This window comes from Zunongwangia profunda SM-A87, from assembly GCF_000023465.1.
In the GTDB taxonomy this organism is placed as follows: Bacteria; Bacteroidota; Bacteroidia; order Flavobacteriales; family Flavobacteriaceae; genus Zunongwangia; species Zunongwangia profunda.
Genome location: NC_014041.1, coordinates 765,001 through 1,687,746 on the forward strand (window position 1 = coordinate 765,001; position 922,746 = coordinate 1,687,746).

Annotated in this window: 796 protein-coding genes, 13 tRNA genes, 1 other RNA gene, 9 pseudogenes and 1 CRISPR repeat array; of the genes and pseudogenes, 477 read left to right on the top strand and 342 right to left on the bottom strand. The window is 35.8% G+C overall.

The genetic code is table 11. The features are described 5' to 3' along the window. Nucleotides 1-24 precede the first annotated feature (24 nt). The 5 genes from ZPR_RS03365 (at nt 25) to ZPR_RS03385 (ending at nt 7,906) form a co-directional block, all read left to right on the top strand. Nucleotides 25-480 (top strand): hypothetical protein, encoded by a 456-nt coding sequence (locus ZPR_RS03365; protein WP_148211648.1) that lies wholly within the window; start codon nt 25-27, stop codon nt 478-480. A gap of 399 nt (nt 481-879) precedes the next feature. Continuing rightward, nucleotides 880-1,386, top strand: coding sequence for an RNA polymerase sigma factor (locus ZPR_RS03370; RefSeq protein WP_013070202.1), 507 nt, complete (start codon nt 880-882; stop codon nt 1,384-1,386). Between the two features lie 199 nt (nt 1,387-1,585). Further along, nucleotides 1,586-2,455 carry a FecR family protein gene (locus ZPR_RS03375; RefSeq protein WP_013070203.1) on the top strand — a complete coding sequence of 290 codons (870 nt, stop codon included), beginning with the start codon at nt 1,586-1,588 and terminating at the stop codon, nt 2,453-2,455. A gap of 226 nt (nt 2,456-2,681) precedes the next feature. Beyond that, nucleotides 2,682-6,158: a SusC/RagA family TonB-linked outer membrane protein gene (locus ZPR_RS03380; protein ID WP_013070204.1), complete on the top strand. Its 3,477-nt coding sequence runs from the start codon at nt 2,682-2,684 to the stop codon at nt 6,156-6,158. An 11-nt stretch (nt 6,159-6,169) separates the two neighbouring features. Beyond that, the gene (locus ZPR_RS03385; protein ID WP_041578641.1) at nt 6,170-7,906 is read left to right on the top strand and encodes a RagB/SusD family nutrient uptake outer membrane protein; all 1,737 of its coding nucleotides are present in this window, start codon (nt 6,170-6,172) and stop codon (nt 7,904-7,906) included. Between the two features lie 393 nt (nt 7,907-8,299). Here ZPR_RS03385 and ZPR_RS03390 read toward each other — a convergent pair whose 3' ends face one another. After that, nucleotides 8,300-9,418 carry a WD40/YVTN/BNR-like repeat-containing protein gene (locus tag ZPR_RS03390; RefSeq protein WP_013070206.1) on the bottom strand — a complete coding sequence of 373 codons (1,119 nt, stop codon included), beginning with the start codon at nt 9,416-9,418 and terminating at the stop codon, nt 8,300-8,302. A 288-nt stretch (nt 9,419-9,706) separates the two neighbouring features. Here ZPR_RS03390 and ZPR_RS03400 point away from each other — a divergent pair, with 288 nt between their 5' ends. The 4 genes from ZPR_RS03400 (at nt 9,707) to ZPR_RS03415 (ending at nt 13,198) form a co-directional block, all read left to right on the top strand. Further along, on the top strand, nt 9,707-9,952 hold the full coding sequence (locus tag ZPR_RS03400) for an AbrB/MazE/SpoVT family DNA-binding domain-containing protein (protein WP_013070207.1): 246 nt from the start codon (nt 9,707-9,709) through the stop codon (nt 9,950-9,952). Beyond that, a complete protein-coding gene (locus tag ZPR_RS03405; RefSeq protein WP_041578644.1) occupies nt 9,943-10,266 on the top strand; it encodes a type II toxin-antitoxin system PemK/MazF family toxin in 324 nt (107 codons plus the stop codon). The genes ZPR_RS03400 and ZPR_RS03405 overlap by 10 nt, the downstream gene beginning before the upstream one ends. A 143-nt stretch (nt 10,267-10,409) precedes the next feature. Continuing rightward, complete coding sequence (locus ZPR_RS03410; protein ID WP_013070209.1) at nt 10,410-11,426, top strand: hypothetical protein; 1,017 nt, start codon at nt 10,410-10,412, stop codon at nt 11,424-11,426. 248 nt (nt 11,427-11,674) lie between these two features. Beyond that, the gene (locus tag ZPR_RS03415) at nt 11,675-13,198 is read left to right on the top strand and encodes a glycosyltransferase family 39 protein (protein ID WP_013070210.1); all 1,524 of its coding nucleotides are present in this window, start codon (nt 11,675-11,677) and stop codon (nt 13,196-13,198) included. Nucleotides 13,199-13,337: 139 nt separating this feature from the next. Here ZPR_RS03415 and ZPR_RS03420 read toward each other — a convergent pair whose 3' ends face one another. Together ZPR_RS03420 and ZPR_RS03425 are read right to left on the bottom strand one after the other, a co-directional pair. After that, nucleotides 13,338-13,820 carry a PIN domain-containing protein gene (locus ZPR_RS03420; protein WP_013070211.1) on the bottom strand — a complete coding sequence of 161 codons (483 nt, stop codon included), beginning with the start codon at nt 13,818-13,820 and terminating at the stop codon, nt 13,338-13,340. After that, nucleotides 13,817-14,584: a hypothetical protein gene (locus ZPR_RS03425; protein WP_013070212.1), complete on the bottom strand. Its 768-nt coding sequence runs from the start codon at nt 14,582-14,584 to the stop codon at nt 13,817-13,819. Before ZPR_RS03425 ends, ZPR_RS03420 begins: the two co-directional genes overlap by 4 nt. Nucleotides 14,585-14,822: 238 nt before the next feature. Between ZPR_RS03425 and ZPR_RS03430 the strand changes: the two genes are divergently transcribed. The 13 genes from ZPR_RS03430 (at nt 14,823) to ZPR_RS03490 (ending at nt 26,403) form a co-directional block, all read left to right on the top strand. Beyond that, nucleotides 14,823-15,284 (top strand): MepB family protein, encoded by a 462-nt coding sequence (locus ZPR_RS03430; protein WP_083759724.1) that lies wholly within the window; start codon nt 14,823-14,825, stop codon nt 15,282-15,284. A gap of 454 nt (nt 15,285-15,738) precedes the next feature. Continuing rightward, a complete protein-coding gene (locus tag ZPR_RS03435; RefSeq protein ID WP_013070214.1) occupies nt 15,739-16,080 on the top strand; it encodes a type II toxin-antitoxin system RelE/ParE family toxin in 342 nt (113 codons plus the stop codon). Continuing rightward, nucleotides 16,064-16,372 (top strand): helix-turn-helix domain-containing protein, encoded by a 309-nt coding sequence (locus ZPR_RS03440; RefSeq protein WP_013070215.1) that lies wholly within the window; start codon nt 16,064-16,066, stop codon nt 16,370-16,372. Before ZPR_RS03435 ends, ZPR_RS03440 begins: the two co-directional genes overlap by 17 nt. Nucleotides 16,373-17,351: 979 nt before the next feature. Then, nucleotides 17,352-18,215: an SDR family oxidoreductase gene (locus tag ZPR_RS03445; RefSeq protein WP_013070216.1), complete on the top strand. Its 864-nt coding sequence runs from the start codon at nt 17,352-17,354 to the stop codon at nt 18,213-18,215. Nucleotides 18,216-18,227: 12 nt separating this feature from the next. Further along, entirely contained in the window at nt 18,228-18,764 is a 537-nt protein-coding gene (locus tag ZPR_RS03450; protein ID WP_013070217.1) for a GNAT family N-acetyltransferase, read from the top strand. A 21-nt stretch (nt 18,765-18,785) separates the two neighbouring features. Further along, the gene (locus tag ZPR_RS03455) at nt 18,786-19,349 is read left to right on the top strand and encodes an AAA family ATPase (protein ID WP_013070218.1); all 564 of its coding nucleotides are present in this window, start codon (nt 18,786-18,788) and stop codon (nt 19,347-19,349) included. Nucleotides 19,350-20,086: 737 nt separating this feature from the next. Next, complete coding sequence (locus ZPR_RS03460; RefSeq protein ID WP_013070220.1) at nt 20,087-20,968, top strand: serine hydrolase; 882 nt, start codon at nt 20,087-20,089, stop codon at nt 20,966-20,968. Then, a complete protein-coding gene (locus ZPR_RS22825) occupies nt 20,916-21,233 on the top strand; it encodes a GNAT family N-acetyltransferase (protein WP_233421352.1) in 318 nt (105 codons plus the stop codon). The genes ZPR_RS03460 and ZPR_RS22825 overlap by 53 nt, the downstream gene beginning before the upstream one ends. A 79-nt stretch (nt 21,234-21,312) precedes the next feature. After that, nucleotides 21,313-23,031, top strand: coding sequence for a hypothetical protein (locus ZPR_RS03470; protein ID WP_013070222.1), 1,719 nt, complete (start codon nt 21,313-21,315; stop codon nt 23,029-23,031). A 133-nt stretch (nt 23,032-23,164) separates the two neighbouring features. Further along, entirely contained in the window at nt 23,165-23,707 is a 543-nt protein-coding gene (locus ZPR_RS03475) for an FEKKY domain-containing protein (RefSeq protein WP_013070223.1), read from the top strand. 318 nt (nt 23,708-24,025) lie between these two features. Next, a complete protein-coding gene (locus ZPR_RS03480; protein ID WP_013070224.1) occupies nt 24,026-24,943 on the top strand; it encodes a hypothetical protein in 918 nt (305 codons plus the stop codon). Continuing rightward, nucleotides 24,924-25,433, top strand: a complete 510-nt coding sequence (locus ZPR_RS03485) for a hypothetical protein (RefSeq protein ID WP_041578646.1) — start codon at nt 24,924-24,926, stop codon at nt 25,431-25,433. The genes ZPR_RS03480 and ZPR_RS03485 overlap by 20 nt, the downstream gene beginning before the upstream one ends. Before the next feature lie 157 nt (nt 25,434-25,590). Continuing rightward, entirely contained in the window at nt 25,591-26,403 is an 813-nt protein-coding gene (locus ZPR_RS03490; RefSeq protein ID WP_049771413.1) for an HNH endonuclease, read from the top strand. Nucleotides 26,404-26,433: 30 nt separating this feature from the next. On the opposite strand, the gene ZPR_RS03495 is transcribed toward ZPR_RS03490, so the two are convergent. Next, the gene (locus tag ZPR_RS03495) at nt 26,434-26,655 is read right to left on the bottom strand and encodes a helix-turn-helix domain-containing protein (protein WP_013070227.1); all 222 of its coding nucleotides are present in this window, start codon (nt 26,653-26,655) and stop codon (nt 26,434-26,436) included. Between the two features lie 58 nt (nt 26,656-26,713). On the opposite strand from ZPR_RS03495, the gene ZPR_RS03500 reads away from it, so the two are divergent. Beyond that, a complete protein-coding gene (locus tag ZPR_RS03500; RefSeq protein WP_013070228.1) occupies nt 26,714-26,920 on the top strand; it encodes a SymE family type I addiction module toxin in 207 nt (68 codons plus the stop codon). A gap of 666 nt (nt 26,921-27,586) precedes the next feature. On the opposite strand, the gene ZPR_RS03510 is transcribed toward ZPR_RS03500, so the two are convergent. The 3 genes from ZPR_RS03510 to ZPR_RS03520 form a co-directional block, all read right to left on the bottom strand. Next, nucleotides 27,587-28,027: a carboxymuconolactone decarboxylase family protein gene (locus ZPR_RS03510; RefSeq protein WP_041578648.1), complete on the bottom strand. Its 441-nt coding sequence runs from the start codon at nt 28,025-28,027 to the stop codon at nt 27,587-27,589. Further along, a complete protein-coding gene (locus ZPR_RS03515) occupies nt 28,017-28,502 on the bottom strand; it encodes a DUF1097 domain-containing protein (protein ID WP_013070231.1) in 486 nt (161 codons plus the stop codon). The genes ZPR_RS03510 and ZPR_RS03515 overlap by 11 nt, the downstream gene beginning before the upstream one ends. Nucleotides 28,503-28,578: 76 nt before the next feature. Beyond that, a complete protein-coding gene (locus ZPR_RS03520; protein WP_013070232.1) occupies nt 28,579-29,142 on the bottom strand; it encodes a Crp/Fnr family transcriptional regulator in 564 nt (187 codons plus the stop codon). Between the two features lie 256 nt (nt 29,143-29,398). Here ZPR_RS03520 and ZPR_RS03525 point away from each other — a divergent pair, with 256 nt between their 5' ends. From ZPR_RS03525 to ZPR_RS03575, 12 genes are all read left to right on the top strand, one after another. Then, nucleotides 29,399-29,956, top strand: a complete 558-nt coding sequence (locus ZPR_RS03525) for a DUF1572 family protein (protein WP_013070233.1) — start codon at nt 29,399-29,401, stop codon at nt 29,954-29,956. Nucleotides 29,957-30,504: 548 nt separating this feature from the next. Next, nucleotides 30,505-30,777 carry a type II toxin-antitoxin system Phd/YefM family antitoxin gene (locus tag ZPR_RS03530; RefSeq protein ID WP_201765798.1) on the top strand — a complete coding sequence of 91 codons (273 nt, stop codon included), beginning with the start codon at nt 30,505-30,507 and terminating at the stop codon, nt 30,775-30,777. Continuing rightward, on the top strand, nt 30,778-31,056 hold the full coding sequence (locus ZPR_RS03535; RefSeq protein WP_013070237.1) for a Txe/YoeB family addiction module toxin: 279 nt from the start codon (nt 30,778-30,780) through the stop codon (nt 31,054-31,056). A gap of 132 nt (nt 31,057-31,188) precedes the next feature. Beyond that, entirely contained in the window at nt 31,189-32,385 is a 1,197-nt protein-coding gene (locus tag ZPR_RS03540; RefSeq protein ID WP_013069803.1) for an IS256 family transposase, read from the top strand. Nucleotides 32,386-32,450: 65 nt separating this feature from the next. Further along, nucleotides 32,451-33,017 carry a Crp/Fnr family transcriptional regulator gene (locus ZPR_RS03545; RefSeq protein WP_013070238.1) on the top strand — a complete coding sequence of 189 codons (567 nt, stop codon included), beginning with the start codon at nt 32,451-32,453 and terminating at the stop codon, nt 33,015-33,017. Between the two features lie 61 nt (nt 33,018-33,078). Continuing rightward, nucleotides 33,079-33,531 (top strand): DoxX family protein, encoded by a 453-nt coding sequence (locus ZPR_RS03550; RefSeq protein ID WP_013070239.1) that lies wholly within the window; start codon nt 33,079-33,081, stop codon nt 33,529-33,531. A gap of 593 nt (nt 33,532-34,124) precedes the next feature. Further along, on the top strand, nt 34,125-34,661 hold the full coding sequence (locus ZPR_RS03555) for a hypothetical protein (RefSeq protein WP_013070240.1): 537 nt from the start codon (nt 34,125-34,127) through the stop codon (nt 34,659-34,661). Between the two features lie 75 nt (nt 34,662-34,736). Beyond that, complete coding sequence (locus ZPR_RS03560) at nt 34,737-35,483, top strand: helix-turn-helix domain-containing protein (protein ID WP_187288256.1); 747 nt, start codon at nt 34,737-34,739, stop codon at nt 35,481-35,483. A 61-nt stretch (nt 35,484-35,544) separates the two neighbouring features. Continuing rightward, on the top strand, nt 35,545-36,015 hold the full coding sequence (locus ZPR_RS03565) for a carboxymuconolactone decarboxylase family protein (protein ID WP_233421354.1): 471 nt from the start codon (nt 35,545-35,547) through the stop codon (nt 36,013-36,015). Between the two features lie 162 nt (nt 36,016-36,177). Next, on the top strand, nt 36,178-36,747 hold the full coding sequence (locus tag ZPR_RS03570; protein WP_233421356.1) for a PH domain-containing protein: 570 nt from the start codon (nt 36,178-36,180) through the stop codon (nt 36,745-36,747). Next, the gene (locus ZPR_RS23645; protein WP_233421405.1) at nt 36,728-36,781 is read left to right on the top strand and encodes a hypothetical protein; all 54 of its coding nucleotides are present in this window, start codon (nt 36,728-36,730) and stop codon (nt 36,779-36,781) included. Before ZPR_RS03570 ends, ZPR_RS23645 begins: the two co-directional genes overlap by 20 nt. A gap of 57 nt (nt 36,782-36,838) precedes the next feature. Then, nucleotides 36,839-37,159 (top strand): hypothetical protein, encoded by a 321-nt coding sequence (locus ZPR_RS03575; protein WP_013070245.1) that lies wholly within the window; start codon nt 36,839-36,841, stop codon nt 37,157-37,159. Nucleotides 37,160-37,581: 422 nt separating this feature from the next. On the opposite strand, the gene ZPR_RS03580 is transcribed toward ZPR_RS03575, so the two are convergent. Continuing rightward, nucleotides 37,582-38,058 carry a GNAT family N-acetyltransferase gene (locus tag ZPR_RS03580; RefSeq protein WP_013070247.1) on the bottom strand — a complete coding sequence of 159 codons (477 nt, stop codon included), beginning with the start codon at nt 38,056-38,058 and terminating at the stop codon, nt 37,582-37,584. Then, entirely contained in the window at nt 38,058-38,495 is a 438-nt protein-coding gene (locus ZPR_RS03585) for a GNAT family N-acetyltransferase (protein ID WP_013070248.1), read from the bottom strand. Before ZPR_RS03585 ends, ZPR_RS03580 begins: the two co-directional genes overlap by 1 nt. Before the next feature lie 84 nt (nt 38,496-38,579). Between ZPR_RS03585 and ZPR_RS03590 the strand changes: the two genes are divergently transcribed. The 14 genes from ZPR_RS03590 (at nt 38,580) to ZPR_RS03655 (ending at nt 62,028) form a co-directional block, all read left to right on the top strand. Next, entirely contained in the window at nt 38,580-39,011 is a 432-nt protein-coding gene (locus ZPR_RS03590; RefSeq protein ID WP_013070249.1) for a MarR family winged helix-turn-helix transcriptional regulator, read from the top strand. Nucleotides 39,012-39,805: 794 nt separating this feature from the next. Beyond that, entirely contained in the window at nt 39,806-42,967 is a 3,162-nt protein-coding gene (locus ZPR_RS03595) for a SusC/RagA family TonB-linked outer membrane protein (protein WP_041579575.1), read from the top strand. Between the two features lie 11 nt (nt 42,968-42,978). Then, a complete protein-coding gene (locus tag ZPR_RS03600) occupies nt 42,979-44,871 on the top strand; it encodes a RagB/SusD family nutrient uptake outer membrane protein (RefSeq protein ID WP_041578652.1) in 1,893 nt (630 codons plus the stop codon). A gap of 55 nt (nt 44,872-44,926) precedes the next feature. Next, nucleotides 44,927-47,971, top strand: a complete 3,045-nt coding sequence (locus ZPR_RS03605) for a SusC/RagA family TonB-linked outer membrane protein (RefSeq protein WP_041578653.1) — start codon at nt 44,927-44,929, stop codon at nt 47,969-47,971. Nucleotides 47,972-47,995: 24 nt separating this feature from the next. Next, nucleotides 47,996-49,738: a RagB/SusD family nutrient uptake outer membrane protein gene (locus ZPR_RS03610; protein WP_013070253.1), complete on the top strand. Its 1,743-nt coding sequence runs from the start codon at nt 47,996-47,998 to the stop codon at nt 49,736-49,738. 29 nt (nt 49,739-49,767) lie between these two features. Beyond that, complete coding sequence (locus tag ZPR_RS03615; RefSeq protein WP_013070254.1) at nt 49,768-50,802, top strand: DUF5627 domain-containing protein; 1,035 nt, start codon at nt 49,768-49,770, stop codon at nt 50,800-50,802. A gap of 25 nt (nt 50,803-50,827) precedes the next feature. Further along, nucleotides 50,828-52,522 carry an endo-1,4-beta-xylanase gene (locus tag ZPR_RS03620; protein ID WP_013070255.1) on the top strand — a complete coding sequence of 565 codons (1,695 nt, stop codon included), beginning with the start codon at nt 50,828-50,830 and terminating at the stop codon, nt 52,520-52,522. 139 nt (nt 52,523-52,661) lie between these two features. Then, nucleotides 52,662-53,822, top strand: coding sequence for an endo-1,4-beta-xylanase (locus tag ZPR_RS03625; RefSeq protein ID WP_013070256.1), 1,161 nt, complete (start codon nt 52,662-52,664; stop codon nt 53,820-53,822). A 270-nt stretch (nt 53,823-54,092) separates the two neighbouring features. Continuing rightward, complete coding sequence (locus ZPR_RS03630) at nt 54,093-58,163, top strand: hybrid sensor histidine kinase/response regulator transcription factor (protein ID WP_013070257.1); 4,071 nt, start codon at nt 54,093-54,095, stop codon at nt 58,161-58,163. Nucleotides 58,164-58,224: 61 nt separating this feature from the next. Beyond that, a complete protein-coding gene (locus tag ZPR_RS03635; RefSeq protein WP_013070258.1) occupies nt 58,225-59,010 on the top strand; it encodes a M90 family metallopeptidase in 786 nt (261 codons plus the stop codon). A 141-nt stretch (nt 59,011-59,151) separates the two neighbouring features. After that, a complete protein-coding gene (locus ZPR_RS03640) occupies nt 59,152-59,637 on the top strand; it encodes a DUF6428 family protein (protein ID WP_013070259.1) in 486 nt (161 codons plus the stop codon). Nucleotides 59,638-59,654: 17 nt separating this feature from the next. Beyond that, nucleotides 59,655-60,275: a low molecular weight phosphatase family protein gene (locus ZPR_RS03645; protein ID WP_013070260.1), complete on the top strand. Its 621-nt coding sequence runs from the start codon at nt 59,655-59,657 to the stop codon at nt 60,273-60,275. Between the two features lie 3 nt (nt 60,276-60,278). Beyond that, nucleotides 60,279-61,331, top strand: coding sequence for an ACR3 family arsenite efflux transporter (arsB, locus tag ZPR_RS03650; RefSeq protein WP_013070261.1), 1,053 nt, complete (start codon nt 60,279-60,281; stop codon nt 61,329-61,331). A gap of 91 nt (nt 61,332-61,422) precedes the next feature. Next, nucleotides 61,423-62,028: a DUF4403 family protein gene (locus ZPR_RS03655; protein WP_013070262.1), complete on the top strand. Its 606-nt coding sequence runs from the start codon at nt 61,423-61,425 to the stop codon at nt 62,026-62,028. A gap of 43 nt (nt 62,029-62,071) precedes the next feature. Here the strand turns inward: ZPR_RS03655 and ZPR_RS03660 are convergent, their stop codons facing one another. Continuing rightward, a complete protein-coding gene (locus ZPR_RS03660) occupies nt 62,072-62,791 on the bottom strand; it encodes an NUDIX hydrolase (RefSeq protein ID WP_041579591.1) in 720 nt (239 codons plus the stop codon). Between the two features lie 170 nt (nt 62,792-62,961). Between ZPR_RS03660 and ZPR_RS03665 the strand changes: the two genes are divergently transcribed. Continuing rightward, on the top strand, nt 62,962-63,318 hold the full coding sequence (locus ZPR_RS03665; RefSeq protein ID WP_148211649.1) for a hypothetical protein: 357 nt from the start codon (nt 62,962-62,964) through the stop codon (nt 63,316-63,318). A gap of 229 nt (nt 63,319-63,547) precedes the next feature. On the opposite strand, the gene ZPR_RS03670 is transcribed toward ZPR_RS03665, so the two are convergent. The 3 genes from ZPR_RS03670 to ZPR_RS03680 form a co-directional block, all read right to left on the bottom strand. Then, nucleotides 63,548-65,950, bottom strand: a complete 2,403-nt coding sequence (locus tag ZPR_RS03670; protein ID WP_013070265.1) for a glycoside hydrolase family 31 protein — start codon at nt 65,948-65,950, stop codon at nt 63,548-63,550. A 36-nt stretch (nt 65,951-65,986) separates the two neighbouring features. After that, nucleotides 65,987-67,894: a 1,4-alpha-glucan branching protein GlgB gene (glgB, locus tag ZPR_RS03675; protein WP_013070266.1), complete on the bottom strand. Its 1,908-nt coding sequence runs from the start codon at nt 67,892-67,894 to the stop codon at nt 65,987-65,989. Between the two features lie 240 nt (nt 67,895-68,134). Then, complete coding sequence (locus tag ZPR_RS03680) at nt 68,135-68,887, bottom strand: DeoR/GlpR family DNA-binding transcription regulator (RefSeq protein ID WP_013070267.1); 753 nt, start codon at nt 68,885-68,887, stop codon at nt 68,135-68,137. A 212-nt stretch (nt 68,888-69,099) separates the two neighbouring features. Between ZPR_RS03680 and ZPR_RS03685 the strand changes: the two genes are divergently transcribed. The 8 genes from ZPR_RS03685 (at nt 69,100) to ZPR_RS03725 (ending at nt 77,606) form a co-directional block, all read left to right on the top strand. Next, a complete protein-coding gene (locus ZPR_RS03685) occupies nt 69,100-70,674 on the top strand; it encodes a glycerol-3-phosphate dehydrogenase/oxidase (protein WP_013070268.1) in 1,575 nt (524 codons plus the stop codon). Nucleotides 70,675-70,767: 93 nt separating this feature from the next. Continuing rightward, entirely contained in the window at nt 70,768-72,261 is a 1,494-nt protein-coding gene (gene glpK / locus ZPR_RS03690; protein ID WP_013070269.1) for a glycerol kinase GlpK, read from the top strand. An 11-nt stretch (nt 72,262-72,272) separates the two neighbouring features. Beyond that, on the top strand, nt 72,273-73,013 hold the full coding sequence (locus ZPR_RS03695) for an MIP/aquaporin family protein (protein ID WP_013070270.1): 741 nt from the start codon (nt 72,273-72,275) through the stop codon (nt 73,011-73,013). 7 nt (nt 73,014-73,020) lie between these two features. Then, nucleotides 73,021-73,806, top strand: coding sequence for a hypothetical protein (locus tag ZPR_RS03700; protein ID WP_013070271.1), 786 nt, complete (start codon nt 73,021-73,023; stop codon nt 73,804-73,806). 213 nt (nt 73,807-74,019) lie between these two features. Further along, nucleotides 74,020-74,496, top strand: a complete 477-nt coding sequence (locus ZPR_RS03710; protein WP_013070273.1) for a glutathione peroxidase — start codon at nt 74,020-74,022, stop codon at nt 74,494-74,496. 6 nt (nt 74,497-74,502) lie between these two features. Beyond that, nucleotides 74,503-74,943, top strand: coding sequence for a MarR family winged helix-turn-helix transcriptional regulator (locus tag ZPR_RS03715; protein ID WP_013070274.1), 441 nt, complete (start codon nt 74,503-74,505; stop codon nt 74,941-74,943). Between the two features lie 99 nt (nt 74,944-75,042). Next, a complete protein-coding gene (locus ZPR_RS03720; protein ID WP_013070275.1) occupies nt 75,043-75,495 on the top strand; it encodes an RNA methyltransferase in 453 nt (150 codons plus the stop codon). A gap of 161 nt (nt 75,496-75,656) precedes the next feature. Then, on the top strand, nt 75,657-77,606 hold the full coding sequence (locus tag ZPR_RS03725) for a M1 family metallopeptidase (protein ID WP_013070276.1): 1,950 nt from the start codon (nt 75,657-75,659) through the stop codon (nt 77,604-77,606). Between the two features lie 105 nt (nt 77,607-77,711). Here the strand turns inward: ZPR_RS03725 and ZPR_RS03730 are convergent, their stop codons facing one another. After that, a complete protein-coding gene (locus tag ZPR_RS03730; RefSeq protein WP_013070277.1) occupies nt 77,712-79,145 on the bottom strand; it encodes a hypothetical protein in 1,434 nt (477 codons plus the stop codon). Nucleotides 79,146-79,357: 212 nt separating this feature from the next. On the opposite strand from ZPR_RS03730, the gene ZPR_RS03735 reads away from it, so the two are divergent. Further along, nucleotides 79,358-80,869 carry a carboxypeptidase-like regulatory domain-containing protein gene (locus tag ZPR_RS03735; protein WP_013070278.1) on the top strand — a complete coding sequence of 504 codons (1,512 nt, stop codon included), beginning with the start codon at nt 79,358-79,360 and terminating at the stop codon, nt 80,867-80,869. Nucleotides 80,870-81,037: 168 nt separating this feature from the next. On the opposite strand, the gene ZPR_RS03740 is transcribed toward ZPR_RS03735, so the two are convergent. Continuing rightward, nucleotides 81,038-82,579 carry a SulP family inorganic anion transporter gene (locus ZPR_RS03740; RefSeq protein ID WP_013070279.1) on the bottom strand — a complete coding sequence of 514 codons (1,542 nt, stop codon included), beginning with the start codon at nt 82,577-82,579 and terminating at the stop codon, nt 81,038-81,040. 266 nt (nt 82,580-82,845) lie between these two features. Between ZPR_RS03740 and era the strand changes: the two genes are divergently transcribed. From era to ZPR_RS03760, 4 genes are all read left to right on the top strand, one after another. Continuing rightward, nucleotides 82,846-83,730 carry a GTPase Era gene (gene era, locus ZPR_RS03745; RefSeq protein WP_013070280.1) on the top strand — a complete coding sequence of 295 codons (885 nt, stop codon included), beginning with the start codon at nt 82,846-82,848 and terminating at the stop codon, nt 83,728-83,730. Nucleotides 83,731-83,832: 102 nt separating this feature from the next. Beyond that, nucleotides 83,833-85,092 carry a cation:proton antiporter gene (locus ZPR_RS03750; protein WP_013070281.1) on the top strand — a complete coding sequence of 420 codons (1,260 nt, stop codon included), beginning with the start codon at nt 83,833-83,835 and terminating at the stop codon, nt 85,090-85,092. A 77-nt stretch (nt 85,093-85,169) separates the two neighbouring features. Continuing rightward, entirely contained in the window at nt 85,170-86,474 is a 1,305-nt protein-coding gene (der, locus tag ZPR_RS03755; protein WP_013070282.1) for a ribosome biogenesis GTPase Der, read from the top strand. A gap of 191 nt (nt 86,475-86,665) precedes the next feature. Further along, nucleotides 86,666-89,416, top strand: a complete 2,751-nt coding sequence (locus tag ZPR_RS03760) for an outer membrane beta-barrel protein (RefSeq protein WP_013070283.1) — start codon at nt 86,666-86,668, stop codon at nt 89,414-89,416. A 114-nt stretch (nt 89,417-89,530) separates the two neighbouring features. Here the strand turns inward: ZPR_RS03760 and ZPR_RS03765 are convergent, their stop codons facing one another. Genes ZPR_RS03765 through ZPR_RS03785 form a run of 5 tightly spaced genes read right to left on the bottom strand, consistent with a single transcriptional unit; the run spans nt 89,531 to nt 92,707 of the window. Then, the gene (locus tag ZPR_RS03765) at nt 89,531-90,337 is read right to left on the bottom strand and encodes a TPM domain-containing protein (RefSeq protein ID WP_013070284.1); all 807 of its coding nucleotides are present in this window, start codon (nt 90,335-90,337) and stop codon (nt 89,531-89,533) included. Beyond that, nucleotides 90,338-90,778 (bottom strand): TPM domain-containing protein, encoded by a 441-nt coding sequence (locus tag ZPR_RS03770; protein WP_013070285.1) that lies wholly within the window; start codon nt 90,776-90,778, stop codon nt 90,338-90,340. A 21-nt stretch (nt 90,779-90,799) separates the two neighbouring features. Beyond that, nucleotides 90,800-91,399: a LemA family protein gene (locus tag ZPR_RS03775; RefSeq protein ID WP_041578656.1), complete on the bottom strand. Its 600-nt coding sequence runs from the start codon at nt 91,397-91,399 to the stop codon at nt 90,800-90,802. Nucleotide 91,400: 1 nt separating this feature from the next. Further along, complete coding sequence (locus ZPR_RS03780; protein ID WP_013070287.1) at nt 91,401-91,730, bottom strand: MerR family transcriptional regulator; 330 nt, start codon at nt 91,728-91,730, stop codon at nt 91,401-91,403. After that, nucleotides 91,730-92,707, bottom strand: coding sequence for a M23 family metallopeptidase (locus tag ZPR_RS03785; protein ID WP_013070288.1), 978 nt, complete (start codon nt 92,705-92,707; stop codon nt 91,730-91,732). Before ZPR_RS03785 ends, ZPR_RS03780 begins: the two co-directional genes overlap by 1 nt. Nucleotides 92,708-92,837: 130 nt before the next feature. On the opposite strand from ZPR_RS03785, the gene alaS reads away from it, so the two are divergent. The 3 genes from alaS (at nt 92,838) to ZPR_RS03800 (ending at nt 97,413) form a co-directional block, all read left to right on the top strand. After that, the gene (gene alaS / locus ZPR_RS03790; protein WP_013070289.1) at nt 92,838-95,447 is read left to right on the top strand and encodes an alanine--tRNA ligase; all 2,610 of its coding nucleotides are present in this window, start codon (nt 92,838-92,840) and stop codon (nt 95,445-95,447) included. 97 nt (nt 95,448-95,544) lie between these two features. After that, complete coding sequence (locus ZPR_RS03795; protein WP_013070290.1) at nt 95,545-96,507, top strand: GSCFA domain-containing protein; 963 nt, start codon at nt 95,545-95,547, stop codon at nt 96,505-96,507. A gap of 291 nt (nt 96,508-96,798) precedes the next feature. Next, nucleotides 96,799-97,413 carry a DUF4230 domain-containing protein gene (locus ZPR_RS03800; RefSeq protein WP_013070292.1) on the top strand — a complete coding sequence of 205 codons (615 nt, stop codon included), beginning with the start codon at nt 96,799-96,801 and terminating at the stop codon, nt 97,411-97,413. 92 nt (nt 97,414-97,505) lie between these two features. Here ZPR_RS03800 and ZPR_RS03805 read toward each other — a convergent pair whose 3' ends face one another. The 4 genes from ZPR_RS03805 to ZPR_RS23335 all read right to left on the bottom strand — a co-directional run bounded on the left by ZPR_RS03805 (nt 97,506) and on the right by ZPR_RS23335 (nt 102,167). Then, nucleotides 97,506-99,275, bottom strand: a complete 1,770-nt coding sequence (locus ZPR_RS03805; RefSeq protein WP_013070293.1) for an aromatic amino acid hydroxylase — start codon at nt 99,273-99,275, stop codon at nt 97,506-97,508. 141 nt (nt 99,276-99,416) lie between these two features. Then, a complete protein-coding gene (locus tag ZPR_RS03810) occupies nt 99,417-99,956 on the bottom strand; it encodes a DUF4136 domain-containing protein (RefSeq protein ID WP_013070294.1) in 540 nt (179 codons plus the stop codon). A 30-nt stretch (nt 99,957-99,986) separates the two neighbouring features. Continuing rightward, on the bottom strand, nt 99,987-101,969 hold the full coding sequence (locus ZPR_RS03815) for a urocanate hydratase (RefSeq protein ID WP_013070295.1): 1,983 nt from the start codon (nt 101,967-101,969) through the stop codon (nt 99,987-99,989). Nucleotides 101,970-101,999: 30 nt separating this feature from the next. Then, nucleotides 102,000-102,167: a C1orf53 family protein gene (locus tag ZPR_RS23335; RefSeq protein WP_187288257.1), complete on the bottom strand. Its 168-nt coding sequence runs from the start codon at nt 102,165-102,167 to the stop codon at nt 102,000-102,002. A 33-nt stretch (nt 102,168-102,200) separates the two neighbouring features. Here ZPR_RS23335 and ZPR_RS03820 point away from each other — a divergent pair, with 33 nt between their 5' ends. The 4 genes from ZPR_RS03820 to hemL are packed head-to-tail and all read left to right on the top strand — an operon-like array spanning nt 102,201 to nt 105,665. Continuing rightward, nucleotides 102,201-102,527, top strand: coding sequence for a hypothetical protein (locus ZPR_RS03820; protein ID WP_013070296.1), 327 nt, complete (start codon nt 102,201-102,203; stop codon nt 102,525-102,527). 39 nt (nt 102,528-102,566) lie between these two features. After that, nucleotides 102,567-103,526 (top strand): 1-aminocyclopropane-1-carboxylate deaminase/D-cysteine desulfhydrase, encoded by a 960-nt coding sequence (locus ZPR_RS03825; RefSeq protein WP_013070297.1) that lies wholly within the window; start codon nt 102,567-102,569, stop codon nt 103,524-103,526. A 1-nt stretch (nt 103,527) separates the two neighbouring features. Continuing rightward, the gene (locus ZPR_RS03830; RefSeq protein WP_013070298.1) at nt 103,528-104,361 is read left to right on the top strand and encodes a glucosaminidase domain-containing protein; all 834 of its coding nucleotides are present in this window, start codon (nt 103,528-103,530) and stop codon (nt 104,359-104,361) included. Between the two features lie 11 nt (nt 104,362-104,372). Further along, nucleotides 104,373-105,665 (top strand): glutamate-1-semialdehyde 2,1-aminomutase, encoded by a 1,293-nt coding sequence (gene hemL / locus ZPR_RS03835; protein ID WP_013070299.1) that lies wholly within the window; start codon nt 104,373-104,375, stop codon nt 105,663-105,665. A 265-nt stretch (nt 105,666-105,930) separates the two neighbouring features. Here the strand turns inward: hemL and ZPR_RS03840 are convergent, their stop codons facing one another. Next, nucleotides 105,931-107,442, bottom strand: coding sequence for a GH3 auxin-responsive promoter family protein (locus ZPR_RS03840; protein ID WP_013070301.1), 1,512 nt, complete (start codon nt 107,440-107,442; stop codon nt 105,931-105,933). Between the two features lie 113 nt (nt 107,443-107,555). On the opposite strand from ZPR_RS03840, the gene ZPR_RS03845 reads away from it, so the two are divergent. The 4 genes from ZPR_RS03845 to ZPR_RS03860 are packed head-to-tail and all read left to right on the top strand — an operon-like array spanning nt 107,556 to nt 109,511. Further along, complete coding sequence (locus ZPR_RS03845; protein WP_041579595.1) at nt 107,556-108,350, top strand: DUF2797 domain-containing protein; 795 nt, start codon at nt 107,556-107,558, stop codon at nt 108,348-108,350. Between the two features lie 10 nt (nt 108,351-108,360). After that, entirely contained in the window at nt 108,361-108,921 is a 561-nt protein-coding gene (locus ZPR_RS03850) for a sugar O-acetyltransferase (protein ID WP_013070303.1), read from the top strand. 30 nt (nt 108,922-108,951) lie between these two features. Further along, nucleotides 108,952-109,278 carry a hypothetical protein gene (locus ZPR_RS03855; protein ID WP_041578657.1) on the top strand — a complete coding sequence of 109 codons (327 nt, stop codon included), beginning with the start codon at nt 108,952-108,954 and terminating at the stop codon, nt 109,276-109,278. Nucleotides 109,279-109,322: 44 nt separating this feature from the next. Further along, the gene (locus tag ZPR_RS03860; RefSeq protein WP_013070305.1) at nt 109,323-109,511 is read left to right on the top strand and encodes a hypothetical protein; all 189 of its coding nucleotides are present in this window, start codon (nt 109,323-109,325) and stop codon (nt 109,509-109,511) included. A gap of 155 nt (nt 109,512-109,666) precedes the next feature. Here ZPR_RS03860 and ZPR_RS03865 read toward each other — a convergent pair whose 3' ends face one another. The 6 genes from ZPR_RS03865 to rsfS all read right to left on the bottom strand — a co-directional run bounded on the left by ZPR_RS03865 (nt 109,667) and on the right by rsfS (nt 114,568). Then, on the bottom strand, nt 109,667-109,942 hold the full coding sequence (locus tag ZPR_RS03865) for an acyl-CoA-binding protein (RefSeq protein ID WP_013070306.1): 276 nt from the start codon (nt 109,940-109,942) through the stop codon (nt 109,667-109,669). A gap of 15 nt (nt 109,943-109,957) precedes the next feature. Then, the gene (locus ZPR_RS03870) at nt 109,958-110,608 is read right to left on the bottom strand and encodes a phosphatidylserine decarboxylase family protein (RefSeq protein WP_013070307.1); all 651 of its coding nucleotides are present in this window, start codon (nt 110,606-110,608) and stop codon (nt 109,958-109,960) included. Next, entirely contained in the window at nt 110,598-111,401 is an 804-nt protein-coding gene (locus ZPR_RS03875; protein ID WP_013070308.1) for a phosphatidate cytidylyltransferase, read from the bottom strand. The genes ZPR_RS03870 and ZPR_RS03875 overlap by 11 nt, the downstream gene beginning before the upstream one ends. A 6-nt stretch (nt 111,402-111,407) precedes the next feature. Continuing rightward, nucleotides 111,408-112,025 carry an LUD domain-containing protein gene (locus tag ZPR_RS03880; protein WP_013070309.1) on the bottom strand — a complete coding sequence of 206 codons (618 nt, stop codon included), beginning with the start codon at nt 112,023-112,025 and terminating at the stop codon, nt 111,408-111,410. A 99-nt stretch (nt 112,026-112,124) separates the two neighbouring features. Beyond that, nucleotides 112,125-114,170 carry an ATP-dependent zinc metalloprotease FtsH gene (gene ftsH, locus ZPR_RS03885; RefSeq protein WP_013070310.1) on the bottom strand — a complete coding sequence of 682 codons (2,046 nt, stop codon included), beginning with the start codon at nt 114,168-114,170 and terminating at the stop codon, nt 112,125-112,127. Nucleotides 114,171-114,196: 26 nt separating this feature from the next. After that, nucleotides 114,197-114,568, bottom strand: a complete 372-nt coding sequence (gene rsfS / locus ZPR_RS03890) for a ribosome silencing factor (RefSeq protein WP_013070311.1) — start codon at nt 114,566-114,568, stop codon at nt 114,197-114,199. A 93-nt stretch (nt 114,569-114,661) separates the two neighbouring features. On the opposite strand from rsfS, the gene ZPR_RS03895 reads away from it, so the two are divergent. Beyond that, nucleotides 114,662-115,393, top strand: coding sequence for a biotin--[acetyl-CoA-carboxylase] ligase (locus ZPR_RS03895; protein ID WP_013070312.1), 732 nt, complete (start codon nt 114,662-114,664; stop codon nt 115,391-115,393). A gap of 169 nt (nt 115,394-115,562) precedes the next feature. Here the strand turns inward: ZPR_RS03895 and ZPR_RS03900 are convergent, their stop codons facing one another. Together ZPR_RS03900 and pyrE are read right to left on the bottom strand one after the other, a co-directional pair. Continuing rightward, nucleotides 115,563-115,952 (bottom strand): SRPBCC family protein, encoded by a 390-nt coding sequence (locus ZPR_RS03900; protein ID WP_013070313.1) that lies wholly within the window; start codon nt 115,950-115,952, stop codon nt 115,563-115,565. Next, nucleotides 115,949-116,596, bottom strand: coding sequence for an orotate phosphoribosyltransferase (pyrE, locus tag ZPR_RS03905; RefSeq protein WP_013070314.1), 648 nt, complete (start codon nt 116,594-116,596; stop codon nt 115,949-115,951). The genes ZPR_RS03900 and pyrE overlap by 4 nt, the downstream gene beginning before the upstream one ends. Nucleotides 116,597-116,603: 7 nt before the next feature. Between pyrE and ZPR_RS03910 the strand changes: the two genes are divergently transcribed. Then, nucleotides 116,604-117,230, top strand: coding sequence for an NUDIX hydrolase (locus tag ZPR_RS03910; protein ID WP_013070315.1), 627 nt, complete (start codon nt 116,604-116,606; stop codon nt 117,228-117,230). Here the strand turns inward: ZPR_RS03910 and ZPR_RS03915 are convergent. Next, entirely contained in the window at nt 117,214-118,965 is a 1,752-nt protein-coding gene (locus ZPR_RS03915; RefSeq protein ID WP_013070316.1) for a M14 family metallopeptidase, read from the bottom strand. The two genes, ZPR_RS03910 and ZPR_RS03915, sit on opposite strands and share 17 nt — an antisense overlap. Before the next feature lie 240 nt (nt 118,966-119,205). Between ZPR_RS03915 and ZPR_RS03920 the strand changes: the two genes are divergently transcribed. Both ZPR_RS03920 and ZPR_RS03925 read left to right on the top strand, forming a co-directional pair. Next, entirely contained in the window at nt 119,206-120,498 is a 1,293-nt protein-coding gene (locus ZPR_RS03920) for a PQQ-dependent sugar dehydrogenase (protein ID WP_013070317.1), read from the top strand. Nucleotides 120,499-120,528: 30 nt separating this feature from the next. Continuing rightward, on the top strand, nt 120,529-122,817 hold the full coding sequence (locus ZPR_RS03925) for a TonB-dependent receptor (protein WP_233421357.1): 2,289 nt from the start codon (nt 120,529-120,531) through the stop codon (nt 122,815-122,817). 655 nt (nt 122,818-123,472) lie between these two features. On the opposite strand, the gene coaD is transcribed toward ZPR_RS03925, so the two are convergent. After that, nucleotides 123,473-123,940: a pantetheine-phosphate adenylyltransferase gene (coaD, locus tag ZPR_RS03930; protein ID WP_013070320.1), complete on the bottom strand. Its 468-nt coding sequence runs from the start codon at nt 123,938-123,940 to the stop codon at nt 123,473-123,475. 122 nt (nt 123,941-124,062) lie between these two features. On the opposite strand from coaD, the gene ZPR_RS03935 reads away from it, so the two are divergent. After that, on the top strand, nt 124,063-124,629 hold the full coding sequence (locus ZPR_RS03935; protein ID WP_013070321.1) for a hypothetical protein: 567 nt from the start codon (nt 124,063-124,065) through the stop codon (nt 124,627-124,629). 3 nt (nt 124,630-124,632) lie between these two features. On the opposite strand, the gene ZPR_RS03940 is transcribed toward ZPR_RS03935, so the two are convergent. After that, nucleotides 124,633-125,607, bottom strand: coding sequence for a D-alanine--D-alanine ligase (locus ZPR_RS03940; RefSeq protein WP_013070322.1), 975 nt, complete (start codon nt 125,605-125,607; stop codon nt 124,633-124,635). A 106-nt stretch (nt 125,608-125,713) separates the two neighbouring features. Here ZPR_RS03940 and ZPR_RS03945 point away from each other — a divergent pair, with 106 nt between their 5' ends. The 5 genes from ZPR_RS03945 to ZPR_RS03970 all read left to right on the top strand — a co-directional run bounded on the left by ZPR_RS03945 (nt 125,714) and on the right by ZPR_RS03970 (nt 129,895). Then, nucleotides 125,714-126,331, top strand: coding sequence for a PASTA domain-containing protein (locus ZPR_RS03945; RefSeq protein WP_041578658.1), 618 nt, complete (start codon nt 125,714-125,716; stop codon nt 126,329-126,331). Beyond that, nucleotides 126,331-127,389 carry an RluA family pseudouridine synthase gene (locus tag ZPR_RS03950; RefSeq protein ID WP_013070324.1) on the top strand — a complete coding sequence of 353 codons (1,059 nt, stop codon included), beginning with the start codon at nt 126,331-126,333 and terminating at the stop codon, nt 127,387-127,389. The genes ZPR_RS03945 and ZPR_RS03950 overlap by 1 nt, the downstream gene beginning before the upstream one ends. 236 nt (nt 127,390-127,625) lie before the next feature. Next, on the top strand, nt 127,626-128,387 hold the full coding sequence (gene yaaA, locus ZPR_RS03960; RefSeq protein WP_013070326.1) for a peroxide stress protein YaaA: 762 nt from the start codon (nt 127,626-127,628) through the stop codon (nt 128,385-128,387). 171 nt (nt 128,388-128,558) lie between these two features. Beyond that, the gene (locus tag ZPR_RS03965; RefSeq protein ID WP_013070327.1) at nt 128,559-129,224 is read left to right on the top strand and encodes an HAD family hydrolase; all 666 of its coding nucleotides are present in this window, start codon (nt 128,559-128,561) and stop codon (nt 129,222-129,224) included. An 11-nt stretch (nt 129,225-129,235) separates the two neighbouring features. After that, entirely contained in the window at nt 129,236-129,895 is a 660-nt protein-coding gene (locus tag ZPR_RS03970) for a uracil-DNA glycosylase family protein (protein WP_041578659.1), read from the top strand. Between the two features lie 85 nt (nt 129,896-129,980). Here ZPR_RS03970 and ZPR_RS22835 read toward each other — a convergent pair whose 3' ends face one another. The 12 genes from ZPR_RS22835 to ZPR_RS04020 all read right to left on the bottom strand — a co-directional run bounded on the left by ZPR_RS22835 (nt 129,981) and on the right by ZPR_RS04020 (nt 139,924). Continuing rightward, entirely contained in the window at nt 129,981-130,115 is a 135-nt protein-coding gene (locus ZPR_RS22835) for a 30S ribosomal protein THX (protein WP_013070329.1), read from the bottom strand. A gap of 5 nt (nt 130,116-130,120) precedes the next feature. Then, complete coding sequence (locus tag ZPR_RS23340; RefSeq protein WP_013070330.1) at nt 130,121-130,264, bottom strand: hypothetical protein; 144 nt, start codon at nt 130,262-130,264, stop codon at nt 130,121-130,123. 77 nt (nt 130,265-130,341) lie between these two features. Beyond that, the gene (gene trpA / locus ZPR_RS03975) at nt 130,342-131,109 is read right to left on the bottom strand and encodes a tryptophan synthase subunit alpha (protein WP_041578660.1); all 768 of its coding nucleotides are present in this window, start codon (nt 131,107-131,109) and stop codon (nt 130,342-130,344) included. A gap of 202 nt (nt 131,110-131,311) precedes the next feature. Further along, nucleotides 131,312-132,493 (bottom strand): tryptophan synthase subunit beta, encoded by a 1,182-nt coding sequence (gene trpB, locus ZPR_RS03980; RefSeq protein ID WP_013070332.1) that lies wholly within the window; start codon nt 132,491-132,493, stop codon nt 131,312-131,314. Between the two features lie 420 nt (nt 132,494-132,913). Beyond that, entirely contained in the window at nt 132,914-133,534 is a 621-nt protein-coding gene (locus tag ZPR_RS03985) for a phosphoribosylanthranilate isomerase (RefSeq protein WP_013070333.1), read from the bottom strand. Nucleotides 133,535-133,934: 400 nt separating this feature from the next. Beyond that, nucleotides 133,935-134,720, bottom strand: coding sequence for an indole-3-glycerol phosphate synthase TrpC (gene trpC / locus ZPR_RS03990; protein WP_013070334.1), 786 nt, complete (start codon nt 134,718-134,720; stop codon nt 133,935-133,937). A gap of 5 nt (nt 134,721-134,725) precedes the next feature. Further along, nucleotides 134,726-135,718, bottom strand: coding sequence for an anthranilate phosphoribosyltransferase (gene trpD / locus ZPR_RS03995; RefSeq protein WP_013070335.1), 993 nt, complete (start codon nt 135,716-135,718; stop codon nt 134,726-134,728). A 97-nt stretch (nt 135,719-135,815) separates the two neighbouring features. Further along, complete coding sequence (locus tag ZPR_RS04000; protein WP_013070336.1) at nt 135,816-136,382, bottom strand: anthranilate synthase component II; 567 nt, start codon at nt 136,380-136,382, stop codon at nt 135,816-135,818. Between the two features lie 117 nt (nt 136,383-136,499). Then, nucleotides 136,500-137,897, bottom strand: coding sequence for an anthranilate synthase component I family protein (locus tag ZPR_RS04005; protein WP_013070337.1), 1,398 nt, complete (start codon nt 137,895-137,897; stop codon nt 136,500-136,502). Nucleotides 137,898-138,142: 245 nt separating this feature from the next. Beyond that, complete coding sequence (locus ZPR_RS04010) at nt 138,143-138,712, bottom strand: YceI family protein (RefSeq protein ID WP_013070338.1); 570 nt, start codon at nt 138,710-138,712, stop codon at nt 138,143-138,145. 20 nt (nt 138,713-138,732) lie between these two features. Beyond that, nucleotides 138,733-139,365: an NAD(P)H-dependent oxidoreductase gene (locus tag ZPR_RS04015; RefSeq protein WP_013070339.1), complete on the bottom strand. Its 633-nt coding sequence runs from the start codon at nt 139,363-139,365 to the stop codon at nt 138,733-138,735. Nucleotides 139,366-139,474: 109 nt separating this feature from the next. After that, nucleotides 139,475-139,924 (bottom strand): MarR family winged helix-turn-helix transcriptional regulator, encoded by a 450-nt coding sequence (locus tag ZPR_RS04020; RefSeq protein ID WP_013070340.1) that lies wholly within the window; start codon nt 139,922-139,924, stop codon nt 139,475-139,477. Nucleotides 139,925-140,077: 153 nt separating this feature from the next. Here ZPR_RS04020 and ZPR_RS04025 point away from each other — a divergent pair, with 153 nt between their 5' ends. Both ZPR_RS04025 and ZPR_RS22405 read left to right on the top strand, forming a co-directional pair. Then, nucleotides 140,078-140,392, top strand: a complete 315-nt coding sequence (locus ZPR_RS04025; RefSeq protein ID WP_013070341.1) for a rhodanese-like domain-containing protein — start codon at nt 140,078-140,080, stop codon at nt 140,390-140,392. Continuing rightward, entirely contained in the window at nt 140,392-140,781 is a 390-nt protein-coding gene (locus tag ZPR_RS22405) for a rhodanese-like domain-containing protein (RefSeq protein WP_013070342.1), read from the top strand. Before ZPR_RS04025 ends, ZPR_RS22405 begins: the two co-directional genes overlap by 1 nt. Nucleotides 140,782-140,893: 112 nt before the next feature. Here ZPR_RS22405 and ZPR_RS04035 read toward each other — a convergent pair whose 3' ends face one another. Then, on the bottom strand, nt 140,894-141,577 hold the full coding sequence (locus ZPR_RS04035; RefSeq protein ID WP_013070343.1) for a cell division ATP-binding protein FtsE: 684 nt from the start codon (nt 141,575-141,577) through the stop codon (nt 140,894-140,896). A gap of 287 nt (nt 141,578-141,864) precedes the next feature. Between ZPR_RS04035 and ZPR_RS04045 the strand changes: the two genes are divergently transcribed. The 5 genes from ZPR_RS04045 (at nt 141,865) to ZPR_RS04065 (ending at nt 150,715) form a co-directional block, all read left to right on the top strand. Continuing rightward, complete coding sequence (locus ZPR_RS04045; protein WP_013070344.1) at nt 141,865-144,888, top strand: tetratricopeptide repeat protein; 3,024 nt, start codon at nt 141,865-141,867, stop codon at nt 144,886-144,888. 47 nt (nt 144,889-144,935) lie between these two features. Beyond that, entirely contained in the window at nt 144,936-146,672 is a 1,737-nt protein-coding gene (locus tag ZPR_RS04050; RefSeq protein WP_013070345.1) for a TonB-dependent receptor, read from the top strand. A gap of 220 nt (nt 146,673-146,892) precedes the next feature. After that, nucleotides 146,893-148,017, top strand: a complete 1,125-nt coding sequence (locus tag ZPR_RS04055) for a hypothetical protein (RefSeq protein ID WP_013070346.1) — start codon at nt 146,893-146,895, stop codon at nt 148,015-148,017. A gap of 97 nt (nt 148,018-148,114) precedes the next feature. Beyond that, nucleotides 148,115-149,740 carry an amidohydrolase gene (locus tag ZPR_RS04060; protein WP_013070347.1) on the top strand — a complete coding sequence of 542 codons (1,626 nt, stop codon included), beginning with the start codon at nt 148,115-148,117 and terminating at the stop codon, nt 149,738-149,740. A 42-nt stretch (nt 149,741-149,782) separates the two neighbouring features. Further along, a complete protein-coding gene (locus ZPR_RS04065; RefSeq protein WP_013070348.1) occupies nt 149,783-150,715 on the top strand; it encodes a peptidylprolyl isomerase in 933 nt (310 codons plus the stop codon). A 173-nt stretch (nt 150,716-150,888) separates the two neighbouring features. Here the strand turns inward: ZPR_RS04065 and ZPR_RS04070 are convergent, their stop codons facing one another. Both ZPR_RS04070 and ZPR_RS04075 read right to left on the bottom strand, forming a co-directional pair. Further along, entirely contained in the window at nt 150,889-151,530 is a 642-nt protein-coding gene (locus tag ZPR_RS04070) for a peroxiredoxin (protein WP_013070349.1), read from the bottom strand. Nucleotides 151,531-151,685: 155 nt separating this feature from the next. After that, nucleotides 151,686-152,246 (bottom strand): thioredoxin family protein, encoded by a 561-nt coding sequence (locus ZPR_RS04075; protein ID WP_041578662.1) that lies wholly within the window; start codon nt 152,244-152,246, stop codon nt 151,686-151,688. Between the two features lie 68 nt (nt 152,247-152,314). Here ZPR_RS04075 and ZPR_RS04080 point away from each other — a divergent pair, with 68 nt between their 5' ends. Next, nucleotides 152,315-152,650 (top strand): tRNA-binding protein, encoded by a 336-nt coding sequence (locus ZPR_RS04080; protein ID WP_013070351.1) that lies wholly within the window; start codon nt 152,315-152,317, stop codon nt 152,648-152,650. 60 nt (nt 152,651-152,710) lie between these two features. On the opposite strand, the gene ZPR_RS04085 is transcribed toward ZPR_RS04080, so the two are convergent. The 5 genes from ZPR_RS04085 to ZPR_RS04105 form a co-directional block, all read right to left on the bottom strand. Further along, nucleotides 152,711-153,412 carry a potassium channel family protein gene (locus ZPR_RS04085; RefSeq protein WP_013070352.1) on the bottom strand — a complete coding sequence of 234 codons (702 nt, stop codon included), beginning with the start codon at nt 153,410-153,412 and terminating at the stop codon, nt 152,711-152,713. Between the two features lie 7 nt (nt 153,413-153,419). Then, a complete protein-coding gene (locus tag ZPR_RS04090; protein WP_013070353.1) occupies nt 153,420-155,183 on the bottom strand; it encodes a TrkH family potassium uptake protein in 1,764 nt (587 codons plus the stop codon). 960 nt (nt 155,184-156,143) lie between these two features. After that, on the bottom strand, nt 156,144-158,663 hold the full coding sequence (locus ZPR_RS04095) for a M14 family zinc carboxypeptidase (RefSeq protein WP_041578663.1): 2,520 nt from the start codon (nt 158,661-158,663) through the stop codon (nt 156,144-156,146). A gap of 71 nt (nt 158,664-158,734) precedes the next feature. Then, complete coding sequence (locus ZPR_RS04100) at nt 158,735-159,112, bottom strand: PUR family DNA/RNA-binding protein (RefSeq protein ID WP_041578664.1); 378 nt, start codon at nt 159,110-159,112, stop codon at nt 158,735-158,737. A 76-nt stretch (nt 159,113-159,188) separates the two neighbouring features. Then, on the bottom strand, nt 159,189-160,946 hold the full coding sequence (locus ZPR_RS04105; protein WP_013070356.1) for an ABC transporter ATP-binding protein: 1,758 nt from the start codon (nt 160,944-160,946) through the stop codon (nt 159,189-159,191). Nucleotides 160,947-161,082: 136 nt separating this feature from the next. Here ZPR_RS04105 and ZPR_RS04110 point away from each other — a divergent pair, with 136 nt between their 5' ends. The 4 genes from ZPR_RS04110 (at nt 161,083) to yajC (ending at nt 164,068) form a co-directional block, all read left to right on the top strand. Then, a complete protein-coding gene (locus ZPR_RS04110) occupies nt 161,083-162,186 on the top strand; it encodes a Glu/Leu/Phe/Val family dehydrogenase (RefSeq protein ID WP_013070357.1) in 1,104 nt (367 codons plus the stop codon). Nucleotides 162,187-162,270: 84 nt separating this feature from the next. Continuing rightward, nucleotides 162,271-163,215, top strand: a complete 945-nt coding sequence (locus tag ZPR_RS04115; protein WP_041578665.1) for a transcription antitermination protein NusB — start codon at nt 162,271-162,273, stop codon at nt 163,213-163,215. 43 nt (nt 163,216-163,258) lie between these two features. Beyond that, nucleotides 163,259-163,723 (top strand): DUF1573 domain-containing protein, encoded by a 465-nt coding sequence (locus tag ZPR_RS04120; protein WP_013070359.1) that lies wholly within the window; start codon nt 163,259-163,261, stop codon nt 163,721-163,723. Between the two features lie 21 nt (nt 163,724-163,744). Next, nucleotides 163,745-164,068 carry a preprotein translocase subunit YajC gene (gene yajC / locus ZPR_RS04125; RefSeq protein ID WP_041578666.1) on the top strand — a complete coding sequence of 108 codons (324 nt, stop codon included), beginning with the start codon at nt 163,745-163,747 and terminating at the stop codon, nt 164,066-164,068. 280 nt (nt 164,069-164,348) lie between these two features. Here the strand turns inward: yajC and ZPR_RS04130 are convergent, their stop codons facing one another. Next, nucleotides 164,349-164,942 carry a YdeI/OmpD-associated family protein gene (locus tag ZPR_RS04130; protein WP_013070361.1) on the bottom strand — a complete coding sequence of 198 codons (594 nt, stop codon included), beginning with the start codon at nt 164,940-164,942 and terminating at the stop codon, nt 164,349-164,351. Between the two features lie 63 nt (nt 164,943-165,005). Beyond that, entirely contained in the window at nt 165,006-166,238 is a 1,233-nt protein-coding gene (pepT, locus tag ZPR_RS04135) for a peptidase T (RefSeq protein ID WP_013070362.1), read from the bottom strand. Nucleotides 166,239-166,421: 183 nt separating this feature from the next. Here pepT and ZPR_RS04140 point away from each other — a divergent pair, with 183 nt between their 5' ends. The 5 genes from ZPR_RS04140 (at nt 166,422) to guaB (ending at nt 172,575) form a co-directional block, all read left to right on the top strand. Beyond that, nucleotides 166,422-167,450 (top strand): quinone-dependent dihydroorotate dehydrogenase, encoded by a 1,029-nt coding sequence (locus ZPR_RS04140; protein ID WP_013070363.1) that lies wholly within the window; start codon nt 166,422-166,424, stop codon nt 167,448-167,450. 12 nt (nt 167,451-167,462) lie between these two features. Beyond that, a complete protein-coding gene (locus ZPR_RS04145; protein ID WP_013070364.1) occupies nt 167,463-168,077 on the top strand; it encodes a LysE family translocator in 615 nt (204 codons plus the stop codon). A 145-nt stretch (nt 168,078-168,222) separates the two neighbouring features. Next, nucleotides 168,223-169,086, top strand: coding sequence for a hydroxymethylglutaryl-CoA lyase (locus ZPR_RS04150; protein ID WP_013070365.1), 864 nt, complete (start codon nt 168,223-168,225; stop codon nt 169,084-169,086). Between the two features lie 144 nt (nt 169,087-169,230). Next, a complete protein-coding gene (locus tag ZPR_RS04155) occupies nt 169,231-171,027 on the top strand; it encodes an ATP-binding protein (protein ID WP_187288258.1) in 1,797 nt (598 codons plus the stop codon). A 75-nt stretch (nt 171,028-171,102) separates the two neighbouring features. Beyond that, entirely contained in the window at nt 171,103-172,575 is a 1,473-nt protein-coding gene (gene guaB / locus ZPR_RS04160) for an IMP dehydrogenase (RefSeq protein WP_013070367.1), read from the top strand. A gap of 68 nt (nt 172,576-172,643) precedes the next feature. Here the strand turns inward: guaB and ZPR_RS04165 are convergent, their stop codons facing one another. Then, on the bottom strand, nt 172,644-173,201 hold the full coding sequence (locus ZPR_RS04165) for an OmpH/Skp family outer membrane protein (RefSeq protein WP_083759729.1): 558 nt from the start codon (nt 173,199-173,201) through the stop codon (nt 172,644-172,646). Nucleotides 173,202-173,449: 248 nt separating this feature from the next. On the opposite strand from ZPR_RS04165, the gene ZPR_RS04170 reads away from it, so the two are divergent. From ZPR_RS04170 to ZPR_RS04185, 4 genes are all read left to right on the top strand, one after another. Continuing rightward, entirely contained in the window at nt 173,450-174,310 is an 861-nt protein-coding gene (locus ZPR_RS04170; protein ID WP_148211650.1) for a peptidyl-prolyl cis-trans isomerase, read from the top strand. 10 nt (nt 174,311-174,320) lie between these two features. Next, nucleotides 174,321-175,724: a peptidylprolyl isomerase gene (locus ZPR_RS04175; RefSeq protein WP_013070370.1), complete on the top strand. Its 1,404-nt coding sequence runs from the start codon at nt 174,321-174,323 to the stop codon at nt 175,722-175,724. 13 nt (nt 175,725-175,737) lie between these two features. Further along, nucleotides 175,738-176,691 carry an AAA family ATPase gene (locus ZPR_RS04180; RefSeq protein WP_013070371.1) on the top strand — a complete coding sequence of 318 codons (954 nt, stop codon included), beginning with the start codon at nt 175,738-175,740 and terminating at the stop codon, nt 176,689-176,691. 402 nt (nt 176,692-177,093) lie between these two features. Next, a complete protein-coding gene (locus ZPR_RS04185; RefSeq protein ID WP_041578668.1) occupies nt 177,094-179,364 on the top strand; it encodes an aconitate hydratase in 2,271 nt (756 codons plus the stop codon). 66 nt (nt 179,365-179,430) lie between these two features. On the opposite strand, the gene ZPR_RS04190 is transcribed toward ZPR_RS04185, so the two are convergent. Further along, nucleotides 179,431-180,267: a hypothetical protein gene (locus tag ZPR_RS04190; protein ID WP_013070373.1), complete on the bottom strand. Its 837-nt coding sequence runs from the start codon at nt 180,265-180,267 to the stop codon at nt 179,431-179,433. Between the two features lie 160 nt (nt 180,268-180,427). Between ZPR_RS04190 and ZPR_RS04195 the strand changes: the two genes are divergently transcribed. Continuing rightward, on the top strand, nt 180,428-180,991 hold the full coding sequence (locus tag ZPR_RS04195; protein WP_013070374.1) for a TlpA family protein disulfide reductase: 564 nt from the start codon (nt 180,428-180,430) through the stop codon (nt 180,989-180,991). On the opposite strand, the gene ZPR_RS04200 is transcribed toward ZPR_RS04195, so the two are convergent. The 6 genes from ZPR_RS04200 to ZPR_RS04225 form a co-directional block, all read right to left on the bottom strand. Further along, nucleotides 180,988-182,130: a lycopene cyclase family protein gene (locus ZPR_RS04200; RefSeq protein WP_013070375.1), complete on the bottom strand. Its 1,143-nt coding sequence runs from the start codon at nt 182,128-182,130 to the stop codon at nt 180,988-180,990. The genes ZPR_RS04195 and ZPR_RS04200 overlap by 4 nt on opposite strands. A 9-nt stretch (nt 182,131-182,139) precedes the next feature. Then, the gene (locus ZPR_RS04205) at nt 182,140-182,595 is read right to left on the bottom strand and encodes a sterol desaturase family protein (RefSeq protein WP_013070376.1); all 456 of its coding nucleotides are present in this window, start codon (nt 182,593-182,595) and stop codon (nt 182,140-182,142) included. A gap of 16 nt (nt 182,596-182,611) precedes the next feature. After that, nucleotides 182,612-183,451, bottom strand: coding sequence for a phytoene/squalene synthase family protein (locus ZPR_RS04210; protein WP_013070377.1), 840 nt, complete (start codon nt 183,449-183,451; stop codon nt 182,612-182,614). 4 nt (nt 183,452-183,455) lie between these two features. Then, a complete protein-coding gene (locus ZPR_RS04215) occupies nt 183,456-184,919 on the bottom strand; it encodes a phytoene desaturase family protein (protein ID WP_013070378.1) in 1,464 nt (487 codons plus the stop codon). Nucleotides 184,920-184,921: 2 nt separating this feature from the next. Beyond that, entirely contained in the window at nt 184,922-185,815 is an 894-nt protein-coding gene (locus ZPR_RS04220) for a MerR family transcriptional regulator (protein ID WP_013070379.1), read from the bottom strand. A 150-nt stretch (nt 185,816-185,965) separates the two neighbouring features. After that, entirely contained in the window at nt 185,966-186,724 is a 759-nt protein-coding gene (locus ZPR_RS04225) for a DUF481 domain-containing protein (RefSeq protein ID WP_013070380.1), read from the bottom strand. Nucleotides 186,725-187,236: 512 nt separating this feature from the next. Between ZPR_RS04225 and ZPR_RS04230 the strand changes: the two genes are divergently transcribed. From ZPR_RS04230 to ZPR_RS04250, 5 genes are all read left to right on the top strand, one after another. Beyond that, nucleotides 187,237-188,832 carry a type I restriction-modification system subunit M gene (locus ZPR_RS04230; RefSeq protein ID WP_013070381.1) on the top strand — a complete coding sequence of 532 codons (1,596 nt, stop codon included), beginning with the start codon at nt 187,237-187,239 and terminating at the stop codon, nt 188,830-188,832. After that, complete coding sequence (locus ZPR_RS04235) at nt 188,832-190,154, top strand: restriction endonuclease subunit S (RefSeq protein WP_013070382.1); 1,323 nt, start codon at nt 188,832-188,834, stop codon at nt 190,152-190,154. Before ZPR_RS04230 ends, ZPR_RS04235 begins: the two co-directional genes overlap by 1 nt. Nucleotides 190,155-190,285: 131 nt before the next feature. Next, the gene (locus ZPR_RS04240; protein WP_013070383.1) at nt 190,286-191,422 is read left to right on the top strand and encodes a hypothetical protein; all 1,137 of its coding nucleotides are present in this window, start codon (nt 190,286-190,288) and stop codon (nt 191,420-191,422) included. A gap of 69 nt (nt 191,423-191,491) precedes the next feature. Then, nucleotides 191,492-194,326 carry a type I restriction endonuclease subunit R gene (locus tag ZPR_RS04245; RefSeq protein ID WP_013070384.1) on the top strand — a complete coding sequence of 945 codons (2,835 nt, stop codon included), beginning with the start codon at nt 191,492-191,494 and terminating at the stop codon, nt 194,324-194,326. 9 nt (nt 194,327-194,335) lie between these two features. Beyond that, entirely contained in the window at nt 194,336-195,970 is a 1,635-nt protein-coding gene (locus ZPR_RS04250; protein ID WP_013070385.1) for a putative phage abortive infection protein, read from the top strand. 373 nt (nt 195,971-196,343) lie between these two features. Here the strand turns inward: ZPR_RS04250 and ZPR_RS04255 are convergent. The 3 genes from ZPR_RS04255 to ZPR_RS04265 all read right to left on the bottom strand — a co-directional run bounded on the left by ZPR_RS04255 (nt 196,344) and on the right by ZPR_RS04265 (nt 196,738). Further along, nucleotides 196,344-196,427: transfer RNA gene (locus ZPR_RS04255), tRNA-Leu, on the bottom strand. Nucleotides 196,428-196,558: 131 nt separating this feature from the next. Further along, nucleotides 196,559-196,631, bottom strand: a tRNA-Lys gene (locus ZPR_RS04260). Between the two features lie 34 nt (nt 196,632-196,665). Then, nucleotides 196,666-196,738 (bottom strand) — tRNA-Lys (locus tag ZPR_RS04265). 126 nt (nt 196,739-196,864) lie between these two features. Between ZPR_RS04265 and ZPR_RS04270 the strand changes: the two genes are divergently transcribed. Next, nucleotides 196,865-197,386, top strand: a complete 522-nt coding sequence (locus tag ZPR_RS04270; protein WP_013070386.1) for a shikimate kinase — start codon at nt 196,865-196,867, stop codon at nt 197,384-197,386. Here ZPR_RS04270 and ZPR_RS04275 read toward each other — a convergent pair. Next, nucleotides 197,383-197,883, bottom strand: a complete 501-nt coding sequence (locus tag ZPR_RS04275) for a phosphoribosyltransferase family protein (protein WP_013070387.1) — start codon at nt 197,881-197,883, stop codon at nt 197,383-197,385. The genes ZPR_RS04270 and ZPR_RS04275 overlap by 4 nt on opposite strands. Nucleotides 197,884-197,893: 10 nt before the next feature. After that, nucleotides 197,894-198,298, bottom strand: coding sequence for an RNA-binding S4 domain-containing protein (locus ZPR_RS04280; protein WP_013070388.1), 405 nt, complete (start codon nt 198,296-198,298; stop codon nt 197,894-197,896). A gap of 82 nt (nt 198,299-198,380) precedes the next feature. Between ZPR_RS04280 and ZPR_RS04285 the strand changes: the two genes are divergently transcribed. Further along, nucleotides 198,381-199,373 carry an FKBP-type peptidyl-prolyl cis-trans isomerase gene (locus ZPR_RS04285; protein WP_013070389.1) on the top strand — a complete coding sequence of 331 codons (993 nt, stop codon included), beginning with the start codon at nt 198,381-198,383 and terminating at the stop codon, nt 199,371-199,373. A 196-nt stretch (nt 199,374-199,569) separates the two neighbouring features. Here ZPR_RS04285 and ZPR_RS04290 read toward each other — a convergent pair whose 3' ends face one another. From ZPR_RS04290 to ZPR_RS04300, 3 genes are all read right to left on the bottom strand, one after another. Next, a complete protein-coding gene (locus ZPR_RS04290; RefSeq protein WP_013070390.1) occupies nt 199,570-200,163 on the bottom strand; it encodes an outer membrane beta-barrel protein in 594 nt (197 codons plus the stop codon). A gap of 124 nt (nt 200,164-200,287) precedes the next feature. Next, nucleotides 200,288-201,241 carry a transketolase family protein gene (locus tag ZPR_RS04295; protein ID WP_013070391.1) on the bottom strand — a complete coding sequence of 318 codons (954 nt, stop codon included), beginning with the start codon at nt 201,239-201,241 and terminating at the stop codon, nt 200,288-200,290. Nucleotides 201,242-201,266: 25 nt separating this feature from the next. Next, nucleotides 201,267-202,112 carry a transketolase gene (locus ZPR_RS04300; RefSeq protein ID WP_013070392.1) on the bottom strand — a complete coding sequence of 282 codons (846 nt, stop codon included), beginning with the start codon at nt 202,110-202,112 and terminating at the stop codon, nt 201,267-201,269. Between the two features lie 174 nt (nt 202,113-202,286). On the opposite strand from ZPR_RS04300, the gene tgt reads away from it, so the two are divergent. The 7 genes from tgt to ZPR_RS04335 all read left to right on the top strand — a co-directional run bounded on the left by tgt (nt 202,287) and on the right by ZPR_RS04335 (nt 210,488). Continuing rightward, a complete protein-coding gene (tgt, locus tag ZPR_RS04305; protein ID WP_013070393.1) occupies nt 202,287-203,417 on the top strand; it encodes a tRNA guanosine(34) transglycosylase Tgt in 1,131 nt (376 codons plus the stop codon). Between the two features lie 12 nt (nt 203,418-203,429). Then, nucleotides 203,430-204,506 (top strand): LptF/LptG family permease, encoded by a 1,077-nt coding sequence (locus ZPR_RS04310; RefSeq protein ID WP_013070394.1) that lies wholly within the window; start codon nt 203,430-203,432, stop codon nt 204,504-204,506. A gap of 85 nt (nt 204,507-204,591) precedes the next feature. Further along, nucleotides 204,592-205,545 (top strand): acetyl-CoA carboxylase carboxyltransferase subunit alpha, encoded by a 954-nt coding sequence (locus tag ZPR_RS04315; protein ID WP_013070395.1) that lies wholly within the window; start codon nt 204,592-204,594, stop codon nt 205,543-205,545. A gap of 167 nt (nt 205,546-205,712) precedes the next feature. Beyond that, nucleotides 205,713-207,269, top strand: a complete 1,557-nt coding sequence (gene dnaB / locus ZPR_RS04320; protein ID WP_049771414.1) for a replicative DNA helicase — start codon at nt 205,713-205,715, stop codon at nt 207,267-207,269. 43 nt (nt 207,270-207,312) lie between these two features. Continuing rightward, a complete protein-coding gene (locus ZPR_RS04325; protein ID WP_041579611.1) occupies nt 207,313-208,560 on the top strand; it encodes a hypothetical protein in 1,248 nt (415 codons plus the stop codon). A 75-nt stretch (nt 208,561-208,635) separates the two neighbouring features. Further along, a complete protein-coding gene (locus ZPR_RS04330) occupies nt 208,636-209,058 on the top strand; it encodes a secondary thiamine-phosphate synthase enzyme YjbQ (RefSeq protein WP_013070398.1) in 423 nt (140 codons plus the stop codon). 206 nt (nt 209,059-209,264) lie between these two features. Continuing rightward, the gene (locus ZPR_RS04335) at nt 209,265-210,488 is read left to right on the top strand and encodes a glycoside hydrolase family 172 protein (RefSeq protein WP_013070399.1); all 1,224 of its coding nucleotides are present in this window, start codon (nt 209,265-209,267) and stop codon (nt 210,486-210,488) included. A gap of 163 nt (nt 210,489-210,651) precedes the next feature. Here ZPR_RS04335 and ZPR_RS04340 read toward each other — a convergent pair whose 3' ends face one another. Then, nucleotides 210,652-211,842, bottom strand: coding sequence for a DUF4861 family protein (locus ZPR_RS04340; protein WP_013070400.1), 1,191 nt, complete (start codon nt 211,840-211,842; stop codon nt 210,652-210,654). A 32-nt stretch (nt 211,843-211,874) separates the two neighbouring features. Beyond that, on the bottom strand, nt 211,875-215,930 hold the full coding sequence (locus ZPR_RS04345; protein ID WP_013070401.1) for a hybrid sensor histidine kinase/response regulator transcription factor: 4,056 nt from the start codon (nt 215,928-215,930) through the stop codon (nt 211,875-211,877). Between the two features lie 839 nt (nt 215,931-216,769). On the opposite strand from ZPR_RS04345, the gene ZPR_RS23650 reads away from it, so the two are divergent. The 15 genes from ZPR_RS23650 (at nt 216,770) to ZPR_RS04415 (ending at nt 239,982) form a co-directional block, all read left to right on the top strand. Next, nucleotides 216,770-218,152, top strand: coding sequence for a SusC/RagA family TonB-linked outer membrane protein (locus tag ZPR_RS23650; RefSeq protein ID WP_233421362.1), 1,383 nt, complete (start codon nt 216,770-216,772; stop codon nt 218,150-218,152). Next, on the top strand, nt 218,085-219,665 hold the full coding sequence (locus ZPR_RS23655) for a SusC/RagA family TonB-linked outer membrane protein (protein ID WP_233421364.1): 1,581 nt from the start codon (nt 218,085-218,087) through the stop codon (nt 219,663-219,665). The genes ZPR_RS23650 and ZPR_RS23655 overlap by 68 nt, the downstream gene beginning before the upstream one ends. A 23-nt stretch (nt 219,666-219,688) precedes the next feature. Further along, nucleotides 219,689-219,874: a hypothetical protein gene (locus tag ZPR_RS23345; RefSeq protein WP_041578670.1), complete on the top strand. Its 186-nt coding sequence runs from the start codon at nt 219,689-219,691 to the stop codon at nt 219,872-219,874. A 252-nt stretch (nt 219,875-220,126) separates the two neighbouring features. Next, nucleotides 220,127-223,321: a SusC/RagA family TonB-linked outer membrane protein gene (locus tag ZPR_RS04360; protein WP_201765799.1), complete on the top strand. Its 3,195-nt coding sequence runs from the start codon at nt 220,127-220,129 to the stop codon at nt 223,319-223,321. Between the two features lie 10 nt (nt 223,322-223,331). Continuing rightward, entirely contained in the window at nt 223,332-225,326 is a 1,995-nt protein-coding gene (locus ZPR_RS04365) for a RagB/SusD family nutrient uptake outer membrane protein (protein WP_041578671.1), read from the top strand. 4 nt (nt 225,327-225,330) lie between these two features. Further along, nucleotides 225,331-226,638: a BNR repeat-containing protein gene (locus ZPR_RS04370; protein ID WP_148211651.1), complete on the top strand. Its 1,308-nt coding sequence runs from the start codon at nt 225,331-225,333 to the stop codon at nt 226,636-226,638. A 22-nt stretch (nt 226,639-226,660) separates the two neighbouring features. Continuing rightward, nucleotides 226,661-227,896, top strand: coding sequence for a glycoside hydrolase family 88 protein (locus tag ZPR_RS04375; protein WP_013070409.1), 1,236 nt, complete (start codon nt 226,661-226,663; stop codon nt 227,894-227,896). A gap of 29 nt (nt 227,897-227,925) precedes the next feature. Then, complete coding sequence (locus ZPR_RS04380) at nt 227,926-231,093, top strand: beta-galactosidase, LacZ type (RefSeq protein ID WP_013070410.1); 3,168 nt, start codon at nt 227,926-227,928, stop codon at nt 231,091-231,093. 320 nt (nt 231,094-231,413) lie between these two features. Next, nucleotides 231,414-232,262 carry a glycoside hydrolase family 16 protein gene (locus tag ZPR_RS04385; RefSeq protein ID WP_013070411.1) on the top strand — a complete coding sequence of 283 codons (849 nt, stop codon included), beginning with the start codon at nt 231,414-231,416 and terminating at the stop codon, nt 232,260-232,262. Between the two features lie 3 nt (nt 232,263-232,265). Continuing rightward, nucleotides 232,266-233,495 (top strand): DUF2264 domain-containing protein, encoded by a 1,230-nt coding sequence (locus ZPR_RS04390; RefSeq protein WP_013070412.1) that lies wholly within the window; start codon nt 232,266-232,268, stop codon nt 233,493-233,495. Nucleotides 233,496-233,515: 20 nt separating this feature from the next. Further along, a complete protein-coding gene (locus ZPR_RS04395) occupies nt 233,516-234,634 on the top strand; it encodes a glycoside hydrolase family 43 protein (RefSeq protein WP_083759731.1) in 1,119 nt (372 codons plus the stop codon). Nucleotides 234,635-234,720: 86 nt separating this feature from the next. Beyond that, nucleotides 234,721-236,877: a glycoside hydrolase family 43 protein gene (locus tag ZPR_RS04400; protein WP_041578672.1), complete on the top strand. Its 2,157-nt coding sequence runs from the start codon at nt 234,721-234,723 to the stop codon at nt 236,875-236,877. Next, nucleotides 236,878-237,978, top strand: a complete 1,101-nt coding sequence (locus ZPR_RS04405; RefSeq protein ID WP_013070415.1) for a glycoside hydrolase family 43 protein — start codon at nt 236,878-236,880, stop codon at nt 237,976-237,978. It abuts the gene before it with no gap. Between the two features lie 13 nt (nt 237,979-237,991). Continuing rightward, on the top strand, nt 237,992-239,008 hold the full coding sequence (locus tag ZPR_RS04410) for a glycoside hydrolase family 43 protein (protein WP_013070416.1): 1,017 nt from the start codon (nt 237,992-237,994) through the stop codon (nt 239,006-239,008). After that, nucleotides 239,005-239,982 carry a glycoside hydrolase family 43 protein gene (locus ZPR_RS04415; protein WP_013070417.1) on the top strand — a complete coding sequence of 326 codons (978 nt, stop codon included), beginning with the start codon at nt 239,005-239,007 and terminating at the stop codon, nt 239,980-239,982. Before ZPR_RS04410 ends, ZPR_RS04415 begins: the two co-directional genes overlap by 4 nt. Nucleotide 239,983: 1 nt before the next feature. On the opposite strand, the gene ZPR_RS04420 is transcribed toward ZPR_RS04415, so the two are convergent. Continuing rightward, on the bottom strand, nt 239,984-241,309 hold the full coding sequence (locus tag ZPR_RS04420; RefSeq protein WP_041579620.1) for a sugar porter family MFS transporter: 1,326 nt from the start codon (nt 241,307-241,309) through the stop codon (nt 239,984-239,986). Nucleotides 241,310-241,582: 273 nt separating this feature from the next. Between ZPR_RS04420 and ZPR_RS04425 the strand changes: the two genes are divergently transcribed. Continuing rightward, complete coding sequence (locus ZPR_RS04425; protein WP_013070419.1) at nt 241,583-241,942, top strand: hypothetical protein; 360 nt, start codon at nt 241,583-241,585, stop codon at nt 241,940-241,942. Nucleotides 241,943-242,028: 86 nt separating this feature from the next. On the opposite strand, the gene ZPR_RS04430 is transcribed toward ZPR_RS04425, so the two are convergent. The 3 genes from ZPR_RS04430 to rpe form a co-directional block, all read right to left on the bottom strand. Continuing rightward, nucleotides 242,029-242,775, bottom strand: a complete 747-nt coding sequence (locus ZPR_RS04430) for a hypothetical protein (protein ID WP_013070420.1) — start codon at nt 242,773-242,775, stop codon at nt 242,029-242,031. 109 nt (nt 242,776-242,884) lie between these two features. Then, nucleotides 242,885-243,856: a YpdA family putative bacillithiol disulfide reductase gene (locus tag ZPR_RS04435; protein ID WP_013070421.1), complete on the bottom strand. Its 972-nt coding sequence runs from the start codon at nt 243,854-243,856 to the stop codon at nt 242,885-242,887. Then, a complete protein-coding gene (gene rpe / locus ZPR_RS04440) occupies nt 243,843-244,505 on the bottom strand; it encodes a ribulose-phosphate 3-epimerase (RefSeq protein WP_013070422.1) in 663 nt (220 codons plus the stop codon). Before rpe ends, ZPR_RS04435 begins: the two co-directional genes overlap by 14 nt. A 131-nt stretch (nt 244,506-244,636) precedes the next feature. Here rpe and ZPR_RS04445 point away from each other — a divergent pair, with 131 nt between their 5' ends. Beyond that, a complete protein-coding gene (locus tag ZPR_RS04445; RefSeq protein WP_013070423.1) occupies nt 244,637-245,641 on the top strand; it encodes a lipoate--protein ligase in 1,005 nt (334 codons plus the stop codon). A 28-nt stretch (nt 245,642-245,669) separates the two neighbouring features. Here the strand turns inward: ZPR_RS04445 and ZPR_RS04450 are convergent, their stop codons facing one another. The 7 genes from ZPR_RS04450 to tamL form a co-directional block, all read right to left on the bottom strand. Next, the gene (locus ZPR_RS04450; RefSeq protein ID WP_013070424.1) at nt 245,670-246,071 is read right to left on the bottom strand and encodes a BLUF domain-containing protein; all 402 of its coding nucleotides are present in this window, start codon (nt 246,069-246,071) and stop codon (nt 245,670-245,672) included. Between the two features lie 484 nt (nt 246,072-246,555). Next, nucleotides 246,556-247,419: a sigma-70 family RNA polymerase sigma factor gene (locus tag ZPR_RS04455; protein WP_013070425.1), complete on the bottom strand. Its 864-nt coding sequence runs from the start codon at nt 247,417-247,419 to the stop codon at nt 246,556-246,558. A 291-nt stretch (nt 247,420-247,710) separates the two neighbouring features. Continuing rightward, nucleotides 247,711-249,906 carry a polyribonucleotide nucleotidyltransferase gene (locus ZPR_RS04460; RefSeq protein ID WP_013070427.1) on the bottom strand — a complete coding sequence of 732 codons (2,196 nt, stop codon included), beginning with the start codon at nt 249,904-249,906 and terminating at the stop codon, nt 247,711-247,713. A gap of 243 nt (nt 249,907-250,149) precedes the next feature. Further along, nucleotides 250,150-250,419 (bottom strand): 30S ribosomal protein S15, encoded by a 270-nt coding sequence (gene rpsO / locus ZPR_RS04465; protein ID WP_013070429.1) that lies wholly within the window; start codon nt 250,417-250,419, stop codon nt 250,150-250,152. A 210-nt stretch (nt 250,420-250,629) separates the two neighbouring features. After that, nucleotides 250,630-251,493: an acetyl-CoA carboxylase, carboxyltransferase subunit beta gene (gene accD / locus ZPR_RS04470; RefSeq protein ID WP_013070430.1), complete on the bottom strand. Its 864-nt coding sequence runs from the start codon at nt 251,491-251,493 to the stop codon at nt 250,630-250,632. A 119-nt stretch (nt 251,494-251,612) separates the two neighbouring features. Then, entirely contained in the window at nt 251,613-252,680 is a 1,068-nt protein-coding gene (fbaA, locus tag ZPR_RS04475) for a class II fructose-bisphosphate aldolase (RefSeq protein WP_013070431.1), read from the bottom strand. 45 nt (nt 252,681-252,725) lie between these two features. Beyond that, the gene (gene tamL / locus ZPR_RS04480) at nt 252,726-255,293 is read right to left on the bottom strand and encodes a translocation and assembly module lipoprotein TamL (protein ID WP_013070432.1); all 2,568 of its coding nucleotides are present in this window, start codon (nt 255,291-255,293) and stop codon (nt 252,726-252,728) included. Nucleotides 255,294-255,331: 38 nt separating this feature from the next. Here tamL and ZPR_RS04485 point away from each other — a divergent pair, with 38 nt between their 5' ends. Next, nucleotides 255,332-256,054 carry a TrmH family RNA methyltransferase gene (locus ZPR_RS04485; RefSeq protein WP_041578673.1) on the top strand — a complete coding sequence of 241 codons (723 nt, stop codon included), beginning with the start codon at nt 255,332-255,334 and terminating at the stop codon, nt 256,052-256,054. A gap of 136 nt (nt 256,055-256,190) precedes the next feature. On the opposite strand, the gene porT is transcribed toward ZPR_RS04485, so the two are convergent. Both porT and ubiE read right to left on the bottom strand, forming a co-directional pair. Further along, on the bottom strand, nt 256,191-256,910 hold the full coding sequence (gene porT, locus ZPR_RS04490; protein ID WP_013070434.1) for a type IX secretion/gliding motility protein PorT/SprT: 720 nt from the start codon (nt 256,908-256,910) through the stop codon (nt 256,191-256,193). A 16-nt stretch (nt 256,911-256,926) separates the two neighbouring features. Next, nucleotides 256,927-257,658: a bifunctional demethylmenaquinone methyltransferase/2-methoxy-6-polyprenyl-1,4-benzoquinol methylase UbiE gene (gene ubiE, locus ZPR_RS04495; RefSeq protein ID WP_013070435.1), complete on the bottom strand. Its 732-nt coding sequence runs from the start codon at nt 257,656-257,658 to the stop codon at nt 256,927-256,929. 139 nt (nt 257,659-257,797) lie between these two features. On the opposite strand from ubiE, the gene trkA reads away from it, so the two are divergent. Next, complete coding sequence (gene trkA, locus ZPR_RS04500; RefSeq protein ID WP_013070436.1) at nt 257,798-259,147, top strand: Trk system potassium transporter TrkA; 1,350 nt, start codon at nt 257,798-257,800, stop codon at nt 259,145-259,147. Further along, entirely contained in the window at nt 259,147-260,643 is a 1,497-nt protein-coding gene (locus tag ZPR_RS04505; protein ID WP_041578674.1) for a TrkH family potassium uptake protein, read from the top strand. Before trkA ends, ZPR_RS04505 begins: the two co-directional genes overlap by 1 nt. 191 nt (nt 260,644-260,834) lie before the next feature. On the opposite strand, the gene ZPR_RS04510 is transcribed toward ZPR_RS04505, so the two are convergent. Then, nucleotides 260,835-262,025: a pyridoxal phosphate-dependent aminotransferase gene (locus tag ZPR_RS04510; RefSeq protein WP_013070438.1), complete on the bottom strand. Its 1,191-nt coding sequence runs from the start codon at nt 262,023-262,025 to the stop codon at nt 260,835-260,837. A gap of 24 nt (nt 262,026-262,049) precedes the next feature. Continuing rightward, on the bottom strand, nt 262,050-263,156 hold the full coding sequence (locus tag ZPR_RS04515) for a fatty acid desaturase family protein (protein ID WP_013070439.1): 1,107 nt from the start codon (nt 263,154-263,156) through the stop codon (nt 262,050-262,052). A gap of 103 nt (nt 263,157-263,259) precedes the next feature. On the opposite strand from ZPR_RS04515, the gene rsmG reads away from it, so the two are divergent. After that, the gene (gene rsmG / locus ZPR_RS04520; RefSeq protein ID WP_013070440.1) at nt 263,260-263,889 is read left to right on the top strand and encodes a 16S rRNA (guanine(527)-N(7))-methyltransferase RsmG; all 630 of its coding nucleotides are present in this window, start codon (nt 263,260-263,262) and stop codon (nt 263,887-263,889) included. 111 nt (nt 263,890-264,000) lie between these two features. On the opposite strand, the gene ZPR_RS04525 is transcribed toward rsmG, so the two are convergent. After that, a complete protein-coding gene (locus tag ZPR_RS04525) occupies nt 264,001-270,483 on the bottom strand; it encodes a LamG-like jellyroll fold domain-containing protein (protein WP_013070441.1) in 6,483 nt (2,160 codons plus the stop codon). Between the two features lie 279 nt (nt 270,484-270,762). Further along, nucleotides 270,763-272,391: an L-glutamate gamma-semialdehyde dehydrogenase gene (gene pruA, locus ZPR_RS04530; protein WP_013070442.1), complete on the bottom strand. Its 1,629-nt coding sequence runs from the start codon at nt 272,389-272,391 to the stop codon at nt 270,763-270,765. A gap of 139 nt (nt 272,392-272,530) precedes the next feature. Between pruA and ZPR_RS04535 the strand changes: the two genes are divergently transcribed. Continuing rightward, nucleotides 272,531-273,250, top strand: a complete 720-nt coding sequence (locus ZPR_RS04535; RefSeq protein ID WP_013070443.1) for an NRDE family protein — start codon at nt 272,531-272,533, stop codon at nt 273,248-273,250. Here ZPR_RS04535 and apaG read toward each other — a convergent pair. The 3 genes from apaG to ZPR_RS04550 are packed head-to-tail and all read right to left on the bottom strand — an operon-like array spanning nt 273,242 to nt 275,988. After that, nucleotides 273,242-273,628 carry a Co2+/Mg2+ efflux protein ApaG gene (gene apaG, locus ZPR_RS04540; RefSeq protein ID WP_013070444.1) on the bottom strand — a complete coding sequence of 129 codons (387 nt, stop codon included), beginning with the start codon at nt 273,626-273,628 and terminating at the stop codon, nt 273,242-273,244. The two genes, ZPR_RS04535 and apaG, sit on opposite strands and share 9 nt — an antisense overlap. A gap of 8 nt (nt 273,629-273,636) precedes the next feature. Then, nucleotides 273,637-274,716 carry a DUF3667 domain-containing protein gene (locus ZPR_RS04545; protein ID WP_013070445.1) on the bottom strand — a complete coding sequence of 360 codons (1,080 nt, stop codon included), beginning with the start codon at nt 274,714-274,716 and terminating at the stop codon, nt 273,637-273,639. A gap of 18 nt (nt 274,717-274,734) precedes the next feature. Continuing rightward, the gene (locus ZPR_RS04550; RefSeq protein ID WP_013070446.1) at nt 274,735-275,988 is read right to left on the bottom strand and encodes a type IX secretion system plug protein; all 1,254 of its coding nucleotides are present in this window, start codon (nt 275,986-275,988) and stop codon (nt 274,735-274,737) included. 168 nt (nt 275,989-276,156) lie between these two features. Between ZPR_RS04550 and ZPR_RS04555 the strand changes: the two genes are divergently transcribed. From ZPR_RS04555 to ZPR_RS04590, 8 genes are all read left to right on the top strand, one after another. Beyond that, on the top strand, nt 276,157-277,503 hold the full coding sequence (locus tag ZPR_RS04555; RefSeq protein ID WP_013070447.1) for a Na(+)-translocating NADH-quinone reductase subunit A: 1,347 nt from the start codon (nt 276,157-276,159) through the stop codon (nt 277,501-277,503). An 11-nt stretch (nt 277,504-277,514) separates the two neighbouring features. Next, nucleotides 277,515-278,699, top strand: coding sequence for an NADH:ubiquinone reductase (Na(+)-transporting) subunit B (locus ZPR_RS04560; protein WP_013070448.1), 1,185 nt, complete (start codon nt 277,515-277,517; stop codon nt 278,697-278,699). Nucleotides 278,700-278,701: 2 nt separating this feature from the next. Then, the gene (locus tag ZPR_RS04565) at nt 278,702-279,445 is read left to right on the top strand and encodes a Na(+)-translocating NADH-quinone reductase subunit C (RefSeq protein ID WP_013070449.1); all 744 of its coding nucleotides are present in this window, start codon (nt 278,702-278,704) and stop codon (nt 279,443-279,445) included. 2 nt (nt 279,446-279,447) lie between these two features. Further along, the gene (locus tag ZPR_RS04570) at nt 279,448-280,206 is read left to right on the top strand and encodes an NADH:ubiquinone reductase (Na(+)-transporting) subunit D (protein ID WP_013070450.1); all 759 of its coding nucleotides are present in this window, start codon (nt 279,448-279,450) and stop codon (nt 280,204-280,206) included. A gap of 24 nt (nt 280,207-280,230) precedes the next feature. Continuing rightward, nucleotides 280,231-280,845: an NADH:ubiquinone reductase (Na(+)-transporting) subunit E gene (nqrE, locus tag ZPR_RS04575; RefSeq protein WP_013070451.1), complete on the top strand. Its 615-nt coding sequence runs from the start codon at nt 280,231-280,233 to the stop codon at nt 280,843-280,845. Between the two features lie 16 nt (nt 280,846-280,861). Beyond that, complete coding sequence (gene nqrF / locus ZPR_RS04580; RefSeq protein WP_013070452.1) at nt 280,862-282,148, top strand: NADH:ubiquinone reductase (Na(+)-transporting) subunit F; 1,287 nt, start codon at nt 280,862-280,864, stop codon at nt 282,146-282,148. Nucleotides 282,149-282,250: 102 nt separating this feature from the next. Next, the gene (locus ZPR_RS04585; protein WP_013070453.1) at nt 282,251-282,610 is read left to right on the top strand and encodes a hypothetical protein; all 360 of its coding nucleotides are present in this window, start codon (nt 282,251-282,253) and stop codon (nt 282,608-282,610) included. Beyond that, nucleotides 282,588-283,625, top strand: a complete 1,038-nt coding sequence (locus tag ZPR_RS04590) for an FAD:protein FMN transferase (protein ID WP_049771415.1) — start codon at nt 282,588-282,590, stop codon at nt 283,623-283,625. Before ZPR_RS04585 ends, ZPR_RS04590 begins: the two co-directional genes overlap by 23 nt. A 272-nt stretch (nt 283,626-283,897) precedes the next feature. Here ZPR_RS04590 and ZPR_RS04595 read toward each other — a convergent pair whose 3' ends face one another. The 6 genes from ZPR_RS04595 to gpmI all read right to left on the bottom strand — a co-directional run bounded on the left by ZPR_RS04595 (nt 283,898) and on the right by gpmI (nt 288,681). Beyond that, nucleotides 283,898-284,671 carry a class I SAM-dependent methyltransferase gene (locus tag ZPR_RS04595; protein WP_041578675.1) on the bottom strand — a complete coding sequence of 258 codons (774 nt, stop codon included), beginning with the start codon at nt 284,669-284,671 and terminating at the stop codon, nt 283,898-283,900. Nucleotides 284,672-284,740: 69 nt separating this feature from the next. Further along, entirely contained in the window at nt 284,741-285,307 is a 567-nt protein-coding gene (locus tag ZPR_RS04600) for an HNH endonuclease (RefSeq protein WP_013070456.1), read from the bottom strand. Further along, nucleotides 285,300-286,115, bottom strand: a complete 816-nt coding sequence (map, locus tag ZPR_RS04605) for a type I methionyl aminopeptidase (protein ID WP_013070457.1) — start codon at nt 286,113-286,115, stop codon at nt 285,300-285,302. The genes ZPR_RS04600 and map overlap by 8 nt, the downstream gene beginning before the upstream one ends. 19 nt (nt 286,116-286,134) lie before the next feature. Then, nucleotides 286,135-286,545: a BT0820 family HAD-type phosphatase gene (locus ZPR_RS04610; protein ID WP_013070458.1), complete on the bottom strand. Its 411-nt coding sequence runs from the start codon at nt 286,543-286,545 to the stop codon at nt 286,135-286,137. 59 nt (nt 286,546-286,604) lie between these two features. Continuing rightward, a complete protein-coding gene (locus ZPR_RS04615) occupies nt 286,605-287,144 on the bottom strand; it encodes a thioredoxin family protein (RefSeq protein ID WP_013070459.1) in 540 nt (179 codons plus the stop codon). 19 nt (nt 287,145-287,163) lie between these two features. Next, nucleotides 287,164-288,681 carry a 2,3-bisphosphoglycerate-independent phosphoglycerate mutase gene (gpmI, locus tag ZPR_RS04620; RefSeq protein WP_013070460.1) on the bottom strand — a complete coding sequence of 506 codons (1,518 nt, stop codon included), beginning with the start codon at nt 288,679-288,681 and terminating at the stop codon, nt 287,164-287,166. A gap of 383 nt (nt 288,682-289,064) precedes the next feature. Here gpmI and ZPR_RS04625 point away from each other — a divergent pair, with 383 nt between their 5' ends. Then, nucleotides 289,065-289,826 carry a murein L,D-transpeptidase catalytic domain family protein gene (locus tag ZPR_RS04625; RefSeq protein ID WP_041579627.1) on the top strand — a complete coding sequence of 254 codons (762 nt, stop codon included), beginning with the start codon at nt 289,065-289,067 and terminating at the stop codon, nt 289,824-289,826. A 187-nt stretch (nt 289,827-290,013) separates the two neighbouring features. Here the strand turns inward: ZPR_RS04625 and ZPR_RS04630 are convergent, their stop codons facing one another. Beyond that, nucleotides 290,014-290,301 (bottom strand): GNAT family N-acetyltransferase, encoded by a 288-nt coding sequence (locus ZPR_RS04630; RefSeq protein ID WP_041578676.1) that lies wholly within the window; start codon nt 290,299-290,301, stop codon nt 290,014-290,016. 5 nt (nt 290,302-290,306) lie between these two features. After that, nucleotides 290,307-290,855 (bottom strand): ClpP family protease, encoded by a 549-nt coding sequence (locus ZPR_RS04635; protein WP_013070463.1) that lies wholly within the window; start codon nt 290,853-290,855, stop codon nt 290,307-290,309. 65 nt (nt 290,856-290,920) lie between these two features. On the opposite strand from ZPR_RS04635, the gene ZPR_RS04640 reads away from it, so the two are divergent. Further along, a complete protein-coding gene (locus ZPR_RS04640) occupies nt 290,921-291,346 on the top strand; it encodes a GNAT family N-acetyltransferase (RefSeq protein WP_013070464.1) in 426 nt (141 codons plus the stop codon). A gap of 51 nt (nt 291,347-291,397) precedes the next feature. Then, a tRNA-Gly gene (locus ZPR_RS04645) sits at nt 291,398-291,470 on the top strand. A gap of 330 nt (nt 291,471-291,800) precedes the next feature. Here ZPR_RS04645 and ZPR_RS04650 read toward each other — a convergent pair. The 4 genes from ZPR_RS04650 to rho form a co-directional block, all read right to left on the bottom strand. Beyond that, entirely contained in the window at nt 291,801-292,280 is a 480-nt protein-coding gene (locus ZPR_RS04650; RefSeq protein WP_013070465.1) for a hypothetical protein, read from the bottom strand. Between the two features lie 76 nt (nt 292,281-292,356). Further along, nucleotides 292,357-293,715, bottom strand: a complete 1,359-nt coding sequence (locus tag ZPR_RS04655; RefSeq protein WP_041578677.1) for a HAMP domain-containing sensor histidine kinase — start codon at nt 293,713-293,715, stop codon at nt 292,357-292,359. After that, complete coding sequence (locus ZPR_RS04660) at nt 293,699-294,412, bottom strand: response regulator transcription factor (RefSeq protein WP_013070467.1); 714 nt, start codon at nt 294,410-294,412, stop codon at nt 293,699-293,701. Before ZPR_RS04660 ends, ZPR_RS04655 begins: the two co-directional genes overlap by 17 nt. 113 nt (nt 294,413-294,525) lie before the next feature. Then, nucleotides 294,526-296,184 carry a transcription termination factor Rho gene (gene rho, locus ZPR_RS04665; RefSeq protein ID WP_013070468.1) on the bottom strand — a complete coding sequence of 553 codons (1,659 nt, stop codon included), beginning with the start codon at nt 296,182-296,184 and terminating at the stop codon, nt 294,526-294,528. Between the two features lie 198 nt (nt 296,185-296,382). Between rho and ZPR_RS04670 the strand changes: the two genes are divergently transcribed. After that, the gene (locus ZPR_RS04670; RefSeq protein WP_041578678.1) at nt 296,383-296,793 is read left to right on the top strand and encodes a DUF4293 domain-containing protein; all 411 of its coding nucleotides are present in this window, start codon (nt 296,383-296,385) and stop codon (nt 296,791-296,793) included. A gap of 589 nt (nt 296,794-297,382) precedes the next feature. Here ZPR_RS04670 and ZPR_RS04675 read toward each other — a convergent pair. Then, nucleotides 297,383-297,880, bottom strand: a complete 498-nt coding sequence (locus ZPR_RS04675) for a metallophosphoesterase family protein (RefSeq protein ID WP_013070471.1) — start codon at nt 297,878-297,880, stop codon at nt 297,383-297,385. Between the two features lie 102 nt (nt 297,881-297,982). Here ZPR_RS04675 and truA point away from each other — a divergent pair, with 102 nt between their 5' ends. The 4 genes from truA (at nt 297,983) to ZPR_RS04695 (ending at nt 302,380) form a co-directional block, all read left to right on the top strand. Beyond that, nucleotides 297,983-298,735 carry a tRNA pseudouridine(38-40) synthase TruA gene (truA, locus tag ZPR_RS04680; protein ID WP_013070472.1) on the top strand — a complete coding sequence of 251 codons (753 nt, stop codon included), beginning with the start codon at nt 297,983-297,985 and terminating at the stop codon, nt 298,733-298,735. After that, a complete protein-coding gene (locus ZPR_RS04685; protein ID WP_013070473.1) occupies nt 298,725-300,494 on the top strand; it encodes an ABC transporter ATP-binding protein in 1,770 nt (589 codons plus the stop codon). The genes truA and ZPR_RS04685 overlap by 11 nt, the downstream gene beginning before the upstream one ends. Before the next feature lie 127 nt (nt 300,495-300,621). Then, nucleotides 300,622-301,506 (top strand): hypothetical protein, encoded by an 885-nt coding sequence (locus ZPR_RS04690; protein ID WP_041578679.1) that lies wholly within the window; start codon nt 300,622-300,624, stop codon nt 301,504-301,506. Between the two features lie 10 nt (nt 301,507-301,516). Then, on the top strand, nt 301,517-302,380 hold the full coding sequence (locus tag ZPR_RS04695; RefSeq protein WP_013070475.1) for a hypothetical protein: 864 nt from the start codon (nt 301,517-301,519) through the stop codon (nt 302,378-302,380). Between the two features lie 31 nt (nt 302,381-302,411). Here ZPR_RS04695 and cdaA read toward each other — a convergent pair whose 3' ends face one another. Both cdaA and folP read right to left on the bottom strand, forming a co-directional pair. Beyond that, nucleotides 302,412-303,188, bottom strand: coding sequence for a diadenylate cyclase CdaA (gene cdaA, locus ZPR_RS04700; protein ID WP_013070476.1), 777 nt, complete (start codon nt 303,186-303,188; stop codon nt 302,412-302,414). A gap of 38 nt (nt 303,189-303,226) precedes the next feature. Further along, nucleotides 303,227-304,051, bottom strand: a complete 825-nt coding sequence (gene folP / locus ZPR_RS04705) for a dihydropteroate synthase (protein ID WP_013070477.1) — start codon at nt 304,049-304,051, stop codon at nt 303,227-303,229. 91 nt (nt 304,052-304,142) lie between these two features. On the opposite strand from folP, the gene ZPR_RS04710 reads away from it, so the two are divergent. The 6 genes from ZPR_RS04710 (at nt 304,143) to ZPR_RS04735 (ending at nt 308,119) form a co-directional block, all read left to right on the top strand. Further along, nucleotides 304,143-304,691: a DUF1599 domain-containing protein gene (locus ZPR_RS04710; RefSeq protein ID WP_041579629.1), complete on the top strand. Its 549-nt coding sequence runs from the start codon at nt 304,143-304,145 to the stop codon at nt 304,689-304,691. 24 nt (nt 304,692-304,715) lie between these two features. Further along, the gene (locus ZPR_RS04715) at nt 304,716-305,810 is read left to right on the top strand and encodes a BT_3928 family protein (protein WP_041578681.1); all 1,095 of its coding nucleotides are present in this window, start codon (nt 304,716-304,718) and stop codon (nt 305,808-305,810) included. Between the two features lie 132 nt (nt 305,811-305,942). Continuing rightward, nucleotides 305,943-306,695, top strand: coding sequence for a triose-phosphate isomerase (tpiA, locus tag ZPR_RS04720; RefSeq protein ID WP_013070480.1), 753 nt, complete (start codon nt 305,943-305,945; stop codon nt 306,693-306,695). Between the two features lie 2 nt (nt 306,696-306,697). After that, complete coding sequence (gene prmA, locus ZPR_RS04725; RefSeq protein WP_013070481.1) at nt 306,698-307,531, top strand: 50S ribosomal protein L11 methyltransferase; 834 nt, start codon at nt 306,698-306,700, stop codon at nt 307,529-307,531. Between the two features lie 59 nt (nt 307,532-307,590). Further along, entirely contained in the window at nt 307,591-307,860 is a 270-nt protein-coding gene (locus ZPR_RS04730; protein WP_013070482.1) for an ATP-dependent Clp protease adaptor ClpS, read from the top strand. A gap of 185 nt (nt 307,861-308,045) precedes the next feature. Next, a tRNA-Arg gene (locus ZPR_RS04735) sits at nt 308,046-308,119 on the top strand. A gap of 126 nt (nt 308,120-308,245) precedes the next feature. Here the strand turns inward: ZPR_RS04735 and ZPR_RS23835 are convergent. The 5 genes from ZPR_RS23835 to ZPR_RS04745 all read right to left on the bottom strand — a co-directional run bounded on the left by ZPR_RS23835 (nt 308,246) and on the right by ZPR_RS04745 (nt 310,180). Beyond that, nucleotides 308,246-308,497 carry a transposase gene (locus ZPR_RS23835; RefSeq protein WP_316928315.1) on the bottom strand — a complete coding sequence of 84 codons (252 nt, stop codon included), beginning with the start codon at nt 308,495-308,497 and terminating at the stop codon, nt 308,246-308,248. Then, nucleotides 308,457-308,648, bottom strand: a complete 192-nt coding sequence (locus ZPR_RS23840; protein ID WP_201765812.1) for a transposase — start codon at nt 308,646-308,648, stop codon at nt 308,457-308,459. Before ZPR_RS23840 ends, ZPR_RS23835 begins: the two co-directional genes overlap by 41 nt. A 177-nt stretch (nt 308,649-308,825) precedes the next feature. Beyond that, on the bottom strand, nt 308,826-309,206 hold the full coding sequence (locus ZPR_RS22845) for a DDE-type integrase/transposase/recombinase (protein ID WP_083759732.1): 381 nt from the start codon (nt 309,204-309,206) through the stop codon (nt 308,826-308,828). A 500-nt stretch (nt 309,207-309,706) separates the two neighbouring features. Further along, the gene (locus tag ZPR_RS23845) at nt 309,707-309,832 is read right to left on the bottom strand and encodes a hypothetical protein (RefSeq protein WP_013070486.1); all 126 of its coding nucleotides are present in this window, start codon (nt 309,830-309,832) and stop codon (nt 309,707-309,709) included. A 30-nt stretch (nt 309,833-309,862) separates the two neighbouring features. Continuing rightward, a complete protein-coding gene (locus ZPR_RS04745) occupies nt 309,863-310,180 on the bottom strand; it encodes a single-stranded DNA-binding protein (RefSeq protein WP_394329737.1) in 318 nt (105 codons plus the stop codon). Nucleotides 310,181-311,307: 1,127 nt separating this feature from the next. Here ZPR_RS04745 and ZPR_RS04750 point away from each other — a divergent pair. The 5 genes from ZPR_RS04750 to ZPR_RS24005 all read left to right on the top strand — a co-directional run bounded on the left by ZPR_RS04750 (nt 311,308) and on the right by ZPR_RS24005 (nt 316,004). Further along, on the top strand, nt 311,308-312,015 hold the full coding sequence (locus ZPR_RS04750; protein WP_013070488.1) for a LytR/AlgR family response regulator transcription factor: 708 nt from the start codon (nt 311,308-311,310) through the stop codon (nt 312,013-312,015). A gap of 132 nt (nt 312,016-312,147) precedes the next feature. Then, entirely contained in the window at nt 312,148-312,366 is a 219-nt protein-coding gene (locus ZPR_RS04755; RefSeq protein WP_041578683.1) for a hypothetical protein, read from the top strand. Nucleotides 312,367-312,401: 35 nt separating this feature from the next. After that, nucleotides 312,402-314,399 carry a tetratricopeptide repeat-containing sensor histidine kinase gene (locus tag ZPR_RS04760; RefSeq protein WP_013070490.1) on the top strand — a complete coding sequence of 666 codons (1,998 nt, stop codon included), beginning with the start codon at nt 312,402-312,404 and terminating at the stop codon, nt 314,397-314,399. Continuing rightward, nucleotides 314,389-315,048 carry a response regulator gene (locus ZPR_RS04765; RefSeq protein WP_013070491.1) on the top strand — a complete coding sequence of 220 codons (660 nt, stop codon included), beginning with the start codon at nt 314,389-314,391 and terminating at the stop codon, nt 315,046-315,048. The genes ZPR_RS04760 and ZPR_RS04765 overlap by 11 nt, the downstream gene beginning before the upstream one ends. 815 nt (nt 315,049-315,863) lie before the next feature. Continuing rightward, nucleotides 315,864-316,004: an HNH endonuclease gene (locus ZPR_RS24005; protein WP_201765801.1), complete on the top strand. Its 141-nt coding sequence runs from the start codon at nt 315,864-315,866 to the stop codon at nt 316,002-316,004. 735 nt (nt 316,005-316,739) lie between these two features. Here the strand turns inward: ZPR_RS24005 and ZPR_RS04775 are convergent. Next, entirely contained in the window at nt 316,740-317,285 is a 546-nt protein-coding gene (locus ZPR_RS04775) for a hypothetical protein (protein WP_013070493.1), read from the bottom strand. A gap of 1,123 nt (nt 317,286-318,408) precedes the next feature. Between ZPR_RS04775 and ZPR_RS04780 the strand changes: the two genes are divergently transcribed. The 5 genes from ZPR_RS04780 to ZPR_RS23670 all read left to right on the top strand — a co-directional run bounded on the left by ZPR_RS04780 (nt 318,409) and on the right by ZPR_RS23670 (nt 319,943). Beyond that, nucleotides 318,409-318,630 (top strand): hypothetical protein, encoded by a 222-nt coding sequence (locus tag ZPR_RS04780; protein ID WP_013070495.1) that lies wholly within the window; start codon nt 318,409-318,411, stop codon nt 318,628-318,630. A 136-nt stretch (nt 318,631-318,766) separates the two neighbouring features. Beyond that, nucleotides 318,767-318,961, top strand: a complete 195-nt coding sequence (locus ZPR_RS04785) for a hypothetical protein (protein WP_013070496.1) — start codon at nt 318,767-318,769, stop codon at nt 318,959-318,961. A gap of 7 nt (nt 318,962-318,968) precedes the next feature. Next, a complete protein-coding gene (locus ZPR_RS04790) occupies nt 318,969-319,256 on the top strand; it encodes a hypothetical protein (protein ID WP_148211652.1) in 288 nt (95 codons plus the stop codon). Beyond that, nucleotides 319,246-319,518 (top strand): SDR family oxidoreductase, encoded by a 273-nt coding sequence (locus ZPR_RS23665; RefSeq protein ID WP_013070498.1) that lies wholly within the window; start codon nt 319,246-319,248, stop codon nt 319,516-319,518. The genes ZPR_RS04790 and ZPR_RS23665 overlap by 11 nt, the downstream gene beginning before the upstream one ends. A 110-nt stretch (nt 319,519-319,628) precedes the next feature. Continuing rightward, nucleotides 319,629-319,943 carry an SDR family oxidoreductase gene (locus ZPR_RS23670; protein ID WP_049771416.1) on the top strand — a complete coding sequence of 105 codons (315 nt, stop codon included), beginning with the start codon at nt 319,629-319,631 and terminating at the stop codon, nt 319,941-319,943. A gap of 230 nt (nt 319,944-320,173) precedes the next feature. On the opposite strand, the gene ZPR_RS23570 is transcribed toward ZPR_RS23670, so the two are convergent. Next, nucleotides 320,174-320,506: a helix-turn-helix domain-containing protein gene (locus ZPR_RS23570; RefSeq protein ID WP_316928316.1), complete on the bottom strand. Its 333-nt coding sequence runs from the start codon at nt 320,504-320,506 to the stop codon at nt 320,174-320,176. Nucleotides 320,507-321,332: 826 nt separating this feature from the next. On the opposite strand from ZPR_RS23570, the gene ZPR_RS04805 reads away from it, so the two are divergent. Further along, a complete protein-coding gene (locus tag ZPR_RS04805; protein ID WP_041578685.1) occupies nt 321,333-321,575 on the top strand; it encodes a hypothetical protein in 243 nt (80 codons plus the stop codon). Nucleotides 321,576-322,038: 463 nt separating this feature from the next. Here the strand turns inward: ZPR_RS04805 and ZPR_RS04810 are convergent, their stop codons facing one another. From ZPR_RS04810 to ZPR_RS04840, 7 genes are all read right to left on the bottom strand, one after another. Continuing rightward, the gene (locus tag ZPR_RS04810; protein ID WP_148211653.1) at nt 322,039-324,531 is read right to left on the bottom strand and encodes a glycoside hydrolase family 95 protein; all 2,493 of its coding nucleotides are present in this window, start codon (nt 324,529-324,531) and stop codon (nt 322,039-322,041) included. A gap of 161 nt (nt 324,532-324,692) precedes the next feature. Beyond that, nucleotides 324,693-327,794 carry a beta-galactosidase, LacZ type gene (locus ZPR_RS04815; RefSeq protein ID WP_013070505.1) on the bottom strand — a complete coding sequence of 1,034 codons (3,102 nt, stop codon included), beginning with the start codon at nt 327,792-327,794 and terminating at the stop codon, nt 324,693-324,695. An 18-nt stretch (nt 327,795-327,812) separates the two neighbouring features. Beyond that, nucleotides 327,813-328,943: an acyltransferase family protein gene (locus ZPR_RS04820; RefSeq protein WP_013070506.1), complete on the bottom strand. Its 1,131-nt coding sequence runs from the start codon at nt 328,941-328,943 to the stop codon at nt 327,813-327,815. Nucleotides 328,944-328,952: 9 nt separating this feature from the next. Then, nucleotides 328,953-331,205 carry an alpha-N-acetylglucosaminidase gene (locus ZPR_RS04825; RefSeq protein ID WP_013070507.1) on the bottom strand — a complete coding sequence of 751 codons (2,253 nt, stop codon included), beginning with the start codon at nt 331,203-331,205 and terminating at the stop codon, nt 328,953-328,955. 24 nt (nt 331,206-331,229) lie between these two features. Continuing rightward, nucleotides 331,230-332,093, bottom strand: coding sequence for an inositol oxygenase family protein (locus tag ZPR_RS04830; RefSeq protein WP_013070508.1), 864 nt, complete (start codon nt 332,091-332,093; stop codon nt 331,230-331,232). Between the two features lie 99 nt (nt 332,094-332,192). After that, nucleotides 332,193-334,352, bottom strand: coding sequence for a sodium:solute symporter family protein (locus tag ZPR_RS04835; protein ID WP_013070509.1), 2,160 nt, complete (start codon nt 334,350-334,352; stop codon nt 332,193-332,195). A gap of 2 nt (nt 334,353-334,354) precedes the next feature. Further along, a complete protein-coding gene (locus tag ZPR_RS04840) occupies nt 334,355-335,767 on the bottom strand; it encodes a glycoside hydrolase family 28 protein (RefSeq protein ID WP_013070510.1) in 1,413 nt (470 codons plus the stop codon). Between the two features lie 123 nt (nt 335,768-335,890). On the opposite strand from ZPR_RS04840, the gene ZPR_RS04845 reads away from it, so the two are divergent. Next, nucleotides 335,891-336,589, top strand: a complete 699-nt coding sequence (locus ZPR_RS04845; RefSeq protein WP_013070511.1) for a FadR/GntR family transcriptional regulator — start codon at nt 335,891-335,893, stop codon at nt 336,587-336,589. 73 nt (nt 336,590-336,662) lie between these two features. Here the strand turns inward: ZPR_RS04845 and ZPR_RS04850 are convergent, their stop codons facing one another. Both ZPR_RS04850 and ZPR_RS04855 read right to left on the bottom strand, forming a co-directional pair. Continuing rightward, nucleotides 336,663-338,279, bottom strand: coding sequence for a RagB/SusD family nutrient uptake outer membrane protein (locus tag ZPR_RS04850; protein ID WP_013070512.1), 1,617 nt, complete (start codon nt 338,277-338,279; stop codon nt 336,663-336,665). 16 nt (nt 338,280-338,295) lie between these two features. Next, complete coding sequence (locus ZPR_RS04855) at nt 338,296-341,412, bottom strand: SusC/RagA family TonB-linked outer membrane protein (protein ID WP_049771418.1); 3,117 nt, start codon at nt 341,410-341,412, stop codon at nt 338,296-338,298. 501 nt (nt 341,413-341,913) lie between these two features. On the opposite strand from ZPR_RS04855, the gene ZPR_RS22425 reads away from it, so the two are divergent. Then, nucleotides 341,914-343,023, top strand: a complete 1,110-nt coding sequence (locus tag ZPR_RS22425; protein WP_013070514.1) for a GAF domain-containing protein — start codon at nt 341,914-341,916, stop codon at nt 343,021-343,023. 215 nt (nt 343,024-343,238) lie between these two features. Here the strand turns inward: ZPR_RS22425 and ZPR_RS04865 are convergent, their stop codons facing one another. Next, complete coding sequence (locus ZPR_RS04865) at nt 343,239-344,117, bottom strand: AraC family transcriptional regulator (protein WP_013070515.1); 879 nt, start codon at nt 344,115-344,117, stop codon at nt 343,239-343,241. A 187-nt stretch (nt 344,118-344,304) separates the two neighbouring features. Here ZPR_RS04865 and ZPR_RS04870 point away from each other — a divergent pair, with 187 nt between their 5' ends. The 16 genes from ZPR_RS04870 (at nt 344,305) to ZPR_RS04945 (ending at nt 375,937) form a co-directional block, all read left to right on the top strand. Continuing rightward, nucleotides 344,305-344,556, top strand: coding sequence for a DUF983 domain-containing protein (locus tag ZPR_RS04870; protein ID WP_233421365.1), 252 nt, complete (start codon nt 344,305-344,307; stop codon nt 344,554-344,556). A gap of 745 nt (nt 344,557-345,301) precedes the next feature. Next, a complete protein-coding gene (locus ZPR_RS04875) occupies nt 345,302-348,334 on the top strand; it encodes a SusC/RagA family TonB-linked outer membrane protein (RefSeq protein ID WP_013070517.1) in 3,033 nt (1,010 codons plus the stop codon). An 11-nt stretch (nt 348,335-348,345) separates the two neighbouring features. Continuing rightward, the gene (locus tag ZPR_RS04880) at nt 348,346-349,812 is read left to right on the top strand and encodes a RagB/SusD family nutrient uptake outer membrane protein (protein WP_013070518.1); all 1,467 of its coding nucleotides are present in this window, start codon (nt 348,346-348,348) and stop codon (nt 349,810-349,812) included. Nucleotides 349,813-350,220: 408 nt separating this feature from the next. Continuing rightward, nucleotides 350,221-352,683, top strand: coding sequence for a glycoside hydrolase family 95 protein (locus ZPR_RS04885; protein WP_013070519.1), 2,463 nt, complete (start codon nt 350,221-350,223; stop codon nt 352,681-352,683). Continuing rightward, nucleotides 352,673-355,288, top strand: coding sequence for a xylan 1,4-beta-xylosidase (xyl3A, locus tag ZPR_RS04890; RefSeq protein WP_233421366.1), 2,616 nt, complete (start codon nt 352,673-352,675; stop codon nt 355,286-355,288). The genes ZPR_RS04885 and xyl3A overlap by 11 nt, the downstream gene beginning before the upstream one ends. Nucleotide 355,289: 1 nt before the next feature. Next, on the top strand, nt 355,290-357,980 hold the full coding sequence (locus tag ZPR_RS04895) for an alpha/beta hydrolase-fold protein (protein WP_013070521.1): 2,691 nt from the start codon (nt 355,290-355,292) through the stop codon (nt 357,978-357,980). Between the two features lie 7 nt (nt 357,981-357,987). After that, nucleotides 357,988-359,100, top strand: coding sequence for an alpha/beta hydrolase-fold protein (locus tag ZPR_RS04900; RefSeq protein WP_041578687.1), 1,113 nt, complete (start codon nt 357,988-357,990; stop codon nt 359,098-359,100). Between the two features lie 5 nt (nt 359,101-359,105). Continuing rightward, nucleotides 359,106-360,278, top strand: coding sequence for an alpha/beta hydrolase (locus ZPR_RS04905; RefSeq protein WP_013070523.1), 1,173 nt, complete (start codon nt 359,106-359,108; stop codon nt 360,276-360,278). A gap of 53 nt (nt 360,279-360,331) precedes the next feature. Then, nucleotides 360,332-362,080 carry a glycoside hydrolase family 43 protein gene (locus ZPR_RS04910; RefSeq protein WP_041578688.1) on the top strand — a complete coding sequence of 583 codons (1,749 nt, stop codon included), beginning with the start codon at nt 360,332-360,334 and terminating at the stop codon, nt 362,078-362,080. A 20-nt stretch (nt 362,081-362,100) separates the two neighbouring features. Further along, nucleotides 362,101-363,414: a glycoside hydrolase family 43 protein gene (locus ZPR_RS04915; RefSeq protein ID WP_013070525.1), complete on the top strand. Its 1,314-nt coding sequence runs from the start codon at nt 362,101-362,103 to the stop codon at nt 363,412-363,414. Between the two features lie 11 nt (nt 363,415-363,425). After that, nucleotides 363,426-365,360: a glycoside hydrolase family 97 protein gene (locus ZPR_RS04920; RefSeq protein ID WP_041578689.1), complete on the top strand. Its 1,935-nt coding sequence runs from the start codon at nt 363,426-363,428 to the stop codon at nt 365,358-365,360. 7 nt (nt 365,361-365,367) lie between these two features. Further along, nucleotides 365,368-366,729, top strand: a complete 1,362-nt coding sequence (locus ZPR_RS04925) for a glycoside hydrolase family 43 protein (RefSeq protein WP_041578690.1) — start codon at nt 365,368-365,370, stop codon at nt 366,727-366,729. A gap of 15 nt (nt 366,730-366,744) precedes the next feature. Next, on the top strand, nt 366,745-368,679 hold the full coding sequence (locus tag ZPR_RS04930) for a glycoside hydrolase family 97 protein (protein WP_013070528.1): 1,935 nt from the start codon (nt 366,745-366,747) through the stop codon (nt 368,677-368,679). A 183-nt stretch (nt 368,680-368,862) separates the two neighbouring features. After that, nucleotides 368,863-371,256, top strand: a complete 2,394-nt coding sequence (locus ZPR_RS04935; RefSeq protein ID WP_013070529.1) for a glycoside hydrolase family 127 protein — start codon at nt 368,863-368,865, stop codon at nt 371,254-371,256. Between the two features lie 121 nt (nt 371,257-371,377). Further along, nucleotides 371,378-372,934, top strand: coding sequence for a glycoside hydrolase family 43 protein (locus ZPR_RS04940; RefSeq protein WP_041578691.1), 1,557 nt, complete (start codon nt 371,378-371,380; stop codon nt 372,932-372,934). An 807-nt stretch (nt 372,935-373,741) separates the two neighbouring features. Then, nucleotides 373,742-375,937, top strand: coding sequence for a tetratricopeptide repeat-containing hybrid sensor histidine kinase/response regulator (locus ZPR_RS04945; RefSeq protein WP_013070532.1), 2,196 nt, complete (start codon nt 373,742-373,744; stop codon nt 375,935-375,937). A 501-nt stretch (nt 375,938-376,438) separates the two neighbouring features. On the opposite strand, the gene ZPR_RS04955 is transcribed toward ZPR_RS04945, so the two are convergent. The 3 genes from ZPR_RS04955 to ZPR_RS04965 all read right to left on the bottom strand — a co-directional run bounded on the left by ZPR_RS04955 (nt 376,439) and on the right by ZPR_RS04965 (nt 378,129). Continuing rightward, nucleotides 376,439-376,987, bottom strand: coding sequence for a hypothetical protein (locus ZPR_RS04955; protein ID WP_013070533.1), 549 nt, complete (start codon nt 376,985-376,987; stop codon nt 376,439-376,441). Between the two features lie 348 nt (nt 376,988-377,335). Further along, the gene (locus ZPR_RS04960) at nt 377,336-377,524 is read right to left on the bottom strand and encodes a hypothetical protein (RefSeq protein ID WP_013070534.1); all 189 of its coding nucleotides are present in this window, start codon (nt 377,522-377,524) and stop codon (nt 377,336-377,338) included. Between the two features lie 32 nt (nt 377,525-377,556). Then, on the bottom strand, nt 377,557-378,129 hold the full coding sequence (locus ZPR_RS04965; RefSeq protein WP_013070535.1) for an HdeD family acid-resistance protein: 573 nt from the start codon (nt 378,127-378,129) through the stop codon (nt 377,557-377,559). A 425-nt stretch (nt 378,130-378,554) separates the two neighbouring features. Here ZPR_RS04965 and ZPR_RS04970 point away from each other — a divergent pair, with 425 nt between their 5' ends. The 3 genes from ZPR_RS04970 to ZPR_RS04980 all read left to right on the top strand — a co-directional run bounded on the left by ZPR_RS04970 (nt 378,555) and on the right by ZPR_RS04980 (nt 381,249). Continuing rightward, the gene (locus ZPR_RS04970; RefSeq protein WP_083759737.1) at nt 378,555-379,712 is read left to right on the top strand and encodes an AraC family transcriptional regulator; all 1,158 of its coding nucleotides are present in this window, start codon (nt 378,555-378,557) and stop codon (nt 379,710-379,712) included. Nucleotides 379,713-379,843: 131 nt separating this feature from the next. Then, entirely contained in the window at nt 379,844-380,242 is a 399-nt protein-coding gene (locus ZPR_RS04975; protein ID WP_013070538.1) for a VOC family protein, read from the top strand. Nucleotides 380,243-380,523: 281 nt separating this feature from the next. Then, nucleotides 380,524-381,249 (top strand): Crp/Fnr family transcriptional regulator, encoded by a 726-nt coding sequence (locus ZPR_RS04980; protein WP_013070539.1) that lies wholly within the window; start codon nt 380,524-380,526, stop codon nt 381,247-381,249. A 352-nt stretch (nt 381,250-381,601) separates the two neighbouring features. On the opposite strand, the gene ZPR_RS04985 is transcribed toward ZPR_RS04980, so the two are convergent. Further along, a complete protein-coding gene (locus tag ZPR_RS04985) occupies nt 381,602-382,477 on the bottom strand; it encodes a DUF808 domain-containing protein (RefSeq protein WP_013070540.1) in 876 nt (291 codons plus the stop codon). 162 nt (nt 382,478-382,639) lie between these two features. Between ZPR_RS04985 and ZPR_RS04990 the strand changes: the two genes are divergently transcribed. After that, nucleotides 382,640-383,443: an endonuclease/exonuclease/phosphatase family protein gene (locus ZPR_RS04990; protein ID WP_148211654.1), complete on the top strand. Its 804-nt coding sequence runs from the start codon at nt 382,640-382,642 to the stop codon at nt 383,441-383,443. Nucleotides 383,444-383,578: 135 nt separating this feature from the next. Here ZPR_RS04990 and ZPR_RS04995 read toward each other — a convergent pair whose 3' ends face one another. After that, nucleotides 383,579-384,775, bottom strand: coding sequence for a response regulator (locus ZPR_RS04995; protein WP_013070542.1), 1,197 nt, complete (start codon nt 384,773-384,775; stop codon nt 383,579-383,581). 177 nt (nt 384,776-384,952) lie between these two features. On the opposite strand from ZPR_RS04995, the gene ZPR_RS05000 reads away from it, so the two are divergent. Genes ZPR_RS05000 through ZPR_RS05010 form a run of 3 tightly spaced genes read left to right on the top strand, consistent with a single transcriptional unit; the run spans nt 384,953 to nt 390,811 of the window. Beyond that, on the top strand, nt 384,953-388,042 hold the full coding sequence (locus ZPR_RS05000; protein ID WP_013070543.1) for a membrane protein: 3,090 nt from the start codon (nt 384,953-384,955) through the stop codon (nt 388,040-388,042). Further along, complete coding sequence (locus ZPR_RS05005) at nt 388,042-389,268, top strand: hypothetical protein (protein WP_013070544.1); 1,227 nt, start codon at nt 388,042-388,044, stop codon at nt 389,266-389,268. The genes ZPR_RS05000 and ZPR_RS05005 overlap by 1 nt, the downstream gene beginning before the upstream one ends. Then, on the top strand, nt 389,258-390,811 hold the full coding sequence (locus ZPR_RS05010) for a glycoside hydrolase family 2 TIM barrel-domain containing protein (RefSeq protein WP_041578694.1): 1,554 nt from the start codon (nt 389,258-389,260) through the stop codon (nt 390,809-390,811). Before ZPR_RS05005 ends, ZPR_RS05010 begins: the two co-directional genes overlap by 11 nt. 7 nt (nt 390,812-390,818) lie before the next feature. On the opposite strand, the gene ZPR_RS05015 is transcribed toward ZPR_RS05010, so the two are convergent. Both ZPR_RS05015 and ZPR_RS05020 read right to left on the bottom strand, forming a co-directional pair. Continuing rightward, nucleotides 390,819-392,021, bottom strand: coding sequence for a glycosyltransferase (locus tag ZPR_RS05015; RefSeq protein WP_013070546.1), 1,203 nt, complete (start codon nt 392,019-392,021; stop codon nt 390,819-390,821). A 131-nt stretch (nt 392,022-392,152) separates the two neighbouring features. Next, the gene (locus tag ZPR_RS05020; RefSeq protein ID WP_013070547.1) at nt 392,153-393,400 is read right to left on the bottom strand and encodes an oligosaccharide flippase family protein; all 1,248 of its coding nucleotides are present in this window, start codon (nt 393,398-393,400) and stop codon (nt 392,153-392,155) included. Between the two features lie 148 nt (nt 393,401-393,548). On the opposite strand from ZPR_RS05020, the gene ZPR_RS05025 reads away from it, so the two are divergent. Next, nucleotides 393,549-395,609: a tetratricopeptide repeat protein gene (locus ZPR_RS05025; RefSeq protein WP_013070548.1), complete on the top strand. Its 2,061-nt coding sequence runs from the start codon at nt 393,549-393,551 to the stop codon at nt 395,607-395,609. A 157-nt stretch (nt 395,610-395,766) separates the two neighbouring features. On the opposite strand, the gene ZPR_RS05030 is transcribed toward ZPR_RS05025, so the two are convergent. The 4 genes from ZPR_RS05030 to ZPR_RS05045 all read right to left on the bottom strand — a co-directional run bounded on the left by ZPR_RS05030 (nt 395,767) and on the right by ZPR_RS05045 (nt 400,590). Further along, nucleotides 395,767-396,897 (bottom strand): peptidase associated/transthyretin-like domain-containing protein, encoded by a 1,131-nt coding sequence (locus ZPR_RS05030; RefSeq protein WP_041578695.1) that lies wholly within the window; start codon nt 396,895-396,897, stop codon nt 395,767-395,769. Between the two features lie 87 nt (nt 396,898-396,984). Beyond that, complete coding sequence (locus ZPR_RS05035; protein ID WP_041578696.1) at nt 396,985-397,521, bottom strand: YfiT family bacillithiol transferase; 537 nt, start codon at nt 397,519-397,521, stop codon at nt 396,985-396,987. A gap of 99 nt (nt 397,522-397,620) precedes the next feature. Continuing rightward, nucleotides 397,621-400,065: a DUF4114 domain-containing protein gene (locus ZPR_RS05040; RefSeq protein WP_013070551.1), complete on the bottom strand. Its 2,445-nt coding sequence runs from the start codon at nt 400,063-400,065 to the stop codon at nt 397,621-397,623. A 333-nt stretch (nt 400,066-400,398) separates the two neighbouring features. Further along, entirely contained in the window at nt 400,399-400,590 is a 192-nt protein-coding gene (locus tag ZPR_RS05045; RefSeq protein WP_148211655.1) for a hypothetical protein, read from the bottom strand. Between the two features lie 476 nt (nt 400,591-401,066). On the opposite strand from ZPR_RS05045, the gene ZPR_RS05050 reads away from it, so the two are divergent. Further along, nucleotides 401,067-401,939: a glycerophosphodiester phosphodiesterase family protein gene (locus tag ZPR_RS05050; protein WP_013070553.1), complete on the top strand. Its 873-nt coding sequence runs from the start codon at nt 401,067-401,069 to the stop codon at nt 401,937-401,939. 73 nt (nt 401,940-402,012) lie between these two features. Here the strand turns inward: ZPR_RS05050 and hemG are convergent, their stop codons facing one another. Continuing rightward, nucleotides 402,013-402,540: a menaquinone-dependent protoporphyrinogen IX dehydrogenase gene (gene hemG, locus ZPR_RS05055; RefSeq protein WP_013070554.1), complete on the bottom strand. Its 528-nt coding sequence runs from the start codon at nt 402,538-402,540 to the stop codon at nt 402,013-402,015. Between the two features lie 220 nt (nt 402,541-402,760). Between hemG and ZPR_RS05060 the strand changes: the two genes are divergently transcribed. Both ZPR_RS05060 and ZPR_RS05065 read left to right on the top strand, forming a co-directional pair. After that, nucleotides 402,761-403,030, top strand: coding sequence for an ArsR/SmtB family transcription factor (locus ZPR_RS05060; protein WP_013070555.1), 270 nt, complete (start codon nt 402,761-402,763; stop codon nt 403,028-403,030). Nucleotides 403,031-403,065: 35 nt separating this feature from the next. Then, nucleotides 403,066-404,100, top strand: coding sequence for an LLM class flavin-dependent oxidoreductase (locus tag ZPR_RS05065; RefSeq protein WP_013070556.1), 1,035 nt, complete (start codon nt 403,066-403,068; stop codon nt 404,098-404,100). A gap of 217 nt (nt 404,101-404,317) precedes the next feature. Here the strand turns inward: ZPR_RS05065 and ZPR_RS05070 are convergent, their stop codons facing one another. The 3 genes from ZPR_RS05070 to hxlB all read right to left on the bottom strand — a co-directional run bounded on the left by ZPR_RS05070 (nt 404,318) and on the right by hxlB (nt 406,233). Next, the gene (locus tag ZPR_RS05070) at nt 404,318-404,710 is read right to left on the bottom strand and encodes a response regulator (protein ID WP_013070557.1); all 393 of its coding nucleotides are present in this window, start codon (nt 404,708-404,710) and stop codon (nt 404,318-404,320) included. A gap of 275 nt (nt 404,711-404,985) precedes the next feature. Further along, complete coding sequence (gene hxlA, locus ZPR_RS05075; protein ID WP_013070558.1) at nt 404,986-405,612, bottom strand: 3-hexulose-6-phosphate synthase; 627 nt, start codon at nt 405,610-405,612, stop codon at nt 404,986-404,988. 36 nt (nt 405,613-405,648) lie between these two features. Beyond that, nucleotides 405,649-406,233, bottom strand: coding sequence for a 6-phospho-3-hexuloisomerase (gene hxlB / locus ZPR_RS05080; protein ID WP_013070559.1), 585 nt, complete (start codon nt 406,231-406,233; stop codon nt 405,649-405,651). Between the two features lie 193 nt (nt 406,234-406,426). On the opposite strand from hxlB, the gene ZPR_RS05085 reads away from it, so the two are divergent. From ZPR_RS05085 to ZPR_RS05095, 3 genes are all read left to right on the top strand, one after another. After that, a complete protein-coding gene (locus ZPR_RS05085; protein WP_013070561.1) occupies nt 406,427-407,269 on the top strand; it encodes a helix-turn-helix domain-containing protein in 843 nt (280 codons plus the stop codon). A 147-nt stretch (nt 407,270-407,416) separates the two neighbouring features. Then, nucleotides 407,417-408,640 (top strand): porin, encoded by a 1,224-nt coding sequence (locus ZPR_RS05090; protein ID WP_013070562.1) that lies wholly within the window; start codon nt 407,417-407,419, stop codon nt 408,638-408,640. 128 nt (nt 408,641-408,768) lie between these two features. Then, nucleotides 408,769-408,945 (top strand): histone H1, encoded by a 177-nt coding sequence (locus tag ZPR_RS05095; protein ID WP_041579656.1) that lies wholly within the window; start codon nt 408,769-408,771, stop codon nt 408,943-408,945. Between the two features lie 73 nt (nt 408,946-409,018). On the opposite strand, the gene ZPR_RS05100 is transcribed toward ZPR_RS05095, so the two are convergent. From ZPR_RS05100 to ZPR_RS05125, 6 genes are all read right to left on the bottom strand, one after another. Further along, the gene (locus tag ZPR_RS05100; RefSeq protein WP_013070564.1) at nt 409,019-409,567 is read right to left on the bottom strand and encodes a hypothetical protein; all 549 of its coding nucleotides are present in this window, start codon (nt 409,565-409,567) and stop codon (nt 409,019-409,021) included. After that, nucleotides 409,560-410,039 carry an RNA polymerase sigma factor gene (locus ZPR_RS05105; RefSeq protein ID WP_013070565.1) on the bottom strand — a complete coding sequence of 160 codons (480 nt, stop codon included), beginning with the start codon at nt 410,037-410,039 and terminating at the stop codon, nt 409,560-409,562. The genes ZPR_RS05100 and ZPR_RS05105 overlap by 8 nt, the downstream gene beginning before the upstream one ends. Continuing rightward, nucleotides 410,032-410,877 carry an alpha/beta fold hydrolase gene (locus ZPR_RS05110; protein WP_041578698.1) on the bottom strand — a complete coding sequence of 282 codons (846 nt, stop codon included), beginning with the start codon at nt 410,875-410,877 and terminating at the stop codon, nt 410,032-410,034. Before ZPR_RS05110 ends, ZPR_RS05105 begins: the two co-directional genes overlap by 8 nt. 82 nt (nt 410,878-410,959) lie before the next feature. Then, on the bottom strand, nt 410,960-412,585 hold the full coding sequence (locus ZPR_RS05115) for an ArnT family glycosyltransferase (RefSeq protein ID WP_041578699.1): 1,626 nt from the start codon (nt 412,583-412,585) through the stop codon (nt 410,960-410,962). 4 nt (nt 412,586-412,589) lie between these two features. Continuing rightward, nucleotides 412,590-413,213, bottom strand: a complete 624-nt coding sequence (locus tag ZPR_RS05120; RefSeq protein WP_013070568.1) for a lipid-A-disaccharide synthase N-terminal domain-containing protein — start codon at nt 413,211-413,213, stop codon at nt 412,590-412,592. Beyond that, nucleotides 413,210-413,923 (bottom strand): glycosyltransferase, encoded by a 714-nt coding sequence (locus ZPR_RS05125; protein ID WP_013070569.1) that lies wholly within the window; start codon nt 413,921-413,923, stop codon nt 413,210-413,212. The genes ZPR_RS05120 and ZPR_RS05125 overlap by 4 nt, the downstream gene beginning before the upstream one ends. Nucleotides 413,924-414,062: 139 nt before the next feature. On the opposite strand from ZPR_RS05125, the gene ZPR_RS05130 reads away from it, so the two are divergent. Then, on the top strand, nt 414,063-415,004 hold the full coding sequence (locus tag ZPR_RS05130) for an NAD-dependent epimerase/dehydratase family protein (RefSeq protein WP_041579661.1): 942 nt from the start codon (nt 414,063-414,065) through the stop codon (nt 415,002-415,004). On the opposite strand, the gene meaB is transcribed toward ZPR_RS05130, so the two are convergent. Continuing rightward, nucleotides 414,999-416,084 carry a methylmalonyl Co-A mutase-associated GTPase MeaB gene (gene meaB / locus ZPR_RS05135; protein WP_013070571.1) on the bottom strand — a complete coding sequence of 362 codons (1,086 nt, stop codon included), beginning with the start codon at nt 416,082-416,084 and terminating at the stop codon, nt 414,999-415,001. The genes ZPR_RS05130 and meaB overlap by 6 nt on opposite strands. Nucleotides 416,085-416,179: 95 nt before the next feature. On the opposite strand from meaB, the gene ZPR_RS05140 reads away from it, so the two are divergent. After that, the gene (locus ZPR_RS05140) at nt 416,180-416,608 is read left to right on the top strand and encodes an organic hydroperoxide resistance protein (protein ID WP_013070572.1); all 429 of its coding nucleotides are present in this window, start codon (nt 416,180-416,182) and stop codon (nt 416,606-416,608) included. A gap of 17 nt (nt 416,609-416,625) precedes the next feature. On the opposite strand, the gene ZPR_RS05145 is transcribed toward ZPR_RS05140, so the two are convergent. Beyond that, nucleotides 416,626-417,216, bottom strand: a complete 591-nt coding sequence (locus ZPR_RS05145) for a DUF2911 domain-containing protein (RefSeq protein ID WP_013070573.1) — start codon at nt 417,214-417,216, stop codon at nt 416,626-416,628. A 166-nt stretch (nt 417,217-417,382) separates the two neighbouring features. Between ZPR_RS05145 and ZPR_RS05150 the strand changes: the two genes are divergently transcribed. From ZPR_RS05150 to ZPR_RS05165, 4 genes are read left to right on the top strand one after another with little or no spacing between them, the layout of a single operon-like run. Next, nucleotides 417,383-417,949, top strand: a complete 567-nt coding sequence (locus tag ZPR_RS05150) for an RNA polymerase sigma factor (protein ID WP_041578700.1) — start codon at nt 417,383-417,385, stop codon at nt 417,947-417,949. Between the two features lie 53 nt (nt 417,950-418,002). Then, nucleotides 418,003-418,626: a hypothetical protein gene (locus ZPR_RS05155; RefSeq protein ID WP_013070575.1), complete on the top strand. Its 624-nt coding sequence runs from the start codon at nt 418,003-418,005 to the stop codon at nt 418,624-418,626. Next, complete coding sequence (locus ZPR_RS05160; protein WP_041578701.1) at nt 418,607-420,001, top strand: hypothetical protein; 1,395 nt, start codon at nt 418,607-418,609, stop codon at nt 419,999-420,001. The genes ZPR_RS05155 and ZPR_RS05160 overlap by 20 nt, the downstream gene beginning before the upstream one ends. Nucleotides 420,002-420,026: 25 nt before the next feature. Then, nucleotides 420,027-420,725 carry a peptidoglycan DD-metalloendopeptidase family protein gene (locus ZPR_RS05165; protein WP_013070577.1) on the top strand — a complete coding sequence of 233 codons (699 nt, stop codon included), beginning with the start codon at nt 420,027-420,029 and terminating at the stop codon, nt 420,723-420,725. Between the two features lie 12 nt (nt 420,726-420,737). Here the strand turns inward: ZPR_RS05165 and ZPR_RS05170 are convergent, their stop codons facing one another. The 6 genes from ZPR_RS05170 to ZPR_RS05190 form a co-directional block, all read right to left on the bottom strand. Then, nucleotides 420,738-421,220, bottom strand: a complete 483-nt coding sequence (locus ZPR_RS05170; protein WP_013070578.1) for a DUF4199 domain-containing protein — start codon at nt 421,218-421,220, stop codon at nt 420,738-420,740. A 320-nt stretch (nt 421,221-421,540) separates the two neighbouring features. Next, a complete protein-coding gene (gene secA / locus ZPR_RS05175) occupies nt 421,541-424,915 on the bottom strand; it encodes a preprotein translocase subunit SecA (RefSeq protein ID WP_013070579.1) in 3,375 nt (1,124 codons plus the stop codon). A gap of 89 nt (nt 424,916-425,004) precedes the next feature. Then, nucleotides 425,005-425,226 (bottom strand): DUF2795 domain-containing protein, encoded by a 222-nt coding sequence (locus ZPR_RS05180; protein ID WP_013070580.1) that lies wholly within the window; start codon nt 425,224-425,226, stop codon nt 425,005-425,007. 247 nt (nt 425,227-425,473) lie between these two features. Continuing rightward, the gene (locus ZPR_RS05185) at nt 425,474-426,046 is read right to left on the bottom strand and encodes a cob(I)yrinic acid a,c-diamide adenosyltransferase (protein WP_013070581.1); all 573 of its coding nucleotides are present in this window, start codon (nt 426,044-426,046) and stop codon (nt 425,474-425,476) included. A 56-nt stretch (nt 426,047-426,102) separates the two neighbouring features. Then, complete coding sequence (locus ZPR_RS23350; protein WP_013070582.1) at nt 426,103-426,276, bottom strand: hypothetical protein; 174 nt, start codon at nt 426,274-426,276, stop codon at nt 426,103-426,105. Nucleotides 426,277-426,544: 268 nt separating this feature from the next. After that, nucleotides 426,545-427,249, bottom strand: a complete 705-nt coding sequence (locus ZPR_RS05190) for an ABC transporter ATP-binding protein (protein WP_013070583.1) — start codon at nt 427,247-427,249, stop codon at nt 426,545-426,547. A gap of 100 nt (nt 427,250-427,349) precedes the next feature. On the opposite strand from ZPR_RS05190, the gene ZPR_RS05195 reads away from it, so the two are divergent. Together ZPR_RS05195 and ZPR_RS05200 are read left to right on the top strand one after the other, a co-directional pair. Beyond that, on the top strand, nt 427,350-428,066 hold the full coding sequence (locus ZPR_RS05195) for a glycosyltransferase family 2 protein (protein WP_013070584.1): 717 nt from the start codon (nt 427,350-427,352) through the stop codon (nt 428,064-428,066). Further along, nucleotides 428,066-429,355, top strand: coding sequence for a glycosyltransferase family 39 protein (locus ZPR_RS05200; protein WP_013070585.1), 1,290 nt, complete (start codon nt 428,066-428,068; stop codon nt 429,353-429,355). The genes ZPR_RS05195 and ZPR_RS05200 overlap by 1 nt, the downstream gene beginning before the upstream one ends. Here the strand turns inward: ZPR_RS05200 and ZPR_RS05205 are convergent. After that, entirely contained in the window at nt 429,345-430,115 is a 771-nt protein-coding gene (locus ZPR_RS05205; protein WP_013070586.1) for an O-methyltransferase, read from the bottom strand. The two genes, ZPR_RS05200 and ZPR_RS05205, sit on opposite strands and share 11 nt — an antisense overlap. A 439-nt stretch (nt 430,116-430,554) precedes the next feature. Then, the gene (locus tag ZPR_RS05210) at nt 430,555-432,423 is read right to left on the bottom strand and encodes an ABC-F family ATP-binding cassette domain-containing protein (protein ID WP_013070587.1); all 1,869 of its coding nucleotides are present in this window, start codon (nt 432,421-432,423) and stop codon (nt 430,555-430,557) included. 107 nt (nt 432,424-432,530) lie between these two features. Here ZPR_RS05210 and ZPR_RS05215 point away from each other — a divergent pair, with 107 nt between their 5' ends. From ZPR_RS05215 to ZPR_RS05295, 17 genes are read left to right on the top strand one after another with little or no spacing between them, the layout of a single operon-like run. Then, on the top strand, nt 432,531-433,322 hold the full coding sequence (locus ZPR_RS05215; protein ID WP_041578702.1) for a polysaccharide biosynthesis/export family protein: 792 nt from the start codon (nt 432,531-432,533) through the stop codon (nt 433,320-433,322). Further along, nucleotides 433,323-435,800, top strand: a complete 2,478-nt coding sequence (locus ZPR_RS05220) for a polysaccharide biosynthesis tyrosine autokinase (protein ID WP_013070589.1) — start codon at nt 433,323-433,325, stop codon at nt 435,798-435,800. A gap of 57 nt (nt 435,801-435,857) precedes the next feature. Then, complete coding sequence (locus ZPR_RS05225) at nt 435,858-436,220, top strand: four helix bundle protein (RefSeq protein ID WP_013070590.1); 363 nt, start codon at nt 435,858-435,860, stop codon at nt 436,218-436,220. Between the two features lie 19 nt (nt 436,221-436,239). Next, the gene (locus tag ZPR_RS05230) at nt 436,240-437,091 is read left to right on the top strand and encodes an ABC transporter permease (RefSeq protein WP_013070591.1); all 852 of its coding nucleotides are present in this window, start codon (nt 436,240-436,242) and stop codon (nt 437,089-437,091) included. Further along, nucleotides 437,091-438,323: an ABC transporter ATP-binding protein gene (locus ZPR_RS05235; RefSeq protein ID WP_013070592.1), complete on the top strand. Its 1,233-nt coding sequence runs from the start codon at nt 437,091-437,093 to the stop codon at nt 438,321-438,323. The genes ZPR_RS05230 and ZPR_RS05235 overlap by 1 nt, the downstream gene beginning before the upstream one ends. Nucleotides 438,324-438,333: 10 nt before the next feature. Further along, nucleotides 438,334-439,332 (top strand): glycosyltransferase family protein, encoded by a 999-nt coding sequence (locus ZPR_RS05240; protein WP_013070593.1) that lies wholly within the window; start codon nt 438,334-438,336, stop codon nt 439,330-439,332. Further along, nucleotides 439,329-440,228 carry a glycosyltransferase family 2 protein gene (locus ZPR_RS05245; RefSeq protein ID WP_013070594.1) on the top strand — a complete coding sequence of 300 codons (900 nt, stop codon included), beginning with the start codon at nt 439,329-439,331 and terminating at the stop codon, nt 440,226-440,228. The genes ZPR_RS05240 and ZPR_RS05245 overlap by 4 nt, the downstream gene beginning before the upstream one ends. A gap of 8 nt (nt 440,229-440,236) precedes the next feature. After that, complete coding sequence (locus tag ZPR_RS22430; RefSeq protein WP_083759738.1) at nt 440,237-441,181, top strand: glycosyltransferase family 2 protein; 945 nt, start codon at nt 440,237-440,239, stop codon at nt 441,179-441,181. Then, complete coding sequence (locus ZPR_RS22435; RefSeq protein WP_049771420.1) at nt 441,178-442,116, top strand: glycosyltransferase family 2 protein; 939 nt, start codon at nt 441,178-441,180, stop codon at nt 442,114-442,116. Before ZPR_RS22430 ends, ZPR_RS22435 begins: the two co-directional genes overlap by 4 nt. 1 nt (nt 442,117) lies before the next feature. After that, nucleotides 442,118-443,044, top strand: a complete 927-nt coding sequence (locus tag ZPR_RS22440; RefSeq protein WP_013070597.1) for a glycosyltransferase family A protein — start codon at nt 442,118-442,120, stop codon at nt 443,042-443,044. Between the two features lies 1 nt (nt 443,045). Further along, nucleotides 443,046-444,137, top strand: coding sequence for a non-hydrolyzing UDP-N-acetylglucosamine 2-epimerase (gene wecB / locus ZPR_RS05265; protein ID WP_041578703.1), 1,092 nt, complete (start codon nt 443,046-443,048; stop codon nt 444,135-444,137). Nucleotide 444,138: 1 nt separating this feature from the next. Next, complete coding sequence (locus tag ZPR_RS05270; RefSeq protein ID WP_013070599.1) at nt 444,139-445,386, top strand: glycosyltransferase family protein; 1,248 nt, start codon at nt 444,139-444,141, stop codon at nt 445,384-445,386. Beyond that, complete coding sequence (locus ZPR_RS22870) at nt 445,383-446,348, top strand: glycosyltransferase family 2 protein (RefSeq protein WP_083759740.1); 966 nt, start codon at nt 445,383-445,385, stop codon at nt 446,346-446,348. The genes ZPR_RS05270 and ZPR_RS22870 overlap by 4 nt, the downstream gene beginning before the upstream one ends. Nucleotides 446,349-446,351: 3 nt before the next feature. Further along, nucleotides 446,352-447,425 (top strand): glycosyltransferase family 2 protein, encoded by a 1,074-nt coding sequence (locus tag ZPR_RS05280; protein WP_013070601.1) that lies wholly within the window; start codon nt 446,352-446,354, stop codon nt 447,423-447,425. Further along, the gene (locus tag ZPR_RS05285) at nt 447,418-448,551 is read left to right on the top strand and encodes a glycosyltransferase (RefSeq protein ID WP_148211657.1); all 1,134 of its coding nucleotides are present in this window, start codon (nt 447,418-447,420) and stop codon (nt 448,549-448,551) included. Before ZPR_RS05280 ends, ZPR_RS05285 begins: the two co-directional genes overlap by 8 nt. Then, nucleotides 448,544-449,494 (top strand): glycosyltransferase family 10 domain-containing protein, encoded by a 951-nt coding sequence (locus tag ZPR_RS05290; RefSeq protein WP_013070603.1) that lies wholly within the window; start codon nt 448,544-448,546, stop codon nt 449,492-449,494. The genes ZPR_RS05285 and ZPR_RS05290 overlap by 8 nt, the downstream gene beginning before the upstream one ends. A 3-nt stretch (nt 449,495-449,497) precedes the next feature. Continuing rightward, the gene (locus ZPR_RS05295; RefSeq protein WP_013070604.1) at nt 449,498-450,304 is read left to right on the top strand and encodes a polysaccharide pyruvyl transferase family protein; all 807 of its coding nucleotides are present in this window, start codon (nt 449,498-449,500) and stop codon (nt 450,302-450,304) included. Nucleotides 450,305-450,718: 414 nt separating this feature from the next. Here the strand turns inward: ZPR_RS05295 and ZPR_RS05305 are convergent, their stop codons facing one another. The 10 genes and pseudogenes from ZPR_RS05305 to ZPR_RS05350 form a co-directional block, all read right to left on the bottom strand. Further along, nucleotides 450,719-451,417, bottom strand: a complete 699-nt coding sequence (locus tag ZPR_RS05305) for an IS3 family transposase (RefSeq protein WP_013070605.1) — start codon at nt 451,415-451,417, stop codon at nt 450,719-450,721. Nucleotides 451,418-451,587: 170 nt separating this feature from the next. Beyond that, nucleotides 451,588-451,842: pseudogene (locus tag ZPR_RS05310) on the bottom strand (helix-turn-helix domain-containing protein); the annotation flags it as partial. 171 nt (nt 451,843-452,013) lie between these two features. Then, nucleotides 452,014-453,165, bottom strand: a complete 1,152-nt coding sequence (locus ZPR_RS05315) for a glycosyltransferase family 4 protein (protein ID WP_013070607.1) — start codon at nt 453,163-453,165, stop codon at nt 452,014-452,016. Next, the gene (locus ZPR_RS05320; RefSeq protein WP_013070608.1) at nt 453,166-454,551 is read right to left on the bottom strand and encodes a glycosyltransferase family protein; all 1,386 of its coding nucleotides are present in this window, start codon (nt 454,549-454,551) and stop codon (nt 453,166-453,168) included. Then, complete coding sequence (gene asnB / locus ZPR_RS05325; protein ID WP_013070609.1) at nt 454,544-456,271, bottom strand: asparagine synthase (glutamine-hydrolyzing); 1,728 nt, start codon at nt 456,269-456,271, stop codon at nt 454,544-454,546. Before asnB ends, ZPR_RS05320 begins: the two co-directional genes overlap by 8 nt. Beyond that, nucleotides 456,271-456,960 (bottom strand): acylneuraminate cytidylyltransferase family protein, encoded by a 690-nt coding sequence (locus ZPR_RS05330; protein WP_013070610.1) that lies wholly within the window; start codon nt 456,958-456,960, stop codon nt 456,271-456,273. The genes asnB and ZPR_RS05330 overlap by 1 nt, the downstream gene beginning before the upstream one ends. After that, a complete protein-coding gene (locus ZPR_RS05335) occupies nt 456,957-457,751 on the bottom strand; it encodes a formyltransferase family protein (RefSeq protein WP_041578704.1) in 795 nt (264 codons plus the stop codon). The genes ZPR_RS05330 and ZPR_RS05335 overlap by 4 nt, the downstream gene beginning before the upstream one ends. Further along, entirely contained in the window at nt 457,726-458,688 is a 963-nt protein-coding gene (locus tag ZPR_RS05340) for a polysaccharide deacetylase family protein (RefSeq protein ID WP_013070612.1), read from the bottom strand. The genes ZPR_RS05335 and ZPR_RS05340 overlap by 26 nt, the downstream gene beginning before the upstream one ends. 1 nt (nt 458,689) lies before the next feature. After that, a complete protein-coding gene (gene neuC, locus ZPR_RS05345) occupies nt 458,690-459,844 on the bottom strand; it encodes a UDP-N-acetylglucosamine 2-epimerase (RefSeq protein ID WP_013070613.1) in 1,155 nt (384 codons plus the stop codon). A gap of 10 nt (nt 459,845-459,854) precedes the next feature. Next, nucleotides 459,855-460,850, bottom strand: a complete 996-nt coding sequence (locus ZPR_RS05350) for an N-acetylneuraminate synthase family protein (RefSeq protein WP_013070614.1) — start codon at nt 460,848-460,850, stop codon at nt 459,855-459,857. 380 nt (nt 460,851-461,230) lie between these two features. On the opposite strand from ZPR_RS05350, the gene ZPR_RS05355 reads away from it, so the two are divergent. Genes ZPR_RS05355 through ZPR_RS05395 form a run of 9 tightly spaced genes read left to right on the top strand, consistent with a single transcriptional unit; the run spans nt 461,231 to nt 471,093 of the window. Next, the gene (locus ZPR_RS05355; protein WP_187288259.1) at nt 461,231-462,628 is read left to right on the top strand and encodes a glycosyltransferase family 2 protein; all 1,398 of its coding nucleotides are present in this window, start codon (nt 461,231-461,233) and stop codon (nt 462,626-462,628) included. A 4-nt stretch (nt 462,629-462,632) separates the two neighbouring features. Continuing rightward, nucleotides 462,633-463,616 carry a glycosyltransferase family 2 protein gene (locus ZPR_RS05360; RefSeq protein WP_316928309.1) on the top strand — a complete coding sequence of 328 codons (984 nt, stop codon included), beginning with the start codon at nt 462,633-462,635 and terminating at the stop codon, nt 463,614-463,616. Then, a complete protein-coding gene (locus ZPR_RS05365; RefSeq protein WP_013070617.1) occupies nt 463,613-464,158 on the top strand; it encodes a serine O-acetyltransferase in 546 nt (181 codons plus the stop codon). Before ZPR_RS05360 ends, ZPR_RS05365 begins: the two co-directional genes overlap by 4 nt. After that, on the top strand, nt 464,159-465,262 hold the full coding sequence (locus ZPR_RS05370) for a glycosyltransferase family 4 protein (protein ID WP_041578705.1): 1,104 nt from the start codon (nt 464,159-464,161) through the stop codon (nt 465,260-465,262). Next, the gene (locus tag ZPR_RS05375; protein ID WP_013070619.1) at nt 465,259-466,356 is read left to right on the top strand and encodes a glycosyltransferase; all 1,098 of its coding nucleotides are present in this window, start codon (nt 465,259-465,261) and stop codon (nt 466,354-466,356) included. The genes ZPR_RS05370 and ZPR_RS05375 overlap by 4 nt, the downstream gene beginning before the upstream one ends. Then, nucleotides 466,331-467,698, top strand: a complete 1,368-nt coding sequence (locus tag ZPR_RS05380) for an O-antigen ligase family protein (protein ID WP_041578706.1) — start codon at nt 466,331-466,333, stop codon at nt 467,696-467,698. Before ZPR_RS05375 ends, ZPR_RS05380 begins: the two co-directional genes overlap by 26 nt. Further along, entirely contained in the window at nt 467,652-468,674 is a 1,023-nt protein-coding gene (locus ZPR_RS05385; RefSeq protein WP_041578707.1) for a glycosyltransferase family 4 protein, read from the top strand. The genes ZPR_RS05380 and ZPR_RS05385 overlap by 47 nt, the downstream gene beginning before the upstream one ends. Next, a complete protein-coding gene (locus tag ZPR_RS05390) occupies nt 468,664-469,671 on the top strand; it encodes a glycosyltransferase family 4 protein (protein ID WP_041578708.1) in 1,008 nt (335 codons plus the stop codon). Before ZPR_RS05385 ends, ZPR_RS05390 begins: the two co-directional genes overlap by 11 nt. 33 nt (nt 469,672-469,704) lie before the next feature. Further along, the gene (locus ZPR_RS05395; RefSeq protein WP_013070623.1) at nt 469,705-471,093 is read left to right on the top strand and encodes an exopolysaccharide biosynthesis polyprenyl glycosylphosphotransferase; all 1,389 of its coding nucleotides are present in this window, start codon (nt 469,705-469,707) and stop codon (nt 471,091-471,093) included. 303 nt (nt 471,094-471,396) lie between these two features. On the opposite strand, the gene lnt is transcribed toward ZPR_RS05395, so the two are convergent. Further along, nucleotides 471,397-472,989: an apolipoprotein N-acyltransferase gene (gene lnt, locus ZPR_RS05400; protein ID WP_013070625.1), complete on the bottom strand. Its 1,593-nt coding sequence runs from the start codon at nt 472,987-472,989 to the stop codon at nt 471,397-471,399. Between the two features lie 179 nt (nt 472,990-473,168). On the opposite strand from lnt, the gene ZPR_RS05405 reads away from it, so the two are divergent. After that, nucleotides 473,169-473,900 carry a CDP-alcohol phosphatidyltransferase family protein gene (locus tag ZPR_RS05405; protein ID WP_013070626.1) on the top strand — a complete coding sequence of 244 codons (732 nt, stop codon included), beginning with the start codon at nt 473,169-473,171 and terminating at the stop codon, nt 473,898-473,900. On the opposite strand, the gene ZPR_RS05410 is transcribed toward ZPR_RS05405, so the two are convergent. Genes ZPR_RS05410 through ZPR_RS05430 form a run of 5 tightly spaced genes read right to left on the bottom strand, consistent with a single transcriptional unit; the run spans nt 473,870 to nt 478,698 of the window. Then, entirely contained in the window at nt 473,870-475,753 is a 1,884-nt protein-coding gene (locus tag ZPR_RS05410; protein WP_013070627.1) for an asparagine synthetase B family protein, read from the bottom strand. The genes ZPR_RS05405 and ZPR_RS05410 overlap by 31 nt on opposite strands. Nucleotides 475,754-475,761: 8 nt before the next feature. Further along, entirely contained in the window at nt 475,762-476,502 is a 741-nt protein-coding gene (lptB, locus tag ZPR_RS05415; RefSeq protein ID WP_013070628.1) for an LPS export ABC transporter ATP-binding protein, read from the bottom strand. A 40-nt stretch (nt 476,503-476,542) separates the two neighbouring features. Beyond that, nucleotides 476,543-476,899, bottom strand: coding sequence for a carboxymuconolactone decarboxylase family protein (locus ZPR_RS05420; protein WP_013070629.1), 357 nt, complete (start codon nt 476,897-476,899; stop codon nt 476,543-476,545). Nucleotides 476,900-476,902: 3 nt separating this feature from the next. Beyond that, nucleotides 476,903-477,733 (bottom strand): twin-arginine translocase subunit TatC, encoded by an 831-nt coding sequence (gene tatC / locus ZPR_RS05425; RefSeq protein WP_013070630.1) that lies wholly within the window; start codon nt 477,731-477,733, stop codon nt 476,903-476,905. Then, entirely contained in the window at nt 477,733-478,698 is a 966-nt protein-coding gene (locus ZPR_RS05430) for a KpsF/GutQ family sugar-phosphate isomerase (RefSeq protein ID WP_013070631.1), read from the bottom strand. Before ZPR_RS05430 ends, tatC begins: the two co-directional genes overlap by 1 nt. 85 nt (nt 478,699-478,783) lie before the next feature. Between ZPR_RS05430 and recQ the strand changes: the two genes are divergently transcribed. Continuing rightward, nucleotides 478,784-480,979, top strand: coding sequence for a DNA helicase RecQ (gene recQ / locus ZPR_RS05435; protein WP_013070632.1), 2,196 nt, complete (start codon nt 478,784-478,786; stop codon nt 480,977-480,979). Nucleotides 480,980-480,989: 10 nt separating this feature from the next. Continuing rightward, nucleotides 480,990-481,187: a hypothetical protein gene (locus ZPR_RS05440; RefSeq protein WP_041578709.1), complete on the top strand. Its 198-nt coding sequence runs from the start codon at nt 480,990-480,992 to the stop codon at nt 481,185-481,187. A gap of 72 nt (nt 481,188-481,259) precedes the next feature. Here ZPR_RS05440 and ZPR_RS05445 read toward each other — a convergent pair whose 3' ends face one another. Further along, on the bottom strand, nt 481,260-482,048 hold the full coding sequence (locus ZPR_RS05445; RefSeq protein ID WP_013070634.1) for a zinc metalloprotease: 789 nt from the start codon (nt 482,046-482,048) through the stop codon (nt 481,260-481,262). A 25-nt stretch (nt 482,049-482,073) separates the two neighbouring features. Next, on the bottom strand, nt 482,074-482,781 hold the full coding sequence (locus tag ZPR_RS05450; RefSeq protein ID WP_013070635.1) for a class I SAM-dependent methyltransferase: 708 nt from the start codon (nt 482,779-482,781) through the stop codon (nt 482,074-482,076). A 20-nt stretch (nt 482,782-482,801) separates the two neighbouring features. On the opposite strand from ZPR_RS05450, the gene ZPR_RS05455 reads away from it, so the two are divergent. Further along, nucleotides 482,802-483,296, top strand: a complete 495-nt coding sequence (locus ZPR_RS05455; protein WP_013070636.1) for a YkgJ family cysteine cluster protein — start codon at nt 482,802-482,804, stop codon at nt 483,294-483,296. Nucleotides 483,297-483,312: 16 nt separating this feature from the next. Here ZPR_RS05455 and ZPR_RS05460 read toward each other — a convergent pair whose 3' ends face one another. Continuing rightward, entirely contained in the window at nt 483,313-483,921 is a 609-nt protein-coding gene (locus tag ZPR_RS05460; RefSeq protein WP_013070637.1) for a class I SAM-dependent methyltransferase, read from the bottom strand. Between the two features lie 26 nt (nt 483,922-483,947). Further along, nucleotides 483,948-485,198 (bottom strand): exo-beta-N-acetylmuramidase NamZ family protein, encoded by a 1,251-nt coding sequence (locus ZPR_RS05465; protein ID WP_013070638.1) that lies wholly within the window; start codon nt 485,196-485,198, stop codon nt 483,948-483,950. Between the two features lie 13 nt (nt 485,199-485,211). On the opposite strand from ZPR_RS05465, the gene ZPR_RS05470 reads away from it, so the two are divergent. Next, nucleotides 485,212-486,444: an ABC transporter permease gene (locus ZPR_RS05470; protein WP_013070639.1), complete on the top strand. Its 1,233-nt coding sequence runs from the start codon at nt 485,212-485,214 to the stop codon at nt 486,442-486,444. A gap of 119 nt (nt 486,445-486,563) precedes the next feature. Here ZPR_RS05470 and ZPR_RS05475 read toward each other — a convergent pair whose 3' ends face one another. Then, nucleotides 486,564-487,004, bottom strand: coding sequence for a copper resistance protein NlpE N-terminal domain-containing protein (locus ZPR_RS05475; RefSeq protein ID WP_187288260.1), 441 nt, complete (start codon nt 487,002-487,004; stop codon nt 486,564-486,566). Nucleotides 487,005-487,142: 138 nt separating this feature from the next. On the opposite strand from ZPR_RS05475, the gene ZPR_RS05480 reads away from it, so the two are divergent. After that, nucleotides 487,143-488,120 carry a PLP-dependent cysteine synthase family protein gene (locus ZPR_RS05480; protein WP_013070641.1) on the top strand — a complete coding sequence of 326 codons (978 nt, stop codon included), beginning with the start codon at nt 487,143-487,145 and terminating at the stop codon, nt 488,118-488,120. A 94-nt stretch (nt 488,121-488,214) separates the two neighbouring features. Next, nucleotides 488,215-490,308, top strand: coding sequence for an amino acid carrier protein (locus tag ZPR_RS05485; protein WP_013070642.1), 2,094 nt, complete (start codon nt 488,215-488,217; stop codon nt 490,306-490,308). Nucleotides 490,309-490,873: 565 nt separating this feature from the next. Here the strand turns inward: ZPR_RS05485 and ZPR_RS05495 are convergent. Further along, on the bottom strand, nt 490,874-491,080 hold the full coding sequence (locus tag ZPR_RS05495; protein ID WP_013070643.1) for a hypothetical protein: 207 nt from the start codon (nt 491,078-491,080) through the stop codon (nt 490,874-490,876). A gap of 332 nt (nt 491,081-491,412) precedes the next feature. Between ZPR_RS05495 and ZPR_RS05500 the strand changes: the two genes are divergently transcribed. The 25 genes from ZPR_RS05500 to ZPR_RS05620 all read left to right on the top strand — a co-directional run bounded on the left by ZPR_RS05500 (nt 491,413) and on the right by ZPR_RS05620 (nt 516,648). Beyond that, a complete protein-coding gene (locus tag ZPR_RS05500) occupies nt 491,413-492,132 on the top strand; it encodes an SGNH/GDSL hydrolase family protein (RefSeq protein ID WP_013070644.1) in 720 nt (239 codons plus the stop codon). 58 nt (nt 492,133-492,190) lie between these two features. Further along, nucleotides 492,191-493,468, top strand: a complete 1,278-nt coding sequence (locus tag ZPR_RS05505; RefSeq protein ID WP_013070645.1) for a DUF2851 family protein — start codon at nt 492,191-492,193, stop codon at nt 493,466-493,468. A gap of 13 nt (nt 493,469-493,481) precedes the next feature. Further along, nucleotides 493,482-493,712, top strand: coding sequence for a PspC family transcriptional regulator (locus tag ZPR_RS05510; RefSeq protein ID WP_013070646.1), 231 nt, complete (start codon nt 493,482-493,484; stop codon nt 493,710-493,712). A 156-nt stretch (nt 493,713-493,868) separates the two neighbouring features. After that, the gene (locus tag ZPR_RS05515; RefSeq protein ID WP_041579674.1) at nt 493,869-495,953 is read left to right on the top strand and encodes an amino acid carrier protein; all 2,085 of its coding nucleotides are present in this window, start codon (nt 493,869-493,871) and stop codon (nt 495,951-495,953) included. 23 nt (nt 495,954-495,976) lie between these two features. Then, nucleotides 495,977-496,831, top strand: coding sequence for a ComEA family DNA-binding protein (locus ZPR_RS05520; RefSeq protein ID WP_013070648.1), 855 nt, complete (start codon nt 495,977-495,979; stop codon nt 496,829-496,831). A gap of 127 nt (nt 496,832-496,958) precedes the next feature. Beyond that, nucleotides 496,959-498,140, top strand: coding sequence for an acyl-CoA dehydrogenase family protein (locus ZPR_RS05525; protein ID WP_041578711.1), 1,182 nt, complete (start codon nt 496,959-496,961; stop codon nt 498,138-498,140). Between the two features lie 1,026 nt (nt 498,141-499,166). Beyond that, entirely contained in the window at nt 499,167-499,361 is a 195-nt protein-coding gene (gene rpsU, locus ZPR_RS05530) for a 30S ribosomal protein S21 (RefSeq protein WP_013070650.1), read from the top strand. Nucleotides 499,362-499,473: 112 nt separating this feature from the next. Next, nucleotides 499,474-500,367 carry a tyrosine-type recombinase/integrase gene (locus tag ZPR_RS05535; RefSeq protein ID WP_013070651.1) on the top strand — a complete coding sequence of 298 codons (894 nt, stop codon included), beginning with the start codon at nt 499,474-499,476 and terminating at the stop codon, nt 500,365-500,367. Nucleotides 500,368-500,401: 34 nt separating this feature from the next. Next, nucleotides 500,402-500,704: a ribosome hibernation-promoting factor, HPF/YfiA family gene (hpf, locus tag ZPR_RS05540; RefSeq protein ID WP_013070652.1), complete on the top strand. Its 303-nt coding sequence runs from the start codon at nt 500,402-500,404 to the stop codon at nt 500,702-500,704. Between the two features lie 101 nt (nt 500,705-500,805). Next, nucleotides 500,806-500,879 (top strand) — tRNA-Thr (locus tag ZPR_RS05545). 193 nt (nt 500,880-501,072) lie between these two features. Beyond that, nucleotides 501,073-501,155, top strand: a tRNA-Tyr gene (locus ZPR_RS05550). A 72-nt stretch (nt 501,156-501,227) separates the two neighbouring features. Further along, nucleotides 501,228-501,300, top strand: a tRNA-Gly gene (locus tag ZPR_RS05555). Nucleotides 501,301-501,399: 99 nt separating this feature from the next. After that, nucleotides 501,400-501,471, top strand: a tRNA-Thr gene (locus ZPR_RS05560). A gap of 57 nt (nt 501,472-501,528) precedes the next feature. After that, on the top strand, nt 501,529-502,716 hold the full coding sequence (tuf, locus tag ZPR_RS05565; RefSeq protein WP_013070653.1) for an elongation factor Tu: 1,188 nt from the start codon (nt 501,529-501,531) through the stop codon (nt 502,714-502,716). A gap of 57 nt (nt 502,717-502,773) precedes the next feature. Then, nucleotides 502,774-502,846: transfer RNA gene (locus tag ZPR_RS05570), tRNA-Trp, on the top strand. Between the two features lie 15 nt (nt 502,847-502,861). After that, nucleotides 502,862-503,059 carry a preprotein translocase subunit SecE gene (gene secE / locus ZPR_RS05575; protein WP_013070654.1) on the top strand — a complete coding sequence of 66 codons (198 nt, stop codon included), beginning with the start codon at nt 502,862-502,864 and terminating at the stop codon, nt 503,057-503,059. 7 nt (nt 503,060-503,066) lie between these two features. Beyond that, nucleotides 503,067-503,618: a transcription termination/antitermination protein NusG gene (nusG, locus tag ZPR_RS05580; protein WP_013070655.1), complete on the top strand. Its 552-nt coding sequence runs from the start codon at nt 503,067-503,069 to the stop codon at nt 503,616-503,618. 70 nt (nt 503,619-503,688) lie between these two features. Then, nucleotides 503,689-504,126 carry a 50S ribosomal protein L11 gene (gene rplK, locus ZPR_RS05585; RefSeq protein WP_013070656.1) on the top strand — a complete coding sequence of 146 codons (438 nt, stop codon included), beginning with the start codon at nt 503,689-503,691 and terminating at the stop codon, nt 504,124-504,126. Nucleotides 504,127-504,145: 19 nt separating this feature from the next. Beyond that, entirely contained in the window at nt 504,146-504,844 is a 699-nt protein-coding gene (rplA, locus tag ZPR_RS05590; RefSeq protein WP_013070657.1) for a 50S ribosomal protein L1, read from the top strand. A gap of 9 nt (nt 504,845-504,853) precedes the next feature. Beyond that, nucleotides 504,854-505,375 carry a 50S ribosomal protein L10 gene (gene rplJ, locus ZPR_RS05595; protein WP_013070658.1) on the top strand — a complete coding sequence of 174 codons (522 nt, stop codon included), beginning with the start codon at nt 504,854-504,856 and terminating at the stop codon, nt 505,373-505,375. Between the two features lie 57 nt (nt 505,376-505,432). Then, nucleotides 505,433-505,810, top strand: a complete 378-nt coding sequence (gene rplL / locus ZPR_RS05600) for a 50S ribosomal protein L7/L12 (RefSeq protein ID WP_013070659.1) — start codon at nt 505,433-505,435, stop codon at nt 505,808-505,810. Nucleotides 505,811-505,940: 130 nt separating this feature from the next. Then, nucleotides 505,941-509,753: a DNA-directed RNA polymerase subunit beta gene (gene rpoB, locus ZPR_RS05605; RefSeq protein WP_013070660.1), complete on the top strand. Its 3,813-nt coding sequence runs from the start codon at nt 505,941-505,943 to the stop codon at nt 509,751-509,753. A 77-nt stretch (nt 509,754-509,830) separates the two neighbouring features. Next, nucleotides 509,831-514,132: a DNA-directed RNA polymerase subunit beta' gene (rpoC, locus tag ZPR_RS05610; RefSeq protein ID WP_013070661.1), complete on the top strand. Its 4,302-nt coding sequence runs from the start codon at nt 509,831-509,833 to the stop codon at nt 514,130-514,132. Between the two features lie 495 nt (nt 514,133-514,627). Continuing rightward, nucleotides 514,628-514,942, top strand: a complete 315-nt coding sequence (locus ZPR_RS05615; RefSeq protein ID WP_013070662.1) for a DUF3467 domain-containing protein — start codon at nt 514,628-514,630, stop codon at nt 514,940-514,942. Nucleotides 514,943-515,064: 122 nt separating this feature from the next. Continuing rightward, on the top strand, nt 515,065-516,648 hold the full coding sequence (locus tag ZPR_RS05620; protein WP_013070663.1) for a Ppx/GppA phosphatase family protein: 1,584 nt from the start codon (nt 515,065-515,067) through the stop codon (nt 516,646-516,648). Nucleotides 516,649-516,844: 196 nt separating this feature from the next. On the opposite strand, the gene ZPR_RS05625 is transcribed toward ZPR_RS05620, so the two are convergent. Beyond that, complete coding sequence (locus ZPR_RS05625) at nt 516,845-518,212, bottom strand: alanine/glycine:cation symporter family protein (protein ID WP_013070664.1); 1,368 nt, start codon at nt 518,210-518,212, stop codon at nt 516,845-516,847. A 186-nt stretch (nt 518,213-518,398) separates the two neighbouring features. After that, nucleotides 518,399-519,988, bottom strand: coding sequence for a peptide chain release factor 3 (locus tag ZPR_RS05630; RefSeq protein ID WP_013070665.1), 1,590 nt, complete (start codon nt 519,986-519,988; stop codon nt 518,399-518,401). Nucleotides 519,989-520,150: 162 nt separating this feature from the next. Here ZPR_RS05630 and idi point away from each other — a divergent pair, with 162 nt between their 5' ends. From idi to ZPR_RS05650, 4 genes are all read left to right on the top strand, one after another. Beyond that, nucleotides 520,151-520,666 (top strand): isopentenyl-diphosphate Delta-isomerase, encoded by a 516-nt coding sequence (gene idi, locus ZPR_RS05635; protein ID WP_041578712.1) that lies wholly within the window; start codon nt 520,151-520,153, stop codon nt 520,664-520,666. Then, complete coding sequence (locus tag ZPR_RS05640; RefSeq protein WP_013070667.1) at nt 520,666-521,076, top strand: 6-pyruvoyl trahydropterin synthase family protein; 411 nt, start codon at nt 520,666-520,668, stop codon at nt 521,074-521,076. Before idi ends, ZPR_RS05640 begins: the two co-directional genes overlap by 1 nt. Before the next feature lie 84 nt (nt 521,077-521,160). After that, entirely contained in the window at nt 521,161-521,427 is a 267-nt protein-coding gene (locus tag ZPR_RS05645) for a hypothetical protein (protein ID WP_013070668.1), read from the top strand. A 13-nt stretch (nt 521,428-521,440) separates the two neighbouring features. Then, a tRNA-Thr gene (locus ZPR_RS05650) sits at nt 521,441-521,514 on the top strand. A gap of 262 nt (nt 521,515-521,776) precedes the next feature. Here the strand turns inward: ZPR_RS05650 and mqo are convergent. The 8 genes from mqo to ZPR_RS05685 form a co-directional block, all read right to left on the bottom strand. Further along, nucleotides 521,777-523,285, bottom strand: a complete 1,509-nt coding sequence (gene mqo / locus ZPR_RS05655; protein WP_013070669.1) for a malate dehydrogenase (quinone) — start codon at nt 523,283-523,285, stop codon at nt 521,777-521,779. Between the two features lie 139 nt (nt 523,286-523,424). Then, complete coding sequence (locus ZPR_RS05660; protein WP_041578713.1) at nt 523,425-524,174, bottom strand: DUF4369 domain-containing protein; 750 nt, start codon at nt 524,172-524,174, stop codon at nt 523,425-523,427. A 253-nt stretch (nt 524,175-524,427) separates the two neighbouring features. After that, entirely contained in the window at nt 524,428-525,693 is a 1,266-nt protein-coding gene (locus ZPR_RS05665) for a DUF819 family protein (protein WP_013070671.1), read from the bottom strand. 66 nt (nt 525,694-525,759) lie between these two features. Continuing rightward, on the bottom strand, nt 525,760-526,575 hold the full coding sequence (locus ZPR_RS05670; protein WP_013070672.1) for a Cof-type HAD-IIB family hydrolase: 816 nt from the start codon (nt 526,573-526,575) through the stop codon (nt 525,760-525,762). Continuing rightward, nucleotides 526,575-526,745 carry a type II toxin-antitoxin system antitoxin gene (locus ZPR_RS22875; protein WP_013070673.1) on the bottom strand — a complete coding sequence of 57 codons (171 nt, stop codon included), beginning with the start codon at nt 526,743-526,745 and terminating at the stop codon, nt 526,575-526,577. Before ZPR_RS22875 ends, ZPR_RS05670 begins: the two co-directional genes overlap by 1 nt. Before the next feature lie 3 nt (nt 526,746-526,748). Next, nucleotides 526,749-527,651: an alpha/beta hydrolase gene (locus ZPR_RS05675; RefSeq protein WP_013070674.1), complete on the bottom strand. Its 903-nt coding sequence runs from the start codon at nt 527,649-527,651 to the stop codon at nt 526,749-526,751. Further along, nucleotides 527,648-528,127, bottom strand: coding sequence for a hypothetical protein (locus ZPR_RS05680; RefSeq protein ID WP_013070675.1), 480 nt, complete (start codon nt 528,125-528,127; stop codon nt 527,648-527,650). Before ZPR_RS05680 ends, ZPR_RS05675 begins: the two co-directional genes overlap by 4 nt. A gap of 8 nt (nt 528,128-528,135) precedes the next feature. Beyond that, on the bottom strand, nt 528,136-528,996 hold the full coding sequence (locus ZPR_RS05685) for an SPFH domain-containing protein (RefSeq protein ID WP_013070676.1): 861 nt from the start codon (nt 528,994-528,996) through the stop codon (nt 528,136-528,138). Between the two features lie 124 nt (nt 528,997-529,120). Between ZPR_RS05685 and ZPR_RS05690 the strand changes: the two genes are divergently transcribed. Next, the gene (locus tag ZPR_RS05690; protein WP_013070677.1) at nt 529,121-529,900 is read left to right on the top strand and encodes a S1/P1 nuclease; all 780 of its coding nucleotides are present in this window, start codon (nt 529,121-529,123) and stop codon (nt 529,898-529,900) included. Between the two features lie 50 nt (nt 529,901-529,950). Here the strand turns inward: ZPR_RS05690 and ZPR_RS05695 are convergent, their stop codons facing one another. Both ZPR_RS05695 and ZPR_RS05700 read right to left on the bottom strand, forming a co-directional pair. Beyond that, nucleotides 529,951-530,529, bottom strand: coding sequence for an alpha-ketoglutarate-dependent dioxygenase AlkB family protein (locus ZPR_RS05695; protein WP_013070678.1), 579 nt, complete (start codon nt 530,527-530,529; stop codon nt 529,951-529,953). A 1-nt stretch (nt 530,530) separates the two neighbouring features. Then, nucleotides 530,531-530,890 carry a DoxX family protein gene (locus ZPR_RS05700; protein WP_013070679.1) on the bottom strand — a complete coding sequence of 120 codons (360 nt, stop codon included), beginning with the start codon at nt 530,888-530,890 and terminating at the stop codon, nt 530,531-530,533. Nucleotides 530,891-531,032: 142 nt separating this feature from the next. Between ZPR_RS05700 and ZPR_RS05705 the strand changes: the two genes are divergently transcribed. Continuing rightward, nucleotides 531,033-533,255 carry a tetratricopeptide repeat-containing hybrid sensor histidine kinase/response regulator gene (locus tag ZPR_RS05705; RefSeq protein ID WP_013070680.1) on the top strand — a complete coding sequence of 741 codons (2,223 nt, stop codon included), beginning with the start codon at nt 531,033-531,035 and terminating at the stop codon, nt 533,253-533,255. Nucleotides 533,256-533,335: 80 nt separating this feature from the next. On the opposite strand, the gene ZPR_RS05710 is transcribed toward ZPR_RS05705, so the two are convergent. Continuing rightward, complete coding sequence (locus ZPR_RS05710; RefSeq protein ID WP_041579675.1) at nt 533,336-534,157, bottom strand: hypothetical protein; 822 nt, start codon at nt 534,155-534,157, stop codon at nt 533,336-533,338. Between the two features lie 121 nt (nt 534,158-534,278). Then, nucleotides 534,279-536,162 (bottom strand): molecular chaperone HtpG, encoded by a 1,884-nt coding sequence (htpG, locus tag ZPR_RS05715; RefSeq protein ID WP_013070682.1) that lies wholly within the window; start codon nt 536,160-536,162, stop codon nt 534,279-534,281. A gap of 225 nt (nt 536,163-536,387) precedes the next feature. On the opposite strand from htpG, the gene ZPR_RS05720 reads away from it, so the two are divergent. Both ZPR_RS05720 and ZPR_RS05725 read left to right on the top strand, forming a co-directional pair. Further along, the gene (locus tag ZPR_RS05720) at nt 536,388-537,062 is read left to right on the top strand and encodes a TetR family transcriptional regulator C-terminal domain-containing protein (protein ID WP_041579676.1); all 675 of its coding nucleotides are present in this window, start codon (nt 536,388-536,390) and stop codon (nt 537,060-537,062) included. A 52-nt stretch (nt 537,063-537,114) separates the two neighbouring features. Beyond that, on the top strand, nt 537,115-538,422 hold the full coding sequence (locus tag ZPR_RS05725; RefSeq protein ID WP_013070684.1) for an ABC1 kinase family protein: 1,308 nt from the start codon (nt 537,115-537,117) through the stop codon (nt 538,420-538,422). 228 nt (nt 538,423-538,650) lie between these two features. Here the strand turns inward: ZPR_RS05725 and ZPR_RS05730 are convergent, their stop codons facing one another. Then, nucleotides 538,651-541,113 carry an alpha/beta hydrolase family protein gene (locus ZPR_RS05730; protein ID WP_013070685.1) on the bottom strand — a complete coding sequence of 821 codons (2,463 nt, stop codon included), beginning with the start codon at nt 541,111-541,113 and terminating at the stop codon, nt 538,651-538,653. A gap of 138 nt (nt 541,114-541,251) precedes the next feature. On the opposite strand from ZPR_RS05730, the gene ZPR_RS05735 reads away from it, so the two are divergent. Further along, the gene (locus ZPR_RS05735) at nt 541,252-542,259 is read left to right on the top strand and encodes a 3-oxoacyl-ACP synthase III family protein (RefSeq protein WP_013070686.1); all 1,008 of its coding nucleotides are present in this window, start codon (nt 541,252-541,254) and stop codon (nt 542,257-542,259) included. Between the two features lie 66 nt (nt 542,260-542,325). Here ZPR_RS05735 and ZPR_RS05740 read toward each other — a convergent pair whose 3' ends face one another. From ZPR_RS05740 to ZPR_RS05755, 4 genes are all read right to left on the bottom strand, one after another. Then, entirely contained in the window at nt 542,326-543,549 is a 1,224-nt protein-coding gene (locus ZPR_RS05740; RefSeq protein WP_013070687.1) for an IS4 family transposase, read from the bottom strand. A gap of 178 nt (nt 543,550-543,727) precedes the next feature. Continuing rightward, on the bottom strand, nt 543,728-543,928 hold the full coding sequence (locus ZPR_RS05745; RefSeq protein ID WP_013070688.1) for a hypothetical protein: 201 nt from the start codon (nt 543,926-543,928) through the stop codon (nt 543,728-543,730). Further along, nucleotides 543,921-544,169 carry a DUF2007 domain-containing protein gene (locus tag ZPR_RS05750; protein WP_041578714.1) on the bottom strand — a complete coding sequence of 83 codons (249 nt, stop codon included), beginning with the start codon at nt 544,167-544,169 and terminating at the stop codon, nt 543,921-543,923. Before ZPR_RS05750 ends, ZPR_RS05745 begins: the two co-directional genes overlap by 8 nt. Before the next feature lie 84 nt (nt 544,170-544,253). Next, on the bottom strand, nt 544,254-544,991 hold the full coding sequence (locus ZPR_RS05755; RefSeq protein WP_013070690.1) for a hypothetical protein: 738 nt from the start codon (nt 544,989-544,991) through the stop codon (nt 544,254-544,256). A gap of 317 nt (nt 544,992-545,308) precedes the next feature. Between ZPR_RS05755 and ZPR_RS05760 the strand changes: the two genes are divergently transcribed. Next, a complete protein-coding gene (locus ZPR_RS05760) occupies nt 545,309-545,893 on the top strand; it encodes a DUF4136 domain-containing protein (RefSeq protein WP_083759741.1) in 585 nt (194 codons plus the stop codon). A gap of 77 nt (nt 545,894-545,970) precedes the next feature. Here ZPR_RS05760 and pheT read toward each other — a convergent pair whose 3' ends face one another. Both pheT and recG read right to left on the bottom strand, forming a co-directional pair. Then, nucleotides 545,971-548,397 carry a phenylalanine--tRNA ligase subunit beta gene (pheT, locus tag ZPR_RS05765; protein WP_013070692.1) on the bottom strand — a complete coding sequence of 809 codons (2,427 nt, stop codon included), beginning with the start codon at nt 548,395-548,397 and terminating at the stop codon, nt 545,971-545,973. A 98-nt stretch (nt 548,398-548,495) separates the two neighbouring features. Then, nucleotides 548,496-550,594: pseudogene (recG, locus tag ZPR_RS05770) on the bottom strand (ATP-dependent DNA helicase RecG). Nucleotides 550,595-550,758: 164 nt separating this feature from the next. On the opposite strand from recG, the gene ZPR_RS05775 reads away from it, so the two are divergent. The 3 genes from ZPR_RS05775 to ZPR_RS05785 are packed head-to-tail and all read left to right on the top strand — an operon-like array spanning nt 550,759 to nt 554,711. Beyond that, entirely contained in the window at nt 550,759-552,876 is a 2,118-nt protein-coding gene (locus tag ZPR_RS05775; RefSeq protein ID WP_013070696.1) for a M1 family metallopeptidase, read from the top strand. Nucleotides 552,877-552,888: 12 nt separating this feature from the next. Beyond that, the gene (locus ZPR_RS05780; RefSeq protein WP_013070697.1) at nt 552,889-553,791 is read left to right on the top strand and encodes a patatin-like phospholipase family protein; all 903 of its coding nucleotides are present in this window, start codon (nt 552,889-552,891) and stop codon (nt 553,789-553,791) included. After that, nucleotides 553,791-554,711 carry a patatin-like phospholipase family protein gene (locus tag ZPR_RS05785; protein ID WP_013070698.1) on the top strand — a complete coding sequence of 307 codons (921 nt, stop codon included), beginning with the start codon at nt 553,791-553,793 and terminating at the stop codon, nt 554,709-554,711. The genes ZPR_RS05780 and ZPR_RS05785 overlap by 1 nt, the downstream gene beginning before the upstream one ends. Nucleotides 554,712-555,302: 591 nt before the next feature. On the opposite strand, the gene ZPR_RS05790 is transcribed toward ZPR_RS05785, so the two are convergent. The 3 genes from ZPR_RS05790 to ZPR_RS05800 form a co-directional block, all read right to left on the bottom strand. Then, on the bottom strand, nt 555,303-555,533 hold the full coding sequence (locus ZPR_RS05790) for a PLD nuclease N-terminal domain-containing protein (RefSeq protein WP_013070699.1): 231 nt from the start codon (nt 555,531-555,533) through the stop codon (nt 555,303-555,305). Between the two features lie 134 nt (nt 555,534-555,667). Beyond that, nucleotides 555,668-556,189: a DUF7935 family protein gene (locus ZPR_RS05795; RefSeq protein ID WP_013070700.1), complete on the bottom strand. Its 522-nt coding sequence runs from the start codon at nt 556,187-556,189 to the stop codon at nt 555,668-555,670. A gap of 95 nt (nt 556,190-556,284) precedes the next feature. Further along, nucleotides 556,285-557,511 (bottom strand): amidohydrolase, encoded by a 1,227-nt coding sequence (locus tag ZPR_RS05800; RefSeq protein WP_233421406.1) that lies wholly within the window; start codon nt 557,509-557,511, stop codon nt 556,285-556,287. Nucleotides 557,512-557,742: 231 nt separating this feature from the next. Here ZPR_RS05800 and ZPR_RS05805 point away from each other — a divergent pair, with 231 nt between their 5' ends. The 4 genes from ZPR_RS05805 to ZPR_RS05820 all read left to right on the top strand — a co-directional run bounded on the left by ZPR_RS05805 (nt 557,743) and on the right by ZPR_RS05820 (nt 561,734). Then, entirely contained in the window at nt 557,743-560,064 is a 2,322-nt protein-coding gene (locus tag ZPR_RS05805) for an ATP-dependent helicase (RefSeq protein ID WP_013070702.1), read from the top strand. Nucleotides 560,065-560,067: 3 nt separating this feature from the next. Then, the gene (locus tag ZPR_RS05810) at nt 560,068-560,682 is read left to right on the top strand and encodes a potassium channel family protein (RefSeq protein ID WP_013070703.1); all 615 of its coding nucleotides are present in this window, start codon (nt 560,068-560,070) and stop codon (nt 560,680-560,682) included. A gap of 216 nt (nt 560,683-560,898) precedes the next feature. Further along, nucleotides 560,899-561,111 (top strand): hypervirulence associated TUDOR domain-containing protein, encoded by a 213-nt coding sequence (locus tag ZPR_RS05815; protein ID WP_041579685.1) that lies wholly within the window; start codon nt 560,899-560,901, stop codon nt 561,109-561,111. Between the two features lie 2 nt (nt 561,112-561,113). After that, nucleotides 561,114-561,734, top strand: coding sequence for an L-threonylcarbamoyladenylate synthase (locus tag ZPR_RS05820; RefSeq protein WP_013070705.1), 621 nt, complete (start codon nt 561,114-561,116; stop codon nt 561,732-561,734). A gap of 279 nt (nt 561,735-562,013) precedes the next feature. On the opposite strand, the gene clpB is transcribed toward ZPR_RS05820, so the two are convergent. Then, nucleotides 562,014-564,620, bottom strand: a complete 2,607-nt coding sequence (gene clpB / locus ZPR_RS05825) for an ATP-dependent chaperone ClpB (RefSeq protein ID WP_013070706.1) — start codon at nt 564,618-564,620, stop codon at nt 562,014-562,016. 182 nt (nt 564,621-564,802) lie between these two features. Between clpB and ytxJ the strand changes: the two genes are divergently transcribed. Both ytxJ and ZPR_RS05835 read left to right on the top strand, forming a co-directional pair. Further along, the gene (ytxJ, locus tag ZPR_RS05830; RefSeq protein ID WP_013070707.1) at nt 564,803-565,195 is read left to right on the top strand and encodes a bacillithiol system redox-active protein YtxJ; all 393 of its coding nucleotides are present in this window, start codon (nt 564,803-564,805) and stop codon (nt 565,193-565,195) included. 121 nt (nt 565,196-565,316) lie between these two features. Further along, nucleotides 565,317-565,529: a hypothetical protein gene (locus ZPR_RS05835; RefSeq protein WP_013070708.1), complete on the top strand. Its 213-nt coding sequence runs from the start codon at nt 565,317-565,319 to the stop codon at nt 565,527-565,529. A 56-nt stretch (nt 565,530-565,585) separates the two neighbouring features. On the opposite strand, the gene fahA is transcribed toward ZPR_RS05835, so the two are convergent. After that, the gene (fahA, locus tag ZPR_RS05840) at nt 565,586-566,875 is read right to left on the bottom strand and encodes a fumarylacetoacetase (protein ID WP_013070709.1); all 1,290 of its coding nucleotides are present in this window, start codon (nt 566,873-566,875) and stop codon (nt 565,586-565,588) included. 108 nt (nt 566,876-566,983) lie between these two features. Between fahA and glyA the strand changes: the two genes are divergently transcribed. Then, nucleotides 566,984-568,258 carry a serine hydroxymethyltransferase gene (gene glyA, locus ZPR_RS05845; protein ID WP_013070710.1) on the top strand — a complete coding sequence of 425 codons (1,275 nt, stop codon included), beginning with the start codon at nt 566,984-566,986 and terminating at the stop codon, nt 568,256-568,258. Between the two features lie 72 nt (nt 568,259-568,330). Here glyA and ZPR_RS05850 read toward each other — a convergent pair whose 3' ends face one another. Further along, nucleotides 568,331-568,675: a DUF6249 domain-containing protein gene (locus tag ZPR_RS05850; RefSeq protein ID WP_041578715.1), complete on the bottom strand. Its 345-nt coding sequence runs from the start codon at nt 568,673-568,675 to the stop codon at nt 568,331-568,333. Between the two features lie 149 nt (nt 568,676-568,824). Between ZPR_RS05850 and ZPR_RS05855 the strand changes: the two genes are divergently transcribed. Both ZPR_RS05855 and ZPR_RS05860 read left to right on the top strand, forming a co-directional pair. Further along, nucleotides 568,825-569,406, top strand: a complete 582-nt coding sequence (locus ZPR_RS05855) for an RNA polymerase sigma factor (protein WP_013070713.1) — start codon at nt 568,825-568,827, stop codon at nt 569,404-569,406. Next, nucleotides 569,396-569,839, top strand: a complete 444-nt coding sequence (locus ZPR_RS05860) for a hypothetical protein (protein WP_013070714.1) — start codon at nt 569,396-569,398, stop codon at nt 569,837-569,839. The genes ZPR_RS05855 and ZPR_RS05860 overlap by 11 nt, the downstream gene beginning before the upstream one ends. Here ZPR_RS05860 and ZPR_RS05865 read toward each other — a convergent pair. Both ZPR_RS05865 and ZPR_RS05870 read right to left on the bottom strand, forming a co-directional pair. Continuing rightward, the gene (locus tag ZPR_RS05865; protein WP_013070715.1) at nt 569,833-570,249 is read right to left on the bottom strand and encodes an acyl-CoA thioesterase; all 417 of its coding nucleotides are present in this window, start codon (nt 570,247-570,249) and stop codon (nt 569,833-569,835) included. The genes ZPR_RS05860 and ZPR_RS05865 overlap by 7 nt on opposite strands. Further along, nucleotides 570,250-571,317, bottom strand: a complete 1,068-nt coding sequence (locus tag ZPR_RS05870) for a glutaminyl-peptide cyclotransferase (protein WP_013070716.1) — start codon at nt 571,315-571,317, stop codon at nt 570,250-570,252. An 88-nt stretch (nt 571,318-571,405) separates the two neighbouring features. On the opposite strand from ZPR_RS05870, the gene ffs reads away from it, so the two are divergent. The 3 genes from ffs to fsa all read left to right on the top strand — a co-directional run bounded on the left by ffs (nt 571,406) and on the right by fsa (nt 573,087). Further along, an RNA gene (ffs, locus tag ZPR_RS22880) (signal recognition particle sRNA small type) lies at nt 571,406-571,504 on the top strand. Between the two features lie 42 nt (nt 571,505-571,546). Then, the gene (locus ZPR_RS05875; RefSeq protein WP_013070717.1) at nt 571,547-572,365 is read left to right on the top strand and encodes an SDR family oxidoreductase; all 819 of its coding nucleotides are present in this window, start codon (nt 571,547-571,549) and stop codon (nt 572,363-572,365) included. Between the two features lie 65 nt (nt 572,366-572,430). After that, nucleotides 572,431-573,087: a fructose-6-phosphate aldolase gene (gene fsa, locus ZPR_RS05880; RefSeq protein ID WP_013070718.1), complete on the top strand. Its 657-nt coding sequence runs from the start codon at nt 572,431-572,433 to the stop codon at nt 573,085-573,087. Nucleotides 573,088-573,235: 148 nt separating this feature from the next. Here the strand turns inward: fsa and ZPR_RS05885 are convergent, their stop codons facing one another. Further along, a complete protein-coding gene (locus tag ZPR_RS05885) occupies nt 573,236-574,651 on the bottom strand; it encodes a TlpA family protein disulfide reductase (RefSeq protein ID WP_013070719.1) in 1,416 nt (471 codons plus the stop codon). 168 nt (nt 574,652-574,819) lie between these two features. Between ZPR_RS05885 and ZPR_RS05890 the strand changes: the two genes are divergently transcribed. Then, nucleotides 574,820-576,436: an ABC-F family ATP-binding cassette domain-containing protein gene (locus tag ZPR_RS05890; protein ID WP_013070720.1), complete on the top strand. Its 1,617-nt coding sequence runs from the start codon at nt 574,820-574,822 to the stop codon at nt 576,434-576,436. 111 nt (nt 576,437-576,547) lie between these two features. Here the strand turns inward: ZPR_RS05890 and ZPR_RS05895 are convergent, their stop codons facing one another. Next, nucleotides 576,548-578,902 carry a TonB-dependent receptor gene (locus tag ZPR_RS05895; RefSeq protein WP_013070721.1) on the bottom strand — a complete coding sequence of 785 codons (2,355 nt, stop codon included), beginning with the start codon at nt 578,900-578,902 and terminating at the stop codon, nt 576,548-576,550. A 404-nt stretch (nt 578,903-579,306) separates the two neighbouring features. On the opposite strand from ZPR_RS05895, the gene ZPR_RS05900 reads away from it, so the two are divergent. Next, complete coding sequence (locus ZPR_RS05900) at nt 579,307-579,669, top strand: CoA-binding protein (RefSeq protein ID WP_013070722.1); 363 nt, start codon at nt 579,307-579,309, stop codon at nt 579,667-579,669. Here ZPR_RS05900 and ZPR_RS05905 read toward each other — a convergent pair. Continuing rightward, nucleotides 579,640-581,103, bottom strand: coding sequence for a sodium:solute symporter (locus ZPR_RS05905; protein ID WP_013070723.1), 1,464 nt, complete (start codon nt 581,101-581,103; stop codon nt 579,640-579,642). The genes ZPR_RS05900 and ZPR_RS05905 overlap by 30 nt on opposite strands. Before the next feature lie 83 nt (nt 581,104-581,186). Here ZPR_RS05905 and recR point away from each other — a divergent pair, with 83 nt between their 5' ends. From recR to ZPR_RS05985, 17 genes are all read left to right on the top strand, one after another. After that, complete coding sequence (gene recR / locus ZPR_RS05910) at nt 581,187-581,804, top strand: recombination mediator RecR (RefSeq protein ID WP_013070724.1); 618 nt, start codon at nt 581,187-581,189, stop codon at nt 581,802-581,804. Between the two features lie 184 nt (nt 581,805-581,988). Further along, complete coding sequence (locus tag ZPR_RS05915) at nt 581,989-583,350, top strand: dihydrolipoamide acetyltransferase family protein (protein ID WP_013070726.1); 1,362 nt, start codon at nt 581,989-581,991, stop codon at nt 583,348-583,350. 95 nt (nt 583,351-583,445) lie between these two features. Continuing rightward, a complete protein-coding gene (locus tag ZPR_RS05920; protein ID WP_013070727.1) occupies nt 583,446-584,219 on the top strand; it encodes a 3'-5' exonuclease in 774 nt (257 codons plus the stop codon). 3 nt (nt 584,220-584,222) lie between these two features. Then, nucleotides 584,223-585,167 (top strand): carboxypeptidase-like regulatory domain-containing protein, encoded by a 945-nt coding sequence (locus tag ZPR_RS05925; RefSeq protein ID WP_013070728.1) that lies wholly within the window; start codon nt 584,223-584,225, stop codon nt 585,165-585,167. Nucleotides 585,168-585,177: 10 nt separating this feature from the next. Continuing rightward, on the top strand, nt 585,178-585,792 hold the full coding sequence (locus ZPR_RS05930) for a fumarylacetoacetate hydrolase family protein (RefSeq protein ID WP_013070729.1): 615 nt from the start codon (nt 585,178-585,180) through the stop codon (nt 585,790-585,792). A gap of 5 nt (nt 585,793-585,797) precedes the next feature. Continuing rightward, nucleotides 585,798-586,136 carry an Hpt domain-containing protein gene (locus ZPR_RS05935; protein ID WP_013070730.1) on the top strand — a complete coding sequence of 113 codons (339 nt, stop codon included), beginning with the start codon at nt 585,798-585,800 and terminating at the stop codon, nt 586,134-586,136. Continuing rightward, nucleotides 586,136-587,386 (top strand): competence/damage-inducible protein A, encoded by a 1,251-nt coding sequence (locus ZPR_RS05940; RefSeq protein ID WP_013070731.1) that lies wholly within the window; start codon nt 586,136-586,138, stop codon nt 587,384-587,386. The genes ZPR_RS05935 and ZPR_RS05940 overlap by 1 nt, the downstream gene beginning before the upstream one ends. 140 nt (nt 587,387-587,526) lie before the next feature. Beyond that, nucleotides 587,527-587,766, top strand: coding sequence for a 50S ribosomal protein L28 (rpmB, locus tag ZPR_RS05945; protein WP_013070732.1), 240 nt, complete (start codon nt 587,527-587,529; stop codon nt 587,764-587,766). Nucleotides 587,767-587,792: 26 nt separating this feature from the next. After that, entirely contained in the window at nt 587,793-587,975 is a 183-nt protein-coding gene (gene rpmG, locus ZPR_RS05950) for a 50S ribosomal protein L33 (protein WP_013070733.1), read from the top strand. 8 nt (nt 587,976-587,983) lie between these two features. Then, complete coding sequence (locus ZPR_RS22885; RefSeq protein WP_013070734.1) at nt 587,984-588,133, top strand: DUF4295 domain-containing protein; 150 nt, start codon at nt 587,984-587,986, stop codon at nt 588,131-588,133. Nucleotides 588,134-588,272: 139 nt separating this feature from the next. Then, nucleotides 588,273-589,223, top strand: a complete 951-nt coding sequence (gene ftsY / locus ZPR_RS05955; protein ID WP_013070735.1) for a signal recognition particle-docking protein FtsY — start codon at nt 588,273-588,275, stop codon at nt 589,221-589,223. Between the two features lie 171 nt (nt 589,224-589,394). Continuing rightward, on the top strand, nt 589,395-591,053 hold the full coding sequence (locus ZPR_RS05960) for an amidase family protein (RefSeq protein WP_013070736.1): 1,659 nt from the start codon (nt 589,395-589,397) through the stop codon (nt 591,051-591,053). Beyond that, nucleotides 591,053-591,334, top strand: a complete 282-nt coding sequence (locus tag ZPR_RS05965; protein WP_041578716.1) for a hypothetical protein — start codon at nt 591,053-591,055, stop codon at nt 591,332-591,334. Before ZPR_RS05960 ends, ZPR_RS05965 begins: the two co-directional genes overlap by 1 nt. A gap of 87 nt (nt 591,335-591,421) precedes the next feature. After that, nucleotides 591,422-592,261, top strand: coding sequence for a hypothetical protein (locus ZPR_RS05970; protein ID WP_013070738.1), 840 nt, complete (start codon nt 591,422-591,424; stop codon nt 592,259-592,261). A gap of 136 nt (nt 592,262-592,397) precedes the next feature. Beyond that, nucleotides 592,398-595,634: a S41 family peptidase gene (locus ZPR_RS05975; protein WP_013070739.1), complete on the top strand. Its 3,237-nt coding sequence runs from the start codon at nt 592,398-592,400 to the stop codon at nt 595,632-595,634. A 20-nt stretch (nt 595,635-595,654) separates the two neighbouring features. After that, nucleotides 595,655-597,922 (top strand): GH92 family glycosyl hydrolase, encoded by a 2,268-nt coding sequence (locus ZPR_RS05980; RefSeq protein WP_041578717.1) that lies wholly within the window; start codon nt 595,655-595,657, stop codon nt 597,920-597,922. A gap of 172 nt (nt 597,923-598,094) precedes the next feature. Continuing rightward, nucleotides 598,095-598,973: an aminotransferase class IV gene (locus tag ZPR_RS05985; protein WP_013070741.1), complete on the top strand. Its 879-nt coding sequence runs from the start codon at nt 598,095-598,097 to the stop codon at nt 598,971-598,973. 196 nt (nt 598,974-599,169) lie between these two features. Here the strand turns inward: ZPR_RS05985 and ZPR_RS05990 are convergent, their stop codons facing one another. Continuing rightward, on the bottom strand, nt 599,170-600,300 hold the full coding sequence (locus ZPR_RS05990) for a P1 family peptidase (RefSeq protein ID WP_013070742.1): 1,131 nt from the start codon (nt 600,298-600,300) through the stop codon (nt 599,170-599,172). Nucleotides 600,301-600,414: 114 nt separating this feature from the next. On the opposite strand from ZPR_RS05990, the gene ZPR_RS05995 reads away from it, so the two are divergent. The 5 genes from ZPR_RS05995 to ZPR_RS06015 all read left to right on the top strand — a co-directional run bounded on the left by ZPR_RS05995 (nt 600,415) and on the right by ZPR_RS06015 (nt 605,136). After that, nucleotides 600,415-600,666: a hypothetical protein gene (locus tag ZPR_RS05995; RefSeq protein ID WP_013070743.1), complete on the top strand. Its 252-nt coding sequence runs from the start codon at nt 600,415-600,417 to the stop codon at nt 600,664-600,666. Between the two features lie 95 nt (nt 600,667-600,761). Then, on the top strand, nt 600,762-602,111 hold the full coding sequence (gene rimO / locus ZPR_RS06000) for a 30S ribosomal protein S12 methylthiotransferase RimO (protein ID WP_013070744.1): 1,350 nt from the start codon (nt 600,762-600,764) through the stop codon (nt 602,109-602,111). A gap of 60 nt (nt 602,112-602,171) precedes the next feature. Further along, complete coding sequence (locus ZPR_RS06005; RefSeq protein WP_013070745.1) at nt 602,172-602,588, top strand: hypothetical protein; 417 nt, start codon at nt 602,172-602,174, stop codon at nt 602,586-602,588. A gap of 1 nt (nt 602,589) precedes the next feature. Next, complete coding sequence (locus tag ZPR_RS06010; RefSeq protein ID WP_013070746.1) at nt 602,590-602,991, top strand: hypothetical protein; 402 nt, start codon at nt 602,590-602,592, stop codon at nt 602,989-602,991. A 96-nt stretch (nt 602,992-603,087) separates the two neighbouring features. Then, nucleotides 603,088-605,136, top strand: coding sequence for an LTA synthase family protein (locus ZPR_RS06015; protein WP_013070747.1), 2,049 nt, complete (start codon nt 603,088-603,090; stop codon nt 605,134-605,136). Here the strand turns inward: ZPR_RS06015 and ZPR_RS06020 are convergent. The 3 genes from ZPR_RS06020 to ZPR_RS06030 form a co-directional block, all read right to left on the bottom strand. Continuing rightward, nucleotides 605,133-606,311 carry a hypothetical protein gene (locus ZPR_RS06020; RefSeq protein ID WP_013070748.1) on the bottom strand — a complete coding sequence of 393 codons (1,179 nt, stop codon included), beginning with the start codon at nt 606,309-606,311 and terminating at the stop codon, nt 605,133-605,135. The genes ZPR_RS06015 and ZPR_RS06020 overlap by 4 nt on opposite strands. Before the next feature lies 1 nt (nt 606,312). After that, complete coding sequence (locus ZPR_RS06025) at nt 606,313-607,575, bottom strand: YaiO family outer membrane beta-barrel protein (protein ID WP_013070749.1); 1,263 nt, start codon at nt 607,573-607,575, stop codon at nt 606,313-606,315. Nucleotides 607,576-607,711: 136 nt separating this feature from the next. Then, nucleotides 607,712-608,710 carry a PAS domain S-box protein gene (locus tag ZPR_RS06030; protein WP_013070750.1) on the bottom strand — a complete coding sequence of 333 codons (999 nt, stop codon included), beginning with the start codon at nt 608,708-608,710 and terminating at the stop codon, nt 607,712-607,714. A gap of 209 nt (nt 608,711-608,919) precedes the next feature. Here ZPR_RS06030 and ZPR_RS06035 point away from each other — a divergent pair, with 209 nt between their 5' ends. Beyond that, the gene (locus ZPR_RS06035) at nt 608,920-609,768 is read left to right on the top strand and encodes an aldo/keto reductase (RefSeq protein ID WP_013070751.1); all 849 of its coding nucleotides are present in this window, start codon (nt 608,920-608,922) and stop codon (nt 609,766-609,768) included. Nucleotides 609,769-609,790: 22 nt separating this feature from the next. On the opposite strand, the gene ZPR_RS06040 is transcribed toward ZPR_RS06035, so the two are convergent. Then, a complete protein-coding gene (locus ZPR_RS06040) occupies nt 609,791-611,365 on the bottom strand; it encodes an NADP-dependent glyceraldehyde-3-phosphate dehydrogenase (RefSeq protein WP_013070752.1) in 1,575 nt (524 codons plus the stop codon). Nucleotides 611,366-611,510: 145 nt separating this feature from the next. Here ZPR_RS06040 and ZPR_RS06045 point away from each other — a divergent pair. Then, nucleotides 611,511-611,584 (top strand) — tRNA-Pro (locus ZPR_RS06045). Between the two features lie 228 nt (nt 611,585-611,812). Next, nucleotides 611,813-613,093, top strand: a complete 1,281-nt coding sequence (locus ZPR_RS06050) for a site-specific integrase (RefSeq protein ID WP_013070753.1) — start codon at nt 611,813-611,815, stop codon at nt 613,091-613,093. A 97-nt stretch (nt 613,094-613,190) separates the two neighbouring features. Here the strand turns inward: ZPR_RS06050 and ZPR_RS06055 are convergent, their stop codons facing one another. The 8 genes from ZPR_RS06055 to ZPR_RS06090 all read right to left on the bottom strand — a co-directional run bounded on the left by ZPR_RS06055 (nt 613,191) and on the right by ZPR_RS06090 (nt 620,067). Further along, a complete protein-coding gene (locus tag ZPR_RS06055) occupies nt 613,191-614,000 on the bottom strand; it encodes a DUF4138 domain-containing protein (protein WP_013070754.1) in 810 nt (269 codons plus the stop codon). 11 nt (nt 614,001-614,011) lie between these two features. Beyond that, nucleotides 614,012-614,905, bottom strand: coding sequence for a conjugative transposon protein TraM (traM, locus tag ZPR_RS06060; protein ID WP_233421370.1), 894 nt, complete (start codon nt 614,903-614,905; stop codon nt 614,012-614,014). A gap of 75 nt (nt 614,906-614,980) precedes the next feature. Further along, nucleotides 614,981-615,592, bottom strand: a complete 612-nt coding sequence (locus ZPR_RS06065; protein ID WP_013070756.1) for a conjugal transfer protein TraK — start codon at nt 615,590-615,592, stop codon at nt 614,981-614,983. A gap of 31 nt (nt 615,593-615,623) precedes the next feature. After that, nucleotides 615,624-616,472, bottom strand: a complete 849-nt coding sequence (locus ZPR_RS06070; protein ID WP_041578718.1) for a hypothetical protein — start codon at nt 616,470-616,472, stop codon at nt 615,624-615,626. A 17-nt stretch (nt 616,473-616,489) separates the two neighbouring features. Further along, nucleotides 616,490-617,086 (bottom strand): TrbJ/VirB5 family protein, encoded by a 597-nt coding sequence (locus ZPR_RS06075; protein WP_083759742.1) that lies wholly within the window; start codon nt 617,084-617,086, stop codon nt 616,490-616,492. A 17-nt stretch (nt 617,087-617,103) separates the two neighbouring features. Further along, nucleotides 617,104-619,509, bottom strand: coding sequence for a TraG family conjugative transposon ATPase (locus ZPR_RS06080; RefSeq protein ID WP_013070759.1), 2,406 nt, complete (start codon nt 619,507-619,509; stop codon nt 617,104-617,106). Further along, nucleotides 619,496-619,780: a hypothetical protein gene (locus tag ZPR_RS06085; RefSeq protein ID WP_041578719.1), complete on the bottom strand. Its 285-nt coding sequence runs from the start codon at nt 619,778-619,780 to the stop codon at nt 619,496-619,498. The genes ZPR_RS06080 and ZPR_RS06085 overlap by 14 nt, the downstream gene beginning before the upstream one ends. Next, nucleotides 619,780-620,067, bottom strand: coding sequence for a hypothetical protein (locus ZPR_RS06090; protein WP_041578720.1), 288 nt, complete (start codon nt 620,065-620,067; stop codon nt 619,780-619,782). Before ZPR_RS06090 ends, ZPR_RS06085 begins: the two co-directional genes overlap by 1 nt. A gap of 453 nt (nt 620,068-620,520) precedes the next feature. Here ZPR_RS06090 and ZPR_RS06095 point away from each other — a divergent pair, with 453 nt between their 5' ends. Then, the gene (locus ZPR_RS06095; protein ID WP_013070763.1) at nt 620,521-621,417 is read left to right on the top strand and encodes a DMT family transporter; all 897 of its coding nucleotides are present in this window, start codon (nt 620,521-620,523) and stop codon (nt 621,415-621,417) included. A gap of 8 nt (nt 621,418-621,425) precedes the next feature. Here the strand turns inward: ZPR_RS06095 and ZPR_RS06100 are convergent, their stop codons facing one another. From ZPR_RS06100 to ZPR_RS06115, 4 genes are all read right to left on the bottom strand, one after another. Next, nucleotides 621,426-622,094 carry an ATPase gene (locus ZPR_RS06100; protein ID WP_013070764.1) on the bottom strand — a complete coding sequence of 223 codons (669 nt, stop codon included), beginning with the start codon at nt 622,092-622,094 and terminating at the stop codon, nt 621,426-621,428. Next, nucleotides 622,091-622,630 (bottom strand): hypothetical protein, encoded by a 540-nt coding sequence (locus ZPR_RS06105; protein WP_013070765.1) that lies wholly within the window; start codon nt 622,628-622,630, stop codon nt 622,091-622,093. Before ZPR_RS06105 ends, ZPR_RS06100 begins: the two co-directional genes overlap by 4 nt. Further along, nucleotides 622,630-622,908: a helix-turn-helix domain-containing protein gene (locus ZPR_RS06110; RefSeq protein WP_013070766.1), complete on the bottom strand. Its 279-nt coding sequence runs from the start codon at nt 622,906-622,908 to the stop codon at nt 622,630-622,632. The genes ZPR_RS06105 and ZPR_RS06110 overlap by 1 nt, the downstream gene beginning before the upstream one ends. A 266-nt stretch (nt 622,909-623,174) precedes the next feature. After that, nucleotides 623,175-623,993 (bottom strand): RteC domain-containing protein, encoded by an 819-nt coding sequence (locus ZPR_RS06115; protein WP_013070767.1) that lies wholly within the window; start codon nt 623,991-623,993, stop codon nt 623,175-623,177. 303 nt (nt 623,994-624,296) lie between these two features. Between ZPR_RS06115 and ZPR_RS06120 the strand changes: the two genes are divergently transcribed. The 4 genes from ZPR_RS06120 to ZPR_RS06135 all read left to right on the top strand — a co-directional run bounded on the left by ZPR_RS06120 (nt 624,297) and on the right by ZPR_RS06135 (nt 626,481). Beyond that, nucleotides 624,297-624,665 (top strand): DUF7793 family protein, encoded by a 369-nt coding sequence (locus tag ZPR_RS06120; protein WP_013070768.1) that lies wholly within the window; start codon nt 624,297-624,299, stop codon nt 624,663-624,665. Nucleotides 624,666-624,688: 23 nt separating this feature from the next. Beyond that, nucleotides 624,689-625,600 carry a helix-turn-helix domain-containing protein gene (locus ZPR_RS06125; protein ID WP_013070769.1) on the top strand — a complete coding sequence of 304 codons (912 nt, stop codon included), beginning with the start codon at nt 624,689-624,691 and terminating at the stop codon, nt 625,598-625,600. Nucleotides 625,601-625,697: 97 nt separating this feature from the next. After that, complete coding sequence (locus ZPR_RS06130; protein ID WP_013070770.1) at nt 625,698-626,123, top strand: MauE/DoxX family redox-associated membrane protein; 426 nt, start codon at nt 625,698-625,700, stop codon at nt 626,121-626,123. 79 nt (nt 626,124-626,202) lie between these two features. After that, nucleotides 626,203-626,481, top strand: coding sequence for a DUF6520 family protein (locus ZPR_RS06135; protein ID WP_148211660.1), 279 nt, complete (start codon nt 626,203-626,205; stop codon nt 626,479-626,481). Nucleotides 626,482-626,535: 54 nt separating this feature from the next. Here ZPR_RS06135 and ZPR_RS06140 read toward each other — a convergent pair whose 3' ends face one another. The 3 genes from ZPR_RS06140 to ZPR_RS06150 are packed head-to-tail and all read right to left on the bottom strand — an operon-like array spanning nt 626,536 to nt 633,766. Then, nucleotides 626,536-629,346: a M16 family metallopeptidase gene (locus tag ZPR_RS06140; protein ID WP_013070772.1), complete on the bottom strand. Its 2,811-nt coding sequence runs from the start codon at nt 629,344-629,346 to the stop codon at nt 626,536-626,538. Nucleotides 629,347-629,361: 15 nt separating this feature from the next. Continuing rightward, nucleotides 629,362-630,750, bottom strand: a complete 1,389-nt coding sequence (locus ZPR_RS06145; RefSeq protein ID WP_013070773.1) for a RagB/SusD family nutrient uptake outer membrane protein — start codon at nt 630,748-630,750, stop codon at nt 629,362-629,364. Between the two features lie 10 nt (nt 630,751-630,760). Next, nucleotides 630,761-633,766: a SusC/RagA family TonB-linked outer membrane protein gene (locus ZPR_RS06150; RefSeq protein ID WP_013070774.1), complete on the bottom strand. Its 3,006-nt coding sequence runs from the start codon at nt 633,764-633,766 to the stop codon at nt 630,761-630,763. A 1,140-nt stretch (nt 633,767-634,906) separates the two neighbouring features. On the opposite strand from ZPR_RS06150, the gene ZPR_RS22445 reads away from it, so the two are divergent. Further along, entirely contained in the window at nt 634,907-635,299 is a 393-nt protein-coding gene (locus ZPR_RS22445; RefSeq protein ID WP_013070777.1) for a transcriptional regulator, read from the top strand. A 308-nt stretch (nt 635,300-635,607) separates the two neighbouring features. Here ZPR_RS22445 and ZPR_RS06160 read toward each other — a convergent pair whose 3' ends face one another. Together ZPR_RS06160 and ZPR_RS06165 are read right to left on the bottom strand one after the other, a co-directional pair. After that, on the bottom strand, nt 635,608-635,847 hold the full coding sequence (locus ZPR_RS06160) for a hypothetical protein (protein ID WP_013070778.1): 240 nt from the start codon (nt 635,845-635,847) through the stop codon (nt 635,608-635,610). Nucleotides 635,848-635,961: 114 nt separating this feature from the next. Further along, a complete protein-coding gene (locus tag ZPR_RS06165) occupies nt 635,962-636,330 on the bottom strand; it encodes a hypothetical protein (RefSeq protein WP_041578722.1) in 369 nt (122 codons plus the stop codon). A gap of 71 nt (nt 636,331-636,401) precedes the next feature. Here ZPR_RS06165 and xerA point away from each other — a divergent pair, with 71 nt between their 5' ends. The 19 genes and pseudogenes from xerA (at nt 636,402) to ZPR_RS06260 (ending at nt 653,986) form a co-directional block, all read left to right on the top strand. Continuing rightward, nucleotides 636,402-637,529, top strand: coding sequence for a site-specific tyrosine recombinase/integron integrase (gene xerA / locus ZPR_RS06170; RefSeq protein ID WP_013070780.1), 1,128 nt, complete (start codon nt 636,402-636,404; stop codon nt 637,527-637,529). A gap of 130 nt (nt 637,530-637,659) precedes the next feature. Continuing rightward, a complete protein-coding gene (locus ZPR_RS06175) occupies nt 637,660-637,878 on the top strand; it encodes a DUF6140 family protein (protein ID WP_041578723.1) in 219 nt (72 codons plus the stop codon). Beyond that, nucleotides 637,879-638,904 carry a PD-(D/E)XK nuclease family protein gene (locus ZPR_RS06180; protein ID WP_013070781.1) on the top strand — a complete coding sequence of 342 codons (1,026 nt, stop codon included), beginning with the start codon at nt 637,879-637,881 and terminating at the stop codon, nt 638,902-638,904. 189 nt (nt 638,905-639,093) lie between these two features. Further along, nucleotides 639,094-639,846, top strand: coding sequence for an AraC family transcriptional regulator (locus tag ZPR_RS06185; protein WP_262507685.1), 753 nt, complete (start codon nt 639,094-639,096; stop codon nt 639,844-639,846). A gap of 63 nt (nt 639,847-639,909) precedes the next feature. Next, entirely contained in the window at nt 639,910-640,308 is a 399-nt protein-coding gene (locus ZPR_RS06190) for a nuclear transport factor 2 family protein (RefSeq protein ID WP_013070784.1), read from the top strand. A gap of 4 nt (nt 640,309-640,312) precedes the next feature. Continuing rightward, nucleotides 640,313-641,116, top strand: coding sequence for an alpha/beta fold hydrolase (locus ZPR_RS06195; protein ID WP_013070785.1), 804 nt, complete (start codon nt 640,313-640,315; stop codon nt 641,114-641,116). Between the two features lies 1 nt (nt 641,117). After that, nucleotides 641,118-641,585: a carboxymuconolactone decarboxylase family protein gene (locus ZPR_RS06200; RefSeq protein ID WP_201765802.1), complete on the top strand. Its 468-nt coding sequence runs from the start codon at nt 641,118-641,120 to the stop codon at nt 641,583-641,585. Nucleotides 641,586-641,721: 136 nt separating this feature from the next. Continuing rightward, entirely contained in the window at nt 641,722-642,204 is a 483-nt protein-coding gene (locus tag ZPR_RS06205) for a hypothetical protein (RefSeq protein ID WP_148211661.1), read from the top strand. A 191-nt stretch (nt 642,205-642,395) separates the two neighbouring features. Then, entirely contained in the window at nt 642,396-642,965 is a 570-nt protein-coding gene (locus tag ZPR_RS06210) for a hypothetical protein (RefSeq protein WP_041578725.1), read from the top strand. Between the two features lie 91 nt (nt 642,966-643,056). Beyond that, entirely contained in the window at nt 643,057-643,653 is a 597-nt protein-coding gene (locus ZPR_RS06215; protein ID WP_041578726.1) for a hypothetical protein, read from the top strand. Between the two features lie 363 nt (nt 643,654-644,016). Next, entirely contained in the window at nt 644,017-644,496 is a 480-nt protein-coding gene (locus ZPR_RS06220) for a hypothetical protein (protein WP_013070788.1), read from the top strand. 547 nt (nt 644,497-645,043) lie between these two features. Further along, nucleotides 645,044-645,625 carry a hypothetical protein gene (locus tag ZPR_RS06225; RefSeq protein WP_041578728.1) on the top strand — a complete coding sequence of 194 codons (582 nt, stop codon included), beginning with the start codon at nt 645,044-645,046 and terminating at the stop codon, nt 645,623-645,625. 339 nt (nt 645,626-645,964) lie between these two features. Further along, entirely contained in the window at nt 645,965-646,555 is a 591-nt protein-coding gene (locus ZPR_RS06230) for a RagB/SusD family nutrient uptake outer membrane protein (protein WP_013070790.1), read from the top strand. Nucleotides 646,556-646,977: 422 nt separating this feature from the next. Beyond that, a pseudogene (ltrA, locus tag ZPR_RS06235) lies at nt 646,978-648,129 on the top strand (group II intron reverse transcriptase/maturase); the annotation flags it as partial. 93 nt (nt 648,130-648,222) lie between these two features. Then, nucleotides 648,223-649,008 (top strand): annotated as a pseudogene (tnpC, locus tag ZPR_RS06240) (IS66 family transposase); the annotation flags it as partial. A 529-nt stretch (nt 649,009-649,537) separates the two neighbouring features. Next, nucleotides 649,538-650,062: a hypothetical protein gene (locus ZPR_RS06245; protein ID WP_013070794.1), complete on the top strand. Its 525-nt coding sequence runs from the start codon at nt 649,538-649,540 to the stop codon at nt 650,060-650,062. Between the two features lie 323 nt (nt 650,063-650,385). After that, the gene (locus tag ZPR_RS06250; protein ID WP_041578729.1) at nt 650,386-650,661 is read left to right on the top strand and encodes a hypothetical protein; all 276 of its coding nucleotides are present in this window, start codon (nt 650,386-650,388) and stop codon (nt 650,659-650,661) included. Next, a complete protein-coding gene (locus ZPR_RS06255; RefSeq protein WP_041578730.1) occupies nt 650,639-651,319 on the top strand; it encodes a hypothetical protein in 681 nt (226 codons plus the stop codon). Before ZPR_RS06250 ends, ZPR_RS06255 begins: the two co-directional genes overlap by 23 nt. A 156-nt stretch (nt 651,320-651,475) precedes the next feature. After that, complete coding sequence (locus ZPR_RS06260) at nt 651,476-653,986, top strand: SIR2 family protein (RefSeq protein WP_013070797.1); 2,511 nt, start codon at nt 651,476-651,478, stop codon at nt 653,984-653,986. 297 nt (nt 653,987-654,283) lie between these two features. Here ZPR_RS06260 and ZPR_RS06265 read toward each other — a convergent pair. Then, nucleotides 654,284-654,733: pseudogene (locus tag ZPR_RS06265) on the bottom strand (transposase); the annotation flags it as partial. A gap of 189 nt (nt 654,734-654,922) precedes the next feature. On the opposite strand from ZPR_RS06265, the gene istA reads away from it, so the two are divergent. Then, nucleotides 654,923-656,476 (top strand): IS21 family transposase, encoded by a 1,554-nt coding sequence (gene istA / locus ZPR_RS06270; RefSeq protein WP_041578731.1) that lies wholly within the window; start codon nt 654,923-654,925, stop codon nt 656,474-656,476. A gap of 23 nt (nt 656,477-656,499) precedes the next feature. Beyond that, the gene (istB, locus tag ZPR_RS06275; RefSeq protein WP_013070800.1) at nt 656,500-657,237 is read left to right on the top strand and encodes an IS21-like element helper ATPase IstB; all 738 of its coding nucleotides are present in this window, start codon (nt 656,500-656,502) and stop codon (nt 657,235-657,237) included. 8 nt (nt 657,238-657,245) lie between these two features. On the opposite strand, the gene ZPR_RS06280 is transcribed toward istB, so the two are convergent. After that, the gene (locus ZPR_RS06280; protein WP_013070801.1) at nt 657,246-657,959 is read right to left on the bottom strand and encodes a hypothetical protein; all 714 of its coding nucleotides are present in this window, start codon (nt 657,957-657,959) and stop codon (nt 657,246-657,248) included. Between the two features lie 108 nt (nt 657,960-658,067). Continuing rightward, the gene (locus tag ZPR_RS06285) at nt 658,068-658,460 is read right to left on the bottom strand and encodes a helix-turn-helix domain-containing protein (RefSeq protein WP_187288262.1); all 393 of its coding nucleotides are present in this window, start codon (nt 658,458-658,460) and stop codon (nt 658,068-658,070) included. A 348-nt stretch (nt 658,461-658,808) separates the two neighbouring features. Between ZPR_RS06285 and ZPR_RS06290 the strand changes: the two genes are divergently transcribed. The 4 genes from ZPR_RS06290 to ZPR_RS06305 all read left to right on the top strand — a co-directional run bounded on the left by ZPR_RS06290 (nt 658,809) and on the right by ZPR_RS06305 (nt 663,312). Further along, nucleotides 658,809-659,066 carry a hypothetical protein gene (locus ZPR_RS06290; protein ID WP_013070803.1) on the top strand — a complete coding sequence of 86 codons (258 nt, stop codon included), beginning with the start codon at nt 658,809-658,811 and terminating at the stop codon, nt 659,064-659,066. 274 nt (nt 659,067-659,340) lie between these two features. Beyond that, nucleotides 659,341-660,132, top strand: a complete 792-nt coding sequence (locus ZPR_RS06295; RefSeq protein ID WP_201765803.1) for a GLPGLI family protein — start codon at nt 659,341-659,343, stop codon at nt 660,130-660,132. Further along, on the top strand, nt 660,116-662,725 hold the full coding sequence (locus tag ZPR_RS06300; protein ID WP_013070806.1) for a carboxypeptidase-like, regulatory region: 2,610 nt from the start codon (nt 660,116-660,118) through the stop codon (nt 662,723-662,725). The genes ZPR_RS06295 and ZPR_RS06300 overlap by 17 nt, the downstream gene beginning before the upstream one ends. Before the next feature lie 113 nt (nt 662,726-662,838). Beyond that, nucleotides 662,839-663,312 carry a hypothetical protein gene (locus ZPR_RS06305; protein ID WP_013070807.1) on the top strand — a complete coding sequence of 158 codons (474 nt, stop codon included), beginning with the start codon at nt 662,839-662,841 and terminating at the stop codon, nt 663,310-663,312. 287 nt (nt 663,313-663,599) lie between these two features. Here the strand turns inward: ZPR_RS06305 and ZPR_RS06310 are convergent, their stop codons facing one another. From ZPR_RS06310 to ZPR_RS06330, 6 genes and pseudogenes are all read right to left on the bottom strand, one after another. Beyond that, nucleotides 663,600-663,839, bottom strand: coding sequence for a hypothetical protein (locus tag ZPR_RS06310; protein WP_148211662.1), 240 nt, complete (start codon nt 663,837-663,839; stop codon nt 663,600-663,602). 276 nt (nt 663,840-664,115) lie between these two features. After that, a pseudogene (locus tag ZPR_RS06315) lies at nt 664,116-665,359 on the bottom strand (IS256 family transposase). 698 nt (nt 665,360-666,057) lie between these two features. Beyond that, entirely contained in the window at nt 666,058-666,243 is a 186-nt protein-coding gene (locus ZPR_RS23920; RefSeq protein ID WP_316928317.1) for a hypothetical protein, read from the bottom strand. Nucleotides 666,244-666,255: 12 nt separating this feature from the next. Continuing rightward, complete coding sequence (locus ZPR_RS23925; protein WP_013070812.1) at nt 666,256-666,399, bottom strand: protein secretion chaperonin; 144 nt, start codon at nt 666,397-666,399, stop codon at nt 666,256-666,258. Nucleotides 666,400-666,421: 22 nt separating this feature from the next. Further along, nucleotides 666,422-667,330: an alpha/beta fold hydrolase gene (locus ZPR_RS06325; RefSeq protein ID WP_148211663.1), complete on the bottom strand. Its 909-nt coding sequence runs from the start codon at nt 667,328-667,330 to the stop codon at nt 666,422-666,424. 55 nt (nt 667,331-667,385) lie between these two features. Then, nucleotides 667,386-667,949 carry a Crp/Fnr family transcriptional regulator gene (locus ZPR_RS06330; RefSeq protein ID WP_013070814.1) on the bottom strand — a complete coding sequence of 188 codons (564 nt, stop codon included), beginning with the start codon at nt 667,947-667,949 and terminating at the stop codon, nt 667,386-667,388. 524 nt (nt 667,950-668,473) lie between these two features. Here ZPR_RS06330 and ZPR_RS06335 point away from each other — a divergent pair. From ZPR_RS06335 to ZPR_RS06380, 10 genes are all read left to right on the top strand, one after another. Further along, nucleotides 668,474-668,749, top strand: coding sequence for a hypothetical protein (locus ZPR_RS06335; RefSeq protein WP_013070815.1), 276 nt, complete (start codon nt 668,474-668,476; stop codon nt 668,747-668,749). Nucleotides 668,750-668,758: 9 nt separating this feature from the next. Beyond that, nucleotides 668,759-670,006, top strand: a complete 1,248-nt coding sequence (locus ZPR_RS06340; RefSeq protein WP_013070816.1) for a carboxypeptidase-like regulatory domain-containing protein — start codon at nt 668,759-668,761, stop codon at nt 670,004-670,006. Between the two features lie 141 nt (nt 670,007-670,147). Continuing rightward, a complete protein-coding gene (locus ZPR_RS06345; RefSeq protein ID WP_041578732.1) occupies nt 670,148-670,747 on the top strand; it encodes a hypothetical protein in 600 nt (199 codons plus the stop codon). A 52-nt stretch (nt 670,748-670,799) separates the two neighbouring features. After that, entirely contained in the window at nt 670,800-671,669 is an 870-nt protein-coding gene (locus ZPR_RS06350; protein WP_013070818.1) for a hypothetical protein, read from the top strand. Nucleotides 671,670-671,741: 72 nt separating this feature from the next. After that, nucleotides 671,742-672,248 carry a hypothetical protein gene (locus ZPR_RS06355; protein ID WP_013070819.1) on the top strand — a complete coding sequence of 169 codons (507 nt, stop codon included), beginning with the start codon at nt 671,742-671,744 and terminating at the stop codon, nt 672,246-672,248. Between the two features lie 77 nt (nt 672,249-672,325). Continuing rightward, complete coding sequence (locus ZPR_RS06360; RefSeq protein WP_013070820.1) at nt 672,326-673,258, top strand: hypothetical protein; 933 nt, start codon at nt 672,326-672,328, stop codon at nt 673,256-673,258. A 225-nt stretch (nt 673,259-673,483) separates the two neighbouring features. Then, complete coding sequence (locus tag ZPR_RS22450) at nt 673,484-673,969, top strand: helix-turn-helix domain-containing protein (protein WP_049771424.1); 486 nt, start codon at nt 673,484-673,486, stop codon at nt 673,967-673,969. A gap of 257 nt (nt 673,970-674,226) precedes the next feature. Further along, the gene (locus ZPR_RS06370) at nt 674,227-674,481 is read left to right on the top strand and encodes a hypothetical protein (RefSeq protein ID WP_148211664.1); all 255 of its coding nucleotides are present in this window, start codon (nt 674,227-674,229) and stop codon (nt 674,479-674,481) included. Between the two features lie 284 nt (nt 674,482-674,765). Then, on the top strand, nt 674,766-675,224 hold the full coding sequence (locus ZPR_RS06375) for a hypothetical protein (RefSeq protein WP_013070822.1): 459 nt from the start codon (nt 674,766-674,768) through the stop codon (nt 675,222-675,224). 531 nt (nt 675,225-675,755) lie between these two features. Continuing rightward, nucleotides 675,756-677,108 carry a TlpA family protein disulfide reductase gene (locus tag ZPR_RS06380; protein ID WP_013070824.1) on the top strand — a complete coding sequence of 451 codons (1,353 nt, stop codon included), beginning with the start codon at nt 675,756-675,758 and terminating at the stop codon, nt 677,106-677,108. Nucleotides 677,109-677,437: 329 nt separating this feature from the next. Here the strand turns inward: ZPR_RS06380 and ZPR_RS06385 are convergent, their stop codons facing one another. From ZPR_RS06385 to ZPR_RS06400, 4 genes are all read right to left on the bottom strand, one after another. Further along, complete coding sequence (locus ZPR_RS06385; protein ID WP_013070825.1) at nt 677,438-678,463, bottom strand: TlpA disulfide reductase family protein; 1,026 nt, start codon at nt 678,461-678,463, stop codon at nt 677,438-677,440. A gap of 138 nt (nt 678,464-678,601) precedes the next feature. Next, nucleotides 678,602-679,024: a helix-turn-helix domain-containing protein gene (locus tag ZPR_RS06390; protein WP_049771518.1), complete on the bottom strand. Its 423-nt coding sequence runs from the start codon at nt 679,022-679,024 to the stop codon at nt 678,602-678,604. A gap of 114 nt (nt 679,025-679,138) precedes the next feature. Next, nucleotides 679,139-679,327, bottom strand: a complete 189-nt coding sequence (locus ZPR_RS06395; protein WP_041578736.1) for a hypothetical protein — start codon at nt 679,325-679,327, stop codon at nt 679,139-679,141. Between the two features lie 276 nt (nt 679,328-679,603). After that, complete coding sequence (locus ZPR_RS06400) at nt 679,604-680,161, bottom strand: porin family protein (RefSeq protein ID WP_041578737.1); 558 nt, start codon at nt 680,159-680,161, stop codon at nt 679,604-679,606. A 267-nt stretch (nt 680,162-680,428) separates the two neighbouring features. On the opposite strand from ZPR_RS06400, the gene ZPR_RS06405 reads away from it, so the two are divergent. Genes ZPR_RS06405 through ZPR_RS06420 form a run of 4 tightly spaced genes read left to right on the top strand, consistent with a single transcriptional unit; the run spans nt 680,429 to nt 683,985 of the window. Continuing rightward, a complete protein-coding gene (locus tag ZPR_RS06405; RefSeq protein WP_013070830.1) occupies nt 680,429-681,280 on the top strand; it encodes a hypothetical protein in 852 nt (283 codons plus the stop codon). Between the two features lie 31 nt (nt 681,281-681,311). Beyond that, the gene (locus tag ZPR_RS24010) at nt 681,312-682,037 is read left to right on the top strand and encodes a DUF3667 domain-containing protein (RefSeq protein ID WP_013070831.1); all 726 of its coding nucleotides are present in this window, start codon (nt 681,312-681,314) and stop codon (nt 682,035-682,037) included. 52 nt (nt 682,038-682,089) lie between these two features. Next, the gene (locus ZPR_RS06415) at nt 682,090-683,025 is read left to right on the top strand and encodes a DUF4421 family protein (protein WP_187288263.1); all 936 of its coding nucleotides are present in this window, start codon (nt 682,090-682,092) and stop codon (nt 683,023-683,025) included. Between the two features lie 9 nt (nt 683,026-683,034). Then, nucleotides 683,035-683,985, top strand: a complete 951-nt coding sequence (locus tag ZPR_RS06420) for a hypothetical protein (RefSeq protein WP_013070833.1) — start codon at nt 683,035-683,037, stop codon at nt 683,983-683,985. 60 nt (nt 683,986-684,045) lie between these two features. Here the strand turns inward: ZPR_RS06420 and ZPR_RS06425 are convergent, their stop codons facing one another. From ZPR_RS06425 to ZPR_RS06455, 7 genes are all read right to left on the bottom strand, one after another. Beyond that, entirely contained in the window at nt 684,046-684,957 is a 912-nt protein-coding gene (locus ZPR_RS06425) for a helix-turn-helix domain-containing protein (protein ID WP_041578738.1), read from the bottom strand. A gap of 12 nt (nt 684,958-684,969) precedes the next feature. After that, nucleotides 684,970-685,776, bottom strand: a complete 807-nt coding sequence (locus tag ZPR_RS06430) for an SDR family oxidoreductase (RefSeq protein ID WP_013070835.1) — start codon at nt 685,774-685,776, stop codon at nt 684,970-684,972. Nucleotides 685,777-686,331: 555 nt separating this feature from the next. Continuing rightward, the gene (locus tag ZPR_RS06435; RefSeq protein WP_013070836.1) at nt 686,332-686,799 is read right to left on the bottom strand and encodes a PEGA domain-containing protein; all 468 of its coding nucleotides are present in this window, start codon (nt 686,797-686,799) and stop codon (nt 686,332-686,334) included. A 7-nt stretch (nt 686,800-686,806) separates the two neighbouring features. Continuing rightward, nucleotides 686,807-687,199, bottom strand: coding sequence for a hypothetical protein (locus ZPR_RS06440; RefSeq protein ID WP_233421373.1), 393 nt, complete (start codon nt 687,197-687,199; stop codon nt 686,807-686,809). A 669-nt stretch (nt 687,200-687,868) separates the two neighbouring features. Next, on the bottom strand, nt 687,869-688,438 hold the full coding sequence (locus ZPR_RS06445) for a hypothetical protein (protein WP_013070838.1): 570 nt from the start codon (nt 688,436-688,438) through the stop codon (nt 687,869-687,871). Beyond that, nucleotides 688,435-688,986 carry a hypothetical protein gene (locus tag ZPR_RS06450; RefSeq protein ID WP_013070839.1) on the bottom strand — a complete coding sequence of 184 codons (552 nt, stop codon included), beginning with the start codon at nt 688,984-688,986 and terminating at the stop codon, nt 688,435-688,437. The genes ZPR_RS06445 and ZPR_RS06450 overlap by 4 nt, the downstream gene beginning before the upstream one ends. A gap of 252 nt (nt 688,987-689,238) precedes the next feature. After that, nucleotides 689,239-690,825, bottom strand: coding sequence for an aspartate:alanine exchanger family transporter (locus ZPR_RS06455; RefSeq protein WP_041579705.1), 1,587 nt, complete (start codon nt 690,823-690,825; stop codon nt 689,239-689,241). Nucleotides 690,826-691,294: 469 nt separating this feature from the next. On the opposite strand from ZPR_RS06455, the gene ZPR_RS06460 reads away from it, so the two are divergent. The 7 genes from ZPR_RS06460 to ZPR_RS06490 all read left to right on the top strand — a co-directional run bounded on the left by ZPR_RS06460 (nt 691,295) and on the right by ZPR_RS06490 (nt 699,419). Continuing rightward, nucleotides 691,295-692,038: an energy transducer TonB gene (locus ZPR_RS06460; protein ID WP_041578740.1), complete on the top strand. Its 744-nt coding sequence runs from the start codon at nt 691,295-691,297 to the stop codon at nt 692,036-692,038. Between the two features lie 44 nt (nt 692,039-692,082). Then, nucleotides 692,083-692,865: a universal stress protein gene (locus ZPR_RS06465; RefSeq protein WP_013070843.1), complete on the top strand. Its 783-nt coding sequence runs from the start codon at nt 692,083-692,085 to the stop codon at nt 692,863-692,865. A gap of 90 nt (nt 692,866-692,955) precedes the next feature. Then, nucleotides 692,956-694,584 (top strand): phosphoenolpyruvate carboxykinase (ATP), encoded by a 1,629-nt coding sequence (gene pckA, locus ZPR_RS06470; protein WP_013070844.1) that lies wholly within the window; start codon nt 692,956-692,958, stop codon nt 694,582-694,584. Between the two features lie 316 nt (nt 694,585-694,900). Next, nucleotides 694,901-696,055 (top strand): porin, encoded by a 1,155-nt coding sequence (locus ZPR_RS06475; RefSeq protein ID WP_148211665.1) that lies wholly within the window; start codon nt 694,901-694,903, stop codon nt 696,053-696,055. An 8-nt stretch (nt 696,056-696,063) separates the two neighbouring features. Continuing rightward, entirely contained in the window at nt 696,064-696,735 is a 672-nt protein-coding gene (locus ZPR_RS06480; RefSeq protein ID WP_013070846.1) for a succinate dehydrogenase cytochrome b subunit, read from the top strand. A gap of 11 nt (nt 696,736-696,746) precedes the next feature. Further along, entirely contained in the window at nt 696,747-698,663 is a 1,917-nt protein-coding gene (locus ZPR_RS06485) for a fumarate reductase/succinate dehydrogenase flavoprotein subunit (RefSeq protein ID WP_013070847.1), read from the top strand. A 6-nt stretch (nt 698,664-698,669) separates the two neighbouring features. Beyond that, entirely contained in the window at nt 698,670-699,419 is a 750-nt protein-coding gene (locus ZPR_RS06490; protein WP_013070848.1) for a succinate dehydrogenase/fumarate reductase iron-sulfur subunit, read from the top strand. Nucleotides 699,420-699,665: 246 nt separating this feature from the next. Here ZPR_RS06490 and ZPR_RS06495 read toward each other — a convergent pair whose 3' ends face one another. The 7 genes from ZPR_RS06495 to ZPR_RS06530 form a co-directional block, all read right to left on the bottom strand. Continuing rightward, complete coding sequence (locus tag ZPR_RS06495; protein ID WP_041578742.1) at nt 699,666-700,580, bottom strand: helix-turn-helix domain-containing protein; 915 nt, start codon at nt 700,578-700,580, stop codon at nt 699,666-699,668. Nucleotides 700,581-700,759: 179 nt separating this feature from the next. Next, nucleotides 700,760-701,503 carry an SDR family oxidoreductase gene (locus tag ZPR_RS06500; RefSeq protein ID WP_013070850.1) on the bottom strand — a complete coding sequence of 248 codons (744 nt, stop codon included), beginning with the start codon at nt 701,501-701,503 and terminating at the stop codon, nt 700,760-700,762. A 310-nt stretch (nt 701,504-701,813) separates the two neighbouring features. Beyond that, on the bottom strand, nt 701,814-702,479 hold the full coding sequence (locus tag ZPR_RS06505; RefSeq protein ID WP_013070851.1) for a potassium channel family protein: 666 nt from the start codon (nt 702,477-702,479) through the stop codon (nt 701,814-701,816). 19 nt (nt 702,480-702,498) lie between these two features. Next, nucleotides 702,499-704,058, bottom strand: coding sequence for a TrkH family potassium uptake protein (locus ZPR_RS06510; protein ID WP_013070852.1), 1,560 nt, complete (start codon nt 704,056-704,058; stop codon nt 702,499-702,501). A gap of 11 nt (nt 704,059-704,069) precedes the next feature. Next, entirely contained in the window at nt 704,070-704,420 is a 351-nt protein-coding gene (locus ZPR_RS06515; RefSeq protein WP_013070853.1) for a hypothetical protein, read from the bottom strand. Between the two features lie 271 nt (nt 704,421-704,691). Continuing rightward, a complete protein-coding gene (locus ZPR_RS06525) occupies nt 704,692-705,369 on the bottom strand; it encodes a response regulator (RefSeq protein ID WP_013070854.1) in 678 nt (225 codons plus the stop codon). Continuing rightward, nucleotides 705,362-706,444 carry a sensor histidine kinase gene (locus tag ZPR_RS06530; RefSeq protein WP_041578744.1) on the bottom strand — a complete coding sequence of 361 codons (1,083 nt, stop codon included), beginning with the start codon at nt 706,442-706,444 and terminating at the stop codon, nt 705,362-705,364. The genes ZPR_RS06525 and ZPR_RS06530 overlap by 8 nt, the downstream gene beginning before the upstream one ends. Before the next feature lie 330 nt (nt 706,445-706,774). Between ZPR_RS06530 and ZPR_RS06535 the strand changes: the two genes are divergently transcribed. After that, entirely contained in the window at nt 706,775-707,869 is a 1,095-nt protein-coding gene (locus ZPR_RS06535) for a serine hydrolase domain-containing protein (RefSeq protein ID WP_013070857.1), read from the top strand. Between the two features lie 178 nt (nt 707,870-708,047). Next, the gene (locus ZPR_RS06540; protein ID WP_013070858.1) at nt 708,048-708,773 is read left to right on the top strand and encodes an ankyrin repeat domain-containing protein; all 726 of its coding nucleotides are present in this window, start codon (nt 708,048-708,050) and stop codon (nt 708,771-708,773) included. A 155-nt stretch (nt 708,774-708,928) separates the two neighbouring features. Here ZPR_RS06540 and ZPR_RS06545 read toward each other — a convergent pair whose 3' ends face one another. After that, complete coding sequence (locus tag ZPR_RS06545) at nt 708,929-709,576, bottom strand: OmpW/AlkL family protein (protein WP_013070859.1); 648 nt, start codon at nt 709,574-709,576, stop codon at nt 708,929-708,931. Between the two features lie 282 nt (nt 709,577-709,858). Here ZPR_RS06545 and ZPR_RS06550 point away from each other — a divergent pair, with 282 nt between their 5' ends. The 3 genes from ZPR_RS06550 (at nt 709,859) to ZPR_RS06560 (ending at nt 712,021) form a co-directional block, all read left to right on the top strand. Next, nucleotides 709,859-710,797 (top strand): leucine-rich repeat domain-containing protein, encoded by a 939-nt coding sequence (locus ZPR_RS06550; protein ID WP_013070860.1) that lies wholly within the window; start codon nt 709,859-709,861, stop codon nt 710,795-710,797. 91 nt (nt 710,798-710,888) lie between these two features. Then, a complete protein-coding gene (locus ZPR_RS22455) occupies nt 710,889-711,689 on the top strand; it encodes a TlpA family protein disulfide reductase (RefSeq protein WP_013070861.1) in 801 nt (266 codons plus the stop codon). Between the two features lie 83 nt (nt 711,690-711,772). After that, nucleotides 711,773-712,021: a hypothetical protein gene (locus ZPR_RS06560; protein WP_148211666.1), complete on the top strand. Its 249-nt coding sequence runs from the start codon at nt 711,773-711,775 to the stop codon at nt 712,019-712,021. Between the two features lie 91 nt (nt 712,022-712,112). Here ZPR_RS06560 and ZPR_RS06565 read toward each other — a convergent pair whose 3' ends face one another. The 11 genes from ZPR_RS06565 to ZPR_RS06615 form a co-directional block, all read right to left on the bottom strand. Beyond that, nucleotides 712,113-714,803: a DUF5695 domain-containing protein gene (locus tag ZPR_RS06565; RefSeq protein WP_233421376.1), complete on the bottom strand. Its 2,691-nt coding sequence runs from the start codon at nt 714,801-714,803 to the stop codon at nt 712,113-712,115. Between the two features lie 86 nt (nt 714,804-714,889). Then, nucleotides 714,890-717,208, bottom strand: a complete 2,319-nt coding sequence (locus ZPR_RS06570; protein WP_013070864.1) for an alpha-L-arabinofuranosidase C-terminal domain-containing protein — start codon at nt 717,206-717,208, stop codon at nt 714,890-714,892. A 19-nt stretch (nt 717,209-717,227) separates the two neighbouring features. Then, nucleotides 717,228-718,922 carry a DUF885 family protein gene (locus ZPR_RS06575; protein WP_013070865.1) on the bottom strand — a complete coding sequence of 565 codons (1,695 nt, stop codon included), beginning with the start codon at nt 718,920-718,922 and terminating at the stop codon, nt 717,228-717,230. Nucleotides 718,923-718,974: 52 nt separating this feature from the next. Further along, nucleotides 718,975-722,025, bottom strand: coding sequence for a beta-L-arabinofuranosidase domain-containing protein (locus ZPR_RS06580; RefSeq protein WP_013070866.1), 3,051 nt, complete (start codon nt 722,023-722,025; stop codon nt 718,975-718,977). Between the two features lie 51 nt (nt 722,026-722,076). Beyond that, nucleotides 722,077-724,320 (bottom strand): S9 family peptidase, encoded by a 2,244-nt coding sequence (locus ZPR_RS06585; RefSeq protein ID WP_013070867.1) that lies wholly within the window; start codon nt 724,318-724,320, stop codon nt 722,077-722,079. Between the two features lie 175 nt (nt 724,321-724,495). After that, on the bottom strand, nt 724,496-726,166 hold the full coding sequence (locus ZPR_RS06590) for a RagB/SusD family nutrient uptake outer membrane protein (RefSeq protein WP_013070868.1): 1,671 nt from the start codon (nt 726,164-726,166) through the stop codon (nt 724,496-724,498). A gap of 9 nt (nt 726,167-726,175) precedes the next feature. Continuing rightward, nucleotides 726,176-729,181, bottom strand: coding sequence for a SusC/RagA family TonB-linked outer membrane protein (locus tag ZPR_RS06595; protein WP_013070869.1), 3,006 nt, complete (start codon nt 729,179-729,181; stop codon nt 726,176-726,178). A gap of 404 nt (nt 729,182-729,585) precedes the next feature. Then, nucleotides 729,586-730,827: an NAD(P)/FAD-dependent oxidoreductase gene (locus ZPR_RS06600; RefSeq protein ID WP_013070870.1), complete on the bottom strand. Its 1,242-nt coding sequence runs from the start codon at nt 730,825-730,827 to the stop codon at nt 729,586-729,588. A 10-nt stretch (nt 730,828-730,837) separates the two neighbouring features. Beyond that, nucleotides 730,838-731,839: a 4-hydroxyproline epimerase gene (locus ZPR_RS06605; RefSeq protein ID WP_013070871.1), complete on the bottom strand. Its 1,002-nt coding sequence runs from the start codon at nt 731,837-731,839 to the stop codon at nt 730,838-730,840. A 6-nt stretch (nt 731,840-731,845) separates the two neighbouring features. Further along, the gene (locus tag ZPR_RS06610) at nt 731,846-733,414 is read right to left on the bottom strand and encodes an aldehyde dehydrogenase (NADP(+)) (RefSeq protein WP_013070872.1); all 1,569 of its coding nucleotides are present in this window, start codon (nt 733,412-733,414) and stop codon (nt 731,846-731,848) included. A gap of 19 nt (nt 733,415-733,433) precedes the next feature. Beyond that, on the bottom strand, nt 733,434-734,351 hold the full coding sequence (locus ZPR_RS06615; protein ID WP_013070873.1) for a dihydrodipicolinate synthase family protein: 918 nt from the start codon (nt 734,349-734,351) through the stop codon (nt 733,434-733,436). A 136-nt stretch (nt 734,352-734,487) separates the two neighbouring features. Between ZPR_RS06615 and ZPR_RS06620 the strand changes: the two genes are divergently transcribed. Beyond that, a complete protein-coding gene (locus ZPR_RS06620; protein WP_013070874.1) occupies nt 734,488-735,330 on the top strand; it encodes a helix-turn-helix domain-containing protein in 843 nt (280 codons plus the stop codon). 21 nt (nt 735,331-735,351) lie between these two features. Here ZPR_RS06620 and ZPR_RS06625 read toward each other — a convergent pair whose 3' ends face one another. The 4 genes from ZPR_RS06625 to ZPR_RS06640 form a co-directional block, all read right to left on the bottom strand. After that, nucleotides 735,352-737,595, bottom strand: coding sequence for a S9 family peptidase (locus ZPR_RS06625; protein ID WP_013070875.1), 2,244 nt, complete (start codon nt 737,593-737,595; stop codon nt 735,352-735,354). A gap of 411 nt (nt 737,596-738,006) precedes the next feature. Continuing rightward, nucleotides 738,007-741,096: a beta-galactosidase, LacZ type gene (locus tag ZPR_RS06630; RefSeq protein WP_013070876.1), complete on the bottom strand. Its 3,090-nt coding sequence runs from the start codon at nt 741,094-741,096 to the stop codon at nt 738,007-738,009. Between the two features lie 67 nt (nt 741,097-741,163). Then, nucleotides 741,164-742,552: an aminopeptidase P family protein gene (locus ZPR_RS06635; protein ID WP_013070877.1), complete on the bottom strand. Its 1,389-nt coding sequence runs from the start codon at nt 742,550-742,552 to the stop codon at nt 741,164-741,166. A 120-nt stretch (nt 742,553-742,672) separates the two neighbouring features. Further along, nucleotides 742,673-744,346: a M1 family metallopeptidase gene (locus tag ZPR_RS06640; RefSeq protein ID WP_013070878.1), complete on the bottom strand. Its 1,674-nt coding sequence runs from the start codon at nt 744,344-744,346 to the stop codon at nt 742,673-742,675. A 308-nt stretch (nt 744,347-744,654) separates the two neighbouring features. On the opposite strand from ZPR_RS06640, the gene ZPR_RS23575 reads away from it, so the two are divergent. Further along, nucleotides 744,655-745,002 carry a zinc ribbon domain-containing protein gene (locus tag ZPR_RS23575; protein WP_201765804.1) on the top strand — a complete coding sequence of 116 codons (348 nt, stop codon included), beginning with the start codon at nt 744,655-744,657 and terminating at the stop codon, nt 745,000-745,002. A 398-nt stretch (nt 745,003-745,400) separates the two neighbouring features. Here ZPR_RS23575 and ZPR_RS23355 read toward each other — a convergent pair whose 3' ends face one another. Further along, nucleotides 745,401-745,577: a hypothetical protein gene (locus tag ZPR_RS23355; RefSeq protein WP_013070880.1), complete on the bottom strand. Its 177-nt coding sequence runs from the start codon at nt 745,575-745,577 to the stop codon at nt 745,401-745,403. Nucleotides 745,578-745,820: 243 nt separating this feature from the next. Between ZPR_RS23355 and ZPR_RS06650 the strand changes: the two genes are divergently transcribed. Genes ZPR_RS06650 through ZPR_RS06665 form a run of 4 tightly spaced genes read left to right on the top strand, consistent with a single transcriptional unit; the run spans nt 745,821 to nt 749,157 of the window. Continuing rightward, nucleotides 745,821-746,660 (top strand): metallophosphoesterase, encoded by an 840-nt coding sequence (locus ZPR_RS06650; protein WP_013070881.1) that lies wholly within the window; start codon nt 745,821-745,823, stop codon nt 746,658-746,660. A 7-nt stretch (nt 746,661-746,667) separates the two neighbouring features. Then, nucleotides 746,668-747,873 (top strand): DUF418 domain-containing protein, encoded by a 1,206-nt coding sequence (locus ZPR_RS06655; RefSeq protein ID WP_013070882.1) that lies wholly within the window; start codon nt 746,668-746,670, stop codon nt 747,871-747,873. A 6-nt stretch (nt 747,874-747,879) separates the two neighbouring features. Then, nucleotides 747,880-748,578, top strand: a complete 699-nt coding sequence (locus ZPR_RS06660) for a carbon-nitrogen hydrolase family protein (protein WP_013070883.1) — start codon at nt 747,880-747,882, stop codon at nt 748,576-748,578. 48 nt (nt 748,579-748,626) lie between these two features. Then, nucleotides 748,627-749,157 carry a GNAT family N-acetyltransferase gene (locus tag ZPR_RS06665; RefSeq protein WP_013070884.1) on the top strand — a complete coding sequence of 177 codons (531 nt, stop codon included), beginning with the start codon at nt 748,627-748,629 and terminating at the stop codon, nt 749,155-749,157. 51 nt (nt 749,158-749,208) lie between these two features. Here ZPR_RS06665 and ZPR_RS06670 read toward each other — a convergent pair whose 3' ends face one another. Both ZPR_RS06670 and ZPR_RS06675 read right to left on the bottom strand, forming a co-directional pair. After that, nucleotides 749,209-749,850, bottom strand: a complete 642-nt coding sequence (locus ZPR_RS06670) for a DinB family protein (RefSeq protein WP_013070885.1) — start codon at nt 749,848-749,850, stop codon at nt 749,209-749,211. A gap of 79 nt (nt 749,851-749,929) precedes the next feature. Then, nucleotides 749,930-750,286 (bottom strand): nuclear transport factor 2 family protein, encoded by a 357-nt coding sequence (locus ZPR_RS06675; RefSeq protein WP_013070886.1) that lies wholly within the window; start codon nt 750,284-750,286, stop codon nt 749,930-749,932. Between the two features lie 119 nt (nt 750,287-750,405). Between ZPR_RS06675 and ZPR_RS06680 the strand changes: the two genes are divergently transcribed. From ZPR_RS06680 to ZPR_RS06740, 13 genes are all read left to right on the top strand, one after another. Further along, the gene (locus ZPR_RS06680; protein WP_041578746.1) at nt 750,406-750,816 is read left to right on the top strand and encodes a hypothetical protein; all 411 of its coding nucleotides are present in this window, start codon (nt 750,406-750,408) and stop codon (nt 750,814-750,816) included. 4 nt (nt 750,817-750,820) lie between these two features. Then, the gene (locus ZPR_RS06685; RefSeq protein WP_013070888.1) at nt 750,821-751,219 is read left to right on the top strand and encodes a cytochrome c oxidase assembly factor Coa1 family protein; all 399 of its coding nucleotides are present in this window, start codon (nt 750,821-750,823) and stop codon (nt 751,217-751,219) included. A 449-nt stretch (nt 751,220-751,668) separates the two neighbouring features. Next, on the top strand, nt 751,669-752,598 hold the full coding sequence (gene coxB, locus ZPR_RS06690; RefSeq protein WP_013070889.1) for a cytochrome c oxidase subunit II: 930 nt from the start codon (nt 751,669-751,671) through the stop codon (nt 752,596-752,598). Beyond that, nucleotides 752,595-754,253, top strand: coding sequence for a cytochrome c oxidase subunit I (ctaD, locus tag ZPR_RS06695; RefSeq protein WP_013070890.1), 1,659 nt, complete (start codon nt 752,595-752,597; stop codon nt 754,251-754,253). Before coxB ends, ctaD begins: the two co-directional genes overlap by 4 nt. Beyond that, nucleotides 754,253-754,804: a cytochrome c oxidase subunit 3 gene (locus tag ZPR_RS06700; protein ID WP_013070891.1), complete on the top strand. Its 552-nt coding sequence runs from the start codon at nt 754,253-754,255 to the stop codon at nt 754,802-754,804. Before ctaD ends, ZPR_RS06700 begins: the two co-directional genes overlap by 1 nt. Then, complete coding sequence (locus tag ZPR_RS06705; RefSeq protein WP_013070892.1) at nt 754,801-755,646, top strand: cytochrome c oxidase assembly protein; 846 nt, start codon at nt 754,801-754,803, stop codon at nt 755,644-755,646. Before ZPR_RS06700 ends, ZPR_RS06705 begins: the two co-directional genes overlap by 4 nt. A gap of 4 nt (nt 755,647-755,650) precedes the next feature. Continuing rightward, the gene (gene ctaF, locus ZPR_RS06710; RefSeq protein ID WP_148211669.1) at nt 755,651-755,863 is read left to right on the top strand and encodes an aa3-type cytochrome oxidase subunit IV; all 213 of its coding nucleotides are present in this window, start codon (nt 755,651-755,653) and stop codon (nt 755,861-755,863) included. Continuing rightward, the gene (locus ZPR_RS06715) at nt 755,863-756,399 is read left to right on the top strand and encodes a QcrA and Rieske domain-containing protein (protein ID WP_148211670.1); all 537 of its coding nucleotides are present in this window, start codon (nt 755,863-755,865) and stop codon (nt 756,397-756,399) included. Before ctaF ends, ZPR_RS06715 begins: the two co-directional genes overlap by 1 nt. Beyond that, nucleotides 756,396-757,814 carry a cytochrome b N-terminal domain-containing protein gene (locus ZPR_RS06720; protein WP_013070895.1) on the top strand — a complete coding sequence of 473 codons (1,419 nt, stop codon included), beginning with the start codon at nt 756,396-756,398 and terminating at the stop codon, nt 757,812-757,814. The genes ZPR_RS06715 and ZPR_RS06720 overlap by 4 nt, the downstream gene beginning before the upstream one ends. A gap of 26 nt (nt 757,815-757,840) precedes the next feature. Then, a complete protein-coding gene (locus tag ZPR_RS06725; protein WP_013070896.1) occupies nt 757,841-759,340 on the top strand; it encodes an FMN-binding glutamate synthase family protein in 1,500 nt (499 codons plus the stop codon). Nucleotides 759,341-760,219: 879 nt separating this feature from the next. Further along, on the top strand, nt 760,220-765,214 hold the full coding sequence (locus ZPR_RS06730; protein WP_013070897.1) for a DUF4132 domain-containing protein: 4,995 nt from the start codon (nt 760,220-760,222) through the stop codon (nt 765,212-765,214). A gap of 114 nt (nt 765,215-765,328) precedes the next feature. Further along, a complete protein-coding gene (locus tag ZPR_RS06735) occupies nt 765,329-765,742 on the top strand; it encodes a hypothetical protein (RefSeq protein WP_013070898.1) in 414 nt (137 codons plus the stop codon). 45 nt (nt 765,743-765,787) lie between these two features. Further along, the gene (locus tag ZPR_RS06740; RefSeq protein ID WP_148211671.1) at nt 765,788-766,153 is read left to right on the top strand and encodes a hypothetical protein; all 366 of its coding nucleotides are present in this window, start codon (nt 765,788-765,790) and stop codon (nt 766,151-766,153) included. 123 nt (nt 766,154-766,276) lie between these two features. Here ZPR_RS06740 and ZPR_RS06745 read toward each other — a convergent pair whose 3' ends face one another. Together ZPR_RS06745 and ZPR_RS06750 are read right to left on the bottom strand one after the other, a co-directional pair. Continuing rightward, on the bottom strand, nt 766,277-767,059 hold the full coding sequence (locus ZPR_RS06745; RefSeq protein WP_013070900.1) for a hypothetical protein: 783 nt from the start codon (nt 767,057-767,059) through the stop codon (nt 766,277-766,279). A gap of 174 nt (nt 767,060-767,233) precedes the next feature. Continuing rightward, nucleotides 767,234-769,624, bottom strand: coding sequence for a WG repeat-containing protein (locus ZPR_RS06750; RefSeq protein WP_041578749.1), 2,391 nt, complete (start codon nt 769,622-769,624; stop codon nt 767,234-767,236). A 332-nt stretch (nt 769,625-769,956) separates the two neighbouring features. Between ZPR_RS06750 and ZPR_RS06755 the strand changes: the two genes are divergently transcribed. Both ZPR_RS06755 and ZPR_RS06760 read left to right on the top strand, forming a co-directional pair. After that, complete coding sequence (locus ZPR_RS06755) at nt 769,957-770,649, top strand: hypothetical protein (protein WP_013070903.1); 693 nt, start codon at nt 769,957-769,959, stop codon at nt 770,647-770,649. 15 nt (nt 770,650-770,664) lie between these two features. Continuing rightward, nucleotides 770,665-771,069: a hypothetical protein gene (locus tag ZPR_RS06760; RefSeq protein WP_148211672.1), complete on the top strand. Its 405-nt coding sequence runs from the start codon at nt 770,665-770,667 to the stop codon at nt 771,067-771,069. A gap of 343 nt (nt 771,070-771,412) precedes the next feature. Here ZPR_RS06760 and ZPR_RS06765 read toward each other — a convergent pair whose 3' ends face one another. Next, nucleotides 771,413-771,808, bottom strand: a complete 396-nt coding sequence (locus tag ZPR_RS06765; protein ID WP_013070905.1) for a hypothetical protein — start codon at nt 771,806-771,808, stop codon at nt 771,413-771,415. Between the two features lie 259 nt (nt 771,809-772,067). Here ZPR_RS06765 and ZPR_RS06770 point away from each other — a divergent pair, with 259 nt between their 5' ends. The 3 genes from ZPR_RS06770 to ZPR_RS06780 all read left to right on the top strand — a co-directional run bounded on the left by ZPR_RS06770 (nt 772,068) and on the right by ZPR_RS06780 (nt 774,721). Next, entirely contained in the window at nt 772,068-773,057 is a 990-nt protein-coding gene (locus ZPR_RS06770; RefSeq protein WP_013070906.1) for a hypothetical protein, read from the top strand. A 64-nt stretch (nt 773,058-773,121) separates the two neighbouring features. Then, a complete protein-coding gene (locus ZPR_RS06775) occupies nt 773,122-773,670 on the top strand; it encodes an HD domain-containing protein (RefSeq protein WP_013070907.1) in 549 nt (182 codons plus the stop codon). Between the two features lie 298 nt (nt 773,671-773,968). Then, nucleotides 773,969-774,721 carry a YoaK family protein gene (locus ZPR_RS06780; protein ID WP_013070908.1) on the top strand — a complete coding sequence of 251 codons (753 nt, stop codon included), beginning with the start codon at nt 773,969-773,971 and terminating at the stop codon, nt 774,719-774,721. A 262-nt stretch (nt 774,722-774,983) separates the two neighbouring features. On the opposite strand, the gene ZPR_RS06785 is transcribed toward ZPR_RS06780, so the two are convergent. Further along, nucleotides 774,984-776,027 (bottom strand): XRE family transcriptional regulator, encoded by a 1,044-nt coding sequence (locus ZPR_RS06785; protein ID WP_083759745.1) that lies wholly within the window; start codon nt 776,025-776,027, stop codon nt 774,984-774,986. 9 nt (nt 776,028-776,036) lie between these two features. After that, the gene (locus ZPR_RS06790; RefSeq protein ID WP_148211673.1) at nt 776,037-776,675 is read right to left on the bottom strand and encodes a hypothetical protein; all 639 of its coding nucleotides are present in this window, start codon (nt 776,673-776,675) and stop codon (nt 776,037-776,039) included. Between the two features lie 630 nt (nt 776,676-777,305). Between ZPR_RS06790 and ZPR_RS06795 the strand changes: the two genes are divergently transcribed. Together ZPR_RS06795 and ZPR_RS06800 are read left to right on the top strand one after the other, a co-directional pair. After that, nucleotides 777,306-777,608, top strand: a complete 303-nt coding sequence (locus tag ZPR_RS06795; RefSeq protein ID WP_013070911.1) for a hypothetical protein — start codon at nt 777,306-777,308, stop codon at nt 777,606-777,608. Between the two features lie 18 nt (nt 777,609-777,626). Then, complete coding sequence (locus ZPR_RS06800) at nt 777,627-778,364, top strand: ATPase (protein ID WP_013070912.1); 738 nt, start codon at nt 777,627-777,629, stop codon at nt 778,362-778,364. A gap of 105 nt (nt 778,365-778,469) precedes the next feature. Here ZPR_RS06800 and ZPR_RS22895 read toward each other — a convergent pair whose 3' ends face one another. Continuing rightward, on the bottom strand, nt 778,470-778,628 hold the full coding sequence (locus tag ZPR_RS22895) for a response regulator transcription factor (RefSeq protein WP_013070913.1): 159 nt from the start codon (nt 778,626-778,628) through the stop codon (nt 778,470-778,472). Between the two features lie 134 nt (nt 778,629-778,762). Between ZPR_RS22895 and ZPR_RS06805 the strand changes: the two genes are divergently transcribed. Continuing rightward, complete coding sequence (locus ZPR_RS06805) at nt 778,763-779,533, top strand: DUF2711 family protein (RefSeq protein ID WP_013070914.1); 771 nt, start codon at nt 778,763-778,765, stop codon at nt 779,531-779,533. 270 nt (nt 779,534-779,803) lie between these two features. Here ZPR_RS06805 and ZPR_RS24015 read toward each other — a convergent pair whose 3' ends face one another. Continuing rightward, complete coding sequence (locus ZPR_RS24015; protein WP_394329743.1) at nt 779,804-779,899, bottom strand: LuxR C-terminal-related transcriptional regulator; 96 nt, start codon at nt 779,897-779,899, stop codon at nt 779,804-779,806. Nucleotides 779,900-780,037: 138 nt separating this feature from the next. Between ZPR_RS24015 and ZPR_RS06810 the strand changes: the two genes are divergently transcribed. The 3 genes and pseudogenes from ZPR_RS06810 to ZPR_RS06815 all read left to right on the top strand — a co-directional run bounded on the left by ZPR_RS06810 (nt 780,038) and on the right by ZPR_RS06815 (nt 782,113). Continuing rightward, a complete protein-coding gene (locus ZPR_RS06810; RefSeq protein WP_013070915.1) occupies nt 780,038-780,712 on the top strand; it encodes a hypothetical protein in 675 nt (224 codons plus the stop codon). A gap of 157 nt (nt 780,713-780,869) precedes the next feature. Then, nucleotides 780,870-780,998: pseudogene (locus ZPR_RS24095) on the top strand (IS30 family transposase); the annotation flags it as partial. A gap of 185 nt (nt 780,999-781,183) precedes the next feature. Next, nucleotides 781,184-782,113 (top strand): magnesium transporter CorA family protein, encoded by a 930-nt coding sequence (locus tag ZPR_RS06815; RefSeq protein ID WP_013070916.1) that lies wholly within the window; start codon nt 781,184-781,186, stop codon nt 782,111-782,113. 105 nt (nt 782,114-782,218) lie between these two features. On the opposite strand, the gene ZPR_RS06820 is transcribed toward ZPR_RS06815, so the two are convergent. Then, the gene (locus ZPR_RS06820; RefSeq protein ID WP_013070917.1) at nt 782,219-782,479 is read right to left on the bottom strand and encodes a helix-turn-helix domain-containing protein; all 261 of its coding nucleotides are present in this window, start codon (nt 782,477-782,479) and stop codon (nt 782,219-782,221) included. Between the two features lie 139 nt (nt 782,480-782,618). Between ZPR_RS06820 and ZPR_RS06825 the strand changes: the two genes are divergently transcribed. The 6 genes from ZPR_RS06825 to ZPR_RS22460 all read left to right on the top strand — a co-directional run bounded on the left by ZPR_RS06825 (nt 782,619) and on the right by ZPR_RS22460 (nt 787,904). Continuing rightward, the gene (locus ZPR_RS06825) at nt 782,619-783,185 is read left to right on the top strand and encodes a Crp/Fnr family transcriptional regulator (RefSeq protein WP_013070918.1); all 567 of its coding nucleotides are present in this window, start codon (nt 782,619-782,621) and stop codon (nt 783,183-783,185) included. 77 nt (nt 783,186-783,262) lie between these two features. Next, nucleotides 783,263-783,991, top strand: a complete 729-nt coding sequence (locus tag ZPR_RS06830; protein ID WP_013070919.1) for an SDR family NAD(P)-dependent oxidoreductase — start codon at nt 783,263-783,265, stop codon at nt 783,989-783,991. Nucleotides 783,992-784,161: 170 nt separating this feature from the next. Continuing rightward, the gene (locus ZPR_RS06835) at nt 784,162-784,674 is read left to right on the top strand and encodes a DinB family protein (RefSeq protein WP_013070920.1); all 513 of its coding nucleotides are present in this window, start codon (nt 784,162-784,164) and stop codon (nt 784,672-784,674) included. Between the two features lie 488 nt (nt 784,675-785,162). After that, nucleotides 785,163-786,098 carry a hypothetical protein gene (locus tag ZPR_RS06840; RefSeq protein WP_013070923.1) on the top strand — a complete coding sequence of 312 codons (936 nt, stop codon included), beginning with the start codon at nt 785,163-785,165 and terminating at the stop codon, nt 786,096-786,098. Nucleotides 786,099-786,558: 460 nt separating this feature from the next. After that, the gene (locus tag ZPR_RS06845; protein WP_013070924.1) at nt 786,559-787,185 is read left to right on the top strand and encodes a class IV adenylate cyclase; all 627 of its coding nucleotides are present in this window, start codon (nt 786,559-786,561) and stop codon (nt 787,183-787,185) included. Nucleotides 787,186-787,676: 491 nt separating this feature from the next. Next, on the top strand, nt 787,677-787,904 hold the full coding sequence (locus tag ZPR_RS22460) for a hypothetical protein (RefSeq protein WP_013070925.1): 228 nt from the start codon (nt 787,677-787,679) through the stop codon (nt 787,902-787,904). Nucleotides 787,905-788,251: 347 nt separating this feature from the next. On the opposite strand, the gene ZPR_RS06855 is transcribed toward ZPR_RS22460, so the two are convergent. The 11 genes from ZPR_RS06855 to ZPR_RS06910 all read right to left on the bottom strand — a co-directional run bounded on the left by ZPR_RS06855 (nt 788,252) and on the right by ZPR_RS06910 (nt 798,147). Beyond that, entirely contained in the window at nt 788,252-788,812 is a 561-nt protein-coding gene (locus ZPR_RS06855; protein WP_013070926.1) for a DUF4256 domain-containing protein, read from the bottom strand. Nucleotides 788,813-789,069: 257 nt separating this feature from the next. After that, nucleotides 789,070-790,242, bottom strand: coding sequence for an MFS transporter (locus ZPR_RS06860; RefSeq protein WP_013070927.1), 1,173 nt, complete (start codon nt 790,240-790,242; stop codon nt 789,070-789,072). Nucleotides 790,243-790,638: 396 nt separating this feature from the next. Beyond that, the gene (locus tag ZPR_RS06865; RefSeq protein ID WP_013070928.1) at nt 790,639-791,232 is read right to left on the bottom strand and encodes a HEAT repeat domain-containing protein; all 594 of its coding nucleotides are present in this window, start codon (nt 791,230-791,232) and stop codon (nt 790,639-790,641) included. 371 nt (nt 791,233-791,603) lie between these two features. Continuing rightward, entirely contained in the window at nt 791,604-791,813 is a 210-nt protein-coding gene (locus ZPR_RS23675; protein ID WP_316928318.1) for a HepT-like ribonuclease domain-containing protein, read from the bottom strand. 92 nt (nt 791,814-791,905) lie between these two features. Beyond that, nucleotides 791,906-792,241, bottom strand: a complete 336-nt coding sequence (locus ZPR_RS06870; protein ID WP_049771428.1) for a nucleotidyltransferase family protein — start codon at nt 792,239-792,241, stop codon at nt 791,906-791,908. Between the two features lie 644 nt (nt 792,242-792,885). Beyond that, nucleotides 792,886-793,071: a hypothetical protein gene (locus ZPR_RS06875; RefSeq protein ID WP_148211674.1), complete on the bottom strand. Its 186-nt coding sequence runs from the start codon at nt 793,069-793,071 to the stop codon at nt 792,886-792,888. Between the two features lie 122 nt (nt 793,072-793,193). Continuing rightward, nucleotides 793,194-793,955, bottom strand: a complete 762-nt coding sequence (locus tag ZPR_RS06880; RefSeq protein WP_013070931.1) for a DsbA family oxidoreductase — start codon at nt 793,953-793,955, stop codon at nt 793,194-793,196. A gap of 1,062 nt (nt 793,956-795,017) precedes the next feature. After that, nucleotides 795,018-795,317, bottom strand: coding sequence for a type II toxin-antitoxin system RelE/ParE family toxin (locus tag ZPR_RS06890; RefSeq protein WP_013070933.1), 300 nt, complete (start codon nt 795,315-795,317; stop codon nt 795,018-795,020). Next, a complete protein-coding gene (locus ZPR_RS06895) occupies nt 795,310-795,558 on the bottom strand; it encodes a type II toxin-antitoxin system ParD family antitoxin (protein WP_041578750.1) in 249 nt (82 codons plus the stop codon). The genes ZPR_RS06890 and ZPR_RS06895 overlap by 8 nt, the downstream gene beginning before the upstream one ends. A gap of 291 nt (nt 795,559-795,849) precedes the next feature. Beyond that, nucleotides 795,850-796,140 (bottom strand): hypothetical protein, encoded by a 291-nt coding sequence (locus ZPR_RS06900; protein WP_013070935.1) that lies wholly within the window; start codon nt 796,138-796,140, stop codon nt 795,850-795,852. A gap of 802 nt (nt 796,141-796,942) precedes the next feature. Beyond that, nucleotides 796,943-798,147 (bottom strand): IS3 family transposase gene (locus ZPR_RS06910; RefSeq protein ID WP_086026153.1). Its coding sequence is split into 2 segments (ribosomal slippage): nt 796,943-797,868 and nt 797,868-798,147, totalling 1,206 coding nucleotides; the frame shifts between segments, so codons are not numbered across the junction. Between the two features lie 53 nt (nt 798,148-798,200). Here ZPR_RS06910 and ZPR_RS22910 point away from each other — a divergent pair. Continuing rightward, a complete protein-coding gene (locus ZPR_RS22910) occupies nt 798,201-798,518 on the top strand; it encodes a GNAT family N-acetyltransferase (protein WP_262507686.1) in 318 nt (105 codons plus the stop codon). Between the two features lie 125 nt (nt 798,519-798,643). On the opposite strand, the gene ZPR_RS06920 is transcribed toward ZPR_RS22910, so the two are convergent. From ZPR_RS06920 to recF, 3 genes are read right to left on the bottom strand one after another with little or no spacing between them, the layout of a single operon-like run. Continuing rightward, nucleotides 798,644-798,937 (bottom strand): DciA family protein, encoded by a 294-nt coding sequence (locus tag ZPR_RS06920; RefSeq protein ID WP_041578752.1) that lies wholly within the window; start codon nt 798,935-798,937, stop codon nt 798,644-798,646. Continuing rightward, a complete protein-coding gene (locus ZPR_RS06925; RefSeq protein WP_013070941.1) occupies nt 798,924-799,361 on the bottom strand; it encodes a lipocalin family protein in 438 nt (145 codons plus the stop codon). The genes ZPR_RS06920 and ZPR_RS06925 overlap by 14 nt, the downstream gene beginning before the upstream one ends. After that, nucleotides 799,358-800,437 carry a DNA replication/repair protein RecF gene (gene recF / locus ZPR_RS06930; RefSeq protein WP_013070942.1) on the bottom strand — a complete coding sequence of 360 codons (1,080 nt, stop codon included), beginning with the start codon at nt 800,435-800,437 and terminating at the stop codon, nt 799,358-799,360. The genes ZPR_RS06925 and recF overlap by 4 nt, the downstream gene beginning before the upstream one ends. A gap of 147 nt (nt 800,438-800,584) precedes the next feature. Here recF and ZPR_RS06935 point away from each other — a divergent pair, with 147 nt between their 5' ends. The 7 genes from ZPR_RS06935 (at nt 800,585) to ZPR_RS06965 (ending at nt 806,898) form a co-directional block, all read left to right on the top strand. Next, nucleotides 800,585-801,379, top strand: a complete 795-nt coding sequence (locus tag ZPR_RS06935; RefSeq protein WP_013070943.1) for a tetratricopeptide repeat protein — start codon at nt 800,585-800,587, stop codon at nt 801,377-801,379. A 5-nt stretch (nt 801,380-801,384) separates the two neighbouring features. After that, a complete protein-coding gene (gene ribH / locus ZPR_RS06940; protein ID WP_013070944.1) occupies nt 801,385-801,882 on the top strand; it encodes a 6,7-dimethyl-8-ribityllumazine synthase in 498 nt (165 codons plus the stop codon). A 147-nt stretch (nt 801,883-802,029) separates the two neighbouring features. After that, nucleotides 802,030-802,323, top strand: coding sequence for a hypothetical protein (locus ZPR_RS06945; protein ID WP_201765805.1), 294 nt, complete (start codon nt 802,030-802,032; stop codon nt 802,321-802,323). Then, entirely contained in the window at nt 802,324-804,183 is a 1,860-nt protein-coding gene (mutL, locus tag ZPR_RS06950; protein WP_013070946.1) for a DNA mismatch repair endonuclease MutL, read from the top strand. Then, nucleotides 804,184-804,933: a rhomboid family intramembrane serine protease gene (locus ZPR_RS06955; protein WP_013070947.1), complete on the top strand. Its 750-nt coding sequence runs from the start codon at nt 804,184-804,186 to the stop codon at nt 804,931-804,933. It begins immediately after the preceding gene. Then, the gene (locus tag ZPR_RS06960; protein WP_013070948.1) at nt 804,934-805,848 is read left to right on the top strand and encodes a rhomboid family intramembrane serine protease; all 915 of its coding nucleotides are present in this window, start codon (nt 804,934-804,936) and stop codon (nt 805,846-805,848) included. Next, nucleotides 805,849-806,898: an endonuclease/exonuclease/phosphatase family protein gene (locus ZPR_RS06965; protein ID WP_013070949.1), complete on the top strand. Its 1,050-nt coding sequence runs from the start codon at nt 805,849-805,851 to the stop codon at nt 806,896-806,898. It abuts the gene before it with no gap. Here ZPR_RS06965 and ZPR_RS06970 read toward each other — a convergent pair. From ZPR_RS06970 to ZPR_RS07030, 13 genes are all read right to left on the bottom strand, one after another. Further along, nucleotides 806,888-807,541, bottom strand: coding sequence for a WbqC family protein (locus ZPR_RS06970; RefSeq protein ID WP_013070950.1), 654 nt, complete (start codon nt 807,539-807,541; stop codon nt 806,888-806,890). The genes ZPR_RS06965 and ZPR_RS06970 overlap by 11 nt on opposite strands. 1 nt (nt 807,542) lies before the next feature. Further along, nucleotides 807,543-809,120: a signal peptidase I gene (gene lepB, locus ZPR_RS06975; protein WP_013070951.1), complete on the bottom strand. Its 1,578-nt coding sequence runs from the start codon at nt 809,118-809,120 to the stop codon at nt 807,543-807,545. Nucleotides 809,121-809,235: 115 nt separating this feature from the next. Further along, nucleotides 809,236-809,952, bottom strand: coding sequence for a 4-hydroxy-tetrahydrodipicolinate reductase (dapB, locus tag ZPR_RS06980; RefSeq protein ID WP_013070952.1), 717 nt, complete (start codon nt 809,950-809,952; stop codon nt 809,236-809,238). Between the two features lie 2 nt (nt 809,953-809,954). Continuing rightward, nucleotides 809,955-810,554: a DUF5683 domain-containing protein gene (locus ZPR_RS06985; RefSeq protein WP_013070953.1), complete on the bottom strand. Its 600-nt coding sequence runs from the start codon at nt 810,552-810,554 to the stop codon at nt 809,955-809,957. After that, nucleotides 810,544-811,443, bottom strand: coding sequence for a ParB/RepB/Spo0J family partition protein (locus ZPR_RS06990; protein ID WP_013070954.1), 900 nt, complete (start codon nt 811,441-811,443; stop codon nt 810,544-810,546). The genes ZPR_RS06985 and ZPR_RS06990 overlap by 11 nt, the downstream gene beginning before the upstream one ends. A gap of 3 nt (nt 811,444-811,446) precedes the next feature. Then, on the bottom strand, nt 811,447-812,211 hold the full coding sequence (locus ZPR_RS06995) for a ParA family protein (RefSeq protein WP_013070955.1): 765 nt from the start codon (nt 812,209-812,211) through the stop codon (nt 811,447-811,449). 101 nt (nt 812,212-812,312) lie between these two features. Beyond that, nucleotides 812,313-813,194: an SDR family oxidoreductase gene (locus tag ZPR_RS07000; protein ID WP_013070956.1), complete on the bottom strand. Its 882-nt coding sequence runs from the start codon at nt 813,192-813,194 to the stop codon at nt 812,313-812,315. Nucleotides 813,195-813,295: 101 nt separating this feature from the next. Next, nucleotides 813,296-815,419 (bottom strand): methylmalonyl-CoA mutase, encoded by a 2,124-nt coding sequence (gene scpA, locus ZPR_RS07005; RefSeq protein WP_013070957.1) that lies wholly within the window; start codon nt 815,417-815,419, stop codon nt 813,296-813,298. A 3-nt stretch (nt 815,420-815,422) separates the two neighbouring features. Continuing rightward, the gene (locus tag ZPR_RS07010; RefSeq protein WP_013070958.1) at nt 815,423-816,823 is read right to left on the bottom strand and encodes a methylmalonyl-CoA mutase subunit beta; all 1,401 of its coding nucleotides are present in this window, start codon (nt 816,821-816,823) and stop codon (nt 815,423-815,425) included. A 42-nt stretch (nt 816,824-816,865) separates the two neighbouring features. After that, nucleotides 816,866-817,180 carry an FtsB family cell division protein gene (locus ZPR_RS07015; RefSeq protein WP_013070959.1) on the bottom strand — a complete coding sequence of 105 codons (315 nt, stop codon included), beginning with the start codon at nt 817,178-817,180 and terminating at the stop codon, nt 816,866-816,868. An 18-nt stretch (nt 817,181-817,198) separates the two neighbouring features. Then, the gene (udk, locus tag ZPR_RS07020; protein ID WP_013070960.1) at nt 817,199-817,807 is read right to left on the bottom strand and encodes a uridine kinase; all 609 of its coding nucleotides are present in this window, start codon (nt 817,805-817,807) and stop codon (nt 817,199-817,201) included. Nucleotides 817,808-817,855: 48 nt separating this feature from the next. Then, on the bottom strand, nt 817,856-818,323 hold the full coding sequence (locus ZPR_RS07025) for a c-type cytochrome (RefSeq protein ID WP_013070961.1): 468 nt from the start codon (nt 818,321-818,323) through the stop codon (nt 817,856-817,858). Further along, entirely contained in the window at nt 818,320-819,534 is a 1,215-nt protein-coding gene (locus ZPR_RS07030) for a PQQ-dependent sugar dehydrogenase (RefSeq protein WP_013070962.1), read from the bottom strand. Before ZPR_RS07030 ends, ZPR_RS07025 begins: the two co-directional genes overlap by 4 nt. A 142-nt stretch (nt 819,535-819,676) precedes the next feature. On the opposite strand from ZPR_RS07030, the gene ZPR_RS07035 reads away from it, so the two are divergent. The 16 genes from ZPR_RS07035 (at nt 819,677) to ZPR_RS07115 (ending at nt 836,919) form a co-directional block, all read left to right on the top strand. Continuing rightward, a tRNA-Pro gene (locus ZPR_RS07035) sits at nt 819,677-819,751 on the top strand. Nucleotides 819,752-819,999: 248 nt separating this feature from the next. Then, a complete protein-coding gene (locus tag ZPR_RS07040) occupies nt 820,000-821,244 on the top strand; it encodes a site-specific integrase (RefSeq protein ID WP_008615538.1) in 1,245 nt (414 codons plus the stop codon). Nucleotides 821,245-821,743: 499 nt separating this feature from the next. After that, complete coding sequence (locus tag ZPR_RS07050) at nt 821,744-822,427, top strand: response regulator transcription factor (protein WP_008615540.1); 684 nt, start codon at nt 821,744-821,746, stop codon at nt 822,425-822,427. Beyond that, the gene (locus ZPR_RS07055) at nt 822,424-823,704 is read left to right on the top strand and encodes a sensor histidine kinase (protein WP_008615542.1); all 1,281 of its coding nucleotides are present in this window, start codon (nt 822,424-822,426) and stop codon (nt 823,702-823,704) included. The genes ZPR_RS07050 and ZPR_RS07055 overlap by 4 nt, the downstream gene beginning before the upstream one ends. A 69-nt stretch (nt 823,705-823,773) precedes the next feature. Next, complete coding sequence (locus tag ZPR_RS07060; RefSeq protein WP_008615543.1) at nt 823,774-824,163, top strand: hypothetical protein; 390 nt, start codon at nt 823,774-823,776, stop codon at nt 824,161-824,163. Between the two features lie 137 nt (nt 824,164-824,300). Further along, nucleotides 824,301-825,023, top strand: coding sequence for a superoxide dismutase (locus tag ZPR_RS07065; protein WP_008615545.1), 723 nt, complete (start codon nt 824,301-824,303; stop codon nt 825,021-825,023). Beyond that, on the top strand, nt 825,023-826,390 hold the full coding sequence (gene chrA / locus ZPR_RS07070; protein ID WP_008615548.1) for a chromate efflux transporter: 1,368 nt from the start codon (nt 825,023-825,025) through the stop codon (nt 826,388-826,390). Before ZPR_RS07065 ends, chrA begins: the two co-directional genes overlap by 1 nt. A 458-nt stretch (nt 826,391-826,848) precedes the next feature. Then, the gene (locus ZPR_RS07075; protein WP_008615549.1) at nt 826,849-827,823 is read left to right on the top strand and encodes a DUF1259 domain-containing protein; all 975 of its coding nucleotides are present in this window, start codon (nt 826,849-826,851) and stop codon (nt 827,821-827,823) included. Nucleotides 827,824-829,224: 1,401 nt separating this feature from the next. After that, complete coding sequence (locus ZPR_RS23225) at nt 829,225-829,527, top strand: hypothetical protein (RefSeq protein ID WP_148211675.1); 303 nt, start codon at nt 829,225-829,227, stop codon at nt 829,525-829,527. A 456-nt stretch (nt 829,528-829,983) separates the two neighbouring features. After that, entirely contained in the window at nt 829,984-830,241 is a 258-nt protein-coding gene (locus tag ZPR_RS07085) for an alpha/beta hydrolase (protein WP_041578753.1), read from the top strand. Nucleotides 830,242-830,298: 57 nt separating this feature from the next. Next, nucleotides 830,299-830,934: a hypothetical protein gene (locus ZPR_RS07090; protein ID WP_013070969.1), complete on the top strand. Its 636-nt coding sequence runs from the start codon at nt 830,299-830,301 to the stop codon at nt 830,932-830,934. Nucleotides 830,935-831,038: 104 nt separating this feature from the next. Next, complete coding sequence (locus tag ZPR_RS07095; RefSeq protein WP_013070970.1) at nt 831,039-831,893, top strand: class I SAM-dependent methyltransferase; 855 nt, start codon at nt 831,039-831,041, stop codon at nt 831,891-831,893. A gap of 28 nt (nt 831,894-831,921) precedes the next feature. After that, a complete protein-coding gene (locus ZPR_RS07100) occupies nt 831,922-833,283 on the top strand; it encodes an alpha/beta hydrolase family protein (protein ID WP_013070971.1) in 1,362 nt (453 codons plus the stop codon). A 714-nt stretch (nt 833,284-833,997) separates the two neighbouring features. Further along, entirely contained in the window at nt 833,998-834,939 is a 942-nt protein-coding gene (locus ZPR_RS07105; protein WP_148211676.1) for a fatty acid desaturase family protein, read from the top strand. 582 nt (nt 834,940-835,521) lie between these two features. Next, nucleotides 835,522-835,953, top strand: a complete 432-nt coding sequence (locus tag ZPR_RS07110) for a cold-shock protein (protein ID WP_013070975.1) — start codon at nt 835,522-835,524, stop codon at nt 835,951-835,953. A 111-nt stretch (nt 835,954-836,064) separates the two neighbouring features. After that, on the top strand, nt 836,065-836,919 hold the full coding sequence (locus ZPR_RS07115; protein ID WP_013070976.1) for a sigma-70 family RNA polymerase sigma factor: 855 nt from the start codon (nt 836,065-836,067) through the stop codon (nt 836,917-836,919). A 220-nt stretch (nt 836,920-837,139) separates the two neighbouring features. Here ZPR_RS07115 and ZPR_RS07120 read toward each other — a convergent pair whose 3' ends face one another. Together ZPR_RS07120 and ZPR_RS07125 are read right to left on the bottom strand one after the other, a co-directional pair. Continuing rightward, the gene (locus tag ZPR_RS07120) at nt 837,140-837,331 is read right to left on the bottom strand and encodes a hypothetical protein (RefSeq protein ID WP_013070977.1); all 192 of its coding nucleotides are present in this window, start codon (nt 837,329-837,331) and stop codon (nt 837,140-837,142) included. Between the two features lie 3 nt (nt 837,332-837,334). Further along, the gene (locus tag ZPR_RS07125) at nt 837,335-837,658 is read right to left on the bottom strand and encodes a cupin domain-containing protein (protein ID WP_013070978.1); all 324 of its coding nucleotides are present in this window, start codon (nt 837,656-837,658) and stop codon (nt 837,335-837,337) included. 312 nt (nt 837,659-837,970) lie between these two features. Between ZPR_RS07125 and ZPR_RS07130 the strand changes: the two genes are divergently transcribed. The 5 genes and pseudogenes from ZPR_RS07130 to ZPR_RS07150 form a co-directional block, all read left to right on the top strand. After that, complete coding sequence (locus ZPR_RS07130) at nt 837,971-839,050, top strand: hypothetical protein (RefSeq protein WP_041578754.1); 1,080 nt, start codon at nt 837,971-837,973, stop codon at nt 839,048-839,050. Nucleotides 839,051-839,275: 225 nt separating this feature from the next. Then, nucleotides 839,276-840,133, top strand: coding sequence for an AraC family transcriptional regulator (locus ZPR_RS07135; protein ID WP_013070980.1), 858 nt, complete (start codon nt 839,276-839,278; stop codon nt 840,131-840,133). Between the two features lie 78 nt (nt 840,134-840,211). Continuing rightward, nucleotides 840,212-840,628, top strand: a complete 417-nt coding sequence (locus ZPR_RS07140) for a hypothetical protein (protein WP_013070981.1) — start codon at nt 840,212-840,214, stop codon at nt 840,626-840,628. 199 nt (nt 840,629-840,827) lie between these two features. Next, nucleotides 840,828-841,781 carry a cation diffusion facilitator family transporter gene (locus ZPR_RS07145; protein ID WP_041579752.1) on the top strand — a complete coding sequence of 318 codons (954 nt, stop codon included), beginning with the start codon at nt 840,828-840,830 and terminating at the stop codon, nt 841,779-841,781. Between the two features lie 64 nt (nt 841,782-841,845). Next, nucleotides 841,846-842,125, top strand: a pseudogene (locus ZPR_RS07150) (cation transporter); the annotation flags it as partial. Nucleotides 842,126-842,238: 113 nt separating this feature from the next. Here the strand turns inward: ZPR_RS07150 and ZPR_RS07155 are convergent. Both ZPR_RS07155 and ZPR_RS07160 read right to left on the bottom strand, forming a co-directional pair. Continuing rightward, nucleotides 842,239-843,666, bottom strand: a complete 1,428-nt coding sequence (locus ZPR_RS07155) for an exonuclease domain-containing protein (RefSeq protein WP_013070984.1) — start codon at nt 843,664-843,666, stop codon at nt 842,239-842,241. 405 nt (nt 843,667-844,071) lie between these two features. Then, on the bottom strand, nt 844,072-845,256 hold the full coding sequence (locus ZPR_RS07160) for a Pycsar system effector family protein (protein WP_013070985.1): 1,185 nt from the start codon (nt 845,254-845,256) through the stop codon (nt 844,072-844,074). A gap of 57 nt (nt 845,257-845,313) precedes the next feature. On the opposite strand from ZPR_RS07160, the gene ZPR_RS07165 reads away from it, so the two are divergent. Further along, on the top strand, nt 845,314-849,033 hold the full coding sequence (locus ZPR_RS07165) for a metallophosphoesterase (protein ID WP_041578755.1): 3,720 nt from the start codon (nt 845,314-845,316) through the stop codon (nt 849,031-849,033). A gap of 270 nt (nt 849,034-849,303) precedes the next feature. Continuing rightward, complete coding sequence (locus ZPR_RS07170; RefSeq protein ID WP_013070987.1) at nt 849,304-850,659, top strand: carboxypeptidase-like regulatory domain-containing protein; 1,356 nt, start codon at nt 849,304-849,306, stop codon at nt 850,657-850,659. A gap of 4 nt (nt 850,660-850,663) precedes the next feature. Here ZPR_RS07170 and ZPR_RS07175 read toward each other — a convergent pair. Further along, a protein-coding gene (locus tag ZPR_RS07175; protein WP_086026153.1) for an IS3 family transposase occupies nt 850,664-851,868 on the bottom strand; the annotation gives its coding sequence in 2 pieces (ribosomal slippage) (nt 850,664-851,589 and nt 851,589-851,868; 1,206 coding nt in all). Between the two features lie 97 nt (nt 851,869-851,965). On the opposite strand from ZPR_RS07175, the gene ZPR_RS07185 reads away from it, so the two are divergent. Further along, nucleotides 851,966-852,835 (top strand): AraC family transcriptional regulator, encoded by an 870-nt coding sequence (locus ZPR_RS07185; protein ID WP_013070988.1) that lies wholly within the window; start codon nt 851,966-851,968, stop codon nt 852,833-852,835. Nucleotides 852,836-852,851: 16 nt separating this feature from the next. On the opposite strand, the gene ZPR_RS22915 is transcribed toward ZPR_RS07185, so the two are convergent. After that, the gene (locus ZPR_RS22915; RefSeq protein ID WP_148211677.1) at nt 852,852-854,078 is read right to left on the bottom strand and encodes an EthD family reductase; all 1,227 of its coding nucleotides are present in this window, start codon (nt 854,076-854,078) and stop codon (nt 852,852-852,854) included. A gap of 373 nt (nt 854,079-854,451) precedes the next feature. Further along, on the bottom strand, nt 854,452-854,652 hold the full coding sequence (locus ZPR_RS23360; RefSeq protein WP_187288264.1) for a hypothetical protein: 201 nt from the start codon (nt 854,650-854,652) through the stop codon (nt 854,452-854,454). Between the two features lie 633 nt (nt 854,653-855,285). Between ZPR_RS23360 and ZPR_RS07200 the strand changes: the two genes are divergently transcribed. Beyond that, nucleotides 855,286-856,488 carry a site-specific integrase gene (locus ZPR_RS07200; RefSeq protein WP_013070991.1) on the top strand — a complete coding sequence of 401 codons (1,203 nt, stop codon included), beginning with the start codon at nt 855,286-855,288 and terminating at the stop codon, nt 856,486-856,488. Between the two features lie 103 nt (nt 856,489-856,591). On the opposite strand, the gene ZPR_RS07205 is transcribed toward ZPR_RS07200, so the two are convergent. The 4 genes from ZPR_RS07205 to ZPR_RS23230 form a co-directional block, all read right to left on the bottom strand. Next, nucleotides 856,592-857,128, bottom strand: coding sequence for a hypothetical protein (locus tag ZPR_RS07205; RefSeq protein ID WP_013070992.1), 537 nt, complete (start codon nt 857,126-857,128; stop codon nt 856,592-856,594). A gap of 93 nt (nt 857,129-857,221) precedes the next feature. After that, entirely contained in the window at nt 857,222-858,445 is a 1,224-nt protein-coding gene (locus tag ZPR_RS22465) for a leucine-rich repeat domain-containing protein (RefSeq protein ID WP_013070993.1), read from the bottom strand. Nucleotides 858,446-858,519: 74 nt separating this feature from the next. Then, nucleotides 858,520-859,452, bottom strand: coding sequence for a DUF4238 domain-containing protein (locus tag ZPR_RS07220; RefSeq protein ID WP_013070994.1), 933 nt, complete (start codon nt 859,450-859,452; stop codon nt 858,520-858,522). A 148-nt stretch (nt 859,453-859,600) separates the two neighbouring features. After that, the gene (locus ZPR_RS23230; RefSeq protein ID WP_187288265.1) at nt 859,601-859,846 is read right to left on the bottom strand and encodes a GIY-YIG nuclease family protein; all 246 of its coding nucleotides are present in this window, start codon (nt 859,844-859,846) and stop codon (nt 859,601-859,603) included. A 114-nt stretch (nt 859,847-859,960) separates the two neighbouring features. Between ZPR_RS23230 and ZPR_RS23680 the strand changes: the two genes are divergently transcribed. The 3 genes and pseudogenes from ZPR_RS23680 to ZPR_RS07230 all read left to right on the top strand — a co-directional run. Further along, the gene (locus tag ZPR_RS23680; RefSeq protein WP_013070996.1) at nt 859,961-860,941 is read left to right on the top strand and encodes a DDE-type integrase/transposase/recombinase; all 981 of its coding nucleotides are present in this window, start codon (nt 859,961-859,963) and stop codon (nt 860,939-860,941) included. Next, nucleotides 860,898-861,515 (top strand): Mu transposase domain-containing protein, encoded by a 618-nt coding sequence (locus ZPR_RS23685; protein WP_233421378.1) that lies wholly within the window; start codon nt 860,898-860,900, stop codon nt 861,513-861,515. The genes ZPR_RS23680 and ZPR_RS23685 overlap by 44 nt, the downstream gene beginning before the upstream one ends. A gap of 23 nt (nt 861,516-861,538) precedes the next feature. Then, nucleotides 861,539-861,983, top strand: a pseudogene (locus ZPR_RS07230) (ATP-binding protein); the annotation flags it as partial. Here the strand turns inward: ZPR_RS07230 and ZPR_RS07235 are convergent. The 3 genes from ZPR_RS07235 to ZPR_RS07255 all read right to left on the bottom strand — a co-directional run bounded on the left by ZPR_RS07235 (nt 861,976) and on the right by ZPR_RS07255 (nt 865,684). Next, a protein-coding gene (locus ZPR_RS07235) for an IS3 family transposase (protein WP_086026154.1) occupies nt 861,976-863,135 on the bottom strand; the annotation gives its coding sequence in 2 pieces (ribosomal slippage) (nt 861,976-862,895 and nt 862,895-863,135; 1,161 coding nt in all). The pseudogene ZPR_RS07230 and the gene ZPR_RS07235 overlap by 8 nt on opposite strands. A gap of 274 nt (nt 863,136-863,409) precedes the next feature. Continuing rightward, nucleotides 863,410-864,453, bottom strand: coding sequence for a TlpA family protein disulfide reductase (locus ZPR_RS07245; RefSeq protein ID WP_013071001.1), 1,044 nt, complete (start codon nt 864,451-864,453; stop codon nt 863,410-863,412). A 1,015-nt stretch (nt 864,454-865,468) separates the two neighbouring features. Continuing rightward, nucleotides 865,469-865,684 (bottom strand): helix-turn-helix domain-containing protein, encoded by a 216-nt coding sequence (locus tag ZPR_RS07255; RefSeq protein WP_041578759.1) that lies wholly within the window; start codon nt 865,682-865,684, stop codon nt 865,469-865,471. Between the two features lie 143 nt (nt 865,685-865,827). On the opposite strand from ZPR_RS07255, the gene ZPR_RS07260 reads away from it, so the two are divergent. From ZPR_RS07260 to cas4, 10 genes are all read left to right on the top strand, one after another. Continuing rightward, nucleotides 865,828-867,552, top strand: a complete 1,725-nt coding sequence (locus tag ZPR_RS07260; RefSeq protein WP_041578760.1) for a HEPN domain-containing protein — start codon at nt 865,828-865,830, stop codon at nt 867,550-867,552. Nucleotides 867,553-867,572: 20 nt separating this feature from the next. Continuing rightward, a complete protein-coding gene (locus ZPR_RS07265) occupies nt 867,573-867,905 on the top strand; it encodes a helix-turn-helix domain-containing protein (protein ID WP_013071003.1) in 333 nt (110 codons plus the stop codon). Nucleotides 867,906-868,046: 141 nt separating this feature from the next. Further along, a complete protein-coding gene (locus ZPR_RS07270; protein WP_013071004.1) occupies nt 868,047-870,056 on the top strand; it encodes a TM1802 family CRISPR-associated protein in 2,010 nt (669 codons plus the stop codon). A gap of 20 nt (nt 870,057-870,076) precedes the next feature. Then, nucleotides 870,077-871,090 carry a CRISPR-associated protein gene (locus ZPR_RS07275; RefSeq protein WP_013071005.1) on the top strand — a complete coding sequence of 338 codons (1,014 nt, stop codon included), beginning with the start codon at nt 870,077-870,079 and terminating at the stop codon, nt 871,088-871,090. Between the two features lie 27 nt (nt 871,091-871,117). Next, entirely contained in the window at nt 871,118-871,918 is an 801-nt protein-coding gene (gene cas5, locus ZPR_RS22470) for a CRISPR-associated protein Cas5 (protein WP_013071006.1), read from the top strand. Further along, nucleotides 871,915-874,341: a CRISPR-associated helicase/endonuclease Cas3 gene (locus ZPR_RS07285; RefSeq protein ID WP_013071007.1), complete on the top strand. Its 2,427-nt coding sequence runs from the start codon at nt 871,915-871,917 to the stop codon at nt 874,339-874,341. The genes cas5 and ZPR_RS07285 overlap by 4 nt, the downstream gene beginning before the upstream one ends. 31 nt (nt 874,342-874,372) lie before the next feature. Further along, entirely contained in the window at nt 874,373-875,059 is a 687-nt protein-coding gene (locus ZPR_RS07290; RefSeq protein WP_013071008.1) for a CRISPR-associated endonuclease Cas6, read from the top strand. Further along, complete coding sequence (gene cas1, locus ZPR_RS07295; protein ID WP_041578761.1) at nt 875,059-876,057, top strand: CRISPR-associated endonuclease Cas1; 999 nt, start codon at nt 875,059-875,061, stop codon at nt 876,055-876,057. The genes ZPR_RS07290 and cas1 overlap by 1 nt, the downstream gene beginning before the upstream one ends. 144 nt (nt 876,058-876,201) lie before the next feature. After that, nucleotides 876,202-876,492 (top strand): CRISPR-associated endonuclease Cas2, encoded by a 291-nt coding sequence (gene cas2 / locus ZPR_RS07300; protein WP_013071010.1) that lies wholly within the window; start codon nt 876,202-876,204, stop codon nt 876,490-876,492. Next, nucleotides 876,492-877,067, top strand: coding sequence for a CRISPR-associated protein Cas4 (cas4, locus tag ZPR_RS07305; RefSeq protein ID WP_041578762.1), 576 nt, complete (start codon nt 876,492-876,494; stop codon nt 877,065-877,067). Before cas2 ends, cas4 begins: the two co-directional genes overlap by 1 nt. 193 nt (nt 877,068-877,260) lie before the next feature. Further along, nucleotides 877,261-882,855: a CRISPR direct-repeat array (repeat unit 37 nt; unit sequence CTTCCAGACCATTCCATCAAACAACTAGGATTGAAAC). Between the two features lie 185 nt (nt 882,856-883,040). On the opposite strand, the gene ZPR_RS07310 is transcribed toward cas4, so the two are convergent. The 7 genes from ZPR_RS07310 to ZPR_RS07340 all read right to left on the bottom strand — a co-directional run bounded on the left by ZPR_RS07310 (nt 883,041) and on the right by ZPR_RS07340 (nt 898,257). Continuing rightward, entirely contained in the window at nt 883,041-886,619 is a 3,579-nt protein-coding gene (locus tag ZPR_RS07310) for a glycoside hydrolase family 2 TIM barrel-domain containing protein (RefSeq protein WP_049771430.1), read from the bottom strand. A gap of 287 nt (nt 886,620-886,906) precedes the next feature. Further along, nucleotides 886,907-889,546: an alpha-L-rhamnosidase gene (locus ZPR_RS07315; RefSeq protein ID WP_148211678.1), complete on the bottom strand. Its 2,640-nt coding sequence runs from the start codon at nt 889,544-889,546 to the stop codon at nt 886,907-886,909. A 92-nt stretch (nt 889,547-889,638) separates the two neighbouring features. Next, complete coding sequence (locus tag ZPR_RS07320; RefSeq protein WP_013071022.1) at nt 889,639-891,324, bottom strand: hypothetical protein; 1,686 nt, start codon at nt 891,322-891,324, stop codon at nt 889,639-889,641. 36 nt (nt 891,325-891,360) lie between these two features. Then, entirely contained in the window at nt 891,361-892,218 is an 858-nt protein-coding gene (locus ZPR_RS07325; RefSeq protein ID WP_041579768.1) for an alpha/beta hydrolase, read from the bottom strand. Between the two features lie 16 nt (nt 892,219-892,234). After that, on the bottom strand, nt 892,235-893,950 hold the full coding sequence (locus ZPR_RS07330) for a RagB/SusD family nutrient uptake outer membrane protein (RefSeq protein WP_013071024.1): 1,716 nt from the start codon (nt 893,948-893,950) through the stop codon (nt 892,235-892,237). A 10-nt stretch (nt 893,951-893,960) separates the two neighbouring features. Continuing rightward, on the bottom strand, nt 893,961-897,071 hold the full coding sequence (locus ZPR_RS07335; RefSeq protein WP_013071025.1) for a SusC/RagA family TonB-linked outer membrane protein: 3,111 nt from the start codon (nt 897,069-897,071) through the stop codon (nt 893,961-893,963). A gap of 145 nt (nt 897,072-897,216) precedes the next feature. Continuing rightward, complete coding sequence (locus ZPR_RS07340) at nt 897,217-898,257, bottom strand: GntR family transcriptional regulator (protein ID WP_013071026.1); 1,041 nt, start codon at nt 898,255-898,257, stop codon at nt 897,217-897,219. 147 nt (nt 898,258-898,404) lie between these two features. Here ZPR_RS07340 and ZPR_RS07345 point away from each other — a divergent pair, with 147 nt between their 5' ends. From ZPR_RS07345 to ZPR_RS07385, 9 genes are all read left to right on the top strand, one after another. Next, nucleotides 898,405-900,510 (top strand): bifunctional rhamnulose-1-phosphate aldolase/short-chain dehydrogenase, encoded by a 2,106-nt coding sequence (locus ZPR_RS07345; RefSeq protein ID WP_013071027.1) that lies wholly within the window; start codon nt 898,405-898,407, stop codon nt 900,508-900,510. Between the two features lie 96 nt (nt 900,511-900,606). Next, on the top strand, nt 900,607-901,887 hold the full coding sequence (locus ZPR_RS07350) for a sugar isomerase (protein ID WP_013071028.1): 1,281 nt from the start codon (nt 900,607-900,609) through the stop codon (nt 901,885-901,887). Nucleotides 901,888-901,905: 18 nt separating this feature from the next. After that, nucleotides 901,906-903,279 carry an FGGY-family carbohydrate kinase gene (locus tag ZPR_RS07355; RefSeq protein ID WP_013071029.1) on the top strand — a complete coding sequence of 458 codons (1,374 nt, stop codon included), beginning with the start codon at nt 901,906-901,908 and terminating at the stop codon, nt 903,277-903,279. A 5-nt stretch (nt 903,280-903,284) separates the two neighbouring features. Next, on the top strand, nt 903,285-904,436 hold the full coding sequence (locus ZPR_RS07360) for an alpha-hydroxy acid oxidase (RefSeq protein WP_013071030.1): 1,152 nt from the start codon (nt 903,285-903,287) through the stop codon (nt 904,434-904,436). A 2-nt stretch (nt 904,437-904,438) separates the two neighbouring features. Then, on the top strand, nt 904,439-905,848 hold the full coding sequence (locus ZPR_RS07365) for a purine-cytosine permease family protein (protein ID WP_013071031.1): 1,410 nt from the start codon (nt 904,439-904,441) through the stop codon (nt 905,846-905,848). Nucleotides 905,849-906,675: 827 nt separating this feature from the next. Beyond that, a complete protein-coding gene (locus ZPR_RS07370; protein ID WP_049771433.1) occupies nt 906,676-909,885 on the top strand; it encodes a SusC/RagA family TonB-linked outer membrane protein in 3,210 nt (1,069 codons plus the stop codon). A 13-nt stretch (nt 909,886-909,898) separates the two neighbouring features. After that, nucleotides 909,899-911,827 (top strand): RagB/SusD family nutrient uptake outer membrane protein, encoded by a 1,929-nt coding sequence (locus tag ZPR_RS07375; protein WP_013071033.1) that lies wholly within the window; start codon nt 909,899-909,901, stop codon nt 911,825-911,827. A 25-nt stretch (nt 911,828-911,852) separates the two neighbouring features. Continuing rightward, nucleotides 911,853-913,022, top strand: coding sequence for a DUF5000 domain-containing lipoprotein (locus ZPR_RS07380; protein WP_041579781.1), 1,170 nt, complete (start codon nt 911,853-911,855; stop codon nt 913,020-913,022). Nucleotides 913,023-913,048: 26 nt separating this feature from the next. Then, entirely contained in the window at nt 913,049-914,203 is a 1,155-nt protein-coding gene (locus tag ZPR_RS07385) for a DUF4998 domain-containing protein (protein ID WP_013071035.1), read from the top strand. Nucleotides 914,204-914,469: 266 nt separating this feature from the next. On the opposite strand, the gene ZPR_RS07390 is transcribed toward ZPR_RS07385, so the two are convergent. The 5 genes from ZPR_RS07390 to ZPR_RS07410 form a co-directional block, all read right to left on the bottom strand. Further along, nucleotides 914,470-915,066 (bottom strand): hypothetical protein, encoded by a 597-nt coding sequence (locus tag ZPR_RS07390; protein ID WP_148211679.1) that lies wholly within the window; start codon nt 915,064-915,066, stop codon nt 914,470-914,472. Between the two features lie 351 nt (nt 915,067-915,417). Next, complete coding sequence (locus tag ZPR_RS07395) at nt 915,418-915,666, bottom strand: hypothetical protein (protein ID WP_013071037.1); 249 nt, start codon at nt 915,664-915,666, stop codon at nt 915,418-915,420. A gap of 353 nt (nt 915,667-916,019) precedes the next feature. Then, nucleotides 916,020-916,931 (bottom strand): helix-turn-helix domain-containing protein, encoded by a 912-nt coding sequence (locus ZPR_RS07400; protein WP_013071038.1) that lies wholly within the window; start codon nt 916,929-916,931, stop codon nt 916,020-916,022. Between the two features lie 31 nt (nt 916,932-916,962). Continuing rightward, nucleotides 916,963-917,700 carry an SDR family oxidoreductase gene (locus tag ZPR_RS07405; protein WP_013071039.1) on the bottom strand — a complete coding sequence of 246 codons (738 nt, stop codon included), beginning with the start codon at nt 917,698-917,700 and terminating at the stop codon, nt 916,963-916,965. A gap of 12 nt (nt 917,701-917,712) precedes the next feature. Continuing rightward, nucleotides 917,713-918,615: an NAD(P)H-binding protein gene (locus ZPR_RS07410; protein ID WP_013071040.1), complete on the bottom strand. Its 903-nt coding sequence runs from the start codon at nt 918,613-918,615 to the stop codon at nt 917,713-917,715. A gap of 384 nt (nt 918,616-918,999) precedes the next feature. Here ZPR_RS07410 and ZPR_RS07415 point away from each other — a divergent pair, with 384 nt between their 5' ends. The 4 genes from ZPR_RS07415 (at nt 919,000) to ZPR_RS07430 (ending at nt 922,695) form a co-directional block, all read left to right on the top strand. Further along, a complete protein-coding gene (locus tag ZPR_RS07415; RefSeq protein WP_013071041.1) occupies nt 919,000-921,078 on the top strand; it encodes a hypothetical protein in 2,079 nt (692 codons plus the stop codon). Nucleotides 921,079-921,447: 369 nt separating this feature from the next. Beyond that, entirely contained in the window at nt 921,448-921,807 is a 360-nt protein-coding gene (locus ZPR_RS07420; protein ID WP_041578766.1) for a VOC family protein, read from the top strand. Continuing rightward, nucleotides 921,804-922,232 carry an EVE domain-containing protein gene (locus ZPR_RS07425; protein WP_013071043.1) on the top strand — a complete coding sequence of 143 codons (429 nt, stop codon included), beginning with the start codon at nt 921,804-921,806 and terminating at the stop codon, nt 922,230-922,232. The genes ZPR_RS07420 and ZPR_RS07425 overlap by 4 nt, the downstream gene beginning before the upstream one ends. A gap of 1 nt (nt 922,233) precedes the next feature. Further along, nucleotides 922,234-922,695: a MarR family winged helix-turn-helix transcriptional regulator gene (locus tag ZPR_RS07430; protein ID WP_041578767.1), complete on the top strand. Its 462-nt coding sequence runs from the start codon at nt 922,234-922,236 to the stop codon at nt 922,693-922,695. The last annotated feature ends 51 nt before the right edge of the window (nt 922,696-922,746 follow it).

Consider the following 922,746-nt stretch of genomic DNA (forward strand, 5'->3'; position numbering starts at 1 on the left):
AGAAATATCAAAAAATTATCTAAATTGAATAGGTTATCAAAAATAGGGTGGATTATAGGCCTAATCGCAATTATAGTTGTTGCAATATATATCTGGAGAATGGTCGGGAAACCTTATTACAGAATTAGCCTGATGGGAACTGAATATATTGAAAATGCTGATCAATTAAGCTATGCTAATGAACATCTTGAAGATAATCTAATATTGATTAAAAAGTACATGTATTCAAAAGATGTAATGTTAATAGGTTTTGGGGGTGGAGGTAGCCGAACTGATGATTATTTTTCCTATGGACTTACTAATAGTAATAAAGATATTCTAATAGAACCTGAATACCAGTTTATATCTTCAAAAGTAAATTCAGATAATGAGGTGATCATATACGGACTTCCCTATATTGTTAAAGGAAACGAAAAAATGGTGTTTTATAAAATTGAAAATGGAAAACTTAAAGAGATACCTGAAAAAGATAGTTGGTAGTAAAGCTTCGAGTTAGAATTTAAATCACTTTGATTGGCTTGAGAGATAAAATTATCATAGTCTAATGGATTCCATTCATTTTCAAAATCATCTATAGGATGATTTTTTTGTTTACTGGTAGATATAACTCAACTCATAATTATAAGTTGTTTCTAGTACTTATGTAAGGAACAAATTTGGTTCTTATAAAAGGAAATCCATACATGTAATTCACATATAATATCTCTGATAATTAGTGTGGAATTTATAAAAGATCTGATCTATTAGAAACATAAATAATAAAACCATGCTAAACAGTAATTCTTCACTTACTTATAACAGTAATTTTAGTATTATATAATATGGCTTAAATTAAAACTTTGTGGATTCCATTTAAATTTGAGGCTTAAATAATCAAAGATGAATTTGCTTTCAGATTTTAAGAAAGGAAAAAAAGCGGCCTTAAAGCAAATATATCTTCAGTATCATCAAAATGTTTACGCTCTTGCATTAAATTTTACTAATGATGTGCAACGAGCCGAAGATTTTGTTCATGATGTTTTTTTAAGATTTTGGGAACAGCGAAGGAAACTTTCTGAAGATCATAATATCGAATCTCAACTCATTAGAACTGCTAAGTTTTATATCATTAATCAACTAAAAAGTAATAAGTGGGAAGTGGCTTGTAATGCACAGAAGTCCGAGAACATTTCACAAGAAATTGACATTGAAAATAACGAAAATCAATTACATAGTTTAAATAAAGCCATCAAAAAATTACCTCAGCACTGTCGTGAAATCTTCATCATGCACAAATTAGAAGGGCTTACCCAAAAAGAAGTCGCAGACTATTTAAATATTTCAGTAAAAACGGTCGAAAATCAGATAGCCAAGGCGATTTCAGAGCTAAAAAGGCATTTGATTTAAGAGCAGAGTCCTTCCTTAATTGATTTGTTGATAATTGAATTTTAAGACGCACTTTGTTTAAGTGTAACGTTTTGATTTCGAGTTGAAATCGAAAGAAGTCCAATTTTTAAATTATCAGGGAGTAAAGGAAGTGTTACCAAAATATTAAGGCGTAGGGGATTTCATTTTTCTATTTGAATACTAAATAGAATAGCATAAAATGAAAAATAAAACAGAAAAGTTTTTTTCTGAAGGAAACTTCGATAAGCTTATTAATAACGCCTGGGATAAACCGGTTAATCCCAATTCGATAAAATTGTGGCAAAGAATTGATAAATCTACCACAAATTCCAATTACACTATTTGGAAATCTATTGCCGCCATTTTTGTTATTGCATTTTTAACCGCCATCAGCCTTACTCTTTTTAATATAAATACAACATCAAAACTTGTTGTAGTAAATAATGACGGCATGACGCCAAAAGAGATACTACTGGAAGATGGATCAAAAGTGTTTTTAAATCGTAATAGTGGTGTTACATATAGTCCTGAAAACTCAAGAATGCTTAACCTAACAGGAGAAGCTTATTTTGAAATTAAAAAAGATAAAAACCACCCGTTTACAGTAAATACAAGGGAATTAACTCTCAGTGTTTTAGGTACTTATTTTAATGTAAATGCATATAAAAATACTAATGAGACTATTATTTCCTTAGTATCAGGAAAATTAAAAGTAAGCAGTGTGCAAAATGGCGAAAAAATTTTATCACCAGGGGAGGAACTCATTTATAATAATAGAAGTAAGAAAGTGAGTGTGAATAGTTTTAATGTTAATACAGTACTTGCCTGGAGATCTTCTTTGATTAAGTGCGAAAATACCGGTCTGGATTTTTTACTGGATCGTCTAGAAAATTATTACGCCATAGAAATTAATAATAAAACAGATTATGCTAATTGTAAGATATCAGGTGAATTTAGGAGTGATTTAAGTTTGGATGAGATTATGGAAATTATCTCATTTTCCCACAATATCGAGTTTTTATCATTAAAAGAAAATGAATACAAAATTAAAGGTGAAATATGTGAATAGAAAGTAATATAAAATGGGGATAATCTCGGCCAAGACTATCCCCGGCAATTATTAAAAATAACTATTAATAATAGATGACAAAACTATAAAAATACCTGAAAATTAACTGATAATAATTCTTAAAAGCACAAAAAAATGAAAAGATGATCTAAACACTACGCCCGGCAATTATAGATCCCGGCCAGGATCTGCAAAAAGTAACTATTAATAATGAATAACTAGTAAAATGAATACAATAAAAAGACGTTGCCGATTTTTAACGACAACAATTTTTATGCTGACTATCTATGCTATAGGAACTCAGCAATTAAAAGCACATTCCAATAAATCCAGTAACCTGGATGAAGTGATCCAACTCTTAGCCAGAAATTATGGAAGTATCAATTTCGTATATAATACAAAGGCTTTTAAAGAAGTAGTTGTTTCCGATTTCTCTCCAACGAACAATGGCATTGAAAATGAGTTACACCAACTGCAACAACTTGTTCCTCTCTCTTACATTAAAAAAAGATTTACCATTGCTCTTAAGCTTAATAAAGAAATAGAGCAAGAGCGAATTATAACAGGTACCGTGACCGATAGTGATAATCTGCCAATACCGGGAGCAAGTGTTTTTGTGCAGGACACTAATATAGGAACTGCAGCAGACTTTGAAGGAAATTTTACATTGGAGGTTCCAGAAGATGCCAGGTCACTAAGTGTTACTTACATGGGATATAAAAAGCAAATTGTAAATATCGAAAATCGAACAGAAATTGATATTATTTTACAAACAGATGCTGCAAGTCTTGAAGAAGTAGTTCTAGTTGGATATGGGCAGACCAGCCGTGAAACTTTAGTTGATGCGGTAAGCAAAGTGGATGCTGAACAAATTCAGCAACGTCCAATAGCCGATGTCTCCGCCGGATTACAAGGATTAAGTCCTGGTTTGAATGTAACACAAAGCAGTGGTGATCCAGCTGCCAAACCAAGAATAAATATTCGGGGATTTACATCGATAAACGGAGGAGAACCCCTTGTGATTATCGATGGTGTAGAAGGAGATATTAATAACCTCAATCCAAATGATATTGAATCGATAAGTGTTTTAAAAGATGCGGGAGCTTCAGCTATTTATGGTGCCCGTGGCGCTTTTGGAGTAGTACTTATTAGCACAAAAAATCCCAAAACAGGAAATTTAACGGTAAGTGTGGATGCTACCACCGCATGGAACTCTCCTACTGTAAATACCGATTTTTTAACCGATCCTTATAAAGCGGTAATGTTGGTAGACGAATCGTTTCGTACGGCAGTAGGTAGAAGTTACACAGGTTATAACGAGGAAGATTATCAAAACATTTATGAGGTATCACAAGATCCTTCCTTAGCCCGTGTAGAAACCGATATTCGTAATGGTAGAGAGCAATATATTTATTATGGACATACCGATTGGTGGAATTATTTTTTCAGGGATAGTTATCCTACACAAATTTATAATGTTTCAGTTTCTGGAGGATCTGATAAAATAAAGGGATTTTTTTCCTACCGTAATTACAATAGTGAAGGGATTCTAAAAGTTCAAGACGATCATTATAAAATTTACAATCTACGTGGTAAGCTGGAAATGAAAATTAACGACTGGATCAGTTTCACTAATAACATGCAATACAATAGTTCTAACGACCTAAAACATGGTGGTAGCCAGTATGGATGGGGAGATCAATTTAATGGTAATATCTATGTACATGGTTTGCCATCGTACATGCCGCAAAATCCAGATGGTACGGCGACCTGGAGAACAGAACTTAATAATTATACCATTGGTGACGGTGCCTATGCATCTTTACTTTACGGTAAAGCAAAACAGGAAACAGAAGAAGGAGAATTCTCTAACATTGCTACTTTAAAACTGAATCCTGTAAAAGGCTTAGATGTCACCGCTAGTTATGCCTATCGAAGAACGAATTATAATCGCTATCGGCGATCTGTAAATATACCGTATTCAATTTATCCCGGAGAAGTTAATACGATGGGAACCGATCAATTGACTGAGTATAATACACGATTTAAATATGATGCTTTTAATATTTATGGTGATTACCATCATCAAATTGGCGATCACAGCTTAAAAGCAACTTTAGGTTTTAATCAGGAGTCTTTTTATAACAAAAGTACTACTGCAAGCAAACAAAATAGCATTTCAGACGATTTAAATTCTTTAGGTCTTGCTACCAGTAACCCTGAAGCTTTAGGAAGTGCAGCAGAGTGGGCTTTACAAGGTGTATTTTATAGATTATCTTATGATTATAAAGATAAATATTTATTAGAGGTAAATGGTCGTTATGACGGAACTTCAAGATTTCCCGAAGAAGAACGCTGGGGTTTTTTCCCTTCCGTGTCGGGTGGTTGGTTAATTAATAAAGAAAATTTCTTTTCTAGTTTAACCGATACTTTCAACCTGGTTAAGTTAAGAGCTTCCTATGGTTCTCTTGGTAATCAAGAAGTAGCGAATTATGCGTATATACCTACATTGAGGAAGAATATTGACGGTAACTTTGCCCTAAACGGCAGAACTTTAGATTATATCGCAGCACCGGGATTAAACCCTCGCGAAATTTCATGGGAAGAAGTAAAAACATTTGATGTTGGAACAGACATTGCGCTCTTTAATAATGATGTAAATATCACTTTCGACTGGTTTCAGAGAAGTACTAAAGGAATGCTCACCCAGGGAGCAACTTTACCCAGCGTTTTAGGAACCGGTTCACCGCAGGAAAACGCAGCAGATTTAAGAACACGTGGTTTCGAACTTAGTATAGGCTACCATCATAGTTTTGAGGTAGCCAAATCTCCTTTAAATTTCGGAATTGAGGGGAATTTATCCAATTCAGTCACTGAAATAACAAAATTCGATAATCCAAACAACAGTTTATTAGATTATTACGAAGGGATGACCATTGGAGAACTTTGGGGATATCACGTAGATGGATTATTTCAAACTCAAGATGAAATCACAGGTCACGCTGATCAAACCCGTGTTTCCAATCGTATTATTGCTAATGGAGGATTACAACTCGGTGATGTTCGTTATGTAGATTTAAATGGGGATGGTGTTATCGATGAAGGTGAAAATACCCTTCAGGATTCAGGCGATCGCAGAAAAATAGGAAATACAGCCCCGCAGTACTTATATAGTTTTAGAGTAAATGCAGCCTGGAAAGGTTTTGATGTTTCGGTTTTTTTTCAGGGAGTAGGAAAGCAGGACTGGTATCCTAATGGAGATTCAAGAATTTTTTGGGCAATGTATAATCGACCCTACGATACATTTATTCGTAAAGATTTGGTAAACAATATCTGGTCTCCAGATAATAGGGAGGCTTATTTTCCGAGATTATTTGGATATATCGCATTATCAGATAGTGATGCCTTAGGAGCTGTTAACGACAGATATTTACAAAGTGTCGCTTACTTAAGACTAAAGAACCTAAGCCTTGGATATACTATCCCAAAAAGGATTACAGAAAAATTTAATATCAGTAAGTTTAGGATTTATTTTAGCGGAGAAAATCTTTTCACCTTTACTTCTCTAACCGATTATATCGATCCTGAAGCAGCTAGTAACTCCGTAAACCTAAATCAGCCTTCTACTTCTGCAAACCGAAGTACCGCGCAAACAGTTCCCTTTAACGAAACCTATTCGGTTGGCTTATCACTTCAATTTTAAAAACAATGACGATGAAAAATATAAAAATAATCTTCATCCTGCTTTTAGCTGTATTAACAGGTTGTAGCGATGATCTTTTAAATAAAGAACCTTTATCCGATGTCACTGAAGATAACTTTTTTACTAAAGCAAGTGATTTACAATTATACACTAATGGCTTTTACAGATTGTTGCCCAGTACATCTATCTATAACGGAGATACCAGAGCAGGTAATATTTTGGAGACCACTTTAAGTGAGGAAATGCGTAGTGCCAGAACCATTCCAACTACTGGCGGTGGCTGGGATTGGGGATATCTTAGGGATATCAACTACTTTCTTGAAAATTATCAACGTGGTGATAATGCATCGGCAATTGCGCATTATGGTGGAGTAGCTCGTTTTTTTAGAGCCTATTTTTACTTTGATAAGTTAAAGCGATTTGGCGAAGTACCATATTACGATTACACGATAGATCCGGACGACGAAGAAAGTTTGCAGAAACCAAGAGATAGTCGCCAGTTTATTGTAGAAAAAATTCTGGAAGATCTTGATGTCGCTATAGAAAATTTAAATCAAGATCAGCAATTGTATACGGTAACTAAATATACCGCTCTGGCCTTAAAATCAAGAGTAGGACTTTATGAAGGTACTTACGAAAAATACAGGAACATTAGTGGTTACGAAACTTATTTAGAAGCATCAATAGAAGCTTCGGAAGAGCTGATGAATAATTCACCTTATAAAGTATTTAGTTCCGGAAATCCAAGCTCAGATTATCTAAATCTTTTTAATTCGCATGACGCGGTTGGTACTGAAGTTATTTTTGCTCGAGAATTTAACACTGCGCTTGATGTAGATCATAATGTGAATTATTATACGACAACCTCATCTTACGGAAGACCGGGGATGCCTAAAGATTTGGTAAATACGTATCTAAATGCCGATGGAAGTAGGTTCACGGATCGGCCAGATTATAATCAGGTTTTTTTTACTGAAGAGGTGGCTAATCGCGATCCAAGATTATCGCAAACTATTCGAACTCCCGGTTATACACGTAAGGGACAAACACAGGAGTTACCACCTAATTTAGGCGCCACAGTTACAGGATATCAAATTATTAAATACGTTACAGAGCCCCAGTACGATACCAATGATCAGTCCATTACAGATTTGCCAATTTTTAGATTTGGAGAAATTATATTGAATTTTGCTGAAGCTAAAGCTGAATTGGGTACAGTGTCGCAAACAGATATAGATAATTCCATAAATGTACTAAGAAATCGTGTTGCTATGCCACATATAACTATTAACGCAGCGAACAATGATCCAGATCCGTATATGCAAAATCAATATCCGCAGGTAAAGGGAAATAATGCAGGTTTATTGCTTGAAATTAGAAGAGAGCGGAGAATAGAGTTATATATGGAAAACTTCTTCTGGGATGACATGGTTCGCTGGAAAGCGGGACAGTTTATAACAAGACCTTTACGTGGATTATATGTTCCCGGTCCCGGAGAATACGATTTTGATGGGGATGGTGATACAGATGTAGTGTTTTATAAGGATGACGCTCCAGGCAATCAGATAGAGGGGATTCAATACTTAAAATTAGACTCTGATGTTTTTTTAAGTGAAAATAATCTTATTGATCCACAACCTAATTTTAATAACAGAAGTTTTAATGAAAATAAGGATTATTTGTATCCAATTCCACGAATCGAGTTGCAGTTAAATCCAAACCTGGAGCAAAACCCCGGTTGGGAATAACTTGAAAAGATGAAAAATATTAGGTTTAGAGGTTTACTTTTGCATTTGCAATAAACGCAAAGGAGAAAACACTAACAAAATGATTTCAGATAAAGACGAGAAACAAATAATAGGTGCAAAATCGAAGACTGAAAGAGAGATAAGACGGATCAAGCTATGAAATTAATGGTTTAATGGAAGAGAGCCCAGTGAAGATTTAGATCTATTACATTTTTTCAGGGAGATAGCTATTAAAAGTACCTATTGACTAGCTTAAATTTAGGGAATGATGCATTATATAAGCATCATTCCCTTTTTTTTTCAATCAAATTGAATGGTTTTTTGGAAGAATTTTTTACTATACAATTGGCTGATCATAATGATTTAAAAACCAAAAACTCTTTACAACTTCCATTAAACCTTAATCTTATACAATTTATCCCGGTCTAATAGAAACACATTGTCGTTGAGCAAGAAAAGCCCGTATGTATCAAAGACAAAGGTTTGCCCTTTGGCCGAAAGAAAAGGTGAGATTTTTCCTTCTTTATCGATAGAAAAAATAGGCGCATTATTTTTTTCATCCTGAAAACTTTCAGCAGTCGTTAATAGCAATCGGTGATCTTTGGTATATTCCAAGTTCGAAATATTGGCGCCGCTTCCTAAAACGGTGGTATCGATTTGTTCCCAGGTTTTACCTCCGTCGGTGGTTTTTAAAAGCAAGCCTTGCAAGCCAGAAATGTAGCCTTCTTTTTTAGTTGCAAAAGCGATAGAATTCAAGGATTCTCCTTCTTTTCCGCGGCGGAGCAGGCTCCAGTCCTTGCCTTCATTACTGCTTTCATAAACATTTCCTGTAAAAGAGAGAAGCCTAATGGTATCATCGGGAAAAATAAACACATCGCTTAGCGAGACTTCATCAGTTTGTAACCCATTAAGCTTGACTTTTTTCCAGTGCACGCCTTTATCTGTGGTTTTCAGGACGAGTGGCTTTCCGTTGTTATCACCAACGATAATCCCAAAACCGCTGAGAGAAAACTTTATTTTATAAAATTTAGGATGGCGTAAGGCGTATTTGCTTTCGCCCAGCGTATTGACATCAAAAGCTTCCCATTCGGTATTTAAATCGTCATTTCTAAAAATATAGCGGGAAGCGCCAACCACATAAAACTGATTTTCGTAAATGGCGGTGCTGTAAAAGGCATTGGCAAAACCCGAAAAGGAAAAGCCTTTCCAATGTTTTCCGCCGTCTTGGGTGGAGCGCAGGCGTAACCGGGTGCCGCCGGCGATAATGCCTTCTTTATCGTTGCGAAAACTAACGCTGTTGTAAAACTGAAATCCGGTATTTTCTACGGCATGCAATACCTTGACGGTATTGCCGGTCACCTCGTTTTTAAACTGTTCCTGCTCGGGGAAACTCACGGGTATCGTGTCAATTTCCACATTAAGCGCACTCATGGGTTGGTACGTTTGCTGCGCGATACCGGGTAAACTAAAAAGGAGGGCGACAAGGATCCCGAGGCTTGGTCTTGTTTTCATTCTTTTATTTCTTCAACATAGCATTAGTTTAACGCGGACAAAGGTATTTGATTATGTGAACCGGCTATTTTTTTAGGAAAGGTTTTTTTGATGGGTATTTTTCTCTTTTAAAGAAAACCGTAATGGATATTGGGGATTTTTTTGGTAGATTTATCATTAAACTAAAATGGATATCGTACAAGGCTTGTTGGGGTATAGCTAGGTTTGCAGTAGTACTTCTACAGAGAAAGTTTAATTTTGAAATTCTACAAAAAGTAATAACTTTATATTTACAAAAAAATCAAAATTATGGAAGCTTCAATTATTAAAATCGGTAATTCTAAAGGATTACGCTTAAGTAAGACCATTCTTGAAAAATACCATATAAAAGATAAGGTAGAACTCATTTTAGAAAAAGGTCAAATTATACTCCGACCAATTGATTCTCCAAGAAAAAACTGGGAAGAAAAATTTAAAAAAATGGCCGAAAACGAAGATGATCAACTTTTAATGAATGATGTGTTTGATGATGAAAATTTTGAGGAATGGATTTAAATCAATATGATATAGTTCTAGTTAATCTAGATCCAACCGTTGGAAGCGAAATCAAGAAAACAAGACCTTGCGTAATCATTTCTCCGAATGAAATGAATAAATACTTAAGGACGATTATAGTGGCTCCAATGACAACAAATACAAAAAAATATCCGACAAGAATTCTGGTAAAATCCAATGGGAAAAATGGAATGATTGCGATAGATCAAGTTAGAACAATTGATAAACAAAGAATTGTAAAAGTCTTTGAATCATTGTCAAATTCCGATATTAAAAAATGCAAAAAAGTGCTTAAAGAAACATTGCTGGACTAAGTACTAATGCTAATAACAATTATCGCAAATAGCGGTTATATTTAAAAAGAGTAATTGTAGAAACCAGGAAAGCAAACAATTAAACCTACAACTCCGCGTTCCAACTCCTGAAACTTGATATAGACGAGACCGCTAGAAAGTATATGAAAAAAGTATTCGGAATATTATTTACAATTTGCCTTTGGTTGTTTAGTTGTTCTAAAAAAGCAGACGATACAGACCATAAAAGCGACCTATCGAATTACCACTTTAATGGGAAAATAAAATCTGTAAAATCGGAACTTTTTAATCTAATTATTGAGAAAGACACTTTTAAAATTGGAGAAAAAATAAATTCACTTGCATTTGACCGAAATTCTCTGCTTGAATTTAATGAACTCGGAAACCTGACTTCAGTAAAAGAGTTTCTTTACAACGGCAAAGTAATTAAAGAAGACATCTATACTTACGATAAAAATGACCTATTAATTAAAAGAAAGGAAATTGACAATTACGGTAAAGGTTCGTTTTTATACTTCGAATTTAAATATGATTCTAGAGACAGCTTGACTAGCGTTTTAATATCTAGTGATGGATTTAAAAGAACTCTAAAAATTGAGCGAGATAGTAATAATCGACCAATAGAAAGAAAAACTATTCAAAATGACACAGTCCAATTGACTTACATTGTAAAATATGACAAAAACGACAATTTGATTTCTGAAAGTCAATTTAGGCACAAAAGCGCACCAGTAAAATTAATTGAAAGAAGTTTTAATAGTCAAAACTTGAAAGAAAAGGAAAAGATAATCGAATATAGAACCTGGGATACAATCAGAGTAGAAAAAGAATATCTTTATAATAATAAAAATCAATTAGTTATTGAGAAATTCAATATAGAAAATGACTCTAGTTTTGAAATAAAAAACAAATATCACAAAAACGGAGAACTAAAGGAATCAATTACAGTAATGGGAGAAAATGAATTCGTCATTATTGAAAGAAACAATGAAAATGGGGATTTAACTAAAAAAGCGGTTAAGACCAATGACGGAAAAACTAATGATGTTTGGAGTTATGATTTTAAATATGATTCAGAAAATAATTGGATAGAAAAAATTGAATTTAAAAATAATAAACCTTTGAGAATTGTAAAACGGAAAATAGAATATTATAAATAAAAAACGTTGCCTAACAATGAAAACCGTTACACAAACTAATAATTACAATAAATCCTCATCCCAATCAATCGCTTAAAGCGATTTTTCTCTTAAACTGGATTTTGGGCGCTTGATCATAGGACTTTTATAAGTAATTTTAAAAGAACCCTTAATAGAAATTAAGGATTTTTGGTTAGTTTTATAGGGAAATAAACGGAATGTTTCTATAGGTGTGTTCTCCTTCAATCAAAACAATCGCTTCATCATCCATGAAAAATAAGTTATGGATTTTAATCGGATTTATACTTTTAAAGTTTATACTTCAATATATACTGATAAGTCCCGAATATGAATTGCAACGGGACGAATATCTTTACCTGGATCAGGCTCATTATTTAGCTTGGGGCTACTTATCGGTTCCGCCCGTTTCTTCCTGGATTTCGAGTATCATTTATTTTCTGGGGAATTCTGTGTTTTGGGTCAAGTTTTTTCCCGCCCTTTTCGGTAGTTTGACTATAGTTGTGGTTTGGAAAACAATTGAAGAGTTAAAAGGAAATCTTTTTGCCTTGACACTGGGTGCGACCGGTGTTTTATTTTCGGCACTTTTAAGATTAAACACACTATATCAGCCCAATTCCTTAGATGTACTATGCTGGGCAGCGGTGTATTTCTTTCTTATTAAATACTTAAATACACAAAGGTCTAAATGGCTTTATACCCTGGCAATGGTTTTCGCTATTGGCTTTCTCAATAAATACAATATCGTTTTTCTTCTTATCGGTCTTATTCCCGCCATCCTAATGACGAACCAGCGTAAACTACTTTTAAAAAAAGAAGTATACCTGGCAATGCTACTGGCCTTGGGGATCATTTTGCCCAATCTGGTGTGGCAATACACGAATAATTTTCCGGTGATTCATCACATGGAAGAACTATCAGAAACGCAATTAGTTAATGTAGATCGAATGGAGTTTCTGCAATCACAAATCTTATTTTTTATCGGTGCTTTACCGGTGATTATTTCGGGGCTATGGGCGCTGTTGTTTTATAGGCCTTTTCAGAAATATCAATCCTTTTTCTGGGCGTTCTTTTTTACGCTTCTGGTATTTATGTACTTCAGGGCAAAAGATTATTATGCAATAGGGCTTTATCCTATTTATATTGCCTTTGGTGCGGTATTTCTGGCTGATTTTTTAAAAGCCGGTTGGAAACAGTATTTAAACCCCGTTGTTATTGCCATTCCAATAGTGCTTTTTATACCGATGTATCAAATTGCTTTTCCTAATAAAAGTCCTGAATGGATCGTAAACCATTCAGATACTTATAAAGAATACGGACTGTTACGCTGGGAAGATGGAACAGATCATTCGATACCGCAGGATTATGCCGATATGCTGGGATGGAAGGAGTTGGCACGAAAAGTAGATGCTATCTATATCTCCCTACCCAATCCCAGCCAAACCCTGGTGCTCTGCGATAATTACGGTCAAGCGGGAGCCATAAATTATTACACCCGTAAGCATATTAAAGCCGTTTCTTTTAATGCCGACTATGTCAACTGGTTTGATTTAGAACCCCAATACGTTAACCTGATCCGGATTAAAAACTATAAAGAAAAAGATGATGAACTTATAGAAACCAGTCCGTATTTTGATAAAGCCGTTGTGGCAGATTCAATTACCAACCCTTATGCCCGAGAATTTAGAACTTTAATATTTGCGTTTACCGGGGCTCAAGTAGATGTGAATGAACGAATAAAGGACGAAATTAGGGAGGCAAAAAATGACCGATAGCAATTAGAATTAGCGTAAAACAACTACATTTAAATTGGGCTTTCCTATCGGTAATTCTGAATTGCAAATTACTGAAGTTGAGCAGAAAAATAAGATCTTAAATGGAGTAATTTAAGAGTATGCAGACTCATTAGTGAAATTAAAATAGCCGTCCTAATTTCGAGTTTAATGGAGTTGTTAGATCGATAACTTCTAACTTTAAATTGAATTCCTCTTTTAAAGGGGCAATCATCTTTTTAAAAGACTTTCGATCTTTTGTAATGTAGGCATCAATTTTTCGATTATGAATTTGAGCAAATAGCTTGATATCGTTGATTACTACTTTTCTTTCGCCAAAATCACCAAATTTTCCTAATGCTTTAAGATAAGATAAAAATTTACCAGAAAATTTAGCATCTTTAAAATCAAATTCTAATAATCTAAAGGAATTTAAAGAAAGTAAGTTTTCAGGATTATCCCCAACTGCGTATTCACTTACTACAATTGTAGATAAATACATTTCTATATTATTCTCAATAAAATGTTTGAAATAATCGACACAATTTTGATGAAATTCATCATCTCTTTTTAGTAAACGAATACAAAAGGAACAATCTAGTAGTATACTGGTTATTCCATTCATACTCCCTCAGCTTTTATATCATCTAACCACGTATCGACATCAGTTATCTTATTTAAATTTTCAGAAGCTTTATCAATCACTTTATCTAAAAGTGATTGGTTAAAAAGAGGTTTATATTGTATAAACTCTAGAAGGACCAAATCAGATAAACTATCATCTTCCAGGTTTTTTTTGCCTCGCACTTTAACACCATAAGGTTTGTAAGTTTTTTTTTCGCCATTCATAATTTGTTCCTTAGTGGCTGAAACGGTAATATTACCATACTTACTCGTGCTAATGTGCAGGTTTGGATTTTTCCCACCTTCTTGATAAATCTCCCCATACAAGTAAAATTCGCTCTCGAAAAAGGTAGGGGCAATCATTTCGTAATCTGTGGTTTCATCAATGACTAAAGTTGGATGGTTTTGCATTGAATTGTTAAACTCAATTTTATATCCTTCTTTTAATGCCTTTTTTTGAAATTTATCAATAATCGATTGCCTCTTGTAATCTAAAAAATCTAAATTTCTTCTATTTTTTATTTCACTAGTAAGCCCATTGAATAGGATAACTGCGGTTATGGGCAAGAAAAATTTATGTTTTGCAGAACCCTTTTCTATATCATACGAAATATGAGGACGATTACGTTTTTCCTTTCGGTTGGGGTATAAGAAAGTTTCAATATCAGATATAAAATCTTTAATTTCATTTATATCGATATCTTTAGGAGATAGAGAATTATCTCTATTTGTCACTCTTAATTCTATGTAACCTTGCTCTTCCACTTGTTTAAACTAATGTACAAATTTAACTGTTTAAAACCATACCTATAAAAAAACATCACTAAACCCTCAAATTTAAGAATTTACATGGGAAAGAAAAACAAGTTAGAATTCCCTATTTTTGCGCCGCAATCTCTAGGTAGAATTGCTTTCTAAAATCCTTTTAATTAATTCCGGTAATTCAAATCAAAAAAATCAAGTAGCACAAATGGACAAAAATCTAAGTTAGATTAAAACTGAAATTTACGATAAATGCGCACTTGAGCTTTCACACTTTAAAACCGAAACTGAAAGCAAAGCATACAATGCCTGTCGATTTCAACTCAACGGAATGCATGTTTTGAGCCGAAATGCTAAAATTACACCCAAGAAAGCCGGGCAATTTGTGACCTTTTGGAAACGACAAAAGAATGGTCCCATTGAACCTTTTAGCGGGAATGATGCCATTGATTTTTATGTGGTCAACGTACGGACAGAAAACAAATTTGGGCAGTTTGTATTCCCCAAATCGGTACTGATAAAAAAAGGGATTCTCGCTACTGAAAATAAAGAAGGAAAACGCGCCTTTAGAGTTTATCCACATTGGGGTATGGTGAAAAGCAAACAAGCTGAAAAGACGCAAAAATGGCAACTGAATTATTTTTATGAAATAAGCAGTCTAACCAATTTGCAAAAGGTGAATCAATTGTATACTAAACCATAAAGCATTACTGGGCAAGCGTTCGCCAAACCTTTTTTTGATCTTCTTTAATTATTAGCCTAATTCCTCAGCTAATCTGAAAAATAGTATCTTTAATTTCTAATTGATAGTTATACAAGTCCGAGAGATAACACAATTCCTTCAAAATAGATCGATTACTAGAAACCATAAAGCTCTATACATCCCTTAGTCTGCAGGAAATAATAACCTAAAACCCTCAACTTTAAGAATTCACAAGAATACTTTTTTACAGAAGCTTTTCAAGAGAACTTCATTTTTAGTGTTCTGTAAAACCTGGTTTTGGATGCATTTTTAAGGGAAACAGTAATTGAAATTTAGCGTTTCAGGTTAGATTTATACTAAATAAAATACAACTTGTGGTGTTATAAGTATCCGTGTACGTGTTGCTGAAAAAGGAAAAGTTGTCTTATTGGACTACTTTTTTTACATTTGTACTATGAATAAAAAACGGGAACTTTATTTTTTCAAAAATTACTTTGAGGAATTTTACGAAGCCCAAGCTGATAAAGTAAAGAAGAAAATTATTTGGACTTTAAAGGTAATTGAAGAAATTGATCGAATTCCCGATATTTATTTAAAACATTTGAAAAACACGACTGGTCTCTACGAAATAAGAGTCCAGGTTGGAAATAACATTTTCAGAATTTTCTGCTTTTTCGACTTGGATAATATTGTGGTTGTTGGTAACGGATTTCAAAAGAAAACGCAAAAAACACCAAAACAACAAATTGAAAGAGCAGAACAAATAAAAAGAGAATACTATGAAAGCAAAAAATAAAAACCTGAAGAGTCTTGACCAGTTTGTCGATGAAAAGGTGGGAGAAAGAGGAACTGAAAAACGAGAGGCATTTGAAACAGAATATGACGCTTTCAAACTTGGTGTATTGATTCAGCAAGCCAGAGAGGATAAAGGTCTTACTCAAGAGCAATTGGCAGAATTAGCAGGAACAAACAAATCCTATATTTCAAAATTAGAAAGAAATTTAAAAGACATTCGATTTTCCACATTACAGAGAATTATCAACGAAGGATTAGGTGGACATTTAGACATTTCTATCAAATTTAAATAATGCTAAACACTCAAATCAATAAGCGACAGTGAGCTAAAAGAAAGGGATTAATAATAATTGATATTTTCATCATTTTAGGTCATTAAGCGAATTTTTACAATAAGGCTTATTTGCGTCATTCCGGGCCTGCCCGTCCGGCAGGCGGGCTTGACCGGGAATCTCATACCGAATTTTAAAAATAGACTTTGAAGATGAGACCCTGAATCAGGCTCAGATTGACGACATATTGTGATGCTCCATTCCGGCATACTTTTTATATCCGTAGCAAAACAAATCAATTCCGCAGCGGTGGGAGAGGAGGATGGCCTAGCGCAGCGGTTGCCATCCGCAGGATAAGGAATTTGGTGTAGTTTTCAAGGATGTAAAAATAAGCCTAGACCTTCCTGCCCGCCGGCAGGCGGGTTTGTTTCTTTTGCTTGTCCTGAGCTTTTGTCGAAGGGTTGGCGATGAAAAAAAGAAAGGGATTATGAATAGAATCTTTAATCTTATAATGTATTGAAAAACATAATCTAGAAGATGAGACCCTGAATCAGGCCCGCCTCGCCGGCAGGTAGGTTCAGGGTGACGACGCCTCATTATAATTATTAGAGACGTTCATTCTAAAAGAGAAAATAGAATACCAACTTCAAGGCTGTCAATTCGAGTGGAAATCGGTGACGATTTTTTTATCGAGAATAAGTCTTGAAGTCAATAATTGATATCGGAATGTACGATAGATTCATAGCAATAATAAAGAACAAAGTTGAGGTTGATTGCAAGGTTGTTAGTAAGCATTTTAGGTCATTGAGTAAATTTTCGCAGAAAATTTGTATCGAAATGCCCCAAAATGAAACGCTTTAAACCTGAAATTTTTTACGGGATATCAATAGCATTGTTTTCAAGGACGAAAAAAAGAAAGGAATGTGGTTACCACAAAACCAAACTTCTTGACCATCGTCAAGAAAATTCGGTGAGCAAATCCCTAGCTTTGTCTTAAAAAATGAACGCAAAAAAAGTATTGGTTGCTGGCGCCACCGGATATTTAGGTCAGTATTTGGTCAAAGAATTGAAAAAACGAGGCTTTTGGGTAAGAATATTGATCCGTAGAGAAGCACAAAAACAACTATTTACCAAGGTTGACGATATTTTTGTAGGTGAAATCACCCGTCCCAAAACCCTAAACGGAATCACGCAAAACATCGATTGGGTCATTTCTTCCGTGGGGATTACCCGGCAAAAAGATGGGTTAACCTATATGGATGTCGATTATCAGGGCAATGCAAATTTGCTAAACGAAGCCTTGAAAGATCAGGTCGAAGCATTTCAATACATTTCAGCCATCAACGGAGATCAGCTAAGGCAGTTAAAAATCTTTGAAGCCAAAGAAAGATTTGTCGATGAATTAACCAATGCTGCCATTCAGCAAAGCATTATTCGGCCTAATGGTTATTTCTCTGATATGAAAGACTTTTTAACAATGGCAAAAGGCGGCAGGGTTTACCTTTTTGGAGACGGAAAGCAACAGCTAAATCCCATTCACGGCGCAGATCTCGCCGAGTTTTGTGTCGATAAAATGATCGCCGGCAGCCCAGAAGAAAGCGTGGGCGGTCCCGATATTTTAAGTCAAAATCAACTTGCCAGCATCGCCTTGCAAGCCTGGAGCAAACCCATTAAGATTTATCACTTGCCCGATTGGGTAAGAAAAGGCATTATCTGGTCGTTAAGAACCTTTACCTCTTCTAAAACCTACGGACCCATTGAATTCTTTTTAACCGCGATGGCCAAGGATAATGTTGCCCAAACTTATGGCACACATCATCTTAACGAGTTCTTTAAAGAAGAAGTGAACAAAGAAAAAGCATAAAATAGAAGCCTAATGATACTGGAAATTGATGACCAACTACAACTGAAAAAGTTAGAAAAAACCGATGCCGAAGTGATTTTTAGAACCATCGATAATCAGCGAGAATACTTGGGGAAATGGCTTCCGTTTGTTGCATTGACAAAAAAGCTAGCCGATACCCAAGCCTTTGTCGATACCGTGGTGAAAGCATCCGAAGAAAAATCTGAATACGTATTCACCATTCTGAAGAATAGCGAATTCGTCGGACTTATTGGCTTTAATGGTACAGACAAAAGCAATCAAAAAACAGAAATAGGCTATTGGCTTTCCGAAGCATATCAAAAGCAAGGCATTATGACAAAATCGGTAGCCAAAATCTGTGAGTTTGCTTTTCAGGAACTCCAGCTTAACCGCATCCAAATCAAGTGCGCGGTAGGAAATCACTCCAGCAGTAAAATTCCGCAAAGATTAGGCTTTACGCTCGAAGGAATACAAAGAGAAGGAGAGCGCTTAACCGGAAATGTATTTACCGATCTGCAAATTTACAGCAAGTTAAAAAGCGATGATTAAGCCAAAAAACAAGCAAAAAGGATGATTCCATTCAAACAACACCCCAATTTTTACATCATCACCGGCGGTCCCGGCGTAGGAAAAACCACCCTGTTAACGGAACTCCAAAACAGAGGATGTCCCGTAGTTCCGGAAGTGGCGCGGCAACTGATTACTGAACAGCAACAAACCAACGGAGAAGCCTTACCGTGGAAAGATAAGGAATTGTACAAGCAACGAATGTTTGAGCGTTCCGTGAAAAATTACGTGCAAACCGAAAAAAATGGAAACAACCGGAAGCCCGTATTTTTTGACCGCTCATTTTTAGATACGCTCTGTTATGCCCAACTTATCGGTTCCGCAATCAGCGAAGAAATGCAATCGTATGCGGAACATTGGAGGTACCATACGAAGGTTTTTATACTTCCTCCCTGGCAGGAAATCTACCAAACCGATCAGCAACGCAAACAAGATTGGGATGAGGTACTCTTGACGCATACCAAAATGAAAGAAACTTATAATCACTATGGCTATCAAACTATCGAAGTCCCCAAAACCGACGCAAAAACCCGAGCAGATTTTGTATTGAAATATACTGGAGCATAAAGCATTTTAGGTCATTAAGCGAATTTTAAAAATAGACTTTGAAGATGAGACCCTGAGTCAGGCCCGCCTCGCCGGCAGGTTCAGGGTGACGACGCCTTGTGATGATCCATTTCGGCATATTTTTTATATCCGTAGTAAAACAAATCAATTCCGCAGCGCTGGATGTGGAGGATGGCTTATCCAGTGTATTGCCATCTGCAGAATAAGGAGTTGGTGTAGTTTTTATAATTTTGGGGCATTGAGTGAATTTTCACAGAAAATTTGTATCGAAATGTCACTAAAATGTAAACCGTATCATATAATAGACTATGGCAATAATATAATTTATTGCTTATCGGTAATTTTCAATAAGGCTTATTTGCGTCATTCCGGGCCTGCCCGTCCGGCAGGCGGGCTCGACCCGGAATCTCATACTGAATTTTAAAAATAGAGTTTGAAGATGAGACCCTGAATCAGGCCCGCCTCGCCGGCAGGCAGGTTCAGGTTGACGACGCCTCATTATAATTATTACAGACGTTCATCATAAAAGAGAAAATAGAAAACCAACTTCAAGGCTGTCAATTCGAGTGGAAATCGGTGACGATTTTTGTATCGAGAATAAGTCTTAAAGTCAATAATTGATATCGTAATGTACGATAGATTCATAGCAATAATAAAAAACAAGGTTGAGGTTGATAGCAAGCATTTTAGGTCATTGAGTAAATTTTTGCAGAAAATTTGTATCGAAATGCCCTAAAATGAAAACCTCAAAACCACATTTTTTACAGAAATTTGACACCGACACCAAAATATACTTCAATCCAATTCAGCAAAGCAAAACAACAAAAATGAAATACATACCTATACTATTAATCCTTTGCACCTCTACGCTCTTTGGGCAAAACAGATTTCAAAATAGTTACGACAGTTTAGAACTCGAGGGCAGCACGACCCTTTACGACTATAAAAACAAACAATGGATACTTACCGATGCAGAGGATGCCGAAATTCCCACGCTGCCTGCGTCCACCTTTAAAATCCCCAATTCCCTTATGCTGCTCGAGCAAAAAGCGGTAAAGGACGAAAATGAAATCTATCAATGGGATGGAGAACCAAAATCACATTTTGGATTTCCGTTTAAAGTTTGGGAGCAAGACACCGATTTAAAAACCGCCTACAAGTACTCCACCATCTGGTTTTATGTAAAAGCTTCCCAAAAAATTAAAAGAAGCACCTATAAAAACCTGCTGAACAACATCAACTACGGAAATAACGAGCTAAGTGAAGCAGGAGATGATTTCTGGAATTATGGAAATTTTGCCATATCCCCTAAAAATCAGGTCGAATTTTTAATCGATCTTTATGAAAACAAGCTGCCTTTTTCTCAAGAAAATATGGAAAAGGTAAAAGAACTAATGATTTCAGAACACAAGGAAAACTACACCTTTCGCGATAAAACGGGATGGACAAGAACTAACGGAAAAGACATCGGCTGGTGGGTAGGTTATCTCACCACCAAGGATAATGTGTACTTTTTTGCGACCCGACTGACCAAAGCTATAAATGAAGAAAATCCGAATTTCTTTAGTGGAAGAAAGCAAGTCACCCAACAAATCCTCAAAGAACTCAACGCCTACTAAAACCGAAATCGGACTTTGGCTGCTTCCCGAATTTTGGGGACAGGGAATAATGACCGAAGCACTTCCTTTAATCACCCATTACACATTTAAACAACTTTACCTTCACCAAATGGAAGGCTTTGTAGAAACCGAAAACACCAATTGCAAAAAGGCAATGGCCAAGCTCGATTTTAAAAAAGAACGCACCCTACAAAAAGCCGAATTCAAAAACGGAAAACCCATAAACCTTGAGGGTTTTATAAAAATGAATACCAACAGGCTATAAAATAATGTCTCCAAATAATGATTTCTGAAAAGAAACACTATTTTTATAGTTATTGTCTTAAATCATTTGACTGACATCATTGAACTATAATCCAACTGACATATTTACAACTTCAGATTTAAAGAAAATTATTAATCAAAATGAAATTCATTCTGATATAATAATCAGAGGAGGAAGTATCAAAAAATTAGAAAAAGTCGAAAAAGTAAATGGATTTCTAGGAGTTAGCGATTCAACCCTTGAGAGTTTTGGAACATTAAAAGAAGTCAAGGGAAATCTATTTATAAGTACAAATTCTGTATACTCAAAAATCAAATCTTTAGACAATTTGGAATATGTAGGAGGAGATTTAATTTTAAGATATTCGAATATTGAAAATTTGGGTTCGTTAAAAAAAGTTGGAGGTAAATTGAGTTTGAGAGATACAAAAATTAAAAATTTAGGTTTCTTAGAGTTTGTAGGCGGTGATTTGTTTTTACCAAAAAGAATAGAAAAAGAAATTGACCTAACAAATCTGACGGTAAAGGGAAAAATCAAGTTTTGGAATGATAGCAAAACTAGAAGAAAAATAGTTCCAAAAAGTGAAATAGGATATTCCAATTATGATAAGCTTATCCCACATTGGAGACATAGACACATTTATTCCTTCAGAGAAATTACAGAAGCAAATTCTGAGCAATTAGCATTTTACCACATTTATAAAAGTTTTTTTCTTGATGGTAGGTATATAGACTTAAAAGGCAACGACAATTATTCTTTTATTCTATTGTATGACTTGTTAGAAAATCCTAATTCGGATTTTAATCAATTACAAAACCAATTAAAAAAGCTTTCAAAATATTATCCTAAAACAAAAATATATGGAGAATGCCTAATTGTAGAGAAATTAGAGAGTTCGAAGAATTTTGAGAAAGCTTGGGAATTAATTTCACAAAAAGAATACATCAACGTTCAAAAAATTATTGAATATGAGAATAAACTAAATAGAGAACTTTTAAATGGAGAACTTGTTATAAAACTTGGCGGTTACAGTCATCTAACCGAATTTGGGCAAAAAAACATAAATGAAATAAAACCTTTTGTAGACATACAGCTTGAAAGATATAAACTTGAAAAAGAAACCAAATTTTTTGACTTATTTGTTCAGAATGGTAAACCAATTACAACAGAAATACCAATTAAAATTGAAAAGGAAAAAACTCTCTTTGGCATTCTGAAAAAATTTGAAATCAAAACCATTCAAGAATACAAATCTTCTTACTATGAAGATTATTTCCTTTCGAAAGCTGAATATGAACACTATAAGGCAATTGATGACTTCCAAGCAGAATCAGGGTATGAAAACTCGTTACCTCACGTGGTTGAAAAAGCTATATTAAACCAATGTAGACTAATCCTAAAACAGTCGGAAGATTTGTATCGAGAGACTCTCGGAATGCCAAAAGTTGGAGAAGGTTGGATAAGCGAAACGGAACTATTTTATAAAATATCAGAATATTTTAAAAAAGATGAAGTTATTCATCACGCATCGCCAAAGTGGCTTGGTCGCCAACATCTAGATATTTATTTCCCTAAATTAAACATCGGAATTGAATATCAGGGAGCACAACACTACGAGCCTATTGAATTTTTTGGAGGACAAGAAGCATTTGAAAAAACTATAGAGAGGGATAAAAGAAAAAAACAACTTTGTGAAAAGAATAAATGTGATTTAATTTATGTAGATAAAGGATACGAAATAACTGAAATAATAACCCATATAGAAAAAATAAAAATCGGAGCACAAAAATATCTATAACCAATCACCTATTCTCACTAACCCTAAAAATCCTATTTGATTTTCTACAGGTCTTCCGTCTGATAGGTTTGGTTTTTATCAGCTAAATCAGGAGCTTAAACAATGCAACTAACCTTATATAAATAAATACCAATTGAACAGTAGGACAAAATACATACTTCTAATTTTAGCTACTACAGCATTTGTATTAACTATTTACAACCACAATAATGAATTGACTGAAACAAGTTTTGATTCCATTGAATTAAAATATGCTAAAAGATTCTTCGGAATAGGAGTTTTATGTGCTGCATTATATTTTTTCAATAAGACTTGGCGAAGCTTAGTAACCAAAATTATGATTGGAGCATTTGGAATAAGTTTAGTATTGAACTTGTATATATTTCCCAGAGTTTATAAGACTGTACAGCTTAAAAAAATATATTATGAATACTCTGAAATAGAAACTTGTGCAGAAATGGAAAAACGATTTTCAACTGACTTAAAAAACGGAAAACTCGTTTATTTTCAGTTTGGGATAGGCTACGATATTGAATTAGCAAAGACACTTAAAGAAAAATATAAAATTAAAACTATTGGGATGGGTTGTATCATTCAGTCCGAAAAGGAGTGTTACAATAAATTGCTCAATGAATATCTAAAAGAAAACCACAACGATGGAATAATTGACTATTGAAAAAACGTTGGGCAAAAATATATCCTATAAAAAGGAATAATCCAGTTCTTTAAAATATTCTTTTAAAACCTTGAGGATTTTATAAAAATGAATCCTAAAATTTAAAAATAACTAATGATTTGTTTATATACGGGTAAATTTTTTAGGTATTGATAATTAATGCCTTATAAAGTATTTTGTCGATTTTTTTTAGCCTTTAGGGGAAACCGTAAGGAAGTTTGTGGGGTTTTGGTTATTTTTATAAAGAGGAGATATGATACAAATAGATGTATTATAGTTGCGCTAGCAACATCCTAAGGAATAATCAAAAATTAATATATGGCACAAAACAAAATTGTTAAAGTTAAAAGAGTAATTAACTATTATCAACTGGATTTTCGATTTATAGATAAATATACCTTTCAAGATCTTTTCAATACAATTACTGTTTTAGGAAAAACAAGAGCAAAAATTCGTTATCAACGATTTGGTGATAAATTTGTTTTTATACAAGGAATACAAAATGAAAATAAATTTTTAAAAGCTAAAATGCGTTGTGTAAGAAAAGATTTACTTCCCGAATTAATGAATACTAATACCGATGAAACAAAAGGTATCGATGCTAAAGAAGAAGAAGGGCTTGTAGAAACAACCCATTTCATAATAGATTATAGAAGGGATAAAATAATATTAGGTATTGAATATAACCATTACGGTTCAAAAATTACTGATTTAGTGAACTATATTCAACGAATTGGAGTTTCTAAAAATATTTTAGAAAATGTAGGCTTTAAACCTATAGTAAAAGATGATTTACAAAAACTAAAAAAAAGGATTAACCGTTTCTCTGAATTTATAGTTAAGGTTCATAAAGATAATGTGTCAAAAATTAAAAAAATGGATGAGAAAATATGGCAAGCGCTAGATACCTCATTAGATAATTTTAATAGTGATTATGCTACGATTATTTTAAAATTTGATTATAAACAAAGAACAGAGACCCCGCAAATTGAAAGTTCTGTTTTTAATTTAATAAATTATTTTATTAAGCATCAAAAGGGTAAATATCTTTTTAATAAACTTTCAATGAGGGCAGAAGACGAAGAACAAAATAATTTGTTAGAAAATTTTGATCTTTTAATAGAAAAAGTAAATAGTGAAATTAAGGTACAGCGAAAACCTAAATATCGTACATTAGTTTCAGAAGATATGTTTGAGAAAATGACAAGGGAACTGAATGGCACTAATTTCAGATAAAATAAAACAATCGGTAGATAATTATCTTAATTATGCATCTATAATAGATGCAGCAATAATCTGCGTTTTATGGATTTTAAATTCAAGATTTTCTTTTTTCGAATTTGTACATAATAAAAAGGAGGTTAATGTATCAATCATAGGTAATATTATAGGTGCATCAATTTCTCTGGCTGGATTTATTCTTGCTTCGCTAACAATAATTGTAGCAATCCGCTCCAATATCAAAAGCAAAAATCCTGAACAAGCTCAAACCCCTTTGGAATTATTTTTTTCAGTAGGCACTTTTAAAACTATTGTAAAAGTTTTTAAAATTGCAATCATAGAATTAGTTATTTGCTTCATAATTTCTTATATACTGTGGACAATTTCGGCAAATATTTCAAACGAATTTTTTTTTAAATCGATTGTTTCAATCATATTCTTAATGTCTGTGAGTACAATAAGAAGTTTATTTGTTCTTTTTTTATTAATTGATGTTAAAGAATAAAAGTACTATTGTCAAAATAATCTTTAATCCTTACTCAAACCATAAAACCAAAAATTTCTTTCTAGAGTAATTCTTTTTGTAAGTATTTAAAACATATTGAGAAAAAGTATTATTTTCTATGGTGTAATTTTTATCAATACCCTGCTAAACTTGAAAAATGAAATGTATCTTTTGTTCAAAAAATTCTAGCAACTCAAAAAGTGTTGAGCATATAATTCCTGAATCTTTAGGGAATAAAAAGCATATTTTAAGGAAAGGAATTGTGTGCGATGAATGTAATCAATATTTTGCCAAAAAGATAGAAAAGAGAGTACTGGAAATGCCATATTTCAGAGATGTTAGGCATAGAAATTTTATAGAGAGTAAAAAGAGAAGAATACCTGTTTCTAAAGGAATTATTGGAGGCGCTGTTGATTTAAAAAAAAGAAAAGATTTTGGAACAGAAGTGATTGTCAATAGTCCTGATATTTTTCAAAAAATTCTCAATGGGGAAGTAAAACATATGATTATACCTGTAAACGATCAACCAATTGAAGATAATAAATTGATCTCACGTTTTATTGCTAAAATTGCAATTGAAAGTGCAGCTCAAACATTTTCTTCAAAAAAAGGATGGAATAATTTTATAATTAATACTCCAGAATTTAAAGAATTAAGGTATTATGCAAGATTTGGGGATAAACTTGATATGTGGAACTATTCACAGCGAAGAATTTACAATGAAACAGACAGATTTTTAAATCCAAAAGTTTCAGATGGGCCATATGAAGTACTTCACGAACAAAACTTAGTTTTTTTACGAGATCGGGAACTCTATTTTGTTTTGGTTTTATTTGGTATAGAGTATGTAATTAGTATTACAAATCCAAAAATCGATGGATATAAAAGTTGGTTGATAGAAAATAATAATAAATGTCCGATTATTGAAAAGAATGAAAGAGATACAATTAAAGGGGAAAGATATTTTTAGAAGAAAAATTATGATGAATAAATACTTCAATTAAAAATCAATCAATTTTTTTAAAGGAACTTCCAATCCCTTTGCAATTTTTATAAGTGTAAGTAAACGAGGATTGGTTTTTCCGTTTTCAATCATATAAAGCTGTGTTCTACCTATCTCACAATCAAAGGCAAAAGTTTTTTGATCTAAGCCCTTTTCCTCACGTAGTTGCTTGATTCTAGCACCCAGTTTTTCGAAATATTGTTGTTCTTTCGTGTTCACTATACCGAATTTCAACAATTTTTTTATATCTTGTGTTCGTTATTCCGAACAAATAAAAATGAGTCAATTTAGAAAATTAAAAATTTACAGTAAGTTTCGTACCCGGCGGTGGGATAATACAACCGTTCCCGAAATTCGGCTTCAAGGAAAATGGCTGGAAAATTTAGGCTTTAAAGAAGGCGCTCAAGTAAAGATTAAAGAACAACACCATCAACTCATCATCACCGTTCTTCAGCAAAAAAAAGAAGGAACTAATCACACATAAACTATGGTTTCAACTTAAAAGTCTGTGGTCATAAAACCACCACTATTTTTATACAAAACCATTATAGCAAGCTAAAAAAATTATAAAAGCGTAGCATAACACATATTTAGATGATCGGCCTACTTTTTAGTTCCGTAGTAAAACAAAACAATTCCGCCGCGTTGGATGTGGAGGATGGCCTAGCGTAGCGTTTGCCATCCGCAGGATAAGGAATTTGGTGTAGTTTTCAAGGATATAAATAAGCCTAGTCCTTCCTGCCTGCCGGCAGGCGAGTTGGTTTCTTTTGCTTGTCCTGAGCTTTTGTCGAAGGGTTGGCAATGAAAAAAAGAAAAGGATTATGAATAGGATCTTTAATCTGATAATGTATTGAAAAGCATAATCTAGAGAATAAGATTCTATCTAGTTAATCAACATTTCGACTCCGCTCAATGTGACAATTCAGAGTAACGACATTTAGTGATGATTCATTTCATAAATTCAGTATAATTTTTCACCCATTTTGCGTTATTGAGTTGATTTTTACAGAAAATTTATATCGAAATGTTCCCAAAATGGAATTTCAAAAAACCACCACAAAAACAAACCGCTTCAATACCCATTGGGAGAAGCATTTTTTTAATTCATCTTCAGTTTCTACATTGATGATTGAAAAATTCTTCATTTTAGTTAGTTTTCGTGTTTTAAATGGGTAGAGATCCCAATGCGGTTCCATAAATTGATGGTACCAATCTGCATAATAATTTGCGCGATTTCATTCCCCGTAAAATGTTTTTGTGCTGCTGTATACGTATCTTCAGTCAGGCCTTTTTGTTGAATATGGGTGATTTCTTCCGTCATTTTCAGCAATACGTTTTCTTTCTCATCAAATAGCGGAGATTCCCACCAGGCACTTAAAGCAAAAATCCGTTGGTGGGTTTCCCCATAGCCTAGCGCATCTTTCGTATGCATTTCTATACAGTAAGCACAGCCATTGATTTGAGAAGTTCTGATTTTGATCAACTCCTTTTCGATATCAGTCAGGCTGGTAGTCGCTAAATAGTTTTCCAAGCCAAGCATTGCTTTGTACGCTTCCGGTTCAAGTTGTTGAATGTTAATTCTATTTTCCATTGTATTTATAATTTGAAATGAGTCTATCGAATAGGGTATAGGCATAGCCAAAACCAATCCCTAAACCTAAACTGAGCATAAGCATAGGCAGATTGTTTAAAGAATCTGATGGATAGCTAAACCAGGCGGTCATCCCTAAAAAATAGGTGATGAGATTATTAAAAAGTTTCAGTTTAGTCACCCAGTAGAGGAGCGTTACGATACCAAAAACTGAAAGCAATACTCCAAATTCTGGGGTGTACGTGTTGAGGTAAATTGCGAAGATATTGATGAAATACGCCAATAACATTCCCGCAGTTTCCTCCAAAAATGAAATTAACGTAGTGGTTTTAGAGGTACAGAAAAGAGCATACGTACTCCAACCTATAAACAACACCCAGGCCGGTAGTTGTAGTAAGATACAGACGTAAATCGATAAGGCGGCCAGAAGCCCTAATAGAATCGATTTTAAACTATCTTTTAAAGTGATTTCCATTGTTGATTTGTGTTGCATACAAACCTACAGGGAATACAGGTGAATATTCTTAATCTAGATTAAGAAGCAAAGCGCATTACATTTTGGAGCGGATTTTACTAATAAATTCTGGCGTTACCCCAAGGTAGGAAGCCAACATATATTGAGGAACACGTTGCGTGAATGCAGCATTCACTTCTATAAAATGCCGGTACTGTTCTTCTGAAGATAAACTAAATAGAAATTCAAGTCTTTTCTGAAAAGCCATATAAGCCCGTTCCATTACCATCCTGAACAAGCGTTCGGTTTTTGGAAGTTGTTGACAAAGCTGTTCAAATTTATCTAAAGTTAAGCAATATACTTCGGTAAGTTCAATCGCTTCAATAACCAGATGTGAAGGCGTATCATTCAGCAAGCTTTCGTAATTGGAAATCCACCAGTTGTCGATACCAAAATGATAGATCTGCTCTTTACCTTTTTCGGTATAACCATACATTCGAACACATCCTTTTTTGATATAAAATCGGCTTTGACACCGCTCTTCGTAGGCCAATAATTGCGTTCCGGGAGCAAAGGATTTCGTTTCCAGGTAAGATAAGAAAACAGTATATTCTTCTTCAGATAGGCTAATGTAGCGTTGTACGTATTCTTTTAACGACATTGGTTCAGATCATTTTTTGTCAGATAAATCTCATTACAAATATACACGGGTAGGGACAATAGTTCCCATTTCGAATTTTAAGGGGTGGAGGTTTTTACGGAAATCAGGGATTTAATAAGTATTGTTCCTCATAAATTTTTCAGCCTTTAGCGCAAACCCTAAGGAATGTTGTAGGTTTTTGGTTAGATTTATAAATTCATATAACACAACTTGTGGTGTTATAGAGATGTTGTGCAACATTTTGAAAAACTCAAGAATGGAATTAGAATATCTGAATAGTATTAAAGGGCAGTTTGAATATTATAAATCTGTCGGAGAAAAAACATTCAACCAGCTTGATGAAGATGATTTTTTTTGGCAATTTAACGAAGAATCAAATTCAATTGCGATAATTGTGAACCATCTTTGCGGAAATATGAAATCACGTTGGACTGATTTCCTTATTTCTGACGGAGAAAAAGAATGGCGGAATCGTGATTTGGAATTTGAATCTGTGATTAAAACAAAAGATGAATTATTAACAAAATGGAATGATGGTTGGAAAAGCTTATTTGACGCTTTAAATTCTGTAAATAAAGAGAATTTTGAAAAAGAGATTTTTATTAGAAATCAAGCTCATTCTATTTTAGAAGCAATAAATCGACAATATGCCCATTATTCATATCATATTGGACAAATTGTTTATGTCGGGAGAATGATTAAAGGAACTGAATGGAAAAGTTTGACAATCCCAAAAGGAAAATCATCGGAATTTAATAAAAAAAAATTCTCGAAAGGAAAGCACGATGGACATTTTTCAGATGATTTAAAATAAAGAAAAAACGTTGCACAACAATGGTAACCATTGCACAAGTCTATATTTCTAAAAAAGAGCGTTATCCTGATTTTTTCGTAACAGGTAAGTTGTTGTTTTTAAGTTATATAGTATTCTTTAAAACTGCTTTAAATTCGAAGTTTGCTTCAAAAAGAACTTGTGCAACAGGCACAATGCGTATAGCCAATTGCGGCTAATTACTTATTCGATATTTGATGTTTTTAGTTATATTTATTTTTAAGCGGACAACACATTGTAAACCAATCCCCGACTAGCCATACTAAAAACCGTTGGCAGCAATTAAGATTTCATACTACGGCGAGCCTGAAGAAGGTTTCAATGTCTCAGAATTTAAAGGTAGGTTTCACGTTTTTGACTACAAAAAACAGGAATTGACAAATGTGTTTTATTATACTGAAGAATTCTACTTGGAAAAAGTTAAAGCAGAATAACCCAAACCCTTTACAATTAATTGGAAAGTGCTTATTTGTAAATTAGGTACAAATATTGTACATTTACTTGTACAACATAAAGTACAATAAATAGTGATGATGAAGGCAATAACAATTTCCACGCTGCGTAAGAATATAAAAAAACATTTCGACTATGTTTCAAAGTCAATGGGAGTAATCGTTGTACCAAGAACTAAAGGAGATGATGCTGTAGTTATAATGTCTATTAGCGAGTATAATTCATTAAAAGAAACCGAACACCTATTATCTACAAAAGCCAATAGAAATAGACTAATGGAATCTATTGAACAAATGGAAAAAGGAGAGTTAATTGAATATAATGATGAAGAAATAGAATTAGCTCAATAAATGAATATCGTTTTTACGACACACGGATGGGAAGATTTTACATACTGGTTAGAAAATGACGCTGATACTGCAATTAAAATAAAAAACTTATTAAAGGAAATCAAATCAAACCCTTTTAAAGGAACAGGAAAACCAGAACCTTTAAAACACGGACTTAAAGGTTTTTGGTCAAGAAGAATAACAGGAGAACATAGGTTGGTTTATAAAGTATCTGGGAAAAAAGGCATTGACCAAAAATGCACGATAATTCAGTGTAGATTTCATTACGATGATAAATAAAAGCCAATTACCAAAAATGCACAACAACCGCAAAACCAAAAAAAGGACTATCTCATAAACTGTGTAAATAGAAAAATAACAGGGGTCGCGACCCCTGTTATTTTTTTTGTCTAATTTTAAATTTTACACAGTATGAAAAAAGAAGATTTATTTAGCGATGAATTTTTAAAGCAGTTCAAAAGTGGAGATGAGCTCAATGGCTTTTTAAAACAACTGCAGAAACGTGGCATTGAGAAAATGCTGGAAGGCGAATTGGATGGCCATCTAGGCTATGATAAAAGCCAGAAATCCGACAATCCCAACACCCGAAATGGTTTTGGTCAAAAAAGGGTTTGCACCTCTTTTGGGGAATCCCAGATCCAGGTCCCCAGAGATCGGGATGCTTCTTTTAATCCGATGATTGTCCCCAAACGTGGCAATATGGTCGATGGGATTGAAAATGTTATTGTATCGCTGTATGCCAAAGGAATGAGCAATAGCGATATCGAAGAACAGATCAGGGAAGTTTATAATTTTGAGGTTTCCACATCCACCATCTCAAGGATTACCGAAAAGGTTACCGAAGATATTGTGGCCTGGCAGAACCGTCCTTTAGAACCCGTATATCTTATTGTTTGGATGGATGGGATCGTATTCAAAGTACGGGAGAACTCCAAGGTGATTAACAAGACCATATACATAGCAGTAGGACTTCGCAGAGATGGAAAGAAAGAAGTTTTGGGACTTTGGTTGGGCAAAAATGAATCTGCAGCCTTTTGGATGAGTGTCCTTACCGATATAAAATCCAGGGGAACTGAAGATATCCTTATCACGGCTACCGACAATCTAAACGGGTTTACCGATACTATCAGGAACGTATTCCCTGAGTCCAAAACCCAAATCTGTGTGGTGCATCAAATACGTAACGCTTGCAGGTATGTGGTATGGAAGGACAAAAAAGCCTTTACAGCAGATATGAAGCATATCTACAATGCACCTAACCAGCAAGCTGCTAAAGCTGCCCTGGATGATTTTGCAAAGCTATGGGAAAGTAAATATTCTTATGCTATTAAAAGTTGGAGGGACAACTGGGAAGACCTCACGATATTCTTTGAGTTTCCCCTGGAAATAAGAAAAATCATTTATACCACGAACCTTATCGAGAACCTCAATGGGAAAATCAGGAAGTATACTAAAAACAAACTGTCTTTCCCGACAGATGAGGCAGTGATGAAATCAGTATATTTGGCTACAAGGGAAGCCACTAAGAAGTGGTCAATGCCTATCAGGAACTGGGGCATTATCTTAAATCAGTTCCTTACGATCTATGAAAAAAGGGTCAGACTTTAAAAAGTCCAACCCCTGTTATTTTAACTTTACACACTTTGCGGGATAGTGTCCCAAAAAACAGCCAAATGGACCAAATCAGAAAGTTTATTGATCATATTTCTCCAATAAGCGATTCTGATTGGGATTTTTTCTCTTCCAAACTAAAAGAAGTACCCTTTCACAAAAACACCACCCTATTAAAAACCGGAAAAATAGAGCAGCATTTATCTTTTATTGCTAAGGGAATCGTTCGCCTTTATATCCCAAAAGAAGAAGCCGATGTAACCTTCGGGTTTTTATTTGAAAACGAATTTGTAACCGCCTACGATTCCTTTTTAACCCAAACTCCTTCTGAATACCAGATAGAAACCTTAACCGAAACCATTTTGTGGCAGATTTCCCATAAAGACTTGCAAGAAGTCTATAAAAAGACCACCATCGGGAATATTATTGGCCGCAAAATGGCTGAAAATATGTATCTAAGAAAATCGAAAAGAGAACTTTCCTTATTAAGTCAAACCGCAGAAGAACGATATCTAAGCCTGTTTTCTGATAGACCAAAACTATTAAAGCAAATTCCCTTAAAATATATAGCTTCCTATATTGGCGTAACCCCACAAGCCTTAAGTAGAATAAGAAAACGTATTACTTAACCTAGGTTCATTATTTCTATTTCCGCTTTACAGAACTTTGTATTTCTATAAATTAAGAAATATGAAACCATTAATTGTTCTGTTAGTAAGTTTTACCCTCGCTTTATTGATCATAAAACTGATAAGTAAAACCTATGATTTTAGAAGATCGGCAAGAATTGCAATGGCCCTAATGTTGGTATTTACGGCAATTGCGCATTTTGCATTTACCAAAGGAATGGCGATGATGATCCCAACATTTATACCTTATAAAACCTCCGTAGTTTATGTAACCGGAGTCTTTGAAGTTTTACTTGCCATAGGTCTCCTAATACCTAAACTTAAATATATAACCGGGTGGGCACTTATTCTCTTTCTTCTCCTCATACTACCCGCTAATATTTATGCATCCATACATCAAGTAAACTATCAAAAAGGCACATTCGACGGAAATGGACTTACTTATTTATGGTTTAGAATTCCATTGCAATTGTTGTTTATTGTCTGGACTTATGTTAGTACCATCCGAACATAACAGAAGGAAAAACCGATAGCTAAGATTTATAAAAATTTTGATGATTCATTCTCGGCCTACTTTTTAGTTCCGTAGTAAAACAGAACAATTCCGCAGCGGTGGATGCGGAGGATGGCCTAGCGTAGCGGTTTGCCATCCGCAGGATAAGGAGTTGTTGTGGTTTTTATCATTTTGGGTCATTGAGTGAATTTTCACAGAAAATTTATATCGAAATGCTCCCAAAATAAAAACTATAGAATTTAATGTACTATAGCAATAGTATGATTTATTGATCATCCATAATTTGAAATTTTTCATAGCGAAAATAAAAAACGAGTTAAAAATGAGGATCGCGTGAATGTTTCCAGATTTAATAATACCAATTCTAACTTTTTATATATTGGTAGTTCTACAACAAATTTGGGATGAATTAAAACCTATTTTTGGAAAGAGAAGTGGCTTGTAAAATTTTTATTAATTTTATTAAAGATTAAATAAGTAAAAAACACTAAATAAAGAAAGACCATCCTTTTCAGAAAACACAAATGTTGAGAAGTTTTAAATACCTAATTTTCATAGGAATAGTTACTACAAGCTGTTCGAGTTCAAAAAAATTGAACTTATGGACAAAACAATCAAAAATTGAAGAAGTCAGGAATTTTGAGTCCCAATTAAATCCAAATTCTGAATTTTTAAATCAAAACGTCAGTCTTTCAGAAAGTATTTATCCAAGAGTAAAGGAATTTGAAATGGCAAATCCTTTAATAGTCAAAAGAGAAAAGGAGGGATTATTACCTGTTTATGTAGAATATTTTTATTCGAAACCAGACTCGGTTATAAGATATGTAAGTTACGATTGGGAAAACAATCGTTACGGAAATTATTTTGATAGGAAAAAAGATTGGGAATTACAAAGCAAGAAACTAGCTGAATACAATGCAGAATATGATCGGATTAAAAAACAACTCACTTCGAAATTTGGGCAACCAATGGAACAGGATAGTCAGCCGCAAGAAGTAAAATCAGAGGATGGTAGGCCAAGTTATTTGTTGAGAAATACTATTTGGGAATCAGACGAAAGATTTATGAAATTAAATATGATTTTTGGAGCTTCAACTTATCGAATCCGTTTATATTATTACTGGAAATAAAACCTACCACTTCTGTTAAAAGAATATAGCATAGCAGACATCATCATCGCCAATCCCAAAGAAAAGCCTTTCTATGTGGGTACATTTCAAGGAACAGAAGATCCCGATATCCAATGGCCCCATCGCCACGATTTCTATTCGCTCGTTTGGTTTACCAAAAGCACCGGCATCAACGTCATTGACTTTCAGGAATACCACATCCAACACAACAGACTATTTATAATGCGACCAAAACAAGTCCACAATTGGTCCTATTCAAAAAACTCCAACGGCTACATTGCCATTTTTGATAAGCACCTTTTTAAAGAACTAACAGATGTTCCAGAACAGGCTTATTTTGATCTTTCCGCTAAAAACACAGCGGTGCTCCAACCCACTTTTGAACACCTTATTCAAGAATCAAAGCATACCGATCAATTAAGCCAAAAAACAATCCTTCAGGGAATTTCATATATCCTGCTTCAACTAAAAAGATTAGCACAGGAAGCCCCACAAAACAATACTTTCCCCTCAAAAGACCTTCTAAAGTTTTCAAAATTAGTCGCACAAAACCTCGGTAAAAATCTTTCCGTAGCCCATTATGCCGCTCAGCTCCATATAACCGTGGATAAACTCAACCACATCTGCAAGCAGCATTACGCACAAAGCCCTAAAACAATCATCCTCGAAAAGAAAATAACCGAAGCCAAACGACTGCTCTATTTCACTGATTTATCCGTAAAGGAAATCGCATTTAGGTTAGGCTTTGAAGACAGTTCCTATTTTTCAAGAATCTTCAAACAAAAAACAAGTCTTTCCCCCACACAATTTAAAAGTACCTAAAAACCCCGAAAAAGTCCTGTCCATAAACACCTTCCCATCAGTAGTTTTGTATAAAAACAAAATGAAAAATCTTTCAATTTTCATCATCATTTTGAGCTTTAGCTTAAGCGGATATGCCCAAACCAAAAATCAAATAGCAATGGACAGCACAAAAACAGCACGATTTAACAGAGGTTGGAAAAAACTAAAAGAAATTGACGGACAAGCAGGCGTAAACGTCATCGAAAGCCTAAAAGATATTTCGCCCGATTTAGGAAAATATACCATCGAATATCCCTTTGGTGATGTCTACAGCAGGGAAATTATAGACCACCGCACCAAAGAAATCGCCGTCGTCGCTGCGTTAACTGCGATGGGCAATGCACGACCGCAATTAAAAGTCCACATAAACGCCGCTTTAAATGTTGGCGTCACCCAGGAAGAACTCGCAGAAATTATGATTTTAATGTCGGTTTACGCCGGTTTTCCTTCCGCTTTAAACGGAACTTCTGCCCTAAAAGAAGTACTGGCAGAAAGAAAAGCACAAGATTAAAAAATTCTCATCTTACTACTTTCAGCTAAAGAAAAAAGTTTTTAAATATCACTGTATTTACAAATTATCCATTAAAACTTTCTCCCGTTATGGAAAACCGTAATGCCTATGGCTTGGGTATGCTTAGTTTTAGCAATGAAAATAAACACGAACAAAAGCGATATGATGGAATTAAATAAATACCTCAATGAGTCACAAGATCCAAAAACAGTAGAAAAAGTATTAAAGAAAATTAATGAACTACTCACAAGAAATGAGAATGTTGAATATGTTGCAGTTCAGAAAAAGCCGGCTGTAAATTTCTCTCCAGACTCTGTAGCCCTAACGAATAAGCGTATCATATTCTGTAGGCCAAAAACTTTTGGACTTTCAATGGATTTTCAAGATTTCCTATGGAAAGAAATAGCAGATTGTCATATCAAAGAAGGAATTATAGGCGCAACCTTTACCGCAAAAAAAGTTAAAGGAGGAGGAATCATTTCAATGGATTATTTGCCCAAATCCCAAGCCCGACTTTTATATAGGTATGCTCAGGAACGAGAAGAAGAAATGGACGAATATAGACGACAACGAGAATTGGAAAATTCCAGAGCTAGAGCAGGAGGAGGAATCACCGTGAATACTTTAAATGACAAGAAACAGGAAACTGAAAAGCAAAACGACCCTCTTGAAAACCTTAAAAAAATTAAAGCAATTGTTAGAACAGGATTTAATAAGTCAGGAAGAATTTGACAACAAAAAAGCTGAAATGCTATCGAAATTGTAGCAATGACCTTGCTGACTGTGATTTAAGAGGTTTACATAAATTAAAAAGGATTAAATAATGGATTTATATTTCGAAACAACAGCGCCAACCAGTTTAAAGAATGATATAATTAGTTCTATTGAAGATGGAGAATTACGGACTTGGTCAATTTTAGAAAGAGATGGAATTAAATATTTAAAGCATACAAAGCAATGGGGAGAAAAAGGAGTAATAAAACTAGAAATTGACTCTAATAAAAAATATTTGATTTCAAAAGTACTTAAATTTAAGAATACAAATGATGAAGTGAAAGACTTCGAAGGTTATTATTTAGGAAGGTTCTGTGAATTGATTTTTGTTAATTTTCCTAGTCGATTTACTAAAATCGAAAAAAAATAAATTTATTTTGATCATCCATAATTTGCAGTAATGCTTATTTGCGTCATTCCGGGCCTGCCCGTCCGGCAGGCGGGCTCGACCCGGAATCTCATACTGAATTTTTAAAAAAAATAGACCTTGAAGATGAGATCCTGAATCAGGCCCGCCTCGCCGGCAGGCAGGTTCAGGGTGACGATACCTTGTGATGCTCCATTCCCGGACTATTTTTTAGTTCCGTAGCAAAACAAACCAATTCCGCAGGATAAGGAGTTGTGATAGTTTTTGTCATTTTGGGTCATTGAGTGAATTCTCGCAGAAAATTTGTATCGAAATGTCACCAAAATAAATAAGCGACAGGGAGCTTTATAGATTTCAATTTAAAAAATATTCTAGGGTCCTTAAGTCCATTGGCAACTTTAAGCATCAAATTAATCTAGCAAATACTATAGTGTTTTCAGCATCCAGATGTTACAGGAAGAATGTCCTGAATTTCCCAAACGTTCATCCAAGCTTTTAAAACCCAGTTTTTTGTACCAGGAAACCGCATTGGAAAATTCCGGTAAGCTTTCCAGGTAAAGTTCCCGGTACCCAAATTGCAGGGCAGAATCCACAGAAGCCTCCATCAATTTTTTTCCTAAACCTTTTCCACGAGCTTCTTTGCCGATGTAGAATTTAACCAGTTCGGCACAGCCCTCAGGTAAGCCTTCCGTAGGATATACACCACAACAACCTACGATTTCACCTTCGTCTTCAGCTACCCAAAGTTCAGCTTTTTCTATTCTGAAGCATTCATAAAGACTATTCGTTGCCGCATCAGAATACACCGTTCCTTCTTTTGGTGCATGATATTCTTCGAACACGCTCTTAATCAAGGTGGCCACGGCTTTATTATCGGTTCTTTTTATTTTTCTAATTTCCATTACTGCAGTTCTAATTTCATATGGTTATGCGGTATGCCTACCTCTGTAAAGGTTTCACCGTAAGTGGTAAAACCTGCTTTTTTATAAAAGTCGACCGCATAGTGTCGGGAATGGCACTGAATCTCTTTTAAGGATTTACTTTTGGCAAAAGTGATGATTTCCTTAAGCAATAACTGACCTACACCTTTTCCCTGAACATCGGGATCTACCGCCATTTGTATCAATTGCGCTAAGGATTTATGTTCTTCAGAAGGAACAAGCACCGCACAGCCAATTACGTTGTCATTTTCTAGTGCTACAAAATGCCAAGAGCGCTCGTCGTGCATCTCCCAGGAATGATCGGGAATCCCGAGGGGACGGAGCAATACTTTATTGCGAAGCTCACGCATCTCCTGATAATACGGAGAATGGATATTTATATTTTTTACACGGATCATAGCTGAATTTTAGTATAAGATGTTGTATATTACTTGACAAAAGCAAATATAATTAAAAATACTTGATTTAGGCAAGTAAATTTTATGAAGGAGATTGAAGTTATACATAGCATTCGAAAATTCAACCGTAATTATGTAAGAAGTATTGGCTTGTTAGAAAAAAGCTTTTTAAACACGGGGTATTCGCTTACCGAGTCTCATATTTTGTATATCGTTAAAGAACAGGGCAAGACCACCGCTACCGAAATTAATAAGGTATTGAATTTAGATGAAGGTTATTTAAGCCGAATCATCAAAAAACTGATTTCAAATTCGATATTGACCAAAGAAAAATCAAAAGACGATAAGCGCATTTTTAAAATTAGCTTAACCGAAAAAGGCATCAAAGAACAACAAAAGCTCGACGATTTATCTTCCGATTCTGTTGCCGGTATTATTTCACATTTATCCCTTCCTGAACAGGAAGAATTGGCCCATTCTTTTAATAAGATCATGGGCTTGTTGTATGGGGAATGAGTTGGGGATAGTATTTTTATTATAATATTGATTTTAATTGGTTTCTAGGAAAGATGCAATGACATGTCTGGATTAAAATTCACCGATTCAGTTTCTAAAATAAAATGAAGCTTTCCATATTTATTCTCCCTTCTTACATTTTCAATCGCAATTTTTATAATTGAAATTTCTGACTACTTCGCATATTTGTTAAAGAAATGCTATTAATTATTAATATTGATTTTCAGGATTCCTTCTGAATTATATCAAATTTTTTTTCATTCTACTTTTCTATCAGATCTTAATTCCTCAAATTTTAAGTTCTCCAATGATTTAGCTTATAATTCTGTAATTATTTAAAATGCTTTAATTGAGTGTATTAAGTGTTGATTTCATTTTATTTTAGTAGAAGATAACATATTTATTTTCAGTAATGTAACCTAGCGTAAAGTAATTGTAACAACTAGTTTTTTGTTAAGGATTATTAACAGATATATTTGATTTCGTTAACGATAACTAAAAAATTACAGGATCAAGTATGATGTTTCTGTTAAATCATTAAAAATAGATGTAAAAATTACGGTTATGGTAAAAGTAGCACTGTAATTATTTAATACTGGTCTAACTGATTCTTAAAATAGATAAATGAGAGAAAAATTTACACTTCAAATTAACACTAGCGTTAAAAATAATTATTCAGCCAAAAACTGTAATCGCAGTTATTTTTTTAAATCAAAAACTACAACGTTATAGTGATTCTTTTTTGTAGGCAACGTAAAAGCATCTCCCTCTAATTGAATTTAAAATTAAAAAGTATGAGCATAAAATTACTTAACCCTCCTCATCTCGTAAAGTTTCTTGTGATAGGAGTGTTGTTTAGTTTCTTTTTTTCGTCGTGGATTTATGGAAATAATATTGATTTTCAGAATACTATTACAGGTACAGTAACCTCTTCTGATGATAACTTGCCTGTACCTGGGGTAAATATTTTTGTGAAAGAGTTGCCTAATGTAGGTGCAGTTACAGATATGGATGGAAACTATAGCATTCAGGCTCCTGCAGATGCAACTTTAGTATTTAGTTTTATTGGTTTTAAAACCATAGAACGAAAGGTAGATAATCGTACAGAAATTAATGTTGTAATGGATTCGGATTTGGATGCTTTACAGGAGGTTGTTATCGTAGGCTACGGAGAGCAAAAGAGGGAAACAGTTGTTGCGGCCGTAGTGCAGGCTAGTGGTGAAGAGCTGGAACGTGCCGGGAATGTTCCTAATATTGGCTCTGCGCTTGCGGGTAACGTGCCTGGAGTTATTACCACATCAAGTACGGGGATTCCGGGTGGTGAAGATCCACGAATTTTTATACGGGGCCAAAGTACCTGGAATGATTCCAGTCCGCTGGTACTTGTTGATGGTATAGAGCGTCCATTAAATACTATTGCCATAAGTTCGGTAGAATCAATATCAGTGCTTAAGGATGCTTCTGCTACCGCAGTATATGGGGTAAGAGGTGCAAATGGAGTGATTCTTGTGACTACTAAAAGGGGTAAAACAGGAAAAGCGGTTATTAGGGCCCGACTCAATTCTACTGTAAAAACAGCCTCAAAACTCCCCGGTAAAAAAGATGCTTTTGATACTTTCCTAGTTCGTAATCGAGCTATCGAAAATGAACTTTCACTGACGCCAGAGTCCTGGAGTTTCTTTCAGACTCAGGATATTATTGATAAATATCGTTTTCCTGCAAACTTAACTGAAGCAGAGCGCTACCCTAATGTAGACTGGGACAAAGCTTTATTTAGGGAATATGCTCCTTCTTATAATGCTAACTTAAACATAACTGGTGGATCTGAGATCGTTAAATATTTCGCAGGAGCTGATTTTCAATATGAAGGGGATTTAATAAAGCAATATGATAATAATAGAGGTTATCAACCAGGTTTTGGATTTAACCGTTTAAACGTTCGTACCAATCTGGATTTCAAGCTTACCTCAAGTACTGTATTAAAAGTAGGTCTTTCGGGTTCTTATGGAGTGCGTAAAACACCGTGGGGGTTTGGTGGAGGAGATTATGGGTATTGGATTGCTGCCTACTCTACTCCGCCAGATATTTACTTACCTCAATATTCTGATGGTTCATGGGGGTATGATGCACCTTCAGGTGGAGGCGAGGGGAATGCGATCAGGAACCTTGCAATAAGCGGAGTACAATTCGTAACAAATACCCAGCTTCAAACCAACTTTACACTCGAGCAGGATTTGGATGTAATTCTTGATGGTTTAAAATTTACAGGTACCATTGCCTTGGATAATACCTTTGTGGAGGCAAATCGAGGAGTTAATGATCTTTATAATGATCCGCAAGAAAAGTATATTGATCCAGAAACGGGAATCGTAACTTATCGTAGGACTTATGATGCTAATACCGGATTTGATTATCAACAGGGTATTAAATGGTCCTCTTCTTCAGGTGATGTAAACAATGATGCTACGTATCGTAGGTTATTTTACCAGACCCAACTTAACTACGCAAAAAACTTTGCCGGAAAGCACGATGTTACAGCAATGGGGCTTTTTAATCGAAATGAGTTTGCAACCGGTAGTGTATTGCCTTTTTATCGTGAGGATTGGGTGTTTAGAACTACTTATGGATATGATAACCGGTACCTTATCGAATATAATGGCGCCTATAATGGTTCTGAGCGTTTTGCAGCAGGTAATCGTTTTGCATTCTTTTCATCAGGAGGATTAGGGTGGAATATCTCCAACGAAGCTTTTATGAAAGAAGTAGACTTTATAAACAACCTTAAGTTAAGAGCTTCTTATGGGGAGATTGGAGATGATAATGTGAACGGAAGATATTTATACTTAACACAATGGTCTTATGGTGGCCAGGCCCGATTAGGTACCGTAGGAGAGCAGGCAGAACAAAGTCCATATGTATGGTATACAGAATCTGCCGTAGGAAATCCCGATATAAGCTGGGAAAAAGTGAAAAAATCAAATATTGGTCTCGATTACGGGTTTTTTAATAATTCGATCAGTGGTAGTGTTGATTTCTTTCGCGATGAACGTGTAGATGTATTGATTTCAGGAAACCAGCGTGCAATCCCAGAATATTATGGAACAACGGCACCGGTAGCCAATCTTGGAACTGTGCAGAACCAGGGTTATGAAATAGTGCTTAACTTAAATCATTATTTTGGAGAGAACCTGCGTCTTTGGGCAGATTTAAATATGACCCACGCACAAAATAAGGTGATTGAAGGTGATAACCCGGAATTGTTACCTGAATATCAAAAAAATAACAATAAAGCAATTGGTCAGGCCTATTCTTATATAGATAATGGATTTTATAATACCTGGGACGAGCTATATGGGACTACACCTTTTAATACAGACGACTCCCAAAAAATCCCTGGTGGATATCAAATTGTAGACTTTAATGCAGATGGGATTATAGATGGTTTTGATAATGTACCTTATGCTTTTGCCGGAGCACCTCAAAATACCTATAACGCGACTGTAGGATTTGATTGGAAAGGTTTAAGCGGATTTGTACAATTTTTTGGAGCTAATAATGTAACCAGGCAGGTTGTTTTTAATAGCCTGGGAAATCAAAACAATATCGTTTATGATGAAGGATCATATTGGAGCAAAGATAATACCAATGCAGATGCTCCGGTGCCAAGATGGGTGACTACTACCAATGGCGCGGCTAACGGTTCACGATTTTTCTACGATGGCTCTTATGTGCGCTTAAAGAATGCTGAAATTGCTTATACATTTCCTGTTGAGTCTAAGATCTTGACAAGCTTCGGTTTTGAAAGCCTTCGCCTATTTTTAAATGGAAACAACTTGTATATCTGGACTAAAATGCCTGATGATAGAGAATCAAATTTTGCAGGTACCGGTTGGGCATCACAAGGAGCTTATCCTACTGTAAAACGATTCAACTTCGGATTGAATATCACCTTTTAAAAATTATTATTATGAAAATTTATTCTAGAAACTTAAATAGATTTTGTCTGGTGATTGTAGCTACCCTGGTATTCTCTTCTTGCGAGGAATACCTGGATAAAGAACCTGAATCAATCATCTCTGAAGAAGAAGCATTTAAAAATTTTACCAACTTTCAGGGTTTTACGGAAGAGTTATATCACTGTATTCCTGATTTTTCCAATGCCTATTGGACCAATTCGTGGAACTGGGGAGATGATGAAATCACCTCTGCCGACATGAATTTTCACGTGATCCACAAGTTTGATAATGGTAACTTCTGGGGGTGGCAAACAGAACATGACGGTTGGGGAGCTTCCTGGTTAAACCAGGCAGACGCTTCACGTAACGATGATCGTATGCAAAAAGACTTATGGAAAAATGGATGGTACGGATTACGTAAAGTTAACCTTGGTCTTGAGAATCTCGATCTTTTAGTTGATGCTACTCCGGCTGAGCGTGATTTTATTGAGGGGCAGCTATTATTCTTTAGAGGCTGGTTTCACTTTCAGATGATTCAATATTTTGGCGGCATGCCTTATATCGATTATGTATTACCCAGTGATGAGCCTTTAAGACTGGCAAGACTTAGTTACCATGAATGCGCAGATCGTGCGGCTGCCGACCTAAGGGAAGCTGCAGACTTGCTTCCTGTAAACTGGGATGATACGCAGCCGGGAGCAGCTACCAGAGGAAAAAATGACCTTAGAATCAATAAGATCATGGCTCTGGGATATTTAGGTAAAAACTATCTGTGGGCTGCAAGTCCGTTGATGAATTTGGAGTCAACAGGGTCTCGCGAATATAATTCAGATTACGCTAAAAAAGCTGCAGATGTTTTTGGTGAATTATTAGCGCTTTGCGAAAGTGGTGAGGCACCGTATTCTCTGGTTCCTTTTGAAAACTATAGTGTTAACTTCTATACTACAGGCCAGGGGTGGCGTATCCCCGGTGGGACTGAAGCCATTTTTAGAGGCCCGTATTTTGGGGCGAATGGTTCAAACTGGGGAACTAGTAAACAATATCAGCCTGCAATAATTCAGGATGGAAGTAACTTTATGCCAACGGCAAACTACGTGAGCTATTATGGGATGGCAAATGGATTACCTATTGAAGATATAACTAAGCCAGACCCTGCTTCTGGGTACGATCCACAATATCCCTGGAAAGATAGGGATCCAAGATTTTATCATGATATTATTTATGATGGAGTACAGGTAGTTCAGGGAGCCATGCCCGCCGATGTGGAGCAGCATAGATATGCAAATCTTTATACGGGAGGTAGCTACCGGGATGTTAGTACCGGCAGCCGATCTGGATTTCTTAATTATAAGTTTATACCTATTACTGCTAACCGTTATGATGATGGCTTTAACTACGGTGCAAACTTAAACCTGCATTTGCCCTGGATGCGTTTGGCCGATGTGTATTTAATGTACGCAGAGGCGGCAGCTATCGGGTATGGCAGTCCAGAAGGGAAATCGTCAAACTATTCCAAAACAGCAATAGAGGCAGTTAATGTGATACGAGATCGTGCAGGTGCAGGGCATGTTTCTATAGGAGAGGGTGCTGTAGCCGCTGGTCTTGATGGTTTTATGAGTGAAGTGCGTCGTGAGCGTGCCGTAGAATTGTCGTTTGAAGGACATCGTTTTAATGATTTAAGAAGATGGTTATTGCTTATTGAACGACCTTATACCTTAAAAACATCTTTAGAATTTGACCGGGCTGGCGATTTTAATACTGAAGATCCTACCGAAAACCGGGTACTTAACTTAAGAGAAGAGATTATCCTAGAGAGAGATTTTTCTACTAAACATTACTGGTTGCCTCTTAAAAATGCAGATACCAATATGTATGTAGAATTCCCTCAAAATCCGGGTTGGTAATTTCTCCAATCTATTTTAGGCAGCATTTTAATTTATAATCCAAACGCAGAATTAAATGAAATACTTACATACAAAAATTGTCTTGTTTGCTTTAATTGTTCTTATTGGACTCGAGCTAAGCGCTCAGACCGAAGAGCAAATAGCTTTGGAGGCTCATATTTTGAATGAAAATAGAGAACCTATTGAAGGTGTTTTGGTTCAAAGTGAGCAGGACGGTACTTTTGCAATTACTAATGATTCCGGTGAATTCTCAATTGATGTGAGCCCAGGAGCACTTTTAAAAATCTCGGCAGATGGTTTTGTAACAACAACCATAACAGCAGAAGAGTACCAAAATGAGATTATACTTATTAAATCTGGTGACGGGAACGTACAAACTGCTTATCGTAAAGTAGATGAAGAAGATATTATAGCCGGAGGGACTTCATTTGTTAATCTACCAGAAATTCTTGAGAAGAATTATACCACCTATAGTTTGGATGGGATCAATGCTTTTATTGGAGGTTTTAATGGAGGTAATATTTGGGGGATGAGTGATTATCTCGTTCTTATTGATGGAGTGCCCAGAAATCCGGACAGTGCTTTGCCGGTTGAAATAGAGCAAATAAGCTTTTTAAAAGGAATTACCGCAACGGCTTTATACGGTAGCCGGGCAGCGCAAGGGGTGATCTATATTACCACGAAAAAAGGAACAATAGGAAAGCAACAAATTGATGTACGCGTTGATGCCGGTTTGTTTGTTCCCAAGCGCTATCCCAAGTATTTAGGTTCCGCAGAATATATGACGCTTTATAACGAGGCCCGTGAAAATGATGGCTTGTCACCTTTATATTCTGAGGAAACTATATTCAATCACGCCTCTGGGAATAATACATTTAGATATCCAAATATCAATTTTTATAGCGATGAATATTTAAAAAAGGCTTATGAACGCTATGACGCCACCTTACAAATTTCTGGAGGTAATGAAAATGCACGTTATTATACCGATGTAGGTTTCTATAGAATCGGCAATCAGATTGATTTTGGTGAGGCCAAAAACAACAAAACCGAGCGTTTTAATATACGCGGAAATGTAGACTTAAAAATTAATGACTGGATAAAGGCCTCTTTAGGAGCAAATGCAATCTACTACAATGGGCGCGGAGTAAATAATGCCAATGATCAGAATTATTGGGAGAGTGCGGCAACTACAAGACCCAATCGCTTTTCGCCACTTATTCCCATAGATCAAATTTCAGCAAATAATACTGCTGCACAAGTGCTCGCACAAAACAGTTCTAATATTGTGGACGGCAGATTTTTACTGGGTGGTACACAGCTTGATCAAACCAACTCTTTCGCGGCGATTTATGCAGGAGGGTACAATACCTATACCAGCAGGGAATTTCAATTCAATACTTCGGTAGATGCAGATCTGGAACGTGCAATTAAGGGATTAACTTTTAATGCAATGTTTGGTGTTGATTATTCCACCTCATACAACCAATCCTATAATAATCAGTATGCGGTGTACCAGGCTAATTGGGTAAATACAAACGGAAGGGATGAGATTGGTAGCTTAACCAGATACGGTCAGGACGCCACGAACGGAATTCAAAACATTAGCAACAGTGCCTATCAGCAAACCCTGTCTTTTTCCAGTCAGCTAAATTATAAGACGAAGTTTGATAAAGATCAACATTTCTCGGCAATGTTGGTGGCAGGAGGCTGGCAGCAAACATTTTCAGGGGAATATCACCGGTTGAGTAGTGCAAATCTTGGACTTCAGCTTTCGTACGATTATAAAAGCAAATATTACTTCCTGTTTAATCAGGGCATTGTGCACTCTGCAAGATTTGCAGAAGGAGAGCGCACAGGGTATTCTCCTACCGCTACAGTTGCATGGAAGCTAGGTCGTGAAGATTTTTTAGCCAATTCTTCGATTGTTGATGATTTAGAACTTTCAGTGTCTGCCGGAATATTGAGTACCGATATGGGATTAGATATTAATGAATATTATTTATATCAAAATGTCTATACCCAAACAGATGGGGCCTGGTTTAGCTGGAGAGATGGAGCGCTTACACGATCTACCGATTCCAGACAGGGAGGGAATCCAGATTTAACTTTTGCGAAAAGAAAGGAAATTAATGTAGAGGTTAAAGGTTCGTTGTTCAATAATACCCTGGATATTCAGACGGCTTTCTTCCTAAATAGAATGAAAGGTAATATTATACAGGCATCTGTTTTATACCCAAGTTATTTTTCAACGGGATATCCTAATAGTTCGTTTATTCCCTATATCAACTATAATAATGATGATCGGGTAGGAATTGATTTTGATGTAACCTATAAAAATAAAGTAGGTAATATTGATTTTGCGATAGGTATGGCCGGTATTTACTATGATACTGAGGCAGCAAGGCGTGCTGAGATGTTTGAAAATGACTATCAGTATCGCGAAGGAACTCCGCTGGATGGAATGTGGGGGCTTCGTAGTAATGGCCTTTTTGCCAATGAAGAAGAAATTGCCAATGCGCCCAGTCAGGAAGCTTTAGGTGATGTTGCTCCCGGTGATATTAGATATATTGATCAAAACGGGGATGGTATTATCAATGATCAGGATCAGGTTTATCTGGGCAAAGCAGGATGGAATGGGGCACCGTTTTCAGCGGGATTACACGTAAGCGCCACCTGGAAGAATTTTACCTTTTTTGCTCTGGCTACAGGTCAGGCTGGAGCGCAGGCAATGAAAGATAATTCGTATTTCTGGATTGACGGGGAAGATAAATATTCAATAACAGTAAGAGATCGATGGACCCGCGAAACTGCAAATACAGCCACGTTCCCAAGGCTTACAACCCAAAATGCTTCTAATAATTACAGAGCTTCAGATTACTGGTTGTATAGTACAGATCGTATTGATTTGGCTAAAGTACAACTCAGTTACGATTTGCCTTCAAGTATACTTGGGGATGGACTTTTCAAAAACTTCAACATTTATATAAGCGGTGCTAATCTGTTAACCATATCTTCAGAACCCGAATTAATGGAATTGAACATAGGTGATGCACCACGAACCCGATTTTATAACCTGGGAGTAAAAGCTCTGTTTTAAATAATCTATATGTATTCAAATAGCATGAATAATAAATTAATAGTTCTTTTAATAGCAGTCTTGTCGCTTACAAGTTGCGACGACCTTTTTGAGCCCGCAATAGAAAATAACCGCGACCTGGAAGATGCTTACGGAGAAGCCACTTACGCAGAAGGACTGCTGCTTAACGGCTACTTAAGAATACCCACTCTTAACTGGAGCTTCAATGATGTGGCTACAGACGATGCAGTGAGTAATGATATTGACAATAATTACCGAAGAGCAGCCACTGGGCAGTGGGCGTCAAACTTCAATCCTTTTACGCAATGGCAAAGTTCGAGATCAGCGATTCAGTATCTTAACATTTTTCTCTCTGAAGCCGATAATGTAGAATGGTCTACAGATGAGAATATAAATGAACTCTACAACAGACGTTTAAAAGGGGAGGCTTATGGCCTTCGAGGGCTGCACATGTATTACCTGTTGCAAGCACATGGTGGTTTTGCAGATGGCGAATTATTGGGAGTACCTATTATTCTTGAACCAGAAGATCCACAATCAGAATTCAATGTTCCGCGGGCGACTTTTGCCAATTGTATGGAACAATTACTTAATGATCTTGAAAAAGCCGATGAGATGTTGGCGCTGGATTTTGAAGATATTGATGATCCTAGCTTGCTTCCAAGTGGTATCACGAATACCAATGATTTTAATCGCGTTTTTGGAGAGCGGGGGAGACAACGTTTAAGCGGTCGTATCGTTAAAGTAATTAAGGCACAAGCAGCACTTTTAGCCGCAAGTCCCGCTTATAGCGAGGCAAGTGGGAATACCTGGCTTCAAGCTGCAAATTTTGCAGGAGAGGTATTGGCGTTAAATGGTGGTTTAGCAGGTTTGGCACCAAATGGACATACCTGGTATACGAATACTGCACAAATTGCAGATTTAGGAGGAGGTGTTAACCCTCCTGAAATTTTATGGAGAGGTGATGTTGCTAACAGTAACAATCTGGAACAGGATCACTTTCCACCCACCCTTAATGGAAACGGAAGGCTAAATCCTACACAAAATTTGGTGGATGCTTTTCCTGCGGCTAATGGATATCCTATTTCAAATGCGGCCAGTAGTTATAATCCAGATGATCCGTACGCTAATCGAGACCCGCGATTACAAACGTATGTTTTGGTAAATGGCGCTACAGCAGGGGTAAATAGCAGCACGATCGTCACCGCTGTAGACGGTACCACCAATGATGCCATTAACAGGGAAGCGACTTCTACCCGTACTGGATATTATTTAAAAAAATTATTGCGTCAGGATGTTAATTTGAGTACCACCACCACTACAGAACAATTGCATTACAAACCGCGTATACGTTATACTGAACTTTATTTAATTTATGCTGAAGCAGCAAATGAAGCCTGGGGACCTACCAGTAGCGGTTCTTATGGGTTTTCTGCCTATGATGTGATTGCTGCTATACGGGAGCGTGCAGGTATTACTCAGCCAGATGCTTATTTAGAGTCTATACGCAATGATAAAAGCGCAATGCGCGAACTTATACGCAATGAGCGTCGTCTAGAGTTGTGTTTTGAAGGCTTCCGTTTTTGGGATTTGCGTCGCTGGGGGCTTGATCTTAACGAGCCCGCCAGAGGGATGGCTATAGAAAATAGTGATCCAGAGGTGATCACTGTAGAACAACGTAATTATCAGGATTATATGCAATATGGTCCGGTGCCCTATAACGAACTTTTAAAATTTGAAGCTCTTAAACAAAACAGAGGTTGGTAAAACCTCCCCGAAAAAATAATTAAATAGCAATGAAAAATAATATTCTTATATTTCTATTCCTTAGCGTAGTCCTTTTCAGTTCTTGTGAAAATGGAGACTGGGATTTTCCCGACTACGAATATCAGGTGGTCTATTTTGCGTATCAATACCCGGTACGTACCATTACACTTGGAGAAGATATTTTTGATACTACCTTAGATAATGAAGGTAAATGCATGATTATGGCCACTATGGGTGGGCTTTATGAAAACAAGCAAAATGTAACTATAGATGTTGAGGTAGACAATTCTCTGGTTGATGGGCTTGTTTTTGAAGGTGCAGGAAATGAAGTTCTTGCGCTTCCATCATCACATTATACGCTGGCGTCTGATAATATCGTGATTCCAAACGGAGAGCTTTCCGGTGGGGTAGAGGTGCAGCTTACCGATGCTTTTTTTGATGATCCTAAATCTTTAGAAAACAATTATGTAATTCCGTTACGTATGTTAAATGCAACGGTGGTAGACTCTATTTTATCTGGAGAGCCACAAGTGGCTACACCAAGACGCGGTGTGGAAACCGACTGGGCAGTGCTACCCAAAGATTTTATTTTTTATGCAGTGAAGTATATCAATCCATGGGAAGGTTTCTACCTGCGTCGTGGCGAGGATGTAATCACTGGAAAAAATGGAAATACAGTATTGGATCGTACCGAAGTAAGACGTGAAGATTGCGTGGTGGATGATGAGGTGGTTATGCTGGATACTCAATCCAGATGGCAGGTGAATTTACCTTTATCGATTCAGGATATTGAAGGAAATGATCTGAACATCGTTTTATTACTCAATTTTGATCAGGAAGGAAATGTAAATATTAGTTCTTCCAATCCTTCCCAATACACCGTGACCGGTAGTGGCAGCTTTATAAAAGACGGTGAGGAAAATAGTTGGGGGTCAGAAGATAGAGATGCACTCTATCTTTCCTATGAAATAGAAACGGATGAGCTGAACATTACTACTAAGGATACTTTAGTGATGCGTAATCGAGGGGTGGCGATGGAGACCTTTAAACCCGTTTTAGAATAGTATTAAATCCTTAAAACAATCAAAAATGATGATTAGAAAAAGTACTGCAAAGGGATTTTTATGGATTTTGATATCGCTGGGAGTTTTAGGATGTGCAGATATGGATCCCGTGGAATTTGATGTTGAAAAACCTTTGAGCATCAAAAAACAAGAAGAATTAAATAGTTTAGAAGAACTAAAAACTTATACATCCGATGATTCTCGCTTTAAACTGGGAGCAGGAGTTAGTATGAGTGCATATAATGCACAGGGGGCGATGTTTTCCCTAACGAATGAGAATTTTCAAGAAGTTACAGCAGGTTATGGTATGAAGCACGGTGCCATTGTAAACGATGATGGGTCCCTTAACTTAACCTCAGTTAATGAATTTGTTGAAAATACCACAGAGCAAGGCGTTACTATTTATGGGCATACCCTAATGTGGCATGCCAATCAAAATGCTTCTTATTTAAAGAGTGCAATAGCGCCTAAAGAAATACCGCTTCCGGATGGGCCGGGCTGGATGGTTTTATTGGATCAATCTTTTGAGACCGATGATGCTACGGGGTATCAAACGAATGGTCCTAACGCGCCAATAGCATTTACCGCTGAAGGAGAGGGATATAATGGGGTTGGACGCGCTTTAAAAATTGTGAATGCAGAGGTAAGGGCTAATGATTGGGAGTCTCAGTTATTTGTGACTTTTCCTAAAGTTACAGAAGTAGGTCAAAAATATCGTTTGGAGATGGATGTACGTACAGAGATAGCTGCTTCTTTTCCAACCCAGGCACATACTGCACCGGGGGGGTATAAATACTGGAACTTCTTTGGTAGTATAAGCTCCACTCCAGAATGGAAGCACATCAATGTGGAAACTACTATTGATGCGAATACTTCTGGCTGTAATACTATCGCATTTAATCTTGGATCTAACGCCACGACCTATTATTTTGATAATATAGTGGTAAGCTGGTATAACTCGAAAGGAGTGACATATGAAGAACGAACGCCTGAAGAAAAAAAAGATACACTTAGCGCTCATCTAGAGAAATGGATCGAAGGTATAATGACTGCTTCAAAATCGAATACTCATGCCTGGGATGTGGTTAATGAGCCCATGGATGATGCTAATCCTTACGAACTTAAAACGGGGGTAGGCAAAACCGATTTGGCTGAAGATGAATTTTACTGGCAGGATTACTTAGGTAAGGACTATGCAGTTACTGCTTTTAAATTGGCAGAAATGTACAGCAATCCTGATGATTTACTTTTTATAAACGATTACAATCTGGAGTATAACCTGGATAAGTGCAAAGGCATTATCGAATATGTAAACTATATAGAAGAGCAGGGAGCTCGTGTGGATGGAATAGGAACCCAGATGCATATTAATATAGATTCTGATAAAGCAAAGATTACCGAAATGTTTCAGCTGCTTGCTGCTACCGGTAAAATGATTAAAGTTTCTGAACTTGATATTGGCGTAGGTGTGAAAACCACTGAGGCAAATGAAGAACTATATGTAGCTCAAGAAGAAATGTACAAGTTTGTAATGGATCAGTATTTCAGCCTGGTTCCTAAAGCTCAACAGTACGGGATAACCATCTGGAGTCCTACCGATAGTCCGGCTTCATCATCCTGGAGAGCAGGAGAGCCCATAGGTTTATGGACAGAAGGATTTACCCGTAAACCTGCCTATCGCGGAGTGGTAGAAGGATTGGGGGGAATAGATATAAATTAATTGTTTGTGTTAGATCACAAAGAGCCTAGTGGGCACATTACATTGGGCTCTTTTTTATTTGAATTACCTCTTAAACTTGGACCTTTTGTAAAATCAACTCGTGATTCTATCGTCCACATATGCTTTTAATACTGAATTAATGAAAAACCTATTTTACTTTTTTGCTATCCTATTGTTTTTTTGGAACTGCAAGCCAAATCGGACGCAATCTGATACCGCAATGTCTGATACCGCAACATTTGAAACTGAAAAACCTCGAAAGCTTAAAGATGCTTTAAATGGCAAATTTTTAATGGGTACTGCTCTTAATGTACGCCAAATAGAAGGTTTTAATCCAGCCGAAATGGAGATTGTGAAAACGCATTTTAATTCCATTGTTGCAGAAAACTGCATGAAAAGTGGGCGTCTTGTGCCTCAAAAAGATCATTATAATTTTGATACTGCAGATAATTTTGTAAAGTTTGGAGAAGATAATAATATGGTGATTCATGGGCATACCCTGGTATGGCATTCTCAAACCCCACGCTGGTTCTTTAAAGATAAAGCAGGTAATGAAATCGATAAGGAAGAACTTAGCAGGCGTATCAAAGATCATATCAACACGGTGGTAAACCGTTATAAAGGGCGCATAAAAACCTGGGATGTAGTCAACGAAGCAGTCCTGGATGATGGCTCTTTACGTAAAAGCAAGTTCTACAATTTACTGGGCGAAGATTTTATAAAAATAGCCTTTGAAACAGCTCATAAGGCAGATCCGGATGCTGAACTTTATTATAACGATTATTCAACTTCTATTCCTAAAAAACGAGAAGGCATCGTACGGATGATTAAAAAGCTACAGGCACAGGGTGTACCTATTCATGGTGTAGGAATGCAGGGGCATGTAGGCTTGGACTATCCAGAACTGGAAGAATTTGAAAAGACGATTGAAGCTTTTTCGGCTCTTGGATTAAAAGTAGCGGTAACCGAATTTGATATTACGGTGCTGCCTTCACCCTGGGAAAATCAGGGGGCAGAAATTTCAGCAAATTTTGAATATAAGGAACAAATGAATCCCTATCCTGATAAACTTCCCGATTCGGTAAATACTGCTTTTAACGCGAGATGCCTCGATTTTTTTAAACTTTTTTTAAAGCACCAGGATAAATTGGAGAAGATCACGATGTGGGGCGTTAATGATGATAATTCCTGGAGAAACAACTGGCCTGTAGGCGGACGTACCGACTATCCGTTATTATTTGATCGTAAAAACAGGCCTAAACCAATAGTTAATCATCTTGTAGATTTAGCTACACAATAATTTCCTCCAGACAATTCGGATCCTTCGGGTAAATCATTTTTAGTTTATATTATTTACTCATAATGGTCCGGTTGTCTTCTTAATAGTATTTTTTATAATTCTTGGTTTTTGGTAATTTAATAAATGACAGTTTATTTATTTGCTAAATTGTTTATTCTAAATAAAAATATTGAAGTATAATTAAATTTTGTTAACTTGTAGTCGATGAAACTACAACTATAAGTTGTTTTCGGTTTTTAAGGTGATTTTTTAGTTTCAAACTTTTTTAAAATGAGGTTGTATGACAAACCCATTATCCAGTTATTTTCTTTCATAAGAGAATTTTTAATTCTTTTACTTGTTTACTTCACTCATTTTGCCGGGGAGGCACAGGTAGGTAAGCTTTTTACAACAGATTCAGAAATCTCCAGTAGTCTGATTAATCAAATTTACCAGGACAATAAAGGTTATTTGTGGATAGCTACTGAGGATGGATTAAATAGATACGATGGTGCCAAGGTTACTATTTATAAGCAAAATGAGAGAGACTCTACATCAATTTTAAATAACTATGTAAAAAGTATATTTCAGGATAAAGCCGGTAGACTGTATTTCGGTTTTTTTAACGGACTGCAGTATTACGATTACGCTACTGAGGAGTTTCATTATATTCCTATTTATATTGGAGATCATTATTTATATCGATCTCATGTTACCTCATTTGTACAAAGGCAGAATGGTGATATTCTCCTAACTACCTCTGGGCAGGGAATTCTTAAAATTGAAAAGGATGGAGAAGGTCTGGCAGCCATACAACTTCCTAATCTATTGCCAGATCAATATTTCGAAAAGATTTTTGAAGATGCTAATGGTGATCTATGGGTATTAAATCAATCACATGGATTGTATAAGATTAATAGTAATAATCAGATAAAAACATATTTTAAGAATGGTGATCTTGAAACCTCTTTATCCTCTATCGAAGAGGGTGAAAACAATGATCTATATGTAGGAAGTTTAACTCAAGGACTCTTTAAGTATAACCGTAAAAAAGATACATTTATACAGATAGGAGACTCCCAAAAGCTTCCTGTAAAATCCTTGTCTGTAAATGCTAAGGCAGAGGTGATGGTGGGAACTGATGGAAAAGGACTTTGGTTATACGATCCAGCGACAAATAAGATACGGGAAAATGATTTTAGTATTGCCAATTTTGATTTTACAAAAACCAAGATTCACTCTATAATTCAGGATGATGCTAACAATTTTTGGTTAGGTATTTATCAGAAAGGGGCTTTACTGGTTCCTGATAAGGCTAATAATTTTGATTATATTGGTTACCAGTCTGTCAAAAACAATATAATAGGATCTAATAGTATCACTTCGATCATTAGGGATAATGAAGGTGTGTTATGGGTAGGAACAGATGGAGATGGATTGTATGGCATTAATAAAGATAAAGAACAAACACATCATATTGCAACGGAAAGAAAACAAGGTTCGGTTAGTGTGATGAGTTTGTTTGAAGACTCTAACAATCAGGTATGGGTAGGTACATATCTAAAAGGTCTCGCAAAACTAAATCGAAAAACAAACAAACTCGATTTTATAAATGATTTTAAAGATGAGGAAGGCAATAGGATCGCGCGTATTTATGACATCATTGAAGACAAAGAACAAAACATCTGGATAGCTTCTTTAGGCTACGGCCTTTTTAAATACAATCTTGATAAAAAAATATTTGAAGACTATAACGTTTTAGATAATCAACAATCGGAAAGGATTCAAAATAGATGGATTAATTGTCTTTTATATTCTAATACTAAAAAGCTGTATATAGGAACTTATGATGGACTAACTACTTTAGATATCCAAAAAAATACCTTTAAAAATAAAGAAGGAGAAGATCATATTTTACGAAACAAAATCATTTATAATCTTTTTGAGGATGAAAGTGATAATTTGTGGATAGGTACTTCTGAAGGTTTATATTTTAAACCCAAAAATGATACAATTACAAAAGTTTACCATACTACAGATGGTTTGCCCAGCAACGTAATTTGCGCTATAGAACAAGATTTGGATAAAAACTTATGGATAAGTACGAATCACGGAATAGCGAAGCTCGAAAAAAATACGGGAGAATTTAAAAACTATTATTTTAGAGATGGGCTTCAGGGGAATGAGTTTAATAAGAGTGCTTCATTTTTTGACGAGGAAGGGAAACTATACTTCGGCAATACCAATGGGGTTACTTATTTTCAACCTTCAGAAATAAAAGCATCGGGCAGCGAACTCGATTTGAGGATTACCGGATTTTATATTCAGGATCAACCTATAAAAAAGGGAATGAAATCTGGTAAATTCTCGATTATAGATAAACCGATAATTGAAGCAGATACTATTGAGCTGAATTATCGGGATAATGATTTTAGTATTGAATTTTCTTCTTTTACTTTCCGCCACCAGGAATGGATCACCTACGCTTATGCTTTAAATTCGGAAAGATGGATAAAGTTACGGCCCGGCATAAATACCGTTACCTTTAATAATTTAGAGCCGGGTAATTATACTTTTAGAGTAAAGGCAAAAGATATTGACGATTACTCGGGTGAAAAAGAATTAACGATAATTATTCATTCGCCATGGTATCTCTCCAGCTGGGCAAAAATTGGTTATTTTCTATTATTTATGGGGCTTACTTATGTAGTTATTCAAATCATTAAGAATAGACAAAGTACGAAGAAAAAGTTGTTGGAGCACAAGCATTCTGAGCAAATTAATGAAGCAAAACTGCAATTTTTAACCAACATTTCACATGATTTAAAAACGCCAATTACTTTAATTATTAATCCGTTAAACAGGTTGATTAAAACCGATTTAAGTGAAGATCGGCAAAAATTATATAAGGTAATGGAGCGAAATTCAGAAAGAATGCTCCATCTTTTAAATCAGCTTATTAATGCTCGTAAATTTGATCAGGGAAAAATTGTATTGAAATTCAGGAAAACCGAGATTATTAGTTTTATTAAAAATATTGTAGCTCTATTTGAAGATCAGATAGAGAGCAGGCGTATTGATTTTGAAATCCTTCATAGTGAAGAAGAACTATACGCTTATATCGATCCAAGACATTTTGATAAGGTTATTCAAAATCTTGTTTCTAATGCCATAAAGTTTAGTCCACATGGTGGTAGTATACAGGTGAAGATTTGCACGAATGAACAATGGAATCGTTTTGAAATTTCGATTAAAGATAATGGTATTGGTATAAAAGAAAAAGACATCAAAAACATTTTTAATCGATTCTATCGAAGTTCAGGAGATAATCAAAGGCAGTTTGAAGGTACGGGTATAGGCTTGCATCTCACAAAATCTATAGCAGAACTTCATCATGGTACGGTAAGCGCAAAAAATAATTCAGATCAGTCTGGTTGTACTTTTGTAATTACTGCTCCGCTGGGGAAAGATCATTTAAATGAAGACAATATTTTTTCAGAATCAGAAATTAGTATAGAAAATGTTTCTTATAGAGAAAGTGTTTCATATATCGCCCCTGAAGAAAACATAGAAGATGCAACTTCTAAAAAAGAAATCCCTACCATTTTTATTGTCGATGATGATGCAGAGATCAGGAATTATATTGCTTCCGAATTAAAAATCTCATATAATATTAAAACATTCTCCAGTGCGAAAACGGCTTTTCCTGAAGTAGCTAAAAATCCACCAGATTTAATAATTAGTGATGTTGTAATGCCTGAAATGGACGGTATTTCCTTTACTAGAAAAATCAAAAAAAATATTTATATAAATCATGTTCCTGTTATCCTTTTAACCGGTAAAACTGATAGAGAAACCAATATCGAAGGTTTGGAAATTGGTGTAGATGCGTATATCAATAAGCCTTTTAACATCGAGATTCTAAGGAAAACAGTAAGAAATCTAATTAAAAACAGGGTTTTACTAAAAAATACATATACCGGAAATCAATTACAGGAAGATAAGATTAAGAAAATAGAATTGAAATCTGGAGATCAGGTGCTCTTAGAAAAATTTATGGAGGTAGTGAATAAAAACATAAGTAATTCAGAGTTAAATGTCGAAATGCTGGCTGGAGGGCTAGGGATTAGCCGTGTTCATTTATACCGAAAATTAAAACAACTCACCAACCAGTCAGCCGGCGAATTGATTACAAATATCAGACTTAAGCAGGCGGCAAATTTAATCATCTCAAGTACCACAAATATTTCTGAGGTTGCTTACGCTGTAGGTTTTACCAGTACATCAAAGTTCTCGACAAAGTTTAAGGATTTGTATGGAATGACACCAAGTAATTATCGTAAAAAACATTTACAGGTTTAGAGAAGGTATAGCATTATTTTTCGATATTTTTAAGCAGAATTTTTTCAAATTTAAATAGACGATGAATAAACTTTTACAAGGTGTCCTGGTTTTGTTAGTCATTGCAGGTGTGGTAATCTTTATGATCATAAAGAAGAAGAAAAAGAAAATCGATCCATTTCCGGCAAACTGGCATCTGTTACTTGTAGACCATGTAAAGTTTTATGCTGAATTGAATGCGGAGGAACAAAAAAGATTTCAGCAGCGTATCATGCTATTTCTAAGTGAAGTTTACATCGAGAGTGTATCTTTTCAATTAGAAGATCTGGATCGCTTATTGGTCGCTTCAAGTGCTGTTATTCCGGTTTTCGGTTTTAAAAACTGGCGATACTCCAATCTAAGCACGGTAATTTTGTATCCGGATCATTTTGATAAAAATCTTATTTTCGAAAATAGTGGTGAAGATAAAATTGTGATGGGACTTGTAGGTAATGGCAGGTTTGAGCATCAAATGATTCTTTCTCGACGTGCCTTACATGAAGGTTTTGATAGGCATAATGATCTTTTAAATACCGGGATTCATGAATTTGTTCACTTAATAGATAAAGTGGATGGAGTAACGGATGGTGTACCAGAACGATTGCTAAAACAGGCTTATATCATTCCGTGGCTTAAAATGGTACATAAGGAAATGGAAGCCATCAATGCACACAAATCAGATATTCGGAATTATGGTGGTACTAATGAAGCAGAATTTCTGGCGACGGCAAGTGAGTATTTCTTCGAAAATCCTGGTCTTATGCAACGTAAGCATCCCGATTTGTATAAGATGCTACACGATTGCTTTTTTCCCGATGAAAAAATTTAAGAAATCAGTTGCGAAGAGATTAGTGAGAATTGACGACATCTATTAATTAGATGTCTTAACACCTATTTTTTTAAAATCAACTATATTATCGTAATATTGCAATAAAATTAATCGTAATATTGCGATATAAAATTATTATTGATGAAATTGTCTGAAATAAAACACATTCTAAAGGAAAAGGAAACGATAGTTTTTGAGTTGCCTGATGGTCGTTTAGTGCCTTCCCATTTTCACGTCACTGAAATAGGTGGGATAGAAAAGAAATTTATTGATTGCGGGGGGACGCTTAGATACGAGTCTAAGGCAAGCTTTCAATTGTGGGAAGCCAATGATTATGATCACCGTTTACATCCAGAGAAATTACTTTCGATTATAGAGCTTTCAGAAAAAGTTTTGCATTTAGATAAAGACTCAGAAATAGAGGTGGAATATCAGGGAAGTACTGTAGAGAAGTATGATCTTGCATTTGATGGAGATCATTTTTTACTGATTAATAAATTTACCACCTGTCTTGCCCAGGATCAATGCGGGATTCCACAAAATACTTCAGTAAAAACTAAAAAGAGTTTAAAAAGCCTTACCGCTAGCGCAAATAATTCTTGTACGCCTGGATCTGGATGTTGTTAAATTTAATTTACTAAGAGATGTATCGTTCTATTCAACAATTTATTGAAAATTTAGACATCACTAAAATTAGTGAAGATCGTAAAATAAACTTAGAAGATTTTATTGGTTTTATTGCTCAAAAGCTTAAAAGTAAAGAAACGGTTAACCTTAATTTTATCTGTACACATAATTCCAGGAGAAGTCATTTTTCGCAGATATGGGCTCAAACCATAGCCGAATTTTTAGGGATTAAAACTATTAAATCGTATTCTGGCGGAACTGAGGCTACAGCGGTATATCCTTCCGTATTAAAAGCTTTTCAAAGTGTAGGTTTTTCTTTAGGGCGGCTTTCAGAGAATGAAAACCCAGTATCATTTTTAAAGTATGCAGACGATGCTCCGCCGATTGTATGTTTCTCTAAGGTTTACGATCATCCCTTTAATCCAAAGACCAATTTTGCAGCGGTAATGACCTGCTCGCAGGCCAATGAAGCCTGTCCCTTTGTTCCCGGAGCTGAAGCCCGAATCTCTTTTACGTTTGAAGACCCTAAAATAAGTGATGGTACACCACGGGAACTAGAGAAATATCAGGAGAAAAGTAAAGAAATCGCTACAGACCTTCTTTATGTATTCAGCAAAGCAAAAGAACTTTCAAAGTAATAAATGATGAAAAAGAAACTGAGTTTCCTGGACAGTTATCTTACACTATGGATTTTTATTGCCATGGCAGTAGGGGTAGGCTTGGGGTATTATTTTCCTGCTGTGCCCAAATTTATAAATTCCTACAGCTCTGGATCTACTAATATTCCTATTGCTATAGGACTAATTTTAATGATGTACCCTCCATTAGCCAAAGTAGATTATAAAATGCTTCCCACGGTGTTTCATAATGTAAAGGTGCTAAGCATATCTGTGGTTTTAAACTGGATTATTGGTCCCATTTTAATGTTTTTCCTGGCACTTTTATTTTTGGGAGATCATCCTGAATATATGACCGGCCTAATTTTGATAGGTCTTGCACGTTGTATCGCCATGGTTTTAGTGTGGAACGATCTTGCCGGGGGAAGTAAGGAATATGGAGCAGGACTGGTAGCACTAAACAGTATATTTCAGGTTTTTGGCTATTCTTTTTATGCCTGGTTATTTATTACAAAACTTCCGCCGTACTTTGGGTATCAGGGAAGCATAGTCGATATTTCTATAGCAACTATTGCAGAGAGTGTGGCGATTTATTTGGGTATTCCTTTTTTAATGGGAATTGCAAGTAGGTTACTTTTCGTGAAACTAAAAGGGGAAAAATGGTATACAGAAAAATTTATTCCCAAAATATCCAAAATCACATTAATCGCCCTACTTCTTACCATTGTGGTGATGTTTAGTTTAAAAGGAAATTTAATTGTAGAAATACCTAAGGACGTTGTATTTATTGCTATTCCTTTGTTGATTTATTTTGCTTTGATGTTTTTAATCGGATTTATAGCCAGTAAGTGGGCAGGAGCAAAATATGATGAAAATGCTGCAATTTCTTTTACCGCAGCAGGGAATAATTTTGAGCTTGCCATAGCAGTAGCTATAGCAGTATTTGGATTAAACTCTGGGCAGGCTTTTGTGGGGATCGTAGGACCCTTAATAGAGGTACCGGCACTTATCCTTTTAGTAAGAGTCTCTTTTTGGCTTCGTACGAAATTTTACGCTAAGCCATCAAGACATTATTAGTCGATATTAGAGGAATTTTGATTCAATTTTAACCTAATATTAGATTGACGGTATTTTTTCTTTTATACCTTTAAAATAAAGCCAGAAAATTATGAATGAAGATTACCAAAAAGGATTAATCCTGAATATTCCTGTAAAATTACCTTATGCTGTTTTAGAAAAGGTGATCGAAGAGAAATTACAGGAAGATGATGGGGAGGAAAATGGAATGGCAGAATATGCCGAGGTGAAATTTGCCTGGTTAGAAAAAAATCCTGAAGTTGATTACGATATCACGCTGGGTTTACGATTAAAGGCTAAAACATTTTTATTTAAAAATAAAGAATTAGAGCTTAAAATTCACCTTAAGTTTAATTTTGATCCGGTAACCAATCAATTTTCGCTTGAAGATTACGAAGCTGTAGGTGAGAATCAGAATAGAATAATGAATAAGATTGTTCAGGTAATTTTGAATAAATTTCTTCAGAAAAAAGTATTACAGAAATCCCGGCAAAACCTTTCAGAAAAATTAAAGCAGGAACTAGATAAAATCAATACCAAGCTTAGAGAGAATGATCAACCGGCTGAAGGATTACTGGTGGATGCGCAGCTCGATCAGCTTAACATATCTCATTTTGAATTCGCGCCGCAAGAAGTTTATATTTACTTAAGTCTTACTGGTGAGGCCGCCATGGAAGTGACAAAAATACCGGAATAAAGATTTCTTGAGGAACTAACTTTAAACGATCAAACTTTAAACTTTAAAACTCAAAAGTAAACCCTTTTTTAGTTAGTTTTTGATAAACCTCTTCGTCAAAGCTGTAAAGTTTGGCCGCACGGTGCGATACATCTTTTTGCTTTTCACCAATGTCTACCAATAGTTTCATTTTTAAAAATTTTCTGCGAAAGTTTGGTTTATCCATTTTTACATCCAGGATTTCTTCATATAGATGCATTAATTCAAGAAGCGTAAATTTTTCGGGTAGTAAATTAAAACCAATGGGTGCCTGGCGCACGCGGTTTCTAAGTTTTTCCTGTGCCGCTTCAAAAATCATTTTATGGTCATAAATAAGCTCTGGTAATGCTTCAACCAAAAACCATTTAGCTTCAGATGCAGTAAAACCGGCAGCAATTTCGTAATCTTCACTTTTCACCAGTGCGTAATACCCAATAGTAATTACGCGGCTGGCAGGAAAACGATTAGGTTCACCAAAAGCCTGTAATTGTTCCAGAAAAATATTGTCGAGTCCGGTTAGATCCCTTAACACACGTTTGGCAGAATCGTCTATAGATTCCTTTTCGGTAATCCATCCTCCGGGTAATCCCCATTTATCCTTACTAATTCCTTCAGCATGTTTTACCAGGAGTACTTCCATTTTCCCTTCATTAAATCCAAATACCACACAATCTATAGTGACTGCTTCAATAAAGTTTTCTTCCTGAATATATTTTTCGCCTTCTGCGATAAAGCCTTTGGACATCTTGTAAAATTTGATGGTAAAAATAAGAATTTCAATCAAAAAGCCGCCTAAAAATAAGTCAATCCAACTTTTTAGAATTTCCATTAGTCGATAGATAAGAGTATATCCATCGAAATCTTCAGATTTTGCTGCTTTTTGTATCTAATTTTAGAATATCAAAAATGATCAAAATGAACGTTACAATTGAAAATACAAAAGGCAAATTGATTGATGTGACAATTGAAGTTTATAGCAAAGAGCAGTTTGTAAACTGTTGTGATGCTGAAAATATGCAAGAAATTTATGCCAGGGCTAAAGACCCGGAAAAGACCCCGGGGATTATTTACCATCATAAAATCGTTAAAGCTTATATCGATAAAGAAGCGAGAAGAGCGGGAGAGATAACGATGGCAAATGCGCTTTGTTTATGTAGTAAATCGATAGAGAAATTTACCCTGGATAACTATCATAATAAGCAGATTTTCTTTATTGAATTAATGAGCCACACACCCTATGAATTACAGTATCATTATTTGATAGAGAATTAACGAAAACACACTTTTTTGCCCCTTAAAAAGAGAGTTTAATTCCTCACTGAGGTTTTAATTCCCCGAGTCTGGTTTCAAATCGTTTAATCTGTTTTCGTCAGATACCTTTTGAGGCTGTCTCTAGATGATTGATTTACACTAAAAAAAACGGATTGGTGGGGACGAGGTCAAGCCAATCCGTTTTTTTGTTTTTGTTTTGGAGATCTTTTTACAAAGCTCTTCAAAATTATTATTCGCTAATTAAGTGTAAATCGGTGAAATTTTCCTGTAAAATAATGGTGTTACTTTCTTTATCGTAGCCAATGCTTTCCAGGCTTACATTCTCATTATTTACGCTGGCCGATGTAATTTCGAAAGGTAATCCGTGAAATTTAATTTTCATGGTTTTAAGATTCGATTCGTAGGTGCCGGCAACGTGTTGCTGAACAATAATCTCTTTTGTTTTTCCAGTAAGTTTGAAGGTTCTTAAATTAAAAAGTCCCATTTTATAATCATAACCATCATGATCATCTTCGTAGTAAATAGAATTTTGTTTTCCGTTTTTATAATAAACATCTAATCTCAGTTCTTCGATCTCTAATTCGTCTACATACTGCTGCACTGGATATTTAGGAATTATCGCTCCTTCTTTTACGAATATGGGCATACTGTCTAAAGGTGCATCTACCCAAAGTTCTTTGCCACCTTCTATAACAGTGTCGTTCCAGAAGTTGTACCAATTTCCTCGTGGAATGTACATCCTTCTTCCCTGTACATTAGGTTCTTGTATTGGACAAACCAGGAAATGTTCACCAAAGATAAATTCATCTGATCTGTAATGCGTTTGGATATCTGCCTGATCAAAATACACTAAAGGCTTAAGAATAGGGATGTTATCTTTACAGTATTGATAAAATGCAGTATATAAATACGGAAGTAACTGATAGCGTAATTCTACAAATTTACGAGTAATCTCCAGTACTTCTTCTCCAAAATACCAGGGTTCCTGTTCCCCGTGATCGCCTGATGAGTGTACACGACAAAACGGATGAAAAACGCCGAGTTGTATCCACCTTGTAAATAATTCGCCCGTAGGCTGATCTGCAAAACCACCAATATCGGTACCGGCAAAACTAAATCCGCTCATTCCTAATCGCTGAATTTGAATGTTAGCAAGCCATAAATGTTCCCAACTCGCCAGGTTATCTCCCGTCCATGTAGAGCTAAAGCGTTGCCCGCCAGAATAACTTGCCCTGGTAATGGTGAATGGCCGTTTAGGGAAAATATATTTTTTAACCCCTTCATAAGTAGCTCTGGCCATTTGCATTCCGTATACATTATGCGCTTTACGGTGGCTGCATCTATTGCCATCGTAATCGTGCCTTACGTCTAAGGGAAATGTTTTTCCTGGTACTTCCATGACGGCTGGTTCATTCATATCATTCCATATGCCTTTAATACCAATTTCTGCAATTAAAGTTTTATAGTGATCTGCCCACCATTCTCTTGCTTTAGGATTTGTAAAATCGGGAAATACGCAATTTCCCGGCCATACTTTTCCTTGCATATAAGGGCCGTCGGCGCGTTTACAGAAATAATCCTTTTCCAGGCCGTCTTTAAAAATTTCGTATTTATTGTCAATTTTGATCCCTGGATCGATAATGGCAACTGTTTTAAACCCGTCCCGCTCCAGTTCCTCCACCATTCTTTTAGGTTCTGGAAAATAGTCTTTATTCCAGGTGAAACATCGGAATCCATCCATGTAATCAATATCTAAATACAAAGCATCACATGGAAATTTATTATCCCTAAAATTAGCAGCCAGTTCTTTTACTTTGGCTTCAGGATAATAGCTCCACTTACTTTGATGATATCCAAGCGCCCACATTGGTGGTAGCTCTGGTCTTCCGGTAAGGTTGGTATATTTGGTAACGACATCGGCGATTTTTGGTCCATAGATAAAATAATAATTCATTTCACCCCCATCTGCCCAAAAACTGGTTACATGCCTTCGCTCATGGCAAAAGTCAAAATGCGTTTTAAAAGTATTATCAAAGAAAATTCCGTAGGCTTTGGCGCTATGAAGACCAATATAAAAAGGAATGGCTTTGTATAATTCGTCAAGGTCTTTGCTAAAAGCGTACTGATCGGTGTTCCAGTTACTTATTCTTTTCCCTTTAAGATTAAAACTTGTAGGTTTATCGCCAAGGCCGTAAAAGTTTTCACCATCTACGGTAGTTTTACTCATTTTTACATAGTTGCCGCCAAACTCAAAGCTTTCTTCCCAGTGAAAACCAAGTTCGTCCTGTAAGATAAGTTGATCCTCAATGTCAAACAAGGCGGTTCTCATATCTTTTCTGGTAATTCTACATTTTATTTGTTCGGTAATGATCCAAATAAATTCGTCATCTTCTGTAATATCCATCACCGAGTAGCCATGGGGTTGATCTTCGTCGATTGCATAAGAGAAATCTTTTTCAAAAATTCCGTCTGTAGCATATCTAAACCTTAGCATGCTATCCCGTACTACGGTGATTATTAGTTGTACAGCGTTTTCAGAAGTAAAACAAATAGAATCTCCGTTTTGTTCATAAGAAACCAGTTTAGTGGGGAATAGGTTTCCTTTCTTTTCTAATTCTGTATTTGTAATCATATTCTAGGTATTAAGTACATTGTTAAGGGGATTATTCTATTCTATGCTAAAAAAAACAGCGCCTAATGGCGGTAGCCTTAAAGCGACGGAATAATCTCTACCGTGGAATGCCTGATTTTGTATAGTTAATTTGTTGTTTCTAACACCAGAGCCTTCATATTTAGAATGATCGGTGTTTAATATCTCCTTTAATTTTCCTCCACGCGGAACACCAATTCTGTAATCATTTAAAACAGTTGGCGTAAAATTACAGATAATGACAAGGTCATTTTTTGATTCCCTGCCTTTTCTTAGATAACATAGAATAGCATTTTGGGAATCGTCGTAAGAAATCCACTCAAAACCATCCGGGCTAAATTGCTTTTCGTATAAAGCAGGATATTTTTTGTAAATGCTATTAAGATCTTTTACTAGCTTATTAAGTCCGCTATGGACAGGATAATCCAGTAAATTCCAGTCTAAACTACCATTGTAATTCCATTCCTCGTATTGTCCAATGTCAGCGCCCATAAAAAGCAATTTATTGCCGGGATGGGAGTACATGTAGGCATACATTAGTCTAAGGTTAGCAAAGCGCTGCCATTCGTCACCTGGCATTCTTCCTAAAAGTGATTTTTTTCCATAAACCACTTCGTCATGACTTAAGGGTAGCGTAAAATTTTCACTAAATGCATAGGTTAGACTAAAACTAATATCATTTTGGTGATATTGACGGTAAATACTGTCTTTTTTAAAATATTCTAAGGTATCATGCATCCAACCCATCATCCATTTCATACCAAAACCAAGTCCTCCTAGATAAATAGGTTTCGAAACTCCGTGATAAGCCGTAGATTCTTCGGCGATGGTTTGCACCCCTTCAAAACTTTGATAAATTTCCATATTTAGATCTTTCAGGAAAGAGATGGCTTCTAAATTTTCATTTCCACCGAAAATATTTGGTTCCCATTCCCCTTCTTCTCTAGAATAGTCCAGATATAACATCGATGCGACGGCATCTACCCGTAATCCATCGATATGATATTGATCTATCCAAAAAATAGCATTACTTATTAAAAAAGAACGTACTTCGTTACGTCCATAATTAAAAATAAGACTTTTCCAATCTGGATGATAGCCTTTTCGATGATCGGGATGTTCGTATAGATGAGATCCGTCAAAACGACCTAAACCGTGATCATCTTCCGGAAAGTGAGAAGGTACCCAATCCATAATGACCGCAATATTTTTACGATGAAAAGCGTCGACCAAATACTTAAATTCATCTGGGGTGCCAAATCTTGATGTAGGAGCGTAATATCCTGTTACCTGATAGCCCCAGGAGGGATCATAAGGATACTCCATTACTGGCATAAATTCTACATGGGTATATCCCATTTCTTTTACATAATTTACCAGTTCGTCTGCCATCTCTACATATGAAAGATATCTATTTTCTTCGTTTTTTCGTTTCCAACTGGCTAAATGGACTTCGTAAACAGAAATTGGTTGATCCAAGGCATTTTTAGTTTTCCTACTGTTTAGCCATTTTTTGTCTTTCCAGGAATAATCATCTTCCCAAACAATAGAAGCTGTTGCCGGTGGGTGTTCACATTTTCGGGCATAAGGATCAGCTTTTTCAGTCTTAATATTATCAATAGCACTAGTGATTTTATATTTGTATCTGGAGCCTTTACCAACACCAGGAATAAATCCTTCCCAGATACCACTACTATCCCAGCGAACAAACAATTGATGTTCATTATCGGTCCAATAGTTAAAGTCCCCTACTACAGAGACTTCTTTTGCAGAGGGCGCCCAAACAGCAAAATAGGTTCCTTTTTGGCCATTAATTTCAAGGATATGTGATCCTAGTTTTTCATAAATTCTGAAATGTTTACCTGCTTTAAATAGAGAAATGTCGAAATCTGAAAATAAAGAATAAAGCTGTACTTCCTGCTTCATAAGGGTATTAATTGGTTAGTGTTAGTGAAGGCGGTTAACCTCAACTTAGATTAATTATCTTAAAATCTATAAGATGGTTACTTCACAATCTTGGCATTAAATTAGTGTTTTAATTCCAGACCTTGAAGTTTTTAAAGGAATATTAGCTTTTAATTAAAGCTAGAAGAATGCTAAATGAAAAGATAGAAAGAATGAAAGTTTGAAACTTCTTTTGAAAGTAAAATTTGTTTTATAAAATGATTATACAATACTAAGTTTTACGCCTAAATCCTTGATTTTTTTAGCAAGGTTAGGTGAAATTCCACTATCCGTTATAACTTGATCTACTTGTTCTAAGCCACAAATACGACCGAAACTTTTCTTACCGAATTTAGAAGAATCTGCTAGGATTATTGTTCGTTGTGAAGCTTCCATCATTTTTTGATTAAGTAAGGCTTCTTCTAGACTAGTAGTCGTGCAACCGTAATCTAAATCGATTCCGTCTACACCTAGAAATAATAGGCTGCAAGAGATATGTTCTAAAATATGTTGCGCATAATGTCCAGTTACAGAAGAAGAGGAATGTCTTAGATTTCCGCCAAGTTGAATAACCTGTATGTTTTGATGGTTTAATAGTTCTAAAGCCACGTTTAGAGAAGAAGTAATAACATTTAACGAACCTTTGTTGGTAATGGATCTTGCTAATTGCTGAACAGTTGTTCCTGAAGCAATCATTATTGAATCATTATCTTTTATTAATTCTGCTGCCTTTTTAGAAATATCAGATTTCTCTGAAACCGAAATTTTTTCTTTTTCATTTATAGGTCTGTCGTTTATGTAAGGATTTTCTAAAGAAGCTCCTCCATGGATCCTATATAATAAGCCTTTGTCCTCTAGTAGTTTTAGATCTTTTCGAATAGTAACTGCTGAAACTTTAAGTTCCTCACAAAGGTCTGAAACCTCTACATGATGTTCGTGATTTAATTTATCTAAAATTAGCTGATGTCTTTTCATGATCAAGTATAATGGACTTTACAAATGTATAAAATTTGATATTTTCATTTATAATTTAAAAACGAAAGTAAGCGTAATAAAACTCTCTTTAAATATATATTTAGGTTTCGTTAACACTTTCGTTTGATTTCTTTAAGTAAATTTTTTGTTTCGAAATGTTTCGTTTTAATAAAATTTTATTATTTTAGCATAAAATTAGAAGATTCTAAATTATGGCTGCTAAAAATATATACTCAAGAAAATCTCTAGTCGATTCAGTAAAATCTGTTGAAAAATGGGATGTTATTGTAATTGGAGGTGGAGCAACAGGTTTAGGTGTTGCTTTAGATAGTGTTACCAGAGGTTATAAAACATTATTACTGGAGCAGGTAGATTTTGCAAAGGGAACTTCCAGTCGTAGTACAAAACTGGTACATGGAGGGGTAAGATATTTAGCGCAGGGAAATATAGATCTTGTTAAAGAAGCTTTATATGAACGCGGTCTGCTTAGTAAAAATGCACCACACTTAGTCAAAAACCAAAGCTTTGTTATTCCTAATTACAGGTGGTACGAAGGTATTTATTACACTATAGGGCTTAAAGCTTATGATTTTCTTGCTGGTAAACTTAGTTTAGGGAAATCTACCCATATTAATAAAGGAGAAACTTTAAAAAGAGTGAAAACCATTCGCCAGGATAAATTAAGAGGCGGAGTGGTCTATCAGGATGGACAGTTTGATGATTCACGTTTGGCTGTAAATGTTGCTCAAACTTGTGTTGAGCACGGTGCATCTGTTCTAAATTATTTTAAAGTAAACAACCTTATAATCGAAGATAAGGCAATTAAGGGAGTATCTGCCAAGGATATGGAGACTGGTGAGGATTATCAATTTTTTGGTGATGCTATAATTAATGCAACCGGTGTATTCACAGATGATATCCTAAAAATGGAAAATCCCAATGCCCGCAACATGGTTAAACCTAGCCAGGGTGTACACCTTGTTTTCGATAAATCTTTTCTGCCGGGCGAAGATGCTATTATGATTCCAAAAACCGAAGATGGTCGTGTGCTTTTTGCAGTGCCGTGGCATGATAAAGTGATTGTAGGAACGACAGATACGCAGTTAGACGAACATAGTCTGGAACCTTCAGCACTAGAAAAGGAAATAGAATTTATTTTAGAAACCTTCAATAATTATCTAGAGAAAAAAGTAACTAGGGCTGATGTTCGCAGTATATACGCCGGTTTAAGACCGTTAGCAGCACCAAAAGATGGTTCAGAAAAATCAAAAGAGATTTCAAGAAGTCATAAAATACTAGTGTCAGAAACAGGTTTGATTACAATTACAGGTGGAAAATGGACCACTTTTAGAAGAATGGCTCAGGACACCGTAAATAAAGCCATTTCACTTGGTAAACTACCAAAGAAAGAATGTAAAACTGCAGATCTTAAAATACATGGTGCTAAAGAAAACCCCGATCTTTCAAATCACTTGTATATTTACGGAAGTGACCAGCCAGAAATTCAAAATTTAATTAATGAGGATTCTTCCCTCGGAGAAAAACTTCACCCCAGGTTAGATTTTCTAAAAGCGGAAGTCGTATTTGCAGCAAGGCACGAGTTAGCCAGAACAGTAGACGATGTGTTGGCGAGAAGAGTAAGAATGTTGTTTATGGACGCTAAAGCCGCAATAGAATCTGCTCCAGAAGTTGCTGCTTTATTAGCAAAAGAGCTTGAAAAGGATGAAGCATGGAAAGAGAAACAAGTAGCCGATTTTAAAGAGATAGCCAAGCATTACACCATTTAAATAATAGTAACCAATTTATTAACCAAAATAGCTCTCGCTTATGCGGGAGCCAGAGATTTTATTTTTTTATAAATCCTTAAAATACATGTAGTTATGGATCAGTATATGTTAGCTCTGGATCAGGGCACTACGAGCTCCCGCGCAATCCTTTTCGACAAAAAGGGAAGTATTGTTTCGGTGGCCCAAAAAGAATTTACACAGCATTTTCCAAAACCGGGATGGGTAGAGCACGACCCAAGTGAAATTTGGTCTACACAGGCCGGGGTAGCCGCAGAGGCCACCACAAAGCATGGGATGAATGGAAAAAATATTGCAGGAATTGGTATTACAAATCAACGCGAAACCGTTGTAGTTTGGGATAAAAATACTGGGGATCCTGTGTATAATGCTATTGTATGGCAGGATAAAAGAACCTCGGAGTATTGTGATGAATTAAAGGAAAATGGTAAAGCCGAGCTAATTAAGAAAAAAACGGGACTGGTAATCGATTCTTACTTTTCTGGAACCAAAGTAAAATGGATTTTGGACAATGTGGAAGGAGCTCGTGAAAAAGCAGAAGCTGGCGACCTGATTATGGGAACTATTGATACCTGGCTAATCTGGAATTTTACAAAAGGAGAATTACACGTTACCGATGTTACGAATGCTTGCCGTACACTGTTCTTTAATATTAATACAATGGAATGGGACGACGAACTTTTGGAAATTTTTGATGTGCCAAAAAGTATGTTACCAGAAGTTAAAGATTCCAGCGAAGTTTACGGGCATACCAAAACCACCGTTTTTGCCTCAAAAATCCCTATTGCCGGAATAGCTGGTGATCAGATGGCCGCTTTATTTGGTCAGATGTGTACTAAAAAAGGAATGGTTAAAAACACCTATGGCACCGGATGCTTTATGTTAATGAATATAGGGGAAGAACCGATAGTTTCAGAAAATAACCTTTTAACTTCTGTAGCCTGGAGAATTAATGGAAAAACTGAATATTGTTTAGAGGGATCTATTTTTATCGCCGGTGCAGTTGTACAATGGTTGCGCGATGGACTGGGGATTATTAAAAGATCATCAGATGTTGAAAATTTAGCAGCTTCTGTAGATTCTACTGAGGGGGTTTATTTTATTCCGGCATTTTCAGGATTGGGTGCTCCACATTGGAACCAAAAAGCACAAGGAACCATGTTCGGTATCACCAGGGGTACCACAGATGCTCACATCGCAAGAGCTTCTTTAGAGGCAATAGCATACCAGACCATGGATATTTTAAAAGCAATGCAGGCCGATAGTGGTATTGATATAAAACAACTTAGGGTAGATGGCGGAGCATCTGTAAATGATATGCTTATGCAATTTCAAAGTGATGTTTTGAATACAGAGACCGTACGTCCTGAAATTACAGAGACTACCGCACTGGGAGCTGCATATCTTGCTGGTCTGGCCGTAGGATATTGGGATAGTATGGAAGAAATTGAAGAAATCTGGAAAGTAGAAAAAGAATTTCAGCCCACAGAAAATCAAGATGACGTTAAAGATGGTATCAAAGGATGGTACAAGGCGGTAAAGGCTTTAGAACAATGGACAAAACTTTAATCTAAAAAGTAATGACACCATTCATAGCAGAGATTTTAGGAACTGCACTACTCATTCTTTTAGGGGGAGGGGTAGTTGCGAATGTCAACTTGAATAAAACTATTGGTCAGGGTAGTGATTGGATTGTGATCACTACAGCATGGGGATTAGCTGTTTTTGCAGGAGTTGTTGTAGCAGGTCCTTACAGTGGGGCACATTTAAATCCTGCAGTAACAATAGGCCTTGCCATTGGAGGCTTGTTTCCGTGGGCAGATGTACCCATATATATAGCCGGCGAATTTATTGGAGCCATGATAGGATCGTTCTTGGTCTATCAAATGTACAAGAGTCACTTTGATGCTACCGAGGACGGTGGTGCAAAACGGGCGGTTTTTTGTACCGCTCCAGCAATACCCAATACTTTCAGGAATCTTATAAGTGAGATTTTGGGAACATTCGTTTTGATTATCGCTGTGTTCTATTTTGCGGATGCATCTTTTGAAACTCAGTCAGGAGCAACAACTAAAGTAGGTCTGGGGGCTATTGGAGCAATTCCCGTTTCTTTTATTGTATGGGGCATAGGACTTTCTCTTGGAGGAACCACAGGATATGCTATAAACCCGGCTCGTGATCTTGGTCCCAGAATAGTACATGCCCTTTTACCAATAAAGGGGAAAACAGACAATGGTTGGGGGTATGCATGGATCCCCGTGGTAGGCCCAATTATAGGGGCTGCCATTGCTGCGGTATTGTTTTTAATCTTAGGAAAGTAAAAAGTCAATGAAAAATATACATTATCTAGGCCTGCTGGCTATGATGCTGGCAGGCAATATTTCTCAGGCTCAGGTAAGTGAGGAGAATATTATTGAAGAACGTAATGAAGCTGAAGTTGAAGACGATACAAAATTATTTCATTTCAATCTACAGCTTAAAAATATGCACCTTTGGAAAGGTTTGCATGTTACCGATGCGCCAATGACGGCAGCCGATATTAATTATACTTCAAAAAATGGTTTTTTTAAGGCTGGACTTTGGGGTGGTAGAGGATTTAACGGTGATTATACCGAATTTGATTATTATGTGAGTTTTATGCATAAAGGTTGGTCCCTCTCTATTTGGGATATTAATAATTACAGTGATTACCCAGATGCTAAAATCTTTGACTATGATCGAAGTACTACTTCACATTTTATCGACGTTATACTTGCTTATCAATTTCAGAATGTACCCTTAAAATTATCCTGGAGTACAATTGTTCAGGGTAGGGATACTTTTATTAATGATAATGGACAATTAAGAAATGCTTATTCTAATTATGTGGAAGCCAGCTATGTGATATTTAATGAGACTAACTGGTCATTATCTGGATTAGTGGGAGGTTCTTGGTCTTTTGCACCACAAGATGCCCATTTTTATGGAGACGAAGCAGGAGTCACCAATATAGGCGTAATCTATAACAGGCAACTTAATTTATTCGATAAATTTACGCTTCCCGTTTCTGCTACAGCGAGCTGGAATACGGTGCAGGACTATGGAGCGATTCAGGTAGCTTTTAATTTATTTTAGGGAGAGTTATTGTTTTGAATATTAGTTTTTTAGGTTGAATTTTAAAAATGATATTTAATTTGAATTCTTTCACATTTAATCAATTTTTTTTCGGAAATTTGATTGAAGAAAAGCATAATATCCTCATAAATTTATTTTATGAGGATTCTTGTATTTTACTACTGAAATTAAGGAAATTTGATTTCGAAAAAGAAAAATGGGAAAGTTTTTGCTATGAAAATTTATGATTTCGAAGTAAGTACTGCCAATGGAAAAACTCTTGATTTAAAAGAGTTTAAAAATCGACCGGTTTTGGTGGTGAACACCGCTACAAAATGTGGTCTTGCACCACAATTTGAAGGGCTTGAAAAGTTACATCAGCAATATAAGGACGATGGTTTGGTAGTACTTGGCTTCCCATGTAATCAATTTGCAGGGCAGGAGCCAGAATCTAACGATACCATGGCAGAAACCTGTAAGCTTAATCACGGAGTAACCTTTACATTAACCCAAAAGATTAATGTAAACGGTAAGGAAACACATCCTTTATTTAAGTATTTAAAGCAACGATTACCTGGGACACTTGGGAAAAGAATTAAGTGGAATTTTACTAAATTCCTAATCGGTCCTAATGGAGAGCCATACAAAAGGTACGCACCAACAACTTCACCAGAGAAAATAGAAAAGGATATCCAACAACTTTTAAAATAGCATAAAATGACAGCTAAATCTACTCTTACCTTAAACGAGCAACTTTGCTTTCCTGTTTACGGTTCAACTCGAATTATATCAAGACTTTACCAACCTGTATTGGCAAAACTTCAATTAAGTTATCCAGAATACCTTGTAATGTTGACGTTATGGGAAAATAGGGAAGTTAATATTGGGCAAATTCGCCGACAACTTTATTTGAATAAGGAAAGTCTTATGCCTATTTTGAATTCGCTTCAGCAAAAAGATTTTATTAGTATCAAGGAGCAAACCCCAGATGCATTAGAGACTAAGATACACATTACTAAAACAGGAAAAGCGTTAAAAACAAGGGCCAAAAGGATTCCTTTCTCATTATCGAGAGTACTTAATACTCCTGTGGAAGAACTTGGAAGTATGCAGTTACTTATTAAAAACTTTTTAAATCGTTTCGAAAAGAAGAAGTAATATTCGATAATTTCGTTTAGTATCATTATTGAAATTATAAGGTTTGCGACCAAATATTTTAGAATTTCAAGATTAATTGTAAAATGATACCTTGCGACCATGAAAGTGGATAACTTAGAGCAGGGCTTTTTCGGTATTGGAATTCAGAATGGGAAAACTCCGGAAAATTTAGGAGTACTATGGCGTTCTGCCCAAAATATGGGGGCAAGTTTTATTTTTACCATAGGCAATCGTTATGCAAAACAAGCTTGTGATACCCATAAGGCGGTTGGTGCGATGCCGTATTTTCACTATGAAAACTTTAAAGATTTTTATGCACATTTACCTAAAGGTGCCATGTTAGTAGGAGTTGAATTGGATGAGGGAGCGGAGCCTTTAGAAACTTTCAAACACCCACGCCGTTGTGTATATCTTTTAGGAGCTGAAGATCATGGACTCTCTAAACAAGCCATTGAAAAGTCACATTTTTTGGTAAAATTCAAATCTACTTTAAGTTTAAATGTCTCTGTAGCCGGTAGCATTATCATGTACGATCGCAGCGCAAAACAATAATTGAATTCCTAATTTTTATTCCATAGAAAGATGATCATCAAAAAAACAAATTTTGGCATCAATAAGTTAATCGATTTACCTGTTGATTTTAGTTGAGGTTTTAGTAAAATTTTCTTAATAGTTTCTTTAAATTAGCGGCAGTTATATAAAAAATTTAAAAAATGAAATATTTTTCAAAGGCTGTACTGGCCTTAGCTTTCACAGGAGCTTTTAGCTTTTTGTCTCAGGCTCAGGAAGTAGTAGGGAGCAATCAGCAGGATTTTGATGAATTTATGGATCGTAGCGGTAATCGATACCGGTCGGCTTCTGGAGTACCAGGACCAGATTATTGGCAAAATGAAGCCGATTACAAAATTAAAGCAACTTTAGATGATCAGGCACATACTTTAAGTGGAGAAATTACCCTGTCGTATACCAATAATAGTCCAGATGAATTACCTTTTATTTGGTTATATTTAGAACAGAACCGTTTTACAGAAAACTCTCGAGGTAATCTAACCACGCCAATTGGTGGTAACCGATATAACGGAGATGTAGATGGTGGATACGAGATTTCTAATCTAAGTGCTAAAACTGGAAGAAGTACTTCTTCTAAACATATCATTAACGATACCAGAATGCAGATTTGGTTTGAAGAACCAATTAAAGCGAATGGGGGTAGTGCAACTATTTCGATGAATTTTAAATACAAAATTCCGGTAAAAGGAATGGATCGTATGGGAAGATTAGATGTAGAAGACGGTACGATCTACGCAATGGCACAATGGTATCCCCGTCCGGCAGTCTATGATGATATCGAAGGCTGGAATGTGGAGCCATATCTTGGCGCCGGAGAATTCTATTTAGAGTATGGTGATTTTGATTATGAAATTACAGCACCGTGGAATCACATAGTGGTAGGTTCTGGAGAATTAGTAAACGAACGTCAGGTACTTTCCTCTAAAATGAGAGATCGCCTGGATAAAGCCAGAAAAAGTGATGAAACTGTGTTTATCGTTGGAGAAAATGAAATTACAGATGCTTCTTTAAGAGCGAAACAGGAAGGTACGCTTACCTGGCGTTTTAAAATGGAAAATTCGCATGATGTTGCTTTTGCTTCTTCAAAAGCATTTATCTGGGATGCTGCAAAAATCGATTTGCCAAGTGGGAAGGATATCTTAGCACAATCTGTTTATCCTAAAGAAAGTGCGGGTACCGATGCCTGGGGTAGATCTACAGAATATAGCAAACATTCTATCGAAAATTATTCAAACAAGTGGTTTGAATTTCCCTGGCCGGTAGCAACTAACGTAGCTGCTGAAATTGGAGGAATGGAATATCCTGGTCTTAACTTTTGCAGTTGGAAAAGTAAAGGAGCCTCTCTTTGGGGAGTTACAGATCATGAATTTGGACATAACTGGTTTCCAATGATCGTTGGATCTAACGAAAGAAGGTACGCATGGATGGACGAAGGTTTCAATACTTTTATAAACTATTACAGTACGCAAGAGTTTGGGGAGTATCCCACAAGCCTTAATAAAACAAGAAATATGACAGGTTGGTTTAAATCAGAAACCCGTGAGGGGATCGATACGTATCCAGATGTTGCAAATCTTAGAAACCTTGGGATGGTAGCCTACTATAAGCCAGCCGTTGGATTATATATGTTAAGGGAATATATTTTAGGTCACGAAAGGTTTGATAATGCTTTTAAATCATACATTAAAACATGGGCATATAAGCACCCTCAACCCAAAGATTTCTTTAATCATATGGAAAATGTAGGTGGAGAGAACTTATCCTGGTTTTTTGGGAACTGGTTTTACGGCACGGGAAATATCGATCTGGCGATTGATGGCGTGCAGGGTAATAGAGAAGGAAGCGGATTTATTATCAATTTAGCGAATAAAGGAGAAGTGCCAATGCCGGTTAAATTGAAGATCACTTACCAGGATGGATCTACAGAAGAGTTAACACTTCCCGTAGAAATCTGGCAACGTGGTGATAGCTGGAGTCATTTAGTGGAAACTGATAAAGCTCCAAAGAGCATAGAAATCGATCCTGATAAAATTTTACCAGATGTAGATTATTCTAATGATAGCTGGCCGGCAGAGTCATTCTATCAAAACTAGATTTTCAGTACAAACATAAAAAATCCCGGTAATACCGGGATTTTTTATGTTTGTACTATTACTGGCAAATTTAATGTTCAGGCTCTTTTTCAGAAAAGAAATAGATTATTTTTTCCTAAACATCTGGTTTTCTTTAATGAGTTTGGTTACTGTTTCAGGAAGCATTTTTTCCCAACCGCTTTTCCCTTCGTGTATCATTTCATGAATTTTTCTGGAATTGATATTTAAAGATTGTTCTTCAAAATCGGTAATATCGATAATGCGATCGTTTTGTTTAAAGAAATTATATAAACCACGCGTATTATTATTAACCCTTAGGTTTTTGGTAGAAAGGATTTCTCCTGTTTCTTCGTCTTTAGCGGGGTAAAGATAAATATTTACGTTTCTGGCAAATAAAATTCCGAAAGCTTCTAAAATTCCTCCACTTAGTTCTTTATAATATTTATCATCAAAAATATCGATTAATGTAGTAACACCCATAGTAAGCCCTATTGGTTCTGAAGTAAACTGGGCAAAATAATCTACTACTTTGTAATACTGTTGAAAGTTAGAGATCATTACCGTATGACCTAAAGCACAAAGTAAATCTGCTCTATTTAAAAAGTCTTTTTCAGCGATTTCATCTCCCTCAGCTTTCAGGTTGAAAAGGGTCATTTCAAAAATAACTTCAGTAGCAGCTCGCTCCACTTTATGCTCGTCCATAAACATTTGCAATGATTTTTCGTACATGCTAATGTTTACATTGGTTACCGGTCTAAAACTACCGCGAAGGGTAAGGATATTCTTTTTGTATAACACATTTGCTGGTAGCACATTGTTACCAGAGGGCGCAAACATCACCGCATTGGTCATTCCGTTTCTTACCAGTTGTAAACTCATTAAACGGTTATCTACATCTTTAAAAGCAGGCCCGGTAAAATTAATCGTATCGATTTCAATTTTGTCAGGACTTAAATGATCATATAAATGTTTTAGCAAAGTTTTGGGATCGTCGTGATGATAATATGCGGCATAAATAAGGTTTACCCCCATAATCCCAAGACTTATTTGCTGCTGTGCCGCTTTGTTTTCGTGAAGCTGCACATGCATTATAATCTCGTTGTATTCTTCTTTTGGAGTAGTCTGGTAACGAATCCCAATCCATCCATGCCCTTTATATTTTTTAGCCCAATCTATAGTCGCAACCGTATTTGCAAAACTAAAGAAGAGTTTATTGGGATGTTTAAGCCGTGAAATTCGTTTTTCTATTAGCCCGGTCTCGTAGGCCATCATGGCTTTTAGCCGTGGTTCAGTTACGTATCTTTTTGCAGGCTCGGCTCCATAAATAGCATCGCTAAAATCCTTGTCATAAGCACTCATCGTTTTAGCAATAGTTCCGGTAGGATTTGGAGCCCTAAAAAAGTTTCTCACCGTTTCCTGCCCGGCTCCAATTTCAGCAAAAGTGCCGTAGATATTCTCATTAAGGTTAATACGAAGGGCTTTATTCTGAATAGAAGTTACACTGTCAAACTCCTTATCACCCTGAACGTTAATTGGCATAGATTGTACCTTTAGTCATTCATTTGCCTTAAAAATACGATTATTCTTAATAGTGGGGACTAAAGCAATGTTAGATATTTTATAATATTTATTGATAGCTTTACGTTAAGTAATTAAACTCAATCTATAACATCTATTAAAATACTAAAATTCGTGTAACAGTTTGTAGCTAAAAACGTCTTTTAGATAGTCTTAATCTAACCATCATCAAAATGCGAACATTACTTATTAAAGCACTTTTGCTAATCTCGTCCAGTATTTTTGGACAGCAACTCCAAACTTCTGCTGTACTGGTCGATGCTCAAACCAAACAAACTATTCCCTTTGCAACTATTCAATATGGTAAAAACAACGGTGTAGTGACTAACGACGAAGGTGTTTTTGTACTTCCCGAAGGAACTTTGCCAGAAACTAAAATTAAAGTATCTTCATTGGGCTATGAGGAAACCGAATTAACTGTTTCAGAATTAAAAGACACCCTCTTTATTAAACCTTCTTCCATAGCATTATCTGAAGTTTTTCTTTCTGATAAAAACCTTACCGGCGAAGAAATATTAGAACGCGTTCTCGCCAGGATAGACTCTAATTATAATTTTAGTTTTTCTAAGAAGCGCTTTTTTTATCGAAGTTCGTTTTTTAATAATATTAGTCGGCTGGATATGGAAGTTGAAGAAAGTACCATTCCTGAAATCGACCAGAAATTTGTAGACAACGCACTACAACAAATCCCTCGGTACGTAGACAGTTATATGGAATATCTTGGTGACTTTTATGGAAATTATGATGAACAAAAAATTCAACTCATCAAAATCGCTAATCTTTATAATCCTACCAACGAGCAAGGCGTAGAAGAATTGGGGGAGCGAATGGAGCAAATAATCAGGGATAATCTTGGCCAGGACACCTATGTGAAAATTAAATCTGGCATTTTGGGCGTGAAAATGGACAGCGAAGAATTTCTGGAAGATTTGGAAGCACCTAGACCTAAGGAGAAAACAGCTGAGGAAAAAGCTCAGGATAGTATAAAGCGATACGAAAATATCGCTAACGGTCTTAAAAGCCGAATTAATTCGAATTTAAAGGGAATGTTCTGGAAAGAAGACATTACACTGGATATTTTTCAAAAATCCAGAAAATATGAATTCGATGTCGCAGGATATACACAAATAGGAAATGATATTGCTTACGTGATCAATTTTCAGCCAAAACGGCGCGCCGATTTTAAAGGAAAAATGTACGTGAGTACTGAAGATTTTGGACTTTATCGGCTGGATTACGAGAATGTAAAGCCACTAAAGAAGTTTAAGATCTTTGGGGTGAGTAACAAAGAAGATGTGTATAATGGGATTATGATTTTCGAAAAAGATCAAAAAGGAAAGTATAACCCTAAATACATCGAGAAAAGTGCCGGTAATACTTTTGGTGTAGATCGTCCTTTAACCTTACTGGTTAAAAAAGGCAGTTGGTTATGGAATAAACGGCTTAAAGAATTAGACCTGGAAATGGATATTATTGCCAGTAATGTTTCGAAGTTTCAATGGATTGTTTATGATGAAGAAGAATTAACCAAAGATGCCTTTGTTGCAGTAGAAACCAATACTAATTTTGATTATCAGAAATTTAAAAAATATAATCCTGATTTTTGGGATGGCTACAATATCATGGAGCCCAACCAGGCCATTAAATCTTTTAGTTCTTTAGATGATTCAGAAGAAACCGAATAGGAATTTTCCTCAATAATCTAGATTAAATATTTTGAAGCTGCCGCTAAATGAATAATATTTTATAAGAACGTAATGGAGCTGCCATGAGGTTTTTTTCTATAAATAAAAGGCTTAAAACCATCGAAAATCGATAAGTTTTAAGCCTTCTTATTTATTGTAACGAGTAGACTATTTTACCTTATCAGTAACCACGTGGTATGTGGGATCCTCTATAATGTTAACTTCGATAATGGCATCGGCGTTGTTCAGTAAGCGTCGGCAATCCTGACTAAGGTGCCTTAAATGTAATTTCTTACCCTGTTTAGCATAACGATTAGTCAGTTTATTTACGGCTTCAATACCAGACATGTCCGCAATTCGGCTTTCAGAGAAATCTACAATTACTTCTTCGGGATCATTTAAAACATCAAACTTTTCATTAAAAGCAGTGGTAGATCCAAAGAAAAGCGGGCCGTAAATTTCATAATGTTTTATACCATTTTCATCTATTCTTTTACGGGCTCTAATTCTTTTGGCGTTATCCCATGCAAATACCAATGCAGAAATAATAACCCCAATAAGTACGGCAAGAGCTAAATTGTGAAGTAAAATCGTGATCAAAGTAACCACAACCATTACAAAGATATCGTGCTTGGGCATCTTATTAAGCGTTTTAAAACTTGCCCATTCAAAAGTCCCAAAAGCAACCATGATCATTACACCGGTTAGCGCCGCCATGGGTAATAATTCGATGACCGGGGCACCAACAAGGATAATAACAAGGATAGTTATTGCAGCAATAATTCCTGAAAGTCTTGCGCGAGATCCAGAAGATAAATTAACCAAGGTTTGTGCCAGCATAGGGCAACCGCCCATTCCGTAGAAAAATCCGTTGGCAATATTAGCGGTTCCCTGGGCTACACATTCTTTGTTACTACGGCCTCGGGTTCCGGTAATTTCGTCTACAAGGTTTAAGGTAAGTAAACCTTCGGTTAAACCAACCGCTGCCATGATGAGTCCGTATGGAAAAATAATTTTCAGCGTTTCTAAAGTAAAAGGAATCTCTGGGATATGGAACGGGGGTAAACTTCCGCTAACCGAAGCAATATCTTTAACCTGCTTGGTGTCAATACCAAAGAAATAAACAATGGCAAAAACCACAATAATGGCTACTAGAGATGGTGGCACTGCTTTAGTGATTTTAGGGAAAATCAGGATAATAGCGATGGTTAAAGCAACTAATGCCACCATAATTAAAAGTGGGCTACCGGTTAACCATTCAACCTGTCCGTTTACCATTACTTTAAATTGTTCTAGCTGTGCAGAAAAGATGATAACAGCAAGACCATTTACAAAACCAAACATTACAGGTTGCGGTACCAGTCTTATAAATTTACCAAGTCTAAAAACACCAACGCCAATTTGAATAATTCCTGCCATGGCTACCGCCGCAAAAACATATTCTAAGCCATGTGAGTTCATTAAAGCGATCAAAACCACTACAGTTGCACCGGCACCTCCAGAAACCAATCCTGGGCGTCCACCAAAAATAGCGGTGATAAGTCCCATGATAAAAGCCGCATATAATCCTACTAAAGGAGGGAAATCTGCCAGGATGGCAAAAGATAATGACTCGGGGATCATTGTCATTGCCACGGTTAATCCGGCCAAAATCTCGGTTTTATAATTAACTTTTTGTGAGAAATCAAATAGATTGAAAACTTGTTTCATTATGAATTTTTTTGTGTCTTAATCCTGATATTTAAACGCTTAGGATTAAATTTTGGAAGCCGCAAAATTATAGAATTAAATTTAATAAGAAAGGATAGGGCTTCAAAGCATTCAAATTTTAATTATATCGTAATATAAAACACTGGGAATTATGTGATTCGCATCCAAAATTTACAATTTTAGAATATAATTCTTTTGTTTTTTCAATTTATACTTTGGTTTTAGGATGCAGTAATTAAATAAAATACCTTTGTAAAAAAATCAGTATGGCACATAAGGCAGGTTTTGTAAATATTATAGGGAATCCAAACGTAGGGAAATCAACTTTAATGAACGCTTTTGTTGGAGAGCGTTTGTCGATTATCACCTCAAAAGCGCAAACGACCAGACATCGGATTTTAGGGATTGTGAACGGAGAAGATTTTCAGGTGATTTTAAGTGATACGCCTGGAATTATTAAGCCTGCTTACGAGCTGCAGGAATCGATGATGGATTTTGTGAAATCTGCTTTTGAGGACGCCGATATTCTGGTGTATATGGTAGAAATTGGCGAGCGAGAATTAAAAGATGAGGCCTTTTTCCGAAAAATTGTCCATGCTGAAATCCCCGTGTTATTACTGCTGAATAAAATCGATAAATCTAACCAGGAACAACTGGAAGAGCAGGTAGGTTTGTGGAAAGAAAAAGTGCCTAATGCAGAAATTTATCCTATATCTGCACTGGAAGGCTTTAATGTATCTGAAGTTTTTAGCCGAATTTTGGAATTATTACCAGAAAGTCCGGCTTTCTACCCAAAAGATAGTCTTACTGATAAGCCAGAGCGATTTTTTGTAAATGAAATTATTCGTGAAAAAATACTGCTGCATTACAAAAAGGAGATTCCTTATGCTGTAGAAATAGATACTGAAGAGTTCTTTGAGGAAGAAAAAATTATAAGAATGCGCAGTATTATAATGGTAGAGCGTGATACCCAAAAAGGAATCATTATTGGGCATAAGGGGAACGCTCTAAAAAGAGTAGGAGTAGAGGCGCGTGCAGATTTGGAAAAATTCTTCGGTAAACAGGTGCATTTAGAATTGTATGTAAAAGTGAATAAAAACTGGAGAAGCAACGATAGGCAACTAAAGCGTTTTGGATACTCTAAAGACTAGTCCAACCTGCTCGTTTTTAATCTTTCGTTAAAACCCCGCTAAATCAGGGCGTTCCCTAGGATATTCTTTTATATTTAAACTGAACTATACTTCAGCAAAAATATGACCCCCTTTATTATTCTTACGATTATCATTTTTCTGGCCGCATTGTTTGGCTACGTTAATGTTCGTTTTTTAAAATTACCAACCACCATTGGCTTAATGCTAATTACCATTGTTTTTAGCCTGGCCATTTTTGGAATTAGTTTTTATGACGATACCTTATTGGATATAGAGGAATATATCATTACCAAACTAGATTTTAGAACGCTTCTTTTAGATGTGATGTTAAGTTTTTTGCTATTTGCAGGAGCGCTACATACAAATTTTGAGCAATTAAGGGTGCAACGTTGGCCTGTGATCGTTTTTGCCACTTTGGGTGTTTTGGCCTCTACTTTTCTGGTAGGCACCGCCGTTTTTTATATAATTCCATTATTCGGATTGCAGGTAAGCTATATTCATTGTCTATTATTTGGAGCTTTAATCTCTCCAACAGATCCTATTGCGGTACTGGGGATTTTAAAGCAAGCCGGAGCACCAAAAAAGTTAGAAACTAAAATAGTAGGAGAATCTTTATTTAATGATGGCGTTGGGGTGGTTGTATTTTTAACCATATTTAATATTGCAGCATCTGGCGGAAGTGAAGAAAGTACTGGCTTTTTGCATATTATGGAACTTTTTGGAGCCGAAGTTATTGGAGGGATAAGTTTGGGGTTGGCTATAGGATATATAACTTACCTTTTAATGCGCTCTATAGACGATTATGATACAGAGGTAATCATAACACTGGCAACAGTAATGGTAGGTACTGCATTGGCCCAGAAACTCCATTTTTCAGCACCATTAGCAATGGTCACGGCCGGATTGTTGGTAGGGAATGATACCGTTAGGCAATCTACTATGTCTGAAATGACCGAGACCTACGTTGATAAATTCTGGGAGCTTATCGATATTCTTTTAAATACCGTATTATTTGTATTGATAGGAATGGAAATTTTAGTTCTCACTTTTGATCTTGAATATATTTTTGCCGGCTTAACGGCAATACCTATTGTTTTAATTTGCCGTTACCTTTCTTTATTATTGCCTATAGAGTTTTTTAAAAATCGATTACAATTTGTGCCTAAAACCAATCTTATAATGACCTGGGGAGGATTACGTGGCGGGATCTCTATTGCCTTGTGTCTTGGTCTTACCCAGGATATGGAACGTGATTTGTTTTTGGTGATGACTTATGTAATCGTTATTTTTTCCATTTTAGTTCAGGGGTTAACGGTTGGAAATCTTATCAAGAAAACTCAGAATACCCAGACTGTAGAATAAATCAACTTTTAAATTCCTGAAAGTTTATTGTTTAAAGTTCGGTTGTTAAATACTACCTTTGCCAATAATTTTTAGATATGAGTGGTATTGTTGCTATTGTAGGAAGGCCTAATGTTGGGAAATCTACCTTTTTTAATCGTTTAATTCAACGTCGTGAGGCGATTGTAGACTCGGTGAGCGGTGTAACCCGCGATCGACATTATGGAAAATCAGACTGGAATGGTCGTAATTTTTCATTAATCGATACTGGCGGTTATGTTATTGGTAGTGATGATGTATTCGAAGCTGAAATCGATAAGCAGGTTGAATTGGCCATAGGTGAGGCCGATGCAATTATTTTTATGGTGGATGTCGAGTCTGGGATTACACCCATGGATGAAGATGTTGCTATTTTGCTACGCAAGGTAAATAAACCAGTGTTTTTGGCTGTTAATAAGGTAGACAACAATAAACGTCTGGAAAATGCCGTAGAATTTTATGCTTTAGGTTTAGGGGAATATTTTCCCATAGCCAGTACCAATGGTAGTGGAACGGGAGATTTGTTAGATGCTGTTATCGAATCCTTACCAGAAGAAACTTATAAAGAAGAAAGTGAATTACCTCGATTTGCCGTAGTTGGAAGGCCAAATGCAGGAAAATCGTCTTTTATAAATGCATTAATTGGCGAAGATCGTTATATAGTTACTGATATTGCCGGTACAACCCGTGATTCTATAGATACCAAATACAATCGATTTGGATTCGAATTTAACCTGGTAGATACCGCCGGGATTCGTAGAAAATCTAAAGTAAAGGAAGATTTAGAGTTTTATTCGGTAATGCGATCTGTAAGAGCTATTGAAAATGCCGATGTATGTTTATTGGTTTTAGATGCTACCCGGGGCTTTGATGGGCAGGTTCAAAATATTTTTTGGCTTGCACAACGTAACCGTAAGGGCATTGTAATTTTGGTTAATAAATGGGATTTGGTAGAGAAAGAAACCAATACCATGAAATCTTACGAGCAAATGATTCGAAGGGAAATCGAACCTTTTACAGATGTGCCCGTTATCTTTATTTCCGTCTTAAACAAACAACGAATTTTTAAAGCGATAGAAACCGCTGTTAAGGTTTTCGAAAACCGAAGCAAAAAAATTAAGACCAGAGAACTTAATGATGTAATGCTTCCAATAATAGAAAATAATCCACCACCGGCAATTAAAGGGAAGTATGTAAAAGTAAAATTTTGTACGCAATTGCCCACACCACAGCCACAATTTGCATTTTTCTGTAATCTGCCGCAATATGTTAAAGATCCTTATAAACGATTTATAGAGAACAAGTTAAGGGAGGAATTTGATTTTAAGGGCGTACCGATCACCGTTTATTTTCGGAAAAAATAAAAATAATATACTCTTAAATAAGTGAAGGATTTTTAATGTCTTAATAGCATTGAGAATCCTTTTTTAGTTAAATTTTAAAATATTTTGATGTTTTATTAAACGTTTTTCGGTTTATAAAGTCTAAATCTTTACAAACTCACACCACAGTAATTGGACTAAACTTTAACCGAAAATTTAAAAAACATCAATCAATGAAATTTTATCTTTTTATCGCGTTTCTTTTTATTACCGCGATAAGCTCTTCTCAGGAGTTTGAAATGACTGGGAAAGTTTTGGACCCAGAAGGGAATCCGCTTGAATCTGCAACTGTGTATGTAGAGAAGCCCTCGGATAGCACTTTAGTAACTTATACTATTTCAGAATCAAAAGGAAACTTTACACTTTCAGGAAGTTCTAAAGAAAAGCAATTAAACCTGTTGGTATCATATGCCGGTTTTAAACCATTTAAAAAAGTTGTAGAAGTTAAAGAAGGAACTCAAAATGTTGGGGAACTTAAATTAGAACTTCAGGATAATCAATTAGGGGAAGTAACGGTTGTTGCTGCCCGCCCACCTTTAACTTTAAAGAAAGATACCTTAGAGTTTAATGCTGATAGTTTTAAAACCAGGCAAAATGCAAACCTGGAAGAATTACTGGAGAAACTTCCTGGAGTAGAAGTGAATTCAGATGGTGCAATTACAATTAACGGGAAACCGGTATCGAGCATTAAGGTGAATGGCAAAGAATTCTTTGGTGACGATCCGCAGATCGCGACAAAAAATCTTCCCAAAGAGATCATAGAAAAAATTCAGGTGTCGAATCAAAAAACCAGGTCTGAAGAATTTACCGGAAAAGCAGGAGACCCAGACAATAAAACCATAAATATTACCCTTAAAGAGGATAAGAATAAAGGCTATTTTGCCAGAGGGACTGCCGGGGGTGGTACAGATGGTAGATATGAGCTTAGTGGTATCGGGAATATTTTTAAAGATGATATGCGTCTTAGTATTCTTGCAAGTTCTAACAACATCAATAGTTCTGGGTTTAGTTTTGATGAAGTTTACGGAATGATGGGAGGATCTGGAGCGCGTTCTGTTTTTGGTGGAGGCGGAGGTGGTGGTATTACCAAAGCTGAAACTGCCGGAGCAAATTATACGAATGAGTGGAATGATAAATATGAACTTAATGGAGACTATTTTTTCGGAAGAAATGATACCAGGCAAGAAACATCTATCCAAAGGCAAAATATTCTACCAGACCGTACATTCTTCCTTAATTCTGAGAGCTTTAGTGATCTTGTAAACGATAACCATCGTGCAAATGCAAGGTTCGAAATAGAATTCGATACCCTAACGCAACTTTCCATTTCTCCAAGATTTACAGCAAATACAGGATTTTCTGAAAGAGGAAGTTCCTCAGAACGATTAAGCGAAGATGGGGAGTTGGTAAATAATTCATTAACATCAGAATCTGAAGATATTTTTAGTAATAGCTTTAGTAATAATATCGATTTTGTGAAGCGATTTGGAGCCCGTGGAGCTTATCTTCAATTAGAGTTCCGTAACGCTTACGATACTCAGGAAAATGATAATTATTTTTATTCAGAAAGTTTCGATTATCGAGACGGAGAAGAAATTGCCAGAATTCAGGATCAATACATCGATGAAGATGCAAATAGTGAGAATTACTCTTTTGGAGTATCCCAACGTAGTGTATTATCAGAAGATTTATTTTTAGATCTTTCTTACAACTTTTCTTCTAATCATGACGAGAATCAGCGTTTTGTTTACGAGGCTGATGATAACGGAAATTATACGGTGATCAATGATACCTTAAGTAGTGATTTTGAAGTGAAAAGCAGGCAACATAGGCCAAACGCAGGAATTAATTTTGAAGGAGATGTATGGAGAATAGATACTAATATAGGGCTGTTAAATACAACTTTAGAGAACAATAATTTCCTATCTGAAACATCTTTTAATAATACATTTAATAATTTGTACGTGAGAGCACGAGTGCGATATGAAGTAGAACGATCTAAAAGTCTATCCATAGATTACTCTACAGATGCTAATGTGCCTTCATTAAGGCAGTTGCAACCTGTGGTAGATCGTACCAACCCTAACAATATTATTACGGGTAATCCTAACTTAAGGCCTTCTTACAGCCATAATATTAGAGCTGGTTACCGTAATTTCGATTTCTCTAAGCGTAGCGGAATATTTAGTTATTTCAATATGAATTTTACGGAAAAGAGTGTTGTAGCAAGAACAATTACAGATACAACAGACCTTTCCAGAACCACCACTTATACTAACGTGGATGGTGTGATGTCGGCTTCGCTTGGTATTTTTTATAATAAACAGAAGAAAAACGAAAACAAAGAGTTTAGATATCGATTATCATTAAATGCAAATTATAACAAGAATGTAGGATTTTCGAATGGGGTGCAGTTCGATTCAGAAAATATAAGTGTTAGTCCGTCAGTAATGCTTACGTATGCTATAGATGATATTATTGAGCTTAATCCAAGTATTGGTATTGATTATAATAATTCACATTATAGCATAAGTACACTTAACGAGCAAGAATTTGTCAATCAGCGTGCCGGATTGGAAGTAACTACCTACTGGCCTAAGAATATAGTTTTTGGAAATGATATTTCTTATAATAAATTTGGAAATGTTTCTTCTGAATTTGACAATACCTCGATCTTATGGATCACTAGTTTAGGTTACCAGTTTTGGGAGGAGAAAGCCAATATCAAATTGAAGGTTTATGATGTTTTAGACCAGGTGATCAATACAAGAAGACAAATTGGTGACGATTATATCCAGGATACTAATAATTTAGTGCTTACACAGTATGCGATGTTAAGTTTTACCTACAATCTAAAGAATTTTGGTGGACAAAGCTTTGGAGGAAGAGGGGGTAGAAGATCGCCACCACCGCCAGGAAGATAGTCGATAAAATAACAACTAAAAATGCCCAATCTTAGATCTAAGATTGGGCATTTTTAGTTGTTATTTTTTACTAATAGTTTTTTATAAAATTTGGTTGATATGTGTAGTGCTAAATTACCAGCTTCCACCGGCTCCACCACCACCAAATCCACCACCGCCGAAGCCGCCTCCAAATCCGCCGCCTCCGCCGCCTCCGCCGCCAGAGCTGCCTCCAAATCCGCCGCCGCCAAAGCTGCCACGACCAAGAGAACTTAAAATAATGGCATCCATAAGGGTGCTACGACCACGACGACCACCGCCCCTGCCGCCACCGCGACTTTTACCAATAAGTGAAATGATTATGATGATAAAAACGACAATAAAAATAGCAATAGGCTTGGCAGAATTTCCTGAACCGCCACGTGGTTGGGGTACGCCTTTAAAAGTACCGGCCAAAACCTCAAAAACTGCTGTAGTGCCATTATCTAAACCAGTATAGTAATCACCCTTTTTAAATTCAGGTAAAATAATATTATTGATGATTTGATAAGTATTGGCGTCGGTCATGTAAGGCTCTAAACCATAACCAGTTTGTATCTGGATTTTACGTTCCTTTTCGGCAACAAGTATGAAAAGACCATTGTCCTTCCCATCCATTCCTATGCCCCAGTCTTCGGCCCAGTGCGTTGCATAAGTTCCTGCATACTCTCCCTGTAACGATTTTATGGTAGCAATTACAATTTGGGTAGATGTGGTATCAGCGTAATTAATTAGCTTTTGGGTAAGGCGTTGTTCTTCTGAAGAAGTTAAAAGATTCGCTCCGTCGTAAACTGCTGTTTCTTTACTTGGTTTTGGCGGAATATCCCTTTGGGCATATCCCACAAAACTAATAAGTAATAATAATAGACTTAAGCCGCTAATCTTTTTGTTGAATTGTAGCATTTATCCTTTTGAAATTTGATCTGAAAGTTCGTTCTCGTCATCTTCCTGCCAGGGAAAATGTCTTTTTAACTGCTCACCGGCCATTAAAATTCCGTCGACAAGTCCCTGTTTAAAGTTTCCTTTTTTAAAATGATTTAGAATAACATCCTTTGTGCTTTCCCAGAAATCATCTTCTACTTTATCGTTGATGCCTTTATCGCCATAAATGACAAAGTTGCGATCTTCCATAGCCACATAAATTAAGACACCGTTTTCTTCTTTAGTGTTATCCATTTTTAATTGATGGAAAACCTCCATGGCACGTTCAAAAATATCCTGTGATCCTGAAGATTTTTCAAGATGAACGCGAATTTCTCCAGAGGTGCTTTTTTCAGCAGTTCTTATTGCTTCTACGATTTCATTTTCATCCTTAGTCTTTAAAGAAAAGTCTTTACGGCTCATATTGGTTATTTTGAAAGTGGCTTATTTAAAATCGAATTCTACATCAGGAGCCTGTTCTGCACCGGCATCGGCTTGATATCTCTCCATGCGCTCAAAGCCAAACATCCCTGCAAAAATATTGTTTGGAAATTTTCGAATATAAGTGTTAAAATCAGTTACTGCTGCGTTATAACGATCTCTGGCAACATTAATTCTATTTTCGGTTCCTTCAATTTGGGACTGTAATTGTAAGAAATTTTGATTTGCCTTGATATCTGGATAACGCTCAACACTTACCAGTAATTTTGATAAAGCTGAAGATAATCCTGTTTGTGCCTGTTGAAATTGTTGAATTTGAGAGGCACTTAAATTAGAAGCATCAACATTTACGGAAGTCGCTTTGGCACGAGCCTCAATCACATCTGTCAAAGTTCCACGCTCAAAATCGGCTGCACCCTGAACCGTTTGTACCAGGTTGCCAATAAGATCATTTCTTCGTTGATAGGAACTTTCTACATTAGACCATGCTTCTTTTGCATTTTCTTCTAATTCTACTCCAGTATTGTTTACTCCGGCAGTCATGCTATAAACTATTATTCCTAGGACTACGATTACTATAACTGGGATTAACCACTTTTTCATTCTATAATTGATTTTTGATGTTGATTAGGCTTGTTTTTATTTTCTCTAATTTACGAACAATATCAAAATTGCTCAGTGTTTTTTGCTTTTCTTCTTTAAGATGGGTTTTAGCACCCTCCAGGGTAAAACCACGTTCTTTTACCAGATGATAAATAAGCTCTAAATTTTTAATATCTTCTGGGGTGAATTTACGGTTTCCTTTGGCGTTTTTCTTGGGTTTAATAACATCAAATTCTTTCTCCCAAAATCTAATTAAAGAAGTGTTTACCTTGAAGGCTTTGGCGACTTCGCCAATGCTGTAGTATCTTTTTTCGGGCAGTTCAACTTGCATTAATCCAAAGATTGGTTTTCTTGTTGTGCTTTTTTAAGCACCTCGTCAAATTCTTCCGGAGAAAGATTTCCGTAATAAAAATTAATAGGATTTATATGCTCATCGTCTTTAAAGATTTCATAGTGCAAATGGGGGGCTTCAGATCTGCCTGTGCTTCCTACAAAACCAATAATATCACCGCGTTTTACTTTTTGTCCTTTTCTTACGTTGTACTTATATAAATGGGCATAAAGACTTACATAGCCGTAACCATGGTCTATGCGTATATGATTTCCATAACCAGTACTGTGATTATCAGCTCTGGTGACCTGCCCGTCACCGCTGGCATATACCGGGGTACCTCTGGGTGCGGTAAAGTCCATTCCAAAATGGAATTTTCGAACTTTTGTAAAGGGATCGGTTCTCCAACCATAACCCGAGGCAATACGTGTAAGGTCTTCGTTTTTTACAGGCTGAATGGCCGGAATGGCCGCTAAAAGATCTTCTTTTTCTTTAGCTAGTTCGGCAATTTCATCTAAAGATTTGGACTGTACCACCAATTGTTTGGTAAGAATATCCATTCTTTTACTGGTTTCAATAATCAATTTAGAATTATCAAAACCTTCCAGGTCTTTATAGCGGTTTATCCCACCAAATCCGGCTTTGCGTGTTTCTTCCGGGATGGGGTTGGCTTCAAAATATAAGCGGTAAATATTGTTATCGCGATCTTCGATATTTCCCAGTACATTCTGTATCTGGTTCATTTTTTTATTGAGCAGGCCATATTGCAATTGCATATTTTGCAGTTCTCGTTTAAGAGCCTTTTCTTTGGGGGTTTCGATCTGTGGAATGTTAAGATAAACAACCAGTAAAAGGAAACCGGCAAGAAAACTTCCGAAGATGCTAAGCAATACAATACCAAATCTTCGACCTTTTTTTCGTTCGATTTTTTTGTAAGAAAGCGTCTCGCTATCGTAATAATATTTAACCTTCGACATGAGTTAAATTTATGCTATTTTTGTTCCCGTAATTGCACAAAAAGCGTGCAAGTTTATACGGTAACGAACAAAGATAGCAATTGTTTTATAGCCTGCATAATTTAATAATATTTACAAGAAAATATAGTACATGAAATCTCAGGAAATTCGTAAAAGTTTTTTAGAATTTTTTCAAGGAAAATCACACAGCATTGTACCATCGGCGCCAATGGTTCTTAAGGACGATCCAAGCCTGATGTTTACTAATGCAGGAATGGTGCAGTTTAAAGAGTTTTTTCTGGGGAATTCTGTACCCAAAAATACCAGGGTAACCGATTCTCAAAAATGTCTTCGCGTTAGTGGAAAACATAATGATTTAGAAGAAGTGGGGCACGATACCTATCATCATACGATGTTTGAGATGTTAGGAAACTGGAGTTTTGGTGACTATTTTAAAGAAGAGGCTATTAACTGGGCCTGGGAATTATTGACCCACAAGTTTAAAATCGATAAGGATAGTCTTTATGTTTCGGTTTTTGAAGGGAGCGAGGAAGATGGCGTAGGTTTAGATACCGAAGCTTTAGAAATTTGGAAAAAGATTGTTCCTGAAGACCGAATTATCTACGGAAATAAAAAAGATAACTTTTGGGAAATGGGTGATCAGGGACCCTGTGGGCCTTGTTCAGAAATTCATGTAGACATCCGTTCTCCCGAAGAAAAAGCGGAAAAGCCTGGAAAAGAACTGGTCAATGCAGATCATCCTCAGGTAGTAGAGATCTGGAATCTGGTTTTTATGCAATTTAACCGTAAAGCAGATGGCTCCTTAGAAGAATTACCGGCCAAGCATATTGATACCGGGATGGGGTTTGAGCGTTTATGTATGGTAATGCAGGGTAAACAATCCAATTATGATACCGATGTTTTTACACCGCTTATTACTGAAATTGAAAAAATTACCAACTCATCTTATGGTACCTCTGAAGAAACCAATATTGCCATTCGGGTAATTGCAGATCATGTTCGGGCAGTTGCCTTTAGTATTGCAGATGGGCAATTACCAAGTAATACGGGTGCGGGTTACGTAATTCGTAGAATTTTACGTCGCGCTATACGATATGGTTTTACTTTTTTAAATACCAAAGAGCCTTTTATCTATAAATTAGTAGATTGTACGAAGTCTCAAATGGGAGAAGCTTTTCCAGAGTTGGTAAAACAACAGCAGCTTATCGAAAATGTAATTAAAGAAGAAGAGCTTTCGTTTCTTCGAACTTTAGAGCAGGGATTGGTGATGTTAGAAAATATAGTGACCCAATCTAAAGATAAAGAGATTTCTGGCGTAAAAGCATTTGAACTATATGATACTTTTGGTTTTCCTATCGATCTAACTGCGCTTATTTTAAAAGAAAAAGGCTATAGCCTAAATATTGCTGAATTTGAAGCTGAACTTAAAAAGCAAAAAGAACGTTCCAGGGCAGCTACACAGGTAAGCTCTGGTGATTGGGAAGAAATTAATGAGGTTGATGAAGATGCTTTTGTAGGTTACGATCAATTAGAAACCCAGGTTAAAATTGCTAAATACCGTAAGGTAGAAACAAAAAAACAAGGAACACTTTATCAGATCGTTTTTACTAAAACTCCTTTTTATCCGGAAGGTGGCGGACAGGTAGGTGATAAGGGGTATTTAACATCTGGAGAAGAGAAAATTAGTATTATCGATACTAAAAAGGAAAGCAACCAGATTATCCATTTTGCAAAGAAATTACCACAAAATATTTCTGGCAGCTTTACTGCGGTGGTAGACGCTTCAGCACGAACAAAAACAGCGGCTAATCATACGGCTACGCATTTGTTGCATCAGGCATTACGGCATATTTTAGGAACGCATGTAGAGCAAAAGGGTTCTATGGTGCAGCCTAATTATATGCGATTCGATTTTAGTCATTTTAGTAAGCTTTCTTCTGAAGAAATAGAAAAAGTAGAGCAGTTTGTAAATGACAGGATTCAGGAAGGTTTACAATTAGAAGAACAACGAAATATTGCCTATCAGCATGCTTTAGATCAGGGTGCTATTGCACTTTTTGGTGAAAAGTATGGGGATAGCGTGCGTGCCATCCGTTTTGGGGAATCCATGGAACTTTGTGGGGGTACACATGTTAAAAACACTGCCGATATCTGGTATTTTAAAATTACCGGGGAAAGTGCAGTTGCTTCAGGGATTCGCAGAATCGAAGCGATTACCGGTGATGCGGTAAAAGAATATTTTACGAAGCAAACCGAACTTTTAGAAGAAGTGCAAGGTTTGTTGAAAAATGCCAAAGATCCGGTAAAAGCAATTTCAGGATTACAGGACGAAAATGCTGATCTAAAAAAGCAGGTAGAAGCTTTATTAAAAGACAAAACCAAAAACCTGAAATCTGAGATCAAAAATGAAATTCAGGAAATTAACGGAATTCAGTTTTTAGCAAAAAAGGTAGATTTAGACGCTGGCGGAATCAAAGATTTGGCTTTTCAATTAGGAGGCGAAATCGATGATTTATTCCTTCTTTTTGGAACCGAACAAAAAGGAAAAGCTTTACTTTCCTGCTATATCTCTAAAGAACTGGTAGAAACTAAGGATTTAAATGCAGGTACCATAGTTCGTGAGCTGGGTAAATATATCCAGGGAGGTGGCGGTGGCCAGCCATTCTTCGCGACTGCAGGGGGTAAAAATCCGGCAGGAATCCCAGAGGCTTTAAAGGAAGCTAAAAAATATATCGAATAAATATTTATTAGAGAAGGTTATAAATTTAGTATCTTTCTATTATGAAAATGTGGGTGTATGGAAGAAATAGTTCTATGCGCCTTTTTATTTCTTCGCTATGGATTTTAGAACAATCGTCCCGGTTAGCAATCAATCTCCAAAAATCAACTACGATGCTAATATCGCACTTTTTGGGTCGTGCTTTGTGGAAAATATAGGGGATAAACTGCAGTATTTTAAGTTTAATGCGTTGCAAAATCCCTTTGGGATTATCTTTCACCCTGTTGCCCTACGAAATCTCTTTCAGAGAATTGATGAAAATTATATATATTCCGAGCGGGATGTTTTTCAATTAAACGACTTGTATTCGTGTTTTGATGTCCATTCGCAAATGAATCATCCAGATCGAGCATTAATGATTAGTAGGTTAAATAATTCCTTAGAGACAACGCGTTCATTTTTGCAGGAAAGTTCTCATGTAATCATCACATTGGGAACGGCATGGGGATATATTTTAAATCAGGATGAGCGTTTGGTAGCGAATTGCCATAAAGTCGCGCAATCTAATTTTACTAAAAAGATTTTTTCTTCAGAAGAGATTAAGAAAAGTCTTGCTGAAATATGCAATATCATCTGGAAGCTTAATAAGGACGTTAAAATTATTTTCACGGTTTCACCGGTACGACATTTAAAAGACGGTTTTGTAGAAAATCAGTTAAGTAAGGCAAATCTTATCACGGCTTTACACGAATACCGAAAAGAATTAAAGTTGAAATTCGATAAAAAAACAAAATATTTTCCCAGCTATGAAATTGTAATGGACGAGCTTAGAGATTATCGGTTTTATGATAAGGATATGATTCATCTTTCAGAAATTGGCATAGATTATATTTGGGGAAGGTTTAAAGAAAGTTGGATAGCGCCTGAAGTTTTCTCGATAATGAAGGAGGTGAATAGCATCCAGAAAGGATTAGAGCATAGGCCATTTAATGAAGATAGCCCACAACACCGCGAATTTCTTGAGAAGTTAAGTCTTAGAATTGAAAAATTACAAGTGAAAATCCCTTCTATAAAATTTTGAATTTATCATTTAAAAAGGCTTGCTGATTGATTACCATTAAAAAAGTATGATAATTATTTTGAATATTGTAAAATATTTGTAAATTCACAGTGTAAATTAATTCTAATTTATTGATTGAAGTATTCGCCTTATGAATACAATGATTAATTAAACTTTCTTTTCTAAAATTTGTTTGGGGTAGATTTTAGAAATTTTAATCTTATGGACGGGTGGGGCCGTCCATAAGTTTTTTATAACACTTTCCTATTTTTAAATCCTTATCTTTAATACTCAACTTTTAATCCTTATAACATGAAAAGGTTCCTGCTGGGTGCTGCTGTAGTTTTGTTAACTGTTGTTGGAGTGCGATATTGTGAAAATCGACAAAGTGAACGCGAACAATTAGCACAAAATTCTCAGCTTATCCAGGAACAGATCAAAAATGTAGGGAAGTTGGTAGTTACTGAAGGTAATTTTTCTCAGGTTTGGTCGTATAAAGATTCTAAAAAGTTTTATCTGGATGTTTTTTCAGCAAGAAAAAAAGCGCTTATCGTCGTGAATGCAAAAGTGACGGTAAGTTATGATCTTAGTAAGTTAGAGACTGAAATCGACAAGGAAAATAAGCGGGTTATCATTAAAAGTATTCCAAAAGAAGAACTTAATATTTATCCTGACATTCAATATTACGATGTTACACAAGATTACCTTAATCAATTTGAAGCGTCAGATTATAATACCATAAAAAAGAAAGTTACGGCTTCTATAAAGAAAAAAGTAGAAGCATCCAGTATTAAATCGAATGCACAAAACCGCTTAATTAGTGAGCTTTCTAAAATCTATATTCTTACCAATAGCATGGGCTGGACCTTGGAATATAATGACATGCCGGTAAACTCTCAAAATGATTTTAGCGATATTAAGCTTTAATCTTTCTTGAGGATTTTTATTCTCTATACCCTCCCTATCCCATACATCTAAATTGCGAAAAGTTTTCTTTTTAAAAGCTTGTGAGACCGACCTCAGGGTTTTGATGTTTTGGTGATTCTTTTTGTTTCTGCCATTAAAATTCCGTCTTCGATGAGATGAGCAATTTTGGGCCTTTTCTGCTGAAGTTTTTCTAAATATTCCTTATTGATTTTGGCCAATTTAGGATCATGTTCTAAAGCAAGCTCATAAATTTCAGTGGTTAACAGCCAATCTTCCTGATGATCTTTTTTCAGAATATCAAAGACCGCCTGAATACTATATTTGGTATTTTTACCTTCCCTAAAATTGCGAACTGCTTCATATAAATCTTCTAATTCTTTTCTTTTTTTAGTTTTTTGGGTTTTGATGGTTTTCGAACTTGTTTTATGCGTAATCAAATTAAAAGAATGGTGATCTGCCGGCCCGGCAAAAGCCGAAACGATCTCTTTACCTACCGCCATATCGTAACGCCCCCATTCCGGTTGAAATAACACCTGATCGAAATATTTAACGCTACAGTTTTTAAAGCTTATAAGAATAATTTTTCCTTGCGGATTGCGCGTGCCGGTAATAATTTCTCCATTTATAATGATACCGCCTTCAAATTCTAGTTCAGTATATTCACCTTCATAAATGTTATATGCTTTTAAGTCACGCGGACTCATATCTTCGATTGCTAGATTGATGCCTTTTAATTTTCCTATAGGAGATCCAAAACCTGTAGCATGAGATTTTGTTCCGTGGCCTACAAGTTCTTTTTCGCGATAGGCTAGGGCTGTTTTTCCTTTCGTTTGAATATAGATAGGTTTTCCTTCTAATTCGATCACGTTTTCAAAATTCCCGGAAACCTGTAAACCGGTACTAAATTCTATGGTGCCTAATCCTTTGGAATCGATAAGTTTTTTGACTCCGCTTAAGCCGCCTTTTCTAAGCGCCATTTTATTAGCGAATTCCTCTAAAACCAAACTTAAGTATGCAAAATCTGGTGTTACGTAAAGCTGAGGTTGTGGCTTGGTGATATCAAACTCCTGGTGCATGGCCTCAATGGAATACGGTATTTTTTTTACCTTCTCGGTTAAGCAGGATTTACTTTCTCCAATCGAGGATAATAATCCTGCACCATAGATCTTAGGATCTTCAGGAGTGCCTATTAAACCATATTCTACCGTCCACCAGTGTAAATTTCTTATCAAAGACATTTCACTGGGCGTTACTTCTTTTTGCTGAAGTTTGTCTACAAGTTTTTCAACTTTAGCGATTTCTTCAGGCGGAGTATCTTCAGCTTCTTTTAAAATAGAGAGTTTTCGAATTGCTTCATATACCTCATAATCATGAGCGCTCGAGATCGCCTTACAGCCAATTTCTCCAAAGCGTCTTAAATATTCAGCATACTCTGGATTAGCAATTATTGGGGCATGGCCGGCACCTTCGTGAATAATATCGGGAGCAGGAGTGTATTCAATATGTTCCAGTTGCCTGATATCGCTGGCGATGACCAAAACATTGTAGGCTTGAAATTCCATAAAAGCAGCTGGCGGAATAAAACCATCTACCGCAACTGCCGCCCAGCCAATTTCTTTTAAGATTCGGTTCATCCCATACATATTTGGGATATGATCTATAGAAATCCCTGTTAATTGGAGTCCGTCCAGATATGATTTATGAGCAACTCTGCTTAGGTATTCCACATTTATGCGCATTACATAGCGCCACACTGCCTGATTAATGGGAGTGTAGTCTTCATAATTTTGCGGCTTAATGTATTGCTGAAGATGTACAGGTAACCGCTCTAGTATTTCGTTAGACTCGATTGAATTAAGCATAATTATGTGGCTTATTTGAGTAATGAATATACGAAATTTTTAAATATTTAGAGTTATTAAAGAAAATATGTCAATAAAAAAAGCCTTTCGGGTGAAAGGCTAAACATGAATTTATCATGGATTATTAAAAATCCAGTGATTTTATTTTTCAGATCCCGGAGGATATTTTTCTAAAATTTTAGAAACGATCTCATTAATTCTTTCCTGTTTTTTGCTCACTCTTTCAGCAAGGGCGGCCGTTCCCATTCCTTGCCATACCAATTCTTTAGTATTGGCATCTATAAGATCAATATATAAGGTACCATCACTAGTCCTGTTTACCGTATTAAATCCTGAATTCCAATACCAGGGAGACCATCCCCATCCATAACCCCATCCCGGATTATGTTGGTAAATATTAATGTTTTCGTGGGTTTTGGTGAAGATACTTACTAAAAGATCGGGACTTTGAGATTTCTCAAATCCTTTTTCAGACATAGTACCTTCAATAGCACGCATAATTCTTTTTTTATCAAGATCTGAAATTTCAGCTTTATCAATTCCTGGTTTAAAGAATGCAAAAGAGTGGTACGAATTAAAATCAGCTTCACGATCGTAATCCGAAGCTACTCTTACGGTGTTACATGAAGTGACAAACATCACCAGTAACATCAACACAGGAGTAAATTTTAGAACTTTCATAGGTGTTATGTTTTATGATTAATAAAGATATCAAAAAAGGGAATCATCCACCATATTGGGGAGTGTAACTTTTAGCTTTGGTTCTATTTGCATGGCTCGATTAGCAGCGAAAACTGCTCCTTTATTCCTTGCCCATGATCTTCTGGCTATTCCGTTATTTACATCCCAAAAAAGCATCGATTCTAATCGCTTCTCAGACTGTTTGTTACCTTCAAGAATCATGCCGAATCCTCCATTTATAACTTCTCCCCAGCCTACGCCGCCGCCATTATGAATGCTTACCCAGGTAGCACCTCTAAAGCTATCGCCAATAACATTTTGTATCGCCATATCTGCGGTAAAACGAGAGCCGTCATAAATGTTAGAGGTTTCGCGATAAGGAGAATCGGTTCCCGAAACATCATGATGATCACGTCCTAAAATTACCGGGCCAATGTCATTGTTTTCAATTGCTTTATTAAAAGCTTTTGCAATTTCAATACGACCTATAGCATCGGCATAAAGAATCCTGGCTTTAGATCCTACCACCAGTTTATTTTGTTGTGCGCCTTTTATCCAGCGAATATTGTCTTCCAGCTGCTGTTGGATTTCAGCTGGTGACTCCTGTTTTAGTCGTTCTAAAACTTCAGTAGCAATCTTATCGGTTTTAGCCAGGTCTTCCTCTTTACCACTGGCACAAACCCATCTAAAGGGACCAAAACCATAATCAAAGCACATGGGGCCCATAATATCCTGAACATAGCTAGGATATCTAAAATCACCATTTTTGGCTAATATATCAGCCCCGGCACGAGAGGCCTCCAGTAAAAATGCATTGCCATAATCAAAAAAATAAGTGCCTTTTGCAGTATGTTTATTAATGGCAGTAGTTTGTCGTCGTAAACTTTCCTGAACTTCAGTTTTAAACTGTTCGGGATTATTGGCCATCATTTCTTTAGCTTCTTCAAAAGAAAGTGTTACGGGGTAATAGCCGCCGGCCCAGGGATTGTGTAAAGACGTCTGGTCACTGCCCAAATCGATATAAATATCGTTTTCAGCAAAATATTCCCAGATTTCTACAATATTACCGTGGTAAGCAATCGAGACTACTTCTTTATCCTTCTTCGCTTTCGAAACTCTTTCGGCCAGCAGGCGAATATCCGTAATTACTTCATCTACCCAAGCCTGGCTATGCCTGGTTTTAATCGCTTTTTCATTTACTTCTGCGCAAATAGTAACACAACCGGCAATGTTGCCTGCTTTGGGTTGTGCGCCGCTCATACCGCCAAGTCCAGAGGTTACAAAAAGCTTCCCAGAGAGATCTTCGTTCTTTTTAGCAATCTTTCTTCCGGCGTTTAAAACAGTGATTGTGGTGCCGTGAACAATTCCCTGCGGACCAATATACATATAGCTTCCTGCCGTCATTTGTCCGTATTGCGTTACGCCAAGTGCATTGAACTTCTCCCAATCGTCGGGTTGCGAATAATTAGGAATCATCATTCCGTTGGTGACAACCACTCGTGGAGCATTTTCATTACTTGGAAATAAACCCATAGGGTGTCCAGAGTACATCGCCAGCGTTTGATCATCTTCCATAATAGCCAGGTATTGCATGGTTAAAAGATACTGTGCCCAGTTCTGAAAGACCGCACCGTTCCCGCCATATGTGATTAATTCGTCTGAATGCTGTGCGACGTTATGATCCAGGTTGTTTTGGATCATTAGCATGATCGCTTTAGCCTGAGTGCTCTTGCCGGGATATTCATCAATGGCACGGGCATACATTTTATAATCAGGTTTAAAACGATACATATAAATGCGACCAAAATCTTCTAGTTCCTGCCTGAATTCTGGCAGTAAGGTTTTATGATGCTCTGGTTTAAAATAACGAAGTGCATTTTGTAATGCCAGCTTTTTCTCTTCAGGATTTAAAATTGCTTTACGTTTAGGGGCGTGGTTAATTTCAGGATCCAGTGGTGTAGGTTCTGGAAGTTCATTGGGAATTCCCTGTAATAGCTGTTCCTTAAACGTCATTTTTGTGCGGTTTATGATTCTTATAATTTTTTATTGGGTATTCGTTTTTTTATCGTAACCATAGGGACAATGTCGGCAACCACTCTCGCAACAATAGCCGCGCTTAAGATGATATTGCTCGGTGAAACATCGATAACCTTCTGGCGTTAAATAATAATCGCCTTCTTCAAGCGGTATTCTTTTTCGTGGAAAACTCATAAAAACAAAATTACAATTCTTATATTGAAGATTATGGTTTTGGTCAACAAACATATTTTAGGCAAAAACTTTATTGCCGTTACCATCTGGCCGGTAATCTTTGTGAAAAACTCAGCCTATAAGCAAGATGAGTTGCTGCTGAATCATGAAAAAATACACTTGCGGCAACAATTAGAGCTTTTAGTTGTTTTCTTTTATGTTTTGTATGCTGCGGAATTTATTTTTCGATGGATAAAATATAAAAATGCAATGGCGGCTTATCGAAATATAAGTTTTGAAGTTGAAGCCTACAGTAATGAAAAAGATGAAGACTATTTAAAGTCAAGAAAGGCTTTTAGCTTTCTAAAATATTATCGTTAATTTCTTTGTAGCGATTTTAGCCTTTCTCATCTTTGCAGTATGAACGCTGCGGAAAACATCAATTTGATATTCCATAAAAATGAGCCTGTTTTTTCACGAAACGACTTTATCAAAAAGTTTGAAAAACAAAATATTGAAGTCTGGTTGAAGCGAGAAGATTTGCTGCATCCTGAAGTTTCCGGGAATAAATTTAGAAAGCTTAAATATAACGTGCTGGAAGCAAAAAAGCTTCAAAAATCACAAATTCTGACATTTGGAGGGGCGTTTTCTAATCATATTGCGGCTACTGCAGCAGCCGGAAAGTTATATGGTATTCCAACAATTGGTGTTATTAGGGGCGAAGAACTTGGGATAGACCTTCAACAAACACTACAGTCAAATCCTACTTTAAAATTTTCTTCAGATAGCGGAATGAAGTTTCATTTTGTGTCGCGAGAAAATTACCGTAGAAAAAATGATCCTAAATTTATTGAATCTCTGCATGCTGAATTTGGTGATTTTTATCTGGTTCCTGAAGGCGGAACGAACCAGCTTGCCATAGCAGGATGTGAAGAGATTTTAAGTGAAGAAGATAAAGAATTCGATATTATTTGCGTTTCGGCAGGTACTGGAGGAACGGCTTCGGGTTTAATAAATGCTTCAGGACAAAATCAAAGTGTTTTGGTATTTTCAGCTTTAAAAGGAGATTTTTTAAAAGATGAAATTAGTCATTTCAGTAGTAAAAAGAACTGGACACTCGTTAGCGATGATCATTTTGGAGGTTATGCTAAAATAAATGAAGAGTTGATCAGTTTTATAAATGAATTTAAAGCGGAGTGTGGAATTCAGCTAGATCCCATCTACACGGGCAAAATGATGTTTGGAATTTTTGAGATGATCAAAAAAAAACGAATTCCTGAAAAATCCCGTATTTTAGCGGTGCATACAGGCGGTTTGCAAGGAATAGCTGGGATGAACCGCCGATTGGAGAAAAAGAAAATGAGTTTAATAATTGAGTAATATGAGGTTAAAGCCTTATTTAATATTGATCGTTTTTGCACTTTTTATGGCTTCCTGTGGAAGTAAAAAAAAGGTAACCACACGTAAAAACCGAAAAGATAGAAACGAAGCGGTGATCAATAACCGCAATCAGGCAAATAGAAATAGTGAAACTCCGGCTGAAGTGGTAGACGCTGAAACGATGCCAGTTAGAACCTATGATTTTACAGTAGAAAATTATATTGCAGATTATGCACCAGTTGCTCAACACGAAATGAGATTATACAGAGTGCCGGCAAGTATCACTTTAGCACAGGGGATTTTGGAATCGGGTTCTGGAAAAGGAAGGTTAGCACAGCAGGCTAATAATCATTTTGGAATTAAGTGTCACGACTGGCAGGGAGAAAAAATCTATCATGATGACGATCGTAATCAGGAATGTTTTAGAAAATATAAACATCCAAAATATTCTTTTAGGGATCACTCCTTGTTTTTAGCTGAACGTCGGCGTTATGCCGGACTTTTTGATTTGGATCAAGATGATTACAAAGGATGGGCTAAAGGATTACGCCAGGCCGGTTATGCTACAGATCGCCGATATCCACAAAAATTGATAGAGCTTATTGAACGTTACGAACTGTATCGCTACGATGCCGATGTTTTAGAGCGTCCTTCACCAAGTTATACCACTACTTTTGAAGCTAAAGGCGATAGTTACATCGTAAAGAAAGGAGATACGTTGTATTCTATTTCAAAACGCTATAATACATCTGTTGAAGAAATTAAGCGATTAAATAATTTAAACGGGACCAATATTGATATTGGTCAAACCTTATTAGTAAAAGAAAGACGATAAAAATATAAGATATGATTTATCAAAGAAGTAGTGCCTTATTTGCTGAAGCTAAAAAAGTGATTCCCGGAGGTGTAAACTCACCGGTAAGAGCTTTTAAAGCCGTAGGCGGAGATCCTGTTTTTATTGAAAGAGCAGAAGGAGCTTATATTTATGATGAAGATGGAAATAAACTCATCGATTATATTAATTCCTGGGGGCCAATGATTCTTGGTCATGCCCATAAGCCGGTAGTGGATGCGGTAATCGACAGAGCCCAAAAAGGAACCTCTTTTGGAACTCCAACAGAAATTGAAACCAAAATTGCCGAGTTAGCCGTGAAGATGGTGCCAAATATCGATAAGATTAGAATGGTAAACTCAGGAACCGAAGCATGTATGAGTGCGGTACGATTGGCCAGAGGATTTACGGGAAAGGAAAAGATCATCAAGTTTGCGGGTTGTTATCATGGGCATAGCGACTCGTTTTTAATTCAGGCGGGGAGTGGAGCTATGACTTTTGGAACACCAAATAGCCCGGGAGTGACCCAGGGAACTGCCAAGGATACCTTGCTTGCGGCCTATAATGATCTTAATGGGGTAAAACAGATCGTAGATCAAAATAAGGATGAAATAGCCTGTATTATCGTAGAACCTGTGCCAGGAAATATGGGATGTATTCCTCCGGCATCAGGATTTTTGGAAGGCCTGCGACAATTATGTGATGAAACCGGGATATTACTGATTTTTGATGAGGTAATGAGTGGGTTTAGATTGGCCGCTGGAGGCGTACAGGAGCGATTAGGAATCCATGCCGATATTGTATGTTTTGGAAAGGTTATCGGTGGTGGTTTACCGGTGGGGGCTTTTGCTGCCAGAAATGAAATTATGGATTACCTGGCGCCGGTTGGACCGGTATATCAGGCCGGAACCTTAAGCGGAAATCCTTTAGCAATGGCTGCTGGATTAGCAATGTTAATCGAGTTGTCTGAGAATCCTGAAATATTTAATAGTATTGATAAAAAAACCGAATATCTTCATGAAGGAATGGAGAAAGTCTTGAAGGCAAATGGTGTAAAGCATACGATAAACCGAGTTGGTTCAATGATCTCCGTGCATTTTTCTGAAGATCCGGTAACTGATTTTGCTTCTTCTGCGGAAGCTGCCAGAAGTGGAAAGTTCAACACATTTTTTCACAGAATGCTAGAAAACGGAATTTATATCGCACCGAGCGCATTTGAAACCTGGTTTATTAGTGATGCCTTAAGTTACGAAGATCTGGATAAAACTATCGCGGTGGTTGAAAAAATCACCAAAGATTTCGATTGACATCTATTTTATATAAACCCAACCGGTATTTTGATTTTCAGAATGCCGGTTTTTGGGTATTTGTTTTTAAATAGTGGTAATAAGGTTTCTAGATTTCATATTCAAATAGCGATTAAGAATTTTGAAATAACTTTCAACCCTTTCGTCATTTCGACTGAAGGGTAGCGAAATGGAGACATCTCGATACGACCTAAATAGATTTCTCGACTCGTTCCTCGCTCGAAATGACGGAAATTGATTAGCGCAAAGGTTTTAAATAAATCGACTACATCATTCCTAATAATTCCTCGACATAGTCCCGGGAATTGGATAATCTTGGAATTTTGTGCTGGCCACCAAGTTTTCCGTTCTTTTTTAACCAATCATGAAATAATTTCTCTCTGGCAATATGAATTTTAGGAGCGTTAAGTGTCATATTCAAATAACGTTTTGCTTCATAATCGCTGTTTACCTGTTGTAAGGCTAAATCTAGATCGGCGTTAAATTCTTCCATCGATTTTGGCGGATGCTTAAATTCAATAATCCATTCGTGTGCTCCTTTTTCTTTACCTTCCATAAAAACAGGCGCAGCCGTATAATCTACAATTTCGCAATTGTTGGTTAGTGATGCTTTTTTAAGTGCCGCTTCAGCATTTTCAACGATTAATTCTTCCCCAAATACATTGATATGGTGTTTGGTCCTTCCTGAAACTTTAATGCGGTACGGACTGATAGAAGTAAATCTTACGGTATCGCCCACTTTATAACGCCATAAGCCTGCATTGGTGGTAATAACGATGGCGTAATTTTTACCAATTTCAACTTCAGATAAAGGAATTAGTTTCTCGGCTTCACTTCCGTAGCTATCCATCGGGATAAATTCATAAAAAATCCCGTAGTCCAGCATCAAGAGCATTTCCTTATGGTCGTTTAGATCCTGGCAGGCAAAAAAACCTTCCGAAGCATTATAAATTTCATAATATCTAAAATCCTCATTGGGCAGTATTTTTTGATATTGTACCGCATAAGGATCAAAACTTACCCCGCCATGAAAATATACTTCGATATTTCTCCAAATTTCAAAAATACTTTCTTTACCGGTATGTTCTAATACATTATTTAATAAGACCAACATCCAGGAAGGTACTCCGGCAAGGCTGGTGACATTTTCCTGTATGGTTTCTCTAACAATAGCTCCCATCTTGGTTTCCCAATCGTGCATTAAGGATACCTCATTACTGGGAGTACTGCTAAATTCAGCCCAAAAAGGCATATTATCGATTAGGATGGCAGACAGATCGCCAAAGCTGGTGCCATTTTCTTTGTAAATTTCCTTACTTCCTCCAAGGCGAAGACTCTTTCCTGTAAATAATTGTGATCCCGGATTATTGTTTAAGTATATGCAAAGTAAGTCTTTGCCAGCAGCATAATGGCAATCTTCCAGCGAATCTTCACTCACAGGGATAAACTTACTTTTAGCATTGGTGGTTCCACTAGACTTTGCAAACCATTTTATAGGGGTGGGCCAAAAGATATTGGTTTCACCCTGCCGACTTCTTTCGATAGCCTCGTAATAATTCTCATAGCAATGAACGGGTACGCGAGTGGCAAAATCCCGATAATTTTTTATTTCAGAAAAGTTATATTTTCTGCCAATTTCAGTATTTCTGGCTTTATTAATAAGTCCTTTTAATAATTCTTCCTGTACCTCGTTAGGGTATTTTATAAATAATTCCATCTGATGGATACGCTTCTTTAAGAACCAGGAAGCAATGGAATTTACTAATGGAATTGGCATTTATTTATTATATATTTATCAACTCTTGGCAGAGCTTTTTGGTTGGTCGGTTAAAAATAATCGAAACTTTGAAGCCTGCAAAAAGGCATCAGTTAAAAATATACGAAAAAGCTATGAGATACGAAGGAGTGCTTACCAAAATGAAAACCGAACTGCTTGATCAGGTTGAGTATTATCTTGATTTTGAAAACGATTTTTTAAATCTTAATCAGCTTTTAGATAAAACGATCAGTCTTAATTTTTTGCGTTTTCAATGTTTAAATTGTGGACAGCAAAAGAAGATTTTTCGTCAGGGCTATTGTTATGATTGTTTTAGTTCGATTCCGCAGGCAGGTGATTGGATTATGAAACCCGAATTAAGTAAGGCACATTTAGACCAGGAAGATCGTGATCTGGAATTTGAGAAAAGTGTACAATTGCAACCTCACATCGTATATTTAGCGAATTCTAGCAACGTAAAAGTAGGGGTGACGCGCAAAACGCAGGTACCTACCAGATGGATCGATCAGGGTGCGCACGAAGCCATAGAGATTGCTGAACTGCCTAACCGTTATTTAGCAGGAATTACCGAGGTCGCTCTTAAAGATCATGTTTCTGATAAAACTAACTGGCGTAAAATGCTTACCAATGATATATTGGATTTGAATCTTGAAGAAGAGCGTGAAAAATTAAAAGGTTTTATTCCCGAAGAAGCAAAAGCTTACTATTTGGCGGACCGAAAAGAAACGGAAATTAAATTTCCAGTAAAGCAATTTCCTAAAAAAATAAAGACCTTGAATCTTACAAAATCACCGTTTTATCAAGGGAAATTAACAGGGGTAAAAGGGCAGTATTTGTTATTTGAAGATGGTACTGTTTTTAATGTAAGGGCGCATGAAGGTTTTGTAGTCGAAATTCAGGTGAGTTAATACTGAAACTATGAAAACAGAGAAAGAAAAAATGCTTGCTGGAGAGTTGTATTTTGCCGGAGATAAAGAGCTGACGAACGAGCGATTATTAGCGCGGGAATTATTGAAGAACTACAATAATTGCCCAGAAGATCAGCCAGAAAATTTAAAGTCGGTTCTTAAGAAACTGATTCCTGAAGGCGGCAAAGGATTGTTTATCCAGCCCCCGTTTTATTGTGATTACGGTTATAATATTAAAACGGGCAAAGGAGTTTATTTTAATTTTAACTGTGTGATTTTGGACGGAATGGAAGTGAAAATTGGTTCCAGAAGCATGTTTGGTCCCAATGTGCAAATCTACACAGCCTCTCATCCACTGAATGCTAAAGAACGCGCTTCGATGCTTGAGTTTTCTAAAGCTATTGAAATTGGTGATGATGTATGGGTTGGAGGAAATGTTACGATTTGTCCAGGCGTAAAAATTGGCAGTCGTGCGGTAATTGGAGCGGGTAGCGTCGTGACCAAAAATATTCCGGAAAACGTTTTTGCTGCAGGGAATCCCTGTAAGGTTATTAAGAATATCGAGCAGTAACTCTTACTGTTTTTATTGGAAAATATTTTTATGCTGAAATTATTGAATATTGGACTGTTCTTTTTTGCAAGTTCTGTGCTTTTTGGCCAGGAACTAAACCATTTAATAAAAAAGTATTCTGAAGATTCTAAATTGGAGGTTGTAAACCATTTAAGTGAAATAGATAAAGAAGAGCGGGTAGCTTTATATATAGAAGAGGAATTTATAGGGGATCTGTCGATGTATCGTACACTAAATCCTGATGAAATCCGGAGCGTTGATATAAATAAGGAAGCTTTTAAGCTTCATAATGTTAACTTTGATGGTAAAATAATTATAAGTTATAAAGATGATTATCAGCCTGAATATATCCCCTAATAAAAGATTTTATTTTAGAGCAAACAGATACAGAGAATCCCATTGTGGTTCAAATAGATGAAGAGGTATTAGATTTAGATTATGCTATTTGCAAACTTGATAAAGCCGATATTTTGAAATTGATTTTAGAAGAAATCCCTACTTCCAAAAAAGGTCGGAATATTGTTTTGGCAAAGTTTATCACTAAAACACCAGCTAATATCACAAAGGCAAATACAATAAGGATCAAATAAAATGAAGAGTTTTAGAAAATTAAAAACTGCCAAAATTTTTACGGAAAGCTAATAGGTTTTTAAAAATCCAAAGATTTCTGAATTGGATTACAGCACTTTCAACTTTCAACTTCAACTTTATACTTTATACTTTGAACTTAGAAAGATAGAAACTTTTATTCTGGAACTTTACCGATGTGTTGCTCTACGAGTTCGATGTATTTTTCTTCGGCTTCTTGTCTACTTAGGTTTTTAACCTGTATCAGTGCATTCACTTTAAATGCGCTACGAAGATCACCACTTTCAGAAGGAGGAATGTAAAATCCATTTTGTTCAGTTGCTCTTTTATAATAGGAATAAAAATGCAGCAGGATATCTGGAGGGAATTTTTTGTCTGTTTTGCTGGCTATTTCGTAGGCTTTTAAAAAGCGCTCCCTGGTCTTTTCAGGCATAACTAAAAAATAAAATTAAACTTCAGCAATAACGGTTATTCCGCCTTTTACTTTTTCATTTAATGAAACTTTAACCGGAGTGCCAATGGGCAAGAATACGTCTACACGCGATCCAAATTTTATAAATCCGCTATCGCTTCCCTGTACCACTTCTTTACCCTCTTCGGCGTAATTTACAATACGCTTCGCTAAAGCTCCTGCTATTTGACGATAAAGTATAGGTCCTGTTACATCATTTTCTACCACAACAGTGGTTCTTTCATTTTCTTCACTCGATTTTGGATGCCAGGCAACTAAAAATTTTCCTGGATGATATTTGCTATATTTTACAATGCCGCCTATAGGATGTCTGGTTACATGCACATTTAGGGGAGACATAAAAATGCTTATCTGTAATTTTTTTTCCTGAAAATATTCTTTTTCAAAAACTTCTTCTATAGCTACTACCTTACCATCTACAGGGGCAACAACATGATCGTTATTAAGCGTGGTCTGCCTTGAGGGGTTTCTGAAAAATTGAACGATAAGAATAAAAAGGACAATGGAAGCCAAAAGGATGGCAAACTTTACCCAATACTGGTTAATTAACGAGTAAGATCCAATATTTATTACCAACAGTGAAACTGCGGTAATAGCCATGATTTTGTATCCTTCTTTATGAAACATAATTTAAAAGGTATAAGTAAGCATATATAAAAGGGGCAGCAAAAATAATACTATCAAGTCTATCAAACAAGCCTCCGTGTCCAGGCATCAGATTTCCGCTGTCTTTAACTCCTGCCTGTCGTTTAAATTTTGATTGGATAAGATCACCTAAAGTTCCAAAAATGCTAATAAAAAAGGCCAAACCTATCCAGTCTTTATAGCTTAAAAAATCGGTATAAATCGAGATGAAATAACTCACGATAGCAGTGAAAATTATGCCGCCTATAAATCCTTCTATAGTTTTGTTTGGTGAAATTCTTTCAAATAATTTACGCTTACCAAAGTTTTTACCTATAATATAAGCAAAAGTATCGTTAGTCCAAATTAATCCGAAAATTCCTACAACGAGCTTTGGTTTAAATTCGCCCTCAATGGTTGGAATTAGAGTTAGAAAAATTACCGAAGAAATAAGGTAAAATATAATGATAATATATTTTTTCTTTTCAAAAACCGGGATTTTACGAATAACGAGCAGATCTTTTACAAGAAATAAATTTACAAATATGGTTACCGCCAGTAAAAGGAGCGTTGCATTTTGGTCAAATTTAAGAAAACTGAACAGATAAAAAAGTAAGGCCTGTACCACATATAATGCATAACTTTTAAGGTGTAAAAGTTTTTGCATTTCGATTAGGCAGATAAGCCCTAAAATGTAAAAAAGGCCTATGAAAATTAATTCTGAGGAAAGGATAGATGCTACTAGAATAGAAATATAAAGTAGCCCTGATACGGTTCTTATAATCGCTTCCCTCATAAAATATTAAAGATCTTCCAGAAGAAGTAAATATAAATTTTTACTACTGCTACCGTAGCTCATAAAATCACTTTCTTTCTGTGGTTCAAAGTTTTTAATCGTTGTAATGTTTGATGGAATACGCTGTTTATTCTTAAACTTTATACCTCGTAATCCTTCTCCGATGGTATCAATAAGCTGACTTGTAGAAGATAAAATTATAAAGTCTGATGGTAATTCTCTTAATTTTCTTTCTTTAATCTGGTTGCTAGAAATTAAAATAGACCCATCATTAGCTACCAGATATTCACAAGTAGATAGAAAAAATGGGGCCCCTGCTGAAGAATTAAAATCCAGATTGAAACTATCAAATTTACTTTTTAGATTTTCATCAAAGCAACAGCATTGTTTTTCGTACCAGTCATTTTCCAATAAAATATTATCAAATGCTTCCTGTACTTCTTCTTCATCTTCACAATACAAAAATTTTCCCCCATTGTTTTTAAAATTAAGCATAAAACGCTCGTCTGTAGGAAGTTTTACTTCAGGCATATACTTCCCACGATCAGCATTATCAGGTATATTTTCCTGATTTTTGTCTGATTTGGACTTGTTAGGGTTTAAGAATCTCCTAAATAGATTCATATAGTTTTGGGTGTGGTTCGAAATATCATTTTAACCAAAGGTAAAAAATCTTAATTTAACGATTACGTAAATTAAGATTTTTTAGCATTAGTCCAAATATTATTTGTCTAGAGAAGCGTTACCTTTTAAATCTTCGCTTTCTGATCCTTTAGGTGCATTGCTTGGATTGGAAGTTGAAGGAGCTGATTCTTCGCTTTCCCTAACCTCGCTTAGGTGACTTTCTTTTTTAGCAAAAGGACGCTCACCAAAGATGTTTTGTAAATCGTCTTTAAAGATAACTTCTTTATCTAATAAGATTTCAGCCAGTTGTGTAAGCTTATCCTTATTTTCTGTAAGAAGAGCTATTGCTCTTTGATATTGACTTTCGATTAAATTTGAAATTTCTTTATCAATAAGCTCAGAAGTTTTCTCACTGTAAGGCTTAGTGAAGTTATATTCACTCTGTCCAGAAGAATCGTAATAGGTTAAGTTTCCTACCTTATCGTTAAGACCATAAATGGTAACCATAGCTTTTGCCTGTTTGGTTACTTTCTCAAGATCACTTAGCGCTCCTGTAGATATTTTATCGAAAATAACTTTTTCGGCAGCACGTCCTCCAAGAGCAGCACACATTTCATCCAGCATTTGTTCTGGTCTAACGATTAAACGCTCTTCCGGTAAATACCATGCAGCTCCTAAGGATTGTCCACGTGGTACGATTGTTACTTTTACCAACGGTGCGGCATGCTCTAGCATCCAACTTACCGTAGCGTGTCCAGCTTCATGAAAAGCAATGGCTTTTTTCTCATCTGGAGTGATGATTTTATTTTTCTTTTCGAGACCTCCAACAATACGATCTACTGCATCTAAGAAATCCTGTTTGCCAACTGCCTTGTTTCCTTTTCTAGCGGCAATAAGTGCTGCTTCGTTACATACGTTGGCAATATCTGCTCCAGAGAATCCCGGAGTTTGTTTAGCAAGAAATTCAGTATCCAGTTCGTCAGCTACTTTTTTAAGTGGCTTTAAATGAACTTCAAAAATTTCCCGTCTTTCATTAAGGTCAGGTAGATCTACATAAATCTGTCTGTCAAAACGACCAGCACGCATTAGGGCTTTATCCAGCACATCTGCACGGTTGGTTGCAGCAATTACGATTACATTAGTGTTCGTTCCAAAACCATCCATTTCGGTAAGCAACTGGTTTAAGGTATTTTCACGTTCATCGTTAGAGCCAGAGAAATTGCTCTTACCACGGGCACGACCAATAGCATCGATCTCATCGATAAAAATAATCGACGGTGATTTTTCTTTAGCCTGTTTAAACAAGTCTCTTACCCTTGATGCACCAACTCCTACAAACATTTCTACGAAATCTGATCCTGATAATGAAAAGAAAGGAACTTTCGCTTCACCTGCAACAGCTTTAGCTAATAGGGTTTTACCAGTTCCCGGAGGACCTACAAGTAAAGCTCCTTTCGGAATTTTACCACCAAGGCTGGTGTATTTTTCGGGTTGTTTTAAGAAATCTACTATTTCCTGAACTTCTTCTTTTGCTCCTTCAAGACCAGCTACATTTTTAAAAGAAGTTTTTACATCGGTATTCTGATCGAATAATTTGGCTTTAGATTTACCAATATTGAAGATCTGTCCACCAGCGCCACCAGCACCACCAGAACTCATTTTTCTCATGATAAATATCCAGATACCAATGATAAGCACAAAAGGTAGGAGGGTAATTAAAATTTCACCTAAATAATTTTGTTCATTTTCAAAAGTTAGATTGGCCTTTACATTGTTTTCTTTTTCGATGTCTTCAACGTCAGTTTGAAATTTTTCCAAACTACCAATATTAAAACTGTAATCTGGAGAGGTGCCGGTACTCAAAAAGTCACTATCACCAGATTTTTTATGCACGGCTTTTTCTTTCGCTTCACTTGTAAGGTAAACACGGGCCACCCTTTCATTGATGACCTCGGTTTTTTTGACGTCACCTTCAGAAAGATATTTCATATAGTCTGAAGGGGTGATTTTAGCGGGCTCGCCAAATCCACTTCCGCCAAAAAAGTTGATTCCTAAAAAGATTAAAATGATGAGGGCATATATCCAGTATGCACTAAACTTAGGTTTTTTAGGATCTAATTTTTTATTTGATTGCTGTTTCGCCATTATTGGTCTTTCTTTCTTCTAAATAATTAATACTTTGTCTCGATAGAGGTTATTTTAGCATCCCCCCAAAGACTTTCGATGTCGTAAAACTCTCTAATATGCTTCTGGAATACATGAACAACAACGTTCACATAGTCCATTAAAACCCATTCAGCATTCTCACTACCTTCGATATGCCAGGGCTTATCTTTTAAAGATTTACTAACTGATTTTTGAACGGAATTAACGATGGCGTTAACCTGAGTGTTAGAAGTACCGTTGCAGATAACAAAATAATCACAAACTGTATTATCAATCGCTCTTAAATCGAGGATATCTATATCATTTCCTTTTACGTCTTCAATTCCCTTAATGATATGTGCTATAAGTTGATCGCTGTTTGTTTCTTTTTTCGTCATTAAATTTATTTATTTACGCAAAGTTATGTTTTTTTGGCTTTTTATAGACCTACTTAACACAACATTTAGCGACAATCTTTTCATTATTCTAATATGCGTATAATCAAAGTTGATGCCATCCCCTCTACAAACGACTTCGTAAAGCAGTATTACACGGGTAATTCTAGCTTCGAACCGGTTTGTGTTTCTGCCCGTTTTCAAACAAAAGGTAAGGGGCAAAGAGGTGCTGTTTGGAATGTAGCGGAAGGCAAAAATCTAACATTCAGCTTACTTTATCCTAAAGTTGAACTAACAATTAATCATCGTTTTTTATTGAGTGCAGTGGTTTCTTTATCGGTAGTAAATATACTACGTAAGTTTTATATCCCTAAATTAAGTGTAAAATGGCCTAACGACATAATGTCAGGAAACTTTAAAGTTGGCGGTATATTAATTGAAAATATTCTGAAAAAGTCTGACATCGCGGCTAGCATTGTCGGGATCGGCCTAAATGTAAATCAGGATGACTTTGGAGATTTAAAACAGGCTTCTTCCTTAAAATTGCTAACCGGAACTCATTTTAATTTAGATGAAATTTTAAAAGCAATCTTAGACGAACTTTCTGCTCGCTTAAAAGCACTTTCTAAAGAGAAAGAAACTTTTATTTTAGAAGAATATGCGGCATTAATGTTTAAAAAAGACGTTGTTGCTGCGTTTCAATACCCAAATGGAGAATATTTTAACGGGATTATACGTGGAGTGACTACTAACGGGCTTTTAAATATTGAAATTGAAGATGCTGTATTTAAAACTTTCGATTTAAAAGAAGTAAAACTTATGTATTAAAATAAAAGCTGTTTTAAAATATCAAATTTTAAAACAGCTTTTATTATTTATTGGCTTCTTACAATGGAGAATACTCAGATTACAATGATTGTAGAGTACCTCGAAATTGTCAAGAGGTTTTCCGGTTTATACTATGTCGGCTAGCCAAGAGATTAATGATTTTCGAAATTTATAATTTCGAAATATTTTCACTTAAATTGTTGATGAATTTTTGCAACGGACTTTTTACCATCATCGCCATCATCGCATTAAATTCACCATGAAATAAAAACTGAACTTCACTTCCTGTATCAGCCTCATTAATATGAATGCTAAGGGTAAAAGGAAATTTATCAGAACCTGATCCTAAAACCACCAGATTAGGTTCGTCTGTATTTACAATTTTAAGAACGATCTCTGGCATTCCCTTTAGCTGAAAAAGAAATTTTTCTGAAGATAAAACCTCAAACTTCTCTTTGCTATTGGGCATAATTTGCTCGTAGTTCTCAACATTGGTCAGGAATTTATACATTTCCTGCTGACTTTTACTCGCAGTTACTTTTGGGCTTTCTAAATTCATGATTCCGGGATCCATTTTGCCGGATCTTTTCTCCAGCTTTTTAATAGTTCTACTTCAGATTCTTTAATGTAACTTGTGCGTTGTGCGGTATCGATTAAATAATCGTAATTACTTAATGTATGTACATCAAGATCTGCATTTTTAATATTCTCTTTGGCAATATCAAATCCGTAAGAAAATATTGCTAACATACCTTTTACGTTGGCGCCGCTGTCTCGTAATGCTTTAACAGCGTTTAAGCTGCTCCCACCCGTACTTATTAAATCTTCGATGACTACAACGGTTTGTCCAGGTTCAAGATTTCCTTCAATTTGGTTTTTTCTTCCGTGAGATTTTGCCTCAGGTCTTACGTATACAAAAGGAAGACTTAGGTATTCTGCAACCAACATACCAATACCAATAGCGCCGGTAGCTACAGCAGCGATAACATCTGGTTTTCCATAAATCTCTTCCACCTGTTTAGCAAAATTTTCACGTATAAAGTTTCTAATCAAAGGATAAGATAACACGATACGATTGTCACAGTAAATAGGAGACTTCCACCCGCTAGCCCATGTAAAAGGCTCTTGTGGTTCTAATTTAATTGCTTTAATTTGCAATAATACTTCAGCAGTTTTTATTGCTGTTTCTTTATTTAAAATCATACTACAAATGTATAAAGTTTTTGTGAATGATACCCCGATAATTCTTTCTACAAAAAAAGATCTGGGAGGCGAATATAAAACCTATTCCATCAAAACCGTACGATTAAAACGTTTAATTCGAAAGATTATAAAAGGAAAAATTACTCATGTAAATCTTTATCATAGGAAGGAAGAGAAGCTTTTAAAATTGCTGCGAAAGAAAATAAAAGTAGTTGTAGCTGGAGGCGGTAAGGTTTATAATAGCAACGGTGAAATCCTTTTTATTTATCGAAATAAAAAATGGGATTTGCCTAAAGGAAAAATAGAGAAAGACGAAACTATAGAAGAATGTGCAATCCGGGAAGTTGCTGAAGAAACTGCTATTACGGGGCTACAAATTACCGGCTTTTTAAGAATTACCTTCCATGTTTTCAAGCGAAAAGGCAAATATCGCCTTAAGGAAACATATTGGTATAATATGAGCAGTGATTATGAAGGGGAATTGATTCCCCAGGAAAAAGAAGGCATTGAAAAGGTAAAATGGAAAAATCCTGAAAAAGCAGAAAAAGCCCTTAAAAATTCTTATGCCAATATTAAATTATTATTCGAGGAAGACAATATTACTGTTCCAAAAAATACTAGCGTGGAAGCCTAAAAATTGGGTAGCGTAAATGCGCACTTTCGTAATATTTAGAATGTTTATGAATCCAATCTAATTGCGCATACCAGCTTTTGGCAAAATCCGGATCCTTTGTTTTCTTTTCTTCAAAAGAGGCTTTTAACTCTGAGTTTCTTGCCAATAGGTCTTTAGCAATATCTTCAAAAACGTAAGGTGAAAAATGTTCTTTTTGCTGAAGTACAGTGTCAAAATAATTCCAGTTAAAGAAAGAATCTTCGGCAGCTGGCTCTAACATTTCAATCAAATAGCGAACCCCGTCCTGAAAAGTACTTACGTAATAATCTCCTTTTCGAAATCGTATAGAATCCATACTTGCAGAAACTTCAGTTTTACTGTGCATATAATGTCCTTCGTAAGCAGTATTTCCGGTTTCGTAATTTTCTATTTTATATTGCTGTACGTATAAGGTGGTATCTTTTTCAAAAGCTTCCATTTTAATATTGTTTAGCTTCAGCAAATCAATAACATTCCACCAGCCTTGCGGAATTACATAAGCCCTTGGGATATCTATCCGGTCCTCAGCAACAAAATTGTTAAAGTATTCGATGTCTTTTGTGAAAGGTTTATTACGATCGTATTTTAAGCGTTCACCACCGGTAAGATCACTGGGGATCATCTCTCCTTCATATCCTTTAAACTCACGTATGCTTGGATCATCCATATCTGGCTTATAATGTATAGGATACCAGCGTTTAGTAAGATACTTTTTCTTTTCTGCAGCTCTTAATTCTTTTATTTTTTCGGACTGATTGTCGGTAATAGCTACCATAGAGCGCATCAACTCATAGGTTCCCCAAACACGTTTATCATAAGGTTTTAGCATGTGGGTTTCTACCATCATTCCAAGGGTATTCCAAAGCGTGGTGTAGCCTGTAGAATACCGAGGATAATCGGCGAATTGAGAAAATCCGTTTTCGGGAACCTCATTAAAAACATTTACATAAGGTGTAATTTCAAGCTTTTTCGATTTTAGGGAATCTTCCAAAGCTGGCATCATGGTTTCGTCCAGATATTTACCAATATCCCCACCAAGCCTGTTGTGTTGAGTAAATAGATGTGTTAATACGTATTGATAGTCTGCACCATTACTAACATGATTATCAATAAAAACTTCGGGGTCCAGATAATGGTAAATTTTATAAAAAGCTCGTGCATTTTTAGTGTCGGCTTTGGCAAAATCACGATTTAGATCGTAGTTACGGGCGTTACCTCTAAATCCGTAAACTTGTGGTCCGTTTTGATTAGTTCTTGAAAATGAGTTTCGGTTTAAAGCCCCACCAATATTATAAACCGGTATAGTCGCAATAACCACATTCTCTGGGATTTTTACCGAATCCTGAGCCATATCCCGAAACATCATCATTGTGGCATCGATACCATCACTTTCTCCGGGATGAATACCATTGAGAATCAATAAAATGCTTTTGTTCTCTTTGATTTTTGCAATATCGAATTGCGCATCTGGATTGAAAATGGCCAGGTGTAGAGGTTCTCCGCTGTCGGTAGTATCAAATGTTTTTAATTGTACAGAGGGGTAAACTTTTGCAAGATCTCTATAAAACTGTATGACTTTGGGATAAGTATCGGTTTCAGCTCCATTAGAAATTTCAAAACGAGTGGTAAAATCATAATCGTCCTGAAGCTGATATTTTGAAAAATCGCAGGAACCAAAAGCAATAATAATAAAGCCTAAGAAAAGAATTCTTTTCATAAATACGAACTAACAAGAAAAATAGGTTGTAAACATACTTAAAATATGCTAAAGCCACTAACTTGAAGTATTATTAATAGATGGTGTGTAAGAAAATACTTCATTGTGTTAGTAGTTTTATTATCTGTTTTTCATAAAAAATTTTGTCTTTTTATTTTATGCTGTTAAACTATACTTAATCTTGCTAAATGATTTTTCTGAAGTCTTATTTCAGGTTATTTTCGAGAGAAAAGCTAAGATATGAGAAAGAAATTATTTGTAAGTGCCGGCTTATCTGCACTTGTGAGCTTCTGTGGTGTTGCGCAAATGCAAGAAGAATTATCCAAGAAAGCTAAAAAAGAATTGGCTAAGCAGCCACCAGTCACCGTTCAAACAGCGATAGGTACTTTAGAATTACCTTCGCCATTTTCAACAAAATCGGTAGAGAAAAGTAGTGAAATTGTTCCTTGGCCTTCAGGTCAAATGCCAATAGCACCTAAAGGATTTAAGGTTTCGAAGTTCGCAGAAGATCTTGATCACCCAAGAAGATCTTATGTGGCGCCTGGCGGAACAGACATTTTTGTAGTAGAAAGTGATGATGCTAAGAAAAGTGCTAACCGAATAACCCTTTTTAAGGATGCAAATATGGATGGAAAACCAGAGGAACGATTTGTGTTTGCTGAAGGCTTAAACCAGCCTTACGGGATGCTTATTTTAGACGGGTACTTTTATGTTGCCAATGTAGACGCTATTAAAAGATGGTCTTATCGAAAAGGGATGACCACTCTTGAAGGGGAAGGCGAATTAATTAAAGAATTGCCTGCCGGTGGGTATAACCACCACTGGACGCGTAATTTAATAGCCAGTAAAGATGGAAAGAAATTAGTGATTACGGTAGGTTCCTCTAGTAATGCGGGTGAACATGGTATGGACAAAGAAGAGCGAAGAGCCAATATTTTAATGATGGATCCCGATGGTAATAACGAAATTGTTTATGCGGCGGGATTACGTAATCCGGTAGGTATGGATTATAATCCCATTACCGGCGAACTTTGGACAGCCGTTAATGAACGCGATAAACTTGGAGATAATTTAGTGCCGGATTATGTGACCAGTGTTAAACAAGGTGGGTGGTATGGCTGGCCTTATTCGTATTATGGAAATATAAAAGATCCAAGATGGCATAAAGAACCACATAAAGATATGGTAGCAAAAGCGATTATTCCTGATGTGCCGGTTGGTTCACATACCGCTTCTTTAGGTATAACTTTTTACAATAAAGATCAATTTCCTAAACGATATAAAAACGGAGCGTTTGTGGGACAACATGGGTCCTGGAACCGTTCTAATTTCGCTGGTTATAAAGTGTTGTTTATTCCCTTTGATAATAGTGGGAAACCACAGCAACCAGAAGATTTCTTAACTGGTTTTATTGCCAGTGAAGATGGTAGCAAGGTGTATGGTCGCCCGGTTGGTGTTACTACTTTACCAAATGGTGATTTATTAGTGAATGATGATAACGGTGGAGTAGTTTGGAGAGTTTCTGCGGAATAATAAGTAATTTGGTTTCTTAAAAAAGAGCATTTGAAAAAAATAATTATTGCGCTGATGTTAATAGTTGGTGCGCAAAATTCATTTAGCCAGAATCTTACAGGACAAATTTTAAGTGAAGCAACTTCTGAAGCCATTGCAAATGTAAATATCATTGCAGCTTCAGAAGTTGTTGCTGTTTCAGGTATTGATGGATTTTTTACTGTTGAAAATGTTAAATTCCCCTTAGTTTTAAAATTTAGCATTATAGGTTTTGAAGCGCAATCAAAAAGTTTTGATAAAAATCAATCAGATGTTAAAATTTATCTGAAGCAGTCTAACGAATCTCTTTCCGAAGTACGATTGAGGAGTACACTTATTCCTACCGAATTACGAAATATGCCTGCAGCGGTGAGTTTGCTATCTAAAAGCGATCTTGAAAGAACCGATGCGGCTAATTTTGTAGACAATCTTAATTATGTTCCCGGTGTCTATGTAAATCAGGGTGCTTTAAATACGAATAAAATCAATATTCGAGGTATTGGTGGGAGGGCACAATATTCAACCAATCGCATTCAGGCTTATTTCGATGGCATTCCATTGGCAACAGCAGAAGGAGAACTCACTTTAGATGATATTGATCAGGAATCTTTAGAAAGAGTTGAAGTTATAAAAGGGCCTACAAGCAGTATTTACGGAGCCGGACTTGGTGGAGCCATAAATCTATACTCCGCCGATCCTGGAAAAAGACAAAGTCATATTGGCGTAAAAATGCAGGGCGGAAGTTACAATACCTGGAAAAAATCGGATGTAATTTCTATAAATGGCGAAAACTCTTCATTCTTTGCCAATTATAACCATATAAAAAGTGATGGATGGAGGGATAATGGTTCATATGATCGTAAATCAGGACTTTTGAATGCTAAAGTGCTTACTTCGGGAAATAACAGTTTGTCGTTTTTAGCCAATTTCGTTAGATTAAAAGCCTATATCCCAAGTTCGATAAGCGAAGATGATTTTTTTAACGATCCAGAAAGCGCTGCCTACACCTGGGGAGCTTCTAGAGGTTACGAGAGTTACGATCGAGGGTTGCTAGGTATAAGTTATAACCACCATCTTTCTGAAAATTTCACCAATCAAACCAGTATATTTTTAAACTTTAGAAATGCTTACGAGCCCAGGCCATTCGATATTTTAAAAGAAGAACGATTATCTGCCGGAGCGCGAACCAATTTTAGTCTTGCTACTTCTATTTTTGAAAAGCCTGCTGACATTAGTTTTGGGGCACAATATTATAATGAGTGGTATGAAACGGGAACTTTTGAGAATCTGTATGAAGATTTCGATGATCTTGGTAGTGTTAGAGGAGAGCGCTTAAGCAATAACGAACAGGATCGCTATTATGCCAATTTCTTTGCGCAACTAAACCTGAATTTAACTGAAAACCTGTTGGTAGAAGCCGGTTTAAACTTTAATACGACTGGTTATAGTTTAGATGATTTTTATACTGAAGATAATATCGATCAAACCGGAAGTTATACATTTGATGCCGTTTTTTCACCAAGAGTAGGTTTATCTTATGAAGTGGCAGAAAGGAAAAATTTATATGCTTCGGTAAGTCATGGGTTTTCTACACCAACCGTAGCCGAGACTTTAACTCCCGAAGGGCAAATAAATACAGATCTAAAAGCCGAAACAGGATTTAATTATGAAATAGGTTTTAAAGGCAATTGGTTAAATAATCGATTATATACTGAAGTTTCGTTGTATAGCATCCAGGTTCGAAATTTACTGGTAGCACAGCGGGTAGCGGAAGATCAATACGTAGGTATCAACGCAGGTAAAACCGATCATAATGGAATTGAATTCTTCGGGAAATATACTTTAGATATCGCAGAAAACTGGCACATAAGTCCATTTGTAAATGCGGCTTTCAATTTTTTTAAATTTGATCGTTTTGTAAATGAAGAAGTAGATTATTCGGGTAATGAGTTACCCGGGGTTCCAAAACATACTATAAATGCCGGTATTGATTTAAATACCAATTTTGGTTTTAGTTTTAATATATGGTATAGAAATATAGGTGAAATTCCATTGAACGATGGGAATTTGTTATATACCAATTCGTATCAATTGGTTAATCTAAAAGCCGGGTATGCATTCGATATTATGAAGGATTTTCAACTGAATATTTACGGCGGAATAAATAATGTTTTTGATGAGCATTACGCGGCTAGTGTGTTGCCTAATGCTGTTGGTTTTGGCGGTGCAGCACCCCGATTTTATTATCCCGGTTATCCCAGAAATTATTTTACAGGAATAGCGGTTAATTATTTTTTCTAAATTGGTATTTATGCTAAGAAGTGATTGAAATGAAGAATTGAATGAGATTGAGTTTGAAGCGAATGTTTCTGCTGAATTAGATTATAAAATCTCCAATCTAGTTAGAGTATTTAAAATTACTGTATTTGGGATAGAACTTTAGTACAAAAGTATTGGAACGGATATGAAATAATCAGAATAAAACTTAAAAATGAGTATGGTCAAGCAGGTAGTATACTTATAAAATATTGGAAGAGTTGCTTTGGAGCGTAAAGAAGGACAAGGTTTTGTTATTCATTTTAATTAATACAAAAAAGACAACCGAATGGAGAATTTAAAGGCTACCAAGCGAGAAAAGGAAATTCACTATTTATCCTGAAATTAAGAATATCTTTCGAAAGCCACCGATTCACGAAAATTGACTAAGACGAAAGTGAAATTTATCAAAATAAAAATCTTTGATGCTAACCGAAGAACGCGATTAAAAATGATCGCAAAGCAATTCAGTTATTGCACAAATGCAGTCACATAGAATAAAAAACCGGTGAGAACTGGGGGCATGTTACGGAATATTAATTATAAACTCCTAAGGTTTAAAAATTATAGCGTCCAGGAAAACGAAATGGTAAATTTTCATACCAACTTTTTATAAGCTTTCAAATTAAAATTTAAAGCTTTAACCAGGAACCTGAAAGTTACTCACTACATTCGGAACCATAAACTCATATTTTCCACCATGTTGCATCACGTCTCTAACAACGGTAGAAGAGATGTGCTCCAGACCAGCAGAAGCGATAAGAAAAACAGTTTCAATGTTTTCCATTTTAAAATTGGTTTGTCCTATAGACTTTTCAAACTCTAGGTCAATACCATTTCTTAATCCGCGTAGTAAAAATTTAGCATCAATTTCTTTACAGAAATCAACCGTAAGTCCTTTATAAGTAGTAACTTTTATTTTAGTTTCGTCCTTGAAAGTCTTTTCAAGAAACGCTAAACGCTTTTCTAAAGAGAACATATACTTTTTACTGCTATTTGTACCAATAGCCAGAATAATTTCATCAAAAAGCGGAAGACCGCGTTCAATAATATCTACATGCCCTAAGGTAATAGGATCGAATGATCCTGGAAATACTGCTCTCCTCATATTTAATCAATTAATAATACTAAGGTCTTATAAAAAAAGAAGTAAACAAAATCCGATTTTGTGTTATAGCTATAAGCGTTATTTTTTATATTCGCCACATTTAATAATATACCGATCAAAAAATGAACAGATTCATCATCATTTTACTTTTTTTATTTTTATGGAGTTCAGGTTTAAAAGCACAAAATTATTCAGTGGAAGAATCTTTATACGGAATTCAAACCGGTGTTTTAGGCGTTTGGGCATATAATGAATTACGATTGGCTGACGAGTTTTCATTCAGAACAGAAATTGGCTTTGATGGCGGTCTATGGGCAAATTCTTTTTATTCTAATGGAGATATGCACTATGTTTTTGCTCCAGTAATAACTTTAGAGCCCAGATGGTACTATAATCTAAATAAACGAGCTGATAGAGGTAGGAAAACCTGGAATAATGCGGCTAATTTCTTGAGTTTAGACATTACTGTACATCCTGATTTATTTGTTATTTCAGATGAAAATAATGTAAGTGTGCCTAACCAAATTTCATTTATCCCAAAATGGGGAATTAAAAGAAATATAGGTAGACACTTTGGTTATGAATTAGGAATAGGTATTGGTTATGCTACTTATTTTAATGAAAAAAATTATTACGACAGTGATGGAGGAGTAATAAGTCTAGATTTAAAAATAGGTTACAATTTCTAACAATTATACCAAAGAAGCTTCAATCGCACTGCCGTATAAATCCTGTAAACTAATACCTGCTTTTGCTGCTTGCTGAGGTAAAATACTAGCCTGGCTCAATCCTGGTGTAGTATTCATTTCAATAAAATGTGGCTCACCGTTGTGGAAAATAAATTCCGATCGGGTAAATCCTTTCATTTTTAATTTCTTATAGATCAGCTTGGCTATTTCCTGAACCTTTTTTGTGTCTTTTTCTGAAATTCTGGCTGGAGTAATTTCCTGGGATTTTCCTAAATACTTGGCTTCGTAATCAAAGAATTCATTTTCTGAAACAATTTCGGTTACCGGAAGAGCTATGATCTCCCTGTTATAAGTAATCACACCTACTGAAACTTCAGTACCATCAAGAAAAGATTCAATTATAGCTTCATCATCTTCCTGAAATGCATTTTGTGCAGCTCGGTATAATTCATTTTTTTGTTTTACCTTGGTGATTCCGAAGCTGCTTCCGGCACGATTTGCTTTTACAAAACAGGGTAATCCTACTTTCTTGATAATTTCATCTGGATTAATCGCATCTTCTTTATTGAGAAAATAATTTTTTGCGCTTTTGATTCCGTAAGGTTTCAATACACTTATTAAATCTCTTTTATTAAAAGTTAATGCCGACTGGTAATGATTGGCTGCTGTTTGCGGAATATTTAGCAATTCTAAATAGGCCTGTAACAATCCGTTTTCACCTGGCGTACCGTGAATAGTATTAAAAACACAATCAAATTTTATAATTTCAGTACCCATTTTTACCGTGAAATCATTTTTATTAATAGGGTAGGGCGTATCGTCGTGAGCAACTACAAACCATTCATTTTGTAAAATATGCACGCGATAGGGTTCGTATTTATTACGATCCAGGTTTTCGTAAACCATGTTTCCACTATTAATAGAAATGCGGTATTCACTTGAAAAACCGCCCATTGCGATGGCAATTTTTTTCTTCATATTCAATATCTAAGATGATGTTGCGTTTAAAACAAAAATATCAAGAAAAAAGGGTGTCACCAAAACCAAGGTGTTTTTATATCTTTGCTTTTTATTTTGTAAATATATGGGATTGTTCAAATTCATTTTCAGTAAAACATTTTTAATTCAGCTAGTGCTGGCAATTATTTTTGTGGTCGTTTTAGGATATGCTGCCATGCAGTGGTTAGATTATACTACAAACCAGGGAGAACGAATAGAAGTTCCAAATCTTGCCGAGTTGTCGCTAAGCGAAGTAGAAACCATGCTGAAGGAAAAAGACCTTAGATATGAGATTTTGGATTCTGCTAATTTTAATCCGGATTATCCACGATTTTCGGTTATCGAGCAAGTCCCTAAAGCAGGGAAATTTGTAAAGGAAAACAGAAAAATATATCTTACTTTAAACCCTTCGGGTTATCGTAAAGTGTTAATCCCAGATCTTATTCGTCGTACCCGAAGACAAGCAGAACCTACGTTAAAATCATTAGGTTTTGAAATAGGGGAGATTACTTATAAACCAGATATCGCTGAAGATGCCGTGTTGGAACTTCGTCATAATGGGGAACTAATAGAGCCGGGAGACGAATTAATGAAAACTTCTAAAATCGATTTGGTTTTAGGAGATGGTTCTGGAAGCTATAGTCGTCCTGTGGAAGATAGTGTTGAGACGGAACAAACGAACGAAGACCAATTTGATTTTTAATGAGCGAGCATCCCGAAGAAAATAACGAGCTGGAAGACCAGAACGACGAAACGTTATACGAGCATCATAAATTTATTGCTGAAAAAGGCCAAAATCCGCTTCGTGTTGACAAATATTTGATGAATTATATCGAGAAAGCGACTCGTAATAAAATTCAGAAAGCGGCAAAAGATGGGAACATTTACGTGAACGATGTCCCTGTAAAGCAAAACTATAAGGTAAAAGCCGGTGATGTGGTGCAGGTGATGTTCGAGCATCCGCCGTATGAATTTTTGCTAACGCCAGAGAATATTCCTTTAGATATTGTTTATGAAGATGATACACTACTCGTTGTAAATAAACCGGCAGGAATGGTAGTGCATCCCGGTCATGGTAATTATAGCGGGACCTTAATTAATGCCCTGGTATATCATTTCGAAAATCTTCCGAATAATAGTAGTGATCGCCCCGGTCTGGTGCATCGAATCGATAAAGATACCAGCGGACTGTTAGTGATCGCTAAAACAGAACATGCCATGGCTCATTTATCAAAACAATTTTTTGATAAAACCAGTGAGCGCGAATACATAGCTATAGTTTGGGGGAATGTAGAGGAAGACGAAGGCACCGTGGAAGGTAATATTGGCAGGCATCCAAAAAACCGACTTCAGAATACCGTTTATGAAGGTGAAGATGCTGAAAAAGGAAAACCTGCTGTAACTCATTTGAAGGTGTTAGAACGATTTGGCTATGTGACCCTGGTGGCTTGTAAACTGGAAACAGGAAGAACACATCAAATCAGGGTACATATGAAGCATATAGGTCATACCCTTTTTAATGATGAACGCTATGGCGGGGAGAAAATCTTAAAAGGGACAACCTTTACCAAATACAAGCAGTTTGTAGAAAATTGTTTTAAGATTTTACCAAGACAAGCACTTCATGCGAAGACTTTAGGCTTTACCCATCCAAAAACAGGAGAGTGGATGAGTTTTAATTCAGACTTGCCAGAAGATATGCTTGGCGCTATTGAGAAATGGCGCAACTACGCTAAAAATCAAAAAGAAATGCTGGAGTAGTTTAGCGAAATTCGATATAATATAAGACCTTTTTATTGCTGTATAAATAAGTGATTAAAGGTCTTTTTTATTTTCGGAAAGCGAAGTCTTATCTTCGTAATTGTTTAAATTTATGAAGTCTTGCTGTTCCGATAAATATCGGAATTTATTGAGCATCTCATAATTTTTTATGAGACCCTGAAACCAGCCCGCCTCACCGGCCGGTTTAGGGAGACTAAGAAAAAAAGAAAAGAAAAATGAAAATAGTTGTTTCACCGGCAAAAAGCCTGGATTACGAATCAAAATTACCTACTACGCGAGGAACGCAGCCTGCTTTCCTGGAAACTACTGCGAAACTGAATCGAAAATTGGCCAGAATGACCAAAAAAGAGATTTCAGAATTAATGAGTATTAGCGATAAGCTGTCCGATTTAAATTATACACGTTATCAGGAATTCGAAGAAGATCATACTAAAAAGAATTCACGTCCCGCAATGTATGCCTTTAATGGTGATGTTTATAATGGGCTGGATGCCTATACGCTTCCTGAAGAAAAATTAGATGTTATCCAGAATACCCTGCGAATTCTATCGGGTTTATACGGAATTTTAAGACCACTCGATCTCATTCAGCCCTACCGTTTAGAAATGGGTACTAAAATAGGAATTGAGAGCACAGATACACTTTATGAAGTGTGGAAAGAAAAAGTGACCAATTATTTAAATTCTGAATTAAAAGATGATGAGCTTTTTGTGAATCTTGCCAGCAACGAATATTTTAAAGCAGTGGATACTAAAGCTTTAAAAAAACCGGTGATTTCTCCTGTTTTTAAGGATTACAAAAACGGAAAATTAAAGATCATTAGTTTTTATGCAAAAAAAGCTCGTGGTGCTATGGTACGTTATATTATCGATTCTTCGGCAAAGAATTTAGATGATATTAAAGGCTTCGATTATGATGATTATAAATTTAGCGAAGAGCATACCGAAAAAGAAAACGAACCGGTGTTTATTAGATAGTTTCTTAACGAAAGTTTGATTTTCATGTGGGTTGCCTCGAAATTCATGATGAGTTTTCTATGTATTTCCCGAGCTCTCCTTAATAAAAGAACTTACAGTAACTTAATATTAGTAATAAAAAGCTTTATTTCTGCGGAAGTATTTTCGTAGAAAATTCCAAAAACAACAACAATGGCTGAAATAAAAACAGCAATTTTCGATTTCGACGGTACATTAGTAGATTCAGAACATTATCATTACAACTCGTGGGTAGAAGTTTTAAACGATTATGGTGCCGAACTGGATTACGATTTTTATATAAAAACTTACGCCGGTACGCCTTCTCCCATCAATGCAAAAGCCATAATAGAACAATTTGATTTGCCAATTTCAAGGGAAGACTTAACCTATAAGCGTGAGCGTATGGCCGAGAAACTGGTAAAAGAATCTGAAGTTGAATTTATGCCTTATGCCATAGAAACTTTAGATCTCTTTAAAGAAAAAGGCATTCCTATTTATCTGGTTACCGGTAGTCCGCGTAATAATGTTGAGTTTCTTTTGGAGAAAACAGGTATCGCAAAATATTTTAAGTTCACGATTACCAGAACCGATGTAAAAAATAGCAAACCAGATCCTGAAAGTTATCTAACTGCTATTGAAAAAATCAACTTGCCAAAAGAAAACATGGTCGTTTTTGAAGATACGAGGACTGGAGTAGCTTCGGCAAAGGCTGCAGGATTGGAATGTTTGGCTATTCAGGGGAATCCTAATTTAAAAGATAATGTAAAGGCTGCCGATAAGATTTTTGATAGCTTGCGGGAAGCCACGCAATATTTAGAAAAAGAGGGTCGAATTTAAATAATACTGATATTTTTCATCACAAACATCCATTTCCGCCTTTTATTCCTGAAGAAGCTACCAAGCTCATCGTGGGAACCTTACCACCACCAAGATTTACACAACGTAGCCTAAAAGAACGCGATGTAGATTTTTGTTATGGAAGTCAGGATGGCCTACTTTGGCCAATTTTAGACCGAATTTTTGATCTGGAATTAATTTATGATAATTCCCACGAAGCTATTGTACAACGCAAGGATTTTCTCCGGAAGCGAGGCATTGGGATTTGTGATGTGGTGGAAAGTAGTTTCAGAGAGAAAATTGATGCTTCAGATTTAGGGATGCAGAATGTAGAGCTTAGAAATATGCTTCAGATTTTACGAAATCATCCAAAGATCGAAACCCTTTTATTTACTGGAGGGAATAGTAAGAATGGACCCGAGTATTTCTTCCGAAGACATTTAAAAAATTCTGAAGAAGATATAAAACTGAAAATAGTAGATAACGCCCCCCCCAGGATTCATCAATTTATTTTAGATGGTCGTTTAATTAAAACGGTTTCTTTAATTGCACCTTCGGGCTCAGCAAATATGGCGATAGGGAGTAATCAGCTTTATAAACAATTAAAAGCTCAAAATCCCGCTTTTAACACATTGGATTTTAGAGTGCTTCAGTATAAAGAGTTTTTTTGAGTTCATTAAAATTCAATGAAAAGCAAAAAACCTCACAGGTTTTTAAAACCTGTGAGGTTTAAATAAAATATTCTATACTAAACTTTTACTGTAAGTCTTTTTTATCTTGCTCGGCAAGGGTAGTTGGCTTTACTTTAAACTTTTTACGCTTAGGGCGTAGCTTTCCATTAGTACCGATAGCTATTTTCCCTCGTTTTGTTTTTTTATCGCCTCTTCCCATAAAAGTTATTTTTTGTTTTGTTGATCTTTAATCGTTTTTTCATCGATATCTACTTTGTTAGTAGACTCATTTCTATTTCCCGATGGTTGTGTTGGATTTTTTTGATCTGTTTTTCGTGTTCGGCGGTTATCTTCAATTGGCCCTCCCATAATTCATGTTTTTTAAGTTCATCTTAAAGATACAAATACATACTCTTAAAAGCTCCCAATACATTGTTAGACTTAGGTTAAACCGGGCGAACCGATTTTACAAAATCCTGAATATTCCCTATGCCATTTTTATTTAAATGCTTGATAAAAGCACTACCAATAATAGCACCTTTAGCATATTTGGTAGCATCATTAAACGTAGCCTCATCACTAATTCCAAATCCAACCACTTGCGGATTTCTAAGTTTCATTTCTGAAATTCGTTTAAAATATGCTTTGGTTTCGTCGCCAAAACCTTTAGTGCTTCCGGTAACGCTAGCGGTACTTACCATATAAATAAATCCGTCGGAAACTTTATCTATAAAACGAATACGTTCTTCTGAAGTTTGTGGCGTGATTAGGAATATATTCTTTAATCGATGTTTTTCGAATATCACTTTATATTCATCCTTATAAACGTCTACAGGAAGATCCGGAATAATGAGCCCGTCGATACCAACTTCTTCACATTTTGCGCAAAATTTTTCTACGCCAAATTGAAGAATGGGATTAAAATAGCCCATAATAATTAGTGGAATCGAAACTTCCGAACGAATATCTTTTAATTGTTCAAAGAGCTTGTTGGTGGTCATTCCGTTTTTTAATGCAATTGTAGAACTTTCCTGAATGGTAGGACCATCAGCTAAAGGGTCACTAAACGGAAGCCCGATTTCAATAAAATCGACCCCACTTTTTTCAAGGTTTTTAATAATATGTACCGTGTCTTCAATTTCAGGATATCCTGAAGTAAAATATATAGAAAGAAGTTTTTTGTCTTCTTTCATTCTTTGATTTATTCTATTCATTTTTTATCGCTTTTGGTTTTTAGCTTCTTTTAGTCATTCTTTCCCCGATAGCTATCGGAAGAAACGGAATCTCATCTATTATCTCAGTAATTGTATGGATGATATCCCGTATCAATCCTATCTGAAGCATGGATAGTTTTAAGGTAACAGTTGTTTTAAAATGTTTTCTTTTGCGATTTAAATATTAAACATTTACTGTTTATTATAACTCAAAATAATCGATATATGTATTTAGATCTTTATCGCCACGGCCAGAAAGATTTACTACCACCACATCATCTTCTTTAAATTTTCGATCTTCAAAAATTGCCAGAGCATGAGAGGATTCTATCGCCGGGATAATTCCTTCTAATTTCGCTAATTCCAGCCCTGCTTTCATGGCGGCGTCATCGGTGATAGAAATAAACTCACCACGGCCGCTTCTAAATAAATGCGCATGCATAGGCCCCACTCCTGGATAATCCAGCCCAGCTGAAATTGAATAAGGTTCTGTTATTTGCCCGTCATCAGTTTGCATTAGTAAGGTTTTACTGCCGTGAATAATACCTTCTTTTCCTAAAGCAGAGGTTGCAGCACTTTCACCGGTATAAATTCCTTTTCCGGCAGCTTCTACAGCAATAATTCCAACTTCAGGATTGTCTAAATAATGAAAGTAGGCACCGGCAGCATTACTACCTCCACCAACACAGGCCACAATATAATCTGGATTTTCACGATTTTCTTTTTCCTTTAGCTGTGTTTTGATTTCTTCTGAAATTATCGCCTGAAATCGTGCAACCATATCTGGATATGGATGCGGGCCGACAACCGAACCGATAATATAATGCGTATCTACGGGATTATTAATCCAATCACGAATCGCTTCGTTGGTTGCATCTTTAAGGGTTTTACTACCCGATTTTGCAGGAACTACTTTGGCGCCAAGCATTTTCATACGGGCTACATTTGGTGCCTGGCGTTCAATATCGATTTCCCCCATGTACACAATACATTCTATTCCCATAAGCGCACAAACGGTAGCAGTGGCAACACCGTGCTGTCCGGCACCGGTTTCAGCGATAATTCGGTTTTTTCCCAGTCGTTTTGCCATTAAAATTTGCCCAACCGTATTATTTACTTTGTGAGCGCCGGTATGGCAAAGATCTTCACGTTTTAAATAGACTTTAGTGTTGTATTTTTTACTAAAACGTTCGGCGTAATAAAGTGGGGTAGGGCGGCCTACATAATCTTTAAGAAGCGCTTTAAATTCTTTCTGAAAAGAATCTTCTTTCATAATGTCTAAGTACTGCCTGCGTAATTCTTCAACATTAGGATATAGCATTTCAGGAATAAAGGCGCCACCAAATTCGCCGTAATATCCTTTTTCGTTTGCCTGGTATGTCATTTTATTTAGCTTTTTAGCCTACAGTTTTTAGCTTTCGGCTTAATTTTTCTTATTTATATAAAAGTTTACAGTTAACAGTGAACAGGTTTTGTAAGGGATTTCTCCGTTTCGCTACGCTTCAGTCGAAATGACAATATTTATAATTCAAAATTCAGCATTCCAAATCCATAATAATTCATCCTGTTTCCTGGTTCTTGTCTCTTGCTTCTCAATTTAAATTTACAAATCATCACATCAACAAATTTTCTATTCTCTATGTTCTGTCAGCGGATGGGTGTATATTCTTCCTAAGGGATTTCTCCGTTTCGTTACACTTCAGTCGAAATGACAATATTTATAATTCAAAATCCATAATAATTCATCCTGTTTCCTGGTTTTTGTCTCTTGCTTCTCAATTTAAATTTACAAATCACCACATTATCACATCATCACATCAACAAATTGTCTTAATTTTTCAATATCCTTTAGACCGGGTTCACTTTCAAAAGCACTATTTACATCTACTGCATAAAGTAAATCTTGTTTGCCAATTTTGTTGAAATACATATAGAATTTCTTTAGATCTTCAAATTGTTCCAAACCAATACCACCACTTAGAAAAAATGGTTTTTCAGATGGGTATTCTTTTAATAAGGTCCAATCGAAAGTTTCGCCGTTCCCTCCTTTATGTTTGCCTTTGGTATCAAAAAGAAAATAATCAACATGATCTTCAAAATCTGCTAACTGGTTAAAATCGAATTCCGATTTAACAGAAAACACTTTTATAATTTCAATAGATGTTTCTTTTAAAACTAATTTTAGCTCAGCACAAAACTCGGCTGATTCGCCACCATGAAGCTGAATAGCATTAAGATCATATTTATTGATCTTATCCAGAATTTCTGCAATCTTGGATTTCACAAAAACACCGGTCTTTTTTATTGAATTCTGGATCTTAGGAATTTCAGTATTAAAAAATCGAGGTGTTTTTTCATAGAAAATAAAACCCATATAATCTGGATTGAGAGCTGCGATATCCTGAATGTTTTCAGGGTATTTCATGCCGCATATTTTGAGTTTTAGGGTCATGGTTTTAGTTTTTAGCCCAGCCTTTAGCTGTCAGCTAATATTATTTATAAGATTAAAAATTCTAATTCTATTTTACTTCTCGATTTTATTTTTTTATTCTATTTAAAAATCACTCGAAGTGGCATTTAGCTGAAAGCTAAAAGCTGACAGTTTTTTTTTGAATCACCTCGTCTATTCTCTATTTTCTAAGTGAAACGTCTATATTCTTATTAAGAGATTTCTCCGTTTCGCTACGCTTCGGTCGAAATGACAATATTTATAATTCAAAATCTATAATAATTCATCCTGATTCTTGAATCTTAAATCTTGTCTCTAGATAAACTTTTTCAAATTACTACATCTTCAAATCGTAGAATTTTCTCACTACTCAAATCTAACTACTAAGTTCCTCAATAAACTTCTTAGCATTTTCACCGGGATTATTGGTTTTCATAAAGTTTTCTCCAATTAAAAAACCTTCGTAGCCATATTGTTTTAGTTCTTTAATAGCTTCTACCGAACTGATTCCGCTTTCGCTAACTTTTACAAAATCGTCCGGGATTTTTTCAGAAAGATCTTTGCTTATCTGAGTGCTAACTTCAAAGGTTTTAAGGTTTCGGTTATTTACGCCCAACATATCTAAACTAGGCATGATCGATTTCTTCAATTCCTCTTCGTTATGTACTTCAAGCAATACATCTAAACCAAGGTTTTTAGCAAATTCAGATAATTGTTTGATTTGCTCGCGTTCAAGAACGGCAGCGATCAATAGGATCACATCGGCGCCATGAGCTTTGGCTTCTAATAATTGGTATTCGTCAATTATAAACTCTTTTCTTAGGATTGGCATTTTTACTGCAGCACGTGCATACAGCAAATCGTCTAAAGAACCTCCAAAATATTTTCCGTCAGTTAAAACCGATATTCCGCTTACTCCAGCATGTTCGTAACCCCTGGCTACATCTTCTATATTTAAGCTTTGGTTGATTATCGATTTAGAAGGAGAGCGGCGTTTATGTTCGGCTATAATTCCGCTTTTGCTTTCTCGAAGTGCATTGGCTAAAGAAATCGTTTCTCTTTTAAACAAAGCCGAATTTTCTAATTGTGATACCGGAACCACTAGTTTTTTAAGAAGTAGTTCTTTATGTTTATCTGCGATTATTTTATCAAGAATATTCATAGCTATTATTCGCTTAAATGCTGTAATTTTTTTAATGCCTCTAAGGCTTTTCCAGATTTAATCGATTCTTTTGCTGCAGAAAAGCCTTCTTTTATCTTAATATTTTTAGCGGTCGCAATTGCCATACCCGCATTAGCACACACCACATTTTCCTGGGCTTCGGTACCTTCGCCCCTAAGAATTTTTACTAAGATCATAGCCGAATTCTCGATGGTTCCGCCACCGTAAATTTCTTTTTGTTCTAGTTTACGAACTCCAAAATCAGCCGGTTTCAACATACTTTCTGTATGATTTGAAATTACTTTAGTGTCGCTGGTTAACGAAATTTCATCGTATCCATCTAAAGCGTGAAGAATACTAAAATTCTTATCGGTATTTTGATACAGATAGCCATACATTCTAGCCAACTCTAAGTTAAAAACTCCTACTAACTGATTTTTTGGAAATGCTGGATTTACCATTGGTCCTAACATATTAAAAAATGTTTTTACCGCTAAGCTTTTACGGATAGGAGCTACATTTTTCATGGCCGGGTGGAATAGGGGAGCATGCAATACGCAAATGCCTGCTTTATCAATGCATTTTTCCAGAAAAGAAGCATCACTGCTAAAACGTATGCCCAGGTGCTCCATAGCATTAGAACTACCACTAACAGATGATACTCCGTAATTACCATGTTTAGCTACTTTTACACCAGCACCGGCAGTTACAAATGATGAGGTTGTAGAAATATTAAAGGTATTTTTACCATCGCCCCCGGTTCCGCAAAGATCAATAGGATTATAGGCGCTAAGATCTACCGCTACGCAAAGTTCTAAAAGTGCGTCTCTAAAACCTTCAAGCTCTGCAATCGTAACACTTCGCATCATATAGACCGTAAGAAAAGCGGCAATCTGACTTTCATTATACTCTCCATTAGAAATATTGAATAAAGCTTGTTTTGCTTCTGCTTTACTTATCGTCTCGTGATTAATAAGCCTGTTTAGTAATTCTTTCATTTTATAACGACAACTCGGTTAAACCGAATCTAAATTTATAGTTTTTAAAATTCTATGCCCGGTATTCTACCGGTGGGTCTGAAGTTGTTTTATGAGCCTAGGCTTTCACCCAGTTAGCAATCATTTTTTTCCCTTCAGGAGTTAAAACCGATTCTGGATGAAATTGTACGCCTCTCACATCAAATTCTCGATGGCGTAAAGACATGACTTGCCCCTTATCATCAAATGAAGTGGCTTCTAAAACGTCTGGTAAATCTTTTAATACTACCCAGGAATGGTAACGTCCTACTTTTATTTTTTTATCTAGCCCTGCAAATAAAGGTTCATCGTCTACCACAATATCAATATCTGTTGCCACGCCGTGATAAACCGATTCTAAATTACCTAAAGTGCCGCCATAAACTTCGCCGATAGCCTGTTGGCCAAGGCAAACGCCGAAAATACTTTTGGTAGCACCATACTTTTCTATAATAGGTTTTAATAGCCCGGCTTCAGAAGGAATTCCCGGGCCCGGAGACAGTAAAATCTTATCGAAATTTTGTACAAAATCGATATCCAGTTGATCGTTTCTCTTTACGGTTACCTGGCATTCTAAATCCTCCAGATAGTGTACAAGATTGTATACAAACGAATCATAATTATCTATCACTAATACTTTTTTCATTTTAAAGAGTTCTTTTCGCGTTAGGGATTGAGGTTTTGTTGGAGCTCTTTTTAAGCGAATTAGCGTTTAAAAAAGCGACTACCGAAAGCCCGACTGCCCTTTAGGTCAGTAACGCCATTATTCTATATTTTCAGCGATTTCTAATGCTTTGGTTAATGCTCCAAGTTTATTGTATACTTCCTGAAGCTCGTTTTCATCTTTAGATTCTGAGACCACCCCGGCACCGGCCTGATAATGTAATTGATGGTTTTTACTAACAAAGGATCTGATAATGATGGCATGGTTAAAGTTGCCGTGAAAATCCATAAATCCAATCGCACCACCGTAGGCATCACGGTTTACATTTTCACATTCTTCAATAAGCTTCATGGCGCTATGTTTTGGTGCGCCGCTTAATGTACCTGCCGGAAATGTATCGGCTACCACCTGCATGGTTGGCGTATTAGGATTTTTGGTTCCGGTTACTTTGCTCACTAAATGAATAACATGAGAGAAAAATTGGATTTCTCGATAAGTTTCGACTTTTACATTGCTTCCGTTTCGACTTAGGTCATTACGAGCAAGATCAACCAGCATGACATGTTCAGCATTTTCTTTCTCATCGGCACTAAGTTGTTTGGCAATTTCGGCATCTTTTTCGTCGTTTCCGGTACGTTTAAATGTACCGGCGATAGGATGAATTTCGGCCTTGCCTTCATCGATGATCAATTGAGCTTCTGGCGAACTTCCAAAAATCTTAAAGTTGCCATAGTCAAAATAGAAAAGGTAAGGAGAAGGGTTGATACTGCGTAAAGCACGGTACACATTAAATTCGTCTCCTTTAAATTTTTGAGAGAAACGTCTGGAAAGTACAATCTGAAAGACATCACCACGATGACAATGTTTTTTACCGAATTTCACCTGTTCTATAAATTCTTTGTCGGTAAGGTTACTTTGGGTCTCGCCTTCGCGATGAAAATCGTAAGTGGCAAAATTCTTAACGCTTATCAGCTGTTCGATTTCTTCAATTTTATTATCATCACTATAGGAGTGATTAAAAATAAATGCCTGATTATTAAAATGGTTAATGGCGATGATGTTTTGGTATACCGCATAGTACATATCTGGTAATTCCAGGTCGCCTTTTTTCTTGGTGATGTTTATGTCTTCAAAATAGCGTACACCATCGTAAGAAATATAGCCAAAGAGCCCGTTATTGATAAATTTAAAGTCAGATTCCTCGGTATCGAACAATTTTCCAAAATCCTGAATTTTTTCGGGAAGGTTAATCTCTGAACTGATTTTGGTTGTTTTTGAAGTTCCGTCTGGATATTCCTCTAAAATTTCCTCATTCTGTACTCTTATAGAGGCAACTGGATTGCAACAAATGTAGGAGAAGCTATTTTTATTGGCGTGGTAGTCGCTACTTTCTAATAGTAGGCTATTTGGATACTTGTCCCTTACCTTTAAGTAAACGCTTACAGGAGTAATGGTATCTGCAAGGAGTTTTTTGTAATTGGTCTTTAATGTGTACATAATTTAAAGTATCTTGAAATAAAAAAAGGCTTGTCGTGAGACAAGCCTTTTTCTTATATTTTTATATAATGGCAATTTAGCTCACGAAGTTTGTACGTAAGTTAGACCACCACCAAGTATTTGCAATTCTGTTTTTCATTGCCTCAAATATAGCCATCAATTTTTAAATCACAAACAAATAATCAAAAAATAAATCCCGTAATCTTCAGGGAAGATTACGGGATTGAAATACAATGGTTGGAATTTTAGAATTTTAAATCCACAGCGATTTTAAATTCGTCATAAATAGTTTTATCTCCCAGATTATCAAAGAAACTTCCAGAGCCGTAACGTACATTGTATTTCGTACGATCGATAATAAGATTTGCATTGGCAGATTTCCCATTATAAACCATATCAAAAGTTACGGGATTGGTTATTCCTTTAATTGTAAGATCACCTACGATACCATAAGTATTACCAGATTTTTTGGATGCTGTGGTAATGATAAGTTTAGCTTCAGGATGATTGGCAACACCAAAAAAATCGTCTGATTTTAAGTGACCTTCCAATTTTCCTTTGCTTTCGCCCTCAAGATCGGTAGATTGAAGAGAAGTCATATCGATCACAAATTCTCCTCCTAAGATTTTCTCATCTTCTACATCTAAGTATCCGGATTTCAAATCGATGGTCCCTTCGTGACTGCCAGTTACCTTTTCGCCTTTCCAGGTAATCTTACTTTCTTTTACATCAATTTTTTTAGCCATACTGGTAAAAGCAAGTGAAGCAATTACAACAACTGAAGCTAAAGCTCCTTTAATGATATTCTTTTTCATAGCAATTTTATTATTTGATTTTATATAAAGTGGAATAAATCCTGTGTTGATTTTCGTACTTTCGTCGCATGTTGATAGTCATCTTCTTCACTGCGATAACCAATACAAGCAATCACTGCAGTATGAAGCCCTTTTTCTTCTAAGCCAAGAATTTTATCGAAATTCTCTGCTGAAAATCCTTCCATTGGGCAAACATCTATTTTAAGATGTGCAGCTGTGTTTAGTAAAAAGCCCAATGCCAGGTAACTTTGTTTTTGAGCCCATTCGTTTTGCTGATCGGCTTCCATTTTTAAGGTTGTGTTTTTAATCATATCTGCCATACCTTGCAGATCTTCAACACTCATATTCCTGGTTTCTGCGATGTTTTTGATGTAGTCATCTACATAAGCTTCATCCAGTTTTTTATGATTAGCAAATACGATAACCTGTGATGCGTCAGTAAGTTGTGTTTGATCCCACGCTGCAGATTTTAATTTTTCCCTAATCTCTGGGTTTTCTATAACAAAAATCTGATAGGGTTGTAAACCATAAGAAGAAGCAGATAATTGCACTCCTTCCAAAAGTGCTTCTAGATCTTCTTGATCGATTTTTTTAGAGGCATCAAACTTTTTAGTGGCGTACCTCCATTTTAGATTTTTAATAACTGAACTCATAATTTTTTTCGGTTTTATTGGTATTGTATTATTACACGCTTTAGCTTGTCGTGAAATTGTAAAAAGTTTTTCCAGTCCTATCTGGGAATCTTTTCCCGCAGCTCTTTATTTAATTTCTAACTTTTTCAAGTAGCTGGTTTAATGTTAATAATTCTTCTTTCGTAATAGAGTTAGAGAAGTTATCTTCCAGATGGTCTATTATTGGGTCTAGGATCTCTAGTAGTTTTAAGCCTTCTTTAGTGATAATGATTTCAATTTTTCGGCGGTTTTCTTTACAAACAAATCGTTCAACAAGATTCTTATGGATAAGTTTATCTACCAGTCTGGTGGTGTTACTCATTTTATTTACCATTCGCTCCTGTATAGTACTAAGATTTGCGGGAGTTCCTTTTTGTCCCCGTAAAATGCGTAAAACATTAAATTGTTGTATAGAGATTTCATGGGGTTTAAGTGACTCGTTCATCATTGTGGTTGCTTTGTCGGCACAAAGCATGATATTAATAACCAGTTTCTTGGTGTCTTTAAGATGGTCTGTTTTTAAAATCTCTTCAGTCTTCATTGTTTCTACAACATTTGTATATACAAATATATATAACTTTTTAGTGTGATATATTAAAGAAAGGTTAAAAAAATACAGTTGTTTGATGGGCACAGGAATGCAGTTAATTTAGATAATGTATATTTACATTGCTTAATATAAAATGTACATATAATGAAAGAACTTGAACAGGAAGAATGGAGAGAACAGCTTGGTAAAGATGCTAACGCGGCTATTCTTGATGTTAGAACTGAAGAAGAAGTTGAAGAGGGATACATCCCAAATTCTAAGAATATTGATATTTATAAGGGGCAGGGGTTTATTGATGAGGTAGAGCAACTTGATAAAGATAAGAACTATTATATTTATTGCAGATCTGGTAAAAGAAGTGCACAAGCCTGTTCGATCCTTGACCAGCTAGGCTTTTCCAATACTTACAATTTAAAAGGAGGCTTTATGGAATGGGAAGGCGAAACGGCAGAAGACTAATGAGAAAATACCTTTTATTATTTACAATTTTGCTCTTATGTTCACAAGGCTGTAAGGAAGTTGAAGCCAGTGAAATTGAAATGATTTCTCCTGAAGAAATGCTGGATCGTATGAAGAAAGATGAAATTCAGGTTTTAGATGTGCGTTCAGCTCAACAATTTGATGATGCCCATATATTTAAAGCTAAGAATATCATTTTGAGTGAAAGCAATGATAATTCTCTTTTTTTTGATACGCTGGCTAAAGATAAGCCGGTGGTGATTTATGGTAAAAATAAGGGAAATACGAAAAAGGCGATTGAAATTCTTAAAGATGATGGCTTTGAGGAGGTATACGAACTGGAAGGAGGAATTGAAAATTGGATATTAGTAGGAGGTAAAGTTTACTAATTCTCAATATAGATAATAAAAAAAGAACTGTCTAAAGTGTAATCTTAGACAGTTCTTTTTTTATTATTTTCTTTTTGAAATTCCTAAAAGCAATTTTAGCTTTCTAACTTTTTTAGACCGTTTTCTGCACTACTTCAAATACACGTTGACCGTCACATTTTAGGGTTTTAGAAGGATATTTTAGTAACAATGCATAATCATGAGTAGCCATTAAGATAGTATTCCCGTTACGGCTAATTTCCTGTAATACTTCCATCACTTCTACCGAGGTTTGCGGATCCAGGTTTCCGGTAGGCTCATCGGCAAGGATTAATTCAGGATCATTTAAAAGTGCGCGGGCAATCGCTACACGTTGTTGCTCTCCTCCTGAAAGTTGGTATGGAAATTTAAAACCTTTGGTTTTCATCCCTACTTTTTCTAAAACAAGATCAATTTTTTGATCCATATTGTTTTTGTCTTTCCAGCCTGTTGCTTTTAATACGAAAAGTAGGTTGTCTTTAATATTACGATCAGTCAACAACTTAAAATCCTGAAATACGATGCCCAGTTTTCTACGTAAATAAGGAATATCTTTTTCCTTTAATTTTCTAAGATTAAAATCGACTATGGAGCCTTCACCTTCGGTTAAAGGAAGATCGCCATAAAGTGTTTTCATAAAACTACTTTTGCCAGTACCGGTTTTTCCTATAAGGTAAACAAAGTCACCTTTATTCACCGTAACATCAACTTCAGAAAGTATAAGGTTTTCCCGCTGGTAAATTGCAGCATTTTTAAGTTCAAGAACAACATTGGCCATAAATCAGAATTCTTTTCAGTATAAAAACTTTTAAAGGTTATTGCCCAAGACCTTTGCTTGGATATTTCTTTTAAGCACCCTAAAAACTGAAGCCAAAATTATACAATTTAAGTTTCAATTTTTAGAAGAATCAGATAACACTTCAAGCTATAAAACTAAGGCTAAATATACATTTTTAGTACACTGCAAAAGCACTTTTTTCTACATTAACATAATTATAGTGTTTAAATCGCGTTTAGAATTAAAGCATTAAATTATCTTTGATTACCAAACCTAAAAAACTATAAATGACAACCGGCAAACCTTACCTAATTGTTGTTTTTTTATTGGTGGCAAGTATTGGATTTTCCCAGCAGTCTGCCATTTATACCAATGATCTTGTAAAATTTAATAAAGCCTTAGAATTGTATAATAATGAGCAATATCTGGCTGCACAAAAACTTTTTGCAGATGTTAAAGAACAAGCAACAGACGAGAAAATTAAAGGCGATTGTGCTTACTATGTAGCCAATGCCGCAGTGAGATTAAACCAACCAGGGGCAGATGAGCTTATGGAGCGTTTTGTTTCCCGATATCCAACCAGCACTAAAACAAACTCTGCTTACCACGATGTAGCCACTTACTATTTTAATACCGGTAAATATCCACAGGCACGTAAATGGTATGATATGGTCGATGAAAAAAGTATGAGCCGTGCCGATCTAGAGAAATATTACTTTAATAAAGGATATGTTTATTTTCAGACTAATGATTTAGAACAGGCGAAAAATTATTTTAACCGGGTTGTAGATTCTGAGCAGTATGGGGCCCAGGCGAAATATTATATTGGTTATATGGCTTACGAATCAGACGATTATGACCAGGCAAACCAGTACTTTGATGAAGTAAAAGGGGACGAGCGTTACGGCAAAGAACTTTCGTACTATCAGGCCGATATGAATTTTAAGCTTGGGAATTTTGAAAAAGCCATTCAGCTTGGTAAAGAGCAGTTGCCAAAATCGAACGTGGTAGAAAAATCACAGCTGAATAAGATTATAGGAGAAAGCTATTTTAATTTAAAGCAATACGATCAGGCTATTCCTTACTTAAAAGAATACCAGGGTGTAAGAAGAAAATGGAATAATACCGATTATTACCAGTTAGGCTACGCTTATTATAAGCAAGGGGATTATGCAAATGCGATTTCAGAATTCAATAAAATTATTGATGGTAAAAACGCGATTGCTCAAAACGCCTACTATCATTTGGCACAATCGTATCTGGAATCGGGACAAAAGCAGCAGGCATTAAACGCATTTAAAAATGCCAGTGAAATGGATTTTGATGCGAAGATCAAAGAAGATGCAATGCTGAATTACGCAAAGCTTGGTTACGAAATTGGGAATAGTTATGAGAGCCCTTCTAAAGTATTGATTACATTCCTGGAAACCTATCCAAATTCGCCAAATAAGGCTGAAGCTGAGGAATTATTAATCAACTCTTTTATCACTTCAGGAAATTTTGAAGAAGCGATGAACCTTTTAGAAAGCAATAGAAATTTTGCTGATAAAGTGGCTTATCAAAAAGTAGCGTATTATTACGGACTTCAGCTTTACGAAGAAGGCGATTATTATGAAGCGATCAAGAATTTTGAGAAAGCCTTAAAAGAACCTCGTGATCCAAAAATTACCGCAAAAGCGACCTATTGGAAAGCTGAAAGTGAATTTAATGTGAACAGAATTGACGATGCGATTATAGGCTATAAAGAATTTGGAGGAATGACAGCTGCTGCCGGAACCGATGAAAAAACAGATTTAGATTATAATATTGGATACGCGTATTTTAAGAAAAACGAGTATGATCGCGCTATCGAATATTTTAAAAGATATGCTGAAAATAGCCAGCATGACGCAGCTAAAAGAAACGATGCTTATTTGAGGCTAGGCGATAGTTACTTTGTAAATAGCCAGTATTGGCCGGCAATGGAATCATATAATGCAGCTATCGCAAACGGAGTTGGTAATGCCGATTACGCGGCTTTCCAAAAAGCTATTAGTTATGGTTTTGTAGATCGAAACGAACGTAAGATCGAGGATCTTTCAGGATTCAATAGTAAATATCCCCGATCAGCTTTTCGTGACGATGCATTATATGAATTAGGAAATACCTATGTGGCGACCAATAACACCTCGCAGGCGATTTCAACCTACGATCGTTTAATTAGAGAAGTGCCAGGAAGTGCTTTGGTTCCTAAAGCAATGTTGAGACAGGGATTAATTTATTATAATTCCAATCAGGGAGAAAAAGCGCTTAGTAAGTTTAAAAAAGTAGTAAACGATTATCCAAATACCCCTGAAGCGATGGAAGCGGTTTCTACAGCTCGTAATGTGTATGTAGACTTAGGTAGGACAGATGAATATGCGGGTTGGGTTAAGAATATTGATTTTGTTGAGGTTAGTGATGCCGATTTAGATAACACTACTTACGAAGCTGCCGAAAATCAATATTTGGCAAATAATACCTCACAGGCAAAATCGAATTTCGAGAAATATTTAAAAAGTTTTCCTAACGGAATTCATGCTATTAATGCAAATTTCTATCTAGCGCAATTACAATATCGCGATGGTGATAAAGAAGGATCTGTTCCACATTATAAGTATGTTATCGCTAAACCAAATAATGAGTTTACCGAACAGGCCTTAGCAAGACTTTCTCAAATTTATCTTGAAAAATCACAATATCAGGAAGCATTACCATTGTTGCAGCGTTTAGAGCAGGTAGCCGGTGATACTCAAAATAAGATTTATGCACAGTCTAACCTGATGAAATCTTACGATGAGATGAATCAGCCGGGACAGGCAGCAGCTTATGCCGATAAAGTTTTGGCGAATCCGGAAGCCGATAAACAGGCAAGAACCGATGCGCAATTAATAGTGGCAAGATCGGCTATAAAATCGGGTAACGAAGCAAAAGCAAAAACAGCTTATGCGGAAGTTCAAAAAACGGCGACTGGCGAATTAGCTGCTGAAGCACTGTATTATGATGCTTATTTTAAAAATAAAAGTAATAATTATGAAGCTTCGAATGCTGCGGTACAGGTATTAGCCAAAGATTTTTCAGGATATAAAAAATGGGGGGCTAAGGGATTGGTGCTTATGGCTAAAAACTTCTATAAACTAGGGGATGCTTACCAGGCCACTTATGTTTTGGATAATGTGATTAAGAATTTTAGTAAATATCCAGATGTGGTTCAGGAAGCTCAACAGGAGCTTTCCAGAATAAAAGCCGAAGAAGCAAAAACCAATTCTTCCGTACAAACCGGAAATAATTAAATCCTAAAAGGATCAGATCAACCTAACAACAATTTAAGAAATTATATATGAAATTTGTTTCAGTAAAAAGGAGCTTGTTTTTATGTCTGTTTTTAGTAAGTGGTTTTGCTTTTGCACAAGACCCAATAGATAGTGAAACAGTTACGGTGGTAAAACCTTATTCGCCATCGGTACGAGAGGCTTCTAAAATAAAAGCGGTACCAGGGAAAGCAGATTCGGTAAGTACTACAAAAAAGTCGGTCAAATATAATATTTTCTCGGTTCCGGTAGCTTCAACCTTTACTCCTGTAAAAGGAAGGGCCACCAGGGTAGAACGTGTTCGTCCTCCTAAAGCTTACGATAATTATGCAACTTTAGGATTAGGAAATTATACCAATGTCTTAGCCGAATTTTATAGTAATATCGAAGTAAACCGCGATCAGAACTTTGGAGTTTATTTGCTGCATAATTCTTCTCAGGGAGGGATAGATGGTGTTTTATTGGATAATAAATTCTACGACACATCGCTTAATCTTAATTATGGAAGTAAAGACCGTGATTATTCCTGGAATACTGAGCTTGGTGTGCAACATCAGTTATTTAATTGGTACGGTATTTCTGAAAACGTTCCAATGACTGATGCTGAAATTCTTACCACGGTAGATCCGCAGCAAAATTATTATTCGGTTTTTGGAGGTGGAAATATCGAGCTGTATGATTCTTTCTTTAAAACTGCCGATCTTGAAATTAGACAAACAGGTGATGCTTTTGGAACTTCAGAGCAAAAAGTAGATTTAAACAGTACGTTAGAATTTAATATTGCAGACGAATTAATTACAACAGATGTTCAGGCCAATTTTGTAAATGGCTCGATGGATAGAATTTATGCCGAAAATGTTGAAAATAAATACACATTTTTAAATGTGGGAGTGACTCCAAGTTTATTAATTCTAAGAAATAATTTAACCCTTAATATAGGGGCTGCATTTTTCTATGGTTTAGATACAGAAAATAGCGATAGTAACTTCTACTTATATCCAAAAGTTACCGCCAGTTATAAGTTAGCCGGTGATTATTTTACGCCTTATGCTGGTTTGGAAGGGGGGCTTAAGCAAAATTCCTACTACGATTTTGTGCAGCAGAACCCTTATATTTCACCAACTATTATGGTAGCACCCACAGATAATTTATATAATTTTTATTTAGGTGCAAAAGGAAAATTGACCAACACTGTTTCTTATAATTTTAGAGGAGGCTACAATGCGGAGGATGTAAAACCCCTTTTTGTAAGAAATGTTTATAACCCGGATATTAGGGAAGGCTACGCTTACGGAAACTCTTTTGGGGTAGTTTACGACAATGTAAAAACACTCTCGTTTTTCGCGAATATTAGTGTAGATGTAAACGATAATTTTAGGTTAGGAATTACCGGAGAATTTTTTGATTATGATACTGATCGTGAACAGGAAGCATGGAATTTACCAAATTATACTGCCGAGCTCACCGCAGATTATCAAATTACAGAAAAATGGTACGCTGGTGCTAACCTGTTTTTAGTAGGAGAGCGGGAAGCGATGGCAATTGTGGATAGTCGTCCTGTAGATGGCGGTATAGAGAGAGCATTTATTACTTTAGATAGTTATTTTGATGCGAATGCTCATGTAGGTTATCGCTTTAACGATCAACTTTCAGCGTTTGTGAAAGGTAGCAACCTTTTAAATAACGATTATCAGCGCTGGAGCGATTTCCAGGTACAGGGAATCCAGGTTTTAGGGGGCGTAACCTATAAATTCGATTATAATTAAGAACTCTTAAATATATAACTACGAAAGGCGACCAGATCATCTGGTCGCCTTTTTGTTTTATTAAACTGTAAATATCTGTTTTAATTCTTACAAGCAATTTAAAAACTTCTTAGTTTTGTCTCACAAAATTGATAACAATAAGAAAACATAGGATCAAGAAAATTAATAATCTTTGTATGTTAATTTGCATCCAAATTTGTCAATAATCTAAGCGTAATTAATGGCTAAAAAATTTAAACGTATTAACCGGGATCGTCCTTATTTAAATATCCTGGATTTTCTTGTAAAAGAAAGAACCTTCCTGGGCATCATCATGGTTGGTATTATCGTTGCCGGTATCTCTACCGGGTATGGTAGGGCCGCAATGTGGGTGGGATTCTTTTTTGCTGCTTATGCTACTGTAGCTAATGATAGTATCCAGTCTTTAGGAACTTTTATTGAAAGTAATAAAGCTAGAAAATGGTGGATATTATGGCTTTTTGTAGGATCGATTTTCCTGGTCACAGTTACGTGGAGTTTCCTTCATTACGATGGAGATGTGACCTATCAACGACTTTTAAACCCCGATGGAACGTCAGATTATCCACATCCCGAGAAGTTTAGTTTCTTCCAGATCATAGCTCCTTTAGTGTTGTTAATTCTTACCAGAATGAGAATGCCGGTATCGACGACATTTCTTATTTTAAGTGTTTTTAGTGCGGATACCTCTGGAATCACTTCAGTAGTTGGTAAGAGTTTGTCGGGTTATGTAATGGCTTTTGTATTATCCTTTGCAGTATGGTATTTATCATATAATGCCATAAGAAAGTTTTTTAAAAGTCGTAAAGCGCATACCGGTTGGATGGCGGTACAATGGATTGTGAGTGGTTCACTTTGGGCGGTTTGGGTAATGCAGGATGGGGCAAACATCGCTGTTTTCTTACCCAGACATCAAAGTCTGTTTCAGTTTATCATATTTGCGGTAACCATCTTTTTAGGGCTAGGATTGCTATTCTATTTGCGAGGCGATCGTATTCAGGAAGTGGTAAGTGAAAAATCACGAATTTCAGATATACGTGCAGCAACGCTGGTGGATTTAACTTACGTTTTATTATTAATCTACAAGCTGTTTATTAGTACTGTACCTATGAGTACCACCTGGGTTTTCCTTGGAGTTATCGGGGGGCGTGAGATTGCTATAAGTTTGGCCCGTAAGAAAAAAGGTAAAAAACATCGAAAGAAAGCCTTTAAATTAATTGCCAGAGACTTTATTTACGCTTTTTTAGGACTCATTATTTCTGTTGCCCTTGCGGCGGCGGCAAATAAAAGTATTCGTGATGCAATTTTTGCAAGTATTAGCGTATAATTCTGGGAGCATTTCTTCAGAACCATATAATTTCATTCAAATGCACCTTAGATAAGGTGCATTTTTTATTTTTACAACTTATCTTAAAAAGTGAACTATGCGTAATATTTTTACAATTTTATTTGTATCGGTTATTTTGTGTTCTTGCGATTCTAAGCAGAAAGTAGATCTCATTGTAACCAATGCGAAGATTTATACGGTAGATGAAGATTTTTCTATGGCCGAAGCTTTTGCGGTAAAAGACGGAAAATTTGAAGCAATTGGGACAGCTTCAGAAATTACGTCGATTTATGAAGCAAATAAAACCATAGATGCCCACGGTAAAGCAGTCTATCCAGGTTTTATTGATGCTCATGCGCATTTTTATCGTTTAGGCCTTCAGCAGCAAATGGTAAATCTAGTCGGCACAAAAAGCTATGAAGAAGTAGTAGCAAGAATCGTTGAATTTCAACAAAAAAATAATAAGTCCTTTATCACAGGGGGTGGTTGGGATCAAAATGATTGGGAAAATAAAGAGTTTCCAGCCAAAGACACCTTAGATCGTTTATTTCCGGATACGCCAATTGCTTTAAGCCGAATTGATGGTCATGCCTTACTGGTAAATCAAGCTGCGTTGGATAAGGCAGGGGTTACTACAGAAACTACTTTTGAAGGTGGTGATATCGAGCAGAAAAATGGGGAGTTAACCGGTATCCTGGTCGATAATCCTATGCAATTAATTTTTGATGCGCAACCAAAACCAACCGAAGACGAAATGGCTGAAGCCTTGATGACTGCTCAAAAAATGTGTTTTGAGTATGGTTTGACTACCGTGGTAGATGCCGGTATCGATCGTAAAGTGATCGAACTTATGGACAGTTTACAACAGCATCGGGATTTTAAAATGAGAATCTATGCAATGATTAGCAATACCGAAGAAAACCTTAATTATTATCTTGATAAGGAACCTTATAAAACTGAGCACTTAAATGTACGATCGGTAAAATTTTACGGTGATGGCGCTTTAGGTTCTCGAGGAGCCGCTTTAAAAGAGGAATATAGTGACCGTCACGGTCATTTTGGGGCCTTGCTTTCTCCTATAGAGACTTTTAAAGAGGTAGCGGCTAGAGTTGCAAAATCAAAATATCAGTTAAATACGCATGCTATTGGGGATTCAGCTAATTATGTGGTGCTAACAACTTATGATTCTTTGCTGAAAAATGATCCTGACCGCAGATGGCGGGTAGAACATGCTCAGATTATTGATGAAGAGGATTTTAAATACTTCAGTAAAAATATAATTCCTTCTGTCCAACCTACACATGCTACAAGTGATATGTACTGGGCAGAGGATCGTTTGGGTGAAGAACGGTTACAAGAAGGCGCTTATGCATATAAAAAATTATTGGACCAGGCAGGATTGGTTGCTTTAGGTACTGATTTTCCGGTAGAGCAAGTAAGTACGTTCTTAACCTTTTATGCGGCAGTAGCAAGAAAGGACACTGAAAACTATCCTGAAGGCGGCTTTATGAAAGAGGAAGCTTTAACTCGTGAAGAAACCTTAAAAGGAATGACCATTTGGGCGGCTTATGCGAACTTTGAGGAAGAGGAAAAGGGAAGTATCGAAAAAGGTAAATTTGCCGACTTTATCCTATTGGAAAAGGATATTATGGAGGTAGACGAAAGCGAAATTCCTAATCTAAAAGTAGTGGAAACTTACCTTGGGGGAGAAAAAGTGTTTTAAAAAACAGAAAAGAGTATCTTTGCTAAAATTAAAAACTAAAAAATGGATAACGGAATATATGCTAAGTTTCACACCACGAAAGGTGAAATTTTAGTAGCATTAGAATATGAAAAGGCTCCGGGAACAGTAGGAAATTTTGTTGGGCTTGCTGAAGGAAATTTAGAAAACGAAGCAAAATCACAGGGAACGCCTTATTACGACGGATTAAAATTTCATCGGGTAATTCCAGATTTTATGGTTCAGGGTGGTGATCCTCAGGGAACTGGGTCTGGTGGTCCAGGTTATAAATTTGATGACGAAATTCATCCAGATCTTAAGCACGATGCTCCAGGTAAATTATCGATGGCCAATGCAGGTCCTGGTACTAACGGTAGTCAGTTTTTTATTACTCACGTAGAGACACCATGGTTAGACGGGAAGCATACGGTATTTGGAAGTGTGGTTGAAGGTCAGGATGTTGTAGATAGCATCGCTCAGGGTGATAAAATCGAAAAGTTAGAAATTATCCGTGAAGGGGAAGAAGCTAAAAATTGGAATGCAGTAGAAACGTTCCGTCAGTTTAATGGTGCTAAAGCAGAGCGTGAAGCTGCTGCCCTAAAGCAACAGGAAGAACTTCTTGGTAAATTAGCACAGGGTTTTGAAAAAACCGATAGTGGTTTACGCTATAAAATTGAGAAAGAAGGAGACGGTAAACAAGCCGAAAAAGGAAAAACGGTTTCTGTACACTACAAAGGTCGCTTGGCCGATGGTACTGTTTTTGATTCTTCCTATAAAAGAAATCAGCCTATAGAGTTTCCTATTGGTGTAGGACATGTAATTGCTGGTTGGGACGAAGGTATTTTAAAACTAAAAGTTGGTGATCAGGCAAGATTTGTGATCCCTTCTCATCTTGGATATGGTGAGCGTGGTGCTGGTGGTGTAATCCCACCAAACGCAACCTTGATTTTTGATGTAGAGTTAATGGATGTAAAATAATACAGAATAATTATAAAAAAAGCTGCTCGACCGAGCAGCTTTTTTTATTGGTACCGCCAAAGGGCGTAATAGCCGTCCCGATAGCAATCGGGATGCTTTGGAATTGAGATTTTGTCTCTATCGAATGCCTTGTGGGCTTGCCCAAAGGTAATTTACGATTGTTTTTTAAGAAATTAGTCCAAATTGGGTTGTGGGGTCATTCTCAAATATGGTTTCACTTCTTTATATCCTTTAGGGAATAGACCTTTAGCATCTTCGTTAGAAACCGCAGGACTAATAACTACTTCTTCACCATGTTTCCAGTTTGCCGGAGTCGCTACTTTATGATACGCGGTTAATTGTAAAGAATCGATAACACGAAGAATTTCTTCAAAATTCCTACCGGTACTTGGTGGATAGGTTAATGTTAACTTTACTTTCTTATCAGGACTAATAATAAATACCGATCTTACCGTCGCTTTATTATCTTCATTTGGATGGATCATGTCGTAAAGATTCGAAACATTTTTATCCTCATCAGCGATAATGGGATAGTTAAGTTTTACTTCCTGAGTTTCCTCAATGTCTTTTACCCAACCTTTGTGAGATTCCATATCGTCGATACTTAAAGCGATTACTTTAGTGTTACGCTTATCAAATTCTGGTTTGTAATTGGCTACAGTTCCTAATTCCGTAGTACAAACCGGCGTATAATCTGATGGGTGAGAGAATAATATTCCCCAACTATCGCCAAGATAATCGTAAAAATTTATTTTTCCTTCTGTAGTTTCAGCATCAAAATTTGGTGCAGTATCTCCTAATCTTATAGTACTCATAGTCTGATCTTTTTAAATTGTATTCAAAATTAAAGAAAATCAAATCAAATAACCTATTAAATCTATAGGATAATTGTGTTTTGTGAAAAGTTTAACCCGATATTTCTTTTTCTGGAGAAATAAGAGGTTATTTCATATAATTTAAGCAGTTGGCACTAAGACTGTTTCCATTTAATATTGCAGCCAATACTCGGTTTTTGATCATCCGCAACTTTTTCTCCGGCAAGAATAGCATCCATGGCATTTCTAAGATCTTTTCCGGTAACCGGTTTTTCGTTTCCGGGACGAGAATCGTCTAGCTGACCACGATAAGCGAGTTCTAAATTTTCATCAAAAAGAAAAAAGTCTGGCGTGCAGGCAGCATCATAAGCTTTTGCAACACTTTGGTCTTCATCGTATAAATAAGGGAAAGTATATCCTTCTTTTTGAGCAGCTTTTTTCATTAATTCCGGGCTGTCGTCAGGATAATTTTCAACGTCATTGCTGGAAACTGCCACTATTCCAAATCCTTTAGCCTGATATTCTTCGCCTAGTTTGGCGATTTCTGAATTTACATGCTTTACGAATGGACAATGGTTGCAAATAAACATGATTAATATTCCTTTTGGTCCTTTTAGTGCTTCAAGATCAAAGGTTTTATCGGTTACTGTATCGTATAATTCAAACTCTGGAGCTTTAGTGCCCAAAGCCAACATATTTGATGGAGTACGTGCCATAATTTTTTACTATAAATTTACAATTTTGTACTCTAGAATATCTAAATTTCCGTAGAAATACAAATGCTATGGAAATAAGTTGGAAAGACTTTGAAAAAGTTGAAATGCGGGTAGGAACAATCATCGAGGCCAAGCAGTTCCCAGAAGCCAGGAAGCCCGCTTACAAATTAAAAATTGATTTTGGAAAACATATAGGTTTTAGAAAGACCTCTGCACAAATTACCAGAAACTACGAGCCACAGGATCTGGTAGGGAAACAGGTCATTGCGGTAATTAATTTCCCAGATAAGCAAATCGCTAATTTTATGAGTGAATGCCTGGTTTTGGGAGCAGTAGGAGATCATAACGATATTGTCCTTATTGAGCCTGGTTTAGAGGTTGAAAATGGCATAAGAATTGGGTAGGGTACACTAATAATGATTGCAATAATGCTTCAATTTTGAAGTGATTTTTTCAATTCAAAATTATCGATCTCTTTTCTGCTGATCTTCTAATAATTTTCTGATATCTTTTTTGTTTCCGTAGATCACCATGATATCGCCTTTGTATAGTTTGGTGCCTGCGGAAGCAACGCCTTTAATATTGGTTATTTTTTTTGCGCACCCAAGATCGTTTTTACCTTCAGTGACTTTCATTGTAGTCAAAATAATAAGGTCATAATCTTCTCTAAAGCGTATTTCCTGTAAGGTTTTATCGTGGTATTGATCCGGTACCTGCACTTCAACAATACTATAATCCTCATTAAGTTCAAAGCTATCTACCACTCCGCGCATATTCAGTTTTTTGGCCCAGCGCTCGGCGGTTTCTTCTTCAGGGTGAATAATCTCATCTACGCCCATAGCTTCTAATACCATTTCCTGCAATCCCTGTTGTGCACGGCTAATAAGTCGCTTTACATTTAACTTTTTCATCAAAGCTGTGGTCATCACATTGGCGCCCTGATTTTCTCCAATGGCTACCACTACAACATCGGTATCCCTAAGAGGCAGGTTAGATACAGCAGCCGATTCTGTTGCATCAAGATTAATCGCATGTGTGATTTTATCTTTTATGGATTCGATACGATCCATACGAATATCTACACCAATAACTTCATTGTTAAGTGCAGTAAGCTTTTGGGCTAATGAAGAACCAAAGTTTCCTAATCCAATAATGATATATTTCATAATGCTATTAGTTAATTAAAACTTCCTCTGTAGGGTATTTATAATTTAAATGTTTTACATCAGCCAAAAATGCGGCCATAATAGTAAGCATGCTTACTCTACCGGCAAACATGGTCATGATAATTACAATTTTTGAGGCACCGGAAAAATTTGCAGTAATCCCTAAGCTTAATCCTACGGTACTGTAAGCAGAAATAGATTCGAAAGCCACATCAAGTAAGTGCATATCGGGGTCAAAATAAGAGATCATTAAAATCGATAATCCTACAAAAAGTATAGATAAGGTCATGATCGCAAAAGCTCTTCGTAAAGAGTTATTTGCAATTTCCCGGTTATAAACTTCTACACGGTCTTTACCTTTTGCCAGACTTAAAAAATTAAGCGTAGCAATAGCTATCGTGCTTGTTTTAATACCACCACCTGTAGATCCAGGGGAAGCACCAATCCACATTAAAAACATAATCACCATGATGGTAGAGAAATGCAATGCCCCCATATCGACCGAGTTAAACCCGGCAGTTCTAGGAGTCGAGGAACCAAAGAAAGAAGCAGCCAGTTTTCCAAGGAAATTATAATCTTTTAGGGTATTGTTGTATTCAAAGAACATAAAGAAAACCGTACCGCCCACGAGTAATATCGCTGTGGTGACCAGTACAATTCTGGAATTCAAATTCAAAATCCATGGCATATGAACCGGCTGGTCTGGTCTTTTAAACCGTAAAAAATTCTTTTTGATAAAATACTTTCCATACTTATATATGTTAAGTACAATAGGAAATCCTAAACCTCCCAGAATAAACAGTACTGATAAAATGATATGCAATGGAAAATTAAATCGATATTCCGGTTGGTATAGACTATATTCTAAAGTAGAAAAACCGGCATTACAAAACCCTGAAATGGTGTGAAAAACCGAAAAGAAAATACGATCACCAACAGTTTCGAATAATTGAGGATCTAAGCTCATATAAATTAATAAACCTCCTATAAATTCGAATACAAAAGTGATAAATAAAATCTTTTTTAATGCCGAAAAAACTTCGCCCAGTGTCTCTGAATCTGTGACGTTTTTCATCATTAACTGATTCTCATACGAGGTGCTACCCCGGAAAAAATAACTAAAGTAACTGGCAAAAGTCATGATTCCCAATCCCCCAAGCTGAATTAAAACCAAAATGATACTTTGTCCAAAAGTTGTAAAATAGCTACCTGTATCGACCACAATAAGTCCGGTGACACAAACTGCGCTGGTAGAGGTGAATAAAGCATCTAAAAACGAAATGCCGTTGTGAGTAGCTTTAGGAAGCATAAGGCACAGTGTCCCTATTATTATGAGTATTAAAAAACTAATAATAAACAGTTGTGCCGGATTGATAATTTCTCGATCGATCTTTAATTCGAACCTGGATAATTCCCGGATAAAATAAATAACGATAGCCAGGTAGATCCAGCCCATTTTATTGAAAAATTCGAAAAATACAAGATTCTCTCTAATAGCATCAACCTGTGCAAGAGCGAGGAGGCCAAATAGCGAGAAAATGATAGTATCGAAAAATCTAACCTTGTTAGGGAAACGATCATTGGCGATAAAATAACGTAAAGCAATAGAAGGAATTCCAACGAGAAGGGTAATAAAATAAAAGGTTCTTATTTCGATTTCAACAAATTTCTCATGAGAAAAGCCTAAATCAAAAATTATTGCTATTACCGCAAAGAAACTTAGCCAAAAAGAAAACCTTCTTAGGTACTCTAAAATTTTATATTTACTCATACACTACTGAAATTGTAGTAAAATTCAGTTTAGTTGGGTGCAAATCGAAGTACGCACGCGCTAAAATATAGCGCAAGATAAATAGAAAAGGATAGACTTTAAGAAAGATTGTTTTAAATAAAACCCAAAATTTACTCGATAAGCGAAAGCTTAAGCAGCCGCTGTTGAGTTCAAAGTTTAAAAGTTCAAGGTTTAAAGTTGTTTTTTTCTATCTTCATTTTCAAATCAATAAATTTTCTTGTTTTCAAAATCAAGACTCCATCATCTATTTTCTCTTCTCTCTTTTCTAGCTTCTTTCACGCTTTGGCTTCGATACAATCGCTCCTTTGTCGCAATCACTCAGCCGCCGTTGAGTCCAAGTACAAAAGTTCAAGGTTTAAAGTGTTGTTTTCCTATCTTCATTTTCACATCAACAAATTTTCTTTTTTCCAGAATCAAGACTCCGTCATCTATTTTCTCTTCTCTCTTTTCTAGCTTCTTTCACGCTTTGGCTTCGATACAATCGCTCCTTTGTCGTAATCACTCAGTCGCTGTTGAGTTCAAAGTTTAAAAGTTCAAGGTTTAAAGTGTTGTTTTCCTATCTTCATTTTTACATCAACAAATTTTCTTGTTTCCAGAATCAAGACTCCGTCATCTATTTTCTCTTCTCTCTTTTCTAGCTTCTTTCACGCTTTGGCTTCGATACAATCGCTCCTTTGTCGCAATCACTCAGCCGCCGTTGAGTCCAAGTTTAAAAGCTCAAGGTTTAAAGTGTTGTTTTCCTATCTTCATTTTCACATCAACAAATTTTCTTGTTTCCAGAATCCAGGTCTGTTTTCAGGATCCATTTTGTAGCCATTCAACATTCAGCATTTAAAATTCAAAATCCCTCCTGATTCTTGGTTCCTGTTTCCTAAATTTCTTTTTTCTAGTCTATTTTCTAATGTCTAACAGCGTAGCGATCTAACTTCTAACTTCCTATCACATGTGATCGCCGAAGAATATAGCATTCATCAATAATTTATTGGTGCCATACCAGAATGCTCTAAAGTTGGTGTTGTCTGTAAAGTAAATTACCTGTCCTTTGCCAAAACCATTTGTTTTGAATGGGACCGTATTTTTTATCTCTTCGTTTTTTTCTTCACTTATATAACCACTTAACAAAGGATCGTTGGTGTATTGAATGGGATTGTTAAAGCTCTGTTCGTCAGCTTCAACAAAAATAGTGGTATTTCTAAAAAGCGCTAAATGGTCATTTTTATATCCAAAGTTAATAGGATGAGAGCGGTCTAATTTTGTTTCAAAAATTGCCCCGCCAATACCTTGAGATCCGTAAAAATCACTGCGCTGCTCAAAACTAATATTTTTAGCTTTTATTGGATTGTTTTTGGTTTTAATGTCTAGTAAATTATTGGTACTTAGGTAACGTGAAGCATTTCTATATGCAATTAAAGTGCCTCCGTTTCTAATCCATGTTTTAAGTTTTTCAGTATCATTTTTATCCAGAGCAGTTCCCCAGTTGTTTACTAAAATAATATCGGTGTATCGGCTAAGATCGGCACGTCCAAAGTTACGGGTATTTAGTTTGGTTACTTTAATATCATAGCGTTGATCAAACAAGTGCCAAATTTCACCGGCATCATATGGGGTAATACCTTCGCCAACTAAAAGAGCGATTTCCTGATTCTCTATCGGAAGGAAAAAGCGACTCCCCAGATTGATCCCTGAAGTTAAGCCGGTATCTACCGCATCGATCGTAATATTAGCCGTTTCAGCAACATTTTGTAGAAAATCGAAAAGTTCTTCTTTGTTTAGTTTTTGATTCTGAACGGGAATCATGATACTGCCGTAGTCATATTGTTTTGTTTTAGTACCAAATCTTTGCATAGCAACTCGCGCCCTTAATCCTTTATTAAGGATCATGTTTAAGGCTTTTGGTGCATTATAATCATGCCACTCCATTACATAGGCATAAGAGCTTTTTTCCATGGCAGGAACTTGTGGTTGCTCCAGTACCTCAATCATTTCTCCGGCATGATCTAAAGAAGCATTCTCCGTATAATCTAAATTAAAAGCCAGAGGAAATGTCCAGGCAGAGATATCATAAAATAAACTATCTTCAAAACTTGTTCTTTTTTCAAACATAGCTTCTACCAGTTGGTGTTGTCTCTGGTTTTTTGGGATGATATATGCTGAACCTGGTTTGTATGTTTTTCCGTCTTTACTAAATTCTTTTGTTACAGGGTGAATTTTAATTTGGTGTCTTTTCATAATCTCAGCCAAATGATAAGCTGTGGTGGCATCTTTGGTATTTCCAAAAGCCCAGGCGCCTTTACCGGCAGAACTCCTGGCGTTATTATAGAAATCGCGTTGGTAATTCAACAACTTCACTCGCATGTTTTTTGCAGCTTCTAAAGTAGAGAGAGCGGCGGTAAATTGATTTCTTATAGTGAATGGAAAAGTTAATAAGCCATTATCGGTTTCTTGTGCATGCCCGCGAGAACTTGCCTGTTCAAATAAAATCCCGATGCTTCCATTGATATCGGGGAAGGTAGATCCTTTTCCGTAATAAAAGTCATCATAGCTTTCTTCTGTAAAATAAAAGCTTCCCAATTTATCAAAAGCGGCTGCATGATATTTCCCGATCTCTTGTGTTAATTCTTGATTTAGGTTTGGTGTTAGAGGATGGGTTCTGGAAGGAATGCCAGGTTGAAAGAAAAAAGAAGAATTAGAACCCATTTCATGGTGATCTGTAAGAATGTTAGGATACCATTTATGGAAGGTTTTAATTCTAGCCTGTGATTCCGGTAATTGTGCCGGCAGCCAGTCACGGTTAAGATCAAACCAATAGTGGTTGGTACGACCGCCCGGCCAAACTTCGTCATACTCCCGATCTTGCGGATCTGCATTAATATTGGCACTACGATTGGTATTTGCCCAATAGGCAAAACGTTGTAATCCATCTGGGTTGAAAGAGGGATCAAAAAGAATAATGGTATGGTTTAGTAAATCTTCAATTTCATCACCTTCGGCAGCGGCTAAATAATAGGCGGCAATAAGTGCAGCATTAGAACCACTGGGTTCGTTACCATGTATGGAAAACCCCTGGTTTACTACGATGGGCATCTCTTTGGTGTTAAGATTGGCAGCGCCATCTTCAACTAAAGCTTTATGATCCTGCCGGATCTTGTCGATATTTTGAATGTTTTTTTCTGAAGAGATCGTTAGTAATAAAAGTGGTCGTCCTTCGTAGGAGGTGCCGCGATTTTCTATACTAATACGTGGGGAAACTTCAGCAAGTTTGGTCATATAGTTCACCAATCGATCATGGCTTACATGCCATTGTCCCGGCACAAAGCCAATAATGTCCTGTGGTTTTGGAATGTCAGCATTATAGCTAATGGTTTTTGGTAAATAGTAATCGAGGCTTAAAGTATCGAAATCCTGTGCCTGAAAACCCAATGATGAAATTAGAAAAAAGAGGGTGAGAAATTTCTTCATAATTTAAAGTTGAGGTATAAAACAAAAAACGCCCCGGATTAGGGGGCGGTTAACAATTTAAGTGTAATTTTTTAGATATCGTCAAAGCTAACATCAGTAAAATTTTCTGGAGCAGTTTTGGCTTCAACTGCACCGGTACCTTCATAGGAAGGTTTAAAATCTTTTTGGTGACGTTCACTTATTACCTCTTCTCCTTTTTCATCAAGAATAAAATCGGTCATTTCCTGAAGAATCTCTGTAAAACCGGCAAAATCTTCCTTATAAAGGTAGATTTTGTGTTTTTTGTAATAGAAAGATCCATCGTCATTGGTGAATTTCTTGCTTTCTGTGATGGTAAGGTAGTAGTCGTTGGCACGCGTCGCTCTCACATCAAAGAAATAAGTTCTTCTTCCTGCTCTTAGTACTTTAGAGAATATTTCTTCTTTCTCCATCAATCCCTTGTCGCTCATAAAATATAATTCTTTAAATGGTTTAGTAAAGTTGCTTTCAAAAATCTAAAAAAAATTAACATCTTACAAGAAATTTTCACATTTCTTTTTCATTTAACTGTTTTGCGTACAGTTCTTTATAATATCCGTCTATTTTAATTAATTTTTCGTGAGTGCCCTGTTGTACGATATTTCCGTCTTCGAGAATAATTATCTTATCTGCATTTTTTGCAGAAGAAATTCGATGACTTACAATAATAGTTGTCTTATCCCTTGATATTTTGAAAAGATTGCTAAGAATAGCTTCTTCTGTTTCGGTATCTACTGCGGAAAGGCAATCGTCGAAAAGCAGAATTTGTGGATTTTGGATAATCGCTCTTGCGATAGAAACCCTTTGCTTCTGTCCTCCAGATAAAGTAATCCCTCGTTCCCCTAATACCGTATCGTAACCTTTGCTAAAGTTTTTGATGTTTTGATGTACAGAGGCTGTTTTCGCAGCTTCGATTACATCTTCATCGGTAGCATTGTCTTTCCCAAATTTAATATTGTTTCTAATAGAATCACTAAATAAAAATGCATCCTGGGGCACGTATCCAATATTACGTTTTAAATTATCAAGATTTAGGTTTTTTACGTTTATACCATCAACTTCAATCGATCCTTCTTCGACATCATATAATCGCCCAATGAGATCCAGAACAGTAGATTTTCCGGATCCTGTTTTACCAATAATCGCCAGAGTTTCTCCCTGATTTACTTCAAAAGATATATTTTTTAGAGCCGTAATATTGGTGTCTTCATAAGTAAAAGTCACATTTTTAAAATTGACTTTACCTTTAATAATATCAGTGGTTTCTTTATGATTTTTAATTTCTGGTTCGCTATCCAGAAACTCATTAATTCGTTCCTGGGAAGCTTCGGCCTGCTTAACCAAAGAAGTTACCCACCCAATTGAAGCTACCGGCCAGGTAAGCATATTTACATACAATAAAAATTCTACAATGATACCAAGGTTATCAATTTGTCCGGTGATATATTGTCGACCGCCTACATAAATCACAAGAACGTTGCTTATCCCAATAAGGAGAACCATAAGAGGAAAGAAAAAAGCCTGTACTTTTACCAGATCGATATTTTTATCTCTGCTGGTATTAGAAAGATCGGTAAAATTATTATCGGTTTGCTGTTCTAAACTGTAGGATTTTATCACAGCGATTCCGCTAAAACTTTCCTGAGTGAAGGTGTTGAGTTTTGATAAATATTGCTGAACTACGGTACTGCGTTTTTGAATGGCGACACTTAATTTATAAATCGCAAATGATAGAATGGGCAGCGGAATTACGGTGTATAGCGTAAGGACAGGGGCGGCCTGGATCATAAAGATCAATACTACTATTGTTGAAGTAAGCGTGGTTACCGTATACATAATGGCAGGCCCCAAGTACATTCTTACCTTACTAACATCTTCACTAATACGGTTCATTAAATCCCCCGTGCGATTTTTTTTATAAAAGTTAAGGGATAATTCCTGATAGTGTTTGTAAACTACATTTTTTAAATCGTATTCAATATGACGAGAAACTACAATAAAAGTTTGTCGCATAAGAAAGGTGAAAAATGCAGAAATCAGAGTGGTACCTACCAGTAATAAAATGTTTTTTAATAATTCTGCTTTTAGGGAATCGTAGCCGGTAATTTCTCCATTTATATATTGCTCTATAGCATCGGTAGAGTTCCCCACCAATGGAATAAAATATAGACCAAAAATCCTGGAAATAATCGTTACGACCAGCCCTAGAATAAGTTTCCATTTATATTTTAAAAAGAATTTATTGAGTGTTCTTAAATGTTTCATCCTTAAAATTGATCTCTTATTTTAAGAATATGTTATTTTTACCACAATTCCATGGTGTAAAATTAAAATATTCTTATTTTTGCGCCGTCATTTTTAGGATATTTAAAAATGACATTAATTTAAAAACCCGCAAATTATGCAAGTTGATGTTTTAAATGCTAAAGAACTTAAAAAAGCTGCACCGGTATTTGGACAGCTTTCGTTCGATAATCATGAACAGGTTGTTTTTTGTAACGACAAAGATACAGGATTAAAAGCAATAATAGGTATTCACAACACAGTTTTGGGACCGGCTTTAGGTGGTACCAGAATGTGGAATTATACCAGTGAATGGGAAGCATTAAATGATGTATTACGTTTATCTCGTGGGATGACGTTTAAAAGTGCGATTACCGGTTTAAACCTTGGTGGTGGTAAGGCTGTTATTATAGGTGACGCCAAAACCCAAAAAACTCCAGAGCTAATGATGAAGTTTGGAGAGTATGTAGATTCTTTGGGTGGAAAATACATTACCGCAGAAGATGTAGGGATGGAAACTGCAGATATGGATCTGGTAAGAGATGTAACGCCATATGTAACCGGGATATCTGAAGAAAGAGGAGGATCAGGAAATCCTTCACCTGTTACTGCCTACGGTGTGTTTATGGGAATAAAGGCAGCTGCGAAATATCAATTTGGTACAGATGAGTTAGAAGGACGCTCTGTATTGGTACAGGGTATTGGTCATGTAGGAGAGACCTTAGTGGAATACTTAATAAGTGATGGAGCTAAAGTTTATATAAGTGATATTAGCGAAGAGCGTTTACAGGAAGTGAGCAAGAAATATGGTGCGATTATTTTTGATGAAGCCGATGTTTATAGTGCACATGTAGATATTTATGCTCCCTGTGCTTTAGGAGCTACAATTAATGATGAAACCGTAAACCGTCTTAATTGTAAAGTTATTGCCGGTGCCGCAAATAATCAATTGTCAGACGAGGTAAGACACGGACAAATTTTACGTGAACGTGGAATTGTTTATGCTCCCGATTTCTTAATTAACGCCGGAGGAATTATAAATGTATATGCTGAATTAGAGAAATACAGCAGACAAGAGATTATGTCTAAGACTCAGAATATTTATAATACCACACTGCAAATCCTTGAAACTGCGGCTAAAGAAGACATGACAACACATTTTGCAGCACTTAAAATTGCAAGGCAAAGAATAGAAGATAGAAAAAAATCAAGTTTGAAGTAGCCAGAATCAAAATATTGGTATTTTTGCAGGGCGAAAGAATAATCTTTCGCCCTTTTTAAATTCTAAAAAAGTTCTTTTACAATTATGTTGACAAGAAGACATATTCGAGTTAAGGTGATGCAATCCTTATATGCATTCAACCAAAGTGAAAATGACAATCTTGCAAGCGAGGAGAAATTCTTGCTAAAAAGCATGGAAGAGATGTATGATCTTTTTGTGCTTCAGCTAAGTTTGTTAACCGAAATTAAAGCGCATGCCGAAACTTTTTTAGAACGTTCCCAACAAAAACATCTCGCCACACAGGAAGATAAAGATCCAAATAGGAAATTTGTTCAAAATGCGGTTTTTGAAATTTTAGAACAAAATACTCAATTAGAGCAAATTATCGACGATCGTAAACTTAATCACTGGAAGTTTGATGATGAGTACGTGGCGATCTTATGGAACGAGATTAAAGAAAGTAATGCGTTTGCCGATTATATGGAAACGAGAGATAACTCGTTTAAAGAAGATAAAGATTTTGTTCTTGCTATATTTAAAAAAGTAATTGCTCCAAACGATAAGATTTACGATTACTTTGAAGATAAAAAATTAACATGGTTGGATGATCTTCCTTTAGTGAATACCGCGGTAGTAAAAATGCTGCAGAAATTAAAGCAAACTGCAACCCCGGAAGATAAACTTCCAAAGCTGTTTAAATCTATAGATGATAAGGAATTTGCGGTCAACCTTTTTAGAAAAACCTATCTGAAAGATGGTAAACTTTCTAACGAAATGCAGGGAAAAACACCAAACTGGGATAAAGACAGAATTGCAGAGATTGATACGGTGCTTTTAAAAATGGCGATTTGTGAGTTTTTAGAATTCCCTTCTATTCCGGTGAAAGTAACTATAAATGAATATCTTGAGATTAGTAAAGAATATAGTACCCCAAAAAGTAGTATTTTTATAAATGGAATTCTGGATAAGCTTTCTAAAGAGTACAAAACCGACGGGAAATTAAATAAAATAGGGCGTGGCCTTATGTAGTCTAGATTTTTTCTTAATTTTAAACCTCAAATTTATACACATTATGAAAAAAGGAATTTTATTAATAGCAGCAGTGGGAACGATGTTCTTCACTTCTTGTAAAGACGCTGGTAACAGTGCCTCAGAAAAGGTGAAAGCTGAAAACGTAGACGCGGCAGCAGCACGTGACTCTAAAGCAACGGTATATCCAGAGCTAAGTTTCGATGAAACCGAATTCGATTTTGGGAATATCCCACAAGGTGAACCGGTAGAGCATGTATTTACTTTTACAAATACGGGTAGAGCGCCATTAGTAATAACCAATGCCAAGAGTACTTGTGGATGTACGGTGCCAGAATATCATAAAAACGAATCTATCCAACCCGGTGAAACAGGGGAGATGCTTGTAAAATACAATGGTTCTGGTAGAGGACAGGTTCAAAAAACAGTAACAATTTCTGCAAATACTGAAAACGGGCAAGAGCAAATTAAAATTAAAGCTTTTGTAGAGGCAGATAAAGCAAGCTAAAAGCTAGAATTAAATTTATATATGGATCAAATACAACAGTTTCTTCCCTTAATCTTAATGTTCGCGGTTGTGTATTTTTTTATGATACGCCCGCAAATGAAAAAGGCTAAGCAGGAGAAAAACTTTATTTCTGAATTAAAAAAAGGAGATCGAATTGTTACCAAAAGTGGTATGCATGGTAAAATTATCGATTTTAGTGAGAAAAACAACGCGGTAGTTATTGAAACCGGTGCTGGGAAAATCACTTTCGATAAATCTTCAATTTCTCTTGAAATGAGTCAAAAGCTTAACGAACCGGCAAAACCGGTTAAGGAAGAGAAAAAATTAAAAGAAGAGAAAAAATAATTTACTCTTTTAAATAATAAAAAATCCCTTCAGTATTCTATTCCTGGAGGGATTTTTTCTGTATTCGGGATAAATTTTTCGGTTACTTGTTGTTGAAATATTTTATCACCGGGGTAATTTTTCGGCAGAGTTAGCCGTCCCTTTTGAGGAGTAGAAAAATCACATAATCTCTTGTTTCATTATTTTGAAACAGAAACTCCTTCTATTGGTTTGATAACAAATCGTATGGAATCTTTGTACAGATTCGACAGTGTTATGTAGAGAGAGATTTATAAAATCATTAGCAATTTTTATACTTATCATGTAATCCAACTCCTTTTTTTATCATGGGGATTATTTTTTCAAGTCGGTTTATACGCGTTGCCTCACGTTTAGCATCATTAATATAATCGGCATATTCTCTTTGTTTGCCAGAAGTTAATTGGCAGTAAGATTCATCTAAGTCAGCATCCTTTTTAAGTGCAGCTCTTAGTTCAGACGGAATGATCAATTCTTGTTTTCTGGAGGCTTTTATCGTTTTCCCCAGTTTTTGATTTTCGATCGCTTCTAAAACATACCGAAGTAAAACTTCGGTATTAATTTCATCACCTTTTTCAAAACGTATTTGCCGTAGCGATTTTGTCTTTCCTTCCTGAGCATTCAAAAGTAGATCCGTATTTTGCTTAAGTAAGTCGCCGTTAAAGAACCATAATGCAATATGATTTTTAAATGCAGCCAGTCCGGCAACATTTTTATCTTTTAAAGTATAGGTTGGCGCTCCCCATTTTATGGTTTCTTCTAGTTTAGTATCCTGAAGCATTTGCCTAATTTGCTTCAATTCAGTTTGCCAGTATTTGTGAATCTCAATGTATTCGTCTACATCTTTTACCGCCATAGCTTTATAGTTTCTTTAGAAAACAAGATTACAAAATGCCCATTCTTGTTTTCTAAATAATTATTACCTGGCATTAAGTTCGGCAATTTTTATGATAACTTCAGTAGCTTTAACCATACTTTCTAAAGGTACATATTCGTATTTTCCATGAAAATTATGTCCACCGGCAAAAATATTAGGGCAGGGGAGTCCCATAAAGCTAAGCTGAGAGCCATCAGTTCCTCCCCGAATAGGTTTAATGATAGGCTTAACTTTTACCGCTTCCATCGCTTCTTTAGCCAGTTCAACAATATGCATCATGGGTTCTATTTTTTCGCGCATGTTGCGATATTGATCTTTTATTTCAACCGTTACGCATTCGCTTTCGTATTGCTTACAAATCTCTACTCCAAGATCCTGAATCATTTTTTTACGAGCTTCAAAATGCTTTTTATCATGATCCCGAATAATGTATTGTAGTATGGTTTCTTCCACATCACCGTTGATATTACTTAAGTGGAAAAAACCCTGTCGACCTTCAGTATGTTCCGGAGTTTCTAATCGAGGCAATGAGTTGATAAAATCCTGAGCGATGTACATGCTGTTTACCATTTTATCTTTAGCATAACCTGGGTGCACACTTTTGCCGCTTACCTTAACTTTTGCGCTGGCAGCATTAAAGTTTTCATATTCTAACTCACCAATTTGGCTGCCATCCATAGTATAGGCCCAATGAGCACCAAATTTCGAAACATCAAACTTATGCGCTCCGCGACCAATTTCCTCATCGGGAGTAAAGCAAACTTTTAAAGTCCCATGTTTAATTTCGGGATGTTCTAAAAGATATTTCATGGCCGTCATGATTTCAGTGATTCCGGCTTTGTCGTCGGCGCCTAAAAGGCTGTTGCCATCGGTGGTAATAATAGTCTGACCCTTATACTGTTTTAGATCATCGAAATATTCCGAAGAAAGTATAATATTTTTTTCTGCGTTGAGTACGATATCACCCCCATCGTAATTTTCGATAATCTGTGGCTTGATATTAGTACCATTAAAATCCGGTGAAGTATCAAAATGAGAAACAAATCCAATAACGGGTGTGTCTTTATTGATGTTTGATGGTAGGGTTGCCATGACATAAGCATTTTCGTCGATGCTCACCTCCTGCATTCCCATTCCTTCTAATTCTTTGGTCAATTTATTGGCAAGAATCCACTGCTTTTCGGTACTGGGCGTAGTTTCACTTTCAGGGTTACTTTGGGTATCGATACTTATATAGCTTATAAATCGATCTAAAACTTCTTGTTTATTGATCATGTTAATTGGTGTTAGTTTTCTAGATTTGGTTGATTTTTAAGGAGTGGTTTTTCTGAAATTTGTAAGAATAAGCTCCTTTTTTAAAGGATCAAAATTAGGGAATTGGCAATCGTACACAAAACCTTTTAAGATTTAGTATGTTCATTTTTCCAAATCATTTATTTTTGCACAAACCAGCCGAATATGTACAAGTCTTTAATTCGCCCGATACTTTTTAAATACGATCCGGAGACCATTCATCATTTTACCTTTAGTAGCCTAAAGAAATTAAATAAAATACCAGGGGTACCAGCAATTTTGAGATCAAAATTCAGTAATAATGATCCTCGATTGGAGCGTGAGGTTTTTGGACTCAAGTTTAAAAATCCTGTAGGCCTTGCAGCGGGATTTGATAAAGATGCCAAATTATACAAAGAATTATCGAATCTTGGTTTTGGTTTTATTGAGGTTGGTACGGTGACCCCAAAACCACAATCTGGCAATGATAAAAAACGATTGTTTAGACTAAAAGCCGATCAGGCGATTATTAACCGAATGGGATTTAATAATAACGGGGTTGAGCAAATGGTTTCACAGCTTAAGAAAAATACCAATGTATTAATTGGTGGGAATATTGGTAAAAATAAAGTAACTCCAAATGAAGAGGCGGTCGAGGATTATAAAATTTGTTTTGAATCTTTGTTTGATTATGTAGATTATTTTGTGGTTAATGTAAGTTCACCAAACACACCAAACTTAAGGGCGCTTCAGGATAAGGAACCTTTAACACATTTGCTGAAAACTTTAATGGAGCTGAATAATGCCAAACCAAAGCAAAAGCCCATATTGTTAAAAATTGCACCAGATCTCACAGATACTCAGCTTTTGGATATCATCAATATTGTTAAGGAAACAAAAATAGATGGTGTAATCGCAACAAATACTACCATTTCCCGAGAAGGTTTACAATCTGATAATAAAAAGGAAACCGGTGGCTTAAGTGGGAAGCCACTTACCAAAAGAGCTACCCAGGTGATTAAATTCCTTTCAGAAAAAAGTAATAGATCATTTCCTATTATTGGTGTAGGTGGAATTCATACGGCAGATGATGCTATAGAAAAGTTGGAAGCCGGTGCCAGCTTGGTGCAATTATATACTGGATTTATTTATGAAGGTCCTGCGCTTATTAAGGCCATCAATAAGAAGATCCTCAGCAACTATCCAAAATCGTAATATTTAAGGCAATTGTTAGAGCAGCTCATTCCATTCTTAACCGCTACGATGTTACTTACGCTCGCTCCGGGACCAGATATTATTTATGTTTTAGTACAGGGGATGGTTAATGGTAAAAAACACGCTATAGTTACCGCTTTAGGCCTGGTTAGTGGAGTTGTAGTCCATACTACTTTGGTAGCTTTTGGTGTTTCGGCAGTGATAAAACAATCTGAAACTATTTATTTGATTATTAAATGTCTTGGTGCTGCTTATCTCTTTTATTTAGCGTATAAGGTTTTTCAAAGCAATCCTGATATTGCTTTTTCGGCAGAAGGGATTAAACAAAAAAGTCTTTTCGCATTATATCGGCAAGGATTTATAATGAATGTTCTAAATCCTAAAGTAACCATTTTCTTTCTAGCCCTGTTTCCTGGTTTTTTATGGGATCCTGAAGGGAGTACAGTGCTTCAGTTCTATATTCTGGGCGGTGTTTTTATGTGTCAGGCATTGCTGATATTTACCCTGGTGGCGATCCTCGCCGGAAACATTTCAAAATACTTACAAAAACATCGAAAATCAGGTGTGATTTTAAAATGGACGCAAATCTTTGCATTTATTGCGATTGGCGTTTTTATTTTGATGTAGCTCTTGGTCTGTATTCTATAAAAAAGAATTAATTTTTATGGGATTGCAGTTGGATCTATTTAGTTTGATTCTTTCGAAGATATTGTTTATTTCTGAATAAATTTTAGATTTTATTATCAAAATCTAAAAAACTATCTTTGGCTATATGGGAGAGATTAAGCTTATCGAATGTCCACGTGATGCCATGCAGGGGATTAAGGATTTTATTCCTACCAAGACTAAAGCAAGGTATATTCAGTCTTTATTACAATGTGGTTTTGATACGATCGATTTCGGTAGTTTTGTATCTCCCAGAGCGATACCTCAAATGCGCGATACTGCTGAGGTCCTTTCCATGCTAGATCTTAGCCGTACAAAAAGTAAGTTATTAGCCATCGTGCCCAATACACGTGGGGCTGAAGATGCTTCACAATTTCCTGAAATTGATTATCTAGGGTATCCATTTTCTATTTCAGAAAACTTCCAGATGCGAAATACTCACAAAACCATTGCAGAATCTGTCGAGATATTGAAATCGATTCTGGATATTGCAAACAATGCGGATAAAGAGGTCGTAGCTTATTTAAGCATGGGGTTTGGAAATCCTTACGGTGATCCTTGGAGCGTGGAGATCGTAGGGGAGTGGACCGAGAAACTGGCAGCTATGGGCGTTGGTGTTTTGTCTCTCTCTGATACCGTAGGAACTTCGACGCCCGATATTATTGATTATCTTTTTTCTAACCTTATTCCCAAATATCCAAAAGTGGAATTTGGAGCACATCTTCATACCACTCCTACCAAATGGTATGAAAAGATTGATGCAGCTTATAAAGCAGGTTGCCAAAGGTTTGATGGTGCCATCCAGGGATTTGGCGGTTGCCCAATGGCTAAAGATGAGCTTACCGGAAACATGCCCACCGAAAAAATGTATTCCTATTTCAATACTAAAAAACAAAATACAAATATCAGAATGGGAAGTTTTGAAGCAGCCTTTAATAGCGCCAGTAAAATCTTCACAGAATTTCATTAGGAAAAATTTCACATTTCTTCTTATTATTGTGTAAATAATAGTTATTAAGTTTTGCGTATCAGGTTTTTAGGAATTTTCTTTCTTTTTCTTACAAAATTAGCTTTAGCTCAATCAAAATTCCCACAAGAGTCTACAGCTGATTCTGTGCGTTATTATTTAGAAGAAGCTGATCAATCGATTTTTAATGATTTTCAGGTAGCCAAAGAAAAGCTTATAAAGGCCAGAAATTTTGTAGAAAAAACAGCAGATGTTAATTTAAAGGCTGAGGTAGTCCGCAAACTTGCTATAGCCTATTATGTAAAAGGAGAATATTATCATTCATTATCTTACTTTCTGGACGCAGAAGACTTATTTAGAAAAGCAGAAAACTGGGAAGGTGTGGGGAAATCCTTAAATGGCTTAGGCTTAATCCAACAGGGAATAGAACGTCACAGTGAAGCTATCGAATATTTTGAACAAGCGAGAGATTATTATAATCTCTCTAAAGATGAATATGCAGCTACTCCTGCCATTATTAATTTAGGGATTTCTGAATTACAGTCGGGTGATTTAGAAAATGCAAAAACTACGTTAGATAACGCGCTAAGTATGGCGGTAGCTTCAGGTAGAAAAGATATAGAGCATTTAACCTTAAATCATTTAGGAAATTTAGCTTACGAAAAAGATCAGTTGCCTCAGGCTTTGGCATATTTTGAAAGAGTACTACAAGATAGTGTAGAACCCAATAATTGGGAAAAAGCTTTTTCATTTTACGGTTTGGCAAAAGTTAATCTCGCCTTTCATAATTTAGATGAAGCAGAGGAATATGGTTTAAAAGCACTGGATTTTGCCAATACTAATGATTCATTTTTTGAGAAGGAAAGAATAACCGGCGTATTATTTAATATCTACGAAGCTAAGGGGGAACTGGAGAATGCCGTTGTTATTTCCAAGCAAAATAGAATTTATAGAGATTCCCTTTATTATCAAAATAGAGTTAGAGCTATTGATCTTTTAAATTTAGAAAAAAAGGAAGCTGATAATCGTCGTTTACGTAACGAGAAGATGGAGAAAGAAAAAGAGCTTTCTAAAAATAAGTTGATTATTGCCGTACTTCTCGCTTTAGGATTTATACTGATATTAATTTTATTCTTTTGGATAAAAAATTACCATCAAAAAGAACGCTTTAGAAAAGCCCTGGAAGAAAAGAATAAGCTGATTATTCATAAAAACGGTGTGATTACAGAACGGAATAAAGAACTGGCGAAAATCAACAAGAGTAAGGATCGTTTGTTTTCCATTTTATCGCACGACTTAAAATCACCTATTGGTTCTATACAAAAACTCTTAGAGCTCATAAAATTAGGAGAGTTTACCCAATTAGAGCAGGCTGAACTTTTAGATGAGATGCTAAAGCAAGTGTCGGCAACTTCTTCGATGCTACAAAATTTGTTGCAATGGGCTAATTCCCAGTTAGAAGGTTCTATGGTGCATATTGAAGAAGTGGTTGTATCGCGGCGCGTAAAAGAAATTATGGACGCACATTATCTGGTAGCAAAAGCTAAGAGAATCCAGATCATTCATGAAATTCCTTCCCATATGAGTCCGGTTTTTGTAGATAGTGGTCACCTTTCCATTATTCTTCATAACTTAATTAGTAATGCGATTAAGTTCACTCATCCAGGTAAAGAAATAAAAATTCATTATTCAGAAAATGAAGAATGGGTTTTATTTAAAATAAAAGATGGAGGGGATGGTATTTCTAAAGAGCGTATTGATCAAATTCAGAATTTTAATACTCAGGTAATGTCTGAGATTGGTACTGATATGGAAACAGGAACAGGTATAGGTTTGCTTCTTGTGAAACAGTTTTTGGTGATGAATAACGCAAGCCTTCAAATAAAAAGCTATCCAGGTGAAGGTTCAGAATTTATTGTTTGTTTCAGAAAAAAGAAGGATTAAGCATTTATTCCCGTAAACCTAACGTATTCTATTGAAAACTGTGTATATTTGCATGCAATTAAATTCTTAATTGCCATGATTGCACACGAATCCAAAATTCTGGGAGAAGGGCTTACTTATGATGATGTTCTTTTAGTCCCTGCCTTCTCTGAGGTTTTACCACGCGAAGTAAATATCCAGACAAAATTTACCAAAAACATTACGATTAACGTTCCTATTGTTTCAGCAGCGATGGATACCGTAACAGAATCCCGAATGGCAATCGCCATGGCTAGAGAGGGAGGTATAGGTGTTCTTCATAAGAATATGACTATGGAGCAGCAGGCTTTAAAAGTACGTAAAGTAAAACGTGCGGAAAGCGGAATGATTATCGATCCGGTGACCCTGCCAATTTCGTCTACTGTAAAGGATGCTAAGGATCTAATGAAAGAGCATAGCATTGGTGGAATTCCCATTGTAGATGAAGAAGGTAAGTTGATAGGAATTGTAACCAATCGAGATCTAAGGTTCGAGAAAAATAACCAGCGTCCTATTGCCGAGGTAATGACTTCAGAAAATCTGGTAACTGTGGCAGAGGGAACTTCTTTAGAGCAGGCAGAAGATATACTTCAGGAAAATAAAATTGAAAAACTTCCGGTGGTAAATAAAGAAGATAAGCTTGTTGGTTTAATCACTTTTAGGGATATAACTAAACTAACCCAAAAACCAAATGCGAATAAAGATAGCTACGGAAGGTTAAGAGTTGCTGCTGCTATTGGAGTTACTGCAGATGCGGTACAAAGAGCTGAAGCATTGTATAATGCCGGGGTAGACGCTATTATTATCGATACGGCTCATGGCCATACCAAAGGAGTAGTTTTTGTTTTAAAAGAAGTAAAAGCAAAATTCCCTGATCTTGAAGTGGTCGTAGGTAATATAGCGACAGGGGAAGCTGCTAAATATTTAGTAGAAGCAGGAGCCGATGCGGTAAAAGTAGGTATTGGGCCGGGATCTATTTGTACCACAAGAGTGGTAGCCGGTGTAGGTTTTCCTCAATTTTCAGCAGTGCTGGAAGTAGCCGCAGCTATAAAAGGAAGTGGAGTACCTGTTATTGCTGATGGTGGTATACGATATACAGGTGATATTCCAAAAGCACTTGCAGCAGGAGCCGATTGTGTGATGTTGGGTTCTCTTTTAGCAGGAACCAAAGAATCTCCGGGAGAAACTATCATTTACGAAGGAAGAAAGTTTAAATCTTACCGCGGAATGGGATCTGTAGAGGCGATGAAGAAAGGTTCTAAAGATCGCTATTTTCAGGATGTAGAAGATGATATCAAGAAACTTGTTCCTGAAGGAATTGTGGGCCGGGTACCTTATAAAGGAGAGTTAGAAGAAAGTATTCACCAGTTTGTTGGTGGTTTAAGAGCGGGTATGGGCTATTGTGGAGCTAAAGATATCTCGGATTTAAAAGAGCATGCAAAATTTGTGAAAATTACATCTTCCGGGATTCATGAAAGTCATCCTCACGATGTAACGATAACTAAAGAGTCTCCAAATTATAGCCGATAATTAGAAAATATATCAATAAAAAATCCAGCGATCGCTGGATTTTTTATTGATAAGTTGCCTTATTGATTTTAATTAGAACCAGATTTGTTGCTGTCGGCCGAAGGTTGGGTCGTATTCACCTCCTCAATCGAAATTCCTAATTTTTCCATTACTTTTTCGGTAATATCACTTCCTGGTTTAGAATAGGCCAAAGCGCCACCACCTGCATGAAAAATCTGGGTGTAGCCTTCTTCCTTGATAACTTCCTGCATGGCCGCATCAATCTTTTGGTATAATGGCTGAGTTAGCTCGTTTCGCTTCATTTGAATCATCACCTGGGAACGCTGGCGAAATTGTTTAATTTCGTTCTCCAATCCAAGAATCTGGTTTTCCCGTTGCTTTTTTATGTCTTCAGTAAAAATGGCTGTGCTGTCCTGGTAGTTTTTAATGAGGCCTTCGTAGGCTTTTATGGCCTGCTCTACATCTGTCTGTAAAGACTCATTATAAGCCTTTACGCCGTCATTTACATTACTAATTTCAGGCATTTTCGTAATAATGTACTCCGCATCTATTGTTCCTATCTTACTTTGTGCGTTTCCCACAATTGCGAAAAATAAAAATGTAATTAATACGCTGATTTTTTTCATTTTTTATCTCTTGTTTTGCGCAAATATAACAGGGAGCATTAATTAAACATAGAATTTTTTAAGAAAATGATACTTTTTGATTTTATAAAATGGAATTTTAGCTCTTTTTAGATGAAATACAAACAGTGCTTGATAATCAGTAAGGTTATAGCTTGCAGAACCTTTTGGAATTCTTATTTTTGCTTCACTTAATAAGAAATTTCAGAAAATAGCGTTTGTACTGAAGTTGAAAGAATTGTTAAACCGGTTTGAAAAAAGTTTTTAAGACAATTTTAATAGTCTTGGTAGCGATTTTGGTTATTTCTTGTGATCTTTTTAAATCTCAGGATAATCGAAAAGTAATAGTGCGGGTAAATAATTCTTACCTATACGAGGAAGACATTAATAGTCTTGTAGGTGAAGGTATATCGGCAGAGGATAGTGCCATTATTGTAAATAGTTATATCAATAGGTGGGCAACGCAGCAATTATTGATCGACCGTGCAAAACTGAACCTTCCGGAAGCCAGACAAAAAGAGTTTAATGAACTGGTGGAAAATTATAAAAACGAATTATATACCAATGCTTATACCGAGGCTATAGTTTCAAAAGAAATGGACTCTGTTTTTGCAGATACGCTTATTTCAAATTATTACGAAGAGCATAAAGAGAACTTTAAGCTGGGCCAGGATCTGGTAAAACTTCGATATATAAATTTAGAAGCAAACAATACCAATTTTGATAAAATTAAAGATTGGTTTATTCGTTTTAATGACAAGGATAAAGTAAAATTGCAGGAAAATGCATTGCAATTTAAAAATTATTCTTTTAACGATTCCGTTTGGATCAAAACAACTACGGTTTACGAGAAAGTAACACCGTTAAGTGTAGGAGACAGAGCGAAACTATTACAAAAAGATAAATACATAGAATTAAAAGATTCTTTAGAAACTTATTTAATTTATGTAAACGATGCGCTTAAGAAAAATGACCAGGCGCCATTGGAGTATGCAAAACCAACGGTGGAACAGATTTTGCTTAATAAGCAAAAATTAGAGTTGGTAAAGCAGTTAGAAAAGGATATTACAAAAGATGCAATTAAAAACAATCAATTTGAGATTTACAATTAAAAGAAGTTTGATGCTGGGTGCTATACTGCTTGGATTACATGCAGGAGCACAGGAGATTATTGTTACAGATAGCACTTCGATCCCATTAGAGGACGAACTGGCGCAAAACGAAAACCTTACTGCCAAAGAAGGTGCACGCCGAAAAGTGGATGGCATTGCCGCAGTAATTGGGGATTATATTATTTTGGATAGTGATATCGATTTAACCAGAAAAGATATTCAGTCTCAGGGAAACAGTACGGCAAATGTGACCGACTGCCAGTTAGCTGGTTCTTTAATGGAAAATAAACTATATGCACACCAGGCTATTCAGGATAGTATTATCGTACCCGATGCTCAAATTAACAATTACATTGATCAGCAAATTGCAGGCATGGTAAGACAGTTGGGAAGTATAGAGGATGTATTGGAGTTTTATAAAAGGGATTCTGAAGCAGAATTTAGAAACGAATTGTTCGACTTAAATAAACAAAGTCAGCTTGCACAAAAGATGCGACAAAAAATTATAGAGAATATCGAGGTGACCCCAGAAGAGGTAAGAGCTTACTTTAATGAGATTCCTAAAGACTCCCTACCTGTTTTTGGGGACGAAGTAGAAATCTCGGAAATCGTGGTAAAGCCTGAAGTACCTGAAGAAGAAAAGCAAAAAACAATAGACCGTTTAAATCAGTTTAGGGAAGATGTCCTGGAGAACGGTTCAAAATTCGCGACTAAGGCCATTCTTTATTCAGATGATACGCAAACGGGTGGTAATATTTTAAGCTTAGGTAGAAAAGATGCTTTTGTAAAAGAATTTAAAGACGTAGCCTTCTCTTTACGTGAAGGGGAAATAAGTGAACCTTTCGAAACTACGTACGGATATCATATCATACAACTGGTTAAGGTTAGAGGGCAGGAAATCGATGTACGCCATATCCTGTTAATTCCAGATGTGAATAATGCTGCGGTAGAAAAAGCTAAAAAAGAGATCGACCAGGTAAGGGAAAAAATTGTTAATGGTGAAATCGAATTTGCTCAGGCAGCCAGAGAAGTTTCAGACAGAGAAGAAACAAAAGCAGATGGTGGGAAGATGAGAAACCCAACTACCGGGGATACTGGTTTCGATCAAAAGAATTTACCTCCCAGACTTTATAGCCAGATTTCAGAATTAAAAGACGGGGAAATTTCTTATCGACTTACCGAGCAGGATGAGATGGGGCGACCTATATTTAAAATTGTTAAAATCGATAAAAGAATTCCGCAACATATCGCAGATTACGGTACAGACTACATGAAGATTAAGGATCTTGCCCTTCAGGATAAAAGAATTAAAGCGATACAGGAATGGCAAAAAGAGAAAATTCAGGATACTTACGTTAAAGTTAGTGGAAAATACCGGGATTGTGAGTATACTAGCAACTGGTTAAAAAAATAAAAGTAATTACTAAATGTCTGAGATTAGCTTACTAGAGAATTTTGTAGAAAAGCATAAAAGCTTAAAAAAAGAAATAAGTAAAGTAATTGTAGGACAGGAAAAGGTAATTGATCAGATACTGCTCTCCGTATTTTCCGGGGGGCATTCTTTATTAATTGGGGTTCCCGGTTTGGCGAAGACTTTAATGGTAAATACCATTTCCAAAGCTTTAGGTCTGGATTTTAAACGGATTCAGTTTACACCGGATTTGATGCCGAGTGACATACTGGGATCAGAAATTCTTAATGAGAAACGCGAATTTCAGTTTATAAAAGGTCCAGTTTTTACTAATATTTTACTGGCGGACGAGATCAATCGTACCCCGCCAAAAACACAGGCTGCGCTTTTAGAAGCCATGCAGGAGCGATCTGTAACGGTAGCAGGACATCGATATCAATTAGATTCACCCTATTTTGTACTGGCCACACAAAATCCTATAGAGCAAGAGGGAACCTATCCTTTACCAGAGGCACAGTTAGACCGTTTTATGTTTGCGATTAACCTGGAATATCCAAGCTTTGAGGAAGAGGTAAATGTGGTGAAAAATACCACCACAGATAAACAATATGAGATTAATTCATTGTTCACTGCAGGCGGGATTAGCCAAATTCAGCAAGTGATCAGGAAAATGCCTGTGGCAGATAATGTGATCGAATATGCTGTAAAACTGGTTGGTAAAACCCGTCCAAATTCAGCAGTTGCTCCAGACTTTGTGAAAAATTATTTAGATTGGGGGGCGGGGCCAAGAGCTTCACAGAACCTTATTCTTGCGGCAAAAACTCATGCTGCCGTAAACGGAAAGTTTTCTCCAGATAAAGAAAATGTTCAGGCGGTTGCTGTAGGTATATTACGTCACCGAATTATCAAAAATTATAAAGCCGAAGCCGAAGGCCTTACAGTTGAAAATTTAATCAAAGAGCTTTTTTAATACTCTATTTAAGGCGTATAGGTATACAAAATTCCTTCCGATTTGTATCTTCGGAATGGTCTGGGGGACTGCTGTGCTACTGACCATCGATTCTACTGATACTATAAATTTGTTGAGAAAACATAGTCATTTTTCGGGCTATCAATAATTAAGAATGGCTATAAATAAAACCAATCATTAAGATGAATGGATTTTATCTATGGAATTCTTATAAATACCGGGTTAATTTTGAGAAGTCTGCTTTTTGAGATGGTTAGTATTGTGTTTTATTGAATATTTCTTGTTTGTTGATTTCCTTGTAATCCCTTTTACGCAAACCTTTTAGAAGGTCTTTTCATTTTCGAAATCCGCTTAATTTTCTTATTTTTGCTGGACTTTTTTAGAACAAAAACTCTTAAAACGATGGCATACGATATTGATATGATCAAAAAGGTGTACGACCAGATGGCAGATCGTGTTACAAAAGCACGTGACGTTGTTGGTAGACCTTTAACTCTTGCAGAAAAAATTCTTTACTCTCACTTGTGGGATGGTGAAGCAACTACCGCTTACGAAAGAGCAAAAGATTATGTAGAATTTTCTCCAGATAGAATAGCCTGTCAGGATGCAACCGCGCAAATGGCTTTATTGCAATTTATGCAGGCTGGTAAAAAGAAAGTAGCTGTTCCAACAACAGTACATTGTGACCACCTTATTCAGGCGAAAATGGGAGCTGCAATAGATCTACAAAGTGCCAATAAATCTAGTAGTGAGGTTTTCGATTTCTTAGAATCTGTTTCTAATAAATACGGAATTGGTTTTTGGAAGCCGGGAGCTGGGATTATTCACCAGGTAGTATTAGAAAATTACGCATTCCCGGGTGGAATGATGATTGGTACCGATTCCCACACTGTTAATGCAGGTGGTTTAGGTATGGTGGCTATTGGTGTTGGTGGAGCTGATGCTGTAGATGTTATGGCAGGTATGCCATGGGAGCTTAAATTTCCAAAGCTTATCGGTGTAAAATTAACTGGTAAACTTTCTGGTTGGACCGCTCCTAAAGATGTAATTCTTAAAGTTGCAGGTATCTTAACTGTAAAAGGTGGTACCGGAGCAATTATTGAATACTTTGGCGAAGGTGCTCGTTCTATGTCTTGTACCGGTAAAGGTACAATTTGTAACATGGGAGCTGAGGTTGGTGCAACCACTTCTACTTTTGGTTACGACGAATCTATGGAACGTTATCTGAAAGCAACAAATCGTGAAGATGTTGCTGAAGCTGCTAATGCTGTAAAAGAGCATTTAACTGGTGATGATGAAGTATACGCAAATCCTGATAAGTATTTCGACGAATTAATTGAGATCGATCTTTCAGAATTAAAGCCTCACTTAAACGGTCCATTTACACCAGATCTAGCGACTCCGATTTCTGAAATGGGAGAAAAAGCTAAAGAAAATGACTGGCCTATTAATGTTGACTGGGGATTAATTGGTTCTTGTACCAACTCTTCCTACGAGGATTTGACCCGGGCAGCTTCAATTGCAAAACAAGCGGTTGACAAAAAAATTAAATCAAAATCAGATTTTGGTATTAACCCGGGGTCTGAACAAATTAGATATACGGCAGAGCGTGACGGACTTTTAAAGATCTTTGAAGACTTAGATGCTACTGTATTTACAAATGCCTGCGGGCCTTGTATAGGACAGTGGGATCGTAGCGACCGTAAAGGTGAAGAGAAAAATACTATTGTTCATTCTTTTAACCGTAACTTCTCTAAGCGTGCCGATGGTAACCCAAATACGCATGCTTTTGTAGGTTCTCCTGAGATGGTTGCTGCCATTGCAATTTCCGGTCGTTTAGATTTCGATCCAACTCGTGATAAATTAATGAACGAAGATGGAGAAGAAGTAATGCTGGATGAGCCACAAGGAATAGAACTTCCAACAAAAGGTTTTGCCGTAGAGGATGCTGGATACATTGCACCTAAAGAAGATGGTAGTAGTGTAGAAGTAAAAGTAGCTGAAGATAGCGAACGTTTACAGTTACTTACTCCCTTTGAGCCTTGGGATGGTAAAAACCTAACAGGGGCAAAATTGTTAATCAAAGCCTGGGGTAAATGTACTACCGATCATATTTCTATGGCTGGTCCCTGGTTACGTTACCGTGGTCACTTAGATAATATTTCTAATAACTGCCTTATTGGAGCTGTGAATGCTTATAATAAGAAAACCAATTTTGTAAAAAATCAGCTTACAGGAGAATATGATGGTGTACCTGCTGTACAACGAGAATATAAAAAGGAAGGGGTACCAACAGTAGTAGTGGGAGATCACAACTACGGGGAAGGTTCTTCTCGTGAGCATGCTGCTATGGAGCCTCGTCACTTAGGTGTTAAAGTGGTATTGGTAAAATCTTTTGCCCGTATCCATGAAACTAACCTTAAGAAGCAGGGAATGTTAGCGCTTACTTTTGTAAACGAAAATGATTATGATTTAATTCAGGAAGATGATACGTTCAACTTTGTGGATCTTGAGGAGTTTGCTCCAGACAAGAAAATCACTATAGAGGTCGTACATGCTGATGGATCTAAAGATACAATCAAAGCAGAACATACATACAACGAGCCACAAATTGAGTGGTATAAGCATGGTTCTGCATTAAACTTAATCAAAAAGCAAAATGGTGCTGCTTAAGTAAGTTTAAAATTTAAGACTAAAAGCCCTCGTGAAAACGAGGGTTTTTTGATTTTAAGTCGTTTTTTACTTTAGCTTTATTTCTAATAGCCGTGGTTTTTTAGAATTATTGAAAACCAGTATATTGTTGTTTTTTAAATGGCTTATTGTTGCTGGAACAGGGAAATCTTCTTCGCGAAGTTTATATAATTCTTCGCTCTTATTTAATTTATCTACTTTTAGCAGTTCATGATGTCTGGTGTCCAGGATATGAACTGTTTCTTTAGAATTTTTGCTTATTGCATTTGGTGAAAACCGCTGCGCTGCCTTCAGGTTTTTTCTTTCAGCAAATAAACTGCTATTAAGCTCAATTTCGTAATCAGGGTTAAAATTGATCCTATTCGTTGCGAGGCTGTATCCATAAATTCCTTTTGTTCCTTTACGCTCAAATTTATCATCCTTCACAGCGATTAATAATCGGTTACTAGACGCGTCATAACTTAAGCCACTGGCATTTCTGGAGGCGTCATTGAATATTTGATATTCGGTGATTAAGGGATCTTTTTTGTAATGTTCAAGCTTAATAAGCATACCTTCTTTTTTAAGGATAAAAGCGGTAGTGCCTACAATTTCTATATCGGTGTAATTTTGACTATTCCCAAAGTTGATTTGCTTTTCAATATTTTGGGTTTTCAGATTATAAATATAAATACTGCCTTTATCCCTTGTAATACAGGCAATCTTTTGCTGATTTATCATGCCGATTCCAGAGGTGTTTTTTAATTGGTCGGGTAAGTCCCATGTGCTGGTGATCTGATATCTAAAGATATCTGGCTCTGGATTCTTTTTTCTAAAACTTACCACCAGGCTTGTAATAATTGCTAATAAACTGGCGGCTAAAATCATGCTTTTCTTCTTCATCATTTTCAATTTTTATATATCCAAATATGAAAACTGAAACTGGAAAGAATTTGGAGTTTTGGCCGTCTAAGTATTAAAGATTACTTAAACAGATCGTTTTATAATGCAATGAGATTCCTTAAAATCCTCTTATTTAAGTTATTTTTGCTAAAAATTACGGGTTATGAAAAAGCTTTTTAAAAATGAATGGCTAAATATCATTTTGATTGTGATTATTATAGCCATGATTTTGCCACAAACCAGAACCCCAATTGCTATAGTTTTTAATAAGCTTATAGCTTCAAATCCAAGTGTGACCGATGTGGAAGAGCGCCCACAAATCGAATCCTACAATTGGATTCTGGAAGACCGATTTAAGAATGAAGTTGACTTTAGCCAATTTAAAGGAAAGGTTATTCTAATCAATTATTGGGCTACCTGGTGTCCTCCTTGTATTGCTGAAATGCCTAGTCTGGAAGAAGTCTATCAGGATTATAAGGATAGGGTAGTTTTTCTTTTTATTAGCGGAGAGGATTTAGAAACCAGCCAGGGCTTTATGAATGCCAAAGGCTATGATATGCCCGTCTATCGCATGAAAACGAATTATCCAGATCCTTTAGAGGGGTATAAACTGCCAACCTCTTATCTTATCGATAAAAATGGTAGGATAGTGATTAAAAAAGAAGGTGCCGCAGATTGGAATAGCAAAGGTTTTAGGAATACGCTAGAGGAGCTATTGGAGGATTAAAGACGAAATTTTCTAAAAAAAGAAATGATAAACTCAGGGTCAAAAAGACTAAACATAATCTTTAGATCTTCATTGAAAGGGGTTTCTTCATCTAAATATGCGAATATTTCTTCAACCGAATTTTTCTGGTAAAATTTGCTGAAAATTTGTTCTCCTTTGTCATTTCTGCGGGCAAGGACATCTAAAAAAATAGCATCGTAAAATTTATATTTTCTTAGGAAAAGATCTTTTGATGGTTTGTGACCAGATTTGATGTTTTTGATGATTTTTGAAATCTTTTTTTCGGTATGCTTAAATGAGTAACCTGTAGAAGCTTTAACCCATCCGCCACCAGTACCGATTTTAGTGATTTTAGCGCTATTATCTTTTTCAAAAGGAAAATCGGTCATGGGGATAATTCCCTTTTCTTTATTTAAAATTTCGTAGGTATCTAATTTTAGGTATTCTGAAATATATTTTTTCAGCTGCTCGTCATAGATGGTTTCTTCTGTAAGATACGGAGTGAAAAAGGTGTATTCTATCAGCGCTTCATTTTCAGAAAAAGGTAAGATGTAAGTGAAACTTGTACTGTTTTTATAGCTCAATCTAAAATCCATCATAGTAAATTGATTGGGCGTAAAAACTGGGGATTCAGATTTTATATGATAACCTTTAAAATGTTGGTAGATTCTGGTGTAATCCTGAGTTTCGTAATACTCTGAAGGAATACGGCTATCGAAAAAATGAGTGGCGTTATAGGTGTTGTTTTTTCCTATCGCTTTCATGGTTACCGGATCGATTTCTGAAATTTCATCTTCAATTAAAATAAAGTCTTCCGAAGTAGTAATTTCAGCGAGAGCGTATTCAAAAAAGCGTTCTGAAGCTAGCATTTTATAGGAATATGGCGTCAGATCCAAATGTTCATCAGCAATATTAGAAATGAATTTTCCTTTTTGCCATTGTGTAGTAATCAAAGCATCCCATCGGCCATGTCCTTTTTCCCAAAAACACCATGTTTTGTCTCTAGTAATTTTAAATGAGGGATCTATAATGGCGATTTTCTTTCCTTTAAAGAAAACATCCTCTTTTAAGCGTAAGGCCAGTTGAAGTCCCGCCAGACCACCCCCAACAATCGCATAAAAATATACAGGGCCTAGCATAGCTTAGGTTTACTTAGATTTTTTGAAGTATTTAAAAGGAACAAACAGCATCCCGAAGTTTTCACCGTCTTCTTTACCAATATGTTTATGATGCATTTTATGTGCTCTTCTAATTCCTTTCGCGTATGTACTGTTGGCGTTTCTAAAGATTTTAAAGCGTTGATGAATAAAAATATCATGAACACTAAAATAAGCGATACCATAAGCTAAGATTCCCAGACCAATGGGCAAGGTGAACCAAACATTTTCATAGCGCCATAAAAGGAAGCAGCCAATACTTACGGCAGCGTAGAATACAAAAAAAAGATCGTTGCGCTCCCACCAGCTGCTGTGATCTTTTTGATGATGGTCTTTATGCAAACTCCATAAAAAGCCATGCATAATATATTTGTGGGTAAACCAGGCCATGCCTTCCATGCCAATAAAAGTGGCTAAAAATATGAGGATCCAAAGTAGTGTAATCATAGTCTAAATTTACAAATTATATAAGATTTAGTCGGCATGAGATATAAGATTTTGCAAGTAATCCTGCTTTTTGATAATCTGATACCCTAATTCGCTTTTTCTTAATTTCTAAAGATGGGGTTTGTTTTAATTTGTAAAGTAATTTTTTGTAATAAATATAGGCAGTATAAACGCCAAATTTGGCTTCAACAGGCAAGTGGATTATTCCGTTTAAACCTTTTCTAAAATCTTCTTCAATTTCAGCAATGATTCTTTTTTTACTTTCTTCATCTAATTGATCAAGATTGGTGTTAGGAAAATAACTTCGGTTAAGATCCTCAAAATCGGCTTTTAGATCTCTTAAGAAATTCACTTTTTGAAATGCCGATCCAAGGCTCATGGCCGACTCTTTAAGTTGGTCGTACTTTTTTTGATCTCCCTTTACAAATACTTTTAGGCACATAAGGCCAACAACATCTGCGCTTCCGTAAATATATTCTTTATATTCTTCGATGCTTAGGTAATCTGATTTATGAAGGTCCAGTCGCATACTTTTCATAAAAGCGACATACAATTCTTTATCGATATTGTATTTATGCACGGTTTCCTGGAAAGCATTAAGAATAGGGTTTAGACTAATTTTATCAGCTAAAGCTTTGTATAGGTCGGTTTCAAAATCATTGAATAATTTCTCTTTATCATAATCGTGAAAGCTGTCTACAATTTCATCTGCAAAGCGTACGAAACCATAAATGTTGTAAATGTCCTGTCTTATGCTGGGAGCTAACATTTTTGTAGCAGAAGAAAAAGAAGTACTGTAAGCATTGGTAACTTCTTTACTGCACGTTCTCGAGACAACGTCAAAAATAGATTTCATAGCATTAATTTTTATTTTTTGTGATTAGCCCGGCGGTTAATTTTCCAGAGATCAATGATGGCGGAACTCCCGGCCCCGGTACCGTTAGTTGTCCTGCAAAAAACAGGTTGTTTACTTTTTTACTTTTAAGCTTTGGTCTTAGAAAAGCTGTTTGCAGCAGGGTATTCGCGAGCCCATAGGCGTTTCCTTTATACGAATTATAAGCTTCTTTAAAATCGTTTACACAAAAAGACTCTTTAAATATAACATTATTCTTAACACTTTGATTGGTGAGGGTTTCAAATCTAGTGATGATTTTCTCGAAATATTTAGCTCTTAATTCCGCCGTATCTTCAATATCCGGGGCTAGTGGAATTAAAAAAATTCCGGCTTCCTTTCCTTCCGGGGCTACATTATCATCGGTTACCGAAGGAAAGCTGGCATAGAAAAGCGGGTTTTCCGGCCATTTAGGATTATCGTATATATTTTGTGCATGTACATCAAAATCGGTATCAAAAAACAAACTATGATGTACCGTATCTTTTAATTTTTTATCAAACCCCACATAAAAAAGTAGGGAGGAAGGAGCAAATGTACGGCTCTCCCAGTATTTTTCAGAATATTGGCGGTGCTCTTCAGGAAGTAATTGTTCGCTGTGATGATAATCTGCACCACTCAGCACGATATCGGTGGCTATAAATTCATCATTAACATATAAACCCTTAGCAGTATTATTTTCAACTTTAATATTAGAAACAGTGTTATTAGTTTTAATCTTTACGCCTAAACTTTCGGCTAGAGATTGAATGCCACGAATTACTTCGTACATTCCTCCTTTTGGATGCCATGTACCCAACCCAAAGTCGGCATAATTCATAAAACTGTAAAAAGAAGGGGTGTTTGTAGGTTTAGCGCCTAAAAACAAGACCGGAAATTCAAGAATCTTGATGAGGTTTTGATTATTAAATTCTTTCCTGACCTTTTTGGAGATGGTACTAAAAAACTGCCCGATCCTGGCTGTGGTTTGGGGGGTAACCAGTTCCAGTGGCGAAACGCCGGGGCGGTATACCACATCTTTTATAGCAATGTCATAATTTTCCCGGGCTTCTTTAATAAATTTCTTTAAAGCTTTAGAACTACCAGGCTCTTCTTTTTCGAAAGCAGCATAAATTTTTTCAAGACTATCTTCAATACTTATATAATGACCTTTTTCAAAATATACCCTGTAGGCAGGATTGAGTTTGATCAACTGGTAATAATCCTCCGGTTTTTTACCAAAATCAGCAAAAAAGCGTTCAAAAACATCAGGCATCCAGTACCAGGTAGGGCCAATATCAAAAGTGAATCCCTCTTTTTTTAACTGTCTTGCTCTACCGCCAACCTCGCTGTTTTTTTCATAGATCGTGATATCATAACCTTCTTTAGCCAGGTAACACGAGGCCGCGAGTGAAGCAAACCCAGAGCCGATAATACTTATTTTTTGCTTCATTTTTAGATGGTCTTTATAAAATTATTTAAATCGCGGTATATTTTAATATTTTCGGGTAATGGGGAATCTTTGAGCATATTTGCTTTATGACCAAATAAATTGAGTTCATACTGGCGGCCATCACAAATAATTTCCTGAAATTCATTAATAAAATCCTGCATATTCACAGGTGCAATGGTGCAGTAACTTAAAAAACGCACATTAGGATAACGTTCTAATAAAAATTTCATGTTGGAAAGGGGTAAACTTGGCCCCAGAAAGATGGTTTGATATCCGGAATGCAACAGCAGGTATTGTATATATAAGATCCCGATATCATGAATTTCGTTTTCTGGCAGAAAAAGAATAAACAGATCATCTTTAATGGGTTTTTTACTGCTTTTTATCTCTACAATATTTATATAAAGTTTTTGCTTTATTAAATCTACGATATAATGCTCGTGAATAGGTTTTATGGTATCAGTTTGCCAAAGCATTCCCACCTCATTTAAAAGCGGAAGAAAGATATTGTTAAAGATGGTTTTAAACGTCTTTTTTTCGAGTAAAGCTTTATAGGTTTTGTCGAAAAGACTTTCGTCAAAATTCATCATGGCCATCTTAAACTGATTGATCGCCCTGTTTTCGTCACTAATACTGGAAGTGATACGATGAACCATTGCGGTAATTTCTTCTTCGCTTAGTTTTGAAATCCGTGAAATCTTATATCCATTCTCGTTAAGAAAAGCGATGTTCAATATTTTTTGCAGACTGGAACTGTCGTACATTCTAATATTGGTGTCGGTACGTTCCGGTGTTAAAATATTATAGCGCTTTTCCCACATTCTTATCGTGTGAGCCTTAATACCGCTAAGATTTTCGAGATCTTTAATGCTAAAGTTTTGCTTAATTAATTCCATATAACCTATGATACTTAACAAATCTAAAGAAATAGAACCTGTAATTTATATATAGAAAAGTTAAAATGTTTAATCTAGAGATTAATTGGTTAAACAAAATAAAAAAAATGATATAATTGTCGATTTTTAATCACTATGGAACAGCGTTTTTTAAATACTTATCCCAAATCCCATTTGAAGTTTCGAGGTATATTCTTTAGTATTTAATGGTGTTTCATTATCAAAATAATAGTCATAAACCGCAAAGAATTTAAGCCATTTGTTTAAGGGAAAGTCGAATCTAAATTGTTCGAGTAGTCGATAATCATCAAGATTTCTATACAACGGCTGATAGTAAAAAGTATTGGTGAGCATAAAATTGCGGGATGAAGAGGTGTAGGAAAAACTAATATAGGTACTATTTCTATGATTATAGCTTTTACTTCTTAGTGTATCATTATATTCCACTTCGTACATATAGCTATTGCCTAAATGTCCAGTAAAGTTTTTACGGTCAATCCAATTAAAGCGTACACCAGCACCAATAAGATTTCTTTGTCGCACCACCAGTAGTTGGTTGTATTGTCCCTGTAGGAAAGCTTCCAATTTTATAAGTTTATCAATACTATAGTTAAACCTTCCATGTAGAAACCAGGAGTTTTGTAAGTTTCCTTCATCGGCATCAACGAGATTATAATTCCCTAGCAGGAGGTAGGTTTTCTTAAGGTCTTTGGACCGAATTTGGGTAGTGATAGTTGCCTGAATCTGATTCACTGTAACACCATCATTATTAGAGTGATCAAAACCAAAATCGGCATTAAGCACAAATTGAGTGGAATCAGACTGGATACGTTGAGTTTCTATATTAACCAGTTGGGCACTTAATAGCCAGGGTAGAAATAAGCAAATTAATAATAAGGTTTTAGGCATATCAAATGTTCAGAGCGCAAATATAATAGCTTTCGTGAATTAGCAACGGTAATCACTGCTGATTACAATACCCTATAAATTTTGAGAGTGTAATTTATTTAAGTAAAATAGTTAGTAGTAAAAAACTATTTTAGGTGTTCTGTAAAATGAATGAAGGGATTGCGGGGGAGCCTCCCATGCTTTAAGTTCTCTAATTCTCCTGAAATTATGATTTTATAAAAATTATAGCGGTTTTTTTAGAAAGTGAGATTTTGTCGCTATCGAATGCCTAGTTACCTGAGTTCGATATAAAAGTTTTTGCAGGCATTTTGGATCATTGATTGAATTTTCAAGGAAAATTTGTATCGAAATGCTACCAAAATGGAAACTTCGATACAAAATCTTTTGCCAAGATTTCACTCAGTCTCCGAAATTTTCTTAGATCAAACTAAGGGTTAGTAAATAAATTGCTTTGTCTTATTTGAAGATTCTTATATTTGGCTACACAACTTTTCTTACCAACAAAAAAATTCATGTCTGAAGACCAAAAAAAAGCACTCGAAAAACAATTATGGGCTATAGCCAATTTGTTACGTGGTAAAATGGATGCCGACGATTACCGTAATTATATCTTAGGATTCATCTTTTTTAAATACTTATCTGAAAAACTTCATATTTATGCCGATCGTATCTTAGAACCTGACGGACTTAAATATACCGAGATCGACGAAAATTCAGAAGAGGGGAAAGTGTATATCGAAGCCATTAAAAAAGCCTGTATCAAGAATATTGGCTATTTTCTAAAACCTTCAGAATTGTTTACCAGTATTGCCAATAAAGGGGCAAATCTTACCGGTATAGCAACCAACGAAAATCAAGAAGCTACCCAGTTTTTTATCTTAGAAGATCTAGAGCATATTCTAAATAATATCGAGCAGAGTACCATGGGTACCGATAGCGAAGACGATTTTGTGCGTCTGTTTGAAGATCTTGATCTTACCTCTTCTAAATTAGGGCGAACCGTAAAAGCAAAAAACGAACTCATCGCTAAAATCTTAGCGCATTTAAATCAAATCGATTTTCAGTTAGAAAATGCAGAAAGTGATGTGTTGGGAGATGCGTACGAATATTTAATCGGTCAATTTGCCGAGAATGCGGGTAAAAAAGCAGGCGAATTCTATACGCCTCAACAAGTATCAACCATTTTAGCTAAGATCGTTACCTCACGTAAAAAACGTATCAAATCGGTGTATGATCCTACTTGTGGTTCGGGTTCGTTGTTATTACGGGTAGCCAAAGAAGTAGAAGATGTAGGTTATTTTTATGGACAGGAACTTAATAGAACGACCTATAACTTAGCCCGAATGAATATGATCTTGCACGATGTGCATTTCTCTAAATTCGATATTAAACAGGAAGATACTTTAGAAGAACCGCAGCATTTAGACGTACAGGCTGAAGCTATTGTTGCCAATCCTCCATTTTCAGCAAAGTGGAGTGCCAAGGGCGTATTCTCTAGTGACGATCGTTTTAGCCAATACGGGAAGTTAGCCCCAAAAAGTAAAGCCGATTTTGCCTTTGTACAGCATATGATTCATCATTTGGACGAAAGCGGTATTATGGCCACCGTCTTACCGCACGGGGTGTTGTTTAGAGGAGCAGCCGAAGGGCATATACGTAAATATCTTATTGAAGACCGTAATTATATCGATGCGGTGATTGGCTTACCGGCAAATATCTTTTTTGGTACGGGCATCCCTACCTGTATTTTGGTGATTAAAAAATGTAGAGAGATCGATGATGATGTTTTGTTTATTGATGCCAGTAAAGGCTTTGAAAAGCAAGGGAAAGACAATGTGTTGTTACCGGAACATATTGAAAAAATTGTGGATACCTATACCGAACGAAAGGAACTTGATAAATTTAGTTACTGCGCTTCTTTAGCAGAAATAAAAGAAAACGATTATAACTTAAATATCCCACGTTATGTAGATACGTTTGAAGAAGAAGAACCGGTAGATATCGAAGCCGTTGCAAAAGAACTAAAAGCTTTGGAAACCGAAATACAACAAACCGATAGCACGATTGCTGAATTCTGTAAAGAGTTAAAGATTAAAACGCCTTTTTAATGATGGAAACTAAAGAAAAGAAAGGTTCTGTTGAGCGAAGTCGAAGTATGCCGAAGTTAAGGTTTCCGGAGTTTAAAGATGAATGGGATAAGCAAAAGTTAAAGAACTTAGCTCATTTTCAAGCAGGATATGCATTCAAAAGTGGAGACATGTCTTCTGAACTTGAGGATTATCAGATAGTGAAAATGTCCAATGTTTATAAAAATGAACTTCTGTTAGATAGAAATCCATCTTTTGTAAATTCTATTAATGAAAAGAGCAAAAAATTCCTACTTAAACAAAACGATGTAGTATTAACTTTAACAGGAACTGTCGGTAAAAGAGACTACGGCTATTCTGTAAATATACCAGAGAGCAATAAATTTCTTTTAAACCAACGATTGGTTCTATTAAGAGGAAAAAAAGAGAATTCTTTATTTATATCATATCTTTTAAAGACTGATAAATTCTACTATAGTTTTTTTAATGAGTCAAAAGGAGGTACTGGTAATCAAGCAAACGTTAGTTCGGATGATGTGAAAAATATTAAGCTCTATTCACCCGCAGTTGCAGAACAACAAAAAATAGCTTCCTTTTTATCGGCAGTAGATGAAAAAATCAATCAGCTAAAGCGAAAAAAAGAATTATTGCAAGCCTATAAAAAAGGGATGATGCAACAACTCTTTTCGCAACAACTTCGTTTTAAAGATCAAAATGGGAATGATTTTCCGGAATGGGAAGAGAAGAAGTTGGGGGATGTTTTTGAGTTCTTTTCTACCAATTCATTTTCCCGAGATAAAATGAATGAAGAAAAAGGAGAAGTAAAAAATATACACTATGGAGACATTCATACGAAGTACAAAGCTTTGGTAGATGTTGAGTGTGATGAAGTTCCTTACGTTAATCAGGATGTAGATTTAAGTAAAATAAAAATTGAGAATTATTGTAAAGATGGTGATTTGATTTTAGCAGATGCTTCAGAGGACTACAATGATATAGGGAAATCAATTGAGGTTAAGAATATTGGTGACTTGAAAGTTTTAGCTGGGTTACATACTATTTTAGCTCGACCAAAAATTCAATTTTCAGAAGGATTTTTAGGGCAATATGTTCAGAGCTGGTTTCATCGTAAACAAGTTATGTTTGAGGCTCAGGGAACTAAAGTTCTTGGTATCTCTGTTGGTCGCTTGAAACGTATTAAAATACAAATACCGAGCAAAGAAGAACAAACCAAGATAGCTATGTTTTTATTGGCATTCGATGCTAAAATAGATACGGTAAGCACCGCCATTACCAAAACTCAAGACTTTAAAAAAGGCTTGTTGCAGCAAATGTTTGTGTAGAAAATCAAACCATGTCTGGCTATGAATTAGAGAATTTTAAAGAAATAGAGCGATGTAATATACCTAACAGTGGGTATTTTTTTTATAGGATTTTGAGTTAACTTTAAAGTAACTAACTTAAAATCAAAATCATGAAGTCTTTCGTTTTTATTGTTTTAATCTTTTCTACAATTTCCTTTTATGGTCAAACCTACACTACTCTGAATAGTGTTGAAATTCCCTCAGGATATAAGTTAAAGGTTACAAAAAATATAAAAGATTGTACAGTAAACGTATTAGAAAACGACTCAATAAATATTGTTACAGAATACAAAAACTCTTCAGGCGGTAAACAGCAATCAATTAAAATAATAAGCGGAAGAAAAGCAGGTAAAAATGATTCAATTAAGGTAGATAAAAAACTAACTTTAAATATAGAATCGTTGGAAGGAAAAGCAAATTTCTATATTGATGAGGAGGACAAAACGAAAATACATGTAAACTATTGGCTCAATGATAATGTGGTAGTTCCCGCAGGAAAAAAAATTAAAATTATTGAAAGAACATTAGAATGTGACACAAGTTATTCTGAAAGTATTAAAAGCCAAATTCTAAATGAATCTACTTTTTATAATCTTTGGAGATGTGAAGTTTGGGAAATAAAAGAACAACCAGATTTTTACAAAAATTCAAATAAAGTTATTGAAGTATTTAAATACGACGGAAAAACCATTGATTATTATTTGGTTAATAAATACGACAGAAATGCAGACTATGTTTTGGAACTCAAAAACAGAGAATTTATCGAATTTAAAGAAACCGGTTGGGAATTTGGGGCTGTTACAATTCCACTGAAGATGCGTCCTGGTTATACCAAAAATAATATTTCAGTTGACCAAGAGATTGAGGGAGACTTAAATCTTGGTATTTTTAGTAGCTATAAAATAGGAAAGTATAGAGCACGCTATGAGAGACATCAAGGCTTTGTGAAATTAGCGAATGTTTCATTAAATGTTGGGCCATTTTTCAGTTTAGGGACTGTTGATTTAGATAAAAATAATACAACAGTAAGTTCTGATCCTATTATGGATGATAGTACAAAATCTATCGGATATTTTAGTACAGGTGGAGGGTTGATGGTATCTATATATAATTTTCGAGTGGGAGCCTATCTAGGATGGGATTTTGGATTTGGAACTAAAAACAATAGCTGGAATTATGATAATAGACCTTGGTTTGGATTAGGGGTATCCTACAGTATCAAAAACCCCTGGAAGGAATCAGAATAAATATTTACTTTAATTTTTATAAATTTACATTCATTAGTCCTTATAATTGACTGAGTCTAATGTTAATTTATGACCACCCAACCAGAGCAAGTTTTAGAAAACGATTTATTGTCGCAATTAGATAGTTTAGGGCATCAACCTATTCTTATTCGTACAGAAAAGGATTTACTCGATAATCTAAAATCTCAGCTTGAAAAACATAATAAAACCAGTTTTTCTAAAGAGGAGTTTAACAAAATTCTTATTCACCTTAGTAAAGGGAATATCTTCGATAAGGCGAAAACGCTTCGGGATAAATTTGTGTTACAGCGCGATAATGGCGAGAAATCCTATATCCAGTTTATTAATCAGGATTTTTGGTGTCAAAATGAATTTCAGGTAACGCATCAAATCACTGTCAATGGAAAGCGTGAAAATCGTTACGATGTAACCTTGTTAATCAACGGCTTGCCAATGGTTCAGATCGAACTCAAAAGAAGAGGGATCGAACTCAAAAAAGCCTTTAGCCAGATTCAGCGATATCAGAAAGATTCTTTTGCTTCAAATAGCGCACTCTTTCAGTATATTCAAGTTTTTGTGATCTCCAATGGCGTAAATACAAAATACTACGCAAATAATCCTAAGAATAGCTTTAAACAAACTTTCTTTTGGAGTAAAGAGAGCAACACCAATATTACTCAGCTTACGCATTTTGCCAATGTATTTTTAGAGCCCTGCCATATTGCTAAAATGATTACCAAATATATCGTTTTACATGAAAGCGATAGGCTTTTAATGATTTTGCGCCCTTATCAGTTTTATGCGGTAGAAGCTATCATAAAAAGGGTTAAGGATACAAGCAAAAATGGGTATATCTGGCATACTACGGGTTCTGGGAAAACGCTTACCTCTTTTAAAGCCAGCCAGATTCTAACGCAGAATCCAAAAATAAAAAAGGTGGTTTTTGTGGTAGATCGTCAGGATTTAGACGATCAAACTGTAAAAGAGTTTAGAGCTTTTGATAAAGACAGTATAGACGGTACAGAAAATACCAAAATGTTGGTGAATCAATTTTTAGATGATAGCCGGCCTTTAATGATTACGACCATTCAGAAATTGAACACGGCAATTTCTAAAGCAAGGTTTAAATCTAAAATTGAACGATTAAAAGACGAAAAAATCGTTTTTATTTTCGATGAATGTCATCGCAGTCAGTTTGGAGAAACGCATAAAAGAATAACCAATTTCTTTACTAATCATCAGCTTTTTGGGTTTACCGGGACACCTATTTTTGTGAAAAATGCGCATCGGGACAATAGTTTAAAGTACACTACGCAAATGCTTTTTGATGAATGCCTGCATAAATATGTAATTACCGATGCGATTAGAGATGAAAATGTACTTAAGTTTTCGATTGAATATTATAATGTTTTTAAACAAAAGGAGGAGATAGAAGATTTAAAGGTTGAGGGAATCGATAAAAAGGAGGTTTATGAAAGCGATGAATATATAGAAACGGTTACCAATTACATCCTGGCTAATCACAACAGAAAAACACATAACAAAACATTTACCGCGATGTTTTGTGTGAGTAGTGTAGATGTTTTGGTGAAATACTATGATCTATTTCAAAAGAAAAGGGAAGAAGGTCAACATAATTTGAGAGTTGCTACCATATTTTCGTTTGCCCCAAATGAAGAAGATAAAAATGCTGATGGCATGATCCCTAATGAGGATTATAGCATGGCAGCTGAACCAGAAGCAACTTATAAGCTCCCACATCGCGACAAGTTAGATCAATATATTGATAATTATAATAAATTATTCGGAGCTAAACATTCTGCGAAAGATGGGCAAGCCTTTTTAAATTATAAAAAGGATATTTCTAAGAGAGTGCGTAATCGACAAATTGATATTCTATTGGTGGTCAATATGTTTTTGACGGGTTTTGATAGCAAAACCTTAAATACGCTCTATGTAGATAAAAACTTAAAATATCACGGTTTAATACAGGCGTTTTCTCGAACGAATAGGATATTAAATGAGAAGAAGTCGCAAGGAAATATTTTAGCCTTCAGAAACCTTAAAAAAGCTACAGATGAAGCCATAGGTTTGTTTTCTGATAAAAATGCAAAGGAGACCATTTTAGTAGCACCTTATGAGGATTATGTTCGGGAATTTAACGAAGCTTATAAAAAGCTAATGCAAATTGCACCAACCGTTGATAGTGTAAACGATTTGAATGATGAAGAAGAAGAGCTGCTATTTGCAAAGGCTTTTCGGGAAATAATGCGTATAAAAAATATCCTGGGTTCATTTACAGACTTTAGCTTTGACGATATTTATATGAAGGAGCAGGAGTTTGCAGACTACTCCAGTAAATATCTAGATCTTTATGACAAAATAAAATCTGATACCCAAAAAGAAAATGTATCGATATTAGATGAAATTGATTTCGAATTAGAACTTATTCATCGGGATGAAGTTAATGTGACCTACATTTTAAAATTGCTTGCTGAACTTAAAGATGCTCCAGAGAAAGATCAAAAACGTAAAGAAAAGGAAATAATTGATATGGTTTCTAGCGAAGCCGAGCTTAGGAGTAAAAAAGAACTTATTCAAAAGTTTATTTATAATAATCTACCGGCAATCGAAAATGATGATAATGTAGAGGATGAATTTAGTCGTTTTTGGCAAAAAGAAACTAAATCTGCAATGAGAGATTTAACTTCAAATGAAAATCTGGATCAGGAGAAAGTAGAAAGAATAATTAGTGACTTTCTTTTTACCGGAAGAATGGCAACAGAGGATGAAATCTTAGAAGCATTAGAGAAACAACCGAGTGTATTGCAAAGAGAAAGTATAAGCACCCGAATAACAAATAAAATACAAGACTTCATTGCTACTTTTTTGAATGGGGTGTAAATCACAATAATGAAAGAATTTTTCAACTTTTCTTATAGAAAAAAAAAGATATTTATCATAGTAATAATAAGTATTTTATTTCTTCTTGTTCTCGGATTATTTATGCCCTTTATCGTAAATAGACCTGCTCTGATACCAGAGTATAATTTTGTAAAATACAAGGAAATTGCCCAATCATTTGGAGCTTATTTAAGTCCATTTATAGCATTAATTGCGGCATTTTTGACTTTTTTAGCGTTTTACGTGCAGTATCAATCTAATGAATCTATTCGAAATCAGTTTGATAATCAGTCTGTTACGGATCATTTTTATAAGATGTTAGATATTCATATAGGAAATATTAAGGATTTAAGTATTAACACATATAGGAACAATACAGTAGTGAAATATGATGTAGATAATGGTAAAGTAAATGATGAAAATTTTTCTTTTGCATTAAATTTTTTAGTCTCTGGAATTTTGACCAATTATGAATGGAAGAAAACAAATAGCTATAAAGAAGTTTTGGAAAACTTAGAAGAGATTTCTTTCAAAGCAAGTAATGAAGGTGAGGTTAAGGAGTGCGAAGCTAGAGGTAGAAAAGTTTTTCTATTAATTGAAAAAGACTTTCATTATACACATTATTTCGTAGCGTTATTGAATAAAAAATTATTAGATAAAAAACTTAAAAATTATCAAGTAAATGAACTAGCTTACAAAATTTTTTTCTGGGGTACTAATTCTAGAAATATATATGGTTCTAATATAGAAAAATCGGATGTAGAAATTATTTCTAGATTTTTAAATGAAATACGTAAAAGAATTAGAAGACACAAAGGACAAAAAGTACTCTATTGTTATAAAACACATCAGAAAAAAAGAGATGTTTCTTTTAGGTTTATTCCATTTTCAGGGCACGCTTCGCGATTAGCACATTATTATCGTCATTTATATCAAACTGTGAAATTTTTGGATACTAGCTATAAAAATAAGCTGATATCCAAAGAGCAATTAGATAATATGCTTAATACTTTAAGAGCACAGTTGTCTAACGAGGAAGTTTTATTGCTTTACTATAATTATAGAATTGGATTTGGTTCAAATTGGGATTATATAGGAAAAAATGAATACGAATTTTTAACTGAATATCGAATGCTACATAACATTCCATTGACCAATATCATCCCAAAGTCAATTGAGAATCCTGAAGCACACTTTATACTTTATATAGCAAATAAAGTTATCATCAAAAAAAAATATATACATTTTGAGTGGGGGCATAAGATGTCACACAAAATGATCTTAGACAAAATTGTTGAACATTTTAAAGAATGTAAGAATGAAAAATTTCTTAAACGAGAAAAAGAGTCTCTGAAAAATGTTATTCTTAGAGTTGTTAGAAAAATGATTGAGAATGAGAAAGATTTAAATACGAAAATTCAGGTTTCATTTTGCGATGATGCAAATGTGGATTTCAGTCAAATGTTAAAGAAAGTTTATCTTATAGATCTTGGGAATTGTTATAGAATTAAAGCTATCTATGCTATAGATATGGTCAAATTGAAAAATGATAGCGAATTTAAAAAGGAAAGAAACTTAAGGCATTTCATAAACAGAAGATTAAAAACTGATCTAGAGATTTACAAACTCAAAGATTTTCAATAGGATTAAAAGATTATAGCTTTAAAAAGGTTTTTGTCAAATTATAGCTGTTGTAACGGCAGCCGTTGCAGTACCGTTGTATAGACGTATTAAGTATGATTTGGCGTTGATATGAAAGACTACTATATCTTTTTACCGTTGCAACGGTAAATATTCAACAAATCATTTTAAATGATAAAGATAGTTCCAGAAACACTTTTGATTACACTGCTTAGAAAATAATTTGATTGATAATATATAAATAAACTGATTATTACTCTTGAATCTCAACTTTCGCTTTATCGGAGCTAAAAAAATGTAAAATTTATTCCGTTGACTAAATGTTGACTAATGATTTTTTAAAAACTTGATTTTGAGTAGGTTGTGAAGTGTAAAGTGCCCAGGATGGGAGTCGAACCCATACGCCCTAATGGACACATGGCCCTCAACCATGCCTGTCTACCAATTCCAGCACCTGGGCAAATGCGCCATTAAAAATTTAACGGGCTTTAATATCTTCAAAAAAGTGGAGAACTTCAAAATAAAAAGGTGATTTGGCTGGGGCTTCTTTCGGCTTCGCTCAAGATAAACTTCTCACCCATCCATATCTAGTGATCTGGCTGGGGCTCGAACCCAGGACCCTCTCCTTAAAAGGGAGATGCTCTACCAACTGAGCTACCAGATCAAAAATATATTAAATAAAAAATAAGAACAAAAAGTGATCTGGCTGGGGCTCGAACCCAGGACCCTCTCCTTAAAAGGGAGATGCTCTACCAACTGAGCTACCAGATCATTAAATTATACATCCGTCGTTTTGCGAATGCGGGTGCAAATATATAATCAATTTTTTATTTTTCAAGCTTATTTTAAATTAAATTTGCTTTCAGTAAAAATTAACTTGAAAAAAACGGCTAGACTATGAAAATTTTCCTGAATGGTTATATGGGATCTGGAAAATCCCTTATCGGTAAAATGCTTTCTGATTCAATGGGTTACCCCTATGTTGATATGGACGATCAGATTGAAATTATGGAAGGCACCAGTATTCATGAAATTTTTCAAAAAAAAGGAGAATTATATTTTAGGAAACTGGAAAATGACGTTTTAAAGGATATTTTGGCTTCAAATTCAGATATGATTATTTCACTTGGAGGTGGAACGCCATGCTACGGAAATAACTTTGAATTGATAAAAGCAGATCCTGAAAATATAACTGTGTATTTAAAAGCCTCGGTAGAACAATTAACGCAACGATTGTTTTTAGAAAAAGTACACCGCCCAGTAATTAGTCACCTTGATACAAAAGAGCAGTTGGAAGAGTTTATAAGAAAACATCTTTTTGAAAGAGCATATTATTATAATCAATCTAAAATCATTGTGGATGTAGATCATGCCACACCCACAATGATTTTGGAAAAAATAAAAGCGAAGCTCGATTAAACAAGCTCGGCCCTGTCATTCCCTTCTTCAAAAGTGATCTTCACCATTTCGTTTAAAGAAGTAGATAGAGAGATACCTTTAAAATCGGCTTTTACAGGATATTTTTTGTGATTACGGTCAACCAGTACGGCTGTTTTAAATTGTCTTAGCGGTACGTCTAAAAAGTGGCGTACGCCATAGATTAAGGTGGTGCCCGAGTTTAAAACATCGTCTACCAGAACAATCGATTTATTGCTATACTTTTCTGGTGGAATAGAGGTGGTTATAGTATTCAACGGATGTTTTTTATCTACTTTTACCTCACAAAGAATAATTTGAAGCGGGGAAATTTTTTCTAATTCGGCCTGGATTCTTTTTGCCAGTTTAAAACCTTTACGGGCAATACCGGCAAGAACAATCTCTTTTTCATTAATATTATTTTCGTAGATCTGAAATGCGATACGCTTGGTTTTTTGAGCGATTTCAGCATGATTTAAAATCTGAACCTTTTCTTTCATGTAAACGCGATTAAGTATTTTGATCTTTATTTTCAGTATCACCGGCATTATCAAACAAGTCTTCGATGTCCCGGCGGTCTTTTTTTGTAGGCCTTCCGGTTCCTTTTTTTCGGTAATACTCTTTAGAATATTTTAGGAGTAGGAGGTCTAATTTTTCAAAAGCTTCTTTTGGCGTGTGGTCTTGTATATAAATAGTGACCAGTTTTGCGCCTACCCGGCTGGGTGGAAGGTCTAATACCTCTAACTGATAGTCTATCTGATTTTTTCGTACTAGCAATCTATCACCGGGAAAAACCTCTTTAGAGGGTTTCATGTTACTAGCGTTCATTTTAACCTTGCCTTGTTTGCAGGCATTGGTGGCAATGCTTCGGGTTTTAAAGTACCGTACACTCCATAAAAATTTATCAACTCTCATAATAAATGGTCCTTAAAACTGTTCTATAATCATAAACAAAAATACAAGATTATTGTATCTTGCGCCCTTAAAAAACGAGACAATGCGATTAAACAAATATTTTTTAGCCGGAATTGCTTTGGCCGGCCTTATTTTCACTAGCTGTAATGACGATGATGATGGCGGAGTTGAGCCGGTAGAACTGAGGGATGAGCGGGAACAGGCCGTAATAGATGATGATAGTATTGTAGAATATTTAACAACGCATTTTTATAATTACGAGGAATTTGAAAATCCCACTCCAGATTTTGATTATAATATTGTGTTTGATACCATTGCTGGAGAAAACAGTGATAAAAAATCTATTTTGGAATCACCGCTTTTGGAGACGAAAAAAGTGACTTATAAGGTGAATGAAACTGAAATAGATTATAATCTTTATGTGCTAAAGGTTAGAGAAGGTGTAGGGGAAAAACCACATTTTACAGATTCTACCTACGTAAGGTATAAAGGAGAATTGCTGAATGCTGAGGTTTTTGATAATAATATTAATTCACCAGTTTGGTTTGATCTCATTGGTTATCTTTACGCAAACTTTAATAGTGTAGGGCAACGACAACTTTATAGAGAAGGGGGAGTAATCCCAGCTTTTAGAGAATCTTTAACTGAATTTAAAAGCGCTTCAAATTATAGTGTAAATCCCGATAATACGATAGAATGGTCTAACGATTATGGAATAGGTGCTTTATTTACTCCTTCTGGATTGGGGTATTTTAATACTCCAAAAGGGGGAAAGGCTTATAGTCCATTAATTTTTACATTTCATTTATTGAATGTTAATGAAGCTGATCATGATGGGGATGGTGTTCCAAGCTGGATGGAAGACGTTGATGGAGATGGAGATGTATATGATGATGATACTGATGAAAATGGGTTGCCAAATCACTCCGATCCAGATGATGACGGAGATGGTTTAGCAACAAGGCGTGAAATCATTATCAATGCCGATGGTACTATAACTTTTCCAGATACTAATAATAATGGTACACCTAATTATCTGGATGCTGATTATTTTCAGCCGGTAGAAGAAGAATAATATATGTTTCACCAATAAAAAAGCTCCTTTTAGTTTTTTAAAAGGAGCTTTTTTATTGATACTTGCACAGGCTTATAATGCTCTGGCATGAGGATTATCACAATGCCTTTTATTTATAAAAAAACGTTTCCAGTTCATACTTCATTGTCACTCTACGATTCTTGATTTTCTGCTATTACATTGCTTTGTGACTATTTTAAAGTGCTAAGGATAAACTAAGGATCCATTGCGAAGGCCTGGAGTCTATACCGAAGTTATTGCTGGCCTCTTCTCTAAAAGCAGTATTGTCTGTAAATGCACCTTCATATCTTACATCGATCCCTAAATTGCCTAAATTTAAACCGGCTCCCAATTGATAGCCAACGGTAAGATCGTTTTCTACATCGCTAATTTTAAAAGAGCCATTTTCGATCTCGTTATTGGTGATATACTGAAATGAAGGGCCGGCTTTAATATTTAACGGGCCAAGAATATCGACACCTAATAATAAGGGTAAATCTATTTTGTCCAGGTTATAGTCGAAAGCCCCATAATCTGTAGTTAGTTTGGTATAAACAAGTTCTGGTTGGATGAAAAATGAAGAAATTCCAAAATTTGCGAATATTCCAAAATGGTAACCTGCTTTTCTTTCTCCATTGGTAATATCTGGGAAGTCCTCCCTTGCGTCTGAAAAGTTATCGATATCTCCGGTAGATCCATAATTTAAACCTCCTTTAATACCAAATTCGGTTGATTGTGCCCATATTCCAGTAGTGGCAAGGCACAACATAATGATTAAAACTTTTTTCATGATATAAATTATTAGTTAGTTATAAAACGCAATTTAAGCGGTAAAATTTTGGTATAAAAAAACAAAGCCTTTTAAAATCATTTTAAAAGGCTTTGTTTTATATTTATTTAACGTTTTTTAGCTTTTATTTACGTTTTATGACTTTTTCAGAAGCAGCTACAATAGCTTCGGCATTTAGACCATATTTTTCCATTAACTGTTCAGGAGTACCGCTTTCACCAAAAGTATCTTTTGTAGCGATAAATTCCTGTGGAGCAGGTTGATGCTCAGCTAAAGTTCTGGCTACACTTTCCCCTAAACCACCAAGGAAGTTGTGTTCTTCAGCAGAAACTACACATCCCGTTTTCTTAACTGATTTAATGATCGCTTCTTCATCGAGTGGTTTTATAGTGTGAATATTGATAATTTCAGCACTAATACCTTTTTCTTCTAAAGCTTCACCGGCTTTGATCGCTTCCCAAACCAAGTGTCCAGTAGCAATGATAGTAACATCAGTACCTTCATTAAGCATAATAGCTTTACCAATTTCAAATTTTTGATCGACTGGAGTAAATATTGGTACTTTTGGACGACCAAAACGCAGATATACCGGTCCTTCATATTCAGCAATAGCAATTGTTGCTGCTTTAGTCTGGTTATAATCACAAGGATTGATCACCGTCATCCCCGGTAACATTTTCATAAGTCCGATATCTTCAAGAATCTGGTGGGTTGCCCCATCTTCACCTAAGGTTAACCCAGCGTGAGATGCGCAAATTTTTACGTTCTTTCCTGAATATGCGATAGACTGTCTAATTTGGTCATAAACACGACCGGTAGAGAAGTTGGCAAAAGTTCCGGTAAAAGGAATATAGCCACCAATAGTCAATCCTGCCGCCATGCCCATCATGTTCGCTTCTGCGATTCCTGTTTGGAAAAAACGCTCTGGATTAGCTTCGATAAAGTCGGCCATTTTTAAGGAGGGGGTAAGGTCGGCACAAAGTGCAACTACTTTCTCGTTGGTTTTACCAAGCTCTGCAAGCCCTGCTCCAAAACCACTTCTTGTATCTTGTTTTTCTGTATAAGTGTATTTCTTCATTGTATTCTTTTTTGGAAATGAGGATTTAGTAATCGCCTAAAGTTTCCGGATTCTGTGCAAGCGCACTTTCTAATTGTTCATCGTTTGGAGCTTTACCATGCCACTCGTGTGTGCCCATCATAAAGTCTACTCCGTTACCCATCACAGTAGTAAGTAAAACACAAACAGGTTTTCCTTTGCCGGTGTGTTCTTTAGCTTCTTTAAGTCCTTCGATTACTTTTTCGATATTATTTCCTTCAGCAATTTCTAAGACATCCCATCCAAAAGCCAAGAATTTTGCTTTTAGATCTCCCATGTTCAGTACGGTATCTGTACTACCATCAATTTGCTGGCCGTTCACATCTACCGTAGAGATGATATTATCCACACCTTTTGCTCCGGCATACATGATAGCTTCCCAGTTTTGTCCTTCCTGTAGTTCACCATCTCCATGAAGGGAGTAAACGAGCTTACTGTCCTTATTTAATTTTTTTGCCTGTGCAGCACCCAAAGCTACAGACATACCCTGGCCTAAAGATCCAGAGGCAACTCTTATTCCTGGAAGACCCTCGTGGGTTGTTGGATGTCCTTGCAGGCGAGAATCGATCATTCTGAAAGTTCCTAACTCTTCAATAGGGAAATATCCGCTACGTGCAAGTACACTGTAGAAAACGGGAGAAATATGTCCGTTAGAAAGGAAGAAAATATCTTCGCCAATTCCGTCCATATTAAAACTAGGATCGTGATCCATTATTTCCTGATAAAGTGCTACAAAAAATTCGGTGCACCCAAGAGAACCTCCTGGATGCCCAGAATTTACTTTATGAACCTGTCTTACAATATCCCTGCGTACTTGGGTAGCAAAACTTTTTAATTCTTCAATGTTTGCCATTATATAGTTATTGTTGTGAATATTTCTTGCTAAAATAAGCTAATATTATGCTTTCTCAAAACTAAAGGGAAGGAGTATTTAATATAAGTGTTAAATTTACATTTTATTTTTGGAATATCTTAATACTTTAATTTGCAGAAATGTTAAGTATCTTTGCTGCCATTAAAAAAATTTATGGAATTTGAACTTTTAAAGACCGATCCTGCCAGTAAAGCCAGAGCCGGTAAGATAACTACAGATCATGGAGTTATAGAAACCCCAATTTTTATGCCTGTAGGAACTGTAGCCTCTGTTAAAGGAGTACATCAAACCGAATTGAAGCAAGAAATTAATCCAGATATAATTTTAGGAAATACGTATCATCTTTATTTACGTCCTAAAACCGGCATTCTTAAAAAAGCAGGCGGGCTTCATAAGTTTATGAATTGGGATCGTAATATCCTTACCGACAGTGGTGGTTATCAGGTATATTCGCTTTCAGGAAGAAGAAAGATTAAAGAAGAAGGTGTTAAGTTTAAATCTCATATCGATGGTTCTTACCATGTTTTTACGCCAGAAAATGTAATGGAAATTCAACGTGAGATCGGAGCCGATATTATTATGGCTTTTGATGAGTGTACACCTTATCCATGTGACTATAATTATGCCAAAAGATCGATGCATATGACGCATCGCTGGCTGGACAGGTGTATTAAACATTTTGGGGAAACACCGCCACTTTACGGATACGATCAAACTTTATTCCCAATTGTTCAGGGAAGTACGTATAAAGATTTAAGAAGACAGTCTGCGGAATATATCGCCTCCAGAAATGCTGAAGGAAATGCGATAGGAGGTCTATCTGTTGGGGAACCTGCGGAAGAAATGTATGCTATGACCGAGGTGGTGACCGAGATTCTTCCTGAAGATAAACCACGATATTTAATGGGAGTAGGTACGCCTATCAATATTTTAGAAAATATTGCCCTTGGTATCGATATGTTTGATTGTGTAATGCCCACCCGAAATGCAAGAAACGGGATGCTTTTCACAGCACACGGCAGCATTAATATCAAAAATAAAAAATGGGAAGACGATTTTTCGCCCATAGACGATATGGGGATTACTTTTGTAGATACCCAATATTCGAAAGCATACGTTCGGCATTTATTTACCGTTAATGAAATGCTTGGCAAGCAAATTGCAACCATTCATAACCTTGGTTTTTATCTTTGGCTGGTACGCGAGGCCAGAAAGCATATCTTAGCAGGAGATTTTAGAGCCTGGAAAGACATGATGGTAAAACAAATGGATAAAAGACTATAAAAACATCGTAGTTTGAAAATTTTAGACTGGTATATTTTAAAGCGCTACTTAGGAACCTTCAGTATGATGCTGTTATTATTTATCCCTATCGGGATAACGGTTAATCTTGCTGAAAAAATAGATAAGATTCTTGAAAATGAAGTTCCTTTTGTTGAGGTAGCCGAATACTATCTAAATTTCACGATCTATTTTGCCAATCTTCTATTTCCGCTCTTTTTATTTTTATCCATTATCTGGTTTACCTCAAAATTGGCCAATAATACTGAAGTTATAGCTTTTTTAAGTAGTGGAGTTTCTTTTTATCGATTTTTAAGACCCTATATTATTGGAGCTACTATCGTGTGTATTGCGGCCTTAGGACTAAGTATGTTTTTGGCTCCAAAAGCAAGTAAGGGCTTTAATGAATTTAAATACGAGTATTTAAAAAGAGGGCACGAAACCCAGGAAACTAAAGATGTATATCGGCAGGTGAATGATAATGAAGTGATTTATGCCAGCCATTTTCGTCCCAAAACACATACCGCCAATAACTTTGTGATAGAGCATTTTGAAGGTAATCAGTTAAAATTTAAAATAAGTGCCTCCAGGTTGAAATTCAATACCGAAGATTCTACGTATACCTTAACCAATGTTGATAAAAGAATTATTGGTGAAAACGGAGATATCATGAGTAATCAAGCTAAATTAGATACGATTCTGCCTTTTGAATTTGATGAATTAACGCCAGAAACCTATATCGCTGAGACTTTAAGTTTCTCTGAACTCAATGAATTTATAAAAAAAGAAAGTCGGCGTGGATCGGGTAACATGAATATGTATCTGGTAGCTGCCTATAAGCGAGTTAGTATTCCAGTTTCGGCATTTATACTTACTATCATCGCTGTAGCAGTATCATCGATGAAGCGTCGTGGCGGAATGGGCGTAAATCTTGCCGTAGGGATTTCCCTGGCTTTTATTTTTATCTTTTTTGATAAAGTTTTTGGTACAATAGCCGAGCAGTCAACCTTTTCACCCCTACTGGCGGTTTGGATTCCTAATATCTCATTTGGTATACTGGCAGTGTTTTTATTGTTAAAAGCGAAACGTTAATAAAAATAATTAAGCTCAGGCTTTAATTCTTCGATTTAAAGTTTGTTATATTTGTAGGCTCAAATTAAAACAACCATAGCTACTTATGGAATATTTAGACTTTGAATTACCGATTAAAGAGCTTGAAGAGCAGTACGAGCGCGCCTGTAATATAGGCGAGGAAAGCGAGGTGGATGTAACTGCTACCTGCAAGCAAATCGAGAAAAAACTTCAGGAAAAAAAGAAACAGATCTATAAAAATTTAACTGCATGGCAAAGAGTGCAGTTGTCCAGACATCCTAACCGTCCTTATACCTTAGATTACATTAATGCTATTTGTGGTGATACATTTTTAGAATTACATGGCGATCGAAGTGTAAAAGACGATAAAGCCATGATTGGCGGTCTGGGGAAAATTGGTGATCAAAGTTTTATGTTTGTTGGCCAGCAAAAAGGCTATAACACCAAAACAAGGCAGTATCGTAATTTTGGGATGGCTAATCCAGAAGGTTACCGCAAGGCTTTACGCTTAATGAAATCTGCAGAGAAATTTAATCTTCCTGTAGTATGTTTTGTGGATACTCCCGGAGCTTATCCTGGACTGGAGGCCGAGGAGCGAGGGCAGGGCGAAGCTATTGCTCGTAATATCCTCGAAATGACACGTCTTAGTGTACCGGTTATTGTTGTGATTATTGGTGAAGGAGCCAGTGGTGGTGCGCTAGGAATAGGTGTGGGGAATAGAGTTTTGATGTTAGAGAATACCTGGTATTCTGTAATTTCTCCTGAATCTTGTTCCTCTATCTTATGGAGAAGCTGGGAATATAAAGAAACTGCAGCTGAAGCTTTAAAACTTACAGCTGAAGATATGAAAAAGCAAAAGCTTATTGACGAGATCGTAAAAGAGCCACTTGGTGGTGCACATAGTGATCGCGACGGCGCTTTTAAAGCTGTGGAAAAATCTATTTTGAAAGCTTTTGAAGAGCTTAAAAGTTTATCAAAAGAAGATTTGATAAGTTCCAGAATGGATAAATATTTGGAAATGGGTGTCTATCAAGACTAACCCGTTAAAAATCATAATAGATGAGGGAATCCGAAACAAACGTTTCGGATTTTTTTGGCCTTATTAACAAAAAAATAAAGTTTTCAACAACCAGATTGTTTACTAGTAGTGAACTAGAAATCGCTATTTTCTTAAGAACTACTTAGCAAATTGGTTACATTCGTGCTATGGAAAAAATCGCAACATCACCAGCATATAATAAACAGAATTCTAATGTAATTAGTCTCGAGAAGGGGAAGATACCTCCTCAGGCTGTTGATTTAGAGGAAGTTGTGCTTGGGGCGATGATGATCGATAAAAAAGGGGTAGATGAGATTATCGATATCCTACACCCTGATGCTTTTTATAAGAACTCGCACAAGCTTATTTACGAAGCTATTTTCAAGCTTTTTGAAAATACCGAGGCGATTGACTTATTAACGGTTTCCAACCAGCTCAAGAAGGATGGGAATTTTGAAAAGGCAGGTGGTGATTATTACCTCATTCAGCTTACCCAAAGAGTATCATCTTCAGCCCATATCGAGTTTCACGCGAGGATCATTTTACAGAAATATATCCAACGTAGTCTGATCAAAATTTCTGCGGAAATTATTGAAGAAGCTTATGATGAAAGTGTAGATGTATTTGACCTTTTAGATTCTGCTGAAGCCAAATTGTATGAGGTGACTCAGGGAAATATTAAAAAGTCTACCGAATCTGCACAAAGTCTGGTGATTCAGGCAAAAGCAAGGATTCAGGATATATCAAACAGAGAAGGATTAAGTGGTGTGCCATCAGGATTCGATAAGTTAGATGAGCTTACTTCGGGATGGCAGCCTTCAGATTTAATTATTGTAGCGGCTCGTCCCGGTATGGGGAAAACAGCACTAACCTTATCGATGGCAAGGAATATCGCAGTAGGACAGGGCATCCCGGTAGCCTTCTTCTCGCTGGAGATGTCCTCGGTACAGTTAATTACTCGATTGATTTCTTCGGAAACCGGACTTTCTTCGGAAAAACTAAGAACGGGTAATCTTGAAAAACATGAGTGGGAGCAGCTTAACGTAAAGGTAAAAGACCTTGAAAAAGCACCGCTTTTTATTGATGATACCCCCTCGTTGTCTATTTTCGATCTTAGAGCGAAAGCACGCCGACTGGCCTCTCAATTTGGTATCAAGTTAATCGTCATCGATTATTTGCAGTTGATGACTGCCGGGGGAACGCAAAAAGGAGGAAACCGTGAACAGGAGATTTCCACGATTTCCCGAAACCTAAAGGCACTGGCAAAAGAATTAAATGTTCCGGTAATTGCACTTTCTCAGTTATCCCGTGCGGTAGAAACCCGTGGGGGTAGTAAAAGACCTTTACTATCAGATCTTAGGGAATCTGGAGCGATCGAGCAGGATGCAGATATCGTATCCTTTATTTACCGTCCTGAATATTATAAAATTGAGGAGTGGGATGATGAAGAGCGATCTCCAACAGAAGGACAGGGAGAATTTATTGTCGCAAAACACCGTAACGGTGGTTTGGAAAATATCCGTCTTAAATTTATTGGTCATCTTGGTAAATTTGATAACTTAGAAGACTTTGATTCGCCTTTCGAATTTCATTCAAAAATGAATGATGGAGACGGTGATAACGAGTTTGGAAGCGGTAATCTTCCAAGTCCAAGTGCAGATGAAGCTTTTGGAAGTTCGATGAATGATTTTAATCAGGATGATGATAGTGACGTTCCGTTCTAAATTTAGAAAAGTAAAAAATAACCAAAGACAGTTTAAGGCATTAATGCTTTTTACTGTCTTTTTCTTTTTGGGTCTGACCGGTTTTGCCAATAAGATTTTGGTGCCAATGGATCCGGATACGCAGCAAAATCATCTTAAAGCCTACGGGATTACCTATTTTGCTTTGGAACATCAGATTAAAGCGCAGTGGTTATTAAATTATCGCGGTGGTTCTTTTCTTTTTGATGCTGAAGATCTTTTAGAAAAAGAATGCAAAATTAGAGGTGTTTCTTTTGAAATATTAACCGATAATGATGCATTGGCCATATTGGATGAAATTTCCAGTCCTTCTAAAAATATGGAAAGTGTGATTTTAGAAAAGGCTCCAAAAATTGCGGTGTATTCACCCAAAGGAAATAAACCCTGGGACGATGCGGTAACCATGGCGCTTACCTATGCTGAAATTCCTTACGAAACTATTTATGACACCGAAGTTTTAAATGATGCACTTGTTCTGTATGACTGGTTACACTTGCACCACGAAGATTTTACTGGGCAATACGGGAAGTTTTACAGAGCTTATCGAACTGCCCCCTGGTACATTGAAGATAAAAAGAATGCAGAGGCTCTGGCCGAAAATTTAGGTTACCGCAAAGTATCTGAAGAAAAGCTGGCTGTAGCTTTAAAGATTAGGGATTATGTAGTTGGGGGCGGATTTATGTTTGCGATGTGTAGCGCAACTGATAGTTTTGATATTGCGCTTGCCGCTGAAAATACCGATATAGCTGAACCTATGTTTGACGGGGATCCTAGTGATCCCGGCTATCAATCGAAGTTAGATTTTACAAACTCTTTCGCTTTTACTGATTTTATTCTGGAAAGAAACCCTATGGTCTATGAGTTTTCGTCTATAGATATGACTGCCAAAAGAGCGGTACCTATGGAGAAAGATTATTTCACCCTTATGGACTATTCCGCAAAGTGGGACGTAATTCCTACGATGTTAACCCAAAATCATACAAGACTGGTTAAGGGATTTATGGGGCAAACCACTGCGTATAACCCGGATAATATAAAAGCTAATGTGTTGGTGATGGGAGAGAATAAGGTAAATGGAGAGGCAAGGTATATCCATGGTGTAAAAGGAAAAGGATTTTTTACTTTTTATGGAGGTCACGATCCAGAGGATTATCAGCATCGAGTAGGAGATCCTAAAACCGAGCTGGAGTTACATCCAAATTCTCCCGGCTATCGATTGATATTGAATAACGTATTATTTCCGGCTGCGAAAAAGAAAAAGAAGAAAACATAAGGATCTTGGTTAAAAAAAATTGCTTTTTTAGCTAAGATTTATCTGTATTTATATTTTAAATAGAAGAATGATAAAATGAAGATATTTCAGAAACAAATAGCATTAAAACCTAAATCCAGGGGATTTCATTTGGTAACCAGTGAAATTGTAAATCAGTTTCCCGAGATTGGTGAAATTCAGCAGGGTATTTTACAAGTGTTTATAAAACATACTTCTGCTGGATTAACGATAAATGAAAATGCCGATCCTACCGTAAGGGATGATTTTGAAAGTCATATCAATAAAATGGTTCCGGAAGATCAGCCTTATTATCGTCATACTTTTGAGGGATCAGACGATATGCCGGCGCATATTAAAGCCTCGCTTATGGGGACATCAGTTCAAATTCCAGTCACTAACGGTAAATTAAATTTAGGGACCTGGCAAGGTATTTATTTATGCGAACACAGGAATCACGGAGGTTCCAGAAAACTCGTGCTTAGCCTTATGGGAGCTTAAACCAGATAGATGGTTTCCCCTTTCCCTTATTAGCCAATAGGTAATGATATTTTGATGAAATCTCTACAACTATCTTATCAGCATTTTTTGAAACGGTAAAAGGTTTTGCAATTTATAATTTATGGGCATGCCCAAGATTGTTGATTAGGGCTTCCATTTCATTTTAAAATTAGAACCTTTATTTTTTAATCCTAAAAATAAAGTTTATGAAAAATAGAATAATTTCTGTTTTCTTGGTTGTTTTTGGTCTTTTAAACGGTCTTGCTCAGGAACTCTATGATATTCCTGATGGAAAGGCAACAAGATGGGCAAGCTTCGAAAATGCTAAGGCCGAAAAGGGCGGCGGTGGTAAAGAAAACAAAGGTGCCAAAGGCCATCCATTTGAACGTATTCCGGCGGGGAAAAGCCTTGATCTTTTGGATATCGATGGCAGCGGTACGATAAAAAGGATCTGGCTAACCATTAGTGATCGTTCGCCCGAAATGCTTCGGGCATTAACTATTAAAATGTTTTGGGAAGGTAGTGATAAACCTGCCGTAGCTGTACCTTTGGGAGATTTTTTTGGGTTAGGTTTAGGACAAAAAACAGCTTTCGAAAACAAACTATTTAGCGATCCGGAAGGCCGTTCTTTTAATTGTTTCGTTCCCATGCCGTTTCAAAAATCGGCTCGCATTACGATAACAAATGAATCCGATAAAGATTTAGATGCCATATTTTATGATATAAACTTATTGAAGGAAAATCATGAGGGTGAATTATTTTATTTTCATGCCTATTGGAATCGTGAGAAAAATACCACTTTAGGAGAAGCGTTTAAGATCTTGCCGAAAATTAATGGTAAGGGACGTTTTATAGGAACTAATATGGGGATTGTTACCAATAAATTATATAACGATACCTGGTGGGGTGAAGGCGAGGTAAAAATGTATATCGATGGCGACTCCAATTTTCCAAGTCTGGTAGGTTCAGGAACAGAGGATTATGTAGGTACGGCCTATGGACAGGGAACTTATAATCATATGTTTCAGGGATCGCTTCTTGCCGATAAGGAAGAGGGCGCATTTGCATTCTATCGGTATCATATTCCAGACCCTGTATATTTTTATGGGGATATTAAAGTGACTATTCAGCAAATGGGTGGTGCTCCCAGAGATGTGGTTCGAAAATTGGTAGAAAACGGAGCAGATCTAATTCCGGTTACCATTGATCATGCCCCTAATTTTACAAAATTATTCGAGCTAGAAAATGCTCCTAAGCTTGAGGATAAGGATTTTCCAGATGGATGGACTAATTTTTATCGTAGCGATGATGTATCGGCAACGGCCTATTTTTATTTAAATAAGCCATATAGTGACTTACCACCACTTCAAACTGTAGAGTTGAGAACAGCGAATCTAATAAAGGCCGCGGTTGTAAAGAATGATTTGTAGATATCAAGTGCAGCTAAAAAGTACTTTGAAATTTTGACTTAATCAGCACTTCCAAAAAGTAATAATACTGCGATCCCGATGATTATCAGGGTGCGGCGATCTGGTTTAGACCTCTTGGGTGTGCATTGAGGTAATGATTTAGTAACTTTCTTCTTTTTATTTTTCAATGATATTCAAAATCAACTTTCAAAGGAGAAGCTATAATTTTAGTCTGTTTTTTTATGATTTCTATCCAGTCTTCTTTACTACTTACATCTCCGCTTTTTTCCCAGGCAAATCCTGCATAATAAGTAAACGGACTTTTAGGAGTAGTAGTAACTAAAAGATTGCTTTGATCTGGAAACTTACTTGTATAAGCAAATGCCGAGTCGATTACAGCCGGTTTCATCACAATACCTTCTCCAACCTGTGCATCATCGATACGCTCCCAATGCATAATCCAGCCTTCTTCTTTATCAATCTCGTATTCTCCTTGATTGTTGTGCAATGTAATTCCGGTGGCGTAATTAGGGATTCCATCTTCAGCTTCTATGCTAATTTCAAATTTTGAAAAATGAGATCCTAAAGCTAGGCTAATTCTTTTAGTTTCTTTTACATTATAAGGATCCCATGGGGCATAGCTTAACTCAAATATGGTTTTTAATGGGCCGCTGGCAATGGTTTTATATTCCACAAAATTTTGAGAAACATACAGACTGTCATTTTCAAAAACACCAAGGCCTCCTAACCCGCGACTATTACCTACATGGTAAGGATCATAACCTTCGCCATGATCTGTATGGTAATATCCTGGATTTTTAACATGTTCAGCATACCACTTGTTGATAATGGATTTGTTGGTGCGTTTTAACCAGATATCGATCCCGCTGGAAAGAGTGCTTCCCTCCACACCTTCTAAAGCCTCTTTCTGCCCTGTTGGACCATAGGTTCTAAAAGCCACTTTATCATTTTCCCAGGCGTAATCATCTGTTCTTTCAGGAACAAACCTGGAATATGCCACGGCTTCTTTTTCGGGCATTGCAAATGAGCTGTCGCTTATTATTTTATAATGCGAAGTTTTATGGGCAGCAACTTTCGCCATAAATAAAAATTCTTCTGGAGTACCATCTTTATCGTAATCGAGCCATTGATGTCTTATGGTCTTTCCAGTAGAATCTGTTATAAGAATGTAATCAATAGCAGCTTTTTCGAATTTGTCTAATAAGTTTTTAGCATCAAAACTTACAATTTCATTTCTATCAAAATCAAGGTCGTTACTAACTGAAATTGAAAAACCTGACTCTTCGGTTTTTTTGGGTTTACATCCGTTCGCGAGCAGCAGTCCTAGTATAGCAGTAGTAATTATTCTTTTCATTTTTGTTGAGGTTCCGTTTAAAATTTTAGTTTTTAGGTGAGGTCTTTATTCAAAGAAAAATCAGAAGGTAATCGCCCAAATTTCTCTTTAAAGATTTTTCTAAAGTATTTCATGTTATTAAAACCAACTTCGAAAGCGGCCATCGATATATTTAATCCTTCTTTTTCTATTAAATATAAGGATTTGTCTAGTTTTATATCACGAATATATTCGTTAATACTGCTTCCGGTAAGTGCTTTTATCTTACGATACAGCGATGCCCGACTCATACCCATTTCTTCTGCAATTATCTCTACAAGCTTTCCTTGTACCTGAATATTTTTATGTACGGTATTTTCGAATTTTTTGAGGAATTGCTTTTCTATTTTAACCTGTTTACTTTCCGTAGCAGTTTCTGTACTTTTATTTTCTTCTTTTTGAAGGAGCTCTTTTTGTAAACTGAATTTACGATCCAGTAGATTTCTAATTCTTGCTTGAAGAATGGCGGTACTAAAAGGTTTGGTGATATAATCATCTGCTCCTTCATTATAACCAGTTATAATAGATTCTTGTGCATCTTTAGCCGACAGTAAAATTATGGGAATATGTGTTGTTTCTTTTTTAGATTTTAAAGTGTTGGTAAGGTCTATACCGCTTTTTTCTGGCATCATAATATCAGAAACGATAAGATCTGGAACATGTTTTATGGCCATGTTAATCCCTTCCTGCCCGTTTAAAGCATGCAAAAGATCATATTTCTCTTTTAAAATTGACGATAAGTAATGATGAATATCTGGATTGTCGTCAATAAGTAAAATTAATTCCCTCTCGGTATCCGGATTAAGCAATGCACGATGTTCCAATTCCTTATTTTCGTTAAGGATATCAGCGGTTATTTTTACAAAATCGGTGACTTCAGAAGTATTGTCAGATTCCAAAAGATCTGGTTTTCCTTTTGGTAAGAAAACTTTAAAGACGGTAAATTGATTTTCGATGCTTTTTGCCGTAATTGCTCCGTCATGTAATTCAATAAAACGTTTAGAAAGGGCAAGTCCAATACCGCTTCCGTCTTTCTTCACTTTTTCGTCTGAATGATAGTACCAATCAAAAATATAAGGTAAAATTTTGGCAGAAATACCCGTACCATTATCTTTTATTGAAAATTGATAACCATTGCCTTTTGCCTTTAATTTGATCTTTATCTGATCTCCTTTCGAAGTATATTTTAAAGCATTAGACATTAAATTATTAAAAACGATATGTATTTTTTCCAGATCGCAGTAAACTGGTGATGATGCTAAATCGATATGCTTAATTATTTTAACCCCTTTTTTGTGAGCTATAGGCTCGTACATTTCTATCCATTTTGATAACAGCCTGGTAAGTTGATGCTTCGTGATTTTTAGTTTATTTAAACCATCTTCACTTTGCCTAAAATCGAGTAATTTGTTTATTCTGCTTAATAAAGTTTTAGCATTTTTTTCAACGATCCTTAAACTATTAATGTGTTCCTTTTTTCGAATTTCACTTAGTAAGCTTTCTACCGGAGCCAAAATCATCGTAAGCGGAGTTTTAAGCTCATGTGAAAATCCTGTATAAAACCGAAGCCTTTCTTCATTAAGATCATGCTCTAACTGTCGCTGATTTTTTTCGAAAATCAATGATTGTTTTAATTTAATTTTATCTGTATAATATTTTAAGCCAAACCATAGCAACAATACAGCAGTAATAAAATAAAGAAGATATGCTGGCAGGGTTCTCCATATAGGAGGGATTACCTGAATAAATAACTGATTTGAAGATTCCAGATAATCGTTATTATTGGTTTTTAATTTGAGCCTATAATCGCCTGGAGGCAACTGGCTAAAGTTAATCCGATTTGCATTTTTGATGTTGATCCAGTGATCATTATAACCTTCCAAAATATAAGAGTATTCAATATTATCTGATCTTGGATATTTCAGAGAAGCAAAATCCAGGGAAAATAGCGCCTGATTGTGATTAATACTAATGGTATCGGTTAGTGAAATGGATTTTTCCAGGATCGTCTGAGTACTGTCATTTAGACTTATAGATTTTCCATAGACTTCAAGATTTTTAAAAACAGTAGGGAAATTTGTTTTAACAGGATGAGATAGATCTTTAGTGTCAAAAATATTTAAACCTTTGTTACCCCCTATCAATAAAATACCATCCTGAGTTAGGAGGCTGGCACCAATATTAAATTCACTTTCCTGTATGTTATTAAAGTTGTTAAGGTTTTTAATGCTATTTGATTTTAAGTTATAAAAACTTATGCCAGAATTAGTCCCCAACCAAAAATTTCCAGATAAGTCCCGGGTAATGGAATTGATGGTATTGTCGCTTAAACCGTCATTGGTTGTGAACCGTTGTACCGTAGCGTTCGCAATGTTCATTTTTAGTAAACCTTCGTTCATGGTACCTACCAAAAGGTTGTTATTATCTATAAAATGAATGCTAAAAACAACGTTTGTTGGGAAATCGATATTTCCTGTATGAAAACCTGAATATTGTCCTGTTTTATGATTGTATTTTATTAGTCCGTTGCCGTAGGTAGCAAGCCAAATTTCATTAGTATCTTTTTGGGTAATATCGCGAATATCAAGCTTGCCAAGTTCATCTATATATATAAAACTATCTTTTTTAGAGTTATATTGATATAATCCGCCACGATTGGTTCCTACCCAGATATTACCCGATGCATCCTGGAATATAGATCGTACATCACTGCCCTCAGATACTTTACTATCTAAATAAGTAGTTAATTTCTTTGATTTAAGATTATATCTGCTTATTCCTTGTCGATAGGTGCCAATCCAAAGATTTTCTTTTGAATCTTCTAATAAAGAAAGTACCAGATTTGTAGGAAGAGGAAGGTCTAATTTTCCGAATCGTTTAGATATTCGGGAATAGGTGTTAATTCCTCCACCATCGGTTCCAATCCAAATATTATCTTCTTTTCCCTTTGCAATAGCTTTAACACGATCGTGGGAAATTTTGATATCTTTATTTGTTGAATGATCGATAAGCTGTATGGATTCTCCTTTTGGGTCTACAAAATCAAAACCAGCCTCAGTACCGATCCATATGTTCCCATTGGAATCTTTATAAAGGTTTAAAATATTTCTGTTAAAAACACTACTGCCATCGTTTTTGGGCGAAAAAGATTGAATCCTAATTTCTTCCTTATTAAATAAGGAGGTGGGGTCAAGAATATTTAGTCCACCATTTCGAGTTCCTATCCATAACAAACCTTGATCATCTTCAACCAGGCTCCGAATAGCATCATCTGTAAGTTTACTATTCTCTTTATTAATATGTATAATTTCGTTTCCGTCAGCAATAAGCTTTAAACCTTCATCGGTTCCTACCCAGTGTCGGTTTTTTGAGTCGGTATATATAGTATTAATCCTACCCTGAAATAACTTTTCTATATTTGTTATTATAGTATCATTTATAGAAATACTGTAAATACCATTATTATAAGTACCCGCAAGAATAGTATGGTCATCCCTTAAATCTAATGTGCTTATACGGTATTCTTTTAATAAAACGTTTTCTGAGATATTATTTCGTTGAACTGCTATGTGTCTGTTCCCTTTTATAAAATGAACACCAGAAGAATAATCTCCTACTACCAGCATATCTTTCGATAATTCTATGATACTTGTGATACCATCAGAGAGATTGGAATTTTCTATTGATTTTTTATGAAATAAATTTTTCTGAATGTCATAAGTGTGAATCCCGCTATTAGTGGCCAGGTACAAATTTCCATTTGTAGAAGGTACGATTTGTTGAATATAATTGTTGAGCAGTCCTGAATTTTCTTTATCAAATTTTTCGAATTCATTACCATCAAACCTGTTTAAGCCAGAATTTGTGCCTATCCATATAAAACCTATTTTATCTTCTGTAATTGAACTAACCATATTATTGGATAATCCATTTGAAGTGTCATAATGATAAAACTTGAGCCCATTAGGAAAAAGAGAGCTATGCTCACTATCCTGAGCGGAGATTTTCAAACTTAAAAGAGAAACAATAAGTAAAAATTGGAGTTGGATTTTTGTTTTTATGATTCTCATAATCCGTATTTTGGAATGTGATTCTGCCTACCCGCAATTAGAACGAAAAGGATTTGTGATTTTATGAAAATATGTTGCGAATATTAATAAATATATAAAATAAAACAAGAATAAAATAGGTTTTTGTTAGTGTGTTTTAGTTAATATTGTGATTTTATTTAAAATTTGTGCTCTTTTTTATTCTTCATCTAATAGAGCCAAATGATGTTATACTATATGTACCTCGAAATTCATCAAAAATGAATGAAGTAAACTACGAAAAGTAAAGCCTAGCAGAAAATGGAATTATACCTAAATTGAGAATCCTTGAATATAGTCACTAGGATTAATAAAATATAAAGTTCTGATTAACTTTACTTTATTAACATCGGTTTTCAATTCTTCGCTTATAGTCATTTCAAATGACAATAAATCTTATCCTAAATTGAAAAACAAATATGAAGGGAGCTCTAAATTAAACCTGGTGGTGGGCATATTAAATGTGATGATACCTTATTATACTCCCTTTAGGATAAGCTTTAATTCACTTTGAGTTATAAAAAGAGAGTAAATGAGATTTATAGAAATATTATTTAATATAATCCTGAAAGTTTTGATAGTTTTTTACGAAAAAACAATCAATTAAATATTTGATTTCTAAGTAGTTAGTTATATGTGGTCATTTTACTCCCCTAAAAGTATTATTTGCTACCTCATTACATTAATAAAATTTAAGGAGTATTGCTAAAGTTTTAATAAAGTGAACTAAATCGTTTTCGTTTATTCACATAATTTAATAGCAAATGAAATTATACAATTATTAGTTTGTGTTATCTGCTTTTTTAATGCTGCTTTCGTCCTTGAGCGTATTTGCCCAGGAGAAAAGTATAACAGGAAAAGTTATTGATGAAGAGGGAATACCAATACCCAGCGTTACTGTAAGTATAAAGGGAACTTCTACTGGTACTGTAACCGATTTTGATGGAATGTATTCTATTCTGGCAAAAGCGCAGGATACTATTTTATTTTCCTTTATTGGGTTTGAATCCCAAGAAGTACTTGTAGGGGATCGCAACATAATTAATATAACCCTTGCCGAAAATACTGCAGAATTAGAAGAGGTAGTGGTTGTAGGATATGGAACTCAAAAACGTTCTGATGTAACAGGTTCTGTAGCATCTGTACCGGAGGAACGATTAGAAAATTTGCCCGTAACAGATGTTACACAGGCCATACAAGGCACAACAGCAGGCTTGAATATTACCCAGGGCTCTTCTGTACCAGGATCAAGTGGTTCGATACAAGTTCGTGGGGTAAACTCCATTAATGGCTCCATCAGTCCATTTATTGTCTTGGACGGTATTCCATTTACAGGTACTATTAATGATATTAATGTAAGAGACATTAAATCGATTCAAGTACTTAAAGATGCCTCAGAAGTGGCAATCTACGGAACACGAGGGTCTAATGGGGTAATTCTAATACAAACAAAAAGAGGAGTGGATGGTGCGCCTCAGATCAACTATAGAACTTATACAGCCTTTGAAGAATTCGCAAATATCTTAACTCCACAGGGGCCAGAATCCTATGCTCAGAAATACGAGGATTACTTTAGTCAGGCGTTTCCAGACCGGGAACAGGATCGTATTCTTGAAAATCAAAGTGAGATTGATAACTACAATCTGGGTAGGACAACAAAATGGTTTGAGGAGGCCACACAAACAGGAATAATACAGGAGCACAACCTGAGTATCCGAGGGGGTAATGATAAGGTAAAATATTTTGTTTCTGGTCTTTATCTAGATCAGGAGGGAGTTATTAAAGGATATAACTATAAGAAATTTACGATGCGTTCTAATCTGGATGTTCAAATAACAGACTGGTTAAAAATGGGACTGAATGCTTTTTTTGCTAATAATAATTTTGACGGCGGGCGGGCTAACCTGCTTAATGCGACTGTCATGAGCCCTTATTCGGTTCCCCTTCAGGACAATGGAGAATATCTTATATTTCCAATGGCACCGGAGCTTTTATACGCAAACCCGTTACTTGGCTTAACCACGGATCGCTACGAGCGGGAGCGTACACTTTCTGGTAATGCTTTCTTTGAGATTAAGCCTCAGTTTTTAGAAGGGCTTTCTTATAGAATGAACACCTCATATACCTTAAATCCTTATGAATACCGTAATTATGAGGGAAGGGCCGCAAACAACAACAGGGGGATTCGCAAACATAGGAGGTGATGAAAAAAAAGTATGGATTATTGAAAATATTTTAAAATATACTAAAAGTTTTGGAAAACATAATTTAGACTTTACTGGTCTGTACAGTGCTCAGGCTAATGAATTTTTCAAGAGAAATTTAAACGGAACCGGTTTTATAAATGATCAATTGTCATATAATAATATTGGATCAGCAGAAAATATCGCTGGTGGTACGGAAAGTTCACGTTCTACTTTATTATCGCAAATGGCAAGGATCAATTATTCTTATGATAGCAGGTACCTACTTACGCTTACTGCAAGACGAGATGGGTATTCGGCCTTTGGCGCAAATACTAATAAGTATGGTACTTTTCCTTCTCTGGCCGTTGGTTGGAATATTCATAATGAAGATTTTATGAAAAATGCCGATGAGGTAAATAATTTAAAATTAAGATTTTCATATGGTCAAACCGGTAACCGTGGTGTAAACAAATCCCTGGCTGGTACAATACTTTATGCTTTTGGAGGTACCGCCTATACAGGAACCTTTCTGGCTGGGCTTGGTAACCCCAACCTTGTATGGGAAACGACAACAACTGTCAACTTGGGGATTGATTTTGGCTTCTTAAACAATAGAATCAATGGTACAGTAGAGATTTATCACTCTAATACTGATGACCTTCTGCTCCGCAGAAGTATTCCTGCCCTTACAGTAACAAACAATATTATAGATAATATAGGTGAGGTAAGGAATAAAGGTCTGGAATTTACGGTCAATACCATTAATGTAAGAAATGATAATTTCTCTTGGGAAACCAACGTGAATTTTTCAACTTATCGAAATGAGATTGTAGACCTTTATGGAGATGGGGAAAGTGATATACCTAATAGATGGTTTATCGGGGAATCTCTAGGGGCCATTTTTGACTATAATATGATAGGAATATGGCAGGAAGGTGAGGATACTGGTACTTTTAATGCGCAACCCGGAGATATTAAATTTGCAGACCTCAATAATGATGGTGTAATTGATCCAGAGAATGATAGAAGTTATTTGGGGAATTCTTTACCAAGTTGGACTGGCGGAATTACTAACCATATTTCTTATAAGAATTTTGACTTATCTTTCTTTATTCAAACGGTACAAGGTGTTTTAAAAGGCAATTCGGATATCAGTTATGGAGATGAGGTAGCGAGAAGAAATACACCCGAAGCAGTGGGCTATTGGACGCCTGAAAATCAAAGTAATGAATTTCCTTCCCTTGTTTTCAGAAACACAAGAGGCTATGGTTATCCGAGGGATGCAAGTTATGTAAGGCTTAAAGATGCCCGTTTTAGCTATAGGTTTCCTTCGGCAAGCATAGAAAAATTTGCCCTTACCGAACTTATGGTTTATGTGGCTGGTAGAAACCTGTATACCTTGACAGATTGGATAGGCTGGGATCCTGAAAGCCGACAATATAATCGTGGATCTAGTGATAGTAATGGAAGTTGGAATAATAATTACCCTGTGGTAAGGTCATTTTCATTAGGTGTTAATATATCATTATAAAAGATTTTATTAAAGTGAATTTTATGAAAAATAGAACCGGGATGCTTGTGGAACGTGCTACACGATTAAACCTTCAAAGCCCCAGCGTCCCTCTTCCTGATCTTATGCGTATTGAGGGATTACAGGAATTTCATGAACTTTTTCCCATACCTTTAACAGAGATACAGTTAAATAAGGATGCTGTTTTAGAGCAGAATCCCGGATATTAATAAGCGGGATACAATAATCAAAAAAGGATAAAGAATTAATAAAACTTTTATCCTTTTTGATTATTTATAGCAAAAAAAAGATTTATATAAGTGTTTGATATATAGTTTCTTAATTTTTGGTGAACAGTTTGTACCTCTAAATGTATCATTTGCTACCTCATAGTATTATCAGAATTTAACGAACATTGCTTTTCGATTTAGATTAGAACTAAATCGTTTTCACTAATTCTTATAAATCAATAAATACAGCAAATGAAATTTTACAATTACAGGTTTTTGTTATCTGCTTTTTTTATGCTGTTTTTGTCTATGAGCATATTTGCTCAGGAGGTTTCTATTTCGGGAACTGTGCTGGACGAAGATGGAATTCCTTTACCTGGGGTTACTGTAAGCATTAAAAGTGATCCTTCTAAGGGAACGGTCACAGATTTTGATGGATTGTATACAATCCAGGCAGAAAAGGGCAAGATCCTAGTGTTTTCTTTTCTTGGTTTCGCTACGCAGGAAATTACGATTGGAGATCAATCCACAATTAATGTAACCTTAAAAGAAGATACAGCTGAACTTCAGGAAGTAGTGGTAGTGGGGTTTGGTAAAAAGAAAAAAGTAAATTTAACGGGAGCTGTTGCTTCGGTCGATTCTGAAACATTCGAATCCAGACCGGTACAAAATGCAACACAAATGTTACAGGGCGTTGTAGGAGGTCTTAATATTAGCCAGAGTAGTGGAGGTAGTTTAGAGAATAGACCCTCTATCAATATTCGTGGAATTACCACTATAGGTGAGGGATCTTCGGGAGGTCCGTTAATTCTTATAGACGGAATGCAGGGGGATATCAATACCATCAATCCGCAGGATATCGAAAGTGTATCTGTACTTAAAGATGCGGCTGCAGCTTCAATATACGGTTCCAGAGCGGCATTTGGGGTGATATTGATTACCACCAAAAATGGAAAGAAAGGAGCTCCGTCAGTTTCTTACAGTACTAATTTTAGGCTGAGTTCACCAGTTAATATTCCAGATATGATGGACTCTTATACCTTTGCTTTATTTTTTAATGATGCAAATATAAATGGTGGTAGTGGCGCAATTTTTAGTGATGAACGATTACAAAGAATACGAGATTACCAAAATGGAGTAATTTCAGCTCCAATTATAGTGAATCCTAATAATCCTGCACGTTGGGCCGATGGTTATGCTGAGGGTAATGCAAATGTAGACTGGTATGATGCAATCTATCGTGATAAAGCTGGTTCTCAGGAACATAATTTAAGTGTTCAGGGAGGAGGAGAAACGGTAAGTTATTATTTTTCTGCTAATTATCTGGATCAAAATGGGTTAATGGAATTTAACCAGGATAAATTTAAAAGATATACAACCACAGCTAAAATTAGAGCAAATATTACTGATTGGTTGGATTTTAATTATACTAGCCGTTTTATAAGAGAAGATTATGGAAGACCATCAAATTTATCTGATGGTCTATTCACAGATTTGGCAAGGCAAGGATGGCCTATTTTACCACTTTATGATCCTAACGGATTTTTATATTCATCCCCTTCTCCCGCTTTAGGATTGCGAGATGGAGGTAGAGATGAAAAACAAGACGATTCTCATTATCAACAAGCACAAATTGTAGTACAGCCCATGGATGGTTGGGAAATTTTTGGAGAATTTAATTACCGTATAAAAAATAATTTTAGACACTGGGACATCCAGCAAACCTACAATCATGATATAAATGGAGAGCCCTACCTATACAATCGCGGTTCCCATGTTTATGAGTATGCTTTTCGGGAAAATTATTTCAATACAAATATTTACAGCACCTATAATTTTGATATAAACGAAAAACATAATTTCGGAGTAACTGTTGGTTTTCAATCAGAGTTAAATAAATATAGAGATTTAAGTGGTAGAAGAGATGGGATATTAGTTCCGGGATCTCCTTATCTGGATTTAACTTCGGGAACAGATGCTAATGGAGAAGTAGTAGCACCCAGTATTTCTGGACAATTTCAAAATTGGGCAACTGCTGGTTATTTCGCGCGACTCAATTATAATTATAAAGAAAAGTATTTACTTGAAGCCAATATTAGATATGACGGGACTTCAAGATTTCAGTCAGATAAGCGATGGCAATGGTTCCCTTCTGTATCTGCAGGTTGGAATATTGCAAAAGAAGATTTTTGGGAAGATTTTTCCAGTGATATAAGCACCTTTAAATTTAGGGGCTCCTGGGGGGAATTAGGTAATCAAAATACCAACGATTGGTATCCAACTTATGTAACGCTACCTTTTAATCCCGCAAATGGAAGTTGGCTGGTTAACGGCTTAAGACCCAATACAAGCTCAGTTCCAGGACTTGTAAGTACATTTTTAACATGGGAGCGTGTACAAAGTTGGGATGTAGGATTAGACGTTGCTATGTTTAATAACCGGTTTACTGGTTCTTTCGATTACTTTACTCGCTATACTTATGATATGGTTGGCCCAGGTATGGAATTACCTGCCACCTTAGGAACCGGTTCTCCCGCTACGAATAATACAGACCTTAAAACTTATGGTTTTGAAGTAAGTCTATCCTGGAAAGATCGATTGGATAATGGACTAGGTTATGGAATTGATATTATGCTTTCTGATTCCCAATCGGAAATATTGAAATACCCAAATCAAATTAATGATCTATCCAGGTATAGAGAAGGTCAAAAAGTAGGAGAAATTTGGGGATATGAAACTTTGGGAATAGCAAAAACTAATGAAGAAATGCAGAATCATTTGGCCTCTCTTCCCAATGGTGGTCAGGATGCACTTGGTAATCAATGGGCAGCAGGAGACATTATGTATGCAGATATTAATGGAGACGGCAGAATTGATTCGGGTTCATGGACAGAGGAGGATCCAGGGGACAGAAAGTTAATCGGAAATAGCAGTGCAAGATTTCCTTTTTCGTTCACCCTTAGTGCAGATTGGAAGGGATTTGACTTTAGAACATTTTTTCAGGGAATAATGAAGCGTGATTATTTCCAGGGAAGCTATTATTTCTGGGGAGCATCAAGTTCAGGACAATGGTGGTCAACGGGCTTGGTAGAGCACGAGGATTATTTTAGGGCAGATGCCAATCATCCGTTGGGTCAGAATTTAGACTCTTACTATCCAAGACCTGTATTTAGTGGAAAAAATCAGCAAACTCAAACTAAATATTTACAAAATGCAGCTTACATAAGATTGAAAAATATTCAATTAGGTTATACCATACCTTCAGAAATAATGGAGGGTCTAGGGATAAACAGATTTAGAGTGTATGTTTCTGGGGAGAATTTATGGACAGGCACTAACCTGTCTGGAGTATTCGATCCTGAAACTATTGATGGAGGTCCAGACGATAATGGGAACGTTTACCCGCTTTCAAAAACCTTTGCATTAGGGTTAAATATCAATTTCTAAAAAAATAATGATGAAGAAGTATATAATTTCAATAACAGTTTTTTCTCTATTGCTAAGCTTTATAGGATGTAGTGATGATTTTTTAGAAAGACCTCCTGAATCTGAACTTACACCAGAACAATATTTATTTGAAGAATCGCAACTAGCTTCTTATACTATTAATTTATATGGAATATTACCTAGTCATGGGAATTGGAGCTTTGGTACATTTGGTATAGATTCAGATACCGATAACATGGCGAATATGGATTATGATAATAAATATGTTCCTGGCCAATGGCGTGTTGGTCAAAGTGGAGGAAGTTGGGATTTTGGCAATATTCGAAATGTAAACTATTTTTTATCTACTGTGGTGCCTCGTTATAACAATGATGAAATAACAGGAAGTGAAAGTGGGGTAAAGCACTATATTGGAGAAGCTTATTTCCTTCGAGCTTTCGAATATTTTAATAAAGTACAGTCTTTAGGAGATTTTCCTATTCTTAAAAAAGATTTACCAGATGATCTAACAGTGTTAAGTGAAGCCAGTGAGAGAAGACCGCACCCAGAGGTGGTTAGGTTTATTATTTCAGATTTGGATTCTGCGGCCACTATGATGATGCCTTCTTCGCCAGATGGAAATAAAAACAGGTTATCAAGTTATGCGGCACTTTTAATGAAGTCTAGAGTTGCGCTATATGAAGCAAGCTGGTTAAAAAACTTTAGAGGAACAGCTTTTGTTCCTAATGGTCCTGGTTGGCCTGGAGCAAACAAAGATTACAATCAGGGGTGGCAATATGAAGCAGGAAGTATAGATGCCGAAATTGAGTGGTTACTAAATCAAGCAATAATGGCAGCTGAGGAAGTAGCAGGGGCATTTCCATTAACTCCAAATAACGGTGTACTACAACAAGCGGTTTCCGATGCGCAAAATCCATATTTCGATTTGTTTAGTGCAGAAGATATGTCAGATTTTAGTGAAGTTATTTTATGGAGAGATTATGATCAGGGATTGGGTATCGTCCATAACGTACCTGTAAATGCAATGCTTGGCAATTATGGTGTAGGTTTGACAAAAGGACTGGTAGATTCTTTTCTTATGGAGAACGGATTACCTATTTACGCTAATGGTTCAGGATATGCAGGAGATGATTATATAGAGGATGTAAGGGATAACCGAGATGGCAGGTTATGGCTATTTTTAAAGCAGCCAGGACAGGTTAATGTTTTATATAACGAACAGGCAGGTAATTCGGTAACGCCAATAGAGCCTATACCAGACATCACCAATAATATATGGGAAAAAGGGTATTCTACAGGTTACACCATTAGAAAAGGTTTGAATTATGATGGTACGCAGGCAAATAATGGCCAGGGATATACAGGAAGCTTAGTATTTAGAGCAACAGAAGCTTATTTAAATTATATTGAAGCTTCTTATTTGAGTACAGGAAGTATAAATGCCACAGCATCCGGATATTGGAGAGCTATAAGAGAAAGAGCAGGAGTTGATGCTGATTTTCAAAAAACAATTGTAGCTACAAATATGCAATTAGAATCCAATGGAGACTGGGGGGCTTTTTCTGCTGGACAGCTTATTGATCCCACATTATACAACATTCGTAGAGAACGTAGAAATGAACTTTTTGCAGAAGGTCTTCGATGGATGGATCTTAAAAGATGGAGGGCTTTAGATCAGTTAATTGATAATAATTATCATATTGAAGGTTTTAAACTTTGGGGCCCTATGCAGGAATGGTATGATGAAGGGAACTTAAAGTTTGATGTTGCAGATGCAACTGTTTCATCACCCAATCGAAGTGAATATCTAAGACCTTATGAGCAAACAGGAGCTGAATTGGTTTACGATGGTTACAGTTGGGCTATGGCACACTATTTAGATCCCATTGCAATTCAACATTTCTTAATCACTTCTGAGAATAAAAATTTGAGTACTTCTCCAATTTATCAAAATCCGGGATGGCCATTAAGTGCAAATGAAGGGGCACAACCTATAAATGAATAATATTATGCTCAAAACTTCTCCTACTATCTGCCTTTCGCTATTGTTCTTTATAGCTTCATGTTCTCCAATAAGAACTAAGGATATAAAGGTAGGAGAAGGATGGGCCAATAATTCGGTTAATACCACAATTTTTAGAAAGAATGCAATAACATCAGCGGGAGAGTATCAATTTCTGGGATATTACGATAATAACGAGCACATGATTATTGCAAAAAGGAAACTCAATTCATCAAATTTCGATTTAAGTAGTAGTGATTTTACCGGCAATGCGAAAGATGCACATAATTCGATAAGCCTTGCGGTAGACGGCAATAAACAGTTACATGTAAGCTGGGATCACCACGATAATCCTCTAAATTATGCAGTTGGCGACTCGATTTTAAGTCCACAACTTGGTGATAAAACAAGGATGACAGGTAAGGATGAAAATAAAGTTTCTTACCCACAATTTTATAATCTTAAAAATGGAAATCTTCTCTTCCTATTTAGATCTGGACAATCCGGGGAAGGTAAACTGGTTTCAAAACTTTATAATATTGAGACCCAAAATTGGACAGATTTGCATGAGAATCTTATAGATGGTGAAGGAGAGCGAAACGCCTACTGGCAAGCTAGTGTAGATACAAAGGGAACGATTCATTTATCATGGGTGTGGCGTGAAAGCTGGGACGTTTCTACCAATCATGATATGGCCTATGCCAGATCTAAAGATGGTGGAAAAACCTGGGAGAAATCGACCGGTGAAAAATATTCTCTGCCTGTAACAGCTGAAACCGCTGAATACGCCTGGAGGATTCCGCAGAAAAGCGGATTAATTAATCAAACCGCTATGACGACCGATACAAACGGAAACCCTTTTATCGCCACTTATTGGACAGAAAATAATAAAACCGATTACCAAATAATCTATCTGGAAGATGGAAAATGGAAGCACGAAAATACTAATTTTAGGAACACATCATTTCAATTAGGCGGTGGGGGAACTAAAAAAATTCCGATTTCAAGACCGGATATTTTACTTAAGGAAACCAAAAATGATCCCACGATTTATCTTTTGTTTAGAGATCAGGAAAGAGAAAACAAAGTTTCTTTAGCCTATCACCAGTTGCATACCAATAAACCTTGGGGAGTAATTGATCTTACAAAAGAATCTGTAGGCGAGTGGGAACCGAATTATGATTTGCAACTTTGGGGTAAAGAAGGAAAATTACATGTTTTTGTTCAGAAAGTCACTCAGTTGGATGGAGAGGGGCTTGCAACGGCACCACCTACAGAGGTTCGGATACTGGAAGTTTCAAATTTGCCGAGGTAATAAATAATTATAGATAAGCCTAATGAAATTAAATACAATTAAAATACTTAGCATTGTTGTTTTTTTGATCACGCTGATTTCCTGTAAAGAGAATAAAAATATTGAAGAAAAAGAATCTTCGGAAGCTGAATTAACTAAAAGCATTTCCGAAGAAAAAATAGATTCAGTAAACCAGTTAGCGGCTAATCAGTATTTAGCAATGTCCGAAAGCTTAGAGGAAAGTAGGTACCCAAAGACCTTTTATCCTAAAAAGAACAAATTTGAATCCAGTAATTCAGGTTGGTGGACAAGCGGGTTTTATCCGGGAACGCTCTTGTATCTTTACGAAGAAACCGGTGAGGATAGTTTAAAAATTGAAGCTGAAAGGATATTAGAAGATCTTAAGAGAGAAGAATCTAACACCTCTACGCACGATCTTGGATTTATGATGTTTTGCAGTTTTGGTAATGCCAACCGTATTGATCCAAAACCAGAGTATCAGGAGATTTTAATGAATAGCGCTAAATCACTGGCGACACGTTATAATGATACGGTAAAAGCCATTAGATCCTGGGATAGCGCTTCCTGGAATAAAGCAGGGGAAGATGATTTGGTAGTGATTATAGATAACATGATGAATCTGGAGCTTTTGTTTTGGGCTACGGAATATAGTGGTGACAGTGCCTACTATGATATTGCAGTAAATCATGCGAATACTACGATGCAAAATCATTTTAGGGATGATTATAGTTCCTATCACGAAGTAATCTATGATGAAAATACCGGAACTGTAAAAAAGCAAATTACAAATCAGGGATATGCAGATGAGTCTTCATGGGCAAGAGGACAGGCCTGGGGTTTATATGGATATGTCGTGATGTACCGGGCAACCAAAGATGAAAAGTATTTAGAAATGGCAAAAAATATCGCCAATTTTATATTAAATCATACTAATCTTCCAGAAGATAAGGTGCCTTTTTGGGATTTTGATACTGATAAAATTCCAAATGATTTAAGAGATAGTTCTGCAGCTTCGGTGATGGCTTCGGCTTTATTAGAATTATATGAGTTTACAGATCAAACGCAATATTTTAAAGCTGCTGAACAAATGTTGAAAACCTTATGCAGTCCTGAATATTTAGCAAATCAGGACGAGTTAGGTGGATTTTTGCTTAAACATGGTGTAGGAAACATGCCTAATAAAACTGAAGTAGACGTACCATTAACTTATGGCGATTATTATTTTGTTGAGGCTTTAAAACGATATAAAGAAATTTAAAAAACCGAAAATCGAATTATACTAAAACTATGAAAAAGACCTTTTTAAGCCTACTAGGGTTGTTATTGTTTACGGTGGGCTATACGCAGCAAAACGAGTGGGAAGATCCCACTAAAGTAGACCGCCATAAGCTTGATGGCCGAAGTGATTTTGTACTCTACACTTCCGCAAAAAAAGCTTTACAAAACGATCCCCAATCCTCAGCCCTGTACCAAAGCTTAAATGGTACCTGGAAGTTTAATGTGGTACCACACCCTGGTGAGCGCCCAAAAGCGTTTTACGCCCCCTCTCTAAATGATAGTGACTGGGAGAATATTAAAGTGCCTTCCAATTGGGAACTGGAAGGTTTCGATCTTCCTATCTATACCAATGTCACCTATCCTCACCCTAAAAACCCACCCTATATCGGGTTTCCTTCAGATCAGAAAACAGCAGATGGAGAGGTGATCAATAAAAATTCCAAAGATGGGGATGAAGAAATTTATAACCCGGTAGGGACATACCGCAGAACATTTACCATCCCTACATCCTGGGATGATCATGAGATTATCCTTCGTTTTGGTTCCATTTCAGGTTATGCAAGGATTTTTGTAAACGGGAAAGAAGCTGGGATGACCAAGGCCTCTAAAACCCCGGCAGAATTCGATATTACCAACTTACTAAAAGAAGGTGACAATCTTTTGGCGGTACAGGTCTTTAGATGGCATGATGGTAGCTATCTGGAAGATCAGGATTTTTGGCGCTTAAGTGGTTTAGAACGAAATGTGTACCTACAGGCAGTTCCTAAAACGACGCTCTGGGATTATTTTGTAACCAGCGGACTGAGCAATGATTACAATGATGGCGAGCTAAACGTTACCGTAAAACTTAAAGAATTTGATAAAGGAAGTATCAAGAAGCCAAAAGTAAAATTCACCTTACTGGATCCTTCAGGAAAACAAGTCTTTACCCAAACAAAGGAATTAGGGAAAAAAGCTACCCAAGTAAGCTTTTCAAAAACATTGGCCCATGTTGAAAAATGGAGTAATGAATTTCCAAACCTTTATCAGTACACGATCAGTTTATTAGACAAAAAAGGGAACGAGATGGCCGCACTGGCCGGGAAAACCGGTTTCCGTGAAGTTGAAATTAAGAATGCCCAACTCATGGTCAATGGCGAGCCCATTACGGTAAATGGTGTGAATTTGCACGAACATCATCCCGATAAAGCCCATACACCTGACCGCGAGATGATGCGTAAAGACATCGAGGTGATGCAAAAAAACAATATCAATGCGATACGGATGAGCCATTATCCCCACGATTCGTATATCTACGAACTGGCCGATGAGTACGGAATGTACGTGGTCGATGAAGCCAATATCGAAACCCATGGAATGGGCGCCGAGTGGCAGGGCAACTTCGATAAATCAAAGCACCCGGCCTATCTGGAAGCATGGGCACCAGCACATATGGACCGCATTGAACGAATGGTAGAATTTCATAAAAACCATCCTTCTATAATTGTTTGGTCTTTAGGAAACGAAAGTGGAAATGGTCCTGTATTTTATGATGCTTATGATTGGATCAAAAAGCGCGATACCACCCGTAAAGTGCAGTTTGAGCAGGCCGGGGAGAATAGAAATACCGATATCGTTTGCCCGATGTACCCAGGGATTAACCATATGAAGGCCTATGCCGAAGATGATAGCAAAGAGCGTCCTTATATTATGTGTGAGTATTCTCATGCGATGGGGAACAGCAACGGGAACTTCCAGGAATACTGGGATATTATCGATAGCAGTGATCATATGCAAGGAGGTTTTATCTGGGATTGGGTCGACCAGGGATTACGTGCGGAAACTGAAGACGGAAGGGAATTCTGGGCCTACGGTGGTGATCTTGGCGCAGGGAAATTGCAAAACGATCAAAACTTTAATGCCAACGGTCTGGTAAGTGCCGATCGTACCCCGCACCCGGCTTTAGAGGAAGTTAAAAAAGTATACCAAAACATCAAATTTGAGCTGGATGGGAATTCACTACAAGTAACCAACAAATTCGATTTCACCAATCTGGATGCTTTTGATTTTAAATGGCAATTACTTGCCGATGGGCAGGTCGTAAAAACCGGGGAATTCAATTTGAATGTTGCGCCGAATAAAACCAAAGCTGTGACGATAGCCTTACCAGAATTAGGAGATAAAGAGTATTTCTTAAGTGTTTATGGCTATACCAAAAAGGCCAAAGCCATGGTGCCTGCCGGTCATGAGATGGCCAGAGAACAGTTCAAAGTAGGGGGAAACACCTATTTTGATGCTGCTGATATCGCAACTGCTGGACAGCTAAATGTAAGCAAGAAAGGTGATCAGCTTCAGTTTTCAACAGAAAAAATCGAAGGTGTTTTCAATACCAAAACCGGAAGCTTTGAATCCTATCATTTAAAAGATCATCAGCAATCACCAATCTCGGTATTCCCGGAGCCTTATTTTTGGAGGGCACCTACCGATAATGATTTTGGGAATGGGATGCCACAAAAATTAAAAGCCTGGAAAGAGGCGACTCATAATGCTACAGTGACCCATGTTGAAGTCGCTAAAAAAGCTAAAGAAGGGCAGCAAATTACGGTGACCTATCAGCTTGGTGGCGTAGCCGTGCCATATACCGTAGCATATTTTATCGAAAACAATGGTGACATTAAAGTTACGGCTACTTTAGACAGTGATAAAGACTTACCCGAACTTCCCCGTTTTGGAATGCGAATGGTACTGCCGGGAGATTACGACAACCTGGAATATTACGGTCGCGGTCCATGGGAGAATTACTCCGATCGAAATACCTCTGCTTTTATGGGAGTTTATAAAGATCAGGTAGAAAACCAGTTTACCTGGGAGTATATTCGTCCGCAGGAAGCAGGGTATAAAACTGATGCGAGATGGATTCGACTTGAAAATAAAAAGGGAGCCGGGTTACAGATTACCGGGGAACAACCCCTGGGCTTTAGCGCATTGAATATACCGACAGAGGATCTGGATCCGGGGGAAGGGAAAGCCCAACGTCACCCTACCGATATTACGGTTCAGGATAAGGTGTTTTTACATATCGACCTGAAACAGCGTGGCCTTGGTGGTGATGATTCCTGGGGACGGTATCCGCATCAACAGTACCGATTGGAAGATAATAGTTATCAATATTCCTATATTATTTCTTTAATAGACTAGTAGTTAAAATTGGTATAGCAATAAGAAACTTTATGGAATCTTAAATTTAAGAGTTAGACTCTAAAATAGATTCTAATGATATTACAGTGTGAGTTGGGAACTATACCCTAACATGGATTAATTTCCTTTGGGGATAGTTTACTTAATAATCGAGATCAAATACATCAATGGAAAGATCCCGAGGGGAGAAATAAATTTAATAACTGACTCATGGATTTGCCTGAGGTAGTTTACTTGATAATGAATAATTGGTTGAAGCTAAAATAAACAGTCTTTGCGATTCCTTTCGTATTGTCATTTTTGATTCAGAATAATAGAATATGCTACAAAAAGTATCGATTTTACTGATTTTAATACTATTTTCTAGAATTTGTGCTGCTCAGCATCATAGTGCTATTCCCAATGGATATAAATTGCTTTGGGCTGATGAGTTTGAAGAGGGAAATAAACCAAATCCTGAATTTTGGAGCTATGAAAATGGTTTTGTGCGGAATGAAGAATTACAATGGTATCAATCCGAAAATGCTATTATTCAAAACGGCAACCTGAGGATTTTAGGAAAAAAAGAATCAGTAAAAAATGATCGCTTTAACCCTGAAAGTAACAATTGGAAAGAAAGCAGGGAATTTGCAGAATACACTTCAGCAAGCATAAATACTAGGGGTAAATTCGATTTTCAATTTGGTATTTTAGAAGTAAAAGCCAAGATCGATACGTCAATGGGAATGTGGCCGGCGATCTGGACTCTTGGTATAGAAAAGGGATGGCCTTCTAATGGAGAGATTGACGTTATGGAATATTATTTGGTCGACCAGAAACCTGCAATTTTGGCCAATGCCGCATGGAAAGGAGCAACCTCTTATGTGTCTTGGGATAGTGAGAAAATTCCTTTTTCAAAATTTCTGAAAAAAGATCCAAAATGGGCGGAGAAGTTTCATGTGTGGAAAATGGAGTGGACTACAGATTTTATTAAAATCTATCTGGATGACGAATTGCTAAACACGATATCGCTTTCTGAAACTAAGAATCCAGACGGGTTTAATCCCTTTCATCAACCGCATTATATTTTACTGAATCTTGCTATAGGAGGTAATGGCGGTGATCCTTCGGTTACTACTTTTCCAAGGAAATATGAGGTTGATTATGTAAGAGTCTACCAGAAAAAATAATTTATGTTGAAAATATCCAATCTTAGTTTTTTAATTAGTTTACTTTTTATCAGCCTGAACCTATGTGCTCAGGAAGTTGAAGAGTCTTCTCCTAAAGAAGTACGAGAATTCTATGTGAATTCCTTAGTAAAAATAGCAGATCCTGTTTTAAGTAATCTGGCTAAAGGAAAATTAAAAGAAAGTATGCCTATAGAACGTTCACCTGGTGCCTGGGACGATCGTACTCATGTAACTTATCTAGAGGCTTTTGGAAGAACCTTATCGGGGATTGCTCCCTGGTTGGAGCTTGGACCAGATGATACTAAAGAAGGAAAATTTAGAGAAAAATATATCGAATTAGCGCAACTGGCTATTGATAAAGCGACCGATCCCGAATCGGCAGATTTTATGAATTTTAATAAAGATCGCCAGCCTTTGGTAGATGCTGCTTTTTTTGCTCAGGGTTTACTTAGAGCGCCAAAACAGTTGTGGGAGCCACTTTCAGAAACCACAAAAAAGAATGTCATAAAAGCGCTAAAATCGTCTAGAGATATCGAACCTTACTACAGTAATTGGTTACTTTTTACAGGAATGATCGAAGCCGCTTTATTAAAATTTGATGGCAAGGCAGATATGGTTCGACTTACTTACCCCATAAATAAACATATGGAATGGTATCTGGGCGATGGGATGTATGGTGATGGCCCAGATTTTCACTGGGATTACTATAATAGTTTTGTGATTCAGCCAATGCTATTGGACATTCTAAAAGTGATGGATGAAGCCGGAGTTGGTCGAAAACAAGATTTTAAAAAAGTGCAGCAAAGAGCGCAAAGGTATGCCAGCATCCAGGAGCGATTAATTTCCCCTACCGGAACATATCCGCCAATTGGTAGATCTTTAGCCTATCGTTTTGGTGCTTTTCAATCACTTTCTCAGGTTGCTTTATGGAAAAATTTAAGTAAAGAGATAGCACCTTCTCAGGTTAGATCAGCTTTATATACCATGATAAAAAGACAAATTAAAGCAAAAGGAACCTTCGATAAAGAAGGTTGGCTTCAGGTGGGACTTGTAGGGCATCAAAATAATATTGGAGAAGGCTATATCTCAACTGGAAGTCTTTATTTATGTACAGAAGCTTTTCTTGTATTAGGGCTTTCTCCTGATGATGAATTCTGGACATCACCCTCACAACCATGGACCCAAAAGAAAATATGGGGAGGGGAAAACATTCCTATAGATCACGCTCATTAATCCTTCAAAAAATAAAAACTATGAATTTGAAATACTTCCTTATTATAACTGCGTTTTTGTTCAGTATCAACGGAAAAGCACAATCCAAGGCTCCTAACTATACGGCATTTTATCCTGGTGAAATCTGGAAGGATACTGATGGTAATCACATTAATGCACACGGAGGTGGCATCATGTTTAAAGACGGTACTTATTACTGGTATGGAGAGCACAAAGGAAAATCCAGTTTGGCCAGAGTAGGGATTACTGTATACTCATCAGATGATTTATATAACTGGAAAAATGAAGGAGTTGCTCTTTCAGTGGCTAAAGATCCGGATTCTGAAATTACTTCAGGTAGTGTGATGGAACGTCCAAAAGTTGTTTTCAATGAAAAAACGGGGCAATATGTAATGTGGTTTCATCTGGAATTAAAAGGACAAGGCTACGCCGCAGCCCGAACCGGGGTAGCTACCAGTGATTCTCCCACCGGACCATTTACATATTTGAAATCGTATCGTCCAAATGCTGGTGAATGGCCAAAAAATTTTAAGGAAGTATGGAAAGAAACACCAAAAGATGGCGACCCAAAAGAATGGTGGACACCAAAATGGAAAAAAGCTTTAGATGAGGGGATGTTTGTTCGCCGTGATTTTGAAAAAGGACAAATGTCTCGTGACATGACCATTTATATTGATAAAGATGGTACAGCCTATCATATTACCTCTTCAGAGGAAAATCAAACGCTACATATTTCAAAATTAACAGATGATTATCTTGATTTTACCGGGGAATGGGTACGTATGCAACCAGGGGGGCAAAATGAAGCGCCTGCAGTTTTTGAAAAAGACGGGTATTATTATATGATCACCTCAGGCTTAACCGGTTGGGATCCCAATGCAGCAAGATCTTTTCGCGCTAAATCTATCATGGGGCCGTGGGAGAAATTAGGAAATCCGGCAAAAGGAGAGGATGGCGATAAAACTTTCTTTTCCCAGAGTACTTTTATATTACCGGTAGCGGGAAAGGAGGATACCTTTATTTTTATGGCCGATCGTTGGAGGCCAAAAAATCATATTGATGGCCGTTATATCTGGTTACCGATTGAGTGGGAAAACAACAAACCAGTAATTCGTTGGAAAGAGAGCTGGTCGTTATAAATATAAAGTTTGAGGAATAACTATTCTAATTTCAATAAAAAGTGTATATTTAACACTTAATTAGTAAAATCTGAAAATCCACCACGATGAATATCAAATTCTTATTTAATTCAAGGTTTTTTGTCTTATTGTTATGTTCTGTCATACTTTTTTCATGTGCAGGCGGAGAGCAAGAAAAAGAATATACTGCGTATTTATTTACCTATTTTACTGGGAATGGCGATGGAGAAGAGGCGATTCGTTATGCCGTAAGTGATGATGGCTATAACTTCTACGCATTAAATAATAACAAACCTGTTATAGCTTCAGATTCAATAAGCCGGAGTGGTGGTGTTCGTGATCCTCATATTTTAAGAAAAGAAGATGGTAGTGGTTTTTATATGGTCGTAACAGATCTTTTATCCCAAAAAGGTTGGACAAACACAGCGATGACGTTATTGAAATCTGATGATTTGATAAGCTGGTCCAGTTCTATAATTGATATTCCACAAACCTATCCAGAATTTTCAGAGGTAATGCGTGTTTGGGCGCCACAAACCATTTACGATCCCGCAACTAAAAAATACATGGTTTATTTCTCGATGCTAGAGCCGGGAAGTTATGATAAAATATATTACGCTTATGTAAACAAAGATTTTACAGGACTGGAAAGTGCGCCGAAACAGTTGTTTTTTAACCCTAATGAAAAGGCTTCTATAGATGGCGATATTATTAAAAAAGACAACAAGTTTTATTTGTTCTATAAAACCGAAGGAGATAAAGATAAAGGGATAAAGGTTGCTATTTCAGATTCCTTAACTTCAGGGTATAAGGCTGAACCGGGGAATGTAGATCAAACCGATAAAGCTGTAGAAGGATCTGGTGTGTTTAAGCTAAACAACAGTGAAGATTATATTCTAATGTATGATATGTACACCAGTGGTACTTATCAATTTACAAAAAGTAAAGACCTTAAAAATTTCAAAGTGATTGATGAAGATATTTCTATGAATTTTCATCCAAGACATGGTACCGTTATGCCCATTACAACTGAAGAATTACAGCATTTATTAAAAGCTTTTCCTTCGAATGACCTGGTGGGGATAACAGGTACTTCAAATCCTGCTGTAAAAACCAATAATATTGTTATTAAAAGCGATGAAAATACGATTTATCTTCCTGTAAAATATGGGACAGATTTAAGCAGTTTTAATCCTGATTTTAAAGTACTTCCCGGCGTTGCAGTTTCTCCTGAAGGAGCACAGGATTTTTCTAACGGCGCCGTTGTTTATGAAGTTTCCAATGGCGATAAGACTACAAGTTTTAAGGTAACGGTAGCTGTAGCCAATAACCCTGTTGTTGAAGGCTATTATGCTGATCCTGAAATTATTTATTCTGAAAAAGATAAAAAATACTATTTATATCCAACCAGCGATGGCTTTGACGGTTGGTCTGGAACTTATTTTAAAACCTTTTCTTCTGAAGATTTAGTAAACTGGACAGATGAAGGAGTAATTTTGGATTTAGAGAAAGATGTTGAATGGACCAGTAGAAATGCGTGGGCACCAACAATGATCGAGAAGAAAATCGATGGGGAGTATAAGTACTTTTATTATTTTACAGCGGGACAGCAAGTAGGGGTAGCAGTCTCAGATAGCCCTAAAGGACCATTTAAAGATTCAGGAGCGCCATTAATTTCCGAGAAGCCAAGAGGAATAAATGGAGGACAAAATATAGATCCGGATATTTTTGAAGATCCGCAAACAGGTAAAAATTACCTGTATTGGGGAAATGGGTTTTTAGCCGTCGTAGAGCTTAATGATGATATGACAACAATTAAAAGTAAAGAGCCTATAGTTTTAACGCCAGATAATACGTTTAGAGAGGGTGCTGAAATCTTTTTTAGAAACGGTAAATATTATTTTATGTGGGCTGAAGATGATACAAGAAGTCCAAATTATAAAGTACGTTACGCAACTGCCGATAGTCCGCTTGGGCCGCTCAGTATTCCTGAAAATAATATTGTGATTCAAAAAGATGTAGAAAAAGAAATTTTAGCTACAGGTCATAATTCGGTTATTCAGGTACCAGGAAAAGATGAGTGGTATTTGGTATATCATCGATTTACACGCCCTAAAGGAGAAGCTATGGGAGGAGCCGCCGGATTTCATCGAGAAGTTTCTATCGATAGCTTAACTTTTAATGAAGATGGTTCTATAATTGAAGTTAAACCAACTTTAGAAGGAATAGCACCTTTACAATAAATGATGCGATTTTTTCCAGTTTTTGTTGCTTTGCCAATGCTCTTTTCCGGAATAGTTTCTTGTAAACAATCAACTTCCGGGGAAAATTCTGTAGAGAGGAACAGGGAAGAAGCGGTAGTAGCTAAAGAAGAACTTAATGATAGAATGGCTGCTTACCTTATGGTTTATTTTAAAGATGATGATCATAGCCTGCATTTTGCTTTAAGTAAAGACGGTAGAAGTTTTACGGATATCAATAAAGGAAAAGTGGTAATTGCCGGAGATACTATTGCTGAACAAAAGGGGATAAGAGATCCTCATATTTACCGTGGTCAAGAAGGCAATTTTTATCTGGCAATGACCGATCTTCATATTTTTGCAAAACGTGATGGCATTCGAGAAACCGAATGGCAGCGTGATGGTGAGAAATATGGATGGGGAAACAATCGCGGATTTGTACTAATGAAATCCAGTGACTTAATAAATTGGAGTAATGCGAAGGTTCGTTTAGATCAGTTTTTTCCTGATTTAAAGGAAGTTGGTGCTGCCTGGGCGCCAGAGACTATATACGATCAAAAAGAAGGAAAATTGATGCTGTACTATACCATGCGAATGGGGAATGAGCGTAATCAGATGTACTATTCATACATTAACGATGATTTTGATAGTTTGATGAGTCCACCAAAATTGATCTTTGAGTATCCAAAAGAGGTTTCTTATATCGATGCCGATATTAGCCAAATTGGTGATCAATTTCATATGTTTTATACACCACATGATGGTACGCCGGGAATAAAGCAGGCGATTTCCTCTAAAATTAATAAGGGGTACAACTACCAGGAAAAATGGATCGATGAAGAGCCAGAGGCTAGTGAAGCTCCAAACCTTTGGAAAATTATTGGTGAAGATAAATGGATCTTGATGTATGATATATACGGAATTCAACCACATAATTTTGGTTTTTTGGAGACTACCGATTTTAATGATTTCAAAAACCTGGGACATTTTAATGAAGGTAAAATGAAAGCCACTAATTTTTCTTCTCCTAAACATGGCGCTGTAATTCATCTTACTCAAAAAGAAGCTGAAAATTTAGCCAGTCATTGGGATTTTGAATTTTAAAACACACACCTTCATGAAGCTAAACTTTGGTTTTTTAGTCCTGTTATTCCTTTCGCAATTATCAATTGCTCAGGATAAAATGGATGCTTATCTTTTTGCCTACTTTGAAGGAACAGGAAAGGGAGAACTGCAGGAACAATTAAGGTTTGCGGTGAGCGCAGATGCCCAAAACTGGAAAGCTTTAAACAGTAACCAACCCATTATAGGCTCAGACACTATTTCTAATTCTGGAGGGATTCGGGATCCTCATATTCTAAGAAATGATGGTCAGTTTTTTATAGTAGCAACAGATATGTTTACCATAAAACATGGCTGGGGAAGTAATCCTGGAATCGTTTTAATGCACTCCAAAAACTTAACAGACTGGGAAGCTAATGCCATAGATTTTCAAAAAGAATATCCTGATACCTTTAAAAATGTACAATGGGTGTGGGCACCGCAAACATTTTATGATAAGGATAACGATAAATATCTGGTGTATTTTACCATAAGGTTTTCAGGACAGGATAATCTAGATTTCTATAGTGCATATGCAAATAAAGATTTTACCGGTTTTGAAAGTGAGCCTAGATTAATGTTCCGGGCAAAATATGGTGCAATTGACGGCGATATTATTTATAAAGATGGTATTTATCATCTTTTTTATAAAGGAAATACTAAAAACGAAAAGGGAGAAGAAATAAAAAATGGTATACAACAGGCGGTTAGTACCTCTTTAGAAGGACCTTGGAGGGAAGACTTTAAATATCTGGATTCCTATGCCAATTCAGATATAGTTGTAGAGGGTTCTTCGGTTTTTAAACTAAATGATAGTGAGCAGTATATCCTGATGTATGATCTATATTCCAGTGGCCGTTACGAGTTTCAGAGAAGCAAGGATCTTTTTAATTTTTCAGAAAAAACAGAAAACTTTACAAAAGATTTTTTTCCACGTCACGGTAGTGTGATCGGGATTACCAAAGAAGAAGTACAAAAACTCCAAAAAAAATGGGGTGGTGTACCCAAAGAACTTTTAAATGAAGGAGAATGAAAATAGTAAACACTTTTTTTATCGTATTTGTATGTATACTCTATGGAGGTAACTTACATGCACAACAAAAATCAGATTCTGCATTTATTTTTGAACCTACACAAAATCCGCTTTTTACCCACAAATATACAGCAGATCCGGCTGCTTTGGTAGAAGGTGATATGTTATGGTTGTTTAGCGGGCATGATTACGAAGGAGGGCAACAAGGTTATAAAATGAAAGATTGGCTCGTGTTTTCTACTAAGGATATGAAAACCTGGGAAGAACATCCAGTACCATTAAAAATTACCGATTTTGAATGGGCAACCAGTGGAGATGCCTATGCCGGTCACGTTGCTAAAAGATATGGAAAGTATTACTGGTATATTAGTACCAATTGGAATGGAATTGGTGTTGCCGTAGCCGATAAACCAGAAGGCCCATATAAAGATGCGTTGGGAGAGCCATTATTAACTAATGAAGATTGCTTCGCCTCTACACATTCCTGGACGTGTATAGATCCTGCAATTTTTATCGATGAAGATGATCAGCCTTGGATTTTTTGGGGAAATGGAGTTTGTTATTACGCCAGGCTTAAAGACAATATGATCGAAATCGAAGGAGATATTAAGAAAATTGATTTTGATGGTTTTGAATTTACCGAGGCGCCCTGGGTGCATAAGGCTAATGGCAAATATTACCTGACGTATGCTACTGGGTTTCCAGAAAAAATAGCTTATGCTATGGCAGAAGATATCGAGGGGCCTTATGAATATAAAGGGATTTTAAATGAAATTGCAGGGAATAGCAATACCAACCATCAGTCAATCGTAGCATTTAATAATGATTGGTATTTTATTTATCATAATGGAGGCATTCAGACCGATGGTTCCAGTTATAGCAGATCTGTCTGTATTGAAAAAATGGAATACAATGATGATGGAACTATCAAGCCAATTGTAATGACAACCAAAGGAATTTATAATGAAGAATAAATTATTCTTCTGCTGCAGATAATCCCAGGCCTAAGTCTTCCAGAGATTTGCCTTTGGTTTCTGGCATCATAAATTTCACATACAACAATTGCAAAACCATCATAAATGCAAAGCAGGCAAAAACCCATCCCGGACCAATACTACCAAATAAAACGGGAACCAGTGAAGGGATGATGGCGGCCAGTACCCAATGAGTAGACGATCCAAAAGCCTGTCCACTCGCACGTAGGTGATTAGGGAAAATTTCAGAAATAAAAACCCAAATAACCGAGCCCTGTCCAATAGCATGAGCGGCGATAAAAATAAAGATAAAGATAGGTACACTCATGCCGCCCCAATCTAAAAAGAAAGCGGCAGATACCATGGATAAAGAAATAATGTAGCCTATAGAACCTATAAACATTAAAGTACGTCGCCCTAAGCGATCGATTAAAAATAAGGCCATGAAGGTGAAAATAATATTGGTTACACCAACACCAATACTGCTAAGCAGAGAAGCACTTTCTTCTAAACCAGCTTCTTCAAAAATCCTTGGGGCGTAATAGAGAAGAGCGTTAATTCCCGAGAACTGGTTGAAAAAGGCAATAAGAAAAGCTAATATCAAAGGTTTACGATACTTTTTCATAAAAATGGTTTCATGACTGGATTTTCCATGATCGGCTTGCCGCTTAATTTCAGCAATCTTATCGTCTAAGTTTTTAGAAGTATCAATTTTCGATAAAATACTTCGAGCTTTTTCAATTTTACCCTGTGCGATTAACCAACGGGGGCTTTGCGGGATAACCAGTACTAAAAAAGTATAAATTAATGCTGGCAAAGCTTCCATACCTACCATCCAACGCCAGGGTTCGCTACCGCTATCTCGTAAAAGATAATTCGACGCATAAGCCGCAAGCATTCCTAATACAATATTGAACTGATAGAAAGCAACCAGGCGACCCCGGTCTTTTTCAGGAGCGATTTCAGAAATATAAGCTGGTGCCGCGATGGTGGAAGCTCCAACTCCCAATCCGCCAATAAATCTGAAAATCCCGAAAGTAATAGGGTCATCTACCAAAGCAGATCCTAATGCAGAAATTACATATAATATCCCAATAAAAAATAAACTCTTTTTTCTTCCCAGGGCATTGGTAGGAATACCTCCAAAAACCGCTCCGGCTACCGTGCCCCACAATGCCATACCAATTACATAGGTGCCATGAAACGCATCAGAGCTATGCCAGATTTGTTGCAATTGCTTTTCAGCTCCCGAAATTACTACGGTATCAAAACCAAATAGAAATCCTGCAAATGCGGCACAAAGTGACCAGAGTACTATTTTATTCATTCTGTTAAAATAAAAATTAAAATTTTTGAGAATATAGCCATTTTTATCGAAATGATAATTTAATCTTGAAAATATCAGGAATTTGTATTTCAGAAGTTTATAAAAAATACGCAATTATTTTATTCTGATTTTAGACAGGGTAAAATTGAGATACCTCCGAAAACGATATTGTGAAGATTTTATATCTTCGAGTTAAACCTTACATAAATGCTTTTTTAAGTCTATGGATTGAACATATTTTCGCTGAGTATTAACAACAAAAAAAATAAAATTATGGCATCTTATTTAAGAACGGAGGAGATAAAAACATCATTGCGGGTATTGGTAAATCAGTATATTGAGGAGTGCAGGGATTGTGATAAAATACCGCAGGATTTTATTGATTTGTTACGCCATAACTTTTTAGCAAAGTTCGTTTTTTATAATAAGAATGATAAAACTATAGAAATAGGTATTAATAAAGGATCATCACCAGAGGGGTATCCTAATATTAAAGTCTTTAGTTTTCCTGTAAATAAAGCTGTGGAATGGCTGGACGAATCATTTAAAAGTGAAACAAACGATTTAGAGTTCTATGGAAAATTACTGAATAGAAATGAAATAATTAGTTCATCAGAATTAGTATTGATTTAAAGAATATTTCAAATGTTGTAATACGGGAGGTTGTCTCTTAGGTTTGTTGCGAACAAGTCTAGAAGACAGTCTCCTTATTTTATTGTTTACTTATAAGCGCTTGCTTGCTCAACAAGTTTTTTAACCTGTAAATCGCCAAAGCCATAAATACTTTCGCGTTTACAAAATTCCCTAAAAATAAGGGTGAAATCATCTGTTTGTAGCTCATTCATAATACTTAAGATAGAAGCTACCGGACGTTCTGGATAATTCTCCTGCGGAATTCGGGCGATATGGGCTTCAACGGCGGGAAGAATGAATGGGAATTCTTCTTGTAGATTTATAGCCATTTGCTTTAGTCTTCCTAGCTCGTTATTTTGATAGTACTGCCAAAGCTTTGCAAAATCCAGAATATTATGTACCAATTTTCGATGCTTATAAGCTAAGGTTAATTCTGTTTCACTTAATCGGCTAAATCCATATTGGCTATGCTCTTTTGGCATTATCAGGAAAATAGTTTTTAAAGATGGATTTTCAATGATTAAAGAAGTAACAAACCATAAATTAGCCTGGCAGAAAAGGTCATGTTCAAACCAAAGATTGATCTCGCAGTTTTTGGTAATATCCAAAATTTTTTGAAACTCGGATTTTACGTTTTTGAGATAATTTTCTTCAGTTTCACCATAGTTTTTACAAATAAAATTTGCCCTGTTTGCAAAAAAGCTATCAAAATCATCTCCTTTTGTAGTTCCTTCTATGAAACATTCCCTTGCTATAATTAATTTACCTTTAAGGGCTTTAGGAAATTGATATTTTAGGGCATCGCCGTTTAGAATATGATATTGGGGTAGCATAGGGAAAAAATGAATACCTAAAGATAGTTCATTTTAATGTAAAATAAAATATCCCAAATTCAGCAAAAATCAATAATTAAATTGCCTAATTTGGGATTCCCTGTTATAATTATCCAATGATATCGGCGACTATAAGTTTGGCGTGAATTCTGGAATTTTCTATAAACCATTTATGGGTTTCCATCCCTCCGCATATTACTCCGGCAAGGTAAATTCCGGGAATATTGGTTTCCATGGTATTTTCATCATACATCGGGATTTTTTTATCTTCGTCTTTTAAAGAAATTCCGATATTATCCAGAAACTCGAAGTTAGGGCGATATCCCGTCAATAATAGCACAAAATCATTTTCTAGAGTCGTCTCGCCATCGGGCGTTTGTACAATTACTTCTTTTTCTTTAATCTCTTTAATAGAAGAATTAAAATAGGCTTTAATGCTGCCTTCTTCTATTCTGTTAACAATATCTGGTCGCACCCAATATTTTACACGAGGCCCAATATCCTCGGCCCGTACAATCATTGTCACTTCACCGCCCTTTCTATAAATTTCTAAAGCAGCATCTACTGCCGAATTACTAGCGCCAACAACAATGGTTTTTTGAGTAGCGTAATAATGAGGATCGTTGTAATAATGCGCTACTTTAGGGAGTTCTTCTCCCTGCACACCAATATAATTTGGAATGTCATAAAATCCGGTGGCTATCACCACATTTTTTGCTTTATAAAAACCTTTTGTAGTGATAACTTCTTTTATAGTAGAATTTGATTTTACTTCCGTAACCTTTTCGAACAAATGAATGTTCACCTGGTTAGACGTTGCGATCCTGCGATAATATTCTAAAGCTTCAGCTTTTCTTGGTTTAGGGTTGTTGCTTATAAAGGGGATGCCATCTAACTCTAATTTTTCTGATGTTGAAAAGAAAGTCATATTAGTAGGATAGTGGTAAAGGCTGTTCACCAAACATCCTTTCTCCAGGATCAGATAGGTGAGGCCGTGTTTTTCAGCTTCCAGACCACATGCAATCCCAATTGGACCGCCGCCTATAATTACAATGTCGTAAGTATCGTTATGAATTTGCAAGATGCTTTAACTCTTTAATAGTTTCTAATTGATTTTCGGCTTTAAACACATAACTGCCGGCCACCAGAATATCTGCGCCGGCGTTTATTAGCTCTAAAGCATTTTTATTGGTTACCCCACCATCGATCTCGATTAAGGTTTCTGCATTCTGATTTAAAATCATTTCTTTTAAACGTTGTACTTTATGGTAGGTATGCTCAATAAAGCTTTGACCACCAAACCCTGGGTTAACACTCATTACAAGTACTATGTCGATATCCTTGATCACATCTTTCAATAAATCTACATTAGTGTGAGGATTTATCGCTACACCGGCTTTCATACCTTCTGCTTTTATGGCTTGTAATGTTCTATGTAAGTGGGGGCAGGCTTCATAATGTACGGTAAGATGGTTGGCGCCAAGATCAGCGAATTCTTTTATATATCGATCTGGATCTACAATCATAAGATGCACATCCAGTGGCTTTTTGGCATGTTTGTTAATTGCCTGTAGCACCGGCATTCCAAAGGAAATATTGGGTACAAAAACACCATCCATAATATCAACGTGAAACCACTGGGCCTGGCTTTTATTAACGGTTTCTATGTCGCGTTGCAGATTTGCAAAATCAGCGGCGAGTAGGGAAGGGGCAATTATCTTTTCTTTCATTGTAACAGCATGTTTCTCTAACAAAAATACTAAGAATATGTTTGAAGCGTAAAGAATTAGAGGAAAAGCTTTCACGGTTTCCCTATCGACCTATAATTGAATATCTTTGAAAAAAACTAAAGGAAAATACCATGATTTTTATCGAAAATGAAGGAAATAACGACCCGTTTTTAAACCTGGCACTAGAAGAGTATATACTAAGAAACTTTGATGAAGGGCAGGATTACCTGTTGTTTTACATTAATGAACCCTCGATTATTATCGGTAGAAATCAAAACACGCTTGAAGAGATTAATCATTCTTATGTTGAAGAAAAAAATATTAAAGTAGTACGAAGAATTTCTGGAGGTGGAGCGGTATACCATGATTTCGGAAATTTGAATTTTAGTTTTATTACCGATTATGATGTTAAAAGTTTAAATAACTTTAGAAAGTTTACGGAGCCGGTAATTAAAGTACTGAATAAAATAGGAGTGCCGGCTGAGTTAAAAGGCAGGAACGATATTGTAGTTAATGATCGTAAAATATCTGGAAATGCTCAGTTTAGCAGTGTAAAAAGAATGTTTAGTCATGGTACTTTATTGCTAGATTCAGATTTGGATGAGGTCACTCGGGCGTTGCAGGTAAAAATGAGCAAGATTCAGTCTAAAGGGCATAAATCGGTTCGCAGTCGTGTGGCTAATATTAGTGAATTTCTAGAGGAGTCATTAGATATCGAAAGCTTCCGAACTATTATTTTAAAGGGGTTGTACGAAGAACGCGAAGAATTCGAAACTTATCATTTAACGGCAGAGGAGTGGGAAGAAGTACGCCAATTAAAGACTGAGAAGTACGAAGCCTGGGATTGGAATTACGGGCGATCGCCTAAATTTAATATTCAGCGTACCAGTCGTTTCCCAGTGGGAGAGATTGATTTACGTATTTTTGTAAATAAAGGCTACATTGAAGAATTTAAGATCTTTGGGGATTTCTTTGGGAAAGAACCTGTATCAGATATCGAAAATAAACTAATTGGTGCCCGCTATGAAAAACTAGAAATAGAGTCGCTTTTAGCCAATATCGATACAAGATTTTATTTTGGAGATCTGCCTAAAAAAGATTTTATAAATCTTGTGTATGGAGAAGATGAGGAATAATTCCTCAAAAATTGGGTGCCATCAGGATTTAATCTACAAATGCTTTTAAAATGTTTTTCACAGTATTCTGGGAAGCACTATCTAAACATTTAATATAATCAAGATAGCTAATATCCTGTGATAAATTGCTGGTTCTTTTCGATAGAAAGGTAGCTTCATAACCATTAAATTCAGTGTTTTTAATTTCTTTATTAAAAATTTTTATCAGATTTCGATGTCTGCTATCTTTAGCAATATTATCGAAAAGTTCTTTAATGATAGATCTTTCTCCTTCTATCACCTGAAAAAAATTGCCTTCTGAAGATAATAAAATCCCAGTGATGCTATGATCTATATTCCAGTTTTCGGTATAGGAGAGAACACTATCAATGTCTTTTTCTTCAATATAAGGAGAAGCTGTACTTACGTAGCAGATTGCCCATCTTTCCATAGTTTAAATAAAAATCGTTTAAAGACTACAATTAAAGAATTAATTGTAAGGATTTTATTAAATCTTTGTTAGAATTTATTATAAATGAAGCGACCCCGGGTCATCACTCCGGGGTCATTCATCAATCAAAAAACGAACAGTTATTTTCATGGTTAGGGTCATCACTCCCCACCACTAAACTGTTGTCATCTTAAATATCTTTTATTCTCTATTTCAATAGTAGTCAAAAGTAATGCCATTATAAAAAATAAATGCAGCTATGCTGCACCATAAATCAGTCAGCTAATTTAGTAAGTTTCAATTAGAATCAATAAATTTTAATTTAAGTTTAATAATTGATGCTAAAATAGGAGTGAAGTTATATTATAAAATGAAGCGACCCCGGGTCATCACTCCGGGGTCATTCATCAATCAAAAAACGAACAGTTATTTTCATGGTTGGGTCATCACTCCCACCACTAAACTGTTGTCATCTTAAATATGTTTAACCTAAATAGGTTTTTAAAATCTTACTGCGAGATGTATGTTTTAATCTTCTAATCGCTTTTTCTTTAATTTGTCTTACGCGCTCACGAGTAAGATCAAAAGTTTCGCCAATTTCTTCAAGAGTCATAGGATGTTGATCTCCTAATCCAAAATACAAGCGAATAACATCAGCCTCACGTGGTGTAAGTGTTTCTAAAGCACGTTCGATCTCTGTTCTTAGTGATTCATGAAGAAGATCTTTATCCGGGTTTGGGGACTCACCAGATCGTAATACATCATATAGGTTAGAATCTTCACCTTCTACTAAAGGAGCATCCATAGATACGTGACGACCAGAGTTTTTCATAGACTCTTTCACGTCATTAATGGTCATATCCAGCTCTTTTGCAATTTCTTCAGCACTTGGTGGGCGCTCGTGAGATTGCTCTAAGAAAGCAAAGGTTTTATTGATCTTATTGATAGATCCAATTTTGTTAAGCGGTAAACGTACAATACGAGATTGCTCCGCCAAAGCCTGTAAGATAGATTGTCTAATCCACCAAACAGCATACGATATAAATTTAAAGCCACGAGTTTCATCAAAACGTTTCGCAGCTTTAATAAGTCCTAAATTTCCTTCGTTAATAAGATCGGGAAGAGTTAATCCCTGGTTCTGATATTGTTTTGCTACAGAAACAACAAAACGTAAATTCGCTTTTGTTAATTTCTCTAAGGCACGGTTATCACCCGCTTTAATTCGTTGTGCTAATTCTACCTCTTCGTCTGCGGTAATTAAATCTACTTTACCTATTTCCTGCAAATACTTATCCAGCGAAGCAGTTTCACGGTTAGTTACCTGCTTCGTAATTTTAAGTTGTCTCATCTATCTTCTCCTTGGGTTTTAATTGTGAATAGCTCTTGTATATAGTTATACGTAAGAAGACCGAAAAATGTTACAAAATGTTTACGCAATTTTTTATGGGTGTTATTTAAAATGGCTGTCTTAGACCAATATTTTAGCTATAAACAGAAGTATTTTGTAGTAAATACGGGCTTTTGGAACAAATCCATAAATCCATTGCGTAAAAATGATTCGCAACAAAAAAATAAAATAAAAATAAAAAAGGCTTCGAATTTTCGAAGCCTTTTTCATACTATATGATCATTAATAGAATTATTTTCTATCGTTTCTTGGTTTGCGATCTTCACGTTTACCGTGTTCACGATCACCACCTTCTTTACGTTCTGGACGCTCTGGTCTTGGAAGTAAAGCTTTTCTAGAAACTTTTTCTTTTCTTGTTTTTGGATCTACACCAAAATATTTTACATCAATAACATCACCAAGGTTTACAACATCGGTCACATTATTTGTACGTTCCCAGGCAAGTTCAGAAATATGAAGTAAAACTTCGTTTCCTGGAGCTTCTATATACTCTACCACTGCACCAAAATCCAGAAGTTTGATTACTTTAACTTCGTAAACACTTCCTTTCTCTGGTTTAAAAGTGATGGAATCGATTTTAGCAAGAACTTTATCGATACCTTCCTGACTGGTACCAAGAATTTCTACAATACCTTCTTCTGTAACAGGATCTTCGTTAATAACGATTTCTGTTTTTGTTTCTTTTTGTAGTTCCTGAATTACTTTACCACCTGGCCCAATTAAAGCACCTATATAATCTCCAGGAATTCTTCTGGTAATAATTTTTGGAGAATGTGCTTTTACATTTGCATTTGGTTCAGCAATCGTATCGGTTAATTTTTCAAGAATATGTAATCTTCCATCACGAGCCTGCTTAAGTGCCTTTACTAAAATTTCGTAGGAAAGTCCTTTAATTTTAATATCCATCTGGCAAGCGGTAATACCATCTGCAGTACCGGTAACTTTAAAGTCCATATCCCCTAAGTGATCTTCATCACCAAGAATATCAGAAAGTACAGCGAAATCTTCGCCATCAGAGATTAATCCCATAGCGATCCCTGAAACTGGTTTTTTTAGCTGAATTCCCGCATCCATTAGGGCCATTGTACCAGCACAAACAGTTGCCATAGAAGAAGAACCGTTGGATTCTAAGACTTCAGAAACGACACGCACTGTATAAGGGCAATCTGAAGGGATCATTCCTTTTAATGCTCTTTGTGCAAGGTTACCGTGACCAATCTCTCTTCTGGAAGTACCTCTAATAGGATAGGCTTCACCGGTAGAGAAAGGAGGGAAGTTATAATGTAAGTAGAAATTTTCTTCACCTTGTTGAGTTGGAAGATCTACCTGATTTGCTTCTCTAGAAGTACCTAGTGTTACGGTAGCAAGCGCCTGGGTTTCCCCTCTGGTAAATATAGAAGAACCGTGTGGAGAAGGTAAATAATCTACTTCACACCAGATGGGTCTGATTTCAGTAGTTTTTCTACCATCTAAACGAATTCCTTCTTTAAGAACAACGTCTCGTACTGCTTTTTTATGAGCATCACTAAAATAAGAACTAATAAGTTTTTGTTTCTCTTCAAGTTCTTCTTCAGAAAACATCGCTAAAACTTCTTCCTTTAAATTAGAAATAGCTTCGCTTCTTTCGTGTTTGGTGCTTCCCTGCTTAGCGACATCGTAAGCTTTCTGGTAAACAGCATCGTATATTTTTTGTTTTAAATCCTCGTCTTCTTCGGTAACTTCATACTCGCGAATCTCAGTTTTTCCAGCAGCTTTTCTCAATCTTGTTTGAGCTTCACACTGAACTTTAATCGCTTCATGAGCAAATTTGATGGCTTCTGCCATTTCTTCTTCAGAAATTTCATCCATCTCACCTTCAACCATCATTACAGAATCTGCGGAAGCTCCAACCATCATATCAAGGTCGGCTTTTTCTAGCTGTTCAAAACTTGGGTTGATAACCAGTTCTCCGTCAATACGTGCTACTCTAACTTCTGAAATTGGAGTTTCAAAAGGAATGTCTGAAACCTGGATAGCGGCTGAAGCAGCTAAACCAGCCAGAGCGTCTGGCATTACTTCAGGATCATGAGACATCAACTGAATCATTACCTGAGTTTCGAACTTATAATCTTTAGGGAAAAGAGGTCTTAATACACGATCTACTAATCGCATTACAAGAATTTCTTCACTACTTGGTCTTGCTTCACGCTTAAAATATCCTCCAGGAAATCGTCCTGCTGCAGCAAATTTTTCCCGATAATCTAATGTTAAAGGGAAAAAATCCATCGTAGTAGGTGTGTAAGATGATACTACGGTACATAAAAGCATGGCGTCTCCCATTCTAACAACAACAGAGCCGTGTGCCTGTTTTGCCAGTTTTCCGGTTTCGATCGAGATTTCTCTTCCATCTCCAAGATCGATAACCTCTTTAAAAGTTTGTGGAATCATAAATTTTGAATATTTGATCTGAATAACTTCACCAGATCTATTTTGTTAAACAAAGGTCTTTCCGTCTTTATCTGGACGGCCAGGAGTTGTGTTGTTGTCGTTGCAGGCAGACCAATGAAAAACTACCCTTTTTGGGTGACAATTTCTAAAATAGGAGTCATCCTAAATTGTAAAGAACTTATTTTTGGGTATTTACAGCTACCCAGACTGTATAAAAAAAGGGGGCAAAAAGCCCCCTGAAAATTATTTTCTTAATCCTAGTTCCTTAATAATGGCACGATATCTCATGATATCCTTTTTCATTAAGTAATCAAGAAGGCTTCTTCTTTTACCTACCAATCTTACTAGAGAACGCTCTGTATTAAAATCTTTACGATTACTTTTTAAGTGATCAGATAAGTGAGAGATTCTGTAAGTGAATAATGCAATTTGTCCTTCAGCGGAACCAGTGTTGGATTTTCCTTCACCGTACTTTTCGAAGATTTCTTCCTTCTTTTCTTTAGTTAAATACATTCCAATATTATTTAAATGATTTTTATGTATTGACAGCTTTTCTGTCAGGCCGCAAATGTACTACTTTTTTGTATAAATGCTATTTATTCTTGGAATTTTATTGCCACAGGGCAAGGGATATAATACTGTTTTCCTATTCACTAATGTTTAAAAAGGGTTCCAAATGTATATCTCTTATTCTTGCCTTGATATTCTTTGTTTTTATTGCTTTTAAGCTCTTACCGGTTGATTTTGGATAAGATCCAGGTAAAGATTTACTTTATTCTTAAGTTCAGATCTTTTAGTGATAAAATCTAAAAACCCGTGTTCTTTCAAAAATTCTGAGGTTTGGAAATCTTTTGGAAGGTCTTTACCTGTTGTGTCCTTAACGACACGAGGTCCGGCAAACCCAATAAGTGCGCCAGGTTCAGAAATATTAATATCCCCTAACATCGCAAACGAAGCGGTCGTTCCTCCCGTGGTAGGATCTGTACATAAAGAAATATAAGGAAGTTTAGCTTCAGCTAATTGCGCTAATTTTACTGAAGTTTTAGCTAGCTGCATTAAAGAAAGAGCAGCTTCCTGCATTCTGGCACCACCAGATTTAGAAATGATCATAAAAGGCAGGTTGTTTTTGATCGCATAATCTGCAGCTCGTGCGATTTTTTCACCTACCACAGAACCCATAGAACCTCCAATAAATTTAAAATCCATGCAGGCAATAACAAGTTCTTTTCCTTTAGATTTTCCTACGGCTGTTCTTACGGCATCTTTAAGTCCTGTTTTATCCTGAGCTGTTTTTAAACGATCAGTATATTTTTTGGTATCCTTAAAGTTAAGCGGATCTTTGGCAGAAAGTCCTTTATCTAATTCTTTGTATTTGTTGTCATCAAAAAGAATCTGGAAATATTCGTTACTCCCTATTCTTACATGATATCCGTCTTCAGGACTTACATAGAAATTGCTTTCTAATTGTTCTGCATCAACGATTTTTCCGGTTGGGGACTTATACCATAAGCCTTTAGGAACATCCTTTTTCTCCTCAGTAGGGGTTTGGATACCTTTTTGTGTTCTTTTAAACCAAGCAGCAGCCATAGTATTTCAGGTTTTTATCTCTTCCGTTCAATCAGCTTCATTTACGAAAGAGCAATTAATATCAAAAAATAAAAAAACAGCTGAAATTAGATAATCTCAGCTGTTCGTTAAGCTTATTCTTATAAAGTATTTACATTGTTAAGATCTTCGAAAGCTTTCTTTAAACGAGCTTTAAAAGTTAGTTCTCCTTCACGTACCCATTTTCTTGGGTCATAGTACTTTTTGTTAGGAGAATCTTCACCATCAGGGTTACCAATTTGCGAAGCAAGATAATCCTTGTTGTCGCTCATGTAATCTCTAATTCCTTCCAGGTATGCATATTGAAGATCTGTGTCGATATTCATTTTAATCACTCCGTATCCAATAGCCTCACGAATTTCTTCTACTGTAGACCCACTACCACCATGGAAAACAAAGTCGATGTGGTTTTCTTCAACATTGTATTTTTTTGTGATGTATTCTTGAGAGTCTCTTAGGATAGTTGGTGTAAGTTTTACGTTTCCAGGTTTGTAAACTCCATGAACGTTTCCAAAAGCAGCAGCGATAGTGAACTGGTCACTAACTTTGCTTAATTCTTCATAAGCGAAAGCTACTTCCTCTGGTTGTGTATATAATTTGGAAGCATCAACATCACTGTTATCAACTCCGTCTTCTTCACCACCGGTAATACCTAACTCAATTTCAAGAGTCATTCCCATCTTGCTCATACGCTCAAGATATTTTTTACAAATCTCAAGGTTTTCTTCCAGGGGTTCTTCACTTAAATCGATCATGTGAGAACTATAAAGTGGTTTTCCGGTTTTTTCGAAATGCGCTTCGCTGGCATCCAGTAAACCATCAATCCATGGTAAAAGTTTTTTGGCACAATGATCTGTATGCATAATTACGGTAGCTCCATAAGCTTCAGCTAATGTTTGTACATGTTTTGCACCGGCAATACCGCCAGCGATTGCAGCTTTTTGACCTTCGTTAGAAAGACCTTTACCACCATTAAATTGTGCACCTCCGTTAGAAAATTGAATAATAACAGGAGAATTTAATTCAGCAGCAGTTTCTAATACAGCATTAATACTGCTTGAGCTAATTACGTTTACAGCAGGAAGAGCAAAGCCTTTCTCTTTAGCGTAATTAAATATTTCTTGTACTTCTTTTCCGGTTGCTACACCAGGTTTAATGTTGTGACTCATAATTTAAGTTGAATTAGGTTTACAAAAATAATAAAATAAACTGGCTTAGAAAGGATAATTGATCCCAACATTATATACTGCACTACCAAAATTATATTCTTTAAACCATCTGTTACCTAATACTCTGGCAGGATTGTAAGTTTTAAAACCAATGTCAAAACGAAGGATAAAGAAATTAAAGTCGTAGCGTAAACCAAAACCAGAACCTACGGCAAGATCCTGCAGGTCTGCAAAAGACGTAAAGGTAGAAGCATCGTCTTCTACTATATCAAGTACATTCCAGATATTGCCTATATCAACAAAAAATGCACTATTTAAAGATCCAAAAAGATTATAGCGGTGTTCAATATTAAACGCTAGTTTCATGTTGGCTTCATTAAATTCATTACGTCCTCCACTGCTCCCCGGTCCAAGGTCATAGGCTTGCCATGCGCGATTATCATTAGGGCCACCGGCAAAGAAACTTCGGGTAAAAGGGATGCTGTTGGCGTTTCCGTAAGGGATAGCGACCCCGCCAAAAGCTCTAATGGCAAAAATGTTATCATGCCCCAAATCCCAGTGTTTGATAAAATCGACTTCCGGTTTTACATATTGTGAAAAATTTACGCCTAAGATATCGTAATTGCCATTTTGATTTTTATCCAGATTGGCAATACCGGCTACTGCCGATAAAAAGTTTCCCGCAGTTTCAATTTTAAAACGAAATCGGGTAAACTCGCGGTCGTAAAGATTATCTTTTGTATTCCATAAATACGTATAGTTAGAAGCGAAAATTAAATTGTTTTCTGTAAGTCGTTGTTTTCTTTCCCCAATATTTCTAACGATCTGCGATTGTTCATTGGTTAATCCTGTAGTAGCGCTACGATTATTCTGAATATCATTTATAAAGGCATCAGCGCCATTAGGAATGGTAAGATTTCCGTTACCGTTTAAATATGCGGGATCAGTAACCACATTCACAGAGTTTACAACTTCGTTTAGATCCTGATACGAGCTGCGATAGACATTAAAATAATTAGCAGCATTAAGGTTTCTTACGTATTGAATATCCAGCAAATCAAAACTGTTTGAAAGCTTTCTGGAAGGGGACCATTTATAATTCAATTCTCCTGTAATGTTTTGTTTATCAAGCCCAATATTGGTCTGTGTGCTTACCCCAAGACTTAAAGAGGTAAACGGAGACATATATTTTGGAATAAATCTTTCGGTATTAAAGGGTAAAAATATCCTGGGAAAACTTAGGCTTACGTCCGCTCCAATTTCGGTAATATCAAAAAACTGATCCTGGTTACTGGAAGTTACAGCATCTTTAGAAGATCCTACGCTACCCCGGGCCGAAATTTCGAAATTTTCAGCACCACCAAAAACATTTCGTATTAATAAAGAACCTCCAAAACCAATTCCAAATTGCTGGATATTGGACTGAGAAACGTCAAAATTGAACCCTAACGAATATTTTTGTTGCGGAGTTAAGAAAATATTGGTAATTAAATCGGTGCCGGTGCTATCTGCCGGGTCTGGCATGTACTGGATATTAGGATATTTAAAAACACGATAAGAATTTAGACGGTTATAAGTACGGGTGCGATCAATATCACGGTAAATTCGCCCGGGCCTTATAAAAATAGCATCAGTAATAGCATCGGGTTTAAAATCCAGCTCGTCATAGGAATATAGATAATAACCACCCTTTACCTGTGCACTATCTAAAAGAGGTTTATTTTTATTTACAAATTTATAATCGGTAATAATGTTTACCCTACTAATTTTGTGAATTTTAAATGTTTTTTTTACCGTATCTTCTTCACTAGTTGGTAAATCACCAATAATAACGCTGGTATTTACATTGTGATTAGTATTAATGGTATCAGCATCAAAACTTATATATTCCTGTTCGAAATCATAAATTCCATTATTTCTGAATAGGGTAGTTAAACGATCTCTTTCGGCATTAAAATCTAAGGTTTTGTATTGTACGCCAGATTTTATGAGTGAGTTTTGGTCGTGTTTCTTATAAATAGAATCCAGTACAGGAGAACTAATCCTGGTTTTTATAGAATCGATATCATAAGGCGTTCCAGTCTCTACAAAATATTCAACACGGGCACGTTTTTCTTTATTTAAAGGGATTACCTCAGATTTGGTTTCTACGTTAAACCAGCCATTATTCCAGTAATAAGATTTCAATTTTTCTTCAGAATCCTGAATGTCTTTACTTCGAACTGTCACCGGTGCTTCACCGGTTCTCTTAATCCAGGCATTAAAATCTTTTTTATTTTGGATTAACTGGTCAAATTGTTTTCTAGAGAGCCGGTTTACCAGCCTCCTGAATTTGACGGAGTCCTGAATATATTTTTTATTTAATACCGAATCGATATGGGGCCTGGCCAGGTTGTAAAAGTGTAAACGTAAAGGAATGCCAAGTAAACGGGTGTTGGGCTCTTTGTCTAATTGGTTGTAAATATTTGCCTGACTAATTTTATCACCATTTACAAAAATTTCGTTTTTCTCTAATAGTTGCTGGTTCTCGTCTAAGCGTTTTACCGCATCACACGAAAATATAAAAAAGAGAACTAAAAAAAATAATGATATTTTTGCGAAAAGCCTTTTCAAACATTAGGTTTTAAAATGATCAAAAATACATTTTTTGGATGGTTAGTAAAAGCCAAATTAAATTAATAACGAGCCTGGGTCAAAAAAAGTACCGACAAAAAAATGGACTTTTTGTGGCTGAAGGAATCAAAGTAATCCGGGAGCTTTTAAATTCTGATTTTCGATTAGACAAACTATTTGCTTCTGAAACCATTTTTGATATTTCTAAAGATCAGTTTGTTTTGACTGAGGAACGCGATTTAAAGAAAATCAGTTTTCTTAAAACACCACAAACAGCTCTTGGGCTTTTTAAAATTCCGCAACAAAACCTTGGAGTTTTAGAGGATCTAACTGTCGCCTTAGATGGCGTACGTGATCCTGGAAATCTGGGTACAATAATTAGGCTTTGCGATTGGTTTGGGGTTAAAAATCTGGTGTGTAGTACAGATACGGTAGATTGTTTTAATCCAAAAGTAATCCAGTCTACCATGGGGTCCATCACCAGAGTAAATGTGGTTTATAAAAACCTTTCTGAATTTCTACAATCTCAGGATATAGTGAGTTACGGTACCTTTATGGATGGTGAAAATGTATATCAAAAAAGGCTTCAGCAAAAATCTGTTTTAGTTTTAGGAAACGAGGCTAATGGAATTAATCCGGAAATTGAAAATTTGATTTCAGAAAAAATCAGTATTCCACAATTCGGAAAATCTCAAGAAACCGAAAGTTTAAATGTAGCAACAGCTACAGCAATTTTCTTAAGTGAATTCCGCAGAAATTAACTTATAACCCTAAATTTTATGACTGGGCTTTCTTGCATTCAATTTGAAATTGGTAAAAAGAAAGGTTCCAATTTTAAATCTGGGGGTTTGGGCCAGTGATTATAATTTTCTTCTGAAAGAAGTTTGTTATCGAATCTTATTGAAAAGTGAAATTTAAAAATATGGCCCGGGTGGTCATTTTATCAATATTGCCGGTAAACTGACTATTTGGAGTGTCATCACGAACCAACTCATCGTTAAAACCAAACACGCCGCGAATAGAAGGCGTGAATTTAAAATAATAAAGATAGAAATCAATACCAAAACCAATTTCCCAGTTATAATTATTAGTCGTCATTCTAAATTGCCCATCGTAATTATCATCGGCTTTATCTTCATTGCTGGAAAGATTAGCCGAATAAGAAACTCCACCAATTATAAAGGGCCTAAAATTATTTAAACGATTCGTATTGATTTTTAACAAAAGCGGTACGTGAATATAGGTAGAATTAATCTCCCGATACCTGTTTTCTTCATTTACACCATTTCCTAAAGGAAAATAAAAACCTCTGGAAGCAAAATTTACGCCCGGTTGTAATCGTAAATCAAGATTTTTGTGAAGTTTTAAGTTTCCTAAAAGGCCAACGTTAAAACCAATATTTCGCTGTATGCCTACCTCACGGCCGGTACGAGGACTAGGGTCATACTCATCATACTTAAAGTTGAAATCATAAGTGTTGAAACCAAGAAAATAACCCCAGGACCACCGTTTATTGTCGATATCTACACTTTGCTGAACTTTTTCTTTAGAAAAAAGCTGTGCCTGCGTCTGTGTAAACGAGAATAGAATGATGAGTAGTAAGAAATATCGTATCATACAATTACCTTGATAATTACTTCGATGCATTATAAATGGTTGCAACTCCTAAAGTTTGTGGATTACTTGCTACAGATATAAACCCAATTTTCTTTAAAATATTGTTGAATTTTTCTCCATATGGAAATTCGGCTGCACTTTTACTTAAATAGGTGTAGGCTTCTTTGTCTTTAGAAAATAATTTTCCGATAGTTGGTAAAATAAAACTGCTATAAAATTTATATCCTTGTTTAAATGGAAATTTAGTAGGTACCGAGGTTTCCAGTACTATAAATAATCCACCTTTCTTTAGTACCCGGTAAATTTCTGATAAGCCAAGTTCCAGTGTTTCAAAATTCCGAACCCCAAAAGCTACAGTGATGACATCAAAAGAATTGTCATCAAAAGGTAAAGCCTCAGAATCTCCCTGGATCATTTCGATCTTGGTTTGCAGGTTTTTGGACATAATCTTTTTACGTCCTACTTTTAGCATGCCTTCAGAAAGGTCTAAGCCTACAATTTTTTTTGCGTTAGCAGCTTCAGCGATCTGGATGGCAAGATCTCCGGTACCTGTAGCGATATCCAAAACAGTCTCTGGCTGGTGATCTTTGGCCATTTGTACCACTTTTTTTCTCCAGCTCACATCGGTTCCCATAGAAATAACCCGGTTTAAGCCATCATAATTTCCAGAGATATTATCGAACATTTGTTCTACCTGCTGCTTTTTGCTTTGAGAAGAACCTTGATACGGAGTTACTTTTTTGCCCATTTTTGCAATTTTGGATCAAAGATAAGTTTTATAGAATAATTTGTAGATAAACATTTCTGAATTGTTCTTATCTACTCAGTTTTAGGTTTATTTAAAAATAACTTACATTTGCTACTTCTTTACAATTTGAAGCTGTTATATGAAGATAATTATCGCCGGCGCAGGTGAAGTGGGCTTTCATTTAGCTAAATTACTTTCTTTTGAATCTCAGGACATAACCCTAATCGATCCTAATCGGGATAGATTGCAGTATGCAGATACGCATTTAGATATTCGTACCATAAAAGGGGATGCAAGTTCTATTGCGATTTTAAAGGAAGCACAGGTAAAATATACCGATATGTTGATTAGTGTGACTTCTAGCGAGGCGACTAATATTACGGTATGCGTACTGGCTAAACAGCTTGGTGCAATGCGAACGATTGCCAGAATTTCGAATACTGAATTTTTAGAGAAAAAAGAGGAAATTGGTTTTACTCAATTTGGGATAGACGAATTAATTTCTCCGGAAGCTTTGGCTGCAAGAGAGATTGGTTTGTTATTAAACCAGTCGGCTTTTAACGATTCTTATGAGTTTGAAGAAGGTGCTCTAACCATGATCGGGTTAAGTTTATCCAGAACGGCCCGTTTTGTGGGGAAAACGGTAAAAGAAGCGGCTAGAATTTTTCCGCAACTTAATTTTGTACCTATTGCCATCCAACGTTTTGGAACGCAGTATACCTTGATACCTCGTGGTGATACCCAATTTAAAGAAGGTGATCAGGTATATTTTATTACCCTAAAAAGCGGGGTAGAAGAACTCTATAAGCTTACCGGGAAAACCAAACAGGAAATTAAAAGTGTAATGATCCTGGGAGGGAGTAAAATTGGAAGAAAAACCGCCAGGGACCTATGCCGAAATAACTTTAACGTAAAGTTGGTAGAAACCAGTAAAGATAAAGCTTACGATCTTGCTGATGAATTGCCGAACACTCTGATTATTCATGGAGACGGTCGAAATGTAGAATTGCTGGAAGAAGAGAATATTCACGATATGGATGCTTTCATTGCAGTAACCGGTAATTCTGAAACCAATATTATGTCTTGCCTGGTGGCAAAATCTAAAAGTGTAAAAAAGACTATCTCTTTAGTTGAAAATATGGATTATTTTCAGCTAAGTCATTCTATAGGAATCGATACCTTAATTAATAAAAAACTGCTTGCGGCTAACAATATTTTTAGATATATAAGAAAAGGAGAAGTGGTGGCGATGACAAAGCTTAACAATATGAATGCCGAGCTTTTGGAATTTATTGTTAAGCCGGGGTCTCAGGTAGCCGATAAAAAAATCAAAAACCTGGATTTTCCAAGATCAGCAATTATTGGCGGGATTATTCGCCATGGCGAAGGGATCATCGCCTTGGGCGAGTTCTTAATTAAACCTGGCGATCGTATTGTTGTTTGCTGTCTTCCAAGATCTATTAAGAAGGTTGAAAAATTATTCCTGTAATGCCAAAATTAAACTTTAAGGTCATTTTGCATGTTATGGGACTGCTGTTAATTTGTAACGGTGGTTTTATGTTACTGTCTGTACTTATTAGTTTTATTTATAAAGATGGGGTTACCCTGGGAATGTCTGCTGCCGCTTTAGTGACGTTGCTTATTGGTACGCTACTTATGTTTACTACCCGTGGACACAGAAAAGAATTAAAAGTTAGGGAAGGCTATATTATTGTAAGTTTTGGATGGATCTTTATGGCGCTAAGCGGATCTTTGCCTTATGTAATGACCAAGGCTATTCCTGATTTTACCAATGCTTTTTTCGAAACCATGTCTGGTTACACTACTACCGGGGCTTCGATTTTAAACGACATCGAATCGATACCCAAAGGAGTATTGTTTTGGCGAAGCTTAACCCATTGGATTGGAGGGATGGGAATTATCGTTTTGGCGATAGCAATATTACCACTGTTGGGGATAGGAGGAATGCAGTTATTTGCTGCAGAATCTCCCGGGCCAAGTGCCGACAAGCTAAAGCCAAGAATTACCGATACCGCAAAACGATTATGGCTGATTTATGTAAGCTATACCGCTGCAGAAACACTGTTGTTAATGCTTGCGGGTATGGACTTTTTTGATGCCATAAATCATGCCTTCAGTACCTTATCTACCGGAGGCTTTTCTACCAAAAATGCCAGTATGGCTTATTGGAATGATAATCCAATGATCCAGTATATTATCATCCTATTTATGTTTTTAGCGGGTAGTAACTTTGTAATGAGTTACTTCGCGTTTAAAGGAAGAGTACAACGCGTACTACAGGATGATGAGTTTAAGTGGTATTTCTATTTTGTGGCTGCTTTTACAATCATATCATCCTTAATTGTATATTTTCAGGCAGATGTTTCGTTATCATCCATAGATCATCCAATGATTTGGGGCGAAGGAGAAAGTGCATTTAGACATTCGTTATTTCAGGTGTTAACAGTAATTACTACCACAGGATTCGTGTCGGCAGATTTTACGATGTGGACCCCTTTCCTAACCATTTTTTATTTTGGAATGTTCTTTCTTGGTGGTTGCGCCGGGAGTACCGCAGGTGGGGTAAAAGTGATGCGTCATATTATAATGATTCGTAACGGATTGATCGAATTTAAGAGAACCCTTCATCCCAATGCCATCTTACCGGTACGTTTCAATAAAAAGTCTATTAACAGTGGTATTGTATTTAATATTCAGGGATTTTTTATTCTTTATATGTTGTCTTTTATTATTGGGGCTGTGGTTTTAGCGGCTTTAGGTTTAGATTTTGAAACTGCTATTGGTGGCGCTGCATCCTCTTTAGGAAATATAGGACCTGCTTTTGGAGCGCTTAGCCCGGTAAATAATTTTGATTTATTACCTGATTTTGGGAAATGGTGGTGCTCTTTTTTAATGCTTATAGGAAGGTTGGAGCTGTTTACAGTTTTAATTATTCTTACTCCGTTTTTCTGGAGAAATCGCTAATCGGTATGTAATAATTTAGATAAGATATTCAATATAGATTAAAAAAAAACCGGCGCTTGGCCGGTTTTTAAGTTATAGCTAAATAGAATCAAATACCCGTAAGTATTAATAGGTAAACTTTTTGGCAATTTAAAATTATCCCGATAATTATTAGTACTTGGTTATTTCAGCTTTTTGCAGTGTCAATAAATTTATTCAGTTAAAACTGACTTTATTCTTTTTAATGCTTCTTCTATTTGTTCTTCGCTGGCCGCGTAAGAAATTCTAATACATTCAGGGTTTCCAAAAGCATCACCGGTAACAGTAGCAACGAGAGCTTCTTCTAATAAGAACATCGAGAAATCTGTTGCATTGTTGATCGTATGTCCTTTAATGGTTTTACCAAAGTAATGCGAGATATTGGGAAAAACATAGAAAGCACCTTCAGGCTCTGTCGTTTCGAAACCTTCGATATCATTTAGTAAATCTATGATGAGTTTTCTTCTGGATTTAAAGGTATCTATCATGTAGCTAATCTTGCTAACCGGAGCTTCCAAAGCAGTAATCACTGCTCTTTGAGCAATACAGTTAGCTCCGCTGGTTACCTGTCCCTGTAATTTGTTACAGGCGCGTGCAATCCAGGCAGGAGCTCCAATATAACCAATTCTCCATCCCGTCATGGCAAAGGCTTTTGCAACTCCATTCACGGTAACGGTACGGTCATACATATCCTCAAACTCGGCCATGGAAGCATGTGCGCCAATATAGTTAATATGCTCGTAAATTTCATCACTTACTATGATGATATCTGGGTGTTTTACCAAAACATCAGCTAAAGCTCTAAGCTCTTCTTTAGTGTACACCATACCACTTGGGTTACACGGTGAGCTATACCAAAGCATTTTTGTTTTAGGGGTAATAGCTGCTTCTAGTTGCTCTGGAGTCATTTTAAAATTAGACTCTAGTGTGGTAGGAACTTCAACAGGGACACCTTCTGCAAGTTTTACGATTTCAGCATAACTAACCCAGTAAGGACATGGTAAAATAACTTCGTCACCGGCATTAAGCATCGCTAAAGCTACGTTGGCCAAAGATTGTTTAGCTCCTGTAGAAACTACAATCTGAGGGTGCGTATAGGTTAAGTTATTGTCTCTTTTGAATTTAGTAATAATAGCATCCTTTAGTTCTACATAACCATCTACCGGGCTGTAAGAGTTATAATTATCGTTAATAGCCTGGATGGCGGCATCTTTAATAAAATCTGGTGTATTAAAATCTGGCTCTCCCAGTGAAAGCCCGATAATATCTTTACCTTCTGCTCTTAATTCACGCGCTTTCGCTGCCATTGCCAGCGTTTGCGAGGTTGCTAAATTGTTAATCCTGTTAGAGAGTTTTTCTTGCATTTTAAAATGATTAATAAATAAGTATTAAGACGATATTGCAGGTTTTGTCCCCATTTCTTTTAAATATTTAAAATGGGCAATAATCGCTGCGCGTGTGGTTTTGTATTCGTTGTATGGCAAATTACATTCCCTGGCGGTCTCTTTTACGATCTCGGCAATTTTTGAATAGTGAATATGACTAATATTTGGGAATATATGATGCTCTACCTGGTGGTTTAAACCGCCAGTGAACCAGTTTACTATTTTATTTTTGGTTGAAAAATTTACCGTGGTAAATAATTGATGGATCGCCCAGGTGTTTTTCATAGAACCGGTGTCATCTGGTAATGGCATATCGGTCTCTTCAACAACATGAGCCAATTGAAATACAATACTTAAAATTAATCCGGCAGTATAGTGCATTACAAAAAATCCGATTAAAATTTTCCACCAGGCAATCGATAAAATAAGCATGGGAAGCATGATCCATACCGAAACATAGATAAGTTTTGTAATAGCAACAGTGCTCCATTGCTTTATGGGGTTAGGCATTTTTCCATAAGAAAGTTTTCTTTTAAGATACCTTTTTGTTTGTTTAAAGTCTGTGGTAATGGCCCAGTTAAAAGTTAAAAGACCATATAAGAAAATAGAATAATAGTGCTGAAATTTATGGAATCTTCGCCATTGGGCATGTTTAGAAAAACGAATGATTCTACCGGCATCTAAATCTTCATCATGGCCGTGAATATTGGTGTAGGTGTGATGAAGCACATTATGTTGTACCTGCCAGTTGTATACATTCCCGGCAAGAATATAAATCGTGCCGCCCATAAATTTATTTACCCATTTTTTAGAAGAATAGGAGCCGTGATTGCCATCATGCATAATATTCATGCCAACGCCGGCCATCCCCATTCCCATAACAATGGTAAGCAAAAGCATCCACCATTGCGAGATGTTTAAAGTGAGGATAAGAAAATAAGGTGTTAAAAACATGGAAAACATGATGGCCGCCTTTAAGTGCAATTGCCAGTTTCCTGTTTTTTTTATATTATTTTCTTTAAAATAATTGTTTACTCGCTTGTTTAGGGTTCTAAAAAAATTGGCAGAATCCTTTCGCGAAAATCGTATATGTGGTTGTGATAAATCCATTTTTATTTTTAATCTATAGTCAAAGGTAAAATATTAAACTTTCGAAACGAATTAAATAGCCACTTTAATACTAAATTTCTAATTTTGTTTAAAAATTAATCAATTGGAATTAATCAGGAAATATTTTGACGGACTTAGTCCAGAGCAAATTACTCATTTTGAACGCTTAGAAGATCTTTATAAAGACTGGAACCTTAAAATTAATGTGGTAAGCAGAAAAGATATCGACGAATTGTACCTGCGACATGTATTACATTCTCTAGGGATTGCTAAGGTTCAGAAATTTAATCCAGGTGCGCATATACTTGATGTAGGCACTGGTGGTGGTTTTCCTGGTATTCCAATGGCTATTCTTTTTCCTGAGGTAAGTTTTCATTTAGTAGATTCTATAGGTAAGAAAATGAAAGTGGTAGAAGAAGTTGTTGAAGGTTTAGGCTTGCAAAATGTAAAGACTACGAATGACCGTGTAGAGAATATCGATGGACATTACGACTTCATTATCAGTAGGGCAGTGGCGGCTATGCCTACATTTGTGAGATGGACTAAAGGGAAAATTGCTAAAAAAAGCACTCACGAATTAAAGAATGGAATTCTTTATTTAAAAGGTGGAGATTTAGCTGAAGAGCTCGCCGATTATCAAACGGCAAAAATCTATAATTTAACCGATTATTTTGAAGAAGATTTCTTCGAAACCAAAAAAGTAGTGCATTTACCATTAAAATATAAAGGCTAAAAAAGTGAAGTGGAAGCTCCACTTTTTATACTAATTATTCTTATTGTTAAAAAAACTCAAAACATGAGCTATACAGTAGTGATAATTAGCTTTTTTGGATATTGAAAATTCTTAATTTCTAACAAACTTCAGATTAGTTACGCCTTTTTCCGTATATATTTTTAGAATATATACCGCCGAACTCATTTTGCTTTCCATTGGAATGTATATTTCTGAAATAATAGGGATATCATAAAATGCTTTTATTAGACTTCCGTTAATGTTATAAATTAATAGTCTTTTAATCTGGATTAACTGTGGGTTTTCCAGATAGACACTTTGCTCTTCTGATAGATATAGCACTTTGAAGTTTCCTGTAATTTCTTCTTCGCTCTCTTCATTATTTTCCTCTTCTGGAATCTCTGGCTTCTCAGGATTTTCATCATTCTCACCAATATCTTCATTATCATCATCGCCTGTTTCGTCGCTGTCGGGATCTTCTTCAGCTGTTTCTTCCGCGTCAGGATCTTCAGTTTTTTGGAAAGTTATGGCGAAGCGATTTTTGTGATAGCCACTATCAATAGTGGCAATATATTTTTCTGCTTTTAGGTCATAATAAGTACTGTCTTTACGATCTAAAAGGTAAATTTCTTTTTCGGAAGGAATGTTTTCAAGAGAGTCAATTTCAATATAAAATTCATTATTCGACAAGACTATAAGTCCAAGGTCGAGCACACGATCATCATTAAAGTCTGGTATGCCCTGAATCACAAGTGGCTGATCTTCCATTAGCCAGAACATATCTTCCTTCTGGCGATCGTAAAGTGGAGCATCGTACCCTAGATCAAATCCAAAGCTTGCGTTTTTATCAGCGCCTACAACGATTTGTCTATTAATGCCTCCAGGAGATTTAAAGTTTAATCGAATTTTCTGTCTTTCGTCTGCCTTTACTTTTACGCTTGCATTAAGTGTTTTTAGAAAAACATTCTCTGGTTTTAAAAATTGTGATTCATTTGAAACACTTTCTTTAGCAAATATTCTTTGGGCATTTCTAAAAAGAATATCACCCTGGCTAATGTTGATGTTGCTATTGGCAGTATTTAAATAGCTGTTTACAAAAAATCCCTGTCCTACCGGGATATATTTTCCCGGTATTCGTTTACTTTGAGAATTATTCGCATTAATTCTTTCGTCTGTAGCAACAGCCGGTACACTTCCTATTAAGTTTAAGGTCGCATAGCCGCCAACATAATCCTTTAAATAATGTGAATTACTATCGCCAAAATGATCCCAAAAATATATAGCTCCATTAAAAAGGTTTTTATCCCCTGTGGCACCATTAACAGTATTTTTATCCAGATTATCAAGAATAAATTGTTCTGCATCTAAAGCTGAGGGATAAGGATTACCAATCAGGAAAATTTCATTAGGTTGAATTTCTAATGTTATATTCCCATTATTAGGGAGCCCATTAAATGTATAATTCTGTAAAGTAGAAATAGCTACAGAACCAGAGGTTCCTTTCATCGTATAACCCTCACCAGTGCTTAGTTTTGTATTTTGGTTTATTTGTTCCCATCCTGAATATCTTGGGACCTGGTGAAATCTATTTAGCCAATAAGTGCTTATTCTTTTTGGTCCAGTATAATTTCTGGAGTCAGCCCAGGTGTGTTGTCTGTTAAACGAAATTTCCTGGATATTATCGGGATCGGTACCGTCTTTTAAGATTTCCCCGATGGTGAATCCCGAGTTTATTGAATTTGTACTTACAGGAGAAGACCAATAGTTGTAGTTATAAGAATTCGCTGTGCCTTGTTGGTCTTTTTGAATGCTTCCACTACTATTGGGATCGAGTACGCTTCCTTCGGTTTGGATTAATTGAGATTCTCCATTTAAGTCTATAATTCCGTCCAGCTTTAAATAGTCGGTTACGATTAATGGGTTGCCGGTCCCTCCTTTGGGTGGATTTGTTCCCATTATATTTAGAGTTCCTCCATTTGAAATTAATCCTAGCAATTGTAAAGGTTTTGTAGAAGTCGCATAAGGATAGAATATATCCTGAGAAATTTCTACAATATTCCAGTCTATAGTCGTTTCTCCATCAATACCATAACTTCCGGGAACTTGCCAAACATTCCTTTCTGATATTTTTGAATCGTTTATTGTAGGAGCCAAAAGCCATGTAGCCGGATTTGTCCAGTCTTGATTTTCTTCACTAAGAACATAGGGGAGGGGCGCAGTGTTATCCTGGGTAGTGGTAATATTTCTGATAAGACCATTGCTGTGATTGCCGGTTATTTCAGGAGTTAAACCTTTAGTAATAGCTTCAGGGTCACCTTTTAACTGATAATATGCTTCGATATCGGACCATTTTAGATCCCCGGGTACATCAACAGGTAGTAAATTTCCTCGTAAGGGATTACTGGCAACTGCAATACGTTGATTCATTAAAAATCGTAGCTGTTTTTCTGTAAGGCTTTTGTTCCAGATTCTTAGTTCTTCAATCCAACCATCAAAATAATTAGAAGGAGTATCCTGATTGGCGCTATCAAAAATAGCACCGATAATAAACGGAGAATTACTATTGCCAGGAGCACTACCGCTTTTATTTGCTAAAAGAATACCGTCTACGTATAACTTCATATTCTTTTCCTTATACATTACGGCGATATGATGCCAGACTCCTTGCTTCACCTTATGTGAGGTTGAAATAGAATTATCATTCCATCTAAACGTTGGGGAGCCGGAGTTAATGATCAAATCATAGCCTCCTATATTTAGGTTTTGAACATCTCTTTTTGAAATAATGGTTTTTAAGCCGATATTACTTTCAGATTTAATCCATGCTTCAATGGTAAACTCTGTTTTATCCTGCATATTAAAAGAGTCACCTAACAAAATATGATCGTCTATTCCATCAAAATCGAGCGTATTGCAATTAGCTGATATTTTTAGATTTAAGTCTGCATAACTTGAACAGTTATCATTGGATACGGTCCATCTTAACGTATATTCTCCTTCATCACCTATAAATTTGGTGAAGGGGTCGCTAGGATCTATAAAATTATAATTTGAGGGACCATTGACTACACTCCATCTGCCAGTTCCAAATTCCGGTGTATTCGCTTCTAGTGTTGTTTGAAAATAACCGCATCCTAAAGTTTTGTCTTCTCCAGTGATCGCCTGGGTTAATTTTTCCGGTTCTATGATACTGATTGTTCGGATAGCCTGACATTGATTGGCATCAATTACGGTAATTGTATACTCTCCAGGTTCAAGATTATTCAGTGTTTTTGAGGTTGATCCGGTTGCATCATTCCATAAATACTCATAAATGGCAGTTCCGTTCTCAACTTTGGGTGTACCACCTGTAGGATTTACCGTCACCGTTGCTTTATCACCGGGACAAACAGGCTGCTGAATTTCAAACTCCATGGTAATCGGCTCATCAGGCTGCGTAATAACCACTGATGGGATTTTAAATATCGTTCCTTCGGAATCCTTAACCCAAACATCATAAGAACCGGCCTTTAAGATTTCAAATAAATTTTCCTTTTGATAACCCGAATTAGCATTGGTGATACTATAACTGTAAGGAGCTCTTCCTCCCGAAGCTTGTACCTTTATAGTTCCTAATTCAGAATCAAAACAATCTAACTGATTGGGGGTGGCTCTGGCGTAAAGGGGAGTAAAAACAATTTCCTGGTTATTAGTAGAGAAGCATTTAGACTTGCTGCTTTGTCCGCAGGCATTTTTGCTATTGTTGGAAAAGGTCAGATAAATATTATCAATCGAAACTTCGTCACCACACTGGTAATTAATAGGTATCGTACGAGCATTAATGGGGATTCCTTCTTTTTCATAAAAACAACCAAACTCTCTTATTATTTTGGTTTCGCCAGTTTCTAAACTTTTAACGCTATAAGTGAATTCTGTATATAATGAGTATCTAGTTGTATTTTGATCAAGTTGAACATAAATATATTTCTGATCTCCGTTATTACAATTTTCTGATGTTATTTCTGTGCCTGAAGCATCACCAATGTAATATCCAGAAATACCAAAATCGTTAGAACCGCAATTGTCTACATAACATTCGCCTACATATTGTTGGTATATAAAATCACGACTAAAACCTTGGGCATCGGTAACCGTTAAAGTGATGTTTCGGTTACCTTCTGTAGGATAGGTAACCCTGTGAGATCCTATTCCGGTATTGGTGGTGTATGTTCCATCTGAGTCGAAATTCCAACTATAAGAATATGGAGGCATACCTCCATAGGCCGTACCATTTGCTACTTCAAAATAACTAACACGTACATTATTTTCCCCTTCACATATGGAAGTCGGTAAGATCTCTGCTTTTAAAATCTCATTAACCACAACATCCACAGTCTTACCACAACCGTTTTTGTCAAAAACGCTTAGTTTATAATTACCGGCCGCCAGATTTGTTGCTTTTTTTGTAGTAGCTATGACCATAGAATTACCGGCAGCTCTCCATTCATAGGTGTAACCAGGAGTTCCTCCACTGGGGTAAGCCTCTGCAGTACCTGTTTTAGAGTTAAAAACAGTAGTTCTGGTAGTGTTTACAGTTACATTTACTGCAGCGTCTGGCTCGTTTATTTTAATATCATTTGCTATTAATTTTTCACAATCTGTATTATTTTTATCTCTTATTTTCAAGGTATATGATCCTGGTTTTAAATTGTTAAAAACAGCTGAATTAAACCAGTTTTCACCATTATCAATACTATATTGAAAAGTTTCACTGCCTCCGGAGGCTCCTTTAAATTCAATTCTACCTGAGTCTTCCTGATAACAGTTAACATTAGTTTTATTGTAATTAGAAATAAGTTCGTCTGGTTGATCTATGGTAAACAGTTGCTGAATACTACAGGCATTTGCATCTTTTATAAAGAGCGTATAAGTACCAGAGCTCAGGTTTGAGAAGTTCTTATCTGTTTGAAAATTAATGTTATCAATAGAATATTCATATGGGGTGGTGCCACCATTAACGTCTCCTACGGTAATTTCTCCATTTGAAGCTCCATAGCAATAGACATTGGTTATCGATGGAGCGCTAGCTTTAAGATCTTCAGGTTGTGAGATTTGTATAGTCTGACTAATTGTACATCCATTGTTGTCAAGGATGCTTATATTGTATACGCCAGAAGATAAATTACTAAACTTTTTATTTGTTTGGTAATTAGTGCCATCGATCGAATATTGGTATGGTGTTATTCCACCAGATACTCTTCCAATTGTGATACTTCCGTTACTTCCTCCAAAACAGGAAACGTTTTCTGAAGAAAGTCCAGACATACTTAGTTGTGTGGGCTCTTTAATGATAATATTTGTTGAAATAGAGCAATTATTTGCATCGCGAACATATAGCGTATAATTCCCTGCTGTAAGTGAATTAAATTCGGTATTAGAAGAAAAGCTAGTTCCGTCTAAAGAATATTGATACGGCGCCGTTCCACCAGAAACAGTATCCGCTGAAATTGATCCGTCATTTCCACCAAAACAAGAAACATTTTCGGAATTTGGTGTTGTCATAGCTAATTGCTCTGGCTGTGTAATTTCGATATTTGTTGAAATAGAGCAATTATTTGCATCGCGAACATACAGCGTATAATTCCCTGCTGTAAGTGAATTAAATTCGGTAATAGAAGAAAAGTTAGTTTCGTCTAAAGAATATTGATACGGTGCTGTCCCACCGGAAACAGTACCTGCTGAAATTGATCCGTCATTTCCTCCAAAACAGGAAACGTTTTCTGAAGAAAGTCCAGACATACTTAGTTGTGTGGGCTCTTTAATGATAATATTTGTTGAAATAGAGCAATTATTTGCATCGCGAACATACAGCGTATAATTCCCTGCTGTAAGTGAATTAAATTCGGTATTAGAAGAAAAGCTAGTTCCGTCTAAAGAATATTGATAAGGTGCTGTCCCACCGGAAACAGTACCCGCTGAAATTGATCCGTCATTTCCACCAAAACAAGAAACATTTTTGGAGATTGGTGTTGCCATAGCTAATTGCTCTGGCTGTGTAATTTCGATATTTGTTGAAATAGAACAATTATTTGCATCGCGAACATACAGTGTATAATTCCCTGCTGCAAGTGAATTAAATTCGGTATTAGAAGAAAAGCTAGTTCCGTCTAAAGAATATTGATAAGGTGCTGTCCCACCGGAAACACTGCCAGCAGAAATAGTTCCGTCACTTCCTCCAAAACAGGAAACCTTGGTGGGAGAAAATGATTCAAGAATAAATTTGTCTGGCTGATTAATAACAATTGATTCGATACCGGTATTTCCTGAGTCGTCGGATACTGATATGGTATAAGATCCGGTTTTTAAATTTACAAGATCTTTATTTGATGAAGAAAAAGAATTTGGTCCAGTCCATTGATAAGTATAGTTGCCGCTACCTCCAGATACTTCAATATCAATACTGCCATTATTAGCATTATGGCAGGTCGCATCTTTTGATGAAGATGTGATAATAAGGTCCTCTTCCAATCCGAAAGATTCAGATTGGTTGATTAAAGAAAGCGCTAAAAATAGCCCTAAAATTATGATGGCTCCAGGAAAAGTAGTTTTCTTCATAGGCAGATACCTTTAAAACTTTTCTTTGTAGCTATCTTTAAGTAGTATAAATTATTTTCAAAGATGCTTAGGGCACTCAATTTTCTCTTATCATTATTCATCTTAGCAAATCTAATATTTTTTTACAAAATATCGATAAAGTGCTGTTTTTTAGCGATGAAAGTTTTTGTTTTTAGTTTTATTGTCTTAATGTTTATTATTAAAGTCTTTATTGTTAATTCTATAAATAAAAAAAGGCTACAATAAGTAGCCTTTTAGAATAAGTATCTTTATGAAAGACTATTCTTTCATAAATGGATATTTATAATCAGTTGCAGGAACAAAAGTTTCTTTAATTAAACGAGGAGATATCCAACGCATTAAATTAAGTTTAGAACCTGCTTTATCGTTCGTTCCACTAGCTCTTGCTCCACCAAATGGTTGTTGGCCTACAACAGCTCCGGTCGGTTTATCATTAATGTAGAAGTTACCTGCCGCATTTTGTAAAATATCTGTAGCTCTCGCTGCTTCGTAACGATCGCCAGAAAATACCGCTCCAGTAAGAGCATAAGCACTCGTGTTATCTACGGTATGAAGCGTTTCTTCCCATTTTTCATCTTCGTAAACATAAATAGTTACAACAGGACCAAATAGCTCTTCTTCCATAGTAGTATAGTGAGGATCTTTTGCTAAAACAACTGTTGGTTCTACAAAATATCCTACAGATTTATCGTAATTACCCCCAACTACAATTTCTGCATCATCATCTTTTTTTACTTTCTCTATATAAGAAGCTAATTTATCAAAAGATCGTTCGTGAATTACAGCAGTAAAGAAATTGGTGAGATCTTCTGGAGATCCCATTTTAATTGATTTTACATCTTCTACCACAAAATCTTTGATTTCTGGCCATAAACTTTTTGGAAGGTAAACCCTAGATGCTGCACTACATTTTTGTCCCTGAAATTCGAATGCCCCTCTGGTAATTGCAGTAGCAACCTGTTTAGGGTTAGATGTTGGATGTGCGATGATAAAATCCTTACCGCCAGTCTCGCCAACAATTCTTGGGTATGACTTATATTTATGAATATTATTACCGATTTTAGCCCAAATATTTTTAAAAACTTCTGTGCTTCCTGTGTAGTGAATACCGGCAAAATCTGGGCTTTTTAAAACCGTATCTGTAATCATTTCAGGATCTCCCATAACCATATTTATAACTCCTTCTGGGACTCCTGCTTCCTTAAATACATCCATTAAAACCTGTGCAGACATCATTTGGCTATCACTTGGCTTCCAAATAGCAACATTTCCCATTAAAGCCGCACTAGTAGGAAGATTACCAGCAATTGCCGTAAAGTTAAATGGTGTTACAGCGTAAACAAAACCTTCTAATGGTCTGTATTCAACTCTGTTCCAACATCCATCAGAAGAGTTTGGTTGCTCATTATAAAGCTCTGTCATATACTCCACGTTAAAACGTAAGAAATCACAAATCTCTGCAGCCGAGTCAATTTCTGCCTGAAAAATAGTTTTTGATTGCCCTATCATTGTTGCCGCATTCATCTTTTGGCGATATGGGCCAGAGATTAGATCTGCAGCTTTAAGGAACACAGCAGCTCGTTGTTCCCACTCTAACTTTGCCCATTTTTTACGAGCTTCTAAAGCAGTATCGATTGCTTTTTCAATATGTTTTTTCTCAGCTAAATGATAAACTCCACATTCATGTTTATGATCGTGAGGTGGATTTATAGTAGCTGTTTTTCCGGTCCTGATTTCCTCAGAACCTATGTAAAGTGGTACATCAAATTTAGTGTTGTACAACTCTTTATATGTTAATAATACTTCTTCTCTTTCTGGTGTTCCCGGAGCGTAAGTTTTTACTGGCTCATTTACAGCTTTAGGAACGTGAAAAAATCCTTTTCCCATGTTATTGTTTTTCTAGTTTTTATAGGTTTTTAAATCATTTTAAAGGTAAAAAAATAATAAAGATTAAGCATAACTAAATTAGGCTTTTAAGTAAGCTTAACTTTTTTCGTAAATTCAGCTTTTTGTTTAAGAAAATATTATGTGTACAGTAAGTATTTTTCCCGGAGAAGAAAATTCAAATTCTTTCTTGTTAAGCTTTAACCGCGATGAGGCCGTAAATCGGCGAACTTTTGCACCTACAATGCATTATGTTAATGGATGTGAAATGATTTTTCCAAAAGATGCGGTTGCAGGAGGTACCTGGCTGGGTGTAAGCGATAAAAAACGACTGGTTGGGATTATGAATGGAGAATTTAAAGCTCATAAACGAAATCCACCTTACCAAAAAAGTAGAGGAGTTATTGTAAAAGAATTTTTAGCTGCAGAAGCCGTAAAAGCCTACGCTGAAAATTATGATTTTAAAGGAATAGAACCTTTTACAATGCTTTGTGCAGATTGGAATTTAGGTTTGGTAATTACAGAAATGGTTTGGGATGCTAAACAACTCCACTTAAGAAATATTCCGCTAAAACCTCAAATCTGGTCTTCTTCACCTTTATATGACTCGGACATGAAAAAACAGCGAGAGAATTGGTTCGATGATTTCAGGAGAAATAATGAAATTACAGCAGAGAAAGTTTGGGACTTTCATCATAAGGCCGGCATTGGAGATCAACATATCGATTTAATAATAGATCGTGGATTTTTAAAAACACAAAGTATTTCCCAGATTGAAATTAGCGAAAATAGAAAGCAGTTTAGATATGAAGAATTAGCTACCGGAAACATTGAAATACTAAGCTTGGATCATTTAGTTTAGTGCGAACGGCGCACTTAACTTAAAAGAAGGAATCTGTACTCTGAATTTTCGGGTAGAAGTGAAATTAATCATGTTGTAATATCCGCTCATGGCCCCAAATGGAGTATTTAGAAGGCATCCACTTTGGTAGGTGTGTTTTTCTCCTGGTTTTATCACTGGTTTTTTGCCAATAACCCCTTCGCCTTCTACAGTTTCGGTTTTGTTTAATGCATCTTTGATTTTCCAAAATCTAGATTTTAACTGAACCGAATCATTACTTTGATTTTCTATCGTCACTTTATAACCAAAAGCATATCTTACCTGATAGCGATCGTAAAGAATGCCATCAAAAAAAGTCTGTACTGAAATTTTAATACCTTTAGTTATTTGTTCAACCATATGAATTTCTAAAAAATTGCGAACGAGCCGAATACCGATATCAATCCCACAATTATGGCTAAGGTAAAAAATATTATGTTGAGAATCATAAATTTAACAATGGTTTTGAATTTGCCCTGTGCGTAGAATTTTCGTAATCCCTGGTACAGATATCCGATAAAAATAATATTGGCAATATTTACTCCGTAACTATTTTTGGTGAAAATATCTATAATCAATGCAACGCTATACAATATGAAAAACATGCTCTGTGTATGAAATGCAAATGTAAGATGCTCCATATAGTTATATTTCGACCGAATATAAATCAGACTTAAGAAAAGTGTAAAGATGGGTAAGAATATAAATATGATAAAAGGAAGTTTACCGATTAAGTAATTAAGGAAAAGTTGAGGGTTTTCTCTTAAAAGTTTAAAATCGATAACTTTTTTGTATAACCAGCGATTGTAAGCCGAATTTTTTAGATCTAACATTTTTATGGCATCGACTGGAACTGTATTTTTGGTTTCTTTGAAATAGTGATCGAATAAATTTATCTTAGTACTAAAAGCATCAGCAATAGACATGGTGTCAATCTGTTCCTGAGTGACGAGATAGTCATGGTAGGTTTTGTTTTTTACGGGTTTAGGAGGTATTATAGAATCCAGTTTAGTAAAAGGTATACCCTCAAATTCGATATCAACGTTATTTTCTGTATTCATTTTTTCTAATTCTTTAGCTAATTCTTCAGGCTCCTGATTAAGATTTATACCTTCAAAAGAATTATCGTAACCATAGATTAGAAAGAAAATAATGGCTGTAGTTAAAAAGAAGCGATAAGGATTTACGTATCTCATTCTCTTACCCTGAATATAATCTTTGGAGATTTTACCAGGTTTAAAAAGCAGTATCCTCATAGTTCTTATGAACCGGGAGTCATAGGCAAAAAGACCTGAGAAAAATTCAGAAAAGAAGTCACCCAAGGCCAATTTTTTAATAGAGTTTAATTGGCCGCAATTAGGGCAAAACTTATGCTCTTCTTCTAAACTTCTCCCGCAGTTAAGACATTCTTCACCGCGATACTTTACTAAAGATCGTCTAGAGTTCATGAGATTATATGCAATTGGTTAGTTGCTAATATTCTTGGAGTTTGCCGTGCCCATGCCAATAATCCTGTCATATCTTCCCCCGATTTCGCGATAATAGATGAGTACTCGATATTCATTTTCTGTTTCGTCGTAGTTTCCACTAATAAAACCTTCATTTATGGCACCGTCTTTATTTACAAGTACATATTTATAATCGTAGTATCCCTGTTTAAAAAGACGGGCAGTTTCATAATATCCGGTTTCTTCGTTGTAATTAAGCGCCGTACTTTGGTCGGGAGTGAAATTATTAAAATTTCCGTAAATATGTAATATTCCACCATCCAATGGCTCATAATTTTTTAAAGAAAAGTGAACCCAGGTATATTCGGCTTCAGTGTCAACATCTTCAGCATCAAGTTGTCTAATTACAAATCCGCCATTAATATCAGGATTATAAGTATAAGGGGTCGTAGCCCTAGAGATGTCCAGATTCAAATAATGGTGGTATAGTTGATCTACGTCGATTCTTGCAATATCTGCGGTTGTCGCTCTAAGATCTTTGGTGTCAAATTTCAAATATTCATTAGCGCCCCAAAAGGAAGTTGGCATATCATATCGATAAATTAACTGGTTACCGATGGTGTATTGGGGTTTGATGTCTTTAATGGCAGTTTTTAAGTTGTTATTCTGAATAATTAAAGGCTTTACAGTTTGATCGGGATTTCGAAGCAACAGGCTAGGGGAATCTACTGTGAAATTTACCACTTGTTTAGTGTCTATAAATTGAAGGTCTCTAGCTCTTTTGATAACGGGAGTGACAGTAACTTCAGATTCATAAATCATAAATTTTCTTGAAAAAACCAGTTCTTCATTTTCATTGAAAATCTTAATCATATAATTTCCAGAAACTTTTAGTGCCTTGGTATACTGGTTCGGAATACTTAATTCGTAATGCGAAAAAGGCTGAAGGGTATTATAAGAATTTTGGTAATTCATAATTCTTATATTATCCAGGCCTTCCATATATTCATTTTTCGAAAGTTGTGTAGGGCGCCAGTTATAGTCGTAATATTGTATTTTATAATAATAATCGGCTTCATCTCCAATGATATCGTCAAATGTTAAATTTAACATTCCGTTGATTGGGATTATAGGATTTCCATTATTGGTAGAATTTTCCCCATATAATTTAACAGTTCTTATGTAATTTGGTGGAGCCATTTCCTGCTCTGCCTGACTAAGGCCAAGGCTTGTAAAGCTTAAGAAAACGATCAAAAAAACTAATCTATTCATTGTGAAAAAATATAGGTAAATGTACTTACAATTAGTATACCTTAATTTAATGCTTCTTATTTTAACAATTGACTAGCCCGAAAAAACAGTAGTTTGTTGGGAAAAATCTCGTGAAAAATATAAATTTGCACGACTTTAAAATAAACTTTATAATATACACTCCATCCTATGTCAAAAGACATTCGAATTAAAAGAGGACTTACTCTACGATTAAAAGGGGAGGCGGAAAAACAAATAGTTGAGGCCCCAAGGTCCAAGACCTATGCGATTAAACCTCCAGATTTTCACTCAGTTGTTCCTAAAATGGTTCTTAAAGAAGGAGCCAAAGTACTAGCGGGAGACGAAATTTTCTTTTCTAAATATACAGAAGAGGTAAGATTTACTTCGCCGGTTAGCGGAACCCTGAAAGAAATTAAAAGAGCTGAAAAGCGCCGAATAGTTGAGGTGATTATCGAAGCCGATACTACAGATTCTTACAAAGATTTTGGAAAACTTAATGCAGCTACCGCTCCGGCTGAAGCTGTTAAGGAAAAAATCCTTGCAAGTGGTTGCGGTGCTTTTATCATGCAACGTCCTTATGACATTGTAGCAGATCCAAAAGATACGCCAAAGGCGATTTTTATCTCTGCCGTAACTACAGCACCTTTAGCTGCAGACTTAGGCTTTGTTTTAAAAGACAAGGTAAAAGCATTTCAGGAAGGTATTTACGCTTTACAAAAACTTACACCGGGGAAAGTCCATCTATCTGTAGATGATTCTTCGTATCCAGTTCTTAAGGATATCCAAGGTGTAGAGTTACATAAAGTTAGTGGCCCTCACCCTGCAGGTAATGTAGGTGTGCAAATCCATAAGATCGATCCTGTAAATGCGGGCGAGCGCGTTTGGGTGGTAGGTGCAGATCACGTTCCGGTAATCGGAAATCTATTTTTAACCGGATACTTCCAGCCTAAAAAAGCAATTGCTTTAGCAGGAAGTGAAGCTAAGGATAGAAAATACTATAATGTGATTATTGGAGCAAATTCTGCAGATCTTATCGGTAATCAAGTTCCAGATGATGTAAGGATTATTTCTGGAGATGTGTTAACTGGAGATCAGATCTCCAATAATCATTATTTAGGATTTTATCATAATACATTAACCTTAATTCCTGAAGGTAACAACTACAGAATGTTTGGATGGTTACCTTTTACTTATAATAATATCCATTCTAATTCGAAAACATCATTGTCATGGTTGTTTCCTAATAGAAAATATGAGCCTACCACTAATCTTCATGGTGAAGAGCGTGCTTTGGTAGTTACGGGAGAAATGGAAGAGGTTTTTCCTATGGATATTTATCCAATGCAATTGCTAAAGGCATGTATGGCTGGTGATATCGAGAAAATGGAAAATTTAGGAATTTACGAAGTAGCTCCTGAAGATTTTGCATTGATAGATTATGTAAACACTTCTAAAATAGAAGCTCAGGAAATCATTCGTCTTGGTTTAGACTTAATGATTACTGAAGTAGGATAAAAAGTTTAATTATGGAATGGATAAGACAACGATTAGATAAATTTAAAGAGCCTTTTGGTAAGGGCAAAAAACTTGAAAAGTACGCTCCTGCCATTAATGCTCTGGATACTTTTTTGTTTACACCTAACCACACCACTAAAACCGGTGCTCACATTCGTGATGGTGTAGATCTAAAAAGAACAATGATTACAGTAGTGTTAGCCCTAATCCCGGCCCTTATTTTTGGGATGTGGAATGGTGGATACCAGTACTTACATCAATTACCAGAATATGCGAATGGTGTTCCGTTTATGGATGCCTTTTTAGAAGGAGCTTCGAAAATCGTACCTATGATCATAGTTTCTTATGTTATAGGTCTTGGAATTGAGTTTGCTTTCGCAATTTTTAGAGGGCATGAAGTTAACGAAGGTTACCTGGTAACTGGATTACTTATTCCTATGGTAATGCCAATTGATATTCCGCTTTGGATGGTTGGTGTTTCTGTAGTTTTTTCTGTAATTATTGGTAAAGAAGCTTTTGGGGGTACAGGGATGAATATTCTTAACCCGGCCTTAACGGCACGTGCATTTGCTTTCTTTGCCTATCCAACTTATATGTCTGGTAATACTGTATGGGTACACAATGCTTATGAGGTCGACGGTGTTTCAGGAGAGACTATTTTAGGGAAGTTAGCATCAGGTACAGATGTTCCTTACAATACAATGGATATGTTCTCTGGTTTAATTCCGGGTTCTATTGCAGAAACTTCAACAATTTGTATTCTGGCCGGTGCTCTTATTTTAGTACTTACTAAAGTTGGTAGCTGGAGAATTATTTTAAGTGGGTTTATTGGGGCAGCAATAATGGCTTTTATATTTAACTCACTTCCAGCTTTAGGTGTTGAAGGAAATGATCTAACTAATTTCCCATGGTACAATCATCTGGTAATTGGAGGTCTTGCTTTTGGTGTAGTGTTTATGGCAACAGATCCTGTATCTGCAGCGCAAACAATGAAAGGGAAATGGATTTATGGATTTTTGATTGGATTCTTTGCGGTGATGATCAGAATCTTTAACCCTGCATATCCGGAAGGAATTATGTTAGCGATCTTATTAATGAATGTATTTGCTCCTGTAATAGATCACTATGTGATTCAAGGAAATGTGAAGAAAAGAAAGAAAAGATTAGCTACAGTTAAAGAAGTGAAAACAGCTTAGTTATGGAAGAGAAAACAGTAAATAAAACAAATACAAACGGCTATACTTTTATATTCGCTATTATAATGGTGTTAGTGGTAGCCAGTGTACTTGCTTTTACGGCAACATCGCTAAAGCCTTTGCAAAGTGAGAATGTGCGTAATGAAAAAATGCAAAACATTCTTGCTACTGTAGGTATAGAAACCAGCAGGGATAGCGCACAGGCTTTATATGATAAATACATTACAGAAACAATTTCTTTAAGAGAAGATGGTTCTGTAGATAAATCGGTTGATGCTTTTGAGGTAGACCTAACAAAAGAATTGCGTAAACCGGTTAATGAGCAAATTTACCCATTATATATAGCCGATATCGAGGGGGCTAAATATTATATAATACCTCTTAGAGGTAAAGGACTTTGGGATGCGATCTGGGGATATATTTCTCTTAAGGATGATGTCAATACAGTAAAAGGTGCTGTTTTTGATCACAAAGGGGAAACACCAGGTCTTGGAGCAGAAATTACACAGGCATGGTTTCAGGAACGTTTTGAAGATGAAAAAATATTTGATGGAAACGGAAATCTTATAGGAGTGTCTGTTGTAAAAGGAAGTAAGGGAGATGCAGATAAAGATGATAATCAGGTTGATGCCATATCTGGTGCTACCATTACCGGTAACGGGGTTTCTGATATGATATCTGAGAGATTAAAGCATTACCTGCCTTATTTTAAGCAACAAACTGATGTTAAAGTAGCAACTAAGTAATTATGAAGACAGATAACAAACAAACTTCTACAGATTCGGCTCAAAAGGCTGCTGAGAAGAAAAAAGATGAAATGATTCTGTTCTTATCAAGTTCAGAAGAGAAGGAACATTTTCTGTCTAAGAATAACAGGAAATTATTATCAGATCCATTTAACGACAATAACCCTATTACTGTACAGGTATTAGGTATTTGTTCGGCGTTAGCAATTACGGTACAATTAAGGCCTGCTTTAGTAATGGCTTTGGCGGTAATTGTAGTAGTAGCTTTTTCTAACATCATCGTTTCTTTAATTAGAAATTTAATTCCTAATAGAATTAGGATTATCGTACAGCTTGTAGTAGTTGCCTCTTTGGTGATTTTAGTGGATCAGGTACTTAAAGCCTACTCTTATGATGTGAGTAAGCAGCTTTCGGTTTTCGTAGGTCTTATTATTACAAACTGTATTGTAATGGGACGTTTAGAGGCTTTCGCTTTAGGAAATGGTGTGTATAAATCTTTTCTTGACGGTATAGGAAATGGAGCCGGTTATGGTTTTATTCTTATCGTAGTGGCTTTCTTTAGAGAACTATTAGGTTCAGGGAAATTATTTGGATACGAAGTCTTAGGACATAAAGCGCCAACATTAGCAGATTCTACTGGTCTTTATGCCTTAGGTTATGAAAATAACGGTTTGATGTTGTTATCACCAATGGCACTTATTATTGTAGGGATCATTATTTGGGTACAACGTGCAAGAAACCGCAAACTAATCGAAGAATAATTATCAACAGCGAATTATCTTATTATGGAATATTTAAATTTATTTGTTAGAAGTATTTTCATAGAAAATATGATTTTTGCCTACTTCTTAGGAATGTGTTCCTATTTAGCAGTGTCAAAAACAGTGAATACCGCTGTTGGTCTTGGTGCGGCAGTAATATTTGTACTTACCGTAACGGTACCAATCAACTTTCTATTAGATCAGTATTTATTAAGCCCTGGTGCTTTATCCTGGTTAAATCCTGAATATGCTAATGTGGATCTTAGTTTCTTAAGTTTTATCATGTTTATTGCGGTAATTGCCTCTATGGTACAACTTGTAGAAATGATTGTAGAGAAATTTGCTCCGGCACTGTATGGAGCATTAGGTATTTTTCTTCCGCTTATTGCAGTAAACTGTGCCATCTTAGGTGGGTCTTTATTTATGCAACAAAAGAATTTTGGAGGAATAGGAGAAGCCGTAACTTATGGTTTTGGTAGTGGTATAGGATGGTTTTTGGCCATTATTGCTATCGCTGCAATTAGAGAAAAAATTACCTACTCTAATGTTCCTGCACCATTAAAAGGTCTTGGTATAACATTTATCATTACAGGACTAATGGCGATAGGATTTATGAGTTTTATGGGTATTAAATTATAAAAGAAAAACAACAACAATGACAGTTATAATTGCAAGTATAGTTGTATTCTTAATTTTGATCCTTCTTTTGGTTTCTATTCTTCTAGGGGCTAAAGCGAAGTTAATCCCTTCGGGACCGGTTAAAATTAATGTAAACGGAGAAAAAGACCTTGAAGTTAGTTCTGGAGGAACGCTGCTTGGTACTTTAGGTTCAGAGAAACTTTTCCTTCCTTCTGCTTGTGGTGGAGGTGGTACCTGCATCCAGTGTAAATGTATCGTTAAAGAAGGAGGAGGAACACTTTTACCTACAGAAGAACCACACTTTACCCGTAAGGAAATCGCTGATGGCTGGAGACTTGGTTGCCAGGTGAAGGTAAAACAGGATATGAAGATTCAGATTCCTGAAGAAGTTTTTGGAATTAAAAAATGGGAAGCGACGGTAGTAAGAAACTATAATGTTGCTTCTTTTATTAAGGAATTTGTAGTGGAAATTCCTGAAGATATGGACTATAAAGCGGGAGGATATATTCAGATTGAAATTCCGAAATGTGAAGTTCCATATAAAGATATTGATATTACCGCTCACCCTGAAGAGCATGAAACACCGGATAAATTTCAAGCGGAGTGGGATAAGTTTAACTTATGGCCTCTTGTAATGAAAAACAATGAAACCGTGGAGCGTGCATATTCTATGGCTTCTTATCCGGCAGAAGGACGTGAGATTATGCTTAATGTTCGTATTGCTACTCCACCATGGGATAGAGGTAAGAACGGATGGATGGATGTAAACCCTGGTATTGCTTCCTCATATATCTTCTCTAGAAAGAAAGGTGATAAAGTAACTATATCAGGACCTTATGGAGAATTCTTTATTAATGAAAGTGATGCAGAAATGCTTTACGTAGGTGGTGGTGCAGGTATGGCACCAATGCGTTCTCACTTATATCATCTTTTCCGTACTGTAAAGACAGGTAGAAAAGTAACGTACTGGTATGGTGGGCGTTCTAAACGAGAACTTTTTTATACTGAACATTTTAGAGCCTTAGAAAGAGATTTTCCTAACTTTAAATTCTATTTAGCGCTTTCAGAACCTTTAGAAGAGGATAATTGGAAAGAAAAAGACGGAATTGATGGAGAAGGCGACGGTTTCGTAGGCTTTATTCACCAGGTTGTAATTGATAATTACTTGAGTCATCATGATGAACCAGAGGATATAGAATATTATTTCTGTGGACCACCGCTTATGAATAAAGCGGTAGAGAAAATGACCGAAGATTTTGGAGTACCTCGTGAGAATGTAAGATTCGATGATTTTGGAGGATAATTCAAAATTTAGCATATAATTTTAAAAAGCCGATTTGAACAAGTCGGCTTTTTTTATAATCTTTTGTGTCAGGCTTTAGTCTTCTATTCGTAATTTTGTAGCATGGCGAACGAATTATCAAAACAAGAACTTCATAACCTCGCGATGAATGTAGTAGGGAAAGACCTTGAAAAAAAAGGATATGAGTTTTTAGGGGTAAACAGTAGTATAAAAGCAAATCCTCAATTTGTAGCATTAAAAGACAAGAAACTTCATTTTGTAGTGGTTCGTGCTATTAATTATCCTATGGATCCTAGGATAATGGACAGGGTGTATATGGAAACAATGAAGCAACATGCTTCTAAGTTTGAGGCGAGAACATTTTACGCCGGTGTTGGGATCGCAAATGCTAAAGATTATGAATTACCGGTAACTCACGAAGAAAATTATATTATCAATTATGATGGCTGGCAGGAAATTTAAGGTTTTAGTATCAATATTAGTTCTTTTTATCGCCTTTAGTTTTAGCGCTTGTGAAGGCAATGAATTTGAAGAACAGAATTACTCAGGTAATGCTTTGGGTACTTCTTACCACATAAAAATTTTTACAGGAAAGGAAGATTTACAAATCGAAAAAGGATTGGATAGTGTTTTTCAGGTAATAAATAAGTCTATGAGTACTTATTGGGAAGATTCTGATATCTCTTTGATCAATCGCGGAATAGATTCTATAAAAGTCGACGCAAACTTTCAAAATGTTTTTAAAGCTTCAGAACAAATTTATAAAGAAACTAATGGCTATTTTGATCCCACTGTAGGTAATTTAGTCAATGCCTACGGATTTGGTCCTGACAAAAGCCTGGAAGCATTAGATGTAGATACTATAGACTCCTTACTGCAATATGTAGGATTCGATAAATTGAAGTTGACTGATGAAGATCGTATTGCAAAAGAAAATCCACACATTTATCTTGATTTTAATGCCATAGCAAAAGGATACACAATAGATGTTATTGCAGAATATTTTGAAAATAAAGGCATACATAATTATTTAATTGAATTGGGAGGAGAACTAGTTAGTAAAGGAGAGCACATTACAAAGCAGAAGCCTTTTATTGTAGCTATAGATGATCCATTGCAAGAAGAAGGGGAAAGAACCTTTCAGGCTACTTTAAAGCTAAAAAACAGGGCTATGGCGACATCTGGTAATTATCGTAAGTTTAGGGTAGATTCGACTACCGGAGAGCGTTTTGTGCATACCATAAACCCGCTTAACGGAAAACCCGAAAGAAGCAATTTGCTGAGTGCCTCTGTTTTAGCTGAAAGTTGCATGTTGGCTGATGGATACGCAACCGCATTTATGGCTTTGGGATTAGAAAAAGCGAAAAAATTATCCTTAGAATTAGAGGATGTGGATGTGTATTTTATCTATGCTGAAAACGATTCCATTAAAGTATATGCTTCTGCAGGATTTCAAGAAAGCTTGCTTACGGATTGATTCTAATAGAATAGGTTTGGTTTGGATTCACTCCGTGATGATATAATTAGTTTCAGTACCGATGTTGCTGTATCTGTGGGCGTAGACATCGAAAAAAAGAACTTGTAATAAGATCAACTAGTTTTATCTACAAAACTCTTGCTATAATCATTTGGTTAAACTATGTAAATATTCCATAGCGTTTGTTCCAGAAATTTGCATAATTTTTAGATTATTCCTTCATATACTTTACTGAGCCTTTACATAGAAATTCTTAAAAGGGTAGAGGTGATCTAAGCCGTTGGCTTAAGGCATACCGGGATAATTTCTCCCTTAGCAAGCCGAAATTTATCAACTTCAGCAGGGGATAACTCTTCTGTAAAATTTACTTCCTCAACTTTAAAGCCTATACTTCTTAACTTTTCAAAATAGTCTCTTCCATAAATACGCACATGGTCATATTGGCCAAAAATACGTGCTCTTTCTTTAGGATCTGTAATACTATTATCTTCAAAAGTAGTAGAGCGATCTAATTCTTGCGGAATTTGTAAAATAGCGGTACCTCCTGGTTTGAGCACACGTAGGATTTCCTGCATGGCTTTAGTATCATCGGGGATATGTTCTAAGACATGATTGCATAAAATAAAATCATATTGATTGTTCTTAAATGGAAGATTGCAGATGTCTGCCTTAACATCAGCTAAGGGAGAATTAAGATCTGTGGTAGTGTAATCGAGATTGCTTAAATTCCTAAAGCGTCTATAAAAGGCCTGCTCTGGGGCAAAGTGCAGGACTTTAATAGGAGCTTTAAAAAAGTTTGTTTTTAGCTTTAAATAAAGCCATAATAGCCGATGACGCTCTAAAGAGAGCGTAGAGGGTGATAAGACATTTTCCCGCTGATTCTCATACCCATATGGCAAAAATTTTTTAAAACTTTTGCCGTCTATAGGATCAGTATAGGTATTACCTTTTAGTGTTAGAACCAAAAATGGTTTAACAAAATAACTAAGACGTATTAATAACGGTCTTGGTACTGTATTGAGAATCTTTTTAAAGAGCCTTTTCATTTAAATATATCTTTCCGGAGCCAAAGATATTCAAATAAAATGCTTTCAGCAGGATTTTATATTGAATGTCTAAACTTCAATATCTCCCCAGTTCTCACCAGATTTAATACGGTAAAGTTGCATTTCGGAAACTCCAAATTGTTTTGCTAGAACTCGTATTCTTGTTTTTCTGTTTGGATCCAGCAATTTCTTTTTAAGAATAACCGCTTGTGCATAGGTTAATTTAGAATAAGAGGTCACTTTTCTAAGCTTACGTTTTTTCTTATTCTCTTTAACGCTGGGGCTGTGGTATTGATGTGCAACCCATTCGTCTTTGGTAGCCCATGCAATGTTCTCTACGCGATTATCATCTTTTTGGAAATTTTTATGAATTACATATTTATCACCTTCTTTTTTGTCAAGAAAAAGTTCTGCGACAATGCGGTGTATGTAATAAGTCTTGGATTTTCCAGACTTTAGTCTTACGGCAAAATTAAGGTAGCCTCCAACTCGGCCGCCACGCATTAATTCACCTTCTTCTTTGTTTTTTAGGAAGCTTACCAGTCTACCGTAATTAGATACTTTGTAGACAAAACGGTCTTCCCATTCTTCTTTGTGTAGGGTTTTCCAAACCTCTCCTCTGAAATTTTTAATCATAGGTTTTTGCTCTAAATTCGTCTTCTTCGTTACTTTCTATGCCTAAAGCTTCATAGATATAACTGAAGGTGGACAGCAGCTCCGGTTTGCCGTCGATTAAGGCTACATCATGTTCAAAGTGAGCACTTGGTTTATTGTCTGCAGTTAAAATAGTCCAGCCATCGGGAAGCTGTTTTATGCGGCGTGTTCCCAAATTCGTCATGGGTTCTATCGCAACAACCATTCCTTCTACAAATTTTTTTCCTCGACCTTTTCTGCCATAATTGGGCATTTCAGGGTCTTCATGCATTTTAGCGCCAAGGCCGTGGCCAACAAGCTCACGAACAACTCCGTAACCATGGTCTTCAGTAAATTTCTGAATAGCATAGCCAACATCACCGACACGATTGCCGGCTTTGAATTCTCTTATTCCTACGTAAAGTGACTCTTTGGTAACCTCCAGGAGTTTTTTAGTTTCTGGGGCAATTTCTCCTACAGCAAAGGTATACGCATGGTCTCCGTAAAAACCATTTTTTAAAGCGCCACAATCAATAGAAATAATATCACCTTCTACAAGGGGTTTTTCGTTAGGAATCCCATGCACAACCTGCGCATTAGGACTCATACAAAGGGAATTTGGAAAATCGTACATTCCAAGGAATCCGGGATGAGCACCGTGGTCTCTTATAAATTCTTCAGCTAGCTTATCTAAATGAAGTGTAGTTACACCAGGTTTAACCTCTTTGGCCAGCATTCCCAGGGTTTTAGACACGATTTGTGCACTTTCCCTCATTAATTCAATTTGTTCCCTTGTTTTAGGTATAATCATTAGTGTTACTCTTTATACTTTAAAGTCTACCGAAAAATCGGTTTTTCTTCTTTTTAAATTGTTTTGGGTTTTTGCTCCCCGTTTTTTTAGAAATAATCTGATAGATTTCTCCCCAACCCATCATGCCACCTATGTTACGGTCATCAATAAAAATATCGGCCAAAATCTTACGACTTAGGCTTTCATCAAAATTTTCTTCAGGGTAGCTTTTATTTACAGCATAGAAACTTATGCCATTATTTTTGCAAAATGTCACGGCCTCCTCTAAACGAGTGCCTTTGCGGTAAGTCCATAGAATAAGGTTATGACCATCTTCCTGTAGCTTTTTTAAAGTTTCAAAAGCAAACAAAAGTGGCTTACCTATTTCAGGGTACTTATTTTCTACAATAGTACCGTCAAAATCTATCGCTATTGTTAGTGTAGGGGACATAACGTTCAGCAAAATTAAATGAATAGCAATTAACTATCCGTTTTCAAATACTTATTTATTTACTCGGCATACGAATTCTTATAATCTTTACCGCTTACAATTTTAGCGATATCTTCTTCCAAGCTTTCCTGAGCAAATTCTACAAATCGGTTTACTTCCTTCCCATTTTTATAAAAAATTATTGTGGGAACGCGATTTAAATTCACCTTCTCCTCATATTTTTCAGGAGTAGATTTACTATAATCTACTGCTATTGCAGTAAGCTTGTCTAAGTTATAACCGCTTTCATCTAATATTTTAAAGAAACGAGGAGTTTCCCTTTTACTATCCCCGCACCAGGTCCCCATAAAGATATTTATCTCATAGTCGTTAATATTATCTTTAATAGTTTCCATAGCTTTGGCGTTTGGTTCAAACTTTTCATATCTGGGCTCAAACCATGCAGCATAGGGCTCTTGCAGTAAATCTGCCTTTTTAAATTTTCCTAGGAGCATACTTTGTTGAGTAGTAATCTGCTCGTTATTTTTACTCTCTTTGGATATATTTACGGTGCTACAACCTAATAATACAGCGACCATAAAAGGAATAAATTTAGTCATTTTATCTGTGGCTTATTTATTAAATTAAGGGATCCTGAGTCATTAATTCTGGTTTTTCAATTCCCATTAATTTTAAAATTGTTGGTGCAATATCGCCTAATTTACCACTTTTTATCTCTTTTACATCTTTATCTAAAAGAATTAATGGCACGGGGTTAGTGGTATGCGCAGTATTAGGAGAGCCATCTTCATTAATCATGGTTTCACTATTACCGTGATCTGCGATTACTATTACAGAATAATCATTATCCATTGCTGCCGTACATACATCTTTAGCACATTCATCTACGGTTTCGCATGCTTTAACTGCCGCTTCAAAAACACCGGTATGGCCAACCATATCTGGGTTAGCAAAATTTAAACAAATAAAATCAGCAGATTTTTTATTTAATTCTGGAATAATTTTATCCCTAATTTCATAGGCGCTCATTTCTGGTTGTAGATCATATGTAGCTACTTTGGGGGAGTTGCACATAATTCTTCTTTCTCCTTTAAAAGGTTCTTCACGCCCGCCCGAGAAGAAAAATGTAACGTGTGGATATTTTTCGGTTTCAGCAATTCTTATTTGCTTTTTACCTACAAATTCTAATACCTCACCTAAAGTACTTTTTATATTTTCTTTTTTAAAGATAACGTTTATGTTTTTGAAGCTATCATCATATTTAGTCAGCGTTACATAATATAAAGGCATTTTCTTCATATCGTATTCTGGAAAATCGTCCTGACTTAAGGCTTGTGTTAATTGTCTACCACGATCTGTTCTAAAATTAAAGAAAATGACCACATCTTTTTCCTGTAATTTAGCAACAGGCGTGCCATCTTCGCTGGTAACAACAATTGGCTTGATAAATTCATCGGTAATACCTTCATCATAACTTTCCTGTATAGCCTGAACGGGATTTTGAGTTTTTTTGCCTTCTCCTTTTACAATCAGATCATAAGCTTTTTCTTCTCGTTCCCATCGTTTATCTCGATCCATCGCGTAATAGCGGCCAATTATAGATGCTAATTTACCATTGGTTTCCTTTAAATGCTCTTGTATCTCCTCTACAAAACCTTTACCAGAATGTGGATCAACGTCACGACCATCTGTAAAGGCGTGTAAATATTTACTAGTTATACCATAATCTTCAGCTGCACTTAAAAGCCCTTTAATATGCTTAATGTGAGAGTGTACACCACCATCACTTAAAAGCCCCATAAAGTGAATAGGCTTATCATTTTTTTTGGCATATTCAAATGCTTCGCGCAATGCAGGCTCTTCAATAAGTGTTTTGTTTTCTACGGCCTGATTGATCTTTACCAAGTCCTGATATACTACACGACCCGCTCCCAGGTTCATATGTCCCACTTCACTATTTCCCATTTGTCCTTCAGGTAAACCAACATTCATTCCGTCAGTTCTTAACTGGGCATGTGGATACTTTGCAGAAATTTCGTCTATAAATGGAGTTTTGGCTTTGGCAACAGCAGAGACTTCTTCATTTTGAGTTTGTCCCCAACCGTCTAATATCATCAATAATACCTTCTTGTTCATCGTAATGGTGTAAATTTTGGATAAATATAAAAACAAATTAAAAGTTGGCTAAAAGAAGCCCCCTTAATCTTTTATTAAAGTTATCGACTTTTTGGCGAAAAAAATGAATGTTTTGAAATAATTCTTACGAAAACGTTTTAAAATATTAATTATTCACTTTTGTAATTAATTTTAACAAAATTAAATTTTAAATTTTAACATTTTATAATTGAGTTTATACAATATCGATGCTCACTATACGTTTCTTGCTTAGATCTGTTAGTGATTTGTTTAAGGTGTTTAATAGGTTATGTTCCAGATAAATGCCATAAAAATTGTGCAGATATGTTATTTTTTGTATGTTGGCAAAAATTTTAGATAAAATTAACAAAACAAACCCCAGAATGACGAAACGATTAATGGCTGTAGCGGTAGTTTTAATGTTTTCAACTGCCTTTTCGGGATCCACCTCCATCACAGAAATTCCTATTAAAAAAGAGCAAAAATTATTAGCAGAATTAAATAATTTTGAAGTAAAAAGAACCGAGCTTACTTTTGAAGATAAGGTTGGGATGCTTTACGACACCTTTAAAGATAAAAGTGAAAGTATGCCACTGCTTGGAACTTTTGAAAATGCTATGAAAGGTTATTATAAACTGGAAGATGAGGGTAAAGTAAAAAATAAGATACTTACTATCATAGACTTTGACCTTTCTTCTAAAAAGAAAAGGTTTTGGGTTTTAGATATGGAACATCAAGAAGTAATATTTAATACCTACACATCTCACGGCAAAAATTCTGGTTGGGAATTTGCTAAAACCTTCTCTAATGCAGTAAATAGTCATAAAAGTAGTTTAGGTTTTTATGTGACCGGCGAAACTTACTATGGTAAAAATGGGCTGTCGCTTTTTATAGATGGGATGGAGAAAAACTTTAATAGTAATGCAAGAAAACGCTATGTAGTTATTCATGGATCTGACTATGTAACCGAAAAGTTTATTGATAGTAGAGGTAGGGCCGGCCGTAGTTATGGTTGTCCTGCGATACCCAGACTTATTTCTAAAGAGATTATCAACACAATAAAAGGGAAATCTGTTGTTTATATCAATAAGAGTTCTAAGGATTATTTATCCGGGAGTACTTTCTTAAATGAGAAAGCTTCTTAATAAAAAAGCAATTTATAAGATAGTTTAAAAAAACAGAGGCTGAAATTATATAATTTCAGCCTCTGTTTTTTTATCATCCTGATAGCTATTGGTGTCATCGGGATATCCTTAAAAATAAAAAGATGTTCAATCATCTACTGCCTCATAGGTTATTCATATACCCTGAAGATTTTCCTGATTGGATTTATTAAGCCCTAACATCTGAGTACTCGCTATATCGATCAAACATCACTTCGGCAAACGGGCACAATGGTTCAATTTTAAGATTGTTATTTCGCGCAAAATGAACTGCTGCTGCTACCAATTCAGTAGCTTTTCCCTGCCCTTCGTACTGGCGTTTTACTTCAGTATGATCGATGGTGATAACGCCTTCTGAATTTTTGGTATACGTAAGTTCGGCAATAGTGCCTTTTTCACCTTCCATATAAAACATGCCCATGCGGTCGTTTTCTCTATGTTTAATTGGGCTTTCCATAATTATTATTTTAAAATAGCGTCAACAATGCCGTAATCCAGAGATTCCTTTGCATCCATCCAGTAATCACGATTAAAATCTTTCATTACCTTTTCTACTGTTTGACCGCAATTTTCAGCAAGTATTTTAGCGCTAAGTTCTTTGGTTTTTAAAATTTCTGTGGCTTGAATTTCAATATTGGACGCCTGACCTCTGGCACCACCAGAAGGTTGGTGAATCATAACCTTAGCATGTGGTTGAATAAAGCGCCTTCCTTTTTTTCCTGCAGAAAGAAGTATAGATCCCATGGACGCTGCAAGACCGGTGCAAATAGTGGAAACCGGCGCATCTATAGCCTGGATGGTATCATAAATGGCAAAACCATCGGTTACATAGCCACCCGGACTATTAATGTAAAGTTGGATTTCTTCTTTTCCTTCCAAATCAAGATAGATTAAACGATCGATAACGTGTTTGGCCGATTTATCATCAACAGGTCCCCACATAAAAATTTTACGTTCGTCTAAGAATTTAGCGTCTATTTTATCCTGAATTTTTCCTGGCTTATCTTTCATTATGATTTCTTTTCAAAAAATTATTATCCTATAAAAATAGAATTAATTTTGAAGAAAAATAAAATTTGGAGCTTTCATTTAACAGGATTTTAAAGGGAGAGATTGATCTTATTATTCCACTCATCCAACAACTTGCCATAACGTCTATTTCAGCGGAAATTTTAAAAGAACGATTTAATCAGATGTTTTCTCAAAACTATACCTGTTATGGTATTTTTGATGAAAATGAAATTATAGGTGTTTTTGGGATATGGGAAATGACCAGGCATTATGCCGGTAAAATGTATGAAGTAGATCATATAGTAATAGCTGAAGAATATCGAGGAAAAGGAATAGGGAAACAGTTATTTTCTTTTATAGACGAACTCGCCAGAAAAAATAAGGCTGCTACGGTGGAATTAAATACGTATGTTGAAAATTTTAGGTCTCATAAATTCTATATGAACGAAGGTTATGTGATTAGAGGTTATCATTTCCAGAAAAAATATTGAAAAATATTTGGAGAAAAACCCTAATCTAATTTATATTTGCCATCGCTTTAGGCGGGAGTAGCTCAGTTGGTAGAGCGTCAGCCTTCCAAGCTGAATGTCGCCGGTTCGAACCCGGTCTCCCGCTCTTAAAAACCCTGTTAGTACATCTGGCAGGGTTTTCTTTTATAACAATATATCAGTTCTGAAATATTCGCTTTATGATTTGATATGGAAGTTATTAAAAGTAAAGCCCCGCATTGCGAGGCTTTTTAATTTCCTAAAATAGTATTTATTACGGCCATTACCTTAGGAAAAAGTTTTAATAAAATTCCCGGCAGGGTAACCACATGTTAAGGATATCAGAAGTGAACGCAAAAATATGATGAAAGAAGTAACAGCGATCACCCTAGCCGAAAATTAACCTATTAACTAACAACCAAAATTAAGTGTATAGGTACTAACTAATCAAACAATCTTAAGAAGCCGATAATCTGGCTAATGTATTATTGGAGACAACATTCATTGCCGTGGGATATTCTACATTTATGATTTCTATTTCTGAATCTTTTAAAAAAGGAACGATATTAAATACATTTTTTCTTTTGCATTTCAGCGTTCGTCCATCAGATGGTAAATAAGCATGGGTTATTTTTTGACCTTCTATAAAATTGTTAAAAGCATTTTTAGTGCCGCCAAAAAATATATCTATGGTTAATGAATTGATAACGTCTTCATGTTTCTTTTCAATAATAGTAATTGCTTTATTAAATGTTTCAGATTTTAATTCCTCCAAATAATCTTCTTTTGAATAAAAAAGAAGTTCTGTAATAGATGAAGAAAGTGAAGCCCCATAAACTAATACAATATTAGTTAATTGCTGACAGTCATCTAATGCACGCTCTAAAAGTATTAGAGAATTCACAGACAAATCTGTAGGAATTAAAATCTTTCTCATAGCAATTTTGTTTGTAACAAACTTATCCTATACTTGTTAAAATGCTATTAATACCAGATTAAAATGTCATTAGAATTTATGGTGCGATAGGAATCTTAATTTCCATTATAGTGCCCTCGGCTTTAGAAGAAGTAGCTATAACACTGCCATTGTGCATTTTAATTACATTTCGAGTAAGTGGAAGACCAATTCCGTAACCATGAAAATTTTCCGTATTACTACCCCTAAAAAACGGATCGAAGATATAAGGAAGTTCATTTTCTGGAATACCAATACCTTTATCTTTTACGGTGATAATTACATTTTTGTCTGAAGCTGCCAACGCAAAATTTACTTTCCTGTTTTTGGAATATTTACAGGCATTCATAACTACATTGGATATTGCCAGATGTAATAATTGAGTATTGCCGTTTACTGTGAGTTTATCAGGGTTTTCTGGTAATGAATCAAAATCCAGATGAATCACAGCTTCGGGATAAATTTTCTCTACAGTTTCTTTAACATCGATTACAAGTTCGTCTATTCTTAAGCTGATAAAGGTCTGTGCTTTACCATCATAACCAGTTTGAGCTAAAAACAATAAAGCTTTGGTTTTTTTATCGAGTTTGCCGGCATCTTCTAGAATATTTTTTAGTGATATAATGTATTCTTCTTTAGAACGTTCTTTTGCAAGGGTGACATCGGCTTCACCAATAATTGAAGTAAGCGGCGTGTTTAGTTCATGAGAGGCATTGCTTATAAAATTTTTTTGCGTTTCGAAGGAGGTTTCGAGCCTGTTAAGCATATTGTTAAAAGTAGAAGTAAGGCTGCGTAGCTCCTCGTTATCTTGAGGTTCTTTTAGACGAAAATTGAGATTTTCGGTACTGATTTTTTTCATATCACCAATAATCATTTGAAGGGGTCTAAGAACCCTTCTGGAAAAAAACCAGGCAATAAAAATAATGATCAAAATGGATATTAGAGAAGCGATAAAAAGGAGATTCCTTAAATAAACTATATGATGGGTATTGTAATAGTTTTCTGCGGAAACAATGACCAGGTAATCTTTGCCGCGATTATGGTATTTGATTCCTGAATAAAATGTGTTTTTATTTTTATAATATGCCCGTTTTAAATTTTCGATCTCTTCAAGGAAGGAAACTGGGATAGATAGATTGGATTTTGAATGAATATCAAACTGTTGTAAATCAATAATTGTTATTTTTTCATTAGGTAATTCTTCCAGAAAATCCTGGCGTATCTCTTTAACGACATTAATATCCTGGTCGTCCTCTAACTCGATCTTAGCCATGGTAATCGCCCTAATCTCCAGTCTTTTGTAAAAATCTGTGTACGAATAATCACTAATAGAAAAAAAGATAAAACCGCTAAACACAAGAATGTAAGCAAGGAATATAGAAGTAAGAAAAAGAATAATTTTATTCTGTGTCTTCATCGTCCTCTTTTAAAACGTAGCCCATGCCAATCACGGTGTGAATAAGTCGATCATTATTTTCCTTTTCCAGTTTTTTGCGTAGATAATTTACATAAACATCTACCACATTGGTGCCAATATCGTAGTTTACACCCCATACATTTTCTAATAATTCGGTGCGGGAAATTACTCTGCCGGGGGCTTTTAAAAATGCAAGTAAAAGTTTATATTCTGTACTGGTAAGTGCTATTTTTTTTCCGTTTCTGGTGACTGTTTTGGAAGAGTCGTTTACTTTAATATCTGAAAATCTATAACTGTTATCAGGGATATTTGAATTAAAATTTCTGGATCGGCGTAATAAACTTTTTACACGGGCAATAAGTTCGATAAACTTAAAAGGTTTGGCCAGGTAATCGTCGGCGCCACTATTGAGTCCCATAGCTATATTTTCTGAGCTTCCCAGTGCTGTTAAAAATAGAATAGGTACATGAGTGTTTTCTTCTCTAACAGCTTTGCAAATTTCCAAACCATTCATTTCTGGTAACATAATATCCAGTATAAGCAGGTCAAATTTATTAGCACTTGCCATTTGGTAGCCTTCCTTTCCGTTTAAAGCAATGCTTACTTCAAATCCTTCTTCGGTGAGTCCTTTATTGATGAAGGCACAAACTTTTGCGTCGTCTTCAACAAGTAATATTTTAGCGTTCTTTGTATCCATAGTAATTCTAGCTATGCCTAAAATAAAAAGAAATTTTTCAATTCAGGACGAAATTGGGTAATAAAAAAGCGGCTGTTAAAGCCGCTTTCTATAATTCTAAAGAAATCTTTTAATTAGCCGTTCATGCTAATAAGAAACTCCTCATTATTGTTGGTTTGTTTGATTTTTTGCTGAATAAATTCCATCGCTTCTACAGGATTCATATCAGCAAGATATTTTCGCATAATCCACATACGCTGTATAGTGTTTTCATCTAAAAGAAGATCGTCACGACGCGTACTTGAAGATATAAGATCGATCGCTGGGAATACTCTTCGGTTAGAAATTCTACGATCTAGCTGAAGTTCCATATTTCCTGTTCCTTTAAATTCTTCAAAGATAACCTCATCCATCTTAGAACCTGTATCGGTAAGGGCAGTAGCAATAATAGAAAGTGAACCACCACCTTCAATATTACGTGCAGCACCAAAGAAACGCTTAGGTTTATGTAAAGCGTTAGCATCTACACCACCACTCAAAACCTTACCACTGGCAGGCTGTACGGTATTATATGCTCTGGCAAGACGTGTAATAGAATCTAGTAAGATTACAACATCGTGACCACATTCTACAAGACGTTTTGCTTTCTCTAATACAATATTGGCAACTCTAACATGCTCATGAGCTTCTTTGTCAAATGTAGAGGCAACAACTTCACCCTGTACGTTTCGTTGCATATCTGTAACTTCCTCAGGACGTTCATCGATCAAAAGGATAATTTGATATACTTCAGGATGGTTCGCAGCAATGGCATTGGCAATGTCTTTTAATAACATTGTTTTACCGGTTTTAGGTTGCGAAACGATCATACCACGTTGTCCTTTCCCGATAGGAGAAAATAAATCCATCACTCTTGTAGAAATAGAACTTTCTTTATCAGCGATATTAAATTTTTCTTTGGGGAAAAGTGGCGTAAGGTGTTCAAAAGAAACACGATCTCTTACTACCTGTGGGTCAAGACCATTAATTTTATTGATTTTAATCAGAGGGAAATATTTTTCACCTTCTTTTGGAGGTCTTATTTGCCCTAATACTGTGTCTCCTGTTTTTAAACCAAAAAGTCGAATTTGGGATTGTGATACGTAAATGTCGTCAGGAGAAGTAAGGTAGTTGTAATCTGAGGATCTTAGGAAACCATAGTTGTCCTGCATGATGTCTAAAACACCTTCACTTTCGATAATAGCATCAAACTCATAATCCGGCTCACGGTACCTGTTGCGATTGTCACGGTTACCGTTATTTTTATGATTATTATTGTTGTTATTGTCGTTACGGTTATCCTTTTTATTATTTCTGGAATCTTTACGATTATTAGTACTTCTGTTATTATTCCTAGAAGCATTATCATCGTTTTTAGACGATTCTTTCTCCTTTTTAGGAGCTTTACTTTCAGGTTTAGAAGTACTGTCCTGATTGTTTTTCGCAGGACTTTCATCTTTAACTTCTAGTTTTGCTTCTGGAGTCGTTTCTTCAGCCTTCTTAGGTCTGCCAGGTTTTTTATCACTACCAATTTTCTTTCTTGGTCTTTTTGGCTTATCCTCGGTTTTTTTCTCTTCGGCCTTTTCTTCTTGTAGAGCTTCTTTGGTCTTTGCAGGGTTAGCAGCCTGGTAGTCTAAAATTTGGTAAACAAGATCTAGTTTTTTAAGACTTCTAAACTTTGGGACGTTTAGAGATTTAGCAATCTCCTGAAGCTCAGGTAGCTTTTTAGCTTTTAATTCAGAAATTTCAAACATGAATGGTCAAGAATAAATTTGTTTGGATTGATTGTAATAAACTTCTTTTGGAAGAATAGAAAAATATTTTTTTGGAGTCATAAGTAACCTGTAAAGAACCGGTTACGAAATGTGTATGCAATTATACAACTTTATTTAGAAAAATTGCTGTTTTTTCTAAAAACTTTATTTTATTTTTGTGACCAGATTTTAGAGAATATGCTTCAACGTATACAAACAGTTTATTTACTTATCGCAGCAATAGTAAGCCTTGGGCTTATATTTGTATTTGCTTTGTGGCAAAGTGAAGAAGGGAGTGCAGTTTACGCTCAGGATCAATTAACGATATTTATCATGTTTATTGCTTCTGGATTATTATCTTTGATCAGTGTTTTTATGTTTAAGAATAGAAAGCTCCAATTTGTATTGGGGCGTATCAATATCATATTAAACTTTTTTTTACTAGGAGTGTTTGTTTATTGGTCGCTAAGCTTACCCGGAGAAATGAATATTTCAGAGAAGGGTATTGGGATGTTTCTTCCGATCATTTCTATCGTTTTTCTAGTTCTGGCGAATAAAGCCATTAAAAAGGACGAAGATCTTGTAAAATCTGTAGACCGATTACGATAAGCCTATCATCTTAGTAGTATTAGTGCGTTAAGAACCCGAAGTGAAAACTTCGGGTTTTTTTATGGAGAAGTTTTTAGGTTTAGAAACAGTTTTAAAGTTAGAAAGTGAAAAGCACATCGTAATTCGACACATTTTTAATATAGAAAATGGCTCAATACTTAGGAATCAAGAGCCAGAAACCAGAAAATTTAGACAAAAAATAGCGTGTAGATTTTATTCAATTTGAAAATGCGCTAATGAGATGATTGATAGTCGGGATGAAGAATACGAAAATGAGTCGGGCGGAAATTGATACAAAGGAAAATAGATTTTTTTATTTCATTTTTTTAAATTTTGAATCGGGGTGAAAATGCTAATCTGTAGGGTTGGGGTTTGAGAAAATGTCAAACCTTACTGTAAGCTATTCGCTCTTATTTTGGGCACTTCGACACGATTTCTTCGAAGTCACTCAGTGACCTCGATTATAAGAGGGGCTGAGTAATTTTTTAAAAGAAAAATGAATCGAAATCATAGTGATGAAGGGGAAAAGAAAGCTCAAAACAACTAAAATGGTGATTCGAAGAAATCTGCAAACTGTAAAAGCCCCATATCACTTCCCGGCTAGTTCTATGACTTCCAGGTCTTTAATATTTTCACCATCAATCACAAATCTTAGCATTGTACGTTGTTTATGCCAGCCATGTTTTCCGGCTGCTCCGGGATTCATATGGAGCAGCCCCAGGTCTTTATCCATCATAACTTTTAAAATATGCGAATGTCCGCAAATAAATAATTTAGGGGGATTTTGTCGAATCTCATCCCTTACCGCAGGGCTGTATTTTTTGGGATAGCCTCCGATATGGGTGATCCAAACATCTACACCCTCGCACATCCAGCGCTGATTTAAAGGGAATTCTTTTCTGATTTCCGTATTATCAATGTTTCCATACACAGCAATAAGTGGTTTACCCGGTGCTTTTAACTTATCGCTTATCTCTATGCTTCCAATATCGCCGGCATGCCAAATCTCATCGGCTTGTTCGGCATAATGGATAATTCGGTCATCAATATAAGAGTGCGTATCGCTTAATAATAGAATTTTTTTCAAAGTAGAAATGTTTTCAGGGGTTAAAGCTTATGCTTAAATACAATTTAGCAGAATAAATGCCTTATCTTTGTACGCTGCAAAATTAGAAAATTCAGTTAAGCTTTGAGGTATTTTATAGATTTAGCCTATTTAGGTACTGCTTATCATGGTTGGCAAATTCAACCAGAAGCCGTAAGCGTTCAGCAGGTACTACAGGAGGCACTTTCAAAAATCCTTCAACAAAATATAGAGGTAGTAGGAGCGGGGCGAACAGATGCCGGTGTACATGCCACACAAATGTATGCTCATTTTGATGCGGATTTGAACTGTGATGAAAAAACACTTCAATTTAAACTGAATTCATTTTTGCCAAAGGATATTTCGATTCGCCAACTTTTTAAGGTGCAGTCGCAAGCCCATGCACGGTTTGATGCCTGTAGCCGAAGTTATGAGTATCATATTGTCAATTTTAAAGATCCTTTTAAAATCGATTTGGCCTACTATCTTTTAAAGCAACCGGATATCGAAAAAATGAACCATGCGGCTGCTATGTTGAAAGATTACACTAATTTTAAGTGCTTTTCAAAAAGCCGAACCGATGTAAAGACGTATAATTGTAATATTACAGCAGCTTTTTGGGAACAATCTAAAGATGAGCTCATATTTCATATTACGGCAGATCGTTTTTTACGAAATATGGTTAGGGCGATCGTAGGCACATTGTTGGATATTGGCCTTGGAAAAAATTCGGTTGAATTTTTGAAAGAAATCCTAAAAAGCGAAGACAGAAGTATGGCGGGAACCTCGGTTCCGGCACATGGTTTATATTTAACCAGAATAGAATACCCTAAAACAGCACTATTTGATGGCCTCTAAAACGGGAAACGCATTTGATTTTGATCTTTTTAAGCGCTTGCTTAGATATACCAATCCCTATAAATTAACTTTTTATTTTGTAGCTATTACGGCTATTTTATTATCGTTTTTTGCGGTAGCAAGGCCTTATTTATTGCAGGTAACCATAGACGATTCTATTACTCCAAAAGATAACGGGAATTTAATTTTCTACGTGTCTTTAATGATTGGTTTTCTTATTCTTGAAGTCACCTCGCAATTTTTCTTTATCTATTTTGCCAATTTACTAGGACAAAATGTAGTACGTGATTTACGGGTAAATTTGTTTAAGCATATGCTTCAGTTTAAGATGAAGTATTATGACAAATCTGCTGTTGGACGATTGGTGACCCGTGCCGTGAGTGATATCGAAACGATTTCCAGTATTTTTAGTCAGGGACTTTTTATGATTATCAGCGATTTGCTAAAAATGATTGTCGTACTTGGGTTTATGTTTTATAAAAGCTGGCAGTTAACCTTACTGGTGATAACAGTATTGCCATTTATTATTTATGCGACCCGGGTATTTCAGAAAAAAATGAAAATCGCTTTTGAAGATGTACGTACACAGGTGGCCGATTTAAATACTTTTGTGCAGGAGCGGATTACCGGGATGAAGATCGTTCAGTTATTCAATCGCGAAAAATCGGAATATAACAATTTTAAAAATATCAACGACAGGCATAGAAAAGCATGGGTGAAAACCGTTTGGTATAACTCGATTTTCTTCCCTATTGCAGAAATGTCTACCTCGATCACCGTTGGTCTTATCGTATGGTTTGGAGGTTTACAGGCAGTAAATGATAATCCTAATATCACCCTTGGTGTGATTATCGCATTTATCGAATTATCGCAGATGTTATTTAGACCCTTACGCCAAATCGCAGATAAATTTAATACCCTGCAAATGGGGATGGTAGCGGCTAATCGAGTATTCGGGATTTTAGATACCGATTCTACAATTAGTGATGAAGGTGAAAAACAACTACAATCGATTAAAGGAGATATAGAATTTAAAAATGTTCGATTTAGCTATGTGGAAGGAGAAGAAGTATTACGCGGAGTGAACTTTACCGCTAAAGCAGGTGAAACGATCGCGATTGTTGGAGCCACCGGAGCCGGAAAATCTACTATTATTAATTTATTGAACAGATTTTATGAGATTGATAGTGGAACGATCGCTGTTGATGGAATAGATATCAAAGACGTGACCATAAAATCACTACGGTCTGAAATCGCGGTGGTGCTTCAAAATGTATTTTTGTTTGCCGATACGATTATGCATAATATCAAATTAGATAATCCAGATATTACTGAAGATGATGTAATCACGGCTGCAAAACAAATTGGGATTCATGATTTTATAAGTTCGTTACCCAATGGGTATCATTATAATGTAAAGGAACGCGGAGTAATGTTAAGTTCCGGGCAACGTCAATTGATCTCTTTCTTAAGGGCTTACGTTAGTAATCCCAGTATTTTGGTGTTGGACGAAGCAACTTCTTCAGTAGATACTTATAGTGAGCAGCTTATCCAGGAAGCGACAGATAAAATTACCAAAGGCAGGACTTCGATTGTTATTGCTCACCGATTGGCGACTATTAAGAAAGCCGATAAGATCATGGTAATGGATAGTGGTGAAATTGTAGAGATGGGAACCCACGATGAATTATTGCTTAAAGAAAACGGGCATTATCGTAAACTCTATGAAGTGCAGTTTATGGCTGAAGAATCCATTTAAATCCTTTCCTTAATCGAAAATAGAACGTATCTATTAATTGGTTTTGATTAACGTTGATTTTTTAGTTACCGTATGCAATTTTCGATAAAATATAAGTTGTGTTTTGAGGCCTCGAAGTTTAAAAATAATGACACATCAAGATTACAAGTTGATGCTAGGCATCTCTTCAAAAAAAATATGTCGACTAATCATTTTTATAACCATTTTACTTTTTGGGATTATACCGCCTGCATTCTCGCAAGGTGTAAATTTAAATGCTATCGAGGAATTTAGATATAAAGGATCTAAAGAAATTTTATTACGATTAAAAATGGAGGTAGAGAATTTTGAAGAAGATGGTCTTCATTTTTTACGAGTTCAAAAAGTAAATTCAGCTATAGATGATACTGGAAACAGTTTGGGGTGGCACAATGGTTATCCTAATGAAGGACAGTGGGGCAGAAGCCGGTATTTCAATTTCAATTTCCAGGCGCCTTCAAGAGAAGCAATATCCTTAAAAAAACTTTCAGCAGTAATCGAACATTTTACCGTTTCAAAAGAAAAAAACTCTTTATTGTCTATTGAAAATTTAATGCAAAAAAAAGAGATCGATTTTTTAGCTGATTTAGGTGAAGAAACAAAATTGATTTTGCTGAATTTCGAAAAATTAAAAGAATTAAGAGACAGACCTGGTTACAAACCTTATATTGAAAATTTACACGAAGATCTTGGTATGGGAAACACGTTGGAAGAGGCTACCCGGTTTGTAGAAAAGCTTTTCTATTTTTCTTATGAGGACCTGGAGAGTCATTTGTTTTTTTATAAAAAAGATCCGGAAAACAGAATATTCAGATTGTATGTTTTTAATGGTGAAGGCGAAAAAATCAATACTGGATATTCCTATGCAAAAGAAAAAATTGTGTTGTACTTAGCTGAAGCGCCAGACGAAAATACACGTTTAGAAATTATGTATGAGCATCCCGATGCCATCGATAAAATGGAGTTAAACTTAAATAATATTGCACTACCTTAAATTATTCAGGGTGAAAAATCTTTTCTTTTTTGCATTTATAAGTATCATGTTTTGCAGCACAATAGGTGCGCAGGAATTTCATGTTTTTCTCCAAGATATTCAGGAAATCAGGACAAGTGTTTTTGCAGATGATGCCAGACGAAAAGTGGTTAATCAGCTTAAAATTCTTACTTCTGTAAATGGTATTACACTGGATAAAAATCATCTTATAAAATTACAGAGCCTTAAAGTTTTGGATGACAAAGGAGAAGTGCTGCAACTTATCGACACTTCTATAAGGGAACAATATTCTTCAAGAAAATCCAAGGAAATCGTTTTAGAAACTCCAAGCCGTAAAGCTAAAAAAATTACAATTACCGGCACTTTAAACTATTTTACACCTACCCAAGAAAATAAAGCTTATATACGTATCGACAATTTTATAGAACGTATTGGGGAAAATTTGTTGAGTGATCACCCTAAAAAAGCACAGCTTAGTATTTTAAAGCACGAAAAACTATCTAAATTAGAAGTTGAAATCGATAAAAGTATAACAAAAGATATGGAGGAGCGCTACGAAGAATTGAGCGAGCAGGAAGTTTTAGACATAGAACTTTCAAGAAAAATCCTAAAAGATATCGTGCGAAGAGGAACAGATAACCGCGCTCATTTTATTAATTTCAAAATATATCCTTCACCAAAAGATTTTCATAGCATTAAAGTATACAATGAAAAAGATCAGCTTATTTCTTATGGTTTTGCTTCCGTAGAACAACTTTATCAAATTAATTTAAGCGAAGAGCCAACATCTGGAAGTTATATTGAAGTTATTTTGGAAAATAATACAGCGATAAAACAACTGGATTTTAGTTTAGAGAATATCTACTTGCCATAAGATATTTTTCAGTTTAATTGATAATTAAACATTATCTCAAATCTTCTTTTAAGCGTTCCCGTAATTCGGTATTGCTCTCGAACATGGTAAATTCTCCGTCTCGTATATAAGAAATTTGTCCGGTCTCTTCACTTACGACAAGAGCTAGAGCATCGGTTTTTTCCGTAATTCCAACAGCAGCACGGTGTCTTAACCCAAAACGAAGCGGTATAGACCGGTCATTAGAAACAGGTAAAATCACTCTTGTTGCGGTTACTTTATTTTCTTCAATAACCATGGCACCGTCATGCAATGGACTATTTTTAAAAAAAATAGACTCGATGATAGGTTGGTTAAGCTCTATATTCATCTCGTCTCCACTATTTTTAACAAAATCCAACTTTGTACTTCTTTGGATTACTATTAATGCCCCTGTTTTGGTGCGTCCCATAGATTCACAGGCATCAACGATCACATCTATATTCGTAGCGCCATCGTCAGAATCGTTACGTGTAAATTTTAAATTTCTGAAAAAACGTCCGTTATAAGTGATATTAGCAGAACCAATCATTAATAGGAATTTCCTTATTTCTTGTTGAAAAACCACAATTAAGGCAAACATTCCCACACCCACAAACTGGTCTAAAACGCTACTTAAAAGTTCCATTTGAAGTAGCTGGGTAAGTCGCCAAACCAGGTATATGATCACAATACCAATAAAGATATTTACTGCAACCGTACCTCTAACCAGTTTATATACATTATACAGAAGGATTGCGATAAGAACAATATCGAGAATATCCAGGAATCGAATACTTAAAATATCCAAATTTGCGAGGTTTTTATGTAAAAATAGAAAATAAAAGATTATTTGCTGAAAAGTGATACTAATTTTATAGTCTCCATGGCTTCTTTAACATCATGAACCCTTAAAATAGCAGCCCCTTTGGTAAGCGCTAAAGTATTAAGAACGGTGGTGCCGTTAAGAGCTTTTTTAGGTGAAATGTTCAAAGTTTTATGAATCATTGTTTTTCTCGAAATACCGATTAACACAGGAAGTTTAAAACTAGAAAAAAGTGCTGATTTTTTTAGTAATTCAAAATTTTGATCTGTTGTTTTTGCAAAGCCAAAGCCAGGATCTAAAATAAGATCATTAATCCCTAAGGTTCTCGCTTCTTTAATTTTTTCAGAAAAATAATAGGTGATATCGCTTACCAGGTCGTCATATGCTGTTAGTTGCTTCATTGTTTTTGGCGTACCGCGCATATGCATCATAATATACGGGACTTGATGTTGTGCAATTATACTCATCATTTTTTCGTCCAGACGACCAGCCGAAATATCGTTAATCAATGCTGCACCAGCCCCTATAGCTTCTTCAGCAACTTTGCTTCTAAAGGTATCCACAGAAATTAAGATTTCAGGGAACTCCTTTACCAAAAGTTCTATGGCAGGCACTACCCGTTTTAATTCTTCGTTCTCAGCAACATTTTCGGCATCAGGCCTACTGCTATACCCACCAATATCAATAAAAGTAGCGCCTTCTTCCAGCATCATTTCTGCTTTTTTAAGAATATCGCTTTTATTTTGCGTTCGGCTATCTTCGAAAAAAGAATCCGGTGTACTATTTAATATGCCCATCACTTTGGGAGAAGAAAGGTCGATAAGCCTGCCTTTGCAATTGATCGTCATGCCGTTAGAAGTTTTAAAATTTTTGGCGCTTTAAAATAATTTTGACCAGCTGGAATATTTGCCCGAAATTTACGCAAATTACCACGGTTTTATGCAAGATACCTCCAAACAATACAATGCGGTAATACAAATCTGTCGCAGTTTGTTTATCAAAAAAATGAAAGATTATGGTTGTGCCTGGCGAATTTTAAGGTTGCCTTCGCTAACCGACCAGATTTTTATCAAAGCGCAACGAATAAGAAAGCTTCAGGAGAATGAAGTAAGAAAAGTAGATGAAGATGAAAAATCTGAATTTATCGGAATTATTAATTATTCGATTATGGCGCTTATTCAGTTAGAAAAAGGAATTGCAGATCAACCGGATTTGGAAGGAGAAGAAGCGATTCAACTTTATGACGAAAAGATTACGGCCACGAAAGAACTAATGATGAACAAAAATCACGATTATGGTGAAGCCTGGCGTGACATGCGTATTAGCTCGTTAACCGATTTAATTCTTCAGAAATTATTACGTGTAAAACAAATTGAAGATAATAAAGGACAAACTTTAGTGAGCGAAGGTATTGATGCTAACTATCAGGATATGATCAATTATGCGGTCTTTGCTATGATTCATTTCACCGAAGCCGAAGAAAAATAATATTCAAAAACCACCAGAATTAAGATGAAGTTATTAGTGAAATTCGCCCGTATCTTTGTTGGGATACTTTTTATTTTTTCAGGATTTATAAAGCTGAATGATCCTATAGGCTTCTCTTATAAACTTCAGGAGTATTTTTCACCAGAAGTGTTAGGTTTAGATTTTCTATCTCCTTTTGCGCTGGTGATTGCGATCTTAATTTGTGTGTTTGAACTGGTGTTGGGGATTATGTTACTAATTGGCTATTTACCAAAGTTTACGATGTGGAGTTTGTTATTAATGATTATTTTTTTCACGTTTCTCACATTTTACTCGGCTTATTTTAATAAAGTGACTGATTGTGGATGTTTTGGTGATGCCATACCGCTTACGCCCTGGCAAAGTTTTACTAAAGATTTAATCCTTTTGGTTTTTATTTTAATATTATTCTTTAACAAGAAGATGATCACACCGGTTTTTGTTCCCGCAAGTCATCGTTGGATCATTTTCCTTAGTTATATGCTTTGTTTTTTATACGCCTATTATGTATTAATGCATTTGCCGGTCATTGATTTTAGACCTTATAAAGTAGGGAATAATATACCAGAACTTCGCGATATTCCTGAAGGAGCTGCGACAGATGTTTTTGAGTATCACTGGAAATTTAATGTAGAGGGAGAAGAAGAAGTGGTGGTTACCGATGGTAGTTACCCGCAACACGAAGGAGAGTTTATAGAAGTAGATACTAAAATGATCGAAGAAGGTTACGTGCCGCCGATCCATGATTTTCAGGTCTTAGATGATGGAGAAGATATTACTGCAGAAATTCTTGAAGCCGATAAAGTATTACTTATTGTTGCTTATGATCTAAACCTTACCGAAAAACAAGGTTATGAAGCTATCAAATCTTTAGAAAGAGAAGCCAAGAGTAAAGGTTATGAAGTACTTGGTTTAACAGCTTCTGGGGATGTGCTAAAATCACAAATAAAAGAAGAATTTGGCCTTGATTTCCCTTTTTACCAAACCGATGCTACTGCACTTAAAACTGTGGTGCGAGCCAATCCAGGTATTTTAGTTTTAGAGCAAGGAACAATAACACAAAAAAAGCATTATTCAGATGCTTCATCTATAAAATTATAAGCAAATTCTAAAAAGTCTTAGAAGATTGATAAAAAGCGGCAAAAGCCTTTAGCACAAAAGACTTATGTGTAATCGAATCGGTATATTTGTAGAAATCAGCTTAAAATTTTAAACAATTCAGAAATTTAAATTATGAGAAAAAATATTGTAGCCGGAAACTGGAAAATGAATAACGACCTGGCACAAACCCAGGAACTAATTGCTGACCTTAAGAAGCAAATTTCGGCAGCCCCAGCAGCAACGGTAATGATAGCACCAACCTATACGAATTTATATCCTGCTTTTGAGGCTTTAAAAAATACCCCCGTTATCGTAGCAGCACAAAATATGCATCAAAATGCAAGCGGAGCTTTTACCGGTGAAATCTCTGCAGCAATGCTAAAAAGTGTAGGCGTAGAAACAGTGATCTTAGGACACAGTGAAAGACGTGCTTATTTTAAAGAATCTAATGAGCTTCTTGCTGAAAAAGTAAATACCGCTTTAGAAAATGATATGACGGTAATTTTTTGTTTTGGAGAAGAATTAGAGGACCGTAAAGCCGATAAGCATTTTGATTTAGTTGAAAGTCAGCTTAAAGAAAGTTTATACCACCTATCTAAAGAGAGCTGGAAAAATATAATCCTTGCTTATGAGCCAGTTTGGGCGATTGGTACAGGAGAAACTGCATCGCCAGAGCAAGCGCAGGAAATGCATGCTTTTATAAGAAAAAGTATTGCGGATGCTTACGGAAGCGAAATTGCAGAAGAGGTTTCTATTCTTTATGGAGGTAGTGTGAAGCCAGCTAACGCGAAAGAAATCTTCGCTAAAGAAGATGTAGATGGTGGTCTAATTGGTGGAGCTAGTCTTAAAGCAGAAGACTTTTTAGCAATCGTGAACGCATTTTAAGAATGGCATCAAATTATCTTGAATTTCAGTTTAAAATACACCCGCCGGTACCCGCTTCAGAAATATTAATTGCTGAATTAGGGTCTTTGGGATTTGAAAGTTTTGTGGAAAATGAAGATGGGGTTACAGCATATATTCTGAAAGAAGAGTTTAATGAAAATATGCTGACTGAGGTTCGGATATTAGATTCTGATGAATTTAAAATCTCCTATTCTTCTTCTGAAATACAACAGGTAAATTGGAATGAAGAATGGGAGAAAAATTTTCAGCCTATTGTGGTTGATGATATTTGTAGTGTACGGGCACCTTTTCATCCAAAACCAGAAACTGAGTTTGATATTGTCATCGAACCCAAAATGAGTTTTGGAACCGGGCATCATGCGACAACGCATATGATGATTCAGTTTATCCTGAAAAACGAATGGAAGGGAAAATCTGTCCTTGATATGGGCTGCGGAACCGGAGTTTTGGCCATTTTAAGTTCACAAAAAGGTGCAAATCCTGTTGAAGCCATCGATATTGATAACTGGTGTTACTTAAATAGCCTGGAAAATATTGAACGTAATAATGTTCCCGAAATTAGCGTTAAAGAAGGAGGAGCAGAATTGCTGGGCGAAAAAAAATATGACGTGATAATTGCAAATATTAACCGTAATATTTTGTTGAATGATATGCAGAAGTATGTTTCGGTATTACAACCAGATGGCGATTTATATTTAAGCGGATTCTATAAAGAAGACATTCCGATTATTCAGGAAGCTTGTGAAAAGCTGGGATTAAAATTTCAGGAAAATCTTGAAAAAGATAAATGGGTGGCGGTAAAGTTTTCTTTATGAGAGTTTTAACTTTATTTTTTATATTTTTGTAAAGTATTCGAATTAAATTTTATACCCTTATGAGTACCCAAGAAGAAGTATTAGAGAAAGTAGAGACCAAGGTAGACAAGGAAAACGAGATAGTTTTATATAACGACGATTACAACACTTTCGATCATGTAATCGAAACTTTAATTTATGCCTGTGATCATACGCCAGAACAGGCCGAGCAGTGTTCAATTTTAGTGCATTATAAAGGAAAGTGTACCGTTAAAACAGGTGCTTTTGCTGATTTAAAACCAAGATGTTCTAAGCTTTTAGATGCTGGTTTGAGTGCAGAGATCGTTTAAGTGAAGTTTGTTTACCCAACGCATTACTTGTTTTAATCAAATGAAATTGCTTATCACTCAACCTGAATGATTTATAATTTCTTATAGAATTTTTATTAAAAAAACTTTCAAAAATTTTTCCTAATCTAAAATAAACAATATATTTGCACCCGCTTAAGGTTTTTAGCTTAAGCGAAACAAATAAAGGCCTCGTGGCGCAACTGAATAGCGCATCTGATTACGGCTCAGAAGGTTGCAGGTTTGAATCCTGCCGAGGTCACTTTTAAAGAAGATAGAAAGAATTAAAACTCTGTAAATGATATGATTTACAGGGTTTTATGTTTTTAGAGGCTTTTGTTTGTGAGCGTTTTGTTGGATCAAGTCGAAAATCTGGGTTTTTACTACTTTAAGAATATGATTTAATCAAGCGATATAAGAAGTATTCGGTATTCCTGACTCCCCTAAATTGTGATCTAAAATCCTTTACTTTGGCATTAAAGGATTCTGCTGAAGCATTTTTACTTCTGTTTAAAAAATAGTTGAGTACAGAGCGGTAATTCAAAGCAATACTATTGGCTACCGTTTGGAAGCTCTTAAAACCTGATTCCTCTACATCTTTATACCATTGGGCTAGTTTGGTGTAAGCTATTTTTAATATCTATGGCTTGGTCAAAAATACTCAAGCCTTGAACAAGTCCATAGGCTTTCTTTAATTCTGGGTATTCATTAAACAATATCCGACCCCTGTCTTTCTGATTTGAAGTCCATTTATCTGGGGATTTATACAGTAGATATCTACTCCTGGACAGGAGTTATGAAGTATCCCCATTTGTTAAGACAGCTTAGCTGCTAAATTAAGTTCTATTTTTCATTTATTATGCAGCTTTTCTTTCTTGTTTTAAATATCGGTTATAAGGTATTTCATTTTCTATTCCTTGATGTCTTTTTTGGTGGTTATAAAAATTAAAATAGGTGCCCAGTTGAAGTTAAAGATCAGCTCCAGATTCTGGAGGGTTTAAGTAAATACTTTCGTACTTCACACTTCTCCATAGTCTTTCTATAAATACATTATCGATAGCTCTTCCTTTACCATCCATACTGAGCTTGATATTCCTAGATAGTACACTGTGGGTAAAAATCCCTGAAGTAAACTGGCTTCCCTGATCGGTATTAATGATCTCCGGAGTTCCGTGGATATCAATTGCTTCCTCCAAGGTTTCTTTACACCAATAGGAATCCATAGAATTGGAAACCGACCAGTTAAGCACATAGCGACTATGTAGGTCGATGATCGCTACTAGGTACGATAAACCCTTTTCGCATGGGAATGTAAGTAATATTGATGGCCCAAACTTGATTGGGGCGATCTACTGAAAGATTCCACAATAAGTTAAGGATACACTTTATGTTCTTTATTTCACCTGGAGGTATGTTTCCCTGGCATGATGGCTCTAAGATCCATTATCTTGGAGTAAAGGCGTTCAATACGCTTTTTATTGACTTTAAACCCTTTAATCCAGCCTAAGACAAGTATGCATTCGCTTGGCTCTAAATGGATGATGAGTATAATGTTCATCCATCAGGCGCATTAGTTCTAAATTGAGTTTGCTTTCTCCACGAGGCTTATAATAAATGCTACTGCGGTGGATCTGTAAGAGTTTACATTGCCGCTGAAGGCTGAGCTTAGAATGCCTCTTGCGTATCATTTTTCGAAGCTCTAAAGGTTCTATCGCAAGGCGTTTTTTAAAAAATCATTCTCCACTCCAATTACTTTAAGAAGCTGGTTTTTCTTTTCCTCTTCCTCTGATTTTTTGGATTTTTCGCCCTTAGAAAAAAAAGTGTCAGCCTCCTTTAGGAAATCTCGCTTTCAAGTATTAATCTGCTGAGGGGTGATTTCAAATATTTGTGCTAGTTCCGGAGTGATTTCCCGTTCTTTCAAGGCTTCAAGGACTACTTTCGTTTTAAACTTGGAGGTAAATTTTCTTCGTGTCATAATACAGTAAAATTAAGGTTATCTTTGAACTTAACTTACTGTCCTAATTTTTTGGGGATGATTAGTATCGAGTAATCCCATCTTTATGCTCGTAAGATCTGGAGATAAGTTTTCCATCGATGGCAATTTACCCTTTGGAACATAGTTTTCGATGAGTTCGGCATTTTTGTTCCATGCCACAAGATTGTGCCATTGAGTATTCTGAACGGATTCCCCTTTTTTATTGTAGTAATAGTCATTGGTAGCGATAATCAAACGCGCTACTTTTTTGGACTTGTTCAGATTGGTGATTTCGAAAGTGTTTCCCATATTTCCGATTAACTGTACTTTGTTACTTAGATTACTCATAATTAAAAGTTTTAAAGATTACTAATGCCCCTTATTAGAAATAGAATGGATTGTAAATTTTAAGGGTTGTTTGTTTGCCTCTTACTTGCGTAGCACACTAAAACAAGGAAGTTCTGTCAAGACTTTTCAGGATAAATCAGTATTGCCTGCGACGTCGTAAAATCCATAAGATTTTTAAGGAAGTAGAAACCTTATTTATCCTGAAAACTGGAGGCCTGGCCTTGAGGGGTTTTCTATAGTCTTAAGAATTATTTCCACTGCCTTTTTCGCAGGGAGCGTACCTGCAGTTAAGCGATCGTAGAAACAGGGATGGATTAGGATTCGTTAGTCTATACCTGTTTTTTGCTGTCCCAAAAAACAATAGCAGGCTTTTTTTATTATAAACCCCTTGAAATGATTAAGACAAAATTTTAATTTTTAAGGAGTACCGTGTATAAGCCCAAGAAGCTTATACCGGGAATACTGTTAAGAAAATGAAAGTTTTGTTTATCCATTTTTTTGTATTCCCTAATAAATTCAAAACATAAGTAAAGTAGAATACTATTTATTGTAGGTAATTATATAAAGATGGAGTATCCCATTACAATAGGAGTAAAGCAGTAAATAAAGAAATAGTTATTGTAATCGTAGTAATCTTACGTACGTATAATACAATAGTTTATAAGAATTAAAAAACTAATAAAAAGACGTTAAGATCTTAATCAAGTTTAGATTTTTAAAAGACTGTGAAAAATTGTCAAGCTATAAAAAATAATAATTTTATATTTTACCGTTAGTTTTATGGAGAGTAATTTTAAAAGTTTTATTTTGCGACTCTATTATAATAAAAAGAAGACGGGAGGGAAAAGCTTACCCTACTAAACTCATCCCTCCCTTAACTTAGAATTTGCAGGCAATATTACTATTCTTTTTGAATATTTTCCGTATACAAAACCTTATTAAAAGTAAGGGTTTGTTGTTTTTTACATGCTAAGCCTTACTATTAGTATGGTTGTAGAGTACTCTAAACTCCGTTTTCAAATCTAAATTTGCCGAAGTAGTAATTGTTAAATTTAGTTAGTTAGTAAAAGCAGCTTTGTTGCACGAGTAAAAGAAGGATGTTTAGGTATATTGTTATTAGCAATGAAATGGAAACTGTACGTCAGGTTACTTACCAATTAAGTAACTTTCCAGATTTTATATGCTTAAACATTACTTCTAACTTTGATGAAGCTTCTAACGTAATTCTAAAAGAAAGCCCCGATCTTATTTTTCTGGATCTCGATATGAGACTCCCTGAAATGGGATGCTTTGAGTTTGTGAATCAGCTCTTTCAATACACCGAACATCTTCCCAATTTCGTAGGACTGTCAGAAAGTAAAGAAATGGCGTACCTCACCATTAAAAATGATTTTGTGGATTATGTCTTGAAGCCAGTCAGCGAATTCGAAATGCGAAAATGTATGCTGCGCTTTAAAAAAAAGGCGAGTAAACAAGTCAATAGATTATGTCTTAAGAATAATTCAGATTACCACTATATTGATATCGATGATATTCTGTACTTACAGGCAGATAACAATACCACCGATATTTTCTTAAATACCGGAAATAAAATTGCCGCCTTCGAAACCCTTAAAAAGTTTCAGGAAAAATTACCTAAATTCTTTATTCGTATACATAACAGTTATATCGTTAATTCACAACAGATTAATCGAATTAACTTTGGGAAGTCTAAGATTAGCCTTCACGCTAATTTTGAAACCGTTAACCTTCCATTCTCCAGAAAATATAAAGATTCTGTAAAATTTTTTAATGATCATATGATTTCCGTACAGTTTGCCACTATCCTTAATTAGGTTAGTTACCCGCTAAATTAGGTTAGTTACTACGCCTATGATGTCAATCACTATACAAGGCCTTTAAAGTCTGATTTAAGACTTTTTAGATGATAGTTTTGGTTTTTATTAACAATAAAAATCATAACTCTTATGCTTAAAAATTATGTATCCCTAATGCTTCTTCTACTCTTAATTCAGTCTTGTACCCCAGATAATATGATAGAAGAAGTGGAAATGAATAATCAAAATAAAGTGAATTTAGAAGATCTTAATTTAAGAGAATTTGCCGATACTGAAAATGATACTATTTCCAGTACTCCAGAAGATAGTGAAGGAGGAGAAGAACTTCCTGATGATGGAAGAGATTAGTAGCTTATTTTAAGAATTTGATTAAATTAGCCAGTATGAAAAATGGGCTAATTTTATTTTTATTATGTTTGATTTTATTCGCCTGTCAAGAGAACAACAACATAGATGAAGAAAAAGAACGTGTTGAAACCTTAAAAAATAAAATTGTTTCTCTTTCAGATTCTGAACTAATTGATCAAGAATGGGATAAAATTATAGTAGATTCCATACGAGTAAATTTAGCCTCTGAATTAAGTAAGTACTTTAGAAAGGCTGGGGATTCTTCAAATTTTTATAAATGGAATGCGAGATTTTATAAAGCCTCTTCTTTACAAGGTAATACGATTCACACCGGGGATGCGTACTGGGATAAGGCAAGTTTTAACTCAGCTCGTAGCAAATTAGATAGTGCTTACTATTATTTTGGGAAGGGTCTAGAGATTTATAATGAATTAGATATTGAATCGAGAAAAGCATCAATGCTATATGGTTTAGCGTCCGTTCAATTAGAACTTAAGAATTATCTAGGTTCTGAAGTCCTTGCAATCGAAAATTTAAAGCTGGCCGAGAGTTTAGAGGATTTAAGCAGGATATATAAATGCTATAACTTGCTGGGAATTATCCACAATAATTTAAAAAACTATGATACTGCACTTGATTATCATAGTAAAGCATTAGACGTAGCAAGAGAACTTTCCAATGATTATTTTATCATTTTATCCAAAAATAATATAGCCTACCTTAATCAGGAGCACGGGTATTATGATCAAGCCATTACAGTTTCAGAGGAGGCACTAGCCTATGATGATAGTATACGCTTTAAATATCCTGCAGCTTATGCCAAATTAATTGATAATCTTGCCTATTCTCAACTAAAAGCAGAGAGAGGAAGTTCAACTATTCTAAAGACTATGAAAGAATCTCGTAGAATTAGAGATAGTCTAAATGATATACCAGGATTAGCAGTCGGGGATATTCATATAGCAGAATATCATATTGCTCATGGTAATTTAAGAAAAGCGAAAGCAATTTTACTGGAATTAATTGAAACTACAAAAGAAAATGAAAATGCAGCAGATTTAATGACCGCTCTTGAATTATTAGGAAAAGTAGATTCAGCTAATTCTCAAAAATATCTTGAAGAGCGAATCGCTATATCCGATAGTCTAATTGATATCGAGCGAAAAACCCAAAATAAGTTTGCCCGCACTCAATATGAGACGGATAAAGTTATAGCTACTAACCAAGAATTAACTTCAGAGAAGAAAATTATTATTCTTACTAGTAGTGTCGGATTTTTAGTAATAAGTCTTATCTACTTTATTGTAGTCCAAAAGACAAGAGTAAAAAAATTACGATTGGAGCAGGCCCAGGACAAATCCAATGAAGAAATTTATAAGTTACTGATAGCACAACAAAATTCCTTGGAGGAAGGTAGGCGCCTGGAGAAAAATAGAATGTCTAAAGAATTGCATGATAGCGTGCTAGGAAAACTTTTTGGTATTCGATTTTTGCTTTCCAGTCTTAATAGTATGTCCGGACAGGAAACCGAACAGCAGCGAGAAAAATATCTTAAGGATTTAGAAGAAACGGAAGAAGAAATCCGTCAGATTTCGCATGACTTGCAAGATAAAAATGAAGTGTTTCAAAGTAGTTTTTATCAAATTATACGGAATTTTTTGGAGGATCAAAATAATATCTATAGTTTTAGAATTGATCTGCATATGGAAACAGGTACTGTTGATCTAAATGTAATACCAATTTCCCATAAGATTAATATTTTCAGGATTCTTCAGGAAAGTATTTTTAATATCCAAAAGTATGCGAAAGCGACTAAGGCTTGTGTAAGGATTACGGTTGACAGGGAGGAAAAAAATATCTTTTTAGAAGTCGAAGACAATGGGCTTGGTTTTAATGTAAAAGTTACAAAAAAAGGAATTGGACTTTCAAATATTGAAGATCGAACCAAAGAAATGGGAGGAAGCTTTAAGATAATATCACATCCATCTCGTACCCTAATTAAAGTTATTATACCTATCCAAAATGAAATCTGAAAGAATTCTAATAATTGATGATCATGCTTTAATTGTAGAAGGCTATAAGAATGTCCTTCTGCTCGACAACGAGCGATACGAAATTGATACTGCTTTTTCTTGTGAAGAAGGTTTTAGCAAACTTGAAATCGCTAGGAGTCATGGCTTTTATTATGATATTATCTGTTTAGATATGAATCTTCCAGCTTATGATGAAATGAGTATTTTATCAGGGGAAGATTTAGGTCTACTTGCCAGAAAATGGTTTCCTAAGACGAAACTTGTGGTATTGACGATGTATAATGATAATTACAGGTTATACAATATTATGAAAAGTCTGGAACCAGAGGCCTTCCTGTTAAAAAGGGATATTTCTCCACAGGAATTCTCAACAGCAATTAGAAAGTGTACCCAGGGAGAAATTTACTATAGTCATACAGTCAATGCAATGCTTCGTTCTACTATAACTTCAGATTTTGTTTTAGATAAGATCGATAGAAGTATTTTACACTACTTATCTAAGGGTATTTTAACTAAAGAATTACCAGAGTATATACCCATGTCCCTAGGTGGAATAGAAAAAAGAAAACGGGTGATGAAAGAAATTTTTGATATAAAAGGGGGGGACCTGGTTTTGGTTGATTTTGCAAAGAAACATGGTTTTTTATAAAAATAGTAATAAGACAATAGGGTTTGGGGAGTTGTGGACAAATTTTCTTAAAATTAAATAATCGTTTTTTTAATATTTTCTAACTAATAATTTATTTGTAGAGTTATAATATATTAGATTCTGTGAGAAACCTAGTAGTTACTTTATTGATTAGAATAATTAATTACTTTAATAAACTTGATCTTGTTAAAATCAATTTATGTTATAACTAAACGTTAGTTTTAACATTTTTTTTGATTATATTCGTTTAATTGAACTATATAATTATGATAAGCGCATTATTGTTACTATTTTTATGGATAACAGGTAGTTTCTATGCACAGCAAACTATTCAGGTAAAATAAACGGATTGGATTCAAGATGATTTTAAAGAAGCTGAACTGGTATTCTCAATAGAATCATCAGATGGAAATAAAATCATTGGAAGAGAATATATCAAAGGATTTGTTATTGAAAAACTTCAGGATGATATGGAATTACAATGGGAAATTATTATAATTTCACTTAATCTCCAGTTACCATCATCCGTTAAGACAAATGACAGTGTTATACGCAAGTTGATATTTTGCATTAACATATTGAATTATAACGTGATGCTTTATATTATTTTATATCACAATATTAAATTCAGATCTTAAATCAACTATTGTGTAAATACTTTTCTCTCCATTCAGTATTTCTTCTGTAATGATAAAATTTCATTCTAGCCCTCAATGCAAGTATGTCTTCACTAACCTTTAGATCTAAGATCATTACACTACGTTTTGTGATCTTTAAGTTATTATGAATTTTATTGTATTTACAATGATGACACGGTGAGTAATGGAATCGCACTTTCCCCCACCCTGCACCGAGCTTTTGATCGTGAATTAATATATATTACTGTAGATTATAAGGTGAAGGTTTGCGCAGTCGTTAACTACATCGATTCTAAACTTTACCTTAACCCAGTTTAACAATAAGGAAATTTTTCTACCCAATAGAGAATCCTGGTTTTCTTAAATTGAGATTATAAGCTGGCATAAAGAGCATATTTTTCTAGGTTAGGCATCTAGATTACAGAATAGCAATGCTATTTAATTTTAGGTTTTATCTATAAGATTTAAATTAGCCGTTCTAAATAACCCGAATAAATTCCTATGGGGCTAAACGCTTTAATTTCAATAGATCTTAGGGATAACGATAAGCACAATTGCGAAATCTTCATTGCGGAAAAGGATAATAAAGAATGGTTTCTTATGGAAGAGGTTTCCAACACCTGGGGTAACTAGTTTTAATGAGGGTGTTACCAGGGGGAAAGCCCTGGAGGTTATACAGGATGATATTAATAAGAGTAAGACTAAAGCTCAACTTGATAAATTAGCCTGGCCGTACAACTGGCCAAAGAAGATATCGTATTTGGAGAGTTTTGATAAAACTTTAAATTACTAACAGTTAATAAAGCAGCCGGATTGTACTGTTTTCTTTGATGTAGTCAAAATCATTCTAATATAAATTGATTTCTTTCCCTTATCGATTATTAAATGCCCCATTTTTAAGGCAATTACGATAAATCCATTTAGTAGGAAAATTTCTGTACACTATAGCTATAAACTACTCACTTTATGATCTTAATAGTCAAAAGCGGTTGGGGATATAAAAAAAGACTACTCATTTGAGTAGTCTTTTGAAGAAAAAATAAAAACAATTTTTTAATTTGACCATTGTCCACAACCATATTGTACTGAGTAATTCATGTTGTTATTTTGAATTGTAAAATTGTTGAAATCAAAATCAGGCCCCATCGAAAAAGCATTGTAAATCTCCACTTTATATTGAGCATTAATCGTCTCCCGATCTGTACATTCTTGATTTAGAAGAAAATCAGCTCCGCTCATATCAGCCTCAGCAAAGGTTTGATTAGCTGGTAAAGTCATAGAAAAAAGTGCTGGAAGAACTTCAGTCTGACTTCCACCCGATACTCTGTACCATTTAAATAGGAATACTATGTCATACGAATAAGGATTAGCAGCAGCAATTTGAATATCACCACTAGTACTTTTCACACCAAAAGTAGCACCGGTAAATAAGGGATTAATGGTGTTCAGAGTATAATTAGCTAGGGATTTAGTAAGGTTCTTTTCTTTCAGTTTTAATTCTGATTGCTGATTACTTTGAAAACTTTCCTCAGGATTCTCATCTTTTGTGCAACCAACCGCAAAAATAAAAACGAGTGTGATTAGTAAAATTTTTTTCATGATATTGTATTTAAGTTTGATTTAAAACTAATTGAAAATCTTATCTTTATAAAATAAAGTACCTTACAAAAGGTAATGTTTAAAACTACTCAATGTACTTCTTAAGAACTACTTTTGCCATCATAATTAATGATAACGAAAAAAGCCCCCCTTAATTGGATGCGTATTAATTTCGAATTTGCATGAATTATATAGTAGTCATTGACTTCAGATTAAAATTTCATGTAATGCTTAAGCTGTCATAAAAAGCATACTTTTCTTGGAAAGTCATTTAGATCATAGGATAGTTAAATTATTAATTTTGGCTTTTACCTGGGAGGTTTAATCTAGCCTTTCTAAATAACCTGAATAAACGTTTATGGGACTAAATGCTTTAATTTCAATCGATCTAAAGAATAATGCTAAGAAAAACTGTGAAATTTTCGTTGAGGAAATGGAAAATAAGGAATAGTTTCTTATGGAAGAGGTTTCTAATACCTGGGTGACGAGTTTTAATGAAGGAGTTAGCAGGGAGAAGCTCTGGAAGTTATACAGGGAGATATAAACGAGAGTAAAGCTAAAGCTCAAATCGATAAAATTAGCCTGGCGGTACAACTGGCCGAAGAAGATATTGTATTTGGAGAGTTTTGATAAAACTTTAAATGACTAACATGTAAAAAAACTGCAGGATTTGTTGTATTCCTGAAATAGAAAAACCATTATATAAAAGATGGTTTCTTTCCTTTATTAATTATTAATTGACTCATTTTAAGTTAGTTGTAATAAATTAATTATTTTGAAGTATCCTTTAATCCAGGTTACCGCTTCCACTATGTAGGATTCGAAGCCTCCATGGTAACATTCTATGAAGTCATTTTTATATTTTGCCCTTAACTTTTAATTGGCTGTGCAATCCAGGAAGAACGTAACGATCAAATTAGTATTCGCGGTACAATAGCCGGTGAAATTCCTGAAAGAATTGAATATACCGTGCCAGTAGACGGTATTAATTATTTTGGTTTTGAAGACAGCATTCAGCCCGATTCACTGGGTAATTTTGAACTGAAACTACCCCTTGAACAAGCTAGTTTTATAGAGTTCCAACAGCTTTAACCCATACGGCATCCTAATCGCCGAGCCGGGAATGGAATACGATATTACAATCGTTCCTAACAACCAGGAATATTCATTGCAGGTGGAAAGTCCGAATAAAAAAGGTCAGCAGCTCTACAATCAACGCCCCAATCGCAGTATGTTAACCGGTCACTTTGAAATTAAAGCCGGGGATTATAACGAAGATTCCATTCCCGGTGAAATACGACAAAAATTGAGGCAGGATAAAGAAGAGGAGCTTGTCGCAATATAAGTCCCTGCTCGACTCCAATAATATCTAAAAAGAGTTCTATAATCTTGTTAGCATTGACAGATCGTATTTCTACCCCGGTGCGCAATCCAGTATTGAATTCTTAAACTATCTACTGGAGGAGCGTGAACAGAATCTTTTGAGCAAAGAACAATACAACGGTCTATGGGCAGATGCTTTCCAGACAGAACCAATATCAGAAAAACTCATGCGATCGCCATGGTTCTTTTTTTACGTACAGTTTTATCTACGATTTAAAGAATCGACAGATAGCAACTACGACCTTCAAGAATTAAAGGAAATTGGAAAACAGGGAAAAACCCCACACTCATAATATGGAGATGGCAAATAAATACCTTTCTGGTAAGCTACTGGAATATTATTATGCGGCTTATTTATTATACGAGGCGATCAATAAAAATTACGAAAAAGAAGTGATAACGCTTTTTGAAGAATTTAAAAACAATTATCCCTCCAGTTCATATACTCACTTTGTGGAAGCTGAGATGATTCCTATTTATGGCTTCAATGAGAAACCAGAAGAAATGAGTGAAACTATTCAGATAATGCATAATTTTCAAGAAATCAACTCATTAACAAAGGCAGTAAGTAAATTAAATGCTGACTAGGGTTTGCGTAGATATCTGGGCTATCTGGTGCGGCCCCTGGATTACTGGAAGAAGTGCTGAAAATCTTCAAAAAGCTGCATCAAAAATAGAAAGCCCAAAATTGAATACCATAGTTTCAGATGTTTCAAATTTAAACGGTATTGCGGTATTAGAAAAAGCAATTGCAGAAAGTAAAATTAAAATAGACGTTCTTTTCCTGAATGTAGGAACGGCGGTTTTTAACTCCATTGAACAAGTAACAGAAACTGATTTTGATGCTTAGTTTAATACGAATGTAAAGGGAAGTTTCTTTACATTACAAAAATTACTTCCTAATATTAATAATGGGGGAGCAGTATTATTTATATCATCAACCGTAGCAACAGCTGTCAATTGGGATCAAGTGTATATTCTGCTACTAAAGGGACGTTTAATAAGATTGCTCAAATTGCATCAAACGAATTGATTGACAGAAAAATTAGGGTAAATATCGTGAGTCCTGGCCCTGTTCAAAGAGAAGGTTTTGATAGTGTGGTTCCTAATGAGGAAGCAAAAGACCACCTTGCTTTGGCGACTGCTTTACAGCGATTAGGGAGTCCTTATGAAATTGCAAAAGCAGTATTGTTCTTAGCCTCAGATGAGGCAAGTTTTATTATGAGAACAGAATTATTGGTAGGTGGTGGCTACACCACCTTTACCAAAAAATAAAATAATGGGGTTGCACAGGTGTTAATTGTATTAATTTTTGCCTGTGCATTTTGATTAATTATGGAACGCTCGTTTTGCAAGCTGGCATTAATCAACCTCCTATAACTTTTAGACAACACCACAGTATTATCCATATTTTAAGTAGAAAAACCTGTAGCTAAATGATTTTTTTAATTGAAGTATTTTCAAATTCGAATAAATATTGTCATAAGCGGAGGATCTATAGTAGTCTAATCGAATGACTTTTTAAATTCGGTAGGTGAAAAATGGGTTTTTGACTTAAACAACTCGCTAAAAGATTGAGGATGTTCAAAACCAAGCTGATATGCTATTTCAGAAACAGAAAGAGAAGAAACACTCAATAATTCTTTAGCTTTTTCAATGACCTTTTGTTGAATGTATTGCTGCGTGGTATTCCCGGTAAGTGATCGAAGGAGATCATTCAAATAACGCTGGGACACTCCTAATTTTGCACTTATAAATTTTAAGGAAGGAAATCCCTTTTCCAGTCCGCTATTGTCCTGAAAATACTGCTCTAAAATTTGATTTAGCGAACTTATAATTTCGTGGTTTACTTCTTTTCGGGTAGTAAATTGGCGGTTATAAAAAACGCTTGCTGTAGCTAAATAATAAAGCTAATTGTGACACCAAAACCTCCTGACTAAATTGATCGATGTTTTCTCTGGATTCAGCATTTATGGTTTCAAATAATTGTTCGACAATAGCTTTTTCTTTTGCCGATAAAAAGAGTGCTTCAGAAACATTTTATGAGAAAAAACCATAGGATTTGATCTCACTGCCTAACGGAAGTTTGCGAATAAAATCGGGATGAAAATATAAAGCATAGCCTTCATAACTTTCCAGATCTTCATAGGCATTACTATTTGACCAGATTTTAAGAATGCCAATCCACCTTCTTCAAAATCATAGTAATCCTGGTCTTATTTTATCTTCCCTCTGAACCTATTTTTAAAGGAAATTTTATAAAAATCAATACTTAATTTTTGCTAATTGTTTATTGCCCGTTGTGGTGTTTTATTGTAATCTACCAGTTTGAATAGGGGATGTCGTGGGGCGAGCGAGCCTAAATAGCGCATTAATGCAGATATGCTTCTAAAATTTTTTATTCCTGAATTACTTGCAAAAAAAGGTCATAGTATACCACCCTGGCCGGGGTAAATTGAAGGTTAAGTTAACAATTTAAGTCAAAATTAGCCATATAAGTTTTAAACTAGCGTTATAGCCTTTCGGAAATTGCCAAGCGGTTCGAAATCCATTCAAATCAGATTAGCCAGTGCAAAAAAGAATTCTTAGAGAAATCGAGCGATTTTTTTGATAAAAAAAGCTTGCTGAAAAAGATAATGATCTGGATAGACTTTGTGCAAAAGTTTGGAAGCAGTGAAACAAGCAGTAGCCAAGCACGTTAACCCTGATATTCTCAAACAAGATCAAGGGAGTCAATTTCAATTTATCTGCTCAGGTTATGTATCTTATTTAATGTATAAAGGGGGGCGCAAGAAGACAGATTACGCTATACAAAGGAATAAGGTCATAGATAAACGACTATCCCCATTGGGATCAACCGGGCATTGGCAGAAGAAAACCTGTAAAAAATATAATGATGCAGCCTAAAAAATCAATTGGGAATCAATTAAAAGTGGTCTAATCAAATCGAGGTATTATAGTATTTAACTTTTAAATTGATTTAAATTATCCCGAAGTGTAATAGTTTTTTATCTTTACCAAGGCGAATCAAATGAATCTAATTTTAAAGTTCACAGATCGTCAACATGAAAAATAGACACTAGTATTTACAGGGTTTTATGTTTTTAGAGGCTTTTGTTTGTGAGCGGTTTTTTACGATCTTAATCCTAAAATTTATAAGAAACATCTTTAACTTCGAATTTTAGGAGTCATTTTTATGTGCCTGTTAATCTTAATAACTACCTTATTTAAAAAAGTTTATTAGCTTCTTGGAACTGGAGTACGATGAGGGCCAAAGTATAAACTTGGAAGTGCAATAAATAAATCCATTTTAAAGAGAAAAGGCTGTTTAAAATAGATTAAACAGCCTTTTTCTTTTTATGTATTTCCGTTATTCCGTAACTGGGATGATTTTATATGCTTTTCCAACTTCGGTATCAAAACTTGTGATATAATAGCTTCCTTCTTTCATACTTTCAACTGAATGCCCTTCGACTTCCACAGGCTGAGTTGTACGTAATACCAGTCTTTCGCTTGATTCTGAGTGTATTCTTGCATTCTGTAGTTTGTGATTGTTCCAAGCCAGATCTACCTTAAAGTTGCCACGGGCTTTTAAACCTGTTACTGAACCGGTATCCCAGGCCTGAGGCAAGGCAGGAAGCAGGTGCAATTCGCCCAAATGGCTTTGCAAGAGCATTTCGGCTATACCGGCAGTAGCCCCAAAATTCCCATCGATTTGAAACGGTGGATGGGCATCAAACAAATTGGGGTAGGTACCCCCTTTATGCTCTTTAGAATAAGGATCTACATAATGCATCAATTCGCGAATCATCTTGTAGGCATGATCCCCGTCAAGCAAACGAGCCGCAAAATTGATTTTCCATGCTTTACTCCAGCCGGTTCCTTCATCACCACGCAGTTCAAAAGTCTTTTCGGTGGCTTTGGCTAACTCCGGAGTGGTAAGCGGTGAAATTGAAGTTCCGGGATGTAAGCCAAACAAATGCGAGACATGACGATGGTGCGGGTCTTCTTCTTCAAAGTCCAGATACCATTCCTGCAACTGGCCTTTGGCTCCTATTTGATACGGAATGAGACGGTCTTGCGCAGCGCTAAGTTCGTGTCTAAAGTCTGCTTCTTTCCCTAAAATTTTTGAAGCTTTAATCGTGTTGTTAAAAAGTTCGCGAATGATGGCGATGTCCATTGTCGCCCCTTCGGTAACCGCATAGCCTTTGCCATTTACCAGAAATAGATTTTCAGGAGAGGTAGAAGGCGCGGTGATTAATTTCCCATCATGTTCTACCAGCCAATCCAGGGTAAACACGGCGGCTTCTTTCATCACCGGGTACACCTGCGCCAGATAGCTCGTGTCTTGGGTAAAGGCATAATGCTCCCACAAGTGCAGCGTAAGCCAGTTACCTCCCATATACCAGTTGGCCCAAAGCGGGTCGCCGTCACCGCGATCCCCCACCGGGTTTGCCGTAGCCCAGATGTCTGAATTGTGATGTACAACCCAGCCGGGCGCATCGTAAAACTCTTTGGCTACCCGGCCTCCGGTAACCGCAGCATTTTGAATATAGGCTAAAAAGGGCTGGTGCATTTCACTCAGATTGGTGGTTTCTGCCGGCCAGTAATTCATTTCGGCATTGATGTTTGTGGTGTAATTAGAACTCCACGGCGGACGCATTTCTTTATTCCAAATGCCTTGCAGGTTGGCCGCGATGCCGCCCGGTCTCGAAGCAGACACGAGCAAGTACCTGCCGTACTGAAAATACAAAGCTTCCAACTCGGGATCGTTTGCACCTTCTGAATAGGCCTTTAAACGGCTGTCTGTGGGTTGGTCTAATTGGTCTTTTGGGGTTTTACCTAAATCAAGCGCGACCCGTTGCATATAAGTCGAAAAATCTGCGATATGATCTGATTTCAATTGCGCATACGATTTGGCCGAAGCCGCCTGCATAAATTCGCTTGCCAATTTGGCTTCGTCAAGTCCGTCTTTATCCGGGCATTTGTCAAAACCGTTAAAACTGGTTGCGGCAGTAAGTAAAATAACCACTTCTGAAGCATCAGCGATCGCGAGACTCGTATCCTGAGTGGTTAGCTTGCCGTCTGTTTTCAACACTTTGATGCGGTATTGAAAACGCATGCCGTCGCATCCTTCAGGGTCGTCGTAAGTTATGGGTTCTACACCTTCGGGATTGTAGTAATTGGGATTTACGTTTGCCGGGGCCTTACCGCTTACCACCAATTCCTGATTTTTGGTCACCGAAACTTCTGCACGCAATTGGCTTTCTGCGGAAAGGTTCAGGTTTAAGGCTTTGGCAGAATCTGCAGTAAGTTTCATCACCAAAACATTATCAGGCGCAGAGGTAAAAAACTCCCGGGTATAGTTCACGCCATCAGACTCAAAAGAAGTCGTTGTGATTGCATTTTCGATATTCAGCGAGCGTTTATAGGCGTGTACCGAATCGTTTTGAAGGTCCTGATGCAGCAACAAATCGCCCATCGGCATATAAGATTGGGTATAATAGCCCTGCATCTTTTTGGCCAAAAGCGTTGCCTGTGCATAGTCTTTATCAAAAATCGCCTCGCGCAAGGGTTGCAAATAGGAAGCCGCATCGGGGTTGATACGTTGTGGAACCGGGCCACCGCTGTATAGCGAACTTTCGTTAAGTTGAATCAATTCGTCAGTTACGCGCCCAAAAACCATTGCACCAATTTTACCATTACCCAGCGGCAGGGCCTCTACCCATTCGCGTGCCGGGGCGTCGTACCAGAGCTCGGGCAGTTCAGCTTGAGCGGTTTCAGGATCTGAATTTTCTGCATTCTTACAGGAAACCAGTGCAACAAGCACCAGAAGAAACAAGGAAGAATAACGGAACAACATTTTTTTCATCAATTGATTTTTATAGCAAGAGGCTGTCTAAAAAGGTGATTTTCGTAAACCGGAAGGGTTTTCAGGTTCTCATCATGGTCTCGTATTCTGATGAGATTCTGCATTAAATTCAGAATACGCTTTTTGACATTTTTAGACCGTCTCTTTTTAAATTAAGGTTTAGGTTTTATAAGTTTTAACACATAACTATAGGTATAGCCGTCTTTTGTCAACAGGTACTGCGAATGCGGATAAGCACCCCAACTGGTATCACCGCCCAGCCCGCGTTGTGCCCAATCAATATGCAAGGTGGTTTCATCACCATAACGCAGGTCTGTAGGATGCTGGTTCTTTTTAGTCTCACCGGGATCCAGGGCTTCGGTCTTGATGGGAAGTGCACTAAAGGATAGCGGCTGTAATCCCTCGACTTCAATCCCATTTCCGCCGGCATCGGTGAGTTTTAGCCAGCGCGTATCAGTATGATAACCGTATTCCTGCGGGCGTATGTATGGCATCTTGAGGCTGTCTACCTGAGCCTTGTAAATTCCGATAAAAGCAGCAGAATTGCGGTCTGCATAATTTTCTTCCGGCCCGCGGCCGTAGTATTCCAGGTTTTCAAAACCGGCAGGTAACTGCATACGCATCCCAAAACGCGGAAGCTCAGGCAATTTTTTGGCCTTAAGATCAAGCTTGGCCGTAACACGAATGCTGCCTTCATTTTGGATGACATACGCAAGCGTATACGGCAGGTCAATATCGTCCAGATGATAGGTCACTTCAATGGGCAAACCTGCTTCGGTTTGCTTTTCAACTTTTACATCCTGAAGCGTTATATTGCTGTGTGCACTACGCCAGATGTTCAGTTCTTCGGGCATATTGTTTCCAAAATCATTATCGGTAGGAGCCCGCCAAAAAAAAGGCTGGGGCAACCCTTCCAGTCTTACTTCGCCATTTGTATACGATGTAAACTCACCGGTTTTGAGATCAAAAGTTCCGTGAGTGGAACCTGAATCAAAAACGAGCTGATTCCCTTCGGTTTTAACTTCCAGACTTTGATTGGTTTTTGCTGTAGTAAAAACCGGTTCGGTAAGTGAAAACTGGGCTTTTGCAAGCTCGTGACCAGCCGGTACCAGAGCGGTAGCGATTTTGGTAAACGCGTACACATTCAGCAAATATTCTGCATCAGCATCCAATTTGGGCAATTTGATTTTTGCCGTTCCGGAAGTCTGCGGAGCAACTGCCAGCGAAAAGTCTTCGGTTTTAACCACCGCTCCATCCTTAAGCAACTCCCATTGAAATTGATACTCCTTCAGGTTGGTAAAGTCAAATTCATTAAAAACCGAAAGCTTTTTCGACTCTTTATCAAAGTCAAACTGTACATTTTGGTAGATCAACTTAACCTCTTCCAGGGCTGGATGCGGCGTGCGGTTTGAAGAAACCAATCCATTGGCGCAAAAGTTTTCATCATTCTGAAAATTGAGTCCGCCCAAATCGCCACCATACGCCCAATAGGTGCCCATATCGTCCTGGGTTTTGATTCCCTGATCTACCCAGTCCCAGATAAAGCCGCCCTGCATCTGGTCACTGCTTCTGATGATGTCCCAGTATTCGGTAAAATTACCGGTGCTGTTGCCCATCGCGTGTGCATATTCACACATAATGTAGGGCCGGTACTTATCGGTTGCAGCGGCATACTCGCGCATATAATCGATGCTGGGATACATGGGGCAAACCACATCGGTATTGCGCTCTTCATTGGCCTGCTCAAACTGCACTAATCTCGTGGTATCGTGTGCTTTGACCCAATCGTAGGCCTGCGGAAAGAAAATCCCGTTACCACACTCGTTACCCAGCGACCAGATAATCACCGAAGGATGGTTTTTATCGCGTTCTACCAAGCGTTGAATGCGGTCCATTTGTGCCGGGAACCACTCGGGTTGATAAGCCGGGTGCCGGTCTTTATTTTTAACCGCGTGGACGTTGGCGCCCATTCCGTGAGATTCTATATTGGCCTCATCTACCAGATACATCCCGTATTGATCGCAGAGTTTGTACCACAGCGGATTTTGTGGATAGTGGCTTGTGCGCACGGCATTGATGTTGTTTTGCTTCATCAGCTTCAGGTCTTTGAGCATCACCTCGCGTGAAGGCACATGGCCTTTAACGTCATCGTGAATGTGCAGGTTTACCCCTTTGATCAAAACCGGCATCCCATTGACCAGCAATTGCGCATTTTTAAGTTCGATTTCCCTAAAACCGATCTGTTCTGAAGTAAGCATCAGCGTTTTTCCCGCAGCGTCTTTTAAGGTCAATACCACATCGTATAGGTTGGGCGTTTCGGCACTCCAGGATTTTACGTTTTTGATTGTGGTCTGAAAGTTTAGCGGGGTATCGGCAGTGGTAAATTTTTTAGTTGCAGAATACACCGGTTTGGAAGCATTCGCAGGAATGATTTCAAGTTGTAACGAACCCGATTGGGCAGCGTTATCAAAACTTTTCAAGCTTACCGAAGCATCAAAAACCCCGTCTTTGTAGTTGTTTTCAAGGCCTGCTTTCAAGAAGAAATCCCAGATACTGGTTTTGGGCAAGGCGTATAAAAACACATCTTGCTCCAGCCCGCTTAAGCGCCAGAAATCCTGATCTTCCAGGTAACTGCCATCGTGCCATCTAAAGACCTGAATGGCGAGTTGATTCTTCCCTTTTACAAGTAGCGAAGTAATATCAAATTCAGAAGGGGATTTGGCGACTTTGGTCATCCCGGCTTCTTTTCCGTTTACGAAAACGCGCGCATAGCCCGATACCGAAGAAAGGTTGAGAATCACTTCTTTATCACCCCATGTTTCCGGAATTTCAAAGCTGCGGCGGTACGTACCCACCGGGTTGTAACTGTTGTCTACAAAAGGCGGATTCTTAGGAAACGGATAATCGATATTGGTATAAATGGGTATGCCAAAACCTTCTAACTCCCAGTTGCCGGGCACGCTAATGCGGTCCCAGCCAGAATCGTCAAAACCGGTTTTATAGAAATCCCGAGGACGGTCTTCTGGTTTTTTGACAAAGTTGAACTTCCAGGTACCGTTTAAGGATTGGTAATAGGGAGAAGTTGAAAACACATCGGCACGGGCATCGGTTTCAGTCGTATACGCGATAAAATCAGTATGCGGCTGTAGTTTATTGCGTTCGTACACCAGCGGATTTTCCCATTCGTTAACCTCCTGGGCAAGACCTGCAAAGCAGCAAAATAAGATGAAATATAGGGATGCGGTAAGGTTCATAAATTCAATTTTCAATACTTATATCTTGACGTAAATTTTCTTTTTGTCCATCCAGTACCCCAATAGCCAGCATACCAGCATAAAGACAATAGCGGTCATCAGCGCTCCAAATGAACCCGGGAAGATGCGTTGAAAAATTGCTTCACTTACCCATTCAAAAGCATCCTGATTGGCAGTTACAGGAATCAGGCGCAGGGTGATGTAAAACAGTTCGGAAAAGAGGTAAATCACCAGCGGATTTTTGCCAAATACATTGAAGAAGTTTGTTCCAAATTTGATGTTTTTCAATTCTACCGCAAAGATGAGTGCTGCCAGCATAGACAGATTGAGGCCTATGGTGAGCATCGCAAACGGACTCGTCCATAACTTTTTAGACAGCGGAAAAATAAGCGCCCACCATTCTGCAAGAGCAAAAACGAGAAAACCGGCCAGCATCAGCTTGGCAATAGTCTCGTAGGATTTGCCTTTTCGTCTGATAAACACCCCGGCAAGGTAACCGGCAAGAACGTTTACAATACTGGGCAGCGTGCTGAGTATGCCTTCAGGATCAAAAGGGATGGCGTCTTTTTTATAGATGTGGCCTTCGCCTAAAATGGCATAGTCAAATTTTGCCGCTGCATTGGTCGCCATCTCAAGCTCGTGACCGGGTTCTCCAAAACCGTACAAAATCCCCCAATAGGCCAATAAAATTGCGGCACAGATAAACCCAATGGTTTTAACCGAAAAATACCGAACGAGCACCGCGCCAAAAAAGTAGCACAACGCGATACGCTGTAAAACACCCATAATACGGGTTTCAGAAAAAGGAGAAAGTTCTAAATGCCCCTCATTCATCCTAAAAAACGGAAACCAATACATCAGGAATCCCAGTAGAAAGATGATGGCTGTACGTTTTAAAACTTTTTTCCAGAAATCTGCAGGTGCAGCTTCCTGAAACTTACGCATAGAGAAGCTCATGGCGTTACCCACGGCAAACAGAAAGGACGGGAAAACCAAATCTGCCAGGGTAAACCCAAACCACTGTGCGTGCACCAGATACGGATACAAGTCTGCACCGGTACCCGGGGTGTTTACCAGGATCATCAGGGCGATGGTAAGCCCTCTAAATACGTCGAGCGATAAAAAGCGTTCGGAGGTTTTTACAGTCATAGGCTGGTTTTAATAGTTATAGTCAATAGGCGGCATAATCTGGGTGATCGGTGCAATTTTGCTTCGGTATTTGTCGTAAAGCGCTTTTGCCACCTTGTACGAATCACCGCTGGGCTGGGTAGGATACGCTTCTTCTTTGTTGACCCATTTCCATTCCCATTCTTTTATTTTTTCATCAAAAACCTCCTGATCAAAATCTCCCCAGTTGGCCTCCACATCGGCGATAAACTGTTGCCAGCGCGGTTTGTAGAAATCATCAAGCACGCCGCTCCATTGGCGGCACGAGTACTCGTGCAGCGGATTATCTGGGCCTCCCCAAAGGGTGATGAGATCACGGGCATTACGCTCGTAAAGCGCTTTTTCTTCAGGTGTGGTGCCCCAGCTTCGGGCATCGGCAATCCAAGGCCCAAGTAGGAAATCTTTACGTGTTGCAAGTAGTCTGTCCAGATCACTAATGAGGGTCAGGAGCTCCTCACTGTGTTTTTTAAAGGCTTCTTTGTCGTTATTTTCATAAGCGATACGCATTTGCTGTTGTACCGGCAATGCATAGTTGGCGAGCACCTGCCGGCTAAGATCGACCAGATCGTACGCAAAGCCATCTGAATCTTTAAAGCGATCACGGGCTCCTATAAACAGGTCCCAGGCCGGTAGCAAATCAAGTGGATCGTAATTCATCTTGGTACGTGCCCAGCGGCGGTAGCCTTCAAAAGTAGGCCGTGCTGCGATGATAGACTCGGCACCGTCACGTATGGTAGTCCCGTTATACGCGGTTGCTACCAAAATATCCCAGGCTTCAAGGATGCTGTCGTTTACCGCACCATAGCGGTTGCGGGTATAGTTCTTCAGCCAGGACTTGAGTTCGATAGGCGTATCCCGCCAGGTATTATCAGTCATCAACTCGTAAAGCACCGGGTTTTGTTCAATGGCTTCCATCGTAAGACCAATACCTTTTAAATTACCCGAAGTACTGTCGTTTAAGGCCAATGCCGGCTGTTCGGCAACGGTCTCGATACGGCCAAACATACTGATGTTTCCGCCAAAATTATGCAGCATATTCCAGATCCATTGCTTGCCGTAAAAGGCTTCGGTTTGCTTCCAGACGGGTTCGATTTCGGTAGCCAGATCGAGAATGATCATACGGTCATCAGGCACTGTGCTGAGCAAGCCTTTGATTTGCGGGGTTTTCCAAAAGTCTTTGTGGCTGTAAAACAACCAACCCTGCATTACCCAGGTTGCTTCGGGATCTGCGGCTTTCATTCCTTCAAAAATCTTTTCGCTCAACTCACCCAAATATTTAGGATCGTCTGAGGGCGGCTCATTCTCATTAAACGTATCTGCCGTATAGAAGTGATCTGTACCAAAAACTTCCTCCTGCTTTTCTAAAAAGCGTTTTCCAATTTCTGCGAAAAGGGGATCTTCTGCATCAAGGATATAGGTGTCTCCAAAATCATTGCCCCAGTTGGTCTTTTTAAGATCGGCATCAGGGAAGAATTTTTTAAAGGACGCAGGCACGTGTCCCGTAAATGCCGGAAGCACCGGCTTCATCCCCAATTCGCGCGAACGCTTTAAAATCTTTTTTTGCAGGTCGCGGTGGCTTTCTTTCCAGCTTTGCGGAAGCGGACCGCCCCAACCGTCCAGATTACCCATCCAAAACCAGGAGAAATACGAAGGGCCGCTGAAGAAATCCTTAAGGTCTTCATCGGTAAAGCCGTAGGATTTGTACACCTCATCCCAGATGTATTCTTCACCGGTGATGGCCAGGGGCATATTGATGCCGTGAAGCGCCATCCAATCGATTTCCTTTTCCCAGCGTTCCCAGTCCCACCAGCTCATCGAGTAGTTGAAGGTGCAGTAGTTGAGGTAATAGCGGTATTCGTAAGGCGATTCTTTGCGTACCGGCTGCTCGGGCAGCGGTAATGATTCTGGAAAGTTCAGGTTGGTCCCATTCCAGGTGATCTGCCCGTGCGCATACTCTTTGATGTAATAGTACAGGGCCGAAGCAATAGCGACACCGTTATTCCCCCTTAAACTGATTTTACCATCCTGAGCCGCGATTTCAAAAGCCTGATCACCGGCACCGGGCAGCGAATCGATGATAAACGCATCTGCATGTTCGGGAACCACCCGATTCAGCAGGCTTTGGTAAGGCATGAGTGCAGCAGGCGCTTGTTTGGTTTCCTTTTGACAGGAACTAAGTCCTAAAATGAGTAGCAGGCAAACTGCAAGCTTTACGGCGGATGGATATTTAAGTTTAAAAATCATAACAGGAACTACTATAAAAATAATCTAAAATTTTAAGGTATCTGGTAAAAATTGAGCTGCCAAATCCTCATAATAGGGACGCAATTCGTTCACGTTTGGCGGGGTTGGCGCTTTTGAATACAAATCATACGGATTGAATTTTTCTACCCACTTAAACATCTTGTGATCGTGAGGGCTCATCAGATGCTCGTAAGCCCCTTCGCGGTGTTGTGCATAAAACGAATGATAACGTATCATATACAAAGCTTCTTCTGGCAAATAGTCGCGCATAATATGATACAGGTACTCATCGTGCCCCCAGGACATTTGCACGTTGTCCAGCCCACAATTGGGGCTGTATACCCCATATTTGGTATTGAAACGCGGGTTGTTGTAATCGGGGTTTTGCTTAAAAAATTCGGGATATACAATCTTGTCTGAATACGCACATCCTACCGGGAAGGTGTCCCCCACCACAGCCCACTGCGGCTCGCCAAAAAGACAAAGCACTTTGCCCAGATCGTGCAGAAAGCCGGTAAGTATAAACCAGTCGGGGTGCCCGTCTGCACGTATCGCTTCAGAAGTTTGCAGCAAATGCTGGGTTTGATCCAGATCAATATCGGGGTCTGAGTCGTCAACGAGGGTGTTTAAAAATTCTACTGCATCCCACAGCGACATCTCCCGGCGGTTAAATTTTAGAAAATCGTTTTTCTTTTCCAGCACAAAATCATAAGTCTGGTTGATGTGGTTGATGCGGTAAAATTCTTTTACAGTGTCCCGGGCAGGAGCTTCATAATTGCGAAAGTCTTCTTTAGCTTTATGAGCCTCTTCGGGATAACGACGTACCACGTCATCTTCCCATTCATCCAAGCTGTCCAGCGGTTGCCCGTTTTGATTGCTATCTTTCATACAAATAAATTCAGGTTAAACATTTCTTTTAATTCTTCAATTTAGTGGCACGTGTGGCCTATTTAATTCCCGCTATGCGGGTTTCATCAGTCAAATCATTTAAGACCCGAGGGAAACCATCAGGTAGAGTAATCCAATAATCAATATCACAATGAGACAGGCGAGCAGAAAGCCGGTACGGTCCTTTTTATTCCAGGTATACAGTTCCCAGTTGCTATTTGGGAATAAAAGGGTTTCGGTAGTAGGCTGTTGTTTCAACAGACTATTGTCTACAGCACGGGTACGCATTTTACGGTAAAAATCAGCTAAATACTCTTGTTGATCGGGTTTGGTGCTCCAAGCGATTACAAAAAGTACCAAAAAGGGAAACAACAGGCGAATGCCCAGTCTTATGGTTTCGTTTAAGGCATACGGATTTTTAGAAAGGTCCCAGCCCAGCCGGTCTAAAAGGTACAATTCAAGATAGATATAACCACGCCCGTAACGTGTATCGGCTTTACTGGTTGAAACCCCTTTAGACCAAAATATAGCCTGACGGGGCATCGCGTAACTCACAGCATTGTACCCGCCCAGAGAAAGTTCTTCCGGTTTTTTGACCTGCTCTTTTTCGCTTTGCGGAAGCTTTTCCCATTGTGCGATATCGTGTTTACGGTTTTCCAGATCAACGGCTTTTACCTCATAATTGCGGGTGACGATACGAGATTTGGTAAGCTTGGTCAGGCTTTCATCGGTACGCAAAGCTGGAAAGATATTGGGCAACAGCGTTGGGATTAGATAAAATAGCGTAAAGGTGAGCAGAATGGAGCTCCATGCTGCAATTCGATTTGCCCGTCGCCATTTTAAGCCCAGCCAAAATGCTGCTACAAATACCACAAAAAATTCCCATATAAACTTTAGAATCTGAAGAATGGTATCAAACTGAGTGGTAATGATTGCAGCACCTATAAGAAACACCCCCCCAGAGATCCTCCCCGCCCAGATGTAATGCCGGGCGGAATGATTGGGAAAAAAATATTTGTAAAAATTGTTGACCACCAACCCAGATACGGTAATCATCAGGCAGTCTGCGGTAGACATCAGGGCGGCCATCAAACTGGCCAGCATGAGACCTACAAGACCCAATCCTAACGGTGCCAGTAATTGGGTGGTGGCATGACCCCAGACAAAATCAGAATTCATGATTTTACCCCCATATAACAAAATGGCACAAAGCCCTACCATACCCCATAAAATGGTCACAATACGCTTCATAAAGGTACCGGTCACAAAGCCCGTACGCGCTGCGTCTTCACTTTTTGCCGCACCTGCGGTTACCAGTTGATTGGGCTGAGCGACTACCGTCATCCCCGAAACTAAAGCGGCCATCACAATAAAATACCAGGTAAAATCTAAGGTTGCGGGCGAACCAAAAATCTCAAAAGTACTTTCGGGCAGTTGCTCGTGCAGATGCGAAAGTGCCTGCATCATCCCGCTCCCGCCAAATTGCTCGTTAATCGCAGACCAGGCAAAAGGAATGAGAATAATAGAGAGCAGGATGATAAAAACACCCTGAAGTAAATCGGTATAAAAAGCAGCTTCGAGTCCACCCAAAGCCGTATAAAACAGAACGATAAAACAGATGGTCCAGATGAGCACATCTTCAGAAAAATAACTAAACAATGCCCGTGGATTTTCTTGTCTGAGTTCGGTTAATTCCTGTTTCTCCGCCTGGGAGAGGTAAGTGAAGTTTTCATTAGAGAGTTCAAAAAGCCGGTCTGCCTTTTCTTTTTCGATTTTTTCTGTCGCAGTCAACGCGCTATCCGGTTTACCGGTCATCGCCATTGCCGTTGTGGTTACTGCTTTATACCCCACCGAAAGCAAGCCCATCATCCCAATGGTACCCACCAGGGCATAGGTGGCGGCCATTTTTCGCGAAGCGTAACGCTGCTCATAAAAATCACCCATTGTGGTAATGCGCAGCCGTCTTAACCACGGAGCCGTGATCCAAAACAAAGGGGTCGCAAAAAGCATCAAAAGCGAGCTCCAGATTCCGCTGGCACCGTTTTTAAAGGTGGTAGTGGCTACACCTGCCGGACCATCTGCTGAGGTCGCCTGACCAAAACTGGCGAACGTTGAAAAGAGTTTTCCAAACTGTCTGCCGCCCAAAAAATAATCTTCTTCCTTTTTAATCTTGAGGCTAGACCGTATACCAATATACACAATGACTCCAAAGTACAGGGCCAATACTCCGATATCCAGATATGATAAGCCTAAAACCATAATCAGCTAGCTATTTTTTCGAGTTGTGTTTTTCCTTTTTTAACGATGCTATCCAAATGTTCAAATGCCGCTACTCCGTTAAAATTATCGAGCACCAGCGGAGTTATATTTTCGGCATAGAGCGCATTCCCGTAGTATTCTGGTCTTTGATCCCCCCAGTTTACCGTGGTGTTTGAGATGTACACATTACTGGCGTTTACCATATAGAATCCCGCGGTCTGCTCGCCTATAAAATCGGCGTCTTTACAAGGTCTGCAATCGTAATAGCCTCCGGGATATTCGGTGATTTTTGAGACCTCAAGGTCAATGTCGTTAAAGCGGATGTTGTCCAGAAGATCTGGAGTTGCCGCTCCCAGAAAAATACCGTTTTCGCTTTTGCACCTGATGTTTGCAAAAGTGATGTTAGAAACCTTTCCTATACCGGCTTCTTGAGCTCCGGGTTTTAACCGCCAGCCTGCGTCTTTGTGGTCGTGTGATGCGCGGGGATACGCGGTGATGTAAATAGGCTCTGCCATACCCCACCACACATCAGAAAACTGCTTACATTCTACCATAATATTCGAGAATATGATATCTGATACAGTACCTTCATCCCGGTTTTGAATACCTATACCCCGGCAACTTCCGGTTATGATGCAATTATTAAAGGTAACATGACTAATAGAATCCATATTTTCTGAACCTATTTTAATCGCACAGGAAGTGCTGATCAATGTGCAGTTTGAAATAACGATATTTCTGCAGGGACCTAATTCTTCATATTCCCTTCGGTTTTTTAAACAGATACAGTCATCACCAGATTCTATATGGCAATTACTAATACGTATATTTTGGCAATGATCAAGGTCGATACCATCACTATTGCGAACTTTCAGATCGTTATATAAAGATATATTTTCAATGGCAACATCATAGCAGCCAATAAAATGAAGCGCCCAATAGGCGGCATTACTAACAGTAACACCGTACATTTTTATATTTTTACACGATACTAGTGTAAGCATATGAGGTCTTGGGTCTATAGTTTCAAATGGTTTAAGCTCATAAGAGTCATGCAGTTCATCCCCCATAAAGAAGATACCGTTGCCATCTAACGTACCGCCACCTGTGATGGAAATTTGATTGAGATTTTCGCCACCGATCCAGATCGTGCCTTCACCCATGTTTTGTCTAAATGCACTTTTTGTATACACACTTTCATCTGGATAAGCTTTAAGAACGGCTCCGTGTTCCAGGTGTAACTCGATATTCGATTTAAGATTAAAAGGTCCGGATAAATAAGGCTTACCGGCAGGGATCACTACTTTACCACCACCCAGGGCCGCGCAATAATCTATTGTTTTTTGAATTGAAACCGAATTATTCGTAAAATCATCATTTACGGCTCCAAAATCCTGTATATTCGCTAAATTCATTAATTTTATATGTGGGACATATTTTAAATGGTAATATATTTAAAATATATATTAAAATTACTTTTTAAATGTCTTAAGTTTTAGTTGTTTTACCAGAAATTTCTAATTAATCATCCAATCACTATGTCTTCCAAAATCAAACCCATTAAATCAGTTTCACTGGTTGAGCAGGTAGAACAGCGTATTCTCGAATTTTTAAAGGAAAACCGTTTTAAATCCGGAGATTCATTGCCAGGAGAGATTGAACTTGCTGAAAATTTGGGAGTAAGTCGTAACATTGTGCGTGAGTCACTTAGCCGCCTACGTATGTTTGGTGTAGTTGAGTCTAAAAAGCGCAAAGGAATGTTCATCGCTGAGCCTGATATTTTGAGCGGAATTGAACGTATTATGGATCCTGATCTTTTAGGGGAAGAAGCTATGCAACACATTTTTGAATTACGGCTGGTGCTTGAAGTAGGTATGAGTGAATTGCTGTTCATTAGAAAAAATAGTTCAGATATTAATAATTTGGAGGAAATTGTAGATCGTGAGGCCAATGATCCTCTTTGCAAAACAGATCTTAAAACTCGTCTGGCTTATGAGATTGAATTTCACTCCTATCTTTATAAAATGTCTGGTAATGGTACATTAAACCGTTTTCAGTCTATGCTTCTACCGGTTTTTCATTATATGATGCAGCAGGAATCTAAGTCTGATGCTAAACCGGTACGCGGTACTATTTCGCATAAAGATCTTGTTGAAACTTTACGGAATGGAACCGCTTATGAATTTCGAGAAAACATGCGCAATCACCTTACTCCGCATTTTAGCAAATTGAGTTAAATAATTCATATTTTTTAAAATTAAAGTCCGTCAATCCTTCAGGCTAATCCGTGATTGACGGACTTTCTTGTTCTTAGTAACCCGGATTTTGGCTTATCGAATTACCGGAAGCGTCAATCTCGGACTGTGGTATTGGTCTTAGTCTATTTTTATCACTAATTGCATTATTAAGCGCTGCATGAGGGTTGTATTCTAAAACGCGTGATACTAAAGTACCGGTACGTTTTAAGTCCATCCAGCGGTTTACCTCTCCTATAAGTTCACGAGCACGTTCTTCTAAGATTAGTGTGATATCTATATCTGTTGCAGTCAACGGTGTAGTAAGACCAGCACGTGAACGAACAGTATTAAGATAAGTAGCTGCCGCATCCAGATCATTTTTCTGGAAAGCAGCTTCAGCTGCGATAAGATAGGCTTCAGCACCTCGCATCATAATCATATCACGATCTCCTAAGGCTCGCTCATTTGCATAAACAAATGGAGCTCCGGGGTCATCAAATTTTTTGAACATAGGGAAGTGTACGTTTGTTACGCCATCATTCACAAGATATTCATCGGGATTAATTACAGTATAAGGTTTACTGTCTATACGTGCTTGACTCCAGGCGGTTTTAGGAAAATAAATTGCAGTATCTCCAACTTCTAGTCCGTCTTCAGCCACATCAGCATACATAACATAGCGTAATGTTTCTTCATTACGGGTATCTTCAGGGTCGAACATATTAAAGAAATACGGAGTAGGCATTCTGCCTATACCATTTTGGTACAAAGTACCCCGTTCCAAACCTGAATAATTGAAGTACTCAAACTTGTAAAGTAAATGTTTGGTGTTTCCCCAGCCCACGCTCGAGGATTCGCTACCGAAGAGATAAGAAAATATTACTTCATCATTCCGCTGATTTTCAATATCAACCACAGCAGCAAAAGTAGGCTCTAGTGGATGATTTGCTATCACCGTTTCTGCCAAGGAAATAGCACGCTCATAATCATCTGGAGCGGCAAAAGATTTGTAACCTCGGGTTAGCAACACTTTTGACAATAAATGACGAGCAGCATCTTTAGAAACAGTTCCGTAGACTTCTGGATTTTCATCAACAGTGTTGATGGCATCATTAAGGTCGCTTACGATAAGGTCATAAACTTCTTGTTCTTCAGCACGTGTGAAATCTGATTTAGCAGTTGTAATGGGTGCTGTAACAATGGGAACCCCTCCGTAATTTTCGACCAGTTTAAAATAGGACCAGGCTCTGAAAAACTTGGCCTCGCCAACTCCTCTGCTTTTTAAGCCTTCTTCTACACCATCAATCAAATCGGCATTTTCAAGCAAAGTATTTGCTGCTGCAATAATTTGGTACTGATTGGCCCAATACACCTGCATCACATAGTTTGATGCGTTCATATCTACATAGTCATTAATCGCATCGGTACCGGTAAGAGGGGAGGAGCGAGTCACGATATCTGTACCTAGGTCTTCCAGCACATATAACATATCTGGCGCATAACGAGTGGTATTGTCACGTGATATTTCGTAAATATAATTCAGAAGTTGGTTAAAGCTTTCAGCATTTTCCCGCGAAGAAGGAATACTAATAGCCTGTCTGTTTGTTTCCTCCAGAAAATCTTCGCAACCGGTTAAAAGCGTACCGATAAGGAGTAAAGCGAGAGATGAGGTATAAATTGATTTTTTCATAATACTGTATATTTTTTTAGAAACTAAAGTTTAAACCAGCCATATAGGTACGGGACATAAATGCAGCACCATAGGTGTTTCTACCGGCATTCTCTGGATCCCAGCCATCATAATCTGTAAAGGTGAACGGATTTTGAACTGTAGTGTATAAACGTAGCCTTTTAATACCCAATTTTTCTGTGGTAGTAGTTGGTAATGAGTATCCTAAGGTCATAAATCCAACTTTTACGAAAGATACATCCATATTTTTAATGGCTTGTTGATAGGGACCGCCATTACCAGGCTGAAACCAGTTGTTGGTAGGGTTATCAGGTGTCCAGTAATTAGTGTCATAACCATTCCACAACCGGGCTGGCTCACCATCATAAGAGAATGCTCTGGCATTATGGAAATTACTAGAGATAGTAACCCCCTGACTTGTATATACAAAGAAGGAGAAGTCAAAATCCTTATAGTTCATAGTGCTGGTAAAACCACCGGTCCATTTAGGTAATGGGTTTCCAAGTACGGTACGGTCTCCTTGCTCAGTAATTTGCCCGTCACCATTAATATCAACTACACGAACCTGTCCCGGTTTCTGACCGTAGGTTGCAGCTTCTTCAGCTTGATCCAGTTGCCAGATGCCATCGTACTTATAGCCGTAGAGTGAACCGGTTGGTTCTCCTACACGGTGAATAAAGGTACCTCCCTGAGCACCAAAAATGATTTCATTACTGTTGTTATATAAATTAACGATCTCATTTCGGTTGCTTGCAAAGTTTATATTAGTATTCCATTTGAAGTTATCATTGTCAATTATTTTGGCATTTAGGCCTATTTCAATACCGCGGTTACGAGACTCCCCAATATTGTCAAAGGTTCCGGAAAAACCAGTTGCGGTAGGTAAGGGTCTGAAGAAAATGATATCCCTGATATTACGATTATAAATATCTACACTACCGGTTAATCGGTTATTTAAGAAACCAAAGTCAACACCTACGTTCACCTCAGAAGTGCGCTCCCAGCTTAAATCCTGATTAGCAAGACCGGAAACAAATAGGGTAGGTACACTCGCATCACCAAGATTAGTATAACTTGAGTTAAGCAAAGACAGTGTTCCTAAAGGATTTAATCCGCCGCCAATACCATTATTACCCGTTTGCCCGTAACTAAGGCGTAACTTAAGATCGGAAAAAACCTTTTGAGAATTCATAAAGTTCTCGCGAATAACCCGGTACGCTAGTGAAGCAGACGGGAAAAAAGCCCATTTATTATCTTCTGACAGAACAGAAGCACCATCGTACCGTCCTGTTAAAGTAAGGATATAGCGATCCATTAAATTATAATTTACACGAGCTGTGTAGGATTCTAAAGTTTGTTTGCTAAAGCCGCTTCCATAAGAGTTAATATTAGAACCGGCACCCAGATTGTAAAAAAGGAAATTATCTGAAGAGAAATTTCTTATCTGAATGTTATAGGACTCATTTTCCTGTAAAAACCTTGAATATATGAAAGTAGCAGCAATGCTATTATCGCTATCAATATCTTTGTTATAATCAATAATGTTATCCCATGTATAGGAGTAGTCCAAAAAGTTGTCTACTTGCGCACGGGTACTGCTTTGGTTACCTATAGCACTTTTGGTATACAAACCTCGGTACTCACCTAAACGGGTGTATTTTACGTTAGGAGCAAACTTTGTTGTAATGCTAAGCCCTTTAAGTGGTTTTATACTTAGCGAAATATTACCGATAAAATTGATGTATTTGTTCTCTAGCTTCCAGTTTTTGGTATCAAAAATAGGGTTACTTACCTGTGTTTCTTTTTGTGTAGGTAGAAAAAGTAAGTCTCCATTTTCATCATAGGCCCGTCCTATAGGTTTTAATCGATATGCACTTCTAAAAGCTTCTAAACTACCTTCGTTGGTTGTAGCTAAAGTGATGTAATTATCATAACCAAAAGTTAACCAGTCGGTAAGATCACTTTGGATGTTACCTTTTAAAGTATAACGCTTAAAGTCTTCACCATAAGTAGTACCTTCATCTTCGGTATAACCTAAACCGGCGGCATAAACCGTATTTTCATTACCTCCGCTAAGATCCAGGGTATGGTTTTGCTGAAAACCGTTGCGGGTAATCAGGTCAACCCAGTCTGTGCTTACGCCGTTTGCAATGTTTTGCAGTTCTTCTTCACTCAAATAATCTTCAATATTAACAGCTGCTGCGGAGTACTGGCTGAAGTTACCATCTTTATTAGAAGCAAACTGATTCCCAACTACTACGTCTCTAAGGAAAGGGATATAACTCTGCCCATCAAAAACAGGAGGCAGATTATAAATTTCTTTAAAACCTACATAGTTGTTGTAACGTATACTCATTTTACCTTCTTTTCCCTTTTTGGTCTGAATGATCACAACCCCATTGGTACCACGGGAGCCATATATAGCCGCAGATGCAGCATCTTTAAGCACATCCATACGTTCAATATCTGCCGGATTAAGGAAAGAGATATCGTCAACAAAAATCCCGTCTACTACGAATAAAGGGTTTTGTCCGGGACTATATCCACCGTTACCAGAACCAGAATTGATGGTGTTAGCCCCTCTAACACGGATATTAAAGCCGCCAGAACCTGGCTTATTATCTGTACGTTGTACAGTCACACCGGCAACCTGACCCTGAATAGAGGAAACAGCGTCTATCTTATTGGTTTTTTCAAGAGTTTCGCTACTTACCGTGGATACAGAACCGGTAAGGTTAGAGCGTTTTACTTTGCCATAACCAATAATAGCAACCTCTTCTAGTGATGCTATGTCTGTTTCCATATTAATGGATAAAGAAGTCTGGTCTTTAATGATAACTTCCTGGCTAACATACCCCACAAAACTAAATACCAGTATGGATCCAGATTCAGCCTTGATCTCAAAAGAACCGTCTAAATCAGTTACGGTTCCAGTATTAGAGCCTTTGATATTTACGGTCACACCCGGCAAAGTTTCGCCTGAGTCAGCATCGTAGACTACTCCCGAAATCGATTTCTGTTCATAACTCGAATAAAATTTTACGTAGGTATTGGCTTGACTTACCTCCGTGCCTAAAAGTACCAGTATTGCGAATATTGGTCTTAGCATCCTGAGCTGTAAAAGTTTTCTCATAAATGATGTTTTGGTTATAATAAAACTAAATATGTATTTATGTAATTATGTACTACATAACAATGTTAAGAAAATATTTTGAAAACATTAATACTTTTTCAAAAAAAAATAGCATTTAGGTGGTATTTCTCAATTTGTTTGAGTTTTTGCAAACTGGGAAAAAAATCCTCATAGTTGTTTAAAGATAGGCGTAGCATGTGATTTGCTATCTAAACTGCACACGCCTCATATTTATAGCTTTGTGCTTTACTGTTCAGTTTACATTGAGAACAGTAAAGTCTTGATAGTTTAAACTTAAACGAATGTTATTTGTGGCAAAAACATTAATAATTTTTAAGTGAAAAAAAATCAATTATTTAATTTTGCTTATAAATTTCTGGTTAAAATTATTTTTATGGTGTGCTCTATATCGTAGCTTTTCTGCTTGATGATCAGTTTTTTACCTAAAATGATAATTTTGCTTTTTATACAGAAACCACTAAAATTCTTTAAAAGTTAGTTATGGATGAATCTTCTCGACTTCATGATTTATATGATCATCAAATACTAGATAGCAATCCAGAAAAAATATTCGATGAGCTTACTTATTTGGCTTCATTAATTTGTGGTACTCCTATATCTTTATTTAGTCTTTTGGATAAAGACCGTCAATGGTTCAAATCTGTGTATGGTATTGAATTGAAAGAAACGTCACGTGCAGATGGTTTTTGCCATTACCTATTAGATGGAGCTACGTCTTTATTTGAAATAAATGATGCTACCAACGATCCACGTTTTAAAGATAGTCCTTTGGTAGAAGGCTTTCCTTATATATCCTATTATGCAGGAGCCCCTATTAAAAGTGCTTCAGGGAATATTCTAGGAGCTCTTTGTGTTATTGATCAAAAACCCAATAGCCTTAATGATCACCAAAAGAAAGCTTTACAGATTTTAGCAGGGAAAGCGACTAATTATTTAAAAACCCGTAAGGCACTTATCGATCAACAAAAGAATATAGAACTTAACGCTAGCCGATTAAAACAAATACTCGATAATACGCCGGGAGTTATCTTTCAATTAAGGATTCAAGGTGATATTGATCTTAGTTTTGATTTTATAAGTAGAGGGATAGAGGATATTCATCCTAATCTTTCCGACAAAAAGATGAAAGAGCAGCCAAGAAGTTTTTTACAGTATATTCATCCCGAAGATGTAATGGGATTTCGGCAAAGCATAAGGAAATCAGCTTCTTCCTTAAGTCTTTATAAATATAATTTTCGAATACTTTCATCTAATGGTAAAACAAAGTGGTATAAAGTTAGGGCGACCCCGCAACATATTGATCAGAAGACGGTAGTGTGGTTTGGGACTTTGATGGATGTTTCTGGTATCATGGAATATGAAACAATTTTAGAACAAATTACTTTTGATATATCTCATGTAATCCGTAAACCATTAACTACCTTATTAGCTTTAAACAGTAACCTCCGAAATCATGATGAATTAAATGAAACCGATCTGCGAGAGTATTCAGACATGATTAATATAGTTATTAAGGAACTTGATGTCTTTACCAGAAAGATTGATCAATTCTATCAATTGAAGGTCGCTGATCACCAAGATAGAATGTAACTATCAAGCACTAATACGAATCTAAAATTGAATTCTCGGCATGCCCTAAATAATCTAAATTGCTTATTTTAAGTATCCCTCTTTATATTTCCCCTTCCAATAGCTATGCGAATTGGAAGGGGGAGAAATAAAAATAAATTTCTAATAAATACTTCGTTAGATGCATGTGATATAGTCTTCTACTAAAAAAAATCTATTCTTAATAAATAATAATATCAAAGTTTATAATCCTCTTTAAAATTATTTGGATAAATCCCCGTATTTTTTTTAAAAAATTTGGAGAAATGACTTAGGCTTTTAAAGCCTAAGTCTTCTGAAATATGCAAGAGACCTAAATCATTTTGGAGTATTGCTGCTTTCGCTTTTAATATCACATATTCCGATATTATTGTTTTTACACTTTTGCCTAAAATCTGATAAGTAATACGATCTAAATGCCTTTTACTTAAATTAAGCTGATTGGCATAAAAACCAACTGATTTGTAACTTTTGTAATTTTTAGAAATTTCGACTTCCAAATTATAAATAACATTAAAGTATCTTGTTTTACTATTATCCAAACCACTATATTCAGATAAGTAGTATCTTGATAAATCTATATAAATAATAGAAATGAGATATGCGATTTTTCTAAAGCTGAAATATTCATCACAGTTGTATTCTTCTTTTAAAAACTGAAATTGATGGATAGTGGAGATAAGCTCTTTGTTTTTTAATAATAAACTGGGTGGATTATGATAGGATAAATAGAAGGGATAGTCATTGATCTGGTCGTTGGGTAAAAGTAGGTCGAACAGGTTTTTTGAATGAAAGAAAATATAGCCTTCAGGAGCAACAGTAAATTTCCAGGAATGTACTTGTCCAGGTCGCATAAAAAATATACTACCCGGCTTTATTTCATAGCTTTTAAAGTCTATTTCATGATTCCCTTTTCCTGCAGTAAACAAAACGCATAAATAGAAATCATGGCCATGAGGGGACAATATCAATTCTTTATTTTTTTCAAGATGTTTTCTAAAATCGTTAAAATAAAAATCTATTTTATTTAGATCCTCCTTGAATTTTGGGATAGAGAAAATCGTTGGTTTTTGCATAATGTCTTAAAAGTATAAAAAAAAGGATAAAACGGGTAAGAACTATGATTTTGAGTACTGGTAAATTTGTAGTCCAATAAGAATGATGATGAAAATTTTAGCGATACTGAATAATCGATGTCCTAATTGTGAAAAGGGGAGCATTTTTGATAAAGACCGAGGCTTGATTAATCTTTCAATTCCAAAAATGAATAAAACCTGTCCCTCATGTGGCTTTCAATTTGTCAAAGAGACCGGCTTTTTTTATGGCGCTATGTATGTTAGTTATGCTTTAACGGTAGCAGAAGGTTTTATCTGGTTTTTAATCGGTTATTTTCTTTTAGGACTTTCGTTAATGACCAACTTTCTGATAATCGCTGCGATAGCACTATTATTAAGTAGATTTAATTTCAAAATTTCAAGAACTATCTGGATTTATATATTTTACAAACAACATTAGAATTCTTCATCGTTTGTATGACTTACAAATATCTATTGTAACCAATGGGTATTAATATTGTGTCTAAAATGGATAAGTGTCTTCCTGGGATTATTATAATTACAAATCCAGAGTAGATAGACCATATTTTTGATATCGTTAGAAATACCAGTAATTAATGATGGCACTAAAAGTCTGTGTAACTGCTTTTATATGTGATTTAGCAAAATAAAGCAGGTTTCAGAGCAAATAGACCCTCTTGCGGTCTAAAAAGACTGGTTTTATAAGCTATTCTTACAATGAATAATCCATTTAGATAAACTCAATTTCCCGTTATTGGATGTACAATCTGAATAAATAGTTTAGGTGTCGATTTCAATTTGGCGAAAATATCCCGAGTCTATCCCGTTAGTCATTTATCCTATTTTTTAAATTTCATTAAAGATTGATATATCTGCTTATTAATAAGTAAGCTTAAAAACATAGCAGCCTAAACTATTTTTCTTTATTTATGCACAACCGGTTGTTTCTAGGAGAGATTTCATGAAATGAATATATTTTATCTTGTTTATTGTTAATTTCAATTTTCACTAAAAAATATATTTTAAAATATTGAAAATTAAAAAAACAGTTAAAAAATTTGATGAATTGATTTTAAAAAATTAAACTTGTAGTCAATAAAACTATTAGTTAAAATTGTAAATCTATATTTTCAGTTTATTTAAACAATCGATTTCGTAGACTCGAATAATTTAAAATTTTTATTATGGGGAAATATTTATTAAAATTTAATTTTCTGATGCTTTTGTTTTTCTGTCAGTTATCTCTTGCTCAGGATAACAAGGTAACGGTGTCAGGAACAGTTGAGGACAGTGCAGGTCCCTTACCTGGGGTGAATGTTATTGTTAAAGGAACATCAACGGGGGTGACCACAGATTTTGATGGTAGATATGTACTCGAAGATATACCTGCGGGATCAACTCTTGTATTTAGTTATTTAAGTTTTAAAACGCAGGAAATTCCTTTGAATTCCAGGACGGAAATTAATGTTACTATGGAATCTGATACGCAATCGTTAGAGGACGTTGTTGTAGTTGGATATGGTACTCAAAATCGTTCGGAAGTGACAGGCGCCATTTCTTCTATTGATTCGGAGGAGATTGCCAGTGTTCCAGTAGCAACGGCAGATCAAGCACTACAAGGGAGAGCTCCCGGAGTAAACGTAGTAAATAGCGGTGCACCAGGAAATTCGCCTGTAGTTAGTATTAGAGGTCTTGGAACGCCTAATAACAATAGCCCTTTATATGTTATTGATGGTATTATTGCTTCTGGGATGGGAGATCTAAATCCTAATGATATAGAGAATATTCAGGTGTTAAAAGATGCTGCAACCACGGCGGTATATGGCTCTAAAGGCTCCAATGGTGTGGTTTTAATTACGACCAAAAAAGGTAAAGGCACTCAAAAAGCATCACTGAACTTTGATGCTTACTCTGGGGTTAATTTCGTAAGCTCTCGGTATAACGTATTAAACACTCAACAGTATATTCAATATTTGGATGAAATAGATGCTACACCTACAAGAGTTTCAGATCCTCAATACGCAGATTTCATCAATAATGATACAGATTGGCAGGATGAAATTTTTAGAGGAGGACTTATGCAGAGCTATAATTTAGCACTTTCTGGAGGAAACGAAAATAGTAACTATCGGTTTTCTGGAGGTTATCTAGAGCAAGAAGGAGCTATTATTGAAACTGGATATGAAAGATTTAATTTTAGAGCAAACAGTAATTTCCATTTTGGTAACTTAACCATAGGAGAAACTTTAGGCGTTTCTTTTGATGAACAGAACCCTGAAAGGGATAGTGGAGGGCGTTCTATAATAGAACATGCTATTAAAATTTCTCCTTATCTACCTGTTTATAATGCAGATAATTTAGGAGGCTTTCAGGGGCCTAGTAGTTCAATTGATGGTCAGGATGCAGAAAATCCTGTAAGAGTTCAAACTTTAGGAAATGCCAGTAACCGTTCTGTTAATATAATAGGGAGTCTTTTCGCAGAATATGTGTTTTTCGATAAAATTACTTTTAAATCTCAGGTAGGTCTGGATTATAGTAACTTTAAAAATACCAATTTTATTCCTTCGTATAGAGATGATGAAACTTCTACAAATAGTACTCCATATGCGCAGATAACTAAAAACACTGGGATATATCAATCGTTGACCTATACCAATAGTTTGACTTATAAAGACTCTTTTTTAGAAAATCATAATATTGAATTCCTCTTATTATCAGAGCAGCAAACGATAAAAAATGAATCTATTAATGCGAGTAGTAGAAATGAAATTTCAGATGAGGTAGAACAACTCTCCTTAGAGGGGGCTAATCTTGGTTCAAGCTCTTCAGAATACGTACGTATAGGTTATTTAGGACGATTAAACTATAATTATGATAAGAAATATCTCTTTGCGTTCTCGCTTAGAAGAGATGCATCTTCAAGATTTGGGCAAAGTAACAGATGGGGGTGGTTTACTTCTGTATCTGCAGGATGGAATCTGGGCAGAGAGCGTTTTATGGATGGCTCGATATTCAATAACTTAAAACTTAGGGGTAGTTGGGGAACTACCGGAAATGATAATATAGGTGATTATCGATATAGTTCTACTCTATTAACCAATTTTATTTATCCAATAGGTGGTAATCCCGTTCAGGGAACTACTGCGAATGGGTTGGGTAACGCAGATTTGAAATGGGAAGAAACCGAGATGAGAAATATAGGTTTGGATGTTGGAATTAATAATAATCAGTTTACTCTTTCTTTAGAATATTATAATAATAAAAGTGATGATCTTTTAATTGATCGTCCATTAGCATACTCTTTAGGTTATAATGATCCGGTTATTACTGAAAATGTAGGATCTGTTAAAACTCATGGTTTAGAAGCCAATTTAGGGTATAATGATTACGATGGTGATTTTACATGGTCTGCTAATCTTAATTTTGGAACTAGTAAAAATGAAGTGATATCTCTTGGCGGAGTTCCTTCAATACCGGGTGCCAATTTTGAAGGAGAATTTGTGTCGAGAATATCGGTAGGGGAGCCTTTATTTTATTTTTATGGATATAAAACCAACGGGATATATCAGACACAAGAGGAAATTGAAGAAGTATTAACCGCTAATCCAGATCAAACCGCTGTTAAGCCTGGTGATGTACGTTATGTTGATATCAATAATGACGGTCAAATTAATTCAGATGATAAAGTGAAAATAGGAAATCCCTATCCAGATTTCACCTTTGGTTTTAATTTCAATGCGAATTATAAAAACTTTGACTTGAATTTATTTGTAAATGGTTCGATAGGTAATGATGTATTTAACACCAATATTTACGATTTAGAAGGAATGACAAGGCCATTTAATGCTGGTACCCAGGTATTAAATAGGTGGACTGGTCCGGGTACCTCCAATAGTATTCCCAGAGCACTAGGAGCCACGCAAAACACGAATGCTTCAGATCGATATGTTGAAGACGGTTCTTACACCAGATTAAGAAACTTGGTAATAGGATATTCTTTTCCTTCAGAATTTTTCAATGATACATTCTCAAAATTTAGAGTGTATTTAAGTGGGCAGAATTTATTGACCTTAACAGATTATTCTGGCCTTGATCCAGAAATTGGACGTATTTCACTTAATAATGGGGCAGCAAGAGACAATTTCGAGCTTGGTATAGACCGCGGAAATTACCCTCAACCAAAATCTGTTCAAATTGGTCTTCAAGTTGCATTTTAAAAATTAAAGTTATGATGAAAACATATAAAATTACAGTAATATTTATTTCTGTTTTATTTTGGATTTCTTGTGATACAGACCAATTAGAGCAGAACAATCCAACTCAACTTTCTCCTGAAACATTTTTTAAGAATGAAGCACAGGTAAGAGCATCGGTGAATGCAGTATATGCCAGTCTACAAACTATAGGCTCATATAGTAGAAATTATTACTATATGATGGATAATATGGGACACGATAATACTGCTAATATACAGCAGGAAGCTAATAAAATTATATTCTTGGATTTTTCTTTTGATGCCAGTTCAGAATTGGTTAGAGCATTTTGGGATAGTGAATTTAGAGGAGTTAATAAAGCCAACTTTGTAATAGACAATGCAGATAGAATTAATGAAATCCCAAATTCTCTTTTAAGCCAGGAAATGAAAGATAAATATATAGGTGAAGCAAAATTTCTTCGTGCTTTATATTATTTTAATTTGGTGACAAGGTTTGGAGATGTGCCATTAATTACTACTATTCCAGAAGGTGGTCAAGGCCTGCCTAGAACTGCTTCTGAAGAAGTGTATGCACAGATTATTGCCGATTTAAAAGATGCTTCTCAGACATTATTACCTAAAACTGAAGAAGAAAACGGAAGAGCAACCCGTGGTGCGGCATACGCATTTCTAGGGAAAGTTTATTTATATCAGGAAAATTATGCAGAGGCAATGAATGCTTTTGAAAATGTATATGGAAAGTATGCATTGGCTGAAAATTATTTTGACAATTTTAAAGAAGAAACAGAACATGGTCCTGAATCTATTTTTGCGGTTGAATATGATGAATCTATGCCAAACGGTGCTTTTTGGAATTCTGATGTGAATGGAGAGGGAGGAAATGAGTCTAGTTTAAGAGGTCAGTCTTATGGAATGTTTGATTGGTTTAATGCGTATCCATCAGATGAATTAAGAGCCGAATTTGAAGAAAATGACCCTCGGTTCGATGAAAGCTTCTATACTGTTGGAGATACGTATGCTGGAGGAGTTATTACCGAAATTAGCTTAGACAGACCTGCAGGTTGGAGAAAATATCAAAATTATTATAAAAGAACTAACGAAAATCTTCAATCTGGTATAAATATGAATGTAATTCGATATGCCGATGTTCTATTGATGATGGCAGAAGCCAGTAATGAGTTAAGGAACCAAGCTCAGGCTATTGGATATATTAATGAGGTACGAGATCGTGTTGATATGCCATTATTACAAAATGGGCTAAGTCAGGATGAAGTTTTTCAGGCTATAGTTCATGAAAGAAGAGTTGAATTGGCCGGAGAGCAAGTACGTTTCCCTGATTTGGTAAGATGGGGGCTTGCAGAACAAGAACTCGGGAAATACGGTTATCAGGAAGGAATACATAACTTCTTTCCTATTCCTGAAGTAGAGTTAAATACAAATGATAGTATAAATAGCGGAGATCAAAATCCTGGATATTAATGAAAAATAGAGCTTGATTTAATATTCGAGATATTGATCTATTTAAACCATAAATAGGCAGCTTCTATTAATAAAATTAGAGAGGCTGCTTATTTTAATAAACACTGTTAGTTTGTTTATAGGCAGGAAGGATGTAATCATAACAATTAGCTATAGTAAGCATTTTTTTAACGACCATAGTTATACTACACTTTCTTCTTAACTAGCTTATTACAAACTAATCCATATAACAGATATAAAATGTAACGCAGTTGAAAGTTTTTGTTACATGCAGGGAAAGATACCTAGTATATATTCAAGTAAATTGCTTTCTAAATTTTTGCAGGTTTTGTCTCATACTACCACAAAATTATGCATGGGTTGCAATATGACATGATCCCTAGATGATCTGGTTGTTATTAAAATGATATGAAGATATTTGGTCAATTTTTAATTGTTTCATTGCTATTTGGAGTCTCTAAAGGATATCCCTTTCAGGATACTTTGATGACTTTAAATTATGATGAGCCTGCTAAAGTATGGGAGGAGGCTTTGCCAGTTGGGAATGGTAGGCTGGGAGCAATGGTTTTCGGCAGAACAGGCATGGAGACTATTCAATTAAATGAAGAAACCGTTTGGGCCGGGGAGCCTGGAAATAATGTTGTCACTCTAAGTGAAGAACAGTTAGAGGAAATCAGGAAGGCTATTTTTCAGGAGGAGTATCAAAAAGCCCAACAATTAGCAGATAAATATCTATCAAAAAAAGATAATAATAGTGGAATGAGCTACCAGACGGTAGGCAATCTAATTCTTAATTTTCCCAATTCAAATGCAGTGCGGGATTATAAGCGGGAGTTAGATATCAGTAAAGCTGTAAGTACTGTTACTTATAAAACCGGAGGTGTTGCATATAAACGCCGTATCATTTCTTCTTTTCCGGACGATGTGATTATGGTAGAGCTTACTGCAAACAAACCTGGAAGCATCTCTTTTGAAATGGGCTTAAAAAGTCCACACAAAAGTCATGATATTCAGATTAAAAATGATGAGGTATGGCTTTCCGGAACCTCCTCAGATCAGGAAAATAAAAAAGGAAAAGTAAAATTTCTGGTAATTGCAAAACCGAAAATTGAAGGTGGAAGGATTGAAACTACAGAAAACAGATTAAAAATCACAGGGGCTAACCGTGCTGTTATTTATATTTCTATAGCCAGTAATTTTAAAAATTATAAAGATCTTTCTGAAGATGCAGAAAGCAAGGCTATTGCACTATTGAATGCTGTTTATATCAAAGAGTTTGGTAAGTGTCTTGATGCTCATATTGCCGAATACCAGCAATATTTTAACAGGGTGCAACTAGATTTGGGAACTTCTAATGCCATAAATAAAACTACCGATATTCGATTAGAAGAATTTAATGACTCTGATGATCCGCAGCTAATTGCGCTATATTTTCAATTTGGCCGCTATCTTTTAATTTCCAGTTCTATGCCAGGAACACAACCTGCCAACCTTCAGGGGATTTGGAATAAGGAAATCAATGCACCCTGGGATAGTAAGTATACTGTGAACATAAATACAGAAATGAATTACTGGCCTGCTGAGGTGGCTAACCTTTCAGAAATGCATAAACCTCTTTTCGGTCTAATAAAGGATATTTCTGAAACCGGAAAAGAGTCGGCAGAAAAGATGTATCACGCTCGAGGTTGGAATATGCATCATAATACTGATATCTGGAGGATTTCAGGAGTTGTTGATCCGCCTTTTTATGGGTTATGGCCCCACGGTGGAGGTTGGCTAAGTCAGCATTTATGGCAACATTATCTGTTTACTGGCGACACCAAGTTTCTAAAAGAGGTATACCCAATCTTAAAAGGTACTGCACTATTTTACAAAGATATCCTTCAGCAGGAACCTGAAAATAAGTGGATGGTAGTAAACCCCTCTAATTCTCCTGAAAATGGTCATACAGGTGGGTCAAGCCTGGCAGCTGGAACCACTATGGGAAATCAGATTGTACAGGACGTTTTCTCAAATTTTCTGGAGGCCTCCCAAATCTTAAATGAAGATAAAAAATTTTCTGACAGTATTAAAAATGTGACACCAAACCTTGCTCCTATGCAAATTGGTAAGTGGGGACAACTACAGGAATGGATGAAAGACTGGGATCGACAAGACGATAAACATCGGCATGTTTCGCATTTGTACGGACTTTTTCCTTCTAATCTTATTTCTCCTTACCGTACTCCAAAATTATTTGCTGCCGCTAAAAATTCTTTGCTAGCCCGCGGTGACGAATCTACCGGATGGTCAATGGGTTGGAAGGTGAATTTATGGGCGCGTCTTTTGGATGGTGACCATGCGCTGGCACTTATCCATGATCAGTTAACGCCAAGTAGACAGGCGGGACACGGTGAAAAAGGAGGAACTTATCCTAATCTTTTTGATGCCCATCCGCCGTTTCAGATCGATGGAAATTTTGGATGTACGGCGGGGATTGCTGAAATGCTCCTGCAGAGTCAGGATGGTGCAGTTCATATTTTACCTGCGCTTCCCTCTACATGGAATAAAGGAGAAGTAAAAGGTTTAAAAGCCAGGGGTAATTTTGAAATCGATATCGCCTGGGAAGAGAACAAACCGGTTAAAGTGAACATCACTTCAGCCATTGGTGGTAATTGTAGATTGCGTTCCTATTATCCACTTTCAGGCGATGGATTAAAAAAAGCTACCGGTGTAAATCCTAATCCACTTTTTAAACTTCCACAGACTAAAGAGCCACTCATCTCTTCTGATGCAACTATAATAGCACCTGAATTAAAACCGGTTTATGAATATGATCTGGCAACAGAAGCAGGGAAAGAATATCTCATAAAACTTGCAGATGATGAATAATATTAGACAAAAAAGTTCCTTTGTTTTTGTAGTTTTTATGCTTTTTGGGATGCTGGGTTTTTCGCAGCAAAAACCCTATCAGAACCCTAATTTAAGTCCCGAAGAACGTGCTGAGGATTTAGTGAACAGATTAACATTAGAAGAGAAAGCTTCTCTGATGTTTGATGTTTCTGAAGCAATTCCCCGTCTTGGCATTAAAAAATTTAACTGGTGGAGTGAAGCCTTACACGGTTTTGCAAATAATGATGATGTAACTGTCTTTCCAGAGCCAGTAGGAATGGCAGCTTCTTTTGATGATGAATTAGTGTATCAGGTTTTTGATGCAACCTCAGATGAAGTACGTGCGAAATATCATGAGGCTCTTCGGAACGGAGAAGAAAATAAGCGTTTCCTGAGTCTTTCCGTATGGACCCCCAATGTCAACATCTTTAGAGACCCACGTTGGGGACGCGGACAGGAAACTTATGGAGAAGATCCATACCTGACTTCAAGAATGGGTGTTCAGGTGGTAAAAGGACTACAAGGGCCTGAAGATGCTAAATACAAGAAACTACTGGCTTGTGCCAAACATTACGCGGTTCATTCAGGACCGGAATGGAGCCGTCATGAACTTAATCTCAATAACGTATCTCAAAGAGATCTCTGGGAGACCTATTTGCCTGCTTTTAAAGTACTGGTACAGGATGCCAATGTGCGACAGGTCATGTGTGCTTACCAGCGTTTAGACGATGAACCTTGTTGTGGTAGTGACCGTTTGCTTCAGCAGATCTTAAGGGAAAAATGGGGTTTTGAGCATCTTGTAGTTTCAGATTGTGGTGCGATACAGGATTTTTATACCTCACATAACGTATCGTCAGATGCTGTACACGCTGCTGCCAAAGCTGTTCTGGCCGGTACAGATGTGGAGTGCCAGTGGGATAAACATAATTATAAATTATTGCCAGAAGCCGTAGAGAAAGGTCTGGTAAAAGAAGAAGATATCGACAGGAGTGTAAAAAGGGTTTTGATAGGCCGATTTGAACTTGGTGAAATGGATCCCGATGAGATTGTTCCTTATGCCCAGATTCCTGCATCGGTGATTAATAATGAAGAACACCGGCAGCTGGCTTTAAAAATGGCCAGGGAGTCGATGACCTTACTACAGAATAAAAATAATATTCTTCCACTTAGTAAAGGCCAGGATAGAATTGCGGTTATCGGGCCAAACGCAGATGATGAACCCATGCTTTGGGGAAATTATAATGGTACCCCGGTTAGAACAATAAGCATTCTTGATGGAATCACTTCAAAGATTGGAGAAAAAAGTATTGTCTACGATAAAGCCTGTGATCTTGTTGAAGATAAGGTTACACAAAGTTACTTTTCTCAAATTTCGTTTGATGGAAAACCTGGATTTAAGGCGACCTATTGGAACACTCCGGATTATAGCGGCGAAATAGTCGCTATCCAGCAAATTGTAAATCCCATAAAACTAACTACTGCCGGACAGCACGAATTTGCTTCTGGGGTTAAACTTGAAGGTTTTTCTGGAAAGTTTGTGGCAGAATATGTGCCTGAAAAAGATCAGGAAATCGTCTTCAACTTTGGAGCTACAGGTCATTTCGAACTTTTCGTGAATGGAGAATCATTGCGCAGTTATAATAACTGGCGTACATTACCTTCTAAAATCCCTTATAAGGTTGAAAAAGGGAAAAAGTATACAATCGAAATTCATTACGCTCAGCTTAATAACTGGCAGGCAAATTTAGAATTCAATTTTGGAAAGGAGATTCCCGTAAACTATGAGGATCTTCTTAAAAAACTAAAGGGAATAGAGACCGTAATTTTTGTTGGTGGCCTTTCAACCAAACTTGAAGGAGAAGAAATGCCCGTTTCTTATCCAGGATTCAAAGGAGGCGATCGTACAGATATAGCCCTTCCTTCAGTACAAAGAAACTGCTTAAAGACATTAAAAGATGCTGGCAAAAAGGTCATTTTCGTAAATAATTCAGGTTCTGCAATTGGACTCGTGCCAGAAACAACATCCTGTGACGCTATTTTACAAGCATGGTATGGCGGGGAATCTGGTGGGCAGGCAGTGGCCGATGTGCTTTTTGGGGATTATAATCCGTCTGGAAAATTACCTGTAACTTTTTATAAGGATACCACGCAACTTCCAGATTTTGAAGATTACTCCATGAACGGTAGAACCTATAGGTTTATGAAAGCTGAACCACTTTTTCCATTTGGACATGGCCTTAGTTATACCAATTTTAAAATAGGCGAAGCCCAGCTTGATAAAAGCGAAATTGATACTTCCTCATCGGTTAATATTACCATTTCGATTAGTAATGAAGGGAAAACTGAAGGGGTGGAAATTATACAGGTTTATGTTCATAAACAAGGTCTTGAAGAAGGGCCTATTAAAACTTTAAAAGGATTTAAGAGGGTAAATCTTAAGCCAAATGAAATGAAAAATGTGACAATTAATCTGCCCTCAAATTCTTTTGAATTTTATGATAAGAAGGCACGAAGCATGAAAGTGATGCCAGGGAACTATGAGATTTTCTATGGAAATTCTTCAGATGACAAGCAACTAAAAAAAACTGAATTAAAAATCCACTAATATGAAAACCAGAATACTGTTACTTTTTTCTATGCTGCTTTTCGCATTTAGTGCCAGAGCACAGGATCCAAATTTTCATATTTATCTGGCTTTCGGTCAGTCTAATATGGAAGGGCACGCCAAAATTGAACCTCAAGATACGGTAGCTATTAGTGAACGTTTCAAGGTTTTATCAGCAGTAGAATGCCTAAACCTGGATCGTAAAAAAGGAGAGTGGTATACGGCCAAACCGCCGCTATGCAGATGTAATACCGGCTTGACTCCCACAGATTATTTTGGTAGGGAGATGGTAGAAAATCTTCCAGATAGTATTAAAGTGGGAATCATAAATGTTGCCGTTGGCGGTTGTAAAATCGAGCTTTTCGATAAAGAAAATTATGAGTCGTATGTAGCTTCGGCACCAGGATGGCTAAAGAATATGGTTAAGGAATACGACGGTAACCCCTATAAAAGACTAGTAGAAATGGCTAAAATTGGTCAAAAAAGAGGGGTGATTAAAGGAATTCTATTGCATCAGGGTGAATCGAATACCGGTGATACACTTTGGCCACAAAAAGTAAAAGGAGTTTATGATAACCTGATTAAAGATCTAAAACTAGATCCTAAAAAAACTCCTTTACTTGCCGGTGAGATGGTTAGTAAAGAAGAAGGGGGGGCTTGTGCCAGCATGAATACTATCATTGCTAAGCTTCCAGAAGTTCTTCCTAATGCTTATGTAGTTTCTTCTGAAGGCTGCACTGCCGTAAACGATCATCTGCATTTTACGGCTGAAGGTTATCGAAAGCTGGGAAGACGTTATGCCGAAAAAATGCTGGAGGCGAAAGGTTTTGAAGGACTGGAAAAAGAAGCCCCTAAAGGTTTTGACCAGAAAAGAGAAAATATTGCCCATGGAAAGCTGGACAGTATCAGTTATAAATCGAAAACCGTAGGAACTACTCGAAAAGCTCTGATTTATACGCCACCTAATTATTCAGAAAATAAGAAGTACCCGGTGCTTTATTTATTACACGGTATTGGTGGCGATGAAAAAGAATGGCTACGTGGCGGGAATCCGCAGGTGATTCTCGATAATTTGTATGCTGACAGAAAAGCTGAGCCTATGATCGTGATAATGCCTAACGGAAGGGCAATGAAAGACGACCGTGCCGTTGGAAATATCTTTGATAGTACCAAAGTTGCAGCTTTTGCCAATTTTGAAAAAGATTTGCTAAAAGATCTTATTCCTTATATAGAAAAGAATTATCCTGTGAAGAAAGATCGGGAATACCGTGCAATAGCTGGTCTTTCCATGGGTGGAGGACAAACTTTGAATTTTGGGCTCGGCAATCTGGATACATTTGCATGGGTAGGAGCTTTTTCATCGGCGCCAAATACTAAAACACCAAAGGAACTGGTTCCAGACCCGGAAAAGGCCAGAGAGAAATTAAATCTGTTATGGATTTCTTGTGGAGATGCCGATAACTTATTGCCATTTAGCGAGCGAACACATGAGTATTTGATGAAAAATGATGTCCCTCATATTTATTATATAGAACCAGGTGTACATGATTTTAAAGTTTGGAAAAACGGACTTTACATGTTTGCCAAAATGATATTTAAGCCCGTAGATCAGTCAAAATTCAACGATTACAGTCTGTTAGGAAAACCCGCTTCTACCAATGTAGGCAATGCTCAATACCCTCAGATTTTACCTAATGGCCGAGCAGTTTTTCAGGTGAAAGCTCCGGAAGCAAGAGATGTGAAAGTAGATTTGGGGCGTAAATACGATATGGATAAAAATAAAGAAGGGATCTGGAAAGTCACCACAGATTCCCTTAGTGAAGGGTTTCATTATTATTCCATTCTTATAGACGATGTTCCGGTGGCCGATCCTAATAGTGAAACTTTTTACGGAATGGGGAGAATGGCCAGCGGGATAGAAGTTCCGTTTGCTGGGGATGAGTATTATGCTTTAAAAAATGTTCCTCATGGTGATATTAGAATGGAGCAGTATTTCTCTCCGGTGTTGAATAGCTGGAGGACATTTTATGTTTATACCCCACCGGGATATGACGAAAATAAAGATAAGAAATATCCTGCCCTTTATTTATATCATGGCGGTGGTGAAGACGAACGTGGCTGGGCACAGCAGGGAAAAGCGAATCTTATTCTTGATAATCTTATAGCAGAGGGAAAAGCAAAACTTATGCTGGTAATCATGCCAGATGGGAATATGCCGGTGTCAGCCTTTGATGAAAACGGATTGAAAATGTTCGAAAATGAATTACTTGAGGGATTAATCCCTCATGTTCAGGAAGAATATCGCGTTATCGACGATGCAGACAGCAGGGCAATAGCCGGTTTATCGATGGGTGGTATTCAGACACTTTATGCAGGCATCCCAAACACCGATCATTTTTCATCGCTTGGGGTTTTCAGTTCGGGATGGATTGGAGAAGATAATAAAATTGCAGAGGCTCAGTATAGCTATATGAATGAAAATGCCGAAAAAATTAATCAGAATTTAGAGCATTTTTATATTTCCGAAGGTGGGAAAGAGGATATCGCCTATAAAAATGGTAAAAGAATGATATCAAAATTCGATAAAATGAATATCGATTATACCTACAATGAATATCCTGGCGGCCATGCCTGGCCGGTATGGAGACACGATTTATATACGTTTGCCCCTCTTTTATTTAAAAAACAATAAGCAAATTATGAAACATAAGATGTTAGTTTTTGTGGCTATCCTGCTGTGTTATTCCGGGTTCTCACAAAACCCGCAGCAGGAAATTAAAGAAGACTTTAAGCCTTCTTCTAAAAATCAGCCCGGGCAGGAATATCCTCAGGTAAATTCTCAGGGTTATGCCCGTTTCAGAATTGTAGCTCCCGCAGCCGATAGTGTTCGGGTGAGCTTGGGATTAGGCGGCCAAGGAGGTACCAAACTTGAAAAAAACGAAGAAGGAGTCTGGATGGGAACCACCGCGGGACCTATGGATGAAGGTTTCCATTATTATCACGTAAATGTAGATGGTGGGACTTTTAACGATCCGGGAGCAAAGAATTACTATGGCTCGGTTCGTTGGGAAAGTGGCATCGAAATTCCGGCACACGACCAGGAATTTTACGCTTTAAAAAATGTTTCTCACGGAAGTGTTCAGCAAATTCTTTTTTCTTCGCCAAGTACAAAAACTTCCCGTCGTGCTTTTGTATATACTCCTCCGGGATATTATGAAAATAGAGATAAGAATTATCCTGTTTTATACCTACAACATGGTTGGGGTGAAGATGAGACGGCGTGGAGTAATCAGGGACACGCCAATCTTATCATGGATAACCTTATTGCTGAAGGGAAAACAGCACCTTTCCTAATCGTAATGACATACGGAATGACCAATGAAATTAAATGGGGCGGCTTAAAAGACTTTGATATTAAACATTTTCAGACGGTTTTGGTTGATGAACTTATTCCTTATGTAGATGAAAATTTTAGAACCATAGCTGATGAAGAACATCGCGCCATGGCCGGTCTTTCTATGGGCGGCATGGAAACCAAAATGATTACTTTAAACAAACCTCATGTATTTTCTCATTATGCCCTTTTAAGTGGCGGTACCTATTCACCTAAAGATTTACAAAATCATAAAGATCTTAAACTTGTTTTTATAAGCTGCGGAAGTAAAGAACGTCCCGATGCGGTTAAAAATTCCGTAGAAGAACTTAAGGCTGCCGGTTTTAATACGGTGAGCTATATTTCTGAAGGTACTGCACATGAATTTCAAACCTGGCGACGCAGTCTGCATGAACTAGCACCTTTATTATTCAATTAAAAGATATGAACCGAATTCAGCTAGTAATATTTATTTTCTTTGTTAGTTTCTCTTTGCCATTTTCAGCGCAAACCGATGATATGGTAAAGGAAGATTTTCAGGCATCGTCTGTGAATCAGTCTGGAAAAGAATTTCCGAAGGTAAATTCTGAAGGTCTTGTAAGAGTCCGCGTAGAAGCTCCGAAGGCTAACAATGTGCAACTTGATATTGGCGGGATGAAATATGACCTCAAAAAGAATGATGAAGGTGTTTGGACAGGAGAATCAGCTCCGCAAGACGAAGGTTTTCATTATTATCAGCTGAATATAGACGGAGCTTCGGTTCCCGATCCAGGTTCAAAATATTATTATGGTGCTGGACGATGGGGTAGTGGTATTGAAATTCCGGCTCAGGATCAGGAATTTTATGAGATGAAAGATGTTCCGCATGGCAGTATTACAGAGAATATTTATTTTTCTGAAATCACTCAGGATTGGCGTCGCAATTTTGTTTATCTGCCACCGGGATATTTCGAAAATTTTCAAGAGCGCTACCCGGTACTTTATCTACAACACGGGAGTTTTGAAGATGAAACCGGATGGGCTTCCCAGGGACATGCCAATCTTATTCTTGACAATCTTATCGCTGCTGGTGAAGCCAAAAAAATGATTGTGGTTATGGATAATGGCTATGCCAACAAACCAGAAGTAATGCAAAATGCTCAGGATGGGGATGGCCGTCCAAAATCTGCTTTTGAAGAAGTGCTTATCGAGGAAGTTATTCCCAATATTGATAAAAAATTCAGAACAAAATCTAGTAGATCATATCGCGCCATTGCCGGATTATCCATGGGAGCCAATCAGACGATGAGAATCATAATGAACAATTTAAACCTGTTTTCTTATTACGGTGGATTTAGCGGAACGTCCAATTATCCAGGAAATGAAAAAATTGATACCAGGACATTTCTGAATGGAGCTTTTGAAGATGCCGATGAGGTAAATGAAAAGCTGAACGTACTTTGGCTTGGTCTCGGAACTAAAGAGCCGGAAGTGTTCTTTAAAACCGTGGGTGATTTTAGAGAAATGTTAGAAAATAAAGGGATAGACTATAGCTTTTACGAGTCGCCGAAAACGGCACATGAATGGCTTACCTGGCGCAGATGTTTGTATCAGTATGCTCAATTATTATTTAAATAAAGAAAGATAAATAAAAACGCTTATAACTAAAATTAATACAAGAATTAGATAGAATGAAAAAAACACTTAAATCACCAATTTACAAGTATAGTCCAGTGCTTCTTTTAATGGCGTTGTTGCTATTCTCATTTTCTGAAAATGAAAATAGTACAGAATCTAAACCGAAAAAAGCAACTAACGAACCGGTTTTTCTTAGCGCCACTTACAAAGGTGAGGATAAAGTATATAAGGAATATCCACTTAAAGATGGTGAATTCTATAACCCTATACTTCAGGGAACCTATCCTGATCCCGCTATTACCCGTAAAGGAGATGATTATTATATGGTATGTTCTTCTTTCGCCATGTTTCCTGGTGTGCCTATTTTCCATTCCAAAGACCTGGTAAATTGGACACAGATTGGACATGTGTTAGACAGAACTTCTCAGCTAGATGTGCACAATACCGGAATAAGTCAGGGAGTTTATGCTCCGGGAATCACTTATAATGAGAATAACGACACTTTTTATATGATTACTACTGCATTTGCTGGTGGTTTGGGGAATATTGTAGTAAAAACTAAGGATCCCATGAAAGGTTGGAGTGAACCTTATAAATTAAAGTTTGATGGGATCGACCCTTCTATATTCTTTGATGATGACGGAAAAGCGTATGTGGTGCATAACGATGCGCCAGAAGAAGCACTTTATCAGGGACATCGGGTGATTAAAATCTGGGAATACGATGTAGAGAAAGATCAGATCATTGCAGGAACCGATAAGGTGATCGTAAATGGTGGAGTAGATTTAGCGGATCAACCTATCTGGATCGAAGCACCGCATGTTTATAAAAAAAACGGACTGTATTATCTAATGTGTGCTGAAGGTGGTACCGGTGGTTGGCATAGCGAGGTGATTTTTGTAAGTGATAATCCAAAAGGACCTTATGAGCCTGCACCAAGCAATCCTATTTTAACTCAGCGTTATTTTCCCAAAGACCGTGAGAATATGGTAGACTGGGCAGGGCATGCTGATTTGGTAAAAGGTCCTAATGATAAATATTATGGTGTTTTCTTGGCCATTCGCCCAAACGAGGCCGGGCAGGTAACTACAGGAAGGGAAACCTTTATTTTACCTGTTGACTGGTCTGGTAAATTCCCCGTTTTTGAAAACGGACTGGTACCTATGGAGCCAAAACTCCAAATGCCAGAAGGAGTGGAAAACAATACCGGTAAAGATGGATTTTTCCCTAACGGAAACTTTACTTTTACAGACGATTTTCAGGCAGATACGTTGGATTACCGATGGATTGGACTCAGAGGTCCAAGAGAGGATTTTATGAAAAAGACTAAAAAGGGACTCCAAATTAAGCCTTTCGAAACCGATATTAATGAACTAGCGCCAACTTCTACATTATTTTATCGCCAGATGCATAAGGATTTCACCTTTATGACTGAGATGAAATACAAGCCTAAATCTGCTGAAGATATGGCGGGAATCACTTGTTACCAGAATGAGCGTTTTAATTATGCTTTTGGAATTACCCGAAAAGATAAGGACTATTACCTGCTTTTGGAAAGAACTGAAAATGGTAAATCTAAAATCGTAGCGAGTAAGAAAATTGATCTGGATAATCCTGTTTCATTGAAAGTAAAGGCGAGAGGAGATCAATATGAATTTAGCTATGCGCTTGATGGAGAAAATTATGAAAATCTGGGAGGGAAAGTTTCAGGAGATATTCTCTCGACAAACGTGGCTGGTGGTTTTACCGGTGCCATGGTTGGCTTATATGCCACTTCGGCTAATGATGCAACTCCTAATTAAACATACTAAAACTTAAGATTTTGAGAATTTTAAATAAAGCTGTAGCGGTATTAACCATAATGATGGGGTGTACAGCTGCAGCTCAAAAACCAATTATTCAGACCAAGTATACAGCAGATCCTGCGCCAATGGTATATAATGATACTATATTCCTCTACACTTCACATGATGAGGATGATGCGGAAGGTTTTAAAATGCTGGACTGGCTGCTGTATACATCGACCGATATGGTAAACTGGACAGAGCATGGTGCCGTGGCTTCTCTGAAGGATTTTAGCTGGGCGCCCCAGGATAATGGTGCCTGGGCTGTGCAGTGTATTGAAAGAAACGGTAAATTTTACTTGTATTGCCCTATGCACGGTAGCGGTATCGGAGTTTTGGTTTCAGACAGCCCCTATGGACCATTCAAGGATCCACTTGGCAAACGCTTGATTGATACAGACCATATTTGGAATGATATAGATCCTTCTCCATTTATAGATGACGATGGGCAGGCCTATCTATATTGGGGAAATCCTGATGTGTATTATGTGAAACTGAATGAAGATATGACTTCTATAGAAGGAGAAGTTGTAAAAATTGATTCGAAACCTGAAAACTATCAGGAAGGTCCCTGGGTATGGAAACATGATGACCATTATTATCTAGCCTATGCTTCTACCTGCTGTCCAGAAGGGCTAGGGTATGCTATGAGCGACTCGCCTGAAGGTCCCTGGGAATACAAAGGAATGATCATGGACGCTACCGAGAAAACAAGAGGAAATCATCCGGGAATAATTGAATACAAAGGAAAGTCGTATGCTTTTGGTCATAGTTATGATATTTTAAAAAGTAAAACTTCGATTTTTTATGAAAGACGTTCGGTTGATGCGGATGAAATGAAATATAATGAAGATGGAACCATTCAAACCATTCCTTACTGGAATGACAAAGGTCCTGAACCAATCGAAAACCTAAATCCATTCCATAGAACAGAAGCGGAAACCATTGCCTGGAGCGAAGGTGTAAAAACTAACAAAACTGAGGATAAGATATATGTAACCGCGATTGAAGATGGAGATTATATGATGGTGCAGGGTGCAGATTTTAAAAATGGCGCAACGAAATTCAAGGTTTTTGCTCAGCCAGTTTCAGGAGGAACTATCGAGATCCGATTAGATGGAGCAGAAGGGCAGCTTATAGGTAGCTCTAAAATTGAAAAAGAAGCCGGAAATACCTATAAATTATATACTAGTAACATGGAAAAAGTGCCGGGAGTTCACGATATCTACTTTGTTTTTAAAGGAGGTGATGGCGAGCTATTCAATCTAGATTACTGGGAATTTCAAAAATAAAAATCAATACTATGAGAATATTCAGCCTGATATGCTGTATGCTTTTAATGAGTACAATTATTGCTCAGGAAGAAGCATCCATTAATAGTCCAGACGGCAAGTTGGAAGTTTCAGTCAAGGTCGAAAACGGAAAACCCTTTTACAGTGTTACGTATAATGAAAAAGTCATGTTAGAAAAATCTCCGCTAGGACTCGTGACTAATGCGGGAGATTTTACTTCAAAGATGAAATTGCTGGAGGCTTCAAAAGGTACTACTAGCTCAGAATATAACATAAAGAAGATTAAGCAATCTCATGTTTCTTACAAGGCCAATACGCTTACAATTTCTTTTGCTAATGCTGAAGAAAAGGAAATATCTGTTGTTTTCCAGGTAAGCGATAACGATATCGCCTTTAGATATGAAATGCCTAAATGGGGAGACACGCGGGCTTGCGTGGTTGAAAAAGAGCTAACCGGATATAATTTTCCCAAAGGGAGTACTTCATTCTTGTCGCCTATGATGCAATCTATGGGAGGCTTTGCCAGGACAGCGCCTAGCTACGAGAGTGGTTATTCCGCAGATGCGCAGCTTGAAAGCAATACTTCAGGAACGGGTTATGTTTTTCCAGGCCTTTTTAAAATTGGAGAAAATGGATGGGTTTTACTTTCGGAAACCGGTGTTAGCAGTCTTTATAATGCTTCGCATTTAAGCAGTTTTAAAGATGGGATTTATACGGTGGAATATCCAGATCTCGCACAAAATAATGGTTTTGGTAGTGTTGGCGCTCAAATTGGATTACCGGGACATACGCCTTGGAGAACTATAACGCTTGGGGAAAGTCTTAAGCCTATTGTGGAAACTACTATTCCTTTTGATGTGGTAGATCAGCTTTATGAGCCTTCTCAAGATTATAAATACGGAAAAGGAACCTGGAGTTGGATCGTTTGGCAGGATAACAGTATGAATTATGACGACCAGGTTAAATATATCGATCTTGCTGCTGCAATGGATTTTGAGTATATTCTTATCGATGCCTGGTGGGATGAAAGAATAGGTTATGAGAAGATGGAAGAACTTATCGATTATGCTAAGTCTAAAGGAGTTGATGTTTTCCTCTGGTATAATTCCAACGGAGTTGCTAACGATGCATTTATGACTCCGCTTAATAAAATGAATACTTCTATAGCCCGAAAAAAAGAAATGAAATGGCTAAAAGAAGCTGGTGTTAAAGGATTGAAAGTAGACTTTTTTGGAGGTGACAAACAGGAAACTATGAAGCTTTATGAAAACATCCTTTCTGATGCCAATGATTATGGATTAATGGTTATTTTTCATGGAGCAACACTCCCAAGAGGATGGGGAAAAATGTATCCTAATTTTGTAGGAAGTGAAGCTGTTCTAGCTTCAGAAATGCTCATTTTTTCTCAAGATACAAGAAATAAGGAGGCCTTCTATGCTTCTCTTCATCCGTTTAGTAGAAATGCCGTTGCCAGTATGGAGTTTGGCGGAATATTGTTGAATAAGTATCTCAATAAAGACAATAAAGAAGGTCAGGAGCGGTTAACCACCGATGCTTTCCAACTGGCTACTGGAGTTTTATTTCAGAATCCTGTACAAATGTTTGCATTAACTCCAAATAATTTGGAGGATGTACCAGACTTTGAACTTGATTTCCTAAGGGAGTTGCCAACTACCTGGGATGAGACGGTATTTATTGATGGGTATCCGGGAAAATTTTCGGTTTTGGCAAGGAGGCATGATCAAAATTGGTATGTGGCCGGAGTTAATGCTGAAAAAAGCGTGAGAAAACTAAAACTGGAACTTCCCATGCTTGCCGGAAAGACAGTGACCTTATTTTCTGACGATAAGAAAAAAGAAACCTATTCCAAAGAAATTAAAATCCCTTCTAGCGGAAAGGTTTCCGTAAATATTCAGCCAAATGGCGGATTTGTAATTAAAAATTAATCAATTTATGAGGTGTTCATTTAATGTATTGATGCTGTGTAGTGTTTTGGGAACTTCATTCCTAAATGCACAAAATCCCATTATTCAAACTTCTTATACGGCAGATCCTGCACCAATGGTGCACGATGATAAATTGTATTTGTATACCAGTCACGATGAGGATAATTCAACCTGGTTTACTATGGACGACTGGCGATTGTACACGACTGAAGATATGGTAAACTGGACCGATCACGGAGCAGTTTTGGAATACACAGATTTTGATTGGTCCCTGAAGAATGCATGGGCACCGGCCGCCATACAACGTGATGGTAAATTTTACATTTATGTACCTATAACAGACCGTAGCAATCAAAATGGGATTGGAGTGGCAGTAAGCGACAGTCCTTATGGACCATTTATTGATCCTTTGGGTAAGCCTTTGGTTTCCGAAAGTAATGCCGATATCGATCCAGCGGTTTTTATTGATGATGACGGTCAAGCCTATATGTTTTGGGGCAATCCTGAGTGTTATTTTGTAAAGCTCAATGAAGACATGATCTCTACAAAAGGAGATATTCAAAAAATTCCAAACACTATTGAAGCTTTTGGCAAAAGGAAAGGTGAAAAGAATGAGCGTCGACCTACTACCTATGAAGAAGGTCCCTGGGTTTATAAACGTAACGATATTTATTATCTGTTTTTTGCAGCTGGTCCGATACCTGAACATATTGGATATTCTACCAGTAAAAGTGTAACCGGACCCTGGAAGTATCAGGGGGAATTGATGCCTAACCAAGGCGGTAGTTTTACGAATCATCCCGGGATTGTAGATTATAAAGGCAAAACTTATTTCTTTTATCATAATGCCGGTTTGCCGGGTGGTAGCGGATTTACACGTTCAGTTTGTGTGCAGGAATTAAAATTTAATAGTGACGGTACCATAGAACAGATGAATATGACTAGTGGAATAAAGGAGGCTTTAAAAAAACTAAATCCGTATCGCAAAACAGAAGCAGAAACCATTGCCTGGTCTGAAGGTTTTAAAGCACAATCAAACGATGTGGTGGGAAACTTTGTAACCGCCATGAAAGACGGAGCTTATATTAAGGTGAAAGCAGTAGATTTTGGAAAAACTTCTCCAAAATCCGTTACCGCCAGAATAGGAAGTATTCATAATAACAATGTTTCGATGGAAATTCATATAGATTCCAAAGATGGTAAGCTTTTAGCCACTTTAGATGTTCCTTTAACCGGCGGGAATGATCGCTGGAAATTGGTTACTGCCGATGTAGAAGAACTAACCGGCGTACATGATTTGTTTTTTGTAGTAAAGGGGAAAGCTCCAACGCAGCTTATGTATTTCGATTACTGGATGTTTTCAAAATAAGTATAATTCATTTTTATGAAAGAACTTTTCTATACCCTGGTTTTTCTTATATTTTTTACCCGGCTTTCTGCACAGGAGTTTATGCTTTCTTCGCCGAATGAACTTATCAGAGTAGAATTACATCAACCTGATGAGGTTACTGAAAACTGGTATTTTAAAGTTTTTTATAATGAATCTCCTTCGGAAAAAGCTTTAATTCCTAAAATTGAAATGGGGCTTGCAAGAAATGATGAAGGTTTCTCTTCCAATCTTAAACTTCGAAAAACTGGAAAAATCAAAAGTATTTCTGAAGCTTACAATCTTATCCATGGCAAGAGATCCTCAACAAGCAATGCTGCCAGAGAAGTCACATTTTATTTCCGCAATGATAGCGGTAAAAAAATGAATATCGTACTTAGAGTTTATAATGATGGAGTAGCTTTTCGTTATGAATTTCCTGATAAAGAAGGGAATTTCAGTATAGATAATGAGTTTACAGCCTTTTCGATATCTGTAGATGCAACGCGGTGGCTGGAGAAATGGAATCCTGCCAACGAGGGATTATATCAGCAAATGCAGGGAGATAGTTTACGGGGAGAATGGGGATATCCTGCGCTTTTTCATGATCGCGATACTATAGGTTGGTATCTTATCCATGAAGCTAATCTTAATCGCACTTACGCGGGTACAAAACTCAGTAATACAAAAGATATCAATACCTATAATCTGGTATTTCCTAATCCAGGTGATGGTCGCGGTACAGGAAAATCGAAACCAGATATCAGTACGCCATGGCAATCACCCTGGCGCGTTATAATAATCGGTAATTTGGCTACAGTGACTGAATCAACGCTGGTTACCGATGTGTCTGATCCTGTTAAACTAAAAGATACCGACTGGATTGAACCCGGACTGGTTTCCTGGAATTACTGGTCTAGCAACCATGGGACTAAAGACTATCAAATCGTAAAAAAATTTGCTGATCTGGCCGAAAAAATGGGTTGGAAATATACGCTTTTGGATTGGGAATGGGATGCTATGGGGAATGGAGGAAATCTGGAGGATGCCACAGCTTATATCAATAAATTAGGAGTTAAACCACTTATCTGGTATAATTCGGGTGGAGATCATACTTGGGTTCCTGCTACACCAAAAGATAGGATGCTTACTCATGAAAACCGCGTACAAGAATTTACCAAACTTAATGAACTGGACATCGCCGGAATAAAAGTTGATTTTTTTGAAAGTGAAAAGCAAAATATGATCAATTACTATCTTGATATTGTAGAAGATGCCGCCGATTTTAATTTATTGGTTTATTTTCATGGTAGTCTGGTACCAAGGGGGTGGAGCAGAACGTATCCAAATTTGATGACTTATGAAGCTGTTCGTGGTGCGGAATGGTACAATAATGTTCCCACGTTTACCATGAATGCCCCGCAGCATAATACTATTTTACCATTTACTAGGAATGTGGTAGGACCAATGGATTATACTCCGGTAACTTTTACCAATTCGCAATATCCGCATGTTACTTCTTATGGGCATGAACTGGCTTTGGGGATATTGTTCGAGTCTGGATTGCAGCATTTAGCAGATAGGCCAGAGGGCTATTATTCCCTTCCAGAAGAGGTAATTACCATTCTGAAGAAACTACCTGCAGCTTGGGATGACACTAAATTTATCTATGGTTATCCGGGAAAAAATGCAGCGCTGGCAAGGCGTAAAGAAGAAAGCTGGTATATGGCAGGCATTAGTTCAGAGCTTTGGGAAATCGAAAAGGAGATTGCTTTGAAATTTTTAAAACCTGGAATTGAATATCAGCTGAAGTTGGTTCAGGATGGGGAGCATGACAAAGCATTTAAAATTAGTGATGGAAAAGTGACTTCAGAAGATACATTAAAAGTGAAACTTTTGAGAAGAGGAGGATTTATAGCCGTATTCGAACCAATAAAATCACTTACAAAATGATATTAAAAGAACTAATTATATTTTACGACTCCGGTTTTATTCGATAAAAGAGTCAAATGCTCCGCGGGGCGCGCGCTTAGGTAATTTTGGATTTAGGAATTTTAAATGAAGGATATTGAAAATTGTTTTGCTCTTTGATAATGATCTTAGGGAGGTGGATTGCCAATAATTAAAGATTTAAATATGATCGTCATAAAAAAAATAAAGGCAGTAATTCTTTTCGGTGTATTTGGTTTCAGTTTTTTAAAAGTGAGTGCACAGGAAAAACTATACACCAATGAATTTCCGCTGGAGAATGTCACTCTCCTCGATGGCAAATTCAAGAATGCCCGTGATCTTAATATGTCGGTTTTGCTACAGTACGATGTAGACCGTTTACTTGCGCCTTACCGAAAAGAAGCCGGTCTGGAACCAAGAAAACCCTCTTATCCCAATTGGGAAGGACTAGATGGTCATATTGGAGGTCATTATCTTTCAGCTCTAGCTATGAATTATGCGGCTACCGATAATCAGGAGTTTTTAGCGCGAATGAATTATATGCTGAAAGAACTACGGGAATGCCAACTCGCTAATACAAAAAAACATCCGGAATGGGGTGTAGGCTATGTAGGTGGTTTTCCTAATAGTGAAGCATTATGGTCTTCCTTTAAAAAAGGAAATTTTGAAAAGTATAATTCTGCCTGGGCTCCTTTCTATAATTTACATAAAATGTATGCTGGTTTAAGAGATGCCTGGCTTTATGCCGATAGTGAGAAAGCTAAAGAAATGTTTCTTGATTTTTGTGACTGGGGTATAACACTTACTAAAGATCTTTCCCATGAGCAAATGCAATCTGTGCTGAACATGGAACATGGTGGTATGCCTGAGGTTTATGCTGATGCCTATCAAATAACTGGAGAGAAGAAATATCTGGAAGCAGCTAAAAGGTATTCTCATGAGCAGGTACTTCATCCTTTGTCGAAGGGTATCGATAACCTGGATAATAAGCACGCGAATACACAAATCCCAAAATTTGTAGGATTTGAGCGTATTGCTGAGGTGGATGGAGATGAAAAATTCGCTAAAGCCGGAAGTTATTTCTGGGAAACAGTTACTAAAAACCGTAGCCTGGCATTTGGAGGCAACAGCAGAAAAGAACATTTTCCCAGTACATCGGCCAGTATTGATTACATAAACGAAGACGATGGTCCCGAGTCTTGTAATTCATATAATATGCTGAAGTTAACCGAAGATCTCTTTCGAGTAAATCCTGAGGCGAAATATGCCGATTATTACGAAAGAACATTATACAACCATATACTTTCAACCCAGCATCCGCAGCATGGAGGCTATGTTTATTTTACTCCAGCCCGGCCCCGCCATTATCGAATTTATTCTGCGCCTGAAGAGGCGATGTGGTGCTGTGTGGGAACCGGAATGGAAAACCATGGAAAATACAATCAGTTTATCTACACCCATCAGGGAGATTCTTTATATATAAATTTATTTATTCCTTCAGAATTGAACTGGGAAAAACAGGGGGTAAAAATAAGACAGGAGACCAATTTTCCTTCTGAAGAGGGTACCAGTCTTAAAATTACTGAAGGTACCGCTGAATTCCCTTTATTTTTGCGGTATCCGGGATGGATTAAAGAAGGCGAGATGAAAATCAAGATCAATTCAGAAGAAATTGAACTAATCGGTAAGCCTTCTTCTTATGTTAAAATAGATCGAAACTGGCAAAAGGGAGATATTGTAGATGTTAGTCTTCCTATGCATAATCACATGGAAAGGCTGCCGAATGTACCTCAATATGTTGCATTTTTTCATGGTCCGATATTATTGGGAGCTCCATCGGGATCCGAAGATCTAAAAGGGCTTATTGCAGATGATAGTCGTTTTGGACAATACCCTTCCGGAAGACGCTTGCCCATTAATGAAGCACCTATTCTACTTGCAGATCATACGGAAGAACTTCCTGAAAACCTGGAATCCGTAGAAAATGAGCCCCTTCATTTTAAGATTAATTCTGAAATGAAAAATCCCATCGATGCTGATTTACAGCCTTTTTACACTATCCACGATTCCAGGTATATGATGTACTGGCTGTCGCTGACTCCCGAAGAATACGAAAGTTATACCGATTCTCTTGCAAATATTGAAGCTAAGAAATTGGCCCTGGAAAAACGTACCATAGATTATGTAGCTACTGGTGAACAACAGCCGGAGAGTGATCACTTTATGGAAAAGAAGAACTCAGGAACCGGTAATAACAGGGATGAATTTTGGAGAAGCGCTCATGGAGATGGTTATTTTAGCTATCAAATGAAAACCAATAAGGAAACTGGTCTTAGCCTGATGCTTAGATATTTCGGGTTTGAATGGGGGGATAAGCGTTTTGATATTTATATTGATGATGAGAGACTTACTTCGGTAAATACTAAAGAACATACCAGAATAAGTCAGTTTCAGGAAATGAGTTATGAAATTCCTGATTCAATGCTTGATGGTAAAAAGAGTATAAGAGTAAAGTTTCAACCCAGAGAAGGAAGTGCAACTAGTGAAATCTATTTTTTACGGTTGATCAGAAATCAATAGGGATACAGAGAGATTTAGGGTTTAGAGATATTCTAATATTGCCCCTGTGATAGAACTATAGCAGATTTTAGAAAAATCTTCTGACTAAAACTTTTGTTTAAAAAGATTAAAAATACGACCAATGATGATAGTAAGAAAATTTAGTGTTCTAATTAGCTGTTTGCTTTTTTTCCTCCAGGGCTTTACACAGCAAAAGGCGATTAACCCGATAATTCATGCTGATGTGCCAGACGTTTCCATGATACGGGTGGGGGATAGTTATTATATGAGTAGTACCACTATGCATATGAGTCCCGGAGTACCCATCATGAAATCTAACGATCTCACGAACTGGGAAATTGTAAACTATGCTTATGATATTCTAGATGATACCGATGCGTTGAATATGGAAAACGGTAAAAACGCCTATGGTAAAGGTTCTTGGGCCAGTAGCTTAAGATATCATGATGGTACCTTCTACGTTTCAACCTTTTCTAGTACTACCGGAAAAACCTATATCTATACGACTAAGGATATTGAGAGTGGAGCATGGGAAAAACATTCCTTTAAACCAAGTTTTCATGACAATACGTTGTTTTTTGATGATGATGGTAAAATTTATATGATCTATGCCGCGGGTGAACTTAGAATTGTTCAATTAAAAAATGACCTTTCTGGTCCTGTTCCTGGTAGCGAAAAGATTTTGATTGAGAATGCGAGTGCACCTGCGGGAGAAAACATCATGTTAAAGGCAGAAGGCTCTCAGCTATTCAAGATAAATGGTAAATATTATTTATTTAATATAACCTGGCCACAGGGAAGCATGCGAACTGTTGTTATTCATCGTGCAGACAATATCATGGGACCTTACGAAGGAGAACTGGCTTTAAAGGATAAAGGTGTAGCACAAGGAGGTTTAATAGATACTCCTGCAGGTGACTGGTATGCGTATTTATTCCGAGATAATGGAGCGGTAGGACGAATTCCTTATCTTGTGCCGGTTAAATGGGAAAATGGCTGGCCTATCTTGGGTGAAGATGGCAAAGTCCCTATGGAGCTTGACCTTCCTGCTAACAAAAGTCTTATTCCAGATATTGTAAATTCCGATGATTTCAGCAGAACCAATAAGGATAAAAAATTATCGTTGGTTTGGCAATGGAATCATAATCCGCAAAATGATTTATGGAGTCTTGATGAGCGCAAAGGCTATCTAAGGCTTACCACAGGGAGGATTGATACTTCTTTCGTTACCACCAGGAATACATTGACCCAACGGACTATTGGTCCTAAGAGTACAGGGGAAACTTCATTAGATCTTTCAGGATTAAAAGACGGTGATATTGCTGGTTTTGGGGTGCTTCAGGATAAGTATGCTTATGTGGCGGTTAAGTTAGAAAATGGGAAAAAAACCATTCAAATGGTTAAGGGGCGTGAAGGCAAAGTGATAGAAGAAATTCCGTATAGCGGTGACGAAATTTTCTTTAAAATTACCTGCGACTTTAAAGATAGAAAGGACCTCGCACACTTTTACTATTCTGAGAATGGGAAACACTGGAAAGAAATTGGAGAACCTTTAAAGATGGAATATACCCTTGGCCAATTTATGGGGTATCGATATGCACTGTTTAACTATGCAACCAAAACTTCCGGAGGTTATGTTGATTTCGATTATTTCCGGATTACAGATGGAATAAAATAATATGCATTCAGGTTTTGCGTGTATAAATTCAAATTTGATATAGTCTTTGGATTTAAATTCATTCCATAAGTTAATCGTTTTTTCTTATAGCTCACTTTTTTCGTCAAAAGTGAGTTAAGATACTGTCGCTATAATGTTTTAATTTATAACAATAGACTCCATAATCGAGATTAAATGCTTTAATCTCAATAGGTAGGTTGAGATATCTCGAAATAAAAAAGGATTTTATAGTAAATGCCTCATGGGTTTGCCGGGAGGTAGTTTACGTAAAAAACTTAATTTCAAAAACTAAAATTTTGAAAAAATCGGATCTAATTTTTTAGCTTAATGGTTTTTTAAGATAAGTATTTTTATTACTTACCAGTTCTTTTTGCATAATGGTAGTTGCTTGATTATTAGTTTTTTTGCGTTGTTGTAACAATGCTAAAGATTTTAAAAATAAATCGAAGCGATTAACTTTCCTTTTTCTTACATAACACTAGTTGTAGTAAGCAGTCTGTCGAATAAATTTACATTTTTACCTGTTAAATATGATAGCCGTCTTACACCTTAAAAATTAGTTGAGTGAGTTTATTATGATTAAAATTTATATATTTTTTGGAAAATATTGGTTATGGTTTATATATATTTAAAAAAATAACTTAATAAGTGATTTTTTTTAATTTAATAAAATCTTTTTTACTATTGAATTGATCATTTAACTTAACATATATTTCTAACTTTTATCTTTAAAAATATTACCTTAACGTATTGAGAATAAATCTTTAAGCCCTAATGAAGTTTCTGCCTACAATACTTATTTTTTTGATGCTTACATTTTCCCTGTATGCCCAAAATAGTGAGAAAGCGATTACAATTTCTCCTGATTCTACAAAGGAGGAAATAACGGCCTATATAAAAAGTAATCTGGAAAAGTCTGCCACTGAAATGGAGAAGGGCAACTATCCGGTCGCAATCCTTTACAGTCATAGGAACTTAGAATTAGCCGAGAAAAGTGGTGATTCTATACTGCTTGCTGTATCAAGAAGTTTTATAGCCAATAATTACTTAAAATTAGAAAATGTAGAAGAAGCCCGTAATTATATCAATAAAAATATAAATATGGCTGAGACAATGAAAGATACCCTAATGATTAATGCGGCAAAAATTGATCTTGCTAATGTTTATATAAAAGAAAGAAGATATGAAGACTTTATACAATTAAACAAAGAGGTAATAGCCTTAGCTAAAAAGGCTAAAGATAGCTATCGTTTAATCACCAGTAGTCTTAATATCGCAGAGGCATATTTGATGGAATTCAATAAGCCAGATTCGGCCATAACATATATAGATTCAGCAAAAATTTACAATATTCGGTTTTCAGATAACAAACCTTATTTGCCGGAAGATATTTTTTATTATTTAGATGCAGAATACGCTTTCCAAAAGGGTGATTTTAAAGAGGCCAAGATAAATTTTGAACTTGCCATAGAGAAATTTAAAAGCAATGAGGGATCCGAGGAACTTTTATATTCCTATTCCGGATATCTGCGAAGCCAGGCTGAATTAGGAGAGTACAGGGAAGCTTATGAGAGTTTTAAAGTGCTAGATACTTTATTTAAAAATAAACTAAAAAGTGTGCTAGAAGAATCTAATAAAACTATACAGGATCGCATAGAAATTGAAAATATAGAACAGGAGATTAAAAATAAAGAACTTCAAAACAAAATAATTTCTGCAAAGGCCGAAAAAAACAGAATATTACTCATTGCCTCCGTAGCCTTATTAGTATTATTACTTTTAGTATTGTTGTTTTTTGTTTGTGAAAGGAAAAAAAGGACGGTCCTCATGCAACAGCTTAAAAGAAAAAATGAGGAATATCTTGACGCCAAAGATAAATCTGAGGAAATGGCGAGGGTTAAAACTAAATTCCTCTCTACCATTAGTCACGAACTTAGAACGCCTTTATACGGAATTATAGGTTTATCCAATGATTTATTCTTGGCTCCAGAACTATCTTCTCATAAAAAAGAAATTCAGTCTTTAAAGTTTTCTGCCAACTACCTGCTTAACCTGGTTAATGATGTACTTACATTAAATAAAATAGAATCAGGTACTTCTATTAAACTTGAGCATAAACCATTTAATCTTCAGGAACTTGTAGAGGATATTAATGTGTCATTGAAATTTATGAGGCAAAAGAACAACAATCAATTAAAGATTAAAATCGACAAAGACGTTCCCAAAATTTTGGTAGGAGATAAAATAAAGTTATCTCAAATACTAATTAATCTTACCGGAAATGCTTTAAAGTTCACCAATGAAGGCGAAATAAAGATACTTGTAGATCTTATTCAAAAAGAAGAAAAGCGTATAAAGCTCAAATTTCAAGTAAAAGATAATGGTATTGGCATCTCTGCTGAAGAACAAAAAGAAATTTTTAAAGAATTTGGAAACTCCACAAAAACAAGCAAATTTGCAGGTACCGGACTTGGTTTAAACATCGTTACCAAGTTGCTAAAAGAAATGAATTCTGAAATTCAATTAATAAGTAAAACTGGTAAGGGGTCTAATTTTTACTTTGAAGTAGAGCTTGAAACCACAGATCAAAAAGAAGTAGTTTCCCAACCCAATGCTTTGAACAACAGTGAAGCTGAGTTCACCGGAAAAAAAATACTGATTATTGATGATAATCATATCAATCAACTGGTGACCAAAAAGTATATTGAAAGGTATGGGATTAAAGCAAAGTCTGCCGATGATGCTGTAGAGGGTATAGAAATGCTGAAAAACGAATCTTTTGATCTCGTATTTATGGATCTTAATATGCCTAAAATTAACGGTCTGGAAGCAACTTCGATGATTAGAGCGTTTAATAAGGAGGTTAAGATTATTATCTTATCTGCGACAGAGGTACGGGAATTAAGGGATAAAATAAAAGGCTATGCTATTAATGATTTTCTCTCTAAACCTTATAAGACTAAAGATTTATATAACTTATTATTAAAATACCTGAAATCATAAAAAAGAGTTTTACAGTATTTGATATTTCTGCTATTTCAGCTTAGAACATTAGGGTGTAAAATACTGGCAATTTATAATATCGGTATTTTTAAAATTCTTTATTTTTTTCAATATTTTCAACTAACTACCGGGCAGTTAATTTTTTATGATTTAGGTGTTCTCCGCATGCTGAATGCAATTGGCTTCTCATATTTTACGTGCATATTTCTGCCCGCTAGAAAAGCTGCCATAAAGTTCTTCTATATCAGGCGTATCGATAAGCAGGTAGTGGGTTTTATAATCGTTTTAATTATAGAACATCTAGTTTTAAGAAGCGCCTTACTCCTAATCTGCATAATGAATTCTCCGTGGGTTGATTACTATTTTTTATATTCAAATCAATCAGTTGTCGTTGAAATTAAATAGCAACTTGCGATGAATTCTGAATTAAGAATTCATCGCAAGTATTTCTAACTTTTTAATACTGGATAAAATGGCCGATCATTTTTCTCAAAACCATATCTATTGGTGCATTTTTTTCATCTTGGGCTTATTAAGTATTTTTCCCTTTGCGTTTGTATAAACGTGCATTTTTTCATCGCCATTGGTTAATTCCATTCTGTAACGTTGACGTGCTTTGCCATTTTCATAACTACTCATATTATACACATCCTTTTTTATAGTCCATCCTGGATAGGCTTTGGCAATGGCAGATCTAACAGCAGCTGGAGGAGCAATATTTTTAAGGTGTTCATTAGTACTGATTAAATTTCCAGACCTATCATAGGTTGCTGTAAACTCTTTTCCCTTTCCTTCTAAGGTAATTTCGAAAGTGTCATAATCATCGATAGATTTGATATCCCTGTTTACGTATACGTCGCTTTCAACATATTCAACTGGTATAGCAGCCATTTCCTCTATGGTGAAATCTGGATAATCTTGCTCTACCGATTCAATAATAGCTGCAGGAACATCTTCCTTTTTAATTTTTTCGGAATAGATAACGTCTTGCGCGAAAGCCTGGGCACTTAAGCCTAAAAGAACCAAACTGAATACTACTACTTTTCTCATGGTTTTTCATTTTAAGTTATTATTTTACTCTTTATTTTTTAGAAATTAATCTTAAACAAATTTACGTTCGGTAGACCACCAAGTATGCTACTTTTGTAGCAGAACCTGCTTATTTAAAGTTTGTTTTTTTGAAACTTTTAATGCTTGAAATAATGCTATTTATTTGTTTATGTGTGTATTATGTTGAATCTGAAGACTGATAGTTTTACAAAATAGTAATTGATTTAGATACTAGTTTTATTGATTCATGTCATGTTAGTTTTTGAAGGATATAGGCAAGAATTAAACAAAAAAACCGTTCACTCCATTTATAGGTTGCGAACGGTTTTACTTTTTAAAAAGATACGGCTATCTTCCGTGTAATTTATGTTGCAATAACTCTAATTCCTTAGCTGTTTCCTTCATTTCTTTGTGTGCCTTGAGCATCTCCTCTTCTTCATTAGCGTTTAAATGATCATAGACCATTAAAGAAAGTCTTTTGTGGCGGTCGTGTAAGCGAGCCAATTGATCTCGATGATCAATATCATGTTCTATCATAATTGTATAATTTTAATTATTATCTATGTAAACTACTTTCCGTGTGTATTAAACATTTTGATTCCCAATGTTAACCTAAATAGCCCCATAAAGAAAAAGGCAAAACTGATGGTATATACCAAAGTTAACTGTCCCAGTAATGGCTTTGCCAGAACCGCCAGCGCAAAGAGTAAAGTCAAAATTGCGGCGAGCAAGAACCAACCTGAATTTTTTGTAGAACTACTTTTAAGTTTAGCATAGGTTATAAAAAATATCAATGACCGGATAACAAACCAGATACCTAAAAGGACAGGAAGTATTTCCATGGTCAGGTTTTCATTTGTGATTAATAAATACCCCAATACCAAATCTATAATACCTCCGATAAGAAATATGCCCCATTGTTTTGATGTTTTTATGAAGCTTATAGCATTTATAATCTCAAAAATTCCGCTAATAAACATTACATAGCTAAAAAATACTGCTAAAGAGATATAAGTCTCTATAGGTGTGGCATAGAACCAAAAAGATAATGCGATAAATCCTATTCCTAATAAGATTTCTACCCACCAGTAGCGGGTGTTTAGACCTGGATGTTTGTTCGTTGAGGATATTGGTGATGTCATTTCAAAATGTTTATTTATTACTCTTCAGTATTTCTAAGCGCTAAATTAAGGTAGCTAGTAAAAAACTTTTGCTACTAAAGTAGCAGTTAAGGCCTATTAATTTTTCACAGTAGTCAAACTCTAACGATAACCAAGGAATTAGGACTAATCTTAAAAGAAAGAGCTTTAATAATTAGATAGAATTTAAACTCTTACAAATAGGGAAGTAGTAGTTTAAATTGTTTTTGAATCTATTTGAAAATGAGAGACTTTTTGTAAATAAGAAGACAAAATATATATATTTGGTTTTTAGAAGGCCTATTTATGGATAGACATCATTCTAGTATTTAGTTATATTTATTAGTAATCGATTCTTTTTATCCTAATTTTTAGGAAATGAGATTTTTTAATTTAGAAATTAGGTTGTCAATCTGATTTTATTGGGGATGGACATAACATATAACTTTATCAGTTTTATAGAGTCTTTGGGAGTTATACAAGGATTGCTATTAGGTTTGATGCTGATACTTGTGAGAACCAGAAGAAAAAGGGCTACACACTATTTAGGGCTTTTTATCGTGTTGTTTTCGTTGGAACCAGTGACTAATATTTTGGGAGACCTTAATATTCTAAAATCCTATCCTCAATTAGAACTACTTCCGTTTGGATTTCATTTTTTAGCCTATCCCTTATTCTATATCTATATTCAAAAGGTTTCCATTTTGGAACATAGAAAGACCAGTTACTGGACATTGATACCTGGAATATTGGAGGTGTTAATAGGACTGATAGTTTTCTTTATGCCAGTAAAAACAAAAATGATACTGGTTAATTCAATTTGGGAAAAGATTTACTTTTCTGCAGGCTTAGCCTACACGTTTTTTATATGTATGTTGACATTGAATTGGGTAAGAATGCATCGTAGGGAACTTGAAAATCAATATAGTTTATTGATTCATAAAAACTTGGATTGGGTGCTTTGGTTTGTTTGTGGCAGCATATTTTTTCATTTGTTTTTGTTGGAATATTATTTTTTTGGCAATGAGATTTTATATCTCTTTACCGCTATAGCCAATGTGGTTCTTATATATTGGATATCCTACCAAGGTTTGATGCAGCAGAATATCAATAGTTTACAGGAAGAAATGAATGGTTTGATGGTCGAGTCAAGAAAAGATGAGGTTATAGAGAACCAAGGGATGATCGTTGAAACCGGAATTCAGGAGGATTTTAAGAAGAAGCAGGATTTTGTTTCAGAAGAAGAAGTGGGAAATATGCTAAGCGTTATTCATGAATATATCGAGGCATCTAAATGTTTTACAAAGCAAGATCTCACAATTATTGATTTGGCAGATGCTGTTAACATACACCCAAAGAGAATTTCTTATGCCATCAATAAGGCTTTGGATATTAATTTTAATAATTATATCAATAATTTTAGAGTAGAATATGCCAAAGAACTCTTCCAAAGTGATAAGGCCAAGAATTTATCTGTTGAAGGTATTGGAATGGAGGCCGGCTTTCACTCGAAATCTACTTTCTATACTTCCTTTAATAAATTGGAAGGTACTACTCCGGCAAAGTATAGAAGCTTTGGCTCCTAGTATCAAGTTTGAATTTCCGATATCAATACTTTTTTTTCGACTTTTCTAGATTATTTTGGGACTGTCCTTTCGAAATTTGTAGCATATTAAAACAGTAGATGCTGTATTATTTGCTGTGAAATACAATATCGATGTTAGGACTTCATGATTTAGAATATATTGTAATATTAAAAGTAGCCTCTATAAAAAGATCAAAAGAGTTTTATGCTAAAAAATTGGGGCTCAAGGTTATTTTAAGTGATGATAAGAATCATCGTGTGTTTAAAAATAGACCTCAAATTTGTTTAGATCAGTTAGGTTCACCATCAAAATATACACCACGTCACCTGTGCTCAGGAAGCGCTGAAATTCACTTTTTTTCCAAAAAAACTATACAAGAAATTGAGTATATTTTAGGGGTACAAGAAATTCCCATTATTGCAAACGATAAATACCAAACAGAAGAAGGAGGTGAACAAGAATGTATTTATCTATATGATCCCGATGGTAATTTATTGCGGATAACTGGAGGAGCCAATCCACGCATTTAATTTCGTTGACTTTTATTTTCTGTATTCTTTTGAATGAATACTCAACCGCTAAAGTTTTCAATAGGGAGGACCTCCATCGTCTTTATTTGTATATGTTAAGAAGTCTGATGCATTGATTTTGGGTTTAAAGTGTCCAAATTATGTATTGGCGGGTTTGATTTTCCGAATTCCGAACTTTTCGTACTTCATTTTTCTAGTTATTTTCTTTTGATCCTTAAATCTTTGTAGAGAACATTTTAACAGGTTCATCACTAAACCATAAATCTGCAATACATATAACTATGCAAACTAATAATATTCAATACTTAAGAAGTTTAGACACTTTGAAAGATTCCAAATTTTTTAAAGATATTCCAAAAGACGCACTAGCTGAATTGATGGAAAAATTAGTGTATAGAAAATGGAGTAAGGGAACCTATTTAAGTGGTGCCTACGAACCGCTCCCTTTTTTTTATATTTTAGTTATGGGAAAAATAAAGGAATACCAGGTAGATGAGATTAGTGAAAAGGAACGTATCAATTTTATTTTGTCTGATGGAGACGTTTTTGATGTACTCAACTTATTGGATGACAGACCCCATAAAATTTACTGGGAAACCCTTGAAGAAACGGAAGTATTAAGGATAACCAAGGAAGATATGCTTCGCTGGATGGATAAATATCCACAAGCACAAAAACACTTATATCAATACATGGCTTCCCATGTGAGAATGTTAGAAGAGATGACCGCCGATCTTTCCATGTGTCCTACACTAGTGCGCTTGTCTAAGTTATTGATTCAGAGTTTTGATATAGATAAGGGGTGTCTAAATAGGATTGATAACCTACCTAACAGCGAACTGGCAAAATTAATAGGAACCACAAGGGCGGTTTTGAATAGACATATTCAGGAGTTAAAGGGATGCGGAGCCATATCTGTTGAGCGTAAAAAAATAAATATTGAAAATACAGAAAGACTATTGATGATAGTACAAAATAGTCATGTACCTATTGCGGCCCGTTGTTAAAGAGCAATTTTAAAGAATTATTTAGTAATATTTCGAGATTATCCGGTACAGCATTCTTTTAATATTGTATCCAAATAAGTATGGGTTTTATGCCATTAGTTTAAAAGTTCTATCAGCTTTGTCTTTTGTTATGCTTTTATAGTGGGCTTATGAGCTATTTGCTTACTATTCAATAAACAAATCTTTTTTTCCAGATTGAAAATTACTTGGTGAAAAGAGTTGCAGGTTTGGGAATAACCGGAAAGGTAAATACTGGTTTACCCGTACACCTTATCCAACATAATACAGCCAAATGCTGGTTATATTGAGGATAAAGAACACCTAAACAATGGTTTGATTAGCTTTAATTGCGCTATTTTTTAAAGCTTTTAATGATCCTACTAATTCCTTTAACGATTAGTAATACAATAAACCCTACGATTAGACCTACAAAAAATTCGGTTATAAACGAAGGTATTTTAGGGAAAATACCGTGTAGAAATTCTAAATTATGAACGAAAATTCCTCCTGAAACCAGCATAAGCGCAATAGTACCAAGCACAGAAAGACCTTTGATTACTTTAGGTAAAGCACTCACTAGAAACTTACCCACCTTATCAGAGAAACTATCATCTTCAGCATTAAGATTTATAAGTTTCCTGCCAAAATCGTCCATTCTTACAATAAGGGCAACAATACCGTAAACACCTACAGTTGCTAAAATTGCGATTAGTGAAACCACAATGATTTTCGTAGGTAGTTCAGCTTCTTCCACAGTGCCAAGCGCGACAATTACAATTTCTACCGATAAAATAAAGTCGGTTAAAATAGCCGATTTTACCTTTTCTTTTTCACGGGCTAAAATTTCTTCTTTCGATAGTTTTTCGATTCTATCGATTTTTTTATGTTCTTTATGCGGAAAGAAAAATTCGTATATTTTCTCGGCACCTTCATAAGCCAGATAAAGTCCGCCAATCAATAAAATAATATGAATTACTGATGGTAAAAAGGCACTAAGTAAAAAGCCCAGGGGAAGGATAATAAGTTTATTCAGTAAAGAGCCTTTAGTGATTTTCCATAATACGGGCAATTCCCTGGATGATACAAAACCAGAAGCTTTTTCAGCATTAACTGCAAGATCATCTCCTAAGAGCCCAGCGGTCTTTTTTCCTGCAACTTTACTCATTACTGAAACATCGTCCATTAAAGCTGCGATATCATCTAACAAAGCGAAAAATCCAGAGGCCATAAGGTTATAAAATTTTCGGGAAGATAAGATTTATTTCTTTTCCGGTGTATTCAAATTAATATTTCAAAAAATTAATTAATGATTAGTGAATACAATTTTACTATCTAACCTGCATATTTGTATTATGGTAAAAAAATAATGAATAACTCTATTTTTAAAATTATGCAGTGTTTCAGTATAAAATCGGCTTTTCTAATACTTCTATTTTTTAATGTAATTTATAAAGCCCATTCGCAGAAACTGGTACGTAGTGAAGTTATAGTATTAAGTTATAATATTCATCATGCCAATCCACCTTCGCAATCAGAAGTTATTAATCTGGATACGATTGCCACTATCATAAAAAACAGTAAAGCTGATATTGTAGGCTTACAAGAAGTAGATATATATACTGAACGCTCTGGAAAAAAACTAAATATGGCCAAGGTGTTGGCCGAAAAAGCTGGATTTGAATACTGGTATTTTTCAAAATCTATCAATTTTCAGGGGGGTGAATACGGAACTGCTATTTTATCAAAATTTCCCCTATCAGATACCATTACTACAAAATTACCGAACCCTAAGAATGCTGAGCCAAGAACACTTTCCCTGGCCAATATTCATATTAATCCTAAGCTGGAAATCAAAATAGCAAATACACATTTAGATTATACCGATGCGTCCAATAATTTGGCTCAGGTATCAGCTATTCGTAAAATACTATCCTCGGAAGATAAACCAGTGATCATTACCGGAGATTTTAACGTGGTTCCCGAAAGTTCATCGATGAATCATTTACTAGAAATATTTAGTTCTTCCTGTACAGATGTATGTGATTTTACATCTTCGGCACAACAATCGGAAAGCACCATCGATTATATTCTATACAAGAGTAACACAATTGACGTACTGGAACATAAAGTGTTAAAAGAAACATTCGCATCAGATCATTTTCCTGTAAAGGCCAGGTTTTTGATCTACAATTAATAAGAGTTTTAGACATTTTGAACTATAATTGAAGCTTTGATTGAATTTTATTCTGAAATCTAACTAACAAACCACGCCAATACGGCGTGGTTTAGGGTATATAATAATCTATGAATTTGTAAATAGTAAAGCTTTCTATCCATTCACCTTTTCTGGTTCTATGACATAATTAAAGTTTTTATTAGGTTTTATTTTTTTTTGTTGATTATAATGAATGGCAATATGCCCAAGCTGAAATACGATTTTAGCAGAATCTTTCATCGATAATTTAGAACCATCTGCATGAATCCATCTTTTTAAAGGCTGCTCACAGATAAAGCTATCTGCTTTTTCAGCTCCAAAGTGCTTTTTCATTCTCATAAATATTTCAACATCAAAAAGCCATTTTGTAATAAAACGTTCCTGAAAGGCAATTTTTATCACTTCTTTATCCATTATTTTCGCACCACATTGAGTGTCTTTAAAATTCATTTTTAGAATTTTTCGGATAATATAATTAATCGTTAAGCTAATTATTTGCCTGGCCGATTCTTTCGCGATATTCGCGCCCATTCTCGAGATTCGGCTACCACTAACAATTTTAAAGTTTGATGTTTCTATAGTTTTTACCAGGTCATCGAAATCAGTAAGATCTGTAGATAAATCGGCATCTAAAAATCCTATATAATCTAAATCGGTATAATTGGCCATGTGCAACATTCCTAATCTTACGGCTTCAGCTTTTCCCCCATTTTGCTCACAGTCATATACGGTGATATAATCTTCCCTTCCTTTTCTTAATTCTTTTAAAATATGTAAAGTATTGTCTTTACTTCCATCGTTTACAAAGCAAAGATGATAACCAGAGTGTTTTTCTACAAAATCGGTAAATTCTTTGCTAGATAATCTATCCTCTTCGTTGTAACAAGGTATTACCACACCAACGCATCTTTTTTGGATGATTGTATTTTTGGAAACCTCCTTTTGGTTTGAAGTTGCACCAATTAATCTTTTTACCCTTGCAGAAACTTCGTCTAAACTAAGGGGCTTTTTCATGTAATCTTCAACACCCAAATCAAAACTTTCAACGATAAGGTTATCATCGGTATTACCTGATAATACCATGATTGGTGTTTGACTTTTTTGAGTTCCGCGGATATATCTTATAATTTCAATGCCAGAAATTACGGGCATATTGATATCTACAATGACCAAATCTGGTTGGAAGTTATCAAAAATAGCTTTTGCCTTTAAAGCATCTGTTTCGGTTTGCACTTCATATCCCAATTCACTTAAACGTCTCTTTAAAGGAAGAAGCACTAATTGTTGGTCGTCGATGGCTAAAATTTTCATGGTTTTTAGAGTGTTTATTCAAGTCAAAAATAGATTGATTTAGAGTGTGTTAGCTTTTTAATTAGATGAAGCTTCCTTTATAGTTAGATGAATGGTTAAATTGTATCGATAAATGGATGGCTTATAGGTTAAACATTCTTTTATATTTATCGTAGTTTTATAAGAGGTATATAACGAATGAAGGAAAAAACTAATAAATACTTAATAGTAGCCCTTATTATTGGTGTTCTTTTTCATGGAACGGCGATTTTCTTTACTATAGAAAATACTTACGATGCCTTAATTCATTTATTCTTTGCAGACCATTATGCTAATAGCTGGTGGGAACCGTGGAACTATGAATGGTATACCGGCTTTACCGTTATGGGGTATCCGCCGCTGGTGCATCAGGCGATGGGATTGTTAAGTTATATTGGCGGACTTAAATTTGGTTTGTTTACGGTTGGGATTATAGCAATAATTCTTTTTATCACTGGGGTCTATCGTTTTTCTTTAATGATGCTGGGGGATCGTAAAGCAGCCGGATATGCAGCTCTTTTAGCGGTATTCTCTTCATCTTTTGTAGAAACACTGCATATTTTTGGTCAATTACCCAGCATCGTGGGGGTTTCGGTTTTAATGCATTGTATGCCTGAAATTTATATGTGGATTAAAACCGGAAAAATAGGTTCGCTGGTAAGAGCGATCTCTTTGTTAGCGGTAACAGTGACTTCGCATCATGTAACTCCTATTTTTGGAATGGTCTTTTTTATCTTTCCTTTAATCGGTATGGCGGTAATGGATAATTCCAGAGAAAGAGTAAATAATATAAAAGAAGTTACATTTAAAGTGTTTCTGAAATCTTTTTTTGAAGCTTTTAAGCGTATCGTGGTTTTTGGGGGAATATCGCTGGTCATAATCGTTGCCTGTATTTTGCCTTATTGGATCAACTCAAAAAAGAATCCGATTACGCAGGTACCAATACCGCATGGCAGTCGGGATAATTTTCTGGAAATAACATCTTCTGGATTGGTATTCTTTACCATTCCATGGGGAATTTTATTATTTCTGTTACCCTATATTTTTTATCGATACTATTCAAAACGCTATATCTTTTTTGGTCTTTCGTTTACTTTACTGACGATTTTAGGAACAGGTGGAACTACCCCAATTCCAAAAATTATGTTAGGTGATACCGCTTTTAATATTTTAACTTTAGATCGATTTACCCTATGGGCATCGATTATGGCCTTACCGATATTCGGGGAGTTTGGCTATCGTTTTACTGAAGGTGACTTGCGATGGAAAATTCAACAGAAATTAGGTGCAGTGTATCATCGCGTTTTGGGTGCTGTTTTGGTAGGAATGTTTCTATCCATGACTATTTTTACGATTACACTTGGGTATTTTAGACCTATGCAGCCGCAAAAAATAAAAACCTTACCAATTACCAATTTTCTTAATCAGGATCAACATGATCACTGGCGTTTCTTAACTTTGGGGTTTGGTGACCAGATGGCATGGCTATCAGCACAAACAAATGCATTAACCGTAGATGGGAATTACCATAGCGCCAGGCGTTTGCCCGAATTAACAACCAGGGCAATAGAGCGATTGGAAAATTCAAAATTCCGGGGAGTAGAAGGTATTGGTTCCTTGCAACAGTTTCTTACAGTCCCTGAGAAGTATAACTTAAAATATATATTTTCAAACGATAAGTTTTACGATCCTATTCTATATTTTTCAGGTTGGCAGCGACTTCAGCAGTTAGAAAACGGAATTATGGTTTGGGAAAAATTAAACGTCCCACCACTAAGCAAAATTCTTCCAAAAGAAGATGTACCAGTTTTTCTAAAAATTATGAGGGGCGTGATTCCTATCTTAACGGTACTTATCGCATTTTTTATTAATATCCAGCTAATCTGGTTTCAAACACTTAAAATTAAAATTCCCGAGAAACCCGATTTCCTAAGATTTAAAACCACTTATAATAGCTTTAGTTGGAAACTTATCAAGATTAGTCATCTTTGGGCGGTGATTTTATGTGGCGTTATTTTCTACGGAATTTATCTATTCTATATTAAAAATGCGACACAGATTAGTGCTGAAAATGTGGTAAGATCTTATTACGATGCACTCGATTTTAAAGAGTTTGAAAGGGCACACTCCTATTTAGATCCCAAAAGCGATGTAACCATTGCGCAGTATATGTTGGAAGTTTCTGTGACCGATGGGATTTTAAGTTCCTATGCAAAAATGGATTCGATTGGGTTAGAGGTTTTGAGCGAGTCTAAAGGCAGAGCAAAAATCTTAGCACATACCCAGTGGATTACTCCACTTGAAAAGATCGATAAAACCTACGAACATGATGTGGTAAAAATAGGCGGAAAATGGTTTATAAAACCGAGTACTTACGATCTGGATATTCCGCCAGATCAGTTATTTTCTGATAATCTAACGCAGTTTTATAATCATGGCCGTCGACGAATTACCACACAGCAAACCTATCATCAGGATGTTTTAAAACAGCCGGTGTTAGAGGTGCTTTCAGCAAAATTGGTGAAAAAGGGCGATCGTTATGCAATTATAGGAGAGATTCAGAATGTAGATAATGTTCCTGCCGATGTGGTGATCAAAGGAACTTTATACAACGACGACAACAAAGAACTTGCCGGCTATAGTGCAAAATATGTGATGAGCCATAAATTACTTCCGAAGGAAATTAGCAGTTTTAGAGTCGATTTTGAAGGGATCGCCTGGTTGGGGAAAAAAGATAAAATTCCGGAGACTTTTGATCCAGATGAATTTACGCCAGTAGAATTACCAGAACCACCTACAAAATTTAATTTACAGTGTGCGGGAAATGTAGCCAATACCGATTTGTATAAATACGTAGCAGTAGCCGATATAAAATACGAAAAGGATAAAATTTCGGGAACCCTTTTTAATTATGGTATTCAGGAAGTAACCATTCCAGAACTAATTTTTTCGTATTATGACGAAAATAAAGAACTCCTTTGGGTGAATCAGGATTTTATGCGAGAAGGCGTGCGGGTACAGCGAAAACAATATTTTGATTACGATTTACCAAATCTTGAAATGGTAACAATTATTAATTCCTCGATGGAAAATATTTTTGTTAATGGTTTACCCAATAAGGAAATCGCGATAAAAGTAATTCCAGATCGACAGGAGCAACATCCAAAAGAACAAATGCAGACGCTGGCGGGAAAGGGCTATCATTTTATTAAATTAGAGTTGAATAATTACGTAGGAAATCCAAAATAATGAGTCTAAAAATTAAGATCATCATATTGCTGAGTTTGGTTGTTACAGGCTCTTCTTTTGGATACTTTTACGCTGAAATTGAAGCAGAAAAAATAACGCTTTTAAATGCCAAAAATGAATATATAGCAGGAGAAACAATTCAGTTGAATTTCAATAATATCGATGAAGACTGTAAACTGTATCTTCATCATTCCTATTCCAAAATAGTTTTAAAACCTGAAATTATAGAAAATGGAGGTGTTTTTTCTATTCCTGAATTTTTAAGCTCCAAAAGCGGAAAGTTAAACTGGATTGTACTGAAAAATGACGAACAATTAAAAACCGGAAGTTTCGAGATTTTACCAAAAGTAGCCTCAAAAACGGTCATCGAAAGTTATTTTGGCCCACGTAGCATTCAGGCTGGCGATCGTGATTATTCGATGTTAGTCGTGGTCCCAATGGATGCGATGGATAACCCTTTACCCGATAGTACCCGCGTAATGCTCCATAAACAATTTTACGAAGTGATTGATTCCGTAGAAATTTTTACTGAAAAATTAATGGCCTGGAAAAATATTATGGCCTATCGAAAAGCAGGGAATATAAATGTTTCTTCCACGGTTTTAGGGATAAACTCGATCGAATTAACGACCAATGTTTTTCCTTCAAACGCCACCGATTTTCAGATTTCATCCTTTAGAAATCATGATTTTGCTGATGGCAACCAGATTACAGAGTTCACTACTTCAGAAATTAAAGACGAATGGGGAAATACGATTAGCGATGGGACATTGGTTTCATTTTATATCGAGAATGAAGCGGGAACGATACTTACCACTCGGGGAAGTTCCATTGAAGGTATGGCAACGGCAAAAATAATTCATCCCGATCATCCCGATACCTGGAAAATAAAAGGATATGTGACCGGCCTGGCTGAAAGTAATGTCCTTGAAATTAGCTTTAGACAGGCTTTGAAAGATTTTGAAATCGATTTTTATAATAAGAATAGAAGCATTAAAGTGGGGCCTTTGCAAAGTTTTATGCAACAACTGATCCCAGATGGGGCGGTAGTGAAATTATACATTTATCACCAAAATACATTAGTTGAAGTAAAGCAGGAAACCTCAAACAATGGTTTTGTAACTTTTAAACTTCCTAAAAGTTTTTATCCTGAAAACACCTATAGTTTTAAAATCGAAGCTTTGGGTAAAAGTAAAACCACAGACGTATTGAATTATGAAGAATAAGATGAATAAGAATATTTATCGGGCTGGTTTAATCGTCACTTTTGTGGCGCTAAATGCGCTGGTACTTTTTGGGTTAAGCTCGGTGTTAGCATGGTTAAATACTGGAGCCGAGCGCACCGGAATGTTGCATACCGAAGTTTTAAGTAAAGAGGTGTATTTACCAAATATCGAATGGGGAAGTTTAGAGAATCCCGGCAGGCTCATGGAAGAACAGACTTTAGGTGAAATTCAGCAGGATTATTTAAATGCCTGGTATGTAAAACACGTGGCGTATAAAACCAATAATCCCTATGGAATTGAAGATTATTATACTGATAGTTCACGCGTAAACCTTTTTAAAACCATTGCGTTTAATAAAGAGAATGATATTCATATAGAGGCTACTACTTTAAACCACCATCCTAAATTAGAATTTTATAGTGCTGATGGACAACTGGTAGTGATTACTGATGATGATGTGATCGAATATCAGGAAGTTTATGAGCAGGATCAAAAGTTATTGACGCATCAGGATACATCTTCGTATAGGGTCATGATGCTTTTGGAAGATGGTTTTTGGCGTATTCGGCATATGGTAAAACAAGCGACTACTTCTCAAGAAGATTCAGTTGTTACAAGTAAGATAGCAGCGGTTAAAGGCAATAAAATTTATGTTCAAAATAATGAATTTCAAATAAAGGGAATCAATTATTATCCAAAGGAATCGCCCTGGGATATGTTTGGAGAAAACTTCAGTAGTGATACGATTGCCAGGGATTTCGAAATTATAAAAAACGCGGGATTAAACAGTATTCGTATTTTTATTCAGTATGAAGATTTTGGCAAAGCTGAAGTGCTTCCGCAAAAATTAGAAAAGCTAAGAAAAGTTGTGGATTTGGCCGAAGAAAATCAATTAAAGGTAGTGGTTACTTTGTTTGATTTTTATGGCGATTATTCGGTTTTAGACTGGACCTTAACGCATCGCCATGCCCAACAGATTGTTTCTTCTTTTAAAGAGCATCCGGCAATTTTGGCCTGGGATTTAAAAAATGAACCTGATCTTGACTTTGATAGTCGTGGGAAAGATTTGGTAGTGCAGTGGTTGTCTCACATAGCTGATGAGATTAAAAAATACGATCCAAACCATTTAATAACTATTGGTTGGTCGTCACCTGAAGCTGCGATAAATTTAAAGAAAGAAGTAGATTTTGTTTCTTTTCATTTTTATAAAGATTTTGAAAAACTGGACTCAGATTTCAAAATTCTAGAGAAAGAAATTCCAAATAAACCTATCGTGATGCAAGAATTTGGGATGAGCTCTTATCACGGTTTATGGAATCCTTTTGGTACCGATGAGGAAGATCAGGCCAATTATCATAAAAAAATGCAAGACTTCTTTAAAAAAGAAAACCTTGCATTTATGTCTTGGACTTTATACGATTTTAAGGAAGTTCCTACAGCGGTAGTGGGGAGGTTGCCATGGAGAAAAAGCAGGCAAAGATTCTTTGGCTTTTTAGACCAGAAAGGAGAACCTAAGCCTGCTTTTAAATATATAACTCACTAACACCAATCTATTGAACTACGCTCATTCCGTTTTTGAAATTTTTATTTTTAATTCGATGAAACTGTTCTAAGTACATATCTGTAATTTTTTCCATAGGTAACGAACAACTAGCTTTATAATTTCTTTTTCCCAGCTCTACTCTATAGCCATCGTTAGAGATAATAGCATCGATTGCTTTGGCCAGAGAATCGGCATTAGAAGGCGTGAAAAACTGCCCACGATAGCCTTCTTCCCTTACCAAAATACCCAGATCTCCTAAATCTGGAAGTACGACCGCTTTCCCGTAGCTGCCGGCCTGGTGTAACACTCCGGAGCTGCCGGTAGTTGAGGTGTAGGGAAATACAACTACCGCACTTTCTCCGAAGATTACCGGTACATCTTTTTCTTCAACGTAACCGGTAAATGTAAGATTAGGAACATTTTTATATTTTTCTTTCATGCTTTCAATATAACCTGGAGTGTTTGGACTATCGGTTCCTGCAATAACAATCTCCATTTCCTGCTTAGAAGTCTTTCTTAACTTCTCGATTGCTTCAATTAAGATTTCTACTTTTTTGTAGGTGCCAAATTTGCCAAAAGTCATGATCTTTTTTGGACCCTTAGGTAGATCGTAACTCGGTTCAGCAGGGGTTTCAAAAGCACCATGCGGAATTAGCATGACGTTTTTCTTTTTATATTTTGACTTTAGGATATACTCATATTTACTAATGGTTACCGCTACAAGATCTGCCTGTAATACCAGTCTTGTAAGGGTAGAACCTATAAGATTATACATTTTTTGCATTAACTTATTCTGAGTGAATCCGGCTTTTTCAAGATCTACGGTTTCCAAAATATTATGCAATAAAACAATTGTAGGTATTCTTTTAATCTTGAAGATCATAGGAAGCATTAAACCTAATGCTGCAGCTACCTTTTTGTCTCCAAACTTCATAAACTGAAGATTGAATAAGATGGCATCTGGTTTCTCAGCGGAAATTGCCTTGTATATATTTATAATATTGGAATAGCTGTTAAACTTCCAGCAATCTTTAACGGTGATCTTGCAATTCGCATCAAAGTCAATTTGCTTTTCTTCTTCTGTATGATCTGTAATCAATACGATCTCTTCAACCTCATCTTTTAAAGCAAAATGCTTTACCAAATGATATCCATACTCCGTTAAGGTTACTTTACTAGGAGGGAATGCTGTTACAATTGCTAGTTTCATGGTAAATTTGGTTTTAAAATCTCTTTTTGAGAGGAGTTAGTTTTTCGAGGAATTCCTCGTTCATTGTTTAATTGTGATTCAAATATCCATTAAAAGCGATCTTTATTTTTTCTTCTTCGATAAATGGTAAATTACTGTAGGTGAGTTTTCTTTTTGTGTTGGTAAAAGAAATAAACAAGTTGAATGAAAAGCAACATCATCATAATAATTATCTGTACAATAACCACCTGATTTAAAGAATTATGAAAGAAAACAATTAATCCTACCTGGCCTAAGCCAAAGACACCAGATAAAGCCACCGGCATATATTTATCGATCGATAGAAAATAATACACAAATACATTAGAGATTGCAAAAAGGGATGTGGCCATAGCATACTTCCATAATAGTGGAGCAATACTAGTGTAGGCTTCTCCAAACATGATGTTTATAATAAACTCTGGGAAGAAAAATGTTACCGTAACTATGCTTACTGCTAAAAGGCTTACGAAACCAACATATTTAAAAAGCACGGGTAAGGTATTTTCGCCATTCTTCTTTTTTTGCACTACGGTTGGCAATAAGATCATTACAAACATCCATGCTACAAAGTACACTAATCGTCCTATTAAAGCTAAAGAAGCATATAAGCCTGCGTCATAAGAGTTAAAATAATGTTTTACCAATAAAATATCACTGTTGTTAATGATGATTTGTGTAAGCTCATAGAAAGCAGTGATAGCAATAAAGTTTACAAGATTTTTACGATCGTTCGTTTCTAAAGTTACTTTAGTAAAAAAGTTTCCGCTGTTTTTAAAGGGGATCAGTCCGAAAATGAATGAGATCAAAATTCCAGATGCTATTAAAACAGATGATCCATTAGCCAAAAGCGTTACCAGAAGAAGTGTGATGATCAATCTGCTAAACATTTCGGTTTGATAGGTGGCCGAAAGTTTATAGAAACTTTTACTTCCCTGATAAAATCCTCTGTTTACACTCATTAAGAAGTAAAGTGGTATTCCCACGCCAAATATGATAAACATCCATTTACTATCGGTATTAAAAATCTGCTGTAGTTGTCCCGCAAATAATACCACTGCAAGGGATGCCAATATACCAATGATAAGACTGGCCTTTTTTACATAATTAAGAAAATGAAGTTGTTTTTCAGTTTCATAACCGGCGGTGAACTTTGCAACGGTTAATTGGAACGTCATTGCTATAAAAGACAGTACCAGCAAAAAAGTGATTAATATCGCTGCATTAGCAAATTGCTCTGGGCCTAAAATTCTACCTAACAGTAAATTATATAGGTAGTTTCCTAAATTAACGCCCATTGCACTAAGCATAAAAAACTGTTCGGGTGTTATTTTTCTTACCTTTAGTTGTGATACAGTCATTTTAACTTGGTTTTAGATTAGATATCGGAACAAATATCCAAGAGATTTCAGTGAAAAGGGATTCTATTTCGTTGAGCGGAAGTTTTATGTAGATGAATGAAGACTAAAACAGACTTAACTTGCAACTACAAAAATTAACCTAGTACCCATGAAAAAACTTAACCTATTATTTTTATTGTTTTTTGGCATTCAGCTATTATCTGCACAAGACATGCAAGAAGGTTTTGGCTATTTAGAGAAAGGAAATTTTGCGAAAGCTGAAACTTTTTTTGAAGCAATCCTTAAAGAGTATCCCGATAACAAAACTGCAAATTTATGTTATGGTAGGGCCGTAGGACTAAATGGGGAACCGCAAAAAGCAACTTCAATTTTTACAGAATTACTGGAAGAATATCCTGGCGATATAGAAATCGAGCTAAATTATGCCGAATCTCTTTTATGGGGAAGTCATTTTAATAAAGCTAAGGAATACTACAGCGATCTTGTGCAAAGATATCCTGAAAATTTTGCGGCACTTTTAGGTTTTGCCAACACCCTTTCTAATTTAAAGGAATATGATAATGCATTGCTTTATGTAAATCGTGCTTTAGAAACTTCTCCCGGTAATCCAAATGCAATGGTATCTAAAAAATATATTCGCTTAGGATTTGCCTATCAAAAAATGCAAAATCAGGAGTATGAGCCCGCGATTAGTTTATTAAATAAAAATTTAGAAGACTTTTCTGGTGACCGGGAAACTTTGCTAAATAAAGCCAACATCTATTTGATCACTAAAGAGACCGAAGAAGCAAAAAATGTGTATCTAGAATTGGCTAAAAATGCTAAAGACAGTATTGTAGCGCTAAACGGAATGGCTCTAGCTGCACATATTGCAGAAAATGAAAAAGAAGCTCAGTCACTTGCGGGAAAAGCGATTGAAAAAGCCGAGGTTTTAGGCGATTCAACTTCGCTCCAGGCATCCAGAGAGCGTTATGCTCAAACTCTTGTATGGAACAAAGATTTTAAGAATGCTGAAGCTTATATTTCAGAATTAATAACTACCTATGGCGAAGAGAACTGGGTACTATCACTACGCGCTACTTTAGGAATGTATAGAAGTGATTTTAAAGAAAGCATTGCCGATTATCAGCAAATTTTAGAAAAAGATACCGCTTCGTTTGATGGAAATTTAGGGATTGCCAATGCCTATTTCGCAGATGGAGAGACAAAAAATGCCTACGATGCGGCTTATCAAACTTTAAAGGTTTTTCCCAATCAAAAAGATGCGACTAATTTTATAGGAAAGTTAGACCGCAGTTTTACTCCAGTAATAGAAGAAAAAATAAATTATACGTTCGATAATGGGGATAATAAGGCCTATGCTACAAACACCAATATTGAATTTCCGGTAAGTACAAAATTAAGCTTTAATGCCAATTACAACTATCGAAAAACCAGAAATAGTATTACTGAAAATGAAGCTTCCTCTAACAATTTCAGTTTAGGTGGTAGCTATAAATTTCATCCAAAAGCGAGTTTTCATGTTTTAGGCGGAATTAATTCGGCGAACTCTTTTAGTAATAATTACAACCAGTTTTTGGCTCAGGCTTTCTTCAAAATTAAGCCTTATAAATTGCAAGATTTAGAAGTTGGTTATAATCGCGAAGTACAAAACTTTAATGCCGATCTTTTAGATCGTGAAATTGTAGTGAATAATTACTACATGAATTATAATATGGGCACCAATTTTAATTTGGGATGGTTTACGCAGTATTATTATAGTTCACAGAGTGATGAGAATAGCAGAAATTTGTTGTTCACCTCGTTATATTATAATTTTTTATCCAAGCCGGTATTAAAAGGTGGGATTAATTATCAATTTTTGAGTTTTAAAAATCAGGTGCCTACGATTTATTTTAGTCCGTCGCGATTTAATGCAGTTGAGGTATTTGCTGACTTCCTGATGGATGAAAATGCGGTAGAAACCAAAGGTTTGTTTTATGGTTTAACAGCTGCGGTAGGTTACCAGTTTATCGAAGATGATCCTAAACAATCAACCTATCGTATCCAGGGGAAATTCGGGTATAAGTTTTCAGAGCGTTGTTTAGCGAATTTTTATGGCACTCGAAGTAACATTGCTTCAGCCACTGCTGCGGGATTTACATTTACTGAAATTGGGTTCCGATTGAAATGGATATTTTTAAATAGACCTGTGTTTGAAACCAGATAGTTAGAATCATAACCTTAATGTGTTAAGGTACCGTGAACTAAACTACCTCACGGCTTGCCGTGAGGTAGTTGTTAGAAGAATATTTTATGTCTAGACATCCCGGATAACTAAAGCAATTGTTACCAGTGAAATTAATCTCTATTGTCAAATAAGTAAACTAATTATAAATATGGTTTAGGATCTCTAGTTCTTCACTAGTCATAGGTAGCATTTCACTATTGGTCCATTTTTGTTTTTGCTTAAATTTCGCTACGGTTTTATTAAAAGCTTTTTTAGAATTATAATTGCTATTAAATTTTTTTACTTCTTTACCTTCTATTAATTTGTTGAAAGCGATTTTCCCTTTTATCCGGAAATCATAAATAGAGTCGTTCTTAAAAAGTGATTTTATATCATTAGTAATTTCAGCGTAAGACAAAAACTGTTTACCATTTTCAGAAGTATTTATTTTAATTAGTGAAGCAACCCTTGTGGTATAATTTGGATCTTCTTGAGTTAATGGGGATTGGGCAGTTCTAAAATATTCTACTTTTATCTCTTTGAGGGCCAGATTTTTTTTGCTCAGAAAAATATGCCCAATTGCTGAGTTATCTTCTTTATAGATTTCGATTTTATAAATAGTTTCATGCTTATTATCAATACGTCCAGCGTAGTTAAAATTCAGTGTTTTTAGTTTTTCTAATACGGGAGCGTTTGATAAAGTGGGATCCATCAAATTTAAAAACTCGGCCACACCACTTAGAAGGTTTATTTTCTTATATTTTTCTGTTTTTTTAACTTCATAAATTTTGGTCATATTCTCATCCTCCAGCCTAGGCTTATAAGATAAAAAGTCGGTTTCAATCATTTCCACACCCTTGCCGTTTTCTTTTAAACTGTACCTAAATATGCCTTCCTGATTATAAGGTTGTGATAAAAAGTTTTTCGGAATGTTTCTGAATGCCTTTAAAATAGTATCCTTCGCATTAAAGTTATGCAATACAACTTCGTCTAGATTATAAGCAAGGGCTTTTAAATATAGGGTATCTTTAAGATCATTTGGATTTAATTTTTTAGTTTGATACCCCAAATGCGAAAGGATGTATCGATTATGATTTTTTGGGACGAATATGATTCCCTCTTCATTACTTACACTTCCCTGATGATTTCCAAATTCCAAATTAGCATAGGGAATAGGCTGTAAACTTAACGAATCCAAGATTAGGGCTTGCTGAGCTAGGCCATTAAGCGAAAAGATGAAAGATGCTATTATCAATAGTACTTTTAGCACATGATTAGAGGGAAACATAAAGTATGATCATTTTTAATATTGGGTAAAATAAGAAAAAGAAACATAACGGCAAACCATAAAAATTTCCTCTATATGTTTTCCAAATTACTCAAATTTTCCCTTAAACTTAATCGCCTGTTCGATATGTGCCAGGTGATGATTAGAATGCCAGGCATACATACCAATGGCAGTTTTCAATGTATATTTTTGTTGTCTCTCAGGATGGTAAAAGGTTTTTTTCAAATCATCTTCTGTAAAATTATCGATTAATTTTATCCAACGATGATGTAAGCCTACCAATAATATCAGGCTTTGCTGAATATCGCACGAATAATCATCAAGTTCTGCCCATGCGGTTTCATCGTAACCTCTAATCGACGGATTATCCTCGGTTAAAGCAATTTTAAACCTGATGATGCTATTCATGTGGCTATCTGCCAAATGATGAATCACCTGTTTAATCGTCCAGCCTTCTGGTCGATACTGCCAGGACAATGCTTCTTCAGCAAGATTATTGGCGATATTCTTTATTTTGGAAGGTAATTCTGCAATGTCTTTTGTCCAGATTTCAAGCTGTTCTGAAGTAATTTCTGAAGGATTTTGGAAAGTGCCAATAGGGTATTTTAGTTGCTCGATATTCATAATACAAAAGATTAAAAAACGAATGTAATAAAAAAGAAAATGCCGGGTAACCACTCCCGGCACTTTCACTCATAACTAACCTAACCAACTAACCAATCATTAGTTTACCACTAATCCTATTTGGGATTTATCCTTATTATCTACGATAATTATACTGTTATAGATTCCCGGTGGGACGCTTTTTAATTGTATCGGGATTTCTATTTTTCCGTTATCCAACTCGTATTCTTTATGATGTACCATTTTACCTCCCATATCAAAGATCATCACCTTCGCTTTTTTTCCTGATTTTGGTAAAACAAGACTTGTATTATTTCTAAAAGGATTTGGATAATTATAAGCTTTCTTTACAGGAGTATCCACTACTGCAATAGGTTTTTCCTGCGAAGGAATTTCCCTGAAGTTTGTGAATTGAACATTTTCAATGTTTACACTAAATTGCTGAAATGCGGTATAATTCCCCTGTACTGAAAATACTACCCCTTTTAACGGCTCGCCTTTAAAACCTTCAGCATCATTGCGAAAATCTGATAATTTTAGGTTGTAGGTTTTTCCTTCTTCATTCGTATTTATGGCGTAACGATATCTTTTATTCCAGTCTGTTAATCCTTCGGTTACCAAAATCACTTCAATCGGAAGATTACTTTTTGTAGTAAATTCTAAGGCTTCAAAACCATCAGTATAAAATTGTTGATCTCCGGCCAAAATGTTTCTGAATACATTTAAAGTTCCATAGAGTTCACCATTTATAGCTACATTTCTCTCAATTTGATAAGAATTACTATTGAAACTATCCAAATTAGCCTCTTCTATACTAAAATTATTAATTCGTGTTTCGGTATCGGCATAATCAATTCCCCAGGGACCATCGGCTAAATAAAGTGCGTCTGCTTTTGGTGAATTATTTCCTTGAATTTCCAGTCCTACATCGAATAAACTTCCGGCATTTACCACAATTTCTTCTTCATAATCTGAAGTTAATCCAAGATTTTGATTAAATGCAGTTGATGAAGCGACCTCGGTAGCACGCATATTTCCCTGAAGCTTAACCGCTGCGGCACCCGAATTATTTTTGATCTTCAGATGTAATTGCCCATTTTTATAAACTCCTTTTTTTACAAAAACACTGGGAATCTCACTTTCGTCAGTATTAAAACTCAAACCATTTGCTGTTTTAAAGGTGTCGATAACATGTTTTGCCAAGGTGCTTACCTGTCCCATAGAACCTCCCCAAATTTGAAAGTTTGCATAATCTCCTTTTGGATAATCCCCAATATTCCAGAAACTGTATAGTTTATTTCCTGCCGATCCGTTAAGCTGAATGGAAAAGTTGAGAGCATATTCTAATTGCCCGCTGGCTCTAAGGATTTTAATCATAATAATTTCATGTCCGGCTAATTTTATAGTCCGTATATCTTCTAAACTCGAACTATTTAATCGGTCACAAATTACTTTAGAGTGATCGTAAATGCTGTTATCAGTTAAGGTTGCTAAAGCGGCAGCGACACGTTTATCACCCTGGTAATAATCTACCGAGAAAATCTCTTTCGCATTGGTAATCGAAAGAAGATCTTCCGGGCTAGACTCATAAGATTGCTCAGAGCCAAACATCCCGGTTTCTGGTAGTAGGGATTCCAGATTCACCTGGGAATTTTTCATAAATGGGCCTTGAGCTTTATATTTTGATTGTTTACGTTTACTATCTTTAAAATTGTTTTCTTTAATTCGGTTAAAGTTTCTTTTGGCAATTAGCGAGGCTAGATCACCATTACTTTCCAGACCGCCAAGATTGGCAGAGCTTACATCGGTAGCAGATTTTATATCTACGTAATTTGCTGTTCTAATCGCATCGTAAGGATTTGCAGTTACATAAAATAAGGCGTCATTAAAATCCTGATCGCAACTTGCATAATCTCTTCTTATATCCTCGAATCCAAGGATGAAGCGTTCGTTTTCTGGATCGGCAAGTAGCACGTTGTGATTTCGTAATTCAGGATCCGCTTCAGGATTATAATCAGGATTGGAGAATACCTGCCATTGCCCGGCGGTAACATAACCTTTCCAGCCATTTGCCAAAAGCACCCATCCAATGCCCGTCCCCGCTTTAAAATCACCGATTCTAACTTTATATCCTGCACGAAGTCCGCCTCCAGATCCGCCTTCAGAAACATTGGGGAAAATAATAGTAATATCTTCTGGCAACGGCTTTTTTACTTTTGGTGCATTGATATCATAAGTGTAAAATCCTAGTACATTTTTGTAGCCTGCGCCTTCCTTTACAAAAGTAACCCATACGGCGGCATCTTTATCTAATATCAGATCGGTATCATAACCTGCAGTGATGTAATGTGGATTGTAATCTGGAACCGGATAACCTTCGGGCAGGGCATCCATGATCATTTTCATGGTCTCAGTACTTATGTCATCACGACCCTCTAAATAATCGGGTACTCCCTGGCTATCATAGGTTCCTAAAAACTGGTAGTTTTGTGCAGTTGCGATAAAGGAAACTAAAAGACTGAGAAAAAGTAATTTTCGCTTCATAACCTGGTTGATTTATAACACGAAAATAAATGAGTTCCAGGCGATCGCTTTTTTTTATCGACAGGTTATTTTTTACTATCGGTGAATGACATAGTATTTTGGATGAATTGTAGTAGGGAGAAAGAGGATTATAAGAAGAAGCGTGTTTGTAGATAGGACTTATCAAATACTTACTCGATCTATAGATATAAATTCAGGGTCTCGATGATTATCGTGATGCTTTGAAATAAAAATGATTTTTTAAGAATAGCTTGTAGGCTTACCCCAAGGTAATTTACTAAAATAGTTTAATTTAAGGCCTGTACTTTATAGAGCACAGGCCTTAAATCTGCGCTAGTCTATAAGGTTAACAACTACGATAAGTACGTAGTTATCACGCCTGTTTAAAGAAAGATCTACGGATTGAATATGATATTCACCATCCAGGTGGTTTAGCATTCGTTCTTTTATAAGACTTTCTATTATAAATGGATTTTCGAAGTCTATAGGCTCTAATATTTCGAGATTAAATGTCTTGTTGTTCATTTTTCTTTTTTTTAGATAATACTCTGTAAGGTTAATGCTTGTTTGCATACTTTTATTGTAGCCAGAGGCTAATTTTTTTCGGCGCAATGTTACTATATAAAAGCAAACTTTATAAGTTTTTAAATGATTTTTTTTGTCTATTAAATTTATGTTTCTAGAAGTCTGATAAAAAGGGAGTAAGCCTAATATTGAATTAACATTTGGTAACTTTCGTATAACTTATAATGCTATGGATTCTAATATTTTCGTACTAACAAAAAACTTTTCTTCATATTTAACAGTTTAGTGCATTAACAAAAAAGTGGGAAGAATTTAGTTCTTCCTACTTTTTAAGACCACGAAGAAAAGCAAAAATTGTTAGCAGATAAATGACCAGGCTCATAGTTTAATTTGGTAAGAAAAACTAAGTTTAAAAATGACGATTCTAATCTGGAATAGAAATTAAGGGATTAATAAAAGCTAAGCGATTTTTTAAGATGATAAGATATAAAGTTTTATTAGTTGTATTACTTATTTTTGAATGTTGTAAAGCACAGGACCTTAGTGCCTTCGAATATGCCAAAGAAGGTCTTTTTAATCCTTCGCCATCGGTAATACTGGTCGCAGCACATCGCGGAATGCATGTTAATTACCCAGAAAATTCTATTCCCGCAATTCAAGATGCAATAGATCATCATATTGATATCGTAGAAATTGATGTGCAAATAACTAAAGATGGCATTCCCATTCTTATGCATGATAAAACTATCGATCGAATGACAACCGGAACAGGAAAAATAAGGAAACTTACGTATGCAGAAATTTGCGAATTCAATCTAGTCGATAATCAGGGAAACGAAACACCTTTTTCTGTACCAAGTCTTGCCGAAGTTCTGATGTTGAGCAAAGACAAAATTTTACTCGATTTAGATCTGAAATTAAATACCAGAAACTTGAAAAAAGTACTTGATGTTATAAAAGAACAAGAGGCTGTTAATTCGGTTGTATTTTATGAAAGCAGACATCATGTAATGAGAAAAATCAATAAATATTTACCTTCTGCTATGCGAATGACCAAGGTAAGTATGAATCGCAGAGCGATTAAAAGAGCAATGCTAAATATAGACCCGGATATTGTACACTTAGGGAATTCAGAACGGGATAGAAACCCTGCTTTGATTAAAAAAGTACAGCAATATTATAAAAAGCCCGTTTTTGCGAATGCATTAGGAAAACTTGATAAGGCGGCTGAACAAAATCCAGATACTTTAGAATATTTTTTAAATAAAGGCATTAATATTATCCAAACCGACAGGCCAGATATTGTTTTAGAATATTTAATAGCCAGGGAAAGACATCTTCGATTTTAAGGTGATATGTTTAAAATCCCTTTATTTACATAGTTATTCTAAGAAAGGTAAAATTGACTTTTTTCATCGCCTTTTAGGTAGTAAGAATTTTCTGAGAAAAAGCTTTAACACGGTTCCAATCAGTAAATTCAATGGGTTGATTTGTTTTTGTAGGACCATTTGTCATTTTCATGATCATTTTAATAAGCATACGATCAACAAAAGAATAGGATTGATAATCTAATCTTCCGGCAAAAACATCTATTAATTTCGGTTGCCATGTTGTGGCATTAAAGAATTTAATAACATAAGGATTGGTATTATAATGACTTTTCTCTGGTTTTCTGGCTACTAAATTCACCGAGAAAAAAGCCGAATTGGTATTTTCCAACTCATTTTTATGCGTTTCAATAAATTCAGTTACTTTTTTATTGTGCTTGCCATAGCGAATACTGGCACCTATTACGAAAATGGAATATTTGGAGATTGAACTTTGAAAGTCATTAATATCGAATAATTCGGTTTTAAAACCTGCATTTTCTATATGTGTGACAATTTCTTTACAGATTTTAAGGGTTTGTCCATCTACGCTAGAATATAATATTCCCACTGTTTTTTCCATTTTTTAAGCTTTTGAAAACTTAACTTATTAGCAAAATATGTCTTTTGCCATGACTTTATTTTAAGCTTTAAATTACTGAAATTTTGCCAGATTTACACACTTAAAAGGGGTGTTTTCAGATAGCTATAATTTTTTGTAAGGTTTAGAATTTAATGCTACTTAATATATACCAAAATTGGTATGATCCAATCAAATAAGAATTAATCTGGCTATTATAGATTTGGAATTAAAACAGGTTGAAAAAATAACAAAAGCACTAGGAGATCGTAACCGACTTCTTATTTTAAAAGCCATTCGTGCTAATGATGGTAATTTAGATTGTTCTGCCATTGTAACTTCTTTAGCCTTGGCACAGCCTTCGGTTAGTCATCATATAAAAAAGCTGACCGAAGCAGATATTATTTTACCACATAAAGAAGGGCGTTTTTATTCCTATTCCATTAATGAAAAGCTGTTGGATAACTATGTGAATACACTAAAAAACCTTTAATTTTTAGTAATTAATATATTGAAATATTTAAATATATGAATAAGAAAGATATAAAATATTCGATCCTGGAACTGGCACATGTTTCTAAAGGAAATACTTATAAAGAAACATTAAACAATTCCCGTGATTTAGCCAAACTTGCCGAAGCTAAGGGATATCATCGTTTTTGGTTTGCAGAGCATCATAATATGGAGCATGTAGGTAGTAGTGCTACCTCTTTATTAATGGGCTATATTGCAGAAAATACAGAGAAAATAAGAGTAGGATCCGGAGGGATTATGCTTCCTAATCATTCACCTTTGGTGATTGCCGAGCAGTTTGGTACCCTTGCAAGATTATATCCAGATCGGGTAGATCTGGGATTAGGAAGAGCACCGGGTACAGATCCTAAAACAGCCAGAGCTATACGATCTGATTTTATGCAGGCTGCACAATCTTTTCCTTCTGAAATTGAAAAAATAGAGCGCTTTTTTGCTGCAGAAAATAGAACTTCAGATGTTAGGGCTGCTATTGCTGAAGGTACCAATGTGCCTTTGTATATTTTAGGTTCCAGCACAGATAGTGCACACTTAGCGGCTAAGAAAGGCTTACCTTATGCCTTTGCAAGTCATTTTGCAACGAATCATCTGCATAACGCATTACAGATTTATCGAGAAGAATTTACTCCTTCTGATGTTTTACAAGCCCCTTATTGTATGGCCGGAGTGAATGTGATCATTGCCGAAACCGATGAAAAAGCAAACGAATTATTTACTACTTTAATCCGAATGTTTTTAGGAATTCTAACTGGAGAAAGAGAAGGCTTAAAGCCTCCAACCCCTATGACCTCAGAACTAAGGGGGGTACTCCAGCATCCTTCGGTACAGCAAATGCTTAAATATTCTTTTGTAGGAAGTAAAGAAAGCGTAAAAATGAAAACGAAAGCATTTTTAGAGGAAACTAAAGTAGACGAGCTAATCGCAGTGTCTGCGATGTACGATGCTGAAGATCGAAAAAAATCGGTAACTGCTTTTGCTGAAGTAATGCAGGAAATCAACAAAGAAAATAAAACTTTAGAAAAACAAAATTAGCTGTAATTACTACCTTGAAATCAAATAATACTGACTGGTCTTTTAAAATTAAGACGAGTCAGTTTTTTATAGGCAAACTACAAAAATAGTATACTCCCCACTATCCATAATTATCACGATGGCTTGAGATGCTAATTAGTTTTACAGTCCATAGTTTGTGAGCTTACACCGGGTATTCTGATTTTCTTCAAAAGGAGTCTTCAAATCTTATAAGACGTTATTTATCGAAGATATATTTTATTAAGATCTTTCTTGTGGTCTCCGGTAAAATAGGTTTGCTTAAAAAATCATCTATTCCTGCCGGTTTTCCTTTGCTAATCATATCTTCCATTTTGCTGGCGCTTAAAGCAACAATAGGTGTAGGTTTACCTTGTACCAATTTTTTTATTTTTTTACTGGCTTCATAACCGCTAATTCCCGGTAATTGCAGATCCATTAAAATAAGATCAAAATTTGACGATTTCCGAAATATTTCAATGCTTTCTTCTCCAGTATCGGCAGTAATAATTTCGGCTTTTGGGTATAATTTTAAAATAATGCTCCGTATTAAAAACTGGTTTACCAGATTATCATCTACAGCCAAAATTCGTATTGGTTTCTGGAATTTCATTTCTAATACATTAGTAAATAAATATACCTAAAAATAGTTTTAGTAAACAAAATAATAAATCATCTATAAATCTAATATTTATAGATGATTGAAGTTGAATACTCCAATCTCATGATGATAAATTAGTGGGAAGAAATAGGAGTCTTTGTTATAAAAAATAATTTTATAATAAATAAGAAGCTTGCTGCGCAGAAAGTTTATGTAAAAACAAAAAAGGCTGGTAAAATACCAGCCTTAATGACAAATCTAAATTTTGAATAATCTATACTAAAAGCTTAGCTTAAAGCCTCTTTTAGTTCTTTTGCCGCTGCTGCTGGATCTTCAGCGCCGTAGATCGCTCCACCGGCTACAGCTACAACAGCACCAGATGCTTTTACTTTAGCAATGCTATTTTTGTTTACACCACCAGCGATAGACACAGGTACACCAGCTTTAGAAGCTTCGTCGATTAACACATCGATAGAATATCCCGGTTTTGCCTGCTCATCTAAACCTGCGTGTAATTCTACAAATTCTACTCCTAGTTTAGAAACTTCCTGGGCACGTTTTACACGGTCCTTAACACCAATAGTATCTACCACTACGGCGCGGTCATATTTTTTAGCCGCTTCTACAGCACCAATAATGGTGGCATCGTCTATTGATCCCAAAATGGTAATATAATCTGCTCCCGCTTTAAAAGCCATCTCGGCTTCCAGAGCACCTGCATCTGCAGTTTTAAAATCAGCAAAAACTTTTTTATCTGGAAATGCTTCCTTCATTGCAGTGATAACACTAAGTCCTTCACTCTTTATAAGCGGAGTTCCTAATTCAATGATATCAATATAAGGAGCTACTTTGGTAGCCAAAGCAATAGCATCTTCAGTTTTTAGCAAATCGATTGCTACTTGTAATCTAGTCATAATCCTCTATGTTTAATTTATATTTTTGGTTCGTAATTATTCCATGTTGGCATGCATTTTCCACAATTGCTCCGCACTGTTATCAGATTGCTTCCATAGGTATTGGATAAGCGCATCAAATAATAGTAGGAATCCCTGTTCAAAAAGACTCCCGGCGTATTGCTGAGAAATAGCATTTTTATGTTCCTGTTTTCCTGCAGCAGGAATTAAAACTGTATAATTTGAAAGTTGTGCTAATGGCGACGAATCGTTTGTGGTAAAACATACAATTTGAGCTTCATTTTTAGAGGCAGTCTCTGCCGCATTTATAATAGACTTGGTCGTACCAGATCCAGACACGGCAATGAGTAGATCATCTTTACCAATAGCCGGCGTAGTGGTTTCTCCTACAACATGTACCTGATATCCCAAATGCATTAAACGCATGGTGGCCGCTTTTACCATAAAGCCGGTCCTACCTGCCCCGATTAGAAAAATTCGATCTGCATTTTTTAAAGCTTCTTCGATAGTTTCAATGTTCTCGAAGTTTAAAGAATGATATAGGTTAACGTGCTCGTTTATAATAATATCATAGGCTTTTTGAATGCTGATTCTGGAATTGGCATTATTTCTATTTTTCATAGCTAATCGTCTTTATAATTATTCTCTATGTTTGGGAGGCACAAAATTAGAGGGCATCATTACGCAAATTTGTATACGATTTGATAGATGTGTGGTACAATTTGCTTATTGATGAAAAATGTTGGGTGAGATTAGCTAGTTTTGTGGTACTTTTTGGAAAGCAGGTGTTTTCAACTATAAAATGAAGTAGATTATGCTAAGTAATAAGGTACTATATATTCGGGATTTAATAGATTGTCCTCCTTCTTATCTTGACGACCCGGGACGTCGGGAATTTTTTGAGATTGTTTGGCTTAAAAATGAAAAGGCTTTGCATGTACCACAACATTCTTTTCAAACCTTACAGGGCGACTGGATTTATCTTATTCCGCCTTATCGAGTACATCAATTAAATAAAGCTGGAAAAAAAGGGGTATTGCTTTCTTTTAAAAGAGAGTTACTGGAAGATGATCTTAAAGAATTTTTACTGGATGTATTTAGAATGTTCAACATCCAGGGAGAATTTTCCTGTTTGCAGGTCACCGAACAAAGCTCTAAGGGCTTGAACGCTATTTATACTCTTCTTTCTGAAGAATACCAAAAAGAAGAAATGAACCTGATTATGATCAAGGCCCTATTAAAGGTCTTTTTATTGCAACTTATACAATTAAAAGAGCAGCATTTTACGCAGCATGATATTAATGAAAAACGAATTTATGAGTTTATGTTATTGTTGGAGAACTATTATCTTGAAGAACGCGATACCGGGTTTTATGCTAAACAATTGGGCTTAAGTGCCAAACGCTTAAACCAGATATTAAAGGAGAAATTAGATAAAACCGGACTTCAATTAATCCATGATCGTTTAATCCTTGAAGCCAAACGTCAAATCATTCATAGTGAAAATACCATTAAAGAAATTTCATTTAATTTAAGATTTAAGGATCGGTCTTACTTCAGTAGATTTTTTAAGCAACATACAGGAATGACACCGCAGGAATTTCAGGAGAGTGTAAAACAGCACGTCATTCAGCACGAAAATACTTTAATAAGCTAAGAAGTTCAAATTTATATATCTGGTTTATATATCTGGGTAGAGGCATTAGAGTAATAATACAATGTAAATTAATTGTTTCTTTAATATTATTGTAATGTTAAGAAGTTAGAATTCTTTATTTTTGAACCCATACTTTAAAAATGGACTATGAAGTATGGTACACCTTATTTATTAAGGCTTTTACTGCTCAATTTTGTTTTTTGTCTTTCTTCCAATAGCGGTTTTTCCCAGTCAGCGGAGGAAAGTAACAATTCAGTTTTTCAGGATTGGCGTTTTAAATACGGCGAAAAAGGATTCGAATTTAGATCTGGTGATAATAATTATTTGCTTCAGATTCAAAGCAGGTTACAGTTTAGGTTTGCCACACCAAGTGATAACGACCCTTATACGTTCAACAATTTTTCCGATAACAGCAATAATGTTTTTAAGGTAAATCGCTCTAGACTAAAAGTTGGTGGACATGCCTACAAACCCTGGTTAAAATATTATTGGGAGTATGAGCTGGGGCAATCTAATCTTTTAGATTACCGGATCATGATAGAGCGTTGGGAATGGTTAAATATAAAAGTAGGGCAGTGGAAGCTTGAATTTTCCAGGGAACGCCGTATAAGTAGTGGAGCACAACAAACCGTAGATCGTTCAATTTTAAACCGGTCTTTTACCGTAGACAGGCAGCAGGGGGTAGAGCTTTATGGAAGATTGCGAACCAAAGGCCCCCTGGACTTTAATTACTGGCTTGGTGTTTTTACCGGTAGTGGCCGTGGAGCCAGGGAGAACGACGATAAAAACCTGATGTATTTTGGCCGCATTCAATGGAATATGTTTGGAGAAAATTTAGGTTTTACAAGTAGCGATCTTGGCATTCACCAAAAACCAGCAGCAATTATCGCTCTTGCCGGAGTAACAAACAGGAGTCCCTATACCCGATTTTCATCTTCTGGTGGAGGCGTCTTGGAAGGGTTTGAAGAACAGAATCCCGGCCAATATCGTATAAATCAGGCCAATTTAGAAACTGCTTTGGTTTACAAGGGATTTAGTTGGCAATCTGAGTTGCACTGGAAAAATATTCAAGATCGGGTGAATAATCAGGAAACTAAATTAAACGGATTTTATTTTCAGGCCGGTTATTTAGCACACCAGTCCTTGGCCTGGTGGCCAGAACCTTTAGAAATTGCTGCCCGTTACGCTAATTTTACGCCAAACACACTACAGGATTATTACTTAGATGAAATAACCCTTGCTTTTAACTGGTTTTTTAAAGGGCATAGAAATAAATTGACGATGGAGGTTTCTGAATTTGATCTGGAAACAGCAGACGTTGGAATAAAAGATGAGTTTAGGTTCCGAATTCAATGGGATATTTCCATTTAGGCTTTAACAATAAACTCTCCATATGCTAAAATTGAGTATTTAGAGTGGGAATTTTTATGGAATTGTCTTTTAAAGTGGAATATTATTTTATTTTCGCCTGTCTAATTAATCTTTTAAATAAAAACAATATGAAAGAATTGGTAGAAAATATCAATGAGACATTTGAAGCTTTTAAAACTGATGCTGATGCTCAGTTAGAATCTGGGAACAAAGCAGCAGGAACACGCGCAAGAAAATCTTCTTTAGCTTTAGAGAAGCTTTTGAAAGAATTCCGTAAAGAATCTGTAGCAGCTTCTAAAAAATAAAACTAAAGCCTCTCATTTAGAGAGGCTTTTTCTTTATATACTGTTGGCGCTCATTTTAATTTTTTGGTAGTACCTACTGTAAACTTTTGATGATTTTTAGCTCTTTTATTATCTGAGTACCTATAAGTACCGCTAAAGCTATAAAAATTATGATCGAAGAAATTATAATGTATATATAGAATCCTGCTGATAATTGCTGCTTAAAAATAGGTAGTAATAGTAGGAATCCAAGTATATACGTAGCAAATAACAAAGGAGTCCATAAATAATGAATTTTTCTTCTGGATTTATAGTACTGAACCAATTGCTTGTTAAAAGCGAGCATACTTTGATAAAGTGGGAAACTTTCTTTTTTTAAACTACTGGCATATTCCATGATAATCCTAATGCACAGGCTGCCAATCATAAGTCCCAATCCCCAAAAGGCTCTTGTATTTTTGTAAGCCGAAACGTAAAAGAAAAAAGCAATTAGCAGAAGCACGGTAATGCCCAGGATAATTTTTGTAATTCTTTGTTTACGCTTTATTCCTTGCGACTTTGCTATGATTTCATCACTATTTTTAATCGGTGATGGCGCTTGATGGCTTTGCCATTGTTTTTTGATATGCTGAAAATCATTCATTTTTTACACATTTAGAAAGTTGATCTTTAATTCGGTGAATTCTAGTTCGTATTGCGGCATGATTTATCCCGGTGATTTCTGCAATTTCCTTTTGAGGCAAACCTTCCAGTTCTAATAGAATAATCGATTTATTTTCTGCAGAAAGTTTATCGATACAGCGGTACATACTGGCAAATTGCTTTTCGGTTGTGGGGTCTTCGATAGTGTCATTACCAGCAATGTCAATTTTTAATGGCTTTGTTTTTTGCTTCCGTAGTTCCTGTAAGCAGGTGTTTACGGTAATTCTATAAATCCAGGTTGAAATTGTAGCTTCTCCACGAAAATCTTTAATGTACTGCCACACTTTAATAAAAACCTCTTGCGCCAAATCTTTAGCTAAAGCTTCATTGCCATTAAGATATCCCATGCAAAGCCGTATTACTTTTGGGTAATTGGAGTAGTATATTTCCTGAAATTCCAGTTTTTTACTCATTGGTATTCAAGGCCATTTTTATTTGATCGATTAACCATACTGGCTGGTCATACATTATAAAATGCTTGGAATTTTCTGCAAAATGAAGCTTATAATCACTCAGGTTTTGGTATTGGTTTTTATAATTTATGGTGGCCACCTCTTTTCCGTAGGGAAGATTAGCCGCAAGAATATAAACGGGAACCTTAATATTAGCTAATTTTTGCCGTAAATCTAACTTCAAAAGATCGGTATAGCCATACACATAAGTCTTTCGATCGCTTCTAAGCATATCTTCCACAATCCTTTTTTGGCCTTCTGGATCAAGACTTAAGTTTATAGCCATTTGATTTGCCATTGTTTCGAAATCGGCCTCGCTCATTTCTAATAATTGTTGGTTATAAGGCGAATCATATTGTATGGATTCACTGTCATAGTTTGGAAACATCAATGCTCCCATGGCAGGTAATGCGTCGATTAAGATTAGTTTTTTATAAACGTCCTGGTCTGAAGCTAGCCATAAGCCTAAAGTCCCACCCATACTGTGGCCTAAGATGCTAATATTTTTAAGCTTCTTTTTAGTGATGTAGATTTCCACATCTTTCTTTATCGTTTCGAGCCATGCCGACTGGATAGGGGCAACATCCCCAAAACCTGCAAAGGTGAAAGCATGCACCTGGTAATCTTTAGAAAAGTTAGTAACAATCTCCTGATAAACATCTGCAGTACTACTAAAGCCTGGGAAAAGTAAAAGAGGTTCTCCCTCACCATAAACTTCGACTTTAAAGCTATTTTGACCTACAAGTTGGACAGTAGAAATCATGACTACTATGTACCATATCATTTTAAGATTTTTCATAAGAAATGAATTTAAAGTTTAGCCTTTAGATACATTTCAAACAAAATGTTACATGAGATTTAAATAAAATTGAAAAATAGAATTAATCCTTCTTCTTTAGCATATAAAAATCACGCATCAACCGGTCTTTATAACCCGATTTTTGAGGGTTTATCTGATTTAAATCGTACTGGTCTACTTTTTTAATAGAATACCCTGAAAATTCTTCTGGAGAAATAGTGTCGGTTACATTAAATAGTAGTCCAAATTCTTCTTCTTTAGGCAAAGAAAGGCTATCGTTTTTAATCAAAATGTGGATAGGTTCACCATAATCCCAAATAATCTCGGGGCCAAAAGAATTATATTCATAAACCGTAAATTGCTTGTTTTCGGCTTGCTTTTTTAATTCGGCAAAAGACTTATAATTGGGGTTGTCGATTAAAGTATCGATGAGTGGAAAACCAAAAACGATTACTGTACAAATAAAACCTACAGTAAGATAAAATATTTTAGAAAACTTGTTTTTTCTTAAATAATAAAATATCGAAATGCCTATTCCAAATAAAGCAATAGAAGTAAGAGCATACCATAAATAGTAGATTCCGTCTAAATCTAACATGAAATAAGACCCGAAGGGAAAGGCGATACCAATAATGGCAATAAGTCCGAAGTTAAAATAAACCACCCATTTTTCTTTCATTTTCAATCCCGAAAAATTACTGAAAAGATATTCGATATAAAACGAAGTGTTTAATGCCATTGGGATAAGAACGGGTAAAAGGTACCTTGATTTTTTTTCGGGAATGATGGATAAAAGAATCACTGAAAGTACTGTCCAGAGAATCGCGAATTTATATGCTTTTTTATTGCTCACCTTGTTTTTTAAATAGGGGTAAAGTAGCGCTACCAAAGATGGGATTGTCCAGATACCACTTTGAGTAAAGAAACTCCAGTAATAATAAAAGGGGCGTATATTATAACTTCCCCAATTTGCGGCTTCGTCTTTAGTGATTTCTAAAAAAGCAATGGGATCGGCTAACCTCACATATACAAACCACCACAAACCAACTACTAAACTTAGTACAAGAAAAACCACCAATGCACCCCATTTTTTCCTAAAATCCTGAAATTTATAGACGATAGCATAAGCTATTAAAAAGGGCAGGAATAATGCGTATAGCGAAACCGGTCCTTTGCTTAGAATAGAAAAGCCAAAGAAAAGTCCTGCTAGAACAGCATTACGCCACAACTTTCTCTCATCCCTAAAAAACTGGAATAGAAAGTAAATAGCCACCATCATAAAGGAATGTGTAAAGATATCCCACTGGCCGTTTCTTCCGGAAAAAATAATGTAAAATGAACTAACGGCGATAAGCGATCCTATAAAAGCCTGTTTTCTGGTGATATTTATTAATGCGGAAAATTTATATAAGGAAACGGCAAGAAGGGTAGCGGCGCAGGCTGCGGGTAGTCGTAAAGCCCATAAATGCTCTATACCGAATATTTTAGCTGAAATTGCGGTTAACCAGGTAGGTAAAGGTGGCTTTTCGTAACGCGGGATGTCATTTAATGTAGTAAGGAGCCAATGATCTAGATGTAGCATTTCTCTTGCTGAACCAAAATTTCTAGCTTCCATGATGTTTACGTAAAGAGCATCGAGGTTAAAGAAAAATATAAGGAGGCAAACACCAATGAGGGCAAGTAGGTATCTATGAAATTTAGGTTTCATTTAATTATCGTTTAGACTTTTGGCTTAAGATAATATTTCTTACGTAAACTACGCTTCCAAAAATATGGCCTGTAAATAAAACAGGATCTTTTCTAATAATAGCGTAAATTAAAATGAGACTGGCACCGATTAAACTCAAAATCCAAAATCCTAATGGGAGAATACTTTCTTTTTTTCTTTCAGAATACATCCATTGGTAGAGGAATCGCAGATTAAAAATGATCTGCGCAACTATACCTAACATCAAGAGCCATAGGGGGATATTCTCATTATTAAAGAAGCGTTGTAAGTCTAATGTGCCGTTATTATAATTATAAAGTACTACAAAAGCGGGGAAGATATAAATGAAGAGCTGTAATATGCGCTTCATTTTTTCCCATTCTCCCTGCAATTGTAAATTACGAATATAAATGTAATAGGTAATGGCCTGGCCAAACATGATCGAAAAATCATCTTTTAAGTCACCATAGATAAAAAGCAGGAAAGAGGCGATTAAGCTTAACTTCCAGAAAAGGCTGGGGGTTAAGACCCTTTTATGTTTTTCTGAAAGTATCCACTGTAACAATAGTCTTCCAGAAAAAAGAATTTGGGCCACAAAGCCTATGGTATATATATACCAAGGCATCATCCTTTTTTAGCCACGTTATAGTTGATATACTTTTTTTTCATCCATAGGTAAGCAAAGCAATCTACAAGAGGGCCTAAAAGTCGGTTCCATAAATGAAATTTTGCTTTACCGGCAATTCTGGGATAATGTCTTACAGGCACTTGTTTTACACTCCCGTTTTGTAACATGATCATTGCCGGTAAAAATCGGTGTAAGCCTTTAAACATCGGGATACGTTTTGCATAATCTGCCTTAATGATTTTTAGGGGGCAGCCGGTATCATTCATACCGTCGTGCGTAAAGCTTTTACGAATACCATTAGCGATAAGCGAGGACATATTTTTTACAAAAGAATCCTTTCGATCTGCACGCCATCCCGTCACAAGATCATATTCCCCAATATCCTGCATTAAAAGATTAAAATCTTCAGGATCGGTTTGTAGATCTGAATCGATATACCCAATTAGCGGTGTGTCAGCATAATCGAACCCAGCTTTAATTGCAGCGCTTAATCCGCAATTTTGTGCAAAAGAAATAAAATAAAATGCTTCATTACCAGCACAAATTTTTTCGATCATCGATAAACTGTTATCCGAGGAGCCATCGTTAACCAGTAGGATACAGGTGGGCTTCACAGCAATTTCCAGATAAGTTGATAACTGTTGTTCCAGCCGTTCCAGGTTTTCTTCCTCGTTATAGATAGGAACAATGATCGTAAACTGATATTCCATAATTGATAAATTGACTGCAAATGTATCTTTTAAAAGAAAAAATAAGAAGGTTCTTACAGGAAATATCGTTTTTTAATGATAATCATTGTACTTTGCCCCCGTAAATTTTCAGGGTATTGCTAATTTTAGACTTTAAATGATGAAAGTTTTGGTTACCGGTGCAGCCGGTTTTATAGGTTCTCATGCTGCCGAAGCATTAAATAAAGAAGGTTACGAAGTGGTTGGATTAGATAATTTTTCTGATTACTACGATGTTAGATTAAAAGAATTAAATACAGACAGCCTTCGTAAAAACAATATCCAAGTAAAAAAAGTAGATCTTAGAAAGCCTGAAGATTTTAAAAAACTTACCAGCGATTTCGATTTTATAATTCATTTTGCGGCACAACCTGGTATATCCTCCAGCAGTACTTTCGATCAATATTTGCAAAATAATGTTATTGCGACTCAAAATTTAATTGAGTTTGCCCATCAAAATAAGAAGCTAAAGCATTTTTTTAATATCTCTACATCTTCGGTATATGGATTGGAAGCGACCTTTCCTGAAGATGCCGCAGCACAACCCGCTTCGTTTTACGGAGTAACCAAATTAGCTGCCGAACAATTGGTATTAGCTGAATCCAGGGCGAAACGTTTAAACAGTAGTTCATTAAGATTATATTCGGTTTATGGACCAAGGGAACGACCTGAAAAGTTATATACTAAATTAATTGCATGCGCTTTTAACAATGAAAAGTTTCCTTTATTTAGCGGAAGCCAAAAGCACCTCCGAAGCTTTACTTATGTTGGGGATATTATAGAAGGATTACTTTCTGCGGTGAAAAAGCATCATGAATTAAATGGAGAGATCATTAATTTGGGTACAGAAGCTGAGTATACCACACAGGAAGGTATTGACTATGTGGAAGAACTTTTAGGGAAAAAGATTGAATTAGAGGTTAAACCAAGGCGTAAAGGAGACCAGTGGCACACTCGTGCTAATATCAATAAGGCTAAAAAAATATTGGATTACCATCCAACGACAACTTTAAAGGATGGATTGCAACGCCAAATTAACTGGTATAAAGCCAATTTTCTATAATTTAGAATACTTTTCCAAAAGCTGTTGAGCAGCGATAAAAGGAGAGGTTTTTTTATCGAAAATTGCCTGTAATTGTTCTTCAAGAGCCACTTTTATCTCAGGATTTTGATAGAAAGACTGTTTTAATTGCTCATTTATACTTTGTAGGAGCCAAAATTTGTTTTGCTGTTTTCTATTCTCTTCAAAATAGCCATTTTCTTTACTATTTTTTTCAAAAGACATGATCAGCTCCCAAACTTCAGGAATACCGGTATTATATAAAGCACTGCTAAGTAAAACCTTGGGTGTCCATCCGCTTTCTTTTGGAGGGTAAAGATGTAGCGCTCTTCTAAAATCTAATTTAGCGGTATTGGCAGCCTTTACATTTTCCCCATCAGCTTTGTTAATAACGATGGCATCGGCCATTTCCATGATTCCGCGTTTAATGCCTTGTAATTCGTCACCGGCTCCGGCTAATTTCAGCAATAAAAAGAAATCACACATACTATGTACGGTGGTTTCACTTTGGCCAACGCCTACAGTTTCAATTAAAATTACATCAAAGCCTGTAGCTTCGCAAAGCATAATACTCTCCCTTGTTTTGCGAGCAACGCCTCCTAAAGAATCCCCAGAAGGGCTGGGACGTATAAACGCCATTTCTTGTTTTACAAGGTTTTCCATTCGGGTTTTATCTCCCAGGATGCTGCCTTTAGAAATACTACTACTGGGATCTACGGCAAGAACAGCTACCTTTTTGCCTAAACTGAGTAGATACGTTCCGAAAGCTTCAATAAATGTACTTTTTCCTACGCCGGGAACTCCGGTGATACCAATTCTAATTGATTTTCCTGAAGAAGCTATAGCCCCTTCGATAATTGCTGACGCCTGTTGCTGGTGTTTTATAGTATTACTTTCAACCAGAGTGATGGCTTTTCCAAGCGCTGTTTGATTACCCTGAAGAAGACGCTTTAGAATTTCAGTATGATCCTGTTTCTTCTTCCGCAACGATTTAATTTTTTCCGCAGAAGTATTACTAACATTTGCTGAGGCAGGAATGCTATTACTTTGAGATATGGCAGATGTATTGGAAGATTTTTTCAAGATGCGTTTATTTATGACAAATTTATGAATACATTTTTTGAATGCGAATTTTGGGAATGTTATATTGAAAAGGAATAATATAAAAATTCGAAAAAATGAAAACTTTGTATTCAGCTAAGGTAACCACTGAAGGTGGTAGAAAAGGCAGAACTATTAGTGATGATGGGATATTAGACCTACAACTTTCAATGCCTAAAAGCCTTGGTGGTGAAGGTGGAGATTATACGAACCCGGAACAACTTTTTGCAGCAGGATATTCTGCTTGTTTTGGTAGCGCTTTAGAAATGGTCGCTAAAAACGCAAATGTAGATCTTGGAGATTATAATGTTACGGTGACGATCGATTTAGGACAAAATGAAGATGAGGAATTAGACCTTTCTGCCGTTTTAGATATTTATATTCCGGATATTGATGTTGAAACCGGTGAAGATTTAATTAATGAAGCTCATGAGGTTTGTCCTTATTCAAGAGCGACCAGGGATAATATCGATGTTACCTTAAATCTTCTTATAGACGAAGACTAAGATTCGATAAAAATTGTTTAATTTTTAGAAGGGGCTTCTATGGTAGGAGTCTCTTTTATTTTTATAGGAACGGCCACGCTATTACGATCCCAGGCTAAAACCATAAATACAAAGTCATTGGCTTGTTCAAAATAAATGCTGAATTGTTCTACTGTTTCCTGTAGTTTATTAGAGGGAACTTCAACAATAAGTGCATCAAATTTGGCATCACGATACACCTTGCCATTTAAATCAATCCCCCAGGGATACATTTTATTATTAAAAATAATTTCCCAGCTTTTCTTTTTTGGTATCGTCCATAAGGTATATTCTCCTTTTTGCAGTAAACTCCCATCTACCATTATATCTTTGTTGGTTTTAAAGGTCGTAGCCTCGTTGGCGCCTGTACGCCAAACAGAATCGTAGGGAACTAGATTTCCAAAAATTTCCCTTCCTTTTTTATAGGGGCGGTTATAAAAAACTTCTATGGTAAGATCATTATTGGTGTAGGATACTGTATCTTCTGGACTATATGCTTTGGTATTATAGCGAACTACAAAAAATATGACGGCAATCACCAAAAGGCTGATCCCTAAAATTTTAAGTACTAACTTAAGGCTATTATTCATAATATTATATTTGATCTAAAGGCTTTAAAGCTGATGCAGATTTTAAAGTATTAAAGTAAGGATATAATTAGTAATCTACATTTTTATTCAAAAAAAATATACTTTTTGCAACATAGTGAATTTTAACTCGTCTTTAAAGTGAACAACAACCAATCAAAAAACCATTTTGTTACAACATCAGTTAATAGAAGATTGTAAGAACAATAGCCGCAAAGCGCAGCTTAAGCTTTACAATAAATACTGTGATGGTATGTATTACGTGGCATTACGGTTTATGAACGATACTCAGGAGGCAGAAGACGCGATGCAGGAAGCTTTTATCAAGGCTTTTGCAAAACTGCATCAATTTACCGGAGAGGTTACTTTTGGTGCCTGGCTTAAAAGAATCGTTATAAACAAATGTCTGGATAAGCTTAAAGCAAAAAAGCTGGAGCAGGTTGCGATGAATGAGCAGGTTCTTGGCATCGTAGACGAGGAAGAGGACTGGAATGTCAACGACGGCATTACTGTTGAAGACATAAAGCGTGCGATTAGTGAGCTTCCGGAAAAGTATCGATATCCATTAATGCTTTTTTTAGTAGAAGGATATGATCATGAAGAAATTTCAGAAATTCTGAATATTAGCCAGGTGGCTTCCAGGACGCTGGTGCACCGCGGAAAGAAAAAATTGCAGGAGAAAATCAGGAATTTTGAAGCGGACTCAGGAGGAATGAATAGAAAAACAACATTATAAGCGAGGATGACTGTTTTACAAAGCAGAAAAATACGCCTAAAAAGAATTGAGATATGGGACAGGATATAAGAAAAATGCTGCAGGAGGATAAAGAAAGCAGAAAGTTTAAAATACCGGAGGGACATCAGGCAAGATTTGAAGATCGATTAGATAAAGCTTTTCCTAAAAAAAGAAAGTCGGGCGGTCGTAAATGGTTTTTTCAAATCGCTGCGATCCTTGTAATAGCACTGGCGGCAGGAGGATTTTTTTACTTTAATTCAGGAACTTCAGTAGATCCTTATGGACCTCAGGTTGTAGAGACTTCCGAAGAAAAACCTGTAGAAGAGAAAAAAGAAAATACCACAGCAACAAAACAATTTCAGCTAAGTGATGTCTCGCCGCAATATAAAAAGATCGAAGATTATTATATGGCGAGCCTTAATATGGAATTGGCAAAACTGAGTATTAACAAAGAAAATAAGGAGCTCATCGATTCATTTATGAAACAATTGGCAGAGCTTGATAAAGAATACAAAAGATTAAATAACGAATTAAATGAGTTAGGACCTAATGAACAAACCATCGAAGCCATGGTCGCTAACTTACAGCTTAGATTAGAGTTGTTGTTCAAACTAAAACAAAAGCTAAAAGAAATTAAAGGATCAAAAGACAACAGTTATGAAAATGCACAAGCTTAATTATATTTTACTCTTCCTTTTGGGATGTACATTTAGTGCTTCAGCGCAGGATATGATGCAGCGCAGTTATGATGTAAACAAGGATGTCGTTATTGAGGTAGATGCTAAAAATACCAATATCATCATAGAAAGCTGGGATAAAAACACGGTAACGATCGAAGCTTTTATAAATGATGGTGTGCCAAAGAATAAAGCCACAAAAATGATGGATACCTGGAAGCTTAGTACTAGTGGATCTAAAAATAAGGTTCAGGTTTCATCAAAATCTGATATGAATGTGAACTGGGATGTAGACATTAACGGACCTGAACTTAATAATGCTTTAGCGCAATTACCAGAAATTATGGGGCCAATAATGGATAATTTGGTAACCCCTTTATTACAAAATATATCTGAACATCCTTTACCACCGGATCTATTTGAAAATATGGGAGATTTAAATTTTGATTACGAAGCTTATCGTAAAGAAGGAGATGCCTATTTAGAGCGTTACGAAAAGCAGGTGGATAAAAAGTTTGGAAAAGACTTTGAAAGGAAAATGGAGAAATGGGCGGCAAATTTTGAAAAAAATGCTGAAGTAAATAGCGAAGAGCTCGAAAAAAGTATGGAAGAATGGGGAAATTCTTTTGGTGCCAGTATGGAGAAATGGGGAGAATCTTTTGGTGAGAAAATGGAAGCCTGGGGAAAGAATTTTGAGAAAAAAATGACAGTCAAAGAGAAAACTGGGCAAAATGTGCCAAATATCGTTATGTTGAATCGAAACAGTGATGGTAGCCAGGCCCAAAAAACCATTAAGATAAACGCGCCCAGAAATGCTAAAATCAAACTTAATGTTCGATATGGTAAAATAGCATTAGATCATGCTGACAATTTAATAGCTGAGCTGGCTCATGCCAATTTTAAAGCGAATAAAATCACGGGTAAGGATACTCATGTAAAGGTTTCTTATACTCCGGTATCTATAGAAAATTGGGATTATGGAGTTTTAAATGCTTCTTATCTGCCAAGTTGTGCTATCAATACAGCCAGAAGTATAAAATTGATCTCTAACAGTAGCGACGTGAGTATAAATCGCTTAAGCGAAACAGGAATTTTATCGGGAACCTTTGGAAATTTAGCGATTAAAAATGTAGGCGGTAGTTTTAAGAATCTTGATATAAGTCTTGAAAATAGTGATCTTAAATTAAAGTTACCACAATCTGCATTTAAATTTAATTACAACGGTACGCAAAGTGAAGTGAATTACCCTGGAGGATTAAAAGTAGATAAAACTTCGTCGTACGACAATGAAATTCTAAAGGGATATCATAAAAGCTCAAATACTGATGCTCAAATTAGCATTTCGGCAAGATTTAGTGACGTGTTGCTAAATTAGAACGCAAAGATTACTTTTGGCGAAAATGCAATCTATGAAAACTAATTTCGCTGAATACATTTCCGGGTTAACTGCAGATTTTACTCCAATTGTAGGAGGAGATTTACAACAGGAAGATTTTATTGCCATCGACCTGTCTGCAAATAACCCGGAACTTTTGAAATTAGAACAACTTTCTTCGGAAGCTTTTTCTATATTTATAGATCATAATCTTAAAGTCGCCGGTAAAAAAGTGGCTTTTGGTGGCTATAATGAAGTGAGAAAACTTTACCAACGTAGTCAGCTTTTCAATAAAAATTTAGAAGAATTTTTAAACCGTAATATCCATATTGGCCTGGATATTTGGACGGCTGAAGGAACCGATGTGCTAGCGGTATTAGAGGGAGAGGTTCACAGCTTTCAGGATAATGCTAATTTTGGAGATTATGGGCCTACAGTGATTTTAAAACATGATTTTGATGATGAGATTTTTTATTCCCTTTATGGGCATTTAAGCAGAAAGTCATTAGAGAAAATAGAAGTAGGACAGCAGGTAAAAGCACAGGAAAAAATAGCTGAACTTGGCGCTGCGGAGGAAAACGGAGATTATGCACCGCATTTACATTTTCAGATTATTAAAGACTTACAGCAAAATAAAGGAGACTATCCGGGCGTAGCTTCTAAAAAAGACCTGGATTTTTATTTGGAGAATTGCCCCGACCCTAATTTGCTGTTGAAGATATAGCTTTTCAGCAAGTTACTTTTCTTTCTTTTTAGTAATTAACGCTACGATTGCTCCGGTAACAATTCCCATAGCTAAAGCATTAAAAATCTGCATAAAAATATACATTTTTATACTATGCATCATTTCAGCATTTTCTGGGGTCATACTCTGTTTTTCTGAAAGTGTAATCATATTTTGAAGATAGTCCGGACTAATAACTGTGACCGCGAAATACTGGATGAGCGGCGTAAGAATTGTGATTACTCCGGTAAGAATTACACCACTGATAAAGCCCTGTTGCCATCCGAATTTTTCGCTTTGGAAGTACTTTTCTCTTTTTTCTCTTAAAGCTGCGTAATAAATTAAAAAAGCAATTACTGCGAAAAATAAAGAATAGACACCCTGTACGTCGATATGCTCATCATGCCATCCCATTATTTTTTCGAAAGCAATCCAGATGAGTTGGGCGATCACAAAAGTGACTCCCCATTTTACTTCAACATTAAATTTTTTCATTCGTTGGTCAACCTTTTAGAGCAGCAAAAATAAGAAAGCATTTTTAAGACTGGTTAGTAAAGATGAAATTTTAGTTTTAAGCCTTGCTATTAGCATATAGACTGTAGCCTTTGTATACTTAATATTCAAGAGTCAGGAAGCAAGGCTATATAAATTCAATGGACAATGGATTATTGAAAATGAGATAATGTAGTGATATGAGTACGGATGATTTGAAAACCGTATAATACAAGGTTAAACCATGAACCGAATACCGAAAAATGAAATAAAAAAAGCTGCCTTTTAAAAGACAGCTTTTCAATATCTGGTAAATTAAAATATTAAGCTTTTTTAACCACAACCCATTCACCACTTTCGATTAATGGAATAGCTTGCTTATATTTTACGGTTTTGTTTTCACCTTTAGTGACATGTTTTATTACCACTTTATCGTTACGACCAATTTTTGGTTGTTCACGAACTATAGTCTCGGTTACCTGAGGACGTTGAGGTTGTTGTGCACCACTGGCAGCATTCCCTGCTGCACGACTTTGCGCCGCACGCTCATCAAGATTCTGAATTTCTTCTTTAGAGGCTTCAATTTTTTCTTGACGGCGTTTTCTGGCCTCATGGATGTTAGTCATGTTTCCTTCCGGGATTTCTCCTTTAAACAAGAAGCCAATCACATCACGATTTACATCTTCAAGCATGGCTTTAAACAATTCAAATGCTTCGAATTTGTAAATTAATAAAGGGTCTTTTTGCTCGTGTACAGCCAGCTGAACACTTTGCTTCAACTCGTCCATTTTACGAAGGTGCGTTTTCCAGGCATCATCGATAATGGCCAAGGTGATATTTTTCTCGAAATCTTTTATTAGCTGTTCGCCTTTGGTTTCGTAAGCTTTTTCAAGATTAGTAACTACCTGGAGCGTTTTTTGACCGTCAGAAAAAGGTACAGATATACGCTCGAAGTTATTCGTTTCGTCTTCGTACACCTGTTCGATTACAGGATATGCTCTGGCAGCACTATGCTTCACTTTTTCACGATAATGCTCGTAGGCAGCTTTATAAACTTCAGCGGTAATTTTTTGAACATTCATTTTTCCAAAGTCAGCTTCAGAAACCGGAGAACTCATAGAGAAATAACGAATCAATTCGAATTCGAAATTCTTATAATCATTCGCTTGCTTGTTGGTTTCAGAAATTAATTCAGAAATATCGAATATCATATTCGCAAGGTCTACACGTAAACGCTCACCAAATAAAGCATGGTAACGTCTTTTATAAATTACCTCACGTTGGGCATTCATTACATCATCATACTCTAAAAGACGTTTACGAATACCAAAGTTGTTTTCTTCAACTTTTTTCTGAGCCCTTTCGATAGATTTAGAGATCATACCATGCTGGATCACTTCGCCTTCTTCCAGTCCCATACGATCCATAAGTTTGGCTATTCTTTCAGAACCAAACAAACGCATTAAGTTATCTTCTAAAGAAACATAGAACTGAGAACTACCCGGATCTCCCTGTCTACCGGCACGGCCTCTTAACTGGCGGTCTACACGACGGGAATCATGACGTTCTGTACCAATAATCGCTAAACCACCGGCTTCTTTTACTTCTTTAGAAAGTTTAATATCAGTACCACGACCTGCCATGTTAGTGGCGATGGTTACGATACCACCTTTACCCGCTTCAGCAACAATATCGGCCTCCTTCTTATGTAATTTTGCATTTAATACATTGTGAGGCACATTTCTAAGTTTAAGCATCCTACTTAAAAGCTCAGAAATTTCTACTGAAGTGGTACCAATTAGTACTGGTCTTCCTGCTTTAGAAAGGTCGGTTACATGATCGATTACTGCGTTATATTTTTCACGTTTTGTTTTGTAAACAAGATCGTCTTTATCGTTTCTGGCAATTGGTCGGTTTGTTGGAATTTCAACAACGTCTAATTTATAGATTTCCCAGAATTCACCAGCCTCAGTAACCGCGGTACCTGTCATCCCCGAAAGTTTACGGTACATTCTAAAGTAATTCTGAAGGGTTACTGTAGCAAAAGTTTGGGTAGCATCTTCAATCTTTACGTTTTCTTTTGCTTCAATTGCCTGGTGTAAACCGTCGCTATAACGACGCCCGTCCATAATACGGCCGGTTTGCTCGTCTACGATTTTTACCTTATTGTCCATCACCACATACTCGGTATCTTTTTCGAATAAGGTGTAGGCTTTTAAAAGCTGACGCAGTGTATGAATACGTTCACTTTTTACGCTGTAATCACGGAAAAGTTCTTCTTTCTTCTCTGCTTCTTCTTCTTTAGAAAGACCTTCGTTTTCGATTTTGGCGATTTCCATACCAATTTCTGGCATGACAAAGAAATTGGGATCATCCTGTCCAGAAAGATATTCAATACCTTTATCAGTAAGATCGATCTGGTTATTTTTTTCTTCAATGGTAAAGTACAATTCGGCATCAACCTTGGGCATTTCCCGGTTATTATCCTGCATGTAATGATTCTCAGTTTTTTGAAGGATTTGTTTTATACCTTCCTGACTCAAATATTTTATTAAGGCTTTATTCTTTGGGAGTGCTCTGTAAGCCCGTAATAGTTGAAGTCCGCCTTCTTTTTGATCGCCTTCGGTAATTAATTTTTTAGCTGCCTGAAGAAATTCTGTAGCCTTTTTACGTTGAATTTCATAGATATTCGAAACAGCTGGTTTTAGCTGATCAAATTCATGTATGTTTCCTTTAGGAATAGGTCCCGAAATAATAAGCGGTGTACGGGCATCATCAATTAAAACCGAATCGACCTCATCGACAATCGCATAATTATGTGGACGTTGTACCAGATCGTCTGGAGCGTGCGACATATTATCCCTTAGGTAATCAAAACCAAATTCGTTGTTGGTTCCGTAGGTGATATCTGCATTATAAGCTTTTCTGCGGGAAGCCGAGTTAGGGCGGTGATAGTCAATACAATCTACACTTAGACCGTGAAACTCGAATATGGGTGCCATCCAGGCACTATCACGTTTTGCCAGATAATCGTTAACCGTTACCAGGTGAACCCCTTTCCCGGTAAGCGCGTTTAAGTAAACAGGAAGGGTTGCAACAAGAGTTTTACCTTCCCCGGTTTGCATCTCTGCAATTTTACCCTGGTGCATTGCCACACCACCAATAAGCTGCACATCATAATGAACCATATCCCAGGTTACCGGTTTACCGGCTGCATCCCAGGAGTTGTTCCAAATCGCTTTATCACCATCCAGGGTAACGTAATCTTTTTCTGCGGAAATCTCGCGATCATAAGCAGAAGCGGTAACCTCTAAAGTTGGATTGGCAGCAAAACGTTTTGCCGTTTCCTTTACGGTAGCAAATGCTTCTGGTAGAATTTCGTTTAAAACACCTTCTGAAATTTCGTAGGCCTTATCTTTAAGTCCGTCGATTTCGGCATAGATATCTTCTTTACGTGTAATATCATCAGATTCTTCGGCTTCTTTTTCAAGATTTTCAATCTGTTGATTTACATCTTTTAAAGCTTCTGATATTTTTGATTTAAAATGTGTAGTCTTAGCGCGAAGCTCGTCTAAACTCAATGCTTCAAAATCTGCTTCGAGCGCTTTAATTTTATTTACAATAGGTTGTATTTCTTTGACGTCCTTTTTGGATTTGTCGCCAACAAATACTTTTAATACAGATTCTAAAAAACTCATAGTTTTTCTATTATTACGGGTTCAAAGGTAAGCAAAAAAAAAGCCTCATTAATAAATGAGACTTTTAACTTTATGCGTACAAATGTAATTTAATATTCATCTTCATTCCACAGATAATCATCATCTGTTGGATAATCGGGCCATATTTCTTCGATAGAATCATAAGAGTCACCTTCATCTTCAATGGCCTGTAGGTTTTCAACTACCTCTAGTGGTGCTCCGGTTCTAATGGCGTAATCAATTAACTCATCTTTGGTGGCCGGCCATGGTGCATCACTTAAATAAGATGCTAATTCTAAAGTCCAGTACATTAGTTAATCGGGTTTTTAATTTCTGCAAAAATAATTTTTTTACTGAAATACCCAAGAAAAAAGTCTGCTTTTTATTCAATATAGTTAAGAACATAAGCAAAAGCGCTAAAAGCCTAGCAAATACAGCAATATTTTACATTTAATCCCTCATTGAGGTTTTAATTTTTATATACGGTCTCGAAAGTATCAAAATATTTTCTGATTAATACATCGTGCGCTCGCCCCAGGTTTTTAATGTTGCTGATTTTTATGAATTTTCAGGAATCCATTTAATTTCTTCAGCTTGCAGTTGTTTAGTCAATAGTCGTGCCAGTACAAAGAGGTAGTCAGAGAGTCGGTTTAAGTATTTTAAAACCTCTTCATCAAATGCTTCCTGATTATATAAGGCTGTGCTTAAGCGCTCTGCACGCCTGCATACACATCTGGCTATGTGACAGAATGACACGCTTTGATGCCCTCCCGGTAATATGAAATGAGTCATTTCAGGCAGTTCTTCATTCATTCTATCCATTTCAGTTTCCAGTAAATGGATATCCTCTTCAGAGATACGCGGAATGTTTAGCCTGGATTTACCATTTTTTAGTGTTGCCTTTTCTGGATCGGTGGCCAGTATAGCGCCAATAGTAAACAGTTTATGTTGAATTTCAAGTAGAACTTTAGCCGTAGTGTCGTCGATTTTCTGATCCCTAATAAGCCCAATATGAGCGTTAAGTTCATCTACGGTTCCGTAGCTTTCAATACGTATATGATGTTTAGGGACGCGGGTACCACCAAATAAAGCAGTAGTGCCTTTATCTCCTGTTTTTGTATAAATTTTCATTCGGTAATTTTTTCAAAAGAGTATTGAAAAGCGAAATTACAAAGTTTAGCCACCACTCAGTTGGTTTCTTTTTCTTTTTCTTCTTCTTTTTTGCGGGCCTGATATCTTCTTCGAAAATCCAGATTTTCGCTACGTCTTTTTTTTCGCTGCTTGGCACCTATTGAAAATACCAGCAATCCAATAGCAATGATGATAAGATAAATATAGGTTTCCTGATCTAAATCGAACACAAGCTTAAGATTCTACGTTATACATACAAAGTTAAGATTTTTCTTTAAAGCGAATAGCGGTAAGTATCAGCTGTTAGTTTGTTCAGTTTGAATTGAAGTATGAAAAATACGCTAGAAATTATCGAGTAGATTAGGGGATGAGGTTGTTTAAGAAGTTGAAAGTTATAAAGTTATAAAGTTGGAAAGTTGAAAATTATTTTAAATAAAGCGTGCTGTAAATATTTGATTTTCAATCTTTCACTACTCACTACTCACTACTCACTACTCACTACTCACTACTCACTACTTCTTTCCTGGTATCACTTTCAATAATTCCGTCACGTAAGCGAATAATCCTATGAGCATGTTCTGCAATATCTTCTTCGTGCGTAACTAAAATAACGGTATTCCCCGCGGCGTGGATTTCATCAAAAAGATTCATGATTTCTACAGAGGTTTTAGAATCCAGGTTTCCCGTTGGTTCATCGGCAAGAATTATCGAAGGTTTATTGACTAAAGCCCGTCCAACAGCTACACGTTGCCGTTGTCCTCCTGAAAGTTGATTGGGTTTATGATCCATACGATCGCCGAGCCCCACATTTGTTAAAACTTCTTCAGCCCTTTTTTTACGGTCGGCTTTAGAGGCGCCGGCATAAATCATGGGAAGCGCGACATTATCTAAAGCAGTGGTTCTTGGTAGCAAGTTAAAGGTCTGGAATACAAACCCAATTTCTTTGTTCCGTACTTCCGCCAGTTCACTATCGGTCATTTTACTTACATCTTTTCCATTTAAGATATAGGAACCGCCGGTAGGCGTATCCAAACAACCCAATAAGTTCATTAAAGTTGATTTTCCCGATCCCGAAGGCCCCATGAATGCTACATATTCACCACGATCAATATCCAGATCGATACCTTTAAGCACTTTTACAATTTCTTGCCCTAAAGGGAAATTTCGAATAATATTTCTAATTTCGATAACCTTCTTGCTCATAGAAAACCAGTTTATATGAATATGACGCAGGGATTTGGTTTTTGTTACATTAAATAAATAAATTCTATATTTTAGTCGAAAATTTGATATCTCTCAATAATTGAAAACTTTATCCATTTTAGTTCCTGCATATAACGAGGAGAATACTATAATTGAAGTGTTAAATGAGCTTAAGCATCTTAAGTTGGATTATAATATTAGTACAGAAATTTTAGTTATAGATGATTGCTCCAAGGATAATACGGTGAAACTGGTTAAATCATTTATAGCCGACAACAAGGATGTAAATATAAACCTTCTCGAACAAGCTATGAATAAAGGTAAAGGAGCGGCTTTACATAAGGGTATAGCAAATTGTAAAGGAGATTTTATTATTGTACAGGATGCCGATTTGGAGTATGATCCAAATGAATTTAATATCTTATTGAAACCTGTAATGCAGGGAAAGGGAGATGTAGTTTATGGCTCTAGGTTTATGGGGGGCAATGCTCATCGTATATTGTTTTTCTGGCACACAATAGGAAATAAATTTCTTACCCTTTTAAGCAATGCTTTTACCAACCTGAATCTTACGGATATGGAAACGTGCTATAAATTATTTAGAGCAGATATTCTTAAGAGTTTGGAACTTAAAGAAGAACGATTTGGCTTTGAACCTGAAGTTACTGCTAAAATGAGTAGATGGCCAGATGTTCGAATATATGAGGTTGGGATCTCTTATTACGGAAGAACGTATAAGGAGGGAAAGAAAATAAATTGGAAAGACGGTTTTAGAGCTTTGTGGTGTGTGTTGAAATATAATACAATATCAAAGTAATGAATGCTAAAAAAGTAATTCCATTTTTTTTAGCTGTTATAACTCTATTTATTTTAATTTATAATTTTAGAGTAGCTGAAAAAGAAAAATATAAAACATATGGGGATGCCTTAGATTATGTCCATCTCGCAGTATCAGTTTTGAAAACTGGAAATTATGGGCATCTAGACTTAGAATATGGAGATTTATTAAAAGACTTTAAGTCAGGGGATATAAATAATAAAGATTATGCCTTTAAAACATATAGCACCTGGCGCCCCCCATTTTGGCCGTATATTATAGCTTCTATATTTTTTCTTTTTGGGTTTAAATTGACCTATCTTATAATATTTAAAATATTATTGCATGTTTTGGGTTGCTTTTTGTTTTTTAGAACTCTCAAAAATCTTCGTTTTGACTATTGGCCAATTGTAATATCAGTGTTTTTATACGCTGTAAGCCCAAGCTGGCAAATCTATAGTCGTGTTTTTCTTTCTGAACCTATAACACTATTTCTATTTACTACTTTTTTATACTTTATAACTCAAAAAAAAGCATTAAAATCAAATAAAAAAATAATCCAAATCGCTATAGTAGGAGGACTAATCATTGTCTGTCACCCTTATTTTTTATTTTTTCCATTTTTAGCATTTCTTTTTCTTTTAGTTTTTAAACAAATTAATTTCAGAAGTTTTATTGTTGGAGGAATTTTCATGCTCATCCTTCCGTTAAGTTGGGTGTTGAGAAATTGCTTGGTTTTGGAAACAAACTCATTGTTATTAACTACATCTACCGGTGCAGTTATGGCTAAAGGCTGGAATAAAGGTGTATTAAAGCTGCATAATAATGTGAATGGAGATTTAGCTGATGAAACCTTGGTTCTACTTCATTACGAGAAACAAGAAAATTATGAAAATAATGAGGTTGGAAAAATGCAATTATACAAAGATGCTACGGCAAACTTTATTAAAACTAATAAGAAATTAATTTTACCAATAATTTTTAAAAAATTGAAAAGCGCGTTCAATCCTTTAGCAGAACATAGCAAAGCAGGTGTATTAGAAAAAGGTAGAGTTCTTTATCATGTTTTAGGTTTTTTAGCCATGATTTTCGTTCTCTTTTTAAAGAACAAAATCACTAGAGTCCTGTCTTTAACCCTAATTTTTTCTACCATTTGTATTACAATAATTACATATTCAGGTTTTAGATTTAGAGTGCCACAATCTGCATTAGAATTATTTTTTTTAGCCTTTGTAATTCAATTTATTTACATAAAGTTCTTTCGTACAAGTAATAGAGTTACAATCTAATTGTAAAATCTTGTTTTGCCTGTTCCCTGCGGAAGAATACCAGGCCTAAATAAAAAGTGTCGATCGTCACCTGCACTTTAGGATGTTTCTTAATTTCTTTCCAGGCCTCTTCCATTTCTTCGGAAAGGTGAATATCGTCAAAAATAAAAACCGAATCATTATGCGCTGTGGGTAGCAATATTTCGAAATACTGAAGGGTAGCGGCTTTTTGATGATTACCGTCGAAGTAAATTAAATCGAGTTTTTCCGAATTTATGAAATCAGGTAAATAGTGCTGAAATTCACCAATCTTGAGATCAATATTTTTTAGGCCGAATTTCTCGAAATGCTGCCGGGCGATCTTTGCGGTTTCCGGGCAACCTTCAACCGTAATCAATCTTGCTTTTTCAGCGGAAGCAATGGCTGCAGAGGCAATTCCCAGGCTGGTGCCAAGTTCCAAACAATTCTTCAACTGAAGATATTGAGTGATCCTGAATAAGAATTTTGCTTTTTTTGAAGTGATTCCGGCTACTTTAGCGATTTTAGAAACCGTTCTATGATTGCTTTTAAAAATTCGGCTACCGGCACCAAAATCGGTTACTTCAATTTCTGTTTGGTTAGTTAAGAGCTCGGTTTTGTAATTCCTAATTTTGGTATATTCCGGATATTTTTTTTTATCGTAAAAGCAGTTGGTCACCAAATCGTAAACAAAAGGAGAGTGTAAGCCGTGTTGGTTTTGTGACGAAAAAAGGAATTTTATATAAGCTTTTAATTGGTGCAATGTTTTTTTTATAGTTTAACGGTTTACAGTTTTTTAGCTCTAAGCTGTCAGCTCTCAACTCAAAGTAATTCAAAATTTTATCCTGATTCCTGATTCCTGATTCTCCCTTTTTACTTTCTACTTAAAACGTTCTAACTTATCCCCGTTCACCACTATAGCTTCGATTTATTGTTCTTTTTAAAATGACTCAACCGTCGTTAGCCTGGTGCACTGAGTGATTTCTTAGAAATCGTATCGAAGTTCCGGGAGTGGTAGCCGTCAATCTACAGTTATCAATAAAAAATTAGCTTTCAGAGAATTCAAAATTTAAGATTCAACATTCAAAATTAAAAAATCCATCATCAAATTTTCAAATCACCACATGATCTCATCTAAATTAGGACCATGAGTATAATCCTGATTTTAACAGCAAAGTAAATTCTATTCTATTTTCTAAATGCTAACTCTCCATTTTCTCCATCAGCTCGAACCATCGTTCGGTTTTGGTTTCGATTTGTTTTTCAATGTCTTTTAAGGCTAAAGAGGTATTGTCGATTTCTTCTCCGCTCATCTCTTCAAGAAACTTTTTCTGAACTTCTTCTTTTTTCTTTTCGAGCTTAGCAATTTCCTTTTCTAATTTTTGATATTCTTTTTGTTCGTTGTAACTCAGTTTAGATCCCGTACTATTGTCTTTCCAATCGCTTTTAGTAGTCTTTTCTGAGGTTTCGTTTTTTTCTTCTGAAGTAGCAATACTCCCTTCATAGGCACGATAATCTGAATAATTTCCAGGGAAATCTTCGATTTGTTGATTTCCAGGGAAAACAAAAAGATGATCTACGATTTTATCCATAAAATAACGATCGTGGGAAACGACCAATAAACATCCCGGGTAATCTAAAAGAAAGCTTTCTAAAACATTAAGGGTAACAATATCCAGATCATTGGTAGGTTCATCCAGGATTAAAAAGTTTGGGTTTTGAATCAAAACGGTACACAAATACAATCGTTTTTTTTCGCCACCACTAAGCTTTTCTACAAAATCATACTGCTTTTTACGATCGAAAAGAAAACGCTCTAATAATTGCTGCGCAGAAATTTGCCTTCCCTTTTTTAGCGGAATGTAATCCCCAAATTCACGAATCACATCGATTACTTTCTGCCCTGGTTTAACTTCGATACCGCGTTGGGTGTAATAACCAAATTTAATGGTTTCGCCTACTACGACTTTCCCGGTATCTGGCTTTATTTCGCCGGTAAGAATATTTAAAAATGTCGATTTTCCGGTACCGTTTTTACCTATAATCCCGGCGCGTTCTCCTTTCTGGAAGTTATAATCAAAATTTTCGAAAAGTGTTTTGTTTTCGAAACTCTTGGAAATGTTATGGAGTTCGACCATTTTACTGCCCAATCGTTCCATATTAATTTCCAGTTGCACCTCGTGGTCTTTACGTCGTTTAGAAGCACGATCCTTTATTTCGTGAAAATCATCGATTCTTGATTTCGATTTTGTGGTACGCGCTTTAGGCTGGCGGCGCATCCAATCCAGTTCTTTTTTAAAAAGCTGTTTCGCCTTTTCGGTATTGGTGTTTTCCAGTTCAATCCTGGATTCTTTTTTATCTAAATAATAGGAATAATTTCCTTTGTAGGTATAAAGCTGGCCTTCATCCAGTTCTACAATCTCATTACACACCCGCTCCAGGAAATAGCGATCGTGAGTTACCATGAAAATGGTAAAATTCTCTTTCCTAAAGAATTCTTCCAGCCATTCAATCATATCCAGGTCAAGATGGTTGGTAGGCTCATCCATGATTATAAAATCAGGTTTTTGTAGCAGCATATTGGCTAAGGCCAGTCGCTTTTTTTGCCCTCCGGAAAGGTTTTTTACTTCTTTTTGTAAATCTTCCAGTTTAAGCTGAAATAAGATCTGTTTATACTGAGTTTCAAAATCCCAGGCCTGTGCAGCTTCCATGTCCTCAAAAGCTTTTTGATAAGCTTCAGTATCTGATGGATCTTCCAGGGCAGCTTCGTAACGTTTTATGATTTCAAGCGTTTCGTTTTCCGAAGAGAAAATGGTTTGCTCTACCGTTAAATTAGGATTTAGGTCGGGTTCCTGCGGTAAAAACGCAGTTTTAATATTTTTACGATAGACCACATTTCCTTCATCTGGCGTATCAAATCCGGCCAGAATATTTAGCAGGGAAGTTTTTCCCGTACCATTTTTAGCTACAAAGCCAACTTTTTGCCCCTCATTAATTCCGAAGGAGATATTCGTAAATAAAACACGCTCGCCGTAGGACTTCGCAATATTTTCAACAGAAAGGTAATTCACAATTGATCAGTTTATCCGCAAATAAAGTTAAATTATCGAGATTGATGTTAATTATTTTATTATTAATCAGCAAGAATTATATTTGTTAAAAATTTGCAAATACCCCTATGCAGAGATATTTAGTATTCTTAGTGCTTTCACTTTTATTATTGTCGACCTCGTGTATTTCTACAAAAAAGTTATCTTATTTACAGGAAGAGAAAGCTAGTGTGGATAGTATCGTTGAAGTTCACCGTTTAAATAAACCTTATCGTGTGCAGGTAGGGGATCTTCTGAGTATACGAGTAAAAGCTTTAGATCAGGACATTGTGGGGATGTTTAACCCTATAGATGAAGGTAATGTTAATGCTACAGGAGAAGAAAGAATGTACTATGATGGTTTTTCTGTAGACGAACATGGTAATATTCGAGTACCTACTTTAGGTGAAGTAAATGTAATGGGCTATACAGTTGAAGAAATTAGGGAGCGAATAGAAGAGCGACTTTTATCTGAATATTTTAAGCAAGAGGCTAATATTTTTGTTACCGTTAAATTGGCAGGAATACGCTATACGACTATAGGAGAGATAGGTGCCGGTAGTAATGTTTTGTATAAAGAACGTGTTACTATTATGGAAGCTATTGCAAATGCAGGGGGGATAAGTGATGTAGGGAATCGGGAAGATGTCAAAATTTTACGGCAATATCCGCATGGGGAAGAAGTACATCATATCGATCTTACAAATTTGGATGCCGTAAAAAGCGAATATTATTATATTCAACCAAACGATCTAATTATTGTAGATCCATTACCGCAAAAATCATTGGGTGCGGGAACTACAGGGATAGAAAGTTTTAGAACCATAGGAACCGTAATCTCTTTAATATCAACATCAATATTACTTTTTACAAGATTTTAGATGGCGCATGAAGAAGATCACATATCAGATGTTGGTTCCACCTTCGATTTTAAGGGCTTTGTTCTTAAAGTTATAAGTTACTGGAAGCTTATTTTATTCTCTATTACGGTAAGTCTGGCAGTAGCTTATTATAATAATGTGCGAAAGTTACCGGTTTATCGCTTAGAGAATTTAATTTCTATAAAAGATGATCAAAATCCATTTTTTACCAGTAACACCAGTTTGACGTTTAACTGGGGTGGAACTTCAGATAAAGTAAATACGGCTATAACAATTTTAGGGTCCAGAACACATAATGAAGAAGTCGTAGAGCGGCTGGGATTTTATATAGATTACAAAGAGGATGGTGAGTATCAAAGAGTAGATGCCTATGGTAGCACCCCTTTTGAGGTTATAGCAGATACCAGCAAGTTTCAGGCTATTGGTATAGATTATACCGTTCAGATTGTAGACGATGAACATTTTAATATTTCGGCTGCTATTCCAAATAATTTTACGGTTCAGTCTTATGGATCAAAAGAAAAGGAAGGAAGAAATATTGGGGAAACAGCATTCAATAAGCAATTTCAGTTTGGTGAAAAAATCAACACTCCATTTCTAAATGCGGTTATTGCGCGTAATGACAATGCTTTACAACAAGGTGAAAAATTTTATATTAGTTTTTTAAATTTTGATTCGGCGGTGTCCAGATATAAAAATGTTGCGGTAAAGCCAGAATCTAATGGAGCTTCCGTATTACAATTGGCTCAAACGGGCAATAATAAGGCAAGAATAGTCGATTATCTAAATGGCTCGGTAAAAGTACTTAGTGATAATATGCTTGCCAGAAAAAATCTTTTTGCGACTAAAACTATTGCCTTTATCGATAGTAGCTTAAATGTAAAGTCCAGAGAATTAAGATTGGTAGAAAATGAGTTGAATTCTTATAAAAATGATAATGAGATTTTGGATATTTCGGCTGAAAGTCGACAATTATCATCTAAACTACTTGAATTAGACTCCAGAAAAGAAGAAATCGAACGCCAGTTATCGTATTATAGAACGCTGAAAACGTATCTTGAAACTCGTACTGATTATTCCAATATCCCCGCACCATCTGTAGCAGGAATAAGTGAAGGAAGTATTTCATCGGCAGTAGCCAGGTTGATTACGCTGGCTGAAGAACGTAGTAATTACCAGTATAGTTTGAAAGAAGGCGCTCCTATTTTTGCTGATATCGACCGACAGATAAATAGTGTAAAGTCGGTTTTACTCGAAAATATAAATAGTTCACGAGGTCTTTTAGAACAAGAGATCAGGGATGTGAACGGACGTATTTCGAATGCAGAAAAGCAAATACGGGAATTACCAAAGGAAGAACAGGATTTACTTAAAATTCAACGTAAATACAATATTAGTGAAAGTACCTATAATCTTTTTTTAGAAAAGCGAAATGAAGCCGGACTGATAAAGGCGGCGAATGTGAGTGATGTACTTATCATAGACAAAGCAAAAGATATTGGAGGTGGAAAGATAGGACCCAATACCCAGTTAAATTATGTAATGGCCGTCATGGTTGGGGGAGTTATTCCGTTGACCTTTGTGTTTTTACTGGTGTTTTTAAATACTAATATTCATAATGCGCAAGAGGTAGAGCGATTATCACCTATTCCTATTTTAGGAATGATAGGTAAAAGTAAAATGGATAGTAGCCTGGCGGTTTTTGAAAGTCCCAAATCCTCGATTTCTGAAGGGTTTAGGGGGCTAAGGTCTAGTTTACAGTTTATGTATAAAAAGCAGGGAGTAGAAGGTGCAAAAACATTATTGATTACCTCTTCAGTTTCGGGAGAAGGGAAAACCTTTTGCGCGATGAACATGGCAACGGTATTTGCGATGAGTGAGCGGAAAACAATCCTGGTAGGACTTGATTTACGGAAACCGAAAATCTTTGATGATTTCGGATTGAATAATGATCTTGGAGTAAGTAATTATTTAATACAGGATGCCACCTCTAAAGAAGTTATTCAGCACAGTAAGATTCCCTATTTAGATGTTATTACTGCCGGGCCGGTGCCTCCGAATCCATCAGAGCTATTAATGAACGACCAGATGGAAGTTCTTATAAAGGAACTTCGTGAAAACTATGATTACATTATTTTAGATACACCACCTATTGGCTTAGTTGCTGATGCTTTAAATTTAGTGAAGCATACAGATGCTACCATTTATATGGTGAGACAGGATTATACCAAAAGAGGTATGTTAGAGTCAATTAATCAGAAATATGCAAAGGGAGAAATAAAAAACATCAGTTTTGTATTAAACCACTTTGTGCATAGGGCAAAGTATGGTTACGGCTATGGTTACGGCTATGGCTATGGTTATGGTTATGGTTATGGTTATGGTTATAATCGTTATAATAATGGTTACGGAGAAGCGCCATCAAAATTATCTCAGCTTAAAAGATCGTGGAGAAAAATTAAGCAGAAGTTTGAGTAGGTCTTTAGTGATTAGTGAATTGTTAATGGTGAATAGTGAAATTAATTTAATTTTTTAATGGATCATAAGGATTTGGAAGTGTGGAAAAAAAGTATGGAACTGGTGGAGGTTACTTATAAAATTTCTGCCAATTTTCCTGTTAGTGAAATGTATGGTTTAACAAATCAGCTTAGAAGGGCATCAGTTTCAGTTGTTTCAAATATAGCTGAAGGATCTGGTAGGAATAGTGATAAGGAATTACTCTATTTTTTGAATGTATCCTTAGGATCTCTAGCTGAAGTTGAAACTCAATTTGAAATAGCATATAGACTTAATTTTATCTCGGATGTAGACGATACATTCCAACTAATAACTGAAACTAGGAAATTATTAATTGGTTTTAGAAGTTATATAAAGAATCGCCAAATCACTAATCACTAATCACCAATTGACTGAAGCTATGAATGATAATTGGTTATATGAAATTTCGCCGAAGCGAAAATTAATTAATCTTAATTTTCAGGAAATTTGGCGTTATAGGGACTTGTTGATTTTGTTCGTAAAGCGTGATATCACAACAGTTTACAAACAAACTATACTTGGTCCGCTTTGGTTTTTTATTCAACCTTTGTTTACTTCGGTTATTTATACCCTGGTGTTCAATAATATTGCTAGTGTTTCGACGGGGAATGTTCCAAATTTCTTATTTAACTTAACCGGAATCACAGCATGGAATTATTTTAATCAATGTTTTACGAGTACTTCTAATACCTTTAATCAAAATGCGGCGTTATTTGGAAAGGTGTATTTTCCCCGGGTTATTGTACCATTGAGTAAAGTGATTGCTGGTTTAGTGAAGTTCGGAATTCAGATTCTTATTCTAATTGTGTTCTATTGCTATTTTATTTATCAAGGAAGTTCAGTTGCTCCTAATTCTAATCTTATTTTATTCCCTGTATATGTCTTATTAATGGCGCTTATAGGATTGGGCTTTGGAATGATTATTTCCGCAATGACTACAAAGTATCGAGATCTTACCGTTTTAATAGGTTTTGCCACATCTTTATTAGTGTATATATCGGCTGTTCCATATCCATTAAGCCAGGTGGAAGCAAAGATGCCAGATATTGCCTGGATCGTTCGTTTAAATCCTTTAACGCAGATTATAGAGGGATTTCGATATATGATTTTAGATGAAGGGATTTTTAATTTAGGTTCGTTTCTGTATACCGTAGGAATAAGTATCATGCTTTTTATCATCGGCTTAATAATATTTAATAAAACGGAAAAGAATTTTATAGATACGGTATAATGAGTGTCATACTAAAAGCTGAAAATATTTCGAAGCAATACCGTTTAGGAACGGTAGGAACAGGTACATTAAGCCATGATTTTAATAGATGGTGGCATCAAATTAGAGGTAAAGAAGATCCTTATTTAAAGGTAGGAGCAGTAAATGATCGCTCGGCTAAAGCCAGCGAAGACTATGTTTGGGCCTTAAGAGATATTAATTTTGAAGTGAAAACCGGGGAAGTTTTAGGCATAATTGGAAAAAATGGCGCAGGCAAATCTACATTACTGAAATTATTATCCAGAGTTACTTCTCCGACTACAGGAAGTATTAAAACTAAAGGTAGAATAGCTTCCTTGCTTGAAGTGGGCACGGGTTTTCATCCAGAACTTACGGGAAAGGAAAATATATATCTTAACGGCGCTATATTAGGAATGACCAAGCCAGAAATCAAGACTAAAATTGATGAAATTATCGCTTTCTCTGGTTGTGAAATGTATATTGATACACCCGTGAAAAGGTACAGTAGCGGAATGCGGGTTCGTTTAGGTTTTGCGGTAGCAGCACACCTGGAGCCCGAAATTTTAGTAGTCGATGAGGTTTTGGCCGTTGGGGATGCTGAATTTCAGAAAAAAGCTATTGGGAAGATGCAGGATCTTTCTTCGGGAGAAGGAAGAACGGTGCTTTTTGTAAGCCATAATATGGCGAGTGTTCAAAATTTATGTACACGAGGTATAGTTTTGGAAAATGGGGAAACTTTTTTCGAGGGAAGTATAGGAGAAGCCATCAGTAATTACTTATCTGATAATAGAAGTAATCTTGCTTTTAATTATGATAATAGTAATTCAAATTATATAAAACATTTGAGGGTGGTTAATTCTGATAGTAACAATATTTTACTATCTGGTGACAAAATGATTTTTGAAATAACTGTAAATTTGGAGAAATTATCAAATCCTAATATACATATTGGTCTATATGATTCGAGAAGTGAGAAAATTATACATCTTTCAAGTGAGTTCAGTCCTAGGGAATTACTAGTTAAAAAAAGTCCACATAGATGTATTATCAATAAGAATCCATTGGCCGAAGGTAGGTATTCTGTAAATGTATTGTTACTAGATGGAAAAGAAAAAATTGAGCATATTGCAGATGTTTTGAAAATTGAAATTTTAAAAGGAGATTTTTACAATCAAGGTATTTTATACGAGAATATACCATCAAAATTTCTAATAGATCATAAGTGGGAATAATTTTTTTTGTATGGAAGAAATAAAAATACTTGTAGCAACAAGTCATTTAAATCGCTTAGGAGGATCTGTTACATTTACATATACTCTTATTGAAGAACTGAAAGAAAGATCTAATATCGATGTTGAATATTTTACCTTTGAAAAAGGGATAGTATCTGATAGAATTGAAAATGAATTAGGTGTTAATTTTAAATCTAGAAATAATTATGATTTAATATTGGCAAATCATAACACTATAGTAGAGAAGTTATATAGTCTTGGCTTTATAATACAAACTTGTCACGGGATATTCCCATCTTTAGAACAACCGTCATTTTTAAGTGATGCTTATGTTGTAATTTCACAAGAAATATTAAATCATGTTGGAAAGATAGATAAACCTATTAAATTAATTTATAATGGGATAAATTTAAAAAGATTTCGCGAAATTAGACCTGTTTCAAAAAAATTAAAAACTATTCTTAGTCTATGTCAATCGAGAGAAGCCAATCAATTTATTAAAGAAATATGTGATGACATAGGCTGTAATTTTAGTGAATCCAATAAATATGTCAATCCAGTTTGGGGGATTGAAGAATTAATTAACGATGCAGATTTAGTTATTGGATTAGGTAGGAGTGCTTATGAAGCAATGTCATGTAATAGGCCGGTTGTAATTTATGATAAGCGATCTTATTTTCCAGAATTTGGAGATGGATATATTTCTCAAAATTTGGGTTTGAGCTTAATTAAAAACTGTTCAGGTAGATATTTCAAGAAAAAAATTACTAAAAATGAGTTGCGCTTGGAAATTCTGAAATACGATCCTTTAGATGGGGTTTTTTTAAGAACTTTTGCTGAAAAAGAATTAGATATATCAAAAAATGTTGATGAATATTTAAGATTCTGGAAAGAAATTCTATCATCCCGAAAAGAAAAAAAGTATTATTTATTTAAATATAGGCTGAAAAAAGTTATTGGAAAAAAGCTATCTTTTTTAATATTTAGGCTAAAAAATAGAATTAGATGATTGTCATCGTTACCTACAATGGTCTAAAATGGATTGATAAATGTCTTCAATCTTGTGGAGATTTTCCTGTGGTTGTTGTAGATAATAATAGCTTAGATGGAACTATAGATTTTATAAAATTAAATTATCCAAAAGTTCATCTTATAGAACAGGATAAAAATCTAGGGTTTGGACAAGCTAATAATATAGGGATTTCGTATGCGCTTAATCAGGAAGCTCATTATGTTTTTTTATTGAATCAAGATGCTTATCTTACAGATAATTGTCTGAATCGATTAATAAAAATTCAGCAGAACAATACAGAATATGGGATACTAAGTCCATTTCATTATAAGGGAAGTTTTACGGGTTTAGACGATAATTTTGTAATGTATATGTCAAGATATAAGGTTTCCAGGGATTATATTTTTGATGCAAATGAGGGTAACATAAAGGAAGTCTATTCAATTCCTTTTGTAAACGCAGCAGGTTGGCTTATTCCTAAAAGAACGCTTGAAAGTGTAGGCTATTTTGACTCACTATTTTTTCATTATGGAGAAGATCGAAATTATTGTCAGCGCGTTTTATATCACAATATGAAAATTGGAATTGTTCCTGAAGCTAAAATGATTCATGATCGAGAATTTAGAGAGGTGAAACCTGTTTTGAAGTATTCAGAGGAGTATTATGACGAGTATTTGCGATATGCGAAAATTAAGTGGGCGGATATTAATCTTAAAGGCTTTGATGATGGTTTTTATGAGCATTTAAAAAAGTTACAATTAGATTATTTTAAGCACCTATTCAAGCTTAAATTTAAAGATGGAAAAGACTCTTTTAAAAAGTATAAAATTTTAAAAAGTTTGTATTTAAGTTTCAAAGAAAGCAGAGAACGAAATTCAAACAAATTTCAATAGTAGGTATAATGGAATCATATTTAGTTTCAGTAATCATACCCACATACAACAGGTCTCATTTAATTGGTGAAACCCTTGATTCTATAATGCTACAGACCTATGATAATTGGGAATGTATTATAGTAGATGATGGCTCTATTGATTATACTGCGGAGTTATTGGGATTTTATATTCAAATAGATGATCGCTTTAAGTTTTTTAAAAGGACAAAAAATTATTTATCAGGAGGAAATGGAGCTAGAAATTATGGTCTGAATTTAGCGAAAGGTGATTATATCATTTTTTTTGACAGTGATGATTTAATGACGAAAGATCATATTGAAGTTAAATTCAATGCAATAGTCAATCATAAAGTTGATTATGTAATAACCAGAACCAAATTTTTAAATTCTACAGACAAAAGTATGGATCGTTATTACAAATTTGATCAATATAAGGTAAATCCAAATAATTATATTCTTCAAAAAATAAATTGGTTAACTTATGATACCTTAGTTAAAGCATCCTTGGCAAAATCAATTTTATTCAATGAAAGATTACATACCGGGCAAGAATATAACTATTACTCTAAGTTAATATCTAAATCTACCCGTTGTACTTTTATAGATAAAGTTGTTACTTTAAGAAGAAAACATGCTAAATCGAAACAGGGAAAATTAAAACTTGAAGAGGATAAAATTAAAAGTTCTATTCCTTCAATTTGGGAAACATTTCTAGAACTGAATCCTTTATTAAGCGAAAAAACAAGAAAGCATCTTCTCTTTAAAATTTTAGATGCAAATTATCACAGTAAAGAGACCATTATTCCTAATTTAGATAAATTTAAAAAGAAATTAGCTATTGAATTTCCGGGTAGTGTAATTCTTTTTTCCTTAATGATGTTTTCTAAGCGAAATTTCAATAAAGGATATTTTTTAAGAAACCTTTTTAAAAGAAAACTATTAAATCATTGAATTCTTTAGTCTCTATAATCATCCCTACCCATAATCGCGTTCATTTAATTGGTGAAACGCTAGAATCTGTGATAGCGCAAACCTATAAAAATTGGGAGTGTATTGTAGTGGATGATGGCTCCAACGATTATACTGATCAACTGATGGAATTTTATTGCGAAAGAGATGCCAGAATTCAATTTTATCATCGACCAGCTCATAAACCAAAAGGAGCAAATGCCTGTAGAAATTATGGATTTGCTTTAAGTAAAGGCGCGTATATAAACTGGTTTGATAGTGATGATATTATGCATCCTGAAAAATTGACTTTGCAATACTTTGCAGTTGTTAAGCATGATTTAGATATTCATATAAGTCAAAGTATTTACTTTAAAAGAACTATTTCAGATGATAATTTGAATGAATTAAAATCATTTAACTTCGAAAGTGATTTGTTTAATGATTTCATTAGTTATGTCTTGAAATTTTTTACACCATCTTCTTTAATAAAAAGGGATTTTTTAGAAAAACAACAAATTACTTTTAATGAAAAATTACATAGAAATCAGGAATTTGAGTTTTATATACATGTATTAGCGAATAAGGCTAAAGTTACATTTTCAGATAAAGTATTGACATTTGTAAGATCACATAGTTCTTCCATAAGTTTTTCTGGTTATGCCAAAGAAAAAGCGATGTCTATTTTTTATTCTAACTTTATTATTTTACAAAAATATCCTGATAGGATCAATCAAAAATCGATTGCTGTAGTTAAAGATAGAATCATTACAGTCTATTCCTCCCTATTGATAAACAAAGATTTCGATTCGGCAAAAGAAATTATAGATAGGCTTAGTCAATCTTTACTTACAAATAATTTGTATCGTTTAAAATTTAAATTAGCTTATTTTTCATACAGATTTTTTAATGGTGGGAATAAAATTTTAAGATTTTAATATGGATAAAACAATAGCTATAATAATTCCCACATTTAATCGAGCACATTTAATAACCGAAACTATAAAATCCTTTAAAGATCAAACGTATAAGGATTGGGAAATTTTCATTATCGACGATCATAGTACGGATAATACAAAAGCTGTAGTCGAAGAGATTAAAGATGATAGAATTAAATATTTTTTAAGGTCAAAAGACTATAAAAAAGGACCCGCAGGAAGTAGAAATTATGGGATATCATTATCGAATGCTGAATTTGTATTAATATTTGATGATGATGATATAGCGCATCCCCAGTTACTCGAATTTTCTTTGCATTATTTAAAATCTGAACCTACAGTAAATTTCTGTCGATATAAAAGAGGAATTTTTTATAAAGAGAATAAACCTACTCCAGCAAAATTAAAATTATCAGAAACTAAAAAGAGTTATTTCAATTATGCTCAAATTCCTTTAATGCTGGATAATACCATACCATTTAATACCTGCGCTATATTATGGAAGAAAGAATGTATGAAAAACCAAATGTTCAATGAGGATTTGTTTTATTCAGATGAATGGGAGTTCTATTATAGAGTCTTAAAAAATAATTGTTCAAAAGGTATCCTAATCGATCAAACTTTATTTTGGGCTAGAAAGCATGAAGTTTCTAGTACCAATAATTTTGATAAAGGGAATAAATTATATCTAAATTCAACCAAAAAGGCTTTAAAATTAGTTTTGGAGGATTTGCCAAGCGATTTTAAAACTGCGGCGCTTTTTAAATTTTACCTGCGAGAATCGATACGATTAAAGGATGAGAAATTATTACATATCTTATTAAAAGCGTTTAATTTGCCTCCTATAAAACGTTTAAAGTATAATTTAGGATTTAAACTCTATCCTGTTCTACAGCCCTTTTTTAAGTTAAAATCTAAATTGATGTAGTTTGAAAATACTTGTTTGTTTTGGTACGCGGCCTGAGGCTATTAAAATGGCTCCAATTTGTAAAGAGCTACAGCAAAGAAATATAGACTTTAAAGTGTGTGTGACGGGACAGCATAGGGAAATGTTGGATCAGGTTTTGGCATTTTTTGAGATTACTGCCGATATAGATTTGAATCTGATGGAGAAAAATCAATCTCTTAATCAATTAAGTTCGAAAATTTTAAAGGATATGGATGCTATCCTGGAACAAGAAAATCCCGATTTAGTTTTAGTTCATGGAGACACTACTACTTCCAGCATGTGTGCAATTGCAGCATTTCATAGAAATACCAAAGTCGCTCACATTGAAGCTGGTTTAAGAACTCATAAAAAATATTCACCTTTTCCAGAGGAAGTAAATAGACAGTTAACTTCAAAGTTAGCTGATATTCATTTCGCACCAACGCATGCTGCTAAAAAAAATCTAATCAATGAATTAATAGATGAAGAATCTATATTCATCACCGGTAACACAGTTGTTGATGCGCTACTATTAGCAGAAAGAAAGTTGAGTACTCATGAAGATTATTCGGCTGAAATTAGTTCGAAGATTGATTTTAGCACTAAAACAATTTTAGTCACCGGTCACCGAAGAGAAAATTTTGGTAAAGCTTTTGAAGAAATTTGTGAAGCGCTTTTAGATTTAGCGAATCTAGGATTTCAAATAGTTTTTCCGGTACATTTAAATCCCTTGGTAAGAGAAGTAGTTTACAGAAAACTAAATCACAATAAAATATTTCTTATTGATCCGGTTAGCTATCCAGTTTTTATCTGGTTAATGAAGAATTGCGATTTAATAATTTCAGATTCCGGAGGCATTCAGGAAGAAGCTCCTACTTTTATGAAGTATGTTTTAGTAACGCGAGAGTTCTCGGAACGTTTAGAAGGGGTTGCAGCAGGATTCTCTATTGTTGTAGGTCATAATCGTCAACTGATCGTAGAAAAAGCTATAGAAGCTTTAAACTCGAAAAAGCTTGAGCAAAAAAAAATGGTGAATCCTTATGGTGAAGGAAACGCATCTAAGCAAATTGTAGACGTAATTTTAGCTACTTAGAATGAATAAAAGAATACTCGTAGTTGTAGAAAATATTGATGTTAATAAGAGTAGTGGAGCTAAGGCAAACGTGGCGCTGATTAAAAATTTGGTGCTATGTGGTTATAAAGTTCTCGTTCTACATTACACACTAAAGCAAATAGAGATTGAAGGAGTTGAATGTGTTGCCATCAAGGAAATTAGATCGTCAAGAAACTTTATAGCTAGTCGATTCGAGCGGTTATTACGTTATAAGTTCAAGATTGATATTCACGAATATCTTGAGAAGATTTGGGGATTCTCTTTTACACTGTTTAATGATAGAAATAGTATTATAGAAGCTATTAAAAAGATTGATTTTGCGCCAGATTTGGTTTTTACTTTGAGTCAGGGAGGAAGTTTTCGTCCTCATCATGCGCTTTTAAAATTATCAGAATTTCATAATAAATGGGTGGCCTATATTCATGATCCATATCCTAGGAGCACTTATCCTAGACCATATGACTGGGTTGAACCCGGGCATAAAAGGAAATGGGAATTTATGAAAGATATATCTAAAAAGGCCGCATTTCCTGCATTTCCTAGTAAATTACTTCGCAATTGGATGGGAAGCTATTTCAGGGAGTATTTGGAAAAAGGTATTATAATTCCGCATCAAATTGATAATTCTCTTATTGATAGTAAATCACCAAATGTAAAAGGATGGGATCCATTAAATTTTAATATTTTACACGCTGGTAATTTATTAGGAGCGAGAGATCCATCAAAATTGCTAAATGCATTTTACCAGTATTTACAAAAACATCCCGAAAGTACCTCTGAATGTTGCTTGTATTTTGTAGGAGGAATTAATAAATATAGAACTTTGTTTGAAAAATTTAGATCCAAAACTAAAAAGATTAAATTTATTGATGAAGCTTTACCTTTTTATACTGTTTATAAAATGCAACAACAAGCATCAGTAAATGTAATTCTAGAGGCAAAGTCAGAGGTTAGTCCATTTCTTCCTGGTAAGTTCCCTCATTGCGTAGCTGCCGATAAGCCTATATTTTCTTTAAGTCCATACTATAGTGAAGTTAAAAGGCTGCTTGGCAAAGAATATCCATATTGGACAGAAATAGATAACGAAAAAGAAATATTTAGTTTTATTCAAAAATGCCATAGCGACTGGAAAAAAGGAAATAATCAATTAAATAGACCAGATTTAAAAGAGTATTTATCTGAATTTTATTTGAAAGAAATCTTAGATAAATTAATGCTATCCTTATGAATCAACCGCTCGTTTCAATAATCATTCCGACTTTCAATCGTGGAGATTACCTAGTAGAAACAATAACTTCAATAATAAATCAGAGCTACAGGTGTTGGGAATGTATAATAGTTGATGATCACAGTACCGATAATACTTCTAATATTGTAAAAGAGTATTCAAAAAAAGACTTGCGTATAAAGTATGTTATGAGGCCTTCTGAACGTAAAGGTGGCGGGAATGCTGCCAGAAATTATGGTTTTGAAATTAGTAAAGGAAAATACATATGCTGGTTTGATAGTGATGATATCATGTATAAAGAAAATATAAGATACAAGGTAGAATTACTTGAGAACTATCCCAATTTTGATTATTGTATCAGTAAAGTAAAATATTTTGATCACATTTTTTGTTACGAGAATCTCTATAGCGAAAATAACGAATTTAATATTGGAACCAATCTTTATAGAAATTACATAACAGGGAAAATCTCAATTCTGAATGTAAATCCACTCTGGAGAAGAAAAATTCTTTTAGGAAAAATACTTTATGATGAAAATATTAGGCAATTGCAAGATTTAGATTTTTTCTCAAGAATTATTTATACAAACCGAAAAATAGGAGCTATTGATAAGGATCTAATATTTATTAGAAGAAAAAATAATTCTATTACTACAGCCAATAGTAAACAAACTATTGATGTTCCTTCCTTTTTATTGGTTAAAAATCGAATTATTAATAGAACCCCAGAAGATAAAGAAATCATTTTATTTTCTTTAAAAACTGTTTTATGGTGTATGCGTTTGAAAATGAGTGAGCGTGACTATAAAAATTCCAGAAAATGCCTTAAATTATGCTTAGAAAATCGAAATAAATTAAGTTTATTTATGAAAGTTAAAATATATCGAATTTCAGTTTTTTATTATTTTTTTGAGTTCTTAAAGATAGGGGATACAATGTTTAAAACTTTCCTAAAATTTTAATCAATGTTGAGTATAGTTCTTACCTACAGGAATCGAAATCTTACGATAGTTAAAAAATGTTTAGACTCTCTAAAGAACCAAACTAATTCTAAATTTTCCCTATATCTTATCAATTACGGGAGTTCTGAAAAATATACATTAGAGTTAGAAATACTGATTAAATCTTATTCTTTTGTGAAGTATATATCTGTTAGCACTCATTTACAATTATGGAACAAAAGTAGGGCTATTAATATAGCGCTGAAAAAATGCGATACCCCCTATTTTTTAATGGGAGATATTGATCTAATATATCATCCGGAAATGGTAGAAAAATGTATTAGATTAATAAAAAAATATGACAGTGTCTATTTCAAATACGCTTATTTAAATCAAAGGGAATCTTCTAAATCTGGTTCTTTCTTTGATTTTCAGCCTTCATTTTATGGAAATTCAGAAGTTACTGGAACTACTTTATATCAAACCGAAATATTAAAAGAAATCAACGGCTATGATGAGTTCTACCATGGCTGGGGGGCGGAAGATACTGACGTACATTTGCGTCTAAAAAATGCAGGGTATTCAGTATACTTTTATAAAGCGGAAATTTTGGTTAAGCATCAATGGCATCCCAAGGATTATCGAAGCAAAAAGAGCACATATCCTTTTCATACTATGCTAGAGCGTACTAACCATCAATATATGTTGCAAAATGATCGAATGAAAACGGTAAAAGCAAATCTTAATTTTAATTGGGGTAAAATGCCTTCAGAAAAGAACATTCTAGCATTAAAAGAGTCGTTTGAGAAACTCGAAATAAGCTCCGAAATAAGTCAAATAGATGCTTTTTTAACTGGTGTTTTACCTCAATTAAAGTATGGACTAGAAATTAATATTGTTGAAAATAAACAGTCCTCGAGTATTAAAAATAGGTTTAAAAAAATTTTAGGAAAAAAACATATTGAAACGTATGACATGGCATATATTAATAATAGAGTTCTGGAGGAAATTATAAAATGTCATCGTCTTGCTTCTTATACATATGATATTGATTGGAACAGAAGGGTAATACATCTAAAAATAATTCCAGATGCCTAGAAAAAGAATTTTAATGGTTGCAATGCCAAGTCTACATTTTTATAGATGGGTCCAGCAATTAGAAAATAGCAATTTTGAAGTTTCTTGGTTCGATATTACTGGTTCCGGGGGGAGTATAGAACGTATTGATTGGGTGCATCAAATTACGGAGTGGAAATTACGATGGGATTTCCCAGGAAGAATTTTCATAAAATCGAAATTTTCGAGATTATACAATATTATTGGAAGATTGAATGAGCGCTCTGTTACTTCTGAATTTGAAAAAGTTCTTAAAACTTTTAAGCCAGATATAGTGCATTCTTTTGCACTATATGTCTCTTGCTCTCCCATCTTATCAGTTATGAGGAGACATAACGGATTAAAATGGGTCTATAGTTCGTGGGGAAGCGATCTGTATTATTACCAAAACGTTCCTGAATATTTAAAAGATATTCAGTTAGTATTATCCCGGATAGATTATTTATTTACTGATTGTAAACGTGATTTAAAAATAGCGAAATCGCATGGATTTAAAGGAGAATTTCTCGGGGTTTTTCCAGGCGGTGGTGGCTTTAAATTGGAAGAATTAACTAAATATAAAGAGAAACAAGAAAATAGAGATAGTATTTTGATTAAAGGATACCAAGGACGATCAGGTCGAGCCATACCTGTATTACAGGCAATTTTGGAATTACAAGAAGAACTTAAAGAATTCAAAATTATAGTGTTTGGAGCAGATCCCGAAGTTGTAGAATATTCTAAAAAATCAAATTTAATGAGTTGGGGTAATTATGAGATTTCCGAAAAGATATCTCATATAGATGTATTAAAATTGATGGGAAAATCAAAAATCTATATAGGCAATAGTAATTCTGATGGAATGCCAAATACCTTGTTAGAAGCAATTTGTATGGATGTTTATCCAATCCAATCTAATCCTGGTGGAGTTTCGGAAGAAATTATCAAAAATTATCATAATGGTCTCTTAATCAAAAATTGTGATGATTCTAATGATATCAAATTACTTATAAAGATTGGTTTGAAGAGCTCTATGTTTAGGAGTAATAAACATATAAAAGAGAATCTTTCGTACGATACTGTGAGAAAGCTCTGTTTGGAAAAATATTTAAAGATTTACAATGATTAAAGTTTTTAAAGCTTCTAAAATGAGTTATACTCCTTTTGATAACTTTGAAAAAGGAGATATTGATTTTCTATGTAAGAATGGGATAATTTTTACTGATTCTGTTCGAAATGCAGATATTATTGTAAGTGATCATATTAAGTATTTAAAGAAGTATTATTATAGATACTTGGCAGGAAGAAAGTTATTATTATGGACTAATGAGCCGAGATTTGATCTTTCGTTCGAAGATATTACTAATCATTACGGATTAATTAAAATTCATCATATGAATATTTATACAAAAAATGTTTATATCAATAATTTGTCATTTCATGCGAAATTGATGAAAGAGCATCTGCACTATCTCCATGATGATTTTAAATTTAATAGTCGTAAAACAGTTGCTTTAATGTCATATTACAAAGGTTTGCATGCGACACCAATATTCTGCAACGGAGAAAACATTGATTTAATTGCAGTACGTTCTAAGATTGCGCTAGTAGGAAGTGAATTAGGTCATTTAGATGTTTTTGGTAAGGGATGGCCTAATAATATTGCTATCGAAGATTCTAGAATTGGTAATTGGACAAGAAGGAAAAAAGAAATATTAAAATACTATCATTTCAATTTATGTTTTGAAAATACTTCATGTTTTAATTACATGACAGAAAAAATATGGGATAGTATAGAAAATTATTGTTTACCGATTTATTATTCTAAAAACACTAATGCTTACGAAATATTTCCTAAAAATAGTTTTATTGACTACGCTGATTTTCAAAACCCCGATGAACTTTTTCAGTTTATAAAATCGATTTCAAAAGAAGAGTATATTTTGAGGATAAACAGGTGTATTAAAGTTTATAATGATATATACTTGAAGGGAAAAGAATATCCAATAGAACTTAGAAAACAAGTTCTTAGTGCAATTATAGAAAAAATGAATAAAATTGTAAAGTCTTAAAAAATGGCAAAAATTCGGCTTTTCTGGTGGAATGAAATAATCATTCAAAATAAAACTAAAGAAAATTATGGAGATCTCTTAGGTAAGTATCTCGTTGAAAAAATTTCAGGAAAACAAGTTGAATTCGCATGGCCTAAAAAATGGAATTATAAAGATTGGTACTCTCCTATATACTTTACAATTGGTAGCATTCTTGCCAATGTAAACGAAAAGTGTATTGTTTGGGGAAGTGGCATAATAAGTAAGGATTATAAGGTCAAGGATGCTAAGTTTTTAGCGGTTAGAGGTCCTGAGACATTTAAATTTTTAAGAGAAGCTGGCTATCAAGTACCAGAAATCTTCGGTGATCCTGCCTTATTACTTCCAGATTATTTTAATCCGAAAGTCGAAAAAAAGTATAGATTTGGAATAATTCCCCACTATAACGATTATAAACAGGTAGAAAATTGGTTCAATGATCTAGAAGATGTTGTGGTTATCAATTTAATGACCAATGATGTGGAAAGAACAACAATAGAAATTCTGGAGTGTGAAAATATCATTTCGTCATCTCTACATGGTATCATTGTATCACATGCTTATAATATTCCTGCGGTTTGGCAGAAATTTTCGGAGAATGTATTTGGGGATGATATTAAGTACTTAGATTACATGGAATCGGTAAATATTTCATTTTATAAAAGCATTGCCAAAACTGAACCCTTTACATATGAAGAAATTGAAAATATTTTTAAAATATATCCGGTTCTACCAGAATCTAGAATAATTAAGGATTTAAAAAATGACCTAATGTCTGTTTGTCCTTTTTAATGCTAATAAAGAAATAAAGTTTACCAGTTAACTCTCCAATCTATATGATTTTTATGATTTTTGCAGGATTACCAGATACTATATTTTTATTAGATTCGACGGAGTTTAAAACTACGCTACCTAGTCCTATGAGATTGAGATCATTTATACGAACGCTTGGACCTATTGAGCAGTTAGAAGCTATACAAACGTTATTTCCCACATTAATAGATAAATTTTTTTTCAATTTTGTTTTGGTAGATCCATGTGTCCAAAATTGACTATTTCTACCAGCGATCCAAGTATTATCACCTATGGTAATATTACTATAAACATCGAAATAATGATAATTCATTATCCGGGAATTTCTGCCAATGAAGTACCCCCATTTGTTAGGACAGCTTAGCTGCTAAATTAAGTTCTATTTTTCATTTATCAAGCAGCCTTTCTTTCTTGTTTTAAATATCGGTTATAAGGTATTTCATTTTCTATTCCTTGATGTCTTCTTTGATGGTTGTAAAAATCAAAATAGTTACTCAGTTGCCGATATAGACCTACTCCTGATTCCGGTGGATTAAGGTAAATGTTTTCATATTTCACACTTCTCCATAGCCGCTCTATAAAAACGTTATCTATTGCTCTTCCTTTACCGTCCATACTGAGTCTGATATTCTCTGAGAGTACGCTATGAGTAAAAATCTCTGAGGTAAACTGACTGCCCTGATCGGTATTAAGAATTTCCGGCTTCCCGTGGAGACGGATAGCTTCTTCGACAGTTTCTTTACACCAATGGGCATCCATTGAATTTGATATCGACCAGTTCAACACAAAACGATTATGGAGGTCAATGATGGCTACCAGATACATAAAGCCTTTTCGCATGGGAATGTAAGTGATATCGATGGCCCAAACCTGATTGGGACGATCTACTGTGAGATTCCGTAATAAGTAAGGATACACTTTATGTTCTTTATTTCGCCTGGAGGTATGTTTCCCTGGCATGATGGCTCTAAGTCCCATTATCCTCGAATAAAGTCGTTCTATGCGCTTTTTATTAATCTTATATCCTTTGGAGGGTAAGCCAGGTATGCATTCGTCTGGCTCCTTTAAACGGGTGATGGGTATAATGTTCATCCATTAAACGCATAAGTTCCAGATTAAGTTTACTTTCTCCCCGGGTTTTGTAATAAAGACCACTGCGGTGGATTTGCAATAGTTTACATTGCCGCTGGAGGCTAAGTTTTGAATGACCCTTGCTTATCATTGCTCTACGCTCCCCTAAAGGTTTTATCGCAAGGCGTTTTTTAAACCTGCCTGACGGCAGGCAGGAAATCATTCTCCACTTTAAGCTCTCCAATTACTTTAAGAAGCTGGTCTTTCTTTTCTTCTTCCTCTGATTTTTTTGATTTTTCACCTTTGGAAAAAACTGTATCAGCCTCCTTTAGGAAATCTCGCTTCCAGGTATTAATCTGCTGAGGGGTGATTTCGAATTTTTGTGCTAGTTCCTTGACTGTTTGTTGCTCTTTCAAGGCTTCAAGGACTACTTTCGTTTTAAACTTTGAGGTAAACCTGCCTGCCGGCTGGCAGGTTTACTTCTTGTCATAATACAGTAAAATTAAGGTTATTTTTGAACTTAACTTACTGTCCTAATTTTGGGGGATAATCAGTATATTCGAATTTTATTGGAACAACAAAAAAGAATTATTTTGAATAAAAACTTTTTTAAATTTTTATTCTTTATTTGTTTTGTCATTTATTTTTCTTTCATAAAAAATGATACTTTCTTTTACAATAACTTTATAAGAAAAATGATAAGTTAAATGTGTTCTGGCTTGCTTGCCTAAGTTTTTGCCCAACTCCGGATTATCCATAATTTTTAGAAGCCTATCAGCATATACTTGGTGAGCTTTGGGATCTATAGCATAACCTGTTTTACTATCTATCATGATTTCTTTAGCCCATCCTATATTTGAGCTTATCAGTGGTTTTTCTAAAGCCATAGTTTCTAACCATGTCATAGGAAAGGCTTCAGCAAAACTAGGTAATACCACCAAATTTACTTGTTTTATCAATTCCTGTATCTCATTATAATCTAAAACACCTCTATAATCCAAGTGACTTAACGCATTTTTAGAAAGTTTTTTCCTGAATAAATTTAAGGTCGATTCTTTTTCAAAAATATCAATGACGTCTCTGCCTGCTAAAATAAGTTGAGTTTCAGGCTTTTTTTCTATAACTAAATTGAATATTCCTGCTAATTCTAAAACGCCTTTTTTCCGAATGATGCTTCCAAAGTATAGCATTGTATTTGGTTTTATATTCTGATGGTTGGGAATAAAACGATCTAATGGAATTAGGTTATGTATAACTTTATATTCTTTATTGAACTGAAATATTTCATTTGTTTTTTTACCAACAAAATCACTCACTGCAATTATTGCATCTGCGTTTTTGTAAGCATTTTTTTCAAAAAATCGATTTTTTGCTTTTTGCTTTCTTCCCTCCAGATGGCAAAAATAGGCGTCTGAACCATGCAATTTTAAAATTATCGGACACTTCAATTTCATAAAGGCTGAAATTCCGGTCCAATCGGGTATTTCTATAGTATCAATTTTTTCCTTCTGAATAACAGTATTTAAATAATTCTGCAGATGTTTTCTATAAAAATAAAAGCCTCCGAATTTATAGTGGCGTCTTTTAATTTTATAAATTTTCAGATTATCATTTTCAGTAACCGAATTTTCATCCTGATCATAAATGAAAATACTGATTTTTAAACCTTCATTTAGAAATGCCTGCGATAAGTGATAAATACTGGATCCTATTCCGCCAGTGGGCTGATTATTCTCAGGATATTCTGAAGTTAAAAATCCTATATGCATTTAGCTAATGTCGTTTAACGCCTTCCAGATTCGCTCTGAACTTTCATTTGCAGGATCTTTGTTTATTTTTTTGAACCATTCGGTTGCTTCCTCTATTGTCTCTATCGTATTCTTTTTTAAAGATTTTAAAATTATCGGTTCAATATCTTTTTCTGAATTAATCCAATATGCAACTTTTGCTGAAGGTTTTGAGCGAAAATGAATGTAATTATAAATTATTCTGGAATCTTTTTTTAAGTTTTTAATTTTCGGATTATAATTGATATATCCACACGGTTTTTTATAACTAACAAAATCGAAGATCATAGAAGATGCTACGTTTATTACCACAAAAGTATTAGCGATAATCGAAGTTTGTAATGCTACATCTTCTTTGGTTGGTAATATTGCATTCCATTGGGAACCCTGCTGTTTCCATAAAGGATCTATTGATATAATTTCATCTTGATATTCTTCCAGAAATTGGTCATAACGATCTGAAAAATCTACTGGACATCTTCTAAAAATAATTCCGATGTTTTTACCAGAATTATTCAAATTTCTTACTGCTTTTGCAACATCTCGCAAGTATAATTCGTCATGCGGAGCTGTGGTTATATCGTCACCGGAATAACACAAATAGGAGCGTTCAGGATCTAAATTGTATTTTTTGTAGAAAGTAGATTTCGAATGGGCTAAACCTTGAGTAAAGTGTGGTTCAAACTGCGGAGTTCCTGTGACTTTGATTTGTTTTTCTGAAACTTCAGGATAATATTTTATCAATTCTGAAGCCATAAAATCGCTCCAAACAAAATAATAGTCAGTTTTAACTACCTTGGTTGCTTTAGGTAAATTATCCCAGGAAAATATAAAAGTAGCCGTAGGAATTCCCAAATCTTTCGCAGCCAGTAAAGGAGCTAAAGCGTTTACCGGACGCTGATTGGTGCAAAACACAACAGCCGGTTGTTCATTTTTTAAAGTTTCAATACATTCTTTATAAAAGGCCTTGCCTCGCTCAAAATTAGCTAATTTTTCCCTAAGTTTTATAAGATTTTTTTCTCCTGAATATTTTTTAGCTAAGAACTGAACGATCTTCAATTTCAGTTTCTCCTTAAAAGATTTGAGTTTTGGTGGAAACTTATATTCCTGATAAACTGATTCGTTGAATTTTGCAGTAAAATGATCTAATTCAGCCTCAATTTTAGCTCGCTTATACAAATCGGTTAAAAAATGAGGTTTTCCTTCTAGTTTCAGCTCGTTTAAACCAATTTTGGAGAGATCAAAAGCAGTTTGATTCCAAAATGTGATATCCCAGTCTTGTTCTTTACCAATGCTTGTGAAATTGGTAAAAGCAAAGTTACGAAGCCCCACACCATCAGGAAGCAGGATTAAAATTTTTTTATTCAAAATCGTCGAATTTCGATATTAAAAGGGCAGTATTTACCCATTGCCAAATATAAAAACTGTTTTGGTTATTTCCATTAAGATAACTTTCCCATTCCAGCTTAAGCGATCTGTGATCAAACCACTCGCTAAAAATAGAATGCTTTAAATGTTCAATTTCAGTTGCAACCCAATCTTTTAAATCATTTCCAATCCATTCTCTTTGGGGCGTTTGTAATGGTCTTTTAGGAGCGTATGAGGTATTTTTCGGTATAAATTCTGCCGCGATCTGTCTTAAAGTATGCTTTGTTGAATTTCCATTTATTTTATATTCATCTTTAGCTGAAAATGCCAGTTCAATCAACCGATAATCCAGGAATGGTTCTCTAAGTTCTGTGCTAAATGCCATCGAAATACGATCGTTAAAACGTAAAGCCCTGGGAAGTTTTGTATAAAAAAGATCGCGATATTGTGTATTCTGAATTTTACTTTTAAATGGAGTAGGATAATTAGGCTTTATCGCCAAAGCTTGAAATTCTTTTTCAATCACTTCTTTTTTGAAAGCCGAACTTCCTTTTTTTAAGCCCTGAATAGTCTGATTTTGCTGATTTAAGTAATAATCATATCCTGCCCATTGTTCATCCATTCCCTGCCCGTCAAGCAATACTTTTATTCCTTGTTCTGAAGCAGTTTTAAAAATTTTCGAATAGGCTAGCGTAGGAATCCCTCCAAAGGGTTCATCCTGATGTTGTGAAATTTTAAGCGCTAAATCTTGAATCTCGTTTACAGAAAGCTTTACTTTTTGCAGAGGTTTGTTGGTTTGCCTTATCATTTCTTGTACCCAGGGCAGCTCATCGTAATTTTTATCTCCAGTGTAAAAAGTGAACGCGTTGATATCTGTATCTGGTTTAAACTGATCGACTAAAGCTAAAAGTAAACTGCTGTCTACACCACCGCTAAGATTAAATGCCAAAGGCACATCTGCCCTAAAGCGTAATTTTATGCTGTCTTTAAGTAAGGCAAGATACTCTTCCTTTAAATTAATTAGTTTTTTTATGGAATTTCGATTCTTAATTTTCTCTTCAAAATTGTACCATTTTGTAATCGTTAATGCTTCAGAAGAAAAATCATACTCTAAATAATGCCCTGCCGGTAGTTGTTTTATTCCTGAATAAAAAGTTTCATCCGGCATTCCATAGGATCCATGCAGAAAATAAGAACTCCAAACTTTTTTATTTGGCGCTGTTTTTTGATGAAGATTTAAAGCTTTAATTTCACTTGAAAATCTGAATTTATTTTCTTCAGAATAATAAAAAGGCTTAACTCCAAATCGATCTCTGGCAGCAAATAACTTTTTATTTTTAATGTCCCAAATCGCAAAACTGAACATTCCATTTAAAAGCTGGATACAATCTTTCCCGTATTGAAGATATAAAGCTAAAAGAACTTCGGTATCTGAAGTTGTTCTAAAATTATAATCTTGAACTCGGCTCTTTAATTCTTTATAATTATAGATTTCTCCATTAAATGTGAGTATAAATCTGCCTGAAGGATCTTTAAATGGCTGATTGGCATTACTGCTCGTATCGATAATAGATAAGCGGTTATGCCCAATACAGGCAAAACCCTGGTCTTCATAAAACCCGGTGTGATCTGGACCGCGATGTTTTTGCGCAACAAGCATCTCTTGTAATTGAGAAGCAGAATTAGCTTTGTTTGAAATGATTCCTGCAATGCCACACATTATTTTAGTCTTTTTATGAGTTCTTCTGCTTTTTTCCAGTCTTCCATGGTATCCAGATTTACATGAGGATCTTCAGTCGTATCGATAAATCCGGTTTTAGTTCCGAAGAACGAATTTTGTTCTAAAATGACCTCAGTTTTGGTGATATAAATAGCGCCGTCACGATGATAGGTTTTTGGTAAATCTTGTCTTCTCGAAACGATTTGTTCTCTTTCTACTGTTAGCTCTAAAGTGCCATCACGATCGCTAAACGCCCAATAAGGATTATATTCATGCGGTATCTCTCTAACCGAAATTAAACTATCATAATTGCCCGCTTTAAATTTTGTAATAGCATCATCTATTAAATTTTTTCTTCGGAAAGGAGTTGTAGGTTGTAGTAAACAAATAGCATCAATATTTTGGCCTTCTTCTAGTAAATTTTGAAGTTGTTCTTTAATTACAGTAATACTGGTAGTATCATCTTGTGCGAGTTGAAAAGGTCTTCTGTAATTTTCAATAGAATATTTTTGGCCTTCGCGAAGAATATTTTCATCTTCAGAATTAAGGAAAACTTTAGTTAGATAATTACTTTCCAGAGCACTTTCAATCGTATACGCGATTAATGGCCTGCGGCCTAAAGTTTTTATATTTTTACCTGGAATACCTTTACTGCCTCCCCGTGCAGGAATGATGCCTATTATATTCAAAAATTAAAATTAACTATGGGTTTGCTTAAATCTCTTTGCTCTTTATCACGAATATAGTCTATAATCATTCCTTGTTCAAAATTCTTGTAAATTTCCTTCAAAATAGAAATATTAAGATCTTTTATCCTAAGCTCTTTCCCTGATTTTGACTGTTTTTTTAAGTCAATTTTTCCCGAATTATAATCTTGTAGAATTTTTGGTAGTAATTTCCCTGCTTTTAGAATCACTTTATTTCCAGTCGTATGCATATCGTCTTTTACTTCAATTTCTGGTCGTAGCTGGCAAAGAATAGCACCGGCATCGACTTTTTCTGAGGCAATATGGATCGTAGCGCCCACACATTCTGGTTCTTTATAATAAAAAGGGAATAAATTTGTGGCCGATCCTTTGTAATATGGAGAAAGCCCTAAATGTAGGTTAATAAACTTATTAGGGAATAAATTGAGTATATCTCTCTTGATAATGCTGGTGCCAAACAGAATAATAAAATCAGGTCTAATCTCTTTTAATTTTTCTTGAACTAATTCAGAATTAATTTTTCCATGCTCCAAGGATAACAATTCTACATTTTCAGGAAATTCGATGTCTTTAAAAAATTGCTTTTCTGAGTTTTCTCTAAGCTTGAAATGATTTTTCCAAAAAAGCGTGTCTTCATCATTTAAACCATTATTTTTAGTGATCGAAACACTCTTTTTTTCGTCTACAATTAATTGAAGAGAAGTATGTTCAGCCAATTCTTTAGCAATGTATTTGTGACGTTTTGCATCACTGGTAAATAGCACTGTTTTCATACCAATATCTGTAATTTGGTTTAGAAAATAATTTATTTTCTTTAAATAGGTTTCCTTTACCTAATGGAAGATCGTTCGCATCGTATCTTGATATTAGCAACGAATCTTCTTGTAAGTCTGCCGTTAACGCCCTTTCCATTGTAAACCCTAGCTTAAATTTATTTTCTTTGGCAATCTTCGAAACTTTTTGACAGGCAGAAAAAGAGCCATAGGGATAGCTTATAGCATCAAGTTTATGACCCAATAAAGAATTAAAAAATAATTGAGAATCTTTTAAATCCTGAGATATAATCTCCTTATCAAACTCTCCCAAAGGTATATGTTGGTGAGCATGCGATCCCAAATTATGATTTTTGTCTAAATCAATAAGCATATCTCTGGTCATATATAATTCTTCAAAAACTTTAGATTCATCGAAATATTCGTGAAATAGCGGATCAATAAGTGATTCTAGTTGTTTGAAATTAAGTTTGAAATTCAAAAGATATTTCAGCTTAGCTGTATCAGTATCATCATAGTTATAATGCTTAATTGCTAACAGGTTCTCTTCCGGGGAAAGGTTTAAGGCAGTTCGGCGATTAATAATTTCTGAACTTAGTACCGATCTTAGCAAATGAATCTTATGAACCATTGATACTTTTTGGTTACTGAAATTCCAGCTATTTACAAAAAAGATAAAAGGAATCCCCATTTCATCCAATATGGGTTTTGCGATTTCATATTGTTCTTTTAAGCCATCGTCAAAGGTAATTAGGATATAATTCTTTTTAAGTGGTTGCCCAATTTTTTGCAGAAGCTCAGGCTGACTTATAAACTCCCCATACTTCGATAAAGTTTCCAGCTGTATTTTAAATTTAGAGGGCGTAAATCCAAAAATACTAGGGTATTTTGCTTTAAAATCAGTTCTTATATAATGATAATTGCCAACACAAAGCATCTTAATACGTAATTGTTTTGCTAAAACTAAGTTCGGTTTTGGCTAAAATATCAGCTATTTTTTTACCTGCTTCTCCATCGCCATAAATATTGGAAGAAGTAATATTTTTTCTTTCAATAGACTGTTCTATGGCAAATTTGATTTCAGGTTTCTTAGCTTTTACATCAATAACATTTTGAGCTCTTAATCTACGGTTTTGGCGATTACCTATATTTACAACCGGTATGCCCAGATAAGCACATTCCCTAATTCCCACACTCGAATTTCCTATTAAAGTTTTTGAGTGTTTTAATAAGATTAAAAAATCTCTTGGCTCCATATTCTTAAAGAAATGAATATGTTGAGGCTTCATTTTTTCGCGATAAGATCTAATCCCATTACTGGTGCCATCTGAGCCTGCATCTACATTTGGCCAAAACCAGAAAGTGGGAATTTCTAACTCATCTACCGCTTCTAAGGTTGCTAATATCTGTTTTTTAGATTCATGATATTCCGTGGTTACCGGATGTTGCATAACAACAATATAACCGTTTTGAAAGTCAATTTCAGGACCAACACCTCCATATTTTTCTATAGGATTAAAGTATAGATCTGAAGCCCTAATTTCTTTTGCCAAATCTATTGATGGGCAACCGGTATTAATTACTTTTTCAGGATCTTCCCCTAATTTTATCACACGTTCACGCGCATCATCGCTGGAAACCAAATGTAAGTCTGCCAGTTTTGTATTGGCGTGGCGAACTTTTTCATCTATATTCCCTGTAACTTCACCTCCCTGAATATGCACCAAAGGAATATTTTGATAAGAAGCCGCAATAGAGGTAGCAATAGTCTCAAAACGATCTGCAATGGTGACTACGGCATCTGGTTTTAAATTATAAAAAACATTGGTCAATTCCATTAAACCTAATCCTGTAGTTTTAGCCATGGTGGTAGGGTTTTCACCCTCCAATACCATAAAAACTTTAGAACTTATTTTAAAACCATCTTTCTCTATAAAGTCTACTGCATTCCCGTAACGATCTAATAAAGCGGACCCGGCAATTACCAATTGTAACTCCAGGTCTGGATGATGATCTATAGCAGCCAAAGCAGTTTTAATGCGGCTATAAGAAGGTCTTGCAGTTACCACTACGCAAATCTTTCTTTTTTGCATATTTTATTTTTTAGTCCAGACTTTCTTCTGTTAGGAAATCCCATTTTTTTAAAGGCTTTTTCAATTTTTGACCAATGATCTCTTCGAACCTGGAAGCATTAATTCCAAAGCCTTTAGGTTTTTTACTCTCTAAATCTTCAAATTGTAAGATATGGTTTTTTGGGAGATCTTTATTCACTGCTAAAGATTTCTCAAAAATACTTTTAAGATCATTAAATTGAGTATTGTCATTCTTATCGATTGGGTGATTTTTGGCTTTTTCGATGGCTTTTATATTCTGAACCATCTTTGCTACCTGATTTATTTCTATGGAAGAAGAACTATCTGGCCCAAACATATTTTTATCAAAAACAACGTGGAATTCAAGAATTTCAGCTCCTAAAGTGGTAGCAGCAATGCAGGTGGAAGGATTTGCAGAATGATCTGAAAATCCAATGGGGACCTGGTAACGCTCTTTTAATTCCGAAATAACATTCAGTCCATAATTTTCAGGAGTAGTTGGGTATGAAGTAGTGCATTGAAGAATCGAGAACTCAATTTTTTCCTTTTTTAGAAAATCAATTGTTTCGTCTAATTCAGCAAAAGAACTCATCCCAGAACTTAAGATTATTGGTTTTCTGGTTGCAGAAATTTTTTTCAGTAATAAAAAATTATTGACTTCCCCAGAGCCGATTTTGTATCTTTTTACACCTAATTTTTCCAACTGATCTACAGCTAAATTGCTAAAAGGCGAAGCTATAAATTCAAGATTGTTTGTTTCGCAGCATTCTTTTAGGATTTGCCATTGCTCAAAAGTAAACTCCATTCGTTTCCAGTAATCAAAACGCGTTGCATCTTGTTTTGAAAACTTAATTCTGAAGGGTTCCTGCTGGCTACTTTCAGCTTCAGCAATATGCATTTGAAACTTTACGGCATCAACTCCCGTTTTAGCCAAGGCTTCGATATAACTAATGGCTAAACCAAGGCTCCCTTCGTGAGCCTGCCCAATTTCAGCGATGATGAACATTTCTAAATATTTATTATTATGGTAAATAAATTTTCTTAGATTCTAATTTGTAAATTTAAAATAATCCTCAAGAGTTCCGAGATTTTAGATCGTTTTGTATTTTATAGTATAGTCTTTGTATGCTTTATTTGAAATTAAATCTTAAGAAGATCCTTTTTTTAGCTATTTTAATCTAATTTTTAGAAAGATAGTGTAGAAGTTTAAAATGGAGTTTTACATTTGCTGAAATAAGAATAGAGATGATTTTTTTAGTTCATAATCAGGCAAAAACTTTAGTTTTCTGTAAGAAAGAAGGGAAGGAGCTTAGCCTAAAAGCCGCAACAATTTCTGATACTTTTTGGGAGTTGGCCGAGCTTTATCCTGAAGAACTAATCATCTGGATGGAAGAAGGGCAAGAATCTAATTTCAATAAAGATTCAGTTATTAAAATATTTCATCATGATCTTATTATGGCATCATTTGCCGTAAAAACCCGATTTTTAGATGATAGAATTGGTTATGTTGATGAATTGCCATTTGTAAATGTTAAACGAAATGTGCAATATCCCACTTGGCTTATGAGTGCAGATGTAGGGGGGATTAAAGGGGAAGTGTTAGTGAAGTTTAGATCCCATTTACAGCATATCACGAATTTTGGATATTTACTAAATGCTATTGCCAAAATTGGACAGCAAAATGGTCTTTTTTGTTACAGCGCACCGGGTTTAGTTCATAACTTTTCTGAGGAAATAAAATATACGGCATCCAATAGTCAGTTATTTCAATTTGTAGCACAGTTTTATAAAAAGCCAAGATTAGCAGTTTTAGGATGGTGTTTTAAAAAATATGAAAATGAAAATTATATCTTTTCATTAGTTCGTAGTTTGTTGAAAAAGAGCTTTTTTCAGCAAAAGCTTGATTTATCAGATATTACTATAAAATCTTCTAAAATAGAAGTCTTGGAGGATACAATTGATATTGTAATCCCAACGATAGGTAGGCCAGAACATTTGTTGAATGTTTTGGAAGATCTAAAACAGCAAACTTTGCTTCCAAAAAATGTGATTATAGTAGAGCAAAAAGCTGATCCAAAAGAGAGAAGTGATTTCTCCTTTAAACCTGGAGACTGGCCGTTTAAAATTAATCACGTTTTTACACATAAAACCGGTGCCTGTAAATCGAGAAACCTTGCGTTAAGTATGGTGATTTCAAATTATGTTTTCTTGTGTGATGATGACAACCGCTTTAAAGATAATATAATTCGCGATGCTATAAAGGAATTAAATAGAATTGGTGCTGAGGTAATAAATACGACATATATTCAAAAAGATGAAGCACCTGTTTATCATAAAATGAAACAGTGGGGAGCTTTTGGTTCTGGAAACGCTTTTCTAAGAGCGGATAAGATTAGGGACATTAAATTTGATGAAAATTTTGAGTTTGGTTATGGAGAAGATATTGATTTTGGTTGCCAATTAAGAAATTCGGGAATAGATATTATTTATCATCCAACTGTTGAAATTTTACACCTTAAAACTCCAATGGGAGGTTTTAGACAACAAATAAAGAATGATTGTAAACAAGGAGATTTACAGCCAAAACCTTCACCGACATTTATGAGCTATTTAAAGAAAAACTATAATGATTTTCAAATTTTAGGATATAAAACTGTATTATGGCTAAAATTTTATAATAAGCAGAATGTCAGGAATCCATTTGTTTACATTTCAGAGATGGAAAAACGTTGGAATTTAAGCGAGAATATTGTAACAAAAATTTCAAGTGATAATGTTCTTTGAAAGGATGATGAAGTTTAGTTTAATTATTTGTACTTATCAAAGACCAGATGCACTTTTGAAATTGTTAAGGTCAATAAAAGCGCAAACGCTTTATCCCAATCAAATTATAGTTGTAGATGGTTCGATAGATAAAGAAACTGAAAAAGTTATTATAGGAAGTGATTTTAAAAATCTGGAGTATTATTTAGTTACTAATAAGGATAGAGGCTTAACCAGGCAACGCAATTTTGGAATTAAAAAAGTTAATAAGAATCATCTAATAACCTGCTTTTTAGATGATGATGTTGTTTTACTAGAAGATTATTTTGAAAAATTAATAGAAACGTATACAGAATACTCAAATACATTAGGTGTAGGTGGTTATATTTTAGATGATAATATTGAATGGGTAAAAGCTGGACAAGGTACCATAAATTTTGACGAATTTGAATTCGATGGCTGGAAAAGAAAATTAGGGAGTCGAAATGTGCTGCGTAAGAAATTGAGTTTACTAAGCGACAAGCCACCAGGAATAATGCCCGAATTTTCTCATGGATTGTCTACAGCGTTTTTGCCACCCTCAGATAAAATTTATCCGGTTGAATTTTTTATGGGAGGTGTTTCTTCTTACAAAACTGAAGTTTTTTCTAAAATTCAATTTTCAGAATATTTTGACGGATACGGTTTGTATGAGGATATGGATTTTTGTTTGAGGCTATCAAAAATGGGATCTTTATATGTAAATACGTCAGCAAAACTGTACCATTATCATGAAGCTTCCGGAAGGCCTAATCAATTTAAATATGGAAAGATGGTTAGTCAGAATGGAGCTTATGTTTGGAAAGTAAAATATCCAAATCCTGATTTTTCGGCGAAGTTGAATTATTATAAAATATCCCTGCTACTAGCTTTTATTAGGTTGTTTAATGTGTTAAATACTTCGAAGAAAAAAGAAGCCTTTACAGAAGCTTTTGGACGTTTATATGGTATTATATTTTCGAATAAATGATAAGAGAAATTCAATCAGACTATCGACGATATAGGCAATATGGAGCTCATCCTATTGTAATTGTATTTTTGACTCAGGGTTTTTGGGCACTTTTTCAGTATAGAGTAGCTCATAAGATTTATAAATCAAAATTCCCGGCTTTTAGTAAAACCCTTCAGTTAATCTGTGTCTTTTGGCAAAAATGGATAGAAATTATTACTGGTATTTCAATTCCTTTTTCAGCAAAAATCGGAGAAGGTTGTTATATTGGTCATTTTGGAAACATAATTATTAATGCTAATGCTATTATAGGTGAAATGTGTAATATTTCACAGGGTGTAACCATAGGGGTAAGTGGGCGTGGAGCAAATAGAGGTGTTCCAAAAATAGGAAATCGTGTATACATAGGAGCAAACGCTATTATTGCGGGAAAAATTGAAGTAGGTGATGATTGTGTGATTGCGGCAAACTCCTTATTAACTAAATCGGTTACCGCCGGAGTAACGGTACTAGGTGTGCCTGCAATAATAGTAAATAGGAATTCATCAAAAGGATATATATAATTGAAATTTTTGGTCATATCAAGTGCTCCTATTCTTTTAAAGCAAAATAGATATTTTGCTTACGCACCATATGCTCGTGAGCTTAATTTATGGTCAAAGTATATTGGTGAATTCAGTATTGTTGCTCCCACAGTATATCATAAAAAACTTATTTTGGAAGAAGTACAAGGAGAACCTGTTGTAGTTTCTGTTCCTCCAATTGTGCTAGACTGTTTGTTTAATATCGTTGTCTCTATTTTCAAAATTCCAATCATCTTATTTAGACTATTCAATCAAATGGTGGTAGCAGATCATATTCATTTAAGATGTCCGGGGAATATGGGGCTTTTAGGATGCTTCTTGCAGATTTTTTTTCCATCAACACCTAAAACAGTAAAGTATGCAGGTAATTGGGATCCATACTCTAAACAGCCGTGGAGTTATAAACTTCAAAAATGGATAATTTCCAATACTTTTTTAAGTCGAAACATACAAGTACTGGTATATGGTGCATGGCCAAATCAAACTAAAAATATCTTACCTTTCTTTACAGCGTCATTTTCTGAAAATGATATAGAATCTATAAGGAAGGATTTTTCAAATGGGTTTAAATTTTTATTTGTAGGCAGTCTGGTAGAAGGAAAACAACCGCTTTATGCTATTCGTTTGGTAGAAGAATTAAAAAATTACGGAATAGATGTCAGCTTGAAAATTTTTGGAGAAGGGCTATTAGAAGCTGATTTAGAGTATTATATTGAATCAAATAATTTAAGTGATTTTATTCAAATTTGTGGTGGTGTTTCATTAAAGAAATTGAAAAGCGAATATAAAAAATCACATTTCTCCGTTTTACCATCCAAAAGTGAAGGCTGGCCCAAAGCAGTTGCAGAAGCGATGTTTTTTGGCTGTATCCCAATCGCTACCAAAGTTTCTTGTGTGCCATGGATGTTAGACAATGGTGATCGTGGAATTTTACTTTCAGAAAGATTGGATAAGGATAGGAATACTATTGTTGAAATATTGAATAATATCGCGCAATTCAGAATAATGTCCAGGAAAGCCATTAAATGGTCACATAATTATACCATCGAATATTTTGAAAAAGAAATAGCAAAGCTATTATGAGAGTTTTACAGATAATCGATTCTTTGGATGCCGGAGGAGCAGAGCGTATGGCAATTAATTTTCACAATCATTTGAATGAATTAAATGAGATTGAAAGTTTTTTAATATCGACTAGAAAGAAAGGTCAACTTTTAAGTGTTATCAAATTTCCAGACAAATACTGTTTTCTAAACAGAACAAAAAAAGGACTTTTTTATTCCCTATTAAGTTTAAACAAGTTTCTCGAAGAGAAAAACATTCAGATAATCCATGTTCATGGTACTTCAATTTTTTTTGTAGGACTACTGAAAATTTTAAAACGATTAGAAAGGATACGAATAATTTGGCACGATCATAATGGTAATAGTCCTAACATACAGGGATTAAGAAAAATTATTTTATTTAAGATATTAAAGAAAATAGAAAAAGTATTAGTAGTAAGTAATTATCAGAAAACTTTTTATGAAATTAATTTTAAGGCTGATTTCATTCAATATTTACCAAATTACTCTTCAGTAAAAAAGAAATATAAGGAGAGCTGTGAAGATGATGTTTTTAGAATTGTACTTACAGCAAATTTACGGTATCCTAAGAATCATCTCCTAGCCCTAAGAGCTTTAAATATATTGGTGAAAAAATGCTATAAAATGCATCTAACTTTTATAGGTCGAATTACAAATGATGATTATTTTATTGGCGTAGAGAATTTTGTATTTTTAAATAAATTAGATGATTATGTAACCTTTTTAGGTGAAGTTAATAACACGGAAGAACATTTGCATAAATTTGATTTGGGCATACTAACATCGTTTTATGAAGGCTTTCCGGTATCCCTTATTGAGTATGGAATATTTGGTCTACCTGTTGTGACCACTGATGTTGGAGAGTGTAGCTCAATAATTGGAGGTGCAGGCACAATTATTTCATCGAACAATTTAGAAGAATTGGTAAATGCCATAGAAAAGTATTATATCGATAGATATTTATGTGATGTACATGGTAGGATTTTTAGGGAAAGAGTAATGCAAGAGTTTTCTCGGGATATAGTATTAAAGAAATTGGTGAATGTTTATTCTGAAGTAATGGAAAATGGAGCTACAAATAATACAAAGTAGAAAACAGTATTTTCAATTGCTATTACTTCATATGGGAATGGCATTTGCCATCTATTTATTTCGACCTATTTCTTTTCTTTTAGCGAACGGAATTCTACTTTTCTGGCTGATTTATATACTTCAAAATAAAAATAAAAATAACGAGGCGCTTATGGCCGCTGCTTACGTAGCCGGTAGTGAAGTGTATTTTAGGATGACCGATGGCATGATTTTCTATGAGACAGGAAAATACATGATCATTATTTTTCTATTGGTGGGAATGTTCTTTAAAGGGACATCTTCCAAAACAGTTCCTTATTGGTTATTTATTTTAATGATGGTACCAGGAATTTTGGTATCCGCAATTAATATTAGCTATGGTGCTGAGTTTAGGAAACTAGTAGCTTTTAACCTTAGTGGTCCTGTTTGCTTAGGTATTGTAGCGGTGTATTGCTATTATAAAAAAATAAAAAAATCTGATTTTGAAAAGGTTATTTTAATGCTTCTACTTCCCCTGATATCAAATATGTTTTATTTATATCTATATACACCAAGTTTAAAAGAGTCTTTAATTAATGTTTCGGCAAATTATTCGGCTACTGGGGGTTATGGGCCAAATCAGATATCTACTATTTTTGGGATGGGCTTTTTCCTGATATCTACCCGATTATTTTTAGTAAAAGATAAATTAGTAAATCTTATTGATTTTATCTTGTTGGGATTAATGGGGTATAGGGCAGTGGTTACATTTTCGCGTGGAGGCGTGTTTACAGGAATTATCTGTATAAGTACTTTTCTGATTTTCTATTATTATAAAATGGATAGAAGATCAAGATCGGCTGTATTCCGAAAAATTCTTTTTATAGGAGCTGTAGGGCTGGGAGTCTGGACCTTTAGTTTGGTGAAAACCTACGGACTAATTGGGAATAGATATACTAATAAAGATGCTTCAGGTAGATTGAAGGATGATATAACGACAGGGAGATCTGAATTAATTGAAACCGAACTACATGCTTTTATGAATCATCCATTATTAGGAATAGGAGTAGGAAAAGGCAAGGAGTACAGGGAGGAACAACTTGGGATAGAAATTGCCACGCATAATGAAATTAGTCGTATGCTTTCGGAACAGGGCTTGCTTGGTTTGATAAGTTTACTCATATTAATTTTTGTTCCTGTGGTATTTTGGTTTAAATTCGAAAACAATTATTATTTTTTAGCCTTTTTAGCTTTCTGGTTTTTAACAATTAATCACTCCGCCATGCGAATAGCTTTACCGGCATTTGTATATGGTTTGGCATTACTTTATATAGTAGATGACAAAAAAGATCCTGTATATAGGAAACGACTTGCGGGTAGATAGTTTTACGGCTACTTATATCTCTTTCTTAAGCAAAATGCTAAGAAAAGAGGGCTTTAAGGTGAAAACTGCATCAGCAAAAAATAATAAGCTTGTCCGTTTGACTGAAATGTTGTGGCTTATTTTTAAATATCATACTAATACAGATATTGTACTCATAGATACTTATGGAGCCACTAATTTTTATTATGCCTATTTAGTAGGTCGTCTTTGTCAGCTCTACCAAATTCCGTACGTACCGATCTTACATGGTGGCAACTTACCGGAACGTTTAGATAAAGATCCTAAATTAAGTAAAAGTCTTTTTAAGAATGCTTATGTAAATGTAGCGCCCTCCAATTTTCTTAAAAATGAATTTGAATCAAGAAACTTTAAGGGGGTGAAGTTGATTCCTAATTCTATAAATCTTAAAGATTATCCTTTTAAAAAACGAACGGTTTTTCAACCAAAGTTGCTTTGGGTGCGTAGATTTCAGCGTAGATATAATCCAAAAATGGCATTGAAAGTTTTAGAATTATTATCTATTGAATATAAGGAGGCCGAGCTATGTATGGTGGGGCCGGAAAAGGACGGGAGTATGCAGGAGTGTAAACGAATGGCTCATAAAAAGAAGCTTAAGGTTAAGTTTACCGGAAAATTAAAAAGAAAAGAATGGGCGGCACTATCTTCAGAATATGATTTTTTTGTAAACTCAACTACCATAGATAATACACCCATAAGTGTAATCGAATCGATGAGTTTGGGACTTCCCATTATATCAACCAATGTAGGTGGGATGCCTATATTGATCGAGCACGAAAAAGATGGAATTTTGGTGAATTCAGAAGATGACCATAGTATGTTTTTGGAAATTAAAAAGATCGTTGAGAACCCTGAAATTGGAGAACAATTAGCTTGGAATGCCAGAAATAAAGCCGAATCTTTTGGATGGGAAAAGGTTAGGAAAGCTTGGTTAGAAGTGATTAATAATGTCGGATAAAAGTATACTTTACCTGGGGAATAAGCTTGCACGTTTAAATCGTACCCCTACTGCCGCCGATATTTTGCCAGGTTTACTAGCGGAAGAAGGATTTAGGCTTTACTCCTTTTCTTCCAAGAAAAATAAAATTTTGCGCCTGAGCGAAATGTTGTATCAGACTATGATTTTATCTATGAAGGTAGATTGGGTAATTATAGATGTTTACAGTACTCAAAATTTCTGGTATGCCTATCTCTGCGGAATGATCTGTAAGTTAAAAAGTGTTCCTTATATTAACATTTTACATGGAGGTAATTTAGAGAACAGATTAAGAAAAAGATATTTTTCTTTTTTTAATGGGGCCAATTATAATATAGCGCCTTCCAGATTTTTGTATACTAAATTTACGGATGCCGAATTAAAAAACTTAAAGTTTATACCAAATGCTATAGCTTTAAATCAGTATAAGTTTAAGCAACGCGGAAAATTAAAACCAAAATTACTTTGGGTACGAGCTTTTGCAGAAATTTATAATCCTTTTTTAGCCATTCAATTATTGGAAAAGGTTATACAAAAATATAGGAATGCAGAACTTTTTATGGTGGGGCCTAAAAAGGATGGAAGTTTTGAAAAGTGCCGTGCATATGCTCGTAAGCATAAATTACCAGTTCATTTCACCGGAAAACTGGAAAAAAATGAATGGCACCAGCTCTCAGAAGAATGTGATGTTTTTATAAACACCTCCACTATAGATAATACTCCGGTAAGTATCATTGAGGCCATGGCACTAGGCTTGCCTGTTGTGAGTTCTAAAGTAGGAGGGATTCCTTTTTTAATTGATGATGAGGTGGATGGAGTATTGTTCGAGAATAGAAATCTTCAGGATTTTACCAACAAAACTATAGATTTATTAGAAAACAGATTAGATTCTATGAATATTAGTATAGAAGCTCGAAAAAAGATTGAGAAATTCGACTGGAAAATTGTTAAGCATCTGTGGGTTAATGTTTTAACTTAAAGTAGTATCTTCGCTAAAAGAAATTTTATAGGAATGGCAGACAAACCCCTACTACATTTCGAAATTTCAGAAAGAAAAGTACTTCTACGGATTTTTGATGTGCTTTTTGTTCTGATAGCGTTACTTTTATTAAATAATTTTACTGATTTTGATTACTTTAGAATAACTAAAGGCTTTTGGTATTGGACGTTTTTACTGGTTACTTATCTTGAAGTATTTGCACATATTTTTGAACTTTATGACCTTCAGAAAGCCAGTAAATTTGATATCGTTCTTAAAAATGTTGTTTTAACAAGTTCGATTACCGTACTCTTTTTTATTCTTACTCCAATTATTAGTCCCAGTTTGCCAGATAACCGTTTTCAAATTTTATATTTTTTCTTAACCATAAGCATCACACTTTTATGCTGGCGTGCAGCTTACATATATTTGATCGCTTCCCCGAGATTTAATAAAAAAGTCATCATCGTAGGAGATAGTTTTGACATCCAAATGATTGCTGAAGCTTTTAAAAAAGCCGATCCTAATTATGAGATAGTCGGTTTTGTAAATACAGATGGGAGGATAGAGACTTCTAATGATGAACTTATCCAATTTAATGTGAAGGAGCTTCGTGAAGCTGTACAAAATTATCATATCAAAGAAATCGTTGTGGCTAGCGGTTATAAAACGGGATTAATGCTGCCTTTATATAATGAACTGAGTTTCTTATTAAATAAGGGTTTCCCCATAAGGGATTATATGCAGGTTTATGAGGAAATTACAGCCAGAATTCCCGTGCAAAATGTAGATCATGATTTTTATCGCTACTTTCCATTTAGCCGAAGTAATCAAAACAAATTTTATTTATACGGATTGCGATTGTTTGATATTGTTATTTCGTTAATCGGAATTTTATTTGGAATTGTTTTAATACCTATAATTCTAATAGGCAATATAATGGGGAATCGAGGCCCTTTATTTTATATTCAGGAAAGAATAGGAAAAAATGGGGAGCCTTTTAAAATTATGAAGTTCAGAACAATGGTTAAGGATGCTGAAGCCCAAGGACCTCGTTATGCCGAAAAGAATGATTATCGCACTACTCCGTTTGGTAAATTTATGCGTCGCGCACGTATTGACGAGATTCCACAGTTCCTTAATTTATTAAAGGGAGAAATGAGCCTGATAGGTCCAAGACCGGAAAGGCCGGTTTTTGTTCGGGAGTTATCTCATTCGATTCCTTTTTATAATATCAGACACGTTATAAAACCGGGGCTAACCGGTTGGGCACAGGTTAAAGGTGATTATAGTGGCGAGGAATCAGGAGCGCTTGAAAAGTTACAATACGATCTTTTTTATATAAAGCATAGAAGCCTATTCCTGGATATTAATATCATTCTAAAAACACTGAGTACCGTTCTATCCATGCGAGGACAATGATTAGGGCTTAGAGAATAATTAGTTTGATGATGTGGGATTCGAAAATGTGCTGATGGTTGATTGAGAGCTAAAATTCAGGAAAATAGATCATAGAATTTAGAAAATAGGCTTTTTGATCTTTTAAATTGTAGAAGGAATTTTGAGACGTTATGTAATCTGAAATCTTCAAGTTCTTAGTTTCTGTAAACTTTAAACGTATGATCATTTTTAGCTGAAAACTGACTGCTGTAAGCAAATAACTTTTTTATAAAACTAAAATCCGGAGCGAGCCTAGCTTTGTTGCTAATTGCAGAACGCTAAATTTTAAAAGTACTTACTGCGTTTAAAGCCAACGATTGCAAACAAAAAAATAAATAGCGCCAAAAATTTTGAAATTCTGGCAATATAGTCTCCGTGTACTGAATAAAAGGTGATTTCATCATTTAGTATGATTTTCCCAGAAAGAGTCCCTTGTTTTTCATAACCCAATTTGTGAGTTACTTTTCCTGTAGGATCAATGATTTCTGATATTCCGGTGTTGGCGCTTCTGGCAACAGATCTTCGGGTTTCTATAGCCCTTAGTTTAGCATAACTGGCATGTTGCCGGTGTCCCGCAGTATTTCCCCACCAGGCATCATTAGTAATTATGCTTAAAAATTGAGCTCCGTTTTTTACGTAACCCGTAACATATTCGCCGTAAATAGATTCATAGCAAATGATAGGAGCGGTACTCACACTATCTTTTAATGTAAAAACTTCACGGTCTGGCTGTGTTGTTTTCATAGCCACGGTTCCGCCAAGATCGATCATCACATCACCTAAAACAGGTTTCAGGATATCCTGGTAAGGAAAATTTTCTACGCCTACCACTAATTTTGATTTATGATAAAGTTGGTTTCCGGAAAAATCATTGATTAGAAATGCTGAATTATAGTCATTAAACCAGTCGTTTTCTCGCAATAAATTGGATTGGGGACCAACCCTGGAGGAATCTGAAAAGCGCTCGTATAAAGAAACACCTCCTAAAAAGCTTAGATGAGGTTGAAGGGAAGCAATCTGTCTTCCAAAAAAAGCAGCTTCGGAATTATCGAATCCTGGCAATATTGTGCCGTCAGCAAAAACAGTTTCTGGGGCTAATATGATAGCCGTTGAGTCGGTTATAGCTTCTCGACTCATCTTCAATAATAATTCTCCGATCTTAGTGTCGTTTGTGTTATATTTTTCGGTGTAGGGATTAATATTTGGCTGTAAAATTAATGCACTTATGCTGTCTTTGGGCATTTCATAGTTCCACAAAATTAGGTATGATACTAAGATTGGAAACCCGATCATTACGACCGATTTGAAGCCTGCACGATAGATTATGGTTTTTTCTTTAAATTCATTATAAGATAAATAGGCCTTGAAAAGTATAAAGTTAACAAACAGTATCCATAAAGTGCCGCCAAAAGTTCCGGTAAACTGGTACCACTGAATCCAATTAATATAGGCTGAAAATGCATTTCCCAAGTTTAACCAGGGCCAGGAAAATTCCCATCCAAGATGAATTTTTTCAAAGACCATCCAAAAACTAATAAAAAAACTGGCAGAGGCTTTAAAACCAGTTCTTTTAGCTACCATGTGATAGATAAGAAATACCACAGACATCAACAATGAATTGGCCAAAATAGCGAAGGCACCCCCAAAAGGTGTTGAAAAATAAATCCAATAAGTGGTTAGTAAATTCCAGATGAAAAAAGCCAAATAAGAAATTCCAAACACTTTCCATTTAACAAATTTTGTTTTGGAGTTTCTAAATTTAAATTCAGCAATCAGTAGAGGCACGAAGCCTAAAAATAATAAAAGTGGAAATCCATTTACAGGCCAACCAAAAGCCAGTAAAAGTCCGCTTAAAATGGCTAAAAGGATGTTTTTCATAAGGAATTATTTTCTTAACTGATTGCAATCTAATATTGCTGTTGTTAACGCTGCAAATTTGCTTTTGGTTTCAGACACCAAAAATAATAAACTCAGGTGCGAAAATAGGTTTTAAGGAAATTTTATTAGAGATTGAGGTGTAAATACCTATTTTAGTTGCACTGAAATTTAGCCAATCAATGAAAAAATATATACCTAATCTAATAACGCTTTGTAATTTATTTAGTGGTAGTCTTGCCGTAATTTTTGCCGTTCAGGGAAATTTGGTGGCGGCGGCTTTCTTTGTAGCACTAGGAATTTTTTTCGACTTTTTTGATGGATTAGCAGCCAGAGCTTTAGATGTAAAGAGTGATGTGGGTTTACAATTAGATTCCCTTGCCGATGTAGTGACCAGTGGTGTAGTGCCGGGAATTGTGATGTTTCAGTTATTCACTATGGCATTGCCAGGTGATGATGGTGTAAAGCAATGGACGGCTGATACCAATTGGCTGGAATTTACGTTCAATCCCTTAGCTCTTTTTGGTTTACTAATCATTTTAGGTTCAGCTTATAGATTGGCGAAATTTAATGTAGATGATCGCCAAACCGACTCATTTATTGGCCTACCAACACCGGCAAATGCCTTATTGATCCTTTCATTACCTTTAATCTTGACTTATCAACCCAATAGTTTTGCTACCGGAATCATTCTAAATGAATGGTTTCTTTTTGCGCTAACAATTATTAGTGTGATTATTTTGAATGCTGAACTACCTTTGTTTGCCTTAAAATTTAAAAACTGGGGTTTTAAAGGAAATGAGATTAGATATATTTTCCTAATTCTTTGTGTGGTTTTAATTGTGTTATTTCAGTTTTTAGCAATACCGATGATTATATTGAGTTATGTGTTGTTATCCTTAATTAAATCTTGAGTTGTTTTAAAATTTTTAATAAGCTCTAATTCTTTATTCAAAGCAGAAGCGCTTATGAAAACTGTATTAGTGAATGGCCAGGTTTCTAGTTTTCTTTTACTATTGAAGTTTTTCACTAATTTGTTATACCAAATCTCACCTATTTCTTTATTGGAAAAGTAATCTTGAAATTTCTCTAAATTTTTCTCATCAATATAAGTTTTAACCCAGTTATGGGAAGGTAAGAGTCTGTATCTTAATTTAGGGTTTTTATTTCTCATAATTCTTTTAATGAGAAAGCTGTCAATATAACTTCTCATTCCCCAGCTAAGAAATTTAAAAAACTTAGGAGCATTTTGGGACACAAAGGGAGCTTGGCTAGTAGGTATTAAAATTAATGTTTTATTCGATTTATTTGTTTTTAGGATAGCATCCATTAATCTATTACCTAATCTCAAGTTTGGATTGATATTGCTGGTGCATCTTAATAATTTCATTCCCATTGTTGGAGATAGCGATTTAAACTTTCTATTACATAGGGTTAATTGATTATTCATGCCACTTCGGGAATGCGTATACCATTTAAAGAGCTCTTCGAGTAATTCAATGTATGGTAATTTATGAGCTGAGATTCTATCAAATAATTCGTTTAAATCTTTGTTTAATTCTTTATGTAATTCTTCTATAGAAATAACAAAATTTGAATTTTGTAAAGAAATAGGTTGATAGAAAAACATGAATCTCTTAATTATTTGTTCTTTCCAGTTATGAAAATCATTTACAGAGTTTTTGGTAAACTCAAAATCATTCTTCAAGAAGTGGGTTTTTAGGAAAGTTTTTTTCCTCATGGATTTTGAATTGAACTTTCCTATATTCCTACCAGGTATAGATTCACACATATCACCAATCAATAGATAGTTTCTATTTTTTTTTGTTTCTGTGTTCTCGAGAATGGCTAACCAATTAGTTATAAAAACACTTTCTGTCTCTAGTACATATTTTTCTAACAAATGGGGTTCTGGGAAAATATATTTTTTATCATCGAAATTCCTGAAAGTTGCTTTTTTTTTCTTAGCGAGTTTTTTCGCTAACTTCGTTTCATAATATTTAGCATTTCCATAGGTAAGACAATTTAAATTCTGTTCTTTTATGGCGGAAAGAAGGATTCTGCTGTCCAATCCGCCACTTAAGGCTAAATTAATTTCATCGGCACTTTTGGTTAAATAATCAATCTCTTTAGTAATTAGGTTATGAAGATTTTTTGCTTCATAAGGTAAATTGGAATTTTTACTGCCTAATTTAGAATATAGTGTGTTATCAAATTGATGTGTATGAGTACTATTTTTAAAAATAATTTTTTCTCCAGGTAGCAGTCTTTTTACATTTTTTAAGATAGTACGACTGCCTATATTACTTAGTTCAGGTCCTACCAGTCTTTGATAAATTCCAACTTCGTCTTTTTCTAGATCAAATATCCAGCCTAAGCATAAAATGTTATTGGAAACTGCAATAACTGTCTTTTTACTTTTTAAATAGTATAATGGGTACGGACCTACTGGATCATTACAAGAAATTAATCGATTCTCTCGCTTATCAATAAGACTAATTGAAAAGGAACCAGAGAAATTTTCTGCCATTGGCCAGTTCGAGCAAAGATGTTTTAGAAAATTATGGGTTTGAATATCTTTAGTTCCTTGAGAATCATGATCAACTACATAGCCATCTATGAGAGCAATTGAATTCTCATCTTCTATTAATGAAAGTCCTTTTTCATAGATTATATAAAAATCATTAAAAGTTTTTAACTCAAACTCTAAAGGAAGTTTAGCTAAGGACTCTTTGGTTATAGGGTTTTGACAAATTAGATATTTCAACTTTGTAATTATTGAAAAAGCTTTTTCTTTCTAAGTTCGAAGTTTTGGCCAAGATAGACTTTTCGAACCATTTCATCTTCGGCAAGTTCTTCCGGGATACCGTGTTTAAGAATACTTCCTTCAAACATTAAATATGTGCGGTCTGTAATTGCCAAAGTTTCCTGTACATTATGATCGGTAATTAGGATCCCGATATTTTTATTTTTTAGTTGCGCTACAATGCGCTGAATATCTTCCACCGCAACAGGATCTACACCTGCAAAAGGTTCATCTAAAAGAATAAACTTGGGGTCGGTTGCCAGGGCACGAGCAATCTCGGTACGACGCCGCTCCCCACCACTTAAAAGATCTCCACGGTTAGTACGAATATGATTTAGGCCAAATTCTTCAATTAGGGATTCCATTTTCATATGGCGTTCTTTTTTAGAAAGCTTGGTAAGCTGCAAAACGCTCATAATGTTATCTTCTATACTTAATTTTCTGAAAACGGAAGCCTCCTGAGCCAGATAACCAATCCCATGCTGGGCCCTTTTGTACATAGGGAAATTCGTAATGTTTTCTTTATCAAGAACGATACTGCCACTGTTTGGTTTTATAAGTCCGACAATCATATAAAAAGAGGTTGTTTTTCCGGCTCCGTTAGGTCCCAGGAGCCCAACAATTTCACCCTGATTTACTTCAAGGGAAATTCCTTTTACTACTTTCCTTCCTTTGTATTGTTTTATAAGATCGTCGGCTCTTAATTTCATGCTAGAGGTTTAATTCAGTATAAACATAAATTATACCGATTTATTTTTCGGTATTTGCTTGTTCTAAAGATTCCCAGTATTCAAAGGCCCTTCTTAAGTGAGGAATCACGATAGTGCCTCCTATTAAGGTTCCAATACTTAAAGTTTCCATTACTTCTTCACGCTTTAAACCTTCATTAAAACTGCTCTCTAAATGGTATTTTACGCAGTCGTCACAACGTAACACCAATGATGCAACAAGACCTAAAAGCTCTTTAGTTTTTTTATCTAATGCTCCTTCAGCAAAAGCATTGGTATCTAAATTAAAAATACGTTTTAGAACTTTATTATTCTCTCCAAGAATTTTATCGTTCATTTTTTGGCGGTACGAATTAAATTCGTCAACCTGGTTGATCATAGCCTAACTTTTTTCTTTAATTTCTCTTTTATAAATAATATTCGAAATAATAATACTTACCTCGTAAAGTATAAGTACCGGTACAGCAACAATAATCTGACTTACAATATCTGGAGGTGTAATTACCGCAGAGACTATGAGTACAATTACCAGTGCGTATTTTCTATATGTTTTTAAAAATTGAGGGGTGACCACGCCCACTTTTGTAAGAAAATAAATAAGGATAGGAAGCTCGAATATAAGTCCTGTTGCGATTACCGAAGCCCTTACCAGGCTGATATAACTACTTAAGTCAAATTCGTTTAATACCAGTTCACTAACCTGATACTTCCCAAGGAAGTTGATGGATAATGGGGTTACTACATAATAGCCAAAAAGGACACCTAAAAAGAATAAAAATGAAGTTACAAAAATAAAGCCTTTGGCATGTTTACGTTCATTTTCATGCATTGCCGGTGCCACAAACTTCCAAAATTCGTAGATTACAAAAGGGAAGGCTATAATAAAACCGGCGGTTATCGAGGTCCATACGTGTGCAGAAAACTGGCCACCCATGGTTCTACTCTGTATGGTAAATGGCAGCTCCTCAAAACAAAAACCACCATCGATTCCTACCATTTCGGATAATTTACAGAGCATATTGTACGACCAGAAATCACCTTTACTAGGGCCAAAGAGAAGGATGTCAAAAATAAAGCCTTTCAGAAAAAAAGCTACAGTTGCCGCAATAACTACGGCGAGCACAGCTCGTATTAGATGCCATCTTAACTCTTCAAGATGATCTAAAAAAGACATTTCTGGTTCCTCTTGTTGGGGCAGTCCTATTTTTTTCATTATAAAATTCCTTCTCTTATTAAATTATGAATATGAACCACCCCACTGTATTTTCCGTTTTTGGTAGCTAATAATTGAGATATTTTATTTTCCTCCAGAAGATCGAGTGCCTGGGTAGCCAAAGCTTCTTCATCGATACTTTTAGGAGAGGTACTCATGATATCACCAGCGGTAAGGTTCTTAAATTCGTCATTGTTTTTTAGCATTCTACGAATATCGCCATCGGTTATAATACCAACAATTTTATCATTTTCCAAAACAGCAGTTACTCCCAGCATATTTTCAGAAATAATTATGATGGCATCGGTAACGGTGGTTTCTGGAGAAACACTTGGTTTCATATTTTGCTGTGCGATATCCTTAACGCGCAAATATAGTTTTTTTCCCAGACTGCCGCCTGGATGATATTTCGCAAAATCTTCCTTTGAAAAACCTCTTAATTCTAACAAACAAATAGCTAAAGCATCGCCAATAACCAATTGTGCGGTAGTACTTGTTGTTGGGGCCAGATTATTAGGGCAAGCTTCTTTCTCTACATAAGAATTCAAGATGAAATCTGATGATTTTCCTAAAAATGAATCTCTGTTGGCAGTGATGGCAATAAGCGTATTATGAAAATCCTTAATAAACGGAACTAACACCTTAATTTCAGGACTATTCCCGCTTTTACTAATACATATAACGATATCGTCTCTTTGAATAATGCCTAAATCCCCGTGTATAGCATCTGCAGCATGCATAAATATGGCTGGAGTTCCGGTAGAATTTAAGGTCGCAACGATTTTACTACCTATAACTGCACTTTTTCCTATACCGGTAACAATAACCCTTCCTTTAGAATTATAAATATTTTCTACGGCTTCTACAAATTCATTATCAATAAGATGTTCTAAATTTGCAATCGCTTTAGCTTCGATTTTTACAGTTTCTTTGGCGACATTTAAAATTTTTTGCTGAAGTTTCAAATTTTGAAATAATTAAGGATTGCAGATACTAAAGAAATATGTATATTTAGATGTGCAAATGTATGTAAAATTGTAACACAATTGAATGAGTTTGACTGAAATTGATTTACATAAACAACTGAAGAAATATTTTGGCTTTAGCCAGTTTAAAGGTCTTCAGGAAGATGTTGTGGCCAGTATCGTACATAAAAACGATACTTTTGTAATAATGCCAACAGGAGGAGGTAAATCCCTATGCTACCAGCTACCTGCATTGATTGAAGAAGGAACAGCAATTGTAGTATCGCCCCTAATCGCCTTAATGAAAAACCAGGTAGATGCCATTCGTGGAATTTCTTCGGAATACGGCGTTGCTCATGTTTTAAATTCTTCGCTTAATAAAACGGAAGTAAAACAGGTAAAAGAGGATATTATCAACGGTGTGACCAAGCTACTTTATGTAGCGCCAGAGTCGCTTACAAAAGAAGATTATGTTGATTTCCTAAAAGAGCAAAAGATATCTTTTCTGGCTATCGATGAAGCGCATTGTATAAGCGAGTGGGGACATGATTTTAGACCTGAATATCGGAATTTGCGGCAAATTATTAAACGTATTGGAGAGAATATTCCAATTATTGCCCTTACCGCTACTGCCACTCCAAAAGTGCAGGAAGATATTCTTAAAAATCTTGGGATACCAAAAGCTAAAACCTTTAAGGCAAGTTTTAACCGGCCTAATTTGTATTACGAGGTAAGACCGAAAACAAAAAATGTTGATGCGGATATTATTCGTTTTGTAAAACAAAACAATGGTAAAAGCGGGATCATTTATTGTCTTAGCCGAAAAAAGGTAGAAGAACTTGCGCAGACGCTTCAGGTAAATGGAATAAATGCTATTCCCTATCATGCTGGCTTAGATGCTAAGACAAGGTCGAAACATCAGGATATGTTCCTGATGGAAGAAGTAGATGTTGTAGTCGCTACCATTGCTTTTGGAATGGGAATAGATAAGCCTGATGTACGCTTTGTAATTCATCATGATATTCCAAAAAGTATCGAGAGTTATTATCAGGAAACGGGTAGAGCCGGGCGTGATGGCGGAGAAGGACATTGCCTGGCTTTTTATGCTTATAAAGACATTGAAAAGTTAGAGAAGTTTATGAGTGGTAAGCCTGTTGCAGAGCAGGAGGTAGGCCACGCATTGCTTCAGGAAGTGGTGGCTTATGCAGAAACTTCGATTTCGCGTCGAAAATTTATTCTTCATTATTTTGGTGAAGAATTCGACGAAAAAACAGGAGATGGTGCGTCGATGGATGATAATGTTCGTAATCCTAAAAAGCAACACGAGGCCAAAGAGGAGTTAGAACTTCTCATAAAAGTAATTAAGGACACGAAGGAGTTATACAAATCCAAAGAAGTAGTAAAGACCCTTATGGGGAAAAGTAACGCTTTAATTGTATCGCATAAAACCGATGCTAATCCTCTTTTTGGAAAAGGGAAAGATAAAGACGAAAGCTTTTGGATGGCGTTGACCAGGCAGGCACTTGTTGCTGGCTATCTTAAAAAAGATATAGAAACCTATGGTGTAATAAAATTAACACCAAAAGGGGAAGAGTTTTTAAAGCAGCCCGAGTCATTTATGATGACTCACGATCATATTTTTGATGAAAATACCGATAATGCCGCTGTAACATCTAAAGCTTCAACCGGAGTCGATGATAAATTAGTAGGCATGCTAAAGGAACTACGAAAAAAAGTGGCCAAGAAAAACGGTGTTCCACCATTCGTGGTTTTTCAGGATCCGTCTATAGAAGATATGGCACTTAAATATCCCGTAGATCTAAAAGAGCTAGGAAATATTCATGGTGTTGGTGAGGGAAAAGCTAAAAAATACGGTAAAGATTTTGTGAACCTTATCGCAAGATATGTAGAGGATAATGAAATTATTCGTCCAGACGATTTAGTCGTAAAAACGACAGGAGCAAATAGTGGTTTAAAATTATTTATCATCCAGAGTGTGGATAGAAAATTACCACTAAACGATATCGCTTCAGCTAAAGGTATGGAGATGCCTGAATTTATTAAAGAAATGGAAGCTATTGTATATAGTGGAACCAAGCTGAATATCGATTATTATCTTGAGGAAATTTTGGATGAGGATCAGCAGGAAGAATTACATGAATATTTTCTGGAAGCTGAAACCGATAAAATTGAAGCCGCACTTGAAGAATTTGATGGAGATTACGATGATGAGGAACTTCGCTTATTTAGAATCAAATTTATAAGTGAAGTCGCAAACTAAAAAATATAAAATGCTAAGAAATTCAAGTAATAAACAAGCACTAATACTACTAATTTTAGGGTTAGCTTTAATAGTGGTTAGTGTAGTTTCTTTTAAAGTAGAGATGTTTACAGATACCTGGAGAGGATTTTTAAACGGAGTTGCTATTGGTATTTTAGTAGTTTCGATTATTGGATTTGCGAAAAACAAAAAACTTGAGAAAAAATAATTGCTCATAAAACAATAATAAAAAAGCCTTTTTGATTTCCAAAAAGGCTTTTTTATATATTAAAACAGTCTATTATTTTCCGCCGTTTGCTTGAAGATCAGCAATACACTTTGGTCCAAGTTCAGGAGGTGTACCACGAATCTGATTGATAATGCCCGTACCAAACTCTAAAGAAGCGCGCATTAAACATTTTTCTTCAGTACAATGCCCATCAGAATCAGGATCTTCATGATCACTTTGAAGTTCGGTACCAACATTTACCAAGCCAAATAAATGCCCAAATTCGTGATTTAACACCGCAGTTTCTATCACGCTTTTGCTAGGCGCATTTACTCTGTTTGCAAATTTATTTATAGTCTCCCCATATATAACCATGGAGGTATTACGATAAGCCGATCCCAGAACATAACGTTGATCCGTATCATCTTCGTTGCTGCCGTCAGCAAAATAAATATAAATACTAATTTCGTCGCCTACATTATAGAAACTTCGCTCCTTATCTTCGATATCTACAATTTCCTGAATTTCGAAAGGTGCAAGGCCTGATGACGCCACTGGTCGGGAACTAATAGAAATGCCATCAGGTTTGTAAACCCGTTCTTCCAGGAATGCCTTAAAATTATTCATAGCCGCAACGGTAGGCTGATAGCCATCTACATATAATACTTCGATTTTAATCGAAGTATAAGTATCATCGCTTAATAGGTCATGGGCAGAATCCCCAAGTCCTTTTTTATTTAATGATCGATCGATTGCTGGTTCGTCATCAGTAGGATCATCGATCCCATTGCCATCACTAGAACAAGAGGTGATTGCTACAAATAGGAAAAGTGTATAAAAATACTTGTAAAACTTCTTCATGAATTATATAATATAGTGTTCAAATTTAATCATTTCTAATGGTAAGTTTTGCTAGATAGTCGTAATGCTTTCCTTCGACTATTAATTCGCAATTAAAATTATTTTTTTCGGCTGCTAATTTAAGCAATTCAAAGTCCATATAGAGCCATGGAAAATAATTGGACTTTTCTCCTTTATAGCTTATACAAAAATCAATTTCTCCTATATACTTACGATCTAAATCATTATTAGGTTCTTCCTCATCTTCGAGAAAACTAAGATCTGAAGAATCGATTAAAATCTGCCCCCCCGGTTTTAGCACTTCTTTACAGATAGCTAGAAAGTTATCGGTATTTATAAGGTTACCAATAATTCCGGTTCCATTCATTAAAAACAATAAGGTGTCATATGTTTCATGTTCGGCATAAAAATCTTTTACATCAGCATTAATAACCCCGCGTTCTTTAGCAATGGCTATGGCACCCGCAGAAGTATCAATCGCTTTTACCTTAAAATTTTTTCGCTGAAGATAAAGTGCATGACTTCCAGCACCGCAACCTACATCAAGCACAGTTCCGTAGGCGAGTTGTAACGCCTGCTGCTCGGTTTTTGGCATTTCAGAAAAATCCCTGAAAAGGTATTCAATGGCAATCTCGTCATCGTCAAAATCTGGCGAATGTACAATAATCGGAGTTTTATCTTTTTTGAAATAATAGGCTTTCATCGCCATTCCGAAGATATCTTTTTCCTTCATAATCTTATTATCTTTGCGGCATGCAGGAAATTTTAAAAGAGCTGCCGGGAAAGGCCAAAGATAAGCAGAAGGAAAATAAAAAGTTTTTTTCTAAGCTAAAGAAACGACCACCAAAAGATTTAGACGTTAAAATGCAACAAATGCATGAGGAAGAGTTTGCTAGAACCAATTGTTTGGACTGTGCAAATTGCTGTAAAACTACGGGACCGCTGTTTACAAATAAAGATATAGAACGCATTAGTAAATTTTTAAAACTGAAGCCACAGCAATTTATCGATCAGTATCTTAGAGTAGACGAAGATAAAGATTATGTGTTGCAAAATGTTCCCTGTACTTTTTTAGGAAATGATAACTACTGCTTAATCTACGATGTGAGACCAAAAGCCTGCCGGGAATATCCCCATACAGATAGAAAAGACTTTCATAAAATATCGAATCTTACTATCAAAAATACCGCTATTTGCCCTGCTGCTTTTAATATTGTAGAAGAAATGAAACGCCGGATAAAAGTTTAAATTCGATAATTTTGAACTATAACTTTTCTGCGATAAAACGGAGTACAGATCCGGTGCCATTGTGATATAAACTTTCTTGAAGTGCTACAGGCTTTTCTTCTAAAAGAATCACTTTAAAATCTTTGAAATCCTTCTGTACTTCCTTTTTAGAAAATAAAGAAGCCTGATCCTTAGGGCCACTAACATTAGGATTTTCTTTAAGATATTTTAAATGATGTTCTCCAAAAGCTTCAAAAATAATACGACCACCTGGTTTAAGATGAGTGCTTACTATTGAATGGAATTTTTTACGAATTTCGGCAGGAAAATGAGCGTAGATTAATGCTATAACATCAAAGTGGTTAGGTTTAAACTTTAAATCGGGGAGATGACCAACCCTATAATCAATATGAACTTGATTTGATTTTGCCAATTTTAAGGCCTTATTTTTACCTTCAGTACTAATGTCGAAAGCTGAAACATTCCAGCCCTCTTTAGCTGCATAAACGGCGTTTCTTCCTTCACCTTCAGCCCCAAAAAGTATTTTTCCCGGTTTAAAGTGGTTAAGTTGCTGTGCTAGAAACTTATTTGGTTCAATTCCGTAGGCGTATTCCTCTTTTTGAAAACGATCTTCCCATCTTTGCAACCATTCATTTTCTATAGTTTTTCTTTTTATTGATATAGCAAATATTGTTCTCGTTTTATCTTAAACTGTTTTAATCCGCTTTTCCAGGTTGATCTAATTTCTTCTTCGCTTAGGCCATTTTCTATTTGTTTTTGTAGTTTTTCTGTACCGGCAAGTTTAGTGAAAAAGCTATTGAAAAATTCGGCTTTATTTGCAGTGTTATTATATGCTTTTATAAGCCATTTTAAGTTGATTTTATTTAAATACGTACTTTCGCTAAGATCTTCACCAAAACATTTTTTGCCTAAGTGTTTAGGGCTTTTTGCGCCATCCATTGATATTGGCGTATACGTATACGAAAACTCTTTAGCATTTAAAAAAGGGGACCCAAAAACCTGAAATTGTTTATGGGTACCGCGACCGGCGTTAACATTGGTTCCTTCAAAAAAACAAAGACTAGGATAAAGGTTTATAGATTTATCATTGGGTAGATTAGGAGAAGGTTTTACCGGTAAACTATATTTTTTTTGGTGATCGTAATTACTCATTTTAATTACTTGCAGATTACAATGAATACCGTTTTTTAACCAGTTTTCCCCATTGATCATTTTGGCGTATTCTCCCATCGTTAAACCATGTACAACGGGAATAGGATGCATTCCCACAAAACTTTGATATTCTTTTTCGAGAATCGGTCCATCTACATAATGGCCGTTAGGGTTTGGGCGGTCAAAAACCAAAAGTTTAATATTATTTTCAGCACAGGCTTCCATTACATAATGTAACGACGAAATATAGGTATAAAAGCGAGCCCCGACGTCCTGAAGATCAAAAATCAATATCTCGATATCCTCTAATTGTTCGGGTTTAGGCTTTTTATTATTTCCATATAGGGAAATTACAGGTAATCCTGTTTTTGGATCTTTGCCGTCTTCCACTTTTTCACCAGCATCGGCTTTTCCTCTAAAACCATGTTCAGGTGCAAAAACTTTTTTTAGCACTACATTGAGTGCCAGAAGCGAATCGACCAGATGCACATACTCTTTATTTTTATTAAGTATTAAGGAGGATTGATTTCCTACTACTCCAACTTTTTTGCCGTGTAGCAATGGCATGTATAAATCTGTTTGATTAGCACCCACAACAATATCCTCTATTATTTCTTCGGAAGAATTGATATGATTCTTATTTTTCGTTGAAGAGGACTGAGTTCTATTTTTATCGGCTTCTACGTTTCCGCAAGAAAGAATTACGATAAGAGTGAATAAAAATGTACTTTTGAATAACCGGTTAATCATATAATTGTAGCTCTTGAATTTTGAATTATTTGTAGTTAAGCGTTTAATAAGCGCCAATAAAGATAAAAGTAGTATTTCCTCGCCTATTATAAAAATTGCCATTGCTGCAATTGCAATCGGAGTGGTGATGATGCTGGTATCTTTTGCTACAGGTTTGGGGTTGCAAAAGAAAATCAGGGATAAAATAGCAGCTTTTAACGGGCATATTATTATTACCAATTACGATAATAATAGCAGTGAAGTTACGCTAGAGCCGGTTTCTAAGGACCAGGATTTTTATCCAGATTTTAATGCGGTTTCTGGAATAACGCACGTACAGGGTACCGCTACTAAAGCAGGAATCATTAGAACTGCAGATGATTTTGAAGGAGTAATTGTAAAAGGAGTAGGGACCGATTATGATTGGTCTTTTTTTAAAGATTTTTTAGTTGCAGGAAAATTACCCGATTATTCATCCAATCTTAATGATGAGGTTTTAATTTCCAGATATCTTGCAAACCGGTTACATTTAAAAGTTGGGGATCGCGCGCCTACTTATTTTCTTAGGGAAGGCAGGGACCGCCCTTTTGTGCGCGGATTTAAAATTGTTGGAATTTATGATTCAGGTTTTCAGGATTTTGATGAACTGTATTTAATTGCTGATTTACGACATATCCAAAAGTTAAATGGCTGGAAGGACAACGAGGTTGGTAATTTTGAAGTTTTTATAAATGATTTTGATCAGCTGGATGAAAAATGGAACGAGGTTTATCTAAACACCGGGTCGTTTTTGGACGCGCAGCATATTGGCCAGAAATATTATAATATTTTTGAATGGCTTTCCCTTTTCGATTTTAATATTGCCCTGATTATCGGCATTATGATTTTGGTAGCCGGGATAAATATGATCACTGCGTTGCTAGTACTTATTTTAGAGCGTACGCAAATGATAGGTATTTTTAAAGCATTGGGAACCCAGGATTGGTCGGTTAGAAAGATCTTTTTGTATAATGCGGGCTACCTCATTTTGCTTGGCTTATTTTGGGGGAATGTGATAGGTTTGGGATTACTTTTTATCCAGAAGTATTTTAAATTAATTCCTTTAAATCCAGAGACCTATTATGTAAGCGAAGTTCCTATTTATATAAGTTGGGATTATATTTTGGCCGTGAATGCCGGGACGCTTATTCTGTGTATGCTAATGTTGCTTATCCCTTCGATGATTATCGCTAAAATATCGCCAGTAAAATCGATAAAATTCGAGTAAAATTTATCAAATTTTAGAATTTTATTACCCTACCTGTCTAATTATTTCTTTTCATTAGAAAACTTTATTGTAGTAATCCGGATAGGGGGAATTAAGTTGCGCTGGAATATTTAGTCCTTTTATATTCTACGTAACGTATAACTTTTGGTGCTATCTTTTTTGATTCTGTCAACTTCAGGATTTTTCCAGGACAAAACATTGTCTGATACTTTAAATTTCTGATTATTCAGGATAATCAAAGAATCATTTTCGCTCCATTGATATTGGCCGGTTTCGGTTTTAATATCACCTGCAACGCTATCATTTTCGTTGTAATTTTGTACAATTCTATAAGAGTTATCTTTTTTTAATTGCAGTTTAACGATGATTCCTTTACAATCGGCGCAGGGTAAAGTTACCTGATAATTGCCGGTATAATCCCATTTTTGTTTGGGACTTTTTTCTTGCCATTCGCTTTGAGAATCCAGATTGCTTTCTTTCTTTTCGTTCTGGCAGGAAATATTAAATAATAAGGAGGTAATCCCAAGAAAGATAACCTGTTGTGCAATAAAATTTCTCATGATTTTTTTGCGCAAAAGTATATTCATTTTCCAGAATTCAAATCTAAAAAATTATTAAAATTTAATAGCAAGTTTTAATTTTTCTTAAACAGAATTATCCTTTTGGATTCCCTACATTGTGAATCCAAAAAAAATTGCATGACTTACGCTGAGAATATCCTGGAAACCATTGGGAATACGCCTTTGGTGAAAATGAACAAACTTACCGCTGAAATTGATGCGCTTGTCCTGGCTAAATACGAAACGTTTAATCCCGGTAATTCAGTTAAAGACCGTATGGCTTTAAAGATGCTTGAAGAAGCTGAGGCTAAAGGATTAATACAACCGGGCGGAACTATTATTGAAGGAACTAGCGGTAATACCGGTATGGGACTTGCACTAGCCGCGATTGTAAAAGGTTATAAAATGGTGTGTGTAATGTCTGATAAGCAAAGCAAGGAAAAAACGGATATTCTAAAAGCCGTAGGGAGTAAGGTTGTAGTTTGTCCAACCGATGTAGCTCCAGACGATCCTCAAAGTTATTATTCTGTAGCTAAAAGAATGGCTGAAGAAACACCAAACTCCTGGTATGTAAACCAGTATGATAATCTTGCCAATACCAAGGCACATTACGAAAGCACCGGTCCGGAAATCTGGAAGCAAACCGATGGTAAAATCACTCATTTTATCGTTGGTGTTGGTACTGGAGGAACTATTTCTGGTGTTGGAAAATATCTAAAAGAGCAAAATCCTAAGATCAAAGTTTGGGGGGTCGATACTTATGGATCTGTGTTTAAAAAATATCACGAAACCGGCGAATTTGATGAAAACGAAATTTATCCTTATGTTACCGAAGGTATAGGGGAGGATATTATACCTAAAAATGTGGATTTTAGTGTAATCGATGGATTTACCAAGGTAACCGATAAGGATGCTGCCATCTACACCCGAAAACTGGCAAGAGAAGAGGGCTTTTTTTTAGGTAATTCTGCCGGAGCCGCAGCAAAAGGACTTTTACAATTAAAAGAGCATTTTGAAAAAGATGATGTTGTGGTGGTACTATTTCACGATCATGGTAGCCGATATGTGGGAAAAATGTTTAATGATGAGTGGATGAAAAAACAGGGATTCTTATAGAGAATAAATCCTGTTGCAGTAATACCTTACCGAAGATTCTTGCTAAAGAAAATAAATTAAATAACGACTGAATTATAATTTAATCTAATTATTTATGCGAAGAAACTACATTGTTTGTTTTTTATTAATCCAATGCTTTTTTACTTCATTAATAGCACAAAACGAAGCTGATTTTCAGGTTTCGGTGGCCACGAATAATCCTTCTCAAGAGATTAACGATGCTGAAGCAATAGTGAAGGTGAAAGGAGGAACCCCGCCCTATCAATATAAATGGAGCCAAAAAGAAACACCTTTGGATGCTAAAAAAGCTACAGGTTTTATAGAAGGCTTAACGCACCAGGTAACAGTGACCGATGCTAACGGTGAGAAGGTCAAAAAGAGTTTTAAAATTGAAGCTTCATCTATTACCGAAAAAGTAAATAGCCGCGCCCAACCGGCTGTAGATTTTTTAGAAGGAATCTTATTTTGGGACCCGTTCGAACCTTTAGGACTTTATGATCCTGTAGTGTATACCGATGAACGACCTGTTTTAATTCCTGAATTTGATGCTAAAACCAAGAAAAAATATACGCTACAAAACTGGTTAATTCAAGAAGGCGGAAAAATTGAAAAAGGAGATAAAATTGCTGTTGTGCAAAAAGGAAATGAGGAACAAATTCCTGTTTACGCGCCAGCTGGCGGAACATTAAAGCATGCGGTAAAAGAAGGTGCAATTATTTTTAATCCAGACAATAAAGAAGATGTGATAGAACAAAATGCACATCAATTAGCAAATATAATTTACGATTCCCCACAACCTGTATTGTACCCTAATGGAGATGTGCGTAAGAACTCTATCCCTTTTATAGTAATATGGCTTATTTTAGGAAGTATTTTTTTTACGTTTCGTCTTGGTTTTATAAATGTTAGAGGTTTTACGCATTCTATAGATCTTGCGAAAGGAAAATATGATAATCCGGATGCTCCTGGGAGAATAAGACATTTTGAAGCAATGACAACGGCGGTTTCAGCAACTGTTGGATTAGGGAATATTGCAGGGGTAGCAGTTGCTATTTCTTTAGGGGGAGCAGGAGCGACTTTTTGGATGTTTATTGCTGGTTTTTTCGCCATGTCTTTAAAATTTGTGGAGTGCACACTTGGAGTAAAATATCGCCATATTAATGAAGAAGGACGGATTTTTGGTGGTCCAATGAATTATCTGCGATATGGACTGGAAAAAAGAAATATGAAAGGAGCCGGTAAAGTACTGGCTATTTTATTCGCTGTTTTGGGTGTAGGAGCTTCTTTTGGTGGGGGAAATATGATTCAATCTAACCAGGCATTTAAAATTGTTTCAGACCAGATTCCTTTTTTAGAAGGTCATGGATTTTGGTTTGGTTTAGGTTTTGCCGTTTTGGTAGGAATTGTAATTATTGGTGGTATTAACAGTATTGCTAAAGTAACCGGGAAGGTAGTGCCGTTCATGGCCATTGTATATATTTTAGGATGTTTTGTGGTAATAGGGACCAATATTGAAAATATAGGTAATGCGTTTCATGCAATTTTTGATGGGGCTTTTTCAGCCAGTGCCATGAAAGGCGGTTTTATAGGCGTGTTGATTGTAGGGTTGCAAAGGGCGGCATTCTCTAGTGAAGCTGGGGTTGGATCTGCTGCTATTGCCCACAGTGCATCTAAGACTAAAAATCCCATTGCTGATGGTTTTACCTCGCTGGTTGAACCATTTATAGATACCATGGTTGTTTGTACGATGACAGCTTTGGTGCTTATTTTTACCGGAATGCATGAAGTTGACGGTATGGGGGGGGTAGAACTTACTGCTGATGCTTTTGGGAGCGTAATTTCCTGGTTTCCTGCGGTACTTGCTTTCGCTGTTTTTTTATTTGCATTTTCAACAATGGTTTCCTGGTCTTATTACGGCATGCGCTCGTGGACGTATCTTTTTGGAAGAAGTAAAAAATCAGAACTAATTTATAAGATCATGTTTCTTTTATTTGTGGTGGTGGGAGCTTCGGCAAGTTTAGGTGCAGTGCTTAGTTTTTCTGATATGATGATCTTAGCAATGTCTTTTCCAAATATTATTGGATTGTATGTAATGTCTTCTGAAATCCGTGGAGACCTAAAAAATTATATGAAGCGATTACGTAATAATGAGATTTTTATTAATCCAAAATTCGAAAAGGCAGATTAAGTAAATAGTATGCTATCTCAATTCTGTATAATTTAGTTAGTTTTTTCTAAATGCTGGATGCTATAAAAAAGAAAGGCGCCAAAAAAATACATTATGGCATCCAGAAGATCAGCAGTATATCGCTGCATGAACGATGGTAGGATTAACTCAAAATAGATGGAATAAAGAAAGCTTAAAGTTATTATCGGTAGTATTGGAATGTTATATAGTGGATCTTTTTTTATCCATTGAAGAATCAATAAACAACATCCAAAAACTATAGGCATACATAAAAAGTCTTTAAAATAATAACGAATCCAGAATGGTAGGTATAATGGATATCGAATGCTATATTCTATTATAACAAACAATAAAAAGCAAGTGATTACGAAATACCATATATACCTCACAAGAACATATTTAAGTTTAGCAGTGATTTTTTGTTAAGTTCAAAAAGGAAATCACTTGATTTTTAGTCGGTATGCTATACTATAGAGTAGCCCATATAGTAATGTTAAGCACCTAAATTTTTTGTATTCTTTCTAAATCAATCGATTATAGCAATGAAGCTTTGATCTTGATTTGGCTATAAAGCGACTATTGTTGCAAAAAATGCAAGGATGCCACCTATTCCTAGAATGATAATCCAAATGGCATATCCGCTTTTAGCAAAAAATCGAATAACCGGGTTTTTATGGTCTCTTATTGATCTTTCTGATTCGGGGCTTTTAGAAGATTTATTCTCAGTACGGGAATCTGGACGACGTTCCGTTTGGTGATTATTAGAAGCCATTTTTTCTTTAGAAAAATATTGAAATCTATCATAAGTTCAAAACTGACTTTCTATTTATAAGTTTAATTTAACTTTATCTGAAAATAAGATTGAAATGTCGCAATACTTTAAGAAGACCTTTACTAGCTTAAATGCTTAAATATGTATTTTTACTCCGTAATCAAGATGAATTGCTATAATCCCATCTAGCTACTTTTACTGTTATTTGATTAGAATACAAGAAAAACTAACAAATTCTTTATGTGTTTGCTACGGAGAGTTTATTTATAAAAGCTTGCTTTATTTGAATTTCCAGTGTTATTAGCTATTCATTAATCTAAAATCCTATTACAATGAAACTATATTACTCGCTGTTATTATTGGTTTTTAGCGCTATCAGCATTTCTTGTAGTTCTGGTAGAAGTATACCTGAAGCTCAAAAGGACAACGGATCAGAAGGGAATCCAAAATACAGTTATTTAGCTTTAGGAGATTCTTACACCATTGGAGAAAGCGTTAAAGAATCTGAGCGTTGGCCGGTACAGCTTACCAAAGGCTTGAGGGAACGTGGATATGCCATGGCAGCACCAAAAATTATAGCGAGAACAGGATGGACTACAGCAGACCTTATCGCCGGGATAAATTCAGAATTAGACGTGCAGCGAGATTTCGATTTGGTTTCTATTTTAATAGGAGTGAATAACCAGTATCAAAATAAATCAATTACAGAGTATGAAGAGGAACTTCGTGAGATTTTTAGAAAGGCCATAAACCATTCTAAAAAGATGGAGGCAGGTGTTTTTGCAGTAAGTATTCCTGATTATGGTGTAACTCCGTTCGGTGCTGCCAAAAAAGATGAAATTGGTCGTGATATCGATGCTTTTAATGAAGTTTTTAAACGAGTAGCGCAGGATTTCAATGTAGATTTTTACAATATTACCCCAATTTCCAGAAGAGCGGCTGATGATCCGGATCTTATTGCTGAGGATGAATTACATCCCAGCGGATTGATGTATCGCTATTGGGTAGAAGATTTTATCCTGAATGTAGTTGAAAAATTACCTAAGGAATAGAAAAATTTTATGGCGTTGATTTTTAGCGTATTAACTGATTCTTTCATAACTTTAGGAAGTGAGAGAAGAATTTTTACATTATATATGGCAATTTCAGAAGTTTGATAAAAAGCAACTTCAAACAGTTAATGGCGAACCGCTAGAAATCTATCATACCGGAACTCACAATGCTGAGAGTGGCCCCGATTTCTTTGCTGCGAAATTGAAAATAGATAAACAGCTTTGGGCGGGGAATGTAGAAATTCATCTAAAATCTTCAGACTGGTATTCCCATAGTCACCATACCGATACCAATTATGATAATGTAATTCTTCATGTGGTCTACGAACATGACATTGATATTTTTAGAAAAGACGAATCTGTTATTCCTACCCTTGCTTTAAAAGAAAAAATTCCACCTCAAATTCAACAAAATTGCCTTCAATTATTTGAAAAGGATCACGATTGGATTAATTGTGAAAAATTCTTTCCTGATTTTAATGATTTTGATGTAGAGAACTGGTTAACACGTTTATATGTTGAGCGTCTCGAAGAGAAAACACAGCTTATTTTTGATTTATTGAAAGAAAGCAACAATGATTGGGAGACGGTCATGTTTAAATTACTCGCTAAGAATTTTGGATTAAATAGAAATGGCAACGCTTTTTTAAATTTGGCTATTTCCATTGATTTTGAAGTGATTCGCAAACTTTCTCAATCTCAATTTCAATTAGAAGCTGTTTTGTTGGGACATGCAGGCTTACTACAAGAGGATTTTCAAGATAGTTACTTTAAAGCATTGAAAAAAGAATATAACTATCTTCAGAACAAATTTAAAATAGGCGAACCAATACAAACCTCTCCAGTATTCTTCAGGTTGCGTCCCGATAATTTTCCTAGTATAAGATTAGTGCAGCTGGCGGCTGTTTTTGCTAAATCTACTTCGGTGTTTAATACTCTTAGTAAAGCTAAGATCAAAGCTAATATCTATAAGGTTTTTGATGTAGAAGTGACTGAATACTGGAAAACACATTACAACTTTAATAGTTCGCACGATCCCAGGCAAAAGAAACTCACCAAATCTTTTATAGATCTATTAATCATTAATACTGTTATTCCTGTTCAATATGCTTTTGCGAAAAAAAACATGAATAAAGAAGAACACTATCTTGATCTAATTGCTGAGCTTGATCCTGAAAAGAATGTTGTTATTCGGCATTTTCAGGAATTAAAACCCAAATTGTTTAAAAATGCAATGCACTCCCAGGCGCTATTGCAATTAAAACATAGGTATTGCGATAATAACAAATGTTTAAAATGTGCTTTAGGGGTGAAGCTTGTGAGAGGGAAATATTAGTTATATTTGGCCTGTGAGACAAAATTTTTACAACTTAAGATATTATTTAGAACGTAATGGCTTTTACGTTTCTTCTCGCCTTGCCGATAAAATTGGAATGCGGGCAAAAAGTGTAAGACTGTTTTTTATCTATGTAACATTTTTCACTTTCGGGGTAGGTTTTGCAGTATATCTTACATTGGCTTTTTGGTTAAAACTTAAGGATTTGGTATATACTAAAAGAACTTCGGTATTCGATCTTTAGCAAGAATCGTATAAAAAATAGGGGGATAATTAATATTTTTGTTAAGTTTCATTAACAAAACCTTGACATTTTAACGACATAAAATTTGAATTAGCCTATTTTTTTAGCATCTTGCTGAGCGGAAAAAATAAATCTAAATTAAACACTAATCTGTATATGAGAAAGTACTTACTTTCAATGTTATTGCTACTTCCTGTGGCATTACTTCAGGCACAGGAGCTGGAAGTAAAAACAAAAGTCGGAAACCCCACAAATAAAATTAACGACGGATTTATAGACGTTGAAGTAACCGGAGGAACCCCACCTTACACTTATAAATGGTCTAATAAAGAGACTCCGCTTAGTTCTTCAAAAGCTGAAGGGCTAACTGAAGGAGTTCCTTACACTGTAGTTGTTCAGGATAGTGATGGGAATACGGCTACGGTAGAAGCTAAGGTGAAAGCTGAAGCGATTACTGAAAAATTTAATGGAATATTTACGCCAGCTGTTGAGGGATTAACAGCTGTTCTTTTTTGGGACCCTTTTGCAGCGATAGGTATTTATGATCCTATTGTGTACGCTGATGTGAAAAATGTCGAAACTCCAGGTTGGAGTGCAGATGTTCAGGATAAGTTTATGCTAAAAAAATGGCTTATAGCAGAAGGTTCGCATGTAGATAAAGGAGAGCAGATAGCTGTAGTGACCTCTACCAAAGGTGGTGATGTTCCCGTTTATGCAAGTGCTGCTGGTAAATTAAAGTACCTGGTAAAAGAAGGAGGCTCAATTTACGATTTTCAAAATACCGAAGATTTAATTGAGACTGGAGCACATTATCTGGCACAAATAAAATATGATGAGCCGGTGATTCTTACCTATCCAAATGGTGACCCTCAATCTCACCCAATACCATTTATTGTGATCTGGTTGATTTTTGGTGCAGCTTTCTTTACGATAAGAATGGGTTTTATTAATATTAGAGGATTTAAGCATTCTTTTGAACTTGCTAGTGGAAAATATGATGATCCAGATGCACCGGGAACGATTACCCATTTCCAGGCCTTAGCGACAGCAGTCTCTGCTACGGTTGGTCTAGGGAATATAGCAGGGGTAGCTGTAGCCGTTTCACTGGGTGGTGCTGGTGCAACTTTTTGGATGATTATTGCCGGTTTACTGGGAATGTCTTCTAAGTTTGTAGAATGTACTCTTGGTGTAAAATATAGACATATTAATTCTGAAGGACGTGTATTTGGAGGGCCTATGAATTATTTACGTTATGGTTTGGAAAAACGTAACATGAAAAGTTTTGGTCGCTTTCTTGCTGGCTTCTTTGCTATTTTAGGTGTAGGAGCTTCTTTTGGAGGAGGTAATATGTTCCAGGCCAACCAGTCTTTTGAGATTTTGTCTGGTCAATTTCCAATGTTAGAAGGAAACGGATTTTGGTTCGGTATTATTTTAGCTGTTCTTGTTGGTGTTGTAATTATTGGAGGAATTAATAGTATTGCAAATGTAACGGGTAAAATTGTTCCCATAATGGCAGCAGTTTATATCATAGGAGCTTTTGTGGTTATTGGAATTAATATTGAAAATATCGGACCGGCATTAACCGCTATTTGGGATGGAGCTTTTAGTCCTTCTGCTTTAAAAGGAGGAGTTATTGGTGTATTGATCGTAGGATTCCAAAGAGCAGCATTCTCTAATGAAGCTGGTGTAGGTTCTGCTGCAATTGCGCACAGTGTGGTAAAAACAAATAATCCTCCTTCTGAAGGCTTTGTGGCATTATTAGAGCCTTTTATAGATACGGTTGTTGTTTGTACATTAACTGCTTTGGTACTGATCTTTACCGGAATGCATGAGGTTGAAGGAGTAGGTGGTACGCAGTTAACATCAGATGCGTTTGCAAGTGTGATCGACTGGTTCCCTTATGTGCTTTCCGTAGCGGTCTTCTTATTTGCTTTTTCAACAATGATTTCTTGGTCGTATTACGGTATGAGAGCCTGGACCTTCCTTTTTGGAAAGAGTACAAAATCAGAACTTATTTATAAAGTATTTTTCTTGGTATTTGTCGTAATTGGAGCTTCCATTAGTCTTGGTGCTGTACTGGATTTCTCTGATATGATGATTTTATCAATGTCTTTCCCTAATATTATTGGTCTTTATATAATGAGTGGAGAGGTTAGAGAGGACCTACGTGAATACTTTAGGAAATTAAAAGCAGGAGAATTATTTACTAAAGACGGTAAGCCAAAGACTACGATGCAATAATAATGTAGTCTAAACATATAAGTATGAAACACTGGAAATCCCATTTCGTTTTCAATAAAAGTGAACGGAATGGGATTTTTGTTTTAATTGCTCTTATTATTATCCTTCAGGTGTTTTATTTTAAGTCTCCTTTTCTATCCCTCGAGGAGGATATTCCCAAAGAAACGAATGCTGAAATTATTCAATTCCAGCATAAATTAGATAGCCTAAAGCAGGTCGATACCGGTAAAGATACTATTTATCCTTTCAATCCTAATTACCTTAAGGACTATCAGGCTTATCGAGTTGGACTGTCTTTAAAAGAGATTGATGCACTATTAGACTTTCGGTCTTCCGGACAATGGATAAATTCTGCCGAAGATTTTCAGAGGATTACCGGTGTTTCAGACTCGGTTTTGGAGCAATTAATCCCTTATTTTAAATTTTCCGAATGGATTACTGATAACAACAATTCAGATTCGATAAAACAAACCGCAGTTTTAAAGTTCGATCTAAATTCCGTGGGTGCTTTAGAACTTCAGAAAGTAAAGGGAATAGGAGAGGTACTTTCCAACCGAATAATAAAGTATAGGGAAAGTATTGGCGGTTATAGAAGTTTAATTCAGTTAAAAGATATTTATGGGCTTTCTGACGAGGTTCGGATCGAGCTTTTAAAATATTTAAATGAAATTCCTCCCAATTTCAACAAAAAGAATATCAACACTATTGGAGTTTTAGAGCTTTCAGAGCTTCCCTATTTTAATTATGACCTGGCAAAAGCAGTTATAGATTACAGAAACCTTCATGAAGGAATAGATTCAATTGAAGTTTTGTTAAAAATAGAGGATTTCCCGGTCTTAAAAATTGATAGAATTCAATTATATTTAAGTTTTAATTGATATATTGTAAAAAAATACTATATTCTTAATTTTAAGTCCATTTTGTAAGGTAAATCTAAAAATGAATTTAATTTAGCGGTATTTTTTATAGAAATAGATCGACTATTTTTTACATTATTAAGATTAAATGAATTCCATGTATTTTACTGAAGAGCATGCTCTATTCAGAGAGAGTTTTAAAGAGTTTTTACAAAAGGAGGTAGTTCCACACATTGATAAATGGGAAGAGACAGGAACTATAGACCGTTTTATTTGGGAAAAGTTTGGTGAAATGGGTTATTTTGGTTTATATCAGCCAGAGGAATATGGAGGATTAGATCTTGATATATTTTATACCATTATATTTCTGGAGGAGTTACAAAAAATAAACTCAGGAGGTTTTGCTGCGGCAATGTGGGCGCATGCTTATTTAGCAATGACACATGTTAAAGTAGAAGCCAGTGAAGAACTAAAAGCAAAATATCTTACTCCAAGTATTAGCGGAGAGAAAATAGGTGCCTTATGTGTTACAGAGCCTTTTGGCGGCTCTGATGTTGCTGGAATGAGATCGACTGCAGAAAAAAAAGGAGATACCTATATATTAAACGGTTCGAAAACTTTTATCACTAACGGGGTTTATGCTGATTATTTAGTTGTGGCTGCAAAAACCAGCCCTGAGCTTAAAAGTAAGGGGATGAGTATTTTTATTGTAAATAGAAATGCGAAAGGAGTTTCTGCTTCAAAGTTGAATAAACTGGGGTGGAGAGCTTCAGATACAGGAGAGATTGCTTTTGATAATGTAGAAATCCCGGCCAGTAATATGTTAGGAGAGGAGAATAAAGGTTTTTCATATATTATGCAGCACTTTGCAATGGAGCGATTGATAATGGGGGTAAATGCGCATGCCAGAGCCGAATTTGCCCTGGATTATGCGATTAATTACATGAATGAGCGGGAAGCTTTTGGGAAGAAGATAAATGAATTCCAGGCCTTAAGACACAAAATCGCAGATATGGTAAGCGAAGTAACGGTTATCAAAGAGTTTAATTATGCTACTGCCTATAAATTAGGAAAGGGAGAGTATCCGGTGAAAGAGGCTAGCATGTCTAAACTTCTAAGTACCAAAATTGCGGATGAAGTAATCTACGGAAGTTTGCAAATGTTAGGTGGCTACGGTTATATGGAAGACTATCCATTAGCGAGAATGTTTAGAGATAGCCGACTTGGACCAATAGGCGGTGGCACCTCTGAAATTTTAAGGGAAATTATCGCCAAAATGGTCATAGATAAGAAAGAGTACAAGGCACCGGTGAAGGAGGTATTTAAATGAAAAAGAGTGGAAAAGTTTGAAAGTTAAAAGTTCTAAGCGTGAAGGTTTGATTTTAGTTTGAATGAGATTGTTCTTGTCGTTTGCATATGAAATCTAATAGTTATTATTTTTTGAGAATGTTACGTTTCACCTTGTACATATTTAATCATCATACGTTATATATTTCACATGAGCTGTACCAGCTGTAGATCGTATATTGTAAATTGTAAACTGGCTAAGTTCAAAGATTTTGATTTTGAAAAGTTTTAGGTTAAGATTAAATAATAAATCAACACTCCATGTAACTCTGCTAAATATCCAATAATGATGGCTTATTCAAGTTTGAAAGTTAAAAGTTCTAAGCGTGAAGGTTTGATTTTAGTTTGAATGAGATTGTTCTTGTCGTTTTCATTTAAAATCTAATAGTCATTGTTTTTTGAGAATGTTACGTTTCACCTTGTACCTTATTTAATCATTATACGTTATACATTTCACATGAGCTGTACCAGCCGTAGACCGTATATTGTAAATTGTAAGCTGGCTAAAGTTCAAAGATTTCGATTTTGAAAAGTTTCAGGTTAAGATTAAATAATAAATCAACACTCCATGTAACTCTGCTAAATATCCAATAATGATGGCTTATTCAAGTTTGAAAGTTAAAAGTTCTAAGCGTGAAGGTTTGATTTTAGTTTGAATGAGATTGTTCTTGTCGTTTTCATATGAAATCTAATAGTTATTGTTTTTTGAGAATGTTACGTTTCACCTTGTATCATATTTAATCATTATACGTTATACATTTTACATGAGCTGTACCAGCTGTAGATTGTAAATTGTAAGCTGACTAAGTTCAAAGATTTTAATTTTGAAAAGTTTCGGGTTTAAGATTTAAGGTTGAATAATACATAAACTCTCCTTTGGTTTTAGATTGAATAGCCAATAGTTGATTGCTTATCGCTAAAAATTATATTTAATCTTTTAAATAAAGTTGCGAGGAAGTAAAATTAGATTATATTTGCACCTTAATTTTCAAAGAAAGGAGGTGGATCTATGTTAATAATACCAGTAAAAGACGGAGAAAACATTGATAGAGCGCTTAAGCGTTTTAAGCGTAAATTCGATAAGACAGGAACAATGCGTCAGCTAAGAAGTCGTCAGCATTTTACAAAACCGTCTGTAGAACGTAGGGCGCAAGTTCAAAAAGCGCAGTATATTCAGCACCTTAGAGATCAGGAAGATATCTAGTATTTCCTTTCTTTTTTAAGAGTGAATATCGGTAAAGAAGCCCTGCTTCTTTGGTAAAAATATAACTGTTGATAGATAAAGTTTTTTAACTTTGTTTGTCAACAGTTTTTTTATGTCTATTCCGAAATTTAAAGATTATCTTCTTTTAGAGAAGAATTATTCCCTCCATACTCTTAAGGCTTATGAAGCCGATCTTCTCTCATTTCATGAATTTTTATTGGCTGAATTTGAATGTTCGGATTTAAAGAATGTGGATTATGCCCAAATCCGGAACTGGATTGTTTCTCTATCAGAATCAGGTGTATCTAATAGAAGTATAAATCGTAAGATCTCTTCGCTAAAATCCTATTATTATTTTCTGCAAAAAGTAGGGGAGCTGTCTATTTCACCTTTACAAAAACATCGGCCGCTTAAAATGGCAAAAAAGCTGCAGGTGCCATTTTCTAAAGTAGAAGTGGCCACTGTAATTAATGATATTGACACGGATAGCTTTGAAGGGATACGCGATAAAGCGATTATAGAGTTGTTTTATTCGGCAGGTTTAAGGCGAATTGAATTGATAAACCTGGGAATTAATGATCTGGATCTTGCCAGACTTAATATTAAAGTGCTTGGGAAAAGAAATAAAGAAAGATATCTGCCGTTATTAAAGAGTGTAGCGAAGACGATTGAATTGTATATAGAGCAACGAAGCCATATTGTGCCTGATACTGCAAAAACTTCCCGTTTATTTATCTCTTCTAAAGGAGACAAAATGAGCGAAAGTCTTGTTTATAGAATAATAAATACTTATTTTAGTAAGGTGTCGGCTAAAGTAAAGAAAAGTCCTCATATACTTAGACATTCCTTTGCCACGCACTTATTGAATGAAGGAGCAAACTTAAATGCGGTAAAAGAACTCTTAGGTCATTCTAGCCTGGCGGCTACTCAGATCTATACGCATAATAGTATTGCAGAGCTCAAAAATATTCATTCGAAAGCTCATCCTCGTAACAATAAGGACTAGCTTAACCTTTTTGTTTAATTAAATTTTTGAAATTATGAAAGTAAACGTGCAATCTGTAAACTTTAACGCAGATCAGAAGCTGATTGGTTTTATTCAGAAAAAAATGGATAAACTAGAGAATTTCTACAGCAAGGTTATTTTTGCGGATGTTTATCTGAAAGTTCAGAAAACAAGTGATAAGGAAAATAAGATTACAGAAATTTTGCTGAGTATTCCAGGAGGGGATGTTATGGTGAAAAAGACGTGTAAAACTTTTGAAGAGTGTGTAGATGAGTGTGTTAACTCATTGCAAAGACAGTTGATTAAACGTAAGGAAAAGTCCAAAGCTTATGCTTAGACAAAAAAATCTCAAAAATATATTTTGAGATCTAAATAATTTATATACATTTGCAGTCCGTTAGAAATAGCGGACTTTTTTATTGTGAAAAGTAAAGTGTTGCCGATGTAGCTCAGCTGGCTAGAGCAGCTGATTTGTAATCAGCAGGTCGTGGGTTCGAGTCCCTCCATCGGCTCTGAAATTTTGAATCTGAAAGCTTTAGTTTGCTTAATTTATTGAAAATTAACAAACTAGAAATTTTTCGAATTTTTTTTGAAAAAAGCTTTGGATGGTGCTGTAAAATTACTTTAATTTGCAGCCGTTTTGATACCATCATAAAGCTGGCCTTTGGGTTGTAGTTCTATGAAATAATGGTATGATAATTTTGAGGGGAGATACTCAAGCGGCCAACGAGGACAGACTGTAAATCTGTTGGTTTTTACCTTCGCAGGTTCGAATCCTGCTCTCCCCACATAAGGAATTCAAGATTTAAAAATTTAAGATTCGAAGTTGAATTTTTAAATATTAAATATTGGATAAATAAGCGGGAGTAGCTCAGTTGGTAGAGCGTCAGCCTTCCAAGCTGAATGTCGCCGGTTCGAACCCGGTCTCCCGCTCAACAAAATTATTAAATGAGATCAATGATATCCGTAAGCTATTATTAGCTTATGGTTTTTGTTGTTTAAAGCAATCGGGTAGCTTAGCTATCCATGTTTGCCGACGTAGCTCAGGGGTAGAGCGCTTCCTTGGTAAGGAAGAGGTCACGAGTTCAATTCTCGTCGTTGGCTCTGGTTTAGTATAAAATTGAACACTAATATATAACTAAGATTAAATAAGTATTAATTATGGCAAAGGAAACTTATGATCGTTCCAAACCGCACTTAAATATAGGTACGATTGGACACGTAGATCACGGAAAAACTACTTTAACAGCAGCTATTACTAAGGTGTTAGCTGACGCTGGATATTCTGAAGCTAGAGCTTTCGATCAAATCGATAACGCTCCTGAGGAAAAAGATAGAGGTATTACCATTAACTCTTCTCACGTAGAGTACGCGACTGCAAACCGTCACTATGCTCACGTTGACTGTCCGGGTCACGCCGATTACGTTAAGAACATGGTAACTGGTGCTGCTCAGATGGACGGTGCTATCCTTGTTGTTGCTGCGACTGATGGTCCTATGCCACAAACTCGTGAGCACATCCTTCTTGGTCGCCAGGTTGGTATCCCAAGAATTGTTGTGTTTTTAAATAAAGTTGACCTTGTAGATGATGAGGAGCTTCTTGAGCTAGTAGAAATGGAAGTTAGAGATTTACTTTCTTTCTACGAGTATGATGGAGATAATGGTCCTGTAATTTCTGGATCTGCTCTTGGTGCTTTAGAAGGTGATGATAAATGGACACAGTCTGTTTTAGATCTTATGGAAGCTGTTGATAACTGGATTGAGTTACCACAGCGTGATGTTGATAAACCATTCTTAATGCCAATCGAAGATGTATTCTCTATTACTGGTCGTGGTACAGTAGCAACTGGACGTATCGAAACTGGTGTAGCTAATACTGGAGATCCTGTAGAGATTATTGGTATGGGTGCTGGTAAATTGACTTCTACAATTACTGGAGTAGAAATGTTCCGTAAAATTCTTGATAGAGGTGAAGCTGGTGATAACGTGGGTCTTTTATTAAGAGGTATCGAGAAAACTCAGATCTCTAGAGGTATGGTAATTACTAAACCTGGATCTGTAACTCCTCATGCTAAGTTTAAGGCAGAGGTTTATATCCTTAAAAAAGAAGAAGGTGGACGTCACACTCCATTCCATAACAACTACCGTCCTCAGTTCTACGTACGTACAACTGATGTGACAGGAACAATTAGTCTTCCTGAAGGAGTAGAGATGGTAATGCCAGGTGATAACCTTACAATTACTGTTGATTTGATTCAGCCTATTGCAATGAACGTTGGTCTACGTTTCGCTATCCGTGAAGGTGGTAGAACTGTAGGTGCTGGTCAGGTAACTGAAATTTTAGACTAATCATAGTTTGAATATATAAGGTATCCTGTGAAGAGCAGGATACCTTCTCTTTATCTTACGGGTTTAGCTCAGTTGGTAGAGCACTGGTCTCCAAAACCAGGTGTCGGGAGTTCGAGCCTCTCAACCCGTGCAAATACTTTAAGGAATGGCAGGAATTGTTAATTATATATCAGAGTCTTATAACGAGTTGAAAAACCATGTTACCTGGACAAGTTGGCCTGAAGCTCAAAGGCTAACAATTCTAGTTGCAGTTTTTTCTATTATTTTTTCTTTAGCTATTTGGGGTGTTGATACTTTATTCAGTACCGTGATTGAGCAATACTTTGAATGGGTAAAATCGTAAACTAGTTATGGCAGAAGTTAAGGATAAGAAATGGTATGTAGTTCGTGCCGTAAGTGGACAAGAAAATAAAGTAAAAGATTATATAGAGCGTGAAATTTCCCATATGGGTATGGAAGACTGGGTGGATCAGGTATTGGTTCCTACAGAAAAGGTTATCCAGATTAGAAACGGGAAGAAGATTAATAAGGAGAGAGTATACTTTCCTGGATATATAATGATTCAGGCCAATTTAGGTGGCGAAATTCCTCATATTATTAAAGGTATTAACGGAGTGATCGGTTTTCTTGGAGAAACAAAAGGTGGTGATCCTGTCCCACTTAGACAGTCTGAAGTTAATCGTATGCTAGGAAAAGTAGATGAGTTATCGGTTAAAACTGATAATGTTGCGATTCCTTTTACTCTTGGGGAAACTATTAAAGTAATTGATGGTCCTTTTAATGGTTTCAATGGAACTGTTGAGAAAATTAATGAAGAAAAGCGTAAGCTTGAAGTTATGGTTAAGATCTTTGGTAGAAAAACACCATTAGAGCTTAGTTATATGCAAGTTGAAAAAATATAATTGTTACAAATTTTTTGATAGTTTTTTATTTGCTTCCACTCTAATAAACTATCTTCTAAAAATGTAAAAAATGGCAAAAGAAGTAAGTAAAGTTGTAAAACTACAAGTTCGCGGAGGTGCTGCTAACCCTTCACCACCAGTTGGACCTGCTTTAGGTGCTGCCGGAGTTAATATCATGGAATTCTGTAAGCAATTCAATGGTAGAACTCAGGATAAACAAGGTAAAGTGCTACCAGTAGCTATTACTGTTTATTCTGATAAATCATTTGATTTTGTTATCAAAACTCCACCAGCAGCAGTACAGCTAATGGAAGCAGCAAAAACAAAAAAAGGTTCAGGAGAGCCTAACAGAAAAAAAGTAGCAAGTGTATCTTGGGATCAAATAAAAGAGATTGCTGAGGATAAAATGCAGGATTTAAATGCATTTACTATCGAATCTGCAATGAAAATGGTCGCTGGTACAGCTCGTTCTATGGGTATAACAGTAAAAGGTGATGCACCGTTTTAATCCAAAAAGAATTTAGAAAATGGCAAAGTTGACTAAAAAACAAAAAGAAGCTCAATCTAAAATCGAAAAGGGTAAAGCCTATACGGTTGCTGAAGCTTCTGCTTTGATCAAAGAAGTTTCTAGCGAGAGCTTTGACGCTTCTGTGGATTTAGCGGTACGTTTAAATGTAGATCCTCGAAAAGCTAACCAAATGGTTAGAGGGGTGGTTACATTACCACACGGGACAGGTAAAGATGTTAAGGTTCTTGCCTTAGTAACTCCAGATAAAGAAGAGGAAGCTAAGAACGCAGGTGCTGATTATGTAGGTCTTGATGAATACCTTGATAAAATTAAAGGTGGTTGGACGGATGTAGATGTGATCATCACTATGCCTAGTGTTATGGGTAAATTAGGACCGTTAGGACGTGTTTTAGGTCCTAGAGGTTTAATGCCTAACCCTAAAACCGGAACTGTGACTATGGATATCGCTAAAGCAGTATCTGATGTGAAGGCTGGTAAAATCGATTTTAAAGTTGATAAAACCGGTATCGTTCACGCTGGTATAGGTAAAGTATCTTTTAATCCAGATAAAATAGCCGGTAACGCAAGAGAATTATTAACGACGCTTGTAAAACTTAAACCTCAGGCAGCTAAAGGTGTATACATTAAAAGTATCCACATGTCCAGTACAATGGGGCCTGGTGTAGCAATAGATACAAAAAGGTTTACTGAGCAATAATAAGGTATTATGACAAGAGAAGAAAAATCAAAAGTAATAGAAGATTTAACTGCCCAGTTAGCTGATACTTCAACTATCTATATTGCAGATATCTCAGGTTTGGATGCCGGAACAACCTCTAATTTACGTAGAGCTTGTTTTAAAGCTAATGTAAAACTTGCGGTAGTTAAGAATACGTTACTAACTAAAGCAATGGAAGCCTCTGATAAAGATTTTGGAGATCTTCCAACAACTTTAAAAGGTAACACCTCTATAATGATTGCTGAAACTGGTAATGCGCCAGCTAAAGTAATTAAAGAATTCAGAAAGAAAAACGAGAAGCCTGTTCTTAAAGGTGCTTTTATTGATGAAGCAATTTATGTTGGAGATGAGTATTTAGAAGCTCTTTCTAATATTAAGTCTAAAGAAGAGGTTGTTGGAGATATCATTGGATTACTTCAATCTCCTGCTAAAAACGTTGTTTCTGCACTTAAATCAAGTGGAGGCAAACTTGCAGGGATACTTAAAACTCTTTCAGAAAAAGAGGACTAGTATAGTACGCACTTTTTAATAAATATAACTTTTACAAAAATTTTAAAACGATAGAAAATGGCAGATTTAAAAGAATTCGCAGAACAATTAGTTAACTTAACAGTTAAAGAAGTAAACGAGTTAGCTGATATATTAAAAGAAGAGTATGGTATTGAGCCTGCTGCTGCAGCTGTAGCTGTTGCTGGTGGAGCTGCTGCTGGTGGTGAGGAAGCTGCTGAAGAGCAAACTGAATTTGATGTAATTCTTAAAGCTCCAGGTGGATCTAAATTAGCAGTTGTAAAACTAGTAAAAGAATTAACAGGTCTTGGACTTAAAGATGCTAAGGAATTAGTAGATGGAGCTCCAAAAGCAGTTAAAGAAGGAGTTTCTAAAGATGAAGCTGAAGCTTTAAAATCTCAATTAGAAGAAGCAGGAGCTGAGGTTGAGCTTAAATAAGCTTGACGAGAGCAATGTTATTTAGGTTTAGGCCTCAGGATACGCTCCTGAAGGTCTAAACCCTTTTGCGTATATGGAGCTAATGCTTTTTTCGCAAGCAATTTTTATATAAATTATAATCCGTCCATTGATGTTAGCAAAGCAAACTGAAAGATTTAGTTTCTCTTCTGTAAAGAACAGACCTGACTATCCAGATTTTTTGGATATTCAGATCAAATCTTTCCAGGATTTCTTTCAATTAGAAACAAAATCAGAAGAGCGGGGAAATGAAGGCCTTTATAACACCTTCCTTGAAAACTTCCCAATTACGGATACCCGTAACCAATTTGTATTAGAATTTTTAGATTATTTTGTAGACCCACCAAGATATTCTATTCAAGAGTGTATTGAGCGTGGTCTTACATATAGTGTACCTTTAAAAGCAAGGTTGAAACTATATTGTACAGATCCAGAACATGAGGATTTTGAAACTATCGTACAGGATGTTTATCTAGGGACAATTCCTTATATGACCCCTAGTGGGACTTTTTGTATTAATGGTGCAGAGCGTGTTGTAGTTTCTCAGCTTCACCGTTCTCCGGGAGTATTCTTTGGACAATCTTTCCATGCAAATGGAACAAAATTATATTCTGCCAGAGTAATTCCTTTTAAAGGTTCCTGGATAGAATTTGCTACCGATATTAATAGCGTTATGTATGCTTATATCGATAGAAAGAAAAAATTACCTGTAACCACTCTTTTCCGCGCAATTGGATTTGAGCGCGATAAAGATATTCTTGAAATTTTTGATCTTGCTGAAGAAGTAAAAGTTTCAAAAACAGGTCTTAAGAAAGTTTTAGGTAGAAAGTTAGCGGCTCGTGTGCTTAACACATGGTACGAAGATTTCGTAGATGAAGATACTGGTGAAGTTGTTTCTATCGAGCGTAACGAGATTGTTTTAGATCGTGATACCGAATTAGATAAGGATCATATAGAAGAAATTCTTGAAACAGGAACCAAAACAATTCTTCTTCATAAAGAAGACAATTCTACTGGTGATTATGCTATTATACATAATACACTACAAAAAGATCCAACAAACTCTGAAAAGGAGGCGGTTGAACATATTTACCGTCAATTACGTAATGCTGAACCGCCAGATGAGGAAACTGCACGTGGAATAATCGACAAATTATTCTTCTCAGATCAGCGTTATAGTTTAGGAGAAGTTGGTCGTTATAGAATGAACAAAAAACTTGGTCTTGATGTTGCCATGGATAAGCAGGTGCTTACCAAAGAAGATATCATTACCATTGTAAAATATTTAATTGAGCTAATTAACTCTAAGGCAGAGATCGATGATATCGATCACTTATCTAACCGTCGTGTTAGAACTGTTGGAGAACAATTATCTCAGCAATTTGGTGTTGGTTTAGCCCGTATGGCTCGTACGATTCGTGAAAGAATGAACGTTCGTGACAACGAGGTATTTACACCTATCGATTTGATCAATGCGAAGACACTTTCTTCTGTGATCAACTCATTCTTTGGTACCAACCAGTTGTCTCAGTTTATGGATCAAACGAACCCATTGGCTGAGATTACTCATAAACGTCGTCTTTCTGCATTAGGACCTGGTGGTCTTTCCAGAGAGCGTGCTGGTTTCGAGGTTCGTGACGTTCACTATACTCATTACGGAAGATTATGTCCTATTGAGACTCCTGAAGGTCCTAACATTGGTCTTATTTCTTCACTTTCTGTTTATGCGAAAGTTAATGGAATGGGATTCATTGAAACACCTTATAGAACCGTAGAGGATGGAAAGATTAATATTTCTGAAGAGCCTATTTATTTAAGTGCAGAAGAAGAAGAAGGAAAGAAAATTGCGCAGGCAAACATTCCATTGGGAGATGACGGAACTATTGATACCGATAAGGTAATTGCACGTATGGAAGGTGACTTCCCGGTTGTGGATCCTAAAGAGGTACATTATACCGATGTTGCTCCAAACCAGATTTCATCAATTTCTGCGTCTTTAATTCCTTTCTTGGAACACGATGATGCGAACCGTGCGTTGATGGGATCTAACATGATGCGTCAGGCAGTTCCTTTATTAAGAGCAGACTCTCCAATCGTGGGAACTGGATTGGAAAGACAAGTGGCTACAGATTCTCGTGTATTGATTAATGCGGAAGGAGAAGGAGAAGTAGAATACGTAGACGCACAAAAGATTACAATTAAATACGATCGTACTGAAGAAGAAAGAATGGTAAGTTTCGATTCAGATTCTAAAACTTACGATCTTATTAAATTCCGTAAAACGAACCAGGGAACTTCAATCAACCTTAAACCAATTGTTAGTGTAGGAGATAGAGTAACTAAAGGTCAGGTATTATGTCAGGGTTATGCAACCGATAAAGGAGAACTTGCTCTTGGACGTAATATGAAAGTTGCCTTTATGCCCTGGAAAGGATATAACTTCGAGGATGCGATTGTAATTTCAGAGAAAGTTGTAAGAGACGATATCTTTACATCTATTCATATTGATGAGTATTCATTAGAAGTTCGTGATACTAAATTAGGTAACGAAGAGCTTACTAACGATATACCTAATGTTTCAGAGGATGCTACTAAGGATCTTGATGAGCATGGTATGATTAGAATTGGTGCTGAAGTGAAGCCGGGAGATATTCTTATTGGTAAGATCACTCCTAAAGGGGAAAGTGATCCTACGCCAGAAGAAAAACTTCTTAGAGCGATCTTTGGTGATAAAGCGGGAGACGTTAAAGACGCTTCTTTAAAAGCTTCACCATCATTAAGTGGTGTGGTAATTAACAAGAAGTTATTTGCCCGTGCAATTAAAGATAAGCGTAAGAGAGCACAAGATAAAGAAGATGTTGCTGTTTTAGAGAAAAAGTACGAAGCGAAGTTTGCTGTGCTTAAATCTCAGTTAGTAGATAAGTTATTTGCTATCGTAGGTGGAAAAACAGCTCAGGGTGTTCAAAATGATCTTGGAGAAGAGGTACTTCCTAAAGGTAAGAAGTATACCTTAAAGATGTTAAACTCTGTTGATGATTATACGCATCTTACTCAGGGTACCTGGACTACAGATGATCATACCAACGCGCTTGTAGCAGATCTTCTTCATAATTATAAAATTAAAGAGAACGATCTTCAGGGTAATTTAAGAAGAGAGAAGTTTACAATCTCTGTAGGGGATGAGCTTCCATCTGGAATCTTAAAACTGGCTAAGGTTTACATCGCTAAGAAACGTAAGCTTAAAGTAGGGGATAAGATGGCAGGACGTCACGGTAACAAAGGTATCGTTGCTCGTATTGTTCGTCAGGAAGATATGCCGTTCTTAGATGACGGAACTCCTGTTGATATTGTATTGAACCCACTTGGGGTACCTTCTCGTATGAACATTGGTCAGATTTATGAAACTGTTCTTGGATGGGCAGGTCAGAAATTAGGGAAAAAGTATGCAACTCCAATTTTCGATGGTGCATCTTTAGACAAGATCAATGAGTTAACAGACGAAGCAGGAATTCCACGTTTTGGTCATACATATTTATTTGATGGTGGTACCGGTGAGCGTTTTGATCAGAGAGCGACAGTAGGTGTAATTTATATGCTGAAATTAGGTCACATGATCGATGATAAAATGCACGCTCGTTCTATTGGGCCATACTCCCTTATTACTCAGCAACCACTTGGTGGTAAAGCTCAGTTTGGAGGTCAGCGTTTTGGTGAGATGGAGGTTTGGGCTCTTGAAGCATACGGTGCTTCAAGTACCTTAAGAGAAATCTTAACCGTAAAATCTGATGACGTGATAGGAAGGGCTAAGACTTACGAAAGTATCGTTAAAGGAGAGCCTATGCCAGAACCAGGATTACCAGAATCTTTCAATGTATTAATGCATGAATTGAAAGGTCTTGGACTGGATTTAAAATTAGAAGAATAAAACACTGTTTTTCGGAGCGGCCATTAAACCGCTCCGATTTTCAGTATTTTCACAATAATTAGATAGCAGCATTTATTATGGCTAGAAATAATGATAAGAATACAGTACAGAGATTTAATCAAATCTCTATCGGTTTAGCTTCTCCCGAGTCTATCCTCGCAGAATCTCGTGGTGAAGTTCTTAAACCGGAAACTATCAATTATCGTACGCACAAACCTGAGCGTGACGGATTGTTCTGTGAGCGTATTTTTGGTCCTGTGAAGGATTACGAATGTGCCTGTGGAAAATATAAAAGAATACGTTACAAAGGAATCGTGTGTGACCGTTGTGGTGTAGAGGTAACAGAAAAGAAAGTTCGTAGAGACCGTGTTGGGCACATCAATTTGGTAGTTCCTGTAGCTCATATCTGGTATTTCCGTTCTTTACCCAATAAAATTGGGTATTTACTAGGGCTTCCTTCTAAGAAATTAGATATGATTATTTACTACGAGAGATACGTGGTAATTCAGCCTGGTAATGCAAAAAATGAGAATGGAGATCCTTTAAAGAAAATGGATTTCTTAACTGAAGAAGAGTATCTTAATATTTTAGACGAACTTCCTCAGGAAAATCAATATTTAGAAGACAGCGACCCAAACAAGTTTATCGCAAAAATGGGAGCTGAATGTCTTATTGAAATTCTTAGAAGAATTGACTTAAATGAACTTTCATACGAATTAAGACATAAAGCAAATAACGAAACTTCAAAACAACGTAAAACAGAGGCTTTAAAGCGTCTTCAGGTTGTAGAAGCACTTCGTGACGCGAATAAAAACCGCGAGAATTTACCAGAGTGGATGATAATGAAAGTTATCCCGGTAATTCCACCAGAATTAAGACCTCTTGTGCCTTTGGATGGTGGTCGTTTTGCCACTTCAGATCTTAACGATCTTTATAGAAGGGTAATTATTCGTAACAACCGTTTGAAGCGTCTAATGGAAATTAAAGCTCCTGAAGTAATCTTACGTAACGAAAAGCGTATGCTTCAGGAATCTGTAGATTCCTTATTCGATAATACAAGAAAATCCTCAGCAGTAAAAACTGATTCTAACCGTCCGCTTAAATCCCTTTCGGATTCATTAAAAGGTAAGCAGGGACGTTTCCGTCAAAACTTACTTGGTAAGCGTGTGGATTATTCAGCACGTTCTGTAATCGTTGTGGGACCAGAACTTAAAATGTTCGAATGTGGTCTTCCAAAGAATATGGCGGCAGAGCTTTACAAGCCTTTTGTAATTAGAAAATTAATCGAAAGAGGTATTGTAAAAACAGTAAAATCTGCGAAAAAGATTATAGATAAAAAAGAGCCGGTGGTATGGGATATCTTAGAGAATGTTCTTAAAGGACACCCTGTATTACTAAACCGTGCTCCTACGCTTCACCGTCTTGGTATCCAGGCATTCCAGCCTAAACTTATCGAGGGGAAAGCGATACAATTACACCCATTGGCCTGTACGGCTTTTAATGCCGACTTTGATGGGGATCAGATGGCAGTGCATTTACCACTTGGGCCAGAGGCTATTTTAGAGGCACAATTATTAATGTTGGCTTCTCATAACATCCTTAACCCTGCAAATGGTTCGCCAATTACAGTACCTTCTCAGGATATGGTTCTTGGTCTGTATTATATGACCAAGCTTAAGCGATCTACAGATGAAGAGCCTGTTTTAGGTGAAGGCTTAACTTTCTATTCAGCTGAAGAGGTGGTTATTGCTTATAACCAGAAGAGAGTAGATCTTAACGCTCCTATTAAAATTAGAGCGAAAGATTACAATGAAGAAGGAAAGTTAGTATACCAGATTATAGAGTCTACGGTAGGTAGAGTGTTGTTTAACGAAACGGTACCAGAAGTAGCGGGATATATTAATGAGGTACTTACTAAAAAATCACTTCGTGAAATTATTGGTAAGATTCTTAAATTAACCAGTGTTCCTGAAACTTCAGAATTCCTTGATAAGATTAAATCTCTTGGATATGGATTCGCATTCCGCGGTGGGTTATCTTTCAGTTTAGGTGATATTATTATCCCTGCTGAAAAACAAACGATGATCGACGAGGCAAATGAGCAGGTAGAAGGGATCATAGGTAACTATAACATGGGTCTTATTACCAATAACGAGCGTTATAACCAGGTAATTGACATTTGGACTTCAACAAATGCGGGCCTTACCGAATTAGCGATGAAGCGAATTCGTGAAGATAAGCAAGGATTTAACTCGGTGTTCATGATGCTTGATTCTGGAGCTCGTGGATCTAAAGAGCAGATTCGTCAGCTTACCGGTATGCGTGGTCTTATGGCGAAACCTAAAAAATCGAACTCTGGTGGAGGTGAGATTATCGAAAACCCAATTCTTTCTAACTTTAAAGAAGGTCTTTCGATTCTTGAATACTTTATCTCTACTCACGGTGCTCGTAAAGGTCTTGCGGATACCGCACTTAAAACGGCAGATGCGGGTTATTTAACTCGTCGTTTGGTGGATGTTTCTCAGGACGTTATCGTAAACGAAGAAGACTGTGGAACATTAAGAGGGGTAGAAGTTAGACCGCTTAAAAAGAACGAAGAGATTGTTGAGTCTCTTGGAGAAAGAATTTTAGGGCGTATTTCTTTAAATGATGTATATAATCCAACTACAGACGAGTTGATCGTAGAAGCTGGAGCAGAAATCACTGAAGAAATCGTTGAAATTATAGAGAATGCACCAATCGAAAGTGTAGAAGTGCGTTCACCACTTACCTGTGAAGCGAAGAAGGGAATTTGTGTAAAATGTTACGGTCGTAACCTTGCAACAAATAAACTTGTTCAAAGAGGGGAAGCTGTAGGTGTTGTAGCTGCTCAGTCTATTGGGGAGCCTGGTACACAGCTTACACTTCGTACCTTCCACGTAGGAGGTATTGCAGGAAACATTTCAGAAGAGAACAAACTAATTACCAAGTTTGATGGTGTTGCTGAAATTGATGATCTAAAAGTTGTAAAAGGTGAAGCTCCAGATGGTAGCACCTCAGATATCGTAATTTCGCGTACTGCAGAGATTAAGGTTAAGGACAAGAAGACAGGTGTTGTTTTAAGTACAAACAACATTCCTTACGGTTCTGAAATCTTTATCGAAGATGGGGTGGAAATCGCTAAAGGAACTACAGTATGTCAGTGGGATCCTTATAACGGTGTGATTATCTCTGAATTTGCGGGTAAGATAAAATACGAAAACGTAGAACAGGGAGTTACTTATCAGGTTGAGATTGATGAGCAAACAGGATTCCAGGAAAAAGTAATTTCTGAATCCCGTAATAAAAAGCTTATCCCAACATTGCATATTTTAGGTAAGAAGGACGAGGTTATTCGTTCTTATAACCTACCGGTAGGTGCTCACCTTATGGTAGACAATGCTGAAAAAATTGGTGTTGGTAAGATTTTAGTGAAGATTCCTCGTAAATCATCTAAAGCTGGTGATATTACTGGTGGTCTTCCTAGGGTAACCGAGCTTTTTGAAGCGCGTAATCCATCTAATCCAGCTGTAGTTTCAGAAATTGATGGTGTTGTTTCATTTGGTAAAATTAAACGTGGTAACCGTGAAATTATCGTTGAGTCTAAATTTGGAGAGATCAAGAAATATTTAGTAAAACTTTCGAACCAGATCTTAGTACAGGAAAATGATTATGTTCGTGCCGGTATGCCACTTTCTGACGGTTCTATAACTCCAGAAGATATCCTTAACATTAAAGGACCAAATGCAGTACAGCAGTATCTTGTAAACGAAGTACAGGAAGTTTATAGACTACAAGGGGTGAAGATTAATGATAAGCACTTTGAGGTTGTAGTACGTCAGATGATGCGTAAAGTAAGAATCGTTGATCCAGGAGATACTATCTTCTTAGAAAACCAATTAGTTCATAAATCAGACTTTATTGAAGAGAATGATAAGATCTTCGGAATGAAGGTTATCGAAGATGCTGGTGAATCAGAAAACCTTAAACCAGGACAAATTGTATCGCTAAGAGAGCTAAGAGACGAAAATTCTCAGCTTCGTAGAGAAGACAAAAACCTGGCTTCCGCAAGAGACGTTGTTGCAGCAACTGCAACTCCGGTTCTTCAGGGTATTACCAGAGCATCGCTTCAAACCAAGTCATTTATCTCTGCGGCATCCTTCCAGGAAACTACTAAGGTGTTGAACGAAGCTGCGGTAAGCGGTAAGATCGATTCTTTAGAAGGACTTAAGGAAAATGTAATTGTTGGTCATAGAATTCCAGCAGGTACAGGTATGCGTAAATATGATAGTATCATCGTAGGTTCTAAAGAAGAATTTGACGAAATGCTAGAGAAAAAGCAGGAAGTTAATTATAACTAAAGAGTAATAAGAAATCACTTATTTCTATTATAAGAAAAACCTCACAGTCTCCACTGTGAGGTTTTTTATTTTTGATAATCCAGAAGAATCCCATCTAGAGATAGCGATTGTCTAAAAAAATATCTACAACGTCATTTCATTCTGGATGTATTTAAGAATCTCTTATAGCGATGAGCCAGTCTATATGGTAGCCTGAAACAAGTTTCAGTTTTACGAAATTTAACTTATAGAGGTCTTCTTATCGCTCATGTATTTGCCGTCTAGATAATTATACAAGACTCATTAGATTATTTTTGTTTAGTGGATGGAAGAAACCAGATTAGGAATGGATTATATTTTGAAAATAGTTATCGGCTAAATTTAAAAAGCCATTTCAACATATAAAACAAAAAGTAAAATGGTTTCGAGGGATTTTTCGTAATTTAGTTTTTCTTAAAGAATACCAAAATCACGTCATCGCCTATCATTGCGTAAGAACGTATAATTTTATAAATAATGAGTGAAGAAAAGAAGCCAAAACAAGGCCAGATTAATATCGAACTAGATGAAGCTGTTGCTGAGGGAACCTACTCTAACCTTGCTATTATTAACCATTCTATTTCAGAATTTGTAGTTGATTTTGTGAATATCATGCCGGGAAAACCAAAAAGTAAGGTAAAAAGCAGAATTATCCTCACGCCACAGCATGCCAAACGATTTTTAAAAGCTCTAGCAGATAATGTAGAGCGTTTTGAAAAACAACATGGCGAAATAAAAGATTATGAAAAAACGCCAATTCCTATGAATTTTGGTCCTACAGGACAGGCTTAAGATAAATTTTTTATCCTACCAACCCACAGCGAGAACTGTGGGTTTTTCTTTTTACAAATAATAATTGATTATCTTTAGGTTGAACATGAATATGAGTTTAATTTTTACCTGAAAAATATTATATGACTACATCGCCATCCCAACCTACTAAAAGAATAGCTGCAATAGATCTTGGGACAAATTCTTTTCATGCAGTACTCGTAGATATTTACCCTGATGGTAGTTTTCGTACGGTCAATAAACTGAAAGAAATGGTAAGTCTTGCTGAAAAAGGTATGGAAGATCGATTGAGTAGGCAGGCGATGGATCGTGGACTTGAGGCTTTAAAAAGGATCAAATTTTTATGTGATAGCCATAATGTAGAGCAAATTCTGGCTTATGCCACAAGTGCGATTAGAGAGGCCAAAAACGGTGGCGATTTTATTAAGGAAGCAGGAGACGAAATAGGAATAAGGATCAGGGCGATATCTGGTGAAATGGAAGCTGAAATGATTGGGCTGGCTATAAAGCATAGTGTGGTTATTGAGGATGAGATGGTGCTGATGATTGATATTGGTGGTGGTAGTGTTGAATTTATTATTGGTAATCGCGAGGACTTTGTCTACTATAACAGTTTAAAACTAGGCGTAGCTAGAATGGCAGCTGCCTTTGTAGATTCAGATCCTATAGAAGTAGATACCATTAAGAAATTGAAAAACCATTATAGTAATAGCTTAACTGAAGTCATCGAGCTGGCTAAGCAACATGGTGTAAAAACGATTATCGGCTCTTCTGGAACTATGGAGAATATTGCCGAGATGATAGCGGGGAGAAATGATATAACGGCAGCAAGAACGCTTAATGAACTCACTTTTAAAAAAGATTCTTTTATTGATTTTTATCATGAATTTATTAAACTTGACAAAAAAGGAAGACTAAAAGAAAAAAATCTGGAAGAAAAGCGTGTGGATATCATCAATCCCGGAATGGTACTATTAAAATTCCTTGTTGAGGACTGCCCCATTGAAAATATTAAAATATCTGAAGGCGCCCTTAGGGAAGGGATGATTATCAATTATATTAATAACAAAAAAGAGGAACTTCATCTTGATCTTGTCGCAAATTTTGAAAATCCACGCCAGAGAAGTGTTTATGAATTATTACGCAAATGCAATTGGGCTAAAAATCACTCTAAGCACGTGGCAGGGTTCGCTATGCAGATATTTGATGTATTCAAAAAAGAAATGGACCTTAAGGAACAGGATAGAGAACTGCTGGAATACGCAAGTTTAATGCATGATATTGGTTATTATATTTCCTATAGAAAACACCATAAACATGCGTTATATCTTATTAAATATTCAGATTTGTTGGGATTCAATGAGGATGAGATAAATATCATGGCTAACGTGGCACGATATCATCGAAAATCGACGCCACATAAACGTCATAAACCTTATAAGAAACTAAGTAAAAAATTACGCCGTCGAGTTAAGAAACTTTCCGCAATACTTAGACTTGCTGACGGATTGGATAGAAGTCATTATCAGAATGTAAAAAAACTGGAAATCAATAATACCAGTGACAAAATAAATTTACTTATAAGTACCCATAGTGATCCCGAATTAGAAATATGGGGTGCACTCCGTAAAACCGATTTACTAGAAAAAATGACTGGAAAACAGGTAGAAATTTTTCAAATTGAAACGAAAGAGGAAGTAATTTAGTACGCTGAATTCCTGGTGATATTTTTGAAACTATTTTGGTCATTGTCTGGATTTTCGGTCGGTATTTATATCGCAATCTGGGCAACATCATCTTACACCAAAATACAAGGCAATTTTCTAAGAGTTATCTCATAGATCTGTCTTCGTGGGTATAGTTTACTCCGGTCTCTGGTTGTTCTAAAAAAAAGAACCTGATTTACTGATATTGTTTAAAATATATTTTGGCTTGTTTCAAGACCCTTGGTGCCAATATTAAGGTAGAGATCATAGTAGGTATGGCCATAAGGGCAAAGAAACCATCAATTAGATTCAGAATAATACTTTGTTCTGTAGTGGCGCCAAGCATAATACTGATAATATAAAAATAGTTATACCAGTGTTTGTGTTTTGCCCCAATTAAAAATGAAAGACATTTGGTGCCATAATAAGAATAAGAAAACAACGATGAAATACTAAAAGCAGCAATACAAATAAGTAACAAATAAGGTCCAAAAACCGGGATCGAATCTCCAAAAGCTTTAGCCGTTAAAGCTACACCGCTGGCTTCACTGGTTTGCCAAACACCAGTTACCAAAATGGTAAGCGCGGTTAGCGTACAAACAATGAGTGTATCTATAGCGGGTCCAAGCATCGCTACCAATCCCTCACGGATTGGTTGTGAAGTCTTGCTGGCACCGTGGGCCATTGTAGCAGTCCCAATACCGGCTTCGTTAGAAAATGCACCTCTACGAATTCCCAGTAGAATCAACCCTCCTAAAAGTCCGCCAAAAAGCGGATCACCTTTATAGTTATTTGCGGCAAAGGCATCAGTGAAAATTAAAGAAAGATATTTTGGAAGTTGTTCAAAATTGATGGCCAAAATCGCCACTACTGATAAAAAATAAAGTACGACCATTGCGGGTACCAATTTTGAAACCGTACGACTAATACGGTATAAACCACCTAAAATTACGATTGAAGTAATGATGGTTAACACTACACCAATAGAAAAATTAGAGACATCTCCTGTTGCAATGCCATTAGGTTCCAGTAAAATTGAATTGATTGCTTTGGTAAGTTGATTTACGTTAAAAATAGGTAGTGCGCCAATTAATCCTGCCACACTAAAAAATATAGCTAGAAATTTCCAATTTCGGCCTAAGCCTTCCGTTATAAAATACATCACGCCTCCCTGAATTTTACCTTCAGTATCTTTACCGCGATACATTACCGCCAGGGAATTGGTGAAAAATTTAGTGCCCATTCCTACGATAGCACTTATCCATAGCCAAAAAACTGCACCCGGACCGCCAACGGCAATCGCAACAGCAACACCGGCAATATTACCCATGCCTACCGTACTGCTTAAAGCCGTGGCTAACGCCTGAAAATGGCTAATCTCACCAGGATCGTTGGGATCGTCGTATTTTCCTTTTAAAAGGTCTATAGAATGACCCAAATAGCGAAAAGGTAAAAATTTAGAATAGATCAATAAAAATATACCCCCTCCAATTAACAGGATTACTAAAGGTAATCCCCAAACCGCAGAGGCAAAATCAGCGACAAACTTGTCGATACTTTCCATAATTTAGCTTTATGTCGAAAATATAGTAAATAAACAGCTATTCCTGGTCATTTCCGACGAAGTTACGTGATTTAGGCAATTATTTTTTAACTCCCTAAACGGGAAGGCATATAATAGTATATGGTTTAGTAAGCAATTTTACTTCATTTAACAATAAACTCGATTGAGAGAAAAGCAGCATAGAGCCTAAAATTCTGAAGTAAAATGAAACTTAATCGAGGGGTATTTTTGCTGCGTCATTTGTAAAGAAAACTGGGAATCAGCTAAAAATACCAGCTGATCCTGTTTATCTTTTGCCAGAAATTTCGCCTTCACTCGTTTAAAATCTTTAAATTCCTCGCTCTTTTCGTCTTCTGCTTCTACCCAGGTAGCTTTAAAGACATTAAGATTTTCATAAGTACATTTGGCACCATATTCGTGCTCTAAACGGTATTGAATAACTTCAAACTGAAGAGCTCCAACAGTTCCAATAACTTTACGACCGTTAAACTCTAGTACAAAAAGTTGGGCTACACCTTCATCCATCAACTGGTCAATCCCTTTTTCTAATTGTTTAGATTTCATAGGATCGGCATTGTTAATGTATCTAAAATGCTCTGGCGAAAAACTTGGGATTCCGCGGTAATTTAAAGTTTCACCCTCAGTAAGAGTATCCCCAATTTTAAAATTTCCGGTATCGTGAAGTCCCACAATATCTCCGGCATAAGAGGTATCTACAATTTCTTTCTTCTCAGCAAAAAAAGCATTTGGGCTAGAGAATTTTAAATTTTTGTTGTGACGAACGTGAAGGTAATTTTTATTTCTTTCAAACTTACCAGATACAATTTTTATAAATGCCAATCGATCGCGATGTTTAGGATCCATGTTGGCATGGATTTTAAAAACAAAGCCTGTAAATTTATCTTCAGCAGGTTCTACCACTCTAATATCACTTTCTTTTGGCCTTGGTGGTGGAGCGATCTCAATAAAACAATCTAAAAGCTCACGTACGCCAAAATTATTTAAAGCCGACCCAAAAAATACCGGTTGTAAACGGCCTTCCAGATAGGCCTTATTATCAAATTCAGGATAAACACCCTGGGCAAGCTCTAACTCATCTCTAAGCGTATTAGCAGCTGTATTGCCTATAAGGTCATCTAATTCTGAAGAACTTAAATCTGAAATTTCTATCGTATCTTCAATATCTTTTCTTGGATCACCGGTAAAAAGATTGACGTTCTTCTCCCAAATATTGTAGATTCCCTTAAAATCGTAACCCATCCCAATTGGGTAAGAAAGCGGAGTCACCGTTAGATTCAGTTTCTGTTCAATTTCATCTAAAAGTTCAAAGGCATCTTTACCCTCGCGATCCAGTTTATTGATAAAAACGATCATAGGGATATTACGCATACGGCAAACTTCCACAAGTTTTTCTGTCTGCTCCTCAACCCCTTTTGCTACATCAATTACCACGATCACACTATCCACTGCGGTTAAAGTTCTAAAAGTATCTTCAGCAAAATCCTTGTGCCCCGGCGTATCCAGAATATTGATTTTAATATCCTTATACTCAAATGCCAAAACCGAAGTAGCTACCGAGATCCCACGCTGACGCTCGATTTCCATGAAGTCACTGGTGGCTCCTTTCTTGATCTTGTTAGATTTTACCGCACCTGCTTCCTGAATTGCACCTCCAAATAGAAGGAGTTTTTCAGTCAATGTGGTTTTACCCGCATCGGGGTGAGAGATAATACCAAATGTTCTTCTACGTCGTAATTCTTTCTGAAAAGTTTTCATCTACCGATATTTGAGGCGCAAAAATACTATTATTTTAAGGAATTTTAAACATGGATTGTGCGTTCTATTTAATACTGATTGACTAATATTGAATTTTGGCTTTCAGAATACTTGTTTTTAAGATAAAGACGATTTTGTACATTTGGAGCTCTAAATTTTATGATGGGAACAGATCAGGTAATATTAGTGAACGAAAAAGACGAGCAAATCGGCTTAATGGAAAAAATTGAAGCGCATGAAAAAGCATTACTACATCGTGCATTTTCGGTTTTTGTGTTTAATAAAAAAGGTGAGCTTATGTTGCAGCAGCGGGCGCTTACTAAATATCATACACCAGGACAGTGGACCAATACCTGCTGCAGCCATCAAAGGGAAGGAGAATCGAACATAGAAGCTGGTAAACGTCGATTAATGGAAGAGATGGGGTTTACTACAGATTTAAAAGATACCATTTCTTTTATCTATAAAGCACCGTTTGAGAATGGGTTGACAGAGCATGAATACGATCATATTCTTGTAGGGCAATATGATGAAGATCCCCATCCTAATCCAGAGGAAGTGAATGCCTGGAAGTGGGTAAGCTTAGAAGACGTTAAAGAAGATATGAAAGTAAATCCCGGGGTGTATACCGAGTGGTTTAAAATCATTTTTGATAAATATTATAATCATATTTCGTAATGAGGCTAACCGTACATAGAAAAGCTCATTTCAATGCTGCCCATCGACTTTTTAAAAAGGAGTGGACCGACGAAAAGAATTTTGAAGTCTTTGGGAAATGCAGCAATCCTAATTATCATGGTCATAATTACGAACTTACCGTGTCGGTTACCGGAGAAGTAGATCCAGAAACAGGTTTTGTAATGGATCTTAAGCGTTTAAAAGATTTAATCTATACCGAAGTAGAAACGCCTTTTGATCATAAGAACCTGAATGTTGAGGTTGAAGAATTTAAAACTTTAAATCCTACGGCTGAAAATATCGCGGTGGTGATTTGGAACAAGTTACGAGAGAAATTACGGGAGAATTTGGATTTACAGGTTACATTATATGAAACCCCTAGAAATTTTGTAAGCTACAAAGGAGAATAAAAAATTAGAAGCGATAAAAATTTTTCTGAAAAAGTGTTTTTATATTAAGAAAATGATTTAAATTCGCAGCCGAAATTGTTCGATATGGCAAGTAAAAGATTACTGAAAAGAGACGTGAATAATGTATTTGGTGATATCATCGAAGCAGCATACATTCACCAGGAAGCTAACCCAGAAGAGGATAAAGCGAAGACTGAAGCCATAGTTGACGAGGCTATAGCAGATTTTGACGAATTAATCGTAAAGATCAACCAAAAAGATGTAGAGAATAAATCTCAGCATTTTAAAGCTATAGAGAAAGAACTGGAAGCGAAAGCTGAAAAGCTTATTGAAAAAGTAAACGCTCTTTAATAAAAAGAGTAATGCCGATGTAGCTCAGCTGGCTAGAGCAGCTGATTTGTAATCAGCAGGTCGTGGGTTCGAGTCCCTCCATCGGCTCTAAATAAAAAACTCCTTCGAATTTTCGAAGGAGTTTTTTGTTTTATGTGATTCCTTTAGTTTTCAAGGTTCAAGGTTCAAGGTTCAAGGTTCAAGGTTCAAGGTTCAAGGTAAATTAAAAGTCTCTATTATAAAATCTATTTTCTAATTTCTCACTACTCACTACTCACTACTCACTATTTTAAAATAATATCTTAAATACTGCTTCTTACACCTGATTCTATTATCTATGCTCTTTTATCTCTAGTCTAATTTTACTAGTTTAATGCAGGACATCCAACTCTAATAATTCAGATGTTTTTTTCTGAATTTCTCTGAATTCTTCTTTATTTTCTTCGGTAATTTCTCTGTTCCAAAATGGGATCATTTCGTCTAGTTTTTGTTTTATGTCCGATTGTTTTAATTTCTCTGGGAAAGCAATTTTTAAAACATCGATCATAATGTGAACAGCGGTTGAGGCACCTGGCGATGCGCCTAAAAGCGCCGTAATTTTTCCATCTTTAGAATGCACCACATCAGTGCCGAATTCTAAGGTACCGCCCTGTTCTTTATCTTTTTTGATAATTTGTACACGTTGCCCGGCTACTTTTAATTCCCATTCGTTAGATTTCGCATCTTTGACAAAGGTTCTAAGCTCATTCATGCGATCTTCATGATCCATTTTAATTTGTTCCAATAAATATTTGGTAAGCGGAATATTATGCCAAAATACGCCCCACATTGATGGCAGGTTATCGAATCTTAATGATTTGGGTAAATCCAGATAAGAGCCTTCTTTTAAAAATTTTGTACTGAAACCGGCAAATGGACCAAATAGTAATTGTTTTTTTCCATTGATATAGCGGCTATCAAGATGTGGTGTAGACATTGGTGGTGCATCAGGACCGGCTTTGCTGTATACCTTAGCATGATGTTTTTCTATAACTTCCTGATTTTTACAAAATAACCATTGTCCGCTTACCGGAAAACCTCCATAGCCTTCTTTTTCTTGGATCTCTACTTTTTGGAGTAGGGGGAGCGCGCCACCACCTGCACCAATAAACACATGCTGACTATCATAATAGGTTTTATAACCTGTTTTGTTGTATTTTACTTCTACAAGCCAGTCATTTTTACCATCTGGATCGATATCCAAAACTTCATGATCTAACAGTATTGGGACTTTATATTCTTCTTCTAGGATTCTAAAAAATTGCTCGGTTAAATTCCCAAAATTAACTCCTGTTCCCAATTCCATTCTTGTCGCAGCCATAGCTTCGTTGGGGTTGCGATCTTTCATAATCAACGGAAACCAATTTTCGAGTTCGTCAGGTTTTTCAGAAAATTTCATTGCTGAAAACATAAAGCTTTTAGTCATTTCAGCATGTCTCTTTTTAAGAAAATCAACATTATCTTGTCCTGTGACCCAACTATGATGCGGTAGGGAATGAATAAAACTTTTCGGATTTTTCAACATGTTATTTTCTAACAAATACGACCAGAACTGTTTTGATTGCTCGTATTGCTTAAATATTTGCTTTGCTTTGGATATATCAATACTACCATCTTTTTGCTGCGGTGTGTAATTGAGTTCGCAAAAAGCAGAATGTCCGGTACCAGAATTATTCCAGGCCTCTGTACTTTCCTGGGCTACTTTTTTAAGACGTTCAAAAATAATAATATTGGCATCAGGATCGATAATTTTAGTCATGAGTGCTAAAGTAGCACTCATAATACCACCGCCTACACAAATTAAATCGTATTTATCTTTAGGATTGGGTTTTGAAATCATATACACCTTTTTCCCAAAGTTAATAAAAGCACTTTTATCCTGTACTAAGTTTCTCTTAAAGATTGGTAGTGAAAATCATATGGTTATGTAACAAAAAAGCCGCTAGATGCGGCTTTTGATTTTTAGTTTGTTAGAAGGATTAAGAATTGTTCTCTTCGTTATCGGCTTCTATTTTTTCTTCTAATTTTTCTTCCTTTCGTCTTTCTTTAAGAAAGCGCTTTAGCTGTTTTCCGTATTTTGATTTCTGCACGTCCTTTTCTAAGGAATTATAGATCGTATCCAGATATTTAATATTTGCATCAAACACTTCAGATAAGGCTAAATAAGGAGCCAGTTCCAGGTTTTTATTATTTAAGGCAAAGTTTACCGTATAAAGGTATTTTCTTTTTAAAAGACGCTCATAGCGATTATCTAATTCAATCAGTTTTTCTTCGTCTTCAGCTTTTTGCGCTTCAAAATTTTCTTTGATTATATCAAGATTACTATCGTTAAAACGACTCATCATTTTACGATATTCCACTAGCTTTTCCTGGTTTTTAGAGCCGGTTATTTTTGCATCCGACTCAAATTTTTCCAAAGAGGTATTAATTTTTGTTTCTCCTTCATCAGCAAAGAAATCCAGACGATCATCAAATTCAGAATTATCAACTTTGTTTAAATACAAATACATCATCTGTGGGCTATCAATATTTGCCTGTAAAAGGAAATTAGAATCACCGTTTATAGTTAGAGAATCCACGTTTACTAAAGATGTATCTTCTATCATCTGAAGATAAAGCGTACCTTTTTTAAGTCCTTTGATGTTCCCGGAAACTTTTAGATTGGTTTCTTTTTGTGAACAGGCAATAATGGAAAGAACTGTAAGTAAAAGTAAGCTAATTTTTTTCATTGTGTTGTATAGGTTTTTAAGCAGCGCAAATATCTTATAATTTTCTATTTTTCTAATCAAATTTGAAGATTTAAAATTTGGAATTCTTTAATTAATATAGTTAACAATACTGAGTTTTGGTTTTTCTGAAATTTACTTGATCATCGAGATTTAAAGCTCTATTTCTTTTCATATAGCTATCTTGATGCTTCAAAAAAAAGTTAATAAATGCTCCCATTGGCTGGCCCTAAGATAGTTTACTTTGGATATTTATTTAACTTCCTGAGGCAAGTTGCATTAAAATAGTACATAATATCGCGCCGTAGGTTCCTACCACATAACCAAATACCGCTAACAATACACCAACCGTAGCTAATGAAGGATGAAAAGCAGCAGCAACCACAGGTGCTGATGCGGCACCACCAACGTTAGCCTGGCTTCCCACGGCAAGGAAAAAATATGGAGCTTTTATAAGTTTTGCGGTTACCAATAAAATGATCACATGTATTGTCATCCAAACCAGGCCAATTGCTATTAATCCCGGATTGTCGAATACAGCCCCTAAATCCATTTTCATTCCTATAGTAGCTACCAGAATATAAATAAAAATACTTCCTATTTTACTAGCTCCGGCACCTTCGTATTGCTTGAATTTTGTAAAAGAAAGCAGGATACCTATAGCCGTAGCAATGGTGATCATCCAGAAAAACTCTGAAGAAAATGAAGCAAGGGAACTTTTTTTATCCTGGAAGACATCAAAAGTGCTTACCAGAAAACTTGAAATTTCATCGGCCCCAAAATGCGCAATTCCCACAGCACCAAATGCCAAAGCAAGTATGATCATAAAATCGGCCAGGCTGGGAATGCGTTTTACACTTTCTGAATAGGCTGAAACTTTATCCTTTAATTGGGTTATCGCCGAGTTATCTGCCTGAAGCCATTTATCGATACGGTCACTTTTTCCAACCCCTAATAGAACGATAGCCATCCAAAGATTAGCTACCACAATATCTACCAAAACCATCCCTCCATATTTTTCGGGATTATATCGATAAATTTCCAGCATGGCTGCCTGATTGGCACCACCGCCAATCCAACTACCGGCAAGGGTAGACAAACCACGCCAGGTCGCATCGAAGCCTGCGCCTCCAACAGTATCTGGAGAAACAGCAGAAATTAGTAAAATCGCGATCGGTCCACCAATAATAATTCCGATTGTAGCCGCAAAAAACATGATTAGAGCTTTTGGCCCTAAATTAAAAATTGCTTTTAAATCGATACTTAAAGTCATTAGAACCAAAGAGGCGGGTAACAAATATCTGCTAGCTACAAAGTACAGGTTAGAAACCGAAGAATCAATTAGACCTGCGGAATTGAGAATTGCCGGAATTAAATAACACATTAATACACCGGGAACGATTTTATAAAATTTCGCCCAAAATCCTGTTTTGATCGATGAGGTATAAAAGACAAAACCAAGGGAAATCATTAGCAGTCCAAAGACTACTGCATCGTTTGTAAAAACCGGCATTTCTTCCATAGAATTAGATTTGCAAGCAAAATACAAATTATATTCTACCTGCCTAATTTTAGTTTTGTATTGAATTTATAATGAAAATAATTTTTGGAGACTTTGCGCAACACCATCTTCTTTGGCATTGGCAGTAACTGCTGTAGAAACATCCAGGACTTCCTGGCGAGCATTCGCCACGGCAATGCCCATACCAACGCCTCCAATCATTTCTACATCATTATAATTATCGCCAAAAGCAATAGTATCTTCTTTAGAAATATTAAAATGGTGTGCTAACAAATATTCAATTGCAGAGAATTTTGAAATTTTCTTATTGGCGATTTCAAGGTAGTTTTTATTAGAACGGTAAAAATGAAGTTCATCATTATAATTTTTGGATAAAAATTCACTGATCTCGTCAATTTTTTCCGGTTCGCCCATCGCCATAATTTTATGCGGTGCTTTATGTTCTGTAGTCCATTTTTCAATCACTTCAGCATTCGACTTTATTTGTGGACTTACCTTGGTATTATTTTCTTCACGCTGGGCCCAAAAATCTGTTTGAGGTACATACCATTCATTGTTATAATATAAACTTAAATGAACATTTAAATTATTTTCAGTATTGAATTGGTGGATTGCTTTTAAAATATCCATGGGGATTTCTACAGAACTAATAGGTTGGTCGTTTACTAAAACCAGCCCGCCGTTATAAGCGATTATAGGTGATTCTCTAATATCCAGTTCTTCCTGAAGGTGATACATGGCATCTGGCATTCTTGCCGAAATTAATACTACGGGGACTTGTTTTTTTACTTCTTTTATTGTTTGGATGGTAAGCGGAGAAAGTTCTCTTTCTTTGTTTAAAAGTGTGCCGTCGATGTCTGAAAAGACAATTTTATACTTCATTAGTTTTCTTTGTTTTTATTTTTAGGATGTCTACTTGCTTCTTTTAAACATTTACTTAGCATCCACTCAATCTGCCCATTGGTGCTTCGAAATTCATCTGAAGCCCATTTCTCAACAGCTTTTAGCATGTCTTCATCTACCCGTAATGCAAATGCTTTTTTCTTGCTCATATTCTATAATTCCTGGATGAATTTTGTTAATGCAGGAACCAAATCTGGATGCAAAACTAATTCTCCCTCTTCATTTTTCCTCGTTTCGGTATCATATTTTAAAATATGGGTCATGTTTTCCAAAAGTAATAATTCGGCATTACTTACCATAGCTTTTAATTCTTCCGCATCTTTAGGGCTTATTTGCATATCTTTAGTTCCCGTTACAATTAAAATGGGAATATCCAGTTTTTGGATTTCTTCTTTAGGATCGTATTGATCCCAGGATTTTAAAAATTGCAAGAAGGATGGTCTAAATATACCTGTTAAAAAGGGCTCTATTTGTTTTATGGTATCGGTCTCTCGTAGCTCCTTAAATTTTGCTCTTGTAGTGTTAGCCAGTTCGGGTGATTTTTTGCTAAGTTGTACTGCTATTTTTTCGCTTATTTTATTTGCAGGCCCTGCAATAGAAATAAATCCTGAAGCACGATCTTTAGCCACAATCATTCCCACTAAAGAACCCTGGCTATGGCCAATAACCACTATCTTTTTATAATTTAATGAATTTTCTAAATAGTTTACTGCGGTAATGGCATCTTCAATAAAATCATCAAACGAAAGATTGGCTGTCGTTATTTGGAGCTCTTTTAATCTTAAGAGTCTTCTATCGTACCTAAAACTGGCAATGTTATTTTTAGCTAAACCATGCGCCAGCATTTCTAAACAATGGTTATTAAAGGCAGGACTATTACCGTCACGATCTGCTGGGCCAGACCCTGGAATAATTACTGCGGCAATATCAGTTTCTTCAGTAGAAAGGCATAAGGTTCCGTGAACATATTTATTGATCTCTATATCTTTATCTTCAAACTGAGCAAAACAAAAATTGATACTGAAAATGGATAATATGAAAACAAATTTTTTCATTCCTGAATATTAAAATATCTATTAATTACGCGATCTGCGTTTTTTAATTGCTGCGTTCCAACAAGAAAGTATTTCCCCTCTTTGGTTTTTAACTGAATTCCTTTATCGCCTTTTACATTATAAGCTTTGTGCTTTCTAAAAACCCGAATTCCCCAGCCACCAAATTCGCTAAATGCATTGTATTTTCTGGTATGGGCAGTTTCGAGATCTTTCCAGCTAAATGCTTTTTTAGTAAAGCTAAAAGGGCTAAACCAAACCTGAATTCCAAATTTGTCGATTCTTGTATGCAGTTTTACAAAGAGAATGCCAACACATACCAATAAACCAACAATAGGTCCAATCAGTTTACCTATTGATAAGTTTTCTGAAAAGTCTTCAATAGAAAGCAGTCTTAGAAGAATACCAATCCCCGAAATTAAACATATTAGGATAAGCCACCACTGTGTAAATCGTTGCTCTTCTTTAAATACTCGCATAAATTAAATTAGTGATTTAGCGTTCCGGCATTTACCACAGGCGAAGCATCTTTGTCACCGCAAAGAATGACCATTAAATTACTTACCATTGCTGCACGGCGTTCTTCATCTAAATGCACGATTTCTTTTTTTCCTAATTCATCTAAAGCCATTTCAACCATACTAACTGCTCCTTCAACAATTTTATGACGGGCAGCAACAATAGCCGTTGCCTGCTGTCTTTTAAGCATGGCGCTAGCAATCTCATTGGCATAGGCCAAATAACCAATACGTGCCTCTAGTACTTCTATCCCGGCAATTTCAAGGCGCTCTTCCAATTCTTTTTCCAAAGCATCGCTTACTTCGTTCATACTGCTTCTAAGCGTGATATCTTCATCTAAGCCTTCGTCGGCAAAATTGTCGTATGGATACATACTTGCCAGTTTTCTAACGGCAGCATCGGTTTGTACTATCACAAAATTTTCAAAATTGTCAACATCAAAAGAAGCTCTGTACGTATCCCTAACACGCCAAACCAGAATGGTGCTTATCATCACAGGATTTCCAAGTTTATCGTTGACTTTTAATCGCTCACTATCAAAGTTTCTGGCGCGTAAGGAAATTTTCTTTTTAGTATAAAAGGGATTCGTCCAAAATAGTCCGTTTTTTTTCACAGTTCCGCGATAGTCTCCAAATAAAAGGAGGACACGGGATTCATTAGGGTTTACCAGGATAAAACCCGGGGCAAGAAAAATCGCCAGTACGATTCCAAGAATAAACCAGGTAGTTTTTAATGCTATAAGCCCAAAAATGCTTCCGAAGAATAATATGATAAAAATGAATAGCATAAAATACCCATTTGAGGGTGATGAAGATTTTTCCTGTGTCATAATTAGTAATTTTAATTGATATTAAATGGATATCATAAATATATTGAATTGAATATAAATGGAGTCGATGTTTAACATTTAATTTACCTGAGCTTGGTTATATTTGCCCTAAAATTTATCTGGAATGAAAAGAATATTGATTGTATTTGTGGCACTATTTATAAGTCAAATAAATTTTGCAAAAGATAATGAATGGGGAAAAACGGGACATCGAACTACTGGGGAAATTGCACAGGCACATCTTTCTAGAAGAGCACAAAAAGCTATTAATAAATTATTAAATGGTCATAGTTTGGCGTTTGTAGCAAATCATGGTGACGATATAAAAAGTGATCCTGCTTATAGAAAATACAGTTCATGGCATTATGTGAATATAGATCCGGAGGCTACTGCATATGATCCAGAAACCGCTAGTGAAGATGGTGACCTCATAATGGGAATTAGAAAGTGTATAGCCGTTTTAAAGGATAAAAATTCCAGCAAAGAGGACAAGCAGTTTCATTTAAAAATGCTGGTGCATTTTGTAGGTGACCTTCATCAGCCGTTTCACGTAGGGCACGCTTCAGATTTGGGTGGAAACCGAATAGATGTAAAATGGTTTGGAAAAAAGACCAATATCCATAGCGTTTGGGATAGTAAGATGATCGATTCTTACCAGATGAGCTATACCGAACTTGCTGAAAATAGGGATGAATTAAGCAAGATTCAGGTAAAAGCGATTCAGGACGGTGACGTATTGGATTGGGTTTATGAAAGCAGGGATTTAGCTGAGCAGCTATATAAATCTGTAGAAGAGGATGATGATCTTAGCTACGCGTATATGTATGAATGGTTTCCTACCGTAAGGCTGCAATTGCAAAAAGGGGGGATTCGTTTAGCTAAAATTCTAAATGAGATTTATTAAGTTGCAAAAAACTTTACTATTAATATCTGCCGAACTTTTACTTAGGTTCCTTAACCTATAATTTGCCTAAAAGTGAGGTTGATCCTTGGGGTAACCTGTTTTTTTGTTTTAGGAAGTTGATGTTTCCAAAAATGCTGGGTTTCTCCTGCCATAATTAATAAACTACCAGGAGCTAAGACAAGTTTTTGTTTTAGCTCCTTTTTTGTTTTATGCTGAAGATGAAACATACGCGCTCCACCTAAGCTTATAGAAGCGATTACAGGGTTTATACCTAATTCTTTTTCATCATCGCTATGCCACCCCATACTATCCTGCCCATCGCGGTATAAATTGGCCAGACAAACGTTAAATCTGTTATTTGTAAAGTTTTCGAGCTTCTCTCTCAATAATTGAAGGATTTCAGGGAATGGATCGGGATTCATTGTAATATTAGAGTAGGTATATGATTTTTCTCCAAAAAGATGTGTTAAGCGTGGTTGCATCATTTCTTTTCCAAATATTTTAATTGCTTCCTGAATCCAGTTAGTTTGAGAGTGAAGTGTGTGAAAGACTTTCTCTGCAATATCAGGTTGTAAGAAGTTAGGTTTGTAAATTAAATTTGCTTGTGGCAGCGTAAATTCTTCTTTCATTTTAATATTTCAAATAAAACCATGCCCACCAAATTAACAAAAACTGTAGCGGAATTCGAAGTATTAAAATCCATTTTGGTAAACCAGCACCGGCTTCAGGAGAAGAAAGCATATAAAAATGGACACTAAAAAAGACCAATAACATGGCAATGATCCCGTAAATTGCATAATCTTTCGTTAGCGCAAAACAAACGGCTATTCCCAAAATGATTTCTGCAACGCCGCTTAAATAAACCATGTTAAGATGGTAGGGGATATAAGGCGGCATTATTTTCATGTACATTTTTGGTTTAATAAAATGATTTATCCCTGCGATGGTATACATGATGCCCATTAAATAAAGATGCCATGGATATTGCATGATATAATTTTTTTAAGGAAGATAACCTTATTGACTCTAATATTAATATTTTTGAAACTTATTTTAGACGGTTTAGTACTTTTTTTGTTTAATTAGCTTAAATAAATTAATTTTCTCTGCTGGACATTGCTAACTATTTTCTGTGAGCTTGATACAAAATCTTTTTTTCTCTTCACTTCTTTTTATTTTTATTGTTAAGCCATTAAGTGCTCAGGATAAAAAGGTTAGTAAAGATAGCCTGGAAAGCCTGTTTAATAATTCTATTACTTTATTTAACGATTATAACTACCATGAAGGTATCCAGACTTCTATGCGTTTAATTGAACTGGCAGAGTTAGTAGAAAGTAATTATTTTTTGTATCACGGCCATAATAACCTTGGGGTAGCTTATGAGGAGCTGGGCGATACAATGCGGGCAAAAACGCATTATGAAAGATCTCTAGTTTTTGCCAAAGCTACGCAAAACGATACCCTTATTATGTGGTCTTACAATAATATGGGAAATATTTTTTCAGAACGTAAAGAAGATTATCAAAAGGGAATTTATAATTATAAAAAGGTAATCGATCTTGCCAAAAAACTGAACAATCAAGAAGAGCTTGTGGCGCCTTATATCAATATTGCCTGGACTTATCTTGATAAAAATCGAGTGCCAATCGCAAAACCATATTTAGACAGTGCGAAAGGAGTTTTAAAACGTGTGCATGGTAGTTATCTGGATGCAGAGTTAGATATGTTATACGGAAGGTATTTTTTGGAATCAAATCAATTGGATTCTGCTAAAGTGTATTTTGAAAGATCAACAAAAATCGTAGATGAGGATAGCCTAATTTACGAGGGAGCTGAAACTTATAAATGGTATGCCGAATTGCTTTTTAGAAAAGGTGAATTTAAAGCAGCCTTTAAAGCCCTTAAAAGGCAACATGAATATGAGTCTGAAATTTTTGATCATACTAATACAGCCCAAATTCAGGCTGCAAATACCAGATTTGATATAAACGAGTACCAGAAAAATTTAGAACTGGCCAAACAGCAAAAAAACTATCAGGAAAAAATTATAGCCAAATCTAACGAAAAGCTCATTCTGCTAATTGTAGCTGCGATCATACTATTTATCATCTTAATTTTTCTAAACCGTATTAACAGCTCTCGTAAAATATTGATTACAGAATTACAGGAAAAAAATAAGGAGCTGAGAAAGTCGAAAGAGGAAACAGAGCGACTGTCTAATTTAAAAACACAATTTTTCTCTACGGTTAGTCACGAATTAAGGACACCACTCTACGGTGTAATAGGGTTAACTTCTTTGTTGCTCGATGATAAGGGGTTAAAGGAGCACCAAAAGGATTTAAAATCTCTGAAATTTTCAGCAGATTATTTATTGGCATTAATCAATGATGTACTTCAGATCAATAAGATGGAAGCTAAAGAAGTCAAGTTAGAGTCAGTTTCTTTTAATTTTAGAGAATTACTGCAAAGCATTATGCAAACGCTGGAATTTACCAGGCTTCAGAATAAAAATAAGATTCATCTTGAAATTGATCAAAATATCCCGCAATTTTTGTTGGGAGATTCTGTTAGGTTTTCTCAGATTATGGTAAACCTTGTAGGAAATGCATTAAAATTTACTGAGCGTGGCAATATCTGGATTCGCGCAACCGTGATCGATACTACAGAAGCGGCTTATAATATTAAAATTGAGGTTGAAGATGATGGCATAGGAATTCCATTAAGCAAGCAAAAGGAAATCTTTGAAGAGTTCTCACAACTAAAACCTTCTAATTATAATTATCAGGGAACAGGATTAGGTTTACCGATTGTAAAGAAAATGCTGAAATTATTCGAGTCGGATATTCACCTACGAAGTGAAGAGCATCAGGGTTCTTGTTTTAGTTTTGTGCTTAACTTTAAAAAAGATCAGGAAAAGGCTGGGGTGCCAGTTACCAAAGTTAAAGATCTAAAAGAGGACATTACCGATAATTGGCATTTAAAATCAAAACATCGTATTTTAATTGTTGATGATAACCGGATTAACCAGGTGGTAACCAAGCGAATTTTAGAGCAAAAAAAATTTGTTTGTGAAATTGCTCAAGATGGATATGAGGCTATTAAAAAAGTAAAGGAAGCTACTTTCGATTTAGTATTAATGGATGTAAATATGCCAGGTATAACCGGAATGGAAGCCACCCAAAAGATTAGAAATTTTAATAAAGTCATTCCAATCGTTGCACTAACTGCTGTTGAGGTAGAGGAGATTAGAGAAAAAATACATAGCGCGGGGATGAATGATATTATCGTAAAACCTTATGACGTACAACAATTTTACCGGGTAATTTATAGGAATATCCTACCGGTAACCTCCTAATAGTATATACTGGTTTGCTTTAATTGATTAAAAGCATTAAAGATTTAATAGCGGTTTTTTAAATCTTTATTGCTGCTTACTTACTTCTTTATCTCACTAGCTTTTTGCCTTGCTTTAAAAAAGTTAGAATCAGTATTGATAAACTCAATATTCGATATTTTTGCTTCTCCTATTTCGTCTTCAATTCCGTTTTCTTTGGACCAGTTATGGAAGGTCCATTTTGTCGCAAAAGGAACCCCATCTACCATTTTATAATCGTGATATTTTATCGCGTGAGGATTAGCTTCTGCTGTTTGTACTTCTTTGTTAAGGGTTACGATATAAGCGGCAGCGGCGAGTTTTTGATCTTCAGATTGATAAATAATATACCAGTCGTCTGGAGCGTCTCCTATGTCATTTCCAAAAGTTAGTCGGGCAGATGTTACTTTTGTACTATCCAAAATGCGCTGTTCTGGCATTTCCCATTGGGTACCATTATCGGTGAGTTTAAAAGGTAGGGCAAAGAAATATTGCCAGGTAAACATATCGAATCTTGCTCCGTCATAATTTTGGCTGGCAGGATATATCCAGGCTTTGTCTCCGTCGAAACTTAAGAAGGTACTATCCTTCTTTTCAATTTTAATTTTTCCGGAATTGGTTAAGGTAGTAATTTTAGCGTTTAATCGTTCTTTCCCGCCAAATTGTAAAATAATATCAAATTGAACTGCTTTATGTTCTAAAAAATTTGCTTTATGATGAGCTTTTTCTATATCGGTAGGAAATTGCATTACTGGGGAAGTAGCACCTTTGCCAATGCCACCATCAGGTTCAGTCATTATTTTTTCTTCGGGCGTCATTTTTTCAGGTTTATCTTTACAAGCATAAATTAGTACGATAGCAGAAAGTAGGAGTAGCTTTTTCATTTTCATATTTTGTTTTTAGTAGGAATCTCTGATTAAAACTTTCAATATAAAATATTCAATTAAAAAAAAAGCGTCATTCGATTTTAGAATGACGCTTTTATAAATATAAATAATATTAAAACTATTTTACCATCTCAAAACTACGCTTAATGAATGCTGTTAATTCTTCACCTTTAAGCAGGTTTTGTGAAAGCCTGGCAAGGTCTAAAGATTGTTTTATCAAACGTTGTTGTGTTTCCTTTTCTGCACTTAAAATTTCAGCTGTAAGTGGGTGATTGGTATTTACTACAAGATTATACATCTCTGGCATATTGCCCATTCCAAACATGCCACCACCACCGGTTTGCTGCATTTCTTTCATTCTGCGCATAAACTCCGGCTGTGTGATCATAAGCGGAGCAGCATTACTATCCATCGCTTCCATCTGGATGGTATATTTTTCTTTTGGGACTACTTTTTCGAAGTCACCTTTTAATTTCTCTTTTTCATCGTCTGATAATTTAGAGATTTTCTCTTCATCTGTTTTAATCAGATTGTCTACATGGTCTGAATCGACTCTGGTAAAAGTGATTTTCTCTTCAGATGATTCTAATTTTTGTAGCAGGTGAGAAATAATAGGAGAATCTAAAAGTATTACTTTATAACCTTTATCTTTAGCAGCTTCAATATAGCTGTGCTGTTCATTTTGATTAGAAGCATAAAGAATTACCAGATTACCATCTTTATCAGTCTGATTATCTTTTATCGCTTCTTTTAACTCTTCAAAGGTGTAATATTCGTTATCGATGGTTGGGTATAAAGCAAACTTCTGCGCTTTCTCGTAAAACTTATCTTCGGTTAGCATACCATATTCGATAACAACTTTGATATCATTCCATTTTTCCTGAAAATCTTCACGATTATTATTGAAAAGCGCTTTTAGTTTATCAGCAACTTTTCTGGTGATATAACTTGAGATCTTTTTTACTGCCCCATCTGCCTGAAGATAAGATCTGGAAACATTTAATGGGATATCAGGAGAATCAATAACCCCACGTAACATGGTTAAAAATTCAGGAACAATACCTTCCACATTATCAGTAACAAAAACCTGGTTTTGATATAACTGAATTTTATCACGTTGCATGTTCATATCCTGAGACATCTTTGGGAAATAAAGAATCCCGGTAAGATTAAAAGGATAATCTACATTTAAGTGAATGTGGAATAAAGGCTCCTCAAACTGCATTGGGTACAGTTCACGATAAAAATCTTTATAATCTTTATCTTCCAGATCGGTTGGTTGTTTGGTCCATGCAGGATCCGGATTATTGATGATGTTGTCTACCGTTTTGGTTTCTGGCTTTGCATCTTCAGGAGCATCGTCTGGAAGTGGAAGGGTTTCTTCCCTGGTTCCAAATCGAATTGGGATTGGCATAAATTTATTATACTTCACCAATAATTCTTCAATTCGGTTTTCTTCTAAAAACTCCTCATCATCTTCATTTATGTGCAGAATAATTTCTGTACCGCGATCCTGCTTATCAGCATCTTCCAGCGTAAACTCTGTTGTTCCAGAACAGGTCCAATGAGCTGCTGGCTCATCTTTGTAAGATTTGGTGATGATTTCAACTTTATGAGCTACCATAAAAGCGGAATAGAAGCCAAGACCAAAATGACCAATAATTCCACTGTCTTTAGCAGAATCTTTATACTTGTCAAGAAATTCTTCAGCTCCAGAGAAAGCTACTTCGTTAATGTACTTTTCAACTTCCTCTTTCGTCATCCCGATACCTTGATCGATCACATGTATTTTTTTATTCTCTTTATCCACTTTGATGTCGATTACAGGATTTCCGTATTCCACATCGGTTTCACCAATATTGGTAAGGTGCTTTAGTTTTAGAGTTGCATCGGTAGCGTTAGAAATTAACTCTCTTAGGAAAATTTCGTGATCGCTGTAAAGGAATTTTTTAATCAGCGGGAAAATGTTGTCTACAGATACATTAATCTTTCCAGTTGCCATATATTTTTAGTTTTTATTATCAATTTCGGTTTTTAGTAACCAAAAAAAATACCATTACAGTTTTGCTGTCATCTTGGCATAAGACTTGTAATTAATTCAATGATTATGCGTCTAATTATTTGAATGTCAAAAATTAGACATGTTGAATTTTTAACAAATATTTTGTTTAATGAAATTAAATATAAGTTAAACAATACTTATATTTGGAAAAGAGAAAAAGAAAATATGGCGACGACAAAGAAAGCAACTACTGCAAATAAGAAGTTAGATTCAGATCGATTGATAAGTCTTTATATGGATTATGTGCTGGAAAATGAACATGCCCCTAAGACAGTTTATAAATTTTGTAAGGAGAATAAACTTCAGGAAGAAGAATTCTATAACTTTTACGGAAGTTTTGAAGGCTTAGAGAAAGGAATTTGGGAGAAGTTTTATCTAAATACTGTGAATGTAATTGAGAAAAGCCCGGAATACCCAGGTTTTACTAACCGGGAAAAAATGCTCACTTTTTATTATACTTTTTTTGAAGTGTTAACTGCTAATAGAAGTTATGTTTTATTCACATTGAAAAAAGATCCAACCCCAATTAAGAACCTGGAACAGTTAAAAGGTTTACGTAAAAATGTAAAGCATTTTTCAAAGGGACTGGTTGCGGAAGGAAATAAGGATAAGACCCTGAAATTTCTACAGCAACCTGAAGAGATTTTCTCTGAAGCTGCCTGGATCCAATTGTTATTCTTATTAAAATTTTGGATGGATGATAACTCTGCACAATTTGAAAGTACAGATGTAGCGATCGAAAAATCAGTAAATACAGTATTCGATGTTTTTGATAATACACCATTAGAACGTGTTGTTGATTTCGGAAAATTTCTTTACAAACAGAAAATGGCTAAATGATCTGTTGTAAAAATTGCTATGAAAAAGGCCGAAAGGCGATAAAAAAAATTAGATGAAATCAATCGATAAAATTCCTACCGGCAAAATTGGCCGAACCAGTAAATTGGTGCAAACCGGAGCTAAAATTGGAGGGAATTATTTAAAGTATTATAGTAAAAAAGCTTTTAATAAAGAGCTTACACGTGATGATTTGGATCGTGATAATGCCAATGATATCTACGATGGTCTAAAAAGTTTAAAAGGTAGTGCGCTTAAAGTTGCTCAAATGCTTTCGATGGAGAAAAGCTTGTTGCCCAGTGCTTATGTAGAGAAGTTTAGTTTAGCACAATTTAGCGTACCGCCATTATCGGCTCCATTAGTACGTAAAACTTTTAAGAAGTATAATGGGAATTATCCTGAGGACTTATACGACGAATTTACCTCGCAATCTGTAAACGCTGCGAGTATTGGGCAGGTGCACCGGGCAATAAAAGATGGGAAAAAACTTGCTGTGAAAATTCAATATCCCGGGGTGGCTGATAGTATAAGTTCAGACTTAGCCATGGTGAAACCCATTGCTATAAGGATGTTTAATTTACAAGGTAAAGATTCAGAAAAGTATTTTAAGGAGGTAGAAGGGAAGCTCTTAGAAGAAACCGATTATGTGTTGGAAATAAAGCAGAGTAAAGCAATTTCAGAAGCATGTAAGCATATTCCTAATCTTAAGTTTCCGCAGTATTATGAAAAATTGTCCAGCGAACGAATTATTACGATGGACTGGATGGATGGTCAGCATCTAAGTGAATTTGTAAAAGACAATAAAGATCAGGAAAAAGCGAATAAGGTTGGGCAGGCATTGTGGGATTTTTATATGTTCCAGATGCATGGATTAAAAGAAGTGCATGCCGATCCTCATCCGGGTAATTTTTTAGTAGATAAAGCGGGAAATTTAATTGCGATCGATTTTGGGTGTATTAAAAAAGTTCCAGACGATTTCTACGTACCTTATTTTGAATTAGCGAAAAAAGAAAATATAGACAACCCTGAGTTCTTTAACGAAAAGTTATACGAACTCGAAATTTTAAGGGAAGATGATACTGAAAATGAGATTAAGTATTTTTCAGAATTATTCCATCAGATGTTGAGTCTTTTTACCAGTCCGTTTCACTCTGAAACTTTCGATTTTTCAGATAGAGGATTTTGGGATGCTATTAGTAAATTGAGTGAAAAATATAGTAAGGATGAGGAACTAAGAAAGATGAACGGAAATCGCGGAAGTAAGCATTTCCTTTATATCAACAGGACATTCTTTGGTCTTTATAATTTACTACATGATCTGGAAGCTAAGGTAGAAATTAATAGATTTCGAGATTACTTGTAGGTTAATATTTTGATTTATTGGTTAGGTTGAAAAGCGCGATTTCATTCTTCGAAATTGCGCTTTTCTTATTGGTATCATTAACAGATCGATCCTGGTAATTATAAGTATGTCCCTACATTTTGAAAAGGTTTTGCGGTAATAGATTGTGGATTATCCCCAATGTTTTGATTAAAAAAGCCTCCTGAAATTTCTCAGAAGGCTTTATAATCGTGATGGATTTATTTTAGTTTAATCCTGAATTTCTTCCTTTGTTGCTTCTACTGTGTTTTTTGGTTTATTTTTTACATACTTTTCCAACCACTCATCTTGTTCCCATAGCACATGTAGTACAGATTCTTTTGCGCTGTATCCATGGCTTTCTTTTGGTAGCATAACTAGCCTGGCAGTAGCACCAAGACCTTTTAAGGCATTAAAATAACGCTCACTTTGCATGGGATAAGTCCCAGAATTATTATCGGCTTCTCCATGAATTAGTAATAACGGCGTTTTCATTTTATCTGCATGCATAAAAGGAGACATGGTATAATACACTTCTGGAGCTTCCCAATAATTCCGTTCTTCGCTTTGAAAACCAAAAGGCGTTAAAGTTCTATTATAAGCTCCGCTTCTTGCAATTCCTGCAGCAAATAAATCGGAATGGGATAGAAGATTGGCAACCATAAAAGCGCCATAACTATGCCCGCCAACGGCAACACGATCTGGATCTATATATCCCATTTCGTCTACGGCATCTATAGCAGCAGCAGCATTATCTACCAATTGTTTTCTAAAGGTGTCGTTAGGCTCTTCATCACCTTCACCGATAATAGGAAAAGCCGCGTCGTCCAATACGGCATAGCCCCTGTTCACCCAGTAAATAGGAGAACCATAGTAAGGATAAGTAAAGTCATTTGCGTTGCTGGTATTTTGTGAAGCCGAATTTTTATCTTTGTATTCACGAGGATAGGCCCACATAATCATTGGTAACTTTTCAGGTTTTTCTTTATCGTAACCGGCAGGTAAATATAGTGTTCCGTTTAGTTCTAAACCATCTTCACGCTTATAGGTAATTACCTCTTTGCTTACATCCTGTAAACTTTTAAAAGGGTTTTCGAAGTTGGTAATTTGTTGAAGATCATTTTTTTTCTTAATATTTCTGATGTAATAATTAGGATACTCGCTAGAAGCTTCGATTCTTACAAGAATTTCGCCTTTATCGATATCTAATGCTTCTACAATGCTTTCTTTTTTATCTTCAAATATGGATTGGTACAAACGCTCGGTATCTCCAGTTTTCAGATTAATCTTATCAATAAATGGATACTGTCCTTTATCTGAAAATCCATCGCCAATGAGATAAGCATCGGTGCCATCCAATTCTAAAACAGATCTTCCAAAGTTGTTTTTATGCGTAACAAAATTTCCCGGATCGCTATAAACATCCTGATAATTTCTGTCAAATAAAATCTTAGGACCTTTATTATTACCTGATGGATCAATTAAATATGTTTTGCTGTTTCTTGTATTCCACCAATAATCCATGGCGATTGCTGTTTCGTCATTTCCCCAAATAATACCGCTGTAGCGATTAATTGTTTTTAAGAAGGCTTTTCCTTCACCTTTGAAAGGAGCGTCCAGCATAAATACCTGATCTCTATGATCAACTTCAACTGCAGGGTCACCGCCATCTAAAGCCATAGCGAAAACTAAGGTTGCCGGTTTATCTGCGCGCCAGTTTAGACTTCTTCTTCCTTTCTGGGTAGACATAAAACCTTGTGGTAAATCCTCTAATAAAGGTACATCGTTTACCATGTTTACTAAACTGGCGTCGTTTTTATAAACGTTGGTTTCTGTAGGGAATCTGTAATAAGGTACGAGATAAGAAAAAGGTTTTTTAATGTGGCTAATCATTATATATTCCCCATCTGGAGAAAAGCTAATATCATCATACATATTCGCTTTCATCCATTGCGATTTATTTCCGTTTAGATCTACTTTGAATAAAGTGGAGCGTGCTAACTGCTCAAAATTATATTCGTCATTAGGATCTTTTAGCAAATCCTGATAGGTTCTGTTTTGCGCTTCTTTACCATCACTTACACTAACTGTAGGACCGGTTGGGACTGCCATAGCCTCATCTATAAGTTCTTTACGATCTTTTGGGAGCATTTTTACTAAAATAGCTTCGCTATCTTTAAACCAGTTAATGGTATTACCCATATTAGCATTTAAAGAAGCATCAGTAAGTTTTTTAGCTTTGGCAGATTTTATATCTATAACCCATAATTCTACTCCGGTGTTTGTAGTTTGAGTAAAAGCCAGTTTCTTTTCATCTGGTGACCAGCTAAGATTTGCGATTCTTGGATTTTCTGGTAACCCGGTAACATTTGTAGGTTCGTTATCTTTTACAGGCTTTATTTTTATATCGGTAAAATAGCGGGCACGGCTACTAATATTAGTTGCCGGATTAATTCTTAATCCTCCAAGGCGTAATTCCTTTTCACTTAATTCTGCAATAGTTTTGTATTGATCGCGATAAAGAAATAGCATTAAATCTCCTTTACTGTTTATATAAGTTCCTGGTGCCAAAGGAACATCTACTAAGTCTAGGATAGGTTTTGGAGGTTTTTGGTATGTAAGATTTTCCTGAGCATAACTGCTAAAAAAAGAAGCAGCAATACATAGAAAACATGTGATAATTTGTTTTTTCATGAATGAGTTTTTAGAATATTTGTTGCACTAATATAAGGTATTCTGTAAAATGTTAATCTTTCCTATATTGCAATCTTTAATATTTAGATATTTGCTAAATTGAAGAGTCTAGATTTTTAATTATTTAAAATAAACTGAATGTATCAGTCTAAAATTGCCGGATTAGGAAAATATGTGCCAGAGAATGTGGTTAACAATGAGGATTTATCCAAAATAATGGATACCAATGATTCCTGGATCCAGGAACGTACCGGTATAAAAGAAAGGCGACATATTAAAAAAGGCGATGGCAATACAACAGCCAGTATGGGAGCTAAGGCTGCAAATATAGCCTTAGAAAGAGCCAATATTAGTAAAGATGATATTGATCTAATCGTTTTTGCCACCTTAAGTCCCGACTATTATTTTCCCGGATGTGGTGTGCAAATTCAGGAAATATTAGATATTCATACCTGTCCTGCCCTTGATGTGCGTAATCAATGTAGTGGTTTTATCTACGGGCTATCGGTTGCCGATCAATTTATCAAAACCGGTATGTATAAAAACATACTTCTAATTGGAAGTGAAAATCATAGTGGTGGTTTAGATTTTACGACACGTGGGCGTTCGGTATCTGTGATTTTTGGAGATGGAGCAGGAGCGGTAGTGCTAACAAGAAGCGATCATAATGGGCAGGGAATTCTTTCTACGCATTTACATTCTGAAGGAAAACACGCCTTGGAATTAAGTCTGAAAGGTCCAAGCACCAATCACTGGGTTCCTGAAATTATTGAGGAAAATCCACAGGAAGATATTCCGTATTATCCGTATATGAACGGGCAATTTGTATTTAAAAATGCAGTTGTTCGTTTTTCTGAAGTAATTATGGAAGGGCTAAAGGCAAACGGACTTGATGTGAAAGATATCGATATGCTTATTCCGCATCAGGCGAACCTAAGAATTTCACAATTTATTCAGCAGAAATTTAAGTTAAGGGACGATCAGGTGTATAATAATATCCAGCGATATGGAAATACCACAGCAGCATCGATTCCTATCGCGCTAACCGAAGCCTGGGAAGAAGGTAAAATAAAAGAAGGTGATACTATTGTTTTGGCGGCTTTTGGTAGTGGATTTACCTGGGCCAGTGCTGTAATCGAATGGTAAAAAATAGATTTTTGAAATAAAAAAGCGGCTTTGGGCCACTAGTGGTCGGAAGAAATTCCGGCCACTTTAAGTTTTAAATAATTTGTTGGGATCTCCTCCGGAAAAGATCACTATCATTGCAATAATTAAATTCCTTACTTCCATTTTAAATCTTCTCTTGGCTGTTTTATAACCGATATTGTTTGCTTTTTTATAGATAAGGATAAGCATGGCGACAATCAATGTCATGTAAATCATTACTTCGATACCATTTTTATTCATGGAAACCAAATGGCTTACATGGAGTTCTTGCTTAATGAACCGGAAAAACACTTCAATATCCCATCTTCTCCTGTAAAACCGTGTTATTTCTTGGGCAGGAAGATCAAATTCATTAGAAATAAACCAAAATTCTTTATTGGGACTGGTTTTATCTTTGATGATAATAAGCCTGAAAGGCGATTCTACCAAGGTTTCTTTGTGATGTATGTTCCCTTTTTTGTTATGTATAGGGATTCCGGTATAAAGATGGACTATACTATCCTTGACCAGTTCAAATCCCCCCATATCTTTAGTTGTATCTTGATCTCTCAATAAGGATTTAACCTCTACATACTTTCTGTTTTCTTTGGAACGTATTACAAAAGGGATGTTTTCTTTACTGAACTTATGCATGGTTCGGGTAGACTGTACCCCTCTGTCTATAATGTAGATATTGGATGTGCCTTTTTCCTTTTTCACATGTCTTAAAATCCCCACGGGTAAAGCATTATCTTCTGCCGAATACTTTTGCTCATTGAAAATATCAACAGATGAAGGAAGCAATCCATCGAAAGACATACTGAATTTGATCAGCTTTTTACCATTGTTCTGATCAATTGCTTCCCCGAGTTTTCCCGCCGTATCGCTCACAACAGTGCTATCTACCCGGATCAGGTTATATTTTTTGCTTTCGGTATGCCCATAATGAGAGGCAAATTGCTCATAAATGCACTCAAATATTTGTCGGAAGTAATTCGAGTCTATTTTAGATAATCTTTCAGAGATGGAGCTTCTACGTACGGTCTCAGATTCGTCCAGATCAAAAAGCTGCTTGAATACAGAATCATTGAAGGTATCCTCTAGCGTACGTTGGCTCAATTTTTCATTATCCAGGATCCCGAACAATAAAAGATAAAACATTTTTTTACCATGAAGGACCTTTGAATAATGATCGACTTTCGTCTGGGTAGCTAGTTGGGATAACAGGGCTTCAGGTATAACTTGAAGTAACTCATTTACAGTTACCTTATGATCTTTAAAAACTGACATATAAGACTGATTATCAATATTAAAGATACAAAAAACAAAGAATAAAAGCAAGTTATTTATCTGATAACCAGTAGGTTATTCATATATTTCCTTCGGTATTATAATTAAGAAAAAAGTCTTTATAACAAAAAAGTCGGAAGAATAATCTTCCGACCATGACTGGCTTTGGGCCGCTTTTTTATTTCAAAGATTTAAAGAATCTATACATGCAAATTATACCAGCAGTAATAAAACCTATGGCTAGGGCAAATTGCAGTTCGTACTTTTGATAATTGTCGTATAAGCTAATTACACGATATGCGCCATAGCCCAGAGAGAAAATCCCTACGGCTAAATACGCATAATTTCTTCCTTTAGAAGGTGAATTTTGTTTACTCATATTCGGCAACGTCACTAGGGAATGCCGATTTTACTATAGCAACAGCTTCATCAAAATGACTTTTAATTACAAAAAGCTGAACCTGTCCTGGTACACCTCCACCAAATCCTGCTCTTAGCCCAGATTCCATATCGTTTCTAACGCGATTGGAGATTCCAGATTTATTAAATAATTCCTGTAAATATTGCACATTTACATCGCTTCCAGTGTATACTCTTTCGTATGTTTCGTCGGTACTCATAATAATAGTTTATCATACTAAAATACGAAGATAAGATATTTTAAAAGCTTTATTTAATTAGAGTTTAACGTTATCAAATCCTTACTAAGCATTATAATATTTGCTGTTCCAAATCGATTCGCTAAAGTTTTTGCCCTTTTTGAAGCCATAAAAAATCGCAAGACCGCCAATCCATTTAAATACAAAAAATAAAATCATAAAAAACTCTGTGGTGGTTTGCTGTCCCCCATGCGCAAACATACCCTGTGGTATTAAATAAGTGATGGCAAGGCTAAGTAAAAACATAGAGAAGATAAAGTTCTCTAATTGCTTAAATGGCCACATTAATAGTTTTCTTAGGGGATGAAGATCGTTCTCCCACTTGTGTACCAAATAATAATAATCGTTGCCCATGGGTGCCATTAATAATGGATCATCGGCATTTTCTAATTTAAATAATCGTGCAGGAGCGATAATTTTAAACCCGGATAGTTTAGTATTTTGGTTGTTTTCCAATTTTCGGATAGCCATAACCGCCTCGTAAGGAATTTCAGCTTTAAAATAGGAAGAACTTAAAAATCGTAAACGATAATCAATGCATATTTTCTGGATATCACTAATATGAAAAATTCGATTAGATTCTAACAGTTCGAAGTTGAAAGAATTTGAGATATTTTCCCCATCAGCAGTATTTTTTAATTGCTGCATAATATTCTGATCTCTATGCTCATTTTCCTTAAAAATCGCATTGATTTCTTTTAGGAAAAGATGTTCAGATTTACGCTTATTTCTGGATTTTAAAAGTTGGATTTCAACGTTGGTGCGGGGAAAGTTCTTCATCATCAGTCACTTTGCATGAGCTACTAAAATATATAATATCCATGTAATTCGCAATTCTGTATACGTTAATCATTTAAGGGATAATAGAGATTAAATGCTTGGCTTCCGTTTTCAGGAGTAGGAAACATCCCGAAATAAAATAAAACTGCCTCATGTGTTTGCTATGAGCTAGATTACAACTAGAATTTTTATTGATAAAAAAATCTATCTGAACGCAATTATACGTTTCTAAATGGCTGTTAAATTTATCTCTAAACTTTGCTAAATCATTTTGTTTTGCCGTGCAAAGCTATTAATATGCGGCAAAAATTTAAAATATTATGAAATTACTTAATTGGAGTGCACTATTATCAATTTTTATCCTCCTTACAAGTTGTGGTGGGAGTAAGTCTACACAAGTGGGTGAAAATCCTAAAGATTTAAAGAATTATACAACGTATGCCTTTCTACCTAATAAAAATAAAATTACCACTCCGGGTTATAATAATCTGGAAATTAATACCGAGATTGTGAATACGATTAACGAAAATATGAAAGATGAGCGTTATCGCTATGTCGAAGATCAGCCGGAAGTTTTAATCTATGTTCATACCATGTTTGACGATAAAGCAGAGGTAAACGCCGATCCTGTATACACCAGCTATTCTTATTATCGTCCAGATTTTTATATTGGAGATTATTATAAGCCCTATATGTATAAGGATTATTACACGATTCAGCGTATTACAGGAGAGAATATAGATCAGGTTCCTTATAAATCAAAATCTATAGTGATTGATTTCATCAATCGTAAAAACAATAAAATTATTTGGCGTGGTACTACAGATAAAGTAGAAATAGACAATCGTCGTACAGCTCGTGATGTAAGAAAATATGTAGATGAAATTTTTAAACAATTTCCATAATACTCAAATAATATTTAAAACAACAAAGGCTGAAATTTTAGAATTTCAGCCTTTGTTGTTTATGAAAATTTCAAGGACTATCGTAATTCAGCTTTCAGTTCGTTTTCGAATCTATACTGAAGTTTACTCATGATTTTATCTATTTGCTTATCGGTCATGGTTTTGTTTTCATCCTGAAAGGTAAAACTCACCGCATAACTTTTCTTACCTTCGGGCAGGTTGTCCCCTTGGTATACATCAAAAAGATTCACTTCTTTAAGTAATTTCTTTTCTGTTTGGGCAGCAATTGTCTCAATTTCAGCATAAGATACCGTTTCATCTAAGAGTAATGCAAAATCACGTCTTACTTCGGGGTATTTTGGAATTCCAACAAATTTATTCGACTGTGCTTTAGCAATTTCTATCACTGCATCCCAGTTAAAATCTGCAAATAAAACTTCCTGATCCACGTCAAAATGTTTTAATATCGATTTTTTAACTACCCCAAATTCTACCAATTTCGCTTTTGCAGAACTCAACATTAAACCTTCAGCAAAAACATCGTTTTTAGAAGCAGCGGCTTTTAAATTCTTGATGCTTAATCTTTGAAAAATCACCTCTATAACTCCTTTTAGATAAAAGAAGGTTCCTTTTTGTCCAGCTGAATTCCAGCTTTCTCCAGATTGATTACCACTTACAAAAATAGAAAGATGTTTATTTTCAACGCGACCACTTACATAGCTGTGATAAGTTTTACCAAATTCAAAAAGCTTAAGATCTCTTCTTTTGCGATTTAAATTATATCGAATACTTTCTAAACCACTAAATAACATAGATTGCCTCATTACCGAAAGATCACTACTAAGTGGGTTCAGCATTTCAACATTATATTCGCTTTTTAATTGCTCGCTGAGTTCTATATGCGATGGCATGGTAAGAGAATTAGCCATGGTTTCATAGAATCCTTGTCCAACCAGCTGATTAGCAATTATATTTTGAAGTTTGTAATCTTCGAATTTCGATGAAATTGAAACTGAAGCATTAAACTTTTCATTGATTTTTATATTGTTATACCCATACACTCTAAGAATCTCTTCGATCACATCAGACTCTCGCTGTACATCCACACGATAAGAAGGAATTGTTAATCCCATTCCCGTTTCGGTAACATTATTTACACGGATTTCTAAAGAAGCCAAGATTGATTTTATGGTTTCTTCTTCAAGGTTTTCACCAATTAATTTATTTACTTTTTCGAAGGTTAAGAATACCTGGAAATCTTCAATTTTCTTAGGATAAAGATCGTCGATATCACTGGTGATTTCCCCTCCGGCCAGTTCAGTAATTAAAAGTGCAGCGCGTTTTAAGGCATATTCCGTAATGCTAGGATCTATACCACGCTCAAAACGAAAAGAAGCATCGGTATTTAAGCCATGCCTTTTAGCAGTTTTACGAACACTTACCGGGTTAAAATATGCGCTTTCAAGGAAGACCTGATTGGTGTTTTGGGAAACACCGCTATTTAAGCCGCCAAAAACTCCGGCAATGCATAGTGGCTTTTCTTTATCACAAATCATAAGGTCTTCTTCGTGAAGTTCTCTTTCTACTTCATCTAAAGTGGTAAATTTGGTGCCGGTCTCTAGCGTCTTTACATGAATCTCGTTCCCTGTTATTTTTGCAGCATCAAAAGCATGTAGCGGTTGTCCCAGTTCATGCATTACATAATTGGTCACATCTACAATGTTATTTTTTGGAGTTAGTCCAATTGCTTTTAAACGATTCTGCAGCCATTTTGGAGATTCCTGAACTTTTACATCACTAAGGGTAATGCCGCAATAGCGAGGTGCTAAAGAAGAGTCTTCTACAAAAATGGGTATTCTTAAACTACGGCTGTCTACATGAAAATTACTTACCGATGGAGTGATTAGTTCTAAACTTTTACTTTGTTGCTGGTAACCCGCTTTTAAGTCTCTGGCGACTCCCCAATGTCCCATCGCATCTGCACGGTTTGGGGTTAAACCAATTTCAAAAACTTTATCATTTTCAACTTCAAAAATTTCAGCAACAGGTGTGCCCGGGATCAGGTCGTCTTCCATCACCATAATTCCTTCGTGACTACTACCAATACCAATTTCTTTTTCAGAACAGATCATCCCGAAACTACTTTCACCTCTAATCTTTCCTTTTTTGATCTGCCATTCTTCACCTTTCTCGTCATAAAGAACAGTACCTATGGTTGCAACCGGAACTTTTTGCCCTGCAGCGATATTAGGGGCGCCGCATACAATTTGTACTTCTTCGCCATTACCAATATTTACTTTGGTAAGGTTAAGTTTATCGGCATTTGGATGTTTTTCGCAACTAAGTACATGTCCCACCACAATACCTTCTAAACCACCTTTTACACTTTGAAAACTATGAATCCCTTCAACCTCTAAACCAAGATCGGTTAGTAATTCGCCGGTTTTTTCGGCATCTTCAGGTAGCTTTATAAATTGTTTTAACCAGTTGTATGAAATCTTCATCTAAGTAATTTTACAATCTACAAAGATAGTATTACCAATTATTTTGGCATAATCTAAGGTTTGTAAAATTCACACAGATTTTTAGAAGTTTTCGAGAATCAGGAAATATAATTCCAAATGTTTTGATGCTTGGCTAGTTGCCCGTAAGTAAAGCGTAATACTTTGTTCTTTTCTAAAGCCAGTTTTGGATCTTCTTTAAGTACTTTTTGAGCAATGTGACGAGCGGTTTTTAAGAGATCATTATCCTTTACAATATCGGCAATTTTAAGGTTGAGTACTCCGCTTTGCTGCGTGCCCATGATATCCCCAGGACCACGTAGTTTTAAATCTACTTCCGCAATCTGGAAACCATCATTGGTAGCGGTCATGGTTTCCAGACGGGTTTTACTATCGTTAGATAATTTATGGCCGGTCATTAAAATGCAATAGCTCTGTTCGGCACCACGCCCAACACGTCCACGAAGCTGGTGTAATTGTGAAAGGCCAAATCGCTCGGCACTTTCTATCACCATTACACTGGCATTGGGTACATTTACACCAACTTCAATCACTGTTGTTGCCACCATGATTTCGGTCTTGCCTTCAGCAAAACGCTGCATTTCATAGTCTTTATCTTCAGGTTTCATCTGGCCGTGTACGATCGAAATTTGAAAATCAGGAAATTCACGGGCAATACTTTCGTAACCATCCATTAAATCTTTATAATCCATTTTTTCAGATTCTTGAATTAATGGATAGACCACATAAACCTGTCGGCCTTTATCGATTTCTTCTTTTAGGAACCGGAATACCTTTAATCGGTTACTATCAAAACGATGCACGGTTCTAATAGGTTTTCTTCCCGGCGGTAATTCGTCGATTACTGAGATATCCAAATCTCCATATAAACTCATCGCTAATGTACGAGGAATGGGAGTAGCCGTCATCACCAAAATATGAGGTGGAATCTTATTTTTTCGCCACAATTTGGCCCGTTGCGCTACACCAAAACGATGTTGCTCGTCGATGATTGCCAGGCCCAGATTATGGAACTTCACCTTGTCTTCTAAAAGAGCATGTGTGCCGATAAGAATGTCGATCTCACCATTTTCCAGTTTTTCGTGTAGTTCGCGGCGATGTGCTTTTTTAGATGATCCGGTAAGCAAATAAATAGAAAGTTCCATTTTTTCACACAATTCTACTAATCCCTGATAATGCTGAATCGCTAAAATCTCTGTAGGCGCCATTAAACAGGCCTGAAAATTATTATCGATGGCAATAAGCATGCTCATTAAAGCCACAATGGTTTTTCCTGAACCTACATCACCCTGTAATAATCGGTTCATTTGGGCGCCTGTTCCCAGATCTGCCCTAATTTCTTTGATCACTCTTTTTTGTGCGCCGGTAAGATCAAAGGGCAAATGATTTTTATAAAACCCACTAAAATATTCACCAATTTCGCCAAAAACAAAACCTTTTATTTTTTGTTTTCGAAGCTGGTTTTTTAGTAGTAATTGCAACTGAATGTAGAAAAGCTCTTCAAACTTTAAACGAAATTGCGCTTTCGCAAGTAACTCGGCATTTTTAGGAAAATGAATATTAAAAAGGGCCTCAGCTTTTGATATTAACCTAAATTCGTTTCTAATTTCTTCGTTTAAGGTGTCAAAAAATCGTGCTTTGGTTTCCACAAAAAGCTGTTGTAACATTTTATTCACCACGCGATTGGTAATCCCTTTTTTTGTAATAATTCGGTAGACGGATAAATAGGTTGCATTGCCGCACGTAATTGCTTTTTAAAGTCGGCCAGAGTGTCCATCTCGGGATGCGGCATGCTGAACATTCCATTAAACCAGTTGGTTTTTCCAAAAACCACATATGGAGTATTGAGCTTCAGGTTTTCACGGACCCATTTATGGCCTCTAAACCAAACCAGTTCCATACGTCCGGTCTCATCCACAAAATCAGCAACCAGGCGTTTGCCGCGTTTTTGTTCAACAGTTTTAATATGAGTGATTTTTCCTACCACTTGTACTTCAGCCGAGTTGCGTTGTAATTCAGCAATCTTATAAAACCGGGTTTTATCCAGGTAGCGGTTAGGGAAAAAATTCACCAGATCCTGATAGGTGTGAATCCCTAGTTCTTTCCGTAGGACATCGGCGCGGTTAGGTCCAACGCCTTTTAAATAATCAATCGGAGTTTGAAGAATATTAGGATTCATAAAAACGAAGATATTAAAATGCGTAATTTTAGAATTATTTCAGGCACATTTTATGCTATTTCTTTTTAAGAATTGCGAATCAAAGCCGAAAGATTCGGTAATAAGCGAATCCTCTGGCATTAAATTTTGTAATTTGGCAATACCAAAAACGACAGTTTTTAATAATGAAGAACATATTTTTTCCATTTTTATTCTTAAATGCCTATTTAGCGATAGCACAATCGATCTCTCCTGAGAATCAAATCGAATTTGTAGATTTTAAAACGGTAAATGCGGAAGTAAGTATTTATCCCGAATCGGCCAAAATTGATGGGGATGTTAACTATTCTTTTGAAGTACTAAAATCGGTAGATTCCTTTTTTGTAGATGCTGAAGATATGAGTTTTAAAGAAGTAAAAGTAAATGGGAAAGAAGCTGATTTTCGCTTAGCTAAAGACAAAATTTGGATTCAAAAGAAACTATCACCTTCTAAGGAAAATATACTGCAGCTAAAGTATTCTGGCTCACCAAAGCAAACCATGTATTTTATTAATTGGGATCTAGGAAATACTGAAGAAATAAGCAAGCAGGTTTGGACACAGGGACAGGGGCGGTACACCTCGCATTGGTTACCAAGTTTTGATGATATGCGAGAAAAGACGATTTTTAATTTAAAAATCAATTTTAAAAAGGACTATCAGGTTATTGCTAACGGAAAATTGGAAAGCGAAACAATGCTAAATGATTCGATTAAGCAATGGAGCTTTAGCATGCAAAACCCTATGAGTAGTTATCTGGTGGCAGTCGTTGCCGGAAATTATAAAAGTAAAGAATTACAAAGTGCTGGCGGAGTCCCTATTTCTTTATTTTATGAGCCAAAGGATAAAAATCTGGTAGAACCTACTTATCGATATTCAAAGCAAATATTCGACTTTTTAGTAGATGAGATTGGGGTAGCTTTTCCCTGGCAAAATTATAAGCAAATTCCGGTAGAGGATTTTCTTTATGGAGGAATGGAAAATACGGGGACTACTATTTTTTCTGAATCTATGCTTACAGATAGTATTGGCTTTAAAGATCGTAATTATGTAAATATTAACGCACACGAACTGGCACACCAGTGGTTTGGCGATCTGGTTACCGAGACTGAAGGAAAGCATCATTGGTTGCAGGAAGGTTTTGCCACGTATTACGCGTTATTAGCCGAAAAGCAGATTTTTGGTGAAGACTATTATTATTGGAAGTTATATGAAACTGCCGAGCAGTTAAAAAAACTCAGTGATCGCGGTGAAGGGGAAGCCTTACTTAATCCTAAAGCCAGTTCGCTTACATTTTACCAGAAAGGAGCATGGGCCCTACACATTTTGCGAGAACAATTGGGAGACGAAGCTTTTAAAATCGGGATAAAAAACTATTTGGAATTATATAGTTTTAAGAATGTTTCTACAGAAGATTTTCTGAAAGTAATGGAGAATGCAAGTGGGCAGGAGTTATCACAGTTTAAAAAAGATTGGTTAGAACAATCGGCTTTTAAAGCAAACGCAGCATTAAATTCTTTGGAAAAATCAGCATTTATTAGAAAATATTTAGACGTTGCTGCAGTTAGGGAACAAAGTGTGGGTACAAAATATAATATTTTAAATGGCGCGCTGGATTTTCCAGTTAACGATTATGTAGGCCAGGAAGCCGTTATGCAGCTACAGGGAACCACTGCTCAGGAAGCCTTAGATTTGTATAAAAAAGCTTTTGAAACGGGTAACATTTTTGTAAGACAGGCTATTGCATCTAGTATGAAAGAAATTCCGCAGCCTTTAAAATCAGAGTTTGAAGATTTATTGAATGATGATTCTTACTTAACAAAAGAATACGCCCTAATGACGCTTTGGACTAATTTCCCCATGGATCGCGCTAAGTATTTAAGCAAGACCAGGAATATCCAGGGCTTTTATGACAAGAACGTGAGAATGCTGTGGTTAACCCTTAACTTGGTAACACCAGAATATGATGCCGGTAATAGTCAGGCGAATTATGCAGAGCTTTCTGGATATACCCACACAAAATATCCTATGGAAATTCGACAAAATGCCTTCAGTTATTTATTTCAGATCGATGCATTTTCAGATCAGAATTTAAAAGATCTGATGCAAGGAACACAGCACTATGCCTATCGATTTAGAGATTTTTGCAGGCAATTGCTAAAGGAGTTATTAACACATGAAAAATATTTGGAAAAATTCCAGCAATTATCAGATTCGCTTCCTAAAACAGAACAAGAATATTTGCAATCTCAATTTTCTAAATAACTTTATACATATATGAAGGCATTAGTGATCTCGGGTGGTGGCAGTAAAGGTGCTTTTGGAGGTGGTGTGGCACAGTATTTAATTGAAGAAAAAAAACGAGATTACGATTTATATGTGGGTACGTCTACCGGAAGTTTACTAATTTCTCATTTAGCCCTAAAGGAAGTAGAGAAGATAAGGAAGGTGTATACTTCAGTAAACGAATCAAGTATTTTTAATAACCGTCCATTTTTAATTAAACATAAACACGGCGTAGACCATATTAGTATTAATCACTTTAATGTAATACGTAATTTTTTGCAGGGTAAAAAGACCTTTGGTGAAAGCAAAAATCTTAAAAAATTAATTTTAAATACATTTTCAAAAGAAGAATTTCAGCAATTAAAGGCCTCAGAAAAAGATATTTTAGTGACCGTTTCAAATTTATCTTTAAATGATGTGGAGTATAAATCTATTAAAGATTTTGATTATCAGGATTTTGTGGAGTGGATTTGGATCTCCTGTAATTACACGCCATTCATGAGTTTAGTACAAAAAGATGGTTGTGAGTATGCCGATGGCGGATTTGGATCAATGGTACCCATCGAAGAGGCTGTGAAACGTGGCGCCACAGAAATAGATGCCATTATTTTGAAAACTGAAGTAAGTCATTTAAACCGAATGCCTTCTAAAAATGTTTTCGGGTTGATTACCAACTTATTTAATTTTATAACAGATAGGGTTGAAAATCAAAATATTAGAATAGGGAAGTTCGCTGCGGCGAATAAGGATGTAATTATTAATTTTTATTATACTCCCACAGTTTTAACCACGAATTCTCTTATTTTTGAAGAAGAGAAGATGAAGCGATGGTGGAAAAGCGGATTCAATTACGCAAAACTTAAGAGTGAAGAATTAAACCAAATCGAAGTTTAATGCGAGCATTGGTGATTTCGGGCGGCGGCAGTAAAGGAGCATTTGCAGGCGGAGTAGCCCAGTATTTAATGGAAGCCGAAAAGAAGAAGTATGATCTTTTTTTAGGTACATCCACCGGTAGCCTTCTAATTCCGCATCTTGCGGCCGGTAACATAGAAAAAGTTTACGAGCTGTATACCAATGTGAATCAGCGTAAAATCTTCAGTTTAAATCCCTTTATAGTAAAGAAAAAAGAAGGCCGGGAATATGTCACGATCAACTACTTTAACATGTTTTGGCAGTTTTTAAAAAAGAAGCGCACTTTTGGAGAAAGCAAAAATCTTTTAAAGCATATTAGGCGTAATTTTTCAAATGAAAATTTTAAAAACTTAAAGGATAAAGTAGGGGATGTTGTGGTAACCGTTTCTAATTTATCTAAAAACAGGGTAGAATATAAATCGATTCATGATTTCTCATATGAGGATTTTTGCGAATGGATTTGGATTTCCTGTAACTATATTCCGTTTATGAGCCTGGCTAAAAAAAACGGATTTGAATATGCCGATGGAGGTTTAGGATGTGTAGTGCCCATTCGAGAAGCTATAAAACGTGGCGCTACCGAAGTAGATGCCATAATTTTAGAAGCTGAAAATATGGAATATAACAAGGTGCTGGGTAAAAATCCTTTTAGTTTAATGCTCAATTTATACAGTTTCGTGCTCGATCAGGTAGAATATCACGATGTGATTGAAGGAAAACTGGCAGCACTGAATAAAAATGTAAAACTGAATATTTATTACACTCCCACAAAACTTACCGAAAATTCATTGGTCTTCAATAAAAAATTAATGACAGAGTGGTGGAAGCAGGGTTATGATTATGCCGCTACCAAGGTAAAAGAAGATAAAGAAAATGCCAAAAAGACCAAAGTTGAGTTGTGATGGAAGCTGGATTTTAATAGTGAGTAGTTAGTATTTAGATGACAGACGAGGTAGACTTGAGAAATAAGATAATTTAAGAATGTCTTGATGGGAAAATCAAGAATAAACAACTTTAAATCTTAAACTTTTTCAACATTGAACTCTGTTCTGCATTACCCTAGGCTTCACCTGCCTGCCGGCGAGGCAGGGTCGAAATGACCTCAATGTATGTTATCCTATGCTTGTGAAGGTCAGATTTACGAGAAATAATTAATAGATTTCAATAGAAGAAGGGAAAGTAATAAACCGGGTGCTGTCATCTCGACCGTAGCGGAGAGATCTTTTTTACAGATTGATTTCGAAATTGAGATTTCTCGACTCGTACCTCGCTCGAAATGACAAGGCTTTTGAAGCTAACTGATAGCTGAATACCAATTTATAAGCAACTAAAAAAAACTCGCAATTAAACTTTTCAAATGATCCCAATTAGAGAAAATAGTGTAAAAAACTAAAAAGCTCAATCCTAGTAATAAAATATTAGTCCTTTCTTTTGGTTTCTGAGTTGTTTCTCTTTTTTTATTGTTCTATCTAATTTTAGAAAACAAAGATTTATTAATTCGGCTTAGCTTTACTAAAATCAGGTTTGAATTTTCGTTCTTTTATGGTGAAATTTTTCTTGAGCTGAAAATAAAATATTGATCCTAATACAGGAAATAAGAGCACGGCTAGCAGCCATGCCAGTTTTAAATAAGTATTTTCGAATCGAGATCTCGAAACATCCCAGATGGCCCAAAACCATAGCAAAAGGATTAAAATTACAGCGATAATCAGTAAAATATCCATACCCTAAATTAATGAATTTTTGATAGCTTTTTGTAAACCTTTAATCGTAAACTTTTAAAAACCAAAAATTTAAATTGCAGATTTTAGGAAGCATTTTTTAGCTAAAAGCTAATTGCTAGAAAAGCTAAACTACACTACATAATTTCCTTAACCTCATTTTTTACATAGGTTAGTGCAGCAATGGTAGGGGCGTCTTCGTCCATTAAAATGGTGAGAACCTTTTCCTGCAGCATGGCTGCATTTTCTACTGTGTTATCGGCAGCTGACTGTCGAATTAATGAAATAGTAGCATTTTTAGCTGTTTTTATATAATTCCAGCAATCATTAGAAATATAAATCTGTTGCGCTAAATTATGTTCGAATTCCTGGTCGATGGTGGTAACCAAAGTGTTGGAATACTGAATTTTATCTGAAGATTCAGGTTTAATCCTTATCAGTAAATTCCCGGGAGAAATACGCTCCAGAAATAAAGCCATTCTTTCATAAGCCTGGAGCTTTAAAGGTAGTGCTGTTTTTTGATTTTCCTGATGTAATAAAAATCGACGTCTCCGATTTTCGTTTTCAGAAAAAGTTTTAAAAAAATAAAAGGACACACCTGCAACAATTAATGCTGGTAGAGTATTATAAAGTAGTTGCAATAAATCGGTATCGCTCATGCTGGTTCGTTCTAAAAATTGAAAGGTACTTTTTCTTAGTTAAACGTCAAAGTTAACGAAAAAGTACCTTATTAATTTTATAGAATTCCGTCGCTTTATTTTGGAGGATCAAGGTAATCCAAAGCCAATTGAGTCATAGCCTTTACTCCAAGCAATAAGCCACTTTCATCAATAAAAAAATCGGGAGTATGATGTGGTGCCGGTTCCTTACTATCCAAAGGTTGCCCGCCAAGGAAAAAATATAATCCGGGAACTTCTTCCTGAAAATACGAAAAATCTTCCCCACCGGTGGTGGCTTTAACCAGTTCTACATGATCTTCTCCGGCTACTTTTTGCAGACTTGGTAGCATTTGGTTGGTTAAAGCAACATCATTAAAGGTTACTGCGGTGTTATTTTGTAGTTCTATAGTAGCTTCTCCGCCATAAGCTTCAGCAAGTTTAGGAACCATTTCCTTCATTCGGGTTAGAATTTTTTCTCGCATTTTTGGTTCTAAAGTCCTCACTGTTCCAATCATTTCAGCACTTTCAGGAATAATATTAAAACGTACTCCACTGGTGATTTTTCCTACGGTAATCACGGCGGCGGCATCGATCAGTTTAGAATCTCTGCTAATAATGGTTTGTAAACCATCGATAATTTTTGCTGAAATAAGAATAGGATCGGTTCCGCTCCAGGGTTGTGAGCCGTGTGTTTGCTTTCCTTTTACCGTAATAACAAAACGTTCTACTGCTGCCATTGTACCTTCAGGCTTATACCGGATGGTGCCCACGGGAGTTTCTGAATTGATATGCAAACCAAAAATGGCATCCACATCAGGGCTTTTTAAAACCCCCTCTTTAATCATCAATTTAGCACCACCTTCTTCTCCAGGTGGTGGTCCTTCTTCAGCCGGTTGAAAAATAAATTTTATGGTTCCATGAATTTTATCCTTGTGCTTGGCTAAAACTTCAGCGGTACCCATTAAAATAGCGGTATGTGTATCATGGCCGCAGGCGTGCATGACCCCGGTTTGCGAACCTAAAAACTCGGTAGTAACTTCAGATTTGAAAGGAAGCTCGTTTCTTTCGGTCACTGGTAAAGCATCTATATCAGCCCGTAAAGCCACAACTTTGCCGGGATGGTCCCCTTTAAGTAGAGCTACGACTCCGGTTTTGGCAACTTCGGTCTCGACCTTCAAACCTAGATTTTTTAAATGTTTTGCGATTTTTTCGGCGGTTTCAAATTCGCGATTTGATAGCTCGGGATGTTCATGAAAATCCCTTCGCCATTCAATGACTTTTTCTTCTACGTTAGCGATATCTTTTTTAAGATCGGCATCCATTTGCTGACCATAACCGAAAATTGAAAACAGAATAAGGGGTAGGTAGTAAATTTTCTTCATAGAAATGTGTTAAAAATGATGGTTGTATTTATTTAAACTGTAGTTTTCTTAAAAATACTAAAAAATATAAACTATTTGAAATTCGCTTACCACTGTTTAAAAGTATTAACAGGCTGGGTTTAGAAATTGATTGATTTTGGTTAAATTCACCCTTTTAAAATTTGAAGGAAATTGGAAGCTTATTTAGCCGAATTAAACGACGCCCAAAGGGCGCCAACATTGCAGATTGATGGTCCTATGATCGTAATTGCCGGAGCAGGTTCTGGTAAAACCCGGGTACTTACCTATAGGATCGCATACATGATGAGTAAAGGGATCGATGCCTTTAATATTCTAGCTTTAACCTTTACTAATAAAGCGGCGCGTGAGATGCAGCACCGTATTTCACAGATTGTGGGTAGAAGTGAAGCCAAGAATCTGTGGATGGGAACATTTCATTCAGTTTTTGCCAAGATTTTGCGCTTTGAGGCAGATAAATTAGGTTACCCTTCTAATTTTACAATCTATGATACTCAGGATTCGCAAAGTGTGATTAGGGCGATCATCAAAGATATGCAGCTTGATAAAGATGTTTATAAGTATAAACAGGTTTATAGCCGTATTTCGTCTTATAAAAACAGTTTGATTACCGTAAAAGCCTATTTTAACAATCCAGAATTGATGGAGGCCGATGCAATGAGCAAAAAGCCGAGAATGGGCGATATTTATCAGGAATATGTGCAGCGTTGTTTTAAAGCCGGGGCGATGGATTTTGATGATTTATTGCTAAAAACCAATGAGCTTTTAAACCGTTTTCCTGAAGTGCTTCAAAAATACCAGAATCGTTTTCGCTATATTCTGGTAGATGAGTATCAGGATACCAATCACTCACAGTATTTAATTGTAAAAGCCCTGTCTGACAAATTTCAGAATATTTGTGTGGTTGGGGACGATGCACAAAGTATCTATGCTTTCCGCGGTGCGAATATTAATAATATCCTGAATTTCCAGAAAGATTACGATGGAGTTGAAATGTACCGTTTAGAACAAAATTACCGCTCTACCGGAAATATTGTTAATGCTGCAAACTCAATAATCGATAAAAACCAAACCAAACTTGACAAAGTGGTTTGGACAGCAAATGATGATGGTCCAAAAATAGTGGTAAACCGATTATTAACCGATGGTGAAGAAGGCCGATTTGTAGCGAGTTCGATTTTTGAGAATAAGATGCAACAGCAAATGGCTAATGGCGATTTTGCAATTTTGTATCGAACCAATGCACAAAGTAGGGCAATGGAAGATGCTCTGCGAAAGAAAGATATTCCCTATCGAATTTATGGAGGTTTATCTTTTTACCAGCGTAAAGAAATAAAGGACGTTCTGTCCTATTTACGTTTATTGATTAATCCAAAAGATGAGGAAGCCTTGAAGCGGGTGATTAATTATCCTGCCCGGGGTATTGGAGCCACAACCATGGATAGATTGAGTATCGCTGCCAATAAATATGGGAAATCGATCTTTGAGGTTTTGGAAAATCTGGATCACCTTCCCGAACTTAAGATCACTAAAAGCACACGTACCAAGCTGGATAATTTTGTAAATATGATCAAACATTTTACAATTTTGGCGCAGAATGCCGATGCTTTTACGGTTGCTGATACGGTTACCAAAAAAACCGGACTGGTCCAGGAATTAAAAAAGGATGGCACACCCGAAGGAATTGCCAGAATTGAAAATATTGAAGAATTATTAAACGGGATTAAAGATTTTGTTGAAGAACAAAAAGAGTTGGCTGATGCTAATGGATCGATAGCTGAATTTTTAGAAGATGTGGCGCTGGCAACAGATATGGATAAGGATACCGAAGATGAAGATCGTGTAGCGCTAATGACCATTCACCTGGCGAAAGGATTAGAGTTCCCTTATGTGTATATTGTTGGAATGGAAGAAGATCTGTTTCCTTCGGCAATGAGTATGAATACTCGATCTGAGTTGGAAGAAGAACGCCGTTTATTCTATGTTGCAGTGACCAGAGCAGAGAAACAGGCGTTTTTAACCTATACGCAAAGCCGATATCGTTGGGGGAAATTAGTAGATGCCGAACCAAGCCGGTTTATTGAGGAAATCGATGATAAGTATTTGGATTATATGATTCCGCAGGATGATTATAAATATAAGCCGCTTATCAATACAGATATTTTTGGCGACGAAGTTGATAAATCTAAATTACGCCAAACCAAACCAAAAGCAGGAACGCCACCTGCGCATAAGCCAACTGAAGAACAGCTAAGAAAACTAAGAAAGTTAAGACCGGCAGCTTCAGAGCCCGAGAAAGCCTCAAATGCTATTCAACTTGACGTTGGGAACGAGGTAGAACATATGCGTTTTGGTAAAGGAAAAGTTTTGGGGATAGAAGGTGTTGGCCAGGATAAAAAAGCCGAAATCGATTTTGAAAATGGAGGCATCAAAAAACTATTGCTAAGATTCGCTAAATTGAATATACTGAAGTAATAAATGGTCATAGCAAATATTATTGTAAGTCTTCTTTCAATATTTAGCATAGTTCTGCTATCCATAACATTTTTTATTCCGGTCGAATCAGAATTATATAAACTCATTGGCTATTTTGATTTTCTACTGTGTATAGTTTTTCTGTGCGATTTTTTTTCACAGTTGTTTGTTGCTAAAAGTAAATGGAAATACTTCTATACTGTTGGATGGCTTGATCTCTTGTCTTCTATACCGATTATTTACCAATTCAGGTTTATCAGGGTTTTTAGGATTTTTAGGGTGCTGCGAATCATAAAGTCAATAAAATTATTGATCATTTTCATAAAAAAGAACAAAGCAACATCGCTTTATGGGTTTATAGTATTTTCTGCCTTTATCACTTTAGTGCTATGTACAACCGCAGTACTGTATATAGAAAAAGACGTAGGCAACATTAAAACTGCTGAAGATGCCCTATGGTGGAGTTTTGTGACAATTACAACGGTAGGTTATGGAGATTTATATCCGGTGACCAATATAGGTAAAGTACTTGCGGCTATTCTTATTTTTTGTGGTATAGCTTCTTTTGGTGCAGTAATCTCTTTTGTAAATAGATTAGCCAGTTCGTTTAGGGATTAAATTTCTTCTTTAATTAAGATACAATAGGTTAGTAATGTTTAGAATAGAACTTTAGGCTAATTTCATTATGATCTTTGGCTTGAAAATTTCTCTGCTTTATTCTAACTTTACTTCTTTTAATGATTAGTTAATTACTCCAGCATCTAGTTTTCGAGTTAAACTTGTGTTATTCAGATTCGCCAAATGCGGCTTTCTTTTTATCTTCAAAAGAAAAAGATGATTCAGAAAGGAAGTAAGGTTAAATGGGAATGGGGTAATGGCACCGCCACCGGTAAAGTAACTGAAACTTATACCAAGGAAGTGACAAAAACTATTGATGGAAGTAAAATTACCCGTAAAGGAGAACAGGGAAATAAAGCCCTTTATATCGAGCAGGAAGACGGTAGTAACGTCCTTAAGCTAGAAAAAGAAGTTGAAAAAGCTGATTAAAAATGGCAGAAATTATTCGTATTTATAACGAAAATCCAAATCCGCGTGAAATTACCAAAGTGGTAAAAACCCTTCGAAATGGCGGACTAGTTATTTACCCTACCGATACCGTGTATGGGTTGGGTTGTGATATCACCAATAATTCGGCGTTAGAAAAGATCGCTCAAATTAAAGGAGTCAAACTAGAAAAAGCTAATTTTAGTTTTATTTGTCACGATCTTAGTAATCTTTCAGATTATGTAAAGCAAATCGATACCTCGACTTTTAAAATACTGAAACGTTGTTTACCTGGTCCTTATACTTTTATCCTGCCGGGAAATAATAATCTGCCTACGGTATTTAAGAAAAAGAAAACGGTAGGTATAAGAGTTCCCGATAACAATATTTGTAGAGCTATCGTAGCAGAGCTTGGTAATCCTATCGTTTCTACCTCTATTAGAGATGAAGATGAGGTGATAGAATATACCACAGATCCTGAGTTAATTCAGGAAAAATGGGATAATCTGGTAGATATCGTGATTGATGGTGGTTATGGTGATAACATACCAAGTACGGTAATCGACTTAACAACAGATCAACCTGAAGTAGTTAGAGAAGGTAAAGGAAGCTTAGAAATTATGTAAATAAGACCTTCGTTATATTATGATTATCGATAGCAGCTAAAAATAGCACTCTTTTTATTGTAACAGCTAAATACTATATGACTGGATCTTGATGATTATCACAACACCTCGAAGTCTTAAAATTGTAAAATGGTTTTCTTTTTAATACCCTAGAAGATTTTAATCAGGTGCTTGTTTACTTTGAAACTTTTGGAGTGAATAACAAATTAAAAAAAGTCGCTAAGCAGTTTTATTACTAAGCTTAGCGACTTCTTTTTTAATTCATCTTTCTCCTGTTTTTTATTCAGATGCTTTCAATTCTTCCTGATTTCTAAATACCAAGTGGTCATCAAATTCATCTAACAGGATGATACTATCGGTATGAATATGACCAGAAAGGATTTCTTTCGATAGTTTATTCAATACTTCTTTTTGTACCGTTCTCTTTACCGGTCTTGCACCAAATTGTGGGTCGAAACCGCGTTTAGCTAAGAATGCCAGTGCCTGCTCTGTAGCATCTAAAACAATATTCTGTTTGGCTAGCATTTTCTTTACTCCCTTTAATTGCAGATCGACAATTCGTTTAATGTCTTTCTGGGTTAAAGGTGAGAACATCACAATGTCATCGATACGGTTTATAAATTCTGGTCGTACACTTTGTTTTAGTAAAGCAAGTACTTCAGTTTTGGCTGCTTCCATCGCTGTTTCAATATCCTGAATAGCCTCAAATTTATCCTGGATAATCTGGCTTCCCATATTAGAAGTCATAATGATGATTGTATTCTTAAAATCAGCCAGGCGTCCTTTATTGTCTGTTAGTCGGCCTTCATCCAATACCTGTAAAAGGATATTGAAAGTGTCTGGATGCGCTTTTTCGATCTCATCCAAAAGTACCACTGAATAAGGTTTACGTCTCACCGCTTCGGTTAACTGTCCGCCTTCATCATAGCCAACGTATCCCGGAGGTGCACCTACTAATCGGCTTACCGAGTGGCGCTCCTGGTATTCACTCATGTCGATTCTGGTCATTGCCGATTCATCATCGAATAAATATTCGGCCAGTGCTTTCGCTAATTCGGTTTTACCCACACCTGTGGTTCCCAGGAATAAGAAAGATCCAATGGGTCGATTTTGATCCTGTAATCCGGCGCGGCTTCTACGCACAGCATCGCTTACCGCCACGATTGCTTCTTCCTGTCCTACTACACGGCGGTGCAGTTCTTCTTCTAATCGAAGCAATTTCTCCCGCTCGCTTTGCAGCATTTTAGTTACCGGAATCCCCGTCCATTTCGCAACTACTTCAGCGATATCATCATTGGTAACTTCCTCCTGAATTAAAGACTTCCCGCTTTCTCTTTCCTTAACTTCTTTTTGAAGACGTTCCAGTTTTTCCTGAGCTTCTTTTATTTTACCATAACGTAATTCGGCTACTTTCCCATAGTCGCCTTCACGTTCGGCTCGTTCGGCTTCCAGCTTATATTCCTCGATTTCAGCTTTCGCACCCTGGATATTATCGACAACTTCTTTTTCGTTTTTCCATTGTGCGTGGATTTCATTACGTTCTTCTTTAAGATTCGCTAAATCTGCCCGTAAAGATTTTAATTTCGCTTCATCTTTTTCGCGCTTAATAGCTTCGATCTCAATTTCAAGTTGCATGATCTTACGGTCCAGCACATCTAACTCTTCCGGTTTAGAGTTAATTTCCATACGAAGTTTAGATGCCGCTTCATCCATTAGGTCGATGGCCTTATCAGGTAAAAAACGGTTGGTAATATAACGTTGCGATAATTCTACCGCGGCAATAATTGCCTCATCTTTAATCCTTACTTTATGATGTTGCTCGTATTTATCTTTAATACCTCTAAGAATGGAGATTGCACTTTCGGTATCTGGTTCTTCTACCATCACTTTCTGAAAACGTCGCTCTAAAGCTTTATCTTTTTCAAAATACTTCTGATATTCATCTAAAGTGGTAGCTCCAATGGCTCTTAGTTCTCCACGAGCTAAAGCAGGTTTTAGAATATTTGCAGCATCCATAGCCCCCTGGCCACCACCGGCCCCAACAAGCGTGTGGATCTCGTCAATAAATAATACGATATTACCATCGCTACCGGTTACCTCTTTTATTACCGCTTTTAATCTTTCTTCAAATTCTCCTTTAAATTTAGCTCCGGCAATTAATGCCCCCATATCTAAAGAAAATATTTGTTTTTCTTTTAAGTTTTCTGGTACGTCACCAGCTACAATTCGGTGTGCTAAACCTTCAGCAATCGCCGTTTTACCGGTCCCCGGTTCACCTACCAACATGGGATTATTTTTGGTTCTTCGGGATAAGATTTGTAAAATTCGGCGTATTTCTTCATCCCTGCCAATCACCGGATCCAGTTTTCCGGTTTCGGCTAGATGGTTAAGGTTTTTTGCATATTTGTTTAAGGAATTGTAGGTTTCTTCAGCGCTTTGTGAAGTTACGCGATCTCCTTTTCTTAATTCTTCGATGGCTGCTTTTAAGCCTTTTTCTGTAGCACCCTGATCTTTTAATATTTGCGCTACTTTACTTGAAGACTTAAATATCGCTAATATTAAATGTTCAATAGAAACATATTCATCGTTCATTTTCTTAGCAATACCCGATGCTTCGTTTACCGTTTTACCGGCTTCCCGACTCAAGATGATATCGCCGCCGCTAACTTTAGGGAAACTCTGAAGGGTATTGTCCAGAATTTGATTAAAAAGATTAACGTTAATGTTCAGTTTTTTTAGCAAAAATGGCGTTACATTTTCGTCTACCGTAGTAATCGCTTTGAACAAATGTTCGTTTTCAATTTGCTGATGGCCCATCTCCTGAGCAAGCTGTTGTGCCTGCTGGATCGCCTCCTGTGATTTTATGGTGAAATTATTAAAGTTCATTTTGTTTTATATTTTTTTAAATTCTAAATAGCAAATGCTATACCTTCCGAATAATTAGACAAAATGGCATTATTTTTATAAAATTTAAAGACAAATCGGCAGTTTTTGTGTTTATATTGAAAATCTTATATTGTGGAATAATCATCTGATTTTAAGCTGTATCTTTGCAAAAAAATTGAAATATGGGAATTTTTGATAAAATGTTTGGTGGAGAAAAGGAATCGAAAAATGAATCTAAAATTAATTGGATTCCTTTAGTTGAAGTGACGCAATTAGAGGAAGCTATGCAGCAGTCTGAACAGCATCTTGTAGGGATTTTGAAACATTCTACGCGTTGTGGTATTAGTAAGATGGTGTTAAGACAATTTGAAAATTCTTACGACCTTCCTAAAGAAGCTCCAGTTGATCTTTATTTTCTGGATTTGTTGAGTTATCGCGATATTTCTAATGAAATAGCCAAGCGTTTTAATGTAAGGCACGAGAGTCCTCAGCTTATTTTATTTCAACAAAAAAAAGTAGTTCATCATAGTTCTCATCAGGATATAGATGTAGAGAATCTTAAAGAATTTTTATAGAATTTGAATATTTTATTTTTTTAAATTAAATTTAGAAACCTTTGTTAAAGATTATTAATCAATCTGGTGAAATATATGGCTATTTGTAATTTTGATCCAGAGAAAAAGATTAATTAAAGTTATGGATAAAGAGATAGATTTTAAAGAACTCGAAAGAAGATGGGAAGCCATCAAAAAGGGTCAGGAAACTGAAAGACAAAAACGAGAGTTCCAGGATCACAGTGAAGCTATTTTGCCCGAAGATCGAAAGAATGGCGGTAGCATTGACGAAAAGAAAGCTGCAGAAGCGGCAATGCGTGAGTCGAGGGAATTTAGAAGCTATAGTCGAGTATAAAATAAAAAAGCTGCCATGACCTGGCAGCTTTTTTATTATCAATATTAAGGTATAGCTTACTTTTTTTTTGGTTCGAAAACAGGTAATATTTTGGTGTTAATTTCACCAAAACCAATTCTTATGCTCTCATTTTCGCAGTAACCTTTCATAATTACGGTATCATTATCTTCTATAAAACTGCGAAGACTACCATCTTTTAGTTGCACAGGTTTTTCCCCACGCCACGAAAGCTCTAACATACTTCCATAAGTATCTGGTGTTGGGCCAGAAATGGTTCCTGAGGCCATCATATCTCCTGAGTTTACCGGGCATCCGTTAATAGTGTGATGGGCCAGTTGCTGACTCATATTCCAGTACAGATATTTGTAGTTTGTTTTGGATAGTAGATTTTCTTCTCCATTTTCAGGTTGTAAGAATACCTCAAGGTTGATGTCAAAACTTTTCTTTCCGGTATATTTTAAATAAGACATTAATTCTTTTTCCGGTTCAGGTCCTTTGGTTCTAAATGGCTCTAGAGCATCCATGGTGACAATCCAAGGAGAGATAGAAGAGGCAAAATTTTTGGCTAAAAAAGGGCCTAGCGGTGCATACTCCCATTTCTGGATGTCACGAGCACTCCAGTCATTAAACATCACCATACCAAAGATATAATCTTCAGCCTCGTCTACCGGGATAGGTTCGCCAAGCAAATTAGCATCTGTAGTGATAAAAGCCATTTCCATTTCGAAATCGATCTGCTTTGAAGGACCAAATACTGGCTCTTTAGCCCCTTCAGGCATGGTTTGCCCTTTTGGACGATGAATGGGAATGTGACTGGTAACTATAGAAGAGCTTCTACCATGATAGCCAACAGGGATATGTAGCCAGTTTGGCAAAAGTGCATTTTCTTTATCCCTAAACATACTGCCCACATTAGTAGCATGCTCTTTACTGGAATAAAAATCGGTATAATCGCCTACCTGCACCGGCATTTGCATTTCGATTTCATCTAAAGTAAATAGTACGACATTGCGGTGCTCCTGATTGTTTTTTAATGCGTCATTCTTCTCGTCAAAAATTTCGGCAATACGATTTCTCACCAAACGCCAGGTTTTTTTACCGTCTGAAATAAAATCATTTAAAGTATCCTGAAGAAAAATATCATCGGTTAAAGGAATACCTTCAAAATAACCAAGTTGGTGTAAAGCGCCAAGATCGATAGCAAAGTCACCGATTCTCGTTCCGATAGTGATGATATCGTCTCTGGTTAAAAACACCCCAAAAGGAATATTCTGAATTGGAAAATCAGTGTTCTTGGGAATATCCAGCCAGGTTTTTCTTTTAGGATCGTTTGCAGTAATAGACATAGAAAAATAAAAATTTGTTAAAATCTGATTGATTCAAATATATTATTTTCCTGTAATTAACCGAATGTATTTATTACTTTTGATGAATATTTAACGTAAATATTTAAGATGCAACGAGATACAATAATTTTTGATTTAATCGAGAAGGAAAAAAAGCGTCAACTGCATGGTTTAGAGCTTATTGCAAGTGAGAATTTTGTTAGTGACCAGGTGATGGAAGCTGCCGGATCTGTACTTACCAACAAGTATGCAGAAGGTTATCCCGGTAAACGTTATTATGGAGGTTGTGAGGTTGTTGATGAAGTAGAGCAGTTAGCGATCGATCGCCTAAAAGAACTTTTTGGAGCCGAGTATGCCAATGTACAGCCACATTCGGGTTCACAGGCAAATACTGCTGTTTTTCAGGCTTGTTTAAAACCGGGAGAAAAATTCTTAGGATTTGATCTTTCTCATGGAGGGCATTTAACCCATGGTTCTCCAGTAAACTTTTCAGGAAAATTATACGAGCCGGTGTTTTATGGAGTCGATAAAGAAACCGGACTTATAGACTATGATAAAGTTGCCGAGATTGCCGAAAAAGAAAAGCCAAAAATGATTATTGCTGGGGCTTCTGCTTATTCTCGTGAGATCGACTATAAACGTTTTAGAGAAATTGCAGATAGTATTGGTGCTATTTTATTTGCAGATATCGCGCATCCTGCAGGTCTTATTGCTAAAGGAGTGATAGGAGATCCTATACCACATTGTCATATCGTAAGCTCTACTACCCACAAAACCCTTCGTGGGCCAAGAGGAGGAATTATCATGATGGGTAAAGATTTTGATAATCCTTTTGGAGAGAAGCTTAAGAACGGAAACCTCAAGAAAATGTCTGCTCTTTTAAACAGTGCCATTTTCCCAGGAAACCAGGGCGGTCCTTTAGAGCATATTATCGCCGCTAAAGCAGTAGCTTTTGGAGAGGCTTTAACCGATGAGTTTTTACACTATGCCGTACAGGTAAAGAAAAATGCCAAAAAAATGGCGGAAGCTTTTGTAGAGAAAGACTATCAAATTATTTCTGGTGGAACCGATAATCACTGTATGCTTATCGACCTTAGAAATAAAGGAGTAAGTGGGAAAGAAGCTGAGGAAGCTTTAACGAAAGCCGATATTACTGTAAACAAAAACATGGTGCCATTTGATGATAAATCACCATTCGTAACTTCAGGAATTAGAATTGGTACTGCAGCGGTAACTACAAGAGGTTTGGATGAAGAAGATATGCCAAGAGTTGTGGAGCTTATTGACAGAGTCATTAAAAATATTAACAATGACGCAAAACTAGCTGAAGTGAAATCTGAAGTGAATGCTTTAATGCACGGTCGCCCATTATTTAAAGCTTAATCGATAGATACGATATAAAGTAAAAAAGCTACCAATTTTGGTAGTCTTTTTTACTTTATAGAGCTATATAGGCTATAATTTTAATTTACGGGTTAAGTAAAAGCCTAACAGTAGAAAAGCTCCCGGAGTAAAAAATAAACTGGCAACGTATCCTAAATCGTTATTTAATACTGTATAGGTTTCTATTAAATTACCTATAAAAAAACCAAAGCCAACTCCCATAAGAACAAGTGAAAGGTTAAGTAAAATTACAGCCCAAACGGGTGAAGCTCTATCTTTTCTAAATTTAAACAGTGATGCATCTTTATCATGTTCGATAAGGGCAAGGCGTTCCTTATTTCTCGTTTGAAAAAACAGGAAGAAAATACCAAATATGCAGGCAAAAAAGGAAATAGATATAATAATAGCAGGATTCATATTTTTAATTTTATTTAATTAATGATTAAACTTTTAAGCGCTTTCTTAAGTTAAGACGAGACTTTACAAAAACAGGTTACAAATAATTTCAAAAAAGAAAGAGGGAATTTATTGTAACCAGATTTGCTTAGTTGTCGTCCTATAATTAAATGACCATCAAAAAAGACCAATTACTCATCGATCAAATACTGGGCGGAGATAAGCAATTATTCTCGGTACTGGTAGATCGTTATAAAAATTTGGTGTTTACCTTATGTTTAAGGTTGCTGAAAAATAGGGAAGAAGCTGAAGAGGTTGCACAGGATAGTTTTGTGAAAATCTATAAATCTTTAAGTAAATTTAAAGGAGAGGCAAAATTTTCGACCTGGGTGTACCGGGTGACTTATAATAACTGTCTCGATTTTATAAAGGCCAGGAAACGTAAGTTTCAGGAATTAAGTGTAGATGCTTATGACGATTTTGAAATAGAAGATTTAGATAGCGCGATTAATAACTTAGAAGAGAATGAGCGAAAAAAGGCTATTCTGGGCTGTATAAATATGCTGAATGAAGATGATGCTTTTTTGCTAACTTTACATTATTATGAGGATCAATCAGTGAAGGATATTGCTGAAATTATGAAGCTGTCTGTGGCTAATGTAAAAGTGAAATTATACCGAAGCCGTAAACAACTGGCGTTTATTTTGAAGAGAAGGTTGTCGAATGATATGTTGCTGAATTATGGAAAATAAAGAAAATAAATTAGACGAATTTACGAAGAAAATTTTCATGGAATCCAGCCTGGAAACTCCTTCTTTTGATTTTACAGATAAGGTAATGGCTAATTTACCCGAATTTACAATGGCCAATGCTGCTAGAGTAAGTCCTTTAGCAAAGAAAATAAAATACGAGCCATTAATTTCTAAAAAGGGCTGGGTGATGATCGCAGCTTTTATTGCCTTATTGCTAATTACATCTTATTTTCCTTCAGCAGAAGGAGCTTCAGAAGTCGTAATTGATAATTGGAGTAAAGTTAAGTCGGTTTTTGATTTTTCTCTTGAACTACCGAATATCAGTATTTTAAATTCTGATGTTATTGCTATTTCTGTAGTACTTTTTACCGCCTATTTTTTACTAGAAATTTTTCTGCTGAATAACTGGATGAGTAAAAGAAGATTTTATTGATCAGATTTCTGCTGAAATAAAACCTTCATGTTTTCATCGATTCTTGCCGGGCGTTTAGAGTCATGACTCATTAAGCACCAGGTGGTTTTTGCTTTAGCTAAGATTTTATCGTTTTTTTTGTTTTTAATGAGTACGTGCCTTATCGAAGTGACATTCGTAATTTCATCTACATAGGTTTGCAGTATAATAAGATCGTCTAAAAAAGCCTGCTGTTTATAATCGATTTCGTGTCGAACCACAACCCAAAAGAATTTTTCTTTCTGTGAAGCTGATGCGCGATCTTCCCAATGGCCTTTAGCAACATCCTGTATCCATTGCACATATTGCACGTTATTTACATGGTCTTGTTCATCAAGATCACTTGAGGTAACCTTGAGCTCCATTTCAAAAATCTGGGGCGTGGTGATCATTTATTTTTCTACGATTTTAACCTCGAATAATTTATCCCAGTGTTTTCCGGTTACAAATAATTGTTTAGTGTGAGGATTATAGGCGATACCATTAAGAACATGGTTTACTTCGTTAAGATCTTGTTCGTTACCCAGTTTATTTCTTAAACCTCTAAAATCAATAAGGCCAACAATCGCTCCATTTTTAGGATTAATGATTGCTACACCATCTTTTTGATAAGTGTTTGCATAAATAAGTCCGTCAACCCATTCCAATTCATTCATTTTAGAATTAATACTTTTATGGGTAGCAATCTGAATATAATCTTTTTCAGCCAAAGTTTCGGGATCTAACAACCAGATTTTTTCAGTCCCGTCACTTTTGTAAATATGCTCACCGTCATTACAAAGCCCCCAGCCTTCTTTACTTTGATTATAACTAAAGGTCCCTTTTTTCTCGAAGGTATCCAGATCATAGATATAGCCTTCTTTAGCCCTCCAGGTAAGTAAAATAATCTGATCATTAAAAATCGTTAAGCCCTCACCAAAAACAGAATCATCCAAATCGATCATTTTTAAAACTTCCCCTGTTTTTAGATCTACTTTTCTAAGATCAGATTCGCCATATTCTCCCGTACTTTCATATAACGTATCGTTTAAAAATTCTAATCCCTGGGTATAAGCTTTGGGGTCGTGAGGGTAGATATTTACAATTTCGTAGGTGTAGGCCTTTGGCGGTGTATCATTATAAATTTTGATCGACGTATTGGTAGTATCTTTTTGACCTTCGTAAAATACTTCGGCTTTTAAAGTTTGATTTCCTAAAAGCTGATTTTTAAGCGGAATATCAAAGGACCAGTTAGGTGACTTTGCGATTACTTTTTCAGTATTCAGATAAACGATAACCGAGTCGATACGCAGCTCTTTTTTGTTTTCAATTTGCCCTGAAATATGCTCGCCAAGCTGAAATTCCTTCTTATTTTCATCAGTTTTTATACTGAAATGAGATTTTTTAGAGCCAGAATTACTTCCGCATGAAAAATATAAAAAAGCTAATGTTAAGATTAACAGAGATTTAAATTTCATCATCTTTAAAAGTCATATTTTATATGGCTAAATTAACCAATTCTGTTTAAAAAATGCTTGCCAGAAGTACTAAAGATTGTATATTTGCACCCGGCAAGTCCCACACAACCAGCTCCTGCTGAATCCCCCAGGGCGGGAACGCAGCAAGGGTAGGCGGTCGCAGCGGTGTGATGTGGGTCGCTTGCCTTTTTTTGTATCTGGAAATTAGCAAAATTAATCGCATATTTGCCTTATGAAAACAGATACTCTTTCTCATAAAGTCGTTTTAATTACCGGTGGTTCTTCAGGAATTGGTAAAGCAATTGGCGACTATTTAAATCAACAAAATTTTAAGGTGTACGGTACCAGTAGAAATTCTACCGGAAAATCATCAAATTTTAATCTTATAGATTTAGATGTTACTGATGAAGATAGTATCTTTAAAGCGGTAAAATTTGTTTTAGAAAAAGAAAAGCGAATTGATGTTTTAATTAATAATGCCGGGGTTGGAATTACCGGTCCGGTAGAGGAGACGCCCACCCCTGAAATTCGTAATGCTTTTGAAACCAACTTTTATGGTCCTATAAATGTTTGTAAAGCTGTTTTGCCCGTAATGCGTAAGCAAAATGATGGTCTTATAATTAATGTAACATCCATTGCAGGGTATATGGGACTACCGTATCGCGGAATCTATTCGGCTTCTAAGGCAGCGCTGGAAATTGCAACCGAAGCTTTTAGAATGGAGGTGAAAGGGTTTAATATAAAGATGACCTGCGTGGCCCCTGGTGATTTTGCCACCAATATTGCTGCTGGAAGGTATCATGCTCCGGTTCTGGATAATTCTCCTTATAAAGAACCATATGGTGATTCTTTAAAATTGATGGATGAGCATGTAGATGCCGGTCAGGATCCAGATATGATGGCGAAAGCGGTGCTAAAAATTATTAAAGATAAAGCGCCAAAAGGGCATTACAAGGTAGGGGAGCTTTTGCAAAAAGCAAGTATTGTTTTAAAAAGAATCTTACCCGATAAGACTTATGAAAGAATGCTGATGAATCATTATAAATTATAAAAAGTGTATTTAATGTGTTATTTTTACACTTAAATAAATAAAAATAAACTTATAAAACTTGCAATATGAAATTTTTTATTGACACCGCTAACCTCGATCAGATTAGAGAGGCACAGGAATTAGGGGTTTTGGATGGTGTAACGACCAACCCTTCATTAATGGCAAAAGAGGGAATTACCGGTAAGGAGAATATTATTAATCATTATAAAAAAATCTGTGAAATCGTAACTGGGGATGTAAGTGCCGAGGTTATTTCTACAGATTTTGAAAATATCGTAAAAGAAGGAGAAGAGCTCGCAGCACTTCACGATCAAATTATCGTAAAGGTACCAATGATCAAAGAAGGTGTAAAAGCAATTAAATATTTCTCTGATAAAGGAATTAAAACCAATTGTACTTTAGTGTTCTCTGTAGGACAGGCCTTATTAGCGGCTAAAGCAGGGGCAACTTATGTATCACCTTTTCTTGGTCGTTTAGATGATATTTCAACCAATGGTCTTAATCTAATCGAAGAAATTAGATTAGTGTATGATAACTATGGTTTTGAAACCCAAATTTTAGCGGCTTCTATTCGTCACACGATGCATGTAATTGATTGTGCGAAGATTGGTGCAGATGTAATGACCGGTCCTTTATCTTCTATAGAAGGTTTATTAAACCATCCTTTAACAGATATCGGATTAGAGAAATTCTTAGCAGATTATAAAAAAGGAAACCAATAAGAATAAGTTTTTTTCTTATTATTATATAAAAAGCTGCCGAAAGGCAGCTTTTTTATGTTTAGAATTTATTTTTTATTCTTTTGAAAATGGGATTCAAATTATAACATCTAATTCTATTGTTTTTGGTTTGCGATTTATTTCTAAAATGTTACTGATTAATAAATTGTAACAACTGCGATTCAAATTCTGCTGAAGAACTAAGTGCAACATCGCCTCTCACAATCACGGCATTTTTGTCAAGGAAGTTTAAGCGATATAAATACTTTGTAGCATAGTCATTGCTAAATTTTCTTTTTGAGAGTTGATATTGATTCTTTTGATCGTAATTATTTTCATTTAAAATACGCAACCATCTTTTTTCATGACCAATATCCAGGTTGACTCCGACGAAATCTAATTCTGGGTATTTTTCTTCAAGCTTTTTAATAGTTCTAAATTGCCAAATATAGCGTCTAATATTATTAGCAGACCAGAAATAAATAATCGTCTTTTTATTTATAATATCCCCATAGGTAGTTTCCACACCATTAGTGTTTAACAGAGTAAAATTTGCCAGGGATTTGCCTGTAAAATAATTTTTTTGAATACTGGAGAGCTGTTTAATTTGATCGATTTGCTGGTAATCCAGAGATTCGGCTAAATTCATTACTTTTTTAAGGTCTTCATCATTTGAAGAGATGGTAACCGCCTTACTAAGCAATATATCAAGGAATCTGTTTTTTATGGATGGAGTGCTGGATAACGAATCTATTAAAATAGCCCGTCTTTGTATATTATCAAAATCAGATACGTTAAAGCAATCTCTGTCTTTGTGCTTATCTATACAGTATTCTACAGCACGAGTGCGTAGGTAATCATCAATGGTGTTGGTGTATAAATAGTAGTTTTGAAGTAACCCATTATTAAAGTCTATACTGTCTCTATAATTGTTAAAATCTTTAGGGATAAGTTTTGCATATTCCGGGTAATATTTTTTAATGAGATAAGTATAGCGCTCACGAAGATCGTAGTATTCATAATCGATACTTTGCCGGGCCATATTTTTGAAATCATCGCTAAAGTTCCGTTGTGAAGAGATTAGATTAAATTCTTCAAGTCTTTTTTGATGAATAGAATCACTTATTTTTTCAAACTTTTCGGGCTTAATTTTATAATAATTAAGGACAAGATCATTGTTGGCCCTATTCTGCAAAAAGAGATTTAATAAAAATGAACTTTCCTTGCTGCCACGCCCACTAAAATTAAGAGACTCATCAAAAGCATATGTATTAACCCAAATCATGATGCTGTCACCGGGTTCTAGATACACCACCTGATTTTCCGGGTTATGTTGTAGAGTATAAATCCCAGGGTCGATATTTTCAAGGTACTGGCCAAACTGATTGTTTTTGTCCAGTCCCAAAGTATCTATAATATCTGCGTCCCTGGATAGGATGATGTAATCTAAATTTGGATTTACAATTTTCCCGCCAATGTATACTTTATCTGTATTGGTGCTTTTATTCTTGCAACCTATAAATGAAAATATGGTATAAAAAATACTTAGCAGTAATAATCTTCTCATTCAAATAGTTATAAATCCATTATCTCCTTTATGATTTCTAGTGACCAACAAATATAATTTGTGGCTAAAATCTTGAATGTTAACCACGAGTTAAAAGGAATTTTCTAAACGTTAATCTTTTAGAAAGTGTACAATATATGCTACTTTTGCGGAAAATTAGAGGAATTTATGCTTTCAGTTTCAAATCTTTCTGTCCAGTTTGGTAAAAGAGTCCTTTTTGATGAGGTGAATACTACTTTTACTGAAGGGAATTGTTATGGGATTATCGGCGCCAACGGTGCAGGTAAATCTACATTTTTAAAAATCTTATCTGGAAAATCCGATCCAACTTCTGGTCATGTTCATTTAGAGCCAGGAAAACGTATGTCGGTACTGGAGCAAAATCACAATGTATATGATGATTATCCTGTTTTAGAAACCGTTTTAAGAGGAAATAAACCGCTTTTTGAAATTAAGACAGAGATAGATGCTTTATATGCTGATTATTCTGATGAAAACGCTGATAGAATTGGTGAGCTGCAGGTGCAGTTTGAAGAAATGGATGGTTGGAACGCCGATAGCGCCGCCGCATCATTACTTTCTAACCTGGGGATAAAAACAGAACTTCATTATACTCTAATGAAGGATCTTGATGGTAAGCAAAAAGTAAGAGTTTTGTTAGCGCAGGCTCTTTTTGGAAATCCAGATGTATTGATCATGGATGAGCCTACCAATGATTTGGATTACGAAACGATTAACTGGTTAGAGAATTTCCTGGCAAATTATGATAACACGGTAATCGTGGTTTCTCACGACCGTCACTTTTTAGATGCGGTTTGTACACATATCTCTGATATCGACTTTGGGAAAATAAACCACTTTAGTGGAAATTATTCTTTCTGGTATGAGTCTTCTCAATTAGCAGCTAGACAACGTGCACAGCAAAATAAGAAAGCAGAAGAGAAAAAGAAGGAGCTTCAGGAATTTATTCAGCGATTTAGTGCGAACGTAGCCAAATCTAAACAGGCTACCTCACGTAAGAAGATGATTGATAAATTAAATATTGAAGAAATTAAACCTTCAAGTCGCCGCTATCCGGCCATTATTTTTGATAGGGACCGAGAGGCTGGTGATCAAATATTGAATATTGAAAAGTTAGAAGCTTCCATAGAAGGAGAAACACTGTTTAGCGGAATAGATATTAACCTTTCCAAAGGGGATAAAGTCATTGTTTTCTCCAGGGATAGTCGTGCAACAACTGCATTCTACGAAATTATCAATGGGAAGGAAGAGCCGGTTGCTGGGAAATATAGTTGGGGTGTAACGACTTCGCAGTCCTATCTACCGTTAGATAACTCTGAATATTTTGATAATGATCTTACACTAGTAGACTGGTTAAGACAGTACGCGAAAACCGAAGAAGAAAGGGAAGAGGTATTTATTCGTGGCTTCTTAGGAAAAATGTTGTTTAGTGGGGAAGAAGCTTTAAAAACCAGTAATGTTTTATCTGGAGGAGAAAAAGTACGTTGTATGCTAAGTCGAATGATGATGATGAGAGCCAACGTATTAATGTTAGATGAGCCAACAAACCATCTGGATTTGGAATCTATTACTGCTTTTAATAATTCATTAAAGAATTTTAAAGAAACCGTAATGCTAACCACACACGATCATGAGTTTGCTCAAACAGTTGCTAACCGTGTTATTGAGCTTACGCCAAACGGAGTAATCGATCGTTATATGACGTTTGATGAATACATGAGTGATCCAAAAATAAAAGAGCAACGTGATAAAATGTATGCTTAATTTATAGAATAGTATATTTCCTATAAAAAACGAAAGCCTGAAGTGAAAACTTCAGGCTTTTCTTTGGCTAAACAAACAAATTTTATCTAAAAATGATATAATTCGTTTTCTTTAAAACATTCCACCACCCTGGGTTTCATCGTTATCTCTTTGTTTTCTTTTTAATTTCTTAGCGTTGTTCCCTCCAAAGCGATAGCTAAATCCAACATATACATTTTGGAATTCACTTCTAAAAAGTCCGTTTTGCTCGTAAGGAAGTGTGGCACTAAACCTATATTCCTGGGTACCAAAAACATCATTAAAGTTTAAACTAAGCGTAGCTTTTTTATCCAGGAAAGTATAGCGTCCGCCAAGGTTGGCAAAAAATACATCTTCGTTTTTAAACTGAAGTTCTTCGCTTGGTCCTTGATAAAATCCGAATAATTGTAATGTTAAGTTTTCGGTAACAGTAAAACTATTGTTTACTCTTGCGGTGTACACTGTGTTATCTACTTCAACACGGCTTGTCCCTACAATTCCGCTTTGTGTTTGTTGGTACAATTCAAAACTTCCATTGGCACTCCACCATTCGGTAAACTTATAGTTAGAAGACAGTTCAACTCCGTAAGCATTGGTGTCATCAAAGTTTGCAAAAGATATAAGAAGGCTTGCTGGATCTGATGGATCTTCTTCGATTAACTGGTTAATATTATCATTAATATTTCTGAAGAACACCCCACCGGTTAAACTACCATGTTTTAATTTTCTCGTATAATTAAATTCTACGGAGTTCGTAAATTGTGGCTGTAGATTAGGATTTCCGACTACGGTGATTGTAGGCGTGCTCACCTCTCTTACCGGGCTTACCTGCCCTAGGCTAGGACGATCTATCCTACGGCTATAGCTTACCTGGTAACTGTTTTTATCATTTGGGGTGTAATTGAAAAATCCTGAAGGGTATAACGTGATATAATCATCACTAAATACGTTTTTACCATTTACTTCAGCATCTATATTAAAGCTTTCTAAACGAGCCCCAAGCTGATATGAGAATTTTTCAAAAGATTGTCCAAATGTGCTGTATAACGAATAGATATTTCGGTTGTAATCGTAATCGGAGTTTTGTGCTGACGGATTGTTAGTATCATAATCCTGAGTATTATTTAATAACCTGGCTTCAGCTCCGGCTTCAAATTTCGACTTATCGCCAATAGGCAGGCTATAGTCGATATTAGTGATTAAAGTTCCACGATTCTCGTTCACGTTTTCAGAATAAGGAGCAAAACTTGCATTTTCACTAAAGTTTACTGCAAAATCTTCATCGGCATCGTAATCATTATAATCAGCCTCAAATAATATTTCGTGTCCTTCTTGTGGGAATAAATGCTTGTAAGCAAAGTTATAAGTAGCATTCAAATTCCTTGCATCCAGATTTAAAAACTGTTCGAAATTATTCGAAGGATTATTAAGGTAAATTGCATTTATCGTAGCGTCTACCCCGCCATTAAACAAATTTTGATTGGTGTAAAAGCTAAATGTATTGTTATCGTTTAAAAAATAATCTACTCCAATTTTATATAAATACGATTCGTTATCGTTTAACATATCCAGGTTTTGCTTAGCATTTCTACCGGTTAAATTGATGTCGTTAATATTTTTCCTTTTGCCAAAGTTGCTTCCAAGGTTTGCGTAGAGGTTTAATTTTCCCTGGCGGTAATTCATGTCTAAAGAACCATTAAAACGTGCATTTTCCCCATAGGTTAAGCCGGTATTTATATTACCGTTAAATCCGTTATTGGCGTTTTTGTGCAAAACGATATTTATAATTCCACTCATCCCTTCAGGATTGTATTTTGCGGAAGGATTAGTAATAAGTTCGATTTTTTTTATCGAGCTGGAAGGGATTTGTTTTAGTAATTGAGCAGCATTCATATTAGTTGGTTTACCATCAATTAATATGCGTACATTAGTGTTTCCATGCAAAGCGATGTTTCCATCCTGATCTACATTTACGGATGGTATATTATTCATGATGTCTGAGGCGCTGGCGCCTGCAGTAGTAAGATCTTTACCAACGTTAATTACTTTTCTGTCAATACGCTGCTCGATGGTAGAGCGTTCTCCCACTACTACCACTTCATCCATTTCAGCAACATCAGGATCCAGATTAATAGTACCTAACTCCATGAGGCCGCTATTACCTTGTACAACAATTTCTTTACTGAATTTCTTGTAGCCAATAAATTGAATACTTAGGATGTAATTGCCAGATTTTACTTTTTTGATGATGAATGACCCGTCTTCTTCAGAAGTTGTACCGGTGATGATGTTACCTTCAGTATCACTTAAGCTGATAGTTGCATAGGGAACCGGTTCTTTTAAATTACGATCTATAATAGTACCTGTAATCCTCGCAAAAACTTCGTTATTTGCGACGGAATTAAAAGTGATTAACGTAACAATGATGATTAAAAATAACTGTTTCATTTTTTTGATTGATGTTTGATATTGATGGTTATGATGTTATAAATAATACTTTGTATTGCATAATACTTAAAAGTATATTTCTGTAATTTTGATGATTTCTACTATAAAGACGACGCCAAAAAAAGAATGTTACAAAAATTTTCAATTAATTCAGAAAAAAGTTCGCGCCTTGCAAATAGCGCGAACCTTATCAAGCAATACTATCTTCTAACCATCAAAAAAAAGATAGCAATGCATTTTTAGACTAGTCTTACTATAAAGACTGATAAGTTTAAAACTTGTTACAGTAAATTTTAAAAAGTATTTTTACTCGATAATCGAGATTATATGATTTGAGCTTTGCCTCAACATAAAAATTAATTTCAAAAAACAGATCAGGGGTTGGCCCTGAGTTATTTAACCATATGAAAAAGAAAACATTAGTAATAGGAGCTTCTACCAACACTGCACGATATTCCAATATGGCGATAAAGAAATTGGTAGACAAGCAGCAGCCGGTGGTTGCTTTAGGGTTACGAAAAGGAGAAGTTGAAGGGGTTAAGATAGAAAACGAGCAAATTCTTTTCCCAGATATAGATACCGTAACTTTATACGTTGGACCTAAAAATCAACCCGAATATTACGACTATCTTGTTGCGCTAAATCCAAAACGCGTCATTTTTAACCCCGGGACAGAAAATCCTGAGCTTTATGGAGTCTTAGAAAAAAATAATATTAAATTTCAGAATGCCTGTACTTTAGTGCTGCTTGGTACGAATCAATATTAATCCCAAAAACGTAATTGCACCGTTTACGATTAGTAATTCGTAATTAAAAACATAACCTCCAAGATATTCAGGAGGAAGGTTTCCTAGAATAAAAGTTGTCACCACAGAAACTAAAGCTACGATCCATACCAGATGATCTTTTATTTGCATTTTTGTAAAAATTCCAAAAGCAAAAAGTCCAAGTAAAGGGCCGTAAGTATAACTGGCAGCCTTTAAAAGTAAATCGATCACGCTACTATCCAGTAAGTATTTAAATGCGATGATCACGATGACTAAAAGTATGCTAATTAAAATATGAGCTCTTTTTCTAATACTGGTTTGCGAACTGGGTTCACGTTTTTCGATATTTAGGAAATCTACGCAAAAACTGGTGGTTAGGCTGGTTAATGCACTATCGGCACTAGAGTATGCCGCGGCAATTAAACCAAGTAAAAAGATAATCGCAAGACCAATACCCATCTCGGCATTCAAAGCGATCTCGGGAAAAAGAAGGTCGGTTTTTTCCTTTCCGTCGAGTACCGGCACGCTAATTCCGTTTTGTTCCGCATAAATAAATAAAAGTGCTCCCAGAAAAAGGAATAAAATATTAACCGGAATGAACACCAGACTGTAAGACATTACATTTTTTTGTGCATCTTTTAAACTTTTACAGGTTAAATTCTTTTGCATCATATCCTGATCGAGTCCCGTCATACAAATGGTGATAAACATCCCGCCAAAGAAAGCTTTCCAGAAATAGTCTTTTTCCAGAAAATTATCAAAATGAAAAGTTTTGGTATATGGGGCAAGTTCTGGTGCTGTAAAAAAGTCGTTAAGGGTCCAGTTTAATTCTTGAGAAACAAAATAAATGGCAATACCTACCGATCCCAGCATAAAAAGGGTTTGCAATGTATCTGTCCATACAATAGTTTTAATTCCGCCGCGAGACGTGTAAATCCATATCAATAAAATGGAAAGAATCACGGTAACCACGAAAGGAATGTTCCATGCTTCAAACACAAAGTATTGTAATACGGTAGCTACGAGGAAAAGCCTGAAAGAAGCCCCCAATACTCTGGAAATAAAAAAGAAAAAAGCACCGGTTTTGTAACTCACATTACCAAATCGATTATTTAAATACTGGTAGATAGAAGTTACATTAAGACTGTAATAAATGGGGAGAAGCACAAAAGAAATCACCAGATAACCAAATAAATAACCGGCTACTACCTGCATATAGCTAAATTGGGAATCTCTAACCCAACCCGGTACAGAGATAAAGGTAACTCCAGATAAGGAGGCACCTACCATCCCAAAAGCTACGATATACCAGGGAGATTTGCCTTCTGCCTTAAAAAAAGCATCGTTGCTGTCTTCTTTTCCGGTGAAATAGGATATTAACAGTAAAAGACCAAAATAAAGCGCAATGAGTAATACAATATGTATAGGTTCCATAAATACGAATTTAACCAAAACATTTGCAAACTTAGCATATTACTAACTATTTGCATCGGTTTAAAAATTGTAAATTTGCGGTTATGGATTTTTCTTCGAAATTATTGGAGCAGGCTGTAGACCAAATGTCGCAGTTGCCCGGTATAGGAAAACGTACCGCGCTTAGATTGGTTTTGCATCTATTAAGACAACCTGAAACGCAAACCGAACAACTTACCAAAGCACTTTCTAAGCTACGGGCCGAAATAAAAAGATGTAGAAATTGTTATAATATTAGCGATACCGAGCTTTGTGATATTTGTGCAAATCCTTCCCGCCAGGAAGATCTTGTTTGTATTGTAGAAGATGTACGCGATGTGATGGCGATAGAAAATACAGGGCAATATCGTGGTATGTACCATGTTTTAGGAGGGAAGATTAGTCCTATGGATGGAATAGGCCCTTCCCAGCTTACCATTAAGCCTTTAATCGAAAAAGTGAGAGATGGTAAAATTCAGGAAATTATTTTTGCGCTAAGCAGCACTATGGAAGGGGATACAACTAATTTTTATATTTATAAACAACTAGAGGGTAGCGGCGTTAAAACATCGACCATTGCCAGGGGAATTAGCGTTGGTGATGAATTAGAATATGCTGATGAGGTAACTTTAGGAAGAAGTATTACCAATCGTATACCTTTTGAAAATAGCCTTAAAAGTTAAAAAGCTTTGGGGATAGGCTTTCAGGTTGAAAGATGAAATTGTAATTTTACACAGGAAATTAGTTAGAGATAACTTAAAAATATTTTCAGTGAATTTATATTTTATTGATTTTTTAATATTTAAAAACCTTAATTTTAATTAAATTCGCAAACGAAATAATAAAAATTAGCTTTCAAATAACGATATGGCAAAATTTGAACTGAAATTACCTAAAATGGGAGAAAGTGTTGCTGAGGCAACCATAACCAGCTGGTTAAAAGAAGTAGGCGATACCATTGAAGCAGACGAACCGGTACTTGAAATTGCTACAGATAAAGTAGATAGTGAAGTTCCCAGTGAAGTAGATGGCAAACTTATAGAAATACTTTTTGAAGCTGATGATGTAGTTGAAGTAGGCCAAACTATTGCTATTATTGAGACTGACGGTGATGTGGAGCAGGAAGATGATCTTGATCTCGATTTGGAGGACGATGAAGATGAAGATGAAGATGAAGATGAAGAAAGTACTACAGAGACAGAACAACATGTAGCTGAAGCTGAAGCTGCCGTTGAAACTGCCAAGGAGACTGCTGGAGGTAGTAGCGACTATTCAGAGTCAGATCGTTTTTATTCTCCTTTAGTAAAAAATATCGCCAAAGAAGAAAATATTAGTCTTAAAGAATTAGAAACTGTCAAAGGAACCGGTAAAAACGGTCGGGTAACCAAAGACGATATTTTAGCTTATGTTGAAAATCGCAGCAGTAAGTCAGAAGAAAATTCAGATGCTCATAAGGCAGCTTCGAAACCAGATCATTTAGAGCCCGCTTTTAAAAATCAGGAAAGTACGGTGAGTTCAGGAGAAGATGAGATTATCGAAATGAGCCGTATGGGTAAAATGATAAGTAAGCATATGATCGATAGTGTGCAGACTTCGGCTCATGTACAATCTTTTATAGAAGTAGATGTAACTAATATTTGGAACTGGAGAAACAAACATAAAGAGGCATTTCAGAAAAAAGAAGGTGAGAAATTAACATTTACACCAATATTTATGGAAGCCGTAGCGAAAGCCATTCGTGATTTTCCACTAATCAATATTTCCGTAGACGGGGATAATATAATTAAAAAGAAGAATATCAATCTTGGTATGGCGGCAGCGCTTCCCGATGGTAATCTTATTGTACCGGTAATTAAAAATGCAGATCGATTAAACCTTGTAGGCATGGCCAAAGCGGTAAACGATTTGGCGAATAGGGCACGACAGAATAAACTGAAGCCAGACGATATACAGGGGGGTACTTATACGGTAACCAATGTTGGAACATTTGGAAGTATTATGGGAACACCAATAATTAATCAGCCCCAGGTAGGTATCCTGGCCTTGGGAGCTATTCGAAAAATGCCTGCGGTTATCGAAACTCCAGAAGGTGATTTTATCGGTATTCGATATAAAATGATTTTATCGCATAGCTATGATCACCGGGTGGTGAATGGAGCGCTTGGTGGACAGTTTGTGCAGCGGGTAGCACAATATTTAGAAGGATTCGACAAAAATAGAGTATTATAAAATTTATGTATATAAAGAAAAACCGGGGTTGCTTTTTATAGGGCGATTCCCGGTTTTCTTTTTATATTGCTATAAGAATAAACAAATTTTAAAAAATGGAATTAAAGCTTACAAAACCTATTTGTTTTTTCGATCTGGAAACTACCGGAACGAACCTTGCCAAAGATAGGATTGTAGAAATAGCGATATTAAAAGTATATCCTAACGGAAATAAAGAAAGTCGTACCTGGTTGGTAAATCCAGAAATGGAAATCCCAAAAGAAGTCATTGCAATTCATGGAATTTCGAATGAGAAAGTAGCGAATGAACCGACTTTTAAAGAATTATCCAAACAAATCTATGATATGATAAAAGGCTGTGATTTGGGAGGTTATAATTCCAATCGCTTTGATATTCCGTTGTTAGCCGAAGAATTATTACGTGCAGATATCGACTTTGATATGAAAAATATGATGGCCGTAGATGTACAAACGATATTCCATAAAAAAGAGCAAAGAACTCTGGCGGCTGCTTTTAAGTTTTACTGCGGGAAAGAACTTATAGATGCACATAGTGCGGCTGCAGATACTGAAGCAACTTACGAAGTATTAAAGTCTCAATTGGATAAGTATGACGATCTGGAAAACGATATTAAATGGCTATCACAATACAGTGCCCGTAAAAGCTTTGCCGATTTTGCCGGATTTATAAGTTTCAATAAAAAAGGAGAGGAAATTTTTTCTTTTGGTAAATATCGAGGGAAGCTGGTAGAGGAAGTTCTGGAAAAGGAGCCGGGTTATTTCGGGTGGCTTCAAAATGCCGATTTTCCCCTTTACACTAAAAAGATACTCACAGCCATAAAATTACGTAAACTAAATACCAAATTTTAAAGAATGCGCATCCTGCTTACGGTATTCCTTCTTATTTCAGTTTGCACTTTTGGGCAAACTACAAGAGCCGTAGGACAGGTGGTAGATGCCAAAACTTTAGAGCCTTTACCGTATGCAAATATAGTTCTGGAAAAGGAAAAAAGAGGAATTTCGACAGATGAAGAGGGGCGATATTCTTTTGTTATAAAAGAGGTTAGTGAGAATGCTATACTTAAATTTAGTTATGTAGGTTACGAATCTCAATATTTAGAGCTAAAAGAGTTAAAGGGAAAAGTAATAAAATTAAAACCCAGCATACATCATTTGACTGAGGTAAAGATTTTTAATGTTAAAAATAGAAAGACTAAAAGAATAAATAATTTTTTGTTATCGGAATCTGTTGGTTTAGGGAATTTTAGTGGTGGGCAGTATCCTAGTACGGTGGCCAGGTTTTATGAAAAGCCGGACAAATTTGAAGAAGCCTGCTATTTAAAACAGGTTGAAATTCGGTATTTTATTTTAAAAGAAACGTTATCCCGCAGCGCAAAATACAGGTTAAGGATTATGGCGGTAGATAAGGAAGGGAAACCTTCTTACGATCTTTTGGATAACGGACTAATAGTTGAAAAAGAACCAGGCGAATATCGTACTAAAATCGATCTGTTACCTTATAAAATTCGCATTCCTGACCACGGCTTTTTTATTGCTGTAGAACATCTTTTTATAAAAGAAAATGCTTTTATGGAAAGGAAAGATTATAGGGTAAATGATACTATGGTGTATAAGGATGTGGAATTACGCAAATATGCGCCGATTTTTAAAGGGGTTTTAGAAAAGGATGATGAGGATTTTAAATCTTATTATAAAGACATCAATGGATGGCGAAAAATGAATAGTTTGGATAATTCTAATAGCGTATTTTCCGGAAAATTACCAGCCCCGGCATTCAAAATAACATTAACCGATTAAAAGATTGTAAATGAAACTTATTTGTATAGGTAGAAATTATACCGATCATATTGCCGAGTTAGAAAATGAAAAACCAGAAGATCCTGTAGTCTTCCAAAAGCCGGATACGGCGATACTATTAAAAAAACAGCCTTTTTTTATTCCAGATTTTTCTAAAGATGTACATTATGAGGTAGAGTTGCTGGTGAAGATTACAAGGGTGGGAAAACATATTCAACCTAAATTTGCCCATAAGTATTATGATGAAATAGGGCTTGGGATCGATTTTACAGCGCGAGACCTTCAGGCAAAGTTAAAAGCTAAGGGGCTTCCCTGGGAGAAAGCAAAAGGCTTTGACGGTGCTGCAGTAATCGGTGAAAAATGGCTGAATAAAAATCAATTTTCAGATTTAAACAATATTAATTTTAGCCTAAAAAAGAATGATGAGATTGTACAAAATGGCAATAGTTCTTTAATGCTATGGAAAATTGATGAACTAATTGCTTATATTTCAACTTTCTTTACGTTAAAGATAGGCGATATTATTTTTACCGGAACACCTGCTGGAGTTGGTGCGGTAGCGCCACAAGATCATTTAACCGGATTTATTGAGGACCAAGAAATTTTTTCTATAAATATTAAATAATCCCCATGAGTAGCTACGATTTAAAAGATGTAGAAGAAATGGCAGACGGCGATCAGGACTTTATACTGGTGGTAGTAAAAACTTTTCTTGAAGAAATCCCGCCAGATGTGACTGCCATGAATGAAGCCATAGATAGTGATAATGCTAAACTTGCTTACAGTTATGCCCATAAAATGAAACCTAATCTAAAGCTTTTTGGGTTAGAATTAATGCCACAAATAACTATTATAGAGCAGTGGTCTAAACAGGGTAAAAATAAAGCGGAAGTACCGGGTGCCGGTAAGGTCATTACGGGAAAGGTAGAGCAGGTTTGTGAAGAATTAAAAGAAGATTTTAATCTGTAATGAACGCAGAGATTATAACCATTGGCGATGAAATTCTTATCGGCCAGATTATCGATACCAATTCGGCTTTTATAGCCAAGGAACTTAATAAAATAGGGGTGAGTATTCATCAAATAACTTCAGTAGAAGATGAATGGAACCATATTTTAACCACCTTGAGTGACGCTCAAAAAAGAGCAGATATAGTTATCATTACCGGCGGACTTGGCCCTACTAAAGACGATATTACCAAGAAATGCCTTTGTGAGTTTTTTAATGATACGCTGATTAAAGATGAAGCGGTTTTAGCGCATATCGAAGAACTTTTTAAAAAATATATTGATACTCCTATTTCAGATTTAAACCGGCTACAGGCCATGGTGCCTTCAAAGTGCGAAGTCCTTATGAATAGGTATGGTACTGCTCCCGGGATGTGGTTAAAAAAGGAAGATACTATTTTTATTTCTTTACCTGGTGTACCCTATGAAATGAAAGCTTTAATGCAGGATGAGGTCATTCCCCGAATAAGGGATCGTTTTAAAAGACCATTTATTCTGCATAAGACTGTACTTACCTTTGGGATGGGAGAAAGTGCTATTGCAGAAAAAATAGAATCCTGGGAAGAAGCCTTACCGGCTCACATAAGACTGGCATATTTGCCAAACCTGGGTAAAGTACGTTTGCGATTAAGCACAAAAGGTAGTGATCCCATTAATATGGAAAAGGAAGTGAACGATCAGATAAAATCGCTTAGCCAGATTATTGGGGATATTATTAAAGGGATAGAGGAAGAAGATCCTATTGAAGTGCAGATAAGGAATCTACTCACCGCAAACGACGCAAGCCTGGCTACAGCTGAAAGTTTTACTGGGGGCAGATTAGCTGCAATATTTACAGGATATCCAGGGGCTTCCGCATTTTTTAAAGGCAGTGTGGTGGCCTACGCAACAGAAGCTAAAGTGAATATTCTAGGGGTGTCACCAGAACTTATAGAAAAATATTCTGTGGTAAGCAATGAAGTGGCTTGTGAAATGGCTAAAAAAGTAAAAGCTTTATACCAAACCGATTATGCCATAGCAACTACGGGAAATGCCGGCCCGGACAAAGGTGATAGCGATGCTGAAGTTGGAACCGTTTTTTTGGCAATTGCTACACCACAACGCGTTTTTGCTCATGAATTTAATTTTGGGAATCATCGGGATAAGGTCGTGGGAAAGGCTGTTAATAAATGTATGGAGATGATATTAGATGAAATTTACAGCCAAAAATAGGCTGGTTTGAGTCAATAATTTAATACTCAATAGCAACGAAAATAATATCGTAAATTTTTTTTGCAGAATGTGTTGTGAATTAGGGATAAAAATCGTTAATTTGCACCCTGTTTTGAAATAACGAGATAAAGTATAGAGCAATGTCAAGAGTTTGTGAACTTACAGGGAAAAAAGCGATGGTTGGGAACAATGTTTCTCACGCAATGAATAAGACCAAGCGTAAATTTAACGCTAACCTGGTAAAGAAACGTTTTTTTATTCCTGAAGAGGATAAATGGATCACTTTAAAAGTATCTACCTCTGCGCTTAAAAATATTAACAAGAAAGGAATCTCTGCCGTTATTAAAGAGGCTAGAGCAAAAGGATTTCTTCAAAAATAATCCTTTACCTATAAAAACAAATTAAGATGGCAAAGAAAGGAAACAGAGTACAGGTTATTTTAGAGTGTACCGAGCATAAAGCTTCTGGTCAACCAGGTACATCAAGATATATCACTACAAAGAATAAAAAAAATACGCCGGATAGAATGGAGTTAAAGAAATTTAACCCAATCTTGAAAAAAATGACGGTTCATAAAGAGATTAAATAATTTGAGTCATGGCAAAGAAATCAGTAGCAGCATTACAAACAGGATCTAAGAGATTAAGCAAAGCTATTAAAATGGTTAAATCTCCTAAAACAGGTGCATATACTTTCGTTGAAGCTATTATGGCTCCTGAAGATGTAAACGATTATTTAAAAAAGTAATCGGATAAAAAATTTATATTTTTTTTAAATGGCCGTCCTGATTTGTTATCTGGACGGCTTTTTCTTTTTACGTATATTTACCGCTAATAACAAAGTCCTTTTTTTAAAGGACTATTCTCATTAAAACGAATAACCAAAAATGAGTTTATTTAAAAAGATCTTTTCAAAAGAAAAAAAGGAAACTCTGGATAAAGGGCTGGAGAAAAGTAAAAGCAGCTTTTTTTCTAAAATGAGCAAAGCTGTTGCCGGTAAGTCTAAAGTTGACGACGAAGTTCTTGATGATTTAGAAGATGTGCTGGTAAGTAGTGATGTTGGGGTAGCCACTACTATAAAAATTATAAACCGTATAGAAGATCGTGTAGCCAAAGACAAGTATTTGGGAACCGATGAACTTAACAAAATCCTAAGAGAAGAAATTGCCGGTTTATTATCCGAAACCAATTCTGGTAACGCTACAGATTTTACTGTACCCAATAAGAAACCTTACGTAATGATGGTTGTGGGGGTTAATGGTGTAGGGAAAACAACAACTATCGGGAAACTGGCCAATCAATTTAAAAGCCGAGGCTTAAAAGTTGTTTTAGGAGCCGCCGATACTTTTAGAGCAGCAGCTATCGATCAATTACAGGTTTGGGCAGAACGTACCGATGTACCTATTATAAAACAATCCATGGGTAGTGATCCTGCTTCTGTAGCCTTCGATACCGTACAAAATGCTGTTAAAATGGATGCAGATGTTGTTTTAATTGATACTGCAGGAAGGTTGCATAATAAGGTAAACCTCATGAAAGAGCTTTCTAAAGTAAAAAGAGTGATGCAAAAAGTAATACCAGATGCGCCCCATGAAGTGCTTTTAGTTTTAGATGGTTCTACTGGGCAAAATGCTTTTGAGCAGGCTAAGCAATTCACAGCTGCTACTGAAGTTACCTCTCTGGCGGTAACCAAGTTAGATGGTACCGCAAAAGGTGGTGTTGTGATTGGGATTAGCGATCAATTCCAAATTCCGGTAAAATATATTGGTGTAGGAGAACGGGTGGAAGATCTTCAGGTTTTTAACAAGTTTGAATTTGTAGATTCCTTTTTTAAATAATAGGTATTATTTTTCTTGAAGTTGAGTTATTATTAAGTAATTCAGCTATTTTTTTTGGCTTCGTGCTTGTACCGCGGAAATATTTTTCTTGAAGAAATTCTAATTCCGGATATGATTTTGTTCAGAAAAATATATGAATAAACTAATCAATAGTCAATTAGCTAATCCCACATGAAAAAGATTTTATTCCTTTGCAGTATTTTAGCCTTGGTAAGCTGCAAAAATGATAAAGGAAATAATAAAGACACTCAGGAAATTACAGACTCTAATTTTACTGAGGTAGAAGATGATCAAGAGCACGAGGTATTAGAGTTTAAAGTTTTAGATTCTAAATATCTTGAAAAAGATATACTCTGGTCTCCTTTTGAAATTGAGCTTTATAAAGTAACAGAAAAGAAATATGATAGTTTAAAATCAATAATTCTTGAAAAATCTGTTACAGAACTACAAAAAGCGATAGCCGAAGAGCAACTTACCTACGAAGAGCTTACCCTGTTTTATCTTTACCGAATGAGAAAATTAGATCGGGAAAACGATCTTTCTCTCAATGCTGTTATTGCAGTTAATCCAAATGTTTTAACTGAGGCCCGACTTAAGGATAGAAACTATAAAAATACCGCGAATAAAAGTCCGATTTACGGTATTCCTGTATTGTTAAAAGATAATATCAATACGTCCACGATGCCAACAACGGCGGGATCTGTGGCGTTGCAGGGAAATACGACCCCAAATGCTTTTATAACAAATAAGTTAGAAGAAAGTGGGGCGATAATTTTAGGAAAAGCAAATCTTAGTGAATGGGCCTATTTTTTCTGTAAAGATTGCCCAAGTGGGTATTCTGCGGTGGGTGGACAAACCTTAAATCCTTACGGACGTAGAATTTTTGACACCGGTGGTTCTAGTTCTGGTAGTGCTGTAGCCGTTGCAGCCAATTTTGCTCCTTTAGCCGTAGGATCTGAAACTTCAGGATCAATACTTTCACCATCTAGTCAGAATAGTCTTGTAGGATTAAAACCAACGATTGGACTTTTAAGTAGAACTGGTATTATACCAATTTCAAGTACTTTAGATACGCCCGGGCCAATAACCAAAACGGTTATGGATAATGCTATTTTACTAAGCGCAATGGCTGGTAGGGATACGTCTGATACCAAAGTTTATGCAGATTCTATTAAAGTGACCACAGATTATTATTCTGCTTTAACCGATACCACCAGTTTACGTGGCGTACGATTAGGAGTGATCAAAGAACTTACTCAAGATTCGCTATATAGTCGTGCCATTAACGAGCTTAAAAAGATTGGAGCTCAAATCGTCGAATTTGAGGCTGAAGCTATTGAATTAGAAAACTTTCTTAGGTTATTGAACCTTGACATGAAAAAAGATCTTCCTGATTATTTAGAACGCTACGGAAAAAGAATAGAGGTACGATCTGTAGAAGATATTATGACTTTCAATATGGAGGATTCTGTACAGCGAGCACCTTACGGACAGGGTTTGTTTGAAGGAATTGTAAAAGATAATGCTACAGCTAAAGAATTTCAGGCCATAAAAGATACCCTAAAAATACGCGGAAAACGATTTTTCGATATACCGATGAAAGAGCATTATTTAGACGGTATTCTTTCTATTAATAACTATCATGCCGGCTTTGCTGCGGTTGCAGAATACCCTGCGATCACGGTACCTATGGGCTATGACGATATTGGGGAACCTAAAGGTTTAACCTTTATTTCTATTCCTTATTCCGAACAAAATTTATTACGCTGGGCTTATGCTTACGAGCAGGAATCGCAGCAACGTAAACCACCAAAAGACTATTCCAAGTAATGGCACAACGATACCTGATTATCTTTACCAAACTTATATTTATTTATTGCCTTTTTTATGTGATCATGAAAATACTGGCCGTATTCCAGGGTGCATGGCTTTATGCGAATCTAATAATGACTTTTCCAGTACTTCTGCTAGGGCTTTTAGGTGCTTATTTTGTAAAGGTCAAAAAGTATAACTGGATCTATGTGATCATTTCTGCAATACTTATAAGTATTATCAGGTATTATGAGCAAGGCTGGTTGTTAGGCTTGCATAATTTTTTTGCTGCGAATTAAAAAAACATCTTAAAATTAAAGAAATATACTTATTACTCTTTTTTTAGAGGACGTTTCTTAATTGAATTTCAAAAAAATTATATTAAAATGCTTCGAATTTTAACGCTACTTATCATTTGTACCTTAAGTTTTAATTGCCTTAGTCAAATTCCAACTGAAGCATATCGTGAAGAAATAAAAGCTTTAAAAACCGACGATGAAATTGCTGATTATTGGAAAATAATTAATGAATTAGACCAGGAGGTTTTATTGAAGACTGAAGATAGGTTTAGGTATGACTCAATTTCTGTGGATAATATGATTAGAACTTCATTGCTTTTTAAGATTCATGGAAATAAAGGATATGTGTTAATTAGTAAAACAAGTAGTGCTATATTACCAATAGTGAATTTAGCGCATAATCGAGATGCCAAGATAAATCTTGCTTATTGGTCTTTGATTGCAAATGAAGAAATAATTAAAAGATTTAAAACGAGTTTATTCCCTAGTTACACATTAGAATCGCTATCTCTTTCTGCTTATGATTATTCTTTAGTTAATCAGGAAAGCAGGTATGCTTATTTATTAGAAAAGTTGGCAGAAATGCCTGCTGAAGATGATTTGGTAAAAAGACTTGAAAAGTTATTTTCAGAATATAAAATCACAAAAGATTTAGAGGTTTTGGATGTTATTGGAGAATGGCAAAATCAGGCATTTAAAAACCAAAAAACTGGTGGGAACTTTCAATTAGTAAAACTGGCAGATCAAAATTTTTATTTCTTGAGGTTTGACAGCAGAATTCTTCTGGAAAAAATAGAAAAAGATGCTGTAGATATATTTAAAGTTTCAGGTTATCCTTTCGGTTGGTATTATACTTATAATGAGGAAGGGGAATTAATTCTATACGACCAAAATGATGAAATTTTAATAGAATATAGTGCTATTTAAAAGATTCGCCTAACAATTAATAATTTAAAATCCATCCTAACAAAAGTTTCGATGGATTTTTTATAGCCATTAAATTGCAATAGTTAGTATCTTAGTGCCACTCTGAAAATTTAGCTAAATTAAATTCATTTATTTTATGAGAAAATTTTATTTGCTGATCATGCTATTATTTGTTGGTGTGGCAGTTTCAGCACAAGAAAATGCAAAATGGTTACGATATCCTTCGATTTCACCAAATGGTGAAACTATCGTTTTTGGATATATGGGGAACCTTTATCGGGTTAGTAGTGATGGGGGAGTAGCCATTGCCATAACTACAGGAGATGCTTATGATATGCGTCCCGTTTGGAGTCACGATGGTAAAAGTATAGCTTTTGCCAGCGATCGTTATGGTAATTTTGATGTATATACCATGCCAGCTACAGGTGGAACACCTACAAGATTAACTTATAATAGCGCCAATGATTTTCCCTACGATTTTTCACCACAGGACGATAAGGTTCTTTACGGGAGTGGTCGTAATGCACCGGCATCAAGCGTAAGATTTCCAAGTCCCGGATTATTTCAAAATTTGTATACCATCCCTATAAAAGGTGGACGACCAGAATTACTTACCGCTGCGGGAGCAGAAGAAGCCCATTTTAGTAAAGATGGAACGCATTTGGTTTTTCAGGATAGAAAAGGTTATGAAGATGCCTGGAGAAAACATCATACTTCGGCAGTCACAAGAGATATTTGGTTGTATGATCTTGAGAATGATTCGTATAAGCAAATCAGTAATTTTGAGGGTGAAGATCGTGAGCCTGTTTTTAGTGCTGATGGAACAAAAGTATTTTATCTGAATGAAAAAGACGGTACACAAAATTTGTACGTCAAAAATTTAAGCTCGGGTTCCGAAGAAAAACTGACTAATTTTAAAGATTTTCCGGTGCGTCACTTAAGTATTTCTGATAGCGATAAATTGGCGTTTACCTGGAAAGGTGAAGTCTATACCATGACGCCAGGAACTCAACCTAAAAAACTGGAGATTAAAGTTCTGGATGATGCTGCTTTCGAAGCCATCAAAAATATGGATATCAATAGTGTAACCGAATTTGCGGTTAGTCCTAATAATAAAGAGATTGCTTTTGTAAATCGAGGCGAAGTTTTTGTGACCGGTGTAGACGATTCCCGTACAAAAAGAATTACCAATACCTCTACTCAGGAGCGTATGGTGAGCTGGTCCCCAAGCGGAAAAGAATTAATTTTTTCCGGGGAGAAGGATGGTAGCTGGAATGTATATAAAGCGACTTTAAACCGCCCGCAGGAAGAGTATTTCTATGCTTCGACCATTGTAGATATTGAGCCTTTAATTAACACGACTGCTGAAGAATTTCAGGCTAAAATTTCTCCAGATTCTTCTAAAATCGCTTTTATAGAGGAACGAAATATTTTAAAAGTAATGGATCTAAAATCGGGTAAGAAAACAGTAATTCTTCCTGAAGGTAGAAATCATTCGTATAGTGATGGAGATTGGTCTTTTCAATGGAGCCCAGATAGCCGTTGGCTAATGGTAGATGATCAAAAAGGTTATTTTTTTAATAATAATGTGGCTTTAATTAAAGCGAACGGTAACGGAGAAATTTTTCATCCTGTAAATAGTGGCTTTGGGGAATCTAACGCCAAATGGGCCATGGATGGTAAAATGATGACCTATACCAGTAGCCGCGAGGGTAGAAAATCATTAGCGAACCAGGGAAGTACCGAGCAGGATATCTACGCGGTATTTTTTGATCAAAAAGCATATGATCGATATACTCTAAGCGAAGAAGAATTTAAACTTTTAGAAGAGCGCGAGAAAAAGGAGAAAGAAGAAAAGGAAAAAGCAGAAGAAGACGGGAAAAAATCTAAAAAGAAAAAAGAAGAAAAAAAGGATGAACCTTTAAAACTTAATTTCGATAACCTTGATATCCGTAAAGTAAAACTTACAATTAACTCTGCCAGTATTAGTGATTATGTGTTGAATAAAGATGCGAGCAAAGTTTTTTATCTGGCATCATTTGAAAAAGGATATGATCTTTGGGTAACCGAGCCAAGAACCAGAGAAACCAAGATTTTGGCAAAAATGGGCGGTTCTCCTAGCGGAATTGAAATTAGTGAAGATGGGAAATCCTTATTTTTAAGTAATAATGGACGTTTGGTAAAAGTAGATGCAGAAAGTGGTAAGGTAGAAAATATAGCTATCAATGGTGATATGGTGATTGATGCTGCTGCTGAAAGAGAATATATGTTTAACCATATGTGGAGACAGGTTACCAAGAAATTCTATGATCCTGAGATTCACGGAATCGATTGGCAAATGTACCATGACGAATATGCGAAGTTTTTACCGCATATCAATAATAATTATGATTTTCAGGAATTGTTAAGTGAGCTTTTAGGAGAGTTAAATGCTTCTCACACTGGGGGACGTTATTATGCCTCTGGTGCTAACGGTGATCATACCGCTTCTTTAGGAGTATTATATAATGAATCCTATATGGGAGACGGAATTAAAATCTCTGAAGTGATTTCAGGAGGACCATTAGATAATGCCGATAGCAAAATAAAAGCAGGTGATATAATTATCAAAATCAATGGTAAAACTATCAAATCTGATGAAAACTGGAATAAATATCTAAATAACATTCAGGATAAAAATACTTTACTAACCATTAAAAGCGGGAACTCCACTTTCGAAGAAACCATCAAGCCTGTTTCGGTAGGATCAGAGCGTGCTTTAATGTACAAGCGTTGGGTGCGTACCATGGAGCGTAAAACCGATAGCCTTAGTAACGGTAAACTGGGTTATGTGCATATCCAGGGAATGAATGATGGTAGTTTTAGAGATGTTTATGAAAATGCACTTGGTAAGAATTTAGAAAAAGAAGGTCTTGTGGTAGATACCCGTTTTAACGGTGGTGGATGGTTGCATGACGATCTTAATACTTTTTTAAGCGGGGAAGAATATTTAAAGTTCGCACCACAGGGAGAAGTGATTAAAGGGGGAGAACCCATGACCCGTTGGACCAAGCCCAGTATCGTTTTAATGAGTGAAGGAAATTATAGTGATGCTTTTATTTTCCCTTATGTTTACAAACAAAACGGAATAGGTAAACTGGTAGGGATGCCAGTGGCAGGTACCGGTACAGCGGTATGGTGGGAAAGACAAATAGATCCTTCGATCATATTTGGAATACCAATGGTAGCCACTATAGGTGCAGAAGGAGAACCAACAGAAAATATGGAGTTGCAACCCGATATAGAAGTAGCATTACCTTATAATGAATTTTTAAGTGGAGATGATCCCCAGTTGCAAACTGCAGTAAAAGAACTTTTAAAAGAAACCGAATAAGCTTAATTAACCCTAACTTAATGATCAAATTCTTAAAAAATAACTCGTTACCAGTACTGTTTATGCTGGTAACGAGTTATTCAACCTTTGCACAGGCCGTAAAAGAAAAAAGTCCGGCTGAATATGTAAACCCATATATGGGTAATATTAGTCATATGTTGGTACCAACCTACCCAACGATACATATGCCAAATAGCATGTTGCGGGTATATCCGGAACGTTCAGATTATAATGGCGATTTGTTAAATGGCCTGCCTTTGATGATTACCAGTCATCGTGGTAGTTCTGCATTTAATTTGAGTCCGTTTCAGGGAGCGCTTTCCGACATTAAACCGGTAATAAAATTTAGTTATGATTTAGAAGAAATTCATCCTTACAGTTACCATGTTTATTTAGATGAGCAGGAAACTACGGTAGATTATGGATTAGCATCGCAGTCGGCTAAATATACTATTCATTTTGAAAAAGAAAAAGAAAGTCACCTTATCCTCAATTCGAGAAACGGCATGTTAACCTGGGATGGTGAAGCAATCGCTGGCTATCAGATTATAGGAAATAACACCAAAGTTTATATCTATTTAATTCCGAAGCAAAAGCCCGAAAAAGTTCAGGTTTTGGATGAAAATACTACGCTTATTTCAGGTACTAAAGCAGAGGGTAGAAATGCCAGTATCGTATTAAGTTTCTCAAAATCGCAATCTAATTTAGAGTTGCCATACGGGGTATCTTTTATTAATGAGCAACAAGCTAAATCGAATTATCAAAGAGAGATAAAAGGTAGAACAGTGGCCGAGTTACAAGAACAGGGGAAACAGATTTGGGACGAAGCATTAGGTAAAATGCAGGTAGAAGGTGGTAGTGAAGCCGATAAAAATGTTTTTTACACATCGCTATATCGTTCTTACGAGCGCCCTGTTTGTATTTCTGAAGATGGGCGATATTACAGTGCTTTTGATGGCCAGGTGCATCAGGATAATGGAAGACCGTTTTATACAGACGATTGGATTTGGGATTCGTACAGAGCACATCATCCATTGCGTGTTTTGCTGAATCCTAAGCAGGAAGAGGATATTATTCATTCTTTTATTTTAATGGCACAGCAGATGGAGCATAACTGGTTACCAACCTTTCCTGAAGTAACGGGAGATAGTAGAAGAATGAATTCTAATCATGGTGTGGCGACTATTTTGGATGCTTCAGAAAAAGGAGTTGATAATTTTGATCTTGAAAAGGCTTATCAGGCATCTAAAGCAGCAATTACAGAAAAAACATTAGCGCCGTGGTCTGGGAAACCGGCCGGCGAACTAGATACTTTCTATAAAAGAAATGGATTTATCCCGGCTTTAAGGGATGGTGAGGAAGAAACCATTCCTGAAGTTAGTGGTTTTGAGAAGCGCCAGCCCGTAGCGGTAACATTAGGAACGGCTTATGATGAATGGTGTCTGGCGGTTTTAGCAAATAAATTAGACCATAAGAATGACTATAAGCGCTTTATAAAAGAAGCCCTAAATTATCGAAATTTGTTTAATAGCGAAACCAATTTTTTCCATCCTAAGGATAAAAATGGTGAATTTATAGCACCATTTGATTATCGTTTTTCTGGAGGCGTGGGTGCAAGAAATTATTATGGAGAGAATAATGGTTGGACATACCGATGGGACGTACAGCATAATGTTGCAGATTTAATTGATTTGATGGGAGGTAGAAAAGCCTTTATTGATAATCTTGATGCTACATTTGCTGAGCCAATGGGTAGAGGCAAAAGAGAGTTTTATACGCAGTTACCGGATCAAACCGGGAATGTAGGCCAGTTTAGTATGGCCAATGAGCCTTCACTTCATATCCCATACCTGTATAGCTATGCCGGTGAACCGTGGAAGACCCAGAAACGCATAAAAAAATTAATACATACCTGGTTTAGAAATGATTTTATGGGAGTTCCGGGAGATGAAGATGGCGGCGGAATGTCTTCTTTTGTAGTATTTTCTCAATTAGGATTTTATCCGGTAACGCCGGGGTTACCCATTTATGTGATTGGAAGTCCGTTTTTTGAAAAATCTGAAGTGACATTAGAAAATGGTAAAACTTTCACCATCGTTGCAGAAAATTTCTCTAAGGACAATAAGTATATACAAAGCGCTACTTTAAATGGTAAAAACTGGGACAACCCCTGGTTTACGCATACAGATTTAGAAAATGGGGGGACATTAGTCTTAAAAATGGGTAACAAAGCAAATAAAGATTGGGGAAGCAAACCCGAAAATGCTCCGCCTTCTTTTCAATTTTAGCTCTTTGTTGATCATTTTGGTTGTGATTTCATTTTTTCAGGTTGATTCCATCCAATTGCAACCTTGTTCATAAATGACTCTCCAAAAACTTATAAAACTGCCTTGTGAAATTTTTTTCCAGGGCAGTTTTTTTATATCGCGCAATAGTCTATTTTTAAGTTTTGCATTAAACATGAAACTAAGTTACCCCAGCAAAGTATATTTAAATGGAGAATGGTTAAAGCCCGAAGAGGCGAAAATCTCTGTTTTTGATCGTGGTTTTTTATTTGGTGATGGTATTTACGAAGTCATTCCTTTTTACAGCGGAAAGTTGTTTTTACTGAAAGAACATCTACAAAGGCTGCGATATTCTTTGAATGAAGTCGAATTGCAATGTGATATAAGTGATTTTGAAAGCATTATTTTAAAAGCTATCGAATTGACGGAATTAAACGCAGCCGATGGCGCCATTTATATTCAGGTAAGTAGGGGAATGGCTCCAAGGACGCATTATTTTCCTGAAAATTACGATGCTACGGTGCTTGTATATGCTTATAAAACCAATCTTAGAGGTTTTCAGAATCAATTTAAAGATGTCCTGGTATCTAATGATCTGCGTTGGCATCGCTGCGATATCAAATCGGTTTCCTTAATGGCCAATATTCTGGCAAATACCGAAGCTAAGAAAAGTGATTTTTCTGAAAACATAATGATTAGAGATGGTTATTTTACGGAAGGTTCACACTCTTCATTGTTTTTTGTAAAAGATGAAAGCGTTTATACACATCCCAATGGTAAGTTTATTTTACCCGGAATTACTCGAAATTTACTTATAAAACTGTGTAAGGAAAACAATATCGTAATTGTTGAAAAAGCACTTCCGGTCTCTGAGTTAGATGAGGTTACCGAAGTTTTTATTACCGGTACCACTACTCAGATTACCGCAATTAAAAATCTTCATTTTCCGGATAGGATTATAAACTTTGGGAACGACATTGGAAAAGTTACCAGAAGACTTCAATTATTATTTTGCGAAGAAGTAAAGAAACGTACGGGAGTAGATATAAGCTGAGTTTAAAATTTCGAAAGTTTAAGGTTCAAAAGTTTAAGAGGATGTTTTCTTCATTTTTAAATATTCTATTTTCAAATTAGTTTGTTGTCTAGTCTTGTTTCCTGACTCTTGATTCTTGAATTCTATGTTCTACATTAAAGCAGAAGCAAAATTCCCAGTGATCAGAAAGATTAGAAATTACGAAAGGCCTAGAATATTATTCACTTTCCAACACTCCCTGTTCTTTCAGGATCGATAATACTTTATCTACGGGTAATTTTTTAATGTGATGGCCTTGATAACCGGTCATATCTTCAGCCATAAATAAGCTATTGATGATGGCTTCTTCGGTGGCTTCGTTTGCAGCCATAAATAATGGTGACATCCAATCGTTGGGAACACTTTTAGTTTTATATAATGCTTTGGTTTGATAGGGAATTCTCACATCTTCCGAAGTAGAAAAAGCAATGATGTAATCTCCGCTGCCGTTAGAAGCAATTCCTCCACTTTGTGCCAGTCCCATAAAAGCACGTTTAGCAAGGCGTTCTAAATTTCTACTCGTCAATGGCGCATCGGTGGCAACCACTACCATACAACTACCATCTACGTTATTTTGTAATTCATCTGCAAAGGCGAAATTCTTTAATTTTTCCCCCATATTGACTCCGCCAATATCCAGGACTCCACCAAAGTTTGTTTGCACCAAAACGCCTACAGTATAACCGCCAAGATTTTTAGGCAATCTACGTGAAGATGTTCCTATTCCGCCTTTATAACCAAAACAAATCGTTCCGGTACCGGCACCAACATTTCCCTGTTCCGGCTTTTCTGTGCTTGCATTTTTTATCGCATTTAAAACATCTGTGGTAGAAACATGCTGCCCTCTAATATCATTTAGATAGCCATCGTTAGTTTCGCCAACAACAGCATTCACAGATCTTACCTGTTCATTTTCAGATGAATGTAAAGTGTATTTAATAACGGCATCAATACCGGTAGCAACATTAAGCGTATTGGTGAGGATAATGGGAGTTTCGATGTTTCCAAGCTCGTTTATTTGTGTGGTTCCTGCTAATTTCCCAAAACCGTTACCCACAAAAACTGCAGCCGGTACTTTATCCTGAAAAATATTTCCTCCGTGCGGTAAAATTGCAGTGACACCTGTTCTTATAGCGTCCCCTTTAATTAATGTGGTATGACCAACTTTAACTCCACTTACATCTACGATGCTATTGGTTTTTCCAACGGGCATTACGCCGGTTATAATGCCTAGGTCTCTGGCAGTTTCCTGAGCATTAAGTGATAAACTTGTAATGAAAAGAAGCAGAATCAAAAAATGTGATTTCATGGTTTGTGACAGATTTTTTTAAAGATACGCTATTCTTAAAAATAACCTCTTTGTCTATAAAATAATCAAAAATTAAGATCGTTCTAAAAGCCTAAAACCAAAAAACTCAAAGCTATGTTAGATCGATTGTTCCTACGAAAACTAACACATAAAGGTAAAATTGCTTACTGGATTATTCAATTAGTGCTTGATGCCCTTTTTATAGGTTATCTCTTTATCTTTATGGACTACGATATGGATCATTTTGCTGGTGATGGTGCTGGAATAGTCATTGCCGGTGTTCTTGTTTCAATGCTTATTTCAGGAGTTATTTGCCTGGGACTATGGAAGAAACCTAAAGAAGAAATCAACTCTCAGGAAAAATAAACGGACTTAAATTGGTATCAACGCTAAATTTTGGCTGATATCCTTAGTATTTCGTTCATCTTCACTACTTTTGCACTCCTAAACGAAGATTTTACATGAGGACTAAATCGCTTAAAAAGAACAGGATAAATGTAGTAACCCTTGGTTGTAGTAAGAATGTTTACGACAGCGAAGTGTTAATGGGGCAGTTAAAAGCGAATAATAAAGATGTTGTTCACGAGGAGGAAGGTAATATTGTTGTAATTAATACCTGTGGATTTATCGATAATGCTAAAGAACAATCGGTAAATACTATTTTAGAATTTGTAGCGAAAAAAGAGCAGGGCGATGTAGATAAGGTTTTTGTAACCGGTTGTTTAAGTGAGCGCTATAAACCCGATTTACAAAAGGAGATTCCAAATGTAGATCAGTATTTTGGAACAACAGAACTCCCGGGTTTATTAAAAGCCCTGGAAGCCGATTATAAGCATGAGCTTATTGGTGAGCGTTTAACCACGACTCCAAAAAACTATGCTTATTTAAAGATCGCTGAAGGTTGTGATCGTCCCTGTAGTTTTTGTGCCATCCCGTTAATGCGCGGGGGCCATAAATCAACACCGATCGAAAATTTGGTTACTGAAGCTAAAAAGCTGGCGGCAAACGGCGTGAAAGAATTAATCCTTATCGCTCAGGATTTAACCTATTACGGTCTTGATCTTTATAAAAAAAGAAATTTAGCCGAATTATTAGAGAATTTGGTTAAAGTTGAAGGAATCGAATGGATTCGTTTGCATTATGCATTTCCAACGGGTTTTCCAATGGATGTGCTAGAGGTGATGAAACGGGAGCCAAAAATCTGTAATTATCTGGATATTCCTTTACAGCATATTTCTGATGATCTTTTAAAATCGATGCGTCGTGGTACTACTCATAAAAAAACCACCGATCTTTTATATAAATTTAGAGAGACTGTTCCAGAAATGGCGATTAGAACCACGCTTATCGTGGGATACCCCGGAGAAACCGAAGCGCATTTCCAGGAATTAAAAGAATGGGTGAAAGAAATGCGATTTGAGCGTTTGGGATGTTTTACCTATTCTCACGAAGAAAATACCCATGCGTATAATCTTGAAGACGACGTACCAGATGAGGTAAAGCAGGAGCGTGCTAATGAAATTATGGAAATTCAGTCACAAATTTCCTGGGAGCTGAATCAGCAAAAAATAGGGCAAACTTTTAAAGTGATCATCGATAGAAAAGAAGGTAATTATTTTATCGGAAGAACAGAGTTTGACTCGCCAGATGTAGATAATGAAGTACTTATAGATGCTGCTGAAATTTACCTGAAAACAGGCGAATATTATGATATTAAAATCACTGATGCTGCCGATTTCGATTTATATGGTACTCCGTTAAATTCCGAAGCAAAACCAACGAGAAAAGAGTTAAAGATAAAAACGGTATAGACTAAAAAATTATAGGAAATATTAAAGGATTTCGGTATTTTTATATCGGAATCCTTTTTTATGCAGAAAATCGAAAAACATAACGGCTTTTTTAGGAAACATTATTACCGTTTATTTGGTTTATTCTACCTTATTGTCGCTGTTGCCATGTTCTTTACTGAAGAGAGCTCTAGTTTAATGTCTTATGGCTACTTTGCTATCGGGATTTGTTATTTCGTAGTCCAATATTTCTTTGGTGGTTCTACTGAAGAATATATAAGCTGGGATGAGGATAAGATCGTTTTAAAGCAGTGGTGCCAAAAGGAGGTTTCTTATAATTTATCTGAAGTAGATCATCTAAATGTTTCAGATTATAATCTCACGATCAAAAAAGGAGCAGCTGCCGGGACAATGATAGAATTAAAAGGCTTCAAGCCTGAAGAGATCCGGAAATTAAAGCAGGATTTCAATTCAGAAACTAATTTACAATTTGCCTAATATGAAAAATACGATCAAGAAACATTCGCCATTTTGGGTAAAACATCTGCCGTTAATTTCAGGAGTAGTTTTTACAATTGCTGGAATCGTAAACCTGTTCGAGGAAGCAAATCCTATCGGTAAATTTTTGTTTATGATGTTTCTTTTTGGTGGATCTGTGAATTTGTTAATCTATTTTTATTATCCAAAAGACGTTATAATCTCGTGGGATGAGGAGAAATTGGAGATGAAAGGGCAGCAATTAAAACCAAAATCATTTTTATTTAAAGATATTGTTGATTTCCGTTTCGAAAAAGAAAAACTCATTTTAAAATCTGATGCGCATCGCGGCACTATTCTGGATATTAAAGGCTTTGGTGATGGGGATCTGCAGCTATTAAAGTCTAGACTTGCCGTAAATTAGTTATAGCGCTTTTTAGAAGATATCTATCGATTTTATGTATTCTTAAGCTAAGAATACAGCTTTTTTTGATACTTTGGCTGCTTGCAACTAAGTCTTATGTCACAGATAAGTTCATTCGATCATCTAAGTTTTAGAGAGAAATTAATTAATGCTACCAGGGAGTTTTTTTCAATTTCACTCGTATGGCTCTTTTTACTGTTTTTACTCAGTCTTTTAGAGCTTTTTTATAATACGCTAGTCAATGCTGTACAGGAAAACTTTTTTAGATTGTTGATGTATAGTTGCTGGATGGATGTTTTGCTTTGGCTAAAATGGGGGGCAGTCTGCTATATTTTCTACCTTATCTTTTATGTAGTGCATCCCAAATCAGCCAAATTTACTTTCAAAACTTTTATTTGTTTCGCAGCCATTATCCAAACCGCATTGGTGTTGTATTTTACGACCTCTTTAAACCTGTTGGGTGCAGATCTTTTTAGTTACTCGTTACAAGATGTACAGCAAACTTTGGGAGCATCAGGAGGTTTAAGTATTGTTGCCGTACTCCAGTTCTTAGTGGTGGTTGCCATTTGTATTTCCATTTTATGGTGGTTGCCTAGATTTATTAAATTACCCTGGGCTTTAGGTATTATTTATCCACTAGCTTCTGTAATAATATTCTTTACTTCAACTACTTCAGCTTGGAGCCAAATAAGTTTACAAACCACTTTTGCCAGTAATCTGGTGACCAATAAATCAGACTATTTTTTTACAAGTTCGTATTATTATTTCTTTCCCAAGACCGATTATGACGTCGATATTTATGCTGATAATTATATTGGTATTTATGATAATCTTGATAATTCTGTCGTGGATTATGAATATTTAGATGAAAGCAATTATCCTTTTTATCATGTAGATTCTGATACCGATGTGCTTTCGCCATATTTTAATCTTAATGAAAAGAAACCGAATATTGTGATTATTCTGGTGGAAGGTTTAGGTCGTGCTTTTACGAATAAAGGTGCTTATTTAGGAAATTGGACCCCGTTTCTTGATTCGCTTTCTACACAGAGTTTGTATTGGAAAAACTTTCTTAGTCAGGGAGGGCGTACTTTTGCTGTTTTACCTTCTATTTTAGGCTCTTTGCCTTTTGCGCAAAGTGGTTATTTAGGTATGGGAGAAAAAATGCCTAATCAGTTATCACTTTTAAACCTGTTAAAACATAACGGTTATGAAACTTCATTTTACTACGGTGGTGATGCGAGTTTCGATAATATGGAGCTGTATTTAAGAAGAAATAAAATTGATGATCTTATTGATAAAGACAAGTTTTCTACAAATTCGGGATTGTTACCAGAAACTAATGGTTTTACCTGGGGCTATGATGATGAGGCGCTTTATGCAAAATATTTAAATACCAGACCTTCAGATAGTATGGCAAAACCTCAATTAGGGGTCTTGCTTACGGTTTCTTCCCACAACCCGTTCAAAATTAATCAGCAGCAGGAATTTTATGATCGTTTTGAAGAGCGTATGACTCAGCTTGATTTTACAGAAAGTAAAAAGCAGGACTATCGTGCTTATCGAGATCAATATGCCAGTATTTTATATACCGATGCAATGCTGAAAAAGTTCTTTGAAAATTATGAAAAGCGTCCGGATTTTAGCAATACCATTTTCCTAATTACGGGGGATCACCGTATGCCCGAAATTCCTATGGCTACGGTTATCGATCGTTATCATGTACCTTTAATATTGTATTCTCCAATGCTTAAACGTACTTCTGAAATGGCATCGATTTCATCCCATTCTGATGTCGCTCCCAGTATTTTAAGATTGCTGAAGTCTAATTACCAACTTGATCTACCCGAAGATACGAGCTGGTTAGGAAAAGGCCTGGATACCGTTGTTAATTTTAGAAATATTCACCAGATTCCGTTGATTCAAACCAAGGTGAATATGAAAGATTATGTGGTAGGTACCTATCATCTTAATGGTGATCGTCTTTATGAGATCCTTGAGGATATGGGCGAAAGACCAGTAAACGATCCTAAACAGCAAAAAAGTATAATGGACGCGTATAACGGATTTAAACAGAAGAACGCGATTATCACCAATGGTGGAAAAATAATTCCAGATTCTGTTTATATAAAGTACACCAACTAAGATTCGTTGTTTTTAGTACTGATTTTTTTCTCGTAATCCTCTAAGATCTTCTGAAGCATGGGGCGATAAAACTTCCAGAAGAAGCTGGCTCTTTCGGTTTTATCCCTATCGTTATAAAAGAAGCGTTTAAAAATTCCGATTCCTTTAAAATAGGAAGTTCCCATAGTAATGGGGTTATCACAAAAATCACCAGAGAAATAATAGAATTCGTAATCGCTATCTAAATGGTAAGTTACTGCAGGGAATGATGTAGGAATACCGTATTTCTTCAATTCCCGGCTTCCTTTTTCTGTAGTGTACAGTTTATAATTTGCCGCGGTTTTATTGATAGCCGAGTTATTTTGAACAATATCAAACCAAAATGGATATTTTATTTCATCAGGAAGTGAAAATCGTTTTTTTCCGTAGGCATTACTTATAATCTGTGGAATTTCACGCTCTAAATGAATACTATCTTCAAGAATGGTTACCTGATCATTTTCGTTTACAAATGCCACTCCAGATTTTTTAAAAGGCCATTTATTACCGTGTTGATTCAGGTAATTTTTGATTAACCACCTGGGTAATTCTTTATTAGTTAAGGTATCTAAATTATCAAAATAACGTCCCGTCCAACCGGTCCATTGCAATCCGAAGGTATGTTCAAATTTTCTTCGGATATCGTATGCAGTAGGAGAACCAAACGTGTTAAATTCGGTGATTATAAGCTTATTTTTATCCTTCATTTTTTGAAGGAATTCCATATCGTTTTCTTTTAATCCTCCGTAAACAATGCCGGATCGCTCGGTCTGGTTATTTTGTTCGTACCACTCGTTAGTGTAAATTCCATAGGTATCGGTAAAATAGACCAAATCAGCATCATTGCTTAGCTGTTCTATTTTGTTGGAAGGAAAACGTTCCAAACCGCGAAGATCGAATTGTTCGTTCTCTTTTGGAAAAAAGCCGAAATAGTCTTCACTTCTTTTATAGAATTTTGTAGATGTTTTAGTGTACTTCTTGTAGTTAAGCACCCAGTCTAAAGAAATATGTTCCTGTCCTTCTGTAGTTAAAACAGTTTTATCAATAATCGCTGCAACCATTTTAGTTTTTGGTGTAAAAAACCACGCCAGAAACATAAAAACAGGCGATAATAAAATTAAAATGATAATGATGTGTTTTAAACGCTTTTTCAGCATTTTAAAAACGTTTTAAATATCCAACACCTATAGTGAATTGATTGCCTTTTTCTCCCTGGCGATATTCCTGATTTTGGATGCCTGTTTCTATAAATAGCACATTGGTGCTCCATAAAGTTTTTCGATAACCGATAGCGATATTATCTGATTTTAGACGGTATTGATTACCATTATTGTATAAGATATTATTGGTTTGATTATCTGGAGACAGACCAGTACCTACTCTTAAACTAAGAAAATCGTCTGCGCCACCAAGGTAATAACGCGTCATAAAACTGTACGATTGCGAAACAGAACTGTTGGATGGCGTTAAAAAGGTCCTGAAATTAAACCAAAAGCTCTTATAATATTTTCCTATAGAAGCGGTATAAATCCAGGTTTGGTCATCGAAACCTAATAATCGAAAACCGGCTTCGGCCTCCAGAGCCCATGGAAGATTGGCATAAAGGGAGAAACCAGCGCGATATTCGGGGAAAATCCCTGCATCATCAGAGAATCCTGCGTTTACATACGCGTAAAAAGTTTCAGAAATGCTTGGATAAGCGTCTACCTCAAATTGTAAGGCATTGTTGTTAAAACGATTGGCGTAATTCACCCTGGCTACGATAGATCCTATTTTAGTTTGCCTGCTATAATCGATACTGGCAAGGTGCCAGGGATCATCAAACTGTTTGTCAAAATAAACAAAATCGTAGGTAGCACCAATTTGGTTTTTGGCAGAAAGTATGGTTAATCGCTGACTTAAGGAGCGGGCTTCAGTATTTTTAGGATTAATTTTTAAAAGTCTTGAATTGGCTTCCTGAGCGAGTTTATATTCTTTAAGATCGCGAAGCACTTTCGCTTTCAGCAGTAATAAGTTTTCGGCATCTGGATGTACTTCCAGACCACTATTTACAATATCTAAGGCTTTTTTAGAATTGTCGTTCCAATATTCTAAACTACCGTAAGCAAAAGAACCGTCTTCGTGACCCGGATTGTCTTTTAAAACTTTCTCAAATTCTACTCTTGCGCTATCTGTTTTTTTACTCCAGGTGTAGACTCTACCTAAGAAGATTCGGATTCCTGTGTAATCGGGGCTTTGATCTAATGCCTGTTTGGCAAGTTTAATGGCTTTAGGATAATCGTCTTCTTCAAAAGCAGCATTTCTTGCCATGCTGAATAACTCATCAGCACCATATTCCTGAGCCCTACTAGTAATATTTAGAACCAGGCAAAAGAAAATTAAGGTGCAGTATTTAAAATAAGAACAGTGTATTTTTTGCATTATAAAAGGATACGGGTGCGAAAGCACATGATTTGGGTTTTATGAATATAAAAATTAAATACTATTTTACCTACAAAAATATTGGATAAACCAATATATCAAACAAAAATGAGAAGTGTTTTTAAGGAAGATGCGATTAATCGTCTAATTCGATCTGGGCTGTTTTATCTGAAATTTCGCGAATAATTTTGTCAAATTCCTGAGCCGACCTGTTTATTTGCTCAAGGTAGAAGTCGGATGGCTCTTCAAAATGTTCATTAAGCATGTTTACCAGTGCCATCATTCGAACTAGGGGAGCCCTTACCACGTGGCTTTGAGTCCATGCTATTTCGCGTAGCTTTCTATTTTGGGTTTCCATCGCCTTAATGTGCTTGAGTTTTTTTGTAATATCGTTAGCAAGTATTAAGCGAGCCGATTTCTCATTAAATTTAATGAGGTTGCTATGGATTTCTACATCAATAATTTGATTATCCTTAGTTTTATGTTTGGAAATTCCTTTAAAGCTTCTGGTAACATTCTTTCTTGTTTCGTAAACCGTTTTAAGGATTTTTGGAATTTCGTCCCCAGATGCAATATCAGTAATTTTTAAGGAAAGGAATTCGTTAATAGAGTAGCCATATTTTTGTAGTGCAGCTTCGTTAACATCTAAAAACTCTAAGGTATCGATGTCATAAACCCACATGGGTTGCGGGCTTAAATGAAATAAACGGCTATAGCGCATTTTTGCTTCTTCCAGCGCATGAATATAATTGCGGCGATCTATATTGTGTCTTATCGCTTTATAGATACTAAAGGTATCTAAGGTTTCTTTTATCAGGTAATCTGAGGCTCCTCTTTCTAGACAAGAAATACTAAAAGGCAGATCTATTTTATTGCTTAAAATTACCGTGGGTATAGAGGGACTAAAGGATAGAATTTGGTCTATTTTAGTTGATGCCGTTTCTCCTGGTTTGCCCAGATCTAAAAAAATGATATGGTATTTTTGCTTTTTTAATTCTTTAATAGCATCTGTAGTGGAATATACCGAAGTGACTTTAGTTTTAATAATTGATTTGTCCAGATAATTTTTTAGATAGAATAATTCCTCTTCAGGCTTAGCTATCATTAATATATTGTAGGTCTTGTTTTCAATCATTTTCTCAACCTCTTCAAAAGCTTTTTAATGTTTCCTTTTAAAGCATTGGACTTCAGAAAAAGCATTCCGCATTAAGAATAATTTAAGGAATGTCAAAGATATAATCTTAGGCTGAATAAAACAATGAAAACTTTTAGCACAAAAAAATGTCAAAATTTCTATATATTTTTTGAACTAAAAATCACGCCTTATCTTTATAAAAAAAGCTTATGAAGATTACTGATATTAATGGGACGGTACGCCTCAATAATGGATTAGAAATGCCTTATTTAGGCTTAGGTGTTTATAAATCTAAGGATGGAAAAGAAGTTAAGGACGCAATACATTATGCTTTAAAAGCAGGTTATCGACATATCGATACTGCCAGTTTTTATGATAATGAAGAGGGAGTAGGACAGGCGATAAAAGAAAGTAATATTAACAGAGATGATATTTTTATCACCAGTAAGGTCTGGAATGACGACCAGGGGTACGAAGGTACTTTAAAGGCTATTGATAAGAGCTTGGAGAAATTACAGTTGGATTATTTAGATTTGTATTTAATTCACTGGCCTGTTCCCGATACTTTGACTGAAACCTGGCGAGCGATGGAAGAGATTTATAAATCGGGTAAGGTAAAAGCCATCGGGTTATGTAATTGTGTAGAACATCAAATGGATGAAATCATTCAAAATGGTAGTATAAAGCCAATGTTATTGCAAAATGAATTCCATCCAAAGTTGGTACAACAAAATATGCTGGATTATTGTGCTGAAAGAAATATCCAGTATGAAGGTTGGTCACCCTTAATGCGCGGGCAAATTTTGGATAATAAACTTTTAAAAGATATCGCTGAAAAATATGGTAAATCTACCGCTCAGGTGGTGTTGCGATGGGATTTGCAAAAAGGTGTGATTACGATTCCCAAAAGTGTTCATGAAAACAGGATTCATCAAAACGCTGATATTTTTGATTTTGAATTGTCTGAATCTGAAGTACAGAAGATAGATGCTTTGGATAGTAATGAAAGAACAGGAGCACATCCCGATCATTTTATGGAGCATTTTGCCAATAAATAACCGGGATATTCCTGAGTAAAAGTTAGAGAAGATAATCTGTACTCATAAAATTAGAAGATTTGCTATGGAGTAAATTTTCTAAAATTTCGTTATTGTATGGATTATCTTTAGATGCAACAAATGTGCGTATAGAAAAGGAGCGCAGTGCATCGTGTACACTAAGCGTACCTACTGCCGAATCTTTTCTTCCCGTAAATGGGAAAACATCGGGACCTCGCTGGCAGGAGCTATTCAGGTTTACGCGGCAAACAAGATTTACCAGAGTGTCGATTAGCGGTGCAAGTTCTGCAATATCTTTACCAAAGAGTGATACCTGCTGGCCATAATTTGAATCTGCAATTTCTTCCAGGATTTCTTCAATGTCAGAAAAAGGTTTAACTGGTATAACCGGACCAAACTGCTCTTCTTGGTACACCTTCATATCTTTGGTCACCGGAAAAAGCACGGCCGGGAAAATAAAATTCTCTGAAACCTCACCTCCTTTTTTGTTGATTATTTTAGCCCCTTGTTGTTTGGCATCATCAATTAAATCTTGAATATAAGCAGGTTTTTCAGGCTCGGGAAGCGGGGTTAACTGTACATTTTCTTCCCAGGGATTTCCAAATTTTAAAGCATCTACTTTTTCAGCAAAACGTTTTAAAAATGCGTCCTGAACCGATTCGTGTACATAAAGTATTTTAAGGGCGGTACAACGTTGGCCATTAAAAGAAAGAGTACCCGAGATACATTCGCTAATCGCTAAATCTAAGTCGGCATCCGGCAATACGATCCCCGGGTTTTTAGCTTCAAGTCCTAAAACCAGTCGTAGTCTGTTTTTAAAAGGATGTTGATCCTGCAAAGCAATAGCCGATTTACTATTACCTATAAGTGCGAGAACGTCTATTCTTCCGCTTTGCATTATAGGGGCGGCAACCTCACGACCTCTACCGTAAATTACATTTACCACACCGGCAGGAAAACTTTCCTGAAAAGCTTTAAGAAGCGGAGAAATTAGTAAAACTCCATGTTTCGCCGGTTTAAAAATCACGGTATTTCCCATAATAATAGCGGGAATAAGTAAAGCAAAAGTTTCATTTAAAGGATAGTTATAAGGCCCCAGGCATAAAACGATTCCTAAAGGTCCCCTCCTAATATGCGCATAAACACCGTCTTTTTTAGAAAATTTAGCGCTGTTGCGATCCAGGTCTTTATAATCTTCAATAGTATCTTCTATATACTCCACCGTTCGGTCAAATTCCTTGTAAGAATCTGGCATAGATTTTCCAATTTCCCACATAAGGTATTTCACTACAATCTCGCGTTGCAATTTCATTTTGCCTACGAAATTTTCCATGCAGGCAATACGTTCGGATACTTTCATGGTAGGCCATAAGCCTTTTCCTTTATCAAAAGCATTGCAAGCTGAGGTTAATACTTCTAAAGCTGTAGTTTTATCCATATGTGGAACAGTCCCCAATAAAGTTCTTTGATAATTTTCTGAAGTTGAAATTGTAGAAAAAACTTCATCGGTTTTGCCTTGCCATTCGATGAGTTTGCCGTCGCTTAGATAGGATTTTTGATGTAGTAGTTCGTTGATTTTTAGTTGGTCGGGTATCATATTTTTAAATTCAATTTAGTATAATGTGAATATACTCAATTTCCATTCTTTAGTGATTGTGAAATTATCAATTTATTAAGTTTTATTTTTATTCAATTATATTTTGAATTTATATCTGAACCTGTTTAATTTGCCATTTCAAATTCGGGATGTGGCGCAGTCTGGTAGCGTATACGTCTGGGGGGCGTAGGGTCGCAGGTTCAAATCCTGTCATCCCGACGAATAGGGTATTAAAAGGAATTCTTTTAATATATAAATAATTGAAAGTCAGTAAAATGTATTTTTACTGACTTTTTTTATATCCGTTTAAAAGCATATTCATTGATGTCCTATTTCGTGTCCTATTTTTTTAGGAAATAAATTCCTAAATTTAGGGTTAATAGCCCGTATTGACTTTCGGAGCGATTTGGCTTTCGTTTAAAGGAATGTTTAACCAAAACGAAAGTGATGACGAAATTTCACACATTCAATATTCATTTTTGGTTGAAAAAATCATCAATCAAAAATGATGGAACGACCCCTATCTATGCAAGAATCTGGGTAGATAGTAAACCTAGCGATATAAGTACCAAGGAATCTGTACATGCTAAACACTGGGATGATAAGGCAGATCGGGTAAAAACTAGAACAAAAAACGCCAAAATCGTCAATGATGCACTAGATGAGATAAAATCACTCATCAAGAAAGCATATAGGCAACTTAAAGATGAAAATAGGCCAATTACCTCTCAGTCTATTAAATTGAGGTATTTTGGCAAGGATAAGGCTGTATTGACGTGCAAGGACCTTATGGATTACCATAGGGAAAATGAACTTCATAAACTGGCACCTGGTACCGCTAAGAATTACAATGCTACCGAAAAATATGTGAGCCGTTTTCTCAAAAAGGAATTCAAATCGAATGATATCCCTTTGGCACAGATCAACTATACCTTTATAGTAAAATTTGAAAACTATCTCCGCACTTGTCCCCCTTTGAGTAAATCCAGACCGCTCAATCACAACGGTATGATGAAGCATTTAGAACGTTTACAGAAGTTTACAACCCTTGCCCTGAAACATGGTTGGCTGAAATCAAATCCCTTTGCATTATATCAATTGAAGTACGAGGAATTTGATTGTCCCTTTTTGGAGCGGGATGAGCTCGACAGCATAATGCTGCTTCGCATTTCCCAAGAAAGTATTCGGTTGGTTAGGGATGTATTTGTTTTTTCCTGCTATACCGGGCTCAGTTATATCGAGGTAAAAAACTTGAAACAATGCGACATCGTCAATGGTATTGATGATGAGCAATGGATAATGGTCAGGCGTCAAAAGACAAAGACCCCGGTAAAACTACCCGTATTGGATGAGGCCAAGGCAATATTGGAGAAATATGCAGATTATCCTAGTGAAGAAAATAACTATTCGCTATTACGAATGTTCAGTGATCAAAAAATCAATAAACACCTCAAGAAAATAGCGGAGTTATGCAACATTAAGAAGAACCTGACTTTTCACGTTGCGCGGCATACCTTTGCTACTACAATAGCCCTTCTCAATGATGTTCCTATAGAAACGGTCTCAAAAATGTTGGGGCACACCAAATTATCAACGACCCAGAAATATGCCAGGGTTATTGAAAAGAAGATTAGTAGTGATATGACTAAATTGAAAATAAAATTAAATAATTCAAAAAAGGAGCAAAACTACAGGTCAACAGCACACGACCATTTAAAAATTGTTTGATATAATTTATTAGGTTGATTCCCGAGAGCTTATCACAGTATTCGTGCTAAGCTCTTAGGAATCAATTTTTAACAAGCATGATGGTCAAAGTAAATTACTATTTTTTGTTCATAGGAGTTTTCAAAACAATCTTCCTACTTCCATTTAACTCTTGCAATTCCAATTGCAATTTCTCCTTACTACCCAGTACAAATTTGGGCAGCACATACACCAAGTGTAACGATTGGCTGTTATAGATCTTCGAAGGCATATGGCAAGTATAGATCGGTTTTGTTTCCAGTTTTTGAAAGGAAGATTTTCTTTTTTTGTTGCCACTAACGCGGTATACTTTCAGAAAATCTATTTCGAAAGTAATTCCCGAAGTATTGGTAAGTTCCATTACCAGATAGGTTTCTGAAGCATTGTAGGCGATACGTCGTAACTGAAGCTTGATGCCTCTTTTACGTTTGGTCTTGGAATGTTTTTTACCTGTTTTTAGCAGATACTCAGCAAAGCGCTGAAAATATTCCTGTCGCTTAATAAGACTGTCTTGTTCTTTCTGTGTGGTTTTGGGAGTAGCTTTGGCTGGAATCTCCATTCCGATACTTTCATCAGTAGAAATAAAATAATTCAGTTTGGGAAGTTCTTTTTTATATTTCAGCATATAGGAATAGACCTTTCCATCATCGGTCACTACCAAAAGGTTACTTTCTTCTCCGGGTTGTGCCTTTAATAGCCCAAAATACTGCTTCTTTTCGCGATTATAGGTAAACACAAAATTGGATGCTCCTGTTATGCCTTGTCGGATAGCACTCGGTAAAAACAAGGCCACGTTCTTTTTATCATTCGCATATAAAGTATCTAAAGCCTTTTGGGCATTGACTGGATTTATTAAAGCCAGTAATAATATAATAGTAAATGTTCTCATAATATTTGATTTTAAGAATGTTCCTGTGGTATTTTTAAGAGTAATTGATAGCCGTTTAGTACGATGACTTTAACCTGACGGTTACTCCTTCTAAAAAGCTGTTTGATACCGCTCACCTGTGGCACTCCCGGTACTTCGAGTTCATCTACGACATCACCTATTACCTGACGGCGCACCTCTTCCCGGAAACTGTTCTCAATATAGATACCTTTACTGCCATCGGCCAGATCATATGCCTCAAAAGAAACAGGTCTTCCTTTAATGTGCTCGATAGTAAGTAGGGTACGATTGGGTTTAAAACTCACAAAGCCATATAGAAGCGTATTTTTTGGGACCTGCTTTCCATCGATCAGGGCAGCTCGTGAAAGCCGCATCCGAAGCCGATAATGTTGTTTGATGGTCTGGGTGCCATCGACTTGAACATATAATTGTCCGTCTGTGTTTTGCGATAGGGTATTTAGGTTTTCCTTTGGATTGGAGGCAAAGAAGAGTTGGTGTTCCAGGCCCATTTCTTTGGCGGCCGCTTCCCGTTCTTTTTTATTGATTTTTTTGGATAACGTATCATTTTTGGATGGAGCTGGGGTTTGTGGAGCTGCCTGATCTTGCCGGTAGGTGCTGTAGGCATAATCCATATTCCCTTGCGAATAAATACTGTCGATCATCCGTCTTTTTTCTTTATCCCTTAGGTCAGGATCATAGGTTCCGGTAGCATCCAGCAGCTCTTCATCATAGACGCTCGGTGCATTGATCTCGCGTTCCTTTTTGATGTTTTCCAGGGCTTCCATTTTTGTTTCATATTGTTTTTGGTCGCTACCTAACTTTGGGAGGGGGACCTGATGGGTATCAATATTGGTTTCTTCTTCTTTGCCAAAAGTGATGAAGGAATAGGCAACGATAAACAGCACGACACTGACTACAATCAGTATCATTACGATTTTATTCTTTTGAAGTTTCATAAGTATGGGATTTAGTAATAAGTATTATTCAGGATTAATTTTGCGAAGGCTATTTTCAAAAAAGTCGGTGATGAGCAGTCCGTGCGGATTATGAGGGAAATTCCGGTCGACCTGCATCAGTTTTCCAGCCGTTTTCAGTTCATAGCGGTCAGTTACTGATCCACGGTTGATCTCAAAAACGATAGTAGTACTAAATCGGTATGGCTCGCTTTGCAGTTCCACCTTTGAATCAATAGTGATGACTTTTTGAACCAGGGAATATTGCAAAAGCCGGTTATAGACGCCTTCGGCTTGTTTTTGCTGATAGAGGTCAGATACGGAACTGTTTCCCAGCCACAGGCTCTTTTCGATATTACTTTTGTAATTGTTGGCATTAAGCCCATAAAAATAGCGATGGAACAGATCCAGATGGGCCAGGGCTTCTACCTTCAGGTTTTCCCGTTGCTTGACCACTTTCAGGGGAATAACGCTACCGTCCCCATTAATCACAAAAGCATTGTTCAGGGATTCCCGGTGGAGTTTGATGACCATTACTATGGAAATGATACAGACCACGGCCGAGCCAATTACCGAGGAGAGGACGATAAAACGATTGGTCCGTAAGACCTTGTAAATATTTTGATAGGGTATTTTCATTTTGTGTTTGATTAGACTATTAATGATCGCGTTAACCTCCGGTAAACAAGCGCAGGGTAAAAGTGCTGGCCTTTCGGTAGAGCTTAAATTTGAGCAGGACGATAAAACCGATGGAGGCACATTCGATGACAGGCGCGAAAAACTCGCCTCCCCAATCTGCCCCAAAGAGGTCATTCCAAAAATGGCTGTTGATTTCGGTATGGAGGTTATTGATAAAAATATTGACCAAAAAGAAGGCCGGCACGAGCATATACACCCCGGCATAAAGCTTAAAAAAGGTATAGGCCAGGGAGCGGAATTTTTCAAATACGGCCAGGCTAATGACCAGCGGAAAAAATGCCTGCATTATTCCCAATAAAAAATAGCGCTCCGCCAAAAAGAGGGGATAGATAAACAAATCCAAAAGCCAGAGGATTACCCCAATAATAAAAGCAAGAATTTTAAGTCCGTATAACGGAGTTACCAAGGCTTCGTATAACATTGCCATTGCTTTTTTGGCGGCCTCAAGGGCACCCACATCCCGTTCAATATCAACATCACTGAGCTGCAAGGGGAGGAGTGCCGGGGCCGTGTCCCGGTATTGGGATTCTATAGCGACCAGAATATTATCAAATACGTCCAATACCTGTGTAGAGAAAATAACCAGTAGGACAATGGCAAAGTTTTTAAAAAGTTCCGTCGGGTTTAATCCCCAGGTATGTCCATCGGTCGCAGCCACACCTTCATTATATTTTTTAAGGATATTGATCAGGAAAAACAAAACGGCCAGTGTCTTCATCCCGGTAATGGTATACTGGGAAAAATCACTGTCTTTGATCGTATGAAAGACCGTATCTATATATTCCAATCCCAAACCTGGACTTATCACAGTATTCGTCATTTCATTTACGCTTTTTATTAAATCCCACTTAGTGGGCGATTATTGATATGATCCTGCATTTTTCGAAAGGAAATGATTTCCTTATACCGGCGTGTTTTGTTCTGCACCTCGGCGACCATCTCATTGGATTTAGTTTCGTAATCTTTTAATACGGTAGCTCTTTCCGCATCGCTCATTTTTAGATAATCACTGGTCAGGATTTTATTGACATAATCCACGCTCTCCATCGAACGATCGATAATTTCCTCAAAGGAGGCTGTCACCCGGTTGATTTCATCGGGTTTTATATACGGGGAGTTGAGGATTTCTTGCAAATCGCCCTGCACCATATTAAAGAGGTACTGGTTATTCTGGATCAGTTTTCCTACGGCATCCAATTGTTGGATCACATTGCTCACCTGTTCGATCCGCTCTTTTTGTTGCTTTAGAAACTCGACGGTCTTGAGTAAATTGGAAGTTTGCTTGGCCGATTCGATCAGCTGTTTGGCCAGGCTGATAAAATTCGTATTATCATATACCGGCATTCCCTGAGCCACAATGTGGCCTGATGAAAAGAGGGCAATGGATAAGGTTATCACGAATTTTTTGATGCTTTGATTTATGGAATGTTTCATAGAATGTTGGTTTTAGGTTATACTTTTTCTTTAAGGAAGCGTTCAATGGCCTTTTCCATATCATTGGTTTGTTTATAAATGGCCATTATGGTCTGGTTCTCACTACCATCGGTCAGGTAGGCCGCATAGACTTCCGGGGGTACTTCCAGACGGAAAACGTTGCTTTCCTTTCCTATTTTGATAAACATTTCGGTGTATTTCCGCGCCCCTGTAAGATTGTTACGAATGGAACGTAATTGGTTCAAATCGTGGGTAGAGAGATTCAGCCGTTTCTTTAATTCTCCATAACCTTTCTCATTACGAAGACTGTAGATGACTTGTGTATTTTCCAGAATACTTGCTGAGGTGGAATTGTTGGGCAACTGGTTAATGGATTGCAGGATGATCCCGATAGCTCCATTTTGTTTTCTGATGGCCTGGTAGTAGAATTCCACGCTTTCCAATACATTGGCAAACTTCAATTGCTTGGCAAACTCATCAAAAAGGATAATTCCTTTTTCAGACCGGTTTTGCCAGATCGTGCGCTCAATGGCTGATTTGATCAGTTTCAGCATCACCGATAAGATTTCTTTGTTGTCGCGGACTTCATCCAGTTCAAAAACAATCAATCGTTTGTCCTCGATCTTATAGGTTTGATCGGCCCCCACGTTAAATAGAAAGCTGTAAAGGCCTCCTTCCACATATTCTGAAAGGATATGCAAGAAATCATAGGTACTGAAATGCGCCTCCCGGATTCCTAATCCCTGTATGAGTGTATCTTTGTTTTCATCTACAAAATGATATAAAGAAGCTAACGAATGCTGATCCCGGATTTCCTGATAATACTGTAAGAGTACTTTTTTCATTGCTACTTCCTTGCCTTTGGATACTTTTTGTCCTTCGGCCAGAAGTTCCAGAAGGAATACCGACAGATCTTCCAGCCGTTCGGGAGTTAAATCGGCATCAGTGGAAATATAAAATGGGTTAATCCCTAAGTTTTTTCCCTGCTCATAGCGTAAAATGATATGATCGTTAGGATAGAGCTTGGCGAATTTGGAATAGGAACCGCCCAGGTCGATGATGACTAGTCGTACACCGCTCTCAAAATATTGACGAAGGATGTTATTGGCTAAAAAGGATTTCCCTTCGCCCGTGGGAGCGAAGATGGCAAAGTTCCTGGCCTTAATGCGTTTCTTCTTTTCATCCCATACGTCTTTTAGGACCGGGATATTATGTTGCCGATCATTAAAGATAATGCCTGTATGATCGGAGCGGTAATTGGTATTGTTGATGTAAAGGCACAGGGCGTGTTTAAGATCGGTTACATAAAGATCTTCATTAGAAAAGTTGGATGCAAAACAAGGATAGGAATTTAAAAAATAATGCTTGCGCTCTTCTCCCTTGGGATAATAGGGAAGCATATCCAGTTCCTTGAATTCGGTTTTGATTTTCGAAGCTATGCTACCCAGTTGTGTTGCTTCCTGAGACCAAAAAATAATGTTGAGATGGCCACGGATAATGCGAGAGCTATCATCTTCATTGATGCGACTTACGATCTCACGGATTTTCTTTAATACCACTTTGTTCTGGGTGCCAAAGTTGGAGCTCTTGGAAAGTTCCTCGATTTTCTTTTCCAGTACTTTTCGCCATTTATGTTTATCATCTAAATAAAGGATGTGGTTAATGATATGGTCTTCATCCAGATCCAATCCCAGTCCATCGATAAAGCCCTGATGAAATGTAAAATCATCAGAAGTGAATTTTTCATTGATCTTACTGCTTTGCAGGCTTTCCCCAAAGCATTGTTCACTATTGATCGCTAGCACATCAAAATGATAATTGCCAATGGCAATTCCTTTTTGATCCAGCCTGATGTCTGTATCCACATTTTGATAGAATCCATTAAAATAAGCGTGGGTAAATTCCAAAATAGCCTCTTGACCTAATGGGGAAATGGTTATTTTTCTACTGTTATTGATAAAGGAAACGGCATCCTTTACCGCTCCAATAAATTCCCTGACCTGGTGATCCAACTTTTTATGAATGCCTTTTTCAGTCTTCCGAAACGGGTTGACATATTTGGAAGCTTTTAGATGTTTGTCCAGAGGAAGTACAAAAAACAAGTAGCTTTGGTGCTGTAAATATTCCCGATTTTTAAAATAATGATGGGTGGCTTGTTGCAGAAAAGTATTATTCGGTAGTGCTTCAGCCGTATAATGGGATTTGCGGTAAATATCCTGTTTCTGGATAACAGTTCCAGCTGGAAGCGATTTAAAGGCCTGAAACCAACTAGCGTGTAGGTCTTCAAAATCCTTTTCCGAGAGGGAATAAATTTCGGGTAGCGATACCTGGTAACCGAGCACGATATTGCCATTGGATGCAAAAAGTACATTATTCTGAATATCCAGGATGGGATGGTAAGCTGAAAGGTTAATCTTTTTCATCATAGCATAGGCTTAATTTTTTGTTGCTGATATGTTGTGGAAATACTTTTTGGAAATGGAATAGTCCCGGATTTTGAACAAGTTTGTTCAGCAAAACATACAGGGCGATGTTCCATAGCAGTATTGTTGCGATCATCCCTAGACTAAAAGAAAAAATGATAAGCAGTAGGGAGGCGATCACCAAGATCATTTGCAGGGCAAAAAAGGAGAGGGGAAGTCCTAAAATCATCGCCCGTTTTCGAATGTTCTTATAAGGTATGAATACTTTCATTACACTACTATTCCGATGAGATAAGTAAAGATACCCACCACGGCACCTGCGATGAGTACAAACACGAGCACACGGGTAATTCCTTTTTTCAGATCGGCATTTTCCCCAAAGAAATGCCCGGCGTTGAATAGGAAACCCACCAAAAAGATGACCCCGAGGATAATGGGGAATATGGACCGGATGGTATTGGAAATATCATTAACGGAATCTTCGATACCGCCAATTTGGGCAAATAGGGAAGTGGATAGTAGCGAAAGCAAACTCGCCAGGTAGATAGATTTTTTCATAACGGAACGTTTTAAATTTTTGATTCGTTTTCGTTATGAGAAAATTAATGATTTAGTATTTTAAATAATTGAAAATCAATTTATTGTGAATAAAATATTATTTATTTGGAATTGATTTTCAATGATGTGATTTGCCATCAAATTTTATGAAATTTGGAAGTAGGGTTGTTAACAACTCGAAAAGAGGAGATGGAAAGAATAGCTGAAAACGTCAGATTTGTGGTTTTACGATGGAAAGTTTTTATCCGATATTTCGGAATTGGGTTTGGCTTGTTGGTGGTAGTAAGTTATGCGGTTTTGAGGTATGAATTGTATTTTATCCCCTTATCATATCATACATTTGACAATTCTATAATTTATATAATGGGATTCAGGTCATATTATTTCAGGATAGCTTATTATTTTAATTAACCCAAGGCCAACAGTGAATAAAATATAACTTTGTCCTAAAAAATGAATTCTCATAAAAACAATAAAATAGGTTTTTTAGCCGCATTATTTTCTGCATTAGCGTGGTCGACCACGGGTATATTTGTTCGGTTTTTAAATGATTTTTCTGCGATAGAAATCGTAGCTGGACGTTGTTTGATCGGCCTTTTTTTTATGCTTTTGTTTTTAGTTATTAGCCGTGGAGGCCTGTCAAAAAAAATATGGATTTCAAAGCATTCCTGGTTGTTAGGGTTATTAATGGCTGGATATTTTTTATTGGTCGTAACAGCTTATCAAATCGCTCCCGTTGCAGAAGTAGCCATTCTTACCAACACAACTCCATTATTTGCATTATTCTATAGAAGATTAAAAGGTTTGTCGATAACTTCTAATGAGGTATGGGGAATATGTCTCGGGGTTATAGGCGTTGTTTTGGTAGTGATTTCAGGAGCATCTTCCAATCAATCTTCATTTAATAATTTACATCTACTTGGGGATTTTATGGCATTGATTGCTGGATCAGCAATGGCCATATATTCTATTTTTTATAGCACTATTGATTCATCTAAAAAACCCTCCTCACAGATAGCAACATTTTTTACATTTTTGATAGGTAGCCTAGTAAGTTTTTTCATAATAGGGATATCCGGTAATATGATTCATATGAGGAAACTATTGGATTTGAATGTCATCTATTTTATTCTAGGATTAGGTGTTTTTGCCACTCTTTTACCAGCACTTTGTTATGCCTATGCCTCATCAGTGTTAGCTTCGGTCACTGTAACATCACTAAGGTTGCTTACGCCTCTATTAGCAGCAACTCTTGGCATTCTGTTTTTAAATGAAATTCCTAATAATTTATTTTGGCCGGGAGCTTTTATTCTAATCACCGGCTTATTATTGATTATTCGACAAAAATAAAATCATAATTACTTTCTTTTATCCCTACTTTCCTTATCAAAAGCCACCAAATTAAATAGCTCTCGCATACGGCTACGAACGCGATTACCATAACGCTCTTCCAGTTCTTGTGCATTAAGATTGGTGGTGGCGTGGGTTTTGATTTTACGTTTAGTGTTTAAATAAAGCTCGTAGCGGGATAATAGGACTTCACCCATTACATTACAATCCTTTCCATAAAAGCGGCCAGGAGGTTCCACGCCCAGATCATCGAAACAGAAAAAACAGGAATTCCCGTAATCTTCAATGGTTTTATAGCCTAAATGATTAAAACCGAACACTACATTTCGGCAGGGGATCATTTCATAGGGGCGTTGGTGCGGCACCATATGCCTAAGCAATTTCATCAGGCTTGTTTTACCGCAGCCCACCGGCCCGGAAATCAGAAGACCTTTTTCAATATCAATTCCAAATTTCTCACAACTATCACGGTCTTTGATAAAATAGGAGCATAGCTTGTATAAAATCCTTTGGTCTTCAGAGTGAATTTTAAACTTTTTGCCAAACAATAATTTTCCTTTAGCATCCAGATAGATAAGCATCTTTTTAAAATCATACTGGATCTCGTGGTTGCGGAGTTTTCCAAGTTGGTAGGCGACGCCACCTTCGGTAATGATATGTGGAGCTTTATATTTCATAGGGGGTCATCATAATTTTTATCGGTACTCGTCTTAAGGTTGTCCTGATATGGTACACTTGCGATTTGTTTGTTCCCATTTGAATCTTGAAAATTTGAATTTTTAAAATTTCGCTGTTTGTTTTTGTTTTTAGTGTTTTGCATAGTTTGTATATGTTTATTTATAGATACCACTGCTTGTTCATTACTTGTCTCGATATTGGTACAGCTTTGGTTCACTACTTGTCCAGAGCTTGTCCCAAAATCGAACATCTTGATTTTACTTCCTTTAAAAGGGTTATGTGATGGGATATACACAATATAGCTCCAATAGCTCAACTCTTTAAGGCATTTATGGTAGGTGGATTTAGAACCAATCTTTGCATACTGCATTACTTCTTCGCGGTTGATATAGAATTCCTGTCGAAAAAAATTACTGTTCCATAGTTGAAATAAAGCAATATAAAGGCTGATATGCGTAGGGTTCAATCGGTTGTCTTTAGAAAAGTGTTCAAACACACCATTGAGATGCTTGATGTAATTGATTTCTTCCAACATCAGAATTTATGATGTACGCGGTTATTTTCCAGTACTTCCATTATGTCGGCGTAATTATAATAAAGAACACCTCCCATTTTGGTATACGGAATAGTGCCGTTAATACGAAGGTTCTGTAGTGTTCCCGGGGAGATTTTGAGCAGTTCGAGAACATCGGTGGATTTCAGCCATTTCTTGGTTGGTTGTCCATTTTGACTTTGTAGTAATTCTTTAATGTCTTCCAGTAATTCCATTTTGAATTCCCGAAGATCGTCGGTGGTAATAATAGATGTTGGCATAATAGAATGTTTTAAAAGAAAGGGCCGTCAAGGTTCATAGATTTTAAATGACAGCCCTTTCCATGATTTGACTTTCGTTTTGTAAAATTGCGTGGCTTTAATGGATTTTTTTCGGTAGATGGTTCGTAGTACGAAAAAATTTAACTTTTCTTGTGAAAAAGGACAAATTGCCCTGTTTTGAGGTAGCGAAAAGAGGTATTGAGAAGAAATGGAATCAAATAAACATGGTAGATGCAATTTTCGAAGTAACGGTTAACTACGAAAAACTATGTATGATCTTCTTCATTCATTTTAGCCTCAAGTTTTGCGGCAATAGTGTGGAGGTATTTGGTACGCGGATCTTTACGTGATTTTATTTCTCCGTAGGTTTTATAGAAGTTATCGATCTCGATATTAAAGAAATCTTCGAAGGCAGCGACGATGGTTTTTAAATCTACGGTACCGTGATTGATATCCCCTTTAAAGTAAAGGGCATAGATAATTTCCACCAGGCTTGTTTTAGTACCAGACCATACCAATAGATTGGGCTGTCGTTCCCTGAATTCTCCACTGCTTCCGGGTTGTATCAATTCTAACTTCTCCCGAATATAATGGATGTAACGATAGAGGGCCTGTACCTGTGACCATAGCATATCGTGTGACGTAGAGAATTCTGGATATTGGTAATAGTGAATATTTGGATTGAATGAAAAATCCCTTTTTCCATGCCGACTAAAGAAAAGGTGATCCAAATAGGTATGGCCCTGTTCCATATAGCTTACGAAGCTGTTGTTTTCTGAGAAGAACTGATTGATTTTTTTAATCTCTTTCTCCAAAAAGCGTACTTTATGGGAATTCCCAATTTTAGGAAGGTTAATTTCACAATTACGGATCTGTGAGAAATAGATATGGTAGCTCATGGGAAGTGGCTTAATATTACGAAAGAAGTCTATTTCTGACTGAGGATCTTCAAAATCCTCTTTATTCACGTGTTTTTGAAGTTTCGATAAGGTTTTGACGGAAAGCTGTATCCCTGATTCCGCTTTTTTAAGATCGGAATCCCCGGAATGAATCAGGTTATCGATGTTTTCGCTAAAGGCCGACATAATGTTCTCGATCATGAGCTGAATATTTATGGATAACAAATAGTGGCGTTGCTGTGCTAGTTTCAAATTTGTGGGTTTGAGGATTGATAGCGATCCTATATGTCCATAAACTATATCAAATTCTATTAAATTTCATTAGCTACAGATAAATTTTAACCTAAATTGAATAAATTGACAATTCATCTTTAAAAATCGATAAGTAATTTTTTGAGATAAATTTTATCTTTGATAAGCACTTAACCTAATAATCTTAGCGGATTTTATTGCAAGGTTCACCATTCTTAACTAAAAAATGTTCAAATTATGTTTGAAGGTAAGTATGGCACCTATTGGATTGATAGTGGTATTTTACATATGGTTTATAAGGAGAATATTATTATTGATTTAAAAATTGCCAAAAAAATCACTAGTGATCGTCTTTTATTCCAGAAGGCTAAAGAATATCCAGTTTTCTGCGATCTCTCTGCTGTAGTCGATTCTACATCTATGGCAAGGCGTTATTTTGCTGCCCAGGGAACTACGCTGATGAGCGCAATCGCCATTTATGCAGGTTCACCAGTGGCGATAAGCCATGCGGAATTCTATATGCGTACCCTAATGCACAAAATACCTACAGCGTTTTTTACCCAGAAGTATCAAGCTTTAAAATTTTTAAAAGATTATTGCAAATGACATAAACTGTAAACACTAGAATTATGGAGCGGGAATTTAACAGGGAGAATTTACAGGGTATTTATCGCTTGCTTACCGAAATTGCAAAAGGTAATTTTGCCTATAAAATTAGGCGTAGCCGTTATAATGATGAGCTAGAAGCGCTCATAACTTACTTTAATCAGGCCGCTCAGGAACTGTACCGTACCCGAAATCAATTTTTATGGATCAACCGTGAGAACGAAGCTGTAAAAATCCGGACAGCTCATTTTGTCCTGGACCACCAATTTAAAATTCAGAAATTAAGTTATGATACTCCTGGAAATAAATCGGTGAAAGCAGTAGATTTTGTTGGTAAACCTTTTGAAATATTACTGGTAAAATCTTTTAGGAAACAATGGCGTAAAAAGATAAAATCTTTAAAAAAGTCTCGTCGAATGTCTTTTTTTATAAAGCTTGAATATCATTTTGATAGCTTTGTGAATATCGATTTAGATTCTGTTGTTTCACGTTTTATTAGTGATAAAATGGAAGAATATATTGTTACCTCATTTTTATTAGAAACCTCAAAAGACATAGCCTTAGTCACTTCGAACAATATTGCCCTTAAAACCTTTTCCATATGGGATCAGAAATTACTTAAGGAGATCCAGGTGTATATAGAACACCATCTTGAAGAACCATTAGTAAGCATTGATGAACTGGCCCTGAAATTTCAGACCAATACCCATAAGATAATCAATGGCTTTAAAGAATTATTTGGCTGTACACCGTTTCAGTATCACGCCAGGCAACGAATTGAGCGTTGTAAATTTTTAATCGAATACAGTGAACTTAATCTTATGGAGATTTCTATTAAAATGGGTTACGGATCCTATCCTAATTTTTCAAAACGTTTCAAGAATATAACACAGATATCACCTAAACGATATCGGGATATTGTTCGAAAGTCGTAAGATTTAATGCAATTTGTATAAAATTGACAAGTTGACTTCTCCATCGGTTAAGTATTATGATGCAGTTTTATACCATTGAAGATGAAATGGATATAAAATGATGAAAAAGAGGATGAAATTTAATCTTGAACTCGCTATTCGTTTTCTTTTTATCGTGTTGTTTTTATATGCAGCATTAAGTAAACTGATCGATTATCAAAAATTTTATAACGATCTTTTAAACAGTCCTATTTTAGGATATCCTTTAGTTGCTCGATTCGTATCCATTTTGATACCCTGTTTGGAAATTATTGTTTCAGGCTTGCTTAGTATGGGGAAATGGCTAAAAACAGGGTGGTATCTGGTATTTTTACTGATGGTTCTATTTACTGTTTATATAGGATCAATATTGTTTTTTAGTGAAAGTGTACCCTGTTCCTGCGGCGGTATTATAAGTAAACTAAGCTGGGACGAACATCTTATTTTTAATGTTGCCTTTACCATCTTAAGTGGCCTGGGAATATATCTTCATAGAAAAAAATAACATAAAATATTGTTGCGCGACGATGCAGGAGAAGCCGAAAACCTGAGAGAGAGTAGGCACTTAATTTAATTTAATGATTATGAAAACCAAAAAGTTTTTAATGCCGGTTATGGCAATCGCAATGGCAGTAGGACTAGCCTTTAGTACGAAAGCAGATGTACAGTCTAACGGATGGGTAGAACGGGATGGAGCATCTTATCAATTACAGACCGATCCCTGTAATTCTAGCAATCAGGCACAGTGTGAAGTGATTTTTACTGATGATCCGGGAACGGTGCACCAGGTATATATGGATGAAGCTTTAAGCATTCCGAAACCTGGAGGATCGGGAGGTTTACCTTATGAAATTGAGGACTAGGTAGATCATCTTTTTATGCAACCCCGGAATTTTATTCCGGGGTTTAATTTATGATCAGTTTTCAGAGCTTCCGATAAAAGTCCATTTAAATTTCTCATTAAAATACATCTTAGCCACATCTTTTAAATCCTTAGCTGAAAAAGATTCTATATCGTATTGCATGATATCTTCTGACGGTATAGCGAGCTGATGTTGGTAATGATCATATAATTGTTGTATAAGTTCACTGTTCTCATTTCTGGCAGGTTCTTTCCATTTTTTCAAGTCAGCCCCGTTTTTTATAGCCTTTATTGTTGCAGGGTCTAAGCTTTCAGATTTCAATTCCCTGAAGAATTCATTACAGGAGGTAAGCACCTTATCAAAATCATCGGTACTGCATTGCAGGTAAATTTCTATACTGCTCATTCCAGTTTCTGGTTGCATGGATTTGATGGCCCTTGCCGAGTATACGCCAAGGTGGTTATTAAAACGGAGTTGTTTTAGTTTAAAATTTAAAGCCGTTTGAAGTAATTCTAAATTAAGGGCAGTTTTATAATCTATGTGCTTATCTGGAATGCTGAATTTAATGGATAGATATGTGTTTTTCACCGGTTCGGTAAATTTATAATGACTGTTCTTATTCTCAGGTATGTGAGGCAGGTAATTATCACATTTGAGAAATGCTTTGGAAGTCTGACTTGGTAAATTTCCAAGGTATTTCCTTAGCAACGGGAGCATTTTTTCTTTGTTATAGGGACCAACAACCAGCACAGTATATTTCTCTGGATGCGCATGTAAATGTTCATATTTTTTTAAAGCCCTATAATAATCTACAGTAAGGCTTTCCTTATAGCGTTTTATTCCTCGTGGGATACCAATATAACCGATTTGTTCCTCTATAAAATCCATAAAATTATTACCGGGCCGTGAGTTTCTTACCCGGTCTTTAGCTTCCTGCATTTTCCAGTCTAGAAAAGCTTCTGGTTTTGGTGTAGGCCTCGCAAAACTCAGATATACGGTTTGTAGAAAATTTTCCAGATCCTCTGGTGCAAAAGCGCCTTCGAATCCGGTTTCATAGGGGGTTATATAATTGCGGTAGTGATGCTTAAAACTTGTAGTTTCCAAAAAATTATTGATCTCAAATTTATCGTAGTTACCAAGCCCGCTATTTTTTAATATCAATGGGGAAAGAATGGCTTCGTAATCTTGGCTCCCGAAACAAGCACTACCTTGGGGACTAAAACCATGCATCATGATCTTATCTTTAAACCTTCCGGTAATGGGGTTATTTTGTTTTAAAATTAGGGTCACTCCATTTTCTAAGGTGATGATTTCTTCTCCATAATCACCGTTTTGTCGATCTATAATTTGGGCTGGGATTAATCTAGCCTGTTCTTCCTGGGGGATAAGGTTTTTAGGTGTTTTTATTTTAGGGACAGCTCTTGGATTCTTTATTCCCTCTTTTATAAATCTAAGAAGATCTTCTTTTATATAGTCTTCACGATTTTCTGTTTTGGGAATAATTACCGAAATATTGTTAGGAATCCAACGCAAGGTTTTTACATAGTCGTAGAGATCTTTAAGTTTTAATTGATTTAGAAATAATAGGCGCTTTTTTAAGTTTTGCTTTGTAGGCTTATCGTTTATAACAAGATTCATATAGTAGTCTGACCAAAACGATACTGGAGATTGATGAGGCTCACTTATAAACTGCTTTCTAGATTGTATAGCAGTTGTGAGCTCAGTCTTGGTAATTCCATTTTCACTAATTCCCGCCAGGATAGCAAATACATCTTCCACATTTTTTTTAATAGAGGAGGGTGGGGTATGGATATAAAGACTATTTTGAGAAAGATCGTAATAAGGCATAAAATTCGAATAGTAATCAATAGTATATCTATGCTGAAGCTTTAGTAAACGGTCCTGAATGATGGGTGATAAAATATGCCAGAATTCTTCCTTTTGAAGTTTTTCCCACTCGCTCGTATGCTTATAATGCTCACTAAAATAAAATTGAAACCTCGATAAGGATACATTGCTGTCCAGGGATTGTTCCACAATAAATTTTTCTGGATTTGCTATATAATTTTGAATACAGTCCCTGGAACTCGGCTTTTTCCCTACCAGTGGTATATTTTCAAATATCTTTCTAATTTTAGCTTCAATTTTATCCGGATCATCAAATTTTCCAACCAGTAGTAGGGTCATTACATCTGGTCTATACCATTGATGATAAAATTCCTGAAGTGCACTATCTGAAGAATTCATCAGTTTATCCTTAAACTCATTTGGTGGAACTACCGGTTTGTTACAATTAAAAAGCGTATTGTATATTTTATGTGAACTATAATTCTTTTCAGGTTCTTTCAACAGGTATTCCTGGTAAACCGCTTTTTTTTCGGCTTTAATCTGCTCTTTATGAAACACGACCTTTCCTGAAGCGATTTCGTATCCAAAATTTAAAAGGGTATCTAAAGCTATTGCGTTTGTTTTCGGATAAGAAAATTGATAGTAGGTAGACGTTCTTAAGGTGATGGCATGCATATCATTCTGCTTCATTTGCAGTGCCGATAAAATATTGGTGTCGAAATTAAAATTGGTATAACTTTCTAAATAATTAAATGCTATATGCTCTAAAAGGTGCGCATGCTCATATTGATCATCCCGCTCTTGATTGCTTCCCGCATTAACGATCAATCGAATTTCGTTTTTTTCAATGTTTTCTGCGATGGGTTGGATAATATACGTAAACCCGTTGGCAAGAGTGTCAATAACGGGTTCGGGCGTTAGCGTTTTACTATCCGGTATCGTTTGTCCACTTACAGGAAAAATAAAAGAGAGCCATAGCAGGGAAAATGCAAGGTATGCTACATTATGTGTTTTCATTATTATCATTTAAATTTAATAGCCAGGGTTTTGGGTTAAATTCGGATTCTTTACTCGTTCGCTATAGGGGATGGGGTAAAGCCATGCATCGGTCGTAAAATTGGTATTAGGTTTAGCGTTAAGTGAAGTCTTTTTGTCGTAGCGCTTTAGGGCTAACCATCGATGTCCCCATTCGCTAAAAAGTTCTCTTCTATTTTCTACCAATAAGGTGTCCAGCAGTTGAGAACTACTTAAATCATTGGAAATTTTGGGAATGCCAGATCGTTCCCGGAGCGCATTGATCCCATTAATGGCCTCCTCTAATTTATTCAGTTGAATATTAGCTTCAGCCTGGATAAGATATTGTTCGGCCAGGCGTAAAACCATGGAATACTCGGTAATATTCCCTGAGTAATCATACTGAACCTTGTATTTATAGGGATAATATAAATACTCCTCATTAATCATAATACTGTCTGTCCAATGCTCTTTTCGAAGATCCTGCTTATAAAAACTATTTATAAATTCTTTTGATAGCGCAATTGGGGTGCTATTGGTAGGTGTTTTGATCAGGAGGTTTCCATCGCGGGTATGACTAAAACTATTTCCCCATCCAATCGGGGAAATTTGCCAGATCGCTTCGCGGCTATTGGCTAAGAATACCTGGTCGTGTTGTGCCAAAAGTTCATATTGGTCATGGGCAGCAATGATTTCTGAACTGTATGACCTTGCAGCTTCCCAATTATTTAAAAACAGGTGTACCCTTGCCAGTAAAGCCTTCGCCGCAAATTGGTTTATGCGCGTTCTATCATTATCTTCATAGGTGGGCGCCAGGAGTGCTGAAGCCTGTTCTAAATCTAAGATGATCTGATCGTAAATTAACGGTGTCGCTGTATTTTTTGCGGTCGTATTTTGATGATAATCGGTCTGTAAAATAAGCGGAACTTCCCCGTAAAGATTGATTAAGTAAAAATAGGTGAAGGCACGAACAAACCGGGCGCTACCTTCAATTTTGGCAATTAATGGTTCCGGCAGGTTTTGGTTGTTATTTACCCCTTCTAGCAATAAATTTGCCTGATAAATGATGTTATAACATCCCGACCAGAGAATGAGGTTAAAATTATTGGTGGTAGAAATATCATTTTGATAGAATTCTATAATATCCTGGGTGGTTGAGGTTACTATTAAATTATCGGCAGATAGGCTGGTTAAATAACTTACCGATTGTGCCCCACCATTGGAAAAACTGGTATTGAAAAGCTGGTTAAACAATCCGTTTAAGGCACTTTGTGCGGCTTGCTCATTAGAAAAAACAGCCTGAGTATCGAGCATATTATCAGGTGTGTTTACCGCTATAAAATCCTCACAGGCACTTAGGCTTATAAGGCTAATGATGCAAATGGCTTTTAGGTATAGTGTTTTCATTTTATGAGGTTTAAAAGGTTAATTGTAACCCGGCAGTAACACGCTGTAGCTGGGGCAGGTTTGTACTGTTAGGGTTTTGAGGATCCAAACCGGTATAACCGCTAAGGGTGAACACGTTTTGTCCTTGCAGGAATAGGTTAAGCCGTGTAAAAGGTAATTGCCGGATTAACTTTTCAGGTAGGGTATAGCTTAGGTTGATACTTTTCATTCTCACATAAGATGCATCTACAGGTCTTTTAGAGCTTTGTAAATAATTCCTGTAGGCGCGAAAGCCCGTAATGGCCTGCGTGGGTTGCTGAGCGGAGTTTGTTACCGGGGCGCCATCCATAGTGTAGCGTCCGTCAGCTAAGATATTGGTTTGGAAGCCCGGGGTTCCACTATCATGACTTAGCCCTTGTTGTTTTACAAATTCCAACAAGAAATTCAAGTGAAACCCTTTAAACGATATTTGGTTTGAAAAACCACCATAATAGGTTCTGCTAAGATCTTTAAATACCATACGATCTTCATCATCATAACTTCCATCTTCATTCACATCAACCACACTAAAAAAACCGGTCTCAGGATCTATTCCGTCATAAGCGTAGAACCGCATGATGTTCAACGGATATCCTACCGCATATTGGGTAGCATAAGGAGTTTCTTCGATTCCCTCAAATTCGATTAGTTTGCTTTTAGGAAAACTAATATTTACAGAAGCCTGCCAGTTAAATGTTTTGGATTTGATGAGGTCACCCGATAGTACAAGCTCTATCCCAGAATTTTCAATAGTGGCCGGGAAATTGGCTTCTACGCTGGTAAACCCAGTAATAGCCGGTAAAGTATAGCCCACTAACTGGTTGGAAGAGCGATTGCGATACCAGCTAGCCTCCAGGTTAAGCAGGTTACCAAAGAAGCCAAGTTCTATGGCGGCTTCCAGTTTTTTGTTCGATTCCCACGAAAAATCAGGATTGGTAAGGCGGGTAGGGTACAGGCCGCCCGGTCCCGGGGTAGCTTCGTAGGTATTTAAATAGCGATAATCGCCAATTTGATCGTTTCCTGTAATACCATAACTGGCACGAAGTTTCCCAAAATTCAAAAAGTGTAGATGATCTGTGATAAAAGGATATTGTGAGAAAATCCAGGCCGTACCTATAGCCCCAAAATTAGCAAAGCGGTTATTCGCTCCAAATCGTGAAGATCCATCCCGCCGACCGGTAAGGTTGATAAAGTAAGTTTTGTTTAGATTATAGCCTATACGGGCGAATATCGCCTGGTATTTATAGATCACTTCCTGATCGGTAATTACGCTTACAGCATCAGCAGCATTTAAATTTCCGATAAGATGTTGATTGGCATAACCGGTTGCCGATAAATTTAGCTGGTGATTCTTATTTTGCTGAAAGGTAGTTCCTAAAATCAGGTCAAGGTGATGGGAGCCTATATTGGTTGTATAATTTAGTTGCGGTTCTATACTCCAGGACTCCCTGTTGGTTTGTGAATGCTGTGACCGATTGGACACCCGGTGCCAAATAGCGGGGTCTGAAATTTGAATGGGCAATAAATTGATATTATCGTTATCCAGCGTGGTATAACCAAAATTACTTTTAAGGCTGAGACCGGGGAGCATTTTATATTCTAAATTAAGATTACTCACCAGCGTTTTTGTGGAGTTTTCACCGGTACTCTTTAATATGGCTACCGGGTTGCTCCAGGATGATTGTGCCCAGTTAAGGCTACCATCTTCGTTATATAAGGCGGGCGCATTGGGCGGTAAGTTTAAAGCCGTGGCCACAAAATTAGCACTGCTAAAGAGATCACTATCTGTGAGGCCATAATTCACCAAAGCATTCATGCTAAATTTACCATCTTTGGCCGTATGATGGAGACTAAGATTTGCGGTCTTTTTTTCAAATTGATGATCCCCAGGGAAAACATTTCCCTGACGGGTATAAGAAGCACCCGCCCGAAATGACGTTTGTGCGTTCCCACCAGCATAAGACAAATTGGTATTTAGAATGGGCGCGCTATGTCCAAAAAGTTCTTTTTGCCAATTGGTTTGGCGATCCTGATCCCATACTACTAAATCTTCGGCGTTCGATGGGGTGGGGTCTACCTGGTCATTTAGGAAAGCTCTGCGTCGTAATGCCAGGTATTGCGGGGTCTCCATAAGGTCTAAGAAATGGGCCACTCGGGAAAACCCACTGTAAAAAGTCACCTGTAGCTCATCTTTAGCCGTATAGGTTTTATTTTTTGTGGTTATGAGCACTACCCCGTTAGCACCTCGGGAACCATAAATCGCGGTAGCATCAGCATCTTTTAAAACCTCTATACTTTTGATGTTGGCGAGATCGATGCCATTTAAAGGATCGGTTCCGGTTGTACTGGTAAACTGATTAATGGAACTCACCGGAGCTGAGTTTACCGGCATACCATCAATTATATATAAAGGTAGGTTACCGTTATTCCCTAATTGCGTTCGTAAACTATTTTGTCCCCTAATACGTATGGTGGGGGCTGCTCCCGGCACACCGGTTTGCTGAACAATTTCTACCCCGGCCATACGTCCCTGTAAAGCTTCAATAGGACTGGTTACCGGCTGTAATTCGATATCTTCCCCGGTAACCCTTGCTATATTTCCCGTTCGTTCCCGCTCGGTCGTGATGTAATACCCCGCATTGATCACTACTTCAGATAGTGCATCGGCGTTTTGTTGTAATTGGATATCACCCTTAAAATCATTAGTGACCACCAGTATTTTGGTGGTATAACCCATAAAAGAGTAGGAGAGAGTATCGCCAATTGCGGCGGTAATACTATACTTCCCATCCAGATTGGTCATTGTACCGGTTGAGGTTCCTTTTACGATCACGTTAACGCCGGGTAGGGGCAAGCCTTCCTGGTCGCTAATAGTTCCCGATATGATTTGTTGGGCTAGGGGATTTTCGGCATAGGCCGGGACGATACCTAATTGAAAAAAAAAGGATAATAGGGGTATTAGCACTACAATATTGCAGCACTTGTAATTATTTTTCATAATTTCGCTGTGGTTTTTTGTTATTTTAATAGTTCATAAAGCCATAGCCTTCCCTAACTAGACAGCAATCTTAATCTCGGGAAGGCTCTTTTTAGCTTAAAGCCCGTGAATACGGCGCTAATTCAAATGTTGTGGTTTTGTTTTTTTTTCTTATAGCTATTGGTTTTAAGGGTTATATTAATAGTTTATAGTTAAGGGTTTACAGCTCCAAATAATTCAAAATTTAATATCCAAGATTTGAACTGATTCCTGGTTTTGATTATCACCTCTCACACTTCACTTTCTACTTTACGCTTTCATATTTCCCAATTTCAATAGTCATTTCGACTGTAGCGTAGTGGAATGGAGAAATCTCCTCTTTCAATCTAAAATAATTCCAAATTAAGAATTCAAAATTTCATCCTGATTTTCACTTTCTACTTTTAAACTTTCCAACTCATTTTTTAAAAACCGGCCCAGCTTGCCTGTATCGGCAAATTTTGGATTTGCACAACTAAGGAAAACCCTGTATTTTTAGCATTGCGAGTACTAAAGAATACGATGGTTACCCCTGTGCTATGCCTATGTGGTTTGCCAAGGCACCAGGCCGGTTATACCGGGCAAAAGGCAGGGCATTTTGACCGCGGCTACGCCCAAATTATTCTGGTGGACGCTTGATGTTTTTTGAAATAGGTTGTAATGATTGGGGCTGTGGTTTACTGTTATGAAAAGAGAAAAAACCTTTATGCAGCAATATGCCGCTATGGTGTTTAGTAGGATATGTAGTTCTCGTTTTCATAATTCTAATAGTTATGTAAACGAAGTTTTTTCGAAGTAAATATGAAATATCCTAAAATAAGCAAGGGGCAGTCTCACACCTTAGACCTGTGGGTAACCAACCCGGAACTTCTAAATTTCAATGAAACTTAGCAAGTCCTTCCACCTAAAGTTAACGTGAGACCACCCGCATGCAATATGCAAAAGTATAAAACTTTTTTAAGCATGGGGCGATCAGCACGGTCTTCTCGGTGGAAAATTGGTTGTTTACAGGCCGAAAAAACATCGTTTATCAAGGCTAATAATAGCCATGATTATCAAATCGCTTAAACAAATATAAAAATATAATTTAAAGTACCAAAAATAAGGTACATTAATTTAATTATGAGTAAAGTTTTTGAAAGTTCCGCTATATATAAAATCGAATATGAATTAATTAAAAATGTAAAGAACTTTCGTTTAGAAAGAGGTTGGTCACAAAGAACTTTAAGTAAAAATATGGGGCTTTCGGAGACATTCGTAGGTAAATGTGAAGCAATAGATCAGCCTGAGAAGTATAATCTACGTCACATTAATATCCTTAAAGAAGTATTCAACTTTGAAAGTTTAGACGATTTGTATCCCGATGGTTTGCCAAAAGATCAGTTAATAAAATTGAGATATAAAAAAGTACCTAAGTTGAAGATAGATGGTACTTATTCTAAATTTTATGAAACAGAAGTTATTAAAACTATTATTATGAAGGAGAGTACAAAAATTAAAAGTAACAAATCTTAAGAACCATTCTACCACTCTTAATCCGATAAATCCCAAACCAAGTAAACTTTTCAATTATTTGTATGGTGACGGAGAGCGACCGAAGATAGAGATATGATTACAAATACTGTCCAAGCTAAAGCTTGGACAGTATTATAATTTTTAAAGTAAATATTAAAAACCTGAAGGACAGAAGAGATTAACTACTCATGTTTAGGGTTTAAAGCAGTTTTAAAAAAATCAACTCATATATCTGTTTATTGTGATTAAAATTGAAATAAATTAAGGGTTGCCTTTCATGTTATCGATTGAACGTAGATAATATTGATTTAAAGATTAAGATCAGTATACTTATCCATAATTTCACCGGTCACAAAACTTTTAAGAGCAATTATTTTATTCTCTTTATTAATATATTCTACTTCCACAAAAAATTTGAAAAGTGCGTAAACAGCAAAACGAGAATTCCCCGCTATTACCATATCTAAAAAATCTCCCTGGGTAAATAATAAATCGTATTGCTCATGATCTGATAATAGTTTATATTGGTAAAGCGTCAAAACCTTCATAATCAAAAATCTATTAAAAGTAAAAATAATGAAGCAATTTAATATCTGTTACTATTAGCGAAATTTTCTAATATTAATTCAAATTCAAGAGTGTAATGATTAGGTTATAATAATTTATTTCTTCATATATTCCTGCCATTGTACAATCAGGTATTTATCTTTGCCTGATTTTTTTAAATCTAAAAAACCATAATCATAAACAAAGAAGTACACATCCCCTCTTGAATTTTTCCAGTAATGACTGAAAAAATCGGGATTAAAACCATCGTTTAAAAGTGCTGTTTTTCGCACCGTAGTATACCCCTTGTAATTGTAAGTTTTTAATATTTTTCGGTTCAATTTCAATTGACGATCCACTTCAAAATAAAAAGCCTCTTTTTTCTGTCGCATTTCATATTGATGTATCGACTTACATTTTGTTGAACAAAATTTCTTATCGGTTCTTCCGACAATAACAGATTCACAAACTGGACACTTTTTCATACGAATATCTTTAAGCGTATATTATGCGACTAATATACGCTTTACATCAATATTTTCTGGTAATATTGAAAATGGATTATTTTAGAAACATCAGCCTCTACCATTTAATGATCGGTAAACAAAAGATGATAGGGATTAAATTTCAACCCGATAAGGTCATCCATGGACTTATTAAAAGTCTGGACAACCCCAAATGGAGCGACCATTTTAAGATGGTCTATCTACCCAATACCAAGGCAAACCGCTCCCAGATATTCATTACCTTTAAAGGGGTCGCATGGATCAACTATAACAGGTTTTATAACAATCGCCCTTCCACAACAGGAGCTGCCCAAATAGATAGTTCCTGGTTTCGTAACCGTGATATACCGGGAGGTTACCGCCGTTGCCCAGAAAATTATCTTTTAAAACTGGAGCTTAAAAGGTACTCTGTTAGTACTATTAAAACATATGTCACTTTCTTTGAAAAGTTTATTAATCACTATTCACAGCGGGATATAGACAGTCTGGATGAATGTGAGATTAGATTGTTCCTGCAAAGTTTGATACAGGAGAATAAGTCCAATTCCTACATCAACCAGGCTATAAATGCCATCAAATTTAATTATGAAGTGGTCTGTGGGATGCCTAACCGGTTTTATGATATGGAGCGCCCCAGACGGGAACACAGACTACCCCAAGTTATTTCTAGAGAGGAAATATTTGCGATCATCGAAAACACTAATAATATCAAACACCGCTGTATTGTAGAACTCCTGTATAGTAGCGGTCTGCGCCGATCAGAACTTTTAAACCTGAAGCTTCAAGATATAGACAGTAAGCGCATGCTTATTAAAATTAAAGCAGGTAAAGGCAACAAAGACAGGTTTACTATTTTATCTGAGAAATGCCTTGCCCATTTACGACAGTATTACAGAAAATGGAAACCGGAAATCTACCTTTTTGAAGGGCAACCGGGAAAACAATATAGCGGAGCGAGTGTACTAAAGGTGGTCAAAAACGCCTCTAGCAAGGCCAAACTGAACAAAAATATAAGTCCGCACATCCTGCGCCACAGCTTTGCTACCCACCTTTTGGAATCTGGCGTGGATCTTAGAAAGATACAGGTTTTACTAGGGCATGGTTCTACTAAAACCACTGAAATTTACACCCATGTAGCTACGAATACTTTTAAATCAATTAAAAATCCTTTAGATTAGTCATCGCTAAAAAAGAAATAAACGTACCGGTACGTTTATACATACGTTGTGTGCAATTAAAACACAGCAGTCGGAATAAGCCGAAAAAAGACTGAAAACGGAAGTAGGCAAAACAGAAAAATAAAAATTTATGGCACTTTTCAGAATTACAGTAAAACAAAACAATTATTCAAATGGAATTAGACTTGAAAAAGGTATGACAGTTGACGTTTCTTCAAGATATTCTAATCCAGTAACAACAAATGGAGGACACGAAGTTATTGACGCGTTTCAAAGAATGTATGGAATTGACATAAAGAAGAACGGTGGACTTTCAACAGTTTATCTTGACGTGAAAAAAATTAACTAAATGAAATCACGACCAAATCTTTTTGATTATGCAACTTCTGAGCTTTCTCAAGATGCTTTTTTGACTTGGTTAATTCAATGGGCAGATAAAGACTATCGAGAAATTGATAGTTCTTTAAATGCTTGTGCAATTTCCTTTGTTCAAGAACTTTTAGGCAAAGACAAATCCTATTCAATTGAAACCATAGAAGCAGGAAGACAATGGAACAACATTGACGTTTGGGCTTTAGTGAATAACAAATATTTTCTTGTAATAGAAGATAAAAAAGGGACTAAAGAGCATTCAGACCAACTCAACAGATATTCTGAACTCTCTAAAAAGCATTACGAAAAATCAGACATTGAGATAAAGCTCGTTTACTTCAAAATGGAAGAACAAGGAAAATACTGCGATATTAAAGAAGCAGGTTTTTCACCTTTCCAAAGAAGTAAAATGCTTTCTATTCTTACAGACTATTTCAACTCGACTGAACAAGCAAAACAAAACGACATAGTTGTGGACTATTACAAGAACCTTGACAACTTGGACAAGAAAATCAAAAGCTACCTGACTAGACCTTTGAATGAATGGTATTGGCATTCTTGGCAAGGTTTCTACTCTGAACTTCAAAAACACATTGGCGGAAATTGGGAATATGTTGCAAATGCAGCAGGTGGTTTTCTCGGCTTTTGGTGGAATTGGAATTACTCGAAAGTTGACGGAAAAGAATTTGAATATTATCTACAATTAGAACAAGACAAATTTGTGTTCAAACTCTATGCGTACAATGAAAATGAGCGTAGAGAAGTCAGAGATTTGTATCGCAGACATTTGTATAAAAAGGCAAAAGAGTTGAATATTAGTATTTCTCAATTTGGTCGTTTAGGAGCATATATGGGAGTTGCTAAATTGAACTCTGAGTACCGACTTACAAACGAAAACGGACTTTTGGATTTTCAAGCCACAGTTGAGAATTTAAAAGGACTAATGAAACTTATAAACGAAACCAAAAAAGAAATAACTGCACACAACACCGTGTATAGTTAATGGCGGTTAAGTACTAAATTGTAACGCTTTTCATTTGAGTAAAACAAGTGCAAAACCGAAAGTAAAGTGCTTTGAAATCCGCCACTAACCATACACAAACCGTTGTAAGCAATTAAAACAAACATCCTGCTAACCGAATATTCCATATCAGAAATAATAACCTCAGTCCCAGAAGAAAATATTTTCTACATTGGAACATTTGAGGGAACAGAGGGAGCTGACGTAGATTGGCCTCACAGACACGATTTTTATTCACTTGTTTGGTTTACCAAAAGTTCAGGAATAAACGTAATCGACTTTGAGGAATACAAAATCATTCCCAACAGAATTTTTCTAATGCAACCCAAACAGGTTCATAATTGGTCATATTCAAATGAATCAAAAGGCTACACTTTGGTTTTCGATAAACATTTTATAAACCAATTTCCGTTAGAAATAATGAATATTCCGTTTTTTGACCTAAAACCAAATAACATCCAACTTCTAAAACCAATATTTGAAAATTTAATTGAAGAATCGAAACTAAACGACAACTTGGGAGAAAAATCGATTGTTTCGGGAGTTAATTATTTGTTGCTTCACTTAACTAGAATGGCAAACGATTTAAAGAAAAATATAAAACCCAAGCCAACAACGACATTAGAATTCTCGAAATTGGTGGGCACCACCATTTCTCAAAACCTTACGGTAAAAGATTATGCTGACCAACTTCATCTAACAGTCGAAAAACTCAATGAACTCTGCAAAGAAAATTATGGACAAAACCCAAAAAATATTATTTTAGAGAAAAAGATAACCGAAGCAAAACGACTTCTGTATTTCACAGATTTGTCAATCAAGGAAATTGCTTTCCAATTAGGTTTTGAAGATAGTTCTTACTTCTCGCGAATTTTTAAACTAAAGACCAACCTTTCACCTTCGGACTTCAAAAGTACCCGATAAACCTTCAAAAGTCCTACACCTTAACACTACTGTCATTCTATTTTTGCAAAAAACAATTTTAGAATGGAAACAAACAACATTAAAATCGTAAAAGATTATTTCGATAAATTTCTCTCAGGCAAAAAAGAAGAGGCTTTTAAGCTATTAGACGATAAAATTACTTGGACTGTCAAAGGCTCAGATAATGTGCCTACCGTAGGCTTACGAAAAGGGAAAAAAGAGGTAGAGGATTTTTTTCAAAAATTTCAAAACACCTTTGAACCTCAAGAGTTTAATATCAACCATTACTTTAGCGATGGAGATTTGGTTTTTGCAATCGGTAATTTCACCCATTACATTAAAGAAAACCAAAGGTTAGTCAGTAGCGATTGGCTTATAGAATTTGGTCTTATAGATGGAAAAATAACATCGTATAAAATTTTGGAAGATTCCTATGCACTGTATTTAGCATTTAAAAAGTAATTCTATGTCTTATTTTAAAACGGAACTATGTAATTATTTTTTTCAAGAAAAAGGTGCTGGAAAAACATTGATTTTTGCTCACGGATTGTTTGTTGACCAGACCATTTTTTCACATCAGTTTGAACATTTAAGTAAAAGTTACCATTGTATTTCTTTCGATATGCCTGGTCACGGCAAATCCTCTTTTGGAGAGAATGGATGGACATTAGACGAAATTGCAAACGATTTTTATGAATTCATCACAGTCAATAATATTAAAAAACCAATATTAATTGGGCAATCTCAAGGAGGAATGGTCTTTATGCGATTAGCTACAAAATTTCCAGACTTAGTAGGTGGATTGGTATTAATAGGTACTTCGGCAAAAGCAGAATACAAAGATAGATTGCCTTTTTGGAAAGAAGTAATTCAAATTTTGAATTCTAAAGATGAAACAAACATTAGTAGCCTACTAAAACAAATCCAAAAAAACGTGGTGTCGGAATATTTTTTGAAAAACTTTCCTTCTCAAGCCATTCAGGAATTAAGAATGATGCAGAGCCATCATCCAGTTGGTCTGAAATTAGCCACAGAAGCTGCTACTTTAAACCGAACGGACATTTCTGCAGAAATTCATAGAATAAAATGCAAAACTTTAATTGTCTGTGGAAAAGATGACCACGCCACGCCTTTAGACCTTTCTGAAATGATGAAAACAGAAATTAAGCAGGCTCAATTTGAAATAATTGACAATGCATCTCATCATATTCCGATAGAAACACCAGAAACGTTAACGGATTCAATTTCAAAATTCGTCATAAATATTTGAGATGAAACAATTAACAATTTTAGTAATCCTATTCCTTGCAATCAAAGGGTCTGGACAAACAGAAAAACAAGTAAAAATGGACACTACAAAAACAGAACGTTTCAACAAAGGTTGGGATAAATTAAAAGAAATTGACGGACAAGCAGGAGTGAACGTTATTGAAAGCCTAAAAGATGTATCGCCTGATTTAGCAAAATACACCATCGAATACCCTTTTGGAGATGTTTACAGTAGAGATATTTTAGACAATCGAACAAAAGAAATTGCAGTCGTTGCGGCTTTAGCAGCAATGGGAAACGTAGAACCACAATTGAAAGTACATATTAACGCTGCCCTAAACGTTGGAGTAACTTCCGAGGAGATTTCTGAAATTATGATATTAATGTCGGTCTATGCTGGTTTTCCTTCAGCATTGAATGGGACTTTGGCGCTGAAAGATGTGCTAAAAGAACGAGCATCGCAGGATTAACTGCTTACAACAACGTATATAGCTCATAGCTAATTAGTTACAAACCCAAAGTTAGTGCATATTTGCCAAATCGCCAAATTTTTGAATTTGGCTTTTTGCGTTTATAAGATAAAAAGAAAATACAAAAATTTGGCTTGTGCTAAACCGAAAAGTCCGTACCTTTTTACTCGCTACGAGCCATATACAAGACTGTTACCAACAAGCTGAGAAACTATTGAAAAATTCGATTTTCCTAATAATTTTTATAACATTTCAAGTTCACTCATATGGACAAAATCTTGACGGACTTTATATCTGGAGCGGAGAAATAAAAGGACCGAAAACCGATTACGGAATTGTGGAGATAAAAATAGATAGCGATTCGACATACACCCAAACGGACTTTTCAGGTTATAAAGCTGACTTTGACGACCGAGAAAACAAATGGAACCGCATTGTTCGGAGTGGAAAAATTAAAAAAGATGGTGGATTTTATCTTCTGACTGAAATTGGCAATCGAAAAAATTGGCATCTGGTCAAAATCCGCAGAAATAAATTAGTTATTTACGGATACAAAAAAAAGAGAAATGGAAAACTGAAAAAAGTGAAAGGAATAGAACTAAAAAAAGCCAGTTGGTAACAAAACCTATAAACAATACGCGCTTCGGGCTTAAACCAATGGTTTATGTATTTTTATAATGTCCGCAAAATCTTTTGGATTTTGCTCTGGACAGTAAAATATATCAAAAACAATAAGATTTTGCTACTTGCGTGGCAGAAAGCAAGCGCTAGTTTGCTCCCGTACTGTTCATAGCTAAACCGTTATACGCAATGAAAAACATGACTTCAGAAATAACGCTTGACAATGTGGAAGAATTTTGTGTTCCATTTGAATCCCATCCCTTAAAATGGAAATTTGAAGATGAAGATGGATTTATTTCTGATGAGTTTAAGGATCAAATTGTACCATTGGAAACAAAAGCTGCCAAATTTCTTTGGAATTTTGAAAGTACCCAAAGACAGCTTGGTAACATCCCAAAAATGGAACAGCATTACAAAAAGACTTTAGAATTTTATAGTGGTGCTTCATCTAATCAAGAAGTTAAAAAATGGCTATATACTTTAGGGGTTCCATTTGATCAGAAAGTATTCTGGATTGATCAACCACAATGGGGATTTATTTTGACTTGGAAAATGATCATTAAATATTCAGATGACTTATTCTTTGGTTCTGATGCCATTATTTGGGATAGATCTCTGAATTGGTGTTTAAATTATGATCACAATGACATGTTTTATTTTGGGAAAGATCGAATTGATAATGCTGATATAAGGTCTGAAGAAATATCAGAAAATAATGATATGATGAAGGCATTGATCCTTAAACATCAGAAAAAATAGGACGCGTATAACATCGCCTATACTTCATGCCGAAAGTGTTATATTCGAGAGGTCGGCACGAAAGTATAGCCGCAAACCGTTGTGCATAATTATGAAGAACATCCAAATTTTAATAATTTTTCTATTTTCAGTTGGTGTTTATGCACAAAACACAAGCAAAATAAATGCGGATTTAAAACTATCTGACTCTCTGACTTTGGATTCTGAAATCCGAATCTATGCTGGTGGCGGAATAACAAATTATTCTTCCCTTTTTAGAATGTACAAGGACAAATCGGACAAATGGAAAGCGGAATTTTACCAGCATTACGCAAAGGTTTCTGGACAAGCAGAACTGCAGACTGAAAAGCAAACTCTAAAATCGAAAAATGATATGGAGTATGTTTGGAATAGTATTTTACGAACCAATGTTCAATTCCTTCCAAATATGTCTGAAATAAAATATAAAATGAGAGAACGTGGAAATGTTGAGCTTGTTGATGGTGAATATCAGCTAACGTGGCGAGCTAAAGAGATTATGGATGGAGTTGGTTATAAAGTTCAAATCAAAGCAAATAAAAAATTACACGAAGTTGATTATGGGAATCCAGAAAGCTATTTAAAATATTATCCGGACGTAGATGAATTAATATATTTCAATGAACTTTTAGATACAATAAAAAAAGAATTTGGAATTTGGAAAGAATAACAATGCACAACACCGGCTATAGTTCATTGCTTTTGACTTTCCTCTCCGAAAGTACTCGTAAATTTGCTATCTTCGGTTTATGTCGGAAAATCCTCGCGGATTTTCACGCAACGAAACCATAGCCAAACACGTTGCCAACAATACATAACACTTTCAATATTATACTATTAGTTTAGTTTTCAAAAATAATTATCAACAATCTCACTGATCTTTAAGTGGCTGATTTAAAGACAACTAAATCTACAACTAATTGTTTATTCCTTTTTTAATCTATTCTTATTAACAACAAAAAATTTCTTGTTTGTTTTTTATGTTTGTTTTTTAATATTTAGTTGTATCTTTGAAAACAGATAAATGATTAATATGGATACTAAAGAGTTTTTAAATAGAAGAATATCAGAGGTCGAAAAAGAGCTTAGTAGTCTTAGAGCTGCGTTATCAGCTTACGAAAGATCAAGTTCTAAATCTAATATTAATTCAGAGTATGATACAGATTTACAAGAAGTATCAAATGAAAAGTATGATGGAACTTGGATAGAAAATATTTTAACAGTTATAAAGAATAAAAATAGATTTCTTCACAATACCGAAATAGCTAATGAACTATATAGCTCATATGCTGATAAGGATAAAAAATCTGTAAAGAGAAGAATATCAGCTGTTTTGTCTTCTGCATTATCAAAGGGAGAAATTGACAGTTTAACAAATCATCGTTTCTCTAATTCTATTAAAGATACAGTTTGGGGTAAAAAAGAATGGTTGGACGAACAGGGACAAATAAAAAAAGAATATATGTATACATCAAAAGAAAATAATAAAAACAACAAGACTTTTGATTTTTAAAAAATAAAGGATACTCTGAACAGTATCCTTTATACGGAATTGGAAAGTCCAATTCTTTAATTTCACTAACTTAAACTCATTTTAAAATGGCAAAAGTTGTTAGAAGAGTGATTACGGTTCGACCAAAAATCACAATCACTCGTACTGTGAGAATTACAACTAGAACAACTAGAAAGTAATTCAATTAAAGGGCGGAGATAAAATCTTCGCCTTTTTCTTTGACAAAAATAGTATATTTTATCGATTATATTACAGGAACTGGTGGTATTTTTATGAGGCGTTTAATTAATGTGAAAGGAATAATTTCCATAGATTAACTACATTTATGCTAAAAAAGTACTGTTGGCAACACGCACAACATATATAACAAATAGCCAAATCTTTTCTAAATCGTAAATTTTGGTATATTTGGTTAGTCGCCAAATCTTTTGATTTGGCTTTTTGAACTAAAATTAAAAATCAAAACACAAAAGTTTTGGCTTGTGACGAATCGAAAATAAATCATTTTTGCTCGCTACTTGCCATATATAAACACGTTGTGAGCAATATGAGAAAAACGCTATCGATACTAATTTCACTTCTGATTTTATCTTGTGACAAGTCGGAAAACAAAACGATTGACTACGGAGCGTTTGAAATAACAGTTCCGAAAAGTTGGTCAGAATATAAAATAAAAGGAATTGACAGCTATGTTAGCGGATTGATAACAGACAAAAACGACACGCTGATTTTTGATTTAGGTTGGTACTCACCTGATTTGACTAAAAACCCAGAGGTGTTGGTATTTGAGCAATCTGAATATGCAGAATTTAGTGACAAGCAAAAAAAGCAATTAGAAAATGTAAAGCATTTAGTTATTGAGGACTTTCTAACCGCTGAATATGACGCAAAAGATTACTTTAAGTACGAATACGAATTGGACAGTATTGACTGCTTTATAGCTAAATTTATAAAGCCAAAAAATAAAGGATATGGAGTAAGTGGAATTTACATTGACAGCTTAAAAGGCGGTGGACCGAATTCTAACAAAACTAGTTTGAGTTTTTATGGAAATAATCTATCTGACTCAACGCAAACTGAATTTTTTAAGGCATTAAAAAGCATAAAACTGACTGAATATTGTGAATAAAATACTGCTCACAACAATGGTAACTGTTGCACAAGCCTATATTTCTAAAAAAAGAGAATTATCCTGATTTTTCGTAATAGATAAGTTATTGTTATTCAAATTTATCGTATTCTTTAAAACTACTTTTATTTCGAATTTTGATTCAAAAAGAACTTGTGCAACAGGCACAATGTATAACCGCAATTACGGCGGATTCGACTTCGTCCGAATCCACTCGGAATTGCTAAGCCAGTTCTAAACCGAAAATTAACGCATATTAACCCGTAACTGACGGTTATACGAGACCGTTGTGCTTAATTCTGCCCCGTCCTGAATAAAGGCTACATAATTTTAAATATTATGTATCTTTTTACTCCAGATTTTTTACCCACTCAGTGGATGGTTGATTTATATGAAGATGACGATATTCGTAAAGATGTTTATTTTCTGAATGATACTATAGTGATGAGTAGTATTACTTATACAGATTTATTTATGGTAAATAAATATCCAGGTAATCCAGATTTATGGACAGGTGCAAATACTAACTACCAGCAAGCTCCAAAAGTTTTTAGGATTGCTGAAATGTATTTAATATCTGCGGAAGCTGCATTGAGCATTTCAGAGTCTCAGGCTTTAGCTCCTTTGAATGAACTACGTCAAGCTAGAGGTTTAAGTGCTGTAGATGCGTCAGGAAGCGCTTTAGTTGATGCGGTAAGAGAAGAACGTACTCGTGAACTGGCGTTTGAAGGTTTTAGGTTAGATGATTTACGTAGATGGGATTTAGGTTTTACTAGAAGAGATCCACAGAATACAGATCCTCTTCAACCTGGAGCGAACTATTATACTAAATCAGTTGAAGCTAGTAATCCTAAGTTTATATGGGGTGTTCCTACTAATGATATACTTATTAATCCTGGTTTAGCCGGCGAGCAAAATCCTGGATGGTAATATTATTCAAGAAAGTTTAAAGCTTCAAAAAACCACCCAATCTTGGGTGGTTTTTCTTTTTAGTAAGATATTTGCCTTAAGACTTATCCACTTCTTAAATTTTTTAGAGAAAAAAATTGTTCTTTAATTGATTACGTATTTCTTTAAAGAAAATAAATAACTACTCTGTTATGTAATATTTTATTGGTAAAGTGTAATATTATTAAATAAGTCAGGTTTAGATTTTAAGCAGACTACTATAAGACTTTTTCTAAGTAAATTGTAGAAAAATGTTTTGAGACCGAAGCGATCTTATTTAAAGGAATAGTTTTTTTAAGTTATACCTTGGTTATTTTCATATTTATCTCGAAACGTTTTTTTGAGCAAGTTTTTCATGCAAGTAGTTTTCAGAAATCTTCCGATAATATGACAAGAAAAAGGGCAGTGCCGGAGTCGATGGACAGAGTTTACAGAATTTTAGGGAGAACCTCTCTGGAAATTTGTATAAAATCTGGAACCGTATGACCTCAGGCAGTTATTTTCCGCCTGTTGTAAAGGAAGTTCGTATAACCAAGAAAACAGGAGGCTTTCGCAGTCTCGGAATTCCTACGGTATCGGATCGCATTGCGCAACAGGTGATTAAAAGTTACTTAGAACCCAAGGTGGAAAGCAGTTTTCATCAGAATAGTTATGGATACAGACCCAGGAAAAGTGCGCATCAGGCACTGGAGAAAACAGTGTCCAGATGTGGTTATTACAGTTGGGTGGTAGACCTTGATATTCGTGGATTCTTTGATAACATTGACCATACCCTACTGATGAAGGCAGTAGAAAGGTATACAAAAGAGAAATGGGTGTTGATGTATATTGGAAGGTGGTTGAAAACAGGAGTATCCAGAGAAGGTGAAATCACCGATAGAATAAAAGGTACTCCTCAAGGCGGCGTCATTAGTCCGCTACTTGCCAATATATTTCTTCACTTTGCATTCGATAAATGGATGCAAATCCATCACTCCAATATGCCTTTCGAACGATATTGCGACGATGCCATCATACATTGCACATCAGAGAAACAAGCATATTTCATTAGAGAGGCTGTTTCTAAACGGATGAAAGCTTGTAAGTTGGAACTCAATAGTGAGAAAACTCACATTGTGTATTGCAAGAATCACGTGCACAGCGAAAGTCACAAGAATACAAGTTTTGATTTTCTCGGTTACACGTTCCGCCCCCTCAGACGACCAACCAAAAATGGTTGGAAACTGACTTACTTTCCAGTAATGAGCCACGCCTCAAAGAAAGAAGCAAGGCGAAGACTTAAGAAGGTTGTCAATAGAAAGTTTCGGGGATCCATCCAAGAACTGGCACAGATAATCAACCCTATGATAAGGGGCTGGTATCAATATTTTTGCAAGTATTCGAAATGGACAACCCGTGGACTATGGTATTGGTTAAACAGGAAAATAGTTAGATGGATTAGGAGGTACAGAAAGCGCAGTAGAGTGCAAGCTCGAAAATGGCTAAAAAATGTGTACAAGACTAACCCACAATTGTTTGAGCATTGGAAACCTGTCTTAGATATAAAACCTTACTAATTGTACCGTTAATCTGGAAGCGCCGTATGATGGGAGACTATCACGTACGGTGCTGTGAGAGACTTGGGGTGAAATTCCCCTTGTCTACTCGACCCCATAAAAGTGATGGATAAAAACAAAAAGGGCACCACCCATCAGGGCTATTACTGGGTGTACCATTGCCCTATAGATAAAACCGTACTCTTTGATTACCAACCCGGACGAAGTGCCCAGGCTGCCCAGCACGTATTATCTGGATTTAAAGGCTACTTGCAAAGTGACGGGTACAGCGTATATGACAAAATCGGAGCACGGGAAGGGATTACGCACCTGAACTGTTGGGCACACGCTCGAAGAGAATTTACCAAATCCCTGGATAATGATAAGCAGCGAGCTGAAATAGCCCTGACTTATATCCAAAAGCTTTATAAAGTCGAAGCCAGGGCCAGGGAAAACAACCTGGATCCCGAGCAACGAAAAGCGCTTCGCCTGGATGAATCCTTAAAGATCCTCGAGGGGTTTGGTAAATGGATGGTAGATGAATTACAGAAGAACCACATCCTACCGAAAAGTCCGATAGCAAAAGCCATACATTACACCTTGGGTAAGTGGGACAAGCTACACACCTATTTATATGATGGAATCCTGGAGATTGATACGAACCTTACTGAGAATGCCCTTAGACCCCTTACAATCGGAAGAAAAAACTACTTGTTCGCCGGGTCTCATAATGCAGCACAGCGATCGGCGTGTATTTATTCCTTTATGGCTATCTGCAAAAAGCACGACGTGAATCCGCAGGAGTGGTTAAAGCATACCCTGGAGAATATTCTCACTATCAATCATAAAAACCTCCGGGATCTGTATCCACAGAATTATAAAAAACTAAAGAATACCTAATAGATCTTCACCGCTAAGTTCTGTTATAAGTATATTCAGATTAACTTCCTAGATGTACTTGGTGGGGTGCATACTAATAAGCTATCTAATTGCAAAAATGAAAGGCACTAAACATATAAAATTTAAAAAATACTGGAATAATAAAAGAACTAATACTTATGAGAATTTAGAAACTGAAACAGCTAATAGAATTGCTGGAGGACTTTTTTTTGCAATGATTATATTATTAATTTTTATATTATAAGCCAGTGCACAATAACTAAGCGTTCGTGTGGCCGGAACGGCCTAACATGAAGATCCTGTTGATTGGCAGTTATGTGATAGGTTATTTCTTGCTGAGCATTTTAATTGTAGCCGTTAGGCGAGGGGAGTATTGAGAGTAATCCAGGTTGAGTTTTTACGCATAACTACTGGAATTTATACTTGTCTTTTAAAACAACTAAAAATGCGGTAAATTTAGTGTTCTCTAAAATAGAAATGAAGGTACCGGTAGGTTTATATTTATGTTGGGCGCAAGCTAAAAATCGAAATGGCGAAAAAAATTGGACTTTTAATATTAATCGTAATTATTTCGATAATTCTTGCTTCGATTTACGGAATTTTTCACAATCAAGTTTCTTACTCAATCTCGAATGAATATTTTACAAAATTCAAACTTGAACAATTTGGATTTGTTGCCTATCCAGATACTGTGATTATGACAATTGGAGTAGTTGGATTTTTATCGACTTGGTGGTTTGGACTTTTAATCAGATTGATAAACGGAATTGTTGGACTATTTCAACCGACTGCAAAAATAATGTGGAAGAATACTTTCGGAGCAACAATTCGGACTTTATTAATCGCAATCGGATTTGGAATGGTGGGCGTTTTGGTTGGTAAGTTTGTAATCTCAAACATAAATGCTAATTGGAATCTTCCAGCGGATTTAACCGACCGAAAAAGTTTTTTGATTGCTGGAACAATGCATAATTTTAGCTATCTCGGTGGAATAATCGGACTGATATACGGAATTAAATATCAATTAAAAATAAAAAAAGCCAATGCCCAATAACTAAGTCTTCGTGTGGTAGGAACGACCTAACATGAAGATCCTTTTTACTGCCGGTTATGTGGTTTTTAATTTTTTTAGAGCACTTTAATAGTAGCCGTTAGGCTAGGGGAGTGTTGAGAGTAACCGAGGTTGAGTTTTTACTGGTATCGATTCACAAAAGCTACTGGAATTTATACGTGTGTAGTTATAAATGCTTTTAAATCAATTAAAATTACGGTAGATTAGTGTTTTAACTAAAATGGATATAACACAACTTGTTTTGTTATCCGTACGTTGGGGGCAATTTGACAAAATCACTAATGAATACCATTTTGAAATAATTAATGGCTAAAAAAAAGAGGAAAATATCTTTTCAGTTTCTCATCAAACAGATGGGAACTTCAGCTGGTACAGCCATTTCAATATTCACTTTACTTGGAATGGGATTTACAGCAGGTGTCTATTATAATGACTATGTGAAAAATGTTGAAATATTAGAAATCAAAAAAAACAATTTTATCGAAATTCAAACATTGAGCTATGAAATAGAATCTTTGAAACTAGAAAATAAGGAGTTAAAAATTAAAATCACTGATTATGAGCAAAAAAGCGAAGAATGAGTCAATCAGTGATTCACTAAATCTGATTGTAAAAAAAGTTCAAACTTTAAAAAAATCGGAGGAAGTGAAAGATGAAAAATCACTGGAAACAATTTTAAAAGCAACAGAAGAAGTTAGAACATTCTTTAAAGGAATAAGAAAGATATTTTTAATTCTTTTGAGCTTAGTTGTTTTATTATTTGTTCTTTTAATTATTTCAACTACCTATAATACCAAACTGGAGAACTTGAACTCAGAATTGGAGAACCAAAAAATTGATTCTATTATAAAAACAATAATGGATATTAAAAGAGTTCAAAAAAATGATTCAACAATTACGACTTCATATAGTTATCAAGTTAGAGGTGACAAAATTGTAACATATAATGAACTAGTAAATGAGAAAGATAGTTTGAGAAATACAATCGACAGTTTAAAATTATTGAGAATCAAGTTGAAATCTAAAAACTCTGAACTTGACCAAAAGCTAAAGATGATTATCGATAATTACGGAATTAAATTTACTGAATTCTATAAAATCAAAAACAAAGACACTATTAATTACTTGAGACTTGAAGGAAAGAAAATTGATTCAGCTCTAATTTTGTTAGAACATTATCGAAAAAATCTTTCTTACGATAAAGAAAAAAATAAATGGTATATCATTGAAAATAAATAAAAACGAAGGCACAACAATGGCTATAAGTAATTGCTTGTTCTCGCATACTTCTGAAAATCCTCACGGATTTTCAGTCTGGTGTATACTTGCAAAGTTAAGTCCTAACCTACGCAACTACTCATAGCCTAACCGTTGGGCAAAATAAATAATCGATTAATGAATAAAAAAGAAATAGAGCTTAAAAGAGTTTTAGAAATAGAAGATCCAATTTTATTTCTAGGTGCTGGATTCTCATTAGGAGGTAAAACAAATCAGAACCACCCAATTCCTAATGGATCACAACTTAAAGAGATATTAATTACGCAGTTATTAAAGTATCCAATAGACTCAGAAAACTATAATGACCTGATCAAATTTAGTTTATCTGATGTAAGCGATTTCTGTGAAAGTGAAAAAAGTAAGGCTCACCTAGAAGATTTCTTAATCGAGATTTTTAAAAACACTGAGCCATCCGAACATCAAAAATTAATAACCAAATTTCCTTGGAAGAAAATATATACAACTAACATAGATGATATAATCGAAACTAGTTATCAGATTTCCAAGAAAAGTTTGTTAGTTCAAAATTTCAAAAGAAAATCTACTTTAGATAATAAAGGTAAAACTGAACTATATAAGCTTCACGGTTGCGTGAATAATCCAAGTGAAGGGTTTACATTCAGTTCCAGAAGTTATTTGGACTCTATGATTCTAAATAAAGATTACCGTTTCAATAGTCTTTCATTGGATATGCATTCTGAATCAATAATTTTTCTTGGTCATGATTTCAATGAAATCAATATTGATTTTTACTTAAAGCTTTATGAAAATTCCGGATATCAATCTTCTAAGGGCAGCCTCATATTTATAAACCCATCCCCATCAATAATACTGAAGAGTAAGATTAAAAAATTAGGAGCTACTTTAATAGAATGGAAAACCGAAGAATTCTTTGATTTTGTTCTACGAGTACAAGAAAACAAAGATTCGAGCCAGACAATAAAGCAAAAAAGAACATTAAGTAGATTTAGATTCAAAAATCTCAACGATTTAAAGTCTCAAATATTTCCAATAGAAAATTATGAGAGTGAATTGTATTTTGGATATGAACCAACTTGGAAGGATATATTTGATGAATGGGATTTTGAAAATAGTGAAATAAACAACTCATTAAAACATTTCGATAATGCGCTTAAAGATTTGCAGTCTGGCCTTATAGCCCTATATGGAAAAGGGCTTTCAGGAAAAAGTTCCTATCTCCTCAGATTGGGGCAAAAGTTAGATATGGAAGGATTTGAAGTATGGAGTTATGAAGGAAAATATTTCAATTATTTTGAATTTTTTAAATGGATCAAGTTAAATAAGGAACAAAAGTATTTTTGTCTTCTTATTGATGATGCAGCTCATATGTATAAAGACATAACACGTTTAATAAATTTAATACCGAATGACCAAAGATTGATTGTAATTACAACCTCTCGTATACCACTTCACATAAGATTGCGATATAGTATTATTGATTTTCCACATATTGAAAAATTTTTAGAACCAAATATCTCTAAAGAATTTGCTACAGAAATAGAAAGAACATTGGACCAAAAGGGTTATTTGGGCTCACTTAAATCTAAAAATCAAGCTGAAAGAATAAAATATATATCTGAAAATAATGATGTATTAAGCTTATTATATGAGATTACATATGGTAAAGAATTTAGAAATCGATTAAATAAAGAACTTAAACCTCTACTACTACAGAGTAGTTCCGAACATGATTTACTATCATTGTTAGCAATTTTTGAAAAGCTAGATATACCTACGGTCCCAAAAGAATTAATTTCTTTACAATACGGCGGGGATTCAAAAAAGGTTTTAGGTGAAATTGAAAATTTTATAAAATATACATCTAATGGTGATATCAGTTTAAGGTCTGGTTTTTATTTAAAAAGTATTTTTGAATCCATACCAAAAGATAAGATAATAGAAATCTTAAAAGCCATTTTGAAAAGTATTTCTCCGCAATTAGATAACCGGCCAGGTAATTTGTGGAATCATATAGAAGCTTCCTGTATCAAACAAAAAGTTCTTAGAAAAAAATTAAAATTGTCAAGTACTCAAATTAGAAATATGCTGTACGACCTGAAAGAGGATCTCGGTATTAGTTTTAATTATTGGATACAATTGGGTATTACTGAGCAAAATAGTAAAAGCTTCGACAAAGCATTAAACCATTTTCGCCAAGCAGAGGCAATTGCTCCAAGTTCTTATATGATACAAAATGCGATTGGCAGAAATTTTCTGAAACAAGCAAATAATATGGATAATAAATCCCTAGCCTTAGCCACATTTGAAGAGGGTGAAGAAATTTTACTAACTCTAATAAATAATCGAGAGGAGTATCAAGTTAAGGCCTTTTCAACTCATACCTATCTTTATGAAAAAATAAATTTTCTCAAAAAATTTAAAATCAAACCAACTAATAGAGAATTAAAAGAATTGTTCAAGCTTTTAAAACAATTAATTGATAAAGATCCTGATGATGCTATGTCAAAAGAATTGAGCAATAAATTTTTAAGGTATCTGAAATCGATCAAAAAAGAGAACATAATGAAAATAGGATACCATGATTTAAAAATGCTTAAGTCTATGTTTTCAGATTCTGAAATCGATTTTGAAGATGTATTGGAGTAATTTACTTTGCCCAATAACTAAGCGTTAGTGTGGCCGGAACGGCCTAACATGAACGCACTGTTGACTAAACCAGTTCTTTGCCGGTTAGCCATATATGGGGATTAGTCTATTTTTAGGAGGTAGTATTTGTCGGATAGTAAATCTTGTCTCTATGCAAGATATCGGCTTTTGGTTATTGACCTAAAGTGCAACTGCTTTTTACTATGTTCCTTCACTGGTACTTACAGGATTTAGTGTCATTTTGATCGTTTTAAGCCATAGGTTTCCTGTTACGCCCGGAAAGATCGTTTTTCGTACTCATTTATTTGATTGTTTTCTTAGTTTTTCCATCCAGTATCTAGGTGGGCCTCGGGCGGTAAAAGTAGTGAGTGTCACCAATTTTCCTTTCTTGCACACCGGGCAAAGCTGGTGTTGTAATGGTTGATGCTCTTTGAGTTGCACCCGTACCAGGTTTTTCTGTAGCTGGGTAAGTGTAATTTTTTTATGGTAGGAACTCAAGATCCCATAATGCCGGATGCGAACAAATCCTTTGGGAAGTACGTGAAGTGCGAACCTCCTGATGAACGCTGCATCGGATAAACGTAACAAGGATTTTCTTCCCCCGTGGCGGTAGTCCTTTACAGCAAATGTAAAGCTTTGATTATCCAGGTTTTTTATCCGATGGTTACTTATGGCGATCTTATGGGTATAGCGGCCAAGGTATTCCACCACCTGGGCGGGACCTAAAAATGGACGTTTACAATAAACTTGGATAACTCGGATCAAATTGTGCCACTGATTTCGGTCGGTTAGTGCCAGGCATTTCGGTTTAAATTGTGCCACTTTTGGTATTAAGTTAAACCTGTATCGGTTCGATTTGTGCCAGTTGTTTCGGTTTGTTTTGTGCCACTTTAAAAGATCAAGTAAATAATACCTTGTCGCTTAAAACGAAGCGATATGGCCAACACACTTGATCCAATGGACTTAAAACAGATAATATCCTTACACCTCGATGGGTTTAGTAACCGTAAAATTGGAGCCACCCTTGGGATCTCCCGCAATACGGTAAACACCTATATGCGTTTGTTTAGCGTTAGTGACTATGCTCTTAAAGAGTTGCTGACCCTTGATAATGCAACCTTAGATAAACTTTTTCCCTCCCACAGCACTATTGACAACTCCCGGTATCAAGAGCTGATGCTCTATTTTAAGGAGCTTAACCAAGCCCGTAACCATCCCGGGTTTACCTTTTTATATCATTATCAGGAGTATGTCTCCCAGTCTAAAAACCCATATGGCTATACACAGTTTATGGAGCATTACCGCCGTAAATATGCTAAAATCAAAGGCTCGATGAAGCTTGAGCACGACCCCGGCAAGGAACTCTTCATTGATTTTGCCGGTAAAAAGCTTCACATTATTGACAAACAAACCGGGGAATTAATTCCTGTCGAGGTGTTTGTAGCTATTTTGCCCAACAGTCATTACACCTATGTAGAGGCTTGCAAAAGTCAGAAACGCGATGAGCTGATCAACTGTTGCCGTAACACTTTACACTTTTATGGCGGGGTACCTAAAGCGATTGTCTCTGACAACCTAAAATCAGCTGTTAACCGTGCCAGCAGGTATGAGCCCGAGATCAACCGAAGTTTTAAAGACTTTGCCCGGCATTACAACTGTGTGATCAACCCCACCCGAGGCTATGCTCCACAGGACAAGGCTTTAGTAGAGAATGCCGTAAACCTGGCCTATCAACGGATCTATTATCCTATGCGCAAGATGAGCTTCTTCTCTATAGAAGAACTCAACAGGGAGATAAAAAAGCAGCTGGGGCATTACAACAACTTATTGTTCTCCCGCAAGGAGTCCAGTCGCAGGGAACTGTTCCAATCTGTGGAGCAGGAATACTTGAAGCCCCTTCCAGAGACAGCTTATGAATTAAAAAGCTACCGAAGGGCAAAGGTTCAGAAAATAGGCTATGTGTACTTCTCCCCGGATAAAAGCTATTACAGCGTGCCCTATCGCTACATAGGAAAGGAAACCACCTTGCATTACACCCGTTCTTTAGTTGAAGTGTATTACCACTATCAACGCATCGCCCTGCATCAGCGCAACCCCTCAAAAGGCAGTTATAATACTAACAAAGAACACCTGAGCAGCACCCATAAATACTATAGCGACTGGAGTCCTGAATTCTTTAAAAAGAAAGCAGCCTTGCACGGGAAGCACGTGGTGGATTGTGTCGAAAAAATAATCACTGCGGTAGATTATCCTGAAATAGGGTATAAGCGTGCTATGGGGCTTATTCAGCTCCATAAATCCTACGGCTCCCAGCGGCTGGACAATGCCTGTAAAAGAGCTTTACAAGCAGATGCAGCCACCTATCAGCGCATCAAGAACATCCTGAAAAACAATCTGGACAAGAGCTCCCTGTTCTATCAGGATTTGGAAGAAAATAAAACACATATACCGAAGCATACTAACATACGCGGTGCTTCAGCTTATCAGTAATCTAACCTTTAAAAACAGTAACTATGAACAACAATCAGACTATTGAAAAATTAAAAGAAATGCGACTAGGGGCTATGGCTCAGCTGCACCTGCAACATCTTAAAGACAACCGCATAGCCGGGATCACTGCCGATGAATATCTGGCATTATTGACCGATCACCAGTGGGAAGACCGACACAACCGTAAGATAGAAAGGCTTTTAAAACAGGCGGGATTTAAACAACAGGCCAGTCTGGCTGACATTAACTACTCCCAGAACCGGAATCTGGATAAGAATATGTTTGCTCGATTAGGCAGTCTGGATTTTATAACCAGAAAAGAAAACATCATCCTTACCGGTGCTTCAGGAGTAGGTAAAAGTTATTTAGCTCAGGCTTTAGGGCATCAGGGGTGTATGATGGAATACAAAACCATATACACAAACACAGCCCGGCTTTTTAAAAAACTAAAACTTAGTAAGGTCGATGGCACCTACCTTAAGGAACTGGGAAAACTCATCAAAGCAGACCTTCTAATCCTCGATGACTTTGGGTTACAGAGTTTTGATAATCACGCAAGGGAAACCCTGATGGATATCATCGATGACCGCTATAATAAAGCTTCCACAATTATATCCTCACAAATACCCGTATCTGCCTGGTACGATATTATTGGGGAGGGGACTATCGCAGATGCAATCTTGGACAGGATTGTAAACTCCTCACACCGTATTGACCTAAAGGGTGAGTCGCTAAGAAAAGGAGCTTTAAAGAACCAGTAACATTAATTTTATATATAATTGCAGTATCTTTTAAAGTGGCACTGTTTGACCGAAACAGCTGGCACCATCACTCCGAAATAGCCATCAGGTTTTTTGCCTTTAATAGTTGGTTCAGAAATACTTTTAATTCTTTCTTCTATAGTTTTTTTCGTAAAACCAACTTTGAATAAATTATCATTCAAATCATAAATTAGATAAATTTTTTCAATTCCTTTTTCATTTTCAATAATCGATTTTTTATTAAAAATTAATTTAAAAAAACTTATAGGTTCAATAGTCAAAACTTTCTCTACCGCTTTTTTACCTTTTAGTATAAATATAGGATTATTTAATTCTTTCAATTCATATTGATTGACACAGAAAAAACCAAACATTTCGTATGTTGATTTTAATAGATTTTGAAATGTATTAAATAATATAATTTCATTTAAATTTTTAAACTCTTCACTTAAAAATCTACAAAATTGATATGTTATTATATCTCTATTTTTCAGCTTTCTTTCAGAATTTAAAGCATATCCAGTAAGTTCGTTGTAATTTACAATTAATAACAAATCATAACTTTCAATATTTTTTTCATCGTGAGCTAATATGCTATAACTTTCTTTTCTGATTTTTTCAATAACATTATTTAGTTCAGGCTTTTTATTTGATTCGAAAATTTTTAGAACTTGCTCTAAATCAATTTTTCTAATTCTTTTATTTAGTTCGTTTGTATTCACATTTTGTATTATAGCTAACTTTTTTTATAAATAAAAAAAGTGTCGATTTACCGCAACATTCATCCGGTTATCGACACTTTATTCAATTCTTAAGTATTTTTTTCTTCACTATTTTTTTTCCAATAATTTCTCCAAATAAGCCACCTTATCCTTTTCCGCTTGAACCAAACGCTCATAAAGTTCAACGACTTTATCTAAAGGGTTAAACGTACAGTGAAAATTATTTAATGGACCGTTATTCACACTGTTATCGTTGAAATTATTAATATTGTGAAAAATCGATTCCTCGGAAAAGTTCTCAATAGCTTCTTTACTCACCCCTAACACTTTCGCCACTCTTTCCAACTTTTCATCCTCAATATGCTCGCTTTGTTCTAAGCTGGAAACACTTTGTTGGCTGATTCCTAATTCTGCGGCAAGGGTTTCTTGCTTCATTCCTCGAAGTTCTCTGATTCGGCTGATTTTTCTACCGATATGACTGGTTTTTGTTGCTGTGCTCATAATCTCAAAGATAAACATTCTTTTTAAAAGTTGTACTCCTCACTCTTTGCAGTAAAAAACAAGATTCTCCTTGTTTTTTACTCGATAATCGAGATTACCTATTCCAAGGGTTATCTAAATATTAAAAATAATTTTCTAATAAATGCCACATCGTCTAAAGGCAATTTACTAGTCATTTTGATTCGCTACAGCCGCTTCCTTTTAAAACTTGAATCCTCATTACCCCCACTAAAGTTTCATTTTAAAACCTCTTGATCTATGCTTACCATTTACATCCTCACAAAGTTATAGAATTTGCATTACCCCAAATTACGGAAATCCTCATTATCAACTTTAAAATTTACCGCTATGAAAAATTTACAGTCCTTAGATATTAAAAAGATCGTTACCGCAATTACCAGTATCGTTGAAACTTTATTCATCTATCAATATAGAGATTTCTTGATTATAATTTGCTCCTATAGTTATCAAGATACTCGGCCAAAGAAAAAAGAAGCTTTATTAAAAATAAAACATTTTATTTTTAACAGTTATGTTTTTACATTTTTTAATACTTTTCAAAAAAAGCAATTATTTTTAAAATCTTTAACTAAGAAAAAATTTTAATACCATGTTCTATTTTGACAATGATTTTAATATCATTTAGTGAAAATAATTTAGATAAGAATATTCCAAGTGAAGGAAATATTAATTTGCCCCCTTGTGCAGAAAGCGTAAGAGTTGACTGAGATGGCGACGGAGTCGCGGAGTTGGAATGGACCTTTGAATGTCAATATGCTGATGCTATGCGTGAGCAGTTCCAGCAAACTTGTCTAGGAAATTAAATCATAATATTTTAATCAATTATTAACCACAAATAATGGCTTTTTTCAAATTTAATATGACAAAAAAAATACTTCTTCTAATTACTGTTTTCTCATCATTACTCACTCAAGGCCAAAACCAAACAGGTTTAGTTTATTACGGAGAAATTCAAAGTATGGGAGCTGGGGCGCCAGTCGGTCCTGATCTAAACGCTATTCTGGTATTTGATAATAATCGTTCTTTATTTATTACAAGGATGGATTCTTTAGAAGGAGGACATATAAGAGAACAACGTAATTTTGAAGGCACTGCAAGAATTTCAAGAACTGTTACTACTAATGAAATAGGCTTTAGACATTTAAATGATTTTAAAAAAGGAATTTTTACTTCAAGAGATATAGGTTTTAGTTATGTAAAAGATCGTACTCCTAAAATCAAATGGAATATTACTTCGGAAACTAAGGCCATCGGGAAGTTTACAGCTAATAAAGCTACCGCTCATTTTAGAGGTCGGGATTATACGGCCTGGTTTACTCCCGAAATTCCGTTACCTATTGGCCCGTGGAAATTGCAAGGCTTGCCCGGTTTAATTCTGGAAGCTTACGATACCAATAAAGAAATTTACTGGTATTTTAAATCTATAGAATATCCTACGGATAAATCATATTTATTAAAACCAATCGAACATGATGGGGAATGGATGAGTACTGAGGATTTTAAAAAAGATCAAATCAAAGCTTTAAAAAGTGCTTTGATTTCAGGTAGAATGAGTGCTGAGAGTGCAAATATACGTGGCATTCATGTAAATAATACAACTCAAAATTTAATGCTAAGAAGTTATATAGAAGGATTTGCAGACGATCAATAAAATTATAGTTGTTTTTATTTTCTCTTGTCTGGGGAGTCTTTATGGACAATCTGGTGAATTTGTAGTACATGGAATCGTTCAGGATTCAATAACAAGCGAAACCATCGAGGGCGCTTCTGTAATTTTAAAGCAGGATACCCGTTTTCTAGCTTTTGGCTACACCGATGCAAAAGGTGTTTTTGAACTGATTATTCCAGAATTTCAGGAAAATTTAGTTTTGGTCGCTAACAGCATGGGCTTTACTAAGCAGGAAATTTTTTTGCTTAAAAATAAACAATCTTATACTATAAAATTAGTACCACAGGTAGAAAGCCTGGACGAAGTTTTACTGCGACCAGATGAAAAGATTGTTATTAAAACCGATACGTTGCGTTATAAAGTCAGCGCTTTTACCAATAAAACCGAGCAAACCGTTGAAGATGTTTTGCGCAATATTCCCGGTATCGAAATTGATGGCGATGGAAATATTAAAGCGCAGGGACAGTACATTAAAAAGATCCTGATCGAAGGAGATGATTTAGCCAATAATAATTATAAAATCATTTCAAAAAACCTGGACGCTCAAGTGCTCGATAAAGTTGAGGTAATAAGCAATTATGAAGAAAATCCCGTTTTAAAACAGTTTTTAAATTCAGATGCCAAGGTTTTAAATCTAAAATTAAAGGAAGATCGAAAAACGGTACTTTTTGGAACAAATACTGCCGGGATCGGAAATCGCGAACGCTCAAAGCTAGAGAGTAATCTGGGGCTGATTAAGGAAAAAATAAAATTCCTGAATCTGGGAAAGTGGAACAATACTGGCGAATGGGCAGACGAACAACTTTCTAGTTATGTTTCAGAAAATAGTTCGGGGTTCAATGATTTTGATAAGGATTTTTCAAAAAAATTAGATCCTCAAGTGTATTTACAGGAAAGTACGATTATGCTCGATGAGCGAAATTATATTCAAAATAAAAGTTTTTTCGATCATTTTTTAATTCATAAACCTTTAAGCAAAAACACGAAATTAAGAGCTGCAACTTCGTATATCAATGAAAAGCTCGATCAGCAGTTTGGCGGTAATTATACTTATTTTCTGGATGATCCAATTACCTATAATGAACAACATGATTTTGCAGGAAAAACACGGAATTTTAGAAATGAGATCGAAATTTCGAGTGCGATTTCTAAAGATCATTATTTAAATTTTACAAATGTGGTCGATCTGAAATCTTATGCCTCTGGTACTTCGCTTCAATTTAATAACGATCTGATCGATCAGGATTTGGACACTCGGGAACGAAATCTGGAAACCGATATTAATTTCAGTAAAAAGATTAAAAATGGAGCTATGATCATGTATGGATATATAGCCCACAAAAAATTGGACGAAGATTTTACAGCTTCGCCGGTTTCTTTTCTGGAAGCTGATAGAGCGATAACCGGGAATTATAAAACAACATTAAACTATCAGGGGATTGAGGCCGATTTCATTTTCAGGAAAAAGAAATGGTCGTATAGTTTTTTTGGCGGAGTGCAGCATTTAGACGAAGAATTTACCGGAACATCAAACGAAATAAATGCTGAAATCGCGATCGATAGCTTAAGTGGCGGTAATGATTCGCGGCAGCTAAGTTTAAGGGGCGGGCTAAAGCTCGCTTACCAGATGAATGAAAAAATGGATATGAATGCTAAAATAACAGGAGATATTCTAGATTATAGGAACTCTTTTTTTAAAGACCAATATCTAATCTATAATCCTGAACTTTCGTATCGTTGGTTAAAAAACAGTTTTGGCAATTTCAGACTTTCTTATAAATTTCAGCAGGATTTGCCAAGGCTAAGTTCTTTGCCCAGTTTTGGCGTTTTAAAAAGTTACAGGAGTATTCAATATGGGGCACAGCAAGTAGAACTTCTAAAGAGTCACCGCTATTCGCTTAGCTATATTTTGAATAAAGTAAAAGATCGATTTTTACTGAGTACAACATTGTCTTATGTAGATTATCAAAACAGTTTTGTACGCCAAAATTTTATTGCTGAAAACTATAATTTTTCTTCCTTATTTTACACAAATTCAGAAGACTTTTTAAACCTGAATGCTGGGGTGACCACCTTTATCGATAAGTTGAATATGACCGCCAAACTTGGAATTAACCAAATGTGGTTTACCAGGCCTTCGGTCTTGAATGATCAGTTTGCTTTAATCAAGAATAAATCGCAAAATCTCTATCTGAGGGGAACAACCTATTTTAAAGGGAATTACGATTTTTATTTTCAGCTGAATTATATGAGAAACTCAGGTGAAATTGAAGGAAATTCAACCAAAATTGAAAATTACTCGGCCAGTTTTGAAAATGTTTTTAGAATCAACGATAAGTTTTTTTTGAACTTTAAAAATGAATTATTTCTGGTAGACGATCAGTTTTTTGAAAGTAGCCTAATAAATGCCGAATATCGACCTAAGCAAAGCAATTGGACTTTCGGTTTTAATGCACAAAACGTATTCAACACTCAATATTATCGCTTTCAGAACATCACTAATTTTGAACGATCTGAACTTCGCTACAAAAGTGTAGAGCGATTTGTACTTGCTTATGCGAAATGGAGGATATAAATTAAATTGGCAATCTTTTATTTTTCTAAGATTGTTATTTCGTCATTAAGATTTTTTCAAGATAGACAAATTTTTCTTTTTCAGCTTCTTTTACGGAAAAGGTGTTTACTAAAATGAAACAAAAAGTAAAGATTTTTAGTATTCATTATACCCTGAATGAGATTGAAAACCGATTGACGGAAGGAGACAATTTTTTAAGTTTAGCTTTAAATAAGAAAAATATAATTTTTCAAGAGAGCCCTTTTTTTCTTACCGGATATAATAATCATCCAATAATGTTTCAACGAATACATGAGCATTGGAAGTCTAGAATTAGTAAAGCAGAATACTTTAATAGTAAATTGGATGTGAGTGATGATGATACCTATAGCGAACCAGCTAAACTTCTTTTAGCGAATCAAGCTATTTCACAAACCTGTGCAGCGCTACTTTGGGTTTATTGGGAATTTAAGCCACCCGTATTTGATTTAGATTATATGATTCATCTATGCCAGAACTTTAGTAAGAGTATAAAAATTGTTCTTCCTAAACATCCTTTCGATCTCAACGAGTTTATAATCTATTATGCCATGCGCAATACAATTTAAACTATAAATCGCTTCATCATATCCCCATTGAGGACGGATATTATACTTCCGATTTGGCATTTAAATTTTTGAAAGCTGTACGTGTTGAAGGAAAGAAACGATTAACTGAATTAGCTGAAATTCATAACATCTAAATGATGTATTCATATGGTTATTTGATTAGTGGACACGGTTAAAAATTAACTACAGGACTACAAATTACGTGGTAATTCAAGATGTGTGTCTGTGGAAACAATTTTGATTGCTCCCCACGGTCGCAATTAAAAAAAGAGAGGTTTAAGGGTATTTTATTTATTCATCAATGATTGTAAGAATTTTGGTTCGAGACCTATTCCAAATCCCCACCAACGTTTTTGATTGTATATCCATTCTTTTCCTATAGTTGATGTCGCATAATCAAATCCTATGGGTACAAATGAAAAGCTAATATTATTGTATGTATAATTTATTGTGAGACCAGTTGAAATAAAAAATTGACTAACTTCATTTTCATCTTTTAAATAGTTTTTCGTTGTTTCTGAATTCAATTTTTCTACCATAGGAGCTGCCCAAATACCTAAAGAAAACTTATGATTTGATTTAAAACCCGTCCAAAAATATCTATTTCTCTCAAATTCAATAAAATTTAGATTAAAACCTAAATTATTAATTCCAGAGGAAGCTGTTGAAGATTTGTATTTATTTTTAGGTCTAACTTTAAAAGGTATCGTAATTAATGAAATTGGGAGAGGTTTCCAATGACCTTTTTTAAATGGAAGACTGTTTGACGTAATGGGAGTGTAATTTAAACTCTGTCCTCTGTTTCACTGCTTCGGGGGTACCCCCGAAGCAGTGGTTGCCAAATCGAGCCTAATACGGTCTTCAAATCTAATATATAATTGCTGTATTGTCAAGCTCCAATTATGAAGTGGAGTGGTCCATTTCTTTTGGATGTTCTGAGTAGCCAGGTAAACTAATTTGAGCAGTGCCATATCATTGCTAAAGGCTCCTTTAGTCTTGGTTACCTTACGTACTTGTCTATGGAATCCTTCCACGGCATTGGTGGTATAAATAAGCTTTCTGATGGGCTGAGTATATTTAAAATACTGTGATAGGTGCTCCCAGTTGTTCTGCCAGCTTTCAATAACTACCGGGTATTTCTTGCCCCATTTCTCTTCCAGGTTCAGGAGCTGGTCTTGCGCTACTTCTTTGCTGGTAGCACGATACACCAATTTTAAGTCTGTCATAAACTCCTTCTGATCCTTAGAGGCTACATATTTCATCGAGTTCCTTATTTGATGAATTATGCACAGCTGCACCTCTGTTTTCGGGAAAATGCTGAGGATAGCTTCCGTAAAGCCTTTGAGATTGTCAGTACAGGCAATGAGTATATCCTCAAGTCCCCTATTTTGAAGGTCAGTAAGTACCTGAAGCCAGAAATTGGCACCTTCGCTTTCTGAAATATACATTCCAAGCACTTCTTTATACCCATCTTTGTTTATGCCCAGAATATTATAGAGCGCCCTATGTTTTATCTTCCCATCCACTTTGACTTTATAGTGCATGGCATCCAGCCATACGATACAGTAAAGAGGTTCTAAGGGACGATTTTGCCAGGCTTTAATATCAGGGATAATCCGGTCGGTAATCTCTGTTAGAACATTGTGGGAGATCTCAGTATCGTACATTTCTTTGATATGGCTGCAGATATCCCGGTAACTCATTCCAAGCCCGTAAAGACCGATTATTTTCTCGGAGAGGTTATCAGCCAGAATGGTTTGGCGCTTCTTACGATCTCGGGTTCGAAACTACTGTGACGGTCCTGTGGTGTTTTAATATCAAAAGTGCCAACCCCTGTTTTAAGTTTCTTGTTACCCTTACCATTACGCTTATTTCCATGGGAGCGCTCTTCATGGTCAAGATGGCCATCCATCTCTGCTTCGAGAGCCTTGTCTAAAAAATTCTGTAGAAGCGGTGCAAAAGCACCATCCTTTCCAAATAGACTTTTGCCAGTGGTAAGTTGTTCTAAGGCTTTCTTTTCAATCTTGTTTAATTCATCTTGTGTCATTCTAATTCTGTTTGAGTTTTAATATAAAATTTCTCAGACAGACTTCAAATTACAACCTCAACGTAATACTAAATACTTGGTAACGATTTAATTTTATCTTTCTTAGATTTAAAACATCGTTTTTGTCGTAACCGAAAATAGTTAAAGTATCATTTGAGGATTTAACATCTATTACTTCATGGAATTTATAGTTCTTTAAATATGAGTTTAAAGAGGTTGTAGACACTGATTGAGAGAAACAATAGTTAATGATAAATAGACTTAACAGAATTAACAGTCTTTTAAATAATAACATAAAGTAATTTTTAAATTAAATTTTTAATGAATTTGGAATTTATAACAGACTGTAAAAAGTTGAAATACCTATTACTAGGTATTAACATTTCCATTCTATGGAAAATATATTCATAAAACTTATTTACTTTTTTTATCCAGAGCATTTGCCTTTTTAGTTTCATTGAAGTACTACTAAAGATCAAATGAAATAGGCCATTTACTTCTTAGAGCCGTCACATTACCTTTTTGGTATAGATACTTCTACAGGATTTAGGATTAGGAAAAGGGCTATAAATAGGAAAGCGTAGCTTACCGGTTTATGCGCCCGCTAATGCTAAATCCTGTTCTTTTGAGAAAAAGATAAGGCTGTAAAATTGAAAGTAAGTTTATAGATTTTTTTTAGAAACAGATAAATAATTTCTTTATTGAATTAGGCTACCATTTTCAACTTTTTTATCTGGCTTTAATAAGGTAACGGTATCGTTTTCTCCTAAAATACCTAGAACAAGGCACTGGCTCATTATATTGGCAATCTGTTTTGGTGGAAAATTAATAACGGTAATTACCTGCATCCCTAAGATTTCATTGGAGTCATATAATTTAGTGATTTGAGCTGAAGTTTATCTTGTTCCAAAAGCTCCAAAATCAATTATCATTTGATATGCAGGCTTTTTTACTTTTTTAAAGTCTTCAGCTGATATGATGGTACCTACACGCATCTCGACCTTTGTAAAATCATTCCAAGTCAAATTTTGATTTTCCATATTTTTTTAAATTATAAATGATTTATTTTTGAACACCCTCTATAGTTTTCATAAGATAATAAGAAAGAATATCTGGCTTTTCTTCCGGGATATAGTGCCCGCAAGAATCAATAGAAATGTTTGTTAGGTTATTGGTTATTTTTTTTATTGAATTTCCTAAGCTCATACCAACTGCCTGTTTACCACCTATTGCTAAGACTGGAATACTTAGCTTCCTTAGAAGTTTTTTATTTTGAGTACTACTTTCAAAAAATGCCCTGTAATAATTAAATCCAATTTTTAGCTTTTCTTTTCCCTTGTACGCATCAGTATAAATTTTAAGATCATTTGAATTAATAGCTGATTTTACAAAAGATTTATTTTCAAAAAACCATTTCAGGTATGCTTTTTCTTTTCCATGGATTAAAAATTCTGGAAGATCTTCAATTTGATTAAAGTAGAATTGCCAAATTTTATCAGCATTCTCAGGGCTAAATAAATCTGAACCAATGAAGCCAGGAATTCCCGCATCAACTAAGCAAAGAGTTTTCAAATTTTTCTCATATAATAAACTATAGGTAGTGGCTATCCACGCTCCAATATCATGCCCAACCAAGTGAAAGGAATTAATCTCCATCTTAGTTAGAAAGTGGTGAATCTTATTGGCTATAAATTTACTATCATAATTTGTTGTAGGATCACTATAACCAAGACCAGGTAAGTCCAAAGCGATTACTCTATATTTTTTGGAAAGTATTGGAATGACTTTTCTCCAAGTATACGATGTCTGTGGCCATCCATGTAATAATAATATAATTTCCCCTTCTCCTTGTTCTATATACGCTATCTTTTCATTGTCTACATTCAAATATTGAGTAGATGGTAGCGATTGAGCGCTCCCAATAACAGTAACTAACCATATAAAAGGAATTGATATTTTTTTTCGAACCATAATTTAAATTTTTAACGGTTCAAAAATCCAACATCATTAGAATTTTTTCATTGACCTATGTTAAGGATTTGATCCTACTTAACGATTCCGGTTTGATTCCCAAATAAGAAGCTATTTGATATTGGGGTACCTTTTGTTCTATACCAGGATAAGTTTCAAGTAAAAGCGAATACCTGTCCTTTGCAGAATCCATTAAAAGAGAGGTTTGACGTTTACATTTTCTAAGGAAGTAATCATCACTAATAAATTTAGCAAATTTATAAGCTTCAATATTTTCAGCAAGAAGTTCATTATAACTTTCTTTACCTAAAATCAGTAATTGGCTATCTTCAAGCGCCTGTAAAAAGCCTATAGCTGGCTTTCCTGTTAAAAAACTAGAATAAGCACTAGCGAAAGTGAATTTTAAATGAAAGTCTATATTGTATTCAGATCCATCTTTTCCGATAAAGTACCTAAGGACTCCGCTATTTACAAAAGCGATGAAGTTTCCTACTTTACCAGGTCTGATTAAAAATTCCTTTTTTTTAATTTCCTTACAAACTACAAAGCTTAATATTCGGCGTACAGAACTATCTGAGAGTTTTACAATATCATAAAGGTATTTTTCAAAATCTTCCATAACAGATATTAAAGCGTTAAAACGAATATGACAAAATTATCAAATCTAAACTTTAAACAGCCTTAGAATAAATATTTGTTGTAAAGATATTGCATGCACAATCTAGGTAAAGCGAACGTAAGTCAAAAGCAAATTTTCCGCTTCAATCTATTACTATTTTTGTTTGCTTTTGGCTTATGTTCAAGACCATTTCGACGAACCGTTTTGACTGTAGCGTAGTGAAAGGAAATATGGTGAGGATTGTTCAATAGATACCTACAATTTCATTTTTTACTAATTTTTGCTGTAAATAATTGCCTGTTTATAGGGCTTCCCAGAGGGTTTGCAGCAAAAATCCATGAAAACATTTTGAGTTGAACGTATAAAAAAAATGATAATCAATAAAATAAAAAATAACAACATCGCTGTGCGTGTTGTCCTCTTGCTGTGCCTTTTTTTGATTATATCTCTCAAATGAATACAGAGGTTAGACAAGAATTTACTAAATTCAGACCGTAAATTACTTTACTCATCAAATATCTCAAATGACTATCGAAAATCTTTTATTCATTTATGATTCTGATTTAAAGAAAAGAAATTGGTCGGATTGGGTAATTTCACATATTATGTTTTCTCCTCCTGTGCATCGATATTCCGGAAGGGCAAAAATTCTTTCTGATCAATTCATCTTTAAAGGCTACGATAAGCAGAAAAATAAAAATGTTGAAATAATATTATATAGACATCTAATTACACAACTCTATTTAGGTTATGATAAAACCTATTCTCATTTTCAAGTACTTTTTAATTCCGGACTTTAATAAAGACACATGAAAAGATGCATATTTTTAATAGTAATAGCTCTATTCAGTATTCATGTAATAGCTCAAGAGAAATTTATTATTGAAGGTAGGATCATTGATAAAGAAACCAAAACACCTTTAGTCTATGCTTCAATTATTTTTTCAGATAAATCTCTAGGGACTACCACTGATGAAAACGGAAATTTTACCTTTCCTCTCTTTGATACAAAACTTTCTGATAGTATCTCCATTACTTATATGGGCTATAAGCCTATAAAATTAACTGTGGCAGAAAGTATGAAATTAAAGGAATTTGAGCTCATTCAAGATGCCTTTGAGCTTAATGAAGTTGTTATAAACACCGAAAATATCAACTTAAAACAATTAATTAAAGAAACCGTTAAGAGTTATAATAAAAATCGAAGAGAGCAACCTCATATTGCCATTGCACATTACCGGGAAAAAGCTAAAAAGGATCATGAATATATTATGTACATGGAGAGCATTGGTTATTCCATCTATGCAGGAACGATGAAGGATGCTACATTACTGTCAAATTACAAGTTCTTCTGTGAAAATACCAAAGCTTACGTTTCTAATTCCGAATGGAAACAATATAAAAGCCTTCCTTATGAATTGCCTGCCCCATCAGGAGGAGCGAATTTAAATATTTTTCGATATATTGAATTATACGGGTTACTTTCAGAAAAACATTATAGAGGTTACAGTTACAAAATTGATTCAACTTATCTTTTCAATAATAATATAGTATACAGTATTCGCTTTAAAGGGGATATAGCAGAAGGTACCATACATATTTTTAAAGAGAGCAAAGAGATCTTTAAAATTGAATGTACAACAAATAAATACTGGAGCAGGGCATTCCATAAACTATTGACTGCAAAAGTGAGGATTGCGTTTAATTATTTTGAAAATACTCCTTTTGTTTCTTCAATCAATGCTCATTATGAGAATCAAAATCTGTTGTACCAAAACGACCTGGAGATATTGGTTCAGAAATTTCAAAAATTTTCATTAAATGAAAATGAATACTGGAGCTTAAATAATTACGATGGAAATCCTTATATCCAGTATGATCCTCAGGAATGGCGGGACTTGGGTATTACTAAGGATAAAGATCATGAAAAAATTGAAAGTGATATACCTTCATTAGAAAAAGAATTTCAGGATTATTCGGGCCGATGGTTCTTTGTGAATGCCCAAAGAGAGGAAATAGCCAGGACAGTCATTCGGCGCCTAAAGGAAAATTTTTAAGAAATATATTATACCAGTGAATTTTAGACGATTATTACCCGGGAATAAAATTATATATAATGTTTAACCTGCTTGGGGAACTTTAAAAATTCCTAGTATTGCTCTATAAACGACTAAAGCCAACTGGTGAAAGTTTATGATATGAAACATCAAATTAAAGTAAATAAAATATGGTTCTTTTTGTCTTTTGTGATTTTACTTACCAGTGCTTATTGTCAGACTAGCAATTCTATTCCCAAAATATTAGCAGAAAAATTAAATGAGGGTCACCTTTATATTCCGGATTCGCTCTCTCCCGGACATTATTTCTTGGTAGCTCAAACCCCAAATTCCATTAACAAAGACGAAGAAGTCATCAAATCGGTAAGAAAAGTCAAAATTATTCAGAACATTTCTTCACTACAGAAGGAGATCACTACTGATCCACCGCAATTGAAACAAAAGGAATTAGATTTCAGCCTGATGCCGGAAGGAGGGCATTTAGTGTCGGGTTTGAAAAATAAGTTAGCCTTTAAGGCGGTTGATAAATATAGAAATCCCCAGGAGGTTTCCGGTACTTTATTTGAAAATAACAAAACCCTAATAGAGTTTAAAAGTTTGCATGCCGGTATGGGAAGTTTTTATTTTATTCCTGATTCCAAAAAGGAATACCATATCGAATTAGAAGGGAGTTCCAAAAAATACATATTACAGGAAATTAAATCGAAAGGACAAGTTTTACAATTGTTGTCAAACTCTTAGGACACACTTGTTTTAAAGGCCATGCAGAGTCTCTACCTGCCCCGGCAAATATATGTACTTAAGGATTCAAATTAGAGGTGTAGTGTATGCATTGGTAGCAATTAGTTTAAACCATGAAAAGCTTATCAAGATCCCTGTTAAAAATTTCCCGAGGGGCATAGCCGAAATCACCCTGTTTAATCATGAGCTAGTCCCAGTAACCGAGCGTTTGCTTTTTGTAAATCATGACCAGAAATTATATATCAAAGCAATTGCGGATAAAGAAATATACTTTACAAAGGAAAAGGTGAAAATTAAAATTAAAGTTACGGATGACGAAGGAAATCCAGTTTTAGCACACTTGGGAGCAAGCGTTTACGATAAAATATATGATGACCCTGAAGATTCAAAGACCATAGAAGGTCATTTCTTTTTGTCCACAGTCTTAAGGGGAATAATCTATGATCCTGAATATTCTTTCAATCCAGAACAGCCTGGTCGTAAGGAGTCATTAGACCTGCTGATGCTTACACAGGGATGGCGGAAATATGAATGGCAGGAAAACAATCTTAAAGAAGAAACTGTAGAAAAACAACCTTATATCACTGATACGCTCATTGGTAGGATATACCTCAAGAAGCGAAAAACACAGGTAAATTTAGGAGAGCAGTACGTAATGTCTTTTGCTGGCAATTCAGAATCAGGCAAAACTCTCCTTGAAGTAGATAGCCTTGGACAATTCGTAATATTACCCCAGTATCTACAGCAGGAGAAAAGAGGCTATATGTATTTAAAATTGCTAACCAATATCAAGGAGCTTGGCATTGGCATTGTTGATCCTTCTTTTGAACCTCTTAATAAACTTATAACCGATCAAAATATTAGCTACCTTTGTCGGAGCCCAAAGAAAAAACAGCTATTAGTCCAGAACGATTATATGTAGCGTCCGATAATGTAAACTTATTGGAAGAAGTGGTGTTAACCGGTAAAAAAACAGATTTTTAGAGATAAATATATGGGTTCGTTGGACAGTCTGGCAAAATTGAATATCAATAATGATTATGAGTGTGAAAGTGGTTTTTTAAATTGTGAAGTTCATGAGTTTTCTGATAAAAATACCAAACCTGTCGAGGTAGAAGCTTACGGACAATACATAGGTTTCCAATGGAATAGTGAAAGAACAGCCTATACAATAAAAGGACGTCAATATATAACATATCATTATCTTGAATTTACTGAGGAAGAATTATTAAAAAAATACAATTTAGCTCGGACCAAAAGCTATTATCCTAAAAAGGAATTTTACAGTCCTGTTTATGATAAAAAAGAATTGCATGATGATTTTCCAGATTATCGCAATACCCTTTATTGGAAACCTGATGTTGTAACGGATAAAAATGGTAAGGCAGAAATAGAGTTCTATTGTTCCAGCATAAGTAGTCATTATTGGGGAATAATCGAAGGAATTGACGGAAACGGACTATTAGGTAGAGATGAATTTAAATTTTATGTAAGAAAGTAAGTGCTACCCTAATGCCAGACTTTTATACAAACTTTCTAAACCAATAAATGCAATTAAAGAAAATAGACATCATCTGAATGAAAGTTATATCCTTAATCACTAAATATCAGGGCATTCATATATTAATTATGAATCTGCTTTTTACAATATGTTGCCTAACAAATGTTAGCGGGCAAGAAATGGAAATTAAGCCTAAAGACCAGTCCGGTTGTATCCCTTACCATGAGAAATCTGGCAGACTGCTTTTAGAAGCCTCTTACAACAACGAAAGTTTTCTTATGATCATTGATACGTATTGTCATTTTTCTCAATTACCAAGCGACTGGGTCGTAAAGAAATGGAAATTAAAAAAAACTCCATATAGACATTCCACAATAGATGTGAATAATAAGCGCAGTAAAGTTCGATTGAGGCTGATGGATACTATATCTATTTCGAATACTTTTTCTGCATCTAATTTTTACATACGCCCCAATAAGGCTTTTAATAGTTTTGAAGTTGGCATACTTGGCCTTGATTTTTTCAATGACTTGAACTGGAAATTTGACTTTAGAAATAATGAAATATGCTACAATACACAACCTTATCAATTATTAAACACTTTAATAAGTAACCAATTCGACAGGAATACAGAATTCCCATGGTTAACTATAAGTATTGATCAGAACGAACAAAAAGTAATTGTAGACCTCGGTGCTGGAAATGATATGATGATACCTGCTGGTAGCAAATTGGGCGCCTATTTAATTGAAAAATATAAACTTATCCCTAGATCTGTAGATAGTGGCGGAGCGAATAAACTTGGGGGGAGTGACATTCAATATAAAATAAAATTAGATTCAATTAATATTCAAGGAACACCTGTAAAGGATGTAGAGATTATAATAAGTGAGAATACGAAAAGTTCATATATCGGCTGCGGAATTTTAAAAAGAGGTAGACTCTATCTAAATTTTAAGGGGGATAGTTCTTCGCGCGGAGAAATAGGTCTAGAGTTATATAAGCATTAAATGACGCGATTAAGAGATAGAATTTTTATAAATTGCTGTATATTCCTTTAAGGGGTTTAAGGCCCTGAACTCCTGAAATGAAAGGGTGAAAACTTTGTTTTATATAGCACACCCAAGACAAACTTTGTAATCATTAATGCCGTAGTAATGTTAGAGAATGTCAAGTAAATGTCGCTGGATAACGCATTGATTCTTCATATTTTTACATTGGATTTATTAAAAATTATGAAATCGACTGGAAAGATCATTTATGAGGTTCGAAAGCAAAAAGGTATTTCCCAAGAAGAATTGGCGATCATGGCCAAGGTCAATTTAAGAACCATACAAAGACTGGAAAATGACATAAATGAGCCAAGGAACGCTACTATAAATTTGATTTGTGAAGCTTTGGAAATAGATCAAAATGACTTACAGTCCCAAGTAGAGAAAGAAAATTCAGGTAGTTTAATTCAAAAATTGATAAATTCTATATTTCTACTTTTTTTTAATGTATCAATAGCATCTTTTATCATATACTTGACGGTCTATAACAGTGCAAATATTTATAGTAGAATAAGTGCATTCTTTCTTTGCATTTTACTCCCATATTTTATTGTTTCAATAACACGCAATTCTAAAAGCCATTTGAGGCTTATAAAATTTGGAACAGGTTTTATTCTTCTAATTGTTTTTTCTGCTTTTCCAAGTAAAGTTGTCCACAACAATATTTAGTGGAGCTATTCCATTTTCAATAATAGGTCTTGGCGTAATTTTCTATGGCAACTATATACCTATCAAAAAATAAAGATTCACGATCTTTTAATCTAAATATATCAATTATTTCCGCTTAAATATTCTTGTATTATAACAATATTGATCCTGTCAACCTTCCTTCAATTAAAAAAAGCTCTTTATTGAGCATTTCAATATTGATGTTATTTGTGCTTGGATGTGATCATCAAAATACAAAAACACCGTTTAAGAAAGCATTGAGATCAACTAACACTTCCATTAAAGGTAGTGTTTATAACTGGCCTACCGATACCGTTTACTTTGCTACTTTTACATTCCATTCTACATATTCTACCGTAGAAGGTTATCAAATACTATCACCAGATAAAACCTTTGAGCTCAATAAAAATAATGTTGATAAACCTTTTGTCCTTTTTCTAACACCAGATGATGGGATACTATCACGTACAATACTGGGAGAGGCTCGGAGAGAAACTCTCCTTGTCTACTAAACTACAAACCGTTGGGCAAAATCCTTGGTTTAAGACCTGTTGAAAAGCAAGTTAGATAACGAAAAAGCATAGGCTTTTAACGCTCATATTTTAAATTGGCGTACAGGTTAAAAAAACAACTCGATCAGAATCCTGGAGCTGGGAAAATATTGGAAGACAGAATGTTGCAGCTAGGCTACCCCGAATATAATATTTTCTAAAAGCTATGTGAATGTCCCTGATTTGACTTTTTTTATTAAATTGCGAAGAAACAACTTCGGATATCGTATACATTAAAAAACAAAATGAAACATATTTTACTTATAATATACTTTGTTATTCCTGCTTTAACCTTTGGACAAAATAAATCTGAACCTGCCTGGTATCAAATGGATAGAGACGGAGAGTATTTAGAAGTGGCTAGTTATCTATTATATCAAGTGCAATCAGACTCGACAAGAAATAAGCACTTAGATTATCTACATATTGCTCGGAGTTACGGATATTTAAATGATTATGAAAAAGCAATTTTTTATCTAAATCGATCAATGGATGGTCTATCCGAAAAAGATGATGAACTATTTTGGTGGTATTATAAAGGAACTTTAGCATTTTTTGAGAGAGATAAAGCGAGCCTGAAAGAATATTTAGAAAAACTTGAAGCTAATTACACTCCATATTACGAGAATAATTTTAGGACATTAAAATCTTTATATGAGAATTTCGAAAAAGGATATAGAGAGGCTTCTTCCTGGAAGGGTTGAAAACTTAGCTAAAGGTTTTCCTGTTTTGAAGGCTTCATTTCTAAAAAAAATATTCTCGTTTCTAAAGATTTCGGTCATAAATAACTAAAATATCATTTAAGCTATAATAGCTCGGAAGCTTATAATTATCTTTATAGATTGCAGGAGTTCCAATGATATTTAAAGATTTAATAAAACTTTGGGAAGATTCTATCTCACTAGTTGGAATTTCTTTATTTTTAACTGGCACTTTTAAGGATGAGCTTTTATATAATTGTTTAAATTCTTCATTTATTTTATGATCTACTTCAGAAAAAGCAGTTAAAATCTATTTTTGCAGGTACTATATCTAAGGGTGATTGCGATGATGAATGTAAATCAGATGCTGATTGTACTGGCGAAGCTGATAAATGCAAGCCTCAAGATGCAAGTAAGACATGTTCTGGTAAAGGTACAATTAACATGTGTGTATGGGTATAATTTTTAATTAGAATTGAGAATCAAGTTATCAATACTTGGTAAATTGATTTTTTTTTATTTTAATAATCAATTATGCAAAAATTAATTCTTTTCATTTCAATATTACTATTAATTATAAATGTTGGCTGTAATACTCCAAAGCATAATCCCATGGATCACCCAGTCGTAGAACTATCATTGGTCTCCCAAACGCCTCAAAACAAATTTTCTTTCCCAAAATTATATTCTACATATCCAGTTTTTTCAACTGCTGAAATTTCAAAAAAGTATTATTTAGAAAAGCTTGAAAACTTTAAAGGAATTCCAAAATTAGATACATTTTTAATACAAACAGAGAGTTTTAAATCTGGGAACTTTTTTGGAAAGATTGCATTATATAGTGATGATAATAAAGATCTAAGCTTTTATAGAGACTCTCTAAAAATGTTTTATGATAAAAACTCCCATAACTTAAATATTATATCAGGTTTTAGGGGAAACAAACAAATAATAATAGCAGATTTAAATAACAATAAAGATTTTAGTGATGATTCTATCCTTTCGTTTCCTAAAAATAAGGATGAATCTATAAAAAATATAGATTCAGTTGTCGAATTTAAATACAATCTAAATGATTCAGTATCTACAAATTTCTCTAAAAGACATATTAGAATATTCCCAGATTCAAATAGTATTTATGCTAAATTTCTGAAAGATTCTTTAAACAAGTCTTTAGCTACTTCTTTTGAACTTATGGATTTTATGAAAGGTCAACTAAGAATCGATACCTTAGATTATGATATAGCTATTCAAGGATTTGTGAAGAATAGAACGTTAATTTTAGTCAAACCAATAAATATATCATTATCCGATCAAGACAAAGTATTTAATGAAAATTTTTATTTTTCAGTAGGAGATACATTAATATTAGAGGACAATTTCTACAAAATTGATTCTCTTAGCGATAATTTTCGAAAATTATATTTTAGTTTGATTAAAAATATTGATGTGTATCGCGGTAGAAGACTAGGTGTTAAGATTAAGAATTATAACCTTACATCTTTGACTAAAGATACGACAACAATCAAAGAGTTTTCAAAAGGGAAAAAGTTTATTCTATTAGATTTCTGGGGCACATGGTGTGTACCATGTCTAGAATTATTACCAAATCTTAAAAAATTCCATCAGGAAAATGACAACGTTTCAATTATCAGTATTGCATTAGATGAATCTATAGATGTTGTTAAGGATTATTCTGAGAAAGAGGCTATGTATTGGAATCATGCATACGTGGACAGAAACAATAGGAAAGGTATAATAACTGATTTGAGAGTAGAAAGTTATCTTACATTTATTTTACTTAATGACAAACTGAAAATTCTATATAAGGGAGCGGGTGAAACAGCCTTAGAAAATATCGAAAAAATATTGAGAAGTAAAAAATAACTGATGTTTCTGAATTATTTAACCAATATTCCTTAGCTAAAAAAAATCATATTGAAGAAAAAATTTCCTTTTTACAAACAACCAGATAATAAAGATTGTGGCCCTACCTGCTTGCGTATTGTAGCCAAGCCTATTGTTTAAAGGATGGAATATTTTCATTGGTGAAAGCAATTGAAAAAATGAATGAACCCCGTATACGAGCCCCGCTTGGTTTATCCTGGGCGAAGTCGAAGGCTACGGTGGCATGAGAGGTGCACTCCGTCATTTGTTGGCGGAGCCGTCCACTCGACTATATTTAGGTGCGGATAGATAAAAATTCCATTTATAAATCAAGATTTTTCGGCAAGCAACTCTTTTAATCTATTCTTTAGTTGGATTGGTTCTAAGTTTACACCTAAAATCTGATTATTCTTATCTACTAAAAAACTAGATGGATAAAATTGAATTTGCAAAGATTGAATAGTCTTGTTACTAGTTTTATCCACACAAATTAGATTTTGCCAGGGCATATCGAATTTCTCTAGAGCATTTTTCCAGCTTTCTTTATTTTCTTGTATAGCAATAAATATAATTTCTACATTTTCAGTATTAAATTTTTTGTATACTTCTTTTAGCTTTGGTATTGCTTCCATGCATGGTGTGCATCCAACAAACCAAAATTCAATAAATGTTAGTTCAGCATTGCTCTTAGAAATGTCTACCATTTTATTATTCTCATTAGGTAAAATAATTGTAGGTAGTTTCGAGCCTATTTCAAATTTTTCATATTTTTTGATATTTACTTTAATATCATTTATAGAAGATTTATTCTGGAATTTTAAGTCTAGCTTGTCTAATAAGTTGCTAGCCTCAAAAGATGATATAATTCCTCCTTGCTCAACAATAGCCGCTAGCATTTCTCCTATCAATGGATTTTTAGGGTATGTCGAAATTAAGGTATCTAATTTATTGTACACTTTACGTCCAAAATCCTTTTGATCATAATTTGATTCATAAAAAGATACAAACTCATTTTTAAGGTTTTGAGTTTTACTTTTTCCAGTAAGATGAATAATTGACATAGATTTATCACCGGGACTTACTTCCAAATCAATTTCATAATCAGAGTTTTCCAAGTATATTCCATCGCTACGCCTTGTATTCTTTGTGGATAAACTAATCTTTTTAGGATGATCAAATTGACCTTTAAACTCAAATTTTTCATCTTTAATCTTCGTACTATCAATGAAATCCTCCCCTATTATATAAAGATAATCGGATGCGGCGTTTTTGATTGTTCCTTTAATACTATAGCTTTTATTTTGGGCAAAGCATATTACGGAAAATAATAATATTAAACTTGTGAATTGTTTCATGATGTTTAAAAGATGATTTTGATTGAATTTTTTTAGCAATTAAATACAACTCATTTTATAAATAAAAAAGTGCCGATTTACCGGAATATTAATCCGGTTATCGACACTTTTTTCAAATCTTAAATATTTTCTTTTTCACTATTTCTTATCCAGTAATTTCTCTAAATAAGCCACTTTCTCTTTTTCAGCTTTCAACAATCTTTCGTAAAGTTTTTCTTTTTCTTCATAAGCCTGAACTAACCTATCCAAAGGATTAAACGTACAATTCAAATTAGAAACACTTACAGACGAAGCTCCTTTATTAGAGCCTTCATAATTATTTTGAATATTATATATCAAATTTTCTTCACTAAAATTCTCAATAGCCTCTTTACTCACCCCTAACACTTTCGCCACTCTTTCAAGCTTTTCATCTTCAATATGCTCGCTTTGTTCTAAACTGGATACACTTTGTTGGCTGATCCCTAATTCTGCGGCAAGGGCTTCCTGTTTCATTCCTCGAAGTTCTCTGATTCGGCTGATCTTTCTACCGATATGACTGGTTTTTGTTGCTGTGCTCATAATCTCAAAGATAAACATTCTTTTTAAAAGTTGCACTCATCACTCTTTGCAGTAAAAAACAAGTTTTGAATTGTTTTTTACTCGAGGTTTCGAATAATTATTCCTGAATCTTTTCTAAGATGATTTTGCGTGTAACTTTCTTTCTTTGAAGATTTGATTACTTAATCCAGCTACAACAATAATACTAACAATCATAATTGTGATAAAAGCATTATTTTCTTCTTTTAACAGGAAGCCTCCGATTGCAAGGAATATTAAGGAAATTAGTGCTGTTGCTTTTGTTTTAATAGATAATTTATGCATTTAAGAAATTTAAAAAATGAGTGAATATCAGATACCTCAAACTTAATTGCAACAATTAACAAATTTATGTTGTTAAAAGCAAATAATGCACGTCCAGATATTTCTCTGAACACCATCCTGATTGCCTGCCCCGGTTGTAATTAAAAAAAAGAAAGATGTTTAATGAGAGTCTTTTAAAGTTTAGCTATAGGAATGAAATCAACTTGCTTTTCACCTATAAAAAAAGAAAATGAGGAAGTATACCTTCCTCGTTTGCTAAATATGATTCTGGATCTTTTAAAATTTATATCCTAGTCCTATACTAAATGCATTAAATTCAGAATCAACATCGATCCCCTCAGAATCAGCCGCATCTTTTACCTCTTTTGAAAACCTGTTCGTTAGTTCAAAACTGTATTTTGCTTCTACGAAAAAATTAGAATTAATTTTATAACCCGCACCAAAAGCTAAATCCAGCCCAAAAGTATTTAAAAGATCGATTCCTCCTATTGAAACGTTGTCTAGCAAAAAAGTACCTTGCGGTCCTGCCTGAAGATAAAAGCCAGAATCTTGTATGTAATACTGCGCAAGAACCGGAACGATTATAAAATTAACATCATCGGCATTGGCATAATTAACAGAAGGTTGTAAATGAAAATGATCTGATAAGGTAAAGTCAACCAATGCACCCAGATAAAATCCAGAGGAATTTCCTGAAGTAGAAATATCCTCTAAAGAGTTAGAAGATTTTCCCTCGATATTGATGTAGCCTCCCTGTACACCAAAATTAATTTCCTGGCTAAAAGAAATCATAGTAGTCAATATTGCGACTACAGTTAGTAATTTTTTAAACATATAAAATTTATTAAAAGATTGTTTATCAAATTTAAATTAAAAAACAATTTGAAAGATACATTCACAAAATAAAAGCTTGAAAAATTAAATTTTTTTGACTGCCACCTACTGAAATGAAATATGGCTAGGAAAGCTTTATTTTATGTAAGAGGACATATTTTAACATTACACATAATTCATAATATTTTCATAAATTTTAATATATAAATGATTATTTCAATTAATTATTTAATTATATTTAAAATGCTAACCAATTCTATATGAGTCATGAAACTACTTAATTCAACTTTAATTTTTCTTTTATTTATTTTAAGTTTTGTAACACCATCACTTTTCGCTCAGGAGAAAAATGATGTCATTTTTATGCTTACCGGAGAAACCAAAGAAGGTAAGGTAACGGGGATACATGAAAGCACTATTGACTTCGTGTATAGCGGGGAGGATCTTAAGTATGAACTTAAAAAGTCGGATGTTCTAAAGATTATTTTTGCCAGTGGCAGAACTCAAATTATTTCACAGGCAACAACTCCAACTACAAATGCTTCTACCACAACCGCTGCTGAGCGTAAAAATAAATTGGCAGTTCTTCCATTCACAATGGTTTCCAATGATCAGGGTTTAATGAGTGAGGCTATGTCTGGACAAATCCAACATGCTGCGATTAATTCCTTTAAAAAGAACACCAGACAAATTATGGTACAGGACCCTATGACTACTAACGCTATTCTCTTAAAAAATAATTTAGATCTGAATAGTATTAAAACGATGATGCCTCAAAGGGTAGCGGAAATATTAGGAGTAGAATTTGTAGTCTATGGAACTGCTAATATTAGTTTTGAAGGCACACGCTCCTATGGTACTTCCAGCACAACTTATCAGGACAAAAATAAAAAGGATAAGGATAAAAAGGAGGAGAAAAGTTCTGGAAAAGAGTTTACTTCTAATAGTTCTTCAACCACATCAAATTACGATACGTCTATAGAGCTAAATATTTTTTCTGATTCTGGAAGTAATCTATATTCAGTAAACCGTAATGCTTTTGGAAGTTCATTAGATACCTATGATGGAACTTTAAATTATTTAATTAAACGAAGTCCCTGGGGTAGTAAAAACAAGTAATGTAAGCTATTAATTTCTGGGCTTTAAATTCATGATAATTTGTAAAAATTGCCATCAGCGTTTTCAGGGGAACTATTGTAATAGATGTGGGCAAAAAGCTACTGTAAAAAGAATTCATCGAGGATTTATTTTTAATGATTTACAGTTAGGCCTTTTCAATATCGACTCAGGTTTTTTCTATACCGCTAAGGAACTTTTCACACGACCGGGTTATGCTATTAAAGATTATATTGTAGGTAAGAGAGTTAGGTATTTTATGCCTGTCTCTATGTTACTTGTATTATCTACAGTATATAGTTTCTTATATCATTATTTAGATGTTGATATTTTTTACCAGGGCACTAGCGTGTATAGCGAGAATGAAAAATATATGAGTCTTGTTAAAGCCTTAGACGGAAACTATGCCTATTATACGCTGGTTTCCCTACATATTTTTTCATTTAGTTCATGGTTATTATTTAAAAGATTTGGATATAACTTTTCAGAGCATTTTGTGTTAAATACCTATGCTGCCTGTCAACGACTTTTTTTTCATACTATTTTTCTAAGCATTCTTTATATAGCTCCAGAAGAACAGAATAAATACATTTTTATTTTTCGCATACAACTAATTGTCGATTTTTTACTTTTTCTATGGTGTTTTATTCAATTTTTCAAAATGAGAACAATTACGATAATCATTAAAACTTGCTTAAGTTTAATTTTATCCTATTTCATCCTACTCATCATAATCTCTTTTATTTATTATGTCCTATAATTCAATTTATTTTTCCGGTTTATTTATTGTTTTGTTTTCCCACCAAATAATATTGGCACAAAACAAGGATTCTGCAGCCATAATATCCTATGCTGATAAAATGCAGATTAAGCTTAATGTAGATTCACATTTAGAGAATTACTATGTTTCAAACAATGAATCCGAAACAGATTTAAATCTTGCCTTAAATAATGATTTAAGACTTACGCTTCTTTTAGACTATAAAATCTTTAGTCTTTCTTATTCTTTTACGCCAGATTTTTTACCTGGAAATCATGGAGATGAGAATAAAGGAGAGAGTAGTTATTCTGATTTTAGTGTTTCATTATACCCCGGTCAATTTGTACAGGAATTAACCTATCAGCGAATGAAAGGGTTTTATGTAGTAAATACGGCTGATTTTGTTGCCAATCTGCCAGAAGATAGTGCCTATTTGCTTTTTCCAGATCTAAAAAGAACCTTCTATGGAGGTTCTACCGCTTATATTCTAAATTCTGATTTCTCTATAGAAAATTTAGTGTACCAGAGAGAGTGGCAGCGCTATAGTACTGGAAGTTTTGTACCTAGATTCAACTATAGTTATGCTGAATTTTCTAATGATTTTGAGGACTTTAAAGGAAAAGAGAAAGATTTTGATTTCAGTTTAGATCTGAATTATTACTACAACTGGGTTCTTGCGGAAAGGTTTAACCTCTCGCCATATGCTTATGGGGGCTTAGGAACCCGTATCCAAAATTATAGGCAAAGCGGCGATAAATTGAATGAAAAAGAATCAAATACATATTTTACCCAGGAATATGGTGGCGGGTTACAGCTTGGCTATAATACAGACAAATTTCTTATGGGAGCAAGAGTTTCTTATAAATCCTTAAATTATAAGAATGCTAGTGATTTACGTATACAAAATGATTCATGGTACGGATTATTTTTTATAGGATACCGTCTGGATCCACCTGAAAATTTAAAAAGAATTGGAGATCAATTTTAATTGTAGTCGATGAGATTTAAATTAATACTATTATGTGTTTTAAGCGGTCTTCTAGGTTGTAAACACAGTAAAGAAAAGCAAATTATAACTCCAAAAATGGTATCTATAAATCCTGAAGGTACTTATACGAGTGATCAATATGAAAATAGGGATAAAGGATTTGACTGGGTTGGAATTGAGGTTTTTTCTATAGATGATACTTTAATAAAAGTTTCTTTACGGTCTAGAGCAGACCTTAAACGTCCTACTTGTACATTGCACTGCATTGCTAGAAAATTGAATGATTCCGTCTATGAATCTGTTGAAACGACGATTCCAGTACGTTTTAATTTTTCGAAACAAGAGGTATCCATCTATTCTTCATCACGACAGGAGTTAGCTTATTTTTGCTCTGGTGGAGCTAGTATCCAGGGTGATTATCGCAAGATCTACGAGCCTATAGACACTTCTCAGGTGGATCCTAGGTTATATTCAAAATACATACATAGCGATGGGATTAGCTTTGAAATTACACTGCAACTTCTTGATAGTCTGAAAATTTTAACGGTTATACCTGCAGGCTTATCTAAAGATAATTCTACATATACCCAGCAAATCGATAAAGACATTGTCTCTGCTAAAGCTTTAGATCTGAATAATGATGATGCGCCTGAGCTGTTGATTGTATTGAAAGATTTTAAAACTCAGGAATCAACAATCCTGGCATTTACAACAAATCAGAAAAATTCAATGAGTACGATTAACTTTCCGGCGAACGAGTTTCATCTAAAAAAAGGATACTATAGTGGATACGATACTTATGAAATAGAAAGTGGCAAACTAGTCAGAAAATTTCCTGTGTTTGAAAATGGAGAAGCGAGTGACTATCAACAAATCATAACCTATACACTTAAGCCGGGAGAAGCTATGCCCCAATTCAAAATTGATTCTGAACGATTCGTCAAAATAAATCAAAAGTAAAATTTCTAAGTATTAATAATTTAGTGATGCGTGAATTGACTACATGAAATGAATTAATACTCAATTAAATGATTGTCTAAATTTAAGAGGAGATTCATTCGTTTTATTTTTGAAAAATTTGCTAAAAGATTGTGGATGCTCAAATCCTAATTGATAAGCTATTTCACTTACCGATAAATTAGTTGTTGATAGTTCTTCTTTTGCCTTTTCTATTAGTTTATTGTGAATGAATTGTTGAGTGCTTTGCCCGGTAAATGAGCGCAGCATATCACTCAAGTAACGTGCCGAAACATTTAATTGCTCTGCTAAATAAGTAACAGTTGGAAGTCCGGAATTTAATGCCTGCTCCTGTTCAAAATACGTTTTTAATAAGTAGTCTATTTTAGAAAGCAAATCGTTGTTAACAGCTTTTCGGGTAATGAATTGCCGTTCATAAAAACGATTACTAAGATTAAGTAACACATCAATTAAAGAAAGAATTACATCTTGTGTGTGCCTATCGATGTGTTGATATTCGATTTGAATCTTTTGAAATATTTCTACGATATTATTTTCTTCCTTTTCCGAAAGGTGTAAGGATTCATTTAATGAATATGAGAAAAAACCATAATTTGTAATAGTTGTTGCCAGTGGGTGCTTTCCTAAAAAATCCGGATGAAACATTAGTACATATCCAGTTCCAGCATTGTCATTATAGTTAATGGCATTATCAATTTCAACAGATTGCACTTGTTTTGGTGCAGTAAATGTCATGGTACCGGTATCGAAGTCGTAATACTGTTGACCATATTTTACTTTGGATCGAATATTATTTTTTAAGGAGATTGTGTAAAAATTGGTAGAAAACTGTTTCCAAACTTCAGTATTTTTAATATGTAATTCAGAAACAAGTACGACGCTTACCAAAGGATGTAAAGGCTTTGGTAAGTGTAGTAGCATGTGAAAATCAGAAAGAGAATTTATTTGTTTCATATTACAATTTAGTTAAAATCCTAAAAATTGTTTTCTTATCATTTTTCTAAACCCCTCACTTCCTATGTCTTTTCGCGTATTCATCATTTTGTTGGCATCTCCTCCGGCAACATATTTTATTTTATCTTTTCCATCTGTTGCGGCTTCGTAGACTATTTCGGCTATTTGTGTTGGGGTCCCTGCTTCCTTCATCATTGTATCAATATTACCAAACAATTTATCCTCTAATTCCTGATAAGCCTTATGTGAGCTTTTGTCCAGAGATCTGCCTGCAAAATCAGTAGCAATAGCACCTGGGGCAATTGTTTTTATTGCAATATGGTATTGGCTCAATTCAAAAGACATACTTTCTGACCATCCTTCCAACCCAAATTTTGTAGCCTGATAGAGAGAATGTAGGGGAAAAGCTAAACTACCACCGATGGATGTTGTCGTAATAAATAATCCTGCTTTCTTTTGCCTGAAATAAGGAATAAAGGCTTTTGTAACTCGAATAGCACCCAAAAGATTGGTATTTATCTGGAGTGCAATTTGCTCATCACTTACAGCCTCTAAGGCTCCCATAAGACCATAACCTGCGTTATTGAATACTACATCTATATTGTTATTTTCAATAACATTACCCACAAGAGTTTTTATCTGCTCTAAATTGGTAACATCCAATTCATGGAGAATTATATTATCCAATTTAGAAAGCTCTGTTTCGTCTTTAGGATTTCGCATTGTTGCAATGACATTCCAGCCTTTAGATTGAAATAAGATAGCAGTTTCTTTTCCTAGACCTGAAGAAGCCCCAGTAATTAAAATTGTCTTAGACATTTTTAATAGTTTTAAATTAATATACCAAAGGTCTTCAGAATTAAAATGTGATACTTAGCCAAATGGAGTTTAATTGTAGCCTAAATTACGTTGTAATCGTCTTAGTGAAAATCAAAGTTTTTGCTTTTTCAAAAGGTGTTTATTACTGCTGTTCGTGCCAATCCATTTAATCATTCTTAGTACTTTATAAACGTTAGAAAATATATTTCGTGCATTCAGGTGACATCATATTTTATATTCTTGAAAAGAACATTAAAATCGATTATCCATGAAATGGGTGAAAAGCACTAAATAAAGCCAATAGATATTAAATAGAATGATTCAGATTTGGTGGTGACCTCTTGAAAGCATATTTAGAAATCCTATTGACAAGGTATAAAAGCAATAGGTATAGTTTTGACAGCCCGAAGAACTAATAATAATATTAGTGATTTTGATATTCAACCATACTATCTTGGATAACATGTTATAAACATTCCTAAAAGACTCTTTGATATTCGCAAATAAAAAAAGACTCAACTTAATTGAGTCTTTCCGTAAATATATACCAAGGTGTTATTCTGATCGCTCTAACTGACCTACTTTCTCCCAATTTGGATCTACTTCCATACTAATAGTTAGGTAAAGTGTTCCATTATCTGTTCTATAGGTAGAACCCTGTTGAGGTCGCCCGTCTATTTCTTCAGGTTTTAATTTATACATGGCTCCGGTAATAGGATCTACAACAAGTCCGATAATTCCACCAATCACTATATTTCCTAAATACCAGGCGTTAAATTTTTTCTTTAAGGTTGTTCTATAGGCCTTGTATCCATCAAGTTTAAGTACGACATTATATTCCTGATTTCTTTTTAGTTTTTTTTGGATTGGTGTTTGCCCCATCTCAATTTCATTAATAGATACCAGAGCTTGTTTAGGGTTAGAGTTTATTAATACTTCCTGCCGGGAGCCAGAAATGATTGTGGCGCAACTGGTAATCGCCAATGCCAAAACAATAGTTACTGCTTTAAAAAAAGTATTCATGTTATAATTAATCAAGTTTTAATTCATATTGTTCTAAGTTGGAAACATCGCCATTATAGCTATAAAGGTCAATTTTAAGACGATAACAAGAACTCCATAAATCGGGCTTCTTCTTATTCGTTACCTTTACAATGTTTGCTCCATTTTTCCTGGCCTCGATTCTTGCTTTATTTAATAAGCTGTTAAAGCTGCAATCTGTGGAAAATCCTGAATCCTGGAATTTTAAGACTCCTATTTTAATAAGATTTTCAGGCAAGGGATCTTCCACGTCTAAAAAAGCTACTTTTTCATTGGATGATAATGTCGATTGTGGGTTAGTAAAGTTTGAAGAGATTTTTGGACTACAACCGCTTAATCCGATTATAATCGAGGCAATAAAAAATAAAAATTTTTTATTCATAATCATTAGTTTTAAGGTGTTGACTAACAATTTAATGGACTCCCATTACAAGTCATTGATTTGAGCGAATATATGTAATAATTCGATTGAATTTTAAAAAAAATGAGGATCAGGCTTAAAAAAACAACACGTATATATCACTGTTAATCAGACATATAATTTAGTTTTATTTAAAACCAGGACTTTAAAAGAATTCCCCTTACGGATTTGTATAAAAAAAATTTAGCGAACTTTAGATAAATGGAAATCTCCAGCTTCAAATTCTCAATAAATTTATTTGCTTTTGGCTCATGTCTAAGAGGTATAACTCTAACTGTGATCCAAGCTGTATTTATGCCAAAACTGCCAATTCACCTTACAGATATAAAAAAAAGACTGCGGAACGGGCTTGTTCCGGCACCCCCCATTTTCGACTCATCGATTGTTCTCAAAGCGCAATATAGCTTTTAAGTAATTTTTAAATTTTTCATAAATCCAGATCTCAGCTAATTCTATTTATCGTTATCACCTTTCAATGCGTACGGCTTCTAACACTTTGAATGTTCAATAGTAAGTATAATGTTTTTCATCATTGGAATAGAAGAACACTATTGTTCATAATTCTATATTTGCAATGATTATTGTTGAACCTGCATAATTATATTTAGTTTTATAAAGACAAAAATAATGCTATTCCATCGTTATAGCCGCTGTATAAACATAATCATAATTATCCATAGGGCTTGGTGTTATCTCATTACCCTCAAACGCTATTCGGTAGCACTTAGCGGATGGATTTCTTTTGCCCTTTGGAATATCCCAATAGGTAATTAGTTCATGTACTGTATCATCACCAAATATATAAGGACATTTTATCTTATAAGTAAGTATTTCCTGTGTAGGACAATCCTCTAAAGGTAAACCAAACTGATTGGTCAAATAAGAATAACCGTTATATTTTGAAATGCCTAATTTTGGGCTGTTAACATCTGGTTCAAAGCCAGGTTTGGCAGGAGCACTATAACTATCATTATCCCAATTCCAACATGGCTCAGAAATAATAATATCTAAGGCGTATGAGTCTTTCGAAATATCTAAAGAATTATTGATTTCAATTCCATTTACTAAATCATTTCCTGAAGAATCCTGAAAGTTCAAATATAAATTGTAGCTAATAAATTCGGGTTGTTTATGGATAGGTGGATCACAGTATGAGAACATGATCAAAGCAACCAGACTTAATATTTTTAAGGCTTTCATTGTGTTTTTGTTGTTTTCAGTTCAATAGGCTCAATACTATTTATTATGATTCCTGTAAAACAGTCATCAACACAATGATCTTCAACATAACCGCAGGTAGAAATTAAGCCGTTGTTTTCATATTCGAAATAGGTTGTTGCGTTGTCCCTGGCTATAAGCCATTCCTGTGCTGCTTTATTGTATACTTCTTCAAGAGTGATGGGATCGGCTCCATTCTGATGAACTCCAATTTCCGATTTTGTTTCAGTCCATTGAAGTTCACTCTCCGGGATATCTTCAGATAGACCTGCTGTAGCCGTATAATCAAAATGTCGTTGTATTATTTCTCCTTCTTCTACTATTATTGTCGTTTCCCAATTAAAACCAACCCAAGAGCCATGCTCTACTGTATATTGGTAGGAATTCCCGGAAGATTCTTTAAAATCCAACCAGATCTTTTTACTCGTTCTAAACTCGCTTTGGTAGTTTAAATCATCTGAATCACAAGCATAGAATAGGGTACCGATAAGTGTCAGTACAATAACGACTGTATAGATTTTGCTTTTCATAATTTTTAGAAGATTTAATATTTATTGCCAAAATAAGGTCATTATTCACCTGGATTAGATCATGCTTGCTAAGCATTCATTTTAAAGGCCTTACATTGTAGATGCTTTTTCGCTTCATTAGTTGCGTCAAATGGCTGGTTTATAATAGCAAATCTAAAATGAATATTTTTCTTTCTAAAAACAACCAGGATTATGCACTGACAAATATCTGTTTTACAGCTAAAAGATAAAAATCACTTCAGCATACGATTTTTATAAACGCCCTAACAGTTGTATACATAAGATAAGCAATACCATAGCAATTGGGTACACAGTAGCATATGCCACCGCGGGGGCATTGCTTTTTGTAAGCGAGTCTGTGGCCGCAAGTCCCGGTGTACTGGTCATCGCCCCTGTAAGCGTGCCCAACATCGATAATATATTTAATTTTAAAAATATTCGGGCGACTATAGTGGCTAAAAGCATTGGAAAAAACGTAACAACTGCTCCCACAATAAATAGGTTAATCCCATACTGATTGAAAGTTTCCACAAATGTAGCACCGGCTTTAGTTCCTACGGAAGCTAAAAAAAGCATTAGTCCTAGTTGTCGCAAAAGATTATTCGCCGTTCCACTCATACTCCATAAAACCGGCCCTGTTTTTCCTAGTCGGCCCAATAGCATGGCTACAATTAGTATCCCTCCTGTTAACCCAAGACTAAACTGGAAAGAAGCCCCAAAATTTAGGGAGATTTGACCAATTAGTATTCCTAGGACAATCCCTGTAGCGATAGGAAAAAAATCGGTATCTGATAAGTTCGTATTATCATCCCCTAAAATTTCAGAGATATTTTGGATATGATTTTTTGCACAAACCAGCGTAATCTTGTCCCCCATTTGCAATTTTGTACGGGGACTGGCAGAAAGTTCGATCCCACTACGTCTTAATCGCGTGATCGTAGCATCGTATTTAGCTCTTAAATTTAACTGTGTAAGATTTTTATTGATCACCTGGGGTTTGGTAATTAAAAAAGACTGTACTACATATTCTTCGTTAAAATAAAGTTCTTCATCTGTAGTACTACCAATTAAAAGCCCTATTCGTTTTAATGCATCTTCTGTTCCCACAGCTTTAAGTAAATCGTTTTTATGTAATACGGTTTGTGGTGTTGGGGTAAAAACATGGTCGTTATGTTTAACTCTGGAAATAATACCTTTAGTCATTTCTCTAACACCAAGCTGCTCTATGCTCATTCCTATGGCACTATTATTTTCTACAATAAAATTACGAGTAAATATAGGTTTTTGATGAGCGGTCATTTTTTGTTTGTATTCTTTTTCCAGATCATCAATATTCAATTTAAATAATTGGGGATAGAGCCTTACAAAAATGATAACGAGAATAACTCCCAATGGATATGCTATTCCATACCCTATAGAGACCAAATTAGATTTGGTAACATCTATTCCCGCAGCTAATCCGGGGGTACTGGTTAAGGCACCGGAAAGTAAGCCAATAGCAATTGGCTTATCGATATCAAATATTAGGATAGCAATATACGTAAGCAAGGTTGCAGAAAGCACAACGACAACCGCTATAACTATAAGGTTTTTCCCCTGGTCTTTAAATGCCTCAAAAAAACCAGGTCCTGCCTGGAGACCAATAGTATAAATGAATAAAATAAGCCCTATTTTTTCTAAAATATCGGGTAGCGTAGCGCCTAAATGTCCAAATATTAAGGCCACAAAAATAATTGCAGAAATATCTAATGAAATGCCTTTCACCTTTAGATTCCCTAGCATAAAACCTAAACAGATAATCAAAAAGAGTATCAAATAACTATTATTTAAAAATTCCATTTTTAAACGCATTAAAGTTCAGATTAAAATTAAAACAACGCCTGCGCTTTTAAGTTGATAATTATCAGGTTTTGAAGGAAAGTACTTCAAAGAATGTCCAGAAAATATTTATTATTTTTTTTCTAATTCCAGGCATCCCTATCCCGATAGCTATTTGATATTTTAATGATTCTATTTTGGTTAGAAACAAACCGGTAATCCCAGTAATTATCGATCCCGGGATTCAATAGAAATACATTTTAAAAACAACTGCTTCTAAAATAAGCTCAAAATAAAAAATTGACCGTATAAGCTGATATTTATCAGTTTTTTCACTCAGGACAATTCATACCTTTATTATGGAAAATAACGAAATATTAAAGTTTGATTTTTTAATATTTTAAAAATGGGTGCGATAGGCAGGAAATTATTTAAAGGAAATTTTTCCTTAGAAAATAATCACTGAGTGTTAATATTTAAGCCAAATGCCATGAAAACCAAGAAAAATCCAAAAGCTGACCTTAATAGAGGAAGTTTGATTTTTTTTCAAATTGGGCTAATCATAGTGCTATCCTCTGTTTACTTTATGATCGAGATGCGAACCTATAATGTTACCAGCCAGGATAATTTTATTATGGAAGTGGAAGAAGAAAGAATTTTAGAAATACCGGTAACCCAAATGAATACTCCGCCTCCCCCACCTCCACCCCCTGCGCCAGAGGTTCCTGAAATTATAGATTTGGTCGAAAATGATATAGATATTGAAGAAGATGAAATCGCCTCTACAGAAAGTAATCAGGATATCAAGATTAATGTTATTGCTGAAGTTTCAGATATTTCAGGAAGTGAGGTGGAAGAAGAAATCGAGCAGGTACCATTTGTTTTTGTCGAAGAAGTTCCTATCTATCCGGGTTGCGAAGATTTAAAGGATAATGAAGCACGAAAACAATGTATGATCCAAAAAATAGATGAATTTGTAAGGACAAATTTTAATACTGAAATAGGCACCGAAGCCGGTGTTTCTGGTATAAATCGAATCATTGTCTTATTCAAAATAGACGAATTTGGTAAAGTATCAGAAATTAAATCTAGAGCTCCGCATATTTTGTTGGAACAAGAAGCTGAACGGGTAATTAAAAGTTTACCCCAAATGACCCCTGGTATGCAAAGGAATAGACCTGTGAGAATTTCATACTCACTTCCTATAGTGTTTGATTTTAGAGATCACAATTAATTAGCTAAGTAACGCTAACACAATCCATCTTAAACCTTTTAATTATGAAAACCTTACTTATCCCATTCGACTTTTCCAAAGCTTCTGAAAACGCTCTTAAATATTCAGTTGAATTTGCGATGCATGAAAAACCAATATTAAAGATATATCTGTTGCATTTGATAGACGAGCATACCAATGAAGACGATGCTTATAAAAAATTAAAAAGTATCATTAATGAATATGATAAACCCGAATATCCAGAAATAGAACCATTAGTAAAACGCGGAAGATTAACTACCCTGGCTTTAGCGCTGCGCCAAGAATTACAAATTGATTTAGTAATTGTAGGAACCAGAGGCACAGAAGTATTCAGAAAAGATATGACCTCCAATACCTCTAAATTTATTAGAGAGGTAGATATGCCGGTACTGGTGATCCCCGAGAAATCACAGGGTTTTAATTTGCGAAACATCGTATTAACCACTGGAGAAGAAAAAATTCCAGATAGAAATGTACTTTTTACCTTGCTGGAAATCGCAAGACGTTTTAATGCAAAGGTGAATTTATTAACCATTGGCAGGGATAAAAAGATGATGGGAGATTCTGAATATGATGAATTCAATGAAAAAACCATAGAGTACTTTTTAGAGATGTTCTATTCCCATCATACCTTTATCGCCAATGAAGATATCGTAGAAGGTATTAATCAATACCTGGAAAAACAGCATATTGATATGCTTGCCATAATGCCTAAAACGCATTTGGCAAAAGATAAGGCCTCACAAGGCAAATTAACTAACATCCTGACCATATATAGCGAAAAGCCTTTATTGATTTTAGATTAAGGCGTTATTAATATGCCATATTACTTTTTATTTCATAATTGATATAATTTATCTGATCGTTTTACATGTCTCACATATAATTTCATAACCATGAGTAATTTTTTAGATTATCCAAAAACACAGGACCTTACAAAATACGGATTAAAAAACAATAAGGTACAGTGGAACCTTAGCGGTGAAGAACTACAAGAAATAACCTTAAAAAAAGGAATGGGAAGACAAACCCAAAACGGAACTCTAGCGGTAAATACCGGTAAGTTTACTGGTAGATCTCCTCAGGATCGATTTTTGGTTCAGGACGAGTACACTAAAAATGTATGGTGGGGAAAAATAAATAAACCCATCTCTCCTGAAAATTTCGATAAGCTTTATAATCGTGTAACCGATTATCTGGAAGGTAAAGAAATTTATATCCATGACGGCTATGTTTGTGCATCTCCGGAATACCGAATGAATGTAAGGACAATTACTGAATATCCATGGTCCAATTTTTTCGTAAAAAATATGTTTTTACGACTAAGCGAGGAAGAATTGGAACAATTTGAAGAAGAATGGCTAGTACTTTGTGTGCCGGGTTATTTAGAAGAATCTCCTACAAAATATGGCCTGCGAGCAGAAAACTTCAGTATTCTTAATTTTACTAAAAAAGTAGCCTTAATTGGTGGATCTGCTTACACCGGAGAAATGAAAAAAGGAATTTTCTCTGCCTTGAATTTAATTTTTCCTAAAGAGAAAAATGTATTGCCTATGCACTGCTCTGCTAACGTGGGGCAAGATGGTGATACCGCAATATTCTTTGGATTATCCGGTACAGGAAAGACTACCCTTTCTGCCGATCCCGAGCGAAAATTAATAGGTGACGATGAGCATGGCTGGACACCAGACAATGTAATCTTTAATTTTGAAGGAGGCTGTTATGCCAAAGTAATCGGCCTAACCGAAGAAAACGAACCAGACATTTTTAGAGCTATTAAACCGGGGGCATTATTAGAAAATGTTGTCTTTGATGAAAACGGGGAAGTAGATTTTCTGGATAGTAGTATTACTCAAAATACCAGGGTGAGTTATCCTATAGAACATATAGAAAATATTCAGGAAAATTCTTATGGCGAGAATCCTTCAAACATATTCTTTTTAACCTGTGATGCCTTTGGTGTTCTTCCTCCCGTTTCTAAACTTAGCCCGGGACAGGCAGCTTACCATTTTATTTCAGGATATACTGCGAAAGTAGCGGGTACCGAAGCCGGAATAACTGAACCTGTCCCCTCTTTCTCTGCATGCTTTGGAGAACCTTTTATGCCTTTACATCCCACAGTTTATGCTGAAATGTTAAGCAAAAAAATGCGGGAAGCTAACGTAAATGTTTGGTTAATAAATACCGGATGGAGTGGCGGACCTTACGGGGTTGGATCAAGAATAAAATTAAAATACACCAGACGAATGATCAGTGAGATATTGAATGGACATCTAGCTGATGTGGATTATGAAACACACCCAATATTTGGATTATCCATGCCAAAATATTGTGCCGGGGTACCTTCTGAAATGCTGAACCCTATCAATACATGGCTTCAAAAAGGAACGTATATTCAAAAGTCAATTCAATTAGCACATTCCTTCCATTTAAACTTTGAGAAATTTGCTGCAAAAGCAAGTCAGGAAATTATGGAAGGAGGCCCACTAATTGATGAGCATCATAAAATACCATCAGATTTGTAAGGTTCTTATTGGTTTTTTGTTGGAGAAGATCGAGGTCATTTTAACCTCGGTCTTCTTTTTAACCTATAAAATCCATATATAAAGTTTTGAAATTCTGATTAAGAAAACTGCTGAAAAAGGTCAAAACAAATAGTAATCTCAAACATATGACTACGGATATTTGAAAGTAACAGGCAGCTACATACCTCAACTATTTCTGTTTTATGATTTTGTAAAAACAATTTTTTACACAAAAACGTTATCCTTATTAAATAATGCTCACAATTGTAGTTTTTCGCACTTTGATAAGCCATTATAAAAACTAAAATCACTTATTATGCTGAGCCAATTATGTGTTCATTCAATCTTGCTCGTGCTATCACTTCTTGTATATACAACAGCTTGCTACCCCCAGGAAATCATTCAAAAACAAGGTCTTGCAAATAGCGCTATTAATTTGCAATCGTTGATTGTAGGACGCTATAGTGTATCTCTTACAGAAAATTTGGACTATACCGGCTTACACCATATTGCTAATGATGATGAAAATCAAAAAATCGTACGGCGCTCATTCGAAATGCAATATGTTCGCCTGTCTACATCGTTTAAAATTAATAACAGGTTTTCTGGTGCTATCCTGGTGAATTTGGCAGATTTTAAATATGAAAATCTCACTAACCGAATTTTAGAAAATGCCTTTATAAATTATGCGGGTAACGATTATTTTAATTTAAGATTAGGACAGTTCAGGCCCTATTTTGGTTTGGAAGACTCTTATCCCTTTCAATTGAACAATTCTTATAAATGGTCTAACCAGTATAGTTTATTTGGTCAAAACACCTGGCAAAGTTTCCAGATAGGAGCTGCAGTTTACGGCAATTTATTACCACAAAAAATACCTGTATATTATTATTTTACCGCCTATAACGGTAGGATAAAAAACAATTTCCACAATAAGCCGAATACGGAAAATTACGCACTTCGTTTTGAATATTTTCCCTTGCCGTACCTACAACTAGGCATCAACGGCGCAGTTGCCAACTATGAGAATAGGCATGCCAATGCCTATGGAATTGATGCTAAATTGAGCTATTTTTTTAACAAAAACTGGAAGTTGGATATGCATACTGAATATAAAAATGGCACAAATTTTCTGGAATTTGAAAAAGCAAATCAGGAGGTTAACGAGCCACTTAAAAATTACCGATCACAAGGAATGTACGTTTTGTTTCACTTAAAATATGCCGTAAATAACTCATGGTTGCAAGCGCTGGAATTTAGTTTTCGAGAAGAGTATCTGGATGAAAATATTCAGAAAAGCGGACGTATTCTACGTGAACATATTCCTATGCTGAGTTTGGTTTATGTAGGCGATTACAGTTCTAAATTATCTTTAGTAGGTGTTATTAGTGATTATCAAACCAATATCCCCGGCAGTAGGCAATACGACGGTTCCAAAATTTTAATTCAATACCAAATTGCTTTTAAATAATTTCAATTATGATTGTTTACTTCAAAAATACCTTAACAAGAAAAAATTTAATGGCCTTAACAGGTCTCTTTCTGTCTTTTTTCCTGATCATACATTTATTGGGAAACTTGCAACTATTGTTACCAGAAGAACAGGCGCGGTTACAATATAACTGGTACAGCAATTTCCTATCTACGAATATACTTGTTGAAATTATTGCGTATGTACTCTATGGCTGCATCCTGGCCCATACGATCGATGCTATTTATCTACGTATAAAGTCGAAAAAGGCTAATGGTCCCCGTCTTCAATACAATAGACGATCCAGGGCGAGTACATGGTATTCTAGAAATATGATGTTTTTAGGGATTATAATATTCCTTTTTCTTGTCATTCATTTTAAAGATTTTTGGTATGCTTATAAATATGGAGGACAACTGCCTTTTGATGAAAATGGATATAAAGATCTATATAGCCTTGTGGTAACTGCCTTTGGTGAGCTGTGGTATGTGTTGCTTTATAGCCTGGCTTTTCTGGCTCTTGGGTTCCATTTATTACATGGCGTTTTTAGTGCCCACCGCAGTCTTGGGGTTTATCATTCCTTTTATAGCAGGCTAATAAAAATACTAAGTCTTGTTTTTGCCATCGTCATTACTCTGGGATACCTCATCATTCCTATCACCATTTATTGTAAATCCTAATTACTTTAGAAATGTCACTTCAAACAAAAATACCGGACGGCCCTTTAGAAAAAAAATGGCAGAATTATAAAAAGAATGCGAAACTGGTTAATCCCAACAATCGTAAAAAATTAGAAGTTATTGTCGTGGGTACCGGTCTGGCCGGTGCTTCTGCAGCGGCTTCCTTAGCTGAAATGGGATATAATGTTAAAAGCTTTTGTTTTCAGGACACGCCACGCAGGGCACATTCTGTAGCAGCGCAGGGCGGTGTTAATGCTGCTAAAAACTATAAAAACGACGGTGATAGCGTTTACCGAATGTTCTATGATACCTTAAAAGGAGGAGATTTTCGTTCCCGTGAAGCGAATACCTATCGATTGGCAGAATGCTCTACCAGCCTAATCGATCAGGCCGTGGCGCAGGGAGTTCCTTTTGGCCGCGAGTACGGAGGATACTTACGTAACCGCTCTTTTGGTGGTGTGCAGGTATCCCGAACATTCTACGCACGTGGTCAAACAGGACAACAATTACTTTTAGGCGCCTATCAGGCATTAATGCGCCAGGTACATACAGGAAAAGTAAAATTATTTGCCAGGCATGAACTCTTGGACCTTGTCATCATTGAGGGCAAAGCAAAAGGTATTATTGCAAGAAATTTAGATACCGGAGAGATTGAACGTCATGGTGCTCACTGCGTGGTACTGGCTACCGGGGGTTTTGGTAAAATTTACTACCTCTCTACCCTTGCTATGGGCTGTAATGCTTCTGCCATTTGGAGGGCGCATAAAAAAGGTGCATTAATGGCAAATCCCAGCTGGACTCAAATCCATCCTACTTCACTCCCGCAAAGTGGCGAATATCAGTCTAAGCTTACGCTAATGTCTGAATCCTTAAGAAACGACGGACGTATTTGGGTACCAATAGATAAAGATGAAAGTCGACATCCCAATGCGATTCCAGAAGAAGAAAGGGATTATTATTTGGAACGAAAATATCCCTCTTTTGGAAATCTGGCCCCAAGAGATATTGCATCTCGTGCTGCTAAAGAACAAATCGATGCCTCTAAAGGTGTGGGCACACTAAAAAATGCAGTGTATCTTGATTTTTCCAGGGCTTTAAAAGAATACGGAAAAGAAGTCATTAAAGAGCGCTATGGAAATCTTTTTGACATGTACCATAAAATTACAGGTATAGATGCTTATAAAGAGCCCATGAAAATATCCCCCTCCGCCCATTTTTCGATGGGTGGACTTTGGGTAGATTATGAGTTAATGACATCTATCCCAGGACTCTTTGCTATTGGAGAGGCTAATTTTTCAGACCATGGCTCGAATAGACTTGGGGCTAATTCTCTATTACAAGCATGTGTAGATGGTTATTTTATTTTACCATATACGCTGGCTAATTATTTGGCAGGGGAAATAAACGTCCCAAAAACAGACATCCGAGATCCGGCATTTGAAGTTGCTGAACAAAAATCCAGGAAACAACTACAAGATTTTTTAACTATTAAAGGAACAAAAACGGCAGAAGAATTTCATAAAGAACTGGGGCGCGAACTTTATGATAAATGCGGACTCTCCCGCTCTAAACAAGGACTGGAAAAAGCGATTGTAAACATCCGTAAACTACGGGAAGAATTTAAAACCAACCTACTGGTACCCGGTGATATCAATGAAGTAAATAGTGAGCTGGAAAAAGCTGGTCGCGTAGCAGATTATATGGAATTGGCCGAATTAATGTGTATTGATGCATTACATCGCGAGGAATCTTGCGGAGCACATTTTAGGGAAGAATATCAAACCGAAGATGGCGAAGCGAAACGTGACGATGAACATTTTAGCTATGTTGCTGCCTGGGAATGGAATAAGGAACCTTCAAATCCCAAATTACATAAAGAAGCTCTAGTTTTTGAATTTGTACAACCAACCCTAAGAAGTTATAAATAGTAAGCTATGAAAATCAATCTACAAATATGGCGACAAAAAGACAATCAAAGTAAAGGAGGCTTTCAAACCTATACTTTAGATCATGTTAGCCAGGAAATGTCTTTTTTGGAAATGTTAGACACGCTTAATATGAAGCTGATCAAACAAGGAGAATATCCGGTAGAGTTCGATCATGATTGTCGTGAAGGTATTTGCGGACAGTGTGGGATGATGATTAATGGAATTGCCCACGGCCCATTAAAAAATACTACTACCTGCCAGCTACATATGAGGTCTTTTAAAGATGGAGACACGATCTATATTGAACCATTTAGGGCCAAATCTTTCCCGATAGTACGCGACCTTAAAATAGATCGTTCAGCGTTCGACCGTATCATTGCCTCTGGGGGCTATATTTCTGTGGATACCGGGCAGGCTCCGGAAGCCAACAGTATCCCAATATCTAATGAAGAAGCAGAGGCTGCATTCGATGCTGCCGCCTGTATCGGTTGTGGCGCTTGTGTAGCGAGTTGTAAAAACGCTAGCGCTGCCCTATTTACTAGTGCAAAAATAACTCAGTTGGAATTGCTTCCGCAGGGTCAAAAGGAAACTCATTTGCGTATAAAAAAAATGGTAGAACAAATGGAAAAAGAGTTTTTTGGTCATTGTTCTAATACCGAAGCCTGTCAGGTAGAGTGTCCGGAAAATATTTCAGTACTAAATATAGCGCGCATGAATTACGAGTATAATAAGGCTAGTCTTTTGAAAGAAAAGTAATTGATCGCAGGATTTGGGCCTGTTGATTAAACTGATTTAATCGTAAATACGTAATTAGACATTTTTTGTCTCTTTGATGAATTAATTAATTCGCTAATCGATATTCTTGTAATTATTTTTAGATTCTAAGTATTCTATACATTCCAATTCATTTGGACGAAACTTAAATATTGCTCAGGAAATTTTGGTCTTGTCGCTTCATTTAATATAGTCGTTTGAAAGATCACCTTATATAAAACCTCGTCATTAATTGAAGGATTGTCTAAATTCCAATGGAGATTGATTTGTTTTATTCTTGAATAATTTACTAAAGGATTGAGGATGCTCAAAACCTAATTCGTAAGCTATTTCACTAACAGAAAGATGAGTTGTAGATAGTTTTTCTTTGGCGTATTCGATTAATCTATGCTGAATATGTTGTTGTGTATTTTGCTTAGTATACATCCGCAAAACACTACCCAAATAATTGGCAGAGATATGCAGCTGATCTGCTATATGGGTTACCGATGGAATCCCATTTTGTAATGCCTTTCCGTTATTGAAATAGTTTGATAAGACCTGTTCAAACTGCTCCACCAACTCCATATTCGTTTTTTTACGGGTAAAAAATTGGCGCTCATAAAAACGCTCTGCATAGATCAGTAATTGCAATAACTGTGATATAATAAGCTCTTGACTAAATCGGTCGATATTGGACTGGTATTCCCGTTGAATATTTTTCAATAAATCAACAATCACCTCTTCTTCTTTTTCTGATAAAAAAAGTGCTTCATTTGCCGCATAATGAAAGAAATCGTACGACTTTATTTTTTTAGCTAAATCGGTACCAAATAAAAAATCAGGATGAATGAGTAAAAGCCAACCGGTAGCTTCTACTTCTACTTCAGGATTCATTTCAATCTTAAGAAACTGTAGGGGTGATACAAAAGTGAGTACTCCTGAATTAAAATCATAAGATTGTTGCCCATAATTGAATCGAGCATTGACATTTCGCTTCAATCCTATCGAATAAAACTCCTGAATCCATTGCCATTGGGTTTCATTTACCGGATAGCTCACCTTACTATAATCAATCAAACTGATTAGCGGATGCTCGGCAGCAGGCAAATTGCAAAACGTATGAAATTCAGCAATTGAGTTGAAGCGAAACGTCTTTTCCATAGCTCCTAATTTACTAAAAAGTACATTACAAATTATTGTCTTTTATAAAGTGTTATTTTGATACCATATCCCTCTTTAAATTCAAAAGCAGTAAGCCGCCCCGCTTATATAATCTTTGTATAATCCTTGGTATCTGGTATTGTTCTACTCGCCATTAAAGAGGTGTTTGTCTGGTTATATTATAAGTTTTTTTGTGCTGTGGGACGAACAACTAATTCGTTTACATCAACATCTTCAGGTTGAGCAATAGCAAAAGCTACAGCTTTGGCAATAGCCAATCCTGATATTGTTTCTTTTCTAAAAGTTTCAATAGCCATTTTCTTTAACTCGGGATCGCTAATCGTATTGGGTAATTCTGATTCGGTAGCACCGGGAGCGATTAATGCCACCCGTATATTGCGGCTTACTTCCTGTCTTAAACCATCTGAAATTGCCCTCACGGCAAATTTCGTCGCACTATACACGGTAGAAGTCGGTCCCACCCAACGGTCGCCTACAGAGCTGATATTTACAAATTGGCCACTGTCTTTTTCTTCAAATACCGGTAAAGCAGCAGCGATCCCATGTAGTACACCTTTAATGTTCACATCGATCATTTGGTGCCATTCTTTAATCTTGTAATTATTGATCATGGATAGTGGCATTAATCCTGCATTATTTACAAACACATCCAAAGTTCCATAGCATTCTAAGCTAAAATCTACAAAAGCACGAAGGCTTTCAGGTACTGTTACATCTAATTTGGTATATACGGCCTCACCACCATTTGCCTTGATTACATTAGAAATGGTTTCTAACTTAGCTGTTCTTCTAGCTCCTAATACCACTCTTGCTCCCATTGAAGCAAGATGTTTGGCTATGGCTTCGCCAATACCACTACTAGCTCCGGTAATCGCCACGACTTTTCCTTTTACATTTTCCATTTTTTAATGTTTTTTTAGATTAATTATACAGGGCAAAGTTGCTATATACTAGTCTAAAGAAAGTAGCTGGATCGTTTGGAGTTGTAGTCCAATCGTGCGAAATAATTAAATGCGATGCTGAGCCTCTTTAAAAATATATTTCAAAAGCTACGGATTAATAAGGTATAGATAGCATTCTGCTACACTTCCACCCTACTAGCTTAACACTCAAATTATAGGTCTATTAGACTTATTTGTTCAGTTATAAACCTTCATCCCTATACTTCAACAGATTGGTCGCTTTTTCAATTCTGAGATCGGTTTTACATACTTACACAGCTCCAAAAATTTTAGAAATTTCGGCAACTACATTTTTTCGGGATAAAACCACCAGGATATCGTTAACAAAAATTCGGGTATCTCCTTCAGGAATAATAACCTGATTGTTTCTTTTGATAAGCACCACCAAAGAATCTGAGGGCAAAATTTTATCCTTAGATAAGGATTTTATATACTGGTTGGAGATCTTTGAGTTTTTTTCAACCATCATTTCCAACAGCTCGTAACCATCCCCAAGATCTAAAAACTCTTTTACATTGGGCCCAAGCATGGCACGATATAGGTATTTACCGTTTAAGCGATAAGGGCTCTCTACCGTATCAATACCCAATTGTTCAAAAACCGGTAAAAGATCATCGTTATTTACCGAACTTACCAATCGTGTAATCCCCATTTTTTTTGCCAGTAAGATAACAAGCGAGTTTACCGCATCATCATTAGTAGTTACAATGATGGCATGGGCATCCTCTGCCTTTGCTTCTTTTAGCGTATCCGGATTTGTGGCATCGGCATTAATGACCACACAATCATAATTGGTAGCCGCAAGATTAGCAATACGCTCGTCTTTTTCAATAACATAAACATTTTGACGATCTTTAAGTGCGGCTTCAATAACATGCTTTCCAGTTTTTCCTGCACCAACTATTATAATATTCATATTTATATGATTTTTAAATTTAAATGTTTCTGATTTTTGTACCATACAGTAGCACTCTCACCAATACCAGAATCGGAATGATTTCAATTCTTCCCGCCCACATTTGTATGATATATATTAACTCCAGTACTGGGTTCATAGAGGGATCTGAAATTCCTGTAGAAAGTCCCACCGTACCCTGAGCTGAAGCCGATTCGAATATCGCATCGGCGAGGGTATATCCATCTTGCATAAAATACACGGTAAAACAGGTAGAAAAAAACACAAATAGTAAGTAGATAAGCGTAAATAATCCTGCCCTGGCCAATTCCTCATTCATTTCTGCAGGAAGTAGATAGCGATTATTAAATTTCACCTTTTTTATGGTATGCTCTGAAGCAAAGATTTTATTAATATGCCAGCGTAAGCCTTTTTGTAGTAGAAGGGCCCTTATAATTTTTATTCCTCCAACCGTTCCCCCTGCGGAACCTCCAATAATCATGGCACCAGCAACCATAAAAAGCACCGGTAAATCATCCCATGCTCCAATATTCGCTGTTTGCCAGCCCGTAGTGGATAAACCGCTTACAAATTGAAAAATACCTTCACGTACCGGATCCGATACCCCGTTTGAATTCATCAGTAAAACCGATAATAAAATCCCACCTATAACCGAAGCTATTATAAAAGCCCGGGTTTGGATATCATGCCATAGCAGTTTATAATTTTGCAGGATGGTGAACCTGTACAAAAAAGGAATAGAAAAGCCGCCAACCAGCATGGGCAACAAAAAAAGAATTTCCATTTTTGCCGACTGGTAACCTGCAATACTATCATCCAGTGTACTAAATCCCCCAGTAGACTGGCCGGCCATCGCATGGTTTACAGCATCAAAAATATTTTCTGCAATTGGATAATCCGGTAAAATAAAATAAGTGCCAATAAACAGGTAAACGGCCATTAAAAACGTGATGAAAACGTATATTTTCCATATAGAACGGGCTGTTTGGATCACATTGGTTTTTAATTTGGTGCCACTGGCCTCAGAACCATACAAAAGAAGGGCAGATTGCCCTGGGATTTGTTTAAAAATAGCTAGTGCCATCACGATAAAACCTGCCCCTCCTATCCACTGCGAGAAACAACGATAAAACATTAATGATTTTCCTATAGAAGGTTCGTGATAAGACATAGTGAGTCCCGTAGTGGTAAAAGCACTTGTGCTTTCAAACAAACAGTGTAAGGGATTGCGGAAATTCAGTAAACTGGACTCGTACTCTAATCCCGACGGCACAAAAGACTGCATCACTTCTAAAGGGGTAAATTGGGCAATCATATAATAGGGAATACTGCCCATAACGATAATCATCAACCAACCTAAGGCTGCGATCATTAAAGATTGCTGATATTGTGGATCTTCTACGTTTTTAAGACTTTTATAAATCCCGTAGGCTATGCCTGAAATCATAAGTGAAGAAATACAGAAGCCCAGTAATGAATACCACTCTCCATAGATAACGGCAACGACACCGGGAACGAGGATAACGCCTCCCAGGATTAATTGCAAAATAGCAATCTGTTGAAGTATTGTTTTAAACATTTATATAAAGTTTAATTAGGATTAATAACTATTTTCTGAAGGAGGTTTTCGATATTCCGCAGTCTTGTTTTAACCGCAGATGGTCTGGCAAAAAGTAGTTTTTCCCCGTCTTCAAAAGTTAGTAATAATGCCTTCAGGCAGGCCTGGGCTTCTTTAAGTTTACCTTCAAACTCGGTTGCAGATTGCGCAGCGATAAGAGCGTCAACTTTCTGAAGAATAAGTAAATTACAGTTAAGAGTCGCCCGTAGCTCTTCTAATTCCTGAAGTGCTAATTGATGCTGCAAATCTTTTATTGAAGCGTAGACTTCTATAATAATTTTGGAATGGGCTGTAGTAAAAAAATCAGTTGCCTTAGCATTCATAACATAAATTTTATCGCATACATGAGGTCATCATGGATCCAATGCTATTTGATGTTACAAATCTCGGCAGCGATTGCTTTACTAAAAATCAAGATTTAAATGAAAGGTATAAAGATTTTATAAAGATTGTCGAGGTAGCCCCCAGATATAAACCGAAGAATTATTTTATAATTTCGCAGCAACCAGATAATCATCAAGCTCGTAAGATAATATTCCTGGCAGGGCTAAAAACATTTCGCAATAAGATAGTAGGATTCGGTGATGTTGCTAATTACTGAAAACGGTACCCAATACCACTTTCGGTAATAATGTGTTTTGGATGGTTTGGATTGGCTTCAATTTTCTTTCTTAAGTTACCAATAAAAACACGCAGGTATTGAGTTTCTAACTGAAAACTAGGCCCCCATACTTTTCTTAGTAAATAGTGATGGGTTAACACTTTTCCTTCGTTCCTGGCTAGAAGGAAAAGCAATTCATATTCGGTAGAAGTGAGTTTAATGATATGTTCACGCACTTTTATTATCCGGGCGACAAAATCTATACTAATATCCCCGGTAGTTAGTATGGCGTTATTATCGGTATTTTGACTGTTACGTATCGCAGAACGTATACGAGCTAATAATTCCCCGGTACGAAAAGGTTTGGTTAAATAGTCCGTTGCCCCATTATCGAGAGCCGATACAATATCTGCTTCATTATCCTGAACAGAAAGAATCAAAATGGGATTATTAAACCATTGTCTTAGTTCCTGAAGGACCTGATGACCATTTTTATCGGGTAAACCGATATCCAGCAGTATCAAATCGGGTGTATAGCGGGCAGCAAGCAAAATACCTTCTTTGGCAGTACCGGCCTCAAAGACTTTATAATCATTACTTTCTAAATTTATTTGTAATAATTTACGAATCTGGGGCTCGTCATCTATAATAAGAATTTTGGGATTATTCATTTTCTTGGATGTCTAAGGTTGATATTTGAGCAGGGATTTCAATATGAAAATGCGCGCCTCCCGTCTTTATATTTTCCAGCGTGATTTTTCCGTTTAAAGCTTCTGTAAAGCCTTTAACTATAGAAAGGCCAAGTCCTGTACCTCCGGTAGCTGTACCTTTCATTTTATAGAACTTATTAAAAACCAGTTCTATTTCGTCTTTAGGGAAACCCGATCCGTTATCTGAAATATCTATAACCAACTTATTATCCCGATAATCGCATAATACAAGAATAGTTGTGTTTTTTGGATTATGACGCATCGCGTTGTGGATAAGGTTGTACAGGATCATCTCTAAAAAACCACCGTCCAGTAAGACTAAAGCCACATTATCGTTGGGTTCAAATACTATGTTTTGCAGTTCATGTCTTTCTGTATTTTCATTTATGACCATAAACACCAGCTCATTCACATCTACCCAATCGAAATTAGGTTTTAGCATACCTGCATCTAACCGACTCATATTTAGCAGGTTTTCAACCTGACGGTTCAATCGATTTCCGGCAGTCGAAATTTCATGATAAAGGGATTGTATGTTTTCTTTCGACAATTTTTTTTCGTTTTCAACGATGGTATCTACAGACCCCAATATCGTCGCTATCGGAGTTCTAAGTTCATGTGATAAAGAATTAAGTAAGGTATTGTATAAGGCTATGGTTTTCTCTTTTTCTGCTTCATCCCTTTTTTTATCCTCCATCTGCCTTATTTTGATAGTTAGCACAGCATTGATCATAGCGATGAGCAGGTACATTAAAAACAACAATAAATCTTCAGCCGTATTAATTTTAAAGGTGAGTACAGGAGGAATAAAGAAAAAATTGAGGATAAGCGCGCTTAACAGTGCACAAACCAGTACGGGTAAAATAGAAAAAATTACCGCGGTAAGCGAAACCGCTAGTAACAGGATTAAAGCAACTACTTTATAGCCCATAAAATCCTGAAAAAAGTAAGAAGTAAGCGACGCTAGCAAAATAATAGACATTCCTATGGCATATTGCTTACCTAAACTTATATTTCTGTGAAGAATTGAACGCACCTTTTGTTTGTAAATTTAAGTATTAACTTATAAAGATTTTATAAAGATTTACCAACGGACAAATTTTTATTGAATTTATCAAGGAACTGATTTACAATTAAAAGAGCATTTGATTTTTTTATAGCTATAGTTTCTGTGAAACAGTGATATTCATTGGCACCGCCAAAGGGTTTAATACCCCGAGGCTTGCCTCGGAATTGAAATTTTGTATTTATCGAATGCCTCGTGGGCTTGCCCCGAGGTAGTTTACTTTAAAAATAATAACTTTAAAATGTAACACAACTTACAGAATATCATACACCATCGCTTACTAACTTTAATCAGGCATTCATGAAAATTAAAGCCTTCTTCCTTTTAATACCCGTAGTTTTATTCCTGGCCAGTACTAAAACCTATGCACAATCAATAACATCACAAATTGAAAATTATCTGGATAACCTAAAGGACTCAGAATTTTCAGGAACCATATTAGTAGCACATAACGACACGATTATAGCTAAAAGAGCCTATGGACTTGCTAGTATAGAGTATGACGTAAAAAACCAAATTGAGACGAAATTCAATATAGCCTCTATTACTAAAATGTTTACTGCTGTGGCAGTATTACAACTTTTCGAACAGCGTAAAATAGCACTAAATAAGCCTATAGAAGAATATCTACCGGATTATCCAAACCAAATCGTTAGGAACTCGGTGACCACACATCAACTCTTAACGCACACTTCGGGGCTAAATAATTTCTATGTTAATGATTTGGCTATGATCAAAAATAAGGACTATAAGAATATTTCAGATTTTATTTCCCTATTTGCAAAGGATAGTCTCTTATGTCCACCAGGGACTAAATACAATTACAGCGGATCAGGATTCGTGGTTCTGGGACTCTTAATTGAACAATTGTCTGGCGAAAATTACTACGATTATATTCAAAGGCATATACTTGAACCATCGGGTATGACGAAAACATCAGCGATTCAGGTAGATTCAATTATAAAGAATAAAGCTAGTGGATATACTTCAGAATTTGGCAAAAGTGAAAATTTAAAAAGAAATGACTACTATCTTACTAAAGCATCACCAGCCGGATTCTATTATTCAACAATTGAAGATTTATTTAAATTCTCTAAAGCCTTAAGAAACTATCAATTATTAAACAAAGCTACCACAAATTTAATGCTGCAACCTAAAGTAAAGGGATATAATACGCATTTAGGATATGGGATTGATATCGATAATAGATATAATCAAACGATTATTGGACATAGCGGCGGATGGTATGGGATTCATTGCGAGTTAATGGATTTTCTCGACGATCATTATACCATAGTTATATTATCAAATATTGACGATGGAGGAAAAGCAGGAGCCTCGAAGGTAGCCGACTACTTTAAAATTTTATTAGCTGATAAGAGCGAAAATGAGTAAGCCCCTTACAAGAAAAAGCAGAGACAATTTGTTCTATGTACATATTATATAGAAATATATGATATCATATAAATGAAGTTTCAGGTTGGAGGAATATCATTATATTTAAAGCAATACGCGTTCAAATCTTATTACCTGTTCATTAGCTTATGTTTTAATCGTAACAACCAAAATCATCATGAAAAAATCTTTTTTAGCATTAATTCTAGTTCTCGTTTGTTCAAATTTATCTTCTCAGAAGCTTTTTAAAGCTGTAGATAAAGGAGATGCACAAAAAGTAAAAGCGCTATTAGAAAAAGGAGCTGATCCAAATGTTTATACGGAGGATGGGTTATTCCCTTTATGGAGAGCTACAGCCAATAATAACCAGGAAATAACCAAACTTTTATTGGAAAATGGTGCAACGGTTGATTTAGAAAACAAAACATCCTCCGGGAGTTTGACCTCATTAATTTATCCTTCACAGGAAGGATATTTTGAAATTGTAAAACTTTTGGTTGATCATGGTGCTGATGTTAACTATAATGCGTTTAAAGGCTTTACACCTATTCGGATTGCGGCTAGAAATGGTCATTTAAATATTATAAAGTATTTAGCTGAACATGGGGCTAAAATTGATGTAAAAGCTGAGGATGGAGCTACACCATTAGAACATGCGGCTTCTAAAGGCCATTATGACGTAGTGCGCTTTTTAATTGATAAAGGAGCGAATGTAAATACTGTAGATAAAGAAGGTGACTTTCCGCTGGGAGAAGCTGCTAAGTATGGCTATACAGAAATTATGGAATTACTGATTAGAAATAAAGCTGACTTATCTTTAAAAAATGCAGCGGGTAAAACAGCCTTAGATTTAGCAAAAGAAAGAGGGCAAAAAAGAGCTGTAGATTTATTAAAAAATCAGTAAGTTATTTCATCCAATCTGGGATTATCACGTAAAAAATGTAAACAATTGTTGTAAAAAGCCGCCATAAAAGATAAAAGTCAAATAGATCAGGATTTTTGATCATTTTAACATTTTTATCATTAGGGCGGCTTTTAATTTGTAACCGGACAACGGAATTACAGCTTAACCCCAATACCTAATCCAAAAAGCCATGGGTTGATATCTACATCAGCTCCAACGGTAGCATCTAAAGCAGTAGTGGCATTTACGGTAACATCGGTTTGCAAAAACAATTTTTTAATATCCAGGTTAATAAACCATTTATCACTAATCATATAATCTACACCTAATTGTCCGGCAAAGCCTAAACTGTTATCATAATCTAAATCATCTGCCACCGGACCTTCATCTACACTATAAAAAATAGTATAGTTTAAACCTGCTCCAATATAAGGCTTAAAATTACCCAATGAAGTTACATGATATTGACAAGTCAGTGTTGGAGGTAAAAGCCAAACACTTCCCAGATCAATATTTCCTGCAGCAGTATTTATAGCTTCTACATCGTGTTTTGTTGTTCCAAGTATAAGTTCTAATGACCAGTTTTTAGTAAAATAATAAGTAATATCAAATTCAGGTATAACTGTAGTAGAAATATCTGCATCACCACCTATCGCTTCTATTGAAGCTTTTTCGTCTGGTGAAACCACTACTCCTCTTAACCTAAACTGCCATGGATTATCCTGAGTTTTGTCTATTTCTTGAGCCTGAAACGAAAAACTAAGCAATAATGCAGCAAGTGTTGTAAATACAAATCTTCTCATAATTTTGAAATTTTATTAATACCTCAAAAATATTTCGAAAGCCACCTTAAAAAGATGATAAAAGTCAGTTATATTTATGATTTTTACTCTTATTAGACACCTCTTTAAATAGAGCTTCTCTTTTACTTTTTTACTATTAGGAGAAAGAGTTGATTGAGAATGAAATTCTATTAATAATTAACAAATTTCAATTGTATTTATTTAGATCATTCAGTTTGAATGAAATTTAGGTATGTTTACATTAGACAAAACCGTTATTTCATTATCACAACCTAATTATCTATGAGATCTTTACCGTTACTTCCTTTTATACTTCTAGCGCTTATTATCCTTACGAATTCTTGCGAACCGTCTCCATCAGAAAAATTAGAAGAAATTATAGAGATTATGGATCCTAATTTTAGATATGCTCTACTCCAAACTAATTGCGTAGATACCAATAACGATAAGGTAGGAGATAAGAACATCGATCTCAATAAGGATGGCAATATCGATCTTGAAGAAATCGAAGCAGTGGAAAGCCTAATTCTTGCTTTTAATCATGAAATCATCTTAGGTCCTGTAAATCTGGAAGAAATTAAATATTTTTCCAATTTAAAATATCTGGATATTACGCGTAATGATGATAACGTTTATATCGAAAATACTGGTACAACCAAAATGACTTCTAATTTTACCGCTCTTCACAATTTAAAAACATTGAAATTGAATTATCTAGGATCTGATTTTTATAGTGATCTGGATCTATCTAATCTGGAAAACTTAACCAAACTGGAACTCATCAATAATAGACCAAGCTATTTAACGGAACCAGCGGACTGGGAATATCCAACTCATTTTATAAAAATTCACATGAATGGCTGTATAAATTTAGCAGAAATAAATATGGAAAATAGTTTTCTTATAGTTGATTTTTGCGAGGCACCTTCAATCAAAAAATTAAATATGCGCTACCTGGAAGGCGGGGAACCGGATGTATTCGATTTTCATTGTCTGGAAAAACTAGAAGAACTTGATATTTCAGAAAATAGAATCACAAAATTAATTCTGAAAAACCGTTACGTGTTAAATACATTTTCGGCTTATGATATTGGAAATTCCGGAATGTCTAACTATCCCTTTGTCAAGGAAGTTTGTATCGATGACCTTCCTGAAGAGCTGGAGCAAATTTCGGAAATCATAAATGAGCATACGGTGATCAACACAGATTGTACATTTTAATGAGGTATTTTTATTTTGCAAATCCTGAAAAGATCAAACCATAAATTTATAAAATAAGGCTTATATTAAAGCACAACCATAAATCATCATCATGTTTATCATCAAAAAAATTAAATTACCAGCATTTCTTCTATTTTCAATAGTATTATTTGTAAGCAGTTGTAATCAAAAACCGCAATTATATGGGACACCAAATGTGGATATTGCAACCATTCAAAGTCAGTTTTTAAACTGGTACAGATATGATAAGATTTATATCGACCTCAGTAAAGATTACCACGCCTTAAATTCTAATTCTGAAGAAATAAGTAAAGAAGAATTTTTAGAAGAACTGAGTATGGCTAAATATTTGGTGGTACGAATGAATTCTGCCGAAAACACTACTTTTTACAAACTCATAGAAATACCGGAAGATGGTAATAAAGAGATTGGTAACCAACTTGCTAAGAAAGCCGACCGTGAATTACGCAATCTTAAATTATTAAATAAACCTTTTCCAGATTTTAATCTTAAAAGTTTAAAAGGAAATTCTTATCAATTAAGTCAGTTTAAAGATCAATATCTGGTGCTTAATTTTTGGTATACCACCTGTGGAAAATGTAAAAAAGAACTTCCGGATATTGAAGCCCTCGCTCAAAAATATAAATACCGCGATATCGCTTTTCTAAATATATCCCTAAACGAAGTACATACATTAAACAACTATTTAGACGGCAAAAATTATCAGGTTGAAACCTTACCAATGAACAAAAAGTATGTTTTAGACAGTTTAAGTATTCGCCTGTTCCCTACTTATCTCATTATCGATCCCAATAAAAAAGTTATCAATGTATCTAACAATTCCAGACAATTGGAAAAAAGAGTGAAAGAGATTATAGATGAATTAAATTGATGGGTTTAATTTTTAAAATTTACAGGGTAAAAAATTAAGTTAACTTCCTCATAGAAATATTTGTAGGTATAATGAAATTATTTTTGAGATCTCTTATCGGATTTGTACTCGCTTTATTAGCAATTTTACCCTTTATTTTTTTAGGTCTTTCTTTATATGATGCTTTTCCGAATATTTATGGTATTCTGGCTTTAGGAATCATTTCAGTACTAAGTTTATGGATGGCTTATGGAATATTTAATTTGATAAGAAAAAAAGGCCTTTTAAAGATTTTAAGTTATCCTTTCTCCTCTCCAGATCTGGATAATTTAAAGAAAAATAAGGATGAGTAAGGAACAATTCTTATGCAAAAAAAGAGAGGCCTTTTCGGCCTCTACTTAATTAAAATTAACACTCAAAAACTATTACTACATAACTATAGAACTATTGTAAAAGGATAGTTTTTGGCTTCTTAGACAACGGAATTATATAAGCCCCGTTCATGTTATCATATTTTAAATTTATTTCTTTATTTACTCTTAAATAAGCTTGTGGGCTATCGCTGGTTTTTTTATTTAAAACCAATTCAATTTCTTCGGAAGATTTATCGTAAATCAATTCTTTAAAAGTACCCGCGTCCAGTGTTAACCATAATTCTTTTGGCTCAAAATAGATCTTGCTTTTAGCCGCCGTTGTTAGTGTCACTTTTATTTCATCATCGTTTTCCTCGATATTTCCGCCAAAAGAAAGCCATCCAAGATCTTCGTTATTGGTAACATAAGTAGCCGAATTTACCGCATAGCCAAAGAAATTCGAACCATAATCCCCCGATAAATAATCGATTCTCATGGTCGAAGGATAGGAATGGAAAGCTGCAGATCCAAAACCATCCTGAGTGATATTCGAAATCGCTCCTAAAGTTCCGCCATAGCCAACTTTCAATAAATAAAAATCTGGATGATCGCGATACGCTTTTAAAACAGGAATCGCATTTAAACCCGATCCATAATGATGAATTTGGCGCTCTACTCTGGATAGTTTTCCTCCATAAAGAAAATCCCAGTATCTACGTGCATTTCCATTATAAGCCCAGTGTGGCATGACGGGCATATACGCCAAGATAGCGTTTAAAGTAACATTGGCTTTTTGCTGATATCCAAAATAATCACTCCACATAAAAACTTCTTCCTGCCCGGTAGAATCCCACGGCATTTCACTACCAAACGGATAGTTTAAAGATTTCCAGTGATCGGCTCTTTTCTTCATCGAAGATTCTAGTTTAGTCGCCATATCGGTTAAACCTTCAGCTTTCAGGTCTTTTAAAATGTTTAAGAAAACAGTTCCTTCCATTTGTCCAAATTCAGCATACCAGGGTGCTAACTCAGACATGGCAATAGAAGTGTGATAAGCCTGCCGCAAATACCATTTCCAGTCGTGATTATCAACTAAACCTTCATGATATCTGGCTAAACGATACATTACCCAGTAGGCCGCTGCAACATGAGGATAATTATACGATCTTCCAGGATCGTCTGCTCCTTTTTTATTCCACGCAGCCCAGGTATTATAGTTTATCGAGTCGCTATAGGTGCCTTTTGGTAAAGAATCAGGTTCATAAAAGAAAACACTTTTTTTAACACCGTATTTTCGATCTCCTTCATCATACTGAATCCCACCCCAAAGTGTTTCATCGATAAATAACTGAAGCTTTTCAATCTCTTCCTTTTCTGGCTGAATAAGCTGTTTCATCATTGCTCCTAACCAGCTTCCTGCACCGCCTTCATCACTTAATCCAGCTACCCAGGCGCGACTGTCCTGTGTGATCTGCTTTTTGTCTTCATAATCATAAGAGATCACCGATTTTGTTCTTCCAAAGAATTCATCGGGTTGATCAAACCACTGTTCCGTCATTAAAAAATGTCCAAAATCATCTACAACTTCGGTTTCAGGCTTAATCACCTTATAATTAATAGTTTGTTCTATACCATCTTTATAAGTCACAGTTACACGGCTTCTGCCCCAAATTTTCCCTTCTACCTGATATTCGGTAAAACCGGCACCTTTTTTATCGATTTCAGTAATTTTAAGAGCACCTTGGGGTTCTACTAAAATATTGTCAACGTCTTCTGGATAATTCAGGAATAACTTTCCGTTTACGTCCATTGGCAATACATAACCCGGTACGCCAACTGCCACCGGTCGTTTTTCTTCGATTAATTTATCCTGAATTTCTTTAATACCAGGTGCCAGGACAAATTTCAATGCGAAATTTTTGGTTTCCCCACCTCTAAGAATCAAAGATGTGGGTTTGTTCCACTGTTCTTTACCTTTCCACTCCTTTTCAGCATATGCTTTACTTAAAGCCATCCATTCATGTACTCCTTCAAAAACAATGCTTCTTGTCGTAGGATCATCATTTAAGGGACGGTAAGCCTCGAAAGGCATATTTTGCTCTGGTAACACCAGTAAAACCTGTCCTTCTCCGGTAAGGTGCTTTACTTCTACATAACCGGCATCTTTACCAATGTATGGGTCAAAAAATACATTATCAGCATGAGTTTCATCAAGATGTTTTCCTTCTAAAATATTATTGAAAGCCATTGGTGTTCCTAAGGCCCCAATCTCTACAGATTTTTTTGTAGGATTTGTAATTTCAAATCTCAACACTAAAGCCCCGTCTTTTTTCTCATAATATCTTTTAATGCTAAGCGGATTGTTTTTACCTAAAGTATTACTCAAATCTGCTGCAGCTAATACATCGCCGGAAACCGTCAAAGCTTCTACCTTTTTTCGGTTTTTAGCTGTTGAAAATGATTCCCATTGGCCATCTTCCCCTTTTATCCTGAAATTCAAATCACCTATGTAATAAATGCCATCTTTATCACGAATTTCGATACGCTCACCCGGAGTAAAATCAAAATCAGGATCTGAATTTGGATATAATCCGGCTACGGTTTGTGAAGCATTTACCAGTTTTAAAGTAAACTCATCGGTTTTTACTTCAGTAAAACCATCCTCTATCCCCAGAGTAGATTCCCGATCTTTAAGGTTATCCCAATACGTTGATTTCTCTTGCGCATTCACCCTTACCGTTATTAAAAACAATAGTAGGAATGTTTGTAATTTCGTTCTCATGTTCATTGTTTGCTCAATTATCAGGAATTGCGACGAAAATGTCCAATCCCAAACTATAGTTGTTTATGCTTATTTAAATTGCCGAATTATTTATTCATTTTAAAATTATAGATCCCGGCACTTTCCTTAGGAACGGCAATACTATTTTCTGAAATTTCTATGCCCGCTTCAGTAATGCTGATGCGCTCCTTATTGTCTTCATCATTAAAAACCATATCATGTTCCCCTGAAATGATAAATGCTTTTCCAGAAGTTGCTATACTTCCTGAAAGACCATCTAATTTTAAAACCTGTTGTTCATGCGTCGCATTGACTACTGAAATCGTCAGATATTCACCATCTTCAGTTAAAGTAACCGAAACATCTAATGGTTGTGGCGATCCGTTAAATTCAACCGGCTGCGTACCAAACTCTTTACGGTATAATTTTAAAACTAGTCCTGTTCCCTCTAACCATGCATCGGTTTTAGTCGTTTTTATCGCTCCGATTACATTAACGGTTTGGGCATAATTGGCCATATAATAAATATCCGACTGACGAGAGAATTCATTCAATCCGGCAGCGATACCCAATGCGTCCCTTAAAAAATAACGCGTACCCAATAAACCATACACATGTGGTCCGTACCAGTAATTCCACTCATCCATAGCGATTTTTATATTCTTATCTGCTATCCCGGGAATTTCCTTGCGTGCTCTGCGATGCTCTTCAGCCACAGCCGAGATCACTTCTGGCATCTGGTTGACATGGGTTAGTAAACCACCGGCATGCCAGTTTTGCTTATAAAAATGCTCACTTATATAAGTCATATACGCTCCACTGTTCTCATACATCATATCATTCCATTTCCCGGGATAACCCACGGCGATCAGATCGATATCGGGATCTACTTGCCACATGGCTTGAGCCACTTTATTATGCTTTTTTACGTAATCTTCGATAGGCATGTGCCCTAATTGCCAATCGCCAAACATCTCATTTCCTACGGCCCAAAGTTTTACTTGGTAAGGTTCTGGATGGCCATTCTTAGCTCTCCATTGGCCCATTTTTGTAGAAACAGCTCCGTTAAAATATTCAACTTCATTCGCAGCAAGTTCAGCAGTACCAAGACCGGTGTTAACCGCAATATTGGCTTTGGTGTCTAAAATCTCACAAAGCGCCATAAATTCGTGTACCCCAACATCATTGTATTCTAAACCATTCCAGGCTCTTTCAAATTTAGTTGGGCGCTTATCGGGATCGCCAATCCCATCTTTCCAGTCGTAACCCGAAACAAAATTTCCACCTGGCCATCTGTAAATTGGCGCGTCTAATTGCTTCATTAATTCGATCACTTCAGGGCGAAAGCCTTTAATATTATCTGAGGGCATTAAAGAAACCGCTGCTAATGTTAGCCTTCCTTTCCCTTTAAAAGTAATTTCTAAAACGGCATTATCGCTAGTTTCTTCCGAAGAAATCTCAAATGGTAGCTTCTGAAAATTATGGTCTGAAACCTCAAAATGCTCTTCTTTTCCGTTTAAAGAAATAGAAACTTCTTTAATATCACTTCCTTTAAAAACCAATCGGCCTTGATAGGTTTTACCAGAAACAATGGCTAATTTTTGTTGTCTTAAGTTTAAACTATTTTTTACCTGATACACCGGTAATTTTCCCTGAGCATAAGAATAGGAACTATCAATTTTAACCAAGTTGGTATCAACAGCCGTTTCCCATGGTGATTTCGCCGTACCGGGAACATAATAAAATTTACGATCGTCCAGCATCTCTGCCCACATTCCACCATAAATAGATTTTCCCATGTGTTCGATAAACTGACCATAGATATAAGGCGATATGGGTTCTAATTTTTTGTCGAGATTTACCGTAATTTCAGGTTTTAACTCTTTAACCGAGATTTCTTCTAACTGAAAATGATCAAAATAAACTTTTCCTTTTGCCTGTCCTCTCTTTCCCAGTAAAAGCTCCAGCATAAAACTATCGTCCATAGCTGTAGAGAATTGCATTTCAACCTTTGTCCAATCGGTATCCCCCTTAAAAATGGTATCTCCGATAAATTCGAATTTCCCTAAACCTAATCCAGCACCACTTTGCTCGCTGCCACCTACTACTCCTTCGGTTTTTATATAACCGGTTACTTTATAAGTTGCAAAAGGTTTTACATCAATCTTTTTAAACCAGCGTTCCGCAGTCAAGGTATCTGAAGAAAGCATAAGTACTTGAGAGTTGAATTGCTCTGAAGGTGCATCAGTATAATGTATCGGAGCACTCCATGGCTCGTATTGCCAATCGCTTTCTTTTATAGCTGTTTCCTTTTCCGAAGATAATAAGACTTTATTATCTTCTTTGCCGCACGACCAAATTATACCGGTAAGGAGCAAAAAGCGTAATACGTTTAATATTCTCATTTTTTAATTTTGAGGGGAATTATTTAAAATCGGTTGAGAACTTCCAGTTCGCTTTATAATTTTTTGGAATGTCTTTATCTTCCAACAATAATCGAAGTACGGCTACCGGCATTATGTTTTCTTTCATGACACGATCATGAAATTGCTTTTCTGTCCATCCTTGTTCTAAAAGTTCATTTCTAAGGGCATAAAACTGCAGTCCACCTATCATATACGCTAATTGATATAATGGCGGGGTGTACGATGTTGCAAAAGATCGGCGAACTTCAGCTTCGGCATTGGCATACTCATGCCCTACTTCGTCTACTAACATATTGATACATTGTTGTGGTGTCCATTCTCCCAACTGATATTTTAATGAGAAAATGATTCGCGCGCAACGGTGAATTCTCCAAAAAAGCATTCCCATTTTTTCTTCAGGTGTTCTGGGAAAATCTTTGTTCCATAAATTTATTTCCCAGTACAATGCCCAACCTTCCATCCAAAAAGGAGTATCAAACGAACTACGATAAGGTTTGTTACGTTGATTCATATAAAACTGAAGATTGTGCCCCGGATGTAATTCGTGTTGCACCGTAGGAAAGGAAAAATTCGGATTATTACCACGCATACTCATTAATTTATCCTCATGCTCCATGCCTTCAGTGGGATACGAAATACTAATCTCCCAACCTCCGGTAAAAAACGGATTCACTTTTTGGCGTTCCGGAGTCATCATGATCATTCCCCAGGTCTCTTTGGCTAGTTCCGGAATAGTGATAAGATCACGTTCTTCGATAAAATCTACCGAATGATCATATAAATTATTGATCGCTTCTGGTTGTTTACCAGGAGCAACATAAGTATTCTTTACATGCTCTAAAGCCGCTTTCCAATCGTTCCCATAGCCCATTTCGTTGGCAGCTTCAATCATTTCAGCTTTACACCAGTCAAATTGCTTTTCAGCCGTTTCTATCAGTTCTTCCGGCGTATAAGGAATAAACTCATATTCCAGATTTTTAATCAGGGTTTTTCTACCTACCGGTTGACCTATAATTCCACTACCATCGTCCTTTTGACTTGCTTCTGAATAGTTTTCCCTAAGAAATTCAGTATATTCCTTTAATTTTTGATCCAAAGAGGCATGCGGAGTTTTCATCCACCAGGTAAAATCTGGATCATAATCATAATAAAAACTATAAGCTTCGTTTAAACCTCTTTGTAATGAAGAGATTATAGCTGCAGCCTTTTCAGCTTTAAGCCAATCCTCAAATTGATTACTTTTAAGCGCTTTTATTTTTTCTGAGATACTTTTTTCAGCATCATTAAAAGCCATTGCCAATGTTTTTGCATCGGGTTGCGTTCCTCTTCTTCGCTGCTGAATAAAAGCATATAGATCATCTGCAAAATCAACAACGGAAGCTACTTCCTTAAAAGCATCGTAATCCTGATTTAAGAGATACTCCTCTTTTCCAATAAGATTTTTTAAAAGTATATAATCGGCTTTTCCATCTTTTGACAGTTCATTAAAATCTATATTGTTTAATTTGGTCTCCCAATTTGCATAAAACCGGTTGTAACGTTCGTAATATTCTTTGGATTCGCGCATAGTATAAGTACGCCTTAACGCAAATTTATCGGCTCTAAATGTGTTAATCACATCAATCATTTCATTAGCATACATGCTGGCGGAAAGACTTACAAATACGAAAAGGCAACTTAATAATTTATTCATGCGATGATTTAGGTTATATGATTTAAAAAGTTTTTTTTAAATATTTAGATGTCTAGTCTAAATCGACATCAAGATAAACTGAATGTCTTCCGTAGGTATCATAAAATGGTTTGTACATCACGCCGTCAATTTCAAAAGTCAGTTCTTCCGGATTTCCTTTTATGGAAGCTCCAATATTTTCAGCATCGAAATTTACTTTACGCCAATCTGTTCTTGGCTCATCTTCCTGAGCCGCTAATAAAACAGGACCATAAAATAAACTTGCGATATTCTGCTGATCCATGATGGGATCTAAATAAAAACCGAACGGCATTTGTAATTCTACCGTGTCACCATCTTTCCATTTTCTACTAAGGCTTAAATAGGTTCCGGGAGTGGCTTTCACTTTTTGATCCTTCCCATTGATCTTTACGGTAAATCCATTTGTAGCCCAACCCGGCACACGTAGTTTAAGGTCGAATTTACCTTTACCATTAATCGTGAGTTTGGTGTGATCTTCTTTTGGAAAATTAGTTTCCTGAGTAAGTTCTATATTCTTTTCATGCCAATGCAAAGTAGACGGCACATAAAGATTCACATATAGTGCTTTATTATCAGCTCCTTTGAAGTAAATCGAATTCTGCAGTTTTGTACTACTTTCCAGAGCTGTTCCATTACAACAGGTAAAACCGGTCATATTAGGGTTTCCAAAACTTTTTTTCGAACCCGGGCGCAACGGAACATGATAGGTGTTTGCCGGGGAATCTTCTGCTACTGAGGCTAAAATATGATTATACAAGCCACGCTCGTAATAGTCCATAAGTTCCGGACGCTGCTCGTAAAGAAATAAATTACGGGTAAGCTTTAGCATATTATAGGTCGCACAGGTTTCATTTTGGCCACCGGCAGATAAGCCATTTTCGTATAAGGTGCCTGGCTGTGCAATAAAACATTCGGCATTTGCAGGATTTCTGGCTCCTGCAACTCCGCCGATACTGTACATATAATCGTTGGTTGCCTTTACCCAAAAGTTATCGGCTACATTAAAATATTCCGGTTTATCAGAATCCCGATACATTTCTAGAGCCCCCACAATCTGGGGAATATGCTGATTGGCATGTAAACCTCTAAACGTATCTACATTTTTGGCTAAGCCATGCGAATGATTAGCATCACCAAAAAACACTTTGATATTATCAAAAAGTCGGGCGGTTTCTAAATAAGTATCTTTTCCGGTGATGCGATATAAACGAGCCATTGCTTCATTCATCCCGCCAAATTCACCCGCGATATAGCGATTCCACATACTTATAAGCGTATCGGTTGGTAATTCACTTAGGCGCGCGTAAACCCAATCTCCCATGCCTTCAGCTACAGCTAAGGCTTTTTCATTTCCACTTACCTCATAGATATCCATTAATCCGGCAAGGATTTTATGTAGCGTATAATAGGGTGCCCAAATTTTTGTTTCTTCAGTACCATACACCGCTCCATTTTCAAGCATAATAAATTGATCTGGAGGATAAGCACTTATAAAACCTTCTCCCCAGTTCCAATAATCGGTACGAATACCTTCTTCACTAAGATCAGAGCTGTAAATTTCTTTTCCAGGCCCCATAGGAACTGCTGTTGGATTGGCATTAAAATCACCTCCTTCTTCAGCTGGTTTTCCAGACATTTGGGATAATTGGTATAAGGTATTTACCATATACTCCATTTTATCGGCAAAATTTTGCTGTAAAGCTTTATCATAACCTGTACTGGCGTAAGCCTGAGCGATCGCTGTTAAATAATGACCGGTCGCATGCCCACGTAGTTTCGTTTCCTGAGTATCCCAAACGCCAAGAGGTTTTGCTCCCACCGGTTGCTCCTGTCCAAATGCATTTCTAAACATATACAAAAACGAATCTGGATTGGTTTGTGCCAGCGTATTTATAAATTTATCACGATTTTCAATGAATTTCGTGTTTTGTCCGTTTGTATTTGACTCTAAACTTACCTGATCTAAATCAAAAGCTTCTAATGCTCTAGCCGGCTTTTCAGCGATTGTACTCTCTACAACATGCACCGTCGCTTTGGGTTTCAAATCTGTTCCGGCCACACTTCCGTTTATGATATAGGTTCCAGTTTTTAAAACTTCGCTGTTATCATCGGGAGCCGGCCAGGTTACTTTTACTTGTGGGCCTTTTAGCCCATTTTTATAGGTAGCTTTAAGCGTTCTTGGCAATCGTGGTAAAACGCCTACCTGAGTTTCCACTTCGATATCATCTACGGAAGCTAAAAATTCATTGTAAAGTTGCGGACTTGTCCTTGAGAATTCGGGCAGGTTATCCTGAGGTTCTTTACGCTCATTTACCACACCATCGCGTTTTTTTAAGGCATTTTCAAAAATTCCTTTTACCTGATTATTGGTCAATCCAATTCTATAGATCCTGAAATCGTGGATGCTGGCATCTAAAGAAGCCTTATTTTGTGATATAGCCTTACCAATATATAACTGATTCTCTTCTCCAGATTCGACATTAAAAATATCGGATAATTCAAGTTCAATTTCTCCTTTCTGACTAACCTGAACGCCGTTCATAAATGCTTTTATAGTTTTTGAAGGCACATCGATCACCAAAACCAAATGTGACCATCGATCTTTCGGGAGTCCTACTTTTGAAGATGATAACGTGTAATCTTTATTTCTGTTTTCAGAAACTGCAGTTGTGAAATTTTCATTTTTTCCTGTTCCGAAAGGAGCTACATAAGCATGCGAATTTTGATTTTTTCCGAAGTCAAAAAAAAATTGATCTGAAGTTGGAGCATTTAACTTTATCCAGCCTGCCATACTAATGGATTCTACATTGTTAAGTGCTGAAGAAGGCAAAATGATATAAGCTTGTCCCGAAAGAGCAAGTACATTTTTAAATAGCTCGTCTTTTACAAATTTGGCATCACCTTTAATTTCTGCATGCAGGTTATTACGTGACCAGTCTTTGGCATCTTTATCAAAAACATAGCGCGCAATTAATCCTGTCTCTCCAATTCCGTCAAGAATCTGATCGCCCTGAGCGCGGACTTGCACTTGTCCTACAATCATAACACAAATAAAACAGGTGATAATTTTATACAATTTCATATTATAAATCTTTCGGTATAAAAAATTAAGCGTATTTCTATGATTACGTAACTAGTTGTAAACCTGATCCCAGGAAGGTGGATCAACGTCCAACAAATGTTTTACAAAAAAATCTCTTCGTTTACGTTCCCCAAATTCACCTCCTGAAGTATGGTTTTCTCCCGGTAAAACCACTAAATCAAAATCCTTCTTTGCTTTTATAAGTGCATCTGCAAATTGCATGGTCGATGCCGGGTCTACATTATCATCTACTTCACCTACGATCAGCATTAAATTTCCTTTCAATTGGGCGGCATTTTCGATGTTGGAGTTTGCCGCATAATGGGGACCAATTGGATAGCCCATCCATTGCTCATTCCACCAGATTTTATCCATTCGGTTATCATGGCAACCACAGGAAGCTACGGCAACATCATAGAAATCTGAATTAAAAACCAAAGCAGCACCGGCACTCTGCCCACCGGCAGAAGTACCACGAATACCTACTTTATCGGCGTTCATATAAGGATATTTTTCAGCCGCTGCCGTAATCCATAATTTACGATCGGGGAAACCAGCATCTTTTAAATTTTGCCAGCATACATCATGAAAAGCTTTAGATCGGTTAGACGTTCCCATACCATCAATCTGCACGACGATAAATCCAAGTTCTGCCAAAGAACTCAGTGCCCAGTAATAACTATTGAAATCCTTTGGAACAAATGAATCATGAGGCCCCGCATAGATATATTCAATAATAGGATAGGATTTTGAAGGATCAAAATTGGTGGGTCTTACAATAATTCCCCAAATATCGGTGTCACCATCTCTACCTTTTGCGGTAAAGACTTCAGGGGTTTTCCATCCTGTTTTTTCTAACTCGGTAATATCTCCTTCTTCTAAAGTTAATATTGGCTTTTTTTTACCTGCTTTCTTTAAAACCGTAACCGCCGGCATATCTACTCTGGAATATTGATCTACGTAATATTCTTTATCTGGAGAAAAAGTGACTTTATGGTTTCCATTTTCAGTAGTAAAACGGGTAAAATTCTTTCCGTCGAAATCTATACTGCAATAATGAATTAAATAAGGATCCTGATCTTTATCCAACCCACTTGCCGTAAAGTAAATTGCTCTATTCTTATCATCTACTTCTATTACTTTCCTTACCGGCCAATTTCCAGAAGTAATCTGATTTTTAACTTTCCCGGTATTGCTATCATACAAATAAAGATGGTTGTAGCCATCACGCTCTGAGGCCCATATAATTTCGTCTTTCCCTTTCACGTCATGACGATATTTTTTACCGTTATAATCTATAAAAGTTGGGCTTGTTTCATCGATTATTGCTGTGGCTTTTCCGGTTTTAGCATCAACTTTAATTACTCGGTATGCCTGATGACCACGCTGATTAAATTCAAAGGTAAACGAAGAACTATCGTCCTTCCACTGGTAATTGTACAAAGAAAATTGAGCGTTAAAAAGAGTTGTCGCTATTGGAATATGTTTTTTGGAAGATACATGGAAAAGTTGCGGACTTTTAAAATCTAATTCGTCCCCAGGTTTCGTATAGTCCCTGGTGTGTAATTTTGGCTGCAACTGATCTTTTGGACTGGACTCTACAAAATAGATATTGTGCTCTTCTCCCGGTCTGACTTTATAGGCTATAATTTTTTCGCTATTTGGTGACCAGATAATATTGGCGGAATAAAAGAATCCTTTGGTACCATCAAAACTTAATTGTGTTTCTTCCTTGGTTTTACTGTCTTTTACATACAGGTTAGAGTTTTTTATAAATGCGGTATATTTCTGATCTGGCGATGGTACGGGATCACCTTCTCTTTCATTCCCGCGTTTTCCCCAGTATCCTCTGGATCTATCTTTGGAAGCTAGGGTATCAATGACGCTAAGCTTATAATCCGAAAGAGTTAAATTATATTGTATGGTATCTAACTGGAATCTTAAATTCGACTTAGCTTCATCAAATTCCAGCTTAGTGATATCCATTTTTGAACTTTTGATTTTTTTATCTACTAATTTTGAAATAGCGCGTGCCAGTTTTTCATGATCGAAAGCTGTTTCCTTCTCTAGAGTTTCTGCATTTACAAAAATATATTCACTACCTTTTTCGGTATTGTTTTTATACCAAAACTCCTTCTTGTTTAACCAGTTGAAAGAATTTGGAGTGTTAAAGACTTTATTTCTGAAAAGCGTATCCAGAGATTCTGCTCTCTTATAATCTTCTACTGTCCCCTGGGCACTGGCCACTAGCGAAATCAGGAAAAAAATAAAATAGGTGTAAACAGGTGTTTTCATAGTTTAAAATTAAATGAAAACCTGTTTAATTTTAAATCGATCATTAACATATATTTATATTATATTAACATTAATTGATAAGTTTTATATGCTTTTACGACCTTATAGTATAGATTCTACAAAATAAAACGGAGTGACAATTATCACTCCGTCTTTAGTTCATAAAAACAACATCTTAATATCCAGGATTTTGTTGAAGCTTAGGATTAGCATCTAAAAAGGTCTGAAAAATTGGAAAAACATTTTTATATGTTGCCTCAGGTTCTGCATCTTTACAAAACCAGGATTTACCATTATAAACATTGGTATTAGATCCTGATAATCTAAACCTGATAAGATCCTGTCTACGATGGTGCTCTCCTACAAATTCCCAGGCCAAATCATCTAGAAGGCCTCCTAATTCTATATCATCTCCTCCTTCGTAAGTAGCTACAAGATTGCTGTAGTTGGTAGCACCTTCACTGGTATATTCTCTATGTCCATAGTCATAAATACTTCCTGAGGTTAAATCCTGTACAGAGCGTACGGCTTCGGTTCCATCCTCAAATGCACGCGCACGTACTTCACTTACTAATCTTGCGGCCTCCGCCTGATCCCTGTTCAGTCTCAATAAACACTCTGCCTTGATAAACATAGCGTCTGAGAGTCTAAAGAAGGGTACATCATCTCCATAAGTTCCATCGACACCTGGTACAATTTCATTCTTTACAAAACGATAGCCTTCCATCATATAAGCTCCCGGATTATCTATAGAATGCACTCTTTTTGTATAAACCAGGTTAACTTCTCCCTGATCATCTGCATTCATCCTCAATGGCTCTCCGGTTTCATAATGATATTGCTGCCCATAAGCCCAGGTATCTTCTAAACGCGAATCATTTTCATGATAGGTATCTATAAATTGAGGCACTGCACAACTGCCATTCCATGGAGACCCGTCGTATCCAAAAGCTTTAGCACCCTCACTAGTAAGTGCTTTGTTTACCAAATAATTACCACTGGCATAGGTGTAATCTAAAGGAATTGCAAAAATAATCTCATTATTTCCAGCTAGATTGGCTTTAAAGTTGTCTTTATAATTTGGTGAAAGAGAATAACCACCATTATTAATAATATCATCTACCTGTTCTAAAGCCAGTTCAAAATATTCATTATTACCATAATCGTTGAACCATGCATTATGATTCAGGTACATTTTGGCAAGAATCATTTCGGCTGCATATTTATTGGGATAGCCATAAACTTTTTCGGTTCCCAAATCTTCTTTCACAGCATTAAGCTCAGATACAACAAATTCAAAAACTTCTTCTGGACTGGCCTGCTCTGGCAGGTAACCGCTTTCTACAGCTTGTGTTGTTTCTAAAGGCACATTTCTAAAACAATCAAATAAGATATAATAATATAATGCACGCATGGTACGAAGCCTGGCACTTTGCAAAGCATTTTCCTGAATTTCAGGAAGGTCCAAAATAGTATTGGCATAACCAATGCCAGAATAAGCATTATCCCAAATTGTACTAAAGTGCCCTATATTAGAATTAAAATCATGCTTATGCATAGAAATATATAAATCTCCCCAACCCACTCCTATACGCAAGGGAGTCATAATTAAATCTGAAGACTCTTCCTGGATATCAAATAATCCATTCCATTCCCAGTATGTATACCGCAAATGGTTGTATACATAGCCCGTTAATCTTGAAATGTCCTGCTCGTTATTAAAGTCTATATCCTCGTTTGTAAGAATACTATAGGTATCTTCAGAAAGATCTGTACAGGAAAATGAAGTCAGAAAAAAGGCTGCTATTCCTGTATATTTTATTAGTTTATTTTTGAAAATTTTCATGATGTAGTTTTAAAAGTTTAATCTGGTACCAATGGTGAAAGATTTGATGGTAGGATATTTATCCCTAAAGTCGTTCCCGGCGGCATAAAAGTCTCTATTAGCTAATTCAGGATCCATTCCGCTGTAATTAGTAATAGTTAAAAAGTTTTTGGCAGAACAATACACCCGTACATCAGAAATATAATTTGATATTTTTTCAATTTTAAAATTATACCCTAAAGTGATATTATCCAGTTTTACAAAATCCCCTTTCTCTAAATAATGGCTAACAAAGGCCTGCGCTTGGGCTCCAGATAATGGACGTTCTCCATAAACGGGGTCTGCCGCAGATTTTAAACGATTATATTGAATTGAATTATTTTCGTAAAACATACGTTGCGTATTTAAAATATCAAAACCAAACTGTCCGCTAATTAAGGCGGTTAAATCGAAGTTTTTATATCGTAATGTATTGGTCCATCCCATATAGACAGTAGGGAATCCATTACCTAGATACTGGCGATAATCGTTGGTGTTAAGACTTGTGGAATAGGGAATAGCCTCACCGGTATTTGGATCTTCTACCAGGAATAGTCCATTTTCCGTCACTCCTACAGATTTTAATCCCCAGAAATTTCCTATGGCCTGCCCTACTTCAACTCTATGGGTAGGAACATTAATCGGATCACCTGCATAGGCCACATCCAAATAATCTTCTGTTTCATATAAATCATTAGACAAGCTTAAAAGTTCATTATCATTATGTGTTAGCGTAACCGTAGTTTCCCATGAAAAATCGTCATTGCTTACAGGAAGGGCATTAATCATTAGCTCAAAACCCTGGTTTCTAATCGAACCTACGTTGGCCAGTGTTTGACCGTAGATGTTTGGGGGTAAAGGCACATTATATGAGTATAACAAATCATCGGTGTCTTTTCTGTATACATCTAAGGAACCCCCTAAACGACTATTAAAGAATGAAAAATCAAGTCCAATGTTAACTTCAGAAGTTCGTTCCCATTTTAAGTCTGGATTAGGATTTTGGGTTACCATTAAACCAGCTACCCATTGTCCGTCCTCATTTACAAAATTTCCGTAATTGCTATCATAATTATAGGTGGTTAAGGAAAGATAATTAGCATTAGGTCGCTGCCCCGTTACTCCATAACCTGCTCTAAGTTTTAAATTATTGATCCAACTAGCCGATTCCAAAAATGCTTCATTACTAAGCGTCCAACCAGCCGATACTGAAGGAAAAAGTCCCCATTTATGGTTGTCTCCAAACTGGGAAGAACCTTCTCTACGTATACTGGCAAGCAGATTAAATCGATTTTCATAACCATATTGAATTCTTCCAAAAAACCCTATTAAGCGAGAGTCATACTTTCCACTACCCATACCGGCATTTCCTTCATTCAGCCTGGCACCAACTCCTATATTATTATATAGATAGCCATCTGTAGGAAAATCTGAATTACTGGCATAAAAATTACTATTGCTAAAGTAATTATAACTATATCCTGCTAATGCATTAAAACGATGAACAGTATTAATATCGAATTCGTAATTAGTAGTAAGTTCTAAAAATTTGTCCTCTTTTTTCTCATAACTTTTATAAGCACTACCACTAAATCCAGTAGTTTTAGATGAATAATATCTGGAAGTAGTGTAGGTAGAAATATCTGTAGCCGACAGGTTTTTTGCAATTAAAAGATTGGTTACCCAGTTTTTTATTGGTTCGAAAGTGATATTACCGGTAATATTAGTTCGTCGTAACTCACGTTCCCCAATCAGCTCATTATTCATCGCAACCGGGTTAAAATATTGATATCGTCCAAATTCTTCGAAATAATCTCCGTCTTCACCATAAATGGGGGAAGTTGGATTACGAATAACTGCCTGGCGGTAAATATTGCTAATCCCATTATCCTCAATATTATTAGGCGTTCTTTTACGCTGCTCAGAAAAGATTTTAAAACCAACTTTTAAAATATCTTTTAAAAGATATTGCTCTAAATTTAGTTGTAATCTTAATTGATCATTATTCGATTTTTTAATAGTTCCATCTTCTTTTCTATAGGAAATATTTCCTGAATAAGATGTTAGTTCTGATCCTCCATTAATAGTAAGAGCATGATTATGCATAAATCCTGTTTGCGAAATCGCATCTAACCAATCTGTTTCGAAACCTCCATCACTAAAAGATGTTAATCCATCCCGAATATCCTGTGGAGTCATAAAATCAGCTTCCTTATAAAAATCTGATACAGACACAAAGGCATCATATACTACACTGGTTTTGCGATCAAAACTTCCTGATTTTGTACTAATAAGAATAACTCCATTAGCACCACGAGTCCCATAAATAGCGGCTGCACTGGCATCCTTTAGTACATCTACCGAAGAAATATTTTCTGGAGCGACCATTGTCAAATCTCCAGGAACTCCGTCTATTAAAATAAGCGGTTTTGTACTACCATTTAAAGTAGTTACCCCACGTAACATAATATTAGATTCATCATTAGGATTTCCAGAACTATTAGTCACCACTAAACCGGCTACTTTACCTTTAACGAGTTCAGCCGCATCCTGTATTTTTCCAGGATTAAAATCTTTTTCAGAAACACTGGCAACAGCACTGGTCACCTGGCTTCTATCCTGTTTTCCATAGCCAATTAAAACAACCTCTTCCAGGGCTTGTAGATCTTCTTCTAAAGTCACACTTAGATTACCACTTAGACCGCTTGTGTTTAACTCCTTAGTTTTATATCCTACGAATGAAAATATCAGTATGGCATCATCCGAATTAGTGGAGATAGAAAATGCACCATCAAAATCTGTAACGGTCCCATTACCTGTATTTTTTTCTTTTACCGAAACACCTGGAATGGGTACACCTCCTTCATCTATTACCGTACCCTCAAATTGTGATTGAGCAATACTTAGCTGAGAAAAAAATAGCATTAGAAAAAGCAATGAATATTGCTTTTTCTTAACATTTAATTTTCCCACATAAAAACATAATTTTTTCATCATAACTGAAATTTTTGTGAGTTTTGATTGATTTTAATCCATTAAAACTGGATAAACATTAAAATTTAGAGGATAAACTTACAATTAGATTAAGGAGCCTTTTGTGAAAAAATTAGCTTTATATAATACTATATTAACAAGTATTATTCTAAAATTTTTATAGAAAGAATGATGAGTATTTCCTTTTTTGAAATAGAATATTTAATGGCATCTTTTGGTAAAAGTTAAACAGATGATACCATGGCAGATACCCAAAATCTATCAATTAGATCTAACGTAATTTATGAATAATCTTTACATATAATATCAAAATCCAGATCTCAGAAAAATCATAGCAAAAAAAAAGACTATCACTATAAAAGTGACAGTCTTAAAACTTATATAAATATTTGAAACAGATTTTTTTTCTAAAATCGTTCCAAATCAAATGGTTCTAATAATACTGAGGTGTGATTGCCTTCTACAATTTCTGAAATTAATTTTCCAGTAATCGGGCCAAGACTCCATCCCATCATCGCATGACCTGCAGCAACATTCAAATTTTTGAATTTTGAAGATTTTCCGATAAATGGTAAGCCATCCGGTGATACCGGTCGTAATCCGCTGGTGGCCGATTTTTTCTCTTCAGGGGTTAAGGTAAAACCTGAATAATAATTAGAAGCTGCTTTAGCTATAGCTTCTACCCTAGTGGGTAAAATAATATTATTATCGCCCGATAATTCCATGGTACCAGCAAATCTTGTAAAACCTTTCATTGGGGTAACTGCTACTTTTGCTTCAGTAAGTATAGCCGGTAAATTAATATTGGTTTCTCTGGTAATGCTCATACTATAGCCTTTACCGGGTTGGATAGGTATATTCAGACCTAATTTTTTAGCTAAAGGAAAAGTCCAGCTTCCAGCTGCCATAATAAATTCGTCTGCCACGATGCTGTTTTTACTGGTATGCATTGCTTTTATAGTCTTTCCATCTACTTCTAAACCGGTAACCGCTTCCTCTAAAACAAACCGAACACCGTTATTTTCTAACCATTGCTTCAGGTTTTTCATAAAAAGATTTGGAGTACTGTGGGCATCACATTCATAATGTACACCACCAATAACATCCTCACTAAACTGGGGCTCTAAATCATGCAGTGCTTTTTTATCTAAAACACTAACATCTAAGCCTAAGTCTTTTCCTTTTTCGGCAAGCTTAGTTTCATGTTCTTCATTCTTAGCACTTTTATAAACCATAAGCAGACCTTTACGCTCTATGTGAAATTCAAAATCCAAAGATTCTAACATCTCCTCGTAAAGTTCTTTACTTTTTTCGTTTAATTCCTTAAGCACAGGAATAGCTTTGGCTACTTTTTGTTTGGTTGAAGATTTTTTGAAATACCAGGACCATTTAAAGAAATCTATATCCCATCGTGGTTTTATGTAAAACGGACTGGAATTATTGAACATCCATTTAATTCCCTGATTGATCATACCAGGTTCTGCGAGTGGTACAAAATGACTGGGAGTTACATAACCGGCGTTAATAAAAGAGGCTCCTTTTGTGATATTACCCTTATCTACGATTGTTACCTCGTAGCCGGCCTTAACCAGGTAATAAGCAGAACATAAGCCTGTAATTCCTCCTCCAATAATTGCAACTTTTTTCATAGATTAAAATTTAAAGTACCTGAAATCCGTGAGCATAAGGATCATCATCATCGATAACTATATTATTATAACCAGTTACCATTGCCCAACCCTCTATACTCGGTATAATCGCCTTTTTATCACCTAATTCTGTTTCCTCTTCTATTCTGCCAATAAATTTACTACCAATTATACTTTCATGCACAAATTGATCGCCTTTTTTTAGTTTTCCTTTGGCATACCACTGCGCCATTCTTGCAGATGTCCCAGTACCACAAGGAGAACGGTCTATAGCTTTATCTCCGTAAAAAACAGCATTACGTGCATTAGAGGTTTCATCCATTACAGCCCCCGTCCATTGGATATGGCTTAAACCAAAAATTGTTGAATCTTCCGGATGAATAAATTGATGTGCTTCATTTAATTTGCTTCTCAACTCCCTGCTCCACGTAATCAATTCACTGGCCTGATAATGCTCCAAACCTTTAAAGTTATCCTGAACCTCTACAATAGCGTAAAAATTACCACCGTAAGCAACATCTACCTTTAACTCACCCAGCACATTGCTATGCACCGTAATATTTTCTTTTGCCAAATAAGATTTTATATTCACGATTTTAACCGACCTTACTTTTTTTCCCTCCTGAACGTAACTCACTTTCACGAGTCCGGCGGGTGTTTCCAGCCTAAGCGTTCCTGGTTTTTTAGGAGAAACCAGGCCTTCTTCAATCGCAACAGTGACCGTACCAATAGTACCATGCCCACACATTGGCAGGCATCCGCTGGTTTCAATAAAAAGAATTCCGCAATCATTTTGGGGATCTGAGGGCGGAAACAAAATGCTTCCGCTCATCATATCGTGGCCGCGTGGTTCAAACATTAAACCACGACGAATCCAATCGTATTCCCGCATAAAATTTTGACGCTTTTCACTCATGTTTTTTCCTTCGATAAAAGGGCCGCCACCTGCAACCACTCTTACCGGATTCCCACAAGTATGGGCATCGACACAAAAAAAAGTTTTTCTTGCCATTAAAGTCTATAAGCTATCTGTTGTGTATTTATTATTGATATTACGTAAAATTCCTAAAGAATTTTCATCTTTTAAGGCCTGTGGTAGCAATGCCTGAGGCCAGTCCTGAAAAGAAACCGGGCGTACCCATCGTTGTACCGCTGTTAATCCTACTGAAGTGAATTTGGCATTCGAGGTTGCCGGGAATGGTCCGCCATGCGTCATCGCCGCACAAACCTCTACCCCTGTTGGCACACTGTTGTAAATAATTCTGCCTACCGTATCGGTTAAAGTATCGATAATCGTCGCAAATTCACTTAGTTCTTTTTCTTCGGAGTTTAATACTGTACCGGTTAATTGCCCTTCTAGTTGCTCAAGCACTTCACCTAACTCGGTTTTATCTTTACATTTTACCACTACTGAAAATGGACCGAATACTTCTTTATGGAAGTTTTTATTCTGAAGGAAATTTGCACCAGAAACCGTGATCACTTGCTGTCTGCCAAAATTTGGCTGAAGATCGCCATTATACTTGCTAACTTCAGAATAGCCTTCTTGCTCTAAAACTTCCGTTTTTGAAGCCTCATATTGATGTTGGATTCCGGGACTAAGCATCACTGAAGGTGCAAGATTCGATAAATTCTTTCCTAATTTTTCAACAAAATTATTTAAGTCTGTACTCTCTATTCCCAAAATTAATCCTGGATTTGTACAAAACTGGCCACATCCAGCGGTTATAGAACCTGCATATTGCTCAGCCCAAAAATCAGCTTTTTCTTCTAAGGCTGAAGGTAAAGCCAAAACGGGATTAATACTTCCCATTTCTGCATACACCGGTATAGGTTCAGCACGATCTGCAGCTAATTTACAAAGTGCAGTACCCGCTTTATAACTTCCAGTAAATCCAACCGCTTTAATTTTTGGATGTTTTACAAGCCATTCTCCAACTTCAATCCCTTTGCTATTTAAGTTAGAAAACACACCATCTGGCATTCCTGTTCTCTTAGCCGCTTTTATAATTGCTTCAGAAACCAATTCTCCCGTACCTGCATGTAAGGGATGTGATTTTACGACAACCGGAGAACCTGATGCTAATGCGCTAGCGGTATCTCCTCCTGCTGTAGAAAACGCAAAGGGGAAATTACTCGCTCCAAAAACCGCAACGGGTCCAAATGGTACCTGCATTCTTCGAATATCAGGTTTTCCTTCGGGATTGCTAATTATCGCCTCTACCCAACTACCTTCTTTAAGCATCTCTGCAAAAGCTCTTAACTGTCCGGCTGTACGTGCGAATTCGCCATTAGAACGTCCTTCTGGCAAACCGGATTCTACTCTGTAAATTTGTTTTAAAGCTTCAGCATTTGCTTCAAGTTCTTCAGCAATTGCCTCTAAAAATTCGGCTTTATCAGCATCAGATTTTTGCTTATACACTTTAAAAGCGGCAGCCGCTTTTTCTACAGCAGCATCAACCTCATCGGGTGTAGCTTCATAAAAAATAGCGGCCGTTTCTTTATTTTCTTTTGGATCAAAAGTTTTAAAGGTTACTTCACCTTTACTGGAAAGCTCCTCACCAATATAATTTTTTCCTGTAATCATGCTTTCTTTTTTTCTTGATTTATAAAGATTTGTATTCTACTAACTCTGGTCTTACAGCCATTGCAGCGTCAATTATTCCCTTCACTCTTTCTCTTTCTGCTCCCTGTAAAACTAATCTTGGAGCTCGCACATACTCGGTTCCTAGACCAGTGGCCACTTCCGCTAATTTTATGTTTTGTACTAATTGTGGAGAAATATCCAGTTCCAGTAATGGCATAAACCATCTATAGATTCTTAAAGCTTCCGCAATATCACCAGATTTTACAAGCTTATAGATAGCTACGGTTTCTGCCGGATAAGCAGCAACGAGGCCTGCTACCCAACCATCTGCCCCTGCAACCATGCTTTCTAAAGCTAATGTATCTACACCACATAAGATTTTAATACGGTCACCAAATTTGTTTTTTAAACGTGTTACATTACTAATATCACGAGTAGATTCTTTTACGGCTTCAATGTTTGGACAATCTGCTAGAAGCTCTTCAAACATGTCGATAGTGACTTCGATCTTATAATCCACAGGGTTATTATAGATCATAATCGGTAAAGATGTGTTTTTAGCGATCTCTTTAAAATATACTACAGTCTCGTAATCTGTTGCTTTGTAACGCATTGGTGGTAATAACATTAATCCCTGCGCTCCCCAGGCTTCAGCATTTTTAGCGACCTGAATGGCTTCCTTGGTAGACTGCTCGGCAATATTAATGATTACCGGCACTTGTCCTGCTGTAATTTCTAAAGTTTTCTTTACAAGCGTTTCCTTTTCTGCCGGTGTAAGGGTACTAGCTTCACCCAAAGTTCCTCCTAAGATGATTCCGTTTACACCTGCTTCCAGTTGTGCGTTAATATTCTTTTCAAAGGTTACTAAATCCAGTTCGTCATCCTTTGTGAATTTAGTGGTTACTGCGGGCATTACCCCTTCCCATTTTATTGCCATGTGTTTAATTTTTTAACAAAAATATATGCATTAGATCGCTTTCAATTTGTAGTGATTAACTAAACCTGATACTATATTATCATATAAATTGACTAATCCAGTTTTTTTTAATAATATTTACAAAAACTAAAGCCAAATGAAAGTTCTGCCCTTTAAAATCCCTAAGCCAGAGAAGGAAGCCTTGGTTTACCAGGAAGATCATGAAATTGTATTTTATGATAAACTTCATCAACACGAAGAGATTCAAATTAGCTACATTATGGAAGGTAGCGGATCTCTAATCTTAGGGGATAGCATTAACGAATATCAGCCCCACGATATTCTTATTATTGGAGAAAACATTCCCCATGTTTTTAGAAGTGATGCTGAAGCGCATCCAAATTCTATAATGTATACCCTGTTTTTTACAAAAAAGTCTTTTGGAAAAGAATTCTTTAACCTAACTGATCTTAGCGGAATCCAGAAGTTTTTTGATGAGTCTGAATACGGAATGAAAATTAAAGCTGATGAGAAGAAATTTCATCTTTTTAATAACCTGAAAAGACAAAGTAAAATTGAAAGGGTTGCCACTTTATTATTACTACTAAACGAACTTACACATGCTGAAAGACAGCCGCTATCCTCTTTTGTTTATCAGAAAAAATATACCGAAGATGAAGGAAAACGAATGAACGATGTTTTTCAATACGCCATGGATAACTTTCAGGAAAATATATCTTTAGACGATATCGCTGATATCGCTTTTATGAGCAAAAATGCCTTTTGCCGATATTTTAAAAAACGAACCAACAAAACTTTTTTTCAGTTTCTAATAGAAATAAGGATAGAACATGCCTGCAAATTACTCTATAAAGATCATGACTTATCGATTTCAGCGATATCTGAACTTTGCGGATTTCAGAATATCGCTAATTTTAATCGAAAATTTAAAGAACTAAAAGGGATTACACCTACACAGTACAGGCAGCAAACCGATTAATTATTACTATTTAAATCCTGATTACATGTTATTATGCTCCAAGAAATAATTAGTAATCAAAGTATACAGGTGAATCGAAGTATTCTTTCCTTCATAAATGGTATGAGATCGGTTTGGATACGCCATCATATCAAATTGCTTATTATGTCTTATTAGTTCGTTTACTAAATACTCCATGTTCTGATAATGTACATTGTCATCGCCAGTACCATGGATTAGCAATAAGTTTCCTTCCAGATTTTTCGCATAGGTTACCGGCGAACCTTCAATAAACTTCTCTTTATCTTCACTTGGCAGTCCCATATAACGCTCCTGGTAAATATTATCGTAGAATAACTGATTTGCAACACCGGCAACCGCAACACCTGTTTGGTACACATCAGGATATCTAAACAATAAATTTTGCGTCATGGAGCCTCCACCACTCCATCCCCAAACATTTACTCGGTCTCTATCTAAGAAATCATAAGTTGCCAATACCTTTTTTGCTGCTGCAGCCTGATCGTCCGTATTAATCACTCCCACCTTTTGATAAATACTTTTTCGCCAATCGCTACCTTTTAACGTTGGTGTTCCTCTATTATCTATACTTATCACCACAAATCCTTGCTGCGCCATAAATAATTCATATAATCCAACCCATTGATCGGTGGCAACAACGCCCCAGGGCTCACCATACACATGAAAAAGAACAGGATATTTTTTCCTTGCATCAAAATTTAAAGGTTTGGTCATTCTAGCATCCATTTGGATACCGTTATCAGTAGTTACGTTAAAAAAAGTCGTTTCCGGCAACGCTAAAGAAGCTAGTTTATTTTTTAATTGTTCATTATCTACTAACGTTTTTACTGATTTATGCTTTGGCAGGCTCACCAAATTGACTGTATTTGGTGTGCTCACATTAGTGAAATTATGAATGGCATATTTTCCGTTAGGCGAAACATCGTAGGTGTTTACGCCTTCGAATTGCTGCGGAGTTATTCTGGTTAACTTTCCGCTTCCATTTAAAGGCACACGGTATAAATAGCGCTGCGTGGCATTATCTGGTGAGGCTACGATATATAAATTTTTATCATCGGTTTGATAATAGGTCGCTACATCATAATCACCTGGCGTTAATAGTATTTTTTCGCCAGATGCTAAATCCACTTTGTAAATATGACGCCAACCATCATTTTCCGTCATTCGTAAAAATGCCTTTCCATTATCTACGATTAACTGATCATTATTCCCCCATTGATTAGATGAAATGTCTGGGTAACGCAAATCCACCCAGGTATCTTCAGTTTCTGTATAGACTTTTTTCAATTCTGCTGTTGAAGGCTTATAAGTGAAAATATTGAGTTGGTTTTGTTTCCTATTCATTTGCTGAATAAGTAGTAAATCTTCACTAAGCCATTGCATTGCCGGTAAATAATGCTGAACAGGATCACCCGGCATCGGAATCCATTTTATTTCGGAAGTTTTTGTATCTACAATTCCGACTTTTGCTGAAGAAGGATTGTATCCCGCTTTTGGATACTGAAGTGCAATGGGTTGTGAATATACCGAATCTGTATTATTAATCATGTAAAAAGTACCAATGTCTGAAGCATCTAATTGCCAGAATGCAATTTTGGAAGCATCGGGACTCCAAATAAACCCATCTCGCATTCCAAATTCTTCTTCATACACCCAATCAAAAGTTCCATTGATAATATCTCCGGTACCATCTTTAGTGAACCGAGTAATTTCCCCCGTTTTAAAATTTTCTTTATAAATATTGAAATCTTGTACATAGGCCACAAACTGATTATCTTCAGAAAATTTAGCAAACATCAACGATGAGGATGGAAAATCTTTTCCTAATTGTTTTAATTCTTTGGTATCAAAATCATAAACCCAAAAATCACCTTTGGTATTGGAACGCCAAACCCGACTGGAATTGGTAAAAATAAGTACCTTGCTACCATCCGGGGATAACGAAAAATCCTCTATTGCCAGGTTTTTACCATTTACAGCAAGATGTTGAGCCGCCAGGTATGTATTTGATTGATGATTTTTACTCACGTAACGAATAAGCTCATCATTACCCGAATCATCTTTTTCGATACTTACAAAAGCATCTCCGTTTTCTATCCAGAAAATAGGGCGCTGGTAATCGCTACTAAATTCTGATGAAGAATAAATACGCTCTAAGCTTAAAAGTTCAGGGTCTTCCTGCGCAATTATTGAGGAGGAAAAGAAAAACAGTACCGCTATTCTTAAAAGGTAATTTTTAGCCATTTTTTTATAATTGATTTGTGATTATTAGCGCATGGTTTCAGCTTTTAATAATCATATCTTTATTGATTCTTACTAACATCATCCTGACCCTGCCTCGCCGGCAGGCAGGCGTAGTGGAGGGATCTATATACATTAAGGTTTTTCTAGCTTATTTATATTTAGTTATTCCGTTTCTCCCAATAGCTAAAGGTATCTCCCATGCTGCATTTTTAAAAGCATCCCTCAAAATTCAGCTTTCTGTATGAATCCAACATTAATACACCTATTTAAAAGAGATTTCTCCAATACGCTATGCTTCTGTCGAAATGACAAAAGAACATTGAGCATAAACCATGAATCTCTTTTCTATACTCTAAATCCTTAAAAGATTTCTCGACTTCATTGTATTGCGCTAGAAATGACTAAAAAAGATCATTCCAAAATCGGTTCTATAAAATAGGTATAGCTATAATTTTTAGGTTTGAGCTGGTATTTTTCCCAGGTTTTTGCGCCCCAACTATTATCTCCACCAACACCCATTTGTTTATAATCAATATTTAGATAAGTCGCATCTTTAGGTTTAATATCTGTGGTATGTCGTTGTGCTTTTTCCATACCCGGATCAAAATCTGAAACTGGATTTCTTAATGCACTAAAAGATACCAAAGGCATTCCGGTGAATTTTATTCCGTTTCCTTCATTATCCATAAGTTTTACCCAGCGATTATCAGTACGATAGCCATTTTCCTGCGGGCGAATGTAGGGTACGTATAAATCCTCTACACTCGAATTATAAATCCCTACAAAAGCAGAAGTTTTACGATCCCAATAATTTTCGTAAGGCCCGCGACCATACCATTCTACGTTATCGTAGGCTAACGGAAGTACCATGGAGTTACCAAATCTCGGCAGGGAAGTTAGCTTTTCTGTATCGCCGTTGAATTGAAAATCATTACCGACTTCAATACGTCCGTTTCCGTAAATTTTATAGGTAATGTTGAGATTAGAAGAAACCGAATCTAACTTATAGTTCGTTTTTACTTCAACATAATTATCCTTTTTTTCAGAAGTAAAATCCATTAATTTAGGATTATCCGTTGCTTCTTTCCAGGCTCTTGCCCGTTTCTGAAAGTTGTTTCCGAAGTCATTATCTGTTGGTGCCCTCCAAAAATCTGGTTGAGGTCCTTTCTTGATCAGGTCTTTCCCTTTAAAATTATATGCTGAAAGCGCTCCTGTTTCCTTATCAAAAACAACCTCAACATCGATATTCGAAATTATAAGATTTTCGCCCTTATTTTTTGTTTTCAGCTTTTCTGAAGCTACAACCGGTAATTTTACCTCACTTCCTTCCTGAAGCTGAATTTGATTTTTGGCAATTACATAACCCTTAGCAAGAACAGCACCAATATTCTTAGTTTTTACATAGAAATTTATAAAATACTCTGCTCCCTTTTCTAGTTTAAACGCCTGGATTTGGAATGTTTTTTTCTGAGGCGCCAAATCGATCGTTGTGGGACCGCCACCCTCAACAAATTGTCCGTCTTTTATTAAATCATAAAAGATTTCGTATTCATTTAAATTGGTAAAAAAGAAACGATTCTCAATTTCAAAGGTGAAATTTCCTGCCTGCTTGTCTTTTAATTTAATAGCTACATTTTGATAAACATCTTTTACTTCGTAAAGTGCAGGATGTGGTGTACGATCTGGATTTACTAATCCGTTAATCACAAAATTAGCATCATGCCTATAGCGATCTGGTCCAAAATCCCCGCCATAAGCCCAATATTCCTCTCCGTTTTCATCAGTTTTTACAAATCCCTGGTCGACCCAGTCCCAAATAAATCCGCCCTGGATTTGTGGATTTTCGTATACAAAATCCCAAAGATCTACAAGATCACCGGTACTGTTACCCATACCATGCGCATATTCGCACCAAATAAATGGTCGATCCGGATAGTTGCCCAGGTAGTTATTTTTTATATAATCAACGCTGGCATACATCCAGGGAATGATATCGGTATGTGGTTCCTGGAAACTTTTACCACGCTCGGCTCGCTCATATTGCACCGGACGGCTAGGGTCGTTTTTCTTTAACCAGTGATAATTTTTTATGAATGCCGGACCATCGCCAGCCTCGTTCCCCATAGACCAGATAATGATCGAAGGATGATTTTTATTGGTTTGCATCATTCTGGCGATACGATCGTGATGCATTTTCTCAAATTCGGGTTTATTTGCCGGGGTTTTATCCTCATCATAACCAAAGCCATGACTTTCAAGATTCGCCTCGTCGATCATATAAATGCCATATTTATCACATAGCTCGTACCAATATGGATCGGCAGGATAATGCGAGTTTCGAACGGCATTGATGTTATATTCTTTAAAAAGTTTAATATCCTGAAGCATGGATTCATGTGAGATCACGTGGCCTGCGTATTGATCATGCTCATGTCTATTCACTCCTTTAAGTAAAATCGGTTTCCCATTTACCAAAAGTTGTCCGCCTTTAATTTCTGAAGTCCTAAATCCAATATTTGCTGAAGTAGCCATTAGCGTTTTGTCGGCATCATTAAGATTTAATGTTAAGGAATAAAGATTTGGTTTTTCGGCCGACCAATGTCTTATGTCTAGATCTGAAATTTGAAATTTCAGCGTATCATTTTTAGCTTCAGCAATGGGTCTTGTTATTTCTGAAATAACCTTTCCTTCGTCCCAGATCTTTAAATTTAACTGAAGGTTTTTACGAGAACTTTCCGCATCGATAACCGCATATCCGTCTAGAATTCCTTTTTCGTAATTTTTATCCAGTCCGGGAGTCACAAAAAAGTCTTTAATTCGGGATTTAGGAGTTTTGTAGATATACACATCGCGCTCGATGCCGCTTAATCGCCAAAAGTCCTGATCTTCTAAATAACTTGCAGAGGACCATCGATATACTTCAACTGCAATATTGTTTTTTCCAGGTTTTAAATACTTGGTAATCTTAAATTCAGCCGGAGTTTTAGTTCCTTCTTTGTAACCGACTTTCTCTCCGTTTATCCAAACATAAAATGCACTGTTTACCGCTCCAAAATGTAAAAAATAGTCTTCATTTTTATCGAATTCCGACTTTGGTAAATCGAATGTTCTTTTATAAGATCCTACCGGATTATAGGTAGCGTCTACAAATGGCGGATTAATTTTAAAGGTGAAACCTGAACTCACATATAACGGAAAATCGTATCCCTGTAATTGCCAATCTCCAGGAACTTCAATATCGTCCCAATCTTTTACATCGTAATCAGTTTTATAAAAATCTACGGGTCTTTTTTCAGGAACCGCCGCAAAATGAAATTTCCAGCTTCCGTTTAAACTTTTATAGTTTCCAGATTTTTGGTATTCGCCGGTCAACGCATCAGCTTCTGAATCATAAATATGAAAATGAGCCCTTGGATCTTCGGTATTTACAGATAAAATGTCTAAACGCTGCCACTCAGGATATTCCTGTGCTTGTAATGAAAAAGAAAATGCTATGAACAAAAGGCTAAAATAGTGGAGAAATTTAAAGGAGAGAAAGTGGTTCATAGCATTTTCAGATTTTCTATAGTTATGAGTTTTTAAGTTCTTCTATTTCTTGTATTGTTTTTGCCAGGGGATCTCCCAGCAGTTCTTTTCCGTTTGCAGTAATCAAAAAGTCTTCTTCTACACGCATACCGCCAAAGCTTTTAAACTTTTCGACTTCGTCATAATTTACAAAATCGGTATATTTTCCCTGTGCTTTCCAGGAATCGATTAAAAACGGATTAAAATAAATTCCGGGCTCTACAGTAAGTACATTCCCTTCTTCCAGTGCTTTACCTAATCGCAGAGATTTAAGTCCAAACTCAGTACTCTTTTCAAGATCATCGGTATACCCGACCAACTGCTCGCCAAAGTTTTCCATATCGTGAACATCCATTCCCATAAAATGGCCTAAACCACATTGAAAAAATAAAGTGTGTGCACCGGCATTTACAGCCTCCTGAGTATCGCCCTTCATTAAACCAAGACCTTTTAAGCCTTCTACAATTCGGCTACATGCTAATAAATGGGCATCTTTAAATACATAGCCCGGCTTTAATGCTGCGGATGCGCTTTCGTGAGCATCTAAAACGATCGAATAAACTTCTCGCTGAATAGCTGTAAATCGTTCGGCTACAGGAAAAGAACGTGTCATATCTCCCGCATAATTCATAGCCGTCTCAGCTCCACAGTCACATAAAACGATATCTCCGTTTTCTACCACCGCCTGTGTAGCATGATTATGCAGGTATTGGCCGTTTTTAGTTAAAATAATAGGAAAAGAGATATTTCCGCCACCGGCAATAGCAATAGCCTGTAACTCCCCGGCAATTTGTTTTTCGGTTACCCCGTGCTTTGTCCATTTAATCGCATGTCGATGCATGGCCGCAGTAATGTTTACCGCTTTATGAATTTCTTTAATTTCTTCAGCAGACTTTATAGAACGTTGTGCGATGACTGCTTTGGTAAATTCAGTCGACTTTTTAGCTTCAACTTCGTTCACCGGAATTCCGGTAAGATTACTGATCTCGATCGTTACTTTATTTCTATACGGAGGCAAATAATGCAAAGGCTGAGCTTTTTGCTGTGCGTTTTTAATATAAGCTTCCAATCTTGACATTGGCTGTACTTCAGCAATACCAGATTTTTCAGCATACGTCGATAAAGGTTCTACTGCTCCAACCCAAACAAAATCTTCAGGAGTAAGGTCATCTCCAAAAAGGATCTCTTTATCATTATCTAAATCGATAAGTACGTAAAGATCGGGAAGGTTCATTCCGAAGTAATATAAAAAGGTACTATCCTGCCTAAAGGGATACCAATTGTCTTTATAATTCATTCCGGTTTCCTTATTCCCAGGGAATATTAAGAGTCCGGATCCCACTTTTTTCTTTAAGCTCTCTCTTCGCGCTACATACGTTTCTTTTGAAAACATCTATTCTTACATTTTTTAGTTACCTGTTTCTGTTCAAACCCATTGGTTGTTTATCAGAAAATTATTTCTTAATTCGAGGTATCCCGATCACTATAGCTATAGGGATCAGGACCTGAATATTTAATCCCGATTATCGAGTAATTCTACATCTATATAATACATTCGCTCTATCCTCCAGGGTGTAAATAAATACTGGTTTTTATGCTGAATAGCTACACTTTGCCATTCTGATGAAGGGATAATCTTTATTTTTTCCTCGTCGCCTTTTAGCACCAATGGTAAATTAAAACCATCTACGATATTGGTATATTTATAAAACATTTTACTATTCGGTGCATCTATATATAGCTGAAGTTTCGGAATTTTTGTTGTGGTTAAATATTGCTCAAACACTTTAGAATAATCGTAACCTGATTTCTCTGAAACATATTCCAGGATTTCTGAACCGTCTACCGTTTGGTTATGAAAGGTCATATTTAAACCGGTAAGAACATTCTTGAATAATTTATCATCATCCATACTATGCCGAATGCTGTGTAGCATATTTCCGCCTTTTGGGTACATATCACCACTCCCCTGCGCATTAACATCATAGGCAGGGATAATCGGTTTGTCATTTTTGATTCCTGCTCTTGTACCGTAGTTATAATCGTTCGCAGCTTCTTCGCCATACACATAATCCAGGAACAGGGTTTCGCTATAATTGGTAAAACTCTCATGAATATACATATCGGCCAAATCGTTAGTGGTAATATTATTCCCGAACCACTCGTGACCACTCTCATGGATAATGATAAAATCCCAGGTTAAACCAAGACCAGTACCCGATAAATCCCTGCCGCGATAACCACCGGCATACCAGTTTCCGTAAGAGACATTAGATTGATGCTCCATCCCGGTATGTTCTGTCTCTACAAGTTTGTAACCATCTTCATAGAAGGGATAAGGCCCAAACCAATATTCAAAAGCATTTAAAAGATTATGAACTTCAGTAGGCATATAATCTTTTGCTTTCTCCAAATTATAATCCAACACCCAGTAATTAAGGTCTAAATCGCCTTTTATCCCGGTGTATACTTCAGAGAAGTTTTTATAATGTCCTATATACGGTATAATGGTATAATTGCTTATTGGATTTTCAACACCCCACTTATAAGAAACCGTACCATCTTTATGTTCGGTTTTATTTAGCATTCGGCCATTTGCCACCGCCATTAAATCCTTTGGTACTCGCATTGTTAAGGAAGCTCCATGATCTGGCTCGTCACTTTGGTGATCTTTATTGGGATACCAGATAGAAGCGCCAAGTCCCTGACAGGTCACCGTCATCCAAGGTCTGCCTTTTTCGTCTTTGGCAAAAGTCCATCCACCATCCCAGGGTGCTCGAATCGCCTCGTGCGGTTTTCCACTAAAATAAATTTTTACTTCATGCTCAGATTCTATTTTTTGAGCAGGCGTTTTTACGTGATAAACATCCCCTTCTCTACTATAACTTAAGGATTGCTTTTTATCGTAAATAATACTATCGATCACCAGAGGTTGCTGAAGATCGATTTGCATAAAATTAGGATGGTCTTGCTGAACTACTTTATAGCTGATCTTATTCAATCCTGAAGTATATTTTTTATCAAAATCTGGTGTTACTGAAATGTCATAACGCATCACGTCCCACCAGGCTCTTTCAGGAGTAATACTTCCTCTAAGCGTATCGGCATGAGTAAATTGAGTTTCCTGAGCTTTTAAAGAAATTGCCGTGAAAATCAATAAAATCAGGAAATATAATTTGCTATTCATAAGTATAAGTAGAGAGTTTAGCGTAAAGTTGTAAAATATTTGTTCAATAACCAATAAAAACTTGATTTATGGGTAATATAGTATCATTTAAAGTTAAAATATAAGGAACTCATGAGCATTTATGCTTTAGACATTTATAAAAACAAGAAAAGATAAAATAGAAAAAAGAATGTAAAAGAAAATTAATTTATGTAAATAACTGTTTATAATTATTAATGATTAAATTATGTAACAAAATCAATAAAACTAATACCTATAACCAAATAAGCATTCATCACTCAAACGCAAAATCATTAATTAAAAAATTTATGGACTATCAAACCAAAAAATGCCCTTATTGTGCAGAAACTATAAAATCTGAAGCAATTAAATGCTGGCATTGCGGCGAACGTTTTGATACTGGCAGAATAAACGTCTCACAACAACCACAAGCACCAGTAACCGTTATTAATAATTATCCAAAATGGAGTGCAGGAGTAGCAATTTTACTTAGTATTTTCTTTCCTGGTGTTGGGCATATTTATAAAGGCGAAGTCTTAGTCGGAATTTTATGGCTAATATTTGTGACCATAGGCTATATCTTATTCATTTTTCCCGGAATTATTTTACATCTTATCTGTATTGTTACTGCCGCCAGTGGCGATCCTTATAAATAGATTTTAATAAAATCCCGGACTAGTGATCTGATCAATAAATCGGGAAAACAATTATAATTTTTAAGACATCCAAACCTTTTAGTTCTCATTACTGGTGGAAATCACCACCACAATAAGATTAAATATGTAAGTTAAAGCAGTTGAAAATATCTTAATAATAGTAATTAATTGGCTGCAAAAATTAGATTTACGTAATATTTTTAATTTTCAGCCTGCTTTACTAAATCAGATTCGAAATTGATCTTTTTAAAATTGATATCTTCTAAATTTAAAAGAACATCTATATAGATATTATAGGGAGCTGAGCTGACTCGTTTTCCCTAAATCAAACCGCCCTCAATAGTTATTGCATTATTATTTATCCAGGTACCAAAAGCTTCAAAATTCACTTTTATCGCTTAAAGCTCTTCATCGTCGTAACAAAATTCCTTTAGATCTGGAGCAATTTCAAAGAATATGTTTTCTCTGTAATCATCATCTGCAATATTCACACATTGCTCAGCAATAAAAGGATTAGCAAAAACCAGATGCTCACCATTATCGATAGCATATTTTGCTGGCATAAATTCTGCCACAGCTATTCCCTGGTTCTGCTCATAAAAAGCACAAATGCATGTCTGGAGTACAATCTAAATTTTCATCATCATCACGGCTAAAGGCCAACAAGCTAAGAATCGAAAATAACGCCTATATTTTTTTCATTTGTTTATATTTACTAATTAGATAATAGTTGGATTAAATGCTTGCCCGAATAAATTAGGGATATACATTTAAAAATTATCGATTTAGATTTGAATACCGATCTTCAAATAGACTAAATGAGACGAAAAAAGTTTTTAAAAAGGCTCGCCATTTTAGGCGGAATTGCAGCAATTCCAGGGCTGTATGCCTGGCAGGTTGAGCCATTTTGGTTAGAGTTTGTTCGGCACAAAATGCCGGTTAAAAATCTGCCTAAGCATCTTTACGGGAAAAGCCTAATGCAGATTAGTGATGTACATATAGGTGATTTTTTCGATTATCAGTACATTATAGATTCCTTTAAACGAGCCCAGCAATTAGACCCGGATTTTGTAGTCTATACCGGTGATTTTGTAACCTATGAAGAACCAAAAAATCTGGAGCAGCTTGCTGAAGTTATACCCTATTTTCCTACAGGAAATTTAGGAAGTGTTGGAATTTTAGGAAATCACGATTATGGTATAGACTATAAAGAAGCGCACGTGGCCCAAAATATAATCGATCAATTGACTTCCCGAAACATCCAAATTTTAAGAAATGAAACCAAAGAATTAAACGGACTCCATTTTCTGGGAATAGATGATTATTGGGGTATTAATTTTCACCCTGAAAATGCTACCCAAAATTATAATCCCAAAACTGCGAATATAGCCTTATGTCATAATCCAGATGTTTGTGATCTGGATGTTTGGAATAGTTATCAAGGCTGGATTTTAAGTGGCCATACCCATGGCGGGCAATGTAAACCGCCTTTTTTAAGAGCTCCTATTTTACCGGTAGAAAATAAACGTTACGATGCCGGGATTATCGATCTTTATGATGGGAGAACGCTCTATATAAACCGTGCCTTGGGATGTTTGCGCCAGATGCGATTTAATGTACGACCAGAAATCACCATTTTTGAATTACAACCCGCATAAATTTAATATGAAATCACCCAACCTAAACCCTGTCACTCCCGATACTCGTATCGAAATTCTGGACATTTGGCGTGGGGTTGCGGTTTTCGGAATTTTCGTCGTAAATATTGAAATCATGAACGCGGTGTTTATGAATCAGGATATGTATTACGATCAGTCGGCAGGAAGGTTTGATACGCTAATTCAACGAATTTTACAGCTATTTTTTTACACTAAATTCTTCCCGATATTCTCATTATTATTCGGGATGGGCATCGCCATGCAGCTTGAGAAACTGAAGCATAGAAAAAAGAATAGCCTTTTTATGCTTAAACGCATGCTTATTTTATTTGTAATTGGTATGCTACATGTCCTGGTGCTTTGGGGAGGTGATGTGATTCATCTTTATGCGATTTTAGGTATTTTTATCTACTTTTTGTATCAACTAAATAGCAAATGTTTACTCCTATTGTGTCTTTTTATTTTAGTATTTCCTCTTTATGATTTGATTGCTGAATATATGTTCTCCCGGATAAATTATTCACCTGAAAGATTTTTAGAAAAATATAACTTCGAAACGGTCACTAAGATTTTAAGAAATGGAAGCTACAAACAAGCTTTAACTTTCAGGATTTTGGAATATTGCGCTAATCTCCCGGTTTTGTTGGTGTTTTTAGCGCCGATTGCTTTTTCCATGATGCTTTTAGGAGCAGCATTCGTGAAATCGGGTAAACTTTTAAGGCTTAAAGATTTTATCTTAAAAAATAAAAATGCATTTATTTGGCTGTTTACTATCACCACTATATACCGAATTATTTTTCTGTTTATTTTACCCAATTTCGATCTTTACAAAGGTGATTTTTTTAATCCTATCTGGCTTAAATTAATGGTAATTTGCGATACGCTTTTTGGTCTTTTTTATATGTGGTTTATCGCGTGGTTGTGGTTTACAGGAAAGTTAACCGGTTTCTTGAAACGTTTCCAGCCCGTTGGAAAGATGGCGCTTAGCAATTATATTTTTCAAAGCTTAATAGGAGTGTTGATTTTTAGTGGAATTGGATTTTCGATGTATCAGAAAATGAGCTTACTGCAATGCTTTATTACTGCTACAGTCTTGTTTATACTTCAGGTGGTGTTAAGTCAATTGTGGCTTCAGTACTTTAAATTTGGTCCTTTAGAATGGTGTTGGCGTTGCCTGAGCTACGGAAAACTATTCAGCATAAAAAAAGATTAAACGGAAATGAAAATAGCACTGGCCCAACTGCAATCGGAATCGGGAAATATTAAAGCGAATATAAAAAAGCATCTCGATTATATCGACAAAGCAGCTGCGGCAAAAGCAGATTTTATAGTTTTCCCAGAACTTTCTTTAACCAACTACGAACCGCATTTGGCAAGAGAGCTCGCATTTAAACAAAACGACAGCAAACTAACAATTTTCAAAGATTATAGCACCAAATATAAGCTGGCAATTGGCCTTGGGTTACCTTTAAAGTTGAATAATAAAATTCATATTGCGATGGCTATTTTTAAGCCCAAAAGCGATATTCAGTTTTACTTTAAACAATATTTACACGAGGATGAACACCCTTTTTTCCATCCAAAAAAAAGTGACTCTATAATCCAATTTCAGAAGAAAAAAATAAAACTGGCCATTTGCTATGAAATAACTGTAGAAGAACATCTACAGGATATAATTTTAGAAAAAGTTGATTTCTACGTGGCTAGTGTGGCTAAACATAAAAAAGGTATGGAAGATGCTGAACATCGTCTTCGGTTTATTTCAGACAACTATAAAATTCCTGTGTTATTGGTGAATAATACTGGTAAAGCTGATGAAATGAATTGCTGCGGAAATAGTTTTGCCTATAATCGTTATGCTGAAAAAATTGAAAGCTTAAATGCAGAAGAATCCCTTTTGATAATTAATGCTGAATAGCGGTAAGATATATTTAATTTACTTACATTGCTTTAATTTTTGAAATAGATGGAAGTACACATTAGACAGGAAAAGCCCGAAGATCACGAAGATGTCTTTAGCCTTATTGAAGCTGCATTTCTACATGAATCAAATAGTGATCACCAGGAACAGTTTTTAGTAGACCGCATCAGAAAATCTTACGCGTTTATACCTGAACTTTCGCTTGTTGCTGAGGTAGATAATAAACTTGTGGGTTATGTATTACTAAGTGAAATTACCATCCAAAACGACAAAAATAAATTCCCTGCTTTGGCACTGGCTCCCGTGGCTGTTTTACCTGAATTTCAATCAAAAGGAATAGGCTCTAAGCTTCTTAAACAGGCACATCAAAAAGCACGGGAACTGGATTATAAACTTGTAATTGTACTGGGGCATGAAGAATATTATCCAAGATTTGAATACGAACCGGCTATAAACTTTGATATTCAGGCGCCCTTTGAGGTCCCAAAAAAGAACTTTATGCTAAAGGAGCTAGTACCCGATGCTGCAAAGCATATTTTTGGAATTGTAGTATACCCCGAAGAATTTCATATATAAAAAGACCAACCGCATCCGGATGGACTTTTAATTATTATCGATTTTAAATATTTATTCTTCCGGAAAATTTTCAGCCTGCATCACCTCTTCAATCTGTAATGTGTGCCTGGCCGTGTGTCCGGCAATAAATAATAAGGATTGATAGCCGTCTACCGGACCAAAAGGAGAATCTGAAATATGATTTCTTAGATCTTCTTCAGTTTGATCGTTGATAAAGTCCATAATTTCATCGCGTTGTTCATCAAAGGCTTCTAAAGCGGCTTCTGGAGATTCGTAAGTTCCATTAGGCATTAAAGACTCACTCGCCTGAGCTTTAGTAGATCTATCGGTAATTCCAGCGATAAGATCTTCATCGCTCATTTTAACTTCGCTTTTGCGTTCTGGATTAGCATCACCTTCTAAAGCGGCTTTGGTCATTCCAAATAGCATTTTTTCGGTTTTAATAATATGTTCGAGACACTGACTAACCGACCAACGGTTTGGTGCAGGTTTAAAACTCAGCTGCTTTTCAGAAAGGCCATTAATATGATCTTCAATCGTTTTTCTGGTTTCTTTAAAGTATTCCTTTAAATCTATTTTGATAGCTTCTTTTATTGAAATTTCAGAACGATCAGATATTAAAATTTCAGTTTTTGGGACGCTGGTGAAAGACATGGCAAATAAAGCACAAACCGGAATAAATAGTTTTTTCATAGTAGTAGTTATTGTTGATCTCTAATTTATAATGTATAGTTTTTTTGCATGATTTTGATATTCATTATTTCCCGAATTATTAACGCTCAACCACGTAGGACGTCATCCGTTTAATTTTGGGATCTTTAAAGGAGTTAAATTCATAAACATCGCAAAAAGAAAAGCTTTGATCTTCAGCTTTAGGAGCTACTATCTTCATATTTCCGTTAACACAGGCTTTTTTACCATGCGTAATGACATCTACAAGCTCCAGCTCACTGTTAAATTCTTTCATATCTTTAAGCGCCTCTGCAAACTGTGTTTTTCCCTTAATTTCCTTTTTACCAATCATGATCCAATGAAAGTCTTCAGTAACCTGATCCAGCATAAATTGATGATTCCCATTAGCAAAAGCTTCATTAAATTGAATCAAAAGTTTTTCCTTTTTATTTTCCATTTCAAAGTATTTATAAACTATTCTGAAAAATACCTATAATTTCTTTAAATACCTATCTAAAAAACCGGCGGTTATCGCCTAATATTAGTAAATTGCTCATAAATCATCATTGATTAAAAATGGAATCATCAAAAGTCGAGCCAGGAAGAAATTTAGAAACTTATAGAATTTTATTCATTATAAAGGCAGTTTTAAATTTACTCATTTGCTTCGTAGGCCTGATGTACATGGTGATGGGTGTTGCTTTTACCAATGCAGATATACCCGACGATTTTCCGTTTAATTACTTCAACTTGATATTCTTTATTTTCGGAGGTCTTTTTATTCTATTCTCTATTATAATAACCGTACTTACCTTTTTAGCGGCTAAATATCTTAGAGAGCATAAAAATGCTACGTTTATAATTGTAGTTTCTGTAATAAACTGTTTAACTGGTATTTTAGGTATTGTTCTCGGGATTTTAACTATTATTGAGATTCAAAAACCAGAGGTAAGCGCTTTATTTGAAGCGAATAAAATCAAAAATTGAACACATGAAAAAATGGTTGGTAATTAGTATTGGCATTATAGCAGTATTATTGATTTTAGCATTCTCTACCACAAATTTAGGTACTCATATTTCTAATTTTACCGAAATCTATGCCGATGAAGGCCTTCATAAAGATGCTTTGGATATAGCGAATAACGACCCTAAAGTTACAGATTACTTCGGCACAATAAGCTTAAAGGATAACCTTTCCCTTTTAAACGGTGATGTGCAGTATAGCGAAGATCATAACAAAGTTGAACTTACTTTTAAGTTTAAAGGAAGTAAAGCAAATGGCGTTATCGATATTAAAGCCGCTCGTAATGCAGGAGAATGGGAATATAAAGCAATTATACTACGCAACAAAGACAAGAAAATAGAATTAGTAGAAAGTTCTAAGGTTTAAAGTTCACGGTTTAAAGCCATTCAAAATTCAACATTGAAAATTCCAGGTTGGTCCTAAATGGAATGAAGAAGTTTGTTTTCAGTATTCAGTTTACAATTTAAGCTATATAATATACATTCATCAGCATTCAAAATTTTGGTCAAATTCACTGTGATCACAGTGCACTCTCTAACATATTTTCAAATCGACTTATTTTTAAATCTTACTCCCAGATTCATCTTAACTTCTCTAATTTCCAATTTCGCCACACCCCTTTTCTCCAAATTATACACTTCAACTTAAATACCTATCTGTTTATCGGTTAAAAACAGCTTAAAATTAATAAAAGAGTAAGAATAGATTTAATTTGTAAATACAACATTATTTTTTTCACTTAATTTAACATTTAAATTATCGAAAAGACTTTCCGTAAAATATAAATATTATATTTGTTAACACTTATAGAGTAGATGATAGCAGTATTACCCTTTTACAGTACCCAAGTACTGGAGTACACTAATTTCCTATATTGGTCTTTTGCCGTTGTAGCCGCTATAATTCTGGGGCTTGTGATTTTTTTCACGTATAGATACACCACCAAATACAAAGCGAAAAGTCCAAAAGACAAACCACAAAATGGATCCTTAAACCATAAGTTTGAGGCTTTCGCCCTTATCACTTCTTTTCTCATCACTGTATTTTTTATGTTTTTTACCGTTCAGTCGATGAAGGAGATACAAACCATACCTGATGATCCTAAGCCGGATATTATCATCACCGGGCATCAATGGTGGTGGGAAGCAGAATATCCAAATAGTAAAGTAATTACGTCTAACGAAGTTCATATTCCGGCAGGAAAAAAAGTATTATTAGCGCTTAATTCCGCAGATGTCATCCACAGCTGGTGGGTGCCAGAATTAGGTCGGAAAATAGATATGATTCCCGGAATGACCAATTATATGTGGATGTATGCCGAAAAACCCGGAGAATATTTAGGGACTTGTAGTGAGTTCTGCGGAATGCAGCACGCACGAATGCGTATACGGGTTATTGCCGATGATGAAGCGAATTTTAAAAAATGGCAGGAAGAACAACTGGAACCCGTGATTACTGAAGGTAGTGCACTTTTTGAAAAAGGGAGAAACCTATTTGAGCAAAAAACCTGTACCAACTGCCACGCAATCAACGGAACCAGTTATAACGAAAATATTGGTCCAAATCTCACCCATTTTGCAAGCAGAAAACGGTTTTTGGGAGATTTTAAAGAAGTAAATACTACCAATTTAAGAGCTTGGCTTCATGACCCACAAAAGGTAAAAGAAGGCGCAAAAATGCCCAACTTTATCCTTTCTGACCAAGAACTCAATGCACTCGTAGAATATATTATACACCTTAAATGAGTCTATTTATAAACATACAAGAAGGCGAAGATCAACTTCCGGAAGTAACTTCAGATAAAGGAAGGTTACTCTGGATAAGCTCAGTAGACCATAAGCAATTAGGCATTATGTATTTATGGCTCGCCCTTTTCTTTTTTATTATCGGCGGGCTGGAAGCTATGCTCATTAGAGCACAATTAGCGGTTGGTGATAACGATCTGATTTCACCAGAATTTTACAACCAGCTTTTTACGATGCACGGTACCACGATGATCTTTTTGGTATTGATGCCCGCTCTCATCGGACTTGCTACCTACCTGATCCCATTAATGATTGGAGCGAACGAAATGGCTTTTCCCAGATTGAACGCCTTTAGTTTTTGGATGACGTGTTTAGGTGGTTTCTTAATGTACTTTAGTTTTTTTGCCGGTGGCGCACCAGATGCAGGATGGTTCAATTACGCGCCGTTGAGTGAAAGCAACTACTCTTCAACTCAGGGTGTCGATTATTATTTGGTAGGACTTATTCTTACCGGAATGGGAAGTATAGGTGCCGGTCTTAATTTTGTGACCACTATTTTAACCCTACGCTCCCCAGATATCAAACTAAATATGCTTCCGCTATTTGCCTGGATGATATTTATCAATGGATTTTTAATATTGGCAGCCTTTCCCCTATTGAATGCAGGCCTTTTTATGATGCTTATCGATAGGCAATTTGATGCGCACTTCTTTATTCCTTCTTCAGGAGGTTCGGCCATATTATGGCAACATTTCTTTTGGTCGTTTGGACATCCTGAAGTATACATTTTAGCATTGCCGGCATTCGGAATTATTTCTGAAGTGATCCCGGTTTTTTCAAGAAATAAGATTTTTGGATATAAATTCGTAGCTGCCTCTACCGTAGCCATTGCACTACTCGCCTTTGGCGTGTGGGTTCACCATATGTTTGCGGTGGGAATGACCAATACCGTAAACGGTTTTTTTGCGGCAAGTTCTATGCTGATCGGGATTCCAACAGGAGTAAAAGTCATTAACTGGATAGGTACTTTATATAAAGGAAGTATTAGAATGACGGTCTCAATGATGTTTGCCGTAGCTTTTTTAATCGATTTCACTATTGGTGGTTTAAGCGGCGCTTCTTTTGCAATCGTTCCCATCGATTGGCAATTAACCGATACCTATTACGTAGTAGCGCATATTCATTACGTATTTTTAGGAGGAACTGCCTTTGGGATCTTTGCAGGTATTTACTATTGGTTTCCTAAAATTAGCGGTCGTTTTCTTTCAGAAAAATTAGGCAAATGGCATTTATGGTTATTTGTGATAGGTTTTAATTTCACCTTCCTTGTTCAGCACGTACTCGGAATTTTAGGAATGCCCCGTAGAATTTATACCTATCCATCAAGATTTGGATCTTGGGAAATTTTCAATATGATCTCTACCTTGGGAGCGGTAATGATGTTTGTGGCCATTGCTGTTTTTCTGTGGAATTTATTCATTACCCTGAAAAAGCCACGTACTGCTCCCAAAAACCCTTGGGAGGCCTGGACCTTAGAATGGGCGACCAACTCCCCACCAGACTTAAAGAATTTTGAAGAAGTACCGCGAGTACACAGCAGACGGCCTTTGTGGGATTTGGCCAATCCCGATAATCCTGATAAGCGACTTAATTGATGAAGGATAAAGGAAAATTATTAATGCTTCTAATGATAGGCTCTGAAACGTTCTTTTTCATTGCCCTTATCATTGGTTATGTATATTATCGAAATTTTACGGAAGCTACCGATACGGTTGCTCAACACCTCGATGCCGTAAGAGCGGGGATTTTTACACTATTTTTAATTGCCAGCAGTGGCACCCTGATGATAAGTAAAAGAGCCCTGAACAAAGAAAATTTTAAAGGATTCAATATCTTCTTATTGCTTTCTATCGTATTGGGAATTGTTTTTATAACTGGACAGGTCACCGAATATATAGGACTTTATCAAGAACAAATCACCTTAAGTAAAGATGTATTTGGTTCCAGTTTCTTTACCCTAACCGGCTTTCACGGCTTTCACGTAATTTTAGGTATTTTGGCCCTGCTCATTTTATTAATAATGAGTTTGGGAAAATTAAGAAGAGTATCCATAGCCGGATTTGGCGGTGTTGAAGTTTACTGGCATTTTGTGGATGTTGTCTGGTTATTTGTTTTTTACTTTGTGTACATAACTCCTTTATTATGATAAATACAGATTTTTTCATAACTCCGGATAACTGGTCATTTGCAGGAATAATACTTTCTGTTTTGGTCATTGCAGCATACCTGTTGTTTTTAAAGACAAAAACTTCACAAAAGGCTTATTTTATAGTAACGGTAATCTTATTATATGTAAGTTTTGGTTCTCCTATAGCCTTGCTCCGAGACTATGGTTTGCATAGTCTTACAATGCTTCAGCATATCGTTTTGTTGATGATTGCCCCTATCCTATTCTTAAAATCCATTCCATCAAATACAATTTTATTTTCAGAAAAATTTAAGCTGAACATCCTACAGCAACCGAAAAACTATTTCCTAATGTTTTGGTGGTTAAGTGCTGTGATGATGTGGGGCGGACATTTTTTGAGCGCGGGCATTCTTTCCGCAGAAACCGGAACGGCCATTTGCGGTATTACCGCCACTAAAGATAGTTGGATCACAGCTATACCAGAAAGTCTTATTTTAAGCTTATTATTTATTGCGGGAATATTATTTGCATTGCCGGTTTTTAATCCTGTTAAAAGCAAACGCCTAGCTCCTTTAAAAAGTGTGATTTACCTTTTTACAGCCTGTGTAAGTTGCTCATTATTGGGATTATATGTAGCTTTTTCTGCAAGTACAGATACCTTAAACAGTTCGTTAACAGCATTTACCACTTTAAGAAGTCCGGTTCCTTTAACTTTAAGAGCAGATCAGGAATTAGCAGGAATGTTAATGTGGGTGCCCGGATGTATTCTTTATGTATTGGCTTCGGTTTCCATTTTACTGAGCTGGTATGAAGAAAATCCGGTAGAAAAGTCTGAAACAGCAATCCATACAGCGAAATAAGAAGATGATGAACCAAGAAAAAAAATATAAAGCAAAACCCGAAGAACTTCCCAAACCTACCTATTGGCCATTCTTTCTGGCTTTTGGAATAGTATTTATCTTTTGGGGAATCTTAACCAACTGGTTTTTATCGGGAATGGGCGCTATCGTTTTTGTGGTAGCACTTATCGGCTGGATCGTAGAAATCAATAAAGAAATTAAACACGATGAAGAATAATGGCTTGTAATTGCGAAAATCAAAATCCACCAAATAACCACAAGGAGTCACTCGACAGAAGAAGTTTTATGACAAGGATCACCTTGGGCGTAGGAGCTTTTTTTGCCGCGGTACTGTCTTTTCCTTTAGTCGCTGCAATGCTAGATCCTATCATCAGGAAAAAAACTGAAGTCTGGCGTTCCGTAGGAAAATTAACCGATTTCAAAATAGGCGAAACAAAAATGGTCACTTTTGAAAATGCCTCGACCTATGAATGGAGTGGTGGCATTGCACGTTCTGCAGCCTATGTAAGACGCAAAGAAGATGATAGCTTTTTAGCCTTATCGGTAAATTGTGCGCATTTAGGTTGCCCCGTACGATGGGTAGAAAAATCAGAAATCTTTCTTTGTCCCTGTCACGGCGGAGTTTACCATAAAGATGGATCCTGGGCCGCAGGTCCACCACCGCGCGGAATGTTTGATTATGAAGTAAGAGTACACAACAATAACGTACAGATTAAAACACAAAACATCCCCATAACCAACCTAACATCGTGAAAAAGGCTTTAAAAAATATATGGCATTGGGTAGATGACCGTGGAGGACTAAGCGAATTGGTGAAACCACTCACCACTCATTTGGTGCCACCGGGATCTAAATGGAATTACGTTTGGGGAAGTGCCACCCTATCCTGTCTAATTATTCAGGTAGTTACAGGAATTGCTTTAGCATTTCTCTATCAGCCCTCAGCAGACGTTGCCTACCAATCACTTCAATACATAGAAAATCAAGCTTTTTTAGGAAGTTTTATAAGAGGCTTGCATAATTGGGGAGCTTCAGGAATGGTATTGCTAATGGGGATGCATATGATTCGTGTGTATCTTTTTGCTGCGTACAAATATCCACGCGAAATGAGTTGGATCACCGGAGTGGTACTAATGGCACTCACTATTGTAATGGCCTTCACGGGACAATTACTGCGTTGGGATGATAACGGGGTTTGGTCTAGTGTAGTCGCCGCTGAACAAATGGGAAGAATTCCCTTGATAGGTGACAGTATAGCCCACTTTTTAATGGGAGGTGAAAATATTAATGGCGAAACATTAAATCGTTTTTTCTCTCTTCACGTATTTGTGATTCCCGCGTTGCTTTTCAGCTTTGTAGCCTACCACTTATTTTTGGTGTTTAGAAACGGAATTTCTGAACCACCTAAAGTCGGACGTTATTTAAATCCGAAAACCTATAGAAATTGGTACGAAAATATGCTAAAAGAAAAAGGAGTTCCCTTTTTCCCAAATGCTATTTGGAGAGATGCGGTTTTTAGCGCGCTAGTACTTATCGTTTTAGTTTTTATAGCTTGGTTTGTGGGCGCTCCCGAATTGGTAGGCGCACCAGATTTAACCAATGTAAAAGTAGATCCTAAACCCGATTGGTATTTCACCTGGATATTCGCCATTTTCGCCTTAATGCCCCGAGATATTGGTTCTTATGTCATTATGCTCGGACCCGTATTAACCATCACGGTTCTTTTAGCCGTTCCGTTTTTATCCAAAGGCGGCGAACGTAGTCCACTAAAAAGACCTTGGGCCATAGGCGCGGTCGCTTTTTTAATTATTACGATTTGCGGACTTTGGTACATAGGAGATGTAGAACCTTGGCATCCAAAATTCGATGCCGAACCACTTTCAGAATATACCACCGTACCCGAAGCAAAACCTTCGGTGCAACGAGGTATCAATGTATTCAATACAGCAGGTTGTCTGTACTGTCATAAGATTAATGATCAAGGTGGAATTCGGGGTCCAAATTTAACCAATGTTCAAAACAGGCTCACTAAAGAACAAATAATTATAAGAATCGTAAACGGGGCAGAAAATATGCCGGCTTACGGAGGTTCGCTTTCCAAAGAAGAACTTGAAGATGTGGTGGACTTCCTGCTGAAGGATAAAAAAGGGTCCAACCCAAATAACTAATAACACTACACAAACACTATTTTAATATGAAAGAAGCTATACGGTTTACAACAATAGCATTAATTATTGTCGCCCTCATCGTTTGCACGGCAATCTGGCCTGCCTGGGGATTTTCAATAATGGCAGCCGCTATCATTATCTTGGGTATTTATGATATCGTTCAAAAAAAGCATTCCATCACCCGAAATTTCCCTGTCCTTGGTCATATGCGTTTTCTACTGGAACTCATTGGTCCAGAATTGCACCAATATTTTGTAGAAAGTGATACCGATGGCAAACCTATTGACAAGAATCATCGCAGTTATATCTACGAGCGAGCCAAAAAAGAAAAAGAAAATCATCCTTTTGGTACCGAATTAGACGTTACCCAGCAAGGCTATGCCTGGATGGAACACAGCATTTATCCTACCAAAAAACTAGATCAAGCTCCCCGAGTGACCATAGGCGGACCGGATTGTAAACACCCCTATTCTGCCAGCTTATTCAACATTTCGGCAATGAGTTATGGTGCGTTGAGTAGTAATGCGGTAATGGCACTTAACAAAGGAGCAAAAGCTGGAAACTTTTTCCACGATACCGGAGAAGGTGGTATTTCAGATTACCACAGAAAAGGAGGTGATTTGGTATACGAAATAGGAACCGGTTATTTTGGTTGTCGAACAGAAGATGGAAATTTTTCAACTGAAAAATATGAAAAAGTTGCCGCCTATCCGGAAGTAAAAATGATTGAAATTAAAATCTCCCAAGGAGCTAAACCCGGTCACGGAGGCGTATTACCGGCAGCTAAAAACACCGAAGAGATTGCAGAAATACGAGGAGTAAAACCACATACAGATGTATTATCACCTCCGGGACACTCTGCATTTGATTCCCCTGAAGGTTTACTGAAATGGATCCAACAACTCCGTGATTTGTCCAATGGAAAACCTATTGGGTTTAAACTATGTATTGGTAACAAAAAAGAATTTATTGATATCTGCGAAGCAATGAAAGCCACCGGAATAAAACCTGACTTTATTACCGTAGATGGTGCTGAAGGTGGTACGGGAGCTGCCCCCATTGATTTCTCAAATTATGTGGGAATGCCGTGGGAAAAAGCACTTGTTTTTGTAGTAGATACGCTAAGAAAATATGATTTAAAAAAGGATATAAAGATTATTACCGCTACAAAAATCTTTACCGCTTTCGATATTTTCCGTGCTTTATGCTTAGGCGCAGACCTTTGTAATTCAGCTCGTGGAATGATGTTAGCATTGGGATGTATTCAAGCTTTAAAATGTAACACCAATCAATGTCCTACGGGAGTAACTTCTAACGATCCTAAATTTATGAGAGGACTTGTGGTAGAAGATAAGTGGAAACGTGTAAGAAACTACCACGAAGAAATCCTAAAAGATTTCCTAGAGCTTTTTGCAGCTGCCGGTTGTTCCAATCTTGAAGAATTAAATCGTAGCCTAATTCATAAAAAAGTAGGAGAAGAAATCGTAAGTTACGATAGCATCTATCCTGAAACTGTTAGAATATAGACAAAGACACCACTACTAGGTTTTAGAAGCAAGAAACAAGAGGAGAGAACGGATTGATTTGAAAATGATATAATAGAAAATTTAAAACTCGAACTTTCTAACTCTAAACTTTTAAGCTTTCAATCTAACGGCGGCAGCGCCGTATTGATATCTTGAATTTCTGTATTCCCTAGTTTGTGTTTCATTTTCTTATAGTTCCCTACCTATAAACCAAAAAGTTGTATAAATCTGTTTTTAATTAAAGTAATAATCTAACTGATTTTGTTCTTTTTCTAAAAGTTTTTATAGCTAATTGTGTATAAATTTCAGAATCTTATGGATTGGTTAGCCTCATAAAAACTCAAACTTTATTGGCCTAACGAATACGATTAAAAGGCTCATCAAAAAATAAACTAACATTCATAACGGATAATTGGTAATCCAGATAAATGGGAATTATCGTTTTATTCAATAACGTGTTTATGTTGTGCCATACAGGCAACAATAACACTCCTAGGCTTGCTGGTTATTAAAATATATGAATTAAAGTGAAAGAGGTAAGCGTCCAATTTACGAACGAAAATAGGCGTTAGGCATATTGATACTAAGAATCTACCCTGGCTCCTTTTTCTCTTTGAGTTTGAACAGAATTTAAATAGATATACTAGATAACCTGAATATCCAATAGGAGACAATACCTTTAAAACAGTAAATTCGTCGGGGCAAGCCCCTCGGTGCAGTTTAGTAGAACACGTTTTATAACTTATAACCTCTACTAATACGGCAAGCCTAGGGATATTTAACGCCTTCCCTAAAAATATCCCCATAAACAGGGAGTAAATAAAGCCATAAGCTAGGTATCTTGCAGAAAATTAAACGCGATTCTAAAGATCATCGATTATGATACCTACCGAACAAGCTCATAAATACATTTCCAGATTTAAAAAAGCTGATCTAAAAAAAGAAGATTTCCATCAATTTTCAGCACCGTATCAAAAACTGGGTTGGGTACTTACTCAACTCAAAAAAGACCAATACAATTACTATACGGCTTCTGATTTAACAGCCAGTTTTGCAGCACCAGAAACGATGAATCCTTGGTCTAGCAAAGAAGGCATGCAATTGGGTGTGTTTTTGTTTGGAGAAATTCAAGCACCCTATTTAGGTATGATGTGGCAGCTTATCGACTCCCTTCCCTATCAGGAAGGTTATGCTAGAAAAGCATTTAGATCGAAAGCCAGCTTCCAGCTGCTCACTAAAAAAATCAACATCTTTAGACGCTTTTTAAGCCTGAGCCGTTTAGGACTGGGCAGCTTACCACTTCACGAGCAATTGCAATACAGCACCTATTACGATCGCGGAAACAGCTACTTCTTTGCTTCTATCTTCACCCAAAAACCAGAACTGGTAGCTGAAGTGGTAGTTGATATCATTCAGGGCGAAGACGAGATAGGCGGTGTTAGTCACGATCTTATCAAGGGCCTATTGCTTACCCCAGCACAAAAAAACTGGGAACTGGTAGGCAACTTACTCCTTGCAGCGCAACGGCAAGAAGGCTTGCGACAAACTATTTTAGAAAGCTTAGATGAGACCCATTTAGGAGCGCTTAAATACATTATCAATCTTATTTTAGAAAATGACTTGGCCCGTTTTAGCAGTGTGGTAAGAGCTGTTAATGTATGGTTTGGTTTTAATTGGGAAGCGCCTAAAAAAGCTACGGTGAATCGAATCCTACAGCTTGCCCAAAGCTTAATTCATAATAGCGATAAGGTTGACGAACTCCTTAACAGCAGAGATAATATAGAAGTGTATGTAGCACTCTGGGCTGTAGGGATTGTAGATGTAGATTTGGCCAATCAAAAAGCTTTAAATCGGGTATATCAAACAGAAAATAGAGACACCAAACTAGCAGCGCTTTATTTTGTATCGCAAACCGGCAGGACCAACACCTCTATTGTTGATTATTTTAAAAAAGAGCTGGGTAAAGATCCGGCTATCGATCATTGGGTGATTTTAAATTTACCCCAAATCGAATTGGATACCGACCTTTTTCAACGCGTATATGAAGTCGCTCAAGCTATTGAAAACGGAAAAGCACAAAAATCAGGAAAAATATTTTCGTGGTTTGACTTTCAGCCTACTTCAGAATCGTTTTTCAATTTTCTTATCAATCAGGCTAACCAGGAACAATTAGCCCTGCTCGCTGATGATATCGATCAGCTTCCCTCGGTATATAGAGAAAATTACATTCGTAAAGTGTTTCCCAACAGTCATCGCTATTATTGGGGCAAAAAAAGTGCACCACAACCGCAAGCCGATTACGATTACGAACGCGGTTCCTGGAAACGAAACTTAGCGCATCAAGCCATTAAAAACCGAAATGAAACCGTAATGGCTACCGGTATTCAACTCTTTTATGTGATGCCGCTCTATGAAGAAGATCTGATGCTTGCTGAAGAATTACTAAGTCGTAAAAGTAAAACCTTACGTTCGGCTTTAATAGAATTGGTGGTCCATCAACCTGAACCCATTTTACAGACCACTACCCTTCATTTAATAGAAGCTAAAAATGTAAATCAGCGTTTAGCGGGACTCGAAATTTTATCGATTTTAGATAACGAGGATCAATATCCCGAGTTTATCAACCAACAAATAGAACGCTACAAAGCGCGTCCCAAACACTCCAAAAATGAACAAGTCTTCCTGGACAAATTCACCAAGTCTGAACACGCAAATACCTTTAGTACTGGTTTTGGAGCTGTAGACTACAGCAACCTGAGTCCGCTGTATACCCCCCAACCCAAATTTCAAACCAAGATCAACTTTTTCGATAAGCTGGGTATTGTAAGTTCTGCAGGAAAAAGCAATAAGTTAAGCGCTTTTATCAACCCTAAAAAAATTAGTGAAGCCGTAAATAATTTGATTAAACGCATCCATGAGCAGCGCAATTATGAATACGAGCGAGAAGGCTATCAGGGAGAAACCACTACCCAATTATTAGGACAGGGCATTCACGACATTAAAGAATTAGAAGACCCTACCCCTTTAGAAGAATTGCATAACCTCCCGTTAGCCAAGCTTTGGATAGAATGGTATGAACATAGCCAACTTAACGATTATGAAATGTATATGGCTATTCGTTTTATAGCCAATGCCAATAACCCGTACAGTTACTACAGCACGCTTATTCCGTTTGGCAAACAATACATTCCCAATCTCGAAGCATTAGCCATAGAGCATAATCCACGTTCGTATTATGGAAAAAATCAAGTGTACTTAAAAGTTCTAAAAAGGCTCTTCAAAGTTTACCAAGATCAGGCTAATTTCATCAATTTTAAATTAGATCTCTTAGAAGATATAATTGCTAATTTTCCCGAAAAGCATAAAAAAACAGGCTTTAAGCAAAATGACTATTCCATACAATCTTCCAATTGGACGAGTATAGCTTCGCAATTTATAGGAGGCCTGGATGAAGATGAACTAGAGAATGCCAGCCTGGATCAACTAAAAAAGCTTTGGGATTTGCACCTGTACTTAACCGCTCAATACCTGGGGCACCCCAACCCGGTTTCGCAACTTCAGGAAGTCGCAGCAGGAAAAGTTAAAAATGCCAGGGACATGCCTGCTCCCAAGATCGAGGTAACCATTAAGTTGTATCAAAACAAGCTGATCAATGAGGATGATCTCTTGTTTCAGGCACTATATTCCGGAGAATTGATGTCCATTATAGACGGTGGCTTCAATTACCGCATGCGCAGCGGTAAAATTCCTAAAAATCCAATTCCGCCACACGTATTTGCTCCCCTTAAAACCAATCTCCTGCAAGTCGAATTAGAACGCGGTGATTTACCCACAGAAGCTTCAGATTATATCGGGCATATACAAACAGTACCGGGTACCCATTACGTATTTGAAATTTTACAACGCTTAGGCAAAGAATCTTTTGAACGCGGGTATAGCTATTATAACGACAGTAAAAAATCAAAATTCAGTGCCATACTTAGAAAAAGCATTCCCGGTGAATCAGAGAGTTATGCCGATTTTGTAGCGCTTGCTGACGAAGCCAAAATTCCCAAAAAACGCTTAATCGAATTGGCGTGCTATGCCACACAATGGGCAGGTTATGTAGGCGCATATCTGGGGTTAGAAAAGTTAGAAGATGCCGTTTGGTGGTTTCAGGCGCACGTTTCAGGCTATATGAGTAGTGAAAAAGAAACCATCATTTCCCGGTATTCCAACATTCCAAAATCAGATTTTGCCATCGGCGCTATTGATATCGATTGGTTCAATAAAGTCTATAAAAATCTAGGAAAATCAAATTGGAAAATTTTACACGATGCGGCCAAATATATTTCTGATGGAAACGGTCACCGTCAGGTAAAATTATATTCCAGTGTGATGTTGGGCGAAGTAAAAATCACCGAAACCCTTAAAAAAATCAAAGAAAAACGCGATAAAGATTACGTTCGGGCTCTGGGCTTAATTCCGCTTAGTAAAACCGTCCCCGAAAAAGATTTATTAAAGCGCTACAACCTCTTGCAGCAGTTTTTAAAAGAAAGTAAACAATTTGGAGCCCAGCGTCAAGAAAGTGAAAATCTAGCTGTGACAATTGCTTTAGACAACCTATCCAGAAACGCAGGCTATCAAGACCGCGTGCGTTTCAGTTGGGCGATGGAAGCCAAAGCAACTCAGGAAATTATGGAAAATGCTACCCTAACCCTTGATGAAACCCAATTAAAACTGGTCATTAACACCTTAGGTAAAGCAAGTATTCAGGTAACCAAAGCCGGAAAACCCTTAAAATCAATCCCGGTAAAGTACCGCAAAGAAAAATCGGTTATTCAACTAAAAGAGCATAAAGCGTATTTAACGCAACAATACAAAAGAACGCGTTTGTCCTTAGAAAATGCGATGCTTAATGAAGACCCGTTTACCGCTGCAGAAATACAGAAGCTTATGCTGCATCCTATTGTAAAAGCAATGCTTCACCAATTGGTCTTGTTTGCTCCAGAAAAAGAAATCAGCGGTTTTTATAAAAACGGCACCTTAACCAACGTAGCCGGAAAAACACACCCGTTAGCCAAAGAAGAGGTCTTGGTTATTGCCCACCCTGCTCATCTTTTTCAAACCGTAGAATGGGATTTATACCAGAAACACCTTTTTGCCGAACGCATCGTACAGCCTTTTAAACAAGTATTTAGGGAGTTGTATGTGATCACCCAAGAAGAACGGGAAACCGGATACCGATCTAAACGCTACGAAGGGCATCAAATTCAGCCTAACAAAACCGCAGCTTTATTGCGCAGCCGGGGCTGGACGGTTAACCGGGACGAAGGCTTGCAAAAAGTCTATCATCAACGCGGATTTATGGCTACGATGTATGCGATGGCCGATTGGTTTTCACCTTCAGATGTAGAAGCACCTACACTAGAAGAAGTGTGTTTTCATGCGTTAACCGACTATAAGCCCATTCCGCTTAGCGAAATTCCGCCGGTAGTCTTTAGCGAAATTATGCGCGATATAGACTTAGTGGTGAGCGTCGCCCACGTAGGCGGTGTAGATCCTGAAGCCAGTCACAGTACGATGCAAATGCGTGCAGCACTGGCCCTAGAATCTGCGAGACTCTTTAAGCTTGACAATATTGAAGTTAAAAACCGCCATATTTTAATCCAGGGAAAACTCGGCGAATACAGCATTCACTTAGGCAGTGCACAGGTAAGTAAAAACGGATTGGCACTTTCTATCCTGCCCGTACACAGTCAGCATCGGGGCCGTCTATTTTTACCCTTTGTAGATGATGATCCTAAAACCGCCGAGCTTATTTCTAAAATGAAACTCCTGGCCGAAGATCATAAAATACAAGACCCTACCATTTTGGCACAAATCAATAATTAATAGTAGCATGAGGGCGTTCCCCACTCCCGTGGGGCGCGCTTTCTGTTACAAGTCCGCGTGCTCGCGCACTGTGGGCTTTTCACGACAATCGCTAACGCAAAAGTCACGTTCACTATGCAACTCACGTTACAATTAAAAAGATTGGGGAAGAAAAAGGTAAAAAAGGTACCCTTCACCCTGGCAGAAACCCCACAAACCTTAGAAGACCTACTCATCGCTTGTGTAAAAAATCAGGTAGCAGCCTTTAATAACAAACGCTTAGCAGTAAATGTAATTGGTTTTTTAAGTCCGTCAGAAATTCAAGACCAAGCTACAAGCGGAAAAGTAGATTTTGGAGATTTAGCCAATAAAAATTTAGCTAACGAGCAAGAAGCCATCGATAATGTACGCATTGCCTTTAAAGACGGTTTATTCCTGGTCTTTATCGATGATGAAGAAGTTACCGATCTGAAAACACCCCTACAGCTTACTTCCCAAAGTGTTGTGACCTTTATACGAATGACCTTTTTGGTAGGTACCTATTGGTAAGCTACAACGTGTTGAATCCCTAAAAATTCCTGATCATAAAGATTGATGATGCCAAGCACAACTAAAACTTTTAGATCAGCCCCATCTTCTACTAAGATGCAAAAAGAATTAGCTCACTTAATATGCATGATGCACAGCTGCTGGTCTAAGTTGCTCGTAGAAAAAGAGCTGGGGAATTATGCGCCAAGTATTTGGCAAGTAAAACTGGCTGCGGAAGCGATTACCATCAATGCGGCCAACAAAACCTTTGCGTTTAAAAATGCCGAATTCTCTTTTGATGTACATCTGGAAGAACCGCATACAAGCAGCATGCATGCTCTTACCACCATTCCGGTTTCCGGGAAAGGAACCTATGCTTTAGATGAAAAAAATCAAGTACTGAGAATTTTGAATATGGTGTTGGATCACTAGTAAACTACTTCGGGGCAAGCCCGCGAAGCATTAAGCTGAACAATATATTTTTAGAACGAGACAAGTCTCGGAGCATTTAAATCTCGATTATCGAGTAAATACATTCCAAATCTGTAACTAACTTTATTCTTTCGGGAGTTTAAAAAGCTGTTCCCGATTTATTGGGAAGTAGCGGGTTCCTTTAAATCGAGGATTAGAAGGTATCATGGGTAGCGATGGATACATACGCGCTCGTGCAACGCGTTTTAAACGGATTCCCCCATCAAAAAGCGAATGAATTTCATCTTCATCGTTGATGTAAATCGGTTTTTCAACCCAAGTTATTACCTGAGCATAATTGGGTTGTACTAATAGTTGATTGTAAGGGGTATCCTGAAGCGAAAAGCTATAGCTATGTCCTTCTTGTTCCCCAATAGCTAGAGCTATCCACAAAGTATCACCTTTCTTTACCTGCAAAGAATAAACACTATCGCTTTCTGTTTTAAACTTTTCAGAGGCAATAAATGTAGAGGCATCAAAATCTTTACCCGTTTTTACGCGTATGCGTTTAGGGTCAAGTTTTCTAAAGTAAATCACCAGCTGTTCATCAGCAACAGCATCAGCATGGCTTCCGTAAAGCTTTATTGCATCCTGATCTGCAGTTGTCGTTGCATAAGCCGTATCGTTTTTCACCGTAAATGTTCCCTGAAAATAATTGACCGCGTCTGTTTCAGCAGCTGGCTTTTTAACTACAAATTGCTTTCTTTTAGCATTCATTCCTAAGATCACAGGAGCATCTGTATCAGCACTCTTAAAGAAACCGTGGTATTTATCTAATTGTTTATCCTTTGTAGTTTGCGCATGGGTAAAGCCACTGTAGCAAATTAGGGAAATGAGTATGGTACGTTTAAGCTGTTTAACTAGCATGTTTTAGTCGTTTTAGTTTAGGGTAATTGATACGGCCAAAGAACTCAACTTTTGGCCTAAAAAACCACCCTGTTTTCAGTGATTTTAGGTTTTTAAAGGTGAACATCTGTAGAAACGGCAAGCTTCGTTGTAGGTATAGAAAACTCAAAATAAGCAGCGTTTTAAGCAGTATTTCTATTGAAACAATATCAAATCCTGGGCTTTTATAGGTACTTTGGTTCCGTCTTCCCTCATAAACTGCCAGACGCCTTCGTGTTCAAAAGGTACGGGAAACTTAAAGCTCATTTCTTGGGTACGACTATTGAAACGGTCGTAAATCCCAATGACATACAAGGGTTTTAATAGCTCTCTTCCATCAGCAGTAATAACGCCGTAGCGGTTATTCTTTATGGTTAAAAAGCCATTTCCGCTTTCTTCAGGATACACCTTATCAAAATGAGGAGGAACTAGAATTTTTCCTTCAAGAGATGCAAACCCCTCTAGCATTTTTCCGGTAGCTTTATCTTCTTTTAACAACAGGAGATAGTGCTCGAATTCAAGAATTGGGTAAAACAGGGTTGCTTTGGTATCGTAAATTACCGGAACCATAAGTTCTCCTGCTGCATTGACATACCCAAATTTCAATTGATCGGTGCTGTCTTTTTGAAATAGGATAAAATTTCCATTTTTCAATTGTTGAATTTCCGAATATCCCTCGTTAAGCAAAAGCTGTTTTCGTTTATAATCATACAGATACATTTTCCCGTTTTTTTGAACGCTCAATAAAGAAGTGCTGTCATTTAAAAGCACGTTTGTAAACGGAAGCTTTTCTTTTTTATGAGCTTTAACCGAATAGCTGTAATACAAGCTGTCTCTCTCGTGCAGTAAAAACGTAGCGGCATCCAATGCTTCGATTTCTGCATAATGTACCGGAAGTACTTCTTTACCTTCCTCATCCATAAGACCTGCCTGGGTTTGATAATTCCCTACTTCTTTTACCACTTTTATAAGCTGGGGTTGCGCTTCAAAAACCTGAATAGATTTATATTCTATCGGTAGGATTAACGTATCTTCTTTTAAATCATAAAGGCCTTGATCACCATAATCCTCTTTTCTTACAAGCATTTTTTGATGTGGCAGAAATTTAGGAGCAACATAATTATCAGCAATCATAGTATGGGTATTTAGATTGTAAAGTTTAGTCTTTCCGTCTTTCTCTAAGCTGATTAATCCTTTACTTTCTGCTCTGGAAACATAAGGCGTACGCTGCCCATTGCTTAAAAAATGGATCTTATCATAGGTTGGGCGAATACGTTTACCGGTTTTGGGAATGTAAAACCCATATTTTTCATTGGCGGTTAGCTTAAAAATAGATTCCGTTTTATTGTCGGCAGTTTTCATTTCAGTCATGATAATCTCATCATAACCAGGAGGCAATACTTCTGTATTCTCCCGATCAAGCACGCCAACTTTGCGGTTTTCTCTACTGATGAAATAATGACCTTGCACGCGTAATTGGCTTTTATAACTTGGCGGAATTATAACCTTGCCCAACGTATCTATAATTCCAAATTTTTCATCTTTTTTAATCGAAAAATAAGGCCCCGATTGAAAGCTTGAATACGAATTATAAATTCCTGAATATTCAAAAGGAATGACTTCTTCTCCCTTGCGGTTAATCACCCCATAATAACGGTGATCATCTATGGTTTTTGCGGCTATTAAATGTCCGTTTTCAATCTGAAAGCTATCATACTCAGGGGCTGCAAATTCTTTTTGCTGCGGAATATTTATAATGACGTTTTTTCCTTCTTTTCTAAATGCGGCAACCCACTCATCACTTCGCATATTTGAATGGATGTGTTGATAGTTAAAAGGCACCAACACTTCATTCTTGAGATTGATAACGCCCCATTTTTCATTTTTTTCAGCATAAAAATAATCGGGCTTTTTGCCACAACCGCTGCAGTAATCAAAATCATCGTATTCAAAAGGGATGATCACCTTGTTGTGTTCAGCATCATAAACACCCCATTTTTCATCCTTTTTTACATTAAAATAGCGGGGACCTAGTATTTGAACATCATCAAATTCAAAGGGAACTATTAGGTTGCCCCAGGTATCGGCATAGGTTGTTTTTCCTTCTTTTTCCAGTTTTAAATAACGATCATAGAGCAATGCGATGGTATCATACTCCGGTTGCAATACCCATTCAGCTGAATCATTCAGCATGCCATAGTTTCCGTTATCAAGCTGTACTATGCGCATGAGTTTTTTCTCATTCTTATATACGCTTAGCATTCCGTTATTCGTAGGAGAAACGCTGTCTAATGGCTGAAATTCGTGTATCAAATTTTTAAACACGCGTTTTCCATTGGTGTTGATAAAAAAGGTACTGCTGTCTTTTTCTACCCGTGCTATGCCTTGAAAAAAACGAGAGCTTTTATCGAAGCTTACCGTATCAATAGGCGTTTTAGCAGCACTCATCGATTGACGGGATACGCTTTTGGCACTATCACACGCATTTAAAAACAATAGTGCAGCAAGTAGCAAAATGGAGTAATTAAGATTGGGGATGATTTTCATTTGTTTATTCTTTTTCTTTCTAGCATGGGTACTACAAATCGTACACAAAACAAGCAATCAGGCGTTTAGCATCATCGCGATGGTACCTTGTTGCTTTTGGTCGATTTTAATAGTTACGGCCAACACAGGACCGCTTTTTTTTTTCAAGTGCAACTCGAGCCCAAAAGAACTGATTTTCTAAAACTAAATACCCCCGGTTTTCAGGGTTTGTGAATTTTTTAAGAAGCGCGTGTATTCAAAAATCCCCAAGCGTGAATCTTAAATTTCACGGAATACAGGTATAAAATCCTGCTCATTAACCTCCAAATTTGTAATCAAATTAAAACGATAAAATGATGAATTTTAAGACCATGTTGCAGTTACCTGTTTTAGAGACGAATGAAGTTTTAAAAATACTTCAGGAAGTTGCAGACCATGAGCGCAAACAGGAGAACCCAAATATGCCAAAGATTAGCTTTAGCAATACAGAGGGTACCATTTCGGGTTACTTTATAAATTACGATCGCGATAAAGGGGTGGTGTTAATTGGAAATTGGTACGACAATGAGGCCGATTTGCAATATGTAAGTTTTCATAGTATTTCGTGTATTATGTTGCAAAACGTAAAAGATTACGTACATCTGCTATCTGATGGGAAAATACCGTTTACGCCCAGACCAGAAGAGGTGCCCACACAGCTTCAGCTTAAAAAAGAACTAAAAGCTGCTGGTGTAGCACTTCAGGAACCGCTGGGAAAAACGTTGAGCATCGTGTTTAATGCGGGAGAAAACCCAAGCGATACCCAAAAATACTACGCTAAAAAAGCGATTAATTTACTACAAGAAACGCTCGTTATCCTTGCCGAAAACAACCTGGCAAAAGAAGCCTTTTCTGAAACTGTTGATGCTATTGAGTTTGAATTTGCAAAGGCAAATACGATTGAATTAAGCGATAGCGTGCTTCGCATTACTTTCAGTCTGGAAAAAGGCTGGAAAAGCGTGTTGAATAAAACCGAACTTCAAAACGCAATCGAAAAGAATTTATAACCTTAACCCCTACTGATGATGTCACCTAATACCGTTATAGACCGTATCGAACTTCTTTTAAACAAAGATGAACATACTCAACAGCAATACCTCTTGCAGCAATTTGATTATAGCATTTCTGCTGCTTACCCTATAGCTGATGAATCTGAAAAACGAATAGATGTGCACGCCTCGGGCTGCAATCGGGAAGAACCAGACGAACTGTTTTTAGAATGGATCGCCAACCACCCCGGTACGTGGTCTGGTGTGGTACACATTTTCTTTAAAAATGAAAAAGCTCCCAGCTTAAGCATTCATTTTAAACAGTCTATTCTAAATAGCTATAGCCAATCGTTTACCGAAAATAGCGGCTATCAACAAAACGGCTATTTTGCCGCACAGCTAAAAGAGGTTACCATCAATCAAGTACAGATGAACTAGTACTTCTCCATACTTCCCAAAAACCAACAGAGACTGTCTAAAAAGTGACTAAACCGTCATTCTGAATTTAATTTAGAATCTCATCAAACTCATTATATCATTAAGAGAACCTGGAACCAGCCCGTTCGCCAGGTGGGCTTGTTTCAGGTTCGCATCCTCAAGACTTTGTTTTTTATCACAGTATAAGATTCCAGATCAAGCCGTACGCGTCGGCTCTCGCCCGGACTGACCCGCATAGCAATTATCACAAATTAAAGGTAACGAATCTTACTTTTAATCACAAAAAAACGGAAAGCTGGATGCAGCTTTCCGTTTTTTTATATAAACTCCTAACTTCAGGCGATTATAGATTATTTTCTAAGTATTCTTTTATAGCAATATCAGGAAAATAACCGCTGTGGTGACCACCCCAACAGGCAGTAAGCGAAAATACACCGTCTGCTATTTTCAATTCTTTCTTCTCTTCAGCGCCTTCATTAGGTATACAATAAACCGCTACAGAATTGATGGTTTCCTGCACCGCTTCTTTCCCCATATCATCTGCACACACTTCTTTAAAAGCATCGGTAAGACGTTGCAAACACACGCTAGGTACAAACTTCATAAAGTCCAGTTCAAAAGTGTCCCAGTTGATAGTTACCGGAACTTCTTTCCCTACAATCTCGTTAATTTCTTTTTGATAATCTGCTACATATTGATCTTCAATTGCTTTTGCAGTTTTCTTTTCTTGTAATCCCATAATTTTTTAATTGTAATTAATACTTCAAATGTATAGGTTAAGCTAATGGGAAAAATGACCTGTTTTAATGAATGTAAAATCTCACGGAATTCCGTGAGGGTGTTCCCTGAATTATGCCTTAGATTAGTTTATCTAAACATGATTGAATACACTGTCTATTACCGGAAGTTGTAAGCCAACCGATAGGATGATTTAGACAATGCCTACCTGCATTAGGCTTAGTCGAAGTGTAGGTTATACAATCAAAAACGAGTAACAGATGAAAACGAGTATCTATATCGGTATGCTAATCCTTGTGATCCTGGGTGGTCTCAGCTCGTGTGCGCGCCTGTTTGGCGGGATGAGTAAAGACAAAGCTGCAAAAACACTTGACCGCTATTTAAAAAAACATACCCAGCAAGCATTAGGCTTTACCAATCTAACCCGGTTTTGGAATGAAGGGAATATGAATCCCAATATGTTTAGTGTGGAAATTTTTGATGAGCAAACGCCCGAAATTCGGTTTGGTTTGCATTTTGACGCTAAATTGATGAACGAAAAAGATTCGCTTAAGCAGGGGGGCTTTCAAACACAATCCATTCAGAAACAGTACAACGAAGTGGAAGCCGATTTCCGCATCAAACAACGTATGATTGCTGCTTTAAAAAAGCAAGGCATAGCATTAGACTTTGACTACTATAGCGCGCAACTTCAGTTTAAAAACACGCCTACTCCAGAGTTTCTTAAAGAAACGCTTACCGCCTTAATCGCAAGGATGAACACCAACAAAAGTGATTTATTGAGTTCCAATTATTTTGAATTCAACCTACAAACACCTCCCTACTCTACTGCTGTTTTACAAGCCAAAACCACTTCTGAAGAAAATGAGGACTGGAAACTGACTTCTTTTAGTCTGAATACGCAAGCAGAAGATTATAAATTGATCGAAAAAAGCATTGAACAAGAAACGACCCATTATTTAAAGCAACTCGATCACCAATACCAAATGCACCCGGCAAGTAAGGTGTATGTAAATACAGACACTTTTAAAGAAGCTGTTTGGATTCAGTTTTTAAGTGATGCATCTGAAGCTGATGATACGCTTGTTAAGCGTTCGATGGCAGCGGTAACAGCAGTTATTTTTCAGTATTTCAATCCTGAAACGCATCACATTATCCGTACTGAACTGACTCCCATAGACCATCCAGACTCTTTTGAAGCCTATTGGGAAGGTATAGAAACGCAGCTGCCGTTTCCTACCCATTGGTAGTTCACTTAACCAACTAAAAACGTCTGATGCAGCACGTACAACGCCTACAAAAAATTAAACGACGATGATACAGGAATTCTATCAAAAAGCTATAAAGTTTGCCGGAGAAAAGCACAGTGCACAAACAGTCCCGGGAACAAATGCCAACTACCTGCTGCACATCTCTAATGTAGCGATGGAAGTCTTTGTCGCCTACAGTACTGACCCAAATTTTGATATTGGTTTTGCCATTCAAGTCGCTGTGCTACACGATACCCTTGAAGATACGACCGCCGATTTTAAAGAACTGAAAACTGAATTTGGTGAACCCATAGCTGCAGCTGTTCTGGCATTGACCAAAGATGATAAACTGCTATCCAAAACCGAAAGAAAGACGGACAGCTTAACCAGAATAAATGCGCTTCAAAAAGAAGTGGGACTGGTTAAACTAGCAGACAGAATTACCAACTTACAAAGTCCGCCCAAACATTGGAGTAAAGACAAGATTGCCCAGTACTGCAAAGAGGATCAACAGATAGCCTTGACACTTCAAAACAAAAACGAATACCTGCATAAAAGGTTGATCACAAAAATAGCAGCATATCAAAAAGCCAATAAGCTATTGGAGGAGTAAACGACGTCGGGGCAAACCTGTCTGCTTACAAAGGCAGGCCTGCGAAACATTTAAATCTCGATTATCGAGTAAGAGAAACGGTTAAATATGGAGTTTCTTAGCAAGAATAAAGAAGCTAGCCTGAGCTGGTTTTGGCACACATCTACTGAAATCTATACCAAACTGGATGCCTATTTCTCTTAAGATTAAAAAAAATCGGTTAGCTTAGTACTTGAACTAAAATGGGGGGAACACAACGTGTTGGTTTATGACATAGGTTGTGTGTAGAATTTGATAAAACGAACGAAATGCAAATAACATGTTTAGACACCAAGGGAAGAGTAGAACATTAAAACATAACCTACGGCTGGCCTCGATTTTGTCTTTTGTTTCTGGAATTGTAAATGTTACCGGCTTTTTAGAATTTAAGCAACTGACTACAAACGTGACAGGTCATTTTGCACTCTTTATGAATGATGTTTCCAATTTTGAATTTTGGAAAGGGACAGTTTATTTTTTGTATATTTTTTCATTCCTTTTTGGTTCTTTTTCATCAAGTTTCCTAATCGAAAAACTGAAAGAAAATAAAAAACTGAATGTTTTTGTTTTACCCACACTAATTGAATGTCTCATTTTATCATCAATTGCGATCATAAGCAATACTGGTGAACTAAAATATCCTGATCTCATTGTCTGTCTGTTACTTTTTGCAATGGGACATCAAAACTCCTTTGTGACAAAAATTTCAAATGCTGTCGTAAGAACAACCCACTTAACAGGACTGTTCACAGATTTAGGAATTGAATTATCACAACTTTTCTTTCCTGAATATCATCCCCATAGGGAAAAAATTAAAGCGACTATAAAACTTCGCATGTATATAATTTGCTTCTTTTTCCTTGGCGGAATAATCGGCGGATTTCTTTACTCAAGACTTGACTTGAGATTAAACACGCTTATTTTAGGAGTGGTCATTTTAGTAATAAGTTTATTCTATGATGATATAAGGTATAAATTAATAGCTACGAAGAGAAAATATAAACAACGAAAAATGGTACACCATAGCCATTAAGTAATTACTTGCGCTTGCCTAGCCCTTAATAAGCTTAGCGCAACATTTCTAAAAGTGCTAAATAGCACCCCTACTCATAATCGAGACCGTTATCTATCAAACTACCCCGATTCGATAACATACTTCACAGACCGAATAATGCTTTCCTGCCGGTTTTTAAAAGGATGTATTTATACGTTTTAGGCTCAAAAACTCCTGAATTTCATACATCTATCTTTTAAATCAATTAAAAATCTGCTAGATTAGTAATATTAGTAATAATTTAAACCAAAACCCGAAGATTACTGTTTTCATCAAAATATAATTTATCAAACTCTCTTTCTGTAATATTCAATAAAGTTGATAATTCTGACTTTGAATATTCTAAATCATTTAAATGTAAGTCAATAATTTCTCGAACTAATTTAGCTTTTTCTACAGGAATAAAAACCGGTTCCTTTTTTCTATAACCCAAATAGCTCATTTGTTTCCATAAATAATGATACTGATTTTGAGTAATAAGAGATAATTGTTTATAAGATTTGAATAAAATAGCTTGCATTGAAACTTTCCAATATCTTTTTAATTCAGCAAGCTTTTCTATAGTAATCTTTACTAAATGAGGTTTTATTTCTCTACTCGGAATAAGTAACTCACTAGCAAACAAATGTGCTTCATCTTCAACATCACGACTTTCATCAATTTTTTGAGCAAAGTGCATAATTAAATGTCCAAGTTCGTGAGCCAAATTAAATCTATGTCTATCACCAGACATAGATTTATTTACAAAAATAACAGGGATCCCAGATTGAGTAAAAACACTCAATCCGTCTAATTTACCCAAGTCCAAAGGAATAACAACTATTCCATTATCTTCAATTAATTTAGTAAGATTTTCAATACGTCCTCTAGGTACCTTCCAAAATTCTCTAATATAATTGGCACATATTTCTGGGCTTCCATCAAAATTACAATTCCATTTAGGCAAATTTGGTTCAGGTAGTTCAATGGAACTAACCATTTTTTCTAAATGCCACTCCAAAATGGTCATTTTAGATTGCTGTTTTCTTACTTCTTTTTGTGGTAAAGTAATTTTTTTTCGATAATGCCCTGAAATTAAATGAACATCCTTTTTTTGATAAAAAAAGTTTACTGGATAATTTAAAATAGTAGCAAACCGTTCAACTAAATCATCATCTATAGATAAAAATTCATTTTCGATTTTTGAAAGTGTTCCTTGCTTAATGCCCAATTTAAGAGATAAATCTTTTTGACTTAGACCTCTTGAATCTCGAGCCAACTTTAATATTTCTCTATTTATTTCCAAAACTATATTTTAGTTATTATCTGTTCCTGTTTCTTTGTCTTTATTTTTACCGAGTCCTTTCTTTAAACGAACTCTTTTTTCTATTATTTTATGCGCATCATTTCTACTTGGATCAAAATCAATAGAAAACTGTTCATAAGAATATTTTCCCGCTTCATCATACCATTCCAAAACATCACCATTCCAGCAAGCTAGATAAATACCACTGAGACTTGTCCAAGCTTGATCGGGAATGTATCCAGCAAATAGAAAAGTTGGTTCATCTAGGAATCCAATAATTCTCTGCTGTCCTAAATATTTTTTATGTTGAGGAGTTAAATAAGAAGAAACAGCAAAATTTTTATTCATCTTCTTAAATCGGACAAATAATTCATCATTGACATTTATTCCGAAAACCTTATTGAATTCACCAACTTGAAGATTATCACGTTCCGAAAATAATTCAAGTGTGTTTGCTCTAATCATATCGTGAATTATACAAGCTTTTGTTCTTGGTTTAAAATCAACGAATGAAGTAATTTCGCTACTAACGAACTCATTTACTTTTATAAAATCATTGAATCCTTTTTCTATACATTGAACTAATTCTGAATGGAACGGTTCAATAATTTCTTTAGAATCCTGTAGAGAGCGAATTTTTCTATCCATTATATTATATTTTACAGAACAAATATATTTCATTTTTCCAATAATTAATAAAAAATATTCCAAATTTTTTAAAAAAAATATTCCTAAAATAAAAAAACACACATAAGACACTACAAAACAAACACCTGGATGACTTATTAATCTAAGAACTAGGGTATATTTGGTGAACCACCAAATCTTGTGATTTTCATTTAACATAAAATACAATCGCAAAACACAAGAGTTTTAGCACTTGATGTGGCGGTAAAATTAACTCATAATTTTACTCTACTTTTAATACCCCCTAATCACCAAACAAACCCGATTCAATAACTACTCCACCGCTCCCGTTATGGTTTTTGCGCCGGTTTTTAAAAGAATGTTTTTACGGTGTGTTTCTACCGTGTTGACTGAACTAAAAAGCTGTTCCTGAAATCTCTTTAGAAGTGAGCTCCGCTCCCAACAGCTTTAATACTTCTTTTTCCCACGGATAAATCTTTATAATTTTTAATAATTATAAAAAATCCGTTAGAATAGTACTTTACAAAAAGGATATTATATAATTTATTGGGTTATCCGTTAGTTGTAGATAATTTGGTATTTTGGTTTATTATTTGTATATTTATTAGAAACTGTGTAGTTACATAAGTAATGGAAAAAGTTAGATTAGAAAATATCAATAAAAAGTATTTATCAGGAAAGGATAAATCTGAATCTGAAAAAGCAGTAGCTGAGTTTAGAGTTATTGAGGATAGAAATGACTTATCCTTATTGGAATGGATTGCAGCACAAGGCACAAAAAAAGGATTTGAAAGAGCAAAAAAAGTTGCTCACGAAATAATTATTGTTCAAAACGGAAAACTTATCCGAAAAAGACCTGGTAAACCTAACCAAGTCATTTCTAAATTAGAAGAAGAAAGACAGGTTGTTGTTGGAAAAACTACTTCTCTTTAAAAATTTGGAATAAAATAAATGCAAAATAAAAGATTAAGAATGTTTGCTGGACCCAATGGTTCTGGAAAAAGCACTGTATTCAATGAAATTAAGGAACAGTACGATTTCGATTTGGGCATTTATTTAAACGCAGATGAAATTGAAAAAAAACTAAAGAAGAAAAATTCAATTGCTATTTCTGATTACAATCTTTCAGTAAACATTGGAAACAAATTTAATGACTTTATTTCTTCCCATTCGCTTTTTAAAAAAGCAAAAAATGATGGATATAAGATAGATTTGACTTTCAAAAATGGGTTGATCATAAATCCAAATTCACAAACTCATTCTTACGAAGCATCAATTTTAACTGACTTTCTACGACAAGAATTAATTAAATCAGGACAAAAACTATCTTTTGAAACGGTAATGTCTCATCCATCCAAAATAGAAACTCTTAAATTCTCGAGAGAAAATGATTATAAGAATTACCTGTATTTTATATCAACTGAAAACGTAAAAATTAATAAATCACGAGTAGAAGAAAGAGTACTAAATGGAGGTCATCCAGTTCCTCCGATAAAAATAGAGGAAAGATATTACAGAAGTTTAGAGATGCTACAAGAAGCAATAAAATCTACCTATAGAACATTTATCTTTGATAATAGCGAGAGTAAATCTAGATTAATTCTTGATATTCACAAAGCTAAAACTGTAACATATAGGAGTGAAAGAATTCCAAAATGGGTTGATAAATATTGTTTAGGTATCAATTAAAAAACAGCAGACAAGTCGTATAAAATCAGGGTTCTACTCACGTAATTAATCTTATAAACTCGTTTTGTAATCTTAGACATATCTATCCTTGGCTAAATTGAGTTCCTAATCACCAAACAAGCCCGATTCGATAGCATATTTTACCGCTCCCGTTGTGGTTTTTTCAACCGTTTTTAAAAGGATGTTTTTACGGTGTGTTTCTACCGTATTGACTGAACTAAAAAACTGTTCTGAAATTTCCTTAGAAGTTAGCCCCTCTCCCAACAGCTTTTATACTTCTTTTTACCGCGGAGCAAGCTCGATGTTTTTTAAGATCATCAAAAATAGTTAGATTAGTATTTTATAAAATAGATATAACATAAATTGTTGTGTTATAAGTACGTAGACGTGCATTAGAAATGAGCATATTCACAGAAAATAAAATATATCCAGAGGAAGAGACTCCATTGAAGGAACACTTCTCGGAATTTTACGATTCAGTTTATGTAGCATCCTTGCCATTTTTCCGAATAGAAAATGAAACTAAATCGAAATCTTTTAAAGCATCTGAAAAAATAACTGTGGAGCAAGCAAAAGCGGAAATGAAAGAATTAAAATCGCTTAAACTTGAGAACGTAGAAATTTTCACTTCAAACAAAGATTATCCGAAAGAAAAAGAGATTTATGAAAATGGAGTTCTAATCAAATGGAAAGAAATCGTTTCCAATACAGAGTTATCCGATAGCATAGAATTGAATAGAGCCTTAAAAACATCTATTGGAGCCTATAAAAAGAAACTTGAACGACAAGATTTACTAAAAACCTTAAATCATTATACAGATTTAGAGAAAATTTGGCACCCATCAGAAGGCGGATTCGATTTGTTTACAAAAAAAAAGATTTACCAAGCGTTTAAGAACTTCAATAAAGATATAATCATAATAGTAGACGAATTCTTTGAGAACACAGTTGAACTTGATTTGACAAAGCTTTCGGAATATGAATTTATTGACAAAATAGATTATAAAGACTATTATATTTACTCATCTGACCGAGAAATTCTATTCACAATCGAATGGGATAGTTATTTCTGTTTAGTGGCAGTTGATAAAAACAAAATTGAATATATAGAAAACCACTTTGAAGGATTCATTGCAGATGAAAAAACCACTCATTTGTGGGATTGGTAAAAAAGAGAAATAAATAATATTCTGAATTCAAATATAACAGCCGAAAGAAAACCTTGGTGGAAAAGAACTATGGAATAAAAACGTGTTAACACCGGTAACCGTTGCACAAGTCCGTGATTTCTATAAAAACCTATTTATCTAAACCGCTTTTAAGCGGTTTTCTAGTTTTATACCCTTGATACACTTGGGAAGTTCACATAGGTTAGCAACGCTTTAAATGCTACTAGCGGGGTTGTTTTTAGTCTAAAATACAAGCCAAGCATCCCTGACCTACTTTTCACCGATTTTTAAAAGGATGTTTTTACGGTGTGCTTCAATTGTGTTGACTGAACTAAAAAACTGTTCTGAAATTTCTTTGGAACTCAGCTCCCAACAACTTTAATACTTCTTTTTACCGCGGAGCAAGCTCGATGTTTTTTAAGATCATCAAAAATAGTTAGATTAGTATTTTATAAAATAGATATAGCACAACTTTTGTTCTGTTATACGTACGTTGCCAGTACTATGAAAAAAATTCCGTTAATATTAATAATTCTGACTTTTTTTGGTTGTAATCAAAAAGAGAAAAACCTCAATTTAGCTAAGACGGATACTAAACTTACCGAGAAAAATGAAACGATTTTTTGGATTGATACAATTGCAAATGGCAAATTCTTGAAAATCTACTCAAAACCTAAAAATGATTGGCAAAATTTGACAGCTGAATTTGGAAACAAAACCAAAAAACATAAAATTGACTTAAAAACTGATGAATACGAAATGCTCGGAATTCCATTCACTAATCAAATTGAGTGGATTACTGAAAAGAGTTTTGCTTTATTAAATGGTTGCGGAACAAATTGTAGATATGTATTGATTTTTAATACAGAATCGAAAAAACCAATCGTAATGCCAATCGAATATTATCCCGAGATAAAATATGCAGATTACAAAACAGACAATCCGAATTTATATATTGCAGTTGAGCAAAACAATGATAATTCTTTAAATCTAAAAATTATCGAAACAGACAGTCAGAAAAAGGAAAAAGTAAATTTACCAAAAGACTGGAATCGTGGAAGCGGTCAAATCTATGATATTGTTGATAAAATTGAAATTAAGAATTCCAAAATTAAGATTGTCCAATACCAAGAAAACGGAATAAAAAAGGAACTGAATAAATTATTAACACTAAAATAAATACTACTGGCAATAATGATTATAAGTAATTGCTTGTTCTAGCCTACTTCTGAAAATCCTCACGGATTTTCAATTCAGTGTGTACCTGCCTACCGGCAGGCAGGCTTGCAAAGTTAAGTGTTAACCCACGCAACTACTCCGTGAGATCAAAAAATAGATCATTGAACCCGGCGATAAATACGATGCTTAACTAGCGGATTGGAATGCCAAAGATGATTATCTAAACAAGGATAAAACAAATACCTTTTTCAGACTTAAAATCTATTTCTATAAAGGACTACTCAAAGCCACAAGGCTGAAAAAAAATCCTGCAAAGAACGACAGTCTATTCAAAAATAAAATTACTTTTGCAATCGAAAAATTAAAAAAATGACAATGGACGAAGGCCCGTATCCTAGTAAATTAAAGTATTAACAATTCTGTAAGGGCTTCGTGTTTCCTTGCAGAATAAAAATGTAAGGAGACATCATCATGATTAAAATTTTCAAAACATTCGGTGGCTATGTTGAAATCAACGAACCACAAAAAAGTTGTTGGATTAATGTAACAAATCCTACATCAGGCGAAATTAATCAACTTAGAATTGATTATGGATTGCCAACTGACCTGATAAATGACATTTTAGACCAAGACGAACGACCACGTATTGAATTTGATGATGACTGGACTTTGATAATTCTACGCATTCCAGTCGAAGTTAGAAACAATGGAGTTCCATTTCATACCATTCCATTAGGTATTTTTATAACAAGAAGCTTCACTCTAACTTTGTGTTTGCAAGACAATGAAGTGTTGCCAATCATACAACCGTCTCCATTTCGAGACCAATACAAAGAAATTACCGACAGTATTAATTTTATACTTCGACTATTTCTTCGTTCGGGAAATTTATATCTGCGTTTCTTAAAACAAATAAATCAAATGACTTCAATGATTGAACAAGACCTTGAAAAATCAATTAAAAACAAGGAATTGAATAAATTATTGAAAATGGAAAAGTGTTTGGTTTATTTTATTACTTCAATTAAAGCAAATGAAATTGTTTTGGCAAAACTTCGTAATTCAAAAAAGATAACCACCCAAATCAACGAAGACTTGTTGGAAGACGCATTCATTGAAAATAAACAAGCACGTGAAATGGCACAGATTTATTCGGACATTCAAAGTGGAATGATGGATGCTTTTGCTTCGGTAATATCTAACAATTTGAATGTTGTAATGAAGCAATTGACACTTATTTCGATTATATTAATGATACCGACTTTGATAGCAAGTATGTTTGGGATGAACGTTCCAAATTTTATGGAAGATTCATTATGGGCAATGCCTTCAATAATTTTAGGTTCGTTGATTTTATCGATCTTGGGAGTAATTTTATTTCGAAGAAGACAATGGCTTTAATGACTAATAAACAAAGCCCAGTGGCTAACATCGGTAGTCGTTGCACACCCCTTTAACTAGTTAAAAACACATTCATTTAAACCGCTTTTAAGCGGTTTTTTTGTCTTATACAATCTCTAAATCAGATAGATAAAGTCTCTTTAGAATGGACTTATATTCCTGATTTAAGGCTTTGTAATCTTTAAATACAAGCTGAGCATCACTACCCCACTTTTCACCCGTTTTTAAAAGTATTTTACGATGTACGTCCAATCTACTAACTGAACTAAAAAACTGTCCTGAAATCTCTTTAGAAGTCAGCTCCGCTCCCAACAGCTTTAATACTTCTTTTTCCCGCGGAGCAAGCTCGATGCTTTTTAAGATCATAAAAAAATAGTTAGATTCGTATTTTATAAAATAGATATAACACAACTTGTGGTGTTATACGTACGTTAGCGGTCATTAAAACCGAGACTTTTAACCAAATGATAAATTAAGCAAACTCAAATTTCCCCAACTTGCAATAATGAAAAAACTGATAGAATATATTTTACAATTTGGAATTTTGAATTCGCAACAAATTAAACTGATTGAAAAAAAAGTAACTGAATTAGAACTCAGAAAAGATGAGTATTTTTCAGAAGCAGGTAAAACACCAAAACAAGTTGCATTCGTAGTAGAGGGTATTTTTAGAGGTTGTTATTATAATAATAAAGGAGAAGAAATAACACGTTGTTTTATTCAAGAAAAAAGTATAATGTGTGATTATGTGAATTTTGAAGCTAACGCCATTTCTTCCGATTACCTACAGGCTTGTACCGATTGTAAGCTTATTGTTTTTTCAAGGCAAGCTTGGGAAGAACTTTCAAACATTATTGTGGGATGGGACGCTATTAAAAGTAAGATGGTTCAAATTTGTATGTATCAAAAATCTAGAAAAAATCCAGTAATTTCTCAAGATGCTACAACACGTTATTTGGAGTTTATAGAAAACTATCCCTCATTAGTTAATCGCATTCCTTTAACCTATATAGCATCTTACTTAGGTGTAACGCAACAATCTTTAAGTAGAATCAGAAAAAACATCAGCTAAAATTGCTTTTTACCATTTGGTAAAACAACTCTTTTTTAATCGATAGAACTTTGCATCATCATTAAAAAAGAAATAAAATGAAGAAAGTATTAATCACAGGAGCCAACAAAGGAATTGGCTTTGCCACAGCTAAATTATTATTGCAAAAAGGGTATTACGTTTATCTCGGTAGCAGAAGTATCCAAAATGGTGCTTCCGCTGTTGATAAATTGAAAGCAGAAGGTTTAGCCAATGTTGAGTGCATTCAAATTGACGTAACAGATGACAATTCAGTTAAAACAGCTAGTGAAAAAATTGATGTTTTAGATATCTTAATAAACAATGCGGGTATCAATGGAGGAAATGATCCATACACCGCTTTAGAAGCCACACCAGCAGAATTTCAAGCGGCATTTAATGTCAATGTAATAGGAACATCAAGGGTTACCCAAGCATTTATCGATTTACTTAAAAAATCCGAAGAACCTCGAATTGTAAATTTAAGTACAAGTGTCGGTTCTCTTGCCTTACAAAGTGACCCAAACTGGCCAGCTTACAACTATGCTAAATATGCCGTTTATGCAGCTTCTAAAGCCGCTTTAAATATGTACACGATTCATTTAGCTTACGAACTTCGTGATACAAATTTTAAAGTAAATGCTGTTTGTCCAGGATTAACTGCTACAGATTTCACGTTTGGAAATGGCGGAGAAGCGGAAACAGCAGCTAGAAGAGTTGTAAAGTATGCTACAATTGACCAAAATGGGCCAACAGGAAAATTCTTTAGTGAAGAAACAAATCCTAAAACGGAGGAAATTGACTGGTAATAAAAAAAAGAATAATAACGAACCGCTAACAATGTATATAAAAAATAGCAGAAAAGAGGTAAACACTTAGTTTATTCCTTTTCTGCTATCTTTGTTTTACACTGAAAATTAGTGGCTATAAATCTGCTACTTTTCATATACTAACCGTTGTGCAACATACCCAAAAACCAATGAAAGGAATATTTACAATAGTCTGTTTAGGACTCATAATTTTAGGTTGTTCAGAGAAAAATAATAAACCGAATGTAAAATCATTACTCGTTGAACAATTGAAAAACACCCACACAAATAAGGAGTGGTTTGTGCCGACAAAAAAAGCAATCGAAGGAATTACTCTTGAACAATCGAATTGGAAAGACAGCACGGAAAATCACTCGATTGGAGAATTAGTTTCTCATTTAATTTTCTGGAATGAAATGAATCTGAAAGCTTTTAAAGGAGAAAAAGTTGCAGAATTTAAAGGCGACAATAAAGAAACCTTCAAAAAGAACAACGGACAAGATTGGGAAAATGCGACAAGAAAATTAGATAGTATTCAAACTGAATGGGAAAAACTGACTGAAAACGCAACTGACGAACAAATAAGTGAGTGGAATGTTGAAATTGCGAATATGACTGCCCATACAGCATATCATACAGGACAAATAATGTATATTAGAAAGCGAAATGGTTGGTGGAAATAATGAAAAAAAATCGGGATTGAAATTAACATCTGAGAAAGTACGTTACACAACACCGGTAGTCGTGGCACAAGCCTCTAATTCTTAGAAAATCTCACTTATTTAAACCGCTTTTAAGCGGTTTTTTTGTCTTATACAATCTATAAATCAGATAGATAAAGTCTCTTTAGAATGGACTTATATTCCTGATTTAAGGTCTTTGTAATCTTTAAATATAAGCCGAGCATCCCTGTCCAACTTTTCACCCGTTTTTAAAAGTATTTTACGATATACATCCAATCTACCAACTGAACTAAAAAACTGTTCTGAAATTTCTTTGGAACTCAGCTCCGCTCCCAACAGCTTTAATACTTCTTTTTACCGCGGAGCAAGCTCGATGTTTTTAAAGATCATCAAAAATAGTTAGATTAGTATTTTATAAAATAGATATAACACAACTTTGGTTGTGTTATACGTACGTTACCCACAAGCTAAAAAACACAACGTAATTAATGAGAGTAAATAATCCTAAAATCAAAGTTGACGACTTATCAATCAATCCAACTTTAATATGTTCAATCGACCTTGAATTTGATTACTCTCTCGAAATTCCTATTTCCGTTACTGGTAAATTAATTGGAAGTAATAATCGAGTGCTTGCATTGATAAGTGAACACCAAATCAATTCCGATTATGATTATGGGTTGCGACTTTTATCAAAGGATGAAAAAGAACAATCCAGAAAAGAAAACAGACCGCATCGCAGATTTGTCCAATTAAGTGCTCAACTGACACAAATCGCTATAGAAAGCATCGAAAACCAGAGAGACAAAACTTCCGATAAGTCAATTAATTTTTCTCTTGATTTGGTAATTAAAAGTATGAGCTTGACAAAAGACATTTCAGACAACAGGTTTGAAGATTTTATCAAAATCAAAATCGCAAGAGAATATTCCAATGTAAGCATCGAACAAAGCGAATGGATAAATAAATTTTCAGAAAAATTGGGAATTGGAAAATTTATGCTTGTTGAGCTAAAGGTTCCGAATAGCGAAGTACCAGATTTTTGGAACAAATTATTTGAGCTGTTAAGGAAAAATGTGACAGATATGGAATTAAGTATTCGTTCTGGAGATTGGCAGAAAACGATGCTCTTTGCGAGAAAGTTTTTTGAGAACATTAAAATTGGAGATAAGAAAAAAGGACACAAAGAGTTTCGTGAGGAACTGAATAAAAAAATGACTGAATTGCAACACAGCGAAAAAGGAATTCAAAATCTTTACGATGGGATTTGGCAATTTTTTGAATTTACCTCAAAGTTCATTCACGACAAAGACACAGATGGTAACAATTATGAGGTTCTGCCTATTCCAAGTAAAGAGGATGCTTATTTTGTGTATGCCTTATCAGTTGGACTTTTAGGCTTATTAGGAAAAAATTTAGAATAAGAGACAAAAAAGCCAGTGTACAACAATGCTCCTATGAAAAACCCTAGTCCAGTTCTTTAAAGTTCAGTTTATTGTGTATTTACAAAATTAATTGCAAAACCGCCCAACACTTACCCCCTAATCATCAAACAAACCCGATTCGATAGCATATTTTACCGCCCCGTGTGGTTTTTTCACCCATTTTTAAAAGTATTTTACGATGTACGTCCAAATCTACTAACTAAACTAAAAAGCTGTTCTGAAATTTGGTTAGAAGTCAGTCCCTCTCCCAACAGCTTTAATACTTCTTTTTACCGCGGAGCAAGCTCGATATTTTTTAAGATCATCAAAAATAGTTAGATTAGTATTTTATAAAATAGATGAGGCTGTCTAAAAAGATGATTTTCGTCAACCTGAACGTGTTTCAGGTTCTCCTACTAAATTGATCATTAGCAGGATGAGATTCTGAATTTAATTCAGAATGACGATTTTTGACCCTTTTTATACAGCCTCCACGTACGTTGGCAACAAGCTAAAAAAAACCGAAAACAAAATGGGTAATTTGAATATAGAAATAAAAGCTAAGTCAAATAACAATTCAGAAATAAGAAAAATATTACAATCTAAAAGTGCGGATTTTAAAGGTATTGACCATCAAATTGACACATACTTTAAAACAAATGAAGGTAGATTAAAATTAAGAGAAGGAAATATTGAAAACAAACTCATTTTCTACAAAAGACAAAACAAAAAAGGTCCAAAAAAATCGGATTATATAATTTACTGTTCAGAACCGAATTCTTCTCTAAAACAGTTATTAACTATATCAAATGGAATTCTAACAATCGTAGATAAAAAAAGAGAAATATATTTCATAGATAATGTAAAATTTCAACTTGACACTGTAAAGGATTTAGGAACATTTATAGAAATTGAAGCAACTGATGTTAATAAAAATAAGAGTAAAGAAGATTTATTAAATCAATGCGAATTTTATATGGAGTTATTTAAACTATCGGAATCAGATTTAATATCAGTTTCATACAGCGATTTAATTTTGGAGAAAACAAAGCCAGTGTACAACAATGCATCCTATGAAAAACCCTAGTCCAGTTCTTTAAAGTTCAGTTTATTGTGTATTTACAAAATTACTTGCCAAACCACCCAACACTTACCCCCTAATCATCAAACAAGCCCGATTCGATAGCATATTTTATTGCTTTTTTGTACCTATCTTTAAAAGAATGGTTTTATACTTTTTAGTTCCCCAGACTACTTACCTTATCCAGGACATAAAACAAATAGCCTGGGGGCAACTTGGAAAAAAGTGTTGTTTAGTGGTTTGCTGATTTGAAAACCAAAGATTTTTTTTAAGACCAAGCATTGGAAAAAAAGATCCCTTTTCAGGCTATATCTAAAAAAAACACTATTATTATAGCTATCGTTGTAAACAAGCTGAAAACGAAAACTATGATACATTTAATTTGATCTATAATCAACGGAATAATTGTTATTTATTTTCTTTACCTGATTATTGGATTTATCTTAAAAGGAAAGAAAATATTTAAACCAAAATTTAAATTTGTTTCTATTTTTATAATGGTAATCGGAATTGTTCAAATAATTTCGGCATCTGATTCTGAGAAAAATGCAAACCAAATTTCAATAACTAAAGATTATAACAGAAAAAACAACTCAGAAATAAAACAAGTAAAATTGGAAGACAATTGGACTTTTGATATAAATATGATTGTAAAATATTCTATTGAGCAAGATGAATATATTCCAATTGAAAGTGACAGTCTTTTAACTGGACTTGTGAGCTGAAATAGCCAGTTAAGTCTGCTTCGCAATTTTTGCATTTCCCTAAACCAATATGTTGAATCATTCCTATGACACTTAATTGTAATAGTTACTTTAGCTAAAGTACTAATCTAAACGGTTTTTTGATAGTTTCAAAAGTTTTTATGGCTACTCATTTAGCCATTCTTCCTTCTATCTAGTACTAAACATCTAACTAAAAGTCTGCAAACCAATTGTGGTCTACTATAAAATGATTTTACCTGAAAAGCCCGCTAAAGACTATAAAAATTGAAAAACACTTCTCTTGATTTTTTATTAGTGAAGTTAATTGCGTTAGGTAACGTATGAATATCATAAGCTGGGTTTAGGTTCTAAATTTTTACTATTCCACGAAATCCTCTTGCGGCGTAATAGGAATCTGCGCCGTTATGATAGATAAATACTTGGCCATAACGGAAATCTCCAAAAATAGCGCCTCCTAGTTTTCTAATATGTTTAGGCGTTTCTAGCCAACTTGAAGTTTTTGTATCAAATTCATTTAAGGTTTGTAATTTTCTATAATGCTCTTCATTCATTAATTCAATTCCCATTTCGGCAGCTACTTCTTTAACACTAGCAGCAGGCTTAAATTTTTTTCTCGCTGCTAAGGCTTGCTGGTCATAACAAAGACTTCTTCTTCGTGCTGGACTTTCTTTCGAAGAATCGCAAAAAATATATTCTTTTTTATTAATATTAAAATCTAATAAATTTGGTTCCCCTCCTGTCTTTTCCATTTCATTAAGAGACCATAATTTATCTAAATTTTGTTCCAGTTTTTTTTCAACATCAGCCCAATTCAATTCTTCAAATCTTTTTTGAACCTCAAAACGAGATTTTAAAATCTCCAATATGGATTCAATTTCTTGTGCTGTTAGATTTTTATTAAAAGACATTTAATTCGTTTAAATTTAGTTCAAAAATTACTACCTCTTACCCATATGTATATAATACAATAAGTTATGCTACAATCATTTCACTTATAGTACTAATCTACCTTATTTTTTATTATTTTAAAAGCAATTGTAACTACATATATCAATTCCAAGAGTTTTTAAGGATTAGGAATGCCTGTAAATACTAAACCTTTCTTACTCTCAAATCTCCAATAGCATAAAGGCTACTATTAAAATGCTTACCGAAGAATTACTCACTAGGTATATTGTTGAGTTAAAACCCTCTTATTCAAGCGTATATTCATATAAATTTTTATGGAAAGAATTATAATCAAAAACCAAATTAAAGATGAAAATCCAATATATGATGCTAATTTTCCATAAATAAATGGCATCAGTGTAATACCTATATAGGCAAAAGCCATTTGCAGCCCCATTATTGATTCTGAATTGGTTTTTCCAAAATTGTGAGGTGTGTTGTGCAATAGGCTAGGAAATATAGGAGCACAACCAAAACCTACTAAAAAAAAGCCAGGTAAAATGCTGGCTTGAAATGGCAAAATGAGGGTTACTATCCCTAATACGATCAATCCCTGACCTAATTTTACCAATGCCTGATTATTTAATTTTAATGAAACAAAACCAGAAATAAATCTACCAATTGTTATTCCTGCATAATATATGGCTACAAATTTCGCAGCTTGTTCTGCTTTAAAATCCCTTACTAAAACAAGGTAACTCGCCCCCCATAGACCAAAGGTTGCTTCAATTGTACAATAGCAAAAGAAAACCGACAAGGCTGATTTTATTCCTGGAAGCGAAATTAATTTCATTAAAGAAAGTTTAGATTGAGACCCCCGGGAAGCTTCTTGATTTTTCGCTTTTTTACCCCATAGGGGAATAGACAATAGTAATATGAAGACCAGCCCCATTTGAACCCAGCTTACCGCGTTGTAGCCCTCTTTCCATGATTGCCCCATTGCCAAATATCTTGCCATTAGCATAGGGCCAATAGCTGCTCCAACGCCCCAGAAACAGTGTAGCCAGTTCATGTGGATCGCCCTATAGTGTAGTGCAACATAATTATTCAATGCAACGTCCACACACCCAGCTCCCAAACCTAAAGGAATAGCTAAAATACAGATGAAAATAAAATTTTCTGAATGTGCAAATCCCAGAAGAGCTAGAGCGGTCATAAGAACACTAATAGTAGTTATTTTGGCCACACCGAAACGTTGTATTAACTTTGCACTAAATAGACTGGATATAACGGTTCCCGAAGCGACTATCATCGCTATTATACCCCCATAGTGTATTGGCACATCAAAGCTGATGAACATAGAAGGCCATCCCGAACCAAGTAGGGAATCTGGTAATCCCAGACTAATGAACGCTAGATAAATTACTAGGAGTAAAAGTCGTTTCTTCATATTAGTAATCTTTATGTACAACGGCTACCATTTTGTATATAGCCTCTTGTAGTTTTAAAAGTATTTGCAGCTGCGTTTATATAAGTTCCAGTAGTTTTAAGATTAGTGCAGCCGTAAAAACTTAATCTAAATCTATCTTAAATCTCAACTATCCTAACGGCTACTATTAAAAGACTCGCTAAAAAAATACTAATCATCGTAACGGCTAATAAAGTTAATTAATAGAGCTCCTTTTTTATCACTTATTTGTTTCCATCTTTTAAAGATCGTACTGCCAATCTACACCTAATATAGGTTTACCAGAAAAGATATTTTAGCAATTTTTTTAATTATTATCTATTAATGCGGCCCCACATCTTAGGTTTTCTATTACTAATGATTGCGATCGGGCCGACCTTATTTTTGAATTAGTTTCTTTAGATATTCAAAGCGGGGATCATTGACCCAATGGGATATTTCCTGATCTACGACCTCTCGGTGCTTTTTTCGAATATCCCGTAAGGAATTTCCAATAGAATTTCTTAAATATTTATTTTCATTCTCCCGGTATTCGCTTATCAGGGTGATCGCAACTTGTGGATTTTCTTTAAAATAAGGTCTTCCTGTCCATATTCTTAGCCCTTCGATAACTGCCCTTTTGGTATTGGGGTTGGGTTGTGATAACCACTCTTTAATGGTGGATAGGCTTTTTTCATAACCAATGCTAAAACAATAATGATCAAAGGCTTTGGCCAGCATTTCCTGAACCCTCCAATTCGGGTCTTGCGCCACTGTTGTTCTCAGGATTTTTAAGGCTTGTGGATGATCAGTTGAAAGTTCTCCTAACATATAAGTTCCCAACATTCTTACCTGATAACTTTCATCAGATAAAAATTCTTGTGCTAGCTCCAAATGAGGTTGGCTCTTATCGTTTAGGATACTGGTTCCAGCTTCTATAATATGTTTGAAACCGTGTTCAATTGTCTTAATATGTTCAAGGAGTTCTTTCATTGGTTTAAATCCCTAACCTACCAATAAAGGACTTGCAAGAGGCCTTAAGTTCATACTTCTAAAATTAATTAAAACCATTTATTTTGATGGCGGTTTCCTATAAAATATTTTTATCTGAAAGCTTTACAGATTGAAAAACGCTCTGTTAATAGCGTATTATTTATTGAAACTATTAGCTTCTGGCGAGGATTATAATTTCAAGTAGCCCGATTTTAAAGGCAGCTTAAAGGATTTTTTGCCAATGCTTGGTTTTGGAGGTGCTTGGTCTTAAAAAAATCTTTGGTTTTCAAATCAGCAAACTACTAAACAATACTTTTTTCCAAGCTGTCCTTTATTTGCGATTAAGCGATTGTTGGCAATTAGCCGGCTTATTATACTACTAAATTTTGAATTTCATTTTTTAATTCTAGCAAATGTCTTTTTACAATTACCCAGACAATAGCTTCGTCAATACTATCATATGCGTGGACTAATCGATTTCTAAACCCTATTATTTTCTTATCATGTTGAATAGAAAGGTCTAATTCAACTTGTCTGAGTTTGTTTAATCCTTCTCCAATTATTGCTAATTGTCTTTCTATTGCACTTTGTGTTTTTAAATCTTTTTGATAAGAATTAAAATCTGGAGTATTCGGCTATAAAGTTTTCAATTAGATCAATTGCAATTAGTATGTCAGAGAGATACTTCTTGCCTTTTTCCGTCATAAATTAAAACTTTTGTAGCATCAATATTTTTCTTCAAAATTGGATTTCTAAGTGAAGATTGGGTTAATAAATCCACTTTTCTTTGAAAGAATTCTTCTAATTTATCCCAGATAGCTAAAAGTTTTTCTCCTCTTTCTAATGGATCATCTTCTTCTAGTTCAATCAATAAATCAATATCGCTTGAGCTTTCATCAAAATCATCCGTGGTAGCAGAACCAAAAGCATATAGATTTTTCACATTGTACAGTCTACACAACGAAGTAAAATCAATCATTTTTGCCTCTATGCTATCTTTAATTTTCATCAGGCTAATATAATCAATTTATAATTTGAAATAAATTGTTCTTTCGAAGTTTGCGTTATGTTCCGGCTTGTTACACAACGATAGCTATCAAAATAGTGTTTTTTTTTGAACATTATTTTTATAGCCTGTTAGGGGACTTTTTTTGCCAATTATTGGTTTTCGAGGTGTTTGGCCGTAAGCACTACATCTGTATTACTCTCAAAACTCCGCTAGCCTAACGGATGCTAATAAAACGTTCTCCAAAAACACCAGTCAGCAGGATCTTCATGTTAGAACGAAGACTTAGTTATTAGGCTTTGTTTTTATATTCATTTACTATTTCACTATCCCAAACTTGAACTTCTATATATTATCTATCGTACTTTGAACTTTCTTGAATTTGTGATTTTTCCTCGGTCGGCAGTCCATAGTTATTAAACAGATTGTTTATTTCACTCAATAAAAAAACTTGCCCGTTACAATCCTTTCTATAAGTTTCAAGTTTTGGCTCATCGTATAACTGAAATGATAACTATCAGGATAAGTAAAACTTATATGTTCAGGCTTAAAAACAGTTATAGGAATTTTTATAATACCTGGATTTATGTACCAAGATTTCGCCCACTCACATTCTCCTAATGTAAAATAGAAAGGGTCATTTCTATTTAGTTTACCTCCCTTTTAGATAAATTTTCCCTTAATTTAATATAATTCTCTGGTCCTTTACTATTCCATCCTTTCGAGATTTGATTTTGGATTTCTTCAGCTTTTTCATAACCAAATTCAGTAATTTTTCGGAATGGTCCATTTTCAAGTCCATAATAATGAAATAAGAATTTCAGTATAGTCATATTTTTTTTAATAAAGCCTAACATATGTATAAACGTATCGGTACGTTTATTTCTCTTTTAGCGATGACTAATCTAAAGGATTCTAAGAAAAGCTAGGCATAATGGCTTAAGTCACTTGTTTCTTAGTCACAGTTTCCCTCGCTGGAACAAGAATCCCCTTCTGAGATTTTAAGCTCAGATTTATTTTCTTCCCAGACTTTTTCTAAGGTCTGAAGGAAAGCTTCAACTGGCTGGGCTCCGGAAATTGCATATTTATCATCAAATACAAAAAATGGAACTCCTCTTACACCAATATTACGGGCTTCCATCTCGTCCTGTTTCACTTCATAAGCAAAGTCATCTGATTTTAAAACCTGCTTAACCTCTTCAGCATCCAGGCCTATAGATACAGCAACCTCTGAGAGTATAGAAATATCATCAATATTCTTCCCTTCTTCAAAATGAATTTTAAAGAGAGCTTCTTTAACCTCATTCCCTAAGCCCCTGGTTTTAGCAAATTGGATAAGGCGGTGTGCATTGAAAGAATTCGCCAGGATTCCTTTCTGAATATTCATGGCAATACCTGTTTCCTCTGCCATTTTTGTAGCTCCACTGAACATTTGCATGGCCTGCTCTTCACTTACACCTTTAGTCTTCACAAAATAATCCAGCATAGAAGTGTGCGTATCTGTCTTTAAAGAAGGGTCAAGCTGAAAGCTTTTCCAAACGATTACTACTTCATGTTTATTTGAAAACTTTTCAAGAGCGTCTTCAAATTTCTTCTTTCCGATATAACAGAAAGGACATCTAACATCTGACCAAATACTTACTTTCATAAATCGTTTCAATTTTCCACTAGTTATTTTACCGGGGGGGAAATTTACAACAACTTTGCCACAATGCATATAAGTGGCTGAATTTGTGATAAAGCAGATTTCGATTAGTTAGCGTTTTATTCAGGAAACTTAAAATCTCTAAATCAGGCAGTTCTAATTAGGGGAAGCTTACAGGCGAGCTTGATTATCCGAAGTACAATCAGGCGTGGCGAGTGAGCACGGAATTACGATTCAAGACAGGTTTAAGCATTTTTTTTATATAATGTTGTGCTTAGTGTTTATACAATTTTTTCAATAAACATATTTTCTATTTTCCTTTGACTATTCCAATGAAAAGGGCTTTTTAAATCGTGTATTGAATATGTTAAACACTTTATATAGACTTTATCATCCTTGCAAAGAATGAATAATTCTCTTCCGTTATGATAAGCCAATGTTAAATTCTCTATCAAGATAACATGTGAATGATTGTCTGTATGTAAAATTTTCCAATCATTTCTATTACAAATACTTTCGATCAAATTCATGTTCTCTTTTCTATTTCCCTTCCCCTTAATTTTCCTAAATGTAGCGGTCTTTTTAATTTGAAGAAAAATAAATAGGGTAATCAAAAAACTTAATAATAGAGTCACAATTGAAAACGGAAAAAGAACAGGATTTTGAAAATACAATTGCACATAGAAAAAGGCTAATCCGAAAATAATAGGAGCAATAATTAAAATAAAGTACTGAAAATGTTCTAAAATTATAAGTAAGAAAGGCTCTTCAAATATGAGCTTCTCCTTTTCTAATGATTTCCTCGAATTAAAACTTAGATATTTCATCAAATTAAGCACAACATATGGATAACACAACAAGTTGTATTATCTCCATTTTAGTCAAAACACTAATCTACCTTACTTTTTATTTCTAAAAAAGCGTTTATAGCAACATGCATATAAATTTCAGTAACTTTTATAGATTGGTTCCTCGTAAAAACTCAACCTATATTACTCTCAAATCTCCCCTAGCCTAACGGCTACTATTAAAAGACTCAACAAAAAATAAAGACCACATAACTGCCAATCAACAGGATCTTGATGTTAGGTCGTACCGACCACACGAAGACTTAGTTATTGGGTGCAGTTTTTATTATTCAGTTATTCTTTTTTTCAAATCCATTCGTTCGTGCAAAATTCTCGTTATTTCGATTGGATTCACTTCTGATTTGCGATAAAATATTACGTGTTGATTTGCTTTTAGTCCGAAAAGGTCAGATTTAATTCCATCATAATTTTTTCCAAGCTCTGGATTGTCAGCAATATCTTGGCAAATACCCAGAAGCATATCGTAATATCTGTCAGCTTGATTTTCAGACCAATTTTCGAGTGTATATTCCCAAATTTCGTTTAAGTCGGCTACAGCTTTATTGGTCAATTCGTATTTAACCATTCTTTCTGCGTTTGGCTTTTAATTCCTCAAGATTTTTTTTCGGGTCAAAATCATGAGCAATTCCGCTATCAATTCCTTCTTGAATTGCATTTCGCAAAGCAATTACTTTACTCTCCTCATTTTCCAAAAGTCTAAGTCCGGCTCTGATTACTTCACTAACATTTTTGTATCGTCCAGCCGAAACTTGGGTTTGTACAAACTGGTCAAAGTAATTTCCGAGTGAAATTGATGTGTTTTTCATTTTGCTTTAAGTTTAATCAAATATACCAAATTTTGGTAAAATAATCAAATTTACAAATCTGCGCTCAAATTCTGACTAAAGTCAAATTTAGTTATTGATTATTAATAGTTATGTTTTTTTAATTTCTCAATTCTCATTACTCTTTTATATTGTCATTTTGTCGTTAGCTTAAGAAATTAACAGGCTTTTTCTTGTGTGGGGATCTCCAAATACTCCCATAGCACCACCTCATAACTGCACCAATGAAATTTAAAAATACTCTACCGAAATATGAACCCAAAGTCAATGCTTTTAGTTAATAAATATTTTAATAATCATAAATAACCAAATTCCGATTGCAGGAATTGACAGTCCAATTAATTTTAATTTTTTATTAAAGTCAGTCCAGGCTTTCCAATATTTTGTTGTTCGTCCGATTACAGCAAATCCAAGTCCGATAGCAGTTAACATAGATGGAAGAAAAAACACAAAGTTAAATCCGAAATTATGCGGTGCATAAACTTTTTTAATTCCGAGTAATGGTTCTCTAAATTCATTTACCAAAAGAGCAAAAATCAAAATACCTAAACTAGCATAAGCCATTCGGGTTGTCCATTTTAATTTCTTTTTATGTCTTTGTGTTAACTCCAATCTTTATGTCAGGCAAATTTTTTACAAGATACGGATAACAAAACAAGTTGTGTTATATCCATTTTAGTTAAAACACTAATCTAATGGATTTTTAATTCATTTAAAAGCATTTACAGCGACATACAAATAAATTCCAGTAGATTTCTTGGATTGGTTTACCCATAAAAACTCAACCTCGGTTACTCTCAACACTCCCCTAGCCTAACGGCTACTATTAAAATGCTCAGCAAAAAATAAATTACCATTTAAAGACAGTAAATAAGATCTTCATGTGAGGTCGTACCTGGCTGCCATTGCCTATAATATGAAGAAGTACCTCAAATATTCGGGTAAACGTGTAAAAACTGGGGCAGCCCAGCTTTCCCAGCCCATTTATTATCAAAACCTCGAAGGAGCGTTTAAAAGCGGCCTCCTAAACAGTCTGTTTTTTGAAGGTCTCAATATCCAACTTTAAATAATAAACCGCTTAAAACGGTTTATTTGGATGAGGATTTATAGGAATCATTAGCTTGTGCAACGGTTACCTTTGTTAGCGTACGTATTGATTTAATTCAGCCCAAGTTTCAATTCCGTAAATTTTAGATATAATTGGTCCATTATATTCCAAATATTTCCATTTCTCTAATCCGTTGTCGTAAACTGAAATCATATGACTGTTGTTTTTTATTTTAATCAGTTTATTGATAGAGTCTAATTTAACATTTTCAGCTCCGAAATGGACTTGCAACAAAAAACTGGACAAATAGTTGAATGACTACGCTGCTAGTTTAAGGTTATACATGTCTAATTCAAATTCTCTTATAGTTCTATTTCCTAAAAAGGAATGTCTTCTTCTATTATTATACCAAGTTTCTATCCATCCAAAGATGGATAACTCCGCTTCAGATCTCAACTTATAATTGTGCCTATAAACCCATTCTACCTTTAATGATTTAAAGAACGATTCAGCAATGGCATTATCCCAGCAATTACCTTTTCTGCTCATAGATTGGTTTACTAAGCCATTGTAACTTTTAATTAATGAGGTAAACTTATGGCTGGCATATTGTATACCTCGGTCGGAATGAAAAATTAAAGACTGGGTTAAAGTAGTTTTCTTTATAGCCATATGCCAAGCCTTAATAATAGTGTCTTCTGTACTTAGATTATCGCTTAGAGCCCATCCAACAACTTTGCGGTTAAACAAATCAATAATGACAGTAAGGTATAACCAGCCCTGTTTGGTTTTGATATAGGTTATATCGCTTACCCAAACTTGATCCTGTCGGCTTACTTCAAAGTTTTGGTTTAATAAATTAGGAGCTATGGGGTAATTATGTTGACTATATGTGGTTGCTTTAAACTTACGTTTTCGTTTTGCAAACAAATAATTAGCACTCATAATACGTGCAACTCTAGGCTTTGATATTTTATAGCCTAATGTCTCTAGTTCTGTTTTTATTCTAGGTGAACCATAGCTTTGAAAGCTATCTTTAAATATAGATTTAATAAGCCCAGTTACCTTTTGATTTTCTAACCATAATTTACTTGGTCCCGATTGTAACCAATGGTAATAGCCACTTTTGCTTACTTTCAATATTTTACACATCGTCTCGACAGGAAATCTCATAAGGTGTTGTTTTATAAACCTGTATTTTTCTTGTCGCTCGCGGAGAAGATGCTGATGGCCTTTTTTAAGATGTCTCGTTCTAACTCGGCTTCTTTTAATGCCTTTTTTAATCGGGCTATCTCTTTTTCTTCATCGGTCATTTTAGGATTACCACGGCCAGGGAAACTGTTGTTACCGTAATCTTTTAACTCTCTACGCCAACGGTAAAGTACAGATGGAAATATATCCAAGTCTTCACATACTTGTTTTACATTGCCTTTAGCATAACTTAACTCGACTGCTTTTTGTTTAAATTCTAAGGTGTAATGTTTAGATTTTCTTCTCATAATTGCTAAGGTAATAACTAGCAAAAATATTCTCTCAACTTAGTGTCCGGTCTAATGTAGTAATTCCAGGGAGGATTATAGGTTCTACCAGTTTTGGAAATTACTCTGAAAAAGATCAACGAATTGAAATTGGTTGGACGTGGCTGGGAAAAGATTTTCAGGGAAACGGATATAATTTCCAGGCAAAAGTATTGCTACTCAACTATTGCTTTAAAACATTAGCATTAGAGCGGGTAGAGGCTAAAACAGACGTTTTGAATAGAGCAGCCAGAAATTCATTATTAAAATCGGGTTTTGTGGAAGAAGGAATTTTGCGAAGTCATACACTCTTGACGAACAATCGCCGCAGAGATACGATTTATTATAGTATTTTGAAAGCAGAATACTTTCAGTAGAAAAGGGGGGCGAATCAAATCTTAAGTTATGCGATCACATTTTTTGATCGCATCACCCATATTTTAGCCATAGAAAAAATACTGAAAATGTTCATTGTTTCACCTATTGTTTTCTAAGAGACTATTTACCGAAGCACTAATTTCTCAATAAGCTCTTTTCCTAATTCTTCATTAAGCATTTTTACGATCTTTTCTTTGCCATAGCTTAATTCTTCTCGCAGGACCGAAGAGCTTAACTGCACATAAAGCGTAGTTCCCTGTAGTTTTATAGCGGTGGTATATTTTTGGATTGCCGGGCCCATTTGTTGGTTCCATGCATCGCGAACATGTACTTTATCAAGACCTTTCTCCAGGTTATTTTTAGATACAAATTCCTTTAAAACGTCTCCTAAACTCAAATTCTCATTATTCCTTTTCATTGGTGTCGATGCTTTTAGGGGTATAGTGTTTGTAATGATAAATTTTATCCTGATTTGATTTTATGACTAACTCTTCAGGAGAAGCTTTTAAAACGGTTTCTTTCCAATTATCGAAGGCGGTTTTGTAATAAATCCTAAGGCTATCCTCTTCTATTTTCAGCTCAATTTTTTCAGCAGAATTGGTGGTTTTAAAGCTTCCGTCTAATTGAGGTCTTAATTTGGTGCGTTGCCCGCTGTTCCCCTTTACTTCAAAATAATCTATATTATCATTTATAGAATAGGTTATGGTAGAATCCGGGCTAACTTCAACCTTATCAATTTCCCAGTATCCTTCTATAAACTGTATTTGTTCTTTGGGATCCTGCTTATTACAACTTAACAGGATTAAACTGAATAACAAAAAAAATACTCCGGTATTTTTCACAATTTAAATATTTTATAGGTTTGGTTACTTTCTTTGACTACTTTTTCGGTCCTTTCGGCATGGGTATCGCTTATAAAAATTTGTCCAAGCTCGTTAGTGGCTACTAAAGCAACAATATGTGCTACACGTTGTTCATCCAGTTTATCAAAAACATCATCAAGTAGTAAAATTGGGTTAACGCCGCTTATTTTTTTTATAAAATCGAATTGTGCCAGTTTTAAGGCCACTAAAAATGATTTTTGCTGTCCCTGCGAGCCGAATTTCTTGATGGGGTGGCCTTCAATCTCAAAACTTAAGTCATCCTTATGCGTGCCTACACTGGTATATTGTAAGACCATGTCTTTTTGAAGCTGATCCTCTAAGAGTTTAGAGAGTGTTTTATGGGAAAGCTGACTTTTATACTCGATGCTTACCGGTTCTTTATTGTTGGTAATTTCAGCATATCTTTTGTTGAAAATTGGCACAAATTCCTGTAAAAAATCTACTCGCTTTTTATACAATTTTGTTCCTAAATCGTTTAGTTGAAGGTTATATACTTCAAGTGTATCTCTATCGAAGGTATGATTGGCCGCAAAGTATTTTAAAAGAGAATTTCGCTGTGAAACAATTTTGGAATAGTTAATAAGATCGTTTAAGTATCCACTATCACTTTGGGAAATAACACCATCCATAAACTTTCTCCGGGTTTCGCTACCTTCTATAATTAGATCCCGATCTGCCGGAGAAATAATTACTGCCGGAATAAAGCCAATATGTTCACTAACCTTCTCATAAGGTTTTTGATTTCTTTTAATGACTTTTTTTTGTCCACGTTTAGCGCTAACTAAAATTTGCTCCTCTTTATCGTTCTTTTCAAAAGTACCATCAACCACGAAGAAATCGGCTTCATGATTAATGTTTTGGCTGGTAATAGGATTAAAATAACTTTTTCCGAAAGCAAGGTGATAAATACTGTCTAAAACATTTGTTTTTCCAACACCGTTATGCCCAACCATACAGTTAATCTTAGGATCAAAGTCGAAAGAAGACGACTCCAGATTCTTATAATTTAAAAGGGAAAGATGTTTTAGATGCATAATTTATTGAAAATCAACTAGGTTTTGGTTGTTTGGTGTTGCCAGAAATTCCTAAGCGAAAGAGCTTAAAATATTCAAAAAATACAAATAAATTCCCTTTTAATTTTCACAAAATATTATATTTTTGCCACGCATTAAAAATATCTTATGGCAACATATAAGAAAAGAGGATATAAACCACCAAAGGAGAAAATCCAGGACGTAGAAGAAAACAACGAAAACGAATATGTAGATGGGCAATCCACTACAGAAGAAGTTTTCAATACGCTGGATGAGGGAGCCAGTCGTACCGAAACATGGGTAGCCGACAATCAAAAATACATTTACATTGTATTGGGAATTGTAGTGATCGCTGTTTTGGGGTATCTTGGATACGAACAATGGATTCAGGAACCAAAAAAAGCCGAAGCTGCTAATGAAATGGCACAGGCACAAAATTATATGCAGGCAGCTATGAGTGCTGGAGCTACACAAAGTGACTCCCTTTATAACCTTGCATTAAATGGCGGTGAAGGGAAATATGGTTTCTTAGATATTATTGACAACTACGGGGGTACTCCCAGTGCAAATATCGCTTCTTATAATGCTGGTTTCGCTTATCTTTATACAGGTAAATATCAGGAAGCTATAGATTATCTTGAGGACTTTAAAAGCGATGACGAGATCTTAGCGCCCTTGGCAACTGGTGGTATTGGAGATGCTTTTATGCAATTAGAGCAACCAGAGGAAGCTTTAGATTATTATGTGAAAGCTGCAAATATGAGATCTAACAGCTTTACTACACCAAAATTTTTATTGAAAGCTGCGATTACAGCCTTAGAAGTAGGAAATGCTGAAGATGCTTTAAAGTATCTAAACAAATTGGAAAATGAATATCCAGAGTCTCCGGAAGCAGGTGAAGCACCTGTATTTATTGGTCAGGCTCAGGCAATGAATGAATAAAATATATGGCAACCGAAGGAAATAATCTATCGGAATACGATAAATCTTCAATCCCAAACGCGAAAGAATTTCGGTTTGGGATTGTTGTTTCAGAATGGAATGATAAAGTAACTGAAGGTTTGTTTCAGGGAGCTTTTGAGACCTTAAAGGAACATGGTGTACTAGAGAAAAAAATAGTACGTTGGAACGTGCCGGGAAGTTTTGAATTAACTTACGGCTGCAAGAAAATGCAGGAAACTTATGATATGCTGGATGGTATTATCGCAATAGGAAGTGTGATTCAGGGAGAAACAAAACATTTTGATTTTGTTTGTCAGGGTGTTTCTAATGGAATTACTCAGTTGAATGTAAATAGCGATACTCCGGTCATCTTTTGTGTACTTACCGATAATAATATGCAGCAGGCTTTAGATCGCTCTGGCGGTAAGCACGGAAATAAAGGAACGGAAGCTGCTATTGCAGCGATCAAAATGGCACAATTAAGAAAAGAAGCCAGATTTTAATAATCCTAGGTAGAGAACAATATCATGATCTAAATGCCGCTTTTTTAAAGCGGCATTATTATTGCTTTTTTATATTTTATAGAAGAGCTCTTCTATTTTAGAAAGCTTTTGAGTAAATTTGATGTACCACGTTTTAAAGCAATAATTTTGAGAGTCAATTTTTTAAAAACCAAGAAAAACGCCCGTTATAATTATACTCCTCGTTACTACAAAGGCAAGGATACGGGTAATATTTACGATTTTGATTCGAAATTTAATAAATATAGGGAAGCTACAAACGCAATAGATTTTGGAGCCCAATGGTCTAGAGATCGTAAGGCCAGCCGAAATCGTGGCAATCGGGAAATCAATCGCCGTGTTATTTATGTAGCTATTGTCCTTATTTTTATTTTTTTATGGATTATAGATTTTGATTTGTCTATCTTCTCGAATCCTCGTTAAATGAGTGATATTATACAACTTTTACCAGATCACGTTGCAAACCAGATTGCTGCGGGAGAGGTAGTACAGCGCCCAGCTTCTGTTATCAAAGAATTACTGGAGAACGCTATAGATGCTTATGCTCATAATATACAGGTCGTAGTAAAAGATGCCGGTAAAACCTTAATACAGATTGTAGACGACGGCGCCGGGATGAGTCTTACAGATGCCCGTATGTGTTTTGAGCGGCATGCGACTTCAAAAATTAAATCTGCTGAAGATCTTTTCAGTTTAAACACAAAAGGTTTTAGGGGAGAAGCATTGGCTTCTATTGCGGCAATTGCTCATGTTGAATTAAAAACCAAACCTCAGAATGAAGAAGTAGGTACCTGTATTAAAATAGAAGGTAGCAAAGTAACTTCACAGGAGCCGTGCGTGACACCAAAAGGAACTTCCCTTTGTGTGAAGAACCTTTTTTACAATATTCCCGCCCGAAGAAACTTTTTAAAATCTGATGCGGTAGAATTGCGCCATATTATCGATGAATTTCAACGTGTAGCTATGGCACATCCTTCAATTGCCTTTTCACTTTTTCATAATGGAGGAGAGCTTTTTCAGTTGCCATCAACAAATCACCGGCAACGAATTACAAATATTTTTGGAGCCAAAACAAACGAAAAGCTGGTTCCGGTAAATGAAGATACCGAGATAGTGAAAATTTCCGGTTTTGTTGGGAAGCCGGAGTTTGCAAAGAGAAGCAGGGGAGAGCAGTTCTTTTTTGTAAATAATAGGTTTATTAAAAGTCCGTATTTAAACCACGCTGTTTCCGCTGCTTTTGATGGTTTATTGAAAGAAAAGACCTATCCAAGTTATTTTCTTTATCTGGATGTAAATCCAAAGAGTATAGATATTAATATCCATCCCACTAAGACCGAAATTAAGTTTGATGACGAGCATGCGCTTTATGCGATGCTAAGAAGTGCCATTAAGCATAGTTTAGGACAGTTTAGCGTAGCTCCTGTTTTAGATTTTGATCGTGACGCGAACCTGGATACACCTTATGAGTATAAAAATAGACAGGCTCAAGTTCCTAAAATCGAAGTAGATCGTAGCTTTAATCCGTTCGAGAACGAATTAAATACATCGTCTATACGATCTGGAAAAAGTCATAATTTTAGAAAAGAAAATACACAGTCCTGGGAAAGTTTATATGCGGGCTTAAAAACAACTCCAGAAACCAATCAGCATCAGTTTAAACAGGTAGAGTTTGAAAGCGAAGAAGTAACCGGGAAGCTTTTTGATGATAATCATTCGGGATCTGAGGCAGGTACATTTCAACTTCAAAAAAAATATATCGTTTCTACGTTGAAAAGCGGCATTTTGGTAATCGACCAAAATCGGGCGCATACCAGAATTTTGTATGAAGAGTTATTAAAAAATATTACGATCGCTGCGGCGGTAAGCCAGCAACTTCTTTTTCCTTTACAATTGCAGTTTAACACGCATGAAATTGAAATGCTTAAAGAAATTAAGGAATCTTTAGAACAAACTGGTTTTATTTTTTCTAATATTGAAGACGAAACTGTAGAGATTACGGGGATACCAACCTTAATCAGCGAAAGTGAAGTTGGTATTTTGCTAGAGCAGCTGTTGTCTGATTTTGAAAATGAAGTTCCTGATAATGGATTTTCACAAACTGATTTGTTGGCAAAATCACTGGCAAAAGGGATGGCCGTGAAATCCGGAACTCTATTAAATAGTACAGAGCAGCAACATATTGTAAATCGATTGTTCGCCTGTAAGGAACCAGATGTAAGTCCGTTTAACAAATCGGTGTTTGTGACCTTAACAGTAGATGAATTAGATAAAAAATTTACCTAAATGGGAAGAATTTCGGAATCTGTAAAAGTTATTTTAATAGCAAATATTTTATTTTTTATTGGTAGCCAGGTTATTGGTGTAAAAGCATATGAACTTTTCGCTTTATGGTTTCCCGAGAATCAAAATTTTCATTTTTGGCAGATACTTACACACATGTTTATGCATGGCGGGATTTCGCATATATTCTTCAATATGTTTGCGCTTTATATCTTCGGGAGTTTTTTAGAGCAAAGTATTGGTCAGAATCGCTTTTTATTCCTGTATTTTTCGGCCGGATTGGGGGCAGCAGGGCTTCAGATACTATTTTCTTATCTCGATTTTAATTCGGCTTACAATGCTTTGCTTGAGAACGGTGCTACGGTAGCTCAAATCAATGATTTACTTAACCAGTTTGATGGTCAGTCTTATGGAATGATGTACAATGGTGGGAATGCTTTAGTCAATGATCTTGCCAGTTCTTTTATGGTACCCATGGTTGGAGCTTCAGGAGCAATATTTGGTGTTATGGCAGCATTTGCTGTGATTTATCCAAACTTGCCATTATATATAATGTTTATTCCTATACCCATCAAAGCAAAGTACCTAATAGGGGGTTATTTTCTTTTGAATGTCTATTCAGCCGTGACCGGAAATACTCTTTTAGGACCTTCAAATACGGCCTACTGGGCGCATATTGGGGGTGCAGTTATTGGATTTATCACTATGTGGTACTGGAAGAAAAATCAGTTTAACCAAAATAGGTGGAACTAGATGAGGGCATCAGATAAGATACGCTATAAAATAAACACAGCCACGGTTACAGAGAAGCTTATCGCCATAAACGTGCTTGTTTTTTTATTTTTTGGGGTTCTGAATACGGTATTTTCCCTTTTTAAAATATCCGGATTTACCGCTTTTTACGACTGGTTTGTATTACCCTCGGATCCTGCGGAATTTATTCTGAAACCCTGGACGATCATTTCGTATTCTTTTTTACACGGAGGGATTTGGCATTTGGCTTCAAACATGTTGATATTATATTTTTCGGGAATATATTTTCTAAATTTCTTTTCTCCTAAACGGCTTTTGAATTATTATTTTTTGGGAGTGATCATAGGAGGTTTGGTGTTTATGCTGAGTTATAATTTATTCCCTGCCTTTTCGGGTGGTAAATCCTATCTTGTAGGCGCTTCAGCCGGAGTAATGGCGGTTTTAATTGGAGTTGCTACTCAGGCTCCGAATATGTATGTTCGATTGCTAATTATTGGAAATGTAAAGTTTTGGTGGATTGCAGCTACTTTGGTTGCCATAGATATTATCCAGATCCCTATGGGCAATGCCGGTGGTCATTTAGCGCATCTTGGTGGGGCTGGATTAGGCTACCTATATACGACACAACTTCATAAAGGAAATGATATTGGAGCCTGGTGGGAAAATTTGATGGATGGTATTGCAAATCTGTTTAAAAAACGAGAGAAGAAGGCCAAAATGAAGACGGTGCATAATACGTCTAAAAGAGCGTCTAAAGCATCCTATGCTTCTGCTTCAAGGACTTCTTCAACCATGTCTAAATCTGAAAAGCAACAAAGAATAGATTCAATTTTGGACAAAATTAGCAAGAGCGGATATGAAAGTTTAACGAAAGCAGAAAAAGATTTTCTTTTTCAGGCGGGTAAAGATGACTAGATGAAAAAACTATCCTGGTTTGATAAACTTATCTTCTTTCTTAATTCCATATTGGCAATAGGCCTCATTATAGCTTATTTTTTGCCTTATATACCACCCAAAAGTTATCCTTTAATTTCAGTTTTAACTTTAGGAGTCCCCATTTTAATTATCGCTAACCTTGTTTTCTTTTTATATTGGTTAGTGCGAATGAAGCGACAAATGATATTGTCTCTGTTAATTATGATCGTGGGGTTTGGCTTTGCTTCTAAGTTCTATAGATGGCCATTTAGCGATGATAATACTAGGGGAGAATATTCTATAATGAATTATAATGTTAGGATGTTCAATAAATCAAATTGGACGGATGAAAAGAATATTCCTGAAAAAATTAATGATATAATCAAGGAAGCAGACCCAGATATTTTAACTATAGAAGAATATTACAAAAATGAATACCTGGAAAAAAAATATCCCTATAAATTTATCAAATATCGCTCTGATAAATCATCTTTTGGGCAGGCCATATTTTCTAAGTTTCCGTTGCTTGCCAAGCGGTCTTTAGATTTTCATGTTGATAATTTCACTGGTGATAATAATAATGCCATATTCACTGATATTATTATAAAAAAGGATACCATACGACTTTATAATATACATTTTCAGAGTTTACAAGTAACCGAGGATGTTCAGGAGGTCGATAATTTTAAAAATAAACAGGAATCCAAAAAAGTAATAAAAAATATATCGAGCGGATTTGTTAGGCAGCAAAACCAGTCAGAAAGAGTGAAACGTTCTATTGATTCTTCAGAATACCCGGTTATAATTAGCGGCGATTTTAATAACACAGCTTTTTCCTATACTTATAACCAGGTTAGAAATGATCGGTTTCAGGATGCTTTTGTAAAAAAAGGAGCAGGATTTAGCAGTACTTATAATTTGAATTATTTTCCGCTAAGGATTGATTTTCATTTACTGGATACTGTTTTTGAAATTAATTCCTATGAACGAATTAAAGTACCTTACTCTGATCATTACCCAATTTTAACCACTTTTTCAATTAAAAATTAAAATTAGGTAGGTTCTGTCTTTCAAGGAATTCTAAACTTTGTGGTCCTAAATTAAAAATCAAATCCAGAATGCTAAGATTGTTTATAAACTGGTGTTTAGTTTCAAACACCTGTGGATAACGATCAGACAAAAAATTAAAATCTTTTTTGGCTGAAATCAGATGTCGGCCATTATCCATTCCTTTAGGAATTCGAAAATATTCTTCAGATTTTTTTATTTCAGGTTCAATTCCCAGTGCATCAAAAACAAACGCCTGGCACCGGTAATTAAAATCCATTAAATGGGAAAATTGATCTTCATACAAGTAAATGAGTTCATCTTCGTAAAATTCAAAGAATGGAGAGGTTTGGTAAGATGCTTTTAAAGCACGCCAATGTTGCTTCTGCCATTCGAATGAATTATCGATCAGCACCTCTTTATACAGTTGACGCCCATCAGATTCTGCCCCGGTAAGCGATGATTTATGCTTAATGGGAATGTTTAGTAATAATTTTCCATTAGCATCATAGATATACATCCGGTTACGATGGGTCTGTTTTTGATAACTATCAAAGTTTTCAAAAACTATTTTTTCATATTGCGCAATCACGGCGTACTGCGAAACAGGACCAAAATAGGCCGGATGTAATAAAACAGTATCCATTTTAAGAATCTGATTTTTTACGTTTTCTGAAATAATTAAAACCGAAGAAAATCACGAGTAAAATTAGGAAATATGGGAGATAGGATACAGGTTTACCTTCCCCTTTAACCGTTGTAAACATTCTATCCCATCGAATACCATCTAAGAAACCAGAGGCATATTTATCTTTACTAAACCATATAAAAACCGGTTTACCTACCACATGGTTGTAGGGTACGTATCCCCAACTACGGCTATCTTCACTGTTATGACGATTATCACCCATCATCCAGTAATAATCCTGTTTAAAAGTATAAGAATCGAAAGGTTGGCCATTTAAAAGTACCTGGGTACCGTTTAGGCTGATTTTATTATCGATTCCCATTTCGCTGCCTTCATAAACTTCAATGATTCGGCGGTAATAAGGTAAAGATTCTGGAGTAATTTTTACGGTTTTCCCCGCTTCAGGAATATAGATCGGGCCAAAGTAATCCAGATTATATCGCTTTTTCTTATCGTTAGGGAATAAGCTGGCTGTTTTTTGATCTTCAGGATAAACCCGTCTTTCCAGAGTTTTGATATACGGATTATTTTTCAATCTTTCTTCAGCCTCTTCAGGAAGTGCAGAGATTATAAACTCGTTGGTTGCTTTGTTGTAGTAGAAACCATCAGTAATATCATACATTTGATACATGTACTGCGGAGTAAGTTCCTGCCCATTAGTAGTTCCCTGATAAGAATATTGTGGCTTCGCCCTTTCAGATAACTGAAGGGGTTGCCCGTTAATATGAATTTTACCAGCTATAATTTCTAAAGAATCGCCAGGTGTGGCTACGCAACGTTTTACGTAATTCGATTTTTTATCGATTGGCTTATGATAATATTTCCCGTCACCATACTGGTGAAAAGCGTTTACGGTATCTACAGGCCAGTTAAAAACCACGATATCATTTTTCTTCACTTTTTCGAAACCCGGTAATCGGAAATATGGGATTTGAGGTTCTGAGAGATAAGATTTAATACCTATGCCGGGTATGGTATCATGTACCATAGGAAAAGCTATGGGAGTTTGCGGAATTCTTGCCCCATAGTGAAACTTACTTACAAAAAGATAATCACCAACTAGAAGGGTTTTTTCTAGCGAAGAGGTAGGAATGGTGAAAGGCTGCATAAAATAACCGTGGACTATAGTGGCTGCCACCACAGCAAATAAAATGGAACTTACCCATTCTCCAACGGTTGTTTTTGGTTTTATACTCCTATCTTTTATGTGTTTTACATCCTGGGTATAATTAACATAATAAATATAAAAGCCTAGTGTGAGTATTCCTAACCAGGTATCCAAGCTGCTGTTTTTTCCAAAACTTCTTAAAGTTTCTACCCAAATTACCGGGAACATAATAAGATTTACAATAGGAATAAATAGCAAAATTACCCACCACCACGGGCGATTAATGATTTTCATCAAAATTACCGCATTGTAAACTGGAACTAATGCTTCCCATGCTTTTCTATCTGCTTTTTGATATAATTTCCAGGTTCCTGCAAAATGAATCACCTGCACAACCAGAAAGAAAATAAACCACTCTGTAAATGTCATATCTTATTATTTCCCTGTTAGTATACCTAAAAGGATATTCGTTACTATTATTTTTCTTTTAAAAGACTTCTTACAAGCTGCTTTATGCTATAAAATTAATTTGAATACGGTATTTTTATTCAAGTAGGCTGGAAAGTACATCTTTCATGGTATATACGCCGGTCTTTCCTTTAATCCATTCTGCAGCGACTACGGCTCCCTTAGCAAATCCTTCTCTAGAATGCGCGGTATGCATAATTTCTATATCGTCGATTCTTGAGGTATAACTTACGGTATGGGTACCCGGCACATCTTCTATTCGTTTTGCGAAAACCGGAATTTCATTATCATTAGCTTTTTCCAGATGCCATCCCTTTTTTCTTTCGTTCACTTCAATAATTTGTTCGGCAAGGCTTATGGCCGTACCACTGGGAGCATCTAATTTTTTGGTATGATGTATTTCTTCAATTTCTACGCCATATTCCTCTAGATTCTTCATCATTCCTGCTAATTTCTTATTAAGCTCAAAGAATATATTCACGCCTAACGAAAAATTACTGGCATAAATAAATGCAGCTTTGTGTTCATCACATATTTTTACCGCTTCTTCGTATCGGTCTAACCAGCCAGTAGTGCCGGAAATCACAGGAATACCTGCTTTAAAACAAGTAGTGATATTTTTGAAAGCAGCGTCCGGAATACTAAAATCGATGGCCGCATCAATTTCTAGTTCTTCTAAACTATAACTTTCTATATTTTTATCGATTTTCAGTACAACTTCGTGTCCACGGTCTAAAGCGATATTTTCAATTGCTTTTCCCATTCTTCCGTATCCTAAAAGTGCTATTTTCATGTCTAAAATTTAAAATTCAGGGAAAATCCATAGTTAGACTTTCCTGTGAATTTATCGAGATTATAATTCGGTTTTAAACTTAAGTCTTCGCTTACGTTAAATTGTTGCAGGTGGGCATCAACATTGGCATCAATAATATTTAATGCGTAAAAGCCTATAGCCACTAATATCGAAATTTCCTTATTACGTTGATAAAGTTCCTGGGCGCTACGCAATCCCTGGTCTGATATTCTTCCCGCAAACTCATCTTCTTTTCCGGCTAGGCGCTGTTTATAAGCCGTACGATAGCGATCGTATTGTTTATCGTTATCGATATAAAAATAAACAGGAATCCCTATTCCCGCGTATACTAGTGGCACTTTCCAGATCCTGCCATTATAAATCTGCCCCAAACCTGGTAGAATAGCAGAATAAAATGCAGCTTTAGCGGGTGCTAAGGCATTATATGGTTTATAATCCTGTTCCTTTTTTAAGGCTGCTGGCGCTTCTGGACTTGCGATTACCGTTGGTTTTTCTACAGACAGTGAATCATTTTCCTGAGCGGTAAGCTGTAATGTAAGTAGAAGCAGGAACAATAGCGGAAGTAGCTGCTTACTCTTCACCCTGAATTAATTTTTTAATTCGATTAAATTCTTCTTCAGATGAAAAAGGAATAGTTAGTTTCCCTTTCCCGTTTTTCTGAACTTTTACATCAACCTTGGTCCCCAGGTAATCTGTAAATTCTTTAATACTTTTCTTGTAGGTAACCGGTATGGCAGGCTTTGATACCGTTTTTGGTTCAGGTCCGTTTTTAGCTTCTTTTACCAGTTTTTCGGTATCTCTTACAGATAATGAATTCTTTAAGATTTTTTCGTAGATCTCCAGTTGTATCTGCGGATCATCCACGTTAATCAGCGCTCTACCATGGCCCATTCCCAAAAAGCCATCCCGCATTCCCGTTTGGATGATAGGGTCTAGTTTTAAAAGGCGTAAATAGTTGGCGATGGTCGATCGGTTTTTACCTACACGCTCACTAAGCTGTTCCTGGGTAAGGCTAATCTCATCGATTAGTCTTTGGTAGGAGAGTGCAATTTCTATTGGATCAAGATCCTGACGCTGAATATTTTCAACCAAAGCCATTTCAAGGCTTTCCTGGTCGTTAGCAATTCGAATATAAGCCGGGATGGTTTCTAAACCGATTAATTTTGAAGCTCTATAACGACGCTCTCCGGAAACCAACTGGTATTTATCGAAATCCAGTTTTCTAACGGTAATGGGCTGGATTACCCCAAGTTCTTTTATAGAACTACCTAATTCTCGTAAGGCATCTTCATTAAAACTGGTTCTTGGCTGAAATGGATTTACTTCGATTGAAGATAATTCCAACTCAACAATATGCCCCACCAACTTATCTGCATTTTTATCTTCGGCTGAATTTATATCGTTTTGAGGATCTTTCAATAGCGCAGAAAGACCTCTACCAAGTGCCTGTTTTTTTGTAGCCTTCGCCATCCTCTAACTGTTTTTCTTAATAATTTCGTGCGCCAAACTTAAGTAATTTGTAGCCCCTTTACTAGACGCATCGTAATTAATTATACTTTCACCATAACTTGGAGCCTCACTTAAACGCACATTTCGCTGAATGATTGTTTCAAAAACCATTTCATCAAAATGTTTTTGAACTTCTTCCACCACCTGATTGGAAAGTCGAAGACGGCTATCGTACATCGTTAATAATAAGCCTTCAATATCCAGTTTATTATTGTGTATTTTTTGGACGCTTTTTATGGTATTCAGTAATTTACCTAAACCTTCTAAAGCAAAATATTCACATTGAATAGGGATAATTACAGAATCTGAAGCGGTTAAGGCATTTAATGTTAATAATCCCAGAGAAGGAGCACAGTCTATTAAAATATAATCGTATAGTTCTTTAAGCGGAGTAATTACTTTTTTAAGCATCGACTCCCTGTTTTCCTGATCTACGAGTTCAATTTCAATAGCTACCAAATCGATATGGGCAGGTATCAAATCCAGATTTGGAGAACTGGTTTGCATAATCGCTTTTTCTGGAGTAATAGAATGCTCCAGTAGCTGATAGGTTCCCAATTCTATTTCTTCAACATCAATTCCTAATCCTGAAGTGGCGTTGGCCTGGGGATCGGCATCAATAAGAAGGACCTTTTTTTCTAAAACACCAAGGGAAGCAGCAAGATTTACTGAAGTTGTAGTTTTACCTACTCCACCTTTCTGATTGGCAATAGCGATGATTTTACCCATTAATTTGTATCAATTTTTGAAGGTAAAAATACAATTTATTATAGGTTTATAAAATCATTTTGTTAACAGCTTTTTCAAAAACTTTAACAATCGCAAAAAAATTAACCTCTTTTCTTCGCTTTAATCATTGCTTCCAGCTGATCCCACAATTCCTCGGGGATTGCTTCCAGCAAATTAAACTGCCCGGCGCCCTTCAACCATTCTCCGCCATCGATAGTGATTACCTCACCATTTACATAAGCAGAAAAGTCGGATACCAGATAAGCAGCAAGGTTGGCCAGTTCCTGATGATCACCTACACGTTTTAGCGGTACTTTTTTGGCCAGATCGAATTTATCTTTTAGATCTCCGGGCAATAATCGATCCCAGGCTCCTTTGGTTGGGAATGGCCCGGGCGCAATCGCATTACACCTAATCCCGTATTTAGCCCATTCTACCGCCAGAGAGCGCGTCATGGCTAATACTCCCGCTTTTGCCGTTGCACTTGGTACTACATAAGCAGAACCGGTCCAGGCATAAGTGGTGACAATATTTAGAATAGAGGTATTTTTAGTTTTTTTATCGATCCAGTGTTTTCCAAAAGCTAGTGTACAGTTTTTACTTCCTTTAAGCACAATATCAATAATAGTATCAAAGGCATTTGCCGAAAGACGCTCTGTAGGTGATATAAAATTTCCTGCGGCATTATTTAATAACACGTCTACTTCTCCAAATTCATCCAGCACCAATTGAAGCATTTGTTCTACTTCCTCATAGTTTCGCACATCACATTGCACGGGTAAACATTTTCCGCCGGTTTCCTGCTCTAATTCTGATGCTGTATTCTGAAGTTTCTCCAGATTTCTGGAAGAAATAGCTACGTTTGCTCCTAATTCCAGGAAATATTTGGTCATGGATTTACCAAGACCGCTTCCTCCGCCGGTTACAACAATTGTCTTACCCGATAAAGCCTCGTCACGCAGCATTTTTTTTGTAAAGTCCATTATTCTGAATTTGTAAGTTCAGCAATGAATTTACTTATATTTTTTCAGAATTTGAGGTAATCGACACTCAAAATTATGTATTTCGAAATCTGATAGCAGTATTACTCATCAATTAAAATCTCCAGTAGTTGTATGGCGGCTTCGCTTATTTTAGTCCCGGGACCAAAAACAGCTACCGCGCCGGCATCAAATAGATATTGATAATCCTGCGATGGGATGACGCCACCTACGATCACCATAATGTCTTCACGACCTAAGCTTTTAAGTTCCTCTAAGACCTGGGGTACTAAAGTTTTATGCCCGGCAGCTAAAGAAGAAACTCCAAGGATATGCACATCATTTTCTACCGCTTGTTTAGCCGCTTCTTTAGGAGTTTGAAAAAGCGGACCAATATCCACATCAAAACCTACATCAGCATAAGCTGTGGCCACAACTTTTGCACCGCGATCATGCCCATCCTGTCCCATCTTTGCAATCATAATTCTGGGTCGGCGCCCATCCTGCTCGGCAAATTTATCTGCGAGTTCTCTGGCTTTTTTAAAAAATTGATTGTCTTTCATTTCTTTAGAATACACTCCGCTGAATGATTGGATTTTTGCTTTATATCGTCCAAAAACTTCTGCCAGGGCATCGCTTATTTCACCTAAAGTAGCTCTTTTTCGGGCCGCTTCAACAGCTAAAGCTAGTAAGTTTCCTTCATCTGATTTTGCAGCCTTAGTAAGATTTTTAAGCGCTTTTTCAACCTCAGTTTGGTTTCTTTCAGCCTTAATTTTTTCTAAGCGTGCAATTTGCTGACTGCGTACTGTTTGATTATCTACTTCCAGGGTGACCAGTTCATCTTCTTTTTGTAAACGGTATTTATTGGTTCCCACGATGATATCGGTTTCATTATCAATTCTGGCCTGTTTTCTGGCAGCGGCCTCTTCGATACGCATTTTCGGAATTCCGGCTTCAATTGCTTTGGTCATTCCGCCCAGGTCTTCAACTTCTTCAATTAATTTCCAGGCTTTTTCAGCAATAGCATTTGTTAAGCTTTCAACATAATAACTTCCGGCCCATGGATCTACCGTCCTGGTGATGGAGGTTTCCTGCTGAAGATGTAATTGTGTGTTTCTGGCAATTCGGGCTGAAAAATCTGTTGGCAATGCAATGGCTTCATCTAAAGCGTTGGTATGTAAGCTTTGTGTACCTCCAAAAGCTGCCGCTGCCGCTTCTATAGACGTACGCGCCACATTATTAAACGGATCCTGCTCGGTTAAACTCCAACCACTGGTTTGTGAATGTGTTCTTAGCGATAGACTTTTTGGATTTTTAGGATTGAATTGCTTTACCAGCTTTGCCCAAAGCATCCTGGCCGCGCGCATTTTTGCGATTTCCATAAAGTGATTCATCCCAATGGCCCAAAAGAACGAAAGTCGGGGTGCGAAACTATCGATATCCATTCCGGCTTCCAGACCTTTTCTAATATATTCCAGTCCGTCGGCAAGTGTATACGCCAGTTCAATATCACAGGTAGCACCGGCTTCCTGCATATGATAGCCGGAAATACTAATACTGTTGAATTTTGGCATATGCTGCGAGGTATATTCAAAAATATCAGCAATGATTTTCATGGAAGGAGTAGGAGGGTAGATATATGTATTTCTTACCATAAACTCCTTTAAAATGTCATTTTGGATGGTTCCTGATAGCTGTGCGGGTTTTACACCCTGCTCTTCAGCAGCAACAATATAAAATGCGAGGATAGGTAATACGGCACCGTTCATGGTCATGGAAACCGACATTTTATCGAGTGGAATCTGATCGAAAAGTATTTTCATATCCTCAACCGAATCGATGGCGACCCCGGCCTTTCCCACATCGCCCACCACGCGTTCATGATCACTATCGTAACCGCGATGCGTTGGCAGATCGAAAGCTACTGAAAGTCCTTTTTGCCCTGCGGCTAAATTTCTTCGATAAAAGGCATTACTTTCTTCAGCGGTAGAGAAACCTGCGTATTGTCTAATCGTCCAGGGACGTTGTACATACATGGTACTATAAGGGCCGCGAAGAAAGGGAGAGGTTCCCGCAATAAAATTAAGATGTTCAAAATTTTCTATATCTTCTTTAAAATACGAAGATTTGATATTGATTTCTTCGGGAGTTTCATAAGTCGAAATTGTAGATTTTGAACTTATTTTTTTATCGATTAACTGTAAATCTTTAAGGTTTTTTCTTCCCATGACTTATGCGTTTACAGTTTTTTCGGTTTTCAATCGTTGCTCTTCCAGTTTTTCACTTAATCGCCGCTCTAAAATCGGTTCGATCAAAGTTTTACGCGGATTCTTTTTTAGAAAAGGATACAACTGAATTTCCTGCTGCATTTTATCGGCTGTATTTTGGTATTTATTGGTGCCGATTAAAACCAATTCACCATTATCGAATTTCTCCTGTTCTTTTTCAGCCGATTCTTTTATTTTTTTCTGAATAACACTGTCTTTCAGTTGTTTTAAAAATCCGCCTCCGTTTTCAATATCTTTAAAGATGGCCAGTGCTTTTTCGGCAAACTGTTCGGTTAAGTTTTCGATATAATATGCACCTTCCGCAGCATTTTTTACTTTGTTTAGATGTGCTTCATACTTCATAATTAAAAGCTGATTGCGGGCAATTCGATTTCCAAACTCATTATTTTTATGATATACCGCGTCATAGGGCATATTAAAAATAGCATCTGCACCGCCCAAAACCGCACTCATACTTTCAGTGGTGGTGCGTAAAAGGTTGACGTTATAATCGTACAGTGTTTTATTGCGCTTTGAAGGCTGGGCCAGAATAAAAATTTCTTGCTGAAAGCCATAGGTTTCAGCTAAACTTGCAAAAAGCCATCTTAAGGCTCTGATTTTAGCAATCTCGAAAAAGTAATTTGGGCCAACAGCGACCAGGAATTGAAGTTTTAAGTTTTTCTTTATAGTTGCTGACAGAAAATTAACTTCGTTTATATGATTTAGATATTCATTGGCATGTGCCATAGCATAGGCTAATTGCTGCGGAATGGTTGCGCCAGCATTTTGATACAACATGCTATCTACGGAAATAACCGACTCGAAATTGGGTGAATTTTGAAAAAGTTTATCTAAAATTTTATGATCATTTTCTAAGTTAGAAAACCAGTTTCCTGAAGCGGCCAAATTCCCGATAATATCGATTTGAAGGTATACTTTTGCATTTTTATTTTGGAAAAAATTACGCAAACCTTTTAGGAAATCCTCAGACAGAAAAGTGAATTTCAGATAAATAGGAGTAGAGCGAAAATCGAAGTTTTTAAATAGTTTGTCAAGATTTGTTTCTTCTGATGAGATTATGAACCAGATACTTTCAGCTCCTTTTTCGATTAATTTTAAAGCGCGATAATTACTTTTTTCTTCAGAAACTACGTAAATCTGGTCACAAATAGACCAGTCTTTACTGGAATTTACCTGTAAACTTTCAATTTGGTCGTCCTGATGATAAAATGGCCTAATGTCGATACCATCCAAGGTATGCGTCACTAAATGTTGATAATCCAGACCGTCCAGTTCAAATTGAATTTGCTGTTTCCATTGTTTTGCAGAAACTTCATCAAAATCCTGAAATAATGATTGCTTCATAATAGGTGTGGTTTTAGGAAAACAAGTGGAAAATGCCCAATCTTAATCTACCGTATCGTATTCGATAATATAGATTTCTTCGTTAGGGCGTTTCATATAATATTTTTGGCGCGCGAATTTTTCTAATTCTATAGAGTCACCCAAGGTGCCGATAATGGCTTTATCCCTAGAAATTTCCTTTTGGTAATATTCCTTGTTTTCTTTAAGCTCGTTAATTTCCTGGTTAAGTTCATGATGTATAAACCAGGAATTACTATCTAAAAAGAACATCCAGATTGCAAATATAAGGCCCAGCAATACATATTTATTGCTAAGGATTTTAAACCATGTTTTACTGCGAAGTTCTTTTAATTTCATTGGTTTAAATATACAAAATTAGAACAAGCGATCTTTGATAATTGTCTGAACGATATCAACAGCTACCGTATTATAGCGATTGGTAGGGATAATAATATCGGCAAATTCTTTGGTAGGTTCTATAAACTGGTTATGCATAGGTTTTAGCGTAGTTTGGTAACGCCAAAGTACTTCTTCTAAATCACGGCCGCGATCTGCGATATCTCTTTTAAGACGACGTATTAAACGCTCATCGCTATCGGCATGCACATAGATCTTGATATCGAACATATCACGAATATCGGCATGGGCAAGAATAAGAATCCCTTCTACGATCACTACTTTACGGGGGTGAACTTCGATAAATTCTCCCGTCCTGTTATGTTCTTTAAAAGAATATACCGGCTGCATCACATTTTTACCGGCTTTTAAGTCTTTTAGGTGAGCGACCAATAGCTCGAAATCTATAGATTTTGGATGGTCAAAATTTATTTTTTTACGTTCTTCGAAGCTAAGATGACTGGTATCCATATAATAGGAATCCTGAGATATCACATCTACTTCTTCATTTTTTAATTCGTCGATTATCTGATTTACAACGGTAGTCTTACCACTACCGGTACCTCCGGCAATTCCAATTATAAGCATCTAAAAAAATTTGGGGCAAATTTAATTATTTGCCCCAAAAAATAAATGTTATTCAGGTTTTTCTACTGCGGCAACTTCTTCTTCGGTTACCATATCATCAATTTTATTGCTCCAGGAGTTCATTACATAATTAAGTGCATCTGCAACTTCCTGATCGCTTAAGCCCATAGGAGTCATGACGTTATCGTATTCTTTACCGTTTACGGTAATAGGCCCCTGCATACCATATTTTACACCACGAATACTTTCTGTGCGTTTTTCTTTTAACCAGTTAGACCCGTCTAATGGAGGGTAAGTTCCCGGGATTCCTTGTCCTGTGGGTAGGTGACAGGTCACACAAAGTTGGGAGTATATTTTTTTTCCTCTGGCGATACTTTCGTCTAAAGGTGTTTTTTGAGCTGAACCGTTATCTGCCGGGATGGTATAGGTTTCTTCCTCTTCAGTAGTTTCCTGTTTTTTGTCTGACTTACAGGCCATCGCTCCCAGAATCACGGCAATACTTAATAACTTTTTCATTTTTGATCGTTTGTGTTTAATTCTAATTTATGCTGTTTTTTTACTAATTTCAATACGCCTTTTCCTTCTACGCCAAGATAGATATTTCCATCGGGTCCTTCAACAACTTCTCGTAATCTTCCTACTTTTTCAACCAATTTCTCTCGTTTAGTAATTTTCTTTCCGTCTAAAATCAAAAGTTCCAGATACTGAAATTTAAGGGAGCCTGCTAATAAGTTTCCTTTTAGGTCGGGATATTTTTCGGAAGTAACATAAGCAAATCCGCTTGGAGCGATTGAAGGTAACCAGTAAAAGATAGGATCTTCGAATTCTGGCCTGCTACGCTCTTCGGTAATAGGAGTTCCGTCATAATTTTCACCATAGGTTACTACCGGCCATCCATAATTTGCTCCGGCTTTTACTACATTTATTTCATCTCCGCCTTGTGGGCCATGTTCATGAACCCAAATTTCACCGGTTTCAGGATTTAAGATCATTCCCTGTGGATTGCGATGTCCATAAGAATAAATAGCTTCTTTGGCATTTTCCTTTCCTACAAAGGGATTGTCCTGCGGAATACTTCCGTCATCATTTAAGCGATAAACTTTACCATTATCTCTTGTGATATCCTGTGGATTTTCATCACGAGCACCACGTTCTCCGGCTGAGAAGTAAAGATATCCTTCTTTATCGAAAGCTATCCTGGATCCAAAATGTTGTCCTTTAGTGGTGTTTGGCCCGGCTTTATAGAGTACTTCTATGTTGGTAAGTTGGCTACCATTGATTTTTGCTCTGGCTATTGCGGTATTTCCCCCTTCGCCTTCGCCTTCAGAGGAGGCATAGGTAAAATAAATCCATCCATTGTTAGCATAATCTGGATGAACGGCAATATCTAATAGTCCGCCCTGTCCACGCACATAGACTTCAGGAACATTAGAAAGTTTTTGTTTTTTGCCGTCTTTAAAATGGTAAATTTCGCCAGATTTATCGGTAATCAGCATGCTTTGATCTGGTAAGAAATCGATACCCCAGGGGATAGGAATTCCTTCTACGACTACTTCAGTGGTATAAGTATCATTGGTTTCGGCCGGGATAGGTTCTGGTACCTCCTGTTTGGAAAGCTCTGGAGATTCATTGGTATCCTGAGCATCTGCAGTATCCGTTTTTTTATCGTTTTGGCCACAGGAAATCAGCAGCAGCGCCATTCCCAGAGTAGTGAAAAGTTTTTTCATAGTTAGGTGTTATGAGATTGGTTGTAATTTAATGGATTAAAAACTATTTATCGAACTAATATATAAAAAATCTGAACTTTCCATTGTAGTGGTAAAAGAATTATTATATTTGCACCCGCAATCACAAATAATGATTGTGTAACGGGGTGTAGCGTAGCCCGGTCATCGCGCCTGCTTTGGGAGCAGGAGGTCGCAGGTTCGAATCCTGCCACCCCGACTTTAACAAGTTATATTTTAACATAATTAAAGGGTAATTATATGGTTTTCATATAGTTGCCCTTTCTTTTTTGCTCAAATTTTAACAAACAGTGTTAAATTTTATGTGAGTTCACCGTGAGTTCACTGGGAATTTGTGAGTTTATCGTGAGTTATTTTTTTGTATTTTTAGCTTACCGATACTCCATAATTGCGTATTGGTAGTTTGACTTTCGCCTTAATTAATTGTTTCATTAAAATAACATAACGATGCGTACCAGTCAAACCTTTTCCATTTCTTTTTTTATTCGCAAAAAGAAAAAGCAACCAGCCTTAGCCCTCCTCTATGCCCGAATCACCGTTAACGGTAAATCATTAGAAATAAGTTTAAAACGAACTATTCCGGTAGACAAGTGGAACCAATCAGCCAGTAAACTTACCGGTAACACTTCTGAAAGTCGGCAGATCAATAAAAAGATTGATGAAACCAAAGCGCAATTATATAAAACCTATGATAGCCTTTTAAAAGAAGGACTGCTGGTAACCACACAAACAGTCAAAGCTAGATACCTGGGTAGTGACCAGCAACATTATACGCTTACCTATTTGATTAACTATCACAAAGAAAAGATGGATAAGGTGTTAAAATATGGTACCATGAAAAATTATACGACTACGGAAAATTACCTAAAAGATTATTTAAAAGCCCAGCATCATACTTCAGATGTTTATCTAAAGCAAATTGATTACCAGTTTACCCTGGGATTTGAAAGTTATTTACGTGTTTTGCCGGGCCTTCAAAATAATGGAGTAATGAAGCATATGGAGCGGTTCAAAAAACTAATGCGCCTGGCCGAACATTTAGATTGGATTGAAAAGAACCCCACCAAAAGGTTCAAGCTACGCTTTGATCAGGTGGATATGGTTTATTTAAACAAGACCGAGCTGGAAAAGATCAAAAACGAAGAGTTTGAAAAACCGGTATTAACTATTAACCGGGATATTTTTGTTTTTGCCTGTTATACCGGGCTGGCTTATGCTGATGCCAAAGCCTTAAATAAAAACAATTTGCAAATTGGAGTGGATGGCAATAAATGGATTTATACCCGAAGGAGTAAAACGAATACTGCTGTGAGAGTTCCATTACTCGCAGAGGCGGAACGAATTCTAAAAAGATATAAGACTCATCCTAAAATAGACGGAACGGAAAAATTGCTACCGGTTTATTCCAACCAGAAAACCAACCAGTATTTAAAAGAAATAGCTAAAGAGGTGAAAATAAAAAAACAACTGAGTTTTCATACCGCCAGGCATACTTTTGCCACAACGATAACTTTAGCTAATGGCGTTCCCATAGAAACAGTTTCCAAGCTTTTAGGCCATACCAAATTATCCACTACACAGATCTATGCACGAGTAATTGATTCTAAAATTTCTAATGATATTGATAATTTAAGAGAAAAGTTGAACGATGAAAAAACAGAAATGGTAACAGACCGTACCTTTTATTTATAAACCTTTATTAATAGAGACTTTGTAATAGTCTTGTTTCAAGGTCACCAATTCGGATTCAAGTTTTTTGTTCAAATTTTGTTTTCAAATACTGAAGAAAGTAGAAACTACTTCTAAAATAGCTTATATCTTTATTTGTCGCAGAATTTCTTCGAAACTGGGTGGATCATTTCAGGTCTAGGAATTTTGATCAACCTATTAATAAAAATTAACCTATTTGATATCCTTAAAATCCTTTGTTTTTTCCATTTTAGCTTCTATTTACCGGAAGCCGTTGAGAGCAAAGTATTTGGTCATAAATTTATCACCAATCCAAATTTATCTTTTAAAAAACTTTTGTCCGTTATACTGAGAAACTTTGGGGGCTTTGATTCAGCTGTTATTGTTTTGGTTGCCGATCATATTTTTTTATTTGCCAATGGATTTTGAGATCGAACTGAAGCGAAGAAGATATTGCTCAGCCAGTATTTCTACAGAATTAATTTCTTAATTTGTATTTATTATGAAATTACTGATTGTAGAAGATGAACCGTACCTGTTAAAAAGCCTTGAGGATTTCGCGGCCAAAGAAGGCTATTTATATGATTCGGCAGGCAACTTTCAAACAGCCCAAGAACGTGTTTATTTATACGATTATGACTGTCTAATTCTAGACATTAATTTACCGGATGGCAGTGGGTTCGAAATTCTTGAAATTCTTAAAAAAGAAGATAAGACTGATGGTGTTATTATTCTTTCTGCAAGAGATTCCCTAGATGATAAGTTAACTGGCCTCGAATTAGGAGCTGATGATTACCTGATAAAACCATTTTATTTTTCAGAACTTAATGCCCGGATAAAAGCCGTCATTCGTAGGAAACAGTTTAAAACCAATAAGCCTATCCGCTTTGCCAATATGGTAATAGATCTAGGCCAATACCTAGTGAGAATAGATAACTTTTCTACGCCAATCTCATTTACTAAAAAAGAATATGCTATACTCATCCACCTCATTAACAATAATAAACGTATTATTTCTAAAATGGCGCTCGCAGAGTACGTATGGGGTGATTATGTAGATGAGGCCCAGAGTTTTGATTTTTTGTTTTCTCAGATTAAGAACCTCAAACGAAAGCTGAAAGATGCCGGGGCACAAGTAGAAATAAATAACATCTATGGGGTAGGTTATCAAATTCAGGCTTTATGAAGCTGCTTACCTACACATCCCGCCTTCAAATGCTGTATTTCCTCGTCTTGTTCGGGATTTTTTCGATATTGTTTTATTTGGTACTTAGCTGGAATGTACTTCAAAATGTAGATGAAGTGTTGAACAACCGCAAAGTCAACTTGCTAGCTTATCTAGAAGAAAATCCTGAAGCTCCTTTTAAAGAGGATAACCCACTAGACGATTTTACCTTTTTTCCTGTTGAAAAGAAGGTGTTTCAGGAAAGCTATGAAAGCTACACTGACACTCTTATTTATGAGCCTGTTGATGATGAGTTTGATGAGTACCGAAAGCTTACAGCTTATGTGAAATTACACAATAATAACTACCGGCTGGAAATTATAAAGCCACATCTGGAAGCGGGAGAAATGATAGGTACCATTGCCATTACACTCGGCAGCCTATTTATGGGCTTGGCGCTTTCTTTTTACTTAACCCAACGTATTATCTCCAAAAAAATATGGAAATCGTTTTTTGAAATGCTCGAAAGGCTCCGGCTCTTGCGCTTTGATAAAGAGAAAATGCCCGAATTACCATCTACAAATATTGATGAGTTCCGGATGCTGAATGAAGCTGTGAATGAGCTGGTCCGAAAAAATACTGAAGTCTTTCAAAGCCAAAAGCAATTTATTGAAAACGCTTCACATGAAATGCAAACGCCCTTGTCCATTATCCAGTCAAGGCTGGAAGCACTCATTGGGCAGGCTGAACTTTCAAAGAAGCAGGCGGAAATTATTGAAGGCATTATCGGTTCAACACAACGCTTAAAAAAACTGAGTAAAACTCTGTTGCTCTTATCTAAAATCGAAAACCGGCAGTTTATCCTTTCGGAACAGGTTGATATTCAAACAATTTTATGCCGATCCATGGAATTTTATGAAGAACATAAAGCCGCCTTGAATATATCGGTGAAAGCCGAAACACGAGATAGTTTGAAAGTGCAGGGAAATATTATGCTTACGGAGATACTGATACAGAACCTACTTAAAAACGCCTTTCTGCATAATATTGAGAATGGAATGGTAAGCGTTCAAATAATGGAAAACAAGCTCATTATTGCCAATACCGGGCAAAAGCAAGAAATAGGAAAAGTATTTGAGAAGGATAAATTGTTCAACCGTTTTTACAAACAATCCAGGAATCCCAATACTTGGGGGTTGGGATTAGCCATTGCTCTAAAGGTAGCTGAAACGAGTGGATGGGGACTTCATTATTATAAAGAAGAAGGATTGCACATTTTTGAAGTGAATTTCGGGTAACCAATCAGCTTCCCAAATTTCTACAGATTCCATTCATATACTTGCATTTAATAAAATCATGAAACTATAATGAACAGAGCCGGGAACCAAATCATTCTTATTTTGCTTTTATCCTTTTTAACCCCTAAAATTGTTTTTTCACAGGTAGAAAATAAAGAAACAAATTATCCTAAGATAAAAAACTATTTTAGTATTATGCATCCTATTGCCACTATAACAAAAGACGGGAATCACTTTAATTTTGATGGCAGTTATACAGTAGGCTTTCCAGTTGGTATAAATTTTCTTCAGAGCGACAAAATAGCTTACAGTATCGAGTTTGCACCTATGATTTCTTTTAATGATCGTGCGAGTAGGGTAACCGGATTACTTTTTCACCCAGGTGTTATCTACCGAAACATTGGAGGTTTTAATTTTTTAACCAGGCTTGCATTCAATACCAACGGCCGTTATGGTTAGACCTATAATTAAAAAGGAAAAAGTAACTTATTTCCTCGCTACGCCCATTCCGTTTAGATTCGGCAATGATTTACCTTTTTCAGTAACTTTTGGTTTTCAAGTTGGAATAGCATTTTAATCATATAAAAGAAAAAATTATGGACAGAAAAGATTTTTTAAGGAACTCAGCAATTTTAGGTGGAGCAACCATACTCCCTACTAACAATGTATTTTCGCAGAATGTGACTGAAAATGGAATAGATAAGTTGGTCGACAAAAACGGTAACTTTATCCAGAAATCACTTCCTTACAACAAAACATTTTTGGAACCACATATGGACGAAGAAACCCTTCACTTACACTATGAGTTTCATCATGGTGGAGCAGTTAAAGGTGCAAACAAAGATTTGATTAAAATAAAAGAACACCTAAAATCAGGAGATTTAGACCAGGTTGATTTGTGGACACGCAAACTGGCGTATCATTTTTCAAGCCACGTGCTACATACCATTTTCTGGACAAACCTTTCCAATAAAAAAACACAGCCCAAAGCAGAACTATTGAAACAGATAGAAAAAGATTTCGGCTCATTTGAAAAGCTCCAGGTATATATAGCAAAAGTATCTAAAGGCGTAGAAGGAAGCGGCTGGGGTATTTTGGGTTATCAACCCTTTTCCCGATCGCTAACCATCTTGCAATGTGAGAATCATCAGAAACTGACCCAGTGGGGCGTGATTCCGTTATTGGTTATTGATGTGTGGGAACATGCATATTATTTGAAACACAAAAATAAAAGAGGGGATTTTGTCGATACGATTTTAAATATCATTAATTGGGATAATGTAGCAGAACGATATAATAAGGCCATAAAAATTGTTTAATGGAGCAATTACCCTTTAAAGAAGCCATAAAAGTATGGATTAGAGTAGCCATTTATAGCTTTGGTGGACCTGCCGGGCAGATTGCGGTGATGCATAAAATTCTGGTCGAAGAAAAAAAATGGATAAGTGAGGACCGCTTTTTACATGCGCTCAATTACTGTATGCTGCTGCCTGGGCCGGAAGCCCAGCAGCTGGCCACGTATATTGGGTGGTTGCTGCATAGGACGAAAGGGGGGGTAACTGCAGGTATTTTATTTGTAATACCTGGATTTGTTTCAATACTAATTCTCAGTATTCTTTACGCTGCTTACAGAGATGTTGGTATTGTCGAAGCTATATTCTTCGGTATTAAACCTGCCGTCTTAGCCATAGTTGTTGGAGCCGTCATTAAAATAGGTAAAAAGGCCATCAAAAATGAGCTCATGTTTGTTTTGGCGGCTTTGGCCTTTATAGCTATATTTTTCTTTGAGGTAGATTTTCCTTATATAATAATAGCAGCGGGATTGACAGGTTTTATTGGCGGAAAACTTTGGGAAGAAAAATTCCATGTCATTAAAGGGCATAGATTAGCTGAAGAACATAAAGACAAGGACAATAATGAAAATACATTGATTGACAGCAAAATACAACCTGTAAAGCCGTCTTTAAAAAAAACATTCAAGACTATTTTTATTTTCCTAACGCTATGGTCTTTACCACTATTGATCCTTGGACTGGTGATTGGGGTCGAAAACATTTTCTTCTCGGAAGGCTTATTTTTCAGTAAAACGGCCGTTCTAACTTTCGGAGGGGCTTATGCTGTATTAGCCTATATCGCTCAAAAAGCGGTTGAAGATTATGGCTGGTTACAATCCGGTGAAATGTTGGATGGACTGGGTATGGCCGAAACTACGCCGGGTCCGCTGATACAGGTGGTACAGTTCGTAGGCTTCATGGGGGCCTATAGATTAAGCGGCTCTCTCGATCCTCTAACAGCTGGAATTTTAGCTTCCCTGATGGTTACCTGGGTTACCTTTGTACCTTGCTTTCTATTCATTTTTACAGGCGCTCCTTATATAGAATACCTACGGGGCAATAAAAGTTTAACCACTGCACTATCAGGAATTACAGCTGCCGTAGTAGGGGTTGTACTTAATCTGGGTGTCTGGTTTGCAATCCACACCCTTTTCTCTGAGGTTAACGAAAAATATCTGTACGGAGCAAGGTGGTTGATTCCCGAATGGAGCACAGTTAATATTGGATCATTAATTATTGCTCTAATAGCCTCTTTTGTATATTTCATTTTGAAATGGGATATGTTGAAAACTATCCTGATCAGTGTTTTATCAGGTATCATCTATTTCTTCATATTTAAGGAATTAGGTTGATTATGTGCTGTAACCCTATTGTCGATAACAGCATGATAACAAAGGATATGGCACTTACGGTATGTTTAAAAGGTGTAACCGGCAATCACGACAAGGGCGGCGGTTTATGGATAAAACAATTATTATGTAGTACGGGCAAATCCACTCGAGGATAACGTGGTGTGTACAAAGTAGAAGATGGCTAACGCAGAGATTTGCCCCTTGTAGGAAAAGGAAAAACCTATGGCTTAGATGTTGCCGCTCTAGGTGATAACTGGAAGAGCCTGGAATTAATATTAAAAGTGATGATTTACCATTTATTTGAACAATAAGGAGTATTTAAAGTTAAAGATACCACCCTCACTAAAGCTGGTAAGGTGGGTTTATGGACCAAAGAAGATGCTGTAACTTACTTTGATGATTTCAGTATAAAAACATTAGATTGATTAGAAGAATTTAAATAATAAAACAAACATATTATGAAAAGTAAATACGTATTGATTTCAACAGTTTTTTTATTGCTTTCGTGCAATGGCCATGACGGTAAAAAAGAGAATGCTGACAGTTCTCGCCCATCTTCTGAAAAACAAAAGGAGATAGAACAACAGGAAGATATGGAACGGCATCCCCTGAATATTACAGCTATCCGGGAGGTTATTGGCATTAAGGGCACGGAAAACAATGGGGAATATAAAGTAGTAGTTCCCCAAAATGATCTAGAGATAATGGTTGATGGTTTTAAAATCATCCCCCCGATGGGACTAGGCAGCTGGGCAGCATTTTCTGCGATTAAAGAGGGAGCAATGGTCATGGGCGATATAGTGGTGACTGAAGATGATTTGTGGCCGGTACAACAGGAAGTAATAAGACAGGGATTGACTATTACCGCCATCCATAATCATTTTGTGAGGAATAATCCCAATGTCATGTACATGCATATTGGAGGTATGGGTGAAGAAGGAGTACTTGCAGAAAAAGTAAAAGCTTTATTCGATAAGGTTGTGGAAGTGCGTGGTGGGAATCCTGCAGCTTCCGAACCTAGTGAAGTCGAGAATACGCTGGATACTGATAGAATAGATAATATTATAGGACATTCAGGTAATCTTAACAATGGAGTTTATAAGATTACAATAGGGAGGCCAGATGTTGATCTTAGGGAGCACGGAGCTCCTGTTAGTACTTTTATGGGATTTAATACCTGGGCCAGCTGGCAGGGGACTCCAGAAAAAGCTGCTGTTGCAGGAGATTTCACCATGCTTGCCGATGAAATTGCCCCTGTTATAAAAGCCCTTGTAGAAAACGGTATTGAAGTAGTGGCAGTACATAATCACATGGTGTATGAAGAACCAAGAATATTCTTTTTACATTATTGGGGTGTGGGCCCAGCCGAGAAACTCGCCCACGGTCTGAAAACGGCTCTTAACCAGACCGGGGTGGTGAGCAAAAATGAATAATTAAATTCATTTTTAATTTAGCGAGGTATTTTAAATGAATGAGAGAGGAGACACGGGATTAATTTCCGTTACCTCTTTCCACGTAAAAATACCTACGGTTCTCGTATACTGTAATTTTTCTATTTATTCTGAATTTCCTCTAACCATTGCCAAGAGGTGGATGTCCTGTCTGGAACTTGCCGAAATAAAACTTTATGTGAGCTTTTTAATAATCCCTTGAATAAAATAGACCTATGAGTAACCCAGGCGAAATTTTCGTTATCTTTAAAAGAAAAGGATAATTATATGTCTATATACGATTACCCTTTAAAATGTTGAAATTTTCTTTAACGAAAAGGATGTTGAACTCCTATTAAATTAAAAGGTCTTAAAACCTGATTTTCCATCTGATGCCGTTCCGGAGATAACTAACAAGGGCTTTTATCAAATAAGTATCAGCCCGAAGCTTTGAATAGCGTATAATTCGTTCCTATCAGTTCGGTCACAGTTTATTATTATGGGGAAGTATTCCCCGATAGAAAGTTAACAATTACAGAAACTCACTAACATATATATAATTCCTAAATAAGTGTGTTCGTAAAACTAAGGGGGAATAGCAAGAGGGTAACACGCGAAGCGATGTTACAGATCATTAATACATTGAAATTCAATAAATTACGAATTTAAATCCTATCATTTTTCACGTATTTTGCGACAAATGCACTCGCAACCCCCGTAAATAGGTGGTTTTTTGCGACAAATTTCACGGAAAACTGAAATTCAAACCCACTTACCACTTTTACCTCCACTTCGCAAAAGCTCCATTTCAGCAAAAGAGGTTTATTACAATTTGTCTTAGACACGAGCCAAAAAGCTTAAAATATTAAAAGAATACGATCGAAAAAGCTTTTTGACTCAAGTCCGCTAGGCGGTAACTAAAATTCACCGATCAGGTTTTCAGAATTATTTAAAAATCCTTCCTACATCACCTTACCTTTCGATGCAAAAATCAAGCTTAAAAATTAACCGGAGCGCATAAACCGCTTTGCTATTTATAGCTCCTCTATAATTTTAAAACTGAATGAAGTAGCATCAAAAGGTAATGCGATGGCGCTGGAAGAAGTAAATAAAATTGAGAATAAACCATTTCATCCTGATCTCACTATTTTTTCTTTTCGCCGGCAAAAGGAAAATGCTCCAGATGAAAAAAGTAAATTGGTTTTTGTTCTAAACTTTCCGGATTGACCAGATTCGATGCAAAATCTTTGATTTTTTTGGAGTCGGATCTTTTACTTCCTCAATAAATTAGACAGGATTCATAATCTAATTATTTGTATATTTGATTAGGTCAGAATATCAAACTGCACCAATACGTTCTATTTAAATTGTGAGTTAATCGTGAGTTCAAAAAACTAGAACTGCGTGAAACCATACAAATACTGGGGTTTTCAGCGTTTTAAAAGCGTTCTGCCACCCCGACCAAGACAATCCAATCACGAAAGTGGTTGGATTTTTTTGTTTTATAGCGACAAATCGAAGGATTTGGGAGCTATCAAAAGAAAAAAAGGGATCAGGCGTAGCCTGGATTGGATAGTGTTGAGTAACAATCCTATTTTCAGGATCACCGCTAAGGTAATCCTCATCAGGCGTAGCCTGGATTGGATAGTGTTGAGTAACAATCCTATTTTCAGGATCACCGCTAAGGTAATCCTGCCACCCCGATAAAAAATCCAATCACAAAAGTGGTAAAATTTTTTTATAGCACTAAATCTAAATATGGAATCAGGATTTTATTCTAAACTTAAGTATACTCCAGTAAAATTAAGCTGTGTTAAACAAGGGCATTACAAATACGGTACATAGCTAAGAAGTTTAAAAAGTACTTTTTTCCGTTTACAGAAGTAAGAGTTAGTTCACTCGGTAATCCAGAAGTCATATTCCCGTCACGTCACCTTAGCTATCCGCATGCCCCGAAATAAAAATATTTTGTGCCTCGTGCGCTAAGGTTGAGGTAGTTTACAAAAACTTAGAAATAGCGAACTATTCCTATAAAAGTCATAACTTAAGCGTTCAAAGTATTCCTGACCCTTCTAATAAAATTAAAAAGTACATCGCTATGAAATGCTAGCTATTGATCGTTAGCTTAATAATAAGCAACTATTTAAGCTTTTTTCAAAGGATATGAGCATCGGAAAATCCGAAATATTATTTTCCGAGATTCTAGATGAGGATAGGCAACTAGATATTCATTTATCTGAAAGTTATAATACTTCCGATAAAAAGTATCCGGTTGTAGAGCTGCTTGACAGAAATTATAATTTTATACCTACAATAGGAATTACTAAATTTCTTTATTTAAATTGGTTACTGCCTGAAATGATTATTGTAGGCGTTAGAAATACCAATCGCAATAAAGACTTAACGCCAGGTTCTTTATAATTTCGAAGCAAGCCTGGGTGAATTAACTCCTCATGTAGGATTAAAAAATGATTAAAAATGAAAAAAAATCTGATAGTAGTATTTTTCGTTGGATTTATATTTACCGGTTATGGAAATGAACCACATCGCTATCTTTTTTTTCTTCATAATAGATTTTTAGAAGAACATGAATTGGATGATATTCATCCGGAATATGGTAAAACGGAGTATCAGGCTATATTACAAGAATTCAAATCCTCGGGATTCAATGTGCTAAGTGAAAAAAGAAATGGCAATGTGAATGCCAGGGAATATGCTATTGGAATAGTTGAACAGATAGATAGTTTAATATCGATGGGTGTAGAACCTAATAAAATCACCGTGGTGGGTACTTCTAAAGGAGGTTATATCGCACAGTATGTTTCAACACTGGCGCATAATCCCAATTTAAATTTTGTTTTTATCGCCAGTTACAGGGAGCGTGATTTGCTGCATATTCCTGAAATTAATTTCTGTGGAAATATCCTTACCATCTATGAAAAAACAGATCCATTTGGGGTTTCAGCAGTAGCCAGAAAGGAGAACGCTACATGTGATATCCCACATTTTAAAGAAATTGAAATCAATACAGGTTTGCGTCATGGCTTTTTGTTTAGACCGCTAAAAGAATGGATATTACCTACGATTAGATGGGCAAAGGCTAATTATAACTAACCTGGGCAGCAGCTTAAGAGTAGGTATTCCGTAAGCATAAATAGCAATAGCAATAAATATTGTTTAATTTAGAGCCATAAGATCTCATCAACATAACAATCAGTATGGAACATCAAAAAAACATAGGGGTACATGAAACGGCTTTTGTGACTTCCGCCTTTCGGGCAACCGATGAAAAACTGAGTCAGGATATTTTTGCCAGGCTATGGCAAAATCCTAAAACCGATAGGTGGATCATCGACTATTTACAGGAGGTGTCTTCGGAAGAGCCTTTTACACATTGTTTACGAAATAGATTTTTCCTGACCCATCTCAATGAGTTACTAGAAAAAGAAGCGATTACGGTATTGATCAATTTTGGTAGCGGATTCAGTATGTATCCGTTTTTGCTGAATGAGAAACTGACTCATATTGAAATTGATAAACCTAAAATCATAACTTATAAAAAACAGCACATAGAGCAATGGCAGTCTGAGGGGGTGCTTCCCAAACGGAATATTCATTTTATTGGTGTGGATTTTAGTACAGATTATAAAGATGATTTATTAACAAAACTAAATGCCATAAAAGGCAATCAGGCGTGTTTTATTCTTATAGAGGGAGTGCTCTTCTTTTTAAACCGGGAAGAAACCCATGGCTTGTTTAACTTGTTCGATGAAATTCAAAAGCCTGGAGACTATATTGGTAGTGCTTCATTTCAGGAAAAGATAAAGGAGACTCAGGCGTTTAAGAACCTACTGCGCTTTTTCAATGTAAAAGTTTCAAAAACAAGTAAAGATGATTATCAAACCATAGATGATCAATTTTACACCACTATACCTAATTATAGATTGATGGATCAACAGGATTATTTTAGCTTATCAAAAAAATATGCTCATAAAATAGCGGAAGAAAAAACAATGATTCTCAACGAAAATTTTTATTTGCTGAAAAAAAATAATCAGTTTTATAACAACTAAACAGGTAAGACACCTTTTAATAAATACTATGAGAAATATTTTACTTTTAATTTGTTTTGCTCTAATGAGTTCTTTTATACAGGGGCAGGAACTTCTTGGAGATTGGTATGGAAGCTTACAAATACAGGGAACCAAACTGCCTTTAGTTTTTCATATTAAGAAGCAAGATAGCAGTTACAGCACAACTATGGATAGTCCTAAGCAAATGGCAATAGGGTTACCTGTTGCCAGAACAACAGTAACAAATTCCCAGTTACTATTAGAAGCTCCGGCAATGGGAATAAAATATACAGGTGAATATGATCATACACAAGAAATAATAGCAGGTACTTTTCAGCAAGGAGGCTTAAAATTAGCCTTAAACCTAAGTAGGGATAATTTCACTACAGCTATAAATCGACCTCAAGAACCCAAAGAACCTTTCCCTTATCATGCAGAAGAGGTTAGGTTTTATAATGAATCTGATGATATAAGCTTAGCAGGAACCTTAACGACCCCTGAAGTTCTTGAAAAATTTCCTGTGGTCATTTTAATTAGCGGAAGTGGTCCCCAAAATAGAAATGAAGAAATTATGGGCCATAAACCATTTCTATTAATTTCAGATTTTTTGACGCGCCATGGAATAGCTGTATTGCGATACGATGACAGGGGCGTTGGGAAATCAGAAGGGGAATACGCAACAGCTACTTCTAAGGATTTATCCAGGGATACTGAAGCGGCTATAACATATTTAAAATCAAGAAAAGATCTAAAAATTTCAAAACTCGGATTAATAGGACATAGTGAGGGAGGGATAATTGCTCCTATGATTGCGTCAAAATCCAAAGATGTTGATTTTATTGTTCTTTTGGCTGGAGCTGTTTTAAGAGGAAAAGATTTGTTACTACTTCAGAAAAAACTGATTGAAGAGAAAAGTGGGATTCATGACAGTATCGTAAATAGAAGTCAGGAAGTATTTCATGGCGCTTATGAACTTATCGCTTCTAATACTAAAACTAACGATGCACTAAAAGAAGACTTAGCAGCCTATTTTAAAGAGGAAACAAACAATTCGATAAACGCTGCTCAAACAAATAGTTTAATTGAAAGTATGACTTCTCCGTGGATGCAATATTTTATAAACTATGATCCTACTACCGCATTAAAAGAAGTAGACATTCCAATACTGGCTTTATTTGGAAAAAAGGATGTTCAGGTTCCGGCAATTGAAAATGCGTTAGCCTTAGAAAAGCTTGAAAATAAAAATATTGAAATTATTAAAATGGAAAACTTAAATCATCTATTTCAGGAAAGTAAGACCGGTATGCCCAATGAATATTCTGAAATTGAACAAACCATGTCCCCTAAGGTCTTGAATTTAATGTTAGAGTGGATTTTAGAGAGGGATTAATCTGCTGAAGCATCAGACTTAATAATATTTATAGGCAAAAACGTAGAAAATCAATCGATATTTTTTGATTTATGCGTAATCCCCTTAAGTAGTTGGCTATTCTTTTATTCGATAATCAGGATGAAATGCGCCGAGACCTGTATCGTTTTAAAATTGCTTGTTCAATTAAATGCCTCGTGGGCTTGCCCTAGATAGTTACTATTATCAAACACATGATTAGGCCACATAAAAGCTCTATAAGATTTAGAGTTCACTTACTAAGATTATAAAAATACTCAGGAATTTTCAATAACAAGGTTCTAAGTGACAGCCTGTTTGAGTACAAACATTAAGTTTGTATAGTGAATACGAAGATGCTGGCAGAAACATTCATTTTAAAAAAATCGAAAGATTAGATAGCAAATGAATATCATCATGCCAATATTAGGCAATAATTAACTTAATAATGTCATGTATTTTGCAATTATGGCGTTATAATTGCGTTTAATACGTAAAGATAACAAGAACTTCCCGGAGCAACCGACAATTCTTCCCCGATTTATCGTCTTATCTATCACCTTTTAATAAGCTTTTAATTTGCAACATCCTCCTAAATTTTCGCGTTCGCTAGATCGCCGTTTCGTAAAACTTTTACAAAAAAGAGTACGCCAGTATTTTAAAGAAAATCAGATTTCCACCCATGCTAATTCTAGCATGATCACCAAAACAATAGTCATGCTTTTATTGTTTTTAGGTCCAATATCAATTTTATGCTCAGGTATCGTAACATCCGGCTGGATGGTATTCTTATTATATATTACCAGTGGTTTTGGTATGGCCGGTATTGGTATGGGCGTAATGCATGATGCTATTCACGGGTCGTACTCTAAACACTCCAAGCTAAATACTATCCTGGGCTATTCTATGAATATTATCGGTGCCAATGCCACCGTTTGGCATTTGCAACACAATGTTTTGCATCATACCTATACCAATATACATGAGGCGGATGACGATTTAAACATGCCGTTTTTTTTACGATTTTCACCACATAAAAAGAAATATAAAATTCATCGTTTTCAATTTATTTATGTGTGGTTTTTTTATAGTATTTCAACCTTAGCCTGGATTACGGCAAAAGACTTTGTAAGGCTAACCCGATATCGAAAAATGGGATTGATCGAAGATAAAAAAGAGTTTTATAGAAGCTTATTTCATCTTACTTTATGGAAATTGGCGTACTATATGTATGCTATCGTTTTGCCTATACTGGTTTTACCATTTTCCCCCTGGCTTGTCATTCTTGCCTTTATATCCATGCACCTGGTTACCGGTTTGGTAATTAGCTGTGTTTTTCAGGTAGCCCATGTGATGCCAGATGTTAATTACCCATTAACCGATAATCAGGGGAATATTGATAATAACTGGCTGGTACATCAATTGCTAACCACTTCTAATTTTTCACCAAAGAATAAGACTTTTTCCTGGTTAATAGGCGGGTTAAACTATCAGATCGAGCATCACCTGTTTCCCAATATATGTCATGTGCATTATCGGGATATTAGTCCCATTGTAAGAGATACAGCACTCGAATTTGGAATACCTTATAATCAAAAATCTACATTTACCGGGGCAATTGCAGATCATATCGCGATGTTAAGAAATCTTGGCAGGTAATCGCTGCCCTTTATAAAATAAAAAAACTCCTTAAAATTTAATTTTTAAGGAGTTTTTTAATGAGATATTATTTTTTAAAAATTCTTTCTTCGATTAAGAATGAAGGGGAACCCTCCATAAATAAGTAATAAAAAAATAAGTAGTAAACAGGTAATCGCAATAATAATTGCAAACGCCTCTGTAAAAAGTAATGTCATAAAATGCAAACATTTGAGTTTGTAGAGCAAAATTACGATATTTTTAGTATTCAAATTAACGTAGTTGCGTTTAAAAATAACAAAAACAAGTTTCCCCAGCTTTAGTTTTATTTTTTGTACAAAACAGGCACTTATTTATTTTTTAACAGACCGCTTAAATTAACATGTTATTTGCTGTAGGCCAGGGGAATTGTTATATATTTCATAGGTATTTAAGAGGCCTTTACCTTAGACTCCCCAGACGTTGATTATTAGTTAAGTTTTCTCCTTTTCGGTTTTCTTTTTGGTAGTGCTGAGTGTCTTGTGACACTAATCACCGCATGCAGTTTTAAAGGTCTATTTGGCCATTAATGAAGGTGATTTTTAGATGATAAAAATTGACATTATGGGAGATTCATTTTCAAAAAAAGAGAATATTAAAAAAAAGATTGAAAAAAGAAAACTGAAGGACAAGCGAAGGGAAAACCGCAAGACCGATAATAACAAAGGAAAGCAACTTGAGGAGATGATGATTTATGTAGATGAATCGGGGAATCTAAGTAAAACGCCTACCAGAAGTAAGGACGGTAGCTTTCTTGTCACAGGTCCTTCAGTAAACCATAACCGGGAGATTCAGAAGGAAGAAAAGCGAAAAGGAACAGTAATTTCTTTTTTTATAGAAAAAGGCTATGGTTTTATAAAAGATCAAAAATCCGGTGACCATATTTTTGTTCATGTGAAGGATCTGTTGGACGAAATTTCAGAAAAAGACCAGGTATTTTTTGTCAAGCAAAAAACGGCAAAAGGCGCTAAAGCTACACTGGTAGAAAAGCGATAAAGCAAACACCTTTTTATCTTATATCGAAACAAAATTCATTGGCTCTACCAAAAGCTGCTGTACGCCAATAAAGCTTTATCCTTTATTGGACTACCTTATTAAAAATAATATATGCGACAATTAACAATCACAAAACAAGTAACCAATAGAGATGATGCAAGTTTAGATTTTTATTTAAAAGATATTGGTCCCATTGCACGTATTTCCAGTGAAGAGGAAGTGGAACTTACCCGAAAGATTAAAGCAGGGGATAAGAAAGCATTACATACCCTGGTGACCTCGAATTTAAGATTTGTAGTCTCGGTTGCAAAACAATACCAGTTTAAAGGCCTTAGCTTATCAGATCTTATTGCTGAAGGGAATTTGGGGCTGATTAAAGCTGCCAATCGTTTTGACGAAACACGAGGCTTTAAATTTATTTCTTATGCGGTGTGGTGGATACGCCAGGCAATGGTTCAGTCAATTTCTGAAAACGCAAGAGTAGTACGATTACCTCTAAATAAATTAACGCTTATTAATAAAATTAGAAAAGCAAATTCAGCCCTACAGCAATTACTGCAGCGAGAAGCTTCTTTGGAAGAGGTCTCTAATTTTCTAAATTTACCTTTAACTGAAATCGAAGAAGCCGGAAAAAGTAATGCCACTTATCTATCCCTGGATAAACCCTTATCAAATGATAATGATGATTTTACCTTAAATCAACTAATCACAAGTAAAATCGAAGATCCCGATCAGGGACTACTTAATGTATCGACTTCACATGAAATAAATCAATTGATGACTATTTTAGAAAAACGGGAAAAAGAAGTAATCATATTGTTATTCGGACTTAACGGTGGGGAGGCTAAAAGCCTGAGAGATATAAGTACGCTTTTAGGATTAACCTCAGAGCGAGTGCGGCAAATTAAGGAAATGGGACTTATCAAGCTTCGTCGTTCGCCAAAAGCCGCTATCTTATTTTCATAAGCTTTTTAATCGCTGATGTAGGGCGTACTGCCCAGATGCTTTTCAACTACTCAGTATTGGCTAAGCACGAAATTATAAAAAAGACTTTCTGATGTATACCGGGCGAACTTTTTAAACTTCTTACTTCCTTCAATTTTTTAAAAATCAGTAGCACCTAATGCTTATCATGCTTATCATCCTATTTAAAAGCATCTTTTGATACCCCATGAATTGTTTATTATCACTTGCTCTTTAGAACGGGATATGGAGTTAGCTCATTTTCGAAATAGATAAGTTCTTTAGCTTCGGGATTATTTTTTATAGTACAGTAATAAATATTGTAGGCATAAATCCTGATCCTAAGTTCTTGTTCAGGATTTTCTTTTGCACAAACTTTATCGGTAGATTGATATAAAGGTTTTTTGTAAAACATTGGTTATTCTAAATTAATGGTTAATATTTTAAATTTCTCATTAGCTTCTAAAGTATAGTTTGTGCCTGGGGGAACAATAATAGAATCTCCGGGTTGCAGGTAGGTAGAGACTTCATCTATAACCATTTCAGCTTTACCCTCAATAAGCACATGAAATTGCGTACCATCAGATGTGATTGCTAAAACTTTACCATAGTCAAATGCCATTAATTGCACAATTCTCGATGCTTTATCGACTATCGTTCTTTGTACGACCGTATTGGTAGTATAAGGAATTTCTTTTTTTAAATTAAAAGGGACTAAATGACCAAATTCATTTTCTTTCATTCTTATTACCGTAAAATAGATGTATAAAATTGTTATTTTTTTCCGTTAGTCATATTGTTAGGTAATGATTATGCCCAAGAAATTATTGCCGGAAAAGATGGAATGTACGTTGAATTATCGATATATTTTATTTAAAATGAATTTATAAAATAATATATGCTGGCAGAGGACGAGAAATTTCCTAAAACAGCTGTAGTCATGTAGATTGGTTTTGATTATCAGGATTTTAATTAAAAAAAATACCTCGTTTAATTGTAGTAATAGACTCGCTAAAAAGGGATTTATCATAAATGATAAATAGAAAATTTAAAAATGAACCGAATTAAATGTTTATTATTGATCAGTTATATACTGCTGTGTCCATCTTTGAGTAGCCAGAACTGGAAAAACCCATCTGAAAGATACAAAGAGGCTTATAAAAACTATGCCAATGCTGCTTGTCCGATTCCAGAAGACGATATTCAGCATTTTGTCTATTTTTCAAGGGATAGAGAACCTATAATTGATCATCCGTTACTTTTCATTGCCAGATTTAAAGGCGCCCAGATTATGTATTCCTGGAGAGAACTGGAGCCAGAGAAAGGAAGATATGATTTTTCGAAAATCAAACTAGATGTCAATTACCTTAAAGGATATGATAAAAAACTTTTTATCCAGTTACAAGACGTCACCTTCGATAAAAAATATAAAGCTGTTCCCGATTATCTGCTAACCAAAGAATATGATGGGGGAGCGGTGTTGCAATATAATGATACTGGTGAGCCGGAAGGTTGGGTTGCTAAGCGATGGAATAAAAAAGTACAGGATAGGTTTGCACATTTACTTATGGCACTGGGTAAAGAATTTGGTGAGTTAATCGCAGGAATTAACCTCCAGGAAACAGCTATTGGAGTTAGTCCTAAAACAGCTCCTGATTTTACAGAACAGGCCTATGTTGAAGGTGTTAAAAACAATATGTTGGCATTGAAAAAAGCATTCCCAAACGTGACCACGATGCTTTATGCCAATTTTTTTCCAGGCGAATGGTTGCCTTTTGAAGATAAAGGCTATTTAAAATCTGTTTATCAATATGGTGAAAAAATAGAAGTGGGGCTGGGTGGCCCTGATTTGATGATGACCAGAAAAGCACAATTAAATCATGCACTTGCCCAAATGCATGAAGGTAATTTTACTGTTCCGCTGGGCATTGCCGTTCAGGATGGCAATTATATAGGAAAAACCGGAGCAGATAATGATTATGATGAGGAAAGTGATCCTATTAATAGTTCAAGAAAAAAACTTGTACCAATATTACACGCATTTGCAAAAGATTTTTTAAAGATCGATTATATATTTTGGGTAAATCAAAAACCTTATTTTGAAGAAGATGTGATGGCCTGTTTCGAGGAATAATCGATTAGAAAACATAATAGCAGATCCTGTAAAATAGCAATTCATTTCATAAACGATACCCAATTTCGTTTAAGCTTAAGTTAACGGGTATTCTAGAAAAAGTGTAATTTTAGAAAGGAGAAAATAAAACGATAAGCTCATAAGTTATAGTTGCTATTATCGCATCTTAAGATAGCCCAGGCCATTCATGACAACCCAACCAAAATCCGCTCAAATAAAAAGACCATGCGTGAACAAACAAAGAGCATTCCTGTAAAAACGATGGACGATGCGTTGAATACTGGGTTTGTCATCGGAAAAATGACATTCAAAGACTTAAATGCGTTTAAAGAAGCGGCTGCAGCACACAGGGATGATTATCATTTGTTTTTTTTACTAGAAAAAGGAACCCTATCCATTGAAATAGATTTCCATACCTATACCCTAAAACCAGCTGCTGCCCTCTACATTCACCCCAATCAAGTACACCGTATGCTGCACATTAACCAAGCAACAGTAAGCTTTTGGGCAATCAATACAGAAACCTTGAACCGGGAATACCTAACGGTATTAGAAGCTATAAACCCTGCAAGACCAGTATCCTTAACAAGGGAAGCGTTTTCCATTATTGCTGAAACGGCATCCTTGTGCTTAAAATTATCAGAGCAAAAACACGAAAAACTATACCAATCGGTACTCAAAGACAGTGGGAATGCCTTAGTAGCATTAGTTACTTCACAGTATTTAGCACAAACTCAATCACCAGACAGCCTTTCCCGTTTTGAGTCTATTACCAAGGCTTTTAAATCGCGTTTGGAAGCCAATTTTACTACGGTAAAAAAACCGAGTGAATATGCGAAAACCCTTACTATTTCTACCGCTTATTTGAACGAATGTGTCAAAAAGACAACCGGGTATTCGGTTTCACATCACATACAACAACGGGTGATGTTAGAAGCCAAGCGGATGCTCTATCACTCCGATAAATCTGTTAAAGAAATCGCAACACAATTAGGCTATGAAGATTACGCCTATTTCTCTCGATTATTTAAAAAAATAACAGGAGTAACCGCATCTGCATTCCAAAACAAAAACCACGATTAGTCCAACAGATACGCTTATTGATACAATGCAATTATTTAGAATCGTTCTAACTTTGCAAACGTATTAAATGTAGAGGTAATGATTATAGATGATTCAAAATTCCCAATAGTGTTGGTTGATTTTCAACACAGCCTGGAACAAACAACAACTGAAAACCACAATCACGATAAGGATATGGCCGCGTTTACGGGTTTGTTCGAGAGCGGAAAACCTTTTGTAATGGTTAGCACCGGTGAGGCTCCTGAAGAAAAGCACAAACATTCCAGGGAAGAAACCCGGAAAATAAACGCCTGGCGGAAACTAAATAAAGAAAAACTCAAATTCATCCAAGCAACCATACAGGTAGAACCAAACAAAGTCAAGCGTGTAGGATTAAAATTGTTTGCCTCTGTATATGAGAAATTTTGGGGAAATCCACTACTGCTTGCCCAAACCCAGGAAGAAGCTTTAGAACTAGCCAAAAGCGTACTTCATAAAGCTTCCTTAACTTCTTAGGTAAAAGAACGGAGAAATAAAAATTAGTCAGTTCGAGTGATTTTGTGAAGTGTAACGAAGCAAAATTGTATCGAGAACTTAAATTTCAAGTCCTATTCTCGATACAAAAATCTCAACTGATTTTTACTCGAATTGACTGTCTTGAAGTTTAACTAGTAAGATGCACCAAAGATTAAAAAATACTAATTCAGATTCTATTATGAACCACAAGCACCAACATTCTCACGAGCACCCTCACGAAGCACATCAACATTCAGATACCAAAAATGGACTAACCTTAGCCTTTTGGTTGAACTTAGTCTTTGCGGTTATCGAAGTGGTGGGCGGGATCTTTACCAATTCCACAGCAATTATTGCCGATACTTTTCACGACTTTATAGATGCCGTTGCTATAGGAATAGCGGTTTTGTTTGAAAAAATATCAGGAAAGAAACGTTCTTCTAATTATTCGTACGGTTATAAACGGTTTTCATTACTATCTGCGCTAGGCTTATCGCTATTTCTATTGATTGGAGCTGTCTTTATGATTAAAAGTGGCATAGAATCATTGATAGATCCCCAAGAAGTCAATAGTGTGGGTATGCTTTGGTTAGCGGTTTTGGGAGTGAGCATCAACGGCTTTGCCTTTCTTAGAATAAAAAATGGAAATGGAGGACACCACCATCACCACCACGCGCACGGGCATTCCCACAATCACAACAGTAAAGCCATCATGCTTCACCTTTTAGAAGATGTATTGGGTTGGGTTGCTGTTTTAATAGGTGCTGTGGTGATTTATTTTACGGGTTGGAATTGGATAGATGGGTTGCTTACCCTCGCCATTGCTGCTTTTATTTCGTACAACGCCACCAAAAATTTAATAGGAACCCTAAAGATAATGCTACAAGCGGTTCCTGAACATGTGAATATGGAAACCCTAACCTCAGAACTGAATACGATTGAAGGTGTTGCCAACATTCACGATTTCCACATCTGGAGTTTAGACGGAACCTACCATGTGGCTTCGCTACGTGCTGTGTTGGACAGTGCCGATAATCCTTCTGAAAATAAAGTCTATACCACTATTTTAGAACGCTTGAGTAACTACAATATTAAACATCCAACCATACAGATTGAAACCAATACAAAACACTGCAAATTTGTGAATTGCTGAAAACCAGAAAAGACGAGCGGCTAATGCGGCTATTTAAAGTCGGTTCGTAACACTGAAAAACAAAATGAAGAACACCCTATTTGAAATCACCCAAATGGACTGCCCTTCGGAAGAAAACCTAATCCGAATGAAACTGGACGGAATTTCAAGTATTGTAAATTTGGACTTTGATATTCCCAACCGAAAACTGACTGTTTTTCACAGCGGAGAAATCGACCAAATCGAAAAGTCTATCCTCGAACTGAATTAGGAGGTAAGAAAATCTCGATCGGACAGACCGACCAAACAGACTTTAAAGAAAACGCCAATCAAAAAAACTACTTTGGTCTGTTCTTGCCATTAATGTTGCGTAGATCGACACTTTTTATTTATAAAAGTGGTGGTTGAGAATATGTGAAAAGGGGAATATCCTGTGATGATAAAAGGTAATTCCCCTTAAATCTTCAAGATTTTTTTATTATCCAAACCACTCTTCTTTTTGCAGTTCCGCAGCCTCCTCTTGGGGTTCGAGTGCAATTTTTTTAATATACTTTTTATTTTTGAGATAACTATTTAAAATTCTATCGGCATAATTCGAATTTTCCTGGGGAATCAGGTAATTGTCAAATTGAGAGGGTTCACTTAACTCTTCAGAATTTTCGATAAAACCATAACCGGCATAACGGCCTTTTTTAAGATATATAAAAGATTTTTCAGTTTTTGTACGTCCTTTTTCTACCAATAAACAGGAATTTTCATATTCGTGAATATAATCGATAGCGCGAGAAACCCTTTGATTATATTCGGTTACCTCTATTTCGCCCCGGCACATTCCGCTGCAATCATTGATTTTATAATGGCTGCATTCTGCCACCCCTGCTTGCAAACCACAATATTTAGGGCATAATCTAAATTCCTGGCAAAGAAATTCCAGGAATTTTATGGCCTCTTCACGGGTATAGAACTTCATCCAGCTTACTGGAGAAACCTTATTTTTATGAATCACAAATTGTTCTATTCCTTTTTGATTGTGATAGGAGGTAAGGGTATAAGGCCTGCTTACTTTTTTCTGTGCTTTATTGAATTTTGGAAAATATTTTAAAATTAAAGAAGATTCCCGCAAAAGTGCAAGCAATTCGCTTCCGGTAAGTTCGTAGTCAATGCTATACGTAGCTTGCATTAGACTATATTTTCGGTTAGATTTTTCTTGAAAATGAGATTTTATCCGACTTTTAATATTTTTAGCCTTACCAATGTATAGCGGAATTCCATCTTTATCTTTAAAAAAATAAACACCGGTTGTAGAAGGAAGTTTTTCAAAATCCGATTTTCTAAAGTTAGGAGGTAAATAAGAAGCTGCTGTTTTTTGATTTAAAAAGTCCTTGAAAACTTCGTAATCGGGATCTAAATCTATAAAACGTTTAAAAAGTGTAACCGTAGCCTCGCAATCTCCATAGGCTCGATGCTTGTTATCATGCGGAATATTGATCGAAGTACAAAGATTTCCCAAGCTATAAGAAAATAGACCGGGGATAAGTTTTTTGGCCAGCCTTACGGTACACAGGCGTTTTCTTTGAAAGGATAAATTTAAACTCTCAAACTCAGCTTTAATAATATTATAATCAAAATTTACATTGTGAGCCACAAAAATACAATCCCTGGTGATTTCCTGAATTTTAGAAGCAATCTCAGAGAATTTTGGAGCATCGACCAGCATCTTATCATTAATGTTGGTAAGCGTTTCGATATATAGCGGTATTTCGGTACCGGGATTTACCAGTGAAGTGTATTCGTTTATCACTTCTCCATTCTGCACCACCAGCACACAAATTTCGGTAATTTTGTTTCCTTTAATGCCTCCGCCCGTGGTTTCAATATCAATTATCGCAAATTTTACCTCTTTCATGTTGCCAAATTAGTATTATTTCTGAAGCTTTAAAAGGAAAAAATACTAAAAATTGGAAATATTCCTTATTTGATTCCTCCAAGCTCTCAATTATAAATAAGAGCTGAAGCCGGTAGAGCGTTTTCAATCGCTATGCATATCGCTCATAACAGCAAAAAAACGAATACATATTTAATATGGGAATACAAGGGTAGTGGTAATTTAGGAACTAAGTTTCCTTATGAATAGCCCGCAATCTTAGCTTTTCAGAAAGCTTATTGAATTAAAATAAATGAATGAGTTCTCTTTTTATAAAATAGCTACAATAGGTATAGCCTTCTTCAGCTCAATAATTAATCGATATTCGATAATTCGCAGCTGAATTTCTAAAAAGCCCCTGGTCCAATTTAAAGGAGTAATAAAAATCTACATTAAATAAAAAGCAATAACAAAGGCAATTACCGAGATGATAATCCCTAGCATAAATACCGTATAGGTTAATCTTAGTAGTAAATATTTTCGATGTAATACTTTTCCTAATAAATGTAGATCGAGCATTAAAGATTCGTATACATAATCCTTATCCTTAATCATCTCATTAATGCCCCATTTAAACAAATCGAAAGGCATTTTATGAAAATTCCCAAAGAAAAGAAGGTTAACGTCCCGATTTTTTACCTGCTCTTTGGTAAACTCACCACTGGTTACATTAGGCCGGGTAGACATAATCGATAAGATCATTGAAGCTACACTAAAAAGAACCAGTACAAGAGTAGGGATAAGCAGGTGGCGATTACTTACCGCATCCAGCTTAGGGATAAGGTTAGAAATCGCTAAAGAAATAATAATCGCATTTACCGATAATAATATGTTGGCCTTGGTATCTGCAATATCACTTAATTTAATATGGTTTCGTAGCGTGACCCTAAACAGCGTTTGGATACTTCGCTCTGGATTGTCATTTTTATATTTAGCCTTAAGTCGGGCTTTATGCTCTTCCTTATTTAATTTTTTCTCCCTCTTATTTTGTTTTTCAACTAATTCCAGCAGATTTTCCTCTTTGGCCTGATTCCAGTTCTTTAGGGCATAATCAGTATAAAATTTATGCTTTTCAGTCAGCATTTTTATATTTTCCATAATCCACTCACTCGAGCTGTAATTTTTGCGATTATGTAACTGTAGCTCCTGTCGTAAAAGTTCACTGGTTTCTTCGTAATATTCCTTGGCAAAATGCGAAGAATCGGCGTCTTTGATGATCATCTCTCCGATGTCCTGCGGCGTATGACTAAATTTGGTAGCCATAATATATTTAGACACCAGATCGATAAGTTCCTGTGTGGCGTTATTTTCCTCTAAAAAGCTTTCGGCGATTTTAACACTGGATGCTTCGTGGTTCTCATGACCTTTGGTATAACCGGTATCGTGAAACCATGCGGCCAGCTTAAGCGCCTCTTCTTGTTTAACATTAATTTCAGAATGTTCAATTAATTCTTCTGTACTTTTAACAACTCGTTCAGTATGCTTGTAATTGTGATATAGGAAAGTATTTGGGAGTTTTTCCTTGAATAATTCAAGCACGTAATCATCAGCTTTATCGAATAGGTTGTTCATCTATAAAAGTACTAGTTTAACAGATGCCAAATTACAAAAATTTGTCTAACAACATTTATGAAAAGAAATAACTACTTCTGTTTTTTATTAATTTTAACTCTTGTGGCTTCCTGTACAAGCTCGGCTCCAAAATATCGTAAGGGAGAACCCACTTCTAATTTTGGATATCCTGAAAATAAGGAAATTGAAAAGACATTCTATTTACTAGGGGATGGCGGGTATTCTCCTGAAGGTGGAACCTCTAAAGCCCTTATTGCTTTTAAGGAGTTTATAAAACAGCGAGACACCAGGGGACAATATGCGATATTTTTAGGGGATAATATTTATCCGGTGGGCATGCCGCCAAAAGATGATCCATTACGAGAACAATCCGAATACCGGTTGGATGCGCAACTGGATGCCGTTGAAAAATATAACGGAAAAGTGATTTATATCCCTGGTAATCACGATTGGTACAGTGAGCGTATTGATGGTTTGGAACGTCAGGAAGAATACCTGATCGAACAATATGGCGATTCTTTAGATTGGTCACCCAGTACGGGATGTGGATTGGAGATTAAAGAAATTTCTGACGATATACAAATGATCATTATCGATTCCCAGTGGTATCTGGAAGACTGGGATAAAAGTCCTACGATTAATGATGATTGCGATCAGATAAAAACCAGGGAAGCACTTTTTACTGAAATTGAAAGTGAGCTAAAAAAATCACAGCAAAAAACAACGATTATCGCCTTACACCATCCTATTTTTTCCAATGGGATCCATGGGGGGCAATATAATTTTAACAGACATTTATATCCTTCGCAAAAGAAAATTCCGGTTCCGGTATTAGGATCTTTGGCGATGTTGATAAGAACCACCGGTGGTATTTCTATTCAGGATCTTCAAAACGAACGTTATAAGTCACTTTCTGACAGGTTAAGGACGATGGTTAAAGGAAGAGAAAGAGTGATCTTTGTTTCCGGCCACGAACATACCCTACAGTATATCGATCATGACGGGATAAAACAGATAATCTCGGGTTCAGGTTCCAAAGAAAATTATGTGGCTTTGGGAACAGATGGTTTATTTGCTTTCTCACTACAGGGCTTTGCGGTATATGATGTCTTTAAAGATGGCTCTTCTTGGGTAAGCTATTATCGAAATAGAGATAATCAGCCGGAACTGATGTATCAAAAAGAAGTTTTTGCGGCTCCTAAGCCTTATAAACTGGGCGACTATCCCGACTCTTTTCCGCAGAAAAAGACAGCCAGCATTTACCCTGATGAGGATGTAGAGGTAAGCGGATTATATAAAACACTGTGGGGAAAAAGATATAGAAAATTATACGGGACTGAAGTATCATATAAGGTAGCCGATCTGGATACCCTATACGGCGGTTTACAACCTTTGTTGGAAGGAGGCGGGCACCAAACCGTATCGATAAGGGTAAAAGATTCTTTAGATCGGGAATATAATATAAGAAGAATTAAAAAAGATGCCGTGCAGTTTCTGCAATCTGTGGCCTATAAAAGCACACCTATAGAAGAACAGTTCAAGAATACGGCTGCTGAGAATATTATTAGTGACTTTTATACTTCAGCCCATCCGTTCGCTTTTTTAGCAATACCAACGTTATCGGAAGCTATTGGTCTGGCACATACAAATCCAGAGATCTTTTACCTGCCAAAACAGGATAATCTGGGAGCGATGAACGAAAATCATGGGGATGATGTATATATGATTGTAGAGCGTCCTGAGGAGCACTGGTTAGACAAGGAAAGCTTTGGATCCCCAAATCATGATATTGTTAGTACTGCAGGGATGTTTGAGCGTATACGAAGGGACGAGAAGTATAAAATTGATGAGCCTGCTTACGTAAAAGCACGTATTTTCGATATGTTGGTAGGTGATTGGGACAGGCATCAGGATCAATGGCGCTGGGCAGAAAATGAAGATGAGGAAGGAAACCGAACTTTTACACCCATACCAAGGGATCGCGATCAGGTATTCTCGAATTTTGATGGTGCCTTTTTTGGAACCTTACGCTCCCTGATAGGTTTAGCCAATCAGTTTGCGGTGTATGATAAGAAATTAAAAAACGTTGAATGGTTTAACATTGCGGCTATTGGTTTAGATCGCTCCATCCTCCAAAATACCGGAAAAGAAACATGGTTAACACAAGCCAGGTTTATTCAGGAAAATATTACCGATCAGGTTATAGAAGAAGCCTTTAGTAAACTCCCACCGGAAACTAATGGAGAAATTACGGATGGGATTATTGAAAACCTGAAGGGAAGAAGAGATAATATTGTGGAGATTGCAGAAAGATATTATGATTATTATGCAAAATTAGCGATTGTAACCGGTACAGATAAGGACGATTTTATAGATGTGACCCGCATGCCTGAAGGGAAAACCAAAGTAACGATTTATAGAAATAAAAAAGGCAAAAGAGCCGATATCGTAAGTGACTTTGTATATGATAAACAGTTTACCAAAGATATTTGGATTTATGCTTTAGACGATGATGATATTATTACGGTAGATGGCGAAGGCGATCAGCTTATTTATGTAAGGATCATAGGGGGGCAGAATAATGATATTTACAGGATAAGAAATAAGAAGAAACTAAAAATTTATGATCACAAATCTAAGCCAAATACCATTGAAGAAGGAGCTGATGCCCGGTTTAGATTTACAGACCAATACGATTTAAATATTTATGATAAGGATAAAAAGGTATTTAAATCGACTTCTATTACCCCAGGTATAGGTTATAATCCGGATGACGGATTAAAGCTTGGTTTTAAGGCATTGTATACGATCAATGATTTTAAAAGAAATCCATATACATCACAGCACGAACTAAAGGCCGGGTTCTATTTTGCCACAGATGGTTTCGATTTAAATTATAAGGCAAGGTTTGCCACCATCATAGGCGATTATAATTTACAGGTTGGGGCGCACTTTACCAGTCCTAATTTTGCCAGAAACTTTTTTGGCTACGGAAATGAAACGAGAAATCCTGATGATGAACTTACATTAGATTACAACCGTGTAAAAATAAGCCGTGTTGGTGGAGATGTTGGTTTGGTAAACGAAACCCCTTTTGGTAGCTATTTTAGTTATAAGGCAAGTTTCGAAACGGTTGAAATCGATAATATCCAGGGGCGTTTTATAGATGAATTTACCCCAGAGGATCCCGAGGGCTTTTTTGATCGTAAATATTTTGCCGGTCTCGATGCCCTTTACCGTTATGAAAGTTATGACGATGTCCTTAATCCCACCCGTGGGATGCAATTCGACTTAAATTTAGGAGGTAAACTAAATACAGCAGATACCGATCGTAACTATGGCTATTTTAAATCGTATTTAGAGTTCTACAACTCGCTAATCCCAAGTAGAAAACTGGTGTTAAATAGTCATGTGCAAACGCAAATAAATATAGGTACAGATTATGAATTTTATCAGGCAGCTGTTTTAGGTGGAGCTTCTGGCTTAAGGGGGTATAGATTACAGCGTTTTGCCGGTAAAAGTGCATTTGCTACCGGAGGCGATATTCGGTATAGTTTTAACCAGTTTAAAACTTCCTTTTTACCCTTTCAAATAGGAGTCTTTGGAGGATACGATATTGGTAGGGTATGGGAAAAAGACGATAATAGTAAGATTTGGCATGATAGCTATGGTGGTGGTATTTGGATTAATAGTGCTGAAGCTGTAAACGGAACCTTGCATGTTTTTAATGGAGACGAAGGTTGGCGTTTTAGTTTTGGGTTTGGATTCCGATTTTAAAAATCTAACATCGTTAAGGCTATGTCAAGATAAAATACTCTGTCACGATAAGCATCGGTATCGGAGTATCTCGAAATAAAAAATGATTTTCTAATAACTGCCTCATGGGCCTTCTTTGAGGCAGTTTACTTACAAGCCTGCATATTTGCAGGCTTTTTTATGGTTCAACGTTAGGTATTTTATATTTTATATAGGTTTTTGATAAAATAATATTAAAATTGTGATGATTAATAGTGTAATTTATTAATCATCAATCAAAAACCATCAAATATGTTTAAAAATGCATGTTTATTATTTGCATTTATTTCATTTGGAGTACAGGCCCAAAAATTTGAAATATCAGGAAAATTATTAGATAGTATTACCCGGGAAACACTAGAAGGGGCCACCGTCTTCACAGAAACTCTAAAAGATAGTACTTTAATCAGCTATACGATAACAGACGCTAAAGGCGATTTTAGTGTTTCCGGAAAATCTTCAAAGCAAAAAATAAATCTATTAATTTCTTTTGTGGGCTATGCGCCGATTAAAAAAGTAATCCTATTGCCAAAAGATGAAGATCCCATAACCTTGAAGCCTATAGAAATGTTGCAAAAGGTAGAATCTTTAAGCGATGTGCTCATCGAAGGAAGGGTACCGCCCATACGAATTAAACAGGATACTTTAGAATATAATGCAGGATCGTTTAGAACCAAAGAAGGAGCCACCATTGAAGATCTTTTAAGGGAACTACCAGGAGTAGAGGTTGATGAGAATGGGGGGATTAAGGTCAATGGGGTTGAGGTAAATAAGATATTGGTAGGTGGAAAGGAGTTTTTTTCTGGAGATGGGAGTATCGCCACTAAAAATTTATTGAAAGATATGGTCGAGAAAATTCAGGTGGTCGATACCCGATCTGATAGCCAGGTTTTTAGAGGTGAAAAAGCCGATGGCAAAAGTAAAACTATTAATATAAAGCTTGATAAAGATAAAAATAAAGGCGTTTTTGGCAGATTAGCCGCGGGTGGAGGGACAGACGAGCGTTACGAATATGCCGGATTAGCCAACTATTTTAATGATGATTTAAGATTAAGTGTATTAAGTGGAGGTAATAATATTAATACATCCGGCTTTACTTTTGGAGAATTACGAGAGGTATTTAATACCTATGCATACACTACGTATAATGGCGGGATAAGTATAGGAGGGAGGAGAATAGGAGGAGGAGACGGCATTGTAAATTCTAAAGTGACAGGTGCCAATTATGCAGATGATCTGGGTAAAAACCTGGAAGTAAGTTCGGATTATTTTTATACCGCTACCAATAATTATTTTGATAATATAAGCTCATCCGAAAATATAAGACCAGAAGGTAATTATTTTACCGAGAGTAGTTATAATTCTACAGGAAACCAGGATAAGCATGAAATCAACACGCATATAAAGCTGGCAATAGATTCGAGTTGGATGATAGATGCCCGCCCTAAATTTAGTTATGATAAAAACTTTTCCAGAGGAAGTAGTACTTCTGAAAGTAGAAAAGAAAACGGTGATTTAAGAAATACCTCTACTGCTTCAAATTACGGAATTACCGAGAGCACTAATTTTAGTACTGGACTTGCAACAAAAAACTGGACAAATAGTTGAATGACTACGCTGCTAGTTTAAGGTTATACATGTCTAATTCAAATTCTCTTATAGTTCTATTTCCTAAAAAGGAATGTCTTCTTCTATTATTATACCAAGTTTCTATCCATCCAAAGATGGATAACTCCGCTTCAGATCTCAACTTATAATTGTGCCTATAAACCCATTCTACCTTTAATGATTTAAAGAACGATTCAGCAATGGCATTATCCCAGCAATTACCTTTTCTGCTCATAGATTGGTTTACTAAGCCATTGTAACTTTTAATTAATGAGGTAAACTTATGGCTGGCATATTGTATACCTCGGTCGGAATGAAAAATTAAAGACTGGGTTAAAGTAGTTTTCTTTATAGCCATATGCCAAGCCTTAATAATAGTGTCTTCTGTACTTAGATTATCGCTTAGAGCCCATCCAACAACTTTGCGGTTAAACAAATCAATAATGACAGTAAGGTATAACCAGCCCTGTTTGGTTTTGATATAGGTTATATCGCTTACCCAAACTTGATCCTGTCGGCTTACTTCAAAGTTTTGGTTTAATAAATTAGGAGCTATGGGGTAATTATGTTGACTATATGTGGTTGCTTTAAACTTACGTTTTCGTTTTGCAAACAAATAATTAGCACTCATAATACGTGCAACTCTAGGCTTTGATATTTTATAGCCTAATGTCTCTAGTTCTGTTTTTATTCTAGGTGAACCATAGCTTTGAAAGCTATCTTTAAATATAGATTTAATAAGCCCAGTTACCTTTTGATTTTCTAACCATAATTTACTTGGTCCCGATTGTAACCAATGGTAATAGCCACTTTTGCTTACTTTCAATATTTTACACATCGTCTCGACAGGAAATCTCATAAGGTGTTGTTTTATAAACCTGTATTTTTCTTGTCGCTCGCGGAGAAGATGCTGATGGCCTTTTTTAAGATGTCTCGTTCTAACTCGGCTTCTTTTAATGCCTTTTTTAATCGGGCTATCTCTTTTTCTTCATCGGTCATTTTAGGATTACCACGGCCAGGGAAACTGTTGTTACCGTAATCTTTTAACTCTCTACGCCAACGGTAAAGTACAGATGGAAATATATCCAAGTCTTCACATACTTGTTTTACATTGCCTTTAGCATAACTTAACTCGACTGCTTTTTGTTTAAATTCTAAGGTGTAATGTTTAGATTTTCTTCTCATAATTGCTAAGGTAATAACTAGCAAAAATATTCTCTCAACTTAGTGTCCGGTCTAATGTAGTAATTCCAATGTTTAATACTTGCTTGATTATAGTATAGAATTTTTAAAATGAAAATATAGTTTGAACAAACTTAAACAATTCCAATCTCTTGTTATTCACGATTATGCAGAAGGAAGCTTTCATCTTCCCTTACATAGTCATACCTATTATGAACTAATTTATATTTTCAGCGGACGTGGGGAACATATCGTAAACAGTATTAAAAATAACTATTCTCGAGGTGATGTATTTGTTTTATCTCCTAATGATGAGCATTACTTTGATATCGTTGAACATACTCATTTTATCTTCATCAAATTCACGGAAAGCTATTTCGAAGAAGGCATCCTAAATACAGATTCGAGTCCAATTAATATTTCTCCAATAGAAGTTATGAGAAAGAAAATCTTAAAGGAAATGAAGATAACATTAAATGATACTCAAAAGATTTTTATGAAAAATGTAATGGATAATATAGCACTTTATAATTCAAAGTTCTCATCAACTATTGAGCGATCATCAATTATTCACGCTCATATATTTGTTGTATTTAGCATAATTCAAGAGGCTATGAGTAATAAGATCATTTCTTCTAAAAATCAGGAGTTAGATAAAGATTCCCTTATTTCATTTATTCATCAAAATATTTACTTCCCTGATAAAATCAAAATTAATGTTTTAAGTGATTTTTTTAATATCTCTGCAAGCTATTTTAGTATATGGTTTAAAAGAAATTTCAATATGAATTTAACCCAATATGTAAATGATTACAAACTAGAGTTAATAAAGAATCGAATTATTGCTGGTCGTAAAAGTATTAAAGGAATCTCGGAAGAGTTCAATTTTTCCGATGCTAGTTATTTCACTCGATATTTTAAAAATCATACCGGAATGACACCATCTAAATTCAAAAAAAATAATCTCCCTCGTAATAAGGAAGAGGGAGATTAAAAGTATAGCATTAAACTTAGTTGATAGTTTCAAGAATTTGAACCTCACTGCTGATATTCATATTGTTAAGTTTTTCTTCAAAACTTTTTGCATAAGGTTGAGACTTGTGAATTTCTAAATCTTTTCTAGATTTAAAAACTTCATAAATAATAAATTTATTATCTGCTTGGGAAAGTGAGAAAGAAATACAACCTTTTTCCGTAACTACTTGCGTCTTAAGCTCCATTAATACTTCCAAAATCTTTTCTTCAGAATTTTCAGTACTATATTTTAAGGTCGTTATTGCCGTAAGCTTGCTTTCTACCTTTGTATCTAACGGTTTAGCTTCAATTTTCTCAAAATCTCCACCTAAAATTACATCTTGATACCCTATTATTATCAAAGTATTATCATGATCTAGGAATGTTTTTTCATCCGGAAATACTCTGTCTTTATAGAAATTTGATGTAAGAACCGTTTCTAAACCATCAAGACTATCAAACCATAGTTCAGCTGTTCCATCATATGAATTTGTTTCGAGAACATCTGTTTGCTCTTTTAATGGATGTGTTTGAATATAGCGTATCACGTGACTTTGAGCTTCAGGTATTTGCTGAAAAAGTGGTCCGTGTATTTCTATATGATGTTTGACAAATTCATCATGACTAATTTCCGGGTTTCTTTTTAAAAACATCGTCATTTTTACTATCTGGGTGGCGTCAGAATACTTGATATTTTCCTGAACTTTCGGAGTCCATCTAGTGATTGATTTATCTTTTAAACCTCCCGGATATGTTATCAATTCGATTAAGGTTCCCCAGGGTGCTTTTCCATAAACCCCAGAATTACCAGGCTGATTCTCCATATTTGCCAAACTATGAGGTTCAGATAGCAATTCTCCTCCAGCGGCTGTAAACAGCTTAGTAGCCTTACTCATGTCATCAACATATATTGCTAAGTGCTGTAATCCAAAATCGTTCAGTGAAGCAGCATTGTCCTGGTCAGCATTTTCGATCTTAAATAATTCCATGGTTATAGATTCGCCAATTTGAAGAAGTCTCATATGTACAATCTTGCTTCCCTTTGGTAAACCTAATTGTTTTTCAACTTCCGAACCGTTCATTGGTTCTTGATTTTTTGGTTGGACATCATATAATGTTTCAGCATGGAAGGCCTCTTCAAAAAATTTTGTTGCAGCCTCAATATCTGGAACCGTTATTCCAACATGATCGATACCTCGAATAATTTCTTTTTCCTTTTTCATATCTGTGTTTTTATTGTTTTGAGCGATTGTGGGTTGGAAATACAGTAAAAGTGATCCCACAATTACGCCCATAGTTCTGTACTTCATATTTATTTCCTTTGAAATACAAATGTAGGCCTGCTTTCTATCCAAAAAATGGTATAAATTTTACAAAAAGTTGCACTTATGATTGATTAGTAATTTTTTTTAAGTAAATTTCGAACATATCAAACTTTGCACGAAAATTGTTAATTGCCAATAATCGTTAGGGTTAGTAAGAAAATAATTAACTTTGCCAACAAAACAATACTAAGCAGACGAATCCGCGTCCCTCAATCCGCCAACTGGCGATAACCGTATTCCAGGGTTAAATCCAAGTTTTTTCTATTATTTTTCAGGCTGCAAATTTTTGTAATTCTACATATGAAGTTCCTCTCTTTACCACTGCAAAAACTCTGGATAACAGTTTATTGCGAACATTATTTAGCGCAATCATTTTGAGTTTACCTTCCTTCCGCTTTTTCTTATAATACTGTCGCAATTCACTGTCATATTGAATGGCGGTACAGGTTGCCATCCTAAGTAGGCTCCTCATTTGCTAATCTCCTATGGGGCATTTCCGTTTTTTGTGAATGATACTGCCCGGAATATGACCAAAGGGTGCCGTGCCACAATAACTCGAGAATTGTCGACAGCTATTAAATCGTTTAAATTGCTAGTGTGGTAAAGCAATTGAGCGCCTATAACTAATCCTACACCTTTTAGAGAGGTAATCAACTTATAATTATGCGATAATGTATCCGAAGTGTAAGCTTCATTAAAAATAAACTATTTAAAATTCTACTCTTAAATTATCTCCGTAACACTTTTTTATTAATTTTGTAGACGAAGCACCAAACGACTTCAATATGTTCTGATTATAATGTGAGTTAATCGTGAGTTCCGAAACTGGAAACCATGAGAAACCGTATAAATACTGCGGGTTTCAGAATGTTATAAGCGTTCTGCCACCCCGACCAAGACCATATTAAAATGGTATAAAAAACCTTGTTAATCCATTGATTTTCAAGGTTTTTCTATTTTTAGATGGTTTTTCATATCATTTGCAATCCTTAAAAATGAGTCCGATTCGGTGACCTATTCGGTGACCTTTTTTTGGTTATCTTGTTGTTCATATTGATTTGACTTTCGTTTTCACGCCTTTTGTCTAATTTGAAAACGAAACACTATGAAAAATGCCGTAAGCTTTGGAATTCGTTTTATTCCAAAATCATCGAAAGCCAAGAATGGTACAGCTCCCCTTTATGCTCGAATTACTGTAAACGGAGAACGTATTGAACTCAGCCTTAAACGCAGGATTACGTTAAACCTCTGGAATGAAAAGCGAAGCCGATTAAAAGGCTATAGCGAAGAAAGTTTGCAAGCCAACAAATCCTTAGATCGTATTTACAACAAAATTTACGAGGCTTTTAGACAACTTCAAGAAGAAAACAAGCTCTTAACTGCCAAAAGTGTAAAAGCCCGTTATTTGGGCTTAGATGATTCCTATAAAACCTTAGCCGAACTCCTGACCTATCATAACACGAAGATGACTTCTGTTTTGAAGCCCGGAACAATGAAAAACTACTATACTACTGAAAAGTATGTTTTGGAGTTTCTAGAGAAAAAGATAAATACCAATGATATCTATTTAAAGCAAATTAATTATCGCTTTATCACTGATTTTGAACATTTCCTTCGTAACTATAAACCAAAGACACATCGATCCAAGCCAACAAATAACGGGGTGATGAAGCATTTGGAGCGTTTAAAAAAGCTTACCAATCTTGCCTTAAAAATGGAATGGATCGATAAAGACCCATTTAGCAAATACTCCTTGCATTACAAGAAAAAGGAACGTGACTATTTATTACAGGATGAAATTGATATTTTAGAAAATTTAAACCTTGATAGAATAACCTTATCAAGAACTAGAGATGTTTTCTTGTTTTCCTGCTATTCCGGCTTATCCTATGGTGATGCAAAGTCATTAGAAGCAAAACATATTGTTACAGGAATTGACGGCAACAAATGGATTGTAAAGGAAAGGGAAAAAACAGGTAAACTTTTTAAAGTGGCTATGCTTCCAAAGGTAAAAGCTATTCTAAAAAAGTATGAAAAGGAAGCTAATATAAGTGGTTTGTTGCTTCCGGTATATTCCAATCAGAAAACCAACCAGTATTTAAAGGATTTGGCAAAGCTTGCCAAAATATCCAAGAAGCTTACGTTTCACGTCGCTCGTCATACCTTTGCTACGACCGTCACTTTATCCAAAGGTATTCCTATTGAAACGGTGTCTAAACTTTTGGGACATACAAAGCTTTCTACTACTCAAATCTATTCTAGAGTATTGGATCAAAAACTTAGTGATGATATGCGAAAGATTATGTGAAAGAAGCAAATGTAAAACTCACGATTAACTCACATTTAAGGGTGACACAGATCACAAAAAAACTACTTGATGCCGATTCAGAGAAATTTAGGAGCTGAGTTTATTAAAGTGAAATTGAAAATGTTTTGCATTTTCTTTCGTGCAATTGGTTATCGCTCATTTTGGTGTAGGATTCCATCTCTTCACCTATTTTTTCGTAAAAATTGAAGGATTTGGGATGACTACTACTAATGAGGATTTTAGAATAGTTTTTAGATTGATAATATGGGAAAATAACTGATTTTAGCCAATAACTTCCATACCCCATGCCTTTATCAATGATATGAAAATATTTAAGCAGTAATGTAGATGTAGTTTGTGAATCATGTGGAATTCCTAGCTTTTCAATTTCTCCTCCTACTATGGTTAAAACACCTATGATTCTATCATTATTTTGAACAGTATGTATATCGAACCAAACGCCTTCTATGTTTTTAATATTTTGAATATAATTAACAGCGTGAAAAAGTTCATTATAGTCATCCCAATCATGTTCCAGTTTATAAGACACATAAGTGCTTATTGGCAAGAAGAGTTTACTGTTGAAAGCTTTATATCGTATAAATTTTAAGTCATTTTTACCTGTTCCAATTATTTCCATGGAATAATAAGATTTAAGGTATAAAGATAAGGAGAGTTAAAAAGGAGGCAGGAAATCAAAACCAAAAAATTTTAGAACGCTCTAAATATAAACTTAAATTTTGCAATTTAAACTTACTATGTCCTTAACTAAGGGATTATATGAATTATTTTGGATTTTTACATCTAATGTAGAATTTTTAAATAATTCTTGAATAGCACAAAAGTCAGTTAATTTCTCATTGCTTCTAACTTCTAAATATCCTGCTGAATTAATACCCTGTAGCCCATTTAAATTTTTTAAATCATTATTACCAATTATCTCAAGGCCAAAACGAACCGATTCGATATTATTTAAGCCACTTAAGGTTTTTAATTTATTACTATTGGATTCAATCTCGAGATGTTCAACTTCACCCGAAATGTTCCTTAAACCTTCTAGATTTTCTAATTCATAATTATTTTTAATAATTAAATCACGTCCAATTGATTTGATTTTTTCTAATCCATTTAAATTAATCAATTCATAGTTATTGGAAATTATAATATCATATCTGATATTAGAAGATATATTATTTAAAGCTTTTATACTAACTAACTTTGGATTTGCTACAATAAAAATGTGAAATGTAGTTTGAAGATTATTTAATCCATTCAAATTCTTTAGTGAAGTTTCTGAAATAAATAAACTCTCCGCTGAATTAAGGTTCTGTAGTTGCTCAATGGTTTTTAAATTAGGAAGGTCTTTAAGATCTAGTATTCCCTTAATGGATTTTAAACTTTCTAATCCTTTTAATGATTCTAAGGTGTTTGCTCTAAAATATAATTTATCTCCTATAATTTGCAAATTTTGTAAACCATTTAAATTGGATAATGATTTATTTTCTTCCAAAATAAATGAACCGCTTAAAGTCACGAGATTGTCAAGGCCAGTTAAATTTTTTAATGAATTATTTTCCCAGAAATGAAGATGATGTAAATTTTTTAGTTTCCTCAGTCCTTTTATATTTTCTAATTCGTTATTCGCAGTTAGATATAAAGACTCGGCTGAGATAAGATTACTAAAACCTTCTAGATTATTTATCCTAGTTTTAGATATTCTAATAGAGCCTTTTACAATTTTTAAATTTTTAAGAGCCTCTAGGTTGTAAATATCTTTGCCTATTATAATCAGATCTCCTGTTATTTCTTCGTAACAAGAATTGTTGAGTTTATCGACATCCTCCTGGTTAATTATTTTTAAATCACCATCATAAATACCATTCGTGCAATTTTCATCTTTGCTACAAGTGGTAAATAATAGTACCATGAGTAAATATAATAAATTGGAGTTTTTCATTTATAATTTAAATTTTTTCTAAAGGTGGTGTGAGGGGTGCACTCCGTCATTTGATGGTGGAGCCATCCACTCGATTATAGGCAGTTTTTATATATTTCAAGTTGTTCTGAACTTGATGCGAAAACGAAATCTTCCGATTTATCAAATATTATTTGATTAAATTTTTTTACTTCGTTTTCATATATTTTTATATGTTCAAAATTCTTCCCATCATTATAATGAACTTTTAAAGCAATTTTTGGACTAATTGGATAAAAAAGTTCCATCGATTTTACATTACCTTTATTGTTTGTTTCATGCTCTTTAAGATTTATTATAGGTTGATCTGAGGTTATAAAATCAATTTTAGAATTATTTCTTATAAATACAAACTTAGACTCTTTATAATTCATAAGCCCATTAGCCATACCTGTAGCAATTACAAACGATATAATATTAAAAAATTTAGCTTTGACAGTTGAGCGCCCCTCAAAATTTTTTATAAACGCATTTTTCATTTTATTCGTTCTTACATATTGGAAACATAAAAAAAGATATGTCTTCATTAGTGCAGAACTATCTTTTAAGAATTCTAGATCTTCAACTTTTTTAATATCAATTAATTTCTGTCCGAATTTTTCAAAATCAGAGTGAAAATCTTCCATAAAATTAGATTTCATAAATTTTAAAAATTGTTCTATTTCAGATTTTTTATTTTCGGAAATATTATTTTTATCTAAAATTCTTTTGAATCTAGAGTAAGATGTAAATAGATTAAAATATTCTAAGAAAATTGTTTCAGTCTCTTTATTGCTAAGACTTAAAATTATTTTTTTTAAGTAATATTCTTCCTCAAATGTAAATTCTTCTAATGAATAGAATAATTTTTTTTGGGCAACATTAGTCAAGTTAGTAATAGCAATTTTATTATTAATCTTAATTAAAGAAGGAATTAAATCATTTGAATTGGACCAAGCTCTTAAATAATTTCTCCAAACGTAGTGATGTCTTTTTTTAATTTGATTCAAGATTTTTTTCTTTAATTGCCTATAAAGTGATTGTATAAGATTAGTTGCGTGTTTTAAGCACTAAATTTAGCAAATAAATCACAGATATAAAGTCTGCGAGACTTTCGTAAGTAGGCTAGAGCTAGCAATTAATTTTATACGGTGTTAGCTATAGTACTTTTATTCTTTCAAATTTTAGCATATAATTATTCAATCTTTCTAAATCTCTGATATTTAAGTCAAACCATTCGCCTCTTACTCTAAACAAATCGAATTCTTTATGTAAATCTTTTTCAATTTCCATAGATGCATTCCACGCTGAAATTAGATGAATTTCAGGTTGGATAACTCGGATCAAATTGTGCCACTGATTTCGGTCGGTTAGTGCCAGGCATTTCGGTTTAAATTGTGCCACTTTTGGTATTAAGTTAAACCTGTATCGGTTCGATTTGTGCCAGTTGTTTCGGTTTGTTTTGTGCCACTTTAAAAGATCAAGTAAATAATACCTTGTCGCTTAAAACGAAGCGATATGGCCAACACACTTGATCCAATGGACTTAAAACAGATAATATCCTTACACCTCGATGGGTTTAGTAACCGTAAAATTGGAGCCACCCTTGGGATCTCCCGCAATACGGTAAACACCTATATGCGTTTGTTTAGCGTTAGTGACTATGCTCTTAAAGAGTTGCTGACCCTTGATAATGCAACCTTAGATAAACTTTTTCCCTCCCACAGCACTATTGACAACTCCCGGTATCAAGAGCTGATGCTCTATTTTAAGGAGCTTAACCAAGCCCGTAACCATCCCGGGTTTACCTTTTTATATCATTATCAGGAGTATGTCTCCCAGTCTAAAAACCCATATGGCTATACACAGTTTATGGAGCATTACCGCCGTAAATATGCTAAAATCAAAGGCTCGATGAAGCTTGAGCACGACCCCGGCAAGGAACTCTTCATTGATTTTGCCGGTAAAAAGCTTCACATTATTGACAAACAAACCGGGGAATTAATTCCTGTCGAGGTGTTTGTAGCTATTTTGCCCAACAGTCATTACACCTATGTAGAGGCTTGCAAAAGTCAGAAACGCGATGAGCTGATCAACTGTTGCCGTAACACTTTACACTTTTATGGCGGGGTACCTAAAGCGATTGTCTCTGACAACCTAAAATCAGCTGTTAACCGTGCCAGCAGGTATGAGCCCGAGATCAACCGAAGTTTTAAAGACTTTGCCCGGCATTACAACTGTGTGATCAACCCCACCCGGAGGCTATGCTCCACAGGACAAGGCTTTAGTAGAGAATGCCGTAAACCTGGCCTATCAACGGATCTATTATCCTATGCGCAAGATGAGCTTCTTCTCTATAGAAGAACTCAACAGGGAGATAAAAAAGCAGCTGGGGCATTACAACAACTTATTGTTCTCCCGCAAGGAGTCCAGTCGCAGGGAACTATTCCAATCCGTGGAGCAGGAATACTTGAAGCCCCTTCCAGAGACAGCTTATGAATTAAAAAGCTACCGAAGGGCAAAGGTTCAGAAAATAGGCTATGTGTACTTCTCCCCGGATAAAAGCTATTACAGCGTGCCCTATCGCTACATAGGAAAGGAAACCACCTTGCATTACACCCGTTCTTTAGTTGAAGTGTATTACCACTATCAACGCATCGCCCTGCATCAGCGCAACCCCTCAAAAGGCAGTTATAATACTAACAAAGAACACCTGAGCAGCACCCATAAATACTATAGCGACTGGAGTCCTGAATTCTTTAAAAAGAAAGCAGCCTTGCACGGGAAGCACGTGGTGGATTGTGTCGAAAAAATAATCACTGCGGTAGATTATCCTGAAATAGGGTATAAGCGTGCTATGGGGCTTATTCAGCTCCATAAATCCTACGGCTCCCAGCGGCTGGACAATGCCTGTAAAAGAGCTTTACAAGCAGATGCAGCCACCTATCAGCGCATCAAGAACATCCTGAAAAACAATCTGGACAAGAGCTCCCTGTTCTATCAGGATCTGGAAGAAAATAAAACACATATACCGAAGCATACTAACATACGCGGTGCTTCAGCTTATCAGTAATCTAACCTTTAAAAACAGTAACTATGAACAACAATCAGACTATTGAAAAATTAAAAGAAATGCGACTAGGGGCTATGGCTCAGCTGCACCTTGCAACATCTTAAAGACAACCGCATAGCCGGGATCACTGCCGATGAATATCTGGCATTATTGACCGATCACCAGTGGGAAGACCGACACAACCGTAAGATAGAAAGGCTTTTAAAACAGGCGGGATTTAAACAACAGGCCAGTCTGGCTGACATTAACTACTCCCAGAACCGGAATCTGGATAAGAATATGTTTGCTCGATTAGGCAGTCTGGATTTTATAACCAGAAAAGAAAACATCATCCTTACCGGTGCTTCAGGAGTAGGTAAAAGTTATTTAGCTCAGGCTTTAGGGCATCAGGGGTGTATGATGGAATACAAAACCATATACACTGGACTAGCAACAAAAAGTGGGACACTATTTTTAAGACTTATGCTACATTATTAAATTGATAAAATTCTTGTTCCATTTCACAAGGGGTTTTATATCCCAAATAAGAGTGTAATCGTTTTCTGTTATACCATATTTCAATGTATTCAAAAATACTGGTTTTAGCCTGTTCTATAGTTTTAAAATTATCATCGTAAATAAGTTCTACTTTTAAGGTTTTAAAGAAAGACTCAGCCACAGAATTATCCCAACAATTTCCCTTTCTACTCATAGATCGGGTTACCAAAGGATTAGATTTTATAATTGTTCTAAATGTTTTTGAAGCATATTGTATACCTCTGTCTGAATGAAAAATTAAATCCATGTTTATTTTGCGTTTACTTACAGCCATTTTCCATGCAGGAATAATGGTTTGGTCGGTGTGCAAGTTTGTACTCAATGACCAACCAATTACTTGTCTGTCAAATAAATCAATAATAGTGGTTAGGTACAACCAGCCTTGATGGGTTGGAATATAAGTAATATCACTTACCCAAGTTGCATTTAACCTACCGGGATTAAAGTCTCTGTTGAGTAAATTTCTACAAACAACATAACCATGATTGGAATCTGTAGTTACTCTAAATTTCTTTTTATGTTTACTAAACCAGTGGTTCGCTTTCATAATTTTAGCTACTCTTCCTCTGGATATACCGTACCCTTTACGTTTTAGTTGTGCTGCTATTCTAGTAGCACCATACCGATGTTTACTCAAGTCAAATTCCTTTTTAATCAAATCTGTAAACAAGCTATATTCCAATACTCGTTTTGATGGACCGGCCGTGTACCATCTATAAAAACTACTCCTACTTACTTTAAAAACCTTACACATTTTCTCGATAGAATATAAATGTCTATAACTAGCTATAAATCCATAGATTTCCCATCGCTCTTGGAGAAGATGTGTACGGCCTTTTTTAATATTTCGAGTTCAAGTTCTTTTTCTTTAAGGGCTTTGCGTAACCTTTTAATCTCTAGCGTATCATCGGGTATGGGCCTTTCCGGCTTAGGTAAGGTAGTTGTTTGGGCTGCCTTGCGCCATTTATAGATCCTTTGGACTTCTATGCCTAATTCGTCAGCTAATTCTTTAATATTTTCCCGCTGGTAGCTTAATCGAACTGCCTGCTCCTTTAATTCGGGACTGTAATAGCGTTTTTTCATGTTTCTAAGATATTTGTTTTATAACAAAAGGTCTTAAATTTTGTGTCCCAATAAAGGTAGCTACTCCAAACCAGTAACATTAATTTTATATATAATTGCAGTATCTTTTAAAGTGGCACTGTTTGACCGAAACAGCTGGCACCATCACTCCGAAATAGCCACCTATATTTAAAACAAGAAAGAAAAGCTGCATAATAACTGAAAAATAGAACATAATTTAGCAGCTAAGCTGTCCTAACAAACAGGGGGACTTCATTATCATTATTGTAAATAGTTATTTTTCAGTTAAATAGTTTTCTATTTCCTCAAATGCATTAAATGTAATTTTAATTTCACGACCATTATCAATTAATAAATAGGTAGGAAATGCTGAAATTCCCAATTCTTGAGTAATTGTTTTTAATGAATCAATTTGTCTGACATTTTTCCAATTATACTGGTTGGTTTTTAAATAATTTTTCCATTTTGAGTGTTCTTTATCGATTGAGATTCCAATCAATTCAATATTGTTGTTTTCTAAAAAGTTTAGTTTTTTAGAAATTACTTTATGGTCTTTAACGCAAGGTGGACAATTGGCAAACCAAAGGTCGATTAGGTATGTTTTGTCTTTCACAAAATTTAGTTTTACAATATCATTTTTAAGATTGTAAAAAGAAAAACTGTGAATGTCTAATTCAGTAATTCTTAATTTTTTTTCAAGCTCTTTGTGATAATTAAAAAAACTATGATTTTTTAATAAATCACTTTGTTTGTTTACTAACTGATGAAGTTCTTTTAATTTGGATTTATTATTTTGATTTCTAAAAATATAGGTCGACATTATAGGTAAAGAGAAGGGGTTGTCAAAATTATCCTGAATATTTTTTAAAAGAAACGTATTTATTTCTGAACTATCTGCATTTGTTTTATAGAGGCTCTTATATTCCGTCTGATATCTTTTAGTATTGTAGTATAAATCAGAACCTATGATGGTGTCAATTATAAGTTTTTTATCTATTGTACCTTTAATCTCAATATTCTTTCCATTAAGCCATAATTGGCTATACTGCATTGGACTTGAAACCATTTTCCCATTTTTAAAGAACCAAACATTGTATAAATCATTGATACTGTCCTTAAAATTGATTTTGATAGTGTCTTTGTATGCTATTTTATGAACTTCCCTATTTTGACTGATATCAGTAATCATAATGGTGTCAATCTCTTCTTTTGTCTGAAGATAAAGATTGAAGTCAGCTAAATCATTATTTTCTTTTTTCAATTCAGATTTACAACTGAAAATCAAGAATGCTAATGATAAGAAAAGTATTTTTTTCATAATTGTTTACAAAGGCCGTCTGTCTCAAAACTAGCTGATAATAGTTTAAAAATAGTTGAAATTAGGATGTAAAGCAACATTTGTACTATGATCAGTATTATTCTGTTGTGATTCGGTAAAAGCCTTATTTCGTTCTAGATAGGCTTTTGTATACTTCTTAAAGGTTGAAAACAACGCTTCGAGGAGTAGCTGAAAATCAATTTTACGATTGAACAATTTCCTTAAATTATAGGCCATTACGATGAGTCCAAAACCAGCTGAAGGTGCTTTATTCCCCTTTTAGTCATAAGACCCCATTACATCCCTACCCGCTATTGCAACGAAGTAGTAGATCTGGCAGGAATCAAGGGAAACCTGTCCGCCGACAGGCGGGGAAGATGTTCTTACCTGGAGGACGGAGTGTAAAGAAAATGTCTTGCAGACATTTTTAGCGTACGGGCCAGCCTGCCGCATTGGGAAGCCACGTGTTGGCTAAGTGGAGAAATCAGCCAAAGTCAGTGTCCCAAAGTAACGAGGTATAAAATATTGCACATTTCTCACAAATGGGGAAGCACTGAACATCGTCGTTTCGGAAATTAGAATAGGAGCATAGATTTTCTTTAATGGGTGACCCATTCCCTAGAAAGCGTGTTGCCTATTGCATAAAGTATGGAATAGTTTAAATTGGTGTAAAGAGCGATTGAAAAGACGGATAATGAATCGACGTATAAGAGCCCCGTATATACGGACTGTGTATGGTTTGCTTTTAATCGGTTAAAATTGTAGCATCGAAATACTCTTTTGAAATATCGATCCCAATAAAGTTTTTAAATTTATTCATAATGATTATTATTAATGACAACCGATTCCTAAAATATTATCTAAACCTTGATATTAGACCTCTTACGTCGTAATTACTATTCTGATACCATCTCTTTTTTTCGTTGAACATATGGCAGAAACAAGATTATGGTCACAGAAACCTATCTTGAATGATTATTTTAACTGGAAAATTCTATTGGAAGTAACGGTAATCTTAATTTGGAAGTTTAATGTCTTTACAAACTTCTTCCAATACTTCACAAGGGTTAACATTAATAGCTAAGGCTATTAAATATACTTCGTCTGCACGAAGCTTAGTTGTCTCATTTGAACTCAATTGACTTAGCCGAGATTTACTTATTCCTGTTCTTCTAGCTACTTCAGCTTTATTAACCGATCTACGTGCTAAATATAATCCTAGTGGTGTCATTTGTCCATCATTTACTTATATAAATGTAGAAATCAGAGACGAATGTTTTAAATTTCTATACGAGTGTTTTGAAAATAGATTGTTTTACTATACATTAGTATAGATATTCTATACAAGTGTGTTATTTTATAAAACCATTAAACATGAGAACATTTAAAAACTCCACCTTAGCAGTGAAAAATAAGATTGAAGAACTAAAGAGTCGGTTGCTTTCAGTAGCAGAAATGATCAGTATTTATTTTTCAGAAGTTTCCATAGATGATACTAAAGCATATTTTATAAACGTCATTTATGATGAGCAAATTCTGTTTAAAGAAGAACAGTTTATTGCTATAAAGAAAATTCAGAATGAATATTCAGAATTTAATATCCAAATATTTAAAGAGCGACAATTAAAGAATAGCATAGCAAATTTTAATAGTTATGCACTTCTTCATATTTACTTTGGTAAGATTATTTATGGTAGTCCACCAATTCCTGACATTCTTAATAAAATTGAACCTGCACATTATTTAAGTATATCAAAAGCAAATTTTCGAAAGGAGCAATTAAAGATTATAGATTTTATTGGTGATGCAAAATTCACGTACAAAGGAAAAATCAACGCATATACAAGCTTTGGCCTTCATCAATCCATCGAATTAAGCTTTCGAAGCTTAGAACATTTTCTCTGTGGAAAAGCTTTGATTAACCATAGTTTAAAGGCACATATCGAATATTTAGAACTATTGATACCGAATATCCGATCTTTATTTATCGATGACCGGGGCAATCATCAGGAGTTTATTGAGAATTTAGATCGGGCTTATAATGCTTCAAGATATACCACAAACTTCCATATCGATAAAGCTCAACTGAAGTTAATATTCGCCTGTTTTCAGAAAATGTTTTATTTGACGCAGTATGTATTTGATCGGCAATATGAAAATTGTTCAAGCATTATTAATGCCTCTACATCCCACATAAAAAAGAGCAATTTTCAGGATATTAATACAACTCAACACACTTTAATAGACTATTTAGTTACTAATTATCCTATACATTCCATATATAACATTAACGGAGCTCTGAGTGCTGATTTGCCTTATAACAAATGTATTTCCTGGTTAGATGGACAGGAAGCCCTGTACAAACAGACCTTATTAATCATCACTAGCGAACCTCTTAATAAAAGTGAAAATGATTTGATGATAGAACTGGATCATCATTTTCAAGATCAATTTAAAACTTACATTTTACTTGATGATATAAGTAATGTCGCTATAAAGATAGATGAAGGAGGTACCTACTTAGAATACCTTTTAAAGTCAGAGAATAGACTCTATTCTTTAAATAAACAACTGTTTAGGGATGAGAACAATAGGGAATATTTTTTTCCTGTGGAATATTATACTAAAACTGCTGAGTGGTTAGTACGTAAAAATCGCGCAGAATTTATAGTCTCATTAATGCGCGATGTTGAAGAAAAAGAAGATCATGCTACTTACTTATTTCTTAGTTATCAGCTTATTGTTCAGATTTGTTTAGGGTTATTGGATTTGTTTTGGAACTTAAGACCTATAGAAACCGACATTTCCTATTTGGTTAATTTGATCAATCATTTTTCAAATCATACGACAGCGGTATTTAAGTTCGGCAATTTCAAAAATTCCGGAATACTTGAAGGTATTAGAAATGCCCCGCAATATATGCTTACTCCATTACCTTACAATTTTGATTATAAAGATATGGATGAGTTATTTTCAGCTTGCTTGGAGTTTATGCAGGAAACAAATAAAGTGGCTGATAAACGATTAGAGGATATTAAAATTATGGCCTTTCAGCGATATGTTTCTATAGACAATTGCTTTAATAAGGTCAACAGTTAGGTTAATGAAAATTTGAGAGCATGGAAAAGAATGATAAGCCACATCTCGGAAAGAATATTAGTTTCATTAGGGAGCTAAGAGAAATGAAACAATCCACACTTGCTATGGAACTTGGGATTAGCCAACAAAGTGTTTCCTCGATTGAAAACAGCGCTGAAATTTCAGAAGAACGACTGGAACAAATAGCGAATGTTTTAGCGGTGGATAAACAGGTGATTATTAATCTGTCTAAACAACATCTTTTAAATCAAATAGTGGAGAACGTTCAGAATTCTAGCACTCTTCATTTTAATGCAGTAGAAAAAATCATAGAATTGTATGAGCGACTCTTAGTAGCTGAAAAGCATAGATAAACTTATTTTGAAAATTCATGTAGGGATAAATTAACCTGTTCAGGAGCTTTTACGGTTATACGTAAAATAATTATAAAAATTATTGGTAACTTTCTACTCAACATTTAGGGAATCAATTAATCGCTTTTATTAAATAAAAATATGCTTCAAACACTTTTAAAGATTGGAGAATGGCAAAGCCAGGGGAAAAGTAAATGGGATCGTTTTTTGGATTATCCAAAAGCCGAACGGAAAGATAAACTAGGTAATCCCATTAACAACTATACACTTCCTATTATTTTTGATTTGGATGCAATGGAAGTAATTATCAGCTCGGAAAAGTTAAGGGAGTATGATGAGAAAGATGTTAGAAATTCATTAGGAAATAAAATGAAAGGCTCTAATAGTAAAGCAATATGTAGTGCTGGACTGTCTAAAAGACTTGGAAGGATAAATCAGTCCTTTTTTGGAAAAGAAGGGGTAGAAACAAAAAATGGAGAGCTTATCGAAGCTATTGAGAAGGAAAATTCAGCACTGCTCTCTGAAAGCTTGAAGCTCATATTATCAAAAATTTTTGATTTAAAAGAAGAATTTCTTCATCAGACCGTTTATTCTTCTACAAATCAAATTGATATTCGTGCTCTCAATGAATCTTTTGATTTAGCAAAAAACGAAAATATAATTTTTCTATCTATCTCTTTAAAATCAGAAGAATTCGGATATAGAGAACCAACTTTATTTGCTGATATTCCAGATTATAGGACATTTTTGGAATATTCTTTTTTTGGAGATCAAAAAAGTGTGAATTCTAAAAAAACAAAAAGTAAGCTTTGTTATGCTAGTGGAGAATTAGGAGAAGATGTGGAAGAGCTGAATCTTTCTACCCGTTACAGCTTAAACAAAATGTTTGTGACAGAAACCAAAAATTATGCAGCACAATTTAACAAAAAAAAATTTCCAATTAATTATCAGGTTAGTATAGAAAATCAAGAAAAATTGGATTATGCTTCAGATTATCTATTAAATCACGGGTATAGGGTGAAAATTGCCAACTTAGAACATGTCATTCTACCTCAGTTTCAACAAAATTCGAACGTAGATTTAGAAATGGCTTTGGAAGGAATCCATAAGAAATCAGACCTTCTTTTCAACATTAACCGCCTGAATGAGCTTGCCGAGAACGTCAATTTAGAACTGGATGATCAAGTATTTTGGATAAATTTTATTGCTTTTGAGTCTGATGGTAAATTCTTTAAATCAACCGAAATTATCAAAGATGTAAGCAGCTTTCATTTTTCCAAAATCCTACAAACATTTACAGATATCGATTGGAAGTTCAGAGAAGCAAAATTTATAGATTGGGATAAAATAATGACGGAATTTGATTACTCAACAAATGAATGGTGCTCAAGGAAGATTAACTTTAATTCCCTTTTTCAAATAATCCCGATACGAAAGGACAAGGAAAAAAAGAACAAGGCTCTAGAGCTTTTCAAAACAATCCTTGAAAACAGAAAGATAAACGGTTCACTTCTTTTCGATTATTTTTCGGAGCTTATTTTATGTCATTACTACGAAAGGTACAGAAGCTATACCAATGTTAAAGATTATTCGCAAAGCGGTAAAAAAAACAATCAAGATTATCTTAAATGGGCAATTAGAGATAGCGTCTTCAAATACCACGCTTTTATTCAATTATTAAAAAAACTAAATCTAATCGATATGGAACAATCGACTTCTAACGCAACCGAAGGAAAACCTGAAAATAAATATGACCAAGCCATTGATGAGTTTTTTATTGAAATGGATATGACCCACAAAAGTCAACAAAAGGCAATGTTTTATTTGGGAAGAATGCTTCACGCCGTAGAAAATATTCAGCTAAAAAAGCAAATCAAGAAAACCGTAATTCACCTAGTCAATTTTAATGGTCTTGACGGAAATTCCATACTTCGATTGCGTAATGATTTAATCAATAAAGCGCGCCAGCATAATCAGATTGGTAAAGTGAAATTTTTAAATGGCCAATTTGGAGATAATTTCAAATTCAATTCTTGGAATATGGATCCCAATGAAGCCTTATTCTTTGTTCTTACTGGGTATTCCTTCCGCGTAAGTATCCAAGAAAGCGAAGAACAAGAAAATATAGAAAAAGTAGAAGAAACACTTTAAATCAATCAAAATATTAAATTATGAAACCAAGCATTACCAACTCTTCCGATTTCCTATTTGTTTATGAAGCCATTCAGTGTAACCCAAACGGTGATCCCGATCAGGAAAACAAACCAAGAATGGATTATGATACGAAAACCAACCTAGTGACTGATACCCGCGTTAAGCGTTTCATCAGGGATTATCTAAAGGCAAGCAACGAGGATGAAATTGTTTTTGTAGATATGGAAGGAGATTCTAAAGTAAGTGTAGACAGCAAGCTAAAGGCTGTTGTAAAGAGGACTGTTGAGAACGAAGGCGAATTGGAAAAGGCTTTCGAAAACGATTCTGAAGCGTTAAAAGTTTACAAAGAAATAATCGCTAAGGAGAAAGATGCTGAAGGTGTGTGGAAAACTATTACCGATAAAAAATTTAAGCAAAAAGAAGTAAACTATGAGCTGTTGGCCTATTTGGTAAAAGAAAAATTCCTTGATATCAGGATGTTTGGCAGCGCCTTTGCTGTTGGTGGGTTCACTAAAGCATATACCGGCCCTATTCAATTAAATTGGGGCTATTCATTTAATAAAGTAGAGTTAATAGACTCCAGTTCTATTGTCACGATTATGAACGATGACAGCAGTACATTTGGTAAAGATTACCGGGTTCATTACAGTTTGCTGGGCTTTAACGGAACAATTAATGCCCCTGCCGCCAAAACAACCGGACTTGCTACTGATGATGTTCTAGAATTCAGAAAAGCCATTTGGGAAAGCATCCCGGCTTCACCCACGCGCTCCAAATTAAATCAATATCCAAAACTTTATCTGGAAATCGTTTATAACGAAGGAGTTTCTAATGGTCAATTTGGTGATCTACGTAATTTTGTTGAGACTCAACCCAAAGAGGGGATAACCGATAAGCAAGTGCGAAAATTCAAAGATTTATCAATTGATTTAAGTGCTTTAAAAACGTTGATTGCCCAAGATAAAAGCGGGGAACATAAAATCAAGGAAATAATTTTAAAAACCTCGGCCGATTTTGATTTTTCACTGTAACAGAAGTTCCACCTTAAACCTACTGTTATGGAGATATTAAGTTTTAAAATCAGTGGAAAAATGGCGCATTTTAGAAAGTATTACGCCAACAATACTGCGTTTAGTTTTTCTATACCGCCACGCACTACCATTATGGGAATCGTGGCTGCTGCAATGGGATGGGCCAAAGATTCATATTACGAAGATTTGGCATCCGAAAATATTCAGATTGGCGTCCGCGTCCTCAACCCGTTGAAAAAAAGTTTTCACCGGCTTAATTTTCTGAGCATCAAAAGCACGGGAGATATGGCTAAAAACTGGTCTTCCGATTTTCGTGGTGAAGGAGGCCCTATTCAAACTCCATTTGAAGTGATCACTGCTTGGGATCTTGCTAAAGCTGATGTAGCTTATCAGGTATTTGTAAAGGCGAGTGATAATGGGAAAGCAGTTTACGAATCGATCAAAACTCATTTTTTAGAAAAGGACCCCGTTTATAATATCACGCTGGGAACAGCAAATTTCACAGCAAACTTGTCAGACATTGAGGTTTTTAAGGATAATCAAATAGATATGAGAAGCGCAGATGACTATGTTCAGATTCATTCTGCGGTACTTGTGGAACTTGTAGAAGATTTAAAATTTGATAAAGAAGAATTTCAGAATTACAACTTTGTAGAAGAAGATATGCTACCTGGAGATTTTATAGCCAACGGAAATCGGGAAGTACGCAAAATGAACCGGTTGCTTTTCTCTATTACACCCCATCCGTTAAGTGTGAAGCTAAAGGGCTCTTATTATGTTTTAAAAAATGATACCGGTGATCTGAACATTCAATTTATGGACGCATGAACTATTATTCCCACAGTAAATTAAATGAAAATGAAATTACAGAAGGCTCAAAAGAATTACGCGTTCATGTAAATGGAGTAAAGGAGAAAGCTTTATTTCATTTCGCCGAAGGCTTATCCTTAGGATATACGGATAAGGAACTGAAAGAAATGATAACAGTTGTGGTGGATTTTCACGATTTAGGGAAATACACTTCCTATTTCCAAAATTATCTCTTAAAGCAAGATCCTATAGACTTTAAATTAAAGCAACACGCGCGATTAGGAGGTTTTGTAGCCTATAATTATTTAGAAAAGAAAGATGAGAAAAAGGCACTACTATCCTTATACCTTATTTTTTTACACCATAGTCCTCTGATTGACATACTTCAGATTCCCTCTAAGTTGGATGATGATTTAAAAAGAATAATAAATAAACAAAAAGAGGATTTAGTTCAGAATTTTCCAATCATTGAAAAAGATTTGGGAATTGAAAGACTTCAGGATTTAGTTTACTATACGGAAGAAACAAAACTGCGGAAGGGTTTTAGGTATTGGGGTAAAAAATACGCTTGCATTCAGGATTATTTCCTGATCAATTATTTGTTCTCCTTATTGATAGAAGGAGATAAAATCGATGCTTCCGATACTGTTCCCTATCAATTAAAACCGATTAAACCCTCTTCTGTTGATGATCGTTTTGGAAAACCTGATTTTCAGCAGAAAAATTTGAATCAACTTGGCAACAACGAATTGCGGAACTACTGTAGGGCAGTTGTCATTTCTAACTTAGATCAACCCGATATCTTAGAACACTTTGTTTTTACCTTAACTGCACCTACCGGAATTGGAAAAACAATGACGGCACTGGATTTCTCATTAAAACTCAAAGATAAGATCAAGAAAAATTCAGGAGCAGAAGCCAGGATAATTTATGCTTTGCCTTTCATTAATATCATAGAACAAGCGCTAAGTGAATATGATAAAGTATTAAAATCACAAAACATTAACATCTTAGGACATTATCAATATGCTGATATTTTTGGCAAAAACGACCAGAAAGAAAATGTAGATGGTGCAGAACAGGGTTATGATCAAAAATTAATGGCACTAGACACGTGGCAGGCCGATGTAGTAATCACTTCTTTTGTTCAGTTTTTTGAAACGCTCATCGGCAACCGCAATAAGTTACTGAAAAAGTTTAACCATTTTGCAAATTCTATCATCATCCTCGATGAAGTGCAAACCCTTCGCCTGGATCAAATGCCGTTGCTGGGGGCTGTTTTGTTTTATATGTCAAAATTTTTAAAATCTCGTATAATTCTAATGACGGCTACACGTCCTAAAATTTTTGAACTGGCGCAAGAAGAAATTTTAACCGCAGAAAGTGAACAAGTTAATCCCAAGGAACTGCTTACTAATTATGAAGAAGTTTTTGAGGTTTTCAAACGAACCTCAATTCATCCACTTTTAAATGATTTAAAGGAAGAAAAAGAAAGTAGAATACAAGAATTCGTGTCTTCCATTTTTGTCAATAAGTGGAATGCCGAAAAGTCCTGCTTGATTGTATGTAATACTGTTAAACGTTCTATAGAAGTTTTCGATACGATCAGGAGCTATTTAGAAGAAAACAATTTAGAAAATCCACTTTATTATTTATCGACTAATATAATTCCTGCCCAACGTCTTGAACGAATAAAAAATATAAAAGAAGATATACAAGATCATAAAGCTCCCATTTTAATTGCAACCCAGGTAGTTGAAGCAGGAGTGGATTTGGATTTTGACATGGGCTTCCGTGATATCGGCCCCATTGATTCCATCATTCAAGTCGCGGGTAGAATCAACAGAAATAATACTATTGAAAAAACACATTCCCCGCTTTATATCATAGATTTTGACGTTAAAGCAACAATGATGGTTTATGGGCGGTTGACATATATCCAGGCAAAAAAATCATTAGAGCAAAAAAAATGCTTCTATGAAAAAGAATATTTAGAGTTGATTACAACCTATTTTGATGGAATTTCTGACAAAAGCTCCTTTGGAGATGCACGCAATTTTTTCAAATCTATGAAAACATTAAAATATGATTCTGACGAAAAAAGCGAACTGCCCGTTTCAGCCTTTCGCATCATTGAAGAATCTGATAGATATGCCGCAGTTTTCATCGAAACAGATGAAGATGCTTCCGAAGTTTTAGAGAAGTATCTCCAAAAGATTACCAACCAAATAAGCAGAAAAGAATACAATAAGAATTGGAAATTAAAATTCCAGCAACATGTAATTTCCGTACCAAAATACCTTTGTGAAGATTTAGAAACAGTAAATGAATATGAGGAAAATATATTACTTGTGCCTAAAAAAGAAATAGGTTCCCGGTATAGTGTCGAAACAGGTTATAACCGGGATTTAAAAGAGCAAAATATGGCTTATACTTTCTAAATTAAAATATCCACTAAAACAAGGAGCACTTATGACAACATCCACCACCACTCAAGAACTGCAAATTTGCCGCATCAAATTCCCGGAAATCAAATTACAAACCCGCGATGCCCATAAACTGCGGGGCTATTTTGGTAATTTGTTTAAACAGCAATCCCCCATCCTACACAATCATTATGAGGATGGCCGTTTTCGGTATAAATACCCCAGTGTTCAATATAAAATAATCAATAAAGTGCCCACGCTAATCGGCATCAATGAAGGGGCTGCTTTATTACCCCAACTCTTTCTTAAAATTAAAGAATTGGATATTTCGGGGCAATCCTATCCTATCAGCAGTAAAAATATTGAGATGCGCAATGAAAGGACGGGCTATAGCGATCAATTGCACCAATATAGGTTTGAAACGCTTTGGATGGCCCTAAACCAACAAAACTATCCCAAATATCAAAACTTAAAAACAGAAGCCGAAAAAGAAGCCATGCTCAATGCGATTTTAGTGGGCCATATACTCAGCTTTTTTCGGAATACAGGAATTGAACTTAGCCCTAACGAGCGCCTGATGGCAAAAGTTCAGGTTCAGGAAAAAAGTACCTTGTTTAAAGAAAACCGCATGATCGCCTTTTCCGGCAGTTTTGTGGTCAATGCCCTCCTGCCTGCCGAGATTGGCCTGGGCAAGGCAGTAAGCCGTGGCTTTGGCACCCTAATACGCGCCTAATGCAAATTTTTATCAATACATACGGTACCTACCTCCACGTTAAAGACGATATGTTTGAGATCAAAGTGCGTGAGGATAAGAAGCAACCTTTTAAAGTAAATCATATTGCTGCCCACAAGGTAACTTCCTTTATCGTTTCAAAAGGTGCAGCCCTTACTTCCGATGCTATCGCCCTGGCACTAAAACACAATATCGATATCGTGATTGTAGAAACCAACGGGCATCCTATGGGACGTTTTTGGCACAGTAAATTAGGGAGTACCACCAAAATACGTAAAGAACAATTAAAAGCCTCTTTAAACGAAGTTGGCGTAAAATGGATCAAAGAATGGTTGAGTGTTAAGCTTGAGAATCAAGCAGATTTCCTTCAGGATTTAAAAAAACATCGTAAAAATTTACATACACCCCTTGAAGAGAAATCTGAGGCCATCCTTAATTTCAGGGAAAAAATCATGCAATCTTCTGCTACAGACATCAAAGAAGTTGATGAATCTTTTAGGGGCTGGGAAGGCTCTGCAGGCCGACAATATTTTGATGCCCTTTCCCTTTGTATGCCCAAAGATTTTAATTTTAACGGAAGAAGTTTTCGTCCGGCAAAAGATGAATTTAATGCGATGCTTAATTATGCTTACGGAATTTTATACAGTCGTATAGAACGAGCGTTGATGTTAGCAGGACTTGATCCCTTTGTGGGTTTTATGCATAGGGACGATTATAACTCCAAAAGCCTGGTTTTCGATTTTATAGAGCCTTACCGTAGCTATGCCGATCGTTTTGTATTTAGGTTATTTACCGGAAAAAAAATCAACAAAAATTATTTTACAGAATTTACCGGAGGGGTTTCTTTAAATGAAGAAGGAAAAGCCTTTTTTGTCGCCCCTTATTTAGAATATTTAGATAGTGAAAAAATACGCTATAAAGGAAAATTACAAACCCGGTTAAATGCAGTTCAATTGGAAGCTCATCGTTTCGCTAATAGTTTGATTTCTAAGCAATAATGTAATGGTGAAATAAAACAATGTTTGAATAAAAAAATGAAATAATGAGTGACTGAGAAAATGTTTGAATGAGAGAAGACATCTATTATTGAAACATTCAGCTATGGAAGTATTTAGTCTTTCAACCATTAAAAAAGTAAAAAGATGATTATTTGGGTTTTATATGACATTAAAAATAATAGTGCCAGAAATTACGTCGCCAAAGTTTGTAAACACGCGGGCTTATATCGGGTACAGTATTCTTGTTTTTTAGGCAGCTTAAATGATAATGAAAAAGATAGCCTGGAGCTGCAAATTGAAAAAGTAATTAATGAAGACACCGATAAGATCTATATTTTCCGGATGAATAAAGAACAATTAAAAGATTGTACGATGCTCGGGCAGGCTTTTGATGATAAATTGGTAACCGATGAAGTAAAAGCTCTTTTTTTCTAATGCAAAGCTTTTATCCTTCACAAATTATCGAATACCTCTATTGTCCTCGATACACTTATTTCGAGTACGTGCTCCGTATTCCGCAATACGAAGACAAGTTTTACAAAGTTACTAGAGGTAGGGAGATACATAACGAAAAGTTGGAACAGAATAAGGCCTATCTACGCAAAAAAATCGGGGTGAAAAACAAATGGATAGACCAGTATTTGGGAGTGGAGGGCTTACGAGGAAAAATAGATGAGGTGCTAGAGTTAGGGGATAATAGTTTTGCTCCCTTGGATTATAAATTTGCATATTGGAAAGATAGGGTTTACGACACCTACAAACAGCAACTCTACTGTTATGCGGTATTAATAGAAGAGAACTTTCAAGTTGAAGTAAAAAAAGGCTTTTTGGTTTATACCCGAAGCAAACATAAATTGATAGAAGTCCCCATCCCGCTCGCTGCAAAAGCAGAAATAAAAGAAAGTATGGAAAAAATGCTTGTAATTATCGAGCAAAATAAATTTCCGAAAGCAACAACATTTAAGAAAAGATGTGTAAATTGTACCTACCGGAATATCTGCATTAAATAAGTATTCCGCCTGTCAATTTATTTCTAATCGCTTAAAATTTTACGCTTATGTCAGTGAACACGGGGCTTTTTGAATACGGAAAATTTACTTATTTTTCCGTTTTTACGTTCTTTGACATATTGAAAAATAAGGTTTTAGAAATTGAGAATATCGTTTTAAGCATTGTCGTTTCTGGATTAAGGCAAAGAATCGGCTTCCAGACCATTCCATCAAACAACTAGGATTGAAACGACCCGTTTGAAAGCCCTATCGATTATTATATGTTACTTCCAGACCATTCCATCAAACAACTAGGATTGAAACCAAGTTTGCCGAAGATCATAGTTTAAATAGTTGGGACTTCCAGACCATTCCATCAAACAACTAGGATTGAAACACGGCATTTGGCAACAAAGACCACGATGGCGATATACTTCCAGACCATTCCATCAAACAACTAGGATTGAAACTAGGTGTGCGCTGAATTTTTACAGAAATAAGGTAATCTTCCAGACCATTCCATCAAACAACTAGGATTGAAACCAATGCTGACGGCAGCTTTAATTTTCCTGAATACAGACTTCCAGACCATTCCATCAAACAACTAGGATTGAAACAATATCTTATCGGTTGGCCGTGCACCGCGTCCTACTTCCAGACCATTCCATCAAACAACTAGGATTGAAACCGTACGTTATCCGCATCTTGTTCAAAGAATCTAATCTTCCAGACCATTCCATCAAACAACTAGGATTGAAACTATCTGAATGTTAATCCGGTTTCTTTTCCTATTTTTTTCTTCCAGACCATTCCATCAAACAACTAGGATTGAAACAGTGTACGTTTGGTTCGTTGTTATTCTCATTATTATCTTCCAGACCATTCCATCAAACAACTAGGATTGAAACAAAGATTATTCTCTATCCTTGAATATTCTGTAATAGCTTCCAGACCATTCCATCAAACAACTAGGATTGAAACTTAAACAATATATAACACTCCTTCAAAGGGGTTCGGACTTCCAGACCATTCCATCAAACAACTAGGATTGAAACGAGATGGTTTGAACTTCCTTCATGGCATGCTCAAACCTTCCAGACCATTCCATCAAACAACTAGGATTGAAACGAAACACTTGCTATATCAAATATTGCAGGGCTTCAAAATCTTCCAGACCATTCCATCAAACAACTAGGATTGAAACGAATTAGATGATGAAATAGTAGACCTAGACGAAGATCTTCCAGACCATTCCATCAAACAACTAGGATTGAAACAAAACCGTTCTTCAAAAACCGTTTCCCACAAAACCCTTCCAGACCATTCCATCAAACAACTAGGATTGAAACCCAGATATTACCACTTTTTACGGCTTTTAAGTTGAACTTCCAGACCATTCCATCAAACAACTAGGATTGAAACGCTATCTCTCCTAATTCTATCGAATCTACTATTTTTCTTCCAGACCATTCCATCAAACAACTAGGATTGAAACTATTTTTCTTCTTGAGCTCTTAAATTTTCTATAACTCTTCCAGACCATTCCATCAAACAACTAGGATTGAAACTCCCTTCTATGATACGGTATATCTTCACAATCGCAGCTTCCAGACCATTCCATCAAACAACTAGGATTGAAACATTTTTCGGCCTTTCCTAATCAAAAGCACCTCATGGTCTTCCAGACCATTCCATCAAACAACTAGGATTGAAACGTTGCTCTTTTTGTTCTTCCAGATCCTTAGCGGTCTCTTCCAGACCATTCCATCAAACAACTAGGATTGAAACAAAAGTTAGGTTCTATAGGTGGGCTTGCATTGGGATTCTTCCAGACCATTCCATCAAACAACTAGGATTGAAACTTAGATGATAAATTTATTTTCGAAGAAGTAGACCACTTCCAGACCATTCCATCAAACAACTAGGATTGAAACTAACGAAGCAGTACAGGGAGTCTACTTATATTATGCTTCCAGACCATTCCATCAAACAACTAGGATTGAAACCTTTATGCTCTGTATTAATATCATCGATAAGTTGTCTTCCAGACCATTCCATCAAACAACTAGGATTGAAACGCGATAAGTTAGGATAAAACTGTTTTCCCTTTTCTAACTTCCAGACCATTCCATCAAACAACTAGGATTGAAACACGCCGTCGCTTATTCTAGCCGGTAGCTTTATATGCCTTCCAGACCATTCCATCAAACAACTAGGATTGAAACTTTATATGTTTTTTGCGTCTGCATTGAGTGTATATACTTCCAGACCATTCCATCAAACAACTAGGATTGAAACGTTAGTTTTGATTTTGAAACCACGGGAGTGGATCCGCTTCCAGACCATTCCATCAAACAACTAGGATTGAAACGCCGTAACGCCTTCGTTTCTTCGTGGCCTAAACTCAACTTCCAGACCATTCCATCAAACAACTAGGATTGAAACAGGAACGCTATTAAATCGTTTCTTTGCTTTAATAGCTCTTCCAGACCATTCCATCAAACAACTAGGATTGAAACCTACTATGATGTAAGTACATATTAAAAGCCCCGTTACTTCCAGACCATTCCATCAAACAACTAGGATTGAAACATATTGGTGTTAATGTCTCCATACTATTCACGTTTTTCTTCCAGACCATTCCATCAAACAACTAGGATTGAAACTCTGTAAAGCAACGGTAGACAAAGGTAGTGAAACCTCTTCCAGACCATTCCATCAAACAACTAGGATTGAAACTTCTTTTGCCTCTAACAAGCTTTCGGCTACTTGGGACTTCCAGACCATTCCATTAAACAACTAGGATTGAAACGAAGATCGATATGCAAAAACAGTTTATTATTATGAAACTTCCAGACCATTCCATTAAACAACTAGGATTGAAACGAAATAATGTGTGAATCGGATCCTTCTTCTAAAGACTTCCAGACCATTCCATTAAACAACTAGGATTGAAACGATATTCCGTAGTTTCAACAAAGCTTTCCGGCTTTTCTTCCAGAGCATTCCATTGAAAAACTAGGATTGAAACAAGAGGTGGGGCGATGCAAGAATGTACTATGATAAACTTCCAGACCATTCCATCAAACAACTAGGATTGAAACGAACAACAAATTGAAGGAGATAGTAATAAGGATAATCTTCCAGACCATTCCATCAAACAACTAGGATTGAAACTTCTTTTGAAGATGAATGTTTAGCTTTTGCTAAGTGTCTTCCAGACCATTCCATCAAACAACTAGGATTGAAACATCGAATCAAGGTTGACGCGGTGGTCATAAATGACTCTTCCAGAGCATTCCATTGAAAAACTAGGATTGAAACTTCGCTGTTCCGGTAATTGTTTTATTTGAATATTACCTTCCAGAGCATTCCATTGAAAAACTAGGATTGAAACACGGTAGATTTGTTGGCATCGGCATTCCCCATTAAATCTTCCAGAGCATTCCATTGAAAAACTAGGATTGAAACTCTGAATGTTCTTAAAATAGATCATTTCCATTTCTCTTCCAGAGCATTCCATTGAAAAACTAGGATTGAAATCAACAACAAAGATGGCGTTGATCTTTTGAGCGTTTCCCCTTCCAGAGCATTCCATCGAAAAACTAGGATTGAAATAATGAAAACATTACTACGCACTTTGTAGGAAAAGAAGCTTCCAGAGCATTCCATCGAAAAACTAGGATTGAAATCGCCCCAGCCTTGCTGATTCTCTTTGCTAAACTGTGCTTCCAGAGCATTCCATCGAAAAACTAGGATTGAAACGAATCCGGATGCCATTTTTCTAAGGCTGCCTTAGTTCTTCCAGACCATTCCATTGAAAAACTAGGATTGAAACGAAGCAACTGCTTCTGAAGATACACAAGATGAAGGACTTCCAGAGCATTCCATTGAAAAACTAGGATTGAAACTTTTGCCACTGGTTCCCGGCATCTTCAACAAAAAGACTTCCAGAGCATTCCATTGAAAAACTAGGATTGAAACTAGGTAGGGAAGAGCTTAAGAGAATTAAGAAGTCTAGTTCCAGACCATTCCATTGAAAAACTAGGATTGAAACCGGAAGAGATAGAGAGAACAGCGAAAGCCGGAAGAGAGTTCCAGACCATTCCATTGAAAAACTAGGATTGAAACTCACTCAAAGAACTCTATTTAAAAAAGCCCTACAGGTTCCAGACCATTCCATCAAACAACTAGGATTGAAACGGAGATTATTCCGAAAGAAAATATCAGATACTTTCACTTCCAGAACATTCCATCAAACAACTAGGATTGAAACTTGGCGTTACCCTTTTCGGGGATTCCTACAGATTAGCTTCCAGAACATTCCATCAAACAACTAGGATTGAAACCGATCTACCAACGTGCCTTTTAGATTGATAAAATTACTTCCAGAACATTCCATCAAACAACTAGGATTGAAACAGGTTAAACTGTATATTCAAGCCATCAGCGTTGAAGTCTTCCAGAACATTCCATCAAACAACTAGGATTGAAACCGATCTACCAACGTGCCTTTTAGATTGATAAAATTACTTCCAGAACATTCCATCAAACAACTAGGATTGAAACACAGAGATAGATAAAAAAACGGGCCTGGTTGATATCTTCCAGAACATTCCATCAAACAACTAGGATTGAAACTAAAGCAATGATGTATGATGGATATGGATATCCATTCTTCCAGAACATTCCATCAAACAACTAGGATTGAAACTGATATCGTAATTATTTTTGTATTCAGTTAGTTTTGCTTCCAGAGCATTCCATTGAAAAACTAGGATTGAAACATGGAAATCCTAAAACCTACATCAAAGAGGAACTTAACTTCCAGAGCATTCCATCGAAAAACTAGGATTGAAACTTGAAATTATTTCTTCAGTAAAATCAAAATTCGATAACTTCCAGACCATTCCATTGAAAAACTAGGATTGAAACTGCGTAACGATTTCGGGAGGTGCTCCGCCCGGTTTCCTTCCAGAGCATTCCATTGAAAAACTAGGATTGAAACCTTTTGTCATTCTCACAATCATTATAATTATTAAATGTTCCAGACCATTCCATCAAACAACTAGGATTGAAACAGGAGTTACTAATGTAAATTCCGCCATTTCTTCCACTTCCAGACCATTCCATTGAAAAACTAGGATTGAAACTTGATGCCTAGCTTAACAGCGATTTGATTAGGGGCGTTCCAGACCATTCCATTGAAAAACTAGGATTGAAACGGGTGCAACCAGGTTTGGTTATTGGGTTAAGTGATTGTTCCAGACCATTCCATTGAAAAACTAGGATTGAAACAGGGCTGGGCTTATAATCCCGATGCCCCGGGAGGCGGTTCCAGACCATTCCATTGAAAAACTAGGATTGAAACACAGAAGTATCGAATGTGAAAATTCAAAACGTGATTGTTCCAGACCATTCCATTGAAAAACAAGGATTGAAACAAGTTCCCCCTTTGGGGGTTAGGGGGAATAATTACTCTTCCAGACCATTCCATTGAAAAACTAGGATTGAAACTAACAAAAACGGTCGTGTATTCTCAGACTTGGTCGACTTCCAGACCATTCCATTGAAAAACTAGGATTGAAACATTTCAAAATTGGGTATCTACTGCGGTTATTTTCTCTTCCAGACCATTCCACCAAACAACTAGGATTGAAACATGATAAAGCCTTTGAAAATTACCAGGCTTTTGGCACTTCCAGACCATTCCATTGAAAAACAAGGATTGAAACAAGTTCCCCCTTTGGGGGTTGGGTGGGAATAATTACTCTTCCAGACCACTCCATCAAACAACTAGGATTGAAGTAAAATAATAAAAACTTTTTATTTAGTTCATTCTGAGCTTCCTAAGCTTTTCATTGAAAACTATTGGAATTTTCCTTTCGAAGGAAGGTTTAACCAAAACAAAAGTAATGACTAATAACCTCATTTAATATTCATTTTCGGAACAGTAGTTATACCTTTAGTCATCAAGCAATATTACTGTTAGGATTACTCCAGTGGTTCTAGTATAAGTGAATAGTTATATGCTGTGTCGGGTTTAATTCGGTATTTTTCTAATGTTTTAGGTCCACAACTGGCATTACCTACTCCTTCCTGAATACGATCGAGGTTTAAAAAGGTTTGTGTTTTAAAAATTTGCGGAAGCTCTGAGTTGTGTTTGGTTTTCCAGAGCTCTGCATCTTCGTAATTAAGCGCACTAAACGATAACGGATCATCTGTCGTAATTTTAAACCCGTTACCTTGAGCATTTTTAAGACTCAGCCAGCGTATATCTTCCCGATTGCCCATGCTCTGTGGTTTTAGATACCCTTCTGGCGATAGCTCGCTGATATTGCTTTGGTACGTACCTACAAAAGCCCCGGTTTTACGATCTGAATAATTTTCAAAAGGTCCGCGGCCATACCAGTCAACCTTATCAAACTCTGGATTTACCTGCATTTTAAGGCCTAACCGATGGACTACCTGATCTTTTGGCGGACTAACAAATCGGGCTTCGATTTTTAATTTTCCGTCACTTAAAATAATATAGGAAACGGTGTAGGGTATTGCGGTCTTGTCTTCATTAGAAATATGAGCGATCATATTACTAGTAATAGTTAGGCTGGTAGCGTCTGGACTTAGCGCGTATTCAAAAGACTTCAATTCATTTTGGGTGGGATAGAATTTGGAATCTGCATACTGGTCGTTATTAATACTTCGATACCAGTTTAATTTCAGTCCTTCTTCCGCATGAATAAGTTCTTTAGAGGCATATTTTAAAGACTTAAGGATTCCTGTTTTGGTATTTATTTTTAGTGTAAAGGAATCCCCACTCACAATTAGATCATCTTGATGCTTAGAGGTGCTTAGCCTTGCAGCTGTACTCGAATTTAACGCTGATATTTTGCGCTCGTTCACCTGAAACTGTTCTTTTGCAACCTCATGTCCTTTTTGAGCCCAACTTGCATTTTCGTTCAACGCAACATAGAGATTGATGAAGTATTCTTTATCAGAACCCAATTCAGATGTAAACGGAACAGTTAGTGAGGTAGATTGATTTGGAGCCAAAGAAAGGGAGGGTAAATCACCTTGCTCCGTTACTATTCCGTCTGCGATAAGCTCCCATCTAATGCGGAATTCGTCAAGATTGGTAAAGTCATACCTGTTGGTGATTTCAACATGTCCTTTTTTAAGATCAATAGGTTTAAACTTAATGTATTGGTATACTTTTTTTACTTCTTTTAATTTAGCTGTAGTGCTTCGGTCTGGTTTTATAAGGCCATTATCACAAAAGTCATTATCATTTGGGGTATCACCAAAATCACCTCCATAATAGTACGCATCTTTAGGCCCACCGGGTTTATTGATTCCCTGGTCTACCCAGTCCCAGATACAGCCGCCTATCATACGGTTTGATTTATTTTCAATATAGTCCCAATATTCGTAGAGGTTACCAACAGCATTGCCCATGGCGTGTGCATATTCACACAAAAAGTAAGGCTTATCCTGTTTGCTCTTATCCATTTCTTCCATGTATTCCAGGCTGGGATACATGTTGGAGTCTATATCTGCTGAAGAATTATGCCCTTCATAATGAACCGGTCTGGAAGCGTCTAATTTTCTGGTGAGGTTAGCAATGGAGTCAAAGTTTTTACCACCTCCGCCTTCATTTCCCATAGACCAGAAAATCACCGAAGGATGATTTTTATCACGCGCTATCATGCGTGTAACCCGATCTTGGTATGCCGGTAGCCAGGATTTTTTATCGCTAATAGCGTAGTTGCCATGATTTTCAATATCGGCTTCATCCATGGTGTACAAGCCATAATAATCAAAAAGGGCGTATGTTCTGGGTTGATTGGGGTAGTGGCTGGTACGAATGGTGTTGATGTTGTGTTGTTTCATTAAAACAACATCCTGTATAATGGTTTCCAGCGGGACAGTTCTGCCATATTCGGGGTGGGTTTCATGGCGGTTTACACCTTTAAAAAATACCTGTTCATTATTTATAAAAACCCTGTTTTCTTTTATTTCAACTTTGCGTATACCTAGTTTAGACGGAATGACTTCAAGTGTTTGTCCTTTGTCGTCCTTCAGGTTTAATAAGATGCTATACAAGTGAGGTTGCTCTGCAGACCAAAGTTTTGGATTTCGTATATGTATTTGAAGCGCTACTGCTACTTCTGAATTTTCTTTGGTGCTCTCTAGCAGTTGGGTTTCTGTTGCAATTTCATTACCTCCAGGATCCAGAATTTTAGCTTCAAGAGTGTAGTTGTCAATATCTTTTTTTGTAGCATTTATTATTTTGGTAAGGATATCAACTCGGGCATTGGTAAGTTGCTCGTTATCAAAATGAGTTGTGGTTTTAAAATCCCGTATGTAAGTTTTAGGTGTAGCAAACAGGTATACATCTTTATGAATACCGCTAAGGCGAAACATATCCTGATCTTCCAGATAGCTGCCGTCTGTCCATCTAAATACCTGTACCGAAACGTCATTAGTTCCTTTTTTTAGATAAGGAGTGATATTAAATTCTGAAACATTGTTTGCTCCCTGACTGTAGCCTACTTTTTTTCCATTGATCCAAATAAAAAATCCGCTATAGACTCCATCAAAATGTATAAAGATTTCTTTATTGGTCCAGGATTCAGGAAGGTCAAAAGTCCTTTTGTAAGAACCTACGGGGTTGGGTTCTTTCTCATTTGTATACCCCTCCTGAGCTTTTATAAAAGGAGGCTGGTTTTTAAAGGGGTAAGTAATGTTGGTGTATATGGGGGTGCCGTATCCGCTCATTTGCCAGCAGGAGGGGACTTTAATCTCATCCCAGGCGCTAAGATCTGCATTTTGTTTTTGAAAGTTTAAAGGTCGCTCTGAGGGTTGTTTCACCCATTTAAACTTCCAGTTGCCATTTAAGCTTTGGTAGAAGTCTGACTTTGATTCTAACCAGGGTTTGTTGAAGGCTTCATCACTGCGGGCGCTTTGTTCGCTCGGGTAGGGGATATAGGTCGCGTGTCCTGGTTCTTTATTGATTGCGAAAATAGTTTCATTCTCCCATTCGTTTTCTCCTCGTGTAGGCGGTAGTTTAAGTTTGGTAGGTTCTATTTTCCAGACTTGTTTAACGCCAGGGAGTTGCATAAGGGCAGCATTTGAACCCCCATTGGGTGATTGGGCAAGATACATGTTACTTACAGCATGTTGTAGGTAATAATAATTCTTTTTTTGCCGTATTAAATTCCATTGCTGGTTGCGATTATTGGGATCGCCATCCCATTGTATGACATTGTTACCTGGGCCATCTGCTATATTGCCATTGTCCAAACCTTTACCGGTAAACGGATTTATAAAGGTATAGGTGCCGTTTGCATTTTTAGTTATTTGCCAGGCTTGATTTTGATTTGGGGCATTTGCATTTGATAAATAAAGAGGAGCATTGTTGCTTGAAATAGCATTGTTGCCCATCGCTTTTCCATCTTCATTTTTAAGAGTATAAATCAGATCGTTACTTAATTGTTGCGAGTAACTTTTGAAAATCAATGCTAAACCACATAGTATAAGCAGTTTTTTGTCTAGAGATGATATTAGGAACATACTATTTAATTTTTTTTAGTGGTTTAACTTTCTTCGATATATGCTTAAACGGTAAAAATTTCAATTTGCATTTTGCGGGCTAATCTTCGAGCAGCCGTGAATTTAAGCATTCATAAAACTCAACTTTTAATGACTACCCAAATTTGACACCGACTTTTAAAATTTTGCAAGGGAAACCTTAGCCTTAAACTATTTGAAATAGGTATATGTTAGTCCCCAAGAGCTGGTAGCACAACTAAATGTCTAAATTTTGTTTCGCGTCCACGTACTTTATAGACTATACTTTCCTAGTATTCCAGATCAACCGCATTTAATCTAAACGTATACGATCCTCCATTTACTATTTTTGTTTCCTGAGGTAACACAATTGTAGAGCTACAACCTGCAGGAATGCTAACTTTAAACTTGATTTTTTTACCCGTCCGTTTCCATTCTGAGGTGATGCGTCCATATTGTGATTCGTAACTGGCTTTAACAAAATCTAACTGGGGAATGAATGCCGGTTGAATACGTATATCTTTAAAAGCAGGAGTCTTTTCCGCTTTGTTAATTCCGGCTAAAGTTTTATACATCCATGCTGCGATGGCTCCCATTGACGGATGATTGCGTGAGGCATCACCTATATTGCGATTAATATCCCAGGTTTCAAATAAGCTTGTGGCCCCTTCTTCAAGTACCCAATTTCCCCAGGAAGGCATTTTTTCCTGTGTCACCATTTTAAATACCGTCTCGGCATAACCATAATTTGATAATACTTCGGGAACTATAAGACTGCCTATAAACCCATAATCAAGATAGTAGTCATTATCTTTTATCTTATTGTTTAGATTCTGAGCTAACTGATTTTCGTATTTCTCGGGTACTAAATTCATATAAAGCGGCAAAGCATAAGACAGTTGGGTTTCATTTGCGTATGCAATTTTACCTTCATCAAAAAACTCCTTATTGATGATTTGTTTTAACTCTTCTGCTTTTTTTAGATATTTTGCTTCATCAGCATTCTTATCTAAAATATGAGCCATTCTTGCCATTAGAATATTATCCCAATAATAATACGCGGTAACCATAAATTCGGTAGAGGTTTCAGCTTTATAAAAAAGCCAGTCTCCCAGTCCGGAGCTTAGCAATCCTTTTTCATTTTCTTCCGTTTCCAAATAATTGAGATACCTCTCTGCAGTTGCATAAATATTCTTAATACTCTCTTTATCCTCATAGTAATCATAAAGATTCATGGGAACTATAAAAATGGCGGCATCCCAAATAGGTCCTGCCCAGTCAGAATTCCACTCGTGTGAAGTAGGAACGATACCGGGCATATTACCGTTCTCTTGTTGAGCATCGACCATATCCTTTACCCATTTTGCATAAATAGTATTAGAGTTATAATTGAGCATACCGGCTTCCTGAACCATAAAGCCGTCGGCCATCCATCCATTTTTTTCACGGGTAGGACAATCTGTAGGTAAGCTATAGAGGTTGCTTAAATACGAATTTTTACAAATAGCGAGTATTTTATTCAGCAATTCGCTAGATGACGTAAAGGAGCCTATTTCGTCTACATCGCTATGCATCTTTATGCCTTGTAAATGAATATCCTCCTGAGCGATAGGATGATCGCTTGTAATTTCTACATACTGAAAACCATGATAGGTGAATGCAGGCTTAAAGACTTCTTCTCCTGCTCCCTTTAGGATATACACGTCTGACTGTATAATTTCACGTTCATTGCGGGGTCTTAAATGCATATTGATATTTCGTTGGTCGATATTTCCAACCGAATCCAGCATCTCTGCGTGACGTACCATCACGCGGGTTCCTTTTTGACCTTTAATTCTAACTTCTGTAATGCCTGCTGTATTCATCCCCATATCATATACATAACACGTATCATTAATTTTGGTTACCGAAACTGGGGAATACCTATCTGTTTCAGCAATAAGCGGCATTTTTTGACTTTCTATTAAATGAGCAGGAGCATTTGCTAAGGTTGATGCTTTCCATGACTCCTTAAAATTTACGGTATTCCATCCTGGCTGTTCTAAGCGGGCATCATAGGTGGTACCCACATGAATATTATCAAAGCGTACCGGCCCGGTATTGGTTTGCCAGGAAGTATCACTCTTTATTATTTCCTGTTCACCATCGGTATAGGTTATCAATACTTCGCAAAGCAACTGTGGGCGTGCCCTCCAGGGAGCTAAATGAAAATACCAAACCGTGGGCGTTTGTTCATTAAACCAACCATTACCTAGTTGAACACCTATACAATTAGTTCCCTTTTGAAGTGCTTCCGTAACATCATACGTATTGTATAAAACTCTTTTACTGTAATCAGTAAACCCGGGGTTTAATGAGCTTTCACCTATAGTTTTACCATTCAGGTAAAGTTGGTAATACCCCAGTCCACTTATATAACAACGTGCTTCTGCAATGGGTTTTTGGGCATTGAAGACTTTTCGAAAACGAGGAGAAGGCTCAAATTCCTTATCGTGGGTATCTGTTATCCAGGAAGCCTTCCAGTCTGAGGAAGCTATTTTTGCTGTTTCAAACCAGGTAGGTTTTGAAACTATCTTTTTTCCAGCTGTCCAGATTTCTACTTTCCAATAATAGCGCTTATGAGCCATTAATGGTGCACCCTCATAGTATACAATTTGATCATCAGCCTTTATCTTTCCAGAATCCCAAACCAGTGCTGAATCTGTATTTAATTTTTCAATTGAATTAGCGACTATGATTCTATAGGCTTGTTGCTGCTGTGGCTTTTTGGAATTCATATGCCACATAAGCCTTGGATGTTCTACATCTATCCCTAAAGGATTGGATAAGTATTCACACTGTAATGAAACCAAAGGCTGTTTATTACAAAAAGATGTTAAGGGTAGAAAGGCAATTATTAAAGCAACGAATAACTTATATATTTTCGGCATTGTTTTATATTGAAATTAGGTTTAGAAGATACAACTCCTAAAAATGATAGAATGTTCAGTTCTATTTAAACAGCAAAAAAGGATGAGTTTATTTATTGTTTGAAATTTAGTTTTATAACGTTATCCTCGGGATAGATTCTAAATACTTCATCAGCTACAGGCTTTGAAAATTTTCCTTTTAAAGCGGAAACAGTATAGGTCTTTCCCTGATATAAGGATTCTATTTTATGATCTTCAATACTTTGAAATGGAAGATCATCGGTTTTGGCAACAGTCAACTCTAAGAACCAATCTAGAGATTTTCCTCCCTCATGTGTAATCTGCGTTTTATCTTCATCAATTTCCATTTTGATAGTTCCGTTGTCATCTTGAAGAGGCCATACGATTTCCAGTCTACCTTCTTTTGGATTTGTAATAATTGGATCTTCTCCTTTTAACGAGATTATCTTGCTATTTTTTTCCTGTTTAAATCGAAGTCCGGCTAATTTTTGAGCGGTACTCCATAAGTAACCATCAACAAACGGCTGTGTAAAGAATAATGCCTGATTAGATTCTAATTTGTCTTCCAGATAACTTGACTGAATGCTTTCATCAAACAAATGGATATCCCTAAATCGTAGTGTATTGTCCTCCCAAAGTAGGTTAACACGGTAGTTTTTACTGTTAAACCAAACAGTTTTTTTATTTCCATTCTCGTAATCTGTATTTACGGTGACGGAAGTCGCTGGTGTGACTTTAAAGTTTTCTTTAAACCAGGCCCCTGTTTCGGCAAGCGTTTCAACCTTGATTTTTCCTTGATCCCTTAATTTTGCAAATAACGGCATCTGGTATTCAAAACCTTGCTTTACATCTTTCCAAATAAAGGAATTTTCCTGTCCTACCTGAACATAAGCATACTGCATAGGCTCACCTTCCACAAAATTTTTCATGTACCAGTCTACCCATTGTTCACTTCCTCCTGATCTTGGATATACAGGCTCCATAGAGATAACTCCTTGTCTGTCGTGCTCCAGTCCTGTGTCATACTGGTAGATAGGATCACTGCCCAGCATCCTAAAAACGGGAACGGGAATTTGATTTTCGGCATTTTGAGCGGGCATATACGAATTAAGTTTACTGGGATAATAGGCCTGATTCCAATATCCGCCCCAAAGGGTGTACCCATCTGTACCGTATTGATCCTTACAGTTTGCAGAAGCTATAATGTCATACTTCTCATACATATAATTCAGCGTATGTGCATCGATAAACCATGAGGCTACAGATTTTGGGTAATACCCAAAAATCTTTTTAAAATCTTCCATGTAAACATCAACCAGTTGCTCTCTTTCTTTTGGAGTGTAGCCCGTAGAGAAGCCTACATCGGGATGCCAATCCCATGGGAAACGTCCTCGCCATTCCAGCCCTGCTTTTTCAACCAGGGGCTGTGGGATTTCCCACCATGCTCCAATCTCAAATGAGTCTACAGGTAAACCTTTTAAAAGTTCTTGATATCGTTCATCCATCAAGGCATCATATTGCAATAAGAAGGTACCTCCTAAATCATATTCACGCATGATTTCGACTTGAGATTTTGTAGTTTCAAAAAGAACCTCTTTTGTTATAGCTTCATCACGAGGCTCGATATCGCGTATAAAGTTTATAATGTTTACAATCTTTGGCTTATCGGCCTCTTTATTTAAAACGGTTTTAGAATTGGGTTCTTCTTGTTTGGTTTTACACGCAATGACACAAAAGAGTGTAAGAAAACAAACGGTTAATTTTAAGTAGTTATGCATTGTATTTAATGATTTAGCTTTTACGTTTTTATACGACTATTTATTCCATTTTTCATCCAAAATCCATTTAATACATGGTTTGGTCCACTGTTTTTGTGCTGTTTTATTATTCACGCCAAAACCATGGCCGCCCTTAGCATATAAATAGATTTCTACAGGAATTTCATGTTCTCTTAAGGCCGCTTCGAGTTGCAGGCTATTCTCCACCTTCACCACATCATCGTCAATTGCTGAAACCAGGTACATTGCAGGGGTATTATCTGTCACTTGTTTTTCATTTGAGAAAAGTATGATGTCTTCATCTGCAATTTCCGGTCCTATAAGATTATTCCTGGAATCCCGGTGGGTAAGCTCATCACTAAAACTTACCACAGGATATACAGCAACGACAAAGTCTGGTCTTAGGTTTGTTTTTTGGGCGCCTGGAAGCTTTGTCGTATCAAAATGTGTACCTGCCGTTGTTACGAGGTGTCCACCTGCAGAAAATCCCATAATCCCTAATTTGTCTGGATTTACATCATAGTCTTCAGCATGTGCTCTAACATACTGTATGGCCTTTTGTACATCGGTTAACGGAACGAATTTTTTATTTTCCATTTTTGATGAATTTGGCACTCTATAATCAAGCAAAAATGCAGTAATGCCATTATCGTTAAGCATTTTGCACGCCGGTAGACCTTCTACATCATTTGCTCTCCCTCCATAAGAACCCCCCGAACAGACAATTACCACTACGTCAGACTTTTTCTCTTTGGGTTCAAAGACCGTAAGTTGTGGTATTTCTGTATCTGTTTTGGCAAAAAGAATCTGACCGGTAGGATAGAGTTCTATAGTCTTTTGGCTATAGCCAATATAACACCCAAGATATATAAATAATAAAAATAGTTTTTTCATTATGAATTTTTGAATTTTACCATCCCGGATTTTGTGTAAGCTCAGCACCATTCTCATTGTATAGTGCTATTTCACGAGTAGGTAAAGGTTGAAGATAATGTTTCTGAGGGTCAAATACCCGACTCGTTTCTACAATTAAAAATCCATTTTCGTCGACACGGCTTTGGAATGAAGGTAAACTATAGGGTTCTCTTGTGGCCCATTCTGTACCCTCAATTTTAATTCCTTTAATATCAGCGCTTAACTCTGTTTCTGCAATTTTCCACCTGCGGAGATCATCATATCTAAAGCCTTCAAGAGCCAGTTCTATGGTTCTTTCCCGCCTAATCTCTTCAAGCATGTCCAGATTATAGGTTCCCACAAAAGTATTTGTTAGATGAGGCATGTTTACGCGATCTCTTAAAAGGTTTATCGTACGGTCAAGATCGTCATCAGATATAGCGCCATTTTTTTCAAAGGTAGCCTCGGCATAAATTAAAAGAACCTCGGCATATCGAATAAGGTGCCTGTCGTAATCAAATAAACTGGCATCACCCATTTGTCCAGAATTATTTGCTATAGGATCTTCAGACATGTATTTGTAAAGGATATATCCTGTATTGGCGTTACGCTGCGGGAAATCTGGCCAGTTAGCTATGGGGTCATTAGGAAAAAATACCCGCACGGTTTCCTGTCCTGGAATGATCATCGTCATGGTCATTCTGGGATCTCTATTTTGAAATTCAGATTCAAAAGTATCATATCCTTGAAAAACAGATTGAGAATTACCTATAGGAATACCATTCTCATCAAGATAGAGATCTGCTAATTTTCTAGTGGGATTATACCCCGTACCATCGTACTGGTAAGGCATATCATGCCCTAAAATATTCCTTTCGTACCTTCTATCTAAGATGGTTTCTTGAGAATCATCTCCATTTTGTAAAAATAAGTACCTGTAACTCTCCTCATCTTTACCTGTATAGAGGGCATACTGATTACTGTTGATTACCTGATTTGAAGAAGAAATAGCTTTGTCTAAATAAACATTAGCATTACCATTCCTGTATTTTTGCCAGGTGCCTTCAAACAAGGCTACACGGGCAGATAAAGAAAGTGCAGTTCCTTTAGTAATCCTTCCAACGTCAGAACCATCAAGTTCACTTTTAAGCGGAAGATCTGCGACAGCATCATCAAGATCCTGAAGAATAAAATCTACGGTCTCGGTTCTTGAACTTCGTGATGTATACAGATCAGGATCTTGCGCTCCAAGTGATTGTGTTATAATGGGTACTCCACCAAAAAGGCGTAACAACTTCCAGTAATACCATGCTCTAAAAAATCTTGCCTCTGCAACATATCTTAAAATTTCAGCATCTTCTTTATCCTCGCTTTTTTCCAGGATTGTATTGATGTCTCTGATATAAGTATAACTTGAATTCCATTGTCCATTAGTTTCAGAAAGCTGGTAGTTTCCATTACTTACCGAGTTAGGAAAATTAAAGGCGATATCAGATTCTGTATCATCAAAACCATGTCTGTCCAGGCCATTATAAAGGTTGTTGGCAGCCAGTTTAAAATCCTGAGGGGTCTGCCAAAATGTGGCATCGGTAACATTATCTTCCGCAATAAGATCCAGTTCCTCTGAACATCCCGTAAACAATAGGCTGGTAAATAAAATTCCTAATAAAGAAGGTTTAAATAACTTTTTAAGTTTTATAAAAATCAATTTATTTTGAAGTGTATATTTCATGATGCAATTTTTAAAAGTTAACATTAAGACCTAAGGAATAAATTTTATTAAATGGATAGGTGCCTTCATTTCGGAATCCATCTTCAGGATCAAAATTGCCACCTAAAGTACCTTTTGAAATAGTAAAGAGATCCTGACCACTAAGATAGATGCTCACGTTATTTACTTGTAAAGTGTTGCAAATCTCTTTTGGAAGGTTATACCCTAAGGTAATAACCTTAAATCTTAAATAAGCTGCATTATGCATGGTAAGATTTGAAGTTCTGTAGTTATAATTTCTCAAACCATCTTGTCCCACACTTCCGGGAATATACCTGGGGTATTCTGCATTAGGTCGCTCAGGACTCCATGTTTTTCCGTAGTAGTATTCAAGAGATGGCCAGAAAAATGTGTTTGGGGTGCTTACTGCACCGGTATATTGAATATCACGTTTTCCCACACCCTGCATAAATACTTTCGAGAAAAAGTTTTTATAGGTTAAGTTTATGGTTGAAGAAAAGGTGTAGCGGGGAATTAAATTTCCTAGATAAACCATGTCACCAGATAGCCCTTTGGTCTGATCGCCAAAAGCAGTAAGGCTACCATCACCATCAACATCTTTATACATAGCATCTCCTATTCCAATGTTAGAAGGTATGTTTTCTAATTGCTTATATTGATCTAACTGTTCCTGGTTTTGTATGATACCTTCATATACATATCCAAAATAAGAGTATATAGAATATCCTTCTCTTACAAAATTAAGGCCCTCTCCATAACTATCGCTGTTTCTTAGTTCAACTAATTTGTTTTTACTATCACTTAGCTGAAGTGAAACGTCATAATTTAGTGCTCCAATTTTATCACTCCAGTTTACCGAAGCATCAAAACCTTTAGTGACTAATTTCCCCAAATTGGCAGATGGAGGAGTGCCGCCGTAGGTAGCAGGTACTGTAATGTTAACTAACATGTTGTCGTTAGTTTTATTGAAATAATCAAAGGAAAATGACAATCTTCTGTCAAGCATAGTTACATCAACCCCTACGTTTTTATTGATTATCGTTTCCCAGGTTCTGTCACTGGATGTTGTATTGGCCCTTGCGCCGGTAACTCCTGTATTGGGAGATCCCAGTGGATAATTGCCTCCAATCGATATCAAAGGGATATAATCGTACAGTCCCAAGGCTCCAATTTCCTGATTTCCGGTCTTGCCCCAGGAACCTCTTAGTTTAAGTTGATCAAAGAATTCTAAATCCTGTATAAATTTCTCTTTATGTAGATTATAGGCAATAGCAACAGAAGGGAAGAGTTCACTATACCTTTTGTCTGGAGCAAACTTAGAACTACCATCTGCACGAGCTGTAACATCTAAAATAAGCTTATCCTTATAGGAGTAACTCGCTCTTCCGAAATAGGAGCTTAGTGCTTGTTGATTTTTATATCCGGTAAAATTTGCAAAAGCTGCATCGGTTCTATCAGCAAGATTTAAAGTAAATATATCGTTACTTAAAAAATTGTATCCGTTTGTGGTTTGGCCTTCCCCTTTATTTTGCTCCAGAGAAGCACCAAGTGTAACCGAAATCTTATTTCCTTCCCAAAGCGTCTTATCATAGTTTAGATATGCCTGGTACAACTTCTTTAAAGTTCTTTGGTTGGTATAATAAGCAGAATTAGGTGTGTTTCGAATATCCTGTACACCACCGGTATAATTATATCTTGTAAAAGTTCTGGTGTTTGAATTGTCGGCGTAGAATCCCATTTCAATAGCAGCCTGCCCCGTTAAAACAAGTCCTTCTAACACTTCATAATCTAATTTAAAGTTGGTTGTAAAGCGGGAATAATTTGTTTTCCGTTCGCCTCCTTCTGCTAAGGATTGTGCGGGATTCTCATAACCCTGATAGCCGTAAAATTGCCCTTCCTGATTAAAAACAGGTTGATAAGGAAACTGTCTTGTCACATTAGTTAATGCATTTCCAATCATTGACGGAGTAATGGTAACTTGATTTTCAAAATTAGTCCGTGTTTGTAAATTAAGATTATCAAGGAGTTTTAAGTCATAATTCAATCTTAGGTTATATCGATTAGAATTATTTTCTCCATAGCGTATTGTACCCTCGTCTTTAGTGTATCCTAAAGAGACCAAATAATTGCTATAGTCACCACCTCCAGTAATACTAATGTTGTGATTTTGCTGTAAAGCTTCTTTATAGATTTCATCGTTCCAATCTGTTGTACCATAAAAGCCAGGATAGCCTGTTACTCCATAATTCCAACCTTGATCAAGATCTGGTGGTGCATTTTGAAGAATTTTTTCAAAAACTTCATCTGAAAAGCCCTCAATTCCCACATTTCTAAGACCTTCATCCAAGAACGTAGCAAATTGATAGGTATCCATGATTTTTCTTAAATAGGCGGGTTGCTTAATTCCGAAATTTGCAGAATAATTTATTTTTGGTTTCCCTTTATTCCCTTTTTTTGTGGTGACTAAAATTACCCCATCAGCGGCTCTTGCTCCATAAATTGCAGCAGCAGCATCTTTTAATACGGTTACTTTTTCAATATCATTAGGGTTTAAAATGCTCAGATCTCCTGGAATCCCATCGATCAAAACCAATGGAGCATTTCCATTGATAGAGGAATAACCTCTTATTTGAAGCGAGTAACCTTGATTACCCGGCTGCCCACTTGCACGGGTAATAGTCACCCCAGGAAGGGTTCCTTGAAGTGCTTCAAATGTATTGGCAACAGGTCTCTTTTCAAAGGCTTCTTTTTCCACAGAGGAAATAGCTCCTGTCACAGCCCCTTTTTCCTTTTGTCCGTAACCTACAACCACAACCTCATTAAGTTTAGATATATCGTCTTCTAGAACGATATTTAAAGTTTGCCCGGCATTAACTTCCTTATTCTGGGAAATAAACCCTAAGAAAGAAAATTCTAATATTGGATTATCTGTAGTAAGTGTAATGGAAAAATTACCATCAAAATCTGTGGTAGTACCGTTACTCGTTCCTTTTTCTATAACATTCACCCCTATTAAAGGAGTATTGTTTATATCCTTTACCGTACCTGTTACAGGATCGCTTTGTGCATAGATTTGACATGAAAAGAAAATTGAAATAAATAGAAAGACAAAATTTTTCATAGAATTGCTTGATTATGATAATATTGGATATCCCCATAAAACGTTTTAGTAAATTATTATGGGATTTTCACACAATATTAAGAAGCGAATCTTGGAATGGCATCCTGTGCTTTCCTGTACAGGTCTGAAAAATTAAATAAAGATGTTACAAGGAACTTCTGTAAAGTATATTAAAAGGGTTTTTAGTCTTTTCAAAAGTGTTTTCAAGAAGCATACTTGCTGCTTTCTCGCCCATTTTCTTAAAATCAGTAGAGATCACGGTAATTCCCAGGAGTTCTTTTAAAGGAGTATCGTTGTATGAAATTACGCCTATGCTTTTACCCATCACAAAACCGGTTTCCCGTATTTGTTTCACGAGACTTACAAGGTCGTTTTCCTCAATAGTTATATAGGCATCCATGGGTATTAGTTCCATGCCGGGATAAATCTCGTCAAGAACTTCAAAATCAAAACCATAGTGCACACAAAATTTTTTAAAGCCCCTCAATATTCTTTTAGGGTAAGGATATATGGCCTTCATAGGATATACCAGTATGATCTTTTTATATTTCTTAAGGCGACCCCTGCCAGAAACCAGTGCATCAAAGATGTCATTTTCAAAATCTTGATAAACCTCGCGAAGGCTTCCTGTAATTTCCAGGAAATTATTGTCCAGGATCACCAGTTTTTCTCTGGGGATCGTATCTATTGCCGCAATAACCTGCTCGTTGCTGCTAAGATGGTACAGGTCTTCAGATTTAAAATGGGGCATGATCACAAAATAGTCATATAAATCTTTCTGTTTGTTAAGTATATTTATAAATAACTGAATGTCACAATGATATATGCTTAGGTCTACATGGGCATCTGCTCCCATTTTTTTTACAAAAGAGTTAAAAATTCTAATCTTATAAGAACTGGGTTTATTGATAAGGAATAGAATGTTCTTTTTATCCAGTAAAAATGTTTTGGCGATGTAGTATCCTTTACCTTTTACGGAAATAATAATTTTTTGATCCTTTAATATATTATAAGCCTTTTCTACCGTATCTCTCGATAAATAGAACTCTTCACTTATTTCATTTATTGAAGGAATTTTTTGATCTATAGATAAATATCCGTTGGTAATACCATTGATTACAGACTCTACTATCTGTTGATATTTTGGTACCCGGGAATCTATATCTACTTTAAATATATCTAGCATTTGCTTTATCTATTAAAAACTCTATAAATTTATACACAATATTCTTAACTATAGGCAAAAGAAGTAATAAGTCAGGCGGGACAGTACAGGATGGTCAGAGAAATTCAGAATCTTAAATTTAACTCAATTAATTCCACAAGCTAGAAAATGCAAAATTCAACTACAGATTTTAAATATGTCGATTATCTTTGGGATAGACAAAAGGCTGCAGAATTAGGAGACGATCAGGTAGCTCTTTTTCTGTATCGCTCAAATATCCTTGGCGCAGACTTAAGAATTACAAATTATGGCGGCGGTAATACCAGCTGCAAAACTATAGAAAAAGATCCCCTTACAAACGAAGATGTGGAAGTAATGTGGGTGAAAGGTTCTGGTGGAGACATAGGTACCCTAACCAGACAAGGTATTGCAGGTTTATATACAGAGCGTTTAAGGAACCTTAAAAATGTTTATGGAGGTCTTGAAGATGAAGATCGTATGGTAGGACTTTTTAATCACTGCATTTATGACCTTGATTCTAAAGCACCTTCTATTGACACTCCACTTCACGGACTTTTACCTTTTAAGCATATTGACCACTTGCATCCTGATGCACTTATAGCAATAGCAGCTGCAGAAGACAGTCAGAAAATCACTAAAGAGATCTGGGGAGACAGCATGGGCTGGGTGCCATGGCAGCGTCCCGGTTTTGATCTGGGCCTGCAGTTAGAAAAATGTCTTAATGAAAACCCGGGAATACGCGGTATCGTTCTAGGAAGCCACGGTTTATTTACGTGGGGTGATACCTCCTATGATTGCTATATCAATAGTCTTGAGGTTATTGAAAAGGCTTCGTCTTATATCGAGAAGAAAGTAAAGGAAAACGGAAGTGTATTTGGCGGTCAAAAAATTGAAAGCTTACCAGCTGATCAACGTAAAGATCAAGCAGCAAAATTAATGCCTTTACTACGCGGACTAGCATCTTCTGAAAATCGTATGATCGGTCATTTTACCGATAGTGATACGGTATTACAGTTTATCAATAGTAATGATCTTAACCGATTGGCGCCAATGGGTACTTCGTGTCCTGACCATTTCTTGCGAACAAAGATCAAGCCGTTGATTTTGAGCCTTGACAAAGGAGCAGATCTTGACGATACCGATGCCATACTCGCGCAATTAGAACCTTCTTTTGGGAAATACCGTCAAGAATATAAAGAATATTATGAAAATTGCAAGCACGATAACAGCCCGGCAATGCGTGACCCTAATCCCGTGATCATCATTTATCCGGGTGTGGGTATGTTCAGCTTTGCTAAAAATAAGCAGACTACACGTGTGGCCAGTGAATTCTACATTAATGCGATAAATGTGATGCGTGGTGCAGAAGCCATTACGAGCTATACGTCATTGCCCCGTCAGGAAGCCTTTGATATTGAATACTGGTTACTGGAAGAAGCAAAACTGCAACGTATGCCTAAAGAACAACCGCTTTCCCGTAAAGTGGCGATTGTAACCGGAGCCGCCGGTGGTATTGGTAAAGCGATTGCAGATAAACTAGTCGCCGAAGGCGCCAATGTGGTACTTACTGATATGAGCGAAGAAGCCTTACAAGAAGCTGTCTCGACCTATAAAAAAGATCAGGTTGCCGGTGCTGTCTGTGACGTCACCAGCGAAGCAGCTATTGCTAAAGCCTATAAAGAAGCTTGTCTTGCCTTTGGTGGTGTCGATATTGTGATTCACTCTGCGGGGCTTGCAATCTCTAAACCCTTAGAGGATACTACTCAAAAAGACTGGGAGCTGTTACAGAATGTTCTCGTGAAAGGACAGTTCCTGATGTCCCAAAAAGGTGTTGCCGTAATGCGTAAACAAGGTTTGGGGGGTGATATTGTTAATATAGCCAGTAAAAACGGACTCGTTTCGGGCCCCAACAACGTAGGTTATGGTACTGCAAAAGCTGCCCAACAACATATGACACGTTTGCTTGCTGCTGAACTGGGCGAAGATAAAATACGTGTCAATACTGTGAATCCAGATGGGGTTATCGTAGGCAGCAAAATCTGGGAAGGCGCCTGGGCAGAAGGCCGTGCCAAAGCCTATGGTATCCAGGTTAAAGACTTACCTGCACATTATGCAAAACGCAATTTATTAAACGAAATCATCCTACCAGAGGATATTGCAGATGGTGTTTTTGCTTGTGTAAGCGTGCTACAAAAAAGCACCGGTAATACCATTAACGTAGACGGTGGTATGGCCAATGCTTTTGTTCGCTAATTTTAATTGAATTGTTTTTAATTAACAGAAACTCCAGATTCTGTTTCTAGTCTAGGGAGTTTCTGTTAATTTAATATCCTCCAAAATTGCTTTCTAATGAATATTGAAACACAACAACTACAAGATCTTAATTCAGAAAAACTTTCTACCCATAAAAGCCAATTTGATTTCCTCACTCAAACGTTGTCGAAATCAAACATCGATGTAAATCAAGTTATTCAAAAACTAGCCGATTTTCAAGTGGCGATTCCCAGCTGGGCTTTAGGTGCGGGAGGAACCCGTTTTGGAAGGTTTTCTTACGGAGGGGAGCCCGCTTCTTTAGAGCAAAAAATTGAAGATATTGGCCTTATTCACAGGCTTACGCAAACAGCAGGAGCTGTTTCACTTCACATTCCGTGGGATGTACCCAATGACTACCTTGCTATTAAAGAGCTCGCTGCACTTAACAAGATCAAATTTGATGCGGTGAATAGCAATACCTTTCAGGATCAGAAAAATCAAAAAGAAACTTATAAATATGGCTCACTCAGCAGTACGAGTGCTGAGGTACGCGAGCAAGCGATCGCACACAATAAAGAAGTAATTGAAATCGGGGAAAAACTGGGCTCTAAAAGTCTTACCGTTTGGTTAGCAGACGGGGCTTCTTTTCCGGGACAAAACAATTTTCAAACAGCTTTAACCCATACGCAAAACAGTCTGATCTCAATATATGAAGATATGCCTGCAGACTGGAAAATGTTTATTGAGTACAAACCTTACGAACCCTATTTCTACAGTACGGTTATTCAGGATTGGGGTACTTCATTGATGTTAGCAAATGGTTGCGGTGAGCGCGCATATACCTTGGTTGATTTAGGGCACCACTTACCCAATACCAATATTGAACAGATTGTTTCTATTTTAATGCTGAAAGGTAAACTGGGAGGTTTCCACTTTAACGACAGCAAATATGGAGATGATGATATCACGGTAGGCAGTATCAAGCCGTATACATTGTTTTTGATTTTTAATGAACTTGTGTATGGGATGCAAAACAATCCACAAAACCCCGAATTGGGTTGGATGATCGATGCAAGTCATAACCTTAAAGACCCGTTAGAAGATTTAATTCAGTCCTTAGAAGCGATCCAAGAAGCCTATGCTAAGGCCTTATTGATCGATCAGGACGCCTTAAAAGCTGCGCAGGAAGCAAATGACGTAAGCCTTTGTCAAGAAATTTTACAGGACGCTTATCGTACAGATGTAAGACCGCTTATACGGGAAGCCCGTTTAAAAATCGGCGGGGCGATCAATCCTATTGAAGTCTACCGAAAACTTGAAGTACGCGGGCAACTTATCAATGAGCGTGGTAAGAATACCATCGCAACAGGACTTTAATCCCGAAAGAAGCATTTAATGAAGCAAACAGTAACGGCAGTATTTGATATCGGTAAAACTAACAAGAAGTTCTTTCTTTTTGATTCTGAATTTCAGGAGGTTTACAGAGAATACGTTCAGTTTGAGGAAATCACAGACGAAGACGGGCATCCTACCGAAGATCTTTCGGCTTTACGTAACTGGTTAAAAATTGTATTTGATCGTATTTTAAAAACTGAAAAATATAATATAAAAGCCATCAATTTCTCTTCATATGGAGCGAGCCTTGTGCATCTTGACGAAAATCGAGACGTGATTTTCCCAATGTATAATTATACAAAATCGATTCCACAGGATATTATTGATCGCTTTTACGAGAGATACGGCCCTGAAGAAGATTTTCATCAAAAAACAGGTTCATCAAGTTCGGGGATGCTCAATTCGGGGATGCAATTGTATTGGTTAAAAAGCACAAAACCAAAGATCTTCAAAAAAATAAGATATTCACTGCACCTTCCGCAATATCTAAGTTTTGTGTTTACCGGAATTCCGCTTAGCGAATACACCAGCATTGGCTGTCATACCTCCCTGTGGGATTTTGAAAAAAAAGACTATCACGACTGGGTGTATGCCGAAAATCTAGATCAAATTCTCCCGCCTATCGTTTCGACAGAAACGAGTATCAATATGAATTATAACGGCAAACGCATCAAGATTGGTGTGGGAATTCATGACAGTTCTGCTGCCTTGCTTCCCTATGTGCGCAGTCTTAGAAAACAATTTATCTTGATTTCTACCGGGACTTGGAGTATTGCTCTCAACCCATTTGTGAAGCGTACGTTGAGCAGGAAAGATGTGGCTGATGATTGCATCAATTATATGCGTATCAATGGGAAACCGGTAAAATCTGCTCGTCTCTTTTTAGGAAATGAATACAGCATACAAGTCAAAAAACTTACTGAGCATTACGGTGTTGATAAAGACTATCATAAGTCTGTTAGGTTTGATCCGGAAACTCATTACAAACTTGTAAACGGGTTTCAAAAGATGTTTCACTGGGAATCCATACACGATCCTGATATGCCGGCAAAAACGCATTTACCTTATCTTTCTTTTGATCAGGCTTATCATCAATTGATGATGGAACTGGTGCTTTTACAAGTAGCAAGTATTAAGAGCGCTAAAGGTAAAATGACGATTGAAAAGTTGTTTGTTGACGGCGGCTTTAGCGATAACGATATTTACATTCATTTGCTTTCTCACCATTTTAGAAATATGGAATTGCGCACCACAGATTCCTCTTTGGGATCAGCATTAGGCGCAGCGATTTGCATATCAGACACCCAACTGAACTCAAAGTTTTTAAAGAAAAATTACTCGATGAAAAAACATATTCCGTTCATCGCTAAATAAATGATATGGCCAACTCTTTTGATACCGCATACCCGTCTGTCGACGATCTTCGCAGCAAAGCAAAGGGCAGGGTTCCTGCTTTTGCTTTTGAATATTTAGATGGTGGGTGTAATGAAGATGTGAGCATCAAGCGCAACACTTCTGAGATACGTGATGTTCAGTTACAGCCGCGTTACCTCAATAATTATGGTCAAAGTTCGACCAAAACTAACGTATTGGGGATAGAGTTTGATGCACCATTTGGTATTGCTCCCGTGGGACTGCAAGGCTTAATGTGGCCTAATTCTCCATCTATTTTAGCCAAGGCAGCCTATAAGCATAATGTGCCTTTTATACTGAGTACAGTAACCACTATGGATATAGAAAAAGCGAGCGAACTTACTGAGGGAAATGCGTGGTTTCAGCTCTATAATCCCGTAGAAGATGCAGTGCGCAATGATATTATAAACCGGGCGGAAGCTGCCGGTTGCCCGGTTCTGGTACTGCTTTGTGATGTGCCTACTTTTGGATATAGACCGCGTGATTTCCGAAATGGTTTGGCACTTCCTCCTAAAATGTCTGCAAAGAATATTATGCAGATTTTGGGCAAGCCTTTATGGGCGTTCAATACGCTTAAATATGGGCAGCCTACTTTTGAAAACTTAAAACCCTACACGCCTGAAGGTTTAAACCTGAAACAATTGGGGGCTTTTATGGATCGCACCTTTTCCGGAAAACTCAACGAAGAAAAAATAAAACCCATCCGCGATCGCTGGAAGGGAAAACTCGTTTTAAAAGGTGTTCAATCCTTACAGGATACAAAAGATGCCATTAAAATGGGTTTTGACGGTATTATCGTTTCTAACCACGGTGGGCGCCAACTTGATGCAGCACAATCAACCATCAACAGCCTTAAGGAAATTGCTGCGACCTACGGCGATGAGATTGAAGTGATGATGGATAGCGGCTTACGCTCGGGTCCAGACATTGCGCGCGCAATGGCTTGTGGAGCCAAATTCACCTTTATGGGGCGATCGTTTATGTACGGCTGTGGTGCTTTGGGAAATAAAGGTGGTGATCATACCATTGGGATGCTGAAAACCCAATTCAAACAAGTGATGGATCAGCTGGTGTGTGAGCGTGTGGAAGATTTACCCAAACATTTAATAACCTCCTAATTATGTCACAATATAACCAGGAAGAGGAAACGATAGCTGAAATCGCAGGCGGTGAATTTGAACGCCAGGCGGTGCCTCAATCCAGATTAAAAAGCTGGAAGGCATTTTTAGGAATGTATGCCGGGGAGCACGCTGCAGGGACCGAGTTTGTAATTGGCCCTTTGTTTCTAACAACAGGTGTGAGTGCTTTTGATCTTATTATAGGTTTACTTATAGGCAATTTAATGGCGGTACTGAGTTGGCGTTTTCTTACTGCTGAAATAGGTACTAAGTTTCGATACACTTTATATTTTCATCTTGAAAAAATCTGCGGCACACGTCTGGTAACCGCTTATAATTTGGCAAACGGAGTACTTTTTTGCTTTCTCGCAGGTGCGATGATTACCGTATCGGCAACTGCTGTGGGAATTCCGTTTGATATGGAAATGCCCAAACTGACCGATACGACACCAAACAGTTTAACCTGGATTATCATTGTCATTTCCATAGGCGCTGTGATTTCAATTATCGCTGCCAAAGGCTACAGTACAGTTGCTAAAGCAGCGAACTGGATGTCTCCCATTATCGTACTTGCATTTATTCTCTGCGGTGTGGTAGCACTCATTCAACTGGATGTAAACAGCTTTTCTGATTTTTGGAACATCTGGGGAGCAGGCAGTGAGCCCTTTCCCGGGCAAATTAAATATACGTTTTGGCACATAGTACTATGGTCCTGGTTTGCGAACGCTGCAATGCACATTGGGATGTCTGATTTGTCGGTTTTTCGCTTTGCGAAAAAAGCAAGCTCAGGATGGACGACTGCCGGAGGAATATACATTGGTCACTATGTGGCTTGGATTGCCGCTGCTTTACTCTACGCCGTTTATCTCAAATCTCCTGAAGCGCAGGCAATGCTTGCGGGAGGTGAAGCACCTTCGGTAGCTCCGGGGCCTTTGGCCTATAATGCTATTGGTGTTTTTGGTATTATCGCGGTGATCCTGGCGGGCTGGACCACCGCAAACCCCACAATTTACCGGGCAGGTCTTGCTTTTCAGGCTATCATCCCCAAACTGTCTACCTTCTGGGTAACGATTATTGCAGGAACGGTAGCAACCATTGCCGGTTTGTTCCCTGCATTTGCCATGAAACTTTTAGGATTTGTAGCCCTCTATGGCTTTATTTTAGCACCCATAGGAGCCATAATCGTATTTGAATACTTCTTTGGGAAGAAAGTCGGAATTCAGTCGTTTTATGCTGAAAAAACCGGAATCAAATTCAACTGGGCGGTGTTTGGCGCCTGGGCATTAAGCTTTGGGATTTTTTATTTTATTTCCATTCGGTTTGACGTGTTCCTTTCCTTCCTTACTTTACCGGCATGGATCAGTTGTGGAGCACTTTACCTTGTTTTTAGCAGGTTTTATCAAAAAAAATAGTCTAAAGATGTAACTCATTAAATGATTAAGTACTGGTACTAAATAGCGAATCCTGGCTATTTTCTTTAATTGCTATATACTTATTAGGGTATATGTTCTACAAGGTGCTTTGCCGTCTAAAACTATTGTTGTCATCCTTCTTAATATTAGGCTATTACTTTATATCGTCCACAGAGAACAACTAACAGAGAAGCACTAATTGTACTTAAATATAGGACACTGAAAAAGTTGTTTGATAATAAACACCATCTTACTGGGGGTGTATTTTGATCGTTTCTTAAACAAATAATCTATTTAAAGCTAAAAATTTATTTGTCTGAAATTCTTTAGTTTTTTAATAATCTAGGTTGGAAGGGCAAGGTCAAAAAAATGTTTTTAGGTATTTCAAGGCGTTAAATTAAACAGTTTGCTTAAACGGAACTATTAGGCATTTAAAGCCGCATTACAGTATGTATGTATAAATTTTCGTATTTCAGTGAATATTAGCAGGATAGTGCAGGATGGATAATCAAGATTAGGATTATATTATTGTAACATAATTTTAAGAAAGAAAACGTTTTAGGTGGATTTTTTCACTTTTTATTTTTTGTTTTCATTAACATTTTATTGGAGGTTTAGTTTAAATGAGGGGAGTTCTTCCTTCGATTACTAAAACGTTTTATTTGTTAGCATTAAATAATTTTTATAAAAACAGCCTCTTTTTAGTTAGGGGCCTTAATCTTTAAAACATCAAAAAAATATGGTAGCACTTCTACAGACTAGTTCAAAAACTTTTCTATTGACTTATCCCTGGAAGACACAACTTAAGGGTTATTAAATACAACTTTATGAGACTTAAAATTACATCAGCTTACAGGATTCGTTTATTTCATTTACATACCGGTTGCTTGAGATTTTTATTGACCGCAATTTTTTTATCATGTATTAAAAGTTATGCATATGAAGCAAAATTAGAAAGTATTTATTATAAGAACGCTGAGGGATTAGCGTCATTTTATCCTACACAGGAAACCGAAGTTAGTGGAGTTGTATATGATGAATTAGGGACACCGCTCCCCGGTGCCTCAGTTGTTATTGTAGGCTCTAAAGGAGGGGTAATTACAGATTTTGATGGTCAATTCAAAATTAAATTAAAACCAGGGGATAAGTTACAAATCTCTTATGTGGGTTTAAAGACAACAATTATTGAATATTCTGATCAAAAAAACTTAGAAATTCATATGGAGGCTAACATGAATGCACTCGATGATGTTACTATTGTTGCCTTTGCCAAACAGAAACAGGAAGATGTTATAGGGGCTATAACTACTATCAAACCCGAAGATCTTAAAATACCCTCTAGTAATTTCACGAATTCTTTTGCAGGGCGGGTCCCGGGTATGGTATCCTACCAAAGATCTGGGGAGCCAGGTCAGAATACCTCAGAATTTTATATACGTGGGATCACTACTTTTGGTTACAAAAGAGATCCGCTTATACTAATTGATAATAACGAAGTTACGACCCAGGAACTTTCTCGATTGCATCCAGACGATATTGCAAGCTTTTCGATATTAAAGGATGCGACCGCAACTGCACTTTATGGTTCCAGAGGAGCTAACGGTATCATTCTTATTACCACAAAAGAAGGGAAAATAGGTAAAGCAAAAATTAACATTAGGTTTGAACAGGTGAATTCCAGTCCTACAGAAATGGTAAAGCTGGCAGATCCTATTACCTATATGAGATTACACAATGAGGCCGTACGCACCAGAGACCCCTTAGGCGTTACTCCATATTCACAGCAAAAGATTGATAATACAATCGCGGGCGTTAACCCCTATGTTTATCCGGCAAATGATTGGTATGGTATGTTATTTAAAGATGCTGCAAATAACAAACAAGTAAATATGAATGTGAGCGGAGGTGGAGAGGTAGCCCAGTATTATATAGCAGGAAGTTATTCAAGAGACAATGGCATATTAAAAGTTGATGGTAGAAATAACTTTAATAACAATATTAGGCTTGACCGTTATATGTTGAGATCAAACATTACCATAAATATTACCCCAACGACAGAGGCGGTGGTAAGGTTAAGTGGGGCATTTGATGATTACTCTGGACCCATTGACGGAGGTTCGGAATTATTTAGAAAAGTGATGAGAACAAATCCGGTACTCTTCCCGGCAACTTTTGAGCCTGATTTGGCAAATCAAAAAACACAGCATATACTTTTTGGAAATGCAGGTGAGGGGGATTTTTTGAACCCCTATGCCGATATGACAAAAGGATATAGAGAATCGATGACCTCACAAATTTCCGCACAGTTTGAATTAAATCAGGACCTTGGTTTTTTGCTGGAAGGGCTCTCTGTAAGAGGTAGGTTTAATACAAACCGTTATTCATATTATGATATAAGCAGATTCTATAATCCATTTTACTATAAGGTAGGTACGTATGATAGAAAGGAGGATCTATATACCCTGGATGTTATTAATGAAGATAGCGGGACAGAATATCTTGGATATGACGAAGGAGCCAAGAATATAAACTCAACCACCTATCTTGAAGGTGCTATTAACTGGAATAAAAAGTTTAATGATAAGCACGCTTTTAGTGGGTTGCTGGTAGGAACCATGAGAGAACGAATACAGGCAAACGCCGGGGACCTACAAAGATCTTTACCATATAGAAATCTAAACTTGGCAGGTCGTGCAACTTACTCCTATAATTCAAGGTATTTTCTAGAATTCAATTTTGGTTATAATGGATCTGAGCGCTTCTCAAAAGAAGAACGTTTCGGTTTCTTTCCTTCTATTGGTGGTGCGTGGCTTATATCAAATGAAAAGTTTTGGAACGAAAAACTAAAAGATCAAATCAATAATCTTAAACTACGGTTTACTTATGGTTTTGTAGGTAATGACGCAATCGGAAATGAAGCAGATCGATTCTTTTATTTGTCTAATGTTAACTTAAATGATGATGGGAACGGTTCTGGTTTTGGAACATATGGAAATGATTATTACAGACCAGGAGTATCTATTTCACGCTATCCTAACAGAAATATAACTTGGGAAACTTCAGAAAAGTATAACTTTGGTTTAGATATCGGTTTGTGGAAAGAGCTGGATATCATAGCAGATTTTTTCTCAGAATATCGTTCAAACATCCTTATGGATAGGGCTGCAATCCCTTCTACGATGGGATTACAGGCTCCAGTGCGATCAAACGTAGGGGAGGCTTCCAGTAAAGGTTTTGAAGTTTCTTTTAACTATAATCATTCCTTCAATAAAGATTTATGGATTACCGCTATGGGTAACTTTACCTATGCGACCAGTAAGTTTGAAGTGTATGAAGAACCAGATTACCCAGATTCACCATGGAAATCACGGATAGGGAACTCCCTGGCATCCAATTACGGGTATGTTGCAGAACGTTTATTTGTAGATGAAGAAGAGGTTCGCAATTCTCCAGTTCAATTTGGTAACTATATGGCCGGAGATATTAAATATAAAGATATCAATAAAGATGGCCGAATTACAGAATTGGATATGGTTCCGATGGGCTATCCACATAGTCCGGAAATTGTGTACGGTTTTGGTTTTTCGGGAGGATGGAAAAACTTTGATCTTTCCAGCTTCTTTCAAGGAATAGGCAGAACTTCACTATTTATTGATGCCCGCGCAACCTCACCATTTATAGATCAACAAAATGCGTTGCTTCAAGTTTATGCAGATAGTCACTGGTCTGAAGATAACAGAGATGTGTATGCCCTGTGGCCAAGACTATCAGAAACCTATGTAGAGAATAATTTACAACCCTCAAACTGGTTTTTAAGAGACGCTTCATTTATGCGCTTAAAAACAATAGAGATTGGTTATTCCTTATCACGGGATCTAATTTCAAAGACAGGATTAACAAAGTGTCGTGTGTATGCTATAGGAAATAATCTGGCCACTTTCAGTAAGTTCAAATTATGGGATCCAGAAATGGGAGGTAACGGATTAGCCTATCCTATACAAAGGGTTATTTCAGTAGGTGCACAAGTCTCTTTTTAAAAAATTATTTAGTATGAAGAAAATTAAATTAATATTAGCGGTTATAACTATAAGTTTAGCTTCTTGTAGCGATTACCTGGATGTTGTTCCAGATAATGTTGCGACCATAGAGTATGCCTTTAGGAGTAGAAATGAAGCTGAAAAATACTTGTTCAGTTGTTATAGCTATCGCCCTGAAATTGGATCGGTTGATTTAGATCCGGCTATGGCATCTGATGAAACTTTCAAAAGGTATGGCATCAACGGGGCTGGGCAAGTATGGCAAAACACACTTATTGCCAGGGGATTTCAGTCTCTCACCAGCCCCATCTTAAACACTTGGGATGGAGAAAATGGTTCAGAATCAGCCTGGAGAGGCATCAGAGAATGCAATATATTTTTAGAAAATATCGACTTAGTTCCTGATTTAACTGAAACAGAAAAGAAAAGATGGATTGGAGAGGTTAAATTTTTAAAAGCCTACTATCATTTCTATCTTTTAAAATGTTATGGGCCAATACCTATAGTAGATGAGAATCTACCTATTTACTCAAAGCCCCAAGAAGTTCAAATTTATCGTGAGCCTGTAGATGAGGTGTTTGCATATATTGTAGCACTCCTTACAGAGTCTATAGAATACTTACCTAACGCTGTAGAGGTTATAGAAGGGACAGAAGCCGGAAGAATAGATAAACTTATTGCTTTGGGTGTAAAAGCAAAAGTTTTGACATTTGCTGCCAGTCCTTTGTTTAATGGTAATACAGCTTATGCGAGTATGGTCGATAATAAAGGTGTTCAATTGTTTCCTCAACAATATGACGAAAGTAAATGGCTTTTGGCTGCAGAGGCATGTAAGGAAGCTATAGATGAATGCCATGCCCAGGGCAAATCGCTCTATGATCTCGTAGATCCTTTAGTACTGGATGCAGATCCGGTATTTAAATTGCAAACCACTTATAGACAAGCTATCACACACCGCTGGAATCAGGAGTTGATTTGGGGTAATACTAGATATAATAACAATTTTTTAGCTCGATCTACTACGGCAAGAATTATCAGAATGGAGAACGTAAATAATGCGATGACTGAATACGCGCCTACATTACAATTTGTAGAAAAATACTATTCAGATAATGGGGTGCCTATAGACGAAGATATCATGTGGAGAAGTGAATCCTGGTACCAGGATAGGTATAAAGTACGAGCAGAACCTGCTCAAGAAGATGAAGGGAAACGTATTGAGGAAGGAAAATATACCGTGAACCTTCATTTTAATCGTGAGCCCAGATTCTACGCTAGCATTGGCTTTGATAAAGGAATTTACTACGGAAGTGGATATTACCAGTTTAATGACTCGCAAAGAAATGTTAAATACGCAGATTTTTTAAAAGGTGGGGTATCCGGATTTCAGGGAGGAAGTGGCTATTCAATTTCTGGTTATTCTGTAAAAAAGCTTCATAGTTTTAAAAATGCGCAAACTTCAACCTCGATTTCAACCGAATATTTCCCTTTTCCAATTTTACGATTAGCAGATCTTTATTTGTTGTATGCTGAGACACTAAACGAAACCAGTGGCCCCAGTGATGAAGTCTACCATTATATAGACCTTGTGAGGAGCAGGGCAGGATTGACAGGGGTTAAAGAATCTTGGTCTAATTATTCAATAAACCCTAATAAACCTAACACCAAAGAAGGTTTAAGAGCCATTATCCATCAAGAACGCGCTATAGAGCTTGCTTTTGAAGGAAAACGATTTTGGGATATCAGGCGTTGGAAAGAAATAGGAGTCATGAATAATCAACCCAAAGGCTGGAACGTGCAGGGACAAACTCCTGAAGAATTCTATAAAATAACGCTATTACCTCAAATTCCGGTTTCATTTACTATTAAAGATTACTTCTGGCCCATCAAGGAATCCAATTTAGCAGTAAATCCTAATTTAATTCAAAATTATGGTTGGTAATAATAACTTATAAAAAATGAATGTGATGAAGAAACGATTAATACAAATATTGATTTTCGGGCTTATTCTAGTTTCTTGTGAAGAAGAGCCTATAGGACAACAACCTTTAGATTCTGTGCCACCCGGAGAAGTGACAAATATTGAATCATATAGTACTCCTGGAGGGGCAGTTATAAAATTTACACCTCCTAAAGATGAGGATCTATTATACGTGAAAGCTGTTTACTCGAGAAAAGAAGGAGTGGTTTCTGAGGCAAAAGCTTCAAAATATGCTGATTCTATTGAAGTTGAAGGGTTTGGCAGTATTTCTAGTCAGGATATAGAATTAGTAGCTGTAGATAGAAGTAGAAATAGTTCAGAGCCAGTAAAAATTAGCGTTGTTCCCTTAGAGCCTGCTGTAAAAACTATTGCATCATCTCTTAATGTAGAGGAAGATTTTGGAGGAATAAAATTTAAATGGGAAAATCCAGGTAGAGCTGAAGTGTCAATCGTTGTACAGCAAAAAGATTCGCTTCTTGATGAATATGTTCCTTTAGATACGTATTACACCAGTTCTAAGGAAGGAGTTTTTGCGATCTATGAGTTAGATACACTTCCAAAGAATATTGAAGTATTTGTTCAGGACCGTTGGGAAAATCGTTCTGAAATAGCAAAACATACCATAGTTCCTCTTTTTGATACAGAATTTGAAAAGAATAAATTTTCTTTTGTTAATCTGCCTGGAGATGGGCCGCATCATGGAGATTGGGTAGCTAGTAATATATGGAATGGTACCCCCAGTCCTAATGGATATTCTTCAGTAGGAGGTCAGGGAATATGGCCTCAGTCTTTAACAATAGATTTAGGAGTGTTAGGGAAATTAAGTAGAATGAAATTATATCAAAGGGCGAATTATATATTCGCTGAAGGTAATCTCAAAAAGTTTGAAGTCTGGGGTTCCGAAAATCTGGATCTAAGTGGTTCCTGGGATAGTTGGACCAAACTTGCGGAATTTGAATCGATTAAGCCATCAGGTTTACCATTTGGAGAAGTAAGTGATGAGGATCGAGCAGTAGCCATAAATGGAGAAAATTTTTCTTTTGATCCTTCAAACCCGAAAGTTCGATATATACGATTTTTAGTTACAGAAACCTGGGCTGGAGGAGATAACTTTCAAATCATGGAAATCGATGTTTTTGGTGATAATAGACAATAGAATTAACACAACAAAATATGAAAGTTATGTTTAATAAAAATTTCAGGGCTTGTAAAGCTAATAGTTTAGGATCTGGTTCCCGATTTTCTAACTATTTTTCTTTCTGCTTATTTTTCATTGTTTTAGGATTACAAGGCTGTTCTGAGATGAATGATTTGCACCAGCCTTATTTAGATGAGGGAGAATATATTTATGCAGAGAAAGTAGATACGATCACCTTTGGTTCTGGGAATGAACGAATTGAACTGAACCTTTATTTATCTTCTGAAGATATTGAAGTGGCCCGTATCTTTTGGAATAACGGGGGAGATTCTGTTGATGTTGATATCGATTTCCAGCAGGGGGTATTTAGTAAAATAATTGATGGGCTGGATGAACAACAGTATGTTTTTAACATAGTAACTACTGATGGTTTTGGCAATAAATCCCTCCCTTATGAAGCAGAAGGAAATGTGTATGGTAGTAACTATAGCAATACGATTTCTAATCGAACGATAAGTGGTATGAAAGCTAATAAAAATAATGAGATTGTGATTAATTGGGCAGAACCTTTAAATGAAGACCTTCTTTACAGTTCTGTAACATATAAAAATAAATTTGGCGAACGTATTACAGATTCAGTTTCCAGTACTGAATTTAGAACGATATTAGAAAATTATGATTCTGAACTTGAGTATAATACGGTATTTAAACCTGATTCAACAGCAATAGATCTTTTTTATACTGAAAATGTTTTAGTAAACACAAATAAAATACTCTTGGACTATGACGAATGGACTATTGTTGATTTTTCATCTCAGCATGGGGGAAATGAAAACTCAGTACAAAATGTTATTGATGGAAATCAGAATACCAGATGGCATTCTTTGGCAGGAGGTTCCAGTTATCCGCATTGGGTTATTATAGATTTAGGGGGGCTGGTTGATTTTTCTACTTTGGAAGTTTTAAGGTCTACTTTTGATGGTGGTGGAGATGATAGGGCAACAGATAAATTTACCTTTGAGGTAAGTACAGATAATGATGTATGGGTAGATGCAGGAGTATTCGATTTTAATAGGTTTACAAATGACCCACAAAGTTATCATATTTCACTTTCGGAACCTGTAAGATATGTAAGGTTTACGGCTATTGAAGGTCCGGAAGATAATTTTGTTTTGGGAGCTATAAAGTTGTATAAATAATAGGGTTTTTCCAAGGACGGGCCATCGATTCTCTGGAAAACCTTTAGCTTATAGCTTAAAGTATAGAATAGTTCCAATTGTTAGAAAGAGCGATTGAAAATGAATGATGAACCGCCGTACCTTCCTGTTGCAGGTAGGTACGAGCTCCACTAGGTTTGTCCTGAGCAAAACCAAATACTAAGGTGGTTTGAGGTCTGCCTACCGCGGGCAGGGGTGCACTCCGTTATTTGATGACAGAGGCACCCACTCGACTGCCGATAATATTTTCAGAGTTCAATTCCATGTTTTTTTAAAGTCGTATAAAACCAACCTTTTCGGCTTTTCCAAACATACTCACTTCTTAATTTATGTATAGCAATTTTTTTAAATTCCTCGTTTTTAATTTCCAATAAAGTTTCTATAAATGAGTGTAAATAGAAAATTTCATTTTCCGTTTGAAATTTAGCCTTCGGAAAGTCATTTTTTAAATAATTTTCTAATTCTTCCGAGTATTCAGATGAGTAATATTTTTTTAAATAATCAAATGCATAAGCATTATTATTACTAAAAGCCAATTCCTTGATACGAGATAAATAACCATCTGTATGTTTTCTATTTTCGAAGGTTCTTTTATAAAGTAACCAATAAACCTCTTTTTCTGAATAGATTAGTATACTGTCCAATTTTTTGATTGTCAGGTCGGTAGCAAGTGCCTTTTGTATTGCTAAACCTTGCTCGTAATTATTACCTTTTATTCGAGACGCTTCTATTCTGATTTTATTCCAATATTCGTGATAAATGATTGAGGAAATTGGTTCAACATCGATTATACAACCATCGAAGGTCTCAACCATTTCATTTTTCCTTAGTTCAGTTAATAGCAACTCAGGAACGTTTCCTTTTGTTAGACTGAATGAGCTCAATCGAAGCGTAAGTCCTAATTGTGGAATTTTCGTGTTTTGATAATTCGATTAGTTCTTTGTAGGATATTTTTTTCTTTAGTTTTTGAAACCTTTTGTATTGGGAACTTGGCATACAAGCATTTCCAATACAGTTAGATTCCACTCTGTTTACGTTAATAATTGAATCAATCAGTTGTTGTTTTGTTTGTGAAAAACAAAGGCTGATGGTCAAACTAAATATTATAGTGAACAGTTTTCTCATATATGGGGGAGTAGTTGCGGTTGTCGTAAGCTGGCGGATGTAGGCTCCTCCTGAAAATAGGAAAGTTTAAATTATTTTCTTTCTTCTTTTTTTCGGGTTAGCACAAAATATATGACATAAAACCAACTAAAAAAACCATGAATGGTAGCAAGTAATACGGATTTATTTCTTTCCCAGGATGTGACTCCGGCAATTACACTTCCAAGACCGATTCCATTATTAATTACGGTTCTTTTTGTTTCTGAGTCAACATACTCTTGACTGTAGCCTTCATATATTAAAAATGTTACTAAAATAAAAGTGAGATAGATTTTCTTCATATTTTCATTTTTGAGGTATTTATGCTTATGTAGCTATAAAACAATAAATTGTATGATATCCATTTTAGTCACAGTACTAATCTAACTGATTTTTAATTTTTTAAAAAGGATTTGTAGCTATATATCTATAAATTTCAGTTCTTTTTTATGGATTGGTTTACCCATAAAAGTTGGCAATTGAATGACGTTTTCCACAAAGAGCTGAGCTTATCCCAGCAAATTTAATATTTAAATAGATCAGTTTTAATAAAATATTAGGGTCGTTAACAGGGCTTCATGTTTGCTTTACCACTTATACAGACGCTTCATTATTAGCTGAATTAGCTGAAGTATTTTTGTTTACTGTTGTCGATTTAGTTAAAAGACTGTCTAAATTCCAATGGTGAACGGTTCGTTTTTTTCTTGAAAAGCTTACTAAATGATTGTGAATGTTCAAATCCTAATTCATAAGAAATTTCGCTTACGGTTAAGTTTGTAGTCGATAATTTTTCCTTTGCTTTTTCAATCAGTTTACTGTGGATATATTGTTTTGCACTATGCCCAATTAAAGAACGTAAAAGATCGCTTAAATAACTTGGTGAAATATTGAGTTGTTCGGCAAGAAAGTGTACGGTAGGAATTCCTTGATTTAATGATTTTTCGTTGTTAAAATAATCGTCCACAATTTCTTCCAAGTTTTGTAACAAGTCGTTATTTATAGCTTTACGTGTAATGAATTGTCGCTTATAAAAGCGGTTGCTATAATTTAATAATAATTCTAATTGAGATATGATAACATCCTGGCTAAAATCATCAATTCTACTTTGTAATTCTTCGTCGATGATTTTAAAAATTGAAAATATAGTTTCCTTTTCCTTCTCTGAAATATGCAATGCCTCATTGGCCGCATATCCAAAAAATCCAAACTGTTTTATCTTTTTAGCCAATGAATAGCCTAACAAAAAATCGGGGTGAATTAGCAATAAATAACCTGTACTAGGTTGGTGATTCAATTCAAAAACTTGATTAGGCGCGGTGTATACCAATCCACCTTCTCCAAAATCATAATAATGCTGTCCGTATTTAGCCTGTCTGCAAAGATCTGATTTATATGAAATTTTGTAGAAGTTAAGAATATAAGCATTACCAAATTCTTCCGGTAAGATTTTGATGTTCTTAATGTCTGTAAAACTTATCATCGGGTGAAATGGCTTTGGTAAGCCAAGCACCCGGTGCAAGTCCGATAAAGATTGGAATATTTGAAATTTTTCTTCTTCTTTTTTCATATTATAAATTTACAAAACATTTAGTTGCATTTTACCAGGGACATTCGCCTGTTTCTGGATTGTATTCCTCGCTAAAGAATTTTCCTGTAGGCCCATCATCGTCAATGGTGGCATATTTTACAATACGAGTTCCTGCTTCCTGAGCCGTTCCGGTGCCACGGTGCCCATTAAAATCGGTTGCTACAAAGCCCGGACAAACGGCATTCACTTTAAAATGATCATTCTTCAATTCATAAGCTAATGCAATGGTGTACATATTCATCGCTGCTTTGGAAGGCGCATACACTGCAGATTTATGGTCGTAATATTTCCAGGTGGGGTCGCTATGCAAAGTTAAGGAACAACCGCTTGAGGATACATTTACAATTCTGGGATTTTCAGATTTACGCAATAAATCTATAAATGCCTGGGTAACCCGTACTACTCCATATAAATTGGTATTCAATACATTTTGCAGCTGCTCTATAGTTGCATTTAATGCATTCTGAGGCATACCGCCGTTAATTCCAGCATTATTGATAAGTATATCTAATACATCTGTCTTTTTACCCAGTTCAATTCTTGCTGTATCTACCGAAGCAGAGTTGTTTACATCTAATTGAATAAGCTCTACATTGATTAGCCCTTCGTCTTTTAGTTTTTGTACGGCAAGATTTCCTCTTTCGATGCTACGACTACCTAAATACACATAATATCCTTGTTGCAATAATTGTCGAGCTGTCTCAAAGCCAATACTTTTATTGGCTCCGGTAATTAATACTTTCTTCATAGTTTCTAAATTTTATTGGTTATAAACTGATGCGAATTCTTTGGCAAATTCTGTCATTTTTACCTTGCCTAATTCTGGTTTGTTTTTATAAAAATCTTCGTATAAAATGCCAGTTCCCTGTGCGGCTTGCATTTCGATAAAACCTTTAGCGACCCACTCATTCATCCCAGACACCTGCATGCCATTCAGTAATTGTTCCGCAGAAACTGTCTGCCATTTCAACTTCCGGTTTCCAATGGCTTCTCCTAAAATTGTAGCCACCTCACTGGGTGAAATTTCATCACTGGCTATGTAGCGAAAGCTTTTGCCCTCAAAAGGTTTATCCAGTTCTTCGACAATCACATTGGATATATCTAAGGGGGATACCCAGGGCTCTTTAGTGTTGCCTCCATAGCTTTGTATAATAGCTTCCTCGGTCCTTATACTTTGCATAAATCTGAAAAGGTTAGGATAAAAGGCAACAGGGCGCATAAATTTGATGGATACATCAGCAGGCAGTTGATTCATCGTATCCTCCATGCCTTTATAGATAGAAAGACTACCAATACCTTGGTTGGTATGTGTCCCGATACTGCTTAAAAGCACTACTTTTTTCACGCCTGATTGTTTCACTGATTGTTTGTACTTTTCTGCAATATTGATAAATTCAGTAGGGAAATTTATTTTTTTGTCGAAGATATTACCGATAGCATCCCAGGCTATCATCAGGTAAACAGCATCGGCACCTTTGAATGTGTTAATCAAAAAATCTACATCCTGCATACTGCCGATTGCTGCTTTTGCGCCAAGCATTTCAATTTCTTCTTGTCTTTCTGGTTTACTGCTAATAACGATTACCGAATGACCGTTGTTTACTAAATTTTGTGTTAGGGGTTTTCCAATACAACCCAATGATCCTGTCAACACAATTTTCATAGTTCTCTTTGTAAAATTTTGAAATACAAAGATCGTCTGGCTGCTTTTTCTGAATGTGTGCTAATTGAGGATTTGTGTAGTCAAAATGAGAATGAGTGAAAAAACCACCTTCTAGTTACGTACATTAAATACCATCTTAACCAATCCCTGCATTATCGATGAGCATATGTATTTCTAAACCCCGTTGTTGTGTTCCTTTAAAAACCTGTTCCGCACTCCGGTTTACTCAATATCGGTTTTTTGTTAGGTCGTACCGGTAAAAAACACAAAACCTCGTACAATGGAAACAACTATCCATAAGGCCTTTTTCAGGTCTTTAGCTTGGTAGTCAACAATAATAGCATTATTAAAAAAGACACTGATCAATTATAAAAGCCTATTTTTATGAAATCAAGTTTTTATTTCACTAAAAACATTTCTGAAAAATCTGAATCTAAATACTGCTTAGCAATTATGAAAATGAAAATTAGTTTATTAATACTACTACTTTTAAACTCTTTTTTTCTATTAGGTCAAGATCTGAAATTTGATCAATACTGGGATATTTCTTCTTCAAAAAGCATTGTTTGGAATGTACATAAAACTGATTCATACCCGCATGGAGATAATATTGAAATGTCTGGAAAAAAAGTATCCGCAATAATTTATTACGATGTTAATAAAGATAAGGAACTTAGTATAAAGCGTGAGATAATATACCCTCAATTAAGGACTTTTGAAGAGGATTGGAAGAAATACCGGGCGTATCATAAGCAAACTTATGCCCAGGAAATTGAGCCCACAATCAGCATGGATGGTACTAATGTGGTATTTAAAAAAATTGATTCGGTGAAAATTGATGGTAAAATTACTTTTTATCATGCTCCAGTTCAGGGAATTATTCTTAAAAGAACTTTATTTCCCTCTATGAATCAAAGAGTATTTGTTGAAAACTGGGAGTTAATAAATAATAGTGATCAAGAAAAAGAATTAAAAATCGACAAAACAGATACTCTTCATCAATTGAGGGGATATAAGGGAATTTATACAAGTCATGTATATAGCGATTCTGAAAAAGAAATTAGCCTCCTTCCCCAGTCTGCCTATAATTTTACGCTTTATTTTTCTGCCGCTATAGATGATGAACCGGTAAATGGATTTAACTACAAAGAAATTGAAGCGGAAAGAAATAATTTTCTTGACAAGATTAAAGAAAATCTTGTTTTAGAAACCTCCAATCCGGTCATAGATCAGCTTTTTTATTTTTCGAAAATACGAGCTTCTGAAAGTATTTTTGAATCAGAAATGGGCTTAGTGCATTCTCCGGGAGGAGGAAACTATTACATTGGTATCTGGGCAAATGACCAGGCAGAGTACAGTGGCCCTTTCTTTCCCTTTTTAGGATATGATACGGGTATTGAAGCGGCAAAAAATACCTATCTCATGTTTTTAAAAAATATTCCCCAAGACTCCTCTCCAATATGCTACTCATTTGAAATTGATGGTGAGCTCCCCTCCTGCGGTAAAGATAGGGGAGATGCTGCTATGATCGCCTATGGTGCATCTCAATTCTTATTACGAAATACCGATAAAAATTTTGCAAAAAAAATATGGCCGTTGATTGAGTGGAGTCTAAACTACTGCAATAATCACAGGAATGAAGAAGGTGTTGTTTTGTCAGACACAGACGAGATGGAAGGAAGAATATCTACTGGCGAAGCAAACCTTTCTACTAATTCTTTATACTATGGAGGACTAATTAATGCATCTTACCTTGCAAAAGAACTTGGCCTGCATAAGTTATCTAAACAATATCTAAAACGTAGTATTGAAATGGCCAATGTTATAGAAAAGTATTTTGGTTATAACATAGCAGGACTAAATACCTATCGTTATTTTAAAGGAAATACACATCTTAGACATTGGATTTGCTTACCACTGGTAATGGGGATAGATAAAAGAGCGGAAGCAACTGCCAATGCACTTCTCGAAAAACTTTGGACATCAAACGGAGTTTTAGTAGAACTAAATCCCGCATCCACAGAGCCGAATATTTTTTGGGATAGAGGAACCTTATATGCCTTAAGGGGAACCTTTAAAGCTGGTTTCTTTGAAAAGTCTCTTAACAAATTAATAGATTATTCAGGGAAAAGATTATTGGGCGAGCACGTACCCTATCCGATTGAAGCATTTCCTGAAAATAATATGAAGCATCTTTCAGCAGAAAGCGCTTTATATTGCAGGCTAATTATCGAAGGAATGTTGTCATTTGAGCAAACTGAGTTCAATTCTTTTAGTATTGCACCACAACTTTCTAATGAAATGTCCAAAATCAATCTTAAAAATCTATATATAGGTGATAAAGCGATCTCTATTCACCTGCAATTAATAGACGATATGATTGAAACTAAAATTTATTTAAATGGAGCTGAACTAATTAATAAGCAGATAAAAGCGGGAGAGAAAGTAAATGTGAAAATTTAAAAATCTTTGCATAGCGATTAGTATTCAAAAACAATTAAACATAAAGATATGACTGAATATTATTTAGTCATTAAAATTTTCTTGAGGCTAAAAACAAAGCCTATAGAATAGAATTACTCAAGATACATGCAATAAAAAATATGTTTCTAGATGAAGTGACTGTGTTTTTTCATTTGTAGCTCATTATAATTAGCTTACTTATAGCACCTTGACCAATACTACTATTACGAGTCTGTAATAGTATAAAATACACTGCCTCAAAATATTTAATTATGATCTAGACAACAAAATATAATAAATCTAAGATTATTTTATTTTTTTTGTTGTCATATATATTATATTTGCAGCAACAATAAGACTGAATATAAAATGAGACAATTAACTTTCGCATCCTTGCAAGTGAAAAATTTGGAAGCTTCAAAAGACTTTTATACAGAAAAATTAGGATTTGAAATCGACAATTCAAATCCGCAAGCTTTTGTTTTTAAATACAATCAAGGAGAAGCAAGTTTCGCCATTCGCACACCGCTGGAACCGATTGAAGACAAAGAATTGGGAGTTGGTGTGTCACTTTGGTTTGCTGTATCGGAAAATTTGGACGAACTGAATGAGAAATTCATTGCCAATGGAATAACTACTGTGGATCCAATATTTGAAACTCCATTTGGCAGAGCTTTTCACGTAAAAGATCTTGATGGTTATAAACTTACTTTTTTAGATCCAAAATGAAGGAAAGGGGAGTTCAATATTGGATAATCGTAGCTTCAAAAGACCACGTTGAAAATGGAGTTGGACAAGGAATAGCACAGGCTTGTCACGGAAAAGTTACGCCATTAAAAAGAATGAAAAAAGGAGATCTTGTAATTTATTACTCAAGTAAACAAACTTTTGGTAAGCCCGAAAAATGCCAGGAATTTACAGCATTGGGAAAAGTCTCAGATGATGAAATATATCAACAGCAAGTTTCGGAGGATTTTTGTCCTTCCAGAAGAAACATTGAATTTTTGCAATGTAAAGACACTTCTATCCTTCCCTTAATTGACGATTTACAATTTATCCAAAACAAAAAGAGATGGGGATATCCGTTCCGTTTTGGAATGCTTGAAATCAATAAACACGATTTTGATTTAATCTCATCTCAAATGCTTCAATAAGATGTCTAAAGAAATTGATTTTCAGTTTAAAAGTCCAAATGATAGTCCAGGTTATTTGCTTGGTCAAGTAACTATGTTATGGCAACGTAAGCTAAAAAAGGTTTTGGACCCTTTAAACTTAACACAAACACAGTTTGTGTTGTTAGCTGCATTGGGTTGGCTTTCCAAAAAGAATAATGTTGTCACACAAGTTGAGATTGCCAACCAAAGTAATACGGATAGAATGATGGTGTCCAAAGTTTTGAGAACGTTGGAAAAAAAGAAATTTATTAGTAGACAAGAGCATCCTACCGACACCAGAGCCAAAGTAATTAAATTAACGACTGATGGTGCAAAAGTGCTACAAATAGCATTGACCGCAGTAGAAAATGCAGACACGGCATTCTTTTCTGTTTTGAGTACTAATTTGCCCAAATTCAATAAGAATATGGTGAATTTGATTGCGCAAAATAAAGATGAATAAAAATAAGTGTCACTAAAAATAGGGGTTGATGCATTTGCCTTATTATGGATA

What these genes read in the sequence shown, in the direction of transcription:
- ZPR_RS03370 (WP_013070202.1), top strand. Translation starts at nt 880, where the DNA reads ATGAATTTGCTTTCAGATTTTAAGAAAGGAAAAAAAGCGGCCTTAAAG.
- ZPR_RS03375 (WP_013070203.1), top strand. Translation starts at nt 1,586, where the DNA reads ATGAAAAATAAAACAGAAAAGTTTTTTTCTGAAGGAAACTTCGATAAG.
- ZPR_RS03380 (WP_013070204.1), top strand. Translation starts at nt 2,682, where the DNA reads ATGAATACAATAAAAAGACGTTGCCGATTTTTAACGACAACAATTTTT.
- ZPR_RS03385 (WP_041578641.1), top strand. Translation starts at nt 6,170, where the DNA reads ATGAAAAATATAAAAATAATCTTCATCCTGCTTTTAGCTGTATTAACA.
- ZPR_RS03390 (WP_013070206.1), bottom strand. Translation starts at nt 9,418, where the DNA reads ATGAAAACAAGACCAAGCCTCGGGATCCTTGTCGCCCTCCTTTTTAGT.
- ZPR_RS03400 (WP_013070207.1), top strand. Translation starts at nt 9,707, where the DNA reads ATGGAAGCTTCAATTATTAAAATCGGTAATTCTAAAGGATTACGCTTA.
- ZPR_RS03405 (WP_041578644.1), top strand. Translation starts at nt 9,943, where the DNA reads ATGGATTTAAATCAATATGATATAGTTCTAGTTAATCTAGATCCAACC.
- ZPR_RS03410 (WP_013070209.1), top strand. Translation starts at nt 10,410, where the DNA reads ATGAAAAAAGTATTCGGAATATTATTTACAATTTGCCTTTGGTTGTTT.
- ZPR_RS03415 (WP_013070210.1), top strand. Translation starts at nt 11,675, where the DNA reads ATGAAAAATAAGTTATGGATTTTAATCGGATTTATACTTTTAAAGTTT.
- ZPR_RS03420 (WP_013070211.1), bottom strand. Translation starts at nt 13,820, where the DNA reads ATGAATGGAATAACCAGTATACTACTAGATTGTTCCTTTTGTATTCGT.
- ZPR_RS03435 (WP_013070214.1), top strand. Translation starts at nt 15,739, where the DNA reads ATGAATAAAAAACGGGAACTTTATTTTTTCAAAAATTACTTTGAGGAA.
- ZPR_RS03440 (WP_013070215.1), top strand. Translation starts at nt 16,064, where the DNA reads ATGAAAGCAAAAAATAAAAACCTGAAGAGTCTTGACCAGTTTGTCGAT.
- ZPR_RS03445 (WP_013070216.1), top strand. Translation starts at nt 17,352, where the DNA reads ATGAACGCAAAAAAAGTATTGGTTGCTGGCGCCACCGGATATTTAGGT.
- ZPR_RS03450 (WP_013070217.1), top strand. Translation starts at nt 18,228, where the DNA reads ATGATACTGGAAATTGATGACCAACTACAACTGAAAAAGTTAGAAAAA.
- ZPR_RS03455 (WP_013070218.1), top strand. Translation starts at nt 18,786, where the DNA reads ATGATTCCATTCAAACAACACCCCAATTTTTACATCATCACCGGCGGT.
- ZPR_RS03460 (WP_013070220.1), top strand. Translation starts at nt 20,087, where the DNA reads ATGAAAACCTCAAAACCACATTTTTTACAGAAATTTGACACCGACACC.
- ZPR_RS03480 (WP_013070224.1), top strand. Translation starts at nt 24,026, where the DNA reads ATGGCACAAAACAAAATTGTTAAAGTTAAAAGAGTAATTAACTATTAT.
- ZPR_RS03485 (WP_041578646.1), top strand. Translation starts at nt 24,924, where the DNA reads ATGGCACTAATTTCAGATAAAATAAAACAATCGGTAGATAATTATCTT.
- ZPR_RS03490 (WP_049771413.1), top strand. Translation starts at nt 25,591, where the DNA reads ATGAAATGTATCTTTTGTTCAAAAAATTCTAGCAACTCAAAAAGTGTT.
- ZPR_RS03500 (WP_013070228.1), top strand. Translation starts at nt 26,714, where the DNA reads ATGAGTCAATTTAGAAAATTAAAAATTTACAGTAAGTTTCGTACCCGG.
- ZPR_RS03510 (WP_041578648.1), bottom strand. Translation starts at nt 28,027, where the DNA reads ATGGAAAATAGAATTAACATTCAACAACTTGAACCGGAAGCGTACAAA.
- ZPR_RS03515 (WP_013070231.1), bottom strand. Translation starts at nt 28,502, where the DNA reads ATGGAAATCACTTTAAAAGATAGTTTAAAATCGATTCTATTAGGGCTT.
- ZPR_RS03520 (WP_013070232.1), bottom strand. Translation starts at nt 29,142, where the DNA reads ATGTCGTTAAAAGAATACGTACAACGCTACATTAGCCTATCTGAAGAA.
- ZPR_RS03525 (WP_013070233.1), top strand. Translation starts at nt 29,399, where the DNA reads ATGGAATTAGAATATCTGAATAGTATTAAAGGGCAGTTTGAATATTAT.
- ZPR_RS03530 (WP_201765798.1), top strand. Translation starts at nt 30,505, where the DNA reads ATGATGAAGGCAATAACAATTTCCACGCTGCGTAAGAATATAAAAAAA.
- ZPR_RS03535 (WP_013070237.1), top strand. Translation starts at nt 30,778, where the DNA reads ATGAATATCGTTTTTACGACACACGGATGGGAAGATTTTACATACTGG.
- ZPR_RS03540 (WP_013069803.1), top strand. Translation starts at nt 31,189, where the DNA reads ATGAAAAAAGAAGATTTATTTAGCGATGAATTTTTAAAGCAGTTCAAA.
- ZPR_RS03545 (WP_013070238.1), top strand. Translation starts at nt 32,451, where the DNA reads ATGGACCAAATCAGAAAGTTTATTGATCATATTTCTCCAATAAGCGAT.
- ZPR_RS03550 (WP_013070239.1), top strand. Translation starts at nt 33,079, where the DNA reads ATGAAACCATTAATTGTTCTGTTAGTAAGTTTTACCCTCGCTTTATTG.
- ZPR_RS03565 (WP_233421354.1), top strand. Translation starts at nt 35,545, where the DNA reads ATGAAAAATCTTTCAATTTTCATCATCATTTTGAGCTTTAGCTTAAGC.
- ZPR_RS03570 (WP_233421356.1), top strand. Translation starts at nt 36,178, where the DNA reads ATGATGGAATTAAATAAATACCTCAATGAGTCACAAGATCCAAAAACA.
- ZPR_RS03575 (WP_013070245.1), top strand. Translation starts at nt 36,839, where the DNA reads ATGGATTTATATTTCGAAACAACAGCGCCAACCAGTTTAAAGAATGAT.
- ZPR_RS03580 (WP_013070247.1), bottom strand. Translation starts at nt 38,058, where the DNA reads ATGGAAATTAGAAAAATAAAAAGAACCGATAATAAAGCCGTGGCCACC.
- ZPR_RS03585 (WP_013070248.1), bottom strand. Translation starts at nt 38,495, where the DNA reads ATGATCCGTGTAAAAAATATAAATATCCATTCTCCGTATTATCAGGAG.
- ZPR_RS03590 (WP_013070249.1), top strand. Translation starts at nt 38,580, where the DNA reads ATGAAGGAGATTGAAGTTATACATAGCATTCGAAAATTCAACCGTAAT.
- ZPR_RS03595 (WP_041579575.1), top strand. Translation starts at nt 39,806, where the DNA reads ATGAGCATAAAATTACTTAACCCTCCTCATCTCGTAAAGTTTCTTGTG.
- ZPR_RS03600 (WP_041578652.1), top strand. Translation starts at nt 42,979, where the DNA reads ATGAAAATTTATTCTAGAAACTTAAATAGATTTTGTCTGGTGATTGTA.
- ZPR_RS03605 (WP_041578653.1), top strand. Translation starts at nt 44,927, where the DNA reads ATGAAATACTTACATACAAAAATTGTCTTGTTTGCTTTAATTGTTCTT.
- ZPR_RS03610 (WP_013070253.1), top strand. Translation starts at nt 47,996, where the DNA reads ATGAATAATAAATTAATAGTTCTTTTAATAGCAGTCTTGTCGCTTACA.
- ZPR_RS03615 (WP_013070254.1), top strand. Translation starts at nt 49,768, where the DNA reads ATGAAAAATAATATTCTTATATTTCTATTCCTTAGCGTAGTCCTTTTC.
- ZPR_RS03620 (WP_013070255.1), top strand. Translation starts at nt 50,828, where the DNA reads ATGATGATTAGAAAAAGTACTGCAAAGGGATTTTTATGGATTTTGATA.
- ZPR_RS03625 (WP_013070256.1), top strand. Translation starts at nt 52,662, where the DNA reads ATGAAAAACCTATTTTACTTTTTTGCTATCCTATTGTTTTTTTGGAAC.
- ZPR_RS03630 (WP_013070257.1), top strand. Translation starts at nt 54,093, where the DNA reads ATGAGGTTGTATGACAAACCCATTATCCAGTTATTTTCTTTCATAAGA.
- ZPR_RS03635 (WP_013070258.1), top strand. Translation starts at nt 58,225, where the DNA reads ATGAATAAACTTTTACAAGGTGTCCTGGTTTTGTTAGTCATTGCAGGT.
- ZPR_RS03640 (WP_013070259.1), top strand. Translation starts at nt 59,152, where the DNA reads ATGAAATTGTCTGAAATAAAACACATTCTAAAGGAAAAGGAAACGATA.
- ZPR_RS03645 (WP_013070260.1), top strand. Translation starts at nt 59,655, where the DNA reads ATGTATCGTTCTATTCAACAATTTATTGAAAATTTAGACATCACTAAA.
- arsB (WP_013070261.1), top strand. Translation starts at nt 60,279, where the DNA reads ATGATGAAAAAGAAACTGAGTTTCCTGGACAGTTATCTTACACTATGG.
- ZPR_RS03655 (WP_013070262.1), top strand. Translation starts at nt 61,423, where the DNA reads ATGAATGAAGATTACCAAAAAGGATTAATCCTGAATATTCCTGTAAAA.
- ZPR_RS03660 (WP_041579591.1), bottom strand. Translation starts at nt 62,791, where the DNA reads ATGTCCAAAGGCTTTATCGCAGAAGGCGAAAAATATATTCAGGAAGAA.
- ZPR_RS03665 (WP_148211649.1), top strand. Translation starts at nt 62,962, where the DNA reads ATGAACGTTACAATTGAAAATACAAAAGGCAAATTGATTGATGTGACA.
- ZPR_RS03670 (WP_013070265.1), bottom strand. Translation starts at nt 65,950, where the DNA reads ATGATTACAAATACAGAATTAGAAAAGAAAGGAAACCTATTCCCCACT.
- glgB (WP_013070266.1), bottom strand. Translation starts at nt 67,894, where the DNA reads ATGAAGCAGGAAGTACAGCTTTATTCTTTATTTTCAGATTTCGACATT.
- ZPR_RS03680 (WP_013070267.1), bottom strand. Translation starts at nt 68,887, where the DNA reads ATGAAAAGACATCAGCTAATTTTAGATAAATTAAATCACGAACATCAT.
- ZPR_RS03685 (WP_013070268.1), top strand. Translation starts at nt 69,100, where the DNA reads ATGGCTGCTAAAAATATATACTCAAGAAAATCTCTAGTCGATTCAGTA.
- glpK (WP_013070269.1), top strand. Translation starts at nt 70,768, where the DNA reads ATGGATCAGTATATGTTAGCTCTGGATCAGGGCACTACGAGCTCCCGC.
- ZPR_RS03695 (WP_013070270.1), top strand. Translation starts at nt 72,273, where the DNA reads ATGACACCATTCATAGCAGAGATTTTAGGAACTGCACTACTCATTCTT.
- ZPR_RS03700 (WP_013070271.1), top strand. Translation starts at nt 73,021, where the DNA reads ATGAAAAATATACATTATCTAGGCCTGCTGGCTATGATGCTGGCAGGC.
- ZPR_RS03710 (WP_013070273.1), top strand. Translation starts at nt 74,020, where the DNA reads ATGAAAATTTATGATTTCGAAGTAAGTACTGCCAATGGAAAAACTCTT.
- ZPR_RS03715 (WP_013070274.1), top strand. Translation starts at nt 74,503, where the DNA reads ATGACAGCTAAATCTACTCTTACCTTAAACGAGCAACTTTGCTTTCCT.
- ZPR_RS03720 (WP_013070275.1), top strand. Translation starts at nt 75,043, where the DNA reads ATGAAAGTGGATAACTTAGAGCAGGGCTTTTTCGGTATTGGAATTCAG.
- ZPR_RS03725 (WP_013070276.1), top strand. Translation starts at nt 75,657, where the DNA reads ATGAAATATTTTTCAAAGGCTGTACTGGCCTTAGCTTTCACAGGAGCT.
- ZPR_RS03730 (WP_013070277.1), bottom strand. Translation starts at nt 79,145, where the DNA reads ATGCCAATTAACGTTCAGGGTGATAAGGAGTTTGACAGTGTAACTTCT.
- ZPR_RS03735 (WP_013070278.1), top strand. Translation starts at nt 79,358, where the DNA reads ATGCGAACATTACTTATTAAAGCACTTTTGCTAATCTCGTCCAGTATT.
- ZPR_RS03740 (WP_013070279.1), bottom strand. Translation starts at nt 82,579, where the DNA reads ATGAAACAAGTTTTCAATCTATTTGATTTCTCACAAAAAGTTAATTAT.
- era (WP_013070280.1), top strand. Translation starts at nt 82,846, where the DNA reads ATGGCACATAAGGCAGGTTTTGTAAATATTATAGGGAATCCAAACGTA.
- ZPR_RS03750 (WP_013070281.1), top strand. Translation starts at nt 83,833, where the DNA reads ATGACCCCCTTTATTATTCTTACGATTATCATTTTTCTGGCCGCATTG.
- der (WP_013070282.1), top strand. Translation starts at nt 85,170, where the DNA reads ATGAGTGGTATTGTTGCTATTGTAGGAAGGCCTAATGTTGGGAAATCT.
- ZPR_RS03760 (WP_013070283.1), top strand. Translation starts at nt 86,666, where the DNA reads ATGAAATTTTATCTTTTTATCGCGTTTCTTTTTATTACCGCGATAAGC.
- ZPR_RS03765 (WP_013070284.1), bottom strand. Translation starts at nt 90,337, where the DNA reads ATGCTACAATTCAACAAAAAGATTAGCGGCTTAAGTCTATTATTATTA.
- ZPR_RS03770 (WP_013070285.1), bottom strand. Translation starts at nt 90,778, where the DNA reads ATGAGCCGTAAAGACTTTTCTTTAAAGACTAAGGATGAAAATGAAATC.
- ZPR_RS03775 (WP_041578656.1), bottom strand. Translation starts at nt 91,399, where the DNA reads ATGAAAAAGTGGTTAATCCCAGTTATAGTAATCGTAGTCCTAGGAATA.
- ZPR_RS03780 (WP_013070287.1), bottom strand. Translation starts at nt 91,730, where the DNA reads ATGCAAGTTGAACTGCCCGAAAAAAGATACTACAGCATTGGCGAAGTC.
- ZPR_RS03785 (WP_013070288.1), bottom strand. Translation starts at nt 92,707, where the DNA reads ATGTCGAAGGTTAAATATTATTACGATAGCGAGACGCTTTCTTACAAA.
- alaS (WP_013070289.1), top strand. Translation starts at nt 92,838, where the DNA reads ATGAAATCTCAGGAAATTCGTAAAAGTTTTTTAGAATTTTTTCAAGGA.
- ZPR_RS03795 (WP_013070290.1), top strand. Translation starts at nt 95,545, where the DNA reads ATGGATTTTAGAACAATCGTCCCGGTTAGCAATCAATCTCCAAAAATC.
- ZPR_RS03800 (WP_013070292.1), top strand. Translation starts at nt 96,799, where the DNA reads ATGAAAAGGTTCCTGCTGGGTGCTGCTGTAGTTTTGTTAACTGTTGTT.
- ZPR_RS03805 (WP_013070293.1), bottom strand. Translation starts at nt 99,275, where the DNA reads ATGCTTAATTCAATCGAGTCTAACGAAATACTAGAGCGGTTACCTGTA.
- ZPR_RS03810 (WP_013070294.1), bottom strand. Translation starts at nt 99,956, where the DNA reads ATGAAAGTTCTAAAATTTACTCCTGTGTTGATGTTACTGGTGATGTTT.
- ZPR_RS03815 (WP_013070295.1), bottom strand. Translation starts at nt 101,969, where the DNA reads ATGACGTTTAAGGAACAGCTATTACAGGGAATTCCCAATGAACTTCCA.
- ZPR_RS23335 (WP_187288257.1), bottom strand. Translation starts at nt 102,167, where the DNA reads ATGAGTTTTCCACGAAAAAGAATACCGCTTGAAGAAGGCGATTATTAT.
- ZPR_RS03820 (WP_013070296.1), top strand. Translation starts at nt 102,201, where the DNA reads ATGGTTTTGGTCAACAAACATATTTTAGGCAAAAACTTTATTGCCGTT.
- ZPR_RS03825 (WP_013070297.1), top strand. Translation starts at nt 102,567, where the DNA reads ATGAACGCTGCGGAAAACATCAATTTGATATTCCATAAAAATGAGCCT.
- ZPR_RS03830 (WP_013070298.1), top strand. Translation starts at nt 103,528, where the DNA reads ATGAGGTTAAAGCCTTATTTAATATTGATCGTTTTTGCACTTTTTATG.
- hemL (WP_013070299.1), top strand. Translation starts at nt 104,373, where the DNA reads ATGATTTATCAAAGAAGTAGTGCCTTATTTGCTGAAGCTAAAAAAGTG.
- ZPR_RS03840 (WP_013070301.1), bottom strand. Translation starts at nt 107,442, where the DNA reads ATGCCAATTCCATTAGTAAATTCCATTGCTTCCTGGTTCTTAAAGAAG.
- ZPR_RS03845 (WP_041579595.1), top strand. Translation starts at nt 107,556, where the DNA reads ATGAGATACGAAGGAGTGCTTACCAAAATGAAAACCGAACTGCTTGAT.
- ZPR_RS03850 (WP_013070303.1), top strand. Translation starts at nt 108,361, where the DNA reads ATGAAAACAGAGAAAGAAAAAATGCTTGCTGGAGAGTTGTATTTTGCC.
- ZPR_RS03855 (WP_041578657.1), top strand. Translation starts at nt 108,952, where the DNA reads ATGCTGAAATTATTGAATATTGGACTGTTCTTTTTTGCAAGTTCTGTG.
- ZPR_RS03865 (WP_013070306.1), bottom strand. Translation starts at nt 109,942, where the DNA reads ATGCCTGAAAAGACCAGGGAGCGCTTTTTAAAAGCCTACGAAATAGCC.
- ZPR_RS03870 (WP_013070307.1), bottom strand. Translation starts at nt 110,608, where the DNA reads ATGTTTCATAAAGAAGGATACAAAATCATGGCTATTACCGCAGTTTCA.
- ZPR_RS03875 (WP_013070308.1), bottom strand. Translation starts at nt 111,401, where the DNA reads ATGAGGGAAGCGATTATAAGAACCGTATCAGGGCTACTTTATATTTCT.
- ZPR_RS03880 (WP_013070309.1), bottom strand. Translation starts at nt 112,025, where the DNA reads ATGAATCTATTTAGGAGATTCTTAAACCCTAACAAGTCCAAATCAGAC.
- ftsH (WP_013070310.1), bottom strand. Translation starts at nt 114,170, where the DNA reads ATGGCGAAACAGCAATCAAATAAAAAATTAGATCCTAAAAAACCTAAG.
- rsfS (WP_013070311.1), bottom strand. Translation starts at nt 114,568, where the DNA reads ATGACGAAAAAAGAAACAAACAGCGATCAACTTATAGCACATATCATT.
- ZPR_RS03895 (WP_013070312.1), top strand. Translation starts at nt 114,662, where the DNA reads ATGCGTATAATCAAAGTTGATGCCATCCCCTCTACAAACGACTTCGTA.
- ZPR_RS03900 (WP_013070313.1), bottom strand. Translation starts at nt 115,952, where the DNA reads ATGAATTTAGAAAGCCCAAAAGTAACTGCGAGTAAAAGTCAGCAGGAA.
- pyrE (WP_013070314.1), bottom strand. Translation starts at nt 116,596, where the DNA reads ATGATTTTAAATAAAGAAACAGCAATAAAAACTGCTGAAGTATTATTG.
- ZPR_RS03910 (WP_013070315.1), top strand. Translation starts at nt 116,604, where the DNA reads ATGTATAAAGTTTTTGTGAATGATACCCCGATAATTCTTTCTACAAAA.
- ZPR_RS03915 (WP_013070316.1), bottom strand. Translation starts at nt 118,965, where the DNA reads ATGAAAAGAATTCTTTTCTTAGGCTTTATTATTATTGCTTTTGGTTCC.
- ZPR_RS03920 (WP_013070317.1), top strand. Translation starts at nt 119,206, where the DNA reads ATGAGAAAGAAATTATTTGTAAGTGCCGGCTTATCTGCACTTGTGAGC.
- coaD (WP_013070320.1), bottom strand. Translation starts at nt 123,940, where the DNA reads ATGAGGAGAGCAGTATTTCCAGGATCATTCGATCCTATTACCTTAGGG.
- ZPR_RS03935 (WP_013070321.1), top strand. Translation starts at nt 124,063, where the DNA reads ATGAACAGATTCATCATCATTTTACTTTTTTTATTTTTATGGAGTTCA.
- ZPR_RS03940 (WP_013070322.1), bottom strand. Translation starts at nt 125,607, where the DNA reads ATGAAGAAAAAAATTGCCATCGCAATGGGCGGTTTTTCAAGTGAATAC.
- ZPR_RS03945 (WP_041578658.1), top strand. Translation starts at nt 125,714, where the DNA reads ATGGGATTGTTCAAATTCATTTTCAGTAAAACATTTTTAATTCAGCTA.
- ZPR_RS03950 (WP_013070324.1), top strand. Translation starts at nt 126,331, where the DNA reads ATGAGCGAGCATCCCGAAGAAAATAACGAGCTGGAAGACCAGAACGAC.
- yaaA (WP_013070326.1), top strand. Translation starts at nt 127,626, where the DNA reads ATGAAAATAGTTGTTTCACCGGCAAAAAGCCTGGATTACGAATCAAAA.
- ZPR_RS03965 (WP_013070327.1), top strand. Translation starts at nt 128,559, where the DNA reads ATGGCTGAAATAAAAACAGCAATTTTCGATTTCGACGGTACATTAGTA.
- ZPR_RS22835 (WP_013070329.1), bottom strand. Translation starts at nt 130,115, where the DNA reads ATGGGAAGAGGCGATAAAAAAACAAAACGAGGGAAAATAGCTATCGGT.
- ZPR_RS23340 (WP_013070330.1), bottom strand. Translation starts at nt 130,264, where the DNA reads ATGGGAGGGCCAATTGAAGATAACCGCCGAACACGAAAAACAGATCAA.
- trpA (WP_041578660.1), bottom strand. Translation starts at nt 131,109, where the DNA reads ATGAATAGAATAAATCAAAGAATGAAAGAAGACAAAAAACTTCTTTCT.
- trpB (WP_013070332.1), bottom strand. Translation starts at nt 132,493, where the DNA reads ATGACATACCAGGCAAACGAAAAAGGATATTACGGCGAATTTGGTGGC.
- ZPR_RS03985 (WP_013070333.1), bottom strand. Translation starts at nt 133,534, where the DNA reads ATGAAATACCCTGAAAACATTCAGGATATCGCAGCTCTCAATCCAGAT.
- trpC (WP_013070334.1), bottom strand. Translation starts at nt 134,720, where the DNA reads ATGAATATTCTTGATAAAATAATCGCAGATAAACATAAAGAACTACTT.
- trpD (WP_013070335.1), bottom strand. Translation starts at nt 135,718, where the DNA reads ATGAAAGAATTACTAAACAGGCTTATTAATCACGAGACGATAAGTAAA.
- ZPR_RS04000 (WP_013070336.1), bottom strand. Translation starts at nt 136,382, where the DNA reads ATGAAAAAAGTATTAGTGATAGATAATTATGATTCGTTTGTATACAAT.
- ZPR_RS04005 (WP_013070337.1), bottom strand. Translation starts at nt 137,897, where the DNA reads ATGTACACATTAAAGACCAATTACAAAAAACTCCTTGCAGATACCATT.
- ZPR_RS04010 (WP_013070338.1), bottom strand. Translation starts at nt 138,712, where the DNA reads ATGAAAAAGAATATCATTAAAGGAGCTTTAGCTTCAGTTGTTGTAATT.
- ZPR_RS04015 (WP_013070339.1), bottom strand. Translation starts at nt 139,365, where the DNA reads ATGAGTTCAGTTATTAAAAATCTAAAATGGAGGTACGCCACTAAAAAG.
- ZPR_RS04020 (WP_013070340.1), bottom strand. Translation starts at nt 139,924, where the DNA reads ATGAAGACTGAAGAGATTTTAAAAACAGACCATCTTAAAGACACCAAG.
- ZPR_RS04025 (WP_013070341.1), top strand. Translation starts at nt 140,078, where the DNA reads ATGAAAGAACTTGAACAGGAAGAATGGAGAGAACAGCTTGGTAAAGAT.
- ZPR_RS22405 (WP_013070342.1), top strand. Translation starts at nt 140,392, where the DNA reads ATGAGAAAATACCTTTTATTATTTACAATTTTGCTCTTATGTTCACAA.
- ZPR_RS04035 (WP_013070343.1), bottom strand. Translation starts at nt 141,577, where the DNA reads ATGGCCAATGTTGTTCTTGAACTTAAAAATGCTGCAATTTACCAGCGG.
- ZPR_RS04045 (WP_013070344.1), top strand. Translation starts at nt 141,865, where the DNA reads ATGACAACCGGCAAACCTTACCTAATTGTTGTTTTTTTATTGGTGGCA.
- ZPR_RS04050 (WP_013070345.1), top strand. Translation starts at nt 144,936, where the DNA reads ATGAAATTTGTTTCAGTAAAAAGGAGCTTGTTTTTATGTCTGTTTTTA.
- ZPR_RS04055 (WP_013070346.1), top strand. Translation starts at nt 146,893, where the DNA reads ATGGCTAAAAAATTTAAACGTATTAACCGGGATCGTCCTTATTTAAAT.
- ZPR_RS04060 (WP_013070347.1), top strand. Translation starts at nt 148,115, where the DNA reads ATGCGTAATATTTTTACAATTTTATTTGTATCGGTTATTTTGTGTTCT.
- ZPR_RS04065 (WP_013070348.1), top strand. Translation starts at nt 149,783, where the DNA reads ATGGATAACGGAATATATGCTAAGTTTCACACCACGAAAGGTGAAATT.
- ZPR_RS04070 (WP_013070349.1), bottom strand. Translation starts at nt 151,530, where the DNA reads ATGAGTACTATAAGATTAGGAGATACTGCACCAAATTTTGATGCTGAA.
- ZPR_RS04075 (WP_041578662.1), bottom strand. Translation starts at nt 152,246, where the DNA reads ATGGCACGTACTCCATCAAATATGTTGGCTTTGGGCACTAAAGCTCCA.
- ZPR_RS04080 (WP_013070351.1), top strand. Translation starts at nt 152,315, where the DNA reads ATGGAAATAAGTTGGAAAGACTTTGAAAAAGTTGAAATGCGGGTAGGA.
- ZPR_RS04085 (WP_013070352.1), bottom strand. Translation starts at nt 153,412, where the DNA reads ATGAAATATATCATTATTGGATTAGGAAACTTTGGTTCTTCATTAGCC.
- ZPR_RS04090 (WP_013070353.1), bottom strand. Translation starts at nt 155,183, where the DNA reads ATGAGTAAATATAAAATTTTAGAGTACCTAAGAAGGTTTTCTTTTTGG.
- ZPR_RS04095 (WP_041578663.1), bottom strand. Translation starts at nt 158,663, where the DNA reads ATGAAGAAATTTCTCACCCTCTTTTTTCTAATTTCATCATTGGGTTTT.
- ZPR_RS04100 (WP_041578664.1), bottom strand. Translation starts at nt 159,112, where the DNA reads ATGAGCGACAAGGGATTGATGGAGAAAGAAGAAATATTCTCTAAAGTA.
- ZPR_RS04105 (WP_013070356.1), bottom strand. Translation starts at nt 160,946, where the DNA reads ATGAAACATTTAAGAACACTCAATAAATTCTTTTTAAAATATAAATGG.
- ZPR_RS04110 (WP_013070357.1), top strand. Translation starts at nt 161,083, where the DNA reads ATGCAAGTTGATGTTTTAAATGCTAAAGAACTTAAAAAAGCTGCACCG.
- ZPR_RS04115 (WP_041578665.1), top strand. Translation starts at nt 162,271, where the DNA reads ATGTTGACAAGAAGACATATTCGAGTTAAGGTGATGCAATCCTTATAT.
- ZPR_RS04120 (WP_013070359.1), top strand. Translation starts at nt 163,259, where the DNA reads ATGAAAAAAGGAATTTTATTAATAGCAGCAGTGGGAACGATGTTCTTC.
- yajC (WP_041578666.1), top strand. Translation starts at nt 163,745, where the DNA reads ATGGATCAAATACAACAGTTTCTTCCCTTAATCTTAATGTTCGCGGTT.
- ZPR_RS04130 (WP_013070361.1), bottom strand. Translation starts at nt 164,942, where the DNA reads ATGGCGGTAAAAGATGTAGACGAATACATTGAGATTCACAAATACTGG.
- pepT (WP_013070362.1), bottom strand. Translation starts at nt 166,238, where the DNA reads ATGATCAATAAACAAGAAGTTTTAGATCGATTTATAAGCTATATAAGT.
- ZPR_RS04140 (WP_013070363.1), top strand. Translation starts at nt 166,422, where the DNA reads ATGTACAAGTCTTTAATTCGCCCGATACTTTTTAAATACGATCCGGAG.
- ZPR_RS04150 (WP_013070365.1), top strand. Translation starts at nt 168,223, where the DNA reads ATGGGAGAGATTAAGCTTATCGAATGTCCACGTGATGCCATGCAGGGG.
- guaB (WP_013070367.1), top strand. Translation starts at nt 171,103, where the DNA reads ATGATTGCACACGAATCCAAAATTCTGGGAGAAGGGCTTACTTATGAT.
- ZPR_RS04165 (WP_083759729.1), bottom strand. Translation starts at nt 173,201, where the DNA reads ATGAAAAAAATCAGCGTATTAATTACATTTTTATTTTTCGCAATTGTG.
- ZPR_RS04175 (WP_013070370.1), top strand. Translation starts at nt 174,321, where the DNA reads ATGCTGGGTGCTATACTGCTTGGATTACATGCAGGAGCACAGGAGATT.
- ZPR_RS04180 (WP_013070371.1), top strand. Translation starts at nt 175,738, where the DNA reads ATGTCTGAGATTAGCTTACTAGAGAATTTTGTAGAAAAGCATAAAAGC.
- ZPR_RS04185 (WP_041578668.1), top strand. Translation starts at nt 177,094, where the DNA reads ATGGCATACGATATTGATATGATCAAAAAGGTGTACGACCAGATGGCA.
- ZPR_RS04190 (WP_013070373.1), bottom strand. Translation starts at nt 180,267, where the DNA reads ATGATGAAGAAGAAAAGCATGATTTTAGCCGCCAGTTTATTAGCAATT.
- ZPR_RS04195 (WP_013070374.1), top strand. Translation starts at nt 180,428, where the DNA reads ATGAAAAAGCTTTTTAAAAATGAATGGCTAAATATCATTTTGATTGTG.
- ZPR_RS04200 (WP_013070375.1), bottom strand. Translation starts at nt 182,130, where the DNA reads ATGCTAGGCCCTGTATATTTTTATGCGATTGTTGGGGGTGGTCTGGCG.
- ZPR_RS04205 (WP_013070376.1), bottom strand. Translation starts at nt 182,595, where the DNA reads ATGATTACACTACTTTGGATCCTCATATTTTTAGCCACTTTTATTGGC.
- ZPR_RS04210 (WP_013070377.1), bottom strand. Translation starts at nt 183,451, where the DNA reads ATGAAATCTATTTTTGACGTTGTCTCGAGAACGTGCAGTAAAGAAGTT.
- ZPR_RS04215 (WP_013070378.1), bottom strand. Translation starts at nt 184,919, where the DNA reads ATGAAGCAAAAAATAAGTATTATCGGCTCTGGGTTTGCTTCACTCGCG.
- ZPR_RS04220 (WP_013070379.1), bottom strand. Translation starts at nt 185,815, where the DNA reads ATGGAATTAATTAAGCAAAACTTTAGCATTAAAGATCTCGAAAATCTT.
- ZPR_RS04225 (WP_013070380.1), bottom strand. Translation starts at nt 186,724, where the DNA reads ATGCCTAAAACCTTATTATTAATTTGCTTATTTCTACCCTGGCTATTA.
- ZPR_RS04230 (WP_013070381.1), top strand. Translation starts at nt 187,237, where the DNA reads ATGTCTGAAGACCAAAAAAAAGCACTCGAAAAACAATTATGGGCTATA.
- ZPR_RS04235 (WP_013070382.1), top strand. Translation starts at nt 188,832, where the DNA reads ATGATGGAAACTAAAGAAAAGAAAGGTTCTGTTGAGCGAAGTCGAAGT.
- ZPR_RS04240 (WP_013070383.1), top strand. Translation starts at nt 190,286, where the DNA reads ATGAAGTCTTTCGTTTTTATTGTTTTAATCTTTTCTACAATTTCCTTT.
- ZPR_RS04245 (WP_013070384.1), top strand. Translation starts at nt 191,492, where the DNA reads ATGACCACCCAACCAGAGCAAGTTTTAGAAAACGATTTATTGTCGCAA.
- ZPR_RS04250 (WP_013070385.1), top strand. Translation starts at nt 194,336, where the DNA reads ATGAAAGAATTTTTCAACTTTTCTTATAGAAAAAAAAAGATATTTATC.
- ZPR_RS04270 (WP_013070386.1), top strand. Translation starts at nt 196,865, where the DNA reads ATGAAAATTTTCCTGAATGGTTATATGGGATCTGGAAAATCCCTTATC.
- ZPR_RS04275 (WP_013070387.1), bottom strand. Translation starts at nt 197,883, where the DNA reads ATGAAAGAAAAGGTTCAGATTTTAAATCATGCTGAAATCGCTCAAAAA.
- ZPR_RS04280 (WP_013070388.1), bottom strand. Translation starts at nt 198,298, where the DNA reads ATGAGAGTTGATAAATTTTTATGGAGTGTACGGTACTTTAAAACCCGA.
- ZPR_RS04285 (WP_013070389.1), top strand. Translation starts at nt 198,381, where the DNA reads ATGCGATTAAACAAATATTTTTTAGCCGGAATTGCTTTGGCCGGCCTT.
- ZPR_RS04290 (WP_013070390.1), bottom strand. Translation starts at nt 200,163, where the DNA reads ATGAAAAAAGTTTTAATCATTATGTTGTGCCTTGCCACTACTGGAATA.
- ZPR_RS04295 (WP_013070391.1), bottom strand. Translation starts at nt 201,241, where the DNA reads ATGAAGAAATACACTTATACAGAAAAACAAGATACAAGAAGTGGTTTT.
- ZPR_RS04300 (WP_013070392.1), bottom strand. Translation starts at nt 202,112, where the DNA reads ATGGCAAACATTGAAGAATTAAAAAGTTTTGCTACCCAAGTACGCAGG.
- tgt (WP_013070393.1), top strand. Translation starts at nt 202,287, where the DNA reads ATGGAATTTGAACTTTTAAAGACCGATCCTGCCAGTAAAGCCAGAGCC.
- ZPR_RS04315 (WP_013070395.1), top strand. Translation starts at nt 204,592, where the DNA reads ATGGAATATTTAGACTTTGAATTACCGATTAAAGAGCTTGAAGAGCAG.
- dnaB (WP_049771414.1), top strand. Translation starts at nt 205,713, where the DNA reads ATGGAAAAAATCGCAACATCACCAGCATATAATAAACAGAATTCTAAT.
- ZPR_RS04325 (WP_041579611.1), top strand. Translation starts at nt 207,313, where the DNA reads ATGCTTTTTACTGTCTTTTTCTTTTTGGGTCTGACCGGTTTTGCCAAT.
- ZPR_RS04330 (WP_013070398.1), top strand. Translation starts at nt 208,636, where the DNA reads ATGAAGATATTTCAGAAACAAATAGCATTAAAACCTAAATCCAGGGGA.
- ZPR_RS04335 (WP_013070399.1), top strand. Translation starts at nt 209,265, where the DNA reads ATGAAAAATAGAATAATTTCTGTTTTCTTGGTTGTTTTTGGTCTTTTA.
- ZPR_RS04340 (WP_013070400.1), bottom strand. Translation starts at nt 211,842, where the DNA reads ATGAAAAGAATAATTACTACTGCTATACTAGGACTGCTGCTCGCGAAC.
- ZPR_RS04345 (WP_013070401.1), bottom strand. Translation starts at nt 215,930, where the DNA reads ATGAGAATCATAAAAACAAAAATCCAACTCCAATTTTTACTTATTGTT.
- ZPR_RS23655 (WP_233421364.1), top strand. Translation starts at nt 218,085, where the DNA reads ATGAATACCGTAATTATGAGGGAAGGGCCGCAAACAACAACAGGGGGA.
- ZPR_RS23345 (WP_041578670.1), top strand. Translation starts at nt 219,689, where the DNA reads ATGAAAAATAGAACCGGGATGCTTGTGGAACGTGCTACACGATTAAAC.
- ZPR_RS04360 (WP_201765799.1), top strand. Translation starts at nt 220,127, where the DNA reads ATGAAATTTTACAATTACAGGTTTTTGTTATCTGCTTTTTTTATGCTG.
- ZPR_RS04365 (WP_041578671.1), top strand. Translation starts at nt 223,332, where the DNA reads ATGAAGAAGTATATAATTTCAATAACAGTTTTTTCTCTATTGCTAAGC.
- ZPR_RS04370 (WP_148211651.1), top strand. Translation starts at nt 225,331, where the DNA reads ATGCTCAAAACTTCTCCTACTATCTGCCTTTCGCTATTGTTCTTTATA.
- ZPR_RS04375 (WP_013070409.1), top strand. Translation starts at nt 226,661, where the DNA reads ATGAAATTAAATACAATTAAAATACTTAGCATTGTTGTTTTTTTGATC.
- ZPR_RS04380 (WP_013070410.1), top strand. Translation starts at nt 227,926, where the DNA reads ATGAAAAAGACCTTTTTAAGCCTACTAGGGTTGTTATTGTTTACGGTG.
- ZPR_RS04385 (WP_013070411.1), top strand. Translation starts at nt 231,414, where the DNA reads ATGCTACAAAAAGTATCGATTTTACTGATTTTAATACTATTTTCTAGA.
- ZPR_RS04390 (WP_013070412.1), top strand. Translation starts at nt 232,266, where the DNA reads ATGTTGAAAATATCCAATCTTAGTTTTTTAATTAGTTTACTTTTTATC.
- ZPR_RS04395 (WP_083759731.1), top strand. Translation starts at nt 233,516, where the DNA reads ATGAATTTGAAATACTTCCTTATTATAACTGCGTTTTTGTTCAGTATC.
- ZPR_RS04400 (WP_041578672.1), top strand. Translation starts at nt 234,721, where the DNA reads ATGAATATCAAATTCTTATTTAATTCAAGGTTTTTTGTCTTATTGTTA.
- ZPR_RS04405 (WP_013070415.1), top strand. Translation starts at nt 236,878, where the DNA reads ATGATGCGATTTTTTCCAGTTTTTGTTGCTTTGCCAATGCTCTTTTCC.
- ZPR_RS04410 (WP_013070416.1), top strand. Translation starts at nt 237,992, where the DNA reads ATGAAGCTAAACTTTGGTTTTTTAGTCCTGTTATTCCTTTCGCAATTA.
- ZPR_RS04415 (WP_013070417.1), top strand. Translation starts at nt 239,005, where the DNA reads ATGAAAATAGTAAACACTTTTTTTATCGTATTTGTATGTATACTCTAT.
- ZPR_RS04420 (WP_041579620.1), bottom strand. Translation starts at nt 241,309, where the DNA reads ATGAATAAAATAGTACTCTGGTCACTTTGTGCCGCATTTGCAGGATTT.
- ZPR_RS04425 (WP_013070419.1), top strand. Translation starts at nt 241,583, where the DNA reads ATGGCATCTTATTTAAGAACGGAGGAGATAAAAACATCATTGCGGGTA.
- ZPR_RS04430 (WP_013070420.1), bottom strand. Translation starts at nt 242,775, where the DNA reads ATGCTACCCCAATATCATATTCTAAACGGCGATGCCCTAAAATATCAA.
- rpe (WP_013070422.1), bottom strand. Translation starts at nt 244,505, where the DNA reads ATGAAAGAAAAGATAATTGCCCCTTCCCTACTCGCCGCTGATTTTGCA.
- ZPR_RS04445 (WP_013070423.1), top strand. Translation starts at nt 244,637, where the DNA reads ATGATTTTTATCGAAAATGAAGGAAATAACGACCCGTTTTTAAACCTG.
- ZPR_RS04450 (WP_013070424.1), bottom strand. Translation starts at nt 246,071, where the DNA reads ATGGAAAGATGGGCAATCTGCTACGTAAGTACAGCTTCTCCTTATATT.
- ZPR_RS04455 (WP_013070425.1), bottom strand. Translation starts at nt 247,419, where the DNA reads ATGAGACAACTTAAAATTACGAAGCAGGTAACTAACCGTGAAACTGCT.
- ZPR_RS04460 (WP_013070427.1), bottom strand. Translation starts at nt 249,906, where the DNA reads ATGATTCCACAAACTTTTAAAGAGGTTATCGATCTTGGAGATGGAAGA.
- rpsO (WP_013070429.1), bottom strand. Translation starts at nt 250,419, where the DNA reads ATGTATTTAACTAAAGAAAAGAAGGAAGAAATCTTCGAAAAGTACGGT.
- accD (WP_013070430.1), bottom strand. Translation starts at nt 251,493, where the DNA reads ATGGCTGCTGCTTGGTTTAAAAGAACACAAAAAGGTATCCAAACCCCT.
- fbaA (WP_013070431.1), bottom strand. Translation starts at nt 252,680, where the DNA reads ATGAGTCACAACATTAAACCTGGTGTAGCAACCGGAAAAGAAGTACAA.
- ZPR_RS04485 (WP_041578673.1), top strand. Translation starts at nt 255,332, where the DNA reads ATGGTTAGTAAAAGCCAAATTAAATTAATAACGAGCCTGGGTCAAAAA.
- porT (WP_013070434.1), bottom strand. Translation starts at nt 256,910, where the DNA reads ATGATACGATATTTCTTACTACTCATCATTCTATTCTCGTTTACACAG.
- ubiE (WP_013070435.1), bottom strand. Translation starts at nt 257,658, where the DNA reads ATGGGCAAAAAAGTAACTCCGTATCAAGGTTCTTCTCAAAGCAAAAAG.
- trkA (WP_013070436.1), top strand. Translation starts at nt 257,798, where the DNA reads ATGAAGATAATTATCGCCGGCGCAGGTGAAGTGGGCTTTCATTTAGCT.
- ZPR_RS04505 (WP_041578674.1), top strand. Translation starts at nt 259,147, where the DNA reads ATGCCAAAATTAAACTTTAAGGTCATTTTGCATGTTATGGGACTGCTG.
- ZPR_RS04510 (WP_013070438.1), bottom strand. Translation starts at nt 262,025, where the DNA reads ATGCAAGAAAAACTCTCTAACAGGATTAACAATTTAGCAACCTCGCAA.
- ZPR_RS04515 (WP_013070439.1), bottom strand. Translation starts at nt 263,156, where the DNA reads ATGGATTTATCACAACCACATATACGATTTTCGCGAAAGGATTCTGCC.
- ZPR_RS04525 (WP_013070441.1), bottom strand. Translation starts at nt 270,483, where the DNA reads ATGAAGAAAACTACTTTTCCTGGAGCCATCATAATTTTAGGGCTATTT.
- pruA (WP_013070442.1), bottom strand. Translation starts at nt 272,391, where the DNA reads ATGGGAAAAGGATTTTTTCACGTTCCTAAAGCTGTAAATGAGCCAGTA.
- ZPR_RS04535 (WP_013070443.1), top strand. Translation starts at nt 272,531, where the DNA reads ATGTGTACAGTAAGTATTTTTCCCGGAGAAGAAAATTCAAATTCTTTC.
- apaG (WP_013070444.1), bottom strand. Translation starts at nt 273,628, where the DNA reads ATGGTTGAACAAATAACTAAAGGTATTAAAATTTCAGTACAGACTTTT.
- ZPR_RS04545 (WP_013070445.1), bottom strand. Translation starts at nt 274,716, where the DNA reads ATGAACTCTAGACGATCTTTAGTAAAGTATCGCGGTGAAGAATGTCTT.
- ZPR_RS04550 (WP_013070446.1), bottom strand. Translation starts at nt 275,988, where the DNA reads ATGAATAGATTAGTTTTTTTGATCGTTTTCTTAAGCTTTACAAGCCTT.
- ZPR_RS04555 (WP_013070447.1), top strand. Translation starts at nt 276,157, where the DNA reads ATGTCAAAAGACATTCGAATTAAAAGAGGACTTACTCTACGATTAAAA.
- ZPR_RS04560 (WP_013070448.1), top strand. Translation starts at nt 277,515, where the DNA reads ATGGAATGGATAAGACAACGATTAGATAAATTTAAAGAGCCTTTTGGT.
- ZPR_RS04565 (WP_013070449.1), top strand. Translation starts at nt 278,702, where the DNA reads ATGGAAGAGAAAACAGTAAATAAAACAAATACAAACGGCTATACTTTT.
- ZPR_RS04570 (WP_013070450.1), top strand. Translation starts at nt 279,448, where the DNA reads ATGAAGACAGATAACAAACAAACTTCTACAGATTCGGCTCAAAAGGCT.
- nqrE (WP_013070451.1), top strand. Translation starts at nt 280,231, where the DNA reads ATGGAATATTTAAATTTATTTGTTAGAAGTATTTTCATAGAAAATATG.
- nqrF (WP_013070452.1), top strand. Translation starts at nt 280,862, where the DNA reads ATGACAGTTATAATTGCAAGTATAGTTGTATTCTTAATTTTGATCCTT.
- ZPR_RS04585 (WP_013070453.1), top strand. Translation starts at nt 282,251, where the DNA reads ATGGCGAACGAATTATCAAAACAAGAACTTCATAACCTCGCGATGAAT.
- ZPR_RS04590 (WP_049771415.1), top strand. Translation starts at nt 282,588, where the DNA reads ATGATGGCTGGCAGGAAATTTAAGGTTTTAGTATCAATATTAGTTCTT.
- ZPR_RS04595 (WP_041578675.1), bottom strand. Translation starts at nt 284,671, where the DNA reads ATGAAAAGGCTCTTTAAAAAGATTCTCAATACAGTACCAAGACCGTTA.
- ZPR_RS04600 (WP_013070456.1), bottom strand. Translation starts at nt 285,307, where the DNA reads ATGATTAAAAATTTCAGAGGAGAGGTTTGGAAAACCCTACACAAAGAA.
- map (WP_013070457.1), bottom strand. Translation starts at nt 286,115, where the DNA reads ATGATTATACCTAAAACAAGGGAACAAATTGAATTAATGAGGGAAAGT.
- ZPR_RS04610 (WP_013070458.1), bottom strand. Translation starts at nt 286,545, where the DNA reads ATGTCCCCTACACTAACAATAGCGATAGATTTTGACGGTACTATTGTA.
- ZPR_RS04615 (WP_013070459.1), bottom strand. Translation starts at nt 287,144, where the DNA reads ATGACTAAATTTATTCCTTTTATGGTCGCTGTATTATTAGGTTGTAGC.
- gpmI (WP_013070460.1), bottom strand. Translation starts at nt 288,681, where the DNA reads ATGAACAAGAAGGTATTATTGATGATATTAGACGGTTGGGGACAAACT.
- ZPR_RS04625 (WP_041579627.1), top strand. Translation starts at nt 289,065, where the DNA reads ATGACGAAACGATTAATGGCTGTAGCGGTAGTTTTAATGTTTTCAACT.
- ZPR_RS04630 (WP_041578676.1), bottom strand. Translation starts at nt 290,301, where the DNA reads ATGGAAAGCCCAATTAAACATAGAGAAAACGACCGCATGGGCATGTTT.
- ZPR_RS04635 (WP_013070463.1), bottom strand. Translation starts at nt 290,855, where the DNA reads ATGAAAGATAAGCCAGGAAAAATTCAGGATAAAATAGACGCTAAATTC.
- ZPR_RS04650 (WP_013070465.1), bottom strand. Translation starts at nt 292,280, where the DNA reads ATGAGAAAGATTTTAATTCCTACAGATTTGTCTGTGAATTCTCTAATA.
- ZPR_RS04655 (WP_041578677.1), bottom strand. Translation starts at nt 293,715, where the DNA reads ATGAAGACACAGAATAAAATTATTCTTTTTCTTACTTCTATATTCCTT.
- ZPR_RS04660 (WP_013070467.1), bottom strand. Translation starts at nt 294,412, where the DNA reads ATGGATACAAAGAACGCTAAAATATTACTTGTTGAAGACGACGCAAAA.
- rho (WP_013070468.1), bottom strand. Translation starts at nt 296,184, where the DNA reads ATGTTTGAAATTTCTGAATTAAAAGCTAAAAAGCTACCTGAGCTTCAG.
- ZPR_RS04670 (WP_041578678.1), top strand. Translation starts at nt 296,383, where the DNA reads ATGCTTCAACGTATACAAACAGTTTATTTACTTATCGCAGCAATAGTA.
- ZPR_RS04685 (WP_013070473.1), top strand. Translation starts at nt 298,725, where the DNA reads ATGGCCTCTAAAACGGGAAACGCATTTGATTTTGATCTTTTTAAGCGC.
- ZPR_RS04690 (WP_041578679.1), top strand. Translation starts at nt 300,622, where the DNA reads ATGACACATCAAGATTACAAGTTGATGCTAGGCATCTCTTCAAAAAAA.
- folP (WP_013070477.1), bottom strand. Translation starts at nt 304,051, where the DNA reads ATGACGATCAATTGCAAAGGCAGGCTTATCGACCTTTCTTCTCCCAAA.
- ZPR_RS04710 (WP_041579629.1), top strand. Translation starts at nt 304,143, where the DNA reads ATGCAAGATACCTCCAAACAATACAATGCGGTAATACAAATCTGTCGC.
- ZPR_RS04715 (WP_041578681.1), top strand. Translation starts at nt 304,716, where the DNA reads ATGAAGTTATTAGTGAAATTCGCCCGTATCTTTGTTGGGATACTTTTT.
- tpiA (WP_013070480.1), top strand. Translation starts at nt 305,943, where the DNA reads ATGAGAAAAAATATTGTAGCCGGAAACTGGAAAATGAATAACGACCTG.
- prmA (WP_013070481.1), top strand. Translation starts at nt 306,698, where the DNA reads ATGGCATCAAATTATCTTGAATTTCAGTTTAAAATACACCCGCCGGTA.
- ZPR_RS04730 (WP_013070482.1), top strand. Translation starts at nt 307,591, where the DNA reads ATGAGTACCCAAGAAGAAGTATTAGAGAAAGTAGAGACCAAGGTAGAC.
- ZPR_RS23845 (WP_013070486.1), bottom strand. Translation starts at nt 309,832, where the DNA reads ATGACACGAAGAAAATTTACCTCCAAGTTTAAAACGAAAGTAGTCCTT.
- ZPR_RS04745 (WP_394329737.1), bottom strand. Translation starts at nt 310,180, where the DNA reads ATGAGTAATCTAAGTAACAAAGTACAGTTAATCGGAAATATGGGAAAC.
- ZPR_RS04750 (WP_013070488.1), top strand. Translation starts at nt 311,308, where the DNA reads ATGGAAACTGTACGTCAGGTTACTTACCAATTAAGTAACTTTCCAGAT.
- ZPR_RS04755 (WP_041578683.1), top strand. Translation starts at nt 312,148, where the DNA reads ATGCTTAAAAATTATGTATCCCTAATGCTTCTTCTACTCTTAATTCAG.
- ZPR_RS04760 (WP_013070490.1), top strand. Translation starts at nt 312,402, where the DNA reads ATGAAAAATGGGCTAATTTTATTTTTATTATGTTTGATTTTATTCGCC.
- ZPR_RS04765 (WP_013070491.1), top strand. Translation starts at nt 314,389, where the DNA reads ATGAAATCTGAAAGAATTCTAATAATTGATGATCATGCTTTAATTGTA.
- ZPR_RS04775 (WP_013070493.1), bottom strand. Translation starts at nt 317,285, where the DNA reads ATGAAAAAAATTTTACTAATCACACTCGTTTTTATTTTTGCGGTTGGT.
- ZPR_RS04780 (WP_013070495.1), top strand. Translation starts at nt 318,409, where the DNA reads ATGGAATACGATATTACAATCGTTCCTAACAACCAGGAATATTCATTG.
- ZPR_RS04790 (WP_148211652.1), top strand. Translation starts at nt 318,969, where the DNA reads ATGGCAAATAAATACCTTTCTGGTAAGCTACTGGAATATTATTATGCG.
- ZPR_RS23665 (WP_013070498.1), top strand. Translation starts at nt 319,246, where the DNA reads ATGCTGACTAGGGTTTGCGTAGATATCTGGGCTATCTGGTGCGGCCCC.
- ZPR_RS04810 (WP_148211653.1), bottom strand. Translation starts at nt 324,531, where the DNA reads ATGTTGTTCCGTTATTCTTCCTTGTTTCTTCTGGTGCTTGTTGCACTG.
- ZPR_RS04815 (WP_013070505.1), bottom strand. Translation starts at nt 327,794, where the DNA reads ATGAACCTTACCGCATCCCTATATTTCATCTTATTTTGCTGCTTTGCA.
- ZPR_RS04820 (WP_013070506.1), bottom strand. Translation starts at nt 328,943, where the DNA reads ATGACTGTAAAAACCTCCGAACGCTTTTTATCGCTCGACGTATTTAGA.
- ZPR_RS04825 (WP_013070507.1), bottom strand. Translation starts at nt 331,205, where the DNA reads ATGATTTTTAAACTTAAATATCCATCCGCCGTAAAGCTTGCAGTTTGC.
- ZPR_RS04830 (WP_013070508.1), bottom strand. Translation starts at nt 332,093, where the DNA reads ATGAAAGATAGCAATCAAAACGGGCAACCGCTGGACAGCTTGGATGAA.
- ZPR_RS04835 (WP_013070509.1), bottom strand. Translation starts at nt 334,352, where the DNA reads ATGGTTTTAGGCTTATCATATCTGGATATCGGAGTATTGGCCCTGTAC.
- ZPR_RS04840 (WP_013070510.1), bottom strand. Translation starts at nt 335,767, where the DNA reads ATGAATTTAGCGAATATACAGGATTTTGGAGCCGTAAATGATGATTTT.
- ZPR_RS04845 (WP_013070511.1), top strand. Translation starts at nt 335,891, where the DNA reads ATGTCTTCCAAAATCAAACCCATTAAATCAGTTTCACTGGTTGAGCAG.
- ZPR_RS04850 (WP_013070512.1), bottom strand. Translation starts at nt 338,279, where the DNA reads ATGAAAAAATCAATTTATACCTCATCTCTCGCTTTACTCCTTATCGGT.
- ZPR_RS04855 (WP_049771418.1), bottom strand. Translation starts at nt 341,412, where the DNA reads ATGAGAAAACTTTTACAGCTCAGGATGCTAAGACCAATATTCGCAATA.
- ZPR_RS22425 (WP_013070514.1), top strand. Translation starts at nt 341,914, where the DNA reads ATGGATGAATCTTCTCGACTTCATGATTTATATGATCATCAAATACTA.
- ZPR_RS04865 (WP_013070515.1), bottom strand. Translation starts at nt 344,117, where the DNA reads ATGCAAAAACCAACGATTTTCTCTATCCCAAAATTCAAGGAGGATCTA.
- ZPR_RS04870 (WP_233421365.1), top strand. Translation starts at nt 344,305, where the DNA reads ATGAATAAAACCTGTCCCTCATGTGGCTTTCAATTTGTCAAAGAGACC.
- ZPR_RS04875 (WP_013070517.1), top strand. Translation starts at nt 345,302, where the DNA reads ATGGGGAAATATTTATTAAAATTTAATTTTCTGATGCTTTTGTTTTTC.
- ZPR_RS04880 (WP_013070518.1), top strand. Translation starts at nt 348,346, where the DNA reads ATGATGAAAACATATAAAATTACAGTAATATTTATTTCTGTTTTATTT.
- ZPR_RS04885 (WP_013070519.1), top strand. Translation starts at nt 350,221, where the DNA reads ATGAAGATATTTGGTCAATTTTTAATTGTTTCATTGCTATTTGGAGTC.
- xyl3A (WP_233421366.1), top strand. Translation starts at nt 352,673, where the DNA reads ATGATGAATAATATTAGACAAAAAAGTTCCTTTGTTTTTGTAGTTTTT.
- ZPR_RS04895 (WP_013070521.1), top strand. Translation starts at nt 355,290, where the DNA reads ATGAAAACCAGAATACTGTTACTTTTTTCTATGCTGCTTTTCGCATTT.
- ZPR_RS04900 (WP_041578687.1), top strand. Translation starts at nt 357,988, where the DNA reads ATGAAACATAAGATGTTAGTTTTTGTGGCTATCCTGCTGTGTTATTCC.
- ZPR_RS04905 (WP_013070523.1), top strand. Translation starts at nt 359,106, where the DNA reads ATGAACCGAATTCAGCTAGTAATATTTATTTTCTTTGTTAGTTTCTCT.
- ZPR_RS04910 (WP_041578688.1), top strand. Translation starts at nt 360,332, where the DNA reads ATGAAAAAAACACTTAAATCACCAATTTACAAGTATAGTCCAGTGCTT.
- ZPR_RS04920 (WP_041578689.1), top strand. Translation starts at nt 363,426, where the DNA reads ATGAGAATATTCAGCCTGATATGCTGTATGCTTTTAATGAGTACAATT.
- ZPR_RS04925 (WP_041578690.1), top strand. Translation starts at nt 365,368, where the DNA reads ATGAGGTGTTCATTTAATGTATTGATGCTGTGTAGTGTTTTGGGAACT.
- ZPR_RS04930 (WP_013070528.1), top strand. Translation starts at nt 366,745, where the DNA reads ATGAAAGAACTTTTCTATACCCTGGTTTTTCTTATATTTTTTACCCGG.
- ZPR_RS04935 (WP_013070529.1), top strand. Translation starts at nt 368,863, where the DNA reads ATGATCGTCATAAAAAAAATAAAGGCAGTAATTCTTTTCGGTGTATTT.
- ZPR_RS04940 (WP_041578691.1), top strand. Translation starts at nt 371,378, where the DNA reads ATGATGATAGTAAGAAAATTTAGTGTTCTAATTAGCTGTTTGCTTTTT.
- ZPR_RS04945 (WP_013070532.1), top strand. Translation starts at nt 373,742, where the DNA reads ATGCTTACATTTTCCCTGTATGCCCAAAATAGTGAGAAAGCGATTACA.
- ZPR_RS04955 (WP_013070533.1), bottom strand. Translation starts at nt 376,987, where the DNA reads ATGAGAAAAGTAGTAGTATTCAGTTTGGTTCTTTTAGGCTTAAGTGCC.
- ZPR_RS04960 (WP_013070534.1), bottom strand. Translation starts at nt 377,524, where the DNA reads ATGATAGAACATGATATTGATCATCGAGATCAATTGGCTCGCTTACAC.
- ZPR_RS04965 (WP_013070535.1), bottom strand. Translation starts at nt 378,129, where the DNA reads ATGACATCACCAATATCCTCAACGAACAAACATCCAGGTCTAAACACC.
- ZPR_RS04970 (WP_083759737.1), top strand. Translation starts at nt 378,555, where the DNA reads ATGGACATAACATATAACTTTATCAGTTTTATAGAGTCTTTGGGAGTT.
- ZPR_RS04975 (WP_013070538.1), top strand. Translation starts at nt 379,844, where the DNA reads ATGTTAGGACTTCATGATTTAGAATATATTGTAATATTAAAAGTAGCC.
- ZPR_RS04980 (WP_013070539.1), top strand. Translation starts at nt 380,524, where the DNA reads ATGCAAACTAATAATATTCAATACTTAAGAAGTTTAGACACTTTGAAA.
- ZPR_RS04985 (WP_013070540.1), bottom strand. Translation starts at nt 382,477, where the DNA reads ATGGCCTCTGGATTTTTCGCTTTGTTAGATGATATCGCAGCTTTAATG.
- ZPR_RS04990 (WP_148211654.1), top strand. Translation starts at nt 382,640, where the DNA reads ATGCAGTGTTTCAGTATAAAATCGGCTTTTCTAATACTTCTATTTTTT.
- ZPR_RS04995 (WP_013070542.1), bottom strand. Translation starts at nt 384,775, where the DNA reads ATGAAAATTTTAGCCATCGACGACCAACAATTAGTGCTTCTTCCTTTA.
- ZPR_RS05000 (WP_013070543.1), top strand. Translation starts at nt 384,953, where the DNA reads ATGAAGGAAAAAACTAATAAATACTTAATAGTAGCCCTTATTATTGGT.
- ZPR_RS05005 (WP_013070544.1), top strand. Translation starts at nt 388,042, where the DNA reads ATGAGTCTAAAAATTAAGATCATCATATTGCTGAGTTTGGTTGTTACA.
- ZPR_RS05010 (WP_041578694.1), top strand. Translation starts at nt 389,258, where the DNA reads ATGAAGAATAAGATGAATAAGAATATTTATCGGGCTGGTTTAATCGTC.
- ZPR_RS05015 (WP_013070546.1), bottom strand. Translation starts at nt 392,021, where the DNA reads ATGAAACTAGCAATTGTAACAGCATTCCCTCCTAGTAAAGTAACCTTA.
- ZPR_RS05020 (WP_013070547.1), bottom strand. Translation starts at nt 393,400, where the DNA reads ATGACTGTATCACAACTAAAGGTAAGAAAAATAACACCCGAACAGTTT.
- ZPR_RS05025 (WP_013070548.1), top strand. Translation starts at nt 393,549, where the DNA reads ATGAAAAAACTTAACCTATTATTTTTATTGTTTTTTGGCATTCAGCTA.
- ZPR_RS05030 (WP_041578695.1), bottom strand. Translation starts at nt 396,897, where the DNA reads ATGTTTCCCTCTAATCATGTGCTAAAAGTACTATTGATAATAGCATCT.
- ZPR_RS05035 (WP_041578696.1), bottom strand. Translation starts at nt 397,521, where the DNA reads ATGAATATCGAGCAACTAAAATACCCTATTGGCACTTTCCAAAATCCT.
- ZPR_RS05040 (WP_013070551.1), bottom strand. Translation starts at nt 400,065, where the DNA reads ATGAAGCGAAAATTACTTTTTCTCAGTCTTTTAGTTTCCTTTATCGCA.
- ZPR_RS05045 (WP_148211655.1), bottom strand. Translation starts at nt 400,590, where the DNA reads ATGAACAACAAGACATTTAATCTCGAAATATTAGAGCCTATAGACTTC.
- ZPR_RS05050 (WP_013070553.1), top strand. Translation starts at nt 401,067, where the DNA reads ATGATAAGATATAAAGTTTTATTAGTTGTATTACTTATTTTTGAATGT.
- hemG (WP_013070554.1), bottom strand. Translation starts at nt 402,540, where the DNA reads ATGGAAAAAACAGTGGGAATATTATATTCTAGCGTAGATGGACAAACC.
- ZPR_RS05065 (WP_013070556.1), top strand. Translation starts at nt 403,066, where the DNA reads ATGAATAAGAAAGATATAAAATATTCGATCCTGGAACTGGCACATGTT.
- ZPR_RS05070 (WP_013070557.1), bottom strand. Translation starts at nt 404,710, where the DNA reads ATGAAATTCCAGAAACCAATACGAATTTTGGCTGTAGATGATAATCTG.
- hxlA (WP_013070558.1), bottom strand. Translation starts at nt 405,612, where the DNA reads ATGACTAGATTACAAGTAGCAATCGATTTGCTAAAAACTGAAGATGCT.
- hxlB (WP_013070559.1), bottom strand. Translation starts at nt 406,233, where the DNA reads ATGAAAAATAGAAATAATGCCAATTCCAGAATCAGCATTCAAAAAGCC.
- ZPR_RS05085 (WP_013070561.1), top strand. Translation starts at nt 406,427, where the DNA reads ATGCTAAGTAATAAGGTACTATATATTCGGGATTTAATAGATTGTCCT.
- ZPR_RS05090 (WP_013070562.1), top strand. Translation starts at nt 407,417, where the DNA reads ATGAAGTATGGTACACCTTATTTATTAAGGCTTTTACTGCTCAATTTT.
- ZPR_RS05095 (WP_041579656.1), top strand. Translation starts at nt 408,769, where the DNA reads ATGAAAGAATTGGTAGAAAATATCAATGAGACATTTGAAGCTTTTAAA.
- ZPR_RS05100 (WP_013070564.1), bottom strand. Translation starts at nt 409,567, where the DNA reads ATGAATGATTTTCAGCATATCAAAAAACAATGGCAAAGCCATCAAGCG.
- ZPR_RS05105 (WP_013070565.1), bottom strand. Translation starts at nt 410,039, where the DNA reads ATGAGTAAAAAACTGGAATTTCAGGAAATATACTACTCCAATTACCCA.
- ZPR_RS05110 (WP_041578698.1), bottom strand. Translation starts at nt 410,877, where the DNA reads ATGAAAAATCTTAAAATGATATGGTACATAGTAGTCATGATTTCTACT.
- ZPR_RS05115 (WP_041578699.1), bottom strand. Translation starts at nt 412,585, where the DNA reads ATGAAACCTAAATTTCATAGATACCTACTTGCCCTCATTGGTGTTTGC.
- ZPR_RS05120 (WP_013070568.1), bottom strand. Translation starts at nt 413,213, where the DNA reads ATGATGCCTTGGTATATATATACCATAGGCTTTGTGGCCCAAATTCTT.
- ZPR_RS05125 (WP_013070569.1), bottom strand. Translation starts at nt 413,923, where the DNA reads ATGGAATATCAGTTTACGATCATTGTTCCTATCTATAACGAGGAAGAA.
- ZPR_RS05130 (WP_041579661.1), top strand. Translation starts at nt 414,063, where the DNA reads ATGAAAGTTTTGGTTACCGGTGCAGCCGGTTTTATAGGTTCTCATGCT.
- ZPR_RS05140 (WP_013070572.1), top strand. Translation starts at nt 416,180, where the DNA reads ATGAAAACTTTGTATTCAGCTAAGGTAACCACTGAAGGTGGTAGAAAA.
- ZPR_RS05145 (WP_013070573.1), bottom strand. Translation starts at nt 417,216, where the DNA reads ATGAATAATAGCCTTAAGTTAGTACTTAAAATTTTAGGGATCAGCCTT.
- ZPR_RS05155 (WP_013070575.1), top strand. Translation starts at nt 418,003, where the DNA reads ATGGGACAGGATATAAGAAAAATGCTGCAGGAGGATAAAGAAAGCAGA.
- ZPR_RS05160 (WP_041578701.1), top strand. Translation starts at nt 418,607, where the DNA reads ATGAAAATGCACAAGCTTAATTATATTTTACTCTTCCTTTTGGGATGT.
- ZPR_RS05165 (WP_013070577.1), top strand. Translation starts at nt 420,027, where the DNA reads ATGCAATCTATGAAAACTAATTTCGCTGAATACATTTCCGGGTTAACT.
- ZPR_RS05170 (WP_013070578.1), bottom strand. Translation starts at nt 421,220, where the DNA reads ATGAAAAAATTTAATGTTGAAGTAAAATGGGGAGTCACTTTTGTGATC.
- secA (WP_013070579.1), bottom strand. Translation starts at nt 424,915, where the DNA reads ATGAGTTTTTTAGAATCTGTATTAAAAGTATTTGTTGGCGACAAATCC.
- ZPR_RS05180 (WP_013070580.1), bottom strand. Translation starts at nt 425,226, where the DNA reads ATGTACTGGACTTTAGAATTAGCATCTTATTTAAGTGATGCACCATGG.
- ZPR_RS05185 (WP_013070581.1), bottom strand. Translation starts at nt 426,046, where the DNA reads ATGAAAATTTATACAAAAACAGGAGATAAAGGCACTACTGCTTTATTT.
- ZPR_RS05190 (WP_013070583.1), bottom strand. Translation starts at nt 427,249, where the DNA reads ATGAGCAAGAAGGTTATCGAAATTAGAAATATTATTCGAAATTTCCCT.
- ZPR_RS05200 (WP_013070585.1), top strand. Translation starts at nt 428,066, where the DNA reads ATGAATGCTAAAAAAGTAATTCCATTTTTTTTAGCTGTTATAACTCTA.
- ZPR_RS05215 (WP_041578702.1), top strand. Translation starts at nt 432,531, where the DNA reads ATGCAGAGATATTTAGTATTCTTAGTGCTTTCACTTTTATTATTGTCG.
- ZPR_RS05220 (WP_013070589.1), top strand. Translation starts at nt 433,323, where the DNA reads ATGGCGCATGAAGAAGATCACATATCAGATGTTGGTTCCACCTTCGAT.
- ZPR_RS05225 (WP_013070590.1), top strand. Translation starts at nt 435,858, where the DNA reads ATGGATCATAAGGATTTGGAAGTGTGGAAAAAAAGTATGGAACTGGTG.
- ZPR_RS05230 (WP_013070591.1), top strand. Translation starts at nt 436,240, where the DNA reads ATGAATGATAATTGGTTATATGAAATTTCGCCGAAGCGAAAATTAATT.
- ZPR_RS05235 (WP_013070592.1), top strand. Translation starts at nt 437,091, where the DNA reads ATGAGTGTCATACTAAAAGCTGAAAATATTTCGAAGCAATACCGTTTA.
- ZPR_RS05240 (WP_013070593.1), top strand. Translation starts at nt 438,334, where the DNA reads ATGGAAGAAATAAAAATACTTGTAGCAACAAGTCATTTAAATCGCTTA.
- ZPR_RS05245 (WP_013070594.1), top strand. Translation starts at nt 439,329, where the DNA reads ATGATTGTCATCGTTACCTACAATGGTCTAAAATGGATTGATAAATGT.
- ZPR_RS22430 (WP_083759738.1), top strand. Translation starts at nt 440,237, where the DNA reads ATGGAATCATATTTAGTTTCAGTAATCATACCCACATACAACAGGTCT.
- ZPR_RS22440 (WP_013070597.1), top strand. Translation starts at nt 442,118, where the DNA reads ATGGATAAAACAATAGCTATAATAATTCCCACATTTAATCGAGCACAT.
- ZPR_RS05270 (WP_013070599.1), top strand. Translation starts at nt 444,139, where the DNA reads ATGAATAAAAGAATACTCGTAGTTGTAGAAAATATTGATGTTAATAAG.
- ZPR_RS22870 (WP_083759740.1), top strand. Translation starts at nt 445,383, where the DNA reads ATGAATCAACCGCTCGTTTCAATAATCATTCCGACTTTCAATCGTGGA.
- ZPR_RS05280 (WP_013070601.1), top strand. Translation starts at nt 446,352, where the DNA reads ATGTTGAGTATAGTTCTTACCTACAGGAATCGAAATCTTACGATAGTT.
- ZPR_RS05285 (WP_148211657.1), top strand. Translation starts at nt 447,418, where the DNA reads ATGCCTAGAAAAAGAATTTTAATGGTTGCAATGCCAAGTCTACATTTT.
- ZPR_RS05290 (WP_013070603.1), top strand. Translation starts at nt 448,544, where the DNA reads ATGATTAAAGTTTTTAAAGCTTCTAAAATGAGTTATACTCCTTTTGAT.
- ZPR_RS05295 (WP_013070604.1), top strand. Translation starts at nt 449,498, where the DNA reads ATGGCAAAAATTCGGCTTTTCTGGTGGAATGAAATAATCATTCAAAAT.
- ZPR_RS05305 (WP_013070605.1), bottom strand. Translation starts at nt 451,417, where the DNA reads ATGAACATTATACCCATCACCCGTTTAAAGGAGCCAGACGAATGCATA.
- ZPR_RS05315 (WP_013070607.1), bottom strand. Translation starts at nt 453,165, where the DNA reads ATGCATATAGGATTTTTAACTTCAGAATATCCTGAGAATAATCAGCCC.
- asnB (WP_013070609.1), bottom strand. Translation starts at nt 456,271, where the DNA reads ATGTGTGGCATTGCAGGAATCATTTCAAACAAAGCTAATTCTGCTTCT.
- ZPR_RS05335 (WP_041578704.1), bottom strand. Translation starts at nt 457,751, where the DNA reads ATGAAAACAGTGCTATTTACCAGTGATGCAAAACGTCACAAATACATT.
- ZPR_RS05340 (WP_013070612.1), bottom strand. Translation starts at nt 458,688, where the DNA reads ATGCTTTGTGTTGGCAATTATCATTATATAAGAACTGATTTTAAAGCA.
- neuC (WP_013070613.1), bottom strand. Translation starts at nt 459,844, where the DNA reads ATGCAAAAAAGAAAGATTTGCGTAGTGGTAACTGCAAGACCTTCTTAT.
- ZPR_RS05350 (WP_013070614.1), bottom strand. Translation starts at nt 460,850, where the DNA reads ATGTTCATCATCGCTGAAATTGGGCAGGCTCACGAAGGGAGCCTTGGT.
- ZPR_RS05355 (WP_187288259.1), top strand. Translation starts at nt 461,231, where the DNA reads ATGGAAGAAGGGCAAGAATCTAATTTCAATAAAGATTCAGTTATTAAA.
- ZPR_RS05360 (WP_316928309.1), top strand. Translation starts at nt 462,633, where the DNA reads ATGATGAAGTTTAGTTTAATTATTTGTACTTATCAAAGACCAGATGCA.
- ZPR_RS05365 (WP_013070617.1), top strand. Translation starts at nt 463,613, where the DNA reads ATGATAAGAGAAATTCAATCAGACTATCGACGATATAGGCAATATGGA.
- ZPR_RS05375 (WP_013070619.1), top strand. Translation starts at nt 465,259, where the DNA reads ATGAGAGTTTTACAGATAATCGATTCTTTGGATGCCGGAGGAGCAGAG.
- ZPR_RS05380 (WP_041578706.1), top strand. Translation starts at nt 466,331, where the DNA reads ATGGAGCTACAAATAATACAAAGTAGAAAACAGTATTTTCAATTGCTA.
- ZPR_RS05385 (WP_041578707.1), top strand. Translation starts at nt 467,652, where the DNA reads ATGACAAAAAAGATCCTGTATATAGGAAACGACTTGCGGGTAGATAGT.
- ZPR_RS05390 (WP_041578708.1), top strand. Translation starts at nt 468,664, where the DNA reads ATGTCGGATAAAAGTATACTTTACCTGGGGAATAAGCTTGCACGTTTA.
- ZPR_RS05395 (WP_013070623.1), top strand. Translation starts at nt 469,705, where the DNA reads ATGGCAGACAAACCCCTACTACATTTCGAAATTTCAGAAAGAAAAGTA.
- lnt (WP_013070625.1), bottom strand. Translation starts at nt 472,989, where the DNA reads ATGAAAAACATCCTTTTAGCCATTTTAAGCGGACTTTTACTGGCTTTT.
- ZPR_RS05405 (WP_013070626.1), top strand. Translation starts at nt 473,169, where the DNA reads ATGAAAAAATATATACCTAATCTAATAACGCTTTGTAATTTATTTAGT.
- lptB (WP_013070628.1), bottom strand. Translation starts at nt 476,502, where the DNA reads ATGAAATTAAGAGCCGACGATCTTATAAAACAATACAAAGGAAGGAAA.
- ZPR_RS05420 (WP_013070629.1), bottom strand. Translation starts at nt 476,899, where the DNA reads ATGATCAACCAGGTTGACGAATTTAATTCGTACCGCCAAAAAATGAAC.
- tatC (WP_013070630.1), bottom strand. Translation starts at nt 477,733, where the DNA reads ATGAAAAAAATAGGACTGCCCCAACAAGAGGAACCAGAAATGTCTTTT.
- recQ (WP_013070632.1), top strand. Translation starts at nt 478,784, where the DNA reads ATGAGTTTGACTGAAATTGATTTACATAAACAACTGAAGAAATATTTT.
- ZPR_RS05440 (WP_041578709.1), top strand. Translation starts at nt 480,990, where the DNA reads ATGCTAAGAAATTCAAGTAATAAACAAGCACTAATACTACTAATTTTA.
- ZPR_RS05445 (WP_013070634.1), bottom strand. Translation starts at nt 482,048, where the DNA reads ATGAAGAAGTTTTACAAGTATTTTTATACACTTTTCCTATTTGTAGCA.
- ZPR_RS05450 (WP_013070635.1), bottom strand. Translation starts at nt 482,781, where the DNA reads ATGAAGGAAAAAGATATCTTCGGAATGGCGATGAAAGCCTATTATTTC.
- ZPR_RS05455 (WP_013070636.1), top strand. Translation starts at nt 482,802, where the DNA reads ATGCAGGAAATTTTAAAAGAGCTGCCGGGAAAGGCCAAAGATAAGCAG.
- ZPR_RS05465 (WP_013070638.1), bottom strand. Translation starts at nt 485,198, where the DNA reads ATGATTAACCGGTTATTCAAAAGTACATTTTTATTCACTCTTATCGTA.
- ZPR_RS05475 (WP_187288260.1), bottom strand. Translation starts at nt 487,004, where the DNA reads ATGAGAAATTTTATTGCACAACAGGTTATCTTTCTTGGGATTACCTCC.
- ZPR_RS05480 (WP_013070641.1), top strand. Translation starts at nt 487,143, where the DNA reads ATGACTTACGCTGAGAATATCCTGGAAACCATTGGGAATACGCCTTTG.
- ZPR_RS05485 (WP_013070642.1), top strand. Translation starts at nt 488,215, where the DNA reads ATGCGAAGAAACTACATTGTTTGTTTTTTATTAATCCAATGCTTTTTT.
- ZPR_RS05495 (WP_013070643.1), bottom strand. Translation starts at nt 491,080, where the DNA reads ATGGCTTCTAATAATCACCAAACGGAACGTCGTCCAGATTCCCGTACT.
- ZPR_RS05500 (WP_013070644.1), top strand. Translation starts at nt 491,413, where the DNA reads ATGAAACTATATTACTCGCTGTTATTATTGGTTTTTAGCGCTATCAGC.
- ZPR_RS05515 (WP_041579674.1), top strand. Translation starts at nt 493,869, where the DNA reads ATGAGAAAGTACTTACTTTCAATGTTATTGCTACTTCCTGTGGCATTA.
- ZPR_RS05520 (WP_013070648.1), top strand. Translation starts at nt 495,977, where the DNA reads ATGAAACACTGGAAATCCCATTTCGTTTTCAATAAAAGTGAACGGAAT.
- ZPR_RS05525 (WP_041578711.1), top strand. Translation starts at nt 496,959, where the DNA reads ATGAATTCCATGTATTTTACTGAAGAGCATGCTCTATTCAGAGAGAGT.
- rpsU (WP_013070650.1), top strand. Translation starts at nt 499,167, where the DNA reads ATGTTAATAATACCAGTAAAAGACGGAGAAAACATTGATAGAGCGCTT.
- ZPR_RS05535 (WP_013070651.1), top strand. Translation starts at nt 499,474, where the DNA reads ATGTCTATTCCGAAATTTAAAGATTATCTTCTTTTAGAGAAGAATTAT.
- hpf (WP_013070652.1), top strand. Translation starts at nt 500,402, where the DNA reads ATGAAAGTAAACGTGCAATCTGTAAACTTTAACGCAGATCAGAAGCTG.
- tuf (WP_013070653.1), top strand. Translation starts at nt 501,529, where the DNA reads ATGGCAAAGGAAACTTATGATCGTTCCAAACCGCACTTAAATATAGGT.
- secE (WP_013070654.1), top strand. Translation starts at nt 502,862, where the DNA reads ATGGCAGGAATTGTTAATTATATATCAGAGTCTTATAACGAGTTGAAA.
- nusG (WP_013070655.1), top strand. Translation starts at nt 503,067, where the DNA reads ATGGCAGAAGTTAAGGATAAGAAATGGTATGTAGTTCGTGCCGTAAGT.
- rplK (WP_013070656.1), top strand. Translation starts at nt 503,689, where the DNA reads ATGGCAAAAGAAGTAAGTAAAGTTGTAAAACTACAAGTTCGCGGAGGT.
- rplA (WP_013070657.1), top strand. Translation starts at nt 504,146, where the DNA reads ATGGCAAAGTTGACTAAAAAACAAAAAGAAGCTCAATCTAAAATCGAA.
- rplJ (WP_013070658.1), top strand. Translation starts at nt 504,854, where the DNA reads ATGACAAGAGAAGAAAAATCAAAAGTAATAGAAGATTTAACTGCCCAG.
- rplL (WP_013070659.1), top strand. Translation starts at nt 505,433, where the DNA reads ATGGCAGATTTAAAAGAATTCGCAGAACAATTAGTTAACTTAACAGTT.
- rpoB (WP_013070660.1), top strand. Translation starts at nt 505,941, where the DNA reads ATGTTAGCAAAGCAAACTGAAAGATTTAGTTTCTCTTCTGTAAAGAAC.
- rpoC (WP_013070661.1), top strand. Translation starts at nt 509,831, where the DNA reads ATGGCTAGAAATAATGATAAGAATACAGTACAGAGATTTAATCAAATC.
- ZPR_RS05615 (WP_013070662.1), top strand. Translation starts at nt 514,628, where the DNA reads ATGAGTGAAGAAAAGAAGCCAAAACAAGGCCAGATTAATATCGAACTA.
- ZPR_RS05620 (WP_013070663.1), top strand. Translation starts at nt 515,065, where the DNA reads ATGACTACATCGCCATCCCAACCTACTAAAAGAATAGCTGCAATAGAT.
- ZPR_RS05625 (WP_013070664.1), bottom strand. Translation starts at nt 518,212, where the DNA reads ATGGAAAGTATCGACAAGTTTGTCGCTGATTTTGCCTCTGCGGTTTGG.
- ZPR_RS05630 (WP_013070665.1), bottom strand. Translation starts at nt 519,988, where the DNA reads ATGAAAACTTTTCAGAAAGAATTACGACGTAGAAGAACATTTGGTATT.
- idi (WP_041578712.1), top strand. Translation starts at nt 520,151, where the DNA reads ATGGGAACAGATCAGGTAATATTAGTGAACGAAAAAGACGAGCAAATC.
- ZPR_RS05640 (WP_013070667.1), top strand. Translation starts at nt 520,666, where the DNA reads ATGAGGCTAACCGTACATAGAAAAGCTCATTTCAATGCTGCCCATCGA.
- ZPR_RS05645 (WP_013070668.1), top strand. Translation starts at nt 521,161, where the DNA reads ATGGCAAGTAAAAGATTACTGAAAAGAGACGTGAATAATGTATTTGGT.
- mqo (WP_013070669.1), bottom strand. Translation starts at nt 523,285, where the DNA reads ATGATTTCAAAACCCAATCCTAAAGATAAATACGATTTAATTTGTGTA.
- ZPR_RS05660 (WP_041578713.1), bottom strand. Translation starts at nt 524,174, where the DNA reads ATGAAAAAAATTAGCTTACTTTTACTTACAGTTCTTTCCATTATTGCC.
- ZPR_RS05665 (WP_013070671.1), bottom strand. Translation starts at nt 525,693, where the DNA reads ATGGAAGAAATGCCGGTTTTTACAAACGATGCAGTAGTCTTTGGACTG.
- ZPR_RS05670 (WP_013070672.1), bottom strand. Translation starts at nt 526,575, where the DNA reads ATGAAGTATAAAATTGTCTTTTCAGACATCGACGGCACACTTTTAAAC.
- ZPR_RS22875 (WP_013070673.1), bottom strand. Translation starts at nt 526,745, where the DNA reads ATGAGCAAGAAAAAAGCATTTGCATTACGGGTAGATGAAGACATGCTA.
- ZPR_RS05675 (WP_013070674.1), bottom strand. Translation starts at nt 527,651, where the DNA reads ATGAAAAAATTTGTTTTCATATTATCCATTTTCAGTATCAATTTTTGT.
- ZPR_RS05680 (WP_013070675.1), bottom strand. Translation starts at nt 528,127, where the DNA reads ATGCGAGTATTTAAAGAAGAGCAACGATTTACACAGTGGTGGCTTATC.
- ZPR_RS05685 (WP_013070676.1), bottom strand. Translation starts at nt 528,996, where the DNA reads ATGACACAGGAAAAATCTTCATCACCCTCAAATGGGTATTTTATGCTA.
- ZPR_RS05690 (WP_013070677.1), top strand. Translation starts at nt 529,121, where the DNA reads ATGAAAAGAATATTGATTGTATTTGTGGCACTATTTATAAGTCAAATA.
- ZPR_RS05695 (WP_013070678.1), bottom strand. Translation starts at nt 530,529, where the DNA reads ATGAAAGAAGAATTTACGCTGCCACAAGCAAATTTAATTTACAAACCT.
- ZPR_RS05700 (WP_013070679.1), bottom strand. Translation starts at nt 530,890, where the DNA reads ATGCAATATCCATGGCATCTTTATTTAATGGGCATCATGTATACCATC.
- ZPR_RS05710 (WP_041579675.1), bottom strand. Translation starts at nt 534,157, where the DNA reads ATGAAAAAGCTACTCCTACTTTCTGCTATCGTACTAATTTATGCTTGT.
- htpG (WP_013070682.1), bottom strand. Translation starts at nt 536,162, where the DNA reads ATGGCAACTGGAAAGATTAATGTATCTGTAGACAACATTTTCCCGCTG.
- ZPR_RS05720 (WP_041579676.1), top strand. Translation starts at nt 536,388, where the DNA reads ATGGCGACGACAAAGAAAGCAACTACTGCAAATAAGAAGTTAGATTCA.
- ZPR_RS05725 (WP_013070684.1), top strand. Translation starts at nt 537,115, where the DNA reads ATGAAATCAATCGATAAAATTCCTACCGGCAAAATTGGCCGAACCAGT.
- ZPR_RS05730 (WP_013070685.1), bottom strand. Translation starts at nt 541,113, where the DNA reads ATGAAAAAACAAATTATCACATGTTTTCTATGTATTGCTGCTTCTTTT.
- ZPR_RS05735 (WP_013070686.1), top strand. Translation starts at nt 541,252, where the DNA reads ATGTATCAGTCTAAAATTGCCGGATTAGGAAAATATGTGCCAGAGAAT.
- ZPR_RS05740 (WP_013070687.1), bottom strand. Translation starts at nt 543,549, where the DNA reads ATGTCAGTTTTTAAAGATCATAAGGTAACTGTAAATGAGTTACTTCAA.
- ZPR_RS05745 (WP_013070688.1), bottom strand. Translation starts at nt 543,928, where the DNA reads ATGAGTAAACAAAATTCACCTTCTAAAGGAAGAAATTATGCGTATTTA.
- ZPR_RS05750 (WP_041578714.1), bottom strand. Translation starts at nt 544,169, where the DNA reads ATGAGTACCGACGAAACATACGAAAGAGTATACACTGGAAGCGATGTA.
- ZPR_RS05755 (WP_013070690.1), bottom strand. Translation starts at nt 544,991, where the DNA reads ATGATGAAGAACTTTCCCCGCACCAACGTTGAAATCCAACTTTTAAAA.
- ZPR_RS05760 (WP_083759741.1), top strand. Translation starts at nt 545,309, where the DNA reads ATGAAATTACTTAATTGGAGTGCACTATTATCAATTTTTATCCTCCTT.
- pheT (WP_013070692.1), bottom strand. Translation starts at nt 548,397, where the DNA reads ATGAAGATTTCATACAACTGGTTAAAACAATTTATAAAGCTACCTGAA.
- ZPR_RS05775 (WP_013070696.1), top strand. Translation starts at nt 550,759, where the DNA reads ATGAAGAACATATTTTTTCCATTTTTATTCTTAAATGCCTATTTAGCG.
- ZPR_RS05780 (WP_013070697.1), top strand. Translation starts at nt 552,889, where the DNA reads ATGAAGGCATTAGTGATCTCGGGTGGTGGCAGTAAAGGTGCTTTTGGA.
- ZPR_RS05785 (WP_013070698.1), top strand. Translation starts at nt 553,791, where the DNA reads ATGCGAGCATTGGTGATTTCGGGCGGCGGCAGTAAAGGAGCATTTGCA.
- ZPR_RS05790 (WP_013070699.1), bottom strand. Translation starts at nt 555,533, where the DNA reads ATGGATATTTTACTGATTATCGCTGTAATTTTAATCCTTTTGCTATGG.
- ZPR_RS05795 (WP_013070700.1), bottom strand. Translation starts at nt 556,189, where the DNA reads ATGAGCGATACCGATTTATTGCAACTACTTTATAATACTCTACCAGCA.
- ZPR_RS05800 (WP_233421406.1), bottom strand. Translation starts at nt 557,511, where the DNA reads ATGGATGCCGATCTTAAAAAAGATATCGCTAACGTAGAAGAAAAAGTC.
- ZPR_RS05810 (WP_013070703.1), top strand. Translation starts at nt 560,068, where the DNA reads ATGGTCATAGCAAATATTATTGTAAGTCTTCTTTCAATATTTAGCATA.
- ZPR_RS05815 (WP_041579685.1), top strand. Translation starts at nt 560,899, where the DNA reads ATGATTCAGAAAGGAAGTAAGGTTAAATGGGAATGGGGTAATGGCACC.
- ZPR_RS05820 (WP_013070705.1), top strand. Translation starts at nt 561,114, where the DNA reads ATGGCAGAAATTATTCGTATTTATAACGAAAATCCAAATCCGCGTGAA.
- clpB (WP_013070706.1), bottom strand. Translation starts at nt 564,620, where the DNA reads ATGAACTTTAATAATTTCACCATAAAATCACAGGAGGCGATCCAGCAG.
- ytxJ (WP_013070707.1), top strand. Translation starts at nt 564,803, where the DNA reads ATGGGAATTTTTGATAAAATGTTTGGTGGAGAAAAGGAATCGAAAAAT.
- ZPR_RS05835 (WP_013070708.1), top strand. Translation starts at nt 565,317, where the DNA reads ATGGATAAAGAGATAGATTTTAAAGAACTCGAAAGAAGATGGGAAGCC.
- fahA (WP_013070709.1), bottom strand. Translation starts at nt 566,875, where the DNA reads ATGTCTATTACTGCAAACGATCCTAAAAGAAAAACCTGGCTGGATATT.
- glyA (WP_013070710.1), top strand. Translation starts at nt 566,984, where the DNA reads ATGCAACGAGATACAATAATTTTTGATTTAATCGAGAAGGAAAAAAAG.
- ZPR_RS05850 (WP_041578715.1), bottom strand. Translation starts at nt 568,675, where the DNA reads ATGAATCCTGCTATTATTATATCTATTTCCTTTTTTGCCTGCATATTT.
- ZPR_RS05855 (WP_013070713.1), top strand. Translation starts at nt 568,825, where the DNA reads ATGACCATCAAAAAAGACCAATTACTCATCGATCAAATACTGGGCGGA.
- ZPR_RS05860 (WP_013070714.1), top strand. Translation starts at nt 569,396, where the DNA reads ATGGAAAATAAAGAAAATAAATTAGACGAATTTACGAAGAAAATTTTC.
- ZPR_RS05865 (WP_013070715.1), bottom strand. Translation starts at nt 570,249, where the DNA reads ATGATCACCACGCCCCAGATTTTTGAAATGGAGCTCAAGGTTACCTCA.
- ZPR_RS05870 (WP_013070716.1), bottom strand. Translation starts at nt 571,317, where the DNA reads ATGATGAAATTTAAATCTCTGTTAATCTTAACATTAGCTTTTTTATAT.
- ZPR_RS05875 (WP_013070717.1), top strand. Translation starts at nt 571,547, where the DNA reads ATGAAAACAGATACTCTTTCTCATAAAGTCGTTTTAATTACCGGTGGT.
- fsa (WP_013070718.1), top strand. Translation starts at nt 572,431, where the DNA reads ATGAAATTTTTTATTGACACCGCTAACCTCGATCAGATTAGAGAGGCA.
- ZPR_RS05885 (WP_013070719.1), bottom strand. Translation starts at nt 574,651, where the DNA reads ATGAGAAGATTATTACTGCTAAGTATTTTTTATACCATATTTTCATTT.
- ZPR_RS05890 (WP_013070720.1), top strand. Translation starts at nt 574,820, where the DNA reads ATGCTTTCAGTTTCAAATCTTTCTGTCCAGTTTGGTAAAAGAGTCCTT.
- ZPR_RS05895 (WP_013070721.1), bottom strand. Translation starts at nt 578,902, where the DNA reads ATGAAACAGTTATTTTTAATCATCATTGTTACGTTAATCACTTTTAAT.
- ZPR_RS05900 (WP_013070722.1), top strand. Translation starts at nt 579,307, where the DNA reads ATGAAAAAGAAAACATTAGTAATAGGAGCTTCTACCAACACTGCACGA.
- ZPR_RS05905 (WP_013070723.1), bottom strand. Translation starts at nt 581,103, where the DNA reads ATGGAACCTATACATATTGTATTACTCATTGCGCTTTATTTTGGTCTT.
- recR (WP_013070724.1), top strand. Translation starts at nt 581,187, where the DNA reads ATGGATTTTTCTTCGAAATTATTGGAGCAGGCTGTAGACCAAATGTCG.
- ZPR_RS05915 (WP_013070726.1), top strand. Translation starts at nt 581,989, where the DNA reads ATGGCAAAATTTGAACTGAAATTACCTAAAATGGGAGAAAGTGTTGCT.
- ZPR_RS05920 (WP_013070727.1), top strand. Translation starts at nt 583,446, where the DNA reads ATGGAATTAAAGCTTACAAAACCTATTTGTTTTTTCGATCTGGAAACT.
- ZPR_RS05925 (WP_013070728.1), top strand. Translation starts at nt 584,223, where the DNA reads ATGCGCATCCTGCTTACGGTATTCCTTCTTATTTCAGTTTGCACTTTT.
- ZPR_RS05930 (WP_013070729.1), top strand. Translation starts at nt 585,178, where the DNA reads ATGAAACTTATTTGTATAGGTAGAAATTATACCGATCATATTGCCGAG.
- ZPR_RS05935 (WP_013070730.1), top strand. Translation starts at nt 585,798, where the DNA reads ATGAGTAGCTACGATTTAAAAGATGTAGAAGAAATGGCAGACGGCGAT.
- ZPR_RS05940 (WP_013070731.1), top strand. Translation starts at nt 586,136, where the DNA reads ATGAACGCAGAGATTATAACCATTGGCGATGAAATTCTTATCGGCCAG.
- rpmB (WP_013070732.1), top strand. Translation starts at nt 587,527, where the DNA reads ATGTCAAGAGTTTGTGAACTTACAGGGAAAAAAGCGATGGTTGGGAAC.
- rpmG (WP_013070733.1), top strand. Translation starts at nt 587,793, where the DNA reads ATGGCAAAGAAAGGAAACAGAGTACAGGTTATTTTAGAGTGTACCGAG.
- ZPR_RS22885 (WP_013070734.1), top strand. Translation starts at nt 587,984, where the DNA reads ATGGCAAAGAAATCAGTAGCAGCATTACAAACAGGATCTAAGAGATTA.
- ftsY (WP_013070735.1), top strand. Translation starts at nt 588,273, where the DNA reads ATGAGTTTATTTAAAAAGATCTTTTCAAAAGAAAAAAAGGAAACTCTG.
- ZPR_RS05960 (WP_013070736.1), top strand. Translation starts at nt 589,395, where the DNA reads ATGAAAAAGATTTTATTCCTTTGCAGTATTTTAGCCTTGGTAAGCTGC.
- ZPR_RS05965 (WP_041578716.1), top strand. Translation starts at nt 591,053, where the DNA reads ATGGCACAACGATACCTGATTATCTTTACCAAACTTATATTTATTTAT.
- ZPR_RS05970 (WP_013070738.1), top strand. Translation starts at nt 591,422, where the DNA reads ATGCTTCGAATTTTAACGCTACTTATCATTTGTACCTTAAGTTTTAAT.
- ZPR_RS05975 (WP_013070739.1), top strand. Translation starts at nt 592,398, where the DNA reads ATGAGAAAATTTTATTTGCTGATCATGCTATTATTTGTTGGTGTGGCA.
- ZPR_RS05980 (WP_041578717.1), top strand. Translation starts at nt 595,655, where the DNA reads ATGATCAAATTCTTAAAAAATAACTCGTTACCAGTACTGTTTATGCTG.
- ZPR_RS05985 (WP_013070741.1), top strand. Translation starts at nt 598,095, where the DNA reads ATGAAACTAAGTTACCCCAGCAAAGTATATTTAAATGGAGAATGGTTA.
- ZPR_RS05990 (WP_013070742.1), bottom strand. Translation starts at nt 600,300, where the DNA reads ATGAAATCACATTTTTTGATTCTGCTTCTTTTCATTACAAGTTTATCA.
- ZPR_RS05995 (WP_013070743.1), top strand. Translation starts at nt 600,415, where the DNA reads ATGTTAGATCGATTGTTCCTACGAAAACTAACACATAAAGGTAAAATT.
- rimO (WP_013070744.1), top strand. Translation starts at nt 600,762, where the DNA reads ATGAGGACTAAATCGCTTAAAAAGAACAGGATAAATGTAGTAACCCTT.
- ZPR_RS06005 (WP_013070745.1), top strand. Translation starts at nt 602,172, where the DNA reads ATGCAGAAAATCGAAAAACATAACGGCTTTTTTAGGAAACATTATTAC.
- ZPR_RS06010 (WP_013070746.1), top strand. Translation starts at nt 602,590, where the DNA reads ATGAAAAATACGATCAAGAAACATTCGCCATTTTGGGTAAAACATCTG.
- ZPR_RS06015 (WP_013070747.1), top strand. Translation starts at nt 603,088, where the DNA reads ATGTCACAGATAAGTTCATTCGATCATCTAAGTTTTAGAGAGAAATTA.
- ZPR_RS06020 (WP_013070748.1), bottom strand. Translation starts at nt 606,311, where the DNA reads ATGCTGAAAAAGCGTTTAAAACACATCATTATCATTTTAATTTTATTA.
- ZPR_RS06025 (WP_013070749.1), bottom strand. Translation starts at nt 607,575, where the DNA reads ATGCAAAAAATACACTGTTCTTATTTTAAATACTGCACCTTAATTTTC.
- ZPR_RS06030 (WP_013070750.1), bottom strand. Translation starts at nt 608,710, where the DNA reads ATGATTGAAAACAAGACCTACAATATATTAATGATAGCTAAGCCTGAA.
- ZPR_RS06035 (WP_013070751.1), top strand. Translation starts at nt 608,920, where the DNA reads ATGAAGATTACTGATATTAATGGGACGGTACGCCTCAATAATGGATTA.
- ZPR_RS06040 (WP_013070752.1), bottom strand. Translation starts at nt 611,365, where the DNA reads ATGATACCCGACCAACTAAAAATCAACGAACTACTACATCAAAAATCC.
- ZPR_RS06050 (WP_013070753.1), top strand. Translation starts at nt 611,813, where the DNA reads ATGACGAAATTTCACACATTCAATATTCATTTTTGGTTGAAAAAATCA.
- ZPR_RS06055 (WP_013070754.1), bottom strand. Translation starts at nt 614,000, where the DNA reads ATGAGAACATTTACTATTATATTATTACTGGCTTTAATAAATCCAGTC.
- ZPR_RS06065 (WP_013070756.1), bottom strand. Translation starts at nt 615,592, where the DNA reads ATGAAAATACCCTATCAAAATATTTACAAGGTCTTACGGACCAATCGT.
- ZPR_RS06070 (WP_041578718.1), bottom strand. Translation starts at nt 616,472, where the DNA reads ATGACGAATACTGTGATAAGTCCAGGTTTGGGATTGGAATATATAGAT.
- ZPR_RS06075 (WP_083759742.1), bottom strand. Translation starts at nt 617,086, where the DNA reads ATGAAACATTCCATAAATCAAAGCATCAAAAAATTCGTGATAACCTTA.
- ZPR_RS06080 (WP_013070759.1), bottom strand. Translation starts at nt 619,509, where the DNA reads ATGAAAAAGATTAACCTTTCAGCTTACCATCCCATCCTGGATATTCAG.
- ZPR_RS06085 (WP_041578719.1), bottom strand. Translation starts at nt 619,780, where the DNA reads ATGAAAGTATTCATACCTTATAAGAACATTCGAAAACGGGCGATGATT.
- ZPR_RS06090 (WP_041578720.1), bottom strand. Translation starts at nt 620,067, where the DNA reads ATGAAAAAATCTATCTACCTGGCGAGTTTGCTTTCGCTACTATCCACT.
- ZPR_RS06095 (WP_013070763.1), top strand. Translation starts at nt 620,521, where the DNA reads ATGAATTCTCATAAAAACAATAAAATAGGTTTTTTAGCCGCATTATTT.
- ZPR_RS06100 (WP_013070764.1), bottom strand. Translation starts at nt 622,094, where the DNA reads ATGAAATATAAAGCTCCACATATCATTACCGAAGGTGGCGTCGCCTAC.
- ZPR_RS06105 (WP_013070765.1), bottom strand. Translation starts at nt 622,630, where the DNA reads ATGTTGGAAGAAATCAATTACATCAAGCATCTCAATGGTGTGTTTGAA.
- ZPR_RS06110 (WP_013070766.1), bottom strand. Translation starts at nt 622,908, where the DNA reads ATGCCAACATCTATTATTACCACCGACGATCTTCGGGAATTCAAAATG.
- ZPR_RS06115 (WP_013070767.1), bottom strand. Translation starts at nt 623,993, where the DNA reads ATGTCGGCCTTTAGCGAAAACATCGATAACCTGATTCATTCCGGGGAT.
- ZPR_RS06120 (WP_013070768.1), top strand. Translation starts at nt 624,297, where the DNA reads ATGTTTGAAGGTAAGTATGGCACCTATTGGATTGATAGTGGTATTTTA.
- ZPR_RS06125 (WP_013070769.1), top strand. Translation starts at nt 624,689, where the DNA reads ATGGAGCGGGAATTTAACAGGGAGAATTTACAGGGTATTTATCGCTTG.
- ZPR_RS06130 (WP_013070770.1), top strand. Translation starts at nt 625,698, where the DNA reads ATGATGAAAAAGAGGATGAAATTTAATCTTGAACTCGCTATTCGTTTT.
- ZPR_RS06135 (WP_148211660.1), top strand. Translation starts at nt 626,203, where the DNA reads ATGAAAACCAAAAAGTTTTTAATGCCGGTTATGGCAATCGCAATGGCA.
- ZPR_RS06140 (WP_013070772.1), bottom strand. Translation starts at nt 629,346, where the DNA reads ATGAAAACACATAATGTAGCATACCTTGCATTTTCCCTGCTATGGCTC.
- ZPR_RS06145 (WP_013070773.1), bottom strand. Translation starts at nt 630,750, where the DNA reads ATGAAAACACTATACCTAAAAGCCATTTGCATCATTAGCCTTATAAGC.
- ZPR_RS06150 (WP_013070774.1), bottom strand. Translation starts at nt 633,766, where the DNA reads ATGAAAAATAATTACAAGTGCTGCAATATTGTAGTGCTAATACCCCTA.
- ZPR_RS22445 (WP_013070777.1), top strand. Translation starts at nt 634,907, where the DNA reads ATGAGTAAAGTTTTTGAAAGTTCCGCTATATATAAAATCGAATATGAA.
- ZPR_RS06160 (WP_013070778.1), bottom strand. Translation starts at nt 635,847, where the DNA reads ATGAAGGTTTTGACGCTTTACCAATATAAACTATTATCAGATCATGAG.
- ZPR_RS06165 (WP_041578722.1), bottom strand. Translation starts at nt 636,330, where the DNA reads ATGAAAAAGTGTCCAGTTTGTGAATCTGTTATTGTCGGAAGAACCGAT.
- xerA (WP_013070780.1), top strand. Translation starts at nt 636,402, where the DNA reads ATGGATTATTTTAGAAACATCAGCCTCTACCATTTAATGATCGGTAAA.
- ZPR_RS06175 (WP_041578723.1), top strand. Translation starts at nt 637,660, where the DNA reads ATGGCACTTTTCAGAATTACAGTAAAACAAAACAATTATTCAAATGGA.
- ZPR_RS06180 (WP_013070781.1), top strand. Translation starts at nt 637,879, where the DNA reads ATGAAATCACGACCAAATCTTTTTGATTATGCAACTTCTGAGCTTTCT.
- ZPR_RS06190 (WP_013070784.1), top strand. Translation starts at nt 639,910, where the DNA reads ATGGAAACAAACAACATTAAAATCGTAAAAGATTATTTCGATAAATTT.
- ZPR_RS06195 (WP_013070785.1), top strand. Translation starts at nt 640,313, where the DNA reads ATGTCTTATTTTAAAACGGAACTATGTAATTATTTTTTTCAAGAAAAA.
- ZPR_RS06200 (WP_201765802.1), top strand. Translation starts at nt 641,118, where the DNA reads ATGAAACAATTAACAATTTTAGTAATCCTATTCCTTGCAATCAAAGGG.
- ZPR_RS06210 (WP_041578725.1), top strand. Translation starts at nt 642,396, where the DNA reads ATGAAAAACATGACTTCAGAAATAACGCTTGACAATGTGGAAGAATTT.
- ZPR_RS06215 (WP_041578726.1), top strand. Translation starts at nt 643,057, where the DNA reads ATGAAGAACATCCAAATTTTAATAATTTTTCTATTTTCAGTTGGTGTT.
- ZPR_RS06220 (WP_013070788.1), top strand. Translation starts at nt 644,017, where the DNA reads ATGGATACTAAAGAGTTTTTAAATAGAAGAATATCAGAGGTCGAAAAA.
- ZPR_RS06225 (WP_041578728.1), top strand. Translation starts at nt 645,044, where the DNA reads ATGAGAAAAACGCTATCGATACTAATTTCACTTCTGATTTTATCTTGT.
- ZPR_RS06230 (WP_013070790.1), top strand. Translation starts at nt 645,965, where the DNA reads ATGTATCTTTTTACTCCAGATTTTTTACCCACTCAGTGGATGGTTGAT.
- ZPR_RS06245 (WP_013070794.1), top strand. Translation starts at nt 649,538, where the DNA reads ATGGCGAAAAAAATTGGACTTTTAATATTAATCGTAATTATTTCGATA.
- ZPR_RS06250 (WP_041578729.1), top strand. Translation starts at nt 650,386, where the DNA reads ATGGCTAAAAAAAAGAGGAAAATATCTTTTCAGTTTCTCATCAAACAG.
- ZPR_RS06255 (WP_041578730.1), top strand. Translation starts at nt 650,639, where the DNA reads ATGAGCAAAAAAGCGAAGAATGAGTCAATCAGTGATTCACTAAATCTG.
- ZPR_RS06260 (WP_013070797.1), top strand. Translation starts at nt 651,476, where the DNA reads ATGAATAAAAAAGAAATAGAGCTTAAAAGAGTTTTAGAAATAGAAGAT.
- istA (WP_041578731.1), top strand. Translation starts at nt 654,923, where the DNA reads ATGGCCAACACACTTGATCCAATGGACTTAAAACAGATAATATCCTTA.
- istB (WP_013070800.1), top strand. Translation starts at nt 656,500, where the DNA reads ATGAACAACAATCAGACTATTGAAAAATTAAAAGAAATGCGACTAGGG.
- ZPR_RS06285 (WP_187288262.1), bottom strand. Translation starts at nt 658,460, where the DNA reads ATGAGCACAGCAACAAAAACCAGTCATATCGGTAGAAAAATCAGCCGA.
- ZPR_RS06290 (WP_013070803.1), top strand. Translation starts at nt 658,809, where the DNA reads ATGAAAAATTTACAGTCCTTAGATATTAAAAAGATCGTTACCGCAATT.
- ZPR_RS06295 (WP_201765803.1), top strand. Translation starts at nt 659,341, where the DNA reads ATGACAAAAAAAATACTTCTTCTAATTACTGTTTTCTCATCATTACTC.
- ZPR_RS06305 (WP_013070807.1), top strand. Translation starts at nt 662,839, where the DNA reads ATGAAACAAAAAGTAAAGATTTTTAGTATTCATTATACCCTGAATGAG.
- ZPR_RS23925 (WP_013070812.1), bottom strand. Translation starts at nt 666,399, where the DNA reads ATGGAAAATCAAAATTTGACTTGGAATGATTTTACAAAGGTCGAGATG.
- ZPR_RS06325 (WP_148211663.1), bottom strand. Translation starts at nt 667,330, where the DNA reads ATGGTTCGAAAAAAAATATCAATTCCTTTTATATGGTTAGTTACTGTT.
- ZPR_RS06330 (WP_013070814.1), bottom strand. Translation starts at nt 667,949, where the DNA reads ATGGAAGATTTTGAAAAATACCTTTATGATATTGTAAAACTCTCAGAT.
- ZPR_RS06335 (WP_013070815.1), top strand. Translation starts at nt 668,474, where the DNA reads ATGACTATCGAAAATCTTTTATTCATTTATGATTCTGATTTAAAGAAA.
- ZPR_RS06340 (WP_013070816.1), top strand. Translation starts at nt 668,759, where the DNA reads ATGAAAAGATGCATATTTTTAATAGTAATAGCTCTATTCAGTATTCAT.
- ZPR_RS06345 (WP_041578732.1), top strand. Translation starts at nt 670,148, where the DNA reads ATGAAACATCAAATTAAAGTAAATAAAATATGGTTCTTTTTGTCTTTT.
- ZPR_RS06350 (WP_013070818.1), top strand. Translation starts at nt 670,800, where the DNA reads ATGTACTTAAGGATTCAAATTAGAGGTGTAGTGTATGCATTGGTAGCA.
- ZPR_RS06355 (WP_013070819.1), top strand. Translation starts at nt 671,742, where the DNA reads ATGGGTTCGTTGGACAGTCTGGCAAAATTGAATATCAATAATGATTAT.
- ZPR_RS06360 (WP_013070820.1), top strand. Translation starts at nt 672,326, where the DNA reads ATGAAAGTTATATCCTTAATCACTAAATATCAGGGCATTCATATATTA.
- ZPR_RS22450 (WP_049771424.1), top strand. Translation starts at nt 673,484, where the DNA reads ATGAAATCGACTGGAAAGATCATTTATGAGGTTCGAAAGCAAAAAGGT.
- ZPR_RS06375 (WP_013070822.1), top strand. Translation starts at nt 674,766, where the DNA reads ATGAAACATATTTTACTTATAATATACTTTGTTATTCCTGCTTTAACC.
- ZPR_RS06380 (WP_013070824.1), top strand. Translation starts at nt 675,756, where the DNA reads ATGCAAAAATTAATTCTTTTCATTTCAATATTACTATTAATTATAAAT.
- ZPR_RS06385 (WP_013070825.1), bottom strand. Translation starts at nt 678,463, where the DNA reads ATGAAACAATTCACAAGTTTAATATTATTATTTTCCGTAATATGCTTT.
- ZPR_RS06390 (WP_049771518.1), bottom strand. Translation starts at nt 679,024, where the DNA reads ATGAGCACAGCAACAAAAACCAGTCATATCGGTAGAAAGATCAGCCGA.
- ZPR_RS06395 (WP_041578736.1), bottom strand. Translation starts at nt 679,327, where the DNA reads ATGCATAAATTATCTATTAAAACAAAAGCAACAGCACTAATTTCCTTA.
- ZPR_RS06400 (WP_041578737.1), bottom strand. Translation starts at nt 680,161, where the DNA reads ATGTTTAAAAAATTACTAACTGTAGTCGCAATATTGACTACTATGATT.
- ZPR_RS06405 (WP_013070830.1), top strand. Translation starts at nt 680,429, where the DNA reads ATGAAACTACTTAATTCAACTTTAATTTTTCTTTTATTTATTTTAAGT.
- ZPR_RS24010 (WP_013070831.1), top strand. Translation starts at nt 681,312, where the DNA reads ATGATAATTTGTAAAAATTGCCATCAGCGTTTTCAGGGGAACTATTGT.
- ZPR_RS06420 (WP_013070833.1), top strand. Translation starts at nt 683,035, where the DNA reads ATGAGATTTAAATTAATACTATTATGTGTTTTAAGCGGTCTTCTAGGT.
- ZPR_RS06425 (WP_041578738.1), bottom strand. Translation starts at nt 684,957, where the DNA reads ATGAAACAAATAAATTCTCTTTCTGATTTTCACATGCTACTACACTTA.
- ZPR_RS06430 (WP_013070835.1), bottom strand. Translation starts at nt 685,776, where the DNA reads ATGTCTAAGACAATTTTAATTACTGGGGCTTCTTCAGGTCTAGGAAAA.
- ZPR_RS06435 (WP_013070836.1), bottom strand. Translation starts at nt 686,799, where the DNA reads ATGAATACTTTTTTTAAAGCAGTAACTATTGTTTTGGCATTGGCGATT.
- ZPR_RS06440 (WP_233421373.1), bottom strand. Translation starts at nt 687,199, where the DNA reads ATGAATAAAAAATTTTTATTTTTTATTGCCTCGATTATAATCGGATTA.
- ZPR_RS06445 (WP_013070838.1), bottom strand. Translation starts at nt 688,438, where the DNA reads ATGAAAGCCTTAAAAATATTAAGTCTGGTTGCTTTGATCATGTTCTCA.
- ZPR_RS06450 (WP_013070839.1), bottom strand. Translation starts at nt 688,986, where the DNA reads ATGAAAAGCAAAATCTATACAGTCGTTATTGTACTGACACTTATCGGT.
- ZPR_RS06455 (WP_041579705.1), bottom strand. Translation starts at nt 690,825, where the DNA reads ATGGAATTTTTAAATAATAGTTATTTGATACTCTTTTTGATTATCTGT.
- ZPR_RS06460 (WP_041578740.1), top strand. Translation starts at nt 691,295, where the DNA reads ATGAAAACCAAGAAAAATCCAAAAGCTGACCTTAATAGAGGAAGTTTG.
- ZPR_RS06465 (WP_013070843.1), top strand. Translation starts at nt 692,083, where the DNA reads ATGAAAACCTTACTTATCCCATTCGACTTTTCCAAAGCTTCTGAAAAC.
- pckA (WP_013070844.1), top strand. Translation starts at nt 692,956, where the DNA reads ATGAGTAATTTTTTAGATTATCCAAAAACACAGGACCTTACAAAATAC.
- ZPR_RS06475 (WP_148211665.1), top strand. Translation starts at nt 694,901, where the DNA reads ATGCTGAGCCAATTATGTGTTCATTCAATCTTGCTCGTGCTATCACTT.
- ZPR_RS06480 (WP_013070846.1), top strand. Translation starts at nt 696,064, where the DNA reads ATGATTGTTTACTTCAAAAATACCTTAACAAGAAAAAATTTAATGGCC.
- ZPR_RS06485 (WP_013070847.1), top strand. Translation starts at nt 696,747, where the DNA reads ATGTCACTTCAAACAAAAATACCGGACGGCCCTTTAGAAAAAAAATGG.
- ZPR_RS06490 (WP_013070848.1), top strand. Translation starts at nt 698,670, where the DNA reads ATGAAAATCAATCTACAAATATGGCGACAAAAAGACAATCAAAGTAAA.
- ZPR_RS06495 (WP_041578742.1), bottom strand. Translation starts at nt 700,580, where the DNA reads ATGGAAAAGACGTTTCGCTTCAACTCAATTGCTGAATTTCATACGTTT.
- ZPR_RS06500 (WP_013070850.1), bottom strand. Translation starts at nt 701,503, where the DNA reads ATGGAAAATGTAAAAGGAAAAGTCGTGGCGATTACCGGAGCTAGTAGT.
- ZPR_RS06505 (WP_013070851.1), bottom strand. Translation starts at nt 702,479, where the DNA reads ATGAATATTATAATAGTTGGTGCAGGAAAAACTGGAAAGCATGTTATT.
- ZPR_RS06510 (WP_013070852.1), bottom strand. Translation starts at nt 704,058, where the DNA reads ATGTTTAAAACAATACTTCAACAGATTGCTATTTTGCAATTAATCCTG.
- ZPR_RS06515 (WP_013070853.1), bottom strand. Translation starts at nt 704,420, where the DNA reads ATGAATGCTAAGGCAACTGATTTTTTTACTACAGCCCATTCCAAAATT.
- ZPR_RS06525 (WP_013070854.1), bottom strand. Translation starts at nt 705,369, where the DNA reads ATGAATAATCCCAAAATTCTTATTATAGATGACGAGCCCCAGATTCGT.
- ZPR_RS06535 (WP_013070857.1), top strand. Translation starts at nt 706,775, where the DNA reads ATGAAAATTAAAGCCTTCTTCCTTTTAATACCCGTAGTTTTATTCCTG.
- ZPR_RS06540 (WP_013070858.1), top strand. Translation starts at nt 708,048, where the DNA reads ATGAAAAAATCTTTTTTAGCATTAATTCTAGTTCTCGTTTGTTCAAAT.
- ZPR_RS06545 (WP_013070859.1), bottom strand. Translation starts at nt 709,576, where the DNA reads ATGAGAAGATTTGTATTTACAACACTTGCTGCATTATTGCTTAGTTTT.
- ZPR_RS06550 (WP_013070860.1), top strand. Translation starts at nt 709,859, where the DNA reads ATGAGATCTTTACCGTTACTTCCTTTTATACTTCTAGCGCTTATTATC.
- ZPR_RS22455 (WP_013070861.1), top strand. Translation starts at nt 710,889, where the DNA reads ATGTTTATCATCAAAAAAATTAAATTACCAGCATTTCTTCTATTTTCA.
- ZPR_RS06565 (WP_233421376.1), bottom strand. Translation starts at nt 714,803, where the DNA reads ATGAGAACGAAATTACAAACATTCCTACTATTGTTTTTAATAACGGTA.
- ZPR_RS06570 (WP_013070864.1), bottom strand. Translation starts at nt 717,208, where the DNA reads ATGAGAATATTAAACGTATTACGCTTTTTGCTCCTTACCGGTATAATT.
- ZPR_RS06575 (WP_013070865.1), bottom strand. Translation starts at nt 718,922, where the DNA reads ATGAATAAATTATTAAGTTGCCTTTTCGTATTTGTAAGTCTTTCCGCC.
- ZPR_RS06580 (WP_013070866.1), bottom strand. Translation starts at nt 722,025, where the DNA reads ATGAAATTGTATAAAATTATCACCTGTTTTATTTGTGTTATGATTGTA.
- ZPR_RS06585 (WP_013070867.1), bottom strand. Translation starts at nt 724,320, where the DNA reads ATGAAAACACCTGTTTACACCTATTTTATTTTTTTCCTGATTTCGCTA.
- ZPR_RS06590 (WP_013070868.1), bottom strand. Translation starts at nt 726,166, where the DNA reads ATGAAAATTTTCAAAAATAAACTAATAAAATATACAGGAATAGCAGCC.
- ZPR_RS06595 (WP_013070869.1), bottom strand. Translation starts at nt 729,181, where the DNA reads ATGATGAAAAAATTATGTTTTTATGTGGGAAAATTAAATGTTAAGAAA.
- ZPR_RS06600 (WP_013070870.1), bottom strand. Translation starts at nt 730,827, where the DNA reads ATGAAAAAAGTTGCAATTATTGGAGGAGGAATTACAGGCTTATGTTCT.
- ZPR_RS06605 (WP_013070871.1), bottom strand. Translation starts at nt 731,839, where the DNA reads ATGGCAAGAAAAACTTTTTTTTGTGTCGATGCCCATACTTGTGGGAAT.
- ZPR_RS06610 (WP_013070872.1), bottom strand. Translation starts at nt 733,414, where the DNA reads ATGATTACAGGAAAAAATTATATTGGTGAGGAGCTTTCCAGTAAAGGT.
- ZPR_RS06615 (WP_013070873.1), bottom strand. Translation starts at nt 734,351, where the DNA reads ATGGCAATAAAATGGGAAGGGGTAATGCCCGCAGTAACCACTAAATTC.
- ZPR_RS06620 (WP_013070874.1), top strand. Translation starts at nt 734,488, where the DNA reads ATGAAAGTTCTGCCCTTTAAAATCCCTAAGCCAGAGAAGGAAGCCTTG.
- ZPR_RS06625 (WP_013070875.1), bottom strand. Translation starts at nt 737,595, where the DNA reads ATGGCTAAAAATTACCTTTTAAGAATAGCGGTACTGTTTTTCTTTTCC.
- ZPR_RS06635 (WP_013070877.1), bottom strand. Translation starts at nt 742,552, where the DNA reads ATGTTTTCAAAAGAAACGTATGTAGCGCGAAGAGAGAGCTTAAAGAAA.
- ZPR_RS06640 (WP_013070878.1), bottom strand. Translation starts at nt 744,346, where the DNA reads ATGAATAGCAAATTATATTTCCTGATTTTATTGATTTTCACGGCAATT.
- ZPR_RS23575 (WP_201765804.1), top strand. Translation starts at nt 744,655, where the DNA reads ATGGACTATCAAACCAAAAAATGCCCTTATTGTGCAGAAACTATAAAA.
- ZPR_RS06650 (WP_013070881.1), top strand. Translation starts at nt 745,821, where the DNA reads ATGAGACGAAAAAAGTTTTTAAAAAGGCTCGCCATTTTAGGCGGAATT.
- ZPR_RS06655 (WP_013070882.1), top strand. Translation starts at nt 746,668, where the DNA reads ATGAAATCACCCAACCTAAACCCTGTCACTCCCGATACTCGTATCGAA.
- ZPR_RS06660 (WP_013070883.1), top strand. Translation starts at nt 747,880, where the DNA reads ATGAAAATAGCACTGGCCCAACTGCAATCGGAATCGGGAAATATTAAA.
- ZPR_RS06665 (WP_013070884.1), top strand. Translation starts at nt 748,627, where the DNA reads ATGGAAGTACACATTAGACAGGAAAAGCCCGAAGATCACGAAGATGTC.
- ZPR_RS06670 (WP_013070885.1), bottom strand. Translation starts at nt 749,850, where the DNA reads ATGAAAAAACTATTTATTCCGGTTTGTGCTTTATTTGCCATGTCTTTC.
- ZPR_RS06675 (WP_013070886.1), bottom strand. Translation starts at nt 750,286, where the DNA reads ATGGAAAATAAAAAGGAAAAACTTTTGATTCAATTTAATGAAGCTTTT.
- ZPR_RS06680 (WP_041578746.1), top strand. Translation starts at nt 750,406, where the DNA reads ATGGAATCATCAAAAGTCGAGCCAGGAAGAAATTTAGAAACTTATAGA.
- ZPR_RS06685 (WP_013070888.1), top strand. Translation starts at nt 750,821, where the DNA reads ATGAAAAAATGGTTGGTAATTAGTATTGGCATTATAGCAGTATTATTG.
- coxB (WP_013070889.1), top strand. Translation starts at nt 751,669, where the DNA reads ATGATAGCAGTATTACCCTTTTACAGTACCCAAGTACTGGAGTACACT.
- ctaD (WP_013070890.1), top strand. Translation starts at nt 752,595, where the DNA reads ATGAGTCTATTTATAAACATACAAGAAGGCGAAGATCAACTTCCGGAA.
- ZPR_RS06700 (WP_013070891.1), top strand. Translation starts at nt 754,253, where the DNA reads ATGAAGGATAAAGGAAAATTATTAATGCTTCTAATGATAGGCTCTGAA.
- ZPR_RS06705 (WP_013070892.1), top strand. Translation starts at nt 754,801, where the DNA reads ATGATAAATACAGATTTTTTCATAACTCCGGATAACTGGTCATTTGCA.
- ctaF (WP_148211669.1), top strand. Translation starts at nt 755,651, where the DNA reads ATGATGAACCAAGAAAAAAAATATAAAGCAAAACCCGAAGAACTTCCC.
- ZPR_RS06715 (WP_148211670.1), top strand. Translation starts at nt 755,863, where the DNA reads ATGGCTTGTAATTGCGAAAATCAAAATCCACCAAATAACCACAAGGAG.
- ZPR_RS06725 (WP_013070896.1), top strand. Translation starts at nt 757,841, where the DNA reads ATGAAAGAAGCTATACGGTTTACAACAATAGCATTAATTATTGTCGCC.
- ZPR_RS06730 (WP_013070897.1), top strand. Translation starts at nt 760,220, where the DNA reads ATGATACCTACCGAACAAGCTCATAAATACATTTCCAGATTTAAAAAA.
- ZPR_RS06735 (WP_013070898.1), top strand. Translation starts at nt 765,329, where the DNA reads ATGCAACTCACGTTACAATTAAAAAGATTGGGGAAGAAAAAGGTAAAA.
- ZPR_RS06740 (WP_148211671.1), top strand. Translation starts at nt 765,788, where the DNA reads ATGATGCCAAGCACAACTAAAACTTTTAGATCAGCCCCATCTTCTACT.
- ZPR_RS06745 (WP_013070900.1), bottom strand. Translation starts at nt 767,059, where the DNA reads ATGCTAGTTAAACAGCTTAAACGTACCATACTCATTTCCCTAATTTGC.
- ZPR_RS06750 (WP_041578749.1), bottom strand. Translation starts at nt 769,624, where the DNA reads ATGAAAATCATCCCCAATCTTAATTACTCCATTTTGCTACTTGCTGCA.
- ZPR_RS06755 (WP_013070903.1), top strand. Translation starts at nt 769,957, where the DNA reads ATGATGAATTTTAAGACCATGTTGCAGTTACCTGTTTTAGAGACGAAT.
- ZPR_RS06760 (WP_148211672.1), top strand. Translation starts at nt 770,665, where the DNA reads ATGATGTCACCTAATACCGTTATAGACCGTATCGAACTTCTTTTAAAC.
- ZPR_RS06765 (WP_013070905.1), bottom strand. Translation starts at nt 771,808, where the DNA reads ATGGGATTACAAGAAAAGAAAACTGCAAAAGCAATTGAAGATCAATAT.
- ZPR_RS06770 (WP_013070906.1), top strand. Translation starts at nt 772,068, where the DNA reads ATGAAAACGAGTATCTATATCGGTATGCTAATCCTTGTGATCCTGGGT.
- ZPR_RS06775 (WP_013070907.1), top strand. Translation starts at nt 773,122, where the DNA reads ATGATACAGGAATTCTATCAAAAAGCTATAAAGTTTGCCGGAGAAAAG.
- ZPR_RS06780 (WP_013070908.1), top strand. Translation starts at nt 773,969, where the DNA reads ATGTTTAGACACCAAGGGAAGAGTAGAACATTAAAACATAACCTACGG.
- ZPR_RS06790 (WP_148211673.1), bottom strand. Translation starts at nt 776,675, where the DNA reads ATGGATAGAAAAATTCGCTCTCTACAGGATTCTAAAGAAATTATTGAA.
- ZPR_RS06795 (WP_013070911.1), top strand. Translation starts at nt 777,306, where the DNA reads ATGGAAAAAGTTAGATTAGAAAATATCAATAAAAAGTATTTATCAGGA.
- ZPR_RS06800 (WP_013070912.1), top strand. Translation starts at nt 777,627, where the DNA reads ATGCAAAATAAAAGATTAAGAATGTTTGCTGGACCCAATGGTTCTGGA.
- ZPR_RS06805 (WP_013070914.1), top strand. Translation starts at nt 778,763, where the DNA reads ATGAGCATATTCACAGAAAATAAAATATATCCAGAGGAAGAGACTCCA.
- ZPR_RS06810 (WP_013070915.1), top strand. Translation starts at nt 780,038, where the DNA reads ATGAAAAAAATTCCGTTAATATTAATAATTCTGACTTTTTTTGGTTGT.
- ZPR_RS06815 (WP_013070916.1), top strand. Translation starts at nt 781,184, where the DNA reads ATGATTAAAATTTTCAAAACATTCGGTGGCTATGTTGAAATCAACGAA.
- ZPR_RS06820 (WP_013070917.1), bottom strand. Translation starts at nt 782,479, where the DNA reads ATGATCTTAAAAAGCATCGAGCTTGCTCCGCGGGAAAAAGAAGTATTA.
- ZPR_RS06825 (WP_013070918.1), top strand. Translation starts at nt 782,619, where the DNA reads ATGAAAAAACTGATAGAATATATTTTACAATTTGGAATTTTGAATTCG.
- ZPR_RS06830 (WP_013070919.1), top strand. Translation starts at nt 783,263, where the DNA reads ATGAAGAAAGTATTAATCACAGGAGCCAACAAAGGAATTGGCTTTGCC.
- ZPR_RS06835 (WP_013070920.1), top strand. Translation starts at nt 784,162, where the DNA reads ATGAAAGGAATATTTACAATAGTCTGTTTAGGACTCATAATTTTAGGT.
- ZPR_RS06840 (WP_013070923.1), top strand. Translation starts at nt 785,163, where the DNA reads ATGAGAGTAAATAATCCTAAAATCAAAGTTGACGACTTATCAATCAAT.
- ZPR_RS06845 (WP_013070924.1), top strand. Translation starts at nt 786,559, where the DNA reads ATGACGATTTTTGACCCTTTTTATACAGCCTCCACGTACGTTGGCAAC.
- ZPR_RS22460 (WP_013070925.1), top strand. Translation starts at nt 787,677, where the DNA reads ATGGTAATCGGAATTGTTCAAATAATTTCGGCATCTGATTCTGAGAAA.
- ZPR_RS06855 (WP_013070926.1), bottom strand. Translation starts at nt 788,812, where the DNA reads ATGTCTTTTAATAAAAATCTAACAGCACAAGAAATTGAATCCATATTG.
- ZPR_RS06860 (WP_013070927.1), bottom strand. Translation starts at nt 790,242, where the DNA reads ATGAAGAAACGACTTTTACTCCTAGTAATTTATCTAGCGTTCATTAGT.
- ZPR_RS06865 (WP_013070928.1), bottom strand. Translation starts at nt 791,232, where the DNA reads ATGAAAGAACTCCTTGAACATATTAAGACAATTGAACACGGTTTCAAA.
- ZPR_RS06870 (WP_049771428.1), bottom strand. Translation starts at nt 792,241, where the DNA reads ATGAAAATTAAAGATAGCATAGAGGCAAAAATGATTGATTTTACTTCG.
- ZPR_RS06875 (WP_148211674.1), bottom strand. Translation starts at nt 793,071, where the DNA reads ATGACTATACTGAAATTCTTATTTCATTATTATGGACTTGAAAATGGA.
- ZPR_RS06880 (WP_013070931.1), bottom strand. Translation starts at nt 793,955, where the DNA reads ATGCATTGTGGCAAAGTTGTTGTAAATTTCCCCCCCGGTAAAATAACT.
- ZPR_RS06890 (WP_013070933.1), bottom strand. Translation starts at nt 795,317, where the DNA reads ATGGTTAAATACGAATTGACCAATAAAGCTGTAGCCGACTTAAACGAA.
- ZPR_RS06895 (WP_041578750.1), bottom strand. Translation starts at nt 795,558, where the DNA reads ATGAAAAACACATCAATTTCACTCGGAAATTACTTTGACCAGTTTGTA.
- ZPR_RS06900 (WP_013070935.1), bottom strand. Translation starts at nt 796,140, where the DNA reads ATGGCTTATGCTAGTTTAGGTATTTTGATTTTTGCTCTTTTGGTAAAT.
- ZPR_RS06920 (WP_041578752.1), bottom strand. Translation starts at nt 798,937, where the DNA reads ATGAAAAGGAATAATGAGAATTTGAGTTTAGGAGACGTTTTAAAGGAA.
- recF (WP_013070942.1), bottom strand. Translation starts at nt 800,437, where the DNA reads ATGCATCTAAAACATCTTTCCCTTTTAAATTATAAGAATCTGGAGTCG.
- ZPR_RS06935 (WP_013070943.1), top strand. Translation starts at nt 800,585, where the DNA reads ATGGCAACATATAAGAAAAGAGGATATAAACCACCAAAGGAGAAAATC.
- ribH (WP_013070944.1), top strand. Translation starts at nt 801,385, where the DNA reads ATGGCAACCGAAGGAAATAATCTATCGGAATACGATAAATCTTCAATC.
- mutL (WP_013070946.1), top strand. Translation starts at nt 802,324, where the DNA reads ATGAGTGATATTATACAACTTTTACCAGATCACGTTGCAAACCAGATT.
- ZPR_RS06955 (WP_013070947.1), top strand. Translation starts at nt 804,184, where the DNA reads ATGGGAAGAATTTCGGAATCTGTAAAAGTTATTTTAATAGCAAATATT.
- ZPR_RS06960 (WP_013070948.1), top strand. Translation starts at nt 804,934, where the DNA reads ATGAGGGCATCAGATAAGATACGCTATAAAATAAACACAGCCACGGTT.
- ZPR_RS06965 (WP_013070949.1), top strand. Translation starts at nt 805,849, where the DNA reads ATGAAAAAACTATCCTGGTTTGATAAACTTATCTTCTTTCTTAATTCC.
- ZPR_RS06970 (WP_013070950.1), bottom strand. Translation starts at nt 807,541, where the DNA reads ATGGATACTGTTTTATTACATCCGGCCTATTTTGGTCCTGTTTCGCAG.
- lepB (WP_013070951.1), bottom strand. Translation starts at nt 809,120, where the DNA reads ATGACATTTACAGAGTGGTTTATTTTCTTTCTGGTTGTGCAGGTGATT.
- dapB (WP_013070952.1), bottom strand. Translation starts at nt 809,952, where the DNA reads ATGAAAATAGCACTTTTAGGATACGGAAGAATGGGAAAAGCAATTGAA.
- ZPR_RS06990 (WP_013070954.1), bottom strand. Translation starts at nt 811,443, where the DNA reads ATGGCGAAGGCTACAAAAAAACAGGCACTTGGTAGAGGTCTTTCTGCG.
- ZPR_RS06995 (WP_013070955.1), bottom strand. Translation starts at nt 812,211, where the DNA reads ATGGGTAAAATCATCGCTATTGCCAATCAGAAAGGTGGAGTAGGTAAA.
- ZPR_RS07000 (WP_013070956.1), bottom strand. Translation starts at nt 813,194, where the DNA reads ATGGACTTTACAAAAAAAATGCTGCGTGACGAGGCTTTATCGGGTAAG.
- scpA (WP_013070957.1), bottom strand. Translation starts at nt 815,419, where the DNA reads ATGGGAAGAAAAAACCTTAAAGATTTACAGTTAATCGATAAAAAAATA.
- ZPR_RS07010 (WP_013070958.1), bottom strand. Translation starts at nt 816,823, where the DNA reads ATGAAGCAATCATTATTTCAGGATTTTGATGAAGTTTCTGCAAAACAA.
- ZPR_RS07015 (WP_013070959.1), bottom strand. Translation starts at nt 817,180, where the DNA reads ATGAAATTAAAAGAACTTCGCAGTAAAACATGGTTTAAAATCCTTAGC.
- udk (WP_013070960.1), bottom strand. Translation starts at nt 817,807, where the DNA reads ATGCTTATAATTGGAATTGCCGGAGGTACCGGTAGTGGTAAGACTACC.
- ZPR_RS07025 (WP_013070961.1), bottom strand. Translation starts at nt 818,323, where the DNA reads ATGAAAAAGTTATTAAGTATTGCCGTGATTCTGGGAGCGATGGCCTGT.
- ZPR_RS07030 (WP_013070962.1), bottom strand. Translation starts at nt 819,534, where the DNA reads ATGAAAAAACTTTTCACTACTCTGGGAATGGCGCTGCTGCTGATTTCC.
- ZPR_RS07040 (WP_008615538.1), top strand. Translation starts at nt 820,000, where the DNA reads ATGCGTACCAGTCAAACCTTTTCCATTTCTTTTTTTATTCGCAAAAAG.
- ZPR_RS07050 (WP_008615540.1), top strand. Translation starts at nt 821,744, where the DNA reads ATGAAATTACTGATTGTAGAAGATGAACCGTACCTGTTAAAAAGCCTT.
- ZPR_RS07055 (WP_008615542.1), top strand. Translation starts at nt 822,424, where the DNA reads ATGAAGCTGCTTACCTACACATCCCGCCTTCAAATGCTGTATTTCCTC.
- ZPR_RS07060 (WP_008615543.1), top strand. Translation starts at nt 823,774, where the DNA reads ATGAACAGAGCCGGGAACCAAATCATTCTTATTTTGCTTTTATCCTTT.
- ZPR_RS07065 (WP_008615545.1), top strand. Translation starts at nt 824,301, where the DNA reads ATGGACAGAAAAGATTTTTTAAGGAACTCAGCAATTTTAGGTGGAGCA.
- chrA (WP_008615548.1), top strand. Translation starts at nt 825,023, where the DNA reads ATGGAGCAATTACCCTTTAAAGAAGCCATAAAAGTATGGATTAGAGTA.
- ZPR_RS07075 (WP_008615549.1), top strand. Translation starts at nt 826,849, where the DNA reads ATGAAAAGTAAATACGTATTGATTTCAACAGTTTTTTTATTGCTTTCG.
- ZPR_RS07085 (WP_041578753.1), top strand. Translation starts at nt 829,984, where the DNA reads ATGAGCATCGGAAAATCCGAAATATTATTTTCCGAGATTCTAGATGAG.
- ZPR_RS07090 (WP_013070969.1), top strand. Translation starts at nt 830,299, where the DNA reads ATGAAAAAAAATCTGATAGTAGTATTTTTCGTTGGATTTATATTTACC.
- ZPR_RS07095 (WP_013070970.1), top strand. Translation starts at nt 831,039, where the DNA reads ATGGAACATCAAAAAAACATAGGGGTACATGAAACGGCTTTTGTGACT.
- ZPR_RS07100 (WP_013070971.1), top strand. Translation starts at nt 831,922, where the DNA reads ATGAGAAATATTTTACTTTTAATTTGTTTTGCTCTAATGAGTTCTTTT.
- ZPR_RS07105 (WP_148211676.1), top strand. Translation starts at nt 833,998, where the DNA reads ATGCTTTTATTGTTTTTAGGTCCAATATCAATTTTATGCTCAGGTATC.
- ZPR_RS07110 (WP_013070975.1), top strand. Translation starts at nt 835,522, where the DNA reads ATGGGAGATTCATTTTCAAAAAAAGAGAATATTAAAAAAAAGATTGAA.
- ZPR_RS07115 (WP_013070976.1), top strand. Translation starts at nt 836,065, where the DNA reads ATGCGACAATTAACAATCACAAAACAAGTAACCAATAGAGATGATGCA.
- ZPR_RS07120 (WP_013070977.1), bottom strand. Translation starts at nt 837,331, where the DNA reads ATGTTTTACAAAAAACCTTTATATCAATCTACCGATAAAGTTTGTGCA.
- ZPR_RS07125 (WP_013070978.1), bottom strand. Translation starts at nt 837,658, where the DNA reads ATGAAAGAAAATGAATTTGGTCATTTAGTCCCTTTTAATTTAAAAAAA.
- ZPR_RS07130 (WP_041578754.1), top strand. Translation starts at nt 837,971, where the DNA reads ATGAACCGAATTAAATGTTTATTATTGATCAGTTATATACTGCTGTGT.
- ZPR_RS07135 (WP_013070980.1), top strand. Translation starts at nt 839,276, where the DNA reads ATGCGTGAACAAACAAAGAGCATTCCTGTAAAAACGATGGACGATGCG.
- ZPR_RS07140 (WP_013070981.1), top strand. Translation starts at nt 840,212, where the DNA reads ATGATTATAGATGATTCAAAATTCCCAATAGTGTTGGTTGATTTTCAA.
- ZPR_RS07145 (WP_041579752.1), top strand. Translation starts at nt 840,828, where the DNA reads ATGAACCACAAGCACCAACATTCTCACGAGCACCCTCACGAAGCACAT.
- ZPR_RS07155 (WP_013070984.1), bottom strand. Translation starts at nt 843,666, where the DNA reads ATGAAAGAGGTAAAATTTGCGATAATTGATATTGAAACCACGGGCGGA.
- ZPR_RS07160 (WP_013070985.1), bottom strand. Translation starts at nt 845,256, where the DNA reads ATGAACAACCTATTCGATAAAGCTGATGATTACGTGCTTGAATTATTC.
- ZPR_RS07165 (WP_041578755.1), top strand. Translation starts at nt 845,314, where the DNA reads ATGAAAAGAAATAACTACTTCTGTTTTTTATTAATTTTAACTCTTGTG.
- ZPR_RS07170 (WP_013070987.1), top strand. Translation starts at nt 849,304, where the DNA reads ATGTTTAAAAATGCATGTTTATTATTTGCATTTATTTCATTTGGAGTA.
- ZPR_RS22915 (WP_148211677.1), bottom strand. Translation starts at nt 854,078, where the DNA reads ATGAAAAAGGAAAAAGAAATTATTCGAGGTATCGATCATGTTGGAATA.
- ZPR_RS23360 (WP_187288264.1), bottom strand. Translation starts at nt 854,652, where the DNA reads ATGAGGAGCCTACTTAGGATGGCAACCTGTACCGCCATTCAATATGAC.
- ZPR_RS07200 (WP_013070991.1), top strand. Translation starts at nt 855,286, where the DNA reads ATGAAAAATGCCGTAAGCTTTGGAATTCGTTTTATTCCAAAATCATCG.
- ZPR_RS07205 (WP_013070992.1), bottom strand. Translation starts at nt 857,128, where the DNA reads ATGGAAATAATTGGAACAGGTAAAAATGACTTAAAATTTATACGATAT.
- ZPR_RS22465 (WP_013070993.1), bottom strand. Translation starts at nt 858,445, where the DNA reads ATGAAAAACTCCAATTTATTATATTTACTCATGGTACTATTATTTACC.
- ZPR_RS23680 (WP_013070996.1), top strand. Translation starts at nt 859,961, where the DNA reads ATGGCCAACACACTTGATCCAATGGACTTAAAACAGATAATATCCTTA.
- ZPR_RS07245 (WP_013071001.1), bottom strand. Translation starts at nt 864,453, where the DNA reads ATGAAAAAAATACTTTTCTTATCATTAGCATTCTTGATTTTCAGTTGT.
- ZPR_RS07255 (WP_041578759.1), bottom strand. Translation starts at nt 865,684, where the DNA reads ATGACACCACTAGGATTATATTTAGCACGTAGATCGGTTAATAAAGCT.
- ZPR_RS07260 (WP_041578760.1), top strand. Translation starts at nt 865,828, where the DNA reads ATGAGAACATTTAAAAACTCCACCTTAGCAGTGAAAAATAAGATTGAA.
- ZPR_RS07265 (WP_013071003.1), top strand. Translation starts at nt 867,573, where the DNA reads ATGGAAAAGAATGATAAGCCACATCTCGGAAAGAATATTAGTTTCATT.
- ZPR_RS07270 (WP_013071004.1), top strand. Translation starts at nt 868,047, where the DNA reads ATGCTTCAAACACTTTTAAAGATTGGAGAATGGCAAAGCCAGGGGAAA.
- ZPR_RS07275 (WP_013071005.1), top strand. Translation starts at nt 870,077, where the DNA reads ATGAAACCAAGCATTACCAACTCTTCCGATTTCCTATTTGTTTATGAA.
- cas5 (WP_013071006.1), top strand. Translation starts at nt 871,118, where the DNA reads ATGGAGATATTAAGTTTTAAAATCAGTGGAAAAATGGCGCATTTTAGA.
- ZPR_RS07285 (WP_013071007.1), top strand. Translation starts at nt 871,915, where the DNA reads ATGAACTATTATTCCCACAGTAAATTAAATGAAAATGAAATTACAGAA.
- ZPR_RS07290 (WP_013071008.1), top strand. Translation starts at nt 874,373, where the DNA reads ATGACAACATCCACCACCACTCAAGAACTGCAAATTTGCCGCATCAAA.
- cas1 (WP_041578761.1), top strand. Translation starts at nt 875,059, where the DNA reads ATGCAAATTTTTATCAATACATACGGTACCTACCTCCACGTTAAAGAC.
- cas2 (WP_013071010.1), top strand. Translation starts at nt 876,202, where the DNA reads ATGATTATTTGGGTTTTATATGACATTAAAAATAATAGTGCCAGAAAT.
- cas4 (WP_041578762.1), top strand. Translation starts at nt 876,492, where the DNA reads ATGCAAAGCTTTTATCCTTCACAAATTATCGAATACCTCTATTGTCCT.
- ZPR_RS07310 (WP_049771430.1), bottom strand. Translation starts at nt 886,619, where the DNA reads ATGTTCCTAATATCATCTCTAGACAAAAAACTGCTTATACTATGTGGT.
- ZPR_RS07315 (WP_148211678.1), bottom strand. Translation starts at nt 889,546, where the DNA reads ATGCCGAAAATATATAAGTTATTCGTTGCTTTAATAATTGCCTTTCTA.
- ZPR_RS07320 (WP_013071022.1), bottom strand. Translation starts at nt 891,324, where the DNA reads ATGCATAACTACTTAAAATTAACCGTTTGTTTTCTTACACTCTTTTGT.
- ZPR_RS07325 (WP_041579768.1), bottom strand. Translation starts at nt 892,218, where the DNA reads ATGAAAAAACTATTTTTATTATTTATATATCTTGGGTGTTATATTGGC.
- ZPR_RS07330 (WP_013071024.1), bottom strand. Translation starts at nt 893,950, where the DNA reads ATGAAATATACACTTCAAAATAAATTGATTTTTATAAAACTTAAAAAG.
- ZPR_RS07335 (WP_013071025.1), bottom strand. Translation starts at nt 897,071, where the DNA reads ATGAAAAATTTTGTCTTTCTATTTATTTCAATTTTCTTTTCATGTCAA.
- ZPR_RS07340 (WP_013071026.1), bottom strand. Translation starts at nt 898,257, where the DNA reads ATGCTAGATATATTTAAAGTAGATATAGATTCCCGGGTACCAAAATAT.
- ZPR_RS07345 (WP_013071027.1), top strand. Translation starts at nt 898,405, where the DNA reads ATGCAAAATTCAACTACAGATTTTAAATATGTCGATTATCTTTGGGAT.
- ZPR_RS07350 (WP_013071028.1), top strand. Translation starts at nt 900,607, where the DNA reads ATGAATATTGAAACACAACAACTACAAGATCTTAATTCAGAAAAACTT.
- ZPR_RS07355 (WP_013071029.1), top strand. Translation starts at nt 901,906, where the DNA reads ATGAAGCAAACAGTAACGGCAGTATTTGATATCGGTAAAACTAACAAG.
- ZPR_RS07360 (WP_013071030.1), top strand. Translation starts at nt 903,285, where the DNA reads ATGGCCAACTCTTTTGATACCGCATACCCGTCTGTCGACGATCTTCGC.
- ZPR_RS07365 (WP_013071031.1), top strand. Translation starts at nt 904,439, where the DNA reads ATGTCACAATATAACCAGGAAGAGGAAACGATAGCTGAAATCGCAGGC.
- ZPR_RS07370 (WP_049771433.1), top strand. Translation starts at nt 906,676, where the DNA reads ATGAGACTTAAAATTACATCAGCTTACAGGATTCGTTTATTTCATTTA.
- ZPR_RS07375 (WP_013071033.1), top strand. Translation starts at nt 909,899, where the DNA reads ATGAAGAAAATTAAATTAATATTAGCGGTTATAACTATAAGTTTAGCT.
- ZPR_RS07380 (WP_041579781.1), top strand. Translation starts at nt 911,853, where the DNA reads ATGAAGAAACGATTAATACAAATATTGATTTTCGGGCTTATTCTAGTT.
- ZPR_RS07385 (WP_013071035.1), top strand. Translation starts at nt 913,049, where the DNA reads ATGTTTAATAAAAATTTCAGGGCTTGTAAAGCTAATAGTTTAGGATCT.
- ZPR_RS07395 (WP_013071037.1), bottom strand. Translation starts at nt 915,666, where the DNA reads ATGAAGAAAATCTATCTCACTTTTATTTTAGTAACATTTTTAATATAT.
- ZPR_RS07400 (WP_013071038.1), bottom strand. Translation starts at nt 916,931, where the DNA reads ATGAAAAAAGAAGAAGAAAAATTTCAAATATTCCAATCTTTATCGGAC.
- ZPR_RS07405 (WP_013071039.1), bottom strand. Translation starts at nt 917,700, where the DNA reads ATGAAGAAAGTATTAATTACCGGAGCCAATAAAAGTATTGGCTTTGAG.
- ZPR_RS07410 (WP_013071040.1), bottom strand. Translation starts at nt 918,615, where the DNA reads ATGAAAATTGTGTTGACAGGATCATTGGGTTGTATTGGAAAACCCCTA.
- ZPR_RS07415 (WP_013071041.1), top strand. Translation starts at nt 919,000, where the DNA reads ATGAAATCAAGTTTTTATTTCACTAAAAACATTTCTGAAAAATCTGAA.
- ZPR_RS07420 (WP_041578766.1), top strand. Translation starts at nt 921,448, where the DNA reads ATGAGACAATTAACTTTCGCATCCTTGCAAGTGAAAAATTTGGAAGCT.
- ZPR_RS07425 (WP_013071043.1), top strand. Translation starts at nt 921,804, where the DNA reads ATGAAGGAAAGGGGAGTTCAATATTGGATAATCGTAGCTTCAAAAGAC.
- ZPR_RS07430 (WP_041578767.1), top strand. Translation starts at nt 922,234, where the DNA reads ATGTCTAAAGAAATTGATTTTCAGTTTAAAAGTCCAAATGATAGTCCA.